783 protein-coding genes, 3 tRNA genes, 73 pseudogenes and 3 riboswitches (1 of these 862 only partly in view) are annotated in these 922,746 nt (G+C 60.5%); of the genes and pseudogenes, 492 read left to right on the top strand and 367 right to left on the bottom strand.

Features of this window, described 5'->3' with window-relative positions:
- Together V1289_RS17065 and V1289_RS17060 are read left to right on the top strand one after the other, a co-directional pair.
- A protein-coding gene (locus V1289_RS17065) for a hypothetical protein (protein WP_334397977.1) crosses the window boundary here: on the top strand, positions 1–74 show its final stretch. 205 nt of this gene lie to the left of the window's left edge; 74 of the gene's 279 nt are visible here — the last part of the coding sequence; the start codon falls outside the window, past its left edge; the stop codon is at positions 72–74.
- A gap of 140 nt (positions 75–214) precedes the next feature.
- Positions 215–796, top strand: coding sequence for a hypothetical protein (locus V1289_RS17060; RefSeq protein ID WP_334397976.1), 582 nt, complete (start codon positions 215–217; stop codon positions 794–796).
- 36 nt (positions 797–832) lie between these two features.
- Here V1289_RS17060 and V1289_RS17055 read toward each other — a convergent pair whose 3' ends face one another.
- The 3 genes from V1289_RS17055 to mbfA all read right to left on the bottom strand — a co-directional run bounded on the left by V1289_RS17055 (position 833) and on the right by mbfA (position 3,301).
- On the bottom strand, positions 833–1,363 hold the full coding sequence (locus V1289_RS17055) for a cytochrome b (RefSeq protein WP_334397975.1): 531 nt from the start codon (positions 1,361–1,363) through the stop codon (positions 833–835).
- Between the two features lie 73 nt (positions 1,364–1,436).
- Entirely contained in the window at positions 1,437–2,312 is an 876-nt protein-coding gene (locus V1289_RS17050; RefSeq protein ID WP_334397974.1) for a hypothetical protein, read from the bottom strand.
- Between the two features lie 17 nt (positions 2,313–2,329).
- Positions 2,330–3,301, bottom strand: a complete 972-nt coding sequence (gene mbfA / locus V1289_RS17045) for an iron exporter MbfA (protein WP_309180106.1) — start codon at positions 3,299–3,301, stop codon at positions 2,330–2,332.
- A gap of 185 nt (positions 3,302–3,486) precedes the next feature.
- Between mbfA and V1289_RS17040 the strand changes: the two genes are divergently transcribed.
- Positions 3,487–4,209, top strand: coding sequence for a hypothetical protein (locus V1289_RS17040; protein ID WP_309180105.1), 723 nt, complete (start codon positions 3,487–3,489; stop codon positions 4,207–4,209).
- 57 nt (positions 4,210–4,266) lie between these two features.
- Here V1289_RS17040 and V1289_RS17035 read toward each other — a convergent pair whose 3' ends face one another.
- The 4 genes from V1289_RS17035 to V1289_RS17020 all read right to left on the bottom strand — a co-directional run bounded on the left by V1289_RS17035 (position 4,267) and on the right by V1289_RS17020 (position 9,062).
- Positions 4,267–4,632 carry a hypothetical protein gene (locus tag V1289_RS17035; RefSeq protein WP_334397973.1) on the bottom strand — a complete coding sequence of 122 codons (366 nt, stop codon included), beginning with the start codon at positions 4,630–4,632 and terminating at the stop codon, positions 4,267–4,269.
- A 117-nt stretch (positions 4,633–4,749) separates the two neighbouring features.
- Positions 4,750–5,910 (bottom strand): alpha/beta hydrolase, encoded by a 1,161-nt coding sequence (locus V1289_RS17030; protein WP_334397972.1) that lies wholly within the window; start codon positions 5,908–5,910, stop codon positions 4,750–4,752.
- Positions 5,911–6,170: 260 nt separating this feature from the next.
- Positions 6,171–7,715 carry an acyl-CoA synthetase gene (locus V1289_RS17025; RefSeq protein ID WP_334397971.1) on the bottom strand — a complete coding sequence of 515 codons (1,545 nt, stop codon included), beginning with the start codon at positions 7,713–7,715 and terminating at the stop codon, positions 6,171–6,173.
- Between the two features lie 174 nt (positions 7,716–7,889).
- Complete coding sequence (locus V1289_RS17020; protein ID WP_334397970.1) at positions 7,890–9,062, bottom strand: acetyl-CoA C-acetyltransferase; 1,173 nt, start codon at positions 9,060–9,062, stop codon at positions 7,890–7,892.
- A 172-nt stretch (positions 9,063–9,234) separates the two neighbouring features.
- Here V1289_RS17020 and V1289_RS17015 point away from each other — a divergent pair, with 172 nt between their 5' ends.
- The 8 genes from V1289_RS17015 to V1289_RS16980 all read left to right on the top strand — a co-directional run bounded on the left by V1289_RS17015 (position 9,235) and on the right by V1289_RS16980 (position 18,457).
- On the top strand, positions 9,235–9,912 hold the full coding sequence (locus V1289_RS17015; RefSeq protein WP_334397969.1) for a TetR family transcriptional regulator: 678 nt from the start codon (positions 9,235–9,237) through the stop codon (positions 9,910–9,912).
- 58 nt (positions 9,913–9,970) lie between these two features.
- Positions 9,971–10,729 carry an SDR family NAD(P)-dependent oxidoreductase gene (locus tag V1289_RS17010; protein WP_334397968.1) on the top strand — a complete coding sequence of 253 codons (759 nt, stop codon included), beginning with the start codon at positions 9,971–9,973 and terminating at the stop codon, positions 10,727–10,729.
- 192 nt (positions 10,730–10,921) lie between these two features.
- Positions 10,922–11,728, top strand: a complete 807-nt coding sequence (locus tag V1289_RS17005; RefSeq protein ID WP_334397967.1) for an enoyl-CoA hydratase/isomerase family protein — start codon at positions 10,922–10,924, stop codon at positions 11,726–11,728.
- A gap of 52 nt (positions 11,729–11,780) precedes the next feature.
- Positions 11,781–13,661, top strand: coding sequence for an AMP-binding protein (locus V1289_RS17000; RefSeq protein WP_334397966.1), 1,881 nt, complete (start codon positions 11,781–11,783; stop codon positions 13,659–13,661).
- A gap of 120 nt (positions 13,662–13,781) precedes the next feature.
- The gene (locus tag V1289_RS16995) at positions 13,782–14,909 is read left to right on the top strand and encodes an acyl-CoA dehydrogenase family protein (protein ID WP_334397965.1); all 1,128 of its coding nucleotides are present in this window, start codon (positions 13,782–13,784) and stop codon (positions 14,907–14,909) included.
- Between the two features lie 118 nt (positions 14,910–15,027).
- Complete coding sequence (locus V1289_RS16990) at positions 15,028–16,275, top strand: acyl-CoA dehydrogenase (RefSeq protein WP_334397964.1); 1,248 nt, start codon at positions 15,028–15,030, stop codon at positions 16,273–16,275.
- A 111-nt stretch (positions 16,276–16,386) separates the two neighbouring features.
- Entirely contained in the window at positions 16,387–17,634 is a 1,248-nt protein-coding gene (locus V1289_RS16985; protein ID WP_334407508.1) for an acyl-CoA dehydrogenase, read from the top strand.
- 109 nt (positions 17,635–17,743) lie between these two features.
- Complete coding sequence (locus tag V1289_RS16980; protein WP_334397963.1) at positions 17,744–18,457, top strand: nitroreductase; 714 nt, start codon at positions 17,744–17,746, stop codon at positions 18,455–18,457.
- 219 nt (positions 18,458–18,676) lie between these two features.
- Here the strand turns inward: V1289_RS16980 and V1289_RS16975 are convergent, their stop codons facing one another.
- Positions 18,677–19,462 (bottom strand): enoyl-CoA hydratase/isomerase family protein, encoded by a 786-nt coding sequence (locus V1289_RS16975; protein WP_334397962.1) that lies wholly within the window; start codon positions 19,460–19,462, stop codon positions 18,677–18,679.
- Positions 19,463–19,476: 14 nt separating this feature from the next.
- The gene (locus V1289_RS16970) at positions 19,477–20,589 is read right to left on the bottom strand and encodes a cyclic nucleotide-gated ion channel (RefSeq protein WP_334397961.1); all 1,113 of its coding nucleotides are present in this window, start codon (positions 20,587–20,589) and stop codon (positions 19,477–19,479) included.
- Positions 20,590–20,929: 340 nt separating this feature from the next.
- Here V1289_RS16970 and V1289_RS16965 point away from each other — a divergent pair, with 340 nt between their 5' ends.
- From V1289_RS16965 to V1289_RS16955, 3 genes are all read left to right on the top strand, one after another.
- A complete protein-coding gene (locus V1289_RS16965) occupies positions 20,930–21,595 on the top strand; it encodes a Crp/Fnr family transcriptional regulator (RefSeq protein WP_334397960.1) in 666 nt (221 codons plus the stop codon).
- Between the two features lie 17 nt (positions 21,596–21,612).
- Positions 21,613–22,497 (top strand): DUF6537 domain-containing protein, encoded by an 885-nt coding sequence (locus V1289_RS16960; protein ID WP_334397959.1) that lies wholly within the window; start codon positions 21,613–21,615, stop codon positions 22,495–22,497.
- Positions 22,498–22,640: 143 nt separating this feature from the next.
- Complete coding sequence (locus tag V1289_RS16955) at positions 22,641–23,003, top strand: PRC-barrel domain-containing protein (protein ID WP_334397958.1); 363 nt, start codon at positions 22,641–22,643, stop codon at positions 23,001–23,003.
- Positions 23,004–23,114: 111 nt separating this feature from the next.
- On the opposite strand, the gene V1289_RS16950 is transcribed toward V1289_RS16955, so the two are convergent.
- Positions 23,115–23,357 carry a hypothetical protein gene (locus V1289_RS16950; protein WP_334397957.1) on the bottom strand — a complete coding sequence of 81 codons (243 nt, stop codon included), beginning with the start codon at positions 23,355–23,357 and terminating at the stop codon, positions 23,115–23,117.
- Between the two features lie 173 nt (positions 23,358–23,530).
- Between V1289_RS16950 and V1289_RS16945 the strand changes: the two genes are divergently transcribed.
- Complete coding sequence (locus V1289_RS16945; RefSeq protein ID WP_334397956.1) at positions 23,531–23,689, top strand: hypothetical protein; 159 nt, start codon at positions 23,531–23,533, stop codon at positions 23,687–23,689.
- 237 nt (positions 23,690–23,926) lie between these two features.
- On the opposite strand, the gene V1289_RS16940 is transcribed toward V1289_RS16945, so the two are convergent.
- Positions 23,927–25,327 (bottom strand): TAXI family TRAP transporter solute-binding subunit, encoded by a 1,401-nt coding sequence (locus V1289_RS16940; protein WP_334397955.1) that lies wholly within the window; start codon positions 25,325–25,327, stop codon positions 23,927–23,929.
- Between the two features lie 412 nt (positions 25,328–25,739).
- On the opposite strand from V1289_RS16940, the gene V1289_RS16935 reads away from it, so the two are divergent.
- On the top strand, positions 25,740–26,093 hold the full coding sequence (locus V1289_RS16935; protein ID WP_334397954.1) for a DUF3307 domain-containing protein: 354 nt from the start codon (positions 25,740–25,742) through the stop codon (positions 26,091–26,093).
- On the opposite strand, the gene V1289_RS16930 is transcribed toward V1289_RS16935, so the two are convergent.
- A complete protein-coding gene (locus tag V1289_RS16930; RefSeq protein WP_334397953.1) occupies positions 26,090–26,551 on the bottom strand; it encodes a GNAT family N-acetyltransferase in 462 nt (153 codons plus the stop codon). The two genes, V1289_RS16935 and V1289_RS16930, sit on opposite strands and share 4 nt — an antisense overlap.
- A gap of 381 nt (positions 26,552–26,932) precedes the next feature.
- Between V1289_RS16930 and V1289_RS16925 the strand changes: the two genes are divergently transcribed.
- Complete coding sequence (locus tag V1289_RS16925; RefSeq protein ID WP_334397952.1) at positions 26,933–27,730, top strand: bestrophin-like domain; 798 nt, start codon at positions 26,933–26,935, stop codon at positions 27,728–27,730.
- Between the two features lie 106 nt (positions 27,731–27,836).
- On the opposite strand, the gene V1289_RS49760 is transcribed toward V1289_RS16925, so the two are convergent.
- From V1289_RS49760 to V1289_RS16915, 3 genes are read right to left on the bottom strand one after another with little or no spacing between them, the layout of a single operon-like run.
- Positions 27,837–28,220 carry a hypothetical protein gene (locus V1289_RS49760; protein ID WP_442896019.1) on the bottom strand — a complete coding sequence of 128 codons (384 nt, stop codon included), beginning with the start codon at positions 28,218–28,220 and terminating at the stop codon, positions 27,837–27,839.
- A complete protein-coding gene (locus V1289_RS16920) occupies positions 28,147–29,193 on the bottom strand; it encodes an HlyD family secretion protein (RefSeq protein ID WP_334397951.1) in 1,047 nt (348 codons plus the stop codon). Before V1289_RS16920 ends, V1289_RS49760 begins: the two co-directional genes overlap by 74 nt.
- Before the next feature lie 12 nt (positions 29,194–29,205).
- Entirely contained in the window at positions 29,206–30,459 is a 1,254-nt protein-coding gene (locus tag V1289_RS16915) for a glycosyltransferase family 2 protein (RefSeq protein ID WP_334397950.1), read from the bottom strand.
- A 783-nt stretch (positions 30,460–31,242) separates the two neighbouring features.
- Here V1289_RS16915 and V1289_RS16910 point away from each other — a divergent pair.
- Together V1289_RS16910 and V1289_RS16905 are read left to right on the top strand one after the other, a co-directional pair.
- Positions 31,243–31,440, top strand: a complete 198-nt coding sequence (locus V1289_RS16910; protein ID WP_334397949.1) for a hypothetical protein — start codon at positions 31,243–31,245, stop codon at positions 31,438–31,440.
- A gap of 143 nt (positions 31,441–31,583) precedes the next feature.
- The gene (locus tag V1289_RS16905; RefSeq protein ID WP_334397948.1) at positions 31,584–31,985 is read left to right on the top strand and encodes a hypothetical protein; all 402 of its coding nucleotides are present in this window, start codon (positions 31,584–31,586) and stop codon (positions 31,983–31,985) included.
- A gap of 114 nt (positions 31,986–32,099) precedes the next feature.
- On the opposite strand, the gene V1289_RS16900 is transcribed toward V1289_RS16905, so the two are convergent.
- Together V1289_RS16900 and V1289_RS16895 are read right to left on the bottom strand one after the other, a co-directional pair.
- On the bottom strand, positions 32,100–32,462 hold the full coding sequence (locus tag V1289_RS16900) for a YkgJ family cysteine cluster protein (RefSeq protein ID WP_334397947.1): 363 nt from the start codon (positions 32,460–32,462) through the stop codon (positions 32,100–32,102).
- A gap of 36 nt (positions 32,463–32,498) precedes the next feature.
- Positions 32,499–33,197 (bottom strand): helix-turn-helix transcriptional regulator, encoded by a 699-nt coding sequence (locus V1289_RS16895; protein ID WP_334397946.1) that lies wholly within the window; start codon positions 33,195–33,197, stop codon positions 32,499–32,501.
- Between the two features lie 102 nt (positions 33,198–33,299).
- On the opposite strand from V1289_RS16895, the gene V1289_RS16890 reads away from it, so the two are divergent.
- Together V1289_RS16890 and V1289_RS16885 are read left to right on the top strand one after the other, a co-directional pair.
- Entirely contained in the window at positions 33,300–33,560 is a 261-nt protein-coding gene (locus tag V1289_RS16890) for a hypothetical protein (protein WP_334397945.1), read from the top strand.
- Positions 33,561–33,596: 36 nt separating this feature from the next.
- Positions 33,597–34,325 (top strand): glutathione S-transferase family protein, encoded by a 729-nt coding sequence (locus tag V1289_RS16885; protein ID WP_334397944.1) that lies wholly within the window; start codon positions 33,597–33,599, stop codon positions 34,323–34,325.
- Positions 34,326–34,489: 164 nt separating this feature from the next.
- On the opposite strand, the gene V1289_RS16880 is transcribed toward V1289_RS16885, so the two are convergent.
- Entirely contained in the window at positions 34,490–35,113 is a 624-nt protein-coding gene (locus V1289_RS16880) for a pyridoxamine 5'-phosphate oxidase family protein (RefSeq protein ID WP_334397943.1), read from the bottom strand.
- A 120-nt stretch (positions 35,114–35,233) separates the two neighbouring features.
- On the opposite strand from V1289_RS16880, the gene V1289_RS16875 reads away from it, so the two are divergent.
- Entirely contained in the window at positions 35,234–36,127 is an 894-nt protein-coding gene (locus V1289_RS16875; protein ID WP_334397942.1) for a LysR family transcriptional regulator, read from the top strand.
- A gap of 1 nt (position 36,128) precedes the next feature.
- On the opposite strand, the gene V1289_RS16870 is transcribed toward V1289_RS16875, so the two are convergent.
- The 3 genes from V1289_RS16870 to pobA form a co-directional block, all read right to left on the bottom strand.
- Positions 36,129–37,076: an IS481 family transposase gene (locus V1289_RS16870; RefSeq protein WP_334397941.1), complete on the bottom strand. Its 948-nt coding sequence runs from the start codon at positions 37,074–37,076 to the stop codon at positions 36,129–36,131.
- Positions 37,077–37,228: 152 nt separating this feature from the next.
- Positions 37,229–37,684 carry a PaaI family thioesterase gene (locus V1289_RS16865; protein ID WP_334397940.1) on the bottom strand — a complete coding sequence of 152 codons (456 nt, stop codon included), beginning with the start codon at positions 37,682–37,684 and terminating at the stop codon, positions 37,229–37,231.
- Positions 37,685–37,865: 181 nt separating this feature from the next.
- Entirely contained in the window at positions 37,866–39,035 is a 1,170-nt protein-coding gene (gene pobA, locus V1289_RS16860; protein ID WP_334397939.1) for a 4-hydroxybenzoate 3-monooxygenase, read from the bottom strand.
- A gap of 134 nt (positions 39,036–39,169) precedes the next feature.
- Here pobA and V1289_RS16855 point away from each other — a divergent pair, with 134 nt between their 5' ends.
- From V1289_RS16855 to V1289_RS16830, 6 genes are all read left to right on the top strand, one after another.
- Entirely contained in the window at positions 39,170–40,186 is a 1,017-nt protein-coding gene (locus V1289_RS16855; RefSeq protein ID WP_334397938.1) for a TRAP transporter substrate-binding protein, read from the top strand.
- Between the two features lie 240 nt (positions 40,187–40,426).
- A complete protein-coding gene (locus V1289_RS16850; RefSeq protein ID WP_334397937.1) occupies positions 40,427–40,936 on the top strand; it encodes a TRAP transporter small permease in 510 nt (169 codons plus the stop codon).
- A gap of 5 nt (positions 40,937–40,941) precedes the next feature.
- Positions 40,942–42,267, top strand: a complete 1,326-nt coding sequence (locus tag V1289_RS16845; RefSeq protein WP_334397936.1) for a TRAP transporter large permease — start codon at positions 40,942–40,944, stop codon at positions 42,265–42,267.
- A gap of 4 nt (positions 42,268–42,271) precedes the next feature.
- The gene (locus V1289_RS16840) at positions 42,272–42,733 is read left to right on the top strand and encodes a DUF3237 domain-containing protein (protein WP_334397935.1); all 462 of its coding nucleotides are present in this window, start codon (positions 42,272–42,274) and stop codon (positions 42,731–42,733) included.
- Between the two features lie 345 nt (positions 42,734–43,078).
- A complete protein-coding gene (locus tag V1289_RS16835; RefSeq protein WP_334397934.1) occupies positions 43,079–43,285 on the top strand; it encodes a hypothetical protein in 207 nt (68 codons plus the stop codon).
- A 170-nt stretch (positions 43,286–43,455) separates the two neighbouring features.
- Positions 43,456–44,115, top strand: a complete 660-nt coding sequence (locus tag V1289_RS16830) for a hypothetical protein (RefSeq protein ID WP_334397933.1) — start codon at positions 43,456–43,458, stop codon at positions 44,113–44,115.
- 2 nt (positions 44,116–44,117) lie between these two features.
- Here V1289_RS16830 and V1289_RS16825 read toward each other — a convergent pair whose 3' ends face one another.
- Positions 44,118–44,393: a hypothetical protein gene (locus V1289_RS16825; protein WP_334397932.1), complete on the bottom strand. Its 276-nt coding sequence runs from the start codon at positions 44,391–44,393 to the stop codon at positions 44,118–44,120.
- A 137-nt stretch (positions 44,394–44,530) separates the two neighbouring features.
- Between V1289_RS16825 and V1289_RS49755 the strand changes: the two genes are divergently transcribed.
- From V1289_RS49755 to V1289_RS16800, 5 genes are all read left to right on the top strand, one after another.
- Positions 44,531–44,749 (top strand): hypothetical protein, encoded by a 219-nt coding sequence (locus V1289_RS49755; RefSeq protein WP_442896018.1) that lies wholly within the window; start codon positions 44,531–44,533, stop codon positions 44,747–44,749.
- Between the two features lie 552 nt (positions 44,750–45,301).
- The gene (locus V1289_RS16815) at positions 45,302–45,475 is read left to right on the top strand and encodes a hypothetical protein (protein ID WP_334397931.1); all 174 of its coding nucleotides are present in this window, start codon (positions 45,302–45,304) and stop codon (positions 45,473–45,475) included.
- A gap of 299 nt (positions 45,476–45,774) precedes the next feature.
- Positions 45,775–46,080, top strand: coding sequence for a hypothetical protein (locus tag V1289_RS16810; protein WP_334397930.1), 306 nt, complete (start codon positions 45,775–45,777; stop codon positions 46,078–46,080).
- Complete coding sequence (locus V1289_RS16805) at positions 46,043–46,258, top strand: hypothetical protein (RefSeq protein WP_334397929.1); 216 nt, start codon at positions 46,043–46,045, stop codon at positions 46,256–46,258. Before V1289_RS16810 ends, V1289_RS16805 begins: the two co-directional genes overlap by 38 nt.
- 27 nt (positions 46,259–46,285) lie before the next feature.
- Positions 46,286–46,489 (top strand): hypothetical protein, encoded by a 204-nt coding sequence (locus V1289_RS16800; protein WP_334397928.1) that lies wholly within the window; start codon positions 46,286–46,288, stop codon positions 46,487–46,489.
- A gap of 198 nt (positions 46,490–46,687) precedes the next feature.
- Here V1289_RS16800 and V1289_RS16795 read toward each other — a convergent pair whose 3' ends face one another.
- From V1289_RS16795 to V1289_RS16775, 5 genes and pseudogenes are all read right to left on the bottom strand, one after another.
- On the bottom strand, positions 46,688–47,680 hold the full coding sequence (locus tag V1289_RS16795; protein WP_334397927.1) for an alpha/beta fold hydrolase: 993 nt from the start codon (positions 47,678–47,680) through the stop codon (positions 46,688–46,690).
- A 340-nt stretch (positions 47,681–48,020) separates the two neighbouring features.
- Positions 48,021–48,593, bottom strand: coding sequence for a hypothetical protein (locus V1289_RS16790; protein WP_334397926.1), 573 nt, complete (start codon positions 48,591–48,593; stop codon positions 48,021–48,023).
- Positions 48,594–49,354: 761 nt separating this feature from the next.
- Positions 49,355–49,538: pseudogene (locus V1289_RS16785) on the bottom strand (hypothetical protein); the annotation flags it as partial.
- Positions 49,539–52,281: 2,743 nt separating this feature from the next.
- Positions 52,282–52,539, bottom strand: a complete 258-nt coding sequence (locus V1289_RS16780; RefSeq protein ID WP_334397925.1) for a DUF3551 domain-containing protein — start codon at positions 52,537–52,539, stop codon at positions 52,282–52,284.
- A 555-nt stretch (positions 52,540–53,094) separates the two neighbouring features.
- Positions 53,095–53,301: a hypothetical protein gene (locus V1289_RS16775; protein WP_334397924.1), complete on the bottom strand. Its 207-nt coding sequence runs from the start codon at positions 53,299–53,301 to the stop codon at positions 53,095–53,097.
- A 329-nt stretch (positions 53,302–53,630) separates the two neighbouring features.
- On the opposite strand from V1289_RS16775, the gene V1289_RS16770 reads away from it, so the two are divergent.
- The 5 genes from V1289_RS16770 to V1289_RS16750 all read left to right on the top strand — a co-directional run bounded on the left by V1289_RS16770 (position 53,631) and on the right by V1289_RS16750 (position 58,784).
- A complete protein-coding gene (locus V1289_RS16770) occupies positions 53,631–54,431 on the top strand; it encodes a crotonase/enoyl-CoA hydratase family protein (RefSeq protein WP_334397923.1) in 801 nt (266 codons plus the stop codon).
- 1 nt (position 54,432) lies between these two features.
- Positions 54,433–56,304, top strand: a complete 1,872-nt coding sequence (locus V1289_RS16765; protein ID WP_334397922.1) for a feruloyl-CoA synthase — start codon at positions 54,433–54,435, stop codon at positions 56,302–56,304.
- A gap of 31 nt (positions 56,305–56,335) precedes the next feature.
- A complete protein-coding gene (locus V1289_RS16760) occupies positions 56,336–57,097 on the top strand; it encodes an SDR family NAD(P)-dependent oxidoreductase (RefSeq protein ID WP_334397921.1) in 762 nt (253 codons plus the stop codon).
- A gap of 10 nt (positions 57,098–57,107) precedes the next feature.
- Positions 57,108–57,527 carry an acyl-CoA thioesterase gene (locus tag V1289_RS16755; RefSeq protein ID WP_334397920.1) on the top strand — a complete coding sequence of 140 codons (420 nt, stop codon included), beginning with the start codon at positions 57,108–57,110 and terminating at the stop codon, positions 57,525–57,527.
- A 105-nt stretch (positions 57,528–57,632) separates the two neighbouring features.
- A complete protein-coding gene (locus V1289_RS16750) occupies positions 57,633–58,784 on the top strand; it encodes an ABC transporter substrate-binding protein (protein ID WP_334397919.1) in 1,152 nt (383 codons plus the stop codon).
- Positions 58,785–58,939: 155 nt separating this feature from the next.
- Here V1289_RS16750 and V1289_RS16745 read toward each other — a convergent pair whose 3' ends face one another.
- The 4 genes from V1289_RS16745 to V1289_RS16730 form a co-directional block, all read right to left on the bottom strand.
- Entirely contained in the window at positions 58,940–59,314 is a 375-nt protein-coding gene (locus V1289_RS16745; RefSeq protein WP_334397918.1) for an endonuclease domain-containing protein, read from the bottom strand.
- A gap of 134 nt (positions 59,315–59,448) precedes the next feature.
- Positions 59,449–60,192 carry an ABC transporter ATP-binding protein gene (locus tag V1289_RS16740; RefSeq protein ID WP_334397917.1) on the bottom strand — a complete coding sequence of 248 codons (744 nt, stop codon included), beginning with the start codon at positions 60,190–60,192 and terminating at the stop codon, positions 59,449–59,451.
- Positions 60,189–61,958, bottom strand: a complete 1,770-nt coding sequence (locus V1289_RS16735; protein WP_334407506.1) for a branched-chain amino acid ABC transporter ATP-binding protein/permease — start codon at positions 61,956–61,958, stop codon at positions 60,189–60,191. The genes V1289_RS16740 and V1289_RS16735 overlap by 4 nt, the downstream gene beginning before the upstream one ends.
- 5 nt (positions 61,959–61,963) lie before the next feature.
- Positions 61,964–63,004 (bottom strand): branched-chain amino acid ABC transporter permease, encoded by a 1,041-nt coding sequence (locus tag V1289_RS16730; RefSeq protein WP_334397916.1) that lies wholly within the window; start codon positions 63,002–63,004, stop codon positions 61,964–61,966.
- A gap of 178 nt (positions 63,005–63,182) precedes the next feature.
- Here V1289_RS16730 and V1289_RS16725 point away from each other — a divergent pair, with 178 nt between their 5' ends.
- Entirely contained in the window at positions 63,183–63,701 is a 519-nt protein-coding gene (locus V1289_RS16725; protein ID WP_334397915.1) for a MarR family winged helix-turn-helix transcriptional regulator, read from the top strand.
- A 192-nt stretch (positions 63,702–63,893) separates the two neighbouring features.
- Here the strand turns inward: V1289_RS16725 and V1289_RS16720 are convergent, their stop codons facing one another.
- The 13 genes and pseudogenes from V1289_RS16720 to V1289_RS16655 all read right to left on the bottom strand — a co-directional run bounded on the left by V1289_RS16720 (position 63,894) and on the right by V1289_RS16655 (position 81,532).
- A complete protein-coding gene (locus V1289_RS16720; protein WP_334397914.1) occupies positions 63,894–66,044 on the bottom strand; it encodes a sensor domain-containing protein in 2,151 nt (716 codons plus the stop codon).
- 179 nt (positions 66,045–66,223) lie between these two features.
- Entirely contained in the window at positions 66,224–67,510 is a 1,287-nt protein-coding gene (locus V1289_RS16715; protein WP_334397913.1) for a glycerate kinase type-2 family protein, read from the bottom strand.
- A gap of 79 nt (positions 67,511–67,589) precedes the next feature.
- Entirely contained in the window at positions 67,590–68,822 is a 1,233-nt protein-coding gene (locus tag V1289_RS16710; RefSeq protein ID WP_334397912.1) for an ABC transporter substrate-binding protein, read from the bottom strand.
- 276 nt (positions 68,823–69,098) lie between these two features.
- Positions 69,099–70,328: an ABC transporter substrate-binding protein gene (locus tag V1289_RS16705; RefSeq protein ID WP_334397911.1), complete on the bottom strand. Its 1,230-nt coding sequence runs from the start codon at positions 70,326–70,328 to the stop codon at positions 69,099–69,101.
- Positions 70,329–70,507: 179 nt separating this feature from the next.
- Positions 70,508–71,737: an ABC transporter substrate-binding protein gene (locus tag V1289_RS16700; RefSeq protein ID WP_334397910.1), complete on the bottom strand. Its 1,230-nt coding sequence runs from the start codon at positions 71,735–71,737 to the stop codon at positions 70,508–70,510.
- Positions 71,738–71,994: 257 nt separating this feature from the next.
- Positions 71,995–73,756 (bottom strand): annotated as a pseudogene (locus V1289_RS16690) (IS1634 family transposase).
- A gap of 201 nt (positions 73,757–73,957) precedes the next feature.
- On the bottom strand, positions 73,958–75,718 hold the full coding sequence (locus tag V1289_RS16685; RefSeq protein ID WP_334395305.1) for an IS1634 family transposase: 1,761 nt from the start codon (positions 75,716–75,718) through the stop codon (positions 73,958–73,960).
- Positions 75,719–75,935: 217 nt separating this feature from the next.
- Positions 75,936–77,165, bottom strand: coding sequence for an ABC transporter substrate-binding protein (locus V1289_RS16680; protein WP_334397907.1), 1,230 nt, complete (start codon positions 77,163–77,165; stop codon positions 75,936–75,938).
- 18 nt (positions 77,166–77,183) lie between these two features.
- Positions 77,184–78,197 (bottom strand): branched-chain amino acid ABC transporter permease, encoded by a 1,014-nt coding sequence (locus V1289_RS16675; RefSeq protein WP_334397906.1) that lies wholly within the window; start codon positions 78,195–78,197, stop codon positions 77,184–77,186.
- Positions 78,198–78,199: 2 nt separating this feature from the next.
- The gene (locus V1289_RS16670; protein WP_074273033.1) at positions 78,200–79,078 is read right to left on the bottom strand and encodes a branched-chain amino acid ABC transporter permease; all 879 of its coding nucleotides are present in this window, start codon (positions 79,076–79,078) and stop codon (positions 78,200–78,202) included.
- Between the two features lie 10 nt (positions 79,079–79,088).
- Positions 79,089–79,802 carry an ABC transporter ATP-binding protein gene (locus tag V1289_RS16665; RefSeq protein WP_074273034.1) on the bottom strand — a complete coding sequence of 238 codons (714 nt, stop codon included), beginning with the start codon at positions 79,800–79,802 and terminating at the stop codon, positions 79,089–79,091.
- Complete coding sequence (locus tag V1289_RS16660) at positions 79,799–80,596, bottom strand: ABC transporter ATP-binding protein (protein WP_334397905.1); 798 nt, start codon at positions 80,594–80,596, stop codon at positions 79,799–79,801. Before V1289_RS16660 ends, V1289_RS16665 begins: the two co-directional genes overlap by 4 nt.
- 69 nt (positions 80,597–80,665) lie before the next feature.
- A complete protein-coding gene (locus V1289_RS16655; RefSeq protein WP_334407504.1) occupies positions 80,666–81,532 on the bottom strand; it encodes an IclR family transcriptional regulator in 867 nt (288 codons plus the stop codon).
- Positions 81,533–81,700: 168 nt separating this feature from the next.
- On the opposite strand from V1289_RS16655, the gene V1289_RS16650 reads away from it, so the two are divergent.
- The 9 genes from V1289_RS16650 to V1289_RS16610 all read left to right on the top strand — a co-directional run bounded on the left by V1289_RS16650 (position 81,701) and on the right by V1289_RS16610 (position 94,464).
- Positions 81,701–83,797: a 3-hydroxyacyl-CoA dehydrogenase NAD-binding domain-containing protein gene (locus V1289_RS16650; protein ID WP_334397904.1), complete on the top strand. Its 2,097-nt coding sequence runs from the start codon at positions 81,701–81,703 to the stop codon at positions 83,795–83,797.
- 145 nt (positions 83,798–83,942) lie between these two features.
- Positions 83,943–85,625, top strand: coding sequence for a dicarboxylate--CoA ligase PimA (pimA, locus tag V1289_RS16645; RefSeq protein WP_334397903.1), 1,683 nt, complete (start codon positions 83,943–83,945; stop codon positions 85,623–85,625).
- A 200-nt stretch (positions 85,626–85,825) separates the two neighbouring features.
- Positions 85,826–87,016 carry a pimeloyl-CoA dehydrogenase large subunit gene (gene pimC, locus V1289_RS16640; RefSeq protein WP_334397902.1) on the top strand — a complete coding sequence of 397 codons (1,191 nt, stop codon included), beginning with the start codon at positions 85,826–85,828 and terminating at the stop codon, positions 87,014–87,016.
- A 174-nt stretch (positions 87,017–87,190) separates the two neighbouring features.
- On the top strand, positions 87,191–88,333 hold the full coding sequence (pimD, locus tag V1289_RS16635) for a pimeloyl-CoA dehydrogenase small subunit (protein ID WP_334397901.1): 1,143 nt from the start codon (positions 87,191–87,193) through the stop codon (positions 88,331–88,333).
- A 175-nt stretch (positions 88,334–88,508) separates the two neighbouring features.
- On the top strand, positions 88,509–89,282 hold the full coding sequence (locus V1289_RS16630) for an SDR family NAD(P)-dependent oxidoreductase (RefSeq protein ID WP_334397900.1): 774 nt from the start codon (positions 88,509–88,511) through the stop codon (positions 89,280–89,282).
- Between the two features lie 246 nt (positions 89,283–89,528).
- Positions 89,529–91,031 (top strand): glycerol kinase GlpK, encoded by a 1,503-nt coding sequence (glpK, locus tag V1289_RS16625; RefSeq protein WP_334397899.1) that lies wholly within the window; start codon positions 89,529–89,531, stop codon positions 91,029–91,031.
- A gap of 41 nt (positions 91,032–91,072) precedes the next feature.
- Positions 91,073–93,523 carry a penicillin acylase family protein gene (locus V1289_RS16620; RefSeq protein ID WP_334397898.1) on the top strand — a complete coding sequence of 817 codons (2,451 nt, stop codon included), beginning with the start codon at positions 91,073–91,075 and terminating at the stop codon, positions 93,521–93,523.
- A gap of 19 nt (positions 93,524–93,542) precedes the next feature.
- Positions 93,543–93,830: a hypothetical protein gene (locus V1289_RS16615; RefSeq protein WP_334397897.1), complete on the top strand. Its 288-nt coding sequence runs from the start codon at positions 93,543–93,545 to the stop codon at positions 93,828–93,830.
- 7 nt (positions 93,831–93,837) lie between these two features.
- Positions 93,838–94,464, top strand: a complete 627-nt coding sequence (locus V1289_RS16610) for a glutathione S-transferase family protein (protein WP_334397896.1) — start codon at positions 93,838–93,840, stop codon at positions 94,462–94,464.
- A gap of 839 nt (positions 94,465–95,303) precedes the next feature.
- On the opposite strand, the gene maiA is transcribed toward V1289_RS16610, so the two are convergent.
- The 3 genes from maiA to metF form a co-directional block, all read right to left on the bottom strand.
- Entirely contained in the window at positions 95,304–95,966 is a 663-nt protein-coding gene (gene maiA, locus V1289_RS16605) for a maleylacetoacetate isomerase (RefSeq protein ID WP_334397895.1), read from the bottom strand.
- Between the two features lie 121 nt (positions 95,967–96,087).
- Complete coding sequence (gene metH, locus V1289_RS16600; protein ID WP_334397894.1) at positions 96,088–99,945, bottom strand: methionine synthase; 3,858 nt, start codon at positions 99,943–99,945, stop codon at positions 96,088–96,090.
- A gap of 4 nt (positions 99,946–99,949) precedes the next feature.
- Positions 99,950–100,864: a methylenetetrahydrofolate reductase [NAD(P)H] gene (gene metF, locus V1289_RS16595; protein ID WP_334397893.1), complete on the bottom strand. Its 915-nt coding sequence runs from the start codon at positions 100,862–100,864 to the stop codon at positions 99,950–99,952.
- Between the two features lie 398 nt (positions 100,865–101,262).
- Here metF and V1289_RS16590 point away from each other — a divergent pair, with 398 nt between their 5' ends.
- On the top strand, positions 101,263–102,282 hold the full coding sequence (locus tag V1289_RS16590; protein WP_334397892.1) for an LLM class flavin-dependent oxidoreductase: 1,020 nt from the start codon (positions 101,263–101,265) through the stop codon (positions 102,280–102,282).
- 101 nt (positions 102,283–102,383) lie between these two features.
- Here V1289_RS16590 and V1289_RS16585 read toward each other — a convergent pair whose 3' ends face one another.
- Positions 102,384–103,244, bottom strand: coding sequence for a prephenate dehydratase (locus tag V1289_RS16585; protein WP_334407502.1), 861 nt, complete (start codon positions 103,242–103,244; stop codon positions 102,384–102,386).
- A 31-nt stretch (positions 103,245–103,275) separates the two neighbouring features.
- A complete protein-coding gene (locus V1289_RS16580; protein ID WP_334397891.1) occupies positions 103,276–104,016 on the bottom strand; it encodes a 3-deoxy-manno-octulosonate cytidylyltransferase in 741 nt (246 codons plus the stop codon).
- A gap of 208 nt (positions 104,017–104,224) precedes the next feature.
- Here V1289_RS16580 and V1289_RS16575 point away from each other — a divergent pair, with 208 nt between their 5' ends.
- The 6 genes from V1289_RS16575 to V1289_RS16550 all read left to right on the top strand — a co-directional run bounded on the left by V1289_RS16575 (position 104,225) and on the right by V1289_RS16550 (position 112,694).
- A complete protein-coding gene (locus V1289_RS16575; protein WP_074273050.1) occupies positions 104,225–104,773 on the top strand; it encodes a c-type cytochrome in 549 nt (182 codons plus the stop codon).
- Positions 104,774–104,982: 209 nt separating this feature from the next.
- Complete coding sequence (locus V1289_RS16570) at positions 104,983–106,884, top strand: extracellular solute-binding protein (protein WP_334397890.1); 1,902 nt, start codon at positions 104,983–104,985, stop codon at positions 106,882–106,884.
- 11 nt (positions 106,885–106,895) lie between these two features.
- Positions 106,896–108,773, top strand: coding sequence for an extracellular solute-binding protein (locus V1289_RS16565; RefSeq protein WP_334397889.1), 1,878 nt, complete (start codon positions 106,896–106,898; stop codon positions 108,771–108,773).
- A 3-nt stretch (positions 108,774–108,776) separates the two neighbouring features.
- Positions 108,777–109,886 carry a microcin C ABC transporter permease YejB gene (locus tag V1289_RS16560; protein ID WP_334397888.1) on the top strand — a complete coding sequence of 370 codons (1,110 nt, stop codon included), beginning with the start codon at positions 108,777–108,779 and terminating at the stop codon, positions 109,884–109,886.
- Positions 109,886–111,064: an ABC transporter permease gene (locus tag V1289_RS16555; RefSeq protein ID WP_074273053.1), complete on the top strand. Its 1,179-nt coding sequence runs from the start codon at positions 109,886–109,888 to the stop codon at positions 111,062–111,064. Before V1289_RS16560 ends, V1289_RS16555 begins: the two co-directional genes overlap by 1 nt.
- Before the next feature lie 4 nt (positions 111,065–111,068).
- On the top strand, positions 111,069–112,694 hold the full coding sequence (locus tag V1289_RS16550; RefSeq protein WP_334397887.1) for an ABC transporter ATP-binding protein: 1,626 nt from the start codon (positions 111,069–111,071) through the stop codon (positions 112,692–112,694).
- Positions 112,695–112,761: 67 nt separating this feature from the next.
- Here the strand turns inward: V1289_RS16550 and V1289_RS16545 are convergent, their stop codons facing one another.
- Complete coding sequence (locus V1289_RS16545) at positions 112,762–113,607, bottom strand: C40 family peptidase (protein ID WP_334397886.1); 846 nt, start codon at positions 113,605–113,607, stop codon at positions 112,762–112,764.
- The gene (locus V1289_RS16540; protein ID WP_334397885.1) at positions 113,600–114,982 is read right to left on the bottom strand and encodes a leucyl aminopeptidase family protein; all 1,383 of its coding nucleotides are present in this window, start codon (positions 114,980–114,982) and stop codon (positions 113,600–113,602) included. Before V1289_RS16540 ends, V1289_RS16545 begins: the two co-directional genes overlap by 8 nt.
- 119 nt (positions 114,983–115,101) lie before the next feature.
- Here V1289_RS16540 and V1289_RS16535 point away from each other — a divergent pair, with 119 nt between their 5' ends.
- Positions 115,102–115,929 carry a tetratricopeptide repeat protein gene (locus V1289_RS16535; protein ID WP_334397884.1) on the top strand — a complete coding sequence of 276 codons (828 nt, stop codon included), beginning with the start codon at positions 115,102–115,104 and terminating at the stop codon, positions 115,927–115,929.
- 216 nt (positions 115,930–116,145) lie between these two features.
- Here V1289_RS16535 and V1289_RS16530 read toward each other — a convergent pair whose 3' ends face one another.
- The 9 genes and pseudogenes from V1289_RS16530 to V1289_RS16490 form a co-directional block, all read right to left on the bottom strand.
- Positions 116,146–117,120, bottom strand: a complete 975-nt coding sequence (locus V1289_RS16530; RefSeq protein ID WP_334397883.1) for a type II secretion system F family protein — start codon at positions 117,118–117,120, stop codon at positions 116,146–116,148.
- A 9-nt stretch (positions 117,121–117,129) separates the two neighbouring features.
- Positions 117,130–118,104 (bottom strand): type II secretion system F family protein, encoded by a 975-nt coding sequence (locus tag V1289_RS16525; protein WP_334397882.1) that lies wholly within the window; start codon positions 118,102–118,104, stop codon positions 117,130–117,132.
- An 11-nt stretch (positions 118,105–118,115) separates the two neighbouring features.
- Positions 118,116–119,579: a CpaF family protein gene (locus V1289_RS16520; RefSeq protein WP_309180008.1), complete on the bottom strand. Its 1,464-nt coding sequence runs from the start codon at positions 119,577–119,579 to the stop codon at positions 118,116–118,118.
- Positions 119,580–119,601: 22 nt separating this feature from the next.
- The gene (locus tag V1289_RS16515) at positions 119,602–120,873 is read right to left on the bottom strand and encodes an AAA family ATPase (protein WP_334397881.1); all 1,272 of its coding nucleotides are present in this window, start codon (positions 120,871–120,873) and stop codon (positions 119,602–119,604) included.
- Positions 120,870–121,610, bottom strand: a complete 741-nt coding sequence (locus tag V1289_RS16510; protein WP_334397880.1) for a CpaD family pilus assembly protein — start codon at positions 121,608–121,610, stop codon at positions 120,870–120,872. Before V1289_RS16510 ends, V1289_RS16515 begins: the two co-directional genes overlap by 4 nt.
- 21 nt (positions 121,611–121,631) lie before the next feature.
- Positions 121,632–123,098 (bottom strand): type II and III secretion system protein family protein, encoded by a 1,467-nt coding sequence (locus V1289_RS16505; protein WP_334397879.1) that lies wholly within the window; start codon positions 123,096–123,098, stop codon positions 121,632–121,634.
- Positions 123,099–123,199: 101 nt separating this feature from the next.
- Positions 123,200–123,370: pseudogene (locus V1289_RS16500) on the bottom strand (Flp pilus assembly protein CpaB); the annotation flags it as partial.
- Positions 123,371–123,496: 126 nt separating this feature from the next.
- Positions 123,497–124,021, bottom strand: a complete 525-nt coding sequence (locus tag V1289_RS16495; protein WP_334397878.1) for an A24 family peptidase — start codon at positions 124,019–124,021, stop codon at positions 123,497–123,499.
- Positions 124,022–124,236: 215 nt separating this feature from the next.
- Entirely contained in the window at positions 124,237–124,401 is a 165-nt protein-coding gene (locus V1289_RS16490; RefSeq protein ID WP_074273066.1) for a Flp family type IVb pilin, read from the bottom strand.
- Positions 124,402–124,708: 307 nt separating this feature from the next.
- Here V1289_RS16490 and V1289_RS16485 point away from each other — a divergent pair, with 307 nt between their 5' ends.
- The 6 genes from V1289_RS16485 to V1289_RS16460 all read left to right on the top strand — a co-directional run bounded on the left by V1289_RS16485 (position 124,709) and on the right by V1289_RS16460 (position 130,458).
- Entirely contained in the window at positions 124,709–125,539 is an 831-nt protein-coding gene (locus V1289_RS16485) for a sterol desaturase family protein (protein ID WP_334397877.1), read from the top strand.
- Between the two features lie 123 nt (positions 125,540–125,662).
- A complete protein-coding gene (locus tag V1289_RS16480) occupies positions 125,663–127,111 on the top strand; it encodes a hypothetical protein (protein WP_334397876.1) in 1,449 nt (482 codons plus the stop codon).
- Positions 127,112–127,271: 160 nt separating this feature from the next.
- Positions 127,272–128,099 (top strand): sterol desaturase family protein, encoded by an 828-nt coding sequence (locus V1289_RS16475; protein ID WP_334397875.1) that lies wholly within the window; start codon positions 127,272–127,274, stop codon positions 128,097–128,099.
- Between the two features lie 138 nt (positions 128,100–128,237).
- Positions 128,238–129,035, top strand: a complete 798-nt coding sequence (gene cpaB, locus V1289_RS16470) for a Flp pilus assembly protein CpaB (protein WP_334397874.1) — start codon at positions 128,238–128,240, stop codon at positions 129,033–129,035.
- A 232-nt stretch (positions 129,036–129,267) separates the two neighbouring features.
- On the top strand, positions 129,268–129,801 hold the full coding sequence (locus V1289_RS16465; RefSeq protein WP_334397873.1) for a TadE/TadG family type IV pilus assembly protein: 534 nt from the start codon (positions 129,268–129,270) through the stop codon (positions 129,799–129,801).
- Positions 129,802–129,819: 18 nt separating this feature from the next.
- Positions 129,820–130,458, top strand: coding sequence for a TadE/TadG family type IV pilus assembly protein (locus V1289_RS16460; protein WP_334397872.1), 639 nt, complete (start codon positions 129,820–129,822; stop codon positions 130,456–130,458).
- A 115-nt stretch (positions 130,459–130,573) separates the two neighbouring features.
- Here V1289_RS16460 and V1289_RS16455 read toward each other — a convergent pair.
- The 3 genes and pseudogenes from V1289_RS16455 to V1289_RS16445 form a co-directional block, all read right to left on the bottom strand.
- Positions 130,574–130,787 (bottom strand): annotated as a pseudogene (locus V1289_RS16455) (cold-shock protein).
- A 258-nt stretch (positions 130,788–131,045) separates the two neighbouring features.
- A complete protein-coding gene (gene infA, locus V1289_RS16450; protein ID WP_025588295.1) occupies positions 131,046–131,330 on the bottom strand; it encodes a translation initiation factor IF-1 in 285 nt (94 codons plus the stop codon).
- Positions 131,331–131,353: 23 nt separating this feature from the next.
- Entirely contained in the window at positions 131,354–132,892 is a 1,539-nt protein-coding gene (locus V1289_RS16445) for a DEAD/DEAH box helicase (RefSeq protein ID WP_334397871.1), read from the bottom strand.
- Between the two features lie 556 nt (positions 132,893–133,448).
- Here V1289_RS16445 and urtA point away from each other — a divergent pair.
- The 15 genes from urtA to V1289_RS16370 all read left to right on the top strand — a co-directional run bounded on the left by urtA (position 133,449) and on the right by V1289_RS16370 (position 147,719).
- Positions 133,449–134,768, top strand: a complete 1,320-nt coding sequence (gene urtA / locus V1289_RS16440) for an urea ABC transporter substrate-binding protein (protein WP_334397870.1) — start codon at positions 133,449–133,451, stop codon at positions 134,766–134,768.
- Positions 134,769–134,840: 72 nt separating this feature from the next.
- Complete coding sequence (gene urtB / locus V1289_RS16435; protein ID WP_334397869.1) at positions 134,841–136,454, top strand: urea ABC transporter permease subunit UrtB; 1,614 nt, start codon at positions 134,841–134,843, stop codon at positions 136,452–136,454.
- A 184-nt stretch (positions 136,455–136,638) separates the two neighbouring features.
- Positions 136,639–137,808, top strand: coding sequence for an urea ABC transporter permease subunit UrtC (gene urtC / locus V1289_RS16430; RefSeq protein ID WP_334397868.1), 1,170 nt, complete (start codon positions 136,639–136,641; stop codon positions 137,806–137,808).
- A gap of 4 nt (positions 137,809–137,812) precedes the next feature.
- Positions 137,813–138,574, top strand: a complete 762-nt coding sequence (gene urtD / locus V1289_RS16425; protein ID WP_334397867.1) for an urea ABC transporter ATP-binding protein UrtD — start codon at positions 137,813–137,815, stop codon at positions 138,572–138,574.
- A gap of 3 nt (positions 138,575–138,577) precedes the next feature.
- Positions 138,578–139,273: an urea ABC transporter ATP-binding subunit UrtE gene (gene urtE, locus V1289_RS16420; RefSeq protein WP_309179988.1), complete on the top strand. Its 696-nt coding sequence runs from the start codon at positions 138,578–138,580 to the stop codon at positions 139,271–139,273.
- Between the two features lie 41 nt (positions 139,274–139,314).
- On the top strand, positions 139,315–140,151 hold the full coding sequence (locus tag V1289_RS16415) for an urease accessory protein UreD (protein WP_334397866.1): 837 nt from the start codon (positions 139,315–139,317) through the stop codon (positions 140,149–140,151).
- Positions 140,152–140,175: 24 nt separating this feature from the next.
- Positions 140,176–140,478 carry an urease subunit gamma gene (locus V1289_RS16410; protein WP_074273080.1) on the top strand — a complete coding sequence of 101 codons (303 nt, stop codon included), beginning with the start codon at positions 140,176–140,178 and terminating at the stop codon, positions 140,476–140,478.
- A 113-nt stretch (positions 140,479–140,591) separates the two neighbouring features.
- Positions 140,592–140,897, top strand: a complete 306-nt coding sequence (locus tag V1289_RS16405; RefSeq protein WP_334397865.1) for an urease subunit beta — start codon at positions 140,592–140,594, stop codon at positions 140,895–140,897.
- A gap of 184 nt (positions 140,898–141,081) precedes the next feature.
- On the top strand, positions 141,082–142,794 hold the full coding sequence (ureC, locus tag V1289_RS16400; protein ID WP_334397864.1) for an urease subunit alpha: 1,713 nt from the start codon (positions 141,082–141,084) through the stop codon (positions 142,792–142,794).
- Positions 142,795–142,841: 47 nt separating this feature from the next.
- Entirely contained in the window at positions 142,842–143,141 is a 300-nt protein-coding gene (locus tag V1289_RS16395; RefSeq protein ID WP_334397863.1) for a putative quinol monooxygenase, read from the top strand.
- Between the two features lie 25 nt (positions 143,142–143,166).
- Positions 143,167–143,466: a putative quinol monooxygenase gene (locus V1289_RS16390; protein ID WP_334397862.1), complete on the top strand. Its 300-nt coding sequence runs from the start codon at positions 143,167–143,169 to the stop codon at positions 143,464–143,466.
- A 64-nt stretch (positions 143,467–143,530) separates the two neighbouring features.
- A complete protein-coding gene (locus V1289_RS16385; RefSeq protein ID WP_334397861.1) occupies positions 143,531–144,169 on the top strand; it encodes an urease accessory protein UreE in 639 nt (212 codons plus the stop codon).
- Complete coding sequence (locus V1289_RS16380) at positions 144,150–144,887, top strand: urease accessory protein UreF (protein WP_334407500.1); 738 nt, start codon at positions 144,150–144,152, stop codon at positions 144,885–144,887. Before V1289_RS16385 ends, V1289_RS16380 begins: the two co-directional genes overlap by 20 nt.
- A gap of 155 nt (positions 144,888–145,042) precedes the next feature.
- The gene (ureG, locus tag V1289_RS16375) at positions 145,043–145,693 is read left to right on the top strand and encodes an urease accessory protein UreG (RefSeq protein ID WP_334397860.1); all 651 of its coding nucleotides are present in this window, start codon (positions 145,043–145,045) and stop codon (positions 145,691–145,693) included.
- Positions 145,694–146,060: 367 nt separating this feature from the next.
- Positions 146,061–147,719, top strand: coding sequence for a CHASE domain-containing protein (locus tag V1289_RS16370; RefSeq protein ID WP_334397859.1), 1,659 nt, complete (start codon positions 146,061–146,063; stop codon positions 147,717–147,719).
- 193 nt (positions 147,720–147,912) lie between these two features.
- Here the strand turns inward: V1289_RS16370 and V1289_RS16365 are convergent, their stop codons facing one another.
- Both V1289_RS16365 and V1289_RS16360 read right to left on the bottom strand, forming a co-directional pair.
- Positions 147,913–148,458, bottom strand: coding sequence for a sigma-70 family RNA polymerase sigma factor (locus V1289_RS16365; protein WP_309179976.1), 546 nt, complete (start codon positions 148,456–148,458; stop codon positions 147,913–147,915).
- Positions 148,458–148,664, bottom strand: a complete 207-nt coding sequence (locus V1289_RS16360) for a NepR family anti-sigma factor (RefSeq protein WP_309179975.1) — start codon at positions 148,662–148,664, stop codon at positions 148,458–148,460. Before V1289_RS16360 ends, V1289_RS16365 begins: the two co-directional genes overlap by 1 nt.
- Positions 148,665–148,949: 285 nt before the next feature.
- On the opposite strand from V1289_RS16360, the gene V1289_RS16355 reads away from it, so the two are divergent.
- From V1289_RS16355 to V1289_RS16330, 7 genes are all read left to right on the top strand, one after another.
- Positions 148,950–149,756: a response regulator gene (locus tag V1289_RS16355; protein WP_334397858.1), complete on the top strand. Its 807-nt coding sequence runs from the start codon at positions 148,950–148,952 to the stop codon at positions 149,754–149,756.
- Positions 149,757–150,156: 400 nt separating this feature from the next.
- The gene (locus tag V1289_RS49750; RefSeq protein WP_442896017.1) at positions 150,157–150,525 is read left to right on the top strand and encodes an integrase arm-type DNA-binding domain-containing protein; all 369 of its coding nucleotides are present in this window, start codon (positions 150,157–150,159) and stop codon (positions 150,523–150,525) included.
- On the top strand, positions 150,429–151,325 hold the full coding sequence (locus tag V1289_RS16350; RefSeq protein ID WP_334397857.1) for a tyrosine-type recombinase/integrase: 897 nt from the start codon (positions 150,429–150,431) through the stop codon (positions 151,323–151,325). The genes V1289_RS49750 and V1289_RS16350 overlap by 97 nt, the downstream gene beginning before the upstream one ends.
- The gene (locus V1289_RS16345; RefSeq protein ID WP_334397856.1) at positions 151,304–151,933 is read left to right on the top strand and encodes a hypothetical protein; all 630 of its coding nucleotides are present in this window, start codon (positions 151,304–151,306) and stop codon (positions 151,931–151,933) included. The genes V1289_RS16350 and V1289_RS16345 overlap by 22 nt, the downstream gene beginning before the upstream one ends.
- The gene (yhhC, locus tag V1289_RS16340; protein ID WP_334397855.1) at positions 151,930–152,511 is read left to right on the top strand and encodes a cyclophane-containing peptide 2OG-Fe(II) oxygenase YhhC; all 582 of its coding nucleotides are present in this window, start codon (positions 151,930–151,932) and stop codon (positions 152,509–152,511) included. The genes V1289_RS16345 and yhhC overlap by 4 nt, the downstream gene beginning before the upstream one ends.
- The gene (locus V1289_RS16335; protein ID WP_334397854.1) at positions 152,511–153,413 is read left to right on the top strand and encodes an aKG-HExxH-type peptide beta-hydroxylase; all 903 of its coding nucleotides are present in this window, start codon (positions 152,511–152,513) and stop codon (positions 153,411–153,413) included. Before yhhC ends, V1289_RS16335 begins: the two co-directional genes overlap by 1 nt.
- A 264-nt stretch (positions 153,414–153,677) precedes the next feature.
- Positions 153,678–154,574 (top strand): HNH endonuclease, encoded by an 897-nt coding sequence (locus V1289_RS16330; RefSeq protein ID WP_334397853.1) that lies wholly within the window; start codon positions 153,678–153,680, stop codon positions 154,572–154,574.
- Positions 154,575–154,640: 66 nt separating this feature from the next.
- Here the strand turns inward: V1289_RS16330 and V1289_RS16325 are convergent, their stop codons facing one another.
- From V1289_RS16325 to V1289_RS16290, 8 genes are all read right to left on the bottom strand, one after another.
- The gene (locus V1289_RS16325; protein WP_334397852.1) at positions 154,641–155,822 is read right to left on the bottom strand and encodes an SIR2 family protein; all 1,182 of its coding nucleotides are present in this window, start codon (positions 155,820–155,822) and stop codon (positions 154,641–154,643) included.
- 43 nt (positions 155,823–155,865) lie between these two features.
- Positions 155,866–156,483, bottom strand: a complete 618-nt coding sequence (locus V1289_RS16320) for a hypothetical protein (RefSeq protein ID WP_334397851.1) — start codon at positions 156,481–156,483, stop codon at positions 155,866–155,868.
- Between the two features lie 92 nt (positions 156,484–156,575).
- On the bottom strand, positions 156,576–159,926 hold the full coding sequence (locus V1289_RS16315) for an NERD domain-containing protein (protein ID WP_334397850.1): 3,351 nt from the start codon (positions 159,924–159,926) through the stop codon (positions 156,576–156,578).
- A 136-nt stretch (positions 159,927–160,062) separates the two neighbouring features.
- Positions 160,063–161,205, bottom strand: a complete 1,143-nt coding sequence (locus tag V1289_RS16310) for a hypothetical protein (RefSeq protein WP_334397849.1) — start codon at positions 161,203–161,205, stop codon at positions 160,063–160,065.
- 14 nt (positions 161,206–161,219) lie between these two features.
- Positions 161,220–165,026 carry a hypothetical protein gene (locus V1289_RS16305; protein WP_334397848.1) on the bottom strand — a complete coding sequence of 1,269 codons (3,807 nt, stop codon included), beginning with the start codon at positions 165,024–165,026 and terminating at the stop codon, positions 161,220–161,222.
- Positions 165,027–165,174: 148 nt separating this feature from the next.
- Complete coding sequence (locus tag V1289_RS16300; RefSeq protein WP_334397847.1) at positions 165,175–168,561, bottom strand: hypothetical protein; 3,387 nt, start codon at positions 168,559–168,561, stop codon at positions 165,175–165,177.
- A gap of 184 nt (positions 168,562–168,745) precedes the next feature.
- A complete protein-coding gene (locus tag V1289_RS16295) occupies positions 168,746–169,513 on the bottom strand; it encodes an ImmA/IrrE family metallo-endopeptidase (RefSeq protein WP_334397846.1) in 768 nt (255 codons plus the stop codon).
- Complete coding sequence (locus tag V1289_RS16290; RefSeq protein WP_334397845.1) at positions 169,510–169,947, bottom strand: hypothetical protein; 438 nt, start codon at positions 169,945–169,947, stop codon at positions 169,510–169,512. Before V1289_RS16290 ends, V1289_RS16295 begins: the two co-directional genes overlap by 4 nt.
- Positions 169,948–170,005: 58 nt before the next feature.
- Between V1289_RS16290 and V1289_RS16285 the strand changes: the two are divergent.
- A pseudogene (locus V1289_RS16285) lies at positions 170,006–170,419 on the top strand (SMP-30/gluconolactonase/LRE family protein); the annotation flags it as partial.
- Positions 170,420–170,553: 134 nt separating this feature from the next.
- On the opposite strand, the pseudogene V1289_RS16280 reads toward V1289_RS16285, so the two are convergent.
- The 7 genes and pseudogenes from V1289_RS16280 to V1289_RS16250 form a co-directional block, all read right to left on the bottom strand.
- Positions 170,554–170,903 (bottom strand): annotated as a pseudogene (locus V1289_RS16280) (carboxymuconolactone decarboxylase family protein); the annotation flags it as partial.
- A 792-nt stretch (positions 170,904–171,695) separates the two neighbouring features.
- Positions 171,696–172,022 carry a hypothetical protein gene (locus V1289_RS16275; RefSeq protein WP_334397844.1) on the bottom strand — a complete coding sequence of 109 codons (327 nt, stop codon included), beginning with the start codon at positions 172,020–172,022 and terminating at the stop codon, positions 171,696–171,698.
- 867 nt (positions 172,023–172,889) lie between these two features.
- Positions 172,890–173,399 carry a hypothetical protein gene (locus V1289_RS16270; RefSeq protein WP_334397843.1) on the bottom strand — a complete coding sequence of 170 codons (510 nt, stop codon included), beginning with the start codon at positions 173,397–173,399 and terminating at the stop codon, positions 172,890–172,892.
- Positions 173,400–173,432: 33 nt separating this feature from the next.
- Complete coding sequence (locus V1289_RS16265) at positions 173,433–173,621, bottom strand: hypothetical protein (RefSeq protein WP_334397842.1); 189 nt, start codon at positions 173,619–173,621, stop codon at positions 173,433–173,435.
- A 249-nt stretch (positions 173,622–173,870) separates the two neighbouring features.
- A complete protein-coding gene (locus V1289_RS16260; protein ID WP_334397841.1) occupies positions 173,871–175,061 on the bottom strand; it encodes an efflux RND transporter periplasmic adaptor subunit in 1,191 nt (396 codons plus the stop codon).
- Positions 175,051–178,236, bottom strand: a complete 3,186-nt coding sequence (locus tag V1289_RS16255) for an efflux RND transporter permease subunit (RefSeq protein ID WP_334397840.1) — start codon at positions 178,234–178,236, stop codon at positions 175,051–175,053. Before V1289_RS16255 ends, V1289_RS16260 begins: the two co-directional genes overlap by 11 nt.
- Positions 178,237–179,545: 1,309 nt before the next feature.
- Entirely contained in the window at positions 179,546–180,619 is a 1,074-nt protein-coding gene (locus V1289_RS16250; RefSeq protein WP_334397839.1) for a LysR family transcriptional regulator, read from the bottom strand.
- A 113-nt stretch (positions 180,620–180,732) separates the two neighbouring features.
- Between V1289_RS16250 and V1289_RS16245 the strand changes: the two genes are divergently transcribed.
- The 3 genes and pseudogenes from V1289_RS16245 to V1289_RS16235 all read left to right on the top strand — a co-directional run.
- Positions 180,733–181,455 carry an outer membrane protein gene (locus V1289_RS16245; protein ID WP_334397838.1) on the top strand — a complete coding sequence of 241 codons (723 nt, stop codon included), beginning with the start codon at positions 180,733–180,735 and terminating at the stop codon, positions 181,453–181,455.
- An 82-nt stretch (positions 181,456–181,537) separates the two neighbouring features.
- Complete coding sequence (locus tag V1289_RS16240) at positions 181,538–182,710, top strand: patatin-like phospholipase family protein (protein WP_334397837.1); 1,173 nt, start codon at positions 181,538–181,540, stop codon at positions 182,708–182,710.
- A gap of 132 nt (positions 182,711–182,842) precedes the next feature.
- Positions 182,843–183,415 (top strand): annotated as a pseudogene (locus tag V1289_RS16235) (3-hydroxybutyrate dehydrogenase); the annotation flags it as partial.
- 26 nt (positions 183,416–183,441) lie between these two features.
- Here V1289_RS16235 and V1289_RS16230 read toward each other — a convergent pair.
- Positions 183,442–184,381, bottom strand: a protein-coding gene (locus V1289_RS16230; RefSeq protein ID WP_334397836.1) for an IS630 family transposase whose coding sequence is annotated in 2 segments (ribosomal slippage) — positions 183,442–184,041 and positions 184,043–184,381 — 939 coding nt in all. Because the reading frame shifts where the segments join, the coding sequence is not laid out codon by codon here.
- Positions 184,382–184,470: 89 nt separating this feature from the next.
- Here V1289_RS16230 and V1289_RS16225 point away from each other — a divergent pair.
- The 6 genes and pseudogenes from V1289_RS16225 to V1289_RS16200 form a co-directional block, all read left to right on the top strand.
- Positions 184,471–184,689, top strand: a pseudogene (locus V1289_RS16225) (3-hydroxybutyrate dehydrogenase); the annotation flags it as partial.
- 738 nt (positions 184,690–185,427) lie between these two features.
- Entirely contained in the window at positions 185,428–186,060 is a 633-nt protein-coding gene (locus V1289_RS16220; protein ID WP_334397835.1) for a LabA-like NYN domain-containing protein, read from the top strand.
- A gap of 806 nt (positions 186,061–186,866) precedes the next feature.
- Positions 186,867–187,547, top strand: a complete 681-nt coding sequence (locus V1289_RS16215) for a TetR/AcrR family transcriptional regulator (RefSeq protein ID WP_334397834.1) — start codon at positions 186,867–186,869, stop codon at positions 187,545–187,547.
- A gap of 530 nt (positions 187,548–188,077) precedes the next feature.
- Positions 188,078–188,548: a MarR family winged helix-turn-helix transcriptional regulator gene (locus V1289_RS16210; RefSeq protein WP_334397833.1), complete on the top strand. Its 471-nt coding sequence runs from the start codon at positions 188,078–188,080 to the stop codon at positions 188,546–188,548.
- On the top strand, positions 188,541–189,830 hold the full coding sequence (locus V1289_RS16205; protein ID WP_334397832.1) for an HlyD family secretion protein: 1,290 nt from the start codon (positions 188,541–188,543) through the stop codon (positions 189,828–189,830). The genes V1289_RS16210 and V1289_RS16205 overlap by 8 nt, the downstream gene beginning before the upstream one ends.
- A 2-nt stretch (positions 189,831–189,832) precedes the next feature.
- Positions 189,833–189,970, top strand: a complete 138-nt coding sequence (locus V1289_RS16200) for a hypothetical protein (RefSeq protein WP_334397831.1) — start codon at positions 189,833–189,835, stop codon at positions 189,968–189,970.
- Positions 189,971–190,091: 121 nt separating this feature from the next.
- Here the strand turns inward: V1289_RS16200 and V1289_RS16195 are convergent, their stop codons facing one another.
- The 5 genes and pseudogenes from V1289_RS16195 to V1289_RS16175 all read right to left on the bottom strand — a co-directional run bounded on the left by V1289_RS16195 (position 190,092) and on the right by V1289_RS16175 (position 193,809).
- Positions 190,092–190,826 carry a UPF0149 family protein gene (locus tag V1289_RS16195; RefSeq protein ID WP_334397830.1) on the bottom strand — a complete coding sequence of 245 codons (735 nt, stop codon included), beginning with the start codon at positions 190,824–190,826 and terminating at the stop codon, positions 190,092–190,094.
- A 101-nt stretch (positions 190,827–190,927) separates the two neighbouring features.
- Positions 190,928–191,992: a helix-turn-helix domain-containing protein gene (locus tag V1289_RS16190; RefSeq protein ID WP_334397829.1), complete on the bottom strand. Its 1,065-nt coding sequence runs from the start codon at positions 191,990–191,992 to the stop codon at positions 190,928–190,930.
- 254 nt (positions 191,993–192,246) lie between these two features.
- A complete protein-coding gene (locus tag V1289_RS16185) occupies positions 192,247–192,453 on the bottom strand; it encodes a hypothetical protein (RefSeq protein ID WP_334397828.1) in 207 nt (68 codons plus the stop codon).
- Positions 192,454–192,624: 171 nt separating this feature from the next.
- Positions 192,625–192,801: pseudogene (locus tag V1289_RS16180) on the bottom strand (transposase); the annotation flags it as partial.
- A gap of 180 nt (positions 192,802–192,981) precedes the next feature.
- Positions 192,982–193,809, bottom strand: a complete 828-nt coding sequence (locus tag V1289_RS16175; protein WP_334397827.1) for a universal stress protein — start codon at positions 193,807–193,809, stop codon at positions 192,982–192,984.
- A 209-nt stretch (positions 193,810–194,018) separates the two neighbouring features.
- Here V1289_RS16175 and V1289_RS16170 point away from each other — a divergent pair, with 209 nt between their 5' ends.
- Entirely contained in the window at positions 194,019–194,207 is a 189-nt protein-coding gene (locus V1289_RS16170; protein ID WP_334407498.1) for a recombinase family protein, read from the top strand.
- A 269-nt stretch (positions 194,208–194,476) separates the two neighbouring features.
- Here the strand turns inward: V1289_RS16170 and V1289_RS16165 are convergent, their stop codons facing one another.
- Positions 194,477–194,830 carry a hypothetical protein gene (locus V1289_RS16165; protein WP_334397826.1) on the bottom strand — a complete coding sequence of 118 codons (354 nt, stop codon included), beginning with the start codon at positions 194,828–194,830 and terminating at the stop codon, positions 194,477–194,479.
- A 1,152-nt stretch (positions 194,831–195,982) separates the two neighbouring features.
- Here V1289_RS16165 and V1289_RS16160 point away from each other — a divergent pair.
- The 4 genes from V1289_RS16160 to V1289_RS16145 all read left to right on the top strand — a co-directional run bounded on the left by V1289_RS16160 (position 195,983) and on the right by V1289_RS16145 (position 200,052).
- Positions 195,983–196,528, top strand: a complete 546-nt coding sequence (locus V1289_RS16160; RefSeq protein WP_334397825.1) for an antibiotic biosynthesis monooxygenase family protein — start codon at positions 195,983–195,985, stop codon at positions 196,526–196,528.
- An 8-nt stretch (positions 196,529–196,536) separates the two neighbouring features.
- Positions 196,537–196,758: a CDGSH iron-sulfur domain-containing protein gene (locus V1289_RS16155; RefSeq protein ID WP_334397824.1), complete on the top strand. Its 222-nt coding sequence runs from the start codon at positions 196,537–196,539 to the stop codon at positions 196,756–196,758.
- Between the two features lie 1,029 nt (positions 196,759–197,787).
- Entirely contained in the window at positions 197,788–199,071 is a 1,284-nt protein-coding gene (gene ltrA / locus V1289_RS16150; protein WP_334397823.1) for a group II intron reverse transcriptase/maturase, read from the top strand.
- 108 nt (positions 199,072–199,179) lie between these two features.
- Positions 199,180–200,052 carry an integrase core domain-containing protein gene (locus V1289_RS16145; protein ID WP_334407496.1) on the top strand — a complete coding sequence of 291 codons (873 nt, stop codon included), beginning with the start codon at positions 199,180–199,182 and terminating at the stop codon, positions 200,050–200,052.
- A gap of 187 nt (positions 200,053–200,239) precedes the next feature.
- Here the strand turns inward: V1289_RS16145 and V1289_RS16140 are convergent, their stop codons facing one another.
- Positions 200,240–202,000 (bottom strand): IS1634 family transposase, encoded by a 1,761-nt coding sequence (locus V1289_RS16140; RefSeq protein WP_334395305.1) that lies wholly within the window; start codon positions 201,998–202,000, stop codon positions 200,240–200,242.
- Positions 202,001–202,441: 441 nt separating this feature from the next.
- Between V1289_RS16140 and V1289_RS16135 the strand changes: the two genes are divergently transcribed.
- Positions 202,442–202,720 carry a PilZ domain-containing protein gene (locus tag V1289_RS16135; protein WP_334407494.1) on the top strand — a complete coding sequence of 93 codons (279 nt, stop codon included), beginning with the start codon at positions 202,442–202,444 and terminating at the stop codon, positions 202,718–202,720.
- 1,139 nt (positions 202,721–203,859) lie between these two features.
- Here V1289_RS16135 and V1289_RS16125 read toward each other — a convergent pair.
- From V1289_RS16125 to pabB, 3 genes and pseudogenes are all read right to left on the bottom strand, one after another.
- Positions 203,860–204,165, bottom strand: a complete 306-nt coding sequence (locus V1289_RS16125) for a Dabb family protein (protein WP_334397821.1) — start codon at positions 204,163–204,165, stop codon at positions 203,860–203,862.
- Between the two features lie 243 nt (positions 204,166–204,408).
- Positions 204,409–204,981 (bottom strand): annotated as a pseudogene (locus V1289_RS16120) (anthranilate synthase component II); the annotation flags it as partial.
- A 2-nt stretch (positions 204,982–204,983) separates the two neighbouring features.
- Positions 204,984–206,372, bottom strand: a complete 1,389-nt coding sequence (gene pabB / locus V1289_RS16115; protein WP_334407492.1) for an aminodeoxychorismate synthase component I — start codon at positions 206,370–206,372, stop codon at positions 204,984–204,986.
- A 571-nt stretch (positions 206,373–206,943) separates the two neighbouring features.
- Here pabB and panD point away from each other — a divergent pair.
- The 4 genes from panD to V1289_RS16095 all read left to right on the top strand — a co-directional run bounded on the left by panD (position 206,944) and on the right by V1289_RS16095 (position 210,486).
- Entirely contained in the window at positions 206,944–207,291 is a 348-nt protein-coding gene (panD, locus tag V1289_RS16110; protein WP_334397820.1) for an aspartate 1-decarboxylase, read from the top strand.
- 170 nt (positions 207,292–207,461) lie between these two features.
- Positions 207,462–208,592, top strand: a complete 1,131-nt coding sequence (locus tag V1289_RS16105; protein WP_334397819.1) for an 8-amino-7-oxononanoate synthase — start codon at positions 207,462–207,464, stop codon at positions 208,590–208,592.
- Entirely contained in the window at positions 208,589–209,230 is a 642-nt protein-coding gene (gene bioD / locus V1289_RS16100; protein WP_334397818.1) for a dethiobiotin synthase, read from the top strand. The genes V1289_RS16105 and bioD (V1289_RS16100) overlap by 4 nt, the downstream gene beginning before the upstream one ends.
- Positions 209,227–210,486, top strand: coding sequence for an adenosylmethionine--8-amino-7-oxononanoate transaminase (locus V1289_RS16095; RefSeq protein WP_334397817.1), 1,260 nt, complete (start codon positions 209,227–209,229; stop codon positions 210,484–210,486). Before bioD (V1289_RS16100) ends, V1289_RS16095 begins: the two co-directional genes overlap by 4 nt.
- A 404-nt stretch (positions 210,487–210,890) precedes the next feature.
- On the opposite strand, the gene V1289_RS16090 is transcribed toward V1289_RS16095, so the two are convergent.
- Positions 210,891–211,589: an SGNH/GDSL hydrolase family protein gene (locus V1289_RS16090; protein WP_334397816.1), complete on the bottom strand. Its 699-nt coding sequence runs from the start codon at positions 211,587–211,589 to the stop codon at positions 210,891–210,893.
- Between the two features lie 12 nt (positions 211,590–211,601).
- Positions 211,602–212,540, bottom strand: coding sequence for a S1/P1 nuclease (locus tag V1289_RS16085; RefSeq protein WP_334397815.1), 939 nt, complete (start codon positions 212,538–212,540; stop codon positions 211,602–211,604).
- 146 nt (positions 212,541–212,686) lie between these two features.
- On the opposite strand from V1289_RS16085, the gene V1289_RS16080 reads away from it, so the two are divergent.
- Complete coding sequence (locus tag V1289_RS16080; RefSeq protein ID WP_334397814.1) at positions 212,687–212,947, top strand: hypothetical protein; 261 nt, start codon at positions 212,687–212,689, stop codon at positions 212,945–212,947.
- An 83-nt stretch (positions 212,948–213,030) separates the two neighbouring features.
- Entirely contained in the window at positions 213,031–213,720 is a 690-nt protein-coding gene (locus V1289_RS16075; protein WP_334397813.1) for a hypothetical protein, read from the top strand.
- Positions 213,721–214,029: 309 nt separating this feature from the next.
- Here V1289_RS16075 and V1289_RS16070 read toward each other — a convergent pair whose 3' ends face one another.
- The 3 genes from V1289_RS16070 to V1289_RS16060 form a co-directional block, all read right to left on the bottom strand.
- Positions 214,030–214,239, bottom strand: a complete 210-nt coding sequence (locus V1289_RS16070; protein ID WP_334397812.1) for a helix-turn-helix domain-containing protein — start codon at positions 214,237–214,239, stop codon at positions 214,030–214,032.
- 359 nt (positions 214,240–214,598) lie between these two features.
- Entirely contained in the window at positions 214,599–215,000 is a 402-nt protein-coding gene (locus V1289_RS16065; RefSeq protein WP_334397811.1) for a hypothetical protein, read from the bottom strand.
- 86 nt (positions 215,001–215,086) lie between these two features.
- Entirely contained in the window at positions 215,087–215,881 is a 795-nt protein-coding gene (locus V1289_RS16060; protein ID WP_334397810.1) for a hypothetical protein, read from the bottom strand.
- A gap of 460 nt (positions 215,882–216,341) precedes the next feature.
- Here V1289_RS16060 and V1289_RS16055 point away from each other — a divergent pair, with 460 nt between their 5' ends.
- The 6 genes and pseudogenes from V1289_RS16055 to V1289_RS16030 all read left to right on the top strand — a co-directional run bounded on the left by V1289_RS16055 (position 216,342) and on the right by V1289_RS16030 (position 221,182).
- A complete protein-coding gene (locus V1289_RS16055) occupies positions 216,342–216,737 on the top strand; it encodes a hypothetical protein (protein WP_334397809.1) in 396 nt (131 codons plus the stop codon).
- Positions 216,688–217,308: a hypothetical protein gene (locus V1289_RS16050; protein ID WP_334397808.1), complete on the top strand. Its 621-nt coding sequence runs from the start codon at positions 216,688–216,690 to the stop codon at positions 217,306–217,308. The genes V1289_RS16055 and V1289_RS16050 overlap by 50 nt, the downstream gene beginning before the upstream one ends.
- A 1,523-nt stretch (positions 217,309–218,831) precedes the next feature.
- Entirely contained in the window at positions 218,832–219,401 is a 570-nt protein-coding gene (locus V1289_RS16045; RefSeq protein WP_334397807.1) for a hypothetical protein, read from the top strand.
- A 63-nt stretch (positions 219,402–219,464) separates the two neighbouring features.
- Entirely contained in the window at positions 219,465–219,821 is a 357-nt protein-coding gene (locus V1289_RS16040; protein WP_334408002.1) for a hypothetical protein, read from the top strand.
- Positions 219,808–220,188, top strand: a pseudogene (locus V1289_RS16035) (NYN domain-containing protein); the annotation flags it as partial. The gene V1289_RS16040 and the pseudogene V1289_RS16035, both read left to right, overlap by 14 nt.
- A 244-nt stretch (positions 220,189–220,432) precedes the next feature.
- Positions 220,433–221,182 carry a hypothetical protein gene (locus V1289_RS16030; protein ID WP_334397806.1) on the top strand — a complete coding sequence of 250 codons (750 nt, stop codon included), beginning with the start codon at positions 220,433–220,435 and terminating at the stop codon, positions 221,180–221,182.
- A 150-nt stretch (positions 221,183–221,332) separates the two neighbouring features.
- Here V1289_RS16030 and V1289_RS16025 read toward each other — a convergent pair whose 3' ends face one another.
- Entirely contained in the window at positions 221,333–222,406 is a 1,074-nt protein-coding gene (locus V1289_RS16025) for a LysR family transcriptional regulator (RefSeq protein WP_334397805.1), read from the bottom strand.
- Between the two features lie 242 nt (positions 222,407–222,648).
- On the opposite strand from V1289_RS16025, the gene V1289_RS16020 reads away from it, so the two are divergent.
- From V1289_RS16020 to V1289_RS16005, 4 genes and pseudogenes are all read left to right on the top strand, one after another.
- The gene (locus V1289_RS16020; RefSeq protein WP_334397804.1) at positions 222,649–223,821 is read left to right on the top strand and encodes a patatin-like phospholipase family protein; all 1,173 of its coding nucleotides are present in this window, start codon (positions 222,649–222,651) and stop codon (positions 223,819–223,821) included.
- A 377-nt stretch (positions 223,822–224,198) separates the two neighbouring features.
- Positions 224,199–224,667: pseudogene (locus tag V1289_RS16015) on the top strand (MarR family winged helix-turn-helix transcriptional regulator).
- 240 nt (positions 224,668–224,907) lie between these two features.
- Positions 224,908–228,099: an efflux RND transporter permease subunit gene (locus tag V1289_RS16010; RefSeq protein WP_334397803.1), complete on the top strand. Its 3,192-nt coding sequence runs from the start codon at positions 224,908–224,910 to the stop codon at positions 228,097–228,099.
- Positions 228,096–229,349, top strand: a complete 1,254-nt coding sequence (locus tag V1289_RS16005) for an efflux RND transporter periplasmic adaptor subunit (protein ID WP_334397802.1) — start codon at positions 228,096–228,098, stop codon at positions 229,347–229,349. The genes V1289_RS16010 and V1289_RS16005 overlap by 4 nt, the downstream gene beginning before the upstream one ends.
- Positions 229,350–229,407: 58 nt before the next feature.
- Here V1289_RS16005 and V1289_RS16000 read toward each other — a convergent pair whose 3' ends face one another.
- The 3 genes from V1289_RS16000 to V1289_RS15990 all read right to left on the bottom strand — a co-directional run bounded on the left by V1289_RS16000 (position 229,408) and on the right by V1289_RS15990 (position 232,224).
- The gene (locus tag V1289_RS16000) at positions 229,408–229,566 is read right to left on the bottom strand and encodes a hypothetical protein (protein ID WP_334397801.1); all 159 of its coding nucleotides are present in this window, start codon (positions 229,564–229,566) and stop codon (positions 229,408–229,410) included.
- 821 nt (positions 229,567–230,387) lie between these two features.
- Entirely contained in the window at positions 230,388–230,624 is a 237-nt protein-coding gene (locus tag V1289_RS15995; RefSeq protein WP_334397800.1) for an acyl carrier protein, read from the bottom strand.
- Positions 230,625–231,129: 505 nt separating this feature from the next.
- Positions 231,130–232,224 carry a LysR family transcriptional regulator gene (locus tag V1289_RS15990; RefSeq protein ID WP_334397799.1) on the bottom strand — a complete coding sequence of 365 codons (1,095 nt, stop codon included), beginning with the start codon at positions 232,222–232,224 and terminating at the stop codon, positions 231,130–231,132.
- A gap of 111 nt (positions 232,225–232,335) precedes the next feature.
- On the opposite strand from V1289_RS15990, the pseudogene V1289_RS15985 reads away from it, so the two are divergent.
- Both V1289_RS15985 and V1289_RS15980 read left to right on the top strand, forming a co-directional pair.
- Positions 232,336–233,056, top strand: a pseudogene (locus V1289_RS15985) (outer membrane protein).
- Positions 233,057–233,208: 152 nt separating this feature from the next.
- Positions 233,209–235,167 carry a patatin-like protein gene (locus V1289_RS15980; RefSeq protein ID WP_334397798.1) on the top strand — a complete coding sequence of 653 codons (1,959 nt, stop codon included), beginning with the start codon at positions 233,209–233,211 and terminating at the stop codon, positions 235,165–235,167.
- Between the two features lie 16 nt (positions 235,168–235,183).
- Here the strand turns inward: V1289_RS15980 and V1289_RS15975 are convergent, their stop codons facing one another.
- The gene (locus tag V1289_RS15975) at positions 235,184–235,339 is read right to left on the bottom strand and encodes a hypothetical protein (protein WP_334397797.1); all 156 of its coding nucleotides are present in this window, start codon (positions 235,337–235,339) and stop codon (positions 235,184–235,186) included.
- A gap of 71 nt (positions 235,340–235,410) precedes the next feature.
- Here V1289_RS15975 and V1289_RS15970 point away from each other — a divergent pair, with 71 nt between their 5' ends.
- The 6 genes and pseudogenes from V1289_RS15970 (at position 235,411) to V1289_RS15950 (ending at position 240,366) form a co-directional block, all read left to right on the top strand.
- On the top strand, positions 235,411–236,079 hold the full coding sequence (locus tag V1289_RS15970) for a TetR/AcrR family transcriptional regulator (RefSeq protein WP_334397796.1): 669 nt from the start codon (positions 235,411–235,413) through the stop codon (positions 236,077–236,079).
- Between the two features lie 93 nt (positions 236,080–236,172).
- Positions 236,173–236,454, top strand: a pseudogene (locus V1289_RS15965) (transposase); the annotation flags it as partial.
- 244 nt (positions 236,455–236,698) lie between these two features.
- Entirely contained in the window at positions 236,699–237,070 is a 372-nt protein-coding gene (locus tag V1289_RS15960; protein WP_334397795.1) for a hypothetical protein, read from the top strand.
- Between the two features lie 473 nt (positions 237,071–237,543).
- Positions 237,544–237,718, top strand: a pseudogene (locus V1289_RS49745) (IS256 family transposase); the annotation flags it as partial.
- A 93-nt stretch (positions 237,719–237,811) separates the two neighbouring features.
- Positions 237,812–239,746 (top strand): PAS domain S-box protein, encoded by a 1,935-nt coding sequence (locus tag V1289_RS15955; protein ID WP_334397794.1) that lies wholly within the window; start codon positions 237,812–237,814, stop codon positions 239,744–239,746.
- A 281-nt stretch (positions 239,747–240,027) separates the two neighbouring features.
- Positions 240,028–240,366, top strand: a complete 339-nt coding sequence (locus V1289_RS15950; protein ID WP_334397793.1) for a hypothetical protein — start codon at positions 240,028–240,030, stop codon at positions 240,364–240,366.
- 135 nt (positions 240,367–240,501) lie between these two features.
- Here V1289_RS15950 and V1289_RS15945 read toward each other — a convergent pair.
- Positions 240,502–241,057 (bottom strand): annotated as a pseudogene (locus tag V1289_RS15945) (thioredoxin family protein).
- Positions 241,058–241,497: 440 nt separating this feature from the next.
- Between V1289_RS15945 and V1289_RS15940 the strand changes: the two are divergent.
- Positions 241,498–242,719, top strand: a protein-coding gene (locus tag V1289_RS15940) for an ISAzo13 family transposase (protein ID WP_442896015.1) whose coding sequence is annotated in 2 segments (ribosomal slippage) — positions 241,498–242,610 and positions 242,612–242,719 — 1,221 coding nt in all. Because the reading frame shifts where the segments join, the coding sequence is not laid out codon by codon here.
- Between the two features lie 57 nt (positions 242,720–242,776).
- Here the strand turns inward: V1289_RS15940 and V1289_RS15935 are convergent.
- Entirely contained in the window at positions 242,777–243,109 is a 333-nt protein-coding gene (locus tag V1289_RS15935; protein ID WP_334407490.1) for a MerR family transcriptional regulator, read from the bottom strand.
- Positions 243,110–243,310: 201 nt separating this feature from the next.
- Here V1289_RS15935 and V1289_RS15930 point away from each other — a divergent pair, with 201 nt between their 5' ends.
- The 11 genes from V1289_RS15930 to V1289_RS15880 all read left to right on the top strand — a co-directional run bounded on the left by V1289_RS15930 (position 243,311) and on the right by V1289_RS15880 (position 251,583).
- On the top strand, positions 243,311–243,505 hold the full coding sequence (locus V1289_RS15930) for a hypothetical protein (protein ID WP_334397791.1): 195 nt from the start codon (positions 243,311–243,313) through the stop codon (positions 243,503–243,505).
- 494 nt (positions 243,506–243,999) lie between these two features.
- On the top strand, positions 244,000–244,269 hold the full coding sequence (locus tag V1289_RS15925; RefSeq protein WP_334397790.1) for a hypothetical protein: 270 nt from the start codon (positions 244,000–244,002) through the stop codon (positions 244,267–244,269).
- Positions 244,270–244,553: 284 nt separating this feature from the next.
- Positions 244,554–244,781, top strand: coding sequence for a hypothetical protein (locus tag V1289_RS15920; protein WP_334397789.1), 228 nt, complete (start codon positions 244,554–244,556; stop codon positions 244,779–244,781).
- A gap of 95 nt (positions 244,782–244,876) precedes the next feature.
- Entirely contained in the window at positions 244,877–245,479 is a 603-nt protein-coding gene (locus V1289_RS15915) for a LabA-like NYN domain-containing protein (RefSeq protein ID WP_334397788.1), read from the top strand.
- 106 nt (positions 245,480–245,585) lie between these two features.
- The gene (locus V1289_RS15910; protein WP_334407488.1) at positions 245,586–246,620 is read left to right on the top strand and encodes an LLM class flavin-dependent oxidoreductase; all 1,035 of its coding nucleotides are present in this window, start codon (positions 245,586–245,588) and stop codon (positions 246,618–246,620) included.
- Positions 246,617–247,630: a zinc-binding alcohol dehydrogenase family protein gene (locus V1289_RS15905; RefSeq protein ID WP_334397787.1), complete on the top strand. Its 1,014-nt coding sequence runs from the start codon at positions 246,617–246,619 to the stop codon at positions 247,628–247,630. The genes V1289_RS15910 and V1289_RS15905 overlap by 4 nt, the downstream gene beginning before the upstream one ends.
- 378 nt (positions 247,631–248,008) lie before the next feature.
- Positions 248,009–249,283, top strand: coding sequence for a Gfo/Idh/MocA family protein (locus V1289_RS15900; RefSeq protein ID WP_334397786.1), 1,275 nt, complete (start codon positions 248,009–248,011; stop codon positions 249,281–249,283).
- Positions 249,284–249,546: 263 nt separating this feature from the next.
- Positions 249,547–249,921 (top strand): alcohol dehydrogenase catalytic domain-containing protein, encoded by a 375-nt coding sequence (locus tag V1289_RS15895; RefSeq protein WP_334397785.1) that lies wholly within the window; start codon positions 249,547–249,549, stop codon positions 249,919–249,921.
- The gene (locus V1289_RS15890) at positions 249,858–250,559 is read left to right on the top strand and encodes a zinc-dependent alcohol dehydrogenase family protein (RefSeq protein ID WP_334397784.1); all 702 of its coding nucleotides are present in this window, start codon (positions 249,858–249,860) and stop codon (positions 250,557–250,559) included. Before V1289_RS15895 ends, V1289_RS15890 begins: the two co-directional genes overlap by 64 nt.
- Before the next feature lie 104 nt (positions 250,560–250,663).
- Positions 250,664–251,251, top strand: coding sequence for a YybH family protein (locus V1289_RS15885; RefSeq protein ID WP_334397783.1), 588 nt, complete (start codon positions 250,664–250,666; stop codon positions 251,249–251,251).
- 131 nt (positions 251,252–251,382) lie between these two features.
- Positions 251,383–251,583 carry a hypothetical protein gene (locus V1289_RS15880; protein WP_334397782.1) on the top strand — a complete coding sequence of 67 codons (201 nt, stop codon included), beginning with the start codon at positions 251,383–251,385 and terminating at the stop codon, positions 251,581–251,583.
- A 70-nt stretch (positions 251,584–251,653) separates the two neighbouring features.
- On the opposite strand, the gene V1289_RS15875 is transcribed toward V1289_RS15880, so the two are convergent.
- Positions 251,654–251,854 carry a MerR family DNA-binding transcriptional regulator gene (locus V1289_RS15875; RefSeq protein ID WP_334397781.1) on the bottom strand — a complete coding sequence of 67 codons (201 nt, stop codon included), beginning with the start codon at positions 251,852–251,854 and terminating at the stop codon, positions 251,654–251,656.
- Between the two features lie 177 nt (positions 251,855–252,031).
- Between V1289_RS15875 and V1289_RS15870 the strand changes: the two genes are divergently transcribed.
- The 12 genes and pseudogenes from V1289_RS15870 (at position 252,032) to V1289_RS15820 (ending at position 264,138) form a co-directional block, all read left to right on the top strand.
- Positions 252,032–253,198: an efflux RND transporter periplasmic adaptor subunit gene (locus V1289_RS15870; RefSeq protein ID WP_334397780.1), complete on the top strand. Its 1,167-nt coding sequence runs from the start codon at positions 252,032–252,034 to the stop codon at positions 253,196–253,198.
- 19 nt (positions 253,199–253,217) lie between these two features.
- Positions 253,218–256,379: an efflux RND transporter permease subunit gene (locus V1289_RS15865; RefSeq protein ID WP_334397779.1), complete on the top strand. Its 3,162-nt coding sequence runs from the start codon at positions 253,218–253,220 to the stop codon at positions 256,377–256,379.
- 186 nt (positions 256,380–256,565) lie between these two features.
- Positions 256,566–256,781, top strand: a complete 216-nt coding sequence (locus tag V1289_RS49740) for a DUF6894 family protein (protein WP_442896014.1) — start codon at positions 256,566–256,568, stop codon at positions 256,779–256,781.
- Positions 256,782–256,810: 29 nt separating this feature from the next.
- Entirely contained in the window at positions 256,811–257,449 is a 639-nt protein-coding gene (locus V1289_RS15860; protein ID WP_334397778.1) for a hypothetical protein, read from the top strand.
- Positions 257,450–258,035: 586 nt separating this feature from the next.
- Positions 258,036–258,983: a LysR family transcriptional regulator gene (locus tag V1289_RS15855; RefSeq protein WP_334397777.1), complete on the top strand. Its 948-nt coding sequence runs from the start codon at positions 258,036–258,038 to the stop codon at positions 258,981–258,983.
- A gap of 294 nt (positions 258,984–259,277) precedes the next feature.
- A complete protein-coding gene (locus V1289_RS15850) occupies positions 259,278–259,517 on the top strand; it encodes a hypothetical protein (protein ID WP_334397776.1) in 240 nt (79 codons plus the stop codon).
- Positions 259,518–259,862: 345 nt separating this feature from the next.
- The gene (locus V1289_RS15845; RefSeq protein ID WP_334397775.1) at positions 259,863–260,048 is read left to right on the top strand and encodes a hypothetical protein; all 186 of its coding nucleotides are present in this window, start codon (positions 259,863–259,865) and stop codon (positions 260,046–260,048) included.
- A gap of 116 nt (positions 260,049–260,164) precedes the next feature.
- Positions 260,165–260,680 (top strand): hypothetical protein, encoded by a 516-nt coding sequence (locus V1289_RS15840; RefSeq protein ID WP_334397774.1) that lies wholly within the window; start codon positions 260,165–260,167, stop codon positions 260,678–260,680.
- A gap of 250 nt (positions 260,681–260,930) precedes the next feature.
- Positions 260,931–261,209, top strand: a complete 279-nt coding sequence (locus V1289_RS15835) for a hypothetical protein (RefSeq protein ID WP_334397773.1) — start codon at positions 260,931–260,933, stop codon at positions 261,207–261,209.
- Positions 261,210–261,603: 394 nt separating this feature from the next.
- Positions 261,604–261,869, top strand: a pseudogene (locus V1289_RS15830) (DUF3551 domain-containing protein).
- Between the two features lie 398 nt (positions 261,870–262,267).
- Positions 262,268–262,835 (top strand): annotated as a pseudogene (gene istA / locus V1289_RS15825) (IS21 family transposase); the annotation flags it as partial.
- A 1,042-nt stretch (positions 262,836–263,877) separates the two neighbouring features.
- Positions 263,878–264,138 carry a hypothetical protein gene (locus V1289_RS15820; protein WP_334397772.1) on the top strand — a complete coding sequence of 87 codons (261 nt, stop codon included), beginning with the start codon at positions 263,878–263,880 and terminating at the stop codon, positions 264,136–264,138.
- Positions 264,139–264,337: 199 nt separating this feature from the next.
- Here the strand turns inward: V1289_RS15820 and V1289_RS15810 are convergent.
- Positions 264,338–264,438: pseudogene (locus V1289_RS15810) on the bottom strand (integrase core domain-containing protein); the annotation flags it as partial.
- 791 nt (positions 264,439–265,229) lie between these two features.
- Here V1289_RS15810 and V1289_RS15805 point away from each other — a divergent pair.
- Together V1289_RS15805 and V1289_RS49735 are read left to right on the top strand one after the other, a co-directional pair.
- On the top strand, positions 265,230–265,532 hold the full coding sequence (locus V1289_RS15805; protein WP_442896012.1) for a hypothetical protein: 303 nt from the start codon (positions 265,230–265,232) through the stop codon (positions 265,530–265,532).
- Entirely contained in the window at positions 265,529–265,723 is a 195-nt protein-coding gene (locus V1289_RS49735; protein WP_442896239.1) for a hypothetical protein, read from the top strand. The genes V1289_RS15805 and V1289_RS49735 overlap by 4 nt, the downstream gene beginning before the upstream one ends.
- Here V1289_RS49735 and V1289_RS15800 read toward each other — a convergent pair.
- Positions 265,699–266,336, bottom strand: a pseudogene (locus V1289_RS15800) (LpxL/LpxP family acyltransferase); the annotation flags it as partial. The gene V1289_RS49735 and the pseudogene V1289_RS15800 overlap by 25 nt on opposite strands.
- A gap of 123 nt (positions 266,337–266,459) precedes the next feature.
- On the bottom strand, positions 266,460–268,124 hold the full coding sequence (locus tag V1289_RS15795; RefSeq protein WP_334397771.1) for a thiamine pyrophosphate-binding protein: 1,665 nt from the start codon (positions 268,122–268,124) through the stop codon (positions 266,460–266,462).
- Between the two features lie 285 nt (positions 268,125–268,409).
- On the opposite strand from V1289_RS15795, the gene V1289_RS15790 reads away from it, so the two are divergent.
- From V1289_RS15790 to V1289_RS15700, 19 genes and pseudogenes are all read left to right on the top strand, one after another.
- Complete coding sequence (locus tag V1289_RS15790) at positions 268,410–269,234, top strand: aldolase/citrate lyase family protein (protein ID WP_334397770.1); 825 nt, start codon at positions 268,410–268,412, stop codon at positions 269,232–269,234.
- Positions 269,235–269,509: 275 nt separating this feature from the next.
- A pseudogene (locus V1289_RS15785) lies at positions 269,510–270,753 on the top strand (acyl-CoA dehydrogenase).
- 51 nt (positions 270,754–270,804) lie between these two features.
- Positions 270,805–271,605, top strand: a complete 801-nt coding sequence (locus V1289_RS15780) for a 2-keto-4-pentenoate hydratase (protein WP_334407486.1) — start codon at positions 270,805–270,807, stop codon at positions 271,603–271,605.
- Positions 271,606–272,535: 930 nt separating this feature from the next.
- Positions 272,536–274,182, top strand: a complete 1,647-nt coding sequence (locus V1289_RS15775; RefSeq protein ID WP_334397769.1) for a sigma-54 interaction domain-containing protein — start codon at positions 272,536–272,538, stop codon at positions 274,180–274,182.
- Positions 274,183–274,769: 587 nt separating this feature from the next.
- Complete coding sequence (locus V1289_RS15770) at positions 274,770–276,392, top strand: class I adenylate-forming enzyme family protein (RefSeq protein ID WP_334397768.1); 1,623 nt, start codon at positions 274,770–274,772, stop codon at positions 276,390–276,392.
- Positions 276,393–276,704: 312 nt separating this feature from the next.
- Entirely contained in the window at positions 276,705–277,877 is a 1,173-nt protein-coding gene (locus V1289_RS15765; RefSeq protein ID WP_334397767.1) for an acetyl-CoA C-acetyltransferase, read from the top strand.
- 251 nt (positions 277,878–278,128) lie between these two features.
- Positions 278,129–278,977, top strand: a pseudogene (locus V1289_RS15760) (3-hydroxybutyryl-CoA dehydrogenase).
- A 388-nt stretch (positions 278,978–279,365) separates the two neighbouring features.
- Positions 279,366–281,393, top strand: coding sequence for an NADPH-dependent 2,4-dienoyl-CoA reductase (locus V1289_RS15755; protein ID WP_334397766.1), 2,028 nt, complete (start codon positions 279,366–279,368; stop codon positions 281,391–281,393).
- A gap of 392 nt (positions 281,394–281,785) precedes the next feature.
- The gene (locus V1289_RS15750) at positions 281,786–283,573 is read left to right on the top strand and encodes an acyl-CoA dehydrogenase (RefSeq protein WP_334397765.1); all 1,788 of its coding nucleotides are present in this window, start codon (positions 281,786–281,788) and stop codon (positions 283,571–283,573) included.
- Between the two features lie 682 nt (positions 283,574–284,255).
- Positions 284,256–285,023 carry an enoyl-CoA hydratase/isomerase family protein gene (locus tag V1289_RS15745; protein ID WP_334397764.1) on the top strand — a complete coding sequence of 256 codons (768 nt, stop codon included), beginning with the start codon at positions 284,256–284,258 and terminating at the stop codon, positions 285,021–285,023.
- Between the two features lie 7 nt (positions 285,024–285,030).
- Positions 285,031–285,723 carry an SDR family NAD(P)-dependent oxidoreductase gene (locus V1289_RS15740; RefSeq protein WP_334397763.1) on the top strand — a complete coding sequence of 231 codons (693 nt, stop codon included), beginning with the start codon at positions 285,031–285,033 and terminating at the stop codon, positions 285,721–285,723.
- A gap of 332 nt (positions 285,724–286,055) precedes the next feature.
- The gene (locus V1289_RS15735) at positions 286,056–287,057 is read left to right on the top strand and encodes a LysR family transcriptional regulator (RefSeq protein ID WP_334397762.1); all 1,002 of its coding nucleotides are present in this window, start codon (positions 286,056–286,058) and stop codon (positions 287,055–287,057) included.
- Positions 287,054–287,955: pseudogene (locus V1289_RS15730) on the top strand (AMP-binding protein). The gene V1289_RS15735 and the pseudogene V1289_RS15730 overlap by 4 nt, the downstream one beginning before the upstream one ends.
- A 769-nt stretch (positions 287,956–288,724) precedes the next feature.
- Positions 288,725–289,095, top strand: a pseudogene (locus tag V1289_RS15725) (porin); the annotation flags it as partial.
- 688 nt (positions 289,096–289,783) lie between these two features.
- Complete coding sequence (locus V1289_RS15720) at positions 289,784–291,004, top strand: CaiB/BaiF CoA transferase family protein (RefSeq protein ID WP_334397761.1); 1,221 nt, start codon at positions 289,784–289,786, stop codon at positions 291,002–291,004.
- Positions 291,001–291,780 (top strand): enoyl-CoA hydratase-related protein, encoded by a 780-nt coding sequence (locus V1289_RS15715; protein ID WP_334397760.1) that lies wholly within the window; start codon positions 291,001–291,003, stop codon positions 291,778–291,780. Before V1289_RS15720 ends, V1289_RS15715 begins: the two co-directional genes overlap by 4 nt.
- An 80-nt stretch (positions 291,781–291,860) precedes the next feature.
- On the top strand, positions 291,861–293,027 hold the full coding sequence (locus tag V1289_RS15710) for an acyl-CoA dehydrogenase family protein (RefSeq protein WP_334397759.1): 1,167 nt from the start codon (positions 291,861–291,863) through the stop codon (positions 293,025–293,027).
- Positions 293,024–293,905: a 3-hydroxyacyl-CoA dehydrogenase family protein gene (locus V1289_RS15705; protein ID WP_334397758.1), complete on the top strand. Its 882-nt coding sequence runs from the start codon at positions 293,024–293,026 to the stop codon at positions 293,903–293,905. The genes V1289_RS15710 and V1289_RS15705 overlap by 4 nt, the downstream gene beginning before the upstream one ends.
- A 3-nt stretch (positions 293,906–293,908) precedes the next feature.
- Positions 293,909–294,550, top strand: a complete 642-nt coding sequence (locus V1289_RS15700) for a 3-hydroxyacyl-CoA dehydrogenase family protein (protein ID WP_334397757.1) — start codon at positions 293,909–293,911, stop codon at positions 294,548–294,550.
- A 214-nt stretch (positions 294,551–294,764) separates the two neighbouring features.
- Here the strand turns inward: V1289_RS15700 and V1289_RS15695 are convergent, their stop codons facing one another.
- Positions 294,765–295,217 (bottom strand): nuclear transport factor 2 family protein, encoded by a 453-nt coding sequence (locus V1289_RS15695; protein ID WP_334397756.1) that lies wholly within the window; start codon positions 295,215–295,217, stop codon positions 294,765–294,767.
- Positions 295,218–295,758: 541 nt separating this feature from the next.
- Here V1289_RS15695 and V1289_RS15690 point away from each other — a divergent pair.
- Together V1289_RS15690 and V1289_RS49730 are read left to right on the top strand one after the other, a co-directional pair.
- Positions 295,759–296,145, top strand: coding sequence for an SDR family NAD(P)-dependent oxidoreductase (locus tag V1289_RS15690; RefSeq protein ID WP_334407484.1), 387 nt, complete (start codon positions 295,759–295,761; stop codon positions 296,143–296,145).
- 281 nt (positions 296,146–296,426) lie between these two features.
- Positions 296,427–296,642, top strand: a complete 216-nt coding sequence (locus V1289_RS49730) for a DUF6894 family protein (protein WP_442896011.1) — start codon at positions 296,427–296,429, stop codon at positions 296,640–296,642.
- Positions 296,643–296,904: 262 nt separating this feature from the next.
- Here the strand turns inward: V1289_RS49730 and V1289_RS15685 are convergent, their stop codons facing one another.
- From V1289_RS15685 to V1289_RS15670, 4 genes and pseudogenes are all read right to left on the bottom strand, one after another.
- Positions 296,905–297,057 (bottom strand): SDR family NAD(P)-dependent oxidoreductase, encoded by a 153-nt coding sequence (locus V1289_RS15685; protein ID WP_334397755.1) that lies wholly within the window; start codon positions 297,055–297,057, stop codon positions 296,905–296,907.
- Positions 297,058–297,213: 156 nt separating this feature from the next.
- The gene (locus V1289_RS15680) at positions 297,214–297,342 is read right to left on the bottom strand and encodes a hypothetical protein (protein ID WP_334397754.1); all 129 of its coding nucleotides are present in this window, start codon (positions 297,340–297,342) and stop codon (positions 297,214–297,216) included.
- Between the two features lie 29 nt (positions 297,343–297,371).
- Positions 297,372–297,767 (bottom strand): carboxymuconolactone decarboxylase family protein, encoded by a 396-nt coding sequence (locus tag V1289_RS15675; protein WP_334397753.1) that lies wholly within the window; start codon positions 297,765–297,767, stop codon positions 297,372–297,374.
- A gap of 1,291 nt (positions 297,768–299,058) precedes the next feature.
- Positions 299,059–299,358, bottom strand: a pseudogene (locus V1289_RS15670) (AMP-binding protein); the annotation flags it as partial.
- Between the two features lie 193 nt (positions 299,359–299,551).
- Here V1289_RS15670 and V1289_RS15665 point away from each other — a divergent pair.
- Positions 299,552–300,586, top strand: a pseudogene (locus V1289_RS15665) (IS110 family transposase).
- A 301-nt stretch (positions 300,587–300,887) separates the two neighbouring features.
- Here V1289_RS15665 and V1289_RS15660 read toward each other — a convergent pair.
- Positions 300,888–302,060, bottom strand: a complete 1,173-nt coding sequence (locus V1289_RS15660) for an acetyl-CoA C-acetyltransferase (RefSeq protein WP_334397752.1) — start codon at positions 302,058–302,060, stop codon at positions 300,888–300,890.
- Between the two features lie 589 nt (positions 302,061–302,649).
- Between V1289_RS15660 and V1289_RS15655 the strand changes: the two genes are divergently transcribed.
- Entirely contained in the window at positions 302,650–302,925 is a 276-nt protein-coding gene (locus V1289_RS15655; RefSeq protein WP_334397751.1) for a hypothetical protein, read from the top strand.
- Between the two features lie 131 nt (positions 302,926–303,056).
- Here the strand turns inward: V1289_RS15655 and V1289_RS15650 are convergent, their stop codons facing one another.
- A complete protein-coding gene (locus tag V1289_RS15650) occupies positions 303,057–303,215 on the bottom strand; it encodes a hypothetical protein (RefSeq protein ID WP_334397750.1) in 159 nt (52 codons plus the stop codon).
- A gap of 262 nt (positions 303,216–303,477) precedes the next feature.
- Here V1289_RS15650 and V1289_RS15645 point away from each other — a divergent pair.
- The 4 genes and pseudogenes from V1289_RS15645 to V1289_RS15630 form a co-directional block, all read left to right on the top strand.
- Positions 303,478–303,741: pseudogene (locus V1289_RS15645) on the top strand (TetR family transcriptional regulator); the annotation flags it as partial.
- A 104-nt stretch (positions 303,742–303,845) separates the two neighbouring features.
- Entirely contained in the window at positions 303,846–304,604 is a 759-nt protein-coding gene (locus V1289_RS15640) for an SDR family NAD(P)-dependent oxidoreductase (protein ID WP_334397749.1), read from the top strand.
- A 151-nt stretch (positions 304,605–304,755) separates the two neighbouring features.
- Positions 304,756–305,883: an acyl-CoA dehydrogenase family protein gene (locus V1289_RS15635; RefSeq protein ID WP_334397748.1), complete on the top strand. Its 1,128-nt coding sequence runs from the start codon at positions 304,756–304,758 to the stop codon at positions 305,881–305,883.
- Between the two features lie 143 nt (positions 305,884–306,026).
- Positions 306,027–307,274 (top strand): acyl-CoA dehydrogenase, encoded by a 1,248-nt coding sequence (locus V1289_RS15630; RefSeq protein WP_334397747.1) that lies wholly within the window; start codon positions 306,027–306,029, stop codon positions 307,272–307,274.
- Between the two features lie 355 nt (positions 307,275–307,629).
- Here V1289_RS15630 and V1289_RS15625 read toward each other — a convergent pair whose 3' ends face one another.
- On the bottom strand, positions 307,630–307,962 hold the full coding sequence (locus tag V1289_RS15625; protein WP_334397746.1) for a MarR family winged helix-turn-helix transcriptional regulator: 333 nt from the start codon (positions 307,960–307,962) through the stop codon (positions 307,630–307,632).
- A 787-nt stretch (positions 307,963–308,749) separates the two neighbouring features.
- Between V1289_RS15625 and V1289_RS15620 the strand changes: the two genes are divergently transcribed.
- On the top strand, positions 308,750–309,016 hold the full coding sequence (locus tag V1289_RS15620; protein ID WP_334397745.1) for a DUF3551 domain-containing protein: 267 nt from the start codon (positions 308,750–308,752) through the stop codon (positions 309,014–309,016).
- Between the two features lie 78 nt (positions 309,017–309,094).
- Here V1289_RS15620 and V1289_RS15615 read toward each other — a convergent pair whose 3' ends face one another.
- A complete protein-coding gene (locus tag V1289_RS15615) occupies positions 309,095–310,027 on the bottom strand; it encodes a LysR family transcriptional regulator (protein WP_334397744.1) in 933 nt (310 codons plus the stop codon).
- A 752-nt stretch (positions 310,028–310,779) separates the two neighbouring features.
- On the opposite strand from V1289_RS15615, the pseudogene tnpA reads away from it, so the two are divergent.
- From tnpA to V1289_RS15575, 8 genes and pseudogenes are all read left to right on the top strand, one after another.
- A pseudogene (gene tnpA, locus V1289_RS15610) lies at positions 310,780–311,178 on the top strand (IS200/IS605 family transposase).
- A gap of 515 nt (positions 311,179–311,693) precedes the next feature.
- Positions 311,694–311,875 (top strand): annotated as a pseudogene (locus tag V1289_RS15605) (efflux RND transporter permease subunit); the annotation flags it as partial.
- 353 nt (positions 311,876–312,228) lie between these two features.
- Entirely contained in the window at positions 312,229–312,948 is a 720-nt protein-coding gene (locus tag V1289_RS15600; RefSeq protein ID WP_334397742.1) for an MFS transporter, read from the top strand.
- A gap of 146 nt (positions 312,949–313,094) precedes the next feature.
- Positions 313,095–314,169: pseudogene (locus tag V1289_RS15595) on the top strand (IS630 family transposase); the annotation flags it as partial.
- A gap of 1,516 nt (positions 314,170–315,685) precedes the next feature.
- Positions 315,686–316,240: a carboxymuconolactone decarboxylase family protein gene (locus tag V1289_RS15590; protein ID WP_334397741.1), complete on the top strand. Its 555-nt coding sequence runs from the start codon at positions 315,686–315,688 to the stop codon at positions 316,238–316,240.
- Positions 316,241–316,394: 154 nt separating this feature from the next.
- The gene (locus V1289_RS15585) at positions 316,395–316,595 is read left to right on the top strand and encodes an SDR family NAD(P)-dependent oxidoreductase (protein ID WP_334397740.1); all 201 of its coding nucleotides are present in this window, start codon (positions 316,395–316,397) and stop codon (positions 316,593–316,595) included.
- Between the two features lie 26 nt (positions 316,596–316,621).
- The gene (locus tag V1289_RS15580) at positions 316,622–316,828 is read left to right on the top strand and encodes an SDR family NAD(P)-dependent oxidoreductase (RefSeq protein WP_334407482.1); all 207 of its coding nucleotides are present in this window, start codon (positions 316,622–316,624) and stop codon (positions 316,826–316,828) included.
- Positions 316,773–317,491: pseudogene (locus V1289_RS15575) on the top strand (IS256 family transposase); the annotation flags it as partial. The gene V1289_RS15580 and the pseudogene V1289_RS15575, both read left to right, overlap by 56 nt.
- Before the next feature lie 458 nt (positions 317,492–317,949).
- Here the strand turns inward: V1289_RS15575 and V1289_RS15570 are convergent.
- The 6 genes from V1289_RS15570 to V1289_RS15545 all read right to left on the bottom strand — a co-directional run bounded on the left by V1289_RS15570 (position 317,950) and on the right by V1289_RS15545 (position 322,669).
- On the bottom strand, positions 317,950–318,228 hold the full coding sequence (locus V1289_RS15570) for a transposase (protein WP_334407480.1): 279 nt from the start codon (positions 318,226–318,228) through the stop codon (positions 317,950–317,952).
- A gap of 70 nt (positions 318,229–318,298) precedes the next feature.
- Positions 318,299–319,945 carry a class I adenylate-forming enzyme family protein gene (locus V1289_RS15565; RefSeq protein WP_334397739.1) on the bottom strand — a complete coding sequence of 549 codons (1,647 nt, stop codon included), beginning with the start codon at positions 319,943–319,945 and terminating at the stop codon, positions 318,299–318,301.
- Between the two features lie 164 nt (positions 319,946–320,109).
- Positions 320,110–320,553 (bottom strand): Zn-ribbon domain-containing OB-fold protein, encoded by a 444-nt coding sequence (locus V1289_RS15560; protein WP_334397738.1) that lies wholly within the window; start codon positions 320,551–320,553, stop codon positions 320,110–320,112.
- Complete coding sequence (locus tag V1289_RS15555; RefSeq protein ID WP_334397737.1) at positions 320,550–321,734, bottom strand: thiolase C-terminal domain-containing protein; 1,185 nt, start codon at positions 321,732–321,734, stop codon at positions 320,550–320,552. Before V1289_RS15555 ends, V1289_RS15560 begins: the two co-directional genes overlap by 4 nt.
- A gap of 39 nt (positions 321,735–321,773) precedes the next feature.
- Positions 321,774–322,010 carry a hypothetical protein gene (locus tag V1289_RS15550; protein WP_334397736.1) on the bottom strand — a complete coding sequence of 79 codons (237 nt, stop codon included), beginning with the start codon at positions 322,008–322,010 and terminating at the stop codon, positions 321,774–321,776.
- Between the two features lie 464 nt (positions 322,011–322,474).
- Complete coding sequence (locus tag V1289_RS15545) at positions 322,475–322,669, bottom strand: hypothetical protein (RefSeq protein WP_334397735.1); 195 nt, start codon at positions 322,667–322,669, stop codon at positions 322,475–322,477.
- A 535-nt stretch (positions 322,670–323,204) separates the two neighbouring features.
- Between V1289_RS15545 and V1289_RS15540 the strand changes: the two genes are divergently transcribed.
- The 10 genes and pseudogenes from V1289_RS15540 to V1289_RS15495 form a co-directional block, all read left to right on the top strand.
- The gene (locus tag V1289_RS15540) at positions 323,205–323,393 is read left to right on the top strand and encodes a hypothetical protein (RefSeq protein WP_334397734.1); all 189 of its coding nucleotides are present in this window, start codon (positions 323,205–323,207) and stop codon (positions 323,391–323,393) included.
- A 22-nt stretch (positions 323,394–323,415) separates the two neighbouring features.
- A complete protein-coding gene (locus V1289_RS15535) occupies positions 323,416–324,297 on the top strand; it encodes a branched-chain amino acid ABC transporter permease (RefSeq protein ID WP_334397733.1) in 882 nt (293 codons plus the stop codon).
- A 2-nt stretch (positions 324,298–324,299) separates the two neighbouring features.
- Positions 324,300–325,289, top strand: coding sequence for a branched-chain amino acid ABC transporter permease (locus tag V1289_RS15530; protein WP_334397732.1), 990 nt, complete (start codon positions 324,300–324,302; stop codon positions 325,287–325,289).
- A 65-nt stretch (positions 325,290–325,354) separates the two neighbouring features.
- Positions 325,355–326,044, top strand: a complete 690-nt coding sequence (locus V1289_RS15525; protein WP_334397731.1) for an ABC transporter ATP-binding protein — start codon at positions 325,355–325,357, stop codon at positions 326,042–326,044.
- The gene (locus V1289_RS15520) at positions 326,028–326,732 is read left to right on the top strand and encodes an ABC transporter ATP-binding protein (RefSeq protein WP_334397730.1); all 705 of its coding nucleotides are present in this window, start codon (positions 326,028–326,030) and stop codon (positions 326,730–326,732) included. Before V1289_RS15525 ends, V1289_RS15520 begins: the two co-directional genes overlap by 17 nt.
- A gap of 52 nt (positions 326,733–326,784) precedes the next feature.
- On the top strand, positions 326,785–326,958 hold the full coding sequence (locus V1289_RS15515) for a hypothetical protein (RefSeq protein WP_334397729.1): 174 nt from the start codon (positions 326,785–326,787) through the stop codon (positions 326,956–326,958).
- A 234-nt stretch (positions 326,959–327,192) separates the two neighbouring features.
- Positions 327,193–328,404 carry an ABC transporter substrate-binding protein gene (locus V1289_RS15510; RefSeq protein WP_334397728.1) on the top strand — a complete coding sequence of 404 codons (1,212 nt, stop codon included), beginning with the start codon at positions 327,193–327,195 and terminating at the stop codon, positions 328,402–328,404.
- A gap of 420 nt (positions 328,405–328,824) precedes the next feature.
- Positions 328,825–329,079: pseudogene (locus V1289_RS15505) on the top strand (porin); the annotation flags it as partial.
- A 774-nt stretch (positions 329,080–329,853) separates the two neighbouring features.
- On the top strand, positions 329,854–330,135 hold the full coding sequence (locus tag V1289_RS15500) for a hypothetical protein (RefSeq protein ID WP_334397727.1): 282 nt from the start codon (positions 329,854–329,856) through the stop codon (positions 330,133–330,135).
- 72 nt (positions 330,136–330,207) lie between these two features.
- Positions 330,208–330,793 (top strand): annotated as a pseudogene (locus V1289_RS15495) (IS110 family transposase); the annotation flags it as partial.
- A gap of 229 nt (positions 330,794–331,022) precedes the next feature.
- Here the strand turns inward: V1289_RS15495 and V1289_RS15490 are convergent.
- Positions 331,023–331,502, bottom strand: a pseudogene (locus tag V1289_RS15490) (ATP-binding protein); the annotation flags it as partial.
- Between V1289_RS15490 and V1289_RS15485 the strand changes: the two are divergent.
- Positions 331,481–331,692, top strand: a pseudogene (locus V1289_RS15485) (transposase); the annotation flags it as partial. The pseudogenes V1289_RS15490 and V1289_RS15485 overlap by 22 nt on opposite strands.
- 118 nt (positions 331,693–331,810) lie before the next feature.
- Here V1289_RS15485 and istB read toward each other — a convergent pair.
- From istB to V1289_RS15470, 3 genes and pseudogenes are all read right to left on the bottom strand, one after another.
- Positions 331,811–332,654, bottom strand: a pseudogene (gene istB / locus V1289_RS15480) (IS21-like element helper ATPase IstB).
- The gene (locus tag V1289_RS15475; RefSeq protein ID WP_334397726.1) at positions 332,651–332,893 is read right to left on the bottom strand and encodes a hypothetical protein; all 243 of its coding nucleotides are present in this window, start codon (positions 332,891–332,893) and stop codon (positions 332,651–332,653) included. The pseudogene istB and the gene V1289_RS15475 overlap by 4 nt, the downstream one beginning before the upstream one ends.
- Before the next feature lie 284 nt (positions 332,894–333,177).
- A complete protein-coding gene (locus V1289_RS15470) occupies positions 333,178–334,113 on the bottom strand; it encodes a LysR family transcriptional regulator (protein WP_334397725.1) in 936 nt (311 codons plus the stop codon).
- 544 nt (positions 334,114–334,657) lie between these two features.
- Between V1289_RS15470 and V1289_RS15465 the strand changes: the two genes are divergently transcribed.
- The 4 genes and pseudogenes from V1289_RS15465 (at position 334,658) to V1289_RS15450 (ending at position 340,442) form a co-directional block, all read left to right on the top strand.
- Positions 334,658–336,559: a flavin-containing monooxygenase gene (locus V1289_RS15465; protein ID WP_334397724.1), complete on the top strand. Its 1,902-nt coding sequence runs from the start codon at positions 334,658–334,660 to the stop codon at positions 336,557–336,559.
- Positions 336,560–336,671: 112 nt separating this feature from the next.
- A complete protein-coding gene (locus V1289_RS15460) occupies positions 336,672–337,706 on the top strand; it encodes an amidohydrolase family protein (protein ID WP_334397723.1) in 1,035 nt (344 codons plus the stop codon).
- Between the two features lie 565 nt (positions 337,707–338,271).
- A pseudogene (locus V1289_RS15455) lies at positions 338,272–339,632 on the top strand (IS5 family transposase).
- A gap of 42 nt (positions 339,633–339,674) precedes the next feature.
- Positions 339,675–340,442 (top strand): SDR family NAD(P)-dependent oxidoreductase, encoded by a 768-nt coding sequence (locus tag V1289_RS15450; RefSeq protein ID WP_334397722.1) that lies wholly within the window; start codon positions 339,675–339,677, stop codon positions 340,440–340,442.
- Between the two features lie 124 nt (positions 340,443–340,566).
- On the opposite strand, the pseudogene V1289_RS15445 reads toward V1289_RS15450, so the two are convergent.
- Positions 340,567–340,842: pseudogene (locus V1289_RS15445) on the bottom strand (serine hydrolase); the annotation flags it as partial.
- 860 nt (positions 340,843–341,702) lie between these two features.
- Between V1289_RS15445 and V1289_RS15440 the strand changes: the two are divergent.
- Entirely contained in the window at positions 341,703–342,215 is a 513-nt protein-coding gene (locus V1289_RS15440) for a MarR family winged helix-turn-helix transcriptional regulator (RefSeq protein WP_334397721.1), read from the top strand.
- Between the two features lie 637 nt (positions 342,216–342,852).
- Positions 342,853–343,197 (top strand): AMP-binding protein, encoded by a 345-nt coding sequence (locus V1289_RS15435; protein ID WP_334397720.1) that lies wholly within the window; start codon positions 342,853–342,855, stop codon positions 343,195–343,197.
- Positions 343,198–343,383: 186 nt separating this feature from the next.
- On the opposite strand, the gene V1289_RS15430 is transcribed toward V1289_RS15435, so the two are convergent.
- The 5 genes and pseudogenes from V1289_RS15430 to V1289_RS15415 all read right to left on the bottom strand — a co-directional run bounded on the left by V1289_RS15430 (position 343,384) and on the right by V1289_RS15415 (position 350,482).
- Entirely contained in the window at positions 343,384–344,331 is a 948-nt protein-coding gene (locus V1289_RS15430; protein ID WP_334397719.1) for a LysR family transcriptional regulator, read from the bottom strand.
- Between the two features lie 648 nt (positions 344,332–344,979).
- The gene (locus V1289_RS49725; protein ID WP_442896183.1) at positions 344,980–345,786 is read right to left on the bottom strand and encodes a Crp/Fnr family transcriptional regulator; all 807 of its coding nucleotides are present in this window, start codon (positions 345,784–345,786) and stop codon (positions 344,980–344,982) included.
- Between the two features lie 1,062 nt (positions 345,787–346,848).
- Positions 346,849–348,102, bottom strand: a pseudogene (locus tag V1289_RS15425) (IS5 family transposase); the annotation flags it as partial.
- Between the two features lie 263 nt (positions 348,103–348,365).
- Positions 348,366–349,241, bottom strand: coding sequence for an alpha/beta fold hydrolase (locus V1289_RS15420; protein ID WP_334397718.1), 876 nt, complete (start codon positions 349,239–349,241; stop codon positions 348,366–348,368).
- Positions 349,242–349,333: 92 nt separating this feature from the next.
- Entirely contained in the window at positions 349,334–350,482 is a 1,149-nt protein-coding gene (locus V1289_RS15415) for a cyclase family protein (RefSeq protein ID WP_334397717.1), read from the bottom strand.
- A gap of 258 nt (positions 350,483–350,740) precedes the next feature.
- Here V1289_RS15415 and V1289_RS15410 point away from each other — a divergent pair, with 258 nt between their 5' ends.
- From V1289_RS15410 to V1289_RS15380, 5 genes and pseudogenes are all read left to right on the top strand, one after another.
- Positions 350,741–351,880, top strand: coding sequence for an ABC transporter substrate-binding protein (locus V1289_RS15410; RefSeq protein ID WP_334397716.1), 1,140 nt, complete (start codon positions 350,741–350,743; stop codon positions 351,878–351,880).
- Positions 351,881–351,919: 39 nt separating this feature from the next.
- Complete coding sequence (locus V1289_RS15405; RefSeq protein WP_334397715.1) at positions 351,920–353,104, top strand: thiolase C-terminal domain-containing protein; 1,185 nt, start codon at positions 351,920–351,922, stop codon at positions 353,102–353,104.
- A 169-nt stretch (positions 353,105–353,273) separates the two neighbouring features.
- Positions 353,274–354,896 carry a class I adenylate-forming enzyme family protein gene (locus V1289_RS15400; protein ID WP_334397714.1) on the top strand — a complete coding sequence of 541 codons (1,623 nt, stop codon included), beginning with the start codon at positions 353,274–353,276 and terminating at the stop codon, positions 354,894–354,896.
- Positions 354,897–355,002: 106 nt separating this feature from the next.
- Positions 355,003–355,686, top strand: a pseudogene (locus V1289_RS49720) (SDR family NAD(P)-dependent oxidoreductase).
- A gap of 46 nt (positions 355,687–355,732) precedes the next feature.
- Positions 355,733–356,494 carry a GntR family transcriptional regulator gene (locus tag V1289_RS15380; RefSeq protein ID WP_334397711.1) on the top strand — a complete coding sequence of 254 codons (762 nt, stop codon included), beginning with the start codon at positions 355,733–355,735 and terminating at the stop codon, positions 356,492–356,494.
- Between the two features lie 575 nt (positions 356,495–357,069).
- On the opposite strand, the gene bioD (V1289_RS15375) is transcribed toward V1289_RS15380, so the two are convergent.
- Positions 357,070–357,702 (bottom strand): dethiobiotin synthase, encoded by a 633-nt coding sequence (gene bioD / locus V1289_RS15375; protein WP_334397710.1) that lies wholly within the window; start codon positions 357,700–357,702, stop codon positions 357,070–357,072.
- A gap of 791 nt (positions 357,703–358,493) precedes the next feature.
- Here bioD (V1289_RS15375) and V1289_RS15370 point away from each other — a divergent pair.
- Positions 358,494–360,071 (top strand): porin, encoded by a 1,578-nt coding sequence (locus V1289_RS15370; protein ID WP_334397709.1) that lies wholly within the window; start codon positions 358,494–358,496, stop codon positions 360,069–360,071.
- Positions 360,072–360,986: 915 nt separating this feature from the next.
- On the opposite strand, the gene V1289_RS15365 is transcribed toward V1289_RS15370, so the two are convergent.
- Positions 360,987–361,247 carry a helix-turn-helix domain-containing protein gene (locus V1289_RS15365; RefSeq protein WP_334397708.1) on the bottom strand — a complete coding sequence of 87 codons (261 nt, stop codon included), beginning with the start codon at positions 361,245–361,247 and terminating at the stop codon, positions 360,987–360,989.
- 1,714 nt (positions 361,248–362,961) lie between these two features.
- Here V1289_RS15365 and V1289_RS15360 point away from each other — a divergent pair.
- The 3 genes from V1289_RS15360 (at position 362,962) to V1289_RS15350 (ending at position 366,041) form a co-directional block, all read left to right on the top strand.
- Positions 362,962–363,714, top strand: a complete 753-nt coding sequence (locus V1289_RS15360; protein WP_334397707.1) for a hypothetical protein — start codon at positions 362,962–362,964, stop codon at positions 363,712–363,714.
- Between the two features lie 442 nt (positions 363,715–364,156).
- Positions 364,157–364,600: a MarR family winged helix-turn-helix transcriptional regulator gene (locus V1289_RS15355; protein ID WP_334397706.1), complete on the top strand. Its 444-nt coding sequence runs from the start codon at positions 364,157–364,159 to the stop codon at positions 364,598–364,600.
- Positions 364,593–366,041, top strand: a complete 1,449-nt coding sequence (locus V1289_RS15350) for a DHA2 family efflux MFS transporter permease subunit (protein ID WP_334397705.1) — start codon at positions 364,593–364,595, stop codon at positions 366,039–366,041. The genes V1289_RS15355 and V1289_RS15350 overlap by 8 nt, the downstream gene beginning before the upstream one ends.
- 298 nt (positions 366,042–366,339) lie before the next feature.
- Here V1289_RS15350 and V1289_RS15345 read toward each other — a convergent pair whose 3' ends face one another.
- From V1289_RS15345 to V1289_RS15330, 4 genes are all read right to left on the bottom strand, one after another.
- The gene (locus V1289_RS15345) at positions 366,340–367,203 is read right to left on the bottom strand and encodes an ABC transporter permease (protein ID WP_334397704.1); all 864 of its coding nucleotides are present in this window, start codon (positions 367,201–367,203) and stop codon (positions 366,340–366,342) included.
- Positions 367,203–368,003, bottom strand: coding sequence for an ABC transporter ATP-binding protein (locus V1289_RS15340; protein WP_334397703.1), 801 nt, complete (start codon positions 368,001–368,003; stop codon positions 367,203–367,205). Before V1289_RS15340 ends, V1289_RS15345 begins: the two co-directional genes overlap by 1 nt.
- 55 nt (positions 368,004–368,058) lie before the next feature.
- Complete coding sequence (locus tag V1289_RS15335) at positions 368,059–369,009, bottom strand: ABC transporter substrate-binding protein (protein ID WP_334397702.1); 951 nt, start codon at positions 369,007–369,009, stop codon at positions 368,059–368,061.
- Positions 369,010–369,187: 178 nt separating this feature from the next.
- Positions 369,188–369,376: a hypothetical protein gene (locus tag V1289_RS15330; RefSeq protein WP_334397701.1), complete on the bottom strand. Its 189-nt coding sequence runs from the start codon at positions 369,374–369,376 to the stop codon at positions 369,188–369,190.
- Positions 369,377–370,021: 645 nt separating this feature from the next.
- Between V1289_RS15330 and V1289_RS15325 the strand changes: the two genes are divergently transcribed.
- Positions 370,022–370,933 carry an NAD(P)-dependent oxidoreductase gene (locus V1289_RS15325; protein ID WP_334407476.1) on the top strand — a complete coding sequence of 304 codons (912 nt, stop codon included), beginning with the start codon at positions 370,022–370,024 and terminating at the stop codon, positions 370,931–370,933.
- A 434-nt stretch (positions 370,934–371,367) separates the two neighbouring features.
- Here V1289_RS15325 and V1289_RS15320 read toward each other — a convergent pair.
- Positions 371,368–372,726 (bottom strand): annotated as a pseudogene (locus V1289_RS15320) (MFS transporter).
- 152 nt (positions 372,727–372,878) lie between these two features.
- On the opposite strand from V1289_RS15320, the gene V1289_RS15315 reads away from it, so the two are divergent.
- The 5 genes and pseudogenes from V1289_RS15315 (at position 372,879) to V1289_RS15300 (ending at position 376,160) form a co-directional block, all read left to right on the top strand.
- The gene (locus V1289_RS15315; protein WP_334397700.1) at positions 372,879–373,244 is read left to right on the top strand and encodes a response regulator; all 366 of its coding nucleotides are present in this window, start codon (positions 372,879–372,881) and stop codon (positions 373,242–373,244) included.
- A 969-nt stretch (positions 373,245–374,213) separates the two neighbouring features.
- Positions 374,214–374,388, top strand: a pseudogene (locus V1289_RS49715) (IS256 family transposase); the annotation flags it as partial.
- A 93-nt stretch (positions 374,389–374,481) separates the two neighbouring features.
- Positions 374,482–374,754: pseudogene (locus V1289_RS15310) on the top strand (PAS domain-containing protein); the annotation flags it as partial.
- Positions 374,755–374,788: 34 nt separating this feature from the next.
- Positions 374,789–375,001 (top strand): annotated as a pseudogene (locus V1289_RS15305) (zinc-binding dehydrogenase); the annotation flags it as partial.
- A gap of 265 nt (positions 375,002–375,266) precedes the next feature.
- On the top strand, positions 375,267–376,160 hold the full coding sequence (locus tag V1289_RS15300; protein WP_334397699.1) for an NmrA family NAD(P)-binding protein: 894 nt from the start codon (positions 375,267–375,269) through the stop codon (positions 376,158–376,160).
- A gap of 417 nt (positions 376,161–376,577) precedes the next feature.
- On the opposite strand, the gene V1289_RS15295 is transcribed toward V1289_RS15300, so the two are convergent.
- Complete coding sequence (locus V1289_RS15295; protein WP_334397698.1) at positions 376,578–378,050, bottom strand: helix-turn-helix domain-containing protein; 1,473 nt, start codon at positions 378,048–378,050, stop codon at positions 376,578–376,580.
- Between the two features lie 113 nt (positions 378,051–378,163).
- Between V1289_RS15295 and V1289_RS15290 the strand changes: the two genes are divergently transcribed.
- From V1289_RS15290 to prpB, 3 genes are read left to right on the top strand one after another with little or no spacing between them, the layout of a single operon-like run.
- Positions 378,164–379,717 (top strand): MmgE/PrpD family protein, encoded by a 1,554-nt coding sequence (locus V1289_RS15290; protein WP_334397697.1) that lies wholly within the window; start codon positions 378,164–378,166, stop codon positions 379,715–379,717.
- Positions 379,718–379,726: 9 nt separating this feature from the next.
- Positions 379,727–380,911 carry a bifunctional 2-methylcitrate synthase/citrate synthase gene (gene prpC, locus V1289_RS15285; protein ID WP_334397696.1) on the top strand — a complete coding sequence of 395 codons (1,185 nt, stop codon included), beginning with the start codon at positions 379,727–379,729 and terminating at the stop codon, positions 380,909–380,911.
- A gap of 10 nt (positions 380,912–380,921) precedes the next feature.
- Complete coding sequence (prpB, locus tag V1289_RS15280) at positions 380,922–381,824, top strand: methylisocitrate lyase (RefSeq protein WP_334397695.1); 903 nt, start codon at positions 380,922–380,924, stop codon at positions 381,822–381,824.
- A 1,210-nt stretch (positions 381,825–383,034) separates the two neighbouring features.
- Here the strand turns inward: prpB and V1289_RS15275 are convergent.
- The 8 genes and pseudogenes from V1289_RS15275 to V1289_RS49705 all read right to left on the bottom strand — a co-directional run.
- Positions 383,035–383,379, bottom strand: a complete 345-nt coding sequence (locus tag V1289_RS15275) for a Dabb family protein (protein WP_334407474.1) — start codon at positions 383,377–383,379, stop codon at positions 383,035–383,037.
- Positions 383,380–383,565: 186 nt separating this feature from the next.
- Positions 383,566–384,209, bottom strand: a pseudogene (locus V1289_RS15270) (anthranilate synthase component II).
- Positions 384,210–384,211: 2 nt separating this feature from the next.
- On the bottom strand, positions 384,212–384,460 hold the full coding sequence (locus V1289_RS15265) for a chorismate-binding protein (RefSeq protein ID WP_334397694.1): 249 nt from the start codon (positions 384,458–384,460) through the stop codon (positions 384,212–384,214).
- Between the two features lie 23 nt (positions 384,461–384,483).
- Positions 384,484–384,930 carry a chorismate-binding protein gene (locus tag V1289_RS15260; protein WP_334397693.1) on the bottom strand — a complete coding sequence of 149 codons (447 nt, stop codon included), beginning with the start codon at positions 384,928–384,930 and terminating at the stop codon, positions 384,484–384,486.
- 290 nt (positions 384,931–385,220) lie between these two features.
- The gene (locus tag V1289_RS15255; RefSeq protein ID WP_334407473.1) at positions 385,221–385,373 is read right to left on the bottom strand and encodes a hypothetical protein; all 153 of its coding nucleotides are present in this window, start codon (positions 385,371–385,373) and stop codon (positions 385,221–385,223) included.
- A gap of 79 nt (positions 385,374–385,452) precedes the next feature.
- Positions 385,453–385,704 (bottom strand): annotated as a pseudogene (locus V1289_RS49710) (LysR substrate-binding domain-containing protein); the annotation flags it as partial.
- Complete coding sequence (locus V1289_RS15250) at positions 385,593–386,045, bottom strand: hypothetical protein (protein WP_334397692.1); 453 nt, start codon at positions 386,043–386,045, stop codon at positions 385,593–385,595. The gene V1289_RS15250 and the pseudogene V1289_RS49710, both read right to left, overlap by 112 nt.
- Positions 386,046–386,087: 42 nt before the next feature.
- Positions 386,088–386,267 (bottom strand): annotated as a pseudogene (locus tag V1289_RS49705) (helix-turn-helix domain-containing protein); the annotation flags it as partial.
- A gap of 1,074 nt (positions 386,268–387,341) precedes the next feature.
- Here V1289_RS49705 and V1289_RS15245 point away from each other — a divergent pair.
- The 8 genes and pseudogenes from V1289_RS15245 (at position 387,342) to V1289_RS15220 (ending at position 395,353) form a co-directional block, all read left to right on the top strand.
- On the top strand, positions 387,342–387,968 hold the full coding sequence (locus tag V1289_RS15245) for a DODA-type extradiol aromatic ring-opening family dioxygenase (RefSeq protein WP_334407471.1): 627 nt from the start codon (positions 387,342–387,344) through the stop codon (positions 387,966–387,968).
- Positions 387,969–388,032: 64 nt separating this feature from the next.
- Complete coding sequence (locus tag V1289_RS15240) at positions 388,033–388,386, top strand: hypothetical protein (RefSeq protein ID WP_334397691.1); 354 nt, start codon at positions 388,033–388,035, stop codon at positions 388,384–388,386.
- 69 nt (positions 388,387–388,455) lie between these two features.
- A pseudogene (locus V1289_RS49700) lies at positions 388,456–388,868 on the top strand (6-phosphogluconolactonase).
- Complete coding sequence (locus V1289_RS49695) at positions 388,816–389,058, top strand: 6-phosphogluconolactonase (protein WP_442896009.1); 243 nt, start codon at positions 388,816–388,818, stop codon at positions 389,056–389,058. Before V1289_RS49700 ends, V1289_RS49695 begins: the two are co-directional and overlap by 53 nt.
- Before the next feature lie 217 nt (positions 389,059–389,275).
- A complete protein-coding gene (locus V1289_RS15235) occupies positions 389,276–390,460 on the top strand; it encodes an HlyD family secretion protein (protein WP_334397690.1) in 1,185 nt (394 codons plus the stop codon).
- A gap of 2 nt (positions 390,461–390,462) precedes the next feature.
- A complete protein-coding gene (locus tag V1289_RS15230) occupies positions 390,463–391,995 on the top strand; it encodes a DHA2 family efflux MFS transporter permease subunit (protein WP_334397689.1) in 1,533 nt (510 codons plus the stop codon).
- A 1,077-nt stretch (positions 391,996–393,072) separates the two neighbouring features.
- Positions 393,073–393,288, top strand: coding sequence for a hypothetical protein (locus V1289_RS15225; RefSeq protein WP_334396559.1), 216 nt, complete (start codon positions 393,073–393,075; stop codon positions 393,286–393,288).
- Entirely contained in the window at positions 393,278–395,353 is a 2,076-nt protein-coding gene (locus tag V1289_RS15220; RefSeq protein WP_334396560.1) for a recombinase family protein, read from the top strand. The genes V1289_RS15225 and V1289_RS15220 overlap by 11 nt, the downstream gene beginning before the upstream one ends.
- A 118-nt stretch (positions 395,354–395,471) precedes the next feature.
- On the opposite strand, the gene V1289_RS15215 is transcribed toward V1289_RS15220, so the two are convergent.
- Entirely contained in the window at positions 395,472–396,197 is a 726-nt protein-coding gene (locus V1289_RS15215) for a hypothetical protein (protein ID WP_334397688.1), read from the bottom strand.
- 168 nt (positions 396,198–396,365) lie between these two features.
- On the opposite strand from V1289_RS15215, the pseudogene V1289_RS15210 reads away from it, so the two are divergent.
- A pseudogene (locus tag V1289_RS15210) lies at positions 396,366–396,728 on the top strand (transposase); the annotation flags it as partial.
- A gap of 326 nt (positions 396,729–397,054) precedes the next feature.
- Here the strand turns inward: V1289_RS15210 and V1289_RS15205 are convergent.
- From V1289_RS15205 to V1289_RS15175, 8 genes and pseudogenes are all read right to left on the bottom strand, one after another.
- Complete coding sequence (locus tag V1289_RS15205; protein ID WP_334397687.1) at positions 397,055–397,516, bottom strand: tyrosine-type recombinase/integrase; 462 nt, start codon at positions 397,514–397,516, stop codon at positions 397,055–397,057.
- Positions 397,438–398,379 (bottom strand): annotated as a pseudogene (locus tag V1289_RS15200) (IS110 family transposase); the annotation flags it as partial. The pseudogene V1289_RS15200 and the gene V1289_RS15205, both read right to left, overlap by 79 nt.
- Before the next feature lie 697 nt (positions 398,380–399,076).
- Complete coding sequence (locus tag V1289_RS15195) at positions 399,077–399,565, bottom strand: DUF6644 family protein (protein WP_334397686.1); 489 nt, start codon at positions 399,563–399,565, stop codon at positions 399,077–399,079.
- Positions 399,566–399,572: 7 nt separating this feature from the next.
- On the bottom strand, positions 399,573–399,929 hold the full coding sequence (locus tag V1289_RS15190) for a DUF6152 family protein (protein ID WP_334397685.1): 357 nt from the start codon (positions 399,927–399,929) through the stop codon (positions 399,573–399,575).
- A gap of 545 nt (positions 399,930–400,474) precedes the next feature.
- Positions 400,475–400,681: a hypothetical protein gene (locus V1289_RS15185; RefSeq protein WP_334397684.1), complete on the bottom strand. Its 207-nt coding sequence runs from the start codon at positions 400,679–400,681 to the stop codon at positions 400,475–400,477.
- A 641-nt stretch (positions 400,682–401,322) separates the two neighbouring features.
- Positions 401,323–401,532, bottom strand: coding sequence for a hypothetical protein (locus V1289_RS15180; protein WP_334397683.1), 210 nt, complete (start codon positions 401,530–401,532; stop codon positions 401,323–401,325).
- 78 nt (positions 401,533–401,610) lie between these two features.
- A complete protein-coding gene (locus V1289_RS49690) occupies positions 401,611–401,790 on the bottom strand; it encodes a Myb-like DNA-binding domain-containing protein (protein ID WP_442896008.1) in 180 nt (59 codons plus the stop codon).
- 27 nt (positions 401,791–401,817) lie between these two features.
- Complete coding sequence (locus V1289_RS15175; protein WP_334397682.1) at positions 401,818–402,009, bottom strand: hypothetical protein; 192 nt, start codon at positions 402,007–402,009, stop codon at positions 401,818–401,820.
- A gap of 900 nt (positions 402,010–402,909) precedes the next feature.
- Here V1289_RS15175 and V1289_RS15165 point away from each other — a divergent pair.
- Positions 402,910–403,290: an imm11 family protein gene (locus V1289_RS15165; protein WP_334397681.1), complete on the top strand. Its 381-nt coding sequence runs from the start codon at positions 402,910–402,912 to the stop codon at positions 403,288–403,290.
- Between the two features lie 83 nt (positions 403,291–403,373).
- Here the strand turns inward: V1289_RS15165 and V1289_RS15160 are convergent, their stop codons facing one another.
- Both V1289_RS15160 and V1289_RS15155 read right to left on the bottom strand, forming a co-directional pair.
- On the bottom strand, positions 403,374–404,744 hold the full coding sequence (locus V1289_RS15160; protein WP_334397680.1) for a tyrosine-type recombinase/integrase: 1,371 nt from the start codon (positions 404,742–404,744) through the stop codon (positions 403,374–403,376).
- A 211-nt stretch (positions 404,745–404,955) separates the two neighbouring features.
- Positions 404,956–405,040, bottom strand: a tRNA-Leu gene (locus tag V1289_RS15155).
- 151 nt (positions 405,041–405,191) lie between these two features.
- On the opposite strand from V1289_RS15155, the gene V1289_RS15150 reads away from it, so the two are divergent.
- Positions 405,192–405,728 (top strand): disulfide bond formation protein B, encoded by a 537-nt coding sequence (locus V1289_RS15150; RefSeq protein ID WP_334397679.1) that lies wholly within the window; start codon positions 405,192–405,194, stop codon positions 405,726–405,728.
- Between the two features lie 106 nt (positions 405,729–405,834).
- Here the strand turns inward: V1289_RS15150 and V1289_RS15145 are convergent, their stop codons facing one another.
- Positions 405,835–406,713: an AbrB family transcriptional regulator gene (locus tag V1289_RS15145; protein WP_334397678.1), complete on the bottom strand. Its 879-nt coding sequence runs from the start codon at positions 406,711–406,713 to the stop codon at positions 405,835–405,837.
- A 203-nt stretch (positions 406,714–406,916) separates the two neighbouring features.
- On the bottom strand, positions 406,917–407,180 hold the full coding sequence (locus V1289_RS15140; protein ID WP_334397677.1) for a PsiF family protein: 264 nt from the start codon (positions 407,178–407,180) through the stop codon (positions 406,917–406,919).
- Positions 407,181–407,383: 203 nt separating this feature from the next.
- On the opposite strand from V1289_RS15140, the gene V1289_RS15135 reads away from it, so the two are divergent.
- Positions 407,384–407,866, top strand: coding sequence for a hypothetical protein (locus V1289_RS15135; RefSeq protein ID WP_334397676.1), 483 nt, complete (start codon positions 407,384–407,386; stop codon positions 407,864–407,866).
- Positions 407,867–407,909: 43 nt separating this feature from the next.
- Here the strand turns inward: V1289_RS15135 and V1289_RS15130 are convergent, their stop codons facing one another.
- Entirely contained in the window at positions 407,910–408,467 is a 558-nt protein-coding gene (locus V1289_RS15130; RefSeq protein ID WP_334397675.1) for a TetR/AcrR family transcriptional regulator, read from the bottom strand.
- Between the two features lie 88 nt (positions 408,468–408,555).
- Here V1289_RS15130 and V1289_RS15125 point away from each other — a divergent pair, with 88 nt between their 5' ends.
- The 6 genes and pseudogenes from V1289_RS15125 to V1289_RS15100 all read left to right on the top strand — a co-directional run bounded on the left by V1289_RS15125 (position 408,556) and on the right by V1289_RS15100 (position 412,322).
- Positions 408,556–408,990 (top strand): acyl-CoA thioesterase, encoded by a 435-nt coding sequence (locus V1289_RS15125; protein WP_334397674.1) that lies wholly within the window; start codon positions 408,556–408,558, stop codon positions 408,988–408,990.
- Between the two features lie 6 nt (positions 408,991–408,996).
- Positions 408,997–409,476, top strand: a pseudogene (locus V1289_RS15120) (PaaI family thioesterase).
- 63 nt (positions 409,477–409,539) lie between these two features.
- The gene (locus V1289_RS15115) at positions 409,540–409,926 is read left to right on the top strand and encodes a CidA/LrgA family protein (RefSeq protein ID WP_309181932.1); all 387 of its coding nucleotides are present in this window, start codon (positions 409,540–409,542) and stop codon (positions 409,924–409,926) included.
- Positions 409,923–410,645 carry an LrgB family protein gene (locus V1289_RS15110; RefSeq protein ID WP_334397673.1) on the top strand — a complete coding sequence of 241 codons (723 nt, stop codon included), beginning with the start codon at positions 409,923–409,925 and terminating at the stop codon, positions 410,643–410,645. The genes V1289_RS15115 and V1289_RS15110 overlap by 4 nt, the downstream gene beginning before the upstream one ends.
- Before the next feature lie 88 nt (positions 410,646–410,733).
- A complete protein-coding gene (locus V1289_RS15105; RefSeq protein ID WP_334407469.1) occupies positions 410,734–411,513 on the top strand; it encodes a sulfite exporter TauE/SafE family protein in 780 nt (259 codons plus the stop codon).
- 155 nt (positions 411,514–411,668) lie between these two features.
- Positions 411,669–412,322, top strand: coding sequence for a DsbA family protein (locus V1289_RS15100; protein ID WP_334397672.1), 654 nt, complete (start codon positions 411,669–411,671; stop codon positions 412,320–412,322).
- A gap of 220 nt (positions 412,323–412,542) precedes the next feature.
- Here the strand turns inward: V1289_RS15100 and V1289_RS15095 are convergent, their stop codons facing one another.
- The 4 genes from V1289_RS15095 to V1289_RS15080 all read right to left on the bottom strand — a co-directional run bounded on the left by V1289_RS15095 (position 412,543) and on the right by V1289_RS15080 (position 416,134).
- The gene (locus tag V1289_RS15095; protein ID WP_334397671.1) at positions 412,543–412,749 is read right to left on the bottom strand and encodes a hypothetical protein; all 207 of its coding nucleotides are present in this window, start codon (positions 412,747–412,749) and stop codon (positions 412,543–412,545) included.
- 91 nt (positions 412,750–412,840) lie between these two features.
- The gene (locus V1289_RS15090) at positions 412,841–413,713 is read right to left on the bottom strand and encodes a hypothetical protein (RefSeq protein WP_334397670.1); all 873 of its coding nucleotides are present in this window, start codon (positions 413,711–413,713) and stop codon (positions 412,841–412,843) included.
- A 7-nt stretch (positions 413,714–413,720) separates the two neighbouring features.
- The gene (locus tag V1289_RS15085; RefSeq protein ID WP_334397669.1) at positions 413,721–415,046 is read right to left on the bottom strand and encodes a hypothetical protein; all 1,326 of its coding nucleotides are present in this window, start codon (positions 415,044–415,046) and stop codon (positions 413,721–413,723) included.
- Positions 415,047–415,195: 149 nt separating this feature from the next.
- Complete coding sequence (locus tag V1289_RS15080) at positions 415,196–416,134, bottom strand: LysR family transcriptional regulator (RefSeq protein WP_334397668.1); 939 nt, start codon at positions 416,132–416,134, stop codon at positions 415,196–415,198.
- A gap of 120 nt (positions 416,135–416,254) precedes the next feature.
- Between V1289_RS15080 and V1289_RS15075 the strand changes: the two genes are divergently transcribed.
- Positions 416,255–416,995, top strand: a complete 741-nt coding sequence (locus tag V1289_RS15075) for an SDR family oxidoreductase (protein WP_334397667.1) — start codon at positions 416,255–416,257, stop codon at positions 416,993–416,995.
- Between the two features lie 34 nt (positions 416,996–417,029).
- Positions 417,030–417,929: an SDR family oxidoreductase gene (locus V1289_RS15070; RefSeq protein ID WP_334397666.1), complete on the top strand. Its 900-nt coding sequence runs from the start codon at positions 417,030–417,032 to the stop codon at positions 417,927–417,929.
- 42 nt (positions 417,930–417,971) lie between these two features.
- On the opposite strand, the pseudogene V1289_RS15065 reads toward V1289_RS15070, so the two are convergent.
- From V1289_RS15065 to V1289_RS15045, 5 genes and pseudogenes are all read right to left on the bottom strand, one after another.
- A pseudogene (locus V1289_RS15065) lies at positions 417,972–419,059 on the bottom strand (dienelactone hydrolase family protein).
- An 82-nt stretch (positions 419,060–419,141) separates the two neighbouring features.
- Positions 419,142–420,113 (bottom strand): S1C family serine protease, encoded by a 972-nt coding sequence (locus V1289_RS15060; RefSeq protein ID WP_334397665.1) that lies wholly within the window; start codon positions 420,111–420,113, stop codon positions 419,142–419,144.
- Between the two features lie 187 nt (positions 420,114–420,300).
- On the bottom strand, positions 420,301–421,440 hold the full coding sequence (locus V1289_RS15055; RefSeq protein ID WP_334397664.1) for a hypothetical protein: 1,140 nt from the start codon (positions 421,438–421,440) through the stop codon (positions 420,301–420,303).
- A 218-nt stretch (positions 421,441–421,658) separates the two neighbouring features.
- Positions 421,659–423,176 (bottom strand): AMP-binding protein, encoded by a 1,518-nt coding sequence (locus V1289_RS15050; RefSeq protein WP_334397663.1) that lies wholly within the window; start codon positions 423,174–423,176, stop codon positions 421,659–421,661.
- A gap of 142 nt (positions 423,177–423,318) precedes the next feature.
- Positions 423,319–424,224, bottom strand: a complete 906-nt coding sequence (locus tag V1289_RS15045; RefSeq protein WP_334407466.1) for a LysR family transcriptional regulator — start codon at positions 424,222–424,224, stop codon at positions 423,319–423,321.
- A 149-nt stretch (positions 424,225–424,373) separates the two neighbouring features.
- Between V1289_RS15045 and V1289_RS15040 the strand changes: the two genes are divergently transcribed.
- From V1289_RS15040 to V1289_RS15020, 5 genes are all read left to right on the top strand, one after another.
- Complete coding sequence (locus tag V1289_RS15040) at positions 424,374–425,681, top strand: MFS transporter (RefSeq protein ID WP_334397662.1); 1,308 nt, start codon at positions 424,374–424,376, stop codon at positions 425,679–425,681.
- Positions 425,682–425,713: 32 nt separating this feature from the next.
- On the top strand, positions 425,714–426,787 hold the full coding sequence (locus V1289_RS15035; RefSeq protein WP_309181949.1) for a tartrate dehydrogenase: 1,074 nt from the start codon (positions 425,714–425,716) through the stop codon (positions 426,785–426,787).
- A complete protein-coding gene (locus tag V1289_RS15030; RefSeq protein ID WP_334397661.1) occupies positions 426,780–428,090 on the top strand; it encodes a glycerate kinase type-2 family protein in 1,311 nt (436 codons plus the stop codon). Before V1289_RS15035 ends, V1289_RS15030 begins: the two co-directional genes overlap by 8 nt.
- Before the next feature lie 3 nt (positions 428,091–428,093).
- Positions 428,094–429,509 (top strand): pyruvate kinase, encoded by a 1,416-nt coding sequence (gene pyk, locus V1289_RS15025; protein WP_334397660.1) that lies wholly within the window; start codon positions 428,094–428,096, stop codon positions 429,507–429,509.
- A gap of 154 nt (positions 429,510–429,663) precedes the next feature.
- Entirely contained in the window at positions 429,664–429,945 is a 282-nt protein-coding gene (locus tag V1289_RS15020) for a hypothetical protein (protein ID WP_309181954.1), read from the top strand.
- 253 nt (positions 429,946–430,198) lie between these two features.
- Here V1289_RS15020 and V1289_RS15015 read toward each other — a convergent pair whose 3' ends face one another.
- Complete coding sequence (locus tag V1289_RS15015; RefSeq protein WP_334407464.1) at positions 430,199–430,411, bottom strand: DUF2158 domain-containing protein; 213 nt, start codon at positions 430,409–430,411, stop codon at positions 430,199–430,201.
- A gap of 1,043 nt (positions 430,412–431,454) precedes the next feature.
- On the opposite strand from V1289_RS15015, the gene V1289_RS15010 reads away from it, so the two are divergent.
- From V1289_RS15010 to V1289_RS14935, 16 genes are all read left to right on the top strand, one after another.
- Positions 431,455–431,709, top strand: a complete 255-nt coding sequence (locus V1289_RS15010) for a hypothetical protein (protein WP_334397659.1) — start codon at positions 431,455–431,457, stop codon at positions 431,707–431,709.
- Positions 431,706–432,497 (top strand): outer membrane protein, encoded by a 792-nt coding sequence (locus V1289_RS15005; RefSeq protein ID WP_334397658.1) that lies wholly within the window; start codon positions 431,706–431,708, stop codon positions 432,495–432,497. The genes V1289_RS15010 and V1289_RS15005 overlap by 4 nt, the downstream gene beginning before the upstream one ends.
- A gap of 816 nt (positions 432,498–433,313) precedes the next feature.
- Entirely contained in the window at positions 433,314–434,576 is a 1,263-nt protein-coding gene (locus V1289_RS15000) for a site-specific integrase (protein WP_334397657.1), read from the top strand.
- A gap of 259 nt (positions 434,577–434,835) precedes the next feature.
- On the top strand, positions 434,836–435,543 hold the full coding sequence (locus V1289_RS14995) for a hypothetical protein (protein ID WP_334397656.1): 708 nt from the start codon (positions 434,836–434,838) through the stop codon (positions 435,541–435,543).
- A 440-nt stretch (positions 435,544–435,983) separates the two neighbouring features.
- On the top strand, positions 435,984–436,175 hold the full coding sequence (locus V1289_RS14990; protein ID WP_334397655.1) for a hypothetical protein: 192 nt from the start codon (positions 435,984–435,986) through the stop codon (positions 436,173–436,175).
- A 5-nt stretch (positions 436,176–436,180) separates the two neighbouring features.
- Positions 436,181–437,293 carry a DNA polymerase III subunit beta family protein gene (locus V1289_RS14985; protein WP_334397654.1) on the top strand — a complete coding sequence of 371 codons (1,113 nt, stop codon included), beginning with the start codon at positions 436,181–436,183 and terminating at the stop codon, positions 437,291–437,293.
- Between the two features lie 148 nt (positions 437,294–437,441).
- A complete protein-coding gene (locus V1289_RS14980; RefSeq protein ID WP_334397653.1) occupies positions 437,442–438,839 on the top strand; it encodes a hypothetical protein in 1,398 nt (465 codons plus the stop codon).
- The gene (locus tag V1289_RS14975; protein WP_334397652.1) at positions 438,772–440,859 is read left to right on the top strand and encodes a hypothetical protein; all 2,088 of its coding nucleotides are present in this window, start codon (positions 438,772–438,774) and stop codon (positions 440,857–440,859) included. Before V1289_RS14980 ends, V1289_RS14975 begins: the two co-directional genes overlap by 68 nt.
- Positions 440,856–441,398 carry a hypothetical protein gene (locus tag V1289_RS14970; RefSeq protein WP_334397651.1) on the top strand — a complete coding sequence of 181 codons (543 nt, stop codon included), beginning with the start codon at positions 440,856–440,858 and terminating at the stop codon, positions 441,396–441,398. The genes V1289_RS14975 and V1289_RS14970 overlap by 4 nt, the downstream gene beginning before the upstream one ends.
- Before the next feature lie 53 nt (positions 441,399–441,451).
- Positions 441,452–441,994, top strand: a complete 543-nt coding sequence (locus V1289_RS14965) for a hypothetical protein (RefSeq protein ID WP_334397650.1) — start codon at positions 441,452–441,454, stop codon at positions 441,992–441,994.
- A gap of 137 nt (positions 441,995–442,131) precedes the next feature.
- Positions 442,132–442,632: a hypothetical protein gene (locus tag V1289_RS14960; protein ID WP_334397649.1), complete on the top strand. Its 501-nt coding sequence runs from the start codon at positions 442,132–442,134 to the stop codon at positions 442,630–442,632.
- Positions 442,633–442,642: 10 nt separating this feature from the next.
- Positions 442,643–442,828 carry a hypothetical protein gene (locus V1289_RS14955; protein WP_334397648.1) on the top strand — a complete coding sequence of 62 codons (186 nt, stop codon included), beginning with the start codon at positions 442,643–442,645 and terminating at the stop codon, positions 442,826–442,828.
- A gap of 245 nt (positions 442,829–443,073) precedes the next feature.
- Positions 443,074–443,280 carry a hypothetical protein gene (locus V1289_RS14950; RefSeq protein ID WP_334397647.1) on the top strand — a complete coding sequence of 69 codons (207 nt, stop codon included), beginning with the start codon at positions 443,074–443,076 and terminating at the stop codon, positions 443,278–443,280.
- A 730-nt stretch (positions 443,281–444,010) separates the two neighbouring features.
- The gene (locus tag V1289_RS14945; protein WP_334397646.1) at positions 444,011–455,470 is read left to right on the top strand and encodes an Ig-like domain-containing protein; all 11,460 of its coding nucleotides are present in this window, start codon (positions 444,011–444,013) and stop codon (positions 455,468–455,470) included.
- A 109-nt stretch (positions 455,471–455,579) separates the two neighbouring features.
- Positions 455,580–457,292: a type I secretion system permease/ATPase gene (locus V1289_RS14940; RefSeq protein ID WP_334397645.1), complete on the top strand. Its 1,713-nt coding sequence runs from the start codon at positions 455,580–455,582 to the stop codon at positions 457,290–457,292.
- 9 nt (positions 457,293–457,301) lie between these two features.
- Positions 457,302–458,669: an HlyD family type I secretion periplasmic adaptor subunit gene (locus V1289_RS14935; RefSeq protein ID WP_334397644.1), complete on the top strand. Its 1,368-nt coding sequence runs from the start codon at positions 457,302–457,304 to the stop codon at positions 458,667–458,669.
- 669 nt (positions 458,670–459,338) lie between these two features.
- Here V1289_RS14935 and V1289_RS14930 read toward each other — a convergent pair.
- Positions 459,339–459,584 carry a LexA family protein gene (locus V1289_RS14930; protein WP_334397643.1) on the bottom strand — a complete coding sequence of 82 codons (246 nt, stop codon included), beginning with the start codon at positions 459,582–459,584 and terminating at the stop codon, positions 459,339–459,341.
- On the opposite strand from V1289_RS14930, the pseudogene V1289_RS14925 reads away from it, so the two are divergent.
- A pseudogene (locus V1289_RS14925) lies at positions 459,575–459,925 on the top strand (transposase); the annotation flags it as partial. The gene V1289_RS14930 and the pseudogene V1289_RS14925 overlap by 10 nt on opposite strands.
- 179 nt (positions 459,926–460,104) lie before the next feature.
- On the opposite strand, the pseudogene V1289_RS14920 reads toward V1289_RS14925, so the two are convergent.
- Positions 460,105–460,344: pseudogene (locus V1289_RS14920) on the bottom strand (N-6 DNA methylase); the annotation flags it as partial.
- A 414-nt stretch (positions 460,345–460,758) separates the two neighbouring features.
- A riboswitch (SAM-I-IV-variant riboswitch) is annotated at positions 460,759–460,868 on the top strand.
- Between the two features lie 30 nt (positions 460,869–460,898).
- Between V1289_RS14920 and V1289_RS14915 the strand changes: the two are divergent.
- Together V1289_RS14915 and V1289_RS14910 are read left to right on the top strand one after the other, a co-directional pair.
- Positions 460,899–461,372, top strand: a complete 474-nt coding sequence (locus tag V1289_RS14915; RefSeq protein WP_334397642.1) for a hypothetical protein — start codon at positions 460,899–460,901, stop codon at positions 461,370–461,372.
- Between the two features lie 472 nt (positions 461,373–461,844).
- Positions 461,845–461,948: riboswitch (SAM-I-IV-variant riboswitch) on the bottom strand.
- Between the two features lie 161 nt (positions 461,949–462,109).
- On the top strand, positions 462,110–462,379 hold the full coding sequence (locus tag V1289_RS14910) for a hypothetical protein (RefSeq protein WP_334397641.1): 270 nt from the start codon (positions 462,110–462,112) through the stop codon (positions 462,377–462,379).
- Between the two features lie 566 nt (positions 462,380–462,945).
- Here the strand turns inward: V1289_RS14910 and V1289_RS14905 are convergent.
- Together V1289_RS14905 and V1289_RS14900 are read right to left on the bottom strand one after the other, a co-directional pair.
- The gene (locus V1289_RS14905) at positions 462,946–464,208 is read right to left on the bottom strand and encodes a vanadium-dependent haloperoxidase (protein WP_334397640.1); all 1,263 of its coding nucleotides are present in this window, start codon (positions 464,206–464,208) and stop codon (positions 462,946–462,948) included.
- Positions 464,209–464,973: 765 nt separating this feature from the next.
- Positions 464,974–465,906 (bottom strand): LysR family transcriptional regulator, encoded by a 933-nt coding sequence (locus V1289_RS14900; RefSeq protein WP_334397639.1) that lies wholly within the window; start codon positions 465,904–465,906, stop codon positions 464,974–464,976.
- A 147-nt stretch (positions 465,907–466,053) separates the two neighbouring features.
- Here V1289_RS14900 and V1289_RS14895 point away from each other — a divergent pair, with 147 nt between their 5' ends.
- Positions 466,054–466,899: an SDR family NAD(P)-dependent oxidoreductase gene (locus tag V1289_RS14895; protein ID WP_334407462.1), complete on the top strand. Its 846-nt coding sequence runs from the start codon at positions 466,054–466,056 to the stop codon at positions 466,897–466,899.
- Positions 466,896–467,753 (top strand): NAD(P)-dependent oxidoreductase, encoded by an 858-nt coding sequence (locus V1289_RS14890; RefSeq protein ID WP_334397638.1) that lies wholly within the window; start codon positions 466,896–466,898, stop codon positions 467,751–467,753. The genes V1289_RS14895 and V1289_RS14890 overlap by 4 nt, the downstream gene beginning before the upstream one ends.
- A 479-nt stretch (positions 467,754–468,232) precedes the next feature.
- Here V1289_RS14890 and V1289_RS14885 read toward each other — a convergent pair whose 3' ends face one another.
- The gene (locus V1289_RS14885) at positions 468,233–469,345 is read right to left on the bottom strand and encodes a Gfo/Idh/MocA family protein (protein WP_334397637.1); all 1,113 of its coding nucleotides are present in this window, start codon (positions 469,343–469,345) and stop codon (positions 468,233–468,235) included.
- A gap of 220 nt (positions 469,346–469,565) precedes the next feature.
- Here V1289_RS14885 and V1289_RS49685 point away from each other — a divergent pair.
- Positions 469,566–469,736 (top strand): annotated as a pseudogene (locus tag V1289_RS49685) (DUF1214 domain-containing protein); the annotation flags it as partial.
- Positions 469,737–470,045: 309 nt separating this feature from the next.
- Positions 470,046–471,020, top strand: coding sequence for an ABC transporter substrate-binding protein (locus V1289_RS14880; RefSeq protein WP_334397636.1), 975 nt, complete (start codon positions 470,046–470,048; stop codon positions 471,018–471,020).
- Between the two features lie 244 nt (positions 471,021–471,264).
- Here the strand turns inward: V1289_RS14880 and V1289_RS14875 are convergent, their stop codons facing one another.
- The 3 genes from V1289_RS14875 to V1289_RS14865 all read right to left on the bottom strand — a co-directional run bounded on the left by V1289_RS14875 (position 471,265) and on the right by V1289_RS14865 (position 479,318).
- Complete coding sequence (locus tag V1289_RS14875) at positions 471,265–473,181, bottom strand: adenylate/guanylate cyclase domain-containing protein (RefSeq protein WP_334397635.1); 1,917 nt, start codon at positions 473,179–473,181, stop codon at positions 471,265–471,267.
- A gap of 609 nt (positions 473,182–473,790) precedes the next feature.
- Positions 473,791–478,602 carry a trifunctional serine/threonine-protein kinase/ATP-binding protein/sensor histidine kinase gene (locus V1289_RS14870; protein WP_334397634.1) on the bottom strand — a complete coding sequence of 1,604 codons (4,812 nt, stop codon included), beginning with the start codon at positions 478,600–478,602 and terminating at the stop codon, positions 473,791–473,793.
- Positions 478,602–479,318, bottom strand: a complete 717-nt coding sequence (locus V1289_RS14865; protein WP_334397633.1) for a serine/threonine protein kinase — start codon at positions 479,316–479,318, stop codon at positions 478,602–478,604. Before V1289_RS14865 ends, V1289_RS14870 begins: the two co-directional genes overlap by 1 nt.
- Before the next feature lie 416 nt (positions 479,319–479,734).
- On the opposite strand from V1289_RS14865, the gene V1289_RS14860 reads away from it, so the two are divergent.
- From V1289_RS14860 to V1289_RS49680, 10 genes and pseudogenes are all read left to right on the top strand, one after another.
- Positions 479,735–481,024 carry a sensor histidine kinase gene (locus tag V1289_RS14860; protein ID WP_334397632.1) on the top strand — a complete coding sequence of 430 codons (1,290 nt, stop codon included), beginning with the start codon at positions 479,735–479,737 and terminating at the stop codon, positions 481,022–481,024.
- A gap of 244 nt (positions 481,025–481,268) precedes the next feature.
- Positions 481,269–482,219, top strand: a complete 951-nt coding sequence (locus tag V1289_RS14855; protein ID WP_334397631.1) for a hypothetical protein — start codon at positions 481,269–481,271, stop codon at positions 482,217–482,219.
- 62 nt (positions 482,220–482,281) lie between these two features.
- The gene (locus V1289_RS14850; RefSeq protein ID WP_334397630.1) at positions 482,282–482,428 is read left to right on the top strand and encodes a hypothetical protein; all 147 of its coding nucleotides are present in this window, start codon (positions 482,282–482,284) and stop codon (positions 482,426–482,428) included.
- Positions 482,421–483,209 carry a hypothetical protein gene (locus tag V1289_RS14845; protein WP_334397629.1) on the top strand — a complete coding sequence of 263 codons (789 nt, stop codon included), beginning with the start codon at positions 482,421–482,423 and terminating at the stop codon, positions 483,207–483,209. The genes V1289_RS14850 and V1289_RS14845 overlap by 8 nt, the downstream gene beginning before the upstream one ends.
- 513 nt (positions 483,210–483,722) lie before the next feature.
- Complete coding sequence (locus tag V1289_RS14840; protein ID WP_334397628.1) at positions 483,723–484,922, top strand: MBL fold metallo-hydrolase; 1,200 nt, start codon at positions 483,723–483,725, stop codon at positions 484,920–484,922.
- Positions 484,923–485,126: 204 nt separating this feature from the next.
- Entirely contained in the window at positions 485,127–485,978 is an 852-nt protein-coding gene (locus V1289_RS14835; protein ID WP_334397627.1) for a sulfurtransferase, read from the top strand.
- Between the two features lie 18 nt (positions 485,979–485,996).
- A complete protein-coding gene (locus tag V1289_RS14830) occupies positions 485,997–486,239 on the top strand; it encodes a hypothetical protein (protein ID WP_334397626.1) in 243 nt (80 codons plus the stop codon).
- 142 nt (positions 486,240–486,381) lie between these two features.
- Complete coding sequence (locus tag V1289_RS14825; protein WP_442896007.1) at positions 486,382–488,688, top strand: AAA family ATPase; 2,307 nt, start codon at positions 486,382–486,384, stop codon at positions 488,686–488,688.
- A 352-nt stretch (positions 488,689–489,040) separates the two neighbouring features.
- A complete protein-coding gene (locus V1289_RS14820) occupies positions 489,041–489,244 on the top strand; it encodes a hypothetical protein (protein ID WP_334397625.1) in 204 nt (67 codons plus the stop codon).
- Positions 489,216–489,527, top strand: a pseudogene (locus V1289_RS49680) (ABC transporter substrate binding protein); the annotation flags it as partial. The gene V1289_RS14820 and the pseudogene V1289_RS49680, both read left to right, overlap by 29 nt.
- Positions 489,528–489,663: 136 nt before the next feature.
- On the opposite strand, the gene V1289_RS14815 reads toward V1289_RS49680, so the two are convergent.
- Complete coding sequence (locus V1289_RS14815; protein WP_334397624.1) at positions 489,664–490,689, bottom strand: DUF1254 domain-containing protein; 1,026 nt, start codon at positions 490,687–490,689, stop codon at positions 489,664–489,666.
- Positions 490,690–490,782: 93 nt separating this feature from the next.
- On the opposite strand from V1289_RS14815, the gene V1289_RS14810 reads away from it, so the two are divergent.
- A complete protein-coding gene (locus V1289_RS14810; protein ID WP_334397623.1) occupies positions 490,783–491,034 on the top strand; it encodes a DUF1214 domain-containing protein in 252 nt (83 codons plus the stop codon).
- A 9-nt stretch (positions 491,035–491,043) separates the two neighbouring features.
- On the opposite strand, the gene V1289_RS14805 is transcribed toward V1289_RS14810, so the two are convergent.
- The 3 genes from V1289_RS14805 to V1289_RS14795 form a co-directional block, all read right to left on the bottom strand.
- Positions 491,044–491,352: a hypothetical protein gene (locus tag V1289_RS14805; protein WP_334397622.1), complete on the bottom strand. Its 309-nt coding sequence runs from the start codon at positions 491,350–491,352 to the stop codon at positions 491,044–491,046.
- Positions 491,353–491,468: 116 nt separating this feature from the next.
- Positions 491,469–491,840, bottom strand: a complete 372-nt coding sequence (locus V1289_RS14800) for a rhodanese-like domain-containing protein (RefSeq protein WP_309185539.1) — start codon at positions 491,838–491,840, stop codon at positions 491,469–491,471.
- A gap of 286 nt (positions 491,841–492,126) precedes the next feature.
- The gene (locus V1289_RS14795) at positions 492,127–492,315 is read right to left on the bottom strand and encodes a hypothetical protein (protein ID WP_334397621.1); all 189 of its coding nucleotides are present in this window, start codon (positions 492,313–492,315) and stop codon (positions 492,127–492,129) included.
- A gap of 191 nt (positions 492,316–492,506) precedes the next feature.
- Here V1289_RS14795 and V1289_RS14790 point away from each other — a divergent pair, with 191 nt between their 5' ends.
- Positions 492,507–492,917, top strand: coding sequence for a hypothetical protein (locus V1289_RS14790; protein WP_334397620.1), 411 nt, complete (start codon positions 492,507–492,509; stop codon positions 492,915–492,917).
- 306 nt (positions 492,918–493,223) lie between these two features.
- Positions 493,224–493,571: a hypothetical protein gene (locus V1289_RS14780; protein ID WP_334397619.1), complete on the top strand. Its 348-nt coding sequence runs from the start codon at positions 493,224–493,226 to the stop codon at positions 493,569–493,571.
- On the opposite strand, the pseudogene V1289_RS14775 reads toward V1289_RS14780, so the two are convergent.
- From V1289_RS14775 to V1289_RS14755, 5 genes and pseudogenes are all read right to left on the bottom strand, one after another.
- Positions 493,571–493,846, bottom strand: a pseudogene (locus V1289_RS14775) (SOS response-associated peptidase); the annotation flags it as partial. The gene V1289_RS14780 and the pseudogene V1289_RS14775 sit on opposite strands and share 1 nt — an antisense overlap.
- A 7-nt stretch (positions 493,847–493,853) precedes the next feature.
- Entirely contained in the window at positions 493,854–494,507 is a 654-nt protein-coding gene (locus tag V1289_RS14770; RefSeq protein WP_334397618.1) for a hypothetical protein, read from the bottom strand.
- Positions 494,508–494,540: 33 nt separating this feature from the next.
- Positions 494,541–494,954, bottom strand: a complete 414-nt coding sequence (locus V1289_RS14765) for a hypothetical protein (RefSeq protein WP_334397617.1) — start codon at positions 494,952–494,954, stop codon at positions 494,541–494,543.
- 219 nt (positions 494,955–495,173) lie between these two features.
- The gene (locus V1289_RS14760) at positions 495,174–496,196 is read right to left on the bottom strand and encodes a hypothetical protein (RefSeq protein WP_334397616.1); all 1,023 of its coding nucleotides are present in this window, start codon (positions 496,194–496,196) and stop codon (positions 495,174–495,176) included.
- 33 nt (positions 496,197–496,229) lie between these two features.
- Complete coding sequence (locus V1289_RS14755) at positions 496,230–496,835, bottom strand: hypothetical protein (RefSeq protein WP_334397615.1); 606 nt, start codon at positions 496,833–496,835, stop codon at positions 496,230–496,232.
- 305 nt (positions 496,836–497,140) lie between these two features.
- On the opposite strand from V1289_RS14755, the gene V1289_RS14750 reads away from it, so the two are divergent.
- Entirely contained in the window at positions 497,141–498,661 is a 1,521-nt protein-coding gene (locus V1289_RS14750) for a hypothetical protein (RefSeq protein ID WP_334397614.1), read from the top strand.
- A 130-nt stretch (positions 498,662–498,791) separates the two neighbouring features.
- On the opposite strand, the gene V1289_RS14745 is transcribed toward V1289_RS14750, so the two are convergent.
- Positions 498,792–499,052, bottom strand: coding sequence for a hypothetical protein (locus V1289_RS14745; protein ID WP_334397613.1), 261 nt, complete (start codon positions 499,050–499,052; stop codon positions 498,792–498,794).
- A 60-nt stretch (positions 499,053–499,112) separates the two neighbouring features.
- Complete coding sequence (locus V1289_RS14740; protein ID WP_334397612.1) at positions 499,113–499,532, bottom strand: GFA family protein; 420 nt, start codon at positions 499,530–499,532, stop codon at positions 499,113–499,115.
- A gap of 517 nt (positions 499,533–500,049) precedes the next feature.
- Between V1289_RS14740 and V1289_RS14735 the strand changes: the two genes are divergently transcribed.
- Positions 500,050–501,468, top strand: a complete 1,419-nt coding sequence (locus V1289_RS14735) for a M20 family metallopeptidase (RefSeq protein WP_334397611.1) — start codon at positions 500,050–500,052, stop codon at positions 501,466–501,468.
- 42 nt (positions 501,469–501,510) lie between these two features.
- On the opposite strand, the gene V1289_RS14730 is transcribed toward V1289_RS14735, so the two are convergent.
- Positions 501,511–502,068 (bottom strand): HNH endonuclease, encoded by a 558-nt coding sequence (locus V1289_RS14730; protein WP_074277668.1) that lies wholly within the window; start codon positions 502,066–502,068, stop codon positions 501,511–501,513.
- A 183-nt stretch (positions 502,069–502,251) separates the two neighbouring features.
- Here V1289_RS14730 and V1289_RS14725 point away from each other — a divergent pair, with 183 nt between their 5' ends.
- Positions 502,252–504,012 (top strand): chloride channel protein, encoded by a 1,761-nt coding sequence (locus tag V1289_RS14725; RefSeq protein WP_334397610.1) that lies wholly within the window; start codon positions 502,252–502,254, stop codon positions 504,010–504,012.
- Here V1289_RS14725 and V1289_RS14720 read toward each other — a convergent pair.
- The 5 genes and pseudogenes from V1289_RS14720 to V1289_RS14700 all read right to left on the bottom strand — a co-directional run bounded on the left by V1289_RS14720 (position 504,009) and on the right by V1289_RS14700 (position 510,881).
- A complete protein-coding gene (locus tag V1289_RS14720) occupies positions 504,009–504,980 on the bottom strand; it encodes a peptidyl-alpha-hydroxyglycine alpha-amidating lyase family protein (protein ID WP_334397609.1) in 972 nt (323 codons plus the stop codon). The two genes, V1289_RS14725 and V1289_RS14720, sit on opposite strands and share 4 nt — an antisense overlap.
- Positions 504,981–505,109: 129 nt before the next feature.
- Positions 505,110–506,896 (bottom strand): annotated as a pseudogene (locus V1289_RS14715) (flavin-containing monooxygenase).
- Positions 506,897–506,991: 95 nt separating this feature from the next.
- On the bottom strand, positions 506,992–508,080 hold the full coding sequence (locus V1289_RS14710) for a DUF2855 family protein (protein WP_334397608.1): 1,089 nt from the start codon (positions 508,078–508,080) through the stop codon (positions 506,992–506,994).
- Positions 508,081–508,207: 127 nt separating this feature from the next.
- Positions 508,208–509,734 (bottom strand): acyl-CoA synthetase, encoded by a 1,527-nt coding sequence (locus tag V1289_RS14705; protein ID WP_334397607.1) that lies wholly within the window; start codon positions 509,732–509,734, stop codon positions 508,208–508,210.
- Positions 509,735–509,906: 172 nt separating this feature from the next.
- Positions 509,907–510,881, bottom strand: a complete 975-nt coding sequence (locus tag V1289_RS14700) for an NAD(P)H-dependent flavin oxidoreductase (RefSeq protein WP_334397606.1) — start codon at positions 510,879–510,881, stop codon at positions 509,907–509,909.
- A gap of 160 nt (positions 510,882–511,041) precedes the next feature.
- Here V1289_RS14700 and V1289_RS14695 point away from each other — a divergent pair, with 160 nt between their 5' ends.
- The gene (locus tag V1289_RS14695) at positions 511,042–511,929 is read left to right on the top strand and encodes a LysR family transcriptional regulator (RefSeq protein ID WP_334397605.1); all 888 of its coding nucleotides are present in this window, start codon (positions 511,042–511,044) and stop codon (positions 511,927–511,929) included.
- Positions 511,930–511,931: 2 nt separating this feature from the next.
- Here the strand turns inward: V1289_RS14695 and V1289_RS14690 are convergent, their stop codons facing one another.
- Positions 511,932–512,579: a DNA-3-methyladenine glycosylase family protein gene (locus V1289_RS14690; RefSeq protein ID WP_334397604.1), complete on the bottom strand. Its 648-nt coding sequence runs from the start codon at positions 512,577–512,579 to the stop codon at positions 511,932–511,934.
- Positions 512,580–512,815: 236 nt separating this feature from the next.
- Here V1289_RS14690 and gluQRS point away from each other — a divergent pair, with 236 nt between their 5' ends.
- Together gluQRS and V1289_RS14680 are read left to right on the top strand one after the other, a co-directional pair.
- The gene (gene gluQRS, locus V1289_RS14685; RefSeq protein WP_334397603.1) at positions 512,816–513,688 is read left to right on the top strand and encodes a tRNA glutamyl-Q(34) synthetase GluQRS; all 873 of its coding nucleotides are present in this window, start codon (positions 512,816–512,818) and stop codon (positions 513,686–513,688) included.
- 83 nt (positions 513,689–513,771) lie between these two features.
- On the top strand, positions 513,772–515,022 hold the full coding sequence (locus V1289_RS14680) for an ATP-binding protein (protein WP_334397602.1): 1,251 nt from the start codon (positions 513,772–513,774) through the stop codon (positions 515,020–515,022).
- Here the strand turns inward: V1289_RS14680 and V1289_RS14675 are convergent.
- A complete protein-coding gene (locus V1289_RS14675; protein ID WP_334397601.1) occupies positions 514,949–515,842 on the bottom strand; it encodes a YihY/virulence factor BrkB family protein in 894 nt (297 codons plus the stop codon). The two genes, V1289_RS14680 and V1289_RS14675, sit on opposite strands and share 74 nt — an antisense overlap.
- A 192-nt stretch (positions 515,843–516,034) precedes the next feature.
- Between V1289_RS14675 and V1289_RS14670 the strand changes: the two genes are divergently transcribed.
- The 6 genes from V1289_RS14670 (at position 516,035) to V1289_RS14645 (ending at position 520,142) form a co-directional block, all read left to right on the top strand.
- Complete coding sequence (locus V1289_RS14670; protein WP_334397600.1) at positions 516,035–516,229, top strand: twin transmembrane helix small protein; 195 nt, start codon at positions 516,035–516,037, stop codon at positions 516,227–516,229.
- Between the two features lie 68 nt (positions 516,230–516,297).
- Positions 516,298–516,870, top strand: coding sequence for a cob(I)yrinic acid a,c-diamide adenosyltransferase (locus V1289_RS14665; RefSeq protein WP_309181971.1), 573 nt, complete (start codon positions 516,298–516,300; stop codon positions 516,868–516,870).
- A gap of 115 nt (positions 516,871–516,985) precedes the next feature.
- Positions 516,986–517,735 (top strand): electron transfer flavoprotein subunit beta/FixA family protein, encoded by a 750-nt coding sequence (locus tag V1289_RS14660; RefSeq protein WP_334397599.1) that lies wholly within the window; start codon positions 516,986–516,988, stop codon positions 517,733–517,735.
- A complete protein-coding gene (locus V1289_RS14655; RefSeq protein WP_334397598.1) occupies positions 517,735–518,679 on the top strand; it encodes an electron transfer flavoprotein subunit alpha/FixB family protein in 945 nt (314 codons plus the stop codon). Before V1289_RS14660 ends, V1289_RS14655 begins: the two co-directional genes overlap by 1 nt.
- Positions 518,680–518,870: 191 nt before the next feature.
- Positions 518,871–519,752 (top strand): 3-hydroxybutyryl-CoA dehydrogenase, encoded by an 882-nt coding sequence (locus V1289_RS14650; RefSeq protein ID WP_334397597.1) that lies wholly within the window; start codon positions 518,871–518,873, stop codon positions 519,750–519,752.
- Positions 519,753–519,959: 207 nt separating this feature from the next.
- Positions 519,960–520,142: a hypothetical protein gene (locus V1289_RS14645; protein WP_442896004.1), complete on the top strand. Its 183-nt coding sequence runs from the start codon at positions 519,960–519,962 to the stop codon at positions 520,140–520,142.
- Here the strand turns inward: V1289_RS14645 and tlpA are convergent.
- The gene (tlpA, locus tag V1289_RS14640) at positions 520,139–520,828 is read right to left on the bottom strand and encodes a thiol:disulfide interchange protein TlpA (protein ID WP_442896003.1); all 690 of its coding nucleotides are present in this window, start codon (positions 520,826–520,828) and stop codon (positions 520,139–520,141) included. The genes V1289_RS14645 and tlpA overlap by 4 nt on opposite strands.
- 100 nt (positions 520,829–520,928) lie before the next feature.
- Here tlpA and argH point away from each other — a divergent pair, with 100 nt between their 5' ends.
- The 4 genes from argH to V1289_RS14620 all read left to right on the top strand — a co-directional run bounded on the left by argH (position 520,929) and on the right by V1289_RS14620 (position 525,419).
- The gene (gene argH / locus V1289_RS14635; RefSeq protein WP_334397595.1) at positions 520,929–522,326 is read left to right on the top strand and encodes an argininosuccinate lyase; all 1,398 of its coding nucleotides are present in this window, start codon (positions 520,929–520,931) and stop codon (positions 522,324–522,326) included.
- Positions 522,327–522,429: 103 nt separating this feature from the next.
- On the top strand, positions 522,430–522,705 hold the full coding sequence (lptM, locus tag V1289_RS14630) for an LPS translocon maturation chaperone LptM (protein WP_309181977.1): 276 nt from the start codon (positions 522,430–522,432) through the stop codon (positions 522,703–522,705).
- Positions 522,706–522,874: 169 nt separating this feature from the next.
- Complete coding sequence (gene lysA / locus V1289_RS14625; protein WP_334397594.1) at positions 522,875–524,140, top strand: diaminopimelate decarboxylase; 1,266 nt, start codon at positions 522,875–522,877, stop codon at positions 524,138–524,140.
- Between the two features lie 448 nt (positions 524,141–524,588).
- The gene (locus V1289_RS14620; protein ID WP_334397593.1) at positions 524,589–525,419 is read left to right on the top strand and encodes a sulfite exporter TauE/SafE family protein; all 831 of its coding nucleotides are present in this window, start codon (positions 524,589–524,591) and stop codon (positions 525,417–525,419) included.
- Positions 525,420–525,454: 35 nt separating this feature from the next.
- Here V1289_RS14620 and V1289_RS14615 read toward each other — a convergent pair whose 3' ends face one another.
- The 3 genes from V1289_RS14615 to V1289_RS14605 form a co-directional block, all read right to left on the bottom strand.
- Complete coding sequence (locus V1289_RS14615; protein ID WP_334397592.1) at positions 525,455–526,135, bottom strand: DUF2270 domain-containing protein; 681 nt, start codon at positions 526,133–526,135, stop codon at positions 525,455–525,457.
- 246 nt (positions 526,136–526,381) lie between these two features.
- Positions 526,382–527,293: an NAD(P)-dependent oxidoreductase gene (locus V1289_RS14610; RefSeq protein ID WP_334397591.1), complete on the bottom strand. Its 912-nt coding sequence runs from the start codon at positions 527,291–527,293 to the stop codon at positions 526,382–526,384.
- Positions 527,294–527,442: 149 nt separating this feature from the next.
- Complete coding sequence (locus tag V1289_RS14605) at positions 527,443–527,823, bottom strand: carboxymuconolactone decarboxylase family protein (protein ID WP_334397590.1); 381 nt, start codon at positions 527,821–527,823, stop codon at positions 527,443–527,445.
- A 182-nt stretch (positions 527,824–528,005) separates the two neighbouring features.
- On the opposite strand from V1289_RS14605, the gene V1289_RS14600 reads away from it, so the two are divergent.
- Together V1289_RS14600 and V1289_RS14595 are read left to right on the top strand one after the other, a co-directional pair.
- On the top strand, positions 528,006–529,880 hold the full coding sequence (locus tag V1289_RS14600) for a TIGR02302 family protein (RefSeq protein ID WP_334397589.1): 1,875 nt from the start codon (positions 528,006–528,008) through the stop codon (positions 529,878–529,880).
- Between the two features lie 79 nt (positions 529,881–529,959).
- A complete protein-coding gene (locus tag V1289_RS14595) occupies positions 529,960–531,033 on the top strand; it encodes a DUF4175 family protein (RefSeq protein ID WP_334407460.1) in 1,074 nt (357 codons plus the stop codon).
- Positions 531,034–531,135: 102 nt separating this feature from the next.
- Here the strand turns inward: V1289_RS14595 and V1289_RS14590 are convergent, their stop codons facing one another.
- Together V1289_RS14590 and V1289_RS14585 are read right to left on the bottom strand one after the other, a co-directional pair.
- On the bottom strand, positions 531,136–531,510 hold the full coding sequence (locus V1289_RS14590; RefSeq protein WP_334397588.1) for a response regulator: 375 nt from the start codon (positions 531,508–531,510) through the stop codon (positions 531,136–531,138).
- A gap of 93 nt (positions 531,511–531,603) precedes the next feature.
- Positions 531,604–532,473 carry an MJ0042-type zinc finger domain-containing protein gene (locus tag V1289_RS14585; protein WP_334397587.1) on the bottom strand — a complete coding sequence of 290 codons (870 nt, stop codon included), beginning with the start codon at positions 532,471–532,473 and terminating at the stop codon, positions 531,604–531,606.
- 196 nt (positions 532,474–532,669) lie between these two features.
- Here V1289_RS14585 and ftsE point away from each other — a divergent pair, with 196 nt between their 5' ends.
- The 4 genes from ftsE (at position 532,670) to V1289_RS14565 (ending at position 535,911) form a co-directional block, all read left to right on the top strand.
- On the top strand, positions 532,670–533,329 hold the full coding sequence (ftsE, locus tag V1289_RS14580; protein WP_074270991.1) for a cell division ATP-binding protein FtsE: 660 nt from the start codon (positions 532,670–532,672) through the stop codon (positions 533,327–533,329).
- 18 nt (positions 533,330–533,347) lie between these two features.
- Positions 533,348–534,319, top strand: coding sequence for a cell division protein FtsX (locus V1289_RS14575; RefSeq protein ID WP_334397586.1), 972 nt, complete (start codon positions 533,348–533,350; stop codon positions 534,317–534,319).
- 74 nt (positions 534,320–534,393) lie between these two features.
- On the top strand, positions 534,394–535,113 hold the full coding sequence (locus tag V1289_RS14570) for a YdcF family protein (RefSeq protein WP_334397585.1): 720 nt from the start codon (positions 534,394–534,396) through the stop codon (positions 535,111–535,113).
- A 24-nt stretch (positions 535,114–535,137) separates the two neighbouring features.
- Complete coding sequence (locus V1289_RS14565) at positions 535,138–535,911, top strand: lysophospholipid acyltransferase family protein (RefSeq protein WP_334397584.1); 774 nt, start codon at positions 535,138–535,140, stop codon at positions 535,909–535,911.
- 129 nt (positions 535,912–536,040) lie between these two features.
- On the opposite strand, the gene V1289_RS14560 is transcribed toward V1289_RS14565, so the two are convergent.
- Positions 536,041–536,475 (bottom strand): VF_A0006 family four-cysteine protein, encoded by a 435-nt coding sequence (locus V1289_RS14560; protein ID WP_334397583.1) that lies wholly within the window; start codon positions 536,473–536,475, stop codon positions 536,041–536,043.
- Between the two features lie 309 nt (positions 536,476–536,784).
- Here V1289_RS14560 and V1289_RS14555 point away from each other — a divergent pair, with 309 nt between their 5' ends.
- Complete coding sequence (locus V1289_RS14555; protein WP_334397582.1) at positions 536,785–537,834, top strand: malate/lactate/ureidoglycolate dehydrogenase; 1,050 nt, start codon at positions 536,785–536,787, stop codon at positions 537,832–537,834.
- A 135-nt stretch (positions 537,835–537,969) separates the two neighbouring features.
- Here the strand turns inward: V1289_RS14555 and groL are convergent, their stop codons facing one another.
- The gene (gene groL / locus V1289_RS14550; protein WP_334397581.1) at positions 537,970–539,619 is read right to left on the bottom strand and encodes a chaperonin GroEL; all 1,650 of its coding nucleotides are present in this window, start codon (positions 539,617–539,619) and stop codon (positions 537,970–537,972) included.
- Positions 539,620–539,759: 140 nt separating this feature from the next.
- A complete protein-coding gene (locus V1289_RS14545; RefSeq protein ID WP_212467583.1) occupies positions 539,760–540,077 on the bottom strand; it encodes a co-chaperone GroES in 318 nt (105 codons plus the stop codon).
- A gap of 254 nt (positions 540,078–540,331) precedes the next feature.
- On the opposite strand from V1289_RS14545, the gene V1289_RS14540 reads away from it, so the two are divergent.
- The 4 genes from V1289_RS14540 (at position 540,332) to V1289_RS14525 (ending at position 545,373) form a co-directional block, all read left to right on the top strand.
- Entirely contained in the window at positions 540,332–540,616 is a 285-nt protein-coding gene (locus V1289_RS14540; RefSeq protein WP_074273463.1) for an usg protein, read from the top strand.
- Positions 540,617–541,177: 561 nt separating this feature from the next.
- Positions 541,178–542,845 (top strand): hypothetical protein, encoded by a 1,668-nt coding sequence (locus V1289_RS14535; protein WP_334397580.1) that lies wholly within the window; start codon positions 541,178–541,180, stop codon positions 542,843–542,845.
- A gap of 280 nt (positions 542,846–543,125) precedes the next feature.
- Positions 543,126–544,874 carry an adenylate/guanylate cyclase domain-containing protein gene (locus tag V1289_RS14530; protein ID WP_334397579.1) on the top strand — a complete coding sequence of 583 codons (1,749 nt, stop codon included), beginning with the start codon at positions 543,126–543,128 and terminating at the stop codon, positions 544,872–544,874.
- Between the two features lie 232 nt (positions 544,875–545,106).
- Positions 545,107–545,373, top strand: coding sequence for a hypothetical protein (locus tag V1289_RS14525; protein WP_334397578.1), 267 nt, complete (start codon positions 545,107–545,109; stop codon positions 545,371–545,373).
- Positions 545,374–545,637: 264 nt separating this feature from the next.
- On the opposite strand, the gene V1289_RS14520 is transcribed toward V1289_RS14525, so the two are convergent.
- On the bottom strand, positions 545,638–546,267 hold the full coding sequence (locus V1289_RS14520; protein WP_334397577.1) for a hypothetical protein: 630 nt from the start codon (positions 546,265–546,267) through the stop codon (positions 545,638–545,640).
- Positions 546,268–547,005: 738 nt separating this feature from the next.
- Positions 547,006–547,611 carry a gamma-glutamylcyclotransferase gene (locus V1289_RS14515; protein ID WP_334397576.1) on the bottom strand — a complete coding sequence of 202 codons (606 nt, stop codon included), beginning with the start codon at positions 547,609–547,611 and terminating at the stop codon, positions 547,006–547,008.
- Positions 547,612–547,843: 232 nt separating this feature from the next.
- Between V1289_RS14515 and V1289_RS14510 the strand changes: the two genes are divergently transcribed.
- The 3 genes from V1289_RS14510 (at position 547,844) to V1289_RS14500 (ending at position 550,172) form a co-directional block, all read left to right on the top strand.
- Positions 547,844–549,031, top strand: a complete 1,188-nt coding sequence (locus V1289_RS14510; RefSeq protein ID WP_334397575.1) for a DUF2125 domain-containing protein — start codon at positions 547,844–547,846, stop codon at positions 549,029–549,031.
- A gap of 196 nt (positions 549,032–549,227) precedes the next feature.
- The gene (locus V1289_RS14505) at positions 549,228–549,461 is read left to right on the top strand and encodes a hypothetical protein (protein WP_334397574.1); all 234 of its coding nucleotides are present in this window, start codon (positions 549,228–549,230) and stop codon (positions 549,459–549,461) included.
- A gap of 192 nt (positions 549,462–549,653) precedes the next feature.
- Positions 549,654–550,172, top strand: a complete 519-nt coding sequence (locus V1289_RS14500) for a hypothetical protein (protein WP_334397573.1) — start codon at positions 549,654–549,656, stop codon at positions 550,170–550,172.
- Positions 550,173–550,217: 45 nt separating this feature from the next.
- Here V1289_RS14500 and V1289_RS14495 read toward each other — a convergent pair whose 3' ends face one another.
- From V1289_RS14495 to V1289_RS14485, 3 genes are read right to left on the bottom strand one after another with little or no spacing between them, the layout of a single operon-like run.
- Positions 550,218–551,171 (bottom strand): prephenate/arogenate dehydrogenase family protein, encoded by a 954-nt coding sequence (locus V1289_RS14495; RefSeq protein WP_309182007.1) that lies wholly within the window; start codon positions 551,169–551,171, stop codon positions 550,218–550,220.
- Positions 551,168–552,277 carry a histidinol-phosphate transaminase gene (hisC, locus tag V1289_RS14490; protein ID WP_334397572.1) on the bottom strand — a complete coding sequence of 370 codons (1,110 nt, stop codon included), beginning with the start codon at positions 552,275–552,277 and terminating at the stop codon, positions 551,168–551,170. The genes V1289_RS14495 and hisC overlap by 4 nt, the downstream gene beginning before the upstream one ends.
- Before the next feature lie 30 nt (positions 552,278–552,307).
- Entirely contained in the window at positions 552,308–553,156 is an 849-nt protein-coding gene (locus tag V1289_RS14485) for a chorismate mutase (RefSeq protein WP_309182009.1), read from the bottom strand.
- Between the two features lie 194 nt (positions 553,157–553,350).
- Positions 553,351–553,430, top strand: a riboswitch (SAM riboswitch).
- Positions 553,431–553,515: 85 nt separating this feature from the next.
- Here V1289_RS14485 and metX point away from each other — a divergent pair.
- Entirely contained in the window at positions 553,516–554,727 is a 1,212-nt protein-coding gene (metX, locus tag V1289_RS14480; protein WP_334397571.1) for a homoserine O-acetyltransferase MetX, read from the top strand.
- Positions 554,724–555,386 (top strand): methionine biosynthesis protein MetW, encoded by a 663-nt coding sequence (metW, locus tag V1289_RS14475; protein ID WP_334397570.1) that lies wholly within the window; start codon positions 554,724–554,726, stop codon positions 555,384–555,386. Before metX ends, metW begins: the two co-directional genes overlap by 4 nt.
- A 112-nt stretch (positions 555,387–555,498) precedes the next feature.
- Here metW and V1289_RS14470 read toward each other — a convergent pair whose 3' ends face one another.
- Complete coding sequence (locus tag V1289_RS14470) at positions 555,499–556,362, bottom strand: alpha/beta fold hydrolase (protein ID WP_334397569.1); 864 nt, start codon at positions 556,360–556,362, stop codon at positions 555,499–555,501.
- 234 nt (positions 556,363–556,596) lie between these two features.
- On the opposite strand from V1289_RS14470, the gene V1289_RS14465 reads away from it, so the two are divergent.
- Positions 556,597–557,247 carry a TIGR02594 family protein gene (locus tag V1289_RS14465; RefSeq protein ID WP_334397568.1) on the top strand — a complete coding sequence of 217 codons (651 nt, stop codon included), beginning with the start codon at positions 556,597–556,599 and terminating at the stop codon, positions 557,245–557,247.
- A 175-nt stretch (positions 557,248–557,422) separates the two neighbouring features.
- Here V1289_RS14465 and V1289_RS14460 read toward each other — a convergent pair.
- Positions 557,423–557,545 (bottom strand): annotated as a pseudogene (locus V1289_RS14460) (DUF899 domain-containing protein); the annotation flags it as partial.
- A gap of 30 nt (positions 557,546–557,575) precedes the next feature.
- Positions 557,576–557,752 carry a hypothetical protein gene (locus V1289_RS14455; RefSeq protein WP_309182014.1) on the bottom strand — a complete coding sequence of 59 codons (177 nt, stop codon included), beginning with the start codon at positions 557,750–557,752 and terminating at the stop codon, positions 557,576–557,578.
- 471 nt (positions 557,753–558,223) lie between these two features.
- Between V1289_RS14455 and V1289_RS14450 the strand changes: the two genes are divergently transcribed.
- The 4 genes from V1289_RS14450 to ltrA (V1289_RS14435) all read left to right on the top strand — a co-directional run bounded on the left by V1289_RS14450 (position 558,224) and on the right by ltrA (V1289_RS14435) (position 562,081).
- Positions 558,224–558,412, top strand: coding sequence for a hypothetical protein (locus tag V1289_RS14450; RefSeq protein WP_334397567.1), 189 nt, complete (start codon positions 558,224–558,226; stop codon positions 558,410–558,412).
- On the top strand, positions 558,409–558,765 hold the full coding sequence (locus tag V1289_RS14445; protein ID WP_334397566.1) for a hypothetical protein: 357 nt from the start codon (positions 558,409–558,411) through the stop codon (positions 558,763–558,765). Before V1289_RS14450 ends, V1289_RS14445 begins: the two co-directional genes overlap by 4 nt.
- A 113-nt stretch (positions 558,766–558,878) precedes the next feature.
- On the top strand, positions 558,879–559,520 hold the full coding sequence (locus tag V1289_RS14440; RefSeq protein ID WP_334397565.1) for a class I SAM-dependent methyltransferase: 642 nt from the start codon (positions 558,879–558,881) through the stop codon (positions 559,518–559,520).
- A gap of 1,235 nt (positions 559,521–560,755) precedes the next feature.
- Positions 560,756–562,081 carry a group II intron reverse transcriptase/maturase gene (ltrA, locus tag V1289_RS14435; RefSeq protein ID WP_334397564.1) on the top strand — a complete coding sequence of 442 codons (1,326 nt, stop codon included), beginning with the start codon at positions 560,756–560,758 and terminating at the stop codon, positions 562,079–562,081.
- A 1,147-nt stretch (positions 562,082–563,228) separates the two neighbouring features.
- Here ltrA (V1289_RS14435) and V1289_RS14430 read toward each other — a convergent pair.
- The 8 genes from V1289_RS14430 to carA form a co-directional block, all read right to left on the bottom strand.
- A complete protein-coding gene (locus V1289_RS14430; RefSeq protein WP_334397563.1) occupies positions 563,229–563,390 on the bottom strand; it encodes a hypothetical protein in 162 nt (53 codons plus the stop codon).
- Positions 563,391–563,464: 74 nt separating this feature from the next.
- On the bottom strand, positions 563,465–564,919 hold the full coding sequence (locus V1289_RS14425) for a DUF1254 domain-containing protein (protein WP_334397562.1): 1,455 nt from the start codon (positions 564,917–564,919) through the stop codon (positions 563,465–563,467).
- Positions 564,920–565,380: 461 nt separating this feature from the next.
- Positions 565,381–565,833 (bottom strand): DUF6691 family protein, encoded by a 453-nt coding sequence (locus V1289_RS14420; protein WP_334397561.1) that lies wholly within the window; start codon positions 565,831–565,833, stop codon positions 565,381–565,383.
- A gap of 8 nt (positions 565,834–565,841) precedes the next feature.
- Positions 565,842–566,267, bottom strand: coding sequence for a YeeE/YedE family protein (locus tag V1289_RS14415; RefSeq protein WP_334397560.1), 426 nt, complete (start codon positions 566,265–566,267; stop codon positions 565,842–565,844).
- A gap of 30 nt (positions 566,268–566,297) precedes the next feature.
- The gene (locus V1289_RS14410; RefSeq protein WP_334397559.1) at positions 566,298–566,825 is read right to left on the bottom strand and encodes a cupin domain-containing protein; all 528 of its coding nucleotides are present in this window, start codon (positions 566,823–566,825) and stop codon (positions 566,298–566,300) included.
- A 79-nt stretch (positions 566,826–566,904) separates the two neighbouring features.
- Positions 566,905–568,008 carry a mandelate racemase/muconate lactonizing enzyme family protein gene (locus tag V1289_RS14405; RefSeq protein ID WP_334397558.1) on the bottom strand — a complete coding sequence of 368 codons (1,104 nt, stop codon included), beginning with the start codon at positions 568,006–568,008 and terminating at the stop codon, positions 566,905–566,907.
- 127 nt (positions 568,009–568,135) lie between these two features.
- Entirely contained in the window at positions 568,136–568,621 is a 486-nt protein-coding gene (locus V1289_RS14400) for a PaaI family thioesterase (RefSeq protein WP_334397557.1), read from the bottom strand.
- Positions 568,622–568,903: 282 nt separating this feature from the next.
- The gene (gene carA, locus V1289_RS14395) at positions 568,904–570,094 is read right to left on the bottom strand and encodes a glutamine-hydrolyzing carbamoyl-phosphate synthase small subunit (protein WP_334397556.1); all 1,191 of its coding nucleotides are present in this window, start codon (positions 570,092–570,094) and stop codon (positions 568,904–568,906) included.
- A gap of 162 nt (positions 570,095–570,256) precedes the next feature.
- On the opposite strand from carA, the gene V1289_RS14390 reads away from it, so the two are divergent.
- The 8 genes from V1289_RS14390 to V1289_RS14355 all read left to right on the top strand — a co-directional run bounded on the left by V1289_RS14390 (position 570,257) and on the right by V1289_RS14355 (position 579,285).
- Positions 570,257–570,958, top strand: coding sequence for an alpha/beta fold hydrolase (locus V1289_RS14390; protein ID WP_334397555.1), 702 nt, complete (start codon positions 570,257–570,259; stop codon positions 570,956–570,958).
- Positions 570,959–571,017: 59 nt separating this feature from the next.
- Positions 571,018–571,473, top strand: coding sequence for a GatB/YqeY domain-containing protein (locus tag V1289_RS14385; RefSeq protein WP_334397554.1), 456 nt, complete (start codon positions 571,018–571,020; stop codon positions 571,471–571,473).
- Positions 571,474–571,616: 143 nt separating this feature from the next.
- Positions 571,617–572,834 (top strand): NADH:flavin oxidoreductase/NADH oxidase, encoded by a 1,218-nt coding sequence (locus tag V1289_RS14380; protein WP_334397553.1) that lies wholly within the window; start codon positions 571,617–571,619, stop codon positions 572,832–572,834.
- A 70-nt stretch (positions 572,835–572,904) separates the two neighbouring features.
- Positions 572,905–574,428, top strand: a complete 1,524-nt coding sequence (locus V1289_RS14375) for an FAD-dependent oxidoreductase (RefSeq protein WP_334397552.1) — start codon at positions 572,905–572,907, stop codon at positions 574,426–574,428.
- Between the two features lie 153 nt (positions 574,429–574,581).
- The gene (locus tag V1289_RS14370) at positions 574,582–575,139 is read left to right on the top strand and encodes a MoaF-related domain-containing protein (protein WP_334397551.1); all 558 of its coding nucleotides are present in this window, start codon (positions 574,582–574,584) and stop codon (positions 575,137–575,139) included.
- Between the two features lie 28 nt (positions 575,140–575,167).
- Entirely contained in the window at positions 575,168–576,187 is a 1,020-nt protein-coding gene (locus V1289_RS14365) for a hypothetical protein (protein ID WP_334397550.1), read from the top strand.
- A gap of 241 nt (positions 576,188–576,428) precedes the next feature.
- Positions 576,429–578,039 carry an acyl-CoA synthetase gene (locus V1289_RS14360; RefSeq protein ID WP_334397549.1) on the top strand — a complete coding sequence of 537 codons (1,611 nt, stop codon included), beginning with the start codon at positions 576,429–576,431 and terminating at the stop codon, positions 578,037–578,039.
- A gap of 454 nt (positions 578,040–578,493) precedes the next feature.
- Complete coding sequence (locus V1289_RS14355) at positions 578,494–579,285, top strand: DUF2189 domain-containing protein (protein WP_442896001.1); 792 nt, start codon at positions 578,494–578,496, stop codon at positions 579,283–579,285.
- Between the two features lie 124 nt (positions 579,286–579,409).
- Here V1289_RS14355 and V1289_RS14350 read toward each other — a convergent pair whose 3' ends face one another.
- The 4 genes from V1289_RS14350 to V1289_RS14335 are packed head-to-tail and all read right to left on the bottom strand — an operon-like array spanning position 579,410 to position 581,189.
- Positions 579,410–579,922, bottom strand: a complete 513-nt coding sequence (locus tag V1289_RS14350) for an SRPBCC family protein (protein ID WP_334397548.1) — start codon at positions 579,920–579,922, stop codon at positions 579,410–579,412.
- A gap of 32 nt (positions 579,923–579,954) precedes the next feature.
- On the bottom strand, positions 579,955–580,422 hold the full coding sequence (locus V1289_RS14345; protein ID WP_334397547.1) for an SRPBCC family protein: 468 nt from the start codon (positions 580,420–580,422) through the stop codon (positions 579,955–579,957).
- The gene (locus tag V1289_RS14340; RefSeq protein ID WP_334397546.1) at positions 580,415–580,882 is read right to left on the bottom strand and encodes an SRPBCC family protein; all 468 of its coding nucleotides are present in this window, start codon (positions 580,880–580,882) and stop codon (positions 580,415–580,417) included. The genes V1289_RS14345 and V1289_RS14340 overlap by 8 nt, the downstream gene beginning before the upstream one ends.
- On the bottom strand, positions 580,875–581,189 hold the full coding sequence (locus tag V1289_RS14335) for an ArsR/SmtB family transcription factor (protein WP_334397545.1): 315 nt from the start codon (positions 581,187–581,189) through the stop codon (positions 580,875–580,877). The genes V1289_RS14340 and V1289_RS14335 overlap by 8 nt, the downstream gene beginning before the upstream one ends.
- Positions 581,190–581,310: 121 nt before the next feature.
- Here V1289_RS14335 and V1289_RS14330 point away from each other — a divergent pair, with 121 nt between their 5' ends.
- The 4 genes from V1289_RS14330 (at position 581,311) to V1289_RS14315 (ending at position 586,580) form a co-directional block, all read left to right on the top strand.
- Positions 581,311–582,756, top strand: coding sequence for an LVIVD repeat-containing protein (locus V1289_RS14330; RefSeq protein WP_334397544.1), 1,446 nt, complete (start codon positions 581,311–581,313; stop codon positions 582,754–582,756).
- 11 nt (positions 582,757–582,767) lie between these two features.
- Positions 582,768–583,304, top strand: a complete 537-nt coding sequence (locus V1289_RS14325) for a hypothetical protein (protein ID WP_334397543.1) — start codon at positions 582,768–582,770, stop codon at positions 583,302–583,304.
- A gap of 324 nt (positions 583,305–583,628) precedes the next feature.
- Positions 583,629–584,945: a peptidase M15 gene (locus V1289_RS14320; RefSeq protein WP_334397542.1), complete on the top strand. Its 1,317-nt coding sequence runs from the start codon at positions 583,629–583,631 to the stop codon at positions 584,943–584,945.
- Between the two features lie 126 nt (positions 584,946–585,071).
- Positions 585,072–586,580, top strand: a complete 1,509-nt coding sequence (locus tag V1289_RS14315) for a L,D-transpeptidase family protein (protein ID WP_334397541.1) — start codon at positions 585,072–585,074, stop codon at positions 586,578–586,580.
- A 141-nt stretch (positions 586,581–586,721) separates the two neighbouring features.
- Here the strand turns inward: V1289_RS14315 and V1289_RS14310 are convergent, their stop codons facing one another.
- Genes V1289_RS14310 through V1289_RS14295 form a run of 4 tightly spaced genes read right to left on the bottom strand, consistent with a single transcriptional unit; the run spans position 586,722 to position 590,551 of the window.
- Positions 586,722–586,949: a hypothetical protein gene (locus V1289_RS14310; protein ID WP_334397540.1), complete on the bottom strand. Its 228-nt coding sequence runs from the start codon at positions 586,947–586,949 to the stop codon at positions 586,722–586,724.
- Between the two features lie 42 nt (positions 586,950–586,991).
- Positions 586,992–588,533 (bottom strand): DHA2 family efflux MFS transporter permease subunit, encoded by a 1,542-nt coding sequence (locus V1289_RS14305; protein ID WP_334397539.1) that lies wholly within the window; start codon positions 588,531–588,533, stop codon positions 586,992–586,994.
- Between the two features lie 2 nt (positions 588,534–588,535).
- Entirely contained in the window at positions 588,536–589,825 is a 1,290-nt protein-coding gene (locus V1289_RS14300; protein WP_334397538.1) for an HlyD family secretion protein, read from the bottom strand.
- A 57-nt stretch (positions 589,826–589,882) separates the two neighbouring features.
- Positions 589,883–590,551 carry an isochorismatase family cysteine hydrolase gene (locus V1289_RS14295; RefSeq protein ID WP_334397537.1) on the bottom strand — a complete coding sequence of 223 codons (669 nt, stop codon included), beginning with the start codon at positions 590,549–590,551 and terminating at the stop codon, positions 589,883–589,885.
- 208 nt (positions 590,552–590,759) lie between these two features.
- Between V1289_RS14295 and V1289_RS14290 the strand changes: the two genes are divergently transcribed.
- From V1289_RS14290 to V1289_RS14280, 3 genes are all read left to right on the top strand, one after another.
- Entirely contained in the window at positions 590,760–591,959 is a 1,200-nt protein-coding gene (locus V1289_RS14290; protein ID WP_334407458.1) for a patatin-like phospholipase family protein, read from the top strand.
- Entirely contained in the window at positions 591,956–592,183 is a 228-nt protein-coding gene (locus tag V1289_RS14285; protein WP_334397536.1) for a PRC-barrel domain-containing protein, read from the top strand. Before V1289_RS14290 ends, V1289_RS14285 begins: the two co-directional genes overlap by 4 nt.
- Before the next feature lie 179 nt (positions 592,184–592,362).
- Positions 592,363–593,601: an NAD(P)/FAD-dependent oxidoreductase gene (locus V1289_RS14280; RefSeq protein ID WP_334397535.1), complete on the top strand. Its 1,239-nt coding sequence runs from the start codon at positions 592,363–592,365 to the stop codon at positions 593,599–593,601.
- A gap of 301 nt (positions 593,602–593,902) precedes the next feature.
- Here the strand turns inward: V1289_RS14280 and V1289_RS14275 are convergent, their stop codons facing one another.
- Both V1289_RS14275 and V1289_RS14270 read right to left on the bottom strand, forming a co-directional pair.
- A complete protein-coding gene (locus V1289_RS14275) occupies positions 593,903–594,886 on the bottom strand; it encodes an ABC transporter substrate-binding protein (RefSeq protein WP_334397534.1) in 984 nt (327 codons plus the stop codon).
- 290 nt (positions 594,887–595,176) lie between these two features.
- Entirely contained in the window at positions 595,177–595,440 is a 264-nt protein-coding gene (locus V1289_RS14270) for a hypothetical protein (RefSeq protein WP_334397533.1), read from the bottom strand.
- A 96-nt stretch (positions 595,441–595,536) separates the two neighbouring features.
- On the opposite strand from V1289_RS14270, the gene V1289_RS14265 reads away from it, so the two are divergent.
- Entirely contained in the window at positions 595,537–595,869 is a 333-nt protein-coding gene (locus tag V1289_RS14265) for a reverse transcriptase domain-containing protein (protein WP_334397532.1), read from the top strand.
- 90 nt (positions 595,870–595,959) lie between these two features.
- A pseudogene (locus tag V1289_RS14260) lies at positions 595,960–596,178 on the top strand (transposase); the annotation flags it as partial.
- A 29-nt stretch (positions 596,179–596,207) separates the two neighbouring features.
- Here V1289_RS14260 and V1289_RS14255 read toward each other — a convergent pair.
- The gene (locus V1289_RS14255) at positions 596,208–596,876 is read right to left on the bottom strand and encodes a TetR/AcrR family transcriptional regulator (RefSeq protein ID WP_334397531.1); all 669 of its coding nucleotides are present in this window, start codon (positions 596,874–596,876) and stop codon (positions 596,208–596,210) included.
- A 426-nt stretch (positions 596,877–597,302) separates the two neighbouring features.
- On the opposite strand from V1289_RS14255, the gene V1289_RS14250 reads away from it, so the two are divergent.
- Positions 597,303–597,920 carry a LysE family translocator gene (locus V1289_RS14250; RefSeq protein WP_334397530.1) on the top strand — a complete coding sequence of 206 codons (618 nt, stop codon included), beginning with the start codon at positions 597,303–597,305 and terminating at the stop codon, positions 597,918–597,920.
- 84 nt (positions 597,921–598,004) lie between these two features.
- On the top strand, positions 598,005–598,985 hold the full coding sequence (locus V1289_RS14245; protein WP_334397529.1) for a DUF3592 domain-containing protein: 981 nt from the start codon (positions 598,005–598,007) through the stop codon (positions 598,983–598,985).
- 129 nt (positions 598,986–599,114) lie between these two features.
- On the opposite strand, the gene V1289_RS14240 is transcribed toward V1289_RS14245, so the two are convergent.
- Entirely contained in the window at positions 599,115–599,912 is a 798-nt protein-coding gene (locus V1289_RS14240; RefSeq protein WP_334397528.1) for an N-formylglutamate amidohydrolase, read from the bottom strand.
- Positions 599,913–600,016: 104 nt separating this feature from the next.
- On the opposite strand from V1289_RS14240, the gene V1289_RS14235 reads away from it, so the two are divergent.
- From V1289_RS14235 to V1289_RS14225, 3 genes are all read left to right on the top strand, one after another.
- A complete protein-coding gene (locus tag V1289_RS14235; RefSeq protein ID WP_334407457.1) occupies positions 600,017–600,907 on the top strand; it encodes a transglutaminase family protein in 891 nt (296 codons plus the stop codon).
- Between the two features lie 2 nt (positions 600,908–600,909).
- Positions 600,910–601,722 carry a transglutaminase-like domain-containing protein gene (locus V1289_RS14230; RefSeq protein ID WP_334397527.1) on the top strand — a complete coding sequence of 271 codons (813 nt, stop codon included), beginning with the start codon at positions 600,910–600,912 and terminating at the stop codon, positions 601,720–601,722.
- 113 nt (positions 601,723–601,835) lie between these two features.
- A complete protein-coding gene (locus V1289_RS14225; RefSeq protein WP_334397526.1) occupies positions 601,836–602,234 on the top strand; it encodes a gamma-glutamylcyclotransferase family protein in 399 nt (132 codons plus the stop codon).
- A 3-nt stretch (positions 602,235–602,237) separates the two neighbouring features.
- On the opposite strand, the gene V1289_RS14220 is transcribed toward V1289_RS14225, so the two are convergent.
- Positions 602,238–602,792 carry a chlorite dismutase family protein gene (locus V1289_RS14220; protein ID WP_334397525.1) on the bottom strand — a complete coding sequence of 185 codons (555 nt, stop codon included), beginning with the start codon at positions 602,790–602,792 and terminating at the stop codon, positions 602,238–602,240.
- A 269-nt stretch (positions 602,793–603,061) separates the two neighbouring features.
- Here V1289_RS14220 and dnaG point away from each other — a divergent pair, with 269 nt between their 5' ends.
- Both dnaG and rpoD read left to right on the top strand, forming a co-directional pair.
- Positions 603,062–605,080, top strand: coding sequence for a DNA primase (gene dnaG, locus V1289_RS14215; protein WP_334397524.1), 2,019 nt, complete (start codon positions 603,062–603,064; stop codon positions 605,078–605,080).
- Between the two features lie 367 nt (positions 605,081–605,447).
- Positions 605,448–607,583, top strand: a complete 2,136-nt coding sequence (gene rpoD / locus V1289_RS14210; RefSeq protein WP_334397523.1) for an RNA polymerase sigma factor RpoD — start codon at positions 605,448–605,450, stop codon at positions 607,581–607,583.
- 221 nt (positions 607,584–607,804) lie between these two features.
- Here the strand turns inward: rpoD and V1289_RS14205 are convergent, their stop codons facing one another.
- On the bottom strand, positions 607,805–608,227 hold the full coding sequence (locus V1289_RS14205) for a DUF5131 family protein (protein ID WP_334397522.1): 423 nt from the start codon (positions 608,225–608,227) through the stop codon (positions 607,805–607,807).
- Positions 608,228–608,462: 235 nt separating this feature from the next.
- Between V1289_RS14205 and V1289_RS14200 the strand changes: the two genes are divergently transcribed.
- The 3 genes from V1289_RS14200 to V1289_RS14190 all read left to right on the top strand — a co-directional run bounded on the left by V1289_RS14200 (position 608,463) and on the right by V1289_RS14190 (position 611,469).
- Positions 608,463–608,843, top strand: a complete 381-nt coding sequence (locus V1289_RS14200) for a thiol-disulfide oxidoreductase DCC family protein (protein ID WP_334397521.1) — start codon at positions 608,463–608,465, stop codon at positions 608,841–608,843.
- Between the two features lie 179 nt (positions 608,844–609,022).
- A complete protein-coding gene (locus tag V1289_RS14195; RefSeq protein ID WP_334397520.1) occupies positions 609,023–610,087 on the top strand; it encodes an IS630 family transposase in 1,065 nt (354 codons plus the stop codon).
- Positions 610,088–610,662: 575 nt separating this feature from the next.
- Positions 610,663–611,469, top strand: coding sequence for a lytic murein transglycosylase (locus V1289_RS14190; RefSeq protein ID WP_334397519.1), 807 nt, complete (start codon positions 610,663–610,665; stop codon positions 611,467–611,469).
- A 790-nt stretch (positions 611,470–612,259) separates the two neighbouring features.
- Here the strand turns inward: V1289_RS14190 and V1289_RS14185 are convergent.
- A complete protein-coding gene (locus V1289_RS14185) occupies positions 612,260–613,105 on the bottom strand; it encodes an SDR family NAD(P)-dependent oxidoreductase (protein ID WP_334397518.1) in 846 nt (281 codons plus the stop codon).
- A gap of 137 nt (positions 613,106–613,242) precedes the next feature.
- Here V1289_RS14185 and V1289_RS14180 point away from each other — a divergent pair, with 137 nt between their 5' ends.
- From V1289_RS14180 to V1289_RS14165, 4 genes are all read left to right on the top strand, one after another.
- Entirely contained in the window at positions 613,243–613,638 is a 396-nt protein-coding gene (locus V1289_RS14180) for a response regulator (RefSeq protein WP_334397517.1), read from the top strand.
- Positions 613,639–613,681: 43 nt separating this feature from the next.
- A complete protein-coding gene (locus V1289_RS14175; protein WP_334397516.1) occupies positions 613,682–614,296 on the top strand; it encodes a LysE family translocator in 615 nt (204 codons plus the stop codon).
- Positions 614,297–615,048: 752 nt separating this feature from the next.
- Positions 615,049–616,278, top strand: a complete 1,230-nt coding sequence (locus V1289_RS14170) for a GGDEF domain-containing protein (protein ID WP_334407455.1) — start codon at positions 615,049–615,051, stop codon at positions 616,276–616,278.
- 36 nt (positions 616,279–616,314) lie between these two features.
- Positions 616,315–616,938, top strand: coding sequence for a peptidoglycan recognition protein family protein (locus V1289_RS14165; RefSeq protein WP_334397515.1), 624 nt, complete (start codon positions 616,315–616,317; stop codon positions 616,936–616,938).
- 13 nt (positions 616,939–616,951) lie between these two features.
- On the opposite strand, the gene V1289_RS14160 is transcribed toward V1289_RS14165, so the two are convergent.
- Entirely contained in the window at positions 616,952–617,302 is a 351-nt protein-coding gene (locus V1289_RS14160) for a hypothetical protein (RefSeq protein WP_334397514.1), read from the bottom strand.
- 137 nt (positions 617,303–617,439) lie between these two features.
- Here V1289_RS14160 and V1289_RS14155 point away from each other — a divergent pair, with 137 nt between their 5' ends.
- Positions 617,440–617,955 carry a phage tail protein gene (locus V1289_RS14155; protein ID WP_334397513.1) on the top strand — a complete coding sequence of 172 codons (516 nt, stop codon included), beginning with the start codon at positions 617,440–617,442 and terminating at the stop codon, positions 617,953–617,955.
- Positions 617,956–618,189: 234 nt separating this feature from the next.
- Here V1289_RS14155 and rpoH read toward each other — a convergent pair whose 3' ends face one another.
- Together rpoH and V1289_RS14145 are read right to left on the bottom strand one after the other, a co-directional pair.
- Entirely contained in the window at positions 618,190–619,089 is a 900-nt protein-coding gene (gene rpoH, locus V1289_RS14150) for an RNA polymerase sigma factor RpoH (protein ID WP_334397512.1), read from the bottom strand.
- A 216-nt stretch (positions 619,090–619,305) separates the two neighbouring features.
- A complete protein-coding gene (locus V1289_RS14145) occupies positions 619,306–620,337 on the bottom strand; it encodes an RluA family pseudouridine synthase (RefSeq protein ID WP_334397511.1) in 1,032 nt (343 codons plus the stop codon).
- On the opposite strand from V1289_RS14145, the gene V1289_RS14140 reads away from it, so the two are divergent.
- The 7 genes and pseudogenes from V1289_RS14140 (at position 620,336) to V1289_RS14110 (ending at position 627,612) form a co-directional block, all read left to right on the top strand.
- Positions 620,336–620,674 carry a hypothetical protein gene (locus V1289_RS14140; protein ID WP_334397510.1) on the top strand — a complete coding sequence of 113 codons (339 nt, stop codon included), beginning with the start codon at positions 620,336–620,338 and terminating at the stop codon, positions 620,672–620,674. The genes V1289_RS14145 and V1289_RS14140 overlap by 2 nt on opposite strands.
- A gap of 130 nt (positions 620,675–620,804) precedes the next feature.
- A tRNA-Glu gene (locus V1289_RS14135) sits at positions 620,805–620,879 on the top strand.
- A 580-nt stretch (positions 620,880–621,459) separates the two neighbouring features.
- The gene (locus tag V1289_RS14130; RefSeq protein WP_334397509.1) at positions 621,460–622,812 is read left to right on the top strand and encodes a PIN domain-containing protein; all 1,353 of its coding nucleotides are present in this window, start codon (positions 621,460–621,462) and stop codon (positions 622,810–622,812) included.
- Between the two features lie 518 nt (positions 622,813–623,330).
- Positions 623,331–624,197 (top strand): hypothetical protein, encoded by an 867-nt coding sequence (locus tag V1289_RS14125; protein WP_334397508.1) that lies wholly within the window; start codon positions 623,331–623,333, stop codon positions 624,195–624,197.
- A 98-nt stretch (positions 624,198–624,295) separates the two neighbouring features.
- Positions 624,296–624,886 (top strand): hypothetical protein, encoded by a 591-nt coding sequence (locus V1289_RS14120; protein ID WP_334397507.1) that lies wholly within the window; start codon positions 624,296–624,298, stop codon positions 624,884–624,886.
- Positions 624,887–626,180: 1,294 nt separating this feature from the next.
- Positions 626,181–626,843, top strand: a pseudogene (locus V1289_RS14115) (tyrosine-type recombinase/integrase); the annotation flags it as partial.
- Positions 626,844–627,228: 385 nt separating this feature from the next.
- A complete protein-coding gene (locus tag V1289_RS14110; RefSeq protein ID WP_334397506.1) occupies positions 627,229–627,612 on the top strand; it encodes an NUDIX hydrolase in 384 nt (127 codons plus the stop codon).
- Positions 627,613–627,930: 318 nt separating this feature from the next.
- On the opposite strand, the gene V1289_RS14105 is transcribed toward V1289_RS14110, so the two are convergent.
- From V1289_RS14105 to phnD, 9 genes and pseudogenes are all read right to left on the bottom strand, one after another.
- On the bottom strand, positions 627,931–628,128 hold the full coding sequence (locus tag V1289_RS14105; protein ID WP_334407454.1) for a 4a-hydroxytetrahydrobiopterin dehydratase: 198 nt from the start codon (positions 628,126–628,128) through the stop codon (positions 627,931–627,933).
- 54 nt (positions 628,129–628,182) lie between these two features.
- Positions 628,183–628,935 carry a cupin domain-containing protein gene (locus V1289_RS14100; RefSeq protein WP_334397505.1) on the bottom strand — a complete coding sequence of 251 codons (753 nt, stop codon included), beginning with the start codon at positions 628,933–628,935 and terminating at the stop codon, positions 628,183–628,185.
- A gap of 267 nt (positions 628,936–629,202) precedes the next feature.
- Complete coding sequence (locus V1289_RS14095) at positions 629,203–630,477, bottom strand: IS256 family transposase (RefSeq protein ID WP_334397504.1); 1,275 nt, start codon at positions 630,475–630,477, stop codon at positions 629,203–629,205.
- 76 nt (positions 630,478–630,553) lie between these two features.
- Positions 630,554–630,907 carry a VOC family protein gene (locus tag V1289_RS14090; RefSeq protein WP_442895999.1) on the bottom strand — a complete coding sequence of 118 codons (354 nt, stop codon included), beginning with the start codon at positions 630,905–630,907 and terminating at the stop codon, positions 630,554–630,556.
- Positions 630,908–631,022: 115 nt separating this feature from the next.
- Positions 631,023–632,717, bottom strand: a pseudogene (locus tag V1289_RS14085) (Na/Pi cotransporter family protein).
- A 191-nt stretch (positions 632,718–632,908) separates the two neighbouring features.
- Positions 632,909–633,712: a phosphonate ABC transporter, permease protein PhnE gene (gene phnE / locus V1289_RS14080; RefSeq protein ID WP_334397503.1), complete on the bottom strand. Its 804-nt coding sequence runs from the start codon at positions 633,710–633,712 to the stop codon at positions 632,909–632,911.
- A complete protein-coding gene (gene phnE, locus V1289_RS14075) occupies positions 633,709–634,506 on the bottom strand; it encodes a phosphonate ABC transporter, permease protein PhnE (protein WP_334397502.1) in 798 nt (265 codons plus the stop codon). Before phnE (V1289_RS14075) ends, phnE (V1289_RS14080) begins: the two co-directional genes overlap by 4 nt.
- On the bottom strand, positions 634,503–635,309 hold the full coding sequence (phnC, locus tag V1289_RS14070; RefSeq protein WP_334397501.1) for a phosphonate ABC transporter ATP-binding protein: 807 nt from the start codon (positions 635,307–635,309) through the stop codon (positions 634,503–634,505). The genes phnE (V1289_RS14075) and phnC overlap by 4 nt, the downstream gene beginning before the upstream one ends.
- A complete protein-coding gene (gene phnD, locus V1289_RS14065; RefSeq protein ID WP_334397500.1) occupies positions 635,306–636,328 on the bottom strand; it encodes a phosphate/phosphite/phosphonate ABC transporter substrate-binding protein in 1,023 nt (340 codons plus the stop codon). Before phnD ends, phnC begins: the two co-directional genes overlap by 4 nt.
- 274 nt (positions 636,329–636,602) lie before the next feature.
- Between phnD and V1289_RS14060 the strand changes: the two genes are divergently transcribed.
- The 5 genes from V1289_RS14060 to V1289_RS14040 all read left to right on the top strand — a co-directional run bounded on the left by V1289_RS14060 (position 636,603) and on the right by V1289_RS14040 (position 642,835).
- Positions 636,603–637,598: an ABC transporter substrate-binding protein gene (locus tag V1289_RS14060; protein WP_334397499.1), complete on the top strand. Its 996-nt coding sequence runs from the start codon at positions 636,603–636,605 to the stop codon at positions 637,596–637,598.
- A gap of 39 nt (positions 637,599–637,637) precedes the next feature.
- On the top strand, positions 637,638–639,293 hold the full coding sequence (locus V1289_RS14055; protein WP_334397498.1) for an ABC transporter permease: 1,656 nt from the start codon (positions 637,638–637,640) through the stop codon (positions 639,291–639,293).
- A 2-nt stretch (positions 639,294–639,295) separates the two neighbouring features.
- On the top strand, positions 639,296–640,378 hold the full coding sequence (locus V1289_RS14050) for an ABC transporter ATP-binding protein (protein ID WP_334397497.1): 1,083 nt from the start codon (positions 639,296–639,298) through the stop codon (positions 640,376–640,378).
- A gap of 104 nt (positions 640,379–640,482) precedes the next feature.
- Positions 640,483–642,333: an alkaline phosphatase family protein gene (locus V1289_RS14045; RefSeq protein WP_334397496.1), complete on the top strand. Its 1,851-nt coding sequence runs from the start codon at positions 640,483–640,485 to the stop codon at positions 642,331–642,333.
- A 331-nt stretch (positions 642,334–642,664) separates the two neighbouring features.
- Entirely contained in the window at positions 642,665–642,835 is a 171-nt protein-coding gene (locus tag V1289_RS14040; protein WP_334397495.1) for a hypothetical protein, read from the top strand.
- Between the two features lie 192 nt (positions 642,836–643,027).
- On the opposite strand, the gene V1289_RS14035 is transcribed toward V1289_RS14040, so the two are convergent.
- Complete coding sequence (locus V1289_RS14035) at positions 643,028–643,213, bottom strand: hypothetical protein (RefSeq protein WP_334397494.1); 186 nt, start codon at positions 643,211–643,213, stop codon at positions 643,028–643,030.
- Here V1289_RS14035 and V1289_RS49675 point away from each other — a divergent pair.
- Positions 643,154–643,357: a universal stress protein gene (locus V1289_RS49675; RefSeq protein WP_442896182.1), complete on the top strand. Its 204-nt coding sequence runs from the start codon at positions 643,154–643,156 to the stop codon at positions 643,355–643,357. The two genes, V1289_RS14035 and V1289_RS49675, sit on opposite strands and share 60 nt — an antisense overlap.
- A 118-nt stretch (positions 643,358–643,475) precedes the next feature.
- On the opposite strand, the gene V1289_RS14030 is transcribed toward V1289_RS49675, so the two are convergent.
- On the bottom strand, positions 643,476–644,966 hold the full coding sequence (locus tag V1289_RS14030) for a multicopper oxidase domain-containing protein (RefSeq protein WP_334397493.1): 1,491 nt from the start codon (positions 644,964–644,966) through the stop codon (positions 643,476–643,478).
- A 60-nt stretch (positions 644,967–645,026) separates the two neighbouring features.
- A complete protein-coding gene (locus V1289_RS14025; RefSeq protein WP_334397492.1) occupies positions 645,027–646,508 on the bottom strand; it encodes a multicopper oxidase family protein in 1,482 nt (493 codons plus the stop codon).
- A gap of 95 nt (positions 646,509–646,603) precedes the next feature.
- Between V1289_RS14025 and V1289_RS14020 the strand changes: the two genes are divergently transcribed.
- The 3 genes from V1289_RS14020 to V1289_RS14010 all read left to right on the top strand — a co-directional run bounded on the left by V1289_RS14020 (position 646,604) and on the right by V1289_RS14010 (position 649,444).
- Positions 646,604–646,936 (top strand): PadR family transcriptional regulator, encoded by a 333-nt coding sequence (locus V1289_RS14020; protein WP_334397491.1) that lies wholly within the window; start codon positions 646,604–646,606, stop codon positions 646,934–646,936.
- A 16-nt stretch (positions 646,937–646,952) separates the two neighbouring features.
- Positions 646,953–648,182 carry a chromate efflux transporter gene (gene chrA, locus V1289_RS14015; protein ID WP_334397490.1) on the top strand — a complete coding sequence of 410 codons (1,230 nt, stop codon included), beginning with the start codon at positions 646,953–646,955 and terminating at the stop codon, positions 648,180–648,182.
- Between the two features lie 131 nt (positions 648,183–648,313).
- Positions 648,314–649,444 carry an acyltransferase family protein gene (locus tag V1289_RS14010; RefSeq protein ID WP_334397489.1) on the top strand — a complete coding sequence of 377 codons (1,131 nt, stop codon included), beginning with the start codon at positions 648,314–648,316 and terminating at the stop codon, positions 649,442–649,444.
- An 849-nt stretch (positions 649,445–650,293) separates the two neighbouring features.
- Here the strand turns inward: V1289_RS14010 and V1289_RS14005 are convergent.
- A tRNA-Arg gene (locus V1289_RS14005) sits at positions 650,294–650,360 on the bottom strand.
- Positions 650,361–650,806: 446 nt separating this feature from the next.
- Positions 650,807–651,541, bottom strand: a complete 735-nt coding sequence (locus tag V1289_RS14000) for a transglycosylase SLT domain-containing protein (RefSeq protein WP_334397488.1) — start codon at positions 651,539–651,541, stop codon at positions 650,807–650,809.
- A 196-nt stretch (positions 651,542–651,737) separates the two neighbouring features.
- Between V1289_RS14000 and V1289_RS13995 the strand changes: the two genes are divergently transcribed.
- The 10 genes from V1289_RS13995 to V1289_RS13950 all read left to right on the top strand — a co-directional run bounded on the left by V1289_RS13995 (position 651,738) and on the right by V1289_RS13950 (position 663,755).
- Entirely contained in the window at positions 651,738–651,932 is a 195-nt protein-coding gene (locus V1289_RS13995) for a hypothetical protein (RefSeq protein WP_334397487.1), read from the top strand.
- 1,349 nt (positions 651,933–653,281) lie between these two features.
- Entirely contained in the window at positions 653,282–654,706 is a 1,425-nt protein-coding gene (gene fumC, locus V1289_RS13990) for a class II fumarate hydratase (RefSeq protein ID WP_334397486.1), read from the top strand.
- Positions 654,682–656,394, top strand: a complete 1,713-nt coding sequence (locus V1289_RS13985; protein ID WP_442896181.1) for an NAD-dependent malic enzyme — start codon at positions 654,682–654,684, stop codon at positions 656,392–656,394. The genes fumC and V1289_RS13985 overlap by 25 nt, the downstream gene beginning before the upstream one ends.
- A 261-nt stretch (positions 656,395–656,655) precedes the next feature.
- Positions 656,656–657,180, top strand: a complete 525-nt coding sequence (locus V1289_RS13980; RefSeq protein WP_334397485.1) for an FUSC family protein — start codon at positions 656,656–656,658, stop codon at positions 657,178–657,180.
- A gap of 71 nt (positions 657,181–657,251) precedes the next feature.
- Positions 657,252–657,974, top strand: coding sequence for a YoaK family protein (locus tag V1289_RS13975; RefSeq protein ID WP_334397484.1), 723 nt, complete (start codon positions 657,252–657,254; stop codon positions 657,972–657,974).
- Complete coding sequence (locus V1289_RS13970; protein ID WP_334397483.1) at positions 657,971–658,225, top strand: hypothetical protein; 255 nt, start codon at positions 657,971–657,973, stop codon at positions 658,223–658,225. The genes V1289_RS13975 and V1289_RS13970 overlap by 4 nt, the downstream gene beginning before the upstream one ends.
- Before the next feature lie 7 nt (positions 658,226–658,232).
- Complete coding sequence (locus V1289_RS13965) at positions 658,233–660,317, top strand: FUSC family protein (RefSeq protein WP_334397482.1); 2,085 nt, start codon at positions 658,233–658,235, stop codon at positions 660,315–660,317.
- A complete protein-coding gene (locus V1289_RS13960) occupies positions 660,314–660,517 on the top strand; it encodes a DUF1656 domain-containing protein (protein WP_334397481.1) in 204 nt (67 codons plus the stop codon). The genes V1289_RS13965 and V1289_RS13960 overlap by 4 nt, the downstream gene beginning before the upstream one ends.
- 7 nt (positions 660,518–660,524) lie before the next feature.
- A complete protein-coding gene (locus V1289_RS13955; RefSeq protein ID WP_334397480.1) occupies positions 660,525–661,790 on the top strand; it encodes an HlyD family secretion protein in 1,266 nt (421 codons plus the stop codon).
- A 210-nt stretch (positions 661,791–662,000) separates the two neighbouring features.
- Complete coding sequence (locus V1289_RS13950) at positions 662,001–663,755, top strand: adenylate/guanylate cyclase domain-containing protein (RefSeq protein ID WP_334397479.1); 1,755 nt, start codon at positions 662,001–662,003, stop codon at positions 663,753–663,755.
- 511 nt (positions 663,756–664,266) lie between these two features.
- Here V1289_RS13950 and msrA read toward each other — a convergent pair.
- From msrA to V1289_RS13930, 4 genes are all read right to left on the bottom strand, one after another.
- Positions 664,267–664,782, bottom strand: a complete 516-nt coding sequence (gene msrA, locus V1289_RS13945; RefSeq protein WP_334397478.1) for a peptide-methionine (S)-S-oxide reductase MsrA — start codon at positions 664,780–664,782, stop codon at positions 664,267–664,269.
- A 181-nt stretch (positions 664,783–664,963) separates the two neighbouring features.
- Positions 664,964–666,043, bottom strand: a complete 1,080-nt coding sequence (locus tag V1289_RS13940; protein WP_334397477.1) for a YkgB family protein — start codon at positions 666,041–666,043, stop codon at positions 664,964–664,966.
- A 618-nt stretch (positions 666,044–666,661) separates the two neighbouring features.
- On the bottom strand, positions 666,662–666,829 hold the full coding sequence (locus tag V1289_RS13935) for a hypothetical protein (RefSeq protein WP_334407450.1): 168 nt from the start codon (positions 666,827–666,829) through the stop codon (positions 666,662–666,664).
- Between the two features lie 9 nt (positions 666,830–666,838).
- The gene (locus V1289_RS13930) at positions 666,839–667,120 is read right to left on the bottom strand and encodes a hypothetical protein (RefSeq protein WP_334397476.1); all 282 of its coding nucleotides are present in this window, start codon (positions 667,118–667,120) and stop codon (positions 666,839–666,841) included.
- A 292-nt stretch (positions 667,121–667,412) separates the two neighbouring features.
- On the opposite strand from V1289_RS13930, the gene V1289_RS13925 reads away from it, so the two are divergent.
- Positions 667,413–672,965, top strand: coding sequence for a trifunctional serine/threonine-protein kinase/ATP-binding protein/sensor histidine kinase (locus V1289_RS13925; protein ID WP_334397475.1), 5,553 nt, complete (start codon positions 667,413–667,415; stop codon positions 672,963–672,965).
- A gap of 36 nt (positions 672,966–673,001) precedes the next feature.
- On the opposite strand, the gene V1289_RS13920 is transcribed toward V1289_RS13925, so the two are convergent.
- The 7 genes from V1289_RS13920 to V1289_RS13890 all read right to left on the bottom strand — a co-directional run bounded on the left by V1289_RS13920 (position 673,002) and on the right by V1289_RS13890 (position 680,858).
- Positions 673,002–673,400 (bottom strand): response regulator transcription factor, encoded by a 399-nt coding sequence (locus V1289_RS13920; protein ID WP_334397474.1) that lies wholly within the window; start codon positions 673,398–673,400, stop codon positions 673,002–673,004.
- Between the two features lie 274 nt (positions 673,401–673,674).
- On the bottom strand, positions 673,675–675,276 hold the full coding sequence (locus V1289_RS13915) for an MASE4 domain-containing protein (RefSeq protein WP_334397473.1): 1,602 nt from the start codon (positions 675,274–675,276) through the stop codon (positions 673,675–673,677).
- Between the two features lie 348 nt (positions 675,277–675,624).
- Positions 675,625–676,284 (bottom strand): response regulator transcription factor, encoded by a 660-nt coding sequence (locus tag V1289_RS13910; RefSeq protein ID WP_334397472.1) that lies wholly within the window; start codon positions 676,282–676,284, stop codon positions 675,625–675,627.
- 99 nt (positions 676,285–676,383) lie between these two features.
- Positions 676,384–677,742: a cytosine permease gene (locus tag V1289_RS13905; protein WP_334407449.1), complete on the bottom strand. Its 1,359-nt coding sequence runs from the start codon at positions 677,740–677,742 to the stop codon at positions 676,384–676,386.
- Positions 677,743–678,218: 476 nt separating this feature from the next.
- Positions 678,219–678,605: a response regulator transcription factor gene (locus V1289_RS13900; protein ID WP_334397471.1), complete on the bottom strand. Its 387-nt coding sequence runs from the start codon at positions 678,603–678,605 to the stop codon at positions 678,219–678,221.
- 102 nt (positions 678,606–678,707) lie between these two features.
- Positions 678,708–679,343, bottom strand: coding sequence for a response regulator transcription factor (locus tag V1289_RS13895; protein ID WP_334397470.1), 636 nt, complete (start codon positions 679,341–679,343; stop codon positions 678,708–678,710).
- A 6-nt stretch (positions 679,344–679,349) separates the two neighbouring features.
- A complete protein-coding gene (locus tag V1289_RS13890; RefSeq protein ID WP_334407448.1) occupies positions 679,350–680,858 on the bottom strand; it encodes a PAS domain S-box protein in 1,509 nt (502 codons plus the stop codon).
- A 3,287-nt stretch (positions 680,859–684,145) separates the two neighbouring features.
- On the opposite strand from V1289_RS13890, the gene V1289_RS13885 reads away from it, so the two are divergent.
- The 4 genes from V1289_RS13885 (at position 684,146) to V1289_RS49665 (ending at position 686,905) form a co-directional block, all read left to right on the top strand.
- Positions 684,146–684,373 carry a hypothetical protein gene (locus tag V1289_RS13885; protein ID WP_334397469.1) on the top strand — a complete coding sequence of 76 codons (228 nt, stop codon included), beginning with the start codon at positions 684,146–684,148 and terminating at the stop codon, positions 684,371–684,373.
- Positions 684,374–684,647: 274 nt separating this feature from the next.
- Positions 684,648–685,457: a response regulator transcription factor gene (locus V1289_RS49670; RefSeq protein ID WP_442895997.1), complete on the top strand. Its 810-nt coding sequence runs from the start codon at positions 684,648–684,650 to the stop codon at positions 685,455–685,457.
- A gap of 343 nt (positions 685,458–685,800) precedes the next feature.
- Positions 685,801–686,559 (top strand): enoyl-CoA hydratase/isomerase family protein, encoded by a 759-nt coding sequence (locus V1289_RS13880; RefSeq protein WP_334397468.1) that lies wholly within the window; start codon positions 685,801–685,803, stop codon positions 686,557–686,559.
- A gap of 229 nt (positions 686,560–686,788) precedes the next feature.
- Complete coding sequence (locus V1289_RS49665; protein WP_442895996.1) at positions 686,789–686,905, top strand: hypothetical protein; 117 nt, start codon at positions 686,789–686,791, stop codon at positions 686,903–686,905.
- Positions 686,906–687,163: 258 nt separating this feature from the next.
- On the opposite strand, the gene V1289_RS13870 is transcribed toward V1289_RS49665, so the two are convergent.
- On the bottom strand, positions 687,164–687,397 hold the full coding sequence (locus V1289_RS13870) for a DUF6894 family protein (RefSeq protein WP_334397467.1): 234 nt from the start codon (positions 687,395–687,397) through the stop codon (positions 687,164–687,166).
- Positions 687,398–688,253: 856 nt separating this feature from the next.
- Complete coding sequence (locus tag V1289_RS13865) at positions 688,254–689,489, bottom strand: IS701 family transposase (protein WP_334397466.1); 1,236 nt, start codon at positions 689,487–689,489, stop codon at positions 688,254–688,256.
- 292 nt (positions 689,490–689,781) lie between these two features.
- Here V1289_RS13865 and V1289_RS13860 point away from each other — a divergent pair.
- The 5 genes and pseudogenes from V1289_RS13860 to V1289_RS13840 form a co-directional block, all read left to right on the top strand.
- Positions 689,782–689,890 (top strand): annotated as a pseudogene (locus tag V1289_RS13860) (SDR family NAD(P)-dependent oxidoreductase); the annotation flags it as partial.
- Between the two features lie 220 nt (positions 689,891–690,110).
- On the top strand, positions 690,111–691,421 hold the full coding sequence (hemA, locus tag V1289_RS13855) for a 5-aminolevulinate synthase (protein ID WP_334397465.1): 1,311 nt from the start codon (positions 690,111–690,113) through the stop codon (positions 691,419–691,421).
- A gap of 117 nt (positions 691,422–691,538) precedes the next feature.
- The gene (locus tag V1289_RS13850; protein ID WP_334397464.1) at positions 691,539–692,306 is read left to right on the top strand and encodes a heme ABC transporter permease; all 768 of its coding nucleotides are present in this window, start codon (positions 691,539–691,541) and stop codon (positions 692,304–692,306) included.
- Between the two features lie 6 nt (positions 692,307–692,312).
- Positions 692,313–692,468: a heme exporter protein CcmD gene (ccmD, locus tag V1289_RS13845; protein WP_334397463.1), complete on the top strand. Its 156-nt coding sequence runs from the start codon at positions 692,313–692,315 to the stop codon at positions 692,466–692,468.
- A gap of 21 nt (positions 692,469–692,489) precedes the next feature.
- On the top strand, positions 692,490–693,101 hold the full coding sequence (locus tag V1289_RS13840; protein ID WP_334397462.1) for a DsbE family thiol:disulfide interchange protein: 612 nt from the start codon (positions 692,490–692,492) through the stop codon (positions 693,099–693,101).
- A 17-nt stretch (positions 693,102–693,118) separates the two neighbouring features.
- Here V1289_RS13840 and V1289_RS49660 read toward each other — a convergent pair.
- The 5 genes and pseudogenes from V1289_RS49660 to V1289_RS13820 all read right to left on the bottom strand — a co-directional run.
- Positions 693,119–693,383: pseudogene (locus tag V1289_RS49660) on the bottom strand (AAA family ATPase); the annotation flags it as partial.
- Positions 693,384–693,946: 563 nt separating this feature from the next.
- Complete coding sequence (locus V1289_RS13835) at positions 693,947–694,201, bottom strand: DUF2171 domain-containing protein (protein ID WP_334397461.1); 255 nt, start codon at positions 694,199–694,201, stop codon at positions 693,947–693,949.
- A 431-nt stretch (positions 694,202–694,632) separates the two neighbouring features.
- Positions 694,633–694,905, bottom strand: a complete 273-nt coding sequence (locus tag V1289_RS13830; protein ID WP_334397460.1) for a DUF6510 family protein — start codon at positions 694,903–694,905, stop codon at positions 694,633–694,635.
- A gap of 5 nt (positions 694,906–694,910) precedes the next feature.
- The gene (locus V1289_RS13825) at positions 694,911–695,672 is read right to left on the bottom strand and encodes a ferredoxin reductase (RefSeq protein WP_334397459.1); all 762 of its coding nucleotides are present in this window, start codon (positions 695,670–695,672) and stop codon (positions 694,911–694,913) included.
- Positions 695,659–696,282, bottom strand: coding sequence for a sulfite oxidase-like oxidoreductase (locus tag V1289_RS13820; protein WP_334397458.1), 624 nt, complete (start codon positions 696,280–696,282; stop codon positions 695,659–695,661). Before V1289_RS13820 ends, V1289_RS13825 begins: the two co-directional genes overlap by 14 nt.
- A gap of 274 nt (positions 696,283–696,556) precedes the next feature.
- Here V1289_RS13820 and V1289_RS13815 point away from each other — a divergent pair, with 274 nt between their 5' ends.
- The 10 genes from V1289_RS13815 (at position 696,557) to ureG (V1289_RS13770) (ending at position 704,508) form a co-directional block, all read left to right on the top strand.
- Positions 696,557–697,153, top strand: a complete 597-nt coding sequence (locus V1289_RS13815) for a cytochrome P460 family protein (protein WP_334397457.1) — start codon at positions 696,557–696,559, stop codon at positions 697,151–697,153.
- 40 nt (positions 697,154–697,193) lie between these two features.
- Positions 697,194–697,775: a cytochrome P460 family protein gene (locus V1289_RS13810; protein ID WP_334397456.1), complete on the top strand. Its 582-nt coding sequence runs from the start codon at positions 697,194–697,196 to the stop codon at positions 697,773–697,775.
- A gap of 62 nt (positions 697,776–697,837) precedes the next feature.
- Positions 697,838–699,112, top strand: coding sequence for a lactonase family protein (locus V1289_RS13805; RefSeq protein WP_334397455.1), 1,275 nt, complete (start codon positions 697,838–697,840; stop codon positions 699,110–699,112).
- A gap of 123 nt (positions 699,113–699,235) precedes the next feature.
- Positions 699,236–700,147: an urease accessory protein UreD gene (locus V1289_RS13800; protein WP_334397454.1), complete on the top strand. Its 912-nt coding sequence runs from the start codon at positions 699,236–699,238 to the stop codon at positions 700,145–700,147.
- 25 nt (positions 700,148–700,172) lie between these two features.
- Complete coding sequence (locus tag V1289_RS13795; protein WP_334397453.1) at positions 700,173–700,475, top strand: urease subunit gamma; 303 nt, start codon at positions 700,173–700,175, stop codon at positions 700,473–700,475.
- A gap of 9 nt (positions 700,476–700,484) precedes the next feature.
- On the top strand, positions 700,485–701,057 hold the full coding sequence (locus V1289_RS13790; protein ID WP_334397452.1) for a HupE/UreJ family protein: 573 nt from the start codon (positions 700,485–700,487) through the stop codon (positions 701,055–701,057).
- Between the two features lies 1 nt (position 701,058).
- On the top strand, positions 701,059–701,400 hold the full coding sequence (locus V1289_RS13785) for an urease subunit beta (RefSeq protein ID WP_334397451.1): 342 nt from the start codon (positions 701,059–701,061) through the stop codon (positions 701,398–701,400).
- A 10-nt stretch (positions 701,401–701,410) separates the two neighbouring features.
- Positions 701,411–703,114 carry an urease subunit alpha gene (gene ureC, locus V1289_RS13780; RefSeq protein ID WP_334397450.1) on the top strand — a complete coding sequence of 568 codons (1,704 nt, stop codon included), beginning with the start codon at positions 701,411–701,413 and terminating at the stop codon, positions 703,112–703,114.
- A 27-nt stretch (positions 703,115–703,141) separates the two neighbouring features.
- Entirely contained in the window at positions 703,142–703,840 is a 699-nt protein-coding gene (locus tag V1289_RS13775; protein ID WP_334397449.1) for an urease accessory protein UreF, read from the top strand.
- Complete coding sequence (gene ureG / locus V1289_RS13770) at positions 703,837–704,508, top strand: urease accessory protein UreG (protein WP_334397448.1); 672 nt, start codon at positions 703,837–703,839, stop codon at positions 704,506–704,508. Before V1289_RS13775 ends, ureG (V1289_RS13770) begins: the two co-directional genes overlap by 4 nt.
- 62 nt (positions 704,509–704,570) lie before the next feature.
- Here the strand turns inward: ureG (V1289_RS13770) and V1289_RS13765 are convergent, their stop codons facing one another.
- The gene (locus V1289_RS13765) at positions 704,571–704,921 is read right to left on the bottom strand and encodes a hypothetical protein (RefSeq protein ID WP_334397447.1); all 351 of its coding nucleotides are present in this window, start codon (positions 704,919–704,921) and stop codon (positions 704,571–704,573) included.
- Positions 704,922–704,997: 76 nt separating this feature from the next.
- On the bottom strand, positions 704,998–705,657 hold the full coding sequence (locus tag V1289_RS13760; protein ID WP_334397446.1) for a sensor histidine kinase: 660 nt from the start codon (positions 705,655–705,657) through the stop codon (positions 704,998–705,000).
- Positions 705,658–706,763: 1,106 nt separating this feature from the next.
- On the opposite strand from V1289_RS13760, the gene V1289_RS13755 reads away from it, so the two are divergent.
- From V1289_RS13755 to V1289_RS13720, 9 genes and pseudogenes are all read left to right on the top strand, one after another.
- The gene (locus V1289_RS13755) at positions 706,764–707,765 is read left to right on the top strand and encodes a helix-turn-helix domain-containing protein (protein ID WP_334397445.1); all 1,002 of its coding nucleotides are present in this window, start codon (positions 706,764–706,766) and stop codon (positions 707,763–707,765) included.
- Between the two features lie 175 nt (positions 707,766–707,940).
- Positions 707,941–708,690 (top strand): SDR family NAD(P)-dependent oxidoreductase, encoded by a 750-nt coding sequence (locus tag V1289_RS13750; RefSeq protein WP_334397444.1) that lies wholly within the window; start codon positions 707,941–707,943, stop codon positions 708,688–708,690.
- Positions 708,691–708,729: 39 nt separating this feature from the next.
- Complete coding sequence (locus V1289_RS13745) at positions 708,730–709,785, top strand: SDR family oxidoreductase (protein WP_334397443.1); 1,056 nt, start codon at positions 708,730–708,732, stop codon at positions 709,783–709,785.
- 100 nt (positions 709,786–709,885) lie between these two features.
- A pseudogene (locus tag V1289_RS13740) lies at positions 709,886–710,594 on the top strand (glutathione binding-like protein).
- Positions 710,595–710,686: 92 nt separating this feature from the next.
- Entirely contained in the window at positions 710,687–711,157 is a 471-nt protein-coding gene (locus V1289_RS13735) for a 2,4'-dihydroxyacetophenone dioxygenase family protein (RefSeq protein WP_334407446.1), read from the top strand.
- A complete protein-coding gene (locus V1289_RS13730) occupies positions 711,154–711,981 on the top strand; it encodes an alpha/beta fold hydrolase (protein WP_334397442.1) in 828 nt (275 codons plus the stop codon). The genes V1289_RS13735 and V1289_RS13730 overlap by 4 nt, the downstream gene beginning before the upstream one ends.
- 12 nt (positions 711,982–711,993) lie before the next feature.
- Positions 711,994–712,176, top strand: coding sequence for a hypothetical protein (locus V1289_RS13725; protein ID WP_334397441.1), 183 nt, complete (start codon positions 711,994–711,996; stop codon positions 712,174–712,176).
- Positions 712,140–712,451, top strand: coding sequence for a DUF3551 domain-containing protein (locus V1289_RS49655; protein ID WP_442896180.1), 312 nt, complete (start codon positions 712,140–712,142; stop codon positions 712,449–712,451). The genes V1289_RS13725 and V1289_RS49655 overlap by 37 nt, the downstream gene beginning before the upstream one ends.
- A 529-nt stretch (positions 712,452–712,980) precedes the next feature.
- Entirely contained in the window at positions 712,981–713,814 is an 834-nt protein-coding gene (locus V1289_RS13720; protein ID WP_334397440.1) for a hypothetical protein, read from the top strand.
- Positions 713,815–714,092: 278 nt separating this feature from the next.
- On the opposite strand, the gene V1289_RS13715 is transcribed toward V1289_RS13720, so the two are convergent.
- On the bottom strand, positions 714,093–716,159 hold the full coding sequence (locus V1289_RS13715) for a heavy metal translocating P-type ATPase (RefSeq protein ID WP_334397439.1): 2,067 nt from the start codon (positions 716,157–716,159) through the stop codon (positions 714,093–714,095).
- A 733-nt stretch (positions 716,160–716,892) separates the two neighbouring features.
- On the opposite strand from V1289_RS13715, the gene V1289_RS13710 reads away from it, so the two are divergent.
- Together V1289_RS13710 and V1289_RS13705 are read left to right on the top strand one after the other, a co-directional pair.
- Complete coding sequence (locus tag V1289_RS13710) at positions 716,893–718,137, top strand: ammonium transporter (RefSeq protein WP_334407445.1); 1,245 nt, start codon at positions 716,893–716,895, stop codon at positions 718,135–718,137.
- Positions 718,134–718,475 carry a hypothetical protein gene (locus V1289_RS13705; protein WP_334397438.1) on the top strand — a complete coding sequence of 114 codons (342 nt, stop codon included), beginning with the start codon at positions 718,134–718,136 and terminating at the stop codon, positions 718,473–718,475. The genes V1289_RS13710 and V1289_RS13705 overlap by 4 nt, the downstream gene beginning before the upstream one ends.
- Before the next feature lie 594 nt (positions 718,476–719,069).
- Here V1289_RS13705 and V1289_RS13700 read toward each other — a convergent pair.
- Positions 719,070–719,252 carry a hypothetical protein gene (locus tag V1289_RS13700; RefSeq protein WP_334397437.1) on the bottom strand — a complete coding sequence of 61 codons (183 nt, stop codon included), beginning with the start codon at positions 719,250–719,252 and terminating at the stop codon, positions 719,070–719,072.
- A gap of 261 nt (positions 719,253–719,513) precedes the next feature.
- Here V1289_RS13700 and V1289_RS13695 point away from each other — a divergent pair.
- Positions 719,514–720,154, top strand: a pseudogene (locus V1289_RS13695) (glutathione S-transferase family protein); the annotation flags it as partial.
- A 176-nt stretch (positions 720,155–720,330) separates the two neighbouring features.
- Here V1289_RS13695 and V1289_RS13690 read toward each other — a convergent pair.
- On the bottom strand, positions 720,331–720,939 hold the full coding sequence (locus V1289_RS13690) for a TetR/AcrR family transcriptional regulator (protein WP_074280435.1): 609 nt from the start codon (positions 720,937–720,939) through the stop codon (positions 720,331–720,333).
- 187 nt (positions 720,940–721,126) lie between these two features.
- Positions 721,127–721,798, bottom strand: coding sequence for a L,D-transpeptidase (locus V1289_RS13685; RefSeq protein WP_334397436.1), 672 nt, complete (start codon positions 721,796–721,798; stop codon positions 721,127–721,129).
- Positions 721,799–721,931: 133 nt separating this feature from the next.
- Between V1289_RS13685 and V1289_RS13680 the strand changes: the two genes are divergently transcribed.
- The gene (locus V1289_RS13680) at positions 721,932–722,669 is read left to right on the top strand and encodes an SDR family oxidoreductase (protein ID WP_334397435.1); all 738 of its coding nucleotides are present in this window, start codon (positions 721,932–721,934) and stop codon (positions 722,667–722,669) included.
- A gap of 48 nt (positions 722,670–722,717) precedes the next feature.
- Here the strand turns inward: V1289_RS13680 and V1289_RS13675 are convergent, their stop codons facing one another.
- The 5 genes from V1289_RS13675 to V1289_RS13655 all read right to left on the bottom strand — a co-directional run bounded on the left by V1289_RS13675 (position 722,718) and on the right by V1289_RS13655 (position 726,835).
- On the bottom strand, positions 722,718–722,993 hold the full coding sequence (locus tag V1289_RS13675; RefSeq protein WP_442895995.1) for a DUF2798 domain-containing protein: 276 nt from the start codon (positions 722,991–722,993) through the stop codon (positions 722,718–722,720).
- Positions 722,994–723,022: 29 nt separating this feature from the next.
- Positions 723,023–723,328, bottom strand: a complete 306-nt coding sequence (locus tag V1289_RS13670; RefSeq protein ID WP_143206056.1) for a DUF1330 domain-containing protein — start codon at positions 723,326–723,328, stop codon at positions 723,023–723,025.
- Between the two features lie 62 nt (positions 723,329–723,390).
- Positions 723,391–725,079, bottom strand: coding sequence for an MFS transporter (locus V1289_RS13665; RefSeq protein ID WP_334397434.1), 1,689 nt, complete (start codon positions 725,077–725,079; stop codon positions 723,391–723,393).
- Between the two features lie 59 nt (positions 725,080–725,138).
- The gene (locus V1289_RS13660; protein ID WP_334397433.1) at positions 725,139–725,984 is read right to left on the bottom strand and encodes a fumarylacetoacetate hydrolase family protein; all 846 of its coding nucleotides are present in this window, start codon (positions 725,982–725,984) and stop codon (positions 725,139–725,141) included.
- A gap of 125 nt (positions 725,985–726,109) precedes the next feature.
- Positions 726,110–726,835: a polysaccharide deacetylase family protein gene (locus V1289_RS13655; protein WP_334397432.1), complete on the bottom strand. Its 726-nt coding sequence runs from the start codon at positions 726,833–726,835 to the stop codon at positions 726,110–726,112.
- Between the two features lie 394 nt (positions 726,836–727,229).
- Here V1289_RS13655 and V1289_RS13650 point away from each other — a divergent pair, with 394 nt between their 5' ends.
- The 3 genes from V1289_RS13650 to V1289_RS13640 all read left to right on the top strand — a co-directional run bounded on the left by V1289_RS13650 (position 727,230) and on the right by V1289_RS13640 (position 731,190).
- Positions 727,230–728,249, top strand: coding sequence for a LysR family transcriptional regulator (locus V1289_RS13650; protein WP_334397431.1), 1,020 nt, complete (start codon positions 727,230–727,232; stop codon positions 728,247–728,249).
- Between the two features lie 660 nt (positions 728,250–728,909).
- Complete coding sequence (locus tag V1289_RS13645; protein ID WP_334396559.1) at positions 728,910–729,125, top strand: hypothetical protein; 216 nt, start codon at positions 728,910–728,912, stop codon at positions 729,123–729,125.
- Positions 729,115–731,190, top strand: a complete 2,076-nt coding sequence (locus V1289_RS13640; protein WP_334396560.1) for a recombinase family protein — start codon at positions 729,115–729,117, stop codon at positions 731,188–731,190. The genes V1289_RS13645 and V1289_RS13640 overlap by 11 nt, the downstream gene beginning before the upstream one ends.
- A gap of 11 nt (positions 731,191–731,201) precedes the next feature.
- Here V1289_RS13640 and V1289_RS13635 read toward each other — a convergent pair whose 3' ends face one another.
- On the bottom strand, positions 731,202–732,023 hold the full coding sequence (locus V1289_RS13635; RefSeq protein ID WP_334397430.1) for an integrase core domain-containing protein: 822 nt from the start codon (positions 732,021–732,023) through the stop codon (positions 731,202–731,204).
- A gap of 366 nt (positions 732,024–732,389) precedes the next feature.
- Between V1289_RS13635 and V1289_RS13630 the strand changes: the two genes are divergently transcribed.
- Complete coding sequence (locus V1289_RS13630) at positions 732,390–732,767, top strand: DNA-primase RepB domain-containing protein (protein WP_334397429.1); 378 nt, start codon at positions 732,390–732,392, stop codon at positions 732,765–732,767.
- A 188-nt stretch (positions 732,768–732,955) separates the two neighbouring features.
- Here the strand turns inward: V1289_RS13630 and V1289_RS13625 are convergent, their stop codons facing one another.
- Positions 732,956–733,861: an XRE family transcriptional regulator gene (locus tag V1289_RS13625; RefSeq protein WP_334397428.1), complete on the bottom strand. Its 906-nt coding sequence runs from the start codon at positions 733,859–733,861 to the stop codon at positions 732,956–732,958.
- A 1,266-nt stretch (positions 733,862–735,127) separates the two neighbouring features.
- On the opposite strand from V1289_RS13625, the gene V1289_RS13620 reads away from it, so the two are divergent.
- Complete coding sequence (locus tag V1289_RS13620; RefSeq protein WP_334397427.1) at positions 735,128–740,647, top strand: trifunctional serine/threonine-protein kinase/ATP-binding protein/sensor histidine kinase; 5,520 nt, start codon at positions 735,128–735,130, stop codon at positions 740,645–740,647.
- A gap of 104 nt (positions 740,648–740,751) precedes the next feature.
- On the opposite strand, the gene V1289_RS13615 is transcribed toward V1289_RS13620, so the two are convergent.
- Positions 740,752–741,135, bottom strand: coding sequence for a hypothetical protein (locus tag V1289_RS13615; RefSeq protein ID WP_074274408.1), 384 nt, complete (start codon positions 741,133–741,135; stop codon positions 740,752–740,754).
- Here V1289_RS13615 and V1289_RS13610 point away from each other — a divergent pair.
- Positions 741,134–741,706 (top strand): hypothetical protein, encoded by a 573-nt coding sequence (locus tag V1289_RS13610; RefSeq protein ID WP_334397426.1) that lies wholly within the window; start codon positions 741,134–741,136, stop codon positions 741,704–741,706. The two genes, V1289_RS13615 and V1289_RS13610, sit on opposite strands and share 2 nt — an antisense overlap.
- On the opposite strand, the gene V1289_RS13605 is transcribed toward V1289_RS13610, so the two are convergent.
- From V1289_RS13605 to V1289_RS13565, 9 genes are all read right to left on the bottom strand, one after another.
- Positions 741,675–742,886 (bottom strand): site-specific integrase, encoded by a 1,212-nt coding sequence (locus V1289_RS13605; RefSeq protein WP_334397425.1) that lies wholly within the window; start codon positions 742,884–742,886, stop codon positions 741,675–741,677. The genes V1289_RS13610 and V1289_RS13605 overlap by 32 nt on opposite strands.
- 882 nt (positions 742,887–743,768) lie before the next feature.
- On the bottom strand, positions 743,769–744,053 hold the full coding sequence (locus V1289_RS13600; protein WP_334397424.1) for an SDR family NAD(P)-dependent oxidoreductase: 285 nt from the start codon (positions 744,051–744,053) through the stop codon (positions 743,769–743,771).
- Positions 744,054–744,082: 29 nt separating this feature from the next.
- Positions 744,083–744,865: an SDR family oxidoreductase gene (locus tag V1289_RS13595; RefSeq protein WP_334397423.1), complete on the bottom strand. Its 783-nt coding sequence runs from the start codon at positions 744,863–744,865 to the stop codon at positions 744,083–744,085.
- 18 nt (positions 744,866–744,883) lie between these two features.
- Entirely contained in the window at positions 744,884–745,711 is an 828-nt protein-coding gene (locus V1289_RS13590) for an enoyl-CoA hydratase/isomerase family protein (protein WP_334397422.1), read from the bottom strand.
- A 39-nt stretch (positions 745,712–745,750) separates the two neighbouring features.
- Positions 745,751–747,301, bottom strand: a complete 1,551-nt coding sequence (locus tag V1289_RS13585) for an AMP-binding protein (RefSeq protein ID WP_334397421.1) — start codon at positions 747,299–747,301, stop codon at positions 745,751–745,753.
- A 245-nt stretch (positions 747,302–747,546) separates the two neighbouring features.
- Positions 747,547–749,145 carry a class I adenylate-forming enzyme family protein gene (locus V1289_RS13580; protein ID WP_334397420.1) on the bottom strand — a complete coding sequence of 533 codons (1,599 nt, stop codon included), beginning with the start codon at positions 749,143–749,145 and terminating at the stop codon, positions 747,547–747,549.
- Positions 749,126–750,763, bottom strand: a complete 1,638-nt coding sequence (locus V1289_RS13575) for a class I adenylate-forming enzyme family protein (RefSeq protein WP_334397419.1) — start codon at positions 750,761–750,763, stop codon at positions 749,126–749,128. Before V1289_RS13575 ends, V1289_RS13580 begins: the two co-directional genes overlap by 20 nt.
- 42 nt (positions 750,764–750,805) lie before the next feature.
- The gene (locus tag V1289_RS13570) at positions 750,806–751,687 is read right to left on the bottom strand and encodes an SDR family oxidoreductase (protein WP_334397418.1); all 882 of its coding nucleotides are present in this window, start codon (positions 751,685–751,687) and stop codon (positions 750,806–750,808) included.
- Positions 751,680–752,903 (bottom strand): acyl-CoA dehydrogenase family protein, encoded by a 1,224-nt coding sequence (locus V1289_RS13565; protein WP_334397417.1) that lies wholly within the window; start codon positions 752,901–752,903, stop codon positions 751,680–751,682. Before V1289_RS13565 ends, V1289_RS13570 begins: the two co-directional genes overlap by 8 nt.
- 232 nt (positions 752,904–753,135) lie before the next feature.
- Here V1289_RS13565 and V1289_RS13560 point away from each other — a divergent pair, with 232 nt between their 5' ends.
- The 4 genes from V1289_RS13560 to V1289_RS13545 are packed head-to-tail and all read left to right on the top strand — an operon-like array spanning position 753,136 to position 757,346.
- Positions 753,136–753,738 (top strand): TetR/AcrR family transcriptional regulator, encoded by a 603-nt coding sequence (locus tag V1289_RS13560; RefSeq protein WP_334397416.1) that lies wholly within the window; start codon positions 753,136–753,138, stop codon positions 753,736–753,738.
- Between the two features lie 6 nt (positions 753,739–753,744).
- Positions 753,745–755,232, top strand: a complete 1,488-nt coding sequence (locus V1289_RS13555; RefSeq protein ID WP_334397415.1) for an acetyl-CoA carboxylase biotin carboxylase subunit — start codon at positions 753,745–753,747, stop codon at positions 755,230–755,232.
- Between the two features lies 1 nt (position 755,233).
- On the top strand, positions 755,234–755,734 hold the full coding sequence (locus V1289_RS13550; protein ID WP_334397414.1) for an acetyl-CoA carboxylase biotin carboxyl carrier protein subunit: 501 nt from the start codon (positions 755,234–755,236) through the stop codon (positions 755,732–755,734).
- 4 nt (positions 755,735–755,738) lie between these two features.
- Complete coding sequence (locus tag V1289_RS13545) at positions 755,739–757,346, top strand: acyl-CoA carboxylase subunit beta (protein WP_334397413.1); 1,608 nt, start codon at positions 755,739–755,741, stop codon at positions 757,344–757,346.
- A gap of 66 nt (positions 757,347–757,412) precedes the next feature.
- On the opposite strand, the pseudogene V1289_RS13540 reads toward V1289_RS13545, so the two are convergent.
- The 3 genes and pseudogenes from V1289_RS13540 to V1289_RS13530 all read right to left on the bottom strand — a co-directional run.
- Positions 757,413–757,643, bottom strand: a pseudogene (locus V1289_RS13540) (SDR family NAD(P)-dependent oxidoreductase); the annotation flags it as partial.
- The gene (locus tag V1289_RS13535; RefSeq protein ID WP_334407442.1) at positions 757,627–758,157 is read right to left on the bottom strand and encodes an NADP-dependent oxidoreductase; all 531 of its coding nucleotides are present in this window, start codon (positions 758,155–758,157) and stop codon (positions 757,627–757,629) included. The pseudogene V1289_RS13540 and the gene V1289_RS13535, both read right to left, overlap by 17 nt.
- A gap of 45 nt (positions 758,158–758,202) precedes the next feature.
- Positions 758,203–758,637, bottom strand: a complete 435-nt coding sequence (locus V1289_RS13530; RefSeq protein WP_334397412.1) for a hypothetical protein — start codon at positions 758,635–758,637, stop codon at positions 758,203–758,205.
- A 181-nt stretch (positions 758,638–758,818) separates the two neighbouring features.
- On the opposite strand from V1289_RS13530, the gene V1289_RS13525 reads away from it, so the two are divergent.
- The gene (locus V1289_RS13525; protein WP_334397411.1) at positions 758,819–759,790 is read left to right on the top strand and encodes a Bug family tripartite tricarboxylate transporter substrate binding protein; all 972 of its coding nucleotides are present in this window, start codon (positions 758,819–758,821) and stop codon (positions 759,788–759,790) included.
- Positions 759,791–759,833: 43 nt separating this feature from the next.
- Here the strand turns inward: V1289_RS13525 and V1289_RS13520 are convergent, their stop codons facing one another.
- Positions 759,834–760,355 (bottom strand): MarR family winged helix-turn-helix transcriptional regulator, encoded by a 522-nt coding sequence (locus tag V1289_RS13520; RefSeq protein ID WP_334397410.1) that lies wholly within the window; start codon positions 760,353–760,355, stop codon positions 759,834–759,836.
- Positions 760,356–760,660: 305 nt separating this feature from the next.
- On the opposite strand from V1289_RS13520, the gene V1289_RS13515 reads away from it, so the two are divergent.
- Positions 760,661–761,542 carry an SDR family oxidoreductase gene (locus tag V1289_RS13515; RefSeq protein ID WP_334397409.1) on the top strand — a complete coding sequence of 294 codons (882 nt, stop codon included), beginning with the start codon at positions 760,661–760,663 and terminating at the stop codon, positions 761,540–761,542.
- A gap of 86 nt (positions 761,543–761,628) precedes the next feature.
- The gene (locus V1289_RS13510; protein ID WP_334397408.1) at positions 761,629–762,429 is read left to right on the top strand and encodes an enoyl-CoA hydratase/isomerase family protein; all 801 of its coding nucleotides are present in this window, start codon (positions 761,629–761,631) and stop codon (positions 762,427–762,429) included.
- A gap of 2 nt (positions 762,430–762,431) precedes the next feature.
- On the opposite strand, the gene V1289_RS13505 is transcribed toward V1289_RS13510, so the two are convergent.
- Positions 762,432–763,235: an enoyl-CoA hydratase/isomerase family protein gene (locus V1289_RS13505; RefSeq protein WP_334397407.1), complete on the bottom strand. Its 804-nt coding sequence runs from the start codon at positions 763,233–763,235 to the stop codon at positions 762,432–762,434.
- Positions 763,236–763,465: 230 nt separating this feature from the next.
- Here V1289_RS13505 and V1289_RS13500 point away from each other — a divergent pair, with 230 nt between their 5' ends.
- The 4 genes from V1289_RS13500 to V1289_RS13485 all read left to right on the top strand — a co-directional run bounded on the left by V1289_RS13500 (position 763,466) and on the right by V1289_RS13485 (position 766,905).
- Positions 763,466–764,335 (top strand): SDR family oxidoreductase, encoded by an 870-nt coding sequence (locus V1289_RS13500; protein WP_334397406.1) that lies wholly within the window; start codon positions 763,466–763,468, stop codon positions 764,333–764,335.
- Positions 764,336–764,402: 67 nt separating this feature from the next.
- Entirely contained in the window at positions 764,403–764,855 is a 453-nt protein-coding gene (locus V1289_RS13495; RefSeq protein WP_334397405.1) for a MaoC family dehydratase, read from the top strand.
- Positions 764,852–765,727, top strand: coding sequence for an HpcH/HpaI aldolase/citrate lyase family protein (locus V1289_RS13490; protein WP_334397404.1), 876 nt, complete (start codon positions 764,852–764,854; stop codon positions 765,725–765,727). Before V1289_RS13495 ends, V1289_RS13490 begins: the two co-directional genes overlap by 4 nt.
- Positions 765,724–766,905, top strand: coding sequence for an acyl-CoA dehydrogenase family protein (locus V1289_RS13485; RefSeq protein WP_334397403.1), 1,182 nt, complete (start codon positions 765,724–765,726; stop codon positions 766,903–766,905). The genes V1289_RS13490 and V1289_RS13485 overlap by 4 nt, the downstream gene beginning before the upstream one ends.
- A 6-nt stretch (positions 766,906–766,911) precedes the next feature.
- On the opposite strand, the gene V1289_RS13480 is transcribed toward V1289_RS13485, so the two are convergent.
- The 5 genes from V1289_RS13480 to V1289_RS13460 all read right to left on the bottom strand — a co-directional run bounded on the left by V1289_RS13480 (position 766,912) and on the right by V1289_RS13460 (position 771,949).
- Positions 766,912–768,057 (bottom strand): acyl-CoA dehydrogenase family protein, encoded by a 1,146-nt coding sequence (locus tag V1289_RS13480; protein WP_334397402.1) that lies wholly within the window; start codon positions 768,055–768,057, stop codon positions 766,912–766,914.
- Between the two features lie 54 nt (positions 768,058–768,111).
- On the bottom strand, positions 768,112–769,041 hold the full coding sequence (locus V1289_RS13475) for a 3-keto-5-aminohexanoate cleavage protein (RefSeq protein ID WP_334397401.1): 930 nt from the start codon (positions 769,039–769,041) through the stop codon (positions 768,112–768,114).
- A 90-nt stretch (positions 769,042–769,131) separates the two neighbouring features.
- Positions 769,132–769,926, bottom strand: a complete 795-nt coding sequence (locus V1289_RS13470) for an enoyl-CoA hydratase-related protein (RefSeq protein WP_334397400.1) — start codon at positions 769,924–769,926, stop codon at positions 769,132–769,134.
- Between the two features lie 18 nt (positions 769,927–769,944).
- Positions 769,945–770,703, bottom strand: a complete 759-nt coding sequence (locus V1289_RS13465; RefSeq protein WP_334397399.1) for a glucose 1-dehydrogenase — start codon at positions 770,701–770,703, stop codon at positions 769,945–769,947.
- A gap of 73 nt (positions 770,704–770,776) precedes the next feature.
- Positions 770,777–771,949, bottom strand: a complete 1,173-nt coding sequence (locus V1289_RS13460) for an acyl-CoA dehydrogenase family protein (RefSeq protein ID WP_334397398.1) — start codon at positions 771,947–771,949, stop codon at positions 770,777–770,779.
- A gap of 210 nt (positions 771,950–772,159) precedes the next feature.
- On the opposite strand from V1289_RS13460, the gene V1289_RS13455 reads away from it, so the two are divergent.
- From V1289_RS13455 to V1289_RS13435, 5 genes are all read left to right on the top strand, one after another.
- Positions 772,160–773,464, top strand: coding sequence for an enoyl-CoA hydratase-related protein (locus V1289_RS13455; RefSeq protein ID WP_334397397.1), 1,305 nt, complete (start codon positions 772,160–772,162; stop codon positions 773,462–773,464).
- Between the two features lie 56 nt (positions 773,465–773,520).
- Positions 773,521–774,711 (top strand): CaiB/BaiF CoA transferase family protein, encoded by a 1,191-nt coding sequence (locus V1289_RS13450; RefSeq protein ID WP_334397396.1) that lies wholly within the window; start codon positions 773,521–773,523, stop codon positions 774,709–774,711.
- A 31-nt stretch (positions 774,712–774,742) separates the two neighbouring features.
- The gene (locus V1289_RS13445) at positions 774,743–775,918 is read left to right on the top strand and encodes an aminoglycoside phosphotransferase family protein (RefSeq protein ID WP_334397395.1); all 1,176 of its coding nucleotides are present in this window, start codon (positions 774,743–774,745) and stop codon (positions 775,916–775,918) included.
- Positions 775,919–775,964: 46 nt separating this feature from the next.
- Positions 775,965–776,735, top strand: a complete 771-nt coding sequence (locus tag V1289_RS13440) for an SDR family NAD(P)-dependent oxidoreductase (protein ID WP_334397394.1) — start codon at positions 775,965–775,967, stop codon at positions 776,733–776,735.
- A gap of 231 nt (positions 776,736–776,966) precedes the next feature.
- Positions 776,967–778,625, top strand: a complete 1,659-nt coding sequence (locus V1289_RS13435; RefSeq protein WP_334397393.1) for an AMP-binding protein — start codon at positions 776,967–776,969, stop codon at positions 778,623–778,625.
- 57 nt (positions 778,626–778,682) lie between these two features.
- Here the strand turns inward: V1289_RS13435 and V1289_RS13430 are convergent, their stop codons facing one another.
- From V1289_RS13430 to V1289_RS13395, 8 genes are read right to left on the bottom strand one after another with little or no spacing between them, the layout of a single operon-like run.
- Complete coding sequence (locus tag V1289_RS13430; protein ID WP_334397392.1) at positions 778,683–779,462, bottom strand: SDR family oxidoreductase; 780 nt, start codon at positions 779,460–779,462, stop codon at positions 778,683–778,685.
- A 12-nt stretch (positions 779,463–779,474) separates the two neighbouring features.
- On the bottom strand, positions 779,475–780,335 hold the full coding sequence (locus V1289_RS13425; protein WP_334397391.1) for a VOC family protein: 861 nt from the start codon (positions 780,333–780,335) through the stop codon (positions 779,475–779,477).
- 13 nt (positions 780,336–780,348) lie between these two features.
- Positions 780,349–781,230 (bottom strand): VOC family protein, encoded by an 882-nt coding sequence (locus tag V1289_RS13420; RefSeq protein WP_334397390.1) that lies wholly within the window; start codon positions 781,228–781,230, stop codon positions 780,349–780,351.
- A complete protein-coding gene (locus V1289_RS13415; RefSeq protein ID WP_334397389.1) occupies positions 781,227–781,910 on the bottom strand; it encodes a TetR/AcrR family transcriptional regulator in 684 nt (227 codons plus the stop codon). Before V1289_RS13415 ends, V1289_RS13420 begins: the two co-directional genes overlap by 4 nt.
- Before the next feature lie 3 nt (positions 781,911–781,913).
- Entirely contained in the window at positions 781,914–782,228 is a 315-nt protein-coding gene (locus V1289_RS13410) for a non-heme iron oxygenase ferredoxin subunit (RefSeq protein WP_334397388.1), read from the bottom strand.
- An 8-nt stretch (positions 782,229–782,236) separates the two neighbouring features.
- Positions 782,237–782,998, bottom strand: a complete 762-nt coding sequence (locus V1289_RS13405; RefSeq protein WP_334397387.1) for an SDR family oxidoreductase — start codon at positions 782,996–782,998, stop codon at positions 782,237–782,239.
- Positions 782,999–783,012: 14 nt separating this feature from the next.
- Positions 783,013–783,498, bottom strand: a complete 486-nt coding sequence (locus V1289_RS13400) for an aromatic-ring-hydroxylating dioxygenase subunit beta (RefSeq protein ID WP_334397386.1) — start codon at positions 783,496–783,498, stop codon at positions 783,013–783,015.
- 17 nt (positions 783,499–783,515) lie between these two features.
- Entirely contained in the window at positions 783,516–784,763 is a 1,248-nt protein-coding gene (locus tag V1289_RS13395) for an aromatic ring-hydroxylating oxygenase subunit alpha (protein WP_334397385.1), read from the bottom strand.
- On the opposite strand from V1289_RS13395, the pseudogene V1289_RS13390 reads away from it, so the two are divergent.
- The 11 genes and pseudogenes from V1289_RS13390 to V1289_RS13340 form a co-directional block, all read left to right on the top strand.
- A pseudogene (locus V1289_RS13390) lies at positions 784,713–784,982 on the top strand (transposase); the annotation flags it as partial. The gene V1289_RS13395 and the pseudogene V1289_RS13390 sit on opposite strands and share 51 nt — an antisense overlap.
- A 730-nt stretch (positions 784,983–785,712) precedes the next feature.
- Positions 785,713–787,419, top strand: coding sequence for a prolyl oligopeptidase family serine peptidase (locus tag V1289_RS13385; protein ID WP_334397384.1), 1,707 nt, complete (start codon positions 785,713–785,715; stop codon positions 787,417–787,419).
- Between the two features lie 1,068 nt (positions 787,420–788,487).
- Positions 788,488–793,302, top strand: coding sequence for a hypothetical protein (locus V1289_RS13380; RefSeq protein WP_334397383.1), 4,815 nt, complete (start codon positions 788,488–788,490; stop codon positions 793,300–793,302).
- 144 nt (positions 793,303–793,446) lie between these two features.
- Positions 793,447–797,700, top strand: coding sequence for a hypothetical protein (locus tag V1289_RS13375; RefSeq protein WP_334397382.1), 4,254 nt, complete (start codon positions 793,447–793,449; stop codon positions 797,698–797,700).
- Positions 797,701–797,769: 69 nt separating this feature from the next.
- Positions 797,770–803,106 (top strand): hypothetical protein, encoded by a 5,337-nt coding sequence (locus V1289_RS13370; protein WP_334397381.1) that lies wholly within the window; start codon positions 797,770–797,772, stop codon positions 803,104–803,106.
- 75 nt (positions 803,107–803,181) lie between these two features.
- Complete coding sequence (locus tag V1289_RS13365) at positions 803,182–803,655, top strand: hypothetical protein (RefSeq protein ID WP_334397380.1); 474 nt, start codon at positions 803,182–803,184, stop codon at positions 803,653–803,655.
- Positions 803,656–803,790: 135 nt separating this feature from the next.
- Positions 803,791–804,195 (top strand): L,D-transpeptidase, encoded by a 405-nt coding sequence (locus tag V1289_RS13360; RefSeq protein WP_334397379.1) that lies wholly within the window; start codon positions 803,791–803,793, stop codon positions 804,193–804,195.
- Positions 804,196–804,411: 216 nt separating this feature from the next.
- Positions 804,412–804,681, top strand: a complete 270-nt coding sequence (locus tag V1289_RS13355; protein ID WP_334397378.1) for a hypothetical protein — start codon at positions 804,412–804,414, stop codon at positions 804,679–804,681.
- A 482-nt stretch (positions 804,682–805,163) separates the two neighbouring features.
- Positions 805,164–806,489, top strand: coding sequence for a transporter substrate-binding protein (locus V1289_RS13350; RefSeq protein WP_334397377.1), 1,326 nt, complete (start codon positions 805,164–805,166; stop codon positions 806,487–806,489).
- The gene (locus V1289_RS13345) at positions 806,477–807,253 is read left to right on the top strand and encodes a hypothetical protein (protein WP_334397376.1); all 777 of its coding nucleotides are present in this window, start codon (positions 806,477–806,479) and stop codon (positions 807,251–807,253) included. Before V1289_RS13350 ends, V1289_RS13345 begins: the two co-directional genes overlap by 13 nt.
- Positions 807,254–807,609: 356 nt before the next feature.
- Entirely contained in the window at positions 807,610–810,273 is a 2,664-nt protein-coding gene (locus V1289_RS13340) for a DUF2235 domain-containing protein (protein WP_334397375.1), read from the top strand.
- 656 nt (positions 810,274–810,929) lie between these two features.
- Here the strand turns inward: V1289_RS13340 and V1289_RS13335 are convergent.
- The 4 genes from V1289_RS13335 to V1289_RS13320 are packed head-to-tail and all read right to left on the bottom strand — an operon-like array spanning position 810,930 to position 813,510.
- Complete coding sequence (locus tag V1289_RS13335) at positions 810,930–811,451, bottom strand: DoxX family protein (RefSeq protein ID WP_334397374.1); 522 nt, start codon at positions 811,449–811,451, stop codon at positions 810,930–810,932.
- Positions 811,448–812,254: an HvfC/BufC N-terminal domain-containing protein gene (locus V1289_RS13330; protein WP_334397373.1), complete on the bottom strand. Its 807-nt coding sequence runs from the start codon at positions 812,252–812,254 to the stop codon at positions 811,448–811,450. Before V1289_RS13330 ends, V1289_RS13335 begins: the two co-directional genes overlap by 4 nt.
- Positions 812,244–813,167 carry an MNIO family bufferin maturase gene (bufB, locus tag V1289_RS13325; RefSeq protein ID WP_334397372.1) on the bottom strand — a complete coding sequence of 308 codons (924 nt, stop codon included), beginning with the start codon at positions 813,165–813,167 and terminating at the stop codon, positions 812,244–812,246. The genes V1289_RS13330 and bufB overlap by 11 nt, the downstream gene beginning before the upstream one ends.
- A gap of 37 nt (positions 813,168–813,204) precedes the next feature.
- A complete protein-coding gene (locus V1289_RS13320) occupies positions 813,205–813,510 on the bottom strand; it encodes a BufA1 family periplasmic bufferin-type metallophore (protein ID WP_334397371.1) in 306 nt (101 codons plus the stop codon).
- Positions 813,511–813,639: 129 nt separating this feature from the next.
- Between V1289_RS13320 and V1289_RS13315 the strand changes: the two genes are divergently transcribed.
- The 4 genes and pseudogenes from V1289_RS13315 (at position 813,640) to V1289_RS13300 (ending at position 816,174) form a co-directional block, all read left to right on the top strand.
- A complete protein-coding gene (locus V1289_RS13315) occupies positions 813,640–813,888 on the top strand; it encodes a hypothetical protein (protein WP_334397370.1) in 249 nt (82 codons plus the stop codon).
- Between the two features lie 195 nt (positions 813,889–814,083).
- A complete protein-coding gene (locus V1289_RS13310; RefSeq protein ID WP_334397369.1) occupies positions 814,084–814,725 on the top strand; it encodes a DUF1109 domain-containing protein in 642 nt (213 codons plus the stop codon).
- A gap of 19 nt (positions 814,726–814,744) precedes the next feature.
- Positions 814,745–815,437: pseudogene (locus V1289_RS13305) on the top strand (transposase); the annotation flags it as partial.
- Positions 815,438–815,619: 182 nt separating this feature from the next.
- Positions 815,620–816,174 carry a sigma-70 family RNA polymerase sigma factor gene (locus tag V1289_RS13300; RefSeq protein WP_334397368.1) on the top strand — a complete coding sequence of 185 codons (555 nt, stop codon included), beginning with the start codon at positions 815,620–815,622 and terminating at the stop codon, positions 816,172–816,174.
- Positions 816,175–816,600: 426 nt separating this feature from the next.
- Here the strand turns inward: V1289_RS13300 and V1289_RS13295 are convergent.
- Positions 816,601–816,873 (bottom strand): annotated as a pseudogene (locus V1289_RS13295) (transposase); the annotation flags it as partial.
- Between the two features lie 185 nt (positions 816,874–817,058).
- Here V1289_RS13295 and V1289_RS13290 point away from each other — a divergent pair.
- The 5 genes from V1289_RS13290 to V1289_RS13270 all read left to right on the top strand — a co-directional run bounded on the left by V1289_RS13290 (position 817,059) and on the right by V1289_RS13270 (position 820,429).
- Positions 817,059–817,475, top strand: a complete 417-nt coding sequence (locus tag V1289_RS13290; RefSeq protein WP_334408000.1) for a hypothetical protein — start codon at positions 817,059–817,061, stop codon at positions 817,473–817,475.
- Positions 817,403–818,404 carry a sensor histidine kinase gene (locus tag V1289_RS13285; protein WP_334407441.1) on the top strand — a complete coding sequence of 334 codons (1,002 nt, stop codon included), beginning with the start codon at positions 817,403–817,405 and terminating at the stop codon, positions 818,402–818,404. The genes V1289_RS13290 and V1289_RS13285 overlap by 73 nt, the downstream gene beginning before the upstream one ends.
- A 396-nt stretch (positions 818,405–818,800) precedes the next feature.
- Entirely contained in the window at positions 818,801–819,193 is a 393-nt protein-coding gene (locus V1289_RS13280; protein ID WP_442895994.1) for a thioredoxin family protein, read from the top strand.
- 7 nt (positions 819,194–819,200) lie between these two features.
- Positions 819,201–819,923 (top strand): cytochrome c biogenesis CcdA family protein, encoded by a 723-nt coding sequence (locus V1289_RS13275; protein WP_334397367.1) that lies wholly within the window; start codon positions 819,201–819,203, stop codon positions 819,921–819,923.
- 32 nt (positions 819,924–819,955) lie between these two features.
- A complete protein-coding gene (locus V1289_RS13270; RefSeq protein WP_334397366.1) occupies positions 819,956–820,429 on the top strand; it encodes a DUF302 domain-containing protein in 474 nt (157 codons plus the stop codon).
- Positions 820,430–820,492: 63 nt separating this feature from the next.
- Here V1289_RS13270 and V1289_RS13265 read toward each other — a convergent pair whose 3' ends face one another.
- The 3 genes from V1289_RS13265 to V1289_RS13255 form a co-directional block, all read right to left on the bottom strand.
- Positions 820,493–822,616, bottom strand: a complete 2,124-nt coding sequence (locus V1289_RS13265; protein ID WP_334397365.1) for a protein-disulfide reductase DsbD family protein — start codon at positions 822,614–822,616, stop codon at positions 820,493–820,495.
- A gap of 138 nt (positions 822,617–822,754) precedes the next feature.
- Positions 822,755–823,459, bottom strand: coding sequence for a DUF1223 domain-containing protein (locus V1289_RS13260; RefSeq protein WP_334397364.1), 705 nt, complete (start codon positions 823,457–823,459; stop codon positions 822,755–822,757).
- A 228-nt stretch (positions 823,460–823,687) separates the two neighbouring features.
- Complete coding sequence (locus V1289_RS13255) at positions 823,688–825,193, bottom strand: amidohydrolase (RefSeq protein WP_334397363.1); 1,506 nt, start codon at positions 825,191–825,193, stop codon at positions 823,688–823,690.
- Positions 825,194–825,557: 364 nt separating this feature from the next.
- Between V1289_RS13255 and V1289_RS13250 the strand changes: the two genes are divergently transcribed.
- Both V1289_RS13250 and V1289_RS13245 read left to right on the top strand, forming a co-directional pair.
- Entirely contained in the window at positions 825,558–826,115 is a 558-nt protein-coding gene (locus tag V1289_RS13250; protein ID WP_334397362.1) for a TetR/AcrR family transcriptional regulator, read from the top strand.
- Positions 826,116–826,175: 60 nt separating this feature from the next.
- Complete coding sequence (locus tag V1289_RS13245) at positions 826,176–826,547, top strand: hypothetical protein (protein ID WP_309177870.1); 372 nt, start codon at positions 826,176–826,178, stop codon at positions 826,545–826,547.
- Positions 826,548–826,613: 66 nt separating this feature from the next.
- On the opposite strand, the gene V1289_RS13240 is transcribed toward V1289_RS13245, so the two are convergent.
- Complete coding sequence (locus V1289_RS13240) at positions 826,614–827,432, bottom strand: hypothetical protein (RefSeq protein ID WP_334397361.1); 819 nt, start codon at positions 827,430–827,432, stop codon at positions 826,614–826,616.
- A gap of 229 nt (positions 827,433–827,661) precedes the next feature.
- Between V1289_RS13240 and V1289_RS13235 the strand changes: the two genes are divergently transcribed.
- Entirely contained in the window at positions 827,662–829,167 is a 1,506-nt protein-coding gene (locus V1289_RS13235) for an amidase (RefSeq protein WP_334397360.1), read from the top strand.
- Between the two features lie 61 nt (positions 829,168–829,228).
- Here V1289_RS13235 and V1289_RS13230 read toward each other — a convergent pair whose 3' ends face one another.
- On the bottom strand, positions 829,229–829,933 hold the full coding sequence (locus V1289_RS13230) for a TetR/AcrR family transcriptional regulator (RefSeq protein ID WP_334397359.1): 705 nt from the start codon (positions 829,931–829,933) through the stop codon (positions 829,229–829,231).
- Positions 829,934–830,287: 354 nt separating this feature from the next.
- Positions 830,288–830,991 (bottom strand): annotated as a pseudogene (locus tag V1289_RS13225) (glutathione binding-like protein).
- Between the two features lie 182 nt (positions 830,992–831,173).
- Between V1289_RS13225 and V1289_RS13220 the strand changes: the two are divergent.
- From V1289_RS13220 to V1289_RS13205, 4 genes are read left to right on the top strand one after another with little or no spacing between them, the layout of a single operon-like run.
- Complete coding sequence (locus tag V1289_RS13220) at positions 831,174–832,166, top strand: DMT family transporter (protein ID WP_334397358.1); 993 nt, start codon at positions 831,174–831,176, stop codon at positions 832,164–832,166.
- Positions 832,163–832,870, top strand: a complete 708-nt coding sequence (locus V1289_RS13215) for a glutathione S-transferase family protein (RefSeq protein WP_334397357.1) — start codon at positions 832,163–832,165, stop codon at positions 832,868–832,870. Before V1289_RS13220 ends, V1289_RS13215 begins: the two co-directional genes overlap by 4 nt.
- Before the next feature lie 51 nt (positions 832,871–832,921).
- Positions 832,922–833,728, top strand: a complete 807-nt coding sequence (locus V1289_RS13210) for an SDR family NAD(P)-dependent oxidoreductase (protein WP_334397356.1) — start codon at positions 832,922–832,924, stop codon at positions 833,726–833,728.
- The gene (locus V1289_RS13205) at positions 833,729–834,349 is read left to right on the top strand and encodes a glutathione S-transferase family protein (protein ID WP_309177861.1); all 621 of its coding nucleotides are present in this window, start codon (positions 833,729–833,731) and stop codon (positions 834,347–834,349) included.
- A gap of 79 nt (positions 834,350–834,428) precedes the next feature.
- Here the strand turns inward: V1289_RS13205 and V1289_RS13200 are convergent, their stop codons facing one another.
- The 5 genes from V1289_RS13200 to V1289_RS13180 form a co-directional block, all read right to left on the bottom strand.
- Positions 834,429–835,223, bottom strand: a complete 795-nt coding sequence (locus tag V1289_RS13200) for a 2-keto-4-pentenoate hydratase (RefSeq protein WP_334397355.1) — start codon at positions 835,221–835,223, stop codon at positions 834,429–834,431.
- Positions 835,195–836,289 (bottom strand): enolase C-terminal domain-like protein, encoded by a 1,095-nt coding sequence (locus tag V1289_RS13195; protein ID WP_334397354.1) that lies wholly within the window; start codon positions 836,287–836,289, stop codon positions 835,195–835,197. The genes V1289_RS13200 and V1289_RS13195 overlap by 29 nt, the downstream gene beginning before the upstream one ends.
- 46 nt (positions 836,290–836,335) lie before the next feature.
- The gene (locus tag V1289_RS13190; protein ID WP_334397353.1) at positions 836,336–837,082 is read right to left on the bottom strand and encodes a haloacid dehalogenase type II; all 747 of its coding nucleotides are present in this window, start codon (positions 837,080–837,082) and stop codon (positions 836,336–836,338) included.
- Positions 837,083–837,174: 92 nt separating this feature from the next.
- Positions 837,175–838,698: a solute symporter family protein gene (locus tag V1289_RS13185; protein ID WP_334397352.1), complete on the bottom strand. Its 1,524-nt coding sequence runs from the start codon at positions 838,696–838,698 to the stop codon at positions 837,175–837,177.
- A gap of 1 nt (position 838,699) precedes the next feature.
- On the bottom strand, positions 838,700–839,014 hold the full coding sequence (locus V1289_RS13180) for a DUF485 domain-containing protein (RefSeq protein ID WP_334397351.1): 315 nt from the start codon (positions 839,012–839,014) through the stop codon (positions 838,700–838,702).
- A gap of 231 nt (positions 839,015–839,245) precedes the next feature.
- Between V1289_RS13180 and V1289_RS13175 the strand changes: the two genes are divergently transcribed.
- Entirely contained in the window at positions 839,246–840,130 is an 885-nt protein-coding gene (locus V1289_RS13175; protein ID WP_334397350.1) for a LysR substrate-binding domain-containing protein, read from the top strand.
- A gap of 188 nt (positions 840,131–840,318) precedes the next feature.
- Complete coding sequence (locus V1289_RS13170; RefSeq protein WP_334397349.1) at positions 840,319–841,167, top strand: hypothetical protein; 849 nt, start codon at positions 840,319–840,321, stop codon at positions 841,165–841,167.
- A gap of 274 nt (positions 841,168–841,441) precedes the next feature.
- On the opposite strand, the gene V1289_RS13165 is transcribed toward V1289_RS13170, so the two are convergent.
- Entirely contained in the window at positions 841,442–841,957 is a 516-nt protein-coding gene (locus V1289_RS13165) for a DoxX family protein (protein ID WP_334397348.1), read from the bottom strand.
- A 426-nt stretch (positions 841,958–842,383) separates the two neighbouring features.
- Here V1289_RS13165 and V1289_RS13160 point away from each other — a divergent pair.
- Positions 842,384–843,225: pseudogene (locus V1289_RS13160) on the top strand (IS5 family transposase).
- Between the two features lie 168 nt (positions 843,226–843,393).
- On the opposite strand, the gene V1289_RS13155 reads toward V1289_RS13160, so the two are convergent.
- The 5 genes from V1289_RS13155 to V1289_RS13135 form a co-directional block, all read right to left on the bottom strand.
- Positions 843,394–844,629 (bottom strand): IS701 family transposase, encoded by a 1,236-nt coding sequence (locus tag V1289_RS13155; protein WP_334396467.1) that lies wholly within the window; start codon positions 844,627–844,629, stop codon positions 843,394–843,396.
- Between the two features lie 14 nt (positions 844,630–844,643).
- Positions 844,644–846,560 carry a hypothetical protein gene (locus V1289_RS13150; RefSeq protein ID WP_334397347.1) on the bottom strand — a complete coding sequence of 639 codons (1,917 nt, stop codon included), beginning with the start codon at positions 846,558–846,560 and terminating at the stop codon, positions 844,644–844,646.
- Positions 846,557–847,255 carry an NADAR family protein gene (locus V1289_RS13145; protein WP_334397346.1) on the bottom strand — a complete coding sequence of 233 codons (699 nt, stop codon included), beginning with the start codon at positions 847,253–847,255 and terminating at the stop codon, positions 846,557–846,559. The genes V1289_RS13150 and V1289_RS13145 overlap by 4 nt, the downstream gene beginning before the upstream one ends.
- 242 nt (positions 847,256–847,497) lie before the next feature.
- Complete coding sequence (locus V1289_RS13140; RefSeq protein ID WP_334397345.1) at positions 847,498–847,764, bottom strand: HGGxSTG domain-containing protein; 267 nt, start codon at positions 847,762–847,764, stop codon at positions 847,498–847,500.
- Positions 847,761–848,423, bottom strand: coding sequence for a hypothetical protein (locus V1289_RS13135; RefSeq protein ID WP_334397344.1), 663 nt, complete (start codon positions 848,421–848,423; stop codon positions 847,761–847,763). Before V1289_RS13135 ends, V1289_RS13140 begins: the two co-directional genes overlap by 4 nt.
- Here V1289_RS13135 and V1289_RS13130 point away from each other — a divergent pair.
- The gene (locus V1289_RS13130; RefSeq protein WP_334397343.1) at positions 848,422–848,544 is read left to right on the top strand and encodes a hypothetical protein; all 123 of its coding nucleotides are present in this window, start codon (positions 848,422–848,424) and stop codon (positions 848,542–848,544) included. The two genes, V1289_RS13135 and V1289_RS13130, sit on opposite strands and share 2 nt — an antisense overlap.
- 322 nt (positions 848,545–848,866) lie before the next feature.
- Here V1289_RS13130 and V1289_RS13125 read toward each other — a convergent pair whose 3' ends face one another.
- Entirely contained in the window at positions 848,867–849,157 is a 291-nt protein-coding gene (locus V1289_RS13125; RefSeq protein ID WP_334397342.1) for a hypothetical protein, read from the bottom strand.
- 3 nt (positions 849,158–849,160) lie between these two features.
- Between V1289_RS13125 and V1289_RS13120 the strand changes: the two genes are divergently transcribed.
- Entirely contained in the window at positions 849,161–849,802 is a 642-nt protein-coding gene (locus tag V1289_RS13120; protein WP_334397341.1) for a hypothetical protein, read from the top strand.
- Between the two features lie 178 nt (positions 849,803–849,980).
- Here V1289_RS13120 and V1289_RS13115 read toward each other — a convergent pair whose 3' ends face one another.
- From V1289_RS13115 to V1289_RS13105, 3 genes are all read right to left on the bottom strand, one after another.
- The gene (locus tag V1289_RS13115) at positions 849,981–851,351 is read right to left on the bottom strand and encodes a hypothetical protein (protein WP_334397340.1); all 1,371 of its coding nucleotides are present in this window, start codon (positions 851,349–851,351) and stop codon (positions 849,981–849,983) included.
- A 218-nt stretch (positions 851,352–851,569) separates the two neighbouring features.
- Positions 851,570–852,067 carry an N-acetyltransferase gene (locus V1289_RS13110; RefSeq protein ID WP_334397339.1) on the bottom strand — a complete coding sequence of 166 codons (498 nt, stop codon included), beginning with the start codon at positions 852,065–852,067 and terminating at the stop codon, positions 851,570–851,572.
- A gap of 3 nt (positions 852,068–852,070) precedes the next feature.
- On the bottom strand, positions 852,071–852,373 hold the full coding sequence (locus V1289_RS13105) for a type II toxin-antitoxin system TacA family antitoxin (RefSeq protein WP_334397338.1): 303 nt from the start codon (positions 852,371–852,373) through the stop codon (positions 852,071–852,073).
- Positions 852,374–852,611: 238 nt separating this feature from the next.
- Here V1289_RS13105 and V1289_RS13100 point away from each other — a divergent pair, with 238 nt between their 5' ends.
- Complete coding sequence (locus tag V1289_RS13100; RefSeq protein WP_334397337.1) at positions 852,612–855,398, top strand: UPF0182 family membrane protein; 2,787 nt, start codon at positions 852,612–852,614, stop codon at positions 855,396–855,398.
- 100 nt (positions 855,399–855,498) lie between these two features.
- Here the strand turns inward: V1289_RS13100 and V1289_RS13095 are convergent, their stop codons facing one another.
- Complete coding sequence (locus V1289_RS13095) at positions 855,499–856,233, bottom strand: spermidine synthase (RefSeq protein WP_334397336.1); 735 nt, start codon at positions 856,231–856,233, stop codon at positions 855,499–855,501.
- 267 nt (positions 856,234–856,500) lie between these two features.
- Between V1289_RS13095 and V1289_RS13090 the strand changes: the two genes are divergently transcribed.
- Positions 856,501–856,821: a helix-turn-helix transcriptional regulator gene (locus V1289_RS13090; protein ID WP_309179603.1), complete on the top strand. Its 321-nt coding sequence runs from the start codon at positions 856,501–856,503 to the stop codon at positions 856,819–856,821.
- An 8-nt stretch (positions 856,822–856,829) separates the two neighbouring features.
- On the opposite strand, the gene V1289_RS13085 is transcribed toward V1289_RS13090, so the two are convergent.
- From V1289_RS13085 to V1289_RS13055, 7 genes are read right to left on the bottom strand one after another with little or no spacing between them, the layout of a single operon-like run.
- Entirely contained in the window at positions 856,830–857,366 is a 537-nt protein-coding gene (locus tag V1289_RS13085) for an NADH-quinone oxidoreductase subunit B family protein (RefSeq protein ID WP_334397335.1), read from the bottom strand.
- A 9-nt stretch (positions 857,367–857,375) separates the two neighbouring features.
- Positions 857,376–858,887 carry a hydrogenase large subunit gene (locus V1289_RS13080; RefSeq protein ID WP_334397334.1) on the bottom strand — a complete coding sequence of 504 codons (1,512 nt, stop codon included), beginning with the start codon at positions 858,885–858,887 and terminating at the stop codon, positions 857,376–857,378.
- Between the two features lie 18 nt (positions 858,888–858,905).
- Positions 858,906–860,357, bottom strand: a complete 1,452-nt coding sequence (locus V1289_RS13075; RefSeq protein WP_334397333.1) for a hydrogenase 4 subunit F — start codon at positions 860,355–860,357, stop codon at positions 858,906–858,908.
- On the bottom strand, positions 860,354–861,016 hold the full coding sequence (locus V1289_RS13070; RefSeq protein WP_074278117.1) for a hydrogenase-4 component E: 663 nt from the start codon (positions 861,014–861,016) through the stop codon (positions 860,354–860,356). Before V1289_RS13070 ends, V1289_RS13075 begins: the two co-directional genes overlap by 4 nt.
- A 5-nt stretch (positions 861,017–861,021) precedes the next feature.
- Positions 861,022–861,978 (bottom strand): respiratory chain complex I subunit 1 family protein, encoded by a 957-nt coding sequence (locus tag V1289_RS13065; protein WP_309179599.1) that lies wholly within the window; start codon positions 861,976–861,978, stop codon positions 861,022–861,024.
- Positions 861,969–863,984: a hydrogenase 4 subunit B gene (gene hyfB / locus V1289_RS13060; protein WP_334397332.1), complete on the bottom strand. Its 2,016-nt coding sequence runs from the start codon at positions 863,982–863,984 to the stop codon at positions 861,969–861,971. The genes V1289_RS13065 and hyfB overlap by 10 nt, the downstream gene beginning before the upstream one ends.
- Positions 863,984–864,304, bottom strand: coding sequence for a helix-turn-helix domain-containing protein (locus V1289_RS13055; RefSeq protein WP_334397331.1), 321 nt, complete (start codon positions 864,302–864,304; stop codon positions 863,984–863,986). Before V1289_RS13055 ends, hyfB begins: the two co-directional genes overlap by 1 nt.
- A 179-nt stretch (positions 864,305–864,483) precedes the next feature.
- Between V1289_RS13055 and V1289_RS13050 the strand changes: the two genes are divergently transcribed.
- The 4 genes from V1289_RS13050 to V1289_RS13035 all read left to right on the top strand — a co-directional run bounded on the left by V1289_RS13050 (position 864,484) and on the right by V1289_RS13035 (position 869,821).
- Positions 864,484–864,921 carry a hypothetical protein gene (locus V1289_RS13050; protein WP_334397330.1) on the top strand — a complete coding sequence of 146 codons (438 nt, stop codon included), beginning with the start codon at positions 864,484–864,486 and terminating at the stop codon, positions 864,919–864,921.
- A 73-nt stretch (positions 864,922–864,994) separates the two neighbouring features.
- Positions 864,995–865,306 carry a hypothetical protein gene (locus V1289_RS13045; protein ID WP_334397329.1) on the top strand — a complete coding sequence of 104 codons (312 nt, stop codon included), beginning with the start codon at positions 864,995–864,997 and terminating at the stop codon, positions 865,304–865,306.
- A gap of 148 nt (positions 865,307–865,454) precedes the next feature.
- The gene (pgm, locus tag V1289_RS13040) at positions 865,455–867,098 is read left to right on the top strand and encodes a phosphoglucomutase (alpha-D-glucose-1,6-bisphosphate-dependent) (RefSeq protein ID WP_334397328.1); all 1,644 of its coding nucleotides are present in this window, start codon (positions 865,455–865,457) and stop codon (positions 867,096–867,098) included.
- Positions 867,099–867,139: 41 nt separating this feature from the next.
- Positions 867,140–869,821, top strand: coding sequence for a M1 family metallopeptidase (locus tag V1289_RS13035; protein WP_334397327.1), 2,682 nt, complete (start codon positions 867,140–867,142; stop codon positions 869,819–869,821).
- Between the two features lie 21 nt (positions 869,822–869,842).
- Here V1289_RS13035 and V1289_RS13030 read toward each other — a convergent pair whose 3' ends face one another.
- Together V1289_RS13030 and V1289_RS13025 are read right to left on the bottom strand one after the other, a co-directional pair.
- Entirely contained in the window at positions 869,843–871,039 is a 1,197-nt protein-coding gene (locus tag V1289_RS13030; RefSeq protein ID WP_334397326.1) for a hypothetical protein, read from the bottom strand.
- 112 nt (positions 871,040–871,151) lie between these two features.
- Positions 871,152–873,257 carry a hypothetical protein gene (locus V1289_RS13025; RefSeq protein ID WP_334397325.1) on the bottom strand — a complete coding sequence of 702 codons (2,106 nt, stop codon included), beginning with the start codon at positions 873,255–873,257 and terminating at the stop codon, positions 871,152–871,154.
- A 334-nt stretch (positions 873,258–873,591) separates the two neighbouring features.
- Between V1289_RS13025 and V1289_RS13020 the strand changes: the two genes are divergently transcribed.
- Both V1289_RS13020 and V1289_RS13015 read left to right on the top strand, forming a co-directional pair.
- Positions 873,592–874,467: a dihydrodipicolinate synthase family protein gene (locus V1289_RS13020; protein ID WP_334397324.1), complete on the top strand. Its 876-nt coding sequence runs from the start codon at positions 873,592–873,594 to the stop codon at positions 874,465–874,467.
- 232 nt (positions 874,468–874,699) lie between these two features.
- Positions 874,700–877,027 carry a xanthine dehydrogenase family protein molybdopterin-binding subunit gene (locus V1289_RS13015; protein WP_334397323.1) on the top strand — a complete coding sequence of 776 codons (2,328 nt, stop codon included), beginning with the start codon at positions 874,700–874,702 and terminating at the stop codon, positions 877,025–877,027.
- Between the two features lie 110 nt (positions 877,028–877,137).
- Here V1289_RS13015 and V1289_RS13010 read toward each other — a convergent pair whose 3' ends face one another.
- The 3 genes from V1289_RS13010 to V1289_RS13000 are packed head-to-tail and all read right to left on the bottom strand — an operon-like array spanning position 877,138 to position 880,364.
- Positions 877,138–878,334: an acyl-CoA dehydrogenase family protein gene (locus V1289_RS13010; protein ID WP_334397322.1), complete on the bottom strand. Its 1,197-nt coding sequence runs from the start codon at positions 878,332–878,334 to the stop codon at positions 877,138–877,140.
- Between the two features lie 12 nt (positions 878,335–878,346).
- On the bottom strand, positions 878,347–879,495 hold the full coding sequence (locus V1289_RS13005; protein ID WP_334397321.1) for an acyl-CoA dehydrogenase family protein: 1,149 nt from the start codon (positions 879,493–879,495) through the stop codon (positions 878,347–878,349).
- A 5-nt stretch (positions 879,496–879,500) separates the two neighbouring features.
- The gene (locus tag V1289_RS13000; protein WP_334397320.1) at positions 879,501–880,364 is read right to left on the bottom strand and encodes an enoyl-CoA hydratase; all 864 of its coding nucleotides are present in this window, start codon (positions 880,362–880,364) and stop codon (positions 879,501–879,503) included.
- A 159-nt stretch (positions 880,365–880,523) separates the two neighbouring features.
- Here V1289_RS13000 and V1289_RS12995 point away from each other — a divergent pair, with 159 nt between their 5' ends.
- From V1289_RS12995 to V1289_RS12970, 6 genes are all read left to right on the top strand, one after another.
- Positions 880,524–881,135 carry a LemA family protein gene (locus V1289_RS12995; RefSeq protein ID WP_334397319.1) on the top strand — a complete coding sequence of 204 codons (612 nt, stop codon included), beginning with the start codon at positions 880,524–880,526 and terminating at the stop codon, positions 881,133–881,135.
- 36 nt (positions 881,136–881,171) lie between these two features.
- Positions 881,172–882,089, top strand: coding sequence for a TPM domain-containing protein (locus tag V1289_RS12990; protein ID WP_334397318.1), 918 nt, complete (start codon positions 881,172–881,174; stop codon positions 882,087–882,089).
- A 13-nt stretch (positions 882,090–882,102) separates the two neighbouring features.
- Positions 882,103–882,600, top strand: coding sequence for a TPM domain-containing protein (locus V1289_RS12985; protein WP_334397317.1), 498 nt, complete (start codon positions 882,103–882,105; stop codon positions 882,598–882,600).
- Between the two features lie 625 nt (positions 882,601–883,225).
- Complete coding sequence (locus tag V1289_RS12980) at positions 883,226–884,305, top strand: AraC family transcriptional regulator (RefSeq protein WP_334397316.1); 1,080 nt, start codon at positions 883,226–883,228, stop codon at positions 884,303–884,305.
- A 169-nt stretch (positions 884,306–884,474) separates the two neighbouring features.
- The gene (locus tag V1289_RS12975) at positions 884,475–885,761 is read left to right on the top strand and encodes a sensor histidine kinase (protein ID WP_334397315.1); all 1,287 of its coding nucleotides are present in this window, start codon (positions 884,475–884,477) and stop codon (positions 885,759–885,761) included.
- An 851-nt stretch (positions 885,762–886,612) separates the two neighbouring features.
- Positions 886,613–888,733, top strand: a complete 2,121-nt coding sequence (locus V1289_RS12970) for an MASE1 domain-containing protein (protein ID WP_334397314.1) — start codon at positions 886,613–886,615, stop codon at positions 888,731–888,733.
- Here the strand turns inward: V1289_RS12970 and V1289_RS12965 are convergent.
- The gene (locus V1289_RS12965) at positions 888,728–889,390 is read right to left on the bottom strand and encodes a response regulator transcription factor (protein WP_334397313.1); all 663 of its coding nucleotides are present in this window, start codon (positions 889,388–889,390) and stop codon (positions 888,728–888,730) included. The genes V1289_RS12970 and V1289_RS12965 overlap by 6 nt on opposite strands.
- A 608-nt stretch (positions 889,391–889,998) precedes the next feature.
- Here V1289_RS12965 and opgC point away from each other — a divergent pair.
- Complete coding sequence (opgC, locus tag V1289_RS12960) at positions 889,999–891,264, top strand: OpgC domain-containing protein (protein WP_334397312.1); 1,266 nt, start codon at positions 889,999–890,001, stop codon at positions 891,262–891,264.
- Positions 891,265–892,229: 965 nt separating this feature from the next.
- Here the strand turns inward: opgC and V1289_RS12955 are convergent.
- Positions 892,230–892,418 carry a hypothetical protein gene (locus tag V1289_RS12955; protein WP_309179572.1) on the bottom strand — a complete coding sequence of 63 codons (189 nt, stop codon included), beginning with the start codon at positions 892,416–892,418 and terminating at the stop codon, positions 892,230–892,232.
- A 668-nt stretch (positions 892,419–893,086) separates the two neighbouring features.
- Here V1289_RS12955 and V1289_RS12950 point away from each other — a divergent pair.
- From V1289_RS12950 to V1289_RS12925, 6 genes are all read left to right on the top strand, one after another.
- Entirely contained in the window at positions 893,087–895,057 is a 1,971-nt protein-coding gene (locus tag V1289_RS12950; RefSeq protein WP_334397311.1) for an AMP-binding protein, read from the top strand.
- Complete coding sequence (locus V1289_RS12945; RefSeq protein WP_309179570.1) at positions 895,054–895,839, top strand: ABC transporter ATP-binding protein; 786 nt, start codon at positions 895,054–895,056, stop codon at positions 895,837–895,839. The genes V1289_RS12950 and V1289_RS12945 overlap by 4 nt, the downstream gene beginning before the upstream one ends.
- Before the next feature lie 10 nt (positions 895,840–895,849).
- Positions 895,850–896,779, top strand: coding sequence for a branched-chain amino acid ABC transporter permease (locus tag V1289_RS12940; protein ID WP_334397310.1), 930 nt, complete (start codon positions 895,850–895,852; stop codon positions 896,777–896,779).
- A 15-nt stretch (positions 896,780–896,794) separates the two neighbouring features.
- Positions 896,795–897,922 carry a branched-chain amino acid ABC transporter permease gene (locus tag V1289_RS12935; protein ID WP_334397309.1) on the top strand — a complete coding sequence of 376 codons (1,128 nt, stop codon included), beginning with the start codon at positions 896,795–896,797 and terminating at the stop codon, positions 897,920–897,922.
- Positions 897,858–899,375, top strand: a complete 1,518-nt coding sequence (locus V1289_RS12930; RefSeq protein ID WP_334397308.1) for an ABC transporter substrate-binding protein — start codon at positions 897,858–897,860, stop codon at positions 899,373–899,375. Before V1289_RS12935 ends, V1289_RS12930 begins: the two co-directional genes overlap by 65 nt.
- Positions 899,376–899,459: 84 nt before the next feature.
- A complete protein-coding gene (locus tag V1289_RS12925) occupies positions 899,460–900,293 on the top strand; it encodes an ABC transporter ATP-binding protein (protein WP_375144103.1) in 834 nt (277 codons plus the stop codon).
- A gap of 1,054 nt (positions 900,294–901,347) precedes the next feature.
- Here V1289_RS12925 and V1289_RS12920 read toward each other — a convergent pair.
- From V1289_RS12920 to V1289_RS49650, 4 genes are all read right to left on the bottom strand, one after another.
- Complete coding sequence (locus tag V1289_RS12920) at positions 901,348–901,962, bottom strand: glutathione S-transferase family protein (protein WP_334397307.1); 615 nt, start codon at positions 901,960–901,962, stop codon at positions 901,348–901,350.
- Positions 901,963–902,159: 197 nt separating this feature from the next.
- Positions 902,160–902,972 carry an MBL fold metallo-hydrolase gene (locus V1289_RS12915; RefSeq protein ID WP_334397306.1) on the bottom strand — a complete coding sequence of 271 codons (813 nt, stop codon included), beginning with the start codon at positions 902,970–902,972 and terminating at the stop codon, positions 902,160–902,162.
- A complete protein-coding gene (locus tag V1289_RS12910) occupies positions 902,969–903,343 on the bottom strand; it encodes a Crp/Fnr family transcriptional regulator (protein WP_334397305.1) in 375 nt (124 codons plus the stop codon). The genes V1289_RS12915 and V1289_RS12910 overlap by 4 nt, the downstream gene beginning before the upstream one ends.
- 238 nt (positions 903,344–903,581) lie before the next feature.
- Positions 903,582–903,911, bottom strand: a complete 330-nt coding sequence (locus V1289_RS49650) for a hypothetical protein (RefSeq protein WP_442896179.1) — start codon at positions 903,909–903,911, stop codon at positions 903,582–903,584.
- A gap of 901 nt (positions 903,912–904,812) precedes the next feature.
- Between V1289_RS49650 and V1289_RS12900 the strand changes: the two genes are divergently transcribed.
- From V1289_RS12900 to V1289_RS12885, 4 genes are all read left to right on the top strand, one after another.
- The gene (locus V1289_RS12900) at positions 904,813–906,387 is read left to right on the top strand and encodes a hypothetical protein (protein ID WP_334397303.1); all 1,575 of its coding nucleotides are present in this window, start codon (positions 904,813–904,815) and stop codon (positions 906,385–906,387) included.
- A gap of 220 nt (positions 906,388–906,607) precedes the next feature.
- Entirely contained in the window at positions 906,608–907,843 is a 1,236-nt protein-coding gene (locus tag V1289_RS12895) for a flavin-dependent oxidoreductase (protein WP_334397302.1), read from the top strand.
- Between the two features lie 97 nt (positions 907,844–907,940).
- Entirely contained in the window at positions 907,941–909,374 is a 1,434-nt protein-coding gene (locus V1289_RS12890) for an MFS transporter (protein WP_334397301.1), read from the top strand.
- Positions 909,375–909,399: 25 nt separating this feature from the next.
- Positions 909,400–909,567, top strand: coding sequence for a hypothetical protein (locus tag V1289_RS12885; RefSeq protein WP_309179558.1), 168 nt, complete (start codon positions 909,400–909,402; stop codon positions 909,565–909,567).
- Positions 909,568–910,018: 451 nt separating this feature from the next.
- Here V1289_RS12885 and V1289_RS12880 read toward each other — a convergent pair whose 3' ends face one another.
- Positions 910,019–911,224 (bottom strand): CaiB/BaiF CoA transferase family protein, encoded by a 1,206-nt coding sequence (locus V1289_RS12880; protein WP_334397300.1) that lies wholly within the window; start codon positions 911,222–911,224, stop codon positions 910,019–910,021.
- 246 nt (positions 911,225–911,470) lie between these two features.
- A complete protein-coding gene (putA, locus tag V1289_RS12875) occupies positions 911,471–914,482 on the bottom strand; it encodes a bifunctional proline dehydrogenase/L-glutamate gamma-semialdehyde dehydrogenase PutA (RefSeq protein WP_334397299.1) in 3,012 nt (1,003 codons plus the stop codon).
- Positions 914,483–914,592: 110 nt separating this feature from the next.
- Here putA and V1289_RS12870 point away from each other — a divergent pair.
- Positions 914,593–915,058 (top strand): annotated as a pseudogene (locus V1289_RS12870) (Lrp/AsnC ligand binding domain-containing protein).
- 105 nt (positions 915,059–915,163) lie between these two features.
- A complete protein-coding gene (locus V1289_RS12865) occupies positions 915,164–915,802 on the top strand; it encodes a hypothetical protein (protein ID WP_442895992.1) in 639 nt (212 codons plus the stop codon).
- Between the two features lie 335 nt (positions 915,803–916,137).
- On the opposite strand, the gene V1289_RS12860 is transcribed toward V1289_RS12865, so the two are convergent.
- The 5 genes from V1289_RS12860 to V1289_RS12840 all read right to left on the bottom strand — a co-directional run bounded on the left by V1289_RS12860 (position 916,138) and on the right by V1289_RS12840 (position 920,736).
- Complete coding sequence (locus tag V1289_RS12860) at positions 916,138–916,338, bottom strand: cold-shock protein (RefSeq protein WP_027539571.1); 201 nt, start codon at positions 916,336–916,338, stop codon at positions 916,138–916,140.
- A gap of 509 nt (positions 916,339–916,847) precedes the next feature.
- Positions 916,848–917,159 (bottom strand): SorB family sulfite dehydrogenase c-type cytochrome subunit, encoded by a 312-nt coding sequence (sorB, locus tag V1289_RS12855; RefSeq protein ID WP_334397298.1) that lies wholly within the window; start codon positions 917,157–917,159, stop codon positions 916,848–916,850.
- A gap of 11 nt (positions 917,160–917,170) precedes the next feature.
- Positions 917,171–918,370, bottom strand: coding sequence for a SorA family sulfite dehydrogenase catalytic subunit (gene sorA, locus V1289_RS12850; protein ID WP_334397297.1), 1,200 nt, complete (start codon positions 918,368–918,370; stop codon positions 917,171–917,173).
- Positions 918,371–918,553: 183 nt separating this feature from the next.
- The gene (locus V1289_RS12845) at positions 918,554–918,808 is read right to left on the bottom strand and encodes a hypothetical protein (protein WP_309179552.1); all 255 of its coding nucleotides are present in this window, start codon (positions 918,806–918,808) and stop codon (positions 918,554–918,556) included.
- A 194-nt stretch (positions 918,809–919,002) separates the two neighbouring features.
- The gene (locus V1289_RS12840; protein ID WP_334397296.1) at positions 919,003–920,736 is read right to left on the bottom strand and encodes an adenylate/guanylate cyclase domain-containing protein; all 1,734 of its coding nucleotides are present in this window, start codon (positions 920,734–920,736) and stop codon (positions 919,003–919,005) included.
- 279 nt (positions 920,737–921,015) lie between these two features.
- On the opposite strand from V1289_RS12840, the gene V1289_RS12835 reads away from it, so the two are divergent.
- Positions 921,016–922,626 (top strand): glycosyltransferase family 39 protein, encoded by a 1,611-nt coding sequence (locus V1289_RS12835; RefSeq protein ID WP_442896178.1) that lies wholly within the window; start codon positions 921,016–921,018, stop codon positions 922,624–922,626.
- The last annotated feature ends 120 nt before the right edge of the window (positions 922,627–922,746 follow it).

Below are 922,746 nucleotides of genomic sequence, written 5' to 3'. Positions count from 1 at the left end.
ACGGCCCGGTGGCGATGAACGAGGCGCTGCTGTCGAATTCCACCGACATCGTCAGCGGCGGGGTGCCGGCCTGATCACGCTGTGGGACAAGACGCTGGGTACATCCTTCGAGGTCAGGGGAATCTGCGCGCTCAGTTCGCAGCCGTTCCTGCTCAACACCGCCAATCCCGACATCAAGTCGATCAGGGATTTTGGCGAGCGCGACCGTATCGCGGTGCCCTCGATCAAGGTGTCGGTGCAGGCGGTGTTGCTGCAGATGGCGGCCGCGGCGGCCTTCGGTGAGGATAATTACGCCAAACTCGATTCGCTCACGGTGTCGATGTCGCCGCCGGATGCGACCATCGCCATGCTCAGCGGCACCGGCGGCATCTCCTCGGCCTTCAGCGTGCCGCCGTTCCAGTTCCAGCAACTGGAGCAGAAAAACATCCATACCGTATTGTCGTCCTTCGACGTGCTGGGGCCGCACAGTTTTACGGTGGCCTGGACCTCGGCGCGGTTTCGCAAGGACAATCCGGAACTCTACGCCGCATTCATCGACGCGGTGAAGGAGGCAACCGCGATCATTGCGGCCGACCCGAAGGGGACCGCGCAGAGCTGGATCGGCGACACCGGCTCAAAACTGCCGCTCGATATGGTAACCAGGGTGGTCACCGACTCCAATGTCGAATGGACCATGACGCCGGCGGCGACGATGAAGTTCGCAAAATTCATGCACAAGGTCGGCACCACCAGGCATGAGCCGGCGTCGTGGAAAGACATGTTCTTTCCGGAGATCGGCAATCTCAACGGCAGTTGATGCGGCGCGGATGCGGTTGCAGGCGCGGCCTTCGACCTAGCCCGGCAACATCCGCTGCATGATGCGGTCGCGGTAGATGAAGAGGTGGGCCAGCGCCGCCGCCACGTGGATGCCGATCACGACCAGCAACGCCCATTCAGAATCCTGATGCAGGCCGTCGATCGTCTTGCCGGCCGCGTCATTCCCGGACGACAGCATCGGCATCGGCAGGAGATAGAAGAACGACACCGCCCAGCCGCGGAACGAAGCGAACAGCCAGCCGGTCACGGTCGTCGCCAGCACCAGAACGTAGAGCAGCCAGTGCACGGCTTCCGAGCTCAGCCGTTGCCATGGCGGCAGCGAACGCTCGGGCGCCACCGGATGGGTCAGCCGCCAAACGAATCTCAGAACGATCAGCAAAAGGATGGTGATGCCGAACGAGATATGAAAAATCATCGGCGCGCCCGGCTTCGTATTGCGATGCAGGTCCGGCATCAGCCAGCCGATCGGATATTGCACCAGCAGTAGCGCGACGATGAGCCAGTGGAAGACCTTTGCGGTGGTCCCGTATTGCAAGCGATCGGTCATGATGTTGCGGCCTTGTCCTGGAAATTTCGGGTGTACTTCGAATCGCGCGACGGGTCGGACGCGCGGCTTTGCATCAGGGCTGGTAGGGTCGCGCGGAGGCGTGCGCCATCGGGTTGACGGGTCCGGCGGCGGTGGCGCGATCGCTTGCAGCGGGATTGCTGCCGGGTACCGGGAAGGCGTATCCGACGATGGTTTTGATCACCCAGCGATCGGAGGCCGGCGTCAGCCCGTAACCGACGCCAAAATTCACGTCGAAGACGCCAAGCCTGAAATCGGTGACGGCAAACAGCGTATGCTGCTGGTCGGCAAGGCTGGCAAAGTTCCCGATCTGGCCGAAGTCGGCATAGTATTCGAGACCGACGGACAGATCCGAACCGACCTTGCGCGCGACGCGCGCCGCAGGCGCGAAGTCCGCCTGGCCATATTTTCCGAAGCCGATATCCACGATCGGGTTGACGATGAATTCCCAGTCGCCGTTGCGGACGCCGATGATGGGGCGGATCTCCATCGCGAACCGCGTCTGCGCGAATTTCGGCGTCTCGTTGCTGAACTCGAAATTGACGCCGTAGAACAAGTTGCGTTGCTCGGCATTGGGCGAGACGAACAGGGTACGCAGCTTGAAGGAATCGGACAGGAATTGCCGGTCCTGGACCGCGAAGGGCAGATAGAGCCCGACCTCCCACCAGTCGGTGATGCCATAGGCGAATTCCGGCGTGCCGTTGAGGCTGTGATTGGAAACGAGGCCGCCGGGAAACGGCGGATCCTTCAGGCCGAGCGCCACATAGTTGAGATGCTGCTGGATCGTGAATTGCCCGGGGGCCGCGATGCCGGCGTTATAAACCTGGATCTCGTCGGTAGCCTTCGCGGGCCGGCCCGGCAGCGCCGAGAGCGCCGCGCCGGTCAGCAGCACAAGGTGCAATCGAATGCACGGCCTGAAACCTCGTTTCATGATGGCTTCCGGACCGGCTAGGCCGCCCCGATCAGAATGCCGACCGCGAGCACGATGGCGCCGCCGAGCACGATCTGGAACACCGCCTGCAGGAACGGCGTGTCCATGTAGCGCGAGCGGATGAAGGCGATCGCCCACAATTCGAAGAACACCACGACGCCCGCGATCCCGGTCGCGATCCAGAACGCGTTCGGCCAGGAATCCGGCACCAGATAGGGCATCGAATGGCCGAGGCCGCCGAGCGCCGTCATCACGCCGCTGGCCGCGCCGCGCAGCCATGGCGATCCGCGCCCGGTCAGCGACCCGTCGTCGGACAAAGCTTCCGCAAATCCCATGCTGATGCCGGCGCCGATCGAGGCGGCGAGACCGACCAGAAAGGTCTGCCAGTTCTGATGGGTCGCGAAGGCGGCGGCGAACAATGGCGCCAGCGTCGAGACCGACCCGTCCATCAATCCGGCGAGGCCCGGCTGCACATATTGCAGCACGAACATCCGCCGCCGCGTCTTGTCCTCTTCCGCGCGCACGTCCGGACTGAGAATCTGGTCGGTCAGCTTGATCGCGAGCTTCTCGTGGCCCTTCTCCTCTTCGGCGAGGTCGCCGAGCAACCGGCGTACGCCGACATCCTCGGCCTGCTCGGCTGCCTTGATGTAGAATTGCTCGGCCTGCAGTTCCATCGTCCCGACTTCCTTGCGGATGGTGTCGAGCGGCAGGTTTTTCGTCAGCCAGATCGGGCGCCGGCGCAGGAATCCGCGCACGTCCTCGCGGCGGATCGGCGGCAGATGGGCGCCGAAACGCTGCTCATACATCTCGAGCAAGCGGTGGCGATGGCCTCGCTCCTCCTCGGCCATCTCCTCGAAGAGCTTGGCCGAATCCGGATAGCGCTCGGCGAGGTCTTCGGCGAAACTCATATAAATCCGGCTGTCCTCCTCTTCGGAGGAGATCGCGACGGCCAGCACCTCGCGCTCGGTCAAATCGGAGAAATTCTTCACGGGCAGCGCCTTTTTCACAATTTAGAACGGTTCTAAACTGTATAGCGAGCAGATGAGCCACGGTCAAATTCCCTCGCCAGTGGCGGCAAGGTCGATCCCGGGGCAAAACGGCGTTAGACCGGCGGAACCCTGCGGTCCCGTGCTCGTTCGAGTTCCTGCTGCATGGGTCGAAAACCGGGGGTGCTATGGACAAGGTCAAATACCGTCTCAACGATCCGCGGCTGGCGCCGCGCCGGACCAAACTCGAGATACCCGGGTGGGCCGGCAAGCGCGAACCGCGCGCGGACGGATCGCGTGAACAGGTGTGGCACTGCGTTCCGTTTTCGGAAGGCGCCCAATACGGGATCGAATTGTTTTATCCCTACGACTTCGAACTTCACGTCAGCACCAAAGACGGTCATTTGATTTTTGATGCCGATTGGGGCGAGCCCCCGGATAATGCCGCGCAGTGGCCGCCATTCCGGAATTTCGGCGACAATTTCTACACCTACCAGATCCTGCTCGATCTCAAGGTCGAGAAGGGCATGGCGATTCGCACCGAACCGCATCCGAGATTCTATACCGACCCAACCGATACCGTGCCGATCGCGGTTCCGGCGCTGGTGCGCAATTGGTGGCCGATGCTGTTCTTCACCGTTTTCAAGGCGCCGGCCGAAGGCCGAACCCACATTTTCCGGCCGAACGAGCCGTTCGCGCAGATCATCGTGATCCCGGAAGAAGCCAATTTCGAACTTGAGAAGATGGGCGAGGAGGAATCGGCCGAACGCGAGCTGCAGGCGCGGCGGATCTATCAAAGCCGGCCGACGCTTTCGGCCGGGACCGAGTGGACGTCATCGACCGATACCGTATTCGACGGCACCTACCGGCATCTGCATCGCGCGGCGAAGGAGAAGGCGCGCCACGATTAGCGACAAAAAAACGGGACCGTCACGGTCCCGTTTCTCATCATGCGATAGCGCGCGGTCTCAATAGTCGCGGCGGTAGAAGCTGTGGTGATGGTGGTGATGATGATGGTGATAACGACGGTATCGGGGCGGCACCACGACGACGCGGGGCTCATAATATCTGCGATACTGGCTGTGGTGATGGTGGTGGTGATGATGGTGATGATAGAATTGCGCCATCTGGACATTGTCCTGCGCCGACGGAACGGGCGCGGATTCATCGATCGCCTGCAGCAGCGCCGCGGCGTTCGGGATCGGCTCCAGCAAATCGGCGAATGAATTGGCCCGCAGGACATCGGTCGGGGCCGGCGCGGGCGCTGCTTCCGCCGCGCCAAATGTTGCAAGCGACGCCACCGCTCCCAATAGCCCAGCGATCTTCTTATCCATACTCTTCTCCAGTCGATGTCCCGGGCACATTGCCGGCATTCGGCAACGCGGCTTCTGAACGATGGTTCCCGCGACGTTCTCGGATGATGTCAGATCGATAATGAACTGGTGATGAACCTATCGGGTGTCGTGTTCGGTAAGCTGCTTCACGAATTGCAACAGCAAGCGACTAACCTGCTCCGGCTGCTCCTGCTGCACCCAATGGCCGGCGCCGTCGATCAGATGACAGCCGATCATGTTGGTGCAGGCTTTCGATTGCATCGCCACATAGACGCCGGGACGCTGATAGGTGCCCCAGTCCTGTTTGCCCGAGATGAAGCAGGATGGCACGTCGATGGTGCGGCCGGACCATGTCTGCAATTCGCTGGTGAACGCGCCCGAGGTGCCGCAGCGATACCATTGCAGGCCGCCCTGGAATCCGGTGCGGCCATATTCACTGCTGTAGAAGGACAACTCGCGGTCGGGCAGCCATTGGTTGGCGGCGATCTCTGCCGTCGAGGGCATCTCTTCCGCGACCGTCGCGGCCATGTCCTTGGCCAGATCCATCACATAATAGGTCGGCAGTTTTGCCAACTCGCCGGCCGACCATGATTTGAGCGGATAGGGCTTGTTGTCTTTCCAGTCCGCGCTCTTGTGATGATAGTAGCCGCGCAGGAAATCGTGCAGGCCCTGCGGTGCTTGGTGCATGTCGTTGTTCGCTTCGCGCGTCGAGTAATACCATTGATAATGTTTTCGCGGGCGCGGTAGCGCCGCCAGTTCGCGATGCACCGGATCTTCCGCCACCGGCTTGGCCGGCGCATCCGCGGTATTGAAGGGCAGTGGCGGTGCCCCCGCAAAAGGCGCGCTCATCAGCGCCACCGATCGAAACACATCCGGCCGCACCAGCGCGCACCAGGCGGCGACCGACGAGCCGAAATCGTGCCCGATCACGGCATCGATATGCGCGTAGCCGAACGCCGACACCAGGCCTAACGCGTCGCGTACCAGATTGAGCAGCCGGAACGAGGCCAGATCGCCGTCGTAGTTTGCGTCCCACCCGGTGGTGCGGCCATAGCCGCGCTGGTCCGGCGCGATCACGTGATAGCCGGCGGATGCCAGCGCCGGCATCACCTTGCGCCAGCTGAAGGCCAGTTCGGGAAAGCCGTGCAGCAGCAACAGGCAGGGCCGGCCGCGTGTCTCGAAGCCGGCTTCCAGCACATGCATGGTGAGGCCGTTGATGTTGTCGATAGTGCGCGAGCGGATGGTTGAGGGGAGCGGGATGTCAGGGAGGGTGGTCATTGTTTGCTTCCTCGTCATGGCCGGATTTATTCCGGCCATCCACGTCTTCTTATGCGGCGCGACTGTAAAGACGTGGATGCCCGGGACAAGCCCGGGCATGAAGGGAATCCAAATTCACGTCGTCCCGGCCAAGCGAAGCGCGAGCCGGGACCCATAACCACAGTTGTCTATGTTGCGCGAAGCTGCAGCCGCGATTCCATCCCATAGCTAACATCGGTGGTTATGGGTCCCGGCGTTCGCCGGGACGACAACCAAACTCGCTAAACCTTCGCCGCCGTCTTCGGCCAGTACTTGTCGCGCAGATGCCGCTTCACCAGCTTGCCCGTCGGGGTGCGCGGCAATTCGGCCTCGAAGTCGATGCTCTTGGGGCATTTGATCGGCGACAGATGCTTTCGGCAGAACACGATCAGCTCGGCCTCCAGGTCCTTGCCGGCCCTGGTCATGTCGTGCGGCTGCACCACCGCCTTGACCTCTTCGCCCATTTCCTCGTTCGGCACGCCGAACACCGCAACGTCGGCGACGCCAGGGTGGGTGATCAGCACGTCCTCGGTTTCCTGCGGATAGATGTTCACGCCGCCCGAGATGATCATGTAGCTCTTGCGGTCGGTGAGATAGAGAAAGCCTTCATCGTCGAGATAGCCGACGTCGCCGAGCGTCGACCAGCCCCTGTCGTTGTAGGCACGCTTCGTCTTCTCGGGATCGTTGTGATAGGTGAAGACCGGCGCATCGGCAAAATACACCGTGCCGATCTGCCCCGTCGGCACTTCCTGATCGTTCTCGTCGAGAATCTTGATCTTGCCGACGACGGCGCGGCCGACGGTGCCGCGATGGGTCAGCCATTGCTGCGAGGTCGAGACCGTGACGCCGTTGCCTTCGGAGCCGGCGTAATATTCGATCAGGATCGGTCCCCACCATTCGATCATTTTGGCCTTGACGTCGATCGGGCAGGGGGCCGCGGCATGGATCGCCCCGACCAGCGATGAGACGTTGTAGCGCGTGCGCACCTCTTCGGGCAGCTTCAGCATGCGCACGAACATGGTCGGCACCAGCTGCGACTGCGTGATCTTGTGCTTCTCGACCAGCTTTAGAAATTCTTCGGCATCGAAGGACTCCATGATCACGGAGGTGCCGCCCAGCGTGATCGCCATCATGTTGAAGCGCAGGGGAGCGGCGTGATAGAGCGGCGCCGGCGACAGATAGATGCTGTCGGACGACATGCCGCACATGCCGGCGCAGAGAATTTTCAGGAACGGATTCGGCAGGTCGATCGGGTTGTGTTCGGACTCGCGCTTGATGCCTTTGGGCCGCCCGGTGGTGCCCGAGGAATACAGCATGTCGTAGCCGGCTTCCTGATCCGCGATCGGCGTGGTCGGCTGCGCGATCGTCTCCCTGTCCCAGGAGCGGAAACCAGGCAGCGGCTCGTCGACCATGTAGAAAATCGGTTCGCCCGGCTCGCCCTTGACCAGCCCCTTGATCTGCTCGGCGCATTTCGGCGAGGTGATCACGAGTTTGGCGCCGCAGTCTTTGACGATGTAGGCGATCTCGTCCTGGGTCAGATAGCGGCTGATCGCGGTGTAATAGAGCCCCGCGCGCTGCGCCGCCCAGCAGATCTCCATGAACGCGAGGCGATTCTCCATCAGGAACGCGATGTGGTCGCCGGCCTTCAGCCCAAGCGAGCGGAACAGTTGCGCGCCCTGGTTCGAGAGTTCGTCCAGTTCGCGGTAGGTGATCGCCTTGCCGCTCCCCGCCATCTGATAGGCGATCTTGTTCGGCTGGGTGCGGGCGTAGATCGAGGGGTGGGTCATGGGGAGTCCTGAAACAATCAACGTGGTCGTCCCGGCCTTGAGCCGGGACCCATAACCACCGATCTAAATTGTTGAAACGAGCTGGAGCTCCAGCTTTGCATAACCGCGAATGGTTGTGGTTATGGGTCCCGGCTGAAGGCCGGGACGACACCATTTTTGTTGCAGCGCTTGCGCCTACAGCCGCTCGACGATCGTCACATTCGCCATGCCGCCGCCTTCGCACATGGTCTGCAGCCCGTAGCGCTTGTTGCGCTGCTTCAGGGCGTTGACCAGCGTGGTCATCAGCTTGGTGCCGGAGCCGCCGAGTGGATGGCCGAGCGCGATCGCGCCGCCATTGACATTGAGCCGCTCGGGGTCGGCGCCGGTGGTCTTCAGCCACGCCGTCGGTACCGCGGCAAAGGCTTCGTTGACTTCGAACAGGTCGATGTCGTCGACGGTCATGCCAGCCTTCTTCAGCGCGCGTTCGGTGGCGTGCAGCGGCGCATCCAGCATGATCACGGGGTCGCCGCCCATCATGGTCAAATGATGGATCCGCGCCATCGGCTTGATACCGAGCGATTTGAGGCCCCTTTCATTGACGACCATCACGCCGGAGGCGCCGTCGCAGATCTGGCTGGCGCTGGCCGCGGTGTGCTTGCCGTTCTCGGCGATCAGCTTGACGCCCTTGATGCCGTCGAGGCTGGCATCGAAGCGGATGCCTTCGTCGATGTGGTGGGTGTCGGTCGACCCGTCGGCGCGGGTGATCGCAAGCGCAACGATCTCGTCCTTGAAACGGCCGGCCTGGGTGGCGGCAATCGCGCGCTGGTGGCTGTTGTAGGAATAGGTATCGAGTTCGTCTTTGGAGAGGCCGTATTTCTCCGCCATCATTTCAGCACCAGTGAACTGGCTGAACATGATGTTCGGGTAGCGCTTCTCGATGCCGGGGCTCTTGTAATGGCCAAAGCCGTTCTTGGCCGGCAGCGATGAGGTGAGCCCCATCGGCACCCGCGTCATCGACTCCACGCCGGCCGCGATCACGCAGTCCATGGTGCCGGACATCACGGCCTGCGCCGCGAAATGCAGCGCCTGCTGCGACGAGCCGCACTGCCGGTCGATCGAGGTGGCGGGCACGCTCTCCGGCAGTTTCGAGGCCATCACCGCGTTGCGGCCGATGTTGTTGGACTGCTCGCCGGCCTGCATCACGCAGCCCATGATGACGTCTTCGATCTGGGCGGGGTCGGCGCCGGTCCGGTCGATCAGCGAATCCAGCACGGAGGCGGCGAGATCCGCCGGATGCCAGCCTGCGAGGCGTCCTCCCTTGCGGCCGCCGGCGGTGCGTGCGGTGGCGACGATATAGGCCTCGGCCATGTCAGTTCTCCCTGATTGTTATTGGATGGCGTTTGAAAGCTGGGCCGGATTTAAGGGGGGCTGCGGGATTTAGTCAATCAATCAATTAACTCTTGAGTGCAGCCGCGTCATGCGGTTATGTGCGGCCGGATTTCCGGACTTGGCAGCGGACTTTGGCAGTGACTTGGCAGTGATGGGATCACAGTTGAATACCAGCGTACCGACCAAAATTCCGGGCGGCAGAAATAGCACCGCCGACAAGCTGCTCGTCGCGGCGAGCGAACTGATGATCGAGCGCTCCTCGATCGAGGTGTCGCTCTCCGACATCGCGCAAAAGTCCGGCGTCAACGCCGCACTGGTGAAATATCATTTCGGCAACAAGGACGGGCTGTTGCTGGCGCTGCTGGCGCGCGATGCCGCAACCGAGATGTCGCAGCTCGAATATCTGCTGGCCCAGCCGATCTCGCCGACCGCAAAACTCCGTCTGCATATCGGCGGCATCATCCGCGCCTATCACCAGTTCCCCTATATGAACCGGCTGATCCACTTTCTGTTGCACGAGAGCAGCGCGGACGCCGCCGACGAGGTGTCGAAATTCTTTGTGGCGCCCTTGCTCGACTTTCATCGCCGGCTGCTGGCCGAAGGCATCAAGGCCGGCGAGTTCCGCAACATCGATCCGGTGCTGTTCTACACCAGCCTGATCGGCGCCTGCGACCATCTGTTCTTCGGCCGGCACGCGATGTCGCGCGCCACCGGCGTCGGCCCCGTCACCGATGAAGTGTGCCGCGAATACGTCAAGCACATGGAAGCGCTGATCTGCGGCGGCATGCTGAACTCAAATAATGACACGGCCGCAGCGGCAGCCGAATAACAAGTTCGAAGTCCAGAGAAGAAACGCCCAAGGAAACGCTGAAGGAAAGGTTTTTAAGATGCAGTTGAAAGACGTTGCCGTTCTCATCACCGGCGGTGGCTCCGGCCTCGGCGCGGCCACCGCGCGAGCCATGGCCGCCAAGGGTGCCAAGATCGGCGTGATCGACCAGAACAAGGAAAACGCCGAGAAGGTCGCGGCCGAAGTAAAGGGTGTCGCCCTTCACGCCGACGTCACCGACGAGGAAGCGATCAAGGCAGCGATTGCCAAGGCCGAAGCCGCCCACGGCATCGCCCGCGTGCTGATGAACTGCGCCGGCATCGGCGGTTCGCAGCGCACCGTCGGCAAGGACGGCGTCTATCCGCTGGCCAAATTCGTCCGCATCATCAACGTCAATCTGATCGGCACCTTCAACGTGCTGCGCCTGTTCGCCGAACGGCTGGCGACGGAAGCGCCGATCGGCGAAGAGCGCGGCGTCATTATCAACACCGCGAGCGTCGCGGCCTACGAAGGCCAGATCGGCCAGATCGCCTATTCGGCGTCGAAGGGCGGCGTGGTCGGCCTCACGCTGCCGGCCGCGCGCGATCTCGCCAGCCTCAAGATCCGCGTCAACACCATCGCGCCCGGCCTGTTCCTGACGCCGCTGTTGATGGGATTGAACGAGGAAGCCCGCAAGAGCCTCGGCGCCCAGGTGCCGCATCCGGCCCGGCTCGGCGACGCCTCCGAATACGGCAACCTCGCGGTCCACATCGTCGAGAACCCGATGCTGAACGGCGAGACCATCCGTCTCGACGGCGCGATCCGCATGGCGCCGCGGTAGTTTCTTCTTCCCCTCTCCCCTTGTGGGAGAGGGTGGCGCCTCACGCAGTGAGGCGACGGGTGAGGGGTTCTATCCGTCTGGCAACCCCTCACCGCACCGAATGCAGGGCTAAGGCCGGTGTAGCCCTCTCCCACAAGGGGAGAGGGCGCAGCAATTGGCACCGCGATCCGCCGAATGCGCTGGGAGTACGATGTGACTCAACCGCTGCTGATCGAACACGATGACGGGGTCGACCGGGTGACGCTCAATCGCCCGGACAGCCTCAACGCGCTCGATCCTGGTCTCATCGACGCGCTCAATGCCTATTTCCAAGGCCTGCAGCGCAATCGCGCGACGCGCGTGGTGGTGCTGAAAGGCGCGGGCGCGTCGTTCTGCGCCGGGCTCGATCTCAAACATGCGATGCAGCGCCGTGCCGGGCAGCAGGAACCGCCCGGGGTAACCGAATCGCTGGATTCGCAACGCCGCATTGCCGATATCGTGATGCTGATGCGGCGCGCTCCGCAGCCGATCATCGCGCTGATCCAGGGGGCGGCGGCCGGCGGCGGCTTTGCGCTGGCGCTTGCTGCCGACATCCGCATCGCCACCCGGTCGGCGCGGATGAATTGCGCCTTCATCAAGCTGGGCCTCGGCGGCTGCGATATCGGCACCAGCTATTTCCTGCCGCGCCTGGTCGGCGTGTCCGTTGCATCGGAACTGATTTTGACCGGCCGCTTCATCGGCGCCGAGCGCGCTCTTGACGTCGGCCTCGTCTCCGAGGTCGTCGAGGAAGGCGGCCTTGACGCCGCCGCGGAGCCTTACGTCGAAGCGATGATGACGGCCTCGCCGGTGGGCTTAAGGCTGTCCAAGGAATGCCTCAATATGAGCGTCGACGCCGGCTCGATTGAAGCCGTGATCGCGATGGAAGATCGCAATCAGGTTTTGTGCAGCCGCTCGGAAGATTTCAACGAAGGCATCAGGGCCTTCCTCGAAAAGCGAAAGCCTGTCTATATCAGACAATAACAACCGATAAGAACAAGGGATCCGCAAAGGACCGAATTCCGGGAGACGCAATATGAGTGGGAACGCAGCCGCAGTGCTGACCAAGCCGGCCTTTCGCAAGATCGAATGGCTGGCACGCGACATCGCGGTCGAGCGGCGGCCGGACGGCGTCATCGTCTTGAAGTCGCGGATTCCGCTGCAGGCATACGAGAAGCACATCCCGGCTTCGCTGGCGAAATGGGCCAGGGAAGCGCCGGATAGAATCTGGCTGGCGCAGCGCGCCGGCACTGAGCGGCAATGGCGCAAGCTGTCGTATGGGGAAGCCAAGCGCACCGTCGATGCGCTGACGCAGGGCTTGCTCAATCTGGGACTCGACGCCGGGCGCCCGGTCGCTATCCTGTCGGGCAATTCGATCGAGCATGCGCTGATGACGCAGGCGGCGATGCAGGCGCGGTTTCCGGCAGCGCCGGTGTCGCCGGCCTATTCCTTGATGAGCCAGGATCACCTCAAGCTGAAATATCTGTTCGACCTGATCAGGCCGGCCGTGGTGATGGTGCAGGACGGCCCCACCTTCGAGAAAGCGCTGAAAGCGCTCGATCTCACTGGCGTCACCGTCGTTCACGTCGCGCGGCCCTGCGCGTGCATCAAGAGTGTTTCCTTCGCCGATCTCGCGGCGACGCCGGTCACAGGCGAGGTCGAGGCGTCGATCGCAAAAATTACGCCCGACACCGTCGGTAAATTGCTGTTCACCTCGGGCTCGACCGGGATGCCGAAGGCCGTCATCAATACCCAGGAGATGATGTGCGCCAATGCGGCGATGATGATGCAGGTGCGGCCACGTGACCCGAACGGACCGATCCCGACCGTGCTCGACTGGATGCCGTGGAATCACACCATGGGCGGCAACGCCGCGTTCCATCCGGTGCTGGTCGACGGCGGCACGCTCTATATCGACGACGGCCGGCCGATGCCGGGCCAGATCGAGGAGACCTTGCGAAACCTGCGCGAGGTGTCGCCGACCTATTACGCCAACGTGCCGGCCGGTTACGCCGCACTCGCCGCCGCGATGGAAAAGGACGATGCGCTCTGCCGCAGCTTTTTCAAGAATCTCACCCTGATGGCCTATGGCGGCGCGCGGCTGCCCGACGATCTCTATGACCGGATGCAGGCACTCGCGGTGCGCGCCACCGGCGAGCGCATCGTGTTCTATACCGGCTGGGGCTCGACCGAGACCGCGCCGACCTCCACCGGCACCTATTGGGACACCGAGCGCGTCGGCCTGATCGGGCTGCCGTTCCCCGGCGTCGAACTGAAGATGGTGCCGTGCGGATCGAAATATGAATTGCGGCTGCGCGGCGTCAACGTCACGCCCGGCTATCTCGGTCAGCCCGATCTCACCAGCAAGATGTTCGACGAAGAGGGCTTTTACTGCATCGGCGATGCCGGTGTGTTCGTCGACCCCGAAGATCCGCTGCAGGGCATCATCTTCGCCGGCCGCGTGGTCGAGGATTTCAAGCTGACCACCGGCACCTTCGTTCACGTCGGTTCGCTGCGCACCGATGCGATCGCGGCTGCGACGCCGGTGGTGCAGGACGCATTGGTTGCGGGACAGGATCGTCCGTTCATCGGGTTGCTGGCCTGGCCCAATCTCCACGCCTGCCGGCAGATCGCAGGCAATCCCGATGCGAGCTTTGAAGACGTCGTCAAGCATCCCGAAGTGCTGGCCTTCTTCAAGCGCGGCCTGCAGGCGCACAATTCATCGACCTCAGGCGGCAGCAGCATGCGGATCGCCCGCGCCATGCTGATGGTCGAGCCGGCCTCGATCGACGGCAACGAACTCACCGACAAGGGCTACATCAACCAGCGCGCCGGCCTCGAGCGCCGCGCCGCGCTGGTGGAGCAGCTCTATGCCGATCATCCGGGAGAGGACGTGATAATTTTGAACGGATCGTAGGATGGGTAGAGCGCAGCGAAACCCATCAACCGCAACCGAAAGCCTTTCGATGGGTTTCGCTTCGCTCTACCCATCCTACAGAGCTACAGAGTCATCCAACACCGAACAGAGTACAGCGCCATGAATTTCGATTTCTCCGACGACCAGAAGCAGATGCGCGACGCGGCGAGGAAATTCCTCTCCGAACAATGTCCGCCGAAAGCGGTGCGTACCGTGCTCGACGGCAAGGCGGCTTACGACAAGAAATTGTGGAAGGGCCTGGCCGAGATGGGTTTCCTCGGCGTCGCGATTCCCGAACAATTCGGCGGCGCCGGCGCGGGCCATCTCGAACTCTGCGTGATCGCGGAAGAAATGGGCCGCGCGCTGGCGCCGGTGCCGTTCTCATCGACCGTCTATCTCGCCGCCGAAGCGATCCTAATTGCGGGCAGCGAGGCGCAGAAGCAGAAATGGCTGCCGAAGATCGCCTCGGGCGAGGCGATCGGCACGCTGGCGCTGTTCGAGGGAAAGGGCAATCCATCGCCGAAGGCGATCAAGCTCGCCGCGTCCGGCGGCACGCTCAATGGCGTCAAGAAGCCGGTCGCTGACGGCGCCATCGCCGATTTCGCCGTGGTCGCCGCGCGCACCGGCTCCACGGGGCGCGATTCCGATATCTCGCTGTTCCTGGTCGACCTCAAGGCCGGCGGCGTTGAAGTGAAGTCGCTGACCAATGTCGATCCGACCCGCGGCCAGGCCGAGCTGACGTTCAAGAATGCCAAGGCCGAGCCGCTCGGTGCGGCCGGTGACGGCTGGAGCGTGCTGTCGCAGGTGCTCGACCGTGCGGCGGTGCTTGTCGCGTTCGAGCAGGTCGGCGGTGCCGACCGCGCGCTGGAAATGGGCCGCGACTACGCGCTCGATCGTATCGCCTTCGGCCGGCCGATCGGCTCGTTTCAGGCGGTCAAGCACATGCTGGCCGACATGTATGTCTCGGCCACGCTGGCGCGGTCGAATTGCTATTACGGCGCCTGGGCGTTGTCGACCAACGCGTCGGAACTGCCGGAAGCCGCCGCCGCCGCGCGCATCAGCGCGACGCAGGCGTTCCAGCACTGCGCCAAGAACAACATCCAGGTCCATGGCGGCATGGGTTTCACCTGGGAGTTCGATTGCCACATGTATTACCGCCGCGCCAACGCGATGGCGCTCGGGCTCGGCAGTCTGTCCTATTGGGAAGATCAGCTGATCGACCGCATGCGCAAGAAGAACGCCGCTTGATTTTAGGTGTCATTCCGGGGCGCGTTGAAAACGCGAACCCGGAATCTCGATGTAATCAACTTCTGGATTCCGGGTTCGCGCTGCGCGCGCCCCGGAATGACGAGCAAGGACGACGCACATGAACTTCGACGACACCCCGCAGGAAGCCGCGTTCCGCGCCGAGGCCAAGGCATGGATCGGCGCCAACGCGCCGAAGCAATATGAGGAGGAGCTGCGCAAATCCTCGCTCGGCCGCACCCAGCTCACGGGCGCCAACATCCTCGAGGTGGCAAAGGCCTGGCAGAAGAAGAAGGCCGATGCCGGCTGGGCCTGCCTGCACTGGCCGAAGGAATATGGCGGCCGTGGCTCATCGCCGATCGAGCGCGTGATCTGGCAGCAAGAAGAGGGCCCGTTCGGCAAGCTCTCGGGCATGTTCATTATCGGCCACGGCATGTGCGGCCCGACCATGATGGCGTTCGCCGGCGAGGAGCAGAAACGCAAATATCTGCCGCCGCTGGCGTCCGGCGAAAAGGTCTGGTGCCAGCTGTTCTCCGAACCCGCCGGCGGTTCCGACGTCGCAGGCCTGCGCACCCGCGCGGAGAAGAACGGCGACGACTGGATTATCAACGGCCAGAAGATCTGGACCTCGGGCGCGCACTACTCCGATTACGGCATCCTGCTCACCCGCACCGATCCCAATGTCGCCAAGCACAAGGGCCTCACCATGTTTTTCCTGGACATGAAGAGTTCAGGCGTCGAAGTGAGGCCGATCAAGCAGGCCAGCGGGCAGTCGGATTTCAACGAGGTCTACTTCACGGACGTGAAGATCCCGGACTCGCAGCGGCTCGGCGCCGTAAATGACGGCTGGAACGTGTCGCTGACCACGCTGATGAACGAGCGCATGTCGATCGGCGCCGGCGTCTCTACGGGGTTTCCGGAATTGTTCGAATTCTGCAACAGCCTGATGCTGGAGGACGGCCCGGCGATCGAAGACCGCGGCGTGCGCTCAAAGCTCGCCAACTGGGCGGTGAAGGCGAGCGGGCTGAAATACACCAGCATGCGCGCGATCTCGGCGCTGTCGAAGGGCGACCGGCCGGGACCGGAAAACTCGATCGGCAAGCTGGTGGCGGGCTCGATGGTCCAGGACGTTGCGATGTACGCGCTGGATCTGCAGGGCGCCGCCGGCGTGCTGAGCGGCCCGGAGGACGCGGAAGTCGCCGGCAAATTCCAGGCGATGCTGCTGCGCGCGCCGGGTACCCGTGTCGAGGGCGGCACCGACGAGATCATGCGCAACATCATTGCCGAGCGCGTGCTCGGCCTGCCCGGCGATATCAGGGTCGACAAGGACGTGCCGTTCAACAAGATACCCACCAAGGGAAGAGCTTAGTCGTCATTCCGGGGCGCGCGTAGCGCGAACCCGGAATCCAGAGGTTATTGATCGAGATTCCAGGTTCGCGCCAAGGCGCGCCCCGGAATGACAGAAAAAGAGGAAGCCGCCATGAATTTCGACGACACCCCGCAGGAAGCCGAATTCCGCAGCCTCGCGCGCAAATGGGTCGACGCCAACGCGCCGAGGGAGTTCGAGGCGGAACTGTCAAAGTCCTCGCTCGGCCGCATCCGGCTCGCGAGGCACGACATGGTCGAGGTCGGCAAGGCCTGGCAAAAGAAGAAGGCCGAAGGCGGCTGGGCCTGCCTGCACTGGCCGAAGGAATATGGCGGCCGCGGCGCCACGCCGATCGAGAAGGTGATCTGGCAGCAGGAGGAGGGCGTCTACGGCAAGCTGACGCAGCCGTTCCAGATCGGCGAAGGCATGTGCGGCCCGACCGTGATGGCGTTCGGCAGCGAGGATGCCAAGCGGCGCTACTTGCCGAAACTCGCATCGGGTGAGGAGATCTGGTGCCAGTTGTTCTCGGAACCGGCCGGCGGCTCCGACGTCGCGGGGCTTCGCACCCGCGCGGAGAAGAAGGGCGATAACTGGATCGTCAATGGCCAGAAGATCTGGACCTCGGGCGCGCATTATTCCGACTACGGCCTTCTGATCACGCGGACCGATCCCAATGTGCCCAAGCACAAGGGCCTGACGATGTTCTTCCTCGACATGAAGAGCCCGGGCGTCGAAGTGCGGCCAATCAAGCAGGCCAACGGCATGCAGGAATTCAACGAGGTCTATTTCACCGACGTCGTGATCCCCGATCATCAGCGGTTAGGTGCGGTCGGCGACGGCTGGAACGTGTCGCTGACCACGCTGATGAACGAGCGCATGTCGATCGGCTCGCGGCTGGCGACCGGCTTTCCCGAAATGTTCGAGTTCTGCTCGAACTTGATGACGGATGACGGGCTCGCAATCGACGATCCCGCCACGCGCTCGAAACTCGCGAGCTGGGCGGTGAAGGCAAGCGGGCTGAAATACACCAGCTACCGTGCGATCTCGGCGCTGTCCAAGGGCGACCGGCCCGGACCGGAGAATTCGATCGGCAAGCTGGTCTCCGGCATGATGCTGCAGGACATCGCGACCTACGCGATGGATCTGCAGGGCGCGGCCGGCGCACTCACCGGCGACGCCGAAGAGGAAGCGCGCGGCCAGTTCCAGCAGATGCTGCTGAGTTCACCCTCGATGCGCATCGCCGGCGGTACCGACGAAATCCTGCGCAACATCATCGCCGAGCGCGTGCTGGGTCTGCCCGGCGATATCCGCGTCGACAAGGACGTGCCGTTCAACAAGATCCCGACCAAGGGAAGAGGCTAGCTGTCATTCCGGGGCGCCGCGAAGCGGCGAACCCGGAATCCAGAGGTTTTGGATCGAGATTCCGGGTTCGCGCTGCGCGCGCCCCGGAATGACAGGAAGAGGAAGTGTCATGGACGCAAAGACGCCGAAGCCGCGCTATGCGACCGAAGACCGCATCGGCGTGCTCGAAGAGCTGTTGGGCGAACGCTATTCGGTTCGCGCCTTTCTGCCGCGAGAGGTGCCGCGCGAGACCATCGAGCATGTTCTCACCGCGGCGCAGCGCACCGCATCATGGTGCAACAGCCAGCCCTGGCAGGTGTTGATCGCCAGCGGCGAGGCCAAGGAACGGTTTCGCAAATTGATCTATGCGGAAGCCGCTTCCGGTGCCAGGGACGACCACGACTTTACCCCGCCGCGCGAATATCTCGGCGTCTATCTCGAACGCCGCCGCGAGAGCGGCTTTCAGCTCTACAACACGCTCGGCATCATCAGAGGCGACAAGATGGCCTACGCCAAACAGGCTCTGGAGAACTACAATTTCTTCGGCGCGCCACATGTCGCGATCATCCATACCGACGAGCCGCTCGGGATCTACGGCGCGATCGATTGCGGCGCCTATGTCTCCAATTTCATGCTGGCCGCCCAGGCGCTCGGTCTCGGCACCATTCCGCAGGCGGCGCTGGCGCGGCATTCCGGGCTGATCCGCCGCCACTTCAATCTCGGCGACAACCGCCGCGTGGTCTGCGGCATCTCGTTCGGATTTGCAGACCACGAACACACGGTCAACAGCTACCGCACCTCGCGCGCGAGCGTGGCGGATACGGTGACGTTCGTGGAAGAGTAGCGTCCCGTGTCCCGGACGCGGTGCAGCGCGCAACGCTGCTCCGCAGAGCCGGGCCTCTTCACCTCGCCCCGCTTGCGGGGAGAGGTCGGATCGCATCGGAGATGCGATCCGGGTGAGGGGGACTCTCTCCGCGCACTCACGTCTTTCGAATTTGCGGAAGCAGCCCCTCACCCCCAACCCTCTCCCCGCGAAGCGCGGGGAGAGGGAGCGCATGGCGCACTAAAACTTCGGCGCCCGCTTTTCTGCAAAGGCCTTGATGCCTTCCTTGATCTCGGCGCCGCGCATGCTCTCGCGATGGCGCTGGTCGGCGGCGGCCTCATCGAGCTTGCCGTGGGCGATCTCGTTGATGGCGCGCTTCATGCCGGCCATCGCCACCGGCGCGTTGCCGGCGAGGATGGTGGCGAGCCTGTCGACTTCCTCGTCCAGCGATTCCAGCGGCACCATCGCGGTGAGGTAGCCGATCCGCAGCATTTCCGGTGCGCTGATCTTTTGCGCGGTCAGGAACAGTTTCTTCGCATTGTCGGCGCCGAGCCGCGATACATAGCGGGCGATGCCGCTCTTGTAATAATGCAGGCCCAGCCGCGCCGCCGGCATGAACATCTCTGATGTGTCGACCCCGATGCGGAAATCGCAGGCCAGCGCCAGATCGGTCGCGCCGCCATAGACGCCGCCATTGAGCCGGCAGATCGTTGGCACGCCGAGATCCTCCAGCCGGTTGACTACCACTTCAAACGCCGAGCCGGCGCTCTGCTCTTCCCTGGCGCTGGTCGCACGCTCGGCGACCGAGTTGAGATCGTAGCCGGCGCTGAAGGCGCGGCCGGTGCCGGTCAAGACCAGCACGCGAATCGCGCGATCGGCCTCGATCCGGTCGAACAGCTTTACGAGGTCGCCGAGGTCTTCCGCCTGCAGCCGGTTCAGATGTTTTGGCCGGTTGAGGCGGATGGTCGCACGGGGGCCTGATAGCTCGAGCACCGGCGCAGTTGCCGTCTCGGCGGCGTCGGACATGGTTTTCTCCATTGTTATTTGTTTTCCAGCGCGCGCCGCTTGGCCTCGGCGTCGATGGTTTCGGCGAGATCGGGATGCCGCGCCATCAAGAGGCGGAAGTCGACGAGGTCGAGCACCAGAAGCTTCGACAGCCGCGTGGTGGTGATATTGGCGGAGCGCAGATTATTGCCGAGCAGTGCCATCTCGCCGAAGAACGCGCCTTCGCCGAGCGCCACCTTCTTGCCGGGCAGATCGACCTCGACTTCGCCGGCGGCGATGAAATACATGCAGTCGCCGGTCTGGCCCTTGCGGATGATCATGGTGCGCGGCGGCAGATCCATGGTGCGCAGCATGTGGGTCACGTCGGCGATCGCGGCCGGGCCGAGGGCGGCGAAGAACGGAACCTTGCTGACGGATTCCCAGGTCTTGAGGAAATTGTCGCGGCGTGTTTCCGCGGCGAAACCGGTGGCGAGGATGCCGGTCCAGAGCCCGAACACGCCGAGGCCCGAGATCATGACCAGCGCGGCCACCAGGCGGCCGAGCGGTGTGATCGGCACCACGTCGCCATACCCGGTCGTCGTCAATGTCACGACCGCCCACCACAGCGCATCCGGCACGCTGCCGAAAGTGGCCGGCTGGACGTCGTGTTCCAGGAAATATTCGGCGACCGAGGCGAGAAACACCACCGTCAGGAAGATCACCAGCACGCTCAACAGCGGGCCGGATTCCTGCACCAGCACGCGGCGCAATTGCCGCAGTCCGGGAATTCCCGGAACCACTTTGAGCACCCACAAGATGCTCAGCAGCCACGCCGTCTTGGGGTCGACGCCGCAGACGATCGCCAACGGCACTGCGACCGCACCGGCGGCGTCGACCAGCCCGCGCCCGGACAGCGCATAGGCCCATCCGCGTTGCAACAGCACGGCGTGGCGCAGCCGCACCACCCATTCGAACACGAAGTAGGCGAGGCAGCCCCACAAGACAGCATCGACCCAGTGATGCGCCGCCTCATAGGCCGGGGTGACCGTCAGCATCACCATCATGCCGACGCCGATCGTCACCGCGACATAGGCCGCGTTGGTCATGTTGCGGCCCGCCATTGCGGTGATGAACTGGGCCAGAGCCGGGTGAACGAGCCGCTTGGACATCGGGGAATGGCGCCTGATCGGTGCAAAAAAGCTGTTAGCGGTCATGCCAAAGCGTGGCCGGTCCGGCAAGGTGCCCGCCCCCGGGAGGGCCGTCAACGACGGCCGGAGAAGGGCGTTGCCGGCGGCGACCGGCCGGCGCCGTCAGCGGCGACGCCGGACCTCGCCGGTTCGGACGCCGCCGCCCGGCAAGGTTGGCAGGAAAATTGGCCGGGATCTGTGAGAATCCCGACAAAACGTCGTTTTTTCCCCGTATATCAAAAGATGCCCGTCAACATTACGATGGCAGCGCGGCGGATACGGAATCGCGAAAACATTCACTGGTTAGAATTGGTTGGCTCCCATGGATACGTCCCATCTGGCAGAACACGCCGGAACCGCCGGCGCACTTTTCGCGTCAATCTTCGTGGTCGCCACCACGACGATGCGGACAATGATCCCGTTGCGGGTGTTCGGTATTCTCGCCAACGTCGTCCTGTTCGCGACGGCCATTCCGATCCATAATTATCTGGTCATGGTGGTGCAGGCGGTGATGCTGATGGTCAATTCGTATCGGCTGCACCAGATGCTGCAGCTGGTCCGCGACGTGAAGAAATCCGTCAACAGCGATCTGTCGATGGATTGGCTGAAGCCGTTCATGACCGAGCGCAATTGCGCGGCCGGGGAAGTCCTGTTCTACAAGGACGAGAAGGCCGAAGACATGCTCTATATCGTCAGCGGCCGCTTCCGGTTGGTCGAGTCCGGCATCGAATTGCCGGTCGGCGCCATCGTCGGCGAGCTCGGCATGCTGTCGCCGTCGAACACGCGAACCCAGTCGCTCGAATGCATCGAGGCCGGTCGCATCCTGAGCGTCAGCTACAGCAAGGTCGAGGAGCTTTACGTGCAGAATCCCGCCTTCGGCTTCTACTTCCTTCGTCTCGCCAGCGCCCGGCTGTTTCAGAACCTCGACGCGCTGGAAAAGCGGTTGGCGCAGCAGATTGCAAAAAACGCCGAAGCGAAGCCGGCTTGAGTACTGGGAGCGCGACAGTGTCAGACGACGGCGTTCTGTCTTCGCTGCGTTATCTGTTCGCCGATCTGATCGGCGAGGAGGACGATACGCCGCCGTTTCTCCCGGAGGGATTGCCGGAAGCGGTTGCGCCGGTGGCCAGCGACGCCATCCATACGCTGATCGACTATCAGAGTACGGCGTACGCTCAGCTCTATGTCGACCGGTTGCGGCGGTTCGTCGGCCGCCGCGGCGTCGATGATGCGATGCTGGGCGAGATCGCGCGGCTGATGGCTGCGCGCATGGGCTACGAAGATCCGATCCGGATCGCGCAATTGAAGCTTGCCGAAATCACTGACGCCGCCGGCAATCCGCAGCTTCAATCAACCCGCGATGTCAGGAAATTCCGGCTGGACGAACTGATCAGCGCGCTCCCCGCCATTGTCGCCGAGTACGTGCTCGATGCGCTTGAATGGGTGGGCTGGCTGCACAAGCCGGTTTCGATCAGCTTCAGCGCCGCAAGCCGGCTGGGAATTCGCCGATTGAAGCTCGAGGCGTCGCTGAAGCGCTGGCGGCGGTACTCGGTGCGCTATACCAAGGAGCGGGTCTGGGTCGAGCGCTGGCTGCACATGATCGACCGCAGCCTGACCAAGCAGCCGGCGGCCGCATCCACGATTGTGCAGACCGCGGGCATGATCGAGGGCTATGGCGACCCCTATCGCCAGGGCATCGCGGACTGGAATGCGATCATCGACGGCCTCGCCAAGCCGACCTTCGACGGTGTGCTTCCCTTGCCCGATCTTGCCGGCGCGATTACCGAAGCGCGTGCGGCGGCGCTGCCCGATCCGCGCCAGGTCGCACTGAAGCGCAAGATCGCGGAGATCCGGGCGCGGGTGCCTGCCGCCACAAACGCCGCGGCCGGGTGATCCCAAGCACTCCGTTTCCCGGGAAGCGACTCGCGATCCGATGAGGGAAAAAGGCGCCGCAAGACATGGAGTCATGCCGGCGCAGGAACAATCGTGTTTGCTGTCGGTTGCAAAATCTCATCGCGTAAACACGGAGGCCTCAAATGGCAATCGACACAAACGAGACAGGAACCCTGATTGGTAGCGACAAAGTGGAAGGCACGGCGGTGTACGGCGCTGACAGCAACAAGATCGGATCGATCGAGCGCGTGATGATCGACAAGGCCAGTGGCAAGGTATCGTACGCGGTGCTGGGCTTTGGCGGATTCCTGGGACTCGGCAACGATCACTATCCGCTACCGTGGCAGTCACTCAAATACGACACCCGCCTCGGCGGATACGTCACCGGCGTTACCGAAAAGCAGCTTCGCGGCGCGCCGAAATACGGCAACGACAATGAGTGGAACTGGGGCGACCTGACCCGGACGCGCGCGGTCAATGATTATTACGGCGTGCCGATCGTTTGACCACGCCGCGAGTTTCGCGTGTTCGGCAGTAAAGACGGTCCCGGCGCAGCAGCACCGGGGCCGTTTTTCTTTCGCGGTTGGACGCTTCCGCTTGCAGCCAACGCGCCGTAGCTATTCCGCCGCTTCGGGGCTGCCCTGCGTGTGCCCATCCGGCCCGCGGTTGAAGACGCCATAATTGGCGGACTTCACACCCGAGACGCCGTCGGCGCCGCCAACTCCCAGCCCATGTCTCAACAGCTCGCGCACGGCCGCCGCCCGGGTCGGCATGCGGTGTTGGAAACGAAAATCATCGACTAAGGCCAGTTCCTCCGGAGACAGCATGACCTGCAGTCGCTCTCCACGCATCTCGCTCATGGTGACGCACCCAAAGTTAGCCAATTGAGTAATTTGCTAAACGAGGCAACTCGACGTCGGTTCCATCAATTGAGGCAACTGTGTCAATTTAGCAAAATACTCAAGTAAAAACAATGACTTATTACCTTGTATCCGGCGCTTGGCGGGCTATATTTTTGTCTTGGGAGGACGCCATGACTGACCCCGTCAAGCTACCCCGCAAACTTTCAGACGAGCCGGAGGCACCAAAGCCGCGGCGGCCGAGCCATCAAAAAATCATCGACCAGCTCGACCGCTGGGCCAACAGTCCTGGTCTCCAACCACCGAGATTATCCGATGAGAAAACGATCTGAGCCGCATTCATTCGAGCAGCGACTGGAAGAGCACAAGCTAAGGCTTGAGGCCGAAGCCGCCAGGCTGCCAAGCGGAAGCGAACGCGATGACATTATGAAACGCATCGAGCTGCTTCAGCGGGCTGCTGACATCAACATTTGGCTCTCGCAACACGCGTGAGCTTGCTTGAATGCGCTTGAGGAGAAAAAATGCCGGCGATACGCCGGCATTTTTGTTTTGCGCGGGCGGAGTGTTCCCTACGCGCTCTGCGCGGTCTTCACAGCAACCACATTGTCGTCCTGGGATGGTGGGTGCCGCTTCAGATGGTCGCGGCGCATGCTGATCTCGTCGCGGACGAATTCATAGCCGAGCTTGAACGTGTCCAGCCCGTCGCTCGAGATAGTGCCGTCGCGCAGGCCTATCACCGCGCCGCGCAATATCCCCTCAAGTTCGTCCTGCAGCTCGTCGAGCGCATCGAGGGTTTTGGCGTACTCCATCCGCTCGCCGATATCGAGGATGGCAGTTGCAAGCTCGCCGGCCTTCTCGGGCGCGACCCGCGTGACCTTGGTGTAGATGCCGGCGAAGATCGAACCGATGACGCTCAATGCCGCCGCACCCAGATACATCACGTCGCTGTAGCGATCCATGAACGACTTGGTGTCGTCGTTGATGTATTCGGCGGCCCCCTGATGCGCGATGATAAAGGCGTCCTTGTCGGTTTCAGCGGGTTCGATCTTGGAGGCGAAGCCATCGTCCAGCGCAAGCTCGGCCTTGTTCTCGTAGATGATGCGCGCGAGGTCGCCCGCGGTGGTCGTCGACAGCCTGGATTGCGCGACCAGCAGCCACTCGAGCCCGATGGTATCGACGTCGTCGTCGGGGACCGCCGGCGAGGAGGACAGCATGCCGGTCGCCACCGTCTCTTCGGAGAGCGCCGGATATTTCCTGGCCAGCGCTTTCGCCGCGTCGATCGCGTTCAGGGTAAAGCCGCCGTGCTTGGCATATTGCTCGTAGCTCTTGTCCTTCATCATCTTCGAGGCGTGTGCGATCGCGATCACGGCGCCGAAGCCTGACGCAAAAAGCTTGTCGAAGGTCGTATTGGGCGGGGCCATCTGGACCCGGGACGCGGCGTCGGCGTTATCCGAGAGTTCGAGAACAGTGCGGACAAACGCGACGCTGTTTTCGCCGTCGGCAAGCACGGCGATCTTCTTTTTCTTCAAATCGGCGACGGATTTGATCTTCCTGCCGCCGGGGGTCAGCACCAGCACCACGTCATGTTCGAGGATCGCAAGCGCGCGCGCGCGGGCCGGGATCTTGGCGTCGGTGCGCAGGATGGCCAGATTGGCTTCCTTGCGGTCGAACTGCGCAAGCGCCTTGGTATTGTCGCCGTTGGGTACAATCTTGAGCCGCAGCCGCGACGAATTGTTCTTCAGCAGCGCGGCAAGCCTGGCGGCGAAACGGGCCTCGGGACCGTTGGCCTCGCCGACGGCAAAGACCAGCGTTTCGGAATTGCGCAGCCAGACCCGGCCGCCCCACACGGTAACGGCGGTCAGAATCAGCGTCAGGATGGAAAACAGGATGATCTGCGAGCGGTTGCTTTTGACGACCCGCGAGCGGGGAGGCGGCGTTTCCGGATGCGGCGTTGGGGCTTCGGCGCTCATGGCTCACACCCTGTCGGGGACGTCTTGCCGCCATCGCGGCGCCGCAGGCCGTCCGAAAGAATTTGTAAATGCCTAAAAAAGAACGATAATTTGCCTGCGCGCAATAATATCCCGCCCCGGCCGGATTGCAAACCGGCCCGGAGGTAACCTTACCGGCGAAAGCCATGCGCGTGGCCGTGGTATCGCCGTTCGGCCACACCATGTGTATTTCGTGCGACCTACAGGTGCATTCCGCTCCGGGAGATGCCATAAATAACGGCAACGTTCAATTTGTCCGGGTTTGAGAAAAAAATTGCGCTGACAGCCTAGACCACCGGTTTTTTTGCCACCTCTTCTGTCCGAGCAAAGGGCGTCAGCTTTGTTGTTTCCTTCCATGTCGTCGTCGGTCCCGGTTGGTTTGCTGGTGGGTTGGATGTTGCTTCTCACGGTGAAGCACATCATCGCCGATTTCGTGCTGCAAACATCGTGGATGGCGATCGGCAAGGATCAAAAGACCGGCTGGGCGATGCCGCTGCTGGCGCACTGTCTGGTGCATTTCGCCGTGGCTATGGCGCTGATCCTGATCGTTGCGCCGCGGTTCTGGTTCGTCGCGCTGATCGATTTCGCCATTCACATCACGGTCGACCGCGCCAAGGGGATTTGCGCGTCGCGCTTCGGCGTGACGCTGGAGCAGGAGCATCCGTGGTTCTGGACGCTGATCGGCGTCGACCAGGCGCTGCATCATCTCACCGGCTTCGGCCTGTCGATCTTCATGGCGGCGAATTAAGCGTCCCGGAAAAACACGCTCATCTGGTGCGGCCCGACCTTTCGTTCGGATATGGTCCAGCCCAGCGCTTCGTAGAAACGCGTCATCCGCGGCCGCGCGCAGAGATGGACGCGGCTGACACCGAGCGCAAAACAATCCTGCGCCGCGCGGTCGACCAGTGCCGCGCCGACACCGTGCCGGCGCGCGGCCTCCTCCACCCAGACGGCGGCGATCCATGGCGTCAGTTGCGGCCGCTCCGCGAGATCGGAGGCGATCACCGACGACGTTCCGAGGAATGTCCCGCCATCATGCGCGACCAGCGCGAACGGAATCGGCGCGGCGTCCATGTTTTCGCACAGGCGCCCGGAAATAGTGTCGGGCGGCGTACCGCTGGCTTCCCACCACGCCTCCCAGATCCGCTTCGCCACTGTGTCGAAGAATTCTGGACGCTGGCGAAGGTCGGAGATGGTGAAAGACATTTCCTGGTCTCAGGGGTATCGCGTCGCTTGCTTTATCTTACCCTCCGCTGGAGGGGGAGGGTGGACGCGAATGAAATGAGCGGCGGGGGCCCTAGAAACCCGCTTCTATCGGGGCGGCCAAGCGCCGGCCATGCCGCCCACGCCTGTTCCAACTCGCTCATCGGCCTCATCCTGCGGATTTGGCAGCATAAAGCGATGCAGCAAAAATGAAAAACGCTGCCGCCCGATACGCGGATGACGGGCGGTCCCGCGATCCCCCGGCGCCAGGGGAACCGGAAAAAATTGTAAGAGCAGCAACGTGGGAAGTCCGCCCTAGTGCTTGCATGATTGGCAGCCATACTTGGCGGCGTGAGGCGGGCCGTCCTGTAATGGAGATCGATAATGATCTTCATGTTGTTTGCCGTAGCCATTGCCGCCTTGTTTTTTGTCGGCTCACTCATCTTGCTGAGTTTGGGTCAGCACCTCGGCTTGCGGTATCGCAAGCGGAGCGGCACCGAGGGCACCGGAGGGTTGGCGACCGTCGAGGGTGCAATATTCGGCTTGATGGGTCTACTGCTGGCATTCACGATCTCTGGTGCGCTGCAACGCTTCGATGACCGCCGTCAGTTGGTCATTCAGGAAGCGACGGCGGCCACGACTGCGCATGACCGCCTGGACCTATTCGGCGGAGACGACGCACACAGGCTCCGGAGCAGCCTCAAAGAATACATCCGCGCCCGGGCCGATCTGTATCGAATGGCGCATGATTTCTTGCTGCTCCAGCGAGCGGAAGATTTCTCGGACCAGCAGGAAAAGAAGCTTCTGGAACTCAAGAACCAGCTATGGGACGCGGCGGTGGCGGCTTGCTCACAACCGAACTACCGTCCCGCATGCGGTTTGTCGCTGCCAGCCCTGAATAGCCTCTTCGAGGTTGCACGTCAGCGTGCAGGTGCCGCCGAAAAGCACCCACCGCAGATCATCTACTTTATGCTGTTTGGCCTTGGTCTGGGGTGCTCACTGCTCGCCGGGTTCGGGATGGCCGCGAGCGCAGGGCACAGTTGGATACACATGGTGATCTTTGCAGGAACCTTGACCGTTGCGCTCTACATCGTGACCGATATGGAATATCCGCGTCTTGGCCTCATTCGGATCGAGAGCTTCGATCATTTCCTCGCCGACGCCTACGATCAAATGCGGTAACGGCGGTGCGCGGCCAGCTTTTGTGCCCGCCTTGCAACTTCGGCCTTCTGCCCGTGGTGCTCTTGATCTTCTTCGTTTTTGCAAGTTGACCGCGGAGCTATCGCGCCTACATGCAATCCGGCAGGCCGGGGGCCTCGATGGTCGGGGATACCACCATTTCCTTGAAACAGTTGGCGCACCGGGCGCTTGCGCCGACGATCTCGCACGTCTCGTCACCGGATACGATGTCGCGCTGACATTTCGGACAGGTGTAACCGGCTTCCTTCTCGACAAAGTCATATGACGGTCCGACAAAAGCGCAGATCATGTGATGGAGGATCGGGAAAAGCTCCAGGCGAGCGGATTTACACACCGGACAAAGTGATTGATCTGCCCTGATTTGCACCAGCCGCGCCTCTCGACAATTAGCAACGCGCCTATTGAAGACCGAGCAGACGCACCAACGCGGTGGCGGCGCGATAGGTGACGTCCGTGTAGAACATGTGAACATAGACCGTTGAATTGAGCGGCGGCGGCGCAACCTCGGGAGTGAAGCGAATGCGCGCAATCTGGGTAGAGGGACGGTCACGCGCAAACAGTTGCTGCTTTGCGGGGTACACATCGGAAATTGGGAGAATTTCCGCAATCCGTCCTGAAATGCGGCGGTTGCCGAACAGCACGAGCACTTCATTGCCGACCTCGGGCTCCACCAAGCGGGCGTTCGGAATGTGCCAATCGACATAGACATCGGTCGGATCGAGGATTTCGGCGATCGGAGTACCGGCCACCAGGGATTGTCCAACAGTTGCAAGATTTGTCGAAACGATGCCGCTGATGGGCGCCAGTACTCGCCCCCCGGCGAAATTCCGCTCGACCTCATCGAGGCGGTCGCGAAGCTGTTGCGCAAACTCGTCCAGGTCGGCCAATTGGGTGACGGCCTCCGCGACCATCGCCTCTTGCGAGATGACGGCCTTGCGCGCCGCTGCACGCTCGCGGTGCATTTCCAGACGAAACGTCAGGCTCCCGGCTTGCGATCCTTCAATCTGGTCGGCGGCAGCCTCGGTCAGTTCCTTGTAGGCTCTCGCCGCTTCAAGCGTTTCCTGCGCCACCCGCGCCTCGACCCGCAGTTGCGATCTGCGGCTCGCGATGTCGGACAATCCGCGCATATAGGTGGCGACGATATTGTCCTGTTCGGGCGACCGCACCAGCCCGATCTCTTCGCCTGCCTTGACCGCAGCGCCGCGCGCCGCATTCACGGCCCTGACTTGCACGAGATAGGGAAGCGAAACGACGTGCGCCGGCGCGGAGACAGTTCCGGGACCGCTTAGGTATACCAGCGGGGCGCCGAAGTAGATGACAAAGAAGGCGAGCACCCCGAATACGCTCGTCGCATAGACGATGCGCACAAGCCGTCCGGCAGCGCGCCTCCGGCTTTCGACGGGATCGGGAACGTTCGGATCGAGCCTGTTCATGGTGACGTTCATGAACCTGATCCTTCAAGTCCGGTCAGCAAACAGCGCGCGGCGCACGCGTGGCGGCACGAAGTCATCGTGCCTGGAAGTCGCGAAGAGGATCTCTGAGGAGTAGGAGAAGAACCGGGCACACTTCAAATAGACGCCTTGGTAGAATGGAAAGATCAGGGATGCTCCAAGGCTAAACAGTCCGGAAGACCGGTTGAACAGGACAAACGCAAGCGCCAGGTTAAAGAGCGAGATCCAAAGAAGCAGAATGTAGATCGCGGCGAGAAACAGAACCGCATCGGCGCCGAATAGTGCCACAAGGTAGACGAGATAGAATGGCAGACTGAGCGTCGGAACGAGATCGAAAAGGATGAAGTCCAGTCTTTGAAGTGTATCCGGCAACCGTTCAAGCCGGTGGAAGAACCGCAACTCGCCGTACATCATGAAGCGAATTCGCAGGGCATCGCGATCCCAGCGCGCGCGCTGGCGCAGGAGACCGATACCCCCGACCGGGCCTGCCGTTTCCGCCCACGCCTCCGGTACGAAACGGACGAGATAACCCAGACGGCGCAGGCGCAGACTGAATTCCAGATCTTCTCCGGGGCCGACGTCGAGCCCACCTTGCTGGACGAACACATCGCGGCGGTACATCGAGCAAGCGCCGGAAAGGCAGGCGATCGCACCCACAATGTCAAGTATCGTTCTACCGGCACTTATCGACATCAAGTATTCGATGCTTTGAAGCCCTGTCCACAGCGAGTGGCGATCATTGCTGATTGCAATGTTGCAGCTCGCACCGGCGACGCGCGGGTCGTTGAAAGCGGACGCAAGGCGCGCCACGGCAGTTGGCTCGAAAATCGTGTCTGCGTCCACTGTCAACAGCAGGTCGCCGGTGGCGAACCGGGCCGCTGCGTTTATGGCGGCGCTCCGGCCACAGCGCGTGCCGTGGCAAATGACCATGTCGACCAAGCCAAGCGCGCGCGCCCGCTCCGCCGTCGCGCGAGTTTCGTCAGTAGAACCGTCATCAACTACGATGATCTCAAGCGGTTGCAATGTCTGTTGTCGGAGCGAGGCGATAGAAACGCCCAGACCGGAGCCGCCATTGAAAGTCGGCACGATCACGGTGACCGAAGCTCTGACCAATGCATCGTCTTTCTGAGGTCTTCTGGTCAGCCCCAGCAGCGAGAGAGAAAGCAAGGAAAACGTATATCGTGGAATGTCGAAGATCAGTGCCGCAAAAGCGAGCACGATCCAGTTCGTCCCGGCGATCAACTGCATCATTTCGACCATGCTGACTACCTTCGGCGTAAAACCGATTTGGCGTCGCGCCCGGACCGTCAAATCCCCAAGTCGATGCGGAACCCGATAGCCGGACAGAGCGCGTCATCCATATACGAACGCGGACGTTCTCGAACTCTTTAGGCTGCAGTGAGAATTGTAGAAGTTCTGACCACGGCCCGCGCCGGTACCACTCGGCGGCGCAGTTTCAGGCTTCTTGGCGATCGCCGGTTCAACCTTTCAAGTCGAGTATGCAGATTGTGCCAAACTGCGGATCGGTTGCAAAACTACGTGCATGTCTCCCCTGCGGGTATATAGTTAGTGCAGGGGAATATCCATGCGTCAGCCCGGGACCAGGAGTGAGCGCCGGATGCAAGGGGCTTTCGGAAGCGGTCCGGGCTGGTTAGCCCCGATCTTGCATTCGGACCGCATTTGGACAGCACGGCGCGGGAACTCTCCGCTTGCGGCGCGGGCAGCGCGCGTGGGGCTTCCGCGAAACCATGAACCACCCACCACCGCCGTTCCAAAGCTCGAAACGCCGCCGCCTCGCACTACCGAAGCAGCGCCAAGCCACTGCTTTTTGCGGCTCAAGCAGCGCGGTCTCTCCGCTCTAGAGAACGAGGCCGTTTTTAATATGGCGGTGATCAGCATTGGCGCTCTGCCCGTGGTTCTTCTCGCCGTGGTCCTGTTCGCCAGTTGAACGGCTGGTAGCCGCAGCTTTCGCGCCTCATCCGAACACTGTGCCGGTCGCCCGCCAGCCCTGATACATTCACGAACCGCCACGGCTCGACATGGATGGCCGAAAACGACCTGCCAAAACTGTTCGTCAACGCCGAACCGGGCGCGATCCTGATCGGGCCCGTCCGGGAGTTCTGCCGGAAGTGGCAGAACCAGACCGAGGTGACGGTCCCCGGTTCGCATTTCATCCAGGAAGATTCCGGGCCTGACATCGGGGAGGCGGTCGCGCGGTGGATGAAGGCGCATGCGATCTGACCCGCGAATCAGATGCGGCACCGCGGCTCCGATTCGGCTGCAACTGGCAAGCACCCCGCAAACACCCCGGGTGACTACTGCAGCCCTTGGTTAACCTTTCGTTAGAACATTGCACTGCATCTTCCGCACCAGGGGGAACTCCAATGTTTTCAAGCCGCGACGCCTTCGAGAACGATTTCTGTCCGGTCCGGGAGGAATTGCTCGGCGAAATGTACCGCGCCAACGCCAACGGCCTGCCCGTCCTCGTGGAGAGCGTTTCTTCCGAAGTCCGGGCCATGCTGGCGCTGTTCTGCTATCGCCGCAGCCATTTGCATTCGCTGGCGCTGGCGATCGCGGCCAGCTGCAGCGAACGCGATTTGATCCAGTTGGGCGGCCGCGTCGGCTCGACCCTCTACGCACTGTCCCGTGCACCGGCCGCACGCTCCACGCCGTCGTCCTACGGCCACCGCAAGCCGATCACGCTCTCGACCAAGCCGCTCTCGACCTTCGCGCGGGTCGAGGACGATGTCGACGACGAGGATGTCGCGGAAGCTGTGACGGCGTAAATACCCACAGCCGTCGTCCCGGCGAAGGCCAGGCGAAGGCCGGGACCCATACCGCGTGATCTAGCGGTGAGGCGACGTGGCTGACGCCTGCATTCAAGTGGCTGACGCCTGCATTCAATAATTCGCTTTGGTGGCTGGGTCCCGGCTCAAGGCCGGGACGACATCGGAGGGCAATCCATGCCTTCGCCGCGCCATCGCGCATTCGGCATCGCCGGGCATGCAGGTCCGGCAGACCTCGGGCCGCACCGCATAGATCGTGCAGGACGTCGCGACACCGACCTTGCCTGACAGCGCCGAACAGCGATCGCCGTCGCAGCGCATCCCCGACAGTCTGTCGTTGACGAATTTTTCCGGGATCAGGTCGAGCGCTGCGTCATCCTCGGTGGTGAAGCGCGGCCAGTTCTGCGAATAGCTGCAACAGGCACCGCAGGCCTGGCAGGGGCTTTCGACGCCGATGGCGGGACCGCTGTTCTCCATGGGGCCTGCTCTAGCGCGGAATGAAGCGGCCGGCCATCAGGTATCTTTCGGAGCCTCCCAGACCAGGCTCCTGCGCCATCGGGCGCGCAGCAGATCGCGCCGCTCCGGGTATTTTTCGTCGTGGTACACCGCCTCGACGACGCGGTCGGTGCGGAAACTGCGAAAATCCTTGCGCAGCTCGCACCACGCCGCCAACAGCCGCACCGTCTCATGATAGCCGACGGCAATTGGCCAAATGGTGCGCTCGGAGTCGCGGCCGTGCTCGTCGCGATAGTTCAGCGTGATCTTCTTGCCCTCGTGAATCTGCGCCCGCGTCCGCACCATGTCGATGCGGTCGGGCTCCCGGTTCCAGCTGGGGCGGGCGCGGCTTGCGGGCTCCAGCACGAACGGCCTCAAGCGCTCGGTGACCGTGTCGGCGATTTTCGCCATCAGATCCTGGGCGGCGCGCGCCAGCACGGGATCGGCGTGGCCGACCACCCATTGTGCACCGAGCACGCAAGCCTCGATTTCATCGGGGGTCAGCATCAAGGGCGGCAGGTCGAATCCTTTTTCGAGGATGTAGCCCATGCCGGCCTCGCCGCGAATCGGCACGCGCTGTTCGATCAGGGTGGCGATGTCGCGATAGATCGTCCGCTTCGAGGTCTCGAGCTCGGCCGCGATCGCATCCGCCGTCAGCGGTTTGCCGGTGCGCCGGAGCACCTGGATGATTTGAAACAGCCGGTCGGCACGTCGCATGACACGTCTCTTTTTTGCGGTTGGCCTCGCTGCTGCTGACAGCATGTTGGCAGCAGGCGGCGGTTATACCGGGACAACACCTCAATTGAAGGGAATTTGTCCATGATGATTCTTGCTGAACTCGGATTCCAGCGGGCTCAGACCTGTGTGCTGGAGCACCTGATTGCCTTTCACTTTGCCTCCGGCGACCTGCGCTGGGTGATGATAGCGCTGGCCTTGCGGTCATTCAGCGCAATGTGGGCTTTCGGCCATGAGCGCCTTCTAACCATGGTCCTGAACGCCGCCCGCCGCATCGGGCAAAAGGCCCGCTTCGCGGCGGAGATCGCCCATGCTGACACCATGGTGGCAGCAGGGGGGCGCTAGGGTCGGGCATCATATCAAGAGATCGGGAGCCTCCACATGATTACCCTCTATGGCTTTGGCACGGGCTTCGGCTTGCCCGAAATCAGCCCCTTTGTGACCAAGACTGAGGTCCAGTTGAAGATGGCCGGTCTGGCCTATCGCAAGGAAAAGGCGAAGCCGCCCAACTCTCCCAAGGGGCAGTTGCCCTATATCGTCGATGATGCCGAGAGTGTGGCCGATTCGACCTTCATTCGCGCGCACATCGAGGGCAAATACGGCTACGATTTCGACGCCCCGCTCAGTCTGCAGGCGCGGGCCCAGGCCTGGGCGTTCGAGCGCATGATCGAGCACCATGTCTATTGGGCGCTGGTCGGGGCGCGCTGGGTCGATGGCGAAAACTTTGCCAAGGGGCCGGCACATTTCTTCGATGGGGCACCGGAGCATCTGCGCGAAAAACTGCGCGAGGACGCCCAGTTCCGGGTCGCCGAGAACTATCTCTTGAGCGGTCTCGGCCGCCACGCGCCGGAAGAGGATGTCGACCTCGCCATACGTTCGCTGTTTGCGCTGTCGGTCCAGCTCGGCGACAAGCCATATCTGATGGGAGATGTGCCCTGCGGCACCGATGCCACCGCTTTCGGCACGCTGGCCGGGATACTGACGCCGTTCTTCGAGTCGAGACTGCGGGAGCGGGCCGAAAAATTCGAAAATCTCACCGCCTATGTCGACCGGATGATGCTGCAGTACTATCCGGAATTCGCCTGGGCACCGCTGCAACAGGCGGCCTGAGCGTCGTCTGTCGTCCCCGCCTAGTGCGCATTGCGCACGGGAGCGGGGACCCATACACCGCGGCCGACGGAAGAGGCGCTGTGGTAGGCGGCTTTTCCAGCCACTAGCATCGGTGCTAATGGGTCCCTGCTTTCGCAGCGACGACAATGGTTTTTGTGGTCGTCTTAGAGGGGCTGCCCGCTGGATACCCCGCCCTTCAATGCAGCCTCGAGTTCGGCGATGCGGCCGTCGCGCGTCGCCAATGCGGCCGCCACATCGGCGGCGTCGAATTTTTGCGGGATGTGCTGCGGGCAGTTGGTATCCCACGCCGAGATCCTGAACAGGATCACCTGCTCGGGCCGCGCCTTGTAGCCTTGCGGCATCAGCGATTGCACCAGCGCCGGATCGTCGTCGACCACGCGCGCCTCGCCCCAGATCTTCACCCGGCGGCGATGCGCATAGTCCATCACGAAGATATACGCCTTCGGATTTTCAGAGAGATTGCCTTGCGTGATGTACTGCCGATTGCCGCTGTAGTCGGCGAACGCGATCGTGTTCTTGTCCAGGATTTTGACAAAACCCTTCGGGCCGCCGCGATGCTGGATGTAGGGCTGGCCGTCTGCGCTGGCGGTCGAAAAATACAGGCTGTTCGTTTCCGCGAGGAAGCCGGCGAGGTTTGCATCGATCTCCGTGCGCCAGCCGCGCTGCTCGGCATCGGCGTAGGCGTCGCGCGAACCCTTTCGGGTCTGGATCGACTTGACCGCCGGGGTGAACGCGACATCGCTGGAATAGGTGTGAAGGTCTGACATCTGAACCCCCTCAAATCCGAAGTACCAAAGCCGTCTCGTTGCCCCTCAAGATGGAGTCTTTGGGAATTTAAACAATCAGGCCAATTGACACTTCACTATTGCAAGATATGAAACAATACCATGGACCGGATCGACGCCATGCGGGCCTTTGTCGCCGTCGCCGACCTGCAGGGATTTGCCCCCGCGGCGCGCAAGCTCCGGCTGTCGCCTTCCGCCGTGACGCGGCTGGTTGCGGCGCTGGAGGATCGCCTCGGCGCGCGGCTGCTGCAGCGGACCACGCGGCAGGTGACGCTCACCGATGCCGGTGCGCGCTATCTGGAGCGCGCACGCCGCATCCTCGCCGATGTCGAGGAGGCGGAAAGTTCGGCCGAGGGCGAACAGACCCGGCCGGGCGGCCGGCTGGTGGTTTCCGCGCCGGTCGGATTCGGGCGCCTTCACGTCAGTCCGGTCGTGACCGCCTATCTGAAGCGCTATCCGGAGGTGTCGGTCGATCTGCGCCTGTCGGATCGCGTGATCAATCTGGTGGAGGACGGCGTCGATCTTGCGGTCCGGATCGGTCACCTCCCGGATTCGACCCTGGTCGGGCGTCACGTCGGCGAGATGCGGCGGATCGTGGTGGCCGCAAAGGACTATCTGAAACGCCGCGGCGAGCCGAAGCGGCCCGCGGACATTGCCGCGCACGACACCATCCAGTTCGGCGCCATGACCGCGTCGCCGGACTGGCGCTTCGTCGAGGACGGAAGCGAGCTCCGCGTTGCCTGCACGCCGCGCTTTTCGACCAACAGCGCCGATGCCGCGGTCCAGTACGCCGAGCAGGGCGGCGGCCTGACCCGGGTGTTCGCCTATCAGGCGGCCGAATCACTCAAGGCCGGGCGGCTCAAAATCGTGCTGGCGAAATTCGAGGTGCCGCCGCTGCCGATCCACATCGTCTATCCGACGTTGCGGCTGTTGTCGGCCAAGGTGCGCACCTTCATCGATCTCGTGACCGAGACCAGCGACTGGCATTTTGGGTAGGCTAGGTGTGGAGCCTCAACAGGTTGTCCTCGGTCAAGCCGAGGCGGCTGATGGGTGGTTTGGACTTTAGACTGCTGTGTGGTCGATGCCAGTTATATCGATGCAGCCAGATCGGCAGGTGCTGAGCCCGATGATCTGATGTGAGATAGGCTTGGGCATAGGCCCATTCGCGCAACGAGGTTTGGACGAAGCGCTCGGCCTTGCCGTTGGTTTTCGGCGTATAGGGCTTAGTGCGCAGGTGCTTGATTTTGAGCAGGCGCAATGCCTTAGGGTAACGACGGGATCGGAAGCTAGTGCCGTTGTCGGTCATGACACGATAGACTTTGACACCATGGGCCCTGAAGAAGCGCAACGCGTTAAAGAGAAAGCTCAGGCAGGATCGACGTTTTTCATCGGGCAAGATTTCCGAATAGGCGACGCGGGAATGGTCGTCGATTGCCAGGTGCAGATATTCCCAACCGACCCTGCGGCTCTTGCTTTGGCGATCGCCGGTGATGCGGTGGCCGACTTGCTCGAAACGGCCCAGCTTTTTGATATCGATGTGGATGATCTCGCCGGGGTGTTCGCGCTCGTACCGGCGCACCGGTTCGGCCGGCTCCAGTGCCGAGAGCTTGTTGATGCCGAGCCGCTGCAGGATGCGGCTGACGGTCGCCGGAGACACGCCGACCTCGGCCGCGATCTGCTTGCCGGTGTAGCGCTGGCGGCGCAAGGCCTCAACCACGGCGCATGTGGCGGGCGCCGTTTGGCTTGGCAATGAAAGAGGCCTGGAGGAGCGGTCGCGCAAACCATCGACACCGCCTGCGCGGAACCGTCCGACCCATTTGGCGACGGTCTTTGGCGTGGTGTTGAACTGGCGCGCGGCGGCCGCTTTGCTCAGTCCCGCTGCCACACTCCGCACCATGGCCTCTCGACCTTTCGGCGTCAGGGGAGCATTCTTATGGCTGTTCATCTGGTCTCTCCGTGGAACACTGAAGCTTCGCAACCTCAGCTTCCTCGGTTCGGACCAGATGGACAACCTCCTGAAAGCCCACAGCTAGGTCGTCATTCCGGGGCGATGCGAAGCATCGAACCCGGAATCTCGAGGTTCCGGGTTCGCTCGTTTCACTCGCGCCCCGGAACGACAGCATCTCTTTTCGGCACCACCCGGAACGTGCCGTTGGCGCGCGCGATCACGACGTCGTCGGCCTTGATCAGGCTTTGCGCGAAGCAGATCGTGCTGCCGGTCTTGATCACGTCGGTCTCGACCGCGAGCCATTGCCCGACCTGCGCGGTACCGATGAAGTCGACCGCGAGCGAGATCGTCACCAGCGACGACGCGCCACCCATGCGATGCCCACAGCTATGGCCCATCGCGTTGTCGGCGAGTGCGGCAATCAGTCCGCCGTGAATCAGGCCGCGCCCGTTGGTGTGCGGCCTGGCCAACCGCAGTCCGATGATCACCGCCTTGTCCGTCCGCTTCGAATAAAGCGGCTCCCAGGGGTCGGTGAGCGGGCTTTTCCTGAAGTGGGGCTCAAAGCCGTCGGGAACGTCAGTGATGACGGGCGTGTCGGTTGTCATGAGCGGCTCGCGTGTTGGCGGTACATGCGCCATTGAACGCGATCTCGGTGACGGTTTCACCGCCTACAAAGTTTTAAACGGGATTTCGGTGACTGTTTGAAAACGGAGTGACGGTCCCCCGCCGTAATTGCGACCCGTTGGCTCCTCGCAATGACGCGGCGGGCGCCTCAGCAAAACTGCCCTAAAGCGGCAGCCCCACATAATTCTCCGACAGCGAGGCGGACGCGGCTTTCGAGCTGACCAGGTAATCCAGCTCGGCCAACTGGATCCGCGCGCCGAATTCGCCCTGGTCGGGAAATTTGTGCAGCATCGAGGTCATCCACCACGAGAACCGCACCGCCTTCCAGACCCGCGCCAGCGCTCTCGCCGAATAGCCGTCGATGCCGGCGGAGGATTTCTCGTCGTAATATTCGCGCAATGCTTGCGAGAGATAATGCACGTCGCTGGCGGCGAGGTTCAATCCCTTGGCGCCGGTCGGCGGCACGATATGCGCGGCGTCGCCGGCCAGAAACATCCGCCCGAACCGCATCGGCTCGGCGACGAAGCTGCGCAGCGGCGCAATGCTCTTCTCGATCGACGGCCCGGTGACGAGTTCGTCGACCGCCTTCTGGTCCAGCCGGCTCTTCAACTCGTCCCAGAACCGCTGGTCCGGCCATTGATCGATTTGATCGTCGAGCGGGCATTGCACGTAATAGCGGCTGCGGTGGGCCGAGCGCATGGTGCAGAGCGCAAATCCCCGCGCATGGTTGGAATAGATCAGCTCGTGGCTGACCGGCGGCGTCTCCGACAGGATGCCGAGCCAGCCGAACGGATAGATCCGCTCGAAGGTCTGGATCGCCGAGGGTTTGACGCTGGCGCGGCTGACGCCATGAAAACCGTCGCAGCCCGCGATGAAGTCGCAGGCGATCTCGCAGGCAACGCCGTCCTTGACGTAGCTGACGCGCGGATGGTCGCTGTCGAAATCATGCGGTTCGACGCCGGCGGCCTGATAGACGGTGGCGAGGCCGGCGGCCTTGCGCGCGTTCATCAGGTCGAGCGTCACCTCGGTCTGGCCGTAGATCATCACCGTCTTGCCGGTCGGGGCATGCATGTCGATGCGATGCCGCGCGCCGCCGAAGGCCAGCTCCACGCCATGGTGGATGAGGCCCTCGCGATGGGCACGCGCGCCGGCGCCGACCTGGTCGAGCAGCGCCACGGTGCCCTCTTCGAGCAGGCCGGCGCGAATGCGGCCGAGCACGTATTCCGGCGTCTGGCGCTCGAGAATCAGGTTGTCAATGCCGTAGGCATGAAGTAGTTGCCCAAGCAACAGTCCGGCTGGCCCCCCGCCAATGATTGCTACTTTTGTCCGCAATACTTGCTCCCCCCGATATTATAGGCTTGAACTTAACCGGCTTGCGGGCTGTCGTCAGCTTGCAATGATGATTATAACATATAACAATAATTGCAAAAGGCCGTCAAAGGTCTGACAAGAGGGAGAAGATGTCGATGAGGAAGACGTTCTTGGCGTTGCTGCTGGCCGCCAGCGTGACGCCCGCGTTCGCGCAGGAGAAAACCTTCGAGCTGAAGCTGTCGCACTGGGTGCCGGCGTCGCACCCGCTGCAAAAGGCGCTGGAAGACTGGGGAGCCGCGGTCGAGAAGGCATCCGACGGCACCATCAAGTCCAAGGTCTTCCCGGCCCAGCAGCTTGGCAAGGCGTTCGACCATTATGACATGGCGCGCGACGGCATCGCCGACGTCACCTATATCAATCCGGGCTATCAGCCCGGCCGCTTCCCGATCATCGGAGCCGGCGAGTTGCCGTTCCTGATGTCGGACGCCAAGGGCGGCTCGATGGCGCTCGACGCCTGGTACCGGAAATATGCCGAGAAGGAGATGAAGGACGTCAAGTTCTGCCTGGCCTTCATCCATTCGCCCTCGTCGTTCCACTCCCGGACCAGGAAAATCGTAGTGCCCGACGACGTCAAGGGCATGAAGATCCGCCCCGCCCACGCCACGATGGCGACGTTCATCACCCAGCTCGGCGGCACCAACGTGCAATCCTCCGCGCCGGAGGTCCGCGACATCATCGAGCGCGGCGTCGCCGACGCCGTCACCTTTCCGTGGGGGTCGCTGGTGCTGTTCGGCATCGACAAGGTGACCAAGTATCACATGGATGCGCCGCTCTACGTCACCACCTTCGCCTTTGTCATGAACAAGGACAAATACAACCAGATGTCCGACCGCCAGAAAAAGGCGATCGACGACAATTGCAACACTGAAGCCGCCGGCCGCGTCGGCGAGCCCTGGGGCAAATTCGAAGACGCCGGTATCGAGAAGGTCAGGGCCGAGGAAGGTCACGAGATCTACAAGCTGACGCCGGACCAGACCGCACTGTGGAAGAAGGCCGCCGAGCCGCTGGTCAAGAGCTGGGGCGATGGCGTGAAAAAGACCGGCGTCGATCCGGACGCCGCGATGGCCGAACTTCGCGCGTCGCTGACCAAATACGACGCGCTCGCGCAGTAGCGACGCTCCTCTCCCTCTCCCGCTTGCGGGGGAGGGTTGGGGTGGGGGTGCCGACACGAGTCAGACTGTTCGAGTGGAGAGAGCCCCCACCCGGCGCTTACGCCATAGCCGAAGCTTCGCTTCGGCGTTCCTATTCAAGAGCGGCCGCCGCAGGCGGCCCGTGCCTCCCCCGCAAGCGGGAGAGGTAACGGTGCCAAGCCTCACCGACCAAATGATGTTGAGCAACAGGATGTTCGGGACATGAATCGCGCGTCTATGGATCGCTTTATCGATACGATCGAATGGATCGCCGCCGGCTTCGTCGGCATCGTGGCGCTCAACATCTTCATCTCGGTCATCCTGCGCAATACGCTCAACTACGCGATCCCGGACTCCTTCGATATCGGGCGCATGCTGCTCGGCATCCTGATCTTCTGGGGCATCGCCGCCACCAGCTATCGCGGCGGCCACATCACCGTCGATCTGATCTGGGCCAATGTCAGCCCGAAATACCAGCGCTGGATCGACGTGTTCGCGACGCTGGTGCTGCTGTTCGTGGTGACGGTGCAGACCTGGACGCTGTTCGACAAGGTGCGCGGCACCTATTACGACAATGTCCTCACCTTCGAGATGCACATGCCGACCTGGCCGTTCTTCGCCGTCGCCTGGGCCGGCGACGTCTCCGCGGTGCTGCTGATCGCGATCCGCACCTACCGGCTGATTTTCCACCCGGATCTGATGCACGATCCCAAGATCAAGACCGTGGAGTAGGCGGCATGAGCACCGACGCCGTCGCCGTTCTCGGCTTCATCGCACTGTTCACCCTGATGCTGCTGCGCGTGCCGGTGGGCATGGCGATGGGCCTCGTCGGCGTCACCGGCTTCGGTTATCTCGTCGGCTTCTCGCCGGCGCTGAAACTGGTCGGCCAGACCTCGATGCGCACGGTGACCGACTACACCTTCGGCGTGATTCCGATGTTCCTGCTGATGGGCACGCTGGTCAGCAATTCCGGCATGAGCCGCGAGCTGTTCCGCGCCGCCAACGGCTTTGTCGGACATCTGCGCGGCGGGCTCGGCATTGCCACGGTGGCGGCGTGCGGCGGCTTTGCCGCGATCTGCGGCTCGTCGGTCGCGACCGCCGCGACGTTCTCGGCCGTCGCGTATCCCGAGATGCGCCGCTTCGGCTATCCGCAGTCCTTTGCCACCGGCGTGATCGCGGCCGGCGGCACGCTGGGGGCGATGCTGCCGCCGTCCACCGTGCTTGCGGTCTACGGCATCATCACCGAGCAGGACATCGGAAAACTGTTCATCGCCGGCATCATTCCCGGCCTGCTCGCGATGACCATGTACATGATCACGATCGCGCTGATCGGATATTTGCGGCCGGGCTTTCTGCCGACCGGCAAGCAAACCAGCTGGCGCGAACGCTTCGCGGGCCTGAAAAATATCTGGGCGCCGGTGCTGCTGTTCGTGTTCGTGATCGGCGGGCTTTACGGGCTGCCGTTCCTGCCGCGCTTTACGCCGACCGAAGCCGGCGGCGTCGGCGCCACCGGGGCGTTCCTGATCGGGCTGCTCACCGGGCGGCTCGACAAGGAAAAAATCCTCAATTCGCTGTTGCAGGCGACCCGCACCGCGGCCGCGGTGTTCACCGTGCTGATCGGCGCCTTGATCTTCGGATATTTCCTCACGGTGACGCAGACCCCGCAAAAGGTGACGGAGTTTCTGACCGGCCTCGGGCTCGGCCCCTACGGCGTGCTGGCGCTGATCATGGTGATGTATCTGGTGCTCGGCTGCCTGATGGACGCGATGGCGATGATCATCCTGACGGTGCCGATCATCTTTCCGGTGATCTCGCATCTCGGCTTCGACCCGATCTGGTTCGGCGTCATCATCGTGATGACGGTGGAGCTTGGCCTGATCCATCCGCCGGTCGGCATGAACGTCTTTGTCATCAAGAGCGTGGTCAAGGACGTGTCGTTCTCCACGATCTTCAAGGGCGTGCTGCCGTTCGTGGCGACCGACCTCGTTCGTCTGGTCATCCTGATCGCCTTTCCGTTGCTGGCGACCTGGCTGCCGCAACGCATGATGTCGGGGGTTCATTAGCGCGATGACGCCCGTGCTCGAAACCAGATACGTGTTCACCATCACCGCCCGCATCGGCGAAGTGACGACCGCCGGCGAGACCGGTCATGGCGTTCGCCGCATCATCCCGATCACCGGCGGTGAGGTGAGGGGCGAAGGCATCAACGGAAAAGTCTGCGCGTTCGGTGCGGATTTTCAGATCATCCGGCCGAACGAGCTGATCGAGCTCGAGGCCAGATATGCCTTCGAGACCGACGACGGCGCGGTGGTCTATGTCGAGAACAAGGGCATTCGGTTCGGGCCCGTCGATCTGCTGCAGAAGCTCAAGCGCGGCGAGCCGGTCGATCCAAAGCTGATCTATTGCCGCACCGTGCCGAAATTCGAGACCGGGGCCGCGAAATACCGCTGGCTGATGGAAAACCTGTTCGTGGCGTCAGCCGCCCGCCACGCCGACCGCGTCGTTATCGACGTGCATCAGGTGCTGTAAGTTTCTGGCTCGGCGCCCCGGTTGCCGGAGTTGGCATCACCGTCCCGCGGCTCGCGAAGCAAGCAAGGGATCGCTGCTCGAACCCGCCGCGTTCGCCAGTTGCAGGCTTCTTCGTTGAACGCGCCGACGATTTCGACGCGACATCCCTTTTTTGATCGGCCGGCAGCCCTGCACATTGCAGACGATCTGGCCCGAGCCTCTTGCGGCAGATCGCTCCGGCTTGTCCGAACGCCTGGCGGCGTACGCCATTGATGCGCGATGACAAGCGGCGAAGGCCGTCGGCTTGACATAGATCAAGCCGTTGGTTGTGGCGATTGCCTTTGCTCTCGACAAATGGAGGTCCCAATGTTGGAAGCCGCGGATGTCATAATGGCTGCCATTCGTTCGGCCTTTGACAGCTACCCGAAAGAAGGCGATCCGGAGTGGAGAAGCCCCAACTGGATCATGCCGGAGGAATGCGCGCATCTGACCAGAGTGATAATGCGGGAACTGGACGCTGGGGGCTTCCAGATCGTGAAGAAACCACCTGACGCCCAGCCGGCGCGATCTTGACGCTCGTGTCAGCCGGTTAATGGCAATCTACCGATGCGCGCCCGCTCTTCGGCACTCGATGCCTCGCATCCAGGCCAGGCCGGCACGATCCAACGCGACGCCTCTCTCATCCACGACAGTGTCTGAAACCGTCCCGTGGGAGTTTCGCGATGATTTCGAGCCAACCGAGTTTGACCGGCGCCTATCTGAGAACCCCAAGGGCCGCAGCCTTCGCGGGTATCATATTTTCGGTGCTGTTGTTCGCCGTGTTCGGGCTCATGCGGCTTTCGGTGCCGTCTGATCCCTTTGAGCCGGGTGCCTGGCTCGCGGAGGATACGACGTATGTGGCGCTCGCCATGAACCTTGTGCCTTTCGCGGGGGTAGCCTTTCTTTGGTTCGTGGGAGTGCTTCGTGACAGACTTGGTGCCCGCGAAGACCGATTTTTCGCGACGGTGTTCCTGGGCAGCGGATTTTTGCTGCTAGCTATGCTGTTCGCTGCCGCTGCGGTCGTTGGCGCGATCATTGTCGCGTTCCATGCGGCGCCCGAAGCGCTTGTGCACTCCGCCACGTTTCATTTCGGTCGAGGGTTGGCCTACGGGATGATCAACATTTACCTGGTCAAAACCGCGGCGGTCTTCATGATCACGACGTCGACCATTGCCATCTACACCCGTCTGACGCCGCGCTGGCTCGCAATCGGGGGATACGTCATTGCGGTCGTACTCCTGATTGGAAGCTCCTATTTCAGTTGGGGCCTGCTCGTGTTTCCGTTGTGGGTCTTGTTGGTCAGCCTGACCATCCTGCGAGACAGGGAAGCTGTACCAATTTCGACGGACGGTCTGCCGCCATAGCGCTACTGCATCGCAGCGAAGGTGAGGCTGCCCGAGGCCTTGGCGCGGCGACGGTTGGAGTTTTTAGGGATGCCGATGCGCTGCGTCGCTTCAACAGGTTGGCAAGCACCGGCCTTTTCAAAGAAGGCGTGATCGAGCCTTTGCTGATGTGCAAGGCGCCCCAACGCAGCAAAATAGAAGTTCTCGGCAGCGGTTACCGAACCGCATTTGTCCGCATCGTTGACGGCAGCGCGGATGGCTGTGAGGGCACCGTCCCGATCGGGTACGCGAGGGATCAATGACAGGGGTTTGATCTAGGTCAATTCGGAACTCGGTGGGAGGCGAAATTTATCGCCGGGTGCCGATTGCGCGGCATCGCATTGAACAATGCACGGCACCCCAAAATAACGGAGGAACGCCATGCTTCGCTACATTCTTGCTGCTGTGGCAGCGCTCGTTCTGGTTAGCGCCAGCCTCGTTCCCGACGACGCCTTTGCTCGTCGCGGCGGTGGCGGTGGTGGGTTTCGAGGCGGAGGATTTCACGGAGGCGGCATGCGCGCTGGCGGCTTCCACGGCGGTGCCGTTCACGCCGGGCGTATTCACGGCGGACACGGCTATCGCGTCGCAGGAGGTGTTCGGCCCACGCATCCGATAGCGGGTCGTCCGGGTCGACCGGGCTACCCTGGTCGTCCGATTGCAGGACGCCCGGGCCGTCCGATTGCGGGTTACCCGGGAGGGTATTATCCGGGTTGGCGCGGTGCAGCTTATGGTGCAGCCGCCGGAGCCGCAGCGGCGGGAGCCTATGGCTATTACAATAACTACAATAATAACTGCTCCTATGACACCTACGGCAATTGGGTGTGCCCGCAACGACAGTATCCGTACTGATGTGCTCATCAGCATGGTGGACCGCGGCGCAGCAGGGCCTCACCGCCGACGTTCCGCGGTCTGTCGATGGACCGGTGCTTTGGTGGGCGCGGAACAGGCAGCGCCGCTGCCCTATTAGCAGCCCGTGAGGACAATGGTGCGCGGCAGAAATCCGTGATCTCATGTCGACTAGTGTGCACTCAAGTACGGGACCGCGCGCGCTTTCGGCGAGTTTGTTTGGCTCCCTCATCGGGGTGCGAGCACACGTCGACATCGAGGCCGAACGATTTGCGACCGCTAGCGGCGCGCTTATCGGTGTGCCTTAAATTGAGGGGTTATCATGGCTGAAACCACGAAACTCTCCGTTGAGAAAGCCCTCAAAAAGCTGCGTGAAAGCGAGGCGAAATCGAAAGATGCGGCGCTCGATGAAAAGACTGATGCGCTGAATGAAGAAATAAAGCGCATGAGAGCGCAGAGACTGCGGCTCGATCAGAATCGACGTAAGCGCAGTTAAACCTGCGCGGGTGGTTCATCCGCCTGCGCAGGCGAAAAGTGCGAAGCATGGTTGCAGTCGACAACTTGACTTGGGCAGGGTCAAGTCAGAAGGCAGTCCCGAAGTTCGGCGAGTTCGGCGGTTTGATCCGCTAAATCTTGATTGACCTAGGTCAAGGCTGGGCGGTCGATAGGGTCCACCTTGGCCGGGAGCAAGAAAAGCGGAAAACGTCCGGCGCGGCTCCGCCCTTATTTCCCCATCGGACTGGTAGATGTCCGCCCCTTTCGATAGTCCGTTTGCCGTCTTCGCGCTCGCCCTCCTTGCGCAAGGCCTTGCGGCCCATATCGGCGATGTCCTTCGCAAGCGTGCGCATGTTTTCAGGCAGGGTGAACGTCACAAATTTTAACACCGTCCAGGCTGCGACCTTCACGCTTCTCGCGCTGATCATCGGCTTTACGTTCTCAATGGCGGTTAGCCGCTACGACCAGCGCAAGACCCTGGAGGAGGCCGAAGCCAATGCCATCGGCACGGAATATCTGCGTGCCGATCTGTTGCCGGGGGGACACCGGTGCGCGCACGCGCGAATTATTGAGGAAATATCTCGATCTGCGCATTGCTTTCTATGAAGAAAGCGACACGCGTATCGCTGCGGAAATTGGACAACAGACGGCAAGTGTACAAGACGCGCTTTGGGTTGTGGTGAGCCCTGCAGCGGCCAGCCACCCCACCCCGACGACGGCGCTTGCGATCTCCGGCATGAACGATGTGCTCAATTCGCAGGGCTACACGAAGGCTGCCTGGTGAAACCGGATACCCGTCGGCGCATGGGCGATGATGGCCCTGATGGCAGTCGCCTGTAACCTCCTGGTCGGCTATGGCGAGCGTCGCAAAGGGGAGCTCTTCCTGTTCATCCTGCCGGTCGTCGTATCCATCGCGTTTTTTCTGATCGCCGATCTTGATAGTCCGCACGGCGGCGTCATCCATGTGCACCCACATAACCTTCTGGCAGCCGCTCAGTCGATGAAGCCGCCCTAGATGCGCGTCCGCGCAAGCATCAATGCCAGCACACTGCGATCGGGTCCAACTGCAACAGGTGATCCTCAACTTGGATCATCAATGCCGTCGAAGCGACGAGCGGCGCCGGCGAGGACAAGCGGGAGTTGCTGATCGGCGCCGGGGGAGATGCGCCCGGAATGCCAGTTTGGGTCCATCAGCGGAAGCGGCCAGGCTCACTCAACCAGCTTCCTTCATCCAACGCACAATTCCCGGCCAATACGCTTCAAGCGTCCGCCTCCCCATGAACAGGCTTAGATGACCGCACGGGGCGACCGCGTGGCGAAGAGATTCCGGCTGCGTTCCCACCAGCCGCTCCACGGCGAGCAATTGTTCCGGGGCGACCACGTTGTCGGCGCTCCCGGCCAGAAGATACATCGGAAGCAGCAGCCGCGAGAGGTCGATCCTTTGCCCCAGGGCGACGAAGCTTCCGCGGGCGAGTTCGTTGCGCTTGTATAGCTTCTCGACAACTTCGAGATAGTATTTTCCGGGAACGTCGATCGTCCAGGAGTTCCAGTCCTTGAAGATGGCTTCGAGCCGCGTGAATTCTGCCGAGCCGATCGGCTGAAGGATCTGGAGAGATTCGCGAATATCGTTTGCGTCAGTCTCGTTGCCCCAAAACGGCGCGATATTGCGGCCGATAACGCGACCATCGCCGAAATTCACCAGGTTCTCAAACATGATCAGGGGAGTCGCCTCGGCGATAGCCGACAAACCGGATTGCTGCGCGGCAATATCAACCGGCGCGCCGGCCATCACAAGCTTGCGTACCTTGGCTGGGAATCGTCCCGCATAGACCAGGGATAACCAGCCCCCCTGGCACAGCCCCACGAGATCAACCAGGCCACCGACATGATCGACAAGGACATTGAGTTCGGCAAGATATTCGTCAATTCCGAGAAATCGCATGTCAGCGCTGGCTGAGCGCCAATCGGCCACGAACAGTCGTTCAATTCCGGCACCACGGAGCGCGGCAACGAGACTGTGTCCGGCTGCAAGGTCGGCAATAGCGGCTCCATGCAGCGCGAGCGGTGGGCACAGCAGGGTGGGAACGCCGCTGTTGACCACAGTAAAGTCACGGAGCCGGACTGTGCGCAGCTCCAGCGCAATCCTGCTTGGCGTGGCTCCTTCCGGCTCTTGCGCAGTGCGGGCGCCATCGGCATCGGCCGACAATCCCAGCAGATGCGCCGCGACGGACGAGGCGGTTTCTGCGGCTGATGCAGCGACGAGCGCAGGCCAGAAGAACGCCGCATAGGGGAATTGACCTCCTGGATATCGATCCATTTGACAAATGTCCGGTGCGTCCCCCCACGCAAAAACCTAGCACTTTTCGCTGGCCGTCGAGCGGGAAATGGCACAACCGGACTCACCCGATGTCCGCTTCGGGGGTCATTCGCGTCACTTCGACCATCCGCCGGTCACTTCCGGTCTACCCCGATCAACGGACATCATCAGACCGGCCCGTTTGATCCGGTTGGTGCCACGAGCGGTGATCGGCCCGCATCCGCGCGCTTCAGCTTCCAAGGACGCGCTTGCTTGCCTCGAAACGAGCGTTGGCTTCTTCGAACATGCGTCGGGTTCGTTCACCGTCGGAGTGATGCTCAAGCAGGGTCAGAGAGTCCCACTCGCTCCGCTCGGCGCCGAAAAAGTCTCCGCCATAGATGTGGATAGCACCGGTCAGCCGATCGATCGGGTTAAGAACCGAGTGGATGATGTCGGTGCCCAACGGTTCGGCGCTTCCCTCGCATAGTGCTTTGGCACTAACCGCCTCGATCTTATTTGGCGTTTCACGAACACGCCGCCAGAAGATGTTGTCCTCCCGACCCGAATAGATGCCGATTACGGCCCACATGCGATGATTGTGGGGCATCACCGTCATCATCGGTGCCCATACGACATTGATGATGGTGAGAGAAGGCGAGTGAAACAGCGTACGGATTTCAGCACGCTTTGGCTCGCCTAATCCCCTGAGGACACCGACAGGATCAGATACCGCACGTGCTAGTACCTCCCGTACCGACTTGTGCGTTGGATCTTCGGCAAAGGCTGCGCGACAGTCGGCCACGAACTGGTCTACCTCAAACATGGTGACCTCCCACGGCGAGAGCGTGGAACGATCCGACCACGAGAGGATATTCCTGCCAGGTGAAGTCAGCAATGGGGTCAAAAGCTGAAATCTCAATGGGAGCATATGTTTCCGCTCTGCCCCCAACAACGGATATAGAGCGACCACGGCGGCATGTCTCAAACGTACCAAAATCGGACTTATGTGTTGACGGCGACCTCGGTCTGACGACGCGCTCCGAGGCGGCTTTGGAGCCGCCTCGTTTCATCTCTCGTATGCTCACTGGAAGGTGTACATCTGTCCGTCGTCAAGCTTGGTCATGGTACCGGGCTTGCCCGATGGGCGTTGCGCGCCTGGTAGTCATCCCACCCGCTGTAGCCGTACCAGGGGCCGCCCGCATAGTAGGCCCTCACTGCGTAGTGAGGGGTGCTACTATTTGAACGACGAGACCAGACGCTAATTCGTCTTGATGGTCCCGTTCGCGTTGAAGTTGCCCTTCGGATCATACCCTGAGTCGTGTAGATTTTTGATATACTGGGCGCGGTCGCTGCTACTCACACCGCCCCACGCTGCGGACGGGTAACCGCCGTAGTAGGCCGCCCTGGCGCCCCGAACACTCCCACCGTAGTAAGGACCACCTGCGTAGTAACCTGTGCCTGTTTGGTAGGGGTTGCCTCCCCATCCCCAGTTAGGTGAGGTGGCCGCGACCGCGCCAGCCGTGCCGATCGCGGCAGCCGTGCCGACCGCTGCGGCGCCTGCGCCGACGACACCGGCGCCGTAAACAGCCCGCCGCGTCTGCCGGCGCGCAACACCCGCAACGCTCACGGGGGTTAGCGGGCGACCCACCCGCGCCTGGGCGCTCTCGATTGACAGCGAGATGCCACCTTGCTCAGACCAACCGAAGGACAACAATGCCGCACACGTGAAGGCAGAAGCTGCAAGGGCAGTCTTTCGTGCATGTTTCATGGGTTTTCTCCGTTGTGGGAACACCATCAATGCTTGACCCAGATCAAGGCTCCGACTTTTTAGCGGAAATGTTGATAACGTTCATGTTACTGCGGTGCTCGGCATAGGGGGTAGCGCTCCCGCGCCCCCACTTCTGCAACGGGTCAAACTCAGAAGTCCGGGCTCGCAAGCGCCAAGTCAGCTTTGCCCCCAGGAACCGACATGGTCGACCGAACCTGTCAGGTCCGTTAAGTGCCAGAAGCCGACATCAGGAAGGGGCAGGCATACGGTGCCGCAGCGGGACGGCAAACGCGGTCAGCAGCAAGCCTGCCAGCGAAAACCAGATAATCGCATATCGCATGTGCTGGCTACGAGAATGTGAACGATGCCGGACGTCTTCGTCACGATCCTGCAATGCACTGGATCGTCGGTGGCCAGCCGCCCCAGGGCCGCGCGGCTTCGCCAAGCCAGATGGGCCGCCAGTCTTCATAAAATGAGACGTTGCGGATCAGGTGCCTTTGATGTCCGATATACCCTCAACAGCGGCGCGAAGTCGAACGTCGCCGTATGTCCGAGTTGGGTCTAGGCTGTGTGTGGCAAGGAGGCCAAGGCATGAGGATAATGACCGTAGCGTTCGCTCTCGGAACGGCCCTGGTGCTGTGTAACCTGGGGACATTTAGTGTTGCAGCGCATGCGCAGAACGCCAAAGTCGTTCGTGAACCACGGGAAAGGCCTGTCATCAGGGTGCCCGTGGTAAGGACAGCTCCTTACTGGGATTACTATATTGTTCCACGATATCGTTATCGCCCTGAGGACGACCGGGTCGATCCGTGCGGCGGGCCCGTAGTGCCGGTAATAAGCTATGGGCCTCAAGAGGAAACGGTTCCGTTGTGGCTGGCGAACGCTTTGGGTCTTGGCCGTGTGCATGGTCGAGATTGGCCGTGTAAGGGTCAAAGCCGGTAATGCACCGATTGAGCAGAGAATTTCAGCTTATCCCCACAAGCCGACATCTGCGCCTTTGTGAGTACATCCCTAGAAACCAAAAGGGCCGCCTGGCGGCCCTCCCAGGGCTCCGGACGGCCAAAATGCAAACGGGAGCGGGTGGCTGAGGACCGCTTTGGCTCAAACTCAGAAGTCCGGGCTCGCAAGCGCCAAGTCAGCTTTGCCCCCAAGAACCGACATGGTCGACCGAACCTGTCAGGTCCGTTAAGTGCCAGAAGCAGAAGTTTGCCGCTCCCCCAGTTCCTCGCAATTCAATGGCCATAACTCCTTTCCCTTGGGTGCTCACAAGTTAATTGACGCTCGAAGCGACACCTGCCGTTGTTCATGTCCTCAGAATCCATCTGGCCGCGGAGTTTTTCCAACGAAATGATTAGATCGTTCTGCAGAAGAGATTGAACAACGACAACTGCGCGTGCCTGCGGGACTTGCCGGCGTTTCCTGTGTCTAGTTCTCAACGGGCAACGCCGCTGAGCCGCCAAACTTGGACGGATCGTCGTAGCTAGGGGTGTCGTCGTAGTGGGCCGCAGGCCCAGCCCCTGCATACGCCCAGCGCGGAACAGAGTAACCCAGGAAACCTTCGCTAGAGCGGCCGATAACATGATGTCGCGGGTGATGCACCGTCGCGGCACTTGCAGAAGCACACAGGGTCATCAACAGGCCTAAGGCCAAAAGGGAACGCATCGTATTTGCTCCATTCAACATCGTGGATCTCCGTTTGGGCGAGCCGCGAAGCAGCGCTCCGACGAATTTTCGCCTTGTTCATGTCCTCAGAAATCGAGTTGGCCGCGGATTTTTTCCAACGAAATGATCGGATCGTTCTGATAGGCAGAAGAGATTGAACAACGACATTGGAGTCACCTCTGGGTATTATCGTCGCTGTTCGTCGATCATCTTTTTTCACCGTCGCACTTCATGAGCCTGTGCGCTTTTCCAACGCATGCAGCCTAAGATGATCGCGATCAGCGGCTCAATTGAACGCGGGTAATCGTCCGGCATCTAAAGGTGTCACGGAACGATACGAAGGTTTATGGCGCTCGCCCTTTACGCCGACCACTTCCGCAATCGGTCAAAGTCAGAACAACTCAGCATGAGCACATGTCTTCCCGGTTACCCCTGAAAGCGGACATCGCTCGATGCAGTTGGCATTTCGCAAACGTGCCATGGCGGAAGTAGGCCCTACTCGATCACCTCCTCAGCACGGGCGAGAAGCGCGGGCGGCCTTCGCGATCAATTACCTCGGAAACCCTGACCAAGACGGTCGACCAGCTGCACCAGCACTACAAGTGTAGCGGGTGCAATCCTGGTAAATGCCCCGACACTCGGGAAATGGTATTTGCTTCAAGGACCGGCAGTCGTGATATCGCGCACGACAGGTACTTATGCATTGCTGATTAGCGGTCTGAGCCGCCGCAAAGATGAGAGAGTCGAGATCGGCGTCGCGCGCATTGAGTGTTCCCGTACTAAATGACAGCAGCAGTGCAAAAAGCACGGAGAGGTCGAAAAACACGGCGAGCGTGGAGTGACGTCGCAGTTCGTCATTGAAGTACAGCCTTTATTCATTCGCAACAGCTTCCAAACAGTTTTTTGCCTGCGTGCCTTCGTATCAATCGAAATCCCTTTTGTTCAAACCGAAGTGGGTCTGGAACAGGATTCCCCGATGTCATCCGCGACAGGATCGTTCAGCTGGCGCTGGATGAGCCAGACCTGTCGCATTACGGACTCAAGTCGGACATCGGGCCATGTCCGAAAAGTGCCAGAACGATCACCGCTCTTGGTAAGGTCGTCGGCCGCGCGGTTGCCATCTGTATGCAAATCGAGGATTTATGCCACAATACGAAAATGTCCCGTAGGCCGTAGCCTGGCACTGCTGGTAGCTTGTGAACTGACACAACCCCGGGAGGCCGTACTGTTTACCTTGTAGGCAGTAGGGATAATCGTAGGGGTCATTTGGTTGAGCGGATGCCGGTAATGCTGTGAACACCATGGCTACAAACGCTGCAACTCCAATGATCTTGCGCATTTCAATTTCTCCCCTTGATGCCAAATCCGCCAAGAATCGAAGCCTCTCGTCGGTTCGCCGTTTTCCTCTCTAACGCGAAGCGTTCCCAGTTCGGCCGATAGTTTGATAATTGAGATAGCCCCTTGAACGAGTAGGCCGCTGTGGATTGCAGACTACTCCTTCTTAAGCGGACCGCTATGCAGAATCGGCCAATCGACTGATACTTGCGCAGACTAGGAGGCAAAATAGAAGCATCGCTGTCACATAGAACTCGTCGCAAGAGGCCCTGAAGAGTGGTGATTGCTGCAGGCGGAAGCGCGCGCTGCGGACTGACTTCCGCGATGGTCAATCGCGTCGGTTTGGGCGCCCGGCAACGACTTCCGCTCTAGCCCTTAAGAACAGACATCGTCACCATCCCTCGGCATGTCTCAAAGGTGCCGCCATGAGCAGACATTTCGGCCATGCGACAGCGACTGTCGCGATCCGTGTCGGGTGCTGGCCATCAATTGTCGCTGGGAACGTGTTAGGGTGTTCTTCTTTAGTTTCTTTGGTCCCGGTCAGTTTTCGGGCGGGTGATCACCTCACCTTTGGGGGTCCATCCACTTCGATCGTCACTTTCTCGATCGTGCCTGTGAAGGTGAACGGCAGCTCATAACTGTGACTGACCGGCGTCCCGGTATTACGGCCGATCAGCAGGCCGTAACCAGTGATCGAGCTGTATTGGCCAGCCATCTTGATGTCCTTGATCTCACCCACCTTCTCGGCGTCGATAAAGAGGCTCACATCGCCCGTGAAGAAGTCGGGTTTGACTGACTGCGTCTCTGGAATACTGGATCGCGGTCACCTGGTACGAAGACGCGCTTCGCGCTTTTGCCGGGCGGCGACGAGCGGAGAGTGAAATTGAATCGCGATCCCACCACGTCATTGCGAGGAGCAGTTGCGACGAAGCAATCCATCTATCCGTTATGCCGCGACGTGGATTGCTTCGCGGAAGCCTGTCATCGGGCGCGCGTTCGCGCAACCCGTTGGCTCGCAATGACGAAATCGGCCATATTGACTCCGCCGCCAATAGTTATAAAATATAACTATTCTAGGAAGGAAGTAATAAATCCATGGGAAACGCCGTCCCCGCCGCCGCGGGTCAATCCGAATTGCTGGAGATCAAACAGACGGGCGCGGTGCTGGCCGTGGGGCTCAACCGCCCGGCGAAGCGCAATGCGCTGAACGACGGCATCATCCTTGCGATCCAGGATTGCTTCTCCAGCCTGCCCGACGACATCGGCGCCGTGGTGATCCATGGCATCGGCGATCACTTCTCGTCGGGCCTCGATTTGTCCGAACTTACCGAGCACGACGCCACCGAGGGCCTGCGGCATTCGCAGATGTGGCATCGGGTGTTCGATCGCATTCAATATAGCCGTGTGCCTGTCATCGCCGCGCTCAGAGGCGCGGTGATCGGCGGCGGGCTGGAACTCGCCTGCGCCGCGCATATCCGGGTCGCTGAGCCCAGCGCCTATTTCGCGCTGCCCGAGGGCCAGCGCGGCATTTTCGTCGGCGGCGGCGGCTCGGTGCGGCTGCCGCGGCTGATCGGCGTGGCGCGGATGACCGACATGATGCTGACGGGCCGGGTCTATTCCGCGACCGAGGGCGCGGCCTACGGTTTCTCGCAATACCTCACCGAAGCCGGCGGCGCGCTGCCGAAGGCGATGGAGCTGGCCGAACGCGTCGCCGCCAATGCGCCGTTGACCAATTTCGCCGTGCTGCAGGCGCTGCCGATGATCGCGGAGGCCAATCCGCAGGCCGGCCTGTTGATGGAATCGCTGATGGCGACGGTGGCGCAGAGCGACAAAGAGGCAAAGCGCCGGATTCGCGCCTTTCTCGACCGCAAGACCGCAAAGGTGAAACCAGGCTGACATGAGCGCCAAGCCCAACATGTCCGCACCGGCCGAAGGCCATCCGCTGCGCGCGATATCTTTTGGCAATCCCGCGGTGTCCGTCGAGCGCCGCGATGACGGCACCATCTACCTGCGGCCGAAGGCGCGGCTAGGCGATTATCCGGTGCGCATCACCGATCGCCTGCATCATTGGGCCGGGATCGAACCCAATCGCGTGTTCATGGCCGAGCGCGACGCCACGCGCGGCTGGCGGCAGATCACCTACGCGCAATTGCTGACTTCGGCCCGGCGCATTGCATCGGCGCTGCTGGCGCGCGGGCTTTCGGCGGACAAGCCGATCGTCATTCTCTCCGGCAATTCGGTCGACCACGCGCTGCTCACGTTCGGCGCGCTCTATGCCGGCATTCCGTTCTGCCCGGTATCGCCGGCCTATTCGCTGGTGTCGCGGGATTACGGCAAGCTCAGCTATTTGATGAAGCTGCTGACGCCGGGCCTCGTCTTCGCCGACGACGCCGGCAAGTTCGCCGATGCGCTTGCCGTCAACGTTTCGCTTGGGACGGAGATCGCGGCTTCGCGCGGCGCGGTGCCCGGCCGCGAGGTGACCAAGCTTTCGGATTTGCTGGCGACACCGGAGCACCCGCGGCTCGACGCGGCGCACGACGCCGTCGGCCCCGATACGATCGCAAAATTCCTGCTGACGTCCGGCTCGACCGGAAACCCGAAGGCCGTGATCAACACCCAGCGCATGATCTGCGCCAACCAGGTGATGCTGCGCGAGACGCTGGCGTTCCTGAAGGACGAGCCGCCGGTCATCGTCGACTGGCTGCCGTGGAATCACACCTTTGGCGGCAATCACAATATCGGGCTGACGCTGTTCAACGGCGGCTCGATGTATCTCGACGACGGCAAGCCGATGCCCGGCGGCATCGAGGAGACCGTGAAAAATCTGCGCGAGATCTCGCCGACGGTCTATTTCAACGTGCCCAAGGGCTATGAATCGCTGCTGCCCTATTTACGTGACGACAAGGCGTTGCGCGCAAAGTTCTTCGGACGGCTGCACGCGATGTTCTTCTCGGGTGCGGCGCTGTCGCCGTTCATCTGGAACAGCCTTGATGAACTCGCGGTGCAGGAAACCGGATTTCGCGTGCCCATGCTGACCGGCCTCGGCGCCACCGAAACCTCGCCGTTCTTCATGTCGGTTACGCCAGCGACCAGCCGCTCCGGCCATGTCGGCCTTCCCGTGCTGGGCAATGACGCTAAACTGCTGCTGAACAACGGCAAGCTGGAAGTTCGCGCCAGGGGGCCGAACGTCACGCCGGGGTACTGGCGCCAGCCGGAATTGACGGCAAAAGCCTTCGACGAAGAGGGCTTTTACAAATTCGGCGACGCGCTCAAGCCCGCCGATCCCAACGATTTCGACAAGGGGTTTGATTTCGACGGCCGCATTGCCGAGGATTTCAAGCTCGCCAGCGGCACCTGGGTCAGCGTCGGTCCGCTGCGTGCGCGCTTCGTCGGCACCTGCGCGCCGCTGGTGCGCGACGTCGTCATTGCCGGCATCAACCGCGACGAGATATCGGCGCTCGTCGTGCTCGATCTCGACGGCTGCCGCCTGATCAATCCGGCGCTTCCGCCCGACGACCTCGCCGCCGCGGCGTCCAATCCCTTGATACGCGCGGCGTTTCGCGACCGGTTTCAAAAGCTGCTGGCCAATGCCACGGGGTCGTCGACGCGCATTACCCGCGCGGTCCTGCTCGACACACCGCTGTCGATCGATCGCGGCGAAGTCACCGACAAGGGCTCGATCAACCAGCGCGCGGTGATCGAACATCGCAGCGGCCTGATCGATCTGCTCTATTCGCCGACGCCGCCGGCGCACGTGATAAGTCTTTAGCCAACGAACATTAATTCGCCAGGAGAGAACCATGCAGTTGAAGGATCAGGCCGCCATCGTCACCGGCGGCGCATCGGGACTGGGTGCTGCGACCGCGCGCCGGCTGGCAGCAGGGGGCGCCAGGGTCGCGGTCTGCGACCTCAATGCAAAACTCGCCGAAAGCGTCGCTGCCGAGATCAAGGGTGTCGCCGTGGTCTGCGACGTCTCCGACGCCGCCTCGGCGGAAGCCGCCATCGCCGCCGCCTTCAAGGCGCACGGCCCGGCGCGCGTGCTGGTGAATTGCGCCGGCATCGGTGTCGCCAAGCGGGTGATCGGCAAAGAGGGCCCGATGGCGCTCGCCGATTTCGACCGGGTGATCAGGGTCAATCTGATCGGCTCCTTCAACATGCTGCGGCTGGCGACCGCCGACATGTCGAAGCTGGAGCCGCTTGCGACCGGCGAGCGCGGCGTGGTGATTTCGACCGCTTCGGTCGCGGCCTATGACGGCCAGATCGGCCAGTCCGCCTATTCGGCCTCGAAAGGCGGCATCGTCGCGATGACCTTGCCGATCGCGCGCGAACTGGCGCAGTTCGGCATCCGCGTGCTGACGATTGCACCCGGCCTGTTCCTGACGCCGCTATTGGCCAATTTGCCGCAGGAGGCGCAGGACAGTCTCGCAGCCTCGATCCCGTTCCCGCGGCGGCTGGGACAAGCCGATGAATTCGCCTCGCTGGCGCTGCACATGATCGACAACCCCTACCTGAACGGCGAAGTGGTACGGCTCGATGCCGCGCTCCGCATGGCGCCGCGCTAGGGGATGAACCATGTTCGTCCATCGGCGCGACGTGCAGATCCAGTGGGGCGATTGCGACCCCGCCAACATCGTCTACTACCCGCGCTATTTCGCGATGTTCGACGATTCGACCTCGATCATGTTCGAGGCGGCCGGCTACTCCAAGCAGGACCTCATCCACAAATATGGCCTGGTCGGCATTCCCATGGTGGATACGCGGGCGAAATTCCATATCCCTTCAACCCATGGTGACTGGATCGGAATCGAAAGCCGGATCGAGAGTTTCAAGCGTTCAAGCTTCGAGGTGACGCACAAGGTGTTCAAGGGCGAGGCACTGGCGATCGAGGCGTTCGAGACCCGCGTGCTGGTCGGGCGTCATCCGGACGACCCGGCGCGGCTGAAATCGGCTCCGATGCCGCAGGAGATCATCGAGCGGTTCATGAAGGGCTGACGTTATGATGGGCTGACTTGAGCCCGCGCATGACCTAAAGAAGGGGCTGAATTGGTCGTCGAAATTGGTCTAAACCTTTAAAAAGATACCCAAAGGGAGGAATGAATGAAGAAGGCTCTTCTGTCCGCTGCCGCACTCGTGGCGGCGCTGGCGCTGCCGGGCTCGCCTGTGATGGCGCAGACCAATGAAATCACCATCGGCATCTCGATCTCCACGACCGGACCGGCTGCGGCGCTCGGCATTCCCGAACGCAACGCGCTCGACTTCGTGCCGAAGGAAATCGGCGGCGTGCCGCTCAAGCTGATCGTGCTGGATGACGGCGGCGATCCGACCGCGGCCACCACCAATGCGCGCCGCTTCGTGACCGAATCCAAGGCGGACATCATCATGGGTTCCTGCACCACGCCGCCCTCGATCGCGGTGTCCACGGTGGCGAACGAGGCCGGCATTCCGCATTTCGGCCTGGCGCCGTTCCCGATCAACGAGGCGCGCGCCAAATGGTCGGTCGACCTGCCGCAGTCGATCCCGATCATGGGCAAGGTGCTGTACGAGCACATGAAGGCGCACGCCATCAAGACCGTCGGCTATATAGGCTACTCCGATTCCTACGGCGACCTCTGGGTCAACGACTTCAAGGCCCAGGCCGTGCCGATGGGCATGACGATGGTCGACGAAGAGCGCTTTGCCCGTCCGGATACCTCGGTCGCGGGTCAGGTGCTGAAGCTGGTCGCCGCCAATCCCGACGCGGTCCTGATCGGCGCCTCCGGCACCGCCGCAGCCCTGCCGCAGACCGCGCTGCGCGAGCGCGGCTACAAGGGCCTGATCTACCAGACCCACGGCGCCGCCAGCATGGACTTCATCCGCATCGCCGGCGCATCGGCGGAAGGCGTGATCATGTCGGCCGGCCCGGTGATGTCACCGGAAACGCAGGCCGACACCGCGCTGACCAAGAAGCCGGGGCTGACGCTCAACGCCGCGTATGAGGCCAAATACGGCCCCAACAGCCGCAGCCAGTTCGCCGGCCATTCCTACGACGCGTTCGAAGTGCTCAAGCGCATCATCCCGGTGGCGCTGAAGACCGCCAAGCCCGGCACGCCGGAATTCCACGAAGCGATCCGCCAGGCGCTGATCTCCGAAAAGGAAATCGTCGCAACGCAAGGCGTCTACAACTGGACCGAAAAAGACCGCTACGGCCTCGATGACCGCTCGCGGATCATCCTCACCGTGAAGGACGGGAAGTACGTTCCTGCGATGTGAGCGGTTGACTGACAGTTGAAAGCGATTTGAGCCGGCGCTCTATAAAAGAGCGCCGGCTCTTTTCTTACCCTCCCCTGGAGGGGGAGGGTCGGCTCGCATCGCATATAGCGATGCGAGCCGGGGTGGGGTGACAGTCTATCGTCGTCGGAGGTGTTTCAGCGGCGTACCTCCGCGTCGCGCGAACCATAAAGCTCGACGTAAACCCGTTCGAGCACGGCCATCAGATCGCCGGTGATCTCCGAATTCCAGAAGCGAATGACACGATATCCTTCCTTTTCAAGCCAAAGCTGTCTCTCCTGATCATGCTTTGCCGTCTCATCGTCGTTATGGTGCCCGCCATCAATTTCGATAATGAGCCGCTTGGCAGGACAGAAGAAATCGACGATGTAGGGGCCGATCGGCGCTTGCCGCCGGAAGTGCGTGCCGTCTACGGGGAGTTCCTTGAGAGCGCGCCACAATATGCGCTCATGCGGGGTCGTGTTCGCACGTAGTCTCTTGGCTACTGCACGGCGGATCGCTGTTGAGACCATAGGCATCTCGCTCGCGGATAGATCACCCCACCCGTTCCCATCGGACGATGCTGCGCATCGCCGAGTGCAAGCGACCCTCCCCCTCCAGGGGAGGGTGAAGTGAAGCGCAATCCTAACGCGAGTGCAAGCCGCGCCTAAATCGCGCTCTCGCCCTCATGCGTGAAGCCGAGATAGCTCGCCGCGACGCGTGCGTTGCTGGCGATTTCATTCGCCGGCCCGTTCAAAATGAATTCGCCGAGCTCCATCACATAGGCGCGGTCGGCAATTTGCAGTGCGGCTTGCGCGTTCTGTTCGACCAGCAGCACCGAGACGCCGGCGGCGCGCAACTCGCCGATGATGCGGAAGATGTCGGCGACGATGATCGGCGCGAGGCCGAGACTGGGCTCGTCCAGCATCAGCAGCTTTGGCGCGCCCATCAGCGCGCGGCCCATCGCCAGCATTTGCTGTTCGCCGCCGGAGAGCGTGCCGGCCAGTTGCTTGCGCCGCTCCTTCAGGCGCGGAAACAGCATGTAGACGCGCTCGAAGGATCTTGCCGCGACAGCCTTCGCAATCCGGAAGGCGCCGAGCTGCAGATTGTCCTCGACATTCATGGTGGCGAACAGTTCGCGATGTTCCGGCACCAGGCAGAGGCCCGCCGCGACGCGATCCTCGATATCGAGCGGGGCCATATCCGCACCCGCGAAGACGGCGCTGCCCTTGAGCGGCAGGATGCCCATGATCGCGTTCAACAGCGTGGTCTTGCCGGCGCCGTTGGCGCCGATGATGGTGACGATCTCGTTGTCGGCGACGTCCAGCGACACCGCGCGCACGGCTTCGACCTTGCCGTAGGCGACATGGACGTCGCTGACTTGCAACAGGGCGCGCGTACCGTGATTCATGCCGCAGCTCCGAGATAGGCCTTGATCACGTCGGGATTGGTCTTGATCGCCGACGGCGTGCCTTCGGCGATCTTGGTGCCGAAGTCGAGCACCACGATGCGATCGGCGAGATCCATCACGAAGCCCATGTCATGCTCGACCAGCAGCACCGACATGCCGCCGTCGCGCAACTGCCGCAGCAGCGCGGCGAGCCGCTGCTTTTCCATGTGGCGCAGGCCCGCGGCGGGCTCGTCCAGCAGCAGCAGCATCGGGTCGACGCACAGCGCGCGGGCGATCTCGACGATGCGCTGCTGGCCGAGTGAGAGAGAGCCCGCCAATTGATCGATCTGGTCGCCGAGGCCGACGCGCTCGATCTGGCGCGCGGCTTCCGCCAGCAATTTCGCCTCGTCGGCGCGGTCGAGCCGGAACATGCTGGAGATCGCGCCGGAATGGCCGCGCAGATGCGCGCCGATCGCGACGTTCTCCAGCACGGTCATGTCGGGCACCAGCTTGACGTGCTGGAAGGTGCGGGCAATCCCCAGCTTCACGATCTGCTGCGGCGGCGCGTTGTTGACCTTGTGGCCGAGTGCGGAGATCGTGCCGCTTGTGGATGTCAGAACGCCCGTGATCAGATTGAAGGTCGTGCTCTTGCCGGCGCCGTTCGGACCGATCAGGGCGACGATCTCGCGGGCGTGCACGTCGAAAGACACATCGTTGACGGCGATCACGCCGCCGAACTGTTTTCGCGCCTTTTCGATCTTCAGCAGCACGGAAGGCGTCGGCGGCGCCCGCACACGCGCGGGCAAGGTCAGCGACGTGTCAGGCTGCTTGCGGTCCGGCTTGAACGGCAATCGCGCCATCAGCCAGGGCCAGACCCCGGTCGGCGCCAGTTGCAGCAGGCTGACCAGCAGGATGCCGAACACGATGGTCTCGAGCTGGCTCTGGCCGCCGAAAATATACGGCAGATAGCTCTGCAGGATCTCCTTCAGGATCACCACGATGCCGGCGCCGAGCACGCCACCCCAGACATAGCCGGCGCCACCGACGACGGCGATGAAGAGATATTCGATGCCGGACTGGGCGCCGAACGGGGTCGGATTGGCGGCGCGCTGGAAATGCGCATAGAGCCAGCCGGAAAGTCCCGCCAGCACCGCCGCATAGATGAACACCAGAAGTTTTGCGCGCGGTGTCTGCACGCCGAACGCTTCGGCGGCGATATGCCCGCGCCGCAGCGCGCGGATGGCGCGGCCGGTGCGGGAGTCCAAAAGATTCATGGTGAGAACCGCGGCGATCAGCACCGCGATCCAGATCGCGAAATAGATCGTGCCGGGGTCGATCATTTTGAGCGAGCCGATCGAGAGCGGCGGAATTCCGGAGATGCCGTCGTTACGGCCCAAGAACTCCAGCTTGCTGAACAAATAGAACAGCCCGATGCCCCAGGCGATGGTCCCGAGCGGCAGATAGTGGCCGGACAGCCGCACCGTGACGAGGCCGAGCAGCACCGCGGCGATGCCGCTGACGATGAGCGAGAGCGGCAGCGTCAGCCACGGCGACAGCCCATAGGTCGTGGTCAGCACCGCCGTGGTGTAGGCGCCAAAGCCGCAAAAGGCCGCCTGGCCGAACGAGGTGAGGCCGCCGACCCCGGTCAGCAGCACGAGGCCCATCGCCACCAGCGCGGCGAGGCCGATATTGTCCAGGAGCACGATCCAGAACGGCGGCACGCCCGGGATGAACGGGATCGCCGCCATGACGAGTGCAAAGACGATGAGGGGAAGCCGCTGCGCCATCGCCATCAATCCTTCTCTTCCTCGACCGCGGGGGCTGCGAGCGAACGCAGCACCAGAACGGGAAGGATCAGGGTAAAGACGATGACTTCCTTGAAATTGCTGGCGTAGAACGACGAGAACGCCTCGACGATGCCGACAATGAGTGCTGCGATCGCGGTGAGGGGATAGCTGATGAGCCCGCCGATGATTGCGGCGATAAAGCCCTTCAGGCCGATCAGGAAGCCGGTGTCGTAGTAAAGCGTGGTGATCGGAACGATCAGGATGCCTGAGATTGCGCCGATCAGCGATGCCAGCAGGAAGGCGATCTGTCCGGACAGCGTGGTCCGGATGCCGACCAGCCGCGCGCCGAGTCGATTGACCGCGGTGGCGCGCAGCGCCTTGCCCATCAGCGTAAAGCCGAAGAACAGCCACAGCCCGACGATGAAGGCGACGGTCAGGCCATAGACCGCGATGCTCTGGCCGGTGAAGCGCAGCGGCCCGACGGTGAGCGCGGCGTTCGACAGTGCCGGTCCGCGCAGGCCTTCGGCTCCGAAGAACACCAGGCCGAGGCCCTGCAGCGCCAGATGACAGCCGACGGAAGCGATCAGCAGCACCAGCACGGAGGTGTGCGCGATCGGTTGAAACGCGATTCGATAGAGGAACAGGCCGATCGCCGCGACGATCAACAGCGCCAGCGCGATATTGACCGCGATCGGCGTCGTCGGGCTGGCGAGCGCGGTGGCCAGGGTGAGGATCGCAACCGGGAAGGCGATGTTGAGCGCCACGGAACGCGCGACCCGCCGCAGCCGCAACGATTTGCGGGCGACGAACAGGTCGAGGCCGAATGCGACCACGCCCATCGCCACCGCCAGCCGCGCCGTGCCCGGCACCTGGCCGGTGGCCAGCATGGCGTAGCTCAGCGCGCCATAGGTGACGAATTCGCCTTGCGGGATCAGGATGACGCGCGTGACGGCAAACACCAGCACCAGCGCCAGCCCGAGCAACGCATAGATCGCGCCGTTGGTGATGCCATCCTGCAGCAGGAATAGCATGATCGTGGTATTCAAGACCGGCGCTCCCCCTCACGCGTCGAGCCGGCCGCGACCTTATCCGTCGGCCCGACCCTGTGATATCGGTAGTTGAAGTCCCGCCGATATTTGATATAATTCATAACAATTATCATATATAACTTCAAGGCCCGCCGTTGGGGCAGGGCTTTTCTGCCGGAATTGCGAGCCGCGAGCGATGACTGCCTCCAAGAATGCCGCCGATGTCGTCAAGCTTTCCCGCCCCGCGCGCAAGGATCCCGCCGAGGCCGCCGGGGAGGATACCTCGCTGCAGCTCGGCGAATTGTCCGAACTGCTGGGCTATGTTCTGAAGCGCGCGCAACTGAAGGTGTTCGAGGATTTTCTGCGCTGCGTCGCGCCGCTGCAGCTGACGCCGGCGCAATTCTCGGTGCTGCTGCTGCTCGACAAGAATCCCGGCCGCAACCAGACCGAAATCGCCAACACGCTCGGCATCCTCCGGCCGAATTTCGTCGCCATGCTCGACGCGCTCGAGAGCCGCGATCTCTGCGCGCGGATGCGCTCGGCCAACGACCGCCGCTCCCACATCGTGGTCCTGACCGACAAGGGCCGCGCCGTGCTGGCGCGCGCCAAGAAGCTGGTCGCCACCAAGCACGAGGCGCGTCTCAACGAAGTGCTCGGCCCGGCGAACCGCGCCGCACTGCTCGATATGATGGCGAAGATCGCCAAGGAATTTTGAAGCACGCTCCTCATCCTGAGGAGGCGCGTTAGCGCCGTCTCGAGGGATGAGTTCGCACCGGGGCCTCATGGTTCGAGACGCGCGAAGACGCGCTCCTCACCATGAGGGTTCAACCATCCGCCAAATTACCCTGAATGGCCCGTAGCCGAACACGGGCAGGCAAATTCGTGCTCGACGGGATCGCAGTGACGGTCAGGCCGCGGCGGTCTTGTCCTGCGGTTTCCGAGCGCCGCTTCCGGAAAGGAACAACCGCTCGATCTCGTGAACGGGAAGCGGCCGGCTGAACAAATATCCCTGCATCTCGGTGCAGCCTTCGGCCGTGATCCTGTCGAGTTGTTCCTTGGTCTCGACGCCTTCGGCGGTCGCCGCCATGCCCATTCCATTCGCCAGTGCCGCGACCGCGCGCACGATGTTGAGCGATCCAGCGTTGTCCGCAACATCTTTTACGAACGAGCGGTCGATCTTGATCTTGTCGAACGGGAAGCACTGCAGATAGGTCAGCGAGGAATATCCGGTGCCGAAATCATCCATCGCGATACGAATACCGAGCGCGCGCAACCGGTGAAGCACCGCGAGCGTCGCTTCCTTGTCCTGCAGGAGGACGGTCTCGGTGATCTCGATCTCGAGCCGCGTCGGGTGCAGGCCTGAGGTCGCGAGTGCATTGATGATCACCTGCATCAGACCGGAGCCGCGGAACTGAGCCGCCGAAATATTGACGGCGACTTGAAGATGGTCCGGCCATTGCGCCGCGGTGATGCAGGCCTGACGGATGACCCATTCCCCCAGCGGCACGATAAAGCCGATTTCTTCCGCCAGCGGAATGAAGGCCGCGGGCGCGACCAGTCCCTTTTCCGGATGATTCCAGCGAATCAGCGCTTCGAAACCGCTGATCTTGTTGCTCTCCAGGCTCACCACGGGCTGGTAATAGAGTTCGAATTCGCCGGCGGCCAGCGCCTTGCGCAGATCCTGCTCCATGACGCGACGGGTTTGCATTTGCTCGTCCATCGCGGGTTTGAAAAACCGGAATGTGCCGCGTCCGTCGCCCTTGGCGCGATAGAGCGCGAGGTCGGCGTTTCGCAGCAGCGTGTCGGCGCTCGATCCGTCGCCCGGACTGACCGCAATGCCGATGCTGGCGCCGATGACGGCCTGGTGGCCGTCGAGGTCGTAAGGCTGGCTCAGCAGTTCGATGATGCTTTCGGCGAGAGAAGTGGCATCGGTGGGGTCTGCCACAGGAGCCTGGACGATGACGAATTCGTCGCCGCCCGTCCTCGCGATGGTGTCGGTCTCCCGCACCAGTCCGCGCAGCCGGTCCGCGACGACCTTCAGCAGCCTGTCGCCGACGGGATGACCGAACGTATCGTTGACGGCCTTGAACTGGTCGAGATCGAGGTGATGAACCGCCAGCATCTCCCCGCCCTGGAACCGGGCGAGGGCGCTTTCGAGCCGCTCATTGAGCAGCACCCGATTGGCAAGATCGGTCAGCGCATCGTGGTGGGCCATATGCTCGATCTTGATCTCGGCCTGCCGCTGCTCGGTGATGTCTTCATGGGTTGCGACCCAGCCGAGGTCAGGCATCGGCCGATGCCGGATCTTGAAGGTGCGCCCGTTCTGCAATTCGACGATGCTGTCGGTCGGTTCGGCGGAAACTGCAACGCCGGTGCGCCAGTGCAGATACTCGTCGCGCGACATCGCGGGAAAACTGCCGGCTTCGAAGCGCAGGTCGACGATTTCAGTCAAGGGGGTGCCGGGGCCGACGCGGCCGGGCGGCAGGTCGTACATCGAGACAAAGAGGTCATTGCACACGATCAGATTGTGGCCGGCGTCGAAGAAGCACAGCCCCTGCGACATGTTGTTGATCGCGGTATCGAACTGGAAATTCCGGACCTGCAGTTTCTCTTCCTGCTGCTTGCCGAGCTCGTATTGCTGCTTGAGGCGAGCGCTGATTTCCTCCCGCGACGTGATGTCCTCGTGGGTTGCCATCCCGCCGCCGTCCGGCATCGGATACACGGTATAGGTGATGATCTGGCCGTCGCTGAATCTCTGGATCGTGGTAACGGGAACGATGGCGTTTTCCCTATGTGCGCGGATGTATTCGTCCGGCGCCGAGTGGATCTTCAATCCGAGGTTCAACCGGTGCTGAATGAGCTGGGTGATGGGCGTGCCGGGCTTCACCTGCTCGGGCGACAGCCGGTAAATTTCCATGTAGCGAGCGTTGCAGAAAACGACTTCGCGCTTCGCATTGAAGATGATGAACCCCAGCGACAGGTTGTTGATGGCCTGTTCGAGAAGCCAGCCTGGCAAGGCCGGATTCGAACCGGCCGTCGCATGGTGAGAGTCCGACATTTAGCGTTTCCCCGCCGCGACCTGCAGCGCTCCCGCATTAAGGGGCGGTGCATTACAAACGGGGCAGGTAAATCGCGCCTTTGATATGTCGCCGGCTCCGGCAAGTTCCCTCGAACTCGGTCAACAAAGCCTTAACATTTGACCGGGACGGACCGTTGGCGCGCCGGGAAATGCGTAGACTACGCCCCTTCAACCAAGATCACCCTGACGTCGTTGACGTTGGTCAGGGTCGGGCCGGTCAGCAACAGATCGCCGGTCGCGGTGAAGAAGGCGGTGGCGTCGTTGTTGTCGAGATAGGCGTTTGGGTCGAGGCCGAGCGACTTCATCTTCGCAAAGGTGGTTTGATCGATCATCGCCCCGGCCGGATCGCTGGCGCTGCCGGCGCCGCCATCGGCGCCGTCGGTATCCGCGGCCAGCGCCGAAATACCGGTCGTATCCTTCAGCAAGCCCGCGAGCGCCAGCGCGTATTCCTGGTTGGGGCCGCCGCGCCCATTGCCGCGCACGGTCACCGTGAGTTCGCCGCCCGATAGAATAGCGGTGCGCTTGCCTTCGCTGCGCGCCTGCAACGCCAGCCGGGCGTGATCCGCCGCGACGTCGCGGGCCTCACCTTCGAGATCGGCGCCGAGTTCGATAATCGCATAGCCGGCATCCCGGGCGATCCTGACCGCTGCGTCCAGCGACGCCTTCGGCCTGGCGATCAGTTCGAACCGCGCGCGGGCGAAGGCGGGATCACCGGGCTTGCAGCTTTCATTGTTGGGGTCGTCGAGCGCGCGGCGTACCGCGTCGTCGACCGCCAGATTGTATTTTGCGACCAGCGCGCGGGCGTCGGCCAGCGTGGTCGGGTCCGGCACCGTCGGGCCCGAAGCGATCGCGGAGGGATCGTCGTGCGGCACGTCCGAAATCGCCAGCGTCACGATCTCGGCGCGTTGACCGGCGCGCGCCAACCGGCCGCCCTTGATGCGCGACAGATGCTTGCGCACGATGTTCATCTCGCCGATCGGCGCCCCCGAGCGCAGCAGCGCGCGGTTGACCTGCTGCTTCTGCGCGAACGTGACGCCGTCGACCGGCGCGATCCAGTTCGCCGATCCGCCGCCGGACAGCAGCACCAGCAGCAGATCGTCGGCGGTCGCCTCCGCGGCCAGCCGCAGCGTGTCGTCGGCGGCTTTCAGCCCGGCCTCGTCGGGCACGGGATGACCGGCCTCGACCACCCTGACCCGCCGCGTCGGCACGCCGTGGCCGTGGCGGGTGGTGGCAATGCCCACAAGCAGCGCCGGGTCGAGTTCGAGCGCATCGAGATAATGCCGCTCGGCGGCCGCTGCCATCGCCGCCGCACCTTTGCCGGCGGCGAGGCAGATCACCCGGCCTTTCGGGACGGGGCGCAAATGCGCCGCCAGCACGACGTCCGGATGCGCGGCCGCAACCGCCGCGTCAAAGATCATGCGCAGGAGAGGACGTCGGTCGGTCATTGTAGTTCCCTTGACAGTTCCCTCGGCAGTTCCCCTGGCAGTTCCCCTGGCAAGGCTTCCGCCTGCAATTCAAGTGATGTCAGTTGCCGACCAGCTCGCCGCTGATGACATCGCCGAACAATTGCCAGCGCTCGCCCTTGAACTGCATCAACTGCAATTGTTCGATCGGCTGAAAATCGTCCGGGCCCGTGGTGAGCGTGATGCCGGGCAACAGCCCGCCCTGGGCGAATTGCCTGAGGCTGGCCGCCTGCTTCATGACGTTGCTGCGGGTCAGGTCGTCGCCGCACCGCTTCAGCACTTCGACCATGGTCGTGGCCATGTTGTAGCCGGTCATGGCCGAGGCGTCGGCGCGATTGACCTCCGGCATGTACTTCGCCAGCAGGTCGTCGAAAGCCTTGATGCCGGGATCGCCGGCCCACTGCGGATCGCTGACGTCCTTGGCGTAGGCCGCCGACATCACGCCTTGCGAATTGTCGAGACCTGCGGGCCGCATGACGGTCGCGGTCGAGGCGCTGACATTGGACACGATCGTGACCGGCTTCCAGTTCATCTCGCCGACCTTCTTGATGGCCTGGGCGCCGAATTTGGGCGTCGTGAAGAAGATGATGACGTCTGGATTGGACGACTTCAGCCGCACGACGTGGGAATCGATGGTCGGCTCCGCGACCTCGTAGCTTTCTTCCGCGATGATGCGCGAGGGATCGGCGCCGAAACCATCCTTCAATCCCTTGAGGTAATCCTTGCCCATGTCGTCGTTCTGATAGAGCACCGCGATCTTCGCGTTCGGCTTTTCTTTTGTCAGGTATTTGGCATAGATGCGGGACTCGCTCTGGTAACTGGGCAGCCAGCCCATGGTCCACGGGAAGGTCTTTGGATCGTTCCACTTGGTGGCGCCGGTGGCGACGAACAGTTGCGGTACTTTCTTGCCGTTGACGTATTTCTGGATCGCGGTGTTGGAGGCGGTGCCCAGCGTGCCGATCAGCAACAGCACCTCGTCGCTCTCGATCAGCTTGCGCGCCTGCTCGACCGCTTTCGGCGGGCTGTAGGCATCGTCATAGGAAATGAAGTTGATCTTGCGCCCGTTGATGCCGCCGTCGTCGTTCACCCGCTTGAACACCGCCGCCATCGCCTTGCCGACCACGCCATAGGCCGACGCCGGGCCGCTGTAGGGAACGATGTTCCCGATCTTGATCTCGGTGTCGCTGGCGCCGGTGTCGTATTTCTTCTGGGCCAGCGCCGCGCTGCCGGTCGCGGCAACGACCGCCAGGCTCAGAAATACCGTTGCGAGGCGGCGTTGGGTCGGTTCGGGCATTTCGCAAAACTCCCTGTGATTTTCTTGGGCCTCGCGGGGTGCAAGGTTTGTTGTCGGGTCAGGTCGCATTGATTAGCGCACGATCCGCCAAAGTGTAAGCGGGTTGGCGAAGAGACCATGCGCCAATCAATATTCGGCGCGCGATCTGACGCAAAACCGGCATCCACTTTTGCTGATCGCGCGCTGGAAAACAATGTTCGCAAGAAAATGCCCCCTGCGACGGTGTCGCAGGGGGCATGACGATTTGATGTTCGGGCAACCGGCCTCTGAGGCGGCTCAGCCGCCGACGTCGGCGTTGATGACCTCGCCGAACAGCTCCCATTGCTGGCCCTTGAACTTCATCAGCTGAAGCGAGGAGATCGGAGCGAAATCGGTCGGGCCGGTGTTGATCTTGATGCCGGGCAGCAGGACTTCGGTGCGGAAATCCTTCAGGCTCGCCGCCTGCTTCATGACGTTCTCGCGGGTGAGGTTGTCGCCGCACTGCTTCAGGACCTGGACCAGCGTCTGGGCCACGCCGTAGCCGGTCACGGTTCCGCCGTCGAGCTTGTCGCCTTCGGGGAAATCCTTGGCCATGAATGCATAGAATTCCTTCATGCCGGGGTCATTGTCCCACTGCTTGTCGGAGACGTCCTTGAGATAGGCAGCGGAGATGATGTCCTGCGCGTTCTCATACCCCGCCGGCTTGATCACGCTGCCGACCGAGGCCGAGACGTTGTTGAGGAAGTGCATCGGCTTCCAGCCGATCTCGGCTATCTTCTTGATGGCTTGCGCCGCGAATTTCGGCGTCGAGATGTTGATGAAGACGTCGGCGGTGGTAGCCTTCAGCTTGACGATATGATTGTCGACCGTCGGTTCCGACGTCTCAAAGCTTTCCTCGGCGACGATCATCGATGCCGCCTTGGCGCCGAGCCCGTCCTTCAGGCCCTTGAGATAGTCCTTGCCGTAGTCGTCATTCTGGTAGAGCACGGCGATCTTGGCGTCCGGCTTGTTCTTCAGGATGTACTTCGCATAGATCTGGGTTTCGCTCTGGTAGTTGGGCTGCCAGCCCATGGTCCAGGGAAATTCCTTCGGATCGTTCCATTTGGTGGCGCCGGTGGCGACGAACAGCTGCGGCACCTTCTTGGAATTCATGTATTTGTGGATCGCGGAATTCGGCGGCGTTCCCAGCGAATTGAAGATGAACGGCACTTCGTCGCTCTCGACCAGCTTGCGCGCCTGCTCCACCGTCTTCGGCGGGCTGTAGGCATCGTCGTAAGAGATGAAGTTGATCTTGCGGCCATTGATGCCGCCGGCGTCGTTGATCTTCTTGAAATAGGCGGCCTCGGTCTTGCCGATGATGCCATAGGCGGAAGCCGGACCGCTATACGGCATGATGTTGCCGATCTTGATTTCGGTATCGGTGGCGCCGGTGTCGTATTTTTTTTGCGCAAGCGCGCCGCTGCTGGATACGGCAAGCAGGGTCAGCGCGACTGACGCCACCGCCAGCCTGTTAGCGGTCGTGAGCATTAATTCTCTCCCTCGGTTCAATGACAACAATGATGTGTCGCGGCTTTCTTGATGTGAAAGCTCTTTTGACTCATGCGTGAGTTCGGCGATGTGATTATCATTTTACCGGGGACGTCACAACAAAAAGCCCCTGCGGCAAAGCCGCAGGGGCTGCTTCTTTAGTAGACAGTCTCAGCCCGTCAGCCGCCTACATCGGCGTTGATGATCTCTCCGAACAGATCCCAGTGATCGCCCTTGAACTTCATCAGCTGCAACTGCGAGATCGGTGCAAAATCGGTCGCCGAGGTGTTGACCTTGACCCCGGGCAGCAGGCCGCCGAGCTCGAGATCCCTGATGCTCGCCGCCTGCTTCATGATGTTTGCCCGCGTCAGGTCGTCGCCGCAGGCTTTCAGCACGTGCACGAGGCCCTGGGCGACGGTGTAGGCGTACATCACCGAGGCGTCGGCGCGGTTGGCTTCCGGATAATATTTATCCAGGAACTCGTTCCAGCCGATCATCCCCTTGTCGTTCTTCCATTGCTGATCGGTCGGATCCTTGAGGTAGTTCGACGAGATGATGTCCTGGGCGTTCTCGAAGCCGGCCGGCTTGATCACGCTGCCGATCGAGGCCGAAACGTTGTTGAGGAAGTGCAGCGGCTTCCAGCCGATCTCGGCGTTCTTCTTGATCGCCTGCGCCGCGAATTTCGGCGTGGTGATGTTGAAGAATACGTCGGCGCCGGTCGACTTGAGCTTGACGATGTGATTGTCGATGGTCGGTTCGGAGACCTCGTAGCTTTCCTCCATCACGATCATCGAGGCAGCCTTGCTGCCGAGCCCGTCCTTGAATCCCTTCAGATAGTCCTTGCCGTAGTCGTCATTCTGGTAGAGCACGGCGATCTTGGCGTCCGGCTTGTTCTTCATGATGTATTTCGCATAGATGGTGGACTCGCTCTGGTAGTTGGGCTGCCAGCCCATGGTCCACGGAAACTCCTTCGGGTCGTTCCACTTGGTGGCGCCGGTGGCGACGAACAGCTGCGGCACCTTTTTCTGGTTCATGTATTTCTGGATCGCGGAATTCGGCGGCGTGCCCAGCGAATTGAAGATCATCAGCACTTCATCGCTTTCGACCAGCTTGCGCGCCTGCTCGACCGTCTTCGGTGGGCTGTAGGCGTCGTCGTAGCTGATGAAGGTGATCTTGCGGCCGTTGATGCCGCCCTCGGCGTTGACCTTGCGGAAGTAGGCCTCCTCGGTTTTGCCGATCACGCCATAGGCGGAAGCCGGTCCGCTGTAGGGCACGATGTTGCCGATCTTGATCTCGGTGTCGGTCGCACCGGTGTCGTATTTCTTCTGCGCGAGAGAGGCGCTGCTGGTCGCAGCGAGCAATGCGAGGGCGGCCGAAAAGGCCCCCAATCGCAAGTGGATAGCAGGCATTTTGATCTCCCTGGATCATTGTTGAATGTGTCACGTTTTTTGGATTGGGAGCGCTTTGCGGCTCCTGGCGGCATTGAATACCTTCCGCGGGCACCCGGCAACAAAAAGCCCCCCGCGACTGGCTCGCGGGGGGCGTTATTTAGTCGAACAGGCGGCGCGTGTTCCGCGTCGCAGCAGGGCGTCTAGACCGAAGTTTTCACCCATGAATCGCATAAGTATCTGATGCGGTTTGATCATTCGTCCGCGAGGCTACTCGGTTACTGGACACGAACGGGATTGAGCCCGAGCAGATCGAAGGCCGCCTCCTGGAGGGCGGTTGGTTTGGAGTGAAGGGTAAAGCGGTGCTTGGGGCGCGCGGGCACGTGCATGGTGTTGCGAGCGAGTGTTCCGAGATGCGCAATGAGGTCACCGAAGCTCATGACGCGCTGACCAATCTGCCGATCGCCTGGTTGTCTTCTTGACCTTGACGACGTCTGACGGTGCGGTGGCCGCAACTGGAGAAGTTCGCTCCGCTTTGGCTGCTGCCAGATCGGTGTCGTGGAACAACAGCGGCGCTAGGGCCTCCCGTAGGAGCCACTCGACATGGTAGGCGAGCATGCACAGGAAGACATGAGCCCGCACCCTGTCCGCGGTCCAATGACGGATCGGCCGGATTTCCAGATCGACGCTCTTCAGGGATCGGAATGCCCGTTCGACGTGCGAGAGATCCTTGTAGGCCTGAACTGCTTCTGCGGCATTCAGATGCTCGGCAGGCATGCTGGTTCGGATCACATAGATGCCGTCGAGGCGCGCCTCTGCCTCGATCTGATCGAGCCGTCTATGCCAGGAGAGATGACCATCGCGGATCGTAACGACGAAGTGCTTGGCCATCTTTCTTTTGTTAAGAACCGCGCCGACCGCCAGACCTATTTCGGCAGCGTCACGCAAGGGAGCGTTCCTGCGCCGGACCTTGGCTTCGATCCGGGCCAGTTCGCGTTCAGTCACTGCTAACAAGTCCTCACGCTTGCGCGCCCGTTCGGCGGCGAGGTCGTGATTGCGGCACGCGATCAGCCGTTCGCCTGGGAACATGTCCGGCGCGCTGATTTCGGCGAGATCGCGATCATCGAACAACGACAGCTGTAACGGCCCATTTTCCGCGGCCAGCGCCTGCACCGCCGGTGCACGCAGGCAGGTGATCCAATCGAGATTCGCGGGCCTAAGTTCGTCGCGAATGCGGGCCGAGGTGATCATGCCGCGATCTCCGACCAGCACCAGACGACTGATCCTGAAGCGATCCTTCACCTTCTCGATCTGCGCGCTCAAGGTTGAGGGATCCGCGGTGTTGCCGTCGAACACCTCCACGGCGATCGGCAGTCCCTCGCGTGTGCAGAGCAGCCCATAGACAATTTGCGGCCGGTCCTTGCGGTGATCCCGGCTGTGGCCATAGCGCGCCAGCGGGCAGCAGCGGCCCTCGAAGTAAGATGAGCTGACGTCATAGAGGACCAGCACGCCGTCTTCGAGATGCCGCCGCGCCAAGCCATTTTCGACGCGGCCCTGACGTTCGAGCAGCCAATCCAGCGCCTCATAGGCCTCCCGCTCCTTGACCCGGCCAAGGTGCAAGACCGCGCCCAGACTCGATACCGCCGTCTCCTCATCGATCGCGCGGACAAAGCCCAGCTTCGATCGTGGCGCAATCAACCGATCAACCACCATGGCGACAACGAGATCGCAGCAGCGTCGCGAGGCCGGATCCTTCGCCGCACCCAGAATCAACCGGTCGAGGCCAATCTTGCGGATCATTCCAAGCGCCGCCGCAACATGGCCGTGCGGCAATGAGCGCTCGACTTCCAGTTCCTGCGGACCAGTGCCGATGACCGTTCCGCCCTTCAGCACCGCCTTCAACGTATCGATCATATCACGCGGCAGCTTGCTGAGATTGGCCAACGTCCGCTTCTGCGAACGGCCTTGCTCGTCGCGATAACTCTCCCGCAGCAACACCGCAGGCGGAGAGTCTCGATTGGGCACCATCTCGATGAACATGCCCGAATCGAATCATATCCTCGCCGATTTGGGAATCCCCTTACATGGACACAATCACAGGATCATTCCCACCCTAACCCACTGCACTGACTCAAGTCTCTCCTGACGACACGAGCAAACTTCGGTCTAGACCGAAGTTTTCACCCATGAATCGCATAAGTATCTGATGCGGTTTGATCATTCGTCCGCGAGGCTACTCGGTTACTGGACACGAACGGGATTGAGCCCGAGCAGATCGAAGGCCGCCTCCTGGAGGGCGGTTGGTTTGGAGTGAAGGGTAAAGCGGTGCTTGGGGCGCGCGGGCACGTGCATGGTGTTGCGAGCGAGTGTTCCGAGATGCGCAATGAGGTCACCGAAGCTCATGACGCGCTGACCGTCTGCCGATCGCCTGGTTGTCTTCTTGACCTTGACGACGTCTGACGGTGCGGTGGCCGCAACTGGAGAAGTTCGCTCCGCTTTGGCTGCTGCCAGATCGGTGTCGTGGAACAACAGCGGCGCTAGGGCCTCCCGTAGGAGCCACTCGACATGGTAGGCGAGCATGCACAGGAAGACATGAGCCCGCACCCTGTCCGCGGTCCAATGACGGATCGGCCGGATTTCCAGATCGACGCTCTTCAGGGATCGGAATGCCCGTTCGACGTGCGAGAGATCCTTGTAGGCCTGAACTGCTTCTGCGGCATTCAGATGCTCGGCAGGCATGCTGGTTCGGATCACATAGATGCCGTCGAGGCGCGCCTCTGCCTCGATCTGATCGAGCCGTCTATGCCAGGAGAGATGACCATCGCGGATCGTAACGACGAAGTGCTTGGCCATCTTTCTTTTGTTAAGAACCGCGCCGACCGCCAGACCTATTTCGGCAGCGTCACGCAAGGGAGCGTTCCTGCGCCGGACCTTGGCTTCGATCCGGGCCAGTTCGCGTTCAGTCACTGCTAACAAGTCCTCACGCTTGCGCGCCCGTTCGGCGGCGAGGTCGTGATTGCGGCACGCGATCAGCCGTTCGCCTGGGAACATGTCCGGCGCGCTGATTTCGGCGAGATCGCGATCATCGAACAACGACAGCTGTAACGGCCCATTTTCCGCGGCCAGCGCCTGCACCGCCGGTGCACGCAGGCAGGTGATCCAATCGAGATTCGCGGGCCTAAGTTCGTCGCGAATGCGGGCCGAGGTGATCATGCCGCGATCTCCGACCAGCACCAGACGACTGATCCTGAAGCGATCCTTCACCTTCTCGATCTGCGCGCTCAAGGTTGAGGGATCCGCGGTGTTGCCGTCGAACACCTCCACGGCGATCGGCAGTCCCTCGCGTGTGCAGAGCAGCCCATAGACAATTTGCGGCCGGTCCTTGCGGTGATCCCGGCTGTGGCCATAGCGCGCCAGCGGGCAGCAGCGGCCCTCGAAGTAAGATGAGCTGACGTCATAGAGGACCAGCACGCCGTCTTCGAGATGCCGCCGCGCCAAGCCATTTTCGACGCGGCCCTGACGTTCGAGCAGCCAATCCAGCGCCTCATAGGCCTCCCGCTCCTTGACCCGGCCAAGGTGCAAGACCGCGCCCAGACTCGATACCGCCGTCTCCTCATCGATCGCGCGGACAAAGCCCAGCTTCGATCGTGGCGCAATCAACCGATCAACCACCATGGCGACAACGAGATCGCAGCAGCGTCGCGAGGCCGGATCCTTCGCCGCACCCAGAATCAACCGGTCGAGGCCAATCTTGCGGATCATTCCAAGCGCCGCCGCAACATGGCCGTGCGGCAATGAGCGCTCGACTTCCAGTTCCTGCGGACCAGTGCCGATGACCGTTCCGCCCTTCAGCACCGCCTTCAACGTATCGATCATATCACGCGGCAGCTTGCTGAGATTGGCCAACGTCCGCTTCTGCGAACGGCCTTGCTCGTCGCGATAACTCTCCCGCAGCAACACCGCAGGCGGAGAGTCTCGATTGGGCACCATCTCGATGAACATGCCCGAATCGAATCATATCCTCGCCGATTTGGGAATCCCCTTACATGGACACAATCACAGGATCATTCCCACCCTAACCCACTGCACTGACTCAAGTCTCTCCTGACGACACGAGCAAACTTCGGTCTAGAGCTTCGGTTCTAGAACCGAAGCTATAGATTCTTCTTTCGACGCGTTTTCTCTACGCGAACCGGTATCCACTTCGCTCGAAAACGCTTTAGTTGCTGAGTTCGCCCGAGATGATGTCGCCGAACAGGTCCCATTTCTCGCCCTTGAAGCGCATCATCTGAAGCTGCTCGATCGGGGCGAAGTCGGTCGCCGAAGTGTTGATCTTCACGCCGGGCAGCAAGGTGTCGGGCGCAAAATCCTTCAGGCTCGCGGCCTGCTTCATCACGTTGGCGCGGGTGAGATCGTCGCCGCACATCTCGATGACCTTCGCCATGGTCTGCGCCGCGCCGTAGCCATAGACCACGGAGCCGTCGAGCTTGTTGCCTTCGGGATAGAACTTCTCGAGGAAGGCAAAGAACTTCTTCATGCCGGGATCGTTGTCCCACTGCGGATCGGCGCCGTCCTTGGCGTAGGCCGCCGACAGGATGCCTTGCGAATTCTCGAAGCCTGCCGGCTTGATCACGCCGCCGACCGACGCCGAGACGTTGGAGACGATGTGCAGCGGCTGCCAGCCGATCTCGGCGATCTTCTTGATCGCCTGTGCGGCGAACTTCGGCGTGGTGATGCTGATGAAGACGTCGGCGCCGGTGGCCTTCAGCTTGACGATGTGATTGTCGATCGTGGGCTCCGCGGTCTCATAGCTTTCCTCGGCAATGATCATCGACGCCTTGGCGCCGAGGCCGTCCTTCAGGCCCTTAAGGTAGTCCTTGCCGAAATCGTCGTTCTGATAGAGCACGGCGATCTTGGCGTCCGGTTTTTCCTTCATCAGATATTTCGCGTAGATGTGCGCTTCGCTCTGATAGCTGGGCTGCCAGCCCATGGTCCACGGAAAGTCCTTCGGATCGTTCCATTTGGTGGCGCCGGTGGCGACGAACAGCTGCGGCACCTTCTTGGCGTTGAGATATTTCTGGATCGCGGTGTTGGACGGCGTGCCCAGCGGGTTGAACACGACCAGCACTTCGTCGCTCTCGACCAGCTTGCGCGCTTGCTCGACCGCCTTCGGCGGGCTGTAGCCGTCGTCATAGCTGACGAAGTTGATCTTGCGCCCGTTGATGCCGCCCTGGGCGTTGATCATCTTGAAATAGGCTTCTTCGGTCTTGCCGATCACGCCGTAGGCGGAAGCCGGTCCGCTGTACGGCATGATGTTGCCGATCTTGACCTCGGCGTCGGTAGCCCCGGTGTCGTATTTCTTCTGGGCAAGCGCGGTGCCGCTGATCGCGGCAAAAGTGATGACCGCCGTCGCAAGCGCGGCGATTCTTGATTGTCGTCTGGACAGCATAGTTTCTCCTGAGTTCGGTTACTTCTTGAGCTTGCCAACCAGTTGCTGGGCAACTATGGCAACCTGCCTGGCGCCGTGCGGCACGAGGAAGATGACGAGGAACAGCAGCACGCCGAACACGGCGCCGGAGAGCCCCTTGGAAACGCCTTCCGCGATGTTGGGCACGAAGATGATGAAGGCGGCGCCGACGATCGATCCAGGCAGCCAGCCAACGCCGCCGACGACCATGCCGAGGAACAGCTGGATCGCGAGTGTGATAGTGAAGCTGTCAGGGGCCACGAACTGGACGGCAATGGCGCCGAGGCCGCCGGCTACGCCGGTAATGCCGGCGCTGACGCCGAACGCCAGCGTCTTGTACAGCGCGACGTTGACGCCCATCGCGGACGCCGCGATCTCGTTGTCGCGGATCGCCATGAAAGCCCGTCCGGAGCGCGATCTCAGCAGATTGACGGAAGCGACATAGATTCCGACCGTGATCGCGAGCGTGAAATAATAAAGCCACATGTCCTGCGACATCGGCAGGCTGAACGGCGCATCGGGCTTGGTGACCACCAGGCCCTGCACGCCGCCGGTCCAGTGTTCGAAGAAGCCGAGCTTGAGCAGTTGCGGCATCGCGGTTGCGAGCGCGAATGTCGCCAGCGCGAGGTAGACCCCGGAGAGGCGCAGTGCCGGCTGACCGAACAGGAAGCCGAAAGCGAAGCAGATGATGCCCGCGATCGGCAGCGTCAGCGCGTAGTTCATGTCGGCGTGTTCCATCAGGATTGCCGACGTATAGGCGCCGACGGCGTAGAACGCGCTCTGGCCGAGCGAGAACTGGCCGCTGCCGCCGGTCAGGATGTTCAACGCCAGTACGGCGAGTCCCAAATAGAGCAATTGGGTCAGCTGGAAGATGATGAAGTTCTTCACGAACAGCGGCACGACGAGCAGCAACACCAGCATGACCAGCGAGGTGCCGAAGCCGAGCGTCATCGCGCGTTTCGGAACAGCTTCGACAGCCGGGGCTTCGGTGACGACGTCTTCGACAGCGCTCATGATCAAACTCGCTTCACGATGGGCCGGCCGAACAGCCCAGCCGGTTTGACGACCAATACGGTGATGATCAGCGCAAGCGCGATCGGCAGTTTCAGTTCGTTACCGACGCCGGGAATGTAGGTCCCGGCGAGATTTTCGAAGATGCCGACCAGGAAGCCGCCGATCACGGCACCGAGCGGCGAGGTCAGGCCGCCGAGCACGGCCGCGGCAAATCCATAGATCAGCACGCCGCCCATCATGTTCGGTTCCAGGAACACCACCGGCGCGATCAGCATGCCGGCGATCGAGCCGATCGCTGCCGCCATGCCCCAGCCCAGCGCGATCATCCAGGAGGTATTGATGCCGACGAGCCGGGCCGATTCAGGCAAGGAGGCGGCCGCCCGCATCGCAAGGCCGATCCGCGTGTACTGGAAGAAGAAGAACAGCAGGATCAGCAGCAAGACGGTGACGCCGATCATGCCGGCCTGGTGGGTCGAGATCAGCTGGCTGCCGAGGAACGGCGAGGAGCCGAACGGCGTCGGATACTGCTTGATGGTGAAATCCCAGATCAGGCCGGCGACCGAATTGATGATCGCGAACAATGCGATGAAGCCGGCGACGTTGGTCAGGATCGGGGCCTTGGCCAGCGGCTTGAACAGCAGCCGCTCGATCACGATGCCGCCGGCGAACGAGAAGGCCAGCGTCAGCACGAACGCACCCCAATAGGGTATGCCCCACTGCATCATCTGCCAGGAGATAAAGGTCGAGAACATCGCCATTTCGCCCTGGGCGAAGTTGAGATGGTCGATCGCCTGGTAGATCATGACGACGGCGAGCGCCATGCAGGCATAGATCGCGCCTGTGGCGATGCCGGCCAGGACTTGATTGGTAAAAAGCTCCATGGCCGGCTCCTCAATAACCGAGATAGGATTTGCGGACGTCTTCGTTGTTCGCGATGTCCTTGGCATTGCCCGACATCACGATCCGTCCGGTTTCGATCACATAGGCCTGATCGGCGAGTTCCAGCGCCAGTTGCGCGTTCTGCTCCACCACGAGGATGGTGACCTTGTCCTCGCGATTGATCTTGCCGAGGATCCGAAACAGGTCGCGCACGATCAGCGGCGCCAGACCGAACGACGGCTCGTCCAGCAGCATCAGCCGTGGACGCAGCATCAGCGCGCGGGCGACCGCCAGCATCTGCTGTTCGCCGCCGGACAGCGTGCCGGCCTGCTGGGTGTGCCGCTGTTTCAGGACCGGGAAGTGGTCATACATGCGCTCGATATCGGAAACCACGCCGGCCTTGTCCTTGCGGGTGATGGCGCCGAGCTGCAGGTTTTCTTCCACCGTCATGGTGGTGAAGGTGCCGCGGCCCTGCGGCACATGGGCGATGCCGAGACGGACGACGTTTTCGGTCGAGCGGCCGGCGAGCGGCGCGCCGTCGAATTCGATGGCGCCGGTCGAGCGCACCATGTTGCAGATCGCCCGCAAGGTGGTGGTCTTGCCGGCGCCGTTGGCGCCAAGCAGCGTGGTCAGTGAGCCCTCGTTAAGGGCAAAGGAGAGGCCGTGAAGCGCCTGGACCTGGCCGTAATAGGCCCGCAAATCCTTGACGTTGAGCATCGCGGTCATTGGTCCTTGCTCCCCAGATAGGCTTTGATGACATCCGGGTCGGCCTGAACCTGGGCCGGCGTTCCCTCGGCGAGCTTGCGGCCGAAGTTGAGCGCGACGACGTGGTCGGCGATCGACATCACCAGACCCATGTGATGTTCGACCAGCAGCACGGTCATGTGGCGGTCGTCGCGAATGCGCCTGATCAGATCGCCGAGTATGTGGACTTCTTCATGGTTGAGACCGCCGGCCGGCTCGTCGAGCAGCAGGATCTTCGGATCGGCGGCCAGCGCACGCGCCAGCTCGACGCGCTTTTGGGTGCCGAAGGGCAGGCCGGAAACGATCGTATGGGCGACGTCTTCGAGGTCGAGATAGGCAAGGATCTCGTGGACCTTCTTGTTGACGTTGGCCTCGCCGCGGCGAACCCAGGCAAGCTTCAACGAGTCCGAGATGATGTCGCTGGAGGTGCGGGCGTGGGTGCCGACGCGGACATTGTCCATGACAGACAGATTGGGAAACAGCGCCACGTTCTGGAAGGTGCGGCCGATGCCGATCTCGGCGATCCGGTGCGGCGGGCGGGTCAGGATGCTCGCCCCCTCCATCAGGATGTCGCCGGAGCTCGGCTGGTAGAGCCGGGAGAGGCAGTTGAACAATGTCGTCTTGCCGGCGCCGTTCGGTCCGATCAGCCCGAGGATCTGCCCCTTTTGCATGTCGAAGGAGACGCCATTCAACGCGATGATGCCGCCGAACACGACGCTGACGTCGCGAACCGCCAGCAGGGGAGAATTTCCCTGCGCGAGCTGTGCCTGCGTCATCTCGTCTCGCCCATGCGATTAACAGGGCGGAAATGACCGCGCGAAATCCTTCGCCGGTGAAGATGAAGGCTACCTGATCCCCTCGACCAAACGTGCAACTTTCCCTCCTGCTTTCAACTTTTTGCTTTCTTCTTTTTTGGATTGCGGCGCCGCACCGCCCAGCGCCGCTTCGATGTTCCTTACCATCGCCACAAGGCGAGGTCCAATATCGTTGAGCAGCCGATCTTCCGTGAAGCGGAATGCGGGCGCGCCACAATTGAAGGCATACGGACCGGTTCCGTCGTTCAGCTTGAGCGCCACACCGACTGCGTGCACGTCGTCCTGCCACTCGCCCGCGGAGATGGTGAAGCCGCGCCGCTCCACCATTTCGCCGGCGCGTTCGATGCCGTCGCGCAGCCGCGACCAGCGGCTGCCGTAGTGGTCGCGCAGCTCGCGCAATAAAGAGGCACGCTCGTCATTCGGCAGCGCCCAGATATAGGCCCGGCCCATCGCGGTGGTGGCGATCGGTATTCGCGAACCGACGTCGAGCTGGACGCCCAGCGTCAAGCCGTTACGGCTCTGGCCGAAATAGATCATGCTGTGGCGGTCGCGCCCGCCGACCGCGACCGCGCCGCCGGTCGCGCGCATGACTTCCTCGCGGTAGGGCTCGGACAAATGCCGAACGCCGAGATTGGCCAGCGCGGCATACCCCAGCGCCATGGCTGATGGCGCGAGCTGATACTTTTCGAACCGCGGAACGGGTGTAAGATAGCCCAGCTTGGTCAAGGTGTAGGTCAGCCGGGAAATGGTTGGCTTCGGCAAATTAGTACGGGCGGCGATCTCTTGATTGCCGAGAAGCCCGTCGTTGGGATGGAATGCGCGCAACACATCAAGTCCGCGGGAAAGCGCGACGACGAAGCTGCGATCTGTCGCCACTTTCTTCCCTGGACGTTTCATTGGCCTGCTGCTTTGCCGAGCGCGTTGACAAGGGACGTGCTTCAAAATAACCCTCCCTGTCAAGATGTGGAATTTAATTTCGCAGTGCGAAATAGCCAGTAAACGCAAGTCGAGAACATCAACGCCAAAAACAACGCAACCAAGAACGCGTTATCCAGGGAGAGTCTCGTGAACGAAGTCGTAAAGCTCGAGCGTCATGACGTCATCGCCGTCGTCACGGTTAACAGCCCTCCGGTCAACGCACTGAGCGCCGCGGTGCGTGGCGGTATTTTCGAATGCATGAAGAGTGCGATCGCCGATCCCGAAGTAAAGGCGATCGTGCTGACCTGCGGCGGCCGCACCTTTATCGCCGGCGCCGACATCACCGAATTCGGCAAGCCGCCGAAGCCCCCGGGTCTCGCGGAGGTGCTTGTTGCGATGGAGAACTCGCCGAAGCCGATCATTGCCGCCATTCACGGCACGGCCTTGGGCGGCGGTCTCGAAGTCGCATTGGCCTGCCACTATCGCGTCGCCACCAAGGACGCCAGGCTTGGCCTGCCCGAAGTGAAACTCGGCCTGTTGCCGGGCGCCGGCGGCACGCAGCGCCTGCCGCGCGCGGTCGGTCCGGAACTCGCGGTCAAGATGATCGTCGGCGGCGATCCGATCGGTGCTGCTGAAGCGCTCAAAAACGGCCTGATCGAGGAGATCGTCGAAGGCCCGGCGTCCGGTGGTGAAGCCTTTGCCCTCAAGGTGCTGGCGGAGAAGCGCCCCCTGCGCAAGCTGCGCGATGACGACTCCAAGCTCGCGGCCGCCAAGGCCGACCGTTCGATCTTCACCAATGCGGTCGCCGCCCTCACCAAGAAGGCCCGCGGCCTGGAAGCGCCGTTCGCCGCCGCCGACGCGGTCGGCGCTGCGATCGATCTGCCGTTCGATGAAGGGCTGAAAAAGGAGCGCGAAGGTTTTCTCAAGCTGGTGTCGAGCGACCAGTCGAAGGCGCAGCGCTACGCGTTCTTCTCCGAGCGCGAGGCCGCCAAGATCGCCGGCGTGCCCGAAGGAACGAAACCGCGCAATGTCGAGCGCGTCGCCATCATCGGCGCCGGTACCATGGGCGGCGGCATCGCGATGTCGTTTGCCAATGCCGGCATTCCCGTCACCCTGATCGAGACCGGCGAAGAGCAGCTCAAGCGCGGCATGGGCGTGATGCAGAAGAATTATGAGGCGACCGCCGCCCGCGGCGGCATCCCCGCCGATGCCCCGGCCAAGCGCATGGGCCTGATCACCGGCGTAGTCGGCCTGGAAAACGTCAAGGACGCTGACCTGGTGATCGAAGCCGTGTTCGAAACCATGGCGGTCAAGAAGGAAGTGTTCGAGGCGCTGGACAAGTACGCCAAGCCCGGCGCGGTGCTGGCCTCCAACACCTCGTATCTGAACATCGACGAGATCGCGAAGGTGACGAAGCGTCCGCAGGACGTGCTCGGCATGCACTTCTTCTCGCCGGCCAACGTGATGAAGCTGTGCGAGATCGTCCGCGCCGCCAAGACCGCGCCCGACGCGCTGACGACCGCGGTCTCGATCGCGCGCAAGATTGCAAAGGTTCCGGCCGTGGTCGGCGTCTGCGACGGCTTTGTCGGCAACCGCATGCTGGCCCAGCGCGGCAAGCAGTCCGAGAAGCTGCTGTTCGAAGGCGCATTGCCGCAGCAGGTTGACGCCGTGGTCACAAAATTCGGCATGCCGATGGGCCCGTTCGCGATGGGCGATCTCGCCGGCCTCGATATCGGGTGGCGCTCGCGCAAGGACCGCGGCATCAAGTCGGAAATCGCCGATGCGCTGTGCGAAGCCGGCCGCTTCGGCCAGAAGACCGGCAAGGGCTATTACAAGTACGAGGCAGGGTCGCGTGCGGCATTGCCCGATCCGGAGGTCGAAAAACTGATCGACGAGACGCTGCAGCGCCTCGGCCGCAAGAAGCGCGTGGTCTCGGACGACGAGATCCTGGAGCGCATGATGTACCCGATGATCAACGAGGGTGCGCGCATCCTCGAAGAAGGTATCGCGGCGCGTCCGAGCGATATCGACGTGATCTGGCTCTATGGCTATGGCTGGCCGATCTATCGCGGCGGCCCGATGTTCTATGCCGACCAGGTCGGTCTCAAGCACATCGCCGACCGGCTGTCCTATTATGCCAAGGAGACCAATGATCCCTCGCTGGAGCCGGCGCCGCTGCTCAAGCGCCTTGCGGATGAAGGCAAGACCTTTGCGTCGATGGCGCAGACCGCGAAAGCGGCTTGATGGGTTCGGCGCCCTTTCTCCACGTCGTTCCGGGGCGCGCGCAGCGCGAACCGCGATGTGCAATTGCACACCGGGGAACCTCGAGATTCCGGGTTCGCGACTTCGTCGCGCCCCGGAATGACGACTGCTTTTCCTGAAAGCCCTCATGACCCATCCCGGCGAACAGTTTTATCCGCAAGGCGTTCATTGGGACGATGCGATCGCGCGCGGCACGTTGCCGGACCTGCTGTCGGAGGCGGCCGCCGCATACGGCGCGCGGCCGGCGATCGAATTCCGCGACCGGCCGATCAGCTACACCGAACTGGAAGCGCTGGTGGAGACCGCGGCCTCCGCCTTCCTCCGCGCCGGTTGCGGCAAGGACAAATCGGTCGCGCTGTTCCTCGGCAATTCGCCGGACCATCCCGTCAATTTCTTCGGCGCGCTGAAGGCCGGCGCCCGTATCGTGCATCTGTCGCCGCTCGACGGCGAGATCGCGCTGTCGCACAAGCTCTCCGACTCCGGCGCGCGCGTGCTGGTCACCTCCAACCTCTCGGCTTTGCTGCCGACCGCGCTGAAATTTCTCGACAAGGGCCTGCTCGATCGCCTGATCGTCTGCGAGGACGATCATTGGGGCAAGGTCGGGACGCCGCAGACGCCGCTGCCGAATAACCCCGCTGTTATCACTTACAGGCAATTCGTCGATGGCGCGGCAAAGCCCGCGCAATGGCCTGTTATCTCGGCCGACGACGTCGCACTGCTGCAATATACCGGCGGCACCACCGGGCTGCCGAAGGGCGCCATGCTCAGCCACGGCAATCTGACGTCGGCGGTGTCGGTCTATGACGTCTGGGGCAAGCCGGCGCGCGCCGAGCGCGACGCGATCGAGCGCGTGATCTGCGTGCTGCCGCTGTTTCATATCTTTGCGCTGACGGTGGTGCTGCTGTCGTCGATCCGGCGCGGCAATCTGATTTCGCTGCACCAGCGTTTTGATGTCGAAGCCGTGATGCGCGACATCGAGGTCAAGCGCGCCACCGCGTTCCCCGGCGTGCCGACGATGTGGATCGCGATCGCGGCACTGCCCGATCTCGACAAGCGCGACCTCTCCTCGCTGGTGAGTTGCGGCTCCGGCGGCGCGCCGCTGCCGGTCGAGGTGGCAAAAATCTTCGAGCGCAAGGTCGGCATGAAGCTGAACAGCGGCTGGGGCATGACCGAGACCTGCTCGCCCGGCACCGGCCATCCCAAGGAAGGCCCGGACAAGCCGGGCTCGATCGGGCTGATGTTGCCGGGCATCGAGATGGACGTGGTATCGCTGGAGGATCCGAAGCAATTGATGCCGGTCGGCGAAGTCGGCGAGATCCGGATTCGCGGGCCCAATGTGACCAAAGGCTACTGGAACCGGCCGAAGGAAACCGCGGAGGCCTTTGTCGGCGATCGCTTCCTGACCGGCGACATCGGCTACATGGATGCCGATGGCTATTTCTATCTGGTCGACCGCAAGAAGGACATGATCATCTCCGGCGGCTTCAACGTCTATCCGCAGATGATCGAGCAGGCGATCTATACCCATCCCGGCGTGCAGGAAGTGATCGTGATCGGCATCCCCGACGATTACCGCGGGGAAGCGGCAAAGGCCTTCATCAAGCTGCGCGCCGACGCCAAGCCGTTCACGCTGGACGAACTCAAGGCTTTTCTAACCGGCAAGCTCGGCAAGCACGAAATTCCCGCAGCACTCGATTTCGTCGAGGAACTGCCGCGCACCTCGGTCGGCAAGCTATCGCGCCACGAACTGCGCCAGCAGCAGCCGTCGTCGCAAGCCAAACAACAAGTCGCGTCGGGAGGGCGGTCATGACCACCCCCGTCGTCCTGGCCTTGAGCCGGGACCCATACCGCGTGATCTCGCGTTTGGGTGCTGTGGCAGATGCTTTTTACTACCCGCGAACGCCGGTGGTTATGGGTTCCGGCCCCAAGTGCGCAATTGCGCACAAGGCCGGGACGACGACGTAAGATTTTGCGTAACCTACGAATGTAATTCGCTCACAGGAGGATCCGATGGATCTCGCTTTCAGCAGGGAAGAAATGGCGTTTCGTGAGGAGGTGCGGGCCTTCTTCAGGGATAACGTGCCGCCGGAGACACGGCGCAAACTGGTCGAGGGCCGTCATCTGTCCAAGGACGAGATGGTCGCCTGGTGGCGCATCCTGAACAAGAAGGGCTGGGGCGTCAGCCACTGGCCGAAGGAATATGGCGGCACCGGCTGGACCTCGGTGCAGCATTACATCTTCAACGAAGAACTGCAGATGCACCCCGCGCCCGCGCCGCTCGCCTTCGGCGTCAGCATGGTCGGTCCGGTCATCTACACCTTCGGCAACGAGACCCAGAAGAAGCAATATCTGCCGCGCATCGCCAATGTCGACGACTGGTGGTGCCAGGGCTTCTCCGAGCCGGGCTCGGGATCGGACCTCGCTTCGCTGAAGACCAAGGCCGAGCGCAAGGGCGACAAATACATCATCAACGGCCAGAAGACCTGGACCACGCTGGCGCAGCACGCCGACATGATCTTCTGCCTGTGCCGCACCGACACCAATGCCAAGAAGCAGATGGGCATCTCCTTCATCGTGTTCGACATGAAGTCGAAGGGCGTCACGGTGCGCCCGATCCAGACCATCGACGGCGGCCATGAGGTCAACGAGGTGTTCTTCGACGACGTCGAGGTGCCCGTTGAGAACCTGATCGGCGAGGAGAACAAGGGCTGGGATTACGCAAAATTCCTGCTCGGCAATGAGCGCACCGGCATCGCCCGCGTCGGCGTTTCCAAGGAGCGGCTGCGCCGCATCAAGGACCTCGCGTCCAAGGTCGAGTCCGGCGGCAAGCCGGTGCTCGAGGACCAGGGTTTTCGCGAAAAGCTCGCCGCGGTCGAGATCGAGCTCAAGGCGCTCGAACTGACGCAGCTCCGCGTCGTCGCCGACGAGAACAAGCACGGCAAGGGCAAGCCCAATCCGGCGTCCTCGGTGCTGAAGATCAAGGGTTCGGAAATCCAGCAGACCACCACCGAACTTCTGATGGAAGTGATCGGCCCGTTCGCCGCGCCCTATGACGAGCATGGCGACGACGGCTCCAACGAGACCATGGACTGGACCGCCCAGATCGCGCCGAGCTACTTCAACAACCGCAAGGTCTCGATCTACGGCGGCTCCAACGAGATCCAGCGCAACATCATCACCAAGGCGGTGCTGGGGTTGTAAGAGGCGCAACACAACAGGTCGTCGTCCCCCGCGAAGGCGGGGGACCCAGTACGCCGCGGCGGTCGTGATCAACGATGGCCGCCGGCGATTACTGGATCCCCGCCTTCGCGGGGATGACAATGGAAAGCTCGGCAACAGCGTTGCCCGCGTTGAATTTTGGAGAAAGAAAAGAACATGGATTTTGATTTGTCCGAGGAGCAGCGGCTTCTCAAGGAAAGCGTCGACGGCCTGTTGAACGATTCCTACGATTTCGACCACCGCAAGAAATACATGGCGGAGAAGGGCGGCTGGAGCAAAGCCGTCTGGGGCAAGCTCGCCGAGCAGGGCCTGCTCGGCCTGCCGTTCTCGGAAGACGACGGCGGCTTCGGTGCCGGCGCGGTCGAGACCATGATCGTGATGGAAGCGCTCGGCAAGGCGATGGTGCTGGAGCCGTATCTCCCCACGGTGGTGATCGCCGGCGGCTTCCTGCGCCATGGCGGCTCGGCCGAACAGAAGGCCGCGCACATTCCCGGCATCATCGACGGCAGCAAGACCTTCGCCTTCGCGCAGTTGGAGAAGAACTCGCGCTACGATCTCCATGACGTCGTGACCACGGCCAAGAAGAAAGGGTCGGGTTGGGTGATCGACGGCGAAAAGTTCGTCGTGCTCAACGGCGAGAACGCCGACACCTTGATCGTGACCGCGCGCACCAAGGGCAGCCAGCGCGACAAGGCCGGGATCGGCGTGTTCCTGGTCCTCGCGAATGCCAAGGGCGTCACCCGCAAAGGTTATCCGACCCAGGACGGCCTGCACGCGGCCGACATCACGCTGACCGGCGTCGAGGTCGACGGCAGTGCCGCGATCGGGGATCCCGAGAATGGTCTCGCCCTGATCGAGCGCGTGGTCGATGAGGCCCGCACCGCGATGTGCGCGGAGGCGGTCGGCGCGATGGATGAATCGCTGAAGACCACCGTCGAATATCTGAAAACGCGAAAGCAGTTCGGCGTGCCGATCGGCAGTTTTCAGACCCTGCAGCACCGCGCCGCCGACATGTTCGTGGCCCTCGAACAGGCCCGCAGCATGTCGATGTTCGCGACCATGGCCGCTGACTTCGACAACGCCAGGGAACGTGCGACGGCGGTGGCGGCGGCGAAAGTGCAGATCGGCAAATCCGCAAAGTTCGTCGGCCAGCAGTCGATCCAGCTCCATGGCGGCATCGGCATGACGCAAGAGGCCAAGATCGGCCACTACTTCAAGCGCCTGACCATGATCGAAAACACCTTTGGCGACACCGACTACCATCTCCGCCGCGTCACGGATGGTGGGGGATTGGTGTAGGAACTCAGTCGTCATTCCGGGTTCGATGCTTTGCATCGCCCCGGAATGACGAACTCAATTTCCGTCATTGCGAGCGCAGCGAAGCAATCCATCAAGCGGCAAAGCAAGTGCGGGTTGCTTCGTCGCTTACGCTCCTCGCAATGACGAGCGCGAACAATTCAGGGAGGTAACAACAATGAAAAACACCCCGTTCGATCTTACAGGCACCGTCGCCGTCATCACCGGTTCGAGCCGCGGCATTGGCCGCTCTTCGGCCGAGTTGCTGGCAAAGCTCGGCGCCAAGGTGGTGATCTCCAGCCGCAAGGCCGACGCCTGCAAGGAGGTTGCCGACGGCATCAACAAGTCCGGCGGCGACGCCCACGTCATCCCCTGCAACATCTCGCGCCGCGACGAAGTCGAGGCGCTGATCTCGGGCGCGACCAAGCACTACGGCAAGGTCGACATCCTCGTCTGCAACGCCGCCGTGAATCCGTATTACGGCCCGCTGCTCGACATCAAGGACGAGGCCTTCGACAAGATCATGGGCTCCAACGTCAAGAGCAATATCTGGCTGTGCTCGCACGCGATCCCGCAAATGGCCGCGCGCGGCAAGGGCTCGGTGGTGATCGTGTCCTCGATCGGCGGGCTGCGCGGCTCGACCGTGATCGGCGCCTACGGGATTTCCAAGGCGGCGGATTTCTCGCTGTGCCGCAGCCTCGCCGGCGAATGGGGCCCGAAGGGCGTGCGCGTCAATTGCGTGGCGCCGGGCCTCGTCAAGACCGATTTCGCCCGCGCGCTGTGGGAAGACGAGGCGCGGCTGAAGCACCGCACCGCCACCACGCCGCTGCGCCGGATCGGCGAGCCCGACGAGATCGCCGGCGCGGTGGCCTATCTCGCCTCCGACGCCTCGACCTTCATGACCGGCCAGACCATCGTGGTCGATGGCGGGGTCACGACGGCTTCGGCGTAATATTCCCTCTCCCGCTTGCGGGAGAGGGTGCCGAGCGAAGCGAGGCGGGTGGGGGACTCTCCGCGAGTCCCGCTGCTGAACGTGCCCTGCGATCTTCTCTAACACCTCCCTCGCGGCTGCCCCCACCCCAGCCCTCCCCCGCAAGCGGGAGAGGGAGCGCATCGTGCTTGTGGCACGCCCCATATTGACCTTCCCCTCCCAATCCGCTTGCCTTGCCCAAATCAATCCTTCCGGGAAGCAACGCCAATGTCCTTTGTGCTGGCCATCGATCAGGGCACCACATCCTCGCGCGCCATCGTATTCCGCAGCGACATTTCCATCGCCGCATCGGCGCAAGCTGAATTCCCTCAGCATTTTCCGGCCTCGGGTTGGGTCGAGCACGAGCCGGAGGACATCTGGACCTCCACCGTTGCGGTCTGCCGCGAGGCGATGAAGAAGGCGGACCTCACCGCAAAAGACATCGCCGCGATCGGCATCACCAACCAGCGCGAGACCACGGTGGTATGGGACCGCGCCACCGGCCAGGCCGTGCACCGCGCCATCGTCTGGCAGGACCGCCGCACCGCCGATATCTGCACCCGGCTGAAGGCCGAAGGCCATGAGCCCACAATTTCGGCCAAGACCGGCCTGATCATCGACCCCTATTTCTCCGGCACCAAAGTCGCGTGGATCCTCGACCACGTTCCCGGCGCGCGCGAACGCGCCGATCGCGGCGAACTGATGTTCGGCACCGTCGATTGCTATCTCTTGTGGCGGCTGACCGGCGGCAAGGTGCACGCGACCGACGCCACCAACGCCTCGCGCACGCTGCTGTTCAACATCCATACCGGCGCGTGGGACGACGAGTTGCTGAAGATCCTGCGCGTGCCGCGCTCGATGCTCCCGGAGGTGAAGGATTCGTCCGCCGATTTCGGCGACAGCGCGCCGGAATTGTTCGGCGGCAGCATCATGATCTCAGGCATCGCCGGCGACCAGCAGGCCGCGACCATCGGCCAGGCCTGTTTCGAGCCCGGCATGATGAAGTCGACCTACGGCACCGGCTGCTTTGCGCTGCTCAACACCGGCAGCACGCCGGTGAAATCGAAAAACAAGCTGCTGACCACGATCGCCTATCAGCTCGGGGGCAAACGGACCTACGCGCTGGAAGGCTCGATCTTCGTCGCTGGAAGCGCGGTGCAATGGCTGCGCGACGGGCTCGGCATCATCAAGCAGGCCGCCGAGACCGGCCCGCTCGCCGACAAATCCGATTCCATGCAGAGCGTCTATCTGGTTCCGGCCTTCGTCGGCCTCGGCGCGCCCTACTGGAATCCGCGGGTGCGCGGCGCGCTGTTCGGCCTCACCCGAAACACCGGCCCCGCCGAGCTCGCCCATGCCGCGCTGGAAAGCGTGTGCTACCAGACTTTTGACTTATGGGCCGCGATGCGCGCCGACTGGCCCGACGCCAAGGCCGCCACCATCGTGCTGCGTGTCGATGGCGGCATGGCGGCGTCGGACTGGACCATGCAGCGCCTTGCCGATTTGCTCGACGCGCCGGTCGACCGCCCGATGATCCAGGAGACCACCGCGCTCGGCGCGGCCTATCTCGCCGGGCTGCAGGCCGGCGTCTATCCCGAGCCCGCAAAGTTCGCTGACAATTGGCGGCTGCAGCACCGCTTCAAGCCGGCGATGAGCCAGGCGACAAGGGAGCGGAAGCTCGCCGGCTGGGCGCGCGCGGTGAAGGGCGTGCTGGCGAGCGACGAGGGGGAGTGATGCGTTGATCTGCTAGGCCGCGACCAGGGAGCAAGAAGAAAATGAAGATCAAGGGTTTCAACCGCGCCATTCGACTGCTGCTTGGCTCCGCAGTGTTTGTTTCACTCACCGCCTCCGGCGTCGTTGCCCGCGAGAAGGAGAATGCTTTATCCGCCGCGCGCCAGACCAGCACCGATGTCGCCGGGTTGCAGGCGCCGGGGCAAATCCTGGTCGATGTCTGGGGCATCCCGCACATCTATGCCGGCAACGAGCACGACCTGTTTTTCCTGCAGGGCTTTAACGCGGCGCGCGACCGGCTGTGGCAGATCGACCTCTGGCGCAAGCGCGGGCTCGGACTGCTGGCGAAGGATTTCGGCCCTGCCTATGCCGAGCAGGACAAGGCGCTGCGGCTGTTTCTCTACCGCGGCGACATGAAGGCGGAGTGGGCGGCGTATGGCCCCAAGGCCAAAACCTTCGCGGAAGCCTTCGTCGCGGGCGTCAACGCCTATGTCGGCGATGTGCAGGCCGGACGGCGGCCGCGCCCGATCGAGTTCAAGATCGCCGGCACCATGCCGGATCTGTGGTCGGCGGACGACGTGGTCCGGATTCGCAGCCACGGACTGACGCGAAACGTCGCCTCCGAGGTCAAGCGCTCGCTGGTCGCCTGCGCGGCCGGGCTCGAGGCGGATCGCCTGCGGGTCAAGCTCGAACCATCATGGACGACGAAGATTCCCGAAGGGCTTGATCCCTGCAGCGTGCCCAAGGCGGTGCTGGCGTCTTACGACCTCGCCACCCGGCCGGTGCGCTTTGCTTTGGCCAAGGACCAGAAGGCGGAACTGGCGCACGATCCCGATGTGTATCTCGCAGAAGCCGACCAGCAGCGCGACACCATCGGCTCCAACAATTGGGTGGTCGCCCCGGCGCGGACCGCGACCGGCCGCGCGATCCTCGCCAACGATCCGCACCGCGGGCACAGCGTGCCGTCGCTGCGCTACATCGTCGGGCTCAACGCGCCCGGCCTGTCGGTGATCGGCGCCGGCGAACCGGCGCTTCCCGGGATATCGATCGGCCACAACGACACCATCGCGTTCGGCCTGACCATCTTCAACGTGGATCAGGAAGACCTCTACGTCTACGAGCTCAATCCCGCCAACCCGAACCAGTATCGCTATCGTGACGGCTGGGAAGACATGCGCATCGTCCACGAGAAGGAGCAGGTGAAGGGCGAGGGCGATCACGACCTCGAGCTGAAGTTTACCCGCCACGGCCCCGTCATTTATGTCGACGAGGCCAACAAGCGCGCCTTCGCCGTGCGCTCGATCTGGTTCGAGCCCGGCACCTCGGCCTATTTCGGCTCGTCCGACTACATGACCGCAAAGGACTGGAACGGCTTCCTCACCGCGATGCGGCGCTGGGGCGCGCCGTCGGAGAACCAGGTCTATGCCGACACCAAAGGCAACATCGGCTGGGTCGCCGCCGGCAAGACGCCGCGTCGCGTCAATTTTGACGGCCTGATGCCGGTGCCCGGCGACGGCCGTTACGAGTGGCAGGGCTTTCTCTCGCTCGACGAACTGCCGAAGGTCTATCAGCCGAAGCAGGGCTGGTTCGCGACCGCCAACCAGATGAACCTGCCGGACGATTATCCCGTCGCCGAGCGCAAGGTCGGCTTCGAATGGGCCGACAGCGCGCGCTGGCAGCGCATCGCCGAGGTGCTGCAGGCCAACAGGAAGATGACGCTGGCCGACGCGATGGATCTGCAGAACGACGACACCTCGATGCTGGCGCGGCGGCTGGTCGCGCTGCTGAAGCCGCTCTCTTCCGACGACGCCAATGTCAAAAAGGGCCTTGAGCTGCTGAAGGCGTGGGACGCGCGCGATAGCGCCGACAGCGCCGCCGCCGCATTGTTCGAGGTCTGGATCGCCAATCACCTCGGCGCCGAGTTGCTGAAGACCGCGGCGCCCAAGGCCGCCAATCTGATCGCGCCGGAGGCGTCCGGCATTCCGGCGATGGTTGCATTCCTTGAAGTGCCGGATCCTCGGCTCCTGGACGAGCCCGCAGCCGCGCGCGATCGCATTCTCCGCGACAGTCTGGGCAGCGCAGTCGCCGAGGTCGTGGACAGACTTGGCGAGGATTCCACCACCTGGCGCTGGGACCGGTTGCACGTCGCCAAGTTCGATCACGCGCTGATGCCGCTGGCGGACAAGGCCACGGCGTCGCAGCTTTCGGTGGGACCATTGGCGTTGGGCGGCGCGGGCAATGTGCCGCACGCGGCCACCTATCGGCGTTCCGATTACCGGTTGATCAGCGGCGCCTCGTTCCGCATGGTGCTCGATGTCGGCGGCTGGGACGCCAGCCGCACCATCAACACCCCCGGTCAATCCGGCGATCCCTTCAGCGGCCATTACCGCGATCTCGCGCCGTTGTGGGCAACGGGGCAATACGTGCCGCTGCTGTACAGCCGCGCGGCGGTTGAGGCGGCGACGGCGGAGGCGATTACGCTGACGCCAAGGTGAGGGGGGAGGTGGAGTCTCGATGACTGGACAGAATCAAAAGCTTAAACTCGAGCTGAATCCCAATCGGCTGTCCGGAATTATTGGTTCGGCAGTTATCGCCAGTACCGAAATCGTCAATCTCCATTTCAGAGCGCTTGCTGTCGACTGGGGGCCTGCAGAGGAGGCATCGGGCGTAGTTTATAAGTTCAACGCTCCGGAGTTGAACGCTGAACAACGTCGTTCGATGCACGAAAACTGGATTCTTGCAAAGGCATTTCAGGATCTATTACGCGCCGTCAAGCCCGGCCATGACGAGCGGAGAGAATAAAACCCCAATGTTCCTCATCGGCCAATACGACTCCCCCTTCGTCCGCCGTGTCGCGATTGCGCTGCGGCTTTATGGGCTGCCGTTCGAGCACCGGCCGTGGTCGACCTTCGGCGAGGCCGATAAGATCGCGCCGTTCAATCCGTTGCGGCGGGTGCCGACGCTGGTGCTGGAGGGCGGCGAGGTGCTGATCGAGAGTACGGCGATCCTGGATTATCTCGATGAGTTGGTCGGGCCGGCGAAGGCGATGATTGCGGCGCGCGGCGAAGCGCGGCGGCATGCGTTGAAGATCTGCGCGCTGGGAAGCGGGCTCGCCGACAAGGCGGTCAGCCTGATCTACGAGCGCGTGCTGCGCAAGGATCAGCTCAAGCTGTGGGTCGAGCGCTGCGAGGCGCAGATATCGGGCGTGCTGGAGGTGCTGGAAAAGGAGCGCGCGGGCGTTGCCACGCCCTACTGGTTCGGCGAACGCATCGGCCATGCCGACATCATGGTAGCCTGCGCGCTGCGCTTCACCGGCGAGGGGCATCCTGCGCTGTTCGACGCGCGCTATCCGGCGCTGCAGGCGCACGCCGCGCGCTGCGAGGCGCTGCCGCCGTTTCAGGAGATCGTGCAGAGGCTCGACCCGCCGAAGGGGTGAGCTTTTATCGCTGCGGATTCCGCTGCACCTCTCCCGCTTGCGGGGGAGGTCGACGCGCTCGCAGAGCGCGGCGGGTGGGGGAAGGTCTATCCACTCGGTGGTCTCGTCGTGGGGAGAGACCCCCACCCCAACCCTCCCCCGCAAGCGGGAGAGGGGGCGCAAGAGCCGAAAGATGGCGCGCCTAATTTGCCCGACGGGCAAATCAAAAAAAACCTGTCCAGCCCTCACAGAAAAAATATTCCGCTTTCGCCGTCGGGCAAATCAGTGGTTTGACTCCGCGCGTCTCACCCAAGAAGAGGGGCGGCTCGCGATCGTCACGAAACGCGCGGTGGGATGCGGTGGACGTGAAGGCTGCGACTGACGAGCGCGGCCGACGCGGACGGCGAAGTCGTGTGGTTCTGACGCCCCGATGCTGGCGTCAAGTTGGCGGTTGCGCATCGATCCAAATGGATCGAGCGCGGTATCCCGCCGATGACGGTGGCAAACAAGCCGGTCACCGGGGAGAGCGCGCTATAAGCCGTAAACCATTGCGCAGGGAAGGCCGGATGCCTCCGCTGAACCTGTATGCTCGTGTGCGTATTTTTGTGCAGTTTTGCACACGAGACCGCGGGTGCAGCGCGCACCCGGTCTTCCCTGCGCCCTCTGTGTTTCACGAGGGAGCGAAGTTGACGCAAAGCTCGGGCGGATCGCGCCGCGAGAATGCGAGCGCGTATCTGCTCTTTGAAATTTGAATCAGAACTCACCACGTCATTGCGAGGAGCGCTTGCGACGAAGCAATCCATTCTTTCTTTGCGTGGCGCGATGGATTGCTTCGCTCCGCTCGCAATGACGCGGAGGGATCATCCCTTCGGCCGCATCGCCTCCGGCGTGTCGGGCTGCGCCAGCGGATGTGCCGTCGCGAATTCCGGCATCGCCATGGATGTCTCGTAGATGCGTTTCACGGTCGGCCACGGCGCAAGATTGATCTGCAGCATGTCAGCCACGGTGGCGTGGCCGGCGAGGCAGATGTCGGCGAGCGAAGGCGTGTCGCCATGGCAGAAGCGGCCGGTATCCTTGTGGCCGGCAAGATGGCCTTCGAGTGCGGCCAGCGTCTCGACGGTCCAGTGCCGCCGCCACGCCGTCTGCTGGGTGTCCCGCACATTCAGTTCGTGATCGAGATAGCGCCGCACCCGCGGCACCAGCAAAGGATGGCCCTCGCAGGCGACCATCAGCGCCAGCGCGCGCACCCGGGCGCGGCCGCGGGGATCGGCCGGCAGCAACGGCGGGGTCGGGTGGGTCTCCTCGAGATATTCGATGATCGCCAGCGACTGGAACAGTGTGGTGCCGTCATCTTCGATCAGCGCCGGCAGCGCCATCTGCGGATTGATCCGGCGAAACGCGTCGGCGTGATGCACGTCGGCATCGAGATCGACGAACACGACCTCGCTCGGCAGTTTTTTCAGGTTGAGCGCGATGCGGACCCGAAAGCTCGCCTGCGATCGCCAGAAGGAGAAGAATTTCATGGAGAGACACACTCCCTTGTCATTCGCGGGCGAAAGCGCGAAGCGCGTCTTCGCGTCAGGGACCCGCGCATCCATCGATCTTCATGAGATGGATCACCGGGTCAAGCCCGGTGATGACGACTTAGGCCCCTACGGCCTTTTTCCGCCAGGCCAGATGCACCGCGCAGGTGCAACCCGGTGGGTGCGAGGCGGTGTCGTTGGCGGGGACGGCCGTTGCGGCGGGCGCCAACGGCAGCGTCGCTTGCGGGCGGTCCTGGGAGGGGATGTAGTTCAGCACCGGCGCCAGCCAGCGTTCGGTCTCGGCCACCGTCATGCCCTTGCGCGCGGCATAGTCCTCGACCTGGTCGCGCTCGATCTTGCCGACGCCGAAATAGAAGCTTTCGGGATGGCTGAAATAGAGCCCGGAGACCGACGAGCCCGGCCACATCGCGTAGCTCTCGGTCAGCTTCACGCCCGCGGTGTTTTCGGCGTCGAGCAGAGCGAACAGCGTGGCCTTCTCGGTGTGATCGGGCTGCGCGGGATAGCCGGGCGCCGGGCGGATGCCGGCATATTGCTCGAGGATGAGCTGATCGGGCGAAAGTACCTCGTCCGGCGCGTAACCCCAGAATTCCCGGCGCACGCGCGCATGCATCCGCTCGGCAAAGGCCTCGGCGAGGCGATCGGCCAGTGCCTTGCACAGGATCGAGGAGTAGTCGTCATTGGCGTTCTTGAAGCGGTCGGCGACCAAATCCTCGCCGATCCCGGCCGTCACCACGAAGGCGCCGATATAGTCCGGCACGCCCGACGATACCGGCGCGATGAAATCCGACAGCGCGGCGTTGAAACGGCCTTCGCGCTTCTCCAGCTGCTGGCGCAGGGTGTGGAAGGTCGCGATCTCTTGCTTGCGGGCATCGTCGGCGTAGACAGCAATATCGTCGCCGTCGGCATTGGCCGGCCAGAAGCCGATGGTGGCGCGCGCCGTGAACCATTTCTCCTGGACGATGCGGTCGAGCATCTTGCGGGCGTCGTCATAGAGCGAGCGGGCGACTTCGCCGATCTTGGGATCGTCGAGGATCGCGGGATAGCGCCCGGTCAGTTCCCAGGTCTGGAAGAACGGCGTCCAGTCGATGTATTCGGCGAGCTCCGCGAGGTCGTAGGCGTCAAAGCTCTTGATGCCCAAAAACGCCGGCTTCTTCGGCGGCGTCTTGGCGAAGTCGATCGTCACCGCATTGGCACGGGCGGCGGCGAGCTTCAGCCGCTTCTTGTCGGCCTGGGCGCGGAAATGCGCCGCGGAGATTTTGGCGTATTCGGTGCGCATGTCGGCGGCAAAGGCCACGCGCCGGTCGGGCGACAGCAGCGACGAGGCGACGCCGACGGCGCGGCTGGCGTCGTTGACATGCACCACCGGCCCGCCCTTGTAATTCGGGTCGATCTTCACGGCGGTATGAACCCGGCTGGTGGTGGCGCCGCCGATCAGCAGCGGCATCTTCATGCCCTGCCGTTCCATTTCGCCGGCGAGGAAGCTCATTTCGTCCAGCGACGGCGTGATCAGGCCGGACAGGCCGATGATGTCGGCGCCCTCGGCCTTGGCGGTTTCGATGATCCTGGCGGCGGGCACCATGACGCCGAGGTCGATGACCTCAAAGTTGTTACATTGCAGCACGATGCCGACGATGTTCTTGCCGATGTCGTGGACGTCGCCCTTGACGGTCGCGAGCACGATCTTGCCGGCGGCGTGGCGGCCGTCGCCAACGATGCCGTTGGCGAGGTTGCGCGCCTTTTCCTCTTCCATGAACGGCATCAGGTACGCGACCGCCTGCTTCATCACGCGGGCGGATTTCACCACCTGCGGCAAAAACATTTTGCCGTCGCCGAAGAGATCGCCGACGATGTTCATGCCCGCCATCAGCGGGCCTTCGATCACGTTGAGCGGACGCTCCACGGTTTTGCGCGCGGCTTCGGTGTCTTCCTCGATGTATTCGGTGATGCCGTGCACCAGTGCGTGCGACAGCCGTTTCTCGACCGGCCATTCGCGCCAGGCCAGATCCTGCTCTTTTGTCTGCTTCTCCTTGCCGCGGAACTTTTCCGCGAGCTGCAGCAATTTTTCGGACGCGCCGGGGTCGCGGTTGAGGATGACGTCCTCGCACACCTGGCGCAATTCGGGATCGATGTCGTCATAGACGATCATCTGCCCGGCATTGACGATGCCCATGTCCATGCCGGCATGAATCGCATGATACAGAAACACCGAATGCATCGCCTCGCGCACCGGCTCATTGCCGCGGAACGAGAACGACAGGTTGGAGACGCCGCCGGAAATATGCGCATGCGGCAGGTTTTTGCGGATCCAGCGCGTCGCCTCGATGAAATCGACGCCGTAATTGTTGTGCTCCTCGAGCCCGGTGGCGATCGCGAAAATATTGGGATCGAAGATGATGTCTTCGGGCGGGAAGTTCAGCCGGTTGACCAGGATGTCGTAGGCGCGCTTGCAGATCTCGGTCTTGCGCGCGAACGTGTCGGCCTGTCCGGCCTCGTCGAACGCCATCACCACCACGGCGGCGCCGTGGCGCCGCGCGATGGTCGCCTCGTGGATGAACTTCTCCTCGCCTTCCTTCATCGAGATCGAGTTCACCACCGGCTTGCCCTGCACGCATTTCAGGCCGGCTTCGATCACGTGGAATTTCGAGGAATCGACCATCACGGGGACGCGGGCGATGTCGGGCTCGGCGGCGACGAGGTTGAGGAACGTCACCATCGCGGCCTCGGAATCCAGCAGGCCCTCGTCCATGTTGACGTCGATGATCTGGGCGCCGTTCTCGACCTGGTCGCGCGCCACCTGCAACGCGGCGGTATAATCGCCCGCGGTGATCAATTTACGGAATCGCGCCGAGCCGGTGACGTTGGTGCGCTCGCCGACATTGACGAACGGGATCGCCGGCGTCAGTTCGAACGGCTCCAGGCCCGAGAGCCGCAGACGCGGCTCGATCACGGGAACGGCGCGCGGCTTGTGCGGCGCCACGGCGGCGGCAATCGCGGCGATATGGTCCGGCGTGGTGCCGCAGCAGCCGCCGACGATGTTGACGAGGCCGGCTTGCGCGAATTCGCCGATCAGCCGCGCCATATATTCCGGGGTCTCGTCATACTGGCCGAATTCATTGGGCAGGCCGGCATTCGGATAGGCGCATACCAGCGTATCGGCGACGCGGCCAATGTCCGCAATGTGGGCGCGCAGATCTTCCGCGCCGAGCGCGCAGTTGAAGCCGATGGTGATCGGTTTGGCGTGCCGCACCGAATTCCAGAACGCTTCCGGCAACTGGCCGGACAGCAGGCGGCCCGACTTGTCGGTGATGGTGCCCGAGATCATCACGGGCACGTCGATGCCGCGCGCCTCGGTGATTTCGGCGATGGCGTAGAGCGCGGCCTTGGCGTTGAGCGTATCGAAAATGGTCTCGACCAGCAGCATATCGGCGCCGCCGTCCAGGAGGCCGTTGATCTGCTCGCCATAGGCCTTGCGCAGGTCGTCGAAGGTGACGGCGCGATAGCCGGGGTTCGACACGTCAGGCGAGATCGAGGCGGTGCGGTTGGTCGGGCCCAGCGCGCCCGCGACAAAGCGCGGCTTGCCGTCCTCGGCGCTGATCCGCTCGGCGGCGGCACGCGCCAGTTTGGCGCCGTCAAGGTTGAGTTCATAGGCGAGGTCCGACATCTCGTAATCGGCCTGCGCGATCGAGGTCGAGGAGAAGGTGTTGGTGGCGACGATGTCGGCGCCGGCGCGCAGATAGGCGGCGTGGATGTTTCCAATCGCTTGCGGCTGGGTCAGGATCAAGAGATCGTTGTTGCCGCGGACGTCGCGGTGGAAATCCTTGAACCGTTCGCCGCGGAACGCGGCCTCGTCATATTGCAGGCCCTGGATCATGGTGCCCATGGCGCCGTCGAGCACCAGGATGCGTTCGCGGGCGGCCGCGAGCAGGGCAGTTCGCTTCGGAGAGACAGGCACGGTCATTGGATCAGGCGGCTTTCTGTGCGCCATGCGGGCGGATGCCGAGCAGATGGCTGATGGCGAACACGAGGTCCGCGCGGTTCATGGTGTAGAAATGAAAGGTATCGACGCCGTGTTTTGCGAGCTTCTGCACCTGGCCGGCGGCAACGGTGGCGGCCACGAGCTTGCGGGTCTCGGCGTCGTCGTCGAGGCCGTCGAACTTCTCCGCGAGCCAGTTGGGCACGGTGGTGCCGGCGCGGGTGACGAAATTGCGGGCCTGCTTGAAATTGTGCATCGGCATGATGCCGGGCACGATCGGGATGCTGATGCCGCGGGCGCGCACCCGGTCGAGATAACGGAAGTAGAGATCGTTATCGAAGAACACCTGCGTGATGGCGCGGGCGGCACCGGCGTCGACCTTGGCTTGCAGCGTGTCGATATCGGCGTCGAAGTTCGGGCTCTCGGGATGCTTCTCCGGATAGGCCGAGACCGAGACTTCGATGTCGGGATAGCGCTGCTTGATGCCGGCCACGAGATCGGAAGAGCTTTGATAGCCGTCGGCATGCGGCTTGTAGGCGGTGCCGATGCCGGTCGAGGGGTCGCCGCGCAGCGCGACGATGTGGCGGACGCCGACCTCGTAATAGCGCGCCACCACGTCGTCGATCTCGCCCTTCGGCGCGCCGACGCAGGTCAGATGCGCCGCCGGAGTCAGGCTGGTCTCTTTCAGGATGCGGGCGATGGTGGAATGGGTGCGCTCACGCGTGGATCCGCCGGCGCCATAGGTCACCGATACGAAGTTGGGGGCGAGCGGCGCCAGCCGGTTGATGGTCTCCCACAGGCTGCGCTCCATCTCCTCGGTTTTCGGCGGGAAGAACTCGAACGAGATCGCAGGCGAAGTGAGCGCGCGGTGCCCATCGGGCGCGGGGGGCGTAACCTCGGTCATGGCACTCAAACACTCCAAAAAAGGTGCGCGGGCGTCAGGCTTAGCTGCAGCACACTAAAATAGGCCAAACGGGACCGCTCAAACAGCCCATTAAGGATGGGAAATTGCCCACTTATAGTAGAAATATCGATTCTGATGGTCAAAAATACGTCCGGTGGGCAAGATTCTCGAAGTTGCCGAACCGTGAAAGAAGGTCAGTTTCTATGGATATAAGTACAAGAAATCGGATTGAAATGGTTAGGTTCGGCGTTGTTGGGCAGAACGGAAATATTAAGGATTTATGTTCGTCTGTCCCACTTCCAGCTGCCCGGCGACGGCATCTCCATCCCCTCCGGCGCGGGCCTGATCTGCACGGCCGGGGCCTTTGTGGCCCTGCATTGCCGCACTAGGTTAGCCGCATGATCCCGCTTTCAGTCCTCGACCTCTCCGTCGTCACCACAGGCACAAAACCCGCCGCCGCGCTGCGCAACAGCATCGATCTGGCGCGCCATGTCGATGGGCTCGGCTATGTCCGCTACTGGCTCGCCGAGCATCACAATCTGGCGTCGGTGGCGAGCCCGGCGCCGGACCTCATGATTGGGCAGATCGCGGCGGTGACCAAAAACATCCGCGTCGGCTCCGGCGGCGTGATGCTGCCCAACCACGCGCCGCTGGTGGTGGCCGAGCGCTTCAAGATGCTGGAGGCGCTGTTCCCCGGCCGTATCGATCTCGGCCTCGGCCGCGCGCCCGGCACCGACGGCGCCACCGCGCACGCGCTGCGCAGCCGGCTCGACCGCAGCGAGGGTGACGATTTTCTCGAACGGCTGCAGGAGCTGATTCTGTGGGAGACCCGCGGCTTCCCGCCCGGGCATCCCTACAACAATGTGGTGGCGATGCCGGACGATTCACCGCTGCCGCCGATCTGGCTGCTCGGCTCCAGCGACTATTCTTCCGAACTCGCAGCGCAGGTCGGCATGGGCTTCGCGTTCGCGCATCATTTTGCGTCCTATGACGCGATCGAGGCTATGACCAATTATCGCGCGCATTTCAAGCCGTCAGGCTGGCGCACCACGCCGCACGGCATATTGGCGATCGCCGCGGTCGCCGCCGAAACCGATGCCGAGGCCGAAAATCTCGCATCCTCGATGGACCTCAACCGGCTGCGCCGCGACCGCGGCCAATATTTGCCGCTGCCGAGCGTCGAGGAAGCTTTGGCCTATCCCTACACCGACGCTGAGCGCGCCTCGATCGCGCGCAACCGGACGCGGCTGTTCGTCGGCAACCCGGCGACGCTGCTGGCGAAACTGCAGCCGATGATCGCGGCGAGCAAGCCGGACGAACTGATGATCATCACCGCCGTGTACGATCACGACGCGCGCAAGAAGTCGTATGATTTGCTGGCGGATGCGTTCGGGTTGGGCAAGAAGGTTGCGGCGTAGGTTATGCCGCCGTCATTTCGGGGCGATGCGAAGCATCGAACCCGGAATCTCGAGATTCCGGGTTCGCGCTAACGCGGGCCCCGGAATGACTGACGTCACCTCTACTCCATCTTCTCGCTGAACGTCGCGCGGAAGGGCTGGGCGGGGTAGACGCCGACAATGCGGAATTCGCGCGAGAAGAATTTCAATTCCTCCAGCGCAAAGGCGAGACCCCTGTCGTCGGGATGGCCGTCGACGTCGGCGTAAAACTGGGTCGCGGAGAATTCGCCGTCGACCATGTAGCTTTCCAGCTTGGTCATGTTGACGCCGTTGGTCGCAAAGCCGCCGAGCGCCTTGTAGAGCGCGGCGGGAAGGTTGCGCACCCGGAAGACAAAAGTGGTGACCAGCGGCCCCGAGCCCTGTTCGGCCCATTTTTCCTCGCGCGCCAGCACCACGAAGCGCGTGGTGTTGTGGGCCTCGTCCTCGACGTCCTCGGCCAGGATCTCCAGGCCGTAGATTTGCGCGGCCAATCGCGAAGCGATCGCGGCGACCGTCTTGTCGCCGCGTTCGGCGACATCGCGTGCGCTGCCGGCGGTGTCGGCCGCGACGATCGGCTTGACGCCGAGTTTTCGGATGATGCGGCGGCACTGGCCGAGCGCGTGGACGTGGCTCTCCACCGTCTTGATGTCGGTGAGCTTGGCTCCGCGCGGCGCCATCAATTGGTGACGGATCGGCAAGAAATATTCGTCGACGATGAACAGGCCGGAATTCGGCAGCAAATGATGGATGTCGGCGACCCGGCCGGCGACCGAATTCTCGATCGGGATCATCCCCAGGTCCGCTTCGCCCGAGGCGATCACAGCCAGCGCGTCCTCAAACGTTGGGCAGGGCAGCGGCTCGGCGTCGGGATAGGCTTCGACGATGGCGATATGGGAATTGGCGCCGGGCTCGCCCTGGAACGCGATTTTTAGCTTCTTGGTCATGTTATCTTTCCTGGCGCCTTCTATCAGCAGCTCAGCCATTTGCCAGTATCCGGCGGGCGGTTTCGAGATCGGCCGGGGTATCGACGCCGCGGGGCACCGTGTCGACGATGGTGATGTCGATCCGCATGCCGGCCTCCAGGGCCCGGAGTTGCTCGAGTTTTTCCTGGCGCTCGAGCGGCGAGGGCGGCAGCTGCACGAAGCGCTCCAGCGCCGCGCGGCGATAGGCATAGAGGCCGATGTGATGGTAGCGCGGCCCATCGCCCCATGGCGCCGTGGCGCGCGTGAAGTACAACGCGCGCAACCGTCGCGGGCCGATCGGCGAGCCGACCGCCTTCACCACGCTCGGCGCGCCGTCTTCCTCCTCGGTGTGAATCTCGGACGCCAGCGTCGAGATATCGACCGCGGGGTCGGCCAGCGGCGGCAGCACGCTGCGGATGGTGTCGGGCGTAATGGTCGGGAAATCGCCCTGCAGATTGACCACGATCTCGGCCTTGCCCCCGGGATCGAGGGTTTTCATGGCCTCGTAAATCCGGTCCGAGCCGGACGGGTGGTCGGGGTTGGTCATCACCACCTCGCCGCCATGGGATTTCACGGCGGCCGCGATCTCCGGCGTGTCGGTCGCGACCGCGACCCGGCCGATTTTGGCGGCTTCCGCCCGGCGCAGCACATGGACGATCATCGGCAGGCCGGCAATGTCCAGCAACGGCTTGCCGGGCAGCCGGGTGGCCGCCATGCGGGCGGGAATCAGCACCAAAGTGCGGGTTTCGGTCATCGGAGCGAGGTCAAAGGCGGCGTGAAAACATGCCGGAAATAATGGGGATGGGCGGAAAGTCGGGGCGTTTATACGGGTTGCCAGAGCGCGGGCAAACCGATATCTCAACCCTGCTGAGGGTGCGGCGCGAAAGCCTGATTCCTGATGCGAATCCGCGGCCGTTTTGCCGGCCTTCAGTCGACCTTCCGGCTCTGGAGCCTGATCCAATATGGACTCCTTCGAACTTAATAAAGTGATCGGTGCCGTTCTCGGCACCTGCATTCTGCTCCTGGTGACGAGCTTTGCCGCCGGCGCGATTTTTTCGCCCGTGATGCCGGAAAAGCCGGGCTTTGAGATTGCCGTGAAGGAAGAGGCCCACGAGGGTGGGGCCAAGGAAGCCGCGGCGCCGTCCGAGCCGATCGAGAAATTGCTGCAGACCGCCTCGGTCGAAAAGGGCGCTGCGGCGGCCAAGAAGTGCGCCGCCTGCCATACCTTCGAGAAGGGTGGCCCCAACCGCGTGGGTCCGAACCTGTTCGGTATCGTCGGCGACCACAAGGGCGAGGGACGCGGGTTCAATTTCTCGGCGCCGATGAAGGCCAAGGGCGGCACCTGGGGCTATGACGAGCTCAACCAGTTCATCTCCAATCCGAAGGGTTACATTCCCGGCACGGCGATGGGTTTTGCCGGTATCCAGAAGGACAGCGAGCGCGCTGACGTGATCGCCTATCTGCGTACGCTGGCCGACAGCCCGGTTCCGCTGCCGACGGCGGCGAAATAAGATTTCGACCGTCCCGCATGGACGTCGGTGTAGCGGCCAGGCATTGCCTGGCCGTTTCCATATCCGGATCGCGTTGTCGTTATCGGGACGTTTCGCCGCAGCGGCGCCGATTACGGTCTGGCAAGATGAGGAAAAAGCAACGTAATTTGTCGAACCCTTGCCTTATATTGGGTCCTCAGTAGCGCTGGTCAGCAACAGGAATTCTGCATTTGGCGATTACCCGACGACATCTTCTGCAAGGCGGCGCTGTCGCAGCAATGGCTCCGGCGCTGGGGCTTAACCCAGGCGTTTCCGCGATTTCGCCGGCCCACGCGCAAGTCGCATCGGACGGGCTGGTCTGGCGACATGCCTTGTCGCTGTTCGGCGACATCAAATATCCGGCTGACTTCAAACGCTTCGATTACGTGAATCCGGACGCGCCCAAGGGCGGCACCGTCCGCCAGATTTTGATCGGGACCTTCGACAACTTGAATGTCACGGTTGCCGGGGTCAAGGGTGCGATAGCGGCCCCTGTCCAGCTGATTTATGAATCGCTGACGACGCCGTCGCTGGACGAAGTTTCGACCGAATATGGTGCGCTGGCGGAGGTATTTAGCCATCCGGAGGATTTTTCTTCTGTCACCTATCGCCTGCGGGCACTGGCGAAGTGGCATGATGGCAAGCCGGTGACTCCAGAAGACGTAATTTTTTCGCTCGACGCGTTCAAGAAATATCATCCACAATATTCGGCCTACTATCGCCATGTGGTGAAGGCTGAAAAGAGTGGCGATCGCGACATAAAGTTCACTTTCGATGCGCCCGGCAATCGTGAGCTTCCGCAGATCGTCGGCCAGCTTCTGGTATTGCCGAAGCATTGGTGGGAGGGGAGCGACGCCGAAGGCCGCAAGCGTGACATCGCCGCTACCACGCTGGAGAAACCGCTGGGCTCCGGTCCCTATCGCATCAAGGACTTCGTCGCCGGTCGCTCGATTGCGCTCGAACGGGTGAAGGATTATTGGGGCCGCGGTCTCAGTGCGAATATTGGCCGCAACAATTTTGACGAACTGCGCTACGAATACTTCCGCGACTCGATCGTGGCGCTTGAGGCGTTCAAGGGCGATCAGGTGGATTGGCGCACCGAAAACAGCGCGAAAAACTGGGCTACCGCCTACGATTTTCCCGCAGTCACCGAAAAGCGAGTGCTGCTGGAGGAGTTTCCGAACCGCAGTTCTGGAATCATGCAGGCGTTCGCACTGAATATCCGACGCGATAAATTCAGGGACCCGCGCGTGCGCCGCGCGCTGAATTTTGCGTTCGATTTCGAGGAGATGAACAAGCAAATCTTCTTCGACCAATACAAGCGCGTCAGCAGTTATTTCGATGGCACGGAGCTGGCTTCGAGCGGACTGCCGCAAGGCAAGGAGCTCGAAATCCTCGAGACAGTCCGCGCGGAGGTGCCGGCTGAAGTCTTTACGACGGCCTACGCCAATCCGGTGGGTGGCAGCCCGGAAGCGGTGCGCGAAAATCTGCGCGAGGGGCTCCGCTTGCTCAAAGAGGCCGGTTACGAAATTCGCGACCGCAAGCTCGTCGAGAGCAAGACCGGCACGCAATTCACAGTCGAATTGCTCAACGAGGACCCGAGCTTTGAGCGGGTCATGCTGTTCTTCAAGCCTTCTTTGGAGCGGCTCGGAATTGCGGTAAGCGTACGTACGATTGATCCGTCGCAATATGAGAACCGGCTGCGTAGCTGGGATTTCGATATCGTCGTGTCGTCGTGGGGGGAATCATTGTCGCCTGGCAACGAACAGCGCGAATATTGGGGCTCCCAGGCCGCCGACATGGCAGGGTCGCGCAACATTATCGGCATCAAGAATCCGGCGATCGACAAGCTGATCGAGCGCGTGATTTTCACCAAGGACCGCGACGACCTGGTTGCGGCGACCAAGGCGCTCGATCGGGTGCTGCTGTGGAATCACTACGTCGTGCCGCAGTGGAATTATCCGAAAGTAAGGACTGCGCGCTGGGACCGCTTCGGGCAGCCGGCGGAAATGCCGAAATACGGGTTGTCGGGCTTCCCGACGATCTGGTGGTGGGACGCCGACAAGGCCGCCAAGCTCGGCAAGCGCAGTTGAAGGGATCGCGCATGGCGCTACTCACCCGTCGGCACGCGCTCGGTCTCGGTCTCGGCATCGGTGCGCTGAGCGCCGCGCGATTTCGGCCCACATCGGCCGCCGCCGAGGACGGCGCCGAGACGCACGGGATGTCGGTGTTCGGCGATCTGAAATATCCGGCCGACTTCCACCATTTCGAATACGTGAATGTCGCCGCGCCGAAGGGCGGATTGTTTTCGCTGATCCCGTCGGCCCGCGCCTTCAACCAATCCTTCTTCACCTTCAATTCGTTCAATGCCTACATCCTGAAGGGCGAAGGCGCACAGGGCATGGACATGACGTTCGTGAGCCTGATGGCGCGCGCGAACGACGAACCCGACGCGATGTACGGTCTTGCCGCGAAATCCGTGCGGATTTCACCCGACAAGCTGACTTACCGTTTTACGGTGCGGCCCGAGGCGCGATTTCACGACGGCTCGAAGCTCACGGCGCAGGACGTCGCCTTCTCGCTGAATACGCTGAAGGAAAAAGGGCACCCGCTGATCGTGGTTCAGCTGCGCGACTTTGTGAAGGCCGAAGCGCCCGACGATGCGACGGTGATTGTCACCTTTGCGCCGAAGCGCGCGCGCGATGTGCCGCTCTTCGTCGCCGGCCTGCCGATCTTCTCCAAGGCCTATTATGCCACACGCCCGTTCGATGAATCGAGCCTCGATGCGCCGCTCGGATCGGGCCCGTACAAGGTCGGCAAATACGAGGTCAACCGCTACGTCGAATACGATCGGGTCAAGGACTGGTGGGCGGCCGACCTTGCCGTCAACCGCGGCAGCTACAATTTCGATACCGTTCGCTACGAGTTTTATCGCGATCGCGATGTCGCGTTCGAGGGCTTTTCAGGCAAGAGCTATCTGTTCCGCGAGGAGTTCACCGCGCGTATCTGGGCCACACGCTACGACTTCGCAGCCGTCAAGGACGGCCGGGTCAAGCGTGAGACGCTGCCGGATGAAACGCCGTCCGGCGGGCAGGGCTGGATCTTCAATACGCGCCGCGACAAGTTCAAGGATCCGCGTGTGCGTGAAGCCCTGGGCTTTGCGTTCGATTTCGAGTGGACCAACAAGACCGTCATGTATGGCGCCTATGCGCGCACCTGCTCGCCGTTCCAGAATTCGGACATGGTGGCGAGCGGACCGCCTTCGCCTGAAGAGCTGAAGCTGCTCGAGCCGTTCCGCGGCCAGGTGCCGGACGAGGTGTTCGGTGAGCCCTTCGTGCCGCCGGTGTCGGATGGATCGGGGCAGGACCGGACGCTGCTGCGCAAGGCCGTGCAACTGCTCAACGATGCCGGATGCGTCGTCAAGGACGGCAAGCGGCGATTGCCGAACGGCGAGATTTTCACAATCGAATTCCTGCTCGACGAGCCGTCATTTCAGCCGCATCACGCGACCTTCATCAAGAATCTCGGCCAGATCGGGGTCGAGGCCGGCATCCGGCTGGTTGATGCCGTGCAATTCCGCGCCCGTGAGGAAGCCTTTGATTTCGAGATGACGGTCCAGCGCATGAGCATGTCGGCGACGCCGGGCGACAGCCTGCGGCCGTATTTTTCGTCGAAGGAGGCGGCCACCAAAGGCTCGTATAATTTGGCAGGCGTTGCCAGTCCCGCGATCGACGCGCTGATCGAAAAGGCGATCAGCGCCGAAACCCGGGCCGATTTGACTTTCGCATGCCGGGCGCTCGACCGGGTATTTCGAGCCGGCCGTTATTGGGTGCCGCAATGGTACCGCTCCACGCACCCGATCGCTTATTGGGATGTGTTTCGTCACCCGGAAAAGCCGGCGAAGTATGCGCAGGGCGTCGGCGCGCCGGAAAACTGGTGGTTCGATGCCAACAAGGCCGCCAAGCTCGAGCAGGCGAAATAATTCATGAGCGCCTATATTGCCCGCCGTATTCTCCTGATGTTCCCGACGCTGTTGGGAATCCTGTTCGTTTCCTTCATCGTCGTTCAGTTCGCGCCGGGCGGTCCGGTCGAGCGCGTGATCGCGCAGCTTTCTGGCGCCGACACCGGCGGGACGTCCCGGATTTCCGGCGGCGGCGGCGATTTCGGCGCACGCGGCAACCCGGCCGTGGCACCCGGAAACGCGGTCAATTCGAAATACCGCGGCGCGCAGGGGCTCGACCCGGACTTCATCAAGAAACTGGAAGTCCAGTTCGGTTTCGACAAGCCGGCGCCCGAGCGTTTCGCGCTGATGGTGTGGAATTTTTCGCGGTTCGATTTCGGCAAGAGCTATTTCCGCGACGTCAGCGTGCTCCAGCTGATCAAGGAGAAGCTGCCGGTCTCGATGTCGCTCGGGATCTGGATGACGCTACTGACCTATCTGATTTCGATCCCGCTCGGCATCCGCAAGGCGGTGATGGATGGCTCCAAGTTCGATACCTGGACCTCTGCCGTGATCATCGTCGGATTTGCGATTCCCGGGTTCCTGTTCGCGATCCTGCTGATCATCCTGTTCGCCGGCGGCTCGTTCCTCAACATTTTCCCGCTACGGGGGCTGACTTCGGACGGCTGGTCGCAATTTCCCTGGTACTGGAAAATCATCGATTATTTCTGGCACATCACACTGCCGCTGATCGCGATGGCGCTCGGCGCCTTCGCCACCATGACGCTTCTGACCAAGAACTCGTTCCTCGATGAGATCCGCAAGCAATATGTGATGACCGCGCGCGCCAAGGGCTGCAGCGAGCGGCAGGTGCTGTACAACCACATCTTCCGAAACGCGATGCTGATCGTGATCGCGGGTTTTCCCGGCGCGTTCATCCACGCCTTCTTCTCCGGCTCGCTCTTGATCGAAACCATCTTTTCGCTCGACGGGCTCGGCCTGCTCGGTTTCGAGAGCGTACTCAATCGCGATTATCCGGTCGTATTCGGCACGCTGTTCATCTTTTCGCTGGTCGGCCTAGTGGTCAATCTGATCTCCGATCTCGCTTACATGTGGATCGATCCGCGGATCGATTTCGAGGCGCGTGAGGTCTGATGACGATCACCGCACCCCTGCCGGTCGAGACCACGACGCAAGCGCCGCTCGGCGAAGCCGTCCCGCCGACGCGCCACCGCTTCAGTCCTTCGCCGCTCAACCGCCGCCGCTGGCAGAATTTCAAGGCCAACCGGCGGGGTTACTGGTCGCTCTGGATCTTCCTGATCCTGTTCTTCATCTCGCTGTTTGCCGAGCTGATCGCCAACGATCGTCCCTTCCTCGTCAAATATGACGGCCATCTCTACTGGCCGGCCTTTGTCAGTTATTCGGAGACCACTTTCGGCGGCGATTTCGAGACCGCCGCCGACTATCGTGATCCCTACTTGCAGAAACAGATCGCGGCCAAGGGCGGCAGCATCGTCTGGCCGCTGATCCGCTATTCCTACGATACGCACAATCTCGACCTGCCGACGCCGGCGCCATCGAAGCCGACCTGGCTGCTGACGGAGGACCAGTGCAAGGAGGTGGTGACGAAGAAGCACCTCAACGGCTGCCGCGACCTCGAATATAACTGGCTCGGAACCGACGATCAGGGCCGCGACGTGGTCGCGCGCCTGATCTACGGCTTTCGTATCTCGGTGCTGTTCGGTCTGACGCTGACCATCATCTCCTCGATCATCGGTGTCGCCGCCGGCGGCGTGCAGGGCTATTTCGGCGGCTGGGTCGACCTCGGCTTCCAGCGTTTCATCGAAGTCTGGACCGCGATTCCCTCGCTGTATCTGCTGTTGATCATATCGGCGGTGCTGCCGCCGGGTTTCTTCGTCCTGCTCGGCATTCTCCTGTTGTTCTCATGGGTGTCGCTGGTCGGTCTGGTGCGGGCCGAATTCCTGCGCGGGCGCAATTTCGAATACATCCAGGCGGCGCGGGCGCTCGGTGTCTCCAACCCCGTGATCATGTTCCGCCATCTGTTGCCGAACGCGATGGTGGCGACCATGACGTTCCTCCCCTTCATCGTGTCGTCGTCGGTGATGACGCTGACGGCGCTGGACTTCCTCGGCTTCGGCCTGCCGCCCGGTTCGCCCTCGCTTGGTGAATTGCTCTCGCAAGCCAAGGCCAACGTGCAGGCGCCCTGGCTCGGCTTCACCGGTTTCTTCTCGGTCGCGATCATGCTGTCGCTCTTGATTTTCATCGGCGAAGGCGCGCGCGACGCCTTCGATCCGCGCAAGACGTTCCGGTAACATCATGGACGCCATCAACCAGCCTCTGCTCGATATCCGCGACCTCTCGGTGGCGTTCGGCGCCTCGGTCGCGGTCGATCATGTCTCCTTCTCGATCAGGCGCGGCGAGTGCGTGGCGCTGGTCGGCGAGTCCGGTTCCGGAAAATCGGTCAGTGCGCTGTCGATCCTGAGGCTGTTGCCGTATCCGATCGCGTCGCATCCCTCGGGCAGCATCCGGTTCAAGGGTCGCGACTTGCTGGGATCGTCGGAGCGCGAGATGCGCGGGATACGCGGCAACGACGTCTCGATCATCTTCCAGGAGCCGATGACCTCGCTCAATCCGCTCCATACGATCGAGTCGCAGATCGGCGAGATACTCTCACTCCACAATCCGGTCAGCGCCGCGACGGCGCGGGCGCGGACGCTCGAACTGTTGACGCAGGTCGGCATTCCCGATCCGCAAACCCGGCTGCAAAGCTATCCGCACCAATTGTCCGGCGGCCAGCGCCAGCGCGTCATGATCGCGATGGCGCTCGCCAACGAGCCGGATCTCCTGATCGCGGACGAACCGACCACCGCGCTCGACGTCACCGTGCAGGCGCAGATCCTGGCGCTGTTGGCTGAGATTCGCACTCGGCTCGGCATGAGCTTGCTGTTCATCACCCACGATCTCGGCATCGTGCGCCGCATCGCCGACGTCGTCTGCGTGATGAAGAATGGCAAGATCGTCGAGCAGGGCCCGGTCGAGCAGGTTTTCACCGCGCCGAAACATCCCTATACGCGCGACCTGCTGGCGGCGGAGCCGAAGCCCGATCCGGCGCCGCCGCGGCCGGACCAACCGGTGGTGATGTCCGCGGATAATCTAAAGGTCTGGTTTCCGGTCAAGCGCGGCCTGCTGCGCAAGACCGTCGGACATATCAAGGCGGTCGATGGCGTCAGCCTTGCGGTGCGCAAGGGCGAGACGCTCGGCGTGGTCGGCGAATCCGGATCCGGCAAAACCACGCTCGGCCTTGCCCTGCTGCGGCTGATCTCCTCGAACGGCCCGATCGTGTTTCTCGGCAAAAACATCCAGGGGCTGCGCTTCAGGGACATGCTGCCGTTCCGCCGCGACATGCAGATCGTGTTCCAGGATCCGTTCGGCGCGCTGAGCCCGCGCATGTCGGTCGGCGACATCGTCGCCGAAGGCCTGAGCGTGCATCAGCGCGCGCTGTCTTACGAAGAGCGCGAGACGCGCGTCATCAAGGCGCTGAACGACGTCGGTCTCGATCCGGCGACGCGTTTTCGCTATCCGCATGAATTTTCCGGCGGCCAGCGCCAGCGCATCTCAATTGCGCGCGCAGTGGTGCTGGAGCCGAATTTTGTCGTGCTCGACGAGCCGACCAGCGCGCTAGACATGCTGTTCCAGGCCCAGATGGTCGATTTGCTGCGCGAGCTGCAGCGCAAGCGCGATCTGACCTACATGTTCATCTCGCACGATTTGCGCGTGGTGGCCTCCTTGGCCAGCCATCTGATCGTGATGCGGCTTGGCAAGGTGGTCGAGGAAGGCCCGGCCGCCGAACTGTTCAAGAATCCGAAGAGCGATTACACCCGCGCGCTGTTTGCCGCCGCGTTCCGGATGGAAGCCGATCCCGATGCAGCGGTTGGGGTTTAGCGCCGGACGCGCCGCGGGCTCGGTCGCACCTCTCCCATAGGGAGAGGTGAAGAGAGACCTCGACACTTCATCCCATCCGCTTGATCGCCATCACCTCGCTGCCCGCGGCCTTGATGCGCGCGATCGCATCGCGGGTGTTTTCGACCGCGGTCGCCATATGATGCGCGTTGGCGTGGACGATGGTTGAGGCGTCGCGCGCAATCGCAACATGGTCGTTCCAGAAGATCAGGTCGCCGCGCTGCAGCTGTTTCGCTTCCGCCGGGCCCAGTTCCCGGCCAAGCCCGTCCTGCTGCATGTCGCTGTCGCGCGGACAGCCGATGCCAGCGGCATTCAGTGAAATCTGCACCAGGCCGGAACAGTCAACGCCAAGACTGCTCTTGCCGCCCCACAGATAGGGCGTGCCAATGAACCGCTCGGCAACGGCCACGAAATCATCTTCCGTCGTCTCAACGCCGCCGATATGCCGGTGCGGCAGATACCAGCCTTCGCGGATCACGGCGAACGCGCCGTCGTTCCACGCAACCGTCACGCTTGCCCCCATCGTCAGCGTCTCGACCGGCGGCAGTTTGATCGAAGCAGCGGGAAACGCAAAGGTCCGCAACGCCGTGACCTTGTGCGTCGGTGCGGCGCCAGGTTTTGTCAGCGCGGCATCAGGCAGCCAGCCGACATAGCCGTCGCTGTTGAGCTGGCCCCAGGCAAAACCTTCGCCGTTGCGGTCATAGATCGTGACGCGCTCGCCCTTCAGCGCCTGCGTCAGCAGCATGGCATCCGAGGCCGGCGCCTCGCGCAGCGGCGCCAGGGCCGCGGCAATTTCGAATTCCTCGCCGGCCACGAAGCGTGCGGCCTTGACCTTGCCTTCGAGATATTTCGCGGCGAGATCGGGCCGCGCCGGGGTCAGCCGCGGATCATCCATAGCGTTCGCTCAGGAGTTTATAGATCGCGCGCGCCGCCTGGCATTCGCCACCCTCGGGTCGCGCCGGTTTGGCCGATGGCGTCCAGCCGTAGATATCGACATGCAGCCAGCGCGTGGCCTCGGTGACGAAACGCTGGAGGAACAGCGCGCAAATGATCGAGCCGGCTAAGCCGCCGGGCGGCGCGTTGTTGATGTCGGCGGTCTTCGAATCCAGCCAGGAATCGTAAGGCGGCCACAGCGGCATTCGCCACAACGGATCGTTCTCCCCTTTGGCGCAACGCGCGACGTCCCCGGCCAGCGTCTCATCATTGGTGTAAAAGGGCGGTAAATCCGGCCCCAGCGCCACCCGCGCAGCACCGGTCAGGGTTCCCAGATCGACCAAGAGATCGGGCTTCTCCTCGCAGGCCAGCGCCAGCGCATCCGCCAGCACCAGCCGGCCTTCGGCGTCGGTATTGCCGATCTCCACCGTGACCCCCTTGCGCGACTTGAAGATGTCGAGCGGGCGGAAGGCGTTGCCGGCGACCGCATTCTCGACCGCCGGGATCAGCACCCTGAGCCGCAGCTTCAGCTTCGCGTCCATCACCATCTGCGCCAACGCCAGCACATTGGCGGCGCCGCCCATGTCCTTCTTCATGATCAGCATGCCGCTCGATGGCTTCAGATCGAGCCCGCCGGTATCGAAACACACGCCCTTGCCGACCAGCGTCACCTTGGGGTGCGCAGGGTCGCCCCAGCTGAAATCGATCAGGCGCGGCGCGCGCGGCGAGGCCATGCCGACCGCGTGAATCAGCGGAAAGTTCTGCCGCACCAGCTCGTCGCCGGTGATGCAATTGAAGCTGGCGCCGAAGCGCGCCGCGAGCGTCTGCGCGGCCTGCGCCAGTTCCTCCGGTCCCATATCGTTGGACGGCGTGTTGATGAGATCGCGGGCGAGCGCCGCGGCGTCCGCCATCCGCTGGATGTCGGCGGCATCGATGCCCTCGGACGGCACCAGCCTGACATCGGGCGCGTCGGTCTTGCGATAGCGGCCGAAGCGGTAGCTCCCCAGTGCAAAGGCGAGTGTGGCCAGTCGGACGTCGTGCGGCGCATTGGCAAAACGATAGAGGCCCGGCGGCAGCAGGCCCGGCAACGCGCCGGGCCGGAACAGGTCGCGGGATGCGGCGCTCCCCTCCTCGAGGCCGAACAGCACCTGCGCGATCCGGCCATCGGCCGCCGGCAGTGCCAGGTATTTTCCGGGCTTTGCCGCAAACCCGTTGGCGAGCGCGAATTGCCGCCCCTCGGCGGCAAGCTCGCCGCTGATCGCCTCCCAGGTCGCCTTGGTAACGAAGATAATGGGGATGGCTGAAGCGGCAGGCGCGGTCTCGAACACGGAGGGCATGCGTTTCTCGGTCGTTGCAGGGGGACGTCGGGAACCGATTAACCAGCCATTAGGGTTAACAGTCTATTGCTGGCGTGTTCGGCTGATCCTTTTCGCCCGATATCGTGAGTTAAAGTGCCATGCGTCGACAGTCCAGCCATACAGGGCATCTTGCCCGCTATCTCGCCTCCGCGGCGTTGACCGCGCTATTGGCCGTGGGCCTTGGCGGCTGCCAGACCATGTCCGACGTGACGGGATCGATCACTTCCAGGGGTGAATCGAGGGCGGAAGCTGTGCCCGACGATCCGCGCCGCGCGGTCGAGGTGTATGGCGATCGCTATCGCGCAAACCCTAAGGATGCCGACGCCGCCCTCGCCTATGGCCAGGCGCTGCGCGCCACCGGGCAGCGCGCCCAGGCCGCGGCGGTGCTCGAACAGGCCACCATCGCCCATCCCGGCAACAAGGCGCTGCTCGCCGGCTACGGCCGTGCGCTCGCCGACAACGGCAATTCGCAAGCCGCCTTCGACGTGCTCAGCCGCGCCCATTCGCCCGACAACCCCGACTGGCGCATCCTGTCGGTGCAGGGCACCGCGCTCGACAAGCTCGGCAAGCACGAGGAGGCACGCCGCTATTACGCGAGCGCGCTGCGGATCGTGCCGGACGAACCGTCGGTGCTGTCCAACCTCGGCCTTTCCTACATGCTGACCAGGGATCTGCCGAAGGCGGAGGAAACGCTGCGCCGCGCCTATGCCAACGCCCGGGCCGACGCGCGGGTGCGGCAAAATCTGGCGCTGGTGGTCGGCCTGCAGGGCCGCTTCGCCGAGGCCGAGACCATCGTGAAGGCCGATCTGCCGGCGGACGAGGCGGCGGCGAATGTCGGCTATCTCAAGGAAATGCTGAACCGCAAGGACAATCCGCGCACCGGTGCCCGAACGGTGCCGGTCGCCGCGCTCAGCCAGCCCGACTGATCAGGCAGGCGTCATCACCTGCCACCGGGTCGCGCGAATGCGCGCCCGATGACAAGCTCCCGGGTGATCCAGTACGCCGCGGCCTTTCGGTAGATCATCAAATTTCGCGAAGGCGGACTTCGGCGGGTCCCCGTGCAGGCGCGCCGAAGCTTTAGCGAAGGCGGCACGCCGGGCGATGACGGCGTCCCATCTGGCGTCCCGCCGCGCCGAAGTGCGTCACTGGATCGCCATCACCTTGATGTAGCTCGGCCCGAGAATGACGATGAAAAGGCATGGCAGGAAGAACAGGATCATCGGCACCGTGAGCTTCGGCGGCAGCGCCGCGGCCTTCTTCTCGGCCTCGTTCATGCGCATGTCGCGATTTTCCTGCGCCATCACGCGCAGGCTCTGTCCGAGCGGCGTGCCGTATCGTTCCGACTGCTGCAAGGCCAGGCAGACCGACTTGACGCCGTCGAGGCCGGTGCGCTTCGCCAAATTCTCGTAAGCCATCTTGCGGTCCTGCAGATAGGACAGTTCGGCGGTGGTCAGCGCGAACTCCTCCGACAGCGCGACCGATTGCGTAACGATCTCGGTGGCGACCTTGCGGAAGGCGACTTCGACCGACATGCCGGACTCGATGCAGATCAGCAGCAGGTCGAGCGCATCGGGAAAGGCGCGCTTGATGGAGAGCTGGCGCTTGCTGATCGCGTTCTTCAGAAACAGCATCGGCGCCTGCAGCCCGAGATAGGCCGCGCCGATGCAAATGCCGATCTTGACCGGCAGCGTTTTTTGCATATGCGTGATCACGAAGACGTACAGGATCGCGCCGAGAAACAGCACGATCGGCGTCACCGCGCGGGCGAACAGGAACGTGATGTAGGGCGCCTGGCCGCGGTAGCCCGCCATCGTCAGCTTGTCGCGCGCGGCTTCCTGCGCCAGCCATTTGGACAGGTTGAAGTCTTCCACTACCTTGGAGACGATCTGCTTCGGCGTCTGGCGCAGCGATACCTTTTCCGTCTTGGCGAGACGCTCACGCTCGCGCTGCCTGATGCGTTCGCGCTCGGAGGCTACGGCCTTCATGCGCTTGGCGAGGCCTTCGCCCGCGAACAGCGGCATCACCAGCGTGTAGGCGGTCGCGCCCGCGGCAATGGCGGCGAGCAGCATGGTCATGAACCTGGCGTCGTGAAGTTTTGTGACGAGAAAATCAATCATATTGCACCATCAGAAATCGAAGTTGATCATTTTCTTCATCACCAGGATGCCGCAGGCCATCCACAGCAGGCAGGCCACCAGCATCAATTGTCCGGTCGAGTGGGTCCACAACAGCGCGATGTAGTCGGGGGTCGTGATCCACACCAGCAGCATCACGATCGGCGGCAGCGAGCCAATGATGCCCGCGGAGGCCTTGGCTTCCATCGACATCGCCTGAATCTTTTCCCGCATCTTCTTGCGGTCGCGCAGCACCTTGGACAGATTGCCGAGCGCCTCGGACAGGTTGCCGCCCGACTTCTGCTGGATCGCGATCACGATGCCGAAGAAATTGGCCTCCGGCAGCGGCATTCGCTCGAACAGGCGGGCGCACGCCTCGCCAAGCGGAATGCCGATGGTCTGGGTTTCGATGATGGCCAGGAACTCGCCCTTCAGCGGCTCCGGCGCGTCGGCAGCGACCACCTTGATGGATTCAAACAGCGGCAGTCCGGCCTTGATGCCGCGAACGATCACGTCCACGGCGTCGGGCAGCGCTTTGAGAAAGGCCGTTTCCCGGCGCTTCTTCAGAAAGTTCAAAATCCAGCGCGGCAGGCCGAAGCCGGCGGCGAAAGCCAGGCCGGCGGAACCGAGCGGGCCGCCCCCGGCGATGAAGGTGAGCATGAAGGCGACGGCCGCAAGAACACCGGAGATGATCCAGAATTTCTGGGTCGACCAGCTCAGCCCGGCCTGGGTGATGCGGGTGCTCAGCGCGACCTTCTTGTCCTTCTGGCGGCGCGCATCGAGTTCCTTCAGCGTGCCTTCGACCTGCTCGCGGCGAGAACGCTGATTCTTGTCGGCCTGGCGCGCCGCGGGTTCGGGTCGCGCGACCGATGAACGGCGCGCCTCGGCCTTTTTCTCTCCCGAGAGCGACGGGTAGACGAAGACCCATGCCACGCCGCCGATGGCGGTGGCGGCCAGGAAAGCCAGTGCGAGCGTTTGGGTGTTCATCGCCTGCTTCCTCAACTCTTTCCGACAACTTCGGCGGCATCGAGCGCGGCCGCGAGCCGCTTCTCTTCGCCGTAATATCGCGCGCGGTCCCAAAACCGCGGGCGTCCGATTCCGGTCGAACGGTGCTGGCCGATGATCTTGCCGTTCGCGTCCTCGCCGACCAGGTCGTACACGAACAGGTCCTGGGTGATGATGGTGTCGCCTTCCATGCCCATCACTTCGGTGATGTGGGTGATGCGCCGCGAGCCGTCGCGCAGCCGCGCGGCCTGCACGACGACGTCGATCGAGGCGCAGATCATCTCGCGAATGGTGCGCGACGGCAGCGAAAATCCGCCCATCGTGATCATCGATTCGCAGCGCGACAGGGCTTCGCGCGGATTGTTGGCATGCAAGGTCCCCATCGAGCCGTCGTGGCCGGTGTTCATGGCCTGCAGCAGATCGAATGCTTCGGGTCCGCGGACTTCGCCGACGATGATGCGTTCAGGCCGCATACGCAGGCAGTTGCGGACCAGTTCGCGCATGGTGACCTGGCCTTCTCCCTCGATGTTGGGCGGACGGGTTTCCAGCCGCACCACATGCGGCTGCTGCAACTGGAGCTCGGCGGCGTCTTCGCAGGTAATGATGCGCTCGTCATTCTCGATGAACTGGGTCAGGCAGTTCAGGAGCGTGGTCTTGCCGGAGCCGGTGCCGCCGGAGATCAGCACGTTGCAGCGGACGCGGCCGATGATCTGCAGAATTTCGGCGCCTTCCGGCGAGATGGCGCCGAACTTGACCAGCTGATCGAGCGTCAGCTTGTCCTTCTTGAATTTGCGGATGGTGAGCGCGGGGCCGTCGATAGCCAGCGGCGGCACGATGGCGTTGACGCGGCTGCCGTCGGCGAGACGGGCGTCGCAGATCGGCGAGGACTCGTCGACGCGGCGGCCGACCTGGCTGACGATGCGCTGGCAGATATTGAGAAGCTGCTGATTGTCGCGGAAACGGATGCCGGTCTTCTGGATCTTGCCCGCGACTTCGATGAATACCGTGCCGGCGCCGTTGACCATGATGTCCGCGATATCGTCGCGCGACAATAGCGGCTCCAGCGGGCCGTATCCGAGCACGTCGTTGCAGATGTCGTCGAGCAGCTCTTCCTGCTCGGCGATCGACATCACGATGTTCTTGATCGCGATGATCTCGTTGACGATGTCGCGAATTTCCTCGCGTGCCGACTCGCCGTCGAGCTTGGCGAGCTGGGCAAGGTCGATCGCCTCGATCAGGGCGCCGAAGATGGTCGCCTTGACCTGGTAATAATTGTCGGACCGCCGGTTATCCATGGCGGGCGGAGGCGCCTTGGCGGGCGCGAGCGGCGGCGACGCGACGGCCGGCGCGGGTGCTTCGCGCGCAACGACGGGCGCGACGGAAGGGGCTTCCGGCGTCTGAATGGCGGGCCTGAGTGCCCGCGTGTCGCTTTCATTTCCGCTACGCTTACCAAACACGACGATACTCCAGGCGGGCGCGCTACTTGGCCCGCAACTTGTCGATCAGGGGCGACAGAAACGACATCCCCCGAGGCTTCTTGGTCTCGCCGCGGCCGGTCAGCCGCTGCGCAATCTGCAGGAACATTTCGGTGGTGCGATGAGTGGCGGAGATTTCCGCGATCATCTGGCCATTATTCGCCGCCGAGCCGAACATCTGCGGTTCGAACGGGATAGACGCGATCGGCTGGCTCTCGATCGCCTTCGCGAACTCGCTGGCGTTGATCTCGGGGCGTTTCGGCACGCCGACCTGATTGAGACAATACAGCGGCGCGCGATCGTTCGGCCGCGAGGCCTTCAGGAGATCGAAGATGTTCTTGGTATTGCGCAAATTGGCGAGATCTGGCGCGGCGACGATCAGAATGTCGTCGGCGGCGATCAGGGCGCGCTTGGTCCATCCCGACCATTGATGGGGAATATCGAGCACGATGCAGGGCATCGTGGTGCGAAGCGTATCGAAGATCGAGTCGAAGGCGTCGGCGCTGAAATCATAGACCCGATCGAGCGTCGCCGGTGCGGCCAGCAGGCTGAGGTGGTCGGTGCATTTCGACAGCAGGCGATCGATGAATGCGGTATCGATCCGGTCGGGCGAGAACACCGCGTCGGCGATGCCCTGCGGCGGGTCCTGATTGTAGTCGAGGCCGGCGGTGCCGAACGCGAGGTCGAGATCGGCGACCACGGAATCCAGCGCAAGGTCGCGCGCGATCGCCCAGGCGACGTTATGCGCGAGCGTCGATGCGCCGACGCCGCCCTTGGCGCCGACGACGGCGATGATGCGGCCGACGGCCTTGGCCTCCGGCGCCGAGAACAGGTTGCAGACCGAACGCACGATGTCGATGGTGCTGACCGGCGCGATCACGTAGTCGCTGACGCCGCGGCGCACCAGCTCGCGATAAAGCGCGACATCGTTGAGGCGGCCGATCACGATCACGCGGGTTCCGGAGTCGCATACGGTCGCGAGCTGGTCGAGGCCGCTCAGAATGTCGCTGCGGCCTTCGGTCTCCAGGATGATCACGTTCGGCGTCGGCGCCGAGCGATAAGCCTCCACCGCGGCGGCCATGCCGCCCATCTGGATCTTGAGATGCGCCTTGCCGAGGCGGCGGTCTTCACCGGCCGATTGCACGGCGCCCGCCGTCTCCACGGTTTCGCAAAATGCCTGCACCGACACGCGCGGTGCGGGCGCGATGTGGTCTTCGGCGGACGGCGGCGTGCCGTCCGGCTGCTGTTCTGGGTTCTGGCGCGCGTAGCTGATCATTTGCCTGTATCGCTGAGTTTGGCCTTTTCGGCCTCGGGATAGATCGTCGTGGTCGTTACACCCTTGCGATATTTCTCGAAGGCTTCGCTACGCCGGGCGGTATAGGCCGGCGTCTCGTCACGCGGCTGCACGAGGTCCGACGGGTTATCGATCATCGCCGCCAGATTGCGCTGGTTGGCGCAGCCGAAATTGTAATACGACTTGTTTTCGAAGTAGCTCTTGTTGTGGATCGACGGTCCGAGGTCCTCGGGCCACAGGCCGCAGGGGCCTGCAACCGCCGAGATTCTCGGATAGTTCAGCCGGATCGCCGCCATGTGGCGCGGATCTTCGGGATGATACTGGCGAACGGTGACGGCGCGCGGCGGTACGCCGGCGGCGGCGAACGTCGCCTGGATCTCGCGGAGTGACTCGGTCGCCGCCCTCGCGTTCGGCGTATCGACGGGCACATCGATGCTGATGGCGCCGGTGCCTTCGCGAAGCCAGCTCTGCGCCATCCCCATCACGTCGGCGCGCTGGGTAGCGGAAAGCCCGCCGCGGGCCTGACCGACGAAAACGATGATCGAGCGGTTCGCTTCCTGGATGGCGATCGGATGACGCTGGCGATAATCGGGGGAGTAGCTCACCGCCGCCAGATCCTCATCGGTGTGCTTGCAGGCTCCCAGCACCACGGCAAGACCGATCAGTGCGCCGGCGACGCGTAGCGCGCGGCCGCGGTCGTCGGGTATTCTGGATGTCATCTGTCGTGTCATCGTCCCGCCTCAGTCCGTAATAAAGCCGTAGGTGCCGCGATAATTCAGTGCCGGCTCGACGCGGCCCGGAACGCCGTAGATGCGATTGATGCTGCCCAGGAGATCGGCCTGCGGATCCGAGGCATTGGCAAAGCCGTCATCCGGGCGCGACAACTCCTTCTGGGCAACCGCCCGAACCACATAGGGCGTCACGATGACCATCAGCTCGGTCTGGCTGTTGACGAAGTCGCGGCTGCGGAACAGCGTGCCGAGAACCGGCAATTGCGCCAGACCCGGCAAGCCGTTGATGGCCTGTTTGGTCTGTTCCTGGATCAGGCCCGCCATGGCCATCGAGCCGCCCGAGGGAATTTCCAGCGTGGTTTCCGCGCGACGGGTCTTGATCGAGGGAATCGTCGTTCCATTGACACCGCCTTGCAAAGAGTTTTCGGTCGAGACTTCCGACACTTCGGTCATCACCCGCAGGCTGATCCGTCCCTCGGTCAGCACCACCGGCGTGAAGTTGAGCGAGATGCCGAATTTCTTGAAAGCAACCGTCTGCACGCATTGTCCGATAGCGCCCGCCGTCGTCGTTTGGCAGGTTACGCCGGTCGGAATTGGAAATTCGCCGCCCGAAATAAATGTCGCGGATTCGCCGGAGATCGCAGTCAGATTGGGTTCGGCGAGTGTCCGCACCACGCCCGCGCTTTCCATCGCGCGCAAGGTCGCCTGGACCGTCGGCGTGGCGCCGAACGACGTGGTAAGGTTGTTGCCGGGGACAAGCGGCGCATTGCTTGCGGTGAACGGGTTGGCATTGTTGAATTTCACGACCGCGGTGCCGTAATTCAGGCTGGCGTTGAGGTCGATGCCCATCTGCTTGATGATCGAGCGCTGGACCTCGGCGACCGTGACCTTCAGCATCACCTGGTCGCGGCCGCGGACCGCGATCGAATTGACGACCTTGTCCGCGCCGCCGACGAGGTGTGCGGCGAGATCGCCGGCCTGCTGCGCCTCGATCGGGGTTGCCGCCATGCCGGTCAGCACCACGCTGTCGCCGACGCCGTCGATCTGGATGTCCGAGTTCGGCAGCGTCGCTTTCAGCATGGCGCGCACGCCGTTGAGGTCGCGCTTGACGGCGATGTCATAGGCTGCGATCTGCTGGCCCGCGGAATCGAAGAATACGATGTTGGTCTGGCCCACCGCGGCGCCGATGATATAGGCGCGCTGGGCGGAGCGGACCACGGCGTTGGCGATCTTCGGATCGGCGACCAGTACATCCTTGATGTCGCGCGGCAGGTCGATCACGATGGATTTGCCGATTCCGAGCGAGATAAAGCGTGCGTTCATCTGTCCGTCGGCGGCGACGGGCGCGGGGGCGCGGTAGTCGCTCGCCACCACCGGCGTCAAGGCCGGATTGAGCGTGAGTGCGGCGACGGCCGAAAACGACAGGGCGCGGACCATAAACGCCCGCAGCATCGGCCGATTTCCCCTGCACTTCATAACGCGCGTCCTTTCGGTCACTTCTGCATCGTCAGCGGGCTCGCCACGCCGTACCGGACGACGTTGATGCTTTCGCTGCGTTTTGTTGGCTGGATCGCTTGAGTCTGGCCGAGCCCGATGTCGGATTTCGCGACAAGGACGTCCACCGTCTGCAACTGCGCAGTCGGCTCCGCCGGCGCGGCCGGCTTGTTGTCGGACCCGCTGGCAGGATATGCGGCAATGCCGCCAGCGCCGATGGCGATGGTCAGGACGACAATGCGTGCGGTATTCATACGCTTCACTTTCCACAAAACGCCGCGACGCTTCCGCCGCCGTGATGGGAGTTGACCAGTTATTCGTCAAAGCATGGTTAATGAGGCGTATCTAAATCGCCTTAACGGGAAGTTACCCGCCGCTTGTCAGCGCATCGCGAAGTGGGACAGGTCGACCGTCTTGATCCACTCGGTTTCCGGATAGACCATCAGCGCGCCGATCGCGAGCGCGATGCCATAGGGGATTCCGCTCTGCTTGTCGTGGAGCCTGAGCAGCCAGGCCTGACCCGTCAGCGGGTAGGGCAGGGGCCATTGCCGGAACTGCAGCAGCAACAGCGTGAGCGCGCCGCCGAACAGCGACGCGTAGACCAGGAACTCGAGGAGATGGTCGAAACCGAACCAGAGCGCGACCGCCGCCGCCACCTTGGCGTCGCCGCCGCCCATCCAGCCCATCGCGAAACAGGCAAAGGCCACGGTCAGGACGGTCGCACCGGCTCCGAGGTGCAAAAGCATGGCCTGCAGGCCCATGCCGCCCAGCGGCGCAAGGACCAGGAAGCCCGCCGCCAGCGCCAGCGACACCCGGTTCGAAATCGTCATGGTGAAGAGGTCGCTCGCCGCCGCGAACGCCATCAGGGCCGGAAACAGCAGAAGGCGCGCGATATCGAGGATCATGGATTTACACAGCCGTGCTGCTAACGCGGGGTCCGGGCATCGCCGGAGCCTATCTCGCAGTGGTGAACAATCAGAAAACGGCCAGGAAAGCCGCCAGGAAAGCCGCCAAGAAAGCCGCCAGGAAAACCGTCAGGGAAACGACCATGTCGGGGGTCGGCTTGAAACGACAAAGGCCCCGGATCGCCGGGGCCTTTGAAGCAATTTCGCAACGACGCTTATTTCAGCGAGGTCGAGATGGTCGTGAAGGTGCCGGTCAGCTTGGTGCCGACGCCCTGAACCGCGGTGATGATCGCGATGGCGATACCGGCGGCAATCAGGCCGTACTCGATGGCGGTCGCGCCCGATTCATCCTTCATGAAACGCGAAACGAGATTCTTCATTGATAAACTCCATGTGTACACGTGGCTGGTCGAACTAACGTTTGGTCTCGCCGGCGTTCTCAGCACCGTGACCATGTACTGACCCTACGGTGCGACAATTTCAGCGCAGTTAATTCGATCGTCGAAAAACGGCGGGAACCGGCTCTTCTTCAGCAGAGTAAACGTGGAATTAAGCCATCCGGTAAAACGCAATATTGCGCGGAATCTCTTTATATACTGGGCGCGCGAGCGGGTTGGCCGGTCCCGATTCACGGCTCCTTAAGCGCGAAGGGATACCCGTAAAGGCCTCAGATCAAACGAGGCGGCCATGTCCAATCTGCCCCTGGAAGTTGTCGAAATGGTCGGCCAGACGATGGCCAAGGTGGCGCCGGTCACGATCGGGCTGGCCCTCGTCTTCACGGTGCTGTCGCATTTCTGGGCCTGCAATCCCGGCGCGCCATGGTGGCGCAAGCGCGAGCTCGTGACCGACATCTGCTACTGGTTCTTCGTGCCGGTATTTGCCCGCGTGTTCCGGATCGGCCTGCTGGTGCTCGGCGCCAGCGTCCTGTTCAATATCAACGATGCCGACGGGCTGATTGCGTTCTACGACAATGGACACGGTCCGCTGTCGCAGCTTCCGCTCTGGGTCCAGGCGGTGCTGTTCCTCGTCGCATCGGACTTCATGCTCTATTGGCTGCATCGCATGTTCCACGGCGGCGGCTTCTGGAAATATCACGCGATCCATCATTCTTCCGAAGACCTCGAATGGATTTCCGCGGCGCGATTCCATCCGGTCAACCTGTTCATCGGAACGATCCTGGTCGATGTCATTCTGCTGGTGGCGGGGATCTCGCCGAACATCATGCTGTGGGTCGGGCCGTTCACGACGTTTCATTCGGCCTTTGTCCACGCCAATCTGAACTGGACGCTCGGCCCGTTCAAATATGTTCTGGCCACGCCGGTATTCCACCGCTGGCACCACACGTCGCTGGAAGAGGGCGGCAATACCAACTTCGCCGGGACGTTTCCAGTCTGGGACATCCTGTTCGGCACCTTCCGGATGCCGGAGAACGTGCTGCCCCAGGACTATGGCGTGGCCGACGAAGAGGCCGTGCCCGCCGCGATCGGCGGACAATTGGCCTACCCGTTCCGCCACTAAAGCGTTTTCGAGCTAAGTGGACGCCGGTTCGCGTGATGAAAACGCCTCGAGACAAAAGCTGGAGCCCGGTTCTGATGCAAAGCACCGATCTGGCTCTAGCGCATAGGCTCAGAGGTTCTCTTGATGAGCGCTAACGTCGAAACGATCCAGCCGGCGCGAACCTCCATTCTCGGCCAGGTTCCGGCCTGGTGCTGGTTCGGGATCTGGGCGTACGGCATCCTGTTGATCAACGGCAGCATACTGCTCAACGATTCCGATACCTACTGGCATATCATCACCGGCAAATGGATCCTCGACCATAACGCGTTGCCGCGCGTCGATATCCATTCCTTCACCAGGGCAGGCGAGCCCTGGATTTCATCGTCCTGGCTGGCGCAGGTTCTGTATGCTGAGGCTTATGAGCTTGCCGGCTGGGCCGGACCTGTCATTCTCGCAACGCTATCCATCGCAACGACGTTCGCCCTCCTCACGTTCCTGCTCGGCCGCCGCATTCCCGTGACCTACGCGGTTCTGACGGCGTTTGCGGCTTTCGTCCTTTCGATGGGCCACTTCTTGGCGCGTCCCCATGTGCTGGCGCTGCCGGTGATGCTTGCCTGGGTCGGCGGGCTCCTGTCGGCAAGCGAACGGCGCGAGGCTCCTTCTTTCTGGTTACTGCCATTACTGGCGCTTTGGGTGAACCTTCACGGCGGATTCGTCTTCGGCCTGGCGCTGGTGGCGCCATTCGCGATCGATGCGTTGTGGAACGCGGATCGTTCGCAACGAAGGCCGCTGGCGCTACGCTGGATCGTTTTCGGGCTAGGCGCGCTGGCCGCATGTTGTGCGACGCCTTACGGATGGGAATCGATCCTCGCGGCGCGCAAGATTCTCGACCTCGGCGAGATGTTGCATGTCATATACGAATGGATGCCGGCGAATTTCAGCAGCTTCGGCCCGTTCGAGGCATGCTTGATCGTGTTGATCGGCGGCGCGCTTTTCGGCGGCGTCAAGCTTTCGCCGCCACGAATTCTTCTGGTGCTGGGCTTGCTTCACATGGCCCTGTCGCATGTCCGGAACATCGAGATATTCGCACTGCTGATACCGCTGGTCGTGCTCACGCCGGTGGCATCGCAGTTCGGCCTTCATGGCGCCCAACTGGTCAAGACCTTTCCGGCGGCCGCGGCCGCAACGCTGGTCGCGATTCTCGGCGTCTCGACGTGGGCCTACGCTGCCAATACCAGGTTTTTGCCGGTGGCCAGCCAGTCGCCCGCGGCGGCGGTGGATGCGCTGATGGCTCGAAACCCCAAGCATATCCTCAATGATCTTCCCTTCGGGGGATATTTGATCTCGCGGGGGGTGCCGGTATTCGTCGATGGCCGCGCCGAATTGTATGGCGAACAATTCGAGATGGCGTATTTTCGCGCGCTGGACCTCAGAGACGTCAATGTGTTTCTCGATCTGCTCAAAACTTACGACATCGATGCAGTGCTGCTGACGCCGACTACCCCGGCGGTAACGCTGCTCGATAATCTTGACGGCTGGCAGCGCGCCTACGCCGACGAAAACGCCGTGCTGCATCTTCGCAAGGCCAAATGACAGTCCCCGCCGATCTCGGCGCGCGCTTTCCGAATTCGAAGTCTGCGAATGGGGCTTGCCCGCTGGCGGGCGGGCCGGGATTCTGGTAGGTCGGGCTCAATCCGGGATGCCCGGGCGCAAGCGGGCCATGCGGCGAGAGGTCTGATCACCAGAGGCGGATATGTCACTGCCCGTGGAAGTCGCCGAGATGCTCGGCCAGACGCTTGCCAAGGTGGTGCCGGTCACGATCGTGCTGGCGGCCTTGTTCTCGGTGCTGAGCCATTTCTGGGCCTGCAATCCCGGCAAGCCGTGGTGGCGCAAGCGCGAGCTGGCCACCGATCTTTGCTACTGGTTCCTGGTGCCGCTGTTCGCGCGCGTGTTCCGGATCGGGCTGCTGGTGGTTCTGGCCGCCGCGGCCTTTGGCATTCAGGACGCCGACGAGCTGATCGCTTTCTACGACAACGGCCATGGGCCGCTGTCGACCCTGCCGCTGTGGCTGCAGGCGGTGCTGTTGCTGTGCCTGGCCGATTTCATGATGTACTGGCTGCACCGCATGTTCCACGGCGGCGGCTTCTGGAAGTACCACGCCATCCATCATTCGTCCGAGGATGTCGACTGGATTTCGGCGGCGCGCTTTCACCCGGTAAACCTGCTGCTGGGGACCATCGGGGTCGACGTCATCCTGCTGATGGCGGGTATTTCGCCCAACGTGATGCTCTGGCTCGGTCCCTTCAATATTTTCCATTCCGCGTTCGTCCACGCCAACCTGAACTGGACGCTCGGCCCGTTCAAATATTTGGTCGCGACCCCGGTGTTCCACCGCTGGCACCACACCACGCAGGACGAGGGCCGCAACACCAATTTCGCCGGCACCTTCCCGGTCCTGGACATCCTGTTCGGGACCTTCCGGATGCCGGAAAGCCGGCTGCCCGACCATTACGGTGTCGATGATCAGTCGACTTTTCCGACCGAAATTACCGGCCAACTTGCCTATCCGTTCCGGAAATAGGCTGGGAACCCGAGCCGTCTTGCGGCACGGTTTGTTAACGCGACTTCGATGCGCTCCCTTAACGTTGCTTTGACCTATATCTGACTAGACTCGCTTCAGCGCCGGAAGCGTCGCTGCGTCATGTAAGAGTAAAAGCGTATGAATACTGCACGCATTGCCGTTCTGGCTATAGCCATCGGTGCTGGCGGCATTGCCGCATATCTTGCCAGCGGATCCGACAAGTCGGCCACCCCGGTCGAGCCGGTTGCGCAGTTGCAGACGGTGGACGTCCTTGTCGCAAAATCCGACATCGGCCTCGGCCAGACGGTGAAGCCAGAGGATATGCAATGGCAGACCTGGCCGTCCGCGACCGCCAGCAACAGCTTCATTCGCCGCACCGATAAACCCGACGGAACGACCCAGTTCGCCGGCTCGATCGCGCGCGCGCCATTCATCGCCGGCGAGCCGATTCGGGAACAGAAGCTGGTAAAGGCCGACGGAAGCGGCTTCATGGCCGCCATCCTGCCCACCGGGATGCGCGCGATCTCGACTGAAATTTCGCCGGAAACCGGCGCCGGCGGCTTTATCCTGCCGAACGACCGGGTCGACGTCATTCTTTCCAAGCGCGTCAAGAGCCCGGAGCCCGGCGCGCCGGACGTCGCCGTTTCCGAGATCATCCTGAACAACATCCGCGTTCTCGCGATCGATCAGGCGCCGAAGGAGAAAGACGGCACCAATGCGCTCGTCGGCAAGACCGTCACCCTCGAGCTGAAGCCCGAGCAGTCGGAGGCGCTTGCCCGCGCGCGCCAAAGCGGATCGCTATCGCTGGCGCTGCTCAGCATCGCAGACGGAAAAGCAACCACCGTTGCGACCGTCGATAACACGCTGATAACGGTTTTTCGCGGAACCACCAGTACGGATGTGCTTAGCTGCGCTCCTCTTTGCGTCCGGCGGTAGCGCGCCGACTTTCCCGCCAGCCTGGTTCCTTGCCCTGACGTTGAGCGGAGACGACTCACTGCCGGGCCTGTCTCGTTCGTGCCAATCGATCCGGGTTCGGGCAGCGCCTGCCCCAAATGGTTAACATTCGCCCAACGGAACGGGCCGTTCTGTTCCGATCGCGCGCAACACTTCCACAATCAGTTTCAGGTAATTCTTGCGGCAATTGCTCTCGCATCCCGGGGTTTCTTCGATGCCGCCTTCGCTGACCTTCGTCGCCGCATTGCGCCGGTTCCGCCGCAACCGCCGCGGTTCGGCCGCGGTCGAATTCGCGATGATCGCGCCGATGTTCATTGCGCTGCTGTTCGCGATCCTCGAGAGCGCCATGGTGTTCTTCGCCAGTCAGGTGCTCGAGACCGTGACGCAGGATTCTGCGCGCATGATCATGACCGGTCAGGAGCAGACCGCCGGCAAGAGCAAGGCGCAATTCAAGAGCGATCTTTGCGCGAAGGTCGTCGCGCTGTTCGATTGCGCGAACGGGATCACCGTCGACGTGGAGAGCTTTCCCCAGTTCAGCACCGTCTCCTTGCCCAGCCCGATCGACGCCAACGGCAACTGCCTGCCGCCCAGCAATTACAGCCCCGGTGGTCCCGGCGACATCGTCGTGGTGAGGGCATTCTATCAGTGGCCGATATTCGTCACCGGGCTCGGCTTCAACCTCGCAGACGCGAGCGGCAGCAAGCGGTGCCTGACGGCGACCGCCGCGTTCCAGAACGAGCCCTACTAGAGCAAGGCTGTGCAACCGATGACCTCAATCTGGCTTCGCCTGCGGCGCTCGGCGCGCGATTTCCGCAGGGATCGCAGCGGTTTTGCCGCGCTCGAATTCGCCATTATCGCGCCGGTGATGCTGGTGATGTTCCTTGGCACGGTCGAGTTTTCGTCCGGCATCGCGGTGAACCGCAAGGTAACGCTGATAGCAAGAACGCTGTCCGATCTGACGTCCCAGGCGGCGGTGCAGGCGGTGACCGATCCCTATCTGCAAAATGTCTTCACCGCCAGCATATTGATTGTGAGGCCGTATTCGCAGACACCCGTGAAGGCACAGATTTCGGAGATCTATATCGACTCCAACCAGAAGGCGACGGTTCAATGGAGCAAGGGGGCGACCATCGCGAGCGGCGCCACGGTGGCAACGCTGGCGCCGTCGAGCCGCAACGCGGGCGATATCGTGACAAGTCTGGTGCCGCCGGCGCTTCTGGTCAAGCAAACCTATCTGATCCTCAGCGAGGTGAGCTACCTCTACACGCCCGCGATCGGTTACGTGATGTCCAAGACCGGCGTGACGTTGAGCGATGTCGCCTATACGAGGACGCGCCAGTTCGCCTGCGTGACGTACAACAACGTTCCCGTCATCACTGGCACCTCCACCTGTCCGACGCCCTGACGCCGGTCGTCCGCAATTTCGCAAAATGAAAAAGGCCGCGCGATCAGCACGGCCTTTCCTGTTTGTTGGAATTTCCCGGTCCGTGCTCTCGCGAACCGGACCGGATGAAATTCGCTTATCCGGCGGCGCGCAGATTGTCGGCCGAAGATTTGCCAGAGCGACGATCCGCCACGATTTCGTAGGAGATCTTCTGGCCTTCACGCAGCGTCCCGAGGCCGGCACGCTCGACAGCGCTGATGTGCACGAACACGTCCATTGCCGCCGTCATCCGGCTGAATGAAGCCATAGCCCTTGGTTGCGTTAAACCACTTCACGGTTCCCATGCTCACGGGGGTAGTCCCTTCTCAGATATACAAGTCGAAACCCACTTTGCAGTGGGCTGGTGAGATCGAATTTTTGGAAGGGTCGTCAGCGTCTAAACCGGCTGTACCGGTGGATAGCTAATGTCGTCCGGCCGAAAATCGATGGGCGATATTATGCGATGGCAAGGTCCAAAACAATCCTGACGTGCACGATTTTTTGATTCGACGGAATTTCGCGCACGACATGGCCGCGTCGTGCGCGATTTCGCGGCAGGGGGAAAGCCCCTACCGGCGGCGGAACTGGCCGCCGCGCGGCGGTGCCCCGCGCGGGGCTCCGGTCGACGGGCGCTCATCCTTGTGACGGAAGATCAGCCGGCCCTTCTCCAGGTCATACGGCGACATCTCGATCGTGACCCGATCGCCTGCCAGCGTCTTGATCCGGTTCTTCTTCATCTTGCCGGCGGTGTAGGCAACGATCTCGTGCCCGGCATCGAGCTGCACGCGGTAGCGTGCGTCGGGGAGGATTTCGGTCACCAGTCCTTCGAACTGGATCAGCTCTTCTTTAGCCATGGTTGTCTCCAGATCGATCTAGGCTAGCGCTGCGGTCGATGGGTGCGGTTGGGTTGGGTATTCGGGCGGCTTTCGCGATGCAAGAAGGCGACGCCTTGAATGCTTTCGCTCTTTCCGCCCTGCGCGGGACGCGGCGACTCGTGCCGGGGTGCCTGCGGCGCGGCATTATTACCACCTCCGCGGCCGTGACGGCGAGGGCCTTTTGATCCCGGCGCCGATTCATGGGAGCGGGGCTCATGGGACCGGGGCTCCTGGGAACGGGAGTCTTTGGAACGGGAGTCATGGGAACGGGAGTCATGGGAACGCGAGTCATGGGAACGCGAGTCTTGGCCCCTGACATTGTGGGCACGCGGCGCGGACCGTCCGCCCCGGTGTTGCCGGGGCGCTGCGGCCGGCGCGGCATCGCGGCTGCCCGGCGTGCGGCGGTCTTCCCGCGGTAGCGCGATACGGATCAGCTTTTCGATGTCGCGCAGATAGCCCATTTCCTCGGCACCTGCGATCAGCGAGATGGCGACGCCCTCGGCGCCGGCGCGCGCGGTGCGGCCGATGCGGTGGACATAGGTTTCCGGCACGTTCGGCAGATCGAAATTCACCACATGGCTGATGCCGTCGACGTCGATGCCGCGGGCGGCGATGTCGGTTGCGACCAGGGTGCGGATCTCGCCGGTGCGGAACGCCGCCAGCACGCGCTCGCGGTGGTTCTGCGACTTGTTGCCGTGGATGGCGTTGGCGCGGATGCCGGCTCGTTCGAGGCCCTTCACCACCTTGTCCGCGCCGTGCTTGGTGCGGGTGAAGATCAGGGCGCGATTGACCGGTTCCTGCTTTAAGAGCTGCGCCAGGATGGCCGGCTTGGCCGAGAAATCGACCTGGAGGATGCGCTGGGTGATGCGTTCCACCGTCGAGGCCACCGGCGTCACCGCGACCCGGGCCGGGTCGCGCAACATCGCTTCGGCGAGTTCGGCGATATCCTTGGGCATGGTGGCCGAGAAGAACAGCGTCTGCCGCTTGGTCGGCAGTTTACCGACGATCTTCCGGATGTCGTTGATGAAGCCCATGTCGAGCATGCGGTCGGCTTCGTCGAGCACCAGGAATTCGACCTGGCCGAGCTTGAGCCCGTTGCTTTGCACGAGGTCGAGCAGGCGACCGGGGGTCGCCACCATGACTTCGACGCCCTGCATGACCGAGCGGACCTGGCGGCCCATCGGCACGCCGCCGATCGCCAGCGCCGAGGTGAGGCGGATATGGCGGCCGTAGGCATTGAAGCTGTCGAGGATCTGGCTCGACAATTCGCGGGTGGGCGAGAGCACCAGCACCCGGCAGGCCTTGGGCTGCGGCTTGATGCGGTTCTCCAGAATGCGGTGCAGGATCGGCAGCGCAAAGGCTGCGGTCTTGCCGGTGCCGGTCTGGGCGATGCCGACCACGTCACGGCCGGTCAATGCGATGGGGATGGTTTGCGCCTGGATCGGCGTGGGCGTGAGATAATTTTCTTCCTTGAGTGCACGCGAAATTGGATCGGCGAGGCCGAAATCCTGAAAGGAGGTCAAAAGAGGGGTTCTTTCCATTACAAAAGGCAGGCGCCCGGCGGTTTGAGCCAGGAGCGCGCGAGGGGGTGTCAGAGACACCCGCGTGTTTGGGGCGTCGGTTTTGGTTAGCTGAAGGGGCAAGCCAGAAACCGTTGGACGGGCTCAGAACACGCGGCTCGCAAGGACCTGATGATTCTCTAGGTCACGGTGCTCATATGGAACATGAACACGGCGCTTTCAAGGTAAATCGGGAAATCAAGGCTTTACCGGTTAACTGAGCCCGAACTGCGCCCCTTTTGGATGCCTGGAATCGCGGCCCGGCGCCCTGCAGCCAAAAAACTTCATGCCGGAAAATTAGCCAAACTGCCTAGTTTGCTTATAAAATAGACAGATTGCCTTTTGCGCATACATTTTTTTGGCTCAATAATTGGGCAATTTCCCCTAACTAAACCGTCGAAGAAGCAAGATTCCATAACGGTTATAATGGCTTAGATGTGCCTCACGCCGTGGCATGGTTCTTGCGATTCCGTTAACGCAGGCGGCCGTTGGGGCCGTTTCGCAGCGTTTCACGCCTGCGTCAGGGAGATGACATTTCATGCTTACACAACTTACTCACGATATAGCGACGCTGAGCCGGCGCGGCTTGCTCGCCGCGTCCGCCGGGCTGGTTTTGGGCCTGGCCGCGTTCGGCCCCGCGAAGGCGGCTGACGACACCATCAAGGTCGGCGTGCTGCACTCGCTCTCCGGCACCATGGCCATCAGCGAAACCACGCTGAAGGACACCATCCTCTTCCTGATCGACGAGCAGAACAAGAAGGGCGGCCTACTCGGCAAGAAGCTCGAGGCCGTCGTGGTCGATCCCGCATCGAACTGGCCGCTGTTCGCGGAAAAAGCCCGTGAGCTGATCACCAAGGACAAGGTCGCCGTCGTATTCGGCTGCTGGACCTCGGTGTCGCGCAAATCCGTGCTCCCGGTGTTCAAGGAACTGAACAACATCCTGTTCTACCCCGTGCAGTACGAGGGTGAAGAGAGCGAGCGCAACGTGTTCTACACGGGTGCGGCGCCGAACCAGCAGGCGATCCCCGCGGTCGACTATCTGATGAAGGACGAAAAGGTGAAGCGCTGGGTGCTGGCCGGCACCGACTACGTCTATCCGCGCACCACCAACAAGATCCTCGAAGCCTACTTGAAGTCGAAGGGCGTCAAGCAGGAAGACATCATGATCAACTACACGCCGTTTGGTCATAGCGACTGGCAGACGATCGTGGCCGACATCAAGAAGTTCGGCTCGGCCGGCAAGAAGACCGCGGTGGTCTCCACGATCAACGGCGACGCCAACGTTCCCTTCTACAAGGAACTCGGCAACCAGGGCATCAAGGCCACCGACATTCCGGTTGTCGCGTTCTCGGTCGGTGAAGAAGAGCTCGCCGGCATCGACACCAAGCCGCTGCTCGGCCATCTCGCCGCCTGGAACTACTTCGAATCGATCAAGACCCCGGCGAACGAGAAGTTTATCAAGGACTGGCAGGCCTACACCAAGAACCCGAAGCGCACCACCAACGATCCGATGGAAGCGCACGTCATCGGCTTCAACATGTGGGTCAAGGCGGTCGAGAAGGTGAAGTCGACCGACGCCGACAAGGTGATCGACGCACTGCCCGGTACTGAAGCGCCGAACCTGACCGGCGGCGTCTCCAAGATGCTCCCCAACCACCACATCACCAAGCCGGTGTTCATTGGCGAAATCAAAGCCAACGGCCAGTTCGACGTGGTGTGGAAGACCCCGGGCCTGGTGGCCGGCGATGCATGGTCGAAGGAACTCGAAGGCTCCAAGGACCTGATCGGCGACTGGGTTGGCAAGAAGTGCGGCAACTACAATACCAAGACCAACAAGTGCGGCGGTCAGGGTACCTGATATAATAAGTTCGAGAGAACGAAGGAGGCGGTGATTTTGCCGCCTCCTTCCACCTTCTGCCGGGGTCGTCCAGTGGTTGCCAATGTTTTTCACCGTCTTCGCACGCTTGTCCTTTCAGTTTTTTTGATCGCCGCCTTCGCGCTGCCGGCGTTTGCAGGCCCGTTCGAGGATGCGGTCGCCAAATTCGCCAATGACGAATTTTCCGATACCGAGGAAGCGATCGGAGCCATCGCGACGTCGGGCAATCCGCTCGCCTTTCCAATCATCAGCGCGCTTGGGGAGGACCGGCTGTCGGCCGATCCCGACACCAAGAAGGTTTTTATCACCCAGGCCGATGGCAAGATCATCGATGCCGCAACCGGCGCTGCCGTCGACAAGCTGCCGGACAACGCCGCTTCCGTCCGCCTCAACAACCGCCTGCGCCGCACCGTCGAGGCCGCGCTCGGCGGCCTGACCCTGCTGTCGCCCGACCCCGCCAAGCGCATCGCGGCGGCGCAATCGGTCTTCAAGACCCACGACGAGACCATGCTGCCGGTTGTCGACGGCGCGCTGGCGAAGGAAACCAACAAGGCGGCCAAGCAGGCCTTTGCCGAGGCCCGTGCCGCGATCCTGCTGTACAAGCAAGACGCCACCGACGTCGAAAAGCTGGAAGCGATCGCCGCCGTCAAGGCGCGCGGCGACCAGGAAGCGATGGCGCTCCTGACCGGGCTCGGCAGCGACCAGTCGCCGGCGGTTGCGGGCGCCGCGGCGAACGCAACGGCCGCCATTCAGCGCACACTGGCGTTGTGGTCGACCGTGCAGAATGCCTGGTACGGCCTGTCGCTCGGTTCGGTGCTGCTGCTGGCCGCGATTGGGCTCGCCATCACCTTCGGCGTGATGGGCGTCATCAACATGGCGCATGGCGAGATGGTGATGATCGGCGCCTACACCACCTTCGTGGTGCAGGAGACCATCCGCACCAGCTATCCCGGACTGTTCGACTACTCGCTTCTGATCGCCGTGCCGCTGGCCTTCATCGTCGCCGGCGCGATCGGCGTGCTGATCGAACGCACCATCATCCGCTTTCTCTACGGCCGTCCGCTGGAAACGCTGCTGGCGACCTGGGGCCTGTCGCTGGTGCTGCAACAGGCCGTGCGTACCGCCTTCGGCCCCACCAACCGTGAAGTCGGCAACCCCTCCTGGATGAGCGGCGCGTTCGAACTCGGGCAGATCACCATCACCTATAACCGGCTGTGGATCCTCTGCTTCACGCTGGCGGTGTTCGCGATCCTGCTCGCGATGCTGCGCTACACGGCGCTGGGGCTCGAGATGCGCGCGGTGACGCAAAACCGCCGCATGGCGGCGTCGATGGGGATCGCGACCTCGCGCGTCGACGCGCTGACCTTCGGTCTCGGCTCGGGCATCGCCGGGATCGCCGGCGTGGCGCTGTCGCAGATCGACAATGTCAGTCCCAATCTCGGCCAGAGCTACATCATCGACTCCTTCATGGTGGTCGTGTTCGGCGGCGTCGGTAATCTCTGGGGCACGCTGGTTGGCGCCCTCACGCTCGGCATCGCCAACAAGTTCCTGGAGCCGGTCGCCGGCGCCGTGCTCGCCAAGATCGCCATTCTGGTTCTCATCATCCTGTTCATCCAGAAGCGGCCGCGCGGCCTGTTCGCGCTGAAGGGCCGGGCGGTGGAAGCATGATGCCGCTATTCGCAACAGACGCCCCATCCCGGCGAGGCCTGTTTACCTCTCCCGCTTGCGGGGGAGGTCGCGGCGCATCGAAGATGCGATGCGGGTGGGGGCTCTCTCCACACGAACCATGTCACTCGTGGCGATACCCCCACCCCAGCCCTACCCCGCAGGCGGGAGAGGGAGCGCACCGCCAATGATGCCGCATGCGCTCACCCGCTCGCTGGACCGCAGCGCGACCATATTCCTGCTCGTCGTCGCAGCCCTTGGCGTGCTGATCCCGCTGTCGAACCTGCTGCTGCCGTCCGGCTCCATCTTTCAGGTACCAACCTATCTGGTCGCGCTGTTCGGCAAATATGTCTGCTACGCCGTCCTGGCGCTCTCGATCGACCTGATCTGGGGCTATTGCGGCATTCTCTCGCTCGGTCACGGCGCGTTCTTCGCGCTCGGCGGCTACGCCATGGGCATGTACCTGATGCGCCAGATCGGCAGCCGCGGCGTCTACGGCAATCCGATCCTGCCCGACTTCATGGTGTTCCTGAACTACCCGAAACTGCCGTGGTACTGGTACGGTTTCGATATGTTCTGGTTCGCGGCATTGATGGTGCTCGTGGTCCCGGGCCTGCTGGCGTTCTGCTTCGGCTGGCTGGCGTTCCGCTCCCGCGTCACCGGCGTCTATCTCTCGATCATCACGCAGGCGATGACCTACGCGCTGCTGCTGGCCTTCTTCCGCAACGATTTCGGCTTCGGCGGCAACAACGGCCTGACCGACTTCAAGGACATTCTGGGCTTCAACGTGCAGGCCGACGGCACCCGCGCCGCGCTGTTCCTCTTGAGTTGCCTTGCGCTCATCATCGCCTTCCTGATCTGCCGGGCGGTGGTGACCTCGAAACTCGGCAAGGTGCTGATCGCGGTTCGCGACGCAGAATCCCGCACGCGATTTTTGGGCTACCGCGTCGAATCCTACAAGCTGTTCGTGTTCACGCTGTCGGCCTGCATGGCCGGCGTCGCCGGCGCGCTCTATGTCCCTCAGGTCGGCATCATCAATCCCGGCGAGTTCGCGCCAGGCAATTCCATCGAGGCCGTGATCTGGGTCGCGGTCGGCGGCCGCGGCACGCTGATCGGGGCGGCGCTCGGCGCTATCGTCGTCAATTACGCAAAAACCTACTTCACGTCAGGCCCGTTGGCGCCGTACTGGCTGTTCATGCTGGGCGCGCTGTTCATCCTGGTGACGCTGCTGCTGCCGAAGGGACTCATCGGCACCTTCAATGCGTGGTGGGAGCCGTACAAGGCGAAGCGCCTGTCCGATGCCGCCGAGAGTGCTGCGCGCGAAGACGGCGTCAGCGAACCGAACCCGGCGGAGTGAGCGCATGAATATCATGGATACCCGCGCGACCTCCGCCTTGCTCTATCTCGATGGCGTGCACGTCTCGTTCGACGGTTTTCACGCCATCAACAATCTGTCCCTCACCCTCGCGCCCGGCGAGATGCGCGCCATCATCGGCCCTAATGGCGCCGGCAAGACCACGATGATGGATATCATCACCGGCAAGACCAAGCCGGATGCGGGCACCGTGCTGTTCGATGGCGTCACCGATCTGACGCGTTTGGACGAAACCCGCATCGCCGAACTCGGCATCGGCCGCAAATTCCAGAAGCCGACGGTGTTCGAGAGCCAGACCATCGAGGACAATCTCTTGCTGGCGCTCAACGTCGATCACAGCGTCAAGGGCACGCTGTTCTGGCGCGAGACCAGGCCGGAGTCTGAGCGCATCGAGCGCGTGCTGGAAACCATCCGCCTGAAGGACGCACGCAACCGGTTGGCCGGCAGCCTGTCGCACGGCCAGAAGCAGTGGCTGGAGATCGGCATGCTGCTGGCGCAGGATCCGAAATTGCTGCTGGTCGACGAGCCGGTTGCCGGCATGACCGACGTCGAAACCCATCAGACCGCGGAACTGCTGAAAGAGATCAACAAGGACAAGACCATCATGGTCGTCGAGCACGATATGACCTTCGTGCGCGAACTCGGCGTCAAGGTGACCTGCCTCCACGAGGGCACCGTGCTGGCCGAAGGGACCATCGACCAGGTGTCGTCGAATGACCGTGTCGTCGAAGTGTATCTGGGGCGGTGATCCATGCTGAAGGTCGATAACATCAGCCTCTATTACGGCGCGGCGCAGGCGCTGCGCGGCGTCTCGATCGCGGCCGAACCCGGCAAGGTGACCTGCGTGCTCGGCCGCAACGGCGTCGGAAAAACCTCGCTGCTGCGCGCGATGGTCGGCCAGTACCCGATCGCCTCAGGCTCGATCACGCTCAATGGCGACGACATCACCGGCCTCAAGCCCTACGAGCGGGCGCGAAAGGGCATCGGCTTCGTGCCGCAGGGCCGCGAGATTTTTCCGCTGCTGACGGTGGAGGAAAATCTCAAGACCGGTTTCGGCCCGCTGAAGCGCGACGACCGCAACATTCCCGACGATGTGTTTTCGTTGTTTCCGGTCTTGAACTCGATGCTCGGGCGGCGCGGCGGCGACCTCTCCGGCGGCCAGCAGCAGCAGCTCGCGATCGGCCGCGCGCTGGTGATGCGGCCGAAATTGCTGCTGCTCGACGAGCCGACCGAGGGCATCCAGCCCTCGATCATCAAGGACATCGGGCGCGCGATCTCCTATCTGCGCAGCCTCGGCAACATGGCGATCGTGCTGGTCGAACAATATCTCGACTTTGCCTGCGAGCTCGGCGACAATTTCGCGGTCATGGACCGGGGCGCGGTGAAATATGCCTGTGACCGCTCAAACCTCGATCCCGCCGAAATCAGCCGCCAGATGGCGCTGTAATTTAGTCGCGGCCCTCTCGCGGTCGCTGCCGTGGGGGATGGATGCGGACCGATATTTCGCGCGCGGCTTCGGCGACTTTCGCCGCCAACCGTGCCCAGGGCGCGGTAAAGTTCGACGTGCGCTTGCAGGATGGCGTTACCCGCCGCGGCCGGTTGCATGAATCCGGTTCGCTGCGGGTGCGGTTTCCCTCGCCCGAGGCCGAGGGCTTATCGGGGGTGTTCGTCAACACCGCGGGCGGCATTGCCGGCGGTGACCGCTTCGACATCGACATCCTGGCTGGCGAAGGATCACGGCTGACGTTGACCACGGCGGCGGCTGAAAAAGTCTACCGCGCGGCGGGGCCGGCCGCGCAGCTCAATATCGCGTTGAAGGCGGAGGCCCGCTCGCACCTCGCCTGGCTGCCGCAGGAGACCATCCTGTTCGACCGGGCGCGGATTTTAAGGCGCATCGATATCGATCTGGCGGAGGATGCCTCGCTCCTGCTCTGCGAGATCGTGGTGTTCGGCCGCTCCGCGATGGGGGAAAAGATGCTGCACGGCGAATTCGTCGATCGCTGGCGCCTTCGCCGCGCGGGCAGGCTCGTGTTCGCCGAGACCGTCCGGCTCGACGGCGATATCGGCGAAAAACTGAAGCACCCGGCGATCGCCAAAGGCGGCGTCGCGATCGGCACCGCGCTGATCGTGCCCGGCGACGCGGCGGTGGTGGAGCGGATCCGCGAGGCATCGGAATCGTTCGGCGGCGAGGTCGGCATCTCCTGCTGGAATGGATTTGCAATGGCGCGCTTCTGTGCCCAAGATGCGGCCCGGCTCCGCGCCGACATGATGGCTGTGCTCGGCCGTGCCTCCGGCGCGGCGCTGCCGCGGCTCTGGCTCAACTAACCGGTCCAAATTCAGAGTGCCCGCATGAATCTCTCCCCCCGCGAAAAGGACAAGCTCTTGATCTCGATGGCGGCCATGGTGGCGCGCCGCCGGCTGGAGCGCGGCGTCAAGCTCAACCATCCCGAGGCCATCGCCATCATCTCGGATTTCATCGTCGAGGGCGCCCGCGACGGCCGCACCGTCGCCGATCTGATGCAGGCCGGCGCCCAGGTGATTACCCGGGCGCAGTGCATGGACGGGATTGCCGAGATGATCCATGACATCCAGGTCGAGGCGACATTCCCGGACGGGACCAAGCTCGTCACCGTGCATGAGCCGATCCGATAGTCATCGTCATTCCGGGGCGACCGCAAAGCGGCCGAACCCGGAATCCAGTTATTATCTCGAACTTCCGGGTTCGATGCTGCGCATCGCCCCGGAATGACGGAGGGAAGACAAAGATGATCCCCGGTGAACTCTTCATCAAGGACGGCGAGATCGAGCTCAACGCAGGCCGCAAGACGGTGACGTTGACGGTCGCCAATAGCGGCGACCGGCCGATCCAGGTCGGCTCGCACTACCATTTCTTCGAGACCAACCCGGCGCTGAAATTCGATCGCAAGAAGGCGCGCGGCATGCGCCTCGATATCGCCGCCGGCACCGCGGTGCGGTTCGAGCCCGGCCAGACCCGCGACGTGCAACTGGTCGCGCTCGCGGGCAAGCGCGTGATCCACGGATTTCGCGGCGAGGTGATGGGCAAGCTGTGACCGGTATTCGCCACACCCACCGGCGTCATCCCCGGACGAGCGCAATTGCGCTCGCTCGGGAGGTGCGCGCTCTCTTGAGCGCGCCTCGAAGGATGGGCCACTTGCGCAAACTCAGTCATCCTTCGAGGCTCGCCCAAGCGGGCTCGCACCTCAGGATGACGACCTGTATTTTGGAGGCCGTCTCATGTCCGTAAAAATCAAACGTTCCGTCTATGCCGACATGTTCGGGCCCACCACCGGCGACCGGGTGCGGCTGGCCGATACCGATCTCATCATCGAGGTCGAAAAGGATTTTACGACCTACGGCGAGGAGGTGAAATTCGGCGGCGGCAAGGTGATCCGCGACGGCATGGGGCAATCCCAGGTCACCAACAAGCAGGGCGCGGCCGACACCGTCATCACCAACGCGCTGATCGTCGATCACTGGGGCATCGTGAAAGCCGACGTCGCGATCAAGGAAGGTTTTATCAGCGCGATCGGCAAGGCCGGCAATCCTGATATCCAGCCCGGCGTTACCATCGTGATCGGCCCCGGCACCGACGTGATCGCGGGCGAGGGCAAGATCCTCACCGCGGGCGGCTTCGACAGCCATATCCATTTCATCTGCCCGCAGCAGATCGAACATGCCTTGATGTCGGGCGTCACCTCGATGCTGGGCGGCGGCACCGGCCCCTCGCACGGCACGTTCGCGACCACCTGCACGCCGGGCCCATGGCACATGGCGCGGATGATCCAGTCGTTCGACGCCTTCCCGGTCAATTTGGGCATATCAGGCAAGGGCAACGCCTCGCGCCCGGCCGCACTGGTCGAAATGATCAAGGCCGGCGCCTGCGCGCTGAAACTGCACGAAGACTGGGGCACCACGCCGGCCGCGATCGACAATTGCCTCTCGGTCGCGGACGATTACGACATCCAGGTGATGATCCACTCGGACACGCTGAACGAATCCGGCTTCGTCGAAGACACGGTAAAAGCCTTCAAGGGCCGCACCATCCATGCCTTCCACACCGAAGGCGCCGGCGGCGGCCACGCGCCGGATATCATCAAGATTGCCGGGCTGAAGAACGTGCTGCCGTCCTCGACCAACCCGACCCGGCCGTTCACCCGCAACACCATCGACGAGCATCTGGACATGCTGATGGTGTGCCACCATCTCGATCCCTCGATCGCGGAGGATCTCGCCTTCGCCGAAAGCCGCATCCGGAAAGAGACCATCGCCGCCGAGGACATTCTGCATGATCTCGGCGCGCTCTCGATGATGTCGTCGGACTCGCAGGCGATGGGCCGGCTCGGCGAAGTCATTATCCGCACCTGGCAGACCGCCGACAAGATGAAGAAGCAGCGCGGATCGTTGCCGGAAGACAAGGGCAACAACGACAATTTCCGCGTCAAGCGCTACATCGCCAAATACACCATCAACCCCGCGATCGCGCATGGCGTGTCAAAACTGATCGGCTCGGTGGAGAAGGGCAAGCTCGCCGACCTCGTATTGTGGTCGCCGCCGTTCTTCGGCGTGAAACCCGATTGCATCATCAAGGGCGGCTCGATCGTGGCCGCTCCCATGGGCGATCCCAACGCGTCGATCCCGACGCCGCAGCCCGTGCATTACCAGCCGATGTTTGCGGCCTACGGCAAGTCGCTGACGGCGTCCTCGGTGGTATTCACCTCCAAGGCGGCTATCACCGGTGGGCTGGCGCGAAAACTCGGCATCGATAAGAAGCTGTACGCGGTGCAAAATACCCGTGACGGCATCTCGAAAAAGAGCATGATCCACAACGGCGCCACCCCAAAAATTGAGGTCGATCCCGAGACCTATGAGGTGCGCGCGGACGGCGAATTGCTGACCTGCGCCCCGGCCGAGGTGCTGCCCATGGCGCAGCGCTATTTCATGTTCTAAGGTCCTGCCCGGCAAGCTAAGCCAGAACAAAGCCGGGAGGATTTTCCGTGATCTACGTCGTTGCCACACTGACCGTCAAACCTGAAACGCGCGCCGAATTCATTGCGGCGGCTACCGCCTGCATCAAGGAAACCCGCAAAGAGCCGGGCAATATCGCCTATGATCTGCACGAGAGCGTCACCGACCCCGCCAAGATGGTGTTCGTCGAGCAGTGGGAAAATGCCGAAGCGCTGGTGCCGCACCGCGGCATGGAACACATGAAAACCTTCGGCCGCGTCGCGGTGCAATGCATGAGCGCGCCGCCGAGGATCGAAGTGATTACGCCGGAAAAAGTCGACGTCCGCTAATCAAGAAAAGCCAAGGGAGAATTTCATGATCTACGTCATCGCCACCACGCCGATGAAGTCGGAAAACAAGGACGACTTCATCAAGGGGCACAAAGCCTGTACTGCCGAAACGCTCAAGGAGAAGGGCTGCATCTCCTATGACGGCCATGTCAGCGTGAACAACCCCAATCTGTATGTGGTGGTGGAGCGCTGGGAGACCCGCGACGACCTCAATGCGCATGGCAAGGCGCCGCATATGAAGGTGTGGCGGGAGTATTCTTCGCAGATGAAGACGGCGCCGACGGTGATCGAGATCATCAGCGACGGCAAGGTGGAGAAGTTCTAAAGCGTTTTCGAGCGAAGTGGGAACCGGTTCGCGTGAAGAAAACGCGTCAAAGCAAGAGAGCGCCATGATCCGCGCCACCCGAGTTGAAGGCCAGCATCGCTGGACCCACGCCGCGGCCGACACCGTCGTGCTCGATTTCGACGACCGGCACCGGCGGCGGATGGCGATGACGGGCACGCGCGGGCTCGAATTCCTGCTCGACCTCGAAAACGCCACAGCCTTGCGCGGCGGCGATGCGCTGGTGCTGGAAGACGGCCGGCTGATCGAGGTGGTCGCGGCGGCCGAGCCGCTGGTCGAGATCAGGGGCGCCGATCCGCTGCATCTGGTCCGGGTCGCCTGGCATCTCGGCAACCGGCATCTGCCGACGCAGATCATGCCCAAAGGCCTGCGCATCCGGCGCGACCACGTCATCGAGGCGATGGTGAAGGGGTTAGGGGCGCGCATCATCGAGATCGAGGCGCCGTTCGATCCCGAAGGCGGCGCCTATGCGAGCGGCCACGCCCATGCGTCCGAGCCTGCCGCGCACGCGCACGATCATTCGTCGCACGATCATGGTCATCACCACGATCACCACAGTGATCACGATCACCACGGTGATCACGATCACCATAGTGATCACGATCACCATAGTGATCACCATCACCACGACGAGCATTGCGATCACGACCACCACGATCACTCCCATGCTCATGACCACAAGTGAGCCCTTGGCCTTCGACGACCGGCGCGGGATGACGGCAGACGAGGGCGCGGCGCTGTACCGGCTGATGACCTGGCTGTCGCCGGGCTTTCCGGTCGGCGCGTTCTCCTATTCCAGCGGCATCGAATGGGCGGTTGAGGCCGGCGATATCGTCGATGCCGCTTCGTTGCGCGACTGGCTCGCGGCGATGCTGGCGGACGGGTCCGGATTTTGCGACGGCGTGTTTCTGGCGCAGGCGCATCGGGCGGCATCCGCGCGCGATGACGCCCAGCTTCGCGAGAACGCCGAGCTTGCCGCCGCCTTCGTGCCCTCGCGCGAGCGCCAGCTCGAAACGTCCACGCAGGGCCGCGCCTTCATCGAGATCGCGCGCGCGGCCTGGACCTGCGACGGGCTGGACGAACGCGTCGCAGCCTGCGGCCGCGCAGTCGTCTATCCGGTCGCGGTCGGCGTCGTCAGCGCCGCGCACGCCATTCCGCTGGCGCCCGCGATGCACGCGTTCCTGCACGCGCTGGTGTCGAACTGGATTTCCGCCGGCGCGCGTCTGGTGCCGCTCGGGCAAACCGACAGCCAGCGCCTGCTCGCCGCGCTCGAGCCGGTGGTCGTCGTTACCGCCAAGCGCGCGCTGGAAGCCTCGCTGGACGATCTCGGCAGCGCGACGTTTCGCGCCGATCTGGCGAGCCTGCGCCACGAGACGCAGTACACGCGGCTGTTCCGGTCATGAATTTATCTATCAGCACGTCGTCCCCGCGAACGCGGCGACCCATAACCACCGGCCTTGGTTGTTGCGGAAGGTGTCGGCCATTCTGTCTTATCGATGGATCACGCGGTATGGGTCCCTGCGTTCGCAGGGACGACGAGAATTGAGGGGTATTCGCCATGTCTAATTCTCACGGCCCGCTTCGGATCGGCATCGGCGGCCCCGTTGGCTCGGGAAAGACCGCGCTGATGGACCTGCTCTGCAAATCGATGCGCGACACTTATGACATCGCCGCGATCACCAACGACATCTACACCAAATGGGACGCGGAGTTTCTGGTGCGGTCGGGCTCGCTGACCGCCGACCGCATTGCCGGCGTCGAGACCGGCGGCTGTCCGCACACCGCGATCCGCGAGGATGCCTCGATGAATCTGGCGGCGGTCGCCGACATGCGCGCCAAGTTTCCCAACCTCGACCTGGTGCTGATCGAATCCGGCGGCGACAATCTGGCCGCCACCTTCTCGCCGGAGCTTGCTGACTTAACGATCTACGTTATCGACGTCGCCGCCGGCGACAAGATCCCCTCCAAGGGCGGGCCGGGCATCACCCGCTCGGACCTGCTGGTGATCAACAAGATCGACCTCGCACCCCATGTCGGCGCGTCGCTGGAAAAGATGGACACCGATGCGAAGCGGATGCGCGGCGAGCGGCCGTTCGTGATGACCAATCTGAAGAAGAGCGAGGGGCTGGCGCGCATCATCGCCTTCATCGAGGCCAAGGGCGGCCTCCGCCCGGCGGCGAAAGCCAAGGAAAACCTGAAGGCGAGCTAGTTTCACCTCGCCCGGCTTGCGGGGAGAGGGAAAAGTGCCTCACTCCGCTAGAACTGCACACATCACACGCCGGCGAGACGGGCTCGGCGCGTTAACACTTTTGGCGCCCGTCCGCGGCACCTGAAACTATTTTGAGGTTAACCCGGAACAAATTCCTTCCTGTCCGATTAGCACTCTCTGGCGCCGCCAAAGCACGGCCCACGGCCCCCGCCGTTCATGCTTGCTGCCAACTGTAGTTGCGTACCGATGATCGCTCCTTCATTATCTCCCGCGGTTGGCCTTTGTTCTGTGTCTATTCGTTACCGTCCCGACAGACCCAAAATGCTTCCTTTGCCTCTCTGCCAACCCGACATGCCCGAGTAAGCGAGTGGTTCGGCTGGGTTTCATCATCGGCTTTCTCGCGCTGATCGGGGTTCTGCTCTCCGGTCTCGCGGCGTGGCGCGTCCACGATCAGGAATTGACGCTGGACGGCATCGCGCTGGCGCGCGCCATCGACGTCCACGCCAGCCTGGTGCAGGACCGGCTGACCGAGCGCGAGCTGCTCGCGCGCGTGGCAAGTGGCCTGTTTCGTGCGCCGTCGGTGGTGAAGGCCAACATGCTGCAGCCGCTGCGCTCCTCGATCTACGCCTTCAAGACCGATTTCGTGGTCGCCTCCTGGATCGCGCGGCTCAAGCCCACCGAGCTCGGCGCCGCGCAGGCGGAGCTCAAGAGCGCCGGCTTCAGCAACCCGGCCATTCGCGATTTCGACGACCAGCCGCTGGATCTCAAGGCCATCGACAAGCCGATCGACGTGCTGATGGACCTCGAGCCGCGCACGCCGGATACGCTGGGTGTTCCGGGCCGCGCCTATGACGGACACTCGATCGTCGGGCCGATGCTGGCGCAGGCGATGGCGACCGGCAAGCCGGTGGCGTCGGACCCGATCCCGCTGTTGCGCCAGAACGGGCCGGTCGGCCTCGTGCTCGCGGCGCCGGTGCAGCAGGAAGGCGCCAGCGAGGCCGCGGGCTTCGTCACCTTTTCCTATGAGCTGGCGCCGCTGATGCTGGCCAATGACGACCGGTCGCTGTTCTCGGTGGTGCTGAAGGACCCGCGCGATTCCCACGACGAGTTCGTCGCCAACGATTCCGCCGCCGTCACCCTGCGTGCGGTGATGCCGGACGCTCCGGCGCCGTCGATAGTGCGAACCGTGACGTTCGGGGGCCGCGACTGGTCGCTTGCCTATTATGCCAAGACCAGCGCGCTGATACGGGCGCAGCAGACCGCGGCGATCGTGGCGGCGATTGGGCTGGCGCTCACCGGGATCATCTGTGGCCTGTTCGGTTATGTCGCCTACAACAATCTGCGCCTCAGCCGCGAAATCCAGGTGCGGATCGGTTTCGAGCGCCGGCTCACAGCCGTGATCGACGAGCTCAACCACCGGGTCAAGAACATCCTGGCCGTGATCCAGTCGATCGTGACGCGAACCCTGCGCCACGGGTCGGATATGGACGTCTCGCGCGAGCTTTTGATCGGCCGCATTCACGCGATGTCGAACGTGGTGACGCTGCTCAGCGAAAGCCAGTGGCAGGGCGTGAAGCTGAAGGGGCTGTTCGAGGCCCGCGCGATCCCGCACGCCGAGCGCATCGCGGTGAACGGCCCGGATATCGCCGTCAGCGCCCGCGCCGCGCAGTCGCTGTCGCTGCTGTTCTTCGAGCTGGCGTCGCATTCTGACGAGGGCCTGTCGCTGGTCGGCAAGCACCCCCACATCGTCGCCAATTGGGAAATCGTCGGCGACGAGCCGGAGACGATTTTCCATTTCCGCTGGGAAGAGTTCAACACCAGTGCGGCGACGCGGCGGGAAGACTCTGATTTCGGCCTGATCCTGCTCGATCGGGTGGCGCCGGAAGCGCTCGGCGGCACCGCGAAACGCTATTTCACCGATGTCTCCTACGTCTACGAACTCACCGCCCCGATGGTGACGGTGGTCGACATGAGCGAACGCGACCGCACCGAACAATTGTCGGCGCCGGTGCGGCCGGTGCGGTAATGACTTCGTGGGCTCCGCGTACTCGTCGGGGCTTCTCGTCATTGCGAGCGAAGCGAAGCAATCCATTCTTTCTTTGCGTGGCGAGATGGATTGCTTCGCTTCGCTCGCAATGACGCCGATTGTACTGGCTACGAACGCAAACAAAAAAGGCGGCCCTTCCGGACCGCCTTTCTCAATTCATTCCCGTCGCTCGTCAGCTGTTGCCGCCGATCACCGCGCGCACAGTGTTGTCGGGGCCGAAATCGTCGGCGCCGTCGACATAGAGCAGGGCAGAAAGCTTCGAGCGCGCGCGGTTGACGCGGCTCTTGATGGTGCCGACGGCACAGCCGCAGATCGCCGCGGCGTCCTCGTAGGAGAAGCCGGAGGCGCCGACCAGGATCAACGCTTCGCGCTGGTCCTGCGGCAGCTTGTCGAGCGCCAAGCGAAACTCCTCGAACTCCAGATGCGCGTTTTGCGCCGGCTGGGTCTTCAGGGTTTTGGCATAATTGCCCTCGGCGTCCTCGACCTCGCGCCGCCGCTTGCGATAGTCGGAGCGGAACAGGTTGCGCAGGATGGTGAACAGCCAGGCCGGCAAGTTCGAGCCCGGCTGGAACGAGTCGATATTGGCAATCGCGCGCAGCAACGTCTCCTGAACCAGGTCATCGGCACGATCGCCATTACCCGAGAGCGAGATCGCGAACGCGCGCAGGCTAGGTACCGACGCCAAGATGTCGTCGCGAAGAGAGTCGGTGAGAGGCATTAGTCCCTCCCGTCATTTTTTACGGTTTGATCCGTTTGGCCAGCGGCCTGGGCCGCCGCCTCCGGCCCATCTAGCTTTTTGATGAGCTCCGCAAAGCGGTCAGGCACGCCCTGCCGAACCACATCGTCATACATGGCGCGGAGTTGATGGCCGATTCTGGACTGGATCTCGGCATTGAGACCGCCCTGCTTCTTTACTTCCTTCATGATCTGATCCACGCTTCCCCGAGAGTTAAGTCCCTGCATTTCAAGCGTTTTTTCTCGAAAACGGGCCTTGGCCCCGCTGCTGTCGATCAGAGCCTAATGCGAAGGTTCAAGGAAAGTTCCGAATTCTGGGAACTTTTTCTTGGAACTTTTTCGTCTCTCAGGCGTAGTCGGCGATGACAGGGGAACCGGGTCACCCCTGTTTGCTGGATGCGTCCTCCCAAAAACGAGCGCTCCAGGCGATTTCGGCCCAGGATATTTCGACCAAAAGACAAGGATGGAGTGGGGATGTCCCGATCACAGATCGTTGCTGAACATTTGCCGCTGTTACGGCGCTATGCCCGTGCGCTGACCGGAAACCAGGCGTCGGGCGACGCCTATGTCGGGGCCATGCTGGAGGCCCTGCTGCAGGACCCCGCCCTGCTGGACGAACGGCACGGCGCGCGCGCTGGCCTGTTCCGGCTGTTCACCCAGATCTGGAATTCGGTCTCGATCAACGATCTTCCCGATCTGGCGCCGCAGACGATGCCGTCGGAACGCCGGCTCTCGAACATTACGCCGCTGCCGCGCCAAGCCTTCCTGCTGCTGTCGCTGGAAGGTTTTTCGGAGGAGGAAGTGGCATTCATTCTCGCCACCAGCGTCGCCGACACCCGCAAGCTCGCCGACACCGCCGGCCGCGAAATGGCCGCCGAAATCGCCACCGACGTGCTGATCATCGAGGACGAGACGTTCATTGCGATGGACCTCGAAAGCCTGGTCAAGAGTCTCGGTCACAACGTGATCGGTGTCGCCCGCACCCATTCTGACGCGGTGGCGCTGGCCAAGAACAAGAAGCCCGGCCTGATCCTCGCCGACATCCAGCTCGCCGACGGCTCATCCGGCCTCGACGCCGTCAACGAGCTGCTCCGCGTCTTCGAGGTCCCGGTGGTGTTCATCACCGCCTATCCCGAACGCTTCCTGACCGGCGAACGCCCCGAGCCGGCGTTCCTGATCTCAAAACCGTTCCAGCCCGCGATGGTCTCCGCGGTTGCCAGCCAGGCGCTGTTCTTCCAGCGCAACTCGAAGAACCGCGTGCCGAGGGCGGCGACGGGTTAGGCTGAAAACGGTTGGAGTTGAATTGATCCGGCGCGCTGAAGGGCGCGCCGGATTTTTTTGCGACGTGACGCCAAACCTCACGTCGTCCCGGCCTGGTGCGCAATTGCGCACGGGGGCCGGGACCTATAACCACAGGATCATTTGTTAAAGGAAAGGGGTATCCGCTTGAGTGCCTCGACACAGCGGCCGCGGCGTATAGATCTTAGCCTTCGCCGGGACGACGAAAGATTCTGGCGAAGCGAATAAAGATTCTGACGAGGCGAATGAACAAAAAAGCAGGGCGCGACCGGCATCACCACGGTCGCGCGGCGTTTTTATATTTGTCCGTCACAAGCCGCTGCTGGCTTCTAACAGCTTGTTAGTTCTGCTAGAATTCGCGGATCATATTCCGCAGTAGTCCATGGAAGTTCGCGGGCGTTCGTCGCAATCCGCGTTCAATGGTGGGGCGGATGGTGGGGCGGACATGGCCAAAAGACAGTTGCATAAGCTCTCCGCTCGAGAAGCGGAGACAATCACCGAACCCGGGCGCCACAGTGACGGTGGGGGACTTTACCTCGCGATCGAGACAGGGGCGCACGGGCGGCGCCAATGGATCTTCATGTATCGTGTGCGCGGCACAAGCAAGCGGAGAGAGATTGGCCTTGGCCCGGGCAAGGGGAGGGCAAGGACGGCTTGTCGCTCGCTGATGCTCGTCTCAAGGCCGCGGATGCGCGCAAGGCGTTGGCTGAAGGCAGGAGTCCGGCCGCAGAGCGACGGACCGAGGAAGTAGCGGGCACTACGTTCGGAGTGTTCGCGGACGCCTTTTTGGCATCTATCAAAGCGGGCTTCAAAGGTAAGAACACTCTCGTCGACTGGACGCGAGATCTGAAGGTGCATTGCAAGCCCATCCGCACTATGGAGCTGGCCGACGTCAACTCGAATGATGTGTTGGCCATCTTGTCGCCGATCTGGATGACGATCAACCGCACGGCTCGCGAGACGCGAAGCCGAATTGAGCGTGTACTCGACGCCGCAGAAGCCAAGGGGTTCCGGTCTGGGAAGAACCCTGCCATGTGGAAGACATTGAAGCCGCTTTTGCCGAAGGCGAAACGATCGAAGCGCCATCACAAAGCCGCGCCCTATAAAGACGTGCCTGACATCGTCCGGGCGCTGAATGCCAAACACAAAATGGCGGACACGACGGTGAACCTCGCTGCTGAATACATTATCTTAACGGCGGTGCGGACCGGCGAAGCTCGCTTTATGCGCATACGCGAGGTCGACTTTGCAGAACGGCTTTGGACCATCCCAGCGGAGCGGATGAAGGCTGAGGACGATCCAGAAGGCAAGGATTTCGAAGTACCGCTTTGCGATCGCGCAATCGCGATCTTGAAAGCAGTCATTCCGGAGGATGCGGCCTCCGATGCCTATGTGTTTGCCGGGCAGTGGTCAGCGGACCACTCGAAGCCGCTTGGTATGAACGCGGTGCTACACGCGCTCAAGGCGGTTTACTCGCCGGAATACGAAAATTATCATCCCAACCCCAAGCAGCCGCGCTCTTCACCGGAGTGCTGGCCGTCGTCGATGTAGCATCGGATCCAATTGAGATTTATGAGTTCCTAAAATCCACGAAAGCGCCGAGCATTGATTTCTTGTATCGCGATGGAAATCACGACGTGCTACCGATCGGCAAAGCAGCTTGCCTTTCGACCGAGTACGGCGAGTGGATGGTTCGGCTCGTGGACTATTATCTTGACGATCAATCACCGACGCCCATCCGATTTTTGGACGACATAATCAGACTACTCATTGGGGGAGCTGCGCGAAAAGAAGGCGTTGGCGTCAGTGACTATGGAATTCTCGTGTTCGAAACCGATGGCACCATCGCGAAGAATGACACGTTGAAAAGCGCGTCACCTTTTGCGGATCGATTTGAAGTGAGCCGTTCCGTTTTCGACTGTAGTTTGACTAGTTTTGTCTGTTCAAATGAGTTTTCAGAGTACCATCAATCCCAGCGCCCAACATCCTCTATTTGCAGGACGTGTAGATATTTGGAAGTTTGTGGCGGTGGAATGCCGCCTCACCGCTATAGCAGGGCAAACGGGATAGATAACCCGACCATATTTTGCGCTGATCAAAAATGCCTAATTGAACACCTCATGCAGTATCTCTCGCGAAGGATGGCTGTTGCGGCATGATGCCTGTTTTCGACAGTGCGACGAGATCATCAGTCCCTTTTCCACATCTGCAAGTCGTGGACATTTTGCCTCGGGGCGAAGCTGATCGCATTCTTCGATGGTTCAAGGAGGGGGCGCCGTGGAAGCTGACAATCGCTGATTTCTATGAGCAATACGAATTTTCACTTTTGCATATTCCGTTATCACCCGAAATCGAGCGCTTGACAGAGCCCTCCTTCACGAACGTGATTTCTGCTGCGCTGGAAGGCTTATTTGAGCTTTCGCAAAAATTAAAGCTCGTGGGAATCAGTGCTCATAAGCTGACGCAGGGCCAGACCATCCGGATTCACAATGATTTTCTAGGTGCAGAAGAGACTCATCGTTTGCTCATTCAATTCAACGATGGATGGGAAGTAAGGCAAGGCGGGCTGCTGATGCTTTTTGCTTCCGATGCTCCGGAAAGCCTTCAAAGTATCGTTCTCCCTGCCCACGCAAGTGGGTTCGCATTTGAGATTTCTCCCAAGTCGTTTCATGCAGTATCGTCCATCAGCGCCGGAGAGCGCTACACGCTAGTCTATACGTTCCGCGGGATCGAATGATGAGCGCCTCCTGGGGCGGCTTGCCCACTTCTGATCAGCACGAATCGACTCGTCAGTTGGTGTTGGACGCGCTTCGCAAACCCGGCCCATTCTGGTTCGAAAACCTTGGGCCGCTGTTAATACTGCCGCGCTGGTCAGAGCTTGGAGAGAGGTATGGCATTGACCGCGAAAACTACGGTACCGCTCGCATCTTAGGTCAAACTCCCCAAGCTGATCGCACAGTAATTGGGAGTCTGTGCAAACCGGTTTTCGACGACGACCGCAAAATCTTGGTTGAATCCCTTGGGCCGCAATTCGTCGATCAATACTCCGAGTTGGGTCTGAAGTTTTATCGGTCTGATGAGGTCGGTCCAGAACTCTTAAGCTCGTTAAGGTGCGCGATCCACTTGATCTCTCTTGTTCGGGGCGCCGCAGTGTCGGTTTCTGCCGTGCTCTCAGTTTTGCACCTTCTCAAACCTAATTCTCCAAACTACGACGTGAGCTTCAGTGAGCCTTTTGTACCGTTTTCGATTTTTGTTGGGGTAGAGCGGGAAGGCCGACCTAATGATGATCTTCGGTTAGCCGAAGGAATTCTTCACGAGTGCATGCACCTACAGCTCACACTGATTGAAGGACAGATCGCGTTGATTGCGGCCGAGAAGGAAACTCATTTTTCGCCGTGGCGGCAGGAAATCCGTCCCACTCGCGGCGTGCTGCACGCTTTGTACGTGTTTCGAGCCATTCAGGACTTTTTCGCCGCCCTCATGGCGTCCGCAACCTTGAGTGAGGGGCAGTACAGGTACGCCCAACGTCGCTATGATCAGATTGATGAAGATGTGCTTCAGGTTGAAGACTTGACGATGAGCCAAGACCTCACCCCAATAGGCCGCGCTTTTGCGACGAGGCTGAAAGCGCGGAAGTAGGCGGGGAAACGAGCGGCACATCTCGGCTGACGTCGTTGATATGGCTGCTAGGTATCTGCGGCGTACAAATAGGACGAATCGCAAGGTTGACGAGCAACCGTAAGTCGGCGTGGGCTCTGGGGCTTATCCGCATCCTAATGTTCGATGGACCTCGCATCTGCGGGGTCAATCTTCGGAGCCGAAGCCCGTCATAATAAATCGCGCCAACTAGGCGCCAAATTGAATGCAATTGTTTTCCGACTCAGGCAAGGGTTCGAAGTTTCCATGTCTCCATCCATGAACGTCCTCCCTCCCAATCGAGCTGTGCGCCTCGACAATCATACGTGCCCGTACTGCGGTAACGAGAAATCCGAGGAAAATCCCTTCACTGTCGAGCATGTCGTCGGCAGGCGTTTTGTACCCAAGGGTGCACTTGATAAGAGCTGGGCGCTAATCGTTAAAGCTTGCCTACCGTGCAACAATAAGAAATCAGACCTGGAGGATGATATTTCGGCGATCACGCTCCAGCCGAACCTTGGCGAAAAGCACGCCGACCCGCTGCTGCACGCAGAAGCCATGCGCAAGGCCAAGGGCTCGGTTAGTCGCCGGACCAGAAAAATGGTCGGCGAAAGCCATGAGGAGGGTTCGATCGAAGGTAAAATGATGTCGCGTGTCGACGTCAAGTTTGGTTTCGTGTCGCCGCCACAGCTCATCGAAAAGCGCGTGCATGAACTGGCGCAGATGCACTTGCAAGGATTTTTCTACCTCATGAGTTATAACAAAGCCGAACGCCGCGGCGGCTTTCTTCCCGGCACCGTCGGGTTCGTTGCCAATGCAAATCGGCCGGATTGGGGCAATCCACTTTTGCTCGGCTTCGCCGAGAAGACGGCGTCATGGCCTCAGCAATTGGACTGCATATGTGCAAGCGGCTTTTTCAAAATGGCCATGAGGCGCGAAACCGAAGAGTCGACGGTTTGGTCATTTGCCATCGAATGGAACACCGCTCACAGGATCATCGGATTCTTTGGTGATCTCGATCAGGCGCAAGTTCATGTGAATGCGCTTCCCGAGTTGCAATGGACGCGCTGGGACGCAACGTCACGCTATCGAATGGAGGTTCCCATCGAACCAGAGAACGACACGCTCTTCTCCAATAGGTTGCCGAACGAGGAATCCCAGTGACGCTTGCCGATTAGCTTTTCGGAGCATTGTCGTCGGCTGTACCATCGAGCCATGGGACCCATGCGTCTATTTGCGAACCGCCTCGACAAAGCCACCGTGCCAAATAGCAACCTTATGAAGCCCCGACACCTCGAAGCCATCGTGAGCTACGAGTTCATCGATATCGGGAGGCGAAGCGTGGCCAGGTTTCCGAAATCCCGTAGGAGCATGAAGCGAAATGTTGACGTTCATGCCCCATTCGTCGTTGCGGAATTCCATCGGGTAGACGTTCCGCGAATAGGTCAGGATTAATGCCGGCGGCCTCTTGCCGGGCTGTCGCATTCGGTTCAATAGCGCCCGGTTTACATGCGTATCGCCAAATCCGTAGCCGCCAATCAGGATAGCGTCGGCTTCATAAACTCGCCGGATCAGGGCCGCATAAAACGACTGGAACGGTTCCACCAATAACTGGTCAAGCTTGAATCCGCCCGCGATGAGGCTGGTTTTGGGAAACGACCGGTTGTCAGATCGGCGGTCGGTGGAATTGCCCTGGTGGCCATCGAAAAATGTCCCGGACAGATCCTCTTCCCACCGAACATCGTCACCGAACGGGTGCACGAGCGATTGATGGACGCTTCCATGGAGGTGATAGGAAAAGCCCCACTCACTGCGCTCATGAATCGCCTTCGCATCGAACTGGCCGCTACTGCCAAAGCCGGTGAAGGCTTCAGGCCATGCCGTGAGGACAGCCGTGTCGTAGTTCAGATTGAAAACGCCCACGTCAAATGTTGTCCGAAGCCGGTTGAACAGAGCTTTGTATTGAGGGAAGCCGGCCTGTGCCGTGATGAGGGCGGCATCACACTGGCCCCGCATGTGCTCGGCTAATTTCTTCAACAGGTAGGTGACTTGATCCGTCACGCTTACCGTTACCGCGTAAGCCCCCGAGTTAAACGACATCCCAAGGGGCTGCCCATCCGGCGCGATAAGTTGGCGAAGCGCATGCCCGAACGGTGACGGCTCCATCCAGTGTGCCAAGCCAATCATTTCGCCGAGGACCTTCTCGAAGTTTGGTGTCGGTCGAATGCTTGGCGAAGCGGCAGCATAATAAGACTCAACCGCATCCCACGTCTTGCGGTAGTAGTTGTCCAACCGTTGCTCCTCCGCCCACTCGTCGCTCCGACCAAACATAAGCGCATCGATGGCCGAAACGGACGGCATGCCAACGGGGATGGAGCTTCCGGCGCCGAGGATGACGAGCAGCTTTTTCATACTGTGCCCAATGAGTTGTGGTCGGCGTAAAGCCCGGCGCCGATCATTGAATCCGCGTCGTTTTCCAATCGTCAAATTCTTTGGTGATGCGAATAGTCCATGTAGGCGCGTCGCCACCTTCCACATGCAAATTTGTTACGCCGTAAACGTACTCACCGTCCTCGACACCCTGCAGGCCAACAGCCCACACGGCGGCGAAGTCAAGCGTCGCAGGAATCTGCTTGGCAACCTTATTGGGGTGCCACGCGCCACCACCAGCATTGACGAATACCACGAGAGTCTTGCCGCGTGCGTACGCCGCGCCGCCCTTCTTCTGCTTGTCTTCGATGGCCGCCAATATCGAAGCCTCAACGTTCACGGCTTCTTCGCCCCGCGCCATGGGCACTAGCACATGTTCCGTCTGCCATGTTTCATCGGTCTTGGTGTCGTGGATGATGCCGTCACCGCCGACCGGGTCGCTGGTAAACGTCATCTGCTCTGCTTCGGTTTCCGAATTGGCCGCAGCACAAAGCAGCCAGTTCGCTAACACCTCCCTGGAAAGCATCCCGCCAAATCGATCGAACGGCCTGCCAGTCTGAAGATGCTGGCCGTTTCGAATGAACGGTTCTAATTCTTTGAGGGCAACCTTCAAATTCTTGAAGCGCGTAATCGGATATTTCATGTGTGCACAGGCGATCTCTACACCGGCTCCCATCGTACCCGAAGTTCCTAGCCTTTGCCGATACTGAATCAAAGCCCGCTGGAGGACACCCTTTAACCGGCTGCGCGTGTTTTCATGGCGTGCGGAGCTTCCTCAATTTCCTTGATGGCCTGGATCGCTGTACGCCCGAACTTGGATTGCTGCGACCACAGCCGAAGCAGCGCGACGTCGTCTGCGTTGCCGAAGTGACCCAGCGCCGAAAGTGATTGCTCAATCAATTCATCCAGTCGAAAAAACTCGAAATAGCCGGACTGTATTTCCGGCTTATTCAAGGCTGCACGGTAAATCGCCGCTATCTCGTGGGGAAAGGCCTGCCCGAAGGATGTTCCCACCGGCACCGACCCGGGAAGCCGTTTCATGCTTTCCGAAACCATCAAATCCGAATTGGCGAATTCACCAATCACCGACGCGGCAACGCAAGCTTCGTGTCGTGACAGCATGCGAAGCGGCGCGGCGCAGTTGAGCCTGCGGTCGGCCATCGATAGATCATCCCGGTTTAGCCAATAGAGAAGCTCGCCGCATGCCGATAGGGCCATACCCTTGTCCGACAAAACTGCATCAGCCGAGCGACCGGGCAAAGCCACACGGAGCCGGGCAAGCGCGACATGCGCCATTTCAAAGTTGCGGATAGCTTCCTGTGCCATCATGCACCTTGTAGGCGGAAGCGCAGTCCAACGCACGAGAAGCGGCCCGATACTTTGGTCCGATTGCGAAGCAAGCTCACCGATCATGGCAGAAACGAACATGGGCTCGTTGTCCACACTCTGCGCCGCCATAACGAGAAGCGCCTTCCGGTCGGCCGTGGAAAGCTCGCTCCATGCTTCGCAATATGCGCCGTCGTAGGGATGGTCGAACTGTCCGTTCCACAATCCGACCGCAACACCCCACATCAGCGGGTTGCTTTGATCCGCCAGCGCCTCGGCAATCGTCGCTTTGACGGTTGCGGCATATGCCGTTTGATCGTCATCGAGCGCGCCAAGCATTTTGAGCGCGTCGACGATCGCCGTAGAAAGCATGATGTTCTGCACCGGCGGCAACGCCTCGATGGCCGTAATCAAGGCAAGCCTTTCATCTTCCGTCATCGAATGACCCCCGAAGGCTGCCGCCTCCATCAGTTCGAGGCGCAGATGATAGGCAGCGTACCGCCAGTGACGGCTAATCAGACCGGGCAAAATTGCGGCAATGGATGGGCCCTTACGGTCGGCATATCGGTTGAGCCCGATCAGCAATCCGACCTGGCCCGGGCTCAAATTCGGTGATGCCAATCGCCCGAGAAGATTTGCATGTGCCGAGACCGTGGGTTGGCTGTAGAGCTGCCCGCTTTGAACGGGAACACAAATGCGCGCGAGGCCAAAATTCTCCCATCCGCGCGAAACATAACACGCTGCATAGAGTCCGCTGCGGAGCGCGACCTTCTGTTCCTCGGCTTCGCCCCGCAGCCGGCGATGCTCCTCCACTAGGCGCTGGTCCATTTTCCCGATGAGCCGTATCACCTCGTCAAGGCGACGGCCGGTCATCAGTTCGCAAGGGAGTGCATCCAGCACGGCACGGTCTTCGGCAAACCAATCCCGGACGGTTCCAGATTTCACCCGGATGCCCAAGAATGCCTTTTCTTTCTCGATTTCGAAGGTGACCCCGTCGATCTCTTCGTCAAGGCGACCGAGGACTTCATCAATTCGCTGGTTAGCCCAGCGCTGAGCGTCATGCCCGCATTGCCCAGCCAAGCATGCGCGGATCAGCGGCACATCGGATTGTTGAAGTAAAACTTGCCGCCGAACGACGTCGTCATCGATTGCGCCCAAGACCAGCGGCTTGATTTCGATATGCTGCGGCAAGCGCAATGCCGCTACGATGGCGTCCGGATCGCCGTTAGCGCGTCGGACGATGGCTTCCGCTGCGAACACGTTGAGGAACATTTCGTGGCTGAAGCTCACGCGATCGCCGCGCGTTTGCAGGAGGTTTGCGACCCGAAGCGTTTGCAGCAGCGCGCCGGAAACACTCTCGCGGTCGGATAGCCGGTCAAGTTCCCGCACTGACAGACCGAAACTTACACGATCCGTCATCATTCCGGCGACGCGTGATAATGCCCGGATGCCGTCCGCGGCCGCCGAGCCCAGCCGTTCTCGCACATAGGCATCGAATAGGCCGTATCGGCTGGTGCCCTTAGGTAATTGCCGCCCAAGCTGCCCGACCATCTTTGCTTCGAGACCGCTTCCCACGGTATCCAGCAGGGGCTTCAAAACATCATCTTCGAGACCGGCAGCGTGTCGCGCGATGGCCAGTTTGGCTTTCTTGTCGGGTTTCTGCACCGCGTAGATGCGGGCGGGCAGGAGATCGTCACGTTCCAGCGGCGATTGGGTCGACACAACCGCTCGCGCGTTGTAGCGCTTCACGGCTGCAGCCGTGCTGCGCGTCAGACGCTGCCGTTCGGCCGGCGTGCATTCGTTGTACCCATCTACGACGAAGAGGAGTTGGCGATCCAAGCGTTGCGCGGCTGAAATTAACGCTTTCGCCGAGTGCGCGCCCAGCAAAGCTGCTTCTCGGTCCACCACATCGCCTAGCTTTCCCTCAAAATGCTTGGCGGGGAGAATTATCGGCACAGATCCGCGCACCAACGCCGCCATGGCAATCTTATAGGAAAGCAGGCTCTTGCCGCAGCCCGACGGCCCGATCAGCAAAACACTACTTTCAGCAACTGACCGTTCGAGAACGACCTCGGATGAAAGCAGCTTACTCTCGCACTGGCAGGAGACCGGGACTAACTCGGAAGCCGGGGCACCGTATGTCTCTGTGAATGCTTCGCCGTATGCTTTCAGCAGCTGTTCGGCTTCAAGCAGGGTATGGCTTAGCGCTGTCTCAACAGACGGCACCGGGATCAAACGATGATGCTTAGCAAAGGTCCGCCACTTATCCAGCGACCAGCCCTGCCGCTTCATTGACTGGATCAGGTTTTGCAATTCATCGATGCCGGCGACCGTCACCTTGAAATCGCCTGGCGGGATCAACGACCTGGCCGGAATATCTGGCGCAAACACCAGCGATGCGTCGGGGAAGGGCACAGCCGCGCCAGCGAAATCCGCCATCGCATCTCGCACTGCGTGCATCTCATCGATGGTTTGCAGGTAGGCGTTGGGGATCTGTTTCCAGCGGCCCGAAGCGAGGCGAAGCTCCCACAAGCCGTTCTCGCCACCCCGAACCATAGATGCGAAGGCCTTGGCCTCGACGACCAGGACGCCTTGGTCAAGCGCAATGATGAGGTCAATCTGCCGCGTCTTGAGATTCACATTGGCGATAATGACGGCCGATATTCCTTGCGCCGTTAGGAATTCCACGGCGCGTGTCAACGCCACCCGCTCGGAAGCGTGTTCAATCGGGGCGCCAATAAATATCTCAATGGAGGCCATATCGGCTCTTCAAGAAGCAGAAAACGTTGGGATCGATGATCGGGGGATTATGAACGAAATATCGAGGCAATACCCGTCAAAGATTTAGGTCAGCTTGGCAGGCAGTCAATGGGCGGGCCGGGTCGGCCTGGATATTTCAGGCGCCACCGACACCTCGTCTACCGGCCCCAGCTTCGATGGCCTTGAGTGCAGCGATGGCATCCGGGATTTCCGAGACGACCCGGCATTGAAATAACTCATCCAGGGCGACATGGCGCGCCGTGATTGTTGCAAGCAGCGGGTGCTCGGTAAAAAAGGCCTGGCAGTGGCCCAACGCCGCCGAGGCGTGCTCAAAGTCGTATAGATCATTGCTCGTGAAACGCCGGGCTTTGTCCCAACGGAATGCAGCATGCAGGCTCGCATGGATATGCATGGTACGCAGTTGCTGTCTCATCTGTGATCGCTTCTTAAGGGCGGCAAGCAGCAGGTTTGCCCATTGATTCCAGAATTTCTGCCACGCCTGCGAACCGCGCTCGGCGGGCTGCTCGCCCGTCTTTTTGCAGTAGAGGTCGCCCATGACCTCCATCGCCATGTCCGCACCGAGTTCGACAGCGCCGGCAAGCTCGGCGGCGTAGGCCTGCGCAAAGCTCTTAATCTGGTCCGCGTTTTGGACCACGCCCTGGTTAATTCCAGAGGTATCGAAGTCGAGACCATCGGGCGGTAAAGCTGTCCCGAGCGTCTTGAACATTTCTTGGAACGACACTGTCCACATTCGATCGAAGAACGCCTTCTGCACAGCGAGCTCGGTTTCGGCATCGAAGCCTGTATTGCTGGGGTGGATAAATCCCCCAACGTAGCCGAGCTTCGACCATACAAGATGGCGTAGTGGATGAAGATCATCCGCGTCGCCCTCGAAACTATGAACGAAGCGAGCCACCTCCGTTCCCATCCGCATCCGCTCATCGATCAGCGCTACGCCGAGACTCAATTTATCCACGATACGCGCGGTCTCCAGACGCGAATTCATGTCGTCTTGCTTCAAAAATTCATACAAGTGGCTCTCGCTGATGGGGCAAAACACCTTGCCTTCCGCGACCAAGGTTCGGAGCTGATGAAGTAGTTCCAGCGCTGCAGCGTCAGTTCGTTTGCCTGCCGCGCAGTCGCGCAAGATGATCCAGAATTTTGTGTCGAGATAGATCGCGGTACGGTCATCAAGCGAGCGCCCCAACGCCACAACACAGCGCTCGACGTATTGATCAATCGATACTGCTGGGTTTGCGCGATGTGCGTCAATATCCATACGCCGACGTGCCCTTATTCGAACCGGCCGCTTCGTGCCTTGTCTTCCTGCGTCTCACGCTGACGCTGTCCGTCAATTTGCTTGCGAAGCTGATCCTTCGCCTGTTCGTGAGCGGCTTTCAGATCGGGCGCATCCCCGACCGGCAAATCACCCAGCAGCTTTAGCCGCGATTCCAGTTTGGTTGCCAGCGATCCGCTCCAACTCATCGGGCGCAAGCGATAGACTATTGCATCGAGAATAGCGCGGGGGTGCGGGGCGTTCTCCAAAAGCTTTCGGGCCAAGTCTGTCCACGCATGCGGTTCCTTGTCACTCGCCCGGCGGAACAGCGTCATGCCGGCTGCGGCGATGGGGTAACGGATTGGCGGATCGACGGCGCACCAATCCAGAATGACCTCATCCGGCACATCGTCGAGCGCGGTCCTGTTGAAACGGTTGAGGTTATTCAGAAGGGTCAAACTCTGCTTGCGCGACGCTTCATCACCCGAAAATAGTTCATCAAGCATAACCGACGGGTGGACATGAAAGAGCGCCTTGATCAGATCGTCCTGATCGTGAGCGTGCACTTCGTATTTGGCGACTGCCGCCATCAAATCGCGGCACAGGCGTCGAACAACCGGCACACCTTCGCTTCCGGCCAATGACGCCTTGATCACCACCGAAAGCTCATGGTCTTCGCGCGTCGTGCGGGAATCCTTCTTGTGGAAGGTATACTGCGCGAGGAGGGCGCGGCCCGCCTCCCGGACCTCGGGCACCGTTGCGCGCTTGTCACTGGCATCGGCGTGAAGCCGCATAGAAATGATTTCAAGGGCGGCGAGGAGTCCGTCGGGCTTTCGGCTGATCGCCAGCACTAGATCCCTGAGGTCCGGGCCGGCCACGGTGTCGCTGGCACGCCCCCAGGCAAGGTTATAGTAGCTGGCAATCGGCGCCTTGCCTAATTCAAGCGCCTTGTGAAGCCGGGCAAGGCCGGGCGCATCTACCACGACGTTCGCCTGCAGGATCGCATATATCGCGGCCAGCGCCGGGTGTTCGACCGCCTCATCGAGAATTGTGTTTGCCAAGGCGGCATCCCGATTGTGGAGACCGCTCAGAAAGCCGCCAGTGAAGCCAAAGCTGAGTTCATTTCCCGCGGCGAACTGCGCGACGATGGCATCCCACATCGCGCGTCGATCGTCGGCATTTTGTGCCAGGCCTTCCCCAAATGGCCTAAGCTTGCCGCTGCTGCCCTTCAGTTCCGGAAGAACCGCCCTGAATGCCTCGCCGTCGACAGCAACGTCCTTGGCAAGTGCCGACACCGCCGCTACTGCGCGCGCAGCAGCACCTTCAAAATCATTGTCTTCAAGGTCTTCCGGATCGTCGAGGTCGAGGTGCCCACCGCCCGTGCCGATGACCAGCCCGCGAACCTTGTTTACCAAGTCCTTGGGCCGGAGCGCTTCCTCGATCGATAGAAGCTGTGTCAAGATTTCTGGCGGCAAGCTCTTGCCATCATAAATCCGCGCGGATCGCGCCGCCAGCCAGCCGTCACGCCAGAAGTTTTTCGCGGAAATCGCCCGCGCTATTCGATCGAGCGCGTCATTCTGCCCGCTATTCGACCACAGGCTACGAAACTCGTTGGCAATGGCCTTCTGCACCCGTAGCGCCGCCGGGCTGTCGGACAGGGCAAACTGCTCAGCCAATGTCAGCGCCGCACCAAACCAGTCCCGGATTTCGTCGCCCGTTCTGGGATGGTATCCATAGTCGCGCGAGCGGGCGCCGAACTCAAACGCGTAGCTTGATGAGAAATGGTCCGACTTGAGCATCGTCTCCAGTGCCTCGACGCCGACCGAACGCACAGACGCGTCGGGAGAGCGCAGCATCGCTTCCACGGCTTTAAGGCGCATCACAATCGGCGCATGCGTTCCGGAGAGGGTAATGGAAAAGAGTGACGACACTGCATGGTCGGCTTCATCCTCGCCCACACCGTCGCCACGCGGCTGCCGCGCGAATTTGAGCAAGAGCGCAAGCGCCCGCTCGAAATACACCGCATCATAAGCCAGTGAACGCAACAGGCGGATGAAGTGGTTGCATTGCTTGAAGGTGGCTTCGTCGGCATCTTCGAGCGTCACTTCCATGGCTGCCAACACCGCGTCTGGCGCAACCGGAGCGACATTCTGAAACATCGCGCGGCCGACTTCTGAGAGATTGGGCAGATCGGCCAGCAATCCGCCGGGTGCCAGCCAACTCTCAACGACGGCCTTGGCTTCCTTACTGTTATCCAGATAGCCAAGGCGGCGCGAGAAGGATTGCAGCAACCGCGTCGGCGCGCCTTGGATGAGGTTTGCGGTGAGGGTTGCGCGCGGGATGTTTTGAAGGGCCATCGCAGCGAGTCGGTTCGCGATGGCGTGCGGGAGAATGGCCCGCCACACGCTGCGTTCCTGCAGCAGATCGCGCCGCTTCAATTCGGCGACACCACTGAAGACTTCGTCAGCCGTCTTTGCGATAAGGCTCCCAAGAACCGGAAGCTCGGCGTCGTCGCCCGACGTCTTTTCTCCTTCAAACGAATAGACGAGGGAGCAGGCTTGGGCGATGGAAAGCAAGCCCGCGTCATGTTCATGCCGTTGCTGAAAAAGCCGCCGAAACAAATCCGCATCGCTCAACCCCGCAATGGTCTCGTTCTTGCCGACCGTGGCGGCAAGGGCGAGCGCAACCCGGGCATTACCTCCAGAGAATTCAGCAACGGTTCTGGCATCGATTTGCGAAAGCGCAGGGTAACGCTTGCCGACCAGCGTCTCGATAAGTGTGAGCGACGAAGGTTCCAGCGTGAAAACGTCAGTGCCTTCCGGCTGGTCGTCCCGGATATCGTATTCGACCGTTAACACGCTGATGGTGGTTCCCGCCGACCGTGCAATCTCGGAAAGTTGCCGATGCAGATCGGAAGGGCAGTTGTCGATCACAAGGATGGCGTGAGTCCGCGTCGCTACGAGGTCAGAGGCAAGCCCGGGCGGCTGCGGGTCAGTGGCTTCCGTGAAATTCGTATAGATGGCCTGGGACGGATCGAGGCTGCCAGTTCCAATGCCGGGATCAAAGAGCGCTTCAACCAATCGTGTCTTGCCGACGCCAGATAAGCCCGCCAGCCGGACAACACTTCCGGGTTTGCGAAGCGCGTCACGTAGCTTGTTGATGCCATCGGTCGCCGACTGACCGTCGCCGTCATCGCTGCTGCCGGTCTTGATGCGGGCCGCATCGTCCGCGAGGTAGGCCGGGTCCGCTCCTTCGGGCACGTGAGACCATGAGCCGTAGGGATGCCAGCCCGGAACCGACTTGCCGATGCGTGCGCGGACCCAAAGGATAACACCCGCATGGTCGCGCACCCATGTTGCAACCCGCGTCCGGTCGTAGAAATCAAGCGTGAGCTTTTCGCGATCGGGAAGATCCTTCACGGCTTCCGCCATGGCGTTGCGGCGGCTGGTCAATGCCGTATCCGACGTGGAGCCGTTGGCGCTCACGATGATGTAGGCCCCGGATGCTGCTCCCAGTTCGGTGATGGATGGCCGCAGCACTCCGTCAGGCTTCATTTCGTCAAGGATAGCCGCGCGGGGCATGTCCGACTTCTTGGCCTGAAAGCCCGTTGCGGCTTTAGGGATGAAGCCCGTGATCGCAGTGCCCGGTGGCAAGGCTACACGGACGTCAAGCCCGCCATCCTTTGCGGTCTGATTTCCGCTGTAAGTTACCGCCGCGAGGGGCAAGCCCTGCTTGCGCAGTTCCGCCTCACAAAGACGCCCCACGAGGGTTCGCAAGTCTTCGTCGTTTAAGGCCGCAATATCGTCGCCCGTAATCTCAAACATGGGTTGAAACTAGGCATCCCCGCACGATGGGTCAATGAACCGGTGAAATAACCCACGCCATAAAGGGCATTTGCACAAGCCTCCGTCATCCGGCGGCACACAATCCCATCGATGCGCGGAAAGCTTTCGGAGCAAGACCGCCAGCCAATCACGGCACGGCGAGATCCATGAAGCCGGTATTGCCGCGCGCCGCCAGCAAGCTAATTATTTCCTGCACGCTCGCTTGTGTTGCCGCCGAACTGCTCTGCCTTCCAGCGATGAGGATATGTCGCAAGGAGGTCTCTTGTGCCAGGAATATCCAGCTGTTCACCAAGGGATGCTTGACGAGCGCATGGGTAATTTCGACGACGCGATCGATTGCGTCTGGGATGTTCTTTGCAAGGCCATCGACGATCCCGATGGGATCATTGGGCGCGAATCCGACCTTGAGCATGCGCAGCAGCTGATCCAATAGCCAACCGGGGTCCACCTTCCAGTAAAAGAACTGGCCGATTGTGCCGAGCTCGCTTCGATAGCTGTCGGGATCACCCCCGCCCGAAGCCAGCGTGAGCCGGCGGTCCCAGTAAGACATAGCCTGTTCCTTCATCCGGGCGTCGTCCGCGGTTAGCTGCCGACCCATAAACCACATGGCTCTGCGACGAACGGGAAGCGGCGCCGTCGCCCAAAATTGTTCCAACAACTCTTCAGGCAACGCATCATGCAGGTAGAGTACCATCAGGTATTCGGCGAGTCGGTTGCCCGACGCGTCGCCGTTTGTTGACTCATCGTTGCCCATGCTCTTGATCTGGTCCGCATAGCATCCACGGAGCGCCTCGAGCAGCGCGGAGAGGGGGCCTTGATCAGACAGAAGATGCGCCAGCCACGCCGCATCCCGCAGTTGCTTGTCGATCGGCGGAAACAGATTGTCCATCTGTCCGCGCAACCATGTTTCCCCGAAATAGAACAACCAGTTCAGGTAGCGACCGAGGATCGCGCGCGGTATCCATCCTGTCGGCGAGCGGTCCGCAAGTTCGGCCTCGAATATCCCGCGTAGATCGGGCACGAGGGCCAGTGCATCGCGGGGAGCTTTTCCGATCGCACTGTCAGAATCGCTCCAGAACCACCAAAGGAGCAGGACGCAGAGCTCGATCGCCGCGCCGCGCGGGGTTCGTTGCGCCGAGAAAAACACGTGTTTCTCGTCGCGCTGGCCCTCAGCTTTAGGAAGTTGGATTGTGGATACCCGCCGGTAGAGCGCGAAAGCGAGTGTCCGAACGGCCGCTGCATGCAAACTAGGAAGCCGTTCGACGCCGCCGCGCAATCCTGACCCAAGAACTTCAACCATAACGCGCAGGGTCCACATCCAGTCGGGATCATCCCCGGCAACCTCCCCCACATCCGGCGCGGACGCTTCTTCACGTGCAGCGATATCAGTCATCAGCGCGAGTAAAGGGCCCCACATAATCTCTGCTCTGTTCGCGACGGACTGCTGTAGCCCCTCCAGCAGCCCGCGAATGAAGACCGGCCTTAAGCGCCCGAATTTGTTTGCGTTCGCAGAGAATGCCTTGGGATCAGCGTTGGCCGCTTGACGCAGGGCATTCGAAAGCGCCGATGCGGTATGTTTTGGCAATCCGGGCTCAGGTTGCCACCTGGCCAGGAACGCGACCGTTTCGTCGATGGACTGCGCGCGTATTGCCTCGGGCGTTATCGGGCTCTCTGTCGTTGGAAAGTGGCGCTTGCGCCACGCGTCAGGGTCACCGAATTCCGCGAAAGTGGCTTCCACCGCCTCGCGGCGAGCAGGCGGTAGTGCCTCGCGCCAACCCCAAACGATGTCGCGGATCGTTGTCTCACGGTATTTTCGTTCGTCCTCGTCCGTGATTGGCCGCTTCTCGTACTGCTCGAAGCTGGCTTTATAAATCTCATGGGATGTCGCGGGGACGGCGTCGATAAAAGCCAAGATGGTCTCTTGCGCGGCGGCAGGGAGAGACGGAAACCAGGCGTTTGCAAGTTCAGCATATTCGGCAGCGCACCAATCCGCATCAATGAATGTCGTGTCCGCCAGATAGTCCTCAGCGAGCGCCGGGGCCTCGCCCGGTGCCATTGCCAGAACGTGCAACGCGATCCTCCGGAAAATCCGCGCCCGGTAGGATTGGACGGTTTCGACGATGGACGTAAGCGCCGCGCGATCCGACGCGACTGCGGCTTTTGCCAGATTGATAATGGCAGCGACCAGAGCGCCGCCTACGCCTTGCCCTGCCAGGTCATCCGTCGCCAAGGGTCCAGCGGCAAAATAGGTATAGTCCTCCTCCGAGCCCCCGCTGAAATGCTTTTCGATCCGCATTACTTGCTGGAGCAGATCACAAAAGAGCGGTATCGAATTCCGAGCGCCCGCCTTGGCAAGCTCGTTTACCGCGCCCGCAAGGTAGTGCTCGTACATCACCTGCTCGAATAGCGTGGCAAGCTGCCCTTCACGTTCGAAAACCCGAAATACGGCCCGGACGACCTGCAACGCGGCATCGACGTGCCCCTCTTGCGCCAGCGAGGCGATGAGCTTGTGGGGTGCGCTCTGATGGAGCAGGGTTTCGGATGCCAGCCAGCCTGCTACCACATCGGCGAGTGACGCCGCCTCCGCAGCAGGGAGCGCCGCGATGACGTCCATGCCTCGATGCTGCACATCCGGGTGGGTTGACGTTGCGAGCGGGCGGATCGCTTCAACCACGGTTTGCCGTGTAGCAGGATTGGATGAGCCTGCCATTCGCTGGAGATAGCCACCTACGGGCCACGTCCAGAGGCGGAGCCCACTGTCACCTTGAGGATCGGGCAGGGGTTCGCCGAGCAACCCCTTCTTCTTGAGGAGCGGCAGCCAATCGTCGGACGTCAGATTCTGATAGAAATATCCCTGCACCTGAACCGCGCCCGGGATTTCTCCCACGAAGTGTTTGATCCCTTCTGCCGGCGACATACTCGCGATCTCTTTAGCCCGATGCATGAGCGGTGCATAGCGGCGCTCCAACTGGATGGCGAGCGCTCGGATCACCGTATCGAACCGTTGCGCGTATTCTGCGCGAAATCCGTCGTCGACCTTCATGCTCAGATGAAAGGATCGTTCATGGACGCGGCCATAAGTGTCATTGAGCGCGATCCAATCTCCAGCGATATCCCCGTCCGGTGCGAGGCCAAGACGCTCGACGATTCTCTTTATCTGTTGGCGATGGCTTGACCTGGGTTTCAACGCATTCTCCGCTCGTTGAAGCGCGTGTTCGTCGAAACCTATGGTCTTGAGCGCTTTCAGCGCGTCGGCGCGCAAACCTTCCTGTGCGGTATCCTCTGGCACTATCGCGTCCATCGGGACCGCAAGCACGTGCCGTATCAACGAGTCCAGCTCGCGGAGCGCGTGGCCTGCGAGCGGCCGGGACACAGTCAGAGGCAAGGTGCCGGCCGCGAGGCGGCAGAAATCGGCATAGCGATCCGCTACGGCGGTCCCGAGCAAGCGCCGCAGGACACGATCCGTGTCGGCCTGTTCGGGCGACAAGCCGGATAAGTCAATATCGTCGTCCATTTTTAGAGTCCCTCAACACAATCGAACAAGGGCGGGCGCCATCTTGGACTTCCCCGTGCGCCGACTTGCTGGGCCAACAGGCGCCGACCATCATCTATCTATCGTAACGACAATCATCACGATGCTGCTGCTGATCAGCTGATTCAAGGCGAAATAAACGTCACCCTAAGATTTCTAAACAGGATCAGGCGATGGCCACGTCGGGCAGTTTCAGTACGGTAAGTATTTCATCGTCCGGAAGTAGGAAGGATTGCTCCTCGACTTCGTACCGGTCGCATCCTTTAAAGTCGAACCAGGCGTCCGCCGGCATCTTGCGCGGGAAATTCTGTTCAGCATCTCCGTTAAAAAGCATGTCCGCGGCGAACGTCTGTCGATCTAACGCCTTACTCGGCCATTTCCACCACGGTTGAATCATCGGCGATGATTCAAACCATCGTCGCTTCGTCTTGTTATGACAGACGATCATCATCGGAAACCTGTTTAGGAGCGTCATTTTGAACAGTGTCGCCGTGAGACTCGCGGAGAATTCATCGGCCAAATCCCGCGCGGCCGCGAGCGTTAACCTCTTTATTTTCCGCAGCCGCGGATCCACGAGGTAGTTGGGTAGGATGAGGTCCGAGGCGAACGAATCGGCCTGCCGCTCGGGATTCAACGCATCGTTGGCGAAGTTTCCGACGTCGCGGTTGGCGCAGAAGAGGACTTGTCCACGGTGATGATGCCAATGCCCCAACTCATGCCCCAGCGAAAATCGCCGCCGCTCGAGCGGACTACGGCTGTTCACTGAAATCACGGCCCTGCGTTTGGATCCGATGATGGTCGCCTCGCAACGATCCAGGGGACGAAAATTGACGACGGCCCCTCTTGTCCAGGCGATGGCTTCCAGGTCGATGTCCTTCGGATCCGTGATGCCCAACCCCTGTAGAATCCGTTCGGCATGGGTAAGCGGAATCATTCGCCGTCCGTCTCCGGATCCTGCGCTTCGAGCGCCGCGAGCTGCGCCATGTCGTCGACCGCGCCCTCTTCGTCGCTCTCGGAAAGGCCGTCGCCCTTGCGTGCGGCCATCATCAAACCGGATGCGTTGCCGCCCTTGCCGGCGCGCATATCGTGCAGTTTTGCGCGCACCGATTCTCTTTCGGCGGAAGATACCACGGTGGGTTGGATTTTGGCCGCCTTCACCGCATCCCTTGCCCGCTCTAGGCGCATCTTTGCTCCCGCAAGCTTTGCGCTGGCGTTGATGGCGTCCATTTCAGCCTCGACCTTCTCGACGTCGAGTCCCTGGGCTGCGAACTCTTCGCGCAGTTCTTCCGGCGAGGTGGCGAGGATGCTGTCGTCGAAAGCTTCGCCGATTCTTCGGAGTTCCTCCGTAGCCGTAATTTTGCTTGTCATGACGGCCATCCCTTTGGATATTTTTTGTTCATCACGCGTTTGACGCGCGAACGGCGTCGGCCTGTCGCCCGACGGACACACGCTTTATGTCACCGAGACGGAAACCAGCCGGATCTGGAGTTTCGCCATCACCGGCGAGGGGCAGGTCGAAAAAATGCCATGGCCTTCACCCAATGGCGGCAAGCTGCTGCACGGCCTTCCCGGTTACCAGCGCTTTGACTCGCTGGCCGTCGAAGCCGGTGGCAATATATGCGTTGCGACACTGGTACGAGGCGGCATCAGTGTGTTTGCCCCAAGCGGGAATATCATCGAGTTTCACGACGCCCCGGAAGTCTTTTGCACCAACATCTGCTTCGGCGGCGAGGGTATGCGCACCGCCTTCATCACGCTCTCAGGTACCGGCCGGCTCATCGCCGTCGACTGGCCGAGGGCCGGCCTAGCTCTCCATGATCCGCTCACGGCACGCCCGTAAAGCGAGAAGACCTTGAAACCCTGAGGCTGATAAGGGCTTTCATCAAAATCACCGACCCACAAATGCGCCGCGAGATTATCGAGCTGGCGGAGAAATCCGCACCGCCGAAATCTGACGGAACTTCCCCCTGACTAGCCATCTGCCTTCGCCGCCAAGCGTGTGCAAGCTAGGCCGCGATGCTCCGCAACGATCACGTGCGCGTAGAGCTCATGGCCCGACCGAAAGTGCGAGCCAGTGACGAGAATCGCAACCTCTCTCACCGCGGCGGGAAGCGACGGTCGCGATACCATAGCTTTGGTCAGGTCCCAGACGGGTTTTCCGAATTTTAGTTCGTGTACCCAGGATTCCACGGCCCCAGTAAAGGGCCGTCGTCACGAACATTGACGAACCCTTGGAAATTGGCCGCTATGCCGAGCCTCATATCTTCGTACAGCGGCTGCTGCTCGGCATTAAGGTCCGAAGGAGGAATTACGGGCAAATGCATTCATGTACTCCGTGGCTATTCGGTCGGGTTTGGTATTGTCTCTCGCTACGATGATGGCAAAGGAAATGACGACGGAGGTGCTAAGCCAGCGATGATGCCGCGCCGATCGCAAATCACCCGTGTGGCCTCCCGCGTGAGCGTTCTTGGGTCGGTGGCTAAGTCCTATTCGGCAAACTTCGACGTTTCTGCTCCACATTGTGTGCACTGATAAATTATCTCGTCCCTGCTACCAAACGTTCCCGGTTGGATCGTTTTGATAGCCATCGCGCGCGATGCCTGGCACTCCGAACAGTGCACCAACGCGTCGAAGGTGGTGTTGATTTTGTAGGACCGTCTCGATGAACTGCCTCCGCACATGGGCGACTCCAAGAGCAAGGCAAGCTGAGATAGCGCACGAGGTCGAGTTGTTCGAATGCCAATTCGTCACGATCGTCATCGATATCGTTCATGAAACAGCGATCTCCGGTGGAAAGACTTGATCGGATCGACGGAATATTTCCGGTTTATCTTTGCTGAGTTTAGCTTGTCGTATTGCATCAGCGCCCCAGAACTGGGCTAAGTGAATGGAACCCCTCATCCCTCAGTCGCGCGAGCGCGAGGGAAGGATCCGGTACTAAGTCCGGCAAACACTTCTAATTGTTATTAGACGACGACCGCATGTTGACTCGCGGGGAGAGACCGTCCCATCGTTCGATGCCGCTATGGGGCGGATTTTTCCGAAGGCCGGATAGAGCAGGGCTTCGGCGGGCCTCTCTTTGTTTCCGTTGAAAGAGTTTACGCGGAGGTGGTGGATCAGCCTGCAACCGTCTGATCGTGGCTAGGCGCACTGGTGGATGTTGCAGGGATCATCTTGGTTGCGTCCGAGATCAATCCGAGCCAGCCGGCTGCAAATATTTGCTGCTCGTTAGCAATAGTTTCCAGACGCTTTGTCATCCACTCGTTGCAGATGGCTGTCGCTTCGGACGCATTCTTCGCGGTCAGAAGCCTGGTTCCAAATTCTGCTTCGATCTGACGGATCTCCAGTAGCCTCTCAAGCCACGACCGGTGCATGTCTCTCATTCGCTCGAGCAATTTGTTGTTGAACCCCATGAGGTCTGCCGGTTCCGTCATTTTGTTCATGTTGCTTCCTCCATAGTGAACCTCCGCATGGAACGAAACGGAGGGAGGACCGTCAGATGGTAGTTAGTGGACGAACCATTAAAGCGCGAAGTCTAATTAATGATAATGCTTTTACGTCAGGAACAGTATGAAGACCTTTCATCAGGGATATCCGCCCTCGAGTAGACGACGCAACTTCGCCGGGTAGCGGGAGGCGATTCGGCGCTGACTCGAAAGCCTAGCGCCTCCTGATAACCGCCGGTTGAATACGGTTACACCCCAACTGCAAGACGTGGAGTTCCTATCGAAATCAATTTGTCGAAGGTCGATGCTTCATGAATGGTCTTAATGAGCATGCTGGTAAATATGCATTCGCATAGTCCAGAGGTCGTCACTACTGTTTCGGCGTTCGGATCTACGCCATAACTGTGAAATCAAAGTGATGTGTCGAAGGAGCCAGTGGGGTAAGATGCACATGCTCCGTGATCGCGTGGAGAAGATTTACGTTGGCTTCTATCTGATCGTCGCAATTGTATGCTGTGCGCTGGAAGCCGTATCGAAGATCATGAACTGAAGGCCCCTCATACAATTTAATCGGGAGCCAGCCCGCTGCGCAATGCGCTCGGTCGATCATGCGCCTGCAGTTGGCCTATTCGGCTTCCGAGCTATGTTGCTTCAAGGGGAGGGAAGCAATCTACACCCGAAAAAGGTGGTCAAGGAAAATTGCGCCTTCATGCAATGCGACTGCTGCACCGGGATAACGATGCGGACCATCACCAAAACTCATCAGGTTCCGGGAAATCTATGATCCTTAATCCGTCGGTCCGGATCGAGCCTGTGAGGACAGATTCCCGCGGCCCGCGCATCGTCCCGGCCAGAGTGTGCCTCTTAGCCGCACACTTGGACAGGTCGGATACGCCAGCCATGCCGGTTATGCGTGCGCCGCTGCACCACGTGGCAGCCGCCATCTTCAGAGTAGGAATCGTCGTAGCCGTAGTCGTAGTACGGATAACCGTAATCGTCATAGTAGGCGTACGGGTAGCCTAGTCCGACTGCAAATGCACCGAACGCAAATCGGCGCCCGTGGTGGAACCCATGGTGGAAACCGCGGCCGCGGAAATCATCGGCTGCGAAGGCTCCCCTGCGAAATCCGCCGCTCGCAATAACGGCTGAGCGGAAACCTCCGCCTCCGATCGCGGCTGAATGGAAACCGCCTCCGCCAAAACCGCCGCCGCGGAAGCCGCCGCCACCAAACCCGCCACCGTGGAAGCCGCCTCCACCGCCGCCGTGGAAGCCGCCACCGCCGCCGCCAAAGCCGCCGCGAGCCGAGGCGGCGCTCGGGGCAAGCATGCCGACCGAGGCCGTTGCGAATAATGCTATCATCGTCTTGCGCAACATGACCGTGTCTCCCTGATAAATCGCTCCCAGCGACTAGACGCCCCCATCGCGCGCGATGCCTGGTACTCCGAACCGTGCACCAACGCATCGAAGCAGGTGTTGATCTTGTAGGACCGTCTTGAACTGGCTCAGCACATGGCCAAGATCAAGCTTGCTATGATAGCGCGCGAGATCGAGTTGTGCGAATGCCAATTCGTCACGATCGTCATCGATATCGTTCATAACAGTGCGATCTCCGACCGAAGGAAAGGCCTAATCGGATCGATAGAATATTTCCGGCTCATCAGTGCTGATTCTACGTTGTCGTATTGCTTCAGCACGAGCGTTACAGTGAATGGGATCCTCACCCCTCAGTCGCGCGCGCGGGAAAGTGAGCGGTGCTCAAGTCCGGCAAACCGCTTTTCGAATTGTCTCCACTTGGCCCGTGCATCGAGAGCTTCCGTTCAGGCCGTCGCCCAAAACGAGACTTCATTACCGCATTTTGGCGCTTGTCTTGGCGGCAGCGCGGTCCTTCTCGATGCCAATAGCGCGGACGCGATCGCCGTCGGCAATGCCGTCCGGCGGCGCAGTGATGATACGATCATCAAGAGAAATGCCCGACTCCAGTTCGATATCGCGCCCCAGATCGCGAGCGATGGTTACGGTCTTGAACAATACGGTGTCGTCCAAGCCGACGGTAGCGACGCGCAAGCCTTTTTGGTCGAAGATCAGCGCGCTGGCAGGGATATGGAGAGGCGCGACGTCGCGCTGAAGGCTCAGGCGCACATTGGCATAGCCGCCCGGCATCAGCTCGCCCTTGGGGTTTTCGAGCGCAAGCTGCATCCGCGTGGTGCCGGAGCCGACATCGACGGATTGCGAGGAAGCTTCGACCGTCGCCGCAAAAGTCCGGTTCGGATATTCCAGCATCGAAATGACCGCCTTGGCGCCGATCTTGACCGCGGGCACGTAGTTCTGGGGCACGTTGACATAGACCCGCAGCTTGCTGATGTCGGAGATAACGAACATCGGAGGGCCGCTTCCGCCGCCCGCATTGATCAGGGCGCCAACGTCGGTATCGCGCGCTGTGACCACACCGTTGAACGGCGCGGTGATTTTCTTGTAACCGGCCAACGCCTCCAGCCGCTCGACATTGGCCTGCCCGGAGTTGACCGCCGCCTTCTTGTTGGAGAGGTCGGCGGTGCGCTCGTCGATTTCCTGCATCGAAACGAAATTCGAGGCGATCAGCGTTTTCCGACGATTCAGCGTCGCTTCGGATAATCTCGCACTGGCCTGTTGGCTGGCGAGATCGGCGCGCGCCTGCAAGAGCTGCTGGTCGAGGTCCGGCGCCTCGATTTCGGCGATCACCTGGCCGGCCTTGACCCGCGCGCCGATGTCGACGCGCCAGCCCTTCAAATAGCCGCTGACGCGGGCAAAGATCGGCGCGCGATAATAGGCCTCCAGCCTGGCCGGCAGATCGATGGTGGGATTGAGAGCCTTGGCGTCGGGTAGCACCACGGCCACCGTCGGATCGGCCTGATTATCAGTCCATTCGCGCAGTTTCGCACTGGAGGCCTCACGCGCCCGGATACCGGTGACCACGACAAGCAGCGCAGCGATGCCCGCCACAACCCCGAAAATACCCAACTTCCGGCGAGAGACCGGCGAGCTATGATCAGCGAACATGCGACACTTCCGATGCATCGCCAGTTTTTGCAGGCCGCTTCTTGTGGGCCATGCTGAATACCACCGGTACGAACATCAGCGTTGCAACTGTCGCGAAGATCAATCCGCCGATCACCGCTCGTCCTAATGGAGCGTTCTGCTCGCCGCCCTCGCCAAGGCCGAGCGCCATTGGGACCATGCCGATGATCATCGCCAGCGCCGTCATCAGCACCGGCCGGAACCGCACGAAACCAGCTTCGATCGCCGCGGCGACTGGATCGCCCAGTTCTTGGTAGCGCTCGCGGGCGAAGCTGATCACAAGCACGCTGTTTGCTGTGGCGACGCCCATGCACATGATCGCGCCGGTCAGCGCGGGCACTGACAGCGTGGTCTGGGTCGTGAACAACATCCAGACGATGCCAGCGAGCGCGGCAGGAAGTGCCGTGATGATCACGAACGGGTCGGACCACGACTGGAAGTTCACTACAATCAGGAGATAGATCAGGACGATTGCCCCCAGCAATCCGAACAGTAGCCCGGAAAACGCGCTGTTCATGGTCTGCACCTGGCCGAGCAGAACCACCGAACTGCCTTTTGGCACGTCCTTCGCGGTGTCCGCGATCGCCTTATCGACGTCCGCTGCTACGGCGCCGAGATCGCGCCCCTGCGGCGTCGCATAGATCTGCACCAGCGACTGGATGTCGTATTGCGACACCACCGCGTTGGACGTCGAGCGGGTGATCTTGGCGACGCCGCCAAGGATCGCTGAATTCACGCCGCCGTCGGCGGTAATCGGCAACGTCTGCAAGGCGTTCAACGAATCGATCTGATATTGCGGCGTCTGCATCACGATCGAATACGACACGCCGTTGACCGGATTGAGGTAGTAGGTCGGCGCAACCTGCGAACTTCCGGCGAGATTGACCACCAGACTGTTGGTCACGTCGCGTTCGGTCAGACCGACATACTGCGCACGCGTACGATCGACATCGATGTTGAACCCGGGACTGTTGGGTGATTGCTGGATCCGCGCGTCGGCGATTCCAGGAATTCGGCGAATCTTTGTGAGCAGCTCGTTGGCATAGGCGAAATTGCCCGCGAGATCCGCGCCTCGAACCTGAAGGTCGATCGGCGCCGGCGCGCCGAAATTGAGAATCTGGTTGACGATGTCGGCCGGCAGAAATGCGAAGTTGAAGCCTGGAAACTGCCGTGGCAATTGCTCGCGCAACACCTGGACGTAGTCGTCGGTCGGTCGATGACCTACTTTCAGCTTGATTTGGATGTCGCCATCCTGCGGACCGATCACGCCGGTGTTGTTGTATGTCATGTTGATGCCGCTGATCGGCATGCCGATATTGTCGGCGAGCGTTTCGATTTCACCCGGCGGAACGATCTTGCGGATCGCCTTCTGGACCTCAGCGAACTGGTTGGCGGTCTCCTCGATGCGGGTGCCGACCTGGGTCCTCACATGCATCAGGATCTGTCCGCTGTCGACCGAAGGAAAGAAGTTACGGCCGAGATACGGCGACAGCAGAAACGATGCGCCGACAAAGCCGAGGAACCCGATCACGAAGATGGGCCGATGTCTCAGCGCCAGCTCCAATAGATCGCGATAGTCGCCGCGGACGCGTTCAAAGGCCACTTCGAAGCCGCGCTGAAACCTCACCAGTGGATTACGTGAAAGCGGTGGTCTCTCGCCTTTGGCGTGATGCACATGAGGTTGCAACAGATATTTCGCCATTGTCGGCACCAGCGTCCGCGACAGGATGAACGACCAGACCATTGCAAAAATCACGGCTTCCGCCATCGGCACGAACAGAAAACGCGCTACTCCTGTCAGGAAGAACATCGGCACGAACACAATGCAGATGCACAGTAGCGAAACGAAGGCCGGAGTCACGATCTGGTGGGAGCCGTCGATGATTGCGGTCTCGACGTCCTTGCCCTGCTCCAGATGCCAATTGATGTTCTCGATCGTGACTGTTGCCTCGTCGACGAGGATGCCGACCGCGAGCGCTAGGCCACCGAGCGTCATGATGTTGAGGGTTTCGCCGATCGCCGACAGCACGACGATGGCGCCGAGCACGGCGAGCGGGATCGACGTAGCGATTATTATCGTCGAACGCCAGCTTCCCAGAAACAGCAGGATCATCACGCTGGTTAGCAGAGCCGCAATGACCCCTTCCCGTGCGACTCCAGTTATTGCTCCGCGCACGAACACAGATTGGTCACCGACGAATCCGATCTTAAGGGCGTCGGGCAGCGAGGACTTGAAATCGACCACTTTCTGTTTAATGCCGGCGATGATATCGAGCGTCGACACAGAGCCGACCTTCAGCACCATCATCAGTACCGAACGGTTGCCGTCGACGTGAACGATATTGGTCTGCGGCGGATTGCCGTCGCGCACGCTCGCCACATCGCGGACGTAGACCATCGCGCCGTTCACGGTCTTGATCGGCAGATCGCCCAAGTCTTCCATCTTAAGCGGCGAGTTGTTCAACTGAATGACATATTCGAAAGCGCCGATCTTCTGCGTTCCCACCGGAGTGATTAGGTTCTGCGCAGCAAGCGCATTGGCAACGTCCTGTCCCGACAGGCCGCGGGCCTGCAGCGCCGTCGAGTTGAGATCGATCTGCACCTGGCGCTGCTTGCCGCCGTACGGATAGGGAATGGCAGCGCCGGGCACAGTGACAAGTGGCGTGCGGAGCTGGTTGATGCCGATATCGGCTAGGTTTTGCTCGGTCAGCCCGTCGCCGGACAGCGCGAGCTGGATGATCGGCACCGTCGACGCGTTGTAATTGAGGATCAGCGGCGGCGTCGCGCCGGGAGGCATCTGCTTGATCAAGGTTTGCGAAATCGCCGTGACCTGCGCGTTGGCGGTTCGGATATCGACATTCGGCTGGAAGAATATCTTGACGATGCCGAAGCCGTTATAGGAATTCGCGACGATGTGCTCGATGTCATTGACCGTCGTCGTCAGAGCGCGTTCGAACGGTGTGGTGATCCGTCCCGACATCTGGTCCGGCGCCAGGCCAGTATACTGCCAGACCACGCCGATCACGGGGATTCGAATGTCCGGAAAGATGTCGGTCGGCGTGCGCAGCGCAGCGAGTGGTCCGATGATCAAGAGAAGAAGCGCGAGCACGACAAAAGTATACGGCCGGCTCAGAGCTATTCGGACAAGGGCGTTCATCTCGCGGCTTCCCGGTCAAACCAGAAGAAGGATGCCAAAAGGAACGACCAGATTAGGCTGGGCGAGCCAGCGTCCGTAATCACCGCCATCCCATCCTCTTCGCATTCGTTAAACAGTGGTTTGCCCTACACCGGCTTCTGGTCGGGACCCACGCACCATCCCTTGATACTAGTCAGGCGTTCAAGCGGGTATTGCGAGTGTCGACACTAACGGTGTTTGAGGTCAAAGCGATCCAATGCGAGGACCGCATCGATCAGTTCTGGTGAACATACGGCGAGCAACACGGTCGCGATAATGCTCATATCTCAGGAGCATTATGAAAATGCTTCATCAAGAGCAGCTGCTGATCCAGACGCGCGCCAATCAGGTTATCGCTGGAGAGCGTTCACCATCGGTCTGATCACTACTGCAGCAATCGGGCGCCGGCGGGGTCGGGTAGCGTTGGACGCATTCTAATCATCGGACGTTCGAAATATCGCCAACTCAGCAGTGATGCTCCGACGATGACCCGTCGATGCGCTCAGCAATCCATGTGAATAGCTCCGACAAAAGATTAAAAATTAGAGCGATCATATAAATCGGTGTTGCCAATATCTGTCGCAGGACCATTTGAGTCGTAATTTCCGGCATGATGGGTTGCGGCCCGTTCATAAGGCTTCCTGGGTTGGGTTTCACCTCCCCCGCGTCGCCAGTTTCAGTCTCTGACATCTGGCGAACATACGGTACGCAACATGGTCATGATAATGCTCATATCTCAGGGGCATTATGAAATTGCTTCATCAAGAGCCCGCAATCTCCTCGCGAGCAAGCACATCCCCGGATTGATTCTTCGGCCATTGGATTCAGTGAGGTGGCACATTGTCGATCACCCCATTCTAGCGTTTTATTCTTTGCTGCCATGCTTGGTGCCGTGCATGATGCTGTCATCATGGAAATTCTAGCCACATACGGGCGCGCAAGATATCCGGCGCTAAGCCGAATGTGTGCTTTTCAGCTGCATGCAATGACATCGGACAGCCAGCTGCGCTTGTCGGCTGGTGCTGGGATGGTTGCTAGGGCGCCCAGTCGTTCATGAGAGCAACTAAGATGCCGAAGAACGTGAGAATTGCAGCGGCGCTTACAATCAGCCCATAGGGAAGATCGCGAGCAAGGCTTTTGAACGCAGCCCTGCCGATGGCCGTCTGTTTTTTTTCCGAAATCTCTGGGCGCCTCTGCTCTGACATCCGGCAAACATACGGCGAGCAACACGGACGCGATAATGCTCATATCTCAGGAGCATTATGAGATTGCTTCATCAAGCGCAGCGACCCTAATTTCCTGGTCCACGGTTGGCTTGGTTGCTTCGAGTGCGAGCCGGCACCTTTTTGGCTTTCTTTCCGGCGCTTGCAGTAGCGCTCGTCCTGTTCACGGATCCCCGCGGCTGCAAGGCATTGGAGTTCAGATTGACGGCCTCGCGAATGAGTGTTCTTAGCCACAATGAACCTCGATCATCGTGAACACGGCTGTGCCACAGCATCGAGAGTTCGATCATCTCCGCGTGATCCTGAGGAAAGTCGATAATCCTGATCCGCGCTGAACTCGCGCAGGCCTCGGCGTAGCGACGTGGGACAAGCGTGACCATGTCCGTTGCAGCGGTGACGGCCATTGCGGTCTGCGCGTCATATACCATCATCGACGTTGAGGCGCGATGGGCCGATCGAGGTGAATCCGCTTCATCGTCCGTCTCCAGGATGACGCGAAACACGAGATCGTTACGTGACGGTGGTTCACGCGATTTGTCGGCCGCCCTGGCGAGGCCGATGGCAAGACGCGGCCAGGCGAGGAAGGCGGCATGGTCGAACGGTTCTTTAGCGAGAGGATGATGGGTGCCGATTGCCCACGCTTTCTCATCGTGAAAGAGCACTTCGGATCGGAGGCGGGGCGGAACTTTGTCAAACGCGCCTAACGCGATATCGACCTGCTGCTGGTCGAGTGCCTGAGCAACGTCAGCGCTGCCGTTGACGATCTGCAAGGTGATGCCCGGCGCAGATTTGCGCGCGAGCGCGATCAGGCTGGGAACGATCAGCGTGCAAAAATAGGAACTAGCCGCAATGACGAAGCGCTGGCGGGTCTTGGCCGGGTCGAACAGCGGGGTTGTGACCGCGCTACGGATCTCGGCCAGCGCCATACGCAGTCGTGGCGCAAGTTGGTGCGCGCGCTCTGTCGGCTGCAAGCCAGAGGGGATCCGCATGAACAGCGAATCGCCCAACACCTCCCTGAGCCGCGCGAGCGCATGACTGACCGCTGACTGAGTGAGGAAAAGACGAGCCGCCGCCCTGGTGACGTTGCGCTCGTCATACAGGATATCAAAGATCCGCAGCAGATTGAGATCGATGTCCGACATGAACCAGTCTAATTATGTTCCTGACTTATATGCATTAGCATAATCAAGCTGTGGCCGCTATTTCTTTCTGGGAGCCAAAGAACCCGCCCTGAATCCAGCTTTCGGAGGCCACCATGAAGAAGAAGGTTCTAATCGTGAGCGCGATCCTCATCACTCTCGGAGCAACCATGCCGGCGTGTGCTGCCGACCTTTCAGCTCGCCGATACACCAAGGCTCCGGCCGTCGCCGCGCCCATCTACAACTGGACAGGTTTCTACATTGGCGGTCACATCGGCGGTGCCTTCAACGGGGACAACGGTTTCGCGGGCACCAATTCCGGCAGTAACGGACAGTTCCTCGGCGGCGTGCAGATCGGCGGCGACTATCAATTCGCTCCGAACTGGGTCGTCGGCATCGAAGGCCAGTTCAGCTGGCTCGGCAACAATAACAACGGCGTCATCATTCCCGGGGGATTCGTCTTCAGCAGTAATCAGCGCGGTCTCGGATCGGTAACCGGCCGTCTCGGCTACACGTGGGGTCCAACTCTGCTTTACGTCAAGGGCGGCTGCGCTTACTCCGACTACATCGACTTTCTGACACTGAACGGCGCGCCGATCGCCTTCGCGCTTAACAGCAGCCATCACGACGGTTACACGGTCGGCGCCGGCCTGGAATACATGTTTGCCCAAAACTGGTCGGCCAAGGTCGAATATCAGTTTTACGATTTCGGCAAAATCAACTTCATCACGCCGGCCCCTCTTTTCACGCTGGGCAACACTCGCAACGACGAGCACACCGTGAAAGTCGGGCTCAATTATCGGCTCAATCTGGGCGGCCAGGGCGCCACGCAGTATTGACCTTCGCTCCCTTCAGCGCATCGAAATGAAAGAGTCCGGACGTTGCTCCCGTGCGAAGGCCACCTTGGAGAACCATTCAATCATGTTGCCGTTCGACCAGAAAAAAGGCGATTGCGCTGAGCGCCGTCCGGCTTTCGAGTGCACCGCATTGCTGCTGCAAGGAGGTGGCGCTCTCGGCGCTTACCAGGCTGGCGTCTATGAGGCGCTGTCGGAAGCCGGCATCCATCCGGACTGGGTGGCGGGCATCTCGATCGGGGCCGTCAACTCGGCGATTATTGCCGGCAACCCGCCTGAAAAGCGGGTGGAAGGACTGCGCCGGTTTTGGGAACGTATTACCTCCGATGTCTTTGGGAGTTGGACACAGGATTTCCTGGCGCCTTTGATGAAGGGCGACTGGGTCCGAGGACTCATGAACCAAGTCAGCGCCAACTCAGCCATGCTGAGCGGCGCGCCGGGATTTTTCGTGCCGCGGCTTCCGTCTCCCTGGCTTCATCCGACGGGATCGATCGAAGCGACCAGCTTCTACGATGCGTCCGGGCTAAGAAACATTCTGGAAAGCCTTGTCGATTTTGACCGCATCAACGCTCGGGAAATGCGGTTCAGCGTTGGCGCGGTCAACGTGCGGAGCGGCAATTTCGTTTATTTCGACTCGACTACCCACACGATCCGGCCCGAGCACGTAATGGCGAGCGGCGCTTTGCCACCGGGCTTTGCCGCTGTCGAAATCGACGGCGAGCGTTATTGGGACGGCGGCCTGATCTCAAATACCCCGTTGCAATGGGTGCTCGACAGCACTCCGCGTCAGGACACGCTGGCCTTCCAAGTCGATCTATGGAGCGCCCGGGGAGATTTTCCCGGCAACATGGCCGAAGTCGAAACGCGACAAAAAGAGATCCAATATTCGAGCCGTACCCGAGCCAACACCGACCAGTTCAAGCGTGCACAGCGGATACGCAACACCGTCGCCGCCTTGCTTGAGAGCCTTCCTGACGATCTGAAGGACGAACCCTGTGCGAAGCTGCTCGGCTCCATCGCCGACCGCAAGGTCTACAACATGGTGCACCTGATCTATCGGGCCAAGAATTACGAGGGAAACTCGAAAGACTATGAGTTCTCGCGCTCGAGTATGGAGACTCATTGGCGCGCCGGTTACCACGACACGGTGCGGACGCTACGCCATCCCGATGTCCTAAAGCGACCTACCGACCACGAAGGCGTCGCGGTCTTCGATCTGGAGCAGGACGGCTGCGACTAGAGGACGAAAGTTCAAGTCGCTGGGTGGGCGGAATCAGGAAACCATCTGTCCGACGAAAATATCCGCCAGGACGCCGCGGCTTCGGACATGTCGTCCAAAGTCATCGCGCAAACAAAATGAAAGAAACGTCCGATGAATCTCAAAAGCAAGGTTGCCGTCGTTACCGGCGCGGCGAGCGGCATAGGCAGGGAAATTGCGCGCATCTTCTGTCGCGAAGGCGCCAAAGTTGTCATCGCTGATCTTAATCAGGCGGGTGCCGCTGCTGCTGCGACCGAACTCGGCGATGCCGACAGCGTTATCGGCGTCGGCATGGACGTCACCGACGAGACGCAGGTGGACGCCGGTATGGCGGCGGCCGTTGCTGCTTTTGGGGGCATCGACATTCTCGTCAGCAACGCCGGCATCCAGACGGTGGGACCGCTCGACCAGTTCGAGTTCGTCAAGTGGAAGCAGCTACTGTCGATCCATTTGGACGGCGCATTCTTGACCACCCGCGCCGCGCTGCGGCAGATGTACCGCCAGGGCACCGGTGGCAGCATCATCTACATGGGTTCGGTGCATTCCAAGGAAGCCTCAATGCTTAAGGGGCCTTATGTGACTGCCAAACATGGCCTGATTGGTTTGGCCAAGGTGGTGGCAAAGGAGGGCGCCAAGCACGGAGTCCGCGCGAACGTCGTCTGCCCGGGATTCGTGCGAACACCGCTAGAGCGCTTTCCACTTGATATGGGTCACTACGCGTATCCGGCATGTCGAAAGTAGTTCGCGCACTGCTCGGGTGCAAATGTCTTGATGAGCCTGCCGATCAGCTTCATCAGCGTTGTCACGGTGCGAGCGGCCCCCTTGCGCAGCGCTGTCTTTAGCTTCGAGAATGCCATTTCGATCGGATTGAGGTCGGGCGAGTAGGCCGGCAAATAGCGCACCTTGGCGCCGACCGCTTCGACCGCCTGGCGAACGCCGTCGATCTTGTGGGTGCGCAGGTTATCCATGAATACGATATCGCCTTTGCGCAGCGTCGGCGCGAGGATCTGCTCAACATAAGCGAGGAACGATGGCCCATCCATCGCGCCGTCAATGACATAAGGCGCCGTCAGGCCATTGATGCGCAGCGCGGCAACGAGCGTCAGCGTCTTCCAGTGGCCGTGCGGCACGCTCGCAACGAGACGCTCGCCACGCGGTGAGCGGCCGCGATGCCGGACCATCTTGGTCGTAACCGCCGTCTCGTCGATGAAGACGAGGCGCGGCGCATCAAGCTTGGATTGCTCGACCCTCAGCGCGGCACGCGCTGCAGCGACATCAGGACGATCCTGTTCGGCGGCGTGCAGAGTTTTTTTTGAACGTGATGTCGTGGCGTTCGTAGAAGCGCCAGACCGAGGTCGTACCGGTTTTCAGCCGCTTCTCGGACTTGAGCCGCGCGCGAATCTCTTCGAGCGTCAAGTCCGGCTCCGCTGCGACCAGATCAAGCAGCCATTGGCGATGCGCCTCGAGCGGCGAGCGGCTGTGGCCCGTGCCGGGCAATGCCGCTACACTGCCCGTTGTCGCCCAGCGCTCGATCCAGCGGATTGCGGTCGAGGCGCCGAGACCGAGCACCCGCGCCGCTTCCCGTCTGCTCTCGCCGTCTTCGACAAGCGCGACCGCCCGCGCCCTGAGGTCTTTCGAGTATCCCTTCGCCATCGCGCGACCTCGCCGTTGCTGTCAAAGCAACTCGAATCTGATTTGCGCGCCTCTGGGAACCCCCTTACTGTTCCGATTCACATCAACCGAAAACCGCTCTAGTTGAAAAGCAAATCCCCGAGCAAGCCAAGGTACTTGGCATCTCAGAATCGGATGTTGTGCGGCACGTGATGCTGAGGGATACCGTCGATGGCGAATTCACTACGTTGACGGATGTCGCGGAGGCGGTTCAGTTCCTCGCATCTTTTGGCTCAAACGCGCTGACAGGCCAGTCCCTGGTCGTTTCTCACGGCTGGTTCATGCAATAAGACAGGGCGTGCGGAATGGTAGGGGAGACAATTTCTGCCTTGACTGAATTTGCGCGTCTACATCTTGATCAAGTTAGTTACGCGAATTGTTTCCCGCGGAGACGAAGGCCACATCGACGCATCGCGCCGGCTTGCGCGAACCCTTCAGATTTAGTCCGACCAGCTACGATTGCTAACGAAAAACGTCAGTTTCGTGGTGTTCCGCGAACACGGCATCTTTTAGAGCGGACGCTGGCCTCGCCGTCCGTCTTTTCCTTCATAACATCCTCGAGAGACGGCGCGTCCTGCATTATACGTTTGAGATGCTCCGGGCCCGGTAGCGTTATTTTTGCCTTCTCGCGATCCCTGACACGATGCTCCGCTTCAATCCGGGCCTGCGTCCAGCCGTGAGGCTGCGGCGCATGAGCCTGGCTGCGAACCGCGTGGCGGGGGTGTTTATCCGTGACTCTCAAGATGTCTCCACGAAAAGACATATACCGACTTGGTAGTTGAAAAACCAAACCGTATCGTTTATATAACAGATGTCTGTCGCGCCGACAAGTGAGACGGCGCGTGAAGAGGAAAGAATGACGCGCCGATGGATTCCATGCAGGCGGCGTGAATAGTCACCGTCGCGCCCAGAAGTTTCGAAGCCTCTGAATCCGGTGCGCGACGATACGATTCGTCGATCTACCTGTGTCCTGACGCCGACGCCGTCGAGGAAATTAGCTCAGAATTGAACGAACGAACGAGCGACAAATGACCGTTTCTTCAGCTAACAGAACTGCGCTCTTCATCGACGGGGCCAATCTTTATTCGACTGCCAAGGCGCTCGGGTTCGATATCGATTACAAGCGGCTTCTAGAGGAATTTCAGAGCGACGGAACGCTGGTGCGCGCATTTTACTACACCGCGGTCATTGAAGGTCAGGAGTTCTCGTCAGTTCGCCCGTTGCTCGATTGGCTCGATTACAACGGCTTCACCGTGGTTACCAAGCCCACCAAGGAGTTTATCGACGCCAACGGCCACCGCAAGGTCAAGGGCAACATGGACATCGAGCTTACAATCGATGCGATGGAACTTGCCGACCGCGTCGATCACATCGTGCTTTTCTCCGGCGACGGAGATTTTCGCTCGCTGGTCGAAGCCGTGCAGCGACGCGGTGTTCGCGTCACGGTGGTCTCCACGATTTCCAGCCAGCCTCCAATAATTGCCGACGAACTACGCCGCCAGGCGGACGTGTTCACTGATCTCACGGATTTGCAGTCCAGAATCGGTCGCGATCCGCTCGAGAGTCCAACTCCTCGCGAAGCCAGTCTGCATTCAACGCATTACGTCCACCGGCGAACGCCTTTGAAAGGCGTCCAGACGCCTAGGAACTTCAAGGGCTGAAGGATTCCTAAAGGTCTTCGCGGCAAGCTTCACTAAAATCGCGCAGCACGTCGACGTTTCCCTGCCTGTCGACCTTATTATGCCCTGCAAAAGCCGTCCGAAAGGACGCGGCCCCGAAAGAGCCAGTCGTGATTTTTTGGGTTGCGGATCGAGGTCCTTATCTCGGTGAAAAACACCCGGCGCCGGATGCTGAAGTTCTCCGTTGGACTTTTTCGATGTGTGTGTCGTCAAAAGAGGAGAAGGGGGAGAAGCATGAGAGGCGTAGCCACAATGCCGAGGCCGAGAGCAAGAATGAACACCGGGTGGAGCGGGGCGTGGTCGGACATTGACCGATTGCGCGTGGTCGAATCTCCTCCGGGGCTGTCCTTCGAGCGGACCACGTCCCCCTCTTGCAATCCGCAAGCGGCCGGCCCCGGAAACGGAGCAGTTCCCGCAGCCCAGCCGCTCCGCGACGTCCTGGCCTGATAGCTTGGGGGTCCCAGGCCGTGCCGTCGCTATCGCGACCCTCAGGCGCGATTCTTGTCCCCGGAAACGCGCCCTAGTAAATTTCAATCAGTGAGTTTCCATGCGGCGACTCAGTTTCTCCGTTGCGCAGTAAGGCGACGACACCTTGATCGAGCACCGATCCGCGACGAAGTTGTTTGCCACGTTGCGGGACGTTTGAAACTGGCCGCTTCCGCGGATGTCGGTAGTTCCCTTGCTTTAAGACTGGCTTTACGAAGAGCGTTCATGCCCATAGCTAAGCAAAAAACTACACTGTATTGTTTACATAATGCAGCCCACCGAACTGACAAGGAGAATTGTGGGTGACCAACAAGAGAATTGAAGCTCTGCAACGGATCAGCCGGCGGGGGATCGGTGGCCGCCCCACCCGGGACGAGGCCGTGCGGCGAGACGCGCGACTGCTCGACGTTACAACAAACCTTTTCATGGAGCGAGGTTTTGAAGGCACGTCCATCGATGCGGTCGCGGAGGCGGCTGGCGTGAGCAAGCCGACCGTCTATGCGCGCTACCACGACAAGCGGGATCTTTTTGCGGCCGTCCTGCGAGGCAGGATACGACTGTGGCTCGCTCCGTTATCGGCGGCGGCCGAAGCCCACGCAACCGGGGCCAACCCCAAAAGCACCAAGACGACTCTGCACGAGCTTAGCCGGCACATGCTCGCATACACGTTGGCGCCGGAGGCAGGTGCGCTGCAGCGGATTGTTTCGGCGCAGGCCGTCCAGTTTCCTGAGTTGGCGAAGCTCGCACATGAGGAGGGCTGGCTGCGCGCGGTCCGGGGAGTGGCAAGTCTTCTGCGACAGTCTGCCGCCCGCGGCCAGATCAAGGTGGACGACCCGGAACTCGCCGCCGACATGTTCCTCAATCTTGTGCTTGGGCACTGCAAACATCTGGTCGTCTACGGCGTCGCGGCCGATCCAAAGATAGAGGAGCGGTATCGAAAGGCTGCCGTCGACTTCTTCCTGATCGGGGTTCGAACCAAATGAACCCAACCTCGACCCGATAAACCCGCAGCAGATTGAGGTATGCATATGAACCAACGTAATGATGCCGCTGAGCAATATGCATTGGCATAATCATGTTGCCGTCGCTACGTTTTCTAGAGAGCCAGACCGCTGGGAATGAAGCAGCACATCGGCCAGCAGGTGTCCCAGGACACTCAGCAGATTCTAAACGACTACCACAACAAGCTGAGGAGAAAACCAAATGAGCTTATGCCTTGTACTGCTTCTCGTTGCCATCGGTATCAACTGGTGGAACGGCTGGTTGCCCTTCACACATCCATTCCAGACGCCATGGAGGTGTTTGAAATCTCTAGGGTCATTAACAGCCTTGCATGGCCCTGAAGGCAAAGGCGTTCAGCATCATTCGACTTTGTGACACTCAAGAGCCAGCCCGCTGGGCAACACCCCGGGCGACCGGGACCAGACGCGTTGCGTTCCGAGCCGCGCTTGCGACGGATACATCTGAGATTCTGCGAGGGCTGACATGTGATCGCAGGGTAGTTAGCAGGTCGATGGAAGCGAATTCATCCACTCTCGATTTCGTGCTGCACGACGTCGCGCGGTTGCTCAGAAAGAGATTTGAGCAAAATGCGCGCGGTTCCGGGCTGACCCGATCGCAATGGCAGGTGCTGACGTATCTAGCCCAAAACGAAGGGATTAACCAAAGCGGATTAGCGGAGCTCCTTGACGTGGAGCCGATCACGCTTTGTCGCATCGTAGACAAGCTTCAGGCCTTCGGATTGATCGAACGGCATCCGCACCCGTCTGACCGACGCGTCTGGATTCTTCATCTCACGCCGGCTGCACATCCGAAATTGATACAGGTCCGCGAACTCGGCGACATGACGAGGAGCGAGGCCTTGGCAGGAGTTTCCGATACCGACGGGTCGCACCTGCTGGAGACACTACAAGCGCTGAAATTGAACCTAACGGACGCGTGCGATTCGTCGTTGGCAGGGCATAAGCGAGCAACTCATGGCTAATCCGAACGAAACCAATCCGAAACTCTACAGCGCCGACGCTGAGCAAAGCGGTCTCCACAGTCCTGAGGATAAGATCTATCATCTGACGCGTAGTCCGCCGGAGGCCAAGCACGCGTCAGGCGCAGGCGAGGCGGCAAAGCTGGAGTTGAAAGCCCGGCCAGAGGATCGCAAGCCCGACGCACGGCCATCGGATCAGCCGCCCTTCATTCCTGCGACGCCCGATCCGGTGCGGCCGAAAAGGTCGTTGCGCCGGCCGTTGATGTTCGCATTGCTGCCCGCGGCGCTCGTCGTCGGCGGATATTTTTATGTGACCGGCGGGGCGGTGATGTCGACGGACAATGCCTATGTGCAGGCCGACATGGTCGGACTGTCTACCGACGTGTCCGGAATCGTCCGTGAAGTCTCGGTTCACGACAATCAGAAGGTCGCGAAGGGCGACGTCCTGTTCAAGCTCGACGATCTGCAGTTTCGGCTCGCGCAGGATCGCGCCGAGGCCCAGATCGGAAATACGCGAAATGATCTCGTTGCGCTGCAGGCCAGTTACCGCAACCTGCAGGCCCAGGTTGAACAGGCACAGAAAGATGTTGACTTCAACATGGTCAACTTCCAGCGCCAGGAGCAGCTGATTGCCAACAACTTCACGCCAAGGGCCACCTTCGATGCCGCCCGCAATACGCTTCAAGGGTCGCAGCAGAAGCTTGCTTCGCTGAACGCGCAGCTCGCCGGCATCGCCGCGAACCTCAACGGCAATCCCGACGCGCCGATCGAGGATCATCCGCGATACAAGGATGCATTGGCCGCGCGCGATGAGGCTGCGCGCCGGCTTGCGCACACCATCGTGCGGGCGCCCTTCGCCGGCATTGTGACCAACGTGCCGTCGCTGCAGCCCGGCCAGTATCTTGCCGCCGCAGCCGTCGCATTCAACATCGTCTCGACGGATCACGTCTGGGTTCAGGCGAGCCCGAAGGAAACCGAACTGACCTACGTCAAACCCGAACAGAAAGTCACGGTCGACGTCGATACCTATCCGGGCGAGCGCTGGGCCGGAACCGTCGACAGCATCAGTCCGGCATCCGCCTCGAGCTTCTCGTTGCTTCCGGCCGAGAATACCAGCGGTAACTGGGTTAAGGTCGTGCAACGGATTCCGATGCGCGTCCTGGTCAAGAATGCCCCCGGCAAGCCACCGCTGCGCGTCGGCATGAGCGTGGAGGTGAATGTCGACACCGGCCATGCGCGCGGATTTCCCAGTTTCGTCACCAGTCTGTTCGGGTCAGGAAGCTGAGCATGGCGGATGCCGCTGCAAATGCTCCGCGACCGATCAACCGGCCCGCGGTTACGCTGTGCGTCATCCTCGCCGTGATCATGCAGGCGCTGGATACGACAATCGCCAATGTCGCGCTTCCCGTATGGTCAAAAAATTGAGACTGCTCAAAGGCGGCAGCGTTCCAACATTTTTGGTCTTGGGCCGGTGTTGCACAACAAGCTTGCCGTGGACGCTTGAGGAGGGACGACGGGGGTCGCAAGCAATTCTGGATACCGCAGGTTAGTGCAACAATTTCAGTGCTCCATGGCAGTGCTTGAACTTCTTGCCAGAGCCACAGAGGCATGGGTCGTTGCGGCCGGGAACGAGCACCTTGTGAATCGGTCGTCGCGTATCGTCGATGGTGTCTCTCGCAGGTGCACGGCGGGCAAGCCAGTACGCATGGATGTTGCGGGCGGCTGGCGCTATCAATTCCACGAACGCCTGATGTCTCGCATCGGCATCCTGGTAAGCCTCGACTAATTCCTTCAGCCTGTCCCAGCCGCTTTCGGTGCCGTAGAGATGGATGGCCTCGAACCAGTCGGGATGCGCTTCGAAGAGCGGTTGCCAACCCGAAGGGTCGAGTGCGATGCCCTTGACGTAGCCGCAGCACCACTCGTCGACAATCGACACAGTGCGTCCTTTGTGGTCGCGTGCTAAGAAAAGCGGCTCATAATACTGCGGGAACTGGGTCAACGTGACTGCAATATCGTTCGCGTGGCGCATCAGTAGGTCAAGGATGCGTTGCGCTTGCTTCTCGCTCGTAAACTCCGGAGACTGCTTGCCTTCCGTAGAATCCCAAACCCACCGCATCCATTCCGACGGCATGATGACATTCGGCCCCGATAGCACTGCGCAGAGAAAGCCGTCGAGGCCGGACACATCCATTGCATTTTCGAGGCCGTCGTCGGAAAGCAGAAACGCGTCAAGTTCCTCGATCTCCTGATCGATCAGCGGCCTGGATTTGATCGGTGTCATTGGTCAGCCCCATTTGATCACGAAGCCTAGCTTTGCGGACTGATGAGAAGCGTCGGCCCACCGGCCATTGCCAAATGTTGATCCGGGACTCTTCCAGCTGCTCACGCCGCCTCTTGATGGTAATAGTTTAGGAGCCCACCCAGCCTCTCGCGACATTGTACCGGCTCCTCGTGACGCGTTTGCGTGACCCGACGGAACAACAGGACGTTGGACTTCCCTTGATGATTCCGCTCGGCCTGGTAATGCGCCACATACTCACTCAGCGCTCGCCGCAGGGAGCGCTCACCAAAGACAATGATCTTCGACAAACACTCCTCCTTGACCGATCTCACCCAGCGTTCGGCATAGGCGTTCAAGTTCGGACTTCGCGCAGGCAGCGGGAGCGTCTTGACCCGGCCTGACTCGATGATCGCTCGGAAGGAGATGGTGTACTTCGTGTCGCGGTCATGCAGGAGATAGCGACAGTCTCGAAGGGTGCCGCATCCCTCCATAGTCACGTTCCGAGCCATTTGCTGCATCCATTGCTCGTTCGGGTGGATGGTGATCCCGGCGATTTCCACCTTGCGGCTCTCGAGATGGATAAAGAACAGCACGTAGTAGGTCACCAGTCCGCGCAGCGTGAGGACCTCCACTGTGAAAAAGTCGGTGCCTGCCAGAACCGCCAGGTGAACCCGAATGAATGCCGCCCAGGTCGTCGTGTGCTTGCGCGCCGGTGCGGACGGCAGGCCGTGACGGCGCAGAACATTGCCGACCGTTTGATCCGAGATCTCATGCCCCAGATTGGCTAGCGCCCCAACAATCCGATCATAACCCCAGGACCGGTTCTCGTCGGCCATGCGAACAATCAATTGCTCAACTTCTCCGTCGATTCGTGGCCGCCCCGGGGCTCGACGTGCCTGTGATCCATCGAACTTGCGAGCTATGAGCCTTCGGTACCATGCTAGGATAGTGTCGGGCAGGGCGGTGGCCGCCACCTCGCCGAGGGCCTTTCGGCCCAGTCGATGTCCAATCTCGCCGAGCTTCGTACGTTCGACGTCCGAGAGCTTCAAGCGCCCTTTCAACTGGGACTTCAGGATTCGGTTTTCGGCAACCAAATACTCATTCCGTAGCAGCAGCTCTTGGTCCACGGTCCCGGTGATGTAGGCTAGGATACGTGCCCACTCCATAACTTCCCCCTCTCGCTCGCGGACCCACAATCGGCGCCATGGATCGTCCCACAAAACCTAGCGGACGACACGCGGTGAGACTACGCTGGGATGAGATAATTACCCGACTTTCTTATAGATTTAATTTTTTGGCCATACGGGATCACGAAGGTCAAATGGACGGCCTACAACCAGCGTGGCGAAGGGGTATACAGCTTCACGCCAACCGTGATCCTCGCCCGTCGCCCTGATGCTACCTGTTGAGTTGCAACGTTCTAGAACTTGATCGGCGATTTTCGATCGAACGACAGAATCTCATTGAACCTTGCCGGTCCGTAGCGCCTGCCGTCAGCGTCCGTGATGTGGACGCCCCATCCTGTTTTATGAAGGCTGTTCGCTTTAGCTACAGTCAGCGTCGGGCTGGTGTTCTGCGTTTCAACCCATTCGCCGTCCTTCGATGCATGAACGGTAAATGATTCCATTTTTTTCTCAATGAACTATCGCAAAGGCCCTAACTGACGCCTTTGCTGTAATTAATAACTTCAGACCAATTCGGCCGCGGATCGACCCAACCAACCGAGCCGCACTGCGTGCACTTGAAATGTGCGCAGATATCGTACCAGCTCCAGTCCGGGAGTCTATCCAAGGAGTGGCCGGATCAGCAACGACCGCGATATGCCACATCGCCGCGCTGTCGCCGAGATCTGCCGTGGCGTTTGCAAGCTCTCCAGGACGATCTTGAGTTTCTCATCCTCGGACCAACGACGACGTCGGCCCGTATCCACCACTTCGAGCCGCTCGACTTGGGCACTGCGCTTATCACTGTCCATAAGGACAGTTCTCAACACTGAGCCTCACCTGACAAGGCGGCCTTGAGCGAAGGGATACGAACGATTCGACTCCCGAGCCCCGGAACTGGTTGTGACGTTCGATTCTTCAGGAAGCCCCTTGCCGTCGTCAGCAAAAATCAGGGGATACTCGGTCCCCTTTGCTTGGATTCATTTATCCGATCAGTGCGACATCAATGTCGGTTTGGTCATCGAGGCAAGCATACCACGTGTCGTCCCGCCAAGAATAAATTCCCGCAGCCGGGAATGCCCGTACCCGCCCATGACAATGAGATCGGGATCTGTATCGGCTGCATATGACAGGATTGTATTTGAAACATCGATCTTGCTGACGGGAATGCGCTCAATCGTGACGTTTACTCCGTGACGGGTCAGATGGGTCGCGATATCCGCACCCGGAAGGTCTGCGCTTTTGGCGCTCTGAATGTCCGCAACAACAATACTCGCCTTGCCGGAGCGGGTAAGAAACGGCATGGCATCGGCGACCGCTCGCGCGACTGCCCGGCTGCCATCCCAGCACACCAGGACATGATCGAGTTTGAGGCGATCTTTCTGAATAAAAGGAACGATGAGCACGGGTCTTCCGGATTCGAACAGCGCCGCCTCAATGACGATATTCGTGGTCGGATGATCCCTGTCCCTTTCAAATTGGCCAATGACGGAAAGATCGAATCGTCTTGCGATATGCGCAAACTGGGTTGGTATGTCGCCACTGCCAGCTTCAATCCTGCGCGTTTCGGCTGAAACGCCGGCGCGACGCGTCGCCTCGTCAAATGCGGCGGCCACGGACTCTGCGCGTTCTTGAGCTTCTGCTTGCTGGGCTCGAATAAAGTTAATCGACAAGCCAATGCCACTGGCCATTAGCGGATAGTAGGCAAAGGCGGTCCCCACGATGTGTGCGCCGAATGTTTCCGCAACCGATAAGGCGTAATTGGAAACGCCATCTTGCGATGTCCCGTAAGACAGGTTGACAAGAATATCTTTGATCATGCGTCTGCCTCCAGTTAGGTGATCGCGTATCTACACTGATTCCAGTGCCCATCTTTATCCCGGCTCAGACAGCCACATCCGCTCTACCCAACGGACATCAGCGACCGGCCCAGCATGTCGCAAAAGTGCGACTTCCGAACGCGGTGGCGCAAAGGAACGCGGGGTGACCCTTGGGTAACCCAAGGCTCCATGCGGCACGCAATGGCGCCGTGGAGGCGGTGAAGGCCGAAGCTGATCGATACGCTGCCAACGTGCTGCCCATTATTCGCGAAGCTCAGAAGGCAGGCGCACGCACGCTCCGAGAGATAGCAGAAGCGCTCAACGCACGAGGCATCGCCACAGCGCGCGGTGGGCAATGGTACGCTCAGAGCGTCGCGAACATCCTTGAGCGTGCATAGGAGCAAATACGGGCACTCATCGGCCGTCTCGTGGCGGCGCGCGGGAAACCGCCGGTTTGATCTAGGTCCCATTTCGGGCGGACCTACGGTTCTACGCTGGCCACCCATCCCGATTTCACTATTTCGACTTAAAGGGGGCGGCCGCCGCCGAACTGAAAACTGCGGTGCGCGTCACCGAGACTGAATGCGAGTGGTTAGACGCAGGGACACATTAGTCAGCCCCCGAGGACTGCCTTTAGCTCAGGTGTTTCTAGAAGCCGCGCAATAACCTACGCGGCTTCATTTGCGCTGATTTCGGCTTCGCCAGACCATTCAAAGCTGAGCGGAAGGTTGGGTCCAGCCTTGTAGGTAAAGGGTCCGCCACCCTTGACGCCCTTGAACTTGCCGGTGCCGCCGGTCCACTGCCAAGTGCCCGAGCCGCTTATTTCTTGGCCGTTAAGCTTGCCGGTGCCTTGGAAGGTGAAGTAGGTTTCATCACCATCGGTGCTGCGCGACATGGCGTAGCCCTTCTGGGTGAGTTGGTCACCCACAATTTCTTGCTGATCGACCGCTATCCCTAATGCACCGTCAAATTCCTTGTTCGGGCTGGTGTATTTCCAAGTTTCCGTGATCTGCTTGATCACATGTCCTTCCTGACCCGGAACCGTGGAAGTTAGTTCGGATAGGACTTGAACGTCTTTGTTGACGCCACTGTACCTGGCTTTCATTGCCATTCCCTCCCTTTTGTTGAGACAGGATTGTACGAACAGGGACACTCATCGGATTTCTCACGGCGCAACGCCCGGCCACGCCTGTTTGATTTGGCCCCCCTCGGATAAGCCTACGATTCTAAGCAGGCCACCGACGCCCATTTCACTATTCGACTTAAAGGGGGGCGGAGGCCGCCGAGCTGAAAACTCCTGTGTGTTCCATCGAGGAAACGCGACTACCTGTGAGCACTTGAGGGCACGTCCGACCTGCGAGACTTCAGGCCTTACTCAGCGCTTGTCGCGTTGATCTAGATCAATGGATTGCACCGCAAACGAAAATTGACTGGCAGACGCGCACTTGGAGTTCGGTCCAATGTGCCACACCCTCGGCTTCAAACTGCTTGGCTTAAAAGGGGCGGCCGACGACAAACTGACAGCAGCGCTGTGCTTAGAGGGAAGGATGTTCTCGGTCGGAGAAATACGGGGTCTCCGATTGGCACCGCTTTTGCTCAACTGCCTACTGCGCGGCGAGCGCGTCCCAAAACAGACCAGCGCAGAGGCTACCAATGGCAAACTCGTATCTACTTGAGACACCCCGGAGAACCGCAGCGATCAACGGGCTACAAATCGCGACACTGATCGGGAGCCTCTCGCGCTCGGTGGCGCTGCTCACGGTGGACATGGAACACGAGGAAACGCGAGCAGGAGTTCGCGACCTGTCGGACCCGGCTTACCCGGTCTTGGCGCGGAGCCTGAGGGCGCGAAGGGACAACATTGGGGCCACCATTGCTATGCTAGAGAACCTTCGGGCACCAAAAGCCCGCGCGGTTGATACGACGGAACGCGAGGTGGCGTAGGTGATCATCTGACGTGAACACCGAGCGCGGGGTGTTTTCTCGTACCCGACTTCCGCTATGCGCCAATACCAACAAAATTCCACATCGCATCGAAGTGACGCGATGGGCCAGAAGCGGGTGTACAGCCGGGAGATTCTCTACCGCGACGCTGGATCATCTTGTCCGCATGCGGCAGACGCGGTAATATCGGCCACCGGGACAACAAGTGCTGAGGCGGGCGGACCGTAAAATGGGCGGCGGAAAGCGCCGCAGCAGCTCTCACCACCGAGAGGGTCATCCCATGGCGATTTACCAAAGCATGCAGCGTGTGCGATTTTCGAGCGCCGACGGCTACAAGAAGTTCCAGGTGCTGTTCGCGGATGTGCGACGCCATTTGAAGCCGCTGCCGGGCTTCCTGCATCTGACATGGTGGGTCCATCCGGACGATCCGACCTGGTTCAACGAAGTGAGCTTCTGGACCAGCAAGGAGGCGCTCGAGGACTGGCACATGACGATCTATCACAAGCACGCCAAGGCGTGGGCGGCGCAGGGCGCTATCATGGAAGATATCATTACCAACTTCGAGCTCAAGAGCACGCGCCTGCTTCGCGTCTGCCCCTGTTGCAGTCACGTCCAGGACAAGACATTCGACCTAGACCGTGAGCAGGAGACGCTCGCAGAACCGTGCCCGCAGTGCCAGTTCCATTTCCCGGTCATGCCGGAGACGGCGAATAGCACCGCCGTGTTCCGGGACGCCGTTGAAAGTCCTGCTACGTTAAAGGACGCCGCCGAGTAAGGGCCGACATGCCAAATGGTTGGGGTGAAACGAAAACCACGATCCAGTGCGTGGAGAACGGCCCCTACATGGTGAAGGGGCCGGTAGTGCTCAAAGGCGACAAGGGCGAACCGATCACGACCATGGCGGTCATGTCCTTGTGCCGTTGCGGCGGTTCCAAGAGCAAACCGTTTTGTGACGGCACGCACAGCCGGATCGGGTTCCGGTCCAACAAGAGCGGGCAGGCGTAGACGCACCGTCCGACGGCCGTCGTGTGCTCGCGCTCCATCGCCAGCCTGCTAAATGGCACCTCCACCACGGTGAGGCAGGCGTCTGTGGCAGTATAACGAAGTGGCTAGGATCAAGTCAGGGGCTCGCAGCCGGGCGAACTCTGGCGCATGACCGCTCGGGGTTCACTCGCGACCGAGCCGCGAGGGCTGTCCCTGTCGGAAACCTAATCCGGCTGGCAAGTGAGGCCGAATCGCGCAATGTTTCTGGCTTGTGAGAGAAGCTTGCGGCCTGGTCTGGTCGGTGCTGGTGCTATTGTTCCAGTCGCGGGCCTCGTTGGAAGCTGAGATCCTGATCCTTCGTCATCAGCTTAACATCCAGCTTGCGTCAGGCGAAGGCCTGGAAAGGAGGACGGATTGCGGCGCGAAACCTTTCAAAGCGATCCAGAGGGTTCGACACCCTCCCGGTAAAGGCGCAGCCTGCCAGCCGGAAGCGAGCCTTGCATGGGCAGCGGCAACGCTGTTCGTGAAGCGTAGGCAGCAGATGCCAAAGCCGTGTGGTAAGCCTCGAAATTAAGTGCCCGCTGGGGCCTCCGGTTTGTTGGAGCCGGGGGCAGCATTGGCAAGACCGCTAAGAGGTGAGGTCTTGTCGGCTCGGCCGGGGTCCTGGAGCAGGGCAAAGGCATGGGATGGATCGCCAGGCAACCTGAGAGATCCTGCTTGCATCCACGAGCGCAACATGCCGGCAGAGGGGACACCGGCTGATCAACTGTCCCAGGCCCGACGAGTGACCTCCGCATCCGTCGGGAGCGCCACGGCGAACACGAACAAAGGAGGCGCACGAGGGACCTGCGACCGAAACCATAAGGGAACAGGTGCGCGCAGGCGGGAAGTCGTAGCGTCTTCATACTACCTGTGACATCGGGAAACCGGGCTCGCCAGGACCCGAGAGAGGGAAGGGAGACGTCACGAGGAGAGAACCGTTGGAGTGAAACAAGGGAGGGGACACTGGACCCTGCAAACCTGTCCACGAACCGACAACGGATAGCCGACTTGGCGAGGACGAAACGTGGGACGGCGCTTTACTCGCTCCACCACGTCATCGATTTGGAATGGATGCTGGAGGCCTATCGGCTCACCCGCAAGGATGGCGCTCCCGGCATCGACGGTGTCACAGCGGCAGACTACGAGGCAAACCTCGAGGCTAATCTCTTGAACCTCCTGGAACGCATCAAGTCTGGACGCTATCAGGCGCCGCCGGTCCGTCGAGCGTATATACCCAAGGCGGATGGTTCGCAAAGGATGCTCGGCATTCCAACCTTCGAAGACAAGGTGGCGCAACGCGCCGTGACGATGGTGCTGGAAGCGATTTATGAACAGGACTTCTTGCCCTGCTCGTACGGCTTCCGCCCAGGCCGCTCGGCTCACCAGGCACTCAATAGCCTGCGGTACGCGATCTGGTCCAAGCGCCTCTACTGGGTGCTCGACATCGATATACGCAAATATTTCGACTCGATTTCACACACCCACCTTCGGACGTTCGTCGACCAACGAGTCACAGACGGCGTCATCCGACGGATGATCGATAAATGGCTGAAAGCAGGAGCCGTCGAAGACGGTCTCCTGCACCGCACGACTGAGGGCACTCCACAGGGAGGTGTGATCTCGCCCTGCCTCTCGAACATTTTCTTGCACTATGTGCTCGATGAATGGTTCGAGACGCAAGTGAGACCGCGCCTTGTGGGGAATTGCACCCTTGTCCGGTTCGCTGACGATGCGGTCATGGCGTTCGACAATATTGTCGACGCCCAACGCGTCCTGGCGGTCTTGGGCAAGCGTCTTGCGCGGTTTGGGCTCATGCTTCATCCCGACAAGACACGCCTCGTCGACTTCCGCCCAAGGCGAGCAGAGGGCACACGCCATCCGGACACGGGTGGAACCTCGTTTGACTTCCTTGGCCTAACCCACGTGTGGGGGCGGTCACGGCAAGGCAAGCACATGGTTCGGCAGATCACGGCCAAAGGCCGGTTTGCCCGTGCAGTGGCCGCGGTGAACGACTGGTGTCGGAGCAACCGGCACCGGCCCATCCGCGACCAGCACCGCCATCTGTCCTCAATGATGCGGGGCCACTTCGCCTACTACGGTGTTGGTGGCAACGGTCGACGACTGCGTTGGTTCGCCCATCAGGTGGTGCGGGTTTGGCAAAAGTGGTTGTCGCGGCGAGATCGCCAGAGCGTGGTCCGATGGGCCCGTCTGAACGAAATCCTGAAACGCCACCCGTTGCCTCCGGTCAGGGTCGTCCATCCTTACGCTGCTGTGAGCGAAGCTCTCCCGTGAAGAACCGGATGCGGGAATTCCGCTCGTCCGGGTCTGTGAGGGGTGGGGATGGCAACGTCCCCACCTACTCGGCGACGGCACCTGCCAAAGAGACTGACTTTGAGTGCCATGGATCGCCCGATCTTTGTTGGGCTGTCTCGTTTGGCGCCAAGTACCCTCAATGCGCTGACGATTGTGAAGCCGGAGACTGTCGTCCGTTGGCATCGTGCCGGGTTCAGATCGTACTGGCGCTGGAAATCACGACCTTGTTCCGGCCGACCGACAGTTGCGGTCGAAATACGACGGCTGATCCGCGAGATGAGCATTGCCAATCCGCTGTGGGGAGCGCCTCGGATCCATGGCGAGTTGCTTAAGCTCGGCATCGAGATCGGCCAGACCAGCGTCGCCAAATACATGGTCAGGCGGAGACACCCGCCGTCGCAAGGCTGGAGAACCTTTATCCGCAATCATGCCGACGGGATCGCGGCGATGGATATGTTCGTCGTGCCGACAATCTCGTTTGGCCTGCTCTATGGATTGCTGATCATGGGGCACGGCCGGCGACATATTCTGTGGTTTGGCGTCACAGCGCATCCAACCGCAGAATGGATCGCAAATCAGGTCACGCAAGCATGCGGTTGGGAGCAGGCTCCTTGCTATCTCATCCGTGACCGGGACGGGGCTTATGGTGAGGTCTTTATCCGCAGACTCCGATCGATAGGCATTCGCGATCGACCGACGTCGCCGCGCTCCCCGTGGCAGAACGCATTTGCCGAAAGGCTGATCGGTTCGATCCGCAGGGAATGCGTTGACCACGTCATTGTATTCAGCGAGCGCCACCTCCGTCACCTACTGCTCTGTTACATGAAATATTACAATGGGTCTCGCACGCATCTATCCCTGGAGAAAGATGCACCGGTCTCACGCGCCGTCGATCGCGCCGGGCACATTCTTTGTCGCCCAATCTTAGGCGGACTCCACCACCGATACTCCCGGATTTAATTTACGACAGGCACAGCCCGAAACTTGAAGCCTTCTAAACCCTTGAAACAAAGTAGCGTGTCCCCGTCTTAGGTCATAGGCGGCGGTTGCAGAAGCCACGCGGCAAGACGCTCTAAGCCGAAGTTTTCACCCATGAATCGCATAAGTATCTGATGCGGTTTGATCATTCGTCCGCGAGGCTACTCGGTTACTGGACACGAACGGGATTGAGCCCGAGCAGATCGAAGGCCGCCTCCTGGAGGGCGGTTGGTTTGGAGTGAAGGGTAAAGCGGTGCTTGGGGCGCGCGGGCACGTGCATGGTGTTGCGAGCGAGTGTTCCGAGATGCGCAATGAGGTCACCGAAGCTCATGACGCGCTGACCGTCTGCCGATCGCCTGGTTGTCTTCTTGACCTTGACGACGTCTGACGGTGCGGTGGCCGCAACTGGAGAAGTTCGCTCCGCTTTGGCTGCTGCCAGATCGGTGTCGTGGAACAACAGCGGCGCTAGGGCCTCCCGTAGGAGCCACTCGACATGGTAGGCGAGCATGCACAGGAAGACATGAGCCCGCACCCTGTCCGCGGTCCAATGACGGATCGGCCGGATTTCCAGATCGACGCTCTTCAGGGATCGGAATGCCCGTTCGACGTGCGAGAGATCCTTGTAGGCCTGAACTGCTTCTGCGGCATTCAGATGCTCGGCAGGCATGCTGGTTCGGATCACATAGATGCCGTCGAGGCGCGCCTCTGCCTCGATCTGATCGAGCCGTCTATGCCAGGAGAGATGACCATCGCGGATCGTAACGACGAAGTGCTTGGCCATCTTTCTTTTGTTAAGAACCGCGCCGACCGCCAGACCTATTTCGGCAGCGTCACGCAAGGGAGCGTTCCTGCGCCGGACCTTGGCTTCGATCCGGGCCAGTTCGCGTTCAGTCACTGCTAACAAGTCCTCACGCTTGCGCGCCCGTTCGGCGGCGAGGTCGTGATTGCGGCACGCGATCAGCCGTTCGCCTGGGAACATGTCCGGCGCGCTGATTTCGGCGAGATCGCGATCATCGAACAACGACAGCTGTAACGGCCCATTTTCCGCGGCCAGCGCCTGCACCGCCGGTGCACGCAGGCAGGTGATCCAATCGAGATTCGCGGGCCTAAGTTCGTCGCGAATGCGGGCCGAGGTGATCATGCCGCGATCTCCGACCAGCACCAGACGACTGATCCTGAAGCGATCCTTCACCTTCTCGATCTGCGCGCTCAAGGTTGAGGGATCCGCGGTGTTGCCGTCGAACACCTCCACGGCGATCGGCAGTCCCTCGCGTGTGCAGAGCAGCCCATAGACAATTTGCGGCCGGTCCTTGCGGTGATCCCGGCTGTGGCCATAGCGCGCCAGCGGGCAGCAGCGGCCCTCGAAGTAAGATGAGCTGACGTCATAGAGGACCAGCACGCCGTCTTCGAGATGCCGCCGCGCCAAGCCATTTTCGACGCGGCCCTGACGTTCGAGCAGCCAATCCAGCGCCTCATAGGCCTCCCGCTCCTTGACCCGGCCAAGGTGCAAGACCGCGCCCAGACTCGATACCGCCGTCTCCTCATCGATCGCGCGGACAAAGCCCAGCTTCGATCGTGGCGCAATCAACCGATCAACCACCATGGCGACAACGAGATCGCAGCAGCGTCGCGAGGCCGGATCCTTCGCCGCACCCAGAATCAACCGGTCGAGGCCAATCTTGCGGATCATTCCAAGCGCCGCCGCAACATGGCCGTGCGGCAATGAGCGCTCGACTTCCAGTTCCTGCGGACCAGTGCCGATGACCGTTCCGCCCTTCAGCACCGCCTTCAACGTATCGATCATATCACGCGGCAGCTTGCTGAGATTGGCCAACGTCCGCTTCTGCGAACGGCCTTGCTCGTCGCGATAACTCTCCCGCAGCAACACCGCAGGCGGAGAGTCTCGATTGGGCACCATCTCGATGAACATGCCCGAATCGAATCATATCCTCGCCGATTTGGGAATCCCCTTACATGGACACAATCACAGGATCATTCCCACCCTAACCCACTGCACTGACTCAAGTCTCTCCTGACGACACGAGCAAACTTCGGTCTAAGCAACGTAAAGCGATGAAAGGTTGGCGACGTTCTTTTTAGGCTGGAACAAAGAGCAAGCAACCAACTTAATCTACGGGGCCGATGTTGTTGCCTTGAGTCATTGCCTTGACCCCAAGAAACCATGCGCGTGCCGTGCGGTATCGGCAGTTAGCTCTTTCCGAGCCGGACCGCGTCAGAGCCGATTTGCTCTTGAAGCTTGCCGACGAAGCGGACCGCGACGTGCTTTGTACGTCCGATTGGTGTCGCAGGAACCCGCCAGACGGGGCCGCGATGAAACCCCTGAAGCAAGACAGTTAAGGGTTTGTACATCATGCCAGCGCACCCTTTCTCGATGCGAACGCCGACGAAACATTTCGAGCGCGAAGTTCGACGGGTCCGCCATGTGTCGGCGTGGATTGTGCTGACCGGGCAGGCGAACCAAGAGTGTGACGTGATGGACATCTCAAAGAACGGGGCGAAGATTGCCGTCCAAAGTCCCTCCCACGTGCCGCAACGGTTCGAATTGGCATTCCTTCATGACAGCACGAAGCGCCGGGCCTGCGGGGTCATCTGGCGACGCGGCAAGATGATTGGCGTTCAGTTCGTCTAGTGTGAGACGGACGCGGTCTGTGGATGTGCGGGCTGAGCTTTAAGGCAATGACGCGCGGTCTCAATTTCAGCTTCCGTCGCGCCCTTGCTGCGCGCCCAACTCTCGGCTGCGGCCTCAGAATATCTCGCGACATAGAATCGCACGACGGTGCACGACGCTCTGTGCACCAAGCCTTCAGCGGCAAAAGCCTGAGGGGCAAGGCCCATACAGATTGCTACGATGCAAAATCCGCGAATCAGCATGACCGTCCTCTTGTTGGGCCCTTCACGCCAACTCCGCTACCGGCACAGGGTTCCGAGCAAACGGGGTGAGCCGTCCGGCCCCGCTTTAGGCAGCCCGGTAAGTCTTTGAAAACAAAGGCCCTGACTGGGTGGGGGTCAGCTCGCAAGGCAAACGCACCGCCTAGTGCAAGGTGGCTTCGGCACGACGCCCTGCTAGGTGAGCCCGTTTCAGCGGTGCCGTTGGGCGCCGGGCTTGCTGCGACTCCCACCAAACGCGCAGGGCCTCCGAAGATCCCAATACCTCAGCGAGCATTGTTCTCGTAGGGTAACGCCGCAACGAAATCGCAACGAATTGGGTGAAACGAGCGTGAACAAAACGGAATGGAAGCGATCGTCACGCAAGAAAAATCAACAACTTAGAGGATGTTCACTGCGTTCGGGACGCAAGCGCCGCAGGCTCAATAAACCAATTTATAGTCGGTCTGCCGCGGTCAAATTACGCGTCAGATGGCCACCCGCAACCACCGACAGCGGCGATATGAAGTAGCCAAGCGGTCCGGCGCCCGTGAGGAGGTCGAGCTTCTTTTGCCTGCCGCAAAGGTCAAAAATTGTCGTACATGATTTCCAGGCCGCGCTTATTCGGAACGAGTGTCACCAGATCCACCAGAACACGGTCCTCGTTCCGCAAACCCTCGTAGAGAGCCGAAATTCGCTGGCGGTCGATCGCTGCCATGTTCGGATGGAGGGGAGGCGGCGGCCCCGCTGCCTCCGATAGGCCTCTTCTCGTTCCGTTCATTGCGAAAGATCGCAATGCCGCGCAGACATTGCGCGCCTCGAACCAGATCATTTCATTCCAATTCAAGTCACGCTGAACAGTTCACCACGAGGACACGATTTCGGTTTGCATCCCTACTTATTTCAAGTGGAACGCACGGCGCTCGCGGTGTCGTAGTCTACGGCGAATCGTAGCTCTCGAAGCGGCCGTACGCGCTTGATGGCTTCTTCGTAGAGCGTGTGTGCTTTGTAGGCCGCAAGTGCTGTTTCATCATCGAATTCGCCATAGACGACGACATCAAGCTCATTCTCAATTTGGTCGGCTTTTGCATTGCGCGCGATTTCGAGTCGGCGCGCGTGTGGGATCTTGGTGAGAAGCGCGAGGCCATCGATAACACGTGCGATGTCGGCCTCATTTTTGGCGCTGAACAGAACGATGTGACGAATCATAGTTACCCAGAAACTGAGATGTGATCGACCGATATTGTGGCATTGCGTCATGGCAACGCCAGTCTGTGCTGCACTCTATCCCCAATCCCCCTAGCGGCTCCATAGAGTAGGGCAACGGCCGGACGACCCTAAGTCTATCTTCATGGGAGTCCTATCGCGCCGAGCCAGGGTCGAATAGTGTTTCGTTACGTCCGCTACGATGGCAGGCGGGGTGCTGGCTCGCTCCATACGTTCTCGATTCCATTCGTCGGTGCGGTGCAGGAAGTTCGCAAGCAGCGCGTTGCCATTTTGGGTAAGTATCGACTCCGGATGGAACTGTACGCCATAGGTTGGCGCGTCACGATGCGCTAAGGCCATGATCTCTCCCTCCTCTGACCGCGCGGTTACCACGAGAGGCGACGAGAATGACTCTTCGAATTCGACTGCCAGGGAGTGGTAACGTCCGACGAGCAGCGGCGAGGGAAGGCCGGCAAAGAGATATTCGCCGTTATGCGTCACCGGCGAGGCCTGCCCGTGAAGGGGGCAGCGAGCCGCCACGATCCGCCCTCCAAATACGCTCCCGATGCATTGGTGCCCGAGACAAATCCCGAGAATGGGTAGATGGCCAGATAGCGCGCGGACAACGGCAACAGAGATGCCAGCCTCGGCTGGTGTGCGCGGACCCGGCGATATCACAATGCCGCGTGGCTTCAACCGAACGAGAGCCTCGATGTCGACTTGGTCATTGCGCACGACCTCCACGGTCGCTCCAAGCATTCGGAAGCAGCGGGCGATGTTGAACACGAATGAATCATAATTGTCGATGATTACGAGCATGATCAGTGAGGCAGCTTGCCATTGAATGCATCGAAGAGGCGTTGGGCCTTGGCGAGCGTCTCCTCGTATTCGGCCTGTGGTTGCGACATCGCGGTAATGCCGCCGCCGGCGTGAAAGACGGCCGTGCCGTTGCGGATCGTCGCGGTTCGAATTGCGATATTAGTATCCATATTTCCACTGAACCCGATGAAGCCGATAGCTCCGCAATAAACCTCTCGCGGCCAGCCTTCGATTTCGCCGATGATCTCCATGGCCCGGATCTTCGGCGCGCCAGTGACCGAGCCCCCCGGAAAACAAGCGCGCAGCAAGCTGATCGCATCCTGATCGTCGGCAAGGTCTCCTGTAACGACGGACACGAGATGATGCACGGAAGCATAGGATTCGAGACCGCACAGCACCGGCCCCTGAACCGATGGCGGTTGGCAGACGCGCGAAAAATCGTTGCGAAGAAGGTCAACGATCATGATGTTCTCCGCGCGATCCTTCTGCGAGGAGAGAAGGCACTCCAATCGGTGCCGGTCCTCGTTACCATCGCCCGACCGGGCGATGGTGCCTTTAATCGGGCGGGTCTCCACGGACCGGCCATCGAGCTTGAGAAAGCGCTCCGGCGAACTGGAAGCGATGATGAGATCCCCATAGCGCAGGAAAGCTGCGAAGGGCGCGGGATTCAGCGCGCGCAGCCGGCAGTACAGTTCGAGTGGATCGAACGGAGTACCAAGCGTGGCGCTGAACCGCTGCGCGATGTTGGCCTGGAAGACGTCGCCTGCCAGAATCAAGTCGATGACACGTTGGACAGCTTTTATGTAGGCCTCTCGGCTGAGGTTCGACGTCCATGCGCCGATCGCGTTGCGCGACAGTGGCGCTGGCGACATGCGGCGGTCGAGGAGCGCCGTCAATTCAACAGCGCGCCGTCGCGCCCGTTCGCTACGACGTACCGGATCTCGCTCCGGCCAACCGGTTGACACGATCAACCGCCTGCGTTCGTAGTGATCGTAGGCGATCACGACATCATAGAAATTCAGGACCGATTGCGGCACGCCCTGACCAGGTTTTGTCGGGGCCGGGAGCTGCTCCAGCGTCTGGTTCAATTCGTAGGCAAAGAAGCCGGCCGCTCCTCCTTGGAATGGGGGTAGGTTCGGATCGTGCTCCTGGCCATACATGGTGAGGCGGGTGCGCAACGCGTCAAATGGATCACCGGGCAGGGCCTCGCCGTTCCAGCTCGCGCGCCCATCCGCGACGGTGTAGGTGCCGAACGGGTCGCAGGCGATATACGAATAGCGACCGAGCTGCTCATGGCGTAGCGCGCTATCCAGAAACGTGAGCTGCGGTTGATCTGCGAGACATTGCATCGTCGAGACGGGCTCAGCCCAGGTCAGTTCGCGTACGTACATCGTATCGGCGCACTTTCCGAGAACCACGATCATCGGCCGTGAAGATTTCATTCTGACGACGACTTAGGCCGTCCGTCGTCGGAGAGTTTGAGGCAGCTAAGCGTCTAGATTAAGAGTGCATCGGGCGCAAGCTAGGGCCAGGTCCGCTTGGCCGACGCAAGAATTATCAGCCGCCATCCACATACCTCACAAAAATGACTCACGGCGATAAAGTCATCGCGCGATCTACCGTTCCTTGATCGTTTTCGTCCCGAAGCTGGAGTGACAAGGATCCTCGAACGGCGACGAAAAAAGAGCGGCCGTGAAAATTTCGTCTCTGCGGCTAGGTTTAGGAAGGATGATGTTCTTGCATAGCCATTATTTCGAGAACGTTTGACCGCGCGTTGCTGCCGCGCCAGTTTTGATCGACATAATGTTCTGTCGGGGATGAAGCCGCCAACCACGATTGTCATAGCCGCCTGATCCGCGCCCATCATCGCATCTGTATACCAAGCTCGAAGATTGACCGGAGGCTGAGAGCGTCCTAACGCGATGCCGTGCAACTCTGGCGCTCAAAAACGGGATATCCTCGATGCAAGTCACCCTGATGAAAGGCAAGATCCACCGTGCGCACGTAACGCAAGCGGATTTGCACTATGAAGGTTCGATCTCGATCGATCGGACGCTGATCGAGGCTGCCGGCTTTCTCCTCAACGAGCGCGTCGATATCTACAATATCGACACCGGCGTGCGTTTTTCGACCTACGTCATCGAAGCGCCTGCCGGCTCCGGTATCATCGGGCTGAACGGCGCGGCTGCGCGACTCGCGATGGCGGGCGACAAGGTCATCATCGTTGCCTACGCGAATTTCGACGATGCTGAAGCGCGCAGCTTTCAACCGCGCGTCGTCCTCGTCAACGAGAAGAACCAGAAGCTCTAGGCGCCGCCAGCGTCGAGTGCTGGCATCAGTTCGGGATGGCTCACTGCTGTGCGGACGAGGCGGGCACCAAAGCCGACAGCGGCTGAACCAGACTTGATACCAAAGAGGACAATCCACACGAGGACACGCCGGCAGTTTCAGGCTCAGTTAACTGTGCTAGAGGAAAGATAATGCATGAAGGGTTTGAAACGGATCTGCGCGAACTCTCAGGACGGGGTCGGTTACGTTCGCTTCGCGAGCGCTCCGGAATAGATTTCACGTCAAACGATTATCTCGGCTTGGCCGAATCCGAGGAATTGAGGCGTGCGGCTGCCGACGCGGTGGCGCGTGGCGTGCCGGTGGGATCGGGGGGATCGCGCCTGTTGCGCGGCAATCATCCCGAGCATGAAGCGCTCGAAAGCGAAGCTGCAGCCTATTTCGGCGCCGACACGGCGCTGTATTTTGGCGGCGGTTATGTCGCGAATTTCACCATCTTCTCGACTCTGCCGCAACGTGGGGATCTCGTGGTCCACGACGAGTTGATTCATGCGAGCGTCCATGAGGGGCTACGTCGGGGACGTGCCGATTTCGTGGGAGTTCCGCACAACAATGTCGACGCCTTCGACGCAGCGATCGTCCGCTGGCGCGCGGCCGGGGGCAAAGGACGGCCCTGGCTTTCGGTCGAAAGCCTCTACAGTATGGACGGCGACAGCCCGGACCTTGCTGAACTGCTTGCGGTCGCAGGCCGCCACGAGGCCATTGTCGTGATCGATGAGGCGCATGCGACCGGCGTGCTCGGGCCGCAGGGGCGGGGGCTCGCTGCAGCCTTCGAGGGTCGCGACAATGTCATCACACTGCACACGTGCGGCAAGGCGCTCGGTACGGTCGGCGGTTTTATCCTTGCGCCGAGAATTATCCGTGACTTTCTTGTCAACCGCGCCCGCCCCTTCATCTTCGCGACCGCCCCTTCGCCGCTGATCGCCGCGATCACACGGGTGGCCCTCGAACTCTCCCGAACCAGTCCCGAGCGCCGGGATCGGCTCGCGCGTCTGGTTCAATTCGCGGGAAGCGAGCTTCGTCGTCGTTGCAACATCGAGCCCTCCGGTTCGCATATTCTTCCCGTAATCATCGGCACCGATCGGGCAGCTGTTGCCCTTGCTGCTTCTTTGCAGCACAGAGGTTTTGATGTGCGGGCGATACGTCCGCCGACCGTTGCCGAGGGCACCGCGCGTCTCCGCATCGCGCTGACGGCGAACGTCGATGAGGCCATCGTCGCAGGTTTGTTCGAAGCCCTCGCTGAAGACATGCGAAAGGCTGCATGACCAGGCCCATCATTGTAACTGGTACCGATACCGGCGTTGGCAAGACTGTTTTTGCGGCCGCGCTCGCCGGTGCTCTTGGGGCAATCTATTGGAAACCGATCCAGGCCGGCCTCCAGGAGGAGACGGACAGGCAAGCGGTCCTGCGGCTTTCCGGTCTGTCCGAAGAGCGCGTGTTGCCGGAGGCCTACCGGCTGAAGACGCCGGCCTCGCCGCATTTTGCCGCCGAGATTGATGGCGTTGCCATCGATCCGGACGCGCTCATTCTGCCGACCACGAACCGGCCGTTGGTCGTGGAGGGGGCCGGCGGGTTGCTGGTGCCGTTGACGCGCGAAGTCGCTTACATCGATGTCATCGGGCGGTGGCGGGCGCCGGTGGCGCTATGTGCCCGCACGACACTCGGAACGATTAATCACAGCCTCCTGTCGATTGAGGCTCTGCGCAGCCGCGGCGTTCCGCTTCTCGGCATCGTCTTCATCGGGGACGAGAATGCCGAATCCGAGCGCATCATCGCCGACATGGGTCACGCCCGGCGGCTTGGCCGCCTTCCACATCTCACGCCGCTGACGGGTGACGTGCTGCGGGCGGCGTTTGCCCTCCATTTTAATATTGGTGACTTCCTGGAGGACTCTGCCGGATGAAATCGATGTCTCCGATATGGCATCCGTTCACTCAGCATGCCGTGCAGCCCGAGCCGACGCTGATCGCCAGAGGCGAGGGCGCCTGGCTCGAGACCGCCGATGGTCGTCGTATCTTCGACGCCATTTCGTCTTGGTGGGTGGTGACCCACGGCCATCGCCATCCGCACATCGTGCAGGCGATTAAGGATCAGGTGGACCGTCTCGATCAGGTGATTTTCGCCGGTTTCACACACGAGCCAGCGGAACGGCTCGCGCGACGTCTCATCGCGATCACGCCATCCGGGCTCGAATACGTCTTCTTTTCCGATAGCGGGTCGACATCGGTCGAAGTCGCTTTGAAAATGGCGCTGGGTTTCTGGCGACATCGCGGCGAGAAGCGTAGCCGTATCCTGGCTCTGGAGGGCGCTTATCACGGCGACACGATTGGCGGCATGTCGGTTGGTGAACGTGGTGTCTTCAATGCACCCTACGAGCCCCTTCTGTTCGATGTTGAGCGGCTTCCCTTTCCATCCGCAGGCCGCGAGCAGGCGACGCTGGATGGCTTGAGCGCGGCATGCCGGAATGGGGCGATCGCCGCGCTCATCGTCGAACCCTTGATTCTCGGCGCAGGCGGCATGCTGATCTATCCGCCTTGGGTTCTTGCGGAAATGAAACGCATTTGCGAAACCCACGGCGCTCTCTTCATCGCCGATGAAGTGATGACAGGGTGGGGCCGGACAGGCACGCTGTTCGCTTGCGAGCAGGCCAGCGTCACGCCGGATATCGCCTGTTATTCCAAAGGTCTTACCGGGGGTTCACTGCCGCTGGCGGTGACCCTCTGCCGCGCCGACATATTCGATGCGCATTATTCAACGGATCGGACCCGAACTTTCTTTCATTCCAGTTCCTATACAGCGAATCCGATCGCCTGTGCGGCCGCTCTCGCGAACCTGGAGATTTGGGAGAAAGAACCGGTCATGGAGCGCATAGCGCGTGTTGCCACCCTGCATACCGAAAAACTCGATCGCTTCCGCGACGACCGGCGCTTTACGAATATCCGCCAGATCGGAACGATCGCAGCGCTGGACATCGCAGCGACTGACGCCGGCTATATGGCCGATATCGGCCGCCGTCTCTATCGGGGATTTCTCGCACGGGGCCTGCTTGTCCGGCCGCTAGGCAACACGATCTACACCATGCCGCCATACTGCAGCACGGCGAGCGAACTCGACCTGGTTTATGAAGCGATCGGTGCAATCGCCGACGAGATCGAGTGAAAATAGCAGGGACACCACTCTTCCCCAAGGAGCGCCGCATCAGATTTGAGCATCTGATGTTGCGCCTTAAGCAACAGCTTGAAATAGCAATTTGAGATGGTTGCAGGTCCCAGCTTTGAACCTACCTTCGACAAGTTTCTGAGTTTAGGCGGAGGATCGGAGGAAATATCGCGGATTTGCGTCGCGTGCTTCGGCGGCTTTATGAAACCAACCGAGGTTCAGCAACAGGCTATGCAGGCGCGTACGAGCCTGATTGTCGGCGCAGAGAACTTCGACGGGCCCTTGTGACCAGGATCAAGTAACCGTTCCGCGAAGTTGCGAAGCCCGGGCCAGGAGACCTGCCAGCCGAAAATGTACGATCGGAACCTCTCGCAGGCAAAAGTCATATCCGCGCACTCAACACCTTACGATGCAGTAGCCCCTATCAGGCCGTCGCACAGAGCCTGCGCAATGCAATTGTAGCTCCAGTCGTTCTGGTGAAGCCAGTTGCCATCAAAGTTGCTGATCATCTGGTCGAAAGGGATGCCGCATTCAACGTGCCAATAGCGCATGATTTCAAACCGCTGGAACAAGGCAACTCCCGAGTCCTTCGCGATGGTCGCGATGATATTCTGCATTTGCTGCGTCGCGGACGTAGGCGCTTCCTTTTGATCGAGCAAAGCGGGTGCGAACTGGAGGTTCATCAGCACGACGTCTGCAGTGGTACCCGCGAGGTGATCGAGGCCTCTGAGAATGGCTGCCCGCACGTCATCCAGGAAATAGTCCTTCCACGCTGCGTTCGTGCCGACCTGCCAGATCACCAGCGCGGGCTTGTTGGCCAGCACGTCCTTTTTGAATCGCGCGGCCTCATCGGGAGCCTCCTGGCCGCCGATGCCAAGATTGAGAACATTGATCTTTGGCGTGCGAAACCGAGCCGAGAGGGTGGCCCCCAACCTGCTCGGATACGACGCAGCGTCACTGCTGGCGCCGTCACCTTTGGTCGAGGATGATCCGATGGCAACGATAGTCACCTCGTCTTGCTCACGCAGCGCGGAAGCAAAGCCAGACAATGAGCGTCCCAGGGCGCTTAGCGTGCCGGGCGTTTCGCAGGGAAGCGGTGCCATCGCGGCGGCCACCTACTGCAGGACCTGGTTGAGCAGATTCGCAAGTCGCGCCGCGCCCAGAGCGACCCGGTCCCGCGCGATATTGCGCGCGTTGGTCTCGTAGGCCCTGGTCAGCTCGACCGCCGTCTTGTCGGTACGGATGGGGTCCGCATAGGCATTCTGCTTCGCAAGATCGAAGCCCTCCTGGGCCCAGACGTCTGGATCGAGAATGCCGGCCTTCGCTGCATCAGGAGTGATGCCGGATATTCCGTCGTGGGTCGCGTCGTTGATCGCGCCGAAGACCGACGAATACCCGCCGAACAGCCGGTCCCAGTATGCATGCAGCGCGATGGTCTCCCCCGTCGCAGGAACGACCTTTTCTTCGTTGCCGCCTCTGTCGCCTACCGCGCCCGCAATCTGCGCCGTGTAGCGCGCAATCACGTGCAACGGCTGATGCAGGTCGCCGACCAGGTGCAACGTCCAGCTCAGGTCATACGATCGCAGGTCGTCCGTGGCACCGGACGAGGAAGGCATCACCGCGATCATCTTGTTCAGTTGGGTTACCGCGTCGACAGGCACCGGTGCAGGCAGAGGAGTGCCGTCGGGCGTAAACAGAATGTCCTTGTAGTGCCAGTAGTCGTGGTTCACGAGGTCGCTGTAACCGACGTTCTGGCCCGCGTCCGCATCTGTCACCTTGCCGTAACGGTAGTTCGGCTTCAGCTTGATATCGTCGGCCCAGGTGGCTGCGTGCACGAACGCGTACTCGCTCTCCATCCCGGTCGGTGCGCCCGCGGTCCAGGCTGCGTAGTCGGGATTGAGCTTGAGCAGCGCGTCCGCGCGGGCTTTTACCGCCGGCGTGAGTTTGGTGTACGCGATGTAGGCAATCTGCATGTGGCCTTCATCCCACCATGCCTGCGCCGGGCCGCAGCAGAAAATCAACAGCGTCGTAGCCAGGACCGTGATGGTTCGCATCTCAACAACTCCCCGGAAAACGATAAATGAATGAAGACAGATTATCTCACTCGACTTACGAGTGCAAATTTGCGAAATTGCACTTAGAATATTTCTGAGCGTCAGTCGTCACAATTCCTTTTGCTTATTCATTGATGGAAAAATCCATGTTGCTGTATGGCGAACCTGACAAGCTTTACACTATCGACGATCTTCTTCAGGGGTATGACCGGGATGACCCGATGGCCTTTGCGAAGTCGTGGGACTTCCGCACCTATGGCACCTATTTTGCGGATGGCGCCGCGACCCCGAAAACCCTGGATATCCGCCTCGCTCAGGCCGGACATGACGCCCGTATTGCGCAGGCCTTGAAGGATTTCCTGAACCGCGAGTCCAAGCCGAAACTCGTCGGCCGCGGTCAACCGTAGGTGCTTACGCGGCCGTAGCCCGGCTGGCGCGGCATCTGACCCAGGCCGGCTATCTGATTGTTACTGGCGGCGGCCCGGGAGCGGTGGAAGCTGGACACCTCGGCGCGACCTTCAGCCACGCTTCAGACGCGGCTTTCGAGCAGGGCCTCGCCGCGCTTGCAACTGTTCCTAACCTGCCGGTCCTGAGCAACGTCGTCGCTGCAAATGGCGATCCTGCGCCAGGAAAGGAATGTGCATTCAACAAGGCCCGGCTCTGGCTCAACGCGGCTTTGGAAGTGAAGGACAGCGCACCGTCTCAACGAGGAGAAAGTCTCGCCATTCCCACCTGGTTCTATGGATCAGAGCCCTCGACGCCGTTCGCGAGCGCATACGCCAAATACTTCCAGAACAGCATAAGGGAAGAAGCGCTGATTACCCAGTCGCGTGCGGGCATCGTCTACGCGCAGGGCGCCGGCGGCACCCTTCGCGAGATATTCGAGGATGGTGAGCAGAATTTCTATGCCGTGACGGCTGCCGACTTCACGCCGATGATCTTTTTCGATCCGGACGGGTTCTGGGAACACGACGCTGAATTTGACAAACACGGCGTGACGAGGCCTGGCGTCAATGTGCGCGACCTTATCCAGAAAGTGTTTCGCTATGGGCAAACTGACTCGGTTGCGGTGCTGAACAAGGTCAGGTTCACAGTCGATTTTGACGAGATTGATACAGTCCTGCGTGCTCACGCTCCGATCGCACAGCAAAGCCTGGCCTTCTCGCTGGCCTCGGTTTGAACAGAAGCGTTAGCTGTGGGGAAGCGTCATGGTGAAATAGGTGAGGGTAGGTTATTGCCGAACGATTTTCGTCAAACATCCCGAATCGAGGCGCCCCTACCGGCGCCATCAGACGAATGAATTCGAGCAAGACCGCAGGATGATCCCTTACGCGCGTTTTCCCATTGGCACCACGTTTCCATCGCTCCGCGGCACCAGGGACACGACTGCCGCCCTTGCGAGGTCTTCCAAGGCGGTCGCAATGTATTTCGCGTAGTTACGTTGTCGCTCTCCTTGCGCTGGGCTGGAGGCGCGTCACCGATTTCACGTTTAGTCATGGTGACACTCCCCAAAAGCGGGAGAGCTACCAAACCAGCGTGTCTCCTCTTCGAGTGAAATCAAGGTGCGCCTTCCGACTTTCTTCGGATGAAGACGGCCTTCTTTAATCTCCTTGTAGGCAGTGGTGCGTCCGATTCCGTTGCGAAAACAGAATTCCTCCAAACTGAAGCAATTTCGTTTCGGGTTTTCCGACTTGCTCATGGACATAGTTCTCCACACCGCTCAAACGTGAGCGGAAAGGTCAGTTTCAGGTGAATCTGAAATTTGAGTGGACTTAACGGTCGGCCGCGAGTTGCAGGCGGAATGCCTGCCGCGTCCGGCGCGAAGCACCATTCGAAACATCAGTCTTCGGTGAATCTGAAATTCGTGGATTCAACGGTCGGCCGCGAGTTGCAGGCCTATTGCCTGCCGCGTCGAGCCGCGAAGTACCATTCAGTACGTCTTCGCGGGCGCTCGTTGTCTGCAGGGCGGACCATGACGGTCCGCCGGCAGAGACTCACCACCTGTCCACTATCGTGGCTGAGTCTAGGATCAGGGAGTTGGCGCCAAGAACTTGGGCGTCAGCGTCTGCGGTGATCCATAACATTGACACTAATGCGCAAACGCAATTTTTTCAAGTCGAATGACTCTATGCGCCTCTGACGATATCCGCCTTTGGATGTAAGCGAGAAGACCAGCGTGACGCCTTGTGGAAACGTCGCGACCCAGTCTCCGGGATCTCTCGCACCGCAAAAGCGAGCAACTTTCTGAGCAAGATCGGATTTGTCTCTCGCAAATCCCAAGTACATGTCTCCGTCGTTACAAAATCGATTGTAGAAGCTCTCATTAGATCCACGTACCTGCGGTGAATAAGTAATGGAAGCTTGAACGGGATATGCTTCTTGCGCGGCCAGCCTACCGACCGGCAGCAGACCCAGAGCTGTAGCAACCGACCAAAGTTTCAGTGTTGCTTTGCTTCGCATGATTAACTCCGTCTCCATTGGTTGGGTCGACCTGGCGAAGGGTGTCGCACGATCTGCCAGCTTCTACCGTTTGGCAGCCTCCTCGCCTATCGAGCGGCGTTCTTGGGTTCGTATTCGACCGAATACGTGCCGGTGCAATCGTCGGCCATCGGTCGGAAAGCCATGTACACCTCTATCTCGGGAGGCTTGGACAGGGCATAGGGGATGAACTCCTTCTGATCGACGTCGATCTTTTCCGCGTCCTGCGTTTCGTATCCCGCGTCGTCGACCTCCTTGCTGTCCCTGCCGAAGCGCATCTCGAAAGGATCCTGCTTCGCCGTCCTGCCGCTTGGCGTCATCTTGAATCTCACCATGGGGTCTCCTGTCCTATCGAGCGGAAACACCCACATCGCAGCCCAGACGTTGATGTCGCAAGAGGCGTCGAAGATCCTGATCACCGTGTCGAAGCGGCCTACACGAACCTTGCGCAACATCATGCCGCCGCTGAAAACGCCCTTCGGAAAGGTCAAGGGCTGCGCCTTGACCCGCTTGTCGATGTCGTTCAGTTTGTCCGCGATGGTGACGTTGTTCTTCCGCAGCGTGATCTCGGCTTGATCCTTCAGGCATTGCGTGTAGATCTTGTAGAATTCGACGCCGACGGCGTCCGGCTTCAGCTTGTCCAGTACGGCGCCGAAGTCGGTCAGCTTGGCCTGCCCCGTCGCCTCGGCGCCCTTCAGGAAGCGGGTCAGTTCGCCCTTCACCTCTCCTTCGATTCCGAGCGCCCGGCCTCCGGCACAGAGCTTCATGATGTCGTCGGTGCCGGCGGCGGTGGGGAGGGATTGCGCCCGAGCGACGCAGGACAATGAGAAAAGCAACGAAGCCGCGATCAATGTGGTGCGCATCGGAAAATCCTGTTCGAAATACGAAAGCCCAGCTACTATTCTAGGTAACTTTCTGTTGACAGAGCAAGTTATCCGTGTGTCAATTCCATAGCAATCCCGTGACACGTCCCGCGCCCAGATGGCTGCCGGTCGTCATCTCGATACTCATCCAGTGCGGATCCTTCGAGCGACAGAATTTCCTGCTGGATCTCTTCCAGGAGCTCTTCGCACGTTCGTCCGGACCCGACCGCGCCATCACTCGCAAGAACCTCGATGATCCCGCCAGCGTTTATTGAAACAAGCCACACCATCGTGGCATCGAGCTGCTGCGTGAAACAATAGATGCGTCACAGACGCTCATTACCGACGGTCGCGGGAGGCCCGTCTCCATGCCGTAACCGGACCAATCCTCCCTGACCGCTGCCGGAAATGGAACTACCTGCCAAGTTATGTCATGATTTCTGCAACTAGGGAGGGAGCCGTGGCCGACGTTGAAAATTGGGTGATGCTGGAAGACCAAGAGCCGACCGAGCAAGAGAAGAAATTTGAGGAAGCCCATCGGCAAGCCACAGAACGGATCAAGGCGTACGAGGAGCGGATTGTTACCGTCCTCAAAGGCCACTTGGCTGCCGAACAGGCTCTCAACTATTTGCTGACTGTGGCCAAGCGACGAAAACGAGGCCGGAAATTTGCCGGCAAGATGTACGTTGCCAAGGGGCTCTTCGTGAAAGAGATGACCGAAGAACTCTGGAGATTGCTCGAAGTCGGCAACGACCTTCGCAACTCAATCGCTCACGGCGATAAGCAGGGCACTATCGACAACTGGATTGTCGAGCTTCGCAAAGCATTCATCGACGCGAAAGGGATGGCAACTTGAACCGCGTCGGTATCGGCATCGCTTTGATATCAACGATAGATTAACCAAGACCGACCGAACGAAATCGGCGGAACAGGACGTTCAGCGATTTCGCTCGGTGCGATGGCGTCGTTATAGCCAGATCACGCCGCAAACGAAAGCAGCCATTCTGCCGGGTTTTGGACAAAGTAAGAAAATTCAGATCATCAAATGGCCCGGCGCTTTCCGTTATGCCAGTCCCGATATCATTATCGGAACCCGGAACGCGAACGGCAACCTGGAGGTCGATGCCGTAGATTGCTATCCAATCTACGGCGATATCTCCCAGGATGAGACGGCCAGACGAGTGGTACACGTGGCGGCCGAATCCACGTTTTTCCGAAGATTTTGGATCCTGCTTCCGACGTGGTCCGTCGGTTGGCTCGTTGCATCGATGTGTGAAGATTTGAAGCTCGCTAACGTCGGCGTCGTGGACGTCGATTTGAAAATGCACGTGGCTCAGAAGGTGCTTGAGCCGACGGATCACCCAACTCCAGATCGCCGAGACATGATGCCAAGTGCAGTCGCCAAGTATTTTACTAGAATTGCGTAGTGGGGAGCGAGGGTTTCCCGATCGTTTCAGTCGGCTGACCCTTGATCAGCGGGTCCGAGGTTTGAGCCTGTGCGCCCGTCAAAACTCAAATCGGATGTAGTTCTCGCGCTTCGGCCTCGCATTTGAGCGCACGCATGGGTCACGCATCAGGCAGTCAACAAGGGTGTGTGCGACAAGCCGGAAAAGCTGAAGTCTCTATTGAATCCTTGATCGATGCGAGACCCATCGGTTTTTAGAGGATCCCTGATCAAAGATCCTGTGCCTGGCTCCAACCGAGTCTACGCGATGCCGCGAACCGCCGATCCGCTAGGTAGCGTCCGCTTGCAAGCGTTAGGTAATCGTATCCCGGGCCCAGATCTATGACGTCGGTGTCGTCGATATTTCCGACATCCACGCGTCTTCGTCGGAATGGATAAGCTAAAGTACGGCTCGTTCGATTTGAATGTAAACTCATAGATACCACCACGTCGTTACTGACACCGTCGAGGACCGCGCGTTTAGGTGGACCGAATTAACTCTTTACTTTTGACAGTGCCGGGGTTGGTGATTCAGCTTTTCGGTAAGCTCCCGCTCCATTGATGAATTTTGCTCAGTGGTGCATGTATGAATTTGAGGTTCTCACATAGCTGCTTCGAATCGATTATCCCCGGCGTGCCTAAGAAAGATTCGCGGGGTTCAGGCCCCCTCGGTCCACTGCCGGGCGCTCGGCCGCAAGCCCCTGAGGACGTGATGAAGGTTGATCCGGCCCTTTTGAGTTCGCTTACCGCGATTTGTGGCGCTTTGCGCGACGGTGCAGTCTCGCTCGTCTCGACGGTGTATGGCCAGCGTCGGCTGGATCGTCGAGATTGGCGGGAGCGGGAAATTACTAAGCCGAGGCGGCGTACGCCGCGTTCATTTCAGCGGCGAGCGCTGTAATGGCCAAAGCGGTGGTAAGCGATTTCGAATTAGGTTCCGAAGAGCAACGACTGCTCGGAATCGCAAATAGGATCCGATTGTCTGCACCTGCCGATGTGGTTCAGGAAGTGGAGAAGCTAATCAGACAGATCATCGCTATCTGGTTGAAGCCGCGCCTCGTTTTTCGGGCGACGGCCAGCGAGGCGCTGCTACTGGGGAGAGTCTGCAGGTGCCGGTGGGCTGCGCATTCCGAAGATATTTGGACGAGCTTAGAGCCCACGGTGACCAGGCGTTGCCGAGTGCGCTGGCAGTGCATAAGTATGGGGTATCGGCGGGTCATGGAACTTTCGTTCTCTCTTCCAAAATTCAACCGACACTTGAGAAATCGCCAGGTCTCCGTAAAGCCCAGCGCCACGTGAGAGTCCGTCGAATTGGCGCGGTCTTTCCATCTAAGCCAGTTTCGGTATCACGAGGTTAGCGGATCTAAGAGGTCGCCTAGTGCACGAGCATCGATTACAACCTCGAGCGGAGGTAAGCCCCCGCAACAGTTCTCGGTCATTCATTTCAAATTCGCACGCAGTTCCGCCTTTGCAATTCACTGTCCCCCCAAGGCCCCTCAGGAGACTTCTATGTGCGCCTCACTTCGTTCTGTCCTCACCGCGTTGAGCTTCGCGTGTCTTTCAGGCGCCTTCACCACTGGCGGTGCACTGGCACAGGCCAAGCAGGAAGCGCCGCCGCAGGTCGGCCAGCCGCTCCAAATCAAGCAGATCGCGCTGACCGAGAAGCAGATCCAGGGTGTGCTCGCTGCACAAAAGGATATCGACGCCATCAACTCCAAGCAGCCTGACAGCGTGCAGCCGGATCCAAAAGTGATCGCGCAACTAGATGCGGTCGTAAAGAAGAACGGCCTTGCAAGCTACGACGAATACAACGACGTGATTTACAATATCAGCCTGGTGCTCGGCGGCTTCGATCCCGCAACCAAGAAGTATGTCGGCAGTAAAGCTGTCGTCAAGCAGCAGATCGCGCAGGTCGAGGCCGACAAGAAGATGTCAGCCAATGACAAGAAGCAGGCGCTCGACGGCCTGAGCATGGCGCTTAAGTCGCCCGAGCCGCCGATCGAGAACAAGGGCAACGTCGACCTTGTCGCCAAGTATTACGACAGACTCGCCGAGCTGCTAGGCGACGACCGGGATTGATGGTTCTCTCCGCCCGAGCGGCACGGTGCTGCCATCCATTCTCCTGCGTCAATCGGGCCGTACATGATCGTCCAGTCCGACGCCATTGCTGAAAGGAAATTCACGACAGCACCAAAATTTCTTCGTTGGTGCCCGCGGAGTTCCGCCGCCATTCTCTGTGGCCTTACCATTGAGCTGTTGGGAGGCGAGGACATGATGAGCGCACGCCCATCCATCCCTGCGGGCGGCTGCGCTATCCCTTCAATTGTTCCGACCCTGATTGGTGCCGCGGCAACCGCTGCTGCTATTGGGACTGCCGCGCTGATCCTGATGCTGAAGTTCTCGGCGGAGATCGAAGTGGAGCCCACCTGGGGCAGAGGAAACGGTGATGTCCGCATTCCTCGAGGTCGTAGGTTCTCACCCGCTGATAACCGAAGATAAGGAGTTCTCGTCAGTCCGCCCGCTGATCGATTGGTTGGGCTACAACGGATACTCGGTTATCACGAAGGCGACCAAGGAATTCGTCGATTCGGCCGAAAAATTAAGGGTGAGATGGACGTCGACTTGGCAGTCAGCGCCATGGAGCTTGTCGAGTACATCGACGAACTTGTACTGTTCTCGGGCGATGGCGACTTCCGTTCCTTGTAGCAGCGCTGCAGCGACGTGGTGTCCGCGTAACCGTGGTCTCCATCATGGCTTGTCGGCCCGCGATTGTGGCGGACGAGTTGCGGCGGCCAGCCGACGTCTTCATCGATATCAACGAGTTGAAGGTTAGCATCGGCGCGATCCGACCAATCGGCTCGCCCCGGCGACCATCGTCCCTAGCCGCCGATCGGAGCGCGGCGCGGCCTTTCCCCTTAACGAATCATCGAACCCTGAAAACGAGTGCTTTAGAGGACAAGATCGTGCGTACTTATACGATAATCGTTGCCTCGGTAGCCCTTGGGCGGAACGGTCTTGTTGGAGCCCGCTGTCGCACTGCAATCCAACGGACCGGCGGTCGGCGTCGTGGATGTCGTCAATTCTTGGTGGTTTGATCGGGATGGTGATCTATGCCGGCTGGAGTGGCGGTTGCGACATCCTTGCGCTGCCATCGAATTCCCGTCCGGACAGTTCGGGCGATCCGGAGCGGATCGGGGCCGATCGATGCTGAGGGTGAGGGTGTCGCCGATCCTGATGGTTACGCCCGCACTGTTCGGAGGCTGGAAATGACCAGATGTATTGTCTGGGTGGCATCGAATCCCAATTGCGCCAACCATGCCTTCAACGTCTCCAACGGCGATTGCTTCCGGTGGCGGGATGTCCGGCCGCAGATCGCCAAGAAGTTCAGCATGACCGCGGGCCGACCTCGCACGATCACGCAACATGCGTATCGCATTCGAGCCGATCTGCTGGGGTCGCTAGGTCACCGATTACCGGCAGGCATGGAAAACCTTGCGGGATCTGAACCACCCGAATGTCGGCCTGATGCTCGACTCCTTCTATGCTTTTCCTTCTATGCTTTCGTTTCGGATATTCCGTTGAACGACATCGCCGACATTCCGGCCGACAAGATCTTCATGGTGGAACTGTCGGACTTCGCGGCCTCAGCCCTGCCTCCCATCGAGATCAGCCGGCACTATCGGCTGTTCCCGGGCGAAGGACATTCGCCGATGCAATCCTTCCTGCGCGAAGTTATAAAAACCGGATACGCCGGTTGCCTTTCGGTCGAAGTGTTCAATGCCCTGTACAGGCAGAGTGATCCATTTGACACAGCGCACCGTAGCATGGCCTGTACGACGTGCATTCTTCAATCGCTGTGATTAGCAAACCCTGCTGCGCTTAGTTCGACGAGATCATACCACTTGTTGATGTCCGCTTCTGCGCGCCAAACATACGGCGCACGACAGCATCGCGGATAATGCTCATCTCTCAAGAGCGTTATGAAAACGCTTCATTAAGGAGCGACGACCCTAGCTTCCTCCTGCACGGTCGGCTCGGCCACTTCGGGCGCGGGCCGGCGCCCTCTCGGGTTTCTTTCCGGCGCGCGCAGAAGCTCTCGTCCCGGTCGCGGATCCCTGCGACTGCGACGCACCGGAACTGAGAGTGACGGCCTCGCGAATGAGTGCTCTGAGCCACAGCGAACCGGGATCGTCATGAACACGGCTGTGCCACAGCATCGACAGTTCGATCGTCTCCACGTGATTCCGAGGAAAGTCGATGATCCTGATCTGCGCCGAACTGGGGCAGGCGGCGGCGTAGCGGCGTGCAACGAGCGTGACCATGTCCGTCGCCGCCGTGACGGCGATGGCTGTCGTCGCGTCGTAGACCATCATCGAGGTCGAGGCTCGCTGGGCCAATCGAGGTGAATCCGCTTCATCGTTAGTCTCCAGGATGACGCGAGACACGAGATCTTTGCGTGCGGGTGGTTCACGCGACGGGTCGGTCGCGGTGGCGATGCCGATGGCAAGACGCGGCCAGGCGAGGAAGGCGGCATGGTCGAACGGTTGTTTGGCGAGAGGATGATGGGAGCCGATCGCCCACGCTTTCTCATCGTGAAAGAGAACTTCGGATCGGAGGCGGGGCGGAACTCGGTCGAACGCGCCCAACGCGATATCGACCTGCTGCTGGTCGAGCGCCTGAGCGAGGTCGGCGCTGGTGTTGACGATTTGCAGGGTGATGCCCGGCGCGGATTTGCGTGCGAGCGCGATAAGGCCGGGAACGATCAGCGTGCAAAAATAAGAACCGGCCGAAATGACGAAGCGCTGGCGTGTCTTGGCCGGGTCGAACAGCGGTATCCCAACCACGTTGCGGATCTCTGCCAGCGCCACTCGGAGCCGCGGCGCAAGCTGATGCGCGCGGGACGTCGGCTGCAAGCCGGACGGAATTCGCACGAACAATGGATCGCCCAGTACATCCCTGAGGCGAGCGAGCGCATGGCTGACCGCAGACTGCGAGAGGAAAAGACGAGCCGCTGCCCTGGTGACATTGCATTCGTCATACAGGACATCGAAAACCCGCAGCAGATTGAGATCAATGTTGGTCATGAGCTAGCTTAATGATGATTGTAATAGATATGCATTAGCATAATCAGGCTCTCGCCGCTATTCCTTTGTGGGAGCGAAAGAACCAGCCCGCGAGATCCAACTGCCGGGTGACAACAATTGGAAGATGGCATCTCGGCCGCCGGCGCGGGCGAGGGATCAATCTTCGCTCACTTGTGCGCGTCGAAGATGGAAAAGTCCTGACGTTGCTTCCTGGCGAGCTACCCCGGAGAGACAATTTCAATATGTTGAAGGTCGAACAGAGAAAGGAACTTGGCGCCGAGCGCCGCGCACCCTTCGAGTGCATCGCATTGCTGTTGCAGGGGGGCGGCGCCCTCGGCGCCTACCAGGCTGGAGTCTACGAGGCGCTGTCGGAAGCAGGCATCCATCCGGACTGGGTGGCGGGCATCTCGATCGGGGCCGTCAACTCGGCGATCATAGCCGGCAACCCGCCGGAAAAGCGCGTGGAGAAGCTGCGCGGGTTCTGGGAGCTCGTTACAAATGACGTCCTCGGGAGGTGGATGCCGGATTTCCTGACGTCCTCGATGCGGGGTGATTGGCTTCGCGGTCTATTGAACCAAGTCAGTGCCAATTCGGCCATGCTGGGCGGCGTTCCGGGATTTTTCACGCCAAGGCGTCCGCCGCCCTGGCTTCGCCCGATGGGCACGATCGAGGCGACCAGTTTCTACGACACTGCAAAGCTCAAGAGCACTTTGGAAAGCCTCGTCGATTTCGACCGTATCAATGCGCAGGAGACGCGTTTCAGCGTTGGTGCGGTGAACGTGCGGAGCGGCAATTTCGTCTATTTCGATTCGACGACGCACACGATCGGACCCGAACACGTGATGGCGAGCGGCGCCTTGCCACCGGGCTTCGCCGCTGTCGAAATCGAGGGCGAGAGCTATTGGGACGGCGGCCTCGTCTCGAATACCCCGTTGCAATGGGTGCTGGACAGCGCTCCGCGTCGGGACACGCTGGCTTTCCAAGTCGACCTATGGAACGCGCGGGGAGGGTTTCCCGGCAACTTGGCCGAGGTCCAAACGCGACAAAAAGAGATTCAATCTTCGAGCCGTACCCGAGCCAACACGGATCAGTTCAAGCGGGCGCAGCGGATACGCAACACCGTCGCTGCGTTGCTCGAGAGGCTTCCCGACGATCTGAAGGGCGAACCCAACGCGAAGCTGCTCCGCTCCATTGCCGACCGCAAGGTCTACAACATGGTGCACCTGATCTATCGGGCCAAGGCCTACGAGGGAAACTCGAAAGACTATGAGTTTTCCCGCTTGAGCATGGAGACTCATTGGGGTGCCGGCTACCACGATACGGTGCGAACGCTGCGTCATCCCGATGTCCTGAAGCGACCTACCAACCTTGAAGGCGTCGCGGTCTTCGACCTGGAGCGGGACGACCGCGGCTAAGGGACGAAACCGTCTGTCCGACGCCAAACCCGTGCCGGCTGACTCCCGGCCCAGGAGATGCCTCCGAAGTCAGTCACGCAAACCAACGAAAGAAGCGTACGATGAATTTCAGGAATACGCTCGCCGTCGTCACCAGCGTGGCGAGCGGCATAGGTAGGGCAATTGCAGGGCGGTCCTCGAGCTTGCATTCGAGCCAGCATCTCCCGGACCTCGTGGATCTGCCGTCGAGTGCGACCGTGGTACCCCGACGCGCTGCGTTCAAATGCCGCAACTCGATATTGCCGAACCTGTTCCCGCCGGAGACGCAATTTCTCCATGCAGCATCCGTGAACCGAGCTGACATGCGGCAAGCTTATCACTTTAAGGAGTTGCACGAGATGGAAGTCAATTCGCACACACTTGGATTTCTGCTGGATGAAGTCGCGCGGTTGCTCAAAAGGAGATTCGAGCAACATGCGCGGGGTTCCGGGCTGACCCGATCGCAATGGCAGGTGCTGACGTATCTGGACCGAAACGAAGGGATCAATCAAAGCAGATTGGCGGGGCTCCTCGACCTCGAGCCGATCACGCTTTCCCGCATCGTCGATAAGCTCCAATCCGTCCGATTGATCGAACGGCAGCCCGACCCCACCGACCGACGGGTCTGGACTCTTCATCTTACCGGCCGGGCGGCCGAAATTGACGGAAGTGCGCAAGCTCGGCGACCTGACGAGTAGCGAGGCCTTCGCCGGGGTCTCCGATGCCGACAGGCTACACCTGCAGAAGACACTACAAACGTTGAAATCGAATCTCACGGACGCGTGCGACACTTCGCTGGTAGTGCAACAGCGAGCAATTCATGGCTGATACAAGCGAAATCAAACCGCAACTCGGCAGCGCCGTCGTGGTGAAATGCGGTCCCGCCGGTCCCAAGGATAAAATCCGTCGTCTGGCGCACCGACCACCGCGGGAACGTTACGAGTCGGCAGGGCACTTCGCCGCAGTCGGCTACGAATTACAGCTTAGCTCACAGGTTGCTGCGAGCGAGACCCGCGTCGGTATCTTCCGGATCTCGAAGTCCGGCCACGTGAATCGGAAGGATAGGCTATGGGCATCGTTCGTTTCGCTCTACGTTTTCCGCACACATACTATGTGGCGGCGGCCCTGATAATTTTTCTGGGTGTCGTTGCATCCTGGAAGATGCCCACAGACATCTTCCCGGAGATCAACATTCCTGTCGTGACGGTGATCTGGACCTATACCGGCCTTAGCACGCCGGAGATGGACCAGCGCGTCACCACCTACAGCCAGTATTCGATCAGCACGAGCGTCAACGGCATCAAGAACATCGAGGCTCAGTCCTTGGCCGGGCTCTCGGTGCAGAAGATTTTCTTCCAGCCGGACGTCAATCTCGACCTCGCCATAGCGCAGATCGTGTCTGCGACCAACAGCGTCCGCTCGGCGCTGCCGCCGGGAATCCAAGCCCCGACGGTGGTGCAATTCAATGCGTCGAGCGTCCCGGTGCTTCAGATAAGCTTGAGTTCCGATACGCTCAGCGAGCAGCAGCTCTATGACTACGGCATCTACCGAATCCGCCAGCAACTGGCCCCGATACCCGGGATCACGCTTCCGACGCCTGCGGGCGGAAAATATCGCCAGATCATGGTTGATCTCGATCCGTCAAAGCTGCTCGCCAAGGGGCTGACCCCGCTTGACGTAGTGAATGCGGTCAATACTCAGAATCTGACGCTTCCCTCCGGCACCGCAAAAATTGGCGACAAGCAATATGCAGTTCAGACCAATGCGACCCCCGCGACCATCGACGATCTCAACAATATTCCGGTCAAGGTGGTGAACGGGGCAACCGTATTCGTAAAGGACGTCGGCCAGGTTCACGACGGCTGGCTGGTGCAGCAGAACGTCGTGAGGGAGAACGGTCGGCGATCGGTTCTGCTCAACATAATCAAGAACGGTAACGCTTCGACATTGAGTGTCGTCAACGCGGTCCATAAGGCGTTACAGGTCTCGCGCGCCGCCGCACCTGCCGGCATGCAGATCCATGAATTGTTCGATCAGTCCGTGTTCGTGAAGGAATCGGTAATCGGTGTGCTACGCGAGGGCGCGATCGCGGCCGCGCTGACCGCGCTGATGATCCTGCTGTTCCTCGGATCGTGGCGATCGACGCTCGTCGTCATGATCTCGATCCCGCTTTCGATTCTTTGCTCGCTGATCGCGCTATATTTCCTCGGCGATACGATTAATACCATGACGCTCGGCGGACTTGCACTCGCGATCGGAATCCTGGTCGACGATTCGACGGTCACGATCGAGAACACTCACCGCCTGCTTACGGAAGAAAGGCAGCCGCTGCCGCAAGCCACGCTACATGGAGCAGCCGGGATCGCCGTGCCGACGCTGGTCTCGACGCTTGCCATCAGCTGCGTCTTTACTTCGGTGGTGTTCCTCGACGGCCCGGCAAAATATTTGTTTACGCCACTGGGATTGGCAGTCGTGTTCGCAATGCTGGCCTCTTACGGTCTGTCACGCACCCTGACGCCGATCACCATCGGCCTGTTGCTCAAGAATGAACACCATGGTCCAGCCGAGGGAACTCCGCGGGGCTTGTTCGCCCGTTTTCATGCGGCGTTCGAGCGACGCTTCGAGTCGATGCGTCACGCCTATTCGCGGTCGCTCAAAGAATTGCTAAAGAACCGGTTCATAGTTCCCACCGCGATGGTTCTGCTGCTAGTCCTCGGAGGGGCGATGTTCCCATTGGTCGGCCGGGACTTCTTTCCGGCCATCGATGGCGGACAGATTCAGCTTCACGTTCGTGCACCAGCCGGGACCCGGATCGAATCGACCGAGCGGAACTTCCAGGAGGTCGAAAACAAGATCCGCGAGATCATTCCCGAGAGCGATCGCGCATTGATAGTCGACAATATCGGGCTGCCGGCGAGGGCCTACAATCTGGCGTTTGCCGATGGCTCGACCATCGGCGTGAACGACGGCTTCATTCTGATCTCGCTGAAGGAGGGGCACGCGGCAACGGGCGAATACGTCCGCAAGCTGCGAACGGTGCTGCCCGAGACATTTCCCGAAGATACATTCTACTTCCAGGCGGCCGACATCGTCACCCAGATCCTCAATTTCGGGCTGCCGGCGCAAATCGATGTGCGTACCGCCGGCTATGACAGGGCCAACAATCTGCGGGTTGCGCGGGAGTTGCGCCGGCGTATCGCGGCGATACCGGGAATCGTGGATGCGCATCTGCAGCAGGAAGTCGATGCGCCGGCGTTCTATGCCACTATCGACCGCACGCGGGCGGCGCAGCTCGGGCTGAATGCGAACACCATCGCCACCAATCTCAATGTCAGCCTGAGCTCATCCGAGCAGGTCACGCCGAATTTCTGGACTGATCCGAAATCGGGAATCCCATACTTTCTAGCGGTCCAGACACCGGAGAACAGGATCGGTTCGCTGAGCGATCTCGGCAATACGCCGGTTTCCACTTCGCTATCCTCATCTCTGACCGATGTCCCGGTGCCCGGTTTGCTGAGTAACGTTGCGACATTCAAGCGAGCGAACATCCCGACTAACGCCAACCAAGCCAACATACAGCCGGTCTATGAGGTGTACGCCAGCACGCAGGGCCGCGATCTCGGAAGCGTCTCCAGCGACATCAGCAATATCGTGACCGACCTGCAGAAGCAGCTCAAGCCCGGAAACACCATCCAGGTGATCGGGCAGATCGAGAGCATGAACGGGGCATTCCTTAATCTCGGCATCGGCCTGCTGTTCGCCGCAGTGTTTGTCTATCTGCTGATGGTCGTGAACTATCAGAATTTCGGCGATCCGTTCGTTGTCATCTTAGCGTTGCCGGCGACACTGTGCGGCATCGTCACCATGCTGTTCGTGACTGGCACCACCCTGAATGTGCCTTCGCTGATGGGCGCGATTATGGCGGTGGGGGTCGCATCGGCGAACTCGATTCTTCTGGTGACGTTCGCCCGGGAACAACAGCTTGCGGGCAAAACCGCGTTCCAAGCTGCCATCGAGGCCGGGCATACGCGGATCCGCCCCGTGCTGATGACGGCGGCCGCCATGATCGTCGGCATGATTCCGATGGCTATTGGCGGTGCCGGCGAAGAGCAAAACGCGGCCCTGGCACGAGCGGTTGTCGGTGGCCTGCTCTTCGCCACGCCGACCACACTATTTCTGGTGCCGTATCTGTTCGCATTGCTGCGCAAACGTAACGACGGCAAACCACATCGCGGTGTGTTTGATGAGGTATTGGAATGAACTTGCACGAACCTTTGGATATTGAGCGAACGCTGGAGACGGACAAGAAAATTGGTGCAGCGCCGCGCCGCGCCGGTCGCCGCCGTTGGACAGGGTGGTTGCCTGTTCTCGGGTTGGTGCTCCTTCTAGTGACAGCGCTGGCTTTCGGGGCATGGAACCACTACGAGCAGCACCGACAGGTGATCGCCACCGCGGAGCAAAGCCGCGATCTGGTCCCGGAGGTCCGCGTGGTATCGGCACAGCCCGGCGACAGCATCCAAATTGTCAGTCTGCCCGCCACCACGTCGGCGTTCGCGGCCGCAAACGTGTTCGCTCGCGCCAGCGGCTATCTCGCTAAGCGCGAAGTAGACATTGGCGACAGGGTAATGGAGGGACAATTGCTGGCCGAGATTGTGGCACCCGAACTCGATCACCAGATCTCGCAAGCCGAGGCTACGCTGGGACAGCTCAAGGCGGCACTGCAGCAGGCAGAGGCCAACAGGGAGCTTGCACAGGTGACGTGGGATCGCGACAGCTCGCTGGTCAGCAAGGGCTGGCTCACGGCCCAGCAAGGATCCATCGACACTCAGACGCTCAAGGCACGGGAGGCTGCGGTCGCCGTTGCGCAGGCCAACGTGGTCGCGGAAGAAGCCCAGGTGCAGGTCCTGCATCAGCAGAAAATTTATCAGCGAGTGGTGGCGCCGTTCCAGGGTGTCATTACCCAGCGCAATGTGGATATCGGTAGCCTGGTCCAAGCCGACGCGACCAGCGGCACGTTCATGTTCACGATCATGCAGGGCAATGTGATCAGAACCCAGGTGTTCGTGCCGCAGGACCAAGCGTTCGGATTGCGGCCGGGCATCGAAACCGTGGTGCACGTGCCCGAAATCCCGAATCGCACCTTTCCAGGCAAGGTGACGCGGATCGCCAATGCCTTGCAGCCGGGGTCCCGCACCCTGCTGACGGAGGTCGATATCCCGAATCCCGACGGAGCTCTTAGCCCCGGGATCTACTGCACCATCGAGCTCCACATTCCGCGCAAGACTCCAAGCTTCAAGGTGTCTGCGGATGCGATCATCTTCAATGAAGCTGGGCTGCAGGTCGCAGTGGTGGAGAATGGCGTAGTGCATCTGCGCAAGGTCACGATCGTACGCGACCTCGGGAAAGAGGTCGAGGTCAACAGCGGCGTCAAGCAGGACGACCAGGTGATCCTCAATCCGGCTGTTGATCTGGTCGACGGCAGCAAGGTACGCGTAGGCCCGCGGGCATAACGCGGTGTCCACTACATTTGCAAGCCGCTCGGCACGTTTCTTCGCAGCGCAAGTCTGCCTAGGTGTCAGGTTCGCACTCCGGACAGGTGTCTTCGATTGATCCGAGCACATCGTCGATGGCGGCCACCGCTTCCTCCTGAGAAATCCCCAGCGGCAGATCCAGGCGATCGACGAGAAGGGTGGGCTCGCGGGTATGCGGGTCCTCGTGGTCCTTCATCGTTAGCATCGAGACTCAAGGTCCGGCGACAGCTCGTCCACTTTCTCCAGGTAGTCGATGTGGATCGTCTGGACAGACCTCAGTCCGTCGAATCTGACGCGCCGACCGCTCGGGGATCCTTGTCCAACGATTAGACCCTCACGCCTACCGTATTTGGGATGGAGCCTCCGTCCCGATGCGCTCATTCGCACTCGGTCGCCGAGCGCGAGCGGCCGCGCGCTCTGCAATGAAGCGTTTGTTTCGTCCGGGACGGTCGAGTCGCCCTCCGACTTCCCGTGAATTGCGGTCGTTCTCATTTTACAGATGCTCCCTGTAAGGCCGAGCGGATCGCGCGTCTTAGTCGCCAAATCGCGACGTTTCTGCTTCGCATTGCTGGCATCGATATGTGATCTCGTCTCTGCCGCCGAACCTCCCCGGTTTTATCGTCTCGATTGACATTGGGCGCGATGATGGGCACTCGGGACAGTGCACCAGCGCGTCGAAGAAGGTTCGGATCGTATAGGACCGGTTCGAATCGAATCTGCGCATGCTCGTTTCCAAGAGCGACGCATGCTGAGATGGTTCGTCCGACCAGGTTATGCGAATGCCAATTCGTCATGTTGGCCATCGATGTCATTCATGACTCCGGTCGAACCCCGTGAAATTTGCCAATCTGCACGGTAGCGAAGGCCGGACCTCGGGATCTTGACGAAAAGGCTGAGCGAGCGTTCGGGAGCCGAAGGTAAGGGGGACCAAGGTACGCAGAGTCAGTTTTGCTGCGGCCATCGACAACGCTCTCACCTGATCGGCGACCGCCGATGCGGTCAAGCGGGATTCATGAATTAACGTTTGGCATTCCTCTCTAGAAAGTTCCTAACGTCGCCGACGGTCAGGATCGTTTCCGCAATCTCGTCGATAATCTCGCAGCCGAATTCGTCTTCGAAGGCCATCATAAGCTCGATTTTGTCGAGGCTGTCCGCGCCGAGGTCAGTGCTCAATCTCGCCGAGCCGACCACCTTCTGCGGCTCGACTTCCAAATGCCGAACGAAAAGGTTCCTAATTCGATCAAGGTCATCCATTGCTCGACCCACCATCAGACGATCCTTCCCGCTAGGCGCGGCGCCGTCGCGTGCACGCGACGATGGCATGGCAGCTCATAGCTCTGAATGAGCGGGTTCGGCGTGATCGTGGGGGGCCGCACCAATCGGATCCGGGGGATGCGAAAAAGATGATCGAGGAAAATCGCGCCGTTCAGCATTGCGGGCACGGCACCGGGACGCCGGCGCCGAAGCTCATCAGGCTCCGGAGCAATCTAGGATCTCGAATCTTTCGATCGGGATCGGCGCGAACGACGATCTCGGTCGAATGTCAAGTGCGAGAATTGCGGCTGCGATTCCGCTCATTCCGTCCCCTGTGGTATGTCGCCTCCCTCCAAACGTGGCTGGAGGTCGCTCCTATGTCTTTGCCGCCAATCATTAGAGCGCGCGGTTTCAATATGGTAATGCTTAAATATCGGAACCATCATGAAGCGCGTTCATCATGGGACGCGATCGCGGCGGAGCTCGATTTTTCCGGCGATGAAAACTAACGGCGCGAGACCCGCGATCCTGATTTGCCGCTAGACGCCCTTGGCTTATACCTTCCATTGCGAGCTGGCGCCTTTTTGGCTTTCTTTCTGAGGCCTCCTCCAGAAACTCTAGTCATGGTCACGGGCGGCCGCTTAGGTTCGGAGCTCAGCTCGACGGCCTCCCGGATGAGGGCCCTCAGCCACAGCGAACCGGGATCGTCGTGTACGCGGCTGTGCCACAGCATCGAGAATTCGATCGTCTCCGCGTGATCCCGAGGAAAGTCGATGATTTTGATCCGCGCCGAACTCGCGCAGGCTTCTGCGTAGCGGCGCGGAACGAGCGCGACCATGTCCGTCACGGCCGTGACGGCGACGGCGGTCGTCGCATCGTAGACCATCATCGACGACGATGCCCGCTGAGCCAATCGAGGGGTACCCGCTTCGTTGTCCGCCTCCAGGATCATGCGAGACACAAGATCGTTGCGCGCCGACGGCTCGCGCGACTTGTCGACGGCCGTGCCGATGCCGACGAAGAGGCGGGGCCACGCGAGGAAGACGGCTTGGTCGAACGGTTGTTTAGCGAGAGGATGATGGGCGCCGATCGCCCACGCTTTCTCGTCACGAAACACCACCTCCGACCGGAGGCGGGGCGGAACTTTGTCGAACGCGCCCAACGCGATGTCGACCTGCTGCTGGTCGAGCGCCTGAGCGAGGCCGGCTCTGATGTTCACGATCTGCAGGGTTATGCCAGGCGCGGATTTGCGGGCGAGCGCGATCAGGTTGGGAACGACCAGCATGCAAAAATAGGCTCCTGCCGAAATGACGAAGCGCTGGCGGGTCTTGGCCGGGTCGAACGTCGGCGCCGCCACCACGCTGCGGATATCGGCCAGCGCCGCTCGCAGCCGCGGCGCAAGCTGATGCGCGCGCTCCGTCGGCTGCAAGCCCGACGGAATCTTTATGAATAGGGGATCGTTCAGCACGACTCTGAGCCGCGCGAGCGCATGACTGACCGCCGACTGCGTAAGGAAAAGACGAGCCGCCGCCCTGGTGGCGTGGCGCTCGTCGTACAGGATCTCAAAGATCCGCAGCAGGTTGAGATCGATGTCCATCATGAGCCATCTTGATGACGATCCTGAACTGTATGCATTAGCATAATTATACGGGAGGCACTATGTTTTTCGGAGGAAACGAGAATCGTCGAAATCGATTTCATGGAGAGCAACGTGAAGAAGGTCCTTTCTGCCACTGCGGCCCTCATCACCCTAGGCGCGAGCATGCCCGCACTCGCCGCGGACTTGCCGGCCCGCACATACACCAAGGCTCCCGCCTACGCGGCTATGCCGATTTACAACTGGACCGGGGTCTACATAGGCGGTCACATCGGTGGTGCCTTCACCGGGGACAACAGCTTCGCGGGCACCAGCTCCGACAATAACGCACAATTCCTCGGCGGCGTGCAGATCGGCGGCGACTATCAATTCGCGCAGAACTGGGTGGTCGGCGTCGAAGGCCAGTTCAGCTGGCTCGGCAACAGCAATGGCGTCACCTTTCCGGGCGGATTTGCCTACACCAGCAACCAGAGTGGTCTCGGCTCGGTGACCGGCCGAATCGGCTACAGATGGGGTCCGGGTCTGCTCTACGTCAAGGGCGGCTACGCCTATTCCGATTACAGCGACTCTCTCACCCTGAACGGCGCGCCGGCGGCTTTCGCTCTCAACGGCAGCCATCACGACGGATAAAGGGTCGGCGCCGGCGTCGAATACATGTTCGCTCAAAACTGGTCGGCCAAGATCGAATATCAGTACTACGACTTCGGAAAGACCAGCTTCATCACGCCCCCCCGATCTCGGCGTTTTCGGCAGTGCCCACAACGACCAGCACACCGTGAAGGGCGGTCTGAACTACCGCTTCAACGGGGGAGGCCCGGTCGTAGCGAGATATTGAACTGCGTTGACCCGAAAGCATAGAAGATCAGAGATCGGGTTCTTGCGCCGGTTTCGCGGAGCGGCGCGTCGCAGCGGGCGCGGCGCTGGAGCAAATGGTTCCTTCGGCCGGTCCTTTGGACCCTATTCCGCTTGCGTCGCTTGGGGCCGGCGGTGGATCGCGAAATCCAGAAAAATTTGTCGATTTTGTTTCGCTCGCGCTGGCTCGAGCCGCCCTTCGACGGGGACAGATTCCTCGAACTGCTATTCGATGGACTGAGCGCGATGTGCGGCCATGGCGACCAACCGTCCTCCCTTCTTCCGCCGGGTCATGCACTCGATCTCGCCATATCCATCACCGATTTCTTCGGATATCCGCGCGACTTAAAAATCAACACACCGCTCTGGATTTCGGAGCGGGAGCACGAGTTGTCCTGGGTCTTCAAGTATCGCAATCGGCCTGATCAACCCTCCGACCTCGACGACGGCAATGTCGCCGGCTTGGCACTTGCCGCCCGCGCGACATCGAGCTTTCCCGGTGCATTCCCGCCCGTCCAGCCGGCAAACCTCAGCCGGTTGCTTGCCAGGCGCGGGCTGACCTGGCCAAATCGGGCGAAGTTCATGGCTGCGAACTTCAAGCATCACATCGACGCGGGCGTGGATCCGGAAAGCGCATCGTTATTGGATGGCAGCATCGTAAATAGCAAACCGTTCTCCGCCGTCCTCAACATGATAAGAGACCAACCGGCTCATCGAGACGTCGACAGGCGCGTCGTGCACATCGAACCGGATCCGGATCGAGCATCGCAGCCGCCGGACGGGCAGATCCCAAACTTCATACGGACCCTGGAAGGCGCGATCCTAGAAATTCCCTTGCACGCACCGATCCATCGCTCACTCGACCAGGTCCACGAGTTCAACAGGATCACCCGGCGCATCCTCGAGGTCTTGAAGGCGTCCTATCCCGAACTGGCCGGCTTCGTCACGACGGTGACGGACCACGTCCCGCCGACGGGAGATCCCAGCTACACCGTGGAGCATTGGCGGGAGGCCGCCAACGCGTTGGCCGCAAAGGAGGCGAGCTACGCCTACCAAGTGTACGCGCGGTTGAAAACGTTCGCTATCATCGACTCCCTGGTCGAACTGATCTGCGAACTCGGCCGGATTGACCAGGCCTCGGCCATTCGTACGAGATTCTCCGACGAGGTTCTGAGGTGGGCCGATCGGCGCGGCGCTATTCCTCCCGAAGGATCGCTCGCCATGGCGGACGGATCGGGATCTCGTCCCTGGATCGACTTCCTGCTTCATTTCGATGCCGAGTTCCGTCGCCGCAGACTGTCCTTCGTCATGCGGGGCTTGAATCTTCTCTATTCGCAGTTGGAGGAGCCGGACTTCGGGGAAGTAAGGCCGGATCGAATCGACGATCTGAAGAGCCGCTTTCAGTCACCCTTGGGACGATTGCGCAGTCTGCGAGCCGGCGATTTCGCCAGCGAGGCGCTTCGATCCCTCGTCGTAGTGCTGGCAACGAGGCTGCGCGTCGCTGGTTACAGGAAGACGGGGGCATCGGTCGCGGCCCGGAAGGATCTGGACCGAGACATGGACGACGTCATGGAGCAGCTCCGTCAGGAATTCGATCTTTCGAACGTCGATCAGGCCGTCGACGACATCGTGGCCCTGTCGATGGCCGACGAGATGCCGAAGGTTCTACGGCAAGAGGTGCTCGTCTACTACATCGGCTTTCCATTCTGGGACGTCTGGACGTATCCGATATCGGAATGGCGTGCCGTCGAAGAGCACCGGGAGATCCGCGTCGATCGCATCAGTCCGATAGATGCCGTTCTGCTCCGGAACGGGGTACGCTCCTCGCGACTCAGGGGAGCGGAGCTAAGACATTTCGCGGGCTTCTTTAGCAGATCCCGCCGCGAGCACGATTATCTTTGGGGTCGCCTCGACGGAGCCGAGCTCCTGATCGATATCGTGGCGGACGCCGCGGCCGTCGAGGGCGCGTCGGCGGATATCGACGTCAGGGCGCTCAAGCGGGACGCATTTCGAGCGATCCTAGATACCGAAAAGCATCATCTCCTGGATGAGAGCCTGTTGGCCACAGTGAGAAGCGAGATAGACAAATTGTAGCAGCAGAAAATGCCGGCTATTCGGATTTTCGTGTGGAATTCGACGTGATGGCGCCCATGTAGATCGCCGTGCGCGGCAAGCCGGAGGCAGCGCCGATCTCGGCCGCGGGCGCTTGGATAAAGATGCAATAGACGATCAGGAGGATCAGCGCGACGCGCAGATAGGGCAGCAATTTCGCCCAGTCGCCCCCGAAGTTGGGCGTCTCGCGTGATCCAACTTCAGCAGGCTGACAAGGGGCTTTGGATGGCGAAGGAATCAGTTATTGTGGCGACGCGCCCTGCCCGACTGGGGAGCGGCGGCCGTCCCACCCGCAAGGAGGCTGTGCGGCGTGACGCGCGCTTGCTTGACGTCGCAACAAAGCTGTTCATGGAGCGCGGTTTTGATGGCACATCGATCGATGCGGTCGCGGTAACGGCCGGCATGAGCAAGCCGACCGTCTACGCACGTTATCGCGACAAGCGGGATCTGTTCACGGCCGTGCTGCGAGCCACGATCCAACGCCGGCTCGCTCCTCTATCAGCGGCGGCCGCGGCCGCCAAGGTCAACCCTAAGAGCGTAGAGAGGACGCTGCACGGTCTTAGCCGGCACCTGCTGGCCCACGCCTCGACACCTGAGGTGGTCATGCTGCGGCGAACCCTTGCGGCACAGACCGTCCAGTTTCCGGAAGTGGCAAAGCTCGGTTATGAAGAAGGTTGGCTGCGTGGGGTTCGGGCCATCGCAACCCTGCTGCAGCAGTTTGCCGACCGCGGTCAGATCAAGATCGACGACCCCGCAATTGCGGCCGACCTGTTCCTAAGTCTTGTGCTGGGGAACACCGAAAAACTCCACGTCATCGCAACCCGTCCAAAGATTCAGGAACAACGCAGAGTGGCTGCCGTCAAACTCTTCTTGAATGGCGTGAGCCCTCGCTGAGGTCCGGCTTACATCTACGAATTTGACGGTTGAGACAGGCCACTTTCCGGGGCTGCCTTTGCGGTCGATGCCAGCCTGATTGCTGCCGATGCCAAGCCGCGTTGTTGTCAGAAGATGCCCGCCCGCAAGGTCCCGCGTTCAATTTGCGAGAACGCTCGAGACGTTGCGCGCGATATCGCCAAGACCGAGACCTACGTGACGTCGCGGCGTGAACGTAAGAAGATCGAGATGCAGTTCGCGCATCTCAAGCGCATCCTGCGGCTAGACCGGCTCAGGCTGAGAGGTCCGTCCGGTGCTCAAGACGAGTTCCTCCTCGCTGCCACAGTCCAGAACCTCCGAAAGCTGGCAAAGCTGATCCCAATGTCCGCCCCCATGCCGGCCTGCGAGCAAACAAACTCACGCGCGCCTGATTCCTTGCAACATTGGCTTTGGCTAAGTCGGCGGGTTCGAATATGTGAAGCCTATTATGGTTTGCCTGCATCGACGGGGCGCCTCTCATTTTAGCTTTTGGTCAAAGGTCTGAGCGGCATCACCCCGGCGGGCGTTCGCAAAATTGTCCAGCGGTATTCCATGCGCTCACCTTGGCAAGCCGCGGGGGCCGGTGACTTGAGTTCGTAGCATGAAGAAAACCGGCCAAAACAAAATCCCATGTCTATCGAATTCGGTATTGAGAGAAATTCAGCAATATCTGTCGGTAGTCCCCAGGAAGGTATCCTTGTCCAATCCGCGGACGCCTCTGTCTTTACAAGGGTCAGGAGAACTTCATTCGGCGGATGCGCCGAGCGAACGCGGAGGCCGCGTCATGACCAACCGTTGCAGCAATCCCGAGTGCGCGCGTCCCTTCGGACTGATCCGGCACAGCTGGTGCTTCGAGCAGTTCTGCTCGACCAAGTGCCACGAGGCCTACAAGCGGCAGCTGCAGCGCAACCGGAACTATTGGAAATGCCTCCACCAATCCCCGGAGCCGGCGGCGGCCCAACGGAAAAATTGATCTGACGACCAGCGGGAGCGACGTCCAAAGGAGCGACCATGACGACCGTCGATGCGATGCTGGTGGGAGGGATACTGGCGTGGGCGCCCTCGCTGATCATATTCCTCTATATCGTGCGCGACCTGCGCGACATGCCCCCGCGATGACCTCGGTTGATCGTCCCGGAATCCATTTGTCCCTCCGGGGCGACGCGAAGCGGGCGCGCCATGATGCGCAAATCCATTGGGCCACGTACATTGCGCAGAATGGATTCCGGGTTCTCGCTTCGGCGAAAGCTTCGTCCGTTCGAGTCCGACCTGGTCCTCTATTCTGCATAATTTCGGGGTGCTTTTCCCTTATAGTGCATATTCGGCTTCGTTGTGCGCTTCGCGCCTTTGGTGGAACGGTGGACACGCAGGCTTGAGGTGCCTGTGCTTCGGGCGTCCGCACAATACAAGGGGTGGCGTCCGCCTCATTCGGCTGACGTGTGCTGGCGCATCGTCTCTGCCTTTGCAGCCGCCGTTTGCTTATGACGGCGCCGAAAGCTCTTGGCTGCAATGGCGCTGAGTCGCCGACCAGCTCCGCCCCAAGCCACCCAGGCTCGCCGCCTTCCCGGACGAGGTGGGCCGATCGCTCGCCTACATGAAGTTCCCGGCCCACAGGCGTGTCCATCAGTGGCGACGCTACTAGGACGCTGGCCGAAACCCAATTGCCGACCTTCTTCTAAAGTGCTCTACTCAGTGCTCCAGCCGGGGGTCTGCAATGAAGCGCAGTCGGCCCACGAGTGTCAGGGGTTTAGCCGCGCAAGCCAAGCCGCGACGCGGCAAGCATCATCCGCACACCAGCGAATGGGAATGGCGGGAAGTCTTCGAGCACACCCCGGTCATGTACTTTATGATCGATGCAGTTGGTACGGTCCTGAACGTGAATGCTTTGGGCGCTGCGCAACTCGGTTATTCGGTCACCGATTTGATTGGCCGATCAGTGCTGACCACCTTTCTTCAGGAAGACCGAGAATTTGTGCGAAACCGCTTCGCGGATTGCGTCAGGACTGTTGATCGATCGCACACCTGGGAAGTCCGAAAGGTCAGGAAGAATGGCTCTGTGTTGTGGGTTCGCGAAAACGCCAGAGGTGTACGTGGTGGCGATCGCGTTCTCATCCTAATTGCCTGCGAAGATATCACCGAGCGCAAGCAGACCGAAAATGCTCTTAAGCAGAACGAGGCCTATTTGGCGCGGGCTCAGGAATTGAGCCGGACGGGTAGCTTTGGCTGGAATGCTGCCACCAACGAGGTCATCTGGTCTAGGGAGACCTATCAAATCTACCAATTTGATCCGACGGAGAAGCCGACACGGGAACGCAACTACCAGCGTATCCACCCCGAAGACCGTGCCTTTACACGAAAAACTATCGAATTGGCATCCCGCAGCGGAAAGGATCTCAGTTTCGAACACCGATTGCTGATGCCGGACGGATCGGTGAAATACGCTCGCGTATTAGCTCGAGCCAGCCGAAGCGCATCGGGCCTCGAGTACGTAGGTGCGGTGATGGATATCACAGCGGCAAAGGAGGCGGAGCAAAAGCTCCGCGAGAGCGAGCAGCGTTTCCGGGACTATGTCGAAACGGCGTCAGACTGGTATTGGGTCTGGGAATCAGACCGGGATCACCGGCTGACACGCATGATGGATCACCCGAATGCCGTGGGCCTCGCGTCCTCCAGTGTGATTGGTCACCCTCGATGGGAGTTTGCATCCGACATCGAATCGGAGCCTGAAAAATGGCAGCAGCATCGGGCAACGCTCGACGCGCATCTTCCATTTCGAGATTTTGTCTATCGCGTCATAAATCGGACTGGTGCTTCGATCTACGTCCGAGCGAGCGGTAAGCCGATTTTTGATGCAAGCGGCAACTTTGTCGGTTATCGGGGTGTGGAAAGCGATATCTCGGTAGCATATCGCGCGGACCAGGCCGAACGTGACCTGCGCAAGGCACAGTTGGAGCTTGCCCATGTCATGAGGTTAACGACACTGGGCGAACTGACAGCCTCCATTGCCCATGAAATAAACCAACCGCTAACCGCAGTGACCACCAATGCCGACGCCTGTATCCGCTGGCTTTGCCGGGAACCTCCGGAACTGGACGAGGCGCGCCGCTCGGTGAAGCGGATTATTGACGACAGCAATCGGGCAAGCGAAGTGATCCAGCGGATCCGGGCACTCGCGAAGAAGACCGATATTGAGAAGGTGCCGCTCGATATCAATGACCTCGTAAAAGAGGTTGTCGCGTTGGTTCAGCGCGAACTGGTGAGCCATGCGGTGTCGGTTCGGATGGAGGAGGCACCAGCTCTAACCAGGACCTTAGGTGATCGGGTCCAACTTCAACAGGTCATGATCAACCTGATCATGAATGGAATTGAGGCTATGGAATCCGTCGTCGATCGGTCGCGCGAATTGGTGATCCGGTCGTGCAAGGACGACGGCGGCCAATTGATTGTAACAGTGGCAGATTGCGGAACCGGAATAAGCCCCGAGGTCGCCGAGCATTTGTTCGATCCATTCTTTACCACCAAATCGGGCGGCTTGGGCATGGGGCTATCGATCTGTCGTTCGATAGTAGAAGCTCACGGTGGCAGGATTTCGGCTCGCCGGAACGACGGGGTGGGCACTACGTTTCAGGTTGCTCTGCCCGTCGCATGAAAAGGAAGCTGTTGCTTCAGGCAATCTCCTATCACGATCTGCCCTGGTGCAATGCGTTCGAGTTGCGACTGCAATTCGGGAAGATCTGTGAGACAGCTCCCTCTCGTTTAGGCAGCCTCTTCGCGAGGCTTCCGAAATGGCGAGTTTAGCGGTGTAGCGGACCACTGACTCAAAGCTCGACAGATTTATCGCATCGTCGGATATAGACCCCAACACGGCTGCCCTCGCCAAGGCAGCCGTGTTGGTTCGCGAATCTTGGCCTGGATCGGCAATGAGGCGGTATGCTTGGTCTGCAGAGTAAGCCGCAGAGGCATCCGAAGCAGGCCACCGACCAGGCGGCCGACCGAAAGGCTGCGCTCGCTTTCGAGAAGGAGCAGGAGCGCCGCGAGCGCGAACGCGCGAAGGAAGAGGCCGCCCGGCAAAAGGAACGAGAGCGACGGCAGCGAGCGGTCGACGAGGCGCATAGCTCCTTGGATGCTGCTCGTCGGAAGCACGAAAAGAACGCTGCCGACATCCAAACCCAGATCGAAGTTCTCGAGGAAATGTCGCAGGCCGAAGACGCCCATTGGGAGAAGGAAAGGGAACGATTGGAAGCTGCGCTGCGACGGGCGAGAGGGTAGGGCCGAGAGAGTGCAGCGGAAACACTACCTTTTTGAAAGATGTTTCGCCTGCAAGGCCGTAACGCAGAGGAGTAGCCGACGTGCAAAAAGGGGCGCTTTCTGTAGCCGGTAGGGCGCTTAGGACGGGACTCGGCTTTATTCGTCCTTCCATTTGATCGAGCAGCCAATAGACGCCTTTTGGTCAGCCGGCGCCACACCGGTGGTCGCAATCGCACGCATGGCCTCGACAAGCTCTCGGGGCGCCCCCGCGCGAGGCGGAGTTTGTGCGGCCTTCGTCGAGCCGGCCGCGATACTTGAGCTTGCGGTCGGCATTGTAACCGAAGAAGTCCGGCGTACAGACCGCTCCAAACGCTCGAGCGACTGACTGGATCTCGTCGTGGAGATATGGAAACGGGAAATCATGAGCTTTCGCGAAGCGCTTCATATTCTCAAATGAGTCTTCGGGATAGCTCGCCGCATCGTTCGAGCAAATCGCTGCAAAGCCTACGCCCTCCGACATCAGTACGCGGGCGTCCGAAACCATGCGGTCGATCACCGCTTTGACATAGGGACAATGGTTACAGATGAAGACGACGACCGTGCCTTTTTCGCCGGCAACGTCGTCCAGTGCGTAAGTCTTGCCATCGGTGGCTGGAAGCCGGAACTCCGCCGCTGTCGTGTCAAGAACGCCTCGGGTAGCTGTTGTCGCCATATCGCACCTCCTTGTGTCCAAATATATGCTGACGACGGCCTGCCGGGGCACAGTTTCCAAAGCCTGCTCGCGAGCCGCAGGCCAGTCATTTCCGGTCTACCCCCCGACAGCCGACGTGGAAAGAAGCGTTGAGGTTGCAGGCAGCGTGGTCGGAAACATGCTGGATATGATGATTGCGCAAGCGCAGAGATCGAGCCCGCCGTATTATTAGCGCTGAGGGCAAATCGCCGTGCCGCTTGCTTTCCGTTTAGATGTAAGTCTATCTGGTTTCTCTTCGAAGTTGATCGACTAGATCTGGCTGAACCGGGTCGAACTCTAATGGCGGTTGAGTAAACGTAAGGGTCGAATCCAGCTAAGGCCTCGCCCACGAATAAGTGAATCTGCGTTTATTGGCGGTTTCATGTGGTGGGATTCCCCCACGGGCATGATGCTTGTAGCATATGGGTGTGATTGATGAATCGGCCATCCGCCAGCGATTTGAGGCGCTCGATCCTTTGCTGGACGAACGCGGATGGCGGCGTTTTGTGGCGGCGGAGGCGTTGACGGCGGGTCACGGAGGCATCGTCGCAGTGTCGCGGGCCACTGGGGTAGCTCGCAGCACAATTGGGCGCGCGCTCGAGGAATTGCGCAGTGGCGAGCACCCTGATCCAGAACGGATCCGCAGGTCGGGTGGTGGACGTAAGCCCCTGATTACGACGGATCCGCGTCTTCTCGATGATCTGCGCTCACTGGTCGAGCCGGCGACGCGAGGTGATCCGCAATCGCCGATGTTGTGGACCTCGAAGAGCTTGCGCAAGCTTACCGAGGGCTTGGGCCGCATGGGCCATACGATCGGCCGCACCCTGGTCAGCAAGCTGTTGCACCAGCTCGACTATAGTTTGCAGGCCAACCGCAAGACGCGAGAGGGATCGAACCATATCGATCGCGATGCCCAATTCCACTACATCAACGATCGCGTCAAAGAGGCGCTTGCCTCCGGCAACCCGGCGATCTCCGTCGATACCAAGAAGAAGGAGTTGGTTGGCGATTTCAAAAACGGCGGACGGGAATGGCGGCCGAAGGGTTCACCCGAAGAAGTGCGCGTCCACGACTTCGTCATTCCCGAACTCGGGCGAGCCCCCTATGGCATCTACGACATTGCCGGCAACACCGGCTGGGTCAGTGTCGGCATCGACCATGACACCGCGGCTTTCGCAACCAACGCCATTCGAAGCTGGTGGCAATCGATGGGCCGGGAGCGCTATCCCATGGCTAAAAGCCTGCTGATCACTGCCGATGGCGGCGGCAGCAACGGCTCACGGGTGCGGCTGTGGAAGCTGGAGCTGCAAAAGCTGGCCGACGAACTCGATATCCCGATCTCCGTCTGTCACTTGCCGCCAGGCACCAGCAAGTGGAACAAGATCGAGCATCGCCTCTTCTCCTTCATCACCAGCAACTGGCGTGGAAAGCCGCTGATCAGCCATCAGGTGATCGTTCAGCTGATCGGCGCGACAACTATAAAAACCGGTCTCAAGGTCCGTTGCCAGCTCGATCCCACGACCTACCCTGCCGGCAATCAAGGTCTCCGACCACGAACTCGCCGCCGTGAACATCACCCGCCATGAATTCCACGGCGAATGGAATTATACAATCAGCCCAAAGGCCCGCACCTTGCAGCGTTAGTTTGCGGACGATGCCTAAAGACCTCACGAGATCCCTTGTGGCCAGCGGTCGCAGCGCTCAGCGCGAGGCGTCGCGCGTGCAGCGTCTCAAATTGATCTTCAATTGCTTAAGCTCGGCGACGCGCTGATCGATGCGCCGCTCCCATAGCTTGTGCAGCGGCCCCCAGACCTTCGGCGGTAACGGATGGATATCCGGTAGCTTCCTCAGTTGCTCGGCGATTTCATCGAGGTTGAAGCCCGCGCTCTGCGCGAGCGTGATCAAGATGATCTTGTAAAAAGTCGCTTTGCTGTAGCGGCGCTGGCTCCCGCTCGTCTCGCGTTCGGACGTGATCAGGCCGAGCTTCTCATAGTAACGCAGCGCCGATGCCGGCACGGAGGTGCGCTCGGACATCTCGCGGATGTGGATCAGCTCATCGGCGGGCCAAGTCCATTCCGGGCACACGTACTGGACCGCGTGGTTCGCTCGCGATCGGTTGGGAAGATCCATGGACTGCAAAACCCCGTTTGATGCACTGGCGGTAAAATTGTCAGTAGCACAAAAGTGCATCGGCGCAAACGTTCCTCTTGTTTTAAAGTTGAAGTTAGCTTAAGCTTGAAAAGACATCACTCCTGTGCCGCCGATCCCCGCCAAGCCGAGGTGAATGTCGAAATGCATAAGAAGCCCGAAGGCGTGAGCTACCGCCTATCCGATCCCGCTCCCCTCTACCTTCTCATCATTCTGGTTGCCCTGGGCGTCGTGGCCGTCTCTGTAGGCCGGCTGGTCCTGCTCCTGATCGGTCTCCTCTAATGATGCCGCTCCCTGTCCTCTGTGTTCTCGTCATTGTTATCGCCAACCGCATCGTCGTTGGCGCCGCTGCGTTCGTTCTCGCGTGGCTGGTGGGGTTGCTGTGACGCCGCTGTACCGCATTCGGGTAAAGCCAAGGAGCTGGTAATGAGAACTGTAGGTGACCGTCTTAAAGATGCCGATGCGTGGTGGAAATCGGGACCGAAGGTGTCGAACACCCTCCGTGAGCGCGTCCAGCGCTACGGCCTCTATCAGGCTTTGGACATAACCTTCGGTTTCGACTGGCGGTTTGCCGACGCTGATTTTCCCCCTCCGAGGGGGCGGCTTCTGAGTGGCCTCCTCGGCACTGCCCGCCGCCTGATCCCCCGCCGCATCATCCCTAGCCGTCGGAATCCTGCCCGTGGCACAGACACTGCCTGAGCTGCGCATCGTCCCCTGCGAGGCTCGGTACCGATCCTGGAGATCGACCGATGAGGAAGCTTAGATATCGACTATCGATGTTGGTCGAAGACTTTCTCCAGCGGTGGGCGGCCGCGAAGGCTGCCGCCGGTCTCCGCAAGATGCTGCGCGAGTACGGCTTCACCGAATTGGAGTCCGGACGATGGGAAAGGCCGCTCACGCCGACGATCGATCCCATTGAGATCACGCTGCCGATGAAGAAGAGGCCGCTATCTCCTGCCCTCTATGCTTTCATCATTGTCATCGCCAACCTCGTCGCCGTTGGCGCCGTTGCGTTCGGTCTCGCGTGGCTGGTGGGGCTGCTATGACCGAGCTGCGATCATCCCCTGCGAGGCCTGCGGCGGCGACGGCTACTTCGCCGAGCCGGTGTCCCATGATCCCTTCTCCGGACGGATCAAGGAGCACCTCATCGTCTGCACCGCCTGCGCCGGCTACGGATCCGATGAGGCCGAGGTAGAGCCGGTAGAGCTGGAGGACATGGAAAGCATCCCTCCAGCCTAATCCAACCAAAAGATAGAAATATTGAACCCGCTGGGACGAAGAATTCGGGTGGTCAGCGCCCTTCAAGTCGAAACGTGATGAGGAAAGCCTAATGCCCGCTCAAATCATATCGCTCGCCGAGGCCCGCGCCCGCCCGCGCAAGGCGCCAAAATCCGACGGCTGTGTGGATGGCCGTATGTACCGAACTGTTTCCGATGTGGTGGAGGATCTGAAGATGACTTTGAAAATACTGAACAACACGGCGTCGTTTCGAACGCAGGAAAATGCGCCGGTGCAAAAAGCTTTCCTCTTGCCTTTTTTAAAATTGAAGCTAACTTGAACTTAAGCGGACATCACTGCCAGCCAAGAGGACACTTGTGCCGTAATGCGGCCACCCTATGCGGCGCACTGTGGCTCTGGAAGGATCGTATCAATATGCTATTCCGGCCCGACAAGCTCGCGCTGTTCATAGATGGCGCCAATCTTCATGCGACAAAGACGGCGCTTGGTTTCGATATCGACTACAAGCGCTTACTCAACGAGTTCCAGAGCTGGGGGCGCTTGGTGCGCGCTTACTACTACACAGCGATCAGCGAGGATCAGGAGTATTCATCGATACGCAAGCTCGTCGATTGGCTGGACTACAATGGCTACACGGTCGTTACCAAGGCGACGAAAGAATTCATTGATGCCGCCGGGCGCCGGAAGCTGAAGGGAAACATGGACATCGAACTGGCCGTGCACGCCATGGAGCTGGCGGAGCATATCGACCATTTAGTGCTGTTCTCCGGGGATGGTGCTTTCCGCATCCTGGCCGAAGCGGTGCAGCGTCGCGGCGTCCGCGTCACAGTGGTCTCAACAATTGCGAGCCAACCTTCGATGGTTTCGGATGAGTTGCGCCGCCAAGCCGATGACTTCGTCGACATTGTTGAGTTGCAGGCTTTCATCAGCCGTGACCCTACGGAGCGCCCCGCCTCGCGTGACTTGCGCCACTACTCGCCCGATCTTGCGCGGCATCGTGAGAGCTCGTCGAATTAGAGCGGTAGTGCGCTCCCGAACGAGCAGGGCTGCTGAAGCATTCGCAGAAATTGTGGTGAACTATGGCCTGCCGCCGAATAGAAATCCGCTAGTTGGGGAACCGACCATGACAGCATTGTCCATTCTCGAACTGGTCCGCGTCACCGTGGAGACCGACGCACGCGGCGCGCTGGACAACGCCCGAGACCTGGCGGCGCATGCCGAGAGATGGGGCTATCGCCGGATATGGGTGGCGGAGCATCACAACATGCCGGGCATCGCCAGCGCTGCAACCTCCATTGTCATTGCCCATATGGCGGCAGGTTCGAAGATCATTCGGGTCGGCGCCGGCGGCATCATGCTGCCCAACCATTCCCCCTATGTGATCGCCGAGCAATTCGGCACGCTGGAGCGGCTGTTTCCTGGCCGCATCGACCTCGGTCTCGGCCGCGCGCCCGGAACCGATCAGCTCACGCTGCGCGCGCTTCGGCGCGCGCCTGAAGTCGCCGAGCGCTTTCCCCAGGACGTGCTCGAGCTGCAGGCGTTTCTCGCCGCGACTGGCCCGGACCAGCGCATCCAGGCAGTACCGGCGGCCGGCACGAATGTGCCGCTCTGGATTCTGGGCTCCAGCAATTTCGGGGCGATGCTGGCGGCGGAACTCGGCTTGCCCTATGCCTTTGCCTCGCATTTTGCGCCGGAGTTGCTTATCCCGGCGCTTCAGATCTATCGTGCCACCTTCAAGCCATCAGAACAGCTCCGCTGGCCCTATGCGATGGTGGGTGTCAACATCATCGCCGCCCCGACCGACTCCGAGGCGCGGCGTTTGGCGACGACCCAACAAATGTCGTTCGCCAGCATTTTTCGTGGCGCGCGTGGGCTGAGCCAACCGCCGATCGACGATATCGAAACCTTTTGGTCCCCGACGGAGAAGGCGCAGGCAATGCGTATGCTCGTGCGTTCCATCGTGGGTTCTCCGGAGACGGTGCGTGACGGCATCGCGAAGCTGGTCGCCGAGACGGACGCCGACGAGCTCATGGTCGTATCCGACGTCTACGACCATGCATTGCGGCTGCGCTCCTTCAAGCTCATCGCCGACGCAGCTGGCGCTGTCCTGAGCGGGCAGTTGCGTGGCAGTTTTCAGCTCAAAGGAGACCAGCCATGAAGGCCGTCGGATACAAGAAATCGCTTCCCATCGATGCCGCGGACGCTCTGATCGATTTCGAGGCGCCTAAGCCGGAACCGACCGGCCGTGATATCCGGGTTGCCGTGAAGGCGGTCTCGGTCAACCCGGCTGACTACAACGTGCGCAAGCGCGCCGAGCCGCCGGAGGGCCAGATCAAGATTCTGGGCTACGATGCGGCCGGAATCGTGGACGCCGTCGGTCCCGAGGTCACGCTGTTCAAGCCGGGCGACAAGGTCTTCTACGCCGGCTCGATCCAGCGCCATGGCACCAATTCCGAGTTTCATCTGGTCGATGAGCGCATCGTCGGCAAGAAGCCGAAGGCGCTGTCCTTCGCGCAGGCCGCAGCCCTGCCCCTGACCACGATCACCGCCTGGGAGCTCCTGTTCGACCGGCTCGGCGCGGTGCCCGGCAAGAGCCTCGATCCGCGGACGCTTCTGATCACCGGCGGCGCCGGCGGGGTCGGCTCGATCCTGATCCAGCTCGCCCGCCGGCTGACCGGACTCACGGTGGTTGCTACCGCGACGCGGCCCGAATCCCAAAAATGGTGTCTCGACCTCGGCGCGCACGCGGTGATCGATCATGCCAGGCCTATGAAGGAACAGATCGAGAAACTGAAGCTGTCACCGGTCGCGCTTGTGGCAAGCCTCACCGCGACCGATAAGCACTACAAGGCGATCGCCGATTTCATGGCGCCGCAGGGCAAGTTCGGCCTGATCGACAACCCGGCCGAGTTCACTGTCGGCATGTTCAAGGGCAAGGCGATCTCGATCCACTGGGAAGCGATGATGACCCGCTCCTCGTTCCAGACGCCCGACATGATCGCGCAAAATCATCTGCTCAACGACGTCGCCGATCTCATCGACAAGGGCGTGCTACGCACGACGCTGGACCAGACCTTCGGCACCATCAATGCCGCCAACCTGAAACGCGCCCATGCGCTGCTGGAGAGCGGCAAGTCGCGCGGCAAGATCGTGCTAGAGGGATGGTAGGGCTCGGCTCCTTCATTGCAAGACCGTAGGACGGGTTGAACAAAGCAAAACCCATCCTACGCGTCTACGTCTGGTCGCGACGTGGCTCAGCCCTTTCGACGAAAGTGCATCGGCGTAAAAAGCTTCCTCTTGCATTATATTTAAGTTTAAGTTAACTTCAATATAGTGACGTCGCTGCCAGTCAAGAGGACACTCGTGCGTATGCGTCCGGCGCCGCGCCACCGACCCCGAAATCAAGATCGTGCTAAGTAAATGGAGGATTCAAATGGACAGTTCAAGCAAACTGCTTGTGTTGGGTGCAACAGGATAAGTAGGAAAACTCGTCGCAGCAAATCTAAGAAGGAGTAAAGCGAACCTTACGGTAGGGACGCGAAGTAAGTGGAATGGAAGAGCTCACAGATCAATTTGGAGCAGCCCGATTTATCGATCTCGATGATCCTCGAACTTTCGATCACCGTTGAGCGAGCGAGGAGCAGGACGATGACAGATGCGCAAATCGGCGTCGGGATTATCGGCGTCGAACCCGGCCGGAGCTGGAGCGCCGTGGCGCACATTCCGGCCCTGAGGTCGCTCCCGCAATACAGGCTCGCCGCGCTCAGCACGAGGCGTCAGGAAAGCGCCGATGCGGCGGCCCGCGCTTTCGGGGTCGAGCACTCCTTCGACAATCATCAGGCCCTCGTCTCGCACCCGGAGGTCGATCTGGTGGTCGTCTCGGTCAAGGTGCCACATCACTTCGAGCTGGTCTCTGCGGCCATCGCGGCGGGGAAGTCCGTCTATAGCGAATGGCCGTTGGGAAAAGGGCTGGACGAGGCGATCCGCATGGTGGATCTGGCGCGGGGAAAGCCGCTCAGCACGAGTGTGGGTCTGCAGGCGCGCTTCTCGCCCGTGATCAGGTACGTGCGCGACCTGATCGCCGAGGGTCACATCGGAGAGGTTCTCTCCAGCACCCTGATCGGCAAGGGACTTGACTGGGGCGCGGCCATCCCGCCCGAGCGCGTCCATGTGCTCGATCGCAGAAACGGCGCGACGGTGCTCACAGTCCCTTTCATCCACGCGATCGAGGGGCTTTGCTACGCGCTCGGCGAGATCACGGAGGTCCAGGCTCTGACCGCCCAGCGCCGCCCCCATAGCACGGTTGCCGGATCCGGCGAGATCCAGCCCATGGATGCCGACGATCAGGTGGTCGTGGCAGGGCGCCTCGAAACTGGAGCCGTCTTATCGGTACATGTTCGCGGGGGCGAGGAGGGGACCGGGCTGATGTGGGAGATCAATGGCACCAAAGGGGATCTGAAGATCACCGGGAACGTCGGATTCCCTCAGATCGTCGACCTCGAACTCTTCCGCGCCGCCGGACCTTACGGCGAGTTCAAGAAGATCGAGGTCCTGTCCAGCTATCGGACGGTGTCATCGGACCTGCCGGGTCCGGCGGTGAACATAGCCGAGCTCTATGCGGTGTTCGCTGAAGACATGCGCAATGGGACCCAGCATTGTCCCGGATTTGACCATGCGGTGACCCGTCAAGAGTTCGTCGAGGCGGTGACGGAGTCTGCGGCCACTGGACGGCGGGTGAGCGTGTCGAGCTTCGGGGCCGGCGGCCATGAGCCATCGGTTTGCCCTCGTCCTCAGGCGGCGTCCGATCAGGCGCCGAAATAGCGGGCCCGCTCGCCGCCGCGGCTGCCGGCGCAATCGCCTGTCGGCCCAAGCGCTTCACTGGTCGCCACTTGCCACGTCCTGTGGACGAAGTGGATTTCCAAATCGGCTGCTCGCTCATTCAAGGGCTTCGACGCGGATTCGGCCGCCACAGCCAGGCTGGACAGGCGCCAGGGTCACACAGCTCGGCGTGCCGGGGGCACTCTCGCAATGTCAGCCGTAGCAGTCACCCGGCCCATGCGGCTCAAAAAACAGGAGAATCTTGGATGAAAGCGTATCGAATTTATTCCGGCAGAAAGCAGGATGCACTCGAGCTCGAGCACACGGTTTCAAACCCGACAGCGCGCGAGGTCCGGGTGCGCGTGCGCGCGGTATCCCTCAATTATCGCGACCTATTGATTGCCTGGGGCCAATACCCGATCCCGAGCGATCCACCGCCCATCGCCGTTGCTGATGGTGCGGGCGAGGTGATCGCGGTCGGCCCACAGGTGACTCGCTTCAAAGTCGGCGACCACGTGGCCATCCCCTACTACCCCGATTGGATTGATAGCGAGCCGACGCCCGAAAGTGTTCATAGGTGCCGGGCGCCACCATCGACGGCATGCTGGCCGAGGAAATCGTCGTCCCCGAGGACATGCTGATTTCCGTTCCCTCCTGGCTAGAGTTCACCGAGGCGGCGACCCTCCCGTGTGCGGGCGTCACGGCGTGGAACGCTCTCTTCGTCGGGGGCGCCGCTAAACCCGGCAACACCGTGCTGCTTCTGGGAACCGGGGGAATCTCGATATGGGCACTACAACTGGCCAAAGCCGCGGGACTGCGCACCATCATCACCTCCTCCCGTGATGAGAAGCTCGAACGTGCGCGCTCCCTCGGAGCGGATCACACGATCAACTATCGCCGCAATCCCGAATGGCAGGAGGAGGTGCTGCGGATCACCGGCGGACGGGGCGTCGATGTCGTCGTCGAAGTCGGCGGCGACGGAACTCTGGGTCGTTCAGTCGCCTCCATACGCCCCGGTGGCACGGTTGCCATCGTTGGCGGCGTCGGCGGCTGGGCAACTAAGATCGAGATTCAGCCGATCCTGTTTCGAGCCGCGCGCCTGATGGGCATTTTCGTCGGCAGCCGCGCGATGTTCGAGGATCTGAATCGGTTCGTCACCGCCGCGAAGATTCGGCCGACGATCGACCGGATCTTCAGCTTCGATCAGGCGCGCGAGGCCTACGCGTACCTGGAATCGGCCAACCACTTCGGCAAGGTCGTGATCAAGGTCGGCGACTGAGCGCGATCCAACTCGAGTCCGCATCATCCGGCACGCGGTTGTCCACCGCGTGCGCTGCCGACGCTGACAAAAAGATCTGCCATACCGTCATGAGGAGTGATCCAATGAAGAAGTCAGGCGTCAAACCGCACCAAGTCGACGAACAGGTGTCTGATGCGAACATGAGCCGCCGCCATCTCATTCAAGGCGCATTGCTCTCGACAGTCGCTGCGTCCGCGCCGGTCGAGGCCGCCGAACAGTCCGCGCACCAGGGCGGTGATCCGAAAGCTCAGGTAGAGGCGATTGAACGCAAGCTGATGTGGCTGTACAGCAACGATCTCCCGAGGCATGTCAATGAGATCATGGAGTACTTCGACGACACGCCGGAGATGCTCCAGTTCGATGTCATGAGTCCCCGAGAGTTCAAGGGCACCGCTTTCCGCAAGCATTTCAACGAAGTGGCGATGTTCTCGGCGAACATCAAGGTCGACATCATGGACATGCAGACGCACGCGGACAATCATCTGGCATTCGTCTCAAGCCTGCAACGCACCTACGGAACGGATCCGAAGGGCAAGCCTTTCGAGTTTACGATTCGCGTCACCGATTGCTTCCGGAAGGTCAATGGCAAATGGAAGATCGTGCACCAGCACGTATCCTTCCCGATCGATAGCATGGAAAGCGGCAAAGCCGATTTTCAGTCCAAGCTTTGAGAATGGGAGCTATGGCGCTTCTATACTATTCCGGGCAACCCTCGCGATGGCTTTTGCCAGCGGCCGGAGGTTCTCTTGTCGAGGTCCCGTCCAGCTACCGCACGGTGTCATCGGACCTGCCGGGGCCGGCGGTGAACATCGCCGATCTCTATGCGGGGTTCGCCGAGGACATGCGAAATGGGACCCATCATTGTCCCAGATTTGACCACGCGGTGACCCGTCACGAGCTCGTCGATGCGGTGGTGGAGTCTGCGGCCAGGTCTCAGCGCGAGGCATCGCGCGCGCAGCGTCTTAAATCGATCTTCAATTGCTTGAGATCGGCGATGCGCTGATCGATGCGCCGCTCCATATCTTGCGCAGCGGCAGTTGCTCGGCGATTTCCTCGAGGTTGAAGCCGGCGCTCTACGCGAGCGTGATGTAATAGATGACCCGGTGAAAGGTCGCTTTGCTGTAGCGGCACTGGCTCCCGCTCGTCTCGCGTTCGGACGTGATCAGGCCGAGCTTCTCGTAGTAACGCAGCGACGATGCCGGCACGGAGGTGCGCTCGGACATCTCGCGGATGTAGATCAGCTCATCGGATGCCATCAAATCTGCATAGTCCATGAATCTTCCCACCGATCGCGAGCGAAACGCAGTCCAGGACGTGTGCACGCAATGGACTGCGTCACCACAATCGTCAGTAGCAGAAAAGGGCACCGGTGCCTAAAGCTTCCTCTTGCAATTTCTTGAAGTTGAAGTTAACTTCAGGATCCGATCTACCGCCAAGCCGAGAGGGCGCTCGTGCCGTACCGCCATTACTTGCTCACGCCGCTGCGTGCGGGGCTTTCCGCCATTGCCATGGTGGTCATGGCCACCGTAATCACCGCTTGCAGCAACAGCCAGGCGGAAGCCCCGCTGCCTCCGCCGCCTGAGGTCGATGCCGCCCAGGTCGTGACCAAATCCGTGCGCCAGTGGGACGAATTTACCGGGCGGATCGCGGCCATCGGTGCGGTCGACATACGTCCGCGCGTCAGCGGCTATATCGACCGCATCGCCTTCAAGGAGGGCGACATGGTCAACGCGGGCGATCTTCTGTTCGTGATTGATCCGCGTCCCTACCGCGCCACCTATGCCAGCGCGGTGGCCCAGCTCGAACGCGCCCGCGCATCGGCGCAGCTCGCGGAGGCGCAGCACAAGCGCGCGGAATCGCTGGTCAAGACCGACGCGATCTCGATCGACACCTACGACACGCGCAGCGCCGCGCTGGGACAGACCAGCGCCGACGTGCATGCGGCTGAAGCGGCGCTGGCCACCGCCAAGCTCAATCTCGACTTCACCGAGGTGCGTTCGCCGATCGCCGGCAGAGTCAGCCGCGCGCTGCTGACGCTCGGCAACCTCGTCCAGGCCGACCAGACCTTGCTCACCAGTGTCGTCTCGCAGGACCCGGTCTATGTCTACTTCCAGCCGGACGAGCAGTCCTTCCTGCGCTATCGCGAGCTCGCCCGCAAGGGCGAACGCGCCAACTCGGACAATCCAGTGCGCGTGGGCCTCGCCAGCGAATCCGGCTTTCCGCATTCGGGCACGATGAACTTCGTCAACAACCAGGTCGATGCGGCGACCGGTACGATCAACGTACGCGCGACGGTGCCGAACCCTGACGGCGTGTTCGTGCCCGGCCTCTATGCGCGCGTGCAACTCGAAGGCCGCGCCGAGTACATGGCGGTGTTGATCGACGACAAGGCCATCATGACCGATCAGGACCGCAAATACGTCTATGTCCTTGGACCGGAAGACAAGGCCAAGCGCAAGGACATCATGCTTGGCAGCGTCCATGACGGCTTGCGGGTCGTGAAGTCCGGACTCGATGCGAACGACAAGGTCATTATCGCCGGTCTCCAGAAGATCTTCGCACCGGACACCAAGGTCAAACCAAACCTGGTTGCGATGAGCGCGCGGCCCCAGTCGTAACCCGTAAGGAGATGCATCCTTGAACTTCTTCTCCAGGTTCTTCATCGATCGCCCGATCTTCGCGGCGGTGCTGTCGATCGTGATCTTCGTCGCCGGTGCGATCGCGATCCCGCTATTGCCGATCAGCGAGTATCCCGACGTCGTTCCGCCGACCGTCGTCGTGCAGGCGACCTATCCGGGCGCCAATCCCAAGGTCATCGCCGAGACCGTGTCTTCTCCGCTGGAGGAGCAGATCAACGGCGTCGAGAACATGATGTACATGAAGTCGGTAGCCGGCTCCGACGGCGTGCTGCAGATGACGATCACCTTCGCCCCCGGCACCGATCCGAACAAGGCGCAGGTGGACGTGCAGAATCGCGTTTCCCAGGCGCTGTCGCGCCTGCCGTCGGAAGTGGTCAGCCTCGGGGTGACCACGCAGAAGCAGTCGCCGGCCTTCCTCACGTTGATCACGCTGATCTCGGACGACAAGTATGATCCGCTTTACCTGCGCAACTACGCCAACATCCGGGTCAAGGACCAGCTCGCGCGCATTCCCGGCGTCGGCCAGATACGGATGTTCGGTGGCGGCGACTATGCGATGCGTATCTGGCTCGGTCCGGACAAGATCGCTTCGCGCGGCATGACCGCGGGCGACGTGGTGCGCGCCATCCAGGAGCAGAACATCCAGGTCTCGGCTGGCCAGCTCGGCGCCGAACCGATCAAGGGCGGCACCGATTTCCTGATTGCGATCAACGCACAGGGCCGCTTGCGCACGGCGGAGGAGTTCGGCGAGATCGTGCTGAAAACCGGCTCGAGCGGCGAGGTCGTGCGGCTTTCGGACGTCGCGCGCATCGAGCTTGGCGCCAGCGACTACACCCTGCGTGGCCAGCTCGACCATTACAACACGTCTATCATCGGCGTGTTTCAGGCGCCCGGCGCCAACGCGCTGGCGACGCGGGACGCGGTGATCGCGAAGATGGACGAGCTCGCCAGGCAGTTCCCGCCCGGCGTGAGCTACCGATCGGATTATGATGCCACGATCTTCGTGCGAGAATCGATCGCGGCCGTCATCCACACGCTGTTTGAGGCGATCGCGCTGGTCGTGCTGGTGGTGATCCTGTTCCTGCAGACCTGGCGCGCCTCGATCATTCCATTGATCGCCGTGCCGGTGTCGGTTGTCGGCACCTTCGCTGTTCTCTATCTGCTCGGCTTTTCCATTAACACGCTCTCGCTGTTCGGCCTGGTGCTCGCGATCGGCATTGTGGTCGATGATGCGATTGTGGTCGTCGAGAACGTCGAGCGTAACATCGAGGAAGGTCGCACGCCGCTTGAGGCCGCGCACCAGGCAATGGCCGAAGTATCCGGGCCGATCGTCGCGATCGCGCTCGTGCTGTGCGCGGTGTTCGTACCGATGGCGTTCCTGACCGGCGTCACCGGCACCTTCTACAAGCAGTTCGCAGTGACGATCGCGATCTCGACCGTGATCTCGGCGATCAATTCGCTGACCTTGTCGCCGGCGCTCGCCGCCAAATTGCTGCATTCGCACGACGCGCCGAAGGATGTGCTTTCGCGCCTGATCGAACGCTTGCTCGGCTGGTTCTTCCGGCCGTTCAACCGCTTCTTCAAGGCGAGCTCGGACAGCTACGAGGGGGCCGTTTCGCGCACGCTCGGCCGACGCGGTGTGGTATTCATGGTCTATGTCGTCCTGCTGGCTGGCACCGGGGTGATGTTCAACGTCGTGCCGCGTGGCTTCATTCCGACCCAGGACAAGCTCTATCTGATCGCCGGCGTGAAGTTGCCGGAGGGTTCCTCGCTGGAGCGCACCGATGCCGTGCTGCAAAGGATGAAGGACATCGCGCTCGGGACGGACGGTGTCGCCCACGTGATCGGTCTGACTGGTTTCAACCCCACACAGCAGACCAATACGCCGAACTATGCTGTTGCCTTTCCGATCCTGAAGCCGTTCAACGAGCGCCACGTCAGCGCCAAGGAGATCGCCGCCGACATCCACGCCAAGATCGCCCAGATCAAGGAAGGCTTTGCCTTCGTGCTGAACCCGCCGCCGGTCCTCGGCCTCGGCCAAGGCGCGGGCTATTCGTTGTTTGTCGAAGACCGCGCGGGCGCGGGCTTCGGCGCGCTCCAGCAAGCGGCCAACACCCTGCAATCTGCGGTGGTGAAGACGCCAGGCATGGGCTTTCCTTTCGTTGGCTACCAGTCCAACGTGCCACAACTCGATATCCAGGTTGATCGCGTCAAGGCCAAGGCGCAGGGCGTGGCGCTGACCAACCTGTTCGAGACACTCCAGGTCTATCTCGGCTCGTCCTATGTCAACGACTTCAACCTGTTCGGCCGCACCTGGCGCGTCTATGCGCAGGCCGATGGCGACTTCCGCAAGCGGGTGGAGGACATCGCTAACCTGAAGACGCGAAACGACAAGGGCGAGATGGTCCCGATCGGCTCCATGGTGAAGGTCAGTCAGACTTACGGCCCCGACCCGGTGTTGCGCTATAACGGCTATCCGGCGGCCGACTTCATCGGCGAAGCTAACCCGGCCATGCTGTCTTCGGCGCAGGCGATGGGCACGATGGCCGAGCTCGCAAGGCGGGTGTTACCCAACGGCATGACAATCGAATGGACCGACCTCAGCTTCCAGGAAGCCACCCAGGGCAACGCCGCCCTGCTGGTGTTCCCGGTCGCGGTTCTGCTTGCCTTCCTGGTGCTGGCGGCGCTCTATGAGAGCTGGGTACTCCCGCTCGCGGTGATCCTGATCGTTCCGATGTGCATGCTCTCGGCGTTGGCCGGGGTGAAGCTCTATGGCAGCGACAACAACACCTTCGTCCAGGTCGGGCTTGTCGTGCTGATGGGTCTCGCTTGCAAGAACGCGATCCTGATCGTCGAGTTTGCGCGCGAACTCGAATTCCAAGGCGAGGGCATCGTCGAGGCCGCGCTGCAAGCCTGCCGGCTGCGGCTGCGGCCCATCGTGATGACTTCTGTGGCCTTCATCGCCGGCACGATCCCGCTGGTGCTCTCACATGGCGCCGGCGCCGAGGTGCGCTCGGCGACCGGCGTCACCGTGTTCGCCGGCATGATCGGGGTTACTCTGTTCGGCCTGTTCCTGACGCCGGTGTTCTATGTTGGCTTGCGCAAGCTGTCCGGGCGCAAGCTGATCCAGCACGGCGCGGCCAGTCTCTCGCACGAGTGAAGCCGACAAGCGCGTGGCGTATATTCATCGGAGCTCGAGAGACAATCGTCGTCGACCTCGCGCAGCACGTAGTCGAGCGCATTGCGCAGGAACTGCGCATAACAGAACTACCAGAATGAGATTTTCAACGTGTTTGCGTCAATATGATGGACCGAATTTCATCGGTTAAAGCGGAGCACTGGGGGCATGCCGAGATACTTCTTCAACATTTGTGATGGGCACTCGCACCAAGACAAGGACGGCGAGGAAATGCAGGACGATCAGACTGCGTGGCGCGGCGCGACCGAACTCGCGCGAAGCATTCAAGAGGCCCTCCTGCCGGGAGAGCGATGGAGCTTAGAAGTCCTCGACGGGGAGGCGCCTGTTTTTCGGATTGAGGTATCTACCCAGAAGTTTCGGTAACCCAACGGACGGCAATAGATCATCAGCGCGTGTTGGCCATCATCTTGCGAGCGCGACCCTCGCGCGCAGCTTCAAGGGCTAATCTGGACGATCCGCAAGAGTTAGAGCCGCAAGCACCGGGTCGTCGCCAATTCGAGTGGACCATCCGCCGCGCGTTATCGATGCTATCGTGGGCGTTTTGCGCGATGACGGGGTGGACGCCGGCTGTCTCGCAGAGCCAGATCGTCGGTATCGGTCTGGTGCAGGGCGCGGGTCTGGGCTTCCTTTTCGTGCCGCTTAGCTCGACGGGCTTGGCCACATTATCCCCAAAAGACCGCACAGAAGGGGCTGGCGTCTACAACCTAGCCCGCAATATCGGTTCGAGCGTGGGTATTTCTGTGGTGAATGCTCTACTGACCAGGAATATCCAGATAAACCACGCCGAGATCGTGAGGCATGTCACGGCCGTGAACCGGGCTTTCGATCTTCCGGCAATATCGCAATTCTGGAATCCGGTGACCGACGCCGGGCGAGCCGCACTCGACTCGCTGATCACCACGCAGGCCGAAATCATCGCATACATCGACGACTACAAGCTGTTGATGATTGCGACCCTCGCTGTGTTCCCGCTGCTCCTCGTTTTCAAGAAGGCTGATGGTGGCGGAGGAGGCCACGCGGTAGAACTATGAGCAACGGGTGCTCGGACAATTCGATGCGCCAGATGGCCCAGTGTATTGAAGACTATGAATTGACCGGAAACTGCAAGACTATTGCGCTGGTCGCTCGTGACGGCTCCCAATGACTAGCTGAGCTGCCTGGGATTCTATTCTGCAAAATCCCATCTGATGGCACGCACCGCGCTGGCGGTAAAATAGTCAGTCGCACGAAAGTGCGCCGGCGCGAAAGCTCCCTCTTGCTTTTTATCTTAAGTTGAAGCTAACTTCAAAAGATAAAGGAAGCTTCGATGATGGAGGCGGCGATGTTGTCAGTACCGATGACAGCTCTGATCCCGGGCCTTCGGCTTTTAATAACTTTGGTGGTGTGCTCGGCTTTTCTGGCGCTAGCGGAAGCGATAGCGGAGGCGGCTCGGGCCCGACGTGGCTCGGCGTGAACGGCAATTTGCGATGACGCACGACGTCACCTGCCGCGCGGCTTCGCCCTGAGAGGAATGCGCTTGCCCGGACGTTCACGGTGCAGCACCTACTTGGCCACTCCGCTGTGATGGAGCGCGGGCTCGCAAGAAGGAGTACGAGTTGATCCTTTGAAGGGACAAAAATGATATCGCTCGACTTGAGGCAACTTGAGTACTTTGTTGCTCTGGCGGATACCGGCACCATATCCAGTGCGGCATCGCGAATTGGTATAGCGCAGCCCTCGTTGTCGGAGGCGCTCGCAAGATTGGAGCACCAACTGGATGTGCAACTCGTCCTACGCGGCGCTCGCGGGACGCAGCTGACCGAGGCCGGTGCCGTACTCGCAAAGTATGGTCGCGAGATCTTGAAGAACATCGATGCCACCCTGGAGAAAGTGCGCCATGAAGGCGGCGATGCACGAGGTCTCGTTGCGATCGGTTTGCCGCAGGGCATTGCGTCGGTTCTCACTGTCCCATTGGCCGAGACGGTCCAAGTCGAGCTTCCTTTGGTCAAGCTGCGGATCAGCGAAGGAGGGGCGGGCCATTTGTTGGAATGGCTCGCTTCGGGCAAAATCGATTTTGCAATACTTTATTATGGGTTCGATAACACCGACTTCGATGTGCAGCCTTTGCTAGAGGAGGAGCTCTTCCTTGTATCCGCCGTAGACAATTGGCCGCCGGCGGATAAGCGGACTGGTCTCGGACAGTCGATCGAATTCAAGGACCTCAAGGAGATTCCTCTGGTTCTGCCAAGCCCGCTGCAGTGCCCGTTAGTCGATCAGCTTGCGCGATCGAACTCGATTCAGCTCGACATCAAGGTCGAGATGGAATCACTTCAGCAAACTGCATTGATGGTGTCCCGTGCGAGCGCCTACACCATCATGAGCCATGCTGCCGCAATTGATTACGTTGCAACACAGCAGCTGCTCTTGGTGCCGATCGTCAACCCTGGAATTCGAGTGACCGCCCACATTGTTCGGAAGAGAAACCGATCGGTGACACGAGCGAGCTTGTCGGTTCAGCGGCTAATCCCGGTCATTCTGAAAGAGATGATTACTAGACACGGATTGAACGCAAGGCTCGTGGACTGAGCCTTAGCGGAAGGCGCGACCGTGATAATCGGAGCTCTCAGTTCCGGTACGCTGGCCCCCTGGACTTGTCCGGTGAGTTTTCCGTGCCCGTCGGACGAAAAATGTCCGATTTCGTCGAGCGTGGATGGATCGTGTGGCAAGGACAAGTCTCTCGAGGGTAGCTGCGGATCATGTCGCGCATCACCCTAACGCTCTCTTGCGAGCTTGCCGGACGGTGTGGATCTCCGACGACCGTAGGTCAGGAGCATCACAGCCAGCGTTACGTCAATCTGCGACGTTGCTGAGGCGGTATATATGATCGGAACAACACAACGGCGGCTGAACGCGGCAACTGCGTGGGATCTGAAGCTGCTTAGGGTTCAAGGGCCGACGATCAGGACGGCCCCTTGCACCAATCAGGATAAGAAAGCGGCGACCAACAAGGTGGCCGCGATTGCCCATAGCGTTGCGGTCGCGATCGTCGCGACCATCACTGTTCCGCGTTCGGGCGTCATTGTAAGCGCCCTGGGCGCCAAGCCTGTTCTGCCACCATGAGTAACCAGTTGCGGTTCTCCTCGCGGCGGGTCTCGAGGCGTTCAACGCATTTTTTTGAACAGAGGGGAGTTCGCCAGGAATAGTGTCGGATGAGACCGAACGGTCCGTCACAGATCGCGCAGCGCTTTGGCGCAGCGTACCGTCTATTTTGAAAGCTGTTGAGCATTTCTGTCTCCTCAGGTCTTCGCGTGAGTCCTAATTGTCATTCCTTCCCTTGCACTTCGTTCATCCCGATGCTGCCGGGTTGGGCATAGGCATTGGCTGATGAATTTCCGGTTAATGTTGTCGTACAGGGCATAGAAGCGGTAGCCGGCTTCTGCCTTCGCTTACCAAGGCTCCACCTATGTGCTGGCGCCGATCTACGACTGGACTGGCTTTTATATCCGCGGCCATATTGGCGGCGCGTTCGAGACTTACGACATCGGAAACGGCTTCGTGAGCTCGGGCGACCGCTCGATCTCAATTTTGGTCGGTAATAAATGGGGCTGTTCACAGCGATCGTCGATCGGAAATGTGCGCCGCCTCTCATAATCAGGACTTCCCGATCAAGAATGCCTAGACCATCGGCATGCTCACCTTCTACGTGCTTCTGATTGGGCTTGGCGTGGCGAGGGGCGATCTGCGACGACGGTCGGGGGTTGCAATTTTTGAGCGTGCCCGAGCTCGCGGCCATCACGCTCGCGACAGCACTCTCTCGCTTCGTCAGCCACTCATGGTTTGAAGCGGCGGGCAAGATCGGATCGCCTGAATATGCACGTGTACAGTACTTGTTTTGCGCTGGCGCGATCGCCGTCATGGTATTGTTGGCGGTGCGGAATTTCTGGCGAGCGTCCCTGTTGATTGCACTCTTCGGGACGGCCCTGCAGGTCTTTGTGGCCTATATGTTTGGAGCTGCAATGGTGCTCTGGTCGGGCGTCGCCGTGATTGCGCTTCTGCTCGGGGGGCTTTTCGTCAGCGGGATCACAAGCAACGCGCACGATCTACATCAATCGGGAAAGCCACGGCTGAGGGTGGTGGTCGTACCGTCCGCAGTCCTAGTTTCGCTATCGAGCGTTGACGAGACATTCCTTGGAAGCCAGACGATTCGAGAATTATACCGCGACACCATCTCGAAGACTTATCTGGAAATAAGATGCCCGACTGGTCCCGACGGTATGCGATAAGTATGTTAACGTCTGCAGGTCCGAGCGCTTAATCTACGACAACGCACCCATCGGCTCGATTGTGGGCCTGGTCCGACGGGATGCCGAAGCCGCCACAGCACGCATAAAGAAAGCTCCGCCATCTCTGAGCGGAATTTGGTAAGGCTCGCAAGCCATAGGTCTTACCTATATCTAACCGCGGCGCGGTGGCGGGCCTCTTGCGCAACTAGTGGTTTGGGATAGATTTGACAGTCGGGAAGTTTTGGCACCGATGACCGACCGTAACCTCTTTTCAGTCTATGAAGTGGCTCGCGCCGTCGCCCAGATGGGCACTGCCGCGATCGGGCTGCAGAACTTCGCCACCCGGATCATCGACCATGTCAACGCCGGTGGGCAGCTCGATGAGCAGAGCTTGGTCGAACTCGGCGCGGCCTGCATCGGCAACATCAAGAACGGCCTCGTTGAGGGGGGGGGCATCGAAGACGCGGAGACCATGCGGCTCGCGCTCGACACGCTGCAGAAATTCCTCGACGGAGTGATTCGCCGGTAGGCCGGGCCTCCCGCGGCGGTTTAGGCGCGACGAAACCAAGGATCCGCCAGCGAACCAATCACGACTGCGCCGACTGCACGATGGTGATGGCTATCGGACGCAAGGATGAGTATCTCATGGAGGTCGATGTTCGACCGGCGCGTTCGACAAGGGGGAGATCGAATTGGAGTTTCTAGAGGGTGCTGCGCGACGTCCACAAGAATGCGCCTTTGACGCCCAAAGGGCGAGAGGCGATGGTGCGAAGCGGCCTTTGCTGCTGTGCTGTTTACACTCTGGTTTGCTCTACTCGCTAAGATTGCTTATCGAATGAGGCTCGTCAGTGGGCGCGAGCGTCAGAAGCATGCAATTTCGCCGACTTAGCCTCAACAAGATTTAAATGGAGTCAAGAAGTCTCATGCGCTACCTGCTGCCCATCTTTCTCGCAATTCCCGTCCTGGTCGGCTTTGTATCCGGTTTGACCGCCGCTCCGCGAGACCGTTCGAGATATATGCCGTCGGCTCCACCAGACCTTTATTGCCTTCAAGGGCGTATTGGGGCTATCCGGGCAATTGCCAGTTCTCGACCTATAGCGAGTGCGCGGTCACCGCATCGGGCACAGATGCGTATTGCGGCGCCAATCCAATTTACGCTCTCAAGCCACGTGGACGGCAATCGCGCTGATGGGTTTGCAAATCGGCAAGAGCGGGTTGGCGAATGCAAGGTGAGTGCGCCTTCAGATCTCAATCGTGTTCACGCATCCGCCCACTTCGACCGACCCAGATCGATAGTGCGGAAAAGGGGAACCGCATAGAATTGGCTAGACCGCGAGACGAATTCAAAAATTGAAAAGGCTCCTCCGTCCAAGATTACGATGACAAGCAAATATCTCCTGGACACAAAATCAGATCAGCTCGTGAACTTAGCGAGCCGGAAAAGGGTTTGGTGGAGGCATGCCGAATTGCGCTGTGAATAGGCGTGGAATAAGACCCCCGTTTTCGGGGTGATCGGCTTCCAATCGGAACCCCGCGGACGTTGGGGCGACATTGGCTTCCAAGGGGACCATGGGGGCCAGGATTGGGATGCTGGTAGTGGAGACGATCGCAAAGATCCGCCGCCTATTTCGTACAGAAGAAGCCGATCAAGGCGATCTGCCGAGAGCTGAACCTGTCGCGGAAGGTCGTACGGAAGGTGATCCGGTCGGAGGCGACGGAGTTCAAGTACCGTCGCGGGAATCAGCCGCAGCCGAAGATCGGCCCCTGGCGTGACCAGCTCGACGCTCTGCTGCTCGCCAACGAGAGCAAGGCTTCGCGCGAGCGGCTGACGCTGATGCGGATCTTCGAGGATCTGCGCGCTCTCGGCTATGACGGGCGTTACGACGCGGTCCGGCGCTATGCGAAGACCTGGCGTCAGGCGCGAGGAGCGGCGACGGCGCAAGCCTATATGCCGCTGAGCTTCGCGCCGGGCGAGGCCTACCAGTTCGACTGGAGCCACGAGATCGTGCTGCTGAACGGCGTGACCACCAAGGTGAAGGTCGCGCATGTCCGGCTCTGCCATAGCCGGATGCTGTTCGTGCGCGCCTATCCACGCGAGAGCCAGGAGATGGTGTTCGACGCGCATGACCGGGCGTTCGCCTTCTTCAAGGGCACTGACCCGTCCGTTTGTGTGTTCCTGAAGGACCCAGCAGAATGGCCGCAAATGCCAAAAAAGCATTTCGGCCGACAAGCGCACCCGCCCCCGAACGAGACGGCTGGCGTGTTCGTTATTGTTGATGGGCAAGTTTAGCTCGTCCAAGATTTTGGACCGCTCAGCGTACGGCCATGACAGCCGGCTGTCCGAAGTCTACGAAAATTCCGCGAACATCGTGGCCGCAGTCCGAGAAAATTCGAACGCAGGATGTCGAGTCGATTATAAGAAGATCGTGACGGTTTTTCAGGCAAGGACAGTTGCGCCGTGACGCCCGCAGGGACCTTGCTCCAACGGCTGTGACAGCCGCATCTTGGCTCCGCCTTTGATCGTCATAGGCTTAACCTTGATGGGGGCGCAGTTCGATCGTTTATAATTGACCCAGTGGGCATTTGAAGTTGAACTCATAGTTGGTCACTGCGGATATGGCGACGTCTTGCGGTGTATGACCTAAAGAACGGCCGATCATGGAAGAGGCAGACCAAGGACGGTTCGTCAGTGCAGTTTCGCGACGTTCGCGACAAGCTTGCGCTCGGCCGCTCTAGCTGCAGGCCGAACCGAGGGCGAAGAATGTCTCCTACGATAGTCCACCAGCTGACGGCCTTCGTCGCGCAGAGAGGGCGGTTGACGAGCCGAAGGGCAGCGCGGGCATCGAGGCGCTCAACAGCAAGGGAGGCGTCCTCGGCCGCCCGATCGCTCTCGAAACGAAGGCGTCCGCGCGTATGACCAATTTAAGGACCGCAGCCATTCGGGTCAAGCGTGAGGGTGCGGCATTCCCAATTCAGGGGTCGCTGCGCTTAGGAAAGTGGACGGGTAGCTCGGTGGGAGGGCGGATGAGTAGGTCGGTGCGTGGCAGGTAGAAGGTTCTCAAGCGACGAAGGTAAACTCAATCTGGCGTGACGCACTTATGTGGTGTTTGACGGCTTTATGAGGTGCGTGGCAGATGGGTCAACGAAAATGTAAGCAGCGGCGTGCGTGACACCCGCTTCAGCGAACGGAGGGAACTATGACCGAAGTGGACGGGGGGCTGCGGTTGCAGACCTCGGCGGAGCTGGTGCATACCTACAGTGCGATTGCCGACGCGATCACGGCGACGGTCCTTAATGCACAGGCCGGGTTGGACCGGCTGAGCGCTCAACCGCCAGATATGGAAGAAATCCGGCGATCGCTCAATAGCATCGCTGACGACGGTAAGCGAGCAGGCGAAGTCATCGTTCGAGTTCGAGCGCTCATAGAGAACGGTGCCGACGGTGGATGGAGCCCCTGATCCTTGAGCTGATAGCTCTGCGGCGAGCGAAGTGAGGTCGCTTTCGCCCGAATGTGACGGCGCTGCTCAATTCGGATACGCTGCACGTCGAAGGCTATTTCGAGGCCAACAAACTGCTGCGCATTCATCTCGGCGATCCCGTCATGTGCGGCTGATGCACCCGCGGATGTCCGTAATAGATGGGCGGTGAAGCACCGTAGAACAGCGTCTCGTTCAACAATTCATCGTGCAGCCGACCGTTGAAACTCTCGATGAAGGCGTTCTGCATGGCTTGCCGGGCGCGGTGTAGCGCCATGCAACATGGCTCTGATCGGCCCAGGTCCTCGAACATTTGGGTTCGAGCAAAGGCTCCCCGTTGACCAGCATTTCTCTCAAAAGGATTCTCGTTGAGGGGCCGTTCCAGCAATTTGCGCTGAGCGCAAGTTCGATGCGAGCTGGCAGCAGGATCTTTTGTACGAAACGCTCCAAATCTGAACCCGAGATGGCACACTTAGATAGGAAACGGAATGTTTGTTAGTTGCGTACTGTGTCTGTCGGAGCAAAGAGCGCCATAATTTGCCATCGTGTCTGCGCCGAGGAGGGCGTCCAATTGCCCCCTCAACCAGCTAGTTACGCAGCTCTCGGAAGTTGACGGCCAAGAATAAGAACGGCCGTGAGTCTCTGAGCGACACGCCAAATTACAGGCTGGCGGAAAGCCACGCATAGTAGCGCGCTGTTTCTCGGCAGCGTGGCTCCCCGCTTTCGGGGCGGCAGAGGCGCGGCCCCGTTCTTATCTCCATTGGGGGCGGGGCGCTCAATTTCTAGTCGAACACTTGAGAGTTTGAGGGCCAGCAATGCATGATCGTGGTTGTAGCCGCGATATTCTTATTTCATGCGGCTCTTGGCTTCGTTTGTGGCTTCAGTACGAGATGGATTGCGTCGCCTCCTCGTTAAGCGCCGTATGCGATCCGTGTCTGTGTTCATGCCGTTGTGTATTTCACGCGTATGTGGCTGCCTGTCTTAACTGCGGCTTTGACGATCGCCTCTGCTGATCGCCTATCAGGAGCTTTTTTCCCTTTTCGCGAGAAGCCAAGCGCAACGGCAACGAACAGATGACGATCAAATTCCGCTGCCCGGCGGAGCTCGAAGGCAAGATTCCACCGGTGCCGGCGACGCTCGGCCTTCCGGGCTGGCTCAAGGCGATGCCGACGCGGACCTTCAATGCGATCAACATGCGCGAGGAGGATACGGTCAAGCGCTCCCCGCCGTTCGTCGACGCCATGACCTGCGGCCTCCTGCTGCCGCTGATTTGCGATCTCAGGGTCGAGAACGGCGCGATCACCTGGGACAACGACATTCCGCCCGGCGGCGTGCTGCCGCGGTCGCCTTCGGCTTCCCTGACGAAAGCCAGGTGATGGGCTCGCCGCTGTTCGAGCCCGACCGGTTCGTGATCAAGTTTCACAATCTGTTGAGCATCGAAGCGCCGGAAGGCTACGCGCTGTTCTTCACGCATCCCGTCAATCGCCTCAACTTGCCGTTCACGACGCTGAGCGGGCTGGTCGATGCGACCGCTTTCGCGACATCGACCAGCATCCCGACATGCTGACCATTTTTCAGGGCCTCCGCGAGTCTTAGCGGGGCGTCACGACCAGCCGGAATCAGCGTGCCCATTTTTACGGCGCGCATATCCTGGATGATGCGGTCGGCCGACGCGAGTTTGGGCCGGCGATACAGGATCGCCGCGTCGAGCCCGTGCGCGACGGCAGCCAGCGCGGGGAAGCTCCCAGTTGGCGAGATGGCTTGGAAAGATCAGCGCCGGCTTGCCGTCGAGCCGCAGCTGCGTGAACAATTCGTATGAGGGCTTGTCGATTTCGATCCGGCTGTCCTCGGGCCGCGCGGGATCGTAGTCCCAGATGTGATCGAGATGCGCGAATTCCGCGCCGACGCGACCGAGATTGTCCCAGACACCTGCGAGAACGGCCTCGATTCCCGCGGGCGACTTCTTCGGAAACAGGGCCTTCAAATTTGCGCGACATGCTCCCGCATCATAGGCCTGATCGACCGAGCGATCCGGCCGAAGAGGTCGGCGGTTATGATCGGATCGAAATAGCGGGCAGTACGCAGGATACCGGATTGTCAACGCCCCCAACCGCGGCTTGTCGTAGGGGCTTGGTCACATCCTGGAGTCGGGCCGTGGCCCGAAGGGGCAGACGTTGCATCGGAAAGCTAACGGCAATCTTGCCTAACACCTGTTGGTCTTCAACGTGCTTCTGTCGCGCCTCGTTGCACGACCTATGCGATACGCTCGAAGACGCCAAACGAGCCGCGCGGAGTCGAGCCGCTCAAATCACTGATCCGCTCACGACCACCTCGATCAGCTTTGGCCCGGTGCGGCTGAACGCCGATTTCATCGCGCTCTTTAACTCCTTCGGATCGGTTACCTTGATTGCTTCCAACCCAAGCGATTTGGCGATACCTGCGAAATCCACCGGCGGATCGGCGAAATCCATCCCGACGTAATGATCATCGCCATGGAAGGCGAGCAAACGCTGCTTAATGATCAAGTAGCCGCCGTTGTTTACAATGACGAACGTCAGCGGCAATTTGTGGTTGGCCGCGGTCCACAGCGACTGGACAGAAAACATCGCGCTACCATCGCCGGAATAACACACCACGGGACGATGCGGGTTCGCCAGGCTAACGCCGACGGCGGCCGGCAATCCCCAGCCTATGCCTCCGGAGGCGAGCCCGTGAAAACCGTAGCGATCGCGATGTGGCCGTAGTGCAAGTATGTGCCGGGCCGACGTAAGACCCTCGTCAACCAGAATGGCATTTTCGGGCATTGCCTCGACCAGCTGCAACGAGAGCCAGTCCGGGTCAATTGGCGAACGATCGCTCGCCTTCGTTATCTGCTCAACCAGCACGGATCGACGCGCCATCCAATTCTTCGATCTCAGCTCAGTTATCCCCTGCTTCGCGCGGGTCTGGAGTGCGTCGCCGCCGGCTACCATCAGCGCCGGCACTAGTTCGCGCAGCGTCTCCCTGACGTCAGCTTTCAACGCGATATCGACGCCATAGTTCTTGGCGAGGTCCCAATCGACCAAGCCGATTTGTACGATCGGCAGTCCATCCGGCAGAGGATCAATTTCGCTGTTAATCGACATCCGCAAGGGATCGGCGCCGAGCACTATCATGAGATCGTAAGGCGACAGCGTTTCCCGCGCCGGCTTCTGCAAGCGCGCTAGAGCCCCCATGAAACAGGGGCTCTCTGAGAGGAAACTAGCCCCGTATGGCGTTGAGGACTGATAGGCCGGGCAGCCCAGCGTTTCCGCAAGGGCGGCCGCCTCGTTCAGCGCATCGCTCTTAACGATCTCATCGCCGGTGATGACGACAGGGCGCTCGCTTTTCAAGATGCGCGTCACCAGTGCCAGTAACGATTCCTCTGAGGGTTTGACGCGCGTGTCGACGCGGGTGGAGCAGCCAAGTTCGATGTCCGCTTCGGAGTTGAGGATATCGCCGGGCAACGAGATGAACACGGGCCCGGTCGGTGGCGTGGTCGCGATCTTGGCGGCGCGGTGCACGATGCGCGGCAGGTCTACCAGACGCGTTACCTCGACAGCCCACTTCACCAGTGGCTCCGCCATCCGCACCAGCGGGCCATAGAGTATCGGCTCCGTAAGGCCGTGGCCTTGCTCCTGCTGGCCCGCAGTCAAAATCAGCGGCGTCCCTGTAAAGCTTGCATTGTAGAGCGAGCCCATTGCGTTCCCGAGACCGGGCGCGACATGAACATTGCAGGCAGCCAGTTTTCCTGAGGCGCGGCTGAAGCCATCGGCCATGGCGACGACCAGGCTTTCCTGCATTGCCATCACATAGGTGAGATCTGGATGGTCCTTAAGCGCGTGCATGATTGGCAATTCGGTAGTGCCCGGATTGCCAAAGAGATGCGTGACGCCCTCATCCTTCAGTAGTGCCAGGAAAGCCGAGCGCCCGGTGATGCGATTCTTCATTTTTCCCGCCCCTAATTAATTATCTGATCTTCCTTGTTCACCTTCGTTCCTAGAAGGCAGGCGGGTGTCAGCGACGTTGAGCTCATCGGCGCTCACATTCATGACAGCACTCATTCGTTCATAGCCTCAAGCAAGAGGCGTGTGCGATGAATTCTGTTCAGCAACTCGCTGCAAACTTTGCAGTAGTCCCAAGGCGTCATCGATTGTACTTCTTGAGCAAGTCTTGGGCGATAGGCGACTTTGCCTGTGCGGCCAGCGGGACACGTCGCACGAGGGAGAGCAACAATGCTGCCGGCATACTGGCCCAAGGAGAACCGATTCCGCACGATGCTGCGTGAGGGCCCTCCGCCAATGATTATGTGGATATCGCTTGATTCCGTGAACCTGGTCGAGATGCTTGGTGCTTATGGTGTCGATGCTGTCATAATTGATTGTGAGCATACGACGACTGGTCTTGATGAGGCCCAGAGTAAGGTCATCGCGGCGGAGCGTGCCGGGATGACGGCGTTTGTGCGGCCGTCGCATGTTGATGTTGCGGAAACGGGTCGATTGCTGACGATTGGTGCACAGGGTGTCGTGTATTCGATGATCTCGAATGCCGCCGATGCTGAGGCGGCGAATCGAGCTGTCTATTACCCCCCGCGGGGCGTGAGGGGGTTTGCCGGCCCCCATGGTCGTTATGCGCGCTGGACCAGCAATTTGGCGGCGAATGAGGATCCTGATCACAAGCTGCTCAGTAGTGCCTACATCAAGGCCGCGAACGAGAGTATAGCGACGATCTACTGTATCGAGAATGACGAGGGCCTTGAGAACCTGGAGAAGGTGTTGGAGATCGGCCGGCCGGACGGAGTCATGTTCGGTTATGGAGATTATCTGGTTTCGGTTGACTTTAATCAGGCGAAGATGGCTGCCGCGAAGCGGCGTATGTATGAGATTTGCCGCTCAAATAGCGTGGGTATCGCCTTAAACGCCGTGCCGGCGGATGATCAGGAGTATTATCCTGGGTGCTTTTTTACGGGCGGTGTTGAGGCTACTTGCATTAGCGACGCCTTCTACACCCGGGTGAAGGCTGTTCGGGCTCGAATCGCCGAGCTGGGGCTTTCAAAGTGAAAGGTATCCATGAGCGTCGGACTTGCCATTTCTGGGCGTGGTAGCGGGTCCTTGTCTGCAGTCGTTCCGGCTTCGATGGTTCGATAGAGATCATTCGTGCATCGTGTGATGCCTGGAATAGCATTGTCTCGGCAGTGCCGCGGATTTCACTCATACCGATCACCTTGCCGGCCCGATGCGGACGAAAACGCGGCACGAAAGTCGCGCATGTGAAGTAGCGCGTAAGCGCTGCTTCGAAGTTGCGCCACGCCCGGGCAATGAAGGAAAGGCGAAACGTGAATTTTGATGACACCCCGCAGGAAGCCGCTTTCCGCGCTGCAGCGAAAGCATGGATCGCCGCGAACGCGCCGAAGGAACATGAAAAGGAACTGCTCGCATCCTCGGTTCCATATGGGCTCTTGCAATTGGAAGACGCCGATGTGTTAGAGGTCGCCAAATCTTGGCAGAAGAAAAAAGCGGATGCTGGTTGGGCCTGCCTTGACTGGCCCAAGGAATATGGCGGGCGCGGCGCGTCGCCGATCGAGCGGATCATCTGGCAGCAGGAAGAGGGTCCTTTCGGCAAGCTCAGCGCGGTGTTCGCCATAGGCGACGCGGACCGACTATGATGGCGTTTGCGGCCGAAGAGCAGAAGCGCAGATATCTGTCGCCCCTAGCCTCGGGTGAAGAAGTCTGGTGTCAGCTCTTTTCCGAGCCGAGCGGCGGCTCCGATGTCGCTGGTCTTCGCACTCGCGCCGAAAAGAAAGGCGGTGACTGGGTCATCAACGGCCAGAAGATTTGGACTTCAGGCGCACATTATTCTGACTACGGTATTTTGCTCACGCGTACCGATCCAAATGTGCCGAAGCACAAAGGTCTCACCATGTTCTTCTTGGACATCAAGAGCCCGGGCGTGGAGGTACGGCCGATCAAGCAGGCAAACGGGGATTCGGAATTCAACGAGGTTTATTTCACCGACGTCCAAATCCCCGACGACCAGCGTTTGGGCAATATCGATGATGGATGGAATGTGGCGCTGACCACGCTGATGAACGAACGGATGTCGATTGGCGCGACAGTGGCGACCGGAGTCCCTGAAATCTTCGAGTTCTGCTCCAATTTGACGATTGACGATCGCCAGGCAATCGAAGATCGCGCAGTGCGCTCGAAGCTTGCTGATTGGGCCGTCAAGGCGAGCGGTTTAAGGTACAACAGCTTCCGCGCCATCTCTGCCTTGTCGCGCGGCGAGCGTCCGGGCCCGGAAAACTCGATCGGCAAGTTGGTTGCGGGCTCGATGATGCAAGACATCGCCGCCTATGCGCTGGATTTGCAGGGCGCGGCCGGCATCCTGAGCGGGCCAGAAGCCGAACTCGCGGGGAAATTCCAGGATATGCTGTTGCGCGCACCCGGCATGCGTGTTGAAGGCGGCACGGACGAGATCATGCGCAACATCATCGCTGAGCGCGTGCTTGGTTTGCCCGACGACATCAGGGTCGACAAGGATCTACCGTTCAACCAGGTGCCAAAGAGCGGGCGAAAATGATGGTGTCGGGCTTGGTAGGATGCCGGATAGAGAAGAAAGGATGATTGCGTGATGGTGATGTCGGCGGAAGCGATCGATACTCTAGCGAAGGAGCTGGTGGACGCGCGGGAGGCGCGGTCTTTGGTTACGCCGCCGTCGTCGAGGTTCAGTGGGTTCGGGTTGGCTGATGCGTATGCGGTTGGTGCGGCGATCACGGCGCAATGGGTCGAGAGTGGCCGCCGGCACGTTGTGGGCCAGAAGATTGGGCTAACGTTTCGGGAGACTTGGGAGCGGATCGGTATTGACCGGCCTGTGTGGGCGCCGGTGTATGACCAAGGGCTTCGCGAGGAAGTTGGTGAGTTCTCGCTCGCAGCTATGACGGCTCCGAAGGTCGAGATTGAGGTAGTTCTCGGGTTCGAACGCCCGGTTCCACTTGAAGCCGGGCGGGAGGAGATCGCTGCAGCGGTTGGCTGGGCTGCGTTGGGGTACGAGATTGTGGATTGTCACTATCCTGGTTGGAAGTTGACCCCACCGGACATGGTGGCCGATTTTGGTTGTCACGCTGGTCTTTTCATCGGTAGGCGTCGTCACGTGACGGCTGAGCAAGTTTTCGCGCTATCGGATTTGACGGTGACGCTGCGGTGTGACGGTGAGGAGGTCGCCAAAGGTGATGGTTGGAACGTCTTGGGTGGTCCCGTGCACTCTGTGCACGCTATGCTAGCTTGTCCCGAGGCGGCGTCGGTGCGTGCCGGGGACGTGATTTCCACCGGTGCGTTGTCTAGGGGGGCGTACGCGTCGGCTTCCGGTCGCTGCTGGACAGCGCAGGTAAACGCCGGTCCTTCACTCGAGCCAATAAAGCTGCTGCTCACATGAACCTCATATCGAGCCGGTCACAAGCCCGGCGTCAACGCAGCCGAGGTCCTGCACATCCATCCCGGTCGGATTCGCGGTTTTTGTCGAAAGGTTCCGCCTTGGATCGCCACGCGGAAAACAAACGGATGCCGCGCGATGGGTATTTCGATGGACACTCGTGCCATTTAACCGACCGCAACGAAGTCGGTGGAGCGATGGAGCTTCCGGCTCAGCTACAGACCGGCGACGCTCATTTCGTTCAAGTTCGAAAGCGTGGATGGGCTCAAGCGCGGACTATCGGTTTTCCATCATTTCGAACAGAGAGGAAATGCGTCAAGTTCGATCCTGAGTTTGCCGCCAAATGCATTTCTATCGATGGAATCAGGTCCAATAACTGTCTTGTCGTGAGCGTTTGGGACGGTGGAGCGCGGGCTAAGCTCATGTGGTCCCGTCACCTTACGGAATTCTTTCTGGCGTTTACGTCCTCGGTGAAGCTAGTCTATCGCCGATGTAAGCGAGTTCGGCTGCGCGGCGAAGAGATCGAAGTCGAATATCAGCGGAAGCCACCAAGCTCTGCACTAGACGCGGAAACGGTGCCAGAGCCGGCGCCTAGAGCATGACGATGAGCCAGAAAAGTTTCTCGCCCGATCAACTGTTAGGGATACAAGGGAATCTCAAGCGGCTGAGGCCGCGCCGAACGACAACGGCGGACCGAGCCCAAACAGCCGGCGCTGCGGCCCGAGCGAGCGGCCACTGTCGCTATGTCGCGAAGGCGAGCAGCAATAGAAATTCGTCAGCTCGCCGGCTCGATCGATGGCTTCCGACGCCGGATCCGATAGGACCGCGTCTTCTCAGTAGGGCTGCTAAGTCGAAGAAATAGTGTCGACTTCGTGGGACAGGAAGCTCGCTCACCGCTCTGTGCCGATGTGTCCTCAAAATGGACATCAAGAAATGCCTACAACCACTCAAATTGTTGGAGCAGCACTCCTGGGCCAAGGTGGTCAGGTCACACTCGCAACCGGACTCGGATCAGATGCTCGTATCAGGGCGCTTCTCGCTGACCGCGCTTGGCTAAACGAACTACGCGAGCACCGTCTCACGACGCTCAATCTCGACCGCAAGGCCTACGCGGTCCTGCTCGCGCCGGCGGCGGAAGGCGAGCTGCTCATCATCAGCCACGCGCCCGGCGATCCGCTCCTGCATTTCATTGGTAGCGTGGATTTCGCGTGGGATATCATCCAGTACTTGCTGACCGATCCCCATGACGCGGTGACGATCGTCGATCGCGAAGCCCGTCTCGTCTACATCTCGCCGATCCACGAAGCATTCTTCGGCCTGAAGCTTGGCGAAGGAAACGGCAGGCGCGTCGAACAGGTCATCGAAAATACGCGGCTGCACGAAGTTGTAGCCACCGGTAGGGCCGAGGTCGGCGCGATCCAGCGAATGCGCGGCGCCGAACGAGTCGTCTCGCGGGTACCGATCAAGCGGGACGGCCGTTTATTGGGTGCCATCGGACGCGTCATGTTCAAGGGGCCGGAACAACTGGAAGCATTGAGTCGGCGTATCAAAAAACTCGAAGGCGAACTTGAGTTTTACAAGCGCGAGACAGAAACACTGCGCGCACGCGACTATGGCCTGGAAACCATCATCGGCGAAAGCCCAGCGGTGCAGCGTTTGCGGGCATACATCGCAAAAGTTGCAGCGGTTGAGATTCCGGTTTTGATCCGTGGTGAGAGCGGCACGGGCAAGGAGTTGGTCGCGCATGCGCTGCATCAGCTGAGCCCGCGCCGCGACCGATCGATGATCAACGTCAACGCAGCGGCGCTGCCGCCCAATCTCGTGGAGTCCGAGTTGTTCGGCTACGAGCCTGGCGCCTTTACCGGGGCCGACAAAAAGGGACGCAAAGGCAAGTTTGAACAGGCCGAAGGAGGCACAATCTTTCTCGATGAGATCGGAGATATGCCTTTGGACGTGCAGGCAAAGCTGTTGCGCGTCCTGCAGGACAGGATCGTTGAGCGCATAGGAGGCGATCGTGCTCGGACGGTCGATTTCCGTCTTGTTTCCGCAACGAACAAGGACCTTCAGTCGATGGTAGAGGAAGGAGAGTTTCGTCTCGACCTCTTCTACCGTATCTCGCCCATCGTGATCGAAGTACCCCCGCTTCGCGAACGAGTGGATGATATTCCGCTGCTGGTTGCGAAGTTTCTTCAGGATTTTGCCTACCGGCACGCACGGCCAGTGCCCAGCGTCAGCGCCGAAGCATTAGCCGAGTTATCCGAACGTTCGTGGCCAGGGAACATTCGTCAGTTACAACACGAAATCGAGCGCGCCGTCGTCTTCTCGAATGGCCTCATGATCGGCATCGAGGATCTTTCGCAAGTGCCGAGACGATTTCGATTTCAGGAACTTTCCCGGACTGCCGACGAGTCCCACAGTCCACGCAAACTCAGGCACGTCATTTCCGAGATACAGAACGAACAGATCAGGGAGGAGATCGCGGCATGTGGCGGCAATAAAAAGAGGGCCGCTACCAACCTCGGCATTTCGCGTTCTTTCCTCTACAAGCGCTTGGCCGAAATCGAGGAAAAGAAAGCCTGAACAGGGTTAGGCTCATCCTGTCCATTCCGTCTACGCCAGCTAGTTTCTTAAAAAGGTGGAGTTTGCAGCGATTACAGCGTTGACTGAGAGCGTGGCGACGACGCCATCGATGGCGCGGAGATCGAGGACGAATATAGAAAGTTGTTGGTGAGGAGCGAGGTGATGCCCGCCCCTTGCGACGTGCCCTGTCCGTCTCTTGCCTCCGGCTCCGCCAGCGGCCTGATGAACCGTAAGATGCGAGAATCAGCGAACTTATGCGTCATCATCCGCAACAACCACTAGTTGTCGAACAGGGCGAAATAGCCGCCATAGACTGCCCCTCGCGGTGATATTCCGGATGCGGTGACGATCACGCGCCTGTGTCATGCTTTCGGGGGTCGGAGGGTGGGCGTCATCAATACGATTGGGCGGCGCAAGGACATTTGTTGTCGTGGAAGACACTCTTGGTTGACTCCTGAGTAGGCGCATTTGGTCAACGCACTGATTCCGCCGGATGTTTTTGAATTTACGAAACGATCGGGATGGCTGGCACGTCCCTTGCTCTGCAAGTGGTAGCTGCAACAACAAGGCTGCGCAGAAGCTGTCAGATGAGCACAAGGCCATTTCTTACACTTCATCACCCAGCGGACGCGGCGAGATATTACGAGCGCGGCCTCTGGCGCGGAGACACCTTCTATAGTCTGTTGAGCGAGCATGCGGACAGCCGACCGAATGCGATCGCGTTGCAGGACAGCCGCCGTGCCGTTTCGTGGGGCGAGTTGCGGCAATGGGTGGACGGGGTCGCGAGCAGCCTCCGGGAATTCGGCTTGGTCGGCGGCGACCGGGTTTCAATTTGGATGTCCAATCGGGTCGAGATTGTCGTCATGTTTCTGGCATGCGCGCGCGAGGGGTTGGCTTGCAATCCGTCGCTGCACAAGACCTATACCTGCGCCGAGATTGTCGAGTTGCTAAGGACCCTCTCGACGCGAGCCTTTCTGACCGAGCCGGGGTGGGGAGCAGACAGAGCCAATGTCGATCTCGACTCGATGCTCGTCAGACTGCCCAGCCTAAAGATGGTCTACTCGCCGGATACCTTCCCCGGTCCCTCACGAAACGCCACGCGGCCATGCACGGACCCCGACAAGGTCTCATATCTAGCGTTTACGTCGGGAACGACCGATACGCCCAAGTGCGTGATGCATTCCGACAACACCCTGCTTGCTAACGCGCGGGATCTGGTTGCGGACTGGCAGCACGGACCTGAGACTGTGCTGTTATCGCTTTCGCCGCTTTCCCACCACATCGCCTGGGTCGGTGTCGCGCAATGGCTGCTGAGCGGTGGCCGCTTCGTGACAGATGATGCCCCATGCGGCATGAGCCGACTCGATTGGATTAGCTCAACGGGCGCCACCTACTTACTCGGTGTCCCGACCCATGCGATGGACGTTCTCGCCGAACAGCAGCGTACCGGGCGAAAGGGGCTCGGGAATGTGTCGGTCTTCTATATGGCAGGCGCGCCGATCCCGTCAGCTACGGCAGCGGCTTTCCTCAAACAGGGCATAACGCCACAAAACGTATACGGGATGACCGAGAACTCCTCGCATCAATACACGCATCCCGCCGATCCCGCCGAGATCATCGTATCGACGTGCGGGCGGGGAGGTAAGGCCTACGAGATACGACTGTTCGATCAATCCGATCCCGACAAGGAGGTCCCGCCGGGTAATGTGGGGCAGATCGGTGGCCGCGGAGCGGCTCTCATGCTGGGTTACTTCGGCGAACAGAATGCGACCGAGACGAGTTTCAATAGGGACGGCTGGTTCCTGTCCGGTGACTTGGGCGTTGTCGATAATGCGGGCAATCTCCGCATAGAAGGGCGTCTGAAGGATACGATTATACGTGGCGGCCGAAACATCTATCCCTCGCACATCGAAGCGGCAGCGCTCCGCCACCAGAACGTCGGTCAGGTGGTCGCCTTTCCGGTGCCCGATGATCGACTTGGCGAACGGGTTTGTATCGCAGTGTCCGGGTCTGTGGAGCCGGACGACTTAGTGCAGCACCTTCGCAATAGCGGCATCTCCAAATACGACATGCCCGAATTTTTCGTCCGCGTAGACGAGCTTCCCCTCAGCCCCAGCGGCAAGATCCTCAAGCGAGAGCTTGCGCTGCAGGTGCGCCGTGGTGAACTGCGGCCAAGTCCCGTTCTGGCTAAGTCAACAGCTAAGGCTTAGAGCGTGCCTTCGAGAGTTCTTTCCATATCTGCAACTCGACTCAGCAAAGATCCCAAAGCCGATGGCAAAAATCTGTTTGAACAAGCGCGAGCGTCGGAACGAGCGAGGCGATCATGGTGTCCGGGAAAGATGCTCATGACAGGCGTCGATCGTGTCTCGACCAATTCGAGACTGATGACCCTCTCATGCGAGCCAACACAAACCGAGGGTTCTACGTCGAGATCCGCGAGATGATAATCAAAGTCGTCCGGCGTTGGCTTGTTAAGTGACATTAGCCAGCAAATCGCTACCCAAAACAGCAGGAGAAATGAGATGGTTGAGGCTTACATTGTTGCTGCCGCGCGTACCGCCGGTGGCCGCAAGGGAGGGCGTCTCGCGGGTTGGCATCCAGCTGACCTCGCCGCCACCGTCCTCGATGCGCTGGTCGAACGGTCCAGTGTCGATCCCAAGCAGATTGACGACGTGATCATGGGTTGCGTGATGCAGGCCGGCGAACAATCCGACAATGTCGCGCGGAATGCAGTTCTAGCCTCGAAACTGCCGGAGAGTGTGCCGGGAACCTCGATCGACCGACAGTGCGGCTCGTCCCAGCAGGCGCTTCATTTCGCGGCGCAGGCGGTGATGAGTGGCACGATGGACATAGTGATCGCGGCCGGCGTGGAATCGATGACACGGGTGCCGATGGGCCTCCCCTCGCAGCTTGCGGCCAAAAACGGCTTTGGACACTACAAGAGCCCGGGCATCGAGCAGAACTACCCGAACATTGTATTCAGCCAGTTCACAGGAGCGGAGATGATGGCCGAGAAGTACGGTCTCAGCAAGGTTGATCTCGACGAATTTGCCTACCAAAGTCACCAGCGTGCGATCGCGGCAACCCAGGCCGGTCGCTTCAACGAGGAGATCGTGCCGCTCGAGATCATCCGCGCCGATGGATCGAAGGACACGCACCACATCGACGAGGGCATCCGTTTCGACGTCAGCCTCGATGGCATCAAGGGTGTCAGGCTGATCGCAGAGAATAGCAAGCTCACGACGGCGAGCGCGAGCCAGATCTGCGATGGCGCCTCCGGCGTAATGGTCGTGAACGAGCGTGGACTAAAGTCGCTCGGCGTGAAGCCGCTCGCGCGGGTGCATCACATGACCATCATGGGCGGCGATCCCGTGATCATGCTGGACGCTCCGCTGCACGCCACCAAGCGTGCATTCGAAAAGGCCGGCATGACGATCGACGACATCGATCTGTTCGAAGTCAACGAGGCCTTTGCCTCAGTGCCGACCGCGTGGCTCAAGACCACTGGCGCCGATCCGGCGCGGCTTAACGTCAATGGCGGCGCGATCGCGCTCGGCCATCCGCTCGGCAGCTCCGGCACCAAACTGATGACGACGCTCCTCCATGCGCTAAAGCAGCGCAACATGCGCTATGGGCTGCAGACCATGTGCGAAGGGGGTGGCATGGCGAATGTCACAATTGTCGAGCGGCTGTAGCCGTACCGTCGGCCTGGACAACGAGGCGAAGCCGAACGCGACGCGAAGAGGCGTGGCGCTCGGAGCTATGCGGCGCGACGCGTACCGGATCGTCACTGGCAAACCTTTTGCTGCCCCTGCGTCGTGTCGGAACTCGGTTTGCTGAGGCGGCGCCAAATGCTGGCCGGCGTAGGATGGCCACGGCGATCTGACGGGACCTAAATCCAAGTGAGTCGAATCCAGATCGTAACATTTAGAACAGAGAGGCAGGGATGAACATTCAATTTGTAGGAGTGATCGGTGCCGGATTGATGGGAAGCGGCATCGCGCAGGTCTGCGCGGCTGCCGGACTAGATACGCTCCTATATGACATCAACGACGCCGCAATTCAGCGCGGCATCGCCACCACCTCATCGAATCTCGATCGCTTCGTTCACAAAGGGACGCTTTTGGCAGCACAGAAAGAGGCAATTCTCGCCTCAATCACTGGCACGACTGATATCGACAAGCTCAAGTCGGCTGATTGCATCATCGAAGCAGCCACGGAAAATCTGGAAATCAAGAAGACTATTCTAAGAGAAGTTGACCGAATATCGAAGCCGGACAGCATCATCGCCAGCAACACTTCTTCGGTATCGATCACCAAACTCGCCGCGACATTGTCGGACCCCGGCCGCATGATCGGCCTGCACTTCTTCAATCCAGTTCCGGTGATGTCGTTGGTCGAGATCATACGCGCTATTCAGACGACCGATACGACCTTCGCAGCGGCAGAAGGATTGGCGAAGGTACTCGGCAAAACGCCGATCTCCGTTCGGAATGCGCCAGGTTTTGTGGTCAACCGCATCCTGAGCCCGATGATGAACGAAGCCATCTTTGTTCTTCAAGAGGGCCTAGCCACGCGCGAATAGATCGATCTAGGTATGAAATTGGGAGCAAATCATCCGATCGGTCCATTGGCTCTCACCGATCTGGTCGGCCTCGACACCTTCCTCTCTGTGATGAATGTATTCTATCAAGATCTCGGTGATCCGAAATATCGCCCCGCAACACTGCTGAAAGAGATGGTCGACGCTGGCTATCTCGGCCGCAAGTCGGGGCGAGGCTTTTACGAGTACTGATTTCCGAGTCAGCAGGAAACGCTCCAATGTCGGCCGGAAAAAGTGCTCGCACGAGGTGGCAGGTCGAAGCTTGCCTCCCTTCGGAGAGCGTTTAATCCCGAGGACCTGCCTCCTTGAAATACAGGGACATGCCGGGGGTGTCTTCAAAAACTACACGCTCCTTGCTTCGCTCTTGGAGCAGGCCCCCTCGTTGCTCGATGAGCGAGGGAATCGCCTTTTTTGCGTTTGGCACGAAGTATGCTGATGACCCCTGTGCGGGTCTTGGCACCGTCTATCCCAGCTTGGACAGACCCGCCCAAAACTGCACTCCGTTAACGAGAGTCACATCCTGCTTAGCCTTTCCCATTAATAGTCGTGAACCTAAGATCTACACATCGGATGCCGGGCAATGTCTAAGGATCAATACGCACTATTGCTTTCGCCAATAACCATCGGTTCGCATGTATTGCGCAACCGTGTTGTAATGGGATCTATCCATACACGTCTTGAGAACGAGCCGGATCCGGTTCCCCGATTATCTGCCTTCTACTCCGAACGGGCGCGGGGCGGAGTTGCGCTCGTGATCACCGGCGGCACATCGCCGAACTTCGAAGGACGGGTCGAGGAGGGAGCGCAGGTTCTCGATTCCGAGGAGAAGCTTGGAGAACACGCGCCTATTGTCGAGGCGGTTCACCAAGCCGGCGCAAAAATCATACTGCAAGTATTGCACACCGGAATTTACGCGAAGCATCCACAGATCGTCGGCCCGTGCGCGAAGTCATCGCCGATAAATCATCGTATACCGCGCGAAATGACGACCGACGAGGTCGAGCGCACGATCGACGATTTCGTCAATTGTGCGCTCCTTGCGCGTAAGGCCGGCTACGACGGAATTGAGCTGATGGGATCTGAGGGGTATCTGATAACTCAGTTTACCGCAGCTCGCACCAACACGCGCGCCGACATGTGGGGAGGATGCTTCGAAAACCGCATTCGCTTTCCCGTCGAGATAGTGCGCCGTACGCGAGAGCGCCTGGGGCCAGATTTTCTCATTGTCTATCGTATCTCAGCGATCGACCTTGTCGAGGGTGGCCTTACCGGTGGGGAGGTCGATCTACTTGCGCGGGCGGTCGAAAATGCTGGCATTGATGCGCTCAATACCGGCGTCGGTTGGCACGAATCCGTCGTTCCAACAATCGCGACCAGTGTTCCGCGTGCGGCATTTGCATTTGCCTCTGCACGGCTGAAGAGAGTGGTTTCGGTTCCCGTAATAGCATCAAACCGTATCAATATGCCGGCGGTAGGCGAGGAGATACTTGCGAATGGCCAGGCCGATCTCGTGTCGATGGCGCGCCCCTTGTTGGCCGACCCAGATTTTGTGATCAAGGCCGCCACCGGTCGCACCGACGAGATAAACACCTGTATCGCGTGCAATCAAGCTTGCCTCGACCACATATTCACGGAACGGCTTGCGACGTGCCTGGTCAACCCGAAGGCGTGTCACGAGACCGAGTTTTTGAGACGCCCGCCGCAGGTGAAGCGTCGCATTGCAGTCATCGGCTCGGGCCCCGCCGGAATGGCTTGCTCGGCCGCTGCAGCCGAACGCGGCCATCATGTTGTGTTGTTCGAAGCCAGCGATGACATCGGCGGCCAACTGAATCTCGCCCGGCGCATTCCGGGCAAAGAGCAGGAGTTTTCTGAGCTGATTCGCTATTTCAGAAAACAACTTGAAAAGAGTGGCGTGGATATCCGTCTGGGAACGAGCGTAAAAGCGAATTCATTGATCGAGGGCGGGTACGATTGCGTCGTTATGGCTACCGGAATCAAACCACGTATGCCTGAGATCGAGGGAGCCGAGCACCCGAAGGTAGTCGGCTATGTGGATGTGATCAGTGGCCGAGCAGACGTCGGTGAACGTGTTGCTATTATTGGCACGGGCGGCATTGGCCATGACATCGCAGAACTGCTCACGGCACCGAAGAAGGGGTCGCTAACCGAGGCTGAGTTCTTCGAAACGTGGGGCGTTGATCCGAGCATCTCGACCCCTGGGGGGCTCCGAAAGCCCGTCAAAGAGGAGCCTACGCGCAAGGTCACCATGCTTCAGCGCAGTGACGTCAAGGTAGGAGCTCGTTTAGGAAAATCTACGGGCTGGATTCATCGCGCCAAGCTGAACAAGCGCGGTGTCGCGGTGATGACGGGCTGCACCTACCACATGATTGACGATGAGGGCCTTCATTACAGCATAAATGGAGAGCCGCGCTTGCTGCCGGTTGACACCATTGTTATGTGCGCTGGTCAAGATCCCGAGCAGGGTCTTTTTCAGCCCCTCTTGAGAGCCAGCGTCGCCGTTAGTCTGATTGGCGGCGCACGTTATGCCTCGGAACTCGATGCCAAGCGCGCAATCGATGAAGGCACCCGTCTCGCGTACCGTCTATAGCGGCACGAATAGTGCCGCCGCGAGATCAGTCGCTCAGAGCAGGTCGCCTCATTCATCTCGACCACATCGATCTCATGGATCAAAAATCGCGAGCGCGACATTGCGCTTCATCCTCTGCCTGTTGGGCCACGACCTTATGTCTTGGGCAATACAACCGGCAACGCTGCAGCGGGCTGATTCAACCTTCGAGCGGATGCTGGACGCAAAGCGCGCGCCCGCCGCCGTGTCGGGCCATCGCGCTGGATCATACGCTTGGATCCAAGGGCAGTTCACTGATTGGAAATACGACTCACGCAAGGCGCGGGTCGCTACGAATTAGCGTCCCGGTGCCCATCGGTGTACAGGCACCGCTACGGTGCTGAGGACGTCACACGAACGGTGGAGTGAACCGGATGAACGAATATACGGCGCCGCTGCGCGACATGCAGTTCATACTCTCGCACCTGGTCGGCATTGACGAGATCGGACGTCTGCCAGCATATGAGGATGCGATACGTGAAGTGCTTAATGCCATTCTGGAGGAAGCCGGTAGGTTTTCCGAGGGAGTGTTGGCACCTTTGAATCCCGTGGGAGATGCAGAAGGATGCCGTCGTGAAGACGGCATCGTGCGAACTGCGACCGGCTGGAAAGAAGCCTATTCTCAGTTCTGCGACGCTGGTTGGGTCGGCTTGAGGATGCCTATGCAGTACGGCGGTCAGGGTTTGCCGAAGGCTATGTCCGCGCCGGTGAATGAAATGTGGTTTGCTGCGAATATGGCCTTTTCATTGTTGCCGCCGATGGCTGCCGGTGCGGTCGACACTCTGTTGCGGGCGGCAAGTGACGAGCTCAAGGCACGGTTCATTCCGAAGTTGACCAGCGGCCAATGGACGGCCGCGATGGATCTAACTGAGCCAAGTAGCGGCTCCGATCTTGGCACGATCCGAGCCCGTGCCGAACCGCACGCAGATGGAAGCTATCGCCTATTCGGGCAAAAGGTGTTCATCACCTACGGGGATCACGATCTGGCTGAGAACGTCGTGCATCTGGTCTTGGCGCGATTACCGGGGGCGCCCCCTGGCGCGCGCGGAACGTCGATGTTTGTGGTTCCCAAACACTTGGTTCTACCCGATGGCACTCTCGGCGCCCGCAACGACCTGAATTGTATCTCGTTAGAAGACAAGCTGGGCATCCATGGGAGCCCGACGTGTACGATGAGCTATGGAGATACTGGTGGCGCAGTCGGGTACCTGGTGGGTGAGCCTGGGCGTGGTCTTGAATATATATTTGTCATGGTGAATGAGAGCCGGTTCAGTGTCGCCTTGCAGGCAATAGCTGTCGGCGATCGGGCATATCAGAAGGCCCTAGCCTATGCACGCACCCGTATCCAGGGTCGGAATGCAATAACTGGCGAACCAGGTGTTCCAATTATCAGGCATCCGGACGTCAAGCGAATGTTGCTCGCGATGCGCGCGCGTGTCATGTCCAGCCGAATGCTTGCCTACTGCTCAGCCGGCTGGGTCGATCGGGCAGAAAATCATCCAGATGGTGAGACTGCCGAGCACTATCGCAGGTTGACCGACCTCGTGATGCCAGTCGTCAAAGGCTGGAGCACTGAGCTCGGAATCGAGGTCGCCAGTCTGGGAATACAAGTGCACGGGGGAGCCGGATTCATCGAGGAAACCGGTGCGGCGCAATATCTCCGAGACGTACGCATCACGACGATTTACGAAGGCACCACGGGAATACAAGCGAATGATCTTATCAACCGTAAGGTCCTCCGAGACCGCGCTCTGACGCTCAATATCTTGATAGGAGAAATTGGGATCACGGCGCGGCAGGCACTCGACGACGGACGATTGGCCGAGCTCGGTAAAGGTCTACAGCATTCGATGACTATCCTCGAGAACGCGCGTGACTGGATTATCTCCCGCGCGAAGGCGGCTATTGGCGATGTCCTCGCGGGAAGTGTGTCCTTCCTGCATCTACTCGGAACAGTGTGCGGTGCATGGCAGATGACGCGTGCCGCCTTAGTAGCGGAGAGCCTCAAGACTGAAGAGCCTAGCAACCCAGTTTATTTGGAAGGCATCATCGAACTGGCACTTTATTATTGCGCGCAAGTACTTCCTGAAGCGGACATGCATGCGACGATGATGAAAACGGCCGGAACCGCCGTGCTGACATATGCTGAAGAGGCATTCTAGCCTCACCGGCGCCGCCGCCGGCATGGTGGCATTGTGCCCGCAGTTCATCCGGGCACACACCTGCCGCCGCGCTTATCAATACGGACCAGCGGCTTGCGCTTCGCCCCTTACAGTGAAGAATCGATGGCACCGAGAGCGCCAAGAGTACGCAGTGTATTCGTCCGAGCAAGAGTTTCGCCAAGTGTTTGTTCTGAAGACATGTGTCTTTGCCGAGGTCAGTGCGTAAGATGGCCGACGCGTTCTCTGCCGAGTGGTGCGCACCTCCGAGGGTATTCGTTGGGAACGCATGACCAGTTTGTAACGATCGTCTCCTCGACTTCCTGCTTAAAGTGGGTCTCATCCAAGTTGGCATTCAACTTGCTTACCTCGATCCAAATACATTTTTGGCACGATGATGTCGGAGATCGCGGTGATGTTCGAGGGACGGCGGAAAAGAGCGGTGTGGCGACGCAAATACGGACCGCCACTGCGTTACCCGGCAAAGTCAACTCGTCAAACGCGATCCACTCGGGCGCACTGAAACTTGGAGCACATGCCGCTGAAATGCGGTGAACGCGATCATGAAGCTGAGTAAAGGAGAGCGCTGCATGTGGCAGGATCTCCACCGGCTCCCCCATTCTCCGCGTCCGTCGCTTGCCGGTACGTGCAAGCCTGACTCCATGGAACACGGAAAACAGACTCTATGACGGTAGAACTAAGTCAGCTCGAAGATTGTGCGTTGTTGCGTTTGAATCGTCCCGAAGCGCTAAATGCGCTTTCCTTTTCGATCCTGCTCGACATTTCGAACGCGCTCGACGAGGTTGCGACCTGGAAGGTGCGCTCTCTGATCGTCACGGGCGCCGGCGACAAATCCTTTTGCGCGGGCGCAGACATCAAGGAACTCGGTGGTCGCACCGTGACAGAGCGTAAGCGCGGAGCCGAGTTCGGGCAGGCTGCGTTGGCGAAATTCGAACAGTTACCGTTTCCGTCTGTTGCGGCAATCAATGGTTTTGCGTTCGGTGGAGGTCTGGAGCTCGCGCTGGCGTGCAATTTCCGAGTGGCTGCTCGGTCCGCGAGGCTGGGTCTACCAGAGATTAAACTCGGCCTCGTCCCAGGCTACGGTGGCACTCAACGTCTGCCCCGATTGATTGGCGAAGCGAGAGCGCTGGACATGATCTTGCTTGGACGCACGGTAAATGCGGAGGAGGCCGAGCACATTGGTCTGGTCCATCGAATCGTCGACGGGTCCGCGGTCGCTGGCGCGCTGGCGCTGGTTGAGGAATTCTCGTCGTATAGTCTCATCGCCCTCAGGCTTGCCCGCGATGCGGTGGTTCGCGCGCTCGACGTCCCTATCCACGAAGGCCTTAAAATCGAGGCGGATCTTTCCACGCTTATCTTCAGCACGGCGGATTCTGAGGAAGGAATGACCGCTTTCATCGAGAAGCGGAAGGCGGTGTTCAAAGATGAGTAGGGAACAAGTGATCGTAACGGGCGCTAGCCGCGGCATAGGCGAAGCGATCGCCGCTGAGCTCGACCGACGAGGCTTCGATCTCGTAAGTCTTTCTCGGAGTGGGAAGTCAGCCGTCGGCATCGGAATGGTCTGCGATGTGACGGACGAGGCGTCGATCGCGAAAGCCGTCGCCGAGATCGGAGCAAGAGGCCCTGTCGTTGGACTGGTGAACAACGCTGGCGCGCACGAAGCAAGGCCGAGCAAAGAGTTATCGCTATCGGAATTCGAGGCCACTATGCGACTGAATGCATCTTCTGTGCTGGTCGCAAGTCGCGAGGTTTATCCGTATTTGCATAAGTCGGGCGACGGCCTCATCGTAAACATTGGATCTTTCTTCGATCGGCTAGGAGTCGCCGAGAATCTCTCATACTGCGCTTCGAAAGCAGCGGTAGGGGCGATAACACGTTGTCTTGCTAGCGAATGGGCGAAGGATGGAATTCGTGTGCTGGACGTAGCGCCTGGCTATATCGAAACTGAATTGAATCGGAGTTTTCTGAGGACGGAGAAGATCAGGAGCTGGATCAATCGGCGGGTTCCGGTCGGGCGGGCGGGAAACGTTGCGGAGGTAGCTCGATTGGTGGGAGCTCTCTTTTCGGAGAAGATCGGCTTTCTCACAGGCGAGACCATCTACGTGGATGGTGGACAGGGATCTAATCTCTGATGAAGGTCTTCGAAGGGTCTAACGAAGGGCGGCAATCTGCTGGGCAGAAGACTTCAGCACTATGTTGTCGACCGAATTGCTACGCTGCAGTGACCAGACGAGTCTCGCAGAGATTGGAGCGTCTCCTCGGCCATCGCCGAGGCTCAACCGCATATGGCCTAAATGGGGTGCTTATCGCGGAGGCTGTTGGTGGCGCGCGCTTTCGCTCGAACTTCAACTAGCCGTCGCGCGTCGGCTCGCCGACGTGTACGGGCCCATCGGATTCACTTGATCCGCGTGGCGAGGGAGCTGTGGTTGGGTCGTCGCGAAGAAGAGCGCTCGGTGGCTTTGACATGAAGCAGCAGCCTAGCCTTTCAAAGCTTTCGGCCTTCATCACGATTGTCAAGCACAGCAGCTTCCGGGCTGCAGCTGATGAGCTCTGCATGTCGCCTTCGGCCCTCAGCCACATGATGCGCGGACTGGAAGAGAGGCTGGGACTGCGCCTCTTCAATCGCACGACGCGCAGCGTCGCGCCGACCGATGCCGGAGACCGCCTGTTTCGCAATTTGGCACCGCTTCTCCACGATCTGGATCGGGCCCTGACCGACGTCGGCGAATTGCGAGATCGGCCTACAGGACGATTGCGAATCAACGCTTCGGAAGAAGTCGGCTATCTTCTCATGGGGAAAATCGTGCCCGTATTTTTAGAACGTTATCCCGAGATGCATCTCGAGCTGGTTACCGGGAGCGCGCTGATCGATATCGTCGCGGAAGGCTTCGACGCAGGCGTCCGGCCGGGCGATGCGGTGCCACAAGATATGGTGGCCGTTCCATTTGCCGGGAAAGGACGCTTTCTGGCTGTCGCTTCTCCCGCCTATCTCGAACGGAATGGTGCGCCACGAAGGCCTGAAGACCTTGCCTTTCATCGCTGTATCCGCTTCAGGCTGCCAAACGGCAAAATGTGCCGGTGGGAATTTGCCCGTCCCACTGAGGAGTTCAAACTACACGTCGAAGGCGCGGTTACGCTGGACCATATGGGGCTGATGGTCGATGCCGCGATAAGGGGGCTGGGTATTGCCTATGTCTCGGCCGAGACAGCAAAACCAGCCGTCGCGGCGGGCGAGTTGGTTGGCGTTCTGGAGGATTGGATGCCGACTTTCGCGGGCCACCACTTGTACTATCCAAGCCACAGATTGGTACCGGCCGGCTTACGCGCCTTCATCGACGTTCTGCGCGAGATAGATCGAGAGGACGACTCAATCAATCAGCACGCCGGCCGCTTCCACTACGGCGGTCGAATCGAGCGCGCCAGCGATAGCGAGCACTTGCCTCTCGTGTTTGAGGAGCAATCATGACCCATCCCTCTATCCATGCCCGCACGATGCCGAACAAGATCGCGTATCAAATGGCCTCCACTGGCGAGGCGATCACCTATCGGCAACTCGACGAGTTGTCCAACCAGGGCGCACAGCTCTTCCGTTTGCTGGGCTTGAAGGCCGAGGACCACATTGCAATCCTGATGGAGAATCGTCTTGAATTCATGGAGATCTGCTGGGCGGCGCAGCGCAGCGGGCTCTATTACACTGCGATCAGCCGATACCTTAAGAAAGAAGAGATTGCCTATGTTGTAAAAGATTGCGGCGCAAAGGTTGTGGTCACGTCGGCGAAATGCGCAGACCAGATCAGAGATCTGATCGAAGAGACATCGGGAGGGCCGATCTTCTACATGGTCGATGAGCCACTCCCAGGATTCCGCTCCTACGACAAGGAGGCGGCGGCGCAGCCGATGATGCCGATTGCCGATGAGATCGCCGGTTACGACATGCTGTATTCGTCGGGCACGACTGGTCGTCCCAAGGGCGTCAAGAAGGCTTTTGAAGGCGCCTCGATCGATGTACCGAATCCGGTTGCGAGAGTGCTCTGCGCCGACATGTGCGGCATGAATGCGGATACCCGCAGGAGACCGAAGACGTTCTCATCACCCATCCGGACGTCGCCGACGTTGCCGTGTTCGGAGTGCCGAATGAGGAGATGGGCGAGGAAGTTAAGGCGGTAGTGCAGCCGCACGATTTGACGCGCGCAGGCCAAACGCTCGAAGCTGAGCTGATCGCCTACTGCAAGTCGCGCTTATCGACGATTAAGTGCCCGCGCTCGGTCGACTTTGAAGCCGATCTACCGCGCACGCCGACCGGTAAGCTGGTGAAGCGCCATCTCCGGGACCGATACTGGCCAAAGACCACGATGAAGATCTAGTCTTTGTCGTGGAAGCGGTAATACGTTGGCGACGTTTGTCGTTCTGCGGCGCAATCGACACCTTATGAGTTGGCATTTGGCGAGGACGGCGGCAGTCTACCTCTGACACCAAAGAGTTGTCGCACTCGACCGGCAACGCTTGTTCCATGCGACAAGTCATTCGGAGTCGATTTTCGGTCATTGCAAAGCCCGGCGCGCTGGGATCCCAAGAATGTCAGTGCCTGCGAAAATCTTAATTCTCTCGTGCCCCCGCTGCGCAATCGCGGCGCAGGAGTTCCTGGTGAGACCCTGATCAACCAAGCCGATTTGGATTGTCGAAACCCTATTAGAAACAAACCGACGGCGGCTGTAAGCCCAAGCCCGTAGCAGATCTATACCAAGCACAATGATCAGATCGCAAGGCGACGGCGCGCCTCGAACCCGTTTGTGCTAGCGCGGTTCCTGGTGCCCGCACGGTCGCCATCCCATACGCATGTGCTTCTCCTGAATGATGGGTGTCTCTGCAGATTTGGTTGGCAGCTCGTGGCCCTCCCGAATCTCTTTCGTGTTGCCTCTCGCAATGTCGGTTGTCGACGTCCCGTTCGAAAGCTAGCACCCATCATGCCCGTAAGATCGACAAGCAACATCTTCGCTCTGCTAAATTCTGTAGCTCAAGGTACGCTACGTACTTTTTGAGCGCCAAAGAGTGCTGCACGCTCTGAGTATTGAGTGAGCGTTTCGTCCGATACGTACAGACTTCGCTCTCCTCTTCCAGGCGCGATCTGTCAACATGACGATGGATGGGGCGCAGGCGGCCGATCTTCCGGTCAAGGCCAAGGCGGTCGAATACGTAAAGGTCTGCTCTCCGTATGGTGCCGGATTCTATTATATCTAGGGTACAGACACGTGCATCAAGCTTGGTGGATACCTGCGCTTTGACCTCGTGCTCGCGGCGACTACTTAGGGGCGAACGGCGCGCCTGGTGGTGCGCACACCCGTCTAAGCAACTACTACACCTCTCGTGCTCGCTCAGACCTCACCATCGATACGCGCACGGCAACCGAGTACGGCCTGCTCCGTACCTACTTCGATATGCTGGTCTCGTGGACAACCGGCGGCTACACCGGGACCGGCAGCGGTACAGGGACGACGCTGTACTCTATGAGCGGGCGATCAATGGCAGAAAGCCTCGGCGGTGGTCTCAAGTGAATGCCGCACGCGTAGGGGGCAGCGAGCGGTTGAGAGTTCATTCGCGGACGCCACAGACCTGGAGTGAGGTTGATCGCGTGGCGCATCGGAGGACTTCGTGAAGCGCGGCGGGCAAGCGCTGTCGCCTCTCTCGTTCGCTTTGTTTAACGCAAGAAGATGTATCGGCGGCGGGTCATCTCGGCACTTTATGTGTCCTTCCCGAGGACACATAAAGCCAGCTGGCTAGGACATATGCTTACGATAACAAACTGTCGTGGGGCTGCTGTTCGGCAGATTTGCGTGCAAAAACGGGAACTGCCGCCATAAATGACTCAATGCCGCCGTTTGGCACGGCCGTTGCAAATGCATGTGCTGACGAAAACAGGACTTGGGTGCGGCGATTGCTGCGTTCGTGCACGAGACACACGGATTATGTTCAAAGTGAAAATTGTTCAGCCTGGGCAAGAAGGATTCGTCACGCTGCATCTTGATGAGAAATGTCTCGTCGAGGATAGCGCGCTGCGGTCGAGCAGACTGCTTTAAGCATGGTGCGTGGTAAGTGGTTCACCGCCGGCCTTAGTGAAGCTCGTTAGGAGGGACGGAACAAGTGTCAGCACATTCGGAACCTGGAGCGGGTAATCCAGCGGAAGCATTGCCCGTCTTGCCGACCGAGCAGGGATTCAATCTCCTGTCTGGCGTGAGGATCATCGATCTGACGACATCTATTGCGGGTCCGTCAGCCACGGTGCTGCTTGCGGACATGGGGGCCGAGGTTTTCAAGATCGAGAAGCCGAACGGAGGCGATGACGCACGTTCGTGGGGACCACCGTTTCTGGCTGACGAATCGCTATGGTTCCTCAGCGTCAATCGCAACAAGAAGAGCGTCGCTCTCGACTACTCCCAACCGGAGGGTCTGGATATACTCTATCAGCTGGTGCGCTGCGCTGACATTGTTGTGGCGAGCGTTCCGCCACGCGTCGCCCGAAAGCTCAAGGTTGATGCGGAGACGCTGCGGCATCTCTATCCAAACCTCATCTATGTGTCGATAACGGGCTTCGGCCTTGCAGGCGAACGATCGGACTGGACGTGTTACGATCTCATTGCGGAAGGCTATTCCGGTATCATGGATCTGACGGGTGATGCCGGGGGGCAGCCGCAGAAGATCGGCGCTCCTGCCGCGGACATGTTGGCGGGGCAGGACGCGGCGTGTTCGGCGGTTTCGGCGCTGTATGCGCGACAACAGACTGGCGTAGGCCATGTCATTGACGTTGCGCTAGTGGATTCCATGACACGTTTTCTCCGCTGCCGAATCGTGCCGTATCTGGGCTCAGGAGAAGTGCCCACGCGAAGCGGAGGTAAGGATAGCGTCATTGCAATATACCAAACCTTCGAGACGGCTGATTTACCCATCACACTCGGGTTGGGAAGCGACAATCTCTGGCAGCGATTCTGGACCGCGATTGGCCGGCCTGAGATGGTCGATATGCCCGGCATGACGACGAATGCGCAACGGCGCAGTAAGCGTCAGCAGATCGTCGCCATGATCTCAGACATCCTCCGGAAAGAGCCGCAAGATTATTGGCTTGCGCTGCTCCGCGAAGCCCGTGTTCCTGCCGGACCGATCAATTCGGTCGCCCAGGTCGTCTGTGACGGGGCACTGATCGATCGACGGATGTTCTACCGCTCCGAAACTGCTGGAGGACGGCTCGTGCCGCAAGTGGGTACGGGTATCGTGATTGATGGCTGCTCCAACGTCCCACGCGCCATGGCGCCTCGTCTTGGGGAGCATACCGAGAGCGTGCTGCGCGGGCTTCTTGGGGTTGACGAAACCCAGCTTAAAAGGCTGCACGAGAAATGCATAACTGGAGGGATGCGCCTATGAACTTCGAAACGATCATTTATGAAGAAGACGGTCCTATCGGCCAGATCACCCTCAACCGGCCCGATGACGGAAACATGTTCACGGTGGCCATGTGCCACGAGATCCGTGACTGTATCAACGCGATCCGCCGCGAAACTCGAACCCAGGTTATCGTGATAACAGGCGCTGGCGACAAGTTCTTCTGCATCGGCGGACGAAAGGAAGGAATGGAGAAGACGTCGCTCTATGCGGGTGTCCTGCCTACACTGGAGATGTACGAGTCCATCGATCGGCTGCAGAAGCCGGTGATCGCGAGCGTTAATGGTTTCGCCGTGGGCGGCGGCAATGTGTTGCACGTGGTTTGCGATCTGACTATTGCGAAGGAAAGCGCCGTCTTTCGTCAGGTCGGCCCCATGATGGGCTCGTTCGATGCGGGATACGGCACATGGTATCTGGAAGATCTGGTCGGCAAGAAGAGGGCAAAGGAGATGTGGTACGCCAATCCCAAGATCTCCGCCAAGCAGGCTCTTGAGATCGGTCTAATCAACAGGGTCGTTCCCGACGATAAGTTGAAGGAAGAGACAAGGAAGTTCGCTCTCGAGGTCGCGGACCGCGGCCCATTCGCCCTTGCGGCCATCAAGGGAGCGTTCAACGCACGCCATGGTGGCGTGTCGGGGTTGGCGCGGGTGTCGCACGATTTGCTACTTCGAGCCTATCTTGACACCGAAGAGAGCCTTGAGCTGTCTGCGTCATTTGCCGCCAGACGTAAGCCCGACTCGACGAAATTTGGGAAATGATTCCAGCGCGGGTTTGGAGATTGCCTTGAGATTGGCTTTCTGAGCGGCGTACTTGGTGGCGAATACGGAGCCAACCTCTAATGAAAATCTTCGAACAGATCGAGCGCCGGAGGAAGTGGAACGAGAACGAGCGCTTGCTCCTGGATCAGGTCGACCGCGTTGTGGAGGAGGTCATCGCTCCCAATGCGGCTCATGTGGACGAGACCGGCAAGTTTCCTTGGGCGAGCGTCGAAGCGATAAACACGCTTGGTTTGAACACGATCTTCATCCCGGAAGCTTACGGCGGCGTTCCTATGTCGTTCAGACTCTATCTGGCGGTTGTCCGGCGCATTTCAGAAGCGTGCGCGTCAACGGGCATCATTTACGCCACGAACTTTCATGCGATGAAGCCACTGATCGAATTCGGCTCCGATGAACAGAAGCACCGGCTGCTGCCGCTTATTTCCAAAGGCGGTCTTGCTTCTCTGGCGATCACGGAGGAATCCGCGGGATCGGACGCCACGGGTATGAAGACGACATTTCGTCCCGATGGTGACGCCGTCGTTGTCGATGGTTCGAAACTGTTCATTACAAGTGGTGACGTGGCCGATCGTATTCTGCTGTTTGGCAAATATTCAGAGATCGACGATCCCAAAAAGAGTATATCGGTTCTTGTTCTCGAGAAGGGAACGCCTGGATTTGAAGTGCTGCGCCTTGAGCAAAAAATGGGACATCGCGGCTCCTCGACGGCGGCTCTGAGGTTCGACAGCTGCCGTGTTCCCCGGGCAAACCTTGTCGGGAAGCCGGGCGATGGATTGGCGATTTTGCTTGAGTCGCTCAACAGGTCTAGGCCGAGCGTTGCAGCACACGCGATGGGCATCGCCATGGCTGCCTTTAAGGATATGATGAGCTACATGAACCTGCGGCGGCAATCGGGCCGCAAGATCAGCGAGTTTCAGGCCAATCAATTCTTGCTTGCCGACCTTGCGACCGATCTCGCGATGACGGACGCGTGGCTCGACTATCTGGCCGATCTAATCGAGACCGGCGTCGACGATTTCGGTCTTGAAGCGTCGATGGCGAAGATGCGTGCGTCCGATCTTGCGATGCGGGTTGCGACAGAGGCTGTCCAGATGCATGGGGGATATGGTTACTGCCGCGACTATCGCGTGGAGCGTCTCATGCGAGACGCAAAGGTCACTCAGATTTGGGAAGGAACAAATCAGGTGCATCGGCAGCTGATCGGACGGAGCTTTGCGACAAAATGAGAAGGCAGATCAAGACGGTCGGAGTCTGTGGTGCCGGCGGAACAATGGGAGCGGGCATTGCTCTTGTGTCTGCGCGTGCCGGCTTTCTGACCATTTCCTACGACAGGTCTGGCGAAAGTCTCGAAAGGGCTGCAAAAGAATCGGCGGTGTTTCTCGGAAGATCGGTCGAGCGCGGCAAGTTGAAGCCGGAGACGCGGGACGGGATTCTTGCGGTCATGAGCCAAACCACCGACATCGGCGATCTGGAATCATGTGATCTCGTAGTCGAAGCCGTATTTGAAGATCTCGGCATTAAACGCGATCTTCTGAAACGGCTTGGTTCGGTGTGTGCGGAGAACGCCATCTTCGCATCCAACACGTCTACGCTTTCGATCACGGAGATTGCGGCCGGATCGATCCGTCCCGAACGGGTCGTTGGCATGCACTTCTGCCTTCCGGCGCAGCTGATGAAGCTGATCGAGATGTCGCCGGGAATCTTGACCTCCGAAGAGGTCTTCAAGACAGCTTGGGAATGGACAGAAGCCTGCGGCCAAGCACCCGTAAAGACGGAGGATAAGCCGGGCTTCATTCTTAACGCCCTGCTGGTTCCCTTCAATAACGACGCCATTCGTGCCGTGGAAGCGGGGGTTGCTTCGGCCGCTGACATCGACACGGCAATCAAGGTAGGGCTCGGTTATAAAATGGGGCCGCTCGAACTCGTCGATCTGGTCGGCCTGGACACACAGATCCGCCTCTGCGAGGCGTTCTATCCCATTACACTTGATCCGCGAGCCGCAGCCCCTCCGCTGCTGAGACGGATGGTCGCCGCCGGTTTACTCGGACGTAAATCAGGGCGCGGCTTCTTCAGTTACGACGGCAACGCGATGTTCGGAGCTTGACTGATGCGTTATGCGATCTTTTTGAACGGCGAAAGCCGATCATTTCCCGATACCGATCCCCTTCACGCAGGAGAGACACATATCGAGCGAGCGGAAGTCGTGCTTTATAGCGGGGTGCCATTCAAGGAGGATGTCGCAAAAGCGTTGATCCTGATCGAACTCGGCGATGAGTCATTGGCGGAGCATGTTGGCGAGGAAGGCATCCCTAATGTCCTTGGTTTTGTCCGATACCGGAACGGGGACGATGCCCCTTCCAACTTGGTGGAGCTCGTCAAGCAAGCCGCTCATGGCGAGAAGATCATTTCGATCGCACGGAAATTCTTTCAATTTCGCGAACTCCAGGTTTCGGTTTCGAGCGATCAGATTGGTCGTATTATCAACCGGCTGGTCCTGGCGAAATACAACGCCGCTCTTCGGTTTATCGATGAAGGGTTGGCAACGCAGCAGGATATGGACAATACGTGCAAGCTGGGGCTCGGCTATCCGGATGGCCCGATTGAGCGGGTCATCCGCGGTGGGTTGAAGCATCACTATGCGAGGACTCAAGCGTTGTTTGAGACGTATGGGACGCCTGCCTACGCGCCGCCACGGCGCGCCATCGCGGCAGCTCGGTTTCCCCGGCGCAATGAGAAAGCCGACAAGTGACAGCCCTGGAGCTCAGTCATGAGACGTGTGGCTTGAAAGAAATGCCATCTTGGGCGGCGAGGCACGTCCGTCTGCGCGTGGTGCAGGTAAATTTAAGAGCTGAGCGGGGCAAACGGCGCGGACAAAAGGATATTTGAAATCTGCTCACGAGGTCTCTGAAGACGTTGCAGAAGGAGTGAGCTGGGGTTAGGCACTGCGTGATCGTGCTGCGGTCTCAATTCTCAGCGGGCTGAACGCGACGCCACAAATCGTCAACCGCGTAGCTATCGAGGAAGGCGGTCACGCGCGTCGCCTTTCCGTTGCGCATGGTGAGAAGCCACACATAGCTGTTTGTGTAGGGTTTCCCGTCGTTTGCCAGTCCCGAGCCGTCCATGTGCGCAATGATGGTGTCACCGTCAGCGTAGATGCCATGAATCTTCCGGAGTCGGAACCGATCCTTAGATCGCGAGAACCGTGCCTCGAACGGGCGAAACACCTTCTGGGACACTTCGGCCAGACTGTGCATCGTTCCGGAGATAAGCGAATTCCCGGGGATTGTCCACTCGACGTCCTCGGCAAGAAGTTTCTTTATGTCTGTCGGGTCCCCGGCCATCAAGGCGTTCAATGCAGCTTCGATTTTGGCTTTGTTTGCGGAAGTCACGGTGTTTTTCTCATTACTGTTCTTCATCGGTACCTCCTACGCGAAAGCTGGACCCGCGGCCGCAGCAGTACGGTGACAGGACTCGAGCGGCGACACATCATTCAAATCAAGTTAGTGCATCATATGCCAAACTTGCAAGGTGTAGCGCCCAATTGCCTGACTGTGCAGAAATCGGCAAGGTTGTCAGCGACCGAATTTGAACAGCAGCTTCCTCTTATTCTCCTCGACCTCCGTCACCATCGTTGAACACATAGCTTGGCGCGGTAGCAGAGAATGGGGGCTCCCTCGGAGCGCAGCCCAGAGCGCCTCCCAGAAGCGACGCAACGATCTTAATCGCCGGTACCATCGAGCTCTCGACGAAATCGGAGACATCGAAAAAACGTGAGCAGAGGGTGAAGCGAAGCTTTGATTTCGCGCTTCGAGGAGCGAGGAAGGTATTGAGGTTCGCGCATTGATGAACCTCGCGGCTACGGACAATACTCTGAACGAATATTCGGCCAAGCTAGCGGAGGATCACATAGGGGGCAAGGATCGATCCCGATCTGAGCGTCGTAGCTTCGTTCAGGGAGTGGCAAAATCACTTCAGGACAAAGTCGTCATTGTTACCGGCGCAGGGCGCGGTATCAGGCGGGAGATCGCGCTGGTCTGTGCGGCTGAGGGCGCCAAGGTCGTGGTCAACGACCCCGGCGGAGCGCCTGATGGCGCTGGAACAGACGCAGCGCCGGCCGAGGAGGTTGTGGAGGAAATCCGCAAAGCCGGCGGAACGGCTGTGCCTAACTTCGAGACTGTCGCCGAAGCCATTCTGGCCAGCAGAATCGTCAAGCAAGCGGTCGACGCGTTTGGAAGGCTAGATGGTGTCGTCAAAAACGCCGGCATTCTACTTCAGAAGCAAGCTGCTCGGCTTCGAGGAACTGCCCGTCAGCAGCACGAGCGCGGCACGTTGCAGCAGCGGTGAAGGATTGGGGCCCGCGGTTTGCCCACGGAACGGAAGGAGGCATCGGCCGGAAAGCATCGGAGAATATCTGATAGTATCGCCACGCCGCGAGCAGAGCAAGCTGCGCCGTTTCGGGACAAAGGTGTGCCGGACCCAGTCTGGGCTCAGCCCTCACAGCAGTAACTCTCAGCAACGCGCATGTGTGATGAATTGTGTTCAGTAGGATGCTGAGAAATATTCGCTTCTATCCAATTCCGCCTCGGTCTTAATCCTCTAGAAAAATGCCATTGCGGGCTTGAGGCATGCCGAGATACTTCTTCCACATTTTTTATGGGCACTCGCACCAAGACAAGAACGGCGAGGAAATGCACGACGATCACGCTGCGTGGCGCGGCGCGATCGAACTAGCGCGAACCATTGGCGATGCCATCCTGCCGGCAGAGGGATGGTGCTTAGAAGTTCTCGACGGGGAAGTGCCTGTTTTTCGGATTGAAGTATCTACTCGGAAACTTCGGTAACCCATAGATCATCAGCGCGCTTCGGCACCATATCGCGAACCCGGGCCGACGTGGAAGGATGACCTTCAGGTCCCGAGTCGACCCGGCTTTGAGACGCGCGTTAGCTCCAGCACGGCGGAATTGCGCCGGGCGCGACACTCACGGCTACACCGTTTGCCGTCGCACAGCTCTCTTACCGAGCCCTATTCATTGATGGCGATGGCGATACTTGGCAGCTGCACATAATTTGAAAGGAATGCCAGATTGTGGACTAGCATGAACGTCACCGTCCGGACAGGCTGACACCGACATTGTTGTGCAGGATGTCGACGCGGTCCCAGCGGTCGCAGGCGTCCCGGACCATCGCCTCGATGTCGGCTCTCTTGCTCACGTCCGCCTTGAACGCAACCGCGGTGCCGCCCTTGGCCGCGATCATGTCAACGGTTCAAATCCGGATGATGATCGACGGACAGCACCTTGGCGTCTTCGCGCGCAAAGGTCAGCGTGGTGGAAGGCGCGGCCGTTGTCGATACCTTCGCCGGGACTCAGTCCGGCGCCGACGACGATGGCGATGCGATCTCTCAGGCGCATGTCACTTCACTCCCGGGATTGGGTACTGCTGAAGTACTTCTTTGTAGTAGGGCTCGTTGTCGATTTGCATGGTGGCGAGCACGCGCACCACGGCGCAGTAGAACGCGATGGTGAGGACAAGGTCGGTCATCTCTTCGTCCGGTGAGGTGCTGCTTGATCTCAGCGGGTCGCCTCCGACATCGCGAGCTCGCCCACTATCTCGCGCGCGCCGCGCAGGATGGCCCTTGCCAATGGTTCCAGCTTCGACGGTTTTCCTTCCGTCTCCGCCATCATGGCCTGGATGTCGTCGTCGGTGACGCCGAACTCCTTGCCGATCTTCACATGGTGGGTGAACTCATATTCCGATTTCTCCAGCCATCCGACCTGCAGGATCGCGACCTCACGCAACCGCGGGTCGAGCTTGCTCCTGAAGCGGATATAGCCGCCCATGCCGCTGAAGGCGCGCGCCATGTCCGGCGAGTTCACCAGCGGCTTGTGCAAATTGGTGTTGCGCTGGAGCATGTCGCGATATTCGGGCGCGGCCTGGTCGGCTTCGAGATGGGGTAGGCGGGCCATCGTGGTTGTTCTTGATTTGCTGAGGCTGTCGGTTCAGCACTTAGAGCGCTTTGCTTCAATAATATTCCCTCCATCGCGGGAGCATCCCGTTCACGCGATAGATTGTAGTGCGCTCGGCTCGATGGTCAGACTGCCAATAAACGAGCGCCTGCAGAAGGTCGGTGGTGGCGATTTTCCGCGCGCGGTAGCCGAGAGCGTCCGTCAATTGTTCATCAAAACCGACGTAGAGGGCCTGATTGGGGGCGGCCGACACGAATGCGACACCGATCAGTTGAACAGGCGTAACGGCCCTCTCGATCGGGCGCTCGACACGCGGATGAGCGATCTCAAAGTAAAGATCCGAACCTGCGGGCGGCTAGTTCCTGTCGTTCCTAGCCGGAGGACGAGCATCGGCCGATAGGTAGCCGAGTGCAGCACGAGCCGCACCTATCTGACGAGTGCCCAGCAGGAGGTTCGAACCTAAGCGAGCTGAGTCTCGCTTAGCTTGACGAGATTCTTCACCTTTGGACGCAGCAGACCGATGAGATCACACAGGCGATGGGACTTGCCGGCGGCTCGAACAGCCAAGTCTCGAAACCGTGCAAAGGAAATCGGCGAGCCGTGAAGACCTCAAACGGAAAGCTACCGGCTCTATACGTGGCTCGCCCGCGTAAGCCGTCCATCATAATGCGGATCTTGTCCTCCGCCGAATAAGGCGTTGCGCGTCAGCTCGGTTGATGGCTCTCACGAGCCATCGGTCGATGCGGCCCCTGTCCGGCTTTTTGGTTCACCTGTTTCCAGAGATCCACTCCTCGACCCAGCCGATCGGTCTTACGCGCGCCTAAGCCGGACAGACGGCGTCAAGCCTTCGAGGTGGGCGTCAGACCAGATGCCTGTCTGACTAGCGGCGCCCTTGCCATCTGGCTGAACTTAGGAAGCGGAGATAATCACCATACCAAATCCGCCCTCTGCCCTCATACGAATTTAGCGAAACTCATCCGCCTCAACACGTCTATCAGGCAAAAGCCTGATCGCTTGTTATCGGCGAGAGCGCGAGGCAATTCGGCATAATCGGGCCGTGGGTGAAGGTCAAAGGCTGAGACAGGCGCTCTAGAGACAATCTTTCTTTCCCTCTTAAACGAGTGGCGTGGTGGTCACGATGAACCGTTCGAAGCAGAGCGGATTGATTTTCCTCGATTGGTGCCTTCCAATCAGGTAAAGCTAGTGGGCAGCCGGTACAATTCTTCAAATACCGTCGTCCCAATTGTATGTCCGGAAGAGATGTCCGCGGGATACTCGAAGAACATGTATGAACTGCCGCGCCGGAATCCTTGACGATGTGGGCGATCTCCTTCTCGGTCAGGTAGCGGCCGATTGCGTGTAATAGATCCCGCTTCGCTGTGCGGATCAGCAGATCTCCATGAAGGCGAAGCGGCTTTCCATCAAGAGCGCGGTGTGGTCGCCGGCCTTCAGGCCGAGCGAGCGAAACAGGTGGGCGACCTGGTTCGAAAGCTCGTTGAGCTTGCGATAGGTGGTCGTCTTGCCGGTGCCCGCCATCTGGTAGGCGATCTTGTTCGGCATGGGTGCGCGCGTGGATGGACGGATGGGTCATGCGTGTTTCCTCAAGGAATCAAAAGTGGTCGTCCCGGCGAAAGTCGGAACCGGTAACAAATGCTTTCTATTGTCGGACTGAGCTGGAACCCCAGCTGTGCCTAGCAACATTGTTCTATGGTTGATGAGGTGGACGGCCCCCTACGGCATCAAGTGTGCCAGAATGTTGCAAATCTCAGACAAGGGAGCCGTCCGTGAAGCAGATTATCCGCATTGGAATGGATACGCCGAAACATATTTTTCAGCTGCATGGGGTTGATGCCGCCGAGCAGCCGGTATTGCGCAAGCGGCTTTCGCGCAAGCAAATGCTGGAGTTCTTTGCCAACCTACCACCAACCGTGATCGGAATGGAGGCTTGCGGGGCGTCGCAATATTGGGCGCGGGAGCTTTCCAAGCTCGGGCATGAGGTGAAGCTGATGGCCCCGCAGTTGGTGAAGCCCTACGTATCACGGAACAAGAACGACTGGCGGGATGCGGAAGGGCTGTGTGAAGCGATGAGCCGGCCGAGCATGCGGTTTGTGCCGGTAAAGACGGCCGAGCAACAGGCTGCGCTGATGCTGACGGGAATCCGCGATGGACTGATCGCCCGGCGCACCCAGCTGAGCAACACGATCCGCGGCTACGCGGCAGAGTTTGGCCTGATCGCGCCCAAGGGCCTCGACAAGATCGAGCCGCTGTTGACGCAGATTGCGCAGGACGAGAGCCTGCCCGCAATGGCGCGCGAACTGTTTGCGGTACCGGGGCGCGAATATGCGCGGCTACAAGCCGGACTCAAGCAGATCGAGGCCAAGCTGTTGGCCTGGCACCGGGCTGATGCCCTCAGCCGGCGCTTGGCGCAGATCCCCTCGATCGGCCCGATCATTGCGACGAGGTTGGTGATGAAGACGCCCGATCCGCGTGCGTTCCGCTCCGGCCGGCACTTTGCGGCCTGGCTGGGCCTCACACCCAAGGATCATTCGACCGCCGGCAAGACAAGGCTTGGCAAGATCACGCGGGCCGGCGACGAGGACCTGCGCCGCTTGCTCGTGGCAGGAGCGACCGCGGTGTGATCCAGCAGGTTCGGCGCGGCCGCGGCCATCCCTCGCGCTGGCTGGTCGCGCTGCTTAAGCGCAAGCCGCCAAAGCTGGCCGCCGTGGCGCTCGGTTGCCCGCATCGCCTGGAAGCTGATGGCGACAGGCGAGAGTTACGATGCCGCACGGATGAATGCCATCCCGACATTCGCCGCTTAACAGATTGGCCGGCCGGCGGGTTCGCCCACCGGCCGACCCGGAGCTGCAAGAGCAGATGGAGGATCGGTCAATCAACGATGCGAGACAATCCTTGGGACCCATTGGCCGCTAGCAGGCCGCCAGGTTGTTTGGAACTCGCCTCGCGCAAACCATCTTGGCCAGCGATCAATCCGATCGCATCAACAGGCCGGACATATGGATGCAAGCGATCCGATCACGTCAAAAAGCTCTTGTGCCACGGGGGCCGTCCACATATGGGTCCCGGCTTTCGCCGGGACGACACCATTTTTGTTGAAGCGTCCTATAGCCGCTCAACAATCGTCACGTTGGCCATGCCGCCGCCTTCGCACATGGTCTGCAGGCCCCAGCGCTTGTTGCGCTGCTGCAGGGTGTTGACCAAGGTCGTCATCAGCTTGGTGCCAGAGCCGCCGAGCGGATGGCCGAGCGCGATCGCGCCGCCATTGACGTTGAGCCGGGCCGCATCGGCGCCGGTGGTCTTCAGCCACGCGGTCGGCACCGAGGCGAACGCCTCGTTGACCTCGAACAGGTCGATGTCGTCGATCTTCATGCCCGCCTTCTTCAGCGCGCGTTCTGTCGCCGGAAGCGGCGCCTCCAGCATGATGACGGGATCATGGCCCATCATGGTCATGTGGTGGATGCGCGCCATCGGCTTGACGCCGAGCGACTTCAGGGCCCTCTCGTTGACGACCATCACGCCGGAGGCGCCGTCGCAGATCTGGCTGGCGCTCGCCGCGGTCAGCCGGCCGTTCTCGGCGATCAGCTTGACGCCCTTGATGCCGTCGAGGCTGGCGTCGAAGCGGATGCCTTCGTCGATGTGGTGGGTGTCGGTCGAGCCGTCGGCGCGGGTGATCTTGACCGGCACGATCTCGTTCTTGAAATGGCCGGCCTGAGTCGCGGCAATCGCGCGCTGGTGGCTGTTGTAGGAGTACTCGTCGAGTTCGTCCTTGGAGAGCCCATACTTCTCCGCCATCATTTCAGCGCCGGTGAACTGGCTGAACATGATGTTGGGATAACGCGCCTCCATGCCCGGGCTCTTGTAATGGCCGAACCCGTTCTTGGCGGGGAGCTGCGAGGCGAGGCCCATCGGCACGCGCGTCATCGATTCCACGCCGGCCGCGATCACCACGTCCATGGTGCCGGACATCACCGCCTGCGCGGCGAAATGCAGCGCCTGCTGCGAGGAGCCGCACTGGCGGTCGATCGAGGTGCCCGGCACGCTCTCCGGCAGCTTCGAGGCCATGATGGCGTTGCGGGCGATGTTGTTGGACTGCTCGCCGAGCTGCATCACGCAGCCCATGATCACGTCCTCGATCTGCGCTGGGTCGACGGCGGTGCGCTCGACCAACGCATCCAGCACGGTCGCGGCGAGGTCGGCCGGATGCCAGTCCGCAAGACGTCCCCCCTTGCGGCCGCCGGCGGTGCGGGCGGTGGCGACGATATAGGCCTCGGCCATGTCTTTCTCCCTGATGTTCTGGATTGGGTTTCAAAAGAGATGGGCCGGATTTAAAGGGCGGCTCCGTATCTAGTCAATGGCGGGCGTTGAAGCCTTACGCTCAAAAATATCCGTACCAATCATCCTTGATCTGTAGTGGTGTCAACGAGTGAGGATCTGTACAGCAGTTCTTGGCGCAAAGGGGAAAGCCACAATTCCTGCAAGGACAGTTGCGCCCGACCTCCGAGGACCCCACGCCCACGGCTGTCGCTGCCGCAGTCTTGGTCTTGCCTTTGGTTGTCATAGGCCAAGCCTTTATAGATTTCCAGTTCGATCCTTTATGGTTGACCCAAGGGATCATTTGAAATTGAACTAGCGTTCAGTTGACGGATATGGCGACGTCTTGCGGGCGTGTGACCTAAAGAAGGACCGTACATGGAAGAAGCAGACCAAGGACGGTTCGTCAGTGCAGGTTCGCGACGTTCGCGACGAGCTTGCGCTCGGCCGCTCTAAGTGCAGACTGAACCGAGGGCGAAGAATGTCTCCTACGATATTTCACCAGCTGGCGGCCTCGTCCGCGGAGAGCAGAGTCGATCGACTGCCTGCCAACATGGTGGACGAAAGCAAGCGCATCCTGCTCGGTTACATCGGCTGCGCTGTGGCGGCTAATGACGAGCCGAAGGGCCACGCGGGCACTCGGACTCTCAGCAGCAAGGAGCGTTTCGCCGGCCGGCCCGTTGCTTCTCAATATCGGGACGACGGAACAAAGCCCCAGCGGACGATCGACAAGGCAAGCATGCTTGGGCAGCAGGGCGCAGCAATGTTGCTTTCGCCAGTTTCATCCGGCGCGACGTCGACGGTCAGCAGTCCATCTCCGGAAAGCTGAAGATGCCGATGTGCTGGGCGATCCCGGCCGCTGAGAAGATCACGATGAAAGGCAATCAGCCTGGCGTGTTCTCGGTGGCGCCAACTATCTACATGCTGATGCGCGCGGTGACAGGACGGTTGGCTGGGCGGCTACATGAAGCCGACGTCCCCGCGTATTTTGGCAAGGCCGTCGCAAGCGAGGAGTTCGGCCAAACGGGTCTCGATGTCGACGAGGTGGCTCCAGCCATCGGTACGCATCCGATGCAAAACACTGTGGGTGCGATGACGGCTGTGCAGGGTGGACAACATGAACTGGTCATTATTGCTGGCCCAGGTCCTGGCAGGCGTCGCCAATGGCGGACTGTACGTCCTGGTCGCATCTGGGCTCACGCTGCTTTGGGGCGCGCTCGGCGTCGTCAACCTCGCGCACGGGTTCATGCTCGCCGCATTCGGCGCCGCGGCGTGTATCCCGCAGTGGGGACAGAGGCGGGCTTTGTGGTCGAGTGCCTCGCCGTTCCGCTCGGCGCACTCGTCGGTACTGGGCTGGAGGATTCGCTGTTCCGCCGCGTCTATTGCTCTTCTCCTGCACGAGCGGCGAGGCGTCGACGAGGTGTCGAAATTCTTCGTCGCGCCGCTCCTGGATTCCCAACGCCGGCTGCTTGCGGAAGGCATCAAGGCCGGCGGGCTCCGCGAGATCGACCAGTGCTGTTCTACACCAGTCTGACCGGCGTCTGCGATCATCTGCTCTTCGGCCGTCACGCGACGTCGCGCGGTCGGCGTCGGCCCGGTCACCGACGAAGTCTGCCGCGATTACATCAAGCACATGGAAGCCTAGATCCTCGACGGCATGCTCAATCCGAAGAATGAAAGGGCAGCGGTTCCGGCCGGGTAACAAGTTTAAAGTCTAATGAAAGAAATGCTCAAGGAAAGGTGGTTCTCATGCAGTTGAAAGATGTTGTCGTTCTCATCACCGGCGGTGGCTCTGGTCTTGGTGCCGCGACCGCCCGCGCCATGGCCGCGAAGGGCGCCAAGATCGGCGTGCTCGACCAGAACAAGGAGAATGCCGAGAAGGTTGCGGCGGAAGTGAAGGGCGTCGCGCTTCATGCCGACGTCACCAGCGAAGAGCAGGTCAAGGCGGCGATCGCCAAGGCAGAAAGCGCGCACGGCATTGCGCGGGTGCTGATGAACTGCGCCGGCATCGGCGGTCCACAGCGCGTGGTCGGCCGCGACGGCGTCTATCCCTTAGAGAAGTTCGCTCGCATCATCAACGTCAATTTGATCGGCACCTTCAACGTGCTGCGCCTGTTCGCCGAGCGCCTTGCCACCGCCGAGACCATCGGCGAAGAGCGCGGCGTCGTCATCAACACCGCTTCCGTCGCCGCGTATGAGGGGCAGATCGGCCAGATCGCTTACTCCGCTTCGAAGGGCGGCGTCGTCGGCCTCACGCTGCCGGCGGCGCGCGATCTCGCCAGCCTGAAGATCCGCGTCAACACGATCGCGCCCGGCATCTTCTTCACGCCGCTCATGATGGGTATCACCGAGGAAGCTCGCAAGAGCCTGGGCGCCCAGGTGCCGCATCCTGCCCGCCTCGGCGAACCCGACGAATACGGCGCGCTCGCCGTGCACATCGTCGAGAACGCGATGCTCAACGGCGAAACCATCCGCCTCGACGGCGCCATCCGCATGGCGCCTCGCTAACGGCAAACTCTGCCGGAGTCCCGGCAATTGCGCACTGGAGCCTGGACCCATCCTCCCGGCGCGCATCGAGAAACCAGAGGTAACTAATCTCGAGGTTCCAGGTTCGCGCTGCTCGCGCCCCGGAACGACAACAAGAAGAAAGGTAAGCGCCATGAATTTCGATTTTTCCGACGAACAGAAGCAGATGCGCGACGAGGCGCGGAAATTCCTCTCTGAAAAGTGTCCACCCAAGGCGGTGCGCGCCGTTCTGGATGGCAAGGCGGCCTATGACAAGGATCTCTGGAAGGGCCTCGCCGAGATGGGTTTCCTCGGCGTCGCGATCCCCGAGAAGTTCGGCGGCGCGGGTGCCGGCCATCTCGAGCTCTGCGTGATCGGGGAGGAGATGGGCCGCGCGCTGGCGCCGGTGCCGTTCTCATCGACCGTCTATCTCGCCGCCGAAGCGATCCTGATTGCGGGCAGCGATGCGCAGAAGCAGAAATGGCTGCCGAAGATCGCCTCCGGTGAAGCGATCGGTACGCTGGCGCTGTTCGAGGGCAAGGGCAATCCTTCGCCGAAGGCGATCAAGCTCGCGGCGTCCGGCGGCACGCTCAATGGTGTCAAGAAGCCGGTGCCGGATGGCGCTATCGCCGATTTTGCCGTGGTGGCCGCGCGCACCGGCTCCACCGGGCGCGATTCCGATATCTCGCTGTTCCTGGTCGACCTCAAGGCCGGCGGCGTCGAAGTGAAGTCGCTGACCAATCTCGATCCGACCCGCGGTCAGGCCGAACTGACTTTCAAGAATGCCAAGGCCGAGCCGCTCGGTGCGACCGGCGACGGCTGGAGCATCCTGTCGCAGGTGCTCGACCGTGCCGCGGTGCTCGTCGCGTTCGAGCAGGTCGGCGGCGCCGACCGCGCGCTGGAAATGGGCCGCGACTACGCGCTCGATCGTATCGCCTTCGGCCGGCCGATCGGCTCGTTCCAGGCGGTCAAGCATATGCTGGCCGACATGTATGTCTCGGCGACGCTGGCGCGCTCGAACTGCTATTACGGCGCCTGGGCGCTCTCGACCAACGCTTCGGAACTGCCGGAAGCCGCAGCCGCCGCGCGCATCAGCGCGACGCAGGCGTTCCAGCACTGCGCCAAGAACAACATCCAGGTCCATGGCGGCATGGGTTTCACCTGGGAGTTCGACTGCCACATGTATTACCGCCGCGCCAACGCGGTGGCGCTCGGGCTCGGCAGTCTGTCCTATTGGGAAGATCAGCTGATCGACCGCATGCGCAAGAAGAACGCGGCGTAACGTATTGCTCGTGTCCCGGACGCGATGCAGCGCTTTGGCCGCTGCTTCGCAGAGCCGGGACCCATTGATGGACCCCGGATCAGCAGCGCACCGCTTCGCGCTGCGCAGCATCCGGGTAACGCACCGAGAGAAAGAGTACGACCATGAACTTCGACGACACTCCGCAGGAAGCCGCGTTTCGCGCCGAGGCGAAGGCATGGATATCTGCCAACGCGCCAAAGCAATATGAGGAGGAGCTGCGCAAATCCTCGCTCGGCCGCACTCAGCTCACGGGCGCCAACAGCCTCGAGGTGGCAAAGGCCTCGCAGAAGAAGAAGGCCGATGCCGGCTGGGCCTGCCTGCACTGGCCCAGGGAATATGGCGGCCGCGGCTCATCGCCGATCGAACGCGTGATCTGGCAGCAGGAAGAGGGCCCGTTCGGCAAGCTCTCGGGCATGTTCATTATCGGCCACGGCATGTGCGGCCCGACCATGATGGCGTTCGCCGGCGAGGAGCAGAAACGCAAATATCTGCCGCCGCTGGCGTCCGGCGAAAAGGTCTGGTGCCAGCTGTTCTCCGAACCGGCCGGTGGTTCCGACGTCGCGGGCCTGCGCACCCGCGCGGAGAAGAACGGCGACGACTGGATCATCAACGGCCAAAAAATCTGGACCTCGGGCGCGCATTATTCCGACTACGGCATTCTGCTCACCCGGACTGATCCGAATGTCGCCAAGCACAAGGGCCTCACCATGTTCTTCCTGGACATGAAGAGTTCAGGCGTCGAAGTGAGACCAATCAAGCAGGCCAGCGGACAGTCCGACTTCAACGAGGTCTACTTCACCGATGTGAAGATCCCGGACTCGCAGCGGCTGGGCGCCGTCAATGACGGCTGGAACGTGTCGCTGACCACGCTGATGAACGAGCGCATGTCGATCGGCGCCGGCGTCGCCACCGGCTTTCCGGAACTGTTCGAGTTCTGCAACAGCCTGATGCTGGAGGATGGCCCGGCGATCGAAGACCGCGGCGTGCGCTCAAAGCTCGCCAACTGGGCGGTGAAGGCGAGCGGGCTGAAATACACCAGCATGCGCGCGATCTCGGCGCTGTCGAAGGGCGACCGGCCGGGACCGGAAAATTCGATCGGCAAGCTCGTCGCCGGCTCGATGATCCAGGACGTCGCGACCTATGCGCTCGACCTGCAGGGCGCTGCCGGCGTGCTGAGCGGCCCGGAGGATGCGGAAGTCGCCGGCAAATTCCAGGCGATGCTGCTGCGCGCACCGGGCACCCGCGTCGAGGGCGGCACCGACGAGATCATGCGCAACATCATCGCCGAGCGCGTACTCGGCCTGCCCGGCGATATCAGGGTCGACAAGGACGTGCCGTTCAACCAGATACCGACCAAGGGAAGAGCTTGAAGACCCTCATCCTTGTAAGTCACGACTCGCTGGATCGGCTAGATTGGCCGCTGCGGTAACGGACGGGAGACCGCTTCATCCAAGGGCATTGAAGCCGTGCACTGGCCGAAGCGTGGCTGACGCATTTCATTATAACTCAAAAGTTTTGGTGGAACAGGGCATTGATGCTCGGGAGATTGAGATCGCCGCGCCGGAATTTGAGCCACTCTTTGTCAGCATCGCGAGCGAGCTGAACCCAGTCCACGAGCTTATTCGACGCAAGTGGATTGTATCTCGACTGAGGGCTAGCGCGACCTAGGCCGCGCGGCATTTATTGCGATCGCGCGTTTTGATTCTCGGGACTCCAGAGCGACTTTCAGGCGGGCGTTTCTAAGCGATGCCTGAGTGCGGGGAGCCGTTTCGCGAACTCGATCAGTTCGCGGACACCGAATTCGCCAAAAACGAATTCATCGAGTGCCTTCTGTCGTGCTGCGACGGCCCCGAATTGTTTGTAACTTTTGTCTGTCAGCGACATCTCTACGACACGGGCGTCGCTTGCGGAAGGCTTGCGCCGCAGGAAGCTTTTTTTTCCAGCTGCTTTGATTGGGTCGTGACAAATGAAGGGGCGACGCGCATCAATTTCGATACCACGTTGACCGGAACACCATTTTTCCTGTCCAGATCCGCCAAGGCCATCAAGATCATCCACTGTGGCCCAGTTATGCCAAGCACATTGGCCCGGAACGGGCGAAGCTCCTCCAGACAGACATTGATGGATCTGATCTCCCACACGAAACACCGAGCCACCTTCTCACCTTCAGCAGAGCTACTCTCGACTGCTGTTGCTAGATTAGGCGGATCCTGCGGCATCGTGTGTCAGGGCTTCCATCTTGCGCCTGTTCCTCCTTATCGCAACCAAAAAATAGAGACAAAGCCACCGGAGGAAAGTAGGTCAAACACTCGGTACGTTTCGTACAAATGTGACGCGTTTCTAACACGACGGCTGAATTAGAGACCATTCCGTACGTTACGCATGATCCTATTCCTTTCAACGGATCACCGAATTCACTAATGTTCAGAGGAGACGTCTTGTGCATTGACGAGACTCGAACAGCGGCCGGTATGACACCGATAATGCTACACGCAGGTGAGAGGGGCGAACGGAACCAAGTTGTGTGGGTGCTCCGACGATTTTCTGTTTCCAGCCGGTGAGCGCCGTGGTTCGTTGTCCTACGGGGCGGCTCCCGGTACAACGTGCAGCCTTGTGCGTGCGAGCGATGAGTTCTCTACGGAGACGTTCTCCGAACAGGAGTGCGAGTGTTCCGCAGAGAAGGGCTGTTTCCTCATCGCGCCAATTTAGAGACTGCTGCCTCTCTTCTGCGACTCTATCCAGCCGCCCACTCCTTCTGACACGGAGGTGGCGGCGGATTGGCATCAGAGGCATGCAATTCCACCGACTTAGCCTTCAGCAACATTTAATGGAGTCAAAAGCTCTCATGCGCTACCTGCTGTCCATCCTTCTCGTAATTCCCGTCCTAGTCGGCTTTGCATCCGGTTTGACCGCCGCTCCGCGAGACCGTTCGAGATATATACCGTCGCCTCCACCAGACCTTTATTGCCTTCAAGGGCGTGTCTGGGGCTATCCGGGCAATTGCCAGTTCTCGACCTATAATGAGTGCGTGGTCACTGCATCGGGCACAGACGCCTATTGCGGCGCCAATCCAATTTATGCGCTCAAGCCACGTGGACGGCAACCGCGCTGATAGTTTGCAAAACGGCAAGAGCGGATTGGCGAACGAAGGCGTGAACCGCACGGTGGTTTGCTGCTCCTGTCCTTTCGATTAAAACGGATTCTTCACGGACGTGTGGTCGGATGACGCTTTGGGAGCTCGCACCATGTCGATCAGGGCGCGAAGCGCCGCGGAAGGTTGTCTACGGCTCTGATAATAGAGGTGATAGCCTTCGATGCTGGGCGACCACTCCTTGAGTACTTGGACCAACTTGCCGGCTTTGAGGAAGGGCCGGACGAGGTCCTCCGTCAGGTACGCCAATCCGATGCCATCCACTGCCGCTTGAAGGGCTGCATCAGGACTATTCACGGTCACGACGGCCGGAGGGGAAACGATCCTTTTTCTCCCCTTCCGTTCGAAGACCCAGCGGTGCAACTCACCGTCCCGGGAAAATCGAAATGCGACGCAACGATGCGATGCGACATCGTCCGGCCTGCGCGGCACCGGGCGCTTCGCAAGATAGCCGCGACTCCCTACTACCGCTATTTGTATGGGGTGGCTCGCACGAATCGCGATCGCTTCCGCAGGTATGCGGCTTCGCTGCGCCACTCCCGCATCGAATCCTGTCGAAGCAAGATCTATCGGCGCGGGCTCGACACAGAGCTCAAGGCGCACCTCGGGGTGACTGGACACAAATCGCTCCCATATCGGCGCAATGACGATGCGCAGGATCAAATCCGTATGGGTGTAGATGCGCAAACGACCCGAAGGCCGATGCTGCTGGTCCTTCAACTCCTCCAGCGCACTTGAGATCTGCTCCATCCCAGGCCGAAGGCGCTCCAGAAGCCGAATTCCGGAGTCCGTCAAGGACACGCTGCGCGTCGTTCGATGCAGCAGCCTGACGCCGAGGCGCTCCTCGAGTTGCCGTATTGAATGGCTGAGGGCAGATGAGGTTAGCCCCAGATGGGCTGCTGCCCCGCGAAAACTGAGATGATCGGCGATTGCTAGGAACGTGTTGAGATCCGAAAAATCGCTGCGGTGCATTGATGAGTTTCCTTCAGCGGAGAGGTATAAGATTTTCATTTAGGCAGGTTTGCGTCAATACGTGAATGAGTCCTGCTGCGGCGCAGCCCAACCCGACTACCGGCAGTCTTCATATACGGGGAGCGAGGGGCGCAAATAGCGGGGAGATACGGAAGAGATGCAGGGTCTATCGGCTTCATCGGTGTCGGCAACATGGGACGCGCATGGCGCGGCGCCTAGTCGCGGCCGGCCACAGGGGCCGTGTCTGCGATCCAGTGACGCCGCGCGGGCGGCGTCCGACGCTCCGGGCTGTAGCGTAACCGTTCGCGCACTTCATTGTGCGGAGGACGAGATTATTATCCTCATGTGGCCGTTGCGGCTCAAATCATCGACGTGACAACCGGAGTCGATGGCCTCGACTGACCGCTCCCGAGTAGCCTGCGCCCCATTACAGAATCAGAGAGGCAAAGCCGGGCGCGGTTCGTCAACGCATCGGTGAGCAGAGCCCCTTTTTGAAGCGGAGCTGAGAGCGCTGGGTGGTCATAGGCGAGTTCCGTGTGACGTCGGCGATATCCTCCCGATCCTGAAAGTCATGGGTAATCAGATCCACCGACGCGTATCGATAGGTGCACGGTCAGCGGTCACTTTCCTAACGCTCGCTAACCCACTCGGCGAATGCATTCAGCTTCGTCAGCTTTGGATTTAGAGTCCCTTTTTTGGGATCCGTAAACCCCTCGCCTTTAGGCGACGGGATGCGGTAGCATCCTTATATTATTCAGACGGCGAAATCCGGCAGTCACACGATATGGGATTGCAAATATCATATCGTATGTACCCGGTTGGGGATGTCGGGCTGCGTGCAAGAGAGTTGCTACCGGAAATCAGCCGTAGCCACGAGATGTCGATCTACGCCGGGGCGATAAACCGAGACCATGTTCACTTGCTGCTTTCGATCCCTCCGCACCTGTCGGTGTCGCGCGCGGTGCAGTACCTGAAGGGAAAGAGTTCCCATAAGCTTCTGACGGAGCATCAGTCGCTGAGGAAGCGCTATTGGGGTCAGCATCTGTGGTCGCGTGGCTACTGGGTGGCAACCAGCGGCAATGTTACCGATGAAGTCTGACATCGAAGATCAAAAACCGGAAGAGCCGGACGACAATTTCAAGGTTGTGTAAACAATCGACCCGAAGGGTCGATCAATCCGGCTTCCAGCCGTAACCTGAAGCCACCGCCTTTAGGCGGTGGAGTGTTCACAGGGAGATGTGGTCTAACCACCACTTGGGTCTCGATACGGGCAAGAATCCCGGCTGTCCGCGTATCGATATGCGCAATCCACTGTCCTCGTCGAATGCCACTGCATCGATGGTGCATACGGTGTCGTCGGTGAGTGCCGCACAAAGTCCAACGAGGCCGGAGCCCTCTGCCAGTGGCTGAGCATAGCGGCGGCCAATTGCAGGAGGGCCATGATCGATGGAAGCTGAGGAAAGGCCGTCGCGAAGCAATTCTTCACAGCGGCCTCGGCCAAATGCCGCGGGCCGTAAACGAGCTCGATAGCACAAAATCATCCCAGCACTCATGAAGTTCGCTCAGTGATAGATGAAGTTGAACCTTTCATCTGAGCGGTCCTCGCGTAGGCTCGCGGGAGCCGTGGAAATCCGTGCGAATCGAAATTCGATGGCCAAAGGGTAACCTCAATTGTTCGATGCGGATTTGGTTCGACACCCAGCGTCTAACCAGCCTGAATCTCGCACCGTCCGACGCGGTCAACGCGATTAAGGCTTAGAGCGCGCAGGCTCCGGTGGGACGATTGGGGGCCGTCCGACGGAGGAGGGCCAGCAGTTCCAGCTCAACCTGCAGACACAGGGACGGCTAAGGCCTATCTGGACCAGACTGAATTAGCTATAGAATCGATGAAGCGGGACTATCGGCGGATACTTCATGATGTTGACGTCCAGCAGGCGCAAGTGGAGCTTGATCAGGCGACCTACGACCGCTCCGCGACATTGATTAAGACGGGTGGGTATTCTACATCAACCTTCCCGTCGGAATCGTCGCCTTCGCGGGCCTCGTCGTGTTCTTGCAGGGTTCAAGAAGCAACGCGAGCGAGAAGCTGGACTGGTTCGGCTTCGGAACGCTGAGCGTCTCGATAGGAGCAATCCAGATTCTGCTCGATCGCGGCGAACAGCTCGACTGGTTTGGATCCGGCGAAATCTGGATCGAGGCGATTGTGGCGGGGTTCCGCCTTTTATCTCTTTATCGTCCATACGATCACTGCGGAAAAGCCATTTATCAGGTTCTCCCTGTTCAAAGACCAGAACTTCGCGGCCGGAACGCTTTTGATCGCTGTCGTCGGCCTCACCTACTATGCGTCGCTGGCTTTGCAGCCTCCCTACCTACAAAGCCTGATGAACTATCCGGTCGTTACGGCGGGTCTTGTGACGGGACCGCGCGGTATTGGCACGATGGTCGCGATGCTCTTGGCCGGGCGTCTCGCGGGGCGCGTGGACTCTCGTCTGCTTTTGGGCATCGGACTTGGACTCACGTCTTGGGCGTTCTACGCGATGACAGGGTGGACGCCGGCGGTCTCACAGGGGCAGATCGTCGGTGTCGGTCTGGTGCAGGGCGCGGGACTGGGCTTTCTCTTTGTGCCGCTCAGTTCAACGAGCTTGGCCACATTGTCCCCGGAAGACCGCACGGATGGGGCGGGCGTCTACAACCTGGCCCGCAACATCGGTTCGAGTGTCGGCATCTCTGTCGTGAACACTCTGCCGACCAGGAACGTCCAGATAAACCACGCTGAGATCGTGACGCACGTCACTGCCGTTAATAGAGCTCTCGATCTTCCGGCAGTATCGCAGTTCTGGAATCCGTTTGATGGATGCCGGCCGGGCCGCACTCGATTCCGTGATCACCATGCAGGCCCAAATCATTGCCTACATCGATGACTACAAGCTGTTGATGATCGCAACTCTCGCTACGTTCCCGTTGCTCACTGTGGAGGGGGCCACGCTGTGTGGAGCTATTGGATCAAATCTGACATTTGAATCCCCCGAGGGATTCCCGAGGAGCCGATTGCATGCGAATCTGGCGCATGCGAACGGGTATTTCGATCATCGTTACTCTCTTCCGACCGTTTCCGTTTGGAGGCGCTCGTGCGGGATCGCAACGTGCCGCAGAAGCAGGTGTGGCGGGCTGAGATCGTCTTGTTGAGTGCAGACGGGCTCGGCACCAATGAGATCATGCACCAGACCGGCAAGTCCAAGACCTGCGTCTGGCGCTGGCAGGAACGCTTTATGCAAGAGGGCTTCGAGGGTCTGCTGCGCGACAAGACACGCCCCGCGCGCATTCCGCCGCTCGGAGCGGACGTTGCAGCACGCGTGGTGGCACCCACGCAGACCGATCCGCCAGGAGAGGCCACGCACTGGACCGCAACCATGATGGCGAAGGAGGCCGGCATCAGCGCCAGCTCGGTTCAGCGCATCTGGCGAGCGCACGGGCTGCAGCCGCATCGCGTCCGGCAATTCAAGCTCTCGAACGACCCCAACTTCGTCGAGAAGCTGCATGACGTGGTGGGGCTTTACGTCAATCCACCCGAGCATGCCATCGTGCTCTCGGTCGACGAGAAGAGCCAAATCCAGGCGCTCGATCGCACCCAACCGGGCCTGCCCCTCAAGAAGGGGCGCGCCGCCACTATGACACACGACTACAAACGCAACGGCACCACTACCCTGTTTGCCGCCTTCGACGTGCTCGAAGGCAAGGTCATCGGACGCTGCATGCAGAAGCATCGGCATCAGGAGTTCATCCGCTTTCTCAACCAGATCGAGGCTCAAGTCCCAGCCAAAAAAGCGGTCCATGTCATCCTCGACAACTATGCGACCCATAAACACCCGAAGGTGCGCAAATGGCTCGATCGCCATCCGCGGTTCACCTTCCATTTCACGCCCACCTCGTCATCGTGGCTCAATGCCGTCGAAGGCTTCTTTGCCAAACTCTCCAAACGGCGTCTCAAACGCGGTGTCTTCCGGTCGGTCCGTGAACTCAAGGCCGTCATCAACCGCTTCCTCGACCAAACCAACAATGATCCCAAGCCCTTCACTTGGACCGCAGATCCCGACAAAATCGTCGCCGCCGTCAAACGAGGGCACCAACTGTTAGATTCGATCCACTATGAGCCGTCGGGTGTTCGGACAAGTTGGAGCTTCACATGGCCAAGCGTATTAAACAACATGCAAGGGTCTCGGGAGCACCACAAGAGCACATACGTCAATGGCAGACGGGCTAGATGGAGGCGCTTTAGAAACGCCAATATGATACGCGAACTAAATACCGAGGAGACGGCCATACCGGCGAACGCCGATCTTGTCTCAATACTTGCCAGGGTTTCGAGCTTCTCGACCGCGCGCATCACAGCTCCGCGGCAGCGCATTCTCGAGCCGATGTCAAGGTCATCGACCGGTAGTTCCCTTGGGTCATCGTCGGCACCTGTAGCTATCATAGGCTACCAGACGATTGACCGGTGATGGTGGCTTAACGTAGCCATATGCTTGGTCTAGCGCGCGACTACCGATCGTGGTCATCGGCCAAGATCAGCGTATCCTTCGCGGCGGCCTAAGAACAAGAACACGCTTATGGAAGGAGCTCGATAGGGAGGGATGAATTGTACGTACACTCCAAGCGGATGCTTATCAAGAACGCCATTTTGGCGGGCCTCCCTCCAGCATGCTTTGCTGCGATTCTCCCGTTTCTCGAGCAAGTCACTCTAAAGGAACGGCTGAGCTTGCAGGGGCCAAGGAAGCCTGTCGGGCACGTTTATTTCGTAGAGTCAGGAATCGTATCGCTGAGAACAGTCGCAACCGAAGGTTTCGTGGAAATCGCAACGATCGGAGCTCAGGGAGCTGTTGGGATCTCCAGCTTGTTGGGTGGGCACCTTCCAGCGCATCAATCAATCGTGCTTCTTCCTGGAAGCGCACTCAGGATCGGCACCGAGGATTTTTGGCGCGTATTCGGCGAGTCTCCTGAATTTCGGTGCCGCCTATTGCGATATGCACAAGGCCTCGCGATACATGAGGCTCAGACCACATTCTGCGCCGTTCGGCACAAGCTCGAGCAGCGCTTGGCAAATTGGCTCTGTCTGGCGAGCGACGTCCTCGACGGCGCCGTCCTCGCGCTTCTTTGGGGGCCATCAGACCGACGGCTCGTCGCATTGACGCATGGCGGCGGCCAAACACGCCGCGCTCGGAACAACGCTGGAGTGATCCTGGCTCGAGCAGGAACGGCCCCGGCCTCGGTCAGCTGCGTCCCGCGAGCACCGCGTAGGACGAGTTGCACAGGAGTGCGCCAGCTGAGAGGCACATCCACCAGCCAGGTCGCGAACGCTGTCTTGTGACGGCCGGATCGCCTATGCCGACAAGTACAGCGATTCTGGGGAGCGCGCGCGGATGAGTGGAATTGCTGCAGGAGCCGCCGCATGACCGCTTCCGGTTCCCTATGAGTGGGACCGGCGTTTCTGGGACGCGGCAAAGAAGCAGAAGCTCGTTGTTCAGTGCTGCGGACGATGCAAAAAGGTCCGCAGCTTTCTGAGACTTATGTGTCCGAGCCGAAGCCTGGAATTTGAATGGCTCAAAGCCGGAACGGGAATCACAAGAACGCTGATCAGAAAAAAGAAAGAGAGGAAACTGCATGGCCCGCCTGCCCTATCTCGAGGCTGACCAGGTCGCGCCCGAATATCGCAACATGCTCAAGCGCAACACCAATCTGCACAAGCTGCTCGTCAACTCACCCGACATGGCGCGCGCCTTCAGTGGCGTGGGCGGCTATATTCGCATCAAGAGCAAGCTCAACCCGCGTTTGCGGGAGCTCGCGATCCTGCAGGTCGGTTGGCTCGAGCAATCGGAATATGAGTTCACCCATCATGTGAAGATCGGCAAGGAATTAGGCGTTAGCGACGACGATATCGCCGCTGTCATGGCGGAGACCGAAGGCAAGGAATCGAAGCTCGAACCGCTGGCAAGGACGATTCTCAAAGGCGCGCGCGAAATGGTGCGTGAGATTGCGATGTCGGAGGCTACCTTTGCCGAGATCAAGCGCCATCTCTCCGATGAAGAGATGGTCGACCTCGTGCTCACCATCGCCTTTTACTGCGGCGTGGTGCGTGTGCTCGCCACCATGAAGATCGACATCGAGCCTTATTGCAAAGAGGTACTGCAGCGGTACCCGATGCCGGGAGTGAAATGACGTGCGCCTGTAGGATCGTATTGCCATCGTCGTCGGCGCCGGGCAAAGCCCACGGCGAAGGCATGGGCAATGGCCGCGCCACCGCGATTACCTTCGCGCGCGAGGGTGCCAAGTTCTTGCGCGTCCGCCCAGGAAACCGTCGAGATGTATCGCGATGAAGGAGGACATCGCCGCCGCCTTCAAGGCCGACGTCACCAAGAATGTCGAGCTCAGGGCGATGGCGGCGGATGCAATGGCGCGCTGGGACCGCATCGACATCCTGCACGACAATGTCGGCGTCGATCTTTCGAGCGACGATGCCGAGCTTGCTCAGATCAGTGAAGAGGCGTCGACCGCTGCGTCGCGATCAATTTGAGGAACGGTACTTTCGCCGTCAAACACGTGATCCCGGTCATGCGACAACAGAAGAGGGGCACCATCATCAACATCACCTCAATCGCCGCGATCACGACGTACCCTTACGTCGGCTACAAGGCGACCAAAAGAACGATGATCGCCTTCACCGAGCAACTCGGGAACGCCCGACATTGCGGTTCATCGACACGGCAGCCGGCCGCGGTCGCTGACCGGCAGCTTCGGGCCGATTGAGATTGCGGTCACGGGCGCGGCTCAACATGATCGACGGCAAGACCACCGAGTGGAAGAGCCAATCGGTGCGGGCCTACCAGCGGCGCACGCTGGCCGCCGACGCACTGATCGCCGGCTGGTACCTGGCCGACACTAACACGCGCCGTATGCGCCGCGCGCTCAGCGCTTTGCTCGCTGGTGCCGTCGGCAAGGACATGGTGAGCCGAGTCTGGCGCAAGGTGAAGAGCGACTGGGACGCCTGGAATGCCCGCTCACTGGCCGAAGAGCCGATCGTGCAGTTGATCCTCGACAGCACCGTGGTGCGCGTGCCGCTCGACCGCAAGGCGACCTCGATCTTGCTGCTGGTCGTCATCGGCGGGCGGACGGTCAGAAGGTGTTGCTTGCCATCAAGAGTATGGGCGGCGAGAGTACCCAAGCCTGGCGTGCAGTGCTCGACGATCTCACCCGGCGCGGCCTGCGCCGTTCTGGATTCCTCATTGTCGGCGGTGCACCGGGCTCGCGGCCGCGATCGCCGCCGTCTGGGACGGCGTGCCGGTGCAGCGCTGTACCGTGCACCAGCACATTAACCTGCTGGCGCACGCGCCTGAGCGGCTGCACGAAGAGATCACCTCCGATTGCGACGACATGATCTACGCCGCGACGCGGGCCATTCTTCCGTCCCGGCCATCGGTCTCGCAGCAGCCGCGCGCAAGCGCGGTCAAGGCCGGTCGGCATTTGCGGCCACCGCAAGGCTGGGCCTTGACCGGCACGAGCACGGCTCGGTACGCTGGCGTGGAACGGGACTGCACGCGTGGCTAGAACTTGCCGTCGGCCGCGATTATAGTTGCTAGGCGCGGGCGACTTCGTGACGCGTCGACTGCAAGTGAGACTGCCTATTTTGCCGAGCCGAGGCGTCCGCGCAGCGGCTTTTGGCCGCCGCGGTTTCCGTTACGACACGAATCGTTCGTAGCTTTGCTCCGCCTGGGCGGCAATCAACATCTGGCGGTCGCGCATCGCCTTGACGTTGTGGAGACTGGTCCACGCCGGCTGCCTTTCTGTTGCGGATGTCCGGCTTGAAGTTGCATCGCGCGGATCTTGTTGGCGACCAGCGCTGGGCGCCCACAGGTAATCCTCGCCCTTCGTCAACAAATACCAGCAGAGCACAGTGAACTTCCGAGCCACTTCCGAGCCACGGCCGCCGCGGCGATCTGATAGCGGCGCCGCGCGCGGATGCGCACTAAAAAAGCATGCAGCGGACCGGGCGCCTTGGCCGCTGCCCAGGCCGCCTCGACCAGCATGGCGCGCGCACGACTGCGGCCGATCTTGCTCACCAGCTTCTGCGGGCTGTTGAACCGGCTGATGTCGCCGATCGCCGCCACGATCCCGGGGGCGACTGCCAGATTCACGCCGGTGATCGTCATCAATCTGTTGACCGCGGAATCCTCGATTGCGTCCTGCGCGATTTCGTGGTCAATCGCTGCCGTCAGCCCGTCAGTTCATTCTTGCCACCCCGTCACCGTTCGCCCCTTGTGCTCCACCGACAACACCTTGCGAGCTGGGAAACAATTCCATGCCCCTCACTCGTAGGTATTTCTTGTCGACTTTACCCAGGATATTTTCCGGCAACACCTCCAGAAATGCCACGTGCTCTGGGACTTTGAACGGAGCGAGGAGGCGCGTGCAATAATCGATAACTGACGTGGGGTCTAGCCGCCCTGTTCCATTGCTCACGATAAAGGCAACTATTCGCTCTTCACGAAATTCGTCCGGGATACCAACAACAGCGACCTCCTTGACGCCGCTATAGGTTGCAACCGCACGCTCCACCTCGGCCGCGGCGATGTTGAAGCCCGAGCGTTTGATCATGTCCTTCTTGCGATCGAGATACCATAAGTACCCGTCTTCATCGACATGACCGGTATCGCCGCTATTCAACCAACCTCCGGCGAACAGCTCCTCGGTCAGATGCGGGTCCTTGTAATAGCCGCCGCTTAGGCCATAGCGGGAGAACGATTGTAGCAGGATCTCCCCGCTGTCCCCGACACCGCCGTCGGTACCGTCCTCGCGCTTGATCTTAAGACGTATTCCCGGGATCGGCGGTCCGGCGCTGCCAGCTTTCCAAAGTGAATCGACGGGCGAACAGGTAGCCATCCCCAAGGACTCGGTAAGGCCATACAACTCGACCAGGCGGATGCCCCCGAATTGATCCGAGAATTCGCGCCGACGGTCGTTGTCAAGCGGCAACGCAAACTGAGCGCGTCGAACCCGGTGTTGGCGATCTTGGGGAACACGTGGATGGTTGAGGACCATCTTGACGTGAGTGGCGTTAAACGCGGTGAACGTGATGTCGTGCTCGACCAGCATCGTTGATAATTTGCTAGCGGAGAACTTCTCGATCATTACGATCGTCGCTCCTTTCAGGATGACCGGATTTACAAGCGAAACGCCTCCGTTCGCGTGATACAGGGGAAAGTAGTGCAGCAAGCGATCATCTACCGTGTAATCGAACGCACTCACACGGTTAAGCCCGGCGACGAACAGGTTTCCATGGCTCCACAGCACGCCTTTCGGCCGACCGCTCGTTCCCGACGTGTACATGATCATTGCAAGTTCATCGACGCTCGGGAATGGCTCGTCGAACCTGTCCGAATTCTCGACGAGCATGCGGTTGAGCATTGCGCTGCCAGTGTCCATCGCTCCACAGTCGACGGTAATGATCGAGCCGACGCTTGCTTGTTCGGCGGCTATTGCTCGGACGAGTGCCTCGGTCTCCCTTGCGACAATGATTGCTGCAACGTCACCGTTTGAAACCTGGTATCTGATCTCATCTTCCGCAGCGAGCGTGCTACAGGTGACATAGACGGCCCCCATTCGCTGGATCGCGAATGCGGCTGCAAGGTACTCTGGACAGTTTGGCAAGTAGATCATGACGTGCTCGCCACGACGTATTCCAAGAGCACGCAGACCGTTGGCGATCTGGCACACGGCGCGGCCGAATTGGCCGTAAGTAATCTTTAGTCCGCGATATTCGATGAACGACTTTGAGGGAATCACTTCTCGATTGTACGCGAGTGCTCGCGAAATCGTTCGCTGTCCCACCATGTCCCAGCCGACCACTGGCTTAGCCTCTTGTGTCATATAACGATCCTTACGTTAGGGCTGAACGGCTTGCCGTTTGCCCGAAATACAGCATCTTCACCTCTGACGCGACGGTCGCACCGTCGGCGTCGTGAAGAATGCGACCACTCATTCCTGATCTACGTCCGGTCCCAACTCGATAGAACGAAGCCTTCTCAAAGGCCTCAGTCGTCGCCCTTCACCACCCGAAATTCTGGCAGCATCACGTCTTCGCTGATCTTGTGGAAGACAACTTCGACGGGCTGATCTATGTGCAGATCGTCTTCCCTGAGCCCATCCATTTGCAAGCCACCGACAAGGTGAACGTCGGGGTAATCTTCGAGTTCGATGATCCCGACCGTAAAAGGAAACTTGACGAATGCCGGGTGAAATGACTGATAGAGCGTGTTCCAGGAGTAGAGTCGGCCTTTACCAGAGGCTTTGAGCCATTCAAATTCCAGGCTTCGGCAGCTCGGACACATAAGTCTCGGAAAGCTGCGGACCTTTTTGCAACGTCCGCAGCACTGAACAACGAGCTCCTGCTTCTTTGCCGCGTCCCAGAAACCCCGGTCCCATTCATAGGGAACCGGAAGCGGTCGTGCGGCGGCTCCTGCAATAACTCCACTCATCCCCGCACGCTCCCCAGAATGGCTGCACTTGTCGGCATAGGCGACCCGGCCGTCACAAGACAGGTTTCAGCGTTCGCGACCTGGCTGGTGGATGTGCCTCTCAGCTGGCGCACTCCCTCAAGGAGGTGATTCACGCCCTGGATGTAGCCTTCGGCTAGATTGCCTCCTGCGGTGTTAACGGGGATGGATCCGTTGGGAGAAATGTGCCCATCATCGACAAAGCCACCCGCCTCGCCCTTCCCGCAAAATCCGTAATCTTCAAGTTGCTGCATCAAGGCAGGCGTGAAGCAGTCATAGAGCTGCGCGACGTCGATATCCTTCGGTGCGACACCTGCTTCGCGATACACCTCAGCGGCTGCCAACCGGCCCGAACTCTCTAGAATGTTCTTCCGACCGATAAGGGAATGGCGCGGGCCTTGAATCTCGGGCATGGACGCCTGGGCGACAGCCTTCACATAGACGGGCTTCCCCTTCAGATCGGCCGCTCGCTCGGGCGTCGTCACAACCAGGGCGACCGCACCATCGGTCTGCAAGCACATATCAAACTTGCGCAGAGGAGATGAAATGACCGGCGACGCAAAGTAATCCTCAAGGGTCAAGGTCTTGTTATAAAGTTGAGCGTTCGGATTGCGGTTCGCATACGTCCTTGCCGTCACCGCAACTTTTCCAAGTTGCTCGTTGGTCATTCCGTATTCATGCATCCGGCGCCGAGCCATCATCGCATAGAGCTGAGAAGGCGCCGTGAAGCCGTGCGGCATCAGGAAGTTTTCGTAGCTAGGGTCCTGATTTCGATACAGATGATACGTATCGCCGGTCCCGGGACGGATCCCCGATCGACCATTCAGCGTCCGATAGACAACGACATAGTTTGCCCGGCCACAGGCGACGGCCAGCGACGCCTGACCGAGAAGTGCGCAGCTGGCCGATCCGCCAAAATCCACGCACGACCAGAACCGGACCAACGGCAGCCCGAGATTGTGGGCCACCAGAGCCTCTGACGCGCCGGTTTGCGCGACTCCATAACGCACGAGCCCGTCCACCTGATCGGGCTCAAGGCCCGCATCGTCAAGCGCTTCGGTGATTGCCTCAAGAGCCAGACGCAGCTCGCTGCGCCCGGAGCGCGACGAGAATTCAGTCCTGCCAATGCCGACGATCACGGCTCGATCTTTGACGCTATTCATGTCCGCTCCGATCATTCTCAACACTACCGCTTTTCAACATTACGGGCTCACGCGGAATGTCTTCGCCTGGTCGTTCGCACCTTCGACCCGACAAAAGCCGATCTTGATCGCATCAGCAGCGAGCGCGGATCCTGTCGTCGGCAGCGTGGACAGTACCAGCGCTGCAAAAAGCTCGATGTTCATCTTGCCTCCCTGAGCGCGTGAGCGCGCACCCAACTCTTCTTTTTCAATCGCCCACTTTTGCAGGCGCCATCTCACGTCGAACGGCTTTTCCACGCAGGCAGACGCGGGGTGCGCTCGTGCCCGCCACCCGCTCTTGTCCACCGCACGACGGCTCTGCTCAGCCCACGGTTCGACACCTGTGGGAGAAGTGGAGACTTTATTTTGGATACGATATCTGATATCCGACTGTCAATGCCCCCGCGGCGGACCCGAGAGCATCACCTGTGGCGAGTGCAGACGATGGGAATAAGTTCAATCCGTTTAAGCGGCGCTCGCGGAGCACGACCGCTGTCGATCAAATAAAGAGCCTTGTTCGGGAAAATATGCGACTCGGCGAAGCGGACGTTGTGAGTGTCACAGAGATCGCCTGCGCTGATCCGCAATGCGCGGGGCCCGAGACAATTGTGCTTATCATGCGAGGCAGCAAGCCGACTCAGGCCTTGAAGTTTCTCAAAGGAATTGCCGAGGTGTCACCTGACGACGTGCGTCAAGGGTGTGCCTCGGCTGTTCGGCCTAGCTCATAGCCGGGCCGTTACCGCAAATTCGTTGTCCAGGAGAATCAGAAATGAACGGCCCCACATCCACTTTCTATCAATGATGCCGATCTGATCGGTTACTTTGAAAAGCTGAGCAACTGGGGCGGAGAGGCTATTACGCCTGAGCGTCTGAACGCCTGCGAAAAAGCCGAGGAGCTGACTGTAAGTGAAGTGCATGCTTGATCTCACCTCCCGGAAACGCATCCTCCAGCGCCGCGAATGTCGGTCGCGTCGCGGCGACTTGCCGGATCTATTAAGCCTGATCGGTGCGGGCTCAAGTGTCGTCCACGAAGTGCTCGGTGATGCCGAATGAGTCCGTCAGGACGCCGGATGCCATTCCCCGGAAGGCCACGATCCTGAGAGGGTAGTTGCGCCCGACCTACGAGGACCTTGCTGGCCTTTGGTTGCCATAGGCTAAGCCTTGGTGGGTCTCCATTCGATCGTTTATGATTGACGCAAGGGGGCGTTTGAGCTGACTTGGTAGCTGACGGATCTGGCGACGTCTTGTGGGCGTATGCCTAAAGAACGACCGTTCATGGAAGAAGCAGACCAAGGACGGGTCGTCAGTGCAGTTTTGCGACGTTCGCGACAAGCTTGCGCTCGGCCGCTCTGGCCGCGGACTGAAAACCGAGGGCGAAGAATGTCACGTCGGATAGTCTGCCAGCTGGCGGACTCGACCGCGGAGAGCGGAGTCGATCGGCTACCTGCCAACATGGCAGACCAAAGCAAGCATATCCTGCTCGGATCCATCGGCTGCGCTGTGGCGGCCATTGATGCGCCGAAGGGCCGCGCGGGCATTCAGACTCTCGGCAGCAACGAGGGTTTCGCCGGCCGGCCCGTCGCTCTTGAATCTCAGGACAACGAAACAAAGCCCCAGCGGGCGATCAAGTGGGCGCGATGACGGCTGGTGCGGGATGGACAACATGAACTGGTCACTATTCCTGGCCCAGGTCCTGGCAGGCGTCGCTAACGGCGGGCTATACTTCCTGGTCGCATCTGGGCTCACGCTGCTTTGGGGCGCGCTCGGCGTCGTCAACCTCGCGCACGGGTCCTATTTTATGCTCGCCGCATTCGGCGTCGCGGCGTGTATCCAGCAGTGGGGGACCGAGGCGGGCTTTGTGGTCGGGTGCCTCGCCGTCCCAGCGCTCGTCGCGCTCCTCGCTGCTGGGCTGGAGGTTTCGCTGTTCCGCCGCGTCTATCACTCGGGCATGTGGGGGCAGCTGCTAGTGTCGTTCGGGCTCGTCCTGGTGTTGAACAACGTGACGCGGCTGGTGTTCGGAACGCGACCGCTGTCGATGTCGCCGCCGCGCCCGCTGGCCGGATTCATCGAATTGGGCTCGGTCAGGCTGGCAAGCTATCAAGTCGCGGTGCTCACGGTCACTGCAGTCGTGGCGATCTATCTCTGGGTCGTGCTGACGCGTAGCAGGACCGGCCGGCTGATCCGGGCAGCGGTCGACGATCCCCAGATGCTCGAAGCGGTGGGCGTCGACGTGCGACGGCTGCGAACCAGTGTGATGGCCATCGCAGCGCTGCTTGCTGGCATCGCGGGTGCCATCACCGTTCCTCGCGGCGCGATCAACACGGGACTGGACGTTGAGATAGTCCTCATCGCGTTTGCTGTGGTCGTGGTGGGCGGGCTCGGCTCGGTCTGGGGCGGTCTCACCGCCGCCATGCTGATCGGGGTGGCCGAGACAGTCTCGACGCTGTTCATCGACCAGGGCGGTGAAGTCATCATCTTCGCGGTCATGGTGGTCGTTCTGCTGATCAAGCCGACCGGCTTTAGCACCATCGTCGGCAGGGAGTAAGCATGCAGCAGTTTGACACAAGAAGTGTTGGTGCGCTCCTACTCGTGGGCGTCGTGTTCGGCGTGCTGCCGCTGGTGCTGCCCGGCACCATGATGCGGGAGATCACGCGGCTGGCCGTCTTTGCCGGCTCGGCAATGACCCTGAACTTGTTGGTCGGGGCAACCGGATTGATCTCGCTGGGACAGGGCCTGTTCTTCGGGGTCGGTGCCTACGTGGTAGCGATTGGCACGATCAAGTACGGCATGCCATACGGCCACACCATACTCTTGGGTCTCGCTTTGGCAATCCCGCTGTCGCTTGCGGTGGCGCTGATCTCGTTGCGCGCCCGTCATCTCTTCTTCGGACTGTTGACGCTCGCGATCGGTCAGGTCGCCTATGTGCTGGTGGCGCGCAGCTATCGGCTGACCGGCGGCGACGATGGGCTGGTCGGCGTGACGATTCCGTTCTGGCTCGACACGGACCTGGCAAAGCATTTCCTTGCGGTCGCGGTGCTAGTCGTCATTGGGCTGCTCCTGCTGCGGCTCTTGGCGTCGCCGTTTGGAACCATGCTGGCGGCGGTGCGAGACAACGCCGACCGTATCGCGTCGTTGGGCGGCAATCCACGGCTCTACGAAATCATGGTGATGGTGATCACAGGAGTCTTGGGCACGGTATTCGGCATTGTCTCCGCGACGACGGAAGGCAATGTCGATCCCAGCATGTTCTCCTGGACTGCGAGTGCTATGTTTCTGATGATGGTCGCTCTCGGCGGTCGCTCAATCTTCCTCGGTCCGATGCTCGGGACGGTGATCCTGGAGTTGTCGCGTGGCTACGTGCAGATACATTCGGCGAACTCCGATTTGGTCGTCGGTCTGATCGTCATCGCATGTGCATTGGTATTTCCGGAAGGACTGGGGCGCGCGCTCTCGGCCCTTGCCGGCAAGCTTGCAGCCCCGCGCGGAGCCGGCGATGGGGTGAACAGTCCAGTCGAAGCGGCGGAGGGACGATCGTGAACACGAATCCGCCGCCGGCGCTGAGCGCGTCGAACGTCTCCAAATCTTTCGGCGGTTTTGTCGCGGTGAGCGGCGTTTCGCTTGACGTGCTTGAGGGTGAGGCTGTCGCTCTCATCGGCCCGAACGGCGCCGGCAAGAGCACCTTGTTCGACCTGCTGACGGGACGAAAACGACCTGACAGCGGCGAGGTGCGCCTATTCGGCGAACCGGTCACCGGCTTGCCGCCCTGGCAGCGGGTGAAGCGCGGCCTCGGTCGCTCGTTCCAGGTTAGCAGTGTCTTCCGGTCTTCGACGGTGCTGGAGAATGTGCAGATCGGCCTGATGCTCGCGCGTGGGCTTTCCTGGAATATGTTCCGGCGCGCGTCGGCCACGCTGAAACCCGAGGCCGAAGCTGTCCTTGAGAAGGTGGGACTTGCGGCGAAGCGCTCCATCTCAGCAGGCGATCTTTCATACGGCGATCAGCGCACGCTCGAACTTGCGGTCGCGCTCTCCACCAAACCACGCCTGCTGCTGCTCGATGAGCCGACGGCAGGAATGGGGCGGGGGGAATCGCACGAGTGCCTCGGTCTGATCCGCGCGATCGCGGCAAGCGAGCGGATTCCGATTGTGTTCGTCGAGCACGACATGAGCGTGGTCTTTTCCTTCGCCACCCGCATCGTCGTGCTAGTAGCCGGCAAAGTGCTCATCGACGCCGAGCCGCAGGTCGTGCGGTCGGATTCTCGCGTGAAGGAGGCTTATTTTGGCGAAGACTTCTGACGAAGTGTTGCGCGTCGCGGGGATGGACGCGGGCTACGGCCACGTCAGGGTCGTCCGCGATGCGAACGTGTCGGTCCGTATTGGCGAGGTAGTGGGACTGCTTGGCCGCAACGGTGCGGGAAAAACAACCTTTATCAACGCGGTCGCCGGGCTGATCGACGCGACAACCGGATCCATTCTCGTCGACGACAAGGAGCTGTTCGGCGTCGCCCCGAACAAACGTGTGGCCGCCGGCGTCGCAATCGTACCGAGTGGCGGCCGCCTGTTCCGTTCGCTGAGCGTTGAGGAGAACCTCACGATCGGGACGAGGCGTACCACGCAGGAGCAACTCGACTACGTGTACCGGCTGTTCCCGGAGATGGTGGCGTTGCGCGCACGCTACGCAGGCCAATTGTCGGGTGGCGAACGTCAGATGGTAGCGATCAGCCGGGCCCTGCTGCTGCGGCCAAGACTGCTCCTTCTGGATGAACCCAGCGAAGGCCTCGCGCCGATCATCGTGTTGCGACTGGCCGAAGCCATCAAAGCCTTGTGCTCGTCCGGCATTGGAATCCTGCTCGCGGAGCAGAACATCAAGTTCACCGACCTAATCTGCCATCGCTGGTACGCAATCGACAAGGGCGATATCGCGCCGCTTACGCACACGAACGGTAACCGCGGGTGTTCGCGCGCGTCATCATCGGCAGCATGACCATGCAACTATCGACTCCGTCGCAACGCTGATTAAAGGAAAACGGGCTCTCATGGAGGCATACGACTACACCGTCGTCGGTGCGGATTCCCGTATCGTCGCCGAGATGCTGCCCGAGCCGGCGCCGTCAACCGACGAGCAGCTGATCGACCACATGAAGGCAAACGGTAGCACTGGCTTGCGTCAGGTCGGGACCTGCAAGGTAGGCAATGGCGTCCGACGGTGATGGATGAGCGTTTGCGGGTGCGCGGGTAGAGCGTTTGCGTGATTCGACGCATCGATCATGCCGAAGGTTACGGCGGGGAATACGAACGCGCCGGCGATCATGATCGACGAGAAGAAGGTGACATGACCCGCGGCCCCGTCACATGACTTGAGCTGAGCTCGGGGGGAACTGCTGTACGCTAATTCCAGGCAGACAGGACTATCGCAAACACCGATCAATAGAGGGGAGACAAACATGAAACGAACAGTACTTGCCGTGGTACTTTGCATGAGTGCGGCGTCTGTCAGCGCGCAAACGGGCGCGCCGATCAAGATCGCCGGCTCGTTTGATATGTCGGGGCCACTTGCCCAACTGGGCAAGGATGCCCTTCTCGGTGTGCAATATGCTGTTGAGATTCTGAACAACAGGGATGGTGTTCTTGGCCGCAAGGTTGAGCTGGAATACCAGGATAATGGCACCAACCCCGGACGCGCGATCGACCAGACCACGGCGTTGGTTCGCGGCGGCGCGGTGATGCTGGTGGCGCCTCAGTCATCGACAACCACGCTTGCCGTAACTAAATCGGTTTCCGCCAAATTGAAGGTGCCTATGTGCGTGGCGTCTGCCGGAGCCGATGAAATTACGATCAAGGAGTTTCAGCCTTACATGTTCTCGGTCACGCCCAACGTCTATCTAGAGACGCGAGCGAAGGCCGCACGGTTGGCGAAGCTGCCATACAAGCGTTACGCACTCCTGATACCCGACTACGCCGGGGGAAGGTCGACCGTTGCCAGATTTAAGGCATTCTTGAAGGCGCTGAATCCGCAAGTGGAGTTCGTCGTCGAAGATTATCCGAAGCTTGGCGCCGTCGACTACACGGCAAGCATCAATAAGATACTTGCGGCCAAGCCGGACTACGTTTACTCGGGACTGTCCGGCAACGATCTAATAACCTTCTCGAAGCAGGCCACGGCGATCGGGTTCTTCAAGAGAATCAACAGCAACTTCAACGCGATGTATGACGAAACGGCGCTGAAAGCGCTAGGTGAGTCCGCTGCCGTCGGCAGCGAGGGCTCACAGCGCGCCCCTGCGGCCTACCTGGCCAAGGCCAACCCGCAGTCGAGCGAGTACATCGGGAAGTTCAAGGCGAGATATGGGATGTTGCCATCCGACTATACGACGTTGGCCTACGACTGTGTGATGGCTTGGGCGCAGGCCGCGACCATCGCCAAGACCACCGATGCGGATCCCATCATCCAAGCCATCGAGACGAACGAGTTCAGTTCGACGCGCGGGCCCTTGCATTTTGCCAAGTATGACCACCAGGCCGACGGCCCGATTTTCGTCGGGCGCATCGAGTACAGCGACGAATTGCAGCAGCCCGTTTTAGCGGTCACCGAACCCATTCCCGGTCGCACCGTCCGGCCCTCCGAGGCTGAGGTGCTCAAGCTTCGGCAGGCGGAATAGGCAAGCCCGGCACGCAAGCACGCGGCAGGCTATCATGCACGTAGATGGATGGATATAAATCATGTTGCACAGTGTCCTCTGGCCGGGCTGCGCCTCATAGAACTGGGCGGGTGAGCCCGTCCCGTTCAGCCGCACGTTGCTGTCGGACCTGGGCACCGAGATCGTGGGCATCCATCGGGCCCCGCCAGGATGCGACGGCGGCGCGTCCGTCGAGGGCCGCTTCAACCGTACGCCGTAGCCTCGCGCTTGACTTGAAGAAGAGCGTGGCCGCAGTCGTCAAATGGGTCATCCGCGCCGAAGCCTTGGCGCAAGGCTTCGGCCGGTGTGGTGGAGAAGCTCGAGCCGGTGCCCGGCAAATGTCTCGCGGCACGTTGAGATTAGATTATTGGAGGGGGCTACTATGAGAGTGGCGAAGAGCCTTTGCTCGGTTCGGCCGCAGGTCTGATCGCGCAGGGTGGAGTACGGGCTGCCGATCTTTCCGTGAAGGCAAAGCCGGTAGAGTACGTGAAGGTATGCTCCCTGTATTATGGAGCCGGATTCTACTATATCCTGGGCAATGACACGTGCATCAAGCTCGGTGGTTATCTGCGCTTCTGGACCGCATTGAACTCCGATAGTATGAATCTGACCCCAGACTCTGGTGCTGGCGGCGCAGCGAACCGCTTCAGCAATTGGGAGTGTCAGAAGTTTTGTGTAAGAGCGGGAGATCTCCGCCGCCCCGCAATACGGCGCAGCCCGGCCGGATCGGCATTGCCGCCGTCTTCGATCGCCGATATCTCCCTGGTCGACGCCTTTTTCGAGTCTCTCGGGAACATTGCTCGTGGACCGAGACTCAGCCTGCCTCAATTGGCGATCAGAGACAGCGCCAGCAGCGTCGGCGATGAGCTTGAAGGAGCGCAGCCGCAATGCATGGTCGTAGACGTCGGATACGACGATGAGCTCGTCGGCGTCCGTCTCGGCGACCAGCTTCGCGATGCCGTCACGCAGCGTCTCCGGAAAGCCCACGATGGAACGCTCGAGCATGCGCATCGCCTGCGCCTTCTCCATCGGGAACCAAATTTAGACCGGGGGCGGAATTCGCGAGCAGCGCATATTTCTCAACGATCTACTGAACACAATTCATCATACATGCCCGTTGTTATGAGTTAGCTCGTAATGGCTGTCCTGAACCGAGGCTGGGTCCGGCGCACCCGTTGTCCCAAGGACGGCGCAGCTTCCCGGAGCTGCCTGGGCGCGCCGGACCGGGCACCAAACCGGGGCAGCACAGAGGACATCGAACCTGCCGCCGAGTAGAAATCCGCTAGTCCGGGCACGAGTGCGGCTGGAGCAGGCAAGGGGACCAGCAACTTAGTACTCGGCGGATTGATAGCCCCATGAGCCCCGGATCAGGCAAACTATGGCCCGGCCCGTAGGTCGGATAGATTTGAGAATTGGAGAGTCTTGGCACCGATGTCCGACCGTAACCCCGTTTCGATCTATGAAGTGGCCCGCGTCGTCGCCCAGATGGGTACTGCCGCGATCGGACTGCAGAACTTCGCCACCCTGATCATCGACCACGTCAACGCCGGTGGCCCGCTCGACGAGCAGAGCCTGGTCGAGCTCGGCGCGGCCTGCATCCGCAACGTCAAGAACGGCCTCATTGAGGGGATACCCCTCGAAGACGATGCCGAGACCATGCGGCTCGCGCTCGAGACGCTGCAGAAGTTTCTCAACGGAGTCATTCACCGCTAATGGGATGGTCCGGCCGTGCTCCAGCTCCGCCAGTGATCGAAGCTGGCTCGGGGCACCGAAGAGGAGCACGCCATGTCTCTGAAATCTAGCTGCGGAATCGCCGTGGTCGGCATCGATATCGGCAAGAACACGTTCCACGTTGTGGGGCACGACCGGCGTGGTCGGATCGTACTTCGACAGAGATGGTCGCGTGGCCAGGTAGAGGCGCGACTTGCCAACCTGCCGCCGTGCCTGATCGGGATGGAGGCCTGCGTCGGCGCGCATCATCTCGGCCGCAAGCTACAGGTACTCGGCCACGATGCCCGGCTGATGCCAGCCAAATACGTGTGGCCGAATAGCAAGGGACAGAAGGACACTTCCGCGATGCGGAGGCGATCGCCGAGGCGGTGCAACGCCCGACCATGAAGTTCGTTGGGACCAAGACCGCCGCGCTGCTCGACTTGCAGGCCCTGGACCGCGTGCGCGAGCGGCTGGTGAGTTGCGGTTGCGTTTTCTACGTGCCGAGCTGCCGGGCATCTTGGCGCCGCGAAACGATGTCCTCTGGCTCCGCATGGTGCACATCATCGCAGACCTGCCAGCAGATTGGCGCCGCCTGGATGCGCGCATCGAAGGTCTCTCCGGCGAGATTGAAACGCTCGTCCGCCAAGGTCAGCACTGCGAGTGCGCATACCGGGGAAGGCGACCACGCTGTCCGGCGCATGGAGACCACGTGATCCGGTCGATGACGACCGGGGCGGCGCACGAGCTTGATGGCGCCGTTGGATTTATTTTCTGATCTCAGTATTTGAGGTTCGGGTCAAGCGATAGGTGGAGCCCGTGCGCGGCGCGAAGTGACCGCCACGAGTCAAACGCAGCGCCGCGCATGGGCGGGCCGGAGGGCGCGTTGTTCATTTCTTCGCTCCTGTCGGCGGTTTCGTGACCGTCGTATCCGCGGCGCTCGGCCGCGGCGATGTGGTATCCGACTTGGCCGTCTTGGGATCGCGCATCGATGGCCCATCGAGCGCAAGACGATGGGCGTTATGCACGAGGCGGTCGAGGATAGCGTCGGCGAAGGTCGGATCACCGATGACCTCGTGCCAGGCATCGACCGGCAACTGGCTGGTGATCAGCGTCGAACCGGCGCCATAACGGTCCTCGACGATCTCCATGAGGTCGCGCCGCTGGTTGGCCGAGAGCCGGTCTGGGCCCCAGTCATCGAGGATCAGCAGATCGGCCTTGGTAAGCGTGCGGAACAGACGCGCGAAGCGGCCGTCTCCGTGGGCCAGTTCGAGATCGGCAAAGAGGCGCGGCACACGTGCGTAATGCACCGTATAGCCATCACGGCAGGCTCTCTGCGCCAGCGCACTGCGAGCGGCTGATGACGGTCCGCGGCATCGGCCCCATCATTTCGAGCGCGATGTCGCCGCGATCAGCGCCGGCGACGTATTCTCCAAAGGCCGCCACTTCGGCGCCTGGCTCGGGCTGGTGCCGAAGCAAATATCGACGGGCGACCGGACAATCCTTGACAGCATATCAAGGCGCGGTAATCGCTATCTGCGCGCCCTGTTCGTTCAGGCTACGGCACGACAATCAGGATGAGAACGGAGCGTCAATCAAGATGAGACGAGGCGGCCGAGTCAGATGATAATTGACGCTGGCCGCGGTTTGGCAGGCTGTGATTGACACTGCGCGACAGTCACGCTGCATTGTCAGCGTTAATCATGGTTTTGTCGAGCTCGTTTGGAGTGGCGTGAACGGGCGGCCGGCCTGGACCGCGCTTGCGATCGAGGGCAACTTTTCGCCGGTAGCGCTCGACGTTCATCTCGAGGATCGTGGCGTGGTGGGCCAAACGATCGATGGTCCAGCGTCATCGCCTGATTTGGGAAGATACGCCCCCACTCGCCGAACGGCTGATTGGCGTGATCAGTAGCGAGCGTCGCTCGTAACGGGCGGCGATCAGCTCGAACAGTACGCTGATCTCCGCCTGATTCTTCACATATGTGATGTCGTCGAGGATCAGGAGGTCGTGACGGTCAAGTTTGGCGATCGCGGACTCCCGAGCCAGCTTGCGCCGCGCTACCTGCGGCCGCTGCACCAGATCGGTGGTGCGTACGAAGAGAACGTGCCACCGTCCTCGACGAGAGCCAGGCCGACCGCTGCGCCGAGATCGGTCTTGCCGCCGCCGGCTGGACCGAACAGCAACAGATCGGCGCCGGTCTTCAACCAGACGTCGCCAGCGGCGAGCGCCGTCACCTGTGCCTTTGACAGCATCGGGACGCTTTTGAAGTTTCGAAGTCGAACGTGGCGAGCGTCTTGCCAGCGGGCAAACTCGCTACCACCATATGTCGCTCGATGCGACGGCGGGTACGATCGGCGGCCTCGTGTTCAGCAAGGGCGGCGAGGAAGCGGGCGGCGCGCCAGCCTTCCTTATCCGATCGCGCAGCGAGCTTCGGCCAAATCGTCTTGACGCCGGGCGGGCACGGCTCATTGAGCAGCAACTCGACGCGGGCGGCATCGATGAACGTCGCTATGCTGGTCATGCCGCCTCTCCCTGGCTGGAGTGGACCGACACCATGCTGACGGAAGCCAGCTCATCGTAGACGTCGAGCGGCCCCAGCTTGACTGCGACGCTCGGGATCGAGCTCGTCCCGGGGCGGAAGCGGTCGCGCAATGCTGCAAGATCGGGTAACCGTCCGGCATCGAGATCGATCGCGATCGCCTTGGCGAGCTCGGCTTCGCAGGCTCGCTCGTGGGCCAGCGCCAGAAGCTCGACCGTCACCTTGCAGGCGCGTCGGTCATCACCGTGTTCCCGCAAGGTCTCGAACAGACGTTTGCAATCTGCGCGCGGGAAGAGCTGGTCGCGAACATGGATGATCTCCTGAGCACAAAATTCAACTCGTGAACTTAGCTGCAAAGGTTTTGCTGGATTATTAGAGTACGATGGCGACAAGACCACGTTTCATGCGGCGGCTTGGAATGCGTTGACGCGAGCAATCCGAGAACTGAAGCAGAAACGAAGGCCGTGTGAACGGCATTGTAGTTTGCTGCCCCTGTCCTTTCGATTCAAAACGGATTCTTCACGGACGTGTGGTCGGATGGCACTTTGGGGGGAGCGCGCACCATGTCGATGAGGGCGCGAAGCGCCGCGGAAGGTTGTCTACGGCTCTGATAATAAAGGTGATAGCCCTCAATGCTGGGCGACCACTCCTCGAGTACTTGGATCAGCTTGCCGGTTTTGAGGAAGGGTCGGACGAGGTCCCCGGCCAGGTACGCTAATCCGATGCCATCCACTGATGCTTGAGCGGCTGCATCAGGACTATTCACGGTCACGACGGCCGGAGGGGAAATGATCCTTTTTTTGCCGTTCCGTTCGAAGACCCAGCGGTACAACTCACCGTCGCGGGAAAGCCGTAATGCGACGCATCGATGCGATGCGACATCGTCCGGCGTGCGCGGCACGGAGCGCTTCGCAAGATAGCCGGGACTCCCTACTACCGCTATTTGTATCGGGTTGCTCGCACGAATCGCGATCGCTTCCGCAGGTACGCGGCTTCGCGCCGCCACTCCCGCATCGAATCCTGTCGAAGCAAGATCTATCGGCGCGGGCTCGACACAGAGCTCAAGGCGCACCTCGGGGTAACTGGACAGAAATCGCGCCCATATTGGCGCTATGACCGTGCGCAGGGTCAAATCCGTATGGGTGTAGATGCGTAAACGGCCCGAAGGCCGATGCTGCTGGTCCTTCAACTCCTCCAGCGCACTTGAGATCTGCTCCATCCCAGGCCGAAGGCGCTCCAGAAGCCGAATTCCGGAGTCCGTCAAAGACACGCTGCGCGTCGTTCGATGCAGCAGCCTGCTGCCGAGGCGCTCCTCGAGTTGCCGTATTGAATGGCTGAGGGCAGATGAGGTTAGCCCCAGCTGGGCTGCTGCCCCGCGAAAACTGAGATGATCGGCGATTGCTAGGAACGTGTTGAGATCCGAAAAATCGCTGCGGTGCATTGATGAGTTTCCTTCAGCGGACGACGTACGGATATGAGATTTTCATTTAGCCGCGTTTGCGTCAATACTCCGAGTAGCAAGAGTGCATTGAGTCCGTTCCGTACCAAGTTCGCGCTCCTGTTCGAGAAGCGATCTGTTAATGCGAGCGGCGCAATCGTTCGGCCCGCGACGTGTCGTTGGAAGACGACGGTTGGTCAAGCGTGACCTGAGGGAGGGGACGAAGTGCTCACTTTGAGGTGGATTGATGACGATGGTTAATGACCTTGTTCTCCGGTCGACGGCGGGATTGGTCGCCGATCGCTACGAGGGCACTACGCGGGTGGTGGCGGGCGCTATGTGGTCTCGTTGACCTTCGTGCGATGTGCGGCAGCTCCAGCCTAGCATAAGGGGCACCGATTTCGTGCGGCCCCCGAACGCCGTGCATTTGCCGAGCTTGTTCGGCGGCGACGGCAATCTGCTCACATGAAACCAGTTTAGATGCTGCTCGCAATACCCACAACGTTGCACATGCGCCGTGCTGACAATGACTTAGGAGGACCCAAGAATGAACCAGAAAATGTCGACAGCCGAGCTTAATGCCGCGCTTGAAAAGGCCGATCTAAATGCACTGCGCATGTCGCTGCTACAGCTTACCGGCGATCCCGTATTCTCCAAGATGGAGACCTACAAGCAGCCCGTATGGGGCGGTGTCTTTAACGTGGCGATGGTCGACTCCAAGCACCACGACACAATCAAGAAGCGGGCCTTGGAGGTGCTCCTCAATCCGCCCGCGGATGTGCCACCTCCTCCCTCGTTCGACGAGTCAAAGCGTTTAATGAAGCTTTACACAGGTGACAACTACAGCAACGAATACTTGCGGCTAGGCTACGAGGAACTCGCGTTCGAACCGCACCCCCGCAACGTGGAATGGACGAAGCGTCCCAGCGACGAGGTGCTTTCAACCTATCACGCCACGGTTGTCGGCTGTGGGGCCAGCGGAATCGTCATCGCAGTTCTGCTCGAACACTTGGGCATCCCCTATACAGTGATCGAGCGGGAGTCCGGGGTCGGAGGAACCTGGTGGGTTCATAAATACCCCGACTGCCGCGTCGACATCCAGTCTCACGCCTACCAGTTTAAGTTTGAAAAGCAGTATCCGTGGTCGGAGCACTACCCGACGGCCCCTGAAAGCGCCAAGTATATGAACCATGTCGTCGACAAGTACGGCATCAGGCCACATTTGCGCCTCGCTACGCGTCTGCTGGGCGCCACCTGGGACGAGGAATCAGGCAAGTGGACCGTCAGGATCGCGGGGCCCGACGGCAAGGAGGAGATTCTCCGATCGAACTTCGTCTTCAATGCGACGGGCCAATTCACGCACCCGAAACTCCCCAAGGTTGAAGGGATCCAAGATTTCAAGGGCAAGATATTCCACTCTGCCAGATGGGATACGAGCTATTCCCACAAGGGCAAGCGGATCGCCCTTGTCGGCGCCGGAGCGACCGGTGTCCAAATGGTGCCGCCTCTGGCAGAAGAGGCTAAGTCACTGACGATCTACCAGCGAACGCCGCAGTGGGTGGTCGGTATGCCCAATTACAGGGAAAAAATCACTGCCGGAGAGCACTATCTGTCCGAGAACATGCCTTACTATTGGAATTGGCTTGTCTATGCCAATTTTGTCAAAACGCACGGACTCGAACACCTTACAATCATCGATCAGGACTGGATTGCCAAGGGTGGCCTTATTTCCGAATACAACGACAGAAGTCGTCGATACATGAAAAGCTATATTCTGGAGCAGATAGGATCGAACGAAGAGTTGGCCAAAAAGCTTATCCCTTCGTACCCGCCGATGGCACGGCGCGTTATTGTCGACAGTGGGTGGTTCGACTCGCTAAAGCGCGACAACGTCGAATTGGTAACAGACAAAATCCTTCGCTTTACGCCAGAAGGAATTGTCTCTGCGGACGGCCAAGAGCGTGAATTCGATCTCGTCGTCAGTGCCACTGGATTCGCGATCACAGACTATTTCGGCGACACAAAGATTGTTGGTCGGAATGGCAAGATACCGGCTGAATTATGGGCGAAGGATGGACCGCGCGCCTATCTCTCGCTGATGCTTCCCAACTTCCCGAACTTCTTCATCTTCTATGGGCCGAACGCGACGGCTACATTCGGCGGGCTTTACACTTGGATCGAATGCTGGGCGCGATACTCCGTGACCGTCGCCAAGCATGTCATCGAGAGCGGATTGCACTCCGCCGCGGTCACGGAGGCAGGCTATACTGCTTACAACGAGAAGAACGACGAAGCGCAGAAACTCAACGTGCGCGGCGGCGGAAAGGAATACTCGGGCAGTTACTACGTCAACGAATTCGGGCGTGCCGCTACCAACATGCCGTTCGGTGGGGCGAAATACCACGATATGTTGTCCAATCCGGATTTCAACGACTTCGACCTTCGCTGACCGCGGCTACACCCCGGCGCCAGATTGCAGTGCCAGGACACACTTTCCGGCGTTGGAGTGGAGGCATCGCAGGACAAACCGGCTATATAAATATATAAAGGAAGCAGCTTTAATGACAGCAGCAGGGTCGTATCTGCAGCCGCTTGTTCGTGAGAGTTGGCTTGAGCGTGTTCGAGAAGATGCCATCGACCCCTCATTGCCGATCATCGATGCGCACCATCACCTCTGGAATGACCGCGTTTTCCAGGGGAGGCAGTTGGCCCAGTACCTGGAGAGGGAGCTATCAGCAGACGTTTCCAGCGGCCATAACATAGTAGCTACGATTTTCGTGCAGTGCGCCTGGCAGCATCGCACGGAGGGGCCGGAGGATTTTCGTCCCGTGGGAGAGACCGAAACCGTAGCAGCTTTCGCGAGCCGCTTCGCATCGGGCAAGACGCAGGCTTGCAAGGGAATTATCGGGTTTGCGGATCTGCGCGGACCCCATCTCGACGATGTCCTGCGGGCACATCGCGAGGCGGGTGGCGGCCGCTTCCGGGGCATACGCCATTCGGCGGCCTGGGATGACGCGATGGAGCCTCAAACCTCCGTTATCCCGCCACGTGACCTGTTGCGTGATCCGCGGTTCCAAAAGGGAGTTCGCCGGCTGGGTGAATTAGGCTTCACATGCGATGGATGGCAGTACCATACACAACTCAAAGACCTTGCGAAGGTCGCCAGCCAGGCTCGTGAGACGCACATTGTTGTCGATCATACCGGCGGACCGCTTGGGTTCGGACCATATCGAGGGCGGCGCGATGAGGTTGTCCGCGAATGGACCGCCGGCATGAAGGAACTGGCAAGCCACCCTAACGTCTTTGTAAAGCTTGGCGGCTTGGGCATGTCTGTCAACGGATTCGACTATCACAACCATGACTTGCCACCGCACTCAGACCAACTTGCGACCGATTGGAAGCCGTGGATCGTGTCTTCCATAGAGATCTTCGGTGCGGATAGGTGCATGTTCGAAAGCAACTTTCCGTATGACAAGGGCATGTATAGTTACGTCTCGGTCTGGAATGCTTTCAAGAAAATAGTGGCCGACGCGTCTCCATCTGAGAAAGCATTGTCATTTCATGGTACGGCGGAGAAATGCTACTTGTTACGCTAATGGGATGCGGCACATAACCGTGCTTGATCTCGCACGCATCAGACCGCGGTAAGCGATCTGAGCCGCCGACGTTCCGAGACCTGCTGATATGAGCAAGGATGCAGCGTTCGCGGGACACATCTCGGCGAGCGGCAGGGCATGAACCGCGCCCTGTTTCTCGCGGGCCGTCCCGCCGGCACCAGTTGACTTGCAGATGTCAACGAGCCCGCACGCCCGGTGGCGAGAGTTTCACGGACCTCTACACCCGCGTCTGCCGCGCGATCGTGCGGATCACTGGCGCGGAGGCCGGCAGGGACGTGATCGCCGATCCGCGCCGCGCCGCATCAGCCGGTCGAGCCGAGGTGAAGCTCGCGTGGCGCCGTTGTCGCGCGAGCCGTACGCTACTTAGTCGACCGTGAAATATCCCGAAGCGATTGATTGGCAATAGAAATGGCGGGAATTTCGGCAATTGGATTTGCCGGAAATTGAGGTTTGGGCAGCGATTTTCTTGCAAATTCGAGTTTGGGATTCCCACGAATCTGAAGCTGTGATTCTCTGCTTTCGAGGGTGAAGAGCGGAGGATTCGATGCGGCCACGGGAGCGTCGGGAGGGCGGCGAGCAGGATCTGTTTCGGTCGCGGCTCGATCAGGCCATCGACATGGACCTCGCGCTGGTGAAGCTGGCGCGGACGATCGACTGGAGGTTTCTGGAAGAGAAATTCGGCGCCGTGTACGCCGATGGCTCCGGCCGGCCGCCGCTGCCGACCCGGCTGATGGCGGGGCTTGCGATTCTCAAGCACACTTACAACCTCAGCGACGAGATGGTGTGTGAACTGTGGATCGAGAACCCGTACTACCAATACTTCTGCGGGGAGGAGTTTTTCCAGCACCGGCTTCCGCTCGATCGCTCCTCGATGACCAACTGGCGCCATCGCATGGGCGAAGAGCGGCTGCAGGCGCTGCTGCAGGAGAGCCTGGCAGTGGCGCGATGAAGCCCGGCGATCTCGCCCGCGTCATTGTCGATACCACGGTGCAACCGAAGAACATTACCTTCCCAACCGACGCCAAGCTATTGAACCGTGCGCGTGAGAAGCTGGTGAAGCTGGCCAAAAAGCTCGGCGTCGATTTGCGCCAGTCTTACACGCGGGTCGGCAAGTTCGTGCTCATCCGGCACCAGCGTTACGCCCATGCCAAGCAGTTCAAACGCGCCAACCGGGCTTTGCGCAAGCTCAAGACCTATCTCGGCCGCGTCATCCGGGACATCACCCGCAAGATCGACGGCGATTCCGGTCTCGAAACCAAATTTGCCTCACTGCTGAGCCTGGCACGGCGCATCCGCGCTCAGGAGCGCGGACAGCGCGGCCCCAAGGTCTACAGCCTGCACGCGCCCGAGGTGGAGTGCATCGGCAAGGGCAAGCCGCACAAGCCTTACGAGTTCGGCGTCAAGGTCAGCGTTGCCACCACCCTCAAGCACAGCAAGGGCGGTCAGTTCGTCGCCCATGCGCAAGCGCTGCCAGGTAACCCCTATGATGGCCATACGCTGGAGGCCGTCATTCCGGCGATCGAGCAACTCGTCGGCAATACGATCGAGCGGCTCCACGCCGATGCCGGTTACCGCGGCCACAACGCGCCGTCCGAGTATAAGTTCAAAGTCTACACGTCCAGGCAGAAGCGTCGCGTGACCCCGGCCATTAAACGAGAGATGAAACGCCGTGCCGCCGTCGAGCCAGTCATCGGCCATACCAAGGAGGAGCACCGAATGGGCCGCAACTATCTCGCCGGCCGCCACGGCGACGCCAACAACGCTGTCCTCGCCGCGGCCGGTTACAACTTCCGCCGCCTCATCAGGTGGCTGAACGATTTTTTGCGCATCATTCTGGCGCTGCTCTTCGTGCAGTCAAAATTGCTTCCCGTCCGAAAAGGGCGTTCTTCACGGACGACTACTTAGCTCGAGAACGAAGTTCTAAGACCTGACATCTGGGAGAGAAATATGAGCTTGTTCGACATGAAAGGGAAGGTCGCCGTCATCACCGGCTCGACGCGCGGCATCGGCCGGGCCATTGCCGAGCGGATGGCCGAGCACGGCGCCAAGGTCGTGATCTCCTCGCGCAAGGCCGACGTCTGCGAGGAGGTGGCGAAGGAGATCAACCACACATATGGCAAGGGCACCGCGGTCGCGATCGCCGCCAACATCTCCGCAAAGGAGAATCTGCAAAACATCGTCAACGAAACCAACCGCGCCTTCGGCAAGATCGACGTGCTGGTCTGCAACGCGGCGTCCAATCCATATTACGGTCCGCTCGGCGGCATTTCCGACGACCAGTTCCGCAAGATTCTCGACAACAATATCGTCGCCAACAACTGGCTGATCTCGATGGTGGTGCCGCAGATGATCGAGCGCAAGGACGGCTCGATCATCATCGTATCCTCGATCGGCGGACTGAAGGGGTCGACCGTGCTCGGCGCCTATGCGATCTCGAAGGCCGCCGATATGCAGCTTGCGCGCAACCTCGCCTGCGAATACGGCCAGCACAATATCCGCGTGAACTGCATCGCGCCCGGCCTGATCAAGACCGACTTCGCCAAGGCGCTGTGGGACAATCCGGAGAACCTGAAGGCCTCGACCGCGCGCTCGCCGGTGCAGCGCATCGGCATCCCCGACGAAATCGCCGGCTGCGCCGTGCTGATGGGCTCGAAGGCCGGCGAGTTCATGACCGGCCAGACGGTCGTGATCGATGGCGGCGCGACGATCAGCTGAGACCTTTACTGAAGTGTGTCTCGTCATGGCCGGGCTTGTCCCGGCCATCCATATCTTTGCCGCGGCCTCACAAACGTGGATGCCCGGGACACGGCATGACGGAGCAAATCGACTGGTACCTACCTCACTCCACCGCCGCGTAGACGCCGTTCCTGACCAGCGAGCGGAAATATTCGCGCTGGCCGGAGGCCTGCATCATGAAGACCGCAAACAGGTCTTCGCTCGGATCGATCCAGAAGAACGTGCCGGCCTCGCCGCTCCAGAAGAATTGGCCGACCGAGCCCGAAAACGACGCCACGCCCTGGTGGGAGCGCACCGCGAAGCCAAGGCTAAAGCTGTGGCCGGGGAGGACACCAGCGGGCGAGCCGCCATTGATCAGCATTTGCGAGAAGCGCGAGTGCTACGAGGTATCATTGCAAACGGTCGCGTGACGGCCGGGAGGAAGAGCAAATGCAGGCATTGAAGACCCATGTGAATCCGCAATCGTCTCAGTTCCGTGACGTTGACACGAAATCGAGCCAGACCGACTGACCGCGCGCAGCCAGAACCCACTCTGTTCATCGACGCGGCTCCGGACATAGCATTTCCGTCGCAAAGCTTAGCCTGTGTGCGGGCAGACCTCCCCGCTCTCAGTGAAGGCTTCAGGGCATCTCTGAATGATCGGCCCTGATTCCCGACCTCACTCGATGACACGGTCGCTGAAACACCTCGTAGCGAGATAGGCGCTTGTTACCGAACGTTGGGCCGTGTCGCGTTCGATTGGTCGGCGACGGCAGAACCAAGCAGAAGCTCGCTTCACTTCTAGTATGATAGACTGTATCTTGGTCGCGATTGCGGTAGATGCAGATGCGGCTCAGCAGATCTCGGTGCACGAGACCCTCATTGTTAGCGCATGGCGAGTTGGGACAAAGATGGCCTTTGCACAAACCGGTTTGGTGGCGCGGCCCGGTGGGTGGAGCACAGGGGACCGGCTCTTCCAGCGCTAGAGGCGCACCATGCAATGTGCACGACCGTCGCCATGACTGACTACGTCAACACGTTGAGGTTTGGCGCCCGCAACAGTTCTTGAGACGGCTCGACCTTTGGTTCTGTGCCAGACAACAGTGACTATGATAAGCAGACACGCCAAGAACCTATTTGCCGTTCTCACATTGATGCGTTTGATCCAACGACCTTACTATTAGGACCGACCAAGAAGGATTCTTTGTATCGAACTCGCTGAGGACCGCAAGGATACGTATGAATATGGAGAAAGGTCTTATGCTCGCGAAGTACAGGATGTTCGGGTTTTTGGTGCATGACGTCGCACGACTGCTCCGCAAACGTTTTGAACTGCATGCGAAAGATATTGGACTGACGCGGTCCCAATGGCAGACGCTCGTGTACCTCTCGCGGAACGAGGGGACTAGCCAGTCGAGATTGGCAGAGCTGAGTGACGTCGAGCCGGTGACCCTGGGGAAGATCGTCGACCGGTTGGTCGACATCGGCCTTATCGAGCGTGCGGTCGACCCCTCCGACCGCCGCGTATGGCGCCTGCATTTGGCACCGGACGCGCGACCGAAGCTCAAACAGGCGCGCAAACTCGGTGATCTCACGCGTCGTGAAGCGCTTGCGGGCGTGTCGGAAGAGGATAGAAGTCAGCTAATGGAAACCCTTCTTACACTTAGATCGAACCTTTCAGTCACACGCGAGCGACCTATGGCTAAAAAGACGGCGGCGAATGGCCAGTCAACGAGTCCGAAGCCTGGCAACGACGTTCATCGATACAAATAGCAGCTGTGCCGTATTCTTGACGCGATCTCGGCGCCGTAGGCGATCATCAGCGCCGGATATCTCAAGGCGCCGCTCCTCGAGCCCTGCTCGGTTTCTATTGATGATGGCGCCGCTGCAATTGGCCGGCGTTATTCTCAGCCACTACCACAAGGCTTTCGACCTCGTTGGACTTTGCGCAGCACAACATGGGTGCGCATGGCAGAGCGCCTAGTCGCGGCCGGCAACAGGTACATGTCTGCAACCCCTGTGACGCCGCGCGATCTTCGACCGTAGACATCACTTACGCGTGGCGGACGGTTCGCCTGCAACGAACCCGGCCTCCCTGTTACCTACTCGGTTTTCGGACTGCCTCGTTATTTGCGCTCCTCGACTCCCGGATCTGAACACCGATGGCCGCCGGGAGGCCTACGTCGCAGCATGACTCATCCACTTGTGGACACATGACGGTACGTTAAGAATTGTTTGGCCGGCGCTTATAGGTATGAGCGGGCTTCGGGCCGAACATGACCGCAGCACAAGCCGCGATCGGGAAACTGCGTCCAGAGTATATCTCAGTCGCCAATGTGATCGCTCTTGCGAACCGTTTGGGCGTTCCGGATTACTTGGCTTTGCCGACCGCGCAGACTTTGGAGGAAGATTGGCGGTCGTCGCCGAGATCGAGGACGGTTCGGTGGTTTGCCTGACCTACGTCGAACTAAAAGTCGGCGGTTTGGGGCCGGACTTCGCGATTTTGGCATTATGCGCGGCCGATCGCGTCGGCCTGCTGATGGAGAACGGCGTCGAGGCGACGACCACGCTTTTCCGCCTCACCTATATTGGCGCAATCGTCGTACCAATGTTCAGCGGCTTTGGGAGCGATGCCATCGTCTCGCGGGTCAGCTCTTGTGGGACTCACGCGATCATAGCGCCGCACGGATTTCATCGTCGGGGCAGGCTAATCGAAACTGCGGCCGTGATCCACGAAGCAAGAGCGGCAAGATGATGCGCCGCGTGATCCGCAGCATTGCGGACTGCCCCCGGGAAATTTGTCCTCGCCAAACGATCCATCCACGCTCGACGAAATCAGATACCTTTCGTCCGACGGACATGGAAGGATCACCGGACAAGTCCCGGGCCCAGCGTACGGGAGCTGAAAGCTCCGATCATCACAGCGGCACCTTCCACCAAATCAGTCCACGAGCCTTGCGTTCAATCCGTGTCTAGTAATCATCTCTTTCAGAATGACCGGGATTAGCCGCTGAACAGACAAGCTCGCTTGTGTCACTGGTCGGTTTCTCTTCCGAACAATGTGGGCGGTCAGTCGAATTCCAGGGTTGATGATCGGCACCAAAAGCAGTTGCAGTGGCGCAATGTAATCAATTGCGGCAGTATGGGACATGATAGTGTAGGCGCTCGCACGGGACACCATCGATGCAATTTGCTGAAGTGAGTCCATCTCGACCTTAACGTTGAGCTGAATCGAGTTGGATCGCCCGAGCTGAGCGATTAACGGACACTGCAGCGGGCTTGGCAGGACCAAGGAAATCTCCTTCAGGTCCTTGAATTCGATCGACTGTCCGAGACCATTCCGCTTACCCGCTGGCGGCCAATTGTCTACGGCGGATACAAGGAAGAGCTCTTCCTCTAGCAGCGGCTTCACATCGAAGTCGGTGTTATCGAAGCCATAGTAAAGTATTGCAAAATCGATTGTTCCCGAAGCGAGCCATTCCAACAAATGGCCTGCCCCTCCTTCGCTGATCCGCAGCTTGACCAAAGGAAGCTCGACTTGGACCGTCTCGGCCAATGGAACAGTGAGAACCGACGCAAGGCCCGGCGGCAAGCCGACCGCAACGAGACCTCGTGCATCACCGCCTTCATGGCGTACTTTCTCCAGGGTGGCAGCGATGTTCTTCAAGATCTCGCGACCATACTTTGCGAGTACGGCACCGGCCTCGGTCAGTTGCGTCCCACGAGCACCGCGTAGGACGAGTTGCACATCCAATTGGTGCTCCAATTTTGCAAGCGCCTCCGATAACGAGGGTTGGGCGATGCCAATCCGCGATGCCGCACCGGATATGGTGCCTGCGTCCGCCAGAGTAATAAAGTACTCAAGTTGCCTCAAGTCGAGCGATATCATCTTTGTCCCTTTAAAGGATCAACTTGCACTCGTTCTTGCGAGCCCACGCTCCATTAAAGCGGAGTGGCCAAGCAGGTGCTGCACCGTGAACATCCCGCCACGCGGATTTCATTCAGGGCGAGGCCGCGCGGCAGGTAACGTCGTGTGTCATCGTAAATTGCCGTGCACGCTGAGCCCTCTTCGCTTGCACTAGTCGCTCTCTGGCGGTGCTATCAGATACGGCAGCGTTCCGATCAACCTACCAGTTGCCAGCGGGGTCAGCCTTCGTTCGGACGTTTGTGTTGCCACGACGGCGATCACAATGTAACGCCCTGCAGTGCACTTTCATCGTCCGCTATCATGCTCCGTTCCCGATAGCAGGCGGAAGTGAAAATATTTCAGTGATCAGGTGAGCGTTGTTCAGTCATTCACCTATCGCAAGAGCGGTACAGGAACTGATGTTCGTGGAATCAGCTGCGGATAATACGACTTGAGCTCGGCAGCAGTTCCTATACCGCTAGGCGACATAACGCTCCTATGGATGAGATTCCGACAGCGCACTTGTTCTGGTGCCAGTGAGCCAATCATGATGCGGACTTCCTACTTGATGAACAAGAGAAACCGACCAGTTACTCGGGCGAGATCGTCTGTTGGGAAATTGGCATCATCCTAAAGGACATGCTGGAGCGACGTGGTTTGCGCGCCACGCTCCTGCGGTAGTGCAGGAGCAGATGCGCGTCGACGCCACCCCTCGGGTTCGTAAATGAGACCTGAGCTCACATGGTCTCGCCCCGAATTCATTTCAAAGTAGGCGCTCGTTATGATGCCGCAGCACCTGCACGCTTTTTGCTGTAGCTGTTCCCGATCGATAACCTGCACACTGCGTCGCATCTTGCGTATCAATCCCTGCTCTTCAAAGCGGATGAGTGCTTGCGTTACGCTTGGGCGTCTCAAGCCCAGAGCCGCGGAAAAGTAGTGATGTGGAAGCGCCAGGGCGGCGCCGTCGAGGACGTCGCTCGCCAGACAGAGCCAATTTGCCAAGCGCTGCTCGAGCTTGTGCCGAACGGCGCAGAATGTGGTCTGAGCCTCATGTATCGCGAGGCCTTGTGCATATCGCAATAGGCCGCACCGAAATTCAGGAGACTCGGCGAATACGCGCCAAAACTCCTCGGTGCCGATCCTGAGTGCGCTTCCAGGAAGAAGCACGATTGATTGATGCGCTGGAAGGTGTCCACCCAACAAGCTGGAGATCCCAACAGCTCCCTGAGCTCCGATCGTTGCTATTTCGACGAAACCTTCGGTTGCGACTGTTCTCAGCGATACGATTCCTGACTCTACGAAATAAACGTGCTCGACAGGCTTCCTTGGCCCCTGCAAGCTCAGCCGCTCCTTTAGAGTAACTTGCTCGAGAAACGGGAGAATCGCAGCAAAGCATGCTGGAGGGAGGCCCGCCAAAATGGCGTTCTTGATAAGCATCCGCTTGGAGTGTACGTACAATTCATCCCTCCCTATCGAGCTCCTTCCATAGACGTGTTCTTGTTTTTAGGCCGCTGCGAAGGATACGCTGATCTTGGCCGATGACCACGATCGGTAGTCGCGCGCCAGACCAAGCATATGGACTACGTTAAGCCGCCATCACCGGTCAATCGTCTGGTAGCCTATGATAGCTACAGGTGCCGACGATGACCCAGGGCACTACCGGTCGATGACCTTGACATCGGCTCGAGAATGCGTTGGCCGCGGCGCTATGATGGGTGCGGTCGAGAAGCTCGAAACCTTGGCAAGTATTGAGACAAGATCGACGTTCGCCGGTATGGACGTCCCCTCGGTGCGCGACGTCGGCGGACAACTCGAACGACGGCCGTGCATGGAGAACCAGGCCAGAGAAGGTTCGTCGAGGGCGACTTGTCGGCGTACGTGCCTGGATAGCACTCAGCCTTTGCTTCGGTTTAGGCGAAGCCCTGCTCACCCTTGAGACGCTGCGCAAGCGGATCATGGCCAGCAGCTTCTTTAGCGCGGCTTGCTTCGGGCCCGTCGTTGAACTGATGGTCTGTAGACCGGCATCCTCTCGGAGCCTTTCAAAGCGGGGGCACTCTTCATGCTTACACTTGCCCGTCTTCAAAGCGATTAATTTAGTCGCGTATCACATTGGCCTTGGCGTTTCTGAAGTGCCTCCATCTAGTCTAGCCGTCGGTCGCGTCGGGCACATCCAGGACGGCATCGACGCGATAAAGCCGACGGTAATAACGTTCGATCAAAGCCAGCAGCAGGCGATCGGGTCAAACTGGCGGAACAGCATGCGCGGTGGAATGGCCTCGGGCGCATTGCCAGGAGATATTCGTCACACTGAAGATGCTCTTTGATGCGGCGGTCGGCCGAGCCGCTACCATGCTCTGTGCGGACGCGGCTGGACGATGTCGTGGCTACTCGACACAACGAGTTCTATCTTGAAATCCTGAGTTTCTAACGGATCCAGAAAATCGCTGAGTAGCAGAGATCGGCCAATTGAATTTGGCTTGGTGCTTATCCGGTCGCCCGTTAAGAAACCCGATTGAGCAGGGCTGGGAAGGCGAGGGCGCGCCACAGCTTGAATAGGAACAGGCACACGAGTTCTCTGAACCAGACGAGGATGCGGCGGAAATTGTGGCCGGCGGCGGAGAGGACGACGTTGGCGGCGTCGCCGGCGCGGCCTTTGAGATAGCGGCGGCCGAGGTGACCTTCGGCCTTCAGGTGGCCGGTGATGGGCTCGATGGCGGGGCGGCGCCGCAGTTCGCGCCTGATGACACCGAAGACGCCGCGCTTCTGGCCCGACATGAAGATGTGGCGGGGATTTTGCGCGTCGTGGCCGCGGTAGCCCTTGTCGACATAGGCGCGCTCGATCGCACAGCCGGTGCGGTCGATGACCTCCCCAGCATGTGAGGACCGTCGTAAGTGTTATCGGGCAGCGCCCTGGCGTGCAGCACGAACTGGCCGCCGCGGCAGGCTGGTTGTTGGTGACGATGGAGGCCTTCACCCGAACTCGTAAGGCGCGCTGGCCTTGCCCTTGCCGATGCACTCCACCTCCGAGACATGGAAGGAATACAGCCTCCAGCCGTGCTGACGCTGCTGCTGAGAGCGGATCTGCGTGGCCCGGGTCAGCGGGAGTGCGAACGCCTCTTCGAGCGCAGCCTCACCTTCGATCTTGCGGCGGATGTCGCGGATGACCCGGCCGAGCCGGCTGAGCAACTGCCGCCCCAATGCAGCTTGAACTGTTTGGCATGGGCGTAGTGGCCATCATCGCGGCGACCTTGGCGATCCGGGAATAGGATTGCCGCAGCTTGACGCCGTGCCTGGTCGCCAGGCGGTTGAGCCCCCGAATCGCCGCATGCAGCAGCTGGCATCGGCCGGAAAGCTGATGGCCTTCGGCTGCACCGTGACCCGCTCCAGGTCGTTGTTGCGTAACGCGCCGGCCTCGTGAGCCACCCGCAGGTTCTCGGCCAGCAGGCAGCTCCAGCCTGTCGCCGAGCTGCTTGCGCCAATGGCTCAGGTCCGAGCGCTCGTGCGGGAAGGCGTGCTGGAAGAACTCTTCGCCGGTGAAGTATCGGAAATACGGCATGGACCCAGCGTTCGCACAGCCCCTCATCGGACAGTTCGTAGATGTGCTTGTGCAACAACAGCCCGATCATGACGCAGGTCTCGATTCCCGAGCGGCTGTTCTCGCTGTAGAGCGGCGCCATGCTTCAGATTGATGATCTGGTCAAGCCGCGCCCGGAGCCGATCGTTCGCGCCCGTCGTCTGGTGCTTCCTCGGCCGCGTCGTCCTCTCCGATGCACCACAGAATCATGGTTCGCAGCGAAAGGGAATCCACAAACGAGATTGCAAGGTTTGGGGTCCTCAAGCGCCAAGCCCTTGCAATCTCAAATGCCCCAGCATCCGAAAAACAGACTCCCGCTCGATCGACTATCCGCCGCTTCGTTCCAGAAGACTGTCTTGGACACCACGGGAGCGAGGGCGTTCCTCTCGGTCCCCGCGAGTTCCGGTTTTCCGCACTGCCGAGGCCGCAGCTGTGGTCAGCTTTATTGCGGCGGCACGACACGAGACAAGAACTCGATCGCCATGGTACCGAACGCATCATTTCGATCGCCGACGATCATGTGCGCGGTGTCTCGCACGTTCATGTACTCCGCGCTCGGACACAGCTCTTTGAACGCTCTCACGCCGCTCTCGCTTAGGACATCGGAAAGATCACCCCTTACTAAGAGCGTCGGAACCGAAATATTTCTGGCGCAAGTTTCTAGTCGCAGCTCCATTTCGTCGGGATCGACAATTCTACGTCGAAATTGTGGATCCCAATGCCATCGATACTTACCTCGGTCATCGATGCGTAGACTCTTGGCGAGACCTTCAAGACTCTTGGATCGTTTCCGATGTGGCTGGTATTGGTTTATCGCGTCGGCGACTTCTTCCAGGGAGTCGAATCCCTCCGGTCGTAGATCCATGAAATCAAGGACGCGTTGAGTTCCAGCGCGTTCTAGCTTGGGAGCTATATCGACTAGCACCAACGCTCTGGCATCTATCTGGCTCTCACCTACGGCTATCAGACTCGTTAGGCCGCCCATCGACGCACCGACCAAAACGGGGTGGGGCTGGCCAATTTCGCTGAGCACGCACCGGAGGTCCTCCACCATTATGTTTTGGCTGTAATCGCCGTCTTCGGCCCAGCCAGAGTCACCGTGACCGCGGGCATCCAATGCAATCACGTGGTAGCCTGCTTGAGCTAGGATCACTCCAGTGTTTTTCCAAGCGTGTCGTGTTTGGCCGCCGCCATGCGTCAATACGACGAGCGGTCGGTCTGATGGCCCCCAAAGGTCTCCTGCGATCCGTACACCGTTGGCTCCTTTCCAGATGTGCATTGGGGGCAAAGCCCCCGCAAGCCGCTTACCTCGGTTCATCGCGTTCTCCCTCGATGTTCGCAAAAGGTCTTCCGCGGCGGGCGCGCGATCAGCTCGTGGGCGTGATGGCGCACGCCTGTATTTGGAGGGGCTCAGAAAATTGCAATCGGATTGACGGGAGACCCGGTGGTGTTTTTCAAGGGCAGGGCGGAGATGATGAATTGGAATTCCCAACGGTTCTCCTCGGAACAGACTGCAGCGAGTTCCTCAAGCGAAGCGTTGTCTACGAGCCACAAGCCCATGGCCACCATCCCGACTGCGTGAACCGGCGATGCCACTGCAAAGCCGGAGGGCCTGACGTCCTGTGCGACATCCGAACAGAGGACGGCTATCTCACGCTCGTGTAACCAAGGCAGACAGCTTGCATGAAGCCCGGGCGAACCGTGTTTCTCTGGCAACGCCACTCCCTTCTTCGCGCTTCTTGCGTCACGGCCATTCCGAATGACAAGGATGTCGCCGGAGCCCACTGTCAGCTGCTCGGCTTTTTCGCAGGCGTTCAGATGCTCAGGCGTAACGGCCTCTCCTGGCTCAAGCCATTCCTTCTTTTGAAGTCGCGGGATGTCGAGCAAGACTCCTCTGGAGACGATGCCGCCGCTAGCCCATTCTACGCTGCCGTCTTTTCCACCTTTTGACGTCGTGATGTTTGTTGAAGGCCGTCCGTTGTACATCATGCCGTTCCAGAAGATGTGAGACAGGCTGTCCAGGTGGGTGTATGAATGGCCGTGAAATTCCATCCCGATCCAATCGGACGCGAAGCCCATTCCTTTCTTCGGCGCGCCTTCGCCGCTTGCGGTCATAAAGTGTGTGAGCGGGCGTGGATTCTCTGGCGCCCAACGGGGCGAGATCGTTCGAGAGCATGAGACAGCGCGTCCACGTTGCACCAAGCGCGCGGCGCGAACTTGGTTCTCTGGCGTGATGAAATTCAATGTGCCGCGTTGATCTTCCTTGCCCCAGCGGCCCCAGTTGCTTAGCTTTTCAAAGTAACCGATCAGATCGGCATCATTGATAGAAGTCGATGTGAGGCCGTTCATTTCTGATTCTCCTGGACAAAGAATTTGCGGTAACGGCCCGGCTATGAGCTGGGCCGAACTGCCGAAGCACACCCAGCCGATCTCTGTGACACTCACAACGTCTGCTTCGCTGAGTCGCCGAACAATGCTCTTTATTTGATCGACAGCGGCCGAGATCCGCGAACGCTGCTTAAACGGATTGAACTCATTCCCATCGTCTGCACTCGCCATAGGTGATGTTCTCAGGTCCGCCCGGGGGCATTGACGGCGGATATCAGATATCGTATCCAAAATAAAGTCTCCACTTCTTCCTCAGTCGAACGGTGGGCTATGCAGAGCCGTGTGGGTGGACGAGAGCGAGTGGCGGCACGAGCGCATCCAGCGTCTGTCCTACGTGGGAAATGCCATTCGAGGTGAGATGGCGCCTGCAAAAAGCGGGCGATTTGAAAAGAAGAATTGGGTGCGCGCTCACGCGCTCAGGGAGGCAAGATGAACATCGAGCTTTTTGCAGCGCTGGTACTGTCCACGTTGTCGATCGCAGGATCCGCCTTCGCAGCCGAAACGATCAAGATCGGCGTTATCGCCGAACGCTCAGGCGACTATCAAGCCGTTGGTATTCCAAATTACAACGGCAGCCGCCTTGCCATTAAAAAGATCAATGACGCCGTCGGAGTCACTGTGAATGGAAAGAAGTACGAGCTCGAACTTGTCGTTGCTGACAGTCGCACCGATGAGCGACAGGCCTCGTTAGCGACCGTTGACCTCGTCACCGACAAGCACGTGAAATTCATGTTTGGTGCAATCGGCCGCCTGGCGCCGATCGTTTTGCAGTTGACCGAGCCGAATAAGGTCATCTACTTCACCTCGAGTTCATCTGCTGCTCCACAAATCGACAAGTCGAAATTCCTGATCTTGACTCTCCCGTCCGCGCAGGTGCGCGCGACGTTGACGGCCAGGGGTCTCGCGACCTTGTTCCCCCAGGCGAAGCGAGTGGCGATGCTACTGCCGCAGGAGGTAACAACTGCTGAAATGCAAGAGTTGATAAAGAAGGCCTTTGAAGGCCAAAATCTGCAGATCGTTGCGAGCGAGACGTTCCCGCAAGGCGCGTCCGATCTGTCAGCTCCTCTCACGCGGATTCGCTCAGCCAAACCGGATATTCTATTTATTGGTTGGGGCCCTGATCAGCTCGCGCCCATCGTTCGCACCAACAAAGAAGTTGATGCGGCGCCTGCGTTTTTCAGCTATGCGACGCCCTGCACGTCGGTACAAAAGGTCGGTCTCGATCGTCCGTACGGGGCAAACACCGTTGTCGGCGCAAATCTCGACAGCCCAGCGACTCCCGCTGCTGCGGAGCTTGCGAAGGAGTATCGTGAATTCATCGGAGAAGCGTCGCCGAGCAACATATATGCGGTCATGGTCAACTACGATTTCTATTTCCTTCTCGCCAAGGCGATCGAGAAGGCCGGTTCAATCGACGACACCGATGCCATCCTAAAGGCTATGCACGAGATTTCTTATGATGGTGTTGAATTGAAGTTGGATGCGGCCAACCGTTCAGAATACGGGTTGGATTTCTGTCAGGTCGAAGGTGCGGACGACCAGGTGAAGACATTCGACTTGAATCCGTGATGCTGAAAAGCCGTAGTGTTGAGAATGATCGGGGCGCACTTGAATAGCATCAAAGATCAAGCTGCGATCGTCGGCATTGGCAGGACTGAATTCTCGTCGCGCTCCGGGCGCAGCGAGCTGCGTCTGGCTCTTGAGGCAATCACCGAAGCGCTTGACGATGCCGGGCTCGAGCCCGATCAGGTGGACGGGCTCGTGCGTTATGGAATCGCGCAAACCGGCGCGTCAGAGGCTCTGGTGGCGCACAATCTCGGGCTGCCCCTGGTCCGGTTCTGGGCGTGCGTGGATTTGGGCGGAGCGGCCAGCTGCGCACTTCTCGGTCAGGCGTCGCTGGCCGTCGCCAGCGGACGGGCAAACTATGTCGTTATCTATCGAACGCTGAATGGCCGATCGGGGATCCGTCCCGGGTCAGGCGATACGGCTAAGCTGTATCGAAATCAGGACCCTGGCTACGACAACTTCCTGGTGCCGCACGGCTTCACCGCGCCTTCTCAGGTCTTTGCGATGATGGCTCGGCGCCGGATGCATGAATACGGAATGACCAACGAGCAACTTGGAAAGGTTGCGGTGACGGCAAGGGCGTATGCGAACCGTAATCCGAGGGCTCAACTTTACAACAAGACCCTGACCCTTGAGGATTACTTTGCGTCGCCGGTCATTTCATCTCCTCTGCGCAAGTTTGACATGTGCTTGCAGACCGATGGTGCGGTCGCCCTGGTTGTGACGACGCCCGAGCGAGCGGCCGATCTGAAGGGGAAGCCCGTCTATGTGAAGGCCGCCGCCCAGGCAGCCATGCCCGAGATTCAAGGCCCGCTCCATTCCTTTATCGGTCGGAAGGACATTCTGGAGAGTTCGGGCCGGTTGGCGGCCGCCGAGGTGTATCGCGAAGCAGGTGTCGGACCGAAGGATATCGACGTCGCGCAGCTCTATGACTGCTTCACGCCTACCTTGATGCAGCAACTTGAAGATTACGGATTTTGCGGGAAGGGCGAGGCGGGTGGCTTTGTCGATGATGGGCACATTTCTCCCAACGGATCCATCCCCGTTAACACCGCAGGAGGCAATCTAGCCGAAGGCTACATCCACGGCGTGAACCACCTCCTTGAGGGAGTGCGCCAGCTGAGAGGCACATCCACCAGCCAGGTCGCGAACGCTGAAACCTGTCTTGTGACGGCCGGATTGCCATATCCGACAAGTGCAGCCATTCTGGGGAGCGTGCGGGGATGAGTGGTGTTACTGCAGGAGCCGCCGAACGACCGCTTCCGGTGCCCAATGAATGGGACCGGGGTTTCTGGGACGCGGCAAAGAAGCAGGAGCTCGTTGTTCAGTGCTGCGGACGTTGCAAAAAGGTTCGGGCAAACGGCAAGCCGTTCAGCCCTAACGTAGGGATCGTTATATGACACACGAGGCTAAGCCAGTGGTCGGCTGGGACATGGTGGGACAGCGAACGATGCCGCGAGCACTCGCGTACAATCGAGAAGTAATTCCCTCAAAGTCGTTCATCGAATATCGCGGACTAAAGATTACTTACGGCCAATTCGGCCGTGCGGTGTGCCAGATCGCCAACGGTCTGCGTGCTCTTGGAATACGTCGTGGCGAGCACGTCATGATCTCCTTGCCAAACTGTCCAGAGTACCTTGCAGCCGCATTCGCAATCCAGCGAATGGGGGCCGTCTATGTCACCTGTAGCACGCTCGCTGCGGAAGATGAGATCAGATACCAGGTTTCAAACGGTGACGTCGCAGCAATCATTGTCGCAAGGGAGACCGAGGCGCTCGTCCGAGCAATAGCGGCCGAACAAGCAAGCGTCCGCTCGATCATTACCGTCGACTGTGGAGCGATGGACACTGGCAGCGCAATGCTCAACCGCATGCTCGTCGAGAATTCGGACAGGTTCGACGAGCCATTCCCGAGCGTCGATGAACTTGCAATGATCATGTACACGTCGGGAACGACCGGTCGGCCGAAAGGTGTGCTGTGGAGCCATGGAAACCTGTTCGTCGCGGGGCTTAACTTTGCAAACGCCCTTAATTACACGGCGGATGATCGCGTGCTGCACTACTTTCCCCTGTATCACGCGAACGGAGGCGTTGCGCTTATAAATCCGGTCATCCTGAAAGGAGCGACCATCGTTATGCGTGATAAATTCTCCGCCAGCAAGCTATCAGCGACACTGGTCGAGCACGACATCACGTTCACCGCGTTTAACGCCACTCACGTCAAGATGGTCCTCAACAATCCGCGTGTTCCCCAAGATCGCCAACACCGGGTTCGACGCGTTCAGTTTGCGCTGCCGCTTGACAACGACCGTCGGCGCGAATTCTCGGATCAATTCGGGGGCATCCGCCTGGTCGAAGTGTATGGCCTTACCGAGTCCTTGGGGATGGCTACCTGTTCGCCCGTGGGTTCACTTTGGAAAGCTGGCAGCGCCGGACCGCCGATCCCGGGAGTGCGTCTCAAGATCAAGCGCGACGATGGTACCGACGGCGGTGTCGGGGACAGCGGGGAGATCCTGCTACAATCGTTCTCCCGCTATGGCCTAAGCGGCGGCTATTACAAGGACCCGCATCTGACCGAGGAGCTGTTCGCCGGAGGTTGGTTGAATAGCGGCGATACCGGTCATGTCGATGAAGACGGGTACTTATGGTATCTCGATCGCAAGAAGGACATGATCAAACGCTCGGGCTTCAACGTCGCCGCGGCCGAGGTGGAGCGTGCGGTTGCAACCTATAGCGGCGTCAAGGAGGTCGCTGTTGTTGGTATCCCGGACGAATTTCGTGAAGAGCGAATAGTTGCCTTTATCGTGAGCAATGGAACAGGGCGGCTAGACCCCACGTCAGTTATAGATCATTGCACGCGCCTCCTCGCTCCGTTCAAAGTCCCAGAGCACGTGGCATTTCTGGAGGCGTTGCCGGAAAATATCCTGGGTAAAGTCGACAAGAAACACCTACGAGTGAGGGGCATGGAATTGTTTCCCAGCTCGCAAGGTGTTGTCGGTGGAGCGCAAGGGGCGAACTAATCGCTGACAGAGATCGGTCCTGTCTGAACAAGTGGATCGGACTTGAGTGTCGTCCTTGTTTAACCTGGCCGATAAGGTTACGGTCATTGCCGGGCACGCCGAGCGGATGCCCGAGGACGTCCCCATGGTGGTGGTGTTGTCGCGCAAGCTCCCAGCCTGCGAAGAGGTGACCAAGATCATCAACGACAGGCATGGCCCGAACACCGCCATTTCAATCGCCTGCAAAATCTCCGGCAAGGGAATAGTCGACGAACCGTCGACAGAACCGCCCGGAATTCGTCAAGGTTGACAGCATTGGTCTGCGATGCTGCGTCGAGGCCGCATTAGGCCCGCTTGCCGGCATCGGCGACGACCAGTTCAGCAAGATCCTCGAGAACAACATCGTCGCCAATAACTGGCGGAATTCCTACGCGTCCGCAGATGATCGAGCGCGAGGACGGCGCAATCGTCATCATCTCCTCGGTCGGCGGCTAAAAAAGGCTCGACCGCGATCAGCGCCTGTTGTATCTCGAAGGTGGGGAGTTGCAGCTGGCGCGCAATCTCGTAGTCAAATACGGCAATCACTATTTTCGTGTGAATTGCAATCGCCCCAAGTCTAATTAAGACTGACAAGGCCAAGGTGCTATGGGACGATCCAGAAACGCTCCGAAATACCGAATCGCGTTCGCGTATGCGTCGGGTCGGCCAACCGGATGAGATCGCGGGTGCGGCAATATTGTTGATTTCGAAGACAGGGGCGTTCGTAAATGGGCAGAGCATAGTTATCGATGGCGGCGTCACGATCAACTAACCCCAGACGGGAGAAATCATCCTCAGATGCGCAGGAGCGAGGTGGCTTGGCCATAAGGTCGCCCCGGCTGCCAGAAACGTTGGAAGTTAGCCCAGAAGCCTCCGCGTCGGAAAAGTCAATTAGTTCACGCATCGACGAGATGCAAGTTCAGGAGATCGGAGCACAGAAACGGCCGGTCACCTTGGTCGAATTTGTGACAGCACAACTGCGTGACGCGATCACAACGGGACGGTTGGCGCCGGGACAGCGTTTGTGGCAGGACAATCTTGCACAAGATCTGCAGGTAAGCCGCGCGCCCGTTCGGGAAGCGTTGCGCCAACTGGCCTCGGAAGGGCTTGTGACTTTGCATTCTCGCCGGAGTGCGATTGTCGCTAGTTTGTCGCCCGATGAATTGGAAGAGCTGAGTTCAATGATCATCCACCTCGAGGCTCTGGCTGCGAAGCGCGCCATTAGCCGTCTTACGACGGAACAGCTCGATGAAATGGCCGAGCTTGTGAAAAAAATGTGGCAGCGGCGGAGCAGTCCCGCCGAATGGTTCGCTCTTAATTCTAGCTTTCACCGAATTCTTATCCAGGCAGCTAATTGGCCAACGCTGCTCAATACAGTGGATGTGTGTCGGCGGAATATTTTTCGCTATGTTACGATTGAGAAGGCCTTTCGTGCTGAGGTCGCACTGTGGATCAAGCGAAACGAAAGGCTCCTTGGGGCATGCCGTGCGCGCAACATCGAATCTGCGCTAAAGATCATTCGGGAAGCAGAGGAGCACAGCCGAGCGATTCTGCAGGCAGAAATAGACAAACGACGCTGATTGATCTGCAGACGTCATCCCAGCGGAAGCGGCCTCGTCAGCAATGAATAGGACGTCAGAGATCTCGTAGATCATCTCAATTTCTCAGCACCCATGCTGCCGGGTATATCAGCATCTCTCCCGCCCCAACATTGAAGGTTCCACAATAAAGCTGGCCGACATTTCGTTTCGACACGCAGACTCGAGCGCATCGAAAGCCGCCTGCGCTCGCTCTCGACCTCTCGCAGCAAACGAGATTTGCGGTGAAGTGGGCCTGTACGGCGCGTTGAACACGTCCCAGGCGCCGGTCGACATCGCTTCGACCGCATCGGCGTGCTAGGAATGTTGCATTACGGCAACGCGTATTCGCTGGCTGACGAGACTGTCGGAGAAGACATGATCGAGATCAGTGGAAGAAAGTTTCAACGTGAGGATGGCAATGGCCGTGGGTTACGGCCACCAGGATGAAACTGCATCAATGACACGACGACCATCCACGGTATGAGTATGGAGATAGGCACCGTCCCCGAGCACAATCCTTGGCGTCTCGTCTTGAAGCGCGTGGCGCGCGAACGATGACAACCCCTTCTTTGCCATCATAGCTTGAAATCATCGCTCCGGAATGAGGCTTTGAACGCTGCCTGGAGCGCTTCCGCCGTGAGAGGAGAAAGCCAGGGTAATCGCCCTAACCAACGCACCCGTCCGATCTCGCAAATTGCACTCTCATTCTCAGCATTTCTTTCGCCAACGAACGCGACCCCAAGAATGGTGATCTGACGCTTTCGCAAAGCCTCTATCGACAGCAGAGCGTGATTGATTGTTCCGAATGCCGTCCTGGCGCAAAGCACGACTGGAAGCCGCCATCGCTCGAATATGTCAGCATAAAGTGTGCCGCCAGTCACCGGCACCATCAGTCCGCCCGTGCCCTCGATCACTAGCGGGCGCTCGCCGGTATCCGGCACATGGAGAGAATCCGCATCGATGCGAACGCCGTCAATTTCGGCGGAATGATGGGGTGAGACGGGCGTTCGAAGTCGGTAACGCTCCGGCAGGATGCGATCGGCTGAGAGACCGCCCAACCGTGCGACGAGCTCGGTATCGCTCTCAGCTTTGAGACCGGCCTGGATCGGTTTCCAATAGTTCGCGCCTAGGACATTGGCGAGCCCTGCGGAAAAGACTGTTTGTCCGATCCCGGAATCTGTGCCGGTCACAACGATCCGGTGTCTCATCGGGAATCGCCCCACTTCTCTTACCAACCCATCAAGCGTCTCGCATACATCATCTTCCCCCGACGCTAAAGCGTCAGGGAAATTCGCAAACAGCTCGTTCCCGCCGGCGCCGCTGGCGGCCGTATCCTAACGAATATCAAAGCCGGGAGCCTTCAGCGCTGACGCGAGTCGCATCGCACGCGCATTGTCGGCGACAACATAAGGAACGATTTGCGGATTCGAAGGACTCGGGGGGCGGCACACGGAGATCTCCTGATGGGTGAATGCGATCAAATTGCCCAGACATGCTGCCGCTCGGGCTCCCGCAGGATCACGAGGGCCTCACGTACGGCGACGGCCATCAACGGTCAACGAAAAGGCCTCCGATGGGCATATCGGAGGCCCTTCTTGGAGGTTAACGATAGTCGGGATATTCTCCTTTGCCTTCCTTCGATTGAACTTGTGACGTCGAGGTACGGACCATTTCGCTCCTCGCGTATTAACGTTGACAGATTGCGTTCGTTGTCGGTGCGCGAAGTTTGTACGGAACGAACCAACGTGCGCGAGCGCTCGGCAAGCGTGATGCAATGGTATCAAAACCGTACAGTTCGTACTCGATCTCGCTAAGAGCGTACTATCAGTACACAAAGTTATAAATTAGAGCACATCTCGTCGTAAGCGCAACTAATTGTACGTTACGTACGAAGTTCACGAGCCTTTTGCCAACCTAATCTGGCACCGTAATGACGCAAAGAGCGGATCGTGCGCACACGACGCTCAACGTTTGCGATGAGACAACCGGAGGGGCTTATATGAAGTTGGTTAAGAGCATTATGCTGGGCTCAACAGCGGCCTTTTTTGCTGTGAGCGGGACGCAAGCGGCCGATCTGCCCGTGAAGGCCAAAGCGGTTGAATACGTGAAGGTCTGCTCTCTGTACGGTGCCGGGTTTTGGTACATTCCCGGTACCGATACCTGTATGAAGATCGGTGGCTACTTCCGTGTCGATACGACCTTCAACGGCGGCGCCGTCTACAATCTGCCGGCCTGGTCGGGCGACGCCGGGCAAGGCGACCGCTTTAACGACTTAATAAAATCCCGCTCTCGTATGCTGTTGAGTGTTGATACTCGCACGGCCACCGAGTACGGCGTGGTCCGCGGCTTTGCCGAAGCTAAGTTCCAGTTCAACAATTTCGGCAACACTAATCCGACGTCGCTTGGCGCGGCGCCGGCTGCCATTGGCGGCTCAAATTCTAACCTGCTCAGTGGAGTTGGCGGCGGCTATGCCTTTCCTGGGTTTGCGTTCATCCAATTCGCAGGATTTACCTTTGGTAGGGCGTTGTCGGCGTATTCAACGCCTTGGGGAGGTTTTCCCGCTAACAACGGCGCACATTTGTTCGGTGGTCATGACAGCTGGGATGGCACGCCCAGCATCCAGTACCAGGCGAATTTCGGCAATGGAGTGTCAGCTTCAATCGGCCTCGATGAGCCGACTCAGAACAGCCGGGCTCCCTTGTACAACCTCGCTCTGGGCATTGGCGCGAATGGGCTCGGCGCCAATACGTACGAGGGCTTTGTGGTGCCTGACCTGGTTGGCAACGTGCGGATCGAGCAGGCTTGGGGCTTGTTCCAGGTTTCGGGCTCGTTGCACCACGTTGGCGGGAGCTACAACGTGCTGGGCGCCGGAGGTGCTCCCGTCTCCGGAGCGGATGCTCTGACCGATTCAGTGCTGTCGGGACATCCCGACTCAAAGATCGGCGGTGCGGTGATGGCCGCGTTCCAGATCAAGAACATCCCAACTGGTCCGGGCGACGACATCAAGTTCGACGCGAGTTGGGCAAAGGGTAACACAAGGCAGGTGATCTCTACCACAGGGCCGAGCCCCTCTTTCACGATGCTCGGAGGCGTGCCCGGTCAGTTCGGTCCTTCCTCAAGCTACGGGTTTGGCGCGACCACCGATGGCGTATTCCGTCCGACTGCCTTCGGTGGTGATGGCGTCATCCACTTGACGACGACCTACGGCCTTCGCGGTGGCTACAATCATAACTGGGATCCCTACTGGTCGAGTGGCTTGTACGGGGCCGCTGCTTGGGTGAAGTACGACACCACCGCTGCCGCTGACTTCTGTACAGCGTTCGGCGCCACCCATCGCGGGCTCGGCACGACTTATAGCTGCGACCCGAATTTCAGCGCTGCAATGGTCGGCCTGATCACCCGCTGGACTCCGGTCAAGAACCTGACGTTCTCGGGCGAAATCCAGTGGTTCCACCTGAATCAGAACTTCAGTGGCTTTTCGACCTTCTCGCCGGGTGCTCCGCAGCCGGTTCAGGCATGGACCTTTCGCAACCAGGATACACTATCATTCGAAGCTCGCGTTCAGCGTAACTTCTGAGGTCACGAAGTTCAGGAAAATAGCAAAGGGGAGAGCCCCCGACTGCTGAACCTGGAGAGAGCCGTCGGCGATGCCCGACGGCTCTCCTATGTTGTACTTGCATTCAGCGTTCCGTTGCCGGTTTAGCGGATTTGATACTCGATCCCCGACCGACGACTCGCGTTGCCTCCTACTCGGGTCTGCCTGTCTCGCTCTAGCGCCATTGTTGATTCTAAAGGTACGCGGTGGCGAAGAGACGACCGCAGCCGCCCTTATAGAAGTCGGTGTGCCGCCGCTGTAAAGGGGTGACCGTAGGTGGAAGAATGGTGAAACCAGCGAGGTCGCTCGTTCACCGCCTCGCCTACTTCCAACCTTCATTTAAGTGAAGGAGAAGCATCTAAGCATCGGGGAGACGCCATGGTCATTGAGCGCAATCTTCCTCCAGCAGCATCGCTAGTGGAGATTCGCGAAGCATAAATGAACTTGCCAGCCGGGTCGACCGGCAAGCTGGAATGCTACCTGTAGCATGGGGTAAGTGAATCCTTGCCCGAGCTGGGCGAGTGTCGGAAATGCGTGCAGCGGGTCATACATCGGAGCCGGCCATGAGAGGCATTAACCGCCGAGATGTGATATTGGACCGCATCATTCAACGCTTTAATCGCATCGAGCTCACGGGCGACAATCTGCGCTGGCGTCGGAAGATTCGGCTAGGGCAACCCCATCAGGCCAACCTTCCTTCAACAAATGAACGTTGCCACAAATAATGTGGCGATCATCTGTGTCGTCGACGGATCACGGCTCGTCCCCCTCAGCGCAACGGATTTTAACATATCACCCCAGCTGATTACTGGATTTTTTCGAAAGCCCAAGTGATGAACCAGAGAAACAACTCGTCTCAAAATGAATTGAAGAACGGAGCAGACGTGGGCGACTTTCCTAACTCACCGGCTCGTTTCCTGAGATTCCAGACTCAGACGAGCCATAAGTACTCGCAATCAGCTTGTAACAACTGCATGCCCTTTCCTCAAGGCACCTGCGTTCATCTATCTGCAAGAGGCCGCGCGTTTCGCGAATCAACCCGTGCTCCTCGAATCGGATTAGCGATTCCGTTACGCCAGGGCGGCGCAATCCCAAGGCGGACGAGAGGTGGTCATGGGTAACTGGAGGGACATGAGCGCCGAAAGCATCGCTCGCCAAACAAAGCCAGGACGCGAGTCGTTTTTCGCGGCTATGCCGAACGCCGCACAATCCCGTCTGAGCGCAATGCAAGCTCCGCGCTTGAACCTACCGAGAAAGATGTTCTCGGATCTCGGGGCGCTCGTTCATCACTTGACGCAACGCGCGCTTCCGGAAAGATCACAGCAGACTGATGAGTCGAAAGATGTCCACCCAACAAAAGCGAAGCGCCCAATGCTCGACGTCGAGCACAATCCCCGATAGTGCACGCGTTCTAGCGCATTCAACCGCTTTTGCCTTTACGAGAAGGTGGTCTGCCTGAGCTCCGCTTGCCGTGATGAGACCCGCTGAGCCAAGCAGAAGATCCCCAATGTGGCGTCTTATTCCGATGGCAGAGATGACCCGGGAGTACGCAGAGTTGTCTCCCTTCACCCCGCAACGGGCGGCAGCCTGGCATGTAATAACAAGCGACGTCGCGCAGGTTAGTCATGCGCCCTCCGATACAACCGGATCGTGAGCGGGCCATGGAGAATGTACAGATTGTTGTCTTGACCTGCAGAAGGCGCCTTTTTACAAGATTGGGCGCATCCCCCTTGGAAATACGAGCCGTGTTGTGACGGCAAAAATGCTTCAATCGCAGGAGGGCTGTCGCCAATGGCGGTTGTGGTCGTACTCGAAGCAGAGCGCGTGATTGCAGTTTGAATCGTTTCTGACGCCGAGCCATGCTCCGTTGCGAAGGGCCCACACCCGGTGTATCTGGCTGCTCGGCACAGTCCAAATCTGTTTGATGCAACATGATTGCAACGCGCCGCGCGTAAGCCAATGGTTTCCGAGCAGGAAAACGGCTTCTAAATCGCAGGTCGACGATCCAATGATCTGAGCCTCCTTCAAAAACGCTGTTAGTAATCGAGAGCTCGGTGCTTACCGAAGTGTCGTCACGTCGCAAAGATCACGCCCGAAGCTGGCGTGCAGTCAGCTCATCGAATGATAAGCTTTTCATACAAAACTTATCAGTTCGCCGAGGGTGCTCTCAGCAAGAGACAGCGCCGCATACAAGTGGCGAAGGTGCGCCGCAGAAAGGAATGGGCTTCGCGTCTGATTGGATCGGGATGGAATTTCACGGCTATTCATACACCCACCTGGACAGCCTGTCTCACATCTTCTGGAACGGCATGATGTACAATGGACGGCCTTCAACAAAGAAAGAATGGCTTGAGCCAGGAGAGGCTGTTACGCCCGAGCATCTGAAGGCCTGCGTCCTGTAAGTGAAGTGCATGCTTGATCTCACCTCCCGGAAACGCATCCTTCAGCGCCACGAATGTCGGTCACGTCGCGGCGACTTGCCGGATCTATTAAGCCTAATCGGTGCGGGCTCAAGTGTCGTCCACGAAGTGCTTGGTGATGCCGAATGAGTCCGTCAGGACGCCGGATGCCATTCCCCGGAAGGCGTGTGCCCTTTGCCAAAGCCACGATCCTGCGAGGATGGTTGCGCCCGACCTCCGAGGACCTTGCTGGCCTTTGGTTGCCATAGGCTAAGCCTTGGTAGGTCTCCAGTTCGATCGTTTATGATTGACGCAAGGGGGCGTTTGAGCTGACTTAGTAGTTGACGGATCTGGCGACGTCTTGTGGGCGTATGCCTAAAGAACGACCGTTCATGGAAGCAGCAGACCAAGGACGGGTCGCCAGTAGATGGTAAGAGAACTGACCAAACGGTAGATGATTGGGAGAGGTCAAAGTGCAGGTCATATCGCTTGCAGAAGCGCGGCAATCACGCCAGGCGATTACGCTTCCCAATGGAACCCGTGCTTGGTTGAGTTTCTATCTCGGTAAGCATTCCTTCCGCGCCGGCAGCGCTCATGAAGCATCCGAGCTCCATCCAACGGCATATTTAGTAGAGCAAGATGCCAACACCGAGATTCCGCCACACTATCACCAGCCTGATCAGTTTCAGTTATTTACTGATGGCGATGGAATGGTCGGCCGGTGGACGCTTAATCCGATTATGGTGCAGTTCGCGGGTCATAACACCCCCTACGGACCGATTAAGTCCGGAAGTAGGGGGCTGGAGTACATGACGTTAAGAAACGGTTGGGATCCGGGTGCCAAGTGGATGCCACAAGCTCGTGAAGAGCTAAAGAACGCGGTGCCAAATAGGCGGCGATCGCATATCACTAATCCCATCGTTCCGTTGAATGCTGCTCAGTTGGAAAAAATCCAAACAGATTGTGTATCTCTTCTACACGAAGAGGATGGACTGCAGATAAAGGTCTATCATCTGGCTCAAGGTCAAACCATACTCGGGCCCGATCCCGCGACCGGAAAAGGTCAGTTCTGGTTTGTTGTCGGCGGATCCGGTTCTGCGGGAGAGAGCAGCATTCAGGATCGTTCGTGTATCTTTGTCGAGCCGCATGCGGCGGCAGCGCAGCTGACGGCTTCCTTTACTGCGCTTCAAGCGATTATGATGCAATTTCCCCGAGACCCGCCGTAATCGCCACTATCCAGCGCCATGTGTAAGCGGGGTGGGGCTTAGCATGAACGAGGCTAGCAACATTGCCGAACAATGCAGTTCGAGCGACGATCGACAGCACCGGCGACGTCGGTATCGGCACCTCCAACCCCAAAGCCAAGCTGGATGTGAGCGGGTTGAATTCCGCGACTCCGATTAGCGCGCCACTAACTTTTACGAAAATACGGCGAGCTTTACCGCCTTTTATGTAGGTGCGTGCAAGTCTCCGGCGGTGGAGGTGGCGGCGGCACGCTCGGCGGCTCCAACAACCAGGTGTAGTACAACAAGAACGGCGCCTTCGGCGGGGCCAGCAACCTGACCTACGTCAGCTCCACCGGTTTTCTGGGCGCCGTCTCGAACCAAGAGGCCTAAGTCGAAAGACAGACAATCTTGCAAAATTGTCTTCCTTTTGTACGATGTGAACATGAAGGTTGCCCTGGATCGACCCCCATCGCTTGATAAGGCGTCATCCGAGCTTTTGTTGGCAATCGGACAACTGGTCCGCAAGCTGCGCTCGCAGTCCAATCCGAACGAAATGAACCTCTCGCAGATGAGCGCGCTGGCGCGGCTCGAGCAGTTCGGCCCGATGACGACAGCCGATCTGTCGCGCGCCGAGGCGATGAAGCCACAGTCGATGGGGACCATCCTTGCAAGCCTGGAGCAGGACGGATTCGTCCATCGCCAGCCTCATCCGACGGACGGACGGCAGATCCTGTTCGCGCTGACGGACAAGGGCAAAGAGGAGCGGCGGCAACGCGGCATCGCGAAACGCGTTTGGCTCGCGGCTGCCATGGCGAAATTCACGCCCGCTGAACGGCAAACCCTGAACGCGGCGATCCCACTGATGAAACGTCTTGGCGATGGCTGAAGGTAGTCAGCCATCGCGGAAGCCGGGCGCTTCCGGTGGCGAGGATCGGACGACGCCGCCGTCTCTAGATGTGCCCGATCCGACGGACCAGCTCGATCCCGCGATCTGGAAGATCGCCGCGGTCTCGATCATCGGCTCCTTCCTGCTGCATCTCAATGCAACGATCGCCAACGTGTCGCTCGCGAGCCTTGCGACTGAGTTTAACAGCAGCCTGACGACCATGCAGTGGGTCACGAGCGGCTATCTGCTGGCGATGACCCTGGTGATGCCGCTCAATAGCTGGGCGGTCGACCGCATCGGCGCCAAGGCCGTCTATCTCATCTGCTTCACCGCCTTCACCATCACGTCGGTGCTCTCCGGGCTCGCCTGGTCGACCGCTTCGCTGATCGGGTTTCGCGTGCTGCAGGGGATGTGCGCGGGCCTGCTTGCGCCGATGACGCAGATGATGGTGGCGCGTGCCGCGGGAAAACATCTGGCGCGGGTCATCGGCTATATCGCGACGCCGGTTCTGCTCGCGCCCCTTCTTGGGCCGGTCATCGCAGGGCTGATCCTGGAATACGCCTCCTGGCGCTGGCTGTTCTGGGTGAATCTGCCCATCGCCTTGCTCGGCCTGATCCTGGCAGTCATCGTGCTACCCGATGATCGCGAGCATATCAGGCCGCGAAACCTGGATTGGATGGGTCTGGCTCTGTTGTCGCCGGGGCTCGCGCTGTTCCTGCTTGGATCGGACAATTCCGGCGATCGCGCTGGTCTCCTCACGGTCGGCGCCGCAATTATCTTCCTGGCCGCGTTCTACTGGTCCGCGCGCCGCAAGGGCGATCGCTCCTTGATCGACCTTCGGCTGTTTTCCATCAAGGTCTTTCTGACATCCTCGATCACGCAATTCCTGTCGAACGGCGTCCTTTTCGCGGGTCAAATGCTCGTTCCCATCTATCTCATCCAAGTCTGCGGTCGCTCGCCGAGTGAAATGGCCTGGCTCATGGCGCCGCTGGGCATTGGGATGGTCTGCACCTATCCGTTCATAGGCGCTCTCACCGAGAGGTTCGGAACGCGCGCGGCTTCGGCCGGCGGCGCGTTTCTGGCCTTCGTCGGAACATTGCCGCTCGTCTATCTGGCGGAATACGGGCTGGATATTGTCGTTCTGTCGGTCGCTCTGTTCGTTCGGGGCGTGGGCCAGAGCGCCGTTGGCGTTCCCTCCTTCTCGGCTGCCTACACGGCCGTCGGCAAGAGTCAACTGCCGATGGCGACAATGACCCTCAACATTGCTCAGCGTCTGGGGGCGCCAACCTTCACGACGCTGTGCGCGACCTTTCTCGGCTGGGCGCTGAAGACGCAGCCTCTGCATCAGGCCGCGCCGACCCCTTATGCCTCTGCCTTTCTTCTTCTGAGCGCGCTCCACGCTGCCGTCTTTGCCTTCGCTTTGAGACTCCCGGTTCGGTGAGGCGAATTGCTCCTTCAAAGCGCGGTCAGTTGCATCAGTATATCAACACATCCGTTGATAAAAACGCAGGCATGCGATAACATGGATGCGGAGCGCCCGTCTGTCATGCTGACAGCGGGTGATTTCGGTCCAGGTCATCTACTTCTCCGATGGCTTCGAACACCTCGAAGAAGCATAACCCGCTCAAATCACCCAACTTAATTTCCGGTCGGCCTCTAAGGCGGATCCGAAAAATCAAAAGCCGAACTTTTGAGGCTAAGATGGTCGTCCGCGAAAACCGGTTGATTTGTTCATGGCCTCAGCGATTGCGAAACTCCGACGTCCAGTGTAGTACGCGGCGCTCAAAGAACTGTACGCCATACACTAAGCAAAGGCCTACGATGCTGAGCACGGACACCGAAGCCATCATGTTCGTAGCATTCGTCGCAGCGAGCGCCAGAATCATCTGGTAACCTATGCCGGTTCCCGAGCCCACGAACTCGGTCAGTACTACGCCGATGAGGGCGAAGCTGATCGCGTTGGGGAGCGAGGCAAAGGTCCAGGCGGCCGCGGTCGGCACTCGCACCCGCCACAGGATCTGCCGTCGTGTTGCACCGAGCGTGCGACAGAAGTCTACGAGATCTTTCTCGACGCTGAGTCCGCCTTTGTAGGTATTGAAGAACACCAAGAAGAACACCACGAACCATGCGGTGACTACCTTCGACGCTATACCGAAGCCAAAGAACATGGTGATGAGTGGCACAAACGCGATGCGCGGCATCGAGTTCAACGCCACGATGAAAGGGTTGAGTACGTCAGCTAGGGGCCGACTAATGCTAAGGGCCATGCCTACGATGAAGCCTGACCCCGCTCCGACCAAGAGGCCGCAGAATGTGGCTTGGAGTGTTTCGAACAGCTGCGGCCAAAGAGAGTTGCGACCGGGCTGTACCCACTGCCAAATGCGGGCCAGAATCATGCTCGGTCGACTGATGAAGAAAGGGTCTATAAGCGTGTTCTGCGAGACCGCAGGGATACGTGTAAGGATTTCCCAGCTGCCGAAAACGATTGAAATGACGCCGATCTGGCAAGCCAAGACCATCAACCGGCGACGTCTGTCTGCTTTACGCGCGTCATCTTGTTCAACCATAAGGCCGACTCGTGCCCCGTCAATGCTCATGGTCATCAGACTTCCGCTCGGTATTGATTGGCCAAAACGGCCCAGATGCGCTGGTAGTAGTGGGAGAACTCATCCTGCTCACGTAGTTGGAAGACGTCACGCGGATAGGGAATTTCGATCGCCTCATCCAACAGAACGCGGCTGGGTGGTCGCGAGAGAACGATGACCCGAGTCGACAGAGTAACCGCTTCGTCAAGGTCGTGCGTGACCATTACTACTGTCTGCTTAAGCTTCCGCCAGATCTCGAGCAGTTCCTTGTGAAGGTGCGTCCGGGTATGGGCGTCGAGCGCACTGAAGGGTTCATCAAGCAGCAGGATCTTAGGCTCGACGGCCAGGCTCATTAGCAGGGCGACACGGCGCCGCATGCCGCCGGACAGCTGGTGCGGATATGCTTCTGCGAAGCCGGAGAGGTGCCCGAGCACGAGAAGTTCTTTGACTTTTCTGTCAATCGTTTCCTGGCGACAGCCGGAGAACTCCAAACCCAGACCGACATTCCTGCGCACTGTGTACCACGGCAACAATGTGTCCCTTTGGAAGATGTAACCGAGCTTCTCAGGCACCTCACCTGTTTGCGGTTTGCCCGAGACGACGACGCTACCGGCACTCGGCATGATGAACTGGGCTACCAAGTTAAGGATGGTGCTCTTGCCGCATCCCGATGGTCCGACGATGGAGACGAACTCTCCCTCGTTGACCGTGAGGGAGAAGTTCTCCACCGGGCGGACGGAGCCCGCCGACGTAAGAAAGGTCTTGGTGAGATTCCTTATCTCGATCGCCGCCGGACTGACTTCTGTTGCACTCTGCACTCTTGTCCTTCCTCCGTGAATGATGTCGACGTACTTCCAATCGACGCGTACAAGCCTAGCCGAGCCCACGGGCCTTCTTCACGAAATCGAAGCTGGTGCCCCGGTTGTAGGCGACATCAGGATTGGCGAGTTCATCTGCCGTCTGCAATTCGCCTACGCGCATCACCGTCAGCATTCGGTCATAGGCATCCGCCTCGATTATGTTCGTAGAGGAAAAGATAGACTGCTTCATGAAACCGAGCGCACGGCGGAAAGCGACACGGTTGAACGCGGCGAAATAGTCCTCGAAGACCATCTCTTCAACGGTCTCCACATCTTTCTTGAGGATGAAGTCCTGCGCTTTAACCATCGCGGTAACAAAGGCGCGCAGATCGTCGGGCCGATCCTGCAGAGCGCTTTCCAGAGCGTAGTACGCAAGCCCCGGAGCTTCACCGCCGACCACGTCGTTCCAGGTCTTCTCATCGCCCGTGGAAAATACGGCGGCAGCCCAGCCGTCCGCCTGCGTTATCTGGTCAAGGTGCAGCGGCGCCGCGAAGGTCGCATCCACCTGCTTCGACTTAAGCATGGCCAAGCAGGTCGTGTTGTTTCCGACGGCGCGGATCTTGGCGTCCTCTACGCCGACCTGGCCAAGCAGATAGCGAAAGACCGCCTCGCTGGCGGATTTCGGCTGTGTGCTTGCGATAGTTTTCCCGGACAGGTCTCGGAGCGACCGGATGCGACCGCTGTCAACATCTTCCTTACGGACGACGATATTCGCCCAATCCATCTTGCGATCGATCCCGAAGATGATACGCGAACGACGTCCGGCGATTGTGAGCGCCGGCGCATCCATCGCAGCACTGAGCGCAACAAGAACTTGGCCAGCGGCCAAAACTTGACGGCTACGTGGGCCGGTCTGTGTATCGATCAGCGTGACGTCGAGGCCAGCTTCCTCGAAAAATTTGCCGCTTTTTGCAACGAAAGGCGTGAGGCAATGAAGGTCGACAGCTCCGAAGCCTACCGTCATCTTCCCTCGAGGTTGCGCGAGAGCGCGGGCGCCACCCACGGTCAAGATTGCCGACGTTGCAAGAGCTCCCTGAACGAAGCCGCGACGGTCAGATCGGAATCGATCCTTGTCCCCCATGTGATCCTCCCTTAGCTTGGTCGAATATTCGTTGTGATAGAGAACGCCTGCATTGTGTTACCTATGCCCAACTCGCGTCGAACTTGATGTCGTTGCCCGGACCAGTTGGGATGTTCTTGATCTGGAACGCGGCCATCACCGCACCGCCGATCTTTGAGTCGGGATGTCCCGGCAGATCGGCCGCTTGTGTCCCGCTCACAGCAAAAAAGGCCGCTGTCGAGCCCAGCATAATGCTATTAACCAACTTCATATAAGCCCCTCCGGTTGTCTCACTCAAACGTCGTCAGCTCACCAGAATGGCCCGACCACTCCGCCTCCCGTCGGCCTCGACCAACAGAACGTCGTCGAGGCCAAGTGGTTGAACGGAGACAATGAGCGTCGCGTGCGCACGATCCGCTCTTTGCGTCATTACGGTGCCAGATCAAGTTGGCAAAAGGCGCGTGAACTTCGTACGTAACGTACAATTGGTCGCGCTTACGACGAGGTGTGCTCCAATTTGCACAGTAACGTACACTCTGTACCATCGATCGCTAACCAAAGCCACGATCCTGCGAGGATAGTTGCGCCCGACCTCCGAGGACCTTGCTGGCCTTTGGTTGCCATAGGCTAAGCCTCGGCAGGTCTCCAGTTCGATCGTTTATGATTGACGCACGGGGGCGTTTGAGCTGACTTAGTACTTAGTTGACGGATCTGGCGACATCTTGTGGGCGTATGACATGACGCTGCTAGTCTCGCTCACGCAAGGCAAAGTTTCGCGTGCAGCAGGTCCGCTTGCACTTCTTTCGTGGACTAATGTGGGAAAGGATGCGGCTTTGAATCCGAAAGCGAAATTGCTCACTATGGAAGGTATTCGCCAGCTGCGGTCCGGGCTTACGCGACTGATTGACGGCGAGCGCTGCGTGCAGTTGGTCCACGGTTACGTCGAGGCCGGGCGTGGAGTCGCCCGATGAGCCGGCCAGATATCTTCGTTAAAGGTCGCGTCGGGATCGTCGGCGTCGGGGAGATGGGGCGTCCGATCCTCAACCGCCTGAAAGCGCGCGGCTTCGATGTCTCCGCGTACGTCCGCCGCGACGAGGTGAAGGCCGAGCTGGACGCCATGGGCGTGACGCTGGAGCCGGACGTCAAGGCGCTGGGCAAGGGCCGCGACTTCATCATCAGCTACGTCCTGACCGATGCGCAGACCCGCCAGGTGGCGCTCGACGACGGCCTGATCGACTCCATGGACCCTGGCTCGATCCTGATCATCCACACCACCGGCAGCATGAAGACGGTGCAGGAGATCGGCGAACGGGGCGCGGCGAGAGGCGTGAAGGTGGTGGACGCCGGCGGCGCTTGGCCGCCTCCCTACACCGCGCTGGGCGAGATGACCCTGATGGTAGGCGGCGAGCCTGAGGACGTGGCCCGCTGCATGCCGGTAATGGAGACCTACGCCTACCCGATCCACCACATGGGCCCGCTCGGCTCCGGCATGGCGCTGAAGCTCATCAACAACGCCGTGGCGGGGGTGCATTTTCAGGTGGCTTCCGAAGTCATCCGGATCAGCCGTGACCTGGGATTGGATGCCTTCCGCGTGCTGCGATGCCTCACCTATGCCACCGGCGGCAGCACCGCCATGCACCTGATGTGCGGGGCGACGACCGAGGAGCGGTTCTGGGAATCGAGCGGATACTTCCTCTACAAGGACCTGACGGTCGTCTACGAGGCGGCCGAGCAGATGGGCCTTGACCTGGGCATGATCGGAGAGCTGAACAAGCGGCTGATGGAGCACATCTCCACGACCAGGGCAGACAGACCGGCATGCACCTGATGTGCGGGGCGACGACCGAGGAGCAGTTCTGGGCTCGTCCGGGTACCTCTTCTACAAGGATATGAAAGTGGTCTACGAGCACGCCGGGGCTCAAGCCCCGGCGTAACCCGAAAGCTGGCTCGCTGCAGTGCGCAATTTGCGTTATGCACTCGTTCGGGACGGCGGCTGGCCTGCTGATGATGCCGTTGAACCTCGCCAGGTATTTCGGCGGCTTATCAGGTCATTCAAAGCTCGACGCTGGCGGGCAATGCCGTCGCAAGTGCATCCAAGGCGAACCGGACACGCAACGGCAGATGCGTGGGTCCCTGGCCAAAGAGCATGAGTCCTGTACGCATGACGCGCATATGCATTAAGAAATGCATCAGCTCACCTTCCGGCAGAGCTTTTGCGAAGAAGCGCCTTTAACTTTGAGGCCGGAACCCACACCATTCCACTCACCACCGCCTTCTCTCTTGCGAGGGAAAGTAGGGTGGGGACTCCGCGCTTTCGCGCGGGTCGGTGGAGCGCGCTGCCTTCTGTGCATGGCCGCGCTGGACAAGCCAGTTGAAGGCGGTGACGACGAGCAAGAGCGCGCTCGTCCCGCAGAAGACGGCGCGCATGCCGAAGTACCTTCCGAAATACCCGCCGACTATCGGCCCGATGATCTGGCCGAGATACTGGGCCACGGTCGAGTAGCCGAGGATCGCGCCGGCGATCCGGTCGGGGACGCTGTGGCGGGTGAGGGAGGTGATCGACGGCAGGAGTCCGGCGAGCGCCAGTCCCATCAGGAAGCGCAATGCCACGCGCTGCCAGCCGTTGCTGACGAAGGCTTGCGGGATGAGGAGCAGCGCCGTCGCGAGAAGACAGCCGATAACGACCTTCCAGGTGCCGATGCGGTCGGCGAGTCGGCCGAGCCGCGGCGCCGCGAGGATGCTGGCGAAGGCCGAGGCCGACATGACGAGGCTGGACATCAGCGTGATGTGCGAAGCGTCCTTTGTAAGCTGCGCCACGTAGACGATGATGATTGGCTCGATCGACACGTTGGCGAGCATCAGAATCAGAGCCGTTGCGAGCATCGCGATGACGGGCCGGCGGTCGGTGATCGCCGCCCAGGTGCTCTCGGCGGATCTGCGCAAAGCGGCATCGCGCGGAGCCTCGCGGCGCTCCTCGGGGATGAAGGCCGAGGTCGCGAGGAACGCAAGGAAGATCGCGCCGCCTGAGACGAAGAAGGTCTGCCGGATGCCGATCAGGTCGGGTAGGATGCCGCCGATCAGCGGCCCAACGAGGTTACCGGCCATGATGCCGGTCGTGAGCTAGCCGAGGGCCCAGCCGGAGCGCTCGCGCGCCGTCTGTGTCGCGATGAGGACGATGGAGCCTGACGAGTAGCCGCCGACGAGCCCGGCGACAAGGCGCAGGAGCACCAGCTGATGCACGTCCTGCGCCATGCCCATCATGGACACGACGATCGCCAAGCCGAGAGGATCGGCTTGCGTCCGTAGCGGTCGGAGAGCTTGCCCCAGAGAGGCGAGACAATGGCGGCGCCGAAGAAGGTGGCGCTGAACGCCACGCCCGACCACTGCAAGATCGCCGACGGCGAGCGCAAACCGAGGCGCTCGACGTAAATTGGCAGGCGGCACGAGCAGGGTCATGCTGACGCCCGTCGTGAACACCCCGAAAAGGCAGACATAGAAATTTCGCGGCCAATAGGACGATTCCGTGCGGTCACCTTGCCAAGCGGCGGGGGCCGGTGACTGGAATTCGTAGCATGCAGAAAGCCGGCCAGAACAAAATCCCATGTCTATCGAATTCGGTATTGAGAGAAATTCAGCAAAATCTGTCAGTGCTCCATAATATGATCGGCCTTTCTTCGTCCCGTCGTCCCCAGGAAGGATCTCCTTGTCCAATCCGCCGGTAATATTCAATCGTCGACGACGATGAGCCGGTTCTCGCTGCAATCCACAATCTCGTGAGGTCGCTTGGCTACGTGGTGGTCCATACGTTCGCGTCGGCTGAAGAATTCTTGCGTTCGCCGCACCGGAATGAGACATCCTGCGTGATAGCCGATGTCAGGATGTCGGCCATGAGCGGGCTCGAGCTGCAGGCCCATTTGCTTGCCAGCGGTCAGCGCTTTCCGTTCATTTTCGTCACGGCGTCCTCCGTTGAAAGCGATCGCGCCCAGGGCTTTGAAGGCGGAAGCGATCTGCTTTCTAATCAAACCGTTCGACGGAGACCTCCTGACCAAATGTCTGGAGACCGCCCTGGCACAAAACGGCGCGTCGGCGCGAATGAGCTCAGCCGGACGCGGCGCGAGAACCGCTATACGCAAGGATGATCTCGCCAAACGTCTGGACGAGTTGAACGCGGGCGGTGATAGCGCGACACTTCGCATCGTCGTCCTTCGAGACGAGGCAAAGACAGCATCAGACATCTTAATCAGCAGGTGGCAATTCCTCGGAGGAGGTCACAATGCGTTACGGAACCGCGCTGCTCTCGTGTGACAGTGAAGACCCCAACATCATCTCGTTGCGAAATCCTGCGGGCGAGCGCTAGTGCGGACGCCTGTGTCTTTTCAAGGGTCAGGAGAACTTCATTCGCTGGATGCGTCGAGCGAGCGCGGAGGCCGCGTCATGAACAACCGTTGCAGCAATCCCGATTGCGCGCGTCCCTTCGGACTGATCCGGCACAGCTGGTGCTTCAAGCAGTTCTGCTCGACCAAGTGCCGCGAGGCCTACAAGTGGCAGCTGCAGCGCAACCGGACCTATTGGAAATGGCTCTACCAATCCCCGGAGCCGGCGGCCCAACGGAAAAACTCATCTGACGACCAGCGGCGGCGTTCAAAGGAGCGACCATGACGACCGTCGATGCGATGCTAGTGGGAGCGATACTGGCGTGGGCGCCCTCGCTGCTCATATTCCTCTATATCGTGCGCGACCTGCGCAACATACCCCGCGATGACCTCGATTGATCGTCACGGAATCTATTCGTCCCTCCGGGGCAACGCGAAGCGGCGCGCCGTGATGCGCAAATCCGTTGGGCCACGTACATTGCGCAGAATGGATTCCGGGTTCTCGCTTTGGGAGCGGCTTCTTAGCCCGCGGCGAAAGCTTCGTCGGTTCGAGTCGGACCTGGTCCTCCATTCTGCATAATTTCGGGCTGCTTTCCCTGATTGTGCATATTCGGCTTCGTTATGCGCTTCGCGCCTTTGGTGGAACGGTGGACACGCAGGCTTGAGGTGCCTGTGCTTCGGGCGTCCGCACAATACAAGGGGTGGCGTCCGCCTCATTCGGCTGACGTGTGCTGGCGCATCGTCTCTGCCTTTGCAGCCGCCGTTTGCTTATGACGGCGCCGAAAGCTCTTGGCTGCAATGGCGCTGAGTCGCCGACCAGCTCCGCCCCAAGCCACCCAGGCTCGCCGCCTTCCCGGACGAGGTGGGCCGATCGCTCGCCTACATGAAGTTCCCGGCCCACAGGCGTGTCCATCAGTGGCGACGCTACTAGGACGCTGGCCGAAACCCAATTGCCGACCTTCTTCTAAAGTGCTCTACTCAGTGCTCCAGCCGGGGGTCTGCAATGAAGCGCAGTCGGCCCACGAGTGTCAGGGGTTTAGCCGCGCAAGCCAAGCCGCGACGCGGCAAGCATCATCCGCACACCAGCGAATGGGAATGGCGGGAAGTCTTCGAGCACACCCCGGTCATGTACTTTATGATCGATGCAGTTGGTACGGTCCTGAACGTGAATGCTTTGGGTGCTGCACAACTCGGTTGTTCGGTCACCGATTTGATTGGCCAATCACTGCTGACCCTGTTTCTTGAGGAAGACCGAGAATTTGTGCGAAACCGCTTCGCGGACTGCGTCAGGACTGTTGCTCGATCGCACACAAGCGATGATGACCCGCTCCTCGTTCCAGACGCCCGACATGATCGCGCAAAATCATCTGCTCAACGACGTCGCCGATCTCATCGACAAGGGCGTGCTACGCACGACGCTGGACCAGACCTTCGGCACCATCAATGCCGCCAACCTGAAACGCGCCCATGCGCTGCTGGAGAGCGGCAAGTCGCGCGGCAAGATCGTGCTAGAGGGGTGGTAGGGCTCGGCTCCGTCATTGCAAGACCGTAGGACGGGTTGAACAAAGCAAAACCCATCCTACGCGTCTACGTCTGGTCGCGACGTGGCTCAGCCCTTTCGACGAAAGTGCATCGGCGTAAAAAGCTTCCTCTTGCATTTTATTGAAGTTAAAGTTAACTTCAATATAAAGACGTTGCTGCCAGTCAAGAGGATACTCGTGCGTACGCGTCCGGCGCCGCGCCACCGACACCGAAATCAAGATCATGCTAGGTAAATGGAGGATTCAAATGGACAGTTCAAGCAACCTGCTTGTGTTGGGTGCAACAGGACAAGTAGGAAAACTCGTCGCAGCAAATCTAAGAAGGAGTAAAGCGAACCTTACGGTAGGGACGCGAAGGAAGGGGAAACTGGAAGAGCTCGCAGATCAATTTGGAGCAGCCCGATTTATCGATCTCGATGATCCTCGAACTTTCGATGAAGCATTAAAAAACATCACGAGCATTTTTCTAGTAACCGGTTACACCGTTGACATGCTTGTGCAAAGCAAATCACTTATCGATGCGGCAAAACGTAATGGTGTAAAGCATATTGTGCACCTGGGCGCATTCACGCGAGATCGCGACGCCTACGCTACGGTTTTCGCCTGGCATCAGATGATTGAAGCCTATCTTCGCGACAGTGGCGTTGCATGGACGAATTTACATCCTAACATGTTTATGCAAAGTTTTCTGTCAGTATGGTCGCTCACGGGCGGTGTATACGGTGCGTACACTTCTAAAGCCATTGGGTTTACCGCTTTGGAAGACGTAGCAGAAGCTGCAGCCGTGATTCTCATGGAAGGGCCGGAAAAACACAATGGAAAGGACTATTGGTTTTCAGCCGACGTGCTTACTCCGGACCAAGTGGCTGAAACTCTAACTGCGGCTACCGGCCGTAAGTTCACAGCAGCAGTTGTGAAAGCCGAAGGTTTCCAAAACGATGCCGTACAGCCTGATTCAGCATTCGAACCAGCGTATGCAAAGGGAGGATTCGAATTGTTCGAACAGGTCGAGGACGGAAGAATGGCGTATGTTGGAAGCGTAGTAGACGATACAAAGAAACTTCTAGGTCGCGAGCCGTTGTTGCTGAGAGATTGGGCAAAACGACACGCCAATGAGTTATTGGAGGTCGCGCGTAGCTAAGTGTCGGCGCAGAACGCCGCGCGCGACTGCATGCAGGATGTCGTCGGGCGTGCCGACGCCCATCAGGTATCCCGACCTTCGGCGGTAACGGATAAGTCGGTGATGTGTGGAGAGGACGAATGACCTATCTCTTTCGGCGATAAGAGTATCATGTTTATTCGTTTGACCCTTGCGAACGTGGATGATCATTTTAAACAGAAAGATGATGTGTCTCCGTGGAATGGAGACAGCTGACAACGGCGGCTGTCTCCGTGGAATGGAGACAGCTGACAACGGCGGGTATCGTTGCATATGCCTCCTTCGAGGAGGCCGAAGCAAAAGTTTTCAGGCCACGCGCAGTGCTGGTTGAAAGATAAAATCGCATATTACCAAGTTGAAAGTAACGAGAGGTCCTGAAGGCATTGTTTTCCATGGCCGTTAAAAACTTTTGCGAGGTCGGGAGTTCCCAACCGGGAAAGTTGACGGCTCGCGGGTATCGATTCGGTATGGCACGACACCTCTTTCCGCCGTACCAACGTCCAGCGGCCGTCCAATCGGTGGAAGCGCCCGATGGCGGCAATCGGTTCGCTCACAAGCGCGGCAGCCGGGGCCAATCAGGTCGGCAGCTTCGGCATCATCTAGATCGACACCTTTCGCATAGACGGTCTGGCCGGCATGAGCTACCTCGCATCCGAGGCCGACGGCGACCGCACGCGGACGGCTGAGATACGAGCCCGCAGAAAGACTGACAGTTCGTGCGATACATAGATACGTCGTTCCCTCGGGCGTGGCTGCAAGCTGAACCAAGGTGCGGCCCGGCTGCGAAAACGCTTGATGGACGTTCCACAGCGGGCAAGGGCCTCCGAAGCGGGCAAACTGGAAGCGGGTGGCGCTGCTCCGCTTCAAGACGTTTCCGGCGACGTCGATCTTCAAAAAGTAGAATGGAATGCCTGGCGAGGTCCGTCGTTGTAAAGTGCTGAGTCGGTGGCAGACCTGTTCGAAGCTCGCTCCAAACCGCCTTTGCAGGCGTTCGATGTCGTAGCGCATATCGCGCGCGGAGTTGAGGAACGATTCGTAGGGCATGACCAATGCGCCGGCGAAGTAATTGGCGAGGGCGACGCGCGCAAGAGCCGCGGCCTCGTCGTTGCTCAACCGCGCTTGACGGATCTGGCGATCGATAGTGTCCCGCTGATCAAGCAGACCGATCACGTGCGCGATCCAGAACATGCGACTTTCCGATGGCGCGTCTCCAGATAAGAATAATGTTCCAACCGTACGATCCAGGCGCCAGATCATTCCACTGTCGAGGGCTTCCGGCGCATGCTCAATTCGGATTCGGTAGGCGTCACGCAGGTACTTTACGAGATCCTCGCCCCGATTTTCGGGACGAAAATCGCGTGCTGCCGCGAGCCTTTCGGCTGCCCGATCGAGTACGTCGAAATGATTGCGCTTTGATTGGACCCAATCGCGGACTTCGTCGTAAGGGAAGCGGCTCGCGGCGCCGCTTCCCGCGTGCGCGACGCTCGTCTGCAGCAAGTGGCGTTCCTCCTCGAGAGAGAGATAAGCCCGATAGAGGTGCAAGAAGCGTTGAGTAATGTCGGGCGAAACCCGGACTACTGCATTCGCCTCATCAGGCGAGACGGCCGCGCCAAACAGCGGATCGCTGGCGCTTTCACGCAGCTCGCTTGCGAGTCGCAAATCATCATCGTCGGCGAAGTATCCCGTCTCAAGCCCAAACCGACGGCTCAGCTGCAATAAAAGCTCGCGTGTGATCGGCCTTTGGTCTGCCTCGATCTGGCTGAGGTAGCCAGGTGAGATGTCGAGGGCTTCGGCGAGTGCCCCTTGCGTTGTCCCGTACTGTTCGCGCAGCCGGCGCAGCCGATCTCCAGCAAAGATCTTCCTAGGCTTCATGGCTTTGCAAACTTTACAAATCGACAAATGCTCTCAGCACGACTGCGCACTTTGGACGCTCCTCTGATGGCGGCGGGTTTGCTAGATTTGCACAAATCGATCGAGGTGCAAAGATGCAACATCACGAGGTCCGCGTTCATCCCTCGCGAGCCAATCTCCCGAGATCCGAGCAGTTTGCCTGGAAGGTCGCCGAGGTCGCGGCCGACACCGTTCCAGTGGATCAGGACGTTGTCGACATGATCCGCAATCGGATCATAGACAATGCAGCCGTCGCTGCGGCTTCACTGAAGCGGCGGCCGGTCTCAAGCGCACGCAACCAGGCATTGGCTAATCGGCGCATACCTGGGGCAACCTTGTTCGGATTTTCCAAGGTAGACGGGATCTCTCCCGAATGGGCTGCGTGGGCAAACGGAGTCGCCGTAAGGGAGCTCGACTACCACGATACGTTCCTTGCCGCAGATTATTCCCATCCCGGCGACAACATTCCTCCGTTGCTGGCGGTCGCCCAGCATTGTGGCCTTTCCGGCGCCGACCTCGTTCGGGGAATCGCTACGGCCTATGAGATCCAGGTCAACCTCGTCAAAGGCATCTGCCTGCACGAGCACAAGATCGATCATATCGCCCATCTTGGTCCGTCAGCGGCCGCCGGCATTGGCGCTGCGCTCTGTCTACCGACCTACACGATCTATCAAGCAGTGCAGCAGGCGCTGCATGTCACCACTACGACGCGTCAGTCGCGCAAGGGTGAGATTTCGAGCTGGAAAGCCTTTGCGCCAGCGTTTGCCGGCAAGATGGCCGTTGAGGCAGTCGACCGCGCCATGCGGGGCGAGGGCGCTCCCTCGCCCGCCTGGGAAGGTGAAGACGGCTTCATTGCGTGGTTGCTGGGCGGTCCCAACGCGACCTACACCGTGCCTCTGCCCACGAGCGGTGAAGCGAAAAGGGCGATCCTTGAGACCTACACGAAGGAGCATTCGGCGGAATATCAGAGCCAGGCGCTGATTGACCTCGCACGCAAGATGGCGCCGAAAATCGGGGACCTCAACCGTGTGCGGGAGATAGTCATACAGACCAGCAATCACACCCACCACGTGATCGGGACCGGTGCAAACGATCCGCAGAAGATGGATCCGCATGCCAGCCGCGAAACGCTCGACCACTCCATCATGTATATTTTTGCCGTTGCTCTCGAGGATTGCGGCTGGCACCACGAGACGTCCTATACGCCGGAGCGCGCGGGTCGCCCTGAGACGGTCGCGCTGTGGCACAAGATCAGGACTGTGGAGGATCCCGAATGGACCCGCCGCTACCACACTCACAATCCGAAGGAGAAGGCTTTCGGTGGCCGCGTAGTTGTCATGCTCGATGACGGTCGCGTGATCGAGGACGAGATGGCGCTCGCCGATGCCCATCCGCTTGGCGCGCGCCCGTTCGGCCGCGCTGAATACATTGCCAAGTTTCGCATGCTCGCGGAGGGCGTCGTCGCCGCGAACGAACAAAGCCGTTTTCTGGATGCCGTTGATGGCTTAGGTCGGCTGAAATGCGGCGATCTCTACCGGCTCAACTTCGTGGTTGATCCCGTGTCGCTGGGTGTGTCGCGTGATCCTGGAATCTTCGATTGGAACGATCGCAGGTGGCTGCGTCAAGTGCATGGTGACGCCGAGGCATAGGAGGGCAAGATGACGGAAGCTGTCACGTCGAATGAGCCGCGTACACCGAAGAAGTCGGTTGCGCTGTCGGGAGTCCTCGCCGGCAATACGGCACTATGCACCGTAGGTCGCGCCGGTAACGATCTGCACTACCGCGGCTACGATATCCTCGATATCGCAGACAGCTGCGAGTTTGAGGAGATCGCTCACCTGCTCGTGCACGGTGCGCTGCCTACTACGCACGAGCTGTCTGCCTACAAGGCCAGATTGAGAGCCTTTCGCGGACTTCCCATGGCCGTACGTTCAACGCTGGAGGCTCTCCCTGCGTCAGCGCATCCGATGGATGTGATGCGGAGCGGCGTCTCCGCGCTCGGCTGTGTCATTCCGGAAGCGGCCGATCATGACGCCGCCGGCGCCCGTGATGTGGCCGATCGGCTATTGGGGTCGCTCGGCTCGATGCTGCTCTACTGGCATCATTACGCGCACAACGGACGCCGCGTCGAGATCGAGACGGACGATGACACGATAGGTGGTCACTTCTTGCATCTGTTGAGCGGAGCGCCCGCATCGGAGAGCCATGTCCGCGCAATGCATACTTCGCTCATCCTCTATGCCGAGCACGAATTCAACGCCTCGACCTTTACCGCGCGCTCGATCGCGGGAACCGGCTCCGACATGTATTCGGCGATCACTGGCGCCATCGGTGCCCTGCGCGGCCCAAAGCACGGAGGCGCCAATGAAGTCTCGTTCGACATTCAGAAGCGCTATGCCGATCCGGACGAGGCGGAACACGACATTCGTCGCCGCATCGAAGCAAAAGAAGTTATCATCGGGTTCGGGCATCCTGTCTATACCCTCGCGGATCCCCGGAACGAGGTGATTAAGCGGGTGGCTCGACGGCTCAGTCAAGAGGCGCGCGCGACCAAGATGTTCGATATCGCGGAGCGGATCGAGCGCGTGATGGCCGAGGGTAAGAAAATGTTCGCCAATCTGGATTGGTTCAGCGCCGTTTCCTACCATCTTCTTGGTGTACCGACGGCCATGTTCACCCCGCTCTTCGTCATTTCCCGGACCTCGGGATGGGCCGCGCACGTAATCGAACAGCGCGCGGACAACAAGATCATCCGGCCCTCAGCCAATTACATTGGTCCCGAGAGCCGCGCCTTCGTTCCGATACAGCAGCGAGGTCAAGCCTCGGTGTCGTGCGCGGCCTGAGGAGGACAGCATGCCTTATCTCGTTGCATCGAATGTCCCTTCGGCGCCCGCCGGACTGCGATTCCGCCAGCTCCTGGAGCGCGGCGGGATTCTTCAGCTGCCCGGAACTCACAATGGAATGGCTGCGCTGCAGGCGAAGGCTGCCGGCTTCGAGGCGCTGTATCTGTCCGGCGCCGCGATGACCGCGTCGATGGGCCTGCCGGACCTTGGTATTATCACGGTCGATGAGGTAACTTTCTTCATCCGGCAGATCGCTCGCGCGAGTGGGCTTCCGGTGCTGGTGGACGGGGACACCGGGCATGGCGAAGCCCTAAACGTGATGCACATGGTGCGCTGTTTCGAAGATGCGGGTGCAGGTGCGGTTCACATCGAGGATCAGGTGCTTCCCAAGAAGTGTGGTCACCTCAACGACAAAAAGCTTGCTGACCCGCGCGATATGGCGGCCAAGGTCGCCGCCGCGGCCAAAGCGCGGCGCCATCTCTATCTGATCGCTCGCACCGACGCGGCCGCAAGCGAGGGGTTGGACGGCGCGGTCGCGCGGGCGAAGCTCTATGTGGAAGCGGGCGCAGACGCGATCTTTCCGGAGGCGCTGACCAGTGCCGAGATGTTAGGGGAATTCGCTCGGCGTATGCCCAACGCACCACTACTCGCGAACATGACCGAGTTCGGCCGAACTCCATTTTTCACGGCGTCCGAGTTTCAGCACATGGGCTACCGGATGGTGATCTGGCCCGTCTCCTCGTTGCGTGTTGCAAACAAGGCGCAGGCTAATCTATTTGCGGCGCTCAGACATGACGGCGGCACGCACAACGTCATCGAACAGATGCAGACCCGCGCTGAGCTTTATGATTTGATCAGCCTAAGGGACTACGAGGCGCTGGATGCGTCGATTGTCAGAACGATGCTTCCGTAGGAGGAAGCCCATAAGGCAATCCAGTGTTGCCGCGTAGAGAGCGGTTCAACGCGATCCTGAAGGTCTTCCCGATACCGATCGGACATGTACACGACTGGCGTCACCAAATGGCCTGATCAAGTTACTCATCGGAGGAGCCGGATGCGGGAAAGCCGCACGTCCGGATCTGTGAGGCGTTGCGCCTTGCAAGCGCGTTGAAGTCTGCCGTCTGCGATGACGGCCGCGGCAAAGCCTAGCGAGCAGCCGCGAACCGAGTCTTGCGTGGCGTCCGGTAACGGCCGTTGCGAAGCGTAGACAGGGAGGTTGTAGGCCGGAATGAAGTGAACGGGAATATAGCCCCGAAATCGAACGTGATCGGAGTGGCCGACCCTGTCGCTCAAAGGGGAAGGCGGAATCGCAGGCCGCGACAACGCGAGCGGTCCGAGGTGCTCCCGGGGTTCGGTACCGCCAGCATGCAACCAAAGGAAGCAACGTGAACAAGGGAGATCCATCCGGTTCAGGCGCAAGCCTGTAGGACCTGCCAAGCCGAAGAGGTGAGAAGGGTCTGATGACTGGGTGGAAGTCAGACTGACCGATAGTACTCTGCGGTCGGGAGAGCCGGCTACATGGGGAAGCGGTCAGCGGTAGTTGAATTGTTCTTGGGCGACATGGGCTCCATTCAACGGGGCCTTCTACTCAGTGAGAAGATCAGCTGACCATGGAAACGAAACTTGAACAGATAGCAGTGAAAGCTGTGAACCAACTGCCGAAGAGCGTGGTGCGGGTAATCCGCACGCCACGTTCTGTGGGAGCCGGGGGCGGGCGACCGCCTCCGGCGACCCGGTGGCGTCGAGCGATCGACGCCCCTACTCGACCCTTTTGCGCACAGCGGGCCTGCCGAACTGGGCGCGCGTTTCATACCAGGTCCGTTGGAGCATGACCCGTTGGACCAAGGCGGCTGCTACCGTTCTCCTTGAGAACGCCGCAACGAATTGGGTGAAACGACCGTGAACAAGACGGGCTGGAAGCACTCGCTACACCAAGAAAAATGAATAACATAGAGAAAGTTCACTGCGTTCGGGACGCAAGAGCCGCAGGCTCAAACCGTGTTCTGGTGGATCTGGTGACACTCGTTCCGGATAAGCGCGGTCTGCAAAAGATCGCAATGCCGCGCAGGCATGCGCGCCTCGAACCAGATCATTTCATTCCAACTCAAGTCACGCTGAATAGATCACCACGAGGACACGATTTCGGTTTGCATCCCGACTATTTCAAGTGGAACGCACCCCGCTCGCGGGTCGTAGTCTACGGCGAAACGTAGCTCTCGAAGCGGCCGTACGCGCTTGATGGCTTCTTCGTAAAGCGCGTCTGCTTTGTAGGCTGCAAGTGCTGTTTCATCATCGAATTCGCCATAGACGACGACATCGAGCATATTCTCAATTTTGTCAGTTTTTGCATTGCGCGCGATTTCGAGTCGGCGCGCGTGTGGGATCTTGGTGAGAAGCGCGAGGCCATCGATAACGCGTGCGATGTCGGCCTCATTTTTGGCGCTGAACAGAACGATGTGACGAATCATAGTTACCGAGAAACTGAGATGTGATGGACCGATATTGTGGCATTGCGTCATAGAAACGCCAGTCTCTGCTGCACTCTATCCCCAATCCCCCTAGCGGCTCCATAGAGTATGGCAACGGCCGGACGACCGTAAGCTTATCTTCATGGGGGTTCCATCGCACCGAGCCAAGGTCGAATATTGTCTTCGTCACGACCGTGCTACGATGGCTGACGCGAGTCGACAACGCGCGGTGTTGGCGCGCTCCATGCATTCTCGATTCCATTTGTCGGTAAGGTCCAGGAAGTTCGCAAGCAGCACATCACCATCCTGGGTGAGTATCGACTCCGGATGGAACTGTACGCCATAGGTTGGCGCGTCACGATGCGCTAAGGCCATGATCTCGCCCTCCTCTGACCGCGCGGTTACCACGAGAGCCGACGAGAATGACTCTTCGAATTCGATTGCCAGGGAGTGGTAGCACCCGACGAGCAATGGCGAGGGAAGGCTGGCAAAGAGACGTTCGCCATTATGCATCACCGGCGAGGCCTGCCCGTGAAGGGGACGGCGAGCCGCCACGACCTGCCCTCCAAATACGCTCCCGATGCATTGGTGCCCGAGACAAATCCCGAGGGTAAATGGCCGGATAGCGCGCGGACAACGGCAACCGAGATGCCAGCCTCGGCTGGGGTGCGCGGACCCGGCGATATCACAATGCCGCGCGGCTTCAACTGAACGAGAGCATCGACGTCGATTTGGTCACTGCGCACGACCTCCACAGTCGCTCCGAGCATTCGGAAGCAGCGAGCGATGTTAAACACGAATGAATCATGATTGTCGATGATTACGAGCATGATCAGTGAGGCAGTGTGCCACTGAACGCTTCGAAGAGGCGTTGGGCTTTGGCGAACGTCTCCTCATACTCGATCTGTGGTTGCGACATCGCGGTGATGCCGCCGCCAGCGTAAAAGACGGCCGTGCCATTACGGATCGTCGCGGTTCGAATTGCGATATTAGTATCCATATTTCCACTGAACCCGATGAAGCCGATGGCGCCGCAATAGACCCCTCGCGGCCCCCCTTCGATCTCCGCAATGATCTCCATGGCCCGGATTTTCGGTGCCCCGGTTATCGACCCCCCCGGAAAACAAGCGCGCGCAGTAAGCTGATCGCATCCTGATCGTCGGCAAGTTCGCCCGTAACGACGGACACGAGGTGATGCACGGAGGCATAGGATTCGAGGCCACACAACACCGGTACCTGAACCGATGGCGGTTGGCAGACACGCGACAAATCGTTGCGAAGAAGGTCAACGATCATGATGTTCTCCGCGCGATCCTTGCGAGAGGAGAGAAGATATTCCGCTCTGCGACGGTCTTCGTTAACGTCCCCGGATCTGGCAATTGTGCCCTTGATCGGGCGGGTCTCGACTGACCGGCCATCGAGCTTGAGAAAGCGCTCCGGCGAACTGGAAGCGATGACCAGATCCCCATAGCGCAGGAACGCTCCGAAGGGCGCCGAATTCAGCGTGCGCAGCCGGCTGTACAGCTCAAGCGGATCGAACGGCGTGCCCAAGCGCGGCGCTGAATCGCTGCGCTATGTTGGCCTGGAACAAGTCGCCCGCCAGAATCAAGTCGATGACTCGCTGGACAGCGTCCATGTAGGTCTTGCGGCTGAAGTTCGAATTCCATGGGCCGGTCGCGTCGCGCGATGATGGCGCTGGCGACATGCGGCGCTCGAGGAGCGCCGTCAACTCATCAGCGCGTCGTCGCGCCCGCTCGCTACGACGTACCGGCTCTCGCTCCGGCCAACCGGTTGACACGATCAACCGCCGGCTTTCGTAGTGATCGTAGGCGATCACCACATCATAGAAATTGAGGACCGATTGCGGCACGCCCTGACCGGGGTGTGGTCGGAGCCGGGTGCTGCTCCAGTGTCTGGTTCAACTCGTATGCAAAGAAGCCGGCCGCTCCTCCTTGGAATGGCGGTAGGTTCGGATCGTGCTGCTGGCCAAACATGGCGAGGCGGGTGCGCAAAGATAAAGGCGCGAAGCGCTGCGGAGGGTTGCCTGCGGCTCTGATAATAGAGGTGAAAGCCCTCGACGCTGGGCGACCACTCTTTGAGCACCCGAACCAGCTTGCCAGTCTTGAGGTGAGGCTGGACGAGATCTTCCGCTAGGTACGCCAATCCGACACCATCAATTGCCGCTTGAACAGCTGCGTCGGCGTTATTCAATGTCACGACTGCGGGAGCGGAAAGGGTTTTTCTTTTACCGTTCCGTTCGAAGACCCATCGATGTACCTCGCCATCCCAGGAATGCCGGAATGCGACGCATCGATGCGATGCGATATCCTCCGGTGTGTGTGTGGCACCGGGCGCTGGGCGAGGTAGCCGCGACTACCCACCACAGCAACTTGTATCGCATTGCTCACACGAACGGCGATCGCCTCCGTAGGTATGCGGCTCCGCACCGCCAATCCAGCATCGAAACCTGTCGCAACAAGATCCATGGGTGCGGATTCCACGCAGAGCTCAAGGTGCACCTCGGGGTAGCAAGACAGAAAGCGCTCCCAAATGGACGCTATGACCACGCGAACAGCCCAATCATTTTGAGTGTAAATACGCAGACGACCTGAGGGCCGATGCTGCTGATCCTTCAACTCCTCCAGCGCACCTGTGATCTGCTCCATCCCAGGCCTAAGGCGCTCTAGAAGTCGAACTCCGGAGTCCGTCAAAGACACGTTGCGCGTCGTCCGATGTAGCAGCCTAATTCCGAGACGCTCCTCCAGCTGGCGGATCGAATGACTGAGCGCCGATGAGGGTACCCCGAGTTGGGCCGCCGCCGCCCGGAGACTGAGATGGTCGGAGATCACGAGGAAAGTGTTGAGATCGGAAAAATCGCTGCGGTGCATTGATAAATTTCCTTCAGTAAGCGACGTACGGATATGAGATTTTCATTTGGGTGCGTTTGCGTCAATATGACGATCAGGGCTTCGCGATCGAGGAGGATTGAGAAAGGCTCAGCTGCCGAGCTTGAAGTGTCCCGAGATAGACGAGCGATGCCTGCGAGTGCCTGATCTGTCAGGCGCTAACGGTGATCGTCGCCGTAAGAAAAGACTGCTTTGAGGTCGGCATCATGAGATCGCTGTTGATTGCAATTCCAGCGCTGCTGACGGTAGCTCTGGTAGCATTGAAGCTCCTGGTTCTTGTTATCCTGGAGCACTGAAAATGCTGAGGCTCCGTCATCATCATCGTCGCCGTGACGAGATAAACGATTACTGGAACGGCAGCGCCTCTGAGGAACGCCGTTCGAACTGGCCATATTGGACAATAGGTATTGCTGTGTGCGTGATCGTAATGATGGGGCTATGGAACGGATAGCGCTTTACGAATTCGTCCTCGTTTTTCTCCCAATTTCAATTGTTTCTCAGGTATCGGGTTCGCCTTGAGACGTCCGCTACAGCAAGCGGCTAGCGCCCGTCAGGGGCTCAATTGCCGAGCGCGTTAGTGAGCTTCATTCAGCGCCTGACGTAAAAAAATGAGATTTTGTTGAGGCGTTGCTCGGTCAATATGTGCGTGCAGCGTCATCGATTCGTGGGCTTTCTTGTGGGCTGCCAGGATCGGGGACCCTATCAAGTACTCACGCGCGCGGCCACGAAAACGTGGGCGTTCGCCGTACCCTCGTAAAGGAACTCTGCCTGAGTGTTTGGACCATGTTTCTAGAGTGCGTAGCATAAGCTTCCACAAGGAACAGGCCGTGCGCCACTGCAAGCCCACATTCTTTCTTACTCACGGTGAAGGCCATGGCCCCTTCTCAAAGGAGAGGTCCGCCGGAGGTTGCCGCGCTCGAGACGTCGCTGAGCGAATTGCGCAGCCGTCTGCCTCAGACCCCCGAGGGTATTGTTGTGATTTCTGGACATTGGGAAGCAAAGGACTTCCTCGTGATCGGCTCCCCGAACAGTTCACGACTACGGTGGCGTTCCTGACTGCCGCAAGATGCGATACCCGGCCCCGGGAGATCCCATTCTGGCGCGCCGCATTCTCGGGCTATCCGTAAGCGCGGTCTAGCCGGACGGCTCGATTCTCTGCGAGGCTTCGACCTTGGTGTCTATTCGATTCTCGCGGTAACGCACCCAAGCGCCAACGTGCCGGTAATACAAGTGTCGATCAGATCCGACTATGATCCGGCTGCCCACCTGGAACTCGGCCGAGCGCTAAGGCGCTTGCGCAACGAAGGGATCCTAATCGTTGGCAGTGGCAGCAGCAGTAACCCCCTGGATCCAGGCGATGCCGTAGCAGGGTCGCGGGCCTTCGATGCGTGGCTCGTAAACGCAGTTGTCGATCTTCCTCCCGTCCAGCGCCGTCGCTGCCTGCTCGATTGGAAGCGCGCGCCCTATGCGCGCATTGCTCATCCGCGAGAGGATCACCTGATGCCTCTCCTCGTCGTGGTCGGCGCCGCGGAAAACGAGCCGGGACAGGTGATATATCGAGAGGACGGTCCGAAAAGCCTCTCCAGCTACCGTTTTGGAAACTCGGTTGCCTCCACCGACACTGTCGGACTTCTGCCGTCGATATCAACTAGCAAAATCGAAGCGCAGGAAACAGCGGAGTAAACGGAGCCACGTTGGACGCTGCTTGTTCCTTCGAGTTCTGCTGTATGCCAATGGTAGGCCGTAGATGAACGCCGCTACGTTCTCCGCAGCCGCGGCACTGGCGGGCTCCGCCGTCGGCCGCTTAAGCGACTTCATTGACGAAGCTTCGCGCCTTTATACACACACAATGACGCACGACAGCGCGCGTCCGACGGATTTCGTCGGCGTACACGCGAAGATCAGCAAGATGCGCTTCATGTCTTCACCAGAGGTGATTGCGAGCGCCGAAAAGATCGTCAGCACCATCATCGAAACCTATAGCAAGCCAAATCGAGACACAGTGCAGATGAGAGCCGCCGGTGATCACGACATCGCGGATCCACTGCAGAGCTTCAGTGAGATGCGCCGCGCGGAGCTGCGCGATCTGACCCTAGTCTGAGGGAGAAAAGATGAAAGGCAAGCCTCGAGTCTTCCGGGATCCGATGGCGCCGGCGCAGCATGTGGCGGGTTGGTTGACTTCGGCCGCGATCGCGTAAACCGTTCGTTTCGAATCTCGGTTTCAGGCGGTTCGACGCCCCAAGCACTCAATGCGCTCCTCGCGTCGGACGAATGGGTAAGCGGCTTCCCCTGGCATCCGGTCTCCTGGTACTGGGGTGATGAGCGCTTCGTGCCCCCGACCACCCGGAAAGCAATTTTCGTATGGTGTGGGATACCATGTTTGCCAAGGTGCCGGCCCCCTTGGAGAGTATCCATCCCGTGCCCATCGACGCAACCCCGGAGGAATCCGCGCAGAGTTACCAGAAGGTTCTCCAAAAAGCTTACGGTGCCGACGCGCTTGACCCGAAGCGTCCGTTCTTCGATGTGAGTGATGCTGCTCGGACTTGGAGCAGACGGCCACACGGCCTCACTGCTGCCGGGTGAGCCCGTGCTACAAGAATGGAGATCCTGGGTAGCTGCGGTAACGCATGGACAGTCGCGGCCGCGGATGACGATGACCTATCCGATGATTGAGAGCAGCCGATACGTCGCGTTCCTTGTTACCCGACAAAAGAAGGTTTGCATTCTTTCGGTCATCCGCAACGGTCGTACCAGGTGCCCGCTTCTCGAGTGAGCCCGGTCGGCGAGCTCACTGGTTTGTCGATAAGGCCGCCGCGGGAAATTCCATAGTCCGGCAGCCGAAAGCGCCTACCTTATCGGCGATTGCTGAAAAAGTTTCATCCAGCGGCTGACTGCGAGGCGCATTTTCATTTCGCGCGACCGTCACAATATGACCGGCGCAGGTAAAATTCGTGCTCAGGAGCGGCGGTTTGGTGAAAATGCGATCCGAGATGACCGATGACGTGGCCCGAGCGGAGGCGACGCAAGAAGTGCGGGCCGAGCAGGGAAATCCGAAACCTGACGTGGTGCCGCTTCAACACAGATCAGTTTCCCCGAAAGGCGAAAAGAAGATCTCTCCTCCGCGCCGCCGCTGGATTCGGCCATTTCTGTTGGCGCTGCTGCCGGTCGTGCTGCTTGTCGGCGGCTACATCTACGTGCAAGGTGGCCAGATCGTAACGACTGACGATGCCTATGTTGAGGCGGATAAGATCGGGGTATCTACTGACGTTTCCGGGACTATTAAGGATATCAAAGTCCGTGAGAACGAGCACGTCACCGCTGGGGAGGTGCTGCTTCGGCTCGAACCCAGTCAGTTTCAGATCGCGGTCGACAATGCAAAGGCAAATCTCGATCAGACCGAACTAAACATAGAATCGATGAAGCAGGACTACCGGCGGATGCTTCGCGACATTGACGCTCAACAGGCGCAAGTTGAGCTTGATCAGGTGACTTACGACCGCGCCGCGACACTGATCAAGACTGACGCAACACCTCGGGCAAACTACGACCAGGCCCGCTTCACGCTTCAGTCCGACAAGAGCAAGGTTGCCTCGCTCGAGCAGCAGGCGGAAGTTCAGCTTGCCAAGCTGCGCGGCAACCCCGACATCGCGGCGAGTGATCATCCGCAGTATCAGCAGGCCAAGGCGCAGCTCGACGAAGCACAGCGGCAGCTCGACCATACCGTGGTGAGGGCGTCGTTTGACGGCACCGTGACCAACGTCTCATCGGTCGGGCTCGGCAAATATCTGTCCGCCTCGACCGTCGCATTCTATCTCGTCGATAATGACCATGTATGGGTCAGCGCGAATCCCAAGGAAACTGAGCTGACCTACGTCCGCCCGGGACAAGCGGTCTCCGTCAGCGTCGACACCTACCCCGATCTGGAATGGCAAGGCACCGTCGAAAGTATCAGCCCGGCGGCGGCTCAGGAATTCCAGCTTTTGCCTGCGCAGAATACCAGTGGCAACTGGGTCAAGGTCGTGCAGCGGATTCCCATGCGCGTGCGCGTCGAGGCAACCCGTGACCCTCGGCCGCCGCTTCGTGCCGGCATGAGCGTCGAGATCGCCGTCGATACGGGCCACAAGCGCGGTCTACCGCACTTCCTGGACGTGTTCGGCGACGGTCGGAAAGAATAGACATGAGCGAGCAGACAGCTCCGACCTCGCCAAACCGCGGCGCGATTACCGCTTGCGTTATCCTAGCGACGCTTATGCAGGCCTTAGACACCACCATCGCGAACGTCGCGCTCCCGCACATACAAGGTAGCGTCTCGGCCAGTCAGGACCAGATCAACTGGGTGCTGACGTCGTACATTGCCGCTGCCGCGATCATGACTCCGCCTACCGGCTATCTCGCCAGCCGATTCGGTGTGAAGAGGTTGTTTCTGCTTGCGGTAGCCGGGTTTACTGTCGCGTCTATGTTTTGCGGCATCGCGCAGTCGCTGCCCCAGATTGTGCTGTTTCGCTTGATGCAAGGGGCGTTCGGCGCGCCGCTCGTGCCGCTATCGCAGGCCGTGTTGGCCAATATCTATCCCAGAGAACGGCAGGGCTTCGCGATGGCCCTATTCGGACTTGGAGTTATGGCCGGTCCTATTTTGGGGCCCATCCTCGGTGGCTGGTTGACGGAGAATTACAGCTGGCGCTGGGTATTCTACATCAATCTTCCGGTAGGAATCCTAGCTTTCGCAGGTCTTGGCGTATTTCTGCAAGATTCACGAAGCAACGCGAGCGAGAAGCTGGACTGGTTCGGCTTCGCAACGCTGAGCGTCACAATAGGAGCCCTTCAGATCCTGCTCGATCGCGGCGAACAGCTCGACTGGTTCGGGTCAGGTGAGATCTGGATCGAGGCGATCGTGACGGGGGCAGCCTTTTACCTCTTCATTGTTCACACGCTCACTGCGGAAAGACCGTTCATCAGGTTCTCTCTGTTCAAGGACCGTAACTTCGCGGCCGGAACGCTCTTCATCGCCGTCGTCGGCCTCACTTATTACGCCTCCCTAGCTTTGCAGCCACCCTATTTGCAAAGCCTGATGAACTATCCCGTCGTTACGGCCGGTCTTGTGATGGGGCCGCGCGGTATAGGCACAATGGGGGCGATGCTCGTGGTCGGACGTCTGACAGGGCGTGTGGACACACGCCTGCTTCTGGGCATAGGACTTGGGCTTACATCGTGGGCCTTTTACGTGATGACTGGGTGGACGCCGGCTGTCTCGCAGAGCCAGATTGTCGTTATCGGTCTGGTACAGGGTGCGGGTCTGGGCTTTCTTTTCGTGCCGCTTAGCTCGACGAGCTTGGCCACATTATCCCCAGAAGACCGCACGGAAGGGGCTGGTGTCTACAACCTAGCCCGCAATATCGGTTCGAGCGTGGGTATTTCTGTGGTGAATGCTCTGCTAACTAGGAATATCCAGATAAACCACGCCGAGATCGTGAGGCATGTCACGGCCGTGAACCGGGCTTTCGATCTTCCGGCAATATCGCAGTTCTGGAGTCCGGTGACCGACGCCGGGCGAGCGGCGCTCGATTCGATGATCACCACGCAGGCTCAAATCATCGCATACATCGACGACTACAAGCTGTTGATGATCGCAACTCTCGCCGTGTTTCCAGTGCTCGCTGTTTTCAAGAAGGCTGATGGTGGTGGCGGAGAAGGCCATGCGGTGGAGATGTGAGCGCGGTAATTGGAAGCGGCAGGTGACCCAAGATTTTCAAGTACTATGGATGCGTCGGAGACAGTAAGATCGCCGCTATGGCTGGCCGCGATGCTACAGTCAGGTTGGTCTAATCAAAAGTGCTTTGAATTGTGGCCGAGAAGCGTGCCCAACCCGAGATAGGGCAGAAGAACACCAGAATCCAAGAATCGTCTTCGTTGAATTAGATCCGTGAGGACGGCTCGTCCTGCTCGGTTAGTACGAGCTATATCGCGTCCGTAGTTATCGAGATCGAAAATTGCTAAGGCGTCTGCGCCAAGCGGCCGTTCCAGAATCTGGGGATGGCGTAGCGTCGTTTTGGTGTCGTGGTAACCGTCGCGCAACTGCAGGCGAAGACCGCGCGGCCGCGGACGCGGAAGGCACGACAGCGCCACTGGCCTATGTTCACGGCGAGGGCACCATTCTGCCGCGGAAGCGCATCAGCTGCGGCGCGCACCCAAAGGAGCGGTCTTCCTGCTCAGCAGCTCCTTAATGCCGGTAGCCGTCGTCGGCCCTGGCTGCGTGCCATTCCCGACATAGTACCACTCGCTTGATCCCTGTGCCTGTCGTAAATTAAATCCGGGCATATTGGTGATGCAGTCCGCCCAGGGTTGGGCGACAAAGAATGTGCCCGGCGCGATCGACGGCGCGCGAGACCGGCGCATCTTTCTCCAGGGATAGATGCGTGCGGGCCCCATTGTACAACACGACGACGGAACGCCCACGGGATCGCGGAGTACGAGCTTCTTTATCCGTGGCATCCTTGGGCCGGCTGCCTGGTCCATATTCATGAGGTGGTTGAGAAGGCTGGCAGAGAGGTTTTCCGTTGCAGCCTCTCTGGTCGGGCATCTGCGCGATGGCTGGAGATTCCGGCCTGGATGTTCGATCGGGCGGCTCGCGCGACCTGGCGTGTTGGCGCCACTCCCTATGTTGAGCTTGCGGTGCTCACCGCCTTGGCAACGCTGCTGCAGGATGTGACGTCGGTTTCGGGCGCACCATCGCAATTGCGGAATTCCAGCGCAGCATTGGGCTCTCACGACGCGAATCGGGGAGATGTCCATGCCGCGCCCGCCTACCGCTCACCGCCATCCTCACAGCAATGCACGTCAGTTCGATCTGTTCTGCGATCCGCCCACCGCCGCGGCGCAGACGCCGCAATGGCAGGCGTTGCCCGCCGAGACGCGCCATACGCTGACGAAGCTGATGGTCCGCCTGATCTTCGGCCACGCCGACGGCGACCTCCGGCAAAGGGAGGAGATGCGTCATGATGTCTGAGAAGATCAGGCCGCATCATCTGGAGCGCAAGGCGATCCTGTATGTACGGCAGTCCTCCGCCCATCAGGTTCTCCACAATCGCGAGAGCAGCGCCTTGCAATATGCGATGCGCGATCGTCTGACGGCGCTGGGCTGGTCTCGCATCGAAACGGTCGATGACGATCTCGGGCGCTCGGCGGCAGGCGGCGTCGCGCGCGCCGGCTTTGATCGAATGGTGGCCGAGGTCTGCCTGGGCAAGGTCGGTGCGGTCGCGGCGCGGGAAGTCTCGCGTTTCGCCCGCAACAGCCGTGACTGGCAGCAGCTGATCGAGATGTGCCGCGTCGTCGATACCGTGCTGATCGATCAGGAGACGGTCTATGCGCCGCGTCAGGGCAACGACCGGCTGTTGCTGGGATTGAAGGGCAGCCTCAACGAGTACGAGCTCGATCTTCTGCGCCAGCGTTCGCTGTCGGCCCGCTATGAGAAGGCCCGGCGCGGCGAACTCATCGTCGCTGCCCCGGTCGGCTTCGTGAAGGTCGGCGACAGGCTCGAGAAGGATCCCGATCGCCGTGTCCAGGAGGCCATCATCCTCGTCTTCGACAAGGTGGCCGAACTCGGCAGTGTCCGGCAAGCCCTGCTCTGGTTCATCGAGCATGGGCTGGACTTGCCCGCCAAGCGCCATAATGGTGACGTGGTCTGGCGCAGGCCGCACTATACCACCATCCACCGGATGATCGAGAACCCGATCTACGGCGGCGCCTACGCCTATGGTAAGAGTCGTGTCGCGACAGGATATGATGCAGCCGCAGGCGTGATCCGACCCAGGAGCCGTCGTAAGGCGCGAGCCGAATGGCTGGCGCTGATCCCAGGCGTCCATGAGGGTTACGTCAGCTGGGAGCGGTCGGAGGCGATCCGCAAGATGGTGAGCGACAACTTGCCCACAGGCCGACATCACGGAGCGCCGAAGCACGGCGACGCTTTGCTCGCCGGCCTTGTCCGCTGCCGGCGTTGCGGACGCAAGCTGACGGTCCGCTACACCGGCGCCAAGCATAACATTCCGCGCTATTCCTGTTGGCGGGGTTCGCTCGACAATGGCGAGCCACGCTGCATCGCATTCGGAGGATTGCGTGTCGACGACGCCGTCGAGGAAGCTCTTCTGCGGGTTGTCGAACCGGCAGCGATAGCTGCGGCCGTCGAGGCCGAAGCCCAAGCGGCCAGCCGCCGCGATCAGGTTCGTGATGCGCTGGCGCGCGACCTCGAGGCGGCGCGCTACCGCGCCGATCGGGCATTCCGACAGTATGACGCCATCGATCCGCAGAACCGGCTGATCGCGGCGGAACTGGAGTTGCGATGGAACAGCGCGCTCACACGTGTAGGCGAGATCGAGACCAGGATTGCCGCGCATGATGCCTCGACATCGGAACCATCACGCTCGCCAGGACACGTCGCCGCGCTGGCCGCTGATCTCAAGGCTGTCTGGTCGGCGCCGCCGACCGACGCGAGGCTCAAGAAGCGAATCGTGCGCACCGTCATCCACGAGGTGGTCGCCGATATCGATGACGAAGCGTCAGAGATCGTTCTCCTGATCCATTGGATGGGCGGCGTTCATACCGAACTGCGCCTGCCGAGGCGTCGCCGCGGACAGCGCAACAGCATCTCCGCCGACATGCTCGCCGCCATCCGCCAGCTGGTTCTCATCGCCAATGATGATCTGATTGCCGGCATCCTCAACCGGAACGGCCTGGTGACCGGCCACGGCAATCGCTGGACACGGGAGCGGGTCACCGCGCTCAGGTCGCATCATAAGATCCCGGTCTTTCGACCGGTGCCGGATGGGAACGAGCCATGGCTCAATCTGAACAAGGCGGCGGGTTTGCTCGGAATTGCACCGAAGACGCTCAGGCTCGCCGCCGAAGCGGGCGAAATCGAAGCGGGGCATCCCCTGCCGGATGGTCCGTGGCTCTTCCGCCGATCAACCCTCGGCGAACCGGCCGCTCAGCGCATCGTTCATCGCGCGAGGCAGAACCCCAATCACCCCACGGGATCGCATCCAGATCGGCAAAACCTCTTCTCTTCAATCGCGTAGACGGATGGGTGTTATGAAACAGGATTGTAATATTTCATGTACGACAGCAGTAGGTGACGGAGGTGGCGCTCGCTGAACACAACAACGTGGTCAAGGCATTCCCTGCGGATCGAACCGATCAGTCGTTCAGCATACAAGGGGAGCGCGGCGACGTCGGTCGATCGCGAATGCCCATTGATCGAAGCCTTCGGATGAAGACCTCACCATAGGCCCCGTCCCGGTCACGAATGAGATAGCGGGGAGCTTGTTCCCAGCCGCAGGCTTCCGTGATCTGATTTGCGATCCATTCTGCGGTCGGATGCGCTGTGACGCCAAACCATAAAATCTGCCGTCGACCATGCCCCACAATCAACAAGCCGTAGAGCAGACGAAATGAGATTGTCGGTACGACGAACAGATCCATCGCGGCGATGCCGTCGGCATGATTGCGAAGGAACGTCCTCCAGCCTTGGGATGGCGGGTCTCTTCGCTTGGCCATGTATTTGGCGACGCTGGTCTGGCCGATCTCGATACCGAGCTTGAGCAACTCTCCATGAATCCGCGGCGCTCCCCGCAGAGGATTGGCAATGCTCATCTCGCGGACCAGCCGTCGTATTTCGACCGCAACCGTCGGTCGGCCGGAACGAGGTCGTAATTTCCAGCGCCAGTAAGATCTGAACCCGGCGCGATGCCAACGGACGACAGTCTCCGGCTTCACAATCGTCAGCGCATTGAGGGTACTTGGCGCCAAACGAGACAGCCCAACAAAGATCAGGCGATCCATGGCACGGAAAGTCAGTCTCTTTGGCAGGTGCCGTCGCTGGATGTTAAGCTGATGACGAAGGATCAGGATCTCAGCTTCCAACGAGGCCCGCGACTGGAACAATAGCACCAGCACCGACCAGACCAGGCTGCAAGCTTCTCTCATAAGCCAGAAACATTGCGCGATTCGGCCTCACTTGCCAGCCGAATTAGGTTTCCGACAGGGACAGGATGATTTACCGTCAATTTAATGGGTAGTCCAAAATGACGGCTGTACGACCGGCGCGATCTCTCAGAGGTGCGGCGCGACCTGGCGGCCTGGCTCGGTAAATGGAGCGGCAAATATCCCAAGCTCACCGGCTGGGTCGAGGACAACATCGAGGAGACGCTGACCTACTTCCGCCTGCCGCTGGCACATCGAAAGCACATGAAGTCGACCAACATGCTGGAACGCCTCAACGAGGAGATTAGGCGGCGTACCTATGCGGTCCGCATCTTCCCCAGTGGGGAGAGCTGCCTGAGACTCGTCAGGGCGCTCACCGTCGAGCGCCACGAGGCCTGGCTCGAAGACCACCGCTATCTGAACATGGATCTGTTGAAGCACAAGAAGGAGATGCTCAAGGCTGCCGCCTGACGATGTTCAGGCCCGCCAAAGGGGTGGACGCCACCCCTCTCCGCCGCCGTCGCTCGCCAGCGCTGCGCTTCGGGCAAGCGAGCGACGGCGGCTCCGAGGGGATGGCTCTACCGGACCCCGTGATCGATTTTGCTGAACTTGACGCACATAACTGCCGGTTACAAATTGCACCACTGTTTCCAACCACCGATTGACCACCAAAACCCCGTGAACAAACGGCGATAACAGTGGACAAAGGTACCCGAATTTCATTGATTTCATTGGTGTTTCCTTACTGATAACGACGTTCGGTGACGCAGGGGTCGCAGGTTCTTCCTTACAGCGCGTTAGATCGCGATGCGCTTCCGCAAAGGAACAACTTGGGGTTCCTCTGACAGATTCAGTAGCGGAAAATTCGCCCGAATGGTCTGCGCGACGTAGCTCGGCGACAGGTGCGCATAATGCTTCTCTGTCATGCGGGTGTCTGCATGGCCGAGCTGAGCTGCAATAACTCCCATCGGAACACCCTTCATCGCCAGATGCGACGCATAAGTATGTCGTAAGATGTGGAAATTGACGGCTGGTGAAATGCCTGCCTGCCGGCTTGCTTCAGTTAGGGGGCGTTTCTGATGCGAAGCGCCCCACGTTTTTCCATCGTCGCGCAGGAAGATCACATCGGTCCCGGGGCGGTCGGCCGTCCAAGTCTGAAAGATCTCTTGACCCTCGTCGGTAACCGCCTCTTGGCGGCTTCGATCCAGGATTTGAGCCCGTAACGTTCCCAGTCCTTTATCCTGACCAGCACAACCCATGCCGCCTGCACGAACAGAACGCGCAGGTAGCGATTGCCGCGCCTGGAGATTTTGCCGAGGATCGTGCGGTCTCCCGTCGAGATCTGCTTGGGCACCAGTCCGAGCCAGGCGCCGAAGTCGCGGCCTTTGGAGAATACGTCTCCAGTGCCGATCGCGGCCACCATGGCGCTCGAAATGATCGGCCCGATGCCGGGCACCGTCATCAGGCGCGAACATGCCTGATCCTGACGGGCCAGGGCTTCGATCTCGCCGGATAGGCCATCGATGCGCTGGTCCAGCCGGCGCCAGTCGCCTGCCAGGTCCTCGATGATGCGCAACATGCGAGGCGCGAGGACATCGGTGCGCGTCGCGAGGATACCCGGCAACTCGGACCGCAGCGAACGCAGGCCTTGCCGCACGGCGATGCCCCGCTCCAGCAGGAACGCACGGATCTGATTGATGACGCCGGTACGCTGACCGACCAGCCGCTCGCGCACCCGATGCAGTGCCTGCAGATCAAGTTGCTCCGCGGTCTTGGTCGCCACGAACTTCATCGTCGGGCGCTGCACGGCTTCGGCAATCGCTTCGGCATCATTGAAGTCGTTCTTCTGTCCCTTGCTATAGGGGCGGACATATTTGGCCGGCATCAGCCGGGCGTCGTGGCCGAGCATTTGGAGCTTGCGACTGAGATGATGCGCGCCGACGCAGGCCTCCATACCGATTAAGCACGGTGGCAGGTTGGCGAGCCGCGCTTCCACTTGGCCACGCGACCACTTCTGCCGCAGTGCGATGGCGCCGCGCGCATCGTGGCCCACAACGTGGAACGAGTTCTTGCCGATATCGATGCCGATCACGGCGATCGCGGTATTGGGTATCTGAGACATGGCGTGCTCCTTGTCTTTGGCGCCCCTTGCCAGCTTCGCTTGCTGGCAGGGCAGGAGCACGGCCGGACCATCCCATTACCGGAAGTGAAATCTCAAACCTTAATTTGAAGAAGTGGGACAGACTGGTGTTACGCGTCAATCAAGAATCAGGCGACCGACACGTGCGCTGCTGCCGCCGCTTCCGCTTCGGACCACGACGATCTCGCCGCTCGCCGGCGAGATGCCCGTGAGAGCCCGAATGTTCGCACCGTGCGTCACGACAAGAAGGATTCCGCTCCCGGTCCATTTGTCGATGACCGCGCGCGCTGGCGGTCAGGGACTCTCTTTGATCGCTCAGCACGACCACATTGCCAAATGTCAGCTCGCGTGGCCGTGTCCATGCAGCTGCACCACGGCGAGCTGAGGATTCTTTCGACCGCAATCCCTTCCGATCTGAGCCGCGCGCCGATCCTTGCGGCGTCCGCGCGTCCCTTGGCGCTGAGATTGCGCTGAGTGGCGCAGTCATCGACCCGGAAGCCCGGCGGATCGCCGGCGCCACCCGGCGCATCGGTATGGCGCATCAGGGCGACATGCCGGCCTGCGTGCAACGCGGTCCAAGCTTCGGCCTCGTCGGCGCTGGCGATGTCCGCCGCGGTGCAGAAGCCGACGAGGATTGCGAAGATGGCGAAGCGGATGCGGCACGTGGCGGCGGACCCCATTAAAAATACGCGATCAGACGCCCGGCGCAGACGGCGCTGAGCCACAGCAGAAGCGACACGAGCGCAGTAACTTTAGCGCCGCCGGACGCTTCGGCGCGCCAGAGCGCAACACGTCGCCACGGGCCGGCATGCGCGATCACGATGTTGACCAGCGCCGCCGCGATCAGCAGCAGCTTGGTCTGAAACGCAGGATTGCGCACTACATGCGCCGCATCGGCGCTGAACAACAGGAATCCCATGCTGATCGCGAGCAGAAAACCGAAGCGCGAAAAAGGCAGCAGCAATTGCGCCATCGGCTGGATCGGAATCGCGCGCCCCAGTCCGAGCAACCTCAAATCGAGCGCCAGGATCGATCCCACCAGCACAACGAAGCCGAGGATGTGCAGGATCTCGACCGCGGGATAAAGCGCGGGTGAGCTGCGCATCACATGACCGAGCGCGCTTTCCTGCAATGTCAGGAAGATCGGCGCGGCCGGCTGATGTTCCACTCTTGGTCTACCGCAATTCGGTGCGTTTGCCGTCGAGAATGATGTATTCGATCCGCGCCTCGTCCGGGTGGCTGGTATGGGGATAGCCGAACACGGTGCAGGTCTTGCCAGACGCGATGAGGTCCGGCGTGATGCCGCGCTGCTGCATGCGCGAAGGCGGCGCCAGGACGAAGCGCCAATGCTTACCGTCGACCTCCATCTCGATCTCGCAGTGCGGATTCTCGTAGGTCGATTTCAGGATCTCGCCGGTGACGGTGAACGACTTGGACGTGTCGTATCCGCCCCAGCCGTGATGGGCGATCGCCGCGCCCGGAGCAAGAGCAGTCGCCAGCGACAGGAACAAACGACGGGTGATTGATGTCATAGGCTGCCTCCGGCAATATGAAGGACAACACCGATCCGCGCCGGACTCATAGCGCAGTTTGCGTCACCGTTCAAATGACCCCGGTTGCGCAGGCCTCCAGCGCGGCGGAGAAAGCGGTATGAATACGACACCGACCGCTCGCCCGGTTCGAACTCGGCGATCGATTGGCGCCAGGAGAAGCGCCGGTGACAGGGTTCCTCCGGCAAGCGTTGATGATATCGTGGCCGGAACGCGTGAAACCTATAGCGGCCCTCTGCAGGTTGGCGCGGACCTGATGCTCCTTCGAAATCGGCGATACAGTCAGCGCCAACGGAATCCGTAGGGCGTTCTGCTGAGGCTGTCGAGTGATGTCGGCTCCTGGGGCACTTCGCAGAAGTGCGGTGGGGAACGTCTTGACGGCTGCTTACCGCGCAACAGCAGACGCGGGATGCGTCGATGTTCGCCGCTAGGGTTGCTTCACCGGCCACACCAATTAAACGCCCGAGCAAGCAGACGCGGCACCGGCAAATGGCATCCCCGATCACGTCGGCAGGAGCTTCTCGCCTTTAGGGCTTCGGGGGATTCTGGTCCTCGACCTTGGTAACGGAGTATCCGGCTTTGCGAAGAGCAACCAGCACAGCCTTGGCGAGATGGATACTTTCTTCGTCACTTTTCGTGACTTGGTCCCACATCGTGCCGTGCCCAGAGCCGGGATGATCAATGAAAGCGGTTTTGATGGCGCTTGTTATAACGATAAGGGCGTCTTCTGACATCTAGGTTTCCCGCCGCTTTCCGCTAAGCGTATCACGCTTTTGGCAGGTACGATGGCTCAACGGCACCGTGCGCAAGCATCGTAGTCGTCAGCGCCACCGGTACAGGTTTTGTTACATCCCGTTCCAGCAGTCGCGGCTTTTTCGGCGCTCTCGAAAGAGATGGCGACTACGTCAGCCGCGCTGTCTTGAAGTCGCCTCGCGACCAGCCATGCTAGCTTAGTCGATGAGACGCGTAGGAGTTATCGACATCACGGTAGCAACGCGGCGCGCCTCGGCGCATCGCAACGTTCCACCACGCGACGCTGCGCGTCGCACCACATCGCTACGCAACGCGCGAGCCGCTGGGGACATCCCGGCGGCTCTCGCGCGTTTAGCGCGGACGGTCCGCCTCAAGCGCCTGTGGCTCCGAGACGGTCATGTGAAGCGAAATACATGCGAGCGGATGAACTCGCCGCTTCGCGACGTGCCGTGATCGAGCGCCGATATCGGCCAGAGCGTTGATCAAAAAAAGGGTTGGTACTGGTGGTCTAGTTTGATTTCAGCTCAGGACGCCGCCTCGCGGCAAGGGCCTAGCGCAACCTACGGGCGCGTGAAAGCCGCCCGTGAGGGCTTGGCAATCGTCGCAAATCAGCAGACCGCGCCTAACGTTCCGGGAACAGCTTGTCGGTGGATTTGTCCAAATGCCTCTTGGTGCTTTGAGCATCTGTCAGGTGTCCAACCAGCTCTCCGGAAAGCTTGTAAATGTTCACGCCTCTGAGGTCATAGATCTTCTGTCCCTTGAGATCGAAGATGGCCGGGCCAAGGACGATCGCTACGTGGACGCCACGGCTGTTGAATATTTTTCCGTCCACGACCGACCTCCTTTCGAGGGGCCCCGCGGCAAAGGCAGCGCTTGTTGGGCAGCGATAGCGAGACAAATCGCACTCGGGCTATTTCCCCTTCGCCTTTAGCCCAGACCGCCGCATTTGCGAGATGCGGTCTCGAATAGTTTTCACAGGACGCTTGAGGTTCGCGGAAATAAACACCCACGATTTACCGGCCTCGATGAGATCGAGCAATCGCCGATCCTCCTCGGGTGTCCAATTTGTTCCGCGGTGCTGCACAGCCATCAGAATACGCTCATTTCTTCGCCTTCGCTATCGTCGCCGTTCGAGCGTGATTTTTCTAAGGTCGATATTCAATCTCATGGCGCGAGAGCGGACGGCGTGTTCGGTTCGGTTCAACTGCATTCCGATCTCACGAGCCTTCACGTCGGTGAGCGCCAACGAGCGCAGCCGTTCGTCGTCCTCCGGCGTCCACGGACTAATGTTTTTTCCCGCCGCCGTCATCGCAGCCCTATTTCTTCGACTTCAGCCCCAGCTCTACAAGCCGGCGGATGCCATCATTATCGTTTCGCACAAAGACGACCATGGACGCTCGTATGGGACCTACAGAGCCTTGCGGCGGTAGAGGCGTCTAAAAATCGACTTTCGCGAGATTTTCGGAGTCGTTCGATTTTCGACTTTTGCAACAGTATCGGCACAAATGCGCCGTGCCGCGACGTCCGCTATACTGCCGCTCTTGGGGGATAAGCGGACGTAGAGGTCGCACTTGGCAGGCTTGATAAATAGCGTCGCTTGCCGTGCTGACCGACGTGCCACCGTCGCTCGATGACGGTGCCGCGGTAGCTTCCGACCTCGATTGACCCGCCAAGGCCCCTAAGAGCCTCGCGGACTCGTTCTGCCGTTGGGGCGACATGAGCCCAGCGCTTTCCAGCTAAACGCGCACACGACTCTTCTAGCCCTCTGCGGACCACACGCAATTCCTGCGTACATTTTGGCCCGCCGGGCCTGCGCTCGGCAGGTTTTGCTTGATGTCACGCCATTTCTATAGGGCAGAAGCGAGCGTGTTACGGTTTGAGTGCTCCTCGGCAGTGGGGGTCGCGCGTTCGGGCTGACGCGTGACCGGAAGCTGCAATACAGTCGCCCTCTGGCCGCTTGAGAGATGCGTCACGAGAACGACGTTTCCGTCTGGCAATTCGAGCGCGTCATGATGTCGGTAGGCATTGCGCTGATCTATCTTGCGAAATCGAGCAACTCTGAAGTTGGGGGCCTTCGTCCAAATCCAGCTTTGATTGTGTTTCACGTCTTGATCAAAAGCCAATTCGGTCCCCGGAAGCAGGCAAACCGCCACGTTCGGTTCGCCTTCCGCCGCAAAGCTGCGAGTCCCTCCTCCCAACCCTTGTCAGCGTGCGCTTCAAGGACTGCGTTGAGGAGCTGGATCCCGGCCGGCATGGCTTCTTCCCGTTGGCCGTCGAGGACAAGAAGGGGGTTGCCAGGCTCGGACCATATTTCCTGTTTAACGTGGTCGGATGCATCGACTCCATTATCGAGGCGCAAAGCAACTTCAACGCCCTCGGTCGCGGTCAGGTCGATGGATGGCAATACGAGCGCGCCGCTGGCCCCTGGAAATGCACGCTGGACGCCTCGGTGATCGGCGGCCGGGCGTGTTGGACGGAACGCCGGTATGGCGGCAGATGGTTCGTCTCCGACCGTCTCGCGGAGTTGTTGCGGGAGCGCGGCCTGTCGGGCTTTGACTTCAAGGAAGCCTGTGAAGAAGTCTCGATCTGAGTTGAACACGAACGTTTCGGAGCCGCACATGAGCTTGCCACGGATTGAACTGGGCAACATTAACCACGCCTGATGATCGGTGCTCAGGCCTGCGCGCCTCCCTTGATCGGCATAACCTTCTTGGGATCGAGCCAGTGGTCGATCCGATCAGCCCAATGCTGCATCAGCTTCGTGCGCGAGCCGATCAGCGCGAGCGGTCCGTGCTTTTTGTAGAGCCCTTCCACAGTAGAGTTATCGAGATGCGCGAGCTGCAGCTCGACGACATCGCCATCCCATGCCTTGGCGTCCTTGATCTCTTCGTGGTGAGACAGGGTCGAGAAGGTGGTCCGGAATCCGTGGGCACAATGATCAGTCTTGGTGTCAATGCCAAGCAGCCGCAAGCGCTTGTTGAGGGTGTTGTTTGATAGCGGCGCGTCCTTCGAGCAGGAAAACGCGTACCGGCGATGGCCGGTCAGCTTCTGAACGCTGCTCAGGATTGCGAGTGCCTGCCGTGACAAAGGCACGACGTGGTCCCAACCGGTCTTCATTTTGGCGGCTGGAATAGTCCAGCGTTCGGCATCCCAATCGACCTCGCTCCACTCCATTTCATTGACCATGCCGGGGCGGGGAATGGTCAGCGCATCGAAGCGCAAAGCAAGGCCAACAACGTCACTAAACCTCGCTCTCGTCCACGGCACGCTGATGAGCTTGAAGACGCGCGTCACGTCGCGTGGTTCGGTGACGCCGGGACGCGGCGTCGACATGTTGGCAATCATCTGCCCATTAAGGTTCCGGAATGGATTGTAGCCGTCGCCTTCGACATCGGCATAGTTACAAATTTGCTCACCAATGCTGCGCACGCGGTCGCGGGTTTCCAGCTTTCCCTCGGCTTCATATGAACGCATGAACGCGAGCACGTCCGGGCGCTTGATGTTCTGCCTCAGCAGCTTGCCGAAGCGAACCTTGACGTAGCCGACACGCAGCTCAAGCACCTCGATGGTCTTGGGGTCGCGCACCGCGACGATCCTGCCGCGTTTGACTTTCTCCACCTTCTTCTTCGCGAGCCACTCGTCGGCCCATTGCTCGAAAGGCCGGGCGGCCGCCTGTCTGTGCTTGTCGAGCTGCTTCTCGGTGCTCGGGTCTTTGCCGTCCTTGAGCAGGTCTTTGGCCTTGTCGCGCTCTCGCCGCGCGTCGGCGAGCGAGAACGTGCCATCCTTGCCGTTGCCGTAAGGCCCGATGGAGTAGGTTTTTTGACGGCCGTGGAAGCGGTAGCCCATTCGCCAGAGCTTGGAGGCAGCTTCGCCGGGCCTGCTCTCGTCCGGCGTGACGAAGAGATAGAGACCGCCGCCGGTCACGTCGGAAATCTTGGCGGCGCTCCACGCGCCCTTGTCGGCTTTCGGTCGGGCGGCGCGGCAGTCGACGTCGGTCCTGATCTGCTTGGGGTTGGCGCACGCGTTATCGTTCTTGCGGACCATCTGCTTAATTCCCTCGGTTCGGAATGGCGAAGTCGCCGTGAACGTTTGTTCTCCCGATACCAACAAAAATACCAACAAATCGGACGGCTGGGATCGGATGAGAACAAACGGTGACGAACACCGATGTACGCGGAATTGCCTATTTTTCAAGGGTTTCCGAGCACTGCGCGGACGGTTGCGGACGATTTGGAACAGGCTTGAACAGCCTAGTTGGTGCCCCTGGCCGGAATCGAACCAGCACTCCTTGCGGAACTCGATTTTGAGTCGAGCGCGTCTACCAGTTCCGCCACAGGGGCCTTCGGAGGCTTGCCTTGGGGGCCGGCATCGCGAAGCGGGCGGAATATAGCGGGCGCGGGACGTGGGTCAACCCGCGCGGAAGTGATTGTCCCGTGCCTCGACAGGTTCATCCCTAAGGGATACGACGCCTTTACAGGCAGGAGATTGACCGTGACACTCGCCACCGCACGCCCGTCGCACGCCGGCAAGTCGGCCGATCCCGCGCTGACCGCGGCGCTGGCCGTGGCGATCATTGCGGCGGCGACGCTGGCGGGCGCGTGGTTCTTCCAGTTGGTGCTGGATATCCGCCCCTGTCCGCTCTGCCTCGAACAGCGCTACGCCTATTATCTCGCGATGCCGCTGGGCGCGCTGGTCGCGTTCGCGGCCATGAAGGGTGCCCCGCGTCCGGTGCTGCTGGTGGGGCTCGCCATTCTCGCGCTCGCCGCGCTCGGCAATGCCTGGCTTGGCACCTACCATGCCGGCGTCGAATGGGGTTTTTGGCAGGGGCCGACCGATTGCACCGGTCCGGTCGGAAATCTCGGCAGCGCCGGCAATCTGCTCGAGCGGCTCGACAGCGTCAAAGTGATCCGCTGCGACGAGGTGCAGTGGCGTTTCCTCGGCCTGTCGCTGGCCGGCTACAATGTGCTGATCTCGCTATTGATGGCCGCGATCGCGGCGTGGGGCCTGGTCAGGACATCCAGACTTTGATCCCTCATGGTGAGGAGGCGCTTGCGCCGTCTCGAACCATGAGGCCTCGATGCGGACATCCTTCGAGACGCGCGCTTTGCGCGCTCCTCAGGATGAGGTTCAGAGCTTAATCGTCGACGTCATCCTGCGGCCGTCCGAACAGATGGATGATGCCGGGCGTGGTGATGGTGACGAACACGAAGCGCGACAGATGATGCGCGCCGACGAAAATCGGATCGATGTGCAGCGTCAGCGCCAGCGCCAGCATGGCGTCCATCGCGCCGGGCGCGAACGCCACGATGACGTCGGCGAAGCGCACATGGGTGGTGAGCGCAATCACCGCGACGAACATCGCCGAGATGATGATGGCGATGATGAAGGAGAGGGCGACCGCCACCGAGGCCACGATCAGCGCGGCCAATTCGAGCGGCGAGGCAATCGCCGAGATCACGGCCGGCGGCGACGACGGCGCGACGCCGGTCAGCGACAAAAGTAGCGGGAGTGCTGCGGTCAGGATGATCACGCGCATGGTCTGCACCACGGCAATCGCCGGCACGTCCGCGCCTCGCTCCGCAGCAAGGATGGTGATTTGCGACAGTGCGCCGGGGCTCCCGGCCAGGAAGGCCGAGGTCTGGTCCCAGCCGTGCACGCGCTGCAGATAGAGGCTGCTGCCGAAGGTCGAGCAGAAGGTCGCGAGCGCGAGCAGCCCAATGGTCAGGGGGTAGGAGCCCATATGCTGGATCAACTGCCGCGACACCAGCGAGCCAAGGGATATGCCGAGCAGCAACAACACCGACTGGGTCAGGAGTGGCGGCACCCCGAGCGGCCGCCCGGCCAGTGCGGCGATGCCGACCGCGATCATGGCGCCGGAAATCAGCCCGCCCGGAAGGTGTGCCCACAAAAACAGCAGGCCGCCGGCGCTGCCGATGGCGAGCGTCTCGAGCGTGTTGAGAATCCTGGCGCGGCTGGGAACGGCAAGCGCGATCGTTGCGGGGATCAGGGTCACGCCGCCTTATGGCAAATCCGCGCTGGGGCGACAAATGCACCAGGCGATTGCTGCAATGCGTGCGTTTGCCTCCCCGTCAAAAGGGTGGCCGGTTTACGCTTCAGCGCAAACCGGCCGGGGACTAAACCGTGGCCATGATCCGGGTCTCTTCCCGCGCAAGCGGGCAGAAATCAGGTCATTTGGCTCGGGCTATCTGGTTCAAATCATTTGGCCTTGTCGGTCGCGCCCTTCTTGCATTCGGAACGGAATTTCTTGCGCTCCTTGCCGTGCAGCCCCTTGGCGTCGGCTTCCTTCGAGCATTCGAGGGATGCTGCGGTCCGCGGCTTCTCGGCCTTCTTTTCGGCCGGCGCCTTGGTCTCGGTCTTGGTGGCGTCCTTGGCTGGCGCCGCCGTCTGCGCGAATGCGGAGCCCGTCAACAGCAGCGAAGCAAGAGCGGCCGCAGTCGCAAGGGAGGAAATCTTCGTCATGGGACACCTCAAATGGAATGGAACGGGACAACCGTCGCGCGGTGATGATGAACCGCGGGTGAATGAAGCGGACGATCCGGCATTTTCGTGGCTACAATATTTTGAGCGAACCATTGGCCCCGCGCGTTGTCGCGAGTTCCGGTTGCGCTAGGATGGGCGCCTCCGGATCGTCGATACCCAGGAAGTGAAGAGGGAGACCAAGGATGAACATTCAAGCCAAACTATTGTGTGCGATTGCGGTATCGGGCTTCGCCGCGTTCGCGGCAACAGCTCCGGCGCAGGCGCTGACCACGCAGGAATGCAGCGCGAAATATCAGGCCGCCAAGGCCGCCGGCACGCTGAACGGCCAAAAGTGGAATGACTTCCGCAAGACCAATTGCGGCGCCGATGCCACCGCCGCGCCGGCGGCGGCCGCGGCTCCGGCTGCCGCTCCGGCGCCAGCCGCGCCGAAAGAGGCCAAGAAGGAAGCCGCGCCTGCGGCAGCACCGGCGGCGCCGTCCGGGCCCGCGGTATTTCCGTCCGCCGTGGATGCGAAATATTCCAAGGAGAGCGCCGGCAAGGCCCGAATGCACACTTGCGTCGACCAGTACAACGCCAACAAGGCGACCGGCGGCAATGGCGGCCTGAAGTGGATCCAGAAGGGCGGCGGCTATTACAGCGAATGTACCAAGAAGCTGAAGGGCTGAGGCTCTTCACCGACAAGCGCGGCCGGCTTTCAGCCGGTCGTGCCTAACCATCGCCTTCGAGCAATTTCCCGGCTGACTTTGCGACCAGTTGCGCGCGCTTGCGCGGTCCGCGTTCGAGAAACAGCAGGCTCTGGCCGAAGATGAAGCAGTAGAACAGGAACGCCTGCGCATCGGCTTCGTCAGGCGCGAGACCCGTCGCGCGATAGAGATGTCCGACATTCCTCAAGCGCGCCGCGTCGACGCTGGCCACGGCTGCGGCAGCGGCCTCGTCGGACCGGGCCCATTGCCGGATCGCCAGTTCGACCGCCATGCCCTCGGTATTCATCCGCTCCGAATAAAGCGCGATCAGCGCCTTCAGCCGTTCGCGGGCGGTAGCGCCATCGAGACTGGATTGCTTTTCGATTGCGGCGATGCGCCCCGCGCTCCAGCCCTGCAGCATGCCCTCGAGCAGCGCGGCGCGATCCCGGAAGCGCCGGTAGAAGCCGCCCTTGGTGACGCCGAGGCTCTTGGCCAGTACCTCCACCCGCACGCCTTCGACGCCGGAGCGCGCGATCTCCCTGAAACCGGCCTCGATCCAGGCGTCGCCCTTGCCGTCGGTCATTTCGGCCCCTTCTGATACGGTACCGTATTGCTAACCCATGACCCCCGTGATACGCTACCGTATCAGCAGTCGAAAGCGGGAGCGATCGATGGAAAACGAGGCGACCTATCGCGGCACGGTCTATCCGTGGCAATGCGATCATGTCGGCCACATGAATATCATGTGGTATGTCGGCAAATTCGACGAAGCCAACTGGAATCTGTTCGCCCGGCTCGGGCTGACGCCGACTTATTTGCGCGAATCCGGCCGCGGCATGGCCGCCGTGCAGCAGAACATCAGCTATACGCGCGAATTGCTGGCCGGCGATATCGTCAAGGTCAAAAGCCGGCTTTTGGAGATCCGCGACAAGTCGATCCGCTTGCTGCACGAAATGCGCAACGCCGAAACCGGCGAGATTGCCGCTACCTGCGAGATAACAGGCGTGCACATGCACCGGCAGGCGCGCAAATCGGCGTCGTTTGAGGTCAAAATCCGCGACGCCGCGGCGAAACATCTCGCTCCATCAGCGCCGGCGATGGCGTGAACGCAGATGCCGCGCTTCGTCCCCAAGAATCCGGATTTTCGCCGGGTCGCGACCGACACGTTCGAGCGGCAGCCGGCGATGCGCACGCTCGGGATTTCGCTGGCGCGGCTGGAGCCCGGCGAGGTCGACCTGTCGATGGCCTATTCGGCCGATTTCACCCAGCAGAACGGTTTCGTTCATGCCGGCGTGATCACGGCGGGGCTCGACAACGCCTGCGGCATCGCCGCTTTCACATTGATGCCGGCCGGTTCCGACATCCTGACCGTCTAGTTCAAGACCAATTTGCTGGCGCCGGCGAAGGGCGAGCGTTTTGCGTTCCGCGCTCGTGTCGTCAAACCCGGGCGCACGCTGACGGTGTGCGAAGGCCGGGCTTATGCCGAACATGACGGCGTCGAAACGCTGATCGCGACCATGACCGGCACCTTGATGGCGTTGCCGCGCCGCGAACCTGCAACGCAGCACGACAACCCTCACGCGCGGGCCTGACGGGCACATTGACAAGCGTCCGCGGCGGCCACCTGATAGGGCCCTCTCTGCGCGGACGGTCGCATGATTGCAAGCCTTAGCCTGATCCTGCTTTGCCAATTGATCGGCGAAGTTTTCGTGCGCGGCCTCGGCCTGCCGATGCCGGGCCCGGTGGTCGGGCTGGTGCTTCTGCTGCTGTTGCTGCTGGCGCGGGACCGCTTCGTCGTGCTCGCGCGCGGGCCGCTGCAAGGCGATGGCGTGGAAAGCGCGAGCCGCGGCCTGCTGGCGCATCTGTCGCTATTGTTCGTCCCCGCAGGCGTCGGCGTCGTGCAAAAGCTCGATCTGCTCGCCGAGCACGGCATCGCCATCCTGGCGATCCTGGCCGTCTCCGTGGTCATCACCTTGCTGGTGACGGTCGCGACGTTTCTGGTGGCGAACCGCTTCCTCGCGCGCGGACAGGACAGACCATGAGCGACAATCCATTTTCTCTGTGGGTCTACCTGTCGCAGTCGCCGCTGCTCTGGCTGACGGTGACGCTGCTGACCTATGCGATCACGGATGCGGCGTCGCTTTGGACGCACCGCCATCCGCTGGCCAATCCGGTACTGCATTCGATGTGGATCATCGGCGCCTTCCTGCTGCTCACCAAGACGTCCTACACGACCTATTTCGGCGGCGCGCAGTTCGTGCATTTCCTGCTCGGACCCGCGACGGTGGCGCTGGCCGTGCCGCTCTACGAAAACCGAAACGTGGTGGCGGCGGCAATCCTGCCGATGCTGGTGGCGCTCGCGGTCGGCTCCATCACCGCGATCGTTTCGGTGGTGCTGCTGTCCGAGGCCGCAGGCCTGCCGCGCGCGATCATTCTCTCGCTGGCGCCGAAATCAGTCACCGCCGGCGTCGCCATGGGCATCAGCGAGTCCCTGCACGCCGATCCGTCGCTGACGGCGGTCTCGGTGGTCCTCACCGGGATCATGGGTGCGATCATCGTCACGCCGCTGATGAACCGGACCGGAATTACCGATTTCCGCGCCCGCGGCTTTGCGGTCGGGATCGCGGCCCACGGCATCGGCACCGCGCGCGCCTTCCAGGTCGATGCGGTGGCGGGCGTGTTCGCCGGCATCGCCATGAGCCTGAACGCGCTGGTGACATCGCTTTTGGTGCCGCTGGCGGCGACGCTTTTGGTGCGCTGATCCCTGTTGCAGTGCAGGTTTGTGCTGTAGCCATGGCAGTCCGCAGAAAATTCTTCTATAGCGGTGTCAAAGTGAGTCTTCCATTTTGATCATCTCCACAACGCAAAGCCTGCTTGGACTGGCATCGGGAATGCTGGTCGGATTTTCCCTTGGCCTGGTCGGGGGCGGCGGATCGATTCTGGCCGTGCCGCTGATGGTCTATGTGGTCGGCGTGCCCGAGCCGCATGTCGCGATCGGCACCAGTGCGATCGCGGTGGCCGCGAATGCCGCGGTCAATTTATCGAACCATGCGCGCGGCGGCACTGTCGTCTGGTCCTGCGCGCTGGTGTTTGCGGCGGCGGGCATCATCGGCGCCTTCGGCGGATCGATCCTCGGCAAGATGGTCGATGGCCAGAAACTATTGGCGCTGTTTGCGCTGGTGATGCTTGTCATCGCGATGCTGATGCTGAAGACGCGTGCGCGGATCGGGCTGCCCGACGTCAAGATCAGCCTGTCCAACATGCCGGCCGTCGCCGGCCTCGGGCTGGCGACCGGGACGATGTCCGGCTTCTTCGGCATCGGCGGCGGATTTCTGATCGTGCCGGCCCTGATGCTGGCGACGGGCATGCCGATCATGAACGCGGTCAGTTCCTCGCTGGTCGCCGTCACCACCTTCGGCATGACCACCGCCGCCAGCTATGCCTGGTCCGGCCTCGTCTCCTGGCCGCTGGCGGGCCTGTTCGTCGCCGGCGGCATCGCCGGCGGGGTGGCCGGCACGCGGTCGGCGCAGCACCTGGCGGAGCGCCGCGGCGCGCTCAATATCGTGTTTGCCGTGGTCATTATTGCGGTGGCGCTCTATATGCTGGCGCGTAACTTATCCCTATCTTGAACGTAGAGTGAACTATAGCGTTTTCGAGCGAAGTGGGTACCGGTTCGCGTGAAGAAAACGCGTCAGAACAATAGGCTAGAGCCTCGGTTCTGATTGGATCAGAACCGAGGCTCTAGGCCGCAACGGGACCAGTCGGAACAGCTATGAATGATTTGATGAGATCGGAGCGGACCCGGCGTGACGCGCTTGGCTTGCTCGGCGCGGGCTTTGCGGCGCTCGGCACCGGCATCGCGCCGCGTTCGGCGCGCGCGGAAGACGACGAGGAGAAGGTGCTGACGGAAGCGCTGGTGCTGCGCGATCCCGAAATCCCGGTGGCCGGCAATGTCGATGGCGACATCACCATCGTCGAGTGGTTCGACTACAATTGTCCGTATTGCCGCAAGCTCGAGCCCGAGCTTCGCCAGGTCGTGCAGGACGACGGCAAGGTCCGCCTGGTGCTGAAGGATTGGCCGATCCTGGGCCCGGTCTCCAAGGTCGCCGCGCGGATGGCGCTGGCCGCCAAATATCAGGACAAGTTCCTGAAAGCCCACGAGGCGATGATCGGCGTCAATTCGAAGCTGACCGAGCCGCGCCTCGGCGAGCTGCTCGCGGCCGCCGGCATCGACATGGATCGCCTCAACCGCGACCTCGCAGCCAATGCCAAGGCGATCGACACCATCCTGGCGCGCAACAACGATCAGGCCAAGGCGTTCGGCTTTAACGGGACGCCCTCCTTCATTGTCGGCAAATTCCGCGTGCCTGGCGTCCTGACCATGGCGGAATTCGAGATGGTCATTGCCGACGCGCGCAAGGCGAAGGCGAGCAATTAGAGCGTTTTCGAGCGAAAGCCTGCCCCGGACTTGATCCGGGGTGGATACCGGTTCGCATAGCAATCAAGTTTACGCAGATTGCGTAGACTTATCTGCGGTAGAAAACGCGTCAACACAAGAATCCAGAGCATGATAGCGATCATGCTTTAGCGTTTGCCAGGCAAAAAAGCGCCCTCGTCAGAAACGAGGGCGCCCTGATTGGTGCTGAATCGCCGCGCGATTACTTCGACGAGATTTTCACCCAGTCGTCATGGGCGCGCCCTTTCAGGGCCTGCCAGTCGGCTGCCGCGACGTCCCAGTTAACGATGGTGCGATTGGCCTGCGCGACCTGGCCGTTGGCGATGCTCGAGGTCTGCATCGAGTCGTAGACGTAGACGCCGCCGACCAGCAGCAGCGCGCCCAAAATCATTCCGAAGAACGTTCGCATGGCAACCTCCAATGACCGCTGACAACGTGGGTAGGCGAGGATGGTTCCGCATGGTCCGGCGAATACGGCCCCAGCGCGGGCGCAATTGCGCTCATCGCGGGGCCGCGATGGCGCTCTCTGACGATCGCACCTTCGCGGGCACAGGCGGCGCGGGTGCTGCAGCCGGTATCGTCGTCGCTAGATTGAGCGCCTTCAATTCATCCGGCTTGAAGACGAATAATTTGTCGTGTGGCGTCTCCATCGCATGCACCCAGACCTGCAGATTGACGCCCATCTCGGCGAGATAGCGCAGGCAGCGCGCCGAGATGTCTTGCGTCACGCTCATCTCGTCGCGCGGCGGGCTATTGGCTGCAGAGGTGATCGCCGCCACCTGATGCACGCCGATCATGGCCCCGTCGCCGGCGCGACGCTCGATGCCGCCCGCGAGTACCAGCGGGCATGAGGAGGCGCAGTATTTTCCGGCCTCGACTTCGGTTGAAAGCTTCTTCTCGCGAATGAGCCGTCCCATCGCCATCGCATCGGCAATTGAACCCCCCGGCGAATTCAGCACCACGGTCTTGATGTAATCGCCGCGTTTGTCGATCTCGGTTGCGAAGGCTTTGGAAATTCCGGGCGTGATGGTGCCGGTCACCATCAACTTGCCGCCGCCCAGCAACTCGATCGTCATCGGGTTTGCCAGGATGCCTTCCGGCTTTGGCAGTGGCGTCAGTCGTTTGTCGCCATCCGGCAGGAGCGGCGCGAGGATCGACGGCAAGCCGGGAAGATTGAGGGAAGGCAGATTCTCCTGGATCTCGGTCGGCGCTGCCGCGAGGTCGGGATAAACGATCCATCCGTTGAGGCGGGCGAGGTCGGCCGCCAGCAAAACGATCGTGACGGTCACGACGCCGCGGAGAATCCAGCGCAGCACGGCTTCATCCGGATTGTCGGGCAGCCAGGTCTGAAAGCGTCGCGGAAGGGTCGGCATCGCCGTGCTATTTGGTGTATCGGGCCGACGACAGCGCAGTGACGTTCTCCTCGGCTGGCCCGGCAGAAGGTTCGGAATCGGACTTCGCTACCGCTGGCTCGGAGCGCTGTGCCGCTCCGACCTCGCGGGCCATCTGCAAGGCCGCGACCAGTTCGCCCACCGTCATGTTGGACGGGCTGACCGCCGGCAATCCTTCGCGCCGGATCGCGGCGTAAACCACGCACAGGATCAGGACCAGCACCGCCGGCATCAGGTCGATCGAGATCGCGCCGGCCCAGCTCGGGACGAAATCGCCGGCATAACGCAACACCGCTTCGGCGGGCGACAAGGTCTGAAACCTGATCGGTTCGACCTTCGGCATTGCCAGGATCTTGTCCGCGGCACCTGAGAGCGACGCCGCCTGCGCGGCAATCGAGCTTTCTACCTTGCCGACAACCGCATTCTGGCGATCGGCAAGATCGGCCGTACGGCCGCCCGCGGCGGGCGCGATGAAGCTCGATGACAGCGACGTCGCGGCGCGCTTGACCGCCGGCGCAACGGAGGTCTGCTGCAGATTGGCGATCACGCCCATCAGCGTCAGGGACTCGGTTGCCAATGCATCGCTGCGCGCCGAAATCGGACCGCGGTCGGAAATCAACTCCCGCATCCTGGCGAGACTTTTACTTCCCTGCTCGTACAAGGCCGAAACACGTTTGTCCGAAGCCTGGACCTGCTGGCCGAGACTGTCGAGTTGTCCGGACATTTGCGCCAGAAGCTGTACCACGGTGCCAGACCCGGCGGTGCCCGTCAGCGAACCGGCGCGTTCGGCATCGGCGAGCTTCGCGAAGCGCGACGACGCCAGCTGGATATCCGGCAACAGTCCCTGTGCCGCGATGGCGTTGGTGTTCGCGGTGTCGAGATCACGGGTATAGTTCTGCACCGTAATGGCGAGATGCTGTTGGATCGCCGCCGCGCCGGCGAGCGCCGAGGCGTTCAGCCAGGACGACATCGCCACGATCATCAGCGATCCCAGCAGTAGACAGCCGATCATCAGGCCACGGCCGCTGCGAGAGACCACATGCGGCATGAAATGCATCAGGAACACCCAGAACGCATAGATGCCGACCGACACCGCGACCGAATAGATCACCGCGGCAAATAACACCATGCCCGGGCTGCCGTTCAACAGTTCGCGAACACCGAGAAAAGTATAGACGCCGGCCGCGAGCGCAAGGATCGCGGTCGTTAGTTTCAACGTGCCTTCGAGGCGCGCCACGCCTTTCGATAGCAGCACGGAAGCAGATGAGCGGGAGGGAAGGGGTTGTTGGACGAGGGCGTCGCTCGGGGGCATCATGAAAATTCCGTAAGGTTCGAGACCAACTGAACAGCGCCCCCGCTGCTCGCGACATGCTGCATGTCTGCAGCCAGATTCAGACGAGATTATGTAGGACGCCTGCAATGATGCGGGCATCACGATGCCTTGAAACAGCGATCGGCAGAGCATCACCAACGTGTGCGAGCAACATCGGCAGGGCTCCGCTCGTGATCGCTGCCTCGCGCGGCACCGAACTCCCGCATTACGTAATCGATGAACACCCGGACACGCGGCGATAGTTGGCGATGGCGTGGATACAATAACGAGACCGGGGTCGGCGACGGCGGACAGTCCGGCAGTACAGCGACAAGCGTTCCCCGTTTCAGATCGTCTTCGACGTGATAACGCGGCACCTGAATCAACCCCAGCCCGAGGCGCGCGGCGGCGACCAGGCTCTCGGCACCGTTGACCGAAACCATCGCCGGCAACCTCACCTCGCGCACGGCGCCATCGACGACGAACTCAAGTGGCAGCAGCGTCCCGGCCGCCGACGAATGGAAGCCGACCATGATGTGGCCGCCGAGCGCGTCGACGCTCGCAGGCTGACCGATGCGATCGATGTAGGCAGGTCCGGCGCAGGTGATCTCATCAAGCATGGCGACGCGGCGCGCGATCATGTCGCTGTCCTTGATATCGCCGACGCGCACGACGCAATCGATGCCTTCGCGGATCAGATCGACCGGCCGATCGCCCTCGCTCATGTAGAGTTCGATGCCCGGATATTCGGCGAGGAATTCGGGCAGGCGCGGCATCACGAAATGACGCGCCAGCGTTCCGTGCACATCCACACGCAGCAGTCCCTTCGGCCTGGCACCGCCGAACGCACCTTCGGCATCCTCGAGATCGGCGATCAGTGACAGGCAGCGCCGGTAGTAGGCCTCGCCATCCAGCGTCGGGCTCACCTGTCGGGTGGTCCGCTCGAGTAGCCGAACCCCGAGGCGGGCTTCCAGCCCCTTCACCGCGTCCGTTACCGTGGAGCGCGGCAGGCCGAGATCCTCGGCGGCCAACGAAAAACTGCGTCGCTCCACCACCCGCGAGAAGACCCGCATCGCGTCGAACCGGTCCATCCTATTGTTCGTAATTCCCGAATTATGATGCCAGATAATGCATGATTATCCGGAAGGAGGAAAGGTCTAGCTTTCTCCCATCGGATGCGGATCAGCCGCAAAACCATGAGGAGACCAGAAATGGCAAACGAATCCAACAAGGTAGCAATCGTTACGGGCGCCTCGCGCGGTATCGGCGCGGCGGTGGCCGAGCGTCTTGCCAAAGACGGCTTTACCGTCGTCATCAACTATTCCGGCGACACCAAATCCGCCGAGGCGCTGGCGCGTAAAATCGAAAGTAACGGCGGCCGGGCGCTGACCGCCAAGGCCGATGTCAGCGATCCCAGCGCGGTGCGCGGCATGTTTGATGCGGCGGAAGCCGCCTTCGGCGGGGTCGACGTGCTGGTCAACAATGCCGGCATCATGAAGCTCGCCAAAATCGCTGACAGCGACGATGCGCTGTTCGACCAGCAGATCGCGATCAACCTCAAGGGCAGTTTCAACGCGATGCGCGAAGCCGCGAAACGGCTGCGCGATGGCGGCCGGACCATCAATTTATCGACCAGCGTCGTCGGGGTGAAGCTCGAGACATATGGCGTCTACGCCGCCACCAAGGCCGCGATCGAAACCATGACGGCGGTGCTGTCGAAGGAACTGCGCGGCCGTTCGATCACCGTCAACGCGGTGGCCCCTGGCCCGACGGCCACGGATCTGTTCCTCAACGGCAAATCGCCGGAGCTGATCGAGCGCATGGCGAAGATGAATCCGCTGGAGCGGCTCGGCACGCCCGAGGATATCGCAGCCAGCGTTTCGTTCCTCGCCGGCCCGGACGGCTCCTGGATCAACGGTCAGACGCTGCGCCCCAATGGCGGCATGGTCTGAGGCAAACAAACCAATCGCAAAAAGGATACGTGTCATGAAACAGGTTATCGTCATCACCGGTGCTTCCAGCGGCTTTGGCGCGCTCACCGCCCGCGCGCTCGCATATGCAGGCCACACGGTATACGCGTCTATGCGTGAGACCACCGGCCGCAACGCGGCTGTCGTCGCGGACGTCGAGAAATTTGCGCGCGACAACAAGGTAGATCTGCGCGCCATCGAACTCGACGTCGGCTCGCAAGCCTCGGCAGATGCGGCAATTGCAAAAATCGTCGCGGAGCAAGGGCGCCTCGACGTCGTGATGCACAACGCCGGTCACATGTCGTTCGGTCCGGCGGAAGCGTTCACGCCCGAACAACTGGCCGAACTTTACGACATCAATGTGCTGAGCACCCAGCGGGTCAATCGCGCGGCGTTGCCGCAACTGCGCAAGCAGGGCAGGGGATTGCTGGTCTGGGTGTCGAGCAGCAGCTCGGCCGGCGGCACGCCGCCCTATCTCGCGCCCTATTTTGCCGCCAAGGCCGGCATGGATGCGCTTGCCGTGGTCTATGCGCGCGAACTGTCGCGATGGGGCATTGAAACCTCGATCATCGTGCCGGGTGCGTTCACCGGCGGCACCAATCACTTTGCGCATTCGGGTTCGCCCGCCGACCGGGCGCGCGCCGCGGAATATGAAGCCGGCCCCTATGCCGGCTTCGGCGAGCAGATCATGAAGGCGTTTTCGGCGATCGTGCCACCGGAGGCCGACGCCGCGTCAGTGGCCGATGCGATCGTCAACGTCGTCGATATGCCGTTCGGCCAGCGGCCGTTCCGCGTTCACATCGATCCGACTCAGGACGGCGCCGAGGTTGCCTTCGCCGTGATCGACCGGGTTCGCAACGAGATGCTGCACCGTGTCGGATTTTCCGACCTGCTCCACCCCAAAGCCAACGGGTGAAATCCCAAACCGGCGGCGCATCATGCGCCGCTGGCTTGTTGACTATGCTCCGCGCAGCCAGTCCAGCATCGGCCCGTTCATCTCGCGCGGATAGGTGTGGCTGAGATCGTCGAGCTCGCGGTAGGTGACGTCGGCACCGGCGGCCGCGAGCGCTTGCTGCGTTTGCCGCGCCACCTGCACCGGGAACATCCAGTCGAGCCGGCCATGCACGATATGGATCGGGAGGCCGCGCGCAGCCGCTCGGCGTCGGCCATTTCCGCCATCAGCGGATGAAACGTCGCGGCGACCGGGGCGAGGTGGGTGAAGGGCGAACTGCTCTCAAATCCGGTCACGTAGCAGAAGGTGCCGCCGTCGCTCATGCCGGTCAGCAGCATTTTTCTGGAATCGACGTTCCAGCGCGATCGCACGGAATCGAGAATTCGCGCGAGGTTCGGCGTATCGGTATCGTCGCCCATCAAGGCCCAAGTACTCTTATTCGAAGTATTTCCCGTCGCCGTGGGCGCAACCAGGATCGCGCCGCGGCTGCGCGCATCGCGCAGCCAGCTCCACAGAAAGCCGCGGCCGGTGCCGCTGCCGCCGTGCAGCGCCATCACCAGCGGCCAGGCGCGATCCGGCGTGTAGTATTCCGGTACATAGAGCGAGAAGCCGCCGCGGCTGCCGGGCTCGTTGTGGTCATGCATGATGCCGGTGTTTTCGTTGCCGGGCCGGGCGAGCCGCGCCAACAGATCGGTGTCGTCGCGCAGCGAGGGATCGACAAAGAACTCGCTGACCGGCGGCAATTTCACCGACAGCGGATAGAGCGCCTCCTGCGCGCGCGTGGCGTGGCGCAGCGCGCGAAACACCGCGACGATGTCGCCATGGCCGTTTTGCACCGCGCGCAGGCCCTGATAGGCGGCCAGCGCCGCATCGCTGGCGGATTCGAGTGATGTTCGGATGCCGGCGAATTGCTCCGGCCATTGCGCCAGCCGCGGCCGAACCGCGCGCAACGCCTGGTCCGGCGCGCCGGCGGCGTGCATCACCCGGCCGAAATCCGGCGGGTTGAGATGGCGCGCAATGAAGCCAAGGGATTCCAGCGATTGCAACAGCGGCGGCAGCACGGCCACGATGTCGTCCACCACGGCCTCGCTCATCGAGGGCTCCCGTATCTCGTATCTAGTGCAGCCTTGTTTAGTGCAGTCTTGTTTAGTGCAGTCTTGTTTAGTGCAGTCTTGTTTAGTGCAGTCTTGGCGCCTTCAGCAGTTTGGCGCGATCGATCGAGGTCAGCGTCACGTCGAAGGTGACACCCTCATGATAGACCGTGAGCGGCACGTCGACGCCGGCCGGCCCCAGCGACCACACTTTCCGGTAGAAGCCGGTCTGGCTGGTGACCTTGTCGCCGTTGACGGCAAGGATCACGTCGCCGGTCTTCAGTTCGGCGCGCCCCGCCGGTCCCTTCTCGGCGATGCCGACCACAACCACGCGGTGGTCGATCTCGGTCGAGTACATGCCGAGCCACGGCCGCGACGGCCGGTTGACGCGGCCGAACTTGCGCAGATCGTCCAGCACCGGCTTGAGCAGGTCGATCGGCACGATCATGTTGACGTGTTCGGCCTTGCCCTCGCGCTCGCGTTCGAGCTGCAGGGACCCGATCCCGATCAATTCGCCGCGGCTGTCGATCAGCCCGGCGCCGCCCCAATTGGGGTGCGCGGGATGGGTGAAGATCGCCTCATCGAGCAGGTACTCCCAGTAACCCGCGAATTCCTGTTTGGCCACGATCTGGCTTGCGACCGATCGCGTCCGCCCGCCGGCGCCGCCGACCACCACGCGGTCGCCGATTTTGGTGGCGGCCGAAGAACCGAGCGGCAGCGGATCGAGATCGAGATGGCCGAGCGCCTGCACCAGGCCGAAGCCGCTTTCGAAATCGAAGCCGAGCGCGTGGCCCGACACCACGCGGCCGTCGCCGAGATGCAGCCAGACGGTTTCGGCCTCGGTGATGAGATAGCCGATGGTCAGCACCAGGCCGTCATCGATCAGCACGCCATTGCCGGCGCGTTCGGTGCCGAGCGTCTCCGCGCTGAAGGCGTCGGGCGGAATGATCGAATGCAGTCCGACCACCGACGAAAGCGTGCGGTCGAGGTCGAAACTGTAATCGCCCGGGCGCGGCTGATTGGCCGGCGGTACCTTCCATTCGGTCAACGAAACCATCCCGAATCTCCATTCAACAAATCAGCCGGAACCCAGAGTAAACCCCGGCTTTCGTCGAGAGGAAAGATCGAAAACGGCATACTGGAACCGCCGCAAAGCCGGTTCACAGTCTATCGCGGCGGCTGCCGTCCAGGAAGTGCGGATCATCTATAGCGAATACCGCCGGGATCAACCTCTGCCAGACGAGCTACTTTTCCTGCATCTTGAATCCCAGATAGGTCGAACTGGCGATTCCCATCAGCAGCAGCAAATTGGTGTCGAAGTCGGCAAACACGAAATTCCCGACCACGTTCCAGACGAAGATAACCGCCAGAACGCAGGTCCAGATCACCATCTGGAGCCGCTGCAGTTTGGCGCCTTCAGCGTCGCAGATCAGATCTTCGATGAAACCGAGCGAGGTCCTGGCGGGTGGGGCGGCAACAGCCTGGGCACCTTGAGCACCTTGAGCACCAGGAGCGGCAGCTGCAGTTTTGGGCTGGTCGATCACGATCGCCGCCAGCCCGGTGGCGCCGTTGATGCCGAGTAGCACCAGGACCGCGGTGGTGATGACGTGCAGATAGAAGCCGAGCGTCAGCCAGAGGAATATGAAGCCGGCGACCGAAAGCACCAGCCACAGCGCCATCTGGGTCCGGCCAAGGCTGTAGGTGCCGGTTGGACCATTTGGACCGAAATCGGGGGTATCGCGAAGAACGGTGGAGTTGGCCGCGAACACTACGAAGGCCGCGAGCAGAATGAACATCGCGAGGCCGCCAACCGCGAGAATCTTGGTCTTGTAGACGACCAACTCGATATTGCCCGGTGCCAGGGCGGTAGGCGCGCTGCTTTGCGTAGTAGAGACGCCGACGCTCAACGCCATGACGCCGTCGATGGTCTTGCCTGCGAGCAAGCCGCGCCAGAATTTGCCTTCGTCGGATGACGCATCGGTGTGCTCGCCGAATTGATAGGTCAGCATTTGGGGGCCGGGAACCGGCGCAGCCTTGGCCGAGAGCTTGGTCACCTCCTCGTTCAGGAACAAATTGACGGCCACGGAAGCGGGAGGGGTCGCGCCGGGCTTTTGCGCCTCGGTGGCAGCCGCGGCGACGCCCGCGACGACGACGCACAACCGGCTGCCGAGGGTGACGGATTTCGGCGAAACGCCGACAATGCGAAGGTTGCCCGCATTATCCCTGTCTTTTTGGGTTTGGTCTGCCAGTTCCACCTTGAGGCTTTCGCGGCAGCCGATCGACGTCACCGGCGGGGGGATTTCCCTTGCCATCCACACGATGCAAGCGATCAGCAGGACCGAGCCTATGGCGGCTAATGTTTTTGCCCAGGTCATTGCGTTCATGGCGTCCCCCCCAATGCTGAGGCGTCGTTCGGCGATGACGCCTCTAAAAAAATCTCGTGCCTGAAAATCGAAATTCCGCGCCAAAGAGGCGGCGGCGCTACCAGCGAAACCGGATAAAGCAATCACGTCGGAACTTATCTTAAGATTGTATAATATGAAAAAGCAACTGCCGCAGCAACGCACGGGGGCGTTTAACCGGCGAAATCTCGCGCAGGCCGTCACTCGGCCTTGGCCGGTGCGCGCCGCGGCATCAGCCGGAACGGGCGGTTTTCCTGCAGCCACGCCGCGCGCTCGTCGCGCAGCAGGGTCCGGCGGACTTTTCCGGAATCGTCGCGCAGGCCGACCGAGACGATCTCGAAACTTTCCGGATGCTTGTAGCGGCTGAGCTGGTCGGCCAGGAAGCCGCCCATGCCGTCGACGACATCGGCGGCGTCGGCGGCCTCCCGCAGTTCGAGGATGGCGTGCACGCGCTGTCCGAATTCGGGATCGGGCAGGCCGACCACGACGCAGGAGCGCACGTCGGGATGCGCGGTCACGGCGGCCTCGACCTCGGCCGGATAGATATTGGCGCCGCCGCGCAGGATCATGTCGGCCAGCCGGTCGCCGAGATAGAGATAGCCGTCGGCATCCAGCCGGCCGATATCGCCGAGCGATTCCCAGCCGTCCGCGCGGCGCTTCGGCTCGGCGCCGAGATAATGATAGGTGCTGCCGGCGCCGTCATTGGGCAGGAAATAGATTTCTCCGGTCTCGCCGGGTGCGACATCGCGGCCGTCCTCGCCGATGATCCGAAGGCCGCTGGTTTCGCCGATCTTGCCGACCGAACCCCGGTGCGCCAGCCATTCGACGCCTGAAATCACGCATGCGCCCTGCCGCTCGGTGCCGCCATAGAGCTCCCAGATCCGCTCAGGGCCGAGCCATCCGATCCATTTCTCTTTCAACCATGGCGGCATCGGCGCTGCCATGTGAAACACGATTTGCAGGCTCGACAGGTCGTAGCGATTGCGCGCCTCCTCCGGCAGCGCCCAGATCCGGTGCATCATGGTCGGCACGAAGTTGACCCATTGCACCCGATTGGCTTCGATCAGGCGCAGCGTCTCCTCGGCGTCGAATTTGACCAGGCCGGTCACGCGCCCGCCGGCAAACAAGGCCGAGTGCGATACGATGAAGGGCGCGTTGTGATAGAGCGGGCCGGGATTGAGCAGCGACGCGCCGAGCGGCATTCCCAGCAGGGGCGCGGCTGCGGTGTCCACCACCGCGGGATTATGATCGAGGATCACCTTGGGCCGGCCGGTCGAACCGCCGCTGGTCATCGCCTTCCAGTAGCGCGCCACCGGGTTGTTCAGCGGTTCGTCGGAAAAACCATCGGGTACGAAATTGGCGGGCAGCGCGTTCGGCGCATTCCAGTCGGCTTCGCCGCCGACCACCAGCGCCGGTTTGAGAATCTCCAACACCGCAGCCGCCTCGCCGCGTGGCAACCGCCACGACAGCGAGGTCGGCGTCGCGCCGCACTTCCACACTGCAAAGCTGGTTTCGAAAAACGCATTGCCGTTGGGTAGCCCGATGGCGACGAAATCGCCGGGTTTGACGCCTTTGGCGGCAAAGGCGCGGGCGCGTCGGTTGGCGCCGCGCTCCAGTTGTTCCCAGGTCAGCGTATCCGCGCCATGGCTGACCGCAACCGTGTCTTTCGGTTTGCGCTCGGCGTACCAGCGCGGCACGTCGGCCAGGGGAATCAGCATGCAGGCCTCCCGTCGTCTGGCTTTTTCCAAGCCGTTGTTTGCGAACGATGGCGCACGTTCTCGAACGTCCGAACCCTGGTCACCAGCGGGAGATGTTGTGACTCAAGACGGGCGCGGCGTCCATATGGCCGAGGCTCTCCCTTCATGCCTCTCGCGCATAGTGCGACAGCCGGTCCTTGAGCATCTCCAGCATGTCGTCCCTGATCGGATCGCGTGTTCCGCGGGTCCAGGCTGCGGCCAGCGGCAGCTTGTTCATGTCGGATGACGCGAGTCGGACGTAGCGAACACCGCGTGCAGCCATGCGTGACGTCCATTTCGGGACGATCGCGACTCCAAGATCGGCAGACACAAGATTGACGATGGTCTGCTTCTCATCGGCAATCTGGGCAATGCGCGCCTCGAGCCCGGCTTCGGCGAACAGCTTCATCGTGAGATCGTGGCTATGCGGTCGCGAACGACGTTCGGGCACGATCAGCGGCTGGTCCGCGAGTTCGGCAATGCTGATGCGCTTCTTCGATGCCAATGGATGATGATCGGAGAGCGCGACCACGGCCGTTTCATGGAACAGGAACATGAACTCCAGCCGCTTGTCCGGACTTTCGGGCGGGCGGACAAAGACCAGGTCGAGGCGGCCGGACAGCAATCGCGGCAGCAGGCGGATGGTCTTCTCCTCGGCCAACTGGACCGTGACATCAGGCCGTTGCTTTCGAAAGTCGTGCAGCAGCATCGGCAGCAGTCCGGCCGCCGCACTATCGATCGCACCGACGCGAACGGTTGCCGCCTGCTTTCGACCGCGCATCCGGAATTTCGCGGCCAGGGTATCGGCCTGCGCGAGCAGGGCGCGGGCCTCCTTGAGCAGAACGGCGCCGTCGTCGGTCAATGTGACGCTGCGCGTGGTGCGCGTCATCAGCCTTGTGCCGAGGTCCTCTTCGAGCAGCCGGACAAAGCGTCCCAGCGCCGAGGGCAGCATTTCAAGCCGCTGCGCCGCCCGGCCGAAATGCAGCTCTTCGGCCGCCGCCACGAAGCATCGCAACTGATGCAGATCCATCATTATTCTCTCCTCGACGGAGATTATATCATTTTTTTGTATAAACGGCAGCCAATTGAGTCCTGACGGCCACCGTCGCAGGGTGGCCTTCAACGCGCCGGATGGCGTGGAAATCAAAAGCAAGACAGACCAGGCGAGGAGCCCACCCCATGAGTGCCGAGCTCGAAACGCGCGTGCTGCGCAGAATCACGCTGCGCATCGTCCCCTTCGTGATGCTGCTCTACTTCATTGCCTTCATCGACCGCGTCAATATCGGCTTTGCGGCGCTGACGATGAACAAGGAGCTGGGTTTCTCGCCGACCGTATTCGGCTTCGGCGCCGGCATTTTCTTCCTCGGTTATTTTCTGTTCGAAGTGCCGTCGAACCTCGTCCTCGACAAGGTCGGCGCCCGGATCTGGATCGCCCGGGTGATGATCACCTGGGGCTTGATATCAGGGGCCATGGCCTTCGTTCAGGGGCCGAACAGCTTCTACACGCTGCGTTTCCTGCTAGGCGCGGCGGAGGCCGGATTCTTCCCGGGCATCATTCTTTATCTCAGCTACTGGTTCCCGGCGCGTCAGCGCGCCGCCGTCACCGCCATTTTCATGGCCGCGGCGCCGCTGTCCACCGTGCTTGGATCACCCGTGTCGGGCGCGTTGCTCGAGATGCACGGGGTGCTCGGCCTCAGCGGCTGGCAATGGATGTTCATCGTCGAGGCGGTCCCCGCCCTCATCCTCGGCGTCGTGGTGCTGTTCTACATGACCGACCGGCCGGAGAAAGCAAAATGGCTGCGCGACGACGAACGTCGCTGGCTGGTGAACACGATGAATGCGGAAGCGGCCAACAAGGCTGGAACCGCCAGTCATAGTGTCTGGCACGGCCTCGCCGACCTGCGCGTCATCGCCTTGTCGCTGGTTTATTTCGGGACATCGGCGGGCCTCTACACCCTCGGCATCTGGGCGCCGCAGATCATCAAGGAGTTCGGCCTCTCGTCGCTGCAGGTCGGCTTCCTGAACGCGCTGCCCGGTATCGTCGCGGTCGTTGCGATGGTGCTGTGGGCGCGTCACTCGGATCGTACCGGCGAGCGTACCTGGCACGTGGTCGGGGCCTGCGTGCTCGCTTCCCTCGGTCTGATGTTCGCCGGGTTTGCCGGCACGGTGCTCGCCGTCCTGCTGGCGCTGACGCTGGTCAATATCGGCATCAGCTCGGCAAAGCCGCCGCTGTGGAGCATGCCGACCATGTTCCTGTCGGGCTCCGCCGCCGCGGCGGGAATCGCGACCATCAATTCGATCGGCAATCTCGGCGGCTTCGTCGGCCCGGCGATGATCGGCTGGATCAAGGATCTCACCGGCAGCTTCCAGGGCGGATTGTACTTCGTTGCCGGATTGCTGGTGCTGTCCGCCGTTCTCACCCTCATCCTGGCGCGATCACAACGCACACCTGCCGCAACCGCCGCGGACGCGCTTCCCCAACGATAATCCCTCAAACCCGATTCACATGGAGAAATCAGATGCGTGAATATTCAATCGCTGCCATCCCCGCCGACGGCATCGGCCCCGAAGTCATCGCCGCCGGCACCACGGTGCTCGAAAGCCTGCAGAAGCGCATGGGCGACGTCAAGTTCAACGTCGAAACCTTCGACTGGGGCTCGGCCTATTACCGCAAGCACGGCGCCATGATGCCGGCCGATGGTCTGGCGAAACTGAAGAAGTTCGACGCGATCTACTTCGGTGCCGTCGGTGCGCCCGACGTTCCCGATCACATCACGTTGTGGGGCCTGCGCCTGCCGATCTGCCAGGGTTTTGATCAATACGCCAACGTCCGGCCGACCAAAATCCTGCCCGGCATCACGTCGCCGCTACGCAATGTCGGCACCGGCGATCTCGACTGGGTGATCGTGCGCGAGAATTCCGAGGGCGAATACGCCGGCTGCGGCGGTCGCGTCCATCGCGGCCTGCCCGAGGAAGTCGGCACCGAGGTGGCGATCTTCACCCGGGTCGGCGTCCAGCGCATCATGCGATACGCATTCAGGCTGGCGCAGTCGAGGCCGCGCAAGCTCCTCACCGTGGTCACCAAGTCGAACGCGCAGCGCCATGGCATGGTGATGTGGGACGAGATCGCCGACGAGGTGTCGAAGGAATTTCCCGACGTCCGCTGGGACAAGATGCTGGTCGATGCTATGACGGTGCGCATGACGCTCAAGCCACAGACCCTCGATACCATCGTCGCCACCAATCTGCACGCCGACATCCTGTCCGATCTCGCCGGCGCGCTGGCGGGCAGCCTCGGCGTGGCGCCCACCGCCAATATCGATCCCGAGCGCCGCTTTCCGTCGATGTTCGAACCGATCCACGGCTCGGCGTTCGACATTACCGGCAAAGGCATCGCCAACCCCGTCGCCAGCTTCTGGACCGCCTCGCAGATGCTCGATCATCTCGGCGAGGCGGACGCCTCGGCACGGCTGATGCGCGCCGTGGAAAAGGTCACCGGCGCCGGCATCATGACCCCGGACGTCGGCGGCACCGCGACGACGAAAGACGTGACCGATGCCGTGGTGGAGGCCATCCAAAGCTCCAATGTCTGACGGTCCGTCACCAACGCGCTGGAGCGACGCTGCGGCGCGAGCCGTGCTGCGGGACGTCTTCGACGCTGCGGTAGCCAGCGCCGATCCCGGGGCGGCCGTGCTGCGGCATCTGCCGGAAAGACCGAAGGGCCGCTGCGTAGTAATCGGGGCCGGCAAGGCCTCGGTGGCGATGGCGGCGGCATTGGATGCAGCCTGGGGTAACGTCGATCTCAGCGGTGTCGTGGTGACCCGGCACGGGCAGCGCGCGGCCGCGGGACGCATCGAGGTGCTGGAAGCCTCGCATCCGACGCCCGACGCCATGAGCGAGGAGGCCGGTCGCCGGATCCTGGCGGCTGTGAAGGGGCTGACGGCCGACGATCTGGTCGTCGCGCTGATGTCGGGCGGAGGATCTTCGCTGATGGTTCTGCCCGCGGGCGGGATGACTTTGGCCGATAAGCAGGCCGTCAATTCCAGCCTGTTGGCGAGCGGTGCGAATATTGTCGAGATGAACGCCGTCCGCAAACATCTCTCGGCCATCAAGGGCGGCCGCCTCGCGCTCGCCGCGCGCCCGGCCAGGGTGGTGACGCTGGCGATCAGCGATATTCCCGGCGACGACCCCGCTGCCATCGCGTCGGGACCAACTGTTGCGGACGCCAGCACGCTGGCCGATGTGCACGAAATCATTGCACGCTACAAAATCGATCTACCGCCCGCTGCGCAGGCGGTACTCGCCGCGTGTGAGGAGACGCCGAAAAGCCTTTCCGCGCAAAACTCCGTCCGCGTTGTCGCCGCTCCCTCGCTCGCCCTGGCCGCTGCGGCGCAAATCGCCGCGCAGGCGGGCCTTGCGCCGCTGATCCTGGGCGACGCGCTCGAAGGCGAGAGCCGTGAGTTGGGTGTCGTGATGGCGGGAATTGCGCGTTCGTGCCGTCTCAATGGGTTTCCCGTCGCGGCGCCCGCCGTGCTGCTGTCCGGCGGCGAGACCACCGTCACGATCGGCAAGGGACGGGCCGGGCGCGGCGGGCGCAATACCGAATTCCTGCTCGCGTTCGCCATCGCCATGGCCGGCGAGCCCGGCATTTTCGCGCTTGCGGCCGATAGTGATGGCATCGACGGAACCGAAGACGCGGCTGGAGCATTTGTCACGCCAGACACCCTTGCGCGGGCCCGCACCGCTAATCTTGACCCGCGATCCCATCTCGTCGCGCATGACAGCTACAGTTTCTTTGCCGGGATCGGCGACCTCATTCGCACCGGGCCGACCGGCACCAACGTCAACGACATCAGAGCGGTTCTGATCACCAGAGGCGGCCAACAGGCCGATTGAACCATGCGTCGCAATCGCCGGGCCAAGATCGTCGCCACCGTCGGACCGGCGAGTGGATCGCCCGAAATGCTGGAAGCGCTCTTCCTCGCCGGCGTCGACACGTTCCGGCTCAACTTCAGTCACGGCACCCATGAGGACCATGCCAAAGTCCATGCCTCGATTCGTGCGCTGGAACTAAAGATCGGGCGGCCGATCGGCATTCTGCAAGATCTGCAGGGGCCGAAAATTCGGGTCGGGACCATCAAGGATGGGAAGTTCGCCGTCACAGCCGGGCAACAGGTGCGCTTTGTCCTGTCCGGGTCCGACGGCGACGGGATGTCGATCCCGCTGCCTCATCCCGAGATCTTCGATGCAGTCAAGCCTGGCGATGATCTCCTGATCGACGATGGAAGGGTCCGCGTTCGTGTTACCGGCGTTGGTCCCGATTTCATCGATGCGAAAGCCGTCATCGGCGGCGTCATCTCGAATCGCAAGGGCGTGAATGTCCCCAGCGCAGTTCTGAATCTGTCCCCGCTGACGGCGAAGGATCGCGCCGATCTCGCCTTCGGCCTCGAATTGGGCGTCGATTGGGTGGCGCTTTCGTTCGTTCAGAAGCCCGGAGATGTCATCGAGGCCCGCGGGCTGATCGGTGATCGCGCCGGGATCATGGCCAAGATCGAAAAACCCGCAGCACTCGAACAGATCGATGACATTGTCCGTCTCTCCGACGCGGTCATGGTGGCCCGTGGCGACCTCGGCGTGGAGATTCCCCACGAAGACGTGCCGGGCCGGCAGAAGGAGTTGATCAGGTGCTGCCGCCTGGTCGGAAAGCCGGTGATCGTGGCAACGCAGATGCTCGACTCGATGATCGCGGCCCCAACTCCGACGCGCGCCGAAGCGTCCGATGTCGCGACCGCGATCTATGATGGCGCGGACGCGGTGATGCTGTCGGCGGAATCCGCGACGGGGCAATATCCACGTGAAGCGGTGGCGATGATGAGCCGCATCATCGAAAGCACCGAACGGCACAAGATGTATCGCTCGATCATCGATGCCGCCCAGCCCGGTGAGGAGGAAACCGCGCCGCACGCGGTTGCCGCCGCAGCCGCCGATCTCGCGGCCGTTCTTCATGCATCGACCATCGTCGCATTCACATCAAGCGGCACCACGGCGGCCCGCATCGCCCGCAAGCGGCCGAAGGTCTCGATCCTCGCCGTCACGCCGGATCAACGGGTGTCCCGGCAGCTTTGCCTGCTTTGGGGGGCGCACAGCGTTCTGTCCAGCGACGTCCACAGCTACGAGGAAATGGTTGATCGCGCGACCAGGACGGCGCTGGCCGAGGATTTTGCAAAGCCGACCGACGTCATTGTGGTGGTCGCCGGCGTCCCGTTTGGCGAAGCCGGCACCACCAACAATCTTCGCGTGGTTCAGATCGGCTAGGCCAAGGTCGCGCAGCTTGGAAGAAGATTGATTAAAAGTTTTCGCAAATTGCCAACCGGCCAACAACTGTTCCGGCAAAAGCTGCGCGGCCTTAAACCCGGCCTTTATGCCGAGTGATGCATCCTTTCTTCAAAAGAAGGAGGCTCGCGTCCCAATGCCCATTTTCAAATATTTTGCCGTCGTAGGATCGGCACTGTTTGTCCTCTTGTTTATTTCCGACGCCTACTTCGGCGACGGCGATTTGCGCTTCAACGGGTCGCTGTATGAAAGCGCCTTCTACGCACCTCGATTAGACGAAATCGCGGCTACAACGGAGCTTCGCTTTACTCGCGATGTCACTCCTGCGAACCGCGTCAAGGAGGTGTTTGCACAGTTCGTTCCCAACGAAAATTTGCGCGGGAAACGTTACCCCTCCGCTGCGACAATCATTCGTTAGCCGCGTGAAGGCCCTTCGCAAGGACTGCGCATTGTGCGGAATGTGCAAAACCCGGCATTTTGCGTCCGAGAGGCAAGTCAGGAGAGGCAAGTCAGGAAAGGCAATATCGGCCACTCAAAATCTGAGTGGACTACACTCCGACCTTTGAGCCGCCAACCGCAATGTCCGCCTTACCCTGACGAGCTGACATCGTCAGGTCAACCCGTCACATCCGTTCGTGCCAACAGGCAATATCGCGCCGCGGCAGGCACTGTTATCCCATCTGGAGCACGTCAACGGGGAAACTATCGGCGTTAATCTGGCCAGTCACGTCGGTCCAAAAGCAATCCACCTGATCGCCCTTGATATCTTTGACGGTCATCAATGGTCCTCCTGAACGCAGCCGAACAAGATTGCCACTCCGAAACGCAGGAGCGGCCTGGTTCTGTGTGTTTGACGGAGCAGGGGAGGAAGAGGCCGGAGCCATTCCTACTGTGTTTGTGGAAACGCCATTGCGACCAACGATCGTGAAGCCTGGACCCGAAATCGTCTCTTGCGACGGGCCTCCGACCGGCGGATTTTGGACTGCACCAGATGATGCGGGCGCAGGCCCATAAGCACCCGTGGAGCCAGCACCGGCGGAGCCGTCAGCTGTCGCATTTTGCGCAAACGCAGACGCTGCTAAAATCAAAAAGCGATCACGGAGAATGCCCGTTCCGTAGCGAATGCCCGTCCTGTTGCCAATCCCCGTTCCGTTGCCAGTTCCCGTCGCATAGCCAACGGCACCTCGGGAAATGCCCGCCATATAACGTCCGCCAATACCTCCGACGCGAGCTCCGCCGAAGCCACCCGCGCGAGCTCCGATGTGAGCTCCGCCGAAACCGCCGATGTGACCGACGCCACCGCCTCCGTGTCCTCCGCCTCCGCGTGCCTGTGCATCAGTAGCTAGAAGGCTGCCGACAAGCGCCGCACCTGCTAAGACCACCATCACTCGTCCTGTCATGACATTCTCCTTTGGAATGGACGGAGCCGTCCGCACCGGGGGCCTTGTCCGACGCTGGCGTGCCCAAGCAAAACAAAAGCTGAGGTCGCGATAGACTGAAAATGGGGAAACCTATTTGTTGCCTCCACTAAATTCACGTTTATGAATTGAACATCTGCGTGACAGCTCGAACCAAGATCAAGCGTGAAACAAATCAACGGCTCGGATATTAATCGGAGGCGAGTGCGGACACTATTTTAGCCAACCAAGCTGGACCAGGGACAGTCTCATTCTCTTGATCTGATCAGTCCCAAATGTTCGAAATTTCAGGAACGAGGCGAGTTTAGCCAATGCGTCGTTCAGACGAAGTCCGCTGTGGGTGGTCAATCGCGTCGTTTTGGCTGCTCGCCGATGACTTCCGGTCCACCCCGTAGAACGGACATCGTCAGAGCCGGTCGGCATGTCTCAAAAGTGCCCCACTAACGGACTCATGCGCCGCAGCAAACAGCATCTCCAATCGACAATTTTTTGACGGCGCAGGTGCAAGCTTGCGGGAATTTGAATTGGCGTCCGCTTTAGAGTTTCAGCGGGCTTTGCCAAAAGAGAACGCAACCGGCCATTTTTCGGCCATATTTGAAAAACCGTCAGTTGCACTTAAGGCACAGAATATCCGTGTCAAATCGCCTACCATTCAGGTGGAATTTGAAATCAAGCGCAGCTCTGCAACAACATTATCGGCGGTCGCGAGTGCATCTATCGCTTCTGATAGATCAAGAAGCGACGGAGATGGAGGAATGCGATGAAGAAATTCTTCTTGGCTACGGTTGGCTTAGTAGCATTGGGCATAGCCGCTCCCGCGTCGGCCGCTGATCTTGCCGCGCGTCCTTACACCAAGGCGCCACCCCCGGTGGTTGCTATCTACGATTGGAGTGGCTTCTACATCGGCGCCAACGGCGGTTGGGGATCGAGCCACAAGTGCTGGGATATTACGAACTTCCCCGGCGCAACTGTCGTGCCCACCTTCCGTGAAGGTTGTCACGATGCGACCGGCGGAGTGGTTGGCGGTCAGATTGGCTACCGTTGGCAGAGTGCCGGTTGGGTGTTCGGTCTCGAAGCGCAGGGCGACTGGGCGGATTTGAAGGGATCTAATGTTAGCGGTTTCATTCCCGCCTGGACTAACAATTCCAAGATTGAAGCGTTCGGCCTGTTCACCGGCCAGGTCGGGTATGCCTGGAACAACGTCCTTTGGTATGTGAAGGGCGGCGCCGCCGTGACCGACGACAAATACCGAGGTACGGTGACCGCCACAGGCGCGCTGTTCGATTCGGCGAGTGAAACACGCTGGGGTGGTGCCGTCGGAACGGGACTCGAATTCGGATTCGCACCGAATTGGTCGGTTGCGGTCGAGTACGATCACCTGTTCATGGGTAACCATAGTCGCAGCTTCACGTCGACAGGTGTTTTGGGTGCCGCTGTCATACCGGTCGGCGGCGTATTCCGCACTGACTCTATCCACCAAGATGTGGACCTCATCACCGCTCGCATCAACTACCGCTTCAACTGGGGTGGTCCGGTCGTCGGGAAGTACTGATTTTCTCGAAACCCCGGCAACTCAAGCCCCGGCATCGCCGGGGCTTTTTGTACTCGCGTTAGCGGAATTATAGATCGCGCGGATGTCGCAGTTGGGGTCAAAAGCCGAAGTCTTTGCGCCTCAAAGTAACGTCGCCTTTGGCTCGAACAGCGGACATTGATCGACGCGATCGACAATTCGGAAAGGGGTCCGTTACTGGCAACCGTTAGTCTCACTCACCGGCGACCTGTGGAGGGGTTCCGGAGGACGAGTCAGTTGGTATGAATTTCCTCAGCCATTTCAACGTGATTTGCCCCGTCCAGTCCCTCCCGCAAAATATTCCGCTTAACCCGTCGGGCAAATCACGGCTATGGCTCCGCCCGTCTCATCCCTCAACGAGGGGCGTATCCGGATCGTCAAATACGTTGGGATGGGATGCGGTGGACGCGGCAGTATTAGGCGCGCTTGGAATCGCAGGGCAGGCTTTTAGTCTGTGAGCGAACAACCGGCGCACCAGACGAACGATGCTGAAGCGTACGGCAAAACCGTGTGGTCCTGACGCCCGTTGCTGGTGCTAGATTGGCGGAGGTATATCGACCCAACCGGGTGCGGACATGTCGCTAATCCGCCGATGACGGTGACAAGACGAATTCGTCGCCGGGGAGCGCGGCATAAGCCGTAAAGCCATTGCGCAGGGAAAATAATGATGCGTATGGAATTGCAGAGAGGCGCGTGGAATATCTAAGTCATTGATCGGCCAAAGTATATCCCCATATGATGCCATACAGATTCACTGGCATTCCCACACACCATTGGGACACAACCCGGGACACGATCATGGCGCGCAAGCATCGCAACAGCAGTTTGGAAAGCCGCACCGCTCGATTGAAGCTCGCCGTCCGGCGCAAGCCGTACAGCGGTCCCTCGCTCGCGCGTGGGGTGGCACTGATGTACAGGCGCAACAAGACGAACGGCTCATGGGTGCTGAAGGCCAGCGACGGCCACGGTGCCTATTGGACCAAGGCCATCGCGGAAGCCGACGACCACGACGAGAGCAACGGCAAGACGATTCTGAATTTCTTCGAGGCACAGGACGCAGCCAAGAAGCTGGCGCGTGGCACCGATGGCAGCGCCGACACCGCACCGATCTCGGTGGACAGCGCGCTCACGGCCTACAGGCGCGATTTGGACGCGCGCGGTGCCAATCCCTATAACGCCGACTGGCCGCGCCTGCACCTCACCAGCGTGCTGCTGAGCAAGCCCGTGGCCCTGCTCACGAGCGCCGAGCTGAACAAATGGCGCGACGGCCTGCTAGGCACGATGGCACCGGCCACCATCAATCGACTCTGCGCCTGTTTGTCCGCTGCCTTAGAATTGGCCGCACAGCACGATGCCAAGCGAATCCAGAACCGTGACGCATGGGACATCGGACTTGCCAGTTTGCCGGACGCTCAACAGTCGCGCAACGTCATACTCTCTGACGACAAGGTTCGCGAATTCGTTAGTGTCGCCTATGGAATTGATCATCAGTTTGGTTTGCTCGTAGACACACTGGCAATCACTGGCGCACGACCGAGCCAAGCCGCACGGCTGCGTGTCGAGGATTTGCACGATCATCCGCTACGGCCGAAATTGGCGATGCCGAAGAGCGGTAAAGGCGGCGGTAGGAATCGGAGCGCGAAAAAGACCGAGCGCTATTCGGTGCCGATCACGGTGCAACTGGCAGCCAAGCTGAAAGCGGCAGCCAGAGGCCGTGCCGACGATGCGCCACTGCTGGTGCAAAGCGACGGCAGCCCTTGGGGCAACAATCCGGGCCAATGCTATCATCGCGAAGTGAACAAGGTCGTCACCGCCATTGGGCTCGATCCTGACGTGGTGACGGCATACTGCTTGAGACATTCCTCCATCGTCAGGGCGTTGTTGCAAAACGTGCCGATCAGATTGGTGGCGTCGCTGCACAACACATCGACCGCGATGATCGAAAAAACCTATTCGAAGTACATCACCGAACACAGCGACGACATCTCTCGCAAGGCGCTGCTGCAGCATGAGGAGCTGCAGGCAGCAGTCGCCGACAACGTCCTTGCCTTGGCGAGCTGAATGGCCCCCGTCGGATAACGAGCTTACGGTTAGTTAGTCGGTGATCTGGCGTGATTGTTGATGTCGGACCGCAGATTCATGATTTGACGCGAGAAGATGGCAACGCGCTGCGGCTCTCTGCGTTGTTGAACCAGCATATTGGGAAGTGACGGTGCTACCTATGCCTAAACGTGGCAACATATCCGCCGGTCGGCGCCTACCACCCGGAGCATCGCCGGTCGGCGCGGCGCGAGCCCATTCCGCTAATGCGACCAACGTCGTGGCATTTACTGCTCTCTCCGAAGCGCAATGGGAGACCATTCGTCCGACCCGCACCAAATGGCCAAATGGAACCGATTGGCGGCGTGAGATCGATCGGATTGGGCGAGACTGTTGGGAAGCGCGGGCCGCCAGGGCGATGTGGGTCAAGAAATTGCAGGGGAAAAATCCGCCAACGCAGCGGAAAAAAATCCATAAGGCGTGGAAATTAAAGTGCCAATCGCGGGAGGCGCTGGCGGGATTGCTCAAAGATGGTCTGCTCGATGACGATTCCCTCGATCCCGATCTCAAGTCGTGGGAGGAGAAACTACTGGAGGAGTGGCTTTCTGATTATGATGTTTGGGTTCGACCGTTTGCCGGCGAAAGCGACCCTATCCAGGCGCGACTGGAGTGGGAACTGATGCGCCTTTGGAAGAGGTCAGGCGGGAAGCTGGGCTATTCGAGAAAGAAGGAATCTGGTCGCCGGGCGCACACTAGTCGTGGCGCAGCCGCGCGGGATGACGGGCAAGACTATGCTGACGCAGAACGCCCCGGCACTCCCTATGCTCCGCTGGTCAATTTTCTCACGCTTACGCTCAACGCCATTCTCGGCAAGGCACTCAAGCCATCTGGGATTGCTAAAGTGATCGACCGCCATCGAGGGCGACGACAGAGACATGATCCGTTTCTGATGTACGCGATGCACGTCCGAATCAACGATCTCATATGATCGCTCGCGGATATCCGCGCGGTTAGGGGGCCGATAAACATGATGACACAGCCTTGATCGCAAGGTCCTGAAGTCACGGTGAGATTTAGCCGCTTCCCCTATCAATCCCGAAACTGACATCGATCGTAGCACTCTACGAAGCAGATCTAGCGCGCTCTATTGGTTCCTACACGCCACCACACGAGTAGGAGCAGACAACCCCATGGCCCGCCCACGGTGCAGGAGTTTTGCGCGCGTCATCGCATCTCCGTTCCGCTCTTCTACAAGAACCGCAACGAGATGCCGCGCACGTTCCGCGTCGGCACGCGCGTCCTGATCTCTCGCGAGGCTGCCGCGGCTTGGCGTCGTGCCCGCGAGAATGCGGCGCAGTAGTCAACTCTCGACCAGATTACAAACCCCAAACGATTTCCGGCAACCAGCAACCGAAAAGGAGAAACGTTATGTCCAAATCTCACGACAACGAGAATGCACGTGAGCACAGCTTTAGCTCGTTCTTGCTTGCAAAGGGCCTGCTCTGCCCGCACTGCAAACGCGCTGTCCGCATCGAGGACCTCTATCTCCATCTCCGTGGTTCCAGCTTTTCGATAACTTGCGACGGCTGCGACAATACTCTCATCGCCTACCACGAGTAGCGAAGATGAAATTTTCAGCACCAGCTCGCGTGCTTTCCAATGCGATCGCGCTTCCGAGCGCGATCAGCCTCCGTGCCAACAGCCCGGTCGTCGCACAACTTGCGGCGACTGGTGCCGCCGTCTCGATCCGGTGCACTGAGAACACAATGGGCACCATCGCGACCGGCGTCCCTGCGCTGATCGCTGCACCAGGTGAGACTGTCGTCTCCCTCGGTCGCCTGGCGGCCCTCGTTGCAGGTTTTGCGGCCGATGCCGTCCTCGAGATCGAGGCGACGGGCCACACGCTGAGCGTGGTCTCCGGCACCAGCCGTTTGCGGTTGCCCATCGTGCCAGTCACTGACTTGCCGCTGCCAATTGCCACTGATCAAGAAATTGGACGTGTCGAGATCAGCCGCGCGGAGTGTCTTAAGCTGCTGGAGCCGCTCGCTGCGGCCGAGGAAGCTCGCTCGCGTTTCTATCTGGCGGGTGTATTCTTGCAGAGCCTCGATGATCAACTTGTCGCCGTCGCTACTGATGGCGTCCGGTTGATCCGTACCAGTGTTGCAGCCTCAACGTTCTCGGAGGACGGCAACCTGATTGTGCCGACCGAAGTTGCAATTGCGCTGCGCCGTGTGTTGCAAAAATCTCCTGCAGCGAATGTGGTGCTCCGCCGATCCCGCACGCTGATTGCCTTTGAAGCTTCGGAGTTCTGCTTCACTGCGCGACTCGTCGATGCCGGTTACCCTGCCTACGAACGCTTGATCCCGCCGCCCTCATCAAACTCCGTTGTTTGCGACCGTCTGAACTTGCTGGCGGTAGTTTTGCGGCTGAGCGCGGCGGCTCCTAGCATTGAGACCGCGCTGGTAGCATTGTCGTGGGGACAAGGCTCCAAACTTGAGCTCCATTTGGCACGGTGTCCGCTCGACGGCGCCGATGTCGTCGCTGCCGAAGTGCACGGCAGCGCTGAGGTTGCGCTCTCGTTGCCGCAATTGTTGGCTCTGCTCAAAGAATTTTCTAGCGTGCAGATTCAACTCGAGACCGCGAATGGGCAGCCGGTTGTGATTCGTGGCGCCGGCAACAAATTGGCGCTCATCGTCCGCTCGTACTGGAACTTTGATAGCCGGCGGGAGGTAGCGTGACAACGTCACCCGCCTCTGTCCCAGAAAAGATGATCTGGGCGCCTGCCGCGTCGATCTCGCGCGCCTCGTGGCAGCTGGACGAACCCATTTTCACAAATCGTCGTATGAATCGCGATGAGCATCTCGCCGCGCGGTGGGGAGCATGCTGATGGATGAGACTGCCGACAAAAACAATACCGGTTTAGTCCCGCAAGTCACGCTGATCACGAAGCGTGACGCACCCGCGCTGATGTCGAAGCGTATCTCCCTCGACGAGCAGAAGAAGTTGCAGAGTGACGCATCAGGCTGTCGGATGGTTCAGGGCACGGCGAGTCGCGCATCCGCGGCAACAGCCGCTGATCTCGCTCGGATCATTGCAAGCTGCGGTTCTGATCAGGCCATCGCTCTCGGGGCTCTGAAAAATGAACTCCCTGACCGCGTCGAGGTGACTGTGCCGAGCATGCTCGACCGTCACCCCGGCGCCATCACCCGCTCGCGGAGCTTCATCGACTACCCGTCGGGAAGCCCTGCCTGGGCGCTCATCGATTACGACACGAAGGGCATGCCTGATGAGGTTTCTGCTCGAATCGATGCCGCGGGTGGCATGTGGAACGCCCTCTTGTCGGTGGCGCCAGAACTCGCGGTTGCTGCGCGCGTTGCTCGCGCGAGCACCTCGGCGGGTCTTTTCCGTAGCGACAACAACGAGCCGATTCCCGGTTCGAACGGTGTGCACCACTACGTCCTGGTGCGAGACGGTGGCGACATTGAGCGGCTCCTGAAGGATCTGCATGATCGCTGTTGGTTGCATGGCTTCGGCTGGCATATGATCGGCAAGGCCGGTCAGTTGCTCGAACGTTCGTTAATCGACCGCATGGTCGGCTATGGCGAGCGTCTTTGCTTTGAGGGCGCGCCTCATATTGTGGAACCGCTGGCGCAGGATCCGGCGAAACGCGTCCCCGAAGCATTCGAGGGCGACGCGATTTATTCCGACCGGGTAGTGCCCCGACTGACGGAATATGAACGTCACCGCGTCGGTGAAGCCAAGCGCGCCAGTGCCGAGGTGCTCGGCAAATCTGCTGCGGTGGTCCGCAGCGAGCACGACAATAAGCTCGCTGCTGCGATCTCAGCAAAGTCAGGAGTGCCCCTGTTGGTGGCGCTTCGCCTGGTGACGGCGCGACATCGCGGCGTGTTGTTTCCGGATGCAGAGCTGGAGTTTGATCATCAGGGTGTCGTGACGGTCGGAGCTGTGCTGGCCGATCCCGATCGTTTCATCGGTGAGTCGCTCGCCGATCCCGTGGAAGGCGTCGGTTATGGCCGCTGCAAGGCCATGGTCATGAAGTGTGACGATGGCACCTTGCTGATTCACAGCTTCGCGCATGGCCGCGGCATCTACTTCCTTCGGCACGATCTGAAATCGGCCAAGGCAGCGTTCGCACAAGCTCCTGCCGACGCCATGGTCGATCACGCCCTGGCGATCTTGGCCCAGGCGGAGCTCGAGGATGACGAACTCGCAGAGGAGAACCAAAAAGGACCGCGCGGAACGGCTTGCCCAGAAGGCTTCGGTTGAGTCGACCACCGATGGCCGCATCATTCGACCTCGGCCGGAGCCCGACGGCGAGTTGTTGCCCACCGTCACGTTCGTTGATGAGATTCTCGCTGCCGACAAAAACGAAGAGCCGCCGATGCGTAATGCATCCGGCGCTTTCGTTCAGGTGAAGGTCAAACAACCCTGGGCGCTGCATTTGCTTACTTCCGATGGTGCAAATGCAGTCGACGAAGACGTCGATGCTATGAAGGCGCCGGCTGAGCCGGTCTTGGTAGAACTTACTCCGATCGGCGTTGAGTTGCTTCTCGAGCACTATATCCGCTGGGTCGTGTACACGAGGGACGGAAGCTACTTTGGAGCACTCCCTGCGCCGTACATTAACGCCTTGATGGAGTATCCCCGAAGTGCGGTCCCGGTGGCCCGGGCAATTAACACCGGGCCATTGGTGACTATGTCAGGTCGGGTCATCGACGGCGTCGGACTCGATCGGAAAACCGGGTTGGTCCATCGGATCGATCCGGTTCTCCGCTCCTGCGTGCCCGCCAACCCACCCACCGCCCAAGAGGTCGCGGATGCGCTGAAATTTCTTCTTGATGAATGGCTTGTCGACGTGGCGCTGGATCTCGAGGGCAAGTGCACGGCGGTCATGCTGGCGCTCACTCTGCTTCAACGAGCACTGTTGCCGGAGCGTCCGGCCTTTTTTGTGACGGCTGGCCAGCGGGGTGGTGGCAAGACCACGCTGGTCCACATGATCATGGTCGCCGTCCTGGGACGACGCGCTGCTGCGGCAAGCTGGTCCGATAACGTGGAAGAGCGCAAAAAGGCGCTGTTCTCATACCTTCGCCAGAGTGTCGCGGCACTGGTGTGGGATAACATCGCGCGGGGTTCGACCATCAGCTGCCCGCACATCGAGGCGGCGCTCACGGCGTCGGAGATCTCTGATCGAGTACTCGGCGTTACCCGCGTGGAGACGGTGCCGTCATCCACGATCCAGATCTTTACCGGCAACTCGATCGCGCCGCGCGGGGACATGGCAAGCCGGTCTTTCATCTTGCCGTTAAATGTGAATCGCCCGGACCCGGAGAACCGAGCTTTTACGCATGCCGACCCACTGGCCTGGACGCAGGCAAACCGGGCGAAAATCCTGGGCGCGCTGTATACGATCCTGATCGGCGGTGCGTTGCAGCGCCCGTCGGATCAGGTTGCGAAGACGCGATTCAAGGTCTGGTGGGGGCTGATCGGTTGGCCAGTGGAGTATGCAGCAGGTCTGCTTGGCATCAAGGTGGATTGCACGGAGTTGCTGCGCGCCGGCGAATCTGGCGAGGAGGAAGCAAGCGCCTCCTCCCGGGCACTTACCGTTCTCCGGGAGCATTGGGGCGACTGCGAGTTTACGACGCGGGACGTGGTGCTGGCACTTGCGGATCTGCACTCGCCATTTGAAGAGCGGGCAGGTCCCGCCGAAGCGCTATCCGATGCACTCGGCGAACTGATCGGGAAGATCCTGGAAAAGCCGACGGCTCGCAGCGTCGGCAAGCTGTTCCAGAAGTATCTGACGAACCGGCCCGCCTGGATCGAGGACGGCGACGGCGTGGCGATCCTGCGAAAGATTCCCGGGCATGACGCAAACAAGTACCGGGTCGAGGTCTCGGTCGCAGGTCAGCCGTCGAGCTCGCGTAATGGCTCATCGGGCCAAAACAATGCTGAATTTTCCTATGAAGCTGAAAGCTCGCCGGGGAAAGTCGGGAAAGCGGGGAAAGACGGGAATGTTTTCGCGGCTGAGCGCCGGGAGGAAAGTGTAATTCCGGAGGAGGCGGTCGGCGGTTCATTTCCTTGCGGCGGGAAAGCGGGGAAAGACGGGAATGTTTTGACGGCCGAGCGTCAGGAGGAAAGTGTAATTCCGGACGAGACGGTCGGTAGCTCGCTTGCTTGGGACGGGAAAGCGGGGAAAGACGGGAATGTTTTGACGGCTGCGGGCCAGGAGAAAAGTGTAATTTCGGAGGAGAAGGTCGGCCACGCCTCAGGCTGGAGGGCTCGGATATGAATGCAGCCGACGCTCTTAAGCAGGCCATTGCAATCGGCGTCAGGATTGCGATTGACGAAGAAGAAAACTTAATGCTTGAGGCCGCAGTACGGCCTCCCAGCGAGGTTATCGCGCTTCTCTCGCGGCATAAGCCCGAGATCGTGAATCTGCTTAAGTCTGTCACTGCCAGCTACGCCGACGTATTTGCACGTTTGGAAAGCCGGTGTCCCGACCACGTGGATGAAGAGCGATGGCGGCAGTGCATCGACGATGGCCGACATTTCCTGGTGAGCTGGGGCGATCAGGCCGAAGCACTTGGATGGACAGCCAAAGATCTATTTGGACTGCACCAACCGCCCGGCGAGCCGCATCCGTCGTATCAGCGGCTTTCCCGGGACGACAAGACCGGCCTGTTGTGGCTTCTGCGAGGTCGGCTCGTTGTGGCTCTTACCGAGACCACAGCGGCGATCCGCACGACCGGCAATTCGGCGATCATCTACCGCAAGTGCCATAAACCTGCGCTCGGGCCGCTCGGGGACTCCCTGGAGGATTTCGCATGATCACCGGCGGCAATACCCCCTCTTGGGGCGGCACAACCTGAATGGATACGAAAATGCTACAAGACGACCATGTTCTGATCGAAATGACCAGCGAGCCCGATTACCGGTTTATTGGGTCTTGGTTGATGAAGGTGGCAGAAACGCAGACTTTCTGGTCGGAGGCGCTGCGCGACCCTTATTTTAAAAGCCGGGTGTTCGTAATGTGCGTCTGGGCTATGCCTCATCTGGAATGTGCTGCGCTCGAAATTCTTGGTGCATTGAAGCAGCAGGATCACGTGATAGCCGTTGACCTCAACGGAATCGAAAATCAGAGCCCCATTTTCAGTACCGAGTTTGCGATGATGGTCCACCTTGGCTTTTTTGTGCCTGCCGGTGTGAGCTATCAGATGACCGTTCCAGAATCCGTTACGCTTGAGAAGGTGCGGCTGGCCGCTCTGAAAGTTGTATCAACTGAGAAGGATGATGAGGGCGTTCAACCGGAGCGCTTACTGAATACGCTGCCTCTAGCTGAAGCTGAAGCCTGGCGATGTACCCGCCTGGCGCTGAGCCACGCAGGGTTTCGGATTCTTGAGCGGCCTTTGTTCGTCGTCGAGTGATAAGTGCAAATGGTACGGCACGAGCAGCGCGAGGTGATGCTTCAGTGCGGGTCCTTCTAGGAACGGGGCATCTGCGGGTTGCGCGAGCGCGCAATGGCTACCCAAAGTTGTATTTCAAACGAGGAGTAGGAAGTGAAATGGCAACGATAGCTCAGGCGGCCGCGCACATCTGCTGCTCGCGCGCCCAATTTGACCAATACTTGGCAGAAGGCGCGGTTACGCGGCGACCCAGCGGCCAATACGATCTCGATGAGGTGCGGCGCGAGGCGCTCACGCATCTCCGCTCTGTTGCGGCAGGTCGTGGTGGTGCTGCTGGTGACAAACTCACCGCCGAACGCGTGGCCTTGACGGCTGCGAAACGGCGGCGCGAGGAGCGCCAAGATCTACTGGAAGCCGGCCAACTTGCCCGGCTCGCGCTTGTCCGGCGGTATGTTGAACAAATGCTCTTGGGCATCCGTGATAGACTGCTCGGCCTGCCTGGCGCGACCGCTTACATGCTCGCGATGCGACCGCAAACGGAATGCTTCCAAGTCCTCGACGATGCCGTTCGCGCCGCGCTCGAAGAAATTGCTGATCCGGCCTTCGCTGCCGCGGGTGCGGCTGCTGCGGGCGTCGAGAGCAAGAGCCGTGAAGAATAGGAGAGAGACAATGACGGTGAAGAAGAAGATTGAGCTCCAGACGCGGTTGAGTGACGAGGTCCCCGGCTTTCGCATTGGCCCGAACGGTGAAGTAGAAATTATGACCCAAGCTGAGGTCGAGGCCGTGGTCGAGCGGGCAATTCGCGAGGCGATGTATCGCGCGGGCTGGCCGCGGTTGGGGCGGACGTTGCATTGATAATAGGCTAAATAGCGTTTCCGTGAATTGCCAAACTCACGGTGGTCAAGTGATTGTAGCCGAGAGCCTCCAATTTTGATCCAACGGTCGCTCGTCAGGCTCATAACCTGAAGGTCATAGGTTCAAATCCTATCCCCGCAAACCAGTACACCTCTAGACTTGGGGCCTGGGCCTCCCTCTCGATCCCAGGAAGGGCGGCCAATTGGCAGTAAATCTCGACCCCCACGCTTGTAGGGTCCGCGCGGGTGAATGGTTCGACCGACTGTTTATGGGAGCTGAATTCAGAGACGTCGAGAAGGGAGTTCTTTATTGCTTTCGCTCAGTCCGAGGATCTCGCGGCCGAGATCAAGGACAAGTTCGCGCTGCATCTGTCGATTACCGCCAGCCAGATTGGCCGCGTGCCGGTGGGATTCGTCCAGGGGCTTCCGGCAGAGCTGCGGGAGCGCGGCTAAAGGTGCTCACAAGCGGCGCACCCGTGTTGCTTAAGTCACACCTTTTGCAGCACTACCTCGAACCGCTCCAGGCTTGGGCTTTGCTCGTTGCAAAAGTCCGTTGCAAAATCGGAACGTGATTTACGGCTATCCTCCGCGGATCCCTTGCGTGGCGCCTGCGCTACTTGTCGGGTTCTATTCAGGTTCAAATCCCGTCATGGACCATAACTTGGTTAACTGGAAGAATGACCGTATTTGTACGGAGTTGCATGGGGCCTCTACCCACAAAGCGGTAACTACGAATGGACCGCGCAATTTGACGAGCAGTCGTCTAAAAAATGACCGCATTGGCAGGGTCATGGCGGCCTTGGCAGGGGCATGGCGGTTGGAGTCTTCTCACAATAGGCAAGAGAAGTTTCTAGCGGCGGCGCGTTCGCGCTGATCGCCGGCGCTCTCTTGTGAGTTGCTCTTCGAGTGCAATCGCACCTGCTCTGCGTTAGCAGAGTTGAGGAGTGAGCAGTGGATCGCGTTGTGTCCAGTACGAATGCCGAGCCGGTCGATTGGTTCCGGCTCGAGCCGCACAGCCAAGACGTTTCGTCATTTTCCCCATCTTCCATCGGGCTATCCGCCGCTCTTGCGAATGAATCCACCCGTATCCGCATCAGAAGGATCCGGCATGGTCTCGCTGTCATCTCATCAAGACGTTTTTCATTCCGAAAGTTCCGCGTCAAATTTTTCCGAAGGAGGCCACATGGCCGCACGTCACGAAGGCGCTTTCATTGTTAGTGGCATTTTCGATCTTTGCGCATCCATCGCCAATTCATTTCGTTCGAAGCCTCTATCAAAGACTGCTACCCCTACGCGCGAGATCGCCTTCATTGACCGCGATGTCGATGACCTCGCCGCGCTGCTTGCCGGCATCCGGCCTGATGTCGAACCCCTACTGCTCTCGAATCATGAACCAGCACTGCGACAGATGGCGCGAGCGGTTCAGGGCAGGGAAGGGTTGGAAACGATCCATGTCATCGCTCATGGACGATCGGGTGAGCTTTCGTTCTCGGCGGGTGCGCTGTCGGTTGAGACGATCGATCAATATGTGGCGGAGCTGGGAATCATAGGCACGGCCATCGGGGAGGCCGGCGACCTGCGGTTGTGGAGCTGTGCGGTCACACATGGCGAGCGCGGCGCGGCCTTTTTCGACGCCATAGCCCGCGCGAGCGGCGCGGATATCGCTGCGGCGACCGGACTCGTGGGCGCCAGCACGCGTGGCGGGAGCTGGGAGCTTTCCGCGCGCGGCGTGCCGGCGAAAGCGCTGCCGCCGCTCACCAGCGAGGGACAGGCCGCATACGCGGAAGTGCTGGATACCAACAACACCACGATTTCCGGAAACAACAGCACCAACACGCTGGCTGTCACTGGAAGCAACGACAAGGTCAGTGACGGCAACGGCACGAATAGCGTGAGTGTAACCGGCAACAGCAATGCCGTCACGGACGGCAACGGCACCAATACGGTTACCGTCAGCGGCAACAATAATACGATCAGTGACGGCAATGGCTCAAACACGATCATTGCGAGCGGCAGCAACGAGACCATCAGCGACGGCAACGGCGGCAACCTGATCTATGCGGCCGGTACCAACGGCTCCAACAGCATCACCGACGGCAATGGCACCGACGTCATCGTTGGCGGCGCCGGCACCGATACCATCATCGCCGGCAATGGCACCAATATCATCTATGGCGGAGCCGGGAACGATACGATCAACGTCGGCAACGGCAGCAACGTGATCATGGCCGGCGCCGGAAGCGACACGGTCGCCGCCGGCAATGGCAGCGATCTCGCCATCTATGCGCTCTCGGACCACTACACGATCTCTGGAAGTACGTTGCATTCGATAGCCGGCGACGTCGATAAATACAATGGTGGCGGCGGCACGGATACGCTCCGCGTTGTCGTCACCGCAGCCGAATACGCGGCCATCAAACCCCTGCTTACGGCCTACGCCACCTGGTTGGCGGCGAACGCCGGGAGCAATGCGACGTATTCGTTCAATTTTGCAGCCGGTACGTCCGGCACCGGAATCTCGACCGCCGGTGGCGGGCTGTCCGTCACGGGGTGGGAGTCGCTTCAGGTTCAGGTTGTCAATACCGGTTCGATCATCCTTGCGTCGGGCGCTACGTCAGCCACAGGTTCACTCAACAGTCTCGGCCTGTTCAACGACTCGGTTGGCACAAGTGCGGTCAATTTCACCGATACATTCAAGATTGTTGGCCTCGCCGCCGGCGCCAATGGATCGGCGGCGACGTCGCTCGACCCCTCGCTCACGGTGGCGCAGTATCTCCATGGGACAGCGACGTTGCCGAGCTCCTACACGGTGGCCGGAACCGATGGAACGCTGACGGTCAACGCCGACGGGAGCTACAGCTATTCCGTGACCTCCCACGCAACCAGCACTGATGTTTTTACGCTTTCAACGCTTGATCAGAATGGTTTCGTTACGTCGACGACGCTGACGTTTGGTGTCCCGGCCACCAATCATGCGCCGGTAGCCGTTGCTGATGTCAATGCGGCGAAGGAAGACACCGCGCCGAATCCGGTCGCCAGCAATGTGCTGACCAACGATTCCGATGTCGATGCGTCTGACACGCACAGCGTGACGGCCGTCAATGGCTCTGCGGCGAATGTTGGCGCAAACCTAAGCGGCACTTACGGCACGCTGCACCTCAATTCCGATGGTACCTACACCTATACGCTGAACAACGCCCAGGCCAACGTCCAGGCACTTGCTGACGGCCAGACCGTCACCGACGTCTTCAACTATACCAATTCCGACAACCATGGCGGCTCGAGCACAGCCAACCTGACCGTCACGGTGACCGGCACCAATGATGCGCCAGTGGCGGTGGCCGACGTCAATGCCGTGAAGGAAGACACCGCGCCGAATCCGGTCGCCGGCAATGTGCTGACCAACGATTCCGATGTCGATGCGTCTGACACGCACAGCGTGACGGCCGTCAATGGCTCTGCGGCGAATGTTGGCGCAAACCTAAGCGGCACTTACGGCACGCTGCACCTCAATTCCGATGGTACCTACACCTATACGCTGAACAACGCCCAGGCCAACGTCCAGGCACTTGCTGACGGCCAGACCGTCACCGACGTCTTCAACTATACCAATTCCGACAACCATGGCGGCTCGAGCACAGCCAACCTGACCGTCACGGTGACCGGCACCAATGATGCGCCTGTGGCGGTGGCCGACGTCAATGCCGTGAAGGAAGACACCGCGCCGAATCCGGTCAACGGCAATGTGCTGACCAACGATTCCGATGTTGACACGCTGGATACCCATAGCGTGACCGCGGTGAACGGGGCGGCCGCCAAGGTCGGTGTTGATGTTGCCGGGACCTATGGCACGCTGCATCTCAACGCCAATGGCACCTATACCTACACTCTCGACAACACCGAGACCTCGGTGCAGGCGCTGGCGGAAGGCCAGCAGGTTACCGACGTGTTCAGCTACACCAATTCCGACAACCACGGCGGCTCGAGCTCGGCCAACCTGACCATCACGGTGACCGGCACCAACGACGCCCCGGTGGCGAACAACGACAGTGGCACGACCCACGAGGATACGGTTCTAACGGTCTCGGCGACCAACGGCGTGCTGCATAACGACACCGACGTAGATACCAGCGATACGTTAACGGTTTCCGCGGTCAACGGCGTTGCCGCCGATGTCGGCACCCAGATCACGCTGGCCTCCGGCGCGCTTCTGACGCTCAACGCCGACGGCAGCTACAGCTACGACCCCAGCACCATCACCAACATCGAGTCGGCCCCGGCGAACTCCACCGTCGCCGACAGCTTCACCTACACCGCGACCGACGCCCACGGCGACGTCTCGACCGCGACCGTCAACATCACGGTCAACGTGCCGGCCGAGCCGGTCACCGCCACCGACGACGTTGGCGCGACCGTCAATGAGGACACCGTCCTGGTGTCGGCGACCAGCGTGCTGGCCAACGATCTGCACGGCTCGGACGACCCGATCACGGTTTCCGCGGTCAACGGCGTTGCCGCCGATGTCGGCACCCAGATCACGCTGGCCTCCGGCGCGCTTCTGACGCTCAACGCCGACGGCAGCTACAGCTACGACCCCAGCACCATCACCAACATCGAGTCGGCCCCGGCGAACTCCACCGTCGCCGACAGCTTCACCTACACCGCGACCGACGCCCACGGCGACGTCTCGACCGCGACCGTCAACATCACGGTCAACGTGCCGGCCGAGCCGGTCACCGCCACCGACGACGTTGGCGCGACCGTCAATGAGGACACCGTCCTGGTGTCGGCGACCAGCGTGCTGGCCAACGATCTGCACGGCTCGGACGACCCGATCACGGTTTCCGCGGTCAACGGCGTTGCCGCCGATGTCGGCACCCAGATCACGCTGGCCTCCGGCGCGCTTCTGACGCTCAACGCCGACGGCAGCTACAGCTACGACCCCAGCACCATCACCAACATCGAGTCGGCCCCGGCGAACTCCACCGTCGCCGACAGCTTCACCTACACCGCGACCGACGCCCACGGCGACGTCTCGACCGCGACCGTCAACATCACGGTCAACGTGCCGGCCGAGCCGGTCACCGCCACCGACGACGTTGGCGCGACCGTCAATGAGGACACCGTCCTGGTGTCGGCGACCAGCGTGCTGGCCAACGATCTGCACGGCTCGGACGACCCGATCACGGTTTCCGCGGTCAACGGCGTTGCCGCCGATGTCGGCACCCAGATCACGCTGGCCTCCGGCGCGCTTCTGACGCTCAACGCCGACGGCAGCTACAGCTACGACCCCAGCACCATCACCAACATCGAGTCGGCCCCGGCGAACTCCACCGTCGCCGACAGCTTCACCTACACCGCGACCGACGCCCACGGCGACGTCTCGACCGCGACCGTCAACATCACGGTCAACGTGCCGGCCGAGCCGGTCACCGCCACCGACGACGTTGGCGCGACCGTCAATGAGGACACCGTCCTGGTGTCGGCGACCAGCGTGCTGGCCAACGATCTGCACGGCTCGGACGACCCGATCACGGTTTCCGCGGTCAACGGCGTTGCCGCCGATGTCGGCACCCAGATCACGCTGGCCTCCGGCGCGCTTCTGACGCTCAACGCCGACGGCAGCTACAGCTACGACCCCAGCACCATCACCAACATCGAGTCGGCCCCGGCGAACTCCACCGTCGCCGACAGCTTCACCTACACCGCGACCGACGCCCACGGCGACGTCTCGACCGCGACCGTCAACATCACGGTCAACGTGCCGGCCGAGCCGGTCACCGCCACCGACGACGTTGGCGCGACCGTCAATGAGGACACCGTCCTGGTGTCGGCGACCAGCGTGCTGGCCAACGATCTGCACGGCTCGGACGACCCGATCACGGTTTCCGCGGTCAACGGCGTTGCCGCCGATGTCGGCACCCAGATCACGCTGGCCTCCGGCGCGCTTCTGACGCTCAACGCCGACGGCAGCTACAGCTACGACCCCAGCACCATCACCAACATCGAGTCGGCCCCGGCGAACTCCACCGTCGCCGACAGCTTCACCTACACCGCGACCGACGCCCACGGCGACGTCTCGACCGCGACCGTCAACATCACGGTCAACGTGCCGGCCGAGCCGGTCACCGCCACCGACGACGTTGGCGCGACCGTCAATGAGGACACCGTCCTGGTGTCGGCGACCAGCGTGCTGGCCAACGATCTGCACGGCTCGGACGACCCGATCACGGTTTCCGCGGTCAACGGCGTTGCCGCCGATGTCGGCACCCAGATCACGCTGGCCTCCGGCGCGCTTCTGACGCTCAACGCCGACGGCAGCTACAGCTACGACCCCAGCACCATCACCAACATCGAGTCGGCCCCGGCGAACTCCACCGTCGCCGACAGCTTCACCTACACCGCGACCGACGCCCACGGCGACGTCTCGACCGCGACCGTCAACATCACGGTCAACGTGCCGGCCGAGCCGGTCACCGCCACCGACGACGTTGGCGCGACCGTCAATGAGGACACCGTCCTGGTGTCGGCGACCAGCGTGCTGGCCAACGATCTGCACGGCTCGGACGACCCGATCACGGTTTCCGCGGTCAACGGCGTTGCCGCCGATGTCGGCACCCAGATCACGCTGGCCTCCGGCGCGCTTCTGACGCTCAACGCCGACGGCAGCTACAGCTACGACCCCAGCACCATCACCAACATCGAGTCGGCCCCGGCGAACTCCACCGTCGCCGACAGCTTCACCTACACCGCGACCGACGCCCACGGCGACGTCTCGACCGCGACCGTCAACATCACGGTCAACGTGCCGGCCGAGCCGGTCACCGCCACCGACGACGTTGGCGCGACCGTCAATGAGGACACCGTCCTGGTGTCGGCGACCAGCGTGCTGGCCAACGATCTGCACGGCTCGGACGACCCGATCACGGTTTCCGCGGTCAACGGCGTTGCCGCCGATGTCGGCACCCAGATCACGCTGGCCTCCGGCGCGCTTCTGACGCTCAACGCCGACGGCAGCTACAGCTACGACCCCAGCACCATCACCAACATCGAGTCGGCCCCGGCGAACTCCACCGTCGCCGACAGCTTCACCTACACCGCGACCGACGCCCACGGCGACGTCTCGACCGCGACCGTCAACATCACGGTCAACGTGCCGGCCGAGCCGGTCACCGCCACCGACGACGTTGGCGCGACCGTCAATGAGGACACCGTCCTGGTGTCGGCGACCAGCGTGCTGGCCAACGATCTGCACGGCTCGGACGACCCGATCACGGTTTCCGCGGTCAACGGCGTTGCCGCCGATGTCGGCACCCAGATCACGCTGGCCTCCGGCGCGCTTCTGACGCTCAACGCCGACGGCAGCTACAGCTACGACCCCAGCACCATCACCAACATCGAGTCGGCCCCGGCGAACTCCACCGTCGCCGACAGCTTCACCTACACCGCGACCGACGCCCACGGCGACGTCTCGACCGCGACCGTCAACATCACGGTCAACGTGCCGGCCGAGCCGGTCACCGCCACCGACGACGTTGGCGCGACCGTCAATGAGGACACCGTCCTGGTGTCGGCGACCAGCGTGCTGGCCAACGATCTGCACGGCTCGGACGACCCGATCACGGTTTCCGCGGTCAACGGCGTTGCCGCCGATGTCGGCACCCAGATCACGCTGGCCTCCGGCGCGCTTCTGACGCTCAACGCCGACGGCAGCTACAGCTACGACCCCAGCACCATCACCAACATCGAGTCGGCCCCGGCGAACTCCACCGTCGCCGACAGCTTCACCTACACCGCGACCGACGCCCACGGCGACGTCTCGACCGCGACCGTCAACATCACGGTCAACGTGCCGGCCGAGCCGGTCACCGCCACCGACGACGTTGGCGCGACCGTCAATGAGGACACCGTCCTGGTGTCGGCGACCAGCGTGCTGGCCAACGATCTGCACGGCTCGGACGACCCGATCACGGTTTCCGCGGTCAACGGCGTTGCCGCCGATGTCGGCACCCAGATCACGCTGGCCTCCGGCGCGCTTCTGACGCTCAACGCCGACGGCAGCTACAGCTACGACCCCAGCACCATCACCAACATCGAGTCGGCCCCGGCGAACTCCACCGTCGCCGACAGCTTCACCTACACCGCGACCGACGCCCACGGCGACGTCTCGACCGCGACCGTCAACATCACGGTCAACGTGCCGGCCGAGCCGGTCACCGCCACCGACGACGTTGGCGCGACCGTCAATGAGGACACCGTCCTGGTGTCGGCGACCAGCGTGCTGGCCAACGATCTGCACGGCTCGGACGACCCGATCACGGTTTCCGCGGTCAACGGCGTTGCCGCCGATGTCGGCACCCAGATCACGCTGGCCTCCGGCGCGCTTCTGACGCTCAACGCCGACGGCAGCTACAGCTACGACCCCAGCACCATCACCAACATCGAGTCGGCCCCGGCGAACTCCACCGTCGCCGACAGCTTCACCTACACCGCGACCGACGCCCACGGCGACGTCTCGACCGCGACCGTCAACATCACGGTCAACGTGCCGGCCGAGCCGGTCACCGCCACCGACGACGTTGGCGCGACCGTCAATGAGGACACCGTCCTGGTGTCGGCGACCAGCGTGCTGGCCAACGATCTGCACGGCTCGGACGACCCGATCACGGTTTCCGCGGTCAACGGCGTTGCCGCCGATGTCGGCACCCAGATCACGCTGGCCTCCGGCGCGCTTCTGACGCTCAACGCCGACGGCAGCTACAGCTACGACCCCAGCACCATCACCAACATCGAGTCGGCCCCGGCGAACTCCACCGTCGCCGACAGCTTCACCTACACCGCGACCGACGCCCACGGCGACGTCTCGACCGCGACCGTCAACATCACGGTCAACGTGCCGGCCGAGCCGGTGACGGCGTCCATCTCAGGTACAGCGCAGGAAGGCCAGGTCCTCGTAGCCAATGCTACTCATGATGCGGATGACACAATTACCTACCAGTGGCAGAGCCTTAGCGGGACCACTTGGAGCGACATCAGCGGTGGTACCGGCAGTACCTACTCGGTGCTCGAGGCCGACGAGGGTCATCAACTCCGGGTCGTTGTAACTGATAACCATGGTACGAGCGCAACTGCGACCACTGCGGCGGTAACGGACATCACGCTGTCCTTCACCTCGGCGGCGTCGATCAGCGGCACGGCCCAGGAGGGCCAGGTTCTGACCGCGGTGAACGGCACGCTGAACGACAGCGATGCGTCGGTGACCGGCTATCAGTGGACCCGCGACGGGGTCAACATCTCCGGTGCGACGGCCTCGACCTACACGGTGACGGAAGCCGACGAGACCCACGTGCTGCGGGTGGTGGAGACCGCGACGGATGCGGATGGCGGGCCGAGCACGACCTCGACCAGCGCGCCGACCGCGGCGGTGACCGATATCACGCTGGCCTTCACTTCGGCCGCCTCGATCAGCGGCACAGCCAAGGAAGGCACGCAGCTGACCGCGGTCGACGGCGCCCTCAACGACAGCGACGCGCACGTAACCGGCTGGCAGTGGCAGATCGCGAGCACGGTCAACGGCACCTATAGTAACATCGCCGGCGCGACCAGTTCGACCTACACGCCGATCGAGGCGGACGAAGGCAAGTTCATCCGCGTGGTCGAGACCGCGACCGATATAGATGGCGGGCCGAGCACGACCTCGACCAGCGCGCCGACCGCGGCGGTGACCGATATCACGCTGGCCTTCACTTCGGCGGCGTCGATCAGCGGCACGGCCCAGGAGGGCCAGGTTCTGACCGCGGTGAACGGCACGCTGAACGACAGCGATGCGTCGGTGACCGGCTATCAGTGGACCCGCGACGGGGTCAACATCTCCGGTGCGACGGCCTCGACCTACACGGTGACGGAAGCCGACGAGACCCACGTGCTGCGGGTGGTGGAGACCGCGACGGATGCGGATGGCGGGCCGAGCACGACCTCGACCAGCGCGCCGACCGCGGCGGTGACCGATATCACGCTGGCCTTCACTTCGGCGGCGTCGATCAGCGGCACGGCCCAGGAGGGCCAGGTTCTGACCGCGGTGAACGGCACGCTGAACGACAGCGATGCGTCGGTGACCGGCTATCAGTGGACCCGCGACGGGGTCAACATCTCCGGTGCGACGGCCTCGACCTACACGGTGACGGAAGCCGACGAGACCCACGTGCTGCGGGTGGTGGAGACCGCGACGGATGCGGATGGCGGGCCGAGCACGACCTCGACCAGCGCGCCGACCGCGGCGGTGACCGATATCACGCTGGCCTTCACTTCGGCCGCCTCGATCAGCGGCACAGCCAAGGAAGGCACGCAGCTGACCGCGGTCGACGGCGCCCTCAACGACAGCGACGCGCACGTAACCGGCTGGCAGTGGCAGATCGCGAGCACGGTCAACGGCACCTATAGTAACATCGCCGGCGCGACCAGTTCGACCTACACGCCGATCGAGGCGGACGAAGGCAAGTTCATCCGCGTGGTCGAGACCGCGACCGATATAGATGGCGGGCCGAGCACGACCTCGACCAGCGCGCCGACCGCGGCGGTGACCGATATCACGCTGGCCTTCACTTCGGCGGCGTCGATCAGCGGCACGGCCCAGGAGGGCCAGGTTCTGACCGCGGTGAACGGCACGCTGAACGACAGCGATGCGTCGGTGACCGGCTATCAGTGGACCCGCGACGGGGTCAACATCTCCGGTGCGACGGCCTCGACCTACACGGTGACGGAAGCCGACGAGACCCACGTGCTGCGGGTGGTGGAGACCGCGACGGATGCGGATGGCGGGCCGAGCACGACCTCGACCAGTGCCCCGACCGCGGCGGTGACGGAGATTGCTCTGCAGCCGACCATTACGGCGGGCACACATACTGCGACCGGCAACAATGGGCATGTCACGTTCATCGTGACGTTCCCCGAAGCCGTCGCGACCGTGGGAACGAATGACTTCACCCTGTTCGGCACAGCTACGAGTTCCTCAAATCCTCCGGCTATCGCGTCGATCAGTGGTTCTGGCACGAGCTATACGGTGACGGTGGACTATGCAGAGAATAAGAATGCTGGTCTGAGTCTAGGGCTAAATTTCGTGAATACCGGTAACGGGGTCCACGACACTGAAACAGGAGAAACAGGCAACCTCGCGGTCGCTACGAATATCACGACTGCACAATTCAGCAGTCTCGCGCCGGCCGGTGTTGCGGGATCAGCAATTAATATGGCACTGACAGATCCAACCTTAGATGTCAGCGACGCAATCACAATGACGATCACTGGGGTCGCCCCGGATTGGACGCTAAATGCTGGCGCTCAAAACAGCGACGGATCCTGGACGGTCAACACTACCGATCCAGCATCGCTGGCGATCACAACATCGGCCAGCTTCGCCGGAGCGGCGGTCATTCACGTCACCGAGACTTGGACCAACGCGGACGGCAGCATCGGAAGCGCAATCGTCACTGACAATGTCGAAGCCTATGCGCCGGGATCGCCGATCTTCGCGCTGTCGGGGGACGACTATCTGACCGGCTCGAGCGGCCACGATGTGTTCGTGTTCTCGCAGCCGATCGGGCATGACGTGATTTATAACTTTGACGCAGTCTCGGATCAGGTTGATCTGATCGGCTATGCCGGATTCACTGGCTTTGGCGACATTCAGGCGCATACGGCCGATGACGGTGCCGGCAACGCGGTGATCACGCTCGGAGATGGTCAGTCGATCACGCTGCACGGCGTCGATGCGAACTCGCTTACCGCAAACGACTTCGTGTTCGAACAAACGCCGGTCACGGAAAATGCCGGCAACATGGTGATCAGCGACGGCGCCATCATGCCGCTGAGCGGCGTGATCCACAATGCCGGTTCGATCGCCTTGAACTCGACGGGCGACGAGACCGACCTCCAGCTGATCGAGCATGGCATCACCCTTGAGGGCGGCGGCCACGTCGATCTGTCGGATAGTGGCCAGAACGTGATCACCGGTGCGGCATCCGACGTCACGCTCACCAACGTGGACAATACCATTTCTGGTGCCGGTCAGTTGGGAGCGGGGCAGTTGACCGTGGTGAACCAGGGCACAATCGATGCAACTGGAACCAATTCGCTCGTCATCGATACCGGTACAAACGTTGTCACCAACTCCGGAACGCTCGAGGCAACAGGAACCGGTGGACTAGAGGTCCACAGCGACCTCATCAACACCGGCGTGTTGTGGGCCAATGGCGGCAACGTCACAATCGACGGCAATGTCAGCGGCAGCGGAACGGCGCTGATTAGCGGTTCTGCTACGCTTGAGTTTGCCGGCGCGTCGGCTGACAACACCGCCTTCGCCTCCGGATCTACCGGAACTCTAGTGCTCGATCACGCGTTCGATTTCTCGGGCATCGTGTCAGGTATTGCGGCAGGCAATCATCTGGACCTTCTGGATTTCAACTTCGCCAATGCGACGTTGAACTACACGGCCAATGCGAATGGCACCGGCGGGACCTTGAGTGTCACTGACGGAGCCCATACAGCCAACATTGCTCTTTTGGGCCAGTACGACCCCGCGGGCTTTCAGACAGAGGCAGACAAGAACACGGGAACGCTTATCAGCTACCACGACCATCTGGCCTGATGCGCTGCGAGAAAATGGGTCGAGGCGAATGTTGCGGCCCCGACTTTGAACTACGATGTCCGGCGTTCGGCATTGATTTTGAAGAGGGGCGGATATTCCGCTGATCTGTGTGAGTATTCCGTTCAAAAGACCCGACGAACTCCGGCGTTTGCTGCAAAGCTGCCAGGGCTATTTCGTCACTGCCGCGATCTTCAGCTTGGCGATCAATCTGCTTTATCTGGCCGGGCCGCTCTACATGCTGCAGGTCTATGACCGGGTGATCTCGAGCGCCAGCGAGATCACGCTGCTGATGCTCACGATCGCGCTGTTGATGGCGTTCCTGGCGTTGGCTGGACTGGATGCCGTTCGCGCCCGCGTGCTGACCCGCGCCAGCATTCGCCTCGATCAGACGATCGCCGCCCGCGTCATGACTGCGATTATTGACCGCTCCGCAAGTTTCGGTGACGCGCGCAGCCAGCTGCTGCGCGATTTCGACACCTTCCGCCAGTTCGTCACCGGCACGGGCATCCATGCGATCTTCGATCTTCCCTGGGCGCCGATCTACATTGCAGTGATATTCGTGCTGCACCCCTTCCTGGGGGCATTTGCCTTGGGCTGCTGCATTGTGCTGGTCCTCATGGCCCTGCTTAACGAGTGGCTGGTCAAGCTGCCGTTGACCGAGGCCGCCGAGGCGGCCTCCCAAAGCTACGGCTTCACCGAGATGAGCCTGCGCAACACCGAAGTCGTGCGGGCGATGGGCATGACCGACGGGCTGCTGAGGCGATGGGCCCGTGATCGCAACCGCATGCTTGAACGGCAGGTGTCTGCGAGCGATCGCGCCGCCACCATGCAGAGCATCATCCGTTTTCTGCGGCTTGCCATGCAGTCGATGATCCTCGGCCTCGGCGCCTATCTCGTGATCGAGCGACTTGCAACCGTCGGCGCTATGTTCGCCGCGAGCATTCTGCTCGGAAGAGCCCTGCAGCCGGTAGAGCAGATCGTCGGATCCTGGCGCAACCTTGTTTCTGCCCGTGGGGCATTCCTGCGCATCCGCGAGCTCTTGAAAGCCGATCCCCAACGCGAGGCCGGTTTGACGCTGCCGCGCCCGAAGGGCCGACTCTCGGTCGAGGGGCTCTCCTATGTGCCGCCGTTTGGTTCGAAGCCCATCCTGCGCGCGGTAACGTTCGCAATCGAGCCGGGCGAAGTACTGGGCGTCATTGGTCCTTCGGGCGCCGGGAAATCCACGCTTTCGCGTCATCTGGTAGGTGTACTTGCGCCATCTGCTGGCGCGGTGCGACTGGACGGGGCGGACGTCTCAAGCTGGGTCAAGACGTCACTCGGCCAGCATATCGGTTATCTCCCCCAGGATATTGAGCTGTTTGCTGACACTGTTGCGGCCAACATCAGCCGATTCCAGGAGGGCGAAGACAAGGAGGTGATTCTGGCGGCGCGGATGGCTGACGTGCACGAGATGATCCTGCGCCTGCCGGATGGGTATGACACCCAGGTGGGAGAAGGCGGCGCCATACTCTCGGGCGGTTATCGTCAGCGTATTGGTCTTGCCCGCGCGATCTTCGCCAATCCGAGCCTTCTCGTGCTCGACGAGCCGAGCTCCAATCTCGATGCCGAAGGAGATGCCGCGCTCGCCGATTGCATTCTTCAACTCAAGAAGCGCGGCACTACCGTGGTGATCGTGTCCCATCGGCCGGCTACAATCGCGGTGGTCGACAAGATCCTGGTCCTCAAGGATGGGGTCGCTGAAATGTTTGGGCCCCGCGCCGAAATTATGTCGCGTCTCACGCGAGCCGTGCCGCTTCATTCGGTACAAGGTTCAGCGGGCTAGGAATCTGAAATGGCTCTTGTGGATGCTGCAATTCGGAACATGGGATCTGCTGCCGAGCGGCGCAGCAAGGGAGCCATTGGCGATCGGCCGCCAAGCGACTCCATCAAGCGTGTCGCTTTCGCTGGCTGGCTGATTATTGCGATTTTCTTCGGGGGTGTCGGGACCTGGGCGGTGACCGCGCCCCTTAATGGAGCGGTCGTTGGCAATGCTGTCGTAAAGGTCGAAGGAAACCGCAAGAGCGTCCAGCATTTGGACGGGGGCATCGTAAAGGAGCTTCATGTCAGGGAGGGCGAGAGGGTCAACGTCGGCGACCTCTTGATCGTGCTCGACGAGACCCAGGCGCGTGCCGAATACGACGTACTTACCCAGCAATATGTCGTTCTTCGCGCAACCGAAGTGCGCTTGCTGACCGAGCTTGACCACGGCTCCACGCTTGTGATGCCCGACGATCTCAAGGCGCGCTCGGAAGACAGCTATCTAAAGAGCGTCTGGAATGGCCAGGTGAGCCAGTTCGAAAGTCGTCGCGCCGCGCTCGAAGGTCAGCGCAGCGTCATCAGGGAGAAGATCAATCAGCTGGGCTCGCAGATCGTCGGCGCCGAAGCGCAGGTGAAATCCTTCACAGACCAGATAACTTCCGTGAAGGCTGAGGCCAAAGACATCGCACCACTGGTCGAGCGAGGACTGATTGCCCGACCACGCATCCTGCAGCTGGAGCGAACGGCATATGGCCTTGAGGGGCAGATTGCGGATGCAAGAGCCAACATCGCCAAAGCCCGGCAGGCCATTGCGGAACAAGAGCAGCAGATCGCCCAGCTCGACAACGATCGAATGACCGACGTCACCAAGGACCTGCGCGACACGCAGGCGAAGATGCTCGACGTAATCCCGAAGGCGATGAATGCCCGGGCCGTGCTCGGTCGCATGGAAATCCGCGCGCCCTATGCCGGAAGGGTCGTGGCGCTTACCGTGTTTTCGGTCGATGGCGTGATTCAGCGCGGCGAGAAGATCCTCGACATCGTGCCGGACCAGGATTTGCTGACGATCGAGGCGCAGATCGCGGTCGAGGACATCAGCGATATCAAGCCCAACATGCGGGCCGAAGTCCACCTCACTGCCTACAAACAGCGCATTGTTCCGATCATTCATGGTGACGTCATTCAAGTGTCGGCCGACCGTTTGACCGATCCGAAGACCAATAATCCCTATTATGTGGCGTTCGTCCGGATCGATGAGAGCGAGCTTGCAACCATGCCCAATATTCGGCTCTATCCCGGCATGCCGGCAACCGTCATGATTCCGACCATTCAGCGAACCGCGTTCGACTATATCGTCGGACCGCTGGTGATGTCGTTCAATCACGCATTTCGGCAGAAATGAACTACGGAAGGCTGCTTGAGAATCTTGCCGCGGAATCGTATTGGAAGCTTGATTTGCGCGGTGGCCTATAAGGGCCGAGCGCCACCGTGGCCCAATCCATAGGGGTTCTGCCGTTGAGGAAATCAACGAGGCGAAGCTCCAGGGTCGCTACCGAGGCTTCGTTTCGCGGGAAGCCGGTGAACTTTGAGGTCACCCAGGCCAATCGGCCAGCAGCTTTCCTTATCGCAAATGAGGCCCTGAAAAGGCGCACCATGCCGCGACGATGGTCGCAGGCTTGGCAGACGAACAAGGCTCAAGTTCGGATAGCGGCCCACCCCCAATGTTAGCTAAGGGAGCATCGGGAAATCGCTGTTATCGCTCGATAATTCCCTGCTTCTCGCATTTTTTTCGCTGTTAGCGTTAGTAGGGAATTGTGCGAGAACTCGCTGCAGCGCAGGGACTTCTCCTTTAGGGTTGGGGCCTATGGGCCAGAAAATCACAAATTCCCCGTAAAATTCCCTGTTAGCAGCGAATTCGCCGGGAGACAGGTGCGATCAGCACTGCGTCGCCAGCCAGCCAGTCTGGCGTTCGGCCAGGCTCCACGAGAGAGGTGAAATTCGGCAAACGTCTCCGGCCTTGTCCGCAAATGTTCCCATTTTGCGGAGACTAACGGCGGAGACTAGTACCTCGTCACAGTGGTTCTGACTGGTTGATTCCGAGCCAATCTAGGATGGGCAGGTCTTCCGGAGGCACGAGGATTTGGATGCTTCGGGCGACGCCGGGTTGACGCCTGATGAGACCGTTTCGTTCGAGCGTCACGATCATCTGGTGGACCGATGGCGGGCTGACTTGGAAGTGGCGCTGCATGTCGGCTTCAGCGGGCGGGCGCCGGAACATGTGCGCATAGGTGTAGATGAAAGCCAGTGCATCGGCCATGGCGCATGGTCAAGGTCACCGAGCGCCGGGCGGCAGAAGACTACGCCCACTGCATGCGCGAACTCGTCGATGTCCATTATCCCGAAGCCGCGTGCATCCGCGTCGTGCAGGACAATCTGTCAACCCACTCGGCCGGTGCCCTTTATGAGGCATTCGCACCTGCCGAAGCCCGGCGGATTCTGCGCCGCCTGGAGTTCCACTACACCCCCAAGCATGCCAGTTGGCTCAACATGGTCGAGATCGAGATCGGCGTGCTGCGCGGCCAGTGCCTGGACCGCAGAATCGACGACCCAGACTGGCTCCGCCGCGAAATCGACGCATGGGAACGACAACGAAACGCCGCGAAAAAGCCCGCGCCAAAATGCGTCACATCCAAAGAGTCATAACCACTGTGGCGAGGTACTAGTTCGATCACGACTGCCGCCCGAGGCTCGTGGTGGCTTGGGTGATCTGAGCAATGTGGGGAACGACCAGATCCCCGCGTAGGCCGCAGACTTCGATTGGCCTTCATCTTGCAGAGCCGCCACGTCGTATTGTTGGACTCTTGGCCGTAGATGGCGATGTCGCCGAGCTTCCCGCCGTGGGACTCAATGAACTTTTCAGACTGCACGAACTTGTCGCCCGAGCCGCAGCAAGGGTCGTAGACACGGCCCTTAGACGTTGCCAGCCATCGCCTACGCGCAGCCAGGCCACTCTTGCAGCCTGACCCTGACGCGTTCCCTGTCGAGGTTCGTCCCCGATCTGGAAGCCACCATGTCATGGGTCCGGCCGTGAAACCTTAAGGGGCCTGGTAAACCAAAGCTGACCGAAGCTGATGGTTTATGAATTCGCGACGTCTGCACGCGGTATGCTACTTGTCCACGCCTAGCAACGGCCTTGGCTGGCCAACTGACGGTTGCCTGAATGCGGGAACTCCTGTTCTTCGTCGCGGCGAGCTTCTGGGCGGGCGCCGCGCACGCGGCGACGCCGGGGCACGGCAAAAAAGCCGCCAATGGCGAGCATTCTCCCGCACAAATGAGGAGGGCTCTCCACCTTCAGCGAGGAGGAAGACTCGGCGGCGCGACCGGGTTAACTGGATGGCATCACTTCAGTATGAAGACTGATCGCGGAATCATGCTCCCAGCCGGCCTTGCTTAAGCTCCGGCTTGCAATCGCCGAGGGCGACCCTAGATAAGAAATGCATCTCGACGAAGGCTGGCACCTTCACCAACCTGCCCCACTGCGGCAAGGTGGTTCCACAAAAGTGGGATGTGGCCGTAGTTAGCGGCAAACTTGGCAGAGCGGTGCCAGCCCTCGTTGTTAAAGGAGGGCTATTTGACGGCACCAATTGCGGTCTCCGACCACAACCTCATCACACGCAGAAGTATCCTCGTCGGTGCGCTAGCCTCGCTGCTGTGCGCTCCCGCCATTGTGCGGGCCACCAGTCTGATGCCGGTGCGGCGGCTGCCATTTCCGTTTGGACCGCAGTATGCGGGGTTCGTCGAGCGCCTTTATCTTCATTCGCTTGAAAGCCATGTGAGAAATCTGAGAGCGGACCAAACGAGTACATATTTCAATCACCGTTTGATGGCTGTGCACGACGCCCGCCGGCAGGTAGCGTTTGCGCAGGCGCATGGATTCCTGCCGCCGTACATTTGCATCTACCGCAGTGACCGAGGGTGCATAGGATGGAAGAAATCAAAACCGCGCAACCTGACAGCCGCGCGCAAGGGCCACGACGGTCTGTGCCTCAGATCGCTGTTCTGCATATCCCGCATTCCAGCGAATAAGATCAGCAGAGTTCATTGATCTAATCCTCCCAAGCAGGAGCTACTGAATATCGTTGCCGATCGCACGCGAAGCAAATCCGGCAAGGCCACGTCGGCCGGAAGCCAACCAACTTCTCCATCAGGCCATTTCGCCCACTTCCAGCCGGTGTAGGGACTGATTAGCCAAGCACCGGGGCGGCAGTTCGCAAGGCGCTGCCGCGCACCATGAACATCCGCTATCGCCCTTGATCCTCGTGGGCGGTCAACGTCAACGTGTAGAACGGGAAGGCTTAAAAGCACTGCGGGGATGGGAATTTGATCAATGGGTGGCAGAGGGGCCTCCGCCGCGCCGTGACGTCCATCCAGCCATTCGGTATAAGGACACGGGGCATCAGGCACCTCGGACCAAGGCACACCCGTAGAGGTTACTTTGCTTTCGTCGAGTTTCGGCTTTTGCGTATTTTTCGGTTTTGCTGCCATAAATAATCCCTCCAAGGAGGGCTGACAGCTCGCGCGACCGTCTTCGTTGCCGAAGTGGCCGCATCCCCTTGCAGGAAACCACCTTGCTCGGCTTGGCAGGTTGGCGAGGGCGTCAGCCCTACTCTTGATGCAACCTCAATATGGGGGAGAGCATTGCTAAACGCAAGTCGGCGCGCCTCGTCGACATCTTTGGACTTATCTGTGGTCAATGCATGGAGTTGATGACCGGTCGGGTCGCTGTCAGACGGAGAGCCAGCGTGCCCAACCGACTACCTTTGTCAGGCATGCGAACTGTCTATGCTGATCTGCTGTAGTGAGGAAGCAACCGATTCGTTCATCGCGCGCTGCGATGTCTCAGCGCGTGATCTTCTGATGCCTTACGGCGACATCGTGATCGCATTGTCTACTGTGCTGCGCATCAAGCGCACGCTGGATGGTGGCGAGATTGATAACCTGATCTTGGACTTGGAGGCTCGCAAAGCAGCAGCGGTTGAACGTTGGCGGCGTGAGCGCTGGCGGCGGGTCGTCGTGAATGCCGCAAACTTCGTAGCATCTTGCGCCTCGTGAGGTGCAAGGGTTAGCCCGTCGGAGGTATATTCAACCGCACACGAAGGCACTGTATTCTGCCCGAGTTTAGGATCGTTGGGTTGGCGGAAGTACCCAGCTTTGGCGATCCGAGAGAGGAGCCCCGGCGCGCTACAGCGTCGGGGTGGGAGGGGGTTATCGAGAACGCCGCTCGTCTCATGACCGATTACTAGAGTTTAGCAGGAAGAGGCGCGCGCTCACGGACTGAGCCATTTCGGCTTGATGGCAGCTCACTCACGGTCGGCACGAACCGGACATGCCGCCCCCATTGGGCGATGTCCGGTTTCGAGGTGCCGGCTCAACCGGTCGACGCAACAGGCGTTAAATCTCTCTGCTGGTGTTTCAAATTGCAAGGTCTCACGTGGTCGTTCATTTAGCTGACGAGCCACTTTGTTCAGATGGGCTTGATACGATTTTCAGCGCTGCGTCGGCGCCGCGTCCCAATCGGAGCTCGCGGGCAACCGAATGCTGCGAGCCAGTTGTCACTGCATTGTGTCGGCAATGGAACTACGCCGGACTCGCTGGTAGAAGCCCGGCGCGGCACCCGTTCATCGCGAACTCGTCACAACTGGCTGCATTACGTTCTTCACAACGTACTCACCGATCTGAAGCCCCATATCCGTCCCGACGCGGGTCGAGAAGCGGTAGTGGAAGCCGGCCCAGATGCGAGCATTTGCAACCTCTTCGGTAAGGGCCGTCATGTTGGTCCAACGGTGGGTTACGCCGGGTGCCGTAGGGCTTGTCAGCGCGACCTCGGGGATGTCCTCGCCTCCCAGCACCGCCTTGACGACGGCTGCGACGCTGCCGCTCTGGATGCAATGCGAACACGGGTATTCCGGATGCATCGGCGTGTTGGCGATCGGCTGCCATGTTGCCTCACTATCGGTGGCCGGGTTGCCATCGATATCGCCGTTGCGAATTGCCGTGATCGGCCGCCAGAAATTGTAATGGTACTTGGCGTCCAACACAGCGATGATTGCGTCGTTGAGCCCAACCGCCTCCAGCGCCATGAAGCGCGCGCTGTCTACGACATCCATCTGCTTTGCGGTCACGAGTTGGCGTATCAAGGGGTGATACGCCACTGGTCCACCCATGAGCCAGAACCGGGCAGTCTCGGTCTGCTGGGCCGTTCGCTTCGCACTGATCTGTCCACCATAGTCCTTGAGTTCGTTGTAGTCTGTTGCCCACTCCTTGCTCTCCAGCGCAATCGGCGGGTTCGGCCGGAATTGGGATCCGTTGGCCATGGCGAACGGCTTCAGGTTCGGCCACATCGAGGACAGCGTGATCGCGGTCGGCACATAGACGCCAGGCGTAGTCCTCGGCCGGTAGGCATCGGGCGCATCGCAACCATCGTTCGCCCGTGCCTCCAACACTTTTGCCGCAACTGCCTCGCCGAGTGCGATGCCATCTGATTTCGAGGCGCCATCGGGAAGCGGCGCGAGGTAGGTCGCGAGGGCGGCTTTCATGTCACCCGCTGTCTTTGCATCAATTGTCGCCAGGACCGCGGCTGCTGCCGCCGCAGCAGCGACCTCCCTCGACGTGGTCGGGGCTGCAGGCAGCTGCACCAGATACGGTCGGTAGCGCCGCTCGATCGAATTGACCGCGTCGAACATCGCGGCGTGGACCATTCCCATCATCCGCTGAGCCATGTATGGCAAGGTGCCGCTAAGGCTGGCCATTGGCGTAACGACAGCGACGGCTTTCTCGTCCCAATCGGTGATGACGTTGGCGCGTGCCGACGCAGGGATGGCGACGGCAAGCGAGGCCCCGATCAAGGCGGCCGGAATTGAGCGGCTCATTGATGCACGCATGTTTTCCTCCATGATCTCTTACACTTTGAGCGCGCGTCCGATTCGGCTTAAATGAAGCGTGGGTTCGCGCTCGTGAGCCAAGCCGCCACCATCACCAGCGGAGGGCCTTCGCCGCTTACCGCATAGGCGATACTGCACGCTATCCGGGGTCCCGAAATAATCGGATGTTCTGGTTCATGGCAGCGGACGCCGGTGGGACCGACTGAATTCTAGCACCAGCGAGACGGCGGCGCACCGGGTTATTGGCAGGCCGCGCAGCCGAAGGTGAGATCTCGCGACAACGTGTTCCCGGCGACGCCGATTGTGCCTTCCGGTTTTGGCACAACTCGGACATGCCACCGTGGTCGCTCTATGTCCGTTGTTGGGGGCAGAGCGGAAAACATATGCTCCCATTGAGCTTTTCAGCTTTTGACCCAACTCGGACATTGGCAGCGCGCCGCGATAGTGCTTCCGATGACGTAACATCATAAGATGCTGGCCAGATAGGCAAGCGTGTTCACTCCAAGATCGTTTTCTGTGAAAAGCACGGAACCGGTCTCCGCGATACCGAGTGGCGCTCGGGTATCGGCGGAATCGGATGTGTCCCTAAGGACAGCGAACGCCTCCAGAGAGAGCCGCCATCGAAGGCTGTGCTGGCGCCGCCAATTGCAAGATCGTCGATTGGTTTTACGATGCTGCTGTGAGGGGCGCCGATCCGGTCACAGCTCGTCCTGGTTTCTCAGCCATGCTCGACCGGATCGCCGGCAACGGCGTTCGGCCTCGTGTCTAGCCTGCTCTTCGTGAGCTTGTCCGCACAAAATCAATGAAGGCCCGCATGCCTGCGTTCAAATGCCGGTTCCGGGGATAATAGATTGCCAAACCTGGATAGGGCGGGGTCCAGTCCGCCAGAAGCTGGACAAGGCTTCCGGTCTCCAGATCAAGAGCAGCCAATGACCGTGTGATATAGCCTACGCCAAACCCGGAGCGCGCGGCACCCAAAATAAGGCGCGTGCTGTCAAACACCAGCCGCCCTTCGGTGGCAACGCTGAAGGCTTCTCCCCGGCGCTCAAATTCCCACCGGTATCGCGCGGCACCGGACAGACGGAGCTGAATGCATTCATGCGCATGCAGATCGGCCGGGGAGGAAAGATCCGGCGCGTCTTGCAGATATAGGGGCGCGGCAACGACAATATGTTGCTGCTCGGGGCCGACCGGAATGGCCACCATGTCTTCTGGCACGAGTTCTATCAGCCGTAGGCCGCAGTCAAATCCCCCGCTGGCGATATCGATCAAAGCGTCGTCGGCCCGGATGTCGAGCCGCATATCCGGATGCTGTCTGAGGAATTCGATGAAAATGGGTTCCAGAATCTGCTCAGCACCTCCTGTGGAGGAATCGATGCGGATCGTCCCCGCAGGCCGGTCGCTATACCCGTCCAGCGCATCGAATGCCCGACCGATCTGGCCAAGTGCAGGCTGCAAGGCTTCCGCAAAGCGCTCGCCCGCCTCGGTCAGCGAAACGTTGCGGGTCGTGCGAATGAAGAGTTGAACCTTGAGCCTGGCCTCCAGACCCGCAACCGAATGGCTGAGCGCCGAAGGACTGCCGCCGACTGCCCGGGCCGCTGCACGAAAGCCACCGTACTCGACCACGGCAAGGAACGAGGCAAGCTCGGCGGGAGCGAGGTTAGAGACTGTTCGATAGAGCTCATCATTACGTACCATATTCGACGACTACACCATACAGAACGGCAACGCTACCTTTTCTCAACACAGAGAAAGGAAATGAGAATGACTGGCATCAAAACGAAGTTTGGATTTTCCACGACAGCCGCCGAGGTTCTGGATGGCGTCGACCTGACCGGCAAGACGATGATTGTGACGGGCGGTGCCAGCGGCATCGGTATTGAAACCGTGCGGGCCCTGGCGCAAGCCGGGGCTGCGGTGACCATCGCCGCCCGGCGTCCTGACGCGGCCGAGACGGTCGCAGCCGACCTGCGCGAGTCGACCGGCAACACCACCATCGATGTCCGCGAACTTGATATTGCCGACCTGGCCTCGGTTCGCCGCTTCGTGTCGAATTGGGACCGCCCGCTACACAGTCTCATCAACAACGCCGGGATCATGGCGCTGCCCGAACTCGAGCGCAACAAGGATGGACGCGAACTTCAGTTCGCCACCAACTTTGTCGGCCACTTCGCTTTGACGCTCGGTCTGCATCCGTGGCTCAAAGCTGCCAATGGGGCCCGGGTGGTATCGGTATCTTCGACCGGTAGCCTCTGGAGCCCAATACTCTGGGACGATCCCGATTTTCGATTTATCCCCTACCATCCGTTCGTTAGCTACGGGCAATCGAAAACGGCCTGCGTCCTGCTTTCCGTCGGGATTGCCCGTAAATGGAGCGCCGACAACATCACTTCGAACTCACTCAACCCTGGCGCCATTGCCACCAATCTTCAGCGCCACACGGGAGGTCTGAAGACGCCCGTGCCCTTCAGGAAGACACCGCAGCAGGGGGCCGCGACGTCTATTTTGCTGGCCGCATCGCCGGAGTGTGAAGGCGTTACAGGGCGCTATTTTGACAATTGCAACGAAGCCGAGATCGTCGACGAGCGCCGCGAGCAACCCATCGGAACGGTTGCAGGCTATGCGCTCGATCCGAGCAACGCCGATCGGCTTTGGGCCATGGCGGAAACGATGATCGGAGCGGATCAATGAGCGGGGCAAATGTCGGATTTATCGGTTTGGGAGATCAGGGTGCTCCGATGGCCGAGGCCCTTATCGGGGCGCATAGTCTCTATCTATGGGCGCGCCGCCCCGAGACGGTGCAACCCTTCGCCGGAACTGAGGCGCACGTCATGGACACGGCGCAGGACGTTGCCCGCAAGGTCGAGGTGCTGTGCCTGTGCTTGCCAGGCGACGAGCAACTAATATCCCTGCTGTTCGATCAGGGGCTGGCCAGTGAATTGCCGCATGGCGCGACCGTCATCAATCACGCCACCGGTGATCCAAACGAAGCCGAGGCAGTTGCACACCGGCTGGCGGAGTACGATCTCAATTACCTCGATGCTCCGGTTAGTGGCGGACGCCCCGGTGCGATCGCTCGCACCCTGACCTGCTTCATTGGGGGGGATGCAACAACGCTCGCGGCGTGTGAGCCAGTTCTTTCCTGCTACAGCAATGCTATTCGCCTGATGGGCAGTCCGGGCGCTGGGCAGATGACGAAGCTGCTCAACAACGCGCTCACCGTCTCAAACCTGCGCAACGTGGTCGAGGTATTCGGTCTCGCACGCCAGGCGGGGGTCGATCTCGCAGCTTTGCAGGCGGCATTGGCAACTAGCAGCGGCGGCAGCTTCATCGTTCAGGCAGTCGGCAAATACGTTACGCCCGAGAATGCCGAGCACATCGCGGAACTGAACCGCAAGGACGTTCGTGAGTTTGCCGAGGCCATGCGCCGTCAGGAGCTGGATCCCGACACCATCGTCGATTGGGCGATTGCCGGAGCTGATGGGCTGGCAGACTTGGTGGAATCAATAGGTCGAAGGCCTGACTTGCCACTGGGCCACATGTAGCGAATGAGACCCTTAGCGGACTTCGCGCCGCCTCAGTTTTGGTTCAACGGCAAAAATTGCTAGGAAGTGCCGAGTAGCCTTCCGTAAACATGATCTGTCGCGATTGGGGTAGCTCTGTGCGGAAATTCGTCAGAATTGCGCTGATTGTCTGCCTAGTGGTAGCGGTTATTCCAATCGTACTGATCGCACCATTCGGGCTGTGGGCTTGGTACAAGACTTCCCAGGTTGAGAGCTTTTATCGAGAAAACATCCCCTGCTGAGCGAGATGAACTCGTCAAGAGTTCGACCAGCGCTGAGGAAAGCCGTAAATTTCAAGACTTGGAGGACCGCTTCGTCTCGTTGGCGGATAACGAGCGAGGCCTCGCGGATGCTTATAAGAATGCCGTGCATATAGCGGAGCGGGACCGGTCCCGCGCGGCGCGGCCCTTGCTGCCGAAGAAGAGCACGTTTTTCCGACCCATTCTTCGATTGACTCTGGCTCAGGTTAACTTGGTGCGACGCCCGGTTTCGGCAGCTTGCTCAACTGCCGCGATCACCCGATGCAGCGCGACCGCGTCGTCGAAGCTTGGCGCCGTGTGGGTGCCTTCCTGCAGGTCCTTGGCCATCCTGGCGTAGTTGCGGGCGATGTTCCCGGGGATCACCTCCTCAGGGAAGCCAGTACGGTAAGACGCAGGAACCTTCAGCGTCTGGAACGCCTTCTGGTCGCCCCGCGCGCCCTTGAGCGAGAGCGGCACAAGCTGCGCGTGGCCGAAGGGGCCGGATACCCGGATATCTCCCTTCGTGCCGTTGATCTCCCAGAGGAGGCCGTCGCCGTCCCGCGCCATCCCACCGCGATAGTGAATGGAGACGGGTGCGCCGTTGGTCAATACTCCGCTCACCAGTACCTGGTCAGGAGCGGACACAGGCAACGTCTCGCCGGTATCGGCGACAAGCGCCGTGGTGCGCCTAGTGGCGAGCACCGAAGATACATCTGCGAACTTGCCCAGCACATCTGTAAGCGCAGCGAGCGTATGTCCCACCGGAATCGTCAGCATGGTGGCGCCACCAGCCTTGTCGAGCAGATAGGCATTGTCTTTCTTCTGAGGGATGACCCCGCCCCAGCCACCGCCTCGCGCGATTAGTGTGGTCGACAGCACCTCGCCGACGAAGCCGTCCGCGATGAGCTGCTTCAAATACTCAATTTCCGGGGCGACACGCGCTTGCGTTCCAATCACGCCCAACACGCCCTTGGTCCGGGCGACCGCGGCGATTTCCTCGGCTTCCGCCAGGCCGTTGCCCAGAGGCCATTCGCAATAGACGTGTTTGCCCGCTTCGATCGCCGCCTTAACGATCTCCAGATGATGGGCCACCTTGACCGTGACGGTCACGATGTCGATCTCGGGTGCCGAAACCATCTCGGCAACATTTGCGTATGCCTTCGGCAGACCCATAGCGGCGGCCGCCGCTTGGGAACTTTCCAGGCTAGTGTTGGCGACGCCGACGATCTCGAATCTCTCAGGCAGCGCGCGCAGCGCAGGGATATGACCTCTGGCCGCCCAGCTCCTGCCCGGTTGCAACCCGATGATACCCACCTTAAAGCGTTGTGCAGTCATAATGTTCGGTTCTCCATCGGCGGCCTTGTCTCAGCCTTGCTGTTATAAATACGAGACCACATTGAGGCCCACCTCATCATCGGCCGGGTGAGCATTAGAAGGCGAGCTGGTACAACTGCGCCCCAATATGCTTTGATGCATGGGCCTAAATTAGCAATTTCGGGGCATTCTTTGACCGGCGAGCGCGTGGAACGGCGGTTGGCGGCTGTCTTGGCGGCGGATGTCGCCGGGTAGCCGCCTCATGGGTGCAGACGAGGAAGGTGCGCTACCCTTCAAGTACAAAGCAGACGGATCGCTCGACCTCTATTTCCAGAACGAAAGTCCCGGCGCGGACAGGGAAGCCAACTGGCTTCCAGCGCCGAAAGACTCATTCAACTTGACCATGCGCATTTACGCCCCGAAATCGGACGCCCTCACTGGGAAGAGGAACCCGCCGCTGGTCAAAAAAAATTCTGGGGGCATCTGGTCTGATAGCGCAATAAGAATACGCGCGAGCGTCGCCCGCACACGCACTGCGGCCAATGTCGGCTCATGGCACTTTTCAGACATCGGATTGCCGGTGCGTGATGTCCGCTGTTGGGGGCGAAGGGGACATCGGGTCGCAGCGTCATGGACCGATTGTTTGCCCTTTCTCACTCGCCGCGCCTCGCCACAAAGTGCTAGGTTCCTTACGTCGGTGAGTCGTTTCCTAGGGAGTTCAATGCGACGGCGCGAGTTCATCACGCTCGTTGGCGGCGCGGCTGCTGTATGGCCGATTGCGGCGCGCGCGCAGGCGGGAAAACTGCCGACGATCGGCTTCCTGGGCGTGAGCTCGGCTGCCGCATGGGAGCCCTTGATAGGCACCTTCGAACGCCGACTTCAGGAACTCGGCTGGATCGAGGAACGCACGGTCGTGATCGAGCGGCGCTGGGCGGACGGACGCAACGATCGCTTCGCGGAAATCGCGGCAGAATTTGTGCGGCTGAAGGTCGACGTCATCATCACGGCGGGAAGCGCGGTCCCGCAGGCCAAGCAGGCCACTTCAACGATCCCGATCGTATTCGCCGTTGCGGCGGATCCGCTCGGCGCCGGGTTGGTCGCGAGCCTCGGACGGCCGGGCGGCAACGTGACCGGTCTTTCGCTTCAATCGAGCGATCTCGCAGCCAAGCGACTGGAGCTTTTGCGCAGCGTCGTTCCCGGTCTGCGGCGGCTCGCGGTGCTCGCCAATGTCGGCTACATCGCCTCCGAAATGGAGATGCGCGATGTCCAGACGACCGCGCGCACCCTCGGTATCGAGGCCGATACGCTTGAAATCCGCCGTGTCGAGGATATTGAGCCGGCCTTCGACGCCCTCAAAGGCGAGGATCAGGCGCTTTATGTGTGCATTGATGCGTTGGTCAACGCCAACGGGCGTCGCATCAACAGCCTGGCGCTCAACCGGCGGCTCCCGACCATGCTCAGCGCCCGGGAATTCGTCGCGGCTGGCGGCCTGATATCCTATGGCCCAAGCTATCAGGACCTGTTCCGGCGCGCCGCCGAATATGCCGACAAGATCCTGCGCGGCGCCAGGCCGGGTGACCTTCCGGTAGAGCAGCCGACCAAGTTTGAGCTGGTGGTGAATCTGAAGACCGCGCAAGCGATCGGCATCAGCCTGCCGCCAAATCTGCTCGCGATCGCCGATGAGGTGATCGAATAGCGTCAAGTTTGCTGCAGTGCATGAGTCCGCTCATGGCGCGAAACGGACATGGAGGGGCGGCCTGACGATGTCTGTTGTGGAGGGTAGAACGGACATGCCGTTCCAGCGCGGCCACTTCCGTTTTTGGACCCATACCGGACTTCCGAACCGACGCCATTATGTGACTGGAGCGGAGGTCTGGCGAGCTGATATCCGGCACGCAGCGAGCGCGAGGACCAACTCGGCTCTTTGCCCGTTCAACCTTTCACTCCGGCAGACCCGCCTTGCGCAAACCCTCGGCAATGCGCTGAAACTCGGCAAGGAAGACGACGTTATCGGACCACCTAGACCCATCCTGCAACCAAAGGGCAACGGTGTAATTGGGCCTGAGCCGACAAAGCTCGGCGACGGCCGCGTGAGCTTCACGCTCATGTCCCGTTATTGCGTTAGCGGCGGCGAGATCTGCGTAGGCAATCCAAAAGGGCTTCACCGCGATGGAGCGGCTGCACCAATCGATCGCCTCGTCATATTGACCGAGATGGGTGTGCGCATGGCAGACGTAGAAGTACCACGTGTTTAGGAGCGGATCACGGGGGCTGAGCTGAATGGCCATTTGGAGGGGGGCAAATGCCTCCGCAGAGCGGCCGACGCGTATCTTGGTAGCGCCGAGCGCGCCATGAGCCGGGGCGAGGCTGGGATTTATCGCGATTGCCGCAACATACTCGCCGACCGCAGCGTCAAGGTTCCTACCCTTCGCCCGCTGGATCTCGCCCTTTACAAAATGTGCCATTGCGTCACTGGGAAACCGTGACAGAACCTGGTCTACCGCATTCTCAGCATGCCGTAGCTGATCTGTGGGCGCATCGGTCCAACGATAGTTGACTTCCACTGCCAGAGTGCCTGCCAAGCCCACGAGCGCCTTCGGGAAGCCGGGGTCGATCTGGAGCGCGCGCTCGAAGAGGGCGCTCGACTGGGCCAACTGCTCGCGCGAATAGGGTTGGTTGAGCACGGCCCACCCGCGCATCGTAAGATCGACCGCGTCGGGGTTGTTGGGCCGCGTAACCTCGGCGTCGCGGCTTTCTTGGTTAGTCAGTTCGAGATCAAGCCGCCGCGCCAGTCGACCGGTGATGATATCCTGAAGTTGCATCGATTTGGACCAGTCACCGTCGACGCGCTCCGACCAGATCTCTGCGCCGGTCCGGGCATCGATCAGCCGGGCATTAATCCGGACCATTGACTCCCTCCTGCGCAAGCTGCCGTCGAGGACATAGCGCACGCCAAGTTCGCGGCCAACGCGCTTGGGGTCAACGTTCTTATAGGCACGGGCTGTGCTCGGCGCGATCACGAAGCTATCCTCGATCCGTGAGAGATCAGCGCTTAGATCGTCGGTAACACCTTCCGCAAAGTATTCCTGCTCGGGTTCGTTGCTCAAATTCGTGAATGGCAGCACGACAATCGATAGGCGATGGTTCAACGGCTGCGGCTCGCCCCAACGGATGTACCAATAACCCACACCGCCGCCAGTCATGAGCAGGAGAAATGCTATCGTTAGGCCGATCCGAGCTCGCCGCACACCACGCGCGGGCCACAGACGAAACGGGAAGCCACCAGTCATGTTCAGGAACGAAACAATCGGCAGCGTATCGGGGAGCTGCAGAGCATAGGCTCGGACCGGAAGGGCGATGTTTTTGAGGTTCTGCTCGCCCAGATCGGCGAACTCAACCCCGACCTTGCCTCGGACTTGATCGTAGGCAGCAGAGGATATGCAGATGCCGCCGGGTTCTGCGATGCTCTCAAGCCGAGCCGCAATATTCACGCCGTCGCCAAAAATGTCATTCGGCTCGGCAATTACGTCGCCGATATTAATGCCTACACGGAAGGCAATGCGCCTGTCTTCTGGGACATCGATTGTAAGCTCCTTGATACGGGTCTGGAACTGCATAGCAGCTCGAACCGCTTCGACCGCGCTCGGAAACTCGGCCAAGAACCCGTCCCCGGTGTTCTTGACGATGCGGCCGCCGTGTTCGGCAATTGCCGGGGCGACAGCGTCCGTTAGAAGCGCGGTCAGTTTGGCATGCGTAGCCTCTTCGTCGCTATGCATAAGCCGCGAATAGCCAGCGACGTCAGCGGCCAATATCGCCGACAACCTCCGCTCGACCCGGACTGGCCGCTCCTGCACCATTGGCCCGCAATCCAACCCACAGCATATTGTACGACGGATCGGACGACTGCCAAACGGGTTTTGACGGGATGCCCACCCAAGCTGATATCGGTTATTGGCACCTTTGAGACCTGCCGGCAGCCGCTTAGTAGGTCTGTTTACCGAGGAGGAACGGAAGTTGCGAAAGTGACGTCAGAGTGACGCGATTGACCCATTGGCAACATGAGGAAATGACCCCCTGGGAGGACAAGATCGGGTCTTCGGTGAGGCGAAGCAAGCCGCGAGCGAGCGCGCCCTCAGGTAGCGATGTAGTGAGCGAGCGGCTTGCGGGCGATTGCGCGCTATTTTTTCGAGACCGATTCTTTGGTCATTTATGGCCGGTTTTATGGGCGGTCCGAACGAACGCCGATGACCCGCCCTGGATCGTTTTGACGGAAATTGGCACCCGGCCACCGCCCTGGCTTCGTTCCGGATCGAGGCGGCTTTAGGGGCTTTGTCGTCGATGGCAGCAGCGAGGAGGATCGACGGGGCGGGTATTGACCCCGAAACCGACATTCCGAGCGGAAGGCGATCACAGCAGCGACATCCGCGGTCGCAACAAGATTCGTTTCGCTCTTGGACCCTGTAACCTCACTCGACCGGCATTTGGCCGATGCGCTCAGTGGGAACGGTTTCGTCTCGTTCTGGTGGCAGGGTGAACTGGAACACGGCGCCCCGTAGATCATTTGCGGCGGCCCACAACCGGCCCCCATGGGCATCGATGATGGACCGGCAGATCGACAGCCCAAGCCCCAAACCGACCGGTTTCGTCGTGTAGAAGGCCTCGAACACGCGCTCAAGATCCGCCGGCGCGAGGCCTGGACCCGAATCTCGCACCTCGACTGACACGCCATCCGGTTCGTTACGGGTGCTGATGAGCAATTCCCGCTCCTTTTCGCCGACGTCGCGCATCGCTTCGATGGCATTGATGATCAAGTTGAGTACTACCTGTTGCAGCTGGACCCGATCTCCCTGGACACGCGGCAAGCCCTCCGCCAATTGCGTCCGCACCGAGACGCTATTATTTGCGGCCTCCGTACGGGTAAGAGCAATAACCTCGAGGATGGCATCGTTGATCTCTACGGCGTCTTTTCGTGCGGGCGCCTTCTTCATGAGTGCGCGGATTCGCCCGACGACCTCGCCTGCGCGATTCCCCTCCTTGACAATAAGAGAGAGCGCGTCATCCACCTCATGAAAATTTGGCGGCTCCGCCCTTAGCCAGCGCCGAGCGGCTAACGCGTATGTGACCGCGGCTGTGATCGGCTGGTTCACTTCATGGGTGATCGAGGCCGCCAACTGGCCCGTCGTCGTGACGCGATTCACGTGTGCGAGCTCCATTTGGGCATCGAGGAGGCGCTGCTCGCTCGCGCGCAGCTTCTCTTCTGCCCGCTTGCGGTCGGTCATGTCGATGACAAAGGAAACCCCTTCGTCTCGTTTCCACTCGAAAAGCGCGCGGGCGACCAGAACCGGCACGCGTCCGCCGTCTTTGCGAAAGTACTCTTTCTCACGCGGTTGGAGGGTTCCAACCGCCTTTAGCTCTTCGATGATCTGTTCGTCGGCGCCGCGCCATTCGGCGGGCGTCAGCTCCGTCCATCGTAGTTGACCCGAGACGAGGTCTTCCCGGGCATATCCGACCATATCGAGAAAGGCCTGGTTGGCATCGATGATCCGGCCCTCAAGATCCCAGGTCACGATCCCGATGATGTTCGAATCGACCAGCCGGCGGATCCTGGCCTCCCGTTCCCCGAGGTCGGAGTACAGACGGGCGATCTCCAGCGAGATCGCCGCTTGCGACGCCAGGAGTTCCAGCACAGAGATGCGCGCGGGAGTGAACACATGCGATGCCAGCGTGTTCTCTAGATAGAGCACGCCGGCCAGTGCGGTTTGTCGCACGAGCGGAAGGCAGAAGACTGAGCGAGGTTGTCGGCGGATAATATATTCGTCGCCGGCGAATGGGTTTGGTCGCATGGCGTCACCGAGGATCACGCTTTCGCGCGTGCGAATGACATAGCGAATAAGTGAATCGGGGGTATCATCGTCGGAGAGCGCCCCTCGGCCCAGAACGATTTCGCCGCCGCTGACCTCAGCCATTGCTTCGACGCGATAGCCATTCGCCTGAGGCAAGATCAACAAGCCTCGATCCGCTCCCGCGTTCTCCAGCGCAACGGTCATCAGTCGCTCGATCAGCTTTGGTTGTTCGATTTCACTGGAAACGGCCTGAGAGGCTTTGACAATGGCGGTGACGTCCAGCTTCTGAATGGCGGCATCCATCGTCTCGGTTCGCGGATGCCCCTCGGCAGCGGCCAGGCGCGGGTGCCGTGATTCCAGTTGCCTCACCTTGCCGTCCGCCCCCCAAAGCGCAAAGCACGCGCGTGCGTTGCGCAAATGCGCGTAGCCGTTCGTTTCAAGACCGACGGCAAGGTAAAAGTGACCAGCTAGCTCGCTGGCGATAGCTTCGTTATGGACGAAACCGTTTTCGTGCGCCGAGAGAATCGCCTCTTCGTAGAGACGCATTGCGTCCACATCGCGACCCTCGATGCGCGCGATCTCCGCTGACACCAGCGCATATCTATTGCGATAGTTCTTCGGACAATTGTCGGCCCAAAGCCGAAGCTTCTTCAGTTTCTCGTCAAGTAATCGACGATACTGCTCCTGCTGAACCGTCGACACGGTGTGGTAAAGTGCCGTTAGCGTGAGCGCATGGCAGAAATGATAGGTCGCCTCGATAGGCATCGCCATGGCGGCGCCGAGCACCGGCTCTGCTTCTGCGGCGGCCTCCATTGCCTCTTCGTATCGTCCATAGAGGACGGCGAGTATCTGCTTCATGATATGATAGAAGACGATGCCGCAGCCAAAGGCCGCTTTGACGATGATAGCAAAGCAAGCCGCTTCATCGAATGTGCCGTCGTCGAAGCTCAACGGGTCTTTGGTCCTACCCTGAAGGCTCGTGACAAACTGCTGCTCCAGCCGGATCGTCTCGAAAACGGCATCGTTGCGGCTCTGCCTTGCAAAGGCTGCGTATCTGGTCGCTGACGACAGCACATCCTCGAGGACGTCTCCCTTCTCGACCAGCTGCCACACCGTTTCAAAAGCGAGAAAGCCCGCATAGACGTGGTCACCCGCTTCGAGACAAGCCGCGAAGGCCTGCTCCAGGATCGGCAGGCCTGTGGCAAAGTGTCTTCGCCAGAAATTGACGTGATCACCATGCAGGTGAAGCAGTGTGCCGCGCAGACGCGGATTGTTGAATCGCTCATTCAGCCGCAATGACAATTCCGAGAATTGATAGGCAGAGTTGATGTCGCCTACGAACGACACCAGCATGAGGGCGAAGACACCGTAAACGTAGCTCGATTGGTCGGTGTTCCCGTCTCGCATGGAGCGGTTCACAGCCTTGAGGGCGACCAGCGGGAAGAGCGATGGCTGCGCGATATAGGCACAAGGCGCCATGTCAACAAGAAGATCGATGACCGTCCGCTTGACGGGGTCAGCTGCGACAGCCGCCTCGAGAAGTTCGTCGATCGGGCGTCCGGCCAGATTGAAGGGAATGTCACGGAATTGCACTTCGACCGCTGCCTTGATGTCCTGATCGATCTCGGGAAAGGTCACGCCGAATGAGCGCAACGCGCTTAGCGCGACAGCGAGTCCCTGGTCATACTTGCCCGCCACCTGGTACAGCTTGATACGCAAGCTGTGAACCTTGGCTCGATCGAGATCTGAGGACGCCCTACCCAGAATCATTTCGAAGAGAGCGTCCGCCGCTTCGAAGTTGCCAGCCAGATATTCGCATTCCGAAAGGAGCAGGTAGAGCTCGAACGTTTCCGCGTAGCGGTGGATCCACGCATCCGAGGATAGTAGCGCGGTCGCTTGCGCCAGATAATTGCGAGCGGACGCATAGGCGGTCGAACTCTTCGCGCGCTTCCCGGCCCTCAAATTCAACGTGACGACCCGCTCGCGCTCGTCCTGCGCCAGGATGAGGGCTGCACCGCGATTGAGATGATTCACTATGTCGAAAATTGCGTCTTCGAGCGCGTCAGGCGCCGTGCTGGCCGCGAGCACTCGGCCGATCCGAAGATGCGCTGCAGGGCGCTCGGACTCGGGGATGAGGCCATAGGCAGCTTCGTGCACGCGATCGTGCAGGAATCTATAGGCACCGTTCACTCGGAAGATGAGGCCTGCCAGAACCGCCTCCCACAGTGCCGCGTGAATCTTCTCTTCGGGTTCGCCGTGAACCACCGTCATGGTGGCGATCTGGGCGACGTTACCGAGGCAGGCAAGTTGTCCCAAGGCCTTTCGCGTCGTGTCCGATAGACGGCCGAGCTTGACGGCTATGAAATCGACGACGTTCTCTGAGAAGCCCTTTGCACGAATGCGTGAGACATCCCAGGTCCACTTCGCCCTATTGTGGTCAAACTGAAGAAGCCCTTCCTCGCTGAGCGCCGTGAAGAACTGAATCGCGAAGAATGGATTGCCTTCTGTCTTTTGGTGTATCACTCGCGCAAGCGGCTGCGCGCTCACTTGGTCGCAATGCAGCGAGTCCGCGACCATTTGCTCGACAGCTTCATGGTTGAGCGGTGCGAGCAACGTTTCCTGCACTCTTGCGCCGGCGGCGCGGATCGCTCCCAGGATTCGCCTGAGCGGGTGGGATGGGCCGACTTCGTTGTCACGATAAGCACCGACCAGCAACAGATGCCTCACCTCGGGATGTGTGGCGAGATGTTCAAGCATCTCCAGTGTTGCCGTGTCCAACCATTGCAGATCGTCAAGGAACAGCGCGAGGGGATGCTCTGGTCGAGCGAACACGCCGAGGAAGCGGCGAAATACACGTTGAAAGCGATTATGATCTTCCTGCGGCGGGAGCTCAGGAACGGGCGGCTGTTCCCCCATGATGAGCGCAAGTTCCGGGATCAGGTTGACCATGAGCTGACCATTGGAACCTACCGCCTCGAGCAGGTGGCGTCGCCAGCGCGACATTTCCTCGTCGTTCTTGCTGAGGAGTTGGCGCACGAGCGACTGGAACGCCTGGGCCAGTGTTGCGTAAGGAATGTCGCGCTTGTACTGATCAAACTTGCCACTGGCGAAAAAGCCGCGCGGCGGCACCAGAACCTTGTGCAGTTCATTGACAACTGAGGATTTGCCTATACCGGCGTAGCCGGAGATGAGCACGACTTCCGTCATCCCGTCAGTAACGAGCCGATCAAAGGCCGCGAAGAGATTTTCGATCTCCGCTTCGCGTCCATACAGTGTTTCCGGAATCAGCAACCGGTCCGACGCATCGTGGACGCCAAGCGGAAACGACTCGATCCGGCCATGAGCCTCCCATTCCGCTAGACTCCGCCGCAGATCGGCCTTGACACCAGCGGCAGTCTGGTAGCGCTCCTCGGCGGTCTTGGCGAGGAGCTTCATCACGATTGCCGAGAGCGGCCCCGGGACGCCCGCGACCCGCTCGTTGGGCGGCACCGGTTGCCGCGCGATATGGCAATGCACCCACTCCATCGGATCGGCGGCGGTGAAGGGGACAGCTGCCCCGTCAACATTTCGTAAAAGGTGGCACCCACTGCATAGAGATCGCTGCGGGAGTCCACCGAGCGGTTCATCCGGCCTGTCTGCTCCGGCGCCATGTAGGCAAGCGTCCCGGCGATCACCTCCGGCGGTGCGGGCGCTTGATGCTCGCGCGGCAGACGCGAGGCAATGCCGAACCCCGTCAGCCACACCCCGCCGCTTGCCTCGTCCACAAGTATGTTTGCTGGCTTGATGTCCTTGTGGATCAAGCCTCGCTCATGCACTTGGCGGAGCGCGCCCGCGAGCGGGATCGCGATGCGCAGGAACTGCGATACGTCCAGTGGCCTGCCAAGCAGTCGATCCAGCGGCGCACCGCCGGGATCCTCAAGCACCAGCGTCATACGGCCGTTATCGTGCGCAAGCACGACGGGTCGCGCCGCCCAGTCGGCGTCAAGTTCGGACTTGAGCGCATATTCGTGTTCAAGTCGCTCGACGCAACCGGGCGAGGTTTCTTCTGCGGCAACAAGCAGGATCGGCGTCAAGCCGTTGCCGGAGCCACGGTGGAGAGCGATGTCGCCCTCGCGCAGCGGCGAGAATACGTAGCCCGAGAGCTCGTTCATGAAGGCCTCCTGGCAGGAGGACTACTTTAAGGCATTGATTAGGCTACGTTTCCTTTTGCCCGTCAACCCAAAAACAGGCAGCCAAAAATGCGATCGGTGCCATATTGTGGCTAGCCGAGAACCTCGCGGGCCTCTTGCTTATAGAGCCGAGATGCTTGGGCAAGGAAGAATGCACCGACGAAGTGATCGAGAAATCAACTGACTTCCGGTGATGGCACTTTTCGGACATGCCAACTGCATTGCGCGATGTCCGCGTCCAGGGGCAGAGCGGAAAACATAGCTTTTCCGGTTTTGACCCAGAGCCGACCTTGGATGTTTGGCCACTTCTTCGGTATGGACGGCCATGAGAGCTGTCGCGAACTGCGGCTGGAGTTGTTATGCTGCCCCTCACAGTTTAGGCCGAGGAACTGCTCCGCATGAACGAGAGTACCCACGAAGAAAGCACCGCTTCTGAGCTGCAAGATCGGGTGACCGAACTCATCGAGCAACAGACGGCCATCTCGGAAGTGCTGCGCGCCATTGCGAACTCGCCGCACGACTTGCAGCCCATCTTCGACGCCATCCTCGACAGCTCCACACGTCTCTGTCGAGCAGACGTAGTCACCTTACGTCTCTCCGAAGAAAGCGGCCTTCGTCTAGTGGCGATGCGAGGGGACCCCCTTTTGGTTAGTCACCTGTGGTCATCATTCCCCGCGCTTGCAGAAAAGGGCAGCTTACAGAGTCGAATAGCCACAAGCAGGTTACCCGCTCACATCCCCGACTTGGCAGCACTTGAAATCGATCATCGGGATGGTTCTTGGATCACGGCAGTGAACGCAGGTTATCGAGCTACCCTGATTGTGCCGTTGCTCAAAGACAATAAGATAGTTGGGACAATTACTCTGGGCCGCAAACAGGTGCAGCCGTTCACCGACAAGCAGATTTCCCTATTCAGGGACTTCGCTGCGCAAGCCACCATTGCCTTGGAGAGCACCCGCCTCGAGCGGCAATATCGCGAGGCGCAGATGGCGCTGGCGCATGCCAACCGCGTCGCTACCATGGGCCAGCTCACCGCCTCGATTGCTCATGAAATCAAGCAGCCCATTACGGCGGCACGCACATACGCCGCTGCTGCACTGCGGTTTTTCGACAAAAGCCCACCCGATGTGGCGAAGGTGAGGGAGGCGCTCACCTGCATTGTGGACCAGACCGGTCGAGCCAGCGACATCGTCGACCGGATCGGGTCTCTCATCAAAAAAGCGCCACCCCGGAAGGAGGCCGTCGACCTCAATGCGGCGATCCTGGAGGTGGCCGCCCTAACCCGCAGCGAAGCAATCAAGACCGGCGTCACGGTGGGCACGCAACTGGCGGACAAGTTGCCACGCATCCAATACGACCGGGTGCAACTGCAACAAGTGATGTTGAACTTGATCCTCAATGCCATCCAGTCGATGCGTGACGTTGAGGTCGGCAACCGCGAATTACACATCAGCACCGTGAGTATCGAGCCGGAGGGCGTGCGGGTCGAGGTGCGGGATACCGGCCATGGGCTGCGCCCGGAGAGCCTGCCGCGTCTCTTTGAACCCTTCTACACGACGAAGCCCGACGGCATGGGCATGGGCCTCACGATCAGCCGCTCGATTATCGAAGCCCATGGTGGGCGGCTGTGGGCGATCCCGTGCGAACCGCGGGGTGCTCTCTTTCAGTTGACGATCCCCGCTGACTGAGCCGCCATCCGTGATCGATGTCGCTCTTGGCACTTTTCGGACCTAGCGGGCCAAGCCAGCAAAGTCGGCTTAGCGGGGCAAAACGGACCTAGCGCCACCGCCTGCCGAAGTCATCTTTTCTGCCGCGCCAGCTCCCCCGCAAACGCCTCAAATGTGGAGCACGCCACAACAACCTGCATCGAACGTGGAGCGCTCCACGTGTCCGGTCTACGCAAATAATGTTGCGGCGGCGTAGACTTGCTGCATGAAAAACCCCTTCCAAAAAACCCAAATGCAGCAACTCGAAACCACCATCGCCTCGCTCACAAACCGCGGCGAACAGCTCGCCGCCAAGCGCGTCACGGCGCACGACGCCTTGGACAAGGCGATCAAATCCCGTCAGCAGACGCTCCTGTCCGGCGATCTCGACGATCAGCGTACCCTCGACAAGTTGCAGGGCGCGGTGGACACGGCAGCGTCCACGTTGGCGGGCATCGACGATGTGCTCGCCGTCCTGGCGCAGCAGAAGGCGGAAGCCGAGAGCCAGCTCGCTGCCGAATGCGAACGCGTCGAGCGTGCCGCAGCGGCGGACAAGCTGGACAAGCAGGTCGTCGCCATCGAGGCGGCGCTGCCGGGCTACCTTGAGCAGTCGCGGGCGCTTGCCGACGCGCTGTCCAAGATCGGCGACTGGCATTTCGAAAGCGGCCAGATGGCGGGCTTCCTCCAGAACACCATGGGCCAAATCGAAATCGCCGCCAACTTCGCGCTGGCGGAGCTGAAGGCCCTGCCCGAGGCGATCCGGCAGGGTCGGCAGGCGATCCCGCGGGAGCCCGTGCCTACGCCGGTCGCGGTGCCCGAGCCGCCGCCCACCGTGACGATTTTCATGCTGCGCAGCGCGCACTATCTCGACCATGACGGCCGAAAGCGTTTCGCGGGGCAATGGGAAGACGCGACCATGCCGGTGGCGACGGCACAGCGTGTATTGGACAAAGGCATCGCGGTCGCCGTGACCGATCCGCGCCGCGCTCAGCTCCGCGGCGCGCGCGGCGGCGATTTCAATCCGCACGCGCCTGATGTCGTCGATCTTGATGCTGTCGAGGAGAACACGGGCGTGCCGCACATCGAACCTGATCCGGTGCTGCGCCAAGCCAACTTCACCCCGGTCGACCGCAGCGCGGAAGCGCGCACGATCCAGATCGAGGTGCCGCGCCTGTGAGCAGGAAAGCCGCACCGCCGGGCTGGGAGCCCCATCGCATCACACATCGCGTCGACGGTTGGGTGATCGACCCCAAAAATGAAGACCGCATCCCGGCCGCCGTGGCCGCGTTGATCGCCCGCGCCATGCCGCAGCCTCGCGACAGCGCCGTTGCCGCGATCCGCGCGCGCATGCTCGCGCGCCACATGAAAGCACTTGGTTATGTCTAACGGAAATCCGGCCGAGGAAGGCAACGCGGAGCCTGCGACCTCTCTCGCCGGGACGGAGGCCGCTGCCTGCGTTGGGGTGGGCACCACTGACGACGGCAGCGGCCTCGATGAGCCCGATGAGTACGATGAATTGCTCGCGTCGCTCGGTCGGACGGAAGATGAGGATTTGCGCATCAGCATTCATGAAGGCGGTCACACGACCGCCGCACGCCTGCTCGGACGTGAGGTTGGCGGCGTGACTGTGAACCCGGACCCCGTCCGTGGTTACGAGGGCTTGTGCTGGGGTGTCGGCCATACGGAGGCGTTCGCGGAAGGCCGCGGAGATGCATCAGACGTTCGTAACGTTCTCGGTCCTGTTATGCCGCAAGCGGGCAAGGACCGTAGCGCCGTCTCTGACATCTACGGGAGCGTGTATGCACAATGCATCGAACTGATGGCTGGTCGAGCCGCTGAGCGAATGCTGTTAGACGAAGAACCCGCGCCTCCGGCCGATGATCTTCGACAAGCGCGCGAGCTTGCATTGCTGATCTGCTTTTCCGAAGAGGCGATTGAGACGTTCATCGCGTATTGCGATATTGCCGCTCGTGATCTGTTATTGCCCTATGGCGCGGTCATCATGACGTTGCAGCTTGTGTTGCGGATCAAGCGCGTGCTGACCGGCAGTGAAATCGACAACGTGATCGCGGACGTCCTAGCTCGTGAAGCGTTGGCGGCCGAACGTGTGCGCCGGAAGCGGTGGGACGGGGTTATCGAGAACGCCGCTCGTCTCGTGGCGGAATAGTGGAGTCGGACGTAAGGTCCTGCGCTGGCGGACCATTTTTTCGGCACGAACCGGACATGCCGACCCCATTGGGCGATGTCCGGTTTCGAGGGAAAAGCGGAAAACATCTACTCGGAGTGAGTATTTCGCCTTTTGACCCAATTCAGACATTGAGCCTGATCGCGTTTGTGGCCGGATGTAAGCCATACAGTGCCTGCGCCGTATCGGATAGAGAAACACGGCAGCACCCCTGACCGACATTCCCAAGAAGCCCGCAGCCTGCTAACGGTCGGCGCCACGCCGCATGAGCCACGATGGCCAGCAAACAGCGTGCCGGATGTAAAAGAGAAGTCCTTCTTACGACGGCCACCACACTATGCAACTCGTCAAAGCTCGGGTCGGCATTTTTCTTGACGTAGCAGTTGATACGATCATATTTGAGTTGAGACGCTCGACCCTCCGGAACGAAATGCGTCCAAGCGGTCCCGCGCCTTCTGTTTATGCCCTCGTTGTTGGCAGGAACGGGAGGTAGCAATGGCTATCGATTATATTTCAGCTTCAATTGCGCTAGCACAAGCAGGCCCTCAGGTGCCTCGGCGGCGGTTTTTCTGCGATGAGGTTGGACGGCGAGAATTTGTCTGCGGCGGAGGCGCCACTGTCTTAAGCGTGATACTTGCTACGCTCCTCGCTGGCTCAAAGTCGGTCAGGGCCGAGGTCGTCACTGGATCATTGCCTGAGCTCGACCGCGTGGCGGTTCGGATAGTGATCGATAGCTATCAGTTCGCTGTCGCCCCGAGCAGGAAGCTGCCCAACGTTGATGTCCAGCACTTTGGCTGGGGTCTCAGCGACAAGCCGCCGCGCAGAACGTTGGTCAGCGAATTCGGTCTTGCGATGCATGTCGAGTCGCGACGCGGCAACGAGACGCGCAATATCCTGGTTGATTTCGGTTTCACGCCGGAAGCCCTTCTCAACAACACGAATCTGCTTGAGATTGATCCCGCGGCCATCGACGCACTTGTGCTCAGCCACGGGCACCAGGACCACTTTGGCGGTCTCGTCGGTTTCCTGCAGGCTCACCATGGCAAGCTAAAGCCCAAACTGCCGTTGTTTGTCGGCGGCGAAGGATGCTTCTGCGCGCGCGAGTGGACTGCACCCCCGGTGCGGGGCAGCTTCGGCGTCATCGACCGCAAAGCACTCGAGGAGGCTGACGTCGCCGTAACCGTCGCGGAGAGACCTGCCCTGGTTGCCGATCACGCCGTGGCCACGGGGCAGATCAGCCAGAAGAGCTTCGAGAAGGTGCTATCACCGAGCGCAATGACCATTGGTTTCGACCGAGGCGTCGGTTGCTATCCCGAGCGCCTCAGCGAGGCGGAACGCGGTGCGCCCGTCGTACCGGATCAATTTCAGCACAAGATCGCGACGGCATTCAATCTGAGAGGACGCGGGCTTGTCGTCCTAACTTCGTGCAGCCATCGCGGCGTAGTCAACGCGATCAGGCAAGCTCAAGCCGCCTCCGGTGTGGAAAAAATTCATGCGGTGATCGGGGGCTTTCATCTCGCGCCCTATCAAGAGGAATACGTTCGAGATACGGTCAAGGCACTCCAGGAAATTGATCCGACTTACGTGGTTCCGCTGCATTGTACGGGAGAACCGTTTTACGAAGCCGCGCGCGCTGCAATGCCGACAAGGCTCTTACGCTCGTACACGGGAACTCGCTTGGTTTTCGAGGCGTGAGCAGAGCCTCAACATTTATGTCCGTTCGTGGCACCGAACGGACACGCGGCGGCCGATGAGGCCGAGGAGTCATCCTCGACGGAGGCGCTCGTGGACGCGCTGATGTACGGGCCGACTCAGTGGGCGGTCCGTTCGACTGAGTGACCACACTAGCACCCGCCGCACGGACGCCGATATGCGTGGAAACCAACAGGGAGGATTCTCATGAGCCAGTATGCTGATCCCGAAGTGCTGGTCGACACCGCCTGGGTGGTGGCGCACCGGAGCGATCCGAACGTTCGTGTCGTCGAAGTCGACGTCGACACGGGTGGGTACGACCAAGGGCACATTCCGGGTGCGATCGCCTGGAACTGGACGACGCAGCTCTCCGACACGCTGCAGCGCGACATCATCCCGCCCGGCGACTTCCGGCGGCTGATGGAGGAGGCTGGGATTGCGAACGACACGACGGTGATCCTCTACGGCGACAACAACAACTGGTTCGCCGCTTGGGCGCTGTGGCAGATGAAGATCTACGGCCATTCGGACGTTCGCATGATGAACGGCGGGCGCCGCAAATGGCTCGAGGAAGGGCGCGAGCTGACGACGGACGTGCCGCAAATCGCCCGCAGCAGCTACACGGTGCGCGGCGAGCCCGATTTCTCCATCCGGGCCTATCTCGGCGATGCGCAGGCGGCCTCGGCGCAAAAGAGCGCTGCGCTGGTGGACGTGCGCAGCCCCGACGAGTTCACGGGGCGGATCCTGGCGCCGCCGGGCCTTCCCGAGACGTGCCAGCGCGGTGGGCACGTGCCGGGCGCGCGGAACATCCCCTGGGCCAAGGTCTGCAACGAGGACGGCACCTTCAAGTCGGCAGACGAACTTCGTGCGCTCTACGAGGGCGAGGGAGTGACCCCGGATCGTCCGACGATCGCCTATTGCCGTATCGGTGAGCGCTCGAGCCACACTTGGTTCGTGCTCAAGTACCTCCTGGGCTACCCCGACGTGAAGAATTACGACGGTTCCTGGACCGAGTGGGGTAACCTCGTCCGCGCGCCAATCGAGCGCGCTGCGGCGTGATTCTCGAAGGAGAGCGCGATGCAAAGCGGAACGGTGCTGCGCGCCGAGGACTATCGGCGCCGGCGAGATCGCCTCGAAGGGTGGGACATTGGCATCGCCTCGTACAAGCTCGGCGGCCGGTACTGCTGCGAGGTAGACAATGTCAGCTCGGGAGGCCGACTGGCGCGAGGCGAAGGGGCCACCCGCGAGGAGGCGGAAGCCGAGGCGCTGAATAAGGCAAGGGAGATGTTGGCGAGAACGCGGGTGTACCCGCCGCGCTGACAATTTGCGCAAGAATCGGCGTTCGGCGGCGCTCAATTCGGGCGCGGCTTTTTGTCGTTGGAATCAGCGCAAGGCAGCGGCGCCTGCGAGGGCTCGTTGTGCTAGACTTTGAAACAGGGCTGGTCGGGCCAGGGAGCGGCGCATGGAATGTCCGAGCTGCCGGGCCGACATTCCGGAGGAGAGCAAGTTTTGCGACGAGTGCGGCGCGGCTCTCCCGGGCCGGTGCCCATCCTGTGGCGCGGCCATTCGCTCAGGTGCAAAGTTCTGTCCCGCCTGCGGTAAGAGGCTGACGGCGAGCGACCGCGACCCAACCGCCGCCACGCCGACGGCACCTATTCCGCACATCGTGTCGGCCGGAGCATCCGCCGAGCGCCGGCAGCTTACCGTGATGTTCTGTGATCTCGTCAACTCAACAGTGCTCTCGGCGCGGCTCGACCCCGAAGACATGCGTGACGTGCTGCGCGTCTACCACGTTGGCTGCGCCTGCGTTGTCGCGAGGTTCGAGGGCTTCGTCGCCAAATACATGGGCGATGGCGTGCTCGTATATTTTGGTTACCCGCACGCCCATGAGGACGACGCCGAGCGCGCGGTCCGCGCCGGTCTGGCTCTGGTTGAGACCATCGGCGCAACCGCGCTTCCGCTCCCCGGCGACCTGAAGCTGCAAATGCGCGTCGGCATCGCCACGGGCCTGGTGGTGGTCGGCGATCTCATCGGAAGCGGCGCGGCTCAGGAGGAAGCGGTGGTCGGCGAAACGCCGAACCTGGCTGCGCGGCTGCAGGGCTTGGCGGCCCCGAACACCGTCGTGATCGCCGCCGACACCCGGCGCCTGACAGGCGGGCTGTTCGATTATCGCGACCTCGGCGCCGCGACGCTCAAAGGCTTCCCCGATCCGGTCCGGGCATGGCAGGTGGTCGGTCCGAGCGCTATCGAGAGCCGCTTCGAGGCGCTTCACGCCGCCAGCACTATCACGCCGCTGATCGGCCGCGACGAAGAACTCGATTTGCTGATGCGCCGTTGGCAGCAAGCCAAGAAGGGCGATGGCCGGGTCGTGCTGCTGTCTGGTGAACCAGGCATCGGGAAGTCGCGCGTGACCGAGGCGATAGAAGAACGGTTGAGCAGCGAACCGCACATTCGGCTGCGCTTCTTCTGTTCGCCTTATCACGGGGAGACCGCGCTTCATCCCGTCGTCAGCCAGTTGGAGCACGCCGCCGGATTTGAGCGGGACGACAACGCCGAACGCCGGCTTGGCAAGCTCGAGGCGATCCTCGCCCCATCGACAAGGAACATGAAGCAGGCCACCGCCCTGTTGGCGGACCTGCTATCCATCGGCGGCGATCGCTACCCGCCGCTAAACCTAAATCCGCAGAGGCGCAAGGAAGGTACCCTGGAGGCACTCTTCGCACAGCTCGCCGGGCTGGCTGCGGCTCGACCGGTGCTGATGGTCTTCGAGGACGTCCATTGGATCGATCCGATTTCGCTCGAGCTGCTCGAGCTGACGGTGGAGCGGGTTCCGTCCTTGCGGGTGTTGCTGGTCATCACCCTGCGGCCAGAGTTCCAGTCGCCGTGGACTGGCGATGCACACGTGACGACATTGACGCTCAACCGTCTGGGCCGCCGACACGGCGCCGAATTGGTGAACCGCCTCACCGGTAACAAGGAGCTGCCCTCGGCGATCCTTGATCAAATCACCGCCCACGCCGACGGCGTGCCGTTGTTCGTCGAGGAACTGACCAAGGCGGTGTTGGAAAGCGGTCTGTTGATGGACGCGGGTGACCAGTACGTCTTGACCGGTCCGGTGCCGCCGCTGGCGATTCCAACGACGCTACATGCCTCGTTGATGGCACGGCTCGACCGGTTGGCGCCGATCCGAGAGGTCGCGCAAATCGGCGCGGCGATCGGCCGCGAGTTTTCATACGAGTTGTTGGCCGCTTTGGTCCCCCTACCGGAAAGTACCTTGCAAGAGGCCCTGGAGCGCCTCGTCCATTCCGAGTTGGTCTTCTGTCGCGGCACGCCGCCGAGCGCGACCTACACGTTCAAGCATGCACTGATCCGCGATGCGGCGTATGCGACCTTGCTACGGAGCCGACGTCAGGAGCTGCACGCGCGGATTGCGAAAATGCTGGAAGATCGGTTTCCGGAGACGGTGGAGATGCATCCTGAGATTCTAGCCCACCATTGGTCGCAAGCGGGCCTGGTCGAGAAAGCGGCCTTTTATGCAGGAAAGACTTGGCTGCACCCCAACGGCTATCAGCGACGGAAGGAGCGCCTCGGTGATTGGGAAATCGGGGTGATTTCGTACAAGCTGGGCAATCGATATCGCTGCGAGGTGGACAACGTCAGTCCCGGAACACGCCTCGCGCGCGGTGAGGGCCCCACCCGGGCGGAGGCGGAAGCGCAGGCCCTGAACGAGGCGCGCAAGATGTTGGCCGGAACGCGGGTGCGCTCCTAATTGACCTGAAGATTACGGCTCCGACGTCTCGACGACGAAAGTGCGCAACTGGATACGCCATCATGGGCGAAGCATCTGCACAACTCGGGCTCCACGCGAGAAAGTCCCGCAGCATGGAAGTCCCAGGCGCCGCAGCGGTCGCTAACATATGTCTGACATGCGCCCGAGAGGCGAGATGGTCCCTCTTGGTCGCCCACCGCCTCTTTCGGAGGTCCGGGCTTCAACGATAAGATGCGCTGTCTTGGCGAGAGTCTGGCCCGGCCGGGCGGCAACATCACCGGGTCAGCGTCGATACCGGCCCATCGATTCATGGAGCAAGCGGATTGCGCTGTTACATGAAATGTTTCCTGCGATGTCGAAACTGGCTTTCGTGACATTGCGGGTCGTATGGGAAGGGATTCAGGGCCCGGCGGTACGCGCCGCCGCCGAGACCGCAGGCATCCCCCTCATCGGACTTCCGCTGGTGTTTCCGGCCAGCGAGGCCGACTATCGATCGGCGGTTGCGAGTGCCTCGCGCGAGGGCGCCGATGCGATCATGGTTGGGGATAGTTCCTGACGTCATGAGGAACCGGGCGTTGATCCCGAATTTGATCGGTGCGGCGAAGCTTCCGGCTATCTATCCGTTTTTCGAACTCGTCGAGGCTGGCGGTCTGATGGCCTATGCTTTCGACCTGGTGGAGTTGAACAAGCGCGCGGCCAACGACATCGACGCCATCCTTCGCGGCGCAAATCCCGGCGATATCCCGTTTTATCAGGCTTCCAAATTCGAATTGTCGATCAACCTCAAGACGTCGAAGTCGCTTGGGCTCACGGTACGGACGATACTCCTGGCCAGCGCCGACAAGGTGATCGAAAAGAGCCGTGGATTGCTGCGGCGCATGAGTCCGGTTGTGGCACAACTCGGACATGCCGCCGTGGTCGCTCTATGTCCGTTGTTGGGGGCAGAGCGGAAAATGAAACCGACCGCCTGTGTACCTAACTCACCGGCTGCGCCTCTGGAAATTTCCACCTTCCGTTCAGTACCTCCGGGCGTGGGCGATAGAGCCGCACCATATAGTTCCAGCCCGGCATGGTCGGGAGGCAGTTCGGAATTTTGCCGTCGCAGCCGCCGAACCGAATGACAATAGAGCCGTCTGCGCTTTTCTTCCCTGTGAGATTGTTGACCGAATAGGCGTCGTATTCGTTCTTCTGAAAGCGGCCGTCCACGTCGTACAGAGTGACTGACCAAAAGCCATCAACGGGAACGGCGTCTTTGACGGTGAGCTTGTAGACCGTCTTGCCATCGTTTTGGCTCGGATTGACGTTGAGGTATTTGGCCTCGCTGTCGGGATTTCCGCCCCAGCCGCCGGCGCTTCCGATCAAGCGGCGCACCGGATCAACCTGCGCCTTGGTACCGAACATGCGATTTTGATCAGGCACCGTAGCGTAAAGCACCAGAAGCGCGTCCTTCACCTTCTTGTGCGTGGCGGGATCCCATTTGGGTATTTCGAAGGTGCCGGGGCTCGGCTGCGAGATTTTCACGGCATCCTGCAGGGCATGAACCTTCTTTAGGTCCTCGGGGTCACTTGGATCAACAAAGGTGCGCAACGCCAGCATCACATAGCGCGTGCCGATTTGCTGGCGGTTAAAACTATGGCTCCCGCCGTAATAGACGGCCGGTGTGTATTGGTCCTGATCAATCACAATCAGGGACATGAAGCGCTTACCGGCTAGGGGAAGCGTAACCGTCACGGGTCCCGCATCAAGGTCGAACACCGCTGCCGAGTACACCGTGTCGCGGTTGCCACGAATGACGATCTGATTGTCGACCGGCTCAATCTCGCGCCGATGGAAAAATTTGCCAACGCCGTCAGCGTTTTTAACGATATCGCCAAAATAGCTGTCAGTCTCGGCGCGCGTGAAGTTGTCGGCGGTGACGGGGACGGTGTCGACGGAAGGTTGCGTCTGCGCTGATGCAACCAAGCCAATCGAAGTGAAGATTGCGAAAGCTATCCTCTTCATCGATGCCTCCCTAACTCACCGACGCCAGCGTCCACTAGCCCCGCCAGACAATGCTACCCCTGTTTCGGCATCTGTGAAGTCATTCTTGTCGGCGTGCCGGACTACCGCGTAGTGCCGAATGCGCTGAACCGGTTCAACTTCAACAATTACTCGCCGCTTCAGAAGGAGCCGGACGGGTCCCTGAAAATCACGCTTGGCCCGACGCCGGTCGCTGGTGTTCCGGAGTCCAATTGGCTGTCTACGCCTGAAGGCAAGCCGTTCTCGCTGACGTTCCGTACCTACGTGCCGAAAGAGATCGTCAAAACCGGGGAATGGCGGCCTGCGCCGGTAGTGAAGATAGATTGAGTTACGCGATCAGAGGTCCGCTTGTCGCACTTTTCGGACCTGCCGCGATGTCCGACCTGAGTCCGTAATGCGCTCCAAAGCGGACATCGGCGAAAGCAACAGGCTTCGAGCCAGTAAGGTTGAACCGAGGCGGAGGCGGCAGCCCGCCGCGTGGGTGACCACCCACCCGCCTGTCAGGTGATCTTCGATGTTGCTGGCGACCTCTTCACACACGGACGCCAACTCAAGCAGTTCGTTCTTGACGACAGGATCATCGGTCTGCTCGGCAAGTTTCCGATACTTGGCCGCTTCGTCCCGTAGATAGTCAGGCCAATCCATGCTGCACAATACCGATTAGGCGGGCGTCGTTCCAAGCAAGGCGGCGTCCACGCCCGCCAACGCGTCGCTGCTCCTATCGATGGCAGGGTCGTGTCGCACGGTGAGTTCGACGATTTTTAGACCTTATCGACCGCGCCGGTCCAATCTTTAAATCCGCCGACGTTATAGACCTTGTCGTAACCCATATCCTTGAGGACCTTCCCGGCGAGCGCAGAACGACCGCCGGAAGCGCAATAGAGGATAACGGTCTTTTCCTTATCGAAATTCTTGTCGTGGTATGGAGAGTCCGGGTCGGCGCGAAATTCCAACATTCCGCGTGAGACGTTCACAGCGCCAGCGATCTTGCCGCTGGCACTGACTTCTGGTGCATCGCGCACGTCGACAACCAAGGTGTTTCCCTTTTTAATCATGTCACTGGCCTGATCCGGCGTGATCTTCGGAACCGCCGCGTTAGCAGCTTCCAACATCTGTTTGACGCTTGTTACCATGTGATCCTCCTTTGGTCGGGCACCGACATTTAAGCACGAAACCCGGGATGGTTCTCGCACACAAGTAAGGCCCCGGATCGCTCCGGGGCCCTACAGGGTACGTCCGTCCGCAGACTTTGGTAACTGTGACATTGTCCCAGCAACCGCGCCCGTCAATCCAGCGTCTAGGCGGCGGAACAAGCCGGGTTCGGTCATTGGTTTCTCTTCGATTTCCGCCTTCCCAATGCTTGTCCTTGCGCTACGTTCTGAACACCCGCTCGACGTGGCGGTTGAGCTCGCATCACGCCTATTCGCGCAAACAATCGGCAACCAGCATGAGCGCCTCCATAGCTGCCTGCCATTCTTCGGCGTCGTGCTCAGCCTTCGGCAGCTTGGTGATGTAGAGCGCCGCGTCGCGCAAGGTGACCAGCTTCCTACCCTTTGGCAATTCGATTGGCTCGGCAAATGGCCGGTCCCACGACACGGGCTTGACCATAACGTTCTGGATACAACGACCGCGGGCAGACCCTATCCAGAATTCTTAACCAAATTGCGACCCGCCCGGCTTGATGACTGTACGACGAACCCAAGGCGATCAACTTGTTCGAGATCAAACTTGAAGACTGCCCAAAGGGTGTTGCACGCACTCGGAGGTTGCTGTTCACTGCCCGTGGCTGAGGGGGAGCAATGACGACAGATCAGATTATAATGATTATCGCGAGTGTGCTGGGCGGGGGCATTGGCGGCCTTGCTGCAATTGCCGCCTATACACACGGTTATCTGAACACTGAGCGCGTCGAAAGACGCAAACAAAAAATTGACCTTGTCCAAGAACTGATGGCCAGCCGGTATGCGCTGGACCCAGCTTACGCAGCGTCGGACGTCGATGTTCGAGACATCAATCGTGCGATGGCGCGGATACCATACGTCTTCTCCGACAACCCATCCGTGATCGCCGCGCTCGACCGGCTCATATCCGATAAAACGACCGATAACCTGATGGCGGTCTTGGAGCAGGCACTGTCTGCTGCCGGTTTGAAACAATATGCAGTTTCTCGATCTCACCTGGCTAGGGTGTTGACCATCCCAAGGAGATGAAGCTAGGCAGCCGCCTTGTCTTCCTTGTCGACTCCTCGCGCGACGATCTTGAGCGCATCATCCGGCAACGGCCGCTGCAGCGCCTTCGCCTCATCCCACGGCGCGCGCATCCAGACATCGCGCTCCTCGTCCGTCGTCAGGATAGGATCACCGGCATCGCCTTCGGATGGATCGGCGCGGCCATCGCCTTCGGTCGTTGAGAGTGTGCGCTGCCATAGTCATTATGCCGCACTGCTTCGCAGGAACTTCTTAGGCGGTACAGCGTCCGGTCAGTCGCATTGGACCTTGTGTTCGGAGGAAGCGACAATGAGGAAAGAATTGATAGTTACCCTAGCAGCGGGTTTTCTGATGGGCGTGACGAGCCTTTCGGCCCTTGCGGCAAGCGCTTTTGAAGGTGTGTGGCAGGTCAAGGACACGGCTGGGAAACCCTTCGAGATTACACTGTCGAGTGGCGGCGTGGCGAAAGCAACACGAGGCGAGGGCATGACCGGCACATGGAAGGAAGAAGGTGAGGCCGCGGTGATTACCTGGAACACCGGCTGGACAACAAAAATCACAAAACAAGGCAATCAATACCACAAGGCCGCCTATAGCAAAGGTCAGTCACTCGACGCCGCACCGGCCAATAGCTCGGATGCACAAAAGGTGAAATGAAGGCACCGGCTTTCCAACCTTGGCCAGCCGCGCCAGTGAGGTGACGACGTGTTACGGATGTTGGTGACTGGTGGCCCGCCCGTTCGCGGCGGTGGCGGCATGCCCCAACGCATCATTGTCAGCTCGCGATCATCGCCAGCGTTGCGGATCACCGGGGCGGGATAGTCGGGGAATACACCGGGCATCGGCGGTAGGTTGCCGACGTAGCGGTTGATAACTCGGAACAGGGCGATAATCGCGGCTTGGTTGGTGGTGATCGAATACAGATTGCACATTTGGCGCTTATTTTGTAGCGGCTATCCCTTCGACGTCGGCCAGCGTCGCCAACTCATCCAGCCATAGCGTCGGCATATAGATCATTCCGTTATATGCACTTACCGGAAGAAGCAGTCCGGTTCGGCTAAGCGATGCACACAGAGGCTCAATCTCAGCCGGTTGGTAGCCGGATCTCTCCAGCGCCGATCTTAAGTGCTTCGAAAATTCGCCGGGAACATTGAGCTGCAATGAGCCTGCATCAATTTCGCGCTTGGTGGCAATGGCTTTTCCGATGACCATCAGTTCATCGCGCGTGAGTTGTTCCAGCGTATTGGCCCACTTTCTGAACTTGTCGGGGTCTAGCGCCTTGTTCTTTTTTAACCCGACTATCACCTGAGCAAGAAGTCGCAGGTTCTCTCTCGCTGCTCCATCGCTCACAGCTTTTGAAAAGCGGTATATGATTTCGATCAACGGATCAGCGTCGCTTTCGGTGAAATCGATAGGTTCAGTTGAGCCTTTTGCAATTTCCCCGATCAAGATGTCCGCAGCCTCCTTGCGTTTTTTCTGCAAGTAAGCGTCCCCAAGCTTGCTCAGCGAATTGCCACCGGGGATCATAAGTTTGGACATGACGTCGCCCGCAATGGCTGCGCCCCACGATATCAATTCATTGCCACTAGTCATCCACCCCTCTATTAGATCGTAGTTCGCGGCAGCTCATCTTTCGCCCGGCCACCATGTCGTCGCGGGGACCTTTGCTGATATCTTCGTCGGCCGCAGCGCCACCAGATGGCTCCGCTTGTAGGCATAGCCCCGGACTTCGGAGCACTGGCGACAGCGCATGTAGCGTTCGAGTTCATGGACCGGCGTGGTCTTCGGTCGCCGCACGATGTCGAGGGCAACGGTCTGATGCGTGTTGCAGCCGAGGCATTTCACTTCGAGATAGCCAAACCCGGCATTGATCGCATCGCCCAGCATCGGCGACGGCTGCGCCGGACCCTGAAAGCCGAGCATGCGCTTATTCCACGCCGCGACGGCGAGCCGGTCGGCTTCCTTGCGAGCGTCCGTCGCCCGCTCTGCCGCCGCCCGGACCGACGCGCCGTAAATCGTCTCGCGTGATTTGCTGCCCATGGCGAGAGGATGCGCCGGGCCGCGCGGGCCAGGCAAGCCGCTACCGCTTGTGGATTGGTATGGGCAGTCCCGCTAGGTCGGGCCTCTGCACATGACCAAGCTGACGGAGGCGCGCGAGATCACGCCGTACAAGTGAATGCATCCGGATGAGGAAAGGTAGTTTATGACGAGACGAGGTGGTCGGCACAGACCCTTTGGCCCTTTTTGACGGGCCGTTCCTCATACGGCTATCACCGGCCTGCCGCCCTGCGCATTCAAGGCAAGCCGGAGATTGCGCTTTGTTAACATCAGCCTTCCGTCTTTTGAAACGCCTTCGTTGACCACGCCAGTATATGGAGCGGCGTGAATAATGTCCTCGCCTTCGCTAAAGAGAACAAACGAGATATAGGGCTCGTCGTTTTCGTGGATCATCAGGCGATGCATATTCTGCCAGCCTTCCCGCTGCAAATTCCCGGTGAGCGCTCGACGAACGCCGTTCGTCAGAATATCCACGAACTCAAGACCATGCGACGTTTGCGCAGAAAAAGTAATGTCCTTGAGCAACAGCTTCAGCGAGGTTCCTGCTTCGCCCTTGTCATCTACAGAATTGAATTTTTCATAGAAGGAGTAATCGGCATTAAAGGCTTCGGGCAGCATCCATGCCGGCCGCCTCTTCGACATGCTCGCAAGCGCGCCTTGCGCGTAGTGCGCCCACCATTCCTCCCATCGGGTGACCTTGGCCGGTTCTTTCCCGTCCACGATCCACGAAAAGGAGCCAAGCTCATACGGCTTCCGTTGCGCGAAGAACGTCGTTGACCGGCTGATAACTCGGTGCAGCACATTGAATGTCGTGAGCGCCTGCAGAAACAGATTCAGCGGGGCCTGTAGGATATATTCGCTCGCTGCCTGAACTTCCGGGCGAACGTCCTCTCTGAAATTGGCTACCTTCGCCAGCATTTGCTCGCCGAGCTTCTGCTTATAATCGCGGACCGCGCTTTCCTGGTGCAAACCGAGATCGAGCGCCGTTATCTCGAACAGTGCCTCGTTGCGCATGAGAAGCGTGACGACCTTGTTTACCTGCCTCTCGTTAAGGAGCTTTCCTTTCACTTCCCCGTTGTCTTTCGGCAACCCGTCCCGAAACTTCGCATATTTCTTTTCGATATTACCCAGCATCACGTCTGGGATCACCAGCGCCCCAACGACGCTGACCGAGTTGGCTTGAAACCCGCTAAATGTCCCGCTCTCATCGATAAAGATGCGCACGTTATCGGCCCCCAGCGTAAAAATTGGGTGTGTTCAACTAAAGCCCCAACTTGTTCGTTGGATCACCTTGAGCGGTTCGTTCCTGCCGATCAATTCTGAAGGCCACGTTTCGTTCGGCTGCATCGAATAAAGCGGCAATACCCATTTCACCGATGAACTATCCGGCGTCGTGACGTAAATCTGTATGCAGACAAGATACTGCGAACCTTGCTTTTCTTTGTCCTCGCGAAAAAGAAAACCGTCCTTGTCCTTTTCCCAAGGATGTTCCTGCACCACCTTCGCGCGCACAGGCAGAACGTCTCCCGGCTTCAGCACGATATGGGTTGTTGGATTGAGAATGATGGATTTTGCGAACTGGTTATTGCATCCTGCATTCGGATCGAGGACCAGCACCAATTCGCCATAGATTTCGGTGATTACGGCTTGGCGATTTCCTGAGTTGATAAATGTGAACTCCTGATCCTGCGACAAGAGCAAACCGCTCTTATCTCGCTTCACCTTCAGCGCGTCACCCACAATAAGCCGAATATCGTCGCGCTGATAAAGGACGGTGCGATAGGCAGGGAGAGTAGCCACCGTTAGTGAGAGAGTTGAAATTCCCACCGCCAGCCAGTCGAGCCAGTGCTTCTTGTCCGCCATTTACCCGTGCCCGCCTACCTCTGTGTCCGCCTGCGAATCGGGAGTGCACACGATGGCACAATGCAAGGTAGCAGTATGGGGATTGGGACGTTTGTCCCGGTTATCCACACATGCAGTCGCGCCGCACTGCATCGTCCCGCGCGCCGCCTCGATCTCGAAGGTAAAGCCGACATGGCGGGACCTGTTTCGCCTATGTTATTGATCCGGAACGGTAGGAGAGCGCGATGGCACAACCATTGTAACCAGAATTGAAGCGAGGTGCCGATCCACATCGGCTGAATTGTACCCTTCAGGGAGGGAACGCAATGGAACAGGCGGCGAAGGAGACCGTGATTGTCGTGCACGGCACTTGGGCTGCGCCTGAGCTCGGAAAAAGCCGATGGTACCAACCTGTCGACAGGCACTCAACGGAGCCATTCACCGCCAAGCTTGATGCCGCCCTACGAGAACGCGGCTCGCCCGCTCGGTGCTGGGCGCACTGCGGGGACGGCAATCAAATCTTCCATTGGTCCGGCGAAAACAGCTGGATTGCGCGCACCCATGCGGCATTAGCGCTGGGAAACTATGTGGCTGCTCTGCAGAGCAGCGGCTGGTGTTGTCACATCGTCGCGCATAGCCACGGCGGGAACATCGTGCTCGAAGCGTTACCGCAAATCGCGGCCACGCAGCAATTTAAAGGGCCTTCCGCCAAGATCGTGACATTGGGCACGCCGTTCATGGACACGGCGTCACCGATATCAGCGAGTGCTAGGCGAATACGTCAAATTCAAGTTGTCGCGGGTTGGATGGGTTTCAGCCTCTTTATCTTTGTCCTCGCATTCGGGCTCTTCGAAACACTGATGGGAAATGATCGGTTCAATTCGTCGCTAGATTATTGGTATGAGGCAGTACTTCTATTTCTTCTTTTGATTCCACTTTTGTTATTCGTCTATCAGAGATTTAGTCGGAGGAATCGAGTTACGGGGCGGCCCGCAAGCGCGGCTGAAGGGCGACCACAAATCCTCGCCGTGGGAAGTTTGATGGACGAGGCTTGGCAGGTCCTACACCATATGCAGAATATCGCGAATCCGTTGGCCGTTCGGTCAAACATCTTCGCCTATCTGCTGTCATCGGCACGTCAAAATATTTCGCGAAGTTTCCAAATTGCCCGCATCCACGGCGCCAGATCTTATTCTGATTTAGGAACTACGGCGAAATGGATTCTGGCGATTACACACGCTCTCTTCTTGGTTTGGATGGCGTATGGAGTTTTCGTTTTCGCTTTTTTTATACAACGTCCGCCGGGGGAAAGGGACATTCTGGTTTTCTTAGCGACTGCCCTTCTCTCTATCGTGACGTATATGTTTCTCTTCGTTCTTTACTTGACACGAATGTTGGGGCCGACGTTCTATTCGGCTTTCTTGTTACCTGTTCGTTGGTGCGCACATGTCGTGGGTTTTGCCCCTAGTATTTTCACTGAAATAGCGACGTACGTGGTCCGGAGCCGAGGTTGGTCCGTGCTATTGACGATTGGTATGGGTCTCGATGGTTATCGGCACAAACCTCCCCTCGTCGAACAACATCCGAGCTATATCGAAAAGAATTTCATAACGTACGAAAATATGCCGATGGGCGCGCAGCAGCGCGCATTGGCGACGCGAAGCGCGTGGATCGGCCGCCATTTTGGCGATGTGACCGAAACTCTCGCAAAGTTGGTGATTACTTCAGCAGACATTTCGTTGCTGCTGCGCTCGATCGAATCCGATCAGTCTCTTGTCCATGCGGCTTATTACACGGACGACGAATGTATTGCCCGGATCGCAGACTGGATTGCTGGGAGAGGATGATTGGCTGGTGCCCCATGGTGACATCCGCTGTTGGCCCTTAGCGACAATACGTGGCGGCGCAGTAATTCGGTCGCTTTCGGAGCGAAGCTGACGTCGCAGCGAGCCTTTGCTGGTCGTGCGGGCGCATGAGCTAGCGCTGCGGGTTCGTCGTGTACCGTCCGACGTTGCGACCGCCCGCGTCATAGATCGTCGTCGTGTTGCCGGTCGCGGACTCGCGGCTGATCACCTTGCCTCGCGCATCGTAGTTCGTCGTCGCGCCGCCGCTGTCGGTCGAGGCGCGGCCGACGACCTTGCCGGACGAGCCGTAGATGGTGCGCTGTTGCGCCGAGGCTGCGCCGGTCAGCATCGCGAGCGCGAGCAATGCGAGCAGGATGGTCGTGGGATTCGTCATCCGGTGATCGTAGCTCGACCATCGCGCCCGCCGCCAGCCTTCTCAACGCCGGGTGGTGTCTCAGTTTGAATTTTTTGTGGGGATGCTTTGCCGGAAGTGCTGCACGGCACCATCAATTTGAACCCAATCATGTTTCGACTGTTCGAAAACCGATATGACGGGGGCTGGGTATTTTGGTTCAGCCATCGCGCCGACTGCAACGGCGATTAGCGCGGGCAGATTGCTGAGTTTCCAGTAGACTGTTGAGCCGCACTCTGGACAAAAATAGTTATGGATTGTCCCGCCGCTTGCGGCGGCGTGCGTGAACTCTTTTGAGGTTCCTGAGATGGTGACAACCTCAGCGGGGTAATAAGCGCCTACGCCGAACGGCGCGCCGGCTCGGCGTTGGCAGTCGATGCAGTGACAAGCAACGATTATCTTGGATGGTTCTTCTGGAAGTGAGAGCGTGACAGCACCGCAACTGCATCTGGCGTTGCCCATCGGGAAAGTCCCCCACCGTCTTCTGAGCTTGCGGAGCTTAACGCCGCAAAACGCTGCGGGAAATAGCAAGCACGTGCCGACGGACACAGGCGTCAGGGGCGAGCCGCAGGAAGGCCGTACAGCGCGCATCCCGCAGATTTTTCACAACAATTTATAGCTCCAGCAGTTCGGGACACAAACGAGGACACATCAGCCACACCTTATTGATTTAACGAGACTTTTTGTGTCCATGCTCTCCCTTGCGCAGGGAATGCCGGATTGCCTCCGCTGAACCTGTATGTTCGTGTGCGTTTCTTCGCACAATTTTGCACACGAGACCGCGGGTGCAGCGCGCATCCGGCATTCCCCGCTCCCTCTTTTTGAGGGAGTGCCTTCGCAAAGCTCGGGCGCATCGCGCCGCGAGATCGCTTGCGCATATGCTTCGCGCCGCCGGCATGGCTGGTGCCACGGCCGGCGCTAGGCGGGGTCCGGCGAAGCTGATAGCATTTTCGCTCTCACAGGGATCGAGGACCAGAAGATGGACAACCGCAGCGACATCTGGCGTGGCGTTGACGCGATCAAACCGCGTTTCGTCGACCTCAGCGACAGGGTCTGGGCGATGCCCGAGGTGTGCTACACCGAGGCGCGCTCTTCCGCCGAACATCTGGCCGAACTGCGCCATCAGGGCTTTCGCATCAGCGAGAATGTCGCTGATATTCCTACCGCCGTGATCGGCGAATGGGGGGAGGGCGGCCCCGTCATCGCCTTCCTCGGCGAATACGATGCGCTGCCGGGCTTGAGCCAGGAAGCTGGCGTGGCGGAGCCCCGCCCGGTCGAGGCCGGTGGCCACGGCCATGGCTGCGGCCACAATCTGCTGGGCTCGGCCGCGCTGCTCGCGGCGACCGCCGTGAAGGATTGGCTGGCCGCCCACAAGGTGCCGGGGCGCGTGCGCTATTATGGCTGTCCGGCGGAAGAAGGCGGCGCTGCGAAAACCTTCATGGTGCGCTCGGGCGCCTTCGATGATGCCGACATCGCCATCACCTGGCACCCCAGCAGTTTCTGGGAGGTGGTGGTGACGCCATCGCTCGCCAACACGCGGGCCGATTTCATCTTCACCGGGCGTACCTCGCACGCTGCGGCCTCGCCGCATCTCGGCCGCAGCGCGCTCGACGCGGTGGAACTGATGAATGTCGGCGTCAACTACATGCGCGAGCACATGCCGAGCGACGCCCGCGTCCATTATGCGCTGCTCGACACCGGCGGCATTGCCCCAAATGTGGTGCAGGCCCACGCCCGCGTGCGCTATTCCATCCGCGCCCGCGATTTGCCCGGCATGAACGAATTGGTGGGGCGCGTTCACAAGATCGCGCAGGGCGCGGCGCTGATGACCGAGACCAAAATGGAGATGCGGATCATTTCCGCGGTCTCCAACGTTCTGGCCAACACCCCGCTCGAGCAAGCCCTCCATCGCATCATGGAGGATCTCGGTCCGCCGCATTTCGACGAGGCGGACGAAGAATTCGCTGCAAAAATCCGCGCCACTTTGACCGACAAGGATATCGCGTCGGTCTATCACACGATCGGCATGGATCCGACCGACCGGCCGCTGGCCGACTTCATCGTGCCGCTGGACGCCAGGCGCAATCCGTTGATCGGCTCGACCGATGTCGGCGATGTCAGCTGGGTGGTCCCGACCGTTCAGGTTCATGCGCCGACGGTTGCGATCGGCACCCCGTTCCATACCTGGCAGGTGGTGGCGCAGGGCAAGAGCCCGCACGCCCACAAGGCCATGGTGCAGGCCGCTAAGGCCATGGCCGGGCTCGGCATCCAGGCGCTGAACGAGCCGGAACTGATTGCCGCCGCCAAGGCCGACCTCAACAAGCGCACCGCCCGCACGCCCTATGTCAGCCCGCTGCCGGCCGACGTCGCGCCGCCACTGGACATGTCGGTGGCGTGAACGGGCGAACAAAAATTTCGCAGGAGGGACGCGCGCAAGCCCCTACGGATCGAGCTCGGTATCCCAGTACAAATAATCCAGCCAGCTATCGTGCAGATAGTTCGGCGGGAACAGCCGCCCGTTGCGATGCAGCTGGTGCACGGTCGGGGCGAACGGGTGTTGCCTCGGGAACATCCGGGCCTGCTGCGGGGTCAGATTGCCCTTGCGCAGGTTACACGGCGAACACGCCGCGACCACGTTCTCCCAGGTGGTCTGGCCGCCCTTGCTGCGCGGGATGATGTGATCGAAGGTCAAATCGTCATGCGCCGAGCAATATTGGCAGATGAAGCGGTCGCGCAGGAAGACGTTGAACCGGGTGAAGGCGGGGTGCGTCGTCGGCTTCACGAAGGATTTCAGCGACACCACGCTGGGCAGCTGGATTTCGAAAGTGGGGCTGCGCACCGCGCGGTCGTAGTGCTCGACGATATTGACGCGGTCGAGGAACACCGCCTTGATCGCGTCCTGCCACGACCAAAGGGACAACGGATAGTAGCTGAGCGGCCGGAAATCCGCGTTCAGCACCAGTACCGGCCAACCGCCTTGTGAGACATGTGCGTTCAAGTAACGCTCCTGGCCTCCATATCGCTGCGAAGCAGCATGCGTTGACATACTACAGGCAGCGTGACGGGATTGTGAAGAGCATTGAGCGGCTTATCCGCCATCGCGCCGCCACGATTGCATCGGTGGCGGGAACACCGCTAAAGGGGCGGACGGGCTGTATTTGGCCGCTGACGGACCCTTGAGATGACCACCCCCTCCCGTTACCTCGAAGCGCCGCGCCGGCTGCGGGCGTTCGTTCGCGCCCATGAAACCAGCCTGGTCGTGCTTGCGGCGCTGATCGGGACCATCGGCGGCCTGGTGGTGCTGGCGATGAGCATCGCGGTGGCCGGGCTTCACGCGCTGTTGTTCAACATCAGCATCCGGGAGCGGCTCTCGAGCCAGGCCAGCATCGATACGCTGCGGGCCCTGCTGGTTCCGAGCCTCGGTGGGCTGTTGCTGGGGGTGGCGTTCCTGTGGCTGTCGGGATGGCGGCCGGCGCGCGAAATCGACCCGATCGAGGCCAATGCCCTGCATGGCGGGCGGATGTCGTTTCGCGGCAGCGTCATCGTCGCGCTGCAGACGATCTGGTCCTCGGGCGTCGGCGCGTCGGTCGGGCTCGAGGCGGGCTATACCCAGCTTTCCAGCGGCCTGGCCGCCTCATTGGGCCGCGGCTTTCACCTGCGCCGCGCCGACCAGCGAATCATGGTCGGCTGCGGTGCGGCGGCCGCGATCGCGGGTGCGTTCGGCGCCCCGCTGGCCGGCGCCTTCTATGCGTTCGAACTCGTGATCGGGGGCTATACCCCGGCCAGCCTGACGCCGGTCGGGGTCGCCGCGGTGGCCGGTTATTTCGTCACCCATGGATTCGCGGCGCTGTCGCTCGGCATCGGCGTCGGGCCGGTCGGCGATGTGCTCGGGCGCGATCTCGCGATCGCAGCCCTGCTCGGGATTCTGGCGGCGCTGTTCGGCATCGTCATCATGCGCGGCGTGGCTCTGTGCGAAGCGGTGCTGGTAAAAACCCGGCTGTGGGCGCCACTGCGCCCGGCGCTGGGCGGCCTCGCCGTCGGCCTGCTCGCGCTGCTGACGCCGCAGGTGATGTCGTCGGGCCATGGCGCGCTGCATTTTTCCAGCATCGTCTCGATGCCACTGCAAATCATTGCCGGCGTGTTCGTTCTCAAGGCGATCGCCTCGATCATCTCGCTCGGCAGCGGCTTTCGCGGCGGATTGTTTTTCGCCACCCTGTTCATGGGCGCGCTCGGCGGCCGCCTGTTCGCCGCCGGCGTCGACCTGGTGTGGCCGGGTCTGGCGCTCGATCCCAACGTCTATGCGATCATCGGCATGAGCGCGCTGTCGGCATCGGTGATCGGCGGACCGCTGACGATGTCGTTCATCGCGCTGGAATCGACCGGCAATCTCTGGCTCACCACGATCGTGCTGGTCGCGGTCATGATCTCGACCCAGATCACCCGCGAACTGTTCGGTTATTCGTTCGCGACCTGGCGATTGCATCTTCGCGGCGAAACCATCCGCAGCGCCGCCGATGTCGGCTGGATCAGGGACCTCACCGTCCGCCGCCTGATGCGGCCGGATCTGGCGACGGTCGACGCCGGCATCGGCATCGAGGAGTTTCGCGAAAAATTTCCGCTGGGCTCGAAGACCCAGGTCGTGGCCGTCGATGGCGACGGACGCTATGTCGGGCTGGCGCTGGTGGCCGAAGCGCACACCCCGGAAATCGTGGCCAAGAACGGCCTCGTCGACATCCTTCATCACCGGTATGTGGTGTTGCATCCGATCATGAACATCCAGGAAGCCATCGCCGTCTTCGACGCCGCCGAAGCGGAATCACTGGCGGTGGTCGAAGCCGGCGGCGAACACCGGCCGATCGGGATCCTCACCGAGGCCCACGCGATGCGGCGCTATGCGGAAGAATCCGACCGGCGGCGGCGCGAGGCGGTTGGCGAGATCTAGGAGACCTTCGCCAGCTTCTGCAGGCAGCGAACCACTTTCACCTCCTCCGGCATCTCGGTATCCGGAAAGCTCGTCTTCCAGTCGGTGACGCCGACCTCGCCGACATAGATGTCGCCCTTCGAATCCAAGGCGATGCCGTGCGGCGCGAGGAATTTGCCGGTCTCCAGCCCCGGCCCGCTCTCGCCGCCGAGCCGGGCGATGCGCTTGCCCTTCGAATCGACGATGCTCAGGCGCGGGCCGAGATTGGGCACCTTGCGATTGACGGCCATGCCGGGGCCGAGTTCGCCGATGATGAAGTGCGGGTGCTTGCCGCCGCAGCAATGCAGCGCGCAGGGCCGGTGCAGATTATTCCACTGCGTTTCGTATTTGCCGTTGCCGTCGAACACCTGCACGCGGTGGTTCTCGCGGTCGGCGACATAGACCCATCCATCCGCGTCGGTGGCGATGTTGTGGACGATGTTGAATTGGCCGGGATCGGTGCCGGGCTCGCCCCAGGTTTTGAGCAGCCTGCCGTCCGGCGTGTATTTGTGGACGCAGGCATTGCCGTAGCCATCCGAGACATAGATTTCGCCGTTGGGCGACAGCGCGGTATGGGTGCAGCGGTGGAACGGCTCGCCGCTCATGAACGGCGCCGGCTTGTTCGGGATGCCGATGGTCAAGAGCACCTTGCCGCTGGTCGAGCACTTGCGCACGGTGTGGTCGCCGTCATCGGTGCAATAAAGATTGTCGTCGGCGTCGATGTGCAGCCCGTGGGCGCGGTTGAACAGGCCTTCGCCCCAGCTCGTGATGAAATTACCCTCGCGGTCGAGCACCACCATCGGATGGGCGCCGCGGTTGAAGACGTAGATACGGTCCTTGCTGTCGACAGCGACCGAAGCGACATCGGTGAGACTCCATCCCGCCGGCAGTTTTGCAAAATTCTCCACCACGCGGTAGCGATGTTCGCCCGAGCCGAGAATGGTCGGCATGTGTGATTCCCCCGGATTTTTTGGAGTTGTCATTCCGGGATGGTCCGAAGGACCAGACCCGGAATCTCGAGATTCTCAGATGCGCAATTGCGCATCATAGTTCGCTTCGCGACGCGGAATGACATTTATTCACGCAAGCGCCGCCCGCGGCCCCACCCCCCGCGGCAGCAGCTCTTCCTCGATCGCCTTGATCTGCAGCGCCAGATGTTTGGAGCCGATCCGGCATTGCGCCAGGCCGCCGGCTATGAACCAGAGGCCGGGCTGGCCGGTGCGGGTGTACATGTTGCGCAGTTCCTGCTCGTCGCCAAAACCCCAGATGGTGCCGACGCGCTTTTCCACGGCTTCGCCGAACAGCTTGCGCACCAGCTCTTCCTGGCGTTTGTAGCCGGTCGCGAGCACGACCAGATCGGCGGCAAGCGTCTCGCCGCTCTTCATCCTGGCGCCGGCGGCGACGAAAATATCGATATCGGCAAACTGCTTCAGCGCGATCTCGCCCTTGACGATCAGGTCGGAGCAGCCGACGTTGAAATAATAGCCGCCGCCGCGGGTCAGATATTTGAACTGCCAGCCGGTATTGTCCTCGCCGAAGTCGAGCTTGAAGCCTGCGCGCGCCAGTCCCTCCAGCAATCCCTGTCGAGCTCTTTTGATTTCTCCGTCGTCATGGCGTGGCTCTTGCGCGCGAGCTTCAGCGGCATCGAGGTCGCGATCAAATCGTTATCCTCGAGCGTGCCGTCATTATAGGGCGCGTAGACCAGTTGCGCCGACGGTTCGATGCTGACGATCAGCGTCGGGCTGCGCTGCACCAGCGTCACCTCGGCGCGGCTTGAACAGAGGTCCTGCGCGATGTCGTGGCCGCTATTGCCGGTGCCGATGACGATCGCGCGCTTGCCCTTCCAGTTCTCGCCGTCGTCGTACTGGCTGGAATGCATCACCTTGCCCGCGAAATCCTTGATGCCGGCAATATCCGGCACGCTCGGAATGCCGCTGACGCCGGTCGCGAGCACCACGTGGCGTGGATGCATGGTGCGATTGCCGCCGTCGGCACAGCGCAGCGTCACGGTCCAGCGGCCTTCCTTCTCGTCGTAGCTGCCGCCCTCGAACTCGGTTCCGGTCCAGAAGTTCAGCTCCATGGTTTCGACATAGGCCTCGAACCAGTTGGCGAGCTTGTCCTTCGGGATATAGGTCGGCCAGTTCGGCGGGAAATACATATAGGGCAGGTGGTTGACCTGGACCTGATTGTGCAGCGTCAGCGCGTGATAGCGCTTGCGCCAATTGTCGCCGATGCGCTGTTCGCGATCGACGATCAGCGTATCGACGTTCAATTGCTTCAGCCGGGCGGCGATGCACAGCCCGGACTGGCCGCCGCCGATGACGAGCACCGTGGGATCATGGTCGGCATAGGCCGCCGAGACCTTGCGCAGATCGAGCCAGTTGGGGCCGCGAAAATCCCGCGAATAGGCATTGCCGCGCGGGCGCGCTGTCCCCAGCTGCTCCTCAAAACCCTTGAGTTCGCCAAGCTCCGTCAGCAGCGTCCAGGCTTTCAGCGTGTGGCCGTCGGCTAAGTCCGGGATCAGGCGGACGATGCCGCTGCCGCGCCCCACACCCGTCTCGAATTTGAAGATCGCCTCGATCGCATTGGTGCCCGCGCGCATCACCTTGCGCGGCGCCCGGCGGCCGGGATCGATCGCAAACCCGGACGGCGCGGCGCGGCGGGCGTGGGTCGGCAACTCCTTCAGGATCGCATCGGCGCCATTGATGGTCTGGATGTTCCAGCTCAGCGCCAGCACGTCGCGCCAGTAGCTGTCGGAATGAAACAGGGTCTCCAGCGCGCCGTCATCGGGCTCAGCCAGCGCGGCCTCGAATTGCGTCAGCCAATTATCGACCGCGAGCGAAAGATCGTCGGTTTTATCGAGCATGCGCGTCTCTCTCAGCAGCCGTCTGCGCGGCGTTTCCCTGGTCGGAACCCTATACCCATTTGGGAAGGCGCAGAAAGGGCGTGAGGAGATGCCGACTATTCCGCCAGCGACAGGATATGCCCCTGATCCGGCGGCACGCGGCGATTGAGGGTATCGAGATAGGCGGCGCGTACCGCCGCCGGCCCGCGGCCTTCGGTCACGGTGAGCCATTGGTCCAGCTTCGGCGCGAAACCTGCCCAGGCCGCGCCGAACCGCATATCGACGCCGCCCGGTCCCCATTCTTTCGCCCGTATGCGGATCTGGTCGGGTGCGAAGAACCATGCCGGCTTGGCGCCCGGCAATACCGGTTCGTCCGGCGATGAGCTGCGATGAGTCAGCCCGATCCGTCCGGAATATTTCATCTGGTCGCCGAAATGCCGGTGCAGTTTTTCGCGGAGCTCGCTGTTGCCCGCCATGTCGACGAACGCAGCCGGTGCGTTCGACGGCAGCGAGGTCACGCGATCATAGGTGACGACCTCGTCGTAGCAGCCGAGCGATTCGACGAACTTGGTATTCGATGCCGAGGTGAGGCCGATTACCTTGATGCCTTCGCGCAAATGCAGCAGATGCGCAAGCCCGAACGCGGTCTTGCTGGAGGCGCTCGAGAGCAGCACGCTGCGCGCGCCGTAGAAATCGTTCTCGGCGAGGAAATCGTCGACCAGAAACGATAGCATGAACAGCGGCCGCAGCAGCGCCTGCCAGTCGCCCTGCCGTGCGGCGAAGGCAGGGGCGCCGCTGACGCGCGCATAGGCGTTGTAGACCGGGGCGACGCCCTGGCGATGCGCGGCGGCATCGCGCAAACCGCGCTTGCTGACGTCGGCGGCCTCGATGACGAGATGCGTCGCCATCGGGAAATAGCCGAACAGGATTTCGCCCTCGGCGATCCCGGGATGTTTCGAGGCGGTCACCTCGCCAAATCCCCACACCGGAATGTTGCCAAAGCCGTTCGGCGCCGGAAACAGCTGCCAATATTTCAGCTGATCGCCTGTTACGGCGTAGGTGATGTTGTTGGCGGTGAGCGCGAAGCGCGTGACCTTTACCAGCAACGCATCATCGGGCAGCGTTGCGGCATCAGGCAGCTGTGTCTCGATCACCTTGCATTGCTGCAGGTCATCGCGGGCGACGATGAAGTCGGTGGATTTCATGGTTTCGATCCCGGCGTTGTTTTGCTGCCGCGATCTTTGCCGCCGCCTTCGGGCATTTTGCAACAGCAACATTGTTTAAAACGGACGTCGTTTGTTTAAAACAACGTTCGGCTTTTGTGACCGGTCATCATGCCCCTGTGCGAATATGGCCTTGCCAATAGGGGTCGCGCAACTTGCGCTTGAAGATCTTGCCGGTCGCTTCGCGCGGCAGTGCGTCGAGGAACTGAATCTCCTTCGGTACCTTGAAATTGGCGAGGCGGCCGCGCAAAAAATCCTGCACGGCCGCGGGAGACAGCGCAGCGCCCGGTTCGGGCTCGATGCACGCACACAACCGTTCGCCGAATTCGTCGTCGGGAATGCCGAACACCGCGCAGTCGCGCACGCCTTCCATGGCGATCAGCGCATTTTCGATTTCCGCCGGATAGATGTTGACGCCGCCCGAGATCACCATGTCGCGTTTGCGGTCGCACAGGAACAGATAACCGTCCTCGTCGAGGTAGCCGACGTCGCCGACGCTGACGAGGCCATCGCGGCCGGCCTCGGCGCGCGCCTCCGCGTTGCCGTGATAATCGAAGTCCGGCACAGATGTCTGCCGCATGTAGATTTCGCCGGGTTCGTTGACCGCGCACAGGCTGCCGCCGGGGCGAAAGATCTTGACGATACCGCCCTCGATCGCGCGGCCGACCGTGCCGGGTTTCTTCAGCGCTTCCTCGGCCGAATGCCACACCGGAATTCCGGTTTCCGTCGAGCCGAAATATTCGTGGATCACCGGCCCCCACCATTCGATCATCGCGCGTTTGACCTGCGGCGGGCAGGGCGCCGCGCCATGGACCACGAAGCGCAGCGAGGAGAGGTCGTAACGTCGCTTGATGTCGTCAGGCAGCCGCAGCAGGCGCACGAACATGGTCGGCACCATATGCATGTGGGTGACGCGGTGGCGCGCGATCAGTTGCAGCATGTCCTCGGGATCGAAGCGCGGCTCGAGCACGATGGTGCAGCCGTGACGGAACGCCAGCATGCCGTAGGAATTCGGCGCTGAATGATACATCGGGCCGTTCATCAGGATGACCTGATCTTCGTTCGGCTTGACGCCATAGGCGATCGCGCCGACGCGCTCGGACGCACTGAGCTGTTCCGGCCGCATCGCCTTGCGGCGTACGCCTTTCGGCATGCTGGTCGTACCCGAAGTATAGAACATCGGCGAACTGCGGCCTGGCGGCTCCAGCGACGGGGCGTGGCTGTCGCGCCAGGAATCCCAGTCCGTCAGTCCGGCCGGAGCTTGCATCAGCTCCGGCGCGATGTCGAACGCGGCGGCGATTTCCGGTGGCGTCGACACCACCAGCAGCCGCAGATTGCCGGGCAGGCCGTCGCGGATTTGCGGCAGCAGGTCGGCATGGCACACCAGAATATCGGCGCCGCTGTCGGAGAGGATGTAGCGGACCTCCTCGGCCTTGAGGTGCCAGTTGATCGGCACCACCGGGCTGCCCAGCGCCGCCGCGCCGCCGGCGACCTCGAACAGCGCAAAATCGTTGCGCAGCATCATGGCGACGGGCGCGCCGTCGTGCAGGCCAAGCGGTTTAAATCCCGTCGCCGCCCGCCTGATATGGGCCAGCAGTTCGGGATAGAAGATCCGGCGTTCGCCGCTGATGATCATTGCTCACTTCTCTGTCTCCTGGCGGGCTAGCGGCTCAAATCATCCTTGCAGGCCTGCAGCACGCTCACCGGCAGCGTGGCATAGTGACTGCCGGCCGCATAATTCGAATTGCTCGGATCCGCATTCGGCAGATGCTGCCATTTGGCGGTGGAACCGCGATGTCGTGCAAGTTCTAGGCGCGCGCCCGCTGCACGAAGTCCGTTCGTGCCGCCTCGAACTCCGCCTTCAGCCGCTCGACCAGCTTGGCGACCGGCGGGGCGTCGGTGATCTGTCCGATGCCCTGTCCGGAGCCCCAGATGTCGCGCCACGCCTTGGATTTGGTGTTGCCGCCGGAGCCGAAATTCATCTTGGATTTGTCGGCGGCCGGCAGGTTGTCGGGATCGAGGCCCGCGGCCACGATCGACGGGCCGAGGTAGTTGCCGTGCACGCCGGTGAACAGGTTGGAATAAACAATGTCGTGCGCGGCGTATTGGGTCAGCGCGGCCTTGTAGGCCGGATCGGCGTTGGCCTCGGTCGTGGCGATGAAGCGCGTGCCCATATAGGCAAGGTCGGCGCCGAGCGCGATCGCGGACGCAATGCCCCAGCCGTCGGAGATCGCCCCCGACAGCAGGATGGTGCCCTTGAACCATTGCTTCACCTCGCGCACCAGCGCGAACGGCGACAGCGTGCCGGCATGCCCGCCCGCACCGGCGCATACCAAAATCAGGCCGTCGACGCCCTGTTCGGCGGCTTTCCGCGCGTGCTTGACATTGATGACGTCGTGAAACACGACGCCGCCATAGGAATGCGCGGCCTCGACGATCTCCAGCGGCGGCCGCAACGAGGTGATGATGATGGGAACCCGGTGCTTCACGCAGGTTTCCATGTCCTTCATCAACCGGTCGTTGGAGGCATGGCAGATCTGGTTGACCGCGTAGGGCGCGACCTTCTTGTGCGGGTGCAGCGCCTTGTACTCGCCGAGCTCGTGCTCGATCCGGGTCAGCCACTCGTCGAGTTTTTCGACCGGGCGCGCGTTCAGCGCCGGGAACGAGCCGACCACGCCGGCCTTGCACTGGGCGATCACCAGTTCAGGTCCGGATACGATGAACAACGGCGATCCGAGCACGGGCAGTTCGAGCGTATCTGCAAGCGACGCTGGCAACGGCATTCAATCCTCCCTTGGGGTCCGAGGCCGGCGAGCGGATCCACTCCAGCCGGCGCTGGCTTATGCCGTCCATTATAGGGCTAGGGGCACCTCTGCCGTTCAATATTGAACAAGTGACATATCAAAGTTGAACACAGCTGGCCGAGCCTTCCGGAGATCGCCGATGGACTGGGACCTTTGCAAGACCTTCGTCGCGGTGGCCGAAACCCGCAGCTTCGCGGCGGCGGCGCGGCGGATGCGCTCCAGTCATCCGACGGTTGGCCGCAAGATCGCGGAACTGGAAAACCAGCTCGGTATTCCCTTGTTTGCGCGTTCCCACGAAGGCTTGTCGCTGACGTCGCAGGGGCGCAAGTTCCGCGAACATGTCGAGGCCATGGCGGCGGCGGCGTTGCGCGCCGAAGCCGCGGTATCGGCGACCGGCGCGCAGGCGCGCGGCGTGGTCAAGCTGTCGATCGGTGCGACGTTGGCTTCTCACTGGCTGATGCCGCGGCTCGGGCCATTCCTGCGCGCGCACGACCATATCCAGCTCGAGATCATCACCCATCCGTTTCCGGCCAGCGTGCGCCGCCGCGAGGCCGATGTCGTGCTGCGCCCGGTCGACAGCGGTGAAGAGAACCTAATCGGCCGCAAGATCGGCCGCCTCGGGACCGGCTTCTACGCCTCGCGCGACTACGCGGCGCGCCGGCGGCTGCCGGAACGGCGCGACGAATGGAAGGGACACAGCGTCATCGGCTTCTCCGACCGGGCGTCGAACGAGCGTCTGGCGCGCTGGAGCGACTTCATCACCCGGCAGGGATCGGTCGTGGTGCGCTGTTCGTCGCAGGGCGACATGCTGGCCGCGGCGAGGGCGGGCCTTGGAATATCGGCGCTGTCCTGCTTTGTCGCCGCCGATGACCCCGATCTGGTTCGGGTCGCGCCGCAGAAGCTCATGAGCGTGGCGGATCTCTGGCTCTTGGCGCATCCGGACCTTGTCGAACTCCCCGCGGTACGCGCGGTGATCGACTTCGTCACTGCATGCGCGCGCGAGGACCGGGTGCGGCTTCGCGGCTAGGGCTACTTTGAAATCACGCCCTCTCGCTTTTTCAGCACCCGGTAATAGCTCCACCACAGATGCGCCGCCGCGCCGCGCAACGGCCGCCACGGCTCGGCCAGCGGCGTCATTTGTTTCGCGGTCGGACGCGTCTTCAGGCCGAGCCCGATCTTCACGGCCTCCTGCACCGCAAGGTCGCCGGCGGGCCAGGCGTCGCCATGGCCGAGGCAAAACAGCAGATAGACGTCGGCGGTCCAGGCGCCGATGCCGGGCAGCGAGGTCAGCGTGTTGTGGGCGGCGTCGGCGTCCTCGTTGGCGAGCACGTCGAGGTTCAGGCGTTCCTCGGCCAGTTCGCGCGCGATGTGCTTCAGGGTCTTGATCTTGGCGGCCGACAGCCCGAGCCGGCCGAGGCGGTCGGCGCGCGCCTTTCGAATCGCGTCATGATGAAACGGATCGAAGGCGGCGCTGATGCGGGCCCAGATCGCCGCCGCACTCGCGGTCGAGAGTTGCTGGCCGCAGACGATCGCAGCAAGGCCGGCGAAGCCGGGCTCGCGCTGCCGCAGCGCCGGCATCCCGGTCTGCTCGAGAACAGGTTTTAGCCGCGGGTCTTGCTCGACCAGGGCCTGGACGGCGTCTTCGAGATCGGCCTGGGTGTTGAGATGGATGAGCATGGGAGAGACTTAGCGGGTTTCTCTTTCTTCGTCATGGCCGGGGATAGCCGTCCGAAGGACGGCGTCGCTTCTGCTCGCCCATGCCTGGCCATCCACGTCTTACTGGCACCAGTTTGTGGCCTCACTTGACAAATTTCTCACGCGGCGCCGAAGACGTGGATGCCCGGGAGCGCAGACAAGTTTACGTAGTCTGCGCAAGGCAGACTACTAAGCCCGGGCATGACGAGACCTCTTGAATGCCACCCTCCGTTTTCCGTTTTGCACCAAGCCCGAACGGTTATCTCCATCTCGGCCACGCCTATTCGGCGCTGTTGAATTTCGATCTGGCGCGCCGGGCCGGCGGAAGATTTTTGCTGCGCATCGAGGATATCGACGCGACGCGATGCCGGCCGGAATTCGAGGCCGCGATCTATCAGGACCTCGCCTGGCTCGGAATTACTTGGGAAACGCCGGTGCGGCGGCAATCGGAGCATTTTTCGAGCTATCGCGACGCGGTCGAAAGGCTGGCGGCCGAGGGCCTGATCTATCCGAGCTTTGAGAGTCGCGCGGAAATCGCGCGCCTGGTCGCGCAACGCGAGACCAAGGGAACATGGCCGCGCGATCCCGACGGTGCGCCGCTCTATCCCGGCACCGCGAAATCGCTCTCCATCGACGAGCGCGCGCGGTTGATCGCGGAAGGCGTGCCCTATGCCTGGCGGCTCGACATGGCAGCGGCCTGGGCGCGTGCCGGGGAACTCGGCTGGACCGAGCATGGCGAAGGTCCCGACGGCGAGCGTGGCGCCGTGACCGCGCTGCCGGGAGCCTGGGGCGACGTGGTGCTGGCGCGCAAGGAGATTCCGACCAGCTATCATTTGTCGGTCGTGATCGACGACGCCTTGCAGGGCGTCACCGATGTGGTGCGCGGCCAGGACCTGTTCTGGTCGACCAGCGTCCATCGCCTGCTGCAGGATCTGCTCGGTCTGCCGCAACCCGGTTACCGGCATCACCGGCTGATTCGCGACGCCGGCGGGCAGAAACTCTCGAAATCGACCGCGGCGACCGGCCTGCGGGAATTGCGGGCGCAGGGCGCAACTCCGGCCGATATTCGCGATTTGGTCGGGCCGCCGTAGTTCTACGGAGACGGCCAAACGGCTCCGTGACTCCCGTGGCCCGGCCATGCAATTCTTCGGCAGGGACGGGGTTAAGGGGAATCATGGCGGCAAAACCGCGCGCAGGGGGCACAACGCGGCTGACCAAAAAGCGGCCGGCGAAGAAGCGCGTGCCTATGCCGGCCGCAAAGGCGCGGCGCAAGCGCAATGCAACCGAGGCTGAAGCCGGCATGGTCGAAGCGGCGCTGGCGGCCTTCGCCCATGAGGTGCGCACGCCCCTGACCGGAATTCTCGCCATCAGCAATCTGCTGGCGACGTCCGACCTCGATGCGCGCGAGCGGCGCTGGGTCGACACCATCAAGGCCGGCGCGGAACATCTGGCGAGCCTTGCGACCTTGTTCGTCGACGCGGCGCGAAGCCGGGGTCCTGCCGCCGGGATGCGGCAGGATCTGTTCGATCTGCGGGTGCTTGCCCGCAGCATCGGCGATTCGCTGGCGGGGCGGGCGGCGGCGAAAGGCCTGCAATCCTCCGTCGATATCTCCGAGAAGCTGCCGGCGTTCGTGGTCGGCGATCCCGTCCGGCTGCGCGCGGCGCTGGAAAACCTGATCGACAATGCGGTGAAGTTCACCGAACAGGGCGTGGTTGCGCTGACGGTCGCGCCGCTGCGCGGTCCCAAAGGCAAGGTCAGCGTCGCCTTTACGATATCGGACAGCGGCATCGGTCTCGCGCTCGGTGAAATCAAGCGCCTGTTCCGGCCGTTCTCGCAGGCCAATGTCAGCATTGCCGCGCGTTTCGGCGGCGCCGGGCTCGGGCTGTCGTCGGTCAAACAAATCGCGCGCGCGATGGGCGGCGACATCGTCGTCGCCCCCCGGCGCGGCGGCGGAACCATCTTTACCCTGGCGGTGACCCTGACCCGCGCCAAAACCGCCAGGAAAGCCGCGATTGCCGACGCCAATGGATCTTCAGGTGCGGCCCAGCCGCTGCGGCTGCTCAGCGTCGAAGACAATCCGTTCGGCCGCGTCGTGCTCAACGCCATCCTCACCGAACTCGGCCATCATGCGGAGTTCATCGGCCTCGGCGAGGCGGCGCCGGAGCGGCTCGCGCAAGGCGCCTTCGATGCGGTGCTGATGGACATGGTGCTGCCGGGCATCAACGGCGTCGAGGCGATCCGCCGGATCCGCGCGCTCGACCCGCCGCTCGGCCGCATCGCGATCATCGGGGTGTCGGGCAGGGCTGAGGACGAGGCGGCGTCGCGCGCGGCCGGCGCCGACGCCTTCCTGGTCAAGCCTGTGAGTCCGCGCGCCTTAGCGACTGCGCTGCATGAAGCGACACGTCGTGCGGCACGTGCGACTTGATGATCGCCGCGTTCAGTTCACCGCCGTAAACAAAGATCGCGGCGATGAAATACAGGAACACCAGTGCGATAATGACCGACGCCAGCCCCGCATACATCGTGACGTAATTATTGGCGAAGCGCGCGAGATACTGGCCGAACACGACGCCCGAGATCAGCGAAGCGATCATGGTGAAGATGATGCCGGGCAGGATATGCAGAAACCTGCGGCGACCGGCCGGCAGCCAGGCATGCAGAATGACCAGCGCGACGACCAGCGCCGTGATCGTGATGCCGTAGCGCGCGAAGTTGAGGATGCTCTCGTTGGATTCAACGAAGAAGGGAATATGACGCCGCGCCGCCTCGATGAAGAGGGGACCGAGCACGATCAGGAAGGCCATCGCCAGCGCCGTGATGGCCGCGACCAGCGTGTAGCCGATCGATTCCAGCCGCAGCCAGTACCAGCGTCGCGGCTCCCCCACCGCATAGGCGCGGTTGAGCGCCACCCGCAGGGCCTCGACGCCGTTCGAGGCAAAATACACCGCGAGCACGGCGCCGATCGTGAGGATGTCGCCGCGCGACGTCGTCAGCACTTCGTGGATTTGCCCCGAGAGCGAATCGGCGACCTGTTTCGGCCAGACCTGCAGCAACAGGCCCACCGCCTGGTCGGCCAGCTCCTTGGAGCCGAAAAAGCCGGCCAGCGACGTCAGCACGATCAGGAACGGAAACAGCGCCATCAACGTCGACAGCGCGATATGGCTGGCGATTGCCCAGCCATCGTCGGCGAGGAACGTGTAAAATGCATCCAACACGACGTGATAGACGTAGCGGAGCTGTCTCACATACCACCTTGATCCGGCAATTAACGGCTCGATCCGAGAATTGGCCTAGCTTCTGATATTATTGGGCTAAAAGCCAGATCGTTAAGCCGCTCTGTCCGACGCGTTTTCTTCACGCGAACCGGTGTCCACTTCGCTCGAAAACGCTGTGGTGAGCGTGTAGCGGCCGGCTCCGCGCGGTGTTATGTAGCGCCAATGGCATCCTTCCTGAGTTCAATTGTCCTCCCCATCGCGGTTGCGTCCGTGGCGATCGTACTGCTGCTCGGCCTCATCAACATGATGCGCGGCGGCTCGCCGAACCGCTCGCAGCAATTGATGCGCTTGAGGGTGCTGCTGCAATTCGTCGCGATCGTCATCACCATGTTCGCGGTCTGGGCGATGGGCCGCTAGCGCATGATCCGGAAAAGTGGAAGCCGGTTTTCCGGAAAGATCATGCGCAAACCTTAAAGGACCCGCAAATGGTCGTGCTCAACCGAATCTATACGCGAACCGGCGATGACGGCACCACGGCGCTCGGCAGTGGCGAGCGCCGTCCGAAATATGATCTGCGCGTCAGCGCCTATGGCACCGTGGACGAGACCAACGCCGCGATCGGCGTGGTGCGGCTGCATCTGAAGGATGCGCGCGAGCTCGATACCATGCTGGGCCTGATCCAGAACGATCTGTTCGATCTCGGCGCCGATCTCGCGGTGCCCCAGCGCGACGGCAAGGCGGAGCGCCTGCGCATGCTGTCGAGCCAGGTCGAGCGGCTCGAACACGATATCGATGGCCTGAACGCGCGGTTGTCGCCCCTGACCTCTTTCGTTCTGCCCGGCGGTACCCCGGCAGCCGCATATCTGCATCTCGCCCGCACCATATGTCGCAGGGCGGAACGGATGATGGTGGAACTCGCGGCCAAGCCGGACGAGCCCGTCAGCGAGCCCGCCATCCAGTATATGAACCGGCTGTCGGACTTCCTGTTTGTCGCCAGCCGCGCCATGAACGATAATGGCGCCGGAGACGTGTTGTGGGTGCCTGGCCAGAACCGCTAAGGTAGCCATATCCGGGGGCGATTTTTGGCTTTCGCGCGTTGACCGCTGATAGCGGGACCTTTAGGTTCCGCGCCCAAGCCAACCAAACCTGAAGAATTCAAGCGAAAGAGGATCGATGAAGGTTCTTGTGCCGGTAAAGCGGGTGGTCGATTACAACGTCAAGGTCCGCGTCAAGAGCGACGGAACGGGCGTGGAACTGGCCAACGTCAAGATGTCGATGAATCCGTTCGACGAAATCGCCGTCGAGGAAGCCCTGCGGCTGAAAGAGGCCGGCAAGGCGACCGAAGTGGTGGTGGTATCGATCGGTCCGGCGCAGGCCTCCGAGACCATCCGTACCGGTCTTGCGATGGGCGCCGACCGCGGCATCCTGGTCAAGGCCGAAGGCAATGTGGAACCGCTGGCGGTCGCGAAAATTTTGAAAGCCGTCGTCGACCAGGAGAAGCCCGGCCTCGTCATTCTCGGCAAGCAGGCGATCGACGACGACAGCAACCAGACCGGCCAGATGCTGGCGGCGCTGCTCGGCTGGTCGCAGGCGACCTTTGCCTCCAAGCTCGAAGTCGACGGCTCCGATTTCAAGGTGACGCGCGAGGTCGACGGCGGCCTGCAGACCGTGAAACTGAAGGGCCCGGCGATCGTAACGACCGATCTGCGGCTGAACGAGCCGCGCTATGCGAGCCTGCCCAACATCATGAAGGCGAAGAAGAAGCCGATCGACGACAAGAGCGCGTCCGATTACGGCGTCGACCTCACGCCGCATCTCGAGGTGCTCAAGACCACGGAACCGCCGGGCCGCAAGGGCGGCGTCAAGGTCAAGGACGTCGCCGAGCTGATCTCGAAACTCAAGACCGAAGCCGGGGTTCTCTGATGACCACGCTGTTGATTGCCGAACACGACAATGCGTCGATCAAGGATTCCACCAACAAGGCGCTGACCGCGGCTGCCGCACTCGGCGCCGACGTGCATGTGCTGGTCGCCGGCGAAAACGCCAAGGCGGCCGCCGACGCCGCCGCCAAGCTCGCCGGTGTCAAGAAGGTGCTGCTGGCGGATGGTGCTGCCTATGCCCACGATCTGGCCGAGCCGTTGGCCGCGCTGATCGTGGCGCTGGCGCCCGGCTACGACGCCTTCGTCGCGCCCGCGACCTCGCGCTTCAAGAACGTGATGCCGCGGGTTGCAGCGCTGCTCGACGTCATGCAGGTGTCCGAGATCATCAAGGTGGTTTCGCCCGACACGTTCGAGCGGCCGATCTATGCCGGCAACGCGATCCAGACCGTCAAATCGAAGGACGCCAAGAAGGTGATCACGGTGCGGACCTCGACCTTCGCGGCCGCCGGCGACGGCGGCAGCGCGCCGGTGGAGAACGCCGCGTCCGCGGCCGATCCCGGCCTCTCCAGCTTCGTCGGCGAGGAGGTCGCGAAAAGCGACCGTCCCGAACTGACCTCGGCAAAGATCATCGTCTCCGGCGGCCGTGCCATGCAGAGCCGCGAGAATTTTGCCAAATATATCGAGCCGCTCGCCGACAAGCTCGGCGCCGGTGTCGGTGCCTCGCGCGCCGCGGTCGATGCCGGCTATGCGCCGAACGACTGGCAGGTCGGCCAGACCGGCAAGGTGGTGGCGCCCGAACTATATGTCGCGATAGGCATCTCCGGCGCGATCCAGCATCTCGCCGGCATGAAGGATTCCAAGGTGATCGTCGCGATCAACAAGGATGAGGACGCGCCGATTTTCCAGGTCGCCGATTACGGCCTGGTCGCGGACCTCTATCAAGCGGTTCCGGAGCTGACTGAGGCGCTCGGCAAGCTCGGAAAGTAAGCGACAGTCAAACGGCGGCCGGATGACGAAGGTCCGGCCGGTGTTGGTTTTAGGGACAGCGTTTTCAAGCGAAGTGGATCCCGCTTCGCGTGAAGAAAACGCGTTAAACATAGATTTAAAGCCGCGGTTAGAACCGAGGCTTTATGGGCATGGGCAGGCGCGATGTGCGCGCCGTTCCGGTGGATGACAATATGACGGTGCCAATCAAGAAAGTCGGCGTGATCGGTTCGGGCCAGATGGGCAATGGCATTGCGCATGTGGCGGCGCTCGCCGGCTTCGACGTGGTGCTCAACGACATATCCGCCGACCGGCTGAAATCGGCGATGGCGACCATCAACGGCAATCTGTCGCGCCAGGTGGTCAAGAAGATCATTACCGAGGACGCGCGCAAGCAGGCGCTCGGCAAGATCGTCCCGGCGGAGACGATCGAGGGATTGGCGGACTGCGATCTCGTGATCGAGACCGCGGTTGAGAAGGAAGAGACCAAGCGCAAGATCTTTCACGACGTCTGCTCGGTGCTCAAGCCGGAGGCGATCGTCGCGTCCAACACCTCGTCGATCTCGATCACCCGGCTTGCGGCATCGACCGACCGTCCCGAGCGTTTCATCGGCATTCATTTCATGAATCCGGTGCCGCTGATGGAGCTGGTCGAACTGATCCGCGGCATCGCCACCGACGACGCGACCTTCGACACCGCCAAGGAATTCGTCACGAGGCTCGGCAAGCAGATCGCGGTCTCCGAGGATTTCCCCGCCTTCATCGTCAACCGCATCCTGCTGCCGATGATCAACGAGGCGATCTACACGCTCTATGAGGGCGTCGGCAATGTCGAGGCGATCGATGCGGCGATGAAGCTCGGCGCGCATCATCCGATGGGGCCGCTGGAGCTGGCCGATTTCATCGGCCTCGATACCTGCCTGTCGATCATGCAGGTGCTGCATGAAGGGCTCGCCGACTCCAAATACCGACCGTGCCCGCTGCTGGTGAAATATGTCGAGGCCGGCTGGCTCGGCCGCAAGACCCAGCGCGGTTTCTACGACTACCGCGGCGAAAAGCCGGTCCCGACGCGCTGAGATTCGTCATTGCCGGACTTCGACCCGGCAATCCATCCGCTTCAAAGTGCTTTTCGCGAAGATTGATGGATACGCGGGTCAAGCCCGCGTATGACAGCTTCAATCGTTGCCAGGCCGGTCTGTCTCCGGCCTACTTTTCCAGCATTCGTTAACCCCCGTCCGCTAGTCTCCCCCGCGTTCGGGGTATTGCGTATGGATCTGATGAGTATGGTCTCGAGTATTCTTTCCGCTCAGGCGGGGAATACCCAGATGCAGGTCGCGGCCACGATCATGAAATCCAATTCCGATGCCGAGAAGTTCGCGGTCCAGACCCTGTTGGGTGGCCAGACTTCGCCTTCGACCGCCAATCTTGGCCCCGGTATCGGCGGAAACCTCAATATTTCCGCCTAAAACCCCGCGGCCGCCGGCTGCACCGCGGCCTTGATCAGCTTGATGGCGTCGTCGCTGGCCCATTCGGCGGGACCAGCAATGTTGGCGATCTCGCAGCCTTGGGCGTCCACCAATACCGAGGTCGGCATCCCCAGCGCCTTGCCTATGCTCTTAAGATCCTGAAAAACCTTGGCTTTCTGGTCGGTGAAATAGCTGAGCCGGGTCAGATTGGCATCTTTCAGGAAGTTTTTTGGCTTGTCGGGATCGCGGGTGTCGATGTTGATCGCGACCACCTCAAAATCCTTGCCGCCGAGCTGGGTCTGCAGGCTGTCCAGCGCCGGCATTTCCTTACGGCACGGCACGCACCAGGTGGCCCACAGGTTGACCAGAACGGTCTTACCGCGCCAGTCGGACAGTTTTCGGGGCTTGCCGTCGGCATCTTCGAAGGCCAGATCCGGCAGCCGCAAGGGGGTTGTCGCCATGGTCAGGGCGGCGACTTCGCCATGCGCCAGTGGCCCGATCTTTTGGGCGAGGCTGACGGCGCCATTGCAGGCGGAATCGCTGCTCGCGCCGCGCTTGAAGCCGCCGACCGCATAAACCCCGGCAAATCCGATCAGCGCGCCGACCACGACCGCGCCGATGGCAAGCGGGATCCGGCGCGTGGCGGGCGAGGGAAGCTGGGGCGTTTCCGGCATATCGTTTGTCATCCTGTATCAGATACGGCTATGCAGTGCCGAATACTACGGTCGAGACCGGCCCGGCGTTTCGCCGGCCCCGGCGATAAATGCAAGTTCTGGACAAGAAGTCATGAGCAACAAGATGTGGGGCGGCCGGTTCTCGGAACGTCCTGATGCGATCATGGAGGAAATCAACGTCTCCATCGACGTCGATCGTCACCTCTACGCCCAGGACATCGCCGCGTCCAAGGCCCACGCCGCGATGCTCTCGGCGCAAGGCATTATCACCGCAAACGATGCGAAAAATATCGGCAAGGGTCTAGACACGATTTTGTCAGAAATCGGCAAGGGATCGTTCGAATTCAAGCGCGCCCTCGAGGACATTCACATGAATGTCGAGAGCAGGCTTTCCGAACTGATCGGGCCCGCCGCAGGACGGCTGCATACTGCGCGCTCGCGCAACGACCAGGTCGCGACCGATTTCCGGCTCTTTGTCCGCGACACGATCGACGAGACGGACGCGGCGCTGGCCGCGTTTCAGCACGCGCTGGCGACGCGGGCGCTGGAACATGCCGCGACCGTGATGCCGGGCTTCACCCATCTGCAGACCGCACAACCCGTCACCTTCGGGCACCATCTGCTGGCCTATGTCGAGATGGCCGCGCGCGACCGCGGCCGGTTTGCCGATGCGCGCAAGCGCCTGAACGAATCCCCGCTTGGTGCCGCGGCGCTGGCCGGCACGTCGTTTCCAATCGACCGGAATGCGACGGCGAAGGCGCTCGGCTTCGACCGGCCGATGGCCAATTCGCTCGACGCGGTTTCCGACCGCGACTTCGTGCTCGAAACCCTGTCGGCGGCGTCGATCGCCGCGGTGCATCTGTCGCGCTTGGCCGAGGAGATCGTGATCTGGACCTCGCCGCTGGTCGGCCTGGTGCGGCTCTCCGACAAGTTCACCACCGGCTCCTCGATCATGCCGCAGAAGCGCAACCCCGATGCGGCCGAACTGGTGCGCGCCAAGACCGGCCGGGTGATCGGCGCGCTGACCGGCTTGCTGATCGTGATGAAGGGATTGCCGCTCGCCTATCAAAAGGACATGCAGGAGGACAAGCAGGGCGCGATGGAAGCGTTCGGCGCGCTCTCGCTGGCGGTCCGGGCGATGACCGGCATGGTCGAAGACCTCGTGCCGGACGAGGCGCGGATGAAGGTCGCCGCCGGCGAAGGCTATGCCACCGCCACCGATCTCGCCGACTGGCTGGTGCGGACGCTGAAAATGCCCTTCCGCGACGCCCATCACGTCACCGGACGCATCGTCGGCCTGGCGTCGAAGGAGGGCGTGGCGCTGCACGAACTTCCGCTCAAGGCGATGCAGGCGGTCGAGCCGAAGATTACGGCCGAGGCGCTGAAGGTGCTTTCGGTCGAGTCCTCCGTGAAAAGCCGGACCAGCTATGGCGGCACCGCGCCGAAGAACGTGCAGGCGCAGGCCAAAGCCTGGCTGAAGCGGCTGGAAAAAGAACGAAAATTGGGCTGAGGATAAAAATTTCGCTGCAATTTCATGGTTATCGGGGGATCGTCAGGTCTCGCCACGGCAACGCAATCTTTGTAAGGTGCGGCCGCTTATTGGGGATTTCGTCGTGATCAGTAACTACCGCCTGACATCATCGGGATGGGCCCTCATCCTGCTGAGCGTGATCGTGCTCGCGCTGGGCGGCTGTGGACGCAAGGGCCCGCTCGACCTGCCGCCGACCGCGAACGCACCGCCTCAGGCGACTGCGGCGCCGGATTCCGACGCCGCGCGGGCCGCTCAGCCCGGCGTGTTCAATCCGACCTACGGCGCGGATGCTCCGCCGGAGGCGCCCAAGGGCCGCAAGAAATCATTCGTCCTCGACCCGCTGCTGAACAGTAACTGAGCTGATGCGGTGGATTTGACATTCGCTACAGTGTTGCCGCGAGTCCTCCTGGCGAATGTCAAATCCAGGGCCGCATCAGAGTCATATTTTGCTAGTGTTCCTGAGGTTCTAACATTCGCAAAAGTGCTCGCTGCAAGGTATTGCGAATGTTAGAACCGGAACACTAGCCATGAATCATTTCGACTATCGCAACGGCGTGCTGCACGCCGAGGCGGTAAATCTTATCGATCTGGCGGAGGCCGTCGGCACGCCGTTCTATTGCTATTCGACCGCGACCCTGGAACGCCATTACCGGGTGTTCACCGAGGCCTTCGCCGGCGAGAAGACGCTCGTCTGCTACGCCATGAAGGCCAATTCCAACCAGTCGGTGCTGCGCACGCTGGCCAAGCTCGGCGCCGGCGCCGACGTGGTTTCCGGCGGCGAGTTGAAGCGGGCGCTGGCCGCCGGCATTCCGCCGCAAAAAATCCTGTTCTCGGGCGTCGGCAAGACCGAGGCCGAACTGCGCGCCGCGCTCGCCGCCGACATTCTCTGCATCAACGTCGAATCCGAGCCCGAACTCGAATTGCTGTCGCGGCTGGCGGTCGAAAGCGGCAAGACCGCGCGAATCTCGGTGCGCGTTAACCCCGACGTCGACGCCGGCACGCACGCGAAAATCGCCACCGGAAAATCCGAAAACAAGTTCGGCATTCCGATCGCGCGCGCCCGGGAGGTCTATGCGCATGCGGCCAAGCTGCCGGGGATCGAGGTGACCGGCACCGATATGCATATCGGCAGCCAGATCACCGATCTCTCCAAGATGGAAACCGCGTTCCGGCTCCTCGCCGAATTCGTCCAGACGCTGCGCGCCGACGGCCACACGATCTCGCATATCGATTTCGGCGGGGGCTTGGGCATTCCCTATTACATGGACCGCGAAGCCCCGCCGGCGCCGGACGCCTATGCCGCGATGGTCAAGCGCGTGACGCATAATCTCGGCTGCACGCTGATGTTCGAACCCGGACGCATGATCGTCGGCAATGCCGGCATCCTCGTCACCCGCGTGATCTATGTAAAACCCGGCCACGCCAAGAATTTTGTCATCATCGATGCCGCGATGAACGATCTGATCCGCCCCACTTTGTATGAGGCGCATCACGACATCCTGCCGGTCCGCGAGGCCGCGGAGGGCGCGGACACGATCACCGCCGACGTGGTCGGGCCGGTCTGCGAAACCGGCGATTACCTCGCGCTCGACCGCAATCTGCCGGAGCCCAAGGCCGGCGATCTCCTGGCGATCATGACCGCCGGTGCCTATGGCGCGGTGCAGTCCGGCAGCTACAACACCCGCGCGCTGGTGCCGGAAGTCCTCGTCAAGGGCGATCAATACGCCGTGGTGCGCCCGCGCGTCGAGGTCGAGGCGCTGATCGCGATGGACAAGCCGGCGCCGTGGCTGTGAGGCAAGGCGTATTTCTGGAACGATTCGTTCAAAGCGAATGCCACATCCGCTAGAGCGTTTTCCAGCGAAGTGGATACCGGTTCGCGTCAAGAAAACGCGTCAAAAAAAAAGAAATAGAGCCCCGTTCCGATTCAATCGGAACGGAAAAGGCTCTAGTCGTCGCTTTGCGCGCCTGACGTGGGCGCCGCGGCAACGATCTCGGGAGCCCGGGAGCACCGGTTCCGCCGGGCGTCGTCCGATTGGGTAAAACCCACTGCCTATTCCCGATACAAGCATGAATTCTTCTTTTTGGCCCCGGACGGTTGCTGCACCTGCCTGGTGATCTTAATGTCTTGGACTCGTGCTGGACATTTCGGGACAGCGTTGTGGCGAGCTGTTGCGCGGCCGGCTGACCGGCGAAGGCATGCGTTGATGGCAAGCGAGCAGAAGCGGAGAATTTGTACAGCTCATGATCGATCCCCTCTACGTCGTTTCGGGATTCGGCGTCGGCCTTCTTGTTGGCATGACGGGCGTGGGCGGTGGCTCGCTGATGACTCCGTTGCTGATCCTGGTGTTCGGCGTCCATCCGGCGACGGCGGTCGGCACCGATCTGCTCTACGCCGCTGCGACCAAGACCGCCGGGACCGCGGCGCACGGTTGGGCGAGGAGCATCCACTGGCCTGCGGTGATCCGGCTCGCAAGCGGCAGTATCCCGGCCAGCATCCTGACGCTCGTTATTCTCTGGCAGCTTGATCTCAGCGGCGAATCCTCGCGCAGCCTGGTCAACCTTGTGCTCTGTTTTGCGCTCCTGCTCACCGCAGTGTCGCTGATATTCCGTAAGTCAATCATGCAGCGCTATCGTCGGCGTCTGGAGCAGATCAACCCCGGCACCGCCGCCCGCGCGACCGTGCTGGTGGGTGTTGCGCTCGGCGTGCTGGTCTCGATTTCTTCGGTCGGGGCCGGCGCTGTCGGCGTAACCGCGCTTCTGCTGCTCTATCCGCAACTGCCGATGACGCGCATCGTCGCATCCGATATCGCGCACGCGGTGCCGTTGACGCTGGTTGCCGGGATTGGACACTGGGCGACGGGCGCGATCGACTGGCACCTGATGGCCGTGCTGCTGGTGGGCTCGTTGCCCGGCATCTTGATTGGCAGCTATTGTGCGCACCGCGTACCGGAAACGGCGCTCCGACTGGTGCTCGCTACAACTCTGATCGTGGTTGCCGGCAATCTTGCATCCCACGAGCTGCATTCGTCATCCTCGAATATCACAGCTTTCGCCCGCAGCACCGCCCACTGACGAGCATGTTCGCGGACGCTTTGGCGGCTCTTGCGCTAACCCATCGCCACCGCCTCACCCTTGGCCTTGTGCGTGCGCCGGTCGAGCCAGATCGTGCCGAGCGCGAGCGCCAGCCAGCCGAAATTGTAGGCAACGCCCATCAGCAGAACGATCCAGCCCGGAATGGGACCGATGGTGGCGCGATCGGAAAAATCCGCCAAGGTCGCCGCAGGCGTTGGATGGATCGCTATCTTGCCGTAATAGGCGAGCGCCTGGATGGCGAGAATCCAAACGTAGTTGCGACGCAACCGCCGCCCCGCCGCGCGGACGAACGAAATGTGATGGCGGGGCGCAGTGTAGTCACTCGCGAGAATCGCCTGCCAGCTATCGTCGCGCGCTTCACCTGTGAACATCGGCGCGTAGAAATTCAACTCCAGCCAACGGGCTCGGGCGCGCCAGACATTGAAATAGCGATAACGCCGCGCCTCCATGCCAAGAAACACCGCAAGGAGCAGCCCCACGAGCACCAGTGGCAGGGGCGAAGCCGCCGGGCTCGAAAAGGTCGTCGACAGCGCAATGCCCAGCGTGACGATCGACCAATTGGTCGTGTTGTCGAGCCGCGTTCGCCAAATCGTCGAGCGATAGACTTCGCCGCGGTAGAGATGGGCGATGGCGCCCATCTCGGCGGCATCGAAGGTGTGTCGGGACTTTGCTTCGTTGGAAACCGCAAGAGACATGACGGGGCTCCGCTTGTCCGAACAATGTTTCCGCACATCACCGGCATTGATGGCGCTGAGTCACATCATCGACGCCGATGAATCCATCGGAATTGCGATGTTGCAACTATGCGTGCCCTGAGCCCGAATTACCAGCGTCAGGTCGGGGAATGGCGCGGTGCGCTGCAATATTCCGACCGGCGCATATTACTTGAAACCACCAGGCGCGCTACCGCCCGGCCGGACGATCGGGGCTTGCCAGCGGCCTCACTTCGCCGCGTGACTGCCGCCCTTGGCGCCGCCGACCACGACGCCCGCCGCTTTCTCGATCGGCTTGATCGCCGAGGTGAAATCCGATTCCGGACCCATGTCGCGGATCACGACTTCCCAGAGCCGGCCGACGGCTTCGGCGACTTCCATCGACAGTCCGAGCGACTTCATCTCGTCGAGACACAGCCGCACGTCCTTCACCATCAATCCGGTGGCGAAACCGAAATCGAAGCTGCGCGGCAGCACGGCGCGCGGAAACTTGTCGCGGCTGGCGGTGTTCAGTCCCGACCCGGCGTTGATGACGTCGATCATCACGGCGGGATCGAGCCCGGATTTGACCCCCATCACCACGGCTTCCGAGGTCGCGACCATCGCGGTTGCCGACAGGAAATTGTTGGCGAGCTTCATGGTCTGGCCGGCGCCGGGTTTCTCACCGATGAAGAACACCTTGCCGATGACGTCGAGCGCGGGCTTCAGCACCTCGAAATCGGCGCGCGGACCTGACACCATCACCGCCAGCGTTCCCTTCTCGGCGCCGCCGACGCCGCCCGAGACGGGACTGTCGACCTGCACGATGTTGCGCTTGGCGAGCAGGCCGTGAATCCGCACCGCCATCTGCGAGCCGACGGTCGAGAGATCGACGAAGCGCTTGACGCGCTTGCCTTCGATAACGCCGCCGGTGCCGGTTGCGACCTCAAGCGAGGCCTGCAGCGAGGGCAGGCTCGCCATCACGGTCTCGCAGCGGTCGGCGATTTCCTTCGGCGACGATGCCGCTTGCGCGCCGATCGCGATCAGTTTGTCGACGACTTCCTTGCGGGTGTCGAACACCGTCAACTGATGCCCGGCCTCAATGAGCCGCCGCGCCATCGGAAAACCCATTTTGCCGAGGCCGATGAATCCGATTTCCATGGTGATGTTTCCTGGGGGTTTTTGAGACGGTCCTCATCCTGAGGAGGCCGCACCGCGGCCGTCTCGAAAGATGAATTTCTTGATCAGTCTTCCCGGCTTCATGGTTCGAGACGGCGCTGGCGCGCCTCCTCACCATGAGGGCTGAGAACTCAACCCTTGTCGATTTCGGCGAACACTTCGCGCGCGATTCGAAAACTGTCGACGCCCGCGGGAACGCCGGCGTAGATCGCGACCTGCATGAAGACTTCGCGGATTTCGTCGCGGCTCACGCCGTTGGTCAGCGCGCCCTTGATGTGCACGCGCAGTTCATGCGGCCGGTTGAGGATCGAGATCATGGCGAGGTTGAGCATGCTGCGGGTCTTGCGCGGCAGTTCCTCGCGGCCCCACACCGCGCCCCAGCAATATTCGGTGACCAGTTCCTGGAACGGCTTGTTGAAGCTGTCGGAATTCTTCAGCGCGTTGGCGACATAGCTCTCGCCGAGCACCGCCTTGCGAATTTCCAGTCCCTTGTCGTGCGTTTTCTGGTCCATGAGGTTTCCTCGATGTTTGTTTGGGCGGCCTTTGATGGCTCGACACCGGAGCTTTACGGGGTCGCAGCCCCGCAGTCACGCCTTCGTGTTATGCGTATTTCCGGGTGTGGGTTACCGCCCGAAACGGGTGCCTCATTGCCGCCGCTGTGCTAGGCTCACCTGTCGGCAACCCGGAGGCTTTATTGAGCGGCGCCACCCCCGACCCACCGGAGCCCGCGCGCGAGCCTGACACCATCGCGCGGCTGCAGCTGACGCAGGCCCTGCAGCGGGCCAAATATGCGATCGCGTGGGAACGCGCCTGGCCTAGTCTCGCGCGTCTGTTGAGCGTCATCGGACTGTTTTTGGTGGTGTCCTGGGCCGGATTGTGGCTGACGCTGCCGTTCGTGGCGCGCGCCATAGGCAGCGGCCTGTTCGCGCTGCTGGCGCTCGGCACGCTGTTCCCGTTGATTCGTTTCCGCTGGCCAACACGCGAGGAGGCCCTCCGTCGCCTCGACCGCGGCACCGGCATCCGCCATCGCCCCGCCACCGCGCTGACCGATACGCTCGCGACCAGGGATCCGGTCGCGCTGGCGCTGTGGCAGGCGCAGCGCGAGCGGACGCTGGCGTCGCTCAAGCGGATCCGCGCCGGCCTGCCATCGCCGCGGCTGGCGATCCATGACCCCTGGGCGCTGCGTGCGCTGGTCATGGTGATGATGGTCGCAACCTATGTGGCCGCCGGCGACGAACGCGCGCTGCGCGTTGCCGCGGCGTTCGACTGGAACGGCGTGCTGGCGCCGGCCAATGTCAGGGTCGATGCTTGGGTGACGCCGCCCAACTATACCGGCAAACCCCCGATCATCCTGTCGGCCGCCAACAAGGATGCCGGCACGCCCGATAGCGGGCCGTTGCCGGTTCCGGCCGGCAGCACGCTGCTGGTGCGCTCCAGCGGCGGCACCATCGATGTGGTGGTCGGCGGCGGCGTGACCGAGATCGCACCCAGCGCCGAGGCGCCGAAAGGCACCAACGAACGCCACTTCAAGATCGCGGCCGACGGCACCGCGCATGTCCGCGCCCCCGCCGGTCAGCCGCTCTGGAAGTTCACCGCCACGCCCGACCGCCCCCCGACGATTGCGCTGGCGAAAGATCCGGAACGCCAGGCCCGCGGCTCGCTGCAGATGTCCTACCGGCTCGAGGACGATTACGGCGTCACCGAAGCCCGCGCGCAATTTGCCGCGCGCCCCGGCGATACCCCTAAAGAAACCGGCAAGGAAACCGGCAAGTCCGCGGAGCCACGGCCGCTGTTCGATCCGCCGCAGTTTGCGCTGGTGCTGCCGAATGCGCGCACCCGCAACGGCGTCGGCCAAACGGTGAAGGATCTCAGCGAGGACCCCTATGCCGGCGCCGACGTCACGCTGACGCTGACGGCCAAGGACGAGGCCGGCAATGAGGGCCGCAGCGAGCCGTTCAACATGAAGCTGCCGGAGCGGCTGTTCACCAAGCCGCTGGCGCGGGCCCTGATCGAGCAGCGCCGCATCCTGGCGCTCGACGCCAACCAGAATGCGCAGGTCTTTACCGCGCTCGACGCGCTGATGATCGCGCCGGAATTGTTCACGCCGGAAGCCGGCCAGTATCTCGGCCTCTACAGCGTCGCCAGGCAGCTCGAAGCGGCCCGCACCGACGATGCGCTGCGCGAGGTCGTGGCGAGCCTGTGGTCGCTTGCGGTCACCATCGAGGACGGCAACATCACCGATGTCGACAAGGCGCTGCGCGCAGCGCAGGACGCGCTCAAGCAGGCGCTGGAACGCGGCGCCAGCGACGAAGAGATCAAGAAATTGACCGACAATCTGCGCGCGGCGATGGACAATTTCCTGCGCCAGCTGGCGCAGCAGCAGGATCGGGCGCCGATCCCCAATATGCCGCCGGTGCCGGAGGAAGTTCGCGTCATCCTCGAACAATCCAAGGCGCTGCGGGAAAAGACCGCGCATGCGACCGAAGACCAGCTGGAAGATCTGGCGATGCAGCAGGAGGCGTTACGGCAGCGCTTGAAGAACTTCCGCGATACGCACAAGCCGAGATGATCGAGCACCGATGATGATCGCAAAATTCATCTCAATGGGTCAGGAAAGTGCCAGCCGCGCGAAAGGCTGTGGGCGCGCGATGGTTGCCGCGCTGATCCTGGCGATCGCGCTCTGCGCGCCGGCGTTCTCGACCGCGGCCAAAGCCCAGGAAGCGCTCGATGAACTGCTTGAGAATGCCGAAAGGGCGATGCGGGATTCCGTCGATAATCTGAAGAGTAAGAAGACCGACGGCAGTCTCAGCAATCAGTCCGAGGCGATCCAGAATCTGGAAAAATACGCGTTCCGGCCGCGCATATTGAGCGACCGCGATCTGACGAGCATGCTCGATCGGCTCGAGCGGCTGTCGAAATCCGGTGACAAGGATGCCGCCAAGCAATTGCTGGAGCAGTTGCAGCAGATGCTGGAAAACCTGCAGATGGCGCAGCCCGGCCAGCCCGGCGACAGCGAGATGGAGCAGGCGCTGAACGAACTCGGCGACATGATCCGCAAGCAGCAGCAGTTGCGCGACAAGACCTTCAAGCAGGGCCAGGATTCGCGGCGCGACCGGATGCGCGGCAAGCAGGGCGACCAGGGCATGGCCGACCTGCAGCAGGACCAGCAGAGCCTGCGCGACCGGCTGAAGAAACTGCAGGAACAACTCGCCAAGCGCGGCATGGGGCCGGGCCAGCGCGGCGAAAAAGGTCAGAAAGGCGAGAAGGGTCAGGGCGGCGAACAGGGGCAGGGCGAGCAAGGCGACCAGGGCGACGGCGAGGACGGGCTCGATCAGGCCGATTCGGCGATGGGCGATGCCAGCGGCAGGCTCGGAGAAGGCAATGCCGACGGCGCCGTGGACTCGCAGGGCCGCGCGCTGGAGGCGTTGCGCAAAGGCGCCCAGAACCTCGCCGACGCCATGCAGCAGGGCGATGGCGACCAGTCCGGCGATGGCCCGGGCAATCGTGCCGGCCGGCAGCAGAGCGGCGGCAACCAGACCGATCCGCTGGGACGGCCGCTGCGCGGCCGCGAATTCGGCGACGATCTGACGGTGAAAATTCCCGGCGAGATCGACGTGCAGCGGGTGCGCCGGATCCTGGAAGAACTGCGCCGGCGCCTCGCCGATCCGTCGCGTCCGCAGATCGAACTCGATTACATCGAGCGGCTGCTGAAGGATTACTGAGGCGGTTGGGCGCCCGCCGCCGTCATTGCGAGGAGCCAACGGGGCCGGCCGAGGCCGGACCCGTTGGCTCCTCGCAATGACGAGTTGAGTAGCGTCGTTCCGCTACCCCTTCCTCGCCGCCAGCGCATCCGCCACCGCGGTGCGGATATCCGCCACCGAGAACGGTTTTGTCACGACGTCATGCACGATCGCATCGAGGCCGGAGGCGCGTTCGCGCTGGGCGGCAAAGCCGGTCATCAGCAGAATCGTCAGCTTCGGAAAATCGCGCGCCGCCGCCAGCGCCAGCGCGATCCCGTCCATCACCGGCATCTGGATATCGGTGAGCAGCAGATCGAAGGCGCCGTTTTCGCGGGTCAAAATCTCCAGCGCTTCGGCGCCGTCTTCCGCGGTGACCGTCTGGTGGCCGTCCATGGCGATGGCGCGCGCCACCAACAGGCGCATCGAGTCTTCATCGTCGGCGATCAGCACGCGTGGCATGGAATGTTATCTCTCGCGCGCTCGAAAACGCTCTATTAATTGACGCGTTTTCTTGACGCGAACCGGGGGTCCACTTCGCTCGAAAACGCTATGTTAGGCGTGGCCGCCGGCCAAATCCCGCTTGTTGAAGAATCGTACATCGATATTGCGGCCTTCGGGCGGCGGCGAGGCGAGCCGCGACTTGAAAAACGCTCGTTCGCCGGGCTGCAGCACCGCCTGTTCGAGCACCGCGTTCCAGGCATAGATTTCCGCGCCCTGGGCGTCGCGGACCGAAAAGCGCAGCCGCGGCAGTTCGACCGGCTTGCGGGTCTCGCCGACGATCACGCCTTCGATCACCAGCACCGGCTTGCCTTCGACGGTTTCGTTGCTGATCTTGATGTCCTTGAACGCCAGCCCGCGCAGGTTCACGTCCAGCCCCACCATCCGGTAGAACGTCGCGGTCTGCGGCAAAAGGCGCACCACGTCGGCGCGCCAGATCACCAGCGCCAGCAGCAGCGCGCCCATCGCGGCACAGGCGGTGGGCAGGCCGACCACCGGCATGAAGGGAATGCGGGGCAATGCGGGCAGCCGGAACAGCCGGGCCAGTCGCGACGCGTGCGTCGAAACGACCTCCTCATGGGCCTCGGCGTCTTCCCGGGCGACCGACGGCCAATCGGTGCCTTCCCCGGAGCCTTCGTTCCCGTCCGGCCAGTCGGCCGAAATCGAGGGGCTGTCGACCACCGGGGTCTCCTGGCCCTCGTCCTCGCGCGCCATCGCTTCCCATTCCGCGGCAGCGTCGGCCTCGGTGGTCGATTGGCCGGCGGCGGCCATCGCCGGTGCCGGCGCCGGGATCTCGATCGCGTCCTCGAGCCGTGCCAGCCACACTTCCTTGCAACGGGAACAGCGGACCGTACGTCCGGCGGCACCGAGGCTGGCCGGATTGATGGCGTAAGATGTTGTACAATGGGGGCAAACGATGTGCATGGAGCCCGATTTCCACCTTGTCTCTCTCTCGATGCTACAATGCGACCGTTAACGAACCGGAAACCATAACCGACGCAAAACCGTTTTGCCGGGTTCGCGGCCGGGCCGGCGGGCTGCACGCCCGAGACTGTGCTCGAGGTGGCCGTTCTCAAGGTTCTGGGTTCCCGGCCACGCCCCAAATCGAACGGAGCTGAGATTGGTTCGGTTCGAAAATGTCGGATTGCGGTACGGGCTCGGCCCGGAGATTCTGCGCGACCTCTCGTTCCTGATCCCGGCCCATTCCTTCCAGTTCCTCACCGGGCCGTCGGGCGCCGGCAAGACCTCGCTGCTGCGGCTGTTGTTCCTGTCGCTGCGGCCGACCCGCGGGCTGGTCAATCTGTTCGGCCAGGACGTCTCGCTGCTCGGCAAAGACCAGGTCGCCGACCTGCGCAAGCGGATCGGCATCGTGCTGCAGGATTTTCGCCTGCTCGACCACATGACGACCTACGAAAACGTGGCGCTGCCCTTCCGCGTGATGGGCCGCGACGAATCCAGTTACCGCCGAGAAGTGATCGATCTCCTGAAATGGGTCGGCCTCGGCGAGCGGATGGATGCGCTGCCGCCGATCCTGTCGGGCGGCGAAAAACAACGCGCGGCGATCGCGCGCGCGGTAATCTCGCGGCCGCAGCTGTTGCTGGCGGACGAGCCGACCGGCAGCGTCGATCCGACGTTGGGACGCCGGCTGCTGCGGCTATTCATCGAATTGAACAAGTCCGGCACCGCGGTCATCATCGCGACCCACGACATCACGCTGATGGATCAGTACGAGGCGCGGCGGCTGGTGCTGCACCAGGGACGGCTGCATATCTATGAGTAGACTCGATGAGTAGACTCTATGAATAGACCCGGCAACGAGCATGCCCCGCTGGTGGACCTCGGGCACGAACGGCCGCAGCTGCCGGCGCGGGCGCGCAACATGTCGCCGATCGTGCCGCGCGCCTCGATCTCCGGCCGCGCGCTGGTCGCGGTCGTCGCCATCATGACCTTCCTCGCCTCGATCACGACCGGCACCGTGCTCCTGGTAAGCGCGTCGGCGGCGGAATGGCAGTCGGAAGTGGCCTCCGAAATCACCATTCAGGTGCGCCCTCTAGCCGGGCGCGATCTCGACCGCGACGCCGCCGCGGTCGCCGAAGCGATGCGGGGGCAGCCCGGCATCATCGAGATCCGGCCGTTCAGCAAGGACGAGTCCGCCAAACTGCTGGAACCCTGGCTCGGCAGCGGATTGTCGCTCGACGATCTGCCGGTGCCGCGCGTGATCGTCGCTCGGCTGCAGCCCGGCGCGACGCTCGACCTCGCCGCGCTGCGCGGCCGGGTGACGCAGGCCGCACCGTCCGCCACCGTCGACGATCATCGCGCCTGGATCGAGCGGATGCGCTCGATGACCGGCGCCACCGTGTTTGCCGGCATCGGTATCCTCGCGCTGGTGATTATCGCGACCATCATTTCGGTGTCGTTCGCGACACGGGGGGCGATGGCGGCGAACCGTCCGATCGTCGAGGTCTTGCATTTCGTCGGCGCCGGCGACAGCTACATCGCCAACCGCTTCCTGCGGCATTTTCTGAGATTAGGCCTCGAAGGCGGGTTGATCGGCGGCGGCGCCGCAATGCTCGGTTTCGGCTTCTCCGAATCGATCGCGGGCTGGTTCTCGGGCACCCCCGTCGGCGATCAGTTCGCCGCCCTGCTGGGGACGTTTTCGCTGCGGCCGTCGGGCTATCTGGCGCTCGCCGCCCAGGCGGTGCTGATCGCCGCAATCACGGCCTGGGCCTCGCGGCGGACGCTGTTTTCGACGCTTGACGACATCGATTGACGGCCCGAACCGGTATCCACTTCGTGCGAAAAGCGCTGTAGAATTGGCTTGGGGACGAGGATTGCCAGCATCGCATGAGTTTGCCGCCCGACGATAATTCGCCGAACGCGCCGGCCGTGCCGCCGCGCGGATGGCTGCGCGCGACCATCGTCGCTGTGCTGGCGACCCTGTTCGTCGGCGCAGGCGTCGGCTTCATCGGCTTTCTGTCGCAACTGCACGGCGTCGAAATCAAGCCGGCGCGCAATGCCGACGGCATCGTAGTCCTGACCGGCGGCTCGTCGCGGGTGTCGGATGCGATGGAATTGCTGGCCGGCGGCTACGGCAAGCGGCTGTTGATCTCGGGCGTGCATCCGACCAGTGCGGTCAGCGACATTTCCCGCTCGCTGCCCGACAACCAGTCGCTGCTGGGCTGCTGCGTCGATCTCGACCGCTCGGCGGTCAATACCAGGAGCAATGCGGCGGAGACGCGGCGCTGGGCCCGCGAGCGCGGCTTCAAGTCGCTGATCGTGGTGACATCGAATTACCATATGCCGCGTGCTATCGTCGAATTGTCGCATGCGATGCCGGATATCCAGCTTATTCCGTTCGCGGTGGTCGGCGACAAATGGCGCGACGAGCCGTGGTGGACGAGTGGTGCGACCTTCCGGCTGTTGCTATCGGAATACGCCAAATACGTCGCCGCGGAGGTCCGGGTGCGGCTGGCCGATGCCGGGCTCGATCTCGTGCCCGATTTCGCCGAACAGCCGACCGGTTCGCCAGGGCCACACCGGCCGGCGACGGCGCTTGCCAACTAATTCCTGCAACCGATCGGGTTTTCGATGGTTCTGATTTTCTTGCGTTCGTTGGTCTTCAACGTGCTGTTCTATCTGCTGTTGGTGTGTTGGCTGATCATCGCGATCCCGACCTTCCTGATGCCGCGCTGGGCGATCCTGGGCATTGCGAAATGTTGGGCCCGCAGCAGCATCTGGCTGTTGCGCGTGATCTGCAACACCAGGGTGGAGTTTCGCGGCACCGACAAGATCCCGAAGGGCCCGCTGATCGTTGCGTCCAAGCATCAGTCGATGTGGGAGACGTTCGCGCTGATGCCGTTGTTCGAGGAGCCGCTTTATATCCTCAAGCGCGACCTGACCTGGATTCCGTTCTTCGGCTGGTATCTGATCAAGGCCAACATGATCGGGATCGACCGCGACGCCGGCGCCCGCTCGCTGAAGGATATGGCCCGCCGTGCCGCCGAGGCGGTTCGGCGCGGCCGTCAACTGATCATCTTCCCCGAGGGCACGCGCAGGCCCGTCGATGCCGAGCCGCACTACAAGTCCGGCATCGGCATGATCTATGTCGACTGCGGCGTTACCTGTTTGCCGGTCGCGCTCAATTCGGGGCTGTTCTGGCCGCGCCGCACCTTCATGCGCTATCCGGGCACGCTGGTGGTCGAATTCCTCGATCCCTTGCCGCCGGGCCTCTCCCGCAAGGAATTCAACACCCGCATTGCCACCGGCATCGAGGACGCCACCAACCGGCTGGTCGAGGCGGGGCGCCGCGAGCAGGCGCAATTGTTCGGCCGGGCGAAGAGTTCGGCGCCGGCGAAGGGTTAGAGCATTTTCGAGCGAAGTGGATACCGGTTCGCGTGAAGAAAACGCGTCAAACAAGAGTCTAGAGCTTCGGTGCGTCGCGCTTTGGCCGAGCGGCCAAATCCCCGGCAGTGCAGGACAGCGGCGAACTCCTCAAGGCGGACTGGATGTGCGACATGCCGACACAATTGCCGCAGCAGCTTCATCAGCTTGGACGCCCGACAGCTGGCGCACGAGGCAAACGTAATATCCTTTGCTGCTCTCATTCAACAAGGAGTCGCCGTTGAGTGCGAGCCAATTGCAGGCGGAACGGATGAACTGAATGGCCAGGCCTGATCTCGTATCGCGGATGGCGGACAGCTCGCATTGAGCCTGTTTCTCCATGCTGGTTTGCGCGACGACCGATCCGGAGGATGAAAGAAGCGTTCCGGCCACAACGATGATGGTCAGAATGGCTGACAGTGGGTGAGCCCATCCTTTGACCCAGCCACCGGCGCACCCATCGAGAACGCCGGGGATGCGCCAACCGGTGGCTACCTCGGCGCCCGCGGGCGGGACCATCCGGCTTTCGCAGATCGTGCCGTGCACAGGCCCCTCCAGTCAGCGGCGTGACAAACTTCATCGATCGGGGGTGCCTTGACCGCACCAGTCAGACAAAGCTGACGACCGCGGGTCGTGAGAGCAAGGCGTTTGGACCTATGGCCGGAATTTGTTAGCTGGCGCGGGAGGAGTCAAGAAGAACCGTCGGCGCGCCACGGTGCGTACATCGCGATCGTTGACTCGTGTCCGCAGTCGCCGGCGAACATTCTCAATGACTGGGCTCCGCGGCTATGGTTGGTTACTTGCCGACCTTGACTGTGAAGGCGCGTGCCGGCGTGCCGCGGAACGGAGAAAAGCATGATTGTCGACCACGTCAGGCTGCGTGCGCTTGCCAACCGCATCGTCACGGCGGGTGGCAGTTCGCCTGCCGAGGCGGCCATTGTTGCCGAGCATCTGGTCGAGTCCAATCTGCGCGGCCATGACAGCCACGGCGTGGGGATGCTGGTCGCCTATGTGCGCGACCTGGAGGCCGGGACGCTGAAGGTCAACCAGACGCCGGAGATCGTGTCGGACACCGGTACCATCTCGGTATGGGATGCCCGCGCCGGCTACGGCCAGGTGGTCGCCCGCCAGGCGGTCGAATGGGCGATCGAGGCGGCGCAGAAGCATGGCGTTGCGGTGAACGGGTTGCGCAATGCGCACCATATTGGCCGCGTCGGCGCCTATGGCGAGATTGCCGCAGGAGCGGGAATGGTGGCGCTGCACTTCGTCAACGTCGCTTCGGGACCGCCACCGGTCGCGCCCTTCCGCGGCCGGGAGGGCAGGTTCCTGACCAATCCGGTCTGCATCGCGATTCCGGGTACCGATAACAACGCGCCGATCCTGCTCGATTTCGCCACCAGCCGGGTGGCCCTGGGAAAGGTGAGGGTTGCGCACAATGCCGGCAAGCCGATGCTCGACGGCGCGTTGCTCGACCACAAAGGCCAACCCACCACCGACCCCTCGGTGATGTACAGCGAGCCGCGCGGCGTGGTGTTGCCTTTCGGCGAGCACAAGGGCTCCGGATTGGCGCTCGTGTGTGAACTGTTGGCCGGGGCCATTGTCGGCTCGGCAAGTGTCACCACGCCAACGCCGCCCGAGCGCGGCATCATCAACGGCATGCTGAGCATCGTGATCGATCCCGGCAGGCTTTCGATGCGCGACAGCATGATGAGCGAGATCGACGCCATGATTTCCTGGGTGAAATCGGCCAAGCCTGCCGACCAGGATCTCCCGGTCCTGGTCGCCGGCGAGCCCGAGCGAATGGCCCGCGCCGCGCGCATCGCCGATGGCATCGAAATAGATGACACGACCTGGGCCCAGTTGTCAGCGATCGCCGAACGCTATCAGATTCGAGTGGATACCTGAGCGGGCGCAGATGGGGTAACGGGCTATGGGCTATCGTTTCTGACCGTCGTTGTCGAGATGGACGTGTAGCTAATGCAGAAAGGCCCGGCAGCGATGCCGGGCCTTTCTCATTTGAACCAGCTCTGAACGGTTGGCTTAGAAGTCCATGCCACCCATGCCGCCCATGCCGCCGCCACCCGCGGGCATGCCGCCGCCCGCGTTCTTCTTCGGCACTTCGGCCACCATGGCTTCGGTAGTGATCAGCAGCGCCGCGACCGAGGCCGCGTTCTGGATCGCGACGCGAACCACCTTGGTCGGGTCGATGATGCCCTTGGAGACAAGGTTGCCGTACTCGCCGGTCTGCGAGTCGAAGCCGTAGGAGTACTGATCCTTTTCGAGGATCTTGCCGACAATCACCGAGCCATCTTCGCCGGCGTTGATCGCGATCTGGCGGGCCGGCGCGGAAAGCGCCTTGCGCACAATATCGACGCCGGTCTTCTGGTCGTCGTTCTTGGTACGCAGCCCCTTGAGATGCTCGGAGGCACGCAGCAGCGCGACGCCGCCGCCCGGCACGATGCCTTCCTCGACCGCGGCGCGGGTCGCATGCATCGCGTCATCCACGCGGTCCTTGCGTTCCCTCACCTCGACCTCGGTCGCGCCGCCGACGCGGATCACCGCGACGCCGCCGGCGAGCTTGGCCAGACGCTCCTGCAGCTTCTCGCGGTCGTAGTCCGAGGTGGTTTCCTCGATCTGCGCCTTGATCTGCTGAACGCGGGCTTCGATGTCGGCCTTCTTGCCGGCACCGTTGACGATGGTGGTGTTCTCCTTGTCGATCATCACCTTCTTGGCGCGGCCGAGCATCTGCAGCGTGACGTTCTCGAGCTTGATGCCGAGATCTTCCGAGATCGCCTGACCGCCGGTCAGAACCGCGATGTCCTGCAGCATCGCCTTGCGGCGATCGCCGAAGCCCGGCGCCTTGACGGCGGCAACCTTGAGGCCGCCACGCAGACGGTTGACGACCAGCGTAGCAAGAGCTTCGCCTTCGACGTCTTCGGCCACGATCACCAGCGGCTTGCCGGTCTGCACGATAGCTTCCAGGAGCGGAAGAAGTTCGTTCAGGCTGGAGAGCTTCTTCTCGTAGACCAGGATGTAGGCATCGTCCATTTCAACGCGCATCTTGTCGGCGTTGGTGACGAAGTAGGGTGAGATGTAGCCGCGGTCGAACTGCATGCCTTCGACGACCTCGAGTTCGGTCTCGAGCGACTTGGCTTCTTCCACCGTGATGACGCCCTCGTTACCGACCTTCTTCATGGCGTCGGAGAGGAACTTGCCGATCTCCGCGTCACCGTTGGCCGAGATGGTGCCGACCTGGGCGATCTCCTCGTTGGAGGTGACCTTCTTGGAGTTCTTGACGAGGTCGGCGACCACGGCGTCCACCGCCAGGTCGATTCCGCGCTTCAGATCCATCGGATTCATGCCGGCGGCAACCGCCTTGGCGCCTTCGCGCACAATGGCTGCGGCCAGCACGGTCGCGGTGGTGGTGCCGTCGCCGGCAGCATCGGCCGCCTTGGAGGCCACTTCGCGCACCATCTGTGCGCCCATGTTCTCGAACTTTTCTTCAAGCTCGATTTCCTTGGCGACGGTGACGCCATCCTTGGTGATGCGGGGAGCGCCGAACGACTTGTCGAGCACGACGTTGCGGCCCTTCGGACCGAGCGTGACCTTCACCGCGTTGTTGAGAATTTCGACGCCGCGCAGCATCCTGTCGCGGGCGTCGACGCCGAATTTGACTTCTTTGGCTGACATAATGATCTCCGTTTTCAACTCGTCAGATCCCGAGGTCCGCGCCACTGGGCGGGTTCTTGAGGGATGAGATTTGGACGGGCCTCTTCCTTCGAGACGCCGGCTGCGCCGGCTCCTCAGGATGAGGGAATGGGCTAAAGCGCTTAAGCGGCCTTCTTCTTGGCGGCGGGAACGTCGGTGAGGACGCCCATGATGTCGCTTTCCTTCATGATCAGCAGTTCCTGACCATCGAGCTTGACCTCGGTGCCGGACCATTTGCCGAACAGCACGCGGTCGCCGACCTTGAGATCGATCGGGATGAGCTTGCCGGCTTCGTCGCGGCCACCCGGGCCGACAGCGACGATTTCGCCCTGCGAGGGCTTTTCCTTGGCACTGTCCGGAATGATGATGCCGCCTGCGGTTTTCTCTTCGGCATCGATGCGTTTGACCACGACGCGGTCGTGGAGCGGACGGAATTTCATGCGATCCTCCTTGGCTTTTGTGATTATTTCTGGATTGGCAGTCGCGATGAACGAGTGCTAGCCGCTCTTCACATACGCCTGTGACACCGGGGCGCAAGGGCTTTCGCCCACGATGTTTGAGGAGGAACGCCTGCGGCGATTGCTAGCAGGCGAAGGAACATGCTGCTAATGCGTTGATTACTATGACCTATTGAACGTTTTCGTTCCTGGCGAATTGAGAATCATGCAACTGTCTTGATTGGCTGGAGGTTGCCATGGTCGAGAAAGATGCGGTTTCCAGGGATTTCAGGAAGCAGGTCTTGGGCTACGGACTGACGACAGCGGAAATCGTTTATCGCCGTCCGGATCGTCGCTGGTTGCTGCAAACTTACGTCTGGCAGGACTACGATATGTTTCCGGATTTCCCGGTCTTGAAGGATTTCCTCGCGTTCTGGGAAACAAAGCTCGAAGGCCCGCTGTTTGCAGTCACCGTCGCGCACTCAAAACTGATCAAGCCTGCCGAACTACGCGCCGTGGACGGAGTCTTCCGGCTGCATTAACGCGAGGGCTCAGAGCTTTGGGGTGATCTCTGCCGCTCATGCGCAAATTGCTTTCGGGAAATTCACTCTCTTCAAGCGGGCCAGTTCAGCGAGATCACAATCCCGCATTTTCTGCTCGCCGGCGACGACGAGGTAATCGAATAAGTGCGTGGAAGTGGACGCCAGGTGTCAGCGGCGTAGATTGGGTAACGGGCTGATGCGTTCTCCTCAGCGTCTCACTCAAGAACAGGAAGCGATCATGAATTCCGGTATTTGCCGGTGAATGTCAGCTCACCGGAGAATATCGGAAGTGACGCGCGCCGCGAATGTCAGCTTACCCGGCGGCGCTCCCGACAATATCCTGGATGATCCCACAACCAATCGCCTCGAACCTCGGACTCCCCTCAAACCTTCCACATCCATTCGCGTCGCGTTCTTATGACTGTAATGGAGCACAGGCAGGGTCCCTTTCGCCCTGGAGCAGCAAGCATTGCTGCTGGCGAAGCATGGGAGGTTGCGATGAATGGTGCAGGATCGCGTTTTCTAGCCCAGATGCCGGTTTTTCAACCGGGTTTGGCAGTAATGGTCGTTTTATCGGGCGTCGCGGGAGCCACGGTTGCTCTTGCTGACGACGATGGTGTTCAATTCAGGCCGGGAAATTTGCTGGTCAGCCGCTCCGTATACGACAACAATCCGGCAAATGTCGCGGTGGGGACACAACTGCCGCCCAACTGCGTCGCGCCCAATTGCGTGGCCGCGACGAACGACGGCTCTTATCCGTATGTCTGGAACAATTCGCTCGTTGACGGCAGCTTCGGCGTCACCGCGAAAATCGTGCTCGATCAACTCAAGCCGTCCGGCGAGTTGATCAATTCGCTCGAAGTGCCCAACAGCGCGGACCGGGGTCCCCTGACCAAGGATCAGATGGTGACCAGCTTTCCATCCAAATCCGAGATCGCGCTTAACCTTTCGACCGACGGCCGGGTCGTGACGTTCATGGGATACCTTGCGCCCGTCGATGCCCTCGATGTTTCGAATTCCAACACGGCTGCGGTGGTCGATCCCACCAACCCCGTTCCCGGAAGCAATTACCGCGTGGTTGCAGAAGTTGACGAACATGGTCGGTTTCGCTTCACGAAAACCAATGCATATAGTGGCAACAACGGACGTGCCGCGATCCTGAACGACAAGGACGGAGCGCACATTGTCTACACGGCGGGCAACGCCGGCAACGGCGCAAATCCTCAGCCAAACGGGATCATTATCGGTGCCGGATTGCAAATCCTGACCGTGGAACGGAATGCACTCGTCGCGCAAAACCCGGGCCTGCCGACGCCGGTCGGCAGCTTCAACATCACGCAACTGGGGCTGACCGCGGACAAGATCGGCAAAGACACCAATTTCCGGGGCCTCTCGATCTTCAACAACGTCATCTATACCACCAAGGGCAGCGGCGGTAACGGCATCAACACGGTCTACTTCATCGATGCGACCGGCTTCGATGCGAACGGCAGGCCGCTGGCATGCCCGAACGGCGTCGGCGTACCGAAGGCGATCGCAAGCCTGCCTGCGACGCCGATCCCTTACGACGCTTCACAGCTGCAGACGAAGGGGGTCGTCCCCTACAACATGTGCATCCTTGCGGGCCTCCCGACGAATTTGGCGAAAAAAGCGACGTCGTTCCCGTTCGGAGTCTGGTTCGCCGATGCGAAGACGCTCTACGTCACCGACGAAGGCGACGGCACCAACAGCTTTGATCCGGCTTCCGGCAAGTACAAGGCGGCCGCCGCGCAAACCGGCGCGGGACTGCAGAAATGGGTGTTCGACGCCAACCTCCGCGCGTGGAAACTGGCCTACGTACTGCAGGCCGGGTTGAACCTTGGCGTGCCATACACGGTGACGGATTATCCGAGCGGCCAAAATCCCAAGACCGGCCTTCCCTGGTCGCCCGCCAGCGACGGCCTTCGGAACATCATGGGGCGCGTCAATCGCGATGGTACCGCAACGATCTGGGCGATCACCTCGACCGTCAGTGGCAACGGCGACCAGGGTGCTGATCCGAATCAACTGGTCATGATCAGGGATAAACTAGCTGCAACCAGCCTTCCCGCGGGCGAAACTTTCACGGTGATTCGAACGGCGCGCTTTGGCGAAGTCCTCCGTGGCGTTTCGTTTACGCCAGGAACTGATCGCGATCATCTGCCCGACGATCACGATCACGATCACGATCGGCACGCCGATGCCGACTGACAATCAACGGGCTCGTGCAGTCAACGGTCAGCCGGCACAAAACTGGCGGCCGACCGTTGACGTCGATCACTGCCGCCGCGGCACGATCGGCCGCGATACGGGCAATTCGCTCGGCGAATGACCCAGAGCGCACGCGTTACCCCGGCCAAGCTGGCTGTTCGGGTGGTATCCGAAGACAAACGGCGCTAGGATCGGAAAGTTACGCGCGGCGCTGCGATTTTGTGTGCATTTTTCGAAATGGCCGCGCCAACGCGGCGCGTTATAGCGAGGAGGGCAATCCTTGGCTCGCAATCCCTTCGCGCGTCGGCTCGTTGCGGTCTTTGCGGCCGATGTTGCCGGTTACAGCCGATTGACCGGCGCGGACGAAGAAGGCACGCACGTAAGGCTGAGGGAACATCTGCAGGGCTTGGTTGCCCCAAATATTGCTGCCCATCGCGGGGCTATTGTCAAAAATACCGGTGACGGACTGCTCGCCGAGTTCGACAGCGTTATGGATGCGGTACGTTGCGCAGTCGATATTCAGCGTAGCATGGCCGAACGCAATGCGGACGTACCACCGGATCAGCGCATAGAATTCAGGATCGGCATCAATGTCGGCGACGTGATCGAGGATGCTGGCGATATATTTGGCGACGCGGTCAATGTGGCGGCTCGCCTCGAAGGCATCGCGGATCCGGGCGGTATTTGTCTTTCCGACGATGCTTACCGGCATGTACGGCACAAACTCGACGACGTCTCCTTTGAAGATGCCGGCGAACAGAAGCTCAAGAACATCGAACATCCGATCCGCGTTATCAGAGTTAGGGATCGCGGCGTCGCCGCAGAAAAAAGACCCGCCTTGGTGCTGGCGGACAAGCCCTCGATTGCCGTCTTGCCTTTCCAGAACATGAGCGGCGATCCGGAGCAGGAGTATTTCGCCGACGGGATGGTGGAAGAGATCATCACGGCGCTGAGCCGCACCCGCTGGCTCTTTGTCATCGCGCGCAACTCGAGCTTCACCTACAAAGGTCGTGCCGTGGACGTGAAGCAGGTCGGTCGCGAACTTGGCGTTCGCTATGTATTGGAGGGTTCCATCCGGAAGGCGGGAAATCGCGTGCGCATCACCTGCCAACTGATCGACGCGGTCAGCGACGCTCATCTCTGGGCCGACCACTTTGATGGCTCGCTCAATGATGTTTTCGATCTTCAGGACAAGATCGCCATTGGCGTAGCCGGTGTCATTGAGCCCGCGGTAGTCGCGGCTGAAATTCGTCGCTCAATTCAACGTCAGACCACCGACCTCACGGTGTACGACCTCTATCTCCGCGCCCGCGCCGACGCCATGTCGTGGGAAAGACTCCGATTGCTCCACGCACTTGATCTGCTCCAGCACGCGCTGGAGCTTGACCCCTGCTACGGACCGGCCCTCGTCCTGGCAGCCAGCTGCCGCCAAAACCTTGATTTGAACGGCTGGACCGAGGACCCGGAAAGGGAACGCCAGCAAAGTGTCGACCTTGCTCGCCGTGCGATTCGTGCTTCCGGCGATGACCCCTATGTTCTCGCCGAGGCGGCGTTCGTGATCGGCTACTTCGAGAGCGATATCGATCCAGCGATCGTTCTGATCGACCGCTCTCTCGAGCTCAATCCGAGCTCCGCAATTGCCTGGTTCCGGAGCGGATGGCTCAGGCTCTGGGCCGGACAAATCAACCTCGGCATCGAGCACTTCGAAAACTCTCTGCGCTTTAATCCGCTGCGGCCAGCCCCGCCGTCGCTTGGGATCGCGATCGGTCACTTTTTCGCTGGCCACCTGGAACGAGCGGCGGCGATGCTACGCCTCTCGCTGCAGGAAAACCCGACTTGGCCGCCGTGCTACCGCTTTCTGGCCTCCTGTTGCGCACATCTGGGGCGCCTCGACGAGGCGCGAGCGATCGTCGACCGCCTGCGGGATATCACGCCTTCGGTGATTCCGGGGGCCAAACACTGGCGCGTCCCGGAGCAGCGAGAGTTCTTCCTGGAGGGCCTGCGCTTGGCTGCGGGCGAAACGAAATGATCGACAGCGCTATGCGGCCAATGGGCTGTCGTCTCTCAGAGTTCTGTGGCCCTGAGCCGCCGCAAAGGACTCATGGCCTCGTCGGTCATGGGGATGCTCCCACCAATCTCGCGCGGTGGAGCATTGGCGGCGTCGACAATGAATCCGCATGGCTGAGAACGCCGTCAATTTCAAGCCGGAATGATTTCTGTCGAAATCCGTAGTTCTCCGGATTTTTCGGTGGGAGGAAGTGTTGCTATTCACTGACCGTTGGTTGCCTGAATTGCTTTCATTTTCGCATTCCGCGATAACGAGACTTCGCCCAAGTAAATCTCATAAGGCCAACATCGATGTCCCGCGCAGAGCGCGGGCGACGCGTGGTGCATTTAATTTTCGGGTATCAAAACCCACCAATCGATACGAAGGGCAGGCGCGCGATGCGCAAGGCAATCATCTCAACGGCGTCAATTTTGGCGCTCGCTCTCGCTGGTTCAGCTTTCTGGCCGACAGTACAGCCTGATGTCGAGCGCTCGGGAGACAGCGTTTACGAGACGATTTGGGTATGGCGCGTTCCCGCTTACGCAAACAATCCGTCTTGGCGCGTTCGGTGGAGTTGGAGCGATCCACTTCGGGCGCAGGCGAGATGTTGCCGCGTACTGTAACGAGCTGATTTCGTACGGGGCGAAGATTTGCCACGACTGGCGCGGAGCCGTGCGATATTTCGGACTTCGCGCTGCGGGCAGGCTCCACTGAGACGAGACCGAAAAACGGCGTCCGCGCGACCTCAGCGCGAGATGACGTGCGATCCGGAAGGCCATTCGCGTTGACCTCTCACCGGGCTCGCGCCGATTTCCCATCCGGCGCCGCCCCAGATCGTGTCTACCGCCCCGAGCTCGCCTGCGGCGTCACGAACAAAAAATATGTTTGGCACAGCGTTGGTCTGCAACGCACCGTCTTCACCGTTCGCCTGGAGTTTTAGGAAGCACCAAACGTCGGCGAGACGAGTCTCATAGCGATCATGGAGTTCGGCGATGAGTTGGTTATCGCTTGATGCTTTGTTCAAGACATGAATTTGAAATGCCACGTCATTTGTATCGTCTTCGATCTTGACGGCGAAGCGGCGCACGAAAGTCGCGCCAAGCCACGAAATCTTGACTTCCGCCGCAGTTGACGTGTTCTCCCTGAATCGTTGGCTGGCGATGAATTTGTGAGAAATCGCAGCCGTTACCGAAGAATCCGCCGAAGGATCTGCTGGTTCCACCGGAGTTGCACGCCGGGAACAGCTAACGTTGGTACCTGCACCTAAGGCGGTGGAGTTGGCAGCCGGTTCGTTCTCTATCGCGGCGAGGCGGGCGTTTCCGGCTGTGAGCAAGAGCAAAGTTGAGCAAAGGACTTGACCAAGCCGACGACGCATTTTGGTTTCTCCGAGTTTGATAAGACAAGGTAAACCGAACGTCAGTTATGTAAATAATGAAATTAACCTTTGGTTAAGGATAAACAATACATAAAATGGTAGATAATATTATGATGAATACTTCAAAACAAAGCAATCTATATTTGTATGCAACTCGTATTAGCTCCGGATGCACGGCTCGCAAATGTCGTGTCGCGCGTCATTCGGCGAACTCGTTTCGCTGAGCGCATCGCGCTTGCGAACCAGAAGCGGGATCATTCTGGATGCACATTACGCTCGGCGACATCGCCCCATTGAGCAGGCGCACTACTATAATGGCCGTGATGAGCAAGGCGTTCCGAACGTCGCCTAAATCCCAAAGACGACTGAACTGACGGAACGGCCGTTCGACGAGGTCGATGAGGCTCTTGCTTAACGAGGGTAAAGGCGATGGCGCGAAGCACACATCAGATACGTCTCCCCGCTTGGAAGATACGCTCCCGGTATGATGCACTGTTGCGAGCGGTTTGAACTTGTGAGGTCATAGGTTAGGGCCTCTTTCGTTGGTGGCCTCTTTGTTTAGACTAACTTGATGACGCCGTTTGGCACTTAGCCTCAACTAGCGCGCTGCGGCGACGTGTCCGGAGTTGAAGGTAATCCGGACTCAAGACTGACGGTTTCGACCGGACGCTCCAAGCCCGAGGCGACGTCCGATCGATCTCGTGGGTAAGAGTGGACACCAGGCGTCGGATTCATCCACTAGGGCGCTTCCCGCTCGCCCTGGCGGAGCGGGTGCAGCGGATGCGCGTCGTGCAGCATCATGGCGAGCTGATGCAATTGCGTGTCGCGAAAGCCCGCGGCCTCGATCGCTTTCACGGTCGCGAGCACATAGTCGCGGTTGACGCCGGACTGGCCGTGGCCCTGCTGCACGTGGCGCAGTTGCTCCGCCAGCGACAGCCGTCCGGCATATTGCACATGGCCGCGATCGACCACATAGGCCAGCGCGCTGACGCGTTGCCGCGTCTCGTTCTCCAGCCACAGCGAGCGTGTCACCTCGCGATAGACCGAGGTGACCTGCTCGCGTTCGCGCAAATAGGCGACGGTTGCGGCGCGGTTCTTCTCGGCGACCCGGAAGGCGATGCCGCGGCAGGCGCCGCCGCGATCGAGCCCGAGCACCAGGCCCGGCTTTTCCGGCGTCCCGCGGTGGACGAACGAGTAAACGCAGAGCGCGCGATGCTCCCCGATCAGCCGCGCCGGGACCTGTTCGAGGAATTCGAAGCCCGGACGCCACATCAGCGAGCCATAGCCGAACACCCACAGGTCGCCTTCGGAGAATTCCGTCTCGGGCAAGGTAATCGTCGACATTGCGCGCACGGCTATCAGAAGCGCAAGGCAAAACGAAGCAAATTCAGCGGCTTTTGCTGCCGGGGCAGAGCGTTTTCGAGCGAAAGCCTGCCCCGCACTTGATGCGGGGTGGATACCGGTTCGCGTTAAGAAAACCCGTCAAAACGAGAATTCAGAGCCTCGGTTCTGATACAATCAGAACCGAGGCTTTGGTCGCTTACATTTGACAAAATCGTCAGCCAAAGGACGCCGCATGCCTGACATGTCCCCCGCGCCGCGCCGGCGCCCGCTTTGGCGCCTTTTCCTCATGCCCGCTCTGCTCGTGGTTGCAGCCTGCGCCTGGAGCGGATTCTGGTTCTATGCGGCTTCCGAGGTCGGCGTGCGCGCCGACGCCTGGCGGGCCCAGGAAGCCAAATCCGGCCGGGTCTATGATTGCGGCAACCGCTCCGTCGCCGGCTTCCCGTTCCGCCTCGAAGTCCGCTGCGACGATGCCAGCGTGGCGTTGCTGTCGCAGACCGCGGGATCGCAGGCGCCGTTTACGGCCAAGCTCGGCGAAATCCTGGTGGTGGCGCAAATCTACGATCCGAAATTGCTGATCGCCGAATTCAAGGCGCCGGCCACCATATCCGAGCGGGGCCAGCCGCCGTCGATGATGGTGAACTGGAGCAAGGGCCGCAGCAGCGTGGTCGGGCTGCCCGCGGTGCCGCAGCGTGTCTCGCTGGTGTTCGACGAGCCCGCGATCGATCGCATCAAAGGATCGGTGCAGACGCCGCTCGCCCGCGCCAGGAATGTCGAGCTGCATGGCCGCATCGCCGAGGGCTCGCCGGCGGATCACCCCTTGATCGAAACTGTGTTGCAGATCGCCGGCGGCAGCGTGCAGGAGGTGCATCCGCTGCTCGCAGCGCCCTTCGATGCCGATGTGCGCACGAAGCTCAGCGGCTTGAAGGATTTTTCGCCAAAACCCTGGCCCGAGCGGTTTCGCGAAATCCAGGCCGTGGGCGGCCATGTCGAGATCGTGCAGTCGCGAATCCAGCAGGGCGACCTGATCGCAGTTGCCGCCGGCACGCTGGGCCTCAATGCCAGCGGCCGGATCGAAGGCGAATTACAGATGACGGTCGCCGGTATCGAGAAGGTGATTCCCGCGCTCGGCATCGAGAAGATGCTGGAACAGGGCGTGCCGCAGGCAACGCTCGATCGCGTCGCGCCCGGCGTCAAGAGCCAGGACATCAACGGCCTGTTCGGCGCGCTCGACCGCGCGATCCCGGGGCTTGGCAAGGTCGTCAAGCAGAACGCCAGTGTCGGCGTCACCGCCGGAATCAACTCGCTCGGCAGCGAAGCGGTGCTGGAAGGCAAGAAGGCGCGGGCCTTTCCGCTGCGCTTCGTCGACGGTGCGGTGTTTCTCGGCCCGTTGAAGGTAGGGGACGTCCCGCCGCTGTTCTGAATCTTTCCGTCGACATTTCTCCATCGTCGTCCCGGCCCCCGTGCGCAATTGCTCACCAGGCCGGGCCGGCAGCCGTGACGGTAAACACCTGCTCGCCGAACCGTGATCGAAATCGCGGGAATGCCGAGGCACGAACCCCAGTCTCTCCTAGTGAAGGCCCGCACATCAGCTGCGGGTCATGCGGAGGAGGAGAGACATGACCAGGTTCAAATTGTTCGGCGCGGCCGCGGTTTTGGCGGTGTTGATTGCATCACCGGCGTCGGCGCAGGACCCGCTGGAGGCATCGGAGCCGGGGATGTGGGCGTTCTATCATCCGAACGGCGATCTCGGTAACGGATCGGCGCGGCCGGTTGCCAATGCCCACGCGATGGCGCCGCGGCTGGTCATGAGCCACCCGATCGTGACCCGGCACGTCAAACCCCGCAAGTAACCGGCGTGCCCGGATCGAAGCGGGCTCAGTCGCCCCGGCTGGAGCCCGCTTCCTTTCATTCAGACGCGGACGCGCGCGTCAAGAAATTCCAACACCCGGCCGTGAGCGAGACGTGACGCGAAATGATCGCGTGTTCGCGACTATCGATGTGCGAATGCCGCGCTCGATCCCTGCCAGAACGAGGGGTTCATCATGCCTAACGAAGGAAACCACGCGATGCAGGACTACTATCTGATCAGCCGGGCGGCGCATGTCATCGGGCGCAGCGGCCTGGCGATGGCCGGCGCGATGTGCGGGACGTTCGTGGCCGCGCAACTGGCAAAAACCGACATCGCGGCGCTCGACACGTTCGGATTCACCGCGGCGATGGTGTTGGCCGGAATGATCGCATTCTATCTCGGGATCGATATTCCCTGGCTCCCGGCCAGCGGCGCCCGCCATCCGCCGAGGGTTGAGCCGGTCGAGCTGCTCAGCGCCGCCGGCACATTCCTCGCCGCCGTGGCCGCGCTGATCTCGGTCTGTGCCATCGTGCTCGATGAAGCGCCGCACCGCGCATGGGAGCTCGTCATTGGCTCGTGGTGGCTCGTTGGCACCGCCATGCAGATCAGCGCCGGCTCGATCGCCCGCCTGCGGCTCGCTCGGAAGGCATACCCCCAGTCGTCATCACCCGCGCATGCGGGTGATCCAGTATTCCAGAGACATCAGGGATAAAACCGAGAAGCCGCGGCGTACTGGATACTTCGCATGCGCCCGCTCTCAACCCGGCTTCTTCGTCAGATGTTCATGCGGCCGGCCGAAGTCGGGCGCGGCCGAATCCTGGCCGATCTCGACGATGCCGCGGCGGATGGCGCGGGTGCGGGTAAAATGCTCGAACAGCGCTTCGCCGTCATTGCGGCGGATGGCGCGGGTGAGTTTCGACAGATCCTCGTTGAAGGTGCCGAGCATCTCCAGCACCGCGTCCTTGTTGTTCAGGAACACGTCGCGCCACATCGTGGGATCGGAGGCCGCGATACGGGTGAAATCGCGAAAGCCGCCGGCGGAGAACTTTATGACCTCCGACGACGTCACCTCTTCGAGTTCGTCGGCGGTGCCGACGATGGTGTAGGCGATCAGATGCGGCAGGTGGCTGGTGATCGCGAGCACGAGGTCATGATGATCCGGCGTCATGATCTCGACCCTGGCGCCAAGGCCGGCCCAGAACGCCCGCAGTTTTTCCACCGCGCCCGCGTCGGTGCCTTCCGGTGGCGTCAGGATGCACCAGCGGTTGATGAACAATTCCGCGAAGCCGGAATCCGGGCCGGAATGCTCGGTGCCGGCGACCGGATGCGCGGGGACGAAGTGCACACCCGGGGGAATAAACGGCGCCATTTCGCGTGCGACCGCGCCCTTGACCGAACCGACGTCGGAAACGATCGCGCCCGGCTTGAGGAAAGCCGCGATCTCCTGCGCCACCGGGCCGCAGGCGCCGACGGGAATGCAGAGGATGACGAGGTCGGCGTCTTTGACGGCTTCGGCGTTGGTCGCCACTACGCGGTCGACGATGCCGAGTTCGGCCACCCGCGCACGGGTCTTCTCCGAGCGCGCGGTCGTGACGATCTCGCCCGCAAGCCCCTGCAGCCGGGCGCCGCGCGCGATCGAGCCGCCGATCAGGCCGAAGCCGATCAGCGCGACCTTCTTGAAATGCGGCGCAGCGTTCCCGTCAACGCTCACTTGACAGCCATCCTGGCCGCCATGAAGTCGCGCAAACCGTCGACCACGAGCCGATTGGCTTCCTCGGTGCCGATGGTCATGCGCAGCGCGTGCGGCAGGCCGTAATTGTTCAGCGCGCGCAGCACCAGCCCGCGCCTGGTCAGGAACGCGTCGGCATCAGCCGACGTCCTGCCCTGCTCGAGCGGGAAATGGATCAGGATGAAATTGGCCACGCTCGGCGTCACCTTGAGGCCGAGTTTTGTCACTTCGTCCGTCAGCCAGTTGCGCCATTTTTCGGTGTGCGTCCTGGACATCTGGACATGCGCGGTGTCCTCGATCGCCGCCACCGCCGCCAGCATCGCCGGCGTCGAGACGTTGAAGGGGCCGCGAATCCGGTTGACCGCGTCGACGATGTGGGCCGGGCCGAACATCCAGCCGATCCGCAACGACGCGAGGCCGTGGATTTTCGAAAACGTGTGCGTCACCACCGTGTTCTCGGTGGTCGCCACCAGCTCGATGCCGAGCTCGTAGTCGTTGCGCGACACGTAGTCGGAATAGGCGGCGTCGAGCACCAGCAGCACGTGCTCCGGCAGGCCGGCGCGCAGCCGCTTGACCTCGTCGAACGGCAGATAGGTGCCGGTCGGGTTGTTCGGGTTGGCGAGCCAGACGAGCTTGGTGCGCGGCGTGACGCGCGCGAGGATCGCGTCGACGTCGGCGGTGAAATTGGTTTCGGGCGCGACGACGTTCCTGGCGCCGTTCGCCATCGTCGCGATCGGGTAGACCAGAAAGCCATGGGTGGTCGAGATCGCCTCGTCGCCATGGGTGAGATAGACGTGCGCGAGCAGATTGAGGATCTCGTCCGAGCCGGCGCCGCAGATGATGCGGTTCGGGTCGAGCCCGAAGGCGCGGCCGATCGCCTGGCGCAGCACCCGCGATGTGCCCTCCGGATAGTCCTCCAGATGCGCTGCGGCGTCCTTGTAGACCGCAATCGCCTTCGGCGACGGCCCGAACGGCGTCTCGTTGGCGGACAGCTTGAACACCTTGCGGCCCGGCTCCGCCACCGGGCTCTTGCCGGGCGTGTAGGGCGCAATATCGAGAATGCCGGGATTCGGCACGGGGCGGGACATCGTTAACTCCGGGGTATTTTGGGGCGGCTTTTAGGGTTTGGCTGCCCCGTTCGGGGGCACCGTATAGCGCGTTGCGTGGCTGCCGACGAGGGCCGATGAGCGCACCGAGGCGCCGGCCTCGATCAGCGCGGTTCTGATCTTTTCCAGCCCGGTGCCTGCGATCGATACCAGCAGCGCCGCGCCGTCGAAGGCGGTATCGGGGACGGCGACGATTTCGGCGAGCGGCGCGATCGCACGCGCAATATCGGCATTCCAGCCGGAGACGCGCACGCTCCAGGTCTCGACCTCGGTCACCATCGCGTTATCGGCGACGCGCGAGACCACGAACACCGGCAATGCCGCCGGATGATCGGCACGCTCGAGGAACGGCAGCCGCGCGATGATTTTTGGCGCGCCATCAGGCTCGAGGCCGATCCACCACGGCGTGCGGCTGGAGGTGGCCGAGACCAGCGCCAGATCGCCCTTCGATTTCGCCACCGCCTCGACCGCGGCCTGCGCGCTGAAATGCGCCACATAAGGCACGACGAAGCCGAAATGAAACCGCGCCGAATCCCGCATCGCGGATTCGCCGACCGAGACATCCGCATGCACCGAGAACGGCGCCTGCACATACGTGAACGTCGAGATGATGACGCGCCAGATGCTCTCGACGGTATCGATCGGGAGGATGCCGCGATGACGCTCGACCAGTCGCCGCATCATGTCGGCCTCGCGCGCCGGACGGAACGCCGAGCCGACCTCCTGGGTCTCCTTCACCTGGATCAGGCGATCGATGATATCGCCGCGCGCCATCAAGAGCTGATGGACCTGCTCGTCGATCGCGTCGATCTCTTTGCGCAGCACCGCCAGCGAGGGCGGGGCGGGGGGTGCCTTGGACATGTCGAACCCTAACGGCCGGACGGCCTGATGCCGCCGGCAAGCAAGGGCACTGATTAGGAAAGACGGAAGCTGAAAGCAAAGAGAAACGTCGCCGCCAGGACCTGCATGGGCCGCCTGCATGGCCCACCTGCATGGCCCGGTTAACTCTGCGCTTTGGGCCTGCCTTGACGAAACGCCAGTCCGGGACTAGCTTTAACCCACTCCGTGGTCATTTGAGCCGGCCGGCTTGCAGCCACGTTAAACAACTCGCTAAACAGGCCGGGGACAGAAGTGATCCCGGCCGAACCTTATGTTCAGGCCGGGTTTTTTTATGGCCTGATTTCCGTTCGAGGATCCTCCGCGAGGAGGACGGTGCCGGGATGACCAAGGTGCAGTCGATAGCAAGTCCCGCGATCCACGGCGAGGATCGCGCCCATGAGGCCGATCATCCGACGTCGCAGCTGGCGAAGTTCGGGATGGATCAGCCGCTCAAACTCGATTGCGGCATCGATCTGGCGCCGTTCCAGATCGCCTACCAGACCTATGGCGAACTCAACGCCGATCGCTCCAACGCCATTCTGGTCTGCCATGCGCTGACCGGCGATCAGCATGTCAACAACCCGCACCCGGTGACGGGCAAGCCGGGCTGGTGGGACACCATGGTCGGCCCCGGCCGGCCGCTCGACACCAACAGCTATTTCATCATCTGCTCCAACGTGATCGGCGGCTGCATGGGCTCGACCGGCCCGGCCTCGATCAACCCCGCGACGGCAAAAGCGTGGGGGCTCGATTTTCCCATCATCACCATTCCCGACATGGTGCGCGCGCAGACCATGCTGATCGATCGCTTGGGGATCGAGACGCTGTTCTGCGTGGTCGGCGGCTCGATGGGCGGCATGCAGGCGCTGCAATGGACCGCGGCTTACCCCGAGCGGGTGTATTCCACGCTGGCGATTGCCTGCAGCACGCGGCACTCGGCGCAGAACATCGCGTTCCACGAATTGGGCCGTCAGGCCGTGATGGCCGATCCCGACTGGCGCGCCGGGCGCTATTTCGAGCACGGCACGCACCCGCATCGCGGGCTCGGCGTGGCGCGGATGGCAGCGCATATCACCTATCTCTCCGACGCCGCCCTGCACCGCAAGTTCGGCCGGCGGATGCAGGACCGCGACCTGCCGACCTTCTCGTTCGACGCCGATTTCCAGGTCGAAAGCTATCTGCGCTACCAGGGCTCGTCCTTCGTCGAGCGCTTCGATGCCAACAGCTATCTCTATCTGACGCGGGCAATGGACTATTTCGATATCGCCGCCGACCATGACGGCGCGCTGGCGCGTGCGTTCCGCGGCATCAAGACACGGTTCTGCGTGGTGTCGTTCACGTCAGACTGGCTGTTCCCGACCGCGGAATCGCGGGCGCTGGTGCATGCGCTCAATGCGTCGAGCGCGCGGGTGTCGTTTGCCGAGATCGAAACCGATCGCGGCCACGACGCCTTCCTGCTGGAGGTGCCGGAATTCTTCGACATCTCCCGGGCTTTTCTGCAGTCGGCGGGCAAGGCGCGCGGACTGGGAAACAATGGCGCTGAGCCATCATGAGCATCCAGCAGACCTTGCCGCTCGCGGGCGTCACGCCTGACCGCACCGGGAATTATCGCAGCGATCATCTTTTGGTCGCCGAGATGATCGAGCGCGGCTCAAAGGTGCTCGATGTCGGCTGCGGCGACGGCGAATTGCTGATGCTGCTGGAAAGCCGGGGCATCGACGGCCGCGGCATCGAGCTGTCGCGCGAGGGTGTCAACCGCTGCGTCGCCAAGGGCCTTGCGGTGGTGCAGGGCGACGCCGATACCGACCTCGTCAATTATCCCGACGATGCGTTCGACTACGTGATCCTGTCGCAGACGCTGCAGGCAACGCGGCAGCCGAAAGTGGTGCTGGAGAATCTGCTGCGGATCGGCCAGCGCGCCATCGTCTCGTTCCCGAATTTCGGGTTCTGGAAGATGCGGCTGCAGCTCCTGGTCGGCGGCCACATGCCGCGCACGGAAAACCTGCCGGCGACTTGGTACGACACGCCGAACATCCATTTCTGCACCATCAAGGATTTCGTGCAGCTCTGCGACGAGATCAACGTCAAGATGGAGCGCGCAGTGGCGCTCGATCTCTACGGCCGCCCCCTGCGGCTCAATCTGCCGTGGTGGTTCTGGAACATGTTCGGCGAGCAGGGCGTGTTTTTGCTCAGCCGCGGCAAGGCGAAGTGACGCCCTTGGCGTCATTCCGGGATGGTCCGTAGGACCAGACCCGGAATCTCGAGATTCTCAGGTGCGCAATTGCGCACCTAGTTCGATGCTGCGCATCGCCCCGGAATGACGTTCAAGCCATCATCGATCTCGGATCACGCACCGGCCACCTCCCGGCTTCGACCAGTGCAATAAAACGCTCGACCATCTCATTGAACAGCGCCGGCTCCTCCAGATTGAGCACGTGGCCGGATTTCGGGAAGAACGAAAGCCCCGCCGCGGGCAAATGCTGCTTCAGGAACAGGCTGGGCTCGACGCAATTGTCGTCCTCGTCGCCGCACAGGATCAGCGCCGGCGTCGGCACTTTACCGATCGCCTCCACCAGGGTGTAGATCGAGGGCCGGCCGCCCTGAAAGCTGCGCATGGTGTTGGCCGAGCCTTTGGCGTCGTGGCGGGCCAGGGCGGCATAGAAATCGGCGTGACCGCGCGGGTCTTTCAGCAGAAACGGAATCCGGCTCGGCGCCTCGCGGGTCGCTTTGGCGACTTCGACTGATCCGATCGCCTCATATTGCTCGGCGTTGGCCCGGCACTGTTTGCGGAAGGCTTCGAGATTTTCGAGGTTCGAGCCGGAGCCGACGGCGGCCAGCGTCATCGACAGCGCGCGTTCGGGCGCGTTGAGGCCGATCTGCAGCGACGAATAGGAGCCCATCGACAGGCCGATGAGATGTGCCTTTGCGATTCCGAGATGATCGAGCACCGCGAGCGCGTCGGTGTAGAAATGCTTGTAGGTGTAGACGTCGGCCGCGGGCGGCACGTCGGACGGCATATAGCCGCGCGCGGAATAGGCGATGCAGCGGTGGCCGCGCGAGAAGTAGCGCATCTGCGGCTCCCAATTGGTGTGGTCGGCCGCGAATTCGTGCAGGAAAATGATCGGTGTTCCATTTCCCGCCTCTTCGTAATGGAGACGGACATTATCTTTCGCGACGGCATAGGGCATTTGTCATTCCTTCTCGTGGGCCGCCCCGAATTTTGCAGTTAATTTTCGGGGCCGCAATGCGGCAGCACAGGATCTTTTTGGCCAAACAATGATCGCGGAATGACCCCGAAATCGTTTCCGCAGTGCCGCATGAAATCTTCCTCTCGCCACACCGAAAATTTCAAACCCGCCGCCGCGTTCGTTTCCACCCGAGTGCGATGGGGAATGGGGGGTGTCACAGAGGATCGAGTAAGTATGGTTCAGTTGTTTGCGTTTCGCCGGTCGCTTCGTCTTATCGCGCTGGCCTTGTGTTCGATGGCCATCGCCATTTCTGCCACTCCCGCTTCAGCAAGATCTCACCACGGCGCAGGGCGACACGCTCGCGCCTATCACGCCGGCCGTAATGCGCGGCACTACGCTCACAGGCACTATCGGCATGTAGCGCGCGGTTCGCGCTGGGAGCGCGGCGTGGCGCAAATGCAGGCGCGCGGCTTTGCCGATACCAATGCCAGTCTGGTGCCGAACACCGGCGGTGTCACAACGCAAGGCAGCTTCGGTTCCTCGAACGTCGTTTCCGAAGCGCGCCGCTATCTCGGCGGCAACCCGACCGGCCGCGGCAGCCTGTGGTGCGCGCGATTCATGAACCTGGTGCTGCAGCATTCCGGCTATAAGGGCACCGGCTCCGATATGGCTGCTTCCTTCGCGCATTACGGCCAGCGCGTCTCCGGCCCGCAGGTCGGCGCGATCGCCGTGATGGGGCGGCGCGGCGGCGGCCATGTCGGCATCATCACCGGCATCGATGCCTCCGGAAATCCGATCATGATCTCGGGTAATAACGGCAACCGCGTCCGCGAAGCGCCGATCTCGCGCGGCCGGATTTATGCCTACGTCATGCCGGCGAGCTAGCTCCCTTCACCTCTCCCCGACCTTTTACGGGGAGAGGTCGCCTTCACGCAAAGCGTGAAGGCGGGTGAGGGGCAAGGCACGATGGTAACCACATCGTTCGGTCTGTCCGGATCGAAGAGTGTTCGGTCCGACCGACCGTCGCCGCCCGTCAGATCCCACCGCCACATCGCCTGCCTCATCGCCTCGTGCTCGCGTGTTGGTTCCGGAACGCCGCCTCTCCGGCGTCCGACACCTCGACCCACTTCTTGTTGGGCGCTGCGTCTGCGACGTAGCTGTCGTGCCAGTTCCACCACTTGTAGGCTATGCCCAATCCTAAAAGCATCATGCTCTAGTCTTCGTCCGGCTCGCGCACGACCGGCGGTTCGTCGGCGCGGTCCTCTTCCTCTTCGTCCTCGTCCTCTTCTTCTTCATCAGGATCTCGGGGCGGCATCGTGTTGCCCATGATCACGAAGGGACTCCAGTCGATCAACCTGGTGGAAAATTCCTCGGGGATGTGTGGGGTCATGTTGTTGCTCCTCGGGTGTGGACCCTGGGGGATTTTACCCCATCTGCTCCGGTTTCCGGATGAGGGTTAGCGCCGCACGGTTTGCGGGGCATGCCAGCGGCGGTCCGCCTGCGGCGGCTCATGTTCGTGATGCCGAGCTAAGAGGCAGGTATCTCGGTCACGCCGCCAAAGCCGATGACCTCCAACTCAAAGCCGGAAGGACGGGACTCCATTTCCGGACTTCAACGCGCCCAACCGGAAGGTCCGCTTTACCCCAACGAACTGACATCGTCAGTTCGACAAGCTACCAGTCAGTCGACTTCGGAAGCGGTGTTGAACTAGGAAGCCGCCGCGATCGCGCGCCGAGGGCTTCTCGCATTGAAATAAAAATTGATCGGATAACTCAAAAAAGTGGGGATATCTCCCCAAAGCGGCTTGATTTCTTGCTTCTTCTTTTCCCCTGGGCGGCATTTGTTTAATGGGTAAGAAGAGATGACCGATCAACAATTGGCTCTTCAGGCGATTAACGAAGCGCAACTCATACTGGAAGACTACCTTCTGCCCCGGCCGCAGAACAATGAGCGTATCCTGGACAGGTTGGTGGAAGTTCTCGAACGCCCCGATTTGGCAGTCGCTGTAAGCCGCTTGCAGCGACAAAGCAGCCTCGCAGTGCGCAAATGAGCAAACTGCCCTCAATCGCTTTGGCCGCCTGGATTGCTACGCTCTTATCCGTTGGGATACCAAATGCGCAGGCCAAACAACAATGCAGCGCCGCGGCGCCAAAAAATCCGCACGGGCAGTGGTGGTCCTATCGTCTGATCGATGGACGAAAGTGCTGGTACGAGGGCAAGCCCATGCTTTCGAAGTCGTTGTTGGAATTTCCCAAGGAGGCATCTGCGCAACCCGTTTCCAACGGAAAAGTTACAAGCGTTGTCACACAGAAGCCCGGCAATCCATTAGAGGCGCAAGCCCGGACACTGAATGACTCTGATTCTTTCGAAGCGCGATGGCGCGAAAGGGTGGACATGCGATAGGCGTTGCCCCCAAAGGAAAGTCTGGAGCGCCGGGGTCGCGCCTGCGCGCCACAGGCAAATTGGTTTTTGGAGACTCGCGAACAGCGCTTGTTTTCAATCGGCGGAAACCAGCAATGCGAACGGCTGCAGATTTCAATCTCTATTACGCGGCCCCGGACCCCTGGCATATTTCTCACGCGCGATTCAGGGATAACGTGCTGCGCCGATGTCTGAAGCCATTCATCCGGGACAAATCCATTCTTGAACTCGGTTGTGGTGAAGGCCACTTGACCCAGACAATTTTTAGCAAAGCACGATCCGTGGTTGGCATTGACATAAGCGATGTAGCGATCGCTCGCGCCAAATCGCTAAACCTGCCAAATGCCAGATTTGAAAGCGCTGATTTTTTACAGGCGTCATTCGAGGGTTACGACGTGATCGCAGCCATCGAATGCGTCTACTATCTGTCCCTGGAGGAGCAGGGAGCGCTTCTGAAGAAAGTTGCCAACGAACACTCCGGCAAAATATTTCTGCTTTCGGGTCCAATTGTGGACTACAGAAGGCACTTCAGTCATAAGCGATTGATGCACGAGTTCACGACTTTAGGGTTCACTCCGCTTAAATTTTATAACCTGTCGGTTTATTGGCATCCGCCTTCATCCAGAATTATCGCTAACCTGATCAAGCTGCCACTTGGATACACTTTGCTTGATTGGATACCAGAGTCGATGATCTACCAGCGACTATACGCACTTCGAGCACCGAAACATCCCTGACTCGGATACTCGATAATCCGACGAAAGACTGTGGCCTCAGCCGGAGCAAGCAATTCGAGCATGCAAGCGACTGCTATGTCCGAGTTGGGTGTGCGCCGTGCAAAGGCGGCGCTTTCCAGTGGGTGCAAGCCCCACCCGGCAATCGCTCCAGCCGGAAGCAATCGGAGCAGTCATGGAGGTAACGAAGTGGCTGAAGCCTTCGATTAGCGTGTCACGAATTGGTGACAGCGCGAGTGTGCAGGCCGTAACGCGAGTGAACGCCGAGCAATCCTCGAAAAGGACAATGCGCAGGTCGACCCGACAACCCTATCGGGGAAGACTGATACGTCTGGATGAAATGAGCGAAGCGATACGTTCAGACGCTGCGCCGGGGGGGTAGTGGCGGCGGCATGTACACAAGGAAAGCGCACGAAACACGGGAAGCCCCAAGGCGTGGTCCGCGATGACCAACCGGAAGCCCGTGAGGGACAGGCTGGGCGCCCTGGGGTGGCGGAGAGGTTCGTAGTACCGCGGAAGCCGGGTAACTCCGGTGGAGGGAAGGGACCTCAGTTCAAGACAGACGCAATACGTGGTGAAGGACCTCGGAGATTGGGAAACCTAGTCAACTCCAATAAATGTCCAGAAGCTGCAGATGGCGTTGCACGCGAAAGCGTGAAGTCTTGTCCGAGAGCCGGATGCGAGAGATTCGCCCGTCCGGTTCGATGAGCGTTGCGCCTTGCAAGCGCGTTGAAGTCTGCCGTCTGCGATGACGGCCGCGGCAAAGCCTAGCGAGCAGCCGCGAACCGAGTCTTGCGTGGCGTCCGGTAACGGCCGTTGCGAAGCGTAGACAGGGAGGTTGTAGGCCGGAATGAAGTGAACGGGAAAATAGCCCCGAAATCGAACGTGATCGGAGTAGCCGACCCTGTCGCTCAAAGGGGAAGGCGGAATCGCAGGCCGCGACAACGCGAGCGGTCTGAGATGCTCCCGGGGTTCGTACCGCCAGCATGCAACCAAAGGAAGCAACGTGAACAAGGGAGATCCATCCGGTTCAGGCGCAAGCCTGTAGGACCTGCCAAGCCGAAGAGGTGAGAAGGGTCTGATGACCGGGTGGAAGTCAGACTGACTGGTAGTACTCCGAGGACGGGAAAGCCGGCTACATGGGGAAGCGGTCAGCGGTAGTTGAATTGTTCTTGGGCGACATGGGCTCCATTCAACGGGAGTTACGGCCTTCTACTCAGTGAGAAGATCAGCTGACCATGGAAACGAAACTTGAACAAATAGCAGTGAAAGCTCGACGCGAACCAAAACTCCGTTTCACGTCGCTGGCTCATCACATCACGCGCGATCGGGTGCGGAAGAATCTGTTGCAGATTCCGAAGCGGTCGGCCACTGGGGTGGATGGACAGACGGTGGAGACGGCGAAGAAGAGCTTCGATGGATGGATAGAGCCGATGCTCCAGTCCATTCACCGCCAAGGATATAGAGCGCCGGATATCCGGCGGGTCTATATCCCCAAACCCGGCAAGACGGAAAAGCGGCCACTTGGCGTGCCGACTGTCGCCGACCGGGCGCTCCAGCGCAGCACGGCCGAAGTGTTGTCTGCCATTTATGAGCAGGACTTTCTGCCCTGCTCATTCGGTGGCCGGCCAAAGCTCAGCGCTCATCATGCTCTGGCGACCCTCAATGAGGTCATCGCCGGCGGCAAGATGGGCTGGGTGCTGGAGGCGGATCTCAAGAACTTCTTCGGGAGTCTCAATCATGATTGGGTGCTCCGGTTCGTCGCGCATCGAGTCGGTGATCCACGCCTGATCAGTTTGATCCGGCGCTGGCTGAAAGCGGGTGTCTTAGAAGATGGAAAGGTCCATCCGAACGAGGAAGGAACACCGCAAGGGGGATCGATCAGCGTACTTTTGAGTAACCTCTATCTTCACTACGTGCTCGACCTCTGGTTCGAACGCGTGGTGAAGAGCCGGTTGCGGGGCGAAGCCCGGCTGGTGCGCTATATCGATGACTTTGTGATCTGCTTCCAATATCGATCGGACGCCATCCGTGTTCAGGACGCCTTACGCCTTCGGTTGGGAAAGTTCGGCCTCACTCTTGAGCCGACCAAGACCAAATTGGTTGAGTTTGGTCGGTTCGCGCAGCGACACGCAGGCAAACGCGGCAGAAAACGCCCGGAGACCATCTACTTCTTGGGTCTGACGCTGTATTGCACGCGAAACCAGAAGGGTAACTTCAAGGTTGGGATGCGCACCGAGAAATCTCGCTTGTGGCGCAGCCTTACGTCTCTGCAGGAGCTTATGCGGCAAATACGACATCACACGATCAGTGACCAGGTCGGCGAAATCAACGCCTTCCTACGCGGCCACTATGCCTATTACGGTGTCGCCGGGAATCTTCGGTGTCTCGTGAAGGTGTACCGCGCCGTGGAGCGTTACTGGCATCGGATGTTGCGCAGCCGCAGCTGGGCCGGACGAGCCCTCAACTGGAGCATGTTCAACCAGATCAACGAACGGACGCCGTTACTGAAACCAAAGCTGCGCCTCCCATATACGGAGTTGCAGGCTCTTGCAGTGCTGTGAATCAACTGTCGAAGAGCGTAGTGCGGCAAATCCGCATGCTACGTTCTGTGGGAGCCGGAGGCGGGCAACTGCCTCCGGCGACCCGGTGGATGTGGAAACGGAGCCATGGTGGAACCACTAAGGCACCGCCAGACCACCGCGCCACATCTCGACTCTACCATTTTCGACCGAATTAGCCTGCCTGCGTCATGTCTGGTTTGGGGGTGATCTCGGACATGCCCGGTTTGTCCGGCCGGTTGACTGTGAGCGACTGCCAGCAAGCCGAAATGGCTCAGTCCGTGAGCGCGCGCCTCTTCCTGCTAAGCTCTAGTAATCGGTCATGAGACGAGCGGCGATCTCGATAACTCTCACCGCTTCCGGCGCGCACGTCCGGCCGCTGACGCTTCACGAGCCGGGATGTCCGCGATCACCTCGTCGATTTCACTGCCGGTCAGCACGCGTTTGATCCGCAACACAAAGGCCGAAGGGGACCGGTTTTCATCTCGCGTGTTGATCGCGTCAGAGAGGCATTTGCCGGAAATTCCGTGCCTTGGCTTAATCGCGAACTTAGCGTAGCATTGGCATACTTTATGTCGCAGCGGACAAAACAAATGCGTCGCTTCCTGTTAATCTGCACGGCCATCACCTGCTTTGCGGGGGGATTGATTTTCCGTTCCTCTGAAGCGAATGCAGTCTCTTGCGCGGCATCACCGCGCCGACGAACATCGACATTCACGGATGGCCGATCATCAAGGAGCCACCTCCCAGCCCATGCCAGTGGATAAGGGTGAGCGGGGGCTACTATGTCCGGCAGTGCATTTACTAGGCTGACATGGGCGGCATCGGCGTTAGCGACACCACGATCTGCGCGGCGGCTCGCCCCGCAAACAAAGGCACGCAATATGCCGCACTCCGGAGTCAAGTTCATCGGCGAACAGTCGCTCAAGATGTTGGACTATCTCCTGCTTGACTAGGGCAAGCCACTCATTGAGCCGATCGACTGATGAAACGACGCCGACACAACAATGGCCCCGACGATATTGCACGTCGGGGCCATTCGAGATCATCAGGCCGGGTACATCCGCCGCGCCTTCCGATCAACGTGTCGCTGATTAATTGCGCCGATCTTGGGGACAATGTGGCAGCGACGTGGCCCCCGGCGCGACCCTCATTCGGAGCAGCTCTTGTCACGATCCCTTCGCAGGTCGGCTTCAAGTTCTTCGACAATGACCCGAAGCAAACACGCGGCAAGCGGATCAGTAAGCTCCCGCGACAAAAGCTGATAATGCGCGATCTGAACTTCCTGCCCTCTGAGCTGGCGATTTGTCATGAGTAGTGCCCTCCGACAAACCGACGCAGAGACGGCCGAGTTGTTTCGCTAAAGTTTTCGGATCATTTTCTCTCTTACTGAGCCGACATACCGACCGTTACTTGCGTCTTCACGACCGGCGGGGGATTCCATTTCCCGGTCAGCGCCTCCGACTTCGGGCTGTAGAGACGCATGGTCAGGTTGAAGGCTCCCTTCGGCGCCGGAAGCCAGTTGGCTTCGACGTCCTTGCCGGGACTTTCGTTCTGCAAGTACAGATCGAGCGAGCCGTCCGCATTGTATTTGAACGGCATCCAGCTGCTGACGGCGAAGCGGTTCAGGGCGTTGCCGACCTGGAACCCTTCTTGATCGTAGAGGGTGATCGACCAGAAGGCATTGACCGGCGGGGTCGCGCCTTTCGCAAAGCTAATGGTATATTTGTTTGCGCCATCGAGCGGCTTGCCGGAATCGTCGGCGAGATTGAGAGGATATATGGCGTCCTCGACCAGGTTTGCGCCAAGTCCCTGCTGCGCGAGAATAGCTCGCTTCAGGTAATAGTTGCCATATACGCCCACCGTGTCGGTGTTCATCGACCAGCCATTAGCGACCCGCGCCAACGTCGGCAGCTTCCACGCCATCAGCTTCTGTCCGTCCTGCGGCGCGGTTTCGAGCGCGCGTTGCACGACCGGATCGAGCTTGCCGATGTCAAAACTCTTGCCGGGCTCGATTCCGATTTTCTTCATCTGCGCGATCATCGGCCGATCGGTGACATGCGGCGGGTGAAGCTTGAGCAACTCGGCCGCATAGGCGAAATACACGCCAGCCGTCATGGTATCGACCTGGACTTTTGGCGGCGTCTTCATGTCGACGCTCGGGTCGGGCTTGAATTCGACCGCCTTGGGCGCTTTGCCAAAATCGGAAAGCGGCGTGACCTTATAACCCGCCTGGATCTTGTGAACGGCGTCGTAGTCCGCCGGACCATCCGTCTTGGTGCGGCCGATAAGCCAGACATAAGGCGTTGGCGCTTCGATGCGCTGCGTGTCCGCCGGAAGTTTGAGCTCTTCGGCAAACCTGTCACGCAAATCCGGCCGCCAGCCGGCCGGCGCCAGCAGAATGGTCTGCGCCTTGGTACCAGTGGTTCGCCAGCCCGGCGACGCAAAAACATCGGTCCACATGTCGAGCATCGGCAGCAAATAGTAGCGTCCATCGGTATCCGGCGCCGAGATGACGACAGGCTCCTTGGTCATATCCAGCCACGAGACCGAATAGAGCGTGTCGAAGTTGGAGCGTACGACACCCTTGAAATTGGCGGGCGGGTATTCAGGCACGTTGACGAACGTGTTCATCGGACCCCTGAAATCGGTGGTGCCGTTGGTGAATTGCTTGCGGGACAGATCCATCGACATGATGGAGTAGAAGTAGACATAGGCGTCCACCGCGATCGCGTGCGCCTCCTGCTCGGTGATGGCCGGTGCCGCTTGGGCGAGCGCCGCAGGCGCGGCCGCCGCGCCAAGGCAGATAGACAATATCAGCGTCAGAATTCCTCGAAACATGTCGAATCCTCCTTCCGATGTGTGCTGTCGTTATTTGCGGTCCGTTTCGCCCGAGTTCTTCATCCTTGTCTTCTGCAAAAAAAATCGGCTGATCGAGGTGGGCATTCTCGCTCCGACGCGCGAGAGATCGCGAATGCAACAGGGCATGCGACGCCGGCTGCACAACACGCCGTACGACGTATGCAGGATCGAACAGGATGGCTGTGAGCAGACGCTATAAAGCTAATCATTGAAGGGCGTTTTCGGCTACCTCCACGAGTATTACTCTAGCACAAGCGAGAAATGAGGGCCAGTCGCGATCATCGTTTTGATGCCGCCATATCGTCGCGCCGTGTGCCTGCCGGCGAGTTTATTCTCACGACATTTCCGGCGCCTTTTAATTGTCTCGCGCCATCGCGACGCGTTCAGTGCGCGTCACTGGGCATGTCCAGCGTTCGATCGCGCGCGACATGGATGCTCCTCTACTTCTGTGATTGCACTGCCAGCGCCGGCTGCCGGTTCGCGAACGCGCGCGCGATCGCCATGCCGGCGAACATCGCGATCACGAACAGGATCGATGCGGACGTGCCGTAGCCAAGCGCGACAAAAGCCGGGCCGGGACAGAGACCCGCCAGGCCCCAACCGATTCCGAAAATCGCAGGTCCCGAGACGACGCGGGAATCGATGTCGCTGCGGGCCGGCAGATGGAACGCTTCGGCAAAGACCGGCCGCTGCCGCTTCAGCACCAGCCGGAAGCCGATGAACGCGGTGGCCACCGCACCCATCATCACGAACGCCAGGCTCGGATCCCACGCGCCGTTGCGAATGGCCGCGAGGTCGAGAAAGTTCAGCACTTTTGCAGGATTGGACATGCCTGAAATCACGAGCCCGAGGCCGAAGATCAGGCCGATCGCAAACTGGATGACGACAGACATGGCGGACCTCACAGCAAATGCCTGATGATGAAGGTGGTCGCAAATCCCGTGGCCATGAAGACAGCTGTGGCGACGAGAGAACGGACCGACAGGCGGGAAATTCCGCAGACGCCATGCCCGGAGGTGCAGCCATTGCCCCACACCGAGCCGAAGCCAACCAAGAGACCCGCGAAGGCCAGTAGAACACCGCCGGTCTCAATCGATTGCGCCGGAAATTGTCCGGTTGCGAGCAGGAAGATGGACGGCACGGCAACCAACCCGGCCAGGAACGCCAGCCTTCCAGTCAGTTCCCGGTCGACGAACGGCGGCAGCAGGCGCGCGGCAATGCCGCTGACGCCGGCAATCCGCCCGCTGAAGGCCATCAGCATCACGGCGGCGAGCCCGATCAGGGCGCCGCCGGCAAGGGAAGCGATCGGTGTGAAGGTTGTTGTCATGTCTCACTCCAGTGGTGCCGCGACGAAGGTCTACCCGGGCTTCCATCGTTTCACCAGCGGTCCGTCTTCTCCTCGTACCGGATCGGTCTTCGGCAATTTCACCTGCGGAATCGTCTTCAACGCCTTGGCGTGATTTTCCGGCGTCGGCCGCGTGATCTGCATGGCGGGTCCGGGCGGGTAGGCGCCGACCACGCAAAAATCAGGGCTTGCGGAGATGCATTGATGCCCGGTGCCCGCGGGCAGGATGGCGACGTCGCCGGCTGATATTTCCAATTCTTTGCCGCGGTCGCCGCCGAAGCGCACGCGCGCACGGCCGCGCGCTACACCGAGCGCTTCATGCACGGTCGCATGATAGTGCGGATAGTCGTAGACGCCGTTGCGCCACATCGCGCCCCAGCCATTGGCGCCGAACAATCCCTCGATGGTTTTTTCGGGATGATCGTTGGCGACGTCGACCGCGCCCTTGTAGACCAGGAACGGCATCGGATTGTTGGGAACGAGGCCGTCGTCGGCGAAGACGAAGCTGAGCGGTTCGATATCGGCGCTGACGACGGACATAAGTTTTCTCCGGTTTTCTCCGGCGTTCTGAGGGAGCGTGATCTCCGGACAAACCAAGCCGTTTGTCCGAGAGCCGTTCCTACTGGATTTTGAACTTGAGCACTTCGTCCTTGAACTTCAGCCCGTGTCCGGGCCGCTCCGGCGCGGTGATCATACCATTGGCAATCTCGGGCGGGTCGACCCAGAGGTCGTCGATCAGCCCCATGTTCTCGCACCAGATGCCGTTCGGGATCGAGGCCAGCAGGTGCACGTTGAGTTCGGGAAACAGATGCGGCGCGATGGTGATGCCCCAGGTATCTGCAAGTGCTGCGATCTTGCGCAGATCCGTCATGCCGCCGCGCATCGGGTCGGGCTGCAGGATCGGCAGGCAGGGATTGATGAAGAACGGCCGCAGGTCGTAGCGCGTGAAATGGGTCTCGCCGCCGACGACGCGCAAATCGAGCGCCGCGGCGATGCGCTGGTAGCCGGCGAAATCATCGGCCGGCACCGGCTCCTCCAGCCAGTAGATGTTGTACTGTTCGAACTTGCGTCCCATCTCGATCGCGACGTCGGCGCTCCAGCCCATATTGACGTCGATCATGATGTCGATGTCCGGCCCGAGCGCCTCGCGCATGCGGCGCACATTGTCGAGGTCCTGCGCGGGCGTATGGACATGCGCGACCTGCATCTTGATCGCCTTGTAGCCCTGCTTCACGAAATGCAGCGCCTTATCGATCATCCCGTCGCCGCCGGCGCCGCGGAAGCAGCCGGAGCCATAGATCGGGATTTGCGAGCGATAATGCCCCCACAGCCGGTGCAGCGGCAGCCCGGCGCGTTTTCCAACTGCATCCCACAGCGCGATGTCGATCGCCGACATCGCCATCGCGGCGATGCCGCCGCGGCCATAGGTCGTCGTCCCCGTCCACAGATCGCGCCAGATCGCCTCGATCGCGGTGGCGTCCTTGCCCTTCACGCGCGGGATGATGCACTCGTCGAGACAGGCCGCGATCGACTTCATGCCGGGGCGGAACACGAACAGATAACCCATGCCGGTGATGCCACCTGATGTCTCGACCTCGCAAATGAGAATGTCGCGCGTCGCGCCCAGCGCATGGCCCTTGAGCCAGGGGTCGTCGGCCCAGGGCAGGCGCAACATCGTCACGCGCACGTCGCGAATCGTCATATCGGGGTTGGCGGAAGTCATCGGGCGTTTCCCTTATCCTGGCCAGGATCATGTTCGCCTGATCTCGGGCTGGGAAAGTCAACCACAGATGGCCGGTGCTAATCCAGCGCCGTCCGTCATGCCACCAATGCGGTTCGCCCGGATTGTCTTATTGGCCTTTCGGAATCTCGAAAACCAGGCAGGTCGTGGTGGCGTGCGCCAGCAGGCGCCCGTTGGCGTCGGTGATGCGCGCTTCCGCGGTGGCGGCGCGGCGGCCGACATTAAGCGTACGGCCTTCGGCGCGCACGGGCCCGGTATCCTCAGTCATGCCCTTGATGAAGGAGACCTTGAATTCCAGCGTGGTGTAGCCGGTGCCCGGCGGCAGCGCGGAATGCACCGCAAGGCCCATCGCCGAATCCAAAAGCGTCGCGGCGTAGCCGCCATGCACCGAGCCGATCGGGTTGTAATGCCGGAAACCAGGGATGCTGTGCATCACCACCACGCCGGGCTCGGCCGTGGAATCGAAGGGTTCAATGGTCTGCATGATCGGCGGCGCCGGCAATTTCCCATCGAAGATCGCGCGGACGAAATCGATACCGGCCATCGCCGCCATGACTTTTGTCGGCGTCAGGCCGGGGGCGTGGCTGTCGGTCATGGTGGCGGTTCTGGTTTACGATGATAGTCATCATACGATAGGGTTGATTGGCGAACCAGCAACAGACTGTCATGCCCGGACTTGATCCGGGCATCCATCATTCTTCAAAGAGGATGGATTGCCGGGCATAGGCGAGCGGAAGCGACGCCGTCCTTTGGACGGCTATGCCCGGCAATAACGCTTTAATTGTCATTGCGAGCGAAGCGAAGCAATCCATGGGGCCGCAAAGTAAGAATGGATTGCTTCGTCGCTTCGCTCCTCGCAAAGACGGTGGCGTGCGTTTTACGCCCGCTTGTTCGCGCGCATCAGATCGGCGAACCGCTTGAACAGGTAATGCGAGTCGCGCGGGCCCGGCGAGGCCTCGGGGTGATACTGCACCGAGAACACCGGCTTGCCGTCGAGCTGGATGCCGCAATTGGAGCCGTCGAACAGCGAGATGTGGGTCTGCGTCGCGCCTTTCGGCAGCGTCGCCTGATCCACCGCAAAACCGTGGTTCATCGAGGTGATCTCGACCTTGCCGGTGGTCTCGTCCTTGACCGGGTGATTGGCGCCGTGGTGGCCCTGATGCATCTTCTTGGTCTTGGCGCCGACGGCGAGGCCGAGCATCTGATGCCCTAAGCAAATGCCAAAGGTCGGCGTGCCCGACTCGATCACCTTCTGGATCACAGGCACCGCATATTTGCCGGTCTCAGCGGGATCGCCGGGGCCGTTGGAGAGGAACACGCCGTCCGGCTTCATCGCCAGAATGTCTTCGGCCGAAGTCGTCGCCGGCACCACGGTGATCTTGCAGCCTTCGCCTGCGAGCAGCCGCAGGATGTTGCGCTTGATGCCGTAGTCGATCGCAACCACGTTGAACTCGGGGGCGGTCTGGCGGCCAAAACCCTTTTCCCAGCCCCAGGGGGTCTCATCCCAGGTGAAGCGCTGGGCGGACGTCACCATCGGCACCAGGTCCATGCCCTCGAGGCCCGGCCATTCGCGCGCTTCTTCCTTCAGGCCATGCAGGTCGAACTGGCCGTCCCTGGCATGGGCGATCACGCCGTTCGGCATGCCCTTTGAGCGGATCAGCGCCGTCAGCGCGCGGGTGTCGATGCCGGAAAGCCCGATGATGCCGCGCGCCTTCAGCCATGCATCGAGATGCTTGGTGGCGCGGTAGTTGGAGGGATCTGATATCGCCGAGCGCAGGATCACGCCGCGCGCGCCCGGCGTCGCCGCCATGTTCACCGTCTCGATGTCTTCGTCGTTGGTGCCGACGTTGCCGATATGCGGGAAGGTGAAGGTGATCAGCTGCCCGGCATAGGAGGGATCGGTGAGAATCTCCTCATATCCGGTCATCGCGGTGTTGAAGCAGACCTCGCCGACGGCCTGGCCTTCCGCGCCGAGGCCGAAGCCTTCCAGCACGGTGCCATCGGCAAGCACGAGCAGCGCGGTCGGTTTGTGGTCCGGCCAGGCCAAGGGGTTTTCAGGGATTGTCATGAGCGCATTACATAGTCGCCACATCCTGCCGCGTGAAGCCCAAAACGTCGCGGATTCACACGCGTTTTCCGGCAGATTTGACAGGTGGTGCCGGGATCTTAATCTGGGGTTCCATTTTGAGGGGCCGATTTCGGCCCAAAACCCGCCAATCCGGAGCCGCGCATGGACAATACGATGCCGATCCTGCTCGTTCCGGGCCTGGTGTCATCGCCGCGGATTTTCTCACCCGTGGTCCCGGCATTGTGGCGGTTCGGCCCGGTCACCATCGCCAACCACATCCGCGACGACAATATGGGGGCGATCGCCCGCCGGATCCTGGCCGAGGCGCCACCGCGCTTTGCGCTGGCCGGGCATTCGATGGGCGGCTACATCGCCTTCGAGATCCTGCGCCAGGCGCCGGAGCGGGTCGCCAAACTGGCGCTGATCAACACCCAGGCCCGGCCGGACACGTCGGAAGCGACGACCCGCCGCCACGGCATGATCTCCCGCGCCAGGAGCGGCGAATACCGTGCCGTGCTCGACGAGCTTTTCCCGGGCTTCGTGCATCCCTTGCGGCTGCAGGATGCCGCATTGCGCCAGCTCGTCTACGACATGGGCGACGATGTCGGGCCGGAGGCGTTCATCCGCCAGCAGATCGCGGTCATCGGCCGGCCGGACTCGCGGCCGTCGCTGGCGTGGATCAAATGTCCGACGCTGGTCTTGAGCGGCGACCAGGACAACACCATCCCGAACTCGCTCTCGATGGAGATGGCCAACGGCATCCCCGACGCGAAACTGAAGATCCTGCCGAATTGCGGGCACCTGCCGCAGGTGGAACAGCCGCAGGCGACCGCGGATGCGCTGGTCGAATGGCTGCGGAGCTAGTTGTTCTGGCGGCACGAACAGCCTAGATCAATGCGCTGAGATTTCGAGAGGTAAGAACGATGCTGCGCGACGACATCAATAACGCGGTCAAGGACGCGATGCGGGCCAAGGATGAGCGCAAGCTGTCCACGCTGCGCATGGTCAATTCGACCATCAAGAACGCCGATATCGCCGCGCGCGGGGAGGGCAAGCCGCCGCTCAGCGATGCTGATCTCCTGGGCGTGTTCCAGAAAATGATAAAACAGCGCCAGGAATCGGTCGAGCTCTACGACAAGGGCGGCCGCGCCGAACTTGCGACGCAGGAGCGCGAGGAGATCGCGATCATCTCGGCGTATCTGCCAAAGCAGATGTCGGACGACGACGTGAAGGCGGCGATATCAGCCGCGGTCGTGGAAACCGGCGCCGCCGGCATGAAGGACATGGGCAAGGTGATCGCGGTGCTGAAGGCGAAGTACGCCGGGCAAATGGATTTCGGCAAAGCCAGCGGCATGGTGAAAGCGGCATTGGCGGGCTGACGTTTCCGCAGGCCGGACAGACCGCAAGCCAACATTTCAGGCATGCGTTCGCAGCCCGTTGCCCGTGGCGAGGCGTGCTGGACCTGTTGCCCAAAATAGGGAATTCTTCGCGTAGGTTTTGTACCCATTCGACAGGCAATTCCATGTCAGCTTCCGTGACCGCCAGCGTTGACGCTGCACGGCCGATGTTGTTTCAGCCGTTCACGGTCCGTGGCCTGACGCTGAAGAACCGTCTGGTGGTGCCGCCGATGGTGCATTATCGCGCCGGGCCCGGCGGCACCTGCGGCACCTTTCACAATGTGCATCTCGGCCGCTTTGCGCTCGGCGGCTTCGGGCTGGTCTTTGTCGAGGCCACGGCCGTCGAAGAGGTCGGCCTGATCAACGAGCATGACCTCGGCATCTGGAACGATGCGCAGGTGCAAAGCTTCAAGCCGCTGATCGCCTTCATGAAGGGTGAGAATACCGCGATCGGCATTCAGCTCGCGCATGGCGGACGCAAATCGTCCTCGCAGCGCGCGATGGACGGCATGGGCCCGCTCACGCCGGAACAGATCAAGGCAGGCGCCAGGCTGTGGCAACCGGTCGGCCCGACGAGCGAGCCGGTCGCGCCGGGATGGCTGACCCCGCACCAGCTCTCCACCGAAGAGTGCAGGGCGATGGTCGGTACCTGGGCGAACGCCGCCCGCAACGCGGTCGCCGCGGGCTTCGATACGATCGAGATACACACCGCCCATGGCTATCTGCTGGCCTCGTTTCTCTCGCCGGTTTCCAATACGCGCAACGATGAATATGGCGGCGATCGCGCCGGGCGCATGCGCCTGCCGCTCGAGATCGTCGAGGCGGTGCGCCGCGAAATGCCGGACACCATGCCGCTATTCGTTCGCGTCTCCGCGGTCGATGGCGCGCCGAACGGCTGGAACCTGGATGACACGGTGGCCTTTGCCCGGGAATTGAAGTCCAGGGGCGTCGACGTGATCGACTGCTCCTCCGGCGGCATTTCAGGCTCGGCGACCGCAGCACAAGTCCCGCGCGGGCTCGGTTTCCAGGTCCCCTACGCCGAACGCGTGCGCAACGAAGTGGGGATTGCGTCGATGGCGGTCGGCATCATTCTCGAAGCGCAGCAGGCGGAAGCGATCCTCGAGAACGGGCAGGCCGACCTGATCGCGGTTGGCCGGCAATCCCAGTTCAATCCCAACATCGCCCATCACTGGGCCCATGATCTCGGCATCAACCGGAAGTTCGAGGATTGGGCCCCCGAATATGGCTGGTGGCTCGAGAAGCGCATCCGAACCATGGAAGGGTTCGCCACCCCGGTCGGGGTGGTCAAGCGAGCGCCGCGGGATGCCAATTCCGGGAAGTGACTCCCGCCTGCTTTCGGAACCGATGCGGTGAACGGCGGTTTCATCTGACATCAGACAACGGAGGAACGCGATGGCCGATCAGCAAGCCGCACCCGCCGGTCCCGACCTGTCGCAGGGGATAACGCTGTCCGAGTTCTCCGGCGCGACGCTGCTCGGCCATGTCGGCGATGAAGAATTGCTGCTGGTGCGTTCGGGGGCGGAGATTTTTGCCATCGACGCCCATTGCAGCCATTATTACGGTCCGCTCGCCGAGGGCCGCGTGGATGGCGAGAGCATTCGCTGTCCCTGGCATCACGCCTGTTTCGATTTGCGCACCGGCGAAGCCACCCGCGCGCCGGCGTTGAATGCGCTGGCGGTCTGGAACGTCGAGCGCGAAGGCGGCCGCATCTTCGTCCGGCAAAAGCGCGCGCAACCGAAGCCGCGCGTGAACGCTGCGGCCGAGGCGCCCGGCAAAATCGTGATTGTCGGCGGCGGTGCCGCCGGCTTTGCCGCCGCCGAGATGCTGCTGCGCCAGGACTTTTCCGGCGGCATCGTGATGCTGAGCAGCGAAGCCGCAGCACCGGTGGACCGGCCGAACCTGTCAAAGGATTATCTCGCCGGCAGCGCGCCGGAGGACTGGCTGCCGCTGCGGCCGGACGATTTTTATAGAGGGGCCGCCATCGACCTGCGACTCAATACCGAGGTCGCATCGATCGACACGAGGGCGAAAGCCGTGGTCCTCGCCGGCGGCGAAACCATCGCCTACGACCGCTTGCTGCTGGCGACCGGCGCCGAGCCGGTGCGCCTGCCGATCCCAGGCGCCGACCTGCCCCATGTCCATGTGTTGCGCTCGCTGGCCGATAGCCGGGCGATCATCGCCTCATCCGATGGCGCGCGCCGCGCCATCGTGATCGGTGCGAGTTTCATCGGGCTCGAGGCCGCCGCGTCGTTGCGCGCGCGGGATATCGAGGTCCACGTCGTCGGGCTGGAGGCGCGGCCGATGGAGCGTGTGCTCGGGCCCGCGATGGGTGATTTCGTCCGCGCCCTGCATGAAGAGCACGGCGTCATCTTCCACCTCGGCGATACCGTCACCGCGATCGACGGCAAGCGCGCGAGCTTGAAGAGCGGCGGCGTGATCGAGGCCGATGTCGTGGTGGTCGGCGTCGGCGTGCGGCCGCGGCTCGCGCTGGCGGAAAAGGCCGGGCTTGCGATCGATCGCGGCGTCACCGTGAATGCCTATCTCGAAACCAGCGTCCCCGGCATCTATGCGGCCGGCGACATCGCGCGCTGGCCCGATCCGCATTCCGGCGAGAACATCCGCGTCGAACATTGGGTGGTGGCCGAACGCCAGGGCCAGACCGCCGCGCGCAACATGCTGGGCGCGCGCGAAGCCTTCGACGCCGTTCCGTTCTTCTGGAGCCAGCATTACGACGTGCCGATCAATTATGTCGGTCACGCCGAGAAGTGGGACGAGATCGCCGTCGACGGCGATATCGCCGGCAAAGATTGTCTGCTGCGCTACAGCAGCGGGGCCCGCGTGCTCGCCGTTGCGTCGATCTATCGCGACGCCGCCAGCCTCGAGGCGGAACTGGCGATGGAGAAGGCAACGCGCTGAATTCCAGCCGCGAGCAGGCGCGGGCAGGATTGTTATTCAACCACAGGATGTATATTTGCTGGTGCGACATTAAGTTTCAAAATTTGACTGGAACAACCCTGGGGAAAGTAATACGATCGGCGCATCCCAGCGATGTGGCGGAGGGTGCGCTCCATGCCAAATGATTCCTTTCCCGGAACGGGAAACAAATACCTGGTCGATTTTGTCGAATTCAAAGTGGTTCTCTCCTTCACGTCGGCGACGTCGCTGACCTACGTCGTTCAAAATCCCGACGGATCGCCCGGGCAAACTGAAAACGTCGTCATCAAGACCGAAAATATCGGGCCCGATTTGTTTCTCGTCACGTGGCAGGAGGGCGACACGACCACGGTCGTGCATGTCGAGGATTACGGAAACAAGAAAATGATCACCAACATCACCAATCCGGGTAACCGCTTCGAGCAGCATCACGGCACCTTCGTGCAGTTGCCGACGGACGGCGAGGGGCCGCCGACCTATGTCGACGACATCAGGCCGCTGTTCCGCAGCATGGATATCACCTGCATGGATTTGAAAGGGGTGAAGCTGGAGGACCAGGCCTGGTTGAGCACGCCGGCCAACGCCCAGCGGGTCTTCACGGCCCTTTCAAGCGGCTTCATGCCGCCGGATGGACGGTGGCCGCCGGAGAAGGTTGCGCTCTTCAAGAGCTGGATGGACGGCGGTTTTCATTGACCTCAACGATTGAGGCGGAGGCAGTCACATGCGCGGCGCCTTTTCAATTGGTCTGCTGTTGTCGATGTCGGGATTGGTTCAGCCGGGTTACGCCCAGGGCGCATTCCTGCCGTGGGGACAGCATTCCGACATGGTGGCCTGGGAAGGGTTCACCCAGATAACGGCGCCGGCGGGCAATCCGAAAGCCAGGAAAGTCGAATTCGAAACCTGGGCGTCGGACGAGGATATCTATGTCAAGTCTCCGGCGCAGTGGCCGTCGGTCGATGCCCCCAAGGTGCTGCAGCCCAGCGCCCTGGCGCGCGCCAGCATGAGAAGCGATGCCGTGGTTCGACCGTTCGCCTTTACTACCGACTGTACCAAGCCGCAGGGATTGCCGCCGGGCACCGCCGCCGCCGGTTCGACATTTCCGCCGGGTGGCTGCATCGGCGAAGAGGTTCGGCGAAATTGGGCGTCATTTCAGTACATCGTGTCCAACGGACTGGATTCGCGCGCCGGACTTGGCAAGGCGTTCGCCAGCGGGCTCAAGGTCGATTTGCCGGCCGACGCCATCGAGTTCAAGGGCGATTGGGCCAGTGTTGCCGATGTCTCCAAATGGCTCGGTGTGGATGCCGGCGTGATCCGGGGACACTATTATACCTCGTCCACGACCATCGCTGGCGTGGCGACCGAGATTGCGCTGCTGTCGTTCCACATCAGTTCGAAGCAGGTCAAGAATTGGGTCTGGTCGGATTTCGAAGGCGCGATGAATCCGGGGCGCTGCGACTTCATCGGATGCCGCGATTCGTTCGGTGCGGCCAATGCCGGCGTGACGCCGAATCCGGATCCCAATCGTCCCTACGGGGATTGCCCCAAGACCCCGGCGCTGAAGTCGATGCTGGAGAGCGCCGGGACCGATGCGGTCTGGCAGAATTACTGCCTGAAGGGGACGCAGGTGACGTTCCTGGACGAAAACGGCAAGCCGACCCTGCTGGGTAATTCCGTCATCGAGCCGCTGAATGCCAATGTGCCGCCAATAGCCCGACCGGGAATATCGATCCGTCGCACATGATCGATCCCGCCAACAAGAAGAATTTCACCGCGAACGATTTCATGTGGGGCATCAGTCTCTTCAATCTGAAGGCGCAGTAGGCTTGGGAAATCGTCCCGCGCCCGGCCGTGGGCCACCGAACCTGTCTTTCGGGGCCGCGGGCCGGCAAGCGGAAGCCTTGTCACTTGCCCAAACTTGTCGCTAGGCTCGAACCTGCGACCCCTTCCGGCTGTTCGGTGGAGGTCCAGGAAAAAGCCGGCGCATGCTTACCGAAGCCTCCAGTTACGACGAACTCTACCGCAACTTCCGCTGGGACATTCCGGCGCGGTTCAACATGGCGACCGCATGCTGCGACCGCCATGCCGATGGCACCAATCGCCTCGCACTGATCTATGTCGATGACGACGGCGTGGCGACCCGCACCTCGTTTGACGAGGTCGCCGAGATGTCGCGCCGTTTTGCCAATGTGCTGAAGGCCGATGGCCTCGTGCGCGGCGACCGCGTCGCGGTATTCCTGTCGCAGTCGCTGGAATTACCGATCGCGCATCTGGCCGCATTTCGTTCCGGCATGATCTCGATCCCGCTGTTCGCTTTGTTCGGCGAGGATGCGCTGGAATTCCGGCTGTCGAATTCCGGCGCCCGGGCGATCATCACCGACGAGAGCGGCTGGGAGAAGCTTACCAAAATCCGCGATCGGCTGCCCTACCTGCAAGACATCTACATCACCAGCGGCGCCGTTCACGCCGGCGCCAAGCCGTTCTGGACATCGATCGAAACCGCGTCTGAGGAATTTCCGACCGTCGAGACTTCAGCCGACGATCCCGCCCTGATCATTTACACCTCGGGCACCACGGGCAATCCCAAGGGCGCGCTGCATGCGCATCGGGTGGTGCTCGGCCATCTGCCGAATGTCGAGATGTGCCACAATTTCCTGCCCAGGCCGGGCGACCTGATGTGGACGCCGGCCGACTGGGCCTGGATCGGCGGCCTGATCAACGCCCTGTTTGCGTTCTGGTATCACGGCATCCCGCTGGTCGGCCATCGCGCGCGCAAATTCGAGCCGCAGGCGGCGATGGAGATGATGGCCGACCTTGGCATCCGCAACGTCTTTCTGCCGCCGACCGCGTTGAAGCTGATGCGGATCGCGAACGTCAAACATCCCGGCGTAAAACTGCGCAGCATTTTCACCGGCGGCGAGTCGCTCGGCGGCGAATTGCTCGGCTGGGTGCGCGAAACCTTCGGCATCGACGCGCATGAGGTGTTCGGGCAGACCGAGTGCAATCTGGTGATCGGCAGCAATTCGAACCTGTTTCCGATCCGGCCGGGCTCGATGGGCCGGGCGACGCCGGGCTTCGACGTCCGCATCGTCAACGACCAGGGCGAGGAGTTGCCGCGCGGAAGCCGCGGCATCATCGGCGTTCGCCAGCCTTGCCCCTGCACCATGATCGAATACTGGCGCAATCCGGAAGGCACCGCCAAGAAATACGCCGGCGAATTTCTGCTCACCGGCGATCTCGGCGTGCAGGATGCGGACGGTTACTTCTGGTATGTCAGCCGCGAGGACGACGTCATCACCACCGCCGGCTATCGCGTAGGTCCCTCGGAGATCGAGCACACGCTGATGAAGCACCCCGCGGTGGCGATGTCGGCGGTGGTCGGCATTCCCGATCCCGTTCGAACCGAATCGATCAAGGCCTGGATCGTGCTGCGCCCGGGCTTTGCGCCAAGCGACACGCTGGCGCGCGAGATCCAGGAATTCGTCAAGGTGCAACTCGCCGCCCATGAATATCCGCGCTTCGTGCAGTTCGTGGAAAGCCTGCCGATGACCGCGACGGGCAAGGTGCTGCGAAGGGAATTGCGGGCGCTGGGGTGACGGCGCCTGGCGCCGAGGCTTGACCCGGCAATCCATCTAACTTCGGAAGACTCTTTTTGAAGATTGATGGATACGCGGGTCAAGCCCGCGTATGACGATTGAGTTTGTTGACGCGACGCTTTCTTGCCTCGCCCCGCTTGCGGGGAGAGCATAGGCCGCGTTCCGCGGCCGTCCTTAAACAAGAACGCCGAAGCGAGGCTTCGGCTATGGCGCTCTTCGCGCGGCGGGTGAGGGGGGACCACATTCAACACGCTTTCAAGATTTGCGGACGGAAAGACCCCCTCACCCCAACCCTCCAAGAGCGAGCTTCGCTCCCTCGCCCCCGCAAGAGCGGGGCGAGGGAGCGCACCCCGCGTGTCGCGCGAGCGGAGACACCGAAACATTATTGACGCAGATCAATACGCTGTCATCGATGCCCTGCATCATCAAGAAAACAGATCGGGAGGGTGCGCCGATGACTTCGATGACTTCCTTGTCCGGCAAGATCGATCCGGTGGTGCGCCGCATCACATCCGCTGACATCGCCGAGGCGCTGGGGCAGGGCTTGCGCGATTTTCAGGCCGTGCCGCTTTATGGGCTGGCCTTCGGCGCGCTCTATGCCGGAGGCGGCATTGTGATCCTGCTCAGCCTGACCGCATTGGACATGATCTATCTGGCCTATCCGCTCGCAGCCGGATTTGCGCTGCTCGGTCCGTTTGTCGCGATCGGCCTTTACGAAGTGAGCCGCCGGCGCGAGGCCGCGCAGTCAATCTCCATGCGCGACATCTGGTCCACGGTCAGGTCACGCGGCGAGATCGGCTGGATGGCCTTGGTCACTGTGTTTTTCTTCGTGATCTGGATGTCTCAGGTGGGGTTCCTGATAGCATTGTTGATCGGGCTCAACGCCTCATTTTCCAATCTACGGGAATTTATTGCCATGGCGCTCACGACCAACGAGGGCCTGCTGCTTCTCGCCATCGGCAACGCCGTCGGCGCGGCGCTGTCGCTGATCCTGTTTTCGCTAACGGTCGTGTCATTCCCGCTGCTGCTCGACCGCGACGTCGATTTCGTCACCGCGATGGTCACCAGTGTGCGTGCGGTGGTGACGAGTCCTGTGCCGATGATCGGATGGGCCGCCGTCATTGTCGTCTTGCTGATCGTCTCGGCGCTGCCGTACTTTCTCGGACTTCTGGTGACGCTGCCGGTGCTCGGCCACGCGACCTGGCACCTGTATCGGCGCGTCGTCGCGCCGGTGGCGCTTTCCTAACCGTCATTTTTCCTAACCGTCATTCCGGGATACGGGCGAAGCCCGCAGACCCGGAATCTCGAGATTGTAGGAAAGAGATTCCGGGTTCGCGCTGCCGCGCGCCAGGGAATGACGAGCTTATACCCTACGGCGTCTTGATCCCCATTTTCTTCAGCGCGGCCAGCATCCGTTCCGGCGGCGCCATCTTGATCACCAGCGGCGTGCCGGTCTCCAGCACGCTCTTGAGGCTGGAGAGGATCGCGGGCCAGCCCTGGCGGCCGCCCGACAAAATGTCGTCGCTGAGCGGACGGTCATGCGATTGCAGCATCGTCAGCTTCACCGCGTCGCCGGCCTGCTCGATCTCGTAGGTCACCAGCGTCGGGCCGAGCTTTTCGATCAACTCCGGCCAGTTGACGTTGAACGTGATCGTCAGCTTCTTCGGCGGATCGCACTCGATCACCTCGCCGCTGATGTGCAGCGCTCCGTCAGGCGTGCGCACGATGTACGCGCCGCCGACCCTGAGATCGACCTCGACGGCATTGCCGAAAAAATATCTTTGGCTGAACTCGGCGGTCGTCAGCGCCTCCCACACCTTTTCCGGCGTTGAGGCGATGTAGATCGTGTAGACGATCGCGGGCTTGAAATCCCTGATGTTCATATCCGTTCGAATCCTCCGATAGATTTTCACGCCTACTCAGACCCGTTGATACCGAGCGCGGACACCGGGATCGCGATCGCCTTGCCTGTCTCCAGCAGGCTCTTGAGGCTCGACAGGATCGCGGGCCATCCTCTGGAGATGCCATCCAGAATCCTGCTGCCCGCGACAAAGCCTTCATGGGTGAGCGTCAGCTTTACGAATTGGCCGTGCGGTTCGATGTTGAAAACGACTTTGCTCGCCGGTTCGTTCCGCATGGCTTTGTCGAGCTGATGCTTGAAGGTGTAGGAGAGACGTCGTGGCCGCTCGGCCTCGAGAATCGCGCCCATGTCGGTGACGGCTCCATCCATCACCAGTGCCACGGGCGAACCGACCTTCCAGTCGGATCGCAGTTCGGTGCCGAACCAGTAGCGTTTTGAGAATTCGCTCGACGTCAGCGCGTCCCACAATTTCTCCGGCGTGGTCTCGATATAGGTGACGTAGATGAATTCCGGCTTATGCACAGCTCACCTCCTTGGCGCCGCTCGCAAGATCGGCCGGCAATGGACGTCCGGTTTCCAGCACGCTCTTCAGGCTCGCGATCACCATCGGCCAGCCGCCGGAAATGTCGCGCAGGGTCTTGCCGCCTTCGTCGAGATTGTCATGCGTCACTGTCAGCTTGACGACGGTGCCGCGCGGCTCGATGTCGAAGGTCACGCGCGAGGTGCGTTCGCGCTTCGCTTCGGCCGAGCACGGATCCCAAGTGTAGGCGAGTTTCTTCGGCGGATCCGAGATCAGCACCTTGCCCTCGACGCTCGGCTTGCCCTGGCTGGCGAATTTGTAGGGCGAGCCCACCTTCCAGTCGGACGTAACGCGATGGCCGAACCAGTAGCGCTCGGTGAAGTCGCCGTCAGTCAACGCATGCCAGAGTTTTTCTGCCGTGGTCTCGATATAGGTGGTGTAGACGAATTCGGGTTTACTCATCGCGCTTCTCCAACTGCCGTTTCAATTCGCTGAGCGCGGCGAGCTTGCCGCGCTCGAATTTCTTGATCCACCGCTCGCCGATCTGATGGATCGGCACCGGGTTGAGGTAATGCAGCTTCTCGCGGCCATGCCTGTAGGTGGTGACGAGGTTGGCCTCTTCGAGAATCCCAAGGTGCTTTGTGACCGCCTGCCGCGTCATGGCGAGGCCGTCGCACAATTCGTTCAGCGTCTGTCCGTTTTTGGCGTGAAGCCTGTCCAGCAGAGATCGCCGTGAGGCATCCGCCAGTGCTTTGAAGACTTCATCCATGGGTTCGATAATAGGCAACCAAATGGTTGCATGTCAAGAGCGTGTTTTTGGTCCGCGCGTCGGGCCGTGCTATCGTGTTGTCAGCCAACAGAGATTGGCGTTGAACTTGGGGTGGAAAAGCATGGGTGGTCGCGTCAAACTTGCGGTGTGGGTCTCGATTTCGTTGTTTGCATGCGCCGGTGGCGCCCATGCGCAGAGCCAGGTGGTCGGCGCGCCGCCGGAAGCTTCGAATATGAAGCTGGTCGGCTATAATGATTTGCAGGCGCGCAGCGCCTATCAGCCGACCATCCATCATCAGGGCGACCGCTGGATCGCCTATATCGGCCATCACGGCGGCACCGACGATATTCCGGCGCCCGTCAATCCGCAGACCGGAAAGGCCGAGCCCAACGGCACCTCGATCGTCGACGTCACCGATCCCACGCAACCGAAATATCTCCGCCACATTCCGGGTCAGGAAGGCAAATACGAATCCGGCGGCGCGCAGATGGTGCGGGTCTGCGACGGCAAGGATCTGCCCAAGGGCGATCGCAACGCGGTCTATATGCTGCGCACCTTTGGCGGCGAGGCCCATGAGATCTGGAACGTCGCCGATCCCGCCAATCCGGTGCTGATCACAAGGATCGCCGGACTGAAGGACACCCACAAGAACTGGTGGGAATGCGACACCGGGATCGCGTTTCTGGTTTCCGGCGCGCCGGACTGGCGCACCCGCCGCATGACGCAGGTCTATGACCTCTCCGATCCCGCGCACCCCGTGAAAATCCGGGACTTCGGTCTGCCCGGCCAGGAGCCGGGCTCGACCGGCGCGGTGCCGACCGAGGTGCACGGGCCGATCTCGACGGGACCATCGGGCAACCGCGTCTATTTCGGCTACGGCACCAACAAGGGCGGCTTTCTGCAGATCGTCGATCGCGACAAGCTGATCAATGGGCCGAAGGAGCCGACGCCCGAAAATCTCCGGTTGCCCGAGATTGCGCGGATGCCGATGTCGGCGCTGAACGGCGCCCACACCACGTTCCCGATGCTGGGCATGCCGATCGCCGAGTTCGCCAGGGACAAGGACGGCAAGAACCGCGACATCGTGATGATCGTCGACGAGGCGATTCTGAACGAATGCAACGAGCCGCGGCAGATGGTGTGGTTCGCCGACGTCACGGTGGAGAGCCGCCCGATGATGATCTCGAGCTACACCGTGCCGGAGGCGAGCGGCAATTTCTGCGATCGGGGCGGGCGGTTCGGCTCGCATTCCTCCAACGAGAGCATGGCGCCGGTCTATTACAAGAAGATGGCGTTCATCGCCTTCTTCAATGCCGGCGTCCGCGCGCTCGACATCCGCGATCCCTATCACCCCAGGGAAGTCGGCTATTTCATTCCCTCAATCACGGCCGCGACCGACAAGCGCTGCGTCACCATCGACGGCAAGGATCGCTGCAAGGTCGCGATCCAGACCAACAATGTCGAAACCGACGATCGCGGTTACGTCTATATCGTCGACCGCGCCAATACCGGCCTGCATGTTCTGGAATTGACCGGTCCGGCGCGGACCGTCGCCGGCCTGCCATGACGGAGTGAACGATGCGCGTCTGGCCGGCAATCACGGTTGTGGCTCTCGCGCTCGGCGCCTTGTCCGGCGGCGCGGCCTACGAGAATGCTAGCCCGCGCGCCGGCGGCTGGCTGGAGATCGCCTGGCCGTTTCCGCGCGACGGCTGGCCCGCGGGCCGCGCCTTCCGGTGCGGTGCCTGCGGTGATGCGGTCGAAGTCTATGTCCGGCCGAAAATCGGCTTCTGCAATTGCGACAGCGGGGTTGCCGATGACGATGAGGTCGACCGCGTCGCCGATCTCGACCTGATGAGCGAGCGGTTTGCGCCGCGCGAGGCGGGGAGGGTGGTCCGCGTCGCCGACATGCCCGGACGCATCCGGACCTATGATTTGCGCATGGCGGATGGATCGCAGCGAGCCGCGGTCGGCATCGCCGTGTCGCGGCGCTGCGATCTGCTGGTCGCGGTCGCGCAGGGCCGCGGCGAAGCGGCGGAAGTGCGCCGCGCGGCGCTGGAGTTTCTTGGCTCAAGTAAGATGACAAGTTGGATGACAGCATCGATGGAAGGTCGTTGAGGCGCGCGTCCTTCCTTCTCCCCTTGTGGGAGAAGATGGCATAGGCGGCCTTCCGGCCGCCGTCTCTTAGAACGCCGATGCTTTGCATCGGCTATGGCGCCGGATGAGGGGTCTCTATCCGCCCACAAGGGGGAGAACGCGCCGCTTGCATCGGAGAATGCACAACAATTGCTTCCAAAACGCCCGTTGCATTCGGGCAACACCTTCCGGAAAAGCAAATGACCGGCGGTTTGCGTCATTACGTGCCCATATTTGATCCGAAACATCAGCCCCGTCGCATTGGCTGTTCAACACGGCTCAAATGGAGCCTTTGGAGGCGACCGGATGACGAACGCGCGGCGATTTCCGACGGCGGGGGTAGCGTTGTGCGGAACGGTGGTTCTCGCCAGCTGGGTCGTCGGCTCGCTGGCTGTCCTCGGTTCCGCCAGCTTCGAGAACGCCGGTGCGGTGCCCGCCGCGGACCGCCGAGCTCCAACTCTCACGGCCGGCGCCGAAGTAGCGGACGCCCGCGAGGCGACCGCAACAAGCAACGCCGTTGTCGCTAACGCCGAGGCGGCGACGGCCGCCGAACCGGTGATGCAGACGGCCGCCGACAAGACGGCGGCCCCGGACAAACCTGAGCCGACTGTCGAGGCCGCGTTGCCGGATTCGTCGCAGAAGCAGTCGCTCGAAACGCCGCCCGTGCAAGCGGTGACGGTTGCCGAACCGGTGATGCAAGCGGCCGCCGACACCAGGGCGGTTCCGGATGAGCCGAAATCGATCATCGATACCGCCTTGCCTGATGCTTCACAGAGCCCGCCGCACGAACCACCGCCCGTGCAGGTCGCGATGGCGAGCACGTCCGATCCGGCGCCAAACGACGTCAAGGACGCCGGGAGCTCCCTCGAAATCGTCGACGAGTGCCTGGTGCCGGATATCTGCATCGACCGGTATTTGTGGGCGCTCTACCAGCGGACGCCCAAGGAGGACACCAACAAGGTAGAGGAGCGGAGGAAAGTGACCGTCAGGCGGAAGGGCAAGACGGTGACCGTCACCAGGAGCTTTACCACGCTCGTCGATGCGGACTTCACGTGGAAGGATCCGAAGGCGGCGGAAAAAGCCGGCATGGCGCTGATGGACTACGTGATCGGAGGCATGGACCGGAGCTTCAAGCTGAAGCTCTATCATGCGCTTCGCGCGGCGGAAGAGGCCGGGCTGTCGCCTGGCATCACCAGCGCGTTCCGCGATGACTACCGTCAATCGATCGCAAGCGGCCTGAAGGCGGCGAATGACAGGTCATATCATGGCGGGAGTTCTCGTGGCGGCTATGGTCACGGGCTTGCGGCTGATGTCGTGAGCGTCAAAGGCGCGACGCGGGCGCAGCGATGGACCTCCACTGAAAGCTTCTGGAAATGGATCGATGCACACGGCAACGAATTTGGAATCGGGCGCCCGTATCTCGATCGAGATCCGCCGCATCTGGCACCGATCGACGGCAAGGAATATGCCGCTCACCACGGCGGGACGAAAGCCCAACACGCGGAATCGAATGCCAAGAAGCGCACCCGGCTGGCTGTGCGGGACCATCACGGCGTGATCCGGACCACGTCGGCTCATCCTCGCAAAGCGGACCTGCTCGTTGCAGCTCAGGTCCGGAAATGACCCGGATGTATGGACCGGCTGTGCGGTGCAAGAGGCTTTGATCGACGCTAAGTCCGACCGAATGGCGTTACATTTATGAATCTACTTGATCACAACCTGGCCTAGAGCCGATCAGATGCGATGCGCATGACCTCGAGTTGTGTGAAGTGGAACGGCGAGAGGCGACTGCGGCCCGGGCATCTTGCCATTGTGGCTCTCGTCGTGCTTATCGCGGCCGGAGATCATGCCATCGCCAGAAGCGGTCAGAGCGAACGCTCGGTCGATTCGATCGAGTCGCGCACCGCCGGCGATCCGATCATGGCGATCGTTTCGCTGCGCGACCAGCGGATCACGGTCTACGACGCCAAGGGCTGGATCCTGCGGGCGCCGGTCTCGAGCGGCCAGAAGGGACGCGAAACGCCCGCCGGAATCTTCAGCGTCATCGAGAAAGAGGAGGATCATTACTCGAACCTGTATGACGATGCCTACATGCCGCACATGCAACGCATCACCTGGTCAGGCATCGCACTCCACGGCGGTGTCCTGCCCGGCCATCCGGCGTCCCATGGCTGTGTCCGGATGCCCTACGACTTCGCCGCACGCCTGTTCGACGCGACTGCGGTGGGCATGCGGGTCATCGTGGCGCCAGGCGACGTGGCGCCCGTCGAGCTTACCCATCCGGCTCTGTTCCAACCCAAGCCCGGTGCCGCCGCTTTGGCCGCCGCCCGTACCGCAGAGGCCCAGGAGGCGGCGAAGAAAGCCGCCCAGGCGAGGCTCGCCGCGGGGACGGCCGCCCGGGAGGCCGCGCGGGCCACGGCGCCCGCGCGCGCGGCAGAAAATCTGAAGCTCAAGGCCGAGGCGAAATTGGCCGCCACCGAGACTGCACTTGGTTCTGCCAACTCGCCGGAGGCAAAAGAGCAGGCCGAGGGCGCCAAGGCGCAGGCCGTCGCCAGGGCCGCGGAGCTGCAAGTGCAATGGGATGCCGCCAAGGCGGATTTGCAATCGAAGCTCGATGCCGTCACCTCTGCGCGTGAAGCCGCCGTCGCTGCGGAGACTGCGCGGGCCGCGGCGGCCGAGGCGGCGCGCCAGGTCGCGCGCGAACGCGAGCCGGTATCGGTGTTGATCAGCCGCAAGACCCAGCGGCTTTATGTCCGGCGAGCGTTTGAACCCATCTTTGAAAGTCCGGTCACGATCGCAGATCCCGATCGTCCAATCGGTACGCATGTCTTCACCGCCAGCGAGGACTCGAGCGACGATGCCCACTTGCGATGGAGCGTCGTCTCATTGGGCGGCGAACGTCCGCCCGGCGGCACGGTTGAGCCACACGGCCGGGCGCGCGGGAGTAGTGGCCGCGACGTTGAGCCGGTGCCGACGGACTCCGACAACGCGAAGGCCGCGCTCGACCGCATCGTCATCCCGCAGGACGCATTGGATCGCATCGCCGGCGTGGCGCCGCGATCTTCCCTGATCATAACGGACGAGCGGTTGAGCCCGGAAACCGGCAAGGGCACGGAATTCGTGGTGCTGTTGAGCGGCGAGCCGCAAGGAGGCATCACCAGCCGGCGACGCGGTCCGAGGAGCGATTTCCGCTACGCGCGCCCACGCGGAGCGCCTTTTTGGCACACGCCCTTCGGGAGTGCTTTTTCCAGCTGGTGAGTCCGTTCTTCTCGCGGCAACTCCGCTCAGCGAAATCGGACTTCGGGTCGAGCGCATCCCACAAGGGGAGAGAGCAGCAGGGCACGCTTTCCATCTCAGCGCCTCACGTCGCCGCGTGCATCGCACTGACGCGGTCGTCGGCTATTGCCCGTGGCTGACCAGCACGTCGCGGCACGCGGGAGAAAGCTTCGGACGATTTTCCTTGAGGCAGGCCAGAATGGTGAAGTCGCCCTGATCCATCAGCTTGCGGCAGAAACGCTGCACGTCGCGGGTGCATGCCTGTTGCTCCTGCTCCGAGCCGCTATGAGCCAGGGCGCCCGTCGAAACCGGGACAGCCAGCAGGATGAGCGCCAAGAGAACTTTGTACATTGTGTTGTTTCCTTCATGCTTCGGACAATTCCCGAACGCCGTTCATTCCATCACCATCGAATGGTCGTTTTCGCCGGACGCAGGCGCGCTCCGCAGCAGCAGGACGAGGGGAATGGCGGCAAGCGCGAGGATCATCATCAACTTGAAATCGTCGATGTAGCTGATGATGGAAGCCTGCGTTTGGATGGCCTGATCGAGCGCCGCGCGTCCGCTTGCGGTCCAGGGACTCATGGCCTGCCGCACAATGCCGCTGTCGAATGCGTGATTGAATGCCGTGACATGGCTCGCGATGGTCGCGTGATTGACCTGATTGTTTCTGATCAGCAGATAGGAGACGACCGATATCCCGACGCTGGATCCGACGTTACGGGACAGGTTGAACAGACCGGTGCCGTCCGCCCGCTGCTCGGGCGCTAGTGTGGCGAAGGTGACGGTGTTGAGCGGAACGAACAGGAATCCAAGTCCCGCTCCCTGGATGAAACCGGTCACTGCGATCGTCCACTGCGAGACGTTCGGATTCCATCCGGTCATGTCGTACATCGCCCAGGCGGTCAGCAGCAGGCCAATCAGGATCAGTAGCCTGGTATCGATCCGTCCGACGAGGCGCCCGACCAGGAACATGCAGGCCATGGTGCCGAGGCCGCGCGGGCCCATGACGATACCGGCGGTCACCACGGGGTAGCCCATCAGGGTCTGCAAATAGGGCGTCAGCAGCGCCAGCGATGCCAGATAGGTTATCCCGACGATGAAGATGAACAGCACCCCGACCGAGAAGTTTCGATCGAGAAACAGTCTGGGATTTACGAAGGAATTTTTCGCCGTAAAGGTGTGGACGAGGAAGATGTAAAGTGCCGATGCGCAGACGACCGCTTCGATCAGGATTTCGAAGGAGGAGAACCAGTCAAGTTGCGCGCCCCGGTCCAGAAACACCTGCATGGCGGCAATGGCGAGGCTCAAGCTGCCAAATCCGAGCCAGTCGAGCTTCGCTGCCGCGCTGGTCTTGGTCTCTCTCAGAAAGAACGATATGCCGGCGAAGGCGAGCACTCCCAGGGGCACGTTGATATAGAATACCCATCGCCAGCTGTAGTGGTCGGTCAGCCAGCCGCCGATCACCGGTCCCAGCACCGGCCCCACCATCACCGATACGCCGAACAGAGCCATCGCAGACCCGCGTTCTTCAACCGTATAAATGTCGAGCAGAACGGACTGGCCGAGCGGAACCAGCGCCGCGCCGAAGAACCCTTGCAGCAACCGGAACGCCACGATCTGGACCAGCGATTGCGCGATGCCGCACAGCACGGATGCCAGCACGAAGCCGACGACGGCCGTCATCAGGACGCGCTTGCGGCCGAACCTGTTGGCAAGAAACCCCGATGGCGGGGTCATGATGGCCGCGGCCACGATATAGGAGGTCAGCACCCAGTTGATCTGATCCGCGCTCGCCGACACGCTGCCCTGCATATAGGGAAGCGCGACATTGGCGATTGTCGTATCCAGCGCCTGCATGATCACGGCGAGGATGACGCACAGCGTAACCGCGGGCCGGTTGATCGGTCGCGGAGCATTTGCAGCGGCATCCGCCATGCTCAGCTTCCTGACCCGAACAGACTGGTGACGAAACTGGGAAATCCGCGCGCATGGCCGGTGTCGACATTCACCTCCACGCTCATGCCGACGCGCAGCGGTGGCTTGCCGGGGGCATTCTTGACCAGGACGCGCATCGGAATCCGTTGCACGACCTTAACCCAGTTACCGCTGGTATTCTCGGCCGGAAGCAACGAGAAGCTCGAGGCGGATGCCGGACTGATGCTGTCGACGGTTCCGGCCCAGCGCTCGCCCGGATAGGTATCGACGTCGACCGTGACTTTCTGTTCGGGTTTGACGTAGGTCAGTTCGGTTTCCTTCGGGCTCGCCTGAACCCAGACGTGATCCGTCGAGACGATGTTGAATGCGACGGCTGCGGCGGCAAGATACTGGCCGGGCTGCAGCGACGGCACGTTGGTCACAATGCCGGCGAAGGGCGCCCGCACGATGGTGTGCGCAAGCCGGCGCGCAGCCTCATCGCGCGCGGCCAATGCATCCTTGTATCGCGGATGATCCTCGATCGGCGCGTCGGGATTGCCGTTGAGGTTCGCGGCGATGCCGGCGAGCTGCGCGTTCAGCGAAGCAAGCTTCTGCTGCGACCCTTGAAGCGTATTGCGGGCGGCATCGAAGGTGGCCCTTGGCGTGAAGTTGTTGGCAATCAGCTGCTCCTGGCGCTGGAAGTTGACCATGTTGAAGTCAACATCTTTCTGTGCCTGTTCAACCTGGGCCTGCAGGTTGCGGTAACTGGCCTGCAGCGCAACGAGATCATTTCGCGTATTTCCGATCTGGGCCTCGGCGCGATCCTGCGCGAGCCGAAACTGCAGATCGTCGAGCTTGAACAGGACGTCGCCCTTCGCGACCTTCTGATTGTCGTGAACCGAGACTTCACGGACGATTCCGGACACGTCGGTAGACAACCCGACCATGTCGGCCTGCACATAGGCATTGTCCGTCGACATCACCGCGCCGCCGGTCACATAAAAATATCCGCCGACGACGAGCGCCGCGGGCAGCAATGCGAACATCAACGGCCGCCGCAGCGATCTTTTCGACGTCACGGAACCGGCCGCCGCAGCGGCGAGGGGTGGTTCAGCCGATGGCCTCGCCTCGAGCTTGCGATCGTCTGGCCGGGTTTTCAGTTCCGGCTTTGCAGCCTCGCCTGCGCGTGACGCACCCTTGGCCTCAGGCAGAATGCGCGTCAGACGATAGATCTTATCCTCAGGACCGTGGGGGCCGCTTTGCTCGGCGCCGGCGCTGTGGAATTTCGGATCGATTTCGTTCGGATTAGCCATGACTTGCTCTTTCTCTTCCTGCCGTCCGCGCATCACATGCGTCAGTTAGGTTTCGCGTCAGGCTCGCGTTCTTTCCGTCGAGGACGGCGAGAGCGCCTGCCGGTGCGGTGGATGCGGAGCAGTGACGGCGTCTACCGCCCAGCCCCCGGTGGCCTGCGCGACTGCCGCCGCCGTCGTGATGGTGGCCTGCCGCGGAAAGACCTTCTCCAGCAGCACCCGATGCGCTTCCTCGTCGCCGTCCGAGCAGCAATCGCCGACGACCAGCAGTGTGTAGTCCGCGTCGGCGGCATGGCGCAGGGTCGAGAGTACGACGCCGCTGGTGGCGATCCCCGTCAGGATCAGGGTGTCGATGCCGTTGGCACGCAATATCAGGTCGAGATCGGTCCCGGCGAAGGCACTCACCCGATGCTTGGTGACGACGATTTCCTCGGCCAGCGGCGCGACGGCGGGATGGATCTTCACATTTTCGGCACCCGCGGCGAATGCGCCCGAGGCCTTGAGCCCGTTGAACGTCGCATTTCGTTCGCTGACCTCCGGATAGCCGGCGCGGAAGCCGACGACCACATAGATCACCCGCATCCCGGCTGTGCGCGCCGCGGCAATCAGCTTCGCCGTCCGATCGAGCAGCGCCTCCGCACCGGCGGCATAGTTGTCGACGATCAGCGTCTGGAAATCCATGACGAGCAGCGCACTCGTCCGGCGATCGATCGAAAGATTGTCTGCCATTGCTGGTCCTGTTCCTGCTCGCGGCGTGATGGGTGCGGGGCGTTGCAAGCGCCCGAGCCTGGCAATGGCCGGTTCCGCGACCGGTGCGCGCAATCCGCCCTTTAAGACTAACTTTACAAGTCGCGTTCATAACGCTAACCATGCGGAAACCAAACCGTATCGTATTGTTTATATAATCCAGATCCGGGGAGCTGACAAGAGGCGGGAAATGGTCAAGTGCTCCTTTCGCCAGTTGCTTGTCCGGCCATTCGCGCTGTTGGCTGCAATGTTGATTCTTGCCGGCTGCAGCTCCCTTCCGCGAACACCGTACACCGCATCCAATGCGGCAGCCTCGACGGTGTTGGACCTCAGCGAACTGCGGAGATATGCGGACGAGCCGGCATCGAGGTTTCTCAGCACAGATGTGTATCCTCGAGCTGGCCCGGTCAGCTATCTTGCATTGTCGGGAGGTGGCGCCGATGGCGCCTTCGGCGCGGGGGTGTTGAATGGCTGGTCTGCGGCGGGGACGCGCCCCACATTCTCAGCGGTTTCGGGGGTGAGCACCGGTGCCCTGATTGCACCATTTGCATTTCTCGGCCCGGCCTACGACGTGACGTTGCGCGAGATCTATACCAGCGGCATCGCTGAAAGCCTGCTCAACACCCCAAGCATCGTGCGCGCGGTTTTCGGATCTGGCCTGTTTGGCAACACCCATCTGCGCGAGCTCATTGCCCGCTATGTCGGCCGCGACATGCTTGCGGCAATCGCCGCCGAAAATGCCAAGGGCAGAAAGCTCCTCGTCGTAACGACCAATATCGATACGCAACGCACCGTCATCTGGGATATGGGCCGCATCGCCGCGATCGGGTCCACCCAGGCGCTGGATCTGTTCAGGGATGTCCTGGCCGCGTCCGCAAGCATCCCGGTGGTTTTCCCGCCGATGCTGATTGACGCGGAAGCGAACGGGCATCGCTTCCAGGAGATGCATGTGGATGGAGGCGTGACGGCGCCGGTCTTGACGCTGCCGGAAGCATTCCTGTCGCGAAACGGAGCGCTCGCCAGAGGGCTGCGGATGAACATCTACATCCTGGTAAATGATAAAGTGGAGCGGGACTTCCAGCTGGTGCCGAACAGCACGATCGACATTGCCGCGCGCGCTTCGGCTTCCGTCACAAAGACGCAAATCCGCTCGGTTCTCTATGGGACGTATGACTTCGCCCGCCGCAACAGCCTCGGATTCAATCTGACTTACATCGACAAGGATGTTCCCTCGCCAGGCTCATTCGGTTTTGAAACAGGCTATATGCGTTCGCTTTATCAATACGGATATGACAAGGCGAAAGCCGGTGATTTCTGGGCGAAGGCGCCGCCGTCCGATGGTTCCTTGCTGGGCGGCTTTCGTTATCGAAGATCGGCTGTGTCGCAATGACAGGCGGCGCCGCCACGACCGCTGTGAAGCGTCATGCGTTGACGATCCTCCACGCCTTGGAGGAGGCGGACGCGCAGCTTGTGGGCAAGGCCGTGGTCCTCACCGACGGAACGGCGGGAACCGTGGAGGCCATCTGGCTTGACGATCTCCACGGCCTGCGAATCTCCATCAAGGGACACCCTGGAAAGCGGCCTGTTTCAGCGCTCAAATTCGCGCAAGGCTAGGCCGTGAAACCATAAATTGAGAGTGGTCGGCGGACGTCCGCTTTGGTGCGCATTCCGGACTCAAGTCCGACATTACGGCACTTCCGAAAAGTGCCAATATCGGAAGTCCAGCTCGCCTGGTGGGCTTGATCGCGTGCAGACGATCAGCAATAGTTCCTCGGCATGACAGGGGGGCTCGCATGCGTCACTCAGAACCCGACGTTGTCATCGTCGGTGCAGGGATTGCTGGCGGTGCGCTAGGCACTGTGCTGGCGCGCGCCGGCTTCGAGGTGGTGCTGCTCGAGCGCGAAAACAGCTATCCCGATCGAGTGCGCGGCGAGTTTATGGCGCCATGGGGTGTGACCGAGCTCGCGAAGCTCGAACTCTTGCAGCCACTGCGCGAGGCAGGTGCGCTGTTTACCAGGCGCAATATCCCTTATGACGAGATCTTCGCGCCGGCAGAGGCTGAGGCGCGAGCGTTCGATCTGACGAAGATGCACGCAGAAGGGTTCGGTGCCCTCTGCCTGGGCCATCCCGCGACCTGCGATATTTTCGCGCAACTTGCCACGACCTCGGGCGCCAGCGTCCTGCGCGGCACTGGCGACATATCGGTAACATCGGGATCACGGCCGATCGTCAGCTGCGTACACGACGGCGCGAGCCTCGAATTCCGGCCACGCCTTGTGATCGGCGCCGATGGACGCAACTCAAGTGCGCGCAAGAATCTCGGCTTCAAGGTGAATGCGGACAAGCCGCGCAATCTGCTAGGCGGCATGCTAGTCAAAGGCGTACCGTCCTGGCCACGCGACATGCAAGTGATCGGCGTCGAGGACCGCTTCCACTTCCTGGTGTTTCCGCAGGGTGACGATCTCCTTCGCCTCTATGGCACCTATCACTTCGCAGACAAGTCGCGTTTCGATGGTCCGGATCGCCGCGCGAAATTGATTGATGCGTTCAGAAGGCTCACCTGCCTGCCCTATGCCGAGGCGATCGCCGCATCAACTCCGATCGGTCCCTTCAACTCGTTCTCCAACGAGGATCACTGGATCGACGATCCGACGTGCCCGGGCGTAGTGTTGATCGGAGATGCTGCCGGCCACAATGATCCGATCATCGGCCAGGGGCTCTCAATTGCGCTGCGCGATGTGCGCCTGGTCAGCGAGATTCTGGGCGAGGCCAAGGCGGCGGGGCGGGAGCCCGACTTCAGGCCTTATGTGGAGGAGCGCGCCGAGCGAATGCGGCGGCTTCGCATCACGGCCCAGGTCGTGACCACGCTCCGCGTCGAGTTCGGTCAGGAAGCGCGCGAGCGACGCGCGCGAGTTGGAAAGCGCGTGGCGGCGGGCCAGCTTGCACCGCTGCCGGCGAGCCTGATCGGTCCGGAACGCCTACCGGCCGAGGCTTTCTTGCCGGAGACGATCGAGAAACTGCTGGCGTCCTAAAGCTCGGCCCATGTTCTGACCGCGCGTTAGCGCCTCATACAAGCCAGATCCATGATGGCCCGGAGCACAACACGCTCCAATCTGAGGCCGGATACATTGATGCATTGATGCAAGACCGCCGCCGCCAATTCGACGAAATCTTCTTGCAACGCACGGCCGCACCATACATTGGGTCATTCGCGTCGTTTTGAGCGTGCGCAATCCACTTCCGGTCTACCCCGATAACCAGACATTCTCAGAGGGAGTCGGCATGTCTCAAAGGTGCCAGCAACGGACTCATGCACCGCAGCAAACATACTCTCTATTCGATCACCTCGTCGGCGCGGGCGAGCAGCGTGGGTGGCACGGTGAGGCCTAGCGCCTTGGCTGTCTTGAGATTGACCGACAGGAAAATTCGCGTTGGCTGCTCGACTGGCAGATCAGCGGGCTTTGCTCCGTCAAGAACCTTCTTCACAAAATAAGCGGAGCGACGGTAGTTCTCACGCCGCGAAGAGCCATAACTGATCAAGCCTCCGGCGCTGGTGAGGTCGGAGTCGGTCGAAACGACAGGAATCCGGTGTTGTAGCTGCAGCGCTGCGATACGCACCCCCAAATCCAGGGTAGCGGCATCGGGTATGACCAGGACCGCGTCGGGTCGTTGCACGGCGATCGCATCGAAGGCAGTGTCCAACTCGCCCGGCGTCTTTACCGAGAAATCTTGGACTTTGATAGCAAGGGGGCTGGCCTCAACACGCACCTTATCCAAGAAAACCGCGTTCGAGGGGTTTGCTGGATTGAACAAGACCGCAATTGCGGTCGCATTCGGAAGCACGGTATGCAGAAATTCCAGCAGCTTCGGTGTTACGTCCTGGTTCAGTGTGGCTACGCCGGTCGTGTTGGCTCCGGGCCGCGCTAAACTTGCCACCAGACCGCTACCTGCCGGGTCATTGATGTTTGCCAGGACGATCGGGATAATGGAGGTGGCGCGCTGCGCCGCGCGGCCTGCGGCGATCGTGGTGACTATGATGACGCGAGCGCCCTGTTCAGTTAGTTCGCGCGCGTATGCGGCGAAGCGTTCATAGTGTCCCTCCGCCCAGCGCGGTTCGAGCACAAAGTCTTTGCCCTCGACCAATCCATTTTCGCGCAAGCCTTGCCTTACCGCTTCTATGAGCGGCAGGCTCGTGTCAGCGGCACCGGCGCCCATGAAGCCAATGCTCGAAGGCTTTTGCTGCGCGCTGAGCGGCAGCGGCCAAAGAACAGGCGATGCGGCCCCGCCGACCAGCATAATGAACTCGCGTCGCTTCATCACTAATCCCGCCCCGATGTTCTCAACCGAAGCGTTAACAAATTTTCAGCACAAGTCCAAGCGGTCGGATGTCCGAGTTGGGTCATTCGCGACGGTTTGCACCTGAGCCGGTGACTTCCGATCTACCCCAATGAACGGACATCGCAAGACCGGCCCGACTCGTCCGGGTTGTGCCATAAGCAGGCTTCCGTTCTCCGAGAACAGAAGAATTGCTAATCACAAAATGTAAACGGGTCACGAACCTGGCTTGCCGTCTGCCGCGCCAAGGTCGTGACCCGCAAGCAAGTGCTTTACCGCCGCACTCCAACGCGATTGACGCCGCCATTTAAATTGCCACCGGCGTTATGACGGACCGCAGCGCGCGCCACCGGACGAGGCCTGAGCACGACGCCGGCCCTCGCCACGCAACCGTGCGGATACTCAACGTACTGACAGTAAACTACGGCCCTAGCCGGTGCTGGACTGAGAGTGACACCTGCAAGCCCCAACATGAGGCTGGCCGCAACTCCCGTAACTGTCACTGACTTAGTCGAGAGACTCTTCGTCCGATGCATGGTGATCCTCCTTATCGCAAGCGAACCGAAAGGTGATGGAGCCGCTTCAGGCGCGGTCAAACTTATTGTGAGTGGCAAAGGATAGGTGATGTTGACGTGGATCAACGCTGGGTGCGACGTCGGGCTAGGTTTGCCCAAGTGCCAAGCCATGCACCCGACTGTCGGTTTTGGGTCTATGCCGACGACCTCGTGATCTTGTGCCGGAGAGGCAAAGCCGAAGAAGCCTTGCAGCAACTGCGCAAGATCATGAGCAAGCTGAAGCTAACGGTCAACGAGGAGAAGACACGAATCTGCAAGGTACCGGAAGAGGAGTTCGACTTCCTGGGATACTCGTTCGAACGGATGTACTCAGCGAGAACCGGCCAGGCGCGCCTGGGGTACCGGCCCCATTCGCGTCGATTTCGGCATGTCTGGCGCATGTCCGGTTAGGAGGTAATCTCGGAAATGCGATTGTCCCGTTTTGCCGGTTGAAGGCATCGGTTTGGACGTGATTCAAGCGCCCAACCCGGGCCTCGAACCATGCGGTATGAACTCACGGACTTTGAATGGGCTGCCATCAGGTCGCTGCATCCGAACAAGCCGCGTGGCGTTCCCTGCGTTGACGACCGGCGCGTCCTGAAGGGTATCTTTTGGGTCTTGCGCTCAGGTGCTCCCTGGCGCGATCTGCCGGATGCCCGTGGCACCACTTGCTGCAATCGCTTCGTTCGTTGGCGGGAGGCAGGTGTCTGGGACCGCATTTGGATGCGCTGGCCGCCGGTTGTCGGCCTCTAGCGAGGCCTCACGCCGTTCAGGAACAGTTTGACGGCGGCCTCTCTCCGTTGTTCCTGAATCTTTGGACGGGTGGCGATGCCGTGGTGTTTGTCGGTATTCCCCAGCACAAGGCTCAGGAACAGGTCGGCCGCAATTGCGGGATCGTCAACCTTGATCTGGCCGCGGTCGGCAAACTGCTGAAGCAGGATTGCGACGGCCCGAACCCCACGCAGCCAACCCTCTTCATATCCGAGCTTTGCAACTTCCGGAAACTGGACGGCCTGCGCCGCAAGCGTTCGGCGCAGCATGACCACCTCAGGTGTCGTAGCGTGGGCCAACAGGTGCCGGCTAAGATCGTGCAGCGTCGTCTCTACGCTCCTGGGGTTGACCCTGGCGGCCTCGGCGGCCGCCGACAGCGGAGCAAGCCAGCGTTGGATCGTGGCTCGCAGCACGGCCGTGAACAAATCGCGCTTGTCACGATAACGGGCGTAGACGGTCGGCTTGCTGATGCCGGCGGTTTCCGCGACCGCATCGATCGACGTGCAGTCAAAGCCGCGCTCCATGAACAGCTTTGTTGCGACATCGAGCAAGCGCGCGTCACGCCGCGCGGCCTCCTCACGGGTGGGGCGGCCGCCGCTCGCGCGCCGGGCAGGGCGCGTCGCCGCCATCGTTGCTTCCTTCGCCATCCAAAGCCCCTTGTCAGCCCGCCGAAGTTGGATTATGTAAACGATACAGTTTAGTTTTATCAGAATCGAATATCAATGCTCTTCGTAACATGAGTCCAAAGCGCCGAATACCCGCGCGCCCGGCGGAACCGGCCACAACGGGAGGATATCGTCAGAACATGTCGCTGAACCATGCCTGAAACGGCTTTCCACCGCTCACCGTTAGCGTCGGCGAACAACCCCCGCCCCCAAGAGCGGTCGCCGCGCGAGAGCCGCCGAGCAGCCCCCTCGGCGGCTCTTCAAGGAGGGGCAGGATGGGCCTCTGCCGGAGCGCCAATCCGAGCGCTCATTTCCGCTAGGCTTTCCCGGACAGAGATGGAGCAATCTTTCCCTGGCGATGCGATCGTGCATAATCGAAGGATCGTTTGAACCCCGCGCGAGTCTCTCATGTCCCTTCAAGCCTATCTCGCCTTCGTCGCCGCCTGCATCGCGCTGGCGCTGCTGCCGGGGCCGATCGTCACGCTTGTTATCGCCAATGGCCTGCGGCACGGCACCCGCGCGGCGCTGACCAATGTCCTCGGTGCCCAGGCTTGCCTTGCGATCGTGATCGGCGTCGTCGCGATCGGGCTGACCTCGCTGATGGCGACGATGGGCTACTGGTTCGACTGGGTGCGCTTCGCCGGTGCCGCCTATCTGGTTTGGCTCGGCTTCAGGCTCATTCGTTCGCCCGTCGAAGGCGTCAGCACGGATGCACTGCCGCCGCCGCCGCGCGGCGGCTTCTTCCTGCAGGGCTTTCTGGTGCTGCTCTCTAACCCCAAGGTGCTGGTGTTCTTCGGCGCCTTCATTCCGCAATTCATGGACATGAGCAAGCCGCACTTCCCCCAGGTGGCCCTGCTCGGTGCCACCTTCATGGTGACAGCCGTGATGAGCGACATGCTCTACGCATTGCTGGCCGGCCGCGCGCGAAAGTTCTTTTCGGCGCGCCGGACGCGGCTGGTGTCGCGGATTTCCGGCGGCTTCATGATCGGCGGCGGCATCTGGCTGGCGCTGACGCGGGCGCGGTAAACGCTCAAATTGAACCATTCGCCGCCTCGGCCCGTCTGAGCAAGGGGGCGGATTTCGCCGTCCGGTCTTCTCTGGGGAAAATCCGTGCCTGATCTGCCGTGGTACGTCTACGCGATGCTGCTTGCGCCGCTCGCGCTCGTCCTGTTTGCCGCGGCCTACAAGACGCTGCAGGTGCGCGCTATCAGGGAATGGCCGTCGACGCCGGGCAAAGTCTTCATCTCGAATTCCGAAGTGCGGGATGTCAGGGTGCTCGACGATTCCCGGGAAGACAATTACCGGATCGAACGGCGCAACTTCGCCAACATCGTTTACCAATATTCGGTCGCCGGCAAGCAGCTGCGCAACAACCGCGTCGGTATCGGCGAAGACCGCGGTAATTTCGAGGTCGCGGAGACCATCGCGAAATATCCGGTCGGCACCGATGTCACCGTCTTTTACAATCCGCTGCATCCCAACGAGGCCGTGCTCGAGCGCGACCTGCCGAAGGGTCTGTGGGGCTGCCTCGGGATCGGGACAGCGGTCGTGCTTGGAATCGTGTTCGGCGGCGTGTTCGGTCTCAATCGACTGACCGCATTCGTCTCCACCCGGCTGGTAAATCCCAAATTTTCTCCGATGGTCGTCGTATTCGGCGCCTTCGGGCTCGTCATCGCGCTGTTTGCGCTCGCGATGCGGCGGCAGTCGCAACTCGCGAAGCATTGGCCGGTCGTGCCGGGGACCATCAAGATGTCCGACGTCCAGCAATACCGCAACGCGCCGACACGAAACGGCGTGCGTGGAGAAGTCATGTATCAGCGGCAGGCGTCGTTCGCTTACAGCTACAACAACGTTGCCTACACCTGCATCGAGGGCAGCCTTGCCACCGGCGCCAATTCGACCTCGGGCTGGCTGATGCGCAAATTCACCACGGCCTATCAGGACGGCGCCGGCGTGAACGTCTATGTCAATCCGGCCAATCCTTCCGAAGCGACGCTCAACCCGCGCGGCGGCGCCTTTATAATCTGGATTCTGGGGCTGCTCGCGCTGGCGTTCTGGGGACTGGCCTATTTCGTCGCGACGCGAGGTTAGAGCGGTGGCCTCATGGTTCGAGACGCGCGGCCTTGCCGCGCTCCTCACCATGAGGGTTTAACACCTCATCCTGAGGAGCACGCGTCAGCGTGCGTCTCGAAGGATGAAGCCACTGAACTGGATGATACGCTAAATCAGCCGCTCCGCGCGCAGTATCGGTTCGATCTCGGCAAAAATCCGCGCCAGCCGGTCGGCCCAGGATTTCTCGCCGGCCGCATCGGAAATCAGGTCCTGGCGAATTTCGATTCCGGTGTTCATCAGCCCGCGCATCTCGCCGTGCACCGGGATCGTGTAATCGGTCTCGTCGCTGACCGCATAGGGCTCGTTGTCGCCGACCACGAGATCGGCCTCCGCGCGCAACAGTTTTAACAGTCGCGGCGCCAAATGCGTATCGCGATGATACAGCGTGCCGATGTGCCATGGCCGCGCGATCCCGGCATAGACAGGCGTAAAGCTGTGCAACGACACCAGCACCGTCGGCATGCCCGCATGCAGGCGCTGATCGATGATCTCCTCGATGCGCTGGTGATAGGGATCGAAAATTTGCATGCGCCGCGCCTCCGCTGCCGCGCGCGCGAGACCATCGTTGCCGGAAATCATGGTGGCTTCGCTGATCAGCGGGATCGAGCCTGCGGCATGCGGCGGGCGATTGCAGTCGATCACCAGCCGCGAATAGCGCTGCGCGATCAGATGCGCGCCGAGTTGGCGCGACAGCGCCTCGGCGACACCGGCGATGCCGATGTCCCAGGCGATATGGCGCGTCAGTTCGCGCTCGGTGAGGCCGAGATCGCCAAGTTGCATCGGAATCAGCCGGCCGTAATGGTCACAAGTGAGCAGAAACGGCGAACGCCCCGCCGCATTATGTTCATGGATCGGGGGAACATCTTCGTGACCCAGAAGTAGTGTTGTGTCGCTGGCGTTGTCCAAGAGCCTTTTCCTCAACTTTGCCTATCGAATCGGCATACCGACCTTAAAAATGAGCAGGGTTCGGTATAGATTAGCCGGCCCAAATTCACGATGATTGTTTGACGATGCCGCTCCTGACGATTCATCACAAGACCGTATATCGCTATGCCCACCCGGTGGCGTTTGGCGAACACCGCATCATGCTGCGCCCGCGTGACGGCCACGATCTGCGCGTGCTGTCCGGCAGCCTCGAGATCGAGCCGCAGCCGATGTCGCTGCGCTGGATCCACGACGTGTTCGGCAACAGCGTCGCGATCGCGACCTTCGACGAGCGCGCCGAAACGCTGTCGTTCACCTCGACGGCGACGGTCGAGCACAATCCGGCCGAGGAATTCGCGCTGACCGCGGACGATCCGGCCTATTTCTATCCGTTCCTCTATGACGACGAGGAATTTCCCGACCTGCAGCAGTTCATCACGCCGCAATATGGCGATCCGAACGGCGAGCTGTCGCTCTGGGCGCGCGGATTTCTCGACGCCGACGGACCGACGCCGACCTTCAATATCCTGAGCGGCATGACCCACGGCATCCGCGAGGCCTTCACCTATCGCAAGCGGCACGAGCAGGGCACCCAGCATCCGCTCGACACGCTGCAGACGGGATCGGGCACCTGCCGCGACTATGCACTGTTCATGATCGAGGCGCTGCGGCGGCTCGGCATCGCCGCGCGCTTCGTGTCGGGATATCTGTTCATTCCGGGCGACCGCGCCCACGGCTATGTCGGCGGTGGCTCGACGCATGCGTGGGTGCAGGTCTATCTGCCGAGCGCCGGCTGGATCGAGTTCGATCCGACCAACGGCATCGTCGGCACCCGCGATCTGATCCGCGTCGCGGTGGCGCGCGATCCGCGGCAGGCGATCCCGCTGCACGGTGCCTATCTCGGCTCGGCCGACGCCTTCGTCGGCATGGAGGTCTCTATCAACGTCGTCTCGGTCGGCGAAGCGGAGAAGGTATAGCCATGGAGATCAAGGTCGGCTTCGAGATTTCCTATGCCGCCGTACAGCCGACGCCGATGGTGATCATGCTCGGCATTCATCCATCGCGCTTTGCCGATATCGTCGGCACCGAGCGCATTGTCGCCGAGCCCAACGTGCCGATCGGATTCTACCGCGACAGCTTTGGCAATGTCTGCGGCCGCCTGGTGGCGCCAGCCGGCGGCGTCACCTTTCACGGCCATGCGGTGGTGCGCGATTCCGGCCTGCCCGATGTGGTGATGCCGACCGCGCAGCAGGTGCCGATCGATCAATTGCCGGACGAACTGCTGCTCTATCTGATGCCGAGCCGCTATTGCGAGACCGACAAGCTCACCGATATCGCCTGGTCGCTGTTCGGCACCACGCCAGCCGGCTGGGCGCGGGTCCAGGCCATCGTCGATTTCGTCCACAACCACGTCACCTTCGGCTACGAGCACGCGCATTTCATGAAATCGGCGCATGACGTCTACGAGCAGCGCGCCGGCGTGTGCCGCGATTTCGCGCATCTGGCGCTGACCTTCTGCCGCTGCATGAACATCCCGGCGCGCTATTGCACCGGCTATCTCGGCGATATCGGCGTGCCCAGGGATCCGGCGCCGATGGATTTTTCCGGCTGGTTCCAGGTCTATCTGTCCGGCCAGTGGTACACCTTCGACGCCCGCCACAATCATCCGCGCATCGGCCGCATCCTGATGGGCACCGGCCGCGACGCCGCCGACGTCGCGCTGACCACGAGCTTTGGCCGGATGGACCTGGTGAAATTCGTCGTCGTCACCGACGAGGTCGTGCCGGCGTGAGCAAAACCCTCCGTCATTGCGAGGAGCGAAGCGACGAAGCAATCCATTCTTGAGCCTCTCGCCGCCGCCATGGATTGCTTCGCTTCGCTCGCAATGACGGGTATAGAACTCCCATGATTTCAGATCGTCTCTTCGTTTACGGCACGCTGATGCGCGGCTTCGACCATCCGATGGCCAAGCTGTTGTCGCGCAGCGCCGACTTTCTCGGCGCAGCGCAGTGCCGCGGCCGGCTCTATCTCATCAAGCATTATCCGGGGCTGGTGCTGTCGGACGATCCCACTGAGGTCGTATTCGGCGAATTGTATCGCCTGCGCGAGCGCGACGCCTTGCTCGGCGAGTTCGACATGTATGAGGCCTGCGGCGCGGGTTTTCCCGAGCCGACCGAATATATCCGCGCGATGCTGCCGCTCACGCTGGACGACGGCAGCACGGGCGAGGCGTGGACCTATGTCTACAACTGGCCGGTCACCGGCCTGCCGCGCATCGCCTCGGGGAAATTTCTGGAGGGGTAGGTCTCACCCCTCCTGCACCACGCGCACATCGACCTCGCGCTCGACGTAGGTCCACTCCTCGGTGGCGCGCAGCGTCCGGACCAGTTCCTCGAAATCGGCGGCGTGCTCGGGCGCGTATTCGAACCAGGTGAGGAAATCGAAGGGCTCGCCGAGGTCGCGACAGTGGAACAGCTGGCGCGCGATCGCGGGCAGATATTTCAGGCTGGCGGCAATGTGCTGCGACTTGTCCTCGAAGATGCGCCGCCGTTCGTCCTGGGTCAGCTCCCACCACGCACTCGATTTCCGGATCGGGATCAGCGCCGCGTGCGTGGCCTCAGGGCGTCCGAGCCCGGCCTGGACGGCGGCAAGCTGTTCCTGCTCGGCGCGCTCGGTATAGCGCAGATGGCTGGCTGTGCCGGCCAGCCGCCACGCGGTCGCCGAGGGCAGGATCGGCAGCGCAATGGCCTCGGAATTAACCACCGACATCGCCGGCACGCGCGGCAGCGTCTCGCCCTTCACCCGCGAAATCGAGGTGATGCGCCAAGCCCCGCTCTGGCCGCCCCGGAAGGTCGTGAACATGGCGCCATCGAAGCGCGGAACCGGGGGAGGCGCAAGCATTACTCTGTCATTCCGGGATGCGCCCTCTTGGGCGCAGGCCCGGAATCCATAACCACGATAATGAGTATGGATTCCGGGCTCGCGACTTCGTCGCGCCCCGGAATGACGGCGGTTGGGGCTGTGAATAGCCGGGAGAAGGCCGATTATCTTCGTATTTCCCTCCGCCCACCCTGTATCCATCTTCGGTTGGCAACCGCCCCGGCACAGGAAGACTCAGTTACACTCACCCCATGCGCTTCACGCCCCAATTCCTCGATGAACTGCGCGCCCGGCTTCCGGTCTCCGAAGTCGTGGGCAAGCGCGTGAAGCTGAAGAAGGCGGGACGGGAGTGGAAGGGGCTGTCGCCCTTTCAGCAGGAAAAGTCGCCGTCGTTCACCGTCAACGACCAGAAGGGATTTTACCACGACTTCTCCTCCGGCAAGCACGGCGACATCATCTCGTTCTTGATGGAGACCGAGGGCGTCGGTTTTGCAGAGGCCGTCGAACGGCTGGCCTCAATGGCGGGCATGGCGCTGCCGGCGGCAACGCCGGATGCCGCGCGTCACGAGCAGCGCCGCAAGACGCTGTACGACGTGATGGATCTGGCCGCAAAATTCTTTGCCGACACGCTGGCCTCGCGCCATGGCGCCAAGGCGCGCGGCTATCTCGGCGACCGCGCGATCTCGCCGGCCACCCAGTTGCAGTTCCGCATCGGCTATGCGCCGCCCGACCGCTTTGCACTGAAGGAGCATCTCGGCTCCCAGGGCATTCCCGTCGAGGATATGGTGGAGGCGGGCCTGCTGGTCGCGGGCGACGACATCCCGGTGCCCTACGACAAGTTTCGCGACCGCGTGATGTTTCCGATCACCGACCTGCGCAATCGCGTCATCGCGTTCGGCGGCCGCGCGCTGGAGAAGGACGTCGCCGCCAAATACATGAATTCGCCGGAAACCCCGCTGTTTCACAAGGGCGACAATCTCTACAACCTTAGCCCCGCGCGGCAGGCGACGCATAATGGCGCAGCCCTGATCGTGGTCGAAGGCTATGTCGACGTCATCGCGATGGTGACGACGGGCTTTGCCGCCACCGTCGCGCCGCTTGGAACGGCCCTGACCGAAAACCAGCTCGCGCTTTTGTGGAAGATGGCGGACGAGCCGATCCTGTGTTTCGACGGCGACAAGGCCGGACAGAAGGCGGCGTGGCGCGCCGCCGATCTGGCGCTGCCGCATCTGAAGCCCGGCAAGAGTTTGCGCTTTGCGCTGCTGCCCGAAGGCCAGGACCCGGATGATCTTGCGCGCTCCGGCGGACGGGCGGCGATCGAGGAAGTGATCGGCGCGGCGCGCGGGCTCGCCGACATGATCTGGTCGCGCGAGATCGAGGGCGGCACGTTTGCGACGCCCGAACGCCGCGCGGCGCTGGAAGCGCGGATCGGCGAACTCTCTAACGGCATCCGCGACGAAGTGGTGCGGCGCTATTATCGCCAGGATTTGGCGCAGCGCCTGCAGCGCACCTTTGCGCCGGAAGGCGGCCGCGGCGGTTACGCCAGAGGCAATTTTGGCAAGCGCCCGGGCGGCGAATCAGGCGGCCGGTTTGGCTCCCGTGCCCCCTTCACGCCCGGGGCGGCGGGCCGATTCGGCGGCGGCGGCCGCGGGCAGGCGAACGCCGGCAGCCAGACCATCAACCGCGGCCCCTATCAGGCGGCCAGCGCCCAGCTTGCGGCGAGCCCGATCATGCGCGGCCAGCGCAGTGCGCTGTCCCGCCGGGAAGCGCTGATTTTGCAGTCCCTGATCAACCACCCCTGGCTGCTGCACGATCATCTGGAAGAGGTGGCGGCGCTGGAACTGGCCCATCCGGAGGCCAACAAGCTCCGCGCCGCCATTATCGCGGCCTTCGCCAGCGACCATCACCATTCGCCCGAGCCCGAAGAACAGGCCGAGAAAATGCGGGCCGATCTCGAGGCGCGGGGATTTTCACAAATACTTCAAAGGGTTGGGGCTGCGATCACGACCTCGGCGGTGTGGGGCGTCCAATCCGGGGCAGCAAGGGAAGATGTTCTTTCGACCTGGCAGCAGCTCGTTACCTTGCATCAGAAAACCCACGCCTTACTTAGGGAAAAGAAGGATGCCGAGCTGGCCTTGGGCGAGGAGCCGAGCGAGGCCAATTTGGCGTGGCTGATGGACGTGAGCGCCCGGCTGGTCTCTCTGGACGGCACCGAGGCCCTGATCGAGGGTTTTGGCGAGCTTTCGGGCCGGTTCCGGCGCAGCGTTTGATGAAAAAATGATGCGGACGGCTGCGGCCGGGGCCGTTAAAAGACTCGCCAAACCCATGGTTTGGCTGCAAAAACAGGGTTAAGCGAAACTTAATAGCCGCACCGTTATTGGTGCAGACACCGGCGAGACGGGGGTTCGGGGGTGGCGACAGTCTGCGCCGCCCTTTCCGCGTCGAAAGAGCGTGATCCGGAAAAAGCCTGCCCCGCACTTGATGCGGGGTGGAAACCGGTTTTCCGAAAGGATCACGCTCAAACAAAGAATAGAGCGAGATGACGTTTCGAAGAAACGTCGTCGCGCTCGGTGACATTAGTGATTCAATGCGAGATGCGGCCGCATCTCGCATGAGCGCGTTTCGGGAGCTTGATGAATGGCCACCAAGGCAAAGACGCTGCAGGTTAAAGACAAGGAAAAAGACGACAAGGCAGCGGACGCGCCCGAGAAGGATTCTCCGGACGCGCCGTCGCCGTTGCTCGATCTGTCGGACGCCGCCGTCAAGAAGATGATCAAGCAGGCCAAGAAGCGCGGCTTCGTGACCTTCGATCAGCTCAACGAAGTCTTGCCCTCCGACACCACCTCGCCCGAACAGATCGAAGACATCATGTCGATGCTGTCCGACATGGGCATCAACGTGTCGGAAGCCGAAGAGGCCGATAGCGAGGACGAGAAGGAAGAGGCCGACGACGAGACCGACAACGAACTGGTCGAAGTCACGCAGAAGGCCGTCACCGAGGTCAAGAAATCCGAGCCCGGCGAGCGCACCGACGATCCCGTCCGCATGTATCTGCGCGAGATGGGCACCGTCGAGCTGTTGTCGCGCGAAGGCGAAATCGCGATTGCAAAACGCATCGAGGCCGGCCGCGAGGCGATGATCGCGGGCCTCTGCGAAAGTCCGCTGACCTTCCAGGCCATCATCATCTGGCGCGACGAATTGAACGAAGGAAAGATATTCCTTCGCGACATCATCGATCTCGAAGCCACCTACGCCGGCCCTGACGCCAAGAACAACATGAACCCGGCGCTGCTCGCAGCCCCGGTGGGCCCCGACGGCCAGCCGCTCGCTGCCGCCAACGGCAATGGCGTGGCAGCGCCTTCGCATGTCGCCCCGCCCGCCGCCCCGCCGGCGCCGACCCCGTTCCGCGCAGCACCCGCGGCTGCGCCCGGTGGCGACACCGAGGAGAAGGATCCGGCCGAGGCCGCCGCCGAAGGCGACATGGACGACGACGAGTTCGAAAACCAGATGTCGCTCGCCGCCATCGAGGCCGAGCTGAAGCCGAAGGTGGTCGAGACCTTCGACAAGATCGCCTCCGAGTACAAGAAGCTGCGGCGCCTGCAGGAGCAGGACATCGCCAACCAGCTGCAGAGCGAGACGCTGTCTCCCTCGCAGGAGCGCAAATACAAGAAGCTGAAGGACGAAATCATCGTCGAGGTGAAGTCGCTGCGGCTCAACCAGGCCCGTATCGATTCGCTGGTCGAGCAGCTCTACGACATCAACAAGAAGCTGGTCTCGTTCGAAGGCCGCCTGCTGCGCCTCGGCGACAGCCACGGCGTCGCGCGCGAGGATTTTTTGCGCAACTACCAGGGCTCGGAGCTCGATCCGCGCTGGCTCAACCGTGTCTCGAAACTCTCGGCAAAAGGCTGGAAGAATTTCGTCCATCACGAAAAGGACCGCATCAAGGAACTGCGCCACGAGATCCAGTCGCTGGCCGCCTTGACCGGGCTCGAGATCGGCGAATTCCGCAAGATCGTGCACGGCGTGCAGAAGGGCGAGCGCGAGGCGCGCCAGGCCAAGAAGGAAATGGTCGAGGCCAATCTGCGTCTCGTGATCTCGATCGCCAAGAAGTACACCAACCGCGGCCTGCAGTTCCTCGACCTGATCCAGGAAGGCAATATCGGCCTGATGAAGGCGGTCGACAAATTCGAATACCGCCGCGGCTACAAGTTCTCGACCTATGCGACGTGGTGGATCCGGCAGGCGATCACCCGCTCGATCGCCGATCAGGCGCGCACCATCCGCATTCCCGTGCACATGATCGAGACCATCAACAAGATCGTGCGCACCTCGCGCCAGATGCTGAACGAGATCGGCCGCGAACCGACCCCGGAAGAGCTCGCCGAAAAGCTCGGCATGCCGCTGGAGAAGGTTCGAAAAGTTCTCAAGATCGCGAAAGAGCCGCTGTCGCTGGAGACTCCAGTGGGCGACGAGGAAGACTCCCATCTCGGCGATTTCATCGAGGACAAGAACGCGATCCTGCCCATCGACGCCGCGATCCAGTCCAACCTGCGCGAAACCACCACCCGCGTGCTGGCCTCGCTGACCCCGCGCGAAGAACGCGTGCTCCGCATGCGCTTCGGCATCGGCATGAACACCGACCACACCCTGGAAGAAGTCGGCCAGCAGTTCTCGGTGACGCGCGAACGCATCCGGCAGATCGAGGCGAAGGCGCTAAGGAAGCTGAAGCATCCGAGCAGGTCGCGGAAGCTCAGGTCGTTCCTCGACAACTAATTCAGATCGTCATGCCCGGGGGCCTGTCCCCGACTTGATCGGGGATGACCTGGGCATCCATCGAAACAAAGCGGCGGGCGAAAGCCCGCCGTTTCATTTTAGTGGACCCCAGCGTTAGCCTAGTTTTAGTCTTATAACATCCTGGTCGCGCGGCTTGCGGGTGCCGCCGCCCCATGGTTGTTCGATTGCACCACCCTTGGCTAAATCTACACAGATGTCTTTCACGTTCGTAACACGAAGCATAACCAAATATGCGGGGGCGCTTTGCCTGCGCCGTACCGACCGCGGAGATACCGGACCATAAGCGAACTGCGCTTGGTCAAGACCTGATATGTGTGCCAGTCGGCAGCTTCCATCGTATCGAACACGGAATCGATAAATGGTCTGGGCACTTCTTTATGAAAGAGGTCACTCATAGAGTTGACGAAGATGCGTCTTGGCTGTCGCCAACTCAGCGGTTGAGCCAACCGCTCTGGACGCAGTTTCAGGTCAAAACCATTTTCGAACGGATGACCGGGGACACCCCGAAAGCGCTCGGAAAAGCGCTCAGCGTAGCAAAAATCGCAGCCACGAGTGATCTTCGTGCAACCCGTAACAGGATTCCACGTTGCGTCAGTCCATTCGATTGGTGTCGTTGACGCCATAAGTTCACCCTAGAACAAAACAAGAACAAATACTAGTCAAAAAACAGTCTACCTGAGATCGCGACACCTTAGGTTAATGGGCCTTTCAAGCAATTGCGCTTGAATACTCGCTTGGTAAGACCATGCGATCGGTATGGAAAATGATAAGACGTGATGAGGTTCGGACGGACCTTTCGATGGCAGTGCTCCATGCGTCACGTAGCGCCACTCTCCAGCATCGAAGGCTAACTGTAGCATGACCTGCCATCGCCTCATTGTCTGGTACAACACGCGCTGCCCCGTTTGCGACGCCGGGATCGACTGGCAGCGCAACAAGCTCTTGGCCGCTGTTCGCGCCGGCCACATCTCCTTCAAGGACATCAACGAACAACCCGATGCGCTGGCGTCCTATGGCGCCTCGCTCGACGACATTCGTCGCCGTCTGCATGCGACGGACGAAGCGGGCCGCCTGATTGTCGGCGCGGACGTGGCGATCGCAATGTGGCGGCTAACGCCTGGGCAGGGCTGGCTGGCAGCGCTGTTCGGCAATCGCCTGATGCTGCCGGTGACGCGGTTTGGCTATGATCGTTTTGCGGATGTGCTGTTCGCGTGGAATAAGCGGAAGGGGCGTTGGTGATGCCGAGCGCTCCCCTCGTCATTGGCGGGCTTGACCCGGCAATCCAGCTTAAGAAAAATGATGGATGCGCGGGTCAAGCCCGCGCATGACGGCGGTGACTCAAATCGCCATCGAGATCGAGGCGGCCGGGAGACTAGTACCCACTTTTCTTGGATCGTGAGTCGTGATTCAAGATATGGATGATACCCGAAGCAAGAGAAGTCCACCTTTCGAAGAAAGATCGCAAGGTGCTTGAGGCCTGTTGCCGCTCACCGGTGACATTGCAGCGCGATTTGAAGCGGGCTCGGATCGTTCTGTTGGCGGCGGCCGGGCGCAGCACCCGGTCGATTGCCAAGGAGGTTGGGGTCCAGCCGCGGATTGTCAGCCTTTGGCGGCATCGCTACGCCGACCTTGGCCTTGAAGGGCTGCAGGACAAGCCGCGGCCAGGCAAGCAGCCGATCTATACGAAGGCCACCGACAAGCGGATTCTGCGGCTGTTGGACAAGCCACCACCGGAAGGGTTTGCGCGCTGGACCGGGCCCCTGCTGGCCGAGGCGTTGGGTGATGTTGACGTCCAATATGTCTGGCGGTTCCTGCGCAGCCACAAGATCGACCTCGTGGCTCGCAAGTCCTGGTGTGAGAGCACCGACCCGAACTTCACGGCCAAAGCCGCCGATGTTGTCGGCCTCTACGTCGCCCCGCCGGAGAAGGCCATTGTGCTATGCGTGGACGAAAAGCCTTCGATCCAGGCTTTGGAGCGAGCGCAGGGCTATCTGAAGTTGCCCAATGGTCGCGCCTTGACCGGTCAGAGCCACGACTACAAACGGCATGGCACAACAACGCTGTTTGCGGCGCTCGAGGTTGCGACCGGAAAGATCATCGCGACGCATTCAAAACGGCGGCGCCGTGTCGAGTTCCTCGACTTCATGGACAGCGTCACCTCGGCTTTTCCGGACCGCCAGCTTCACGTCATCCTCGACAATCTCAACACCCATAAGAAGAACGAGCACTGGCTAAAGGCCCATCCCAATGTGAAATTTCATTTCACGCCGACAAGCGCGTCCTGGCTCAATCAGGTCGAGGTTTGGTTCTCCATCCTGCAGGGGCAGTCGCTCAACGGCGCTTCCTTCACAAGCCTTAAGCAGCTCCAGCAGCATATCGATGCCTACATCAACGCATACAACGAAAAGGCTGAGCCCTTCGTCTGGACCAAGAAAAAAGTCCGTCAACGCCGTTTCAAAGGCCGCCGTATCACTCAGCTCTGATTCCGGGTACTAGTGCGGGACGCGGCGGCCTGACAGTAACGCCACCCGCACCGAGACCATGTGGCTGAGCCTGAACTGTGCCGCGCAGCAGGCGTAGCTCAAGGTCTAAGCAAAATCTGCAAATCTTCGCCCGCTCTTGGCCGTGATTCGCCGCCACCTTCCGCCGCGTGCATCACTCCCTGAACCAACCCGCCGCTTCCCCGCGCCACAACCCAAGCGCCGCCGCCATCTGGGCGCCGCTGCGCCCGTTCATCGCTGGCGAGGCGCGCCTCGGGTTGTTCATGGCGCAGCGGCGATGGACGGCGCGGCTTTATGAATTTGCGCGCTTCGGCGTCAAGCAGGGCTGGGCCTGCCTTCGGCAGGCGCGGTGCGGATCTGGTCGGTGGTCAGGGTAATTCCGATCATGAAGGCTCTCCTTTTGACCTCCCATGCTAAGCGAAGCCGCCGCGGAGAATTTGATGCGGATCAATGGTCGGGCGCCGCCACGAGGAACGCGCAAAAGCAGCGTTTTTGACGCGCCGCTTTCCGTCGTGGCATGATCGATTGCCGTGGGGTGAATTTTTAAGGATTTCAGTATGCTTGGACGTTGCCTGGCCGTCATTGTCGGTTTCTTGTTTGCCGCTACCCCCGCATTCGCCGCCCGCTGTGGCGGCGATTTCAACGGCTTCGTCCAAAACATCTCGGCGGAGGCGGCGTCCGCCGGCATCTCGCAAGGCGTGATCTCTCAGGCGCTCGGCGGCGTCCAGCAGGACATGGGCGTTTTGTCCTTCGACCGGCGCCAGCGCGGCACCTTCAACAAGACTTTCGAGCAATATGTCTCGACCCGCGTCGGCGCCGGGCGCATCAATGGCGGGCGGGCGATGCTGCAGCGGCATGCGGCGCTGCTGTCGAGCATCGAGCAAAAATTCGGCGTGCCGCGGCAGATCCTGGTGGCGATCTGGGGGCTGGAGACCGATTTCGGCAAGGGCGACATGGGCAAGCTTCCGGTATTTCGCGTGCTGGCGACCATGGCGCATGATTGCCGCCGCACCGAACTGTTCCAGACCGAACTGCTCTCGGCGCTCAAGATCGTGCAGCGCGGCGATCTGCGTTTGAACGACATGATCGGCGCCTATGCCGGCGAGATCGGCCAGACCCAATTTCTGCCGTCGTCCTACATCAAATACGGCGTCGATTTCGACGGTGACGGCCGCGTCGATCTCCGCCACAGCGTGCCCGACGTGCTCGCCTCTACCGCGAATTTGCTGCACACCAGCGGCTTCAAGATGGGCGCGCCGTACGGCGAGGGATCAGCGAATTTCGAGGCGATGCGCGAGTGGAACAGGGCCACGATCTATCGCAAGACGATCGGGTATTTTGCGGATCAGTTGATGGGGCGGTGATCCAGACTCCGTCATTGCGAGGAGCGCAGCGACGAAGCAATCCATTCTTTCTTTCTGCGGCGAAATGGATTGCTTCGCTACGCTCGCAATGACGGCTGGGTCTGTGAGCGGCCCGCAAAAATCAGCCCGACGGGCAAATCACCCAAAACCTGTCCAGTCCTCTTTTGAAAAATTTTCCGCTTGTCTCGCCGGGCAAATCAGTGGCGTCTCTCCGCCCGTCTCACCCGACAAGAGGGGCGGCTCGCGATCGTCACGGACGTGGGGCGGGATGCGGTGGACGCGGAGGTGCCTTTGACGAACGGCGCCAAAACGGACGGCGAAGTCGTGTGGTCCTGACGCCTCGATGCCGGCGTCAAGTTCTTGAGAAGCAAGCTTCGCAGGGGCGACGGTGACAAGAAAGCCCGATCACCGGGGAGAGCGCGTTATAAGCCGTAAAACCCTTGCGCAGGGAATGCCGGATTGCCTCCGCTGAACCTGTATGCTCGTGTGCGTTTTTTGTGCATGTTTGCACACGAGACCGCGGGTGCAGCGCGCATCCGGCGTTCCCTGCGCCCTCTGATTTTCCGAGGGTGGAAGTGAACAAACAAAACTCGGGCGAATTGAGCCGCGAGATCGTGAAGCTGTGCTTGAGAGACAAGTTGTTGTGCGACTCCTTCCCAACATAACGACGTCATTCCGGGATGCGCCTCTTGGCGCAGGCCCGGAATCCATACTCACGATCGTGGTTATGGATTCCGGGCTCGTGCTGCGCACGCCCCGGAATGACGATCGACGGGCGTGCCGTCGAACGTTACTTCCCCGCCTGCGCCGTCATCTTCTCGATCCGCTTCGCCAGCACCGCCCAGTACGTCCCCGGCCGGAACCGCTGCAGCAGATCCATGAACCGCGCGTCGTTGCCGATCAAGATCCGCGGCGCGTTCTTCTCGATGCCTTCGATGATGCGCTGTGCAGCGGCGGCCGGCGTGGTCTTGGCGATGGCATCGAAGCGGTCGATCGATTGCGCGCGGCGGGCGTTGTCGGTGACGCCAACGCCGGTGCGGGAGTTGCGGGCGATGTTGGTGGCGACGCCGCCGGGATGCACGACGGAGAGCCGCACCGGACTGTTCGCCATCGCAAGCTCATGCCGCAGGCTTTCGGAAAATCCGCGCACCGCGAATTTTGCCGCGCAATAGGCCGACTGGCCGGGCGGGGCGATGATGCCGAAGATCGAGGACAAATTGACGATGTGCGCCGCGGGCTGTTTGGCCAGATGCGGCAGGAAGGCGCGGGTCGCATGCACCACGCCCCAGAAATTGATGTTGAACAGCCAGTCCATCTGGGCCTGGTCGATCTCGTTGAACTGGCCGAGCAGGGCGACGCCGGCATTGTTGATGACGATGTTCAGGCCTGGATGGGCGGCGGTGGCGGCGGTTGCAAAATCCTGGATCTGGCCGGGCTCGCCGACATCGACGCGATGCACCGTGACCTTGCACTTGGAGGTTTTGGCGATCTCGGCCGCCACCGCCTGCAGCCCGGCTTCGTCGCGATCGGCGAGCACGAGATCGGCGCCGCGCGCGGCGAGTTCGAGCGCCAGCGCCCGGCCGATGCCACTGGCCGCGCCGGTCACGGCGGCCGCACTTCCGGATATCGCAGTCATCTGTTGGGACTCCAGGCAGGCAAGAAAACGGGGCGGGCCGCGCCAGATCGCGGCGTGGTTCCCCAACTTTCGCAAATTGGAACCGAACAATAAAGCGCTTTCGGTTTTAACCCACTTCACTTCAACGGAGACCATTCATGGGACAATCGAAGCCGCTCCGCGCCAAAGCACTCATTGTCGAAGACGACCCGATGCAGCGGGAAATGATAAGCTTGCTGCTGGAAGAGAGCGATTTGGACGTCATCGAATGTGAAAGCGCCGAGGCCGCGGAACTGGTGCTGGAGCGGAGCGGCGGCAGTCTGGTCCTGATGATGACCGACATTCATCTCGCCGGCCACATGAATGGCGTGGAGCTCGCGTATATCGCCAAGAAATGCAATCCGGATATGGACGTGATCGTCACGTCGGGAAAGCCGCTGCGGCAAGAGTTGCCGGACGGCGCGCAATTCTGGTCCAAGCCATGGGTGCCGCTCGACGTGATCCGCGAGGCGGAGCGGATGTCGTTTGCCTGGAACGTTGCGGGGAAGCCTTAGGTCGCGCGCTTCCACGACATCCCACGACGTGATATGGCGAGCCATGACACTCTCCTTCCTGCTGACCTCGCTGATCGTGGTCGTGTCCCCCGGCACCGGCGTGCTCTACACGCTGGCGGTGGCGCTGACGTCGGGCGCGCGGGCCAGTATCGCCGCCGCCTTCGGCTGCACGCTCGGGATCGTCCCGCATATGCTGGCGGCGATGCTGGGGCTGGCCGCGGTGCTGCACACGAGTGCGCTGGCGTTTGCGGCGCTGAAATGGTGCGGCGTGGTCTATCTGCTCTATATGGCCTGGCAGGCGCTGCGCGAAACCGGGGCGCTGGCGATCGATGCGCGGCCTGAGGAGGCGCGTTCGAGCCGGCGCGTGGTCGTCACCGGCTTTCTGATCAACATCCTCAATCCAAAACTGTCGATCTTCTTTCTCGCCTTCCTGCCGCAATTCATCGCGGTCGATGAGGCCCACCCGCTGGGACGGATGCTGGAATTGAGCGCGGCCTTCATGGCGATGACTTTGGCGGTATTCGTGGTCTACGGCCTGTTCGCAGCCGGCGTGCGCGACCGCGTCATCACCAGGCCGAAGGTGATGGCCTGGCTGCGCCGGAGTTTTGCGTTAGGCTTTGCCGCGCTCGGGGCGAAGCTCGCGTTTGCGGAACGGTAGGAGGGTGACTACTTCCGTCATTGCGAGGAGCGAAGCGACGAAGCAATCCATACTTCCTTTGCCGCCCCATGGATTGCTTCGCGGAGCCTGTCATCGGGCGGCGCTTTGCGCCGACCCGTTGGCTCGCAATGACGGGGCGGGGGATCGCATTGACCCAGAATCAAAAAGGCGGGCCTTGCGCCCGCCGTTTTCGAAAGATCATGCCTGGCGTTGGATGCCCGGGCGGAGCTGAGCGCCCCACCCGGGCCTGAAGTCACTTCTTCGACTTCTTGGCCTTCTTCGCCTTCTTCGCCTTTTTCGCCTTCTTCGCTTTCTTAGCCATAGTATCCTCTCAAGGGTTTAATGGATTGAAACGCGACACCGAGGCATGCTTGGCGGAGGGCTAGCCTCGCAACATCCTCGATCACAATCCCAACAGATTCGCGGCGCGCTGCCGCGTGCTGTCACGCCGCGGTCACGATGTTATCCACAGCTGTTATGCGTTTTGACGCGATTTTTCCCGAAAATGCAGCTGCGCGACGCCGTCGGCGTCGCCGCGTCACGGTTAACGCGGCCCCAACGAGCTGCGCTCTTCATCAATTTAAAACCACGGTGGGGATTGCAAAGGCCACGGTCAGAGTCCGTTAAGCGACATGGCTGCAACTTGTCTGCAAGACAACGGGGATTGTCGTGGGGGGAGACGCCTTGAGGCGCGAAAGCTTTGGGCGGGCGGATAACAGGGGAGACGCGGCCATGTGCGTTTCGGGTTTGCGATGCTGAGCGTTCCGACGCTATGGACGGTGTTCGTCATCAATTTTCTGGCGCTGGGCCTGATCTGGGCCTACGTCATGCGCAGCTATCCGTCGTTCGATGCGGCCCGGTTCTGGACCGGGTCGGCGTTCGTCGCGGCGGTCGGCGCGGCGATGGCGATGCTGCGCGTCGTGATGACGGAGTCGCTGCTGCCGCTGCTGGCCGCCGGCACGGCTCTGGTCTTTGCCGCCTGCCTCGCCGCGATGGGCATCAGGAAGTTCTTCGGCCGGCCGGTGACGTGGCGCGCCACCTTGCTGATCACGGGGCTGACCTTTGCGGGCCTCGCCATCTTCATCTTCGGCTACGACAGCGTGAAGATGCGGGTTACGATCTATTCGATCGCCCAGTCGCTGCCGCTCCTGATGAGCCTGAGACTGCTGCTGACGCCGCATGAGGGCCGCATCAATCCGGGCGCCCGGCTGGCCGGCACCGTCTCCATTCTCATCATCTCGTTCTATGCCTTGCGGCTGATCGCTTGCCTCGTCAGTGGCGGCGGCGAATTCTCCTTCCTGCAGTTCAACCAGCTGCAGTCGGCCATGATCCTGGTGCTGGTGTTCCTGTCGATGGCGCTGAATTTCGGCTTCCTGCTGATGGCGATGGACCGGCTGCGCAACGAAGTCGCTGATCTCGCGCTGCTCGACGACCTCACCGGCGTCGCCAACCGGCGGCATCTGGTGCAGCGGCTGACCGAGGAATGCGCCCGATCGGAGCGCAGCGGCCAGCCGTTCGCGCTGCTGGTGATCGATCTCGACGGATTCAAGAGCATCAACGACACCCACGGTCATGCCGCCGGCGACTTCTGCCTGCAGCATTTCACCCTGATGGCGCAGACCCGCCTGCGGCCCGGCGACCTCCTGGCGCGCACCGGCGGCGACGAATTCTGCATCGTGCTGCCCTCCTCGACGCTGCGCGAGGGCGCGATGATCGCGCGCCGCGTGCTGGAAGTCTGCCGCCTGGACGCCGAGCAATGCGTAGGCTCCGATATTCCGATCGCGGTCTCGATCGGCGTCGCGCAATGGAACCGGGAGATCGGCCCGTTCCCCGACCGCCTGATCGCCGCCGCCGACCACGCGCTTTACGACGCCAAGAAGAGCGGCCGGAATTGCTTTGCGGCCTACGACCCGGCGCCGCCGCTGGTGCCCGCGATCGAAATCCCGGCGCTGTCGGATGTGACGCTGCGCAGGCGTGCGTGAGCGTGCTATCCAGTAGGTTCACTGGATGAGAGAGCGATGATCTTCCGTCTGATTGCAACGGCGCTGTTCGCCATCGCGCTGTTTACTTCGGCTTCCGCGCAGAAGCCCGACCTCGCGACGATCGCGCGGTCGTCGGGTACGCCTGACATTCCCGGCCTGAAGATGGTTTGGCTGTCGCCCTGGGGCGACGTCGCAAAGGCCCATCCCTGGCGCAACATCATCGTGCACCAGACCGAGGGGCCGGTCGGTTCCGCGCGCGGGGGCGCCGAGGCGCAGTTCAGGAACCCGACAAGGCGCGGCGTCATGGTCTGGGTCGAAACCGACGGCACGGTCTATTGGGCGGTGGCGGATCATCTCGTCCCCACCCATACCGATGGCGCCGACCGCAACGACAACAAATATATCGACAACAGCAAGACCTATCACCAGGTGAACAAGGACACCTCGATCGGCGTGGAATTCGCCGGCAATTATCCCGACGTCACGCGCGGGCCGACCGAAGCGCAGGTCGCGGCGTGGCGGATTTTGGTGAAGGTCCTGCGCGCGCGCTACGATATCCCGCTCGATCGCGTCTATGCCCATAACTGGATCGACTTCAAGGACGCCCGCTATTGCGAAGGCTGCGCGCTGGCAAAAATGGCGCGCGAGTGGGGAGAGTAGGGCCGCGCGCCGCTCAGATCGGGTGCGTCATCCAGCGAAAGATACGGCTGATCAGTCCGGGCGGCCGCAGCGCTTGCGGCTCCGGCCCGGCCTCGTCGGGCGCGACGCAGCGCGCGTAAAAATATTCCAGAAACCTCATGTCGTTCGGCTCGGTGACGGTGAATTTCTCGTCGCCGAAGGACACCGTGTATTCGTAGAAGAACGGCCCGATCAGCGGCACGGTCGCCGGCGTCGCGCGGTCCTTGGAGATCACGAACTCGGTCGGATCGAGCCCGTTCGCGGTCATGGCCTGCTCGAGCTGCGGCAGCCTGCGCATGAATTCGGCGGAAAAGCCGCCGATGGTCGATTGCAGGGTGATCGCCACGATGCGCCTCGTCTGCTGCCGCGGCCGGCCGATGGACCGCGTTGGTCTCTCCCTGTCTTAGTCGATTGACCGGACCCACGGGTTCAAGCAATCTCGGCGCGTGGTCGGGAGGGGCACAACTTGAAGGGTTTTGGATCATGGCCGAGTTCACCGTCAATCCGCAGCGCTTCGATCCCTACAAGAATTTCAAATTCCGCGTGAAATGGGATGGCCAGTACGTCGCCGGCATCTCCAGGGTCAGCGCGCTCAGGCGGACCACCGAAGTGGTCGAGCATCGCGAGGGCGGCGATCCCTCGATGTGGCGCAAATCGCCCGGCATTACCCGGTTCGATCCGATCACGCTGGAGCGCGGCGTCACCCACGACCTGGCGTTCGAGCAATGGGCCAACAAGGTCTGGAGTTTTGGCGCAGCACCGGGCTCCGAAGTGTCGCTGAAGGACTTCCGCAAGGACATCACCATCGACATGTTCAACGAAGCCGGTCAGTTCGTGCTGTCCTACAAGGTGTTTCGCTGCTGGGTTTCCGAATATCAGGCGCTGCCCGATCTCGACGCCAACGCCAATGCGGTGGCGATCCAGCATATCAAGCTCGAGAACGAAGGCTGGGAGCGCGACACCGCGGTGGTCGAGCCGGCGGAGGCGAGCTTCGGGTAGTTGAATCTCGATCGTCGTCGCCCGGCAAAAGCGAAGCGCGTCTTCGCGATAGGTGTCCGGGCGATCAAGCGTTCCAGAGGCCGTAGTTGCTGCGCGTCGTCTCTCGACCGCCGCGGCGTACTGGGTCCCCCCGCTTTCGCGGAGGACGACAGTCCTTGAGTTGAAGCGGCGCGCTCCCAAACAAAAAGCCGGCGTTGCCGCCGGCTTTCGTTACCTCTTGCCTTGACCGCGTGCTTAGAGCGCGGCTTCCAGTGCGGCCTGTTCCTGCCGGGCAATCGTGCCTTTCACGGCCGACTGCACCTTCTCGAAGGCGCGGACCTCAATCTGCCGCACGCGTTCGCGTGACACGCCGAATTCGGCGGCGAGATCTTCCAGCGTCATCGGCTCTTCGGCCAGACGCCGCGCTTCGAAGATGCGGCGTTCCCTGGGGTTGAGCACGCCGATGGCGCCGTTCAGCGCCTGGCGGCGATGATCGAACTCTTCATGTTCGGCCATCATGACTTCCTGGTTGGGCGAGTTATCGACCAGCCAGTCCTGCCATTCGCCGGCTTCGCCGTCGTCGCGGATCGGCGCGTTGAGCGACGCATCGCCGCCGAGACGGCGGTTCATGTCGATCACGTCCTGAGCCGTGACGCCAAGGCGCTTGGCAATGATTGCCACCTGGTCGGGGCGGAGATCGCCCTCGTCCAGCGCGGAGATCTTGCTCTTCGCCTTGCGCAGGTTGAAGAACAGCTTCTTCTGGTTCGCGGTGGTGCCCATTTTCACGAGCGACCAGGAACGCAGGATGTACTCTTGTATCGACGCCTTGATCCACCACATGGCGTAGGTAGCGAGTCGAAAACCCTTCTCGGGCTCGAACCGCTTGACCGCCTGCATCAGGCCGACATTGCCTTCCGAGACGACCTCGGAGATCGGCAAGCCGTAGCCGCGATAGCCCATGGCGATTTTGGCCACGAGCCGGAGATGGCTGGTGACAAGGTGATGTGCCGCGTCGCGATCGTCATGCTCGCGCCAGCGCTTGGCGAACATGTATTCCTGCTGGGGCTCCAGCATCGGAAACTTGCGGATCTCGGCGAGGTATCGGGAAAGTCCGGATTCTCCGTTGAGAACCGGTAAGGTAGCTGTACGGGCCATTCGAGCGCCCTCCAGTGGTTCAGGCCCCCGATAGCGGCGGGCCCGGCAGACGGCCGCTTTGTCAAAGCCGGTCGGCCTGCGATGTTCCGCGTTGGATATTCAACGCAGGTGCAACATACACCAAAATGGGGCGGATAGGGAAGGATTGCTGACGTCACGTCCCCGTGTGGCTGCCATAACCTATTGGCATAACAACACTTTTCCAAAGGCCCTGCGTCATAGCGCCGCTTCGAGGGCGCTTTGCAGGAGAAGCAAATCCTCTGGTAGAGGCGCTTCCCAATGCAAAAGTTCCCCGGTCCTCGGGTGTTCCAGGGCCAGGAGGTAAGCATGTAGGGCCTGCCGGCCGAGGGCGGTCAGGGCCGCCTGGGCCTTCGGGCCGAGGTGGCCGGCCTTGGTCTTGAAGTGCGAGCCGTAGACGGTGTCGCTCATCAGGGGATGGCCGATATGGGACAGGTGCACCCGGATCTGATGGGTGCGTCCGGTCTCGAGCTGGCAGGCCAGCAGCGAGGCCACCGGCTTGCCGTCGCGCCCGGAAAACGCTTCGCGCAGCTCCCAATGGGTGACCGCCTCGCGCCCGCTTTCGCGCACCGCCATCTTTTCGCGGGCATACGGATGCCGGTCGATCGGCGCGTCCACGGTGCCGCGCTGGCGGGTCGGCACGCCCCAGATAAAGGCCATATAACCGCGCTGCATTGGCCCGGTGCGGCCATGATCGGCGAATTGCGCGGTCAGCGATGCGTGCGCGCGGTCATTCTTGGCCACCACCATCAGTCCCGTGGTGTCCTTGTCGAGCCGGTGCACGATGCCCGGCCGCTTGACGCCGCCGATGCCGGAAAGGCTTAAGCCGCAATGGGCGATCAAGGCATTCACCAGTGTGCCGGTCTCATGACCGGCGGCGGGATGCACCACCAGGCCCTTCGGCTTGTCGATGACGATGATGTCGTCGTCCTCGTAAGTAATGTCGAGCGGGATATCCTCGGCCCCCGGCTCCGGCGGGGCGGCCTCCGGGACGTCGATTGTGATCGTATCGCCTTTCGCGACATGATAAGCGGGGTCGCGGATGGGGCCCCCCTTGGCAGTAACGGAACCGGCGAGGATCAGCGCCTTCAGCCGCGAGCGCGACAGCTCCGGGCGGAGCACCGCGAGCACGCGGTCGAGCCGGAGCGAGCCCTCGTCGCCGCCGACGGTGACCTCCAGCCTTTGACCGCTATTCGAAGAAAATTCCTGTTCCAAAGATGAGCCTTGCATGACCGATACCGTTGCGCCCGAACCGACCCCCGAGCAGGCCGCGCTGTTTGCGCGGGTGCGGCGGATGATGATGATCGCGGGCCTCACCTCGGCGCTGGCCGTGGTCGTCGTCCTGATCGCCGTTGGCTACCGCCTTTACCACGGCGAGGGAAGCGCGACGGCGGCTTCCACCGACATTACCGCGACGCTGCCGAAAGGCGCACGCATCGTCGCAACCGGCGTCGCCGGCGACCGGCTGCTGGTGACCCTTGATATAGGCGGGGTGACCGAAATCCGCACGTTTGACGCGAAGACGCTCAAACCGGCCGGAAAGCTGAAATTCGTCAACGAACCCTGATTCACCGTCTTCACCGTCATGGCCGGGCTTGACCCGGCCATCCACGTCTTTTCTTGCTTGATTGGGCGGCTAGGACGTGGATGCCCGGCCTTGCAGTCGGCGAAATTCGCGGCTATTCCCTCAGGCCAACGCTCCCTTCGTCTAGCGGTTAGGACGCGGCCCTCTCAAGGCTGAAACAGGGGTTCGATTCCCCTAGGGAGCGCCAGCTAATGAAATCAATGACTTACACGACAATTTAGCGGCATTAGCGGCAGTCGTTAGCGGCAGTCGGGCGGGAGCGACTATCATCGGGGCGAGAAGCTAGCCAAGCGTCGGATGCTTCTGGAAGCGTGGTGCGCATTCGCACTGTAGCCGTACGCGCAAACAAGATGGCATGTGGGGAGGTCGAAGATCAAGCAGTTGATCGGCGACCACAAGGCAAAGAAGTTCGAGGCCCTTTACGCAGCAACTTCCTTCACGACGGCAGCGGACGCGGGACCTTGGACGACGCCGCGCGGACGCTGCGCTAGAGATTGGATTTGGAGCCACTGCTTGCCGACATCATGCAGTCGGCGCGCACCACGGTTTGTGGCGGAGTAGAAGCCCATCGCGTGGTTTGGGCGCGCTAGGGCAAAGATAGGCCGCGCGGCTATACGACATTGATCCGCAGATGATCGCTCTAGGCTTCGAACCTGCACGGGCTTTACTGAAAGACGCGCACGGCTGACCAATCGTCAACAGCGGCGCTCGATACTTTGAACCATAGAGAATTGCGCGTCCGCGAAGATCGTCCTAAATCCCATGGGATGGACGATAGCGAAACAAGGATACTCTTTACTGACACAAACGGCTTCCTTCAGGTTAAGGACCTAAAGGATATCCCATGGAAGGATCTTTTTCCGGGCGTCAAAGCCGTCGATGTTATGGTCGCACCGAGCGTCATTAATGAGCTCGACAAACATAAGACGGGCACAAATCAACGCCGTCGCGACCGAGCCCGGCTGGCGTTACAGCTTATCAAGAAGGCCTCTAGCGAGCCTGACTTTGCGCTGGTGATAAGGGATCATCCCATTCGCGTGCGCATTGTGATCTCTAGAGCACCCCGCTTCAAGTGGACGGAACACGCTAACCTCGATCCCTCAAATCCTGACGACCAGCTTGTCGCCGAGGCTTTGTCCTTTGGTAATGGCGCGGCGATCTTCTCCCACGACACTGGCCCTCTCATTCGGGCAGCGATCGCCAAAATAAAAGCTTACGAACCAGCCGCCGAATGGCTGCTCCCTGTCGAACAGACGGACGATCAGCGAAAAATTACCCAGCTTGAACGCAATCTCAAACAGGCACTAAGCCAAAGGCCGATCATCATCGCCGCGTTCGAAAACTTTGACGAGGCGACGTCAGAAATCCGGCTGCTTAGGCCGGTTCTTAAGCCGCTCAATGCAAAGGTAGGCCACCGCCTCGCCACCGCATATTTAGAGAAGCGTCCTCGCGCATCGGTTTATCCAACGAACAGCATGTGGCAGGCTGTTGGCGGCATTTCGGAAAGCCAAGTGGACTGTTATCATGCCGACTACTCGTCATTCGAAGAGAAGGTTCGGGACCACTACGCGAAACTGCACGAACACGTCTGGCATGTCGGCACAGCCGCTGCGATTGGGTATTATATTATAAATGATAGCAGCGTTGTGGCCGAGGGTCTTCGCATCGAATTTGATGTCGAGGGAAGCGGGTCGTTGCTTGCGAGCCGGGAGGACGCAGCCGAGTATATCGGCTTGTTGAAGCCGCCTAAGCCCCCGAAGGAGCCGCGCTCATTGGATTATCTTCATTCTCCGATTTCGGTGCCGGATATTCGAGATGCCATGAAGCCGCGCGATCCGGTCGCGTTTTATTGGTTCGAACGTCCGGAAATTGGAGCGAAGCACAGCGCGCTTCAATGTGAGCAGTTCCGAGCGACACGGGAATACTATGACACTATCTTCGTGCTAGCACTCGATGAGTTGCCTGCACAGTTTGATCTTCATCTGCATGTAGAGGCTGCGAACTTGCCCGCGCCGGTTGATATCGCGGCGAAAGTCATTATCGCCGAACAGGCTGTTGAATGGTCGGACCCTGTCGTGCAAGCCATTCTCCCAGAGGGCATCCGCGAACTGGTAGTTTAAGTGCAGGCTTTGGGCACAACTGCGCCGCTGGGGCTCGTCATTGGTCCCGCGCCAGTTTGCGCGGGCCAATGCGGGTCTTTGCGCGATGGGCTGAACTCACGAACGACGGGGCGGTTCGCCATTTCAATTCGTAGCAAGATACAAGACTGAAAGCGGCAGGCAATTAATATTCGGTCGTTAAGACCGCCTTTCTGACGCGCCGTCATTGGCGACAGCTTAGCCTTGGTCTGGCATCCTGCGGGTCGTCGCGCCTCCGACCATGAAAGGACGGCAAATTGCATCGGATGTTCATCACCGGCGCTACCCACCGAATTCCGCCACCCCGCCAGGCACCGAAAACCACATCAACACGACCACCGCCAACACCTGATGATGACGATGACGAGCGGGGAAATCTTCGAACCGATTTTCACACCGATGATCATACGCACCACTGTGCACCATGGTAGCCTTCGACTCGGCAACATACGGTCGATTGTGATATATTCCGGCCCGCAACGACTCATCGGACCGCGCCAATGTCATACCAGTATCGCGATATCGCCCGACAAAGACTCACGAAAGCGAAGGCGCTGCTAGCAGCGGGCGATGAAGATAGCCTCACCTACGCCTGCCTTGAGGCGCGCAAGTGCGTCGAAGCATTGGCGTATGACGTTCTTGCGTACTACCTTCGCGATGTCTCATTAAAAGCAATGAAGTTATGGCAACCAGATAAAGTGATGAAGGAGCTGATCCAGATCGATCCCGGCGCTGACCAAAGCCGAATATTGTCGATGCAGACGGAACCCGTCGGCTCTGACCCGCCTGGCCAGTGGGTCACGATCGGCGAAGACCGGCGCTTGAGCGCGCAACGAGCATCCAAGATGTACCATCAACTTGGCAACTACATCCACGTCCCGACCATCCGGCAAATGGAAAAGTCGGAGCCTCGGGACGTAAGCACCATCCGTAAGAACGTCGAACAGATCGTTCAAGAGTTGGATCACGTCGTCGCGTCGACGGTATGGGGTGTCGTTCTCGTGGACGGCATCACCTTTACCTGTGTATGCGAGACACCCATCCGACGCACCCAAAAGTTTCTCGATAACGGGCATCAACCCCAATGCGGCAACTGCGGACAAATGTTTACCGTGGAGCACGAGAACGGCAGCGAGGACTGGTATTTCGGCCCCGTCAGATTCAATTGGTTCTGCGATCAGTGCGGGATCGAGCGAGAGATCCTGCAGAGCAAGGCGGAGCTGGGTCTCGACGTGAGTTGCCCAGCGTGCGGCTTACACGCCATACTTGGTTCGATAACATCCTGGCGCGTGAAACAGGACAAACCAGATGGCGCTAAAACGTCCCCTCGTCAATCCGGCGCATCGCCAGACTGTGCGGGTTCTTAATCCTCAACCAACGCTTAACGGATAAAAAGTGAGTTTGCGGCCGTAGTTCAATGAACGGGAGCTTCCCAGGGGAAACCGGACTCGCTGGCGAGCATGGATTGTGCGAGAAGGACCTTTCCCGCGGTGAGGCGTATGACTATTCGATGGAAGTTAGATCTGATCCTTTTGAATCCGCCAAATCACACTTCTTCGATACCAGCAGCTGGGGTGAGTTTTGCGACGTCACTCTAACCTTGAAGCAAGCCTGGCAGCCCGACCGCGGCGGCTGGTTAAAAATCGACGACTATCGGTGCAGACAAGCGTTTCGGCACTTCATGAACCTTCTCAACCGAGCTGTATATGGATCTGCATTTCGTCGGCACGGCAAACGTCTTCGTGTATTACCCGTACTTGAAAAAGGCGAGGTCCGCGCCCGCGCGTTACGTCCATGGGAATGCGGCGCGTCAGGTCGATGGCATATTCATTGTGCGATTGAATTGCCCTCACACCTCGATGCCATCACCCTTGAAAAAATGATCCGCGAGTGTTGGGCGAAGGTCGAGTGGGGTCACGGCAGGATTCTTGTCCGCGACGGTGCGAACGCGGGTTGGATCGACTACATGTTGAAAGACCGTCAGAAGTCAGAGTTCGACGGTTTTCTTGACTGCATCATTATAGAGTCTTTGCACAATCCAATTGCTGACGCGTAGACGTTCTTTGGAATCGGACTCTTCGTAGACTAAGCTTGCGCAAGGGCGATTGGTTAGCAATCGCCTTGTTTTCCGCTTACGCCGCGCCAGATTGTTCGGCACCCACGCGCCAAGTGAAAGCACGCCGGAGAACCCCCTGCTGTTTTGGCGCGCCCATCTCGTTGGCGAGCGACCCCGTAGCTCGGGCAGACCACGGCCTGGCCCTCGCGCGCGTAGAGGGTGATAGATGAGGTTAACGCGGGGTAACCCCCTGCTGTTTTGGCGCGCCCATCTCGTTGGCGAGCGACCCCGTAGCTCGGGCAGACCACGGCCTGGCCCTCGCGCGCGTAGAGGGTGATAGATGAGGTTAACGCGGGGCCGCCGAAACCAATAAATCCTAACTACGCCGCCGCGGCACCGCCCAGGCGGCCCGATCCGGTCGAGCAGCATCGCGCCGCCGAAACCATAAACCCGTATTACGCCGCGCCAGATTGTTCGGCACCCACGCGCCAAGTGAAAGCACGCCGGGAAACCCCCTGCTGTTTTGGCGCGCCCATCTCGTTGGCGAGCGACCCCGTAGCTCGGGCAGACCACGGCCTGGCCCTCGCGCGCGTAGAGGGTGATAGATGAGGTTAACGCGGGGCCGCCGAAACCAATAAATCCTAACTACGCCGCCGCGGCACCGCCCAGGCGGCCCGATCCGGTCGAGCAGCATCGCGCCGCCGAAACCATAAACCCGTATTACGCCGCGCCAGATTGTTCGGCACCCACGCGCCAAGTGAAAGCACGCCGGGAAACCCCCTGCTGTTTTGGCGCGCCCATCTCGTTGGCGAGCGACCCCGTAGCTCGGGCAGACCACGGCCTGGCCCTCGCGCGCGTAGAGGGTGATAGATGAGGTTAACGCGGGGTAACCCCCTGCTGTTTTGGCGCGCCCATCTCGTTGGCGAGCGACCCCGTAGCTCGGGCAGACCACGGCCTGGCCCTCGCGCGCGTAGAGGGTGATAGATGAGGTTAACGCGGGGCCGCCGAAACCAATAAATCCTAACTACGCCGCCGCGGCACCGCCCAGGCGGCCCGATCCGGTCGAGCAGCATCGCGCCGCCGAAACCATAAACCCGTATTACGCCGCGCCAGATTGTTCGGCACCCACGCGCCAAGTGAAAGCACGCCGGAGAACCCCCTGCTGTTTTGGCGCGCCCATCTCGTTGGCGAGCGACCCCGTAGCTCGGGCAGACCACGGCCTGGCCCTCGCGCGCGTAGAGGGTGATAGATGAGGTTAACGCGGTTAACGCGGGGACGCGGGGGAGGGTGATAGTATCGAATTTTGGGTGGGATGCTCCGCGAGGCCGCCAAGCAGGAGAAATACGCCACGATCGTAGACATTGTCCGTCAAATTGCGCTGACCGGCTCCCGGCGAAGCGAGATGATCGGCTTGAAATGGACGGAGGCGGACACCGAGGCAAGCTGCTTGCGATTGGAGGACAGTAAGGAGGGTGAATCCATCCGTCCCGTTGGGCTGCCCGTTGTCGAGTATCTAGAGCGACGGCGCACCGATGATGTCGGCACATTCGTTTTCCCGGGGCAGGGCGAGGAAAACGCGTTCGGCAGCTTCCCGAGCCATTGGAAGAACATCTTCGAGGACTCGCCGCTATCCGCTGTGACGCCTCACGTCCTACGTCACAGCTTCGCGAGCATCGCCAACGATCTCGGTTTTACCGAGGTGACTATCGCGGCCCTGGTCGGCCATGCCAAGGGCTCGGTGACAAGCAAATACATCCATACACTTGACACGGCGCTGATCATGGCTGCGGACACGATCTCCGGCTACATCCAAGGGCTCCTTGACGGCGTTGAGTTCAAGCAGACCGCCTACGCGTTGGACCGCGATTCGCGAAAAGCCGCCCTGGCCCGCTTCCTGAAGAGGGCTTCAGGTGGTGACCAGGAGGAGGCCGAAGAGGAGTGGAGTCTGGCGGCTTAGGTCCTACGCCAGGCCTGTCGCGGCGCCTCGCCTCCCGCACTTCGACGGTGACGTTCAATTCTCCTCCAATGATCTCGGCTGCCTCAATGGCCTTTCGCTCGCCGCTGGAGATGATCTGCGTTGTGCCCGAGAGCCATCCAGCGTTCGCTAGCGCCTCCGTGCGTGTTCTCCCGACCTCACTTAAGCCCCACAACGGAACGGGGACGGCTGGATCTGTTTTCACCTGCGGGTGGGTAAGGTAACGTATGCGGCCGGTCATAGTTTTGATGAGGCAATCGAGGCTGGTCGGCAAGCATCGGCCAGTTAGGGAATGCCGACAATTGCGTCGAGAATCGATCCCTATAAAGTGTACAAATGATTCGATGTTTGGGCGGTGCGAAACATAATGGCGAAGTCATCAAAACTCGTTGCGGCAAAACGCGGGCGGGTCTTGCTGGTTAGAAGAAGGCGGGACCGGTTATGGATGTTCCCGGGCGGGCGCAGGCGTGGGCGAGAAACGGAAAAAGATTGCCTGCGCAGGGAAATCCGGGAGGAGCTTCCAAAGCTCAAACTGGGGCGGTTGAAGCTCTGGAAAGAGGTCAAGTCCAAGAACCCCAGATCAGGACGGAAGATGAGCGATGCTATATTCATCGCTAATAAGGCCTCCGGTCATCTCGCCATCGGTGACAAGAAAGAAATAGACAAGGCGACGTGGCGTAAACCTCGGGGCATCCGGTTAACACCAACCTCTCGTTACATCCGCGACAAGCTGTTCCCCAAGCGAGGCTAGTGGCTTATTCGCCGCTACAATGACATTGAACAGAATCCGGCATCAGCAAGCCAATGCCGACCCCGTCACAATATGGATCCGCTGTCGTTGCTGATAGCCTGGCCGTTCGGCCCGAATTTCGAAGCTCAAAATCATGGGAGGGACGAAACCCTCTGTGTGCCCGATCCGGATGCCGTGACGCGATCCGGACGGGAAATGCGCGATAGCGCAATTGCTAGACGATGCGGCGGCCGAAAAAACCCGTTCCACCGAACACGGCGACGGGGCGACGGTTCGTTGCCAGCAGGACTAAAATTCGCCAGTTAACATCGGAGCTTCTCACTGCTTGAAGTTGAGGGACCTATCCCGGGCGATCGAGGAACCACTCGCCTTGATGAAGTCGTTCCTATGCAGTCCTTTGATCTTCTTGGTGCTCAGAGAGACAGTCGCATAACGCCAGCCCGAAGCTGACGTCAGGGTGAGGTCTTCTCTCTCGGCAAGCTCATCGACTTCCCGACCAAATCGAGCGCTTTCCAGAAATTGTCGATCGAACGGTGGTCTGGACGCGGTGGGGCGCCCGCCGCTAGCTAGCTATTGCTTCTTTGCTGCTGGGCCGGGAAGCACGGCTGCCACACCTTCCGGATTGATGTTGAAGGCCAAGAATATCAATGGATCGTTGCCTGGGTTTCCCCATTGGTGCACGAGGGCGTACGGTTCATAAATCAAAGAACCTGGTCCCCTTGCTTCTGTCTTACCGTCGACCGTGTTCGCTCCGATGCCAGAAATAATATAGTACAGAGCCGCTCCGGATCGATGGTGTGGCAGGTTGGCGGGCATCTGCGCCGGAAATGTAACTCGTGTGAGATTGAGATCATAACCGCCAGATTCCAGGTCGGGAATTGGATTTGCAGTCCGATATAGCTCTCTGACGGTGGCAGGTGCTGTCTCAACAGCCCGACCCAAGTCCACAGTGGGGACAAGGAAGAAGAGGAGAAAAGTTGACGGCGCCCCGCCGCCCGCCCTTAGCGCCGCCGTCTTTCCGCCGGCGATAAACAGCCCCTCTCCGGCGCTGAACATTTTGGCCTCGCCATTGAGCGTGACCTCGGTCGATCCTGACATCTGGTAGAGTATGCCGTTGGCTGCCGAGACGCCGCTCTTCTCGTCCGGTTGAAGAGTAATGCTCACCGCTTTGAAATGGAGCGGAACGTCTGTGACGGTCGGCAGTTTGGTTGTGGCGACCAATGTTCGCGTAATTGCCAGTGGAGCGGGGGTGGTTTGTGCCGCCGCGGAAGTGGGAAGCGCGATCGCTCCGAGCAGTAGTAGTCCGGTTGTCCTGAACTGCATGATTTGCTCCCAGGTTCAGCGGTTAAACAGCGCACCATACGCGCTCCCAGCCTCTCTTGGAATGGCAGGCCGCTTCGATCTGCTATCGGACAGAAACCGGGAGCAAAGGCCGAGCAAAACTGAGTTCGTGACCGTCGGGGTCAACTAGGTGAAAGAAGCGCTCACCCCATTCTGCATCGCGGGGCGCGCTAGCTGGCTGGCATCCCGCTGCGGGGGATGTCCCGATCGGTGTTGAACTACGTCGGGCCGACGTTGCCGGAATGAATGTTACGCGGCCCTCGTGACGTGGGCAACGGGCTTGATCGTCATGCGATCGTGGTGAGCTTGAAGGGCCGCACGCAGAACCGACAATTGCTTATGCGCCTTCAATCGTCGGAAGCCCTTGTTGGCCTCGATCATGCCGGCCGCGACCCATCGCAAGGCCATACCGGCATCCCGCCAGCGTTTGACGTTGCGCGTGACGCGGCGAATGGTGCCCATCATGTTCTCGGCGATGTTGGTACAGGCGAGCGATCGACGAAGCTCCTTCGGCAGCTTCAACCGGACGACAGTCAGGATTTCGTCGAGGCCTTCGAGGATGCTGGCCGCTACGCCGGGCCATTGCTGGTCGAGTCGACGCGCGAGATTGCGGATCAATTTTTCAGCCTTGTCGGCGTCATCGAGCTCCCAGGCCTGGCGCAGCACCCGACGGGTGGCCGCATGATGCTCTTTCGGCAGGCGTTCCATGATGTTGCGCGCCTTGTGGATCTGGCAGCGCTGGATCGCAGCGGCCGAACCGAAGGTGCGGCGGATCGCCTTCGACAACGCTTTCGCGCCGTCGGCGATGAACAGTCTTGGCACCGTCGGGTCGAGCCCGCGCGAGACCAGGTTGTCCAGCAGGGCCTGAACCGTTGCGGCATTCTCGGTCGCCCCTTCCACCAGCGCCAGCGGATGCTTGTTGCCTTCGCCGTCAACCCCGATCGCGGCGACCAGCACGAGATCGTCGCCGAGATGCAGCCCATCGATTTGGACCACCAGAAGGTCGAGCGCGGACAGATCGGCAGCCATGAAGTCGGCCAGCCGCGCCGCCGACAGCGCTACGAACCTCCGCGAGGCCGCCGACTTCGAAACCCCCGATCCGGGCGGTGCCGGCACGTCACCCTCGGGCAGCCGGACAGCGCGGCCGAACCGGCGCGTCGACACATTGATCAGCATCAGGTTCATCGCCCAACGACCGAGCCAATCCTCCTCCGCCGCCGTTTCCCAGCTCGGGATCGTGACCTCGCGGCCGTCCACGCCTCGGACCCGCGGGCGCTCGACCTCGATCTTGCCGCCGTGGAAGCCGATCCGTCCCCGCGTTCGGCCCCAACGGTGCGCCCGCCGCGCCGCGTCGCGACCGTGGCGCGGCCCGCAGGCCGCCGTGACATCCGCCTCCATCATCGTGCCGAGCGCCTCGATCCCTGCCGCAAGGCAGAACCGATCGAAGCTCGCCCGCACTTCTGCAAACGCTTCGTCCACAGCCCCGGTCGCCGGCGAACCAGCCGGCGTGATATCTCTCGTCATGGCGTTGCTCTCCTTTGTGGAATCAGCACCCCGAGCCTACCGGCTCAAGGTGGGCAACGCCGACCTCTTCAGAAATTCAACAGAACCCGGGACATCCCCCCGCTGCGAGCGCACGATCGTAGAGTGCGTCAACATCGGCAACGTAGAAAATTACGCGCCCCCACCAGGACCAGCGTCGCTCGGCAGGCTGGGCGATGAGGTTGAGATAACTCGCCCCCGCTCGAAGGCTGGTGAATGACGATTGTTCTCCGCCATGCAGGATATCAAACCCCAGCGCGCGGTAGAATCGAACAGCTCGTGGCATTTCGTGAGTGTCTAGTGTGATCGCGCTGATTCCCTCGATCATGGGCAGCTTTCCCGTTTCATTTCCCAGTGCCGCCGGCCCGATGATCGTCTGCTGGAAGTGCCGCGATAAGGTCGCGTCCAGCATTTCGAGGATCGGGGAAGTCCGGTACCGGACTCATCGATGACGCCTCGCCGGCGGTGAGTTTGATCCTAACGTCATGACAACTGGGAGTATGCGCTTTCAATCGAATTTTGAGCTGCTACCGGGCTGAGGGATGCCCTGCAGGGGTAGGAGACGCTACCAGATCGTTTTCTGCTTTCTGAGATGTCGGCAATTCGCCCGCGGCGTCGAGAACGGGATAAGCCACCGAGCAGATATGTGAGTGAATTCGCCGAAGGTCGCGCAGCACGTCGAGATGTAGCGAGGTGGTCTCGATGGTCTCGGGCCGGCCTTCGCGCAGACGATCCAGATGCCGTTCGGTGGCGGCAAGCTCGGCATTGCGCAAGAGCGCCTTCTCCGTGAGAAGTTTGCGCGCTTCGTTGACATCGCTTGACATGAAGACGCCGAACGCGATCCGAAGCGAGTCCATTGTCCGCTTGTGGAACGCCGACAGTTCCTCCGCACCTTCGGGCGAAAACTGAAACCCGCGTTTGATCTTTTTGGTGGCAAGTTCGCTCAGATTCTTGTCAATAATATCGCCTATGTGTTCGAGATTGATGGCGAAGGAAATGATCTCCATCGCACGCTGCCCCTCGCGTTCGTCCAGGCTGCCGCGGGTTAGTTTGGTCACATAAAGCTTGATTGCCTCGTCGAGGCTGTCGACGCTGTTATCCATCCTGGAGACCTGATCGACCAACGCGCGGTCGTTGGTCATGATCGCGGCCATCACCTTGCGCAGCATGACCTCGACGTGATCGCCCATGTGCAGAGTTTCTCGCGCGGCGTCCGCCAACGCGAGCGAGGGCGTTTCAAGCGCACTCTCGTCAAGATACCGCGGCCGCGACGGGTCGGTTTCCTGGACCCGATTTGGGAGAAGCTCTTTCAGAAGACGGGCCATACCGTCGAGCAACCCGATAAAGATAATCGCGGTCGCCACGTTGAATGCAATGTGAAATTCGGCCGTGAGCTTGGCGAGGTCGGGTTGCCACGCCTGCAATGTCTCGGTGATTGGACGCAGAAATGGCGCGACCAGCAGGACGCCGACCAGCCGATTGATGAGATTGCCGAGCGGAAGGCGGTAGCTTGCGGGGTTGTCGCGCCGCGCTCCTTCGAACACCGGGTTGATCGCGCTGCCGAGATTGGCGCCAAGCACTAACGCCAGGGCGGCAAAAGGTGTGACGAAGTGCGCATAGGCCAGCGACATGATCAGCAAAACAGTTGCTACGCTTGAATGCACGGCCCACGTAACGACTGCGCTGAGGATGATGCACAGCACGGGGTCGCCTGTGATGGCGCTCATTAGGACGCGCACGCCAGGCGCATTTTCGGCTGGCGCCAGCGTATCCAGCAAGATGTGCAATGCCAGCAGCATCAAGCCGAGACCGATGAAAACGCGGCCGATGTCCTTGATGCGGGAGCGCGCGCCGCCGCGGAAAGCGACGAGGCCAAAAATAAAGAGAACCGGGGCGACGGCAGCGATGTTGAACGACAGGACCTAAACGATCAGTGTCGTCCCGACATTGGCGCCAAGCATGATCGCAAGCGCGGGAACGAGACTAACCAGACCCTCCGCCGTGAAGGAGCTCGTGATCAAGGCGGTCGCGGTGCTGCTCTGCAGCAGGGCGGTCAGACCAATGCCGGCGGCGAACGCGGCGAGGCGATTCCTCAAAGCTCCCGCAAGCAGCCTCCGAAGCCCAGGGCCAAAGGCGCGCAAAATTCCGCTCTGGACCATGTGCAGGCCCCAGAGCAGCAACGCCACGCCGCCCATCAGGTCGAGAAGAACGATGCTTCCCATGGTCTTCTACTTACTGAAGTTGAATCAGGGGGGCAGGCTATCGCTAAATGACAGCGAATCAATCCTTTTATTGGCCGAATGGGCCAAGGTGGAGGGCGGCGCGCGGTCGCTCCAGACGCCTGACGCTTGTTCGTCTTAAGGCCTCGCCAATGGACTTCTTCACGCTTCTTTGCTTCGTATCGTTAGTGCGCTTACAAAAGTCGCGCTCTCACCGTGGTGACGATGATTTCCGCCAATATCACGACGACAAAGATAGCGAGCAGCACGACGGAGACCTGATCCCAATAAAGCAGGTTTAGCGCTGTATCGAGCGCCACTCCGATGCCGCCAGCGCCGACAAGGCCAAGCACGGCGGATTCACGGATGTTGATATCCCAGCGAAACAGCGCGATCGACCAGAAGGCCGGACGCACCTGCGGCCAGTAACCCAGCAGCAGCGTCGACAATTTCGAAGCGCCGGCCGCGGTCAGCGCCTCGATCGAACCTTGATTTGCTTCTTCAATTGCCTCGGCGAACAGCTTGCCGGTAAATCCGATCGAGCGGAAAGCAATGGCGAATGTCCCCGCAAGTGGTCCGGGGCCAAACACCGCGACGAACAGAAGCGCCCAAACCAACGAGTTAATCGATCGCGATGTGACGAAAACGAACTTCGCAAAAAGATTCAAGGGAAGATTCGGCGTGACGTTGCGCGCGGCCAGCAGTCCCACCGGCACCGCAAGAGCGATGGCGATGATGGTGCCAACTGTGGCGATGTGCAACGTCTCGATCAGGCTGTTCAGTGTCGGCCGGATATAGCTTGGATCCAGCGGCCACATGCGCTTGAACAGATCGGCCATCTGCTCGGGCGCGTCGTAAAGAAACTCCGGAATCACATCGATGGTTCGCAACGAGATGATGAGCGCCGCCACAGCGAACAGATAAAACGCAAAACGCGACAGGCGCCTCAGCGGCGTGAAACGCTGCCACTCCCTGTCGAGACGCGCAGCTACCTTCATTGAAAAACCTTCCGCGCCCAGCCGGACAGGATTTCCGCGATCATGATGAGGCTGACGATCACGATCAGAATCGCCAGCACCACATCGAAGTCGAACCGCTGATAGGCCGTGAACAGCGAGGCGCCGATGCCGCCTCCGCCGACAATTCCCACCATGGTCGAGTTACGCAGGTTGGAATCGAGCTGATAGGTGGCGAAGCCGATGAAGCGCGGCAGCACCTGGGGCTGCACGCCCATGATGAGCACGCTGAGGAAGCCAGCGCCGGTGGCGCGTACGGATTCGACCTGTTTAGCTGAGATTTCCTCGATTGCTTCGGCAAAAAGCTTCGAGATGAAGCCTATCGAAGCCACGATCAAAGCCATCACGCCGGCAAGCGCGCCGAACCCGATCGCTTTCACGAACAAGATCGCGACGATGATCGGATGAAACGAGCGGCACAACGCGATGAAGGCCCGCGTCGGCCAGCTGATCCACGCCGGCATCAGATTTCGCGCCGCCATCAGGCCGATCGGCAGCGAAATTAGAATGCCAACGAATGTCGCGATCACGGCGATCTGCAGGCTCTCAGCAATCCCGCTAACGATCAGCTGCCAGCGCCCGAAATTCGGAGGAAACATGCGGGTGAGGAAACGCTGCCCGTGCTCGATGCCGGCAGAAAATCGCTCGGCGCTGAAGCCTAGTTGCGAGCAGGCATAGACGAGATAGAAGGCGAGCAGGCACCAGCCGATACGCGCGGTCCAATTGGAGGAGAACGGCTTCGATCTGTTCACAGGTTGGTGCGTGAGGTGGCTCATTCCATCCAGTTCTCGCCGCCGTAGATCTGCTTCAGATGCGCGTCAGTGAGCTGTTGCGGTGGCCCGTCGTAAACTACGAGTCCACCGGACATCCCAACAATCCGCGATGCAAAACGACGCGCAAGTTCGACGTTGTGAATGTTGACGATGACTGGGATGGCCCGCTCAGCGGCAAATTTGCTCAGGATCTCCATGATCTCCACGGAGGTTTTCGGGTCGAGCGAGGATGTCGGTTCATCGGCCAGGATAATCTCGGGTTCCTGCATGATGGCGCGCGCAATGCCGACGCGCTGGCGCTGTCCGCCCGATAGGGCGTCGGCCCGACGCGTCGCAAAACCTGGAAGTCCCACCGCCTCGAGCAAATCGAACGCGCGTTCGATATCCCGGGCTGGAAATTTGCGCAGCCACGCGCGCCACGCCGGAACATAGCCGAGGCGGCCACAGAGCAGGTTTTCCATCACGGTCAAGCGTTCGACCAGGTTATATTCCTGGAACACCATTCCGATCCGCCGTCGTGCATTCCGCAGCGCGCGGCCGGAAAGCTTGGCCAGGTCCTGACCACGGAATAGGACTTCGCCCGAAGTCGGCTGCACCAGCCGATTGATGCAGCGGATCAGCGTGCTCTTGCCGGTCCCGGAAGGACCGATGATCGCCGTCAGCCCTGAGCCCGGCAGTACGAGATCGATGCCGTTGAGCACGGGCGAGCCCTTGCGATACTCTTTGGTGAGCCCGCGCAGCACCAACGCGCGCGGGTCCCCAGCACGTTCACCCTTTGACGTCGTACCCTCGAAGGCCTGCATCATGGCTTCTTCGGCTGCTCGGCCTTCTTTTTGGCGGCCTCGGCTTCCCGTGCGGCTTCCTTCTCGTACGCCGCCTTGTTGTAAGGCGTGCCGGAATCTTCAGCCACTTTTCGAACGATCGCCCAATCCTTCAGATAGGTGATCGGAAAGAAGCGATCGTCACCCTCGAAATCCTTTTGCATCTCCGGCGGAAAGCGGAAATCGTAAAAGCACTTTTTTAGTTCCTCGGCGAGTTCAGGCTTGAGGTCGTGGGCGTAGGCGAAACCGGAACTGGGGAAGGTCTCGCTGCGGTAGATAATACGGAAATCGTCGGCCTTGAGCGTACCGCGCGCAATCATGCGCTCGAACACGTCGGACGCGACCGCCGCCGCGTCGTAGTCGCCGGAATCGACGCCCAATGCCGACTTGTCATGGCCGCCGGAGTAGATGATCGGATAATCCTCTCCGGGTTTCAGGCCCTGTTCCGGAAACAGCGCCTTCGGCGCAAGATTGCCGGAGTTCGAGGACGGCGCGGTGTGTGCGAATTTCTTGCCTTTGAGGTCGCTAAGTTTCTGGAACGGGCTCGACTTCTTGACGATGACGATGAGGTTGTAGCCTTCCAAACCTTTTTCGGTGCCCTTGGCAGCGAACGGAACCGCGCCCGCCATGTTGACGGCGAAGCCGACAGGTCCGGTAGAGAAGCCGGCAACGGTCAGGCGGCCGGAGCGCATCGCCTCGATCTCGGCGGAGTTCGACTGCACGGGATAATAGACCACGCGCTTGTCCATGCATTTGCCGAGATATTCGGTGAACGGCTTGAATGCGTTTTCATAGAGGGCGGGATCTTCAACCGGCGTATAGGCGAACACGATCACGCTGGGGTCGCGGGTCTTCGCGGGAATGTCGGCGACGAGATCTCTGTTGGCATCGCAATAGGCGTCGTCGAGCTGGCCGCGGTTTGCGCAATCTTCGGCCGAGGCGGTCGCAGGTGACAAAGCCGAAGTGATCAGTGCAAAAACTGCTGCAGTGCAATATGATTTCATGGAAATGCTCCCAAGGCACGAACGGCGGTTAAATCTGTCTAGCCACCCAGTGCTGGGATGGCAATTGTCCGTCTGGCGGATGCGCCCGTGTGATTTTTCGCGGCCTAGATCGCTTGTCAGAAAGGCGCCTTGACAGTCAGGAGTGCCAACTCAACACTGCAGCCAACAATAGAAAATTGTGCGCCGTAGGGGTGAGGAAACGATGATCACGACCGCAACACAGCGTTTGGCCAATTCAACTTCTCCGTCTTTACGCGGTGTCAGCAGGCGAACCTTGTTAGGCTCAATACTCGCCTCACCGTTCGTCACGCGCAAAGCCTTCGCAGCCGACGTCTTGAACGCTTATTCGATCTGGCCCGAAAACTACGCGCGGCCGATGATGGAAGCCTTCGAGAAAGCCTCGGGCATCCACGTCAAATTTATACGCTTTTCCTCAGGCGAGGCGTTGGCGCGAGTGACCGCCGAAAAAAGCAATCCGCAGATCGATGTTCTGTTCGGTGGCCCGGTCGAAACATTCACAGCCGGTCAGAGTCAGGGAATATTCGAACCCTATACACCGCCCAGCGCGGCCGATTTGCCGGCGCGGTTCAAGGACAAGGGCGGCCAATGGACCGCGATCGCCGACGATCCTCTGGTGTTCATGACCAACACCGCGTTCTTGAAGCAGAACAATCTGCAGGCGCCGGCTTCCTGGAATGATCTGCTCAATCCTGCCTACAAGAACATGCTGCAGATGGCCGATGCGCGCACGTCAGGCACCGCTGTGACGCGTATCTTCTCGGTGCTCCAGGTCCATAACCGCAACGAGGACGAAGCATTCGCCTATATGAAGAAGCTGCGGCAGAACGTGCAGCTCTACACCAAGAGCGGCGGCGGCGGCACGCTACCGGTTGGTCTTGGCCAGGCGGGCGGCGGCATCTTCTTTATCGTCGACGCTCTATTCACCCGCCAGCAGGGTTATGACGTACAGATATCGTTCCCCAAGGAGGGCATCGGTTCCGCCGCGGAATGTATCGCGCTGATCAAGGGTGCCAAGAATCCGGAAGCGGGCAAGAAGCTGATCGACTGGGCGACAAGTCCGGCGATGCAGTCGCTTCTGGCACCCAACAAGATCAACTTCATTCCGGCGAATCCGAAGGTCGAAACAGAGCCTGGCCTTGCCGCGGTACTGAAGAACGCGAACATCATCGAGATCGATGATGCATGGGCCGGCGCCAATCGGCAGCGCATCGTCCAGCGCTGGATAGCTGAAGTTCTGAACCCCTCGTGATCGATGGCATCGGTGGGCGCATGGACGCGATGGCGCGGCGTGAGCGACCCGCTGCGCCTCTTTGTGATCGTCATCTTGTGGCTGCTGCTCGGACTTTTCGTTCTATATCCGCTCGTCGAGTTGGTGCGCCGCGCCTTGAGCGACGACAGCGGCCTTACGCTTGCGCCGCTGATCGCGGCTATCAATAGCAAGAGCAATCTTCGCGCCTTCGGAAACAGCCTGCTGCTCGCGACACTGGTCGGCGTATGCGGTACATTTTTTGGGTTTCTGTTCGCCTTTACGGTGGAGCGTACGCAAGCGCCGCGTTTTTGGGTGGGACTACTCGACATTGCGACATTGCTGCCGCTGATTTCGCCACCCTTCACCACGTCGATTGCATTTGTATTTTCTTTCGGTCCCCGCGGCTTCATCACGCATGATCTTTTGGGAATGAACAATGCCACGGTCTACGGCCTCACCAGCACGTTGGCAGCGGAGACTTTGACCTATTTCCCGCTGGCCTACATGGCGCTGCGTCCCATGCTGGCCGGGATCGGCGGCGACCTTGAGGAGATGGCGTTCAGCCTCGGCAGCTCACGTTGGCGGGTGTTCCGCACCGTGACCCTATCACTAACAGTGCCGGGACTCGCAAATGCGTTCCTGCTACTATTCGCAGCTTCGCTTGCGGATTTCGCAACGCCGCTCATTCTAGCCGGCAATGAGTTCCCGGTGCTTCCGACCGAGGCGTACCTACAAATTACCGGAATGTTCGATCTAAAGGGCGGCGCGATGCTGTCGCTGTTGCTGCTGGTGCCTGCCGGCATCGTCTATTTTCTGCAGCGGAACGTGGTCGCACGCCGCCGCTACGTGACGATGACGGGAAAGGGGCGGGCCGGAGCGTCGCGAAGCGGTGTTGCGCCCTGGGCCGGCACTGCGCTGATGGCGTTCTGTCTTGCCGTCGTACTTTTCATTCTTTATCTTTACGCCCTGCTGCTGATGGCTTCGCTGGTACAGTCTTTCGGCGCCAACCATACTTTGACCCTCGGCCATTACCGCGTGATCTTCACGGAAGGTCTGCCGGCCATCGAGGACACACTGATCATCGCTCTAATCGGCATGCCGATCGGCGGGCTCTACGGCGTCATCGTTGGATATCTAGTCGCCCGAACGCAGTTCATCGGACGGCAGGCGATGGAAATCGTCACCATGCTGAATTACGCGCTGCCCGGCACTATCGTCGGCATCGCCTATCTCGGCGCCTTCAACGAACCGCCATTTCTGCTGACGGGGACCGCCGCCATCATCATCGCCTGTTATGTGTTTCGCTATAGCCCGACCGGGATTCGCACCACCATTGCGTTGTTGCAGCAGATCGATCGCAGCCTCGAAGAGGCGTCGTTCAGTCTCGGCGCCAGCAGCTTCATGACATTTCGCCTCATCATGTTGCCGCTGATCATGCCGGCGTTCTTCGCTGGGCTGAGCGTGGTCTTCATTCGCTCGATGACGGCGATCAGCGCCACGATCTTCCTCGTTTCCATCAACTGGACGCTGATCACGGTACGCATTCTCGAGAACATGACGGAATTGTCGCTCGGACCGGCAGCTGCATTTTCGGTATTTGTAATCCTGGTCGTGGTCGTCGTCACAAGCGCGCTAAACTGGGTTTTGCGACGCGTGACGGCGCCCGGTCTGCGGCTTCCCGCGGTCGAGGGCTGAACATGATCGAGCGCAGCGAACCAGCCGGCATCTGTCTAGAAGGCGTTTCGGCAACGATGCAGGACCGCAACCGCGGCGCGATCGTCGCAGTGCGCAATGTAGATCTAGATGTCAAGCCGGGCGAGCTGCTGACGTTGCTGGGCCCGTCTGGCTGTGGCAAGACCACTACACTGCGCATGATCGCCGGCTTTCAGGAGCCGAGCGGGGGTAAGATCCTTATTGCGGGCCGTGACGTGACTCATGTTCCGGCGAACCAGCGCGATATCGGTTTTGTGTTCCAGAATTATGCGCTGTTTCCCCATTTGACGATTTTCGGCAACGTCGCTTACGGCCTGCAGGTGCGGAACAAGTCCGCCAGCGAGTTGCAACGAGCGGTCACCGAGGCGCTGGAACTTGTGGGATTAGCCGGGTTTGGGGAGCGTCTACCGAACGAATTGTCCGGCGGTCAGCAACAGCGCGTCGCGCTGGCCCGCGCTATCGTCATACGCCCTCGCGTCCTGCTGTTCGACGAACCGCTCTCCAACCTGGATGCGAAGCTCCGCGTATCAATGCGCGGAGAGATCAGGCATTTGCAGCGGACGCTCAAGATCACGACGGTGTATGTCACGCATGATCAGGAAGAAGCGATGGCCATTTCCGACCGCATCGCGGTGATGGAGGCCGGCCGGATCGTTCAGCTCGATACCGCCGAGGCTCTGTACCGCCGTCCGGGTTCCGCTTTCGTCGCCGGATTTATCGGCCGGGCAAATCTGCTGCGCGCCACCGTCGAGAGCGTGAGGGACGGCCGCATGATGATCGATATCGGCGGCCAAAAGCTTGTCATGCGATCGGAAGGCGCGCCCGCTCCCGGCAATCCCGTCAGCGTCATTGTGCGCCCGGAGTCGATCGCCATCGTTGCGTCGAGTAGCGGTCCGACGGGTGTCGTGCGGACTCGAACTTATCTCGGCGACAAGATTGAGTATGAGGTCACGTTTGGTGGGCAGATGTTGAACATCGTGCGCTTCAATCCGGCAGATGACGAAGAGTTTTTGCCGGGGGATACCGTTTCTCTCCGCATTCCGGAAACAAATGTTCGGCTCGTATGAACATCGTAAGCCTCGATTTGATCCCGGCGGTCGCAGTATCTGATTTGAACACACTCATTCGCTAAGTCACTGTGGTGACTCTCGGAGACCTTATAGGAGATTTTATGCGCCGCTCAATTGTGTTGCTGACCGCCTGCTTGACTATGCTTTCCGCCGGCATAGCGTCCGCGCAGAACAGCGCGCCCCGCAATCTGATCCTGTTCGTGCCTGACGGACTACGCGGCCGGATTGTCACCCCGCAGACCGCGCCTGCGATGGCCGAGGTCCGCGACAAGGGGGTTAACTTCAAGAATTCACATTCCCTGTTTCCGACATTCACCACCGCCAACGCCTCCGCGATGGCCACCGGTCACTACCTCGGCGATACCGGTGATTTCAGCAACACGATCTACACTGGCTATCCAGTGGAGCAGGTGGGCGGCACTGTCGTTCCGTTTCTCGAGAACAATGCCGTACTGGGCAGCGTCGATGAGCATTTCGGTGGCGACTATCTGAATGAGGAGACCTTGCTGAAGCTTGCGCGCGAGAAGGGCTATAGCACCGCGGCGATGGGCAAGCTTGGCCCCACCCTGATTTTCGATCATACCGACCGGGCTGACCGACCCGGCCTGCATTCGATTGTGATCGACGATTCCACCGGCGGGAAGAACGGCGTTCCTCTCTCGCAGGAGATGCAGGACGCGCTGACCAAGGCCAATCTCCCGCTGGCAACCCCGGCGCGTGGCGAGAACGCCAAGGCGGGCGACGCCAAGACGCCCGGCACGGTTGTGCCGAATACCGCGCAGCAGGCCTATTTCGCCGACGTTGCCACCCAGGTCGTGCTGCCGATGTTCAAGGCGCGCAACAAGCCGTTCGTGCTGGTGTTCTGGTCACGCGACCCCGACGGCAGCCAGCACAACAACGGCGATAGCCTGAACAGCATCACCCCGGGCATCAATGGGCCGACATCGCTGGCGGGCATCAAGAACGCCGATAACAATCTCGCACAGTTGCGCAAGGCGCTCGATGATCTGGGTCTCAGTGCCTCGACCAACATCATCATCTCCTCCGACCACGGCTTTTCGACGATATCGAAAGAAAGCAAGACCAGTCCCTCGGCGAAAATCTCCTACGAAGACACGCCGAACGATTTCTTGCCGATGGGCTTTCTCGCCATCGATCTCGCCAAGGCGCTTGGCCTGCCGCTGTTCGATCCGAATGACAAGAACGCACGCGTTGCCGACAACGCTCACCCCAAGGCCGGCAACGGCCTGCTTGGCAACGATCCCGCAAAGCCGGATATGGTGGTCGCCACCAATGGCGGATCGGACCTAATTTATTTGCCCAACAATGACAAGAAGCTCGCGGAGCGCACGGTCAATGCGCTGCTTGAAACGGACTATGTCAGCGGCATCTTCGTGGAAGACGATCTCGGAAAATTCCCTGGCGCGCTCCCGCTGTCCCTACTGAATCTGCGGGGCAAGGCCGTCACCCCGCACCCCGCCATCGTCGTCAACTTCCGTTCGTGGTCGACGGGATGCGATGAACCCACCAATTGTTCCGTCGCCGTTGCTGATACGGTGCTCCGACAAGGCCAGGGCATGCACGGCAGTTTTAGTCGTGGTGACACCCTTAACTTCACGGCAGCTATTGGACCGGATTTCAAGTCGGGTCATGTCGATGCATTGCCTGTCAGCAATGCCGACGTCGGCATGACGGCTGCAAAGATCCTGGGACTAACGCAAAAAGCCAACGGTTATCTGATCGGTCGCGTCATGACCGAAGCGATGCCAAATGGTCCGACGCCGCAATCCTTTTCGGAAACAGTGGAATCGCCACCGGCGGCCAACGGCTTGCGTACCGTGTTGAATTTTCAGCGCGTTCGAACACAGCGCTATTTTGACGCCGCGGGCTTCCCGGGACGAACGCTCGGGCTTGAGGCCGAGGGCGGCAATAAGACGCAATCCAGACCTTGACCAGCACTAGACGAGAAACGGCGCTAAATCCGAGTGGGCCACGCCGAGGCCGTCTTAGGGGCTGCGCGCGCCGGAGCGGCCCGAAGCGATTCCCAAACCCACTGGCTAGCCCGATAGCTGTTCCCAGACGAACTGTTTGGTGCTACTTCTCGTCGTCTTTTCCCCGTCCGTCGCTTCCTTGGCCGGGACTTTTGCGCCGCACGTCGCCGAGCTTGAGGACAACTATGCGCCTCCAATCTTTCATCGGTAGCGCCATGCTTGTGTTGCTACTCGGGCTTGGTGCCTGGGTTGCCCTTCAATACGTCCCGGTGCACTGGCATTAGGACGTGCCATGGTGAAGGAAGCCAAATTTTTTCGGAAACAGGCCGACAAGGCTGAGCGAATGGCGCGCGCTGCCTCTGACCTCGAAGTATCCCAAGGTTTCTTGAACATGGCCAAGGCGTACCGCAGCCAGGCCGACGTGCTGAAGGCCAAACGAAAATCCGGCAAGAAACGGCGCTGAAGGCCGCCTCGCGGTGAGCCCGGAAAGTAAGTTCAGGGGTGTTGTTGCGCTCCGATTTTATGGTAGTTTCCGGTTGCGCGACACCCTATGCCGCGCGTCTTTCTAGACAATGTGACTTAAGCCCCGTCCAAGAATGATCCCCTGGGCGGGGTTTTTTATTTGGTTATTCAAGATGCGATTGACCTAGTTGGATCAATACCAAGTCGCGCTGCAATGATCTTCCGCTTCGGCAAGGTTTTGCTGCGCGCTCGCGCGATGGCCGAGGACAGTGATGTCAAACTCGATACACATGTCATCGTCGGGCATCCGGTGTGAGGCATCGTCGAACTTGCCAAAGAGCTTAAAGTTGAACCGCTCGTTATCGGAGCAACCGGCCATTCAGCGCTCTACGACCGGTTGATTGGCAGCCGAGCCGATCGAATTGTACAACTCGCGCACTGTCCGGTCTTGGTCAATGAAATAAGACATGTCGCCTATTGGTACGAAACTGACGTGCCATCCTGTCCAACGCATGTCCGCTGACGAGGGTTAGATGGACTTCCGAATCGACGTCAATCCTTGTCGCATCCGTTGTTGTTACGACTTGGGCCCGGCGCGTTCGCTTTGCGTCCGGAACGGTTGATCAAGGCGGCCGCTTCGTTCAAACGCACACGTATTGCCCCATCATCCCGGCATCCTGATGTTCGAGAATGTGGCAGTGATACATAAAGGGATGCGCCGGCGTGGCACGGTGATTGAAAGCGACCAGAAGTTCGGCCCTGTCTTCGACAAGAACCACGTCCTTCCAGCCGGCCAGATGAGCAGGAGGCGGCGCGCCCGCGAGCGACGAGATACGGAACGACGCGCCGTGCACGTGAAAGGGATGAGCCATGCCGAACGAGACGATTTCCCACACTTCCAGTGTGCCAAGCTCGGTTTCCGCGTCCATACGGTCCAGGTCGTGAGACTTCCCGTTGATGCACAAGCCGGGGAGCATCCCCGTCTCCGTCGGCCGTTTACCCCCGCATATCCCGCTGTCGAGCACGAACTGGCGACGGCGGACGGCCTTCTCCAAAGCGGCCGCATCGGGCTCGACAAGGCGAGCCGGAAAATCTCTTATCGTTCCTTCCGCCACCGTCGGTTCGAAGCGCATGATCGATACAAAGTCGGTGCTGCCATCCGGCGACACTGCGCCGAAGATACCCATCAGTGGGTCAGGGCCGGTTTCAAGCATGACGGGCTGGCGTTCTGCAAAATCGACAAGGATTTCGAAACGCTCGGCGGGCGAGATCCTGAGTTGCCTCATCGGAACCGGTGTCGAGAGAAATCCGGCGTCCGAAGCGATGACGCGAAACTCCCGACGGTCACTGAATCTCAGGTCGAAGTTCTGTGCATTGGCTGCGTTGAGAATTCGCAGCCGCACCACGCCGGCCCGAACCTTCGCTACCGGGCCGACCACGCCGTTGACGATGATGGTGCTGCCCCGGTTGCCGTATTGGATGGTTTGAGGGTCGGGACGGCGATCGTACAAAAGCGATCCGTCGGAATCGAACGACCGATCCTGTATAATGATGGGCACGTCATCGACTCCGTAGGTCCGCGGTAGGCCCAGGTCGGCGTCGGAGCCGTCATCGACGATGATCAGTCCCGTGAGGCCCATATAAATCTGGCGGGCCGTGTCGTGGTGCAGATTAGGATGAAACCACGCCGTCGAGGCCGGCTGCTCGATCTTGAGTTTCGGGCGCCACGTCCCGCCGGACTTGATGACTTGATGCGGCCCGCCGTCCACATCACCGGGTACCAGAAGTCCGTGCCAGTGCACCGTTGTGTCAAAGCCAAGGGCATTCTCGACAGTCATCTGCACCTCGTCGCCGCGCCGCATGCGGATCGCGGGCCCAAGGACGGGACCCGAGTAACCGTAAGCCTGTGTCGGCTTGCCCTTGAGGAAGGCGTGCCGTCCAGAGGAGACCTTCAGCTTGACCGCGTTGCCCTGTTTGGCAGCGTCGATGAGCGGAGGGATGGGCAGGTGCCGGTCGAAGCGCAACGGATCACCTTGCGCGAGACGACTGCCGACCAGCCCCCCGACGAGGCCGCCCGACATGATCGCGGCGGATCCGATTGCAAACTGGCGTCGGTTCATCGTCGATCGCAAAACGAGGCTCCTTACAACACGCCAGACGAGCAAGCGAGCCCGCGTTCGGTAGCAGTGCCGCTAGGTGTAATCGAACAGCGCCATAAATCCGAAGTCCATGTGCAACTGCTGATGACAGTGGAACAGGGTTTGGCCGGGGTTGTCGGCAATAAAGTCAACTTCCACTTCCTGGTATCCCCCGAGCATGATGACATCCTTGATAATCCCGGCTGTCGGCCTTCCCGCGATACGGGTCAGTTCAAAGCTGTGGCGATGCAGATGCACGGGATGGATGTCGTCGCTGGCATTGCGCATGCGCAGTCGATAGCGCTTGCCCTGGCGCAGGTGAAACATCGGCTCCATCTTTTCCATCGAGAACGCGACGTCGTTGATGCGCCATTCGTTGAAGCCCTGATTGGCGGCGTTGTTTTTGGTGAACGTCATGTCCAGCGTTTCGTCCGGCGCCGGCGCATTCGAAGTCGACTTTCCGAACCGGGTATAGTCCCACTTGAAGGGAGCCGGCTTGGCCCAACTCGGCTTTCCAGATCTGCCGGCGTATTCGACGACAATGCCCATGCCCCTGGTGCGGTCGTCGTCAGCGAGGTCGCCCATCAGCCAGACTCCAGGATGGTTCATTTCTACGACAGCGGAGATGCGTTCTGCCGTCCCCAGCCAGAGGATCGGGACCTTGCTCGGAGTCGGAGCGGGATTGCCGTCCAATGCGATCACTTCAAATGTGTGTCCGGGGAGGGCGAGGCTGCGGATCTCGGTCGCGCTGCCATTGACGATATGAAACAGCACCCGCTCGCCTTGCTTGACGCGGATCGGATCGCCGTGACCCAACATCCGGCCATTGATAGAGAATAGGCTGTAACCGACCTCGAAACCGTGCGGCATTCCCTTGGCCAATGAGGCGCGCATCGCGGACTCGCCGGCCTCTTCAAGCGCCTTGACCCGGGTTGCGGGGACCAGAAAGTCCATCGCCATGTCGCCGCCGCGACTGAGCGCCGGCTGGAATTCCTTGAGCATCAGGAACACTTCGCGATCGTGACGGCCCGGGTCGTTTTTCGGCTCGATGTAAACGGTGCCCACTTGTCCGCCATATTGGCCGCCGGACAGATCCGCGCCGGGCGTCAGATGCGTGTGATAGAATCGCAATCCCGCCGGCCCCGGCGTGAAGGTAATACGGCGCATACCATGTGCCGGAATGAACGGTGTTCCCTCCTCGGAGGCTCCGTCAACGTCAACCGGCAGCGTCTGTCCATGCCAGTGAAGCTGCTCCGGCGTATCGGTATCGTTGTGGATATCGACGACGACCTGCTGGCCCTCCTTGAAGCGCAGCAGGGGTCCCGGAAACTGCCCGTTATAAGTGGTGGTGGAGATGATGCGGTCCGGCGCCAATTCCACGAGCCCGTTGCCGATCCGGATCGTGTGACCCGCCGCGCCTAGCGGCGATCCTGAGGCGCTACCGTCGGCAGACTGAGCTTGGGCGAACCTGGGAAGCGCCGCCGCAAGGACGGCCATACCTGCGCCCTGTAGAAGGCCGCGACGACCCAGCGACATGCCGATTTCTCCGGTTGGCGTATTCACTATTGAATTTCATTATCGAACTGCGATAGTCAAGTTCGATCAAATCACAACCAGGGCATCTTGCCGGGATGGACCATCGCGATTTGCTCAGCGGCTTCGTTCGCCTGCATATTCTTCATCATGCTGCCGAAGGAGAATTGTACGGCCAATGGATGATCGAGGAGTTGGCCCGCCACGGGTATCGATTGAGCCCGGGAACGCTTTATCCGTTGCTGCACGGATTGGAGAAGAAGGGATACCTGGTTTCGCGCACGGAGCGCGAGGGGCGCACGGCGCGAAAATATTATCGGGCAACCCCGCTCGGCCGCAAGGCGATCAAATTGGCCACGGGAAAGGCGAAAGAATTGTTTGGCGAAATCGTGCCGGATCAGCGGCACGCGAAAACAATGAAGAAAAGCTAAGCCGATGGATGCTCCTTTGCCCACCAACACTGGAGCGGACGGCCCGCAGGGCGACTTGGACCGCGGCTCGCCCGGCGAGGTCTTTCAAGTCTTTTTGAAACTCGGCGTCACCTCGTTCGGCGGCCCCATCGCGCATCTCGGTTACTTCCGGGACGAACTGGTGGTACGGCGCAAATGGCTTAACGAGACCGCCTATGCTGACCTAGTCGCGCTCTGCCAGTTTCTTCCGGGACCGGCCTCCAGCCAGGTCGGCTTTTCCCTCGGTGTTCTGCGCGGCAACGGGCTCTTGGGCGGCCTAGCCGCATGGTTCGCCTTCACGATGCCCTCGGCCTTGATCCTGTTCGCATTTGCCATGAGCGCAGCCGCATTCACCGGACCGGTTGCCGAAGGCTTCCTGCATGGGCTCAAACTCGTTGCCGTCGCGGTCGTCGCACAAGCCATCTGGGGCATGGCGCGAAGCCTCACACCCGACCGCGCCCGCGCTGGGATCGCGCTTGCCGCAATTGCGATCGTTGTATTTTTCTCCGGATCGTTTGGACAGATCGCAGCGATTGCGACGGGCGCCTGCGCGGGTCTCTGGCTCTGCCGAGGTGAGGTCGCGCCGGTTTCCGGGTATCTGAATTTTCCGGTCACCAGGGCGGGCGGGCTCATCGCGCTCTTTCTCTTTGCAGCACTTCTCTTGATTCCTCCGTTCGTCGTCACCGCGACCGGCTCTCAAGGGCTCGCATTGTTCGACGCCTTCTACCGGTCGGGAGCCCTCGTTTTTGGCGGCGGCCACGTCGTGCTTCCGTTGCTGCAGGCTCAAGTGGCTGCACCGGGATGGGTCACCAACGAGTCATTCCTGGCTGGCTATGGACTTGCACAGGCGGTGCCGGGACCGCTCTTCACCTTTGCCGCCTATCTTGGAGCGGCGATGGTCCCGTCGCCGAACGGCGTAGCCGGCGCAACCATTGCCCTCGTCGCGCTGCTGCTGCCGGGCATGCTACTCGTCTATGGCATGCTGCCGTTTTGGGATGCGTTGCGTACGCGCCCGGCCGCTCAGGCCGCGATGCGCGGCACCAACGCAGCGGTGGTCGGCATCCTCGGTGCGGCCCTCTACAACCCGGTGTGGACTAGCGCGGTCCTGACGCCGCGCGATTTTGCGCTCGCGCTGGGCGCCTTTCTGCTGCTCACCGTCTGGAAGCTGCCGCCCTGGATCGTGGTCGCGCTGCTGGCCGCCGCCGGCACGCTCTCAGGTCTTGTGTGAGACGTCCGGCACTCGATGGGCCGGCAGGTCGGCCCCTGAAACGCTGAAACCCCGCGAATTCCGGCCACAACCGTTAACAGCATATTTAGCGGCCGCGCCGATGATGCGTGGTCCTTTTCGGGAGGCGAAACGTGCCTAAGCCAAACGACCGTTCCAATCAGTCGCGGGTGCCAGGGCTCGACCTGTTGCGCCTGGTGGCAGTGGCGGCGGTCGTTTTCTATCACTACGGATTCTGGGGGCCGGCCTCGCACGGTGTGCCGCAGGTCGCGCTTCCGTATCTCGCCTCCTACGCGCAATACGGATTTCTGGGCGTTCCCATCTTCTTCACCATCAGTGGATTCGTGATCGCCTATTCCGCCGAGGGCCGAACCCCCGTCGGCTTCGCCATCGCGCGGTTCAGCCGCATCTATCCGACTTTCGTGTTCTGCATGACGTTGACGTTCGCGACGATCCTTCTGCTCGGCGGCACGAATTTCGAAGTCAGCTTCGCGCAGTGGCTCGCCAATCTGTTTGTCGCCGCGCCCGCTCTCGGTCAATCCTATGTCGACACGTCCTACTGGTCGCTAGTGATCGAAATCGTGTTCTACGCCTGGGTGGCGACGTTCTTGGCGCTCGGACTCTTCCCGCGCCGCATCGACGCCATCATCCTGGTCTGGCTCGGCATCACCTTCGCCAACGAACTCACGATCGACGCGCCGATCTTCGAGAAGCTGTTCATCGCCGACGACAGCGGGTTCTTCGCCGTCGGGCTGCTGATCTACGAACACTACAGGGGCCGCCGGGACCTCAAGCTCTATAGCATCCTCGCGCTTTCGGTAGGTACGTCCGTCTTTCAGGCGATCCACAAGCTCGAGCACCTCGGCGTCCATACTGGCGGTGCATTTGACGCGCGCATCGTGGCCGCGATCTGCCTCGTCTCGATCGCGGTCACCTTTCTCGCGACCCGGATTCGGAGGCTGCCGCTGCCTGCCGGATTCGTCCTCGCTGTCGGTGGCATCACGTATCCGCTTTATCTGCTGCACATGCAGATGGGCTATACGATCCTCGCTGGTGTGGCTCCGGTCCGCAACGCCGAACTGTGGACCACCGCGATCGTCTCCGGAGCCGTCATCCTGGCTTGGGCGACGTGGCGATTTGTAGAACGTCCCGGTCACCGATGGACAAAGGACAGCATGACGGCCTTCGCCGCGAAACTCGGATGGAGATCGCATCCAAAAGCGACGGTCGCCAACGAGAGCACGCCAGCTTCAACTCGCAGTTAGCCTTCCGACCGAATGTCCGGGATTGGCGACGGTCGTTGAGGTGCGGTTAGATCCAGCTAGCTCCCGCTGGCTGGACCTAGTCCAAACTTCCTCTTGATGGATTGGACCGACCGAGATTGTCGTGCCTCTCACGCCTGATGAGGCGCCGTACCCCTTTATGCCGAGATGGTGGCATCAACGCATCAACTGCTCCTCTCGAGTTCAACCGCTCGGATTTATGCGAAGGCACCAGATCACGCTCGATCATTTCGGTTCCGGGATCAGCTGTGACCAAATGTGCGAGTGGGATACTTGTGCGCCAGGATCGTCGTGCCACTTCAAATGGCCAAGACCCGCCCCATTGCCGTCACGTGGGCTGGCAGCCTCGTCTAGGTGCTGAGCAGGATGCTGCTTGGCTGGCGCGAAATTGCTGCGGATCACAAAGAGCGCGTCGCAACGAGCACGGCCGCCGCCGATACGTGGAAGATGTCGCAGGCGTTGTTGTTCGTCCTATTTAGGAGGCGTCCACGATCCTCGATGCACCGGTGTGGCGGAGAGCGGGCATATCAAGCGACAGCTAACGATCACGTAACGTCACGAATGCGCTCGTTAGAACTCAAGAACATGCGGATCTTGCTGTGTCGTCGTGTTCCAACTCAGACTAGCGTGAGCGGCGGCTGCGAGCGCCAATCCGACCGCTTATGGATACGATAGCTGTTCTTAGACAGGCGGGCTTCCAACCGACGTCGTCAGTAGCCGAGCTATCTGCATTCGGTGGCGATTTTCGCCAGATTGCTTACTCGCTCGAATGAGGCAGAACTGGAATTTCGGTTCGGGCGCGCATATCGCGTTGTAAAATAAAGAAAAAGCTGGCGCACCCGACACGATTCGAACGTGTGACCTTTGCCTTCGGAGGGCAACGGTCGGCCACTCCTGCGAGATGGCAGGCCGCTGCAGCGCTGCAGCAGCTGGTCGCCAAGTTATCCTGTAAGGGAGTGAAGATCTTTTATCAGGACGGACGTGGCAAGACGTTTTCAACATCCCTTGAAGTTGGAAGAAACAAATCGTGGGCCGAGACCACATGCTACAAAAGTGATACCCTGTCCATTTGTTCCATTCGGAATTGAGTGTGCTTCACAGGATCGAACTAATCCTTGGCCGACGGGTGTCCCACTAGACGGTTCGAAAGGCGCGTTACCATCTCTCCCTTCACCGTCTCCACCTCAAGCTCAAAAGCCGAGTAACAACCAACAAAGCTCACCAGAGTTAACGTCAATCGGCAGGCGTGCTCAATGCGGCGTGATCACCGCGGATTACCGGACGCTCTTCCGGGTCGCGTCAGCCTGATTGGGTGGGCTGGCACTGTAACACATCCATTTGACGCTAATTCCGGCCGTTGGCAGCAAGGCGCAGAAACTGCCGCTTCATCGCATTGACCTTGGCGAGATATGCCGCGACGAGATGATCGCCGCAGCGCTCGCCGGCCATCATCTGAAAACCACGGTGCACGAAGGCCGAGGCGGGACCTGCGCCGCAGAGATGGATGAATGCGGCGAGATCCTGCTTCTGCTGCGGGCTTGCCGCTGCGTCTGGCGCGCGGGCAAGAACTGCCGCGACATTGTGGTCCAGGTACACGGCCGCGAGCTCGATGGCATGGCTCGGGACCGCGCGGGTATAGAGGCCAGTGAACCCGCAGTCGGTATCTAGGACAGCGTTCCCTCGGATACAGTAGCGTGCCGCCTCGGCGTAAGCCGCATCGGTCATCTGGTACATGCCCACAGCGCTCGAGGCGGGCTTGTACACAGCGAAGGGATTCCAGGTGAGCTGCCAGCGCCAGTAGGTGCGCGCCACCGGATTGCCGGTGCTTTCGACCTGCGCCAACGCGGCCAGCAGCTCGGGCGTGATCGTGCTGGTGGAATATGTGTGGAAGAGCGGTTCGTACCGCCGCCACGTTTCGATCGGTTCCTTGTCGAGCGCCCCGCCGACGAAAAAGAGCAGCTCGCTCGGCTTGCGGACAACGTGATAGACGAGGTTTGTCAGCGAGAATGCCGCGAGGACGAGCGCCGCGAGGCAAACGATCCGAACCGCCCGCGGTGCTGCGGTCAGCGTCCGTCGCACCAAGCGCGCGCCTCGCCAGCGGCTGACGCGGCGGAGCAAGGTGTTCCAGCTTTGCCTGACGCGCGTCTTGCGAGAGCGGGACTTGGCAGTGCGCGGCGAGGACACGCGGATGTTTGGCCTGTTGTGCGCCGGCATGCGACAGCCGGCCGGCGTGGTGTGATAGGGAGTGGTGTTCAGAGTGGTTCAGCGCCGGACGATGTCGCACACCGACATGGGCATCGTAGGCCCGACGACCGACACCTTCATTCTCTTCGAGAACGGTGTCGGGCGCAACCTGTCCCTGTCGGAAACCTTATCTGGCTGGCGGTTGCGCGCGCAGGCCGGGACGAAGGAACGACCGCCGGGCACGAACGAAGGAACAGTGCGAAGTGAGGAGCTATCGATGACGTAACCAACATCCCTCAGCCGGTCGTAGCGTCGGCATGCAACGCTATGGATGTCATCACCGACGAATGCTCGAACGATGTGGAGGTCCTCCAGCCCGGCACCGGAACACCTCGGGCGTGGTCCGGGCAGCTTCCGTTACTGAAGAGGTGCCCTTTAGCTCCGCAATTTACGCAAGTGCACGCCGAGCGCGCCTCAGCTAGTTCGATTGCCTCGTCGATCGCGTGTTCTACGCGGCTCGGAGGATTGGCTTCGGCCTTCCAATAGATCGACAAGCGACCGTATCGCTCCAAGATCTGGGTGAAATGTACTGGGTATCCCACCGCAGCGGCAGATACTCGCTCTGCCAACTTGGTTACGATTTCGCGCCACCCGTCACCGCAGGTAGGATAACCACTTGCAACGGGAACGCCGCGAAACGTACGGACGAACAGGTCCGGATGGAGATCGACAAGTTGCTGGTGCCAGGTCTTCGTCAACGTGCCCCCCTGTTCGGGGCATGTGGCGCCGAAGGGACTGGCCGGGCATGACTATCGATCCGTCTGGCCACCCTTGCTTCAGCGTCAAGCTGTCGCGAGAGATCAACGGCGAGTAGCGGACCTCACTCTCCAACCCACGTGCCGCCGTGAAAAGGTAGCAAGGTTCGAAGTTCTCGATGAGTCCGGCGACGAGGTTTTCTGCTTGTGGGGAGTGCCCCGAATGCAGCAAGTCTGAAAAAGCTGGAGCAATTGTCGAAGCGGCCCACGCATCGGGCCCTGCTATTATCTACCCGCCAGTCGGCCGGCGACCCAACAACCGCCAAGATAGGATTGGCGACACCTTCGCACGCAAACGCGTCGTTTCGCTTGCGCCACGACGTCTATGGCTGCGCCATCGGAGATGAACCAGGACGTGCCCGCCGTGCCCTCGGCCGGGTGGGCGAGGAGAGCTTATGGGCGTCGTTCGTTCCGCGATACGATTTCCGCATACATTTTATGTGGTCGCCGCCCCGATCCTATTTCTGGGCATCACAGCAGGCATCCAGGTGCTTACCGAGATCCTGCGCACGCGGGACCTCACGATGAAGGGCGTTCAGTTCTCAAAGGTCGCCTCCTTCTGGTATGGCGCGAGACTGGATAGACGTCTTCCACACAGGAGCGCGCTGCTCTCGAATGGGCGGAACCGCTCACTCTCATCTCCGAGACGCATGCGCCGGAGGAAATCTACCGGGACATCGCCGCCCACTTCACGGAGAAGGAAATGGTCGATTTCACGATCGGCCTGGTGAGCGTCTTCACCCGCATCGCCATGGGATCCGGGTGGGATCCCGCCTTCTCATGACATGCGATCCCTTACGTAGCAAACAGGAGATGAGTCATGACTGCGTTGAGAAAAGAGACCGACAGCCTCGGCGTCGTTGAAGTGCCCGCTGACAAGCTGTGGGGTGCTCAAACACAACGTTCCCTCCAGCATTTCAGCATCGGCCAGGATCTTATTCCTCGCGAGATGGTCACGGCCTATGCGACGCTGAAGAAAGCCGCGGCCATCGCCAACCATGCCGGCAAGCGGCTCGACGATGAGCGTTACAAATTGATCGTTCAGACCTGCGACGAGATCCTTGCTGGGAAGCACCACGACATGTTTCCGCTGCATGTCTGGATGACCGGCAGCGGTACCCAGTTCAACATGAACGTCAACGAAGTGATCTCCAACCGCTGCTCCCAACTCGCTGGCACGGCGCTTGGTAGCCACGCGCCGGTTCATCCAAACGATCACGTCAACATGGCGCAATCGTCGAACGATACTTTCCCTTCCGCGATGTGCATTGCCGCCGCCGTCAATGTGAAGCAGTGCCTTATTCCGACGGTGGCTGCATTGCGAGATGCTATCAACATCAAGGCTAAAGCTTGGGACGACATCGTCAAAATCGGGCGCACCCACATGCAGGACGCCACGCCTTTGACATTGGGTCAGGAGTGGTCCGGCTATGTCGGGATGCTGTCGGACAATCTCGAGCGGATCGAAGCTGCGCTGCAGGGGGTATACCGCCTGGCGCTCGGTGGTACAGCGGTCGGCACGGGCATCAATTCGGCGCCCGACTTTGCCGAAGCGACAGCCGCCGAGATCGCGAAACTAAGCGGCCTGCCGTTTGTCACTGCACCGAACAAGTTTACCGTTCAGGGGGCCCACGACGCGCTGGTGCAGCTTTCCGGCACGCTTCGCACGTTGGCGGTCTCGCTCTACAAGATCGCGAATGACATTCGCTTGATGTCGTGCGGCCCCCGTGCCGGCTTCGCCGAGCTTGAGATTCCCGAGAACGAGCCGGGGTCTTCGATCATGCCCGGCAAGGTCAACCCGACCCAGTGCGAAGCGCTCACCATGATCGCCGTGCAGGTGATGGCCAACGATGTAGCCGTGGGTTTCGGCGGAGCAGGCGGCTACCTTGAAATGAATGTCTACAAGCCCTTGATGATCTACAACACCATGCAGTCGATCACGATCATGACCGACGGCTGCACCAATTTCCGAACATTCCTAATCGAAGGCACAAAGCCGCACCTTAAGAAGATCAACGAATATGTAGAGCGCTCATTGATGCTGGTGACGGCGCTTTCACCGGTCATCGGTTACGACAAGGCGTCGACGATCGCGCACCATGCCATAGATAACGATCTCACTCTCAGGGAGGCCGCCTTGAAGCTGGGCTTTATCAGTGAGGCGGAATTCGACCGCATTGTCGATCCCAAGAAGATGGTGAAGCCCTACGTGGCGGCTGCATCTACCGAGGTCGACGCAGCCTGAAACTTATCACAAGCCGAGCCAAACAGGAGAACGAGATGACTATCAACAAGCATGGAATGGAACTGCTTCAGGATCCTTCACTCAATAAGTCTACGGCATTCACCGAGGCGGAAAAGCAGGCGCTTGGAATCGTCGGCCTCGTGCCGGACGTCACCGAGACGATGGACGTGCAACTGAGCCGGGTGATGATGCAGCTCGGTCATAAGACCACAGACATCGACCGCTACATCTATCTCGTCAATCTGCTCGACCATAACGAGACGCTGTTCTATCGCACCATCATGTCGGATCCGGCGCGCTTTCTGCCAATCGTTTACGATCCTACGATCGGAGAGGCCTGCTTGAAATTCGGCCATATCTATCGCCAGACGCGTGGCATGTATCTATCGATGACGCGCCAGGGCGGCGTGAAAGAAGTCTTGAGAAACTGGACACAGAAGGACGTCCGATTCATTTGCGTCACCAACGGCGGTCGTATTTTGGGTCTCGGGGATCTCGGGGCCAATGGCGCAGGCATCCCAATCGGCAAGCTGCAGCTCTACACCGCCTGCGCCGGAGTGCCCCCGCAATATCTGCTGCCCATGTATCTTGATGCCGGCACCAACAACGAGCAATATTTGCACGATCCTCTGTATTTGGGCATGCATAAAACACGGCCGCCGACCGAGGAGCTCTATTCCTTCGTCGACGAGTTCGTCGAGGCCGTGCAGGAGGTCTTTCCGAAATGCTGCATCCATTTCGAGGATTGGACCGGCGTGGACGCCGTCCGCCTGCTTCAGCGCTACCGCGACAAGTACTGTGTCTACAACGACGACGTACAGGGCACGGCCGGGATCACGCTTGCCGGCATGATCAACGCAGCGAAGATCAAGGGAACGAACCTTAAGGACGAGAGGTACCTGTTCCTCGGTGCCGGCTCGGCCGGCATCGGTCTTGCCAATCTCCTGTGTTCTGCGTTGGTTGCTCAGGGGATGACTCTGAAAGACGCGCAGTCGCGGGTCTACATGTTCGACGTCAATGGCCTGCTTGAGTCGACGCGCACTGATCTCGTCGATTTTCAGAAGCCGTACGCGCACAAGCACGCGCCGACGCGGGACTTTGTCACTGCGATCGAAAGCATCAAGCCGACGACGATCATCGGTGTAAGCACGGTCGGAGGCGCATTCACGCAGACGGTGATTGAGGCCATGTCGCGCATCAACGAGCGTCCCGTCGTGCTTGCACTATCAAACCCAACCGAGAAAGCCGAGTGCACGCCCGAGCAGGCGTATACCTGGTCGAAAGGCAAGGCGATCTATGCCGCCGGCGTACAGTTTCCGCCGGTTCAACTTGACGGGCAAACATTCCTGCCGGGGCAGGCCAACAACTTCTACATCTTTCCGGCCGTCGGAATGGCGATCTTTGCCACCCAGGCCTCGCGGGTCACTGATGAAATGTTCATCGAGGCGGCGGCCAGCGTAGCGGATCAGGTTGCGCCCGAGTTGCTGAAGCAAGGGCTCCTCTATCCGCTGCAGGCGAATATCCTGGAAACGGAAATTCAGACCGCATCACGTGTGGCCAAGCTGGTGTTCGACTCCGATCTTGCTCGTGTCCCGCGTCCTGCCGATATTGTCGGGTTCATTCGTAGCCATGTCTACAAGCCGGAATACACCGAGCTTGCGACAGCGAAAGCGGCGCAAGCGGCGTAAGTAAATCCGCTGCTCGACGAAGTCCTCGCCGCGTGGCGAGGACCTCACTTGTGGTCGGCTCCCGGCCCCTAGCCCGTGGCGCCTACAGGCATTTCCTGCGAGCGCCCATACGCACCATTTGCCCAAATACGTCTCGCGAAGGCCTGCGAGCGCTGCTGATCGAACACTCTTTTGCAACTCGAAAGAGTGCCTGCCGGCTGACGCGTATTCGCTCCACCGAACCCAGTTCTCTGTAACGATCAAAGCCATGGAGATACCACAATGACGACACGCAAAGCTATCGCGGCAGCAGCGCTGTTTGCTTTGAACATGGCGATCGCCTGTACAATCACCTACGCTATCATAACCCACGTCCTGGCTCCATTCGTCGACAAGTCCGACGACCTTCTCGGCGGGATGTGGGCCGTGGTCGCAACGGTGTTCGTGTTCAGAGACACCCGCGTTCACACCTTTTCTGCAGGAGTGGCGCGCCTTGCCGCGACGACACTGAGCATAGTGCTGTGTCTTCTGTATCTGTTGATTTTCCCATTTTCGGGCTTGGGCATGGCGGCGGTGATCGGCCTCGGCACGTTCGTGATCATGCTACTGGGTCGGCCGGACGACATCATCACGACTGGGATTACGACGGCGGTCGTCTTGGTGGTTGCGAGGATCAGTCCTGAAAACGCGTGGCATCAACCGCTATTACGGTTTGCGGACACCCTCGTCGGAATTGCGGTTGGTGTTTCCTACAGGTGGATTGGGGCTTATGCCTTTTTCCATGCTGTCGGAGCGCGGGTCCGATGATGGCCTTCCCTCAGAACCGGTCAGCAATCGCAGCGAAGCCAGCCTGCTGGGTTGCTTCGGCGAGTGCCGGCATGTCTGTACCGTCGGTTGACGATTCACTTGGCACCAAGTTGCTCCCCTTCGCGTTGAGCATGGTCGCCGGAAGCGTGGACATCATCGGGTTTCTCGGACTCGACGGCCTGTTCACCGCCCATATCACTGGCAACATCGTGATTCTTGCTGCGAAGCTTGTGGCCGGCCAGCAGGCGCCGGTGTCCTATTTGATCTCCGTCCCGGTGTTCATGGTCGTGTTGGCGCTGACCAGACTCTTCGTCACCGGCCTGGAACGGATCGGCATCGCGTCCTTGCTGCCTCTGCTCCTGGTGCAGTTCCTCTTGCTCTTGACGTTTCTCGCCATTTGCCTCGCGCGCTGGCCACGCATCGAGCCGGGTACCGCGATCATGATCCTCGCGGGCATGCTGGGCGTATCGGCCATGGCTGTGCAGAACGAGGTCGCGCGAATCTCGCTGAAGGGAGCGCCCTCCACGGCGGTGATGACGACGAACGTCACCCTCCTGGCGATCGATGTCGGAGAGATACTATTCGGCCGCAATCCGCGCGTAGTGGCGCGGCAGCGCGCCAAGCGCACCTGGCCCGCAATTGTTGGCTTCCTGCTCGGCTGCGCCATCGGTGCGGCATGCGAGTCCGCTTTTGGCCTGCGGTCCCTGATGCTACCGGCCGGCATTGCCCTTGTAGCGCTCGTCATGGGAATCACGGCGCTACGGGCTCATCCCGTGGAAAGGAAAGCAGCATGAGCATCGTCCGAATTCAAACCGACGGCCTGCGCAAAGTCGAGGTGCCCGCGGCGAAACTCTGGGGCGCCGCCCAGACCCAGCGCTCGCTCGAGCATTACCGCAGGAAGATCACCGAATATGTCAACCGTTCGCTGATGCTGGCAACCGCGCTCGCGCCGGTAATCGGCTACTGGTTCGTCAAAGAGCAGACATTCGATCGGATTGTCGAACCGGCCAACATGGTGAGGTCCTACCTCGCCGCGGTGATCTGAGGGACGCATGGCAGGCGCCATCGACCAAGGCAGGTGGGTGCCGGAAAAGACCGTCAACAGATGCGCGGAGGCTCTGGCGAACGCCGCGCGGGTCGCTGGCCCGCCGCTGCTGTTCGGCTTACGGCTCTGGGCTTCGGTCTGTCTCGCCCTTTACGTCGCCTTCTGGCTCGAACTCGACAACGCCTATTGGGCAGGCGCTTCTGCTGCGGTCGTCTGTCAGCCCCAGCTCGGAGCTTCGCTACGCAAAGGCTGGTTCCGGATGATCGGAACCGTGGTCGGCGCCATTGCGATCGTGGTGCTGACCGCATGCTTTCCGCAGAGTCGGATCGCCTTTCTCGGGTTCCTGGCTCTTTGGGGCGGTCTATGCGCTTTCGGCGCCACGGTGCTCCGCAACTTCGCATCCTACTCGGCGGCGCTCGCCGGCTATACCGCTGCAGTCATCGCCGCCGATGCGCTCGGCGCCACCGGAGGCCCGAGTCCGGAGGTCTTTTGGGTGGCAGTCTGGCGCGCCAGCGAGATCTGCATCGGGATCGTGTGCGCCGGCATCGTCCTCGCCGGGACCGATCTCGGCGGCGCACAGCGGCGGTTGGCAGCGTCATTCGCCGATCTGGGGGTTGCGATAGCGGGCGGATTTACCCGCATGCTGGCCCTTGCCGGGCAGGAACTGCCGGACACGCAGCCTCGCCGGCGCGAGCTCATCCGCCACGTGATCGCGCTCGAACCGGCAGTCGACCAGGCGCTCGGAGAATCCAGCCACCTGCGCTACCACTCGCCGACATTGCAGGCCGCCATCCACGGCCTGTTCAGAGCGCTCGATGGTTGGCGTGGAGTTGCCACACATTTGAGCCGCTTGCCGCACGACGTGGCGCGGCAGGGCGTGGAGACCATCCTGTGCAGCTTTCCACCTCAACTGGGATCGGGGCAGGAATCAGGCGCCCCGGCTCGCTGGATGGATGATCCCATGGCTCTACGTAGCGTTTGCGAGAATGCGGTGCGGACGCTGCTCGCCCTACCGGCGGACACACCATCGCTGCGGCTGCTCGCCGACGCGGCAGCGAACGTGCCGGACGGCATTCTGGACGTGCTCGACGGCCTGCAACTGCTAACCGATGCTGCTGGCCGCCCTCTTCCTGACCATCGCGGCTTCCGACTAAGTGTACCCGATTGGCTACCTGCTCTCATCAATGCGGCGCGCGCATTCGTCACGATCGGCGCGGTCGAGCTCTTCTGGCTTGAAACAGCCTGGCCGAACGGCGCCTCGACCATAGTGTTCAGCGCGATCGTCGTCTTGGTGCTTTCGCCGAGCGGCGATCTGGCCTACAGCGGCGCTATCGCGTTCGCACTCGGCACCGCCGGTGCCGTCGTCTGCGCGGCAATTATAAAATTCGCTGTGCTGCCGGCCCACGAGACACTCCCGGCCTTCTGCCTCGCCATCGGTCTTTTCCTGGTACCGGCCGGCTTCGCGATAGCCCGAAGCCGGCAGCCTGCCGCGGTCGCCGTGTTCACGGCCATGGGAATCATCTTTGTCCCTCTCCTGGCGCCCGCGAACCAGATGAGCTACGACACAGCGCAATTCTACAATTCGGCGCTAGCGATTGTCGTGGGCTGTGGCGTAGCACCGGTCACATTTAGCCTGTTGCCGCCGCTGCCACCCGCGCTGCGAGCGCGCCGGCTGGTCGCCCTAACGCTGCGCGAACTGCGCCGCGTCGCGATCGCCCCAGTGCCACCGAGATCGGACGACTGGGAAGGCCGCGTCTACGGCCGGCTTGCGGCGGTGCCGGACGAGGCCGAGCCGTTGCAGCGCGCACGGCTGCTGGCGGCGCTGTCGGTCGGCACCGAGATTATCCACCTTCGCCACATTGCGCCGCGCTTTAGAGAGGCCGCAGAGCTCGACGCCGCGCTCGCGGCCTTCGCGCAGGCAAACAGTGCGATCGCAATCGCAGGGCTGCGTCAACTCGATCGCCGCTTGGCCTCAGGTCCTTACGCCGGGCCGGAGGCGGCGATCGCGCTTCGAACGCGCAGCCGCATCCTGGTCATGTCCGAAGCGCTTGCCGAACATGCCTTTTACTTCGACTCAGGAGCGCCTGCATGAGGTTCGCCGAGATCGAGCTGTTTGGCGTCTATGTTGCGCCGATCTCGCTCATGATGGTAGCTGCCTGGCTCGTCACAATCGCGCTGCGCCGGATCGCCAGTCGCTTCGGCTTGCTGCGATATGTCTGGCATCCCGCCCTGTTCGTGTTTGCCGTTTACATCATCGTTCTCTCGTCCTGGACCGTGATAATCGCCCGCTGAGCTAGCCATGACCGTTACTGAAGTCACATCGAAGCGCGGCGACGACACGGCCTATGATCGCGATACCACCTTGTCGCTCGTGCCAGAATCCCGCGCACGCGCAAGGCGTCGCATGCAAATAATCCAATTCTTGATCACCCTGGCGACGGTAGCGCTGGCCGGGCTTCTCGGTTGGGCGATGTGGAGCGTCTATATGGGGGCGCCGTGGACGCGTGACGCCACCGTGCGCGCCTATGTCGTCACGGTGGCGCCGGAGGTCGCGGGGCGCATCGTCGAGTTGCCCGCCGTCGACAACAAATATGTTCACAAGGGTGATCTGCTGATGGAGATCGACCCGACCAACTACCGGATCGCAGTCAGTCAAGCCGAGGCGGCGGTGCAGCAGGCGCAAGCGAATGTGCAGAACATCGACGCACAGATGACCGTACAGCAGGCACAGATCAGCGCCAATCAGGCACAGCTGGATCGGAGCCTGGCCGCGCTCGTATTCGCGCAGCAGCAGGCAGGACGCTACCAGACCCTGGCGAAAGAAGGGTGGGGCACCGTTCAGAATGCCCAGCAGTTCGCGTCGCAGCTGCATCAACAGGAGGCCGCGGTGCAGACCGCACAAGAAAATCTCAACCTGGCGCATCGGCAAGTCGAGGCGCTAAAGGCGCAGCGCATGAGTGCCGAGGCAGGTCTCATGCAAGCCAAAGCCCAGCTCAACCAAGCGCAGGTGAACCTCGAGCGCACGCGCATTCTCTCAACGGTCGACGGCTACGTAACGAACCTGCTGGCGCAACTCGGTGACTACGTCAATGTCGGCGTGAGCACCATCTCGGTGGTCGATGCCAATTCATTCTGGGTCGATGGGTATTTCGAGGAGACGAACCTCGCTCCAATCTGCGCGGGTGATCCAGCCCAAATTAAGCTAATCGGCTACAGTCAAATCATCCGCGGTCATGTCGACAGCATCGCTCGCGCCATCAACGTTTCAAACGCGCAGCCCAACAATCAAGGGGTAGCGACGGTGAACCCAATCTTCACCTGGGTGCGCCTGGCCCAACGCATCCCAGTCCGGATCCATATCGATGAGGTAGCCCCCGGCGTCGTCCTGTCGGCCGGCATGACCGCCACAGTTGAAATCGATGGTCGAGGTCCGTGCATCGGCGAAGTGAAGGTGCGTCCTGGGTTTTCTGACGTGGCAAATTCGGCGAGTTGTCCCACCAGCGACGCGGCTCGAACTTGGTTGACGCGCCAACAACGACCATGTCATCTGTCGTCAGGTTATTGAATAGGTTGGTCCTCCAGTCTTTCGGCGGCCCGTGCTCTCGGAATAATCGATCTCCACCGGCATCGCGTGCGCCAACGTGACTGCCGCGCGACACACCGAGCAATATCGCGGAAATTCCAGCAATCTGGATAACCTCTCAGCACGAAATTAGATAGCCGTACAGCCAAATGACGTGCTTTGATACCCGCGGTTCGCGTGAGCGAGGCTGCTATGGCTAATGAGCGCATTCAAAGACGGCTAACCACTATCTTGGCTGCCGACGTCGTGGGCTATTCTGCGCTCATGGAGCGAGCGGAGGAGGCCACTTACGCCGAGGTCGGGCGGCTCAAGCGCGAAGTAATCGAACCTCGCTTGGCTCAATACCACGGCCGCCTGATCAAAACGACGGGCGATGGCATGCTCGCGGAATTTTGCAGTCCGATCGCGGCCGTGCGATGCGCGGTTGAGATTCAGGAACATCTCTCCTCAATGCCCGATGCGCTCGAATTGCGTATCGGGCTTAATCTGGGCGACGTGATCGTTCAGGAGGACGGCGACGTCTATGGCGAGGGCATCAACATGGCTGCCCGGCTCGAGGGTATTGCCGACCCGGGCGGGATCTTGATCTCCAGCAAGGTCCACGGCGAGGTCGAAGGCAAGCTCGACCTCAGCTTTGAGGATCGAGGGGAGCGCCAACTAAAGAATATTTCCAAGCCAGTTCGCGCTTACGCCATACGAGCCCGGACCCATAGCTCGGCGTTTGTGACGCCGGCGAACCGCGGCGAGCCGCTTCCCCTCCCCGACAGACCTTCTATCGCCGTTCTGCCGTTCCAGAACATGAGTGGCGATCCCGAGCAGGAATATTTCGCTGACGGCATCGTCGAGGACATCATCACGGCCCTATCTCGGTTCAAGTCCCTATTCGTTATCGCTCGCAACTCCTCATTTACGTACAAAGCCAGGCTCGTCGACACGAAACAGGTTGGTCGCGAACTTGGCGTTCGCTACGTTTTGGAGGGCAGCGTCAGGAAGGTCGCCGGTCGAGTCCGCATCACCGGTCAATTGATAGAAGCCTCCACAGGAGTCCACCTCTGGGCGGATAAATTTGATGGGGAATTACGGGACATCTTTGACCTTCAGGACGATGTCACTTCGAGCGTTGTGGCGACAATTGCTCCCGCGATTGAACGGGCCGAGACCGCGCGCTCGAAGCGCAAACCAACAGATCGTCGTGACAGCTACGATCTCTTTTTGCGAGGCATGGCAGCTTCCTATCGCGGGCGCACGGCGTACAAAGCACTTGAATTTTTTCACGAGGCAATCGAACTGGACGAGGACTTTGCACCAGCTTACGCGATGGTGGCCTACGTCGCTCTCGTGGAACAAGCTGTTAGCGGCTCGCCACTTTCAAAACAAAGGCGTGAGCAAGCGGTAAGGTTTGCGGAACGAGCAGCACGACTCGGTCATGATGATGCATTCGTGTTAGCCCGCTCGGCCCATGTGCTCGCCTATCTCGGACGTAAATATGACAGAGCTGCGTTGCTGGTCGAACAAGCCGTCACCCTGAACACAAACTTCGCGACTGCTTGGCACAGCAGAGGTTGGGTCGCCGTCGTAAGCGATCTGCCTGAGCGCGCTATCGAGAGCTTTCAGCAGATGACGCGTCTGAGCCCCTTGGATCCGTTGATTGTTGGCGCACTGTATGGGAGCGCGTTCGCCTTTTTTCTCGCTTCGCGATACGAAGAGGGACTGGAAGCAGCGGCACGAGCGGTTCAAATGGCGGCGAATGTGCTCTCCTTGGCTGCTGTCGTTGTCAACGCAGTCTCGTTGGGACGCCGTGTCGAAGCAGCGGACGCGGCTGCTCATTTACTCAGGGTCGATCCAAATTTTCGCATTGGACATGTGGATTATATTTTCCCCGTGCGGTCTGTTGATTCGAGAACACGGATCGGGCGAGCATTGCGCGAGTCAGGCCTGCCGGAATGAAATCTCACCCCATTGCGTCTTATTCCAGCTGGCATCCGGCGGCCTCGCGTTACACGCGAAGCTCGGGAGAACGGACGTCTTACCTCGATTGTATTTGTCACCGCTCGTTCAGACGCATGAGTTTCTGTTCGGGCGATGAAGGCGGGGCGCTCGAGTACCTGATCAAACCCTCGAAAGCAAGAACTGGTTGCTGCCGTAAGACTCGGAAGTTGCGCCGGCGCTCGCGAGAAGCCGCCAGTGCGGTGGTTATTGAGCCGGAGCGGCGGGTTGGTTCTTAGCATATCTAAGTGATAATTTGTGGAAGTGGATCTGCATCGCAAATGCGGTGCGAGCGGGGCGCAAGCTTGTGCTCGCCGCGAGCTATTGGAGGCTTGCCCCGAACCGGACCTCTCCGCGACTCAACGGGTATTTCGAATTGCTCGTCGGACCAGCTCTTTTGTATTCGGGCGCCAAGTTTGAGCGTGCGACCGGCAACAAGCTCAGCAGGGTGGGCACTCTCGAGGTGGCCAAGTCACGCCACAGGGGATCGGCGGGGCAATTTCCAGCCCGGACGGACGAAATGACAGGTGTAGCCGTTCGGATAGCGCTCTAAGTAGTCTTGGTGCTCGGGTTCCGCCTCCCAGAAGTCACCAGCGGGAGCGACTTCCGTCACAACCCTGCCCGGCCAAAGGCCAGAAGCATCGACGTCGGCGATCACGTCCTCCGCGAGGCGACGCTGCTCATCGTTAGTGTAGAAGATCGCAGAGCGGTAGCTCATGCCTACGTCGTTACCTTGACGATTGCGGGTCGTCGGGTCGTGTATCTGGAAAAAGAATTCCAGCAGATTTCGGAAACTGGTCTTGTCGGGATCGAACATGATCTCGATCGCTTCGGCGTGCGTGCCGTGATTCCGATAGGTGGCGTTCTTGACGTCGCCGCCCGAATAGCCCACCCGGGTGGACACTACGCCAGGCAACCGCCGGATGAGTTGCTGCATGCCCCAAAAACAGCCGCCAGCCAAAATCGCGCGTTCAGTTCTCCCAGCCATCGTTACGTCTCCTCTCTTGAAAACAACTTGACGTGGTTCGTATCCCTCGCTCTTCGCGGCATTGTCGGTTCCTGCGTCACGCAACGCGTTGTGCGACCACCGCAAAAGACCGTCGATGCCAATCCGAATGTAAGCACCGCTGTGCTGACGATGCGCAGGTTGGCCGCTTTCGCGCTTCAGCTCACGTTCTTGCGGGGAATGCGGCTGATGTCGGGACAGCGGCCGCTATTCCATCCGTGCGCGAACGATTCGGAGTCATCTCGGCAATCTCGACGCGAAGCGACATCCTCACGACATCCTGCTTCAGCAGATAGACCGATACAGCGAGAAGGACCAAATCCTTCATAAGAAAGGGAACGTCGCCGGCCATCGCCGGAAACCCGGCAGACGGATCCCATCCGTTCGGCGTGAAAGGGATGATCGTGACGGTCGTGATGAAGGTGACGCTGGATCCGATAGCTCCAAGAAGTCCCAATCGCTTATCCCAGAATCCTGCGTACAGGAGCGCGCAAATCGTCCATTCCGATGCACCCAGGAATCGGGCGGCTCCGCGGATGCCGAACGCAGGGTACAGCCAGGAAATGAGAGGGCTGTGGCTGATGAAGGGGATCATTGCCTGGGCCCCATATTGATGCCATTTGGTATACCCAAAGAACAGGAATATGAGCACCATTGACGCACGGAGTAAGTGATACTCAAGATCCTCTCTGAGAAGACCGAGTTTCGCCAGCATCCAGACGAGATACCTGATCGGAAAGCTGATGGTGCCGCCGCGCTCCGCCGAACGCGTCACCCTTACGATATCCTGCTTCAGCAAATAGACCGATGCTGCAAAGAGCACCACATCCTTCATGAGAAAAGGAACGTTGCCAGTCATTGCCGGGAATCCCCCGGCAACCTGATCCCAGCCGTTCGGCATGAATGGAATGATCGTCACGGTCGCAACGTATGTAATACATGATCCGATCGCTCCGAGGATCCCCACTTGCCTGTTCCAGAATCCCCAGAACAGAAGGGAGCAGATCAGCCATTCCATCACCCCCAGAAACCAGCTGCCTCCCCGAATGCCGAACGCTGGATACATCCATGAAATAAGCGGCCCATTGCTGATATAGGGAATCAGCACCTTGGCCTCGTACTCGAACCATTTTTGGTATCCAAATAGCAGGAATACGATCACCATCGACGCGCGAATTAGCAGATAGTCGAGATCGTCCTTGAGAAGACCGGACCTGGACAATGCGTTTATCAGATAATTCATCGTTGATCGCCCTGCTGGTGCAATGGGCCGCTCGGGGAGCGAGCGGCCCAAGTCTTGAGAGGGAATAGCCCGGGGCCGGACATCTTCGTTCTAATCCCAAATACGCAATGATCGCTTGTCCCGGATTGCTCGTGTCGTGCATTCTTGCGCGGAATCGTCGGGCTCCGATGTCGATCGTCGGAACGCTATCTGTCGAACAGTCGTCCCATCAAAAATGATAGACCGGGGCGTGTACTCATAACTCGCCATGTCTGCTATTCCGCCGCTAGCGGAAATCAGAAAACCACCGCTCCGTGCGATAAGTGGACGCACATGGTCCACGCGTGGAGCCGGAGTTCGCTCTTGACTACGACCGGCAAGCATCCCTTCTCGCCTGCGTCTCGGATGAAGCGACTTGGGAGGAGGAAGCGGCGTCGCAACTTCCAACAATGCGCGGGACATGGGGGAATAACCAGACCGGAGGCTGGCATGAATACCGAACGAGCTTTGCGCAACGTACGACATTCTTCCGATCTCAGTTTGGACAACACCCGGTTCGTGGATCACGTGCTGATCCGCGATTGCTGCATTTTGTGGATCCTTGAGTCAGTCGCTCCCCCATTTGACAGGATTCCATGTTTAAGCGTCATCCGAACACGTATACTGGCGCGTGGCGAATGCTCGAGCGGCCATACGTTGGCGATAGATCGAGAACTGGCGGTTACCTGGATAGCCCCACTCCGTTCCTTGCACGCAGGACCGATGCTCTACGGCGGCTGACGAGCTTGGGGTGCGGTCGTTTGCGATAACGAGGTCCTACAACTCGCCAAAGGTCGTGGAAGGCCCCTTGGCGTGAACAGAACCAGCCGTAGCGGCGCCTCTAGGCTGTGTTTCCGCTAAGCTAAACCCGGCGAGCAAGGTGTTGACCTCGCGCTCTCTCGTGATCGCAAAGCCGTCCAGCACGGTTCGGCCGCCTTCCCGGATGAGCTCGAGCGGACGCGCTGCCCATGCCCCGTCCGGTTCGTCCCTCAACACCTCATGATTGTTCAAGCTAAGTGGCGAACCTTCCATACCAAGCACAGGGAAAAACGTTTCCATAACACGCCTCCGCGAGCCGCCAGTCGCGACAATCGGTTCATGGGTTTTGGCGCCACGCCTTTTGACTGAAGCGGCGTTACAACTTTTAATGCTTGTGGGGACCGGACCTCTCTCTCCGCGCGAACTTAGTCCGTTCTCCTTCCAACCACATGGCACGTGCTAGTTTACCATTGCGGGCATTTAGGTTGGATGGATTTCGGCTCGGTTTTGCTCTACAAAATGGAGCAGGGCAGCGTCTGTCGGTTAAGGGCTTCCTGCCGACGGCGGGTTCTCGCGATGGCGGAGCCATTAGATGGTACCTCCGGGAAGCGACGTCAGTGGTATTAGCTCCCTTCAGCCCGCCTGGGAGGACGGCGACCGAATCTTCTATAGAGGACTACGCGATGGCCCTAAGGGTCAGCAAGCCATATTGGTAGTCGTTCCCTCAACTGATCCTCCGACGGTAGATAATCTTAAGCGGCTCACCCACGAATTCGATTTAAGGGATGACTTAGCCGACGACTCGTGGGCAGCGCAACCGTTGGCCCTCTTGCGTGAACAAGGGCAGCCCGTCCTTGTACTCAAAGATAATGAAGGCGAGCCACTCCAGCGGCTGGTGAGGACGCGCATGGAGGTGCAATCTTTCTTGCACCTTGCCATTTCCCTGTCGGCCGCCATTGGCCGGTTGCACGATCGCGGGATCATCCACAAGGACATTAAGCCGGCCAATATACTTGCGAATCTCGCAACCGGCCAAGTCTGGCTCACCGGGTTTGGAATCGCGACGCGCCTCTCCCGCGAGCGCCAACCTGTGGAGCCGCCCGAATTTATCGCCGGCACGCTCGCTTATATGGCGCCCGAACAAACCGGGCGAATGAATCGATCGATCGACTCTCGGAGTGACCTCTATTCACTGGGTGTCACACTCTACCAGATGCTGACAGGGCATCTTCCCTTCACCGCGAGTGATCCTATGGAGTGGATCCATTGCCATATCGCGAGGAATGCCGTCCCGCCAAGCGAGCGGGTTGAGAGCATCCCGATCGCCCTTTCCGCGATCATCATGAAGCTGCTCGCCAAGACCCCGGAGGACCGATACCAGACGGCAAGAGGCGTCGAACAAGACCTTCGGCGCTGCCTTGCGGATTGGCAAAGCCGGGGCCGTATCAAAGACTTCCCGCTCGGCGAACACGATGTGTCGGACCGACTATTGATTCCGGAGAAGCTGTACGGTCGATCACGAGAGATCGATGCCATGCTAGCCGCTTTCGATCGCGTTGTGGTCGGTGGCGCTCCAGAGTTGGTTCTGGTGTCTGGCTATTCAGGTATCGGCAAGTCGTCGGTCGTTGACGAATTACAAAAAGAACTCGTTTCAACTCGCGGTCTCTTTGCATCGGGCAAGTTCGATCAATACAAGCGCGACATTCCCTACGCCACCCTGGCGCAAGCGTTTCAGAGCCTTGTTCGTCCCCTGTTGGGGAAGAGCCCAGCGGAGCTGCAAATTTGGCGAGATGCCCTACAAGAAGCATTAGGCCCAAACGGGCTGCTCATGCTCGACATTGTGGCCGAACTGAGGCTTGTTCTCGGTGAACAGCCACCAGTACCCGAACTTCCACCCCAGGATGCGCAACGCCGGTTCCAGCTCGTTTTCCGGCGATTCATAAGTGTATTCGCAAGCCAGCAACATCCCTTAGTTCTCTTCCTTGACGATTTGCAATGGCTCGATGCGGCCACGCTCGATTTGCTCGAAGACATGCTGGTGCAGCCAGATGTGAAGCACCTGATGTTTATTGGCGCGTACAGAAGCAACGAAGTTGATCCGTCACATCCGCTCGCCCGCAGACTGACTGCTATCCGAGATAACGGAGCCGCCGTCGAGGAGATCGTTCTTGCGCCACTCACCCGCCAAGATCTGGAGCGGCTCATCGCGGACTCTGTTCATTGCACGCTAGAGCGCGCTGCTCCACTAGCCCAATTGGTGCACGGCAAGACCGGGGGGAATCCATTCTTCGCCATCCAGTTTATATCTGAACTTGCGCACGAAGAGTTGCTAACGTTTGATCCCCGCTCTTCACAGTGGTCTTGGGATCTCGCCCGTATTCATGCCAAGGGCTATACGGACAATATAATCGACCTCATGGTCGGAAAATTGAATCGTCTAACTGTCGAAGCCCAGACTGCGCTACAGCAGCTCGCCTGCATGGGTAACAGAGTGGAGTTTGACCTTCTGACGTCCGCTTATCAGGGTTCGCCGGAGGAAATGCACCGCCTGCTTTGGGAAGCGGTTCGAGCGGGCCTCATCTTTCGCCTCGAAGACTCTTATAGATTTGCCCATGACCGCGTCCTGGAAGCAGCCTACTCCTCGACACCGGAAAAAACGCGCGCCGAAACGCATCTGCGAATAGGAACGCTGCTCGCCAAGAAAACATCTCCAGAGAAATTGGAAGAAGCGATCTTCGAGATTGTTAATCAGCTGAACCGCGGCTCTCACCTCATAAAGTCCGCCGACGAGCGATTGCGCGTGGCAGAATTGAATTTGATTGCAGGGAGACGCGCCAAATCGTCAACAGCATACGCTTCAGCGCTGAAGCACCTAATTGTAGCCCGCGGATTGTTGTCCGACCACAGCTGGGATCGCAACTACGAACTGATGTTCGCGATCGAATATCTAATGGCCGAGTGCGAGCTTCTGACCGCAGATATGATTACGGCCGAAAATCGTCTTTCGATGCTGGCGGAGCGCAGCAAAAGCAGCCACCATATCGCTCTCGTCACGCGGTCACGGATAACACTTTATACCACTTTGGACCGCAGCGATCGCGCCGTGGAGGTATGCCTCGAATATCTACGTCGCAGAGGCACGGATTGGTCGCTGCGCCCCTCCAGAAACGAAGTGATGCGGGAGTACGAGCGTATCCGGTCACTCCTTGGTGGCCGACGAATTGAAGAGCTCCTTGATTTACCGTTTGTAACGGACGCGGAGTTGCTCGATCTTCTTGATGTCTTGACTGAAACCGTGACGCCGGCCCTGTTTTACGATGAGAACTTCTCATCTCTTGTCATTTGCTCCCTCGTCATCATCAGCCTTCAGCACGGCAACAGCGACGCGTCGTGCTTCGCGTATGTTTGGTTCGCCATTATATGTGGGCCGCGCTTTAACAACTACGAGGACGGATTCCGTTTCGGTCAGCTTGGCTACGAGTTAGTCGAAAAACGCGGCCTAACGCGCTATCAGGCTCGGACCTACATGTCCTTCGGCGATATCGTCGTACCATGGACGAAACACGTCCGATCTGGCCGTGATTTGGTGCGCCGCGCGTTCGAAGCTGCCAGTAAAGCAGGCGATCTGACATTTAGCGCCTATAGCTGTAACCACCTGGTCACCAACCTCATCGCAGCCGGCGATCACCTCGCTGAGGTACAGCGAGAAGCCGAGAACGGACTGGAATTTGCGAAGAAGATCAGTTTTGGTCTAGTCATTGATCACATCACCGCGCAGCTGCAACTTATTCGTACCCTTCGTGGATTGACCCCAACGTTCGGAACCTTCGACGATGAGCAATTCAATGAGCTGCAGTTCGAGCTCCATCTGGAAGAGAACGCCGCTTTGGCGGAACTAAAGTGCTGGTATTGGATTCGAAAGCTGCAGGCTCGTTTTTTCGCAGGCGAGTATAGCGCCGGTGTCGAGTCATCTTTGGTTGCCCAGCGGCTATTGTGGACGTCGCCGTCGCAGTTCGAGACAGCGGAGTTCCGCTTCTATGGTGCGCTTTGCCACGCAGCATGTTGGGATTTTGGAACGACTGAACAGAAGCAGCAGCATTTCGCATTCTTAAGAGCTCACCACGAGCAACTCAATGTATGGGCAACAAATTGCCCTGAAAACTTCGGAACGCGGGCCTTGCTCGTGAGCGCCGAGATCGCACGAATTGAAGGCCAGGACTTGATCGCTATGCGGCTATACGATGAGGCAATCCTACGTGCGCGGGAAAATGGATTTATACACAACGAGGCTCTCGCCAATGAGATAGCCGCACGCTTTTACAGCGCGCGAGGATTTGAGAAGATCGCCTATGCTTATTTGCGGGACGCGCGGTATTGCTATCTGCGCTGGGGAGCGGATGGCAAGGTACGACAACTGGAGCAGATCTATCCCCTTCTTACGGAGAGAACGGCTCGGAGCGATCCGACAAGCACGATCCAGGCGCCAGTTGAGCCGTTAGAGCTGGATACTGTGCTTAAGGTCTCTCAGGCGGTGTCAGGAGAAACCGTCCTTGAGAAGCTGATTGACACCATCATGCGCACAGCCATTCAGCATGCAGGTGCTCAACGATGTGTGTTGCTCCTTACAGAAGGGATTGACCCGGTGGTTAGGGCAGATGCTGAAGTTCAGGGTGAATCGTTGGTAGTTCATCTGCGGGACGAGCCACTTTCCGTGGCGGCGCTGCCGGTCTCTATCGTTCACTTCGTTGTCCGAACGCGCGAACGCATTATTCTTGGTGACGCTTCCGCACAGAACCAGTTTTCTGCGGACCCATACATTCGTCACCACCGAGCCCGTTCTGTTCTCTGCTTTCCGCTGCTTAATCAGGCCAAACTGATTGGCATACTCTATCTGGAACACAACCTCGCGCCCGGCGTATTCACGCCCGATCGGATGGCGGTGCTGAAGCTGCTCGCCTCCGAGGCCGCGATATCACTAGAGAACGCTCGGCTTTATAGCGACCTTCGGGAAAGGGAAGCGAAGGTTCGACGCTTGGTCGATTCAAACATTATCGGCATCTTTATCTGGCGCTTTGATGGCCGGGTGGTAGAAGCAAACGATGCCTTTCTTCGTATCGTGGGATACAGCCGTGACGATTTTGTCTCGGGTGATTTGAAGTGGAGGGAACTGACTCCTGTTGAGTGGCGTGATCAGGACAATCGGCGAGCTGAAGAGCTAAGGGCGACAGGAATTTCCCATCCATACGAGAAAGAGTACCGCCGAAAAGACGGTAGCAGAGTGCCAATACTAGTCGGAGAAGCACTTTTCGAGGAGAGGGGAGATGAAGGTGTCGCTTTTGTTATCGATTTGACCGATCGGAAAAGAGCGGAAGAAGCCGTGCGTGATAGCGAGCGGCGGTACATGCAAGTACAGACCGAACTTGCGCATGCAAACCGTCTCGCAGCGATGGGGCAACTGTCTGCTTCGATTGCGCACGAAATCAATCAGCCGATAGGATCGGCAATCACCTATGCCAATGCAGCTTCATCCTGGCTACGTGCCCAACCGCCAAACTTAGAAGAGGTACAGCAGGCCCTTGGGTTTATCGTGGAGAGCGGCGTGCGAGCGGGTGAAGTTATTGACCGGATCCGCGCGCTCGTAAAGAAAGCACCTCCTCTGAAGGCTCGACTCAACATCAACGAAGCGATCTTAGAGGTCATTGCGCTAGTTCGCGGCGAAATGGCAAAGAATGGCATTTCCGCAAAGACGCAACTTGCGGATAGCCTGCCTCCCGTTTGGGCAGACCGCGTTCAGCTGCAGCAAGTAATTCTCAATTTGCTCCTTAACGCGATCGAGGCGATGAGCGGAATGACCGCGGGAGCACGCGAATTGCTGATCCGCACCGAACCGGCACACTCGGATGCCGTGCTCGTATCCGTGCGAGATTCCGGCCCTGGCTTTCCTCCCGAGAGCGCACAGCGGCTATTTGAGTCCTTCTATACGACCAAATCCGGAGGCCTAGGAATGGGGCTCTCAATCTGCCATTCAATCATTGAGGTTCACCAGGGCCGATTGTGGGCGAGCGCGAACCTACCCCGTGGTGCAGTGTTTCAACTAACGCTGCCCGCGCTCCTGTCCGGCGAGGGGGATAAAATCAGGATATAGTGAGGGTCACGTCCGGACGAATGATCGTATCAACTGCTACGTGACCTTAGATGGTCCCTTGGGCTTGCTCAGTGCCGCCTGCAGACAGTCGGCTACGCGTGGCCCCTGCAGGTCGAGCGGCTTATTCAGAAAGCAGACGGCCCCCGCGTTGATTGCCTTCGTTCGAACGGCGTCGTTCGGGTATGCAGTTATGAAAATGATGGGTATGTCGAAACCCAAATCAGATAAACGTTCCTGAAGCTCGAGGCCGCTCATGTTCGGCATTTGTACGTCCGCAATCAGACAGTGGGTTTCTTTCAGCCACGACGATTGCAAATACGACTCAGCGGAGGCAAACGTACGGGCTGTCAGCCCGAGTGATTTCACGAGCTTCTCTATAGCTGCGCGAAACAAATCGTCGTCGTCTACGATCGATATGAGCGGAACCTCTGCCAACTCTTCGTTCCACCATCGCTAGAAAAGCTACTGGCCTCCTGGCCGGGCAGAGGGTGCCACGGACGGGTCGTTCTGGATATACTACCTGGGTGTTAGTTAGGCCGTGAACCCATAAATCTGCCGTGCGGACGGCTTGCCTGAGTCCGCTATGCTCGGATAGCGACCAAATTCCGCAGCGCAGCGAAATGACGTGAGTGCCATAGTCGGACTTAGGCGGCGCAGAAAATCGCCTAAGCATTCGCGGGCGACCGTGACACGGATGGGGTCGGCCCGACTAGGGTGGGCTGCCCTGATCTACAGGCACCGTGAAGTGAAAAGTGGCGCCGCGGCCCTTATCGGCGGTCACCCACAATCGCCCTTCATGCGCCTCGATAATCGACCGGCAGATCGATAGCCCCATGCCCATGCCGTGCGTTTTGGTCGTGAACATTGGGTTGAATATCCGATCCACGGCGCCGGCCTCGAGGCCTTTCCCTGTGTCTTCCACCGACACCATCACAAATCCAGAGTGATGGACTTCAGACCTTATGGATAGCACCCGCTCCCCATTCTTCGTGGCCATGGAGTCAATTGCGTTCGTAATCAAATTCACTAGCACTTGCTGGAGCTGAATCTGTTCGCCTCTTATCCGCGGCAGCTGTTCGTTAGGGTTGGCTTGAACGGCGACGCGATGTGTCTGCAGTTTGTCGCGAACGACGGCCAGAGCTTCCTGAATGACATCGTCGATATCAAGCGAAGTGCGGGTCCGTGCACCCATCTTGAAATGCGCCCGGATATTTTCGATCACGGCGTCCGCACGGTGTCCGGCGGTCACGACGAGCCGCAATGCATCCCTGACACGATCGAGGTCAGGCTCGACACGATCAAGCCAATTCAATCCCGCGTTCGCACTGGCTATGATCGCCCCTAGTGGCTGTTTGACTTCGTGGGCAATTGAAGCCGAGACCGCGTCGCCGGTCATCAGTCGCGCCTCACGTTCGCGACGTTGCGCCAAGACCGCGCGGAACAGTTGCGCGTAAAGCGTCGTTATCTCATGCAATAAGACAAAGAGTACAAGAATGCTGGACACGAACCCGAAGACCCGGCCGGCATACCAGCTGGCGCTGAACCGGGCTAAACCGGGAAACGAGACCAGATAGATCTCAATTGCGTACGCGCAAACAACCACCATCAGCCACAGATCGAGCACCGAACGTTGGCGGATCCAGAGCAAAAGGAGTGCAAGTGCATTCCACAGGATTAGACAACTAGCAAGATAGAGCCAGAGGGTAGAAAAATGGACCGGATCGATTAAGACGCGGGGCAAGTATGCATCAGCCGCTATGACAAGAACTGTCACGGCGCACACGACGGCTGCGGATATCGCTACACTCGAAAGGATGGTTGTGCCCACTGAGCCATCCCACAATTGCTTGGGCGGATCGGCATCCTTCAAAAGGACATATGCAATGACGAACGTAGGAAAACCGGCGTACTGCAGAACGTAGAGCCAATGCGTGCTCTGTAGCCCCGCGCCAAGCAGGCCACCTGGCGTGAACAGCCCCGGAAAGGTAAGCATCCATGGGATGACCATGAGCGCTGTGAAGAGATACCCACTAGAGATTGCGAGGAGGGCACGCGAACGCAGGATGGCGAACTGATTGAACAGCAGGACCGCGGTGATCAAGTCATTCACGAAGATCGCCGTGCCATAGGCCGGGACGAAGGCGTCGACCCGTCCCAGCTGAATGTTCGAGAGCGTCCCTGCCGAGATGAAAAGGGCGCCAAGGAAGGCGAGCGCGACCGCAAGGGCAAGCCGTCTCTGCGGCCGGCCCGGCGATAAGCTCGCAAGGGTGAAAGGCTGATCCTCTGGGACAATTACGGCCGGCTTCATCATCGGAGGGACTCTTCGCAGCGGCTCGAACGCGCGGCACGAAGCTCAAACAGCTTCGCCATTCCCATCACAGGCTGCTGTAGTTCACCGCCATTTCTGCCCATTGAGACAGTTTACAACGATTAACGAAGCGTCGCCGTCTCTGAAAACGCTAGGCTGGCAAGGTTTCCTGCGGCTGCGCACGCGCCAGTGACAAATCGTTCCGGTTCCAAGGTCCGATTAAACACCAAGCGTGGCATCAGTATATCTCCTTTGAACGTGGAGATCGATACATTGGGGTCATTCGCGACCGGGTCGAGCCAGCAGCAAGCCCGGCCATTTGCGCGCTAATGAGTCCACGCCCTGGTATCCCTACTTTTCCTCCCCCCGGATGCCGAGGTGCTCGGCAATGAGCACCAGATCGGCCAGCGATTTCGTGCCCATCTTTCGCATCATGTGACCACGGTGAATCTTCACGGTCATTTCGCTTATGCCGATTCTACCGGCGACCACCTTGTTCATAAGGCCAGCTGTCACCAGCGCCATTATTTGACGCTCACGAGGGGTCAGGGACTCAGACCGGGCTCGGATATCCAAATTGGACTGCTCTTCCCTACGACGCTTCCGGTCGCGTTCGAGAGCCCCGGTCACCGCGTCAAGCATCTCCTGGTCACGAAACGGCTTTGTTAGGAAGTCGACTGCGCCGGCCTTCATTGCCTGGACCGACATTGGAATATCCCCATGACCGGTAATGAAGATGATGGGTATCTTCACCCCTAATCGAGTGAGTTCTCTTTGCAGGTCGATCCCGCTCAGCCGAGGTAGTCTGACATCTAAGACCAGGCAGCTGGGGACGGCAGGCAGTGGACGTTCCAGTAGCTCCGTTGCGGATGCGAACGTTCTTACGCTCAGTCCGATCGAACGAAACAAACTGCTAAGTGCACCGCGGGTGAGCGGATCATCGTCGGTCACAAGTACAGTTGGGTCGTCCGTAATTGGGACGGCGGAAGCAGGAGGTACGGCTTTTTTCATGGCGCGAGTTTCCCGTTTCACAAGGTGAAAGTTTCTCATTTTCGACTGAAGTGATTCCGTAGTCATTGTTCCAAGTCCTTATCGCTAGTCTATGGACGCCTAAGTAGCTGGAAGCCGCTGCGTCAATCTGGAGGCGATTGACAGCGCGTAGTAACTTGCAGCGCCGGCGATTAAGCCCGCAATTGCCTCCGAATAGGAGGGGGCCATGTAGTGGACAACAATGGCCACGGCGGCTGCGAAGGCCCATGCCGCGAATGCGGTTAGCCGGAAGCTCGGCAGTTTTTCGATACCAGAATAGTGCCGGACAACTAATTGGTCTGTGATCATCACAGCGCCGATCGGTGGAACGAGGACGCCAAGCAAGTTTAGCCAGTCGAGAAACAAGGTCCAGATTCCCGCGATGGCTGCGATACCACCAATAGCGCCCAAGACGATCGTCAGTATCCGCATTTTGCTGCCGACAATCCGGCTCCATCCGACTGCTCCATTGTAAAGGCAGTGGGTACAGACAGATCCCAAGTTAACAAAGACGAACAGAACCGCGATGGCGGCAAGTACGTGGCCACGAGAGGTTAACAAAGGAAGAAAGTCACCACCGTTTGTGGCCGGATCTGCGGCCCCGCCGGCGCTAACGATAATCATCCCGAAGAGCTGGGCAACCATGTGCGCGACGGGAAACGCGGTGAATGTCGCGCGGACCGCGCTCGGCCCGTCCTTGGCCCAGCGTGTAAAATCCGCGGTCATGGTTCCGGAATCGGCGAAAGTGGCGATGACGATCGTAACGGCGCTGCCGAGCGTCATATTACTGGCCGTCCCAAGCCCACCATAGTCAAGAGCGCCACTGAGACCATGGCCGGCGGAGATCAAACCAAGCGCAACGAGACCCAGTACCACATATAGCGGTGCTGAAATGATTCCGATAATGGACAGCGCCCTAATCCCGATGAACGTTACTGCGGTGTAGAGGATCGCAGCAACGACAATGATCAGTGTTTCGTTCCATCCAAGCGATTGATGGATTGTTGTGCCGGTCAATCCCACCTGAAAGGCATACCAGCCGACAACAATACCCGAGAGAAAGCCGGACGCGATAGTATAACCATGTTTCCCAAACGTGTGCTCGGCTTGCAGAGCGAAGTTGCGTCCCGTAGTCCCGGCGATGTAGCTGAGTGTGCCGACGTACATCAGAAGAATAGTGTTTCCAATGACGACGGCCGCGAAAGCTAACCAGAAACCAAGGTTGTATGCGATGACGCCGCCGAATACCGCGTTAGTGAGGATCATAGGAAAACCGAACCAGACCGCTGCTACTGAAGCGGTCGATTGGCGATGAGATGTGGGCACCGGTTCGTGCTCGTATTCTTCCTCAAGGATCTTATGCTCGGTCGCCCCTCTCTCGATCGCTCTCCCGGCCATCCGCGCGTTAGCCGGCGCCTCGATCGCGGTTGAGGCAGTCACTTGTTCCAAATGCGGGGGTTTCCTAGCGCAAGCTAGCGTCTCGCTTACGCATGTCTGGTTGGTCATCATGGCGTCTTACCTCCGACTTCGCCCCCATCCACGCGGTCTTCATAGGATCGCACATGGCGCAATTCCATTCGCGCTTTCGCTGGGGCTATCGAAATAAAGAGCAGTCCGCCTTGCGTGTCGTTTAGATGAGTGCCCGTTTCGTTAACTAATTATCGAGCTCGACTCGCAATAAGTCACCTTATGCGGTGAACTAATCGAGGAGCCCGAGAGATGGAAGTTTACCGATAGAAGGAGTGCCGTTCTAATGCAGAATTCGCGCGCCCGTCGAACGAGCCGGGTACGTACCACCGAACAAAATAGGGAACTGTATCACCCGTTTGGGGCGATGTGACCCGCTCGTCCGGCAATCCGGAACGGTCAATGAGACCGCCGCCTCCCCGTGGACTCCCGTGCGCCTTACGGCTCGCCTAATCGCAGAACATCCCCTCGTCTCCAAGCGCCCGCTGGAGGCGTTTCTGCAATGTGGCTCGGTCGAATGGTTTGGCGAGATACGCAATTGCGCCCCGCTTCAGTACCCGGTCACGAGTGCTGCTGCGAGGAATTGCTGTGATAAAGATAACGGGCATTTTTATGCCGGAGTTTATGAGATGCTCCTGCAGCTGCGGGCCGTTCATTCCGCGCATTTGCACGTCAGCTATCAAACATCGTGTCTCATTGAGCAACCGCGAGCCCAAGAATGCTTCACACGATTCAAAGGTCTCGACGTCGTATCCAAACGTCTCCACGAGCCCGCCTGTTGCCACCCGGACGCTCTCGTCGTCATCTACAATGGATATCAACGGAACAGAGGTCACCGAAATTCTCCCTTTTGTTCCATATGGCAGAGGATTGGGCGCAACTCAATCGCGATTTCGCTACCGCCACTAATCAAATAAGGGGGCTGATTATCGTTTCGATTAGTCAGCTCGCCCTTTCGATGATGGGAGGCCCAGTTTGTCGGCCATTCGAACCAAATCAGCGGTCGATCGCGCGCCCATCTTCGATATGACCTGGTTCCGATGAATGCGAACTGTCATAGCGCTTATGCCGATTTCGCCGGCTATCTGCTTGGTTATGCGCCCCTCGGCTAGGAACGTCATTATCTGTCGTTCACGAGGTGTGAGCGACGCCAGCCGAGACTGAAGATCGGCTAATGCTTGGACTTCCGCGCGACGCGATCGATCGCGCTCGATGCCATTTCGAACCGCATCAAGGAGCTCCTGGTGCCGAAAGGGCTTGGTCAGGAATTCTATCGCGCCGGCTTTCATAGCTCGGACCGACATTGGAATGTCGGCATGCGCGGTGATAAATACAATAGGGGTTCGGTTATTCGCCCTGGCAAGCTGCGTCTGAAAGTCGAGACCAGAAGGGCCGGGCAACCGCACGTCCAACACGATGCAATTGGCAGGGCGCGACTTGCTCGCTCGCAAATACTCGTCGACCGATCCGAACAGCTCTGCTTTGAGGGCAACCGTCTCGAACAATCTTCCCAATGCATCACGGATCGACTGATCGTCATCGATAACGGCAACAACAGTTGGTTCCTCAGTCATGGAGCATCACCGACCATTGGGTAGATTGACCTGAAAAACAGCACCATGAGGAATTCCCGCCATTGCCGAGATATGCCCGTCATGAGCTTCGACAATCGACCGGCAAATAGACAATCCCAATCCCGTTCCATTTGGCTTGGTAGTGAAGAAGGCCTCGAAAACTTGGTCAGCTGACGCCGGATCGATGCCTACGCCCGTGTCATGGAAGGAAACCTGTATCTCGCCCTCTTTGAATGGTCCCGACTTGACGGAGAGGACCCTCGGCCGATCCTCCACGGGCGCCATTGCCTCGATGCCGTTAAGGATAAGATTGAGGATGACCTGTTGCAGCTGGATTCGATCGCCCAAGATCATTGGAAGCGATGAAGACAGTTCCGTTTTCACCGATACCTGACGTTTCCGCAACTCCCATCCCGTAAGGTCCAGTACATCGTTGATTAGAGCGTTCATGTCGAGAGGTACCCGCTCGGAGACGGTTTTGTTTATCAGGGACCGAATGCGTCCGATGATGTCGATTGCGCGATTCGCATCGCGTCCAATTAGTTGGGTAATGACGCTTACTTTTTTGATATCGGGGCTTGAGCTTGCTAGCCAATAGAGGCTCGTCTCAACGTTGCTTATTATGGCCGACAGCGGTTGCTTGATTTCATGGGCGATGGATGCGGAGAGCTCGCCCATCGCCGTGAGGCGGGACATCCAAGCGAGTTCTTCCCGAGTTTCACGAAGCGTTTCAGCGATCCGCTTGCTCTCCGTCAAATCACGAACGAATGCGCTGAATGTCCAACGGTTACCCACCTTCATGGGTGCAATTGACAGCTCGATTTGCAGCTCGTGTCCCTCCTTATGCAACCCCGTGATCTCGATGCGTTTGTTCAGTAGTGGGCCTTCGCCCGTGGTGAGAAAACGTTTTATACCAGCCTTATGCGCTCTCCGATATTCCGGAGGAATTATCTTATCAGCCAACTGCTTGCCAAGTATCTGCGCACGAGACCATCCAAATATGTCCTGCGCCTGTTCGTTCCAATCCAACACTGTGCTGTCGGAATCAATGACGATGATTGCATCAAGCGCGCGATCGACGACAAGGCGTGCTCGCTCTTCAGCGGTCTCAAGCCGTTCCTGCGCAACTTTGAAATCCTGGATATCGGCACAAGTTCCGACAAATCGAACAAGATTTCCTTTCGAATCGTGCAACGGGATAGCGCGACGTACATGCCAGTGAAAGGCTCCATCGGCATGACGGAATGGAGCTTCATAGGTCCATCCTCGGCCCGACTCGACACCGTCCCAAAATGAGCTGGCTGCGCGGTCCCGATAATCCGGATGGACGCCGGAAAGAAATGGCGGCAGATCACGCGGTGACTTTTTCCACACCGCGGGAGGCGCCGTGCAATGATCCGCGGAAAGGCCTGTGGTCTCGAGGTAAAAGCGATTGACAAATTCGCACCTACCATCGGGCGTGATCGTCCATATCATCCACGGAACTTTATCGAGAACCTCGAGCTGCGGCGGCACGGCGTCCAAAGTCGCGTTTAGCCAAGAAACCTGACTACGCAGTGCGTCATTCTGCCTGCCAAGTTCGGCTATGCGCCGGTGTTGAGCTCGACCGGCCGAGATCAGCGCTTCATATTGAGTCGACGCAATGCTCGCGCAAATCGCTACGGCGCTTCGGACAGGTTGCGACCACTTTGAAATGGGGCCAAGATCAGTTGATGCCCAGTCGAAGGATCGGAAGGGCTCGGCGATTTTGCCGCCGGCGCGTTGCGCGCATTTCTGACGCGACCGGCCAGGCGTCTCATGGTGACGACCGTTGCGACTGTTGGGCCGGTTCTTTTTTCTCGGTGGCTTGTCCGACTCTCCAATTACTCGCACACCCGACCTCGCTTGATCTTGTGCCCTTCTTTGACTGAGGCACCTTCCTTTCTCACAGAGGCGTCAGCGATTATAATGCTGTCGGAAATCCGGGGCCAACATATTTAGCGGATAGTTCCGATCCGCGCGGTTCCAATTTACTGCGCGTTGCGAGAAGATTCTTGCGTCCAACCGATGAGTTGTGGACCCGTGGCTCAGGGGGCTGCCCGTCAGGCAAGGGATTTGTGCGTCGCGTTGATCTCGGGAACTCCGATCCCGTCCCAAGCTTTTCGATTTCTTTCTTATTGATTCCGTTCAGATTTTTCTTGTTTAGCAGCTTCCCGGGAATGGGTTGCCTGCCAGGTGAGATAGCGGCCAAGTTTGGGGAATATCGCACAAGCCAGAGGTTGAGTTTTACCGCAGTGAACGCGACAAATGCTTGTGGGTACTTATTCCGTTTGCTTCGCACTTGCCGCGGATTGCCACGTGTAGAGGACGGTAAACATTCTGCCAAATAAAATGGTGACGACCCGATAATCAACGAGTGTGCCAATGTTGCGGTCATTGATCGCCGATGCAACTGCTCGCTTGAGGTAGTAGAGCATAAGTGACGAGAACCGATCCGCCTACGTGCCCTGCAGTGCATGCGCCAAGCCCCAGACTATGATCGGGGCTTGGCGCGAGGCCGAATTTCTGCCCGAAAGAAGCAAAGTATTTCTTGGTCGACCGCCGAATAGTAGCCGGCAATAGGGATCTAGGACAGTCACTTGCGGTGGCGCCGCGAAGGCGTTCGCAGGCGCGGTTCGTGCGCACTACTTGCAAAGGCGCTCATTGGATAGAACGATCGAACCGATGGCCGGCCTGCATTCAACACATCGGCATTGGGGTGATAAAAAGCGAACGCACCCGGTTCCTGTATTGCCGCCTGTGGGAACGCGGGCGATTCACCGCTAATTGACAGGAGCGCGACCGCTCCGAGAATTCTAAGCATTGTCATCTCATGCTCCTTGTCTGACCATTTCCAGAATATCGTGCTCTCTCAAGCGGGCTTGATCAGTCATGCCGTCTCTTGACTGAAATTGCGCTGTTTCATTTGCATTCTGATCTCAAAGCCAGACGCTTCGTCACCGGGCACCGGGGAAGTAACCACAAAGATCGCGCTCCGCTAGCGCGGTTCAAACAAGTGTTATGGCCTGGTCGCGCGAGCGCCCGTCGGCCGCACGCAGAAGGATTGCGAACGATGGGCAATCAGCACAAACCTTTGTTTAGTTCTTACAGCCCTCTCGGTTATCGGCGCGCACCTACGTACAATTGAGCCATCCATCTCTACCATCTTAATCTCGCTGCCAGTTCTAGATCTGTCGATTGCGTGACCGAAGGTCAACGATTTGGCCGACAGCTTGAGCGCAATCATTGTTATGGCATCGGGATCCACCTTGCTTGTGAACGAAGTGAGACAACAGAGAAGGAATGACAATTAGGACCCACGCGAAGACTAGAGGAGACAGCAATGCTCAACAGCTCTCAAAATACACGGCATGGCGCGCCAAAGCGCTGCGCGATCTGTGACGGACCGTTTGGTCTCATCCGGCATTATTCCTGGCGAACTCCCCTCTGTTCAAAGAAGTGCGTTGAACGCCTCAAGGCCCGCCGCGAGCAGAACCGCAAATGGTTATGCCAACTTCAGACCGCCGCCTAGGGCACTGCATTGAAAGTCATGCGTGAATTCGCGCGATTTCGTAATTCGGAAAACAACGAAGGTGCGCCTTGGGCCGCTTGTTCAGACTCATCCTGTGGAGTTGCTGTCTACTGGCGGGGTTGCCACTCCAGGCGCAAGAGGGTGAAGGTCAGGCGACCCTGCATCATCCTCCACAAGACCAGTGGCTACACGAAAAATTCTATTCAACGTGGCACATGCCCGACAATCCATCGGCTAGCTGTTGCAACGACGCGGACTGTTATCCGACTGAAATCCAGTACATTGCCGGAAACATCTACGCCAAACGTAGAGAAGACGGGAGGTACATTCTCATTCCGTCGGAAAAGGTGGAACGCAATAGGGATAATCCGGATGGGCGAAACCACTTGTGCGCACCGCCGCCCAATCCCTTGCACCCGTCGGATACCGTATACTGCTTCGCATTGGGAGGTGCCACATGACGCCCCCAGGGCGCCTCTCAGAGTAGAGTGCCATGGATCGCCACGGGGCATGTCAGGGGACTCCGGAAGCAAGAACATGCTGCGACGATTCCGTCAACCTGCTCTGACGCAAGAGACTGTAACGTTAGCCGTGACTATCTTGGTTTTTTCGCAATCAGTATTTATGACGGGCATCCAGGCAGATGCACGCGCAAACTAACGGAATTGATGATTGCCGCCAACGGTCCGCACAGCGGCTAGAAATGGTAATCGCCCCTTCACTTACAGCGATTCGTCGGGCGAGAACGACCGGACAATGGTGTACATCCCAGGCTCAAACTGTCCGATGGCGAGGAAGTGGCGCTCGATTACGCCGCATTGCTTCATAATCTTCAATATGGGCATACATCGCAACCTTCGTCCCATCGAGACTCCGATGAAGAACCGACGAGATTAATCCGGGCGCTCGACCAACGACTTCATCTCATCAGTAGCCGGTGCAGGAACATCAATCAATTTCTAATGATCGCAGGGATCGACTGTAAAGACGTTGATCAACGTAATTGGCTTTCGATTCCAGCTCATGGAGCGAGCCCGACATAGCTTTCGATGTTTCGAATCTAGCAATCATCACGCCGCGAGGAGGGGAGAATAACCTAGCTCCCGCGAGACTTGCACCATAACCAGATGAACCTTCTGCCAAATTTGATCAACTCGTAGCAACCTGATCGAAGCAGCCGAACTCGAAGAACTTCAAGATACGGCGTCAAGCTCGTCGATCACCCGCTCGCGGACTCCTAGGAGAGAAAAAGATGAAAACGATCGTGACGATCACCATGTTTGGTAGCGCGTTGATTCTTGCTTCGCTGGCACAAGTGGCGATAGCTGCCGACCACCTTCATGCGCACAAATCGCGCCACGTGCGGACCGTGTCCAAGGGGATCTGCGGCACTGACGCTTCGATAGCAGTCCCGGTCCTGCCAACGGTTTCAGAGCCTGCGTACTATGGCGGCGGGTGGTCGGCGCCGGCCGGTCACTGAGCCTGCCGGCGCGATCAGGCTATCTCACACACGAGCGTCCTTCGGTGCTGTTGCTTGCCAGTTACCGGCGATCTTCCGACCGTGCGCCTGGAGTGGCTCATACCCATTCGGTTGGCGGACACATACCGATGGAGAATAAGCCGCTTGCCGCCGTCGCTTTGGGCGAATTGTTTTCGGCAGATCGCTCGCAGAGGTCTAATGCTGCGATTTTGCACAGACCGATGAGAAGAACGAAGCCTGTCTTGGGCTCTAGCAAGGATGGTGGTAATAACTCATGACCGTTGACCGAGCTTTAGTTGCTATTATCGACAACGACGACTCCTCGCGAGCGCGATTGCGGATCTTGCTCGGAGCGGCGGGCCTGATGATCGAGCTCTTCAAATCGGCCGAAGAATATTTGAAGAGAAGCAGGTCTCATTCGCCCAATTGTATCGTGCTAGACGTGCGGTTGCCCGGCATAAGCGGTCTCGATCTTCAGTCCCGACAAGCAAAGACCGGACGCAAGACACCCTTGGTGTTTCTTACCGCTCAGAATGAGGTAAGGACGTCCGTTCGGGCGATGAAAGCTGGGGCCGTAGACTATCTTATCAAACCCTTTCAAGATGAAGAGCTACTCGACGCGGTGAAAAGCGGCATCGAGTGTGATCGCGCGCTGCGCTTGCAAAAAAAGACCTTGGACGAGCTACGGACCCGGCTCGCATCGCTTTCGCCTCGCGAAAGAGAGACAATGGTGTTGCTTTCAGCAGGACACGGACCCAAGCAGATTGCAGGCCAATTGGGAGTCTGCACGCACACGGCTCGCGTTCACAGTAGTCGGATTATGTCCAAAATGGGAGCGCGATCTATCGCCGATCTGGTGCGGATAGTGGACAGGCTGGGACACGTGCCTCGCGAAGGAGCCATTCGCTCTAAGGACATCGGTGTGGCCAACTGCTGCGGAGCTGCCCACCGATATTCGACCGCCCGCACTTCTGACGGCTCTTCGACGGAGGGCCGCCGCGGTCAATCTAGGTCGCCCGCCCTTTACTATCCTGAGGTCAGGACATCCCGGCCGGTGCGAGCTGGCTGCGCGAAGAGGCATTAGATCGCAAAATGACTTCCTCGCGCGGGTCAAAGTGGCCTTCCGGAGAATTGCGAGGATGATTTTGTCAACGCCGGGCCCTCGTAGGGCGTCGATTTGCTCTTTGATTTACTTCCGGACTTCCCGGCCATACCCGACATAACCACGCGACATCGATTGCAAATCTTCGGCGCTGGACACCGAGCCACCGACTTAGAGGGTCACTATTGCAACCGAAACACATCGAGGACCACAACGTCGAAAAAATTAGAGCAATCCAAGTCAATTCATCTGCGCATGAAATTGTTAGTTTTGCCCCCAGGCCTGACGGCCAACCTACAAATTCGAAACAGAATGGCCTTTCACCATGTCCCGCTTAGACGCTTATCGCGACAGCTTCCACAACGCCCGCCTGGCACGCTCGAAAAGTGGTGTGCTGGAAGTCGCGCTGCACACTGATGGCGGCACGCTCGTCTTTGACGGGCACACCCATGAACAATTCGTCGATCTCTTTCACAGCATCGGTTCCGACCCAGACAATCGCGTGGTGATTCTGACCGGCAGCGGCCAGGCCTTCATGGAGACTATTAGCCCTGAGGGCTTCGATTTCTTTACCCCGCAAGGTTACGACAAGATCTATCGAGAAGGCAAAAAAGTCCTCATGAACATCCTCGACATCGAAGTGCCGCTCATTGCTGCGGTGAACGGCCCGGTGCGGTTGCACTCCGAATACATCCTGCTCTCCGATATTGTCTTGGCCTCTCCTTCGACGGTTTTTCAGGATAAGCCACACTTCGAATTTGGCATCGTGCCCGGTGATGGCGTCCATCTGCTGTGGCAGGAAGTGATCGGCACGGTACGGGGCCGCTACTTCATCCTCACCCGCCAGGAGCTCGATGCCCAGACGGCCAAGGAATGGGGCGCCGTCAACGAAATTGTGCCTGCCGACAAGCTGCTTGCCCGCGCCCGCGAGATTGCCGAAGGGCTCGCCAAGCTGCCGCCGCTCACCACAAGGTACACGCGCATCGCGCTGACCCAGAAACTGCGACGCATCATCGACGAGGGCGTCGGATACGGGCTCGCATTGGAGGGTATTAGCGCCGCCGAGGTCGCGAGGGCCAAATGAGCAAGACGCCAAAATCTGGGTCCGGCGACGCTGCGACCGATAAAAGACCCAGCGGCACCGCCACAGGCAAGTCATGCATCGAGCCCGTACCCGTAAATCTGACGGTCAACGGCGCAGCTCGCACGATTGCGGTTGAGCCGCGCATGACGCTCCTTGATGCGTAGCGCGAAAAGTTGACGCTGACCGGCACGAAGAAGGATGCGATCGCGGAGATTGTGGCGCATGCACCGTGCAAATCGATGGTCGGCGCGTTTTGTCTTGCATGACCCTGGCGGCGATGCTGGAAGGAAAGAAGATCACAACGATCGAAGGACTAGAGAAGAATGGCACGCTCCACCCGCTCTAGTTAGCGTTCATTGAGCACGACGGATATTGCCCTAGAGTCTGCCATGGACGAACTGGCGTACGCGACCGGTGTCGATGCGGTCGAATTACGCCTGCGCACGACACCGACACCGATCCGTATGCCGCCGATTCTCCACGCGCGCCCTGCGCGAATGCTTGACAAAGGGAGCGGCGCGCTTCGGTTGGGGGCTCCGTTCCTTTTAGCTTACTGGCGGCAATGCGGCGAATATCTCAGCCACCGATGCGAGATGGCAAGTCCTCAATTCGCCTCGCCGAGTACGAACGTGAAGGGCACCACGAAGATCTCGACGCCAATGTCATCGCTGACGTGCAGGACCCAATCCCGGCAATCCTTTGCGCTGTGCGCCATGATGAGGGACCGCACAACTCCTGCAGCGTGGTCACGCGCCTCAACAAGATTGTCTACAGCGGCGCCGTATTGATCAATCAATATCCCTTGGTCACTGGAGCAATGGAAATAGACGTGGGTCACATTCTGCCTCCCTCGATTGCATTTCCGCATGAAGTTTAAGAATCGAAGCCTCAACTCTGGCAGTCTACAAAGCCGGTGCGGCTGTAAGACGAGCCGTCGTAGCGTATTTGGCCAAGACCTAACCTGACTTGTCCATTTCTCTCGCAGATGTGTCGATCGTGCTATTTCTGGTGTTTTGATGTGTTGACTAGTAACTTTCGCATTGGCGGGCCGTGGAGTCTTGGACCCCCGCCGGTCGATGCCGTCGTTTGTTACCGCGTCGGTCGCCGTTACGCAGAGTCGCGTCTTGCTTCAACTGGTAGAGCGACACGGCAAGCAGGATGATCGCAGCCGATCCCCTCGCTCCGTGGATCAGTAATGACTTGTAATGCAAATATCGTCGCTGAAAGCGCCTAGTGGCATTCCGTCTTGACCGAAGGCCAAGAGCCTGCCTAAGCCTGCGTCGTTGCCGCCGTCTGCGCTCGTCACAAGGAGGGCTATATCCGTTTCCTGTCGATGAAATCAAAGGCGCGATTAGTCACTGAACTCGATTCGTACCGTTCGCGCTGATGAGGAGCAGGTACGATCAGGCCGTATGTTTATTTCATCCGGGAATTGCGAAGCGTTAGTCAATGCGGGGAATTCGTTGCGCAGCTGTCGCGCCACGCATTTCTGTTCACTGCGCCTTTAAAAGAACGGGGCCGTAGACGGGTCTCGCGGCCCTAGCATTACAGTTGTCGTTTTTTGAAGTGGGCCCGTTGGGCGGCGGCCTGGTGAGCTCTGCGCCAGAGTGACCATGCGATGATGTGTGCGGGTTGGATCCGCTTTCGGGCGAGCCTGATGGCGATGCGGCGGACTTCCTGGATTGACCAACGGATCAATGACGGATTGGTGATATTTTGAGTTTCGCCGTGGTTCGGCGTTTCGTTTTTTTGGGCGGCGGCGAATTGGCGCGATGGCGGATCACCGCCATCATGGCGAAGGCGAGCATCACCAGGGAAACGTGGCGATGCCACCCATGCCAGGATCTGCTCTCGTTGTGATCGAGCCCGAACTCGTTTTTCGCGGTCTCAAAGCTGTCCTCGATCGCCCACCGATGGCCTTCGACCGCCACCAGCGTTTCGATGGATGTTCCCGCTGGACACCAGGTGGTGAAGAAGGCGAGATCGCCATCGGCGATACGACGACGGATCAGCAGACCTCGTGTCCAAAGACCATGATTTGCGCTGTAAAATTCTTCGACCTCGAGATCGGCCAATTCGAGATAGCACCAATCGTGCAGCCGCGGTCCTTTGGTTCCGGCCCCTGCCGACAGGCGTTTCCAATCGGACGCGCGCCGCGTCCGAGCGATGTCCGCGGCCTTGCCGGCGACCGATCGCCGCTTGCCCCAGGATTGAAATACATGAGCGCTGCTGACCCCGAGCACGTAGCCTTTGCCTGCCCGGCGTAATTGCTGTTCGATATCGCCAACACCGTAGACAGTATCACCAGCAACCCACTTGAATGGTACAGACGCGGCTATGGCGCGTGCGATCATGCTCGTTGCAAGCTTTGGCTTGGTCGCAAAGCCAGCACCGGGAGGCACATATGCGGCTTCCAGACGATCTGGATCGTCGGTCCATTCCTTCGGAAGATACAGCGCGCGATCGATGAACGCATGACCGTGGCGCGACACGTAGGCGGCGAAGACGCCGATCTGGCAGTTCGTGATCTTGCCGGCGGAACCAGTGTATTGCCGCGCCACCCCGCACGACGCCTTGCCTTGCTTGAGAAAGCCGGTCTCGTCGATCACGAGCACCGCATCGTCATCCGCCAAATGCTCGATGACATAATCGCGGACGATATCGCGCAGACCATCAGCATCCCAATCCCTGCGACCCAGGATCGCCTGTTGCCGCCAAGGACCGGGATCGCCAGCTGCCTCCGCGCGCATCCAACCGGTCTTGCGTTGCTCATCTCCGAGCAGGCTTTCCAGAAACAAGCCTGCATTCCTCGCAACACGCTCTTGCGTGAACAACGGACGTATCCGTTGCTTGATCTCACGAAGCGACGTCGCCCACAGCGCAAGCGTCTCTTCAATCGACGCTGGCCGCGTCCACGATCTTCGAATCATGGTTGCCCATGGATTCAGAAAACTGCATAAAAGGCAACTGTAGTGCTAGTCAACAGGGAGGGATTGCGTGATGTCGGGCATCTTCTGTCCGTACGCCTTGCGTGCTTGTGCTGCTGTGCCACTCTTAGCCAGTTCTTGCCAATTTACACTCCGTCAAAGCCAATTCTCGAAATAGCGCCTTCCAACAGATCGTTGCAGGATTAGAGCCAGGCCCGTGGCCATTGAAATGGCCAGCGGCCTCATGACCAAGGTCGCTGTTGGTTGCTGAATGTCCGGTGGAGGGAGACGTGCGATGTCGAACCCAGAAGGCAAAGTCGCCGTTGTCACCGGTGGCTCGAGCGGAATTGGGCTGGCGACTGCGAAGAGACTGGCAGAGGCAGGCGCCCATATCTTCATCACGACGCCAAAGCTCACTGATAAGGCGAAGGCCGAGATCGGTCCGCGGGCATTGCGCAATCTCCGCGAAGTCCGAGCAATGCAGCAACAGACGGCATACTCTAGCTGGATTACCGTGCCGGTTGGGTAGCTTCGCTCCTACCGCTGGCCCGAATAGCATCGGCGAGGAGTATGCGCGAGCATTAGCGAAGTTGAACCCGCATCGATTCCAACTCCAGGTGCACCATGAATTATGATGCGTATTTCTGCAAGCGGCTCGATGAACTGCGTAAGGAAGGTCGGTACAGAGTCTTCGCCGATCTGGAACGCAAGGTAGGCAGGTTTCCTCGCGCAACACTTCATTCCGCCCGCGGGAAAAAGGAGGTAACGGTCTGGTGTTCTAACGACTATCTTGGAATGGGACAGCATCCAGCCGTGCTGGCAGCTATGCATGAGGCACTCGACAGCTGCGGGGCGGGTGCCGGCGGTACACGCAATATCTCGGGCACTAATCACTACCATGTCCTCCTCGAACGCAATCTGGCCGATCTTCACCAGAAGGAGGCCGCGCTTCTGTTCACTTCGGGCTATGTCTCGAACTGGGCTGCGCTTGGCACGCTAGCGTCGTGCATCCCGGGTTGCGTCGTGCTTTCTGACCAACTGAATCATGCTTCTATGATCGAAGGCATCCGAGGTAGCCGTGCTCCGGTTAGGATCTTCGCACATAGTGATCCCGCTGATCTTGCGCGAAAACTCGCGGAGGTCGACGCTGATGCGCCCAAGCTGGTAGCGTTTGAATCGGTCTATTCTATGGACGGGGATATCGCACCGATCGCAGAGCTATGTGATGTTGCCGAAGAATATGGCGCCATGACGTATTTGGACGAGGTGCATGCTGTAGGTCTTTATGGATCGCATGGTGGTGGCGTGGCTGCGCAACAGGGACTGAGCAATCGGCTGACGGTGGTGGAAGGCACGCTGGCTAAGGGCTTTGGGGTCGTTGGCGGCTACATCGCAGCGTCGGCAGCATTGTGCGACTTTGTGCGTAGCTATTCGTCTGGCTTTATTTTTACGACGGCTCTGCCGCCGCACGTCGCGGCTGGCGCGCTAGCCAGCGTGCGCTACCTCAAGTCAAGTTCGACGGAGCGGGAAGCCATGCACAGCCGGGTGGCCTCGCTCAGGAGTCGACTTGATGACATTGGCGTACCGCATCTTCGAAATCCTAGTCACATTGTTCCGGTAATGGTAGGAAACGCCGACCTCTGCAGGCAGATCAGCGATGTCCTGCTGAACGAATATGATATCTACATTCAACCCATAAACTACCCGACGGTCCCGCGCGGTACAGAGCGACTTCGTATCACCGTGTCACCGTTTCACTCCGAGGCGGATATCGGGCACCTAACTGCTGCGCTCGCCGAAATCTGGTCGAGCCCCTTGGTCGAGGATTTCTCCTTTCGCGACGTTCCTGGCACAGGGTCGTGTAGAGAGCGGGCAGCGTTCCGCAGCGTCGGCCTTCCGGCGCCTCACGTCGCGGAAACAATCGGTGTCAATTAAACCATGGGCAGCTTGTTGGAATTGTTGCTTCAACATTGTTTGGAGCCCGTCAACGCTATCCAGCAACAGCGGGAGGCAGCGAAGGTCTCGGGCGGTGGCGACTGCTACCCGAGAGCCATGACGCTGATCGACCTTGCCAATCCGACCAGGTTTCTGTCGCTGACGGCGCGGCTGTTGCCCTATCTCGTGGCGGCGACCGCCATCGTGCTCACAGTCGGCCTCTATCTTTCAGCGACGGCGCCGGATGATTACCAGCAGGGCGCAACCGTCAAAATCATGTTCATCCATGTGCCGAACGCATGGCTGTCGATGTTCGTCTGGGCTGTGATGAGCGCATCCGCGCTCGGCACTCTGGTGTGGCGACATCCGCTCGGCGACGTCGCCGCCAAGGCCGCAGCGCCCATTGGCGCTAGTTTCACCTTTCTCGCGCTGGTGACCGGCTCGCTGTGGGGCAGGCCAATGTGGGGCACCTATTGGGAATGGGATGCGCGGCTGACCTCCGTGCTGATCCTGTTCTTGATGTATCTCGGGTTGATGGCGCTGTGGCGGGCGGTGGAAGATCCGTCGCGCGCCGCACGTTCGGCTGCGGTGCTGACGCTCGTCAGCGCGCTCAACCTGCCCATCATCAAATTCTCGGTCGATTGGTGGAACACGCTGCACCAACCCGCCTCGGTGTTCCGGATGGGCGGATCGACGCTCGATCGCGCCTTCCTGATTCCGCTGTTGGTCATGGCGGTCGGCTTTACGCTGCTGTTTGTCACCCTGCACGTAGCGGCGATGCGCAACGAAATCCTGCGCCGGCGTGTGCGCGCCCTTCAAATGATGCAGGCACGCGTCTCGTCAAGCAACGTGAGCGCGGCTTCGCCTGCCTCGCAACCGGCATAACGCACCATGTCGCTCGGCCCTTACGCCTCCTTTATCGTGACCTCCTACCTCGCCGCCGCAACGGTGGTGGCGCTCCTGATCGCCTCGATCGCGCTTGACTACCGCAACCAGAAGCGCCGCCTGCGTGAGCTCGCGGACAGCGGCGTAATGCGGCGCTCCTGACACAGCGCAACGGAGTCGTAGATGACCGTACAGGTGACATCCGAAGCAAGCCCGCAGCGCCGCTCATGGCTGATAGTGCTGCCGCTAATCGTCTTTTTCGCGCTGGCCGCTCTGTTTTGGTTCCGGCTTGGCGGTGGCGATCCGTCGCGGATTCCCTCCGCCCTGATCGAACATCCAGCACCACAGACGCCGTTGCCGCCGCTGCAGGGCTTGCTCAGCAACGGCGCGGAAGTGCCGGGGCTGGATCCGGCAAACTTCAAGGGCAAGGTCAGCGTCGTGAATGTCTGGGCGTCGTGGTGCGTGCCCTGCCATGACGAGGCGCCGCTTCTGACCGAGCTCGCCAAGGACAACCGGCTGCAGCTGATCGGCATCAACTACAAGGACGCGCCCGACAACGCTCGCCGCTTCCTCAGCCGCTATGGCAATTCGTTTGCGTCGATCGGCGTCGACGCCAACGGCCGCGCCGCGATCGAATGGGGCGTCTATGGCGTGCCGGAAACCTTTATTGTCGGCCGCAACGGCAAGATCGCCTACAAACTGGTCGGCCCAATCACGCCGGACAACATCGGCAGTGCGCTCATGGCCGAGATCGACAAGGCGGTCAATGCGCCGTCGATCTCGCGAAAACCCTGATCAACCGATGTAACTGAAGGTCGTAGCATTGTATCGCTCATCCTATGGATATGATTCTTGGTGGCATAGAGTCTCCGCATAAGCGGATAGGCAGCAGTGACTTCGTTGTCGCGATAGGCGCCTGATCAGCATCAGGAGCGGCAAATCCGATCGGGTGAGCAGATCCTCGAGCAAATCCAGCGTGGCTGCGTCGAGCCATTGCAAATCGTCGAGGAACAGCGTGAGGGGATGTTCCGGATGCGCGAACACGCCGATAAGCCGACGGAATACCAACTGGAACCGGTGATATCGGCGAGCGCCTCCTGCTCCTCTTGCACGAGGAGCGCGTCGTTGGCCTTAAGAATTTAACCTTCGAGCTCCGAAATCGAGATCCGAATGATGTTGGCGTCGACCAGGTGCCAGGTTCTCCTAATTAGGACACTTGCTCTGACACATTGGGACGCTCAATTGGAGCGCATACCTTTGGTCGCCGGCATCATGGCATCGTTGGCGCAAGCTCCCGCTAGGTGCTAAGCTCTACGCCTCATGATGTGATCGCCAGGAGGGCCTAGCAATGAATCGCTTTGCAATCCCATCCATCGCCTTCGTACTCCTACTCTGGCTCGCACCAACTTTCGCTCATGGCTGTCATCACGGTCGGCAATATGCCGCTAAAGAGGGCTGGCATAGACATGGAGCGCAGTGCGAGCTGCGCCACGGAATCGGAGTCAAGCAGAAAGCCGTGCGGCATCCGGAATTGGGACGCTAATCTGTTCAGGGGCTCTTTGTGGAGAGATTCATAAAGCTGAATGACATCCTCCCGCTCCTCCGGTTTCAGGTATTCGACCTCCCGTATCTCAAGTTGACTAGGTTGGCTCCCCCGATTTCTCCTCCTCGAAGGTAACTGCGGTGGCCGCAACCGCCGACAGCCGCACCGTCTGACCCTCGATATCCGCGACCAGTCCCAGGTCAATATAGTGATGGTGGCCCTTGTGTCGTCCTTCGCCGCTGTCGTTCTTGGTCAGCCTGATCCTGCCCGCTGTGATGCGATCCACAGTTCCGATGTGAACACCATCAGCTCCGATCACCTTCATATTCCTCTTGATCCCACTTTTCGTCATGTCTCTTCTCCTCGTATTAGAGTTTGTGCTTGGCAGAACGTCTTCACGCCGTTTGGTCATAAGTTCAATCCGCGCTTTCTCATCGGCAATACGTTTGCGCCACCAGATCATCGTCTGCAGCACCGGAGTAGGCGGCCGCACGCTCGATCAGCTCGAAGGTTTTCCCTTGCGGCGGCGATCTGGAACAATCTCCTCTTTGAGCTCGAACGGACCGTGCAAAGATAGAAATGCGGCCGGCCGCATATCGACCGGCCGCAGCGCCTCGGCCTGGGAGGCGGGAGGAAACACCGGCGCCTGTGAAGTTACTCGGCGAGCTCGATCGACGCTTTTTCGATATTGCTGAGACTAGAGTCCATTTGCGGCAATTCGGAGAGGTGCATTCGCCCATGCGCTCTCCATATGTGTGCTGGCGGCCGCATTGTCTTTTGCGACTACCGCGAGAATCGTAGATATCGCGCGCCGGTCATCTCGAGCCACAGACCGCCCGGCGTATCAACCGCTCTCATCAGATCGCTCTCGCAGTCTGCACACTTCAGAACCGCTCCCATCGGAGACGCATGCAAGGTCAGGGATCCCACACCGCTTACACAATCGCATGAACCGCATCGAATCTTCGCGAGTGTGATGTCGGGAGTGAAGATCCGCTGAAGGAGACATGCCGCGACTTTGCCGTCGAGCACAAGATCGGAGACGTTATTAGCCATGGTATCTATCCTCCTGATGGACCGAATCGTTCTGTCTTGATGCTGAGAGGGTCAAATCCGAGCTCTACAAGAAGACTGGCAGCGGTCTCGACGAAGGTGGTGGGACCGCAAACATAGATCGTCGGGCTATGTGCGGGTGGAAACCAGTTTGCTGCAAGCAAGCCTTTATTGATTCTTCCCCGGTGACCCGTCCAGTCCGTTGGTTGCTGGCGGGTAAGCGCGTAAACAAGGCGAAGGCTGGAGTCGCGCCGCATCATCGCCTCGAGCTCGTCTCGGTAGACTATATCTTCCCAACTTCTGGCCGAGTAAATCAGTAAGGCCGGAGGGCGGCTTGGCAACCTGTCGCGGTGACGAAGCATCGACATCAACGGCGTGATACCCGTTCCACCAGCCAGAAGATAAACCGGCTCCCTTGCGGCGCCTGTCCAGACGAAATATCCCCCGATAGGTCCGCGAAGCTCAAGTTGGTCGCCGACGCGTAGCTCATCCAGAAGGTAGGGAGAAACCTCGCCATCTTTCACTCGCTCGACGGTCAACACAAGCAATTCGTCTTCAGGTGGAGAGGCAATGGAATAGCTGCGCTGCGCTTGATAGCCATCCTCGGCTGTGAGCCTGATATCGACGTGCTGACCCGGCAGGTGTCCTGGCCAACCGGCCGGCTGCAGCATGAGGCTCTTTACGCGGTGCGTTTCCACCACGGCGTCGCGCACCTGAGCAAATTGCCACTCAAGCCGTTTGGGTGGAGAAGCGGGATTAGTCCCCGTCATATCTCTGCTCTTTCCAGGGGTCGCCGTAGTTGTGATATCCCAGTGACTCCCAAAAGCCGCGCTCGTCCTTCGGCATATATCGGATCCTGCGCACCCATTTAGCGCTCTTCCAAAAGTAAAGATGCGGCACCAACAGGCGAGCTGGCCCGCCGTGAGCGGGCGCGATCGGCAGGCCGTCATAACGAGTAACGATCATGCCCTTGCCCCCGACCAGATCAGCAACAGGGACGTTCGTTGAATAGCCACCATCGCAATGAGCCATGGCATAAGGTTCGGGAGGCTCCGAAAGCCCGGCTGCTTTCAACAGATCATCGAAGGTGACGCCCTGCCATGTCGTATCGAGCTTTGACCATTTCGTGACGCAATGAATATCGGTCTTGACCGTAGTCTGCGGCAGCGCTTCGAGCTCGGCCCAACTCCATTCCCGGAGCAGGGAACTGCCAAGCTGAAGGGCCAAATTCCAGTTTGCCACTTTGGTTTGTGGCGTTGGGCCCGCCGAAAGAACCGGGAATTCGGTTGTCACGTACTGCCCGGGCGGCACACGATTCTTCGTAGTTTGCTCGCGTCGCTTCGACCTAAACCCGCGAGAGATGTGAGCCTCATCATCCATGGAAACATGCCTTTCTTCGCCGTAAGTGCGCCGCGCGAGAAGAACTGGGACGTCTTCATCCGGTCGCCCGCCGATCGTTCGGCCTACACTTGATGCAAAAGAATTCGTCTGTCGATGGGTGCTTAGCCAAATGCATCAAGATGGAAAAAGTGAAGGCAATCGCCGACGCGCGCAGCACTCACCAACCGGGTATCTCGTGTCTGACTTACGATGGGAAAGCTCATCAGCCGCCGACGCGACCTCGCGTCCGGCCAAAGTCGCAGGAGAGAAAGAGATGCGTATCGGATTTCGGACAGCCGCCGTCGTCGTTGTGAGCAGTGCGGTCGCGACGACCTTGTTCTTTGGATCGCTCAAAAATAGCAGTGCCCAGACCAGGACTCGTTACTTGCCCGAATTCACAGCCGACGGGCAGCTTCTTCTGCCGAAGGACTTCCACGAGTGGGTGTACGTAGGGTCCCCGCTGACTCCTAACGCTCTCAATGGTGGCCAAGCAAACTTTCCGGAATTTCACAACGTCTACATCGAGCCAGGGTCGTACGAGATCTACAAGAAGACTGGTGAATTCCCCGAGGGGACGATCTTTTTCAAAGAGCTGCAGCTCACTCTTCCACAGCAGATGCCGGATGGATCTCGAACCGAACCGTCGGGCAGGGGCTATTTTCCCGGGAAATTCAACGGCGGCGATGTGACCGTCAAAGATTCGAAGCGTTTTGCCGAAACCAACGGGTGGGGATACTTCAACTTTAATCATCACGAGCCAAAGGCTCCAATGGCCAAGGTTAAGGCGAAAGACGATTGCGCTTTTTGCCATATCGCTAACGCCAAGAAAGACGAGGTGTGGACCCAATTCTATCCGCTGTTGGACAAGTGACGTGCTCGCTCGACATCGGCGGCACAGCAAGGACTGAGTCATGAGAGCCATTCGCGTCTTTAGTCTCGCCATTTCGGGAATTGGAGCGGTCATTGCGATTGCCGCCCTCAGTTCAATGCAGGCGACCGCGGTTAGCAGCGCTTCGCAAACGGAGGCAGCCGTCGACGCGCAGGGTAACCTGCACGTTCCGCGTGACTATCAGACCAGTTATCAGCAGCTCGGAAGCTGGGCCGTAGCGGCTGATGAAGGTCGAGGCGCGAAGCAGCTGCATGTCGTGCTCGCATCGCCGGGGTCTATCGAGGCCTATCGCAAGGACGGCCGATTTCCCGACGGAACGGTGCTCGTGAAAGAGGTGTTCGAAACCGCCACGAAAGAAATGACGACCGGTACTGTCAGCCACGCCGAGAAGTTGAAAGGCTGGTTCGTCATGGTGAGGGACAGTGACGGCCGCTATCCGGGCAACGCTTTGTGGGGCGATGGGTGGGGCTGGTCGTGGTTCGACGCTGCCAACCCCACAAAGACAACATCCACCGACTACAGACTGAATTGCAAGTCCTGCCACGTGCCGGCGCAGGCGACCGATTGGGTCTACGTCGACGGATACCCTGCATTGAAGCGATAGAGGGGACGCTTCGTGGAGAGTCAGACCTACCCCCTAGTCAAACCCAACCAAAGGAGTGCCAGATGGCAAAAGAGGCAATGATGAAGGACATGTCCACGGCAAAAGGCCAGCCCGGACATCTCTACATGCAAACCAACGAAATCGAGAATACAATTATCCACTACGAGCGGAGCGCGACTGGTGCGCTTGTGGAGGTGGAGCGGATCGGCACGCGTGGTGCGGGCTCAGGCGAATTCAAACCGATCAGCGGCCAAGAAAGCGCACCCAACGCTTTTGAGAGCGCGGGAAGCGTCATTCTCACATCGGATCGGCGCTTTCTGTTCGCCACGAATGGTGGAGACAACTCCGTTTCGAGCTTCCGTGTGAGCGAGGACGGCCGGCTTACACTGCTGGACGTCAAGCCGACGGGTAACCCCGTGGAAGGAAGGAGCGGGACCGCCAAATCGCTTGCATTTGCTCCTTCTACTCGAACGCTCTTCGTATTGCACTCGTTCGGCCCCGATCACCTCCGGTTGATGTCTGTTGACGCCGAAGGCAAGCTCACGGCGCGCCCGGAACGGTACACGGTCAATACGTATAGCAAGAGGAACCGCGTATCCACCATGGTCGTGGTCTCGCCCAACGAGGAGCTCGTTCTTGTCGGCACCACTTTCGACGAGCCAATCGCGCTCACAGGCCTTTATCCGGATGGGTCGCCTATTCTCTGGGTCCAGCGGGCTGGCGGCGCGTTGCACTCAATCGCATCGAATGCGCCAGATCCCGATGGCCTCGCCGTATTCCCCCTGCAAAAAGATGGCTCGCTCGGCACGGTCAGGTTCTATGACGCGAAAGGCGGCTCTCCGTTCTACATCGCCTTCCTGCACGAACGGCCGGATACCTTCGTCATCGGGTACGCCGTCGGTGACGGATGCTCCATGGGCACCATCGAGAAAGGCGGGACGGTCAGCATCGGCCCGCTCGTAAAGATCGACACGAGCGCGGGCGTCCCGTCCGAGCTGTGCTGGCTGGCGGTCTCCCCGGATGATCGAACGGTGTACGCGACGAACTTCGGCTACAGCAACATCTGCAGCTACCACATCAATGGCCGCGGCCTGGAAATCGCGTGCGATCCCGCGTGCCCGAGGATTCCAGGGGACGGCACCGCCAGGGGGCTGAACGGAACGGTGACCAGCGGCCCCGCCGATAGCTGGATCACGTCGGACGGCGCGTATCTCTATCAGATCTACGGGAATGCCTCGAAGCTGGTTGGCTACGCTACTCAGTCGGACGGTTCGCTGACGGAGATCACTAGCGTCAAGATTCCCTACAACAGTCCGCAAGGGCTTGCGGGGTTCTGATTCCACTCTCGCAAAACGGGTTCGGGCGTGACCGGCTTAGCCAATTGTCACGCCCACCCTCGCTCTGCCAGCGTCAAACGCAAGCTAAGCTAACGCGCTCTCTCTCAAGAGTTTATCGAGCCGATGTTCGAAGCAACGCACCAGCGCAATCCTGGCGAGGACTCTTGTCATCCTGGAACCTTCGGCGCGCGCGGAGGAAATGTGCGCGACGTCGATCTGGAGCGAGCCAACGGAGTTGGCCGGATCGTGCTCACTGGTTCCGAGAGAGGTACCCGAATCGCCGATGTTTACCAGAAGTTTCCCATAGGCCTCGCATTTCCAGGGATCGGCGATGATCTGGTGAAAGAGGCTGTCATCATAAACTCGTCAGGTGGCATTGCCGGTGGAGATCGGCTCGAAATTGAAGTGGTGGCGCTCAACCATGCATCGGTCGCGGTCACAACCCAGGCTGCGGAAAAGATCTACAGGGCGCTGGATCAACCCGCGCGGGTTGCGACAAAGTTGAAAGCGTGCGGCACGGCAAAGCTCGCTTGGCTCCCGCAAGAAACAATCGTCTTTAATCAGGCGCGCATTCGTCGCCAGACGGAGATTGATGTTTGCTCAGGAGCCGAGCTGATTGCGCTCGAATGGTTGGTACTCGGTCGTGCTGCGCGCGGAGAGGAAGTCGTTGGCGGGCACATATCGGACAGTTGGCACATCAGAAGGGATGGCCGCCTCATCTGGGCGGATAGTTTCCGCGTCTCAGATGAGGTGTTCGCGCAGCTGCACAGAAAGGCACTGCTCTCCAACTGGAAGGCCGTTGGAACGCTCATCTATTTCGGACCTAGTCTTGATACACGGCTGAGGATTTTGCGCGAGATAGCGGCTTCGCTCGAATGCCGGTGCGCCGCCACGATCGTCGGCGCGATCATCATTGTGCGTGTCGCCGCAGCAGCAAGTGCCGATCTGAGACGTGGGCTTCGTAGCTTGCTGGAACAATTCAGCCGAGAGCTGGGGCCAGGCCCTTTCGGAGTGCCGAAGATGTGGTCGTGTTAGTGGCCGTTACGGGACGGAGAAAGCCTTGAATCTTACACCGCGGGAAAAGGACAAGCTGATGATAGCTGTCGCAGCGATGGTTGCGCGAGGGCGGCTCGCGAGAGGCCTCAAGCTCAATTATCCCGAGAGTATCGCGCTGATTGCGGACTTCATCCTGGAGGGAGCGCGCGACGGGAAATCGGTCGCCGAACTCATGTCCGAGAGCGGCCGAGTACTGACTGAGGACCAAGTCATGGAAGGCATTCCCGAAATGATTCGCGAGATGCAGGTGGAAGCCACATTCCCTGACGGAACGAAGCTTGTGCCGGTACACAATCCGATTCGATAGGAGCTCTCGATGCGGTTAGTCCTGATCTGCATTATGTTGTCCGAAGCGTTGATCTTCCCGGCCTGCGCCCATACCGGTGTAGGGCCCGGCAATTCGTTCAGCTCCGGAGTTGCGCATCCTCTGAACGGGGCAGACCACCTCATCGCTATGACGATGGTAGGCCTCTGGAGTGTGTTAACCGGTGGCCGTGCCGTTGTGGTCTGGCCGGCAACCTTCGTGGCAGCGATGTTGGGCGGCTTTGCAGCGGCGAGCTCGGGTTTGCAAATCGTTTTCGTCGAGCAGGCCATCTGCTTGTCGGTCATCTTGCTGGGAGTGCTCGTTGCTCTCGGAGTACGGGCGCCGGTAGTCCGGGGGGCCGTGATCGTCAGTCTCTTCGCGTTCTTCCATGGGCACGCTCATGGAACGGAGGCGGCCACAGCCAGGCTTATCCCTTATGCAGCAGGATTCGCGCTCGCAACCTCTGCGCTCCATGCTGTCGGCATCGGAGCTGGTTTCTGCGTGCGGAGCTTGGTCGGAAGGCTCTTGCTGCGCGCGGCGGGTGGATGCGCGGCGGTGGTCGGATTGTCGCTATTGGGAGGCTGACGTGATCCCTGGCGAGATCTTTCCAGCATCCGACGAGATTGTCCTGAACAAGGATAGGACAGCTATCTCTATTGAGGTTGCCAACACGGGTGATCGGCCTATTCAAGTGGGCAGCCACTATCATTTCGCCGAGACAAATGCGGCCCTCGCTTTTGACCGAAACGCCGCTGTCGGTTGTCGCCTCGATATTCCGGCCGGGACGGCCGTGCGATTTGAGCCGGGACAGTCCCGCGAAGTTTCATTGATCCCTTATAGCGGTGCCCGCGTAGTCTATGGCTTTGGCGGCCGGGTGATGGGGGCTCTGCCGCCCGCAGGCGGCGCTGCGGTCAATTCTGGCAAATGAGGTAACGAAAATGCCCCACATAATGCGCCGCGCCGCCTACGCGCAGATGTTTGGCCCGACGGTCGGGGACAAGATTCGTCTCGCAGATACTGATCTGCTCATCGAGGTGGAGAAAGATTTCACGACCTATGGTGAGGAGGTGAAGTTCGGCGGCGGGAAAGTCATTCGTGATGGCATGGGACAGTCGCAGCGTACGCGCAGCGAAGGAGCGGTTGATACAGTCATCACCAACGCCCTGATTCTTGATCATTGGGGGGTCGTGAAGGCGGACATCGCTATCAAGGATGGGCTCATTTCAAGGATCGGGAAGGCCGGCAATCCGGATGTGCAGCCCAACGTCGATATAGTCATCGGACCTGGTACCGAGATCATCGCAGGAGAAGGCAAGATCATCACCGCGGGGGGTATCGACACTCATATACACTACATTTGCCCGCAACAGATCGAGGAGGCGCTCTATTCAGGTCTAACAACTATGATGGGTGGGGGAACCGGACCGGCGGTAGGTACGGCGGCAACAACCTGCACGCCAGGCCCCTGGCATATCCAGCGGATGCTCGAGGCGGCCGATGCTTTCCCGATGAACCTCGGTATTTTCGGTAAAGGTAACGCGAGCCTGGCCGCTGGCCTCGTTGAGCAGATCGAGGCTGGTGCGTGCGGCCTCAAGCTGCACGAAGACTGGGGCGCAACGCCCGCTGTTATCGATTGTTGTCTTTCTGTCGCGGACGACATGGATGTGCAAGTCCTGATCCATACTGACTCTCTCAATGAGAGTGGTTTCGTGGAGAATACTGTCACCGCATTCAAGGGCAGAACGATCCATACTTTTCACACGGAGGGCGCCGGAGGCGGACATGCGCCGGACATCATAAAGGTGTGTGGCGAAGGGAACGTTATCCCGGCTTCGACAAATCCAACACGGCCCTACACGGTGGATACGCTCGACGAAGCGCTCGATATGCTCATGGTCACGCATCATCTCGATCGTCGTATTCCGGAGGACGTCGCCTTTGCTGAGAGCCGCATACGCAAGGAGACCATAGCAGCGGAAGACATCTTGCACGATCTGGGAGCGCTCTCAATCGTGTCGTCAGACAGCCAGGCGATGGGGCGCGTCGGTGAGGTGATCACCCGTACGTGGCAGACCGCCGATAAGATGAAAAAGCAGTTCGGTAAATTGTCTGAAGAGAAAGGCGATAACGATAACTTCAGAACGCGGCGCTACGTTGCGAAATACACGATAAATCCTGCGATAGCCCAGGGTATTTCCGCCTACGTCGGCTCGATTGAGGCCGGGAAACTCGCAGACATCGTAATCTGGGATCCGGCCTTTTTCGGCGTAAAGCCCGACATGGTTCTCAAATCCGGCACGATCGCTGCGGCTATCATGGGCGATCCCAACGCTTCCATTCCCACTCCCCAGCCCGAATACTATCGGCCGATGTTCGCCGCGTTCGGCCGCTCCCTGAGCAGGAGTTCGGTGACCTTTGTCAGCCAGGCTTCGCTGGAAAAGACAAGGCAGCTCGGGCTTGCAAAGCAACTGCTTCCTGTCTCGAACACGCGCAAGATCGGTAAGCATTCGATGATCCTCAACAACGCGGTCCCTCGCATGGAGGTCGATCCGGAAACCTATGAGGTGCGGGCAGACGGCCGGCTGCTAACTTGCGAGCCCGCGAAGGTGCTGCCAATGGCTCAACGCTACTTCATGTATTGATATGCTAATACGTACTGGGCAGATATCATGACCAATGAAGAGTTCCCGTACTCGCCTCTATCGTTCCTGCGTCTGCAAAGCTGGCTTTCGCCGACCTTCCCGAACGGCGCCTACAGTTACTCGCACGGGATCGAATGGGCCGCCGAAGCTGGTTGCATCCATGACCGCCCAAGCCTGGTCGATTGGCTCGAGGCCGATCTTTGCTACGGATCCGGACGCAATGAAGCAGTCTTTTTCAGCGAAGCATATCGCAGCGCGATCGACAACGACCGGGCTAAACTGATGTGGGTCGCGGAGGTGGCGGCGGCCTCCCGCGGGACATCAGAGTTCGCGCTTGAATCGTCCCAGCAGGCGACCGCTTGCCTCAACACACTCCGCCAAGTGTGGCCCGATCGTATACTGGACTTCTTCTTGGAGATTCAGTTTCAGCCGGTACTGGCCGTTGTCCTTGGCGCTCGCTCGGCAAGGGAGCGGATTCCCGCACGCGTGGCGCTACCGGCATTTCTGCACAGCTATGTCGCCAATTTGGCAAGTGCCGGCGTGAGGCTGATCCCCCTCGGGCAAACCGACGGTCAACTCGCCATCGCGGAGCTTGAGAACGCCGTGTTGTTCGCAAGCGCGCAAGGAACGTGTGCCACGCTCGACGACCTGGGTTCCGCGGGATTCATGGTCGAACTCGCCTCCATTGCGCATGAAACCCAATATACGAGGTTGTTCCGGTCATGAAGACGGTTGAAAGCGAAAAGCCCCTTCGCCCCAACAGGTCCGCTCCCGCACATCACGGCCCGCTCCGCGTCGGAATCGGGGGCCCAGTCGGCTCGGGCAAGACGGCGCTTATAGAGGCGCTATGCAAGCATCTCCGGGATTTCTACGAGATCTATGTGATAACCAATGACATTTACACCAAGGAAGACCAGCTCATCCTGACCCGCGCGCAAGCGCTGCCGGCAGAGCGCATCATGGGCGTTGAGACAGGCGGCTGCCCGCATACCGCGATACGTGAAGACGCTTCCATGAACCTCGCTGCGATCGAGGATATGAACTTGAAGTTCCCACGGGCAGAGCTGTGTTTCGTGGAATCGGGTGGCGACAATCTCGCGGCAACCTTCAGTCCCGAGCTTGCGGACTTGACTATCTACGTGATCGACGTCGCTGCGGGCGAAAAGATCCCACGCAAAGGCGGCCCCGGCATAACGCGCTCCGACCTGCTTGTGATCAACAAGATCGATCTGGCTCCCTTGGTGGGTGCCAATCTTCAGGTTATGGAATCAGATGCCCGACGTATGCGAACTACGCGACCGTTCATTTTCTCCAATCTCAAGAGCGGACAGGGCGTCGATGAAATCGCCGGCTTCATTCTCAAGAGGGGCGGATTGGCGGCAACGACCCTTTAAGCTTGCTTACCCGGCCACTCACTCCGCCAGCGAGTTCGATCTCCTGAGGCGGTTTGTCGGGATTATCGACACGCAGTCCCACCGCTATCACGGCCACGCTTTGCGGCGTCGAGCGCCTCGGTCGCGTCGACGTAGCAGATGGGTTGCTTGTTAGCATCGTTGATCATGCGCCAGAGAACGCCCTTCGCGCTCACTTGCCGGTACTGCGCGTACCACGCATCCCTGTCTTGGGGCGTTTTGCCGGGAAAAGCACGGATGTCTTCGCCGCCCGAGCAGAGCGTGACGGCGCCTGGAGGCGTAGCATGGCAGCCGAATTCCCTGCGAGCTTCGCGGAAGTTCAACACCTCGGCGCCTTGAGCCTTGAGCTCGGCATTCTTTTCGGCCCAGAAAACACAGAAATAAGCATCAGACATTTGGTTGGCTCGTTGGCGTAGGCTCAAGCAGCGAGGGATCGTCTTTATGACAACCCGACCGCTCCTCTTGCGGGGCCTATGATGGATCGATATCAACCAGAAAGCGATAAAGGAGGCCGGCCGGAGGGAAGTCCATTTCCACTTGTGCACCAGACAGCACTTTTGAGATGAGGCGCAGGCCAAACCCCTTGTGCCGAGGCTCGCGCACCTCCGGTCCACCGTGCTCACGCCACTGCACGGCGAGGGCGTGATCCCCACCATCGGAACGAACATCCCAAAGCACTTCAACCGCTCCGGACGTAGACGTCAGGGCGCCGTGCTTGCTGGCGTTAGTCGCGAGTTCGTGAAAGATCATGTGAAGCGATAAAGCGAGGCGTGGTTCAAGCACGATGTCGGGTCCGGCGACGAGGATTCGATCTTTTAGAAAGGTGGTATGTGGCATTAGCGTTCGCTCGAGCAGTGCCACAAGAGAGACGCGATTCTCTCGCGCGCTCTCGATCAGGTTGTAGGCCTCTGACAAATTTACGATCCTGGCCATGAGAGCGACGCGATAATCGTCTGCCGTCCTGGCCTCAGTATTGTTGACAAAACATTGAACTACAGTGAGAAGATTGCGGATACGATGCTGAAGGTCTCTGACCAGTAGTTCAAGTGGCACGTCGAGCTTTGGGTGAGTAACGTCGAGATGAGGAATCGCACTCGCGGCCTCCAATGAATCAGAGATGATCGGTCTCATGTGTTTCACCTGTTGCGGGGAGAATTAACACAATGTGGCTAACAACCACGACAGATGGTCAGCTTTCTATCGAACCGAGCGTCCAGAAGCCCCTGCGTCGTGTTAAAAATCGTGATGCGCTTTTGTACGGCTTCCACTTCGGCGGAGTTCGGAGCAAAGGTGTCTCCCCGTGGCTGTACGTGAACGCTCTCAGCCACGCCTACGTTCGCCCCTGGTGGCGGAACCGAGGGTGGTTCGGCCATTGCGGCTAGAGGTGTGACAGTGAATGCCAGGAGAACGGTAACGCGTGAAAGTAAATGCATGATCTTACCTTGGAACATAGACGACCCATTCTCATCGCACTGAAGTCACTTTCTAAGCGGACGAGACCCACTGCATGAGATTAGTTCGCGCGTGCAACTAGTGACCTGCGGGTGCCGATTCCGCGCCATTTATTAGATGTGTCCACCATGAATCGGCAGGCTGCGACACTGCCGCATTGGCGTCCCAGGGGCGCCATTGCGAAATAACGTGTCTATGATGATGCTTGTGTGCGTGGTGCAGTGCGGCTGTTGCTGATTGCGTGGTCAAGACAAAACCTAGCGCCGCACAGGTGGCTTGCAGTGCTGCTGATCTCACAGACATTTCCCAACCTCAGTTTAGTGGGGGCGGAAGCCTGCGTATTATGGGTGGGCGCGATCCTGCCTGCTATTTCAGGATTGTTGCAGTTGAAGGGATCTTGTCAGATTAACGCGCGCTGCGAAGCATCGAGTACTCCGGATGCTAGGAGGGCCCCATGCGTTGCGATCCAAAAGTGCTGACAGGTTCCAGTCACTTCGCGCGCTGAGCAATTTTTTGAACAGCAGTTGTAGCGTTTCCTGCGGACATAGTGGCAGTGTCGCGGATTGATAAATTGCCAAGCCCAGCGATCGAGGTGGAGTAGCCAGCAACTGACAATGTAATTGCTTCTCTACGGCTGTTGCCGCGAGAAGGACCAAAACTTTGGTTTGTGTGACTAAAACCAAACGGGAACCTGGAGCAACCTACGTCGGAATAGGTGGTGCGAACGCCCGGGCCTATGATCTCGGATGGGTAGCATGTTGCATAAGAAACAGTAGGTGACATCGATGATGACGAGCATGCCGAGCGTTGGCCCCGGAAGGGTAAACTCACCACATGGTGGTACAGATCAAGCTGCAATTGACGTTCGAGATTTGGAGGAGATCAAACCGCTGGTCGGTATCGAATCCTGGCAGTCAAGTGGGGGCCGGTTTCTTCATCCGACTGTCCAAATTGTGCCGGTCGATTTCGTAAAGCGTCTCGGTACTGGTCGTCCCGGTTGGTTTGTGGAGAGCGTACACGCGCCGATTGGGAAGGGGATCGAACTTCAATTTCGAGGTCCCGTTCACCTCTTGGCAATGTACAATGAGGGAGCCCGCCGGGACGGAGACACTTCAATTGATGAATTTGCGCCGTCCAAGATTCGGAATTTTGCGAAGAAGCTCACATTCGTACCGGCCGGCTGCGGCTATCGAGAGCGGCTTGAAACCGCTGCGTCCACCCGCTTGACGTTTCTGTATTTGGATCCAACCGTTCTCCGAAACGATGGCGAAATCGAGTATGCGGCGAGAGTACATTTTGAGGACTCCATCGTTTGGGAAACCGCAGCCAAGTTGAAGAGTGCGATAGAGAGTGGGCAAGCAAAGAGAACACTCTACTTGTCCGCTCTCTCCAGCGTGCTCGCAATTGAGCTGTCCCGCTGTGACGATAACGCTGCGCGTGATACGGTCCTGAATCGTGGAGGCCTTGCTTGTTGGCAAAAGCGCGCTGTTGTGGGCTATATTGAAGAACATCTAGGCGAGCAAATTTGTCTCGGTACGCTTGCGCAACTCGCCCGTGTAAGCCCGCACCATTTTTGTCGGGCCTTCAAACAATCTTTCGGGGTTCCGCCGCATCAGTACCACGTACAAAGGCGCATTGAACAAGCCAAACTGCTCTTGGCAGATCGATCAATCTCGATCACGGACATCGGGTTTACGCTTGGCTACTCTCAGACGAGCTCGTTCAGCGTGGCCTTTCGCAAGAATACAGGCTGGACACCGAGCGAATATCGCAGGGAGTTCAAATAGAGCGACAACACGCGTCACCGCTCGCGCGAGCTGCTTGAGCCTGAGTTAAGGTGGGCCAAATGCTCATTCGCGGGCGGAATAAAGCCTAATCCACCGACCTCACTACCCATCGCCAAAATCTCCTTTAGGTTCTTCGCATGAATTCGACGAACGCAGGATGACAAGGAGCAAAGCGATGTCGGGATTACAAGGCAAAGTCGCCGTCATCACAGGCGGCAGCAGCGGCATCGGATTGGCGACGGCTCAGCGGTTCGTGAGAGAGGGTGCATTCGTCTACATTTTTGGCCGTCGAAAGAGCGAGCTCGACCAGACGGCCGCCCTGATCGGACAACGTGTGGCGGCGGTCCAGGGCGACGTTCAATGCATTCGTGATCTCGATCGACTCTATGCAAGAATCAGGGAAGAGAAGGGCGGCATCGATGTCCTCGTCGCCAACTCGGGTTTCATAGATCCGCAGTTGCTGGTCGACACGACTGAAGAGAACTTCGAAAAAACTTTCGGTACTAACGTGCGCGGGCTCCTCTTCACCGTCCAGAAAGCGCTTCCCCTGATCAGCGACGGCGGCGCCATCGTTTTGATCTCTTCCATCGCTGCCTTCAAGGGCATCCCCAAATATACAAGCTATAGCGCGACCAAGGCTGCCGTGCGCTCCTTTGTGCGCACTTGGACGGCAGAACTCAAGGACCGCGGAATCCGCGTCAATGCCATCAGCCCGGGAGCAATCGACACACCCATCATCGATGCGCAGTCGGCCACGAAAGAAGGCGCGGACGCGATACGGGCGAGCTTTAAGGCTGCTACACCGCTAAGTCGCGTCGGCCGGCCTGAGGAGATTGCGGCCGCAGCGCTGTTCCTGGCGTCGGACGAGAGCAGCTACGTTGCCGGCGCCGACCTCGTCGTCGATGGCGGCTTGAGCGCGCTTTGAGCACGCGAACGGATTTTGGTTGCAACCAAGAGGCTGGACATGACGAACAGCGATACCGGGCGCGTAGCCCTCGTCGCCGGCGGCAGCGGCATCGTCGGCCACTCGGTGGCTATGGAATTGGAACGGCAGGCCTGGAGGGTGCGTACGCTTGCCCGCCGGCCGATTGCGGGGATCGAGACGATCACCGAAGATCTTGCCAATCGGGACGCGATCGCGGCGGCGCTCAGGCCGGCCAGTGACACCACGCATCTGTTTTACGCGGCCCTGAGTCCGGACCCAAACCTGTCCGTTGAAGCCGAACGGAATGGCCACATGCTTGGAAATCTGCTGGACGGCCTTAACACGGTGGGGGCGCCGCTTGGGCGGGTCGTCAGCTACGAGGGGTTCAAGATCTACGGTATTCATATCGGCGCGAATGTCAGGACGCCGGCCAGAGAAAGCGATCCGCCGCACATGCCGCCCAACATCTACCTCTCACAGCGGGCGCAACTTAGAGCGCGCGCATCGAAGGCCAGTTGGGACAATGTTGCGCTCATTCCAGACGTCGTGGTGGGAGATATCTTTGGCAATCCGATGAACATTGCGCTGGTGGTTGGTGTTTTTGCCGAGCTGTCGCGCGAACTGGGTATCCCGCTGCGATTTCCGGGCACTGACAAAGCGTACCAGCAACTTGTTCAGTTCACTGATGCGGGCCTGCTTGCGAGGGCAAGCGCGTGGGCGGCAACGGAGGAGAAGGTCTCGGGTGAGGCCTTCAATATCACCAACGCCGACGTCTTTCGTTGGGAACGGATGTGGGAGGATATTGCCCGGCATCTCGGTCTCGATGTGGCACCGCCGGTGCCATTGAAGCTTGCGCAGCATATGGCTGACAAGGGACCGGTCTGGAAGGGGATTGCTGACCGGCACGGTTTGGTGCAGCCGGATCTATCCAAACTCGTCGGGTGGCCGTTTGGCGATTTCATTTTCCACACCGTGTCGGACGTCATCTCCAACGTCAACAAGATCTACGAATTCGGATTTAAAGAGCGGATGGACTCGACGAAATCGCTGATCGCCGCCATCGACAGCTTGAAGCGCCAGAAGGTGTTGCCATGAGGCCGGTGTACCGGCAACCGTCACTGTTGCGAGTTCGCCGTTTTGGCCCGGGGGCGGCGTTTGCAGCTTCGCATTTGGCGGACAAGCCGAGGAGGCCGAGATGATTGACCTTTACTACTGGCCTACGCCGAACGGCCACAAGATCACGATGTTCCTGGAGGAAGCGGGGCTGGACTACACGATCCATCCGGTCGATATCAGCGCCGGCGATCAGTTCAAGCCCGACTTCCTCGCCATCTCGCCCAACAACCGTATGCCGGCGATCATCGATAATGCGCACGGCCGACGGCGGCGAGCCGATCAGCGTGTTCGAGTCCGGCGCCATCCTGTTGTACCTCGCCGAGAAGACCGGCCGCTTCCTGCCGAACGACGTCCGCGGCCGCAAGACCGTGAAGGAATGGTTGTTCTGGCAGGTGGGCGGGCTGGGACCGATGGCCGGACAGAACCACCATTTCGGGCTTTACGCGCCGAGCAAAATCTCTTACGCGATCGAGCGCTATGTGAAGGAGACGAACCGTCTGTACGGCGTGCTCGACCGCCATCTCGAAAACCGTACATTCATCGGCGGCGATGACTACAGCATCGCCGACATGGCTGCTTCTCCGTGGATCGTTCCCTGGAAGCGCCAGCAGCAGAATTTGGACGACTTCCCGAACCTGCGGCGCTGGTTCGACACGGTGCGCGCGCGCCCCGGGACGCAGCGGGCCTACGCGAGAGGCGAGCCATACTCGAGCCGCCCCACAGTCACCGAGGAAGGCAAGAAGATCCTGTTCGGTCAGACCGCCAGCAGAGCGCGGAGGAGAAAATGACGGCCACATCTTCATCGGAGCAGCAGCAGGCGCCCGAGCGCCGTTCCATCGATCAGAGCAAGATCGCCTACCAGAAACCTCAGCCCGCAGGCATGGTGCCCGATGTATTCGTCGGCTCTGCGCTGGAGCTTGACGGCGACGAACGCGAGTGGGTCCCGCAGTCGGACACGGTCGCGTTCAGGCCGCTCGTGCTGAACGTGAGCCAGGGCTACTACATCAACATTCTGCGGGTTCGGTCCTCTGGCGTGCTGTCGCGCCACCGTCATTCCGGACCGGTGCATGCCTTCACGCTGCGCGGAAGATGGCGCTACCTCGAGCACGACTGGGTCGCGACCCCAGGCGACTACGCATTCGAGCCGCCCGGCGAGACGCACACGCTGGTTGTACCGGACGACGTCAAGGAGATGGCCACGCTGTTTCACGTGACCGGTGGGTACACTTACGTCGATCCCTACGGCGAGGCGCTCGGATACGAAGACGTTTTCACCAAGCTGGAGCACGCGATCAGGCACTACGAAGCCATCGGGCTCGGCAAGGATCATGTCAGGAGGATCGTCCGATGACGCGGCGCGAGACAGTGAACGTAGGCGGCATCCCGATCAGCTATCTCACGGCCGGCGAAGGCGGCCCCTTGGTGCTCCTGCTTCACGGCACCTATTGGAGTCGCGTCTGGCAGCCCGTGCTCGACGGCATCGCCGCCGCGGGCCTGCGCCCGGTTGCGGTCGATTTCCCCGGCTTCGGGCGCTCGGGAGGCGAGCTCACCCTGAGCGAGGCTTCGGTCCCGCGTCTCTCCGCCTGGCTGGTGCGTTTCCTCGAAGCGCTCGGGCATAAGGGACCGGTCATGGTCGCCGGCCACGACATCGGCGGAGGCGTGGCGCAGCATCTCGCGCTCGCAGGCACCGTGGAGGTACCGCGCGTGGCTGTGGTGAACGGGATCATGTACGATTCGTGGCCGGTGCCCGGCGTCGCCCGCTTCCGCGATCCGGCTGTGGCCGCCGCAACGACGCGGGACGACGTTCTGGCCGCGCGTCGCGTGTCCGTCGTGAAGGCGCTCGGCCGCCCGGCAAGCGAAGCCGAGATCACCGAATATCTAGATCCCTGGACAGACCCGAGGGTTGCCCGCTCATGGCTGGCGCTCGCGGGCGCCGCAGACCACCGGTACACCATGGAGATGCTGCCGGCGCTGCTGCAATCCAGGACGCCGAAGCTCCTGGTCTGGGGCGAGGACGACGAATTCCAGACCGTCGACTATGCCGAACGTTACGCACGCGAGATTCCGGAAACGAGGCTTGTGCGGATCAAGTCGGCCGGCCACATCCCGATGGAGAACGACCCAAAGGCAGTGACTGGAGCGCTGACCGATTTCTTTGCTACCGAGCGAAAGTGACGGAGGACGTCCATGAAGGTGCCAATCCTCGACGACTATAACGTCCTCGCTACGCCTCACATCGGCTATGTCACCGAGGATCTCTATCGGACTTTCTACGGCGACGCCGCGGTGAAAATTGCCTCGTGGTTGGAGAAACAGGCGTCGTTAATCCAACTATGGCCGGTGTGCATTCTGTCACCCCCGAGCGAATAGGAGCGCTTGACATGCGAAGCCGTATTCCGAGCTTTTTGCCAGTTCTCGCTTTGGCGAGCTTAGCGACAGTACCGCCGGCAAAGGCGGAATCATATCCGGTCTGTTTGTCGGGCGGCAGTTCGGATCAAAAGCAGTGTGATTTTGTGAGTCTTGCGCAGTGCCGGGCCACGGCGTCCGGCGACCTAGGCTACTGCACGATCGATCCGACGTTCAGATCTCGTTCGTACGCGCAATACAAAAAGCCGGCTCTACACTTAGCAGGTGGGGACAAATGAAACACCGGATAGTTCGACGAGGTTCACTAGCTTCTTGTCTGGGGCGAGGAAGACGAATTCCAGACCGTCGACTATGCCGAACGTTACGTACGGGAAATCCCGGAAAACGTGGCTCGTCCGGATCAAGTCGTCAGGCCACATCTCCGATGGAGAACGGCCCCAGGGCGGCGACCATAGCTCCGGCCGAGTTCTTTGCCGCCAAACAGTGAGCGAGCCCATGAAGGTTGCGATCCTCGACGATTACCAGAGCGTTGCGCTACGGCTTGCCGACCGTCCGGCGCCTTCTACGGCGACGCTGCCGCCAGCATCGCCGCGTGGCTCGAGGCCAACGCCGCGTGAACCGGCCGGCAAACTCTCGTGAATATCGACCGATGCCGTTGATGCGACCCAGAGCCGAGGTAACAGCTTTTCCGTTCCGGTCTGGAATAAGTCTTATCCCGGCAAGAGAGCTACCTGGATAGCAGGAACGAACGATGTTGCGCGTAGACAATCGTTGGGTGGCGCTCGAACGCCGCGGTGGAGAAGGTCCATGACGCTCCTCGTCACAAGTGCAACCGGTGCGAACGGCGCGGGCTACGGAAAAGTTCTCGCCTTCGCTGACGACGGCAAGCCGATTGGCGCCTTCGGCGACGATCCGCGCATCGCCGATCCTCGTGGGCTTGGGATCGAGCCCGTCGACAAGTTGCTCTTCGTCAACAGCGGCTCAAATCGGATTCTCGCGCTCGACCGCAACGGACAGGTCGTACGCGCAAGCAGGGCCATGGAGGGATTGAATCCGGGTGGCGGCAATTTTGGGCCGGACGGCCGCTATTACGTCGGCCTGCGCGGCGAGCGCACCATCATGGCGTTTGCGCGGAAGCTCGACAGGGCGGGCGAATATATCCTGCCGCCGCAGGTCGTGCCGTTTCCGCGCGGCTTTGCGTTCGGTCCCGATGGTACGCTGTTTCTCGCGTCCGGCATCGGTCCAGACGGCGAAGGTGACAACACCATTTTGGCGTTCGATCCCGACCGCCGCATGCGACCGTCATGGAAGGTGAGAGATCCGGAGCTCAGCCCGCTTGACCTTGCAGTGGCGCCGAGCGGCAATATTGTGGTCAGCAGCGAGCATCCGTTCGGTGCTGCGAATGCCGCCACGACCATCCGAGAATATGACCGCGCAGACGGGCATCTGGTCCGGATATTTGTTCCAAATAATCGTGTCCGATTTCAAAGGCCGCGGGGTTTGCGCTTTGGGCCGCATGCCCGGCTCTATTGTGTGGCCCAAGACGAAGTCGTCGCCTTTGATGTTGAGACTGGAAATTGTCTCGGTCCGGTCGTCACGCTGCCTCGCATGAACGGCCAGGCCTTGATCTTCTTTCCATGAAGTGAACTGTTCACAAGGAGAAGCGCGATGGAAGCGATATGCTGAGCAAAGAGTATCTGTGTACAGCCCGGACCTTGTGCCGCATCGCCCTGAACATGACTGACGAAAAGATTGCGGATCGGCTTGAGACGCTTGCTAAGCAATACGGACGTCGGGCCCAAAAGGTCTCTGTTTCGGTTTCGACCAATGCCGTAGCCCCGCCCGCTGCTCGCGGCGAACGCCACGGATGCGGCATGTCGGATTAACGGCCGCGCAGGTATGAGCCCAACCCGGCCGGCCTATTTTGTCTCCCGGCCGGCCTCCCGGCGTAGTTCAAGCAAGCTTGCATTGATGGCGACGATGATCGTGCTCAGTGACATCAGAGCTGCGCCGATGGCCGGGCTGAGGAGGATACCCCAGGGATAGGCGACACCGGCGGCCAGCGGAATGGCGATGACGTTATAGCCCGTCGCCCAGAGAAGATTCTGGACTATCTTCCTGTACGTTGCCCGCGAAAACTCCAGGATTGCAAGCACGTCCCGAGGGTCGCTGCGCACGAGGACTACATCCGCCGACTCGATCGCTACGTCCGTCCCCGCGCCAATCGCGATGCCAAGGTCCGACTCGACCAGCGCCGGCGCGTCATTGACGCCATCACCGACCATGGCCACAGCGAGACCGTTCGCTTTGGTCTCCCGTATTCTTCGCACTTTCTGATGCGGCAAAGTTTCGGCAAAATACTCGTCGAGTCCAAGTCGCGCGGCAACGGACCTGGCGACCTCTTTCGTATCGCCAGTGATCATCATGCACCGTATACCCGCCTCCTTTAAACGTGAGACCGCATGGAAGGACTCTTTTCGGATTACATCGGCCAGAGCGATGGCACCCACAAGCCTGTCGTCGATGAGCACGTAAACCACCGTATTTCCGTCATGGGCAAGTTGCTCAATCCGCTCGCTTCGGACGGTAAACCCATGCTCTCGAATACAGCCGGGGCTCACAACCTTGACGCTGCGCCCGTCGACTACACCCTCGGCACCGCGTCCCGGCAGACTCATGAACGCCTGGCTGGATTTCGGCTCGATGCGGCGTTCCTCGGCAGCGCGCACCACGGCTCGGGCGATCGGATGTTCCGATTGAGCTTCGACACCGATGGCCCAAGCAAGGACTTCATCTTCGCGCAGGTCAGCCAATGCGACCACCTCGGACACGCCGAAGCGACCCTCGGTTAAGGTTCCGGTCTTATCGAACAGCACAGCGCCCAGGGTGCGCGCGCGCTCGAAGGCGGCGCGATCGCGGATGAGAAGGCCGCTCTCCACCGAGAGTCGCGTGCTGACGGCCACGACTAGCGGCACCGCGAGACCGAGCGCATGGGGACAAGTGATGACCATCACCGTAACCATTCGTTCGAGCGCAAAGTCGAAGGCTTGACCAAACCAAAGCCACTGAATGAGCGTTGCGGCGCCTAGCAACAGGGCAATGCAGGTCAACCAAAGCGCTGCGCGATCGGCCAAGTCCTGGGTGCGAGACCGCGTTTCCTGGGCCTGCCTGACGAGGCTGATGATCTGATTCAGATAGGTTTCGTCGCCGGTCTTGTGCACCTCAAGGATGACGGCGCCCTCCCCATTGATCGCGCCGCCAACTGCTTCGTTCCCCTCGATCTTCTCGACGGGGCGCGACTCTCCCGTTAGCAGCGCTTCATTGAAACTTGATCGGCCCGTGAGGATGATACCATCCGTCGGGACGCGTTCGCCCGGCCTTACCAGGATGCGATCTCCGGGGCGTAGTGTCGCAACAGGAATGTCTTCCGCGTGGTCATCCGCCCCCAAGCGGTGCGCTGTCGCGGGCAGGAACTGCACCAGCTTTTCCAGGGCTCGCGACGCTCCAATGACTGACCTCATCTCGATCCAATGCCCGAGAAGCATCACGTCGAGAAGACTTACCAATTCCCAGAAGAACACGTTGCCAGGGAGGCCAAATATGACCGCGCTCGAATAGCTGAACGCCACGGTGATAGCGACGCTAATCAGCGTCATCATTCCGGGCTGCCAGTTCGACAGCTCGCTGACAAATCCTGAAAGGAAAGGCCAGCCGCCGTACCAGAAAACGACAGCAGAGAGGCTAAAGAGCAGGTAGGAGTCGCCAGGGAAGGCGATCCAGTGCAAGCCGAGAAGGCTTTGGATCCCAGGTGAAAGCGCGAGGACCGGAAACGTCAGCGCGAGCGAGACCCAAAACCGATGCTGAAAATCGGTGACCATCGCCACATGGTTATGTCCGGCATGGCCGTGATCCATAAGAGCATGCTGAATGGATCCGTAAGCCGTCGGCTCGCGATCGCTTCGTTGCGTGGGTACGGCCGTGTTCATTGGGCAGCCCGTCGCTCAAGAATGGAGGATGCGTTCATGCGGATCGCATGGTGAAGTCGTTCGTTTGTTGGTTTCCGGGCCTTGTACAAGAACCCACGCGAACCCGCTGTAGATTGGTTGCTGCGACTGTTTCAGCCCTGCTAAAGATTTAGCACCGTTGCAGGAGTGTCTCTTCTCGCGATGCGGCGATGGATCAGATCGCCAGTTTTACCGTCAAGTAGAGTGGATCCACGAAGTCAGCGGTGTCAACGTTTCGAGAGTAGGCAGCAGCGCACCTGGCGTCGCAGGTTGCGGGTGTCCCTCGCGCTGACACCGCTGCCTGTCACCGTGGTTCAAGCAGGTTGCTGGCGGCACGTCCTGCTAATCAAGTCTAGCCGCGCCTTGCTTGCGGTGTGCCTGCTTCCGCAGCTCTGCCGTTTCCGCGGGTTGGACATGGAGACAGTCCCGCTGCGCCACCTGCATCGGTGCCGGCAGAAGATGGGGAGCTCCTGCCGGATGGCTGCTGTGACAATCGGCACAAGACTGCGTCGAGCGAAGCAAGATGGCAAAAGCGGCGGCGTTCAGATGTGCCTACGATCAAGCACGAGATTGCACTTCGCGCCGCCGCTTGTATTCCGACGATGTGGGATGATGGGACCGGGCCGGCAGTCAGTGAGCGATTTGGAAGGCGAGTAGTGGTCGTGACCGGCGGATCGGTGGGCATCGACGGGGCGATACCACAGAGGTGAAGATCATGCTTGCCGACTCGCCCGAACTCAATATCGGAAACACGGCGTTCATGCTTGTCTGTTCCGCATTAGTGATGCTGATGACGCCCGGCCTTGCATTTTTTTACGGAGGTCTAGTTACAAAGAAGAATGTACTGACTGTTATGATCCAAAGTTTCGCGTCATTGTGTTGGACAACAATACTCTGGTTCTGCATTGGTTATTCGATGTGCTTCGGACCGACTTGGCACGGCATCACCGGTGATCCAACATATTTTGCCTTTTTGAAAGGCGTCAGCTTGAATACAATTTACACTGGGAATAATTCTGGCATTCCTCTCGGGTTGCACTTTGTGTATCAAATGATGTTCGCAATTATTACGCCTGCTCTAATTACTGGCGCGTTTGCTAATCGGGTAAATTTCAGTGCGTACTTGCTCTTCCTCACCGCCTGGCTGGTTTTCGTGTATTTCCCGTTCGTTCACATGATCTGGAGCCCGGATGGTTTGTTTTCGAGAATGGGTGTGTTGGATTTTGCTGGCGGGATTGTTGTACACACCACAGCTGGGTTTGCAGCTTTAGCCTCAGTGATATTCGTAGGGCGCAGATGTGACAGCACTGATACACCCCACAATGTTCCATTGATGGCACTAGGTGCGGGGTTGTTGTGGTTTGGCTGGTTTGGCTTCAATGCTGGATCAGAAGTCGGCGTAGATTGGGTGACCGTTTCATCCTTTGTCAACACGCAATTGGGAGCTGCTTTCGCTGGATTCGCTTGGCTTGTTTTGGAATGGACCAACGTTCGACGGCCCAATTTTGTCGGCCTCATGACTGGCGCGGTTGCAGGTCTTGCGGCCATTACCCCCGCTGCTGGTTATGTGTCCTTCGGTATCGCATCGGTAATCGGCTTTTCGGCGGGACTGGTCTGCTATTATGCCGTTGCGATTAAGAAGGTCGTTGGGTGGGATGACGCGCTAGATGTGTGGGGAGTGCATGGTGTCGGCGGGGTTCTCGGCGCCATCCTGCTCGGAGTATTCGCTGCGAAAGGCTGGAATCTACACGGTGCGGCAGGTCTATTGTCGGGCGGCACTCGGTTCTTTCTTTGGCAGTGCATTGCCGTCGTTGCATCGGCGGCCTGGGCGTTTGCCTTCAGCTATGCGGCGCTATGGCTGATTAACTGCGTCACTTCGGTTCGAGTGGATGCGGAAACAGAGAAGCTGGGGCTAGACGCTCGTCTCCTTGGAGAAGCGGCCTATTCGGAGGACCGATGACCGTCAGTTCGGCATTTGTAGCCCTGGATGCGCGAGAGATAGACCGGCAGTCTCTATCCTGCACCGCCCCGATTCAGATGAATTGGACGCGCATCCCGCACATACCGAGCATGATCACCGTCGCAACGATCCCGGCTACGACCGCGCCGACGACCATGAATCGATCGGCGAAACGCTTTGCTCACACGATGCGCCATAATGACCGCACGCCCCCCAGCCGTGAGATGCGCGAGGACGAAGAACACGCCGAACCAATAATGCTGCACGAGGCGGATGTTCCACGGGTCCTTGGTCGCGACGGGAAATTGTTGTCTGTAAAGTCTCGACGGGGTTGTTAAGCTAGCTCCGCGAAACGAAAAGAGCCCTGCTAACACGGGCAACTAAGCAACATTCGGAGCGAAACGAACCGCAAAGCGAACAGCACCTGTCAGCGACGCGCTAGGTTCAGCAAGGCTGCACTGTCCGCAAGCTGTTCGTAGGAACATTTCGTGAGTTCAACAAAGGCGCGCAACGAGCGCCTCGTGTGGATTGATCTCGGAGAAACTGCACACTACTCCTACCGGTTGTGGGCGATCAAGCAGCGCAGCAAGTAAGCCAAAGCAGCCTTCTGCGAGCAGCCGCTTCACACGATCGCGAAAGCCAGCAAGCTCGAACCCAGCAGCACGAGGCTAGCCGCTATCAGCGTGAGGAACCCATCGGAGACTAAATCGTGATTGCGCATGATACACCTGCCACGTGCGATGCTCGTCCGAACAGAGTGCAGGCCTGAGCAGCGCCTCTGCTGCGTGACACAATCCGCGATTTGGGTAGGTTCTTCCATTACACGTGCGTGCGGTCGCATAACCTCTTCTGATCCCCGCAATAAACCTTGGTATGACCGTCACGGCGAAGCGGCGGCGAAGTCCGGGAGGCGTACAGGTTTGTGCAATCGCTCACGCCAGCAGCAGCAGCGCGACCGCGATGGCGACCACCGCAATGAAGATCAGCGCCTCGATCCCCGACATGCGCCACATCGCACGCCGCCTTTGTGCACCGGATGGTACGTAATTTAGACCGTAATGCGAAATTGCAAATATATCCGAAGCGCGCGCCCCGCGGAGGGTTTCGCCCTCCACAGTACCTTGCCGACCGATTGCGGAGGGGCCGCCATCCTTCGACGATCCCCGCCAGCCGTCGCGGACATCACGTCATCACCGCGACACGGTGCGAGCCATCAACGTGTGAACCGGCTCCGAAGTTTGACCCCTTTCGGCTTCTAACCGTGACCCCGTCTAAGGAGCGGAATCTTCAGCTATCGCGATTACTTGCGCCGCGAATACCAGGGTCGAGGTTCGTCGCCGATCGGGGGTCACAGGTCGTGCCGATTCACACATCGCCTTCATGAAGTGTACTCGGCCGCTTCCCGGGATTACTCGGGCCGAGTTACGGTTCCCGTGCTATGGGATAAGAAAACCGGAACGATCGTCTCTAACGAGTCGTCCGAGATCGTCCGCATGCTGAATACCGCCTTTGACGAGGTCGGCGGCAAGCCTGGTGACTATTATCCCTGTCATCTCCGCGCGGCGATCGATGGCATCAACGCCGTGATCTACGCTCGGGTCAACAATAGCGTGTATCGCGCGGGATTCGCCACGACACAGGAGGCGTATGAAGAGGCCGCACGGCCCTTGTTCGACACGCTCGACTTCCTCGACAATCTGCTTTCGAAATCAAGATATCTTTGCGGCAACCAGGTTACCGAACCCGGCTGGCGCCTGTTCACCACGTTGGTGCGCTTCGACTCGGTTTACGTGGGGCACTTCAAATGCAACATCCGCCGGATCGTGGACTATGCCAACCTGTGGTCCTACACCCGTGAGCTCTACCAATGGCCCGGGGTCCGCGAGACGTCAACTTCGGTCACATCAAGCGCCACTACTACCTGAGCCACGAATCGATCAACCCGACGCGCATCGTCCCACTCGGACCGGCTCTCGACTTCGACATGCCTCATGCACGCGACACCCTTTCCCTTTGAACAGACCGCTCGGCCGCGAATCCATATCTAGCGTATCCCGGAGCGCTCCGTTTCGGGCGAGCAGCTTGGACCTAGATGAATTCGACGATCGAGACGAGCGCCTTCGCGATTCGCTTCTTCAAGGAACGTCGCGACGTTACGGACGTTCGGCGCCGGCAGGCAATCCAATCGGGTAATCAGGAACCCTTGCCACGGGGCAATGAGAGACCGAGCATCGCCAAGGTGGGACGCACGAGACCATTGAGCAGTTTGGCGTCGGGACGCACCCGCGCGAGCACGCGCAGCCCGACCAGCAGCGCGAGCAACATACGTGCGATATCCTCGGCCGGCTCGCTCCTCGGTATCTCACCGTTCTTTTGAGCGGCGACTGCGCAGCGATGGAAGAAGCGTTCGATGACTACGGTCTCATCAGCGACGATACGCTGCATTTCGGGGTCTTCGGGTGTCACCTCGATAGCGGTGTTCATGAGCATGCAGCCGCGATGCTTCGGATCCGCCAGCGAGCGAGCGATAATTTCGCGAAAGAACGTAGCGATAGCGCGGCCGGGTGAAAGCGAGCTTTCCAGGCGCGTGATGCGTTCCCGCAGCGTCTGATCGAGGTAATACCTCAGCGCACGCAAATAGAAGCCACGCTTGTCGCCGAATGCATTGTAGAGGCTGGCAGGAGTCAACCCGGTGCGTTCCGTCAGGGCGCGGGTCGAAGTCGCTTCGTAGCCGCGCGCCCAGAAGATATCTCCGGCCGCTGCCAGCACCTTTTCTACATCGAATTCTCGCGGACGTCCCATGCTGCCCTTCTCGCCATCCTGCCCCGGTTAGTCCGAACTTAATATGCCGCAAGCGCGAGATCGCATGTAGATCGATCGATCTAGAAACGCAAGGCTTGCGGCAGGCCGGCATTGCATCATGGCGCGTGAACGCAAGGCCAGCAACGATTCCGCTTGCGACACACGCAAGCGAGATCGTTCTAGCAGGCTAGGACATATCGATACCGCGTGCCGGAAGCACCACCACCTTGGCGCCAACCGGGACACGGTTGTAGAGATCGATGATGTCCTGGTTCATCAAGCGCACGCAACCAGATGAAACCATCGTGCCGATCGTCCAAGGTTCGACCGTCCCGTGCAACCGGTAATAGGTATCCCGGCCATCCAGATAGAGGTAGAGCGCGCGTGGCCCCAGTGGATTGTCGGCGCCGCCGTTCATCCCATTAGCATACGGACCGTACCGCTTCGGATCGCGCTTTATCATGTCCGGGGTCGGAGTCCAGTGCGGCCATTCAGCCTTTCGCCCGATGATCGCCGTACCCTGAAAATTGAAGGCCTCCTGTTTGCCGACACCGACACCGTAGCGCATCGCCTGGCCGCCGGTCATCACCAGATAAGCGTAGCGTTTGCCCGGGTCGACCACGATCGTCCCGGGGCGCTCACTTGTGGGATGGGACACCTCGCGACGGTAGAATTTCGGGTTGATCCGGCTCAGGTCCACCGCTGGAACCGGAAAGGGCTCGGTATTGATTGCGCCATACATCGACGCATAGCGTGCATCACGTTCGGAATCGAATCCGGCGAACGTCGGCCCCTCCTGCGTCACACACCCGGCGAGGATAAGTGGTGCTCCGAATACAAATGCGCGTCTATTCAACATGGTCTCGTGGTCCTTGTTCAGGGTCGGATTTATCGTCGGGCTTGAAGTAACTTGCCGTTTTGTAGCGAATGATCTATATCATAGATTTAGAGCATATGCTCTATAACTAAGCAAATGAATAGGACGACATCAAATGCGCAAGAGCGATATGACCAAACGAACATTTCTGATCACCGGAGCCAGCAAGGGTATCGGCCGCGCGCTTTCCGAAAGGCTGGCTGCTTCGGGACATCACGTGGTGGGTGTTGCGCGGCGCGCCGATGATCCCGCCTTTCCAGGAACGCTCGTCCCGGCTGATCTGTCTGACCGCCGTGCGACGGATGAAACACTGCGAGATCTCACTGCGCGGTTTTCATTCGACGGCGTCGTGAATAATATCGGATTTATTAGCCTTGGCCGAATTGGCGAAATCGATATCGATCAGCTCGAAGAGTCGTTCCGGCGAAATCTCACGCCCGCCGTGCAAGCGGTTCAGGCCGCTCTGCCTGCAATGCGCGACAAAAATTGGGGCCGCGTGATCAATCTATCGAGTCTTACGATTCTCGGTGTCGCTGATCGGACGGCGTATGCAGGCGCGAAGAGCGCGATTTCAAGCTTTACGCGCACCTGGGCGCTGGAGCTTGCGCAATACGGCATCACCGTCAACTCAGTCGCGCCAGGCCCCACCGAGACGGAAATGTTCCGGGAGAACACCCCTGCTGGAAGCGAAGGCGAGCGCCGCTTTCTCTCAATGATCCCATTGAAGCGCCTCGGCAAGCCGGACGAGATCGCGGCTTTGATTGCTTTTCTACTCTCGGAGGACGCTGGCTTCGTCACCGGCCAAACACTGTTTGCCGATGGCGGCGCATCGATTGGCAAGGCGGCGGCATAGATAAGCACGCCGCCCACCTTCTTCCGGCTACAGGCTTTCGCAAGCCGTCTAGGTCGTGTTTTCTTGACGACAAAGCGCGTCCGTTAGCTTGCGGATGAACGGCGCGGCCAAGAGCACGACAGGTAACATCGTTGCCCATGAAATCAGCCATGACGCAATCCAATGGCTGAAAAAGGATCCCTCACTAAAAAACGGCAGACAGGCGATCGCGCCAGCAATGGCGCTGGTTAGACCCGACTGAATGACGCCATAGACGAAATGACTGTAACGTTTTGGAAATCTCGGCACGTGATCGTCTTGTTCGCGCTTCGGCAATAGCAGCACGAGCCACTACGGCTCGTCAGAGGCGTGCTTTAGGCGACAGGTGACGCGGGCACCCCATCGATGAGGGTGAACTCGAGCGTTGCGCAGTTCGACCTGAGAGGAATGAGCGCCTGATAGGCCTCGGAGCGATAACACCTCTCCGCCGACTCGAAATCAGGGAATTCCGCGATGACGACGTGGGGCCGGTCATCCGGCCCCTCGAATACAATGTTCCTGCCGCCGCGCGCAATGTGACGACCGCCGAAGCTCGCAAGCACGCCCGGCGACCGACGTGCGTACTCCTGAAAGGCGACCCGGTCATGAATGATACCGCGTACAACGAAATAGGCAGACATCAGCTTACTCCTCAGGAAGCGTAATGTGGTCACGCGGATGCCGGAACTGTCCGGCTCCGTTCTCAAGTCGCGTCTTTTGTTTCTTTCGCAAACAGGACGAGCACCAGCATGGACACCACGGCCGCTGCGACCGGATACCAGAGACCCGAATAGATGTTCCCGGTCGCGGCCACGATCGCGAAAGCAGTTGCAGGCAGAAATCCTCCGAAAACCGCCGACGCCAAATGATAGGGAATTGAGATCGCGGTATACCGAATCCTGGTTGGAAACATCTCGACCAGCATTGTCACGCTCGCCGTAAATACCAAAGCACCGAACGAGAGCAGCGCCATCAAAATCAGCAGTACCATCGGTATGTTGATTTCATCCTTGTTGGCAGTCCCCGTCCCATATCCATGCTTGGACGCTGTCGCGGCCAGCAACGCGCTAAACTTTGCGGCCTTCGTCGCGGCATCGGTATCTGACGCGCGATAACCTTCAACGACGTCTTCGCCGATCTGAATACGCGCGACCTGACCGCGCGGAAGCGGCATGCTGCGGTAATTCAATCCGGCCTTTGCCAGACTGCTGGTTACGATATCGCATGAGCTGGTAAATTTGGCCGTCCCAGTCGGATCGAACTGAAAGGCGCATTCTTCCCAGTCCGCACTGACGACAATCGGCGCTTCCAACTCCGCCCTTTCCAGAGCTGGATTGGCATAGTGAGTCAGCGCCTTGAACAGAGGCATGGTGAATAGTGCACCGAGCAGGCAACCTGCAATCAGGACCTTCTTGCGTCCCACCAGATCCGCCAATTTTCCAGAGGCGAGATACAGTGGCGCCGTAAGAACGGTCGCGCTGATGACCAGGATATTCGTCGTGCTGGCGTCAACCTTCAGCGCTTTGGTGAGAAAGAACATCGTATAGAGCTGGCCATTGTAGAAGATAATGACGGCACCCATCATGACGCCAAACACGGCGATCAGGATCAATTTCAGATTTTTCCATTGACCGAGCGTCTCTGCGATTGGCGCGTTCGACATCCGGCCTTCGGCTTTGATCCGCAGGAATTCAGGAGACTCGTCGATCTTGAGTCGAATCCACAAAGAGATCAGAAGAATCACGATTGAAAAGAGAAAGGGAAGTCGCCAGCCCCAATCAGAAAACGTGCTTTCTCCCAGGAGATGCTGGAGCGGCAGGACAACCAGTAAGGAAAGCAGCAATCCGCCGGCACCCGTCGACACAACCCAGGAAACTCTGAAGCCGCGATCCTGCTTCGAGCCATGCTCCGCAACATAGATGAAGGCGCCGCCGAACTCGCCGCCAATAGCAAGTCCTTGCAACATGCGCATGATCACGAACAATATCGGCGAAGCCAAGCCGATGGATGCAAACCCGGGCAGAAGGCCGATGGCGAAAGTCGCGGTGCCCATGATCAGGATCGTCACAAGGAATGTGCGTTTGCGACCGAAGAGGTCGCCAAAGCGTCCAAAAACCATTCCCCCGAACGGACGCATGACAAATCCGGCGGCGAATCCCAGCAGAGCCAGAATGAAGCCAGCACTAGGATTGACACCCGAAAAGAAATGCTGGGCAATCTCGGTGGATAACGCGCCGACGAGAAAGAAATCATACAACTCAAAGATCGTGCCCATTGATGAAGCGGCTATGACCCGCTTCTCGACAGGCGTCATGCCAGGGCTGGTGGCGAGGTATTCCTTGCCCGCACCGCCGATGTCTTCGCCCAACAGTGCGATCTGATCGTTCTTCACCTCATATCCTCCCATTGGCTTTTTATTGAGGTTACCGCGACGCGCGCGGGTATTTCCTGTCACTCGCGTTCCGCCAGCGCTAGTTGTCGCTGTTCACCCAGGCCCTCGATCGAAAGGACCATGACATCACCGTCCTTGAGGTAGATCGGCGGCTTGCTACCGTGACCGACGCCTTGCGGGGTGCCCGTGCAGATGAGGTCCCCCGGCTCCAGCGACATGAATGAGCTGAGATAACTGATCGCCTCGGCGACGCTGAAAATCATGTCCGAGGTGTTGCTGTCCTGGGCGATCCTGCCGGAAACCTCGCATCGCAATTGCAGCGCCTGCGGATCTACAATCTCGTCGCGCGTCACAATGTAGGGTCCAATGGGACAAAACGTGTCCGCGCTCTTGCCTTTGGTCCACTGACCTCCGCGTTCGAGTTGGAAGGAACGCTCGCTCACGTCGTTCACGACGCAGTATCCCAGGATGTGATCGAGCGCGGCGCTCGCTGGTATCTTCTTCGTCGGGCGGCCTATGACGACGCCTAGCTCCACTTCCCAATCGCATTTGCTGGAATTGGCCGGCAGGATAACGGGATCGTAGGGTCCCGAAAGCGAGCTCGGCGCTTTGAGAAAGATCACGGGCTCGGTGGGTATGGCCATCCCGGCTTCCACCGCGTGGGCCTTATAGTTCAGCCCGATGCAAATGATTTTTCCTGGTTTCGAGAGGGGGGCGCCCAAACGGGTGCCCGCAGGGCAGGTCGGCAGATTGTCTGTTGACCAGCTCGACAACGCTGCCGAAAGCGAGCCTAACGTCGCCGGATCAAAATCGGCGACAATCGAAGCAAGAGATCGGATATTGCCGACACTATCTATCACACCTGGCCGCTCGAAACCCTTCTCTCCGTAACGCACCAATTTCACGTTTGTCTCCTCGTAATATCCAAGGCGGACTCTGGCGTTGCGCTTGTCGGAGCGATCGACACCGCGAAGCTGATGATAGCCGCGCCACTTGTTCCGCCTGCTTTCACCGCTTGCGGCTTACATGTTCAATTGGCGAGGGACTGAATGTCGAAGCAGATGTCTCCACGCCTGATCGGAACGCAGTCGGGAGAAAACTCCTGAAGGAACTCATGCCCCTGCTCTTTTGCAAGTGACATAAAGCGGTCCAACTGCAACATCGAGCGGACGTCGACGCCGTCGGGGTACCCGTAAATGTCATGCAGAACGATCGTCGTCCAAGGCCTGGTTGTTAGCTCAGACAACGCCCGGTTCACCCAGGCATCGGCATGCTCCCAATCGCGGGGAACGGAATTGAACAACACGCACGTTATTTTAGCGTCCGACATCTTCCGAATATCGGCCTTCCTGAACAGCTGATGGTCGATCAAGCCGGCGTTGCAGAAGGGACGAAACAATCGATCGGGATGGGCAAGGTCGCCAAGGGCATCGAAGGTGCGCGACACTTCGTCGTCGAAGAAGCTGTCTGTCGGCGCATTCCCCAAGGAGATACGATGAGTGAACGAATGGTTCCCAATCCAGTGACCTTCCGCACGCGCGCGCTCCACGACCGCCCTGGCACCCGGTCGCTCCAGATTCCTTCCTATGACAAAGAACGTCGCTTGCACGGCTTGCTTTCGCAACACGTCCAAGACGAGCGAGGTCATTTCCGGTTCAGGTCCGTTGTCGAAGGTAAGCGTAACTCGTCCCATAATTGCCTCTTGCTTCAGGATGCGTTTGCCAGTGGGCGCCGAAGGGGTTGCAGCCGATGCCAAGGGTCAGCTTCAACCCACGCGACGGGGACCATGACCCTTGCGGCGTGCGTCATCGACGCCTAGCAGTTAAGGCTGCCCTGGCATTTGTTTTTGTCTATGCCTTAACCCGGACGGTGCGCCCCAAGCGACTTGCTACTACCCCCGCCCCGCCCACTAGGTATTCAGCCGCTCACGGAGCGCTCATCGGCCAGATCCCCCACTCAAAGCCGTCTTCGTTCAGCGAGCTCGAACAGAACAGCCCGCTTTTGCCTGGGTTTAACCTCGAAGTCCCTTTTGACAGAGGAAAAAGCTACCATGCGGGGCGGTCGAGCTAAAATTGATTTTTTAATAGGATGACATAGATGATTGACTATGTGTGACGGCTTCCGCCGATGTGCTCGGAATTGGAAAGAACATGACCCTTACCCAGCTGCGTTACGTATTGGCCGTTATCGACCACGGAGGCTTTGGGCGAGCGGCTGAGCATTGTCACGTGACCCAACCGACAATGAGCGCGCAGATCAAAAAGCTGGAGGACGAGCTTGCTGTCCTGTTGTTTGAGCGCACCGGGGCGGGCGTCCATGTCACGCCGGTTGGACAACAGATCGTTCAATGCGCGCGGGCTTTGATCGAGCAAGCGCAGGCCATCAAAAGTGTCGCGCGTGGCTCGGGTGGGCTTCCTGCAGGTTCGGTTCGACTGGGTGTCGTTCCCAGCGCTGCTCCAGCACTTCTAACGACAGCGATCCGAGCGGTCCGAGAAAAATTCGACGGCCTGAAGATCGACCTACAGGAAGGCAGTCCGGTTGATCTCATCGCGCAGCTCAAGAATTACGAAATCGACTTGATCATCGGCCCGACCCCGACCGAGGAGCCGGGCCTTAGGTGGCTCCCGCTATTCTGGGAGCCATATATTGTCTCCTGTCATGGGTCCGACGCGACGAAGGATTATTCTCGACAAAGCTTTCTCGAAAGCGGGATTCCCAGCTATTTGCTTGATGAAGGGGGTGCCGTTGAGATTTTTGCAAATGGCGGAACGACGAATCTGGGGGTTGGACTGCAAGATCATTTGGCCTGGAAATCCGAAAGAGCGGGGAACGTTGCAAGCATAGCAACACTCAATGCGCTGCTATGCAGCAGCGAGTGCGTCGTCATCGCACCGTTCACCGCCACCTTGATGATCGCAGGGACAGGTGTATCCCGAATGCGACTTGGTTCGCCTAATGTGGGCCGAACACTCGGCTTCGTTTGGCGAACCAGTTATCCTTGGACGCCACGTTGCTATGACATCTACGATATCGTTCATGCCAATCTGCCGGATGGCGTCGTTGCCTTTGAGAAATTTGGTCAAGCACAAATCACGCTTGGCCTCAAAGATGGCAGTTCGGACCGGGATCAACGCACGAAGCATGCAAGAATCTCTGCTCACTCCGCGTAATGTGGATTCCAGGGATCGCGAGCGATCTGCACGAACTCTTCATGCCGTCACCTTCATCAACCTACTCGACTTCACCAAAGTCGACCTGCTGGGCTTCTCCCTCGGCGGTTGCGTCCGCAAGCCAAGGCGCTGATCACCTATCCAATGTGTATTCTCCCCTGTCACTGTCGTAAATCAAATCCGAACATATTGGTGGTGTAACCCGCCGAGAACTGGGCGACAAAGAATGCTTCCGGCCCGTTCGACGGCGCGCGAAACCGGCGCGTCCTTCTTCAAGGATAGATGCGTGCGTACCTCATTGTACAACACGACGACGGAACGCCCACGGGATCGCGGAGTACGAGCTTCTTTATCCGTGGCATCCTTGGGCCGGCTGCCTGGTCCATATTCATGAGGTGGTTGAGAAGGCTGGCAGAGAGGTTTTCCGTTGCAGCCTCTCTGGTCGGGCATCTGCGCGATGGCTGGAGATTCCGGCCTGGATGTTCGATCGGGCGGCTCGCGCGACCTGGCGTGTTGGCGCCACTCCCTATGTTGAGCTTGCGGTGCTCACCGCCTTGGCAACGCTGCTGCAGGATGTGACGTCGGTTTCGGGCGCACCATCGCAATTGCGGAATTCCAGCGCAGCATTGGGCTCTCACGACGCGAATCGGGGAGATGTCCATGCCGCGCCCGCCTACCGCTCACCGCCATCCTCACAGCAATGCACGTCAGTTCGATCTGTTCTGCGATCCGCCCACCGCCGCGGCGCAGACGCCGCAATGGCAGGCGTTGCCCGCCGAGACGCGCCATACGCTGACGAAGCTGATGGTCCGCCTGATCTTCGGCCACGCCGACGGCGACCTCCGGCAAAGGGAGGAGATGCGTCATGATGTCTGAGAAGATCAGGCCGCATCATCTGGAGCGCAAGGCGATCCTGTATGTACGGCAGTCCTCCGCCCATCAGGTTCTCCACAATCGCGAGAGCAGCGCCTTGCAATATGCGATGCGCGATCGTCTGACGGCGCTGGGCTGGTCTCGCATCGAAACGGTCGATGACGATCTCGGGCGCTCGGCGGCAGGCGGCGTCGCGCGCGCCGGCTTTGATCGAATGGTGGCCGAGGTCTGCCTGGGCAAGGTCGGTGCGGTCGCGGCGCGGGAAGTCTCGCGTTTCGCCCGCAACAGCCGTGACTGGCAGCAGCTGATCGAGATGTGCCGCGTCGTCGATACCGTGCTGATCGATCAGGAGACGGTCTATGCGCCGCGTCAGGGCAACGACCGGCTGTTGCTGGGATTGAAGGGCAGCCTCAACGAGTACGAGCTCGATCTTCTGCGCCAGCGTTCGCTGTCGGCCCGCTATGAGAAGGCCCGGCGCGGCGAACTCATCGTCGCTGCCCCGGTCGGCTTCGTGAAGGTCGGCGACAGGCTCGAGAAGGATCCCGATCGCCGTGTCCAGGAGGCCATCATCCTCGTCTTCGACAAGGTGGCCGAACTCGGCAGTGTCCGGCAAGCCCTGCTCTGGTTCATCGAGCATGGGCTGGACTTGCCCGCCAAGCGCCATAATGGTGACGTGGTCTGGCGCAGGCCGCACTATACCACCATCCACCGGATGATCGAGAACCCGATCTACGGCGGCGCCTACGCCTATGGTAAGAGTCGTGTCGCGACAGGATATGATGCAGCCGCAGGCGTGATCCGACCCAGGAGCCGTCGTAAGGCGCGAGCCGAATGGCTGGCGCTGATCCCAGGCGTCCATGAGGGTTACGTCAGCTGGGAGCGGTCGGAGGCGATCCGCAAGATGGTGAGCGACAACTTGCCCACAGGCCGACATCACGGAGCGCCGAAGCACGGCGACGCTTTGCTCGCCGGCCTTGTCCGCTGCCGGCGTTGCGGACGCAAGCTGACGGTCCGCTACACCGGCGCCAAGCATAACATTCCGCGCTATTCCTGTTGGCGGGGTTCGCTCGACAATGGCGAGCCACGCTGCATCGCATTCGGAGGATTGCGTGTCGACGACGCCGTCGAGGAAGCTCTTCTGCGGGTTGTCGAACCGGCAGCGATAGCTGCGGCCGTCGAGGCCGAAGCCCAAGCGGCCAGCCGCCGCGATCAGGTTCGTGATGCGCTGGCGCGCGACCTCGAGGCGGCGCGCTACCGCGCCGATCGGGCATTCCGACAGTATGACGCCATCGATCCGCAGAACCGGCTGATCGCGGCGGAACTGGAGTTGCGATGGAACAGCGCGCTCACACGTGTAGGCGAGATCGAGACCAGGATTGCCGCGCATGATGCCTCGACATCGGAACCATCACGCTCGCCAGGACACGTCGCCGCGCTGGCCGCTGATCTCAAGGCTGTCTGGTCGGCGCCGCCGACCGACGCGAGGCTCAAGAAGCGAATCGTGCGCACCGTCATCCACGAGGTGGTCGCCGATATCGATGACGAAGCGTCAGAGATCGTTCTCCTGATCCATTGGATGGGCGGCGTTCATACCGAACTGCGCCTGCCGAGGCGTCGCCGCGGACAGCGCAACAGCATCTCCGCCGACATGCTCGCCGCCATCCGCCAGCTGGTTCTCATCGCCAATGATGATCTGATTGCCGGCATCCTCAACCGGAACGGCCTGGTGACCGGCCACGGCAATCGCTGGACACGGGAGCGGGTCACCGCGCTCAGGTCGCATCATAAGATCCCGGTCTTTCGACCGGTGCCGGATGGGAACGAGCCATGGCTCAATCTGAACAAGGCGGCGGGTTTGCTCGGAATTGCACCGAAGACGCTCAGGCTCGCCGCCGAAGCGGGCGAAATCGAAGCGGGGCATCCCCTGCCGGATGGTCCGTGGCTCTTCCGCCGATCAACCCTCGGCGAACCGGCCGCTCAGCGCATCGTTCATCGCGCGAGGCAGAACCCCAATCACCCCACGGGATCGCATCCAGATCGGCAAAACCTCTTCTCTTCAATCGCGTAGACGGATGGGTGTTATGAAACAGGATTGTAATATTTCAGGTAAGACAGCAGTACGTGACGGAGGTGCCGCTCTCCGAACACAACAACGTGGTCAAGGCATTCCCGTCGGATCGAACCGACCAGCCGTTCGGCATATCCATTTTGCCACGGGGAGCGTGGCGACGTTGGTCGGTCGCGAATGCCCATCGATCGAAGTCGTCGGATGAAGACATTGCCATAGGCCCGATCGCGATCGCGGATCAAATAGTGGGGAGCACGTTCCCAGCCGAAAGCTTCCGTAATCTGATTTGCAATCCATTCTGCGGTCGGATGCGCTGTGACGCCGAGCCATACGATCTGTCGTCGGCCGTGCCCCACGATCAGCAGTCCATAGAGCAGACGAAACGAGATTGTCGGCACGACGAACAGATCCATCGCGGCGATGCCGTCGGCATGATTGCGGAGGAACGTCTTCCAGCCTTGGGACGGCGGACCTCTTCGCTTGGCCATATATTTAGCCACGCTCGTCTGTCCGATCGCGATGTCGAGCTTCAGCAGCTCTCCATGGATCCGTGGCGCTCCCCACAGTGGGTTGGCGATGCTCATCTCGTGGATCAGTCTGCGCATTTCCAGCGAAACTGTTGGCCGGCCACCGCGAGGTCGCGACTTCCAGCGCCAGTACAAACGGAAGCCGGCACGGTACCATTTGATTACGGTCCCGGGCCTAACAATCGCAAGCGCATCAAGAACGCGAGGGAAGACGCGATAGAGACCAACGAACACCAATCGGTCGATGGCACAGAAGGTTTGTTTCTTGGGGGCGGTTCGTCGCAGAACAATGATCTGCTGCCGCAACGCTAAAATCTCTGCCTCGATCGCTACCCGCGACCGAAACAGATCGACAACAGCCCAGACAATGAGCCTGACAAGATCTCTCATTACAGATCAGCATCGCCCGATTCTCGGTCAACCGCCAGCCAATAGGTTTGCGACAGGGACAACCGGCAACTCGTCGCCGAGTCCGCCGATGGTGAACTCCTTTTCGAGCCTACGCAAAATTGCGGACCTCGCCGGTGTCGAGATGCACGGAGATCCCACAATCGAGCAAGTGCTTCGCCAGGTAAGGGCGTTCGGATGTGACCGTGTAGAGATCGGAGTGTTGCCCCCAAGCATCGAAAAGACCTCCCTGCAAATCGGATTCGGTCGTTCTCGCAGGCACAATTGGCCGATCCGAAGACGGTCAAGTGGCTCAAGCGGATGAACCTTCTGGATCACGATATTTTTGTACGTCCGGCCGCGCGCAATGATGGATGCGTCGAACCTTTGGTTCTGATTGACGATCTATCAAAGGAGGCGGTTCAACGACTGGAGAAGGCCGGACTCCCGCTGGCCATCTTGATTGAATCGAGCCCCGCAAATTTCCACGGTTGGGTGAGGATCAGCGATGGGCCGATATCTCAGGCGCAGGCGCTACGCGCGGCGCGCATTCTTGCGGCCGATTTCGGCGGCGATCCGGGTGCTGTTGGAAGTCGTCAATTCGGTCGCCTCGCGGGGTTTACAAATCGGAAGTGCCCTTGTTTGGATCATTCATCTGGATGACAAGGTACCGGAAGTCGGCATAGCCGGTGGCCCCGTCTAGGCACGCTTCCCAGCAGGATGCCGGAGAAAGTTTACCCGGCCCGCCCGCGGCTGCTTCGTGCTCATCAACCGATTGCAATCGGATTTAGTGGCCGCTTGATCGCCTACGGCGTCAATCGGCCCGGTAATGACCCCCGGGAGCCTAGCTTTCAATCACGCGACAGCCTGATCTGCTTGCCAACGTGCTCCCGCCAGAGGCCAAGCCGTTTGATTCGATAATCAACCAACTCAGACGACGTGCCGAACACCCGCGCTATTTGCTCTGACGAGCGATTCTTGCTGACGGCATCGATCATAGCGGCCTTAGGCAAGAGGCTTGCCGAGGCAAGATAGTAAGCGTCGTGCTCTTCCTTCTCGTCGTAGGTTCTGCCGTAAGCCTCAGCCACCCGGGCGATCCTCGTGAGCTTGTGGCCGAGCAGGATGTGCCACAACTCTTCCAGCACGGTCACCCGTTGGCGTTCGACGGTGTGGCTGTCGTTCAAGAGAACGGCCCAAGTCTCGTCCTCGGCATCCAGCGGCACACTCATCGCGGACCATTCGCTGCCAGCGTCCCTCCGAAGCTGCCTTACGGTTTGGGCGTCCAAGCAGTTTGTCTTCCCGACCGGAATCATCTGTACGCCTTCAACCTCGATCCGAAGACTGTCCAGCGGCTCATCGTGCGCCAGGCCTAGATCCGCTCTGAACCTCTCTGCAGTCTTTTCGAGTTCTTCCTTCGATAGCGAAACGGCCGCGGCAGCCGACTTATCATTCATATCGCGCTGACCTTTCCGGCGGCCCTGGGCTCCCATCGATTGCCGTATGCAGTCGGCCGCCTTCAATAGCGTGCGCACGGTCGAGGACTGGACGTTTTTCCCCGCCCTGAAATGCACTAGCGCGAGGTTCTCAAAGCTGAGCCCGGCATCCTCGGCATCTGTACCAAGCCACTGCAGCAGCCGGATCTTTGAATTGTTATCCGGTTGTCCTTCTCCGCGTTCAATACGCGCCAGCGTCGAGAAACTTACGCCTACGGCTTCCGACAGGGCGCGGATGCTGAGGCCCTCGGCCTCGCGTTTCATTTTGACGGCTCTGATGAGCCTTTCTTCGAATGTGGGCATCTTCTTCCGTGCGAATGACACGCCTTGACACACCGGCACCTGCGGCGCAGAGTGTGCGGGTGACACAGACTCGCACATTTCTGATTCCAGGGGAAGCCACCTTGGCGGCGGAGACTCGGGCCGTGTTGCAGCAGGTCGGCGCTGCCTTGGACGAACACCGGCCACTTGTAGTGCGCAACCAGGGCTTGGTGGCCCTAGGTCAAGAGTCCCCGAGAGCAAAACCAGCTAAGGAGAACGGCAATGAAGGAAAAGGAAAAAGAGGATCAGCATCGCGATCACGGGAAGGGGCCGCCCGACGACAGGGGGCACGGAGATCATGGTCGGCCGGTGCCGCATCACGGATCGGCGGCGACTTGCTCCGTGATGCCTACGAAGGCCAGGTAACACGCCTTGCCGAGGCGTACCCCACGTCCCAGGCCTTCCCTGACGATGACGGAATTTGGCTTCTCGCACGAAGCTCGATCATTTCGGGCTTAGTGCGCGAGGCCACGTTTCTCGTAGCCCTTCCGTACCGGTCAGGCCTTGGGCCCCGTGCTTGGGGTTTCTGGACCACCGGTGCCGAAACTGCGTGGATAGGGCCACGCCACACCAACTTCCGAGATGGTTCGATCTGCGCCTTCTCACCGGATGATGGGGCATGGTCCGAGGGCGGGGATCTCAGGACACTGCTGGACCTCTACAGCGTCTGGACGCTGCGCCATCTTCACCTGGAAGTTTTCGGCCGATGGCCGGGAAAGCAATACAGTTTCTTCGGCGCAGACCCGCGGGTGCAAGCGTATTACCGGCAGAGCGAGTGCCAGGATAACGAGCTTTGCGGCTGCGGCTCGGAAACTCGACGGTATTCCGAGTGCTGCAAGCAATCAGACCTGCGATTGAACTTCGTTGAAATCGCCGGACTTTTCCTGACCCACACTCAGGGTGGTTTCAATACCCGACGGCCGCCGACAGCAGTGGTGGGATTCGTTGAAGGTCGATCCGCTCTTCCAAGGATAGCAGAGGTCCATTTACTAATGGCTTCCCGCTGATTCCCATGCCCGCTCCAACGTCCGGACATGAACCGCGCCGAAGGTGCCATACCCCTCGCCGCTCGCCCCATAGCATCTTCACAGTAACAGACGGTCGCCAGACTGCCTGGTTATGGCAAACTTTTGCTCGGCTGGGCTAGATGGACGTAGTAAGTTGTCAGCCTGATAGCGGCCCGCTCGGCTTAATGGCGGAGGCCTGCAGTTGAAACTAGCTTCTCGCTTCAGCACTGAGGGAGATGACGGGTTCCAGGTCCTGTGGCAGGACGGGGACCGTGTCTTCTGCCGAGGATGGCACCTCGGCGCCGACGGAAGCCGCAGCACCGTGCTGGCGGTGTCGCCCGCCGCCGAGCATCCGTCGCCTGCCACTCTCGATCGCCTTACTCACGAATATGGATTGAAGGACGACCTGGACGGGACATGGTCAGCACGACCGCTCGAGCTCGTCTGCGAAGCCGGTCGGACCATATTGGTACTCGAGGATACCGGCGGCGAGCCGCTCGACCTGCGACTAGCCACACCGATGGACGTGGGACGTTTTTTGCATCTTGCGATCAGCATTGCTGTGGCGTTGGGCAGGCTCCACCAGCGCGGCCTCGTCCACAAGGACATCAAGCCGGCTAATATCCTCGTGAACCACGCGACCGGAGCGGTCAAGCTTACGGGATTCGGCATTGCGTCCCGCCTTCAACGCGAGCGGCAAGCACCGGCGCCGCCCGAGTTCATCGCGGGCACGCTCGCTTATATGGCGCCCGAACAGACCGGCCGGATGAACCGCTCGGTCGATTCCCGCAGCGATCTCTACGCGCTCGGCATCTGTCTTTACCAGATGCTCACGGGCGCGTTTCCCTTCACGGCGGCCGATCCCATGGAATGGGTCCACTGCCACACCGCGCGGCAGCCGATGGCGCCGAGCAAACGGCTGAAGGATGTCCCGGACGCGATCTCCAATATCATCATGAAGTTGCTCGCCAAGGCCGCCGAGGAGCGCTACCAAACGGCCGCAGGCGTCGAGGGCGATCTGCGCCGCTGTCTCGCCGATTGGGAGCGTCAGGGGCGCATCGACGACTTCCTGCTTGGGCAAGACGACATACCGGACCGACTGCTGATCCCGGAGAAGCTCTATGGGAGAGCGCGCGAGGTAAAAACTTTGCTCGCCGCTTTCGAGCGCATCGTTCAAAGCGGCGCGCCGGAGCTCGTGCTGGTGTCGGGATATTCCGGCATCGGCAAATCCTCAGTTGTCAACGAGCTGCACAAGGCGCTGGTGCCACCGCGCGGACTATTCGCTTCCGGCAAGTTCGACCAGTACAAGCGCGATGTCCCCTATGCGACGCTCGCGCAAGCCTTTCAAGGCCTGATCCGCTCGCTTCTCGGCCAGAGCGAGGCAGAGCTCGCGCGCTGGCGCGCCGAACTTCTGCTGGCGCTGGGCCCGAACGGACGACTCATGATCGACCTCGTCCCGGAGCTGAAGCTTATTATCGGAGAGCAGCCTCTCGTCCCTGAACTTCCGCCACAGGATGCGCAGCGCCGCTTCCAATTGGTATTCCGTCGGCTTATCGGCGTGTTCGCGCGTGCGGAACATCCCCTTGCGCTGTTCCTCGACGATCTGCAATGGCTCGACGCAGCCACGCTGGATTTGCTCGAGGATCTGCTGACCCGATCGGATCTGCAGCACCTGATGCTGATCGGCGCCTATCGCGACAACGAAGTCACTGCTGCGCATCCGCTGATGCGCAGGCTCTACGCCATCAAGACCGCCGGCGGAAAGGTAGCGGAGATCACGCTCGCGCCCCTCGTCCGAGAGCATCTCGGGCAGTTGATCGCGGACGCTCTTCGCTGCGAGTTGGAGCGCTCCGCGCCGCTCGCGCAGCTGGTGCACGAGAAGACCGGTGGCAATCCTTTCTTCGCGATTCAGTTCATTTCTGCCCTAGCTGAAGAGGGAATGCTCAGTTTCGACCATGATACTGCGCGGTGGTCCTGGCAGCTCGATCGCATTCACGCCAAAGGTTACACCGATAATGTGGTAGACTTGATGGTTGGGAAACTGGCGCGACTACCAGCCGAAACCCAGAAAGCGCTACAGCAGCTGGCCTATTTCGGTAACCTCGCTGAGGTCAGGACGCTTTCGATCATTCTCGGAGGCTCGGATGTGCTAGTCCACGCGGCTCTATCGGCAGCGGTCCGCCTTGAGTTGGTCGAGCGCCTTAACGGGTTCTACAAGTTTATCCACGACCGTGTTCAGGAAGCGGCCTATTCGCTGATTCCGGAAGCGTTGCGTCCCGCGGTGCATCTCCGGATCGGGAGGCTGCTCGCGGCGCACATCCCTCCCGAGAAGCGGGAAGAGGCAATCTTCGAGATCGTCAATCAACTGAACCGCGGCTCTCACCTCATCACATCGGTTGAGGAACGTAACCGAATCGCAGAACTGAATTTAGTCGCCGGCAGGCGTGCGAAGATCTCGACTGCATATGACTCGGCGCTTCGTTACCTCACAGCTGGCCGGGCGCTGTTGACCGAAGAGAGCTGGCATTACAACTATGAGCTCATCTTCTGTCTCGAACATCTTATGGCCGAGTGCGAACTACTGACTGCAAACATAACGGCGGCGGAAAATCGGCTTTCGACGCTGGCGCAACGTGCCATAGGGGGCCACGATTTGGCTCTCGTCACCCGCTTGCGTCTAACGTTGTACACTACTTCGGATCAGAGCGACCGCGGTGTCAAGGTATGTCTTGAATACCTGCGACGCGGCGGCACTAATTGGTCGCCGCACCCGACCAGAGACGAAGTATTGCGTGAATATAACCGAATCTGGTCTCAGCTTGGAAATCGGCAAATCGAGGAACTCATCGACTTGCCCTTGATGACCAACTCGGACGTTCTCGACACCCTTGAGGTTCTGGCCGAACTCGTCTCACCGGCGCATTTTTGCGATGAGAACTTGTCGTCGCTCGTCATTTGCCACATGGTTAATCTCAGTCTCGAACATGGCAATAGCGGCAGTGCGTGCTTCGCTTATGTAAGGTTTGCTATCATCGCCGGGCCGCGCTTCGGCAACTACAACGCCGCAGCCCGATTCGGCCGGCTCGGCTATGACCTGGTTGAGAAACACGGATTTAAGCGTTTTCAAGCTCGAACCTACATGTCTTTCGGAGATATCGTCCTCCCATGGACGCGACACGTTCAGGCTGGTCGTGATTTGGTACGCCGCGCTTTCGATGCTGCCAACGAAATGGGTGACCTCACGTTTGCCGCTTTCAGTCGCAACCACCTGATCACAAACCTTCTCGCGGCAGGCGATCCGCTCGTGGAGGTGCAAACTGAAGCTGAGAATGGTCTCGAGTTTGCGCGGAAGATTAGATTTGGCTTCGTCGTTGGCAAGATAGCCGCGCAGCTCGGACTGATCCGGACGCTTCGCGGGTTAAATTGGAAATTTGGATCCCTCAACAATGAGGAATTTGACGAGCTTCGATTCGAGTGCCATCTGGCAAACAACGCGGCTCTGGCAGAAGTTGACTGTTGGTATTCGATCCGGAAATTGCAAGCCCGCTTTTTTGCCGGAGAGTATGCTTCAGCCCTTGACGCCGCGTTGAGGGCGAAGCGGCTACTTTGGATATCACCATCACAATTCGAAACGGCGGAGTTTCACTTTTATGGCGCACTTTCTCACGCGGCATCCTGGCTTTCCGCGTCTGCGGATGAGAAACAGCAGCACTTCGAGGCTCTGACCGCTCACCACAAGCAGCTCGAGATGTGGGCGGAGAATTGCCTGGAAAATTTCGAGAACCGCGCCGCGCTGGTCGGCGCCGAAATTGCTGGCATTGAAGCCCGTGATGTTGACGCGACGAGGCTGTACGAACATGCCATCCGCTCGGCCCGCGCCAACGGCTTTATTCACAATCAGGCACTCGCTTACGAACTCGCCGGACGTTTTTACGCGGCGCGCGGGTTCGAGGACATCGCGCATCTCTACTTGCGCAAGGCCCGCTATTATTACTTGCGGTGGGGAGCCAATGGTAAAGTGCGGCAACTCGAAGAGATGTATCCGCACCTCCGGGAAGAAGAACGCGCTACCGCTCCGACGAGCACCATCGCGGCGTCGGTCGAACAGCTCGATCTCGGCACAGTGATTAAGGTCTTGCAGGCTGTCTCCGGCGAGATCGTGCTCGAGAAATTGCTCGATATGATCATGCGCACCGCAATCGCACAGGCGGGTGCCGAGCGGGGCCTGTTGATCTTATCAACAGAAACTGAGCCGCACATACGGGCAGAAGCCGCAACGCGCGGCGACTCGGTCGTCGTCCAATTGCGGGACCAGACGGTGACCGCAACGGAGCTGCCATCGTCGGTCCTGCACCATGTCTTGCGCACTCGGGAAAGCGCCATTCTCGACGACGCGGCCACCGAGCCACCGTTCGCCGCCGACCCCTACATCCGTCAGTTCCAAGCGCGATCCATTCTCTGCCTTCCTTTGATAGCCCAGGCCAGGCTCATCGGAGCGCTTTACCTCGAGAACAACCTGACCACCCGCGTCTTCGCGGCGGCGCGGATCGCCGTGGTGAAGCTGCTCGCCTCGCAGGCGGCGATCGCGCTAGAGAACGCCCGACTGTACCGCGATCTCGCCGAACGCGAAGCCAAGATTCGGCGTTTAGTCGATGCCAACATCATTGGCATCTTCATCTCCAGACGGGATGGAGACATTGTGGAGGCCAACGATGCGTTTCTCAAGATGGTGGGGTACGACCGAGAGGATCTCGCCGCCGGCCGTGTACGCTGGACCGACTTGACGCCGCCGCAATGGCTCGACAGTACCGCTGGCGCGCTAGAGCAGATAGACACAACGGGGGCGGCTCAAGCCTATGAAAAGGAGTATTTGCGCAAGGACGGCAGCCGCGTACCCGTGCTGATTGGCGCGGCAGCGTTTGACGAAGCCCGATACGAGGGGGTCACGTTTGTGCTCGATCTGACTGAGCGCAAGCGGGCGGAGGCAGCGGCACGCGAGGTGCAATTGCAGCTAGCGCGCGCGAACCGCGTCGCCACGATGGGTCAGCTCGCGGCCTCCATTGCCCATGAAATCAATCAGCCGATTGGAGCGGCGATCACTTACGCTCAAGCTGGCTTGTCCTGGCTCCGCGCCAAACCGCCAAATCTAGAAGAGGCTCTGCAGGCACTTAATCTTATCGTAGAAAGCGGCGTTCGCGCTGGTGAAGTCATCGACCGGATCCGCACTCTCATCAAAAAAGCGCCGCCCCGGAACGAGCGCTTGGACATCAACGAGGCGATCCGCGGGGTGATTGAGCTCACCCGGGGCGAAGCGGTGAAGAATGACGTCTCGGTGCAGACGGACCTCGCGCACGGCTTGCCGGTCATCGAAGGTGATCGGGTGCAACTGCAACAGGTTATCCTCAATTTGATCATGAATGCCGTCGAGTCAATGAGCAGCGTAAGCGACGGGACGCGAGAGCTGTTCATCACCAGTCGGAAGGCGGAGCCGGGCGGCGTACTCGTGGGCGTGCGAGATTCGGGTCCCGGACTGGCGCCGGCGACTCTCGAGCGCCTTTTCGACGCCTTCTACACGACGAAGCCCAGCGGTTTGGGGCTGGGGCTGTCGATCTGCCGTTCGATCATCGAAACTCACGGCGGCCGGTTGTGGGCGACCGCGAATGTGCCGCGTGGTGCCATCTTTGAATTCATCGTTCCTGCGTGCGCGGACATTAGATCGTGATTGGATCATTCGGTCCGTCCACAATCTTTGGTTCGGTGAACGCGCCAGCCCTGGCTGCCTGTCCCTGTCGGAAACCTAACCAAAAATATTTGAAATTTTTAGCGTCAACCGATGTTCGTCAATTGATGCGTCGGATATCCGAGGATGGTGCTTGTTCGGCCTGTGTCGCGATCAACGTAGATGAATGCCGGTCCGTCGATGCGATAGTGTCCCTTCCAACCGATCGCGAAGGTGGTATCAGTCTCGTCGATGTGGATCGGTTCGGGGTCTCCATCCCGGGCCAGTCGTGCAGCGAGTTGGTCGGAAGGGTCAAGCAGCCACGCATCGCCAGATTTGCTCGAGAACAGGATGAGCTGACCGATGCTGATCACGCGTCCGGTGTGGTCGGCTGCCCGACGCTGAATGTAACGGACCTCATCGGCGAGACGAAAGCTCTTGCCGTCCACCATGCGCTTGCCCGGTCCACGCTTGATGCCGGTGTTAGCCATGGAACTTTTCACCAAATTGTTCGGCGACTTGCTGCTGTTCGTTTACCATTGCTTCGACCGCATTGTCATTCACGGCTACCTCAGTGGGCTGTCACGGCCCGAACAGGTAGTGCACTTTTTCCGAAAGGTCGTTGGCATTCCTGTGGTCAGCAAAGAGATCTTGAGCCAGCGAACGGCCGACTACCAGAACTGGGTCGAGGCCTTCGCCCGCAATCATAATATCCCGATCGAGTGGGCCGAAAAGGGGGTGCGCAAGGAAGACTATGTGCTCCCCTGGCTACGCCGAATGACAAAGAGGAACGCCTATGGCGTTTATTTCATCTTCAAGAGTATGGAACAGGGCCCGACCTTCCGGGTCAGCGTGCCGAAGTATCCCACCAAGGATCCAAACCACCGCATCCTCGCCCGCCAGCGCAGCCGCTTCACACACGACTACTTCTATATCCGCGATGAAGTTCTCGGCCCCATGGTGATGCGTGTCGCAACCTTCTTCCCCTTCCAAACGACATATTACCTCAACGGCCACAACTTCACCCCCGTCAAAAGCCAATCTTGTCAATCCACCGCTTGAGCAGGGGCACGGGAAAGCCTTCGCCGTAGCCCGCCGCTACTGTTTTCTGTTCATGGCCTAGAATTGCCCAACGCAAATCTTCGGGGCAACCGGCCGCCCGCAGACGGTCCTGCGCCCGATGGCGCAGTGAATGAACGACCTTGCGACGGTCTTCGATACCTACCCCGTTCAAAAACCTGTTGAGGCGTTTCGACGCCGCGCGCGGGTCGCCGGGGAAAAGCCGCCCCTCTATCTTGCGCGGGAGGAACGGGAGCACGGCGGCCGGAAGCGGAACGCGGCGAAGCGACTGCGGTGTTTTCCGACCGACGATGACGTAGCGGCGTCCGCCCTCTTCCATTTCGCCGTCGATCTCAAATGCTTCCGACAACCTCATGCCGGTGGACGCGAGCACGCGGAATAGCAGTTGGTCGCCTTCGTCAAGCTGGTCAAGGTTCTGCTTCACGTTCCGGATATCGGCTTCGTTCAGCGGCAGTCGCCGTTGCTTATCGTCGCGTTCCGGTACGATGCTGCTAAACGGATTGAATTTCAGTGTCGCCTCATCAATTGCCAGATTGACCGCCGCCGTCAGCCATCCGACTTTTTTCTGAATGGTCGCGCTCTTTAAATCCTGCTTCTCGTAATAATCAACGAGCTTGCGACCGTCATCCCTGCTGGCATCCTTCAACGGCTTGCCATTGGTGAGTTGCTTGTAGAGCGCCCACACCGCCCGGGCTTCGCGCTCGTAATAGCCAGTGACGTTTTTGTGCTTCAAATAGGTTTCGATTAGAGCATCGTCCGCGCTCGTTGCAGTTCGCTGGCGTTGCTCTTCGCGGCGCACAACTGCCTTTTGCTCACGCAACGGGGGTAGCGCAACTGCGAACTCGCCATTCGGTTCCTTCCGCACGATAGCGCCATTGTGATTGAGGAATATCAGTTCGCGGTCATCCGCAACAATTCGCTCGCCGTCTGGCGTGATGTGTTCCTGCCCCGGCGCGAACCGATGACGCCAACTGACTTGGATACCTGGCCTTGCCTCCAACAGCCGCATCTTGTGCTCTTGGATGTAAGGCAACGCTAGGATTTCGGCTTGGGCGCGGTCCGACGTGCCGAGCGACTTTTCCGCCCGCTCCGGGCCTTGCAACCTGACGTACCAGTTGCGCGAACCATTGCGGAGAAACAGGTAGTCGATTTTGCGGGTCATGAAATCTCCCGCGACTTCGCGCGGGTCCGTTAGCGGCAGTCGCTAGCGGCAGTGTTTAGCGGCAGTCTTAGCGGCAGTAAAATGCTTTTCATTGCAATGGTTTACAATAGCTTTGGACCCGGCTAATCTCCCTCCCCTAGGGAGCGCCAGCAAACTCAGGCACTTAGGTAGCCATCAGCCGCGTTCGCTGAATAAGACGCTGGTGAACAGCGGCGAGCGCTTGCGGAATTTACTGCCGACATTAGCAGACCACACTCGGCGCGATGCCTCACTGTGGCTGGCGCATTCGCAAAAAATTTTCTCGTCGCCCCTTGGTGTCCGGAAATATTCAAACCGCCGCTAACTTGCGCTGTCGTACGCGAGCGCCCTCGGATGTTCGCATTGACGTTGCTCGTCGCACAATCAACCCTTGTCCTGTCGAGCTTTGTGCGAATAGGAGGGCCACGTGAGATACAATCGACGTGAGAAAACTGGCGGACAACAGTCACAAGTCGGTCTATCTGCTCCGAAAGCCGAACCGAGCACGATGCCATTCACCCAGCGGCTCACCTGCACGATTGACGATGCATGCGAAGTGACCGGCTTGGGACGCACGAAGCTTTACGAGTTGATAGGAACTGGGTGTATCGTCACGACAACGATCGGACGTCGGCGACTAGTAGTGGTGCGCTCACTTCTGGCGCTCCTTGACACCAACATGTCGAACTAATGGACGTGCGACTTAAGGGAGCAACCCCACTTTGAACGCGCTTTTCCTCTGGCACTCATTTTAATGACACGACCGTGCTCCCTTAGCCGGTCGAGCTCGTCCGCCCACCACTGAATCAGCCGCACGGCTCCTGCCAGAACTTCTCTAACGCCGCAAGCGAAACAGGGCCATCTTTACCGAGAATCTTCATTGGCGTGCCGACGCTGCGCAATTGACGAGACTGCACGGTGTCCTAAGTCCGACGCGATCGTTGCCACCGTCGTCTCGCCGGCTACAGCATCCGCGATGTCGATTGCAAACGCGCGTCCGCCGATGCGCTCGGCTACGGCGTTCGCTGCATCGCCATTGAGATCGAGCACGGCGACCTTCGCGCCGCCCTCGGCGAGCTTGATGGCGGTCGCCTCGCCGAGCCCCGATCCGCCGCCGGTGACGATCGCTACCTTGTTCTTCAGGTCCATGAGTTTTGCTCCTTAATTGTTGCAGGCTCTCATCCGGGCGCATAGAGATTGCCGAGACGCATGCCGCCATCACAGTTGATCGTGGTTCCGGTTACGAAGCTCGCCGCCTCGCTACATAGCCACGCCACCGCATTACCGATGTCGATGAGCTGCCCGAAGCGCGGCAGCGCCAAGGCGTCGCGAATGCGCTTTGCGAGTTCAGCGTCGGTCGCGAGACGCGCCAGGCCTTCGGTGTCGGCGATGGGACCGGGCGAGACTGCGTTGACCCTGATGCCTTCCACGCCCCATTCGAGCGCCAGACAGCGGGTCAGCATCTCGATTCCGGCCTTGGCCGAGCAGGCATGGGCTTGCATCGGCATGGCGCGCTCGGCCTGGGGGGCTGTGATGTTGACCAGCACCGCTCCCGGTCGCTTGAGGTGAGGATAAGCGGCCGAGAGCACATTGAAGGTATCGATGAGGTCTATGTCGATGACCGTCTTGAAGGCATTGGCCGACATCTTGGCCGCCGGCACGAAGAAGTTGCCCGCAGCACCCGATACAACGATGTCGATCGGTCCCTTGGCGTCGGCGATCTCGGTCATGATCGCCTGCATGGCGGTTGCCTCGCGTACGTCGCCGGCATGATGGGTCACGTCGAGACCATCGGCGCGCAGGGCATCGGCCGCCGCCGCGATTCGGTCCGGCGAGCGGCTGACGATCGCGATCTGCGCGCCGAGCGAACCCAGCCGGTGGGCGACACCCAGGTTGATGCCGCTCGATGCGCCCACCACGACCGCGTTGCGGCCGGACAGGCATTGGGGGTCAAGGGCCATGCATGGATATCCTGATTACTAGCGGGTGAAGACAGCTTTGGTGCGTGTGAGCGGGGTCGAGAGGGCTGCCCTCACATCCTCGCGGCCCGCGAGCGCCACGATTTCTCGAGTCTCCTCGTCGAGATGCGTCGCAAGGCTGTTCGTCGCGGCGGCTTCTGTCAGCCGCCGAATGGCCGCATAAGCCGCGGTCGGCCCTTCCGCGAGTTCCCTCGCAAGATCAAGCGCGGCCGTATCCAACCGGTCGTCAGAAACCTTGCGGTCGGCGATGCCAAGAAGCACAGCCTCGTCGGCCGACATGAAGCGGGCGTCCATAAGGAGGGTGCGGGCGCGGCGCACACCCAGCGCACGGGTCAGAAAATAGCTCACGCCTGCATCGGCGCTCAGTCCAAGCCTTGAGTAGCCTGTCGAGAAACGGGCATTTTCCGAGCAGAGGAGATAATCGGAGGAGAGGGCGAGGCCAAAACCTCCCCCTATGGTATGACCACGAGCTGCGGCGATGATGGGGACGCCGATGCCAATCAGGCGAAGCTGGGTTACGTGAAAGTCGTGCGCCATTCGGCCGAGTTCAGCGGCAACATCGCTCGCGGCGGCATGCAGATGCTTGAGATCGCCGCCTAAGGAGAAATTCGCGCCTTCGGCGGTGATGAGGACCGATCGCGGTTCGACCGCCCGCACAGCATCGACGGCGGCGCCCAGGTCCGCGATCAATGTGGCGTTGATCGCATTGCCGGCATCGGGCCGCGCCAGGATGATCCGGGCGATATTGCCCAGATGCTCGAAGCGAACCAGAGGCACGCTCGGCGTCCCGCCGGGAGGCAGCTTTTCTCGTGTGCTCGCGAAAGTCATTCCATCCTCTCCATGCTGGCGGGGTTGGCGGCCTGTTCCTCATACGATCCGGGTTCTTCTGTCTCCCCAATAGCGGTCACGCAGCACGCGCTTGTAGAGCTTGCCGGTAGGGAGACGAGGGAGATCAGCCTCGAAATCGATCGAGCGCGGACACTTCTGGTGCGACAGATGCGCCCTGCAGAAGTTCATCAGCTCGTTTACCAGATCGGAGTTGGCCTTGATGCCGGGCAATACTTGGACCACGGCCTTTACCTCTTCGCCCAGATCCTCATTCGGAACGCCAAATACTGCAGCATCCGCGACCTTGGGATGAGTGATGAGCAGGTTCTCGCACTCTTGCGGATAGATATTGACCCCGCCAGAAACGATCATGAAAGTAGCACGATCGGTCAGATAGAGAAATCCGTCGTCGTCGACATAGCCGACATCGCCGACCGTGCTCATGGAGCCGTCCTGCGATAGCGCCTCCTTGGTCTTCGCCGTTTCGTTGAAATATTCGAACGGAGTCGCGGTCTTGAACCAGAGTGTGCCCGGCGTTTCCTTCGGGCAGGGCTGCATGTTGTCGTCCAGCACGTGCAGTTCGCCGAGCAGAACTTTGCCGACCGTGCCGCGATGCGCCAACCACTGCTCGCTGTCGCAGGCCGCGAATCCGAGGCCCTCAGTCGCACCGTAATACTCATGAATGATCGGTCCCCACCATGCGATCATCTGCTCCTTCACCTGGATCGGACAAGGCGCAGCGGCGTGGATTATTACCTCGAGCGATGACAGGTCGTAACGCAATCGCGCGCCCTCGGGCAGTTTCAGCATGCGCGAGAACATCGTCGGCACGAGCTGGCTATGGGTCGGCTTATACTTCTCGACCAATTGCAGATAGTGCTCCGGATCGAACCGCTCCATGATGATCGCGGTGCCGCCGTTGCGGATCGCGAGGTTGACGGACGCCTGCGGTGCCGCATGGTAAAGCGGAGCGGGGGACAGATACACGAGCCCCTCCCTGTAGCGCCATAGTTTTTGAAGAAAATCAAAGAGTGGTAGTTGCTGCGACGGTGGCTGGTCGGGCAATGGGCGGAGAATGCCTTTTGGCCTGCCCGTTGTCCCCGACGAGTACGACATGGCCGTGCCAATTGTCTCGTCTGCAATCGGCGTGGCGGGAAAACCGGCGGTGGCCTCGTCGAGATTGAGGATGCGCTCGCCGTCGCCCGAGCCGTCCACCACCAGCACGGCTTCGACCTTCGGGCACTGGCCGATTGCTGTGAGGGCGGTCGCGCGAGTCTCTTCGGATACAATTAGGACTCTCGATTCGCTGTTGTTGACGATGTAAGCGAGCTCGCCTGCGGTCAGAAACGAGTTGACGCAGGTGAAGTAGAGCCCCGCACGCTCGCCCGCGCCGCAGCTTTCGACATAGCGGTCGTTGTTCTCCATGAAGATGGCGTAGTGATCGAGGCGCTTGAGCCCGCGGCGGCGAAGAAAGTGCGCAAGGCGGTTGGTGCGTTGTTCCAGCTCGGCGTACGTTACGGCTATGCCGGTTTGCGCCATGATGAACGCAGGCTGATCGGCTCGAATTTTGGCATGCACACCTGGATACATCGGATGTCCCTCTCTGATGATTGCTGTGTCGAATTACTTCAGTCTATTGTTTTTGGCGGAGTGCGTTGTTATGCCCACGGACCGTGGGCAAGAACGGGCAGCGCTATTGGCATTGAAAAAAGCTGGAGCGTAACGGCGCTCGTTGAGCAGGACGAGATAGTTGCGGTTCACGCGTTTGAGATGCCGTGGAGCCCGGATCCGGCCAGTCGATTGTCGCCCTTCACGCGCTGTCACTGCATCGTCCCTCACCCGACACGTTGCTCGGCGGTCAGCGGCAAACGTGCCAGCTCATGGCGTTGAAGCTTGCCGGTGGTGCTGCGGGGCAACTCCTCGGAGCGCATGAACTGCAGGTAGCGCGGGCGCTTATAGCCGGTGAGCTGCTCGCGACACCAGTGGAGGATTTCGGCGCTATCGGCCGACTGGCCTTGGCGGAGGACGACCACGGCCTTTATCGTCTCGCCCCAATGCGGGTCCGGTACACCGAACACACACGCTTCTTGAACGGCCGGATGTCGGCTGAGGACGGCCTCGACCTCTGCGGGATAGACATTCTCGCCGCCGGTCTTGATCAGGTATTTCTTGCGGTCGACGAAAGTGAGCGTGCCGTCCTCCTCACGCCGCAACAGGTCGCCGGTATGGAGCCAACCGCCCTTGAACACCTCAGCGTTGGCCGCATCGTCATCGAGATAGCCGGACATGATGCTCGGGCCCCGCACCACGCATTCGCCGGGCTGGCCGACAGGCATCTCGTTCATGTCTTCGTCGACGACGCGGACCTCCATCAACGGCGAGGGTCGTTTGCGCAGGGACGGCACCTCGCCTGGGCCGGAACAGCCGTGCGCGAGCAGATAGCTCGACTCGCTCTGCCCGAAGGCGTCGTAAAAATCGATGCCGAAGGTCTCCGTCAGCCTCGCGACGACGTTCGGCATCATGTTGGCGTAGCCGATGGCGAAGCGCAGGCTCGACAGATCGTTGGCCTGCCGCTGCGGGTTGTTCATGAAGTCGGTGATCACGCCGGGCAGGAGCAGAGTCCAGCTCAGCCGCTCGCGCTCGATGCGCTCGTACATGGCCGGTATATCGACGCGCTTGAATGTCGCATAGATGCCGCCGGTGACGAAGGTCGCGTAGAGTGACTCGTCTCCGCCGCAGTGGAAGAGCGGCAGCCAGCCGACGAAACCGTCCTTCTCGGTCAGTCCGAACCATTGAGCAAGACGCAAGCCGCGGGTAGCCGCCGCTCGCTGGCTCACGAGTGCGCCTTTGGGCTGACCGGTTGTGCCACTGGTGAATAGGATGTTGTGGATGTCCGCGCCCTCGGCGATCCGAGGCGGCTCGTCCGCGCTGCTTTCGGCAAGAATGGCCTCGTAATCGTCAAAGCCCTGCACCGGCTCGAATGCGATCCAGTCGCGGATGTTCGGAAACTCGGACCCGAGGCCGTCGAGTAGCCCCGCCAGCGCACCGGAGGTCAGGACGGCACTGGGACGAGCCTTGCGGAGGCACACGGCGATCTCATCGGGACGAAGCCGGATGTTCAGCGTCGCGACAGTGATGCCGAGCGCGGCCATGGCCGCATAGCATTCAACATATTCCGGACGTGTCTCCGAGAGGATCGCGATCGTGTCGCCGCGGTCATATCCCTTGGCACGCACGGCATTGGCGAACCGCCAGGCTCGCTCGCCGACCTCGCGGTAGCGGCGCTGCCCGCCTTCCCAGGTGACAGCGGTGCGGTCGGCGAAAACGCGGAATGCGCGTCGGAAGAGAGCGTCGAGCGTGATGTCCGCCGCGATGGCGGCATCGAGCTGCCAGTCGGCTGAGCCGGAAGACGACTTACTTGTAGTAGGCAGCATAGGTGCGCCTCAGTTTCGCTTTTTCGATCTTGCCCGTGGCAGTCTTGGGCAACTCCGAAACATGGATGACGGCCTTCGGGCATTTGAACGGGCTTAGCCGTTCGCGGACGGCTGAAAGCAGCATGTTCGCGTCGATGGATCCGCCACTCTGGGTGACGACGACGGCGGTGATCGCTTCGCCCCAATGCTGGTGCGGCAGTCCGATTGCCGCTACTTCGAGTACGTCGGGATGTGCGGCCCGGATCGCGAGCTCGACCTCGATGGACGAGACGTTCTCGCCACCCGTCTTGATGACGTCCTTGAAGCGGTCCTCGAACCAGAGAATCCCATCAACGTCGAAATGGCCGGCATCGCCCGAGTGAAACCAGCCGTGGCGGAAAGCTTCCGCGGTCGCCTCGGGATTGTGCAGATAACCCGCCATGGTCTGGGGGCTGCGATAGACGATCTCCCCGGTGCTGCCGGTCGGAAGCAGCTCGCCGTTCGGTGCCATGATGGCGACCTGCACGTTGACGGCCGGCGTGCCGACAGCACCGGGATGGCTCAGCTGGTGCTGGGGCTTGAAGAATGTCGAGACCGGGCTCATCTCTGTTTGCCCGAACATAAGGCTGAAGTCGCACCCGAAGATCTCGATCGCTCGGCGAAGCTCCGCCTCCGGCATCGGCGCCATGGCGTAGACCGTCAGGCGCAGGCTGCTGACGTTGCGAGGATGTGCGAGCTGCCGTTCGACGAGCTGCTGGATCATCATCGGCAGCGCAAAGAGAACGCTGATGCGCTCCCTTTCGATGGCCTCGTGAAGGCCAGCGGCGTCGAAGCCGCGCTGGATCACCATCGAGGCCCCGACTGCGATTGCTGGTGTGCAGAGCGCGTTGAGCTGGGCCGTATGGAAAAGCGGAAGCACCACACTCAGCCGATCGTTCTCTGTCATGCGTGTATCGATTGCGGTCCCGAGTGATTCCAGATAGATCGCGAGATGGGTGCCGATCACGCCCTTTGGCGCCGAGGTCGTGCCGCTGGTGTAGAGATAGGAGAGGGGAGCGCGGTCCTCGATCGCGACATCCGGAATTTCGGAGGACTGATCGGCCGCGAGCGCGTCAAAGTCGAACAACGGCATGTCGCCGATACCATCGGGAGTCGTAGCGCCTGGCGCCTGCCTGTCCATCACGACGATACCGAGCAGCGGCGCCGGATCTTCGACGCCTGCGCAGAACTGCCTCAGCAGACCTGCTTCGACTACGGCAGCGCGAGCGCGTGAGTCCGTCAGGACATGGCTCAGTTCGTGCTGTCGCCAGAGCAGGTTGATGGAGACGCAGACCAAGCCAAGCCGCGCGCAGGCGAAATAGACGGCGAGGAATTCGGCGCGGTTGCCCGACATCAGGGCAAGTGCGTCGCCTTTCTGGAGGCCGAGCGCGGAGAGACCATGGGCGACCCGGTTGGTCCAGGCGTCGAAGTCGCGATAGGACCAGCGCTTGTCGCCGTCGCTGATCATCTCCCGCTCTGGAAACCGCTCCGCGCTCCGGGTGACGAGGTCACCGACATTGACACGGTGGATTAGGTGAGTGCTCGCGGCGGTCTGACCTTGCTGCAAAACTGACCTCGATGCCGATCTTGAAACGTCCATTCGACAGCTCCTTAGATTCGCGCCGCGGCGACAACTACGGCTCTATGAGCCCCCGCCGCTGAAATAGGGTGGTTTTCCAGTGGTCCAGGTCTCTCCCCAAAGCTGGCCGCCTCCGTCCACCGTCAACGTTTCGCCGGTCACGAATCCGCCGGAAGGACCTGCGAGATAGGCACAGGCTTCGGCGACATCCCACGGCGAACCCGCCCGCATCATCGGATTTGATCGGGGGTAGGCCGCGCGCGCCTCAGGCGTATAGACGTTCCAGCCTTCGGTCTCGATCGCACCGGGAGCTACACAATTTACCCGGATATTGAGTGGGGCCCATTCGACGGCAACGCTGCGCGAAAGGCCAATAACCCCGGTTCTCGCGGCGATCGTGTGCGCGATGCCGTAGAGGCCGTGCGTCGTGACGACCACAATGTTGACGATGCTGCCAGGATATTTGTTGTCGCGCCACTGTTGTGCGGCGGCCTGCATCATGTACCAAGTGCCGTTCAGATTGGTATTGATGACGGCATTCCAGCCCTTTACGGAAAAATCGATAGCCGGTTGAGGAAACTGCCCGCCGGCGCTGTTGATGAGGCCGTCGACGCGGCCATGCGTCTTCCAGACCGAATCGAACAAAGCTTTGACCGCGTCGGGATCCCTGATGTCGGCTGCGTATGCGGATGCCTTCAGCTTCCGTCCTGTCACGTTCGATACGAGAGTATTGAGCCTTTCCTGGTTGCGGCCGACCACGACGATATGCGCACCGAGGCGCGCGAACAACCATGCGATCGCGCGGCCGATACCACCCGCGCCGCCGGACAACACCACGACCATGTCTTTGAGGGCATCGGATGCGAACACAGTACGATGAACCGCAAGCTCATCGTTCGTCAGCCCAAGTCTATCCGGCCGTTCCAGAGTCTGATTGTCAGCCATGGGTGGCCATGTCCTTGAGCAGTTCGCCTGCGATGATCATCTTTCGGACTTCTGTCGTTCCGGCGCCGATCTCCAACAGCTTGATCGAACGAAATAGCCGGTTGATCTCCGACTCCCAGATGTAGCCGCTGCCGCCATGGATCTGCACGGCCTTGTCGAGGACGTTGTGGCAGGCCTCTGCAGCGTACATCACGGAGGCCGCCGTCAGCATGTGGATATCGCCGCGTCCGCCACCGCCGACTTCGAGCGGCGCGGCTTCCGCCAGCGTGCGATAGGTGAAGGTTCGCATGGTTTCGACCTGAACGTACATCTCTGCCAGCATCGACTGAACCATTTGGAAAGATCCGATGGGCTTGCCAAACTGCTGGCGAGTCTGCGCGTAGTCGATGGAGAGTTGCAACGCCCGTTCCGCAACGCCGAGACACAGCGGTGAGATCATAGCGCGTTCAAGATCGAGCCCGCTCATTACGATTGACACACCGCGATCTTCGCCGCCAACGAGGTTTTCCGCGGGCACCCAGCAATCTTCGAACACGAGTTCGGCGGTCTGGCTGCCGCGATAACCCATTTTTGTCAATTTCTGTGCGACCTTGAATCCGGGAAAGCCCTTTTCGACGATGAAGGCGGAAATGCCCTGCGCGCCTTTTGAGCGATCGGTCTTGGCGTAGACCAGGATGACGTCGGCGACGGGTCCATTGGTGATGTAGATCTTGCCTCCGTTGAGGACGTAATGATCTCCATCCCGCCGCGCAGTGGTGCGCATCGATCCCAGCGCGTCTGAGCCGGCACCCGGTTCGGTGAGGCCCAGCGCGCCGATTTTCCGGCCCGTGCAGAGGTCCGGCAGATATTTGCGGCGCTGCTGTTCGTTGCCGTTGCGATAGATATTGTTGGCGCACAGGTTGTCGTGCGCCACCCAGGATAGCGCCATCGCATGGTTCCAGCGTGCGAAGCCCTGCAGCACCAGGCCGGCCGCCAGAAGGTCCAGACCAGCGCCGCCGTATTCTTCGGGGATGGTGGCACCGAAAAAGCCGTTATCGCCGATAATGTGGAACGCTTCGTCCGGCCACCATTCCTCGCGGTCCATCCGTTCGGAAAGGGGATAGAGCTCCTTGTGTGCAAAGCGATCGGCCTGATCGAGGATGGCCTGTTGCGCTTCGTCGAGGGCAAACATCGATGCACGATTGTCGCCACTCAAGATGGCTTGGGACGTGGTCATGCGCCGGTTTCCTCCCAGTTTTGATGGATCCTGCTCTCTGGATCATCCCTGGTTTTATAATGAATAGAATTCATTTTGGTTTGTGTCAACGGTTGACGCGCAAAAAAATGAATGGTATTCATTATGAACGACCTGCCCCGCCTCTGAAGGTCGCGAATATTGGCGCGGGAACCCAGTCTGGGTTACGATACAGTTTCGTCATCACAGATCTGGAAAATCCCGGAGTTGCGATATGCCTGCAATAAGCGCCGAACGAATGCAGGATCGTTACGACGCAATCCTCGATGCAGCCAAGCGTGCTTTCGCCGAAAAAGGCTATGAGGGCGCCTCGATCGCCGACATCGCGCGCATCGCGCAGATATCCGACGGTCTTGCCTATCGCTATTTCCGCAACAAGCGGAACCTTCTCTTTGCCGTGCTGCAGAGGTTCTACGAGCGGATTTTGGTCGACCTCGAAACGCAGGTATTCGGCCACGATCGCTTTCGCGATCGTCTGGAAGCGCTGATCAAGCGGCATATCCAAGTGTTCGTTTCTGACACCGACCTCTGCCGTTTGTTCATCGCCGAGGTACGGGTCGCGAGCGACTACGAAGGCTCGCCTATTCAGGAGCTGAACCGGCGCTACACTTCAGTGCTGATCCGAATTGTCAAGGAAGCCGTCAAGACCGGAGAAGTCAAGCCGGACGTAAATCCAAAACTGCTTCGGGATGTTCTGTTCGGCGCAATCGAGCACCTTGCCTGGCGGCATGTCAACGGCAGAGGGCAGCTCAAGGTTACCCAGACAGGGCGTGAGCTGACCACTATGCTCACCGCCGGCATCTGCGTAGACCAGTAGCTATCAATGGCTGCTATTTCCTTTCCGTTCGAGACCGTCCTGATCGCCAACAGGGGCGAGATTGCCGTCCGGATCATTGGCTCGTTGCGCAAGCTTGGTCTGCGCGCGGCCATCGTCTATCACGAGGTCGATGCCGCAACGCCGGCAGTAGCGCTCGCCGATGTCGCTATCAAGATCTCGGGACGGACGCCCGTATCTGCTTATCTCGATGCCGAGCAGATCATAACGGCTGCCCGCACCGTTGGTGCCGGCGCGCTGCATCCAGGCTACGGCTTTCTGTCGGAAAATGCCGGTTTTGCGCGCGCGGTCGCCGAGGCGGGCATCGCCTTTATCGGCCCATCGCCCGAGGCGATCGAACTGATGGGCGACAAGATCCGCGCCCGCAATTTCGTCGAACGCAACGGCTTTCCGGTCGCTCCCTCCGCGATCGAGGAGAATGATCCCCCGACATTTCTGGCGCGGGCCCGGTCCATCGGGGTGCCGCTCTTGGTCAAGCCCTCCGCCGGCGGCGGTGGCAAGGGAATGCGAATTGTTCGCGATCTCGATCTGCTGGAGGATGCGGTTTCTCAGGCACGCAGCGAAGGACAAAGATACTTCGGCGATGGCCGGCTCTATGTCGAACGTTATGTCGAAAAGCCACGGCATATCGAGGTCCAGGTCCTGGGCGATGCTTTCGGCAATGTGGTGCATCTGTTTGAACGGGAATGTTCGGTGCAGCGGCGATTCCAGAAGATCATCGAGGAGACGCCGTCACCAGCTCTTTCGCCGCAGATGCGCCAGAGGATATGCGAAACCGCGGCGGGCATCGCTCGCGCCGCCGGGTATCGCAATGCGGGCACGGTTGAATTCATCTTTGGAGGCGGCGAGTTTTACTTCCTTGAGATGAACACGCGTCTGCAAGTCGAGCATCCGGTGACCGAGATGATCACGGGCGTTGATCTGGTGGCCGAGCAGATCGCGATTGCGGCGAACCGCCCGCTATCGTTCTGTCAGCCCGATATCTCCGCGCAAGGTCACGCCATCGAGGCCAGGCTCTACGCCGAATCGCCCGAGAGGGGCTTTTCGCCAACGTCAGGTAAGGTACTGATGCTGGGTTATCCTCACGAGCAGGGCGTACGTGTCGACAGCGGCATCGGACAGGGGCAGTCGATCACGACAGCCTTCGACCCCATGCTGGCCAAAGTGATCGTCCACGCGCCGACGCGCGATGCCGCCGTCGCCAAGGCGATAAGAGCGGTTCAGGATATCGTGCTGCTCGGATGCGAGACCAACGCCGCCTTTCTGGCTCGCGTTCTCGGCGACCCCGGCTTTCGGAGCGGGGAAGTGCACACCGGCTATCTGGACGAAAACCCGACGATCGCGTCTGGGATTGGTGGCGATCCGGACGAGGTGACCGAACTATTGGCGGTAGCTGCGCTGGTGACGCGACCGGTGCGCGATGCGGCCGATGCGGTTCCCGCACTCCACGCCGCTATCGGCGACTGGAGAAACTGATATGTTTCACAAGTTCGATCTCGGCGGGGTAATGCACGAGTTGTGGCTCGCTTCGACTGTCAATGGATACTATCTGCGCATTGTGGATGGTTGGAGCGGCACGGTTGCCCTTGCGGATGAGGGGACCGGCCGTGGCAGCCTGACCGTTGCCGGGACAAGCGAGGCGGTCGCATTCGCGGTGGACGGCGACGTGATCCATATCCACATGCGCGGTCGGACGCGTTCTTTACGCTATGTCGATCCGCTGCGCGCTCTTGCCTCCGTGGAAGGTGACGATGGTCACAACGTCGCGCGTGCCCCAATGCCAGGAACTGTCGTCGCTCTGAAGGTCGTTCCGGGCGATGCCGTGACCGCCGGCACCGTCCTGATGGTGATCGAGAGCATGAAGCTGGAGACCCAGATTCGGGCCTCGCAGGATGGGATTGTCGAACGTCTGCACGTCAAGGATGGCGACAGCTTTGATCGCGACGCGATCCTAGTCACGCTTTCGCAAGGAAACTGATGACATGCAACGCATCGTTTCGTTGACCGACACCCGAGCGCAGGAATTTCGAACCAACGATGTTCATAATCGCCGGCTTGCTGCTGAGCTCAAGGAACGACAGCGGGCTGCGAGATTCGCCAGGCCGGAGCGCGATCTTGAACGTCTGCGTCGGCAGAACAAGATGTTCGTACGAGATCGAATCCAGGCGCTGCTCGATCCGGGTACCCCGTTCCTGGAGCTGTCGACCCTTGCGGGCAACAAGGCCTACGACAACGAAGTGCCCGGTGCCGCCCAGGTGGTCGGCATCGGCATCGTCTCCGGACGCGAAGTCATCGTTCACGCCGATGACGCCAGCGTGAAGGGTGGGGCCTGGTATCCCCTTTCGGTTAAGAAGATTGTCCGTGCTCTCGACGTCGCAATTGAGAATCGACTACCGGTGGTCCACCTCTGCGACAGCGCGGGCGGCTTTCTTCCGCTTCAGGCCGAATTTTTCGCCGACCGCTACTATGCCGGCCGAATCTTTCGCAATCAGTCGATCCTGTCGAAAATGGGAGTTCCGCAGGTAGCTGTCGTTATGGGGCACTGTACCGCCGGCGGCGCCTACGTTCCGGCACTCAGCGACTACAACATCATCGTGCGGGGAACGGGCGCGATTTTTCTGGCCGGACCACCACTTGTGAAGGCGGCGACCGGCGAGGAAGTATCTGTTGAGGAACTGGGCGGCGCGGACATGCACACCAGCGTTTCCGGCACCGGCGATTATTTTGCCAGCTCCGAAATGCATGCGCTCGCCATTGCTCGCGACATTGTCGCCCGCTTCAACCGCATCCCCAAGGCGGCGGTCGACCACGTTGCGCCGGAGCCGCCCGCTTACGATCCGTCGGAGCTTTACGGGATCATTCCAAAGGACCCGCGCGTGCAATTCGATATGCGCGAGATTATTGCGCGCTTGGTGGATGGCAGCCGCTTCCATGAATACCAGCCACGGTACGGCCAAACGCTGGTTTGCGGCTTTGCGCGACTCTACGGCTATCAAATCGGGATTCTTGCCAATAACGGCGTCCTGTTCAGCGATAGCGCGTTGAAGGGCGCACATTTCATTCAGCTCTGCGACAAGAACCGCACGCCGCTCCTATTCCTTCAGAACATCACCGGTTTCATGGTCGGTCGTGACTATGAGCGCCGAGGTATCACCAAGGATGGTGCAAAGCTCATCATGGCGGTTTCCGGCGCTGCCGTGCCGAAGTTGACCGTCAACTGCAACGGCTCCTATGGCGCAGGTACGTACGGCATGTCGGGGCGCGCGTTCGATCCGCGCTTCATGTTCACTTGGCCGCAATCGCAAATATCCGTGATGGGTGCCGAGCAAGCCGCCGGCGTCCTCACCGATATCAAGGCCAGGCAACTCGCCCGCAATGGCGAGCGCCTGTCCGAGCCCCAGCTTGCGGCAATCCGCGAACCCATCCTGGAAGATTATCGCGAGCGGTCGAGTGCCTATTACGCGACATCGGAGCTGTGGGACGACGGCATTCTTGATCCTGTCGACACACGCAATGCTCTGGCGATCGCACTGAGCGCGGCATTGAACGCCCCGATCGAAGCTCCCCACTACGGTGTGTTCCGAATGTAGGGTTGAGGATTCGCGCCAATGGTCGACAATATCCCCGCCAACACGGTGCTCTCAGATGCGCCGACACAGCGCAAGCATCGCGACCGGCGCCTTCACCGCATGCGACGTGACGTTGACGATGCGATCCAACTTGTGCGCGGTCATTCCATCCAGCGTCGCCCTGATCAAGGCGATCGGCGCCAGCATGTTGCCATCAAGGGCCTTGATCCAGTCGTCGCGCTCGATCTTGCGAAAATCGCCCGGCGGCGGCCCCCCGGCGTTGTTGATGAGAATGTCTGGTTCAGCCAATTTTGATAAGCCGCTTGCCGGTATTCTCGCCGCGGTAAAGACCGGCGATCGCTCCCGGCGCGTGTTCGATGCCTTCCAATACGTCCTCCGAATAGCGCAATTGTCCATCGCGAATCCATTGGGCCAGACGAGCAAGGGCCTCTTCGAACCGAGGCGCGTAATCGAAGATGACGAAGCCCTGCATGCGTGCGCGCTTGACCAGAAGGTGACGCTCGGCGCGCGGCCCGTGCGGCCAGGGATCCCAGCTTGAAACCGAAGCGGTTCCGCAAATCACGACGCGCGCGCCGACGGCGAGATGACGGAGGACGGTGTCGCTGATCGCGCCACCGGTGTTGTCGAAATAAACGTCGATGCCGTTCGGGCAGGATGCGGCAAGCGCAGAGGCGAGGTCGCCGCTCTTGTAGTCGATCGCGGCATCGTAGCCGAACAGCTCACGGCACTGGGCGACCTTGGCCGGACCGCCGGCAATGCCGACGGTCCGACAACCGGCGATTTTCGCGATCTGGCCGACTGCCGAGCCCACGGCGCCTGCCGCCGTCGACACCACCACGGCGTCGCCTGGACGTGGCTAGCCCACGTCCAGCAGCCCGAAATAGGCGGTCACGCCATTGATGCCGGCGACGCCCAGCGAGAGCGAGAGTGGGAGATCGTCTTCCCGGATCTTCCGGCTGATGGCGGCAGGGCCGACGACGGCGAATTCCTGCCAGCCAAACATCCCCATGACCTTGTCACCCGGCTTGAAGTCGGGATGAGTGGATTGCAGCACTTCGCCGGCGGCAAACGACCGCATCACTTCGCCGATCCGCACCGGCTCGGAATAATTGGCGACACTGCTGACCCAGCCGCGCATCGCGGGTTCGACCGAGAGATAGATGTTGTGCACCAGGATCTGGCCGTCCCGTAAATCAGGAACGTCCGACTCGATGATGTCGAAATTGTCGGCTTGCGGAATATCGGCCGGCCGGGATTTCAGGATGACCTGTCGATTGCGGTTGTTCTTCATGAGTCGATGGTTCCAGCGGGAACTTAAGGACGACGAATTAGCGACGAGACGATTATCGATCCCCTTGCCTTGGTACACCCGAAGATAGTACGGCTGTGTACGATATCGGGCAAGGGTAGCCGGTCGCGGTCGGTCCGAGAAAAGGAGCGCCCGTCGATCGCCCTGAAGGCAGGAGATCAGTTTGAGGCGCAATCGTACATGGGGCGTCGCCGCCGTTCTCGTTGTTTTGGCCGCTGCCCTCGCGGCTGCGGCAGCGGAACCTTATCCCTCCCAGCGCATAACGCTGATCGTGCCATTCCCGGCCGGTAGTGCGACCGACAGCGTGACGCGGCATCTTGCCGAAAGCATCCGTGCTGCGACGAATGCGACCGTTGTGGTCGAAAACAAGCCCGGCGCGGACGGTAATCTCGCCGCGCTCGCCGTTCTGAAAGCCGAACCCGATGGCTATACGGCGTTCGTGACGACGAATTCGACGCAGGCTGCGAACATCAGTCTGTTCAATTCGCTGCCCTACGATCCCAAAGCGGACTTCGCGCCGGTGGCGGGGATCATGACGATCCCCATGATGCTGACGGTGAAGTCGGATTTTCCGGCCACGAGTGTTGCTGAATTCGTCGCGCTGGCGAAAAAACGCGAAAAACCGTTGTCGTTCGGCAGTGGAAACACTTCCAGCAGAGGGGCGGCCGAGCTGTTCAGGTTCCGTGAAGGAATCGAGATGCAGCATGTGCCGTATCGCGGCATGCCGCAGGCTTTGACCGACGTCGTGGGAGGACAGATCGATTGCGTCTTCGCCGATCCCGCGAGCGCGCAGGGCCTGGTCCAGGACGGCAAGTTGCGGGCGCTGGCGGTGACGAGTTCGAAGCGGCTTGAGACGATGCCGGAACTGCCCACCATCGCGGAAACCGGCCTGCCGGGCTACGAATTGACGGCCTGGGTCGGCGTTTTTGTGAGCGCAAAGACACCTCCCGAAATCGTCACCAAGCTCAATGATCTCGTTACGGCGTTCGTCAACAGCCGCGAAGCGGGAAAATATCTCGAGACCATCGGTGCGACGCCGTTTCCCTCGACGCCGCAGGAACTGGCAGCCTTTCAGGAAACAGATACCAGGCGCTGGGCCGAGATCGTCGCGACCGCGAAGATCGAAAAGAAGTGACGGCGTTGACCCGGCGAAGACATTGCTGTCGCGGCGATGAAGGCTAGGCGGCCTTCCTGCTCTTCCGCGGTTTGCCCTTCTTGCCGAAATCGTCCTCTTCGCGATTGCCCGGGAACGTGCTTCCGTCAGACATCGCCAGAAGATTGCGCTTCATCGCCAGCAATGCGTCCGACGTCGCCTCCAATGCCTTCCGATCAATCCCGTGGGCTATTTGGGCATTGAACTTGTCGGTCTCCTTGCGAAGTTTTTCCAGAAAGCCGCGGGCCTGCTTGGTGACAAACACGCGCTTGACGCGGCGGTCGACCGGATCCGCCTGTCGCAGCACGAAGCCGGAAGACTCCAGGCGATCGATCAATGCCCCAACGCCAACCTTGCCGACGTCGAGCTCGTTGGCGAGTTGGGTTTGCGGAAGTCCGTCCTTTCGCGAAATAAATGCGAGCACCCACCATTGCGACCGCGTTATGCCGAGCGGCGCGAGGGCGCGGTCGAACATCATGCGGCGTAGCCGGGATACGTCATGGATCAGATAGCCTAGTCGGAGGTCCCAATCGGGCAGGTCGACCATGTCAATTTCTTTCCTTCGTGCAAGAAACCTGATGCCGACGGGGTGTCGACCCGGGCGATTCAACTTATACCATACACCAGCGTATTTTCAAAAGAACGAAGTGGCGGCGGGTTGACGGTGACGGTTCGGCCGGCGTGGCGTGTCCTGAAACCAGCTGAAATGAACGGTTTCACGCCGGATTCAACACGAGAGCCGTCGGTGCGCCCGAATGAGAGCGATTTACAGATCAAGTACATTAGTGTATCAATATTACAAAGCTGCCCGGTTCAGGCAATGACCGGCGATTTGAATAGCAGGATTTGCTTATGTTCGATCGAGACCTCCTCAAAGATAAGCGCATCCTCGTGACCGGCGGCGGCACGGGCCTCGGCAAGGAGATTTCCCTAGGCTTCGCCGCCCACGGAGCGCATGTCTTCATCTGTGGCCGCCGGCCGGAAGTTCTCGAGCAAACTGCCGGTGAAATTCGTGCCCGATCCGGCGGACAGGCTGACGCGCTGGTCGCCAACGTTCGCGATCCCGACAGCATTGAAAAGATGATGGCGGATATCTGGACCACGGGACCTCTCACTGGCCTGGTGAACAACGCCGGCGCCAATTTCCTGGCGCCGACCGAGACGTTGTCGCCGCGCGGCTACGAGGCAATCCGCTCGACCATCATGGACGGCTCGTTCTACGCGGCGCAGGGTTGCGGCCGACGCTGGATTGCCGCGGGGATTCCTGGCGTGATCATCAGCAATCTCGTAACCTGGGTCTGGACCGGATCGGCCTATGTGGTGCCGGCCGCGATGGCCAAAGCTGCGGTTCATGCGATGACGATGTCGCTCGCGGTCGAATGGGGACCGAAGGGCATTCGCGTCAACGCGGTGGCGCCCGGTCCGTTTCCGACCGAAAATGCCTGGGACAAGCTCAATCCGCTCGCGGAGACCGGCGTGGGTGCGACCCAGGCGGACGAAGTTCCGTTGCGGCGGTTCGGAAAGATGGACGAACTGCGCAATCTGATGATTTTCCTGATGTCGGACGGATGCAGTTACATCACCGGCGATACCATCAGCATCGACGGCGGGCATCATCTGGCGGCGCCGAGCACGTTCGCGGGGCTTTCCGAGCTTTCGCCTGAAGACTGGCAACGGGCGCGGGAGGCCATTCAGGCTTCCACGCGCAAGGAGAAGGAAGGCCGGCCGGCCTGACGTGGGGCAGGCGGCGGAAAAGCCGGCGCGTACCGGCTGTTCCGGTGCAATTCCAAACAAGATCAGGACGGATCGGGAGAAGCGCAATGGGGCTGGCAGTCGATACAAAAAGCTTCGAATGCACCATCGACGACGGACTGGCGCACATCGTCCTCAATCAACCTGACCGCGGTAATCCGATCGACGGCGACTTTTGCCGCGAATTCAATCTTTGCATGGCGGAATTGAGCGAGCGTGACGATGTGCGATCGGTGCTGATTTCTGCTCGCGGCAGATTGTTCAGTGTCGGCGGCGATCTCGTGGCACTGGCGTCGCGTGGCGACGCGCTGCCGGTGACGATCAAATCATGGACCGCGGATTTGCACGCCGCCATCGTGCGAATGGTCCGCATGCGAGCGCCGGTCGTTGTGGCGGTGCAAGGCAACGTCGCGGGAGGCAGCGTTTCGCTGATGGCCGCGGGCGATCTGGTGGTGATGGCGAAGTCGGCGCGTATCTCGTCTGCATTTGCCAAGATCGGCTTCACGCCTGACAGCGGATCGACAACAACCGTGACCCGGCGGATCGGGGTCGCGCGCGCCCGGCGATTTTTCCTGCTGGCGGAAACGATGGACGCCGTCGCCGCGCTGGCGGCCGGGCTGGTCGACTATGTCGTGGACGACGACGCTGTCGTTGCCGAGGCCGGGAAGATTGCGCGTGAACTCGCATCGGGCCCCACCGAAGCCTATGGCGGGATAAAGCGCCTGTTCCTGGAGACGCTCAATCGTTCCCTCGAAAGTCAGTTGGAAGATGAAGCGCAGACCCTGGCCGCGATCTCGCGAACGGCGGATGCCCAAGAGGGGGTGAAGGCCTTTAGGGAGAAGCGCAAACCGAAATTTGCGGGCAAGTAGCTTTATTGATCCCGGTAAGTAGGGTCGCGCTTCTCCCGAAATGCCGCGACCGCTTCCTGGTGGTCGCTGGTTTCAAGCAGCATTACCTGCTGACGGTCCTCGATCATCAGCGCGGCATCGATGCCGGGGGCGTCGATCAGCGTATTCAACGTTTGCTTGGTCAGGCGCAAACCCATCGGCGAGGCGCGGGCCATCTCGGCGGCGAAAGCGAGGCCGGTTTCGAGCAATTTGTCGTCGGCGACGACGTCGCTGACGAGGCCGACGGCCTTGGCTCGATCCGCGCCGAGAAACCGCCCGGTCAGCAGCAGTTCCGAAGCCACGGAGAGACCGATCAGCCGGGGCAACAGATAGCCCGATCCCATGTCGCAGCCACCGACCCCGACACGGATGTAGGCGGCGTTCATCCGCGCTGCCGGCGTGGCAAAACGCACATCGGAGGCCAACAGCAGCGAGAATCCCGCGCCGCATGCGGCACCTTGAACCAGCGCCACGATCGGCTGCGGGCAGCTTCGCATCAGGCGGATGATCCGCGAGTAGCGCTGTTGCATGTCGAGCTGCCGCTGCGGACGTCCCGCGCCAGGTGCCGCGAACGCATCCGATCCGAGTTCGGCACCGGCGCAAAATGCCCGGCCATTGCCCCTGAAGATGACAATGCGCGTGGTCAGGCGGTCATGGAGACCTGAAAAGTAGGCGATCAACTCGTCGGCCATCGCGGGCGTCACCGCATTGAGGGCGTCCGGCCGATTGAGGGAGAGAATTTCAATGGCGTCACGCGCTTCGACGGTGATGGTTGTGAATTTGTCCATGTCGTGCGTTCCCAAAGGCATCATTCGTCGCCGCGACAGCAGGATGTCACGGGGTGGCGCGGATTGCCATAACAGGCCGGCGGTTCCAATTCTTCCGTGTCTGCGCTTCTGGTCCAGGCGCCGCGCAAAGCGCTTGCGAAACACGATACACCATATCATAATATAGTGTACTAATTTCTTGGCAGCGCGGCGGCCGGCCGCGCTCGCGGCCGGTCACTTCGGAGAACACGATGCCGTATCAGTCGGTCTTCAGGCCGGATCTCTTCAAGGGCAGGACGATCATCGTCACCGGTGGCGGCAGCGGCATCGGCCGTTGCACCGCACACGAATTGGTAGCCCTCGGCGCTGATGTCGCGATCCTGGGTCGTACCGCCGAAAAGCTGGCGGAAGTGAAGGCGGAGATCGAGGAGGACGGTGGACGGGTCCTGACCCAGGTTTGCGATATCCGCGACGAGACGATGGTGATCGCGGCGATTGACGCCGTGCTCGGGGCTTACGGCCGCATCGACGGGCTTGTAAACAACGCTGGGGGGCAGTATCGGGCGCCGATGAAGTCGATCTCGACCAAGGGCTTTGAAGCTGTGGTCCGCAGCAACCTGACCGGCGGGTTCATTTTCATGCGCGAGGTCTACAACCGCTGGATGGAAGCCAATGGCGGCGCCATCGTCAATATCATTGCCGACATCTGGCACGGCTGGCCGGAGTTCGCCCACTCCGGCGCGGCGCGCGGCGGGATGCTGACGCTTACCGAAACCGCCGCGTGCGAATGGTCTGCCTCAGGTGTGCGTGTCAATGCGGTCGCGCCGGGTGGCATCGTGTCCAGCGGGTTCGATACCTACACGCCGGAAATGCAGAAAAAGCTGCATGATTTCACGGCCGGCGTTCCGCTGCAGCGGTTCGGCACGGAGGCCGAGATCTCGGCGGCCATCACGTACCTATTGTCGCCGGCTGCCGCCTACGTCACGGGCTCCTGCCTCCGGGTCGATGGCGGCACGCCGAATGCGCGCACCACGTGGAAGCTCGAGCCGCATAATCGCAACGCGCCCTTTGAAGGCTTTCATCGTTCCAGGCTTCCGGAAGCCCTGAAGAAGGCGCCGTGACGCCAGTGGGCAGCGTCAATAAGATGTCGTACGCGTGTATACGAATATGCAGAGATGAGGAAACAAGATGGCCGGACTGTACTTCGAACAATTCTCTGTCGGACAAACCTTCGTTCATGAAATCCGGCGAACCGTCACCGACATGGACAACATTCTGTTCTCGTCGCTGACCTATAATCCGGCGGCGGTGCATATCGATCACGAATATGCCAAATCGACCGAGTTCGGAAAGCCGCTGATGAATTCGATCTTCACCCTCGGGCTGGTCATCGGCCTGTCCGTGCAGGACACCACCCTGGGCACGACGGTCGGAAATCTCGGCATGGAGGACACCAAATTTCCACGCCCGGTCTTTGCCGGTGATACGCTCAGGGCCGAGACGAAGATTCTGGCGGTGCGCGAGAGCAAGTCGCGCCCGACCCAGGGAATCGTGACCTTCGAGCATCGCGGCTTCAATCAGCGCAATGAGGAAGTCGCCTATTGCCGCCGCACCGGGCTGATGATGAGGCGTCCCGCATGAGATTGCGCTCCCTTCTGTTTGTGCCTGGCGACAGCGAGCCCAAATTCGCAAAGGCATCCGGCATCGGCGCCGACGCGCTGATCCTCGATCTTGAGGATGCCGTGGCGCCGCTGCGCAAGGAACTGGCGCGCGAGATGGTGAAAAACCTGCTGGGTGGTCCGGCGCGCGACTGGGCGTTCCTGGTGCGCATCAATCCGCTCGGCAGCGGGCTGGCGCTCGGCGACCTCGCAGCGATTGTCCGGCCTGGCCTCGACGGCATCCTGATCCCGAAGGTCAATGGCATGCAGGACATCGAACTGATTTCTAATTATGTCGATGCGCTCGAGGTCGCTATCGGGGTCACGCCGGGTCGTGTGAAATTGCTGGTGGTCGCGACCGAGACGCCGGCCGCCATGATCGGCTTTGCGGGTTACGCAACGCCGAGCCGGCGCCTCGTCGCCATGACGTGGGGCGCGGAGGATCTCGGCGCGGCGCTGGGCGCGCTATCCAACAAGGAAGCCGACCGAAGCTGGACGTTTCCCTATCAAGTGGCGCGGGCGCAATGCCTGTTTGCAGCTGGCGCTGCCGGCGTCATGGCGCTGGATACGTTGTATGCGGATTTCAAGGATGAGAAGGGGTTGGCGGAAAGCTGCCGGATCGCGCGCCGCGACGGTTTTGTCGGAAAGATCGCCATTCACCCCGCTCAGGTCGCGACGATCAATCAATGCTTCACGCCGTCGGAGGCCGATCTGGCGCATGCGCGCCGTGTGGTTGCGGCGTTCGCGGCCCAACCCGATGCGGGGACGCTCGGGATCGACGGCAAGATGTACGACATGCCGCATCTGATCGCGGCGAAACGTGCGCTCGCCTCGGCCGGGGAGGACGTCACATGAGTTCATTGGCGAACGAGTTCGAACCGCGAGACGACCAAGCGGCCATTCGCGAAGGCGTGCGCGGCGTCGTTACCCGCTTCGGCGACGACTATTGGCTGGCGCGCGACGAGGACGGCAAGTTTCCGTTCGAGTTTCATCGCGCGATGGCCGACGCCGGTTGGCTCGGGATCACCATGCCGGAAGAATATGGCGGCTCCGGTCTCGGGGTGACCGAAGCCGCGATGATGATGCATGAAGTTGCCAGCCATGGCGGCGGAATGTCCGCTACCTCGGCGGTGCACATCAACCTGTTTGGACCGCATCCGATCGTCGTGAAGGGTACGCCGGAGCAGAAGGCACGCTGGGTACCGCGGCTGGTCGCCGGCGAAGATCAGTGCTGCTTCGGCTTTACCGAGCCGGATGCCGGGCTCAACACGACCCGGATCAAGACTTTTGCGCAGAAGGTTCCCGGCGGCTATCTCGTGCACGGCCAGAAGGTCTGGACCTCGACCGCGCAGGTCGCCAACAAGATCATGCTGCTGACGCGGACGACCAAATACGAGGATTGCAAGCGTCCGACCGATGGGATCACGATCTTCTACACCGACCTCGACAGATCGAAGATCGATGTTCATCGCATTCCGAAAATGGGCCGCAAGGCGGTCGATTCCAATGCCATCTTCATCGACGGCCTGTTCATTCCCGAGTCCGACCGGATTGGCGAGGAGGGCAAGGGCTTTTCCTATATCCTGCACAGCCTCAATCCCGAGCGCATCCTGATTGCGGTCGAAGCGATCGGAATCGGCCAGGACGCGCTGCGCCGGGCGACCAAATATGCGCGGGAGCGCGTGGTGTTCGACCGGCCGATCGGACAGAACCAGGGCATCCAGCATCCGCTCGCGGAGAACTGGATGTATCTGGAGTCAGCCTGGCAGATGGCGATGCGCGCTGCCTGGCTCTACGATCACGACAGCCCCTGTGGCGCCGAAGCCAACGCCGCGAAATTCCTTGGCGCGCGCGCCGGCCACGACGCAGCTTGGCAGGCGATCATGACCCATGGCGGTTTTGGCTATGCCAAGGAATATCACGTCGAGCGGCTGTTCCGCGAAGTCTCGATTACGCGGCTGGCGCCGATCACCGAGCAGTTGATCCTCAGTTTTATTGCCGAGAAGGTGCTAGAATTGCCGAAGAGCTACTGAGGCAACTCAAAGGTTGCGCGAAATCAGCTCACGCATGATTTCCGAGGTGCCGCCGTAGATCCGCAATACGCGCGCATCTGCGTAGAGACGGCAGATCTCATATTCGCGCATAAAGCCGTAGCCGCCGAAGAATTGCAGGCATTGGTCGACGAGCCGGCCATGCATTTCCGTGATCCAGAGCTTTGCGGTGGACGCCGCATAGGTCGTCAGTTCGTGATTGATATGGTCGTGCAGGCATTGGTCGGCATAGGCCCAGCCTACCGCGAGATCGGATCTTAGGTCGGCCAGTTTGAACCTCGTATTCTGGAAGTTGCCGATTGGCGATCCGAAGGCGCTGCGCTGCTGGACGTAATCCTTGGTGAGATCGAAGGCCTTCTGTGCGGCGGCGATCGAATGCAGCGCAATGGTCAGGCGTTCCTGCGGCAGTTCGCTCATCAGCGAGCCCATCGCGCCGCCTTCCGCCCCCAGCAGATTGCTGACGGGGACGCGTACCCCGTCGAAGAACAATTCGGATGTATCGGAGGAGAGATGCCCAAGCTTTTCAAGGTTCCGGCCGTGGCGAAAACCGGGCCGGTTGGTCTCGACAAGAATCAGGCTCATTCCTCGCGAACCACCTTCCGGGTTGGTGCGAACCACGACGATCACAAGGTCGCACATCTGCCCGTTGGAGATGAAGGTCTTCTGGCCCGTTATCACGTACTCGTCGCCCTCGCGTACGGCACGGGTGCGGATACCCTGCAAGTCGCTGCCGGTTCCGGGTTCGGTCATTGCGATGGCGCAGACGGTTTCGCCTGATACCATGCGCGGCAGCCATTTCTTCTTTTGCTCGGGGGTGCCGTAACTGAGCAAATAGCCGCAGCAGACGTCGTTATGCACAGAGAAGTCGGTGGCGGGACCCGCGAAGCCGGAATAGCTGAGTTCCTCGATCACGACGGCGTTGTGACGGAAATCGCCACCGGCGCCGCCGAATTCTTCAGGGACCTGCGGGCAGAGCAGGCCGGCCTCGCCGCCGGCGCCCCACAGCGACCTGTCGATGATCCCGGCTTCCTCCCATCGTGCGAAATCAGGCGCGATCTTCGCCGCCGCGAAGCGCCGCACGGTTTCCCGGAACTGATTGTGTTCTTCGTCATAAACCCTGCGATGGGGTAGCATCGAGGCTCCTCCCGTTTATTCGTATCGTAGACCGGCGCCTAGATCGATGCCGTGTCAGAATGCGACCTTGTCGCCGCCCTTGAGCTCCAGGATCTCGCGCGCCTCGTCGGCGGTTGCGACATCCAGCCCCAGTCCTTCAATGATCTTTCGAACCTGCGTCACCTGGTCGGCATTGGACGCCGCGAGCTGGCCGGCGCCGATCCAGAGGCTGTCTTCCAGACCCACCCGCACATTGCCGCCGATGGCGGCCGCGATCGCCGCGACCGGCATTTGCGCGCGGCCGGCGCCCAGCACCGACCAGCGATAATTATCGCCGAACAGGCGATCGGCGGTGCGCTTCATGTGCATGACGTCTTCCTGATGCGCGCCGATGCCACCTAATAGTCCGAACACGGTCTGGATGAACAGCGGGGCCTTCACCAGGCGCTCGGTCCAGAAATAATGCAGATTGTAGAGATGACTGGTGTCGTAGCACTCGAACTCATAGCGCGCGCCGGTCGAGTTGAGCGTCTCCAGCGCGTAGCGGATATCCTTGAAGGAATTGCGGAAGACGAGGTCGTGGGAGCCTTCCAGCATCGTCGGCTCCCAATCATGTTTGAACTGCTTGTATCGCTTGAGCATCGGGAACAGGCCGAAATTCATCGATCCCATGTTCAGGCTGGCGACCTCCGGCTTCCAGACCGCCGCGGGCTTGATCCGCTCTTCCACGGTCATATAGGGCGAGCCGCCGGTCGTCAGATTCACGACGACGTCGGACCGCTGCTTGATGACACGAAGAAACGGGTCGAAGGCTTCCGGCGACTGGTCGGGACGGCCATCCTTTGGATTACGCGCGTGAAGATGCACGATCGCAGCCCCTGCCTCGGCCGCACCGAGAGCGGATTCCGCGATCTCTGCCGCCGTCACCGGCAGGTGAGGTGACATCGAGGGGGTGTGGATCGAGCCCGTGATTGCGCAGGAGATGATGACCTTACGTGCCGGCACGGCGTTTTTCCTTTTGTGGCGCGCGTTCAGCCGATACCCAGAGAGGGCATCAGCGAGTGCGAGGGAAGCGATGCGTTCATTGTCGAATCGTTAAGTGAACTTGTGGAAATCCGGCGTCCGCTTCTCGTTGAAGGCCGCAACGCCTTCCTTGGACTCAGCGGTATCGTAGAACAGCTTCACGGCATGCAGGGCGAGGTTGCTGATGCCGCGAATGTTGTCGCTGTCGGCGTTGAAGGAGCGCTTTGCCAGTGCGATCGCGGTCGGTGACCGCTGCGCCAGCTTGTCGGTCCAGTCCTTGACCGCGGCATCGAGTTCGGCGACCGGAACGACCTTGTTGACCAGGCCCATTTCACGCGCCTGTTCGGCGCTGTAGCGGTCGTTGATGAACCAGATTTCGCGCGCCTTCTTGTCGCCGATGTGGCGGGCCAGCAAGGCCGTGCCCCAGCCGGCGTCGACAGAGCCGACCTTCGGTCCGACCTGTCCGAATTGCGCGGTGTCGGCCGCAATCGTCAGGTCGCACAGCGTTGCCAGCACATTCCCGCCGCCGATCGCAAAGCCATTGACGCGTGCGATCACAGGCTTGGGAACGTCGCGGATCAGACCCTGCAACTCGTCGATCGGCAGTCCGACGACGCCGCGACCGTCATATTGTCCCTCATGCGCGGACTGATCGCCGCCGGTGCAGAACGCCTTGTCACCGGCGCCGGTGAGCACGATGCTCGAAATGTTGCGGTCGTTAGCGGCAATCTGGAACGCATGAATCAGCTCTTCCAGCGTCTGGCCGCGAAAGGCGTTGTAGACCTTGGGCCGGTTGATGATGATCCAGGCGGCACGATCGCGGACTTCGTAGATCACATCGGTGAATTTGGTCGGATCTGCTATCATCGTTAAACCTCACATCTGCTAGATCATGTTCATACCGCCGGAGACCGAGATGGCCTGGCCGGTGATGAATTTTCCGTCATCCGATGCGAGCAGGGCAATGATCCCGGCATAGTCGTCGGGTTCACCCATTCGCTTCAGGGGAATGCCGCGAACCATCGCGTCCTTCCATTTCACGGCCTGTTCGCCTTCGCCCAACACCGCCGCCATCATCGGCGTGTTGGTCGGACCCGGGCATACCGCGTTCAGCAGCACGTTCTTGCGGGCGAGTTCGCGGGCGATCGATTTGGTGAAGGAGATCAGCCCGCCCTTGCAGGCCGAGTAAACCGCCTCGTCGCTGGTGCCGACGCGGGCGGCATCGGAGGCGATATTGATGATGCGGCCGCCGCCGTGTTCAACCATCAGCGGCGCGATGGCGTGATGGGTGTTGAGCGGACCGTAGAGATTGATGCGGATGATCTTGTCCCAAAGATCCTTGTCGGTCTTCAGGAACGGCATCGGCTTGTCCCAGCCGGCGTTGTTGACGAGAACCCAGATCGGGCCGAGTTCGGCCTCGACCTGCGCGACTGCGCGATCGACCGAGGCGCGGTCGCCGACGTCGACGGTGTAGGTCGTGATCGCCGACTTCGGCGCCAGTTTCGCCGTCTCATGTCCGGCGTCGGGATTGATGTCGAAAATCGCGACCGTGCAGCCTTCTTCGGCGAGCCGAAGGGTGATGGCACGCCCGATGCCCTGGCCGCCGCCGGTAACGATCGCTACCTTGCCTGATAAGCCTTTCAAATCTCACTCCCTTGTTTTGCGGCGCATTGGCCGTTGCTTTGTTCGGGCCGCCGGCTTTGGCCGACCGGCAGACTCAGCCGCTCTTGGCGAGCGCAAAACCACATTGCGCGAACATCTGGCGGGCGATGATGGTTTTCATGATCTCGATCGATCCACCCGCGATCTTAACGATCCGGGCGTCGACATAGGCGCGCGCGATGGGATATTCCGTCATATAACCCCAGCCGCCGAATAGTTGCAGGCATTCATCGACCGCTTCGCAGTGAAGTTCGGAGGTGAACATTTTGGCCATCGCGGCGTCGACCGGATCGAGCTTGCCCTCCATGAACAGCGAAATGCAGCGATCCGTGAAGACGCGGGCGACCGTTGCCTTGGTCTTCAGGTCCGCGAGCTTGAACTGGGTATTCTGGAAGTTCGCGAGTTTTTGACCGAACAAGCTGCGGTCCGAAGTATATTCAACGGTCCAGTCCAGCACGGTTTCGACGACTGTTGCCGAGCGGATCGCCTGGGCGAGCCGTTCCTGCGACAACTTCGTCATCATCAGCGCAAAACCTTTGCCTTCCTGCCCCAGCATATTGGTAGCGGGAATGCGGATGTTCTCGAAGAACAGTTCGGACGTGTCCTGGGCCTTCATGCCGATTTTCTCGAGATTTCGGCCGCGTTGAAAGCCGGGCCGGTTGCTCTCGACGATGAACAGCGTCACGCCCTTGGCGCCGGCGGTGCCGTCGGTCTTGGTTGCGAGCACGACGAAATCGCAGAGCTGGCCGTTCGAGATGAAGACCTTTTGGCCGTTGATGACGAAATCGTCGCCATCGCGCACGGCGCGGGTCCGGATCGCCTTGAGGTCGCTGCCGGCATGAGGTTCCGTCATGCCAAGCGAGCCGATGGCTTCGCCTGACACCATCTTCGGCAGCCATTGCCGCTTCTGAGCCTCGGTTCCGAACGAAAGCAGATAGGTCGCGACCAGATCGGTGTGAATCAGAAACCCCGGCCCGCTCGCGCCGGAGCGCCATAGTTCCTCGAACACGACGACATCGAAGAGGTAGTCGAGGCCCATGCCGCCATATTCCTCGGGCACGGTGCAGCAGAGCAGGCCTTCGGCGCCGGCCTTGAGCCACAGCTCCCGTGGCACGATGCCGTCCTTTTCCCACTGCGCATGAAACGGCACGATCTCGCGATCGACGAAGCGCCGGACCGATTCCCGGAAAATATGATGTTCCTCGCGGAAAATGGTGCGCTCGATCATCGATATCCGTCCACATCAATTTAGTTAGGTAGTGTACTATATGGCTGGCGATGGTAAAAGGCAAGGCGGCGGCGCGGGCTTTTTGTATCACCGGTCGACAGGTTGGGCAGCCGAATGAGAGATTTTCTGCCCACCGCGAGATCGCTCGTTTAAACTAGTACATAGATATACGATATGCTATAGCGCGAAAATGTGACGGCGGAGACGGTCATGAGCGAGCTGGCGAAGTTGCAGCAATTCCGAGCGGAACGCACCGAAAACAATATCCTGCATCTTGTTTTCGACATGCCCGGCCGTCCGATGAATGTGTTCTCCAACGCCGCCATCGCCGAACTCTCCATCTTTAGCCAATGGTTACGCGGAAGCGACGTCACGGGTGTGGTGATCCGCTCGGGCAAGCCATCGGCCTTCTGTGCCGGTGCTGATCTGGCCGAGCTCGGATCGGCCTACGACATGATAATGGCAGCGCCGGCCGAGATGCGCGACCGTGTGGCGTTCGATCACTTCTTTCCGCTCAGCCAGGCTCTGCGTGCGATCGAAACCGCGGGCAAGCCGGTCGCGGCCGCGATTGCGGGCCTGGCGCTGGGTGGTGGCGGCGAACTGGCGCTGGCGGCCCATCATCGGGTCATGGTCGACGATCCCAAGGTTGCGTTTGGCTTGCCGGAGTCGCTGGTCGGGCTGTTGCCGGGCGCGGGGGGAACCCAACGGCTGCCCCGTCTCGCCGGAATTGAAAAGGCGCTCCCGGTCCTGCTGGAAGGTGCGCGATTGTCCGGGCAGGCAGCTCTCGCCGCCGGCGTGGTCGATCAACTCGTGCCTGCCGGCCAAGAGGTGGCGGCGGCGGAACGATGGGTACTGTCGCATCCGTCGGCGTCGCAACCCTGGGATCGTCCCGGATGGCGGCCCGCGGACGTCGATGATGCAGCTTCAATCATCGCGCGAAAGCGCGAAAGCGTTCTGGCCGAGACTCTTGGACACTATCCGGCTCCAACAGCCATTCTCGATTGCATCGGCGAGGGATTGCCACAGCCGTTTGACGAGGCGATTCGCACCGAGATGCAGATATTCTCAAAGCTCATCCAACGGCGCGAGCCGCGCAACATGATCAGGACGCTGTTTCTTGGTCGGCTCGATCATGATCGGCTTCGCAAGGCGGGCGGCATTCCCGCGCGGGTCGAACAGGCTGTGGCGGTAGTTTCCGAGGCGCTGCGGGTCGATGAAGCGGCGGATGCACCGCTTGCAGAGGCCTTCGCCCGTGCCGGCTTTCAGCGGTCGAGCAAGGCACCCGCGTTCGATGGCGTCATTGCTCAGTCCGCTTTCTGGCTCGAGGCGGAGCCTGTTACCGACGGTAAACGCGCGCTGCGCGAACGCCTGACGCGGGCATACGCCGCGGCGGACAAATGGCGGGCCACCTTCTCCGAGGATCAGCGCCGCGCGGCGGATTATCTACTGGTCAAGAATCATGGCTTTCCCGCCTACATGGCGGGCGCTTTCTCCTCCACCGAGCCTGGCGCCTGAGCGACACCGCCTTCGAAACGACCGCGATTGCGGCATAACCTCGTGAGAGAACAGCAGTGTCAAAACCCCTGACCGGCGTCCGCGTCCTCGACCTGTCGAAAGTCCTGGCGGGTCCATTGTGCGCGCAATATCTCGGCGATCTCGGCGCCGACATCATCAAGGTAGAGACCGTCGGCCAGGGCGATGAAACGCGCGGTTGGCCGCCGTTTCCGGCGCCGGGCCTTGGCACGGTCTTTCTCAGCGCCAACCGCAACAAGCGCAGCATCGCCGTCGACATGAAAACCGAAAAAGGGCGCGAGCTCGTTCATGCCCTGGCTAAATCCGCCGACGTCGCCATCGAAAGTTTCGGAACCGGTGTCGCCGAGCGCCTTGGCATCGATGCACTAACGCTTCGCGGCCTGAACGACCGCCTGATCCATTGCAGCATCTCAGGCTTCGGCCGCGCGGGGCCACTGAAGAACTCGCCGGGCTATGACGTGATCCTGCAAGCGTTTTGCGGAGTCATGTCGATGACCGGCGACGAGGGCGGCGGCTATATCCGCAGTCCGATCTCGCCGATCGACCAGATGACCGGCGTGCACGCCTTCAGCGGCATTCTGGCGTTACTGTATGCACGGGAAAAAACCGGGAAGGGCGGCGAGATCCAGGTCTCGCTGTTCGAAACGGCGCTCGGCCTGTTGGGCTATAATCTCCAGACCTTCTGGGAGCGCGGCGTGCAGCCGCCGAAATGCGGATCGAGCCACGAATCGCTCTGTCCCTATCAAGCCCTCGAGGCGGCCGACGGCCCGATCATGATCGGGGTCGCCAACGACAATCTCTGGCGCAAATTCTGCGGGGTCACCGGCTTGAACGCGATCGTCGATGACCCGAAATTCAGGACCAATGCGGACCGGGTTGCGCATCGCAAGGAAACCCTCGGTCACGTCCAGGCCGCATTGACGCAAAATTCCGTCGCACACTGGAATGAGGTCCTGACGGGCGTCGGTGTACCCTGCGCACCCATCAATTCGATCGCGCAATTGCTCGACCATCCGCACACCAAGGCGAGCGGCATCATTGTCGACTACGAACACCAGACTGCGGGCCAGCTGAAAGGCGTCGGTCATCCCGTTCTGATCAACGGGGCGGCGCGCCAGGCCGGCTTGCCGCCGCCCGTCCTGGGGCAGCACACCGACGACGTGTTGGGTGAAATCGGGTGGTCATTGGAAACCATCAGCGAGTTACGGCGGACCCGCGTGATCGGGTGAGTGTTGCGCAGCTTAACGGGGAGTTGGATAAATGGGGCGATCGACAAATACGGCCCTGGCGGCGCTGAAAATCGGAGGCCGTGTCGCTTATGAGCGCCTCGCGCGGCCTAAGGCGCGGCGGTTCGACGATGTGCCCTGTTCGCCCTATGCAGTCACGGCGGAATGGCTGACGGCCGTCTTGTGCAGCAAGGCCCCGGGGGCCATCGTTACGCACGTCGAAGTTAAACCCGCGAGCGCAGGAACCCACGAACGCCATCGGCTGAAAGTGTCCTACAACGAGGAAGGACGCCGGGCCGGTTTGCCGGTCTCGGTCTTTACCAAGTCGTTGCCCAGCATTGTCACCCGCATGATCGGCGGCTTCAACGGCACGGCGCGCGTAGAGGGGAGTTTCTTTACGCAGATTCGCCCCCAGCTCGAGATCGAGGCCCCGTTGTGCTATCATTCCGCCTATGATCGGCGAACATTTGCGGCGATCCATCTGCTGGAAGATCTGGTCGCCACCAAATCCGCGACATTCTGCAATCACAAGACCTATGTCACGCGAGCCATGGCCGACGACATGGTCGATCTTCTGGCCTCGCTGCACGGCCGCTTCTACGGTGATCCGACGCTGGCCGAACGCTACCGGTGGCTCGCCAGCTATCCCCGCTGGTTCACCATCGGTGCTGCGAAAATGGGCATGGAATACTACACCCGCAAGGCGTTTGACGCTGCCGCCGACATTATCCCGGACCAGGTCATGGCGCGCCGTGACGATGTCTGGCCGGCCACGATGCGCGCACTTGCCCTGCACGACAGCGAACCGCAGGGTCTCATCCATTCCGACGTGCATATCGGTAACTGGTACCGGACCGGCGCGGGTCAGATGGGATTGTGCGACTGGCAATGTCTCTCGCGCGGGCACTGGTCGCGCGATTTCGCCTATGCCGTGACGGCCTCGCTGACGCCCGACGATCGCCGGAGCTGGGAGCGTGAGCTGTTGGTCCGCTACATCGAACGGTTTGCAGAGACAACCGGCGTCAAACCGGATTTCGACCTCAGCTTCCTGCGTTACCGGCAGCAGATTGTGCATGCGCTCGCGATGTGGACGATCACGCTGTGTCACTCGCCGCTGTTGCCGAACATGCAGCCCGAGGACACGTCGCTGGCGATGATCGAGCGGATCACGACGGCGATGGGCGATCTGGATTCGATCGGTAGTATCTAGGATATTGGTTTCAGGGCGGGCCGGCGCGCCCGGGAGAGGGCAATCCATGTCAGATGTGATGTCACTGGAAGGTAAAACCATTGTCGTGACCGGTGCCGCGCAGGGTATCGGGCAGGCGATCGCTGGTCTCGCGATCGGCCTCGGGGCGCGGGTGGTCGGCGTCGATCTCAACGGCGACAAGCTCAACGCCCTTGCCGCGACGATGAACGGCCGGTTGCTGCCTTATGTAGGGAGCGTGGCTGATCCAGAGTTCACGGAAGCGACAGTGAGCGATGTCAAGGCGCGGATCGGCGCCATTGACGGTCTCGTCAATAATGCCGGAATCACGCGGCCGGCGATGATCGAAAAGATGACGTTGCAGCAATGGAGCGAAGTCATTTCGGTTCATCTGACCGGCGCGTTCCTCTGGACCCAGGCCGTAGGCCGCATCATGGTTGCGCAGGGGAAGGCCGGCCGCGAAAGCCCGGGCTCCATTGTGAACATCTCGTCGGACGCCGGGCGAGGTGGCTCGGTCGGGCAGATCAACTACGCCGCGGCAAAGAGCGGCCTGCTTGGCATGACGATGTCGGCCGCCAGGGAATGGTCGAAATTCGGCGTGCGGACCAACTCCGTCTGTTTCGGCGTAGTCGAGACGCCCATGACCGAAACGATCAGGGGCGACAAGTTTCGGGACGGCATATTGGCGCGGATTCCGATGGGGCGTTGGGCTGCACCGGAGGAGGCGGTCAAGCCGGTATGTTTTCTCCTCTCCGACGGCGCATCCTACATTACGGGACAGCATATCGCCGTGGACGGCGGCTATCATATCTCGGTCTGACGCTTCCTTGCACATCGAGACTGGCGCTTGACCCCACGGGCCGGCATCGACAGTTCCGATGTTCGGACACCCGCTTATCATATGCGCCAAGCGCAGAGGTCTCGCCGATGAATTATACGCAAATGCGCACGAATTGTCGCATATTTTGCTGTTGCGGGTGACAATAAAATTAGTACACTAGCAAACGAAGTGGTCGCCAAGAGCCGCGTTGCGATGTCCATGGAGGGAAGCATGAGCGAGAATCGATTTGATGCCGCCGGCCACGCGCAATCGATGCGCGATCAGGGCTTCTGGATCGACAAGAGTTTTGATGAATTTCTTCAGCAGGCCGTTGCCGCCACGCCGAGGAAGCTCGCGCTGCTGGCCGACCGCGCCGATCGCACTGAGCCGAAGCGCCTGACTTACGCCGAGCTCGGCGATCTGGTTTCGCGCGCGGCAGCCGCGTTGAAGCAGCGCGGTGTTGGTCCTCGTGACGTCATATCAGTGCAGCTTCCCAATTGGTGGGAATTCGCGGTGATTGCATTGGCTGCGTTCCGGGTCGGGGCCGTCGTTAATCCCCTGATGCCGATCTTCCGCGAGCATGAACTGAGCTACATGCTCGACTTCGCCGAAACCAAGCTTTTGATCGTACCCAAGGTGTTTCGCGGTTTCGACTACGAGGCAATGGCGCAGTCGCTGCGACCCAAATTGCTTAAACTTCAGCACATCATCGCCGTCGATGGCGAGGGGGCGAACAGCTTCGATCAGGCGCTGCTTTCCGGCAGCGAACGTCTCGGTCCGCCGCCGATCGGCGAGATCGGCGCGCTTCCCGCCGATGAGATGGCGGTGCTGATGTTCACCTCGGGCACCACAGGTTCGCCCAAAGGCGTCATGCATTGCCTCAACACGCTGCTCGCTTGCAACATTGCACTCGCCGGCCGTTTCGGTCTCGATGCGAACGATACGATGCTGGTCTGCTCGCCGCTCGGCCATATGACCGGCTTCGCGGCCGGCATGCTGCTTGGCCTCAAGATCGGTGCCTCCGTCGTCTTCCAGGACATCTGGGAACCGAAACGCGGCATTGGGATCATGGCCAATGAAGGCGTTACCTATTCGGCTGGTGCAGCGACGTTTCTTGCCGATATGTGCGAGGCGGTGGCGGCCGGTGCGACCAAGCCCAAGCTGCTGCGCAAGTTCCTTTGCGCCGGCGCGCCCATTCCGCCGGCGCTGATCGACCGCGTCTACCGCGAGCTCGATCTCAAGGTCTGCTCGCTGTGGGGCATGACCGAGGCGCTCTCCGGCACATTGACCGAGCCCGAGCGGGCGCTTGAGAAATCCTCGAAGACCGACGGCCGTCCGCTCGAGGGCGTTGCCGTGAAAGTGCTTCGCATGGACGGATCTCCGGCGCCGGTCGGGGAGAAGGGCCTGCTCAAGGTGCGCGGCGCGCAGATGTGTCTTGGCTACTACAAACGCGCGGACATGGAGCCGTTCGATGCCGAGGGTTGGTTCGACACCGGTGACATGGCCTATATGGATGACGAGGGCTACATCCGCATCGACGGCCGCATCAAGGACATCATCATTCGCGGCGGCGAGAACGTGCCGGTCTTCGATATCGAGAACCTGCTGTTCAAGCATCCCGCCGTGCTTTCGACCGCGATCGTGGGTTATCCGGACCCGCGGCTGGGCGAGCGGGCCTGCGCATTCGTGGTGCTGCGTCCCGGCCAGACGCTCGATCTGGCTGACGTGCAGGCGCTGATGGCGGAGCACAAGGTCGCGAAGCAATACTGGCCGGAGCGGGTCGAGATCGTCGCCGATCTGCCGAAGACACCCGCCGGCAAAGTGCAGAAATACCAGCTCCGCGAAGTAGCGAAGGCTTTTGCAGAAACGTCACGCAAGGCCAGCGCATGACGTCACGGCGCGGGGATCGCACCTTCGTCACGGCCATGTGCGAAAAATAGGCTGCGGTCAGAACGTGCCGGGGTACGCGCCGCCGTCGATCAGGATGTTTTGTCCGGTGATATAGCCGGCTTGCGCCGAGCACAGGAACGCGCAGGTCGCGCCGAATTCATCCGGGTGCCCGAACCGTTTGGTCGGATTGGCGGCCCTGATCTCCTCGGTAACGTCGCCGACCTCGCGGGAGGCGCTCTTCGCCAACGCGGCAAGATTCGATTTCAAACGGTCGGTGGCGAAAGTACCGGGCAGCAGATTGTTGATCGTCACGTTGTGCTCGGCGGTCGAGCGCGCGAGCCCGGCGACAAAGCCGGTCAGGCCGCTGCGTGCGCCGCTCGATAGCGCGAGCATCGCGACCGGCGCCTTCACCGCATGGGACGTCACATTGACGATGCGTCCGAACCGGCGTGCGATCATGCCGTCCAGGGTCGCCTTGATCAGCGCGATCGGCGCGAGCATGTTGCCGTCCAGCGCCTTGATCCAGTCCTCGCGCTCGAATTTCCGGAAATCGCCCGGCGGCGGCCCACCGGCGTTGTTGACGAGAATGTCGGGCGCCGGGCAGGCGGCGAGAATGACGTCGCGGCCCGCTTTTGTGGTCACATCGGCAATGACCGTTCTGGGTCGGTTGCCGGTCGCAGACGCGATCTCGTCGGCGGCGCTCTCCAGTACAGCGCCGCGGCGCGCCGCAATGATGAGGTTGACGCCCTCGCGGGCGAGCGCCATCGCGCTGGCCTTGCCAAGCCCCTGACTTGCCGCGCACACGATGGCGGTGCGCCCCTTCAATCCCAGATCCATGCTTGTTCGCTTTCAGGAGTTCGGTAAGGGCATGCCGGCGGGCTTTGCGCCCCACATGCAAAAGCTGGTTGGCTCAAAGCCGAATTGCCGCGGCCGATGCGTGGTCTCGTCCTCGATCTCGTCGACGCCGACCGAGTATTCGAAGATCATGCCGTCCGGCCCCCGGAAGTAGAGGAAACGCGCGCCGGAGGTCGGATGCCGGCCGGGGCCGAACACGATTGGCACGCGGCGCTCGCTCAGGAAGTAATAGGAGCGCAGCACGTCGTCGCTGGTCTCGACCTGGTGGTTGATGTGCTGGATGCCGGCCTTGGGCGCACGCACCAGCGCAATGGTGTGATGGATCGCATTGACGCGCATCAGCGGAATGTCGCCGATGCGGTCGCTGACGCGGGCGTTGCACACTTGCGTCCAGAACCGCTCGTCGCGGGCAGGATCGGTGGAGTTGAGGCCGATATGGCTGAAGCCGGTGATCCCGGCATCGCGGCTGGCAAAGTAACGCCGGCCGCTGCGCTCCGGCCGCACCACCAGTTCGATATAATTGCCGGTCGGATCGCGAAAGCCGATGAAGGCTCTTACCTTGCGCCGCTCGGCTTCCGGCGCAGTCCCGGCGTGAACGGCATGCCCGAGCGCTTCCAGTGTCGAGGCCGCCTCCTGCAGGCTCACCTCGTCCTCGACCTCGAAACCGACGGTCTGATCATCAGGATCGCCTTCCGAATAGCACAGCGTATGCGCACGCGCGTCGGAGCGCAGATAGAGGTCCTTCTTGCCGCGTTCGGCAATCTGCAGGCCGAGGCAGGTGGTGGCGAAAATCTCCGCCGATTCGAGATCGGGCGAGCCGAGACGAACGTAGCTGACATCCCTGAGCTGGATCATGGTGTTCTCCTGTTCATCCACCCGGCGCGCGCAGTTCCGGTATGTCCTTGCTTTCGCTGCCCCAGTCGCAGAGCGAGGCGGCGCTAAGCGGAAACTGCCGCGCCGGCCGCGGCTTGCCGTCGAGCTCCGTCATGCCGTTCACATAGGAGAAGATCAGGCCGTCCGGGCCCTCGACGTGCAGGAACATCTGGCGCGAAGCCGCCTCGCGGCCGGGGCCCTGCACGATCCTGATCTGGCTTTGCTGCATGAAGTAGCTGTTCTGCATGATCTGATCGAGCGCCTCAACCTCGAACGCCGCATACAGCAGCCCATTGCGCTTCGACGGATACAGCGCGACCCGGTGATGCAACCCATCGATCCGCAAATAGGCGATGTCGCCGACCCAGTCGCTGACCTCGGCACCAAGCGCGCGCCAGAACGCGAGGTCGCGGGCGTGATCGGTGGTGCGAAGGCCGACGCCATGAAACGCGACAATGCCGGCATCGCGCGGCGGAAAATAACGGCGTCCACTTTGCGTCGGGCGCACCACCAGATCGATCCGGTTGCCGGATGCGTCTTCCGTCAACAGTGCCGATTGCACGTAACGCCGCCGGCACTCGCTGGCCGTTGCTTCTTTCACCGTAAAGCCGAGTTCGCGCAAGCGACGGCCGATTTCCTCCAGCGCCGTGTCATCCCAGACTTCAATGCCGACGCTGGCGCCGTCTGTAGAATTCTGCCCAAGGCTCACCGTGCGAAACCGGTCGTCGGAACGAAAGGCGATCTCGCCATCCTGATCGGCGACGCGTTGCAGGCCGAAAATGTCGGAGACAAAACGCGCGCTCGCATTGGGCTCGCTGACGGCGAGGCGCACGTAGCAGACCGATGTGATCAGGGGGATGGCGCGGCCGTTGTTCATCGCGCCCGTGCCTTCGGATGCTGGGATTCCAGGAAAATCTTGATCATCCGCCGCCACACCGCGAACAGCTCATCGAACCATTTGGGATCGTTGTCCCACAGCGTGCGTAGCGCCAGGCCGCGGACCAGACTTAACGTCAGGGCCACGATGTCGGCCGACAGCGAAGGCGGCACGCCGCTGGCCGCCAGCGCTTCGGTCCAGGCGGTCTCGACCGGCCGGCGCGCTTTGCGGGAGATATCCAGGATCTGCTTGCGCACGGCCTGATCGGTCGACGTCGACAGCACGATGTCGATCGCCACCATGAAATGCTCGCTGAAGAAGAATTCGCGCGCATCGTCGATCACGGCTTCGATCAGGTCCCTCGGCCGGTTCACCGCCGCGGCACGGCGCCGGCTCAGCACCTGGGCCTGTTCAAACACATATTCGAGGGTGGCGACGACAAGCGAATCCTTGGTCGGAAAATGATGCAGCTGCGCGCCGCGGGACAGGCCCGCTTCGGCAGCGACGTCGGCGGTTCGAAAGCGGGCGTAGCCGCGCCGGCGAATCAGCTCGGAAGCGGCCTTGAGGATGCGCGTGCGCGTTTCCGCGGTGCGTTCGGCCTGGGTTCGCCGCCGCGCGGTGCCGAGCGGTCGGCGCGCGGATTTCAGCGGGGTGGGGACACGGTCAGGACGGTTTGCCATTTTCTAGACCTCGATCTGAACGTTTCCGTCGACGATGGTGACGGGATAGGTTTTCAACGCAATCTCGCACGGCATGCCGGTTGGCTCGCCGGTGGTGACGTCGAACGTACCGAAGTGGAACGTGCATTCCACGGTTTTCCCGGTGATGATGCCTTCCGCTGCAAGTGACGCTTCGCCATGGGTGCACATGTCGGCGGTCGCGTAGATCGCGCCGTCGACCCGGTACAGCGCCACGTTGGAGCCATCCGGCAGCGGCGCCTGCTTGATTTCGCCTTCGACCACTTCATTGGCCGCGCAGAGAACGACTGTTTCACCCATATCAAGACCTAAAGCATGGTGCTGCCGCCGTTGACGCTGATGACCTGTCCGGTCACGAACGATGCTTCGGCGGAAGCGAGATAGGAAACCATCGAGGCGACTTCCTCCATTTCGGCCGGACGGCCCATGGGGATGACGCTGACGAATTTGGCGGCGAGCGCGGGGTTGCTCTTGGTGATTGCCACCATCTGTGGCGTATTCACCGCGCAGGGCGCCACCGTATTGACCGTGATGCCGTCCTTGGCGAACTCGCGCGCCATGCCGGTGGTGAGGCCATGAACGCCACCCTTGGCGGCGTTATAGGCGGCATGGTCCCACAGGCCGTTGCGGACTGAATCGGCGCCCAGGTTGATGATGCGGCCATAAGCTTGCGCGCGCATCTTGGGAACCGCGTACCAGGAACACCACAGCACGGTCCAGAGGTTGCGGTCGATGGTGGTTTTCAATGTCTCCGGCGTTTGCTCGGCGAAGGCCTTGATGATGCCGCCGCCGGCGTTGTTGACGAGGATGTCGAGGCGGCCGAAGCGCTCACTTGCGAGATTGATGGTCTTCTCCGCCGTGCCCTGATCGGAGAGATCGCCGGGATGGCTGGTGACTTCGGCGTCGAACTCCCTGCTGAGATGGGCGCAGGCCTGTTTCAATCCGGCCTCGTCGAGGTCGGCAAGCACGAGCTTGGCGCCGTCCCTCGCCAACCGCTCGGCGATCGCAAGGCCAATGCCCTTGGCCGCGCCGGTGACGATGGCAACATTATCCCTGAGCTTCTTGTCCATTACCTGGGTTGCTTTCACAGAATGATGCTGACGCGGCCCTGGGCGCGAAGACCTTCGCTGTCCAGCAGGCAGCGCTTCTCCTTGATCCGGAACGTGCCATTGCCGGGCACGAGACGATACCGGTTGCTGCCGAAATAGGTATCGGTCACACCGTCCTTGGTGCGATAGGTGATAAAGGCTGAACTGACCTCGATATCGTCGCCGATATGCTTTCTGATGCGGACGTTGCTGACGAGGTGTCGCGTCCGCGAATGCGGGAACTCGGCATGCGCGGTGCGCTTCATCAGGCGCTTGACCCGCTCGCTGAGGCGGAAGCGGTCATCGGCGACATAGAACAGGTTATTGTCGGGCGAGGCGTCGACGGCGAGATCCGTCGCCGGGACGTAATAGATTGCATCGTCGGTGAACAGCTCCAGCCATTCCGGCAGCCGCCATTCATCCAGCAGTTCGGCTTCGGCGAACAGGAAATCCTCGACATCGGTGCGAGCTATCGTTTCCATCGCGGCTACTCCGTCGCTCATGCCGGCACCCTGAAAATATGCTCGTTCCAGTTCGACCAGAACGCGCGCATCTGCAATTCGTCATCGTAGGACGGGTTTTCCTTGCCCATGCCCTTTGAGATGTCGTTCCACTGCGCCTCGGCGGAGTTGCGAAAACCGCGCTGGCACTGTTCGAGTGCCTCGACGTCATCAGGCGTCGCAAAGCCGCCGGGCCCGAGAAACTCGAGGAAATTGAACAGTCGGTATTTTCGCGCCCACTCGGTCTCTTCCTTGGGGGCCAGCGCCCAGGCGCTGATATTCATGAAATCGGGTGCGGCGGGATAATAGGTTCGCACCGTCACTGCCATGATGTCGTTGATCACTAGATTGGGGAAAATGAACAGGTTCCGGTTGAAGGTGGCGATACGGTCGGCGCGCTCCTTGCCGAACCGTGCGACCAGACCATCATAGAGACGGGACAGCTCGCGCTTGCCGTCTTCACCCCAGGAGGGAATCCACTGCGCGACCGGACGACCCCACGGCGCCTTGTATTCGAGAACGGCGTGTCCCTTGCCGAGATCGCGCGCCGACCCCTCGAAGGCGACCTGTGCGAGACCGCCGGTCGTCGCCTTGAGGTAATCGAGATAAGTCGCGTGCGTCGTCAGCGCGTGGTAGCCGTCGATCGAGTTTTCGGTCAGCAGTTTCCAGTTCGCCCGCATCGAATATTCCTGCGTGCCGCCGACAATGGTCATTCCCATCTCGGCTTGGTCGCAGATCACATCGAGATATTCCTTCACCGGACCGAGATAGTCCGAGAGGCTTTCGACGCCCTTGTCGAAGCAGATGAAATTGAGATCGCGGTAACTCTCGAACCGCGCCACCTGCTGCATGCTGGAGGTCGAGCGCTCCTTGAAATCCTCGGCATAGGAGGCTTCTCCAGGCTGGCTGCGCAGCGTTCCATCGAGCCCGAATACCCAGCCGTGGTAGAAGCACTGGAAGGATTTGGCGCTGCCGTGTTTTTCGCGGCAGACCTGCGCGCCGCGATGCGGGCAGGTGTTGAGCATCGCCTTGAGAACGCCCTTGCCATCGCGGGCGAACAGGATGTTCCGCCCTCCGACCGAACGGGTGACAAAATCCCCCGGCTTGGCGAGCTCGGAACTGTGGCCGAGGTAGAGCCAGCATTTGTCGAATATCTGCGCCCGCTCCGCTTCCAGAATGTCGGGATCGACAAAGGCTGGTGTCCAGCGGGAACATCCATCGAAACGCTGGTGGCGGTCGAAGGCCATCGATGGGCGATCGAGGACAGCTTTGAAACCGCGAAAAACGAGTTCGGGCTCGATCACAACGAGAGCAGATCCTGGCATGGCTGGCACCGTCACGTGTCCCTGGTGATGCTCGCCTTCGCCATGATGGCCGCGATCCGACATCGCGCTAACCCGCCACCGCCCAAAAAAAAGAAACGGCGCCCCCCGGCAAAAGCCAAAACATATCCACGCCGCCACTGATCCGTTGGTCAATCCAGGAAATCCGCCGCATTGCCATCAGACTCGCTCGAAAACGGATTCAACCCGCACACATCATCGCATGGTCTTTCTGGCGCAGAGCTCACCAGGCCGCCGCTCAACGCGCCCACTTCAAATCAACAAAGCAACTGTAATGCTAAGATAAAGGCAACGAGCCCCGCTGATCCGGTGGGGCTCGTTTGTTTTTGAATACCAACGTGACGCCTGACCAATGTTGCGCCGAGATCGCGGCCTTGAAAAGAGCCTGTTAGCCGCATGCCCTTGATCTCTCGGTTCAATCGCCCCAATCACCTTCCAGACAGTCGCGGCGCGGCCGTCTCCGTTTCCTTTTCACTTCCACGGCTAACCGCGCACATCCAGCTAATCCATCGTGCCGTCGCGCGAATTGCCGCATGCGCTTAGCGGGGACATTTTGGGAGTTGATGTATTCCAAGGCACGTACCCAGCGGCTCTTTTGCTTGCTATCCGCATCGGGCACAACGGCTTCGATCAAAACGCGGATCGAGCTCATGCCTTTACGCCGGACAATGCCTAGACTAAGGAATACGGCGGACTTCGTCATGTAGGCAAACATAGTTTCGTACTCTACAAAGATCCGGCTGTACACCAAGTCCCGGTTCTGGCGTCTTTGCAAGAAGTCGACATCGCTACGATGAATGTGCTTGTCGATCCCCGCTGCGTGGGTGATGCAGGCTGTGGCCGGCGCAGCCAAATGATCGACTGGTATGTCCCCTCACCGGACGGTCGCGAGGTGGCGGTCAGTATTTCCAGCGACGGCTCTGAAGCCGGGACCTTGCACATGTACGACGTCGCGACCGGGAATGAGGTCGATCGGCCTATCGGGCGTGTGCAGTTTCCTACAGGCGGCGGAAGCCTCGCTTGGCGGAGAGACGGGCAGGGGTTCTGGTACACCCGGTATCCGGAACATTCGCAATTCGAAATGCGGGTGTTTTATCATGCTCTAGGCACTGACCCGACGGACGATCTTATAGTCCTCGGCGGTGAATTTGCTAGGATTGCAGAGGTCAAACTCGATAATGGCGATGGTACTGCACCATTAGTGGTATCCGTGGCCAACGGCGACGGCGGTGATTTCGAACACTTCGTAATTCCAGAAAGCGGCTCTCCAGTCCGAGTCACCCATTTTGAAGACCAGGTCGGAGCAGTTGTGGGCGCACCAGACGGGGCTCTTCTCGTCATATCCTATAAGGATGCACCGCACGGCAAGCTCCTGCTGCTCGACGTGGGTAAGTATTCGTTGGCTGAGGCGCGCACGCTCGTTCCCGCGGGAGACCGTATCTTCCGTCCGCAACATGAATTTGAGCCGCGCCCTTTGGTAATCACGACCGACCGCATTTATGCCCAGGTCGTCAATGGCGGACCGGTCGATGTGGCGGTTTTTGACCGGGCAGGAAAGTTCATCCGCACATTGCCGGGACCGACGATTGCGGCGCTGGGCCCCGTGGTGCCGGTCGGCGGGGGAAAGGTGGTCTACGGTGTCACAACCTTTCTCGAACCATTCCGGTACATGCTTTTCGACGAACTAGCCGGTACTTCGGCAGAAACTGGGCTAGCGCTGACTCGTGGCTTCGATTTCTCGGACACCGTGATCACGCGTGACTTCGCTACTGCGTCCGACGGGACTCGCATCCCAATAACCATCATCAGCCGCAACGATGTGAAACAGGACGGTACCGCGCCTCTGTTGGTGTGGGGTTATGGAGGCTATGGGAACATCCAGTCGCCGACAAACCTCACGCCCGCTACTCGTATCTGGCTCGATGCTGGAGGCGTTTATGCTCTCGCCAATCTGCGCGGAGGAGGGGAATACGGCCCGGAATGGCACAAGGCCGGCTATCTGACGCACAAACAGACCGTGTTTGACGATTTTACTGCGGTGGTGCGGCACCTGGTCGACACGAAATGGGGGGCGTCCGATCGCGTCGCGCTACGCGGGGGGAGCAACGGAGGGCTACTTATGGGGGCGATGATCGTTCAGCATCCAGAGCTCGCCCGTGCGGTACTTTCTGAAGTCGGGATATTCGACACACTTCGCGAAGAGGACTTCCCCAACGGAGCCTTCAATGTCACCGAGTTTGGAAGTGTCAAAGACCCACAGCAATTTCGGGCCCTATACGCCTACTCCCCCTACCATCACGTGGAAAAGGGTAAGGAATATCCGGCTGTCTTTTTGACCGCCGACGCCGACGACAATCGCGTCAATCCGATGCAGTCGCGCAAGATGGCTGCGGCTCTGCAATGGGCCAACAGCGGGACGAAGCCCATCCTGCTGCACACTACCGCCGGGGTTGGGCATGGCGTTAGTATCCCTGTCGACGCAGGGATTGCAACCAAAGCGGCCACGTATGCCTTCCTATTCCGCGAATTAGGGATGTCGGTGGTTGTGCCGCCACACTGATCTGTCCAGTGCGATAGGTGCTTCGTGTGATAGGCAGATGGCAAAATGGAGTAGGTCGGCTGACTGATGAGGTTTCAGCAAAAGCGTGTCAGTCAGCCCCCAAGAGGGTTTGGTCGCAAATGGGGTCAGCTTCGCGGGTTGATAAAGAAATCGAGATTACCTTATCATTCGTAGTCGCCTCCGAGTGTATACTAGGAGACCGTCTTAAAGAGGACGTTCTCGCGCAAGTGCCTGCCTGCCATGCGAACGCTTCGGAAGATCAGCCTTCCGGCGATCCCCAGCTGACCTGCCGGCTCATGTCGGCGAACGTGGTGTCCCGCCGCCAGCTAAACCACACTCGGGGGGCACGACCTGGGGTTAGCCTCTGAGAGCTGACCTTCTCGCGCTCGGCCGCTTCCGATGACGGAGCTTTATGGAGCGCTAACCGCGCTGCCCTGCCGACATATGCTGATCGTACTCGATTGCCGTTTTGCGGGCGCTTTTCGTTGGTCCGAGCTCTCGGGACTGGTTCTTGTCCCGGAGAACCTGCATCGGGCGAAATTTCGTATTTAAGTTGTTGACACCTGTAGCTGTGTTGTGGAGAATTAAATTGCGACTGCAATCTAAGGTAAACGCTCCGCAGATACCCTGCATATAATTTAGTGATGAACTCCGCTTGGATGCCTGTTTAGCTCGCCGTTTGGGTAAGCGCAAAAACGTAATTTAGCGCGGGCAGATTGGCTTTTCACAAAGGCGAGCCATCGGATGGAGGGGCTTCGTCGCCGGCGTGGGGCATTCAACTCGAATAGTCGCGACACGGCTTCGCGCCGGCGCTACCCGGACCTCAGCGTAAGCGTCCAGACGCCTTCCGCCGTGTTCGCGATCGTAGAGATCGCGGTCGCTATCACTGTGCACTCTGTCGACGAGGGATGCTCGCTGCTGTAGCGCTACGCTGGCTGACCGGTAGGAGGAATGGTGTCTCAGCTTACGACCGGGCGCGCAGGGCGCGCCATGCCACGTCCTGTCGGTTGGCAGGAAACTCTGAATCCGAACTTGACAAGGCGCGGTTTTCTAGCCGGAACCGCAGCCTTGCCCATCGCCGCCGAGACCGCGTTTGCCGATTCGGCTGTCTCGATGGACCTCGAGTTTGATTTGTCCGCGGACGGCGGAACGTTGACGGTGCGCGAATTTCCTCACCCCGCTCCCGGTCAGAAACCCGATCAAAATTTGCAGCGGAATTGGAAGGCGATCGCGGCTGCCTTCGGCCCCAAGGCATGGTTCGACCTCGCGGTCGACGCCAACGACGACAATCTCAAACACCTGAGGATCCGCGACGCGAGCTACGGCGCCACAGATTCCATCAAGCTGGAGCTTTTCTTCTCGCCCGTCCTCGCGTCCGACAAGACGCGCGTGGATCACTGGGTCCTGGAACTAACGACCGATCTATGGCGGAGCGCGACAAGGCCGGGTTCGTCCTGGACCAGCGGCAGACAAGCCTTCGGAGATTTCGCGAAGAAAAACGGAAATCTGAATCTGCTCGCGCCGGTAAATGCGGCGAGCGCGAACGTGCGGTTGGGGCAGATGTTCGATCGCCGTGTCGCAACGGACGACAAGACGGGCGAAGCGCTGATACTTACCTTTCATAATGACTGCCTATGGAGCCTCAGTCGAGAGCAGGGCGTCGCCGCGACGAGCTTCGACGGCCTCGCCAAGGCCGGCATATTCACCCTCGGGTGGTATCAGATAGAAAACAGGACGCCGTTCCTGCTCGGCTATGCGAAGGAGAACGAACAGCGTCATGACCGCGTGTCAATCTCCTCGCCGTTCCGGGTCGGCGGGACATCGGGACTCGGCGTCGGTATCCACGGTTTCGCAACTTCCGGGTCGCCCTTGGAGTGGGAGGCGCGGCAGGTCGCTTCTCCCCTTGTCCCGAAGGCCGCACAGACGTTCGTCAAGCTGACTTTCGGCGCCGCCCAACTCACGATCGTCGATGATGACGACACCACCGCCGCGCCGATTTCGGCGGCGAGCCTGTTCATCACGGAATCTCGACTGCCGATTAAGGGTCAGCGCGTCCGCCGAACGCTTTGGGGCAAGGTGACGCAAACGGACGCGTCTCTCGAATTGGGCACATTGGTCGGAAGGCTGCGCGTCAATGCGCCGGAGCCGGTCCCGGCGCCGGCCGCTCCAGCTTCGAACGCGGTCGCGCCGCCGTCCGCGTCGAACGGATCCGCGCCGCCGGCCGCGCAGGCCGCGCCCGCGCCCGGCGCCTCGATCACCACCAACCCGCCACAAGACACGGACGCGCTGATCGCCAGCGGCGACCGTACCGGGGCGCAAGACGCCACGATTTGGGCGGTGTTCGACCGAACGAAGATCAACGAGCCTTACGCAGCGCGGCGCGTTGCGGTCGATCTCTCGTTGCTGTCGAGCGATCTCGCGCTTCCCGATGTGAGCCACAGCGCGCTCACGTTCGACTCTGCGGATTTCCGTCTCGTCTATGAAGACGGCGAACCGATGAAGGAGCTGTCAGCGGGCGAATTTCCCCGCCCTCCCGCGTCGAGCTATCTGTGGGTAGGGCCGCTTGATCCCGGCGTGGAGATCGCGCACTTCGATCTGTCGCGGGCGACGCTCGCGGTCGCGCGCGATGTCGATCTCGTCAAGCTGCGTTTTCGCTTCCTCGACTTGACGCTGGTGCTGACCCCCGAGCCGGTCATTCGCCTGAGGCACGCCGAGTGTCGGGTCATCGACCTAGGCAACGGACATTTCCGCGACGACCGACCGGTGCTCGTTGCCGAGTTCGATCCGCAGCACGTTTTCGAGGAAGCCATTTTTCGCCAGAACATCCCGTTGCCCGACGTTACGGATCTGCTGGATCCAACGTTGGATCGAAACGCCATCCTCAAACAGATCGATCTCTATGCCGGCGATTCCGCGAAGCTAGTCGACTACCGGCAAGGGATTCAAGACAAGAAGGTGGCCAAAGATTCGAGCCCACCCGCGTTCAAAGACTTTTGCAAGGCCTTCAAGAACGCCGCGATCGGAGCGGGCCTCCCGCCCGACCAGCAAATCTATCTAGGCCCCTTCGCGCTCGATCCCGACGCGATGGCGATCGCGCGGCAGGTCGAGCGAAGTACGGCCACCGACGCGGTGACCGCGTCGATCGGCGCAATGTTCGACCGCATCAAGAAGTTCATCGCCGACGATAAAAACAGCAAGACGACCCATCTCCTCGCGCCCGTTACGCCGACGGGGGGCGGTAACCCGGGCCCGGACGACTATTACCTTGCAAACGCATTGCGCAACGAGGCGATGCTTGAGCAGCAAGAGCCGGTGTACGGCGTGTTCCGCGACTATTATCGCAGCGAAATGATCGGGCAGTATTACGCCAAACCCCAAGATAAGCAGACCTGGGCGCCGGCCACGCTGGATTCGATCGATGTCGAGTTTTTCGCCGCGGATGACCGCTCGAGTTGGCAGCCTACGGCAAGCGGGGCGCCGAAAAGAGTTCCAGCCGCAGACCCGCGCCACGATCGCGAAACGGCGCTCCGCACGAAGTTCATCCAACAAATCGTCGGAGACGATCCAGCAGGCTTTTCCGAACTCAGCGAGGCGCGGCTTGCGCAGCCGAGCCGGCTTGCCTTCCGTATCAATTGCACTCCGGCGCCGAATGCAACCGCGGAGGAGGCGGGGCTGAATTACAGCGCTGACGCCTCGCCGCGGGCGCCCAACAGCGGCGGGTTCATCTATCCGGAACTCGCTTTCACATTCGCCGATCTTTCCGATTGGTCGCGGCACGAACCGGCCGTCACGCTGCGCGCGCGCAAACTGTTCAGCGGGAACGCGAGCGGGATCGTACCGCCGGTCGGCGCACGCGCCGCCAATCTCGCCGATAGTGACGTGCTCTCCTATCAGGGGATCACGCGCGGTGGCGTTACGGCCGAACAAAGGCTCGGAGAAATTCGTGCCGCGCTCGCCAAAAAGCCGACACCTTACGAGACCGCGATCGAGATCCCGGCACGCCTCACGCTGTCCACTGCGCAGGACGCGATCTGGTTCGACCGTCGAAAATTGCCCTGGCAGGTCGTCCATGAGCATGCCGGTTCGGTGCCGGCGGTCGTCCCCCAGGAAACGCCAGGCGGCGAGACCGTCATGAAGCCGGGCGAGTCCGTCAGACGTTCGCACCAACCCTTGTGGCTTGCCCGGCTGGCGCTGGATGGGCTCGAGCCCAATCTGCGCATCGTCGACTCGCCCGACCTGCGGCCCAACGCGTTGACGTGGTTGAAGCCGGGCGACGTCCGCCAGATTGGGCAGGGCGCGCCGCCGCGCGGACCGCTCGCCCCCTGGTTTATCGGCCCGGAGCAGATGGACGCGGCGACGCTGACGGCCGACGGCGTCAACGCCATGATGCCTGCCGGCGTCCAAATCCCGAAGCCGACGCCCAGCGCCACGCCAACTCCGCCGCCGCCCGCTTCGGAGGCAGAACTGTGCACGCCGCCTTTGCGCGACCGCATCTGGCGCATCTTGCGCCTGCTCTGCGGCCGCGATGACGACCGTAAAACCCTCGGTCAACTACAGCTGTTCCGCTCGGCGCTCGACGCCTACGACCGGCACGAGTTGGTGTTGCTGTCCTCCGCCTACGGCCTCCCGGTCATCGGCAAGCGCAAGCCGCGCGAGGGCGATCCGGCCGGCTCCGAGGTGGCGGGCGGTCTGGTCGCCGATTCCGGCCAGATCGAGCCAGGCGACGAATTTCCGGTGCTCGATGCCGACGATGCCCAGGCAATCCAGCGCCCGCAACAACTGCGTGTGCGCGAGCTCTGGCTCAGCGCGCTCGGCGGATCCTTCATCCACGATACCCAGTTCCTTCCGTCGGCCGGCGCCAATGATTTGTGGGGCGGCAAGATATTCGACGGCTTTTCGATCGAGCGGTGGCGCGCGGAGATCGTGCTGGGCCGCGATATTGTCGGCGAGGTCGTCTACAAGGGCTATTTGTTCCCGCTCGGCCATCGCGCTTCGCTCGTCAAATTGACGGAGCGGCTGTTCCTGCGATCGGAGACGCTGGGCGTGAAGGCTGTGCTGGTTCAGCGCATCTTCGTACGCGTCGGGCGCAAGACTCAGGCCTATCCGGCGGTTGGCCAGCCATTCGACGGGCGCCTGTGGTGCGCGCGGGACGTGAGCATCCTCACGGTGCAGACGCCGGACCTGCAAGACCCTTACGAAAAGCCGAAGGTCCCAGCCAACAATCCTGAAAACCCCGTGGGAGGACGCATCAGCCTGGGGGATGCGCCCGGCCTCGCGTTCTGGCCGCGGGTCAACGAGACGCCAGAGGGGCTGGTCAAATTCGATTTCACCATCGACGGCGCCGAGACGTCGATGCCTCTGATTTTCGTCGACAATATTGCCGCTACCAACAGCGCTTCCTTGCAGGCGCTCGTCGAAACCTATCGCGGATGGAAGGATTGGCCGCAGCGCCGCACCGCCGCGCTTCGCAATCAAAACATCCGCTATGCCCAGGAAACGAAAACCGGCGATTGCACCCTGAAGACCCAAAGTATCGTCGTCAGCGTGCACGGCCGCCTCAAGAACTCTGCCGGTCCGTGGAACGGGGACCTGAGCGCTTACGACACCACGGCGATCCTTGAAGGCGCAGAGCAGCCGCCGTTCTATCCCTCCGTGGAAACGGCGACGGTCCGCCTCGAGAACGTCGAGCGCTTCAGCGGTGGCGCTCCGCAGTTGCTCGACGTGCAATATGACGGACGTTACGTCCGCTTCGGCTTTTCTGCGAAAACCGCCGATCCGAACAAGCCGACCAATCCGCTCCGAGATATTCCTCAACCTTCGCACATGCCACGCCATGTCGATGGGCAAAAACGGCGATCGCAGCGGGGCGGTCGGCCGGCCTGAGTCGAATATTGTCGCCATCGGCCGCGGCAACGGCCCGATCGGCGCAAGCGGCGCGATCATCTACGAAACGTCGGGGCCCAATTCATCCACCGATCCCATGGGCAGGCGGACGCCCATGCGGTTCCCGTTTGCGACGGTGCAAAGTTGATTGACACGCCGCCATCGCCAATCGCGGCGTTCCCGCCCCTTCTTTCGCTCGCGGATTTCTTCGATCCGCAAAATCCGTACCTGGACAACGTCAAGGGCGCAGCGGCTTGCGTGCCAGGGGGCGCCGCCTCGTTTCCGACCACCGGCGTTCCCGCCCCTCGCGCCCAGGCTGCCGGTGCGGCGGCGTCAGGCGCGGGAGCGGCGGACGCCATCCGCAAAGTCCTGAGCACCTTCTTCAGCGACAGCGCCAGAATTCTGGGCGTTGTCAGGTTTCGCGACCTGCTCCAGTTCCTGGGGTTCGACACCTCTTCGCTGCTCGGATCGACCCCGGTACTACGCGAGACGTTGCAATTCGGGTCGGACGCCGGCGCCGGCGAAGACCCGCAAGCGCTGATTCAGGACATCCACGCCCATGTGCTGGCCCCGCTACACGACGTCGTACAGAAATTGCAGACGCAGTGGCAGAACGTCAGCGATAAGATAAAGCAAGAGTTTCCTGGTCAGGGTGGTGTGAGCCTCGCGCAGATATTCCCTGAAATCGATTCAGGTCTGCATGACCTCGACGACAAGATCGCGACCGCGCAGGCGGACGATGATCCGGTTGGCTTGTTCCTCGATCTCGCCGCGGTGTACGAGAGTGCCCGCACGTTCGCCGCGGCGCTGGACCGCATTGCCTCCAATCCGGCCGCGCGGCTGCAGACGGCGGCAGTCGGGGCGGTGCAGGACTTGCTCGCGCAATTCCAGCAGCCGACGACGTTCTTCCACGACACGATGACGCAGCTCGGAACGGGGCTCGCCAGCGTACTCAACGCGGATACCATCGACTCCTGGCTGAGGAACCTGGTCAGTCAGGACGCGAGTGGGGAGCTAAACGATACCCTGACGTTCACGATTGCCCCGCCTGATCTTGTAGCCCTCGCCCAACAAACCGCCACCGGAATCGGAACTTCGTTCGACGCCATCAACACGAAGTTCAAGAGTGATTTGACGATCGACGTTTCGGATTTCGCCAAGGCCATCATTGGCGATGTTTTGAGCGGCAAGCCACTTGGCGATACCTTCAAGAACCTGCAGGCGATCGTCGCAAGCCAAGTCAGGGGGGCAGTCAAGAACGCCAAAGACTCCCTCGACGCCCAGCTCGGCGGCGTTCAACCGCAGGCCGTTTTCATCATAGAAGCGGAGCTCGATAGTTTCGCTCTGTCCGTCATCCAGGATCCCGAATACGCCCCGATGCTGCGGGATATCTATGGTGCGGTAACATTCATATTCAACCTTATCACCACTGCCAGCCTGCTGCGGACCCATATTGCCGCCGGCAATATTGACAAGTCGCTCGGAGATCTGACGGCTCTGTCGGATATGATCATCGGCGTCGGTGAGGGGTCGTTTGGCCAGATCGACAAATCTCTGAAGGAAGGCTTCAAGGGACTGCAAAGTCAATTGGCGACTTCCGATCTGATGCCGCCGACGACGGGCGCGAACTTCACGACCTTCACCACTGAAATTGCCGCCTGCAAGACCTATCACGATTGGTCGGCTGCGCAGAAGAAAAACAACTTCCCGCCGTCGACCTCGGCCCCGGCGACTTTTGAGCCGATGAAAACGCTCGATGCGTTTATCGCGACTGCGAAAACAGCCCAGACGGCGGTCAATACCGTCGCCGGCTTCGTACTGGACAACACGACAAATTTCCAGGAAATCCAAAGCAAGGCAACCGCGGCGGGCGTTGACGTTACGCCCTACCTCAACCTGATACGTGACGCCCGCGTGCTGATGAACGGGCCGCCCCTGGATCCGGCGAGTCTCGGTCTGGTGGGCGATGCCAGCGCATTGTATTGCGCCTTCGTTACGGGCCTCTCCCGAATGGGTGCGGCAGTTGCGCTGATTCCGAACACCGAGTGGACCAACGTCGACAAGGATCTTGTTGTCAAGTTGACCGGCTACGAACAGGCCTGCGCGCAATCTGCCAAAGAAATCGGCGACGCGCTGGCGAGTGCAATAAAGCGTCTTGCAGACTTCATCGAGGCGAACAAGACGGTCATTGTAGGCGCGGCCCTCCTTGCGGGCGCGCTGGATGGGATTGCCCAGCTCTCCGGCCTGTCAATCAGCAATCAATTGAAGACATACTCCAGCGACTGGAAAAACAAGGAAAAGGACGTCGCAGCCGCGCTGACGGCGACAGTAAGTGTCCTTATCAGGTTCGTGATGAGTGGAGGTGCGTTCGCCAATTCTGTAACGACGACACTTGGAAACGCCCTCTCGTCGCTGGATTCGCTGCTTGCTAAAATCGGCTTGAGCCTGGATCCAGAGGAAGGGAAGCTGAAAGCTGCCCTGAAAAATCTCGGCGACGTGTTCGGGAGCTTCGCGAACTACACCCCGATTGCCACTGCGCCGCCAACCATTTCCGGACTTCTCGCGACGCCTGTCGTGGCCACTGGCACGACGCCGACCGTCCAGTCGCTTTTTACCAGTACGACGGCGCAGACCTACCAGCAGCTTTCCGTAGCCCTGCACAATGCCGAAGCCGCTGCTTTCGCGGGATGGCGCGCACTGCAGGCGCGCGCGAAAGGACTGCCGCAATATTTGCAGCGTGCCGTCGTCGTTGCCGTACAAGCGCCGTTGCAGACGTTCAGTTCGGCTTACAAGAGCCTTCTCGACGTCCGCAACACCGCCGCGGACAAGATCAACTCGCCGTTGCTCAGTCTTCAGGCGCGCCGCTCGTTGTTCGTGGCTCCCATCTACAAGTCTCCACCTGGTGTCGACGTCAACGACCCGACCGATAATGATGCGATTCTCCAGGCTCTCGAAACCAAGGATCGCTTGGCCGAGGAAGCCGACGTCCTGAAAAGCATAGCAGCCTACACGCCGCCGGCCGCGCCGCCCGATATCATCATCGGCAATTTCGTACGCTTCCTTGACAGTTGGACCACGGGGCAGGCGGCGCCGCTGCAAGTCGCCGCAAACGTTCAGGGACTCGCAGCGCAGGTGCTCAAAGGCAACATTCTCGCGCTCATCGATGTTGCGGCCTTCCGCGACGCGATCCTCGATGCGATCGCGCAACTGGTGCCGACGAAAGCGGTATTCTCCTACGATTTCGCCAGCACGGTGACCGAAGAGCCTGATGACGACGCAATCTTCCAGGCACAATTGGGCGCGCGTTTCGTCCTCACCACCAAGGTTGAGGTCGATTTGCTGAACGGAGGGAAGACCGATTTCACGGCGGCGGGTTCGCTCGGGCCGTTTGCCATCAAACTGGTTGGCTCGGTCATCGATGCGCTTACGTTACGATTCGGCGGCGCCAGCTTTTCGGCAGGTAACGGAGCGGCTCCCCGTTTCGACGTTGCGTACCAATCTTACGAGGTTGGTCCGGCACTCGACTTCATCAGCGAGCTGCAAGCCTATTTGACGCCCAGCGACGGCGCCGGCTTCCACATCGGACCGCTCGACTGGGCACTCGGAATTGAAGTGGGTTATGGCGTCAACCTTGGCAGCATCGGCATCGGCGAAGTCTCCTTTTTCAACATCATATTCGATGTTTCCGCCGACCTTCCGTTCACGCACGACCAGGCGATGTTCAAAACCTCGCTCGGCACGCGACTGTCGCCATTCACGATCAGCATACTTCCATATGCCGGATCGGGCTACTTCTCGCTCTTCTCGGCCGCCGACGGAATCCGGGGTTTCGAGGCCTCGTTCCTCTTCGGAGGCGGCGGTTCGCTGAGTTTCGGCCCGCTGGAGGCCCAGGTGCAGGTCCAGGTTGGCACCTTTATCCGCGTTCTCAAAGTCGGAGACGTCAATACGACCGAGATAGCGGGAACCTTCCTTGCCGCCGGCAGCATGACGATCTGGATTTTCAATTTCGCAGCGAGCCTTTACGTCAGTCTGGGCGAAGACAACGGGAATATGTATGGCGAGGCGATTTTCACCTTCTCGTTCTCCGCCGGCTTCATCGACTATTCCTATTCGGTTGCGGTATCGCACAACGAACCGCAGCTCGGATCCAGTGGCGGCGAGGACAAGTCGGAGCTCGAGCCGCCGCTGCAGCCTGCCACCCGCTTTGCGGCGCTCCGCGATCGGAACGTCGTCAGCGACGCAGCCGAACCTCTGACCGTCGCGGCGGTCGGCAACGTCACCGGTTCGTATGCGCCGGCTCCGAAGCCTCAACATGCGGACGTCGTCTCCAACGCGATCTGCCAATCGGAGGACTGGAAGAAATACGCTTCCTACTTCGATTTCGACCTCGTGCAATAGGTGGCTGGTAATGGCAACTCCCTCTCTCATGGCAGTGAACCGGATCCGGGTCCGCACGTCGCTGCCTACATGCGTGTTGTCGCCAACGGCGTTGCCAGGAACGGTCGCGTCAAGGCGACGCTGATCGTCACCCCGCAATCGCCGGCTGATGGCGCGGCTACGGATTTAAATCTCGCGACATGGCCGGGCGACATCGTCAAGCATCTGGCAAGCCTTGCCAAACCGGACAAGTTTCCAGTCTGGTACAGCCTGACCGATCCCAGCAATGGCGTGACTTCGCCCGCGCGCCTGAACAAGCCGAGTTTTACGGCTCTGGCCGACGAGCAGAAAGGTTTGAACGACGTCAACACGCTCTGGCGGACGGCGATCATTGGCGCCGGGGATCCGAATCCATGGCAGACGCTCCTCGCCGACATCGATCGAAGCGCGAGCGGTCACAAGAGCTCCGCCGATCTCCAGCCGGCCTACCCATCGGATACCAGCAAGGCTGCGCTCCTCAACAACGGGGCGATCGTCGCCCTGCCGCATGACCCCACTAAAAAGACGATCGTAAAGGGTGTCGTTCCCAATCCGCAAACAGGCTACGCCATCGATACGGTGGCCGCCCGCGCGCAACGCGTGGCCCGCAAGCTGGCGATCGGCCCCTATTTGCCGGGCGACCAGGACGAATTCCTGGATACCGCAGTCCCGGACCCGGACCCCGCGAAGTTCGCCGGTCAGCGCAAAGCGAAGCTGTTGGAACGATTGAATGACTCGGTCAAGGGCACCGATCCCGACCGGCAGCGAAGTAAAGATCATTTCGACAAAGTCAAAGCTGTGCTCGGCGACCCCATTGCGGCCGCTGCTGCGGCTGCGGCTCCACCGCCAGCCGCGGCAGCAGCACCGGCTGCGGTCCGGCTGCCGATCGCGTCGGCGGCACAGGTGCTCGGCAAGCAAGCGGCCGGCAATTCGGCCGCTGCCGCTCCGCCCTCGCGTGCCGGGCACGTTTATGGCAGCTGGGCTCAATGGTCGACCCAACATCGTGATTCTTCCGCCGCGACCGCAATGGCTGCCGTGGCGGGTGCGCCGCCGGCCAAACCGAAGGCGCCGCCGGCCGACTCGCAGGCGACGCTGATTTCGATCTTTTACAGCCTGCAGGGTGATCCGATCCTGTCGCGCCTGTTCGGCTTTGCCTTCGATATCGAGTTCGACATTCCGAATGATATCAAAACCGGTGGCGATATTTGGCTCGCCGCCGGCGACCCGCCGAGTTCGATCTGGACAAAGGCGCGCTACGTGTTGCGGGACGGGAAAGACGATACCGAGCGCTTCTGGCCGGCGCCTCGCTTTGAGGGCACGAATGCCTCGGTCGCGCTCACCCGAGAACAGATTCACGGTGTCTTCGACCTCGGTCAGGGTTACGATCGGCTCAATCCTCAGCCGCGCTATTACCTGACGTCCCTTGCCGTGCGCGGTGCGGTGTCGGAATCGCTCGACGGCATCGAGACCGTCGACAAAGGCGAACGCCATCAAACGATCGGGTGGACCTTGCTCGACAGCGGGCGTGCGGCACAAACCGCGCGCGACCTTGCCATCGCCAATCATCAACGCGAAGCGCGCAGTCTCAACAAAGCGGTGGTGTTGTACGCGGAAGAGCTGACAATCGGCCGGCGCCTCGATGTCATGGCGGTGGGTCCGAAACAGAAGAGCGTGCAATGGCGCAGTCTGATGTATCGCTTCGTCGAGTTCACCAATCTGTTGCCGGCGGCGAAAGATCGCCTGGATGCGATCGTCGCCGATCGGATGCGAAAAGGGAAGATTCTCGACGAGGCGGCTTTTCAACTCGTGGCGCGCTCGATGCCGCTCGTCGGGGAGCAGGAGTCCGATCCGGACGGCAACCGCAACGTCGAGGCCGTTGTCGAGGAGGCATTCCAGTCCTGGGATGGAACGCCACTTGCGGCACTCGCGTGCAAGTCCACGGCGAACGGTTCGGGAAGCGAGGTTTTGCCGGTCAAACGGGCTTACGATCTGCCGACGTCGGATCTTCCCGGCTTGCGTCCGCCGCCCCTACGTTACGGCGTTGGTTACATCTTCTCAATTCGCTCTGAATTCCTGGGAGGCGGCTCGCCGAGTCTGGACGAAGCAACACGTTGGCATGAGGCGCAGGGCGGTAAGACGACGCTGCCTCCTAGCGATGAAAACGGATTGAAACCGCGCCGTTTTCTGCGCCACGAAGCTATCGCCGCCCCGATCTTGATGTTACCGGACCATTTGGTCACGGGAAGCAATGCCGAAATGGGTTTTGAGTCCCCCGGCCGGGCCGTCGTGCGCACGGCGACCGCGCCAGATTCCGGCGAGATGGACGCCAATCCGCCCGGTCCCGACTACATCAAACCTGCGCAACGGGCTCGCCCCGATTCCACGATGCGCGTTTTCATAGCGCCCAGGGCGGGGGTGGACTTTTGCGCTCGCCACGGAGTTTTCGACAATCCCGGCACGGCCCTGCAACGGCTCGGCGGCGGACTGTTGGACGTGGAATTCCATGTGGACAAGAAATCTGAGTCCTTCCCGGTAGCCGTGGTCAAGCGGAACGCCGGCTTCAACGCCGATCGGCTCATCTATCGCCGGGAGCCCGGCAAGGCCGGCGTGGCGCCGAGCGACGGCGACAGTTTGGGAGCCACCATCTTTCATCCGCTGAGGACGCCCGTCAAACGCGAAGCCGGCCGCGCCTATTTGCCCGACCCCGTGGCGGAGACAATGTCCTTGCGACTGCGCGTCACCGGATCGGACAAGTACCTGACAGGCAACGTACCTGTCGAACTGTACCCGAACGGTGTGGATGTCGACTATCCGAACACGCTGCCGCTTGTGGTCACGGTGGAGAAAGTCAACAAGCAGCGCCCGAAGCCGGCGCAATCCGTAGCCCAAGTATTGCTGGGAAATCCAAAGGACATCGTCCGCATTCGCGAGGGCGGCGTAATCGGGCCTGATACACTTGGCGCCGGGGTTCGGGCGCGCCATCTGCGGGTTGTGCTCGCACCGGGAGAACAATTCGATCTTGAAGCGACCTGCCTGCCCAGCGAGGCGAAACTGGCGCAATGGTTTTCCCTGCCCGAAGTGATGGGAGTTCAAAATCTTCTGGCTACGCGTTCGCCGGCGGCTGCCAACGCGCTTTGCCTCTCCTGTGGCGGGGCGCCGGTAGCGAAGCTGACGGCAGCGGTCGCCAACGTGAAGCTTGCCGCCCGGTCAGGGCTTGGCGGGTATGCGCCACCGGACGACAACGGCCTCGGCGCTGTTGCCGGGGAGCTACTCGATTGCGTCCAAAACCGATGGCAGCTCAGCGAGCTAGCAGGCACGACGACGCTCCGCGTCGAGCACGCGGTCAGCGCGCCGCAGAACGCCGTCTCGCTCGCCAAAATCGCGATCCTGCGCCCTGATCCATCGAGCGCAACGAGCCCGGCGCCTCCGGTCACGTCTGCTGCGGGGTCGTCCACGCTTCTGCTTACGGGAGAGCTTTTGGTTGATCTTGAGCAGGTGGACGCGGTCGATATCGTCGCCGAGGCGGTCAACCCAAGCGGCACGCCGTTCGACGACCCCGCCCGCGGGCGGGGCGTGCTCGCCAAGCGGGCAGGCCGTTGGCCCACCATTCTCAGCGGCGAAAGCACGCGCAAATACAAGCGCAAACGCGCAGTGTTTGGATTTGACGTTGATGTCAACGGCAAGACCACGCTTCTGCCGGAAGTGGTTACATTGCTCCGCATTCAGAATCTGCCCGATCCTCGTTCCGCGGTTAATCCTGCGTTGGGGCCGAAAATCTTCCTCGATCCCGACCCGTCCAAGGTTCGTCTGGCGCGCCTGGATTTGGCCGCGATGGACTGGGCCGCCCGCAACGCGACGCCGATCGAAATCCCCGTCGCCTCGGATGGCGATCCGAACCAACCCGGCAACAAAGTCGCGACCCGCACGGTCGGGGTGACGCGACCGCACCAGATTTCCGACACCCGCGGGCGGCACCTGAAGCTGTACGCCGTTGCGGTTTCCCGCTTTGCACGGACCTTCGAAACCGCGCCGATGTTTTCCGAGGACGGCAACGAACATCTGCTCCACCGCCGCCAGCCGCTGCACGACCGCGACCAACGCAAAACCGGAGACGCGGTCGAAGCGTGGAGCCAAGCGACCGTACGCCCGGCGCCTGCTGCCGTCAGGACACCGACGCCTTTCTTCGCGATCAGACGCTCCGCCGAAAAGGACGGCGGCGTCACGATGCAGACGCTCGTTCGCAAATGTGGCGTCAGGCTGCGTTTCGATCGGGGGATGTTTTCCGCCGGCGAGGGGGAGCGCATCGGCATCGTCCTGTGGCCGCCCAACATCGTGAAGCAGGTGAATCAGAACCCGAACGATCTGGAGGACAACACGGTCGAATTCGGCGGCCGGACGATGACGCTGAACGATTTTATCGACGCCGACCTGGGCGATGGCGGCCAATACATCTCGCGGTGGGGAGGTGACCCGATCCGTTCCGACCCGACGCCGCAGAAGGGTTGGTTCATGCCCCCGACCGCGTTCGCCTGCCTCAATCCGGCGGAGGCGGGTGAACCACAGGCGCACGACCCGAAATATGTTCCGAGCGTCAGCATGCCCGTCAGCGTGGCGAAGCCGGCGGGCTCCGCGGACGGGACCCCGGATGCCAACTCGGCGACGTTGCAGGTCGCATTGCTGACCTTCGAGCCCTATTTCGATATCGACGCCGAAGAATGGTTCGTCGACGTCGCGATGGATGCTGCCCGCGCAACCGATCCTTTCATCCGCCTGGGCCTCGTGCGCTATCAGCCGAACGCGGTCAGCGACGAACTCCAGGTTTCGACCCCCGTGCGGGTGTGGACTCAGCTGCCGCCGCGCAGGACGTTGAGCATACAGCCTCGGCCAGCGAAGAACGGCGACATCGCGTTGCAAGCCGTCGTCCGCGGCCAGGCGAGCGATGGCATCAAACCCCTTCCGGACGACGCGGCCGAGTTCCTGCTCAACGATCCGAAGGATCCAACGGCGGCTGCTGCCCGCCGAGCCGTTTGGAACCGTCTACAGGTCCCGAAAATGGTCCTGAAGGTGGTGCACGAAACGGAGGACGACAACTTCGGCAGGCGTCAGGCAGATGTGTTCCCCAGCGGAACGACCAATTTCGACACTGGGACCATCGAAGATGGCGAAATGGTGTGGTCGATTTCCGTCACCATGTCGCAGTCGCGCTTGAACGACCTCGGCCCCGGCCAATTTGTGGCAATCGTGGAGGAGATCGAAGAGCGATTGCCGGCCACCTATCCCAAAGAGCCCATCAAGCTCACCGACTTGCTGAAGGACGAGGTCGTTCTACAGTCCGGTCCAAGGTTCATCGCGAGAGTTCCGTTCTTTGAAAAGATTTCGGTAAAGTGAGTTGTCGGCGGTCATCGCCTTCCAGATATGCGGGATGGCGGATCGAAATGCGGCAAACCATGACGGGGGTATGAAATGCGACTGATACTGACGATCCTTCTTATGATCGTATCGCCCTTGGCTTATTCCCAGCCTTGTTCGTGCGGTCCGGATTATTGTCAAGGCGACGCGCGCTATCCCGCGCTACTGGCGAACAAGAAGGCGTCGTTGTCCGCCAGCTATCCGCCCGATCTCGTCGCCCTGCTTGACCGCGACGGCGCCTGCGTCGCTCGCGTGCTACAGGCGCCGGACGGCTTCAGCCTGATGGCGGTGGGCTCTGACGGCAACAAGCTGACCATATCCTGGGACGAAGACAACGAGCGGATCGCGCGCCAACAGATAATGGACGGGACAGCGCGTGCATACTACAAGTTCAACACCGCCCGGCGGTTCTCTTGTTGTAACGAGCCGAACTACGATGCACGTCCCGATTGGGACGCGACCCTTGGCATAAACACCGGCATTGCCATAGCCTGCACGATGAGCGGTAGCAGCGTCATTTGCCAATGAGGGCGGGAGTTCGGCTCGAGATAGGTAGGCGCTATCAAATAGACAATGAACTGCAGTTGCTGCCCACCCAGCTGCGCTTTATTCCGGACGAAATCTTGTTTGCGCGCCGGTAAGCTTCATCAAGGAGAACATCTAGTGTCTTTTAAGTATTTGATCACCGAATATTCAGCCAATGGAACGGCCTCGAAAGGTACGTTGAACTGGGATGCCGATAGTTGGGTTGTGGCTAGTGGGCCATTCGGCAACGGAACACTACCAACCGGTGACTATGGGGTTGTTAAGGACCAAGTCTCAATTGCTCCGCCGGATGATGATATGTACATTATCGATGGTGAGGGCAAACTTGGGTTTTTCATTCGGCTGAAACCAAATTTCGATACGGATCGCAAGGGGTTCGGTATTCATCCAGACGGAGGACTGCCTGGTACACATGGCTGTGTTGGCATTGTGGACTCCGACGCCCGTGCGTTTTGGGCTAAGTGGAACAGCACGGATATGGCAGATCGACCTGCCGTTCTAAACGTGCTGGTGTCTGTTTGAGGCAAGGTCGGAAGCGCGGTTTTTCTACAGCTCAGTGCGTTCGCCTCCGCGATATGCCGTGTCCAAGTCCGATACGAGAGCTCGAAAGCTTATCAGTTGACGCCATAACGAGATCGCCGCCCGCGTAATGAACGGCCATGCATGACCCAGCCCGGTTCGCGGAATCGCCCGTAAAGTCAAATCTAGTCAAAGGACATTCGTCCAAGCAGGTACAAAATGGCAGGTCAAATCTTCGCGCAGGTCCAGAATGTGTCGGCCGACACCGCCTATCGAGTGAGTGTTTTTGATTTGTTCGGCAACGGCAGTCGTGAAGTGAGCGGCTCCCCCTTCAATCTCAATCCGCAGGATATGTCCCCTCAATTTCCGGTTTTCCTGGATGCGACCGGCAACGGTACGATCAGATGTCTGGACGCGAATGGTCAGCCGCTCTGTCCCGACGCGCCGGTACCAAACACTAACAACAACATCGTTACGTTTCCGGCTTAAGCGACGGCGACGGAGTCGGTTCGCGGACTGATAAGGTAAGTCGCGAAAGCTATCCAGTTCCCGACTGATAAGGTTTTGGCAGAAATGGAGTCAGTCGCGACTGATAAGCAAATACGCAAAACCTTATCAGTTACTTTGCTAGCACGAGCCCGATCGCGAGGCCGATATCCGGTTTTTTCGCAACTGGCTGCTCCGACGATCCTTGCTGGCTTCGGCGGCCGTTCTCCCTATCTCCATTTAACATTTCGCGGTATAGTTGTAAACAATCAGGCGGGTTGTCGGGAGCTTGCTTGGATCGGGGCGATCAATGCGCGTCAAAGATTTTCACGAAATCTTCGAGCACGAGATCCACGCGATCAACAAACGCCGAGGTGTATGGCTGGGCATCCCAGAGGCCGCGGATAGGCATTTATAACCGGAACAGACCGCATCCTGCAGCTAGTCGCCAGGAACGCACGCCTTCGACCATGGAGCACAGCAAAATGACAATCAGGTCCGGACATTCAGTGATTGCCAAACACACCCCGCAAGCCCGTGTGTCTGCGTTTTGCTCCAAAACTGCGCTTTTACTGGCATTCATTGTCGCGTTTCTGTTCGCAAATCGTGCGGAGGCTGAGGACACCATACAGGTCGGTATTCTGCACTCCCTGTCCGGGGCAATGGCACCAACGGAGACCCCATTGAAAGATGCCATGCTTATGCTCATCGACCTGCAGAACAAAAAAGGAGGCTTGCTCGGCAAGAAGCTTGAAGCGGTAGTGGTCGATCCAGCGTCGAACTGGCCCTTGTTTGCGGAAAAAGCACGGGAGCTGATCACAAAGGACCACGTCGCTGTTGTGTTTGGCTGCTGGACCGCCGTTTCACTTCAGGCGGTCCAACCGGTTTTCAAGGAGCTCAACAGCATTCTGTTCTATCCGTCGCCTGAGAGCTTCTCTCCAGTGCACAATGTATTTTTCACCGGAGGTGCGCCCAACCAGCTCGCCATCCCGGCAGTTGACTACCTGATGAAGGATCAGGGGATAGGACGGTGGGTTCTGGAAGGCACCGACTCCAATTATCCGCGCACGACTCACACGATTCTCAAGGAATACCTGAAATCTAAGGGAGTCGCGGATCAGGACATCTCCATCAACTACACTCCGCTAGGTAATGACAATTGGCAGAATCGGGTGGCTGAAATCAGGACGTTTAGTTCTGCAGGCAAAAAAACGGCGGTGGTTTTGGCAGCCTACGGCGATGCGGGCGCGGCATTCTACAGGGAGCTGCAGTCCCAAGGTGTCAAACCGCAGGACGTGCCAGTGCTGACTATCTCGATGAACGAGGATCAACTTCCCCAAATCCAGTTCAAACCACTAGTCGGACATCTCATAGTGTCGAACTACGTTCAGTCGGTCGAGAGCCCCGCAAACGGCGAATTCATTAAGAGCTGGCGTGAATTCACCAAGGACCCGAAACGTCTGAGCAGTGCAGCGATGGAGTCCGACTTCATTGGCTTCGCCATGTGGGTCAAGGCTGTCGAAAAAGTGCGTTCGACCGATCCAGATAAAGTGATTGCAGCACTGCCTGGCATTGAGGTGCAGAACCTTAGCGGGAGCATATCCAGGATGCTACCAAACCACCACGTGACCAAGCCTGTCTTCATCAGTCAAATTAAAGAGGACGGGCGCATCAGCGTGCTCTCAAAGATTTCCGACACAAGGTCTGACGAAAAGCCGGACTGTCCAGCGTGCCCGAAATCTGGAGCCTGCCCACAAGCTATCGCTGCGACGTGTCCCACTTGCCCAAGGAGTGGCGCATGTCCTCAGTAGACGACAGGACGCAGCCAGAGTTGAGGACATTTGGTCCCTTCGCGGTCGAGGACGGGAAAGTTCGCCTCCTTGGAGTCGAAATTGGTGATTGGGGGGCCCTGCTTGCTCTCGTTGTATCAATTGCAACCTTTCTCTGGACCGTCACTGACAAGCTCCTTTTGCATCCCATCCCGCAAATAGTCGCACCGCAGACCGTGGAGTTCTGGTGTGCTCACTGGTCAAAGACAGACAAAGGTGAGGTTTGTGATTCGGATGAGAACTTATTGGTGCGTGCGGGTCCTGTTTCGGTTGTAAACCGCGCCTCCGCGCCGCATTCTTATGTGCTTGACTCGATCACAACCGAGGTTGCGCTTCTTGATGACCGCGGGACGTCCAAAAAGAGTGTTCACCTCACATGGCAGTACTTCAGCGAGATCTCTATCTCCGATGCCAAGCGAACCCCAGCAGCTCCGCTTCTGGTCGAGGGCGGCGCTGCGGTCGCAAAGGAGATAGAGTTCTATCCGCGCCTCGAAATTATTGCCGGTCCAAAAGGCAGTGCACCCGTCGCAGATAGAAGGAATTTTCTGAAGTTCGTGGATTTCAAGGGTCTTATCGGAACCGGAGCCGTTCGCGAAATCAGATTGACCTTCAATGCGAGCACGCTTGGTAAAAAGATTCTCTTTTCTGCGTCCTGCAGCATTCCGGTCGACGATCAATTCGTAAGCAACGCAAAAGGGCCATTCGCTCTTTTTGTAAGGGATTGCACCCCCGGAGCCCGAGAATAGGTGCCATAAGGAGGGTGCCATCCCAATCGATCTTTGTTTTCGCGCGCCGCAATCAACGTTTCCGCAAGAGAAATGAGTTCTGCCTCACGTTGGCGCGCGCCGAAAACGGAGTGAGCCAGCTGACTGATAAGCTTTCACGTCAAAGCTTATCAGTTGCTCTAAAAGACGTGGCACGTCGCAATGACGATGGGCGATCCTTCAATATTTTCTATGAAAGCGGGCGGCCAGAGTTTTTCGAAGCACCTGCCATTAGGTCTGATAAGATCGTGCTCTAGAACCCTAAACAACTATCGCGTGCAATCGAAATCCGAATAACTTATGAGATATAGTGTCTGACGATCTGGGCGGGGGTCATCTTGGATCAAGAGCTTATTTCGACTGGAAAAAAGATCGTTGTGCTCTCAGACGGCACGGGCAATTTCGCGGCGAAAATCTTCAGAACAAACGTATGGCGCCTCTACCAAGCACTGGACCTTTCGGCAGGGGCTCGACAGGTTGCACAATACGATGATGGCGTTGGGTCGTCGAATTACAAAGTACTTGCAATGCTCGGGGGCGCGGTTGGGTGGGGACTAAAACGAAACGTAATCGACCTCTTTATGTTCATCTGCCGAAATTATCGGCCGGGCGATCAAATATATGCTTTCGGATTCAGCCGCGGCGCCTTTACTGCACGAGTTCTCGTGAAGCTGATCTTGTCACAAGGTCTGATAACGAACTTCCATTCGGACGATGATCTGAGGTGGAAGGCCAGAGAGCTGTATCGCAATTTTAGGCGCGAGAGAAAGACACGTTTCGGTCTCGCAACCATAGGGCGGGCGATCAGAGACGTTTTTTTTGTGATATTGAATCTCATTTTTTGTGTCAGCAAACAGTCAATCAAGGTCGACCGAACGATCAAGATTGCATTTCTAGGTGTCTGGGACACCGTTGATGCTTATGGGATCCCAATTGATGAACTGAAAATGGGGATTGATCGATACATATGGCCGCTGGCGCTTGAGGATCGTTATCTGGATGAGCGGGTAGATAAGGCCTGTCACGCTATTGGCATCGATGACAAGCGAACTACGTTCCATCCGCTGCTCTGGGATGAGGGCGATCAAGTGTATCAAGACCAACTTCCATCGAGAACGGATGATGAGAAGCTAACGCAAGTTTTCTTTGCCGGAGTTCATGCAAATGTCGGAGGCGGCTATCCTGATGATGCGCTGAGTTTGGTGCCCCTCAATTGGATGATGAAGGAGGCTGCAAAACATGGGCTCGTGTTCAAGCAGTCAGCAATCGTGGACGTCGAGCAGAGCGCACTTGCTCAGGGAAGGCTGTACGATTCCAGGTCCGGCTTTGCTAGCTACTATCGGTACGAGCCGCGGCACCTTGGACCTCCACGAGATAAGCAGCTAGCTTGCATTCCATTTCCGAAGGTTCATGAAGCCGTTTTCGTTCGAATGGTTACGGGGACTGATACCTATGCGCCGTTGGCACTACCGGCGCCCGTGCGTGTTATCGTCGAAGAAACTTGGGCTGATATTCAGTCCGGCAAGAAATGTTCACAAAATATACTATCGTTAGACGAATATGCTGGACTGGAAATATCATCGCAAGGCTATCCAAAAATTGGAAAGGCGCCTCGCGGAAGCGAGGTGCTTGCGCGCGTCAAGAGTCCGGATCTTCATTTCAAGGCATTAACTTGGGATACTGTGTGGTGGCGTCGCGTTGCTTATTTTACAACGTTGTTCGCTACAGCCGCGCTTCTAATCTCACCGAAGTATTCGCTTTTGACGAGCTGGTACGTGTTTGCCATGCCCGCAACAGCATTTGGCTTTCCGGGTTTGACTGGTGCAATCGAGTCATTCTGGCGGCCTGCAGTCGATCTGCTGGCCAGCAGTCTAGACGCGGCACTTCCAAGCGCTGCCTCTCCTTGGTTGAGTGCTTTGCGAGCGGATCCGGGCAACTTCCTCACATTGCTGCTTCTTCTGATCGTCTGCATCTTTTGTGGAAAACTTATCGATCGTCGGATCAATGATCGTTCCTTCGCAAGCTATAGCGCAGCTTGGCGCGAACTTCGCTTGGAGTGGGTGAAACAGAGTTTTCGATGGCGACGGATTACGGCTTGGTGGTCGGGGCTTGCTGGCGGCGGGCTGCTCGTGCTCGTTCTCTATCTCCAGCTGAATGAGCCGAGTTGCGCCGAGAATGACTGGCTATGCTCGTTATTTCAAGCAATTCGCGCGTTGGCGAGAGTGATAGTTGGGGCGGTCCTCTTGGGCATTTTTGCGTACTCGATGTTCTCGGTTTTTATGTTGCGTCGCCTTTTCAGAGAAGAGATGACAGAAGAGCCTCGGGGACTTGCACTCCTTTTCGCTAATAGGGTGAGAAATTCGGAACGCCTGGTGAGGGCCTATCGGTGGGTTACCTCGAAAGCGCTGCCGGCAGCATTCGCGGCTCTCGTGCTCCTAAATTCGGTTGGGCTTCTCAACCGTTTCTTTTTCAACCTCCTTAGTGAATTCGGCCAAGTATGTATGGCGAATAATGCCAATGAAGATGTTTTTCTCGCGGAAGGCGAAATTAGAGTTGTTTTCCTTCAGTACTCGTCAGTCTGTCAGCTTACGGACATCAATCTGGTTCAAGGAAGCCGATATGCGTTCTGGCTGGTGTGGGACGAGGCTGAGAACGAGCCTGTGAAATCTTTGAACAAGAAGCAGCTGGCTTCGGTTGAAAAGCAGTTAAAACGTTTGCCTCAAAACTCACCTTTCCCAAATTATGGAGTGATTAAGAAGTTTCTTGCATTTCCATTTAGGCGAGTAATTTCGGAGCCCTTTTTTTCTGTTACGGCGCGGGTGGACGCGAATAGAAGCGAAGAACGCACGTTGCCTTGGGTTGGCAGCGAGAGCTTCTCACCGGAAAGAGGGGGGCCCCTCTTCCTCTACGTAAATGATATGGTTGTTGGAGTCCCCGGTCTGTATGGCGCGTTCTATTCCCAACGTGGAGGATTCAAGGTGGCTATCCAAAAGCTATCATAAAAGCTGATTGATGGACCGACCAAAATTCCTGCGACTCTGTCGCACAACGACCGCGAGCTGATTGCGAGGCGGAAAGAGTCACGGCTCGATGAAGGCTAAGCCTTCGAGCAAAATGGAGTCAGTCTATCGACTGATAAGATTTCATACGAAACGGAGTCAGTTTGTCGACTGATAAGCTTTTCGCAGAAACCTTATCAGTTGTTGGGTGGCCGCTTCTGACGCAAAGCGGCCGTTCATACGCAAACGGGATCTCGTGGTCGATAATGGTTTGCCAAGCATGGTGTCGTACCGATCGGGCGATCCTTTCGAAGTACGGAAAAGTAGGGCTCACTGAACGGCAGAATAGAGCAACCTCCGACGCCTCGGATGCATCGACCTGCCAACCCCTGACGCGCTCACGGTCGATGCCCTAAAGGCTGTGAAGGAGACGAAGAGTTGGCTTTCTAGATTTCACCAGTTTTCGCGTCTGTCGCACTTCTCCTCCCTGGGTGCGACATAGCACCCGCGATCGAGCGTCTACTCGTTCGCGCGGCTGGGTGTTGGCAATCATCGACAGTCAGAAGCAGATAATCTCCAAAACTCCCCGAATGGTGGACTGTCAGGCTTTTCGGCGCACGGCGCCCTTCCTCAAGGATGTTCGATCAAGCTGCCACGGATCACCGAATCGTCGTCGGGAGGCCCAACAAACGGCGGATGACGTAGTCGATTGATATGCGACCTGGTCCCCATGCCATGATCCCCAGGGCCATCGCAGCCCAGGTGATGTGGACCGGCCACCCGTCCGGCACGGTAAGCTCCACGATCACCGTCATGAAGAACAAACCCAAGGCAGCGAACCGGGTGACGAAACCGAGAACAAGCAGGGTCGGGAAGATGATCTCCCCGCAGCCCGACAGAAACGCCATCACGGTTGGGGCCGGAAAAGGGTAGGGACCTCCAGGAAGGTGGAGCATGAATTCGTCGGTGAACAGGGTGACCGCAGCGTCGCTCAACTGCAAGAAGCCATCCCATTTGAGAATGCCCGAGCGCCAGAACGGCACAGCCAGCGCGACGCGAAGTAACAGTTGGGCCAAGGACGGTTGTGCGATCGTGCGGACCAACAGGCTGGCGCGGTCGGTCAAAAGGGCCATCCCGCGGAATCTGTCAATGCTGGCCAAGGGTTGATCTATAGCGGTCATGGCTCGTCTCCGAATTCGGCAGCGACAAAAGCGCCGGCAGCCAACATGCCTGAGATGCTGGCACAGAGGTCGAAAGTGGCTACGGCCTCCAAAGCAGCGTTTGCTGCATGATCGAGCGTCTTGCCCTCCATTAGCGCCGTAAGGAATATCGCCCCCCCATCGGGAAGGTGACGAACCTCGACCTCGTTCTCGGCTCGAGTGATCAGGGCGTCTTCTGGCTCGGCAGCATTGATTTGGCCGACGGAGTCCGCGCTGCGATTTGCCGAAAAGATTGTGAGTGCTGCGTATTCGGACCTGACGATGTGTGTCGCCGGATGATGGACGAACGTAAGGTCGGCTAGGCGGTCCGGCGGAACAGACTCGAGTCGATCGGGTGCCAGTGAAGTGGCGTCAGCCGCGTGATACGCGTCGAGCCAGGCTCTCTCGATGCGAGCAGTGTCGGCAAGCCAGGGCATGGTCTGCGCAAATTCGTAGGTCTCGATGAAGGCCGGAAAATCACGGCCATATTCGAACAGGAGTGGTGAGGTCGGCGGTGTCTCTCGAACATGGAACCGCGCCATGGCACGAAAGAACTCCACTCCGGTAATGCGCTGGACGGCAGGATAAATCGCCGCCAGCGCGTCGATCAGACTGACGGTCACGTTGTTGCGATAGACGTTGTACCGCTTCACCGCCGCTTTCCCGTTTGGGCCGGAGACGAGTGCTGGGGTCGCCCGTTCAGGCTTGATGAGCCCTGGCGAGAAGGCGGCCGCATAGGTCGGCGCTTTCTGGACTCGCTTGTTAGGAAATCGGCTAAGCTGCATGGCTCTGATCCAGCGAGGAGGTACCCGCATAGCGGTCCAGGATCGACTGCGCGGCGGTTGATTCCGCCTTGAGGATGGGCCAGTCGGGGATGTTGCTATCCCACTCAATCAGTGTGGGGACGGGACCGCATTTGCGGATGACAATTTCGAACAGTTTCCAGACCGCATCCGCGACCGGCCCATCGTGGCTGTCGATCAACAGCAGCTCGCCCTCATCATCGGTCTGTTCCGCATGCCCCGCGAGATGGATCTCTCCCACCTTCTCGAGTGGAAAATCAGCCAGGTAGTCGAGCGCCGAATAGCCGTGATTTGTCGCCGACACGAAAACGTTGTTGACGTCGAGAAGAAGCCCGCATCCGGTCCGTCGAGCAATCGAGCGGATAAAGCCCGTTTCGCTCATCGTCGATTCACGGAAGGTGACGTAGGTCGACGGGTTCTCGAGAAGGATCGACCGGCCGATCGCCTCCTGAACTTCATCGATATGTGCGCAGACACGCGCGAGGGCATCCTCCGTGTAGGGCAGCGGCAAGAGATCGTTGAAGAAAGTGGTTTCGTGCGTGGACCAAGCCAGATGTTCAGAGACAAGTGCCGGCTCGTAGCGCTCGACGAGCGATTTGAACCGAGCCAAGTGGTCTCGGTCGAGCGGCTGTGGTCCGCCGATCGATATGCACACGCCGTGGAGCGAAACGGGATTGTCCTGGCGGATTACTTCCAGCGCTCGGTGCGGCGGGCCGCCGGCTCCCATATAGTTTTCGGCGTGGACCTCGAAGAAGCCCTTCGGCTTGCCGTCCGCCATGATCGCTGCAAGGTGCTCGTGCTTGAAGCTTGTGCCCGCTTGGCCGGCGATGGGGTGTTCCGGAAAGCGGAGAGGGTGCGCAGAGGAAACGGCTATCGGGGGGATGTTCGTTTTCATGGCGTCTCTCCGCCTTCCAGTTGCAGCAGTGTGGGGATCAGATCGGGTTCAGCGAGCCATGCTTGCCGTTCGGGAGGACGATCGACTCGCAGGTCCCGCCCTGGACCAACTTCCAGGCGTTGCCCTGGAAATCCGTCGTGGAGGTGCCCTGGCAGGTGGTGCCGGGGCCGGCGGCACAATCATTCTGACCCTTCAGGGCGACGCCGTAGCATTTCACCTTGTGGGCGGCGAGGGCAGCCTGCTCTTCGGACTTGGTCAGCGGTGCGGCGACGGCGATCGTGGCGAGTGCGCTGGAAACAGCGCCGGCGAGGATCAGTGAGCTGATAGCGGACTTTGCGGACATCAAGCATACTCCATGTTGGTTTTTGCGCGCCGATTTAGCGGCACGACGATTCTTCGGTTGATTGCAGCTTTTCGTTACACCGTGTGCCGCTCACGGATCGGTGAACGGATATCAGGCGGCCTGGCGAGCGTGAACCACCAGGAAGTCGACATCCGTCTTGGCGACCTCGATGACGTAGTTCGTCAACGTGCGCCGAGGCCCTATACGGCGAGAAGCGGCGTGTCGGGGCTTTGGCCTCCGCTCGAGGTCGATTTCCGACCCGAGCCGATGCCGCCGTCTGTAACAAAGCGGCTTGTGCCGACGAATTACCTCAAGAAGCCGGACAGTTTCAGCGCGGTCGTGCGCTGGAGCATCCGGCTACTCGATCTAGGGGATTGAGGACGGACATGGTTGGGTACCTGGATTCTATTGGGCTTGCCGGCCGTGGTGAAGTAGCTATGGCCGGTTAGGTGTTCTTCAAACGACGTGGCGTCGAAAGCGCTGCAAGAGCGAACGACCGGTCAGAACTGTTGGTCAAGGTCAATATCCGGCGCGGCCTTCGGCGACTTGCCGCTACGGCCCCAGGAAACAACGATGCGAACTGAAGCACTTGTCGAGGCACTGTCTCGTGATCTGAAGCCTGTGCGGCCCCAAAGCGCACTCCGCGATGCCATCGTTCTGTGCGTCGTTGCCGTTGTTGAGCTTGCTGCTTTTTTTGGGGCTGGGCTGATGCGGCCTGACATGCATCACGCGATGCACATGCCATCGTTCTGGTGGAAGATGGCGAGCATGGGGGTAGTTGCTGTTTCAAGCGCGACCGTCGCCCTGTTGTCGGCCCACCCCACCCGATCTCCACGAGCAGGTCTGCGATGGCTAGCGATGTGTATCGCAGCCGTCTTCGCCACGGGGTGGCTTGTCGATTCGATGCATGACGGCTTCGGTGAGTTGTTGAAGCGACTCGATTGGGAAATGGGTATTCAGTGCACGTGGAAAATGGTGGTGCTTTCCGTGCCTTCCGTCGTTGCGCTTGGAGTTCTCATTCGACGGGGCGCTCCGACGGATCGGTTCGGAACTTCGCTGGCAGCGGCGCTTGGATCTGCAGCGTGGGGAGCTTTCATCTTTGTTTTCGCGTGTCCATCCGATGATGCGCTCTACATCGCGGTCTGGTACTCAGTCGGGTGCGGTATCGTGACACTTTTCGGCCGTTCGATCCTGGCCCGACTTTTTCGGTGGTGATCTGCGTGAAGCGCGTGACTCGCTCGCGGAGGAGCGGATCGTGCGCCTGATCCCCGACGGCACCGTCGTTCGCGTCCGGCTCGACCGCAAGGCCACCTCCGTCTCGCTATTGGTCGTCATCGGCGTGCGCGCGGATGGGCAGAAAGTGCTGCTGGCGATCAAGAGTATGGGCGGCAAGAGCTCCGAGGCCTGGCGCAGTGTGCTCGACGATCTCGTCCGGCGCGGGCTGCCCAAGCCCCAGTTCCTCATCGTCGGCGGGGCGCCGGGCCTCGACAAGGCCATCGCCGCCGTGTGGGACGGCGTGCCGGTCCAGCGCTGCGCGGTGCACAAGCACAGGAATTTGCTGGCGCACGCCCCCGAGCGCCTGCATGAGGAGATCACCGCCGACTACAGCGACATGATCTACGCGACAACCTGCGAAGAGATCGAGGCCCGCCACAAGGCGTTCATCCGCAAATGGCGGCTCAAGCAACGCGCCGTCTTCACATCAGCTCTTCAAGCTCTGCCGCTTGCAACCTGCGAGATGCAGGTTGGAGTTCTGCAGTACTCTATTATCCCCTTTCGTTTTCTGAGCCCGAAGTTACGCCGAGCAACAGTAAGGCGCCGCCAATTCGCAAGAGAACCTCGTGCGTCCGCGAGACGGTTACGAGGAACTTCCGCTGTTTCCCCAAAAGCGGCCGCGCGATCTTGCTTTCTAGAGCGTACGGTCTAAATTGTGCAGGCTGGCCGACGGCAGTTCCCGACAGGACGGAATTTGGATATGATCAAGGGAGTTTGATTTGGAAGTTTTGGACGCATCGGCGGTTTCTTCGATCGGTAACCTCATGCCAGGACTTGACTGATCGACGCGCGCACATACTGAAGAAGGAGATGCACCGCCGGAAAGAAACACGCGTGGAATTTGGTTCGCGCGAGGAGCGATGGGCGGCATGGATGCGCGCGGCGATTGGCGGGGACGCTTCCGCTTACCGGCAATTTCTCGAATCGGTCACGCCATTCCTTCGGGGAACCGCGGCAAAGCGTTGTTCGCAGCTCGGAATTTCGAGATCCGAAGTTGAGGACATCGTCCAGAATGTCCTATTGGCGATGCACCTCAAACGCGGCACTTGGGATCAATCGCGTCCGATCGGACCCTGGCTGGCGGCGATCGTTCGGAACAAGGTGATCGATGCCTTCCGCAGCCGCGGGCGGAGAATCGATATTCCCATCGAGAGCGTTATCGAGACGCTGGCTTCGACCGACCCGGAGGCGGATTCGGAAAGTCATAGCGTTCGGCGGATGCTCGCAAGCCTGAAAGATGTCCAGCGATCCATTGTGATGTCCGTTTCAGTCCAAGGCGAGAGTGTAGCGCAAACAGCGAAGCGCCTCGGCATGTCCGAGGGAGCCGTTCGCGTGGCGCTGCATCGCGCCCTGAAATCGCTGGCGGCACTCTATCGCGACAAGATCTGAGAAACGATAGGCCTGCTTGGCGGCAACGTAGGCGCGCTAATCAAAATTGGTGATCGGCGCGCATGCCACGAACGGTCGCTTGCGGCGAATCATTTGCAATAGCGATCCATTTTTTTATTGTATTAGATCGATCGAGTTAAAATTATCAGACTATTTACTGCATACTCAGTAGTCGCTCGCGATGGAAAGAAATCGCGGTGAGAGATATGGATCGGTTGTTACAAATTCGCCTGAGGGTTCGAAATGTCGCCCTGATTTTGCTCGTGAGCCTGCTGGCAAGTCAGGGCGTCGGGGCTGCCGAAACCGCGCAGATCGAGGCGCTGAAACAGAAATACCTTCGCCGTCGTCGATCCCGTTTCCGAAAGACAACCCTTACACCGACGCCAAGGCGGACCTTGGCCAGGCGTTGTTCTTTGATGCGCGGCTGAGATTGCGGCCGGCCTCGCGCTCCAGCCGCCGGCTCGATTGGACCCGGTTGAGATAGCCGTAAATGTAGAGCTTGAGCATCGGCGAAGGATGGTACGCCGGCCGACCGGTCGCTGCAGGATCAACGCCATCGAACGCGAGGTCGCGCAGTTCCAACGCATCCACGAACACATCGACCGCGCGAATAGAATTGCCCTCGTCGACAGAATCATCGAGGCATTCCGGCAACAGCGTCGTCTGCTGGCGATCCGCCCCTTGAACGAAACCCTGCATCGCTTCCCCCGCCGATTCAGCAAGAGAATCATAGCATCGACCGGGCTTTCACACAGCCTGGACCCACAGCGGACCTCGGACATTCGGTCGCATTCTTCTGGCTGAAACCGCCATGGGAGCTATCGCGAATAGCGGCTGATCCGTTAAGATGCTGTTCTCTATGCAGAGCCGACGAACGGCTGCGCATGAACGAGAAAGACCTGCTGGGAGGAAGAGCCATGCGGCACCTCGTTCGGTTCCGCTCCAAGCTGCAAAGGCAAGTAACCGAACTCGTTGAACAACAGACGGCCATCTTGGAGGTGCTGCGCGCCGTTGCGAACTCGCCCCACGACTTGCAGCCAATCTTCGACACGATCCTCATCAATGCCACCCGCTTCTGCCGAGCCACGTTAGGCGGTTTGCTCCTCTTCGAGGAAAAAGACTTTCGGATCGTTGCGCGAAGAGGTCCACCGAATCCAGTTTATGCCGAGCGGTGGCCGTTAGGGCTCGTACATCCAATACACGAAGGGGGGATCCCCTCGCGCAACTCATCGAAAGCGGGTCGCCGGTCCACATTGCTGACTTGGCAGCCCATGAGGCTTATCTTCGGCGCGACCCTCTAGTCGTGGCTCTGGTCGAATTGGCGGACGTTCGGACGTGCCTGTTTGTGCCGTTGCTCAAGGACGACGAGCTAATTGGGGCGCTCGGGATCAACCGCGAACAGGTGCAGCCGATCACGGACAGACAGATTAACTTGGTTACGGACTTCGCTGCGCAGACGACCATTGCCTTAGAGAGCACCCGCCGCGAGCGGCAATATCGCGAGGCGCAGATGGCGCTGGCGCACGCGAACCGCATCGCCACAATCGGGCAACTCACAGCCTCTATCGCGCATGAACTCAAGCAGCCGCTCGCCGCTGTGGTGATCGATGGAGGTGGCGCCTTGCGGTGGCTCGCGAGACAGCCGCCGGACCTCGACGAAGCAAGAAGCTCTGTCGAGCGCATCATCAAACACGCCGACCGGGCCACCCACATCATTGGTGGCTTGCGTGATCTCACAAAGCAGAACGCGCCGCGGGCGGAGGTCGTGGACTTCAACGAGGCGATCGTAGAGGTGATAGCCCTGACCTACAGCGAAGCTGTCAAAACCGGCGTCACAGTGAGCACGCGACTGGCGCCTCAGTTGCCGCGTGTCCAAGGCGATCGGGTCCAACCGCAACAAGTGATGCTGAACTTAATCGTCAATGCCATTCAGGCCATGAGTGGTAGTGGGGGAGGCGCGCGCGAATTACAGATCAGCATCGATGCCGTTCCGTCCGAAGGTGGCGTGCGCGTCGGGGTTCGGGACACCGGCCCGGGGCTGAGCCCGGAGAGCCTCTCGCGTCTGTTCGAGCCATTCTACACGACCAAGCCCGAGGGCATGGGCATGGGCCTATCTATCTGCCGCTCCATCATCGAAGCCCACGGCGGACGGCTGTGGGCGATCCCGTGCGAACCGCAGGGTGCTCTCTTTCAGTTTACGATCCCTGCCACCCGAGCGGACGGATCGTGATCGAGTCGATGTCGCTCTTTGGCACCTTTCGGACCTCGTGCGATGGCCGAAGTGCTTCCGCTGTGAACTCAAGAGCGGACATGAAGCGTCGCAGGCCGCCGGGACGAAATCCAGCGCGAGACTACGAATTCGTCTTTGCGTTGTCGTCGGCTTATTCCCGCCGGCAACCCAGATATGGCGGACGTTGCGCGGTCGTCTTATTCGCAATGCTCGCGGCTCAGTGCCTTGTTTATCGGTTCCAGACACACTCCTCATTGCCGTTGATCCGCTCTGCCGTCAAAGTCAGTATCCTCCGGTCGCAGCCTTTCACGATTATTTTTTTGACTATCGTAACGTTTGGGCATTATCGCTCGAATAGTATGAGCGAGGGGCGCCCACATACCGGAGGTGTTAGCAATGCAAAGGAAGCTGATTTCCGTTCTATCAGTCGCTGTCGTTATGTCCGCAGTCGCATTTGGAGCGCACGCGGCAGATAAGTTGAATTACGATGCCAAGTCTTTCGCAGCAGCCCAGGCTGCCGGAAAACCCATTTTGGTTGAAATTCATGCGACGTGGTGTCCGACATGCAAGGCGCAAGCGCCGATCCTGAGTGATCTTGAAAACCAGGATAAGTTCAAGAATCTGGCGGTCTTTCGAGTGGACTTCGATTCCCAGAAAGATGCGGTCAGGGCGTTCGGAGCCCGAGTGCAGAGCACGCTGATCACGTTCAAGGGCTCCGTGGAGACAGGCCGCTCCGTTGGAGATACGAACCCGAGTTCGATTGCGGCGTTGCTCGACAAGACGAGTTGATGCTCTGATGTCGATTGGTAGCTTGGGACTGGCGTTTCTAGCTGGCGTGCTCTCGATCCTCTCGCCGTGCGTGCTGCCCTTGCTGCCGATCGTTCTGGGCGCGGCTGCTTCGGAGCACAGGTGGGGTCCCGTCGCGCTTGCGAGCGGAGTCACCCTCTCCTTTATCACGATAGGCCTGTTCGTTGCCACGATCGGCTTTACGCTAGGGTATGATGATAGCTGGTTTCGAAACATTGCGGCTATCGGGATGATCTTGATTGGTACCGTCCTGCTTGTGCCCTCATTTCAGCTCCGCGTCGCCTTTGTTGGTGGTCCCATGAGTGACTGGGTAGATCAACGTTTCGGTGGCTTTTCGAAATCGGGTTTGAGTGGTCAGTTCGGGGTAGGTCTCCTTCTTGGGGCGGTATGGAGCCCCTGTGTGGGACCGACACTTGGCGCAGCATCCGTTTTGGCGGCGCAAGGTAAAAATCTTGGTGCCGTGGCGTTGACGATGCTGATTTTCGGTCTTGGAGCGGGGCTACCGCTTATGCTGTTTGGGTCGGTGTCCCGTCAACTCTTGTTGCGCTGGCGTGGCGGTCTGTCGGCTACCAGCAAAACAATGAAACAGGCCCTTGGGCTATTCCTGATCGTGATCGGACTGCTGATCGTGACCGGTCTTGACAGATCCCTCGAAACTGGACTCGTTGAATTGTCTCCGCAGTGGTTGACGAACATTACGACTCGTTTTTGATTTGAGGGCGATGGCACGAGAGGACATTCAAGATGGCAAAGATTGCGATCGTAGCGGCGATTGCCCTCGCTATGCATTCCGCTACTGCGTCTGCAGACGATGGACTTGTCACCAAACCAAGCAAGTACTCCGTTGAGGAAACACTCGATAATTTTGAGGCTGCGATCAATGCGCAGGCCACCGGAGGCTGGGTCGTTTTTGGCCGGATCGATCACACGGCCGCTGCCAAAAAAGCCGGACTGGATATGCGCCCGCGGACGGTGATCATATTCGGCAATCCCAAAGCGGGCACGCTCCAAATGACCAAGAGCGCAACACTGGCAATCGACCTGCCGATGAAGGCGCTCGTCTGGCAGGACGACCAGGACAGAGTCTGGCTCACATACAATACGAGCGAATACAGCGCGAAGTATGTGTTCCCGCGCCACGGTCTTTCTGCCTCCGACGACGCAGCAAAAGCTCTTGAGAACTTTCTGACCAATGTGACCGATCGAAGTACTCAATAATCCTCAGCCTCACGCCCTAAATAACCGTTGAGGAAACCTCCGACCGCGAATTCAAGCAGCGCATCATCGTGACCCGGAATAACGGGCGGAATCGGCAGATTTGGGGCTGTAGTCTCGGACTGAAGCTCGATCTATTGCATGCAAGAGGACATTCGTGGTGAGCAACTCGGGAAGAGCTTCGCCCCGTGGCCGTCCAGGTCCGTAGACCACGTCGAGAGGAATGCCGTATCGTGCGAAGCGATGCAGATAATCTGCGATGTATGGATTCGGCCGACTCCAGTCGGCGCGCATTCTTATGACGTGCGACTGATGGAGCCGCGAACGGACCTCCGCGTTCTCCAGCACTCTCAAGTCATTGACCTTGCAGGTCAAGCACCATGTGGCAGTGACATCCACCAGTACCGTGTTGCCGTCGGCGATGAGGCCGGGAAGTGCAGCTGAATTAAACACCTGCCACTCCCGGTCAGCCGCCGGCTGCGAAACTGGGGCAACCGCGGACAGACTGACGACGAGGGGCACGATTGCAAGGCCGGCAGTGATCAATCCCGACCAGCGCGACGCACGGGCGGCAATTTGGCCTTTGACTGGAGCACTGATCAAGGCTCGATAACCTAGCAAGCAGGCCAGCAGAGCGGTCGTGATTCCTGCCGTCCACGCACCCGCTATGCTCCAAAGCACGAAGATCAGCCAGACGGCAGTTCCCAGCAGCAAGATGCCGAGAAATTTTCGTATAACGAGCATCCACTGGCCCGGACGTGGAAGCCACCGAACGCAGCCAGGAAACAGCGCGGCCATCCAATAGGGCAGGGCCATACCGATGCCGAGACACAGGAAAATTGCAAAGATTTCGGAAGGCCCCCGTGCCAAAGCGAAGCCGACGGCCGTTCCGACGAACGGCGCCGAGCAAGGAGTGGCCAGCAAAGTTGCGAACATGCCCGTGAGGAAGGCCTCGAGCATGGGCCCACGGGAGCGGTTGGACGCGAAGGTCATCATGGAACTTGGCAAGCCGATCGGAAGCCATTCAAAGAAGCTCGCCGCGAATAAGACCGTCAGCACCGCCATTCCCGCCAGGAACCAAGGCTGCTGAAACTGTATGCCCCAGCCGAGCGTTGCGCCGGACCATTTTAGTCCGACCAGAGAAGCGGCCAGCAGCATGAAGCTAATCGTGATGCCGGAAGCCGTTGCGGCTGATCCGAGACGAACGTCGCGCAAACTGCCGCCCGCTTGTCGAGTAAATGCAAAAAGCTTGATCGAAAGCACTGGAAGCATGCAAGGCATAAGATTGAGGATGAGGCCTCCGAGCAAAGCCGAAAGCAGGGCGGCGAGAAATACCGAACTATGCTCAGTGATCGCCTCGCCGGCGGGCACCTTGAATTCGGCGGCCCGGTTTTCGTCGATTAGTGTCAATGTCAAAAGACGGTCAGGCGGTGGCAACGCAGGAAGTCGAACGGTCAGACGGGCAGTCTTACCGGCGTCCTGCAGTTCGACCTTCGGCGCCGGCGGAATTCCATTCCCGGCGCCCTCCACAAAAAGGTCAGGCCGGACAAAAGCCCCGGCGTTGCTCTGAAGGTCAACCACGAGGGCTGGACCTGATGCTGTGCCCGCAAAGCGAGTGCCGATGACGTCTATACCTGCGGACTCCGCTGAACCTGGTACTCCTTTTCGAGCCGAATTGATCAAGGCGGACTCCGTGGAAGTCCCCTCGGCTCCGGTCGGCAACGGCAGAGTGAGTTCAGCCTGAAACGGCACGCATATATCCGAACAGGCGGCATACGTGATGGACGCTTTGATCCGGACAGGAGTGTGAGCTTGCTTCAGATATAGTTTGACCGGAAGAACCACGTCGTTCTCGTAGACGCTGCTCTGCAAGTCATCGATGACGAGACGATGTGGAGCGGGCCAGGAAATTTCGTTGCCCGAAATATTTTCTGAACCGGACCAGTCGACCATTGGTGAGACGCCCGCGTCTCCCGGGGTGCGCCAATAACCGTGCCATCCCTTGGCAAAGCGAAATTCCAAACCCGCCTCGAGCGTTGAAGCGCTAGCGATATTATCCGTCGCGGTGATTATGCGCACCGCCGCGTGACCGTCGCCCGCCCAATCGGTGGCCGCTGCACGGGCGCTGCCGGTCCACATTAATAAGCCGACCGACAGCACAACGAGAGCACGGAGGTGAGCGAGAACCATGATGCATCCAGGACAGTATCGATGTCAGTCTACGATGCCGTCGGGTGACGGCCGGTAGCCTCCAGCAAGCGCGTTCGAATTTTCACGTTTGCGATCGAGGCAGCCGGCTCGTAGACCAATGGGGAAAACGTCAGGTGATCAGGTAGAGCCGTCCGTCAGTCGGGAAGCTCCAATGATCTGGCCATCAGGCGCTTCGAGCACAACAGCGGCGTCCTGCCCTTCAGGAAACCGCTCGTTGATCTGGAGCGCGGCTCCCGACCATTCCCCAACCGATCGGATCGATCTGACGATGTTCGCCTCTTCCAATGTCCTACCGCCGTTTTCTCCGCGGCCAATCGCTGTCGTATGGTCGTGATCAAAGCCGATCAGAAGGATCTTGCCGGAGCCGCTGCCGGAGCCGACCTGTATGGAAACCCGCTCCCCGCCGTTCTTCCTGACGCTAACCGCCGCGGCGGTGCGACTTTCGCGTTTCGCCTTTTCGATGGCTGATCCGACATCGCGGCGGTGCGAGCCGACCAGCCCGGCAGCGCCATCGACGACGATCTCCGGCGTATAAGATCCATCGCCAAAGCGGTGGCCATATTGGTCCTGGCGCTGCGTAGCGGCTTGCAGCGAATACGGGTCCTTCCATCCCAGACGGTCCCAATAAGTGACGTGGAAGGCGAGCGCCAAGACGTCTCGCCGATCCCTTGATAGTTCGTTTAGGTAAGCGTTCGCCGGTGGGCAGGATGAGCATCCTTGCGAGGTGTACAGCTCCACGACGACAGGCCGTTCTGCGGCAATGGCGCCGGCAGGATACAAACCCGCGATGAGGCCGAGTGAAGTGATTAGACGCGACAGCATGGCAATCCTCCTGTGTTGGGTTCATCCGTATTCGCAATCGCGGACCGCTTTGTTACGCTTTGATTGTGGTCGCGAATGTCCCTTGAGCAAGAGCAACGGGTTCGATTAGCGTAGATTTCGGTCGAATTGCCTGAATTAGCGTGTCTAGAGGGCTATCGGGGCGCGCTCTGCGGGTGCGCAACGAACAACACGGCTGTCTTCACACGAAATCTTGAAAATACCGTGCCTCTAGCATTCGCAGACGACGCCGAGATTCCGTCGCAGAGGGTGACCCGTGCACCCCTGAGCCGCGCAGAACATCCCTACAAATCTTGCAACAGACGCTGCTCCCGCCAGCGCAACGTCGTTTGCGGGATCCAGCCTCAACGCGGCCTCCTGCGCATCTCGTCGCAGCAGGCCTTCGTCGAGAGTCAGGAGCTTGCCGTCATGAAACACGATGCGACCGCCGATCATCACGGTGTGGACAGATGAGCCGGTCTCTGCGAATACCATCTGAATCAACGGGGCGCGCAGCGGGACGAAGTGGGGACTGTCCAGTCGCAAGAACACGATGTCCGCTTCATATCCGACCGCCAATCTGCCGATCCTCTCAAATCCAAGAACTTTTGCTGACCCTTCCGTAGCGAGGTGCAGAGCGTCACTTGCTGACAACCATTTTTCTGTTTCGAAGCCATCAATGCGGGAAAGATATGACGCGAGCCGCGTCGCCTCGAACATGTTCTGGCCGTCGGAGGTGCTGCTGGCGTCCGTTCCAATGCCCACCACAATGCCGTTTTCGATCATTTTGCGAACGGGCGCCACCCCTGATCCCAGTCGCAGATTGCTGCACGGATTATGGGCCACACGAACGCCTCGTTGCGCCAATCGCTCGATATCGTCGTCGTCGAGCCAGATCGCGTGGGCCACGCTGAGGCGCTCCGAGAGGAAATCAAGGTCCTCCAAATGTTCCACCAGACTCTTGGCGTATCGAGCCTGTCCCAGAAACGCTTGCGCGCGCGACTCGGCGAGATGGGTCTGGAGCGGCACGCCGTATTCGCTTGCCAGACGTGCGCATTCGGTCAGGAATTCGTCCGAGCAGTGCAGCGGAATGGACGGGCCGAGAGCCGGCCTGATCCAACGCCGGTCGAAATCCCAATTTGTCAAAATCTGAGCGCATGCGTCGATCGTCGCCGTACCTGGCGCGGAACTGAGACTCGCATATCTTGAGCGGATGTCGTTGGGCAGCGCCTCCAAGAGCCCGGGCAGCGCCTCGTAGATAGTCTTGTCGGCGATCATTGGCGCCACGACGGCTCGCATGCCCGCGTCGCGGTAGGCACGCGCCATAGCGGAAATTCCCTCGACCGAGGGAAGCGGGAACTCGGCGGAGAGATCGTAGCAGGCAGTGCAGCCCTTGCGGATCATCTCCGCTGCGGAAAGGGCCGTGCTAAGGTACTTGTCCTTCACACCACGCGACTCGGCGCCGGACGCTCCGCCGGTGAGGAACATTTCAAGCGAGACCTTGTCGTCAACGGCACCGCGGTTGAGCGCGCCATGCGAATGCGTATGGGAACTGATCAGGCCCGGTATCAGTAACCGATCGGCGGCCGACACCACTTCCGCATCGGCGGAAACGCCAAAACCGGGCGCGTCGATCGCGACAATTTTTCCATCTTCGATCAGCAAATCCTGCAGAGAGCATTTACCCGCGGGCGCGAGGACGAGCCCTCCGCGAACGACGATTGCGTGCTTGTCCACGTCTGTCCTTGAAGATTGAACCGGGATGAAGCGGATTCTATGCAACGTTTTGGTGTTACAAGCAACAATTCTGATTCATGTCCGCCGAACTTCTCACGGGCAAACATTCTGACACGCGCATCGACATGGCTCCTCAACCAACCACGATAGCCTAAGGCTATTGCGTCATTCAATTTCAGCGCCGGAGCTGAAGTCGTGAACGTCACTCGATGTGATCGCGACGCCACGATTGCGATCCCAGCGGCAAAGCCGAAAAAGCTCAAGCTCCGGGCTTTAAAAGTGGTGTCGTGAACAGTCTTGTCAAAATAGACCAAATGGTCTAGAATGAGATATGAGAAACAAAGAGTTTGATCCTGACGATGTTTTGAAGGAAGCGCTGAAGACATTTTGGCAGCGGGGCTTCGAAGGGACCAACATGCCTGAATTGCTTGGTTCGATGGGTGTCGGGCGCGCAAGCTTTTACAACGCGTTCGGCTCCAAACGAGAAGTATTTCTGCAGATCCTCGATTTGTATTTTGAGACGGTGCGCGCTCATCTTGAAGGCTTGATCTCGGATGTGAGAGATCCCCGGAACGCCGTCGCGTTGCTAATCGATGGAATTCTCGACGTTGCGAAAAGCCCGGAGGCCAATGCGACGGGTTGGCGCGGCTGTCTGATCGGAAATACCGCGCTGGAACTCGGCGCGGACGATAAGGAGGTTGTCGCCAGATTAAAAACTGGTGTCGAGATTCTTCGGGCATTGTTCAGGAAGGCGATCTCCTTGCCCTCGAGCGCCGGCGCGAAGCGTTCGAGGCGCGAGATCGATCAGGTTGCCCTGCAACTTGTCGCCAATGTTCAAGGCTTGTTGGTTTTGGCGAAGTCCGGCCTATCGGATGCCGACATCAAGAGCGCTCGTTCCACAATGCTCGCAACGATTAGCTAAGCGCAGCCGTCACGAACCCGCACGCCCGAGCTCCAACAGTTCGTCAAAGGGAGAAAAAACATGAAAGTCATTTCCGATACGGTGCATGGGATACTGGACTATTTGACTGTCGCGATCTTTGCCCTGGCGCCAAGCATTCTTGGCCTCACGGGCTTTGCCGCATTTGTCTCATACGCGCTTGCCGCTATTCATCTTGTCATGACTGTTCTTACGAACATGCCGCTCGGGGTCGTCAAGATCATTCCGATTCGGCTCCACGCGCTGGTGGAAATGCTTGTAGGACCTGTTCTTGTGGTAGCAGCGCTGGTGTTGCCGACCATTCTCGGAGATAAACGAGAATTCTTCTTAGTTATGGGACTGGTGATCTTGGCGGTCTGGTTGCTGTCAAGCTACGGTCGTCCGGCCGTCGTTCGTCAGCCGCGTTCGACCTGACTGACGAAGATCGGAAGTAGCCCGCAATGCGACCTTCGCTGACCACGGTCGCGGCGAGCTTAAGGGTCACGCGTTCCGTCCATCGCCGTGCGGATCAACGAACAGATTCCAGTCATGCGCGAAATAGATGGTGGTCGACAAAGCGGCGGCAAGCGTCTGCTGCAGTGTGTCTGGAGGGGTGGATGGCCGGAGGTGCTGAGCGAGCGTGCGGCCATGTGACCGCGCCAGAGCACGGGTTGACCGGGTCAACGCGTGTAGTTGGCCGTTGGCCTCGAAGGGTACAAGCATCGTCCTTACCAGAGACAGGTACGTCGGCCAATAACCGAGGTGCCGATACATACTAGCGATCAATGATTTGTTCGCATCTTCGCCGAAACCATTAAGTTCTTCGATCAGACGCACCACTTCAGGCTTCAGTGATTGCATCGGCGGCAGTTCCGGCAGTTTCACTGCGAGCGGTCGGGGCGGGCCGTCCAAGGGACTAACTGTTTCCTGCTGGATCGGTTCAAGATGCATGACCAGTGCGGAAAGCACGACAAGCGCAAGCGCGTCGGAATACTGGTAGCTGTCCAGGATATCTCTTATCTTCGCTACATCGTCATTGCTCAATCCGGCAGCGGTGAGCGTGTCGGAGGAAAAGGACGATACCGCGGGAAGGTCGATCGCGCGTCGCACTGCCTCGGCATATCCAGGGGCCGGCCCCAAATAAAGCGGTTTTGCGGTTGACCACGTCCATTCAAGAGCATCCGGCATCGTCGCCAGGTTGCGCCAGACCAGATTGACGATGCTGGTCCCGAGCACTTGGCGAATATCGGCATAAATTTCGGCGACCTTGCCCGTCGCGTCCGATTCGAGAATCGATGGAACGCTTTCGTTTCTTTGCACCGTTTCCTCCGACGGTCATTCTTAGCGCGCCTCATTATTCTATCGATAGACCGCGCAATCCCATCAGCTTGATGACCTTGTCTTCAGCCTCGATCAAGTGCCATTGCATAATAGTAAAATCCGATATCGATCATTCGTATAACTAATTATGCGGCTGAGTTGCGGCTGTATAAAAGCATCAGACGGCATTGGTGAAGCAGCGGGCGATTGGAAGGCAATGTGAGGCTTCATGACGGTCCGTCGTCCGAACGTAGGGGAATTGCAACAGGCCGCGCGCGAACTCGGCCTGAATCTGAGTGACGCCGATGCCGTGTCATTTCATGGCCTGATGCAGGGTCAACTCGACGCCTACGATCTCGTCGACGACATGGTCGCGCCGTTGCCCGAAGTGAAGTATCCGCGGACGCCTGGAGTACGCCCGCAGCCGGAATACAACCCCTACGGCGCGTGGGCGGTGAAGAGCCGCATTCAAGGGGCGCGGCGCGGCAAGCTCACCGGCAAGCGGGTGGCAATCAAGGACAACGTCTGTGTTGCCGGTGTTCCGATGATGAACGGCGCGTCGATTCTGGAAGGCTATGTGCCGGAGATCGACGCCACTATCGTGTCGCGGATGCTCGACGAAGGCGCGGATATTCTCGGCAAATCCGTCTGTGAGTACTACTGCGCCTCCGGCGGCAGTCACACGTCAGCCAACGGCGTTGTCGAGAATCCAATTGTGCCGGGTCACAACGCGGGCGGCTCATCGTCGGGCTCGACAGCTCTGGTAATGGCAAATCTGGTCGATATGGCGACTGGTGGCGACCAAGGCGGCTCGATCCGGATTCCCGCCTCCTATTGCGGAGCGGTCGGATTGAAGCCGACGCACGGGCTGGTTCCCTATACAGGCATCTTCGCCGTCGAACTGACGGTTGATCACGCCGGTCCCATCACTCGCACCGTTGCCGACAACGCGCTGATGCTCGAGGTCATGGCGGGCCCTGATGGCTTGGATCCACGGCAATCCGGCGCACCGGCGCAGCCTTACACGCAAGCGCTCGCGAAAGGCGTCGCGGGTCTGCGCATCGGGGTGGTGCCGGAAGGATTCGGCCTGCTGGGCGCGGAGGCCGAAGTCGACAAGCGCGTGCGTGAAGCGGCCGAGCGCCTGGTCCACACCGGCGCGCATGTCTGTGACATCTCAGTGCCCCTCCATGCCGCGGGCGCGGCGATCTGGACGCCGATTTTCCTCGAAGGCGCGACCGATCTCATGATGCGCGGTAACGCTTACGGCACCAATATGAAGGGTGTATTTCTTGAAAGCCTGCTGGATGCCCACGCGCGCTGGCGCGATCGCGCCGACGAGCTATCAGAGACGTTGAAACTCGGCATCCTGACCGGTCACTACATGTCGTCGCGCAACCGGGGGCGCTATTACGGCAAGGCGCAGAATCTCAATCGATTGTTGACGGCGGATTACAACAGGGCGCTCGGTGAGGTCGATCTGTTGCTGATGCCGACGACGCCGATGGCGACAACACCGTTGCCGGGCCCGAACGCGAGCCGCGAAGAGATCATCAGCCGCGCGTTCGAGATGGTCGCCAACACGGCGCCGACCTGCGTGACCGGGCATCCCGCGATTTCCGTTCCCGTGGGCAAGACATCGGATGGCCGCCCGATCGGCGCGATGCTGATTGCGCGTCATCTCGATGAGATGACGCTTTATCGCGCCGCCGCGGCGTTGGAAGCCTGCTATCGGTGATGGGGCGATCACACTGTGCCGTTAATCGGAAACCCAGGGCGTAATGAACCGGAATGGCGAACTACCTACCAACTCGCCCTGCTTTGCGAGGGCGTTTCGTTGGAACCGAGTTGTCGAGCAACGCAAACACCGGTCTCACCAGACCCTCCAGCAGCTTGCGGTCAGGTCGAGCACGCGCAAGCACGCGAATGCCAAGTAAAACACCCGAAAGAAGTCTGGCGAGGTCCTCTGCCGATTGGGCCTGCGGAATGGTCCCGTCATGCTGGCCCGAGGTGACGCATCGAAGAAAAAACGATTCGACCTCGCTCAGGAACGTTGCCACGATCTGCCGGAGTTTCTCGTCATGCGGCGCGATTTCGAGCGCAGAGTTGACCAGCAAGCAACCAAGCCGCTGTTTGTCGTTCAGGGACCGCTTAATGATTTCCTGCAGGAACGCGACGATGGCATCCCGCGGGGGAAGGCTGTGCTCAAGACGGCGAATGCGCTCGCGGAAGGTCTGGTCGAGATAGCGATTGAGCGAGCGCTCGAAGAGGGCTCGCTTGTCGCCGAACGCATTATACAGGCTAGCCCCGGCGATGCCCATCTCGTCGGCCAGGTCGCGCACAGAGGTGGCCTCATAACCGTGAAGCCAGAATTGCCGGATCGCCGCGTCAAGCACGGCTGCTTCGTCAAACTCTCGCGGCCTTGCCATAATCTTTAACGCCTTTCCATTCACCGCATCGGTTATACACAGGTACCCCGAATTCCGCGATTTCTTTATCCGCATATTCGGTCTCGATCACAAAGGGCTTGCCGAGCCCGGTTTCGTTTGCGCCCCGTCCGGAATTGTCTACACGCTCATCTTCATCGGCCGCAGCGGCGAACCGTTCCCATCTGGCGTCGAGATCAACGCAGTCGTCGATGCACTTGAACCGATCGATAACGACGTGCTGGACCAGGACCTTTGGGCCATTTTGCGATGGATGATTGGCGGCGTCGGTGGTGCCTGGACCGTGGAAGATTTTGACCGAACCGGACGTCTTTATCGTGTAGCCGCCGCACCATCGAACTGACGGAGCCGGCGGGTTACCTGACGCAGCGACATCCCAGCCTTCGGCTGTCGCCCGAGGGCAGAAGAAAACTATCGCGTGGCCGATGTCGCCGCGGTCTGTCCGAACAGAAGTTTCTTGCCTTCCTCGGTGACAGCGGGCCGATTTGAATAGGGCTCGCCCACAGCGTAGGCTCGGATCGTAGCCGGCCGCGCACGAACGGCATCAAACCAGCGGCGGAGATTTGGGAAATCGTCCAGATTCTGCTGCTGCCGTTTCCATGGCACGACCCAGGGATAGGCCGCCATATCCGCGATTGTATAATCCGAACCCGCGATGAATTCGCGCCCGTTCAGCCTTCGATCGAGCACGCCATACAAGCGGTTCGTCTCGTTGACGTATCGATTGATAGCGTAGGGAATCTTGTCCGGCGCATAAATACCGAAGTGATGGTTCTGGCCGGCCATCGGGCCGAGGCCGCCCATTTGCCAGAACAGCCACTCCATGGCGGTCTTGCGGCCGCGAACATCGGTCGGTAGGTAGCCCCCGGTCTTTCTGCGAGATAGGCGAGAACGGCGCCGGATTCGAAAACGGTTATCGGCTCGCCCCCGTCGGCAGGGCTGGAATCGATGATTGCAGGCATCCTGTTGTTCGGCGAGAACGCAAGGAACTCTGGCTTGAACTGATCGCCGGCACTGATATCGACCGGATGAATCCGATAGCCGAGTCCGGTCTCTTCAAGAAACATCGTGATCTTGTGCCCGTTCGGCGTCGGCCAGTAGTACAGTTCAATCATTTGCGGCTCCTTCCGAATGTGCGCCGGCCCATCGATTCATCGTGGCCGTGAGTTCCGATGCTGGCCTGCAACGTCCGCGCTTCCTTCAGTCACAAAAGCGTGCAGTTGCCAGAACCTTCCGATGATGCAATATAGAACGAATGATCTAAAATGAAAAGAGCGGGATCATCCAGTCTCTGCCAATGTCGACGAATGCCAATCGTCATCCGAAGAATCCAACTGTGATCGAAATGACAAAGCCTGCCTTGGGTTCGAGCCGATCCAGTTTGCGGACGATTGCGCCGGGATTTGCCTGGGCCGGCCTGTCGGTCGCTATCCTCTCAGGCTGGTTCGTCGTCACGCGTGTCGGCTTCAGGCAGGCCCTCAACGTCTGGGATGTGACTGCGCTGCGCTTCGGCGAAGGGGCCATTCTGCTGACGCCAACGCTGCTGGTTGGTCCATCGCGGCTGCCGATGCGCGAATGGACTCAAGGGATTGCACTCGCCGCTCTGTGGGGGGCGCCTTTCGTTCTGCTCGTCGGTATCGGGCTTCAACTCACATCTGCGACACTGGCGTCGTCAATTACTCCAGCATTGATGCCGATTTTTGCGGGAGCAATTGGATGGGCGATGCTTGGCGAACTGCCGCGCAGGCTGCGAATATCCGGATTTATCCTGATTGCAGGCGGGCTCTTGGTCCTGATTTACGGTTATGCGTTGACCGAAGGTCGCCCAAATGCAGCCGGAGTCCTGACCCTCATTGTCGCGGCGGCGATGTGGGCCGCCTATACGCTCCACCTGCGCGGAAGCGGGCTGACTCCACTTCAGGCTGCGGCATTGATCTGTTTTTGGTCGGCCATGTTTTATGTGCCCATCTACATCGGGTTGAGCCTCTCGAATCTCCGCTACGCGTCCGGTCGAGAGCTGTTGTTTCAGTCGCTCTATCAGGGCTTCATGATGAGCGTGGTCGCAATTTTTGCTTTCAACTGCGCCATCGCATCGCTTGGCCCTAGAGCCGCAGCCGCGATCGTCGCGCTGGTACCGGTCGCTGCCACGGTGCTCGCGATTCCGGCTCTCGGCGAGGTTCCGTCATTGCCATCCGCAACCGCCGTCTGCGTTATCGCCATAGGCGTAATGCTGGCTGCTTCTTCACCTCAATCGAAAGCATCACTCAAGGCAACGGGAGAAAGCGCATGATCCGTTTCTATTTCCATCCAACACCTAATCCGGCAAAAGTCGCTCTGATGCTCGAAGAGACCGGCCTAGCCTATCAGTTGATCCCGGTCGACACCAGCAAGGGCGAACAGCATACGCCGGCGTTTCGCGCCATCAATCCGAACGGCAAGGTCCCGGCCATCGTCGATACCGAAGGGCCGGGTGGCAAGGAAGCGCGGGTATTCGATTCCGGCGCCATCCTGCTTTATCTCGGCGACAAGACGGGACGTCTGATCGGTTCAGCGGCCGACAGGCCGGAATTGCTGTCATGGCTGTTTTTCATCGCGACCGGCATCGGGCCGTTCTCGGGACAAGCCGTTCATTTCCAGCATGCTGCTCCGGAAAAGCTTGGCTATGCGGTGAACCGCTATCGCCGTGAAATCGAACGTCATTATGAAGTGCTCGACACGCATCTCAAGGGACGAGAGTTCATCATCGGGAAAGAGTATTCGATCGGCGACATTTCGGCATGGGGCTGGCTGGATCGGGCACCGCGCGTATTGCCTGGCGACACCGATCCGCTGACGGCGTTTCCGAATCTGAAGCGCTGGTTCCGCGCGATCGATTCACGGCCAGCAGTGGCGAAAGCTCGTGCGGTCGGGAAGGACCATGCCTTCAAGAAAGAGATGGACGAAGAGACACGACGCGCGCTGTTCCCGTCGAATTACGCCAAGGCGGCAAGTTGATCTTTCGGTTCAGGCCTCAATAAACGTTCACAGCATCAAGCGAGTTCAAGGATGAATCTTCAGGGAAAACGGGCGCTCATCACAGGAGGATCCAGTGGCATCGGGTTTGCGATTGCCGAAGCCATGTTGGCCAAAGGCGCTCAGATTGTCATAACCGGCCGGCGACCGGACGTTCTAAGCAGCGCGGCCGAACGGCTTCGCGCAGGCGGTGGGCGGGTTGACTACGTTGCCGCAGACGTCAGCACGGAGAAGGGCCGGGAAACGACGCTCAAATTTGCGCTGGAGAAGCTCGGCGGTCTCGACGTCCTGGTCAACAACGCGGGCGGAGTCAGGGCCGGCCGGCTGGAGGATACAACCGAAGCCGAGATACGGACCATGGTCGAGGTCGACCTCGTGGCACCGATCCTGCTGACGCGCGCGGCGTTGCCAAAATTGCGGGCAAGCACCAATGGTCTCGTTGTCAACATCACCTCGGGTATCGCGCTCGTTGCCGCGCCATTCTACGCCACCTACGCCGGGGTCAAGGGTGGGCTGGCGAAGTTCGGCGAATCGCTCCGCCGCGAACTGAACGGCGAAGGCGTGCATGTCATGACAGTCTATCCGGGGGCGACGGATACGCCCATGATGAGCTCGTCAAGTGCCGGGTCTGAGTTGGGCTTCACGCGTGAACCGGCCGCCGCGGTTGCCGATGCCGTTATTACAGGCATTGACGAAGACGCCTTTGAGGTCATTCGCGGCGGCGAAGCGCGCGCCAAAATGATAGTCCTGAACCGCGAGAATCCAGCGGCGCTCGACAAGCGTTTCCTTGACCTCAAGCCAGCTCTCGGCGAGGCGGTTCGCGATCATTCGGCGCTGTGAATGCTCAGGATATGGGGCCGGACTAATTCGATCAATGTTCAGAAGGTGCTCTGGTGTTGCCACGAGCTCGGTCTGGATTATGAACGGATCGATGCCGGAAACAACTTCGGGGTGACCGACACCCCGCAGTATATCTCCATGAATCCGAACCGCCTCATCCCCACCATCGACGATGGCGATATTCAGCTTTGGGAATCGAACGTGATCGTTAGATATCTCGCGCAAAAGCATAGCGATGGCCGGCTCTGCCCGGCCGATATCGCGACGCGATTTGACGCAGAGCGGTGGATGGACTGGCAAGCGACTGTGTTCTGGCCCGCACTGCGCCCTTTGTTCATCGCCCTGATAAGGGCGCCGCCGTCGCAGCGCGATGCGGCCGTCATTTCGAAAGGCGAAAGTCTGTCTCTGTCAGCTCTGCGGATACTCGATGCCAGGCTCTCTGACCGTACATTCCTGGCCGGCGATGCCTTTTCTATGGGCGATATTCCGGCCGCAGCGACAGTTCATCGCTGGTATGCGCTCGACATCCATCATCCTGACCTGCCGAACGTATTGCATTGGTATGATTTGATGAGAGAGCGATCGCCCTTTCGGCGGATCGTTATGACACCAATGAGCTGAAACGCAGCCGGATCTATCCGTCAAATAGCCCACGCGGTCGCCTCATGGCCGTACGATTGCGCGAAGCTGCACGGCGGAATTAAGCGATCCGACACGCCACGTATTCGCGGTCATCGACCAAAACGATTACGTGGTCACCAGGCTTTACCGGATTCAGTCCAAGCGGCGTGCCTGCCAGCAGGAGGTCCCCAGGTCTCAATGAGGCGCCGAAGCGACCGAGGTCGTGGCGGAGCCATTCGATCGCTTCGGCAGCGCCGCCTCTCATCGCCCACAACGCTCCGGCATCGATCGTTACGCCGTTGACCACAACGGACAAGGTGCGGGCGGCCGTCCAATCCTCGAGCACCGTGGTTGTATGGCGACTTGAAATCACCGCACCGGCGTTGATCCCGTTGTTGGCGACGAGCTCTGCGAGCGTTTTACGCGGACCTCGAAAGACGAAGTGATGCAGTTCAATGACTGGGAAAGCCGCCTCGATTCCACCGTTCGTGCCGATGCGGACGGCCATCTCACCCTCGATCGCGAGATTGGCGTACGCATTGTACTGCAGTTTTTCTCCGGAATTCCTGATCTCACTGCGGAAAAGACGTGCGTGGATCGGACCGCTCATGCCGAATTGCTCGACCACGCCGGATCCGATGCAGCCGACCTTGTATCCCACGACGGCGTCGCCGGCCTCGCAGCGCAAACGCGCAACCTCCATCTGGACGGCGTAGGCCTCATCCAGCGTCAGCGAATCCCGTGCTTCGGCGAAATAGGTTCCAGGCGTGCGCCTTTGGTAATCGTCCCATTGCCGTGCAGCCAAAAGTCTTGAGTACGGAACGGGATTGTGCGTTCGCCATCGCTTAGTCCAGTCTATATTTTGCGACGACATCAGTGTTCCGGGACAAGCCGTTGCCGGCGCGGGACGGAATAATGGCCATGCCGTCCCCGATCTGGATTGGCTCTTGCAAAATCGAATCGGCCCAATCGACGTATTCGAGCCAATGACGGCCTGGCGTCGCAGCGAGTAGATGCGCGCTCACTTCCGGAAAAAGATGGGACGAGACTTCGCGATTGTAGGCGGCGGCAAGCCCCGCCGCGCGCTGCCAGCCGGTGACCCCGCCGATGCGGTCAAGATCAAGCATGACGTAGTCCGACGCTCCAGCCGCCAGGGCCGCAGCCATTGGCGGCAGCCCTGTGAAGTTCTCGCCAATCTGTATGGGTGTCTTCGCGGCCTGCGCGATCAGCGCCATGTGCCGGTAGTCGTCATGCCGGATCGGCTCTTCAATCCAGTAGACGCCTTCGACATCGAGCGCCAATGCATATTTCATGGCGTCCGAAAACGTCAGCGCCTGATTGAAATCGACCATCAACCGCACCCGATCGGGCAGGCGGCGTCGCACTGCCTTGACGGCTGCAAGGTCTTGATGAAAATCGGCTCGGCCAAGGCGTAGCTTGACAGCAGCAAATCCGCTCTCAAGCAAGGCCTCGGCCTCATCGGCCGCGGCCTCCGGCGACATCAGTCCAAGCCCATTGCTGTTGTAGGCCGGGATGGGTTGCAGGTCAGCCCCCAGATAGGTTGCAAGCGGCAGCCCGGCGGACTTCGCGAGCGCGTCCCAAGCAGCCGTATCAACCGATGAAGCAACCATCGCCAGCGGACCGGTTATGCCGGGAAGCCTGAAATGACGTGAAACGCGCTGCGCGAGATCGAGCGGTGCCAACGGCAGCCCTGTCAGCGCGTCACTTAGCTCGGCGACAATCGGGACAAGTGAACGGGCAATAGACGGCAGGTAACAGAACGCATAGGCGCGCCCCTCGATGCCATCCTGGGTCAGGAGATCGACGAGCAGCAGACATGCGTTGTCGATGCTTTTTGCGCTCGTACCGAGCGGACGCTTCATCGGCAGCGTGACGGCCGTGGCCGTGAGCGAGCGGAGCGTAAGCTTACTGTTGCTCATGGCATCTGTTCCTCCTGGAGCAGGCTAAAGCGGCCAGCGGAATCCGCTAACTCGGCATCGATGACAAGATTTCGACCAGCGCGGAGAGCCCGTCGACGCGATAGTCTGGTTCAAGGCCCAGCTGATCCATCTGCATCCGGAGTGCCCTGAACATGGTCAGCGGTGCGATGAGATCGTTTTTCTGGCAGGCCTCGGCCATGGCCTCGGGCGTCACCCGCTCGATCCACGCTACTTTCAGTCCGAACGCCTTGGCACCGCAAGCATCGAACGGATTTGAGGACACGAACAGCACGTCGGCAGGCGTGACCCCGAGATTCGATTCGATCAGCGTGTAGGCATCCGGGGCCGGCTTGAAGATCTGTTTGGAATCGACGCTGATCGTGGCATCCAGGATCCGGTCCAGCCCCGTATTGCCAACAAGAGAATTGAGCATATCGGTGCTGCCGTTCGACAGTATCGCGAGCTTGCGACCCTTCATCGCCGCGAGCGTTGCCTTCGCGTCGGGATAAAGATCGAGATGGGCGTATTTGCCCATGATACGCTCGAACACGCCAGGGTCGTTCTTCAGCCCGAGGCATCGCAGCGTGTAGGCTAACGACTCGCGCGTGATGATCGAGAAGTCCTCATAGCGCTGCATCAGCGATCGCAGCCAGGTGTATTCCAGCTGCTTCAGACGCCAGATCTGGGTGATGATCTCGCCATATCCGGGGAAGGCTTCATCAGTGATCGCGGCTACCGATTGGATATCGTAGAGGGTGCCATAGGCATCGAAAACAACAGCTTTGATCGTCACAGGGTGGACCCTTTATCTCACGGGTTGTGGAGTAAAACCGATCGGCCGCGGTGAACCGCGGCCGACTTCTTTCAGCAAGCGCAGCTGCCCATCTACCCCGGCGCGACACCGGTGTGAACCTGAAGCAGGAATGCGTCGAAGCGTTTTTCGTTTTCTGCGTCGCGCCCCGAGATCAGCGTGCCCAACACGGCGCCGAGGAACCCCAGAGGCAACGAGACGATCGTCGGATTGACCAGAGGCCAGAGCGCGTCGGCGCCGCGCATTGCCGGTCCGATCATCGCCAGCACGACTGAAGAGATGAGGCCGACCGTCATGCCGCCGACTACGCCACCGGTATTGAATCTCCGCCAGAACAGCGACAGGATCAACACCGGGAAGTTGGCGCTGGCGGCTACGCAGATTGCAAGAATCACCAGCACCGCGACATTGACGCCCTGCGCGAGAATTCCGAGTGCAATTGCAAGCACGCCGATGACGACGGCAGCGATGCGCGCGATCCGGACTTCCTGTTTGCCGTCGACCTGTCCGCGCTTGATCCAGTTGACGTAAAAGTCGTGCGCAATGGCGCCTGAGGTCGACAGCGTCAGCGCCGAGACCACGGCGAGGATCGTGGCGACCGCCACCGCGGCGACGAAGCCAAGCATCAAATCTCCGCCGAAGCTGCCCTTTCCACCGCCGAGATATTGCGCGAGGAGCGGTAGCGTCAGGTTGCCGCCCTTGTCGGCGGCTCGGATTGCGTCCTGACCGACGTAATTCGCAGCGGCCAATCCGAACAGCGTGGTGCCCGCGAAGAATGCGCCGGCGAGAAACATCACCCATACCACGGAACGACGGGCCGTCTTGGCGTCGGGCACCGTGTAGAATCGCGTCATAACATGCGGCAATCCCGCCAGCCCGAACGTATAGCCGAGTCCGAGCGATATCTGGTCGAACGGATTCTTCAGGTAATTTCCGGGCAGCAGATATTTGGCGGTGTATTTCTGTTCGGCATCGGTGAACAGCGTTAGCGGATTGAAGTGCACCAGCGACAGGATCATCACCAGGATTATCGCTCCCGCGCTCAGCATCAGCACCGCTTTGACGATCTGCACCCAGGTCGTCGCCAGCATGCCGCCAAAAGCAACGTAAACGATCATGCTGATGCCGACCAAAATCACCGCCCAGTCGTAAGAAATGCCGGTCAGCAATCGCACCAGTACGCCGGCACCTGCCATCTGCGGCATCAGATAGGCGAAGTTGACAACCACGGTTCCTGCAATGGCCGCAAGCAGCGAGGTTCGTGTCTGCATCCGGCTGCGGATGACATCGCCCAGAGTATATTTTCCGGTATTGCGCATCGGCTCCGCGATCAGAAACAGCACCGTGCAAAAGGCGACCAGCGGGCCAAGCGCGTAGAAAGCGCCGTCCATGCCGTAAAGCGCGGTGAGCCCGGTGAACCCCAGGAAGGCCGCGGCGCTACACCAGTCGCCGGCCAGCGCAAATCCATTTTGCGTCGCGGTGAGCTGGCTGTCGGCGGCGTAGAAGTCGCTCGTGGTATGCGTGCGCCTGGCGGCCCAATAGGTGATGCAGAGGGTGATCAGCAGGATGACGATGAATATGCCGAGCGTGAGGTTCATCTCAATTCCCCCGCCCGGAGATCTCCATCGCAGCCCTCGCGGCGAGTGGATCGAACTTGCCGGCGGCGATGCGCCCGTAGACGATCGCGAGGACCCATGACAGCAGATAGTTGAGCGCGATCAGCGCGAAGCCCAGATTGACCGAGCCGGCGATCTTCATGCCCATCAGGTCTTTGGCGAAACCGGCGAATACGGTCAGGCCGATATAACTGACTATGAAAATGATCGTCATCGGCACCAGATACCTCAGCTTCCCGGCGATCAACTCCTTGACCGAGGCGTGCGCAGCCTCAAGCGATGTCCCGTTGCGAGCCACGATTCCCCTCCCGCGTTTTTGTCATCAAATCGCGTCCTTCACGCTCTCGGCATCGATTATGCGATGCGCGGAAGGCGCGGGGCGATTTGCGTCCCGCATTGCAGCGGGTTGGCCAGTCCTTGGGCGTCATTATGCGCAAAGCGGCTACTACGTCTGTACGGACGGTGTCTGAAGTGGCAAAATGAATAATAACGATGATCGATATCGTATTTTGCGATTATGGAGATCTCGGTGAACTTCGATATCGACTGCCTGCGCTCGTTTCTGGTCATCGCCGACACCATGAGCTTTTCGCGCGCGGCGGAAACCGTCGGCCGCTCCCAATCGACGATCAGCCAGCAGATCGCGAAACTCGAAACCCAGGTCGGCAAGGCGCTGCTGACGCGCCGCAAGGGCCGTGTGCTCGAACTGACCTCTGAGGGCGGCAAGCTCCTGCAGTATGCGCGAAAGATTCTGCAACTCAACGACGAGGCCTATGCCTCGATGTCCGATGACGTGCTGACCGGTTTTGTTCGTCTCGGGGTGCCGCTCGATTTCTTTGGACGCGATTTCACGACTTGGCTGGCGCGCTTCAAGAACAAGCATCCTATGGTCGGACTGGAGGTTGAGGCCAATCAGTCCGAAAACCTGATGAAGCGGAGCATGCGCGGCGAGTTCGATCTGGCCTTCTTCAAACAGGAAACCGGAGCAAAAAACGGCACCGTGGCGCTCCGTGAGCAGCTGGTCTGGGTCAGCGGGCCGAATTATTCGGCTGATGACAATGAGTCAGTGCCGCTGATCCTATTTCCCGAAGGCTGCGCCTATCGCCGCTTCGCCATCGCCGCGCTGAAGGACCACAAGCGGTCCTGGCATCTCAGTTTCGTCAGCCCGAGCTTTGAATGCCTCAAGTCGGCGGCGGTGGAGGGAATGGGGATCACCGTCCTCGCCCGCGCGCTGGTCGCGCCGCCACTGCGGGTCGTCCGTCATGGCATGCGTCTGCCGCAACTGCCAACGGTGGAATTGGTCTATTCTTACGGCCGGCGCAGCAATTCGCGAGTTGTCAGCGAGTTGGCTAATTATTTGGCGGACAGTTTGACCAATGCGAGGCCGGCGACAGCGACAGTCTCGGTTCTTTAGAAGCCCCTCTAGTCATGGGGGAATTCACAAGCGTGCCGTTGCCAGAGGCCGCCCACTTGTAATGTAGAACGTACGATCTAAAATGGGACAAGTGACGATTGTCACCCGATCAACCATCAGTGATCGAAATGGCGTTGTTGCGACACCGGTCGGACACGTCGATTAACATAACTGAGAGCACAGACGACATGTCTAGCGCCTTTTCACAGCTCCCCGTCTTGCCCGAAATTCGGCAGGAAGACGCTTCTGCGGCCGTCGCCCGTATCTATTCCGATATCAAGCGCGCTTCGGGCACGCCGCTCGTCAATCTGATCTACCGGCACCTTGCAACCATCCCAGGCGGCCTCGAATGGGTGTGGGGCTGCATCCGCATGAATTGGGGTTATGATGGTCTGTTGAGGGCCGCAGCGGCCATGCCGGCCGCGAATGTCACGATAATTCTTCCCACATCGCTCTGGCGTATCGTCGGACTTTCCGATTCTGACCTCACCGGCATTCGCTCTCTTGTTGCTCAGTATAATTTGACAAATGCAGCCAATATCATTGGCATCACCGCGCTCGCCCATGTCGCGCGTAACCCCGCTTGCTGCTCGAACGACGCCATGCTGGATTGGATGGAGGTACCTAGCGGAGCGCCGATTGCCGCAATTCCTTCTGTTCCGAAACTTGATGCACTAGCGCCCGACATCAGGAGTCTGGTCTACTTCGTCAACGGTCTAGGGGAGGAAGGGCAGCCGACGATGGTCGCGAGCCTGTTTCGGCATTTAGCGCTATGGCCGAGCAGTCTCGCGGTTACTACAGCGCTCCTAGCCTCGCTGGCGCAATCGGGCGAACTGACCCGCTTGCGTCAGGAAACGATACAGGCAGCCGAAAGAATCGCTGGCGAGTTGATATCGAGCCCGGGAGTGGGCTTTCCACCTGCCCCTGAAGCGGCACGAGAGGCTCTAGTGCGCGCGCTGGATCTTTTCAGGACGACCCTGATCGCCAAGATGCTGCCTGTTGGGCAAATCCTATCGCTGGCTCTCAAACCAGCTTAGCAGTCGCTTTCCTGCTAGAAAGGTTTGTCGTCTCTACTACCTGTCCGGACAACGCGATGGGAGCCGAAGCACCGGAGAGACGCCGGGATAACCTGGCCGTCATTTCTGGGCCCAGCTGGCCTCCCGCTTCAGGTCAAGTTCTGTACCGAGCGAAAGAGCCTTATCGCAACGCACGACCGATCGGAAACGCTGAGGCGACATAGCAAACACGTCAGGGCCAACGGAGAGGCACAACGGTCCAATTGGCAGCGGCGACTTCTACAACAAAAATGTGCTATTTGCGGAAGTCGTGAGCAATCATGGAGAGGATGTGCTTTCGGATCAAGCCATCTACTGCCAAGGGCCCAGAACCTCCCAGCACAAGGGCCGCAAGGCAGGCAAGGTACAGCACGTCGGTTTCATAGCCTGGCTGCCCGAACTGCGCGCCGGCAGCAGTCACCGCTATGAGCTTGATCGAGCTGAACCCGTAAGGCAGATGCACGGTAAACATGGCTACCAGCAAAACCGCTGCCATCGGTATGCTGACAAGCGTGACGAAAGCGCCCAGAATTATTGCCAAACCTCCGAATACTTCGATCATTATCGTGGACCATGCCATGAAATTTTGTGCGGGCACGCCGATCGCATGCAAGATCGCCGCGAAGGCCTCCCAGCCCCTGGCGAGTTTGGCGAAACCATGTTCCATGAAGCCATACCCGACTATCAGGCGCAGGGGAAAGGGAGCCCAGCGGGCCGTCGTATCCCATCGGCTGCTTGATAGCATTTCGATCAGGGTCGTCTTGAGAGTCATATCAACTCGGTCCCGGAATAAGTGTGAGGGGATGATTGACTTGCCCGCTCCGGATCAAACTCGAAGCATCATCACCCCATGCCCAGCATTTCGCTTGTGAAGGCGATTACGTTACGGGCTTAAGATCACTTGGGCGTGACCTGTGCCGTGCTTGTTTCGCGCGGATATCTTAAGCGAACTTGCAAGACGTTGGTCACTGTTCTCGCTGACGCAGCCGGCCGAAGCATCGTATCGTCGCGGAATGGGCTATTGCTTCCGAAAATGAGTCCTCGCCACGTATTCCGCCCCAGAATAAAAGTTATGCCGTTCCGAGGCATTGTGAACCCACCGTAGGCAAATCACGTCTCAGTGTCTGTCCGAAAACATGTTGAATCATCGGAATCATTTGTGATTCAAGGGAGGCGGTCCGAATCTGAAGGAGCGCCGATGTGGACGAAAGAGAACCGCGGTCGTTACGACCGCAGCCGGCTACGCTATCCCAGCGATTTGACCGATGAGGAATGGGCGTTGGTGGAGCCGCTGATTGCGTCAGCCAAGCGAGGCGGCAACAAGCGCACGGTGGATGTGCGTGAGGTGGTCAATGGTCTGATGTATGTGCTGAGCAGCGGTTGCCAATGGCGAGCGATCCCGAAGGATCTGCCGCCGCGCAGCACGGTGCACGGTTATTTTGACTTGTGGACTTGGGACGGCACGCTCGATCGCATCCATCACGCGCTCTATGTACAATGTCGGGAGTTGGCCAACCGAGAACCCAGCCCGAGCGCCGCCATCATCGACAGTCAAAGCGTCAAGAGCGCGGAAAAAGGGGGGCGTGGATTGACCCGCATGGCTACGATGCGGGAAAGAAGATCAAGGGCAAGAAGCGCCACATCCTAGTCGATACCCAGGGCTTATTGCTCCACGCCCTTGTACATTCGGCGGACATCCAGGATCGAGACGGCGGGGTGTTGGTGATGGCCACGCTGTTTGGCCTGCATCCATTCCTGCTGAAGCTCTATGCCGACGGCGGCTATCAGGGGCCGATCTTTCAGTCCGCCGTTCGCAAAATCCTCCGGCAAATCGACGTGGAAATCGTCAAGCGTTCCGATACAGCAAAGGGCTTTGCGGTCTTGCCCAAGCGATGGATCGTCGAGCGCACCATCGCCTGGCTCAATCGCTGTCGCCGCTTGGCCAAGGATTGGGAGTGCCTCAACCGAAAGGCCTTGGCGTTCTTGCGCCTTGCCTCAATCCGCCTCATGCTCAGAAAGCTCTGTCAAAAAACAGCATGATCCCGGACAGACTCTAACATTACAGTTGTCGTTTTTTGAAGTGGGCCCGTTGGGCGGCGGCCTGGTGAGTTCTGCGCCAGAGTGACCATGCGATGATGTGTGCGGGTTGGATCCGCTTTCGGGCGAGCCTGATGGCGATGCGGCGGACTTCCTGGATTGACCAACGGATCAATGACGGATTGGTGATATTTTGAGTTTTGCCGTGGTTCGGCGTTTCGTTTTTTTGGGCGGCGGCGAATTGGCGCGATGGCGGATCACCGCCATCATGGCGAAGGCGAGCATCACCAGGGAAACGTGGCGATGCCACCCATGCCAGGATCTGCTCTCGTTGTGATCGAGCCCGAACTCGTTTTTCGCGGTCTCAAAGCTGTCCTCGATCGCCCACCGATGGCCTTCGACCGCCACCAGCGTTTCGATGGATGTTCCCGCTGGACACCAGGTGGTGAAGAAGGCGAGATCGCCATCGGCGATACGACGACGGATCAGCAGACCTCGTGTCCAAAGACCATGATTTGCGCTGTAAAATTCTTCGACCTCGAGATCGGCCAATTCGAGATAGCACCAATCGTGCAGCCGCGGTCCTTTGGTTCCGGCCCCTGCCGACAGGCGTTTCCAATCGGACGCGCGCCGCGTCCGAGCGATGTCCGCGGCCTTGCCGGCGACCGATCGCCGCTTGCCCCAGGATTGAAATACATGAGCGCTGCTGACCCCGAGCACGTAGCCTTTGCCTGCCCGGCGTAATTGCTGTTCGATATCGCCAACACCGTAGACAGTATCACCGGCAACCCACTTGAATGGTACAGACGCGGCTATGGCGCGTGCGATCATGCTCGTTGCAAGCTTTGGCTTGGTCGCAAAGCCGGCACCGGGAGGCACATATGCGGCTTCCAGACGATCTGGATCGTCGGTCCATTCCTTCGGAAGATACAGCGCGCGATCGATGAACGCATGACCGTGGCGCGACACGTAGGCGGCGAAGACGCCGATCTGGCAGTTCGTGATCTTGCCGGCGGAACCAGTGTATTGCCGCGCCACCCCGCACGACGCCTTGCCTTGCTTGAGAAAGCCGGTCTCGTCGATCACGAGCACCGCATCGTCATCCGCCAAATGCTCGATGACATAATCGCGGACGATATCGCGCAGACCATCAGCATCCCAATCCCTGCGACCCAGGATCGCCTGTTGCCGCCAAGGACCGGGATCGCCAGCTGCCTCCGCGCGCATCCAACCGGTCTTGCGTTGCTCATCTCCGAGCAGGCTTTCCAGAAACAAGCCTGCATTCCTCGCAACACGATCTTGATTGAACAACGGACGTATCCGTTGCTTGATCTCACGAAGCGACGCCGCCCACAGCGCAAGCGTCTCTTCAATCGACGCTGGCCGCGTCCACGATCTTCGAATCATGGTTGCCCATGGATTCAGAAAACTGCATAAAAGGCAACTGTAGTGCTAAGGCGTTCGAGGTACCACAGGGTAGCATCAACGTCTCGCCTATGACGCGGGGCCAACTTCCATCCGCGGTCTAATCGTCTAGACGGGAGATCAACGCTCAGCGAAAATTTGTGTTGCAGGAGGGAGGCGTCATTTCCTGGCCATGCACCCAGATCTCCCATAGTCACAACTTCGTAAGGATCAATTTGCTCGTCACGTACGATCTGCGCGACAAGATGTGACTTGCTCACTCCGCGAGAAAGCACGTCGATCGAGTGCTTACTTCGTACGATTGTGCCTGTCTCCAATCCGGCTTGCTTGAATGCGTCAACTATCACGAACCACATAGTCTCGGTATTAACGCCGGGCTCAAATCGAATACTGAGCTGAAAGGGTGCGGTGGCCCTTATGACTGAGATAGGCACTCCGTAGGACTGGAGGTTCGTGACAATCCGCCTTGCGTGAATCAAAAAATCGCTCAGGCGGTCGGTGTCGGGTGCGGTCTCTCCGAGCTTTCCAATCCATCCGCCGTTGTGGAGCCCCAGGCGAACGTTTGCCCAATGCGCGGACGGCAAAACCTCGGTCAAATGCTCGGCAATTGAGCCGCCGCGACCTGAAGCAATTCCGACGACAATGTTTGCTTCAAGTAGCCGCACAATGTGGGCAACAATTTGCGGTGACGGCGGGCGATCATTGTCATTCGAACTGCACAACGTCCCATCGTAATCAAAAACGATAGAGCGGAATTTCTGTGCCTCAAACGCAAGCTCTGCCGCTTCAAGCGCCCGTCGTATCGTTCCGCTGCTGCGCGATGACGGCCAATGGGCTCCAAGAACTTCGTACTTCGATGTTTCGCCGCGAAGGTTGTCTTCATGCGGAGGTGGAATGAGGCTCTGGAGGTTGGCGTAGTAAAGGCGCCTTCCCAATGGGGAAATCGTCGGCTTCGCGATGTTTCGGTCTGCCGCGTTCGCTATTTTCGAGACTAAATGCATCCCGGCAATCAAGCCCGAGATTAAGTCTTTTGGCTTCGCGCCAGACAGGGGCATGCAGAACGTCGGTACCTCAGAAGGAATTTGTGGCTGCATGTCGATCCACAGATTTTCGACTGCAGGTTCGGTTAAAACCAACAGAGTGCTGTCTCTCGAACGTTCAGTTAGCCAGAGGTGACGTCCATGTGCGAAAGAACGGAAGTCTGCGAGTTGACAAAATAGGAGCGCAGCTTCGGATAGCTTGGATTCTAAATCCTCTGCTATCGGACGAAGGTTGGGCGAGAAGACAATTATGAGGCTTCCGCGCGTAGCAGCTTCATGAGTGAATGATCTTGAGGAGTCTAGCCAGGCGTCTAGGGAAAGGTCCCCGAAAGCAATCTCATCCACGCGGTATTCAATGGATGCTCCTTGTCGATCCAATTCGCCATAGGCCCGAGCGATTAAGGACGCGTCGAATACGAGGCTATTCGTGGCAAGGTAGCCATCTTTTTCGTTGAGTTCGAAAACATGCGAAGTGACGTCGTTGAGTTCTTTCACTCGTCCCATTAACGGGCTTTGCTCTCGATTTGTAATCACGTGGACCGTTCGAGAGCTATGCTGTCTTGCTCGCTGGAGTGCTTCGAGTATGTCGGGATTCTTTCCTTCGGCCGAAACGATAAATATAGGGCTGATTGAAGCTAAGCTTGGATTGCAAATGAGCTCCAGCGGAGTTACGGCCCGTGAAACGCGCCCCGTAAACGCTTCATGTAAGCTGCAAAGTAGCGAAGCTACTGTGAACGATCCGCCGGAGCCGATGGCAATAATGCTCGCCTCGCTTGCTCCAACAATCGCCAGTTTTAATTTCTTGATGTCTGCCGACGCTGCGCGTCCGACTGTTTCTCCTATCCTTGATAATTCTTGCTCGTAGGGAGTCATCTACGTTTTGCTTTCACCTTCAGCGGTCCGGCTCGACTGCGCCTTGCAGCGCTCTTTTTTGTCTTGGCTTTCTGCTTTGGTAGCGGTTTCTCGGAGGCTTTCCGTTTTCGTTCAGTCGTTTCCTTGAATACCGTCCCACTAATGAGGTCTTTGCGGAGCTCCATCAGCATTACGCCAAGCATATTCTGTCCTGAGCCTGAAACTTCGCCCCATAGGCGGTTGACCGCATTGTTGACGGTCCCCGCTTCGACGAGGCGCCGGTCGCCGGTCTCAATGAGTAGTTTGGCGAGGGTTTCATGTTGGGAGAACTTGGCTCTGAGAACCTTCCTCATACGGGCGAACTTAATACTGGCCCAGTCGGGTACTACATCCCAAACGTAGAGGCCATGGGCGGCCATTGCCGCTAACGCAGGGGTCGGCGCGGAGAGAATCCAATCACGAACTGCGGGCTTGGCAGCCTTCCCCGCCTGATAGGCATGTTCAGCAGTTGGGTATGTCTTTCCCTCAAACTCAATGGGGCTTTTGTACAAGTTACTGAAGGCACCGTAGGGCTTCTCGTTAGCTCGATAGAATTTGATTTCTTCAGTTGGTAAGGGCGAGCCGCCCGCTTCGGGCTGTTTCTTGCTAGCTTTTTGCACCATGCGTTCCCCATAGAGCTTCAGCGTCGGGCGATGCCAGTGCCGATCTTCACCCATCACTAGGCGATTCTAGCGGCTTGGTAACCGCCGCGAACAGAAGAAAATAGTGAAAACTCGGTAGCTGGATGGTGAACAGGGCACCGTTCTCACCGCTCGTTCGTTGATGCTCGACGGGGAACTACCAACATGCTACACAGCAAGAGCTGGATAGGCTAGAAAAGGCTAATAGTTTCAAAAGCTTTTGTTGTTGTTGTTGGCGAATCCCTTAGGGAGCGCCAGCTGCTCTCTGCGAAACCCACTCACTTCATCTCTTCCAGCAACTTCCGCGCGTCTCTCAACAACGCCTGAATCTTTCTTCGCTCCTCGATCGCCTCCCCAGTGAACAGCCCATGCTTCCGCGCGTTCTGGTTTGCCTTTGGCGCGCCGGACCCGTGTGCGCCGCCGTGCATGCGGCAGCGCTGCCTGCCGTTCACCGCCGGCGAGCGGCACGCGCCGCCGCAACGGGTTTTGGCGCCACAACGCGGGCTCGCCAGCATCGGGCCGGTATTTCTGATATGATCGCTCATGCCTGTGCTTTCCGCTTGGCATCCGCGGAAGCGGGCCGTCGCCTGGAGCCCGAGGCCTTTGGCGCATTCCGCGCCGCGGACACCGTGTTCTTGTCGGAAACGATCACGCTCGCATGCTGCGTGACGTTGCCGACGATGGCCTTGCCGCCGTCGCCCACCGACACGTTCTGCACGGTGATGGCAGGCTCGCCCTGGCTCCGGTAGCGGTTCAGCGCCTCGATCTGGGCGGGAAACGTGCGGGCGAGCCTGCCCAATGCGCGGGCGGCGCTGTCGTGCTGGGCGAGGTCATCGGCATTGGCGAGGTGATGGGCACATCGCATCGCCATCACATGAACCGAAACCATCTGCGCCACCAGCATGGCCTCGATGGAGTCCCTCGGCTTGATGCTCTTCACCATCGAAATCATGAAGGCGAGATTGACCTCGTCGGAACTCTCGCCGCTCGCGCTGGCCTTGACCAACTGCCTGATAATGCCATGCATCGCTTCGCGGTCGGCGACCCCCAACGCGTCAGCCATCAGCCGTTCGCCGAGCTCCGGATCCGGGTGCTCGATGGAGAAGCCGTGCGACAAAAGCCTTATCCGCGGGGCTGCGGCAGCTTTGGCCGGGTCGGTTGCGGTGATCGTGGTTGGCATAGCGAGGTCGGGAGCGGTGCTCATGTCGAGATTCCCTGGCACGCGCGAGGCAAGCGCGCGGTTCGGCCACGCGCAGGCGATCGTTCGCTGCGCCGAGGCGGCGCAATTTCAATGGTGGGGTGAGGATTTTGAGCCGCAATCGTAACCGACGCGCCCGTTGTTGCTGAGCGACGGGCGTTTACAGGATTGCGGGATGGTGAATAAATGCCCGTGATTTGCCCGACGTGTCAACTTGCTTTCGAAGCCGCCATGCCGGCCGCCGGCTACTGTGCCTGGGGTTGTTTTCAATATTTTGGGATCGCGCACGTTCGAAGGGGAGTTATCAGACGTCACCCGCAGTGATGCCGGCAAAGGCACGGTGCGATACGCAGGACCTGCGTGCGCATATCCGCGGGGCGCCTAACAGCATTATACTGCAATCTCAATAACATATGAGTTCGCAGTTTTATTCTGAATGGAGCGCCATTTTACCGCCAATCCGGACAAAACTGCAAACTCTGCGGGTGCTGGCGGAAGCTCCGCCCGGGTGACGGATGACGGTCATTTCTCGCACGTGCGCTCGCTGCCATAATTTCTTGACGGTCCAGCACGTCGATGTGACGATCACGAAACGCGCCCAGCTTGCCGGGAGTTGCCATGTCGTCGAACCTTGCGCCGCACCGAACAGCGAGCTCGCCCATGGGATGAGCCGGAAGAATCGCGTTCCACTTGCTGATCGTGTCGCCAGAGCGGCTGAAGCGGCGCTTGCCGCCCAGCACTTTGTGAGCGCCATCGACATCCTCGTCGGGATCGGGTGGCTTGACTCCGGAGCGGTGGAGCGCTGGCGCCGCGGGCAGATCGATTGTCTGGAGGAAGTTGTCCAGGTCGATCTGCCGCGCATCTCGGAAGCCATGCGGCTGTTCGGGTCCTGGGCGATCGCGAAAGGATTGTTCCCAAGCCCGACGGCGTATGTCGGTCGTACGCCGGGCCGCCCGACGCTGCGCTTCAGCCGAGGCGGAAATCCTGCGATTGAGGCATCATACCGCACACATTGGGTCTCGCCCGAGCTTTCCGAGAAGAAGCGCGAGCGCCTGGCGGAAACGGCAAGCCGCGCCCCGGAACTGGTGGTGATCCAGCCGTTGAACACGGAGTGGGTATGCAATCGGTGCGGCGGCACCGGGGATCTGTTGATGATGGAGACTCCCGGCCCTGCGTGCCTGCGCTGCGTCGGCCTCGATGATCTCAAGTATCTTTCGGCGGGCGATGCCTTGCTCACGCGACGCGCCAAATCGAAAAGCAGCCGATATGCTGTCGTCGTGCGCTTCAGCAGGACTCGTCGCCGTTACGAGCGACAAGGTCTGCTGGTCGAGCCGCAGGCCTTGGCAGATGCGCAGCAAAATCTTGAGGCGCCGCGACAGTTCTAGCTCATCCGTGTCGAAGCGCCAGTAGTCGGATTCATTGCGCAGAGAATCGAATTTTCCGGCGAACGGAGTCGGCCTCCGATTGCAGTTCCGTCAAATCACATCGTAATTTCACTACTTGGGAGTACGCAGCTTTTCGCTTCCATTTGGAAATCGGCCCGCAAGCATTTGCCCGCTTCGTTCATCGCCTCAGTTCGCTGATGCCCAATTCTGTCCATAGCCAACTGAAGTTGTAACTCGCCATTGCGCTGTTGTGATCACCGGACTTGGCCGTCCGGTTTTCCATCATTTTGAGCCATTCGGCGACCTTGACCCGTCCATTCTCCGTTTTGACTGCGGCGCGCGGCGTTTCGCCTCCGAGCACGGGAACCGGCTCATCGAGCACGCTGCGGTAGTGCCGGTCCATCTGATCATGGATGATGGCGCAACGCTCCTCCTCGGGGATAACGAACTCCTGTGGCTCGGCGACGTCGCGCGATGCCATGATTTGCTCGACCGATTCTGTCTTGACCGAAGGTTGGCCGACGCATCGGCCAAGTATCTCGGACAGCAGCGCGCGTCCGAGGTCGGAACGCTGCCGGGAGTTGACGCTGAGCACCAGGGCTTTGTTTTCCAGCTCCACATTGCCGAGCACAAGCGTACCATCTTCATGCCAGGTTTCGAAGGTCAGCGATTGCGGCGATTGCTCTCCGGCACGCGATGCCGCAGCCGGCTTTTCCTGACTGATCCAGTTCCATGACGTCGCGCTCGCCGGGCGAAACTCGGAACATGCTTCCAGGACTGCCCGGACGTCGTCGGCCGTCGTGCCGGCTGCGAGCGGATAGCGCACCTCACACATGACCAGCTCGTCCCCTTCGGCGTTGCGCAAATCGGGAATTTCCGGTGCGGCAGTCCGATCAATCAGGTCGACGAGCCAAAAGGATGTAAACATGGGGTTTATCGCGCGCAGCCTCTCCGTCGGCGAAAGGTCGGCGATCACCGTATCGTCAAAGTCTCGTCCGGTCGCTTGGGCAAGCTCCCGCTTTTCCTCGCTGCTGAGCTTTTCGAAGTTGTGCACGGCTTCGATGAAAGCTTCCGATGTTTCGTGTTCGAACGTTAGCACGCCGCCGCTGATCCGCGTTTGCGATCCCACCTGAACGACGCGCGCGGCGATGCGGTCCCATGGTTTGAGGGCGCGGGTCGCGCTCCGCTCGCTGATCAGGACGGGCTCGCCGCCGCGGATAAGGTCGCGCGCCCGAAACGACGTGCCGCGGACGATATCGCTCACTTCATAGAGGCTCATTGTCGAGTTTCGCAGTGCGGCCATGTAGGTACGAACGGACGCGGTCTCCTTCCAGCCACGGCGTTTCAGATAGTCGTCGATAGCGTTGCCGCCGTCGTCGAATTCACGGGTCAGGAAATCTTCGAAGGCGCAAGCCCAGACCGTGCTTGTGAACAGGTCTTCGCCGACGGTTGCGACGATATCGTCGATCTCAAGGCCGGTTTCGTCGCAGGTGGGCATTAGATGGTCTTCAAGGATCTGCTCGAATCGATCGGCCCAGCGATCGCGCATCGACCATTTGATCAGCCCTTCGAGCGTATGCTTGTTGGCCATGTTGCTGCTCGCGTCATCGGATGATCGGCGGCCGCATCGAGGCGACCCGCCGCAATCTAACAAACCCTCGGCATCGATTCGATCCCGAACGGGAATCGCTTGGGCGAAATCAACGGCTTTCTCGTGGCGCCCGCGCCTGCCGACGAACCCGGCGGAGCGGGCCCCGAGAGAATAACTTAGCCAAGCGATGCCGCAATATCAGCGATTGATCTGAAGAGGATAAGTGGATCGTCTTTTGATGGAATGAAACCGCGTCGCTCCCAGAACGCGGCAGTATCGACGTCAATCGCGTTGACAATCAGTGCGCGACCTCCGATGAGGCTTGCGGCCGTGACACAGCGTTGCAGTGCATGTTTGAGCAAGCCCGTGCCAATTCCCTTGTCGATCCATTTCTGATCGGTCGCAAGCTGTCCGGGTAGCAGGCAGGGGACAGGGTCGGGCGGCTGACCCGTTCGGATGGATCGCGGCAGGAGTGATGGCACGATCACCGTCGGCGCAAGGCCATAATAGCCGACCACCCGATTCGCCTCGTGAACGACGATCACCGCCGTGAAGCCCTTTTCCTGGTTGGAGAGCGCCCGCGTCTTGAGCCACCGGTCGAGAGACGGCTTGCCGCAAGAGAATCCGTCGAGAATATGGGCGGCCGTTAGTGGTTCGGGGCCGGAGATTTCCAAGCCTCAGCCCCCGGTATCCGAGCCGCCGGTCTCCCATGGCGCCGTGCGTTGGAAGAGTTCAATCATCTGCGGTACTGGACTGGCCGGTCCGGACAATGCCGCCATGAAAGCTTTGAATCCGGCGGGACTCATCCGAATGGGTACTGTCTCCATCAGCACGTCTTCGGCCGCCCTTACTGCTGCGTCGCGCACGAAGTCGGTGCGCGAACGACCGCGCAACGTTGCGGCCCGATCGATGATGGCAATGTCGGTTTCGGGCAGCCGCATCGAAAGCGGATGCTCCTTGCGCTTACCGGTTCGCGGCATGATGGACCTCCATGGCAGCAAAAATAGAGTACTGTAGCGCATTTTGCAATACAGGGGGTGGCGTTACTTGAGGCGCGGAAGCGATCGGCTGGTGCGACCCTGACTCCAAGAGTTCGGAACAGCTTCGTCTCTCAGTCCCGGGCGAGGGAGCTTCGCGCACCCGTGTCCACCGCCCCGACGAACAATCCCGACCACGAATCAGGCGGCAGGCGTCCCTCATTTCGGCTATGCTCAAGCCATGACGATCGGGATTACCGGACCCGAACGGAAGGTACCAAGACAAAGCGCCTTGGTCGGGGTCATCATTGCGGCCATTGTCGGTGGGATTTGCCTGATCCTGCTTGGGCTCGCGAGCGACTTCCTGGTTGACTGGTTGTGGTTTTCGTCGATCGGTTATCTGCAGGTTTTCTGGACAACAATCGGCGCTAAAGTCGTCGTCCTTTTTGCGGTCTGGATCGGAACTGCTGTCGTCCTTTGGTTGAACGGATGGCTTGCGGGGCGTTTTGCCCGACGGCGGCCGACGCATTCCGTCGCCGCCTTCGTGTCCAGTCTTGCGGGCAATGTGCCGCCGCCCGACCTGTTCTCGGTCATGCGCGATCGGCTGCCATGGTCCTGGATTATCGCGGGCGGCGCAGGTTTGTTCGCTCTGCTGGTTGCCGCGGCAGAAGTCGGTAATTGGGGCGTCATCCTGCGGTTTTTCTATCGCGTCCCCTACGGTGCAGACGACCCGCTCTTCAACAAGGACATCAGTTTCTATCTCTTCGTACTGCCGGCCTATATCCTCATCAAGAACTGGATGCTGCTCGCACTCGTTCTGAGCGCGCTGTTTGCCGGAACGATCTACTGGGTGCACGGCGACATTGAATATGACATTCATCGCCAATCGGTATCGCCGACGGTAATTGCGCACGGCTCGGCCTTACTCGGTCTCCTTTTCCTCGTGAAGGCCTGGTCCTACGGTCTTGACCGCTATCTGCTGCTCTATGGCGACAACGGCGTTGTCGTCGGCGCAAGCTACACCGATATCCATGTCGGGCTGCCGGCCCTGTGGCTAATGATCGGGCTGTCGGTCATTGCGGCGCTGACTGCGTTGGCAAACCTTGGGATGAGGACCTACCGGCTTCCTGCCGCTGCGTTCATACTCGTCGTGATCGGCTCGTTCGTGCTGACCGGCGTAGCTCCCGCGTTGTTCCGGCGGGTGTTTGTCAAACCAAGCGAGTTGCAGCTGGAGAAGCCCTACATCGAACGCAACATCGCCGCGACCCGGCAGGCTTACAATCTCGATCGGATCGCGGCCAAGCCGTTTGCTGCCGAACAGAAGCTTACTTCCAAGATGCTCGACGCCAACAAGGCGACAATCGAGAATATCAGGCTGTGGGACTGGCTGCCTCTGTCGGATACCTACGCGCAGCTGCAGGAGATCCGCACTTACTACAAATTCCATGATCTTGACGTTGATCGTTACTGGCTCAATGGCTCCTACCAAAGCGTAATGCTCTCGGCTCGCGAATTGCGGCCCTCCTTGCTGCCGCCGAATGCCCAGACCTGGGTCAACCGCCACGTCCTGTTTACGCACGGCAATGGGGCGGTGATGAGCCCGGTCACGCGCAAGAGCAACGAAGGGCTGCCATTCTTCTATCTGCGTGACATTCCTCCGGTTGCGGACGGAGGCCCCCAGATCCATGAACCGCGCGTCTACTACGGCGAGGAGCCCGACAGCTACGTTATCGTCAAGGGAAGCACACCTGAGTTCGACTATCCGAAGGGGAAAGACAATGTCTACGCCGCTTATGACGGCACCGGTGGCATTCCGATAGGATCGATGGTGTGGAGAGGCCTGTTTGCTTTTTACTTCAACGATCCGAACCTGGTTCTCTCAAGCTATATCACCAGCGACAGCCGGATCATGATCCGACGTAATATCGAGGAACGGATACGAACGATCGCTCCGTTCCTCAGGCTCGATCACGATCCTTATCTGGTCATCGGCAATGGGCGGATGTTCTGGATGCAGGACGCCTATACGGTGAGTTCCTATTTCCCTTCTGCGCAGCCGGCGCAAGACATGGATCTCAATTACATTCGCAATTCAGTGAAGGTGGTCGTCGATGCCTATAACGGAACCGTCGACTTTTATCTGATGGACACCGGCGACCCCGTCGCCGGCACCTACCAGCGCATCTTTCCGAACTTGTTCAAGCCGTTTTCGGCCATGCCGGCCGAGTTGCAGAAGCACATTCGCTATCCGGAGGAGCTGTTCCTGATTCAGGCGCGGCTCTATCAGAGCTACCACATGGAGGACGCCGACGTTTTCTATAACCGTGAGGATCTCTGGCAATTCCCGCGCCAGCCGGGCGGCGACGGCATCGCAACGATGGCCCCGTATTACATCATCATGCGGCTGCCCGGCGAGCCGCAGGCCGAGTTCTTTCTCATGCTCCCCATGGTGCCGAGCCGCCGCGACAATATGATCGCGTGGCTCGCTGCGCGTTGTGACGCGCCCGACTACGGCAAGCTGATTGTCTACGAGTTCCCCAAGGAGAGGCTCGTCTACGGGCCGTTCCAGATCGAGGCGCGGATCAATCAGAATACCGAGATATCGCAACAACTCACGCTGTGGAATCAGATGGGCTCGCGGGTGATACGCGGCGCGAACCTGCTCGTGATCCCGATCGAGAACTCGATCCTATATGTGACGCCGCTCTATATGCGCGCGGAGCACGGACACCTCCCGGAGCTGAAGCGCGTGATCGCAGCCGACGGTGAACATGTGGTGATGAGGGAGACGCTCGCCGAGGCCTTGTCAGCGCTGTTCGTGGAACCCGGCGCTGCGCCGGCAGTTTCAAACACCACGGAGGGGATGCCGGTGACAGGCCCAGCGGCAAGTCAAGCACGGGAGGTGCTTGATCGCTACAATCAAGCCGTGGAGCGATTGAAGTCCGGAGATTGGAAAGGCTTCGGCGCGCAGTTCGATGCAATGCGCAAGCCTTTGGAGGAGATGAACCGTCAATCCACCGGCCACTAGCACGATTGAGCTTCGCTCAAGATCATATTGCGATTTCAGGGCGAGACCCGGCCGATGCCGACTCTCCACGTCTCGCATCGGTCTGCCGGACGGTGCAATATCAGCGCGATCCAAAAGTGAGATCGCGGCTGCGCGATCTTCCCCGGCGGATCGCCCACCGTTCGTGGCTTTGGCGCATGACGCGATCGAGCGCGGGACGCGAACCGAGTGTCTTCCCGGGAATGCAGGCGATGACGGCGTTACGGTCCTCGATGCCTTGCTCATCGACGATCCATGTCTGCAATTCCTCACCGGCAAGCCGCGCGGCGATCCGGTCAGGCGTCGGATCAATGTCGTTTGCGACCGTGACGTTCATCACGATCCGCCCGCCCGGTGCGAGGCGGGAACGGATCGCGTCGCAGGTCTCGGTATCGAATTCATCCATGAAGCGAAATCCGGGGCCGCCGACGTCGATTGCAATGCCATCATAGTAGGCGCGGTCGTCGAACACGAATTTCCGGAAGTCGGAGATGATGCAGGGCAATTCGTCCGGCAGCTCGAAATATCGTTGTGCGAGGATGAAGCTGATCGGGTTGTTGTCGACGATGGTCAGCCGCTTGCCAAGGCGCGACAGCCTGGTCGCAAGCGTTCCGCCGCCGCAGCCCAGCACGAGGATGTGTCGGGAGCGGGACAGAAGTTCGTCCATCAGCTTGACGTAGGTGAACACGCTTTCGCCGTCGGGCGTTGCCTGGCTTTGCCGCACGCCTTCCTCGAAATACACGCGCGTGCCGTCCCAGGAGCACTCGACGATATCGATCCAGCCGTTCCTGCCTTGATAGCGTCCCAGCAATTTCACGGCGGATAACCACGTAAAGAGTCGAGCATCAGAATAGATGCACAGAACATCTATTATCATGTGACGTGTAGTACGCCAACACTTTCAGGAATGGCGCATAATGTTTCCGCATCTGGTGCGGGGTTCGCGACAAGTCTCGGACAGCTCGGGGACGTCCTGCGGGGCCGAACCCCCGATGATATATTTTGCATCTGATTTGATGCTTGAAGCACCAATTCGTATGGTGTAGATATATTCGATGCCAATCTCAGCGGAGACCGCCTTTTCATGATTACGGCCAACCAGCTCAGGGCGGCCCGTGCGCTCCTGAACATTGATCAGCGGCAAACCGCCGACCTTGCGGATCTTTCGGTCCCTACCATCCAGCGCATGGAAGCGAGCGACGGCGTGATCCGCGGCAACGTCGATTCCCTGATGAAGCTGGTTTCGGCACTGGAGAATGCGGGGATCGAATTGATCAATCCGGGGATGACGAGTTCGACAGGTGGTCGCGGCGTTCGTCTCAGGGAACACGTGACGAAGCCAAAGATCAAGAACATCAAGCAGTCCAAACCTTCGCTGCCGCGGACATTGGAACGGACCCGCTAACGTTGGTCTCAAGCAATGGATGTGGCGTCTTTGGCCGTTCGATCGAGCAGGGCGAGCAGTCCCTGCAAAATCATAACCGGCGGCGGCGGACAGCCGGGAATATGAAGATCGACGGGAACGATCTGCGAGACCCCTCCGACAACCGCGTAGCTGCCGGCAAAACACCCGCCATCCCGCGCGCAATCTCCCACCGCAACGACCCATTTCGGATCCGGGGTCGCATGATAGGTTCGCTCCAGCGCATCGCGCATGTTTTTGGTCACGGGCCCGGTGACCATGAGAACGTCGGCGTGGCGGGGCGAGGCGACGAACCGGATGCCGAAACGTTCGACGTCGTAATAGGCATTGTTCAGCGCGTGGATCTCCAGTTCGCACCCGTTGCATGATCCGGCATCGATTTCGCGGATCGAGAGGCTTCGGCCGAGGCGCCGCCGCGCGGCGTGCTGCAGCGCCGTCGCGAGTTCGCCGACGGCGGTCGCGTCCAGCGCGGGCGCCGGCTCCGTGAACGGTCCCTGGAAAAAACTTTGAAAGAGAAGTTTGCGCATCGCCTTCTCCTACAGGTCCTGGCCGGAATAGGAACAGTTGAACGATTTGTTGCAGAGTGGAAAGTCGGCGACGATGTTGTCCTCGATGGCGGCCTCGAGCAGCGGCCACTGAAACCAGGACGGATCGCGAAGATGGCAGCGGTCGATGCGGCCGCCGTCGAGCCGGAGCCAGACCATGATGTCGCCCCTGAAACCTTCGACCAGCGCCATGCCCTCGCGCGGTCCCGCCGCGGCGCCGACCGGCACGCGCAGCGGGCCGCCGGGAAGCCGGTCCAGAATCTGATTTGCCAGCGAAAGGCTCTGCTCCACTTCACGAATCCGAATCCAGACCCGGGCGTTCACGTCACCCTCGTCGAGCACCGGTACCTCGAAGAGCAGATCATTATACGGGGGATATCCGGGAGCGCGGCGGGCGTCGAAGGCGCGCCCGGACGCGCGGCCCACATAGCCTCCTGCAGCATATTGCTTTGCGAGGGCCGCCGTGACGACGCCGGTGCCGACGGTGCGATCCTGAAGCGAGGCGGTGTTGTCGTAGAGTTCGACAAGTGAGGGAAAGCGAACGGGGATATTGTCGAGCGTCGCACGGATGGCCGCTTGCCCTGCTTCGTCGAGGTCGCGAACAAGCCCGCCGGGAACGATGACGTCCCGCATCAGTCGGTGACCGAAGGCTGTGTTCGCCGCGCGGAGAACGTCCTCGCGCAGCACGTTGCAATGGGCCTGCATCAAGCCGAAGGACGCGTCGTTGCAGATCGCGCCGATGTCGCCGAGATGATTGGCAAGCCGCTCGAGTTCAGCAAGCAGCGCCCGCAGCCAGACCGCGCGGTCCGGCACGGCAAGTTGCAGCGCCGCCTCGACGGCCTTCGAAAACGCGTAAGCATAGGCGACGGTGCTGTCGCCGGATACGCGTCCGGCCAGTTGCGCGGCGCGCTCGACGCTGGCGCCGCGCATCAGCCCCTCGATACCCTTGTGCGTATATCCCAGCCGCTGTTCCAGCCGGACCACGGTCTCACCGCTGGCGGTAAACCGGAAATGCCCGGGCTCGATGATGCCCGCATGCACCGGACCGACGGCGATCTGGTGCAACCCATCGCCTTCCGCCGCGAGGAAGCGGTACGGCGCCGTCGTCGACAACGCGCCGATGCGATCCCCTAAGGGAAAGCGCACGCCCCAACGGTTGTGATCAAGCCAGGCGCGGCTATCGGGCAAGTCTTGCGCGAACAATCCGAACAGGTCGTTGATCGTGCGCTCCAATCGCAGCCCCGGCGGGTGGTATTTGCCGACCGAGGGATAAACGCGATCGGGGCAATCCAGGCTGACAACCGCGATATCCGCTGTGTCCCGATCGATGATCGCCATGTGTACCGTCGAGGGTTCACCCCAGAGGCCAAGCAGGCTCCAGCGTCCCTGCGCCAGTTCGCTTGCCGCAAAATTCCAGAGATGTGCATCGACCACGGCGCGCGGCCATGGGCTGTGTTGCTGGATCGTGCGGCCTTCCTGCATCAGATCGATCAGCGATGGCATATCCCGTTCATCCCTCAACTATCCAAGCAGACGAGCGACGTGCTGGAACCAGACGACGAGCGGCGCAGGAAGATAGATTCCCGCGCAAAGAACCAGTGCAAGGTGAGCGAACATCGGCACGTAGGAAGCGTCCGCCGACGCCGTGCTGCCGCGAGGCTGGCCGAATGCCACGCTTGTCAGGCGCAACGTCAACGCGCCGAAGGCCAGCAGCAGCCCGAACACCAGCGCGATCGCCAGCAGCGGCTGCCGCGCAAAGGTCGAACTCACGACCAGAAATTCGCTCATGAAGATGCCGAGCGGCGGCAGTCCGGCGATTGCGACCACGCCCGCCACGAAGCCCCAGCCAAGCACCGGATGGGTCACGGTCAGGCCCCGGATCCGGTTGATCCGCTGCGTGCCCTTGATCTGCGAGATATGGCCGACGGCATAGAAGATCGCCGACTTGGTCAGGCTGTGCATCACCATGTGCAGCAGCCCCGCGAAATTGGCCAGCGGGCCGCCCATTCCGAACGCAAAGACGATGATGCCCATGTGCTCGATCGAGGAGTAGGCGAACAGCCGTTTGATGTCGCGCCGGCGGTACAGCATGAAGGCCGCGAAGATCAGCGAGACCAGGCCCATCGTCACCATTAGCGGGCCCGGCGCGATCGCGGAGGGATTGGCGACCAGCAATATCTTGAAGCGCAGCAGCGCATAGAGCGCGACGTTCAGCAGCAGGCCCGACAGCACGGCCGATATCGGGGTCGGACCTTCGGCGTGGGCGTCGGGCAGCCAGGCATGCAGCGGCGCGAGGCCGACCTTGGTTCCGTAGCCGAGAAACAGGAATATGAAGGCGACATTGAGCAACTCGGGATCGAAGGCGGCGGCATGCCGGATCAACAGGGTCCAGACCATGCCGTCCTGGCCTTCGCCAACGATCGGCCGCGCCGCCATGTAGACGAGGATGGTGCCGAACAGCGCGAAGGCAATGCCGACGCTGCCAAGGATGAAATATTTCCACGCCGCTTCCAGCGCGGCGTGGGTACGGTAGATGCCGACCATCAGCACCGTGGTGAGGGTTGCGATTTCCACCGCGACCCACATCAGTCCGATATTGTTCGAGACGAACGCCAGATTCATGCCGAACATCATGGTCTGGTACATGGCGTGGTAGAAACGCAGGTACAGCGGCGTCAACCGGCCGGTTTCGAGCTCATGGGCGATGTAGCTCGCGCTGAAGATGCTGGTGGTGAAGCCGACGAAGGTGTTGAGCACGATGAAGACGATGTTGAGGTCATCGACCAGCACATACGGCCCCGGCTGTGGACGCTCGATCACGAACAGCGACAGCGCCGCCATGAATGTCGCGAAACTGGCCACGACGTTCAGGCGCGCGGTGAGTCGGTAGCCGGGCAACGCGGCCAGCAACGCCGCCGAGCCGATCGGGATCAGCAGCACTGCCGCCACGGGATCGAAGGAAGCCGCACTCATCGGTGCTCGCCCCGGTAGTCGTCGAGCGCGGAGACATCGACGGAATCGAAGCGTTCACGGATCCGGAACAGGAAGATGCCGATCACGATGAAGGCGATCAGGATCGAGAAGGCGACGCTGATCTCGACCACGAGCGGCATGCCTTTGGCGCCCGTGGCCGCCAGCACGAGGCCGTTCTCGAGCGACATGAATCCCACGACCTGGCTGACGGCATTGCGCCGCGTCACCATGACCAGAAGTCCGAGCAGCACGACCGAAAGGGCGAAGGCGAGATCCTCGCGCGCCAGCGGATCGGCCTCGGCGGTGACCCGCAGCATCAGCACCATGGAGAGCGCGACCAGGGCCATCCCGGCCAGCATGGTCGGGCCGATGCCCACGGCCGACTCGATGTCGCGGTGAATGCCAAGCTGCTTGACGATGCGATGCAGCGCCACCGGAATGACGATCGCCTTGAACACGAGCGCGATGGCCGCCGTGATGTAGAGATGAGGCGCTTGCTGGACAAAGGCCTGCCAGGCGACGGAAAGCGCGAGCACCACGGCGTGGAACGCAAAGACGTTGAGCAGCGAATAGAGCCGGTCCTGATACAGCATCATGAAGCTGATCAGGACCAGCCCGCCGGCCAGCGTATGCGAGACGTCGAAGGCGAGGCTGTGCATCTGCATCAGAAGCTCCTCGATACGAACAGAAGCAGCGTACCGAGCAGGCCCAGCATCAGCGCGGCCCCGAGAAACTGCGGAATGCGGAAAACCCGCATCTTCGCCGTCGCCGTCTCGAACAGCGCCAGCAAAAAGCCGGCGACGGCGAGTTTGACGATGTAGGCGCCGGCGCCGATGGCGTAGGCCAGCGGGCCGGTGCCGAACAGCGCGATCTTCCAGGGCAGGAACACGCAGGCGATCAGCGAGATATAGAGCAGGAGCTTGAGAAAGGCGCCGAACTCGATCATCGCGAGGTGACGTCCCGAATATTCGAGAACCATCGCCTCATGCACCATGGTGAGCTCCAGATGCGTGGCCGGGTTGTCGACGGGGATGCGCGCGTTCTCGGCGAGCGCCACCATGATGAGCGCGATCAGCGCCATCCCCAGCGATACCCGTAAGCCGACGTAGGACGAGGCCAGGAAATTTGCGACCGTCGAAAGCTGGGTCGAGCCGGCAACCAGCGCCATGCAGAACACGATCAGCAGCATCGCAGGCTCTGCCAATGCCGCGATCATGACTTCGCGGCTGGAGCCGATGCCGCCAAAACTGGTGCCGACATCCATTCCTGCGAGCGCCAGAAAGAACCGCGCGCTTCCGAGCAGCGCCACGATGGCGATCAGGTCGGCGGTCCAGTTGAACGGCAGGCCGGTCGCAAAGGTCGGCACCAAGGCGGCGGCAACCCAGATCGCGGCGAACGTCACATAGGGTGTCACGCGGAACAGCCACGAGGCGTTGTCGGCCAGCACCACCTCCTTGCGCAGCAGGCGCAGCAGATCGCGATAGGGCTGAAACATCGATGCGCCCTGGCGACGCACCAGCCGCGCCTTGATCTTGCGGACGAAGCCGGTCAGCAGCGGCGCCAGCAACAGCACCAGCAGCATCTGCACACCCTGTACGATGATGTCGGAGATCACGACCATATCGCGAGCACCAGCAGCAGCGTGACGAGGGTGGCGAAGACCAGACTGAGATATTGCCGGATGGTCAGGAATTGCAGGCGGTTGAGCCAATCGGCGGAATAGCCGACCGCGCCCGCGATTGGCGCATACATTCCCTCCCAGACCAGATCGTGCAATTCGATTCGGAGCCGCGCCGGCCTGGTATCTCCGGGCGCCGGCATCTCGACATGATCGCGGGCGTGGAACAGCATCGTGCCGAACACGCGGCGGATCGGCTGCGCAAAACTTCCCGCCGAATACTGCGCCGCGGGCGTGGAATCGGAAAAGCCGCAGCCCCAGGCAGGCCCCCGCCGCAGCGCATGCGAGGCGAAGCGATGAATGAAGAAGACGGCAAGCGAAGCGGATATCGTGATGAACACCATCACCAGCAATCCGTTATACGAACTTCGGCTCTCCGCGATCGGCACGATCGAAAGCCAGGGTTCATTGGCCTGGATCGGCATCCGGCCACCGAGAATCGCGGTTGTGATCGGCGAAAGCGCGTCGATCACCAGCCCCGGCAGGATTCCGGCCAGAAGGCAGAGTGCGGCAAGGATGAACATGGCGACGAGCGAGCAGCGGTCGACCTCATGGGCGGTTTCGGCCGCCGTTCCGCGCGGCCGTCCGAGAAACGTCACGCCGTAGGCCTTGACGAAGCACGCCGCGGCCAACGCCGCCGCCAGGGCCAATAGCGCGCCGACCGCGGGCACCGCGATCTTCAGCGCCCATTGTGGCAATTCCGGACTTTGCAACACGGCCTGGAACATCAGCCATTCCGAAACGAAGCCGTTGAAGGGCGGAAGCGCCGAGATCGCGACGCAGCCGACGAGAATGGCGAAACTCGTCTGCGGCATGCGATGAATGAGGCCGCCCAGTTTTTCCATGTCGCGCTCGCCCGTCGCGGTCAGGACGGCGCCGGCCCCGAAGAACAGCAGGCTCTTGAACAAGGAGTGGTTGAGCACGTGGAACAGCGCCGCGGTGAAGGCCAGCGCCGCCGCGAGCTTCAGGCCGTTGGCCTGAAAGGCCAGTGCAAGGCCCAGGCTTGCGAAGATGACGCCGATATTCTCGATCGTGCTGTAGGCCAGCAGGCGTTTCAGGTCCTTTTCCATCATCGCGTAGAGGATCCCCATGACGGCGGTGATGCCGCCGAGGATCAGCACGACCACGCTGGCCCACCATGTCGGCTGTCCCAAGAGGTCGAAGATGACGCGAATGAAGCCGTAGATCGCGACCTTGGTCATGACACCGCTCATCAGCGCCGAAACATGGCTTGGCGCCGCGGGATGCGCGAGCGGCAGCCACACGTGCAACGGCACCAGACCGGCCTTGGAGCCGGCGCCGAGCAACATCAGGATCAGCACCAATGTTGCTGCATAGGGGGTGTGCTGCGCCGAGCGGATGGCGGCAAATCCGTAATCTCCCGCCGGTCCGGCCAGCAGGCCGAAGGCCAGTAGCAGCGCGAGCGTGCCGAAGCTCGCCATCACGAGATAGACGTAACCCGCCTTGGCGTTGTCGGGTTCGCGATGATGCGCCATGACCAGCGCCCAGGAAGCCAGCGACATGAATTCCCAGCACAGCAGATAGGAAAACGCATCGTCCGCCAGCACCACCAGATTCATCCCGGCCAGAAAGGCGGGTAAGAACGGCAGCACGCGGTGCGGTGCTGGTTCGTGGTGGCCGTAGCCGAGGCCATAGAGGCTTGCCGACGCACCCCCCAGATTGACCACCACGAGAAAGAACGATGCGAGCGCATCCATGCGGAAATGGGCGCCAAGCCACGGTAGTCCGATCGGCAAGGTCAGGTCGGAGATATCAGGCACGCCGCCGAGCAGCGAGCGGATCGACCCGAACAAGGCGAGCAGGGAAACAGCCAGAGTGAGGCTGTAAACGATCGCCGTGGCGCTCTTGGCGCGGCTCAGGAAGATCGCAAGCCCGGCGATCCCCAATAATCCCGCGACACATGACATTTGCAAGACGACGGGAGCCATCAAACGCGCCCCCGCGTGCCGTTCGACGTTTTGTGCTCTGCCTGATGGTCCAGATAAGCCTTGGCCGAACCCGAATTCATCTTCAGACGCACCCCGCGTCCTTGCGAATTGCTGACGGCTCCTTCTTCAATCATCTCGATCCCGGCGGCGTCGAATGCAGCGATCAACTTGACCAGCGAATCGACATTGCCTCGAACCATCGTTTCGCTCGCCTCCATTCGCTGGAGGGTCGGCACGGAGAGTCCGGAGAGTTTTGCAAGCCGGCGCTGATCGACGCCGAGAAGCAGCCTGGCAGCCCGCAATTGAGCTGCCGTGATCATCGGTCGGAACCCCAGCCAATATCAAACATCATTCCTGCATCCTAACTAATGATGTTAAAGTGTCAATAAATGATATCTGAAATATCTATTCTAAGGGATGCTTTTCGGGCAATGGAATGCGGATTTGCGGGGGGGGCCGCGGCATACCGCGCCCCGAACCGTTCAGTGCTGCGATCGCCATGGCAACGTCGCTTGCGCCCGCAGCTACGCCGGCAAGGGCGTTGTGCGGTATGCGTGGTGACGTGGGAAGTGTGGTCGCGATAATGATCCGTGCTGCACCTCATGTTCGACCCCAAGGGCATGCGCCGAATTGGCAGGATGCGGCAAGGTGGCTGTTCGAGCGCGGCTATCGGGAGTCGGTCGGGCGCGTCGTAGACGAAAAAACCAAGGAATTGCCCAGGGCATTGCTCGCCTATCCCGATGTGAACAGCGAGTGGAAGAATCCTGTCGTGTTGCGCTTCATGCCGGTCATTCCCCTGAGCCTCGTCAATGGCGACCGGCTTTTGAATTATCTCTCAATCATGATGACGATTGGCACGCCCAGGAAATGTGCATCGAATACCTGTTCCGGCGGACGAGGCGACCGAGTGTCATCACATTGCATTGATGAGCGCTGACTAGTCGTCGAAATCGGCTTGCTGGACATTGAAAGCGCTGCGGCCGCGACCTAACTCGGGCTCCGAGGTATGCATGACGGAAACCACGACAAACAGTTGCGGAGCGGCAGGTCGCGACGTTCAGTGCAGGACGCGCCCGCTTGCCGGCGTCATCGTCCTGCTGGTTTGTCTGACGATCCTGATCACCTTCTCTGTTGCCGGAGATTGGCTGGAAAACGGCATGACTTTGGCGCAAGAGGACATCGTGACGTTGGCGCAAGAGGATATCTCGCCTTTCTGCCCGATGCCTGCGAAGCTCCGTTTTTCTCTTGCTGGCCTGTCGCGAGAGGCGAGACAGCACCCCGCTCGCTCGAAAGCCCATTTTATCGGGACAAGAGATGAGTGACCCAAGCGTGCTTGTTTCTCTCGATGGCAGCTGAGAAATTTCGACTCGCGCGTCGATCTGAGTGAGTTGTCATTCTATCGATGACTCCTGATGCCTGTTCCGGGTATAAAGTGATCCTTCAGAGCCGCTATCGCCCCTGAGAGGTCATGTGACTGCCCCCAATCCCGCCGCAGGCAAACCGGTCGATCCCGCTTCTCTCGTCAATGTGCCGCGACTGGTGACGGCCTATTTCGCGAACAAGCCCGACCCAGGCGATCCCCTGCAACGCGTTGCCTTCGGCACATCGGGACATCGCGGTTCGTCGCTCAAGAATGCCTTCAACGAAGATCATATCCTGGCGACGACGAAGGCGATCTGCGATCACCGCCGCGCCAACGGCCTGACCGGCCCGCTGTTCATCGGCATCGACACTCACGCTCTCGCTGAGCCGGCGCTGGCCAGCGCCATCGAGGTATTTGCCGCCAACGGCGTCGACATCATGATCGACGATCGCGGAGGCTACACACCAACCCCGGTGATCTCGCACGCGATCCTGAGCTACAACAAGGGCAGGACGAGCGGCCTCGCCGACGGCGTCGTCATCACGCCTTCGCACAATCCCCCCGAGGACGGCGGCTACAAATATAATCCGCCGCATGGCGGCCCGGCCGATACGGATGTCACGGCGATCGTCGAAAAGAATGCAAACGCCTATCTCACCGCCGGCCTCAAGGGCGTCGCGCGGATGCCTTACGAGCGGGCTCGCAAGGCGCAATCGACGCATCTCTACGACTATATCGGTCCCTACGTCGCCGATCTCGGCAATAGCGTCGACATGGCGCTGATCAAATCGTCCGGTGTGAAAATCGGCATCGATCCGCTCGGCGGCGCGGCCGTTCACTTCTGGCAGCCGATCATCGAACATTACGGCATTAACGCCACGATCGTGAACGACGCCGTCGATCCGACGTTCCGTTTCATGACGGCGGACTGGGACGGAAAAATCCGGATGGATTGTTCTTCGCCATTTGCGATGGCCAGCCTGATCCGGATGCGCGACAAATTCGACGTTGCCTTTGCCAACGATACCGATGCCGACCGGCACGGCATCGTGACGCCGTCGGGCGGCCTGATGAACCCGAACCATTATCTGGCGACCGCGATCGCCTATCTGTTCGAACACCGGCCGGCGTGGGGACAACCGGCGGCAATCGGCAAGACCATCGTCTCGAGTTCGATCATCGATCGCGTCGCGGCCAAGCTGAAGCGCAAACTGGTCGAGACCCCGGTCGGTTTCAAATGGTTCGTCGATGGGCTTGGCTCCGGCGCATTCGGGTTTGCCGGCGAGGAAAGCGCCGGTGCGTCGTTCCTGAAACGGGACGGCTCGGCCTGGACCACCGACAAGGATGGCATCGTGATGGGGCTTCTGGCCGCCGAAATCCTCGCCAAAACCGGCCGCGATCCCAGTCAGTTGTTTGTCGGACTGACCGAAGAGCTCGGCGTTCCCTTCTACGAGCGGATCGACGTGCCGGCGACGCCGAAGCAGAAAAGCGCCTTGAAGGCGCTGGGGCCGGAGCAACTCAATATGAAGGAGCTCGCCGGCGAACCGGTCCGCGCTGTCAGGACCAAGGCGCCCGGCAACGATCAATCCTTCGGCGGCATCAAGGTCGAGGCTGAGACGGGCTGGTTCGCCGCGAGACCATCGGGCACCGAGGACGTCTACAAGATCTATGCGGAGAGTTTTCGCGACAAGAATCATTTGAGCCTGATCCAGCGCGAGGCCCAGTCCGCCCTCGCGCGGGTGTTCGACTGACCCGCACGGGAGCCCCCTTTTCTAAGCCGGCAGGGAAAAGCATGAAGCAGCCTCACGCCACAGCGGTCTTGCCGGCATTCCTGCTGCGGAGCGTTGCCGCCGCCATCGCGCTGCTGCTGTCGCTCTCCGGCGCTGCGTTGGCCGAGCCGGTTTTCTCCTTCGACAGCTCGCCCGGAAAACTGCCCAAGACAGTTGTTCCCGTCCATTATGCGATCGAGCTCACGCCGGATCTGGAGAGCCTTGCGCTTCCCGGTGTCGAGATCGTCGATATCGAGGTGCGCGAGCCCGTGACGCGGCTGACGCTGAATGCCGTCGACACGAGTTTCGCTTCTGCCAGCCTCGACGATGACGCACAGCGCGCCGATGTTACGCTCGATGCCGGTGCGCAGACCGCGACGCTCAGCTTTGCGCAGCCGCTCGCGCCCGGCGCGCATCGCTTACGGATCGCGTTCACGGCGCGGATCAACAAATTCGGCACCGGTCTCTTTTACGTCGACTATCCGACCGGCAACGGCACGAAGCGGCTGCTCTCGAGCAAACTCGAGCCGGCCGACGCGCGACGGATCTTTCCATGCTGGGATGAGCCCGCGTTCAAGGCGACGTTCGCGCTGACGGTGACGGTACCAAGCTCGTTCCTGGCGGTCGGCAACATGCCGGTCGTGCGCGAGGAGCCGGCAGGATCAAACCTGAAAGAGGTCGCCTTCGCGCCGACGCCAAAAATGTCGAGCTATCTGTTCGTGCTCACCGTCGGCGAACTCGAACGCCTGACCGCGGACGCCGATGGCGTGACCGTCGGCGTGGTCACGACATCAGGCAAAAGCGGGCAGGGCCGCTTTGCGCTCGACAGCGCGGTGAAGCTGCTGGCGTATTACAACGATTATTTCGGCGTCAAATATCCGCTGCCGAAACTCGATCTGCTGGCGGTGCCGGGCGGCTTCAGCGGCGCCATGGAGAACTGGGGCGGCATTACCTTCTTCGAAAGCCGGCTGTTGTTCGACCCCGCGACCAACGCGGATACCGCGCGGCGCGGCATCTTCAACATCCTGGCGCATGAGATGGCGCATCAATGGTTCGGCGATCTCGTCACCATGGGCTGGTGGGATAATCTCTGGCTCAATGAGGGCTTTGCCAGCTGGATGGCGACCAAGGCCTCGGAACAGTTTTATCCGCAATGGCAGAACTGGCTGAACGGCTACGGCCAGAAGCAATTCGCGCTGGCGCTCGACGCGCGGCGGACCTCGCATCCGATCCAGCAGCCGGTCGCCGACCACAGCGAGGCCACCGTCGCGTTCGACGCCATCACCTACAACAAAGGCCAGGCGCTGATCCGCATGCTGGAGAATTATCTCGGCGAGGGAGCGTTCCGCGACGGCATCCGCAAATACATGGTTGCGCACGCCTACGGCAACACCACCACGGCCGATCTCTGGCAGGCATTGGAGAGCGCGGCCAGCAGGCCCGTCACCGGCATCGCAGCCTCCTTCACCGAGCAGGACGGCGTGCCGCTGATCACAGCCGAGACCGCGTGCACCGGCGATGCGCAGCGCATGACGCTGCGGCAGGACCGGTTCGTGATCGCGCCCAGGCAAACGACCGGCGCGGCGCCGCTGCCGCCGCGAAGCTGGCAAATCCCGGTCGCGCTCGGGCCGCTGCCCGCCACGCGGCCGGCGGACGTCGTGCTGCTTCAGGGCAGTGCCGACATTGCCGCGGGCAGCTGCGGCGAAGCCTTCAAGGTCAATCTCGGCGATATCGGTTATTACCGCGTCGAATACGGTCCCAACAGCCGCGCCGCGCTGATGAAATCCTTGGCGCAGATGCCGGTGGAGGATCGCGTCAATTTCGTCGCCGATAGCTGGGCGCTGGTGCAGGCCGGGCGCGCCGAGCCGCCGACCTATCTCGCCTTGATCGAGGCGCTCGGCCCCGACGACCGCCGCGCGGTGTGGGACCAGGTGATCGGCGCCCTGACCGGGCTCAATCGTCTGGCGCGCGATCGCGCCGAGCGCCCGGCGCTGCAGGCCTATGCCCGCGCCAGATTGCGCCCGGTGTTCGACCGGCTGGGCTGGGAGGGCAGCGGTCCGGGCGACGACGACACCACCTTGCTGCGCGCCAGCCTGATCCGGGCGCTCGGCGAGTTCGGAGACCAGGACGTCCTCACTGAGGCCAAACGCCGGTTCGGGGGCTTCCTGCAGGATCCGAAATCGCTGCCCAACGCGCTGCGCGACGCCGTCACCCATCTCGTCGGCATCAGCGCCGACCGGGCGACCTACGACACGCTGCTGGCGCTGGCGCGCAAAAGCACCGTCACCAACGAGCGCGTGCGTTATTATTACGCGGCGGCCAGCGCGCGCGACGCGACGCTGGCAGGCGACACGCTGGCGCTGACCCTGACCGACGAACTGCCGAGCACGATCGTCTCGGGCCTGATCATTACGGTCGCTTCCGCCGGCGAGCAGCCCGATCTGGCCTGGGCTTTCGTGCAGAAGAATTTCGATACGCTGCTCGCCAGACAAGGGCCGTCGTTCCGCGACCAGTTCGTTCCGAACTTCATGACCAATTTCACCGACGACGCCCATGCCGGCGAACTCAAAGCCTTTGCGCCGGCGCAATCGACCAGCGGCGGCCGGGTGATGGTGGCGCGGGCGCTGGAGTCGATTGCGATCTCGGCCGATCTCAAGGCGCGCGCGCTGCCGCCGGTCGATGCCTGGATCAGGGAGCGCAAATGAAGGAGGCGGCTGCGCCTCATTTCAATGAGCGGCGTCGAGGCAGGCATTGAGCCTGCCTTCGCCGCCCGGGACGGCCGCGCTCCAGCGCTTGAGTTGCACCTCGCCGACTTTCCGGATGTTGGCTTCGGAATAGTCGCCGCCCAAAAGCCTCCTGGTGCCTCCGAGCACCAGCACTGCCAGCGACGCGCCCTCAAGATGCTGCCGGCGGGGTTCGGCGAGATCGATGTCGAGACTGTCGACATCCCCGGCGTCTTCTATTCGCCTGCGCTCGTCCAGCAGCGCCTTGTTGAAGGCGATCGATCCTTCGCCAAAATGGTCATAGGGGCCGGTGTCGCCGGCGATGCCGTAGGCGATATGCAATCCCGCCGGCGTCTTGAGGAAACCGATGGCGATGTCGCCGAGCCCGATTCCGCCGAACTTTTCCGTGGGAACGACGAGGAACGGGACCTTTTCCGAATCGAGATATTGCGCCGGCTTGCACCCGTCGGCGCGGGTCGGGCTGGCTTTCTTGAACGTCGTGGCGGAGATGAAATATCCGGAATATTCGGACTCCTGTCCGAACCGGCAGGGATAGCCCTTATGGGTGGCCGGAACGATTTTGGTGTTGAACGCAAAGGTCAGATTGCGCTCCTTCCAGTGGATCAGGTTGAAGTCGCGCGGCCCCTCGGGCGCCCCGATCGACTTCAGCGGCAGCGGGACCAGTTTCTGATCGCGGATCAACGGCCACAACTCGCGCCAGTTCGGCAGGAATGCCGGCGCGTCCGCGGTTTGCGACTTCGGATCGGCGCGCTTCAGCCGCGCCGCACCCAGAAACAGCCGCATGCCGGCATCGGAAAAATTGTCGAGCGCACAGATCCGTCGCGACGGCTGGTCCGGCGACGGGCTGCAATCGCCGAACGGGTCCTCGGCGTGATAGGCGCGGCCGGCGCCATCGGCGTCGACCGAGATCCGGCCGAGCTTTGCGAACATCTGGCGGACGCCCGAGGGGCCGCCATGATTGTCGATCAGCACCGGAAACGATTTGGAGTCGGTGCCGCGCGAGACCTTCATGGCCGCGGCATTCATCCGGCAGGAGGGTGACATCGCCGGATCGATATTGACGAATTCGACGCGGGAGCCTTCCCGGTGGTGGGCGCTCAATTGTTCGATGATGGAGGCGAGGTCCGCATCGCTGGGGCGTTCCTGCGCCTTCGCGCCGGTCGCAGGCCATCCCAGCAAGATCGCAACCGCGAGGATTGGCGGTAGCGTCAGGAAATATGAAAAAGGGCGGATTGAACGTCGGTCGATTCCTGCATGAAGCCTTCCATCAATTTTTCCATCAATCCTTCGATCAATTTCTGGGTTCCGATGCAACATCGTCCATCACAAGCTGGTTGAGACCGCAGATCAGCGGATATGACACGTAGCCGTCGTGAAGCGCCACCACGTTGTCATACGCCCTTACATTCCACATCGGGTCGTTCGACGTGATGATCGACTGGGTCCCGCTTTTCAACAGATATTGCCGGAATTGAATCTCGAGATGGCCGTCGGCGGTCGGTCGCGGCCGGACCGGGGTGAGGTTCGGCGTCTCCCGGTCGGGGACGACCTTGCTGTCGGCGTGGACCTTGTGGTCCTTATCCGCATGGACAATGGAATAGCCGCTGTCCCAGCCCTCGTACGGCTTCAGGAAAGGATTGTGCCGCACCTTCCACAGCCAGTGATCGACCATCGCGCATTCCGACAAATAAGCCGAGCCGGCGTTGCTGTAGAGGGTCTGATGGCCGATGGTGTTGTTGGCGACCAACTCGCCGGTCGTCCCGAACGGCAGCGGCGATTGCCAATAGGGTTCCTTGAATTTGCCGTAGGGCGGGCGCATGGGGTCCATGTGCCCGATCGTCAGGGTGTCGTCGGAATCCGCATTCGTGAACGGAATGTTGCGGACCACGCCGGCGGCGAATTTCAAGGTGCCGACGATGGCGCGCTCGCAGATATTGGCCAATGGCTTCCATTTTCCGCAGGCGTCCGGCTTGCCCTTTGGAAACCATGCCGCGAGGCGATCGAGGGTCTCCGACAGCGGCTGAAAATTACCCTTGAACAGGGGAAACGCGTCGTGCGTGGCCCAGTCATAATGGGCCAGCGATTTCATCTCGTCGGTTTCCTCGTCGCGTCCCTTGAGCGTCTGCAGCTCGAGCTGCGTCAGCGCTGCCGCGGGCCACGCGAACGCCGACGTGACCGATATGTAGACCGGCGGCTGGTTGGGCGGATAGAATCCGGTATCGGCCTGGGCGCGTGGATCCGTACCCATGGTGTATTCAGGGAAATGCACGCGCAGCCGCATTTCACGCTGGATCGACGTCCACTTCCACGCCTCGGCCGCCGGATTGAGCAACACCACAAGGTTTCCGAGCGGGGGCTGCAGGACTTCGCCGGGCTTGTGCTGTCTGATTTGCTCGATCATCGCGGAATTCAGTCCGGTCGCCAGGATGTTTCCGCCGAGGCTGTGCCCGAGAATGATGAGACGCTCGGACTTCGACATGTCGGCGTTGCGTTGTTTCAGCAGCAGATCGATCTGCCGCAGCGACGAAATGACGGAAGGGGCAATCCTTTCGCTGATCGGCTTGCGGTCGAACAAGGTGAGGAGGGCGGGAAAATCGCCGACCATGGCCTTGAACAGCCCGGCAACGCGGTGGCCCAGAAAGCCCAAATTGCGGTCGGCGAAGGCTTCGATCGCGCGCTCGTTCACCCGCGCGCCGCGCCAGCCGACGAACACGGCCGTGACCGTGTAGTCGCAATCCTTGCCCATGGTCTTGCAGCGGTAATCCAGCGCGCTGGCCGCATGGGCGGCGTAGATCCTTGCGTTGGCGACGTTGTCGTCGCCGATGCGTGCATCGTGGCGCCAGCCGTGGATGAAGACCAGGACGTAGTTGTTCTTCTGCTTCCGCAGATGTCCCTCGAGGACCTCCAGCTGCGAATGGGCGAGGACGGCGCCGTGGACGCCCTTTTCGACCAGCCGGCCGGACTCCTGGAACTCGACGAAGGAAAGATAATAGGCGATCGGTCCGATCGGCCGGTCGCTGTTGTACCAGAGTGGTGTCGGCTGAGACGGCACGACATGGTACTGCAGCATGCATTCGAGACCGGTCTTGTCCCTGCCGAGCGCCCGTTGCGCGTCGTCCTCGCTGTTCTTGTAGGTCGCCAGCAGCAGGGGATTGTTCTGTTGCAGGTCGCAGGCGTTGGGATGGCTTGTCTCTTCCGGAGAGACGTAGCGGTAGGCGATGTTTCGCGGGGAAACCCAGCTGGCTTCGATGAGGAAGACCAGCAGTGCGATCGTCAGCAACACGCCGAACAGGGCCAGCCATGCTCTCAGCAGCAGTCGCGGCAACCCCATGGCCCAGCCGAACGCAACGAGGAGACATACCCCCACAAAGCGGAGAACAACGAGCAATATGGCCATGGTTATCCCTCAACCGGAACACGCACAATCCAACGGGCGTACAACAAAAAATATCAGATAGATCACAGTTGCCGGTGACCGCAGACGACATTCAAGTGGAGCAGGGGTCCGCAGCCGTCCGGTAAACGGCATCATTCTAGTTCGCAATCCGGCAAATAGTAAACGGATGCGTATTCTACTCCAGCGATAGACGAGCGGCTCCGCGGGCTTTTCGAGCGACGATCCTCGTCAAGGGGTTGCAAATGGTCCTGCAACCGTCTTGCATGACGCGCTTTCCGCAACGCTCTTAACGCTGCCCGACCGTTATATCGGCGCGTCTCAGGTTTGATTTCGCATGGCTGATTTCCACGGCGTCTTTCCCTATCTGGTCTCTCCGGTCGACGCATCCGGCCAAATCCGCACCGAGGTGCTGGGCCGGCTGTGCGACGATCTCATCAAGTCGGGCGTGCACGGGCTGACGCCGCTCGGCTCGACCGGCGAGTTCGCCTATCTCAACAATGCGCAGCGCGCGGCCGTGGTGCAGACCACGATCGAAGCCGCCAAGGGCCGCGTGCCCGTGGTCGCTGGTGTCGCCTCGACCTCGATCGCGGACGCGGTGGCGCAGGCCAAGGCCTGTCAAAAACTCGGCGCCGACGGCATCCTGGCGATCCTGGAGGCGTATTTTCCGCTCGCCGACGCGCAGGTGGAATCCTATTTTCGCGCGATTGCGGATGCGGTCGATATTCCCGTGGTGATCTACACCAATCCGCAATTCCAGCGTTCGGATCTGACGCTCGACGTCATCGAGCGCCTCGCCGCCCATCCGCGCATCGGCTACATCAAGGACGCTTCCACCAATACCGGCCGGCTGCTGTCGATCATGAACCGGTGCGGCGACAATATTAAAGTGTTCTCGGCGTCGGCCCACATCCCGGCGGCGGTGATGCTGATCGGTGGCCTCGGGTGGATGGCGGGTCCGGCCTGCATCATTCCGCGGCAGAGCGTCGAGCTCTACAACCTCTGCCGGCGTGCGCGCTGGGACGAGGCGATGGTCCTGCAACGGAAACTCTGGCGCATCAATGAAGCCTTTGCCCGCTTCAATCTCGCCGCCTGCATCAAGGCCGGGCTTGCGATCCAGGGCTACGACGTCGGCGATCCCGTCCCGCCGCAGGCGGCATTGACCGCGGATCAGCGCAAGGTGGTCGAGGCGGCGCTCCGGGACGTCGGGTGATCTGGGAGCCGTTATGCCCGGGCTTGACCCGGGCATCCACGACTTTCTTGATGGTGGAGCTAAGACTTGGATGGCCGGGACATAGGCGAGCGGAAGCGACGGCGTCCTTCGGACGGCTATGCCCGGCCATGACGATTTTCTGGGCTTTTTCTGCTCAAAACGCGGGTTGGCCTCCGACCCATCCATCCGCTAAAACCCGCCCGATCCAACAAGAGACTCGAAGGACAAACTGATGAACATTCTTCCCGACAATCTACGTTTCGGTGCGGGCCAGCCGGTCAAGCGTTTGGAAGACCAGAGGCTGCTGACCGGGAAGGGACAGTTCATCGACGACAAGCCGGAGGAGGGCGCGCTGTGGCTGTATGTGCTGCGCTCGCCCCATGCCCACGCCAGGATAGTCTCGATCGACATCAAGGCGGCGGCCGGGATGCCGGGCGTTGAAGCCGTTTACACCGGCGCCGACCTGATCAAGGACGATATCGGTACCCTCCCGACATTGGCGATCTTCAAGCGGCCGGACGGCAAGCCGATGACGGTGCCGCCGCGCCGCCTGCTCGCCCATGAGATCGTGCGCTTCGCCGGCGAGGCAGTCGCCGCCGTCGTGGCGACATCGCGCGTGCTGGCGCAGACCGCGGCGGAGGCGATCGAAATCGATTATGAGGTGCTGCCCTCGGTGGTCGATCCCATCGAGGCGACCAAGCCCGGCGCGCCTGTGGTGTGGCCGGAGGCATCAGACAATATCGTCGCCGCGATGAGCTACGGCGACGCCGCCAAGGTCGAAGCGGCCTTTGCCAACGCCACGCATACCGTCTCGCTCGATCTGGTCAGCCAGCGGCTGATCCCCTCCGCGATGGAGCCGCGCTCGACCATTGCCGAGATCGACAAGAAGACCGGCCGGCTGATCCTGCACGTGCAGTCGCAGACGCCAGGTTCGACCCGCGACCTTCTCGCCGAGTCGATCCTGAAGCGGCCGAAGGAAAGCGTCCGCGTGCTGGTCGGCGATATCGGCGGTGGCTTTGGCCAGAAGACCAGCCTCTATCCCGAAGACGGTGTCGTGGCCTATGCCGCGACAAAACTGGGAAAGAAGATCCGCTGGCGCGGCGATCGCACCGACGAATTCGTCGGCGGCACCCATGGCCGCGATCTCACCTCGACCGGCGAATTCGCGCTCGACGCCAAGGGCCGCGTGCTGGCCTATCGGGTGCGTTCGGTCGGCGGCACCGGCGCTTATAGCTCCGGCACCGGCAACATCATTCCGCTGGTGCTTGGTCCCTTCGTGCAGACCGGCGTCTACGATCTGCCGCTGGTGCATTTCGAGGTTAAATCGGTCATGACCAATACCGCACCGGTCGGCGCCTATCGCGGCGCGGGCCGGCCGGAGGCGGTGTTCATCGTCGAGCGGCTGATGGACGCTGCCGCGCGCCAGATCGGAATGGATCCCCGCACCATCCGCAAGGTGAACTACATCAAGCCGGCGCAACTGCCCTACACCAATGCGGTCGGCCAGGTGTACGATTCCGGCGCGTTCACGCATATGCTGGAGCGCGCCTCCGATCTCGCCGACTGGAACGGCTTTACCGCGCGCAAGAAGGCCGCGAAGAAGAAGGGCCTGCTCTACGGCCGCGGTCTCACCAGCTACATCGAATGGACCGGCGGGCGCGCGCACACCGAAAAGGTTTCGCTGCATGCGACCGCCGAAGGCCGGATCATCCTGCATTCCGGCACCCAGGCGATGGGGCAGGGGCTGCAAACCACCTACACCCAGATGGTTTCGGAATCGCTCGGCATTGCCATGGACAGGATCGACGTGGTGCAGGGCGACACCGATCTTGCCACCGGCTTCGGCAGCGTCGGTTCGCGCTCGCTGTTCGTCGGCGGCACTGCGGTCGCGGTGTCGACCAGCGACATGATCACCAAGGCGCGCGAGAAAGCGTCGAACGTGCTGGAGACCTCGGTCGAGGATATCGAATATCGCGACGGTTTTCTCACCGTGGTCGGCACCGACAGGCGGATCAGCCTGTTCGAGATCGCGAAAAAGGAAGACGGCGCGCGGCTCAGCGTCGACAGTGAAGGCGAAGTCGACGGGCCGAGCTGGCCCAACGGCACGCATATCTGCGAAGTCGAGATCGATCCCGAAACCGGCGTCAGCAAGGTGGTGCGCTACACCACGGTCGACGACGTCGGTATCGCCGTCAATCCGATGCTGGTGGCCGGCCAGGTCCATGGCGGCGTCGCCCAGGGCATCGGGCAGGCGCTGTATGAAGGCGTGTCCTACGATTCCGAAGGGCAGCTGCTGACCGCGAGCTATCAGGACTACTGCGTGCCGCGCGCCGACGACATTCCGCCGATTGCGGTGACGCTCGATGAATCCGCACCCTGCAAGACCAATCCGCTCGGCGCCAAGGGCTGCGGCGAATCCGGTGCGATCGGCGGCCCGCCCTGCATCACCAATGGCGTGATGGATGCGCTCAGCGAGTTCGGCATCAAGCAGCTCAACACCCCGCTGACGCCAGCCAAGATCTGGCAGGCGATCAGGGATGCGAAGGCGGCGGGGGGATAGTTGCCGTCATTCCGGGGCGCGTCGAAGACGCGAACCCGGAATCTCGCGCCACAATTTCGAGGTTCCGGGTTCGATGCTGCGCATCGCCCCGGAACGACGGCGTGTGGCGCCTACAACCCCAGCACCATCTTCGCGACGATATCGCGCTGGATCTCCGATGAGCCGCCGAAGATGGTGTAGGCCCGGCTGTTGAGATATTCCGGCACCACCGGCAACATCTCCTCGGGTATCCCAGGCTGCTCGTTGAGCTTGTAGAACGGCCGCATCGGCTCGACATAGAGGCCGTCGTTGCCGATCACCTCGACGCCGAGCCGGGTCACGGCCTGGCGAATTTCACTGACGCGCAACTTCAGCAGCGACGAGACCGCGCCCGGATTCTGTCCGGTCTGCAGCGCCGACAATACGCGCAACTCGGTCATTTCCAGGGTATCGATATCGACCTCGATCTCGGATATCCTTAACCCGATATCTGGATCGTCGATGGCGCGGCCGGTGACGTCGGATTCGGCGAGATCGGCAACCGTCTTCAGCGCCTCGCGCAGTTTTGCCGAGGCGATGCCGGAGCCGCGTTCGAACTCCAGCAGATATTTGCCATAGGTCCAGCCCTTGCCCTCCTCGCCGACGCGGTTGGCGACGGGGACGCGGACGTCGTCGAAGAACACCTGGTTGACCTCGTGATCGCCGCCGATGGTCAGGATCGGCCTCGTCGTGATGCCCGGGCTCTTCATGTCGATCAGGATGAAACTGATGCCGTCCTGCTGGCGCTCGGTGTCGTTGGTGCGCACCAGCGCGAACATGCGGTTGGCGTGGTGCGCATGCGTGGTCCAGATTTTTGTGCCGTTGATGATGTAGTCGTTACCGTCGCGCACGGCCCTGGTTTTCAGCGAGGCGAGATCGGAGCCGGAGCCGGGCTCGGAATAGCCCTGGCACCAGTAATCCTCGCCGGAGAGAATCCGCGGCAGATAGAAATCTCTTTGCTCGGGCGAACCGAAGCCGATGATGACGGGGCCGACCATCTTGACGCCCATCACGTTGACGTTCGGCGTGCCGGCGCGGGCGCATTCGGCCTCGAAGATCCAGCGCTGCGCCGCCGTCCAGGCGGGCCCGCCATATTCCACCGGCCATCCCGGCGCGCCCCAGCCCTTTTTGTGCAGGGCTCTCTGCCAGGCCATGCCGATGTCGGGATCGGAGAACACCGACGGTGTCAGCGCGGTGGCGCGCTTGATGTCCGGCGTCAGGTTTGCGGCGATGAAGTCGCGGACTTCCTGTTCGAAGGCACGTTCCTCGGTGCTGAAACTGAGATCCATGTCGCGCTCCGCTCAGGTTTGAATGCTGCGCCCGCCCAACGCGGCGTGGCGGCGGTAATGGTGGGCGCTGCCGCCGAACAGCGTGTCGAAGGCGAGCAGCCGCTTGAAGTAGGAACCGATGTCAAGCTCTTCGGTGACGCCCATGGCGCCGTGCAGCTGGACCGATTGCTCGGCGACAAAGCGCGCGCATTTGCCGATTTTTGCTTTCGCGCCCGACGCGGCACGGCTGCGCGCGGTGGGTTCGGCGTCGACCATCAGCGCGGCGCGCAACGCCATCGAGCGGGCCTCGTCGCATTGCATCGCCATGTCGGCGAGGCGGTGACGGATCACCTGATTGGCCGACAGCGGCCGGCCGAACTGTTTTCGCATTTTGGTGTATTCGAGCGTGGTGTCGAGCAGGGTCTGCATGATGCCGACCGCCTCGGCGCCAAGGGCCGCCATCGCGCGGTCGACGACGGCTTCGATCGCAGGCAGCGCGTCGCTGCCGTCGCCGAGCAACGCGTCGGCGGGCAGGCGAACATCCGACAAATCGAGATTGCAGGCCCGGCCGCCGCCCAATCTTGGAAAATCGCGCGACGCGACCCCTGGCGTGCCTGCCGGCATCAGGAACAAGCACAATTTTCCGGGCATCCCGTTGTCGCCTGCGACCCGCGCCGAGACGATGATCTGGCCGGCCGCGTTGCCGTCGAGCACCGCGGTCTTGTCGCCATCGAGACGCCAGCCGTCCGGTGTCTTGCTTGCGGCGGTTGCGACCTTGGCCAGATCGAAGCGCGCCGCGCGTTCCGAATGCGCGAACGCCAGATAAAGCGAACCGTCGGCAATTTTGGGTAACAGCGCCTGCTTCTGCGCCTCGCTGCCGCATTCCGATATCAGCGCAGCACCGATCACCACCGTCGAGAGATAGGGTTCGGAGACGAGGCCGCGCCCGAACGCTTCCATCAAAATTCCGGTCTCGATGGCGCCGCCGCCAAGCCCGCCATAATTTTCCGGAATCGGCAGCACCAGCCAGCCGAGATCGGCGAACTGTTTCCAGATCGCCGCACTGAAGCCGAGCGGATCGCCGGCCTGGCGCCGCCGACGATCGGCATCATAGGTCTCGCTGACAAAGCGGTCGGCACTTTCGCGCAGCAGCCGCTGCTCGTCGCTCAAGGTAAGGTCCATCTGATCTACTTCGCTACGGCCGGTTTTCTGACGGAAGGATGAAGGCCCGCGGGATCCACCACCATTCCGAATTCCTGCAGATTATGCGCGTGACAGAGCTGATGCAGCGCGAACGCCTGCTCGATCGCGGCCGGCTGCCCCATGACGTCGACCGAGCGATTGACCGCTTCCTTGGTCAGTTTCAGCGCAAAGGCGGGTTTGGCCGCGATCTTCTGCGCCAGCGCCATCACGAACGACGAAAGCTCCGCGCGTGGCACCACGTGATTGACCATGCCGAGCCGGTGCGCTTCGTCGGCGCTCCAGGCGTCGGCGGTGAACAGCAACTCCTTGGCCTTGCGCGGACCGAGTTCCCAGGGGTGGACGAACCACTCGACGCCGCAGACGCCCATGGTCACAACCGGATCGCAGAATTCCGCGTCCTGGCTGGCGACAATGAGGTCGCAGGCCCATGCCAGCATCAGCCCGCCGGCGATGCACTTGCCGTGCACTTCCGCGATCATGGGCTTTGCCAGATTGCGCCAGCGCCGCGTGATCTGAAGGTAAATCTCCTGCTCGCACGCGAAGCGGCCATGGGCGTTGGGCTCGGCAAAACCGCCCCAATTTCCGACCGGCGGAAAATCGACGCCGGCGGCGTTTTTACCTCCGGGGCGCAGATCGTGGCCGGCGGAGAAATGCGGGCCGTTGCCGGCAAGGATGATGACCTTGACCGAATCGTCCTGCACCGCCTGGTCGAAGGCGGCGTTGAGATCGTAGGTCATCTGCAGGTTTTGGGCGTTGCGCGCCTCGGGGCGGTTCATCACGATCCGCGCGATGGACGGTGCCGGCCGCTCGACGATGATGGTCTCGAACCTGTTTTCTGTTGTTTTCATGGATCCTCCCGGGATCGAGTTGAACCATGATGACTAGTTCGGAGACTGATAGGCAAGAACTATCATCCGCAAAAAATGAATCTGGACGCGGCCGCGCGCGGGATTACCTCGCGAGACCGTTCTGATACGTTGGCGGAAGGTTTCACCGGGAGGACTTCGATGCGTAAATTTTGGACCGTGCTGGCGGCGCTGGCGACGCTGAGCCTGACCAATTGCGGCTATAACGCGATCCAGACCAATGACGAACAGGTCAAGTCGAACTGGTCGGAGGTCGTCAACCAGTATCAGCGCCGCGCCGACCTCGTGCCGAACCTGGTCAATTCGGTGAAGGGCTTTGCGCAGCAGGAAAAGGACGTGCTGCTGGGGGTCACCAACGCGCGCGCCAAGGTCGGCAGCATTCAGGCGACGCCCGAAGTGCTCAACGATCCCGCGGCGTTCCAGAAATTCACCGCAGCCCAGGGTGAACTCTCCAGCGCGCTGTCGCGATTGCTGGTCGTGACCGAGAACTATCCGCAGCTGAAATCGGATGCCTTGTTTCGCGATCTGATGGCGCAGCTCGAGGGCACGGAGAACCGCATCACGGTGGCGCGCAACCGCTACATCAAATCGGTGCAGGACTATAATGTCGGCATCCGCACCTTTCCGAACAATTTGACCGCGATGATGTTCGGCTACAAGGAAAAGCCGAATTTTTCGGTCGAGAACGAGAAAGAAATCTCTGTCGCGCCGAAGGTTGACTTCAATCCCGCGCCGGCGGCGCCGTCGAAATAGCCAATAGTAATAGCCAACAGCAAGAATTTGACCGCGATGAACGCTGCAAGAGCCATTCTGCTTGCGCTGCTGCTGGGTTGGATTTTTCCAGGCTTGTCTCCAGCTTTGGCTGACGTCACGGTGCCGCCGCTGGTGGGGCGCGTCGTCGACCAGACCGGGACACTGTCGAGTAGCGAACTTGACTCGCTTCAGCAAACCCTGAGGGCTTTCGAAGCGAGAAAAGGCAGCCAGATCGCGGTCCTGATCGTGCCGACCACCGCGCCCGAGACAATCGAGCAATATTCGCTGCGGGTCGCCGAGGCCTGGAAGATCGGCCGCAAGAGGATCGACGACGGCGCCATTCTTGTGGTAGCCAAGAACGACCACAGGCTTCGCATCGAGGTCGGCTACGGCCTCGAAGGCGCGCTGACCGACATCACGTCAAAACGTATCATCGACGAAATCATCACGCCGAGATTCCGCAGCGGCGATTTTGCCGGCGGCATTTCCGCGGGCGTCGACCGGATTATCCGCGTCATCGACGGAGAAAAATTACCGGCGCCGGAGCAGCCGCATCGGCAAGGTTCGACGAGGTCGTTCGATCCGACCGACCTGTTCAATCCGTTCCTCATCATCCCGGTGCTGCTGTTCGGCGGCATGATGCGCAGCGTGCTGGGCCGGCTGGTCGGATCGGCCGTATCCGGCGGCCTGGTAGCGCTGATCGCCTGGTTCTTCTTCGGTTCGCTGCTCGCGGCGGCACTCTCGGGCGCGGTCGCGTCGATCTTCGTGATGTTCAGCGATGCCATCACTGCGCCTGCGCCGGGCGGTCGCGGCAGGGGCGGCTGGTCGGGTGGCGGTTATAGCGGCGGCGGCTCCTGGTCCAGCGGCGGCAGCAGTAGCAGCAGTTCGAGCGACAGCGACAGCGGCGGCGGTGGCGGCAGCTTTGGCGGCGGCGGTGCGTCTGGAAGCTGGTAGAGAGAGCTGGGACATGGGCATCGGACGCATCGGCAAGCATCTTCTCCATCACCACTGGTGGGTGCGGCGCTATTTTCCGCGAAGCGTGCTCGATGCGATCGAGCGGGCGATCAGGGCCGGCGAAGCCACGCATTCCGGCCAGGTCCGCTTTGTGGTGGAAGGCGCGCTCGACGGCGCGCCGCTGTTCCGGGATCAGCCGGCGCGGGAGCGGGCGCTGGATATTTTCTCGCAATTGCGGATCTGGGACACCGAGCATAATAACGGCGTGCTGATCTACCTGCTGCTCGCCGACCGTAATGTCGAGATCATCGCCGATCGCGGCATCGACGCCAAGGTCGGCGCGGCTGGTTGGGAGAAGATCTGCAGAGAGATGGAAACGGATTTTCGGGCTGCCAGGTTCGAGAGCGGCGTAATCAAGGGGATCGAGGCGGTGTCGCGGCAACTGGCGGCCCATTTTCCCGGCCGCGGCGGCGGACCGAACGAACTGCCGGATGCGCCGGTGGTGATGTAGCTCACCACACCGGGCCTAAACCAATGGATAGCCGGTTCCATCCGATTCCATGTGCGAGCCTACCTCCGTATCGTTAGGCCATACCCGCGTGCAATGGCGTCAGCCGGCGCTGGTTGCTACCGATCAAGGTAGAAGTAGCAAGCGGAATGCAAAGCAGCGGAACCGGACCCACGAGACGGCAGTTGCAAGACAAGGTCGGCGGCGTAACGCCCGCCGGCCTTTTTCTTGATCCAGGGGCGAGCTGAACTTCTCGACATTCTGCGAATAGCGCGTCACCTCGCACGATCAAGTTGCGTCACACGATATCTACTATCCCGCAGGATTATCGCTCTCATAACTTTCACGAACACCACGCCATCCAGCCACGATGCGAAGCCGGCAATGCTCTGAATTTGCTTCCGCTTTCACTGGCTGATGTCCGCGCCCCCGAAAGCGACCAAATAGCAGACATCTCGATATGTCCGTTTCGTGCCGCCAGAAGCGGACATCGCCGGCGGACCGGTTGCTTGCGCAGTCGCGTACAAATCACCTCAATCGCCTGCAAGCTCGATCCTTCGACAGAGCGTATCCTGCATGAAAACTGGTGCGGACGAATTTGTGCTTGCCACGAATGCGAGGCGGACGCATGAGCTTACAGTTCAACGAATTGGCGCGAAGGCGCCTCAGGACGGGCCCAGAAGATAAAGTTTATCAGGTCGTGAAGCTCGCGAGGGTTATCGACGCGCTGGCGGTGGAGGGAATCTCGGTGGAGAACGCACTTGCTGGCGTGCGCATATCCAGAAATGCAACGTCTTCGCCCGCCACGCGCGTCTCGCTCAATCAAATCATCGAATGTTACCGCAACGCCAATAAGCTTTGTCGTAATCCCCATTTTGCCTATAGCGCTGGCTTGCGATTCCACGTCACCGACTATGGGATGTATGGTTTCGCCATGCTCAGCAGCACGAATTATCGCCGAACTATGCAATTCGCAGTGAAGTACCATCAGCTCGCGACACCACTTGCCGAAATTGACTTTAAGGAGGCGGGCGGCTGCGGGATCTGGACATTTACTCCGATGGCGCATCCTCGCATTGATGCTTCCCTTTACAGGTTTCTCGTTGAAATGCAGTTCGGCATTACCGTATCGCTTCACCGCGACTTCATAGGACCCTCGTTTGCCGGGCAGGAGCTCCATGTCACGTATGGTGCGCCGGACGACGCGCCAAAGTATTCGGAGATGTTTGGATGTCCGGTGTTGTTCAGCCAATCCGAGAATCAGCTTCGGTTTGACGCGGCCTGGCTCGATCGCACGCCGAAGCTCGGAAGCGAAATAACTTATTTGACGGTGGTCGAGCTATGCGATCGCCTGATGGAGGATATTCAGCTTCGTCTTGGGCTGGCTGGCAAAGTTCGGCAACTTCTTCTGACCAAGTTGCTGCGACCGTTAAGTTTCAGCGACGTTGCAAGCAATCTAAACATGAGCGCTCGCACGCTTCGAAGAAAGCTGCGCGAAGAAAAAACATCTTTCCGCAACTTGGTCGATGAATTGCGCATGGAAATGGCAATTAGATATCTGCGTGAAACGGACCTGACGGTCGAACAAATTTCCGAGTCACTGGGCTTTAGCGACGTTGCTAGTTTTAGGCAGGCATTCCGCCGCTGGACCAAGGTGGCGCCGCATAAGTTCAGGCAGATGTCCGGCGAGACTGCGGTATCCGCCTAATCACTTGAATATTGGCCGGTTTCACCAGCTCTTTGGCCGAAACCAATCTTTTCTTGGCTCAAACTGTCGCTAAACCCTCTTTTCGGTTTGGACAGCCATGGGAGCTATCGCGAACTGCGGCTGGAGCCGTTTTACTGCGCTGACCGTCTGAGCCGAGGAACCGCACCGCATGAACGAGAGTATCCACGGAGAAAGGACCGCTTCCGAGCAGCAAGATCGGGTGACCGAACTCATCGAGCAACAGACGGCCATCTCGGAGGTGTTGCGCGCCATTGCGAACTCGCCGCACGACTTGCAGCCCATCTTCGACGTCATTCTCGACAGCGCCACACGTCTCTGCCGAGCAGACGCAGGCAGCTTACGTCTCTCTGATGAAAGCGGCTTTCGTCTCGTGGCGGTGCGAGCGGACCCCCTTTGGGTTAGTCAGCTGTGGTCATCATTCTCAGTGCTCGAAAAGGGGAGCTTTCGGAGTCGATTAGCCGCAAGCAGGTTACCCACCCACATCCCTGACTTGACGGTACTTGAAGGCGATCGTCGGGATGATTTTTTGATCGCGGCGGTGAACGCAGGTTTTCGAACCGGCCTGGTTGTGCCGTTACTCAAAGACAATGAGATAGTCGGGATGATTATTCTGGGCCGCAAACAGGTGCAGCCGTTCACCGACAAACAGATTTCCTTATTCGGGGACTTCGCTGCGCAAGCCACCATTGCCTTGGAGAGCACCCGCCGCGAGCGGCAATATCGCGAGGCGCAGATGGCGCTGGCGCACGCGAACCGCATCACGACGATCGGCCAATTGACGGCCTCGATCACCCATGAAGTGAACCAGCCGATCACAGCAACGGTCACATACGCGTTAGCCGCTCGGCGATGGCTAAGCGCGGAGCCGCCGGATTTCGGCGAGGTGAGCGAGGCGCTCGCCGGTATCATAACGGAGGGTAATCGTGCGAGCCAGGTCATCGGGCGAACCCGCGCGCTCATAAAAAAAGCGCCTCCCCGGAAGGATGCGTTCTCCATCGACAACGCGATTCTCGAAGTCGTGGCGCTGACCCGCACCGAAGCAGCGAACAATGGCGTGTTGGTACGGACGCAGCTCGCAGAAGGGCTGCCGCCTGTCCAGGGAGATCGGGTCCAGCTGCAACAAGTGATGCTGAACTTGATCGTCAATGCCATCCAGTCGATGAGTGGCGTTGAGGACGGCAACCGCGAATTACACGTCAGCACCGTGAGTATTGAGCCGGAGGGCGTGTGCGTCGCGGTGCGGGACACCGGGCCGGGGCTGAGCCCGGAGAGCCTCTCGCGTCTGTTCGAGCCATTCTACACGACCAAGCCCGAGGGCATGGGCTTGGGCCTGTCTATCTGCCGCTCGATCATCGAAGCCCACGGCGGACGGCTGTGGGCGATCCCGTGCGAACCGCAGGGTGCTCTCTTTCAGTTTACGATCCCTGCCACCTGAGCGGACGGATCGTGATCGAGTCGATGTCGCTCTTTGGCACATCGCGTCATTTCGCTGGGCTGCGGAATTTGGCGGCTATCGGGGCATAGCGGACTCTCGCGGGCCCTCCGCCCGGCAGATTTATGGGTTCACGGCCTGGAGTCCGATGGGCCAGCAGCGCCTTCCCGTATGTAAAAACTGCACGACCGCTACCTTCGAGCGAAGAAAGTCATGCGGGATCGTGGGAAGGCGCACAAAAATGCTCTGAATTTGCTTCCGCTTTCGGCGGTATAGCGAACATGACCGGACTTGCTACCGGCTCGCCCAGGTCGCGAATGACCCAGAGCGGACCTCCGGTCGTGGGCAATCCACGGATGCGCCAATCTCAAAGGAACGATTCTAGATTGCGCCGCTCGAGACGCGCGCGTCGCCAACAGATGAGTTCGCGGCGCATTCCGCTATCATTCAAATGCATGAAGACGCCGGCTCCGCAGGGTGCTTGGCGTTCGGTAGATGACTCTCGGGACGTCCCCTCATGCTCAACGGAGACCCGCTCAGCGAGAGCTATCGCGCCACCAGTCCGCAGATATCGTTGCCGACTATGTCAGCTCTTTCGAAGTGGGCTATTGCGCGGCGTTGTGGCGGAAAGTCGAACAGCCTTTGCTCGAATGCATTCTGCGCCCACTCGGAGGGCCTGAGCGAACAAGCCTCGATTTCGCCTGCGGAGGAGTTTTGCATTGTCGCTCCGGTCGGACGTAGAGGTATCGATCAACCGCTTGGTACACGGGAAACGAGCGATCCTTGATCTTTATCAAGGAGATCATAAGGTCAGTCATGGTGGATGATCCAACTGCCTAGTCCAGGCGTCGACGATGTCCGATCCACGATCACCAACGCCGGAGATAAATTTCCGCCGAGGCATCAACTATGCCGGCGGTCTGGTCGCAATTGGAGTGATCTATTTCGTCCTGGCAAAATGCGGCCTTGCTCTCGCCTCTATTCATCCCAGTGCAACGCCAATTTGGCCACCGACCGGTGTCGCGCTGGCGGCGGTGCTGTTGTGGGGATATCGGACTTGGCCCGCAATTTTCATTGCAGCGGCGATCGCCAATGCGACCACCGCCGGCTCGGTTGCCACCGCAATTGCGATTGCGACCGGCAACACTCTTGAAGCGGTTGTTGGCGCTTACCTGGTCAATCGATGGTCGAGCGGACGCAGTACGTTTTCAAGGCCAAATTCTGTCGCGAAGTTTGCTCTGATTTGCTTCGTGATCGCGACGCCGATCAGCGCCACCATTGGGCTGACCAGCCTGGCAACCGCCGGGTACATCGATCGGACCAATTTAGCGAACGCCTGGGTCACATGGTGGCTGGGAGATGTGACCGGCGCGCTGGTCATTACCCCTGCTATCGTGCTTTGGGCATCAAGCCACTACCATGCTTTCAACCGCAATGAATTTTTGGAGACGGTCGGCGTCCTCGCAACTGCGGCGATTGTTGGACTCATTGCTTACAGCCCCCTGATCGAGCAAACGCCGAGCCGAACTCCTCTGGGTTTTCTTGCGATCCTGCCAATGTTGTGGGCGGCGCTGCGCCGCGGTCCACGTGACACCGCAACAGTTGCGCTGGTGCTTGCCAGCATCACTATTTGGGGGACGCTCACGGGCGGCGGCCCCTTCACGACCGCGAACCTCAACGTTTCATTCCTGCTGGTGTTGATGTTCCTGATCAGTATTACCGTTCCAAGCCTGTTACTGAGCGCCGACGTCGCGGTACGCAAGAAAGGGGAGGAACGTCTGCGCCGCGCGCAGATCGAACTCGAACGGAAGGTCGCGGAGCGTACGCAAGAGCTTGAGCTCGCCAATGCGGCAAAATCGCGCTTTCTTGCCATGGCAAGCCACGATTTGCGGCAGCCATTACATGCGCTGGGCTTGTTCGTTGCCCAGTTGCGCACGCCGCTCAAATCGGGGGAGCGGACAAAGACGATCGAGCTGGTCGATGCAACACGCAAAGAAATGGATGAAATGCTCAATTCGCTCCTGGATATGTCCAAGCTCGATGCTGGGATCCTTATACCCACAATTACTGAATTCCCGATCGCGCGCCTGTTGCAAAAAATTGAAACGACGTTTGATCAGGCGACGCGAGAAAGGGGCTTGCGTCTACGCGTCCGGCGAAGTGACGCCTGGGTGCGGAGCGACGCCATGCAGCTCGAACGCATACTGCTCAATTTGGTATCCAATGCCGTGCGCTATACATTGCGGGGCGGGATCATTGTCGGCTGTCGTCGGCGCGGTGAAATGTTGCGCATCGAAGTATGGGACAGTGGTCCCGGCATTCCTGAGGATCAGAAGCAGAATATCTTTGGCGAGTTTTTTCAACTTGCCGCCCGAGGCCGGAACCGGTACGGCAGCATGGGGCTCGGCCTGGCTATTGTCGACAGGCTTCGCTTGCTTCTCAATCATCCAATCGACTTAGCTTCGACTGTGGGCAGAGGTTCGCGATTCGCAATCCTGGTTCCGATGGCCGATGAATGCGTCAGGTCCACCGAGCCCATCGATCCACCTCACCCAGCGGCATTTGCGGTCGAAGGCAAGGTCGTTCTTGTTATTACCGATGCTCCAATCGTGCGGGAGGGGACGGGCGGATTGCTTGGCAGATGGGGATACTCCGTCTTTACCGCCGGATCCGACGAAGCGGCACTTATACGACTTGCCGAGCGCCAACAACGCCCCGATCTTATAATCTCGGATTATCATCTTGCGAACGGAAAGACCGGTATCCGAGCCATTGAACAAATCAATGCGGCGTTTGGTTCAACCATTCCAGCGATTCTCATCAGCGGCGATACGGCACCTGAACCAGCACGTGACGCTAAGGATAGAGGATACATTTTGCTGCACAAGCCTGTCGACCCAATGCGGCTCCGCGCTGTCATGCACGAGCTCTTTATGGATCATGACGATAGGAGATATACCCGGCCGGCTTTATGACTCGGATTTCGGCGACGATTCCCAGCCCATTTTTCCTAGTTTTATTACTGCCTCGGTGCGGCTCGTTACGCTGAGCGCCTTGAGAACGACCGTGATGTGGTTTTTCACTGTCGGCACTGCCATATTGAGGGTCTTGGCAATGATCTTGTTGCTTTTTCCCTTCATCAGAAGCGCAAGCACTTCGATCTGCCGATCGGTCAATCCGAGCCCCTTAAGAGAGTCGGGCGTCGTTGGTTTATTTGTAAGCCGCGGAGACGGTGTTTCCTCCAGGATTTCCGAGGGAATGTAGATACCGCCGGAGAACACTAACTTAATGGCGTTGAGCATGACCGCTCGTTCGGTCGTTTTCGGGATGAAACCTAGAGCGCCAAGTTTGAAAGCGCGCTTGACTGTATCTTGATCATTCGAGGACGAGAGAATGATGATAGCAATGGTCGGATAGCTGTCTCGCAGTTCGCGGAGAACAGAGAAGCCATCTCTATCAGGCAAATTGATATCAAGCAAAATGAGGCTGATGTCGGGATGTTCCTCGACTATGTCCATTGCCTGACTGCCGTTCGAAGCTTCAAATATGACGGCTTCTCGCTTCAGTTGTTTCAGGACAGCGTGCAACGCCTCGCGTATCAATGTATGATCGTCAACAATGAGAACTTTCATGAAAAGCTCTCCGTCATCCCATGGCACGGAGATCCAATTGAAGAAATCATACACCCACCTTCGGGTCTTTGGCGAGGAAGAGGCTGGCGGGAAGACTGGCCCCGAAACCGTCCATCCTTCATCCTTGGCGCAACCAGCGGTTCACGGTTAGGCACTCAAGATAGAAGTCGAACGCCGTTGTGTGCTGTAATTGTAATCAGCTCACAGTGGGACACCGAAAAAGCGAGTGCGGACCACGAGAGTCGCAGGACTCAGAGTCTCCCTCGCCTATCGGCAATGGTGAATGTCCGTGATGTGTCTGACGGATGTCAAATTGATGCGGCTCTGTACGGTACCTTGATCATAGGACCTAGGAACCTCCCTGTGCGGACCTCCGGCTGATTGACGCGCTGTGCCGTTGAACGATGATCGTCAACGGACAGCCTCACGCGTTACGAGGTTCTACCAAGCGCCGCGATATTGATCGTTATCGCAATAGCTTTTGTGGCCGGGTTCGGCGTGAAGCAGATTTAGCTGCGGCGTTGTCACGATCCGGCAGTGCAGCGGCGACGTTTTTTGTCAAATTCGGTCCCACTTGAAGCGTGCTCGCACGCGGGACGGGCAACCAGATGCATGATCGAATTGCCACCCCGAAGCCATTGGTAGGCGCGCTGCCGGAGCTGAAAGGCTCCGGCCGCGATCTGCGCATTGATGCCTGCCGCGGCATCGCGCTCTGGTGCATCTTTCTTGACCATGTCCCCAACAACATCGGGAGCTGGCTGACGCTGCGTAACTACGGCTTCAGCGATGCCGCGGAAGTGTTCATGTTTGTCTCGGGTGTGACCTGTGCACTGGCCTACGGCAAGGCACGGTGGTGCGGGGGCTGGACCGGCGTGATCGGCCGGACGCTGTGGCGAAGCTGGGATATTTATGTCGCATTTCTGCTGCTCACGCTCGGCTGCGCCATCATGGTTCACTTCGCAGGCAGCGGCCATCTTGCCGACGAGAGCAATACGCGCATTCTGTTGGAACAGCCGGGCGTGACGTTCGCGCACGCGGCGATCCTGCAATACCGCCCCGTCAACACCGACGTCTTGCCGCTCTTCGTGCTTTATCACCTTTTGTTCGCGCCGCTGCTGTGGCTGCTGCTGCGAGTGCCGAACGCAACGCTCGGCGCGTCGTTGTTGCTTTACGCACTGGTGCACGTCTTCGGCTGGACCATCCCGGCATGGCCGAGCAACCACTGGTTCTTCAATCCGCTGGCCTGGCAGCTGCCGTTTGTGCTTGGCGCGTGGTGGATCATCGAGGGCAAGAGATTCCGGCCGTGGGTGACCTCGCACACAGCGCTTGTGGCTGCCGTTCTCTATCTGGCGTTCAGCCTCATCATCGCATTGAGCCGGAGCATCAAACCGCTGGAAGCGCTGGTCTCGCAGGCGCTGCTGGAACTGCTTTACCCGATGGACAAATCGAATCTCGATCCATTGCGACTGCTGCATTTTTTGGCCCTTGCGGTTTTGGTGGTATGGTTCGTGCCTCGCAATTGGCGAGGCCTGACGACGGCGGTGATGCGCGGCGCCATTCTCTGTGGCCGGAACTCGCTGCCAATCTTCTGCATCGGCGTTCTGCTTTCGCTCGCCAGCCACCTGGCGCTGCTCGACATCTCGGACGGGCTGACGATGCAGATCGCGCTCAGTGTTGGTGGCGTCCTGGTGATGATCGTGGCGGCGATGCTGCTGAACCTGATCAAGACCAGGCAGCAGCCGCACGCGAAGCCCGTCGAGCAGCCAACCAGGTTTGAGCTGGTCGTCAACCTCAAGAACCTCAAGACGGCCAAGGCGCTCGGCGTTCACATTCTGCCCACGCGGTTCACCCGGACCGACGAAATGATCGAATAAAGAGGCTGTTTGCTCCGGTGCGCGACAGCGGATGTTTGAAGGACTGTGCCTGACGGGTGAGAGTTCTGGTCGGGATCCCGTTGGGCCACCGGTAGTTCGCTTGAAATTGCCGCCGTTTGGATCGCCCGCTTCTATGTCGAAGATAGTGGCTGACTGTGAAGTATTTTACATCCCTGTGTTCTTGGCCCGGGCTAGGATAGCGAAAGGCTTCTTGCTCTTTGAAGGAAGCATCCGATGCTCGCGACAATCAAATGGAACTCCCGGTACAACGCTCGCGAATGGACGACGATGGCTGGAGCTCTCGTCGCCCAACTCAGCGTACTGAACACATTGCGACGGAACAGTGAAAGCAAACCAAGGCGGCCACTCTGGAAACACTTCGACGACACCCATCATTGGGACTCGACCGCGGAGGAATGGGTCCCCAACGATGATCAGTGATCGTGCAACGTGTTGTGCATTGCGCAGGCCGAATTCCGTGGCTTCAATATTCTCTCGCTGACGGGCCCGTCGAGCGCAGCGATCGCGTACAAGTAGTCGGTGGCGATGTGAGTTCGTGCCGGCTTGATAGTGGTCAAGCGTTTTGCTCTTGGTCGTTTGCCGACCGCTTACGGGAAACCAGCCGGATGGCCGATTCCGGTACTGTTCGGACCCCATCGGTCGCGGAGATGGTGCCCGTTCGCGGCGCTAAAGCGGATGTGCCGGGCACATCGTCGGAACGACGCGACTGACCCTCACCGGCCAGGCGCGTTCAGTGCTCATCATGAGAGCCCCGACATTTCCTGCCGTTAGCGTGTTCCGTTGTTACAAGTGCAATTGCCTCGCGCGGGGGTCGTTACGGATCGAGTGACCCGCTTACCAAGCAGCCCGAAGCTGAACGGGAATGGTGTTGAAGCCGTCGCCACTTGCATCCGATGGTTTGGCCTTCGGCTAGTAGCGAGGTGCAGAATCTGTTTGCGAAACTGTTAGAAAAACGATTTGACCGTCAGCCCCGCTGCTCGGGCATCCTGTATGAATGTATGCGCTTCCTCACTGGACATTGTAAGGTCAACGCCGCCGAGGAATTCCTCTCCTTTGGCTGTGTTCGCACGGAACATCGTCTCGTGTCTGCCTATATCGACCGTATAATCAATGTCGCTTGGTGCTTCGGGCATGGCATCCTCCTCGATCCCGAAGCGAGCATATTGTGTCGATTTCAACCGTTCCCACAAGGCGGCAATTGCGAGATAGCGCTGCGGCGCGGTCGATCGTGATTGTGGGGGTGAAGGAGCGTGCTCAGTATCTGCGGCACATCGCGTCATTTCGCGGCGCTGCGGAATTTGGCGGCTATCGGGGCATAGCGGACTCTCGCGGGCGCTCCGCCCGGCAGATTTATGGGTTCACGGCCTGGAGTCCGATGGGCCAGCAGCGTCTTCCTGTATGTAAAAACCGCACGACCGCTACCTTCGAGCGAAGAAAGTCATGCGAGATCGAGGGAAGGCGCACAAAAATGCTCTGAATTTACTTCCGCTTTCGGCGGTATAGCGAACATGACCGGACTTGCTACTGGCTCGCCCAGGTCGCGATTGACCCATACCGATTATCGAGTGATCGCGTTGCGACAATGCGCCTCATCCATCCCCAATGGCCAATTCGCAACGAATACGCCTACTCATTAATACCCAATCATCCGCGTCCGGGTCTGCCAAGCTGGAGCTTGTGGGACTTGGAATCCGTTGTATTGTGAAGCGAAGCATGCGGAATTCGCATGGCTGCAGCCTGAAGGGCGCGGTCACCATAAGCAGGCGCGAACCAACGTGCCGGTTTTTGGATGGAGACCGACATGGTCGTTGGCGGATCGTTTGACACGTTCCCCAAATTGCTTCTGCGAAATGCCGCGCAGTTTGGCAGCCGTCCGGCGTTTCGGCATAAGGATCTTGGCATCTGGCAGACGTGGACCTGGACCCAGGTCGCCGAGATCGTGCGTGCTTATGCCGCGGGTATGCAGCGACTTGGATTGCAGCCAGGAGACACCATCGCCATCGTCGGTTCCAACCGGCCGAAGCTCTACTGGACCGTGATGGCAGCGCAGACGCTGCGCGCGATTCCGGTTCCGGTCTATTCGGATGCGGTGGCTGACGAGCTTGCCTATGTCCTCGCTCACGCCGATGTAAAGTTTGTCGCCGCGCAAGATCAGGAACAGGTCGATAAGGTCTTGTCCGTATCGCACCGGGTGCCGCATCTCCGCACGATCGTTTATGACGAGCCGCGCGGACTCCGTGACTACGATCACAGCCGATTGACCGCAATCCACGATGTGATCGAAGACGGCCGCGCCGCGCTTGCGGCCAACGCTGCGCTTGGCGGGCAGATCGATGAACTCATCCGGCACGGTGAAGGTTCTGACATCTCGGTCATCCTCTACACCTCGGGAACAACCGGCGCGTCGAAGGGCGTCATGCTGTCGGCGCGGGGCTGCATCGATGCAGCGACGGATACTGTCAGATTCGACCGATTGACCGACAACGACGTGGCGCTCGCCTACCTGCCGCTCGCCTGGGTGGGCGATCATTACCTCAATTATGCACAGGGCCTTGTCGCTGGATTCTGCATGGCGTGTCCCGAGAGCGGTGAGACGATCGAGCAGGATTTGCGCGAGATCGGACCAACTTTCTATTTCGCTCCGCCGCGCGTTTTCGAGGCCATGCTGACGCGGGTGATGATCCGCATGGAGGACGCTGCGGCAATCAAGCGGCGAATGTTCAACTACTTCCTTGGTATTGCGCGGCGGCATGGCGAGTCGATTTTGACCGGAAAGCCGGCGCCGCTGTCAGGCCGGTTGCTCTATGCGCTCGGGCGCTTGATGGTCTACGAGCCCCTTAAAAACGTTCTCGGCCTGTCTTGCGTGCGCGTTGCCTATACTGCAGGTGAGGCCATCGGTCCGGATCTCTTCGCGTTTTACCGCTCGATCGGACTGAACCTGAAGCAGCTCTACGGTCAGACCGAAGCGTTCCTCTATGTCACTTGTCAGCCTGATGGAGAGATCTACTCCGATACGGTTGGTCCGGCTGCGCCGAACGTCGACATCCGCATTGCGGAATCAGGCGAAGTGCAGTTCCGCTCACCCGGCATGTTTGTCGGATATTTCAAGGATCAGGCGAAGACCGCGGAGGCCATGACGTCCGACGGTTACGTCAAGACTGGCGATGCCGGTTTCTTCGACGAGAAGACGGGACATCTGAAGATCATCGATCGTGCGAAGGATGTCGGTCGGCTGGCTGACGGCACGATGTTTGCGCCGAAGTATCTTGAGAACAAATTGAAGTTCTTTCCCAACATCAAGGAAGCGGTCGCTTTCGGCGATTCCAGGGAGTTTGTTTGCGCCATTATCAACATCGACCCGGTCGCTGTGGCGAACTGGGCCGAACGTAACAACATCGCCTTCGGTTCCTATCAGGAGCTGGCGGGGCATCCGCTGGTCTACGACATGGTGGCGAAAGATGTTGTCGAGGTGAACCGCGCCCTCGCGGAGGGAAAGGTGCTGGCGGGCGCGCAGATCCGCCGCTTTTTCATTCTGCACAAGGAACTCGACGCGGACGATGGCGAATTGACCCGCACGCAGAAACTTCGCCGCGGGTTCATCGCCGAGCGTTATGCGCCGCTGGTCACGGCGCTCTATGACGGTTCGCATGAAGCCGACATCTCCACCGAGGTCACTTTTGAGGATGGCCGCAAGGGCGTGATTGCTGCACGGATCAAGATCCGCGACTTGCAAACAACTGGTGCGAGAGAACCTCTGGGGAAGGCCGCATGAGGATGCCGGACACGAGCGAATTCTTGCTTCAGGTCGAAGGGGTATCGCTGGCTTTTGGCGGGGTGAAAGCCCTGAGGGACGTTTCGTTTGACATCAGGAAGGGCGAAATTCGCGCCATCATCGGGCCGAACGGCGCTGGCAAAACCTCGATGCTCAACGTCATCAACGGCTTCTATCATCCCAATCGCGGCGCCATCACTTTCAAGGGACGGACCCGCGCCCGGATGCAGTCGTTCGAGGCGTCCCGTGGCGGCATCGCGCGCACCTTTCAAAACGTCGCACTGTTCAAGGGAATGAGCGCGCTCGACAACATTATGGCTGGCCGCACATTGAAGATGCGCCGGGGCCTTCTGTGGCAGATGCTGCGTTACGGCCCTGCGCTGGCAGAGGAGATCGAGCATCGGAACCGGGTCGAGGAGATCATCGATTTTCTGGAGATTGAGGCGATCCGCAAGGTGCCGGTTGCGCGTTTGCCGTATGGCCTGCAGAAACGCGTTGAACTCGGCCGTGCCCTTGCAATGGAGCCTGATCTTCTGCTCCTCGACGAGCCGATGGCAGGCATGAACCTCGAGGAGAAGGAGGACATGTCGCGGTTCATCATCGACGTGAGCAATCATTTCGGCACGACTATTGCGCTGATCGAGCACGACATGGCTGTAGTGATGGATCTCGCCCATCGCGTGGTCGTGCTCGATCATGGCGTGAAGATCGCCGACGGCACGCCGGATGAGGTCAAGAAGAATCAGGGCGTCATCGACGCCTATCTCGGCGTCGCGCACTAAGGAGCATTGCGTGATCGCGTTGGGTCAATTTCTCGAAGTGCTGATCGGCGGATTGATGTCCGGCGTGCTGTATTCGCTGGTCGCGCTCGGCTTCGTGTTGATCTTCAAAGCATCCGGTGTCTTTAATTTTGCCCAGGGCGCAATGGTATTGCTCGCAGGGCTGGCGCTGGTCCGCTCGCTTGACTTCCTGGTGGCCAAGGGTTTCCCGCTTTGGGCTGCGATCATCATCGGCATCGGCTTCGCCGTCGTGATCATGGCGATAACGGCTTGGCTGATCGAGCGGTTCGTGATTGGACCTCTTGTCAACCAGGACGGCCTCACGCTGTTCATGTCCACCATCGGCGCGACATTCATCCTCGAAGGCGCTGCGCAGATGATCTTCGGTTCCGATGCTTACCCTTTGCGGCTGTTTCCGACGGATGCCTGGTTCTTGTTTGAAAGCCTCTTTCCGGGTGGAATTCTGGTCAACAAGCTGGATGTCTGGGGCGGTCTTATCGCCGGCATTCTGGTCGCGGGTCTGGCGATCTTCTTCCAGCGTACCAAGACCGGTCGCGCACTCCGGGCGGTTGCCGACGACCACCTGGCCGCACAGTCGGTCGGGATTCCGATCAACTGGATCTGGTTCGTGGTCTGGCTTGTTGCCGGTCTCGTTGCGCTGGTTGCGGCGACCGTGTGGGGCACCAAGCTGGGCGTACAGTTCTCCATCACGTTTCTCGCGCTGAAGGCCTTGCCGGTTCTGATCATTGGGGGCTTTACCTCTGTTCCAGGAGCCATTGTCGGCGGGCTCATTGTGGGTGCGGGTGAGAAGATCGCGGAGGTTTTCCTGGGGTCGTATATTGGTGGCGGTATCGAATATTGGTTCGCCTTTGTGCTGGCGTTGGCGGTGCTGCTTGTGCGGCCGCAGGGCCTGTTCGGCGAGCGAATCATCGAACGCATCTGAGGCGAGGAGTTAGTCGTGCTTTATCGCGAGGCTGGCCAATTCAAGACGACCTACGCGGAGGATATGGCGATCTTCCCGATCCGCCAGGACCGTATTGCGCTCGGTATCTTGCTCGGGATCGCCTTCATCGGGGTGCCGCTGCTGGCGACTTTCCACGTTTGGCCGTTCGCCGGCGACTATCTGCTGTGGGCCATTCTGTTGCCTTTCCTGATCCTCGCACTCGCCGCGATCGGCGTGAACATTCTCGTCGGCTATTGCGGGCAGATCTCGCTCGGCAGCGGCGCCTTCATGGCCGTCGGCGCCTACTCTGCTTACAAGTTGGGGACCGGCGTTCACATTCCGCTCGCCTGGCTTGGCTTCGCGATCTCGATTCCACCATTACCTGTGCTGGCATCCATTTTGCTCGGCGGGCTCACGGCGGCGGTCGTTGGAATCCTCTTCGGTGTTCCCAGTCTACGGATCAAAGGCCTCTATCTGGCGGTTGCCACGCTCGCAGCGCAATTCTTCTTCGACTGGGTGTTTCTGCGGGTGCCGTGGTTCACCAATTACGCGCCCTCGGGGTCGGTCAATGCACCGGCACTGAACTTCTTCGGTCTGGTCATAGGCACGCCGATCGAGCGCTATCTGCTGTGCCTGACCTTCGTAACGGTGTTCGCGGTTCTCGCGAAGAACCTCGTCCGCGGCAATCTCGGCAGACAATGGATGGCAATCCGCGACATGGACATTGCCGCCGAGCTGATCGGGATCCGGCCACTCTACGCAAAGCTCACGGCTTTCGCGGTCTCCTCATTTATCGTCGGCGTGGCGGGCGCACTCTGGGCGTTCGTCTATCTGGGCTCGTGGGAGCCGCTCGCGTTCTCGATCGACCGCTCGCTGCAGCTCCTGTTCATGGTGATCATCGGCGGGCTGGGTTCGATCATGGGGTCGTTCGTAGGTGCGGCCTTTATCCTCATTCTGCCGATCATGCTGAACTTGATTCCAACCGAGCTCGGCGTGCCGCTGTCGACAGAAACGATCACACACCTGGAGTTCATCATCTTCGGATCGTTGATCTGCTATCTTCTGATCAAGGAGCCACATGGGTTTGCCCGGCTCATTTCGATTGGCAAGGAGAAGCTCAGACTTTGGCCGTTTCCCTACTGAAGGGGCGGTCGGTGCGAAGGAAGCCGGAGATCGCAACGCGGAGCGGCGGTCGTTGGCAGAAGGAGCAAGCAAGCCCGCAAAACAAAACAAGACCCGTTACCGCAAAACCGGGCTGAAAGAGGAGGACATCGATATGGTACGCAACAAACTGATACTGGCGGCAGCCATGCTATCAGGCGCGGCGCTTGCCGCCCCGGCTGCAGCGCAAAACGAGCAGTTCATCCCGATACTGTCCTACCGGACGGGCGCGTACGCCGTGAATGGCGTGCCGTACGCAAACGGCGTGGCCGACTACTACAACCTGATCAACGAGCGCGACGGCGGCATCAACGGCGTCAAGCTTTTGGTCGAGGAATGCGAGACCGGCTACGCCACCGACAAGGGCGTTGAGTGTTACGAGCGTCTCAAGGGCAAGGGGCCGACCGGCGCGGCCTTCTTCAATCCGCTGTCGACCGGCATTACCTTCGCCCTCACCGAAAAAACCGCGACTGACAAGATCCCGATTATCACGATGGGCTATGGCCGCGCCGATTCCAAGAACGGAGCCGTGTTCGCGTACAATTTCCCGCTGCTTGGCACGTACTGGTCGGCGGCCGATATCGCGATCCAGCACATCGCCAAGGAGGTCGGTGGCTTCGACAAGCTGAAAGGCAAGAAGATTTCGCTGGTCTATCACGACAGCCCTTACGGCAAGGAGCCGATACCGATGCTGCAGGTGTTGGCAAAGAAGCACGGCTTTGAGTTTACGCCGATCCCGGTCACGCACCCCGGTGTCGAACAGAAGTCGCAATGGCTGGCGATCCGCCAGAACCGGCCGGACTATGTTTTAGTCTGGGGCTGGGGCGTCATGAACGGCACGGCAGTCAAGGAAGCGGCGGCCGTTGCCTATCCGCGCGACAAGATGATCGGTGTTTGGTGGTCGGGCGCGGAGCCGGATGTAACGCCCGCAGGCGATCAAGCCATCGGCTACAAGGCGCTGATGCTTCAGCATGGTGCCGGCAGGTTCGCCGTGCACGCCGACCTGGAGAAGTACGTCTATGCAAAAGGCAAGGGGGCGTCGGAGCCTGGCAAGGTCGGCGAGGTTCTGTATAACCGCGGCATGGTGAACGCCATGCTCGGGGTGGAGGCGATCCGCAAGGCGCAGGAAAAGTTCGGCAAGAAGCCGCTCACGGGCGAGCAGGTCCGCTGGGGTCTGGAGAACCTCAACCTCTCTGAAGCACGTCTGAAGGAACTCGGCTTCGAGGGCATGTTGAAGCCGATCAGGATTTCCTGCTCCGACCACGAGGGGGCGCGGGACGGGCGCGTACAGCAGTGGGACGGCAAGGGCTGGAAAATCATCTCCGACTGGTACACGGCCAACCAATCCGACACTGAACCGCTCGTCGACGAGGTTTCCGGAAAATATGCCGCGGACAAGAAGATTCAGCCGCGCGATTGCTCGAAAGAAAGCTGAACTCATCTGGGCGATCCGGGAGGAGCGTTCGCCTCCTCCCGGATGTTCCGAAAGTCGCAACCGTTTGGAGGGAGCAGCGTGTCAATCTCCAAGGCCGCCACGGCGACAGAAGCGGCAGCGCCGTTTCTGTCGGTCAACAATATCGAGGTTGTCTACGATCACGTCATCCTCGTGTTGAAGGGTGTATCGCTGGATGTGCCGCGGGGCGGAATCGTCGCGCTTCTCGGCGCCAATGGTGCGGGCAAGACAACGACGCTGAAGGCGGTCTCCAATCTGCTGCATGCGGAACGCGGCGAAGTCACCAAGGGCTCGATCCTGTTCGATGGCGTCGAAGTGCAGTCGCTTTCGCCAAACGATCTGGTGCGGCGCGGCTGCATTCAGGTGATGGAGGGGCGGCGCTGCTTCGCTCACCTCACTGTCGACGAGAATCTCCTGACCGGAGCCTTCACGCGCAGCGACGGCAGGTCCGCGATCGCGCAGGATCTGGAGCGAGTCTATGCCTATTTTCCTCGTCTCAGGGAGCGGCGTGATTCCACCGCCGGCTATACGTCGGGCGGCGAACAGCAGATGTGCGCGATCGGCCGTGCACTGATGTCGCGTCCGAAGATGATCCTGCTGGACGAGCCTTCAATGGGCCTCGCGCCGCAGATCGTGGAAGAGATCTTCGAGATCGTGAAGGATCTCAACGTCAAGGAAAATGTCTCGTTTCTTCTCGCCGAGCAGAACACCAATATGGCGCTCAAATATGCCAGCCACGGATACATCCTCGAAAATGGCCGCGTCGTGATGGACGGCGAGGCGCGGGCGCTCGCCGCAAATGAGGACGTCAAGGAATTCTATCTTGGCGTCGCCGGGGACAAGCGCAAATCATTTCGCGATGTGAAGCACTACAAGCGGCGCAAACGTTGGCTCGTTTAGGCGATGACGCTGAGTGATCGGCCTTCGTTGAGTGGTCCGGAGCAGATGTAATGGAGGGGCCGCCCCTCTTCTAGCCACTGGGTTCGAGTGCAATCCGGTTTGATGATGTTCCGGCTAAAGATAGTTGGTCGATGTCGCTCTTTGGCACATCGCGTCATTTCGCGGCGCTGCGGAATTTGGCGGCTATCGGGGCATAGCGGACTCTCGCGGGCCCTCCGCCCGGCAGATTTTTGGGTTCACGGCCTGGAGTCCGATGGGCCAGCAGCGCCTTCCTGTATGTAAAAACTGCACGACCGCTACCTTCGAGCGAAGAAAGTCATGCGAGATCGAGGGAAGGCGCACAAAATTGTAGTTTTTGGTAGCGGGGAGAGCGATCTTCCCGCGCGCAAAGGCTGACCTGCGCCTATCGCTGAACAGGTCACCACTGTGCCCGACGGGCAAATCAGCAGCCGTGCCGTTCATCTTCGTGTCCAGCCTCGTTCGCAAAAATATTCCGCTTTGCGCAGGACCCAAATCAGTGGCTATCTCGGCGCGTCCCGCTCCGACAAGAGGGGCGGATCGCGCGTCGTCACGAACGCGGAGCGGGATGCGGTGGACGCGAGAGCGTCAGGCGCGCAAGATGATCGCAGGGCGAGGCAACTCGTGAGCGGCAACAGTGCGCAAGACGAACGGCGCTGTTAGCGTACGGCAAAACCGTGTGGTCCCGACACCCGTTGCTGGTGTCAAGCTGTCGGTGGCGACGTCGATCCAACCGGATCGATCAGCCGTAGAGCCGACAACGACGGTGACAAGACGAATTCGCTCACCGGGGAGAGCACGGCATAAGCCGTAAAGCCATTGCGCGGGGAATGCCGGATTGCTCCGACTGTACCTGTATGCTCGTGTGCGTCTTCGATGCACATCTTTGCACACGAGACCGCGGGTGCAGCAAGCACCCGGCATTCCCTGCTCCCTCGTTTTCGAGGGTGACAGCTTTCAAAACCCGGGCGCTTCGCGCAGCGGGACAGGCGCACCTATGTGTTTTCGGCTGTTCTGGAACTGGACTGTAATGGGGCTACGCCTTCACCGACGGCCGTTCCGCAACGCGGGCCATCCAGGCCACGATGTTGCTGTTGGCCGTGTCCAGCGGTTGCCCGACCTGGCCACCGAAGTCGAGCCAGCAATAGAGCAGGATATCGGCCAGCGTAAAACGCTTGCCGCACAGATACTCCCTGCCATCCGCCATCTGGCCGTTGAGCCATTGCAGGCGGTTGGCCGCGATCATCTTGAGGCCGGGAGAGGCTTCCGGCGCGCAGGGAATCCGGTTCTGGAAAAACTTCAGCGCCTCGCCGAAGCGGTAGCCGTTGGCGAGCGGTTCGCAGATGTTAAGGTCGACCCGGCGCGTCCACATCCGGCACTCGGCGCGCTGCTCCGGCGTCTCGCCGATCATCGCCGGCTTCGGATTCTTCTCCTCGAGATATTCGCAGATCGCGGTGACCTCGGAGAGATAATGGCCGTCGTCGAGTTCGAGCGTCGGCATCTGGCCGTGCGGATTTCGCTTCAGATGATCGGCCTCGCGATTCTCGCCCTTGCGCAGGTCGACGGCCTGCTTCGGCATGTCGATGCCCTTTTCCGCCATGAACATCCGGACAATGCGCGGGTTCGGTCCGATCGAATCGTAAAACTTCATTTTGTTCTCTCTCCCTTTTTCTTGTGACGGCGTCGTTGTTGGTGCCGTTGAACAGGCCGCCGCGGCGTGTGTCAAATGGATGGATCACATTCGGCCGATGGTTCTGATCCGCAGCGAGCCGCTGCTCACGCAGAAGTCAGAGATGATAGGGGAATAAATCAGGACGTCCTGGACTCCGGCGACGCCGCGCGCGCGCTCTAATTATCGTCGAGCTTGTTGAGGTCGCGCACCGATTGCATGATCGGCTCGAAATTCGCCCGCGCGTCCAGCGCGTCGAACAATTGCGCGGTGTCCGACAACAGCGTGTGCGAGCGCTGGATGGCGATCCGCACGTCCTCCTGCGGCGTGTCGGACAAACGTCCATGGCCCGACAGCAGGATCTTGGAATTCAAGCCCTTCAGCCGCTCCAGCGACTGGATGTAGTCGGCGATGCTGCCGGAGCCGAACACGCCGCCCATCACGCCGCCGGGCATCAAGGTGTCGGCGGCGAACAACAGCCCCTTGTCCTGGTCGAACAGCGTGATACAGGCCGATGTGTGGCCGGGCGTGTACATCACATTGAGACGGAAATTGCCGAGGTCGATCAAATTGCCTTCTTCGAGCCAGATGTCGACATTGATCGGCACGTTCGGCTCGTTGAACATCTTGCGCAGCATCGAAAAGTCGTCGCGCAGCATGATCTTGTTGGCGGCCAGCCGGTGCGCGGCGATGAAGGTGCGGCCGGAAAAATGCCAGGCCGCGCCGATGTGGTCGAGATGCTCGTGGCTCAGCACCACCATGTCGATCTTGTCGGGCGGGCAGCCGACGTGATTGAGGCATTGCACGAGATGCGGATAGTTCGACGACAGGCCGACGTCGATCATGATGGTGCGCGAACTGCCGCGCACCAGATAGGCGTTCGCCGCGCGGTTCTTGAAGCGGACCTGGTAGACATCCTCGGCCGCCTGGATCAGCGTGCAGGCGTCGGTATCGAGCAGGATCTTGAACGGACTGGGTTTGCGCTCGCTCATGAATTCGCTGCGGCTTTGAAGGTGACGGCGTTCGACGCCCGCAGGCGTTTGCTGAGCGCGTCCATGATCATCAGTGCGAACGCGGGCTGCTGGCTGACCAGATAGACGAAGCGGGCGTGGTTGATCCGCATCACGCGGGTATGTGGTGCGGCCGCGATCGCGGTCGCCGAACGAGACGAGCCGTCGATCACGGCCATCTCGCCGAAGAACTCACCCTTGCCGAGCGTCACGATGACGGTCTTGCTTGCGCCCGAGATCTTGGCGATCTCGACCTTGCCGTCGAGCACCACGAACAGCTCGCGCCCGGTCGAGCTTTCCTCAAAAATGACGTCATCGACATCAAATTCGTTGATGCATTTCTCGATGGCCATGGTGCGCGCCCTGCCTTTCTGGCTGGTTGGTCGGCCCATGTTAGTCGGGAAACAGGCCAGCGCAAACGGAGCTGTCGGGATTGCCGCAGGGCAACATTGGGACAAGGGACGAAATCTCCGGCCACCCCGCCGCCTTGTTATGGGCCAGAACCGGCCCGGATCAGTTCCTAAAATTTCGGTAAGGCCTTCAGCAGTAACGATTTCGCAAGCAATAAAAGTTACCAAATGGTCAACCCGATCAGGAGATTTGAACGTGAGTGAGCAACAATCCGAGCCCATCAGCGATGAAACCGGTTTCGTCGGCACCGGGCCGGCCGCTCCCGAGCTGTCCCCGACAAACGCACCGGCGACGGCGCAGGCCAGTGTCGAGTCCCCCATGCTCGCGCCGGAACAGGAAGAGACCGCTCCCAAGCCGGAGGCGCCCAAGGTTGAGGCTCCCAAGGTTGAGGCTCCCAAGGTTGAGGCTCCCAAGGCTGAGGCTCCCAAGATTGAGGCTTCGAAGCCTGAGGAAGCCAAGCCGGAAGCGCCGCGCTTCCCCGGCAAGCTCATGATCATGTCCCCAGGCGATCGCACCTGGAACAGCGACAGCACAGCTTCAAAGCCGGAAGCCGAGAAGAGCGCCGAGCCATCGGCCAAGCGCCGGATGGCGGCGATGGCGGCCGTAGTGGCGCTGGCGACGGTAGCGGGTGGGCTCGGTGGCGCGCTGGCAACCGCGGGCCTCGGGCATTTTCTCGGCGGCGAGCAGGCGGTAGCGAAAGACAGCGCGCTGGAAGCCTCGGTGGCGCGGATCGATGCCGATATCGTCGCGTTGAAGGCCAGCGTCGAACATACCTCCAAGGTGGGGTTGAGCCAGTTCAACAAGACCAGCGATCGCCTCGACAAGGTCGAGAAGGCGCAGGCCGAGCCGGCCGCCAAACTCGCAAAACTCAGCGAGGCCGTGGACAGGCTCCGCGCCACGCCGCCGGCCGCCGTTACGGCGGCGACGGCTGTCGCGGCAAGGGAAGTCACGGGATCGGTAACGCCGGTCGCAACGGCTGCGGCTCTGGCCAAGACCGAAGTCGGCAGGTTGCCGACCGTTGAGGGCTGGACACTGCGCGACGTCGCCAATGGCGGCGCGCTGATCGAAAGCCGGCGCGGCATCTATGAAGTCTATGCCGGCGATCCCATCCCGGGCGTCGGCCGGGTCGACGCGATCCGCAAGCAGGACGGCCGCTGGGTGGTCGTGACCAGCAAGGGCCTGATCGTGGCGCGGTAAGAGATTGCACCAATAAGGACCGTCATGCCCGGGCTTGTCCCGGGCATCCACGTCTTACTCTCTTGAGGCGCAAACACGTGGATGGCCGGGCATAGGCGAGCGGAAGCGACGCCGTCCTTCGGACGGCTATGCCCGGCCATGACGGAATTATCTTCACCGTGATGTGAAGCGCCTTTTTACTTGAATAGGTCTGTTGGCGCGGTGTTAGTGAGGCATGAGCCGCGCGTTGCGATTTCCTGTTATCCTGTTCGCCCTGCTGTGGAGCGCTTTGCCGGCGCGCGCGGCGCCCGCCGCGGCGCTGGAGCGCGGGGCGGCAATCATCGATCCCGCAGCGCTGCGCGAACTCGACCGCGAACGATTTGGCCTCAGCGGCATGCTGCTGCCGATGCGATCATCCAATATCCCGCTCACCAACAGCCAGTTGTTCGCGTGGCCGTCGATGGTTCCGGTCCGCCAGGCGATCGACGGCGAGTTCGATCGATACATCGCCAGGCACAAGGCTGACATGCCGAACGAAACCATCGGCGTCGGCGACGGCTTTGATTTCCAATTATTCGACCGCGCGCAGCTTTATTCCTCCGACACGCGTTTCGTGTTGTCGGGCATCGTCAACCGGATGGACCGTGCTTACGTGTCCGAAGCAAGTTGTGGCGAGATCCGGCTGATCTATCGTCTGACCCGCACGGATGTGCCTCTGATCGGCGAAAACGCGGTTTCGCAGCGCCTGCCGATGACGCTGAATCTCGTGCTGAAGGCCAAAGGCGGTCTCGGAATCGACCAAAGCGGTGCAGCGATCACGTGCTCCGAGATCGCGCGCCGCTGGCTCGCCGCCGGCGAGTTGTCGCTGACGGGCCCGGCGCTTGCGGAAAGGCTCCTGGCGAAGGACGGCCCGCTCGAACTGATCGCTCCCGAAAACATCGACCGCATCGAAACCAATCTTCAGATCGCGCACGCGCCGAAATCGGCGCTGCGCGATTTCCGCACCGACTATTTGTTGAAGGTGTTCAACTACAATGCGCAGGCGCAGCGCTTCGAGGAAGCGCCGATGGAGAACCAGATCGATCGCGACCGGATTCTGGCCGATGACAGCCTCAGGCGGGATTTCAAGAATTGGCTGCTCGACCCCAGGCATTTTGGCGAGCTCGACCGCGGCACGATCCTGATCCCGGAAAAGTTCCTGGCCACCGGCGCGATCGCGCCGACGCCGGTTGGATTTGATGCCTCCGCGCTGCTGCCGGAGTTCGGCCTGACGCAAGGCGAGGGGGCTGCGGCCAAGCCCGTCTTTGCGGAGAGCGACGTCGTGGCCGCGCTGAAGAAGGCGGCGGCGGACGGCGTAAAACTGCAAAACATCCGCTCGGTCGGCGGTTTCGAGCGACGGCTGAACGACATCACCTGTTCGGGCTGCCATCAGACCCGCGGCATCGGCGGCTTCCATTTCCCTGGCGTGGACTGGATGGCGGCAAAGCCTTCCAATTCAACTGTCGTACCGGCCTCGCCGCATTTCTTCGGCGACCAGATCCGCCGCCGCGATATTCTTGCCGCATTGCGGGATGGCAGACCGCCGGATTACTCCCGCGGCTTCTCCAGCCGCCCGCAATCGCGCGGTAGCGCGGAATTGGCCGGAACCGAATACAGCGATGGCTGGGGCGCGCATTGCTTTCAGCCATCCGCGAAGGGAGCCGATAACGACAAGAGTTTCAGCGCCTGGGGCTGTGCGGAGGGACTGGCCTGTCAGGTGGCCGGCAAGGCCTCGCGCATGGGGATGTGTTTCGTCAAGGGCTCGCCGTAACGTGATCGTCTATCGGCGTTCCCCGGATGCTGCGCACCATGCCGCTCTTGCGGCATGGTGCGCAGCTGATCCGGGGTCCATCCTGGTTGGCGGTCATGGGTCCCGGCCCGGCGGAGCAGCGTTTCACGCTGCACCGCGTCCGGGACACGTAACCTCCCGAGATTGACAGTAGACTTACTGATCGTGTTCTATCGCGCCCAATTATTTCAGGGACGGAAATATGGACGAAGTCATTATCGTCGGCGCCGGCATCGGCGGCCTGACGCTCGCCCTTGCGTTGCACGAGGCCAATATTCCCTGCCGCATTTTCGAGTCGGCTGCCGAAATCAGGGCGGTCGGCGTCGGCATCAATCTACTGCCGCATGCCACCCGGGAACTCGCGGCACTCGGTCTTGAACAGGCGCTGGCAAAGGTCGCGATCGCGACCACGGACGCGACCTTTTTCAATCGCTTTGGTCAGTTGATCTATCAGGAGCCGCTCGGCCGCACGGCGGGTTACGATCACCCGCAATTCTCGATCCATCGCGGCGACCTGCAGCGGGTGTTGCTCGATGCCTTCGTGGCGCGCGCGGGTGCCGACCGGCTGCTCACCAACCATCATTGCGTCGGCGTCGAACAGGATGACGCCGGCGTCACCGTGACGTTCTCTGATGGGCCGGGAGGCGCCAACCGCTCGACCGTGCGCGGCCGCGTTGCGATCGCCTGCGACGGCATCAATTCCGCGCTTCGCAAGCAGTTTTTCCCGGACGAGGGCGAGCCGCGCTATTCCGGCGTCAACATGTGGCGCGGCGTAACGCGCTGGAAGCCGATACTGTCGGGCGCCAGCATGGTGCGCGCCGGCTGGCTGGCGCATGGCAAGATGGTGGTCTATCCGATCCGCGCCGCAGGCGCGGATGGGCTGCAACTCGTCAACTGGGTCGCTGAAATCGAGACCCCGACCTATCGCAAGCGCGACTGGAACCGGGCCGGTTCGCTCGACGATTTCATCGGCGCTTTCGCCGACTGGCATTTCGAGTGGCTCGATGTGCCCGCCCTGATCCGCGCCGCTGACAGCGTGCTGGAATTCCCGATGGTTGATCAGGACCCGCTGCCGCGCTGGAGCTTTGGCCGGGTGACGCTGCTCGGCGACGCCGCGCATCCGATGGTGCCGCGCGGCTCCAATGGTGCGGGGCAGGCGATCCTCGATGCACGCGCGCTGACCTCCGCGCTCAAGCAGCATGCCGACCCGGTTGCGGCGCTGGCGGCCTATGAAAAACAACGGCTGGAGGCGACCACGCGCGTCGTGCTCACCAACCGCACCAATCCGCCGGATGCGATCCTGCGCGAGGTGTTTCAGCGCACCGGCGATCGGCCGTTTGGCGCGATCGAGGACGTCATCAGCCGCGACGAGCTTGTCGGTCTTTCCGAAGGCTACAAGCAGATCGCCGGCTATTCGAAGGAAGCACTGCGCGGGTAAGGGCCGGAAAGTCCTGCCGTAATAATTGAATTCGCGCTAGGCTGGGGTGAGGCGGTCGACAAGAACCGCAGTTCGGCGTTTTTTGGGGGAGACAACGATGGCTGGTTCTCAGGCTCAAGGCAGTGGCGCATCAGTTGTTGATGTCATCGGCGCATCACTTGATGTCGCCGGCTATATCGATCAGCAGCCGGTCGGGGCTTTTCAGATCAAGCTGCTGCTGACCTGCGCGGCGGTTCTGCTTCTCGACGGCTTCGATACCACCGCCATCGGCTTTGTGGCGCCCTCGCTGGCCAAGGAGTGGGGGCTGACCAAGGCCGCGCTCGGGCCGGTGTTCAGCGCGGGCCTGTTCGGGCTGATGATCGGCGCGCTGACGCTCGGACCGCTGGCGGACCGTATCGGGCGCAAGAACATCATCATCTTCTCGACGCTGGCGTTCGGCGTCGGCACGCTGGTCACCGCGTTCGTCCCTGACGTCAACGCGCTCCTGGCGATCCGGTTTCTGACCGGGCTCGGTCTCGGCGGCGCGATGCCGAATACCATTGCCATGACCTCCGAGTTCAACCCGCAACGCCGCCGCGCCACCATGGTGATGATCATGTTTTGCGGCTTCTCGCTCGGCGCCGCGCTGGGTGGCCTGCTGGCGGCGGCATTGATCCCGCAATTCGGCTGGCGCTCGGTGTTCGTCGTCGGCGGCGCCGCGCCATTATTGCTGGTGCCGATCCTGGCGCTGAGGCTGCCGGAATCCGTGCGCTTCCTGGCGCTGACCGGGCACGCCAATGCACGCGTTGCCGAACTGCTTGCTCTCATCAATCCGAAGGCCGCGTTTGCGGCGGCGACGCAGTTCGTCGTGCATGAACCTGTTCTGGCCGGAATGCCGGTGCAGCATCTCTTCAGGGAGAAGCGAACGCTTCCCACGCTGTTGCTGTGGGTGGTGTTCTTCATGAGCCTGCTCGACCTCTATTTCCTGACGAACTGGCTGCCCACGGTGCTCAACGATCTCGGCGCCTCGGTATCCACCTCGGCGGTGATCGGATCAATGCTGCAGGTCGGCGGCGTGGTCGGCGCCTTTGCGCTCGGCAGCGTCATCGACCGCTTCTCGTTCCGCGCGCTGGCGCTGGTGTATTTCATCGCTGTTTTCGCGGTCGGCGCGATCGGCCAGCTTGGGCATTCGACCGTATTCGTCACCATGGCGATCTTCGTCGCCGGTTTCTGCATGGTGGGCGGCCAGATCGCCGCCAACGCGCTCGCGGCTGCGTTCTATCCGACCTCGGTCAGGGCCACCGGGGTCGGCTGGGCGCTCGGCGTCGGCCGGGCCGGCTCGATCATCGGACCTATGGTGGGCGGGGCGCTGATGACCGCGAAATGGAGCACGGGATCGGTCTTCATGGCGGCGGCGAGCGCGGCTTTGTGCGCGGCGCTGGCGGCATTCTCGCTGAGCCGGCTTGCGGGCATGAGCGGCGGCAAGGGCGCGGCCGACCAGCCGTCATCGTTTGATGCTACACTGAAGCCGGCGACGACAACCGGGTCTTGACCAGGACTTGAGCGGAGACCGGCCGATGAGTTCTTCCGACCAGGACAACAAGCAGCGCAATCGCGAGATCGCGGAAAACGAGGCGGAACGGCAGGCGGTGGGCGACGTCCGCGTCAGCGTCTGGGCAATCGCGCTCACGGTCATCGCCGGCGTGATCGTGTTTGGCATCGTCTGGGCGTGGCTCAATCGGTGAGCGGGATAGTCGTCATCCTGAGAGGCTGTGAAGCTATCTCGGACCTCATCCTGAGGAGCGGCGTCTTCGCCGCGTCTCGAAGGATGGCCGCGAGTCCGTGTGTTGCGTCCATCCTTCGAGACGTTTGCTTCGCCACGGGCCGTACTCATCCTTCGAGGCGCGCAAAAGCGCGCACCTCCAGCGGCAACGGCTTCGCCGTTGCGCAGGGATGACGGAGAATGTGCGAGAGGGCCGCTCCGATCTAGAGTCATCATGCCTCAGGCGTAGTGCTTGAGCCGCTTGCCGGGCAATTGCGCGACCGCCACTTGCTCGGTGCCACCTCTCCCATCGAAGGCGGATATGTCCGACTTCGACAAATTGAGATGCCCAACTCGGGTAAACCCGAGTTGGGGTGGGAGAGGTGACGAAACCGCCGTTGATGCGAGCAAGAAAGTTTAAGCGACAGTTTGGATCAAGCCACCGCGCCGGAGGCCCGCAATTTCCCGATCGCGGCCTCGTCATAACCGGCATTGCGGAGGATCTCGTCGGAGTGCTCGCCGAGGCCGGGCGGCTTGCGGGGCTGGACCTTTTTGGATCCGTCGACCCAGATCGGGCTGCTGATGGTCAGCATGGTGTCGTTCTCGAACGGCACCAATACCTCGTTATCGATCATCTGCTGGTCGTTCGGAATATCGTCGAGGATGCCGACCACGCCGAACACCAGCCCGTTGCCGTCGAGAATCTTGCGCCATTCGGCCAGCGGTTTGGTGGCAAAGGTCTCGTCGAAAATCTTGATCAGTTCCAGCGACCGCGCGTGGCGGTCGGGCTTGGTGGCAAATCGGGGATCGGTGACGAGATCCTCCCGCTCGAGGCAGCGCGCCAGCGTCGGCCACTGCCGGTCTTCATTGAGCAGCGACAGGATCAGCCAGCGCCCGTCCTTGCACTGGTAGTGGTTGGTCACCGCGTTCAGCGCGCGCTCGCGCGGGCGCCGTTCGCCGAATTTGGCGCCGACCAGCTTGGCCTGCGCCAGCACCGACGCCGCCCAGACGCCATTGGCCATCAGGTTGGAACTGACATGCGACCCCTTGCCGGTGCGTTCGCGCTTGTAGAGCGCGGTCACGATCGCGCCGTAAAATGCCATCGCGCAGGGGTGATCGCCCATGCCGGCGATCGATCGGGCCGGCGTGGTATTTTGATCGGCGCGGACCAGATCCATCAGCCCCGAGCGCGCCCAATAGGCGTTAGAGTCAAAGCCGGGCTTGTTGGCTTCCTCGCCCTTTTCGCCATAACCGGTGAATGACGCATAGATCAGGCGGTCGTTGAGATGCGCCAGATGGTCGTGGGTGATGCCGAGCTTGGTGCGGACCAGCGGCGGCATGTTGGTGATGAAGACATCGGCCTCGGCGACGAGGCGATACAGCACCGCCTGCGCCTCGGGCTTTGTGAGGTCGAGCGCCAGGCTCTTCTTGTTGCGGGCTTCCAATAGCCACGCGAAATTGTGCTCGCTGTGGGGATAGCCCGGCAGATTCGGCAGATTGCGGTAGGGATCGCCCGATCCCGGCGGCTCGATCTTGATCACGTCGGCGCCGAAATCCGACAGCACGGTGGCGGCCGCGGGGGCTGCGATGAAACTCGCGCAGTCCAGAACCTTGAGGCCGTCAAAAATGCCTTTTTCCATAGTGGCGTCGCTCCGATGAGGTTTTGTTGGTTTTATTTCGGGGGCTGGAATTACCGCGCCTGATGATCCCGATGAAGGGCCATTTGACCTATGTTGGGTGGGGGATGCAACGGGGTTGTTTCAGCGTCATTGCGAGCGAAGCGAAGCAATCCATTGTGCAGCAGGCAAGGTATGGATTGCTTCGTCGCGGAGCCTGTCATCGGGCGCGCATTCGCGCGACCCGTTGGCTCCTCGCAATGACGGGAACTACTCCTTGCCCGCCATCAGTGCCGCATTACCACCCGCCGCCGCGGTATTGATCGTCACCGTCTGTTCGGTCGCAAAGCGCGCCAGATAATGCGGGCCGCCGGCCTTCGGGCCGGTGCCTGACAGGCCGTGGCCGCCGAACGGCTGCACGCCGACCACGGCGCCGATCATGTTGCGGTTGACGTAGATATTGCCGGCCTGAAGGCCATCGATCACGTCGTCGACGGTATCGTCGATCCGCGAGTGGATGCCGAGCGTCAGCCCATAGCCCGAACGTTCGATCGATCGCAGGACCTCGTCAAGCCGGTCGGCGCGGTAACGCACCACGTGCAGCACCGGTCCGAACACTTCCTCCGTGAGTTGGCCGGCGTCGGACAATTCGAAAATATGCGGCGCGACGAAATTGCCCGCGGGCGCTGCGCCCGCGAAATGTACGCGCGCCTCCTGCTTCATCCGCGCGATATGCGCGTCCAGCCGCGCTTTTGCATCCATGTCGATCACCGGGCCGATATGGGTGGCCGGATCGGACCGGTCGCCGATTCGCAGTTCGCGCGCTGCGCCTGCGATCATCTCGATCATGCGGTCGGCGACGTCGTCCTGCACGAACAGCAGCCGCAGCGCCGAACAGCGCTGTCCGGCCGAACGGAACGCCGACGTCACGACGTCGTCGGCGACCTGTTCTGGCAAGGCCGTGGCGTCGACGATCATCGCATTGATGCCACCGGTTTCCGCAATCAGCGGCACGATCGGGCCGTCCTTGGCGGCAAGCTGGCGATTGATTGCGCGCGCGACCTCGGTCGAGCCGGTGAACACGACGCCGGCGACGTCACCATCCGCCACCAGGTTGGCGCCGATCCGGCCGTCGCCCTGCACCAGATGCAGCGCGGAAGCGGGCACGCCGGCTTGGTGCAGCAAGCTGACCGCTTCCGCGGCGATCAACGGCGTCTGCTCGGCCGGCTTTGCCACCACGGCGTTGCCGGCCATCAGCGCCGCCGTGACTTGGCCGAGAAAAATCGCCAGCGGGAAATTCCACGGCGAGATCGCGATGAAGACGCCGCGGCCGCGCAGAACGAGCACATTGCTCTCGCCGGTCGGCCCGGGCATCGCCTCGCTTTCGCCAAACAGCTTTTTGCCCTGCGCGGCATAATAGCGGCAGAAGTCGGCGGCTTCGCGCACTTCGGACAGCGCATCGTCCAGCGTCTTGCCGCCCTCGCGTTGCAACAACGCGATAAAATGCGGGCTTCGTTGTTCGAGCAGGTCCGCAGCCCTCGCCAGGATTTTCGCGCGCGTGTCCGCCGGGGTGCGGCTCCAGCCCTTGAATCCCGCGCGGGCGGCGGCGATGGCCGCATCGGCTTCCGCTGGCGTCGTCTCGACGATGCTTGCCGTCGCGGGCGCGGTTTCCGCGGCGACGGCCGAGACTAGTTGGCCCAAAGCCGCGCGCTCGCCGAATTCGATGCCGCGCGAATTTTCTCGCTGCGGCGAAAACAGATCGCGCGGCAGCGGGATGTTCGGATGCCGCGCATTCCCGGCCGTGCCGATGACATCGGCCGGACGCCGCAGCAGCGCCGCTACCGGCACCGTCTCGTCGGCGGCCAGCGCGACAAAGGACGAGTTGGCACCATTCTCCAGTAACCGCCGTACCAGATAGGCAAGCAGGTCGCGATGGCTGCCGACCGGCGCATAGGTGCGAAAAGCGATATCGGGGCGGTGTTTGCCGAGCTGCGCATACAGCGCTTCGCCCATGCCATGCAGGCGCTGGAACTCGAAACCGCTTTTTCCGTCGGCCAGTTCGAGAATGGTCGCGACCGTCAGCGCATTATGCGTTGCGAATTGCGGAAAGATCCGCGGCCGCAAGCTTAACAATTGTTGCGCGCAGGCGATGTAGTTCAGATCCGTCATCGCCTTGCGGGTGAACACCGGATAGCCGTCGAGCCCGCGCTCCTGCGCGCGCTTGATCTCGGTATCCCAATAGGCGCCCTTGACCAGCCGCACCATCATCCGCCGGTTCAGACTTTGCGCGAGGTCATCGACATAGCCGATCACATCGCGCGCGCGCTTCTGGTAGGCCTGGATCGCCAGCCCAAAGCCGTCCCAGCCCGCGAGCGATGCGTCCGCGAAGGCCGCGGCGATCACGTCGAGCGACAGTTCCAGCCGGTCGGCTTCCTCCGCATCGACGGTGAAATTCAGATCATGGGCCTTGGCATGCCGCGCCAGCTCGATCAGAAGCGGCACCAGTTCCGCCATCACCCGCGAAGCGCTCACCGCCTCGAAGCGCGGATGCAGGGCGGAAAGTTTGACGGAAATGCCGGGCCGGTCGGGCAGGGGACGGTGATCGGCGGCGCGGCCGATGGCTTCGATCGCGCGCGCATAGGAGTCGAAATAGCGCTCGGCATCATCAGCGGTACGCGCGCCTTCGCCGAGCATGTCGAAGGAGTAGCGCGGAGGATGCGCCGAATGCGGTTGCGCCCGCGCCAGCGCGGCCTCGATGGTTTCGCCGAGCACGAAATGGCTGCCCATCAGCCGCATCGCCTGCCGGGTGGCGGCGCGCACCGCGGGGGCGCCAAGCCGTTTGGTCAATCGCCCGATCGTGCCCTGCGGGGTCTCGCCCGGCTGGATCACGCGCGATGATAGGCCGAGCGCCCATGCCGACGCATTGACGAGGAATGCACTGGATTTGGTCTCGTGGTGCACGAAATCGCCCTGGCCGAGCTTGTCCTCGATGAACTGGTCGGCGGTGCGGGCGTCCGGCACGCGCAGCAGCGCTTCGGCGAGCACCATCAGCGCCAGGCCCTCTTTGGTCGACAGCGCGAATTCGCGCAGCATGTCTTCGACGCCGCCCAAGGGATCGTCATTGGCGCGGATGGCCGCGATCAGATGCGTCGCGGTGCGGTCGATTCTTTGCTCCAGCTCCGCGCCGAGTTTGGCGGTGGCGAGCAACCGGGCCGCGACCGCGCCGTCGTCGGGCGCGTACGGCGCGCTGAACGGTGGAAGCGGTGATGTCTCAGCCGGCATGACATTTCCTGAGCCTTGCCGGAATCTACTGCGGTTCCGACCGCAGTTCGATAGACAAATTGGTCGTTTTGCCATAGAAAATGAGGATAAATCAGATACCAGCGGGATAAATGAACGATATTGACAAAATAGACCGCAAAATCCTCTATATCCTTCAAGGGGATGGACGGATTGCCTAATGTTGAATTGGCCGAGCGGATCGGGCTGTCGCCAACCTCGATCGGTGAGCGGCTGAAGCGGCTGCAACGCGACGGGTTTATCGAGGGCTATGGCGCCCGGCTCAATCCGCACCAGCTGGGTCTTGGGCTGCTGGTATTCGTCGAGGTGATGCTCGACAAGACCACGCCGGATGTCTTCGAGCGGTTCGCGAAGGCCGTGCAGACCGCGCCGGAAGTGCTGGAATGCCACATGGTCGCTGGCGGCTTCGACTATCTGGTCAAAGCCCGCGTCGCCGACATGACCGCCTATCGCCGGTTCCTCGGCGAGAGCCTGCTGGCGCTGCCGGGCGTGCGCGAGACGCGGACCTACGCCGTGATGGAAGAGGTCAAGCGCGATGCGCCGCTGCCGGTCGGCTAGAGCGGCGCAGCGCTCGCCGCGACGTGATCCCCAGCCGGCGGCCGGCGCGTTGGCAGCGGAAAATGGTTGCGCTAATTCTGCGGCGGCTCTTCTATGGCAGGGATCATGAGAAACGCGGGAATGCCGACAAGGCTTGCAGGCGCGATTGCGCTATTCGTGATGGCGCTGGCCGGCATCCAGCCGGCGAAGGCGCTCGAGATGAGCCCGGCGATCGCGGCGCTCTACACCACGGTGTCGATCTATCCGCCGTCCGCGAAATCCATGACGGTTTGCTACGGCTTTGTTTGCCGCCGCCGCGAGATCCTCGATTTCAGTGCCGGCGATCGCAGCGCGCTGACGCAGATCATGGCGGCGGGTCACGCCTCGGCGGCGGCCGAGCGCGCGGCGGTGCAGAAGGCGGTGATCTGGTTCGACCGGCGCATGGGCCCGGTCATCGGCACCAACAAGCGCGTGGCGAAAGCGGATTTCCGCTATTTCGACGACAAGCATAATTTCGATTGCTGGGACACGACCCGCAACACCACCAGCCTGTTGCTGGTGCTGCAGGAATGGCAGCTCTTGAAATATCACATGGTGGGCGATCCGCATTATCGCGGCAACACGCTGGTGCTGCAGACACCGCACAACACCGCGGTGCTGGTCGAGCGCGCGACCAGGATGCAATGGGTCGTGGACCTCTGGCCGCGCGGCTATCTGCAGCCGCCGGATGTCATGACCGTCGAGCGATGGGTTACCGAAGACTGAGCAGCTGAAATGCGCCGCCGCCCAAAAGCAGTCGATCAATGCCCGGGCCGACGCGATGTTTTCATGCCCAAATCTGCAACGGTCCGAAGAACGGGACACGGCCCTTGTTCGGAAAATTCAGGAGCTGTCGAAGAAGGTGCCCTGCGGGGACAGCGGACAACAGCGTGGCACCTGCCTGTGACGCGATCGCGCGGCGCATCGATCGTACAGGTCTAGAGAAAGCCGAGCGAAGGCGGTGCTCGCTCCGCCGAACGCTCACAGTTTTTTGAGAGTTTTTTCAAGCCCCACTCCCGGATCAGGTCCGAGAGTGCGCCGTTGCCGATCGCGCTTTTGCGCTAAACCTTGAGGTTCTCGGCCGAGGTCTTGCCGCGATTGGCAATCTCTTCGTACTCGACGGTCTGTCCTTCGTTAAGCGTCGAAAGACCAGCTTTCTCAACCGCCGAAATGTGAACGAAAACGTCCTTGCCACCATTGCTGGGCTGGATGAAACCATAACCCTTGGTCGGATTGAACCACTTCACCGTACCTTTAGCCATTCACGTCGTCTCCGCGGAATCAAAAAACAAAAACGGACCGCCGGTCCCCGCACACACCGGCCTGCCCGAGGTGAGGATACGCGGGTTGGGGCAAACTGGGTAGCGCAAACGATAGCGGGGATTTGGCAAAAATGAGGTTTATGACACCGCATTTCCGCCTTTTTGCCTGTTTCGCGATCATTTGAGGCGGCCGAAATGCGGCCGGGTCACGCTCCCCCGAGCCCGGAAACCGGCCCGGCCGGCCCGCGCAGGCGGGCGCACGAGGTGGCGATAATCCGGCGTCATCGGCGGTGCGCTCCCTCTCCCGCGCTTGCAGGGGAGGGTTCGGGTGGGGGTGTTTCCGCATGATGTGCTCGTCGGGTCGATAGTCCGTTTCCCCCACCCGCCGCGCTTCGCGCCATAGCCGAAGCTTTGCTTCGGCGTTCCCATCTAAGAACGGCCGCCGAAGGCGGCCTCTGCTCCCCCGCAAGCGGGAGAGGTGAAGAGGAGCGAAGGCCGGCCGCCGGATTTTAGTACGTCGCGGCGAGATACTCGACGATCTTGCCGACGTCCGCCTCGTCGATCGGCGCGCCATAGACCTTGATCATCTTGGTCACTTCCGCAGCCCAAAAATCCTTTTTGAATTTTTCGCCCTGCGGCTGCGTCTTGATGTAGTCGGCGGAGTGACAGGCGGTGCAATTGTTCTGCACCACTTCGAGATTGGGTCCCGGCTTGAAGGCGGCGGTTTCTTCCGGAAGCGTGTAGTTCACGGGCGCCGCGGTGGCCGCAACGACACCGAGGCCTGCGACGGCGGCGAGCGCGAGGAGAAGCTGATGTTTCATGACCATTGTCCTCACGCCGCGGTGACGCGAACGGTTTCGACGACGTTGCGCAGATAACCGGCGGGATTCCACAACGGATCCATCGGCTGCGTGTCGCCGGCATTGTTGGTGGCGCGCACCTTGATTTCGCTGGCGCCCGCCGCGAGCGCGACCTTCAGCTTCCATTCGCGGAACGAATATTTGCCGAGGTCCTTGCCGAGTTTTGCCGGCGTCCAGATCTTGCCGCCGTCGATCGAGACCGCGACCTCCTTGATGCCCTTGCCGCCGTCGAACGCGATGCCCTTCAGCGTCGTGCCGCCCGGCTTGAGCCTGCCGCCGTCGGTGACGTTGGTGATGAACGAGCGCACCGTGAAGCGGTTGATCGGGATCGTCGCCTTCGGCGCGGTGCCGGGCTCGACGCTGTTGTTGGGCGTGTCCGGAATCCGGTAGGCTGATTTCATCCAGAAGCCGTCGAACACGCTGTCGATTACGGTGATCTCGTTGAGGTGTTTGACCCAATAGGTGCCGTAATAGCCGGGCACGATCAGCCGAAGCGGAAAGCCGTTGAGGAACGGCAGGTCGTCCCCATTCATGCCATAGGCCAGCATCACCTCGCCGTCGCTGGCGTGATCGATATCGAGCGCCTTGACGAAATCGGGTGTCCTGTCGCTGACCGGCCCGTCCATCCCGCTGAAGGTGACCTGCTTGGCGCCCGGCTGCACGCCGGCCATATCGAGCACGGCTTTCAGCGGCACGCCGCGCCAGCGCGCATTGCCCATCGCGCCGTTGGCAAGCTGGCCGCCGGCGACGCGCGGACTGAAGAAACCGCGGCTGTTGCCCGAACATTGATTGACGGCGACGAGCTCGACCGGTTTGAGCTTCTTGATCTCTTTCAGGGATAGCTTCAGGGGCTTGTCGACCTTGCCCTTGATCTCCAGCGTGAACTTGTCCGGATCGAGATCGTAGGGAATGTCGGCCAGATGATAGCGGACGAAAAACGCGTTGTTCGGCGTGATCGGGCCGTCGTTGAAGATCGAAAATGGCGTTTCCAGCTGCGGCGGCCGGCTGGTCAGGCCGATCATCGGGCGCTTCTGCGGGTATCTCACCAGCGGCCGTTCGCCATTGTCGAACGGCAGCATCACCGTATCGAGTGCGAGTGCCCTCGACGAACCCAGGCCCGTCACCAGCGCCGCCATGCCGGCGCGTTTCATCAATTCCCGTCTATCGAGCATCGCGCTTCCTCCGAAGCTTTTTCTGTTTGAGTCGGTCATCACCGAACTCGTCCAGCAGATGTCGCATCGCAGGGTGCCAAGTCAATTCATGCTTTCGCAGTGTGCGTATGACGTTGCGTTGCACAACCGAAAACCCCGGCCGCATCAGGCGACCGGGGCTTCCTGGACTTGACTGCGGTTGGATCAGTAGCCGCAGACGTTGACGGTGCGATACCGGTAGCCGTAGGGCGTCATGACCGGGCGGGTCACGTAGCAGCCGCCGTCGACGTCGCCGCCGATAAAGCCGATGCCGAAGCCGTGGCCCCAGTGGTGATGATAGCCACCCCATCCACCACCCCACCCGCCGCCCCAGGGCTTGGCGGAAGCAGCGGTCGGAGCCAGCGCCATGGCGCTGAGGGAAGCTGCGGCAACAAGAGCGAGAGTTACTTTGCGAAGCATGGTCGTTCTCCTTCAATGATGCGCCTCGAACGTTTCGTCTTGGCGCGGGTTTCAGTTTCAGTTCCAGTCTTACCCATCGCCCATCAGTCGCACCCCCAACAAAGGGGGTTCGAGAAAATTGCATTCCGTTCGGGGACAATTTTCTGAATGCTTGTTCAGGTGTGAGAAAAATCACATAGCGGCGCAGCGGGCGCTTACGCCGCCTCGACCTGCTCGCCAGCGACCAGCGCCGACAATGCCCGCGCCTCCGCCACGGTGCGCACGATCATCGGCTCGTTGCGGCCGCGGATCGCGACTTCCTGCTGCGGCAGGGCGTCGGCCGGCAACCCCGCCGTGGCGCGTACCTCGTCGGAGATGACTGCCTCGCATGCGAGACTCTTGGTCATGTCCTGCAGCCGTGCCGCGACATTGACGGCGTCGCCGAGTGCGGTGAACACCATGTGGTCGCGGTAGCCGATGTCTCCGACGATCACCTCGCCGCCGTGAATGCCGATGCCGAAGCGGATCGGCTCGCGCAAATCATGGCTGAGGAATTGATTCAACTCATCGACATTGGCGGCGATCATCGCCGCGGCCTTCAGCGACTGACGGCAGGCATCCTGCCGGCCGGTGGTGAGCCCGAACAGCGCCAGCATGCCGTCGCCGACGAACTGGTTCGGCCTGCCGCCGCTTTCGATCACCGCCTGCGACACCGCGCCGAGGAAGCGGTTGACGATGAACACGGTGTCGAATGGCAGCCGCTTTTCCGCAAGCTTGGTGGAGCCGCGCATGTCGACGAACATGCTGACGAGATAGCGCTCCTGGCCGACCCGGGTCGGATTCGACGCGTGCGAGCCCGCCGACGTCGCGTGCGGCAGAAAAAGCTGGAAGAACGAAAGATCGGTTGTCGGCCGCAACTGGCAGGCCAGGCGAATGGAGGGGTCAGTCGTCCCGACCCGGCCGAGCACAAAAGCCTCGCGCTGCGAAGGCTCCGGGAGCGCGCTGCAGTCGCCGATGATGCGGATGCGGCAGGTGGAGCAGCGGGCACGGCCGCCGCACACGCTAGCATGGGGCACGTTGTTGCGCAGGCTTGCCTCGAGCACGCTCAGCCCCTTCGGCACCCGAACGGTCCGTCCGTTGCCGTAGGACAAATTGACCATGCCGCCGCGGCGCTCGTGGATCGTGCGTGCGCCCTTTGCCAGCAGCACGACGACGATGAGGCCCAGATAGCCGATCAGGAAATAATCCTCGATGTCGCTCAATACGGCCTGTTCGGCCCAGGTGCCGACCTTGTCCGGCACGAGATTCTCCGCCCGCCATTCTGGACTGTCGTTGTCGACGACGTTTCGTCCGCCTTGATAGAGGCCGAGCATCGCAAGCGTCGGAATCAGCACCGCCACGGCGAGCAGAAACGGCGCAGCGGTCTTGAAAAATGCTTTCATCCGCAGCCAGAAATAGAGGCCGATGCAGCCATGGACCCAGGCGATGGTAATGACCGCGAACATCAGCCACGCCTTGAGCGGCCACACGATCCAGTACGCAAAAAACACCTGCGGATAGAGTTTTTGGTGTCCGTATAGCGCCTGGCCGATCCGCACCCCGACAATGTGGGTGATGATCAGCGCCGGAATGCTCAGCCCCAGCACCAACTGCAGCGGCTCGATCGCTTTCCAGTGGAACTGCCGGCGTTGATACAGCGCCCAGATGCCGAGCGCGGTGTGAACGAGGCAGCAGGCATAGAACACGATCCCGACTGGCGGGAATTGCCAGAACAGGATGTGCCAATGGACGCCGATGGCCAGGGCCTCCATCGAGATATTGCCGAGCGCATGATTGAGGAAATGGCTGACGAGATAGGCGAACAGCACCATGCCGCTGGCAAGACGGATTTGCCGCAGACTGATGCCGCGGACCAATGTCGCCAGTTGCTCTCGAGAAAATTCGGCCATGCGAACCATGTAATACAGTATCGGCGATAGTATTGTTTAATTCCCGTGGTGAATACCTGCAACGTCGTCCCGGCGAACGCCGGGGGGTCCATGCGCCGCGGCCCATCGGCGGGGCGCCGCGGCCTAAGTCGCTTTACCAAGCCATTCCCTTACAACGATCGGTGGTTTTGGTCCCGGCCCCCCGTGCGCAATTGCGCACCAGGCCGGGACGACAGCTAACCATTTTCCTCCGCGACACGTTGACACCCCCTTAGGGTTCTAGGAGAAAGCGCCGTGACGATAGCTCCGCCCGATAACAAAAGCGCGAAACCGGACAGCCCTGCTTTCCGGCAACTGCTGGCCGTGGTGTCGCTGATCGCGGTGCTGACATTGATGCGGCTGATCTACGCCCATGTGCTCGATCTGCGCACCGACGAGGCCTATTACTGGACCTGGTCGAAGGAGAGCGCGCTGTCCTTCCTCGACCATCCACCGATGATCGCCTGGTTCATCCGCTTCGGCACTGCGATCTTCGGCGATACCAATCTCGGCGTGCGGTTTGCCGGCATATTGGCGATGCTGGTCACGCAGCTGCTGCTCGCCGATATCGTCCGGCGCGTCACTCACGATGTTCGCGCGGTGGTGTTCGCGGTGTTGATGCCGGAGGCGGCGCTGTATTACGGGCTGTTGATGGCGAAGGTGTCGCCCGACACCGCGATGATCCCGTTTGCGGTCGCGATCCTGTGGACGCTGGTCCGGCTCACCGAGAGCGGCAATCCGCGCTGGTGGCTCGCCGCCGGCCTGTTCGCGGGGCTGGCGCTGCTCTCGAAATTCACCGCGGTGATGCTGGCGCCGGCGGTGCTGGCATTCGCGCTGGTGCCGGACTGGCGCCGGCGCTGGCTGCTAAGCCCTTATCCCTGGGTGGCGGCATTGATCGCAGTCGTCGTATTTTCGCCGGTGCTGATCTGGAATGAGCAGCACGACTGGGCGTCGTTCCGATTCCAGTTCGTGCGCGCGGTGGCGACCCATGATGTGTCGTTGCGCACGGTGGGCGAATTTATCGGCCTGCAGTTCGGCCTCGTCGGGTTCGTGATGCTCCCGGTGGTATTGTCGGGCGTGACGCTGACGGCGTGGCGCGGTTATCGCAGGCGCGAGCCGGTCGCGATCCTGCTGTCGACATCGGTGCTGGTCCCCTTCCTGTATTTCTGCTGGAAATCGCTGACGCTGCGGGTCGGCGACACCTGGCCGATGTTCCTCTGGCCCGCCGGCTTTGCCGCCGCCGCCATCAATCTGGCGGTGCTGCCGCGCGAAAATTGGTCGGAATGGATCATCCAGTCGACGTTGTGGTGGGCGAGGGTGGCCGTGATCTCCGGCATCGCCTTCGTCGTCGGCGTGTTCTTCTACTATGTCGCCGCACCCTGGAATCTGATCGGCCGGACCGATCCGGTCGGCGGCGAGGCGGGTTACGAGCAGGTCGCGGCGCGCGCGCGGGATCAGTTGAAGCGAACCGGCGCGACCTGGATCGCCACGACGGATTATCGCACCTATGCGATGTTGCGCTGGCACTTTGGCGACCGCGTGCCGGTCATCGAGATCAACGAGCGCGGCCGGTTTCAGGGCTTTCGCGATCCAGGCATGAACCTGGTGAAGGACCACACCGGCCTCTACGTCGCGCGCGAGCCGGATAATTTGCTGCCGCTGTGGGATCTCACGACCGCAAAGCGGCAGCCGCTGGAGCGGGTCGAGCGAAGCTGGCGCGGCGTCGTGATGGATACCTATGCGCTGGAGAAACTGACCGGCTGGACGCCCGAGCTTTCACCGCCGCCGGAGTCACCGCTGTTCCGCTGGCGCGTGCTGGCTGAAAATGCACGGCCGCTGATGGTTGCGGCGATCATGGCGAGGACACGGTGATTTCGTTCGAAGGCAGCGGACAAAGATCGTCGCGGCGGGGTAGCGAGTGGCTTCATCCTTCGAGACGGCGCTTCGCGCCTCCTGAGGATGAGGTCTTAGACCCTCATGGTGAGGAGCACG

Source organism: Bradyrhizobium sp. AZCC 2289 (genome assembly GCF_036924615.1).
Lineage (GTDB): Bacteria > Pseudomonadota > Alphaproteobacteria > Rhizobiales > Xanthobacteraceae > Bradyrhizobium.
The sequence above is the reverse complement of the archived record's forward strand: the minus strand, read 5'-3'. Positions and strand labels throughout refer to the sequence as shown.

Excerpts from the sequence above, each read along its gene's own strand:
- V1289_RS16140 (WP_334395305.1), bottom strand. The coding sequence starts at position 202,000 with ATGTTCATCGAGATGGTGCCCAATCGAGACTCTCCGCCTGCGGTGTTG.
- V1289_RS15510 (WP_334397728.1), top strand. The coding sequence starts at position 327,193 with ATGAAACGAACAGTACTTGCCGTGGTACTTTGCATGAGTGCGGCGTCT.
- V1289_RS14200 (WP_334397521.1), top strand. The coding sequence starts at position 608,463 with ATGACCTGCCATCGCCTCATTGTCTGGTACAACACGCGCTGCCCCGTT.
- V1289_RS13350 (WP_334397377.1), top strand. The coding sequence starts at position 805,164 with ATGACAATCAGGTCCGGACATTCAGTGATTGCCAAACACACCCCGCAA.
- V1289_RS16155 (WP_334397824.1), top strand. The coding sequence starts at position 196,537 with ATGCCAAATGGTTGGGGTGAAACGAAAACCACGATCCAGTGCGTGGAG.
- V1289_RS13605 (WP_334397425.1), bottom strand. The coding sequence starts at position 742,886 with ATGACCCGCAAAATCGACTACCTGTTTCTCCGCAATGGTTCGCGCAAC.
- V1289_RS15835 (WP_334397773.1), top strand. The coding sequence starts at position 260,931 with ATGACCGACCGTAACCTCTTTTCAGTCTATGAAGTGGCTCGCGCCGTC.
- V1289_RS14425 (WP_334397562.1), bottom strand. The coding sequence starts at position 564,919 with ATGTTTCGAGGAATTCTGACGCTGATATTGTCTATCTGCCTTGGCGCG.
- V1289_RS15805 (WP_442896012.1), top strand. The coding sequence starts at position 265,230 with ATGACGATCAAATTCCGCTGCCCGGCGGAGCTCGAAGGCAAGATTCCA.
- V1289_RS16250 (WP_334397839.1), bottom strand. The coding sequence starts at position 180,619 with ATGTCGGACATCGATCTCAATCTGCTGCGGATCTTTGATATCCTGTAT.
- V1289_RS14875 (WP_334397635.1), bottom strand. The coding sequence starts at position 473,181 with ATGGTGCAGGAGCGGCCAGTCCGGGTCGAGCGGAGGTTGTCGGCGATA.
- V1289_RS14650 (WP_334397597.1), top strand. The coding sequence starts at position 518,871 with ATGACGGTGCCAATCAAGAAAGTCGGCGTGATCGGTTCGGGCCAGATG.
- V1289_RS13960 (WP_334397481.1), top strand. The coding sequence starts at position 660,314 with ATGAGGTTCGCCGAGATCGAGCTGTTTGGCGTCTATGTTGCGCCGATC.
- V1289_RS13045 (WP_334397329.1), top strand. The coding sequence starts at position 864,995 with ATGACGGAAACCACGACAAACAGTTGCGGAGCGGCAGGTCGCGACGTT.
- V1289_RS13500 (WP_334397406.1), top strand. The coding sequence starts at position 763,466 with ATGCCGTATCAGTCGGTCTTCAGGCCGGATCTCTTCAAGGGCAGGACG.
- urtE (WP_309179988.1), top strand. The coding sequence starts at position 138,578 with ATGCTGAAGGTCGATAACATCAGCCTCTATTACGGCGCGGCGCAGGCG.
- V1289_RS16000 (WP_334397801.1), bottom strand. The coding sequence starts at position 229,566 with ATGAAGGACCACGAGGACCCGCATACCCGCGAGCCCACCCTTCTCGTC.
- V1289_RS15990 (WP_334397799.1), bottom strand. The coding sequence starts at position 232,224 with ATGATGGACATCGATCTCAACCTGCTGCGGATCTTTGAGATCCTGTAC.
- V1289_RS15275 (WP_334407474.1), bottom strand. The coding sequence starts at position 383,379 with ATGATTCGTCACATCGTTCTGTTCAGCGCCAAAAATGAGGCCGACATC.
- V1289_RS16160 (WP_334397825.1), top strand. The coding sequence starts at position 195,983 with ATGGGCGGCGGAAAGCGCCGCAGCAGCTCTCACCACCGAGAGGGTCAT.
- V1289_RS14905 (WP_334397640.1), bottom strand. The coding sequence starts at position 464,208 with ATGCGTGCATCAATGAGCCGCTCAATTCCGGCCGCCTTGATCGGGGCC.
- V1289_RS16265 (WP_334397842.1), bottom strand. The coding sequence starts at position 173,621 with ATGAACGATATCGATGACGATCGTGACGAATTGGCATTCGCACAACTC.
- panD (WP_334397820.1), top strand. The coding sequence starts at position 206,944 with ATGCAAGTCACCCTGATGAAAGGCAAGATCCACCGTGCGCACGTAACG.
- V1289_RS16770 (WP_334397923.1), top strand. The coding sequence starts at position 53,631 with ATGGGAAACGCCGTCCCCGCCGCCGCGGGTCAATCCGAATTGCTGGAG.
- V1289_RS16070 (WP_334397812.1), bottom strand. The coding sequence starts at position 214,239 with ATGAGCAAGTCGGAAAACCCGAAACGAAATTGCTTCAGTTTGGAGGAA.
- pimC (WP_334397902.1), top strand. The coding sequence starts at position 85,826 with ATGGATCTCGCTTTCAGCAGGGAAGAAATGGCGTTTCGTGAGGAGGTG.
- V1289_RS13625 (WP_334397428.1), bottom strand. The coding sequence starts at position 733,861 with ATGAAACGCGAGGCCGAGGGCCTCAGCATCCGCGCCCTGTCGGAAGCC.
- V1289_RS14620 (WP_334397593.1), top strand. The coding sequence starts at position 524,589 with ATGATCGATCCCCTCTACGTCGTTTCGGGATTCGGCGTCGGCCTTCTT.
- V1289_RS16040 (WP_334408002.1), top strand. The coding sequence starts at position 219,465 with ATGATCGTCCAGTCCGACGCCATTGCTGAAAGGAAATTCACGACAGCA.
- V1289_RS49750 (WP_442896017.1), top strand. The coding sequence starts at position 150,157 with ATGGAAGTTCGCGGGCGTTCGTCGCAATCCGCGTTCAATGGTGGGGCG.
- V1289_RS15370 (WP_334397709.1), top strand. The coding sequence starts at position 358,494 with ATGAAGTTGGTTAAGAGCATTATGCTGGGCTCAACAGCGGCCTTTTTT.
- V1289_RS15235 (WP_334397690.1), top strand. The coding sequence starts at position 389,276 with ATGACCGATGACGTGGCCCGAGCGGAGGCGACGCAAGAAGTGCGGGCC.
- V1289_RS13790 (WP_334397452.1), top strand. The coding sequence starts at position 700,485 with ATGCGGTTAGTCCTGATCTGCATTATGTTGTCCGAAGCGTTGATCTTC.
- V1289_RS16210 (WP_334397833.1), top strand. The coding sequence starts at position 188,078 with ATGGAAGCGAATTCATCCACTCTCGATTTCGTGCTGCACGACGTCGCG.
- V1289_RS14035 (WP_334397494.1), bottom strand. The coding sequence starts at position 643,213 with ATGGCCGGTTGCTCCGATAACGAGCGGTTCAACTTTAAGCTCTTTGGC.
- metH (WP_334397894.1), bottom strand. The coding sequence starts at position 99,945 with ATGACCGTGCCTGTCTCTCCGAAGCGAACTGCCCTGCTCGCGGCCGCC.
- V1289_RS14895 (WP_334407462.1), top strand. The coding sequence starts at position 466,054 with ATGATTGTGACGGGCGGTGCCAGCGGCATCGGTATTGAAACCGTGCGG.
- V1289_RS15895 (WP_334397785.1), top strand. The coding sequence starts at position 249,547 with ATGAAAGCGTATCGAATTTATTCCGGCAGAAAGCAGGATGCACTCGAG.
- V1289_RS12930 (WP_334397308.1), top strand. The coding sequence starts at position 897,858 with ATGGGTTTGCCCGGCTCATTTCGATTGGCAAGGAGAAGCTCAGACTTT.
- V1289_RS13800 (WP_334397454.1), top strand. The coding sequence starts at position 699,236 with ATGTTCGAAGCAACGCACCAGCGCAATCCTGGCGAGGACTCTTGTCAT.
- V1289_RS15440 (WP_334397721.1), top strand. The coding sequence starts at position 341,703 with ATGCTCGCGAAGTACAGGATGTTCGGGTTTTTGGTGCATGACGTCGCA.
- V1289_RS13810 (WP_334397456.1), top strand. The coding sequence starts at position 697,194 with ATGAGAGCCATTCGCGTCTTTAGTCTCGCCATTTCGGGAATTGGAGCG.
- V1289_RS16095 (WP_334397817.1), top strand. The coding sequence starts at position 209,227 with ATGAAATCGATGTCTCCGATATGGCATCCGTTCACTCAGCATGCCGTG.
- V1289_RS15500 (WP_334397727.1), top strand. The coding sequence starts at position 329,854 with ATGTCCGACCGTAACCCCGTTTCGATCTATGAAGTGGCCCGCGTCGTC.
- V1289_RS13445 (WP_334397395.1), top strand. The coding sequence starts at position 774,743 with ATGGGGCGATCGACAAATACGGCCCTGGCGGCGCTGAAAATCGGAGGC.
- V1289_RS15535 (WP_334397733.1), top strand. The coding sequence starts at position 323,416 with ATGAACTGGTCACTATTCCTGGCCCAGGTCCTGGCAGGCGTCGCTAAC.
- V1289_RS16320 (WP_334397851.1), bottom strand. The coding sequence starts at position 156,483 with ATGAAATATCCGATTACGCGCTTCAAGAATTTGAAGGTTGCCCTCAAA.
- V1289_RS16330 (WP_334397853.1), top strand. The coding sequence starts at position 153,678 with ATGTCTCCATCCATGAACGTCCTCCCTCCCAATCGAGCTGTGCGCCTC.
- V1289_RS14945 (WP_334397646.1), top strand. The coding sequence starts at position 444,011 with ATGGCCGCACGTCACGAAGGCGCTTTCATTGTTAGTGGCATTTTCGAT.
- V1289_RS15780 (WP_334407486.1), top strand. The coding sequence starts at position 270,805 with ATGGTGATGTCGGCGGAAGCGATCGATACTCTAGCGAAGGAGCTGGTG.
- V1289_RS14665 (WP_309181971.1), top strand. The coding sequence starts at position 516,298 with ATGGTCGTGCTCAACCGAATCTATACGCGAACCGGCGATGACGGCACC.
- V1289_RS14290 (WP_334407458.1), top strand. The coding sequence starts at position 590,760 with ATGGTCAAGTGCTCCTTTCGCCAGTTGCTTGTCCGGCCATTCGCGCTG.
- V1289_RS15630 (WP_334397747.1), top strand. The coding sequence starts at position 306,027 with ATGAACTTCGACGACACTCCGCAGGAAGCCGCGTTTCGCGCCGAGGCG.
- V1289_RS13365 (WP_334397380.1), top strand. The coding sequence starts at position 803,182 with ATGCGACTGATACTGACGATCCTTCTTATGATCGTATCGCCCTTGGCT.
- V1289_RS13505 (WP_334397407.1), bottom strand. The coding sequence starts at position 763,235 with ATGGACAAATTCACAACCATCACCGTCGAAGCGCGTGACGCCATTGAA.
- V1289_RS16950 (WP_334397957.1), bottom strand. The coding sequence starts at position 23,357 with ATGAGCGAGATGCGTGGAGAGCGACTGCAGGTCATGCTGTCTCCGGAG.
- V1289_RS14815 (WP_334397624.1), bottom strand. The coding sequence starts at position 490,689 with ATGAAGAGGATAGCTTTCGCAATCTTCACTTCGATTGGCTTGGTTGCA.
- V1289_RS15205 (WP_334397687.1), bottom strand. The coding sequence starts at position 397,516 with ATGGGTTGTGCTGGTCAGGATAAAGGACTGGGAACGTTACGGGCTCAA.
- V1289_RS13690 (WP_074280435.1), bottom strand. The coding sequence starts at position 720,939 with ATGGGACGTCCGCGAGAATTCGATGTAGAAAAGGTGCTGGCAGCGGCC.
- V1289_RS16145 (WP_334407496.1), top strand. The coding sequence starts at position 199,180 with ATGGATCGCCCGATCTTTGTTGGGCTGTCTCGTTTGGCGCCAAGTACC.
- V1289_RS13235 (WP_334397360.1), top strand. The coding sequence starts at position 827,662 with ATGACGGTCCGTCGTCCGAACGTAGGGGAATTGCAACAGGCCGCGCGC.
- V1289_RS16220 (WP_334397835.1), top strand. The coding sequence starts at position 185,428 with ATGACCGTTTCTTCAGCTAACAGAACTGCGCTCTTCATCGACGGGGCC.
- V1289_RS15955 (WP_334397794.1), top strand. The coding sequence starts at position 237,812 with ATGAAGCGCAGTCGGCCCACGAGTGTCAGGGGTTTAGCCGCGCAAGCC.
- V1289_RS16900 (WP_334397947.1), bottom strand. The coding sequence starts at position 32,462 with ATGGAGAACAGCGGTCCCGCCATCGGCGTCGAAAGCCCCTGCCAGGCC.
- V1289_RS14220 (WP_334397525.1), bottom strand. The coding sequence starts at position 602,792 with ATGTTCACGACCTTCCGGGGCGGCCAGAGCGGGGCTTGGCGCATCACC.
- V1289_RS14315 (WP_334397541.1), top strand. The coding sequence starts at position 585,072 with ATGACCTCGAGTTGTGTGAAGTGGAACGGCGAGAGGCGACTGCGGCCC.
- V1289_RS14125 (WP_334397508.1), top strand. The coding sequence starts at position 623,331 with ATGTCATACCAGTATCGCGATATCGCCCGACAAAGACTCACGAAAGCG.
- V1289_RS13070 (WP_074278117.1), bottom strand. The coding sequence starts at position 861,016 with ATGCACAGCCTCGCCTTCGACGTCTCGCATACGCTGGCCGGCGGGCTG.
- metX (WP_334397571.1), top strand. The coding sequence starts at position 553,516 with ATGACCAAGGTGCAGTCGATAGCAAGTCCCGCGATCCACGGCGAGGAT.
- V1289_RS16355 (WP_334397858.1), top strand. The coding sequence starts at position 148,950 with ATGTCCCGATCACAGATCGTTGCTGAACATTTGCCGCTGTTACGGCGC.
- V1289_RS16705 (WP_334397911.1), bottom strand. The coding sequence starts at position 70,328 with ATGCTCACGACCGCTAACAGGCTGGCGGTGGCGTCAGTCGCGCTGACC.
- V1289_RS16840 (WP_334397935.1), top strand. The coding sequence starts at position 42,272 with ATGACGCCCGTGCTCGAAACCAGATACGTGTTCACCATCACCGCCCGC.
- V1289_RS16030 (WP_334397806.1), top strand. The coding sequence starts at position 220,433 with ATGCCGGCTGGAGTGGCGGTTGCGACATCCTTGCGCTGCCATCGAATT.
- V1289_RS16975 (WP_334397962.1), bottom strand. The coding sequence starts at position 19,462 with ATGTCCGACGCCGCCGAGACGGCAACTGCGCCGGTGCTCGAGCTATCA.
- V1289_RS15585 (WP_334397740.1), top strand. The coding sequence starts at position 316,395 with ATGAAGGAGGACATCGCCGCCGCCTTCAAGGCCGACGTCACCAAGAAT.
- V1289_RS13210 (WP_334397356.1), top strand. The coding sequence starts at position 832,922 with ATGAATCTTCAGGGAAAACGGGCGCTCATCACAGGAGGATCCAGTGGC.
- V1289_RS13355 (WP_334397378.1), top strand. The coding sequence starts at position 804,412 with ATGGCAGGTCAAATCTTCGCGCAGGTCCAGAATGTGTCGGCCGACACC.
- V1289_RS16300 (WP_334397847.1), bottom strand. The coding sequence starts at position 168,561 with ATGGACGACGATATTGACTTATCCGGCTTGTCGCCCGAACAGGCCGAC.
- V1289_RS14660 (WP_334397599.1), top strand. The coding sequence starts at position 516,986 with ATGAAGGTTCTTGTGCCGGTAAAGCGGGTGGTCGATTACAACGTCAAG.
- V1289_RS16240 (WP_334397837.1), top strand. The coding sequence starts at position 181,538 with ATGTTGCCGTTCGACCAGAAAAAAGGCGATTGCGCTGAGCGCCGTCCG.
- V1289_RS15715 (WP_334397760.1), top strand. The coding sequence starts at position 291,001 with ATGAACTTCGAAACGATCATTTATGAAGAAGACGGTCCTATCGGCCAG.
- V1289_RS16755 (WP_334397920.1), top strand. The coding sequence starts at position 57,108 with ATGTTCGTCCATCGGCGCGACGTGCAGATCCAGTGGGGCGATTGCGAC.
- carA (WP_334397556.1), bottom strand. The coding sequence starts at position 570,094 with ATGACAATCCCTGAAAACCCCTTGGCCTGGCCGGACCACAAACCGACC.
- V1289_RS12845 (WP_309179552.1), bottom strand. The coding sequence starts at position 918,808 with ATGCTTCGCAAAGTAACTCTCGCTCTTGTTGCCGCAGCTTCCCTCAGC.
- V1289_RS14360 (WP_334397549.1), top strand. The coding sequence starts at position 576,429 with ATGCTTACCGAAGCCTCCAGTTACGACGAACTCTACCGCAACTTCCGC.
- V1289_RS14175 (WP_334397516.1), top strand. The coding sequence starts at position 613,682 with ATGACACTCTCCTTCCTGCTGACCTCGCTGATCGTGGTCGTGTCCCCC.
- V1289_RS14805 (WP_334397622.1), bottom strand. The coding sequence starts at position 491,352 with ATGGATTGGCCTGACTATCTACGGGACGAAGCGGCCAAGTATCGGAAA.
- V1289_RS14095 (WP_334397504.1), bottom strand. The coding sequence starts at position 630,477 with ATGACGAGAGATATCACGCCGGCTGGTTCGCCGGCGACCGGGGCTGTG.
- V1289_RS13885 (WP_334397469.1), top strand. The coding sequence starts at position 684,146 with ATGAAAACGATCGTGACGATCACCATGTTTGGTAGCGCGTTGATTCTT.
- V1289_RS16510 (WP_334397880.1), bottom strand. The coding sequence starts at position 121,610 with ATGACATCCAGAATACCCGACGACCGCGGCCGCGCGCTACGCGTCGCC.
- V1289_RS14405 (WP_334397558.1), bottom strand. The coding sequence starts at position 568,008 with ATGACTTCCGCCAACCCCGATATGACGATTCGCGACGTGCGCGTGACG.
- V1289_RS13080 (WP_334397334.1), bottom strand. The coding sequence starts at position 858,887 with ATGCCATCGCTGATCGATCTGATGCAGGAAGGCCGCACGATCCAGCAA.
- V1289_RS12980 (WP_334397316.1), top strand. The coding sequence starts at position 883,226 with ATGAGCTTACAGTTCAACGAATTGGCGCGAAGGCGCCTCAGGACGGGC.
- V1289_RS15615 (WP_334397744.1), bottom strand. The coding sequence starts at position 310,027 with ATGCACCGCAGCGATTTTTCGGATCTCAACACGTTCCTAGCAATCGCC.
- V1289_RS13415 (WP_334397389.1), bottom strand. The coding sequence starts at position 781,910 with ATGGCAAACCGTCCTGACCGTGTCCCCACCCCGCTGAAATCCGCGCGC.
- V1289_RS49730 (WP_442896011.1), top strand. The coding sequence starts at position 296,427 with ATGCCGAGATACTTCTTCCACATTTTTTATGGGCACTCGCACCAAGAC.
- V1289_RS14980 (WP_334397653.1), top strand. The coding sequence starts at position 437,442 with ATGGATGAGACTGCCGACAAAAACAATACCGGTTTAGTCCCGCAAGTC.
- V1289_RS16270 (WP_334397843.1), bottom strand. The coding sequence starts at position 173,399 with ATGTTGCGCAAGACGATGATAGCATTATTCGCAACGGCCTCGGTCGGC.
- V1289_RS15000 (WP_334397657.1), top strand. The coding sequence starts at position 433,314 with ATGGCGCGCAAGCATCGCAACAGCAGTTTGGAAAGCCGCACCGCTCGA.
- V1289_RS14890 (WP_334397638.1), top strand. The coding sequence starts at position 466,896 with ATGAGCGGGGCAAATGTCGGATTTATCGGTTTGGGAGATCAGGGTGCT.
- V1289_RS15410 (WP_334397716.1), top strand. The coding sequence starts at position 350,741 with ATGAACATCGAGCTTTTTGCAGCGCTGGTACTGTCCACGTTGTCGATC.
- V1289_RS16985 (WP_334407508.1), top strand. The coding sequence starts at position 16,387 with ATGAATTTCGACGACACCCCGCAGGAAGCCGAATTCCGCAGCCTCGCG.
- V1289_RS13145 (WP_334397346.1), bottom strand. The coding sequence starts at position 847,255 with ATGGGTGAAGATCGGCACTGGCATCGCCCGACGCTGAAGCTCTATGGG.
- V1289_RS13705 (WP_334397438.1), top strand. The coding sequence starts at position 718,134 with ATGACCGTCAGTTCGGCATTTGTAGCCCTGGATGCGCGAGAGATAGAC.
- V1289_RS16890 (WP_334397945.1), top strand. The coding sequence starts at position 33,300 with ATGATGATTCTTGCTGAACTCGGATTCCAGCGGGCTCAGACCTGTGTG.
- V1289_RS15875 (WP_334397781.1), bottom strand. The coding sequence starts at position 251,854 with ATGGACTATGCAGATTTGATGGCATCCGATGAGCTGATCTACATCCGC.
- V1289_RS16815 (WP_334397931.1), top strand. The coding sequence starts at position 45,302 with ATGGCTGAAACCACGAAACTCTCCGTTGAGAAAGCCCTCAAAAAGCTG.
- V1289_RS15950 (WP_334397793.1), top strand. The coding sequence starts at position 240,028 with ATGCTTGGTCTGCAGAGTAAGCCGCAGAGGCATCCGAAGCAGGCCACC.
- V1289_RS13825 (WP_334397459.1), bottom strand. The coding sequence starts at position 695,672 with ATGACGGGGACTAATCCCGCTTCTCCACCCAAACGGCTTGAGTGGCAA.
- V1289_RS15850 (WP_334397776.1), top strand. The coding sequence starts at position 259,278 with ATGATCGGAACAACACAACGGCGGCTGAACGCGGCAACTGCGTGGGAT.
- V1289_RS14830 (WP_334397626.1), top strand. The coding sequence starts at position 485,997 with ATGCAAAGCGGAACGGTGCTGCGCGCCGAGGACTATCGGCGCCGGCGA.
- V1289_RS13685 (WP_334397436.1), bottom strand. The coding sequence starts at position 721,798 with ATGTTGAATAGACGCGCATTTGTATTCGGAGCACCACTTATCCTCGCC.
- V1289_RS15545 (WP_334397735.1), bottom strand. The coding sequence starts at position 322,669 with ATGCACTTCACTTACAGTCAGCTCCTCGGCTTTTTCGCAGGCGTTCAG.
- V1289_RS16560 (WP_334397888.1), top strand. The coding sequence starts at position 108,777 with ATGAGCGCCTATATTGCCCGCCGTATTCTCCTGATGTTCCCGACGCTG.
- V1289_RS16360 (WP_309179975.1), bottom strand. The coding sequence starts at position 148,664 with ATGAAGGAAGTAAAGAAGCAGGGCGGTCTCAATGCCGAGATCCAGTCC.
- V1289_RS16485 (WP_334397877.1), top strand. The coding sequence starts at position 124,709 with ATGTCCAATCTGCCCCTGGAAGTTGTCGAAATGGTCGGCCAGACGATG.
- V1289_RS14380 (WP_334397553.1), top strand. The coding sequence starts at position 571,617 with ATGTCAGCTTCCGTGACCGCCAGCGTTGACGCTGCACGGCCGATGTTG.
- V1289_RS14430 (WP_334397563.1), bottom strand. The coding sequence starts at position 563,390 with ATGACAAATCGCCAGCTCAGAGGGCAGGAAGTTCAGATCGCGCATTAT.
- V1289_RS16480 (WP_334397876.1), top strand. The coding sequence starts at position 125,663 with ATGAGCGCTAACGTCGAAACGATCCAGCCGGCGCGAACCTCCATTCTC.
- V1289_RS15185 (WP_334397684.1), bottom strand. The coding sequence starts at position 400,681 with ATGTCAGAAGACGCCCTTATCGTTATAACAAGCGCCATCAAAACCGCT.
- V1289_RS15225 (WP_334396559.1), top strand. The coding sequence starts at position 393,073 with ATGCCGCGCCCGCCTACCGCTCACCGCCATCCTCACAGCAATGCACGT.
- V1289_RS15470 (WP_334397725.1), bottom strand. The coding sequence starts at position 334,113 with ATGCACCGCAGCGATTTTTCGGATCTCAACACGTTCCTAGCAATCGCC.
- V1289_RS13720 (WP_334397440.1), top strand. The coding sequence starts at position 712,981 with ATGACGCTCCTCGTCACAAGTGCAACCGGTGCGAACGGCGCGGGCTAC.
- V1289_RS16305 (WP_334397848.1), bottom strand. The coding sequence starts at position 165,026 with ATGTTTGAGATTACGGGCGACGATATTGCGGCCTTAAACGACGAAGAC.
- V1289_RS15960 (WP_334397795.1), top strand. The coding sequence starts at position 236,699 with ATGAAGAAAACCGGCCAAAACAAAATCCCATGTCTATCGAATTCGGTA.
- V1289_RS17035 (WP_334397973.1), bottom strand. The coding sequence starts at position 4,632 with ATGGATAAGAAGATCGCTGGGCTATTGGGAGCGGTGGCGTCGCTTGCA.
- V1289_RS13755 (WP_334397445.1), top strand. The coding sequence starts at position 706,764 with ATGATGACGAGCATGCCGAGCGTTGGCCCCGGAAGGGTAAACTCACCA.
- V1289_RS16940 (WP_334397955.1), bottom strand. The coding sequence starts at position 25,327 with ATGAGCGCCGAAGCCCCAACGCCGCATCCGGAAACGCCGCCTCCCCGC.
- V1289_RS17020 (WP_334397970.1), bottom strand. The coding sequence starts at position 9,062 with ATGGCCGAGGCCTATATCGTCGCCACCGCACGCACCGCCGGCGGCCGC.
- V1289_RS14165 (WP_334397515.1), top strand. The coding sequence starts at position 616,315 with ATGATCTTCCGTCTGATTGCAACGGCGCTGTTCGCCATCGCGCTGTTT.
- V1289_RS16925 (WP_334397952.1), top strand. The coding sequence starts at position 26,933 with ATGATCTTCATGTTGTTTGCCGTAGCCATTGCCGCCTTGTTTTTTGTC.
- V1289_RS16660 (WP_334397905.1), bottom strand. The coding sequence starts at position 80,596 with ATGACGCAGGCACAGCTCGCGCAGGGAAATTCTCCCCTGCTGGCGGTT.
- V1289_RS14535 (WP_334397580.1), top strand. The coding sequence starts at position 541,178 with ATGGTCGTTTTATCGGGCGTCGCGGGAGCCACGGTTGCTCTTGCTGAC.
- V1289_RS14565 (WP_334397584.1), top strand. The coding sequence starts at position 535,138 with ATGGTTCTGATTTTCTTGCGTTCGTTGGTCTTCAACGTGCTGTTCTAT.
- V1289_RS14645 (WP_442896004.1), top strand. The coding sequence starts at position 519,960 with ATGGTCTCGAGTATTCTTTCCGCTCAGGCGGGGAATACCCAGATGCAG.
- V1289_RS12900 (WP_334397303.1), top strand. The coding sequence starts at position 904,813 with ATGAGCCGCGCGTTGCGATTTCCTGTTATCCTGTTCGCCCTGCTGTGG.
- V1289_RS14090 (WP_442895999.1), bottom strand. The coding sequence starts at position 630,907 with ATGCTGGACGCGACCTTATCGCGGCACTTCCAGCAGACGATCATCGGG.
- V1289_RS13850 (WP_334397464.1), top strand. The coding sequence starts at position 691,539 with ATGACGCTGATCGACCTTGCCAATCCGACCAGGTTTCTGTCGCTGACG.
- V1289_RS16135 (WP_334407494.1), top strand. The coding sequence starts at position 202,442 with ATGCCAGCGCACCCTTTCTCGATGCGAACGCCGACGAAACATTTCGAG.
- urtC (WP_334397868.1), top strand. The coding sequence starts at position 136,639 with ATGATGCCGCATGCGCTCACCCGCTCGCTGGACCGCAGCGCGACCATA.
- V1289_RS13595 (WP_334397423.1), bottom strand. The coding sequence starts at position 744,865 with ATGGCCCTTGACCCCCAATGCCTGTCCGGCCGCAACGCGGTCGTGGTG.
- V1289_RS14515 (WP_334397576.1), bottom strand. The coding sequence starts at position 547,611 with ATGTCGACGATTACCTTGCCCGAGACGGAATTCTCCGAAGGCGACCTG.
- V1289_RS16970 (WP_334397961.1), bottom strand. The coding sequence starts at position 20,589 with ATGTCCAAGCGGCTCGTTCACCCGGCTCTGGCCCAGTTCATCACCGCA.
- V1289_RS17000 (WP_334397966.1), top strand. The coding sequence starts at position 11,781 with ATGAGTGGGAACGCAGCCGCAGTGCTGACCAAGCCGGCCTTTCGCAAG.
- V1289_RS13610 (WP_334397426.1), top strand. The coding sequence starts at position 741,134 with ATGGAACTTTTCACCAAATTGTTCGGCGACTTGCTGCTGTTCGTTTAC.
- V1289_RS16995 (WP_334397965.1), top strand. The coding sequence starts at position 13,782 with ATGAATTTCGATTTCTCCGACGACCAGAAGCAGATGCGCGACGCGGCG.
- V1289_RS14145 (WP_334397511.1), bottom strand. The coding sequence starts at position 620,337 with ATGCAAGGCTCATCTTTGGAACAGGAATTTTCTTCGAATAGCGGTCAA.
- V1289_RS16505 (WP_334397879.1), bottom strand. The coding sequence starts at position 123,098 with ATGAAGTGCAGGGGAAATCGGCCGATGCTGCGGGCGTTTATGGTCCGC.
- V1289_RS15685 (WP_334397755.1), bottom strand. The coding sequence starts at position 297,057 with ATGATCGCGGCCAAGGGCGGCACCGCGGTTGCGTTCAAGGCGGACGTG.
- V1289_RS13090 (WP_309179603.1), top strand. The coding sequence starts at position 856,501 with ATGATTACGGCCAACCAGCTCAGGGCGGCCCGTGCGCTCCTGAACATT.
- V1289_RS13520 (WP_334397410.1), bottom strand. The coding sequence starts at position 760,355 with ATGGTCGACCTGCCCGATTGGGACCTCCGACTAGGCTATCTGATCCAT.
- V1289_RS16490 (WP_074273066.1), bottom strand. The coding sequence starts at position 124,401 with ATGAAGAATCTCGTTTCGCGTTTCATGAAGGATGAATCGGGCGCGACC.
- V1289_RS15060 (WP_334397665.1), bottom strand. The coding sequence starts at position 420,113 with ATGGTTTCGTTGACCGAATGGAAGGTACCGCCGGCCAATCAGCCGCGC.
- V1289_RS15540 (WP_334397734.1), top strand. The coding sequence starts at position 323,205 with ATGGCAGACCAAAGCAAGCATATCCTGCTCGGATCCATCGGCTGCGCT.
- V1289_RS16780 (WP_334397925.1), bottom strand. The coding sequence starts at position 52,539 with ATGCGCAAGATCATTGGAGTTGCAGCGTTTGTAGCCATGGTGTTCACA.
- V1289_RS15655 (WP_334397751.1), top strand. The coding sequence starts at position 302,650 with ATGGTGGACGAAAGCAAGCGCATCCTGCTCGGTTACATCGGCTGCGCT.
- sorB (WP_334397298.1), bottom strand. The coding sequence starts at position 917,159 with ATGAAACATCAGCTTCTCCTCGCGCTCGCCGCCGTCGCAGGCCTCGGT.
- V1289_RS16065 (WP_334397811.1), bottom strand. The coding sequence starts at position 215,000 with ATGCGAAGCAAAGCAACACTGAAACTTTGGTCGGTTGCTACAGCTCTG.
- V1289_RS17040 (WP_309180105.1), top strand. The coding sequence starts at position 3,487 with ATGGACAAGGTCAAATACCGTCTCAACGATCCGCGGCTGGCGCCGCGC.
- V1289_RS14540 (WP_074273463.1), top strand. The coding sequence starts at position 540,332 with ATGGTCGAGAAAGATGCGGTTTCCAGGGATTTCAGGAAGCAGGTCTTG.
- V1289_RS13650 (WP_334397431.1), top strand. The coding sequence starts at position 727,230 with ATGACCCTTACCCAGCTGCGTTACGTATTGGCCGTTATCGACCACGGA.
- V1289_RS14765 (WP_334397617.1), bottom strand. The coding sequence starts at position 494,954 with ATGGGCAGCAAATCACGCGAGACGATTTACGGCGCGTCGGTCCGGGCG.
- V1289_RS16655 (WP_334407504.1), bottom strand. The coding sequence starts at position 81,532 with ATGAAACGTCCAGGGAAGAAAGTGGCGACAGATCGCAGCTTCGTCGTC.
- V1289_RS16025 (WP_334397805.1), bottom strand. The coding sequence starts at position 222,406 with ATGACCAACATTGATCTCAATCTGCTGCGGGTTTTCGATGTCCTGTAT.
- V1289_RS16515 (WP_334397881.1), bottom strand. The coding sequence starts at position 120,873 with ATGATCAGCTACGCGCGCCAGAACCCAGAACAGCAGCCGGACGGCACG.
- V1289_RS13215 (WP_334397357.1), top strand. The coding sequence starts at position 832,163 with ATGATCCGTTTCTATTTCCATCCAACACCTAATCCGGCAAAAGTCGCT.
- V1289_RS13570 (WP_334397418.1), bottom strand. The coding sequence starts at position 751,687 with ATGGCTGACAATCAGACTCTGGAACGGCCGGATAGACTTGGGCTGACG.
- V1289_RS13550 (WP_334397414.1), top strand. The coding sequence starts at position 755,234 with ATGTTTCACAAGTTCGATCTCGGCGGGGTAATGCACGAGTTGTGGCTC.
- V1289_RS13155 (WP_334396467.1), bottom strand. The coding sequence starts at position 844,629 with ATGATTCGAAGATCGTGGACGCGGCCAGCGTCGATTGAAGAGACGCTT.
- V1289_RS13715 (WP_334397439.1), bottom strand. The coding sequence starts at position 716,159 with ATGAACACGGCCGTACCCACGCAACGAAGCGATCGCGAGCCGACGGCT.
- V1289_RS15040 (WP_334397662.1), top strand. The coding sequence starts at position 424,374 with ATGAGTGCCGAGCTCGAAACGCGCGTGCTGCGCAGAATCACGCTGCGC.
- hisC (WP_334397572.1), bottom strand. The coding sequence starts at position 552,277 with ATGTCCCGCCCCGTGCCGAATCCCGGCATTCTCGATATTGCGCCCTAC.
- V1289_RS16185 (WP_334397828.1), bottom strand. The coding sequence starts at position 192,453 with ATGGAATCATTTACCGTTCATGCATCGAAGGACGGCGAATGGGTTGAA.
- prpB (WP_334397695.1), top strand. The coding sequence starts at position 380,922 with ATGCCTTATCTCGTTGCATCGAATGTCCCTTCGGCGCCCGCCGGACTG.
- V1289_RS14455 (WP_309182014.1), bottom strand. The coding sequence starts at position 557,752 with ATGACCCCACACATCCCCGAGGAATTTTCCACCAGGTTGATCGACTGG.
- V1289_RS14555 (WP_334397582.1), top strand. The coding sequence starts at position 536,785 with ATGATTGTCGACCACGTCAGGCTGCGTGCGCTTGCCAACCGCATCGTC.
- V1289_RS17055 (WP_334397975.1), bottom strand. The coding sequence starts at position 1,363 with ATGACCGATCGCTTGCAATACGGGACCACCGCAAAGGTCTTCCACTGG.
- V1289_RS14725 (WP_334397610.1), top strand. The coding sequence starts at position 502,252 with ATGACCACCCCCTCCCGTTACCTCGAAGCGCCGCGCCGGCTGCGGGCG.
- V1289_RS13230 (WP_334397359.1), bottom strand. The coding sequence starts at position 829,933 with ATGCGGATAAAGAAATCGCGGAATTCGGGGTACCTGTGTATAACCGAT.
- V1289_RS13385 (WP_334397384.1), top strand. The coding sequence starts at position 785,713 with ATGATCGACTGGTATGTCCCCTCACCGGACGGTCGCGAGGTGGCGGTC.
- V1289_RS14745 (WP_334397613.1), bottom strand. The coding sequence starts at position 499,052 with ATGACGAATCCCACGACCATCCTGCTCGCATTGCTCGCGCTCGCGATG.
- V1289_RS14510 (WP_334397575.1), top strand. The coding sequence starts at position 547,844 with ATGCCTGACATGTCCCCCGCGCCGCGCCGGCGCCCGCTTTGGCGCCTT.
- V1289_RS15905 (WP_334397787.1), top strand. The coding sequence starts at position 246,617 with ATGAAGGCCGTCGGATACAAGAAATCGCTTCCCATCGATGCCGCGGAC.
- V1289_RS13710 (WP_334407445.1), top strand. The coding sequence starts at position 716,893 with ATGCTTGCCGACTCGCCCGAACTCAATATCGGAAACACGGCGTTCATG.
- V1289_RS13395 (WP_334397385.1), bottom strand. The coding sequence starts at position 784,763 with ATGGCCTTCGACCGCCACCAGCGTTTCGATGGATGTTCCCGCTGGACA.
- V1289_RS14975 (WP_334397652.1), top strand. The coding sequence starts at position 438,772 with ATGACGAACTCGCAGAGGAGAACCAAAAAGGACCGCGCGGAACGGCTT.
- V1289_RS14710 (WP_334397608.1), bottom strand. The coding sequence starts at position 508,080 with ATGAAATCCACCGACTTCATCGTCGCCCGCGATGACCTGCAGCAATGC.
- V1289_RS15090 (WP_334397670.1), bottom strand. The coding sequence starts at position 413,713 with ATGCCGACCCTTCCGCGACGCTTTCAGACCTGGCTGCCCGACAATCCG.
- V1289_RS15970 (WP_334397796.1), top strand. The coding sequence starts at position 235,411 with ATGGCGAAGGAATCAGTTATTGTGGCGACGCGCCCTGCCCGACTGGGG.
- V1289_RS16195 (WP_334397830.1), bottom strand. The coding sequence starts at position 190,826 with ATGACACCGATCAAATCCAGGCCGCTGATCGATCAGGAGATCGAGGAA.
- V1289_RS16790 (WP_334397926.1), bottom strand. The coding sequence starts at position 48,593 with ATGTTTGAGGTAGACCAGTTCGTGGCCGACTGTCGCGCAGCCTTTGCC.
- V1289_RS14235 (WP_334407457.1), top strand. The coding sequence starts at position 600,017 with ATGCCGCTCCTGACGATTCATCACAAGACCGTATATCGCTATGCCCAC.
- V1289_RS16685 (WP_334395305.1), bottom strand. The coding sequence starts at position 75,718 with ATGTTCATCGAGATGGTGCCCAATCGAGACTCTCCGCCTGCGGTGTTG.
- V1289_RS14605 (WP_334397590.1), bottom strand. The coding sequence starts at position 527,823 with ATGGACCAGAAAACGCACGACAAGGGACTGGAAATTCGCAAGGCGGTG.
- V1289_RS16310 (WP_334397849.1), bottom strand. The coding sequence starts at position 161,205 with ATGGATATTGACGCACATCGCGCAAACCCAGCAGTATCGATTGATCAA.
- V1289_RS16010 (WP_334397803.1), top strand. The coding sequence starts at position 224,908 with ATGGGCATCGTTCGTTTCGCTCTACGTTTTCCGCACACATACTATGTG.
- V1289_RS13670 (WP_143206056.1), bottom strand. The coding sequence starts at position 723,328 with ATGTCTGCCTATTTCGTTGTACGCGGTATCATTCATGACCGGGTCGCC.
- V1289_RS13645 (WP_334396559.1), top strand. The coding sequence starts at position 728,910 with ATGCCGCGCCCGCCTACCGCTCACCGCCATCCTCACAGCAATGCACGT.
- V1289_RS13480 (WP_334397402.1), bottom strand. The coding sequence starts at position 768,057 with ATGCTACCCCATCGCAGGGTTTATGACGAAGAACACAATCAGTTCCGG.
- V1289_RS13565 (WP_334397417.1), bottom strand. The coding sequence starts at position 752,903 with ATGACCACGTCCCAAGCCATCTTGAGTGGCGACAATCGTGCATCGATG.
- V1289_RS15590 (WP_334397741.1), top strand. The coding sequence starts at position 315,686 with ATGGCCCGCCTGCCCTATCTCGAGGCTGACCAGGTCGCGCCCGAATAT.
- V1289_RS14040 (WP_334397495.1), top strand. The coding sequence starts at position 642,665 with ATGGTGAAGGAAGCCAAATTTTTTCGGAAACAGGCCGACAAGGCTGAG.
- V1289_RS16880 (WP_334397943.1), bottom strand. The coding sequence starts at position 35,113 with ATGTCAGACCTTCACACCTATTCCAGCGATGTCGCGTTCACCCCGGCG.
- V1289_RS15620 (WP_334397745.1), top strand. The coding sequence starts at position 308,750 with ATGCGCTACCTGCTGTCCATCCTTCTCGTAATTCCCGTCCTAGTCGGC.
- V1289_RS15175 (WP_334397682.1), bottom strand. The coding sequence starts at position 402,009 with ATGACGGCGGCGGGAAAAAACATTAGTCCGTGGACGCCGGAGGACGAC.
- V1289_RS16465 (WP_334397873.1), top strand. The coding sequence starts at position 129,268 with ATGCCGCCTTCGCTGACCTTCGTCGCCGCATTGCGCCGGTTCCGCCGC.
- yhhC (WP_334397855.1), top strand. The coding sequence starts at position 151,930 with ATGATGCCTGTTTTCGACAGTGCGACGAGATCATCAGTCCCTTTTCCA.
- V1289_RS15095 (WP_334397671.1), bottom strand. The coding sequence starts at position 412,749 with ATGCGAACGTTCTTCGGAATGATTTTGGGCGCGCTGCTGCTGGTCGGC.
- V1289_RS15250 (WP_334397692.1), bottom strand. The coding sequence starts at position 386,045 with ATGGAGCAGATCACAGGTGCGCTGGAGGAGTTGAAGGATCAGCAGCAT.
- V1289_RS13580 (WP_334397420.1), bottom strand. The coding sequence starts at position 749,145 with ATGCTGCCTACTACAAGTAAGTCGTCTTCCGGCTCAGCCGACTGGCAG.
- V1289_RS13915 (WP_334397473.1), bottom strand. The coding sequence starts at position 675,276 with ATGATGAAGCCGGCCGTAATTGTCCCAGAGGATCAGCCTTTCACCCTT.
- V1289_RS13330 (WP_334397373.1), bottom strand. The coding sequence starts at position 812,254 with ATGCAGCTTAGCCGATTTCCTAACAAGCGAGTCCAGAAAGCGCCGACC.
- V1289_RS15765 (WP_334397767.1), top strand. The coding sequence starts at position 276,705 with ATGGTTGAGGCTTACATTGTTGCTGCCGCGCGTACCGCCGGTGGCCGC.
- V1289_RS16715 (WP_334397913.1), bottom strand. The coding sequence starts at position 67,510 with ATGACCGACCGACGTCCTCTCCTGCGCATGATCTTTGACGCGGCGGTT.
- V1289_RS13965 (WP_334397482.1), top strand. The coding sequence starts at position 658,233 with ATGGCAGGCGCCATCGACCAAGGCAGGTGGGTGCCGGAAAAGACCGTC.
- V1289_RS16675 (WP_334397906.1), bottom strand. The coding sequence starts at position 78,197 with ATGAGCGCTGTCGAAGACGTCGTCACCGAAGCCCCGGCTGTCGAAGCT.
- V1289_RS14370 (WP_334397551.1), top strand. The coding sequence starts at position 574,582 with ATGCCAAATGATTCCTTTCCCGGAACGGGAAACAAATACCTGGTCGAT.
- V1289_RS13910 (WP_334397472.1), bottom strand. The coding sequence starts at position 676,284 with ATGAAAAAAGCCGTACCTCCTGCTTCCGCCGTCCCAATTACGGACGAC.
- V1289_RS14190 (WP_334397519.1), top strand. The coding sequence starts at position 610,663 with ATGCTTGGACGTTGCCTGGCCGTCATTGTCGGTTTCTTGTTTGCCGCT.
- V1289_RS13495 (WP_334397405.1), top strand. The coding sequence starts at position 764,403 with ATGGCCGGACTGTACTTCGAACAATTCTCTGTCGGACAAACCTTCGTT.
- ureC (WP_334397450.1), top strand. The coding sequence starts at position 701,411 with ATGCCCCACATAATGCGCCGCGCCGCCTACGCGCAGATGTTTGGCCCG.
- V1289_RS13220 (WP_334397358.1), top strand. The coding sequence starts at position 831,174 with ATGTCGACGAATGCCAATCGTCATCCGAAGAATCCAACTGTGATCGAA.
- V1289_RS14335 (WP_334397545.1), bottom strand. The coding sequence starts at position 581,189 with ATGGATGAAGTCTTCAAAGCACTGGCGGATGCCTCACGGCGATCTCTG.
- V1289_RS14835 (WP_334397627.1), top strand. The coding sequence starts at position 485,127 with ATGAGCCAGTATGCTGATCCCGAAGTGCTGGTCGACACCGCCTGGGTG.
- V1289_RS15745 (WP_334397764.1), top strand. The coding sequence starts at position 284,256 with ATGACGGTAGAACTAAGTCAGCTCGAAGATTGTGCGTTGTTGCGTTTG.
- V1289_RS13895 (WP_334397470.1), bottom strand. The coding sequence starts at position 679,343 with ATGACTGAGGAACCAACTGTTGTTGCCGTTATCGATGACGATCAGTCG.
- V1289_RS13815 (WP_334397457.1), top strand. The coding sequence starts at position 696,557 with ATGCGTATCGGATTTCGGACAGCCGCCGTCGTCGTTGTGAGCAGTGCG.
- V1289_RS16290 (WP_334397845.1), bottom strand. The coding sequence starts at position 169,947 with ATGACAAGCAAAATTACGGCTACGGAGGAACTCCGAAGAATCGGCGAA.
- V1289_RS14440 (WP_334397565.1), top strand. The coding sequence starts at position 558,879 with ATGCGAACGGCTGCAGATTTCAATCTCTATTACGCGGCCCCGGACCCC.
- V1289_RS13010 (WP_334397322.1), bottom strand. The coding sequence starts at position 878,334 with ATGGATCTCAGTTTCAGCACCGAGGAACGTGCCTTCGAACAGGAAGTC.
- V1289_RS16930 (WP_334397953.1), bottom strand. The coding sequence starts at position 26,551 with ATGTCTTTCACCATCTCCGACCTTCGCCAGCGTCCAGAATTCTTCGAC.
- maiA (WP_334397895.1), bottom strand. The coding sequence starts at position 95,966 with ATGAAATTCTTCTCCTTCTGGCGATCGCAGGCGAGCTTTCGGGTCCGC.
- V1289_RS13995 (WP_334397487.1), top strand. The coding sequence starts at position 651,738 with ATGTCGCACACCGACATGGGCATCGTAGGCCCGACGACCGACACCTTC.
- V1289_RS15925 (WP_334397790.1), top strand. The coding sequence starts at position 244,000 with ATGTTGGTCGAAGACTTTCTCCAGCGGTGGGCGGCCGCGAAGGCTGCC.
- V1289_RS13640 (WP_334396560.1), top strand. The coding sequence starts at position 729,115 with ATGATGTCTGAGAAGATCAGGCCGCATCATCTGGAGCGCAAGGCGATC.
- argH (WP_334397595.1), top strand. The coding sequence starts at position 520,929 with ATGAGCAACAAGATGTGGGGCGGCCGGTTCTCGGAACGTCCTGATGCG.
- V1289_RS14250 (WP_334397530.1), top strand. The coding sequence starts at position 597,303 with ATGTCCCTTCAAGCCTATCTCGCCTTCGTCGCCGCCTGCATCGCGCTG.
- V1289_RS15295 (WP_334397698.1), bottom strand. The coding sequence starts at position 378,050 with ATGAAGCCTAGGAAGATCTTTGCTGGAGATCGGCTGCGCCGGCTGCGC.
- V1289_RS13585 (WP_334397421.1), bottom strand. The coding sequence starts at position 747,301 with ATGTATCCAGGTGTGCATGCCAAAATTCGAGCCGATCAGCCTGCGTTC.
- V1289_RS13130 (WP_334397343.1), top strand. The coding sequence starts at position 848,422 with ATGTCGAGATTCCCTGGCACGCGCGAGGCAAGCGCGCGGTTCGGCCAC.
- V1289_RS14465 (WP_334397568.1), top strand. The coding sequence starts at position 556,597 with ATGGTTCAGTTGTTTGCGTTTCGCCGGTCGCTTCGTCTTATCGCGCTG.
- V1289_RS14170 (WP_334407455.1), top strand. The coding sequence starts at position 615,049 with ATGCTGAGCGTTCCGACGCTATGGACGGTGTTCGTCATCAATTTTCTG.
- V1289_RS15255 (WP_334407473.1), bottom strand. The coding sequence starts at position 385,373 with ATGTTTGGCCAGCAGCACGATCCGAACCTACCGCCATTCCAAGGAGGA.
- V1289_RS16850 (WP_334397937.1), top strand. The coding sequence starts at position 40,427 with ATGAATCGCGCGTCTATGGATCGCTTTATCGATACGATCGAATGGATC.
- V1289_RS13320 (WP_334397371.1), bottom strand. The coding sequence starts at position 813,510 with ATGTCCGCAAAGTCCGCTATCAGCTCACTGATCCTCGCCGGCGCTGTT.
- V1289_RS14365 (WP_334397550.1), top strand. The coding sequence starts at position 575,168 with ATGCGCGGCGCCTTTTCAATTGGTCTGCTGTTGTCGATGTCGGGATTG.
- V1289_RS16870 (WP_334397941.1), bottom strand. The coding sequence starts at position 37,076 with ATGAACAGCCATAAGAATGCTCCCCTGACGCCGAAAGGTCGAGAGGCC.
- V1289_RS14865 (WP_334397633.1), bottom strand. The coding sequence starts at position 479,318 with ATGAACGAGCTCTCGGGCTACGTATTCTCGCCGCTGCGCGAGGGCGAC.
- metW (WP_334397570.1), top strand. The coding sequence starts at position 554,724 with ATGAGCATCCAGCAGACCTTGCCGCTCGCGGGCGTCACGCCTGACCGC.
- V1289_RS15140 (WP_334397677.1), bottom strand. The coding sequence starts at position 407,180 with ATGACGAAGATTTCCTCCCTTGCGACTGCGGCCGCTCTTGCTTCGCTG.
- V1289_RS16005 (WP_334397802.1), top strand. The coding sequence starts at position 228,096 with ATGAACTTGCACGAACCTTTGGATATTGAGCGAACGCTGGAGACGGAC.
- V1289_RS16945 (WP_334397956.1), top strand. The coding sequence starts at position 23,531 with ATGACTGACCCCGTCAAGCTACCCCGCAAACTTTCAGACGAGCCGGAG.
- V1289_RS16550 (WP_334397887.1), top strand. The coding sequence starts at position 111,069 with ATGGACGCCATCAACCAGCCTCTGCTCGATATCCGCGACCTCTCGGTG.
- V1289_RS16105 (WP_334397819.1), top strand. The coding sequence starts at position 207,462 with ATGCATGAAGGGTTTGAAACGGATCTGCGCGAACTCTCAGGACGGGGT.
- V1289_RS15920 (WP_334397789.1), top strand. The coding sequence starts at position 244,554 with ATGCCCGCTCAAATCATATCGCTCGCCGAGGCCCGCGCCCGCCCGCGC.
- V1289_RS16620 (WP_334397898.1), top strand. The coding sequence starts at position 91,073 with ATGAAGATCAAGGGTTTCAACCGCGCCATTCGACTGCTGCTTGGCTCC.
- metF (WP_334397893.1), bottom strand. The coding sequence starts at position 100,864 with ATGACCGAGGTTACGCCCCCCGCGCCCGATGGGCACCGCGCGCTCACT.
- V1289_RS16405 (WP_334397865.1), top strand. The coding sequence starts at position 140,592 with ATGATCCCCGGTGAACTCTTCATCAAGGACGGCGAGATCGAGCTCAAC.
- hyfB (WP_334397332.1), bottom strand. The coding sequence starts at position 863,984 with ATGGCTCCCGTCGTCTTGCAAATGTCATGTGTCGCGGGATTATTGGGG.
- V1289_RS16020 (WP_334397804.1), top strand. The coding sequence starts at position 222,649 with ATGTTGAAGGTCGAACAGAGAAAGGAACTTGGCGCCGAGCGCCGCGCA.
- ccmD (WP_334397463.1), top strand. The coding sequence starts at position 692,313 with ATGTCGCTCGGCCCTTACGCCTCCTTTATCGTGACCTCCTACCTCGCC.
- V1289_RS13020 (WP_334397324.1), top strand. The coding sequence starts at position 873,592 with ATGGCTGATTTCCACGGCGTCTTTCCCTATCTGGTCTCTCCGGTCGAC.
- V1289_RS13400 (WP_334397386.1), bottom strand. The coding sequence starts at position 783,498 with ATGGAAACGATAGCTCGCACCGATGTCGAGGATTTCCTGTTCGCCGAA.
- V1289_RS14050 (WP_334397497.1), top strand. The coding sequence starts at position 639,296 with ATGATCGAGCGCAGCGAACCAGCCGGCATCTGTCTAGAAGGCGTTTCG.
- V1289_RS14740 (WP_334397612.1), bottom strand. The coding sequence starts at position 499,532 with ATGGGCAACGCCAGATGCAGTTGCGGTGCTGTCACGCTCTCACTTCCA.
- V1289_RS15885 (WP_334397783.1), top strand. The coding sequence starts at position 250,664 with ATGAAGAAGTCAGGCGTCAAACCGCACCAAGTCGACGAACAGGTGTCT.
- V1289_RS15190 (WP_334397685.1), bottom strand. The coding sequence starts at position 399,929 with ATGACATCAATCACCCGTCGTTTGTTCCTGTCGCTGGCGACTGCTCTT.
- V1289_RS14840 (WP_334397628.1), top strand. The coding sequence starts at position 483,723 with ATGGCTATCGATTATATTTCAGCTTCAATTGCGCTAGCACAAGCAGGC.
- V1289_RS14970 (WP_334397651.1), top strand. The coding sequence starts at position 440,856 with ATGAATGCAGCCGACGCTCTTAAGCAGGCCATTGCAATCGGCGTCAGG.
- V1289_RS15035 (WP_309181949.1), top strand. The coding sequence starts at position 425,714 with ATGCGTGAATATTCAATCGCTGCCATCCCCGCCGACGGCATCGGCCCC.
- V1289_RS14305 (WP_334397539.1), bottom strand. The coding sequence starts at position 588,533 with ATGGCGGATGCCGCTGCAAATGCTCCGCGACCGATCAACCGGCCCGCG.
- phnE (WP_334397502.1), bottom strand. The coding sequence starts at position 634,506 with ATGAGCCACCTCACGCACCAACCTGTGAACAGATCGAAGCCGTTCTCC.
- V1289_RS49760 (WP_442896019.1), bottom strand. The coding sequence starts at position 28,220 with ATGTTCACATGTTCTACACGGACGTCACCTATCGCGCCGCCACCGCGT.
- V1289_RS49725 (WP_442896183.1), bottom strand. The coding sequence starts at position 345,786 with ATGCTTATCAAGAACGCCATTTTGGCGGGCCTCCCTCCAGCATGCTTT.
- V1289_RS14020 (WP_334397491.1), top strand. The coding sequence starts at position 646,604 with ATGGACCATCGCGATTTGCTCAGCGGCTTCGTTCGCCTGCATATTCTT.
- V1289_RS14960 (WP_334397649.1), top strand. The coding sequence starts at position 442,132 with ATGGCAACGATAGCTCAGGCGGCCGCGCACATCTGCTGCTCGCGCGCC.
- V1289_RS12990 (WP_334397318.1), top strand. The coding sequence starts at position 881,172 with ATGAACGCTGCAAGAGCCATTCTGCTTGCGCTGCTGCTGGGTTGGATT.
- V1289_RS15125 (WP_334397674.1), top strand. The coding sequence starts at position 408,556 with ATGGAAAACGAGGCGACCTATCGCGGCACGGTCTATCCGTGGCAATGC.
- V1289_RS14100 (WP_334397505.1), bottom strand. The coding sequence starts at position 628,935 with ATGCAGTTCAGGACAACCGGACTACTACTGCTCGGAGCGATCGCGCTT.
- V1289_RS13430 (WP_334397392.1), bottom strand. The coding sequence starts at position 779,462 with ATGGATCTGGGATTGAAGGGGCGCACCGCCATCGTGTGCGCGGCAAGT.
- V1289_RS13840 (WP_334397462.1), top strand. The coding sequence starts at position 692,490 with ATGACCGTACAGGTGACATCCGAAGCAAGCCCGCAGCGCCGCTCATGG.
- V1289_RS14825 (WP_442896007.1), top strand. The coding sequence starts at position 486,382 with ATGGAATGTCCGAGCTGCCGGGCCGACATTCCGGAGGAGAGCAAGTTT.
- V1289_RS16615 (WP_334397897.1), top strand. The coding sequence starts at position 93,543 with ATGACTGGACAGAATCAAAAGCTTAAACTCGAGCTGAATCCCAATCGG.
- V1289_RS14750 (WP_334397614.1), top strand. The coding sequence starts at position 497,141 with ATGGAACAGGCGGCGAAGGAGACCGTGATTGTCGTGCACGGCACTTGG.
- V1289_RS13015 (WP_334397323.1), top strand. The coding sequence starts at position 874,700 with ATGAACATTCTTCCCGACAATCTACGTTTCGGTGCGGGCCAGCCGGTC.
- V1289_RS13515 (WP_334397409.1), top strand. The coding sequence starts at position 760,661 with ATGTTCGATCGAGACCTCCTCAAAGATAAGCGCATCCTCGTGACCGGC.
- V1289_RS12955 (WP_309179572.1), bottom strand. The coding sequence starts at position 892,418 with ATGCCCGAAGCACCAAGCGACATTGATTATACGGTCGATATAGGCAGA.
- V1289_RS49690 (WP_442896008.1), bottom strand. The coding sequence starts at position 401,790 with ATGGCTGTGCAGCACCGCGGAACAAATTGGACACCCGAGGAGGATCGG.
- V1289_RS14680 (WP_334397602.1), top strand. The coding sequence starts at position 513,772 with ATGGCGGCAAAACCGCGCGCAGGGGGCACAACGCGGCTGACCAAAAAG.
- V1289_RS13805 (WP_334397455.1), top strand. The coding sequence starts at position 697,838 with ATGGCAAAAGAGGCAATGATGAAGGACATGTCCACGGCAAAAGGCCAG.
- V1289_RS13955 (WP_334397480.1), top strand. The coding sequence starts at position 660,525 with ATGACCGTTACTGAAGTCACATCGAAGCGCGGCGACGACACGGCCTAT.
- V1289_RS14375 (WP_334397552.1), top strand. The coding sequence starts at position 572,905 with ATGGCCGATCAGCAAGCCGCACCCGCCGGTCCCGACCTGTCGCAGGGG.
- V1289_RS14295 (WP_334397537.1), bottom strand. The coding sequence starts at position 590,551 with ATGGCAGACAATCTTTCGATCGATCGCCGGACGAGTGCGCTGCTCGTC.
- V1289_RS14325 (WP_334397543.1), top strand. The coding sequence starts at position 582,768 with ATGCGCGTCTGGCCGGCAATCACGGTTGTGGCTCTCGCGCTCGGCGCC.
- V1289_RS15680 (WP_334397754.1), bottom strand. The coding sequence starts at position 297,342 with ATGACCGACCTTGTCCTCACCATCGCGTTCTACTGCGCCGTGGTGCGC.
- V1289_RS14385 (WP_334397554.1), top strand. The coding sequence starts at position 571,018 with ATGCTGCGCGACGACATCAATAACGCGGTCAAGGACGCGATGCGGGCC.
- V1289_RS13345 (WP_334397376.1), top strand. The coding sequence starts at position 806,477 with ATGTCCTCAGTAGACGACAGGACGCAGCCAGAGTTGAGGACATTTGGT.
- V1289_RS12885 (WP_309179558.1), top strand. The coding sequence starts at position 909,400 with ATGAGTTCTTCCGACCAGGACAACAAGCAGCGCAATCGCGAGATCGCG.
- V1289_RS14935 (WP_334397644.1), top strand. The coding sequence starts at position 457,302 with ATGGCTCTTGTGGATGCTGCAATTCGGAACATGGGATCTGCTGCCGAG.
- V1289_RS13410 (WP_334397388.1), bottom strand. The coding sequence starts at position 782,228 with ATGGGTGAAACAGTCGTTCTCTGCGCGGCCAATGAAGTGGTCGAAGGC.
- V1289_RS12920 (WP_334397307.1), bottom strand. The coding sequence starts at position 901,962 with ATGAAGTTTTACGATTCGATCGGACCGAACCCGCGCATTGTCCGGATG.
- V1289_RS16535 (WP_334397884.1), top strand. The coding sequence starts at position 115,102 with ATGCGTCGACAGTCCAGCCATACAGGGCATCTTGCCCGCTATCTCGCC.
- V1289_RS13005 (WP_334397321.1), bottom strand. The coding sequence starts at position 879,495 with ATGGACCTTACCTTGAGCGACGAGCAGCGGCTGCTGCGCGAAAGTGCC.
- V1289_RS15045 (WP_334407466.1), bottom strand. The coding sequence starts at position 424,224 with ATGGATCTGCATCAGTTGCGATGCTTCGTGGCGGCGGCCGAAGAGCTG.
- V1289_RS14575 (WP_334397586.1), top strand. The coding sequence starts at position 533,348 with ATGAATAGACCCGGCAACGAGCATGCCCCGCTGGTGGACCTCGGGCAC.
- V1289_RS13600 (WP_334397424.1), bottom strand. The coding sequence starts at position 744,053 with ATGGACCTGAAGAACAAGGTAGCGATCGTCACCGGCGGCGGATCGGGG.
- V1289_RS15355 (WP_334397706.1), top strand. The coding sequence starts at position 364,157 with ATGAAGGTTGCCCTGGATCGACCCCCATCGCTTGATAAGGCGTCATCC.
- V1289_RS16665 (WP_074273034.1), bottom strand. The coding sequence starts at position 79,802 with ATGACCGCGATGCTCAACGTCAAGGATTTGCGGGCCTATTACGGCCAG.
- V1289_RS15750 (WP_334397765.1), top strand. The coding sequence starts at position 281,786 with ATGAACGAATATACGGCGCCGCTGCGCGACATGCAGTTCATACTCTCG.
- V1289_RS13420 (WP_334397390.1), bottom strand. The coding sequence starts at position 781,230 with ATGAACAACGGCCGCGCCATCCCCCTGATCACATCGGTCTGCTACGTG.
- V1289_RS15330 (WP_334397701.1), bottom strand. The coding sequence starts at position 369,376 with ATGAAGTTGGTTAATAGCATTATGCTGGGCTCGACAGCGGCCTTTTTT.
- V1289_RS14820 (WP_334397625.1), top strand. The coding sequence starts at position 489,041 with ATGTCGAAACTGGCTTTCGTGACATTGCGGGTCGTATGGGAAGGGATT.
- V1289_RS14845 (WP_334397629.1), top strand. The coding sequence starts at position 482,421 with ATGTCTAACGGAAATCCGGCCGAGGAAGGCAACGCGGAGCCTGCGACC.
- V1289_RS14400 (WP_334397557.1), bottom strand. The coding sequence starts at position 568,621 with ATGACCGACAGCCACGCCCCCGGCCTGACGCCGACAAAAGTCATGGCG.
- V1289_RS12880 (WP_334397300.1), bottom strand. The coding sequence starts at position 911,224 with ATGGAAAAAGGCATTTTTGACGGCCTCAAGGTTCTGGACTGCGCGAGT.
- V1289_RS13880 (WP_334397468.1), top strand. The coding sequence starts at position 685,801 with ATGTCCCGCTTAGACGCTTATCGCGACAGCTTCCACAACGCCCGCCTG.
- V1289_RS15855 (WP_334397777.1), top strand. The coding sequence starts at position 258,036 with ATGATATCGCTCGACTTGAGGCAACTTGAGTACTTTGTTGCTCTGGCG.
- V1289_RS14670 (WP_334397600.1), top strand. The coding sequence starts at position 516,035 with ATGGCATCCTTCCTGAGTTCAATTGTCCTCCCCATCGCGGTTGCGTCC.
- V1289_RS16125 (WP_334397821.1), bottom strand. The coding sequence starts at position 204,165 with ATGATTCGTCACATCGTTCTGTTCAGCGCCAAAAATGAGGCCGACATC.
- V1289_RS14610 (WP_334397591.1), bottom strand. The coding sequence starts at position 527,293 with ATGGAAATCGGATTCATCGGCCTCGGCAAAATGGGTTTTCCGATGGCG.
- V1289_RS16895 (WP_334397946.1), bottom strand. The coding sequence starts at position 33,197 with ATGCGACGTGCCGACCGGCTGTTTCAAATCATCCAGGTGCTCCGGCGC.
- V1289_RS16955 (WP_334397958.1), top strand. The coding sequence starts at position 22,641 with ATGGCAATCGACACAAACGAGACAGGAACCCTGATTGGTAGCGACAAA.
- V1289_RS15300 (WP_334397699.1), top strand. The coding sequence starts at position 375,267 with ATGGACAGTTCAAGCAACCTGCTTGTGTTGGGTGCAACAGGACAAGTA.
- V1289_RS15995 (WP_334397800.1), bottom strand. The coding sequence starts at position 230,624 with ATGGATGACCTTGATCGAATTAGGAACCTTTTCGTTCGGCATTTGGAA.
- V1289_RS14900 (WP_334397639.1), bottom strand. The coding sequence starts at position 465,906 with ATGGTACGTAATGATGAGCTCTATCGAACAGTCTCTAACCTCGCTCCC.
- ureG (WP_334397860.1), top strand. The coding sequence starts at position 145,043 with ATGTCTAATTCTCACGGCCCGCTTCGGATCGGCATCGGCGGCCCCGTT.
- V1289_RS13470 (WP_334397400.1), bottom strand. The coding sequence starts at position 769,926 with ATGATAGCAGATCCGACCAAATTCACCGATGTGATCTACGAAGTCCGC.
- V1289_RS13545 (WP_334397413.1), top strand. The coding sequence starts at position 755,739 with ATGCAACGCATCGTTTCGTTGACCGACACCCGAGCGCAGGAATTTCGA.
- V1289_RS15130 (WP_334397675.1), bottom strand. The coding sequence starts at position 408,467 with ATGACCGACGGCAAGGGCGACGCCTGGATCGAGGCCGGTTTCAGGGAG.
- V1289_RS16460 (WP_334397872.1), top strand. The coding sequence starts at position 129,820 with ATGACCTCAATCTGGCTTCGCCTGCGGCGCTCGGCGCGCGATTTCCGC.
- cpaB (WP_334397874.1), top strand. The coding sequence starts at position 128,238 with ATGAATACTGCACGCATTGCCGTTCTGGCTATAGCCATCGGTGCTGGC.
- V1289_RS15115 (WP_309181932.1), top strand. The coding sequence starts at position 409,540 with ATGATTGCAAGCCTTAGCCTGATCCTGCTTTGCCAATTGATCGGCGAA.
- ltrA (WP_334397564.1), top strand. The coding sequence starts at position 560,756 with ATGGAAACGAAACTTGAACAAATAGCAGTGAAAGCTCGACGCGAACCA.
- V1289_RS14155 (WP_334397513.1), top strand. The coding sequence starts at position 617,440 with ATGGCCGAGTTCACCGTCAATCCGCAGCGCTTCGATCCCTACAAGAAT.
- V1289_RS13735 (WP_334407446.1), top strand. The coding sequence starts at position 710,687 with ATGGTGCCCGATGTATTCGTCGGCTCTGCGCTGGAGCTTGACGGCGAC.
- V1289_RS13290 (WP_334408000.1), top strand. The coding sequence starts at position 817,059 with ATGAACGAGAAAGACCTGCTGGGAGGAAGAGCCATGCGGCACCTCGTT.
- putA (WP_334397299.1), bottom strand. The coding sequence starts at position 914,482 with ATGCCGGCTGAGACATCACCGCTTCCACCGTTCAGCGCGCCGTACGCG.
- V1289_RS13105 (WP_334397338.1), bottom strand. The coding sequence starts at position 852,373 with ATGCCGCGAACCGGTAAGCGCAAGGAGCATCCGCTTTCGATGCGGCTG.
- V1289_RS15350 (WP_334397705.1), top strand. The coding sequence starts at position 364,593 with ATGGCTGAAGGTAGTCAGCCATCGCGGAAGCCGGGCGCTTCCGGTGGC.
- V1289_RS13205 (WP_309177861.1), top strand. The coding sequence starts at position 833,729 with ATGCTCAGGATATGGGGCCGGACTAATTCGATCAATGTTCAGAAGGTG.
- V1289_RS13980 (WP_334397485.1), top strand. The coding sequence starts at position 656,656 with ATGACGACACGCAAAGCTATCGCGGCAGCAGCGCTGTTTGCTTTGAAC.
- V1289_RS15660 (WP_334397752.1), bottom strand. The coding sequence starts at position 302,060 with ATGGCCGAGGCCTATATCGTCGCCACCGCCCGCACCGCCGGCGGCCGC.
- V1289_RS13830 (WP_334397460.1), bottom strand. The coding sequence starts at position 694,905 with ATGGCTAATAACGTCTCCGATCTTGTGCTCGACGGCAAAGTCGCGGCA.
- V1289_RS12965 (WP_334397313.1), bottom strand. The coding sequence starts at position 889,390 with ATGAAAGTTCTCATTGTTGACGATCATACATTGATACGCGAGGCGTTG.
- gluQRS (WP_334397603.1), top strand. The coding sequence starts at position 512,816 with ATGCCACCCTCCGTTTTCCGTTTTGCACCAAGCCCGAACGGTTATCTC.
- V1289_RS14195 (WP_334397520.1), top strand. The coding sequence starts at position 609,023 with ATGATACCCGAAGCAAGAGAAGTCCACCTTTCGAAGAAAGATCGCAAG.
- V1289_RS15735 (WP_334397762.1), top strand. The coding sequence starts at position 286,056 with ATGAAGCAGCAGCCTAGCCTTTCAAAGCTTTCGGCCTTCATCACGATT.
- V1289_RS12890 (WP_334397301.1), top strand. The coding sequence starts at position 907,941 with ATGGCTGGTTCTCAGGCTCAAGGCAGTGGCGCATCAGTTGTTGATGTC.
- V1289_RS13745 (WP_334397443.1), top strand. The coding sequence starts at position 708,730 with ATGACGAACAGCGATACCGGGCGCGTAGCCCTCGTCGCCGGCGGCAGC.
- V1289_RS16445 (WP_334397871.1), bottom strand. The coding sequence starts at position 132,892 with ATGGAAAGAACCCCTCTTTTGACCTCCTTTCAGGATTTCGGCCTCGCC.
- V1289_RS15015 (WP_334407464.1), bottom strand. The coding sequence starts at position 430,411 with ATGGCTCCGGCCTCTTCCTCCCCTGCTCCGTCAAACACACAGAACCAG.
- V1289_RS16845 (WP_334397936.1), top strand. The coding sequence starts at position 40,942 with ATGAGCACCGACGCCGTCGCCGTTCTCGGCTTCATCGCACTGTTCACC.
- V1289_RS16565 (WP_334397889.1), top strand. The coding sequence starts at position 106,896 with ATGGCGCTACTCACCCGTCGGCACGCGCTCGGTCTCGGTCTCGGCATC.
- V1289_RS13140 (WP_334397345.1), bottom strand. The coding sequence starts at position 847,764 with ATGAGCGATCATATCAGAAATACCGGCCCGATGCTGGCGAGCCCGCGT.
- msrA (WP_334397478.1), bottom strand. The coding sequence starts at position 664,782 with ATGGCTGGGAGAACTGAACGCGCGATTTTGGCTGGCGGCTGTTTTTGG.
- V1289_RS16745 (WP_334397918.1), bottom strand. The coding sequence starts at position 59,314 with ATGGTCTCAACAGCGATCCGCCGTGCAGTAGCCAAGAGACTACGTGCG.
- V1289_RS13560 (WP_334397416.1), top strand. The coding sequence starts at position 753,136 with ATGCCTGCAATAAGCGCCGAACGAATGCAGGATCGTTACGACGCAATC.
- V1289_RS14705 (WP_334397607.1), bottom strand. The coding sequence starts at position 509,734 with ATGATCATCAGCGGCGAACGCCGGATCTTCTATCCCGAACTGCTGGCC.
- V1289_RS13835 (WP_334397461.1), bottom strand. The coding sequence starts at position 694,201 with ATGACGAAAAGTGGGATCAAGAGGAATATGAAGGTGATCGGAGCTGAT.
- V1289_RS13555 (WP_334397415.1), top strand. The coding sequence starts at position 753,745 with ATGGCTGCTATTTCCTTTCCGTTCGAGACCGTCCTGATCGCCAACAGG.
- V1289_RS16740 (WP_334397917.1), bottom strand. The coding sequence starts at position 60,192 with ATGAATCACGGTACGCGCGCCCTGTTGCAAGTCAGCGACGTCCATGTC.
- V1289_RS15050 (WP_334397663.1), bottom strand. The coding sequence starts at position 423,176 with ATGCTGATTCCCCTGGCCGACGTGCCGCGCTGGTACGCCGAGCGCAAA.
- V1289_RS16710 (WP_334397912.1), bottom strand. The coding sequence starts at position 68,822 with ATGCCCGAACCGACCCAACGCCGCCTCGCAACGGTATTTCTGAGCCTG.
- V1289_RS13370 (WP_334397381.1), top strand. The coding sequence starts at position 797,770 with ATGCGTGTTGTCGCCAACGGCGTTGCCAGGAACGGTCGCGTCAAGGCG.
- V1289_RS13065 (WP_309179599.1), bottom strand. The coding sequence starts at position 861,978 with ATGGTCGTGATCTCCGACATCATCGTACAGGGTGTGCAGATGCTGCTG.
- V1289_RS14780 (WP_334397619.1), top strand. The coding sequence starts at position 493,224 with ATGAGGAAAGAATTGATAGTTACCCTAGCAGCGGGTTTTCTGATGGGC.
- urtA (WP_334397870.1), top strand. The coding sequence starts at position 133,449 with ATGCTTACACAACTTACTCACGATATAGCGACGCTGAGCCGGCGCGGC.
- V1289_RS14590 (WP_334397588.1), bottom strand. The coding sequence starts at position 531,510 with ATGCCACGCGTGCTGATCGCCGACGATGAAGACTCGATGCGCCTGTTG.
- V1289_RS12945 (WP_309179570.1), top strand. The coding sequence starts at position 895,054 with ATGAGGATGCCGGACACGAGCGAATTCTTGCTTCAGGTCGAAGGGGTA.
- V1289_RS13975 (WP_334397484.1), top strand. The coding sequence starts at position 657,252 with ATGTCTGTACCGTCGGTTGACGATTCACTTGGCACCAAGTTGCTCCCC.
- V1289_RS14955 (WP_334397648.1), top strand. The coding sequence starts at position 442,643 with ATGACGGTGAAGAAGAAGATTGAGCTCCAGACGCGGTTGAGTGACGAG.
- V1289_RS16720 (WP_334397914.1), bottom strand. The coding sequence starts at position 66,044 with ATGTCGGACTCTCACCATGCGACGGCCGGTTCGAATCCGGCCTTGCCA.
- V1289_RS15700 (WP_334397757.1), top strand. The coding sequence starts at position 293,909 with ATGCGTTATGCGATCTTTTTGAACGGCGAAAGCCGATCATTTCCCGAT.
- V1289_RS13425 (WP_334397391.1), bottom strand. The coding sequence starts at position 780,335 with ATGATCCAGCTCAGGGATGTCAGCTACGTTCGTCTCGGCTCGCCCGAT.
- V1289_RS16555 (WP_074273053.1), top strand. The coding sequence starts at position 109,886 with ATGACGATCACCGCACCCCTGCCGGTCGAGACCACGACGCAAGCGCCG.
- V1289_RS14205 (WP_334397522.1), bottom strand. The coding sequence starts at position 608,227 with ATGGCGTCAACGACACCAATCGAATGGACTGACGCAACGTGGAATCCT.
- V1289_RS14690 (WP_334397604.1), bottom strand. The coding sequence starts at position 512,579 with ATGCTCATCCATCTCAACACCCAGGCCGATCTCGAAGACGCCGTCCAG.
- V1289_RS15555 (WP_334397737.1), bottom strand. The coding sequence starts at position 321,734 with ATGAATAGCGTCAAAGATCGAGCCGTGATCGTCGGCATTGGCAGGACT.
- V1289_RS13925 (WP_334397475.1), top strand. The coding sequence starts at position 667,413 with ATGGTACCTCCGGGAAGCGACGTCAGTGGTATTAGCTCCCTTCAGCCC.
- V1289_RS13135 (WP_334397344.1), bottom strand. The coding sequence starts at position 848,423 with ATGAGCACCGCTCCCGACCTCGCTATGCCAACCACGATCACCGCAACC.
- V1289_RS15515 (WP_334397729.1), top strand. The coding sequence starts at position 326,785 with ATGGAGGCATACGACTACACCGTCGTCGGTGCGGATTCCCGTATCGTC.
- V1289_RS16630 (WP_334397900.1), top strand. The coding sequence starts at position 88,509 with ATGAAAAACACCCCGTTCGATCTTACAGGCACCGTCGCCGTCATCACC.
- V1289_RS15400 (WP_334397714.1), top strand. The coding sequence starts at position 353,274 with ATGACACACGAGGCTAAGCCAGTGGTCGGCTGGGACATGGTGGGACAG.
- phnD (WP_334397500.1), bottom strand. The coding sequence starts at position 636,328 with ATGAAATCATATTGCACTGCAGCAGTTTTTGCACTGATCACTTCGGCT.
- V1289_RS12915 (WP_334397306.1), bottom strand. The coding sequence starts at position 902,972 with ATGAGCGAGCGCAAACCCAGTCCGTTCAAGATCCTGCTCGATACCGAC.
- V1289_RS16525 (WP_334397882.1), bottom strand. The coding sequence starts at position 118,104 with ATGAACACCCAAACGCTCGCACTGGCTTTCCTGGCCGCCACCGCCATC.
- V1289_RS15415 (WP_334397717.1), bottom strand. The coding sequence starts at position 350,482 with ATGGCGAGTGCAGACGATGGGAATGAGTTCAATCCGTTTAAGCAGCGT.
- V1289_RS16575 (WP_074273050.1), top strand. The coding sequence starts at position 104,225 with ATGGACTCCTTCGAACTTAATAAAGTGATCGGTGCCGTTCTCGGCACC.
- V1289_RS14720 (WP_334397609.1), bottom strand. The coding sequence starts at position 504,980 with ATGCCGACCATTCTCGGCTCGGGCGAACATCGCTACCGCGTGGTGGAG.
- V1289_RS16175 (WP_334397827.1), bottom strand. The coding sequence starts at position 193,809 with ATGATCAAAGATATTCTTGTCAACCTGTCTTACGGGACATCGCAAGAT.
- V1289_RS16865 (WP_334397940.1), bottom strand. The coding sequence starts at position 37,684 with ATGACAACCGACACGCCCGTCATCACTGACGTTCCCGACGGCTTTGAG.
- V1289_RS16580 (WP_334397891.1), bottom strand. The coding sequence starts at position 104,016 with ATGACCGAAACCCGCACTTTGGTGCTGATTCCCGCCCGCATGGCGGCC.
- V1289_RS15705 (WP_334397758.1), top strand. The coding sequence starts at position 293,024 with ATGAGAAGGCAGATCAAGACGGTCGGAGTCTGTGGTGCCGGCGGAACA.
- V1289_RS15265 (WP_334397694.1), bottom strand. The coding sequence starts at position 384,460 with ATGGAGATCATTGCGGAGATCGAAGGGGGGCCGCGAGGGGTCTATTGC.
- V1289_RS13775 (WP_334397449.1), top strand. The coding sequence starts at position 703,142 with ATGACCAATGAAGAGTTCCCGTACTCGCCTCTATCGTTCCTGCGTCTG.
- V1289_RS14180 (WP_334397517.1), top strand. The coding sequence starts at position 613,243 with ATGGGACAATCGAAGCCGCTCCGCGCCAAAGCACTCATTGTCGAAGAC.
- V1289_RS16585 (WP_334407502.1), bottom strand. The coding sequence starts at position 103,244 with ATGACCAAGAAGCTAAAAATCGCGTTCCAGGGCGAGCCCGGCGCCAAT.
- V1289_RS13075 (WP_334397333.1), bottom strand. The coding sequence starts at position 860,357 with ATGAGTGCGGCTTCCTTCGATCCCGTGGCGGCAGTGCTGCTGATCCCG.
- V1289_RS14570 (WP_334397585.1), top strand. The coding sequence starts at position 534,394 with ATGAGTTTGCCGCCCGACGATAATTCGCCGAACGCGCCGGCCGTGCCG.
- V1289_RS13820 (WP_334397458.1), bottom strand. The coding sequence starts at position 696,282 with ATGGATGATGAGGCTCACATCTCTCGCGGGTTTAGGTCGAAGCGACGC.
- V1289_RS14185 (WP_334397518.1), bottom strand. The coding sequence starts at position 613,105 with ATGACTGCGATATCCGGAAGTGCGGCCGCCGTGACCGGCGCGGCCAGT.
- V1289_RS15220 (WP_334396560.1), top strand. The coding sequence starts at position 393,278 with ATGATGTCTGAGAAGATCAGGCCGCATCATCTGGAGCGCAAGGCGATC.
- V1289_RS13940 (WP_334397477.1), bottom strand. The coding sequence starts at position 666,043 with ATGAATTATCTGATAAACGCATTGTCCAGGTCCGGTCTTCTCAAGGAC.
- V1289_RS16610 (WP_334397896.1), top strand. The coding sequence starts at position 93,838 with ATGTTCCTCATCGGCCAATACGACTCCCCCTTCGTCCGCCGTGTCGCG.
- V1289_RS16325 (WP_334397852.1), bottom strand. The coding sequence starts at position 155,822 with ATGAAAAAGCTGCTCGTCATCCTCGGCGCCGGAAGCTCCATCCCCGTT.
- V1289_RS14795 (WP_334397621.1), bottom strand. The coding sequence starts at position 492,315 with ATGGTCAAGCCCGTGTCGTGGGACCGGCCATTTGCCGAGCCAATCGAA.
- V1289_RS14445 (WP_334397566.1), top strand. The coding sequence starts at position 558,409 with ATGAGCAAACTGCCCTCAATCGCTTTGGCCGCCTGGATTGCTACGCTC.
- fumC (WP_334397486.1), top strand. The coding sequence starts at position 653,282 with ATGACTGCGTTGAGAAAAGAGACCGACAGCCTCGGCGTCGTTGAAGTG.
- V1289_RS15345 (WP_334397704.1), bottom strand. The coding sequence starts at position 367,203 with ATGACCATGAGCATTGACGGGGCACGAGTCGGCCTTATGGTTGAACAA.
- rpoD (WP_334397523.1), top strand. The coding sequence starts at position 605,448 with ATGGCCACCAAGGCAAAGACGCTGCAGGTTAAAGACAAGGAAAAAGAC.
- V1289_RS16725 (WP_334397915.1), top strand. The coding sequence starts at position 63,183 with ATGACTGCCTCCAAGAATGCCGCCGATGTCGTCAAGCTTTCCCGCCCC.
- urtD (WP_334397867.1), top strand. The coding sequence starts at position 137,813 with ATGAATATCATGGATACCCGCGCGACCTCCGCCTTGCTCTATCTCGAT.
- V1289_RS14140 (WP_334397510.1), top strand. The coding sequence starts at position 620,336 with ATGACCGATACCGTTGCGCCCGAACCGACCCCCGAGCAGGCCGCGCTG.
- V1289_RS15915 (WP_334397788.1), top strand. The coding sequence starts at position 244,877 with ATGCTATTCCGGCCCGACAAGCTCGCGCTGTTCATAGATGGCGCCAAT.
- V1289_RS13575 (WP_334397419.1), bottom strand. The coding sequence starts at position 750,763 with ATGGACGTTTCAAGATCGGCATCGAGGTCAGTTTTGCAGCAAGGTCAG.
- V1289_RS14595 (WP_334407460.1), top strand. The coding sequence starts at position 529,960 with ATGGTTGCCGCGCTGATCCTGGCGATCGCGCTCTGCGCGCCGGCGTTC.
- V1289_RS14700 (WP_334397606.1), bottom strand. The coding sequence starts at position 510,881 with ATGCCGTTGCCAGCGTCGCTTGCAGATACGCTCGAACTGCCCGTGCTC.
- V1289_RS14885 (WP_334397637.1), bottom strand. The coding sequence starts at position 469,345 with ATGACTGCACAACGCTTTAAGGTGGGTATCATCGGGTTGCAACCGGGC.
- V1289_RS14615 (WP_334397592.1), bottom strand. The coding sequence starts at position 526,135 with ATGTCTCTTGCGGTTTCCAACGAAGCAAAGTCCCGACACACCTTCGAT.
- V1289_RS14025 (WP_334397492.1), bottom strand. The coding sequence starts at position 646,508 with ATGTCGCTGGGTCGTCGCGGCCTTCTACAGGGCGCAGGTATGGCCGTC.
- V1289_RS15085 (WP_334397669.1), bottom strand. The coding sequence starts at position 415,046 with ATGATGCCCCCGAGCGACGCCCTCGTCCAACAACCCCTTCCCTCCCGC.
- V1289_RS15240 (WP_334397691.1), top strand. The coding sequence starts at position 388,033 with ATGAACGCCGCTACGTTCTCCGCAGCCGCGGCACTGGCGGGCTCCGCC.
- V1289_RS16090 (WP_334397816.1), bottom strand. The coding sequence starts at position 211,589 with ATGGCACCGCTTCCCTGCGAAACGCCCGGCACGCTAAGCGCCCTGGGA.
- V1289_RS14735 (WP_334397611.1), top strand. The coding sequence starts at position 500,050 with ATGGACAACCGCAGCGACATCTGGCGTGGCGTTGACGCGATCAAACCG.
- V1289_RS15055 (WP_334397664.1), bottom strand. The coding sequence starts at position 421,440 with ATGAACGCAATGACCTGGGCAAAAACATTAGCCGCCATAGGCTCGGTC.
- V1289_RS13245 (WP_309177870.1), top strand. The coding sequence starts at position 826,176 with ATGAAAGTCATTTCCGATACGGTGCATGGGATACTGGACTATTTGACT.
- V1289_RS13260 (WP_334397364.1), bottom strand. The coding sequence starts at position 823,459 with ATGCTGTCGCGTCTAATCACTTCACTCGGCCTCATCGCGGGTTTGTAT.
- V1289_RS16255 (WP_334397840.1), bottom strand. The coding sequence starts at position 178,236 with ATGAACGCCCTTGTCCGAATAGCTCTGAGCCGGCCGTATACTTTTGTC.
- V1289_RS15675 (WP_334397753.1), bottom strand. The coding sequence starts at position 297,767 with ATGGCCCGCCTACCCCATCTCGAAGCCGACCAGGCCGCGCCCGAATAT.
- V1289_RS16910 (WP_334397949.1), top strand. The coding sequence starts at position 31,243 with ATGGCCGAAAACGACCTGCCAAAACTGTTCGTCAACGCCGAACCGGGC.
- V1289_RS16315 (WP_334397850.1), bottom strand. The coding sequence starts at position 159,926 with ATGGCCTCCATTGAGATATTTATTGGCGCCCCGATTGAACACGCTTCC.
- pabB (WP_334407492.1), bottom strand. The coding sequence starts at position 206,372 with ATGTACGTACGCGAACTGACCTGGGCTGAGCCCGTCTCGACGATGCAA.
- V1289_RS15935 (WP_334407490.1), bottom strand. The coding sequence starts at position 243,109 with ATGTCCGAGCGCACCTCCGTGCCGGCATCGGCGCTGCGTTACTATGAG.
- bufB (WP_334397372.1), bottom strand. The coding sequence starts at position 813,167 with ATGAAAACGAACATCCCCCCGATAGCCGTTTCCTCTGCGCACCCTCTC.
- V1289_RS15135 (WP_334397676.1), top strand. The coding sequence starts at position 407,384 with ATGAACATTCAAGCCAAACTATTGTGTGCGATTGCGGTATCGGGCTTC.
- V1289_RS16965 (WP_334397960.1), top strand. The coding sequence starts at position 20,930 with ATGGATACGTCCCATCTGGCAGAACACGCCGGAACCGCCGGCGCACTT.
- V1289_RS15530 (WP_334397732.1), top strand. The coding sequence starts at position 324,300 with ATGCAGCAGTTTGACACAAGAAGTGTTGGTGCGCTCCTACTCGTGGGC.
- V1289_RS12860 (WP_027539571.1), bottom strand. The coding sequence starts at position 916,338 with ATGGCTAAAGGTACGGTGAAGTGGTTCAATCCGACCAAGGGTTATGGT.
- V1289_RS12985 (WP_334397317.1), top strand. The coding sequence starts at position 882,103 with ATGGGCATCGGACGCATCGGCAAGCATCTTCTCCATCACCACTGGTGG.
- phnC (WP_334397501.1), bottom strand. The coding sequence starts at position 635,309 with ATGATGCAGGCCTTCGAGGGTACGACGTCAAAGGGTGAACGTGCTGGG.
- V1289_RS13510 (WP_334397408.1), top strand. The coding sequence starts at position 761,629 with ATGGGGCTGGCAGTCGATACAAAAAGCTTCGAATGCACCATCGACGAC.
- V1289_RS14450 (WP_334397567.1), top strand. The coding sequence starts at position 558,224 with ATGACCGATCAACAATTGGCTCTTCAGGCGATTAACGAAGCGCAACTC.
- V1289_RS16530 (WP_334397883.1), bottom strand. The coding sequence starts at position 117,120 with ATGATTGATTTTCTCGTCACAAAACTTCACGACGCCAGGTTCATGACC.
- V1289_RS15465 (WP_334397724.1), top strand. The coding sequence starts at position 334,658 with ATGAACCAGAAAATGTCGACAGCCGAGCTTAATGCCGCGCTTGAAAAG.
- V1289_RS14355 (WP_442896001.1), top strand. The coding sequence starts at position 578,494 with ATGACTTCGATGACTTCCTTGTCCGGCAAGATCGATCCGGTGGTGCGC.
- V1289_RS13590 (WP_334397422.1), bottom strand. The coding sequence starts at position 745,711 with ATGACTTTCGCGAGCACACGAGAAAAGCTGCCTCCCGGCGGGACGCCG.
- V1289_RS14585 (WP_334397587.1), bottom strand. The coding sequence starts at position 532,473 with ATGCACATCGTTTGCCCCCATTGTACAACATCTTACGCCATCAATCCG.
- V1289_RS12995 (WP_334397319.1), top strand. The coding sequence starts at position 880,524 with ATGCGTAAATTTTGGACCGTGCTGGCGGCGCTGGCGACGCTGAGCCTG.
- V1289_RS14470 (WP_334397569.1), bottom strand. The coding sequence starts at position 556,362 with ATGCCCTATGCCGTCGCGAAAGATAATGTCCGTCTCCATTACGAAGAG.
- V1289_RS14930 (WP_334397643.1), bottom strand. The coding sequence starts at position 459,584 with ATGGCCGATGCACTGGCTTTCATCTACACCTATGCGCACATGTTCCGG.
- dnaG (WP_334397524.1), top strand. The coding sequence starts at position 603,062 with ATGCGCTTCACGCCCCAATTCCTCGATGAACTGCGCGCCCGGCTTCCG.
- hemA (WP_334397465.1), top strand. The coding sequence starts at position 690,111 with ATGAATTATGATGCGTATTTCTGCAAGCGGCTCGATGAACTGCGTAAG.
- V1289_RS16915 (WP_334397950.1), bottom strand. The coding sequence starts at position 30,459 with ATGGTCGAAATGATGCAGTTGATCGCCGGGACGAACTGGATCGTGCTC.
- V1289_RS14990 (WP_334397655.1), top strand. The coding sequence starts at position 435,984 with ATGTCCAAATCTCACGACAACGAGAATGCACGTGAGCACAGCTTTAGC.
- V1289_RS16200 (WP_334397831.1), top strand. The coding sequence starts at position 189,833 with ATGGCGGATGCCGCTGCAAATGCTCCGCGACCGATCAACCGGCCCGCG.
- V1289_RS12910 (WP_334397305.1), bottom strand. The coding sequence starts at position 903,343 with ATGGCCATCGAGAAATGCATCAACGAATTTGATGTCGATGACGTCATT.
- V1289_RS13440 (WP_334397394.1), top strand. The coding sequence starts at position 775,965 with ATGTCAGATGTGATGTCACTGGAAGGTAAAACCATTGTCGTGACCGGT.
- V1289_RS12865 (WP_442895992.1), top strand. The coding sequence starts at position 915,164 with ATGAGAAACGCGGGAATGCCGACAAGGCTTGCAGGCGCGATTGCGCTA.
- V1289_RS15075 (WP_334397667.1), top strand. The coding sequence starts at position 416,255 with ATGGCAAACGAATCCAACAAGGTAGCAATCGTTACGGGCGCCTCGCGC.
- V1289_RS14800 (WP_309185539.1), bottom strand. The coding sequence starts at position 491,840 with ATGGTAACAAGCGTCAAACAGATGTTGGAAGCTGCTAACGCGGCGGTT.
- V1289_RS14390 (WP_334397555.1), top strand. The coding sequence starts at position 570,257 with ATGGACAATACGATGCCGATCCTGCTCGTTCCGGGCCTGGTGTCATCG.
- V1289_RS15420 (WP_334397718.1), bottom strand. The coding sequence starts at position 349,241 with ATGAACCGAGGTAAGCGGCTTGCGGGGGCTTTGCCCCCAATGCACATC.
- V1289_RS14860 (WP_334397632.1), top strand. The coding sequence starts at position 479,735 with ATGAACGAGAGTACCCACGAAGAAAGCACCGCTTCTGAGCTGCAAGAT.
- V1289_RS14130 (WP_334397509.1), top strand. The coding sequence starts at position 621,460 with ATGGACGATAGCGAAACAAGGATACTCTTTACTGACACAAACGGCTTC.
- V1289_RS16540 (WP_334397885.1), bottom strand. The coding sequence starts at position 114,982 with ATGCCCTCCGTGTTCGAGACCGCGCCTGCCGCTTCAGCCATCCCCATT.
- V1289_RS14500 (WP_334397573.1), top strand. The coding sequence starts at position 549,654 with ATGCCTAACGAAGGAAACCACGCGATGCAGGACTACTATCTGATCAGC.
- V1289_RS14695 (WP_334397605.1), top strand. The coding sequence starts at position 511,042 with ATGGACTGGGACCTTTGCAAGACCTTCGTCGCGGTGGCCGAAACCCGC.
- V1289_RS13725 (WP_334397441.1), top strand. The coding sequence starts at position 711,994 with ATGAAGGTGCCAATCCTCGACGACTATAACGTCCTCGCTACGCCTCAC.
- V1289_RS15635 (WP_334397748.1), top strand. The coding sequence starts at position 304,756 with ATGAATTTCGATTTTTCCGACGAACAGAAGCAGATGCGCGACGAGGCG.
- V1289_RS13760 (WP_334397446.1), bottom strand. The coding sequence starts at position 705,657 with ATGAGACCGATCATCTCTGATTCATTGGAGGCCGCGAGTGCGATTCCT.
- V1289_RS14855 (WP_334397631.1), top strand. The coding sequence starts at position 481,269 with ATGAAAAACCCCTTCCAAAAAACCCAAATGCAGCAACTCGAAACCACC.
- V1289_RS14790 (WP_334397620.1), top strand. The coding sequence starts at position 492,507 with ATGACGACAGATCAGATTATAATGATTATCGCGAGTGTGCTGGGCGGG.
- V1289_RS17025 (WP_334397971.1), bottom strand. The coding sequence starts at position 7,715 with ATGACCCACCCCTCGATCTACGCCCGCACCCAGCCGAACAAGATCGCC.
- V1289_RS49670 (WP_442895997.1), top strand. The coding sequence starts at position 684,648 with ATGACCGTTGACCGAGCTTTAGTTGCTATTATCGACAACGACGACTCC.
- V1289_RS16680 (WP_334397907.1), bottom strand. The coding sequence starts at position 77,165 with ATGCTGTCCAGACGACAATCAAGAATCGCCGCGCTTGCGACGGCGGTC.
- glpK (WP_334397899.1), top strand. The coding sequence starts at position 89,529 with ATGTCCTTTGTGCTGGCCATCGATCAGGGCACCACATCCTCGCGCGCC.
- V1289_RS16590 (WP_334397892.1), top strand. The coding sequence starts at position 101,263 with ATGATCCCGCTTTCAGTCCTCGACCTCTCCGTCGTCACCACAGGCACA.
- V1289_RS15820 (WP_334397772.1), top strand. The coding sequence starts at position 263,878 with ATGACCGAAGTGGACGGGGGGCTGCGGTTGCAGACCTCGGCGGAGCTG.
- V1289_RS15565 (WP_334397739.1), bottom strand. The coding sequence starts at position 319,945 with ATGACACAAGAGGCTAAGCCAGTGGTCGGCTGGGACATGGTGGGACAG.
- V1289_RS14340 (WP_334397546.1), bottom strand. The coding sequence starts at position 580,882 with ATGAGTAAACCCGAATTCGTCTACACCACCTATATCGAGACCACGGCA.
- V1289_RS15450 (WP_334397722.1), top strand. The coding sequence starts at position 339,675 with ATGAGCTTGTTCGACATGAAAGGGAAGGTCGCCGTCATCACCGGCTCG.
- V1289_RS17050 (WP_334397974.1), bottom strand. The coding sequence starts at position 2,312 with ATGAAACGAGGTTTCAGGCCGTGCATTCGATTGCACCTTGTGCTGCTG.
- V1289_RS16295 (WP_334397846.1), bottom strand. The coding sequence starts at position 169,513 with ATGATTCCGCTTACCCATGCCGAACGGATTCTACAGGGGTTGGGCATC.
- V1289_RS16410 (WP_074273080.1), top strand. The coding sequence starts at position 140,176 with ATGAATCTCTCCCCCCGCGAAAAGGACAAGCTCTTGATCTCGATGGCG.
- V1289_RS15100 (WP_334397672.1), top strand. The coding sequence starts at position 411,669 with ATGAGATCGGAGCGGACCCGGCGTGACGCGCTTGGCTTGCTCGGCGCG.
- V1289_RS12970 (WP_334397314.1), top strand. The coding sequence starts at position 886,613 with ATGTCCGATCCACGATCACCAACGCCGGAGATAAATTTCCGCCGAGGC.
- phnE (WP_334397503.1), bottom strand. The coding sequence starts at position 633,712 with ATGAAGGTAGCTGCGCGTCTCGACAGGGAGTGGCAGCGTTTCACGCCG.
- V1289_RS16245 (WP_334397838.1), top strand. The coding sequence starts at position 180,733 with ATGAAGAAGAAGGTTCTAATCGTGAGCGCGATCCTCATCACTCTCGGA.
- V1289_RS14225 (WP_334397526.1), top strand. The coding sequence starts at position 601,836 with ATGATTTCAGATCGTCTCTTCGTTTACGGCACGCTGATGCGCGGCTTC.
- opgC (WP_334397312.1), top strand. The coding sequence starts at position 889,999 with ATGCATGATCGAATTGCCACCCCGAAGCCATTGGTAGGCGCGCTGCCG.
- V1289_RS16390 (WP_334397862.1), top strand. The coding sequence starts at position 143,167 with ATGATCTACGTCATCGCCACCACGCCGATGAAGTCGGAAAACAAGGAC.
- V1289_RS15020 (WP_309181954.1), top strand. The coding sequence starts at position 429,664 with ATGCCCATTTTCAAATATTTTGCCGTCGTAGGATCGGCACTGTTTGTC.
- V1289_RS15790 (WP_334397770.1), top strand. The coding sequence starts at position 268,410 with ATGCTGCCGGCATACTGGCCCAAGGAGAACCGATTCCGCACGATGCTG.
- V1289_RS13050 (WP_334397330.1), top strand. The coding sequence starts at position 864,484 with ATGGCAACGTCGCTTGCGCCCGCAGCTACGCCGGCAAGGGCGTTGTGC.
- V1289_RS13750 (WP_334397444.1), top strand. The coding sequence starts at position 707,941 with ATGTCGGGATTACAAGGCAAAGTCGCCGTCATCACAGGCGGCAGCAGC.
- V1289_RS16885 (WP_334397944.1), top strand. The coding sequence starts at position 33,597 with ATGATTACCCTCTATGGCTTTGGCACGGGCTTCGGCTTGCCCGAAATC.
- V1289_RS14770 (WP_334397618.1), bottom strand. The coding sequence starts at position 494,507 with ATGACTAGTGGCAATGAATTGATATCGTGGGGCGCAGCCATTGCGGGC.
- V1289_RS17010 (WP_334397968.1), top strand. The coding sequence starts at position 9,971 with ATGCAGTTGAAAGACGTTGCCGTTCTCATCACCGGCGGTGGCTCCGGC.
- V1289_RS13265 (WP_334397365.1), bottom strand. The coding sequence starts at position 822,616 with ATGGTTCTCGCTCACCTCCGTGCTCTCGTTGTGCTGTCGGTCGGCTTA.
- V1289_RS13170 (WP_334397349.1), top strand. The coding sequence starts at position 840,319 with ATGTCTAGCGCCTTTTCACAGCTCCCCGTCTTGCCCGAAATTCGGCAG.
- V1289_RS15005 (WP_334397658.1), top strand. The coding sequence starts at position 431,706 with ATGAAGAAATTCTTCTTGGCTACGGTTGGCTTAGTAGCATTGGGCATA.
- V1289_RS15795 (WP_334397771.1), bottom strand. The coding sequence starts at position 268,124 with ATGAAGAATCGCATCACCGGGCGCTCGGCTTTCCTGGCACTACTGAAG.
- V1289_RS14420 (WP_334397561.1), bottom strand. The coding sequence starts at position 565,833 with ATGTCTGTCGTCATCCAGTTTGCGATCGGCCTGATCTTCGGCCTCGGG.
- V1289_RS13200 (WP_334397355.1), bottom strand. The coding sequence starts at position 835,223 with ATGTCGTCGCAAAATATAGACTGGACTAAGCGATGGCGAACGCACAAT.
- V1289_RS13000 (WP_334397320.1), bottom strand. The coding sequence starts at position 880,364 with ATGAAAACAACAGAAAACAGGTTCGAGACCATCATCGTCGAGCGGCCG.
- V1289_RS14910 (WP_334397641.1), top strand. The coding sequence starts at position 462,110 with ATGCTGATCTGCTGTAGTGAGGAAGCAACCGATTCGTTCATCGCGCGC.
- V1289_RS12975 (WP_334397315.1), top strand. The coding sequence starts at position 884,475 with ATGAACGAGAGTATCCACGGAGAAAGGACCGCTTCCGAGCAGCAAGAT.
- V1289_RS15710 (WP_334397759.1), top strand. The coding sequence starts at position 291,861 with ATGAAAATCTTCGAACAGATCGAGCGCCGGAGGAAGTGGAACGAGAAC.
- V1289_RS16800 (WP_334397928.1), top strand. The coding sequence starts at position 46,286 with ATGATGGCCCTGATGGCAGTCGCCTGTAACCTCCTGGTCGGCTATGGC.
- V1289_RS16990 (WP_334397964.1), top strand. The coding sequence starts at position 15,028 with ATGAACTTCGACGACACCCCGCAGGAAGCCGCGTTCCGCGCCGAGGCC.
- V1289_RS16670 (WP_074273033.1), bottom strand. The coding sequence starts at position 79,078 with ATGGAGCTTTTTACCAATCAAGTCCTGGCCGGCATCGCCACAGGCGCG.
- V1289_RS15910 (WP_334407488.1), top strand. The coding sequence starts at position 245,586 with ATGACAGCATTGTCCATTCTCGAACTGGTCCGCGTCACCGTGGAGACC.
- V1289_RS14755 (WP_334397615.1), bottom strand. The coding sequence starts at position 496,835 with ATGGCGGACAAGAAGCACTGGCTCGACTGGCTGGCGGTGGGAATTTCA.
- V1289_RS16545 (WP_334397886.1), bottom strand. The coding sequence starts at position 113,607 with ATGGATGATCCGCGGCTGACCCCGGCGCGGCCCGATCTCGCCGCGAAA.
- rpoH (WP_334397512.1), bottom strand. The coding sequence starts at position 619,089 with ATGGCCCGTACAGCTACCTTACCGGTTCTCAACGGAGAATCCGGACTT.
- V1289_RS14520 (WP_334397577.1), bottom strand. The coding sequence starts at position 546,267 with ATGCGTCGTCGGCTTGGTCAAGTCCTTTGCTCAACTTTGCTCTTGCTC.
- V1289_RS14330 (WP_334397544.1), top strand. The coding sequence starts at position 581,311 with ATGGGTGGTCGCGTCAAACTTGCGGTGTGGGTCTCGATTTCGTTGTTT.
- V1289_RS13055 (WP_334397331.1), bottom strand. The coding sequence starts at position 864,304 with ATGATCACGGCAGCTCAATTGCGGGCTGCCAGGCTGCTTCTCGGCGTC.
- V1289_RS15160 (WP_334397680.1), bottom strand. The coding sequence starts at position 404,744 with ATGGTCCGCAAGAACGATAACGCGTGCGCCAACCCCAAGCAGATCAGG.
- V1289_RS16365 (WP_309179976.1), bottom strand. The coding sequence starts at position 148,458 with ATGCCTCTCACCGACTCTCTTCGCGACGACATCTTGGCGTCGGTACCT.
- V1289_RS14415 (WP_334397560.1), bottom strand. The coding sequence starts at position 566,267 with ATGACAACAACCTTCACACCGATCGCTTCCCTTGCCGGCGGCGCCCTG.
- V1289_RS15290 (WP_334397697.1), top strand. The coding sequence starts at position 378,164 with ATGCAACATCACGAGGTCCGCGTTCATCCCTCGCGAGCCAATCTCCCG.
- V1289_RS16935 (WP_334397954.1), top strand. The coding sequence starts at position 25,740 with ATGTTGCTTCTCACGGTGAAGCACATCATCGCCGATTTCGTGCTGCAA.
- V1289_RS15460 (WP_334397723.1), top strand. The coding sequence starts at position 336,672 with ATGACAGCAGCAGGGTCGTATCTGCAGCCGCTTGTTCGTGAGAGTTGG.
- V1289_RS14985 (WP_334397654.1), top strand. The coding sequence starts at position 436,181 with ATGAAATTTTCAGCACCAGCTCGCGTGCTTTCCAATGCGATCGCGCTT.
- V1289_RS14320 (WP_334397542.1), top strand. The coding sequence starts at position 583,629 with ATGACGAACGCGCGGCGATTTCCGACGGCGGGGGTAGCGTTGTGCGGA.
- V1289_RS15770 (WP_334397768.1), top strand. The coding sequence starts at position 274,770 with ATGAGCACAAGGCCATTTCTTACACTTCATCACCCAGCGGACGCGGCG.
- V1289_RS13195 (WP_334397354.1), bottom strand. The coding sequence starts at position 836,289 with ATGAGCAACAGTAAGCTTACGCTCCGCTCGCTCACGGCCACGGCCGTC.
- ureG (WP_334397448.1), top strand. The coding sequence starts at position 703,837 with ATGAAGACGGTTGAAAGCGAAAAGCCCCTTCGCCCCAACAGGTCCGCT.
- V1289_RS14280 (WP_334397535.1), top strand. The coding sequence starts at position 592,363 with ATGCGTCACTCAGAACCCGACGTTGTCATCGTCGGTGCAGGGATTGCT.
- V1289_RS13165 (WP_334397348.1), bottom strand. The coding sequence starts at position 841,957 with ATGACTCTCAAGACGACCCTGATCGAAATGCTATCAAGCAGCCGATGG.
- V1289_RS16060 (WP_334397810.1), bottom strand. The coding sequence starts at position 215,881 with ATGCGCACCACATTGATCGCGGCTTCGTTGCTTTTCTCATTGTCCTGC.
- V1289_RS13460 (WP_334397398.1), bottom strand. The coding sequence starts at position 771,949 with ATGATCGAGCGCACCATTTTCCGCGAGGAACATCATATTTTCCGGGAA.
- V1289_RS17015 (WP_334397969.1), top strand. The coding sequence starts at position 9,235 with ATGGGATCACAGTTGAATACCAGCGTACCGACCAAAATTCCGGGCGGC.
- V1289_RS14230 (WP_334397527.1), top strand. The coding sequence starts at position 600,910 with ATGGAGATCAAGGTCGGCTTCGAGATTTCCTATGCCGCCGTACAGCCG.
- pimA (WP_334397903.1), top strand. The coding sequence starts at position 83,943 with ATGACCCATCCCGGCGAACAGTTTTATCCGCAAGGCGTTCATTGGGAC.
- V1289_RS14505 (WP_334397574.1), top strand. The coding sequence starts at position 549,228 with ATGACCAGGTTCAAATTGTTCGGCGCGGCCGCGGTTTTGGCGGTGTTG.
- pyk (WP_334397660.1), top strand. The coding sequence starts at position 428,094 with ATGCGTCGCAATCGCCGGGCCAAGATCGTCGCCACCGTCGGACCGGCG.
- V1289_RS15335 (WP_334397702.1), bottom strand. The coding sequence starts at position 369,009 with ATGACGGTAGGCTTCGGAGCTGTCGACCTTCATTGCCTCACGCCTTTC.
- V1289_RS14275 (WP_334397534.1), bottom strand. The coding sequence starts at position 594,886 with ATGAAGCGACGCGAGTTCATTATGCTGGTCGGCGGGGCCGCATCGCCT.
- tlpA (WP_442896003.1), bottom strand. The coding sequence starts at position 520,828 with ATGACAAACGATATGCCGGAAACGCCCCAGCTTCCCTCGCCCGCCACG.
- V1289_RS16835 (WP_334397934.1), top strand. The coding sequence starts at position 43,079 with ATGTTGGAAGCCGCGGATGTCATAATGGCTGCCATTCGTTCGGCCTTT.
- V1289_RS14270 (WP_334397533.1), bottom strand. The coding sequence starts at position 595,440 with ATGCATCGGACGAAGAGTCTCTCGACTAAGTCAGTGACAGTTACGGGA.
- V1289_RS13025 (WP_334397325.1), bottom strand. The coding sequence starts at position 873,257 with ATGGCCATATTGCTCGTTGTTCTCCGCTTTGTGGGGGTATGTCTCCTC.
- V1289_RS15640 (WP_334397749.1), top strand. The coding sequence starts at position 303,846 with ATGCAGTTGAAAGATGTTGTCGTTCTCATCACCGGCGGTGGCTCTGGT.
- V1289_RS15080 (WP_334397668.1), bottom strand. The coding sequence starts at position 416,134 with ATGGACCGGTTCGACGCGATGCGGGTCTTCTCGCGGGTGGTGGAGCGA.
- V1289_RS14410 (WP_334397559.1), bottom strand. The coding sequence starts at position 566,825 with ATGTCCGTCGTCAGCGCCGATATCGAACCGCTCAGCTTCGTCTTCGCC.
- V1289_RS16855 (WP_334397938.1), top strand. The coding sequence starts at position 39,170 with ATGAGGAAGACGTTCTTGGCGTTGCTGCTGGCCGCCAGCGTGACGCCC.
- V1289_RS16085 (WP_334397815.1), bottom strand. The coding sequence starts at position 212,540 with ATGCGAACCATCACGGTCCTGGCTACGACGCTGTTGATTTTCTGCTGC.
- V1289_RS13035 (WP_334397327.1), top strand. The coding sequence starts at position 867,140 with ATGAAGCAGCCTCACGCCACAGCGGTCTTGCCGGCATTCCTGCTGCGG.
- V1289_RS16080 (WP_334397814.1), top strand. The coding sequence starts at position 212,687 with ATGTTGCTGTATGGCGAACCTGACAAGCTTTACACTATCGACGATCTT.
- V1289_RS13085 (WP_334397335.1), bottom strand. The coding sequence starts at position 857,366 with ATGCGCAAACTTCTCTTTCAAAGTTTTTTCCAGGGACCGTTCACGGAG.
- V1289_RS14350 (WP_334397548.1), bottom strand. The coding sequence starts at position 579,922 with ATGAACATCAGGGATTTCAAGCCCGCGATCGTCTACACGATCTACATC.
- V1289_RS12950 (WP_334397311.1), top strand. The coding sequence starts at position 893,087 with ATGGTCGTTGGCGGATCGTTTGACACGTTCCCCAAATTGCTTCTGCGA.
- V1289_RS16260 (WP_334397841.1), bottom strand. The coding sequence starts at position 175,061 with ATGTTCGCTGATCATAGCTCGCCGGTCTCTCGCCGGAAGTTGGGTATT.
- V1289_RS15650 (WP_334397750.1), bottom strand. The coding sequence starts at position 303,215 with ATGTTGTCCACCCTGCACAGCCGTCATCGCACCCACAGTGTTTTGCAT.
- V1289_RS14545 (WP_212467583.1), bottom strand. The coding sequence starts at position 540,077 with ATGAAATTCCGTCCGCTCCACGACCGCGTCGTGGTCAAACGCATCGAT.
- V1289_RS13930 (WP_334397476.1), bottom strand. The coding sequence starts at position 667,120 with ATGGAAACGTTTTTCCCTGTGCTTGGTATGGAAGGTTCGCCACTTAGC.
- V1289_RS14880 (WP_334397636.1), top strand. The coding sequence starts at position 470,046 with ATGCGACGGCGCGAGTTCATCACGCTCGTTGGCGGCGCGGCTGCTGTA.
- V1289_RS13455 (WP_334397397.1), top strand. The coding sequence starts at position 772,160 with ATGAGCGAGCTGGCGAAGTTGCAGCAATTCCGAGCGGAACGCACCGAA.
- V1289_RS13185 (WP_334397352.1), bottom strand. The coding sequence starts at position 838,698 with ATGAACCTCACGCTCGGCATATTCATCGTCATCCTGCTGATCACCCTC.
- V1289_RS13765 (WP_334397447.1), bottom strand. The coding sequence starts at position 704,921 with ATGTCTGATGCTTATTTCTGTGTTTTCTGGGCCGAAAAGAATGCCGAG.
- V1289_RS16205 (WP_334397832.1), top strand. The coding sequence starts at position 188,541 with ATGGCTAATCCGAACGAAACCAATCCGAAACTCTACAGCGCCGACGCT.
- V1289_RS16760 (WP_334397921.1), top strand. The coding sequence starts at position 56,336 with ATGCAGTTGAAGGATCAGGCCGCCATCGTCACCGGCGGCGCATCGGGA.
- V1289_RS12895 (WP_334397302.1), top strand. The coding sequence starts at position 906,608 with ATGGACGAAGTCATTATCGTCGGCGCCGGCATCGGCGGCCTGACGCTC.
- V1289_RS13100 (WP_334397337.1), top strand. The coding sequence starts at position 852,612 with ATGACGATCGGGATTACCGGACCCGAACGGAAGGTACCAAGACAAAGC.
- V1289_RS16700 (WP_334397910.1), bottom strand. The coding sequence starts at position 71,737 with ATGCCTGCTATCCACTTGCGATTGGGGGCCTTTTCGGCCGCCCTCGCA.
- V1289_RS13950 (WP_334397479.1), top strand. The coding sequence starts at position 662,001 with ATGGCTAATGAGCGCATTCAAAGACGGCTAACCACTATCTTGGCTGCC.
- V1289_RS15030 (WP_334397661.1), top strand. The coding sequence starts at position 426,780 with ATGTCTGACGGTCCGTCACCAACGCGCTGGAGCGACGCTGCGGCGCGA.
- V1289_RS14255 (WP_334397531.1), bottom strand. The coding sequence starts at position 596,876 with ATGGCGAAGGAAGCAACGATGGCGGCGACGCGCCCTGCCCGGCGCGCG.
- V1289_RS14870 (WP_334397634.1), bottom strand. The coding sequence starts at position 478,602 with ATGAAGCTCCTCGCCAAGACCGCCGAGGAGCGCTACCAGACTGCCGCT.
- V1289_RS16385 (WP_334397861.1), top strand. The coding sequence starts at position 143,531 with ATGATCCGCGCCACCCGAGTTGAAGGCCAGCATCGCTGGACCCACGCC.
- V1289_RS16735 (WP_334407506.1), bottom strand. The coding sequence starts at position 61,958 with ATGGCGCAGCGGCTTCCCCTCATCGTCTTTGCACTCGTCATGGCGGCG.
- V1289_RS14655 (WP_334397598.1), top strand. The coding sequence starts at position 517,735 with ATGACCACGCTGTTGATTGCCGAACACGACAATGCGTCGATCAAGGAT.
- V1289_RS13275 (WP_334397367.1), top strand. The coding sequence starts at position 819,201 with ATGTCGATTGGTAGCTTGGGACTGGCGTTTCTAGCTGGCGTGCTCTCG.
- V1289_RS13530 (WP_334397412.1), bottom strand. The coding sequence starts at position 758,637 with ATGAAGAACAACCGCAATCGACAGGTCATCCTGAAATCCCGGCCGGCC.
- V1289_RS16750 (WP_334397919.1), top strand. The coding sequence starts at position 57,633 with ATGAAGAAGGCTCTTCTGTCCGCTGCCGCACTCGTGGCGGCGCTGGCG.
- V1289_RS15570 (WP_334407480.1), bottom strand. The coding sequence starts at position 318,228 with ATGACGATCACCGGCGTGAATCTGGCAGTCGCCCCCGGGATCGTGGCG.
- V1289_RS13865 (WP_334397466.1), bottom strand. The coding sequence starts at position 689,489 with ATGATTCGAAGATCGTGGACGCGGCCAGCGTCGATTGAAGAGACGCTT.
- V1289_RS16980 (WP_334397963.1), top strand. The coding sequence starts at position 17,744 with ATGGACGCAAAGACGCCGAAGCCGCGCTATGCGACCGAAGACCGCATC.
- V1289_RS15560 (WP_334397738.1), bottom strand. The coding sequence starts at position 320,553 with ATGAGTGGAGTTATTGCAGGAGCCGCCGCACGACCGCTTCCGGTTCCC.
- V1289_RS14965 (WP_334397650.1), top strand. The coding sequence starts at position 441,452 with ATGCTACAAGACGACCATGTTCTGATCGAAATGACCAGCGAGCCCGAT.
- V1289_RS16495 (WP_334397878.1), bottom strand. The coding sequence starts at position 124,021 with ATGATCCTCGATATCGCGCGCCTTCTGCTGTTTCCGGCCCTGATGGCG.
- V1289_RS15230 (WP_334397689.1), top strand. The coding sequence starts at position 390,463 with ATGAGCGAGCAGACAGCTCCGACCTCGCCAAACCGCGGCGCGATTACC.
- V1289_RS14110 (WP_334397506.1), top strand. The coding sequence starts at position 627,229 with ATGGCGAAGTCATCAAAACTCGTTGCGGCAAAACGCGGGCGGGTCTTG.
- V1289_RS13680 (WP_334397435.1), top strand. The coding sequence starts at position 721,932 with ATGCGCAAGAGCGATATGACCAAACGAACATTTCTGATCACCGGAGCC.
- V1289_RS12840 (WP_334397296.1), bottom strand. The coding sequence starts at position 920,736 with ATGGCCGAATTTTCTCGAGAGCAACTGGCGACATTGGTCCGCGGCATC.
- sorA (WP_334397297.1), bottom strand. The coding sequence starts at position 918,370 with ATGCTCGATAGACGGGAATTGATGAAACGCGCCGGCATGGCGGCGCTG.
- V1289_RS16190 (WP_334397829.1), bottom strand. The coding sequence starts at position 191,992 with ATGGAGTGGGCACGTATCCTAGCCTACATCACCGGGACCGTGGACCAA.
- V1289_RS13280 (WP_442895994.1), top strand. The coding sequence starts at position 818,801 with ATGCAAAGGAAGCTGATTTCCGTTCTATCAGTCGCTGTCGTTATGTCC.
- V1289_RS13970 (WP_334397483.1), top strand. The coding sequence starts at position 657,971 with ATGAGCATCGTCCGAATTCAAACCGACGGCCTGCGCAAAGTCGAGGTG.
- V1289_RS17030 (WP_334397972.1), bottom strand. The coding sequence starts at position 5,910 with ATGACCACCCTCCCTGACATCCCGCTCCCCTCAACCATCCGCTCGCGC.
- V1289_RS15430 (WP_334397719.1), bottom strand. The coding sequence starts at position 344,331 with ATGATATCGCTCGACTTGAGGCAACTTGAGTACTTTATTACTCTGGCG.
- V1289_RS16765 (WP_334397922.1), top strand. The coding sequence starts at position 54,433 with ATGAGCGCCAAGCCCAACATGTCCGCACCGGCCGAAGGCCATCCGCTG.
- V1289_RS16275 (WP_334397844.1), bottom strand. The coding sequence starts at position 172,022 with ATGAACAAAATGACGGAACCGGCAGACCTCATGGGGTTCAACAACAAA.
- V1289_RS14300 (WP_334397538.1), bottom strand. The coding sequence starts at position 589,825 with ATGGCTAATCCGAACGAAATCGATCCGAAATTCCACAGCGCCGGCGCC.
- V1289_RS13730 (WP_334397442.1), top strand. The coding sequence starts at position 711,154 with ATGACGCGGCGCGAGACAGTGAACGTAGGCGGCATCCCGATCAGCTAT.
- V1289_RS13115 (WP_334397340.1), bottom strand. The coding sequence starts at position 851,351 with ATGCGCGATCGCTGGGCCGATCGATTCGAGCAGATCCTTGAAGACCAT.
- V1289_RS15775 (WP_334397769.1), top strand. The coding sequence starts at position 272,536 with ATGCCTACAACCACTCAAATTGTTGGAGCAGCACTCCTGGGCCAAGGT.
- V1289_RS13270 (WP_334397366.1), top strand. The coding sequence starts at position 819,956 with ATGGCAAAGATTGCGATCGTAGCGGCGATTGCCCTCGCTATGCATTCC.
- V1289_RS16905 (WP_334397948.1), top strand. The coding sequence starts at position 31,584 with ATGTTTTCAAGCCGCGACGCCTTCGAGAACGATTTCTGTCCGGTCCGG.
- V1289_RS16380 (WP_334407500.1), top strand. The coding sequence starts at position 144,150 with ATGCTCATGACCACAAGTGAGCCCTTGGCCTTCGACGACCGGCGCGGG.
- V1289_RS14485 (WP_309182009.1), bottom strand. The coding sequence starts at position 553,156 with ATGTCCAAGGCACCCCCCGCCCCGCCCTCGCTGGCGGTGCTGCGCAAA.
- V1289_RS15070 (WP_334397666.1), top strand. The coding sequence starts at position 417,030 with ATGAAACAGGTTATCGTCATCACCGGTGCTTCCAGCGGCTTTGGCGCG.
- bioD (WP_334397710.1), bottom strand. The coding sequence starts at position 357,702 with ATGAGACACCGGATCGTTGTGACCGGCACAGATTCCGGGATCGGACAA.
- ureC (WP_334397864.1), top strand. The coding sequence starts at position 141,082 with ATGTCCGTAAAAATCAAACGTTCCGTCTATGCCGACATGTTCGGGCCC.
- V1289_RS16475 (WP_334397875.1), top strand. The coding sequence starts at position 127,272 with ATGTCACTGCCCGTGGAAGTCGCCGAGATGCTCGGCCAGACGCTTGCC.
- V1289_RS13490 (WP_334397404.1), top strand. The coding sequence starts at position 764,852 with ATGAGATTGCGCTCCCTTCTGTTTGTGCCTGGCGACAGCGAGCCCAAA.
- V1289_RS15110 (WP_334397673.1), top strand. The coding sequence starts at position 409,923 with ATGAGCGACAATCCATTTTCTCTGTGGGTCTACCTGTCGCAGTCGCCG.
- V1289_RS15695 (WP_334397756.1), bottom strand. The coding sequence starts at position 295,217 with ATGAAGAACAGTAATGAGAAAAACACCGTGACTTCCGCAAACAAAGCC.
- V1289_RS15755 (WP_334397766.1), top strand. The coding sequence starts at position 279,366 with ATGTCTAAGGATCAATACGCACTATTGCTTTCGCCAATAACCATCGGT.
- prpC (WP_334397696.1), top strand. The coding sequence starts at position 379,727 with ATGACGGAAGCTGTCACGTCGAATGAGCCGCGTACACCGAAGAAGTCG.
- V1289_RS49695 (WP_442896009.1), top strand. The coding sequence starts at position 388,816 with ATGCTGCTCGGACTTGGAGCAGACGGCCACACGGCCTCACTGCTGCCG.
- bioD (WP_334397818.1), top strand. The coding sequence starts at position 208,589 with ATGACCAGGCCCATCATTGTAACTGGTACCGATACCGGCGTTGGCAAG.
- V1289_RS14045 (WP_334397496.1), top strand. The coding sequence starts at position 640,483 with ATGCGCCGCTCAATTGTGTTGCTGACCGCCTGCTTGACTATGCTTTCC.
- V1289_RS13435 (WP_334397393.1), top strand. The coding sequence starts at position 776,967 with ATGAGCGAGAATCGATTTGATGCCGCCGGCCACGCGCAATCGATGCGC.
- V1289_RS13615 (WP_074274408.1), bottom strand. The coding sequence starts at position 741,135 with ATGGCTAACACCGGCATCAAGCGTGGACCGGGCAAGCGCATGGTGGAC.
- lysA (WP_334397594.1), top strand. The coding sequence starts at position 522,875 with ATGAATCATTTCGACTATCGCAACGGCGTGCTGCACGCCGAGGCGGTA.
- V1289_RS14285 (WP_334397536.1), top strand. The coding sequence starts at position 591,956 with ATGACAGGCGGCGCCGCCACGACCGCTGTGAAGCGTCATGCGTTGACG.
- V1289_RS13335 (WP_334397374.1), bottom strand. The coding sequence starts at position 811,451 with ATGACCGCTATAGATCAACCCTTGGCCAGCATTGACAGATTCCGCGGG.
- V1289_RS16415 (WP_334397866.1), top strand. The coding sequence starts at position 139,315 with ATGCGGACCGATATTTCGCGCGCGGCTTCGGCGACTTTCGCCGCCAAC.
- V1289_RS13405 (WP_334397387.1), bottom strand. The coding sequence starts at position 782,998 with ATGGACAAGAAGCTCAGGGATAATGTTGCCATCGTCACCGGCGCGGCC.
- V1289_RS49740 (WP_442896014.1), top strand. The coding sequence starts at position 256,566 with ATGCCGAGATACTTCTTCAACATTTGTGATGGGCACTCGCACCAAGAC.
- infA (WP_025588295.1), bottom strand. The coding sequence starts at position 131,330 with ATGGCTAAAGAAGAGCTGATCCAGTTCGAAGGACTGGTGACCGAAATC.
- V1289_RS14310 (WP_334397540.1), bottom strand. The coding sequence starts at position 586,949 with ATGTACAAAGTTCTCTTGGCGCTCATCCTGCTGGCTGTCCCGGTTTCG.
- V1289_RS16045 (WP_334397807.1), top strand. The coding sequence starts at position 218,832 with ATGTGCGCCTCACTTCGTTCTGTCCTCACCGCGTTGAGCTTCGCGTGT.
- V1289_RS49655 (WP_442896180.1), top strand. The coding sequence starts at position 712,140 with ATGGCCGGTGTGCATTCTGTCACCCCCGAGCGAATAGGAGCGCTTGAC.
- V1289_RS13310 (WP_334397369.1), top strand. The coding sequence starts at position 814,084 with ATGCGAACTGAAGCACTTGTCGAGGCACTGTCTCGTGATCTGAAGCCT.
- V1289_RS16920 (WP_334397951.1), bottom strand. The coding sequence starts at position 29,193 with ATGAACGTCACCATGAACAGGCTCGATCCGAACGTTCCCGATCCCGTC.
- V1289_RS13485 (WP_334397403.1), top strand. The coding sequence starts at position 765,724 with ATGAGTTCATTGGCGAACGAGTTCGAACCGCGAGACGACCAAGCGGCC.
- V1289_RS13150 (WP_334397347.1), bottom strand. The coding sequence starts at position 846,560 with ATGACTCCCTACGAGCAAGAATTATCAAGGATAGGAGAAACAGTCGGA.
- pimD (WP_334397901.1), top strand. The coding sequence starts at position 87,191 with ATGGATTTTGATTTGTCCGAGGAGCAGCGGCTTCTCAAGGAAAGCGTC.
- V1289_RS16875 (WP_334397942.1), top strand. The coding sequence starts at position 35,234 with ATGGACCGGATCGACGCCATGCGGGCCTTTGTCGCCGTCGCCGACCTG.
- groL (WP_334397581.1), bottom strand. The coding sequence starts at position 539,619 with ATGTCAGCCAAAGAAGTCAAATTCGGCGTCGACGCCCGCGACAGGATG.
- V1289_RS16335 (WP_334397854.1), top strand. The coding sequence starts at position 152,511 with ATGAGCGCCTCCTGGGGCGGCTTGCCCACTTCTGATCAGCACGAATCG.